Origin of the sequence: Acinetobacter sp. NyZ410, from assembly GCF_022828975.1 — a bacterium.
GTDB classification, from domain to species: domain Bacteria; phylum Pseudomonadota; class Gammaproteobacteria; order Pseudomonadales; family Moraxellaceae; genus Acinetobacter; species Acinetobacter guillouiae.
This window is the reverse complement of sequence record NZ_CP094620.1, coordinates 749,730-1,672,475: the sequence shown is the minus strand read 5'-3', so window position 1 is coordinate 1,672,475 and position 922,746 is coordinate 749,730. Positions and strand designations below refer to the sequence as shown.

Genomic DNA, 922,746 nt, shown 5'->3' with positions numbered 1-922,746 from the left:
GCTTCACAATGTTCACCATTACTTGCAATTAAGGTATTCCCTTTAATTTCAGATAAACCACTGGCAATCACCTCCACATTGTCTTGTGCTAAAGCGGGATACCAATTGTTGGATTGTAAAATACGTTTACAACCAATAATAAAATTGGGGGTTAATTTTTCTCGTAGACGCGGATTTTTAATATGGTAAGTTAAATGCCATTTGGCTAATTTTTGGAATTGCTTCATTGCCGCAGGACTTTGAATTCCACCATTTATCGTTTCAAAAATTCCATAGACTGAGCCTCGCATCAGCTGCTGAGTCAGCGGTAACAGCTTAAACATGGCACGAACAGGTGCAAGTAATGGCATGTCAGACTTTGGCAAAATCCATTGAGCAGTACGTTGAAAGATCATCAGTTGTTTAACTTGGGGTTGAATCTGCGGAACAAACTGGATGGCCGAAGCACCTGTACCAATCACCGCAACTCGTTGAGCTGTTAAGTCCAAATCATGCCGCCATTGTGAAGAATGGAAAATTTCTCCTTTAAAGCTTTCAATACCTTTAACATTAGGCAATACAGGTTCATGCATAGGACCACAAGCAAGAATTGCAAATTGAGAGCGCAACTCGCCCTGTTCGGTTTGGATAATCCAGCAATGTTCCACATCGGACCACTGTGCTTGTAAAACTTCACGATTCAAATGCACATGTGGCATGACCTTGTACTTATCGACCACATCAAATAAATATTGTTTAATTTCTTTTTGCTGTGCAAAGACCCGTGACCATGCAGGGTTTTGTTCAAAAGAGTATGAATAGAGCGCCGATGGTACATCACAGGCACAACCCGGATAGGTATTTTCACGCCAGACCCCGCCCATTTCAGCAGCCTTTTCCAGCAATATAAAATCTTCAATCCCTGCTTGTTTTAATTTGATTGCTGCACCAAGACCAGCAAAACCACCACCCACGATAATCACTTTATAAAAGTTTTTATCTTTGGTACTTTTTTTCATTTGTTCCATGTTGAAAATCGCTTAGAATATAAACAATAGGAATACAATGTCAAAAACGGAATGACTTGTCAATTTCCATTGTTTAACAATTTTGAATATTTATTTGGTATTCTTTGCCTATGAATGAACCAACTTTAACTCGTGCAGAACGCCAACGTATCCAATTACAAGCTGATATTTTAGAAGCTGCGTTTTTAGAATTTTCTGAGCGTGGATACCATCAAACAGCGATTTCAGATATAGCCAAACGCTTAGGCATTGGTCATGGTACTTTTTATCGCCATTTTGAAAATAAACGCGATATCTTGCAGCATGTTATTTCTGATACCATGCAAAAAATCATGGCATTACTTACCGGTGAAAATGCACCTCAAGCAGTGAATAATATTGAAGAGTACCGTGAACAATGTCAGCGAATTTCTGAACGCTTCCGTCTTTTTGCACAAGAGAATCCTCTAACTCTAAAATTATTATTACTTGAAGCAACCTCAATAGATGCTGAAATGACCAGATTTATTCAAAACTTGATGCAAATGGCGGGTATTTTTACTGCCAACTATTTAAAGCACGGGGTAGATTCTGGCTTTTTTCGTGAGAATTTAGATTGTGAAAATACTGGGCATAATATCATTGGGATGATTACCAATGGGGCTTTACGCTTTTTAGCCAACCCTGAAGATCTGAAAGGTTTAAAAAACTATGGCGATTCGATTATTGAATTAATCATTGGCGGAGTTGCTAAGCCATCAGCCTGATTTATAGCAATCAACAGAATATAAATTAAACTGTTTTCTTTATCTCATTCAATCCTACGGGTTATGGTTATCTTGTGAAGACATGAATGTCTCCCTTGGATGGAGATATAGCCTCAATACAGTTTTTCACTTTTTATCCTAAGATTGAAATAATACTTAAATTTACTTAAAAACTGCCCATAACATAGATTATGTGCAGTTTTTAATGAGATAAAATATTAGACTTCTTTCATAAGTCCTTTTTAAAACCATAAATCAATATAAAATCCCCCTCATCCTAGCCTTCTCCCAGAGGAAGAAGGAACTTTCAATACCAATATGATTCACTCCACATGATCATTTTTTGATTTATGAAAGATCTTTATTGAAGATAATTTTGCATTTTTAAATGCTATTTTTTATAACGAATACAATTACGCCCATCTTTTTTTGCCAGATATAAATATTCATCAGCAGCTTTAAACACCTTATGGATATCGGTAGAAATTTCAGGCCAATGTGCTATTCCTATCGACACGGTAATCGCAGGTATTTCTCCGATTGGTGTTACTTCTAATGCCTGCCGAATTCGTTCTGCAATATTAATGGTTAAATTTTGGTTATCGATAGGGCTTAGAATCACAAATTCTTCCCCACCAATTCGACAACAAACATCAATACTTCTCACACAATCTTTAATATTCTGTGCAGTCTTGGTCAGGACTAAGTCGCCTTTTTCATGTCCATATTGATCATTAATTTTTTTAAAATAATCGATATCCACAGCAATAATTGCAAATGGTGCGTCATTTTTCATTAAGCGTTCAATATGTAACTCCATCCCTCTACGGTTATAAAATCCTGTTAACGGATCTGTATTTACATAATGATTGAGCGTAGATATTTTTTTCTTAAAATTTGAAGAGCTCTGTAACAGTGAACGTTTAAAATTTCTTACCTCATAATATAAGGCATCTACAATTTTAATTTGAGTTGCGGTCTCTGGATTATTGAGATGGCTCGCCATGGTTGCTAAGCGATTTAATGGTGCTGAGATATAATAGGATATCTTCCAAATAATCAAAAAGATTAAAATATAAAAACCAAGCATATAAGCAATAATTTTATAAATCAGATATGGAACTTTTTCTAAAAGCTTATGGGTTGGTTGTTGTGAAACAATGATCCAGTTGGTATGACTTACTCGGGCAAAACCCGCTAAATTATCTACCCCTTTACTATTGATCAGTCTTATTTTTCCAATCATATGAGTAGACATATAGTTAAGACCGGTATTGTCTGTTGCAAGAGTACCGATTCGACTCGCATCGGGATGAAAAATAATTTTTCTATTGCTATCCAATACATACATATAGCTGTCTTTATAGTTAAAGCTCAGTGTTAATAATTCATTAATGATATTTTTTTCTTTTAAATAAATTGCCCCACCAATAAAGCCCAGATACTTTTTGTTTTTATCAAAAATAGGCTGTGAAATAAAAACAATTAAATTGTTTTTGATTGAGTAATATGGGCTTGTGATCACCGTGTTTTGCGTTTCAATGGATTGTTTAAAGCCAAGTGTTGTATTCACCACATTTTTATTAATGGCAATTTTTGACGGTGAATAATTCAGTACATGTCCGTATTTATCTGAAATAATCACACTGTCAAAGTAATTCGATTGAAATTTAAGTCGGTCTACTTCTGACTGTTTAAATTGCTCGTCATTAAATGAATCCCCCAGTAAAGTGGCACTATAATTTAACTGCTTTAATACAGTCTGAATTTGAGAATCCGTTTTTTGGGCAATCTTAGTGGCATATTCCATATTTACTGAAAGAGAAGTATCTAATAGTTCTTTTTTTTGAATAGAATAATTCACGAAAAGTGAAGCAATAAATAGAATGGCGATGCTGAATATTGCTAAAAAAAGAATAAGTTTTCTCAGATTTAACTTTAAACAAAATATGAGTTTTTTCAGTTTCATGAGGTCATTTGCAAAACAGCATTTGATTGAATTTTATTCTTTTTTACTTAGTATTACTACAATATTTTTACCATTGTTTAATTTATTTTCATGATTTTTAAATGGTTTCCCTTCACATAATTTTTAAGAAAATTTCTTGAAGATAATCATTTGGCTTTGGTCAATGGTGTTTTAGCGACTTTAAATCAGTATATAAACCATGCGAAAATGAGCAAATGACGAATATATTGCCTCATAAAAATAAACTGAATAAGCTGTAAATTAAACCAGAAAAATACCTGTATTATTTTATTTCCCCATGGCTATATGCCTTTACTATAGGCACTACAGATATCATGAGGCTAACTAAGAATTGCTTGAAGTTGCACATCATTTTAGTGTATTTCGAAAGTCATATGTTCTATTGAGTGAAATGCTTAAAATGATTTAAATCACACCATTATCTTTGTTTATTTTAACTGTTCCACCCTAGAAAAATTTAGGGAAAAATAAATAGAAAAGACACATGAATAAGAATGATTTTGCTCAATAGATGTATGCGCCTTTGAACAGAATATTTTGATCATCGTTGCCTTCTAAAAATGATACTCTCGCCAACCGTATCTGACAGTTATCCATTTTATCGTATATCTGTCAGATTAAAGCTATATTTGGCTTTTAAGGATCACAAACCATCTTTGCTCTGTTTACATCCGATCACCATAATACTCGTAATAATATCACCTGGACCCGTCAGTGCTGTGATATTACAAAGGTATTGAGCATGCTCTTGTACGGCATTTTGATAGTACCCTGTTGGACGATATTGATTTTCATAAATAGCGCCAACAACCCCTTGTCCGCCGGTTTGGCCAACGACACGCTGACCTGCATATTCAGTCCCCGTTTGTACAAATTGCTGTACGACACGTTGTGAAACAATCGAATTTTCCCACATTGCAGAGCCACCTAATTTACTCGCGGGGACGCGATAAGTTGGTGAGCCAAAGATTCCGATTGCTTTATTTACATGTTGCCCAACCAATTTATCAGCAGCCTGTTGTACAGGATTAGGTGTTGAAACACAGCCCGTGAGTAACAAGCCGAAAGTAAATACAGTCCAAACAGCTGCGGCTCTATGTTTACCCCCTCTATTCTGGTGTTGTCGGCTATTGCTTGTACTGGTTGTCAATTGTTGTTTACTGATCATAAGAAAGTTTCCTTTTGCTTACGCTGGTGATTTATCTACACTAAAACCAATAAAATTTTTTTATAAAACACTTCGATGCTTTAGACATCATGAGCAATCATAAATTATGGATCAAGATAATACTCAGCCCGCACATTGCCTTGTTCCAATTCATAAGCGCGTTCAGCCACACGTTCAAGCGACTGTCGGTCACAATCCAATGCGGTTAAGTTTTTACCCGAAGGTTTAACTGCATTTTCATCATCAAATGCAGCTTGATCACATTGATCATCTTTAAAATTTTGCAAAGATCGCCACTCTGCTTGAGCATCAGTTAATCTGCTTTGTTGATATGCTGAGAGCTTAGGTGCTAGTTTTTTTACCGCCTGATTTAATCTTTCATTCTGACCTAAATGCTCTGCACTGATACACAGTTGCTTGTTCTCTGTGGTTTTTGCTGTATTTATACAGCTTTGGTAGGTTTTTGAGTATTGCAATGTCGGTGCAGCTGATAACAAAGTCGCAAAGCTACATAAGCTAGCAATGCTCAAAATATAGATGTATTTTGAGTATATTTTATTCATATTCTTAACTACTTTCTAAAAAGGTTTATTGCAGAAGTGTCTATAATTTATTCACATACTAGCTATACTTTATAGTTTAATTCATGTGAAATTAAAACCATAAAAAGGCAAATACTTTACAAAATTTAAGCCATTTTATTCAGACTATATTTAGGTTTATCCATATAATTCGACATTGCTAGAATTAAGCCTATGAATTTTTATTACATTGCATGCTGAACGAGAACAAAGTTTTTCTTTGCTTAAAGCACAAGCAGTAGCGTAAGGTTAGAATGTGTTTCTATAGTCAACCTGTTAGAAAAACTCAGACGCATAAATATAATTTCTATTAATTAATTATTTCCAATTAAATCAATTGCATGGAAAAATAAATTATTTGATTGTAAGAAGGCTTACAATGCCACACCTTACTTTCAAAGTTTAAATACCCTTGCGTAGGCGATGCCTCACTTTTCTTAGGAATGCCAAACCTTGCGCTGCAAACAAAGCTGTGCTTTGTTTTTGCTCATGTTTGGCGAGGGGTACGTCCTGTACCCCCGCCCAACGGCGACATCCCTGTCGCCCCACAGTAGAATAACCATCTAGGATTCAAAATTACAAAAAAATGAATTGATAACCAACAGTTTCTAAAAGTTCACACAAAAACATAATCCTCTTTTATCATCAAAGGTTTTATAGAAATAATGTGTATGAACAATGAGGTGGTTTGACTACTCTATCTAATTAACAGCACAAATCTATATGCAAAATAAGGCAGTACAAAGTTGCTGCTAAGATGAAATCAGATCGTTGAGATGTTATTACTGTGCAATACAAGACGCTATATAAGATAATTATTATTCAATGAATTGTGTAAATTCGCTGTTTAAATAGACCGTTAAAATACATTTTAAACAGATAAAAAAATGACCTTAGCGAAGATACGCTAAGGTCACGCTTACAACAAATAAATTAGCCTGGGAAAATACCGCGTTCCATACGTGCTTTTAAGATACGCTCACAACCTAAAATAAATGCAGCCGTTCTTAAACTACATACTTTGTCATTTGAGGTCTGCCATACGTCATTAATCGCTTGAACCATTAATTTATCGAGTCTTTGGTTGATTTCTTCTTCCGACCAGAAGTAGCTCGACATATCTTGAACCCATTCAAAATAACTGACCGTTACACCACCCGCATTACAAATCACATCAGGTACAACCGTGATACCACGTTGGATTAAGATATCATCTGCTTCTGGATAAGTTGGACCGTTTGCACCTTCAAGTACCAATTTCGCTGTTAATTTCTGTGCGCGTTCAACCGTGATTTGACCTTCCAATGCGGCAGGAATCAAGATATCCATTTCAACATCCCAGAAATCCTCATCGCTAATCGCTTGAGCACCCGCAAAGCCACCCACACCTTGATTGCTTTCTAAATAGGTTTTTAAAGCAGCTAAATCAATACCTTGAGGGTTGTAAATCGTCCCTGTATGGTCTTGAATCGTTACAATAATAGATTTTGAATCGGCAAATAGATATGCAGCTTCACTACCAACGTTACCAAAACCTTGGACAGCAACTCGTGCACCCTCTAAAGGAAGTTTAATTTTTGCAGCAACTTGTTGACCAGTAATAAATACACCACGCCCCGTTGCTTTAATGCGTCCTAAAGAACCACCTAAATGAATTGGCTTACCTGTAACAACACCTGTTACGGTATGGCCTTGACCCGAAGAATATGTATCCATAATCCAGCCCATAACGTTGGGATTGGTACCAACATCCGGCGCTGGAATATCTTTTTGTGGGCCAATGATATGGCTAATTTCACTGGTATAACGACGAGTTAAGCGCTCTAACTCACGTGGAGAAAGCTGACGAGGATCAACACGAACACCACCTTTTGCACCGCCAAAAGGTAGATTTAAAACCGCAGTTTTAATGGTCATCCATGCAGAAAGTGCCATCACTTCATTGAGATCTACATCTGGATGGTAACGAATACCGCCCTTACCTGGACCACGCGATAAGTTATGTTGAACGCGATAGCCTTCGAAATGACGGATTGTGCCATCATCCATTACAATCGGCACATCGACAATCAAAGCACGTTTTGGTCGCTTTAACGTGTCGACATAATCTTTCAGATGTTCTAAATATGGTGTAACTCGCTCGATTTGTTCGAGGTAGGTAGACCATGGACCGTTATTTTGAGAGATATAAGATAAATTAGACATACTTTGCTTATCCTTTTGATGAAGTCACTTGAATCATCAATCAAATATGTAGTTAAAAATGATATAAGCGGCTAATTTGGCAGTTCTGTTGTCCAAATCAAACCGCGGATTACATTCAGCCACATCAAAAACTTTGATCTTGCCAGTTTTTTTAATGGCTTCTAATAATGGGTCAAAAATAGATAAGTCGATTCCTTTCACCGCAGGTGCGCTGACACCCGGCGCAATGCTAGCGTTAAATACATCAAGGTCAACCGTAATATACAAATAGTCTACTTTTTTAATAAAATTATTTATTCTTAAGATTAAATTTTCAACATTTTGCAGTTTTAATTCATAATCGTAAATATAATTACAGTTTAAACGCTCTGCTGTGTCAAACAAAATTTTAGTATTTGAATGCTTGGCAACGCCGATACACATGTAGTTAAATTCTTGATGAAACTGTTCTGATAGTTTAGCTGCATTTAAAAAAGGTGTGCCTGAAGTGACCTGTTCAGCTTCACGCAAATCAAAGTGTGCATCGAAGTTAATAATGCCGATTTTCTTATTCAGATGATTATTTTGAATGTATTGAAATAAGCCAGAAAAACTGCCAAAAGCAACTTCATGCCCACCGCCTAACACAATCGGCTTCATATCGGAATTTAAACTACGTTCGACTTGATGCGCCAATTCTGCCTGTGCTATTTCAAGTTCAGCATGATCACAAAGCACTGTGCCTAAATCGATAATGGTCACAGGTTGATGTACAGGTAAATTTGCCAATTGCGCACGAATCATATCTGGTGCATCAGCTGCACCTAAGCGTCCATGATTGCGTTTAACACCTTCATCTGAGCTAAAGCCAATAAAAGCAAAAGATGCCTGATGACTGGTATTGATCACTTGATGGAGACGAAGATGAGCATCACCTTCCCCATCTTGTCGTCCTTGCCACTTAAATGAATGATTCATTATTAATATCACTCTATAAAAATTAATCTCAAGCTGAGATCAAGATTTCATTTCCATGTTGGATGATTCGTTTTGATAAATCACCGCCAAGCCAATACACAATCTCAGAAGGATGCTCAATATCCCAAGCAATAAAATCCGCCACTTTGCCCTGTTCTAATGTGCCATGCGTGTCTTGTAAGCCAAGGGCATAAGCGGCATGGGTTGTGACACCTGCGAGTGCTTGTTCTGGTGTTAAACGGAATAATGTACTGCCCATATTCAGCATTAAACGTAATGACAAGGCTGGTGATGTTCCTGGATTTAAATCACTGGATAATGCGATACGCACACCATGTTGCTGCAAACTGTCTAAAGGTGGGTACTTGGTTTCTCTTAGAAAATAGAATGCTCCCGGTAATAACACAGCAACTGTGCCTGAAGCAGCCATGGCTTTGGCATCAGCTTCGGTCATGTATTCCAAATGATCTGCGGATAAAGCATGGTAACGCGCAGCAAGCGTTGAACCACCGAGAGATGAAAGTTGTTCTGCATGTAATTTAACCGGTAGGTTTAATGCCTGAGCTGCTTTAAAAACACGTTCAACTTGCGCAGGTGAAAATGCCAAATGTTCACAGAAAGCATCGACAGCATCGACTAAGCCTTCTTGATGCAGTTTGGGTAACATCTCGGTACAGATATGTTCAATATAAGCATCACTTTGATCTTGATACTCAGGTGGCAAAGCATGCGCTGCCAAACACGTACTTTTTACGGTCATCGGTAAAGTTTGAGCGACTTGACGAATCACACGGAGCATTTTACGTTCATTGCTATAGTCCAGACCATATCCCGACTTGATTTCAATGGTGGTTACACCATCTTTAAGCATACAACGAATACGTTTGAGTGCCGAAGCAAGGAGCTGTTCCTCACTTGCTTCACGTGTTGCTCGTACAGTGCTTGCAATACCACCGCCACTCGCTGCGATTTCCGCATAACTGACACCTTGCAAACGTTTTTCAAACTCAACACTACGATTTCCACCAAATACACTATGCGTATGACAATCAATTAAACCGGGAGTCACCCATGCGCCATTGAGGTCAATGATCTCAGCATAGTCATCTACAGGAACATCTTTTTCTGCGCCAATCCAGTGAATATGTTGCGCTAAAGTAACGATTGCAGCAGATTCAATACTGGAATATTGCCCATCTTGCATAGTGGCAATATGACAATTTGTCCAAAGTTTTTTCATTGACATTTCCTCTTGCTGCCCATGCGTTAATCACGCTTGGGCAGCTTCAGTATCAGCTTTCCATTTCGACGTTTTGTTGAAGATCTGGTTTATCTTTTACTGAGTTTTGCTTGGGCTTCACCCATATCGTATAAGCAATCCAAAGTAGAACTAACCATGTTATACCGACATAAAGTGCAGGTCGTGAGTCTGGGAAATACCCCATCATGGCTAAAATAAACAGCATAAATACAATGGCAAATGCAGGTGCATAAGGCCAGCCAATCACGGGGAAATCTAATGCTTTAATTTCTGATTTAGACAATTTACGACGCATACCCACTTGAGAAAGTAAGATCATCAACCACACCCAAACTGTTGCAAATGTTGCAATTGAGGCGATGATAATAAATACATTTTCAGGGATCAGATAGTTAAGCACGACGCCGACAAGTAACACACCAGCCATCACTACAACAGTCATCCAAGGAACACCATTACGTGAGAGTTTCTGGAACACTTGAGGTGCTTGTTTATGCTTAGACATACCATACAGCATACGCCCTGCACCAAATACATCACTATTGATCGCGGAAATTGCAGCTGTAATCACCACAATATTTAAAACAGTTGCTGCAGATTTGATGCCTAAATTTTCAAAAATTTGTACAAATGGACTGCCTTGGCTACCAATTTGATTCCATGGGAAAATCGACATCAATACAAAAATTGTCAGAATATAAAAAAGTAAGATACGTACAGGAACCGCATTAATCGCACGCGGAATCGACGTTTTCGGATCTTGTGACTCACCCGCTGTGATCCCAATGATTTCGATGCCACCGAATGCAAATACCACAACAGATAAACAGGCAACTAAACCCATAATCCCATTGGGCATAAAACCCTCATGAATCCATAAGTTTTGAATACCAGGTACAAAGCCTGTGTGATCTGCATTAAAGCCATAGATCATTAGACCAAAACCACCCAAAATCATGGCAACAATAGCGCTGACCTTGACGATGGATAGCCAGAACTCGACTTCACCAAAGACTTTAACGTGGATCAGGTTAATTGCACCTAAGAACATAATCAGCGATAAAATCCAGATCCATCGTGGCACATCGGGGTACCAAAACCCCATATAGATACCAAAAGCAGTCACGTCAGCCAAGGCGACAATGATCATTTCAAAGACGTAGGTCCAGCCTGTAGTAAAACCAGCTAAAGGGCCAAGATAATTCGAGGCATATTCACTAAAAGAACCTGATACGGGGTTATGAACAGCCATTTCCCCTAATGCTCGCATCACAATATAAATTGCAATCCCTGCAACCATATAAGCAATTAAAACAGACGGACCTGCCATTTTAATTGCCGTTGCTGATCCATAGAAAAGCCCCGTGCCAATCGCTGAACCCAATGCCAAAAAGCGGATATGACGGGTGTTTAACCCCCGCTGTAATGTGGAGTGTTGTGACATTATAATCTCCAATCCTTGAGGAAATTTAGTTAGATTCGGTCACTCCATGTGACCGTTTTATTGATCACACTTCAGACAAGCTCGGTAGTAGCTTCGCAATCAGCAGTTCGTTCAGACAACCACTTGCGAGCAATTCACTTGCTTGTTCGATATCTGGCGCGAAGAAACGATCTTCACTGTAATACGCCACTTGATCACGCAGAATTTTACGGGCACGTTCAAGTTTAGGAGAGCTTTTCAATCCTTCACGGAAATCAAGTCCTTGACATGCACCTAACCACTCAACTGCGAGAATGCCGCGAACGTTATCAGCCATATACCACAAGCGTTTTCCTGCATTAGGCGCCATGGAAACATGGTCTTCCTGATTTGCAGAGGTCGGTAAACTATCAACACTGGCAGGATGTGCAAGTGCTTTATTGTCACTGGCTAACGCAGCGGCTGTTACTTGAGCAATCATAAAGCCCGAATTCACCCCACCATTGGCAACCAAAAATGGAGGAAGCTGTGACATATGGCGATCCATCATCATCGAAACACGACGTTCAGACAGTGAGCCAATCTCAGCAATCGCTAAGGCCAAATTATCAGCAGCCATTGCCACGGGTTCAGCATGGAAGTTACCTGCTGAGATTACGTCACCTTCTGCTGCAAACACCAATGGGTTATCTGAAACTGCATTCGACTCAATCGCTAATACTTCTGCTGCTTGACGAATTTGCGTTAAACAAGCCCCCATTACTTGAGGTTGGCAACGCAGTGAATACGGGTCTTGAACCTTGCTACAATCTTCATGTGAATGTGCGATTTCACTTGATTCAGTCAATAAGTCACGATATGCAGCGGCAACATCAATTTGACCACGCTGACCACGAACTTCATGGACACGTGCATCAAATGGTGCACGTGAACCGAGCATAGCTTCAACGCTTAATCCACCACAAACGGTCGCAGCAGCAAATAAATCTTCTGCTTCAAATAGACCACGTAATGCGTATGCTGTTGAAACCTGTGTACCATTTAAAAGTGCCAAACCTTCTTTGGCCGCCAAAGTAATGGGTTCTAATCCTGCAATTTTAAGTGCTTCAACTGCTGGTAACCATTCCCCTTTATAACGTGCTTTACTTTCACCGAGTAAAACCAGAGACATATGTGCAAGGGGTGCCAAGTCACCTGAAGCGCCGACTGAACCTTTTAATGGAATATGCGGATAAACTTCTGCATTGATCAAAGCAAGGATTGCATCAATCACTTTAGGACGGATACCAGAAAAACCACGTGCCAAGCTATTGGCCTTTAACAACATAATTAAGCGAACCATCGCATCATCTAAAGGTACGCCCACACCAGCGGCATGAGAAAGTACCAATGAGCGTTGTAACTGTTCTAAGTCTTCAGGGGCAATTTTAGATGAAGCGAGTAAGCCAAAGCCAGTATTGATACCGTATGCTGTACGTCCTTCATTCACAATTTTTTCGACACATGCAACACTTGCATTGATGCCAGCATAAGCACTGTCATCCAGTTTAACTTTGATTGGATTTAAATACGCTTGGCGAAGATCTGCGAGTGTGAGCTTGCCTGGTTGAATTAAGAGTTCCATTTTGACGTCCTGTTTTGCGCTATATTGTTCTCTTACGATGCTGTTTACACAATTGCAAAAAGCATCGTAATGTCCTTGTCTTTTATTTGGTAATCATTGGCAAGTTCAAACCTTGCGCTTTGGCACATTCAACAGCGATATCATAACCAGCATCTGCATGACGCATTACGCCTGTTGCTGGGTCATTGGTCAACACACGAGCAATACGTGCTGCTGCTTCATCTGTACCATCACAAACAATCACGACACCTGAGTGTTGAGAGAAGCCCATTCCTACACCACCGCCATGATGTAATGAAACCCAAGTCGCACCACCTGCTGTATTAAGTAAGGCATTCAGCAATGGCCAATCAGATACAGCATCAGAACCATCTTGCATTGCTTCAGTTTCACGGTTTGGACTGGAAACCGAACCTGAGTCTAAATGATCACGACCAATGACGATTGGTGCTGAAAGCTCACCGCTACGTACCATTTCGTTAAATGCCAGACCTAATTTTGCACGTAGTCCTAAGCCAACCCAGCAAATACGCGCTGGTAAGCCTTGGAAGCTAATCCGTTCTCTTGCCATGTCTAACCAACGATGTAAATGTTCATCGTCTGGAATCAATTCTTTAACTTTTGCATCTGTTTTATAGATATCTTCTGGATCACCTGAAAGTGCAACCCAACGGAATGGCCCAATACCACGACAGAATAATGGGCGGATATAGGCTGGTACAAAACCTGGGAAATCAAATGCGTTTTCTACGCCTTCTTCCTGCGCCATTTGACGGATATTATTGCCATAGTCAAAGGTTGGAACACCCATTTTTTGGAAATCCAGCATTGCTTGTACATGCTTTGCCATAGATTGTTTTGCAGCTTTTACCACTGCTTCTGGTTCAGTTTTGGCACGTTGGCGATATTCTTCCCATGTCCAACCAATTGGTAAATAGCCATTGAGAGGATCATGTGCACTGGTTTGATCCGTCACCATGTCCGGATGAACACCACGGTGAACCAATTCAGGTAAAATCTCAGCTGCATTGCCATGTAACGCAATCGAAATCACCTTGCCTTCTTTGGTATAACGGTCAATACGCGCCAAAGCATCATCTAAATCTGTAGCTTGTTCATCGACATAACGTGTACGTAAACGGAAATCAATACTGGCTTGCTGGCATTCGATATTGAGCGAGCAAGCGCCTGCCAAAGTCGCAGCTAAAGGCTGAGCCCCTCCCATTCCACCTAAACCAGCAGTCAACACCCAACGACCTGTTAAGTCACCGTTGTAGTGCTGGCGACCAGCTTCAACAAAAGTTTCATAGGTGCCTTGTACAATGCCTTGGCTGCCGATATAGATCCAAGAACCTGCGGTCATTTGGCCATACATTGCCAAGCCTTTAGCATCTAGCTCGTTGAAATGTTGCCAATTTGCCCAATGTGGAACTAAGTTTGAATTGGCAATAAGAACACGTGGTGCATCTTTATGTGTTTTGAACACACCAACGGGTTTACCTGATTGAACCAATAGAGTTTCGTCATTTTCTAAAGTTTTAAGTGTTTCAACAATCTTGTCATAACATTCCCAATTACGTGCAGCACGACCAATACCACCGTAAACAACAAGCTCTTTTGGATTCTCTGCGACATCAGGATCAAGATTATTCATCAACATACGCAGTGGAGCTTCAGTCAACCAACTTTTTGCATTGAGCTTAGTACCACGAGGTGCGCGAATTTCTACATCACGAAATTTTGTTGTCGTTGTTGTCACAATAGGACTCCTTCCTTTGAGTTTAAACCAGCAAATTAAACTGCATTCACTGTATAGCAATGTACTAACTTGTATATACATCCATATACTACACAAATCTTTAATATTGAAAAGATGCTTTTTAAATTATTTTTAAAAAAATTTATAAACATATAAAATAAATAGATTTATTTTTCATAAAAACAAAAAAACGCAGACAACTTCAGCTTGTATGCGTTTAAGTAAAATCAATAAAATTTAGATTTTTGTGAGTTGTATGAGACAAGTTTGCTTTAAAAATTGCTGATTTAATGTGATAGCTTGCAATGATTTTTCATTTTCAAGTTTAAGACTGTCCTGATGTTCCAAATGAAAAACTTGTTGACCAATTTCGATAACTAACACCTCAACACTCTGATTAAAAATAAACATCACGTCAGATAATATGGGTATTTCTAAGGCTTCTGGAGAGAAAATCCACTGATACTGTGCATCAAACTTTTTTGGATTATAAATCAAATTAAAATCGCGAATGTGCCCTGCCAACAATTCACAACTGACCACACTGTCTCCACCAAACTCGACGGACTGCAATGTTTTTAAATGCTTAAAATCATCATCTATACGCAGTGAAAGACCTTGACCTTCCAATACCGTCAAAAAGCGATTCATCCCATTAAACTTGGAAAAATCACCCGATGTTTTCACATCGGCCATCGAAATCCGCCAATCAAACTCAGCTAAGCTTTCACCGACACTACGGGCGATTTCAAGCGTATAGCCTTCCCCATTTTTCCATCGCATTTTTTTGTAATGGCTGGCTTTTAAAAGCTCAATCATTGGGTAAATTTACCTTCCAAATAATAGCGACTGCCAGGATAAATCAGTCTTGCACTGGAGATCAGTTGTTTATTGGACCATGTTCTACGACGGATCAATAAACAAGGCTCTGTTTTATTGATTTTTAGCCATTTACATTCTTGTGCTGAAGCAAGAATCGCAGTAACCACATGCTCACCTTCAGTAACAGGTGCTTTTGACATTAAATAAGCATTAGGCGTGATAGTTTTAAAATCTTGTGCCAAATAATCTGGAATCAGTACGGGATCAACTAAACGATCTTCGATCTGCACAGGCACATCATTTTCATAATGCACAATGATCGAGTGAAATAAGCGTTGTCCTTCTCGAATTTGCATTAATCGACTTTGTTCTTCATTGGCTTGAATTTGTTCAAGTACCAATACTTCAGCATGATGTTTATGATTTCTCGCAATAATTTCTTCTGCAATATTGTTCACATGAAATAATGCTGTACGACCTTGTCCTTCAGCGACAAAAGACCCTACACCTTGTATACGGACTAATAAGCCTTCACTGGTCAGTTCGCGCAATGCCCGATTGACTGTCATACGACTACAGCCTAGTAAATTCACCAACTCACTTTCTGAAGGAATTTTTTTATTTACAGTCCATGTTCCTTCATAAATTTTTTGTGAAATCATTTGCTTCACGCGCAAATACAAAGGAACAGGACTATCTTCTTCTAGAGATAAGTCTAGATCATTGTGCTTTGACGCTCTTGACATTGGCTAAAACTCATACAAAATATTCTAAATCATTGTATCTTGAGTCGATGTTATTTGTATATACAAGCCTATACAAATAATCATGATAAAAATATCCATTACTCATCAATGGCATTCCAACTTATATCAATTTAATCATACCAAGTCTGTTTACAGCATGGTGATAACAATACCATTACGAAGTGAAGATTTTGCTTTTTACATGTTTTTGTACATGTTGTTGTTATTGCGTGGCGACATAAATAAGGAGGCAAAAGCCTCCTTATTTATTCAATCAAATTAGAAAGTCTTTCTTAAACTCAACCAATACTGGTGATTATCGCGATCTTGCAACTGCTCTGGGGTATTTCCAATTGGAAAGGCAACTTCTGCATTGGCTTGAATATTCCACGCACTCGTCCAGTTCAAACCTAAACCTGCACTACTGATTTGAACTTGATTGTCGCCTGTCACACCTGCCCAACGCTTGGCATTCAATGTGACTTCTGCTGTATCGATAAATACTTTCGCTGTTAGCTGATGTTTTGCATCGGCAAATAAACTTTGTCTAAGTTCTGCTGTGGCCAAATAACCTGTAGAGCCTGCAAATTGACTCGATTCATAACCACGAACATTAAATGGACCACCACCTAGATATTGCTCTGCACTGTCTAGATTATAAGGACTGTATTGTCCATAAATTCCCAAATATCCTTGCGTGCCCTTATTGCTCAGATTTTGTAAGCGTGACAGATTCAATGTAGCACTATAGTAGTCTCCAGCTGTCTTCGCTGTTTGCGCATCTAAAGCAGCGGCATCATCATTTTTAAATTTCACACGACCATAACTGGTTGAAGCACCATATTGGGTTAAACCTCCACCCAAGAATTGATCAAACTGCGAGCCATCCAGTCGGGCAGTCACCACATCAATATTTCGATGTTTGTAATATTGATTGAGCTGAATATCATCTTTCAGTTGTTTATGATCGTATTGTAAGCTGAGAAGGACTTCTGCATTGTTGGTCAGTAAGGCAGGTTGGCTAATGAATACACTACTTTGTGCAGCACTCCCTTCTGCGCCAATGTTTTTTAGCTCTTTTCCAAGTTCATAATCTAGATAAGAATAACTTGCGCCTGCCCGAGTACCCATTCCTGTAAAGGTAAAGGCATAACCCACGCGCCCGTAGTTCATGCGTTTGCCTGCAGTCATCACATCTAAGCTTAGTTCATCACCTAAGCCGGCAAGGTTGTTGGCAGAAATTCCAGCGGTTCCACGCACTTGACTGGTATAACGATTACCAAAGTTATCTGCGCCAATATAACCATTCAACATGGCTGCATTTTGTACTTCAACATTGAGTTGGCTACTTCCGACTGTTGCACCAGGGGTCAAAACATTTCGGGTATTGACCCCATTTAAACGATTGAGCAGTTTGAGTTGTTGTTGCATCTGGTCACTGTTGATGCGCTCACCTTGTTTAAGTGGCGCAACGGTTTGTTCAATCAGCCAGTTTTGCGTTCGACTTTGATTATCAATCTGAGTTTGATCATAATACGCTTCGAGTACATTGATACGTACTACGCCCTGACTTAGATTCTGCTGAGGCAGATAAGCTCGGCTATATGCATAGCCCTGTTGTTGGTAGTAAGTGGTAATCTTTTGGGCAACTTGCCAGAGTTGCTGAAGACTCAGTTGTTTACCTTCGGCATCCGCCACTAAGTGATGCAATTGCGCTGTGCTAAAACGACTATTTCCAGTGATTTCAATTTTGCGTACAGGAATTTGTATATCAGGTGAATTAGGTACGTTATTACTTGCTGAACTTTCTACCTGAACAGCAGCCTGTGGTTCAATACGTTGTCCTTGTTGCTGTTGTTGTAACAGTTGACCCGCATTAGGTGCTGGCGCTGCATAGTTACTGCTGGTCAAAAGCATCAGACAAGCAGCTACAGATATTGCCAATATATTATGTTGTTGTTTCATCAATTAGTGCTCCCCTGCCAAAATTTGAATACCTGTAGTGTTAACTCCACCTTGGCGTACATCTAAATCAACTGTATTTAAGACGTTATTGGTTTCAGGCAAATAACGAGGTCGTTTGAATTGTATGGCTTGTAAATACGCTGCAGGGGTTAACAGATAAATATCAGCTGTGGTCACAGCGGTGGTATCCACAAGTTTGTAGTTTTGAGCATCTAAGCCACCTAGACTTAAACCTGTAATCGATACATTTTTTGCTTGCCCTGTGGTCGCACTGTCAAATTGTCCTGTTGCTGTTGCAACGTTTAAATTATCCCCAGCGTAGATGCCGTTGAATTGTGCGTTGCTGAGATTAAGCTCAGCGGCAGTTAATCCATTATAAGTACGATTGTTGGCCGTAATTCCAGCGATGTTTTGAATATTGGCTTGGCGAATATCTGCCGTAGTTTGTGCAGTGTTATTCACCAACTCGTAGTTGTGTGCATCTGCACCACTTAAACTGACACCCTGAATCGAGACTTGTTTTGCTATACCCACATTTTTATCACTGAATTGTCCAGTTGCTGAAGCAACTTTCAATTCATCGCCTGCAACCATACCAGTGAATTGTGCTGATCCAGTATTTAATGTTGCGTTGGTGGTTGCATCATAAATACGATTATTGGCGCTAATGCCTGTCACTTGGTTAATTTTAGCTTTCGCAATATCCAATGCACCATCAACAAAAGTTAGCTCATAATTTTTGTCTACACCCGTTGCGCTATTGGTGTATTTGCCAGCATCTTTGCCGGTAACCGTTGCGCTTACACCAGATAATACAGATTCTGTCTCTCCATTGACTAAACCAGAAGCAGTAAAGCCAGCAGCCGTTTGGTTTTTACCGTTATAGGTGGTTGATACACTATTGGCTGTTACGGAGGCTTTGGCTTTAGCAATATCCAATGAGCCATCAACAAAACTTAACTCGTAGTTCTTATCTAGACCCGTTGCAGTATTGGTGTATTTGCCAGCATCTTTAGCGGTAACCGTTGCAGTTACACCTGACAATACCGATTCGGTTTCACCATTGACTAAACCAGAAGCACTAAAACCAGCAGCAGTTTGATCTTTACCGTTATAGACTGTATTTAAACTATTGGCGGTCACAGTGGCTTTGGCTTTAGCGATATCTAAAGAGCCATCAACAAAACTTAACTCATAGTTTTTATCTAGACCCGTTGCAGTATTGGTGTATTTGCCAGCATCTTTAGCGGTAACCGTTGCACTTACACCTGACAATACCGATTCGGTTTCACCATTGACCAAACCTGTCGCACTAAAGCCAGCAGCAGTTTGATTTTTACCATTATAGGTGGTTGATACGCTATTGGCGGTTACGGTGGCTTTGGCTTTAGCAATATCCAATGCACCATCAACAAAACTTAGCTCATAGTTTTTATCTATACCCGTTGCAGTGTTGGTGTATTGACCTGCATCTTGAGCAGTCACCGTTGCACTGACACCTGAGAGTACTGATTCAGTTTCACCATTGACCAAACCTGTCGCACTAAAACCAGATGCGTTTTGGTCTTTGCCGTTATAAGTAGTTGATATGCTATTGGCTGTTACGGTGGCTTTCGCTTTAGCAATATCTAATGAGCCATCGACAAAACTTAACTCGTAGTTTTTATCTATGCCTGTTGCAGTATTGGTGTATTGGCCTGCATCTTTAGCAGTCACAGTTGCCGAAACACCGGATAAGACTGATTCAGTTTCACCATTGACCAAGCCTGTTGCAGTAAAGCCAGTAGCTGTTTGATCTTTACCATTATAAGTAGTTGATACACTATTGGCGGTCACAGTGGCTTTAGCCTTAGCAATATCTAATGAGCCATCAATAAAACTAAGATCATAGTTCTTATCTAGACCCGTTGCAGTGTTGGTGTATTGACCTGCATCTTTAGCGGTAACCGTTGCAGTTACACCTGAGAGTACTGATTCGGTTTCACCATTGACCAAACCTGTCGCACTAAAGCCAGCAGCTGTTTGATCTTTACCGTTATAGACTGTATTTAAACTATTGGCGGTCACCGTGGCTTTAGCTTTAGCAATATCCAAAGAGCCATCAACAAAGCTTAGCTCATAGTTTTTGTCTAGACCCGTTGCACTATTGGTATATTGACCTGCATCTTTAGCAGTCACCGTTGCACTTACACCTGACAATACGGATTCGGTTTCACCATTGACCAAGCCTGTTGCAGTAAAGCCAGTAGCTGTTTGATCTTTACCATTATAAGTAGTTGATACACTATTGGCGGTCACAGTGGCTTTAGCCTTAGCAATATCTAATGAGCCATCAATAAAACTAAGATCATAGTTCTTATCTAGACCCGTTGCAGTGTTGGTGTATTGACCTGCATCTTTAGCGGTAACCGTTGCAGTTACACCTGAGAGTACTGATTCGGTTTCACCATTGACCAAACCTGTCGCACTAAAGCCAGCAGCTGTTTGATCTTTACCGTTATAGACTGTATTTAAACTATTGGCGGTGACAGTGGCTTTAGCTTTCGCGATATCTAAGGAACCATCAACAAAACTTAGCTCATAGTTTTTATCTATACCTGTTGCGGTATTGGTGTACTTGCCAGCATCTTTAGCGGTAACCGTTGCACTGACACCTAAGAGTACTGATTCAGTTTCACCATTGACCAAACCTGTTGCACTAAAACCAGCAGCAGTTTGATCTTTACCGTTATAGGTGGTTGATACGCTATTGGCGGTTACGGTGGCTTTAGCTTTAGCAATGTCTAATGAACCATCAACAAAGCTTAAATCGTAATTTTTGTCTAGACCCGTTGCGGTATTGGTGTATTGACCTGCATCTTTAGCAGTCACCGTTGCTGAAACACCTGACAATACCGATTCAGTTTCACCATTGACCAAACCTGTTGCACTAAAGCCAGCAGCCGTTTGATCTTTACCGTTATAAGTAGTTGATACGCTATTGGCGGTCACAGTGGCTTTAGCTTTCGCGATATCTAAAGAGCCATCAACAAAACTTAACTCATAGTTCTTGTCTAGACCCGTTGCAGTATTGGTGTATTGACCTGCATCTTTAGCAGTCACCGTTGCTGAAACACCTGACAATACCGATTCAGTTTCACCATTGACCAAACCTGTTGCACTAAAGCCAGCAGCCGTTTGGTCTTTACCGTTATAAGTAGTTGATACACTATTGGCGGTGACAGTGGCTTTAGCTTTCGCGATATCTAAGGAACCATCAACAAAACTTAGCTCATAGTTTTTATCTATACCTGTTGCGGTATTGGTATATTGACCTGCATCTTTAGCAGTCACCGATGCGCTTACACCTGAGAGTACAGATTCTGATTCACCATTGACCAAACCTGTTGCACTAAAGCCAGCTGCTGTTTGATCTTTACCGTTATAGGTGGTCGATACGCTATTGGCGGTTACGGTGGCTTTAGCTTTGGCGATATCCAAAGAGCCATTAACAAAACTTAGATCATAGTTCTTGTCTATACCTGTGGCGGTATTGGTGTAATGACCTGCATCTTTAGCAGTCACCGTTGCACTTACACCTGACAATACGGATTCGGTTTCACCATTGACCAAACCTGTTGCAGTAAAGCCAGCAGCTGTTTGATCTTTACCGTTATAGGTGGTTGATACACTATTGGCGGTTACAATGGCTTTGGCTTTGGCAATATCTAAGGAACCATCAACAAAACTTAGCTCATAGTTTTTATCTATACCTGTTGCGGTATTGGTATATTGACCTGCATCTTTAGCAGTCACCGATGCGCTTACACCTGAGAGTACAGATTCTGATTCACCATTGACCAAACCTGTTGCACTAAAGCCAGCTGCTGTTTGATCTTTACCGTTATAGGTGGTCGATACGCTATTGGCGGTTACGGTGGCTTTAGCTTTGGCGATATCCAAAGAGCCATTAACAAAACTTAGATCATAGTTCTTGTCTATACCTGTGGCGGTATTGGTGTACTGACCTGCATCTTTAGCAGTCACCGTTGCACTTACACCTGACAATACCGATTCAGTTTCACCATTGACCAAACCTGTTGCACTAAAGCCAGCAGCTGTTTGATCTTTACCATTATAGGTGGTCGATACGCTATTGGCGGTGACGGTGGCTTTAGCTTTCGCAATATCCAAAGAGCCATCAATAAGCGTCAGATCATAGTTCTTGTCTACACCTGTTACTGTGTTGTTGTATTTGCCTGCATCTTTAGCAGTCACCGATGCGCTTACACCTGAGAGTACCGATGTATCTTCACCATTCACCAAACCTGTTGCACTAAAACCAGTAGCCGTTTGATCTTTACCATTATAGGTGGTTGATACACTATTGGCTGTTACTGTCGCTTTAGCTTTAGCAATATCTAATGAGCCATCAATAAGCGTCAGATCATAGTTCTTATCTACACCTGTTACTGTGTTGGTGTATTTGCCTGCATCTTTGCCTGTGACAGTTGCCGAAACACCTGACAATACAGTTGTAGTTTCACCATTGACCAAGCCTGTTGCACTAAAGCCAGCAGCTGTTTGATCTTTACCGTTATAGGTAGTTGATATGCTATTGGCGGTGACGGTGGCTTTGGCCTTAGCAATATCCAAAGAGCCATCAATAAGCGTCAGATCATAGTTCTTGTCTACACCTGTTACAGTGTTGTTGTATTTGCCTGCATCTTTAGCAGTCACCGTTGCAGTTACACCTGAGAGTACAGATTCAGTTTCACCATTGACCAAACCTGTCGCACTAAAGCCAGCAGCCGTTTGATCTTTACCGTTATAGGTGGTTGATACGCTATTGGCAGTTACTGTCGCTTTAGCTTTCGCAATATCTAATGAGCCATCAATAAGCGTCAGATCATAGTTCTTGTCTACACCTGTTACTGTGTTGGTGTATTTGCCTGCATCTTTACCTGTGACAGTTGCCGAAACACCTGACAATACAGTTGTAGTTTCACCATTGACTAAGCCTATTGCACTAAAGCCAGCAGCTGTTTGATCTTTACCGTTATAGGTGGTTGATACGCTATTGGCGGTGACGGTGGCTTTCGCTTTCGCAATATCCAAAGAGCCATCAATAAGCGTCAGATCATAGTTCTTATCTACACCTGTTACTGTGTTGGTGTATTTGCCTGCATCTTTGCCTGTGACAGTTGCCGAAACACCTGACAATACAGTTGTAGTTTCACCATTGACCAAGCCTGTTGCACTAAAGCCAGCAGCTGTTTGATCTTTACCGTTATAGGTGGTTGATACGCTATTGGCGGTTACTGTCGCTTTAGCTTTAGAAATATCTAATGAGCCATCAATAAGCGTCAGATCATAGTTCTTGTCTACACCTGTTACTGTATTGTTGTATTTGCCTGCATCTTTGCCTGTGACAGTTGCAGAAACACCTGACAATACAGATTCAGTTTCACCATTGACTAAACCTATAGCACTAAAGCCAGCAGCCGTTTGATCTTTACCGTTATAGACGGTATTTAAACTATTGGCCTTTACAATGGCTTGCGCTTTGTGAATTGTGGCACTTAAACCTATAGGCTGACTAAAAATATAATTTCCAGCATCCGCACCTGTTAAGTTATAGCCTGTTACGATCACAGACCGGATTCCTGCATTCTTATCTGTAAATGTGCCTATACCACTACCAGTCAATCCAACAAAGTCTCCAGCAAACGGATTGATTGAAGCAGTGCCATTTAAGGTCGCAATAGCCAAACCATCATACGTTTTATCTGCAACACTTATTCCATTAATGGTTAAAACTGCAGGCGTTATATTGGCTTTAAGATTTGTCGGCTGTAGCAAGGTGTAATTTAAAGCATCTGTTCCAGTCAGCGTATAACCCGACACAATCACATTTTTATTATTGCCCACATTTTTATCAGTAAATGATCCAAATCCAATACCCGAAAGTGTCACTGAATCACCTGACAGCACTGTCACTCCCGCAGTACCCGATAAGGTTGCTACTTTTGATGTATCATAGACCTTGTCAGCAGCGCTCAAGCCATTAATATTTAAATCTCTTTTCGCGATTGTTAATGAACCTGAACCACCATTTTCTTTATAAATTACATCATCGCCAAACTGTGTTGTATTTGCCGCGATTGGAACACCACTAATCAGAATTGAGCCATCATTTAAACTATAAATCCCTGCATTTTTACTGGTTGTTTTATAATTCAGCCCTGAAGCCAGCGTTCCAGAAGCTATCGATCCATCATAAATTTTGTCAGAAAAATTAGCGACAATTTCTGTGACCAAGGGCTTTAGGAAATGACGTAGTAACGGCGCAGATCGTCCTTCATAAATACGCCAAACTTTTCCTGTACCACCTGCATCATCAATATCCCAACCTGCAAAAGTTGAAATTTGCTGAAGTTCTGTTGTGGTTTTTCCTACACCACCCGCACTGCTTGTTCTCCCAGAAGTACTGGTGTTCCAGAAACTATTTGTGGCTATACCATTACCACCACCAACAAGACCACCAACATACTGCCCCCCAGTTACACTTCCTGAAGAATAATTTTTGTCAACACTGCCACCATTGAAACCCACCAATCCTCCAACATACTGACTTCCAATAACAGTACCTGTTGCATAAGAATTGTTAATTTGTCCTGATATACCACCAATTAAACCGCCAACATAATTATTTCCTGTCACCGCGCCTGTTGCAAAAGAAGAACTTACAACACCATCACTATAACCAACCAGACCGCCAATATAATTATTATTCGAATATTTTCCTTTTACAGTTACATTGGCATAAGAATTTAAGATATTTCCTGAATTATAGTTCCAACCCACCAATCCGCCATAGTGCTCGGTATTACCTGTGACTAAGCCTGCATTGACATAAACATTATTAATCGTGCCTAGATTAATCCCCACAATACCGCCTGTTTTTCCATAACCTGAATAACTTATATTATTCAGTCCAACATTTTGTATAAGTGCATCCTGATGCGTAATCGCAAACAGTCCAATGCCCTGATACATAGAGTCAATACTTAATCCACTAATCGCATGACCTAATCCATCAAACCGTCCACGAAAAGCCTGTTGTGAGAGATCCGTTGGACTCAAATTTGCATTATAAAAGCCAATTGGGTCGAATCCGGTATAACCATTCCACAGCCCCGTACTACTGGCATCTATGTCTGCACCCAACACATAATTACCACTCAGGTTCCCGTTGATCCCTTGTAAATCTTGACTTGTTGTCGAACCCTGTGCACCCAAAGCCGTAATGACTTGATAGTTAATGGTAGCAGCCGTGCCTTTTTGGGTACTAAAATTCTGTCCAACCTTTAAGTTTATTTTTGCGCCATTGTTAATATAATAATTTGCGCTGGTATTGGCCGTGTTTTGTCCATATATCAAATTAAGTTTGCCACTGTTATTGGTCGCTGTAATGTTGGCATTAATGTTGATGTCATTTTGTGCATTTAAAGTCAGACTGGTCGCACTCCCCCAAGTTACATCAGCATTAACATTGATATCACCCTTTTGGTTACCTGTAGAGCTAGTTAGCAATATGACATTACTGGTTGCAAGACTGCTTGCTAAAGTGGTTGCGCCTATGCCGCTACTGCTTGCTGATGCATTACCCGAATTAATACTGAAATCGGTAGGGTCGATCAACCAGTTTCCGATTTTCCCGCCCTCAGAATGAGAGGACACCACCGTACTATTCTCAATCTTTACTTGAGCTGCGGAGGTTTCAATAAACCCACCATCTTGACCATTTTTCCCTTCAGCTTTAAGCAGGCCACTGACATTTGTTTCACCATTTTGCATATCACCTAACAAAATGATTTCACCTTTGGCATTTTGGCTTAAGCGATTGGCTTCAATAATCCCGCTATGATTGACCACGGCTTTACTTAAACTGTCTTTGGCTTTTGCAGTTAAATATACAGCCCCATTATCGGCAAGGATTGCACCGCCATTGTCTACTAAACCTTTGAATACCCCTTGATCAACTTGGTACTGAGTGAGTGAACCATCCTGTAAAGCAAGAGTGACTTGACTAGCAGCGGTGAGATGAGTAACGCCATTCGGTGTCACAATAGAGCCGGTATTTTTAACATTGGGCGCAATCAGCGCAACAGTTCCACCTGATAAAGTTTGAATAGTACCGTTATTCTCTATCGTTGCTGTGCTATTGGCATTGGCTTTTAAAGTATATTTTCCATTTTGAATATCCGCATCATTCAAACTTAAAGTTGAAGCAACCAAACCGCCAACATTCACTTGAGCTGTCTTAGAAAAAACCACACCATTTGGATTGAGTAAAAACACCTGCCCATTGGCATTTAAACGCCCCATAATCTGCGATGCATTGCTATCCAAAACCCGATTAATGGCTATAGATGACTGGTTTTGCTGATTAAAATTAACCGTTGCATCTTTACCAATATTAAAAGTATTCCAGTTGGTCGAAAGGTTTTGACTATTTTGATGAATATTTAAAACGTTGCCATTTTGGGAAATGTTGGCTGAACCTTGAGTGATATTGGCGCCTGTAGGCAGTTCAGTATTAGAAATTGCGGCATAAATCGATAACGGCAATAAAGCCAGCCCCAAAAAAGCCAATCGGATTAAATTTATCCCTGATGCTTTGTGAACACCGCCCTTCAGTGCGTTTTTATGGTCTACAGTACTTTGTGAAGTGCCATGATTTTTCGCCAATTCTGAAACGGCTTGCCAACACCTAAGTTGTGAATTCCAAATAACTTTATAAATTTTGTTCATGATAATCCCCAAATCTACTTTTTAATCAAATATCAATCATTAGATCAAATGGGGGAATAGAGAGATATACCTGAAATTGGGTATTTTGCACGTATTAATTCACTTTATAGATAACCCAATAAACACTGAATGAAATTATTCAGCGTTTATTGGAAAGAAAGCCCTATGCATCAGTTTTAAGCTAAACAAGCACTGTAAAAAACCATGTTTCAATAAAAAAGCACCCGTAGGTGCTTATCTGCTTATTTTCAATCAAAAGGTGAGTAATTGTGGATCAAACAAATCTTTGATCAGATCAAATTGCAATACAGGTATATCTTGCGCTGATAGATTTTCGGCTTGATTGAAAGCGACCAATTCAGTATTTTTAGCATCATCGACAACGGTTGTAGCACTTTGATCAATTGTTTGAGCAAGCACACCATCAATCTGATTTGTAGTTAAATCATTGACTGAAGTCTTTGCCAATAATTCATCGACTGAAATGGCCGTGCTGTCATAAGAATTGGTATTGGCTAGCTTGATATTGTCAACCTTGATATCGTCAACTTTGGTATTCTCAAGCGCATCTTGCAGTACAGTCGCTATGCTTGTACTGAGAATAGCTGAACTGCCAGCTATAGCGGTATGATCTAAATCTGAAACATTTGAATTGAGCTGCGAGAATTGATTTTCTATTGGTGTCGATTGATCGAATACTTGAGCGCTACTTTCTGGCTCAGAATGTAAAACACCTGATCCAATCGCATCAGCACTTTTAGCTGAGTTAATATTTGAATCAGCTAAATCAGCATGAAAAGCTGACGCTTCATCAAAAACTGCCATTTTTGCGGCGATTTCGACTACAGTAAATGTTCGCGCATCACTCACTAAACTGGTATTCCCTGCTTTATCCGTTTGTACAGTGGTAATACTGTGACTCCCCAGAGTTAAATCATAAGCAAAACTATATGACCATTTACTATCTGCACCGACTGTGACCGTTCCAATCGCCTGATTATTGTCATAAATAATCAAAGTTGCCCCAGCTTCTCCGGTTCCCGAAATCACAGGGCGCTTGTCATCTGTCGTCCCATTTGCAGCAACAGAGCCTACAGTTGCCCCCACATCATCAACCACATCTGTGATTTTCGGACTAGCAGGCGCGGTTACATCTTTGGTACCTGTTACAGAGCTAAGCACTGACTGATTTCCAGCTGCATCTGTTGCATATACACTGCCAACTTTTGCTTCGGTCAAAGCTGTTGAAAGTGTGACAGAATAATTTCCATTTGCATCCGTTGTTGCTGTGCCTAATAATTTATTGGCACTGTCATAGACTGAAATTTTGGAGTTTGCTTCAGCGGTACCCGTGATCACAGTGCCTTCAGCATTTAAATTGGCCACGGGTTTATCTGGCGCTAAAACATCTTGTCCAGCTTTAATTTCTACAGCACTCGACTTATTTCCAGCAGCATCTTCAATAATAATTTTGCCAGTCTTGCTTGCATCTAAAGCAGGAGAAATGGTGATATTGAATTTACCATTGGCGTCTACCGTACCCGTTGCAATCACCACACCTGTTGAATCTTGAATAATCACTTTAGCATTTGCTTCTGCGGTTCCGTGTATTGAAGTCCCTTCTTTAGATACCTCAAACTTGGGTTGATCAGGTGCGATAGTATCTTTACCCACTTCAATATTATGTTTTTCTGATTTATTTCCAGATGCATCAATCGCTTCGACTGTACCAATCTGGCCTGTGGTTAAAGCAGGAGAAATGGCAACAGAAAATTGTCCCTGCGCATTGGCTTTAGCAGTACCAATCAGGTGACCTGCTGGGTCATATACATTAATTGTGGCATTCGCCTCTGCTTTACCAGTAACAATATTTCCTTGCTCATTTAACTGCCCTTGAGGCTCATTGGGTGCAATGGTATCTTTCGTGCCAACAACCGAGGTATAGGTTGAGGCATTTCCAGCTTTGTCTTTTGCATTGATATAATAAGTATTGTTGTTTAGCAAAGCCTCTGGCAATGTCAAAGAATAATTGCCATCTTTATCGACCACTGCTGTGGCAATCACTTTCTGGTTTTTATCAATCACATAAATAGTCGCACCCGCTTCAGCGGTACCCTTAATTTCAGTCCCCTCTGCATTCAAAGTTGCCGTCGGCGTTTTCGGTGCAATAATGTCGGTAATACCCTTTGATTGATTACTGCCCCCATCATCAATCAATGCCAAACCTAAACCAATTGCAGAAACAAGACCAACGCCTGCTTTCACTGCACTTGAAGAAAATAGATTTGAAAATGAAAACTCAGGTGTTGAATCTTCATAAGCAGAGACTTGTTGAACAGCCGTAGTATTGGCGCCCTCATAGAGTAAAGTGTCAAGTTTTTGCAAACCGCTATAGTCTGTAAATTTTCCATTGGCATCAAAGTGAGCAAGCGAGAAACTTCCATCCGCTTTGGGGAAAGTTAAAGAATGCATTGTGGTTGAATTGGCTTGAAAAAAACCTTCTAAAACAATTTGCTCACCATTATTTAAACTAATAATCAGCTTATCGCCTAATCGCTCTAGTGTTTTCACATCTTGTTGTGTGACACCAATTTGAATAATAGCGGGTTGATCTAAACTGACCGTTTTTGCTTGAGAATCCTGTAGTAATATTTTGTCTTGTTTTGCAGCGACGACTATTCTTGTCATTTATACCTTCTATTGATTTAAAGTGTATTTTTTGAAAATTATACAGAAGGTATTTATATATACAAACGACTTAAACTGATTTCTGAATTATTTATAAAAATATAAAATTCAGATACTTAAAAATAAGTAAGATAGCGCACAAAATCTTATTTAAACAATAAATATCCAGCATTCTTATTGTTCAAATACAACTTCACTCTTTAGCAAAGCGCTTGAGCAAATTGTGGGACATCATCCAAAATTTCAAACCAAGCAGCTTTGTTGTCAGTAAATGCATGTGAAACAATCTTGCCTTGAACAGCTTCATTTACAATGCCTACACGTAATCTCACTACATCAGGTAGGTCTAAACGCGCACTAAATAATGGGGAGGCACATCTTTTACAGAACGTTCGTTTTTTATTTTCAGTGGCATAATATTCTTGAAATAATGGCTGTCCTTGAACAATCTCTAAATCTTTAGTCTGAATAGGAGCAATCGCCACAAATGCTGAACCTTGGGCTTTTTGACATTGCTGACAATGACAGACAAATATTTGAGGGATTTCACTATGAATTCTCAGTTGAATACCACCACAAAGGCATGAAGCTGTATACATTTTTTATTCCTCTATATTGTGAGTAAACTCATTTTATCGATCAATTGTAACGCTTATAACTTATAAATAATCAAATGGATAACGTGAAAAAAGTTCAGGATGGATGCGATTCACGGTATCTTGAAATTGCTCCAACTCAATCGTAGACAATGGATTTTTATCCAAGTGTTGTTCCAGCGCTTGCAGAAGTAAAGCAAATTGTAAAAATTGAAAAAAGTTGATTTGCATCGACTGAAACTGATCGCGTTTTAAATTCTCATCTAAGTCCATACCTAAATCATGATCATAGAATAAAATATCAAAACTATTCCGATCTAAAAACCATTCATCACCTTGACCTGTACGACCAATTTTCCATAGTTGTTGGGATAAATTTTCCACATGCTCTGCGAAATACTGGTTTTCCTTTATCGTAGTTTCATAGCCAAATAAATCAATATCAGGGGTAATTTCAGTATCGCTACACTGTCCTAAAAATTCGAGATAATAAGGAACTTGAAGAAAAGGCACAATACTTTGAATGGGCTGAGTTCGCAGATTGAATAGATTAAGTATCTGTTTAAAATTGGTATGCAGTTCAAACATTATACGATCTCAAAGGTTGTTTTTTTGTTCTAAGGTTTTTGTTCTAAGCTTTTTGTTCTAGGTTTTTTGTTCTAAGTCATGTGCTCGATAGGACTTTAACGCCTCAATTTCAGTATAAATGCTCGCTTGCAATTGATCACGAAATACAATCATATCATCGATGTTTTCTATCTGGTCAATAGATAACCGTGGCATAAATTTAAAATAAAAAGGGATTCGCTTTGGAATAATATGCTTCGGAATCGAAGGAATAACTTCACCTTGTCTAAGCAATGAACCTATTTTGGGATTTGATAATATTTTATTAAACCACTTTTGTTTAAGCAGTACGTTTACGTCAAAAGCTAAATCAAAAACTTCATCACCACCTAAAGCCACAAAAGGAGCAATGTCATAACCAAATTCCTGAGCCAACTTTAAGAAACCAAAGCGTTGCTTCCAGATCAGTTGATAGGCTTCACCTTTACGTTTAATGACTTCTCGACCGCCGCCTGGAAAAACCAGAATCGAATAACCTTGTCGCATCGCTTCTTTGGCATATTCTTGTACACCATCAACCCCACCAACACGTTTAACCACTTCTTTCCAAATCGGAATATGAAAATGCATATGATCAGCTAAACTGACCACTGCGATTTTATGTTCTGTAAATAAATAATCAATCAGAATCGGAGAATCTAAAACACCATAGATGGTGTGATTACCGACATACATGGCTGGTTTATTCGGTACTAAATTTTCAGTACCTAAAAATGTTGGACGAAAGTAAAAGCGCTGTAAGCTACTTATTAATCGAATCAGTTTAGCGTTGTGTCGTATTTTCAAGGTTTTTTCAGTCATGCTGTATCTCTACAAAATACTTTTCAACATTATTTGATCTTAGCCTTAAGCATATGACTCCTCCATTTTCAGGGAAGAGCTTTACACAAATAAAATAACTTAAACTCTGGACAATCTCCCCCCTCTTGTTCAAAGTAGCTGAACTGCGCATTTCGCGGCGCAAGGAGGGAGATTTTATAAAATTATGATTTAAGCAACATGCTTTTGCACAAGGATTGAACCCACAGAATAGCCTGCACCAAATGAACACAGCACACCATATTCACCATCATTCACCTGATCCGCACTACGATGTAATGCAATGATCACACCTGCTGAAGACGTATTGGCAAACTCATCTAAAATGATTGGTACCAAATCAGGATCCGCTTCTGCAACTTCTTTGCCGACAATGAGTTTTAAAATTAATTCATTCATATTGGCATTGGCTTGATGCAACCAAAAACGTTTTACGTTTTCAGGTTGAATACTGTTCTTTCCCAATTGTGTAGAAATAATTTTCGCAACCAATGGACACACTTCTTTAAATACTTTGCGGCCATCTTGACGGAATTGCTTATCATCACGAGAAGTTAATTCTGAACCATTTAAGAAACCAAAATTATTTCGGATGTTATTGGAGAATTGGGTAAACAAATGCGTATCTACGATTTCAAACCCTGTTTTGCTGTCCGTTTCTTCAATAATTGAAGCTGTTGCAACATCACCAAAAATAAAGTGACAGTCACGTGAACGATAGTCAGTATGGCCTGAGGTAATTTCCACATTAACCAATAACACACGACGTGCACCCGTTTTTACAGCATCATAGGCTTGTTTTAAACCAAATGTAGCAGCTGAACACGCCACATTCATGTCATAGGCATAGCCCTGAATACCCAATGCAGTTTGAATTTCAATTGCAACAGCAGGATAAGCACGTTGTAAATTTGAACAAGCCAAAATCACCACATCGATATCTTCCGCAGTTACGCCTGCATTTTCCATCGCTTGTTTTGCTGCAATTACGCCCCACTCTGCTTGGATTGAAAGCTCTTCATCTGAACGTTCTTCTAAACGTGGACGCAAGCGATTAATGTCTAGGACACCTGATTTTTCAATGACATAACGACGCTTTACGCCTGAGGCTTTTTCAATAAATTCTGCACTAGAACCACGACGGGCAACAACTTCACCCGCTTCAATTTTTTCAGCATTTTCACTGTTAAATTGTTCCACATAAGCATTTAAACAATCCACCAATTCTTCATTGGTAATCACTTCTTCAGGATGGTACAAACCTGTACCTGTAATACGGATGCCCATGTAAAACTCCTTTTTTAAACTCACAAATATTTCAAATTATTTCTATTCTAACCGATTCCAAGCTTTTCCCATACTTTTTGTATTCTGGTTGACGAAATCGGCATCTTGGTTTTCATTGGTTGAGAAAATAATGAAATACGTAGTTCTTCAACCATGAAGTAGACTTCTTTAACACGAACATCCGACTTAAACTTAAACAGTTTATCCATCCAAGGATCGACTTCTTTAATTGCAGCATCATCACGATTTAGATTATTCGGCAATCGATCTAAACGCAATAACAATGCTTTTAAATAACGTGGATATTCCTGCCAAATATCGGAAGATTTTGAATAAACAAAATTGGATAAGTTCATTAAATCCAGTTGATCTTCAATATCATTCATATTTTTAGCAAATACATCTTGATCCAACATCAGCAATTGCTGGCGTATTTCCTGCCATTGAATATAAATTTCACTGATCAGCTTTAATGCTTCCTGACCATGACTTAAAAATGACTTTTTCACATCTGCCATGACTATCGCAAATTCTTCAGCATTAATGGGTAAATCTTGAATTGCCATTTGTAATGTTGCGTACACCAACATTTGCTCAAGTTGTGCTTTATCGCCCAAAGGAGAATATGCCAATGCCAGTGGCTTGGAAATTTGCTTTTTCAATTGACGAATCAAATCCCCCAATTGCATATGAATCAAACGAATCACGCCTTCACGATGCTGCTTAATCGCTTCACTTTGATCATTAAAAGTCTGAATCACAATACCAGAGTCATCTTTCAACTCTAACTTAGCAAAGTCTTTGCTTGGGACCAGTGCCTGATATTGTTTAACCACAACCCCGGTTACTTTCTGAGATGCTTCAAACACGAAGCTTTCAGGGAAAGTAGTAAACTCACCTTTTAACTGTTTGACCGGACTGTGTGTTTCAGTACGACAACGTGCTTTAAGTTCGGCAAGATCACGACCTTTTTCAATCACGCGGCCTTTTTCATCAATTACTTTGATAAATGGAATTAAGTACTGATCAATACGTTCAAAAGAAAAATCTTTACTGGTAATTTGTTCACCACGTAATTGAAATGCCAAAAACTCAAAAATATGCTGATGCAAATGTTGTGCATCAATTGCTTTGATCAATTTATTGGCTGTATCTGGGATCGGCACCAAATTTCGACGTTTATCTTTTGGTAAGGCTTTTAATAACGCTTCGATTAAATCCAAACGCCAGCCCGGAATCCCCCAAGACCAAATATTTTCATCAACTTGCGCAAAGGCTTGTACCGGAATTTTTACTGTTGCGCCATCTTCATCATGACTTGGATCAAAACGATAGCTGGCAGCTAAACGTAATTGTCCATTATGTAAATAATCTGGAAATTGTTGCGTGGTTGGACGATCATTCATCCATAAATCATCATCATCAACAAACAGATAACGAGGATTCTGCGGCTCTACTGTTGCTCGCCAATCTTCAAAACTACGCCGACTGGCAATTTCTGTAGGTACTTTTGCGGCATAAAACTGATAAATGGTTTCTTCATCGACGACCAAATCACGACGACGCAGTTTGTCTTCCACACGCTCAACTTCTTCAAGCTTTAATAGGTTGTGTTTTAAGAATGGTGGCGTTGTTCCCAAGTTTCCTGTGGTTAGTGCATCTCTTAAGAAAATTTCATGCGCAGCCAATTGGTCCACTTTTTCATAGTTGGTGGCGCGTTTCGGTTCAATGATCAGCCCAAATAATGAAATCTGATCATAAGCATTGACCACACCCGGTTTTTTCGCCCAATGTGGCTCAAAATAATGATGTTTTAATAAGTTAGGTGCAGCTAAAAGAATCCACTCAGGCTCAATTTTTGCCAGTGTGCGTAGATACACCTGTGAGGTTTCGACCATTTCAAATGCCATTACCCATGGAGTATTGGTTTTATGTAAGGTCGATGCAGGAAAAATTCGGGCTTTTTGCTGACGAACTGCCATAAAAATATTACGTTCGTCAGTTTTATTGGCAATAAAGGACAATAATCCTGTCAATAAAGCACGATGTAAATTTTCATAACTGGCTGTCTTTTCATTGAATGAAAGTTTTAAACCTTGTGCTAAATCCAGTAATTGTTCATGCGTTTTCTTCCACTCGCGTAAGCGCAACCAGCTAAGAAAATGCTGTTTGGCAAAATTACGTCTTTTGCTTTCACTTAAAGTTTCACGATTTTCAGTCAGTGTATTCCACAGTTTAATATAAAATAGAAAATCTGAATCTGCTTCTTTAAATAATGCATGTTTTTGATCCGCCTGCATTTGCTTATCAGCAGGACGCTCGCGTGGGTCTTGTACTGCAAGCGCCGCAACAATAATCAAAACTTCATTCAGCACCCCAAAATGAGCACCACCGAGAATCATCCGTGCAAGGCGTGGGTCTATTGGCATTTTTGCCATTTGTAGACCGATTTTGGTTAAACTGTTGTTTTGAAGTTCGGCTTTTTTAGTAGCAGGTTGAGCAAGGTTTTTTGCTTTAGCACCAGCTACAGCTACAGCTCCCTGTTGGGAAACTGCACTTTCACTTTGTGCAACCACTTGAGGAAGATTATTTGAATTTTGCACTTCATGGATAGCACCTAATTCAATCAGCAACTTACGTCCATCATTGACCAAACGATGGTCTGGTGGCTCAATAAAATCAAAATCTTCTACAGCACCTAAACCGAGACTTTGCATCTGTAAAATAACCGATGCTAAATTGGTTCGTTTAATTTCGGGTTCAGTAAAATCTGGACGACTTTGAAAATCATCTTCACTGTATAAGCGAATGCAAACACCTGGTGCAATACGACCACACCGTCCTTTACGCTGGTTTGCAGCAGCTTGAGAAATCGCTTCAATTGGTAAACGCTGCACCCGTGAACGATAGTTATAGCGAGAAATACGCGCAAAGCCACTGTCGATCACATAACGAATATTCGGTACAGTCAATGCTGTTTCAGCGACGTTGGTCGCGATAATAATACGTCGCCCACCACCAGAGGGATTAAAGATTTTCTGCTGTTCGGCCAAAGCTAAACGTGCATATAAAGGTAAAATTTGCGTGTGTTTAGGACCAAATTTTTGTAAGGTCTCTTGTAATTCTCGAATTTCTTGTTCAGTGCTTGAAAAAATAAGAATATCCGCATGTTCAGGATGTCCTTTAGATTCAGCATCCTTAAAACATTCTTCTACAGCTTGTACCACTGCACGTGGTAAATTTTCCTCAAAATCATCAAAGTCATCATCATCACTGCCGCCGATCGTCATCTCAGAAATTGGACGATAACGCAGTTCTACTGGAAAGCTACGTCCTTCCACTTCAAAAATCGGTGCGCCATTAAAATATTCGCTAAAGCGATTCACATCTAATGTTGCTGAAGTAATAATGATTTTTAAATCAGGGCGCTTTTTTACCAGTTGCTTCAGGTAACCCATGATGAAGTCAATGTTTAATGAACGTTCATGCGCTTCATCAATAATAATCGTGTCATATTTATTTAAATAACGATCATTAGAAAGTTCAGCAAGAAGAATACCGTCCGTCATTAAGCGAACGATCGAATCATTTGATCCTTGCTCATTAAAACGCACTTTAAAACTGATGCTTTCACCCAGCTTTTCACCAACTTCTTCAGCAATACGTTGCGATACACTTCGTGCTGCCAGACGTCGAGGCTGAGTATGACCAATCATCCCAGTTAAACCACGACCTGCAAGCATTGCAATCTGTGGCAATTGCGTGGTTTTACCAGAGCCTGTTTCCCCTGCAACAATAATAATCTGATGCTTTTGAATCGCTTCAATCAGTTTATCTGCATACTGGGTAACCGGTAGATCCTGATTGAGTTTAATTGTGGGTAGACTGGCTAATCTTTTTTTGACTTGATGGTTTGATTTCTCAAACAGTTCTTGGAATTTTTCAGGATGAGCATCTTTTCCTTTTTTCAGTCGATTTAAACGATGGCGATCTCGTACCATAACCCATTGATCGACATTTAACTGATTTGGCACAGATGCATTATCCTAATACTTAAAATTGAACGGAATATTTTACGCTGTAAAGCACACGAGAGATAGTCCAATCAAAGTGAATTCATGTTTACGTTATACATGTATTATAAAAATAATATTTAAAAGCTGCTAAAGTTCACTCAACCAAGCAACTGTCTGTGGCTGCAAATACTCATATAGACCTAGATCTGTTGCGGTTGATCTACATCAATCAGGTAGCTTGAGGTGATGCTTAAGTACAAAACAGCAGCCACCCATATCATTTGCACGCTATACAACATTGAAATGTGATGGAGTTAAAATTCAATTTATCTTATATGAACAAATTCTATACATTGAAATAAATTTTATATCTTTTTTAGAAATCGCCCTTGAAATATAGCCCCAGAAGCATCATGTTTGTAACAGATTAAAAAAGGATGCTTTGTCATTCAAACATCATCTTTATTTGCTTTAGTTGATGAAATACTGACAAAACAACGGTTTTTGGTGAAATGTATCTGGAGCACGCTAATTTGATTTTCCGATCTTAGCGATAAAAAAATACTATTTCCCCAATAATCTAAAATTCATTATTCTAGTTAAATATTAGATAAACACCTCAATCATGGAGATAATGATGAGCTTAATTAATACTGAAGTTAAACCTTTTAAAGCACAAGCTTTCCAAAACGGCCAATTCATCGAAGTTACAGAAGCCGATCTTAAAGGTAAATGGTCTGTAGTTTTCTTCTATCCAGCTGACTTCACTTTTGTTTGCCCAACAGAACTTGGTGACCTTGCTGACAACTATGCTGAATTCAAAAAATTAGGCGTTGAAATCTACTCTGTTTCTACAGATACACACTTCACGCACAAAGCTTGGCACGATTCTTCTGAAGAAATCAAAAAAATTGAATATGTAATGGTTGGCGACCCAACTTGGGTTCTTGCTAAAAACTTCGAAGTTTTAATTGAATCTGCTGGTCTTGCTGATCGTGGTACTTTCGTTATCGATCCTGAAGGTAAAATCCAAATCATCGAAATCAATGCTGGTGGTATTGGTCGTGATGCTTCTGAACTTCTTCGTAAAGTTAAAGCAGCTCAATATGTTCACGGTCATCCTGGCGAAGTTTGCCCAGCGAAATGGAAAGAAGGCGATGCAACTCTTGCTCCTTCAATCGACTTAGTTGGTAAAATCTAATTCTTAAATTAGATTAAACACATAAAAAAACCACGCTTTTTAGCGTGGTTTTTTTGCATTAGATTTTATGTATAGTTTTTTGTGTTTGTAAGTTTTTATTTAATGCGACCAAATTGCAATTTCATATCCATCTAAATCTTTAAAATGAAAACGACGTCCACCTGGAAAACTAAAAATCTCTTGTACGATGGTTGCACCCGCCTCTTTCACACACATTAAGCTTTGTTCTAATTGGGCACTATACAAAACAATTAATGCGCCACCAGAACTTTGCACATCATCAGATTGAGCAAAGCCCCCTTTTATCTCCCCTGAATCAAACTCACAATATTCAGGACCAAAGTCGGTGAAAGTCCAGCCTAAGTTTTGATAAAACCTTTTACTTTGTTCGACATCTTTCACCATAAATTCAATATAGTTAATGGAAATTTTTTGACGAGCCGCTGACTGATCCATCGATGTTTCTCCTTAAATTTATAAAATATTGTTCTATAGAAAACAAAAAATGAGTCAATTGATAATACAGTTAAACCACTGAATATAGGATAGCAAAAAATTATTTTTGCGTTGTTCTACTCAAACGATCAACTTGCTTGAGTAACTCAGGAATACGATATTCCCCGTACATGGACTGTACATTATGTTTTGCTTGCACTAATTCTATGCCGATGGCAGAGACATATAATGGCTTAACACTTTGTCCACGTAAAATTTCATATTCCTTTGGTGTTCCTCTAAATTCATTTTTGGCCACCCCAATCACAGGGATTTTATCAACTAAGGCAGCATATAAGTGCTGTCCTAAACCTGCTGTTTGTTCAGCGCCTAAATAGACATAGCCATCAATCACAATCATATCGATGGGTTCTTTCACCAAATCCAATAACGTTAAAATACACGGCAATTCACGTTTATAAAATTGACCTGATTCATAGTCAGCAATTGGTTTGATGGTGATATGGTAATGATTCAATACAACTGAACTCGCCCAAGATTCAAATACTACACCAGCAACTTGTGCAGAGTTATCTGTATAGGCAACGTCTATTGCAAGAATCATGATCTACCTCTTAATGACTAATTAATGACTAAAATAAAATGCCAATTTTCTCATTTACTGATGATTTTTTAAGTGTTTATCTTGCCCAGAATCTGTAATGTCAAAATATGAATATCTTTAGCAGAATATAAACAGCTTTATTTACAAAACCACTATACATTTCTTTAAGTGAATAGACTAATTTCAAAAGATACAGAATACATTTTTCTGTAAAACAATCAAAAGTTTAAGGGGTTGCTTATGGGATCAATGATTACCGTGACTTCTTGGAAGTACAATGCTTCTTCACGGTATTTAAAAATTTTTTATAACAATGGTTCTGGTGAACTTTACCATCCTGTCCCAGAATTTATATACAATAATTTACTACGATGTAGTGATAAAACAGCATTCGTGCATAAATACCTAGAATACGATTTACATTTTAAGCGACTTTCAATTTTATAGTTTTTTTAGAACTGTGCTTTTAAAGCAAAGTCAGGGAGATTTCTCCCTGATGTAAAAACTCGATTAGTTTTTAAATGTCACCACAAACAGACCAGACCCAATCGACAAGGTTGTGGTCATAAACCTTTCATCTCGTTTAACTTCCATGATAAAGCTCTTTACTTCAGCAGCATGTGATATCACATTATCTACAATCAATACCCCACCATGCTCTACAAGCATCTTCTGTAGATACACCCAGTAATTTAAATAAGCATTGCGTTCAGCGTCCAGTAGAATAAAGTCATATTGTTCCTGACACTGTTCTAAGTATTTTTGCGCATCCCCTACCCAAAAATCAATCACGCCATCAACCTGTAACTCTTGAGCATGCAGTTGCGCTTGCTGAGTTCTTTTTTCATCGATCTCTAGCGTTGTCACCTTGGCACCTGTGACTTTGGCTGCATCCGCAAGCCACAATGTAGAGTAACCTGTTGATGTCCCAATCTCTAAAATTTTCTTAGATTGCTGAATTCGCACTTGCATGGCTAAAAACAATGCTGATTCAGGTTCAATATTTCGATAGCGTTTAATACGATCACACTGTGTAGCATCAAACTTAATAAAGGATTGATATAGTTCATTCAATCGTTGCAAAAATGGGTTACTTAAACTCATGTTTAGATCTTCCTTTTCACTATCATTGTTATTATTTCAATCATTTACGTCATTGCTATGACAATACATAGCTTTTGACAAGTTACATCGTTACGGTTTATTTCGTGACTTTATCATTCGGTAAAATCTAGCAAGTACAACTCAAACCTCATGTAAAAATTCAAATCTCGCTTGGACTTGACCATCTTCTAATGTGACCTGCTCACAAAACATTTCATAAGGTCGAACCCAGATTGAATAATCATTATATAAACATCGGTAAACCACAACTTTTTCACGGGTTTCACTGTGTGTTGCGACATGAAAGACTTGGTATAAATTACCTTTATAATGTTTATAAATTCCAGCTTTTAACATCTACACTCAACACTCTAAATACGATATCTATGTTATACAGGATAGCCAAAGAAAAAACTCGTCCGTAGACGAGTTTTTTATGCTTTTCAATTTTTAAATTAAGAAAAGTCTAAGCCTTTTTCAAATGCTTTTAACTCGTGGCGAGCCATTGCTAAGTTTGATTTAGAACGATCTAAAACAAGATAAAGGAATAAGTTTTCATTTGAATCAAGTGGGCGAATCAAATGATACTGTTTACCTAATGTAATTAAAATATCTTCAATTACATCATCTAATTTCAGTGCTTTTGCTACTTTACGCTTAGCACGAACAACTTCAGTATTACCTGCAGCTGCTAATTCTAAGTCTAAACCTGCACCTGCAGTCGCTAAAGATAAACCACTTTCGCTATCTACTAATGCAGCACAAACGAAACCATCGATATCAGTTAATTGATCTAGTGTAATACGAGCCATGAGCATCCCCGTTTCTTTCGACATTGTTGTTCGCTTTAGTAATTCAATTTTTATTTTGCTTTACTAAAACACTTTACTATTTAGCTAAAAATATTCATTTCTAACTAACATGGATAAATTAGTATTCTTTTTTTGAATACCCATTTAATTTTATTTGATAATCAATTTTAATTAATTATTTCCCACACTAGACTTCCGTCATAAATCAAAAAACGTACAATTTATTTGATCTTAAATTAATCAGCAAAATTATTTAATTCAAGGGATAATCCTTGGATGAAATTCAAAGATATTCAAAAATTATCAGACGTTAAGTTTCGTAGGCTTACCGGTGTTAGTTGGGCTACATTTAACCTCATGTTGGCCGAGCTAAATAAGCATTTACCTCGTCATATTGGTAAAGGACGACCGCATAAATTACCGTTGGAAGATCGCTTGCTCTTATGTATAGAATATTGGAGAGAATATCGAACATTTTTCCATCTTGGTATGAGTTACGGTGTATCTGAAACGAGTGCAATTCGTATCACACGTGTTATTGAAGATACCTTAATCCGTTCTGGAAAATTTAACTTGCCAAAACAACTTCCTAATCGAGATGAAGTGGATTGGGAAGTTGTTGTGATTGATGCAACTGAAATATTAGTTCAACGTCCAAAAAAAACAGAAGAAATGGTATAGCGGTAAAAAAAAGCGACATACCTTTAAATTTCAGCTATCTATGCACTATACAACAGGTGAAATACTGAGTGTATGTGGAAGTCATGGAAGCATGCATGATTTTAAAATATTTAAAAAAAGTATGAGGAAATTAAAATTTAAGCCCTTTTTTATCGTTGATAAGGGGTATTTAGGGATAAAAAAATTGGGTTTTGGATGCCTCATGCCATCTAAAGCAAAGAAAACTGAAAAATTAGATTCTGAATTAAAAAAGTTAAATAGAGAGATTGGTCGTAGACGAATTCAAGTAGAGCATGTATTTGGAAGGATGAAATGTTTTAAGATTTTATCTTGTGTATATAGAAATCGTCGTAAAAGATTAAACCTGCGGTTTAATTTACTTGCTGGCATATACAATTTAGATTGGGTGAAAGATAAACAATTAAATTGATTGAAAAATGATTTATGAAGGAAGTCTACTCATTTTAATAGCATAAAAAATATTAACTATTCAATAGAAATTTAAAAAATAAATGACTAATTTGACTATTTAAAACTTTTGAAAAAACCCAACAAATACCATATAGAAAAAACCCAGTACAAATCTCATTTTTCAAAAAAAATGCAACTAAAGTTACATTTTTCACAATGGCTTATCTATATATTTCTCATCAGTAATTCTGAGGTGGATTTAAGCTCATAGAGCATCTGTCCCAATAAAATATCTTTGTTGGTCATCGCCACTAAAACCAGTGGATGCTTTGGATGAGGAATGGCTGTCAAAAGTGCTTTTCCGTTCTCAGCATCTAAGGTAATTGTTTGACATCCAACAAGATTGATTTCTGAAACAAATGCGGTTACTAGGGCTAAAATCGAACTACTCACTGCGGCAATCTTTCCAGAATTGCTAATATTTTTCTTGTTGACTAAAGCAATTTCAAACCCATCAGAAGTACACAACATGATGAACTCTACACCACTGACAGAGTTCAAAAGCTGCCTGATTTGTTTTTCAGCATATGCTACAAAATCATCAGGTACTTTTCGAGATGTGTTTAGGTCAAGCATATTCAGGAAAACCCCATAAATTAATTTGTAAATTCAGCATTTTCAAAAGCCGAAAACACAGGTTTTTCAGACTTTTTCCAGCAACAGAATTATTTGATATACTTCACATTTTACACTCAATTCTATCTGTTTTTATTGGCTTGTAAACATGTTTTTTCACTTTTAATTTAATTTTTTGAGCACTGATATTGCGCCACAAAGCTTCAAATTGTCAGATTTTTTTCAACAAGGTCACTTTCAAATAACTAATATCATAAATTGAGTGGATCTTACACCTTATCTTGATTTAATTTTAACGATACAGCATTAAAACAAGCTTAAATTTTACCATTGTTTATTTTATTGATATTGGCAGTTAAACTATAAAAGCAGTGTATTGATATTATATTAAGCTTTTATTAAAAGCAGATTTGTGCGCTATTATTCGATATAAGATAAATTGATCTTATAAAAACTTTACATTTTATTTTTTGATTTGGTTATTTTTTGTGTTTATATTTATTTCATCCAACTGCTGGATGCCAAAAATTAATTTAAAAAAGGTACAAGACAATGAATAAACTTCTACTCTCTCTTGGTCTGATTGCAACGATTGCACTTGTTGGTTGTAATAAAGATAAAGCGCCAGAAACAGGGGCGACCACAGGTGAACATGCTGAAAATGCCGTAGAACAAGCAAAACATGATGCAGAACATGCCGCTCAAAATGCAGCTGATGCGACGGCGAAAGCTGCGGATAATGCAGCAAATGCAACTGCGACTGCTGTCGATCATGCCGCTGATGCAACTGCACATGCTGCCGATGCAACTGTTGATGCTGCTAAAGATGCCACTGCAACTGCCGCTGGTGCTGTTGAAAAAGGTGCTGCGGACGTTAAAGAAAAAGCAAGCCAATAGTTTTAATCTGAAAAAAAGCTCCTAAATATAGGAGCTTTTTTATATTTGTCATATATTTAGATTATCAATGAATCAGCTTTCAGTTACTTGGAGTTTTGTTTATGCCACATTCTCATCACCTAGAACAGCATTTTATACAACGTACAGGCTGGTTAAGAGCAGCGGTCTTGGGTGCAAATGATGGCATCATTTCTGTAACCAGTTTAGTGATGGGAATGGCGGCGAGTGGTGCGTCTAGTCACACGCTATTGATTACCTGTATTGCGGGATTGATTTCAGGTGCAACCTCAATGGCTGCCGGTGAATATATTTCCGTCAAATCCCAATCAGATATTGAAGCGGCGGATTTAAAAATCGAAGCTCGCGAATTAGAAAAAAACCCGCACTTAGAACTTAAAGAACTGACTCACATTTATATTCAACGCGGTTTAGATCCCGAATTGGCACATCAAGTTGCCGTTCAACTCACAGAAAAAGATGCCTTAGAAGCGCATGCACGGGATGAAATTGGGATCAATGAAGCAACTGCGGCAAGACCATTACAAGCTGCTGGTTCTTCAGCGTTATCGTTTTCAATAGGTGCCTTATTTCCAACATTGTCGATTTTGTTTAGCCCCGAAGCATATTTAGAAAAAATTGTTTTAGTAGTCGGTATCTTATCTCTGGTCATACTCGGTGCCTTATCCAGCTATTTTGCGGGCACATCAATACTCAAGGGTAGTTTCCGTGTGGCAATATGGGGAATTATCGCAATGGCGTTCTCAAGCTGGATTGGTTCTCTGTTCCAAGTCACTCCGATGTGATCTAAGCCTGTATAAAATAAGCTACACCTTAAAGGTGTATTTGAATTATATTTTTATAATAAATACCGAACATAATTTGCTTATTGCAATTGGCTTGGGCAAAGTAACTTAAAACTCAAGGAGCTTAAGTATGTCTTTATTAGAACAATTAGGGATAAAACATCCCATCTTACTTGCACCAATGGCAGGCGTTTCTACCCCACTATTGGCAGCGGAAGTATCAAATCAAGGGGCTTTAGGCGCTTTAGGACTCGGTGCAAATACCATAGATTCTGCACTTCAACAAATTCAAGAAACCCAAGCGTTAACACCACATCCTTTTCAATTAAATTTTTTCTGTCATGAATCAACAGCATTAAACACTGAATCTAATACGCTGTGGAGTCAACATTTAGCTGCTGAATTTAAAAAATTTGGCGCAAATCCACCCACAGAATTAAAATGCATCTACCCGAGCTTTAAAGACAATGATGATTTTTTAAACCTGTGTTTAGACACTCAACCCAAAGCGGTAAGTTTTCATTTTGGTATCCCACATCAATATCAAATTCAAAAATTAAAACAGGCCGGTATTATCACTCTAGTTTCTGCAACCAATCTGACTGAAGCTCTGGCTATTGAAGAAGCTGGGATTGATATTATTGTGGCTCAAGGTATTGAAGCAGGTGGGCATCGCGGTATTTTTAACGCTCAAATTGATGGTGCAATTAAAACCTCGGATCTAGTCACACTTATCAAAAAACATAGCTCACTGCCTGTCGTTGCAGCAGGCGGTATTATGAATGGGCAACAAGCCAAAGCCATGTTAAATCTTGGTGCTGCTGCCGTGCAATTGGGAACGGCTTTTGTGCAATGTAAAACATCAAACGCCAATGCAGCATATCGCAAGGCCTTATTTGATCACCCACTCACTCAAATTACCTCAAGCATTTCAGGTCGCCCAGCACGCGGTATCATCAATCATTGGCAAGCGAGGATTGATCAGCCCGACCGCCCGCATGTAGCCGCCTACCCTTATGCTTATGATTTGGCAAAACAGCTAAATGCTTTCGCGCTGCAACATGGTGATACTGGCTTTGGTGCATTTTGGGCTGGAAGTAATGTTGGCCAGATTCGTGAATTAGAGGCTCAGGATCTGGTTAATCAATTGGTTGTAGAAATGAACCATTCTTAATGCCCAACTCAGCTGTCAATAGAAGCTGAACTGCTGCAGCTTCTATTTATATTGATTGGGCTTGGCTTTGTTCAACCAACATATACACCAAATCTAGTTCAGGGCATGCATACCCCAATCCTGTCATTGCAGCGGTAATTTGCCCACGATGATGTGTGCCATGATTAAATACATGCATAAGTGTCGCAGCATAAGGCAAAGTCAGTTGTTGTCCAGAAACGCGTTTATAGGTTAAATCTGCATTTAAGGTTTTTTCATCTAACTGCTCTAGAAACTCAATCCAATTTTTTGACTTCTCTTGTAATTCATCCAGTAATGCTGTCTTTTTAGTTTGGATCATTGTATTTAATGCAATTGCAGGTGATATCCCCTGCTTAAAGCGTGAATACCAGAGATAATGTTCACCCAACAATAGATGATTCAAGGTGCCAACAATGCTTTTAAAGTAAAGACCAACATCTTTGTTAAAATCATCATCGGATACAGATTTTAAACTTTCACAAAGACGCTGGGTTGCCCAGATATTGTATTGTGCCAGTATTCTGAAAGAGTCTTTATTCATGACTTAAATAAACCATCATTGTGGGTATATGAAATATAATCAGCTTGATAAAAATGCCATTTTGACTAGAATAGCGACAAAATCAATAAAGCTAGCTTGATGCTCATGTTAAATCAAATTTTTTGCCAATCGGTGAATCATTTTCCACTTATTTGATTAAGTTTTAAATTTTTTAACAACTTATTCAAAATACAAGTGAGATTTATCATGTCTGCATATCATCAAATACGTGCGCTATATGACCGTGACACGATTACAGTTTATCAAGCCTATAACCAACAAATTGCACAATTGGCGGTACAACAACAAAAGTTTGTTTCGCCCTTTTCCTTTCACAGAATGACATGGATAAAACCTTCATTTTTATGGCTAATGGAAAGAAGTCATTGGGCAACAAAATCCAACCAAAATCATATTTTGGCAATCCGTATCAAACGTGATTTTTGGGAATATTTACTCCAGCAAAGTATCCATACCGACCCGACACTCTCTGCGCATAAAAATGGCGAACTCTGGTTTGAGTCTTTTGAAAATGCCAAAGTTCATATTCAGTGGGATCCTGAACGGAATTTAAAGGGAACTAAGCTTGAACAGCGTAGTATTCAAATTGGGATGAGTCGTTTTTTAATTCAAGCGTTTAACAACACGGCGATTCACTCAATCCAAGATATCACGCCTCTTGTAAATAAGATGGCGCAATTTCGACGTCTAGGACAGTATAAACACGCTGAAAAGCTCTTGCCTAAACAACGTATTTATCGTTTAAACGATGCATTAAAAAAACATTTGGTGATTGGTTGATTCAGTATGGGAGTTCGCTTCCATACTAATTACACCTTATTGATTACACATCCAATAAATTTAGCGACTCAACCTGTACATCACTCATCGTATTACCTTGTTCAAGCAAGTGATTAAAGTAAGCCTCAACAACTTTTGCTTGTTCTATCGTGCTTTCCACTTTGTACATATTTTGACGGAATTCATTACTTGAATGTAAGCCTTTGGTATACCAAGCAATATGCTTGCGTGCAATTCGGCAACCTGAGTATTCACCATAGAACTGATAAAGCTCAGACAAATGTCCCAGTAATACGTGTTTTACTTCTTGAATATCTGGTGCTGCTAAATATTCACCGGTTTTTAAATAATGGGCAATTTCACGAAAAATCCACGGACGCCCTTGGGCCGCGCGCCCAATCATAACGGCGTCAGCACCAGTATAGTCCAATACATATTTAGCTTTCTCTGGACTGTCGATATCTCCATTGGCAATCACAGGAATAGAGAGCATCTGTTTGACTTCTTTAATCAAACTATAACGTGCCGTATTTAAATACATATCCTCACGGGTCCGACCATGTAAAGCTAAGGCTGCAATTCCTGCTTCTTCTGCTCTTTTCGCCACACGGATAATATTCTCATGGCCATTTAAAAAACCTAACCGCGTTTTTAACGTCACAGGCACATCAACCGCTTTTACCACTGCATCTAAAATTCGGGCAACCAAATCTTCATCTTTCAGCAATGCCGAACCTGCCAGTTTATTACAAACTTTTTTTGCTGGGCATCCCATATTGATATCAACAATTTGCGCACCATTTGCAACTTGATAACGTGCTGCCTCAGCCAACTGATCTGGTTCAGATCCTGCAATTTGCGCTGAAATCGGCGCTAATTCACCATCAAAATTTGCCCGATATAAACTCTTTTTGGTCATACGTAAGGTCTGATCAGAGGTCATCATTTCACTTACCGCATGCCCAGCACCAAAGTATTTGCACAGTGTCCTAAACGGACGGTCTGTGACTCCGGCCATAGGTGCGACCCAAAGTTTCTTATCTATTGATTTATCAAACAATTCTGTAATAACGTTGTTTTGACTCAATTTCTGTGACCTCTTTAAACTTCTTTGAATCGCCTGTTATTGACTTCTAATGCTCATTTGTTGCACTTTATTTGCACCGCAAAATATTTATGATGCAATTTGCATGGGTACAGCCACTAGATAGTCAATAAAGATGGTACTTTGTGTTATGGTACCTAAATATGCTTACAACGTGAAAACTATCCACCTATGCAGTTTTAAAAAACTTTCAGCAAAAAATCATTAGCTGATGAGTGGATTAAAAGAACTGAAGCTGAAATCGAATTAAACCCAGAAATGATGCTCAATCCAAAAGAAGAACTAAAGCATCGTACTTTGGTCGAGTTTATTCATAAGGATTTAGAAGAAGCGGATAGTTTTGCACGGACTAAGACTGGTGCACTTACTACTCACATTGCTAGTTTAGAGATTTCTGAGAAAAATATCTATTCCTTAACTCGTCAAGATTTTTCAGAAAATGTTATTTCACTTCGTAAGGGCGAACCATTGAAAGGTGTAGATGGTGTTGCTTCAACTACTACTTTAAAAGATATGAGTTATATTAAAGTGGTAGTTGTTTATGCTGAGTATGTTTGGCTGGTTAAACCTTTCACCATGCAAAATCATACACATACATAATAATTAAAAATTTATAAAGGACATATCACATTCACTCATCGGAACAATCCTATGTTTTTTCGACCAAATTCCTTCAGTGGTAAGCTGCCCATTTTTACCAAACTGCCCCCTAATCACATTATCATTTTTAGTAATTCATAAAATTTTATTGAACTTTTTAAAATTTGCTTCTAATCGCCATAGAGCTAGATGATCCCCCAATAAAGATATTTCCGAGAATGATAGGAATTCGATTATAGGAAGACCATTTTTTGAATGATAAATTTTAGATACAAACTTAATTATTCTAAATTGAATTTATAAACAATAATTTAATATGAATTTGCACATAAATTCTTATAAAAACTAGACTACATAAAAGCAAATGATTATCATTACCATCAAGGTGTTTCAACATTACAACTTACTCAATTATTAAATATAAGGTAATAAAACTTGAACTTTTCAAAACATGTAAAATTTATATCTACATTACTGGTAGGTAATCTCATAGTTTCAAATATTTATGCGAATTACACAATGCCCCCACTAGTATTTTATGGCAATACATCAAGCCCCCCAACTTTAGATATTTCTCAAATAAATAATATGTCTCAACTATTACAACAAAATAGTTACAGGGATTATGGATTTGCAAATATGTCCAATATTTCCCCATCTATCGTTTCTTCTGCAACTAATTGCACTACACCCAATCCAATTGAGATAGCAAATGGAGAAAAATTGCATGAAGAACCAATATTCACGACTGGTTGGGAAATGCCACTGTCATATTCCAGTTTTTATCACTCTAAAGATAAAGACATTAAATTCAATATTCTACAATCAAATATTTCGTACACATTAAAGTCAGGCTGGCAAAATAATTTCGGAACTATGATGTATCCAACTGGCCTTAGCTCGAATAATAGAAAGGTAAGACTGGCACGTGCACTTCCGAATGGGCAGATGTCTTTTGCTGAATATAGAGATCCGGGTAAATTATCACAACCGTTCACCAATCTGGATGGAAGTGTTGAGACATATGAGGTTTACAGTGGTGGATTATCTGCGTTAGATATCGGAATATTAAGAAGCCGGAAAAATATGCATGGTATTGGTTGGGAAGAATTTAAAAATAATGGAACAGAAATAATTCACACAAATGGAAAAAAAATTAAAATTAAAAATATTGACTCATTTACAACTCAAGTTATTGATCCCGCGAACAATAGACTTCCGTCATAAATCAAAAAACGTACAATTTATTTGATCTTAAATTAATCAGCAAAATTATTTAATTCAAGGGATAATCCTTGGATGAAATTCAAAGATATTCAAAAATTATCAGACGTTAAGTTTCGTAGGCTTACCGGTGTTAGTTGGGCTACATTTAACCTCATGTTGGCCGAGCTAAATAAGCATTTACCTCGTCATATTGGTAAAGGACGACCGCATAAATTACCGTTGGAAGATCGCTTGCTCTTATGTATAGAATATTGGAGAGAATATCGAACATTTTTCCATCTTGGTATGAGTTACGGTGTATCTGAAACGAGTGCAATTCGTATCACACGTGTTATTGAAGATACCTTAATCCGTTCTGGAAAATTTAACTTGCCAAAACAACTTCCTAATCGAGATGAAGTGGATTGGGAAGTTGTTGTGATTGATGCAACTGAAATATTAGTTCAACGTCCAAAAAAAACAGAAGAAATGGTATAGCGGTAAAAAAAAGCGACATACCTTTAAATTTCAGCTATCTATGCACTATACAACAGGTGAAATACTGAGTGTATGTGGAAGTCATGGAAGCATGCATGATTTTAAAATATTTAAAAAAAGTATGAGGAAATTAAAATTTAAGCCCTTTTTTATCGTTGATAAGGGGTATTTAGGGATAAAAAAATTGGGTTTTGGATGCCTCATGCCATCTAAAGCAAAGAAAACTGAAAAATTAGATTCTGAATTAAAAAAGTTAAATAGAGAGATTGGTCGTAGACGAATTCAAGTAGAGCATGTATTTGGAAGGATGAAATGTTTTAAGATTTTATCTTGTGTATATAGAAATCGTCGTAAAAGATTAAACCTGCGGTTTAATTTACTTGCTGGCATATACAATTTAGATTGGGTGAAAGATAAACAATTAAATTGATTGAAAAATGATTTATGAAGGAAGTCTAATATATATACTTATATATATAATGACAAAAAGGATTTAGTTAAAATTATTTATCCAGATAACTTAGGAAGTAAGTCCTTTCATTATGGTGAAAATGGCGCAGGTGAGAAAAAGTTAACTGGTATTTCAATTAATGATAAAAGGTACACTACCTACCTTTATACAGGTGATAAAGCTACACAAAGTGGACGTAGCAATGGAACTCAAACTTACAGTTTAAATTATGGTAATAATTACACTATAGTAACTAATCCTTTGGGAGCAATATCTAAATATATTTATACGGATAACACAAAAAGCAAATTATCAAGAATTGAAAGAAGTGGGGTAAATAATTGTCCTGATAGCAGTTCCACTGTCACTTATGATAATAATGGTTATATTAAATCAAAAGTTGACTGGAATAATATAGAAACTTTCTATACTCATGATTCGGATGGTAGGTTATTGGAAGAAAAAAATATTGATAAGACTATAAAATATTACTGGTTAAATTCACCTAGCTTACTTAGTAAAATTGAAATTCTAGAAAACAATAATGCAATTCAAGAAATTAATTATAATTATTATTCACAGAATGAACCTGCAAAAAATAGAATTAAAAGCATAACATCATGTAGTAAATTGGGGACTTCAAATTGTAGTGTTACTGGTTACGGCTATACTTTACATAATAATGGCATGCTCAAAAATATTTCCATTGTTAAAAACTCAAAATCAATATCATATACTTATGATAACATAGGAAATCTGATAGAACAGGTAAATTCCGCAGGACATACCATAAAGTATAGTGACTATGATGACTTAGGTAATGTAGGAAAAATTATTGATCCAAATGGGATGATAATAGAATTCGTTTACGATGCTAGATCTCGTATTATAAGTAAAAGAAATACAATATCTGAAAATAATACTAGAATTGAAAATTATAAATATGGTCCTTTTGGAATAACCCAAATTGAAAAAGATGGCATGAGAGAAACCATAAATTATGACGATTTTGGAAATATATCAAATATTACACATGGCGTAGGAGATCAAGTAATTAGTGGGCAATTTTATACATATTCTAATTTAGGTAAATTACTGACCGTTGAGTATAGAGAAGGTAATAACATTCGCTTTAGTCAAAGCGTTTCTCATAATCAATTAGGATGGACAACAGCTAGTAAAGGAAATAACAACCAAAATGTTCGTTACGAATATGATGCAAATGGTAATATAATAAAAAAAACTGATTCTTCAAAAAAAGTTACAAGATACATTTATGATAAATATAATAATATGAGTGAAGAACATCGCCCAGATGGCTCAACGATTGGTTCTATCTATGACCAATCAGGGAATGTAGCATTTGTTCGGGATGGAAATGGAAACATAACTAGATATAGTTATGATGGGTTTGGTAACCTATTAAGTATTAGTAGCCCTGATACTGGTAACAGTTTTTACGAGTATGACTTAAATGGAAATATTTTAAAATTAACTAGATCAAATGGGGTTACAACAACATACTCATACGATTCGTTGAATCGACGAACAAAAGCAATTACTGGTACATCAGTTCAGACATGGATTTATGATCAATGTACTAATGGAATAGGACGACTTTGTGGTACATCCGATGGGGTGACAGCAAAAGGTTATGAATATACTAAAGATGGAAAAATAAGTGTACAAGCAACTTCGATTAATGGTGTGAGTTATCCAATATATTGGACATATGATAGTTACGGACGCTTAGAAAGTGAAAGTCGTCAGAACGAATCTTATAAAGTTACCTATAGTTATGATGCTTTGAGTCGCGTAAATAGTGTCAAAATCAAAATTGATGGTGTAGAACATACAGTAGTTAGTGGTATTGAATATGAACCATATGGTGGAATTAAAAATTGGACTTATGGAAACGGTCTAACAAGAGTAGCAAACTACGATACAAATTATCGTTTAACTAGTTTAAATAATTTATCATACTCATATGATGTGAATAATTTGATAAGAGAAATTGACGATAGAACCAAACCTCAAGATCTAACTATATATGAGCATGATGATATTGGACAATTGGTCTTATCTAGCACTTTTTCTGAAAATTTCATGTTGAGTGAAGTCTGGCATTTCGACAAAAATAGTAATCGAACTAAAAGCTCAAGTAATAATCAGTATACTTTTTATCAAATTAATTCGGGGAATAAATTATCAAATACCACCAATATTGAACCAAAATCCTTTATTTATGATGATTTAGGAAATATTACTCAAAAAACAGGTCATGGGGGAAATTTGAATTTCACTTATGACGGTTTTAATCGTCTAAACACTGTAAATGATAACTCAACAATAACTACATACGATTATGATGCATTTAATCTTCGTAGTCGTAAAAGTAGTAATGCAGGTAGTGTGAATTATGTTCATTCTCCTGATGGTCGTTTATTAGCTGAAACAGACCTAGCTATAACTCAAAATGGTTCCTTAAACACAGTATATATATGGCTAGGTGGACAAGTTATAGGTATGGTTCGCGGTAATCAGCTTAACTATGTTCATAATGATCACTTAGGCAGACCTCATAAACTTACTAATTCCAACAAAGATATAGTATGGGAATCACGCCATACTAGTTACGACACTTATGTTATTCAAAGCAATATTGGGCAGTTTAATATTGGATTCCCAGGTCAATATTATGATGCGGAAAGTAACCTATGGTACAACTGGAATCGCTATTACGATGCAACGACTGGCCGTTATACACAAAGTGATCCTGTAGGGCTTGCAGGCGGTACAAATACCTATGCATATGTCGGTAACAATCCTATTAGCTTTGTAGATTATCAGGGTCAATGGGGAATTCCTGGCGCAATATATGGTGCAATTGCAGGTGGAATTGGTGGAGGAATCACTGGCGGATGGCAAGGAGTATTAGTTGGTGCTGCTACAGGTGCTGCAGTAGGTGCTTTAATGCCAACCTCATCTCATGCTGTAGGAGCAGCAGCAGGAGCAGCAATTGGTTCAGGAGTAGCAAGCTTGGCTGGTCAAGCTACTGGTAATATTGTACAAAATCGAGATGTTATGGCCATGGAAAATTATAATTTCTATGCTGCAGGTGGCGCTATGGTAGGTGGTGCAGCTGGCGGCCCAGTAAATCATGTATTAAGTAGATTTGGTACTAGAGTAAATATGATAGGTAAACCATTAGGTACTCGTGGATACAACCGCACCCCTGGTATGTTTGCAGGTGCTGTATTCGAAGGTACAGTTGTTGGCTCATCTGAATTCATTGGTGGTGGTTTGAAACCAAACGATATACAAGTAGGATGTGCTCCATGATATGGTTTAACGCATTTTTGTTCTTTTTAATTTTTTGTTTATACTTTATGTTTATAGTATATGTATATTCAAAAATTCTTGTGGATATAAGCCACAAAAAAGGCTTAATAAGAGATTTAATGGGAATAATTGTTTATCTACTCATGATTCCTTTCTTTGGAGCTCCACTGATTATTGGATCAGAAATTAATGGCTATAAGGAATTGATATCTAAAAATAATTATTATTTCTTTTTTAATCTAATCTGTTTTGCTCTTTCACTATTGCCTGGGATTCTTGTTTTTAACAAGTACTATTTAAAGAAAGCTAAAAGAAGAAATTTTAGGTATTAAATAATAGTGAATTTTGATTAAATTAGAGAGTGAATTTATAATTAATTTCACTAGACTTCCGTCATAAATCAAAAAACGTACAATTTATTTGATCTTAAATTAATCAGCAAAATTATTTAATTCAAGGGATAATCCTTGGATGAAATTCAAAGATATTCAAAAATTATCAGACGTTAAGTTTCGTAGGCTTACCGGTGTTAGTTGGGCTACATTTAACCTCATGTTGGCCGAGCTAAATAAGCATTTACCTCGTCATATTGGTAAAGGACGACCGCATAAATTACCGTTGGAAGATCGCTTGCTCTTATGTATAGAATATTGGAGAGAATATCGAACATTTTTCCATCTTGGTATGAGTTACGGTGTATCTGAAACGAGTGCAATTCGTATCACACGTGTTATTGAAGATACCTTAATCCGTTCTGGAAAATTTAACTTGCCAAAACAACTTCCTAATCGAGATGAAGTGGATTGGGAAGTTGTTGTGATTGATGCAACTGAAATATTAGTTCAACGTCCAAAAAAAACAGAAGAAATGGTATAGCGGTAAAAAAAAGCGACATACCTTTAAATTTCAGCTATCTATGCACTATACAACAGGTGAAATACTGAGTGTATGTGGAAGTCATGGAAGCATGCATGATTTTAAAATATTTAAAAAAAGTATGAGGAAATTAAAATTTAAGCCCTTTTTTATCGTTGATAAGGGGTATTTAGGGATAAAAAAATTGGGTTTTGGATGCCTCATGCCATCTAAAGCAAAGAAAACTGAAAAATTAGATTCTGAATTAAAAAAGTTAAATAGAGAGATTGGTCGTAGACGAATTCAAGTAGAGCATGTATTTGGAAGGATGAAATGTTTTAAGATTTTATCTTGTGTATATAGAAATCGTCGTAAAAGATTAAACCTGCGGTTTAATTTACTTGCTGGCATATACAATTTAGATTGGGTGAAAGATAAACAATTAAATTGATTGAAAAATGATTTATGAAGGAAGTCTACTCTCTATTTTTTGCTCTTAGATAGTATTTTTTAAGATCTATCGAAAAATCTTGTATTTACTGCACCATATTTGCGCCTTACACCAAAAAATCAATCCAACTACTTAATATTTAATAAAATCACCAAAACATCTATCACACCTGCCATAGGTGCAACGATTAAATTATTTGACAGTTGATAAGGACCAATATACATATATATTCATACATTTTTAGACCTTCATAGTATACTGCATCTGCCATAGTGGCTCATCATTTTCTGAGTATGTTTTCTTCGACATGAAAAAATTAGTTCGACATCACGCATTTCTTAAATCTTTCAGCGTGTTAGCTCTTTCTTTAAGCCTAGTCGCTTGTGGTAAAGGTTCATGGTTTGCCAATGAAGATGATGAACAATTAAAACAAGAGCAAATCAGAAAACTGATTCCAAATCGTGTCAATCAACGTGACTCGTGGGCAAAAGACATCTACGATATTTCCAATGAATTAAAAATCCCAACCAACAAAGAAAATATCTGTACCATCATTGCGGTGGTTGATCAGGAATCTAACTTTGTTGCCAATCCTGTCGTGCCAGGTTTGGGGGATAAAGCGGTAAAAGAAGTCACCACACGTTTAAATGAAAAATTTGAAGATAAACTTGGAACCACAATTGGTGGCACAGTTGCTGCATATTTTGAGAATGTTTTAAAAAATCAGCCCTCACCAGATGATAACTATTTAAAACAAATGAGTCGTGTCCGCACTGAAAAAGATTTAGACGTACTTTATCGTGAAATCTTTGATTATATGGCAAAGCATTATCATGTGAGTGCGCTGACAGGTGCGGCCAAATTTGTTGGACAAGATATTGCTGAAAAAATGAACCCAATCACCACATTAGGTTCCATGCAGGTTCATATCAATTATGCCAAAGAGCATAAACGCACCAGTATGAACATCAATGAATTACGTGATGATCTATATACTCAATTTGGAGGTTTATACTATGGAATCCATCGTTTAATGATGTATCCAGCAGATTATGATAAACCAATTTATCGTTTTGCTGACTATAACTCAGGCATGTATTCGAGCCGAAATGCCGCTTTTCAAAAAATGATCGATAAGCTCACTGAAGCTGATCTGGCACTTGATGGTGATTTACTCTCGTATGATAAAAATGGCGCCCCGCGTCCGGCAATTACAGATACAGAAAAAGCCCTCACTGCCTTATTTTCAAAAAATAATATTTTAGTCACACCAAGACAACTACGAAGTGATTTAAAAGACGAGAAGCAGCAAGATTTTGAAAAAACTCAAACCTATATTGCAGTGACTAAACTTTATAAGAATAAAACAGGCAAAGATCCAATGTATGCGATAATGCCTGAAGTTGTCATTTCTGGGCCTAAATTGAGTCGTGATTATAATACTAACTGGTACGCAAGCCGCGTAAACGGACGATATGAAACATGTATGCACCGAGCAAAACGTTTAAAAATTTAGCATTATTTGATTTTGACGGAACCTTGTGTAAAAAAGACAGTTTCACAGGGTTTATTTTCTATGCTTTATCAAAAAGACATATCGTAAAGCAAGGCATTAAAATTTTACCGTGGATTCAGGCTTATTATTTAAATATCTATCCTGCCAACTCCATGCGTATCAAATTATTTAATGCAATGTTTAAACAAGCCGATGCCAATGAAATTCAAGATATTGCAAACGAATATGCTCAACGCTTAGTTCGACAACTGGATCAAAATCTTTATCAGCAGTTATTAAAACATCAAACAAATGGCGATGATGTTGTTTTGGTTTCAGCATCTGTAGATATTTACCTCAAAATCATTTGCCAAATCTTAGATATCGATTTGATCTGTACTGGTACTGAAGTCATAGATGGCAAATTTACTGGCAACTATTCCACGCCAGATTGCAGTTGTGAACAAAAACGACTTCGTATCTTAGAAAGATATGATTTAGATCAATATAATAAAATATTCGCCTATGGGAACAGTGAAGAAGATTTAGATATGCTTCATTTGGCCGACTATCAATATATGGTTGGTAAGGATCAGGTTTTGCCCTATTTAGAAGATGAAAAAAAATTTGCGTAATTCAGCACTGAGATTTTTCAATGTCCTATATCAATATCATCATGCCACTCTCTGAATTCTATCCCTATATTCAACACGAGTTAAAGAAATATCAAATTGAAATGGCAATAGAATATTTTGATTCAGATCATAAAATTCAAATGAAAATTGCCACGCCTGATAATTTACAAGAACAACTTAGCCAATATGATCATCCTAATCTTGGCTTCTATTTTCTCGATCAAGCTCAAAACATCAGTAAAGATAAAATCTACAAAGATGAATACTGTATATATGCGATTGCAGGTGAAGGTGGTCGAGAAACAGAGGATACGTTAGAAAAAATAAGTTTAAGAATCATCTCAAAAACACCCGATAAAAATATTAAAAGTTTTTTTAGTGCGATCAAACGTAAATTAAATAACGATGAAAATTTTGGTAAAGGTGTACAAGGAGGCTCTCGTTTCCATGATCAACATTTTTACTTAAAGTCATGGGTCGGCCATAAATTTTTTAAATCCGATCTATACAACGAAAAAGCACCATTAATCATACCCAAATAAAAACCCCGCCAAAGCGGGGTTATATTTCTTAGAAATCTTAAAACTAATCAATAAATCGACATGTGATTACGATGAATCATTTCTAAAGAACGTGCTTCACCTAGCACCTGATACACTTTATCCGAAGCTAAACCTTTGACAGTTTCAGCAGAACGCGAACTAAAATTCACTCGTCCAACCGCGACTCGATGACCATACTGATCAACACATTCCACAACATCACCACGATCAAAATGCCCTTCAACAGCTTTTACCCCTACAGGCAATAAACTACGATGGTTTTCTTTAATGGCTTTGACAGCACCATCATCTAAAACCAAACGCCCTGCAGTTTGAAGGTGTGCAGCCAACCACTGTTGATGTGCTGTAACACGATCATCGTCGGTAATAAATAAAGTACCCAATAATTCACCCGCCATTAAACGAGCCAATACATTGTCACTTTCACCACTGGCAATCAGCGTTGGACAACCTGACTTGGCAGCCAGACGAGCAGCGCGAACTTTGGTCAACATACCACCACGACCAAACTTACCACCACCACCGGCCATATCAAACAAGGTTTCATCCATTGCACGAACAGTATGGAACAATTTTGCATTTGGATTAGAACGCGGGTCTGAATCAAACATCCCTTGCTGATCAGTCAAAATGATCAGTAAGTCTGCATGAACTTGCCCTGCAACCATTGCTGCAAGCGTATCATTATCACCAAAGCGAATTTCATCAGTAGACACTGTGTCATTTTCATTGATTACAGGAATCACTTTCCAATCAATTAAATTCTGCAATGCATCACATGAGTTAAGGTAACGACGGCGATCCGCAAGATCATCATGAGTTAACAAGACTTGCGCCGTTTGGATAGAATGCTTTTCCAACACGCTTGACCACGTATGAATTAGCCCCATCTGACCAATGGCAGCACAAGCTTGTAGACTGGGTAAATCGGTGGGTCGATTCTCTAGCTTCATACGAACCATTCCTTCAGCCACAGCACCTGAAGACACAAGAATAATCTCGTGTCCTGCATTGTGTAGATCTGCAATTTGTTTCGCCCAATGCGAAATTGCATCCAAATCTAAACCTTGCCCATTTGCTGTGAGTAAAGATGATCCGATTTTAACAACGATACGTTTTAAAGCCTTGAGCTGACGTTGCCCATCTACCACTTCTATCATCTTGTCCTCGGTCTTTCTTTTCTAAATGGGTATCTTTAGATACCCTTAGAAATTAGCGTACGTAGTACACTTCCTTTTCGCCATCATCCTCGCCATCGTCATCCTCATCATCTTCTTCCTCTGCCAAAATACCGGCAAGACGTTGTTGACGACGCATTTCACGATAAGCTTCTTTTGCAGCAATCGTTTGCTCACGTGTTTCAGCTTCAAGCTGATCACGGAATGCTTTCATTTTCGCTGCATACTCTGGATCTTCGTCTTCCAACTCACGTTGTTGCTCGATTTGATCCATGAGGTAATACACAACAGGTTTGGTACCTTCTTCAAGCAAGCCTGAAGTTTTAAATACAGGACCATCCCATTGTAATTCTTCAAGAATATGATTACACCATTCTTCTTGAGTATCATCAGTTAATTGATCAAGTTTGTTTAAAACAAGAACAATCGGTAATTGAGCCAATGTTGGTGAGAATTTTTTCAATTCTTCCACAATCGCTTTGGCATTGTAGGCAGGATCTGAACCATCAATCGGTTGTACATCGACAATATGCAAAAGAATACGTGTACGTGCCAAATGCTTAAGGAAGCGAATCCCTAAACCTGCACCTTCTGCTGCACCTTCGATCAATCCTGGAATATCCGCCATAACGAATGAACGATGACGATCCGCATCGACCACACCTAAGTTCGGTACCATTGTTGTAAATGGATAATCTGCAACTTTTGGTTTAGCTGCTGATACTGCACGGATAAAGGTAGATTTACCTGCATTCGGCATCCCCAATAAACCTACATCCGCTAGAACTTTTAACTCTAAACGAATTTCACGGTATTCACCTTTGATACCATGTGTACATTTACGCGGAGAACGGTTAGTCGATGATTTAAAATGAGTATTCCCCAAACCACCATCGCCACCATGTGCAACTAAAACCTTTTGGCCATCTTCAACCAAATCACCAATAATATCGCCAGACTCTGTATCTACAATGGTTGTTCCTACTGGAACTTTCAGAATAACTGATTCACCACCACGACCAGCACAGTTTGCGCCAGCACCGTTTTTACCACGTTCAGCGCGAAATTTACGGGTATAACGATAATCTACTAAGGTACTGGTATCGTCGTCAGCTTGAATATATACGCTGCCGCCACGACCACCATCACCACCATCTGGGCCACCAAATGGTACAAATTTTTCACGGCGAAAACTGGCTACGCCATTGCCACCGTCGCCAGCCTCTACGGTAATGACTGCTTCATCAACAAAGCGCATGCTGCCAATCCTCTAAAATCTTTAAAACCCCATATTCTGCCATATTTTCAAAAATTTCTCGAATAGTATTATTCAGCTAAGCATGAATTTTCTTAAACATTTATTGTGAGAGGATTGATAATGCATATTTTTATTCGATTTCGATTGTTTTTTATTCACATATTTTTCTATAATCAATTCGCTGAAAATCAATAATTCAAAATTAAATCACGCTTATTTTAATGAATCTCACAATTTCTATTTATTCGCATGCGTTTTTTTGATTTTCGATCGTCCAGATTAATTTTAAGGAACACTCATATTGTCTATTGTCCAACTCAGTGCTGCGCTTGGACCCGCAGAATGTCAACTCGCTGTAAAATATACGCTTGAAGAAATACACAAAGAAGCCAAAACAAAAAAAATCCATCTCCAAACAATTGAAAGCCATGCGACTCAATATGGTTATTCCTCGGTACTGCTCAGTGTCGATGAGGATGCCCGAACATGGCTCAATACTTGGCTCGGTACAATTCAATGGACTTTTCAAAGTCCAATTCGTCCACAACATAAACGTAAAAACTGGTTTGTAGGCATCACACTATTTGATACACCGTTACAATTACCTGCAGATGACACCATCACTTTTCAGGCCTGCCGTGCTTCAGGTGCTGGTGGACAACACGTCAACACAACAGACTCTGCTGTCCATGCAACGCATGTTGCATCTGGAATAAGTGTAAAGGTCATGTCTGAACGGAGCCAACATGCCAATAAGCGTGTGGCAAAAGAGTTAATTGCTCTCAAACTACAACAACAGATGGAGAGCCAGCAAGCCCATCAGAAACACGCTCAACATTTACAACACGCGTTGATAGAGCGAGGCAATGCTATACGCAGTTTTAAGAAGTAGAAATATTTTAAAAAGAGAATTACATGAAACAAAAACACTATAATTTAAAAGGTTTAGATAGCGAAATTTTAGATATTACAGCTATTGATGCAGATACATGCAAAATTTATATCGTCACCGAAAAAGGCTATTTATATTGCTACAACTTAACTCAACAGCAATTACAACAGTTATTCATAACGCCCCTTCCGCTTCCAGTTCTAAATAATCGAGAACTCCGTCATTACGGTACCCCTAAATACCAAATTAAATGTAGTGCCAATGGGAAATTTATCGCAGTTTATGTCGATCATGGGCAATTTGGAGTTGTAATAAATACCCAAACACTGGAAACAGTTCTACACATTGATAGTCAAAATTATTATGAAGATACCGTATCTTTCTCATTGGCTTTTGCACAGTTCAATTCACAAGATATTTGTATTTATAGAAGTGACTGGAATCGACTTGAAGCATTTAATTTAACCACAAATCAGCTTTTGACTGAGCGCTATATTGCAGCTTATGAAACTGAACCTCCTAAACACTATTTAGATTACTTTCATGGCGCGTTATATGTCAGTCCAAACAATGATTATATTTTAGATGATGGTTGGATATGGCATCCTGTAGCTTCTCCCAAAGTTTGGTCACTCAGTCAATGGTTTAAACATAACCCTTTTGAAAGTGAAGATGGCTCAAGTGTCCAAACATTATGTTATCGAGAAAACTGGAATGCTGTAATGTGCTGGCTTGATGATCAGCATGTTGCCATTTGGAATATTGAACTGTGGGATCAAGAAGAGTTTGACCTTAAACCTGAACCTAAAAATCGATCAGGAATACATCTTCTTTCACTCGCGAAAACTACGTGGGATGATGATTATTCAGCAAACTATTGGGAAATACCCGAACAAACTCAACAAGTTTTTAATTTATATGCTGATCAAAATTTATTAATAATTGTAGGCAATGAGAATATTACGACTTATGCCATTGCTGATCGAATTTTGTTAAATCAAACCGACAATTCACTTCCACAAAAGCAGCATAAAAGTAGACAAAGCTTACTGTCTTTTACAAATAAAACCGTTTATGAAACAAGCTATATCTAAATTTTGGCAATAAAAAAGGAAGCCTGAGCTTCCTTGATTTACAACACAACAAAATTAAGACTTCTGCAAATCCAATTCAGGTTGATTTGATTCTTCAAGCATTTTACGATCCACTTCAGCTGGGTTATTTAAAGCATCATTGAGCTTATCAACATCCAGCTTTCCGACCCACTTCGCAACCACAATTGTTGCCAAAGAGTTACCGACCAAGTTAGTCAATGCACGTGCTTCTGACATGAAACGGTCAATACCTAAAATCAAAGCCAAACCAGCGACTGGGATATTGCCTACAGCAGCCAAAGTTGCTGCCATGACAATAAAGCCTGAACCAGTTACACCTGCTGCGCCTTTTGATGAAATCAACAAGACTGCAAGCAAGGTAATTTCATGCCAAATATCCAGTTGAGTATTGGTTGCTTGTGCAATAAAGATCGCCGCCATAGTCAAATAAATAGAGGTACCATCAAGGTTAAATGAATAACCTGTTGGAATTACCAAACCAACCACAGACTTTTCACAGCCAGCAATTTCAAGCTTTTTCAGCATACGTGGTAATACAGATTCTGAAGAAGATGTACCCAATACAATCAACAATTCTTCACGGATCATACGAATCATTTTTAAAATGCTAAATCCGCAGAAACGACTGATCGAACCTAAAATAATAAAGATAAACAACAAACACGTGATATAGAAACAAAGAATTAACTGTGCAAGTTGCGCTAAGCTACCAATCCCATACTTACCAATGGTAAATGCCATCGCACCAAAGGCACCGATTGGCGCAAGTTTCATAATCATATTCACAATGTTAAAGAACACATGCGAAATTTGATCAATCAATCTTAATACTGGTTTTCCAGCATCGCCCAGTTTATGTAATGCAAAACCAAACAATAAGGCAAATAAAAGAACTTGTAGAATTTCACCTTCTGCAAATGCACCCACAACGGTATTTGGAATGATATGCAAAAAGAAATCAACGGTAGACTGTGATGCACCTGATTCCACATACTTACTGATACCTGTGGTATCTAAAGTCGCAGGATCAACATTCATACCAACGCCCGGTTTGGCGATATTGATAACAACCAAACCAATAATCAGGGCAATGGTAGACACGACTTCAAAGTATAAAAGTGCAATACCACCGGTCTTACCCACTGATTTCATGCTTTCCATACCCGCAATCCCACTGACCACGGTACAGAAAATCACAGGGGCGATAATCATTTTAATGAGCTTAATAAAAGCATCACCTAAAGGTTTGAGTTGTTCGCCTAAACCAGGAACACTTTTCTCTACACCATTGATCAATTGAGTACCACTTGGAAAGTAGTGCCCTACAATCACACCCAAAATAATGGCAACAATCACTTGAAAATAGAGTGACTTATACAGCGGTTTCTTAGCCATGATAATTACTTCTTTCTATATTTCTGTTTGAAGAAATATCCAATGTTAATGCTACCATTTGCTGACACAGCCCAAAATCCCGATAAAAACTTCTGGGAAGTCGGTTTTTAGCAAATAAAAATCCCTTCAGAAAACGACAGTTTTCCAAAACAATGACAACGAATGACGATGTTTAAGATTTATTCTCGCTGGCACCTTGGCCAAAAGAATAAATACAGAACAGGAGATAAAAAATAAAACGCTCTTCAAGGCTATTTTAATTAATTTTTGATGATCAATCTCTATGCAAATGTTAATTTCGCCTAACATCTGTGCAATTTATGCTTAGACCTTAGTCTAATACCGTCTATATCTATACGATTCAGATCCATTTATGGCATAGTGTATTCCACTGTCTCCTCTCCCTTGATCCATTTGACATGAATACAAAACGCAATCTTTATAAAGACTTTGAACATCCTTTTGCGCAGTTTGTGCGAATTGTCGGTAAAGGGAAAAATGGTGCACGATCATTAACTTATGATGAAGCTTATCAAGCTTTTTCAATGATTTTGAAAAATGAAGTCTTAGACGTACAACTTGGTGCATTTTTAATGTTGCTTCGGGTCAAAGAAGAGTCTGTAGATGAACTGACAGGTTTTGTCCAAGCGACCAAAGACCAATTGAATTTTCAACCACTTGCTGTGGATTTAGATTGGTCATCTTATGCGGGTAAACGCAAACATTACCCGTGGTTTTTATTGGCAGCATTAACACTTTCAAAGCATGGTTATAAAATCGTGATGCATGGTGCATCAGGCCATACCATGAACCGTGTGTATACTGAACAAGTCTTAGAATACTTAGGCTTTCCAATTTGCCAAAATGAAGCACAAGTCAAACAGCAACTAGATACCCAAAATTTTGCCTATTTGCCTTTAAATGTGATCTCTCCGATCTTGGCAGATTTGATCAATCTTAGAAATGTGATGGGTTTACGCTCCCCGATTCACACACTAGCTCGTTTGATTAATCCATTCAATGCCAAAGCAACCTTACAGGCAATTTTCCACCCTGCTTATCGTAGTTCACACCAACAAGCTGCCTTTCAATTAGGTTATAAAAATAGTGCTGTGATTAAAGGTGAAGGTGGCGAGTTTGAGCGTAATCCTGATGCAAAAACCCTCATCTGTGGTATTCAAGATGGTGAACTTTATGAACATGAATTGCCTAAATTAACCGATAACCGTAGCCCAACAGAAGAACAGCTTGATCTCGCTGTTTTTAAATCGGTTTGGGAAGGCCAACAAGCACATGAGTATGGAGAAATTGCCATCACTGAAACAATGGGCATTGCTTTATATACCATGGGTATTGTAAATAACTATCCAGAAGCCATGAGTAAAGCAAAGTATCTTTGGAACACGCGTTTCTAATTTCATCTTTAAACACAAGCGTGAACGTTATTGATCACGCTTTTGGATAAAATAAAAATCAGCCCAATAGGGATAACTTTTCCCAGAAGAATGAATATTGATGAGTTGCAACTGATCACCCACTTTGACATCGATATTATTGGGCTGATAAGGACCAGATAAATAAGCATCTTTTTGCTTACCAATCAGACTTAAACAATACAGATGATGGGTTTTTATCTTTTTTGATGCGTCGGCTGTATAAGCATTACGGATCTTGATACCAATTAACAGCATGGGATAACCATCATTTTTAATTGATGTATATTGTGTGACTGGCGTTTGGAAATTTTGACTTGCGGTTACGGTAACATCTAATAAACATTGAATACTTCTTGCATCACTTGTTCGCTCAGCGAATACACTGGTCGAAATTGCAGTGATACAGAATAAACTGAGTCGAGTTAGCGTTATTGTTTTTAGTCGCGTTATTGTTTTGAGCAACTTGAGCATTTTAGCCTCTTTATCGTTTTTAATATTTTTATCATGCTGAATATCTTTATCACCTTATTACGCACTTCTCGTTTTAACATATTTATCGTTTTAATATAGTTATCGTTTTAACAGCATCATGATTGAAACAGTTTAAATATTATTGTTTTTTAAATTGAGTGTTTGAATCACAAAGTGAAACTACTCTGTGATTCAAGGGATCTTTTGCTCAGTTAGATAAAACGAATCGGTTTAAATTCTGGCTCAGGCACATGCGAATCACATTCCTCACCCTCTTCTTTATGCCCTTTATCGATATAACCTGTACGTTCTTTTTCAGGTATATTCTGATGTTCCCAAGCAATCACTGCTTGCATACAGGTTTGACGTTGCTCAGCAGTCAACGCCACACCATTTGGCCATTTACCAATTTCTACCGCAGTTTTTAAACGCTCGACAATGTCAGCATCTAAAATAGAAAGCATCTGTTCAATATTCATGGTCAATCCCGCTGAAAAGAATCAAAATCTTGATTCCAGCCAAGTTTAGTACGACAAGCCATATAGAAGTCATAACCTGGTGGATGTAAAAGTATTAGTTTGAAGGGATGTTTACGAATATGCAAACTATCACCGACATTTAATGAAACACTATGCTGTCCATCGGCACTGACCATCGGCAACACACGGTTTTCACGGATCAATATCTTAATTTCGCTTTGCCCACCCACCACAATCGGTCTTGATGACAACGTATGTGGGTGCATTGGAACCAAAGCAATTGCATCCATACTTGGATGTAAAATCGGTCCACCACCAGATAAGGCATATGCAGTTGAACCTGTCGGAGTCGATACAATTAAACCATCGCTGTGTTGACGATAAACATATTGCCCATCAATGTTCAGCTCAAAATCAATCATATGTACAGATTTACCAGAATGAAGTACCACATCATTCAAAGCAATTGCATCATAAATTATTTCATTTTTACTGCGAATTTCAATTTCCAATAAGAAGCGACGATCAAGCTGAAATTCACCTTTTAAAACTTGATCTAACTTAAACAACACTTCAGTCGGTTTAATATCTGTTAAAAAACCTAAACGACCGCGGTTCACCCCAAGTACAGGAATATTGTATTTTACCAATGCACGTGCAGCATGTAATAAAGAACCATCACCACCCACGACAATAACCAAATCAACCACTTCACCGAGCAGATTCTTACTGACAGTTTGTGTATTGGTATAAGGTACAAGTTGTGCTGTAGCTGTATCAAAAACTGGATGCAGACCCAAACTTAATAAATGATCGTGTATAAGACAAAGCGTATCAACCACAGATGATTTATCTGGTCTTCCAATTAAACCGATATTACGAAAGGTCTTTGGTGAAATTTGCACAGATGCGGTAGCTCCACTGAAATTCTGAGATATAATAGCACTCTCAGTATATGTTTATAAAATCATTCATATACGAAAAATAACGAGAATGTTTAAAAAGCCTTTAAATTTGTGTATTTCACAGATTTATTATTGCAAAATTAAGAAAAGCTTCGCATGATTAGCGAAAATAAATTTGGGTATTATTATCTGTATATGAAGACCGAACGTGGTATAGGCTTAATTGCACTGATTTTTTGTGTATTAATTATTGCAGTATTTCTCGCATTTAGCGTCTACTTAATTCGCCTCGACAATGTTATTCGAGATAAGTTTGAAGGCAATCGTTGGGATATTCCTGCGAAAGTATTCGCTCGCCCATTAGAAATTTATGCAACTGCGCCAATTGCCCAAATAGAGTTTGAACAAGAGCTCAAATTACTCGGTTATAAAAACAGTGATAGCTATACCAAATCGGGAACCTATATTACCCAACCGAATACAATTTACGTGCATACACGTGGCTTTGACTTTGGTGACAGTGTAGATCCAGAACAAGTCCTACAAGTGACCTTTGCTGGCGATACAGTTACAGATGTAAAAGCCACCAAACCAACCAATACAGGAATCGCACGTTTAGAACCGATGTTGATTGGTGGTATCTACCCACAACACAATGAAGACCGCGTCCTCATTAAATTAAATAAAGTTCCTAAACCTTTGATTGAAGCATTAATCGCAACAGAGGATAGAAACTTTTATCGTCATCATGGTATTTCATTCCGTGGTACAGCGCGTGCTTTACTTAGTAATGTGACTGGTGGTAAACGTCAAGGTGGTTCAACACTGACGCAACAGTTGGTTAAGAACTTTTTCTTAACCCCTGAAAAAACCTTAAAACGTAAAGTAAATGAAGCCCTGATGTCGCTGTTATTAGAGCTTCATTACAGTAAAGACGAAATTTTAGAAGCCTATTTAAATGAAGTGAATTTAGGTCAAAGTGGTAACTACTCTGTCAATGGTTATGGCTTGGCTTCACAATTCTATTTCGGCTTACCGCTCAGTGAATTAAATATTTCACAACAAGCATTTTTGGTCGGTTTAGTTCAAGGCCCTACCCTATTTAACCCTTGGAAAAATCCTGAAGGCGCAAAAAAACGTCGCGATATTGTGCTGAACAATATGTTGGTGATGGGATACTTAGACCAAGCGCAATATGAAAAAGAAATTGCACGTCCGCTCAATGTGGTGCGTAAACCAACATTAGGTACAGCAAGCTTCCCAGACTTCTTAGATATTGTACGTCGTCAACTTAAAACCGAATACCAAGAATCAGATTTAACCAATCAAGGTTTAAGAATTTTTACGACACTTGATCCAATTGCACAAACTAGAGTGCAAAAGAGCTTTAGAGAAACGGTGAGCCGTTTAGCCAATGCGAACCCAGCAAGACTAAAAGACCTACAAGGTGCTGTTTTAGTTACCCGTCCTGAAAATGGCGAATTGATTGCCGCTGTTGGCTCAACCCAAGACTTTACTGGCTTTAACCGTACTGTAGATGCGAAACGTCAAGTGGGTTCTTTACTTAAACCTGTGATTTATTTAAGTGCGTTGGAATCAGGTCGTTATAACTGGGCATCACAAATTGAAGATGCGCCAATTAGTTTACCTGTCAGTGGTAATCAAACCTGGACACCAAAAAACTATAGTGGAACAGGTCATGGCTATGTTCCGATGTCTCAAGCCTTAGCAAACTCATATAACTTGTCTGCTGTGCGTTTAGGGAACGAATTTGGGATCTCTACATTTAGCAATAACTTGTCTAAATTTGGCGTGACCTCAAAGATTCCAAACTACCCATCTATTTTCCTTGGTGCGGTTGATATGTCGCCAATGGAAGTGATGAGTATTTATGGTAACTTTGCAACAGGTGGATTTAAATATCCAACCAAAGCCATTCGTACTGTTGTAGATTCTAATGGTCGTTTATTGGAACGTTTTGGTTTAAATGTACAACAAACCATAGACCCTTCTGCTGCTTTCTTATTGAACTTTGGCTTACAACAAGTCATGTCTGCGGGTACAGGTAAAGCAGCTTACAACACATTACCTGCTGATCTCAAACTTGCGGGCAAATCTGGTACAACCAACGATACCCGTGATTCTTGGTTTGCTGGATATTCAGGCAATAATTTAGCAGTGGTGTGGTTAGGCTTAGACAATAATAAAATCACTGGGCTTACAGGTTCATCAGGTGCATTACCTGTCTGGATCAATGTCATGAAGCAGTTACGTCAAAAACCAGTGAATTTACGTCAAACAGATGATATTTCATGGCAATGGATTGACTCTCGTACTGGGGAGCTTTCAGCACAAGGCTGTGAAGGCGCACTATATATTCCATTATTACGTCACACAGTCCCTAATCGTGCGACAGAGTGCGGCATGCCATATTATCAAGTTGATCCTCAATCCACGCCTGATACGCAACAAAACACTTCACAGCCGCATTCAAGTGATAGTATAGAAAACTATATTCGCGAAAGTGAAGACAGTTTAGATCAGGACTCAAGAGGTCATGTGATCTCAAGTGGTAGTTATAACAACTAATCTAAACGTGTTGGATATACAGGTAAATTGGCTTTTAAATAGGAATTTGTGATGAAACGAAATGTAAGCACAATCGCTTATATTCTAAGTTTAAGTGGAATATTAACTTTGGCCGGGTGTCAAACAACACCCCAACAAAATTCTAAACCAAGCAAATCTGTTGAAAAGCCAAAATCTGAACAGCCTGACCATCGGGTTGCGACACCAGATGGGGTAAAAATTACCCCTTATGAACGCCCTGAAATTAAACGTGAAAAAGTTCCTGTTGTGATTGCGCCACAATCCAAGCCTCAAACGCAAAAATTTGAGGATGGAGAAAATATCCCAGCCTTTAAACAACTCATCCAACAAACTCAAACTGCGTATCAAAAGGGCCAGTGGGATGAAGCTGAACGTTATGCAATCCACGCACAACGTATAGCACCACAATCGGCACAAGTGTTCTCTTATTTGGCTCAAATTGCCAATCAGAAGAAACAATATGCAAATGCTGAATCTCTAGCGCGACGTGGTTTAAGTTATGCGCAAAGTCCATCCCAGAAGAAAACCTTTTGGAATGTTATCTTGCAGGCTGCTCAACAATTAAAAAATCAACAGACCATCGCAGAAGCGCAAAAACAGTTACAACGTTTATAACTGTTTAAGCCAATATCTCTGCTCGATTAAAAATTTCGAATCCCAGCAATCCCGTATGCATAATGCTGTTGTGCAATCGCTAAATCAGCTTGGCTTAATCCCCCCAATGCAAAGACTGGTAAATCACAGGTCTTGGCATATTCAGCAAATTTTTCCCATCCAAGTGCATTGGCTTCAGGATGGGTCTGGGTTGCAAATACTGGACTTAAAATCACAGCATCAAAACCCAATGTCTGTGCTCGCTGTAAAGATACCAGATCATGACATGCTGCTATACAACGTAGACCGATTGGTAACTGCTCGATGTGTAAATCCATCAATTGATGCTGTTTATAATGTACAGCAGCTATACTTTTTTGAAGATACTCAGGCAACTGTTGCCATAGCTCTATATTGACGATCAAGCGAGATAAGGCATTTGCAGCTAACTGCGAAATTTGTGTTACAGCAACCTGATCTGCAGTCGTTCTAAAATAAAAAAATTGCGCGTTGTCATCTAGACTTTTTTCTATGCTCAATGCTGAAAGATTGTCGGAGATTTTAATTTGATGCGCCCAGTACAAGCGTTGAATAATCGCTTGATTGGCTTTGGGGAAATTCAGCGCGAATAGTTGATCACGTCCATACCATGTCCAAGGTTTCTGAATATCATGCAAATATTGTTCAGGAACCGTGGCATGAAAAAGATGGAGAAACACTTCAACATCATCATAAACATGATGAATTACATCAAAAGCATGCCATTGCTGGATGCCAATTCCCACTTCCTCAAAGATCTCTCGACGACATGCTTCAACAGGCGTTTCCCCTGCTTCAATTTTGCCACCAGGAAATTCATATTTATTGCCCTGATGCTGATCTGCATTGCGCCAACCGACCAGCACTTTCCCACGATAAAGTAATAAAGCGATAGCCACATGAATACTGGGTTTAGACATAAAAATCGACACCTGAATTTTTAATGAATTGTAAGCAATTATAGAAATTTTATAAATGATAAAAATTATCGTTGACAGACCTATTCGATAATGATTATCATTTAAATCACTTAGACAGCACCCCACACGGAGTAACAATAATGAACGCACCTTTTAGCCTATTCACACGTAACACTGAAGCTCACCAATCTCTTCCGATGTTACATTCAAATAACTTATTTGCATTAGGGCGCGAAATTCGCATCATGCATGCTGGAGAAGAATATCGCTTACGTTTAACACGTAACAATCGTCTAATTTTGACCAAATAACTATAAAAACATTAAGTTAAAACAAAAAACGTGGGAACAAGCAGTATGAATCAGCGCATACTGCTTTTTAATTTTGTCAGTTGATTTTTATACAACACCCTATCTCTATAAAACGATCCAATGAAATGTTAAACATTCAATAAAAATGCCCGATTCAATCGCACAACTTTAACGTAAATAAACGCAAACGCTCAAACCGCCATATTTGGAAGCAGCAAACTGAATCTGTCCATGATGTAAATCGATCACCTTTTTACAAATTGACAAACCTAAACCTGAACCTTGTGTTTTGGTCCCCAACGCTCGATAAAAACGTTCACCTAAACGATCTAAGATGTCTTGAGGAATACCCTCACCATCATTTTGAATTTCAAAGCTATTGCTATTGTTTAAAGGTCCAATCTGAATATAAATATTGCCCTGTACTGGCGTATAACGAATCGCATTATCGACAAGATTGCGAATACAAATAAACAGTAATTCTTCATTTACATAGACTTGAACATCTTCACTTTGGATATGAATCTGAACCTGCTTTTCATCTATAAATGGATCTAAGCTACTTAACACAAGCTGAGTCATTTGCTCTAGACTTATCCAAGTCTTCGGTAATTCACTGGCATCCGCTGGATCTAATCGTGCCAAAAGCAAAAGATTTTCAAGAACCAGCGTTCCTCGATTCACATCATTTTGAATACTATTGAGTTGCTGATGAATCTCAGGAACCTCTGCATATTTGCGTTGTAATAACTGCAAACGCATTTGTATCGCAGAAAGCGGCGAGCGCAATTCATGTGATGCATCTGCGGTAAAGCGTTGTTCAGCAATTAAAGCTTGATCCAGTCGCGCAAGCATTTGATTGAGCTGATTGACCATTGGCTCAAGTTCTTTAAAGGCAGGCTGCTGCTGAATTAAGCTGAGATCATTGGCATTTTTCTCTGCAATTTCTGTCGAAAGCAGTTGAATAGATTTAAATTGTTTTTTTACTGAGAAATGTAAAATCAGCCATTGCAGCAACCAGAGACTCAATAAAACCAATAAATAGCTGATAAAACTTTGCAATAAGTCTTTAAAACGGACACTTAAGGGCTGAACAACATAGACGCTTAACTGAGAATCCTGATCAATTGCTCGGTAACTACGTAACAGCTTATTTTCTGCCCAAATAAATGCATATCCATTGTCTTCACCCTTCGCCAGAAGATTGTCATGCTCTTGTTGCAAATCAAATTCAGGGGATTGGGTCAACATCACCTCACCATTCATCAATCGGTACTGAATATCAAATTCATCACTTAACTCATCCAATTGAAAACCAGAGGTCGCACTTAAATCTGAAATCAGAAGCATATCTGCAACTTCATCCATGATTTCATCTTGTACGTTCATATTGTGATAAATCGAAAGACTGACCAGAAGTATCAGCGCAAAAATACCTGCCACAATTGAACTGAGCATGGAGGTCTTAATCAGCTTGGTTTGTAGTGATACTGCTTGGGTCATATTCATCCTATTGAAATCATTCAAAGTGCTCGGTGAAATAATCAATCTTGCTCTTTATTCATACGATAGCCCAAGCCACGGATTGTTTTGATCAAATATCCACCAATCTTCTTACGCAATTGATAGATATAAACTTCAATCGCATTACTTTCAATTTCATCCCCCCAAGCATAAAGAGATTCTTCCAATTGCTCACGTGTCACAATATGTTCAGGCTTTTGCATCAATTTATATAAAATTTGAAATTCTTTTGCGGTGAGATGAACAACTTGCTGATCCTGAAATACCATTTTCACTTGAGTATCTAATACTAAATTTTCATATTTTATTTCATGTAAATTTGTGACTTGGGTTTGTCTGAGTTGTGCCCGTACTCGGGCAGATAATTCTTCTAAACTAAAAGGCTTTACCAAATAATCATTTGCGCCGAGATCCAAACCTTGCACACGATCTTGAATACTGTCTCTCGCCGTAAGAAAAATCACAGGAATTTCTGGAAATTGACGTTTTAACAGTTTAAGAATTTCATCGCCAGTGGCTTTCGGCAAACCACGATCTAGCAAGATGCAATCATATTGATGCTGTTCTATGGCTAAAATTGCATGATCACCACGTTCAACCCAATCTATATTGTAGCCATCCATTTCCAACCAAGATTTAATACTTTCAGCTTGTGAACTATCATCTTCAGCGAGCAAAATTCGCATAGACCATCTCTCTTTTAGGCAGGCAAAGCCTTGATCAAAATAAAATCTGCACTTTGTTGCTGTTCATACTTGTTGAACATAGGTAAAGACCACATGCATACACATGTAGTCTTAGCGAATATAACGAGAATCTGCTGTGATTTGTTTTAATGGATAAAATAATTAAAAATTCACCGCATCCACATCAATTTCTACACGTTTTGTCGGTTTATAATCGATATCGACCTCACCAAACAATGTCACTGTAGCATTTGCCGCGATCGGTTTACCTTGCCATAATTCATCATCAATATCGACAGTAATGCTACCTGTGCTATCACGGAATTGATATTTTTCATCACCGATTGCTTTGACCACATTGCCACGAAGCTGCACTTTGGTATCATCTTTCAACGTTAACGCTTGTTTTACTGTGGTTAAACTTGGTGTAAGTGCTGATTGATTTATCGCTGTGTTTGCAGTAGCAAAACTTGTTAAACCAATCAAGCTAGTGGTTAAAATTGTTTTCGCAATGACGTTCATTGTTGTGTCCTCATATCGGTTCATTGTTTCGATAGAAGCATTAAAACAAACCAACATGAGGTGAATCTTAGGATTTCTTCATTTGCTATTTTAAGTCAAAATTAATTTAAAGGCACAACTCTAAGGACTTCTTCCAGCGTAGTTACACCTTCCAATACTTTCCGTGCACCAGCAATTCTTAATGGTTCAATACCTTCTTTTTTTGCCTGCATTTTTAAATCATCTAAAGTCACACCTGCACTAATTCGCTGCTTTGCTTCAAGGCTAATCAGCATAAACTCGTAGATCCCAACACGACCTTTATAACCTGTTTGACGGCATTCCTCACATCCAACTGCTTTATATACAAAACTAGGCATTTTGGTCTGATAGCCAAATGTCAAATGCTTCCACTCTTGTTCATTGATAAAGGTTTCTTGCTTACAATGAGGACAAAGCTTACGAACTAAACGCTGAGCCAATACTCCCAAAATCGTTGCAGCGGTTAAAAAAGGCTGCACGCCTAAATCATGCAAACGTGTCAAACTTGATGGTGCATCATTGGTATGCAGGGTTGAAAGTACTAAGTGACCTGTTAATGCTGCCTGAATCGCCATATTAGCAGTATCTTGGTCACGAATTTCCCCAACCATAATAATATCTGGATCTTGACGCATCAATGCACGGATACCATCGGCAAAACCGAGCTCAATCCCTTGATTGACCTGCATCTGGTTAAAACTTGGCTCCAACATCTCAATCGGATCTTCAATGGTACAGACGTTCACTTGTTCGGTAGCCAATTGTTTTAACGAAGAATAAAGCGTGGTGGTTTTACCTGAACCAGTGGGACCAGTCACCAAAATAATGCCATGACTATGTTGCGTTAAAGCATGCCACTGCGCCAATAAATGTTCATCAAAACCCAATTGTTGAAAACTTCGTACCAAAACTTCTGGGTCGAAAATACGCATCACTAACTTTTCACCAAAAGCAGTCGGCAATGTTGAAAGACGTAGCTCGGTTTCTTGCCCTTTCGGTGTCCGTGTTTTTAAACGCCCATCCTGCGGTTTACGTTTTTCTGCAACATTCATACGACCTAAAATTTTAATCCGTGAAATAACTGCGGTTAAGGTATTGGCTGGCATATTATAAATCGTATGCAGTACTCCATCGATACGAAAACGAATTTTGCCTTTTTCCTTACGCGGTTCTAAGTGAATATCACTTGCGCCTTGCTCAAAAGCAAACTGTAAAACCCAATCGACCAATTTCACAATATGCTGATCATTGGCATCTGGATTCTGGGTATCACCCAATTGTAAAAGTGCTTCTACACCCTTATTTTCTTTATCATAGGCACTGGATTTTTGCGAATTGCTGACCGCTTTACTGACTTGATAATACTCAGTTAAATAACGTTGTAATAACTCAGGATTTAACACCACTTTTTCAATTTTTTTGGGGCTTAAACTACGTTCTAAATTATGTACCCAATCCGTCATAAAAGGCTGTGCTGTACCAATCAGAATTTTATCGGCACTGACCTCAACTGCTAAAATTTTATTTCTTATTGCAAACTCTTGCGACATGACATTGGTCAGTGAAGTCACATCGGCCTTTAACGGATCAATTGTAAATGAATTGAGTTCGGCTTTTTCAGCTAACCATTCTGTCAGTGTGGTCAATGTCAGTCTTTTCACTGGATTTTTAGCATCGACGAGCTTAAAGCTGGCTATCCATTGCAAAGGATGCCACTTCAACTGATCGCGTTGTCGATGCGTGGTTTGTACCAATAGTTTTTCACGTTCTGTAATACGACCATCTTTTAATAATTGTTCTAAACACCAAGCTGTATCGATTTCAAAATTAAATTGCATTGTTATATCCCCGAAACTCAATCTACTATAACAAAATTAATTGTTGTATTTCTTGGATTTTCTAAATTCAATAATGTATTTAACGTAAGGCTAAAAAATAAACTTTTGTTTTTCTAAAACTTTGCGATACATTGAAATCATTCTATTAATTCATGGTCTTATTTGGAGAGCACTATGAATTTTATATCGCTATATCCATTTTCATTTGGCTCTTATACCGATTTCCTCACCATCATTGCGGCTGCATTGGGTTGCGGTCTACTTATCGGTCTTGAACGTGAACGGAGTCAGCAACGTGAAAATCAAAATAGTTTTGCCGGTTTAAGGTCATTTGCCATTTGCGCTTTACTTGGCGCTGTTTGCTTTTTGTTTGGTCCCTATTTTGGCATTGCAGGTGCATTCATTACAGGTGGTATCGTCATTTATTCTTTAAAGAATCAAACTGATGATCCCGGTGTAACCACTGAAATTGCATTTATCCTCACTTATTTTATCGGTGGAATGTGCGTTTGGAATATTTCTTTTGCCGCAGGTTTATCGGTCATCCTCACCGTCTTGTTGATGACTAAACATTCTATGCATGGCATTGCCGGGAAATGGATTACAGAATCTGAATTTAAAGATGGAATTTTCTTACTGGCATTGTTATTAATTGCATTGCCACTGACACCAAACAAAGCTTTATGGGGTGCTGTGCTTAACCCCTATGTTATTTTAAAATTACTCACCTTAATCTTGGCGGTGCAAGCACTTGCACATATTGCCAAACGATTATTGTCATCAAAAAATGCCATGCTGTTGTCTTCGCTTGCTTCAGGTTTTGTTTCCAGTACCGCTACCATTGCCAGCTTAGGATTAGAAGTCAGAAATGGACGTGCAGATGCCAAAGCCAATGCTGGGGCAGCATTAATGTCTTGCGTGGCAACCCTACTACAACTCATGATTATTGTGATTGGGGTCAGTATTACATGGTTCAAGCTCATTGTACTGCCCAGTCTAATCGCTATTGCGATCCTGACTATTTTTGCCTTATGGTTTATGCGTCATACACAACCGATTGAAAATAATCAACTTACTGATAGTCGTATGTTTAGTCTAAAAGAAGCAGCCATTATTGCAGTATCGTTAACCTTGATTCAGGCAGGTGTATATGGGCTAAATCTTTTATTGGGTGATGCGGGTTTAATTGCAGGTACGCTTTTGGCCTCATTATTTGAAATTCATGGCGCTTTGGCCACGATTGTCATTCAGGGAGAACCGAGTAATCATATCTTATCTCTCGCCTTTGTTTTAGGTTTAGCAGCACATGCCATTGCGAAATCGATCAATGCATTTTTAAGTGGTGGCAGTCGCTATGCCTTGATCTTTGCTCCAATTCAAATTTTGCATATGACGATGTTTATCATCGTTTTTGTTTGGGTTCTTCAATATTAAAAGCACTTTTTTTTGCAAGGATGAAATTGAAAAGCAGCAAAATCATTTTAAGTTTTCGATCAATATATAATTATAAAAATTAAGAGAATTTTAAAATTTCATCAAAAAAACATTGAAAAAATAAAATGTTTAAATATGATGACAGCGAGAATTTTTATACTCATAAATTTTAATATTTTATAATTTGGAATAATTCATGAAAATTAAATTACTGTCTTGTGCCGTCATTTCTTCATTATTTTTAAGCGCATGTGGAGGTGATTCAGATGCTGGGGATTATACAACAAACAACGAATCTGAATGGTTTGGATATGAAACTGGCGCTTCAACTCAAGACATTAACCTCTTTACTAAAGTAAAGTTTAGCTTTAACAATAAGCAGATGTACATCAATGGTGAATATAACGTAGATGGTTCAACACAGTTCCTTTCATCAGATCTTTTAAGTGATTATCTAGCAACAGATGGGCTCTATGATGCACCTAAAAGTAAAACTGATTTGGGCTATCAATATGCAACGTTGAAATCGAAAACAGCGACAGTTTGGACATTTACACCCTATTCATCTCGTAACTATAACCAATTGGAATTAACTGAAAAATTTGAAACAGTCAACTTAACAGGCAAAGCAATTAGTCCATACATCAATGGATTTGAGCATTATGCTGGTTCAAATATAGCACTTAGCTCAGTAGTTGGCGCTTATTCTTCATATTATGTGCAAAAACTAAAAGGCAAAACATTCCCGTCTGGATCAACGTGTTTACGATCAATTTCCTCTTCAACAAATACAAGCTTTGTTGATTTTTATTCAAGCTCTCGTCTGAATAATTACGACCCATCAAAATATTTTAAAGATGGTTATATTTCAACGACGCTAGGAAAGTTCAACTTAGATTTATCCAGAGACATGCAACTGAATACATCAGTTGATGCCGTAGCTAAAATCGGCTCTGACTATTACCCAGCAAGTTATTATACTGCGGGTGAATATGACATACTTGCAAACCAAATTAAGCAATATGAACGAGATTATCAAGATGCTGTTGCTGAGTCTGGTAAAAACAGTATAAATGCGCAGTTAGCAGAAGCTTATCTAAATGGCTTAAAGTCAGAATGTACGCTGTTTAACAAAACAGCAAGTGTTGCAATTGATGCTGTAAAATAAAAGATATTCTTTTATATAAAAGCACTAAAGATTTTTCATAAGTCAAAAATGATTATGTGAAGTGAATCATATTGATATTGAAAGTTCCTTCTCCCATAGGGCATAGGTATCTACACAATTAAATCTATTTAAGTTAAATTGGAGAGCATGCTCTCCAATTTAACATTCCACACCTAGATAACCGATTAGTTAAACGCTACGGACGTCTTGTAAAACTTAATATGAATCCACTTGCTTCATTAGCCCCAGCGCTTAAAGATATTGCCTCTACCCAAAAGACTAGCTTTGCTACCACCCAAGCAGTTTGGCGTTTCTTAAATAACGAAAACGTTTCATTTCAACAACTCAATCAGCCTCTTCAAAAACTTGCGTTTGAACAAATCGCTCTATCGAATCACCACTATGCCTTAGTTGCTCATGATTGGTCTCAACTACAATATTTCAAACATAACAACAAGTTAAATAGATTCAAAAGAACACATGCAAGTGACAAAGGCTATGAATTACAAAGCAGTTTATTAATTGATGCTGAAACGGGTTTACCCATTGCACCATTAGATCAAACTTTATGTGATGCTACTGGACGTTATTCAACATTTACTGATGGGCATAAAATAAAAGAAACCCATTTAAACGCACTATGTGAACAAATCGAACATATTGAGTCTTTACCAATAGAAAAGAAACTCGTACATATTATTGATCGTGAAGGAGATTCAATTGCTCATCTTAGATTATTGAATCAACAAGAACATTTATTTCTTATTCGAGGTAAAGAAGGAAATCGTGTTGAATATCAAGGAGAAGATGTTAAGTTAAGGGAAGTGTCAGATCAAATACCAACTACACAAACCCATACAATTCAATATAAAGGGAATTGCGAACAACTCTATGTTGGTGAAACTCAAATCAGTATTACACGTAATGCAAGACCAATGCAGAAAGACGAAACGGGAAAAAGAGTTCCACCACAAAAGGGAAAGTCATTAACCGTTCGACTGATTGTAGTTGAAGTTAAAAATAAGCAAGGAAAATCACTTTCTCGTTGGAGCTTATTAAGTAATGTATCATCAGAAATACCAAGTATAGAATTGGCAACTTGGTATTACTGGCGTTGGAAAATAGAAAACTATTTTAAGTTGTTAAAACAGGCGGGCCATGACATTGAGTCATGGCTACAAACAACTCCGCAAGCGATATTAAGACGACTGTTAATTGCAAGTATGGCATGTGTATTAACTTGGCGAATACAGCGAGAAAATGATGAGAAAAATTCAAGAGTTAGAGTCTTTCTAACACGTCTATCAGGAAGGCAACAAAAAAGAGGAACAAGGGAAAGTGCTCCTGCAATTTTGGCTGGTCTGTCAATATTACTGAATACACTACAATTATTATCTGAACATTCGGTGGATGACCTTAAGCTGATTGCTGAAATTGCATTAGAATCTCTACAAAAAGATGTGTAGATACCAATGCCCTTTGGGAGAAGGCTAGGATGAGGGCGCTTTTATGTTGATTTATGGTTTTAAAAAGGACTTATGAAAGAAGTCTACTGACTAAATCTTATTTTTAGTCAGTGCTTAAAATAATTTACGCGTTTCATTTTGTAGCTAGAAAAACAACAAAGTTAAAAATCACAGCCTATTTAACAAAATCTACAACCATCTATTTCACAACCGCCTAACGATATTTACCAAATACTTTCCAGAGATTGTTATCCGCCAAAGGATCAGCATAGCTATCATTACGTGGCTTGCGCGGCTTATCGCGGGCATCGACCAATTCAAAATCTTTTTCAGTGCTCAGCACTAAACCATTCACATAAAATCGTGTTCTTGTATATTCACTTTGTCCAAACTGAAAAATATAGGTTCTTAAATCAATAAACTCACGATGCGCAACCAAGGCTGCGGTATCATCACTGTTTAACCACTGTGACATATTTTTAATTTGGCTAGGTTCAAATTGCCCACATTTCTCAACCAGTGAAGCAATCCCACGAAAAGTTTTTGATTCTTTGGCACGGGTTTTATTAATTCGAATCCGATCTACATGAAAAAAGAACAAAGGTAAATTTAAATGGCTGGGTAATTGAGCGACATCTAAAGCCTCATCCTGCATAAAAGGTTGATACAAGGTTTGTGCCCTTTCAAGCAATCCAAGCCACTGTTTATAGTAGGCCTCTACTGAGGATTGGGTTCCATAATAAATTGGCAAACCTTCAACATTGCTCAAGTCTACAGGTGGCCAAATATTTTGGCGTAATAATGCAATATCACTTTTCAAGCTTTGTATGGCAATCGCATCTTGCATTATCTACTCCTTGAGTATTTATTAAGCTTAGGCTATTTGAGTATGCTATAGTTATACCAATGAAACAAGTCTATGAAAAGGAATGATAATGTCCGAAAATAATGATTTTTTTGAAGAAACTGAAGAAGTTGAATCTGACGAATACTTTTATGAGCGTGCTGATGAATTTATTGCTCTCGCCAATCAATTTGCAGATCAAAATCATCAAGTTTCGCATTTGACAGCACATCCTGGAAAGATCAGTGCTTCATTTATGTATGCCAATGCCCGTTATAGTATTTGGCATGCAGCATGTGCCTACAATCAAGCACCAGATTTTAAAGCGGATCGCCAAGTCATCTTAGACTATTATGTAGAACAATTTAAACTCATGCTTGAAGATCATCTTGATGAATATCAAGAAAATTTTGACAGCTATTTTGCAAATTCAGATACAGAAGAAGTAAAGCGTTTCGTTTAACCCTTGGATTGCCTATAATAGCCCACCAATGAAATACGCTATGTGGAAAAGTCATGTCTCAAAAAATCGATGCTACTGATGTCACCGAAGAAGAAGCTTTAAATGCTGTTTTTTTTGAGCGTGCGGATGAGTTTATCAAACAAGCCAATGAGTTTTGCCGCCCAGCGAAAGGACAGCAACCTAAGCCAGAAGAACTTCGTGGACAAGTCAGCTCAGCAATGCTCTTCGCTACTGCACGTTTTAATACCTGGGTTGCTGCAAACACCTTTAAAGATGGTGATGAAATGCGTGACGCTAAAGAACAAGTCATGTCTTATATATTGCAACAATTCCAAATGATGCTTGAAGACAATTATGATGAGTATTGTGAGCAGTTTGAAAATTATCTCCGTTTCCGTAAAAACGAAGATTTTCATACCCACAAGCATGATCATGATGGCCATGATCATCAACACTGATTGAATTAATTCATCTTAGATCAATCAAAGCATTGATAAAATAGCCTTTTTAATGAGGCTATTTTTTTTATAACAATTTTTGGCAGTCATCCCAAAACAATAAAATCAACTGATTCCCCCAATGGCTTTACCGCTTAAATTTTACCAAGTGACAATATTCACCTTTTATAAAATTCATGTATTGTATTTTGATAATAAATAACAATTTGGACGTTATATGCAAGATTTGAATTTTCCAATCATTGACCCACATATTCACCAATGGGATCCCTATAACACCCCTCATGCAGCAGCATTTGCGGTAAAGCTTTTGGGCAAGCGCCCATTTCTACTCGATAAAATGGTGCGTTTAGTCAAAGCTAAAGATTTGATTGAAACGGTTGGACTAACTGAGCACATCACCCGCCCCTATTTACCACAAGACTATAAACATGATCTTGGATCATATACAGTCGAACAAGTGGTGCATATTGAAGCCAGTTGGGCCAAACAGAAAGGCAAAGCTGTCGTAGGTGAAACAGAATTTATTGAATCCTTACCCTTTAATGAAAACACCGTAAAACTTGGTGGCATCGTGGCTACCGCCGACCCATGCGATCCTAATTTCAAAAAGATTTTAAAGTTACACCAAAAAGCATCTAAACGTTTGCGTGGTATACGCCGTATGGCTGCCTTTCATGAAGATAAAGGCGTGCATAATTGGACAGATCTCCCGCACCTATATACCGAGAAAAAGTTCTTAAAAGGCTTTGAACAACTCGCGCAACATAATCTGAGTTTTGATGCTTGGGTGTATTCTCATCAAATTCCCGATGTAATTGAGCTGGCAAAAAAGTTCCCAGAAACCTCAATTGTTTTAGACCACTTTGGTACACCAGCAGGCTTGTTTGGTAAAATTGGACAAAATACAGGCTTGTCTAAAACAGCACGTGAAAATATTTTTTATCAATGGCAAGATGCTATTGCTGAATTATCCGCTTATCCAAATGTATATACCAAAATGTCTGGTCTATTTATGCCAGTGCTTGGTCATCAATTTTATAAGAAAAAACAACTGGCCTCTAAGCAACAAATCACTGATCTAGTTGCACCACTGATTCTGCATGCTTTGGAAAGTTTTGGCACCTATCGGGTGATGTTTGCTTCCAATTTCCCAATGGATCGGGTCAATACCAGTCTGGTGAATATCATTGATGCGTTTAGTGATATCGTGATGCAATATGATGAAAATGCACTGGAAAATATCTTCCACCATAATGCCAAACAATTCTATCGTTTGTAATTTTACAAGATAAAAGAGGTGTTTACTTAAACACCTCTTCAAACTTATTTACTGATTTTACTTATACACATAATTTTTTAACTATAGAAGTTCAGGGTCTGTTGACAATTCGTCTATGTTTGCGACTACGTGTGGTTTTTAGGCGATACTAGACACGAAATGCGAAATTTAGTCATTCTAAATGAGTAGTTCGTAACGACGTAGCGGCAAAAAACACACTAGTCCCGAAGGGTTGTGGCTAAAATTATCTCAGTCTGCGTTATGAAACTCGAAAATAGTCTCGCTATTCTCTTCTTTTCATGCCTTGCCTGCTCAATTTTAACCTACAACGCAAGCCATTTATGAAATATCAACAGACCCTAATTAAATTGAGCAAGAAAGGCTTGAATTGCATGTCGTGCAATTTCAGCATCTTCAAATGATTTCACTCCTGAAATACCCACTGCACCAACCAACTGACCTTGATACAAAATAGGCTCACCACCTTCCAACATCCCTGAGCCGCTCTGCATGGTTAAAAATCCCATTTGACCATTTTTGATAAGGGTCTCATATGATCCTGACGGTCTACGGCTTAATGCAGAGCATCTGGCTTTGTCCAAACAGAAATTCGACGTCAATGCAGAAGCACCGTCCATACGCTTCATTGCCAATAAATTGCCCGTTTCATCAACGATGGCAATACTGACATTAAAAGCATGATCAATTGCATATTGATGTGCTTTATTCAATAAAAACTCTGCATCAGATAAGGTTAAATAGTGTTTGGTTTGCATATTTTCTTCCTGAATTATAATGTCTAAAATCACAAAAAAGCCTGTAGTCCTTAGACTACAGGCTTTTATTCTAAATCAAACTTGATTCAAAAAGACTGTCCATTCTGCTCATTTATTCAAGCAATCGAAACGGCCTTAAATCCCCTTAAGCTTGCATTTCAGCAAAGACTTGTTTAGCCATATCAATGGTAAACTGAATATCTTCAGCACTGTGTGCAGCTGAAATAAAGCCTGCCTCAAATGCAGATGGAGCAAGGTTTACACCACGATTTAACATCCCGTGGAAGAATTTACGGAATGCTTCAATATCGCATTTTAAAATATGGTCAAAACTACTAATTTCAGTTTGATCAGTAAAGTAAAGGCCGAACAAACCACCAGCTTGTTGAGTAAAGAATGGGATTCCAGCTTCATCCGCAGCCGCTTGTAGACCCTGTAATAATTGATCTAATTTTGCAGACAAATCAGTATAGAAGTTAGGTTGGCGAAGGGTTTCAAACATTTTGATCCCTGCTCGCATAGCCAATGGATTACCCGACAAGGTTCCTGCTTGGTAAACCCCACCTAAAGGCGCGATACATTCCATGATTTCACGTTTTCCACCAAATGCACCGACTGGTAATCCAGCACCAATGATTTTACCCAAAGTCGTTAAATCAGGTTTTACATTATAATATGCTTGCGCACCACCGAGTGCTACACGGAAACCGGTCATCACTTCATCAATAATAAATACTGATTTATATTGATCACATTGCTCACGAATCGTTTCTAAGAAACCTTTGATTGGTTTAACCAGATTCATATTTCCAGCAACAGGTTCAACAATCACCCCTGCAATCTCTTGACCATATTTCGCAAAACAAGCTTTAACAGCTTCAATATCATTATATGGCAAGGTCACCGTATGCTTGGCAAAATCAGCAGGTACACCCTTTGATGTTGGCTCACCCATGGTCAACATGCCCGAACCCGCTTTAACCAATAAAGAATCTGAATGTCCGTGATAGCAACCCTCAAATTTCACAATCATGTCACGACCTGTATAACCACGCGCCAAACGAATAGCGGTCATGGTTGCTTCAGTACCTGAGTTGGTCATACGAACCAATTCAATTGATGGCATGATTTCACAGATCAAATCAGCCAGTGTGGTTTCATGTACTGTCGGTGCACCAAAGCTTAAACCATCAACTGCTGCTTCTTGTACTGCTTGGATAATATCGGGATGCGCATGACCTAAAATCATCGGCCCCCAAGAACCCACATAGTCCACATAGCGCTTGCCGTCGACATCGTATAAATAAGCACCTTTGGCTTTTTCGATAAATACTGGCGTACCACCCACCCCATTAAACGCTCGTACTGGAGAATTCACTCCACCTGGAATATGTTTACTGGCTTGTTTAAACAATTGCTCTTGTTTTGGAGATAGGCTCATAAATCGACTCAATCCTGTAGAATACTAAAATTTCAAAATGATATAAAAAATCACGATACAAATTAAGATTTTGCAGTTTCTGCAAATAACTGTGCCCAAGCTGCGACACGGGCAGGAATATTTTCAACTGATAGAGCTAATATATCACTAATCACTGCGCAAAGGTCAGCACCAGCCTCAATCACAGCTTGAGAATTTTCAACCGTTAAACCGCCAATAGCACAAATAGGTAAATCAAACTTTTTAGATGCCTGCTGTAATGCTGCTAGACCAATATTACCTGCTTCTGGTTTGGTCGATGTTGCATAAATTGCGCCAAAAGCTACATAGCTTGCTCCTTCAGCGATTGCTTTTTCAGCCAACTCAATTGAGTTTAAGCAAGTTCGCCCAATGATGACACCTTGTGGTAAACGTTGCACTGCATCTGAAATTTCACCATCAGACTGCCCAAGATGCACACCTAAACTAAATTGTTCAGCTAAATCTAAATCATCATTAATCAAAAATGGTGTCTGATACTTTTCACACAGTTGCTTGATCTGCTTCACTTCATTGGCTTGGTCAGATTGAGCTACTTTTTTACGGCGATACTGAAGAATAGCGACTTGCTTAGTGCTTAAAGCAGCTTCGAGTTTTTCTAATAATAATTGGATTGGATCATCGTTGGTAATCAGGTAAAGACCGAGCATTCAATATTCTCAAACAATCAAATAAATGGATTATAAGCAAGTTTTCTCAGCGAAGACGTGACAAAAACAAAAAAGCTTAGAAATCTCTAAGCTTTTTTGTTTAATTTTTACCATGCTGGCAAGATTAGCTCTCAATTTTATCTAGACTACGGTCTTTTAAACTTAAATTGCCACGTACAATATCGGAAAGCATACGCCAGTCAGAAATAAAACTATAAAGAGGCTGCTTAAAGCTTGCTGGCTTATTTTTCTCAAATACAAAATGCCCCACCCAAGCACATGCATAGCCAGAAAGTAGTCCATAGGCCACGTATTTTGCTTTACGTTGACGAATTGCTTTGCTAAAGAAATAAATACCGACACTACTTCCAGCTGCATGCAAACGGCGACTCATCATGCTACGGTGTTCAGTTAAATAAAAACGATAAAATTCTGAATAGTTTTTAATTGGTAATTCAAACTTCGGGTTTTGCTCTAATTCCGATTTAGGCTCAACATACGCGTTCATGATCAATCATCCTGTTTTATTTTTAATCAGCTTAGTTTATTTTATGCTGCAATAACAGCCAAATTCAATATCAAGTCTGTTGACAATTCATCTATATTTGCGACTTCAAGTATTGCCCAGACCATACAAGTCACGAAATAGGAAATTTTGTCATTCTAAATATTTAATTAGTAACGATATAGCGGTAAAAAATACTCAAATGACATGCTATACAAGTCTTCTGATGACACATTTTAAGTTACAATGCCAGATTAAACATTCAAGAATGTTTAACTCTCTAATAACCATGATTACCACTTAGGACCCTCACATGCTTGAAGTTGAATTAAAGTTTCAAATTCCGGAAGCCCGCCGCAATGCACTCCTCAAAGCATTAGATCCTAAAAAATCCCAAATTATTCAATTACAAGCAAAATACTACGACACACCTGATCGTCAGATGTCCCAACACGGCGCTGCACTACGTCAACGCTTAGAAGGAACGCGTTGGGTACAAACATTAAAAGCCGCCACCAAAAGCCATTTACAACGCTTTGAAGACAATATTGATTTAGGTGAGCTTGCTGAAGCCCCACATTTAGATCTTGATATTTACCAGAACAAACCCGAAGCTCTTGCTGTTTTAAAAAATGCATTGGGGGATAAATTTGATGAACTCCAATTACAATTTGAAACTGACATCCAACGTACCATCCGTGTGATTCAGTTTGAAGATGCTGAAATTGAAATCAGTCTCGATATTGGTGAAGTTAGAACTGAAACCTCCAAACAAGAAATTCATGAAGTAGAATTTGAATTAAAAAGTGGCTCAATTCAATCACTTTTAGCCTTTAGTTTTGAATGGGTTAAAAAGTATCACTTATGGCTCGATGTACGTAGCAAAGCTGAGTTTGGGCACTTATTGACTGTGGATCAAAAAGTCAGCCCGGCACAGCTCAGCAAAGAAACTATTTTAAATAAAAAAGACACTGCAGATAAAAATTTACGTGTGCTTATTGCCAGTCAATTACAACATTTATTGCCAAATATTGCCGCGATTTCTGCACAAGTTGCCCAGCCTGAACATATTATTCAAGCGCAGACTGCCCTACACCATTTACATTTAAGTCTTTCTCTATTTAAAGATTGGACAGATACCAAAACGGATAAATGGTCACATCAACTCTCAGCGTTTGAGAGTCATTTTAAAAACTTACAGCATTTTGAACATATGCAACGCACATTAGGTGCGTTACTGCAAAATCCGAAAACAGCACAAAGTTTAGATCGGGATATTTTGTATGCCAATGAAAAACTCATCAATTTGGTCAAATCGACTCAAAATGTGCAGCACTATTTAGAATTACTCATGTTCAGTTTAGGACAGTCTGCGAAAGCGCCAACCCATGACTTAAAATGGTTTGCGCAAAATACATTGCAAAATCAGTATCGACAGTTACAAGAAAGTTTAAATGAAGCCGATCTATCTGACCTTGAAAGTTTAGAAGCGCTGGCTCAGCATTTAAATGAATTAAAATTTAGCTTTCCGATTCTAACCAATATCTATGATGTTAAGAACTTACAAAAATATTCAAAATCTTTAAATGATGCTCAACAAGCATGTGAGCAATATCAAGTGCTTGCTTCATCATCTTCTTACCTACAACAAACCGACCTAGAAGCCAGTGATTGGTTTGCCTTAGGCTGGCTTACCGCAAAACAAGAAGCTTATGCGGAGAAACTGCTTGAAGCGACGGAACAGTTCTTGGTTAGCCGTAAGTTTTTAAAATAAATCAGCAGCAAGAAGAGATGGTTTTATTGATTAAAATTATTGAATAAAATCATCTCTTTAAATACTGCATAAAATTGAAGAATAGTAGTCGCGTGAGTATTCACGTTGCGAATTTGTAATCATTCATTAAAAACTCAAAAAAAACAATTTATCGGATTAAAATCGAGAGAATAAATAATAAGCATGGAACGATAAGCATGTTTGAAATTGAATTGAAATTCCAAATACCTGAAGAAAAGCAAGAAATGCTCATTAAAGCGTTTCAAAGAAAAGATACCAATATTCAGCACTTACAAGCCAAATACTATGATACGGCACAATTTATTTTGTCTGAACATTCCATTTCGCTTCGTCAACGCCTTGAAGATGATCAAGAAAAGCAGCAATGGGTACAAACCCTCAAACTTCCAACAGAACAAAGGCTTAAACGTGCTGAATTTGAGGAAAATATCGGAAACGCGGAAACACGATTAGATCTAAAAAATTATCTCAGCAATAAGTATATTGCTAAAAATATTAAACGCTTATTAGAGCAACATAAAGACGGATTAGAAGTCCAGTTTCAAACAGACATCGAAAGAAAGCTCAGCTTATTTAAATTTCAAAATAGTGAAATTGAAGTCAGTTATGATCATGGTCATATCATCGCCCATCAACAGCGTCTCGCATTACGTGAATTAGAATTTGAACTGAAACAAGGTACTGTTCAAGATCTCATTTCTTTTATCTTACCTCGGATGAAACGCTATAACTTATGGCTTGATACTCGTAGCAAAGCGCAACAAGGTTTTCAGCTTGCACAAAACGCTCCAGACAATCCCGTACAGTTGCAAACGCCACTTGTTCTTGATTCAAAGGATCATCCTGAGAATGCATTAAAAAAGATCGTGAATAATTGTCTATCTCATCTACTCCCCAACAGTACAGCAATTGCATCTGGAAACTTTAATTCCAAACATATTCATCAGGCACGTGTGGCAATTCGCCGCTTAAGAAGTGCTTTAAAAACCTTTTCCAATTGGTCTTTGCATATCGACCCCACTTGGCAAACCCAGTTAACTGAATTGTTTAGGCAACTCGGTTCGGCTCGTGATTTAGATATGATTCGAGAGGAGTTATTACCTCAGCTTGAAGCTGCTGGTGCACCTAAGTTTAAACTTCCAGAACCACAAGATGTCGATTCGCAAAAATTAATCAAACTGTTTAGATCTTTTAATTTTAATTATTTGGTCCTATCCCTCATTCAATTTATTGCCCAAGAATCAAGTGAAAAATCTCAAATAGCTGTACATAAAGCAGCATTTAAAAAAGTTAGACAATTACATCGCAAAATTCAAACTGATGCAGAAAACTATTTAAATTTAGACATCGAAGCACGGCACCGTACTCGTAAAAACTTAAAGCGTTTGCGTTATAGTATTGAGTTCGTTGCATCATTATCAGATAAAAGTCAAATCAAAAAATATTTAAAAGCCATAAAGCCTGCTCAAGAAAGTTTAGGGCTCTACAATGACCTGATTGTTGCTGAAGAAGTGTTAAAAAAAATGGTCAAAGCAGAACCTCAGGTCTGGTTTGCTTTGGGCTGGATTGCCGCAGAACAGCAACGGCTTTTGTTGAAATCACAACAAGATTTGTTGCAGTTTACCAAAACAGCCTTTTTAGAGTAATTGTAGCTACTATCCTACTCTTTAAACCGTGATGCTTCGATCACATCAGACAAAAGCGCATAAGTTTTAAGCAGGATATGGAATCACGTTTTCAATGACTGAACGACTCAATGCCCTGAATCAGGATCGCTTCTTCAGCACAGCTAAATTTAATATTAAATTGCCCAAAACGCATCCCGTAAATACGCGCATCATCGTGCTGATAAGCTGGTCGAGGATCTAAAGCCAGTACCGACTCAAGTTCAGCGATATATTTTGGGTCTATATCAGCTGTTTGAAGAAATTTACTTTTTAATTGCTGTGCATGCTCAGACCAAATAACCTGTTTACGCACAGGCTCATACTGGGCATAACCACTTTGCGCTGCATCCACAGCATCAGAATAATGAATATAAGGTTTAATATCGACAATCGGCGTACCATCTAAGAGATCACTGCCTGTCACATATACACGAACTGCATTCCCCTCTTTTTTGACGGCTTTAAGTTGTACTACAGATAAACCAATCGGTGCAGGGCGATACATACTGCGTGTTGCAAATACACCAATTTTTTTATTTCCACCTAAACGTGGAGGTCTCACTTGAGGACGGAATTTATCTTTATCTTGTTGATTTTTATTGTCATGAAACTGCCAGATCAACCATAAATGACTAAATTCCTCGATTCCCTCAAATGCTTCCAAGACATTGTAGGGTGCATGCATTTCGATAAAAGACTCCACCTGAACCAGATTTGGTTGTCGAGGAATACCAAATTTTTCAACATAAGGAGAACGCATAATCCCAATAATCGGGAGACTTAACTCAGTCATAATCATTTTTTCTGATAAGTTCAATTAAATATATTCAGTTTATCGAGAATGATTTTAGATTAGAATAGCAGGCTGTTCTAATTTGATAATTTATTGAGACCTTTAATGGCTGCTTTCAACGTCGAAAAGATTACTCACGTACACCACTGGAATGACACTCTATTCAGTTTTAAGACCACACGTGATACTGCATTACGTTTTAAAAATGGTCAATTTGTGATGATTGGTCTTGAAGTCAATGGTAAGCCTTTAATGCGAGCATATTCTATTGCAAGCGCTAACTACGAAGAAGAATTAGAGTTTTTTTCAATTAAAGTGCCTGATGGTCCTTTAACTTCTATTTTGCAAAAAGTAAAAGTTGGTGATGAAATTCTAATTTCTAAAAAACCTACAGGTACTTTAGTGCTTGATGATTTGAATCCGGGTAAAAACTTATACCTTCTTTCATCGGGTACAGGTCTAGCACCATTCTTATCAACGATTCGCGATCCAGAAACCTATGAGCGTTTTGAGAAAGTTATCGTGGTACATGGTACACGCTTTATTTCTGAATTGGCTTACCAAGACCTGATTCTCAACGAACTTCCAAACAATGAGTTTTTTGAAGAGCTAGGGATTAAAGACAAATTGGTTTACTACCCAACTGTGACCCGTGAAGATTTCCATACCCAAGGTCGTGTAACCACTGCGATTGAATCTGGTGCCTTATTTGAAAAAATTGGCTTACCACGTTTTAATCCTGAAACTGACCGCGCAATGCTTTGTGGTAGCCCAGCATTCCTTGACGATGTTGTCGAGCTCCTTGACCAACACGGCCTGAAAGAATCCCCTAAAATGGGCGTTTTAGGCGACTACGTGATTGAACGCGCTTTTGTTGAAAAATAATTTATTTTTCAAGCAGTGTTAAATTGAAAGCCGAGGTTGAACACCTCGGTTTTTTTGAATTTAATGAATATAAATCAATACAGCTTGATGGCTCATTTTTATTGATCTTGTATCGTTATAAAACAAAAAGCCATACACATGTATGGCTTTCCTTCAGTCAATGAGTTATTTAAATCATCAATTTAGATTTTTCTGAGCTTGACCATATTGATCAGCCATCACTTCAACCAATTGATCAGGTTTAATATACTTCTTAATCACAGCATCTACATCAGCTTTGGTCAGTTGAGCAAACTCTTGATCTCTTAAAGCACGACTATCCATTTTCTTATTGCGTTCAAGCTGGCTGTTTAACATACGATGAATTACGCGCTCATCTTCTAAAGACGTCACACGTTGCTTCATGATATTGGCTTTAGCCGCTTCCAACTCCTGACTGGTTACTCCAGTCGCTAATAAGTCATTCAGAACTTTACGCACCACTTGCGATACTTCAGCAGATTTTCCTGCTGTGTAATTGGCTTCGATCGACAATGCACCTGCTTCATTAAAAGAGTCCAAGTTTAATTGACTACCAAAACCATAGACCAACGCATTTTTTTCACGAAGCTCTTGTCCTAAACGTGAAGACAATTGCGAGTCACCCAAAATATAACTAAAGACAATCAGTGCTGCGGCATCTTTATTGTCTACACCTACAGGCAAGGTCTGCAAAGCTTGATAACTACCAAACTCACGCTGCTCTGAAAGGGCATGCACTTTCTGCGCTTTATACGTGGTAAATTCTGTTGATAGACGCTGATAAGGTTGTTTAGCTGACCAATTGCCAAATTGTTGCTCAAGTAATTTCTTGATCGGTTTTGCATCATACTGCCCAGTGATAGCAATAAAGGCATGGTCCATTGCAAAGTATGTTTTATATAAATCAATAACTTGTTGGTTGGTTGCTGCTTGAATCTGTTGTTTAGCCAACTCTGGTTCAAAATGATAACGTAAATCACCCGGCTGATAGGTTTCAAGTAAGCGTGCAATGGTTAAAGAGGATACTGTTTCAGGCTCAGTATATGGTCGATCCAAACTAGATAAGCTTTGTAATTTAATTAAATCAAATTGTGATTGTTCAAATTTAGGGCTCTTCATCACCGACACGATATATTTAAAGAACTCTTCAAATTTTTCTTTTTTCGCTGAAATTTGAATAGTAATCCCGTTATCCGATGCCGTTGCCGTTGCTCCACCACTTGCTTCAATAGTTTTATCTGCAATGTTCTGTAAGCTATATTGCTCAGAAGCACGTAATAATAAATAAGCCGTAAAATCGAGGATTTGTGCCTTATTCATTAAAGATTCAGCTGTACCAAAATTAACCTCAATGGTTGCATAGGTTTTATCATCACGTGTCGAGGTTGGGAATAAGGCATACTTCATCCCATTTTTTAAAGTGCCACGTTGAATCTTTTTCTCTGTTGCAGTTAAATATTGTTTCGATTTTTCAACGTATTGAGCAACTTCGGCTTGATAAACACTGACATCTTTTAACGGTTCTACTGCAGCAGCTTGTTGATCTAAAGTTTTTGGTTTTTCAGCAGCTTGCTTTTGCTCCAAGGCCTTTTTCTGATCTTCAGGTGTCGGTTGAATATCACCATTAAAACGGTGCTGCTCAGTTAAAAATGCTTTTAAAGTTGCATTAGTTTCAGCTACGCTTAACTTTTGAATGGCTTGTTGATCTTTAAAATATTGTGCCCAATTGCCATGCGATGACACCACATAATCACTTAACATACCACCGACAGCAGCAGCACTGGTCAATAAACTTTCATTGGCATTCTGGATCAGATTTTTAACCCGTTTTAATTCAACATCATCAAAACTCTTATTTTTCTCTACACCGGCAATCAACGCACTGTCAATTTTTTGGGCATCATGGTTTGGTGCATAAATTGCCCCCATAAATACCAAGTTAAAATCATCATCTAACCATGTTGTAGACTGGACATTGGTCGCGACGCCAGTTTCTACCATGCTGGAATATAGATGACCACTCGGTTGTAAGGTATATAAATATGGCGCAAGTGCTAATACTGGCTGAATTTTTTCATTCTTACCATTCATATAAATATTGAATTTGGCAAGATCACTGCCCTTTTTCACCACAAAATTACGATTTTTTATGGTTGAAGAATCAAGTAAAGGTACTGTTGCTTGTTGAGGAATCTTACGTGCAGCTATCGCACTAAAGTTTTTATCAATGGCTTTTAAAACTTCTGCTTTATCAAATTTACCAGCAATCACCATCACCGCATTATTCGGTGCATACCAGTCTTTATAGAATTTGTTCAATTCATTCATTTTAATTGACTGTAGTTCAGCAAGATCACCGATCGGTAAACGACCTAATGACTTGTTGCCATAGGCTGCTTTCCACATTTGATCCATCAGCACAGCAAAAGGCTGATCCATACGCACTTCGCGTTCGCGCATCACAATATTGATTTCTGAAGGAACGAATTGTTCTTGAAGCACCAATTTGTCCATACGTTGTGACTCTAAATAAATCACTTCATTTAAGGTATTTTGGTCTGGACGTACTATATTGGTATATTTAGTCGAATAATAATCGGTACTGGCATTGGTCATTAACGTATATTGATCTAAACGGCGTTGAAATTCTTCGCCTTTTACATCCTGTGTGCCTTTAAAGGCTAAATGTTCAAGTAAATGTGCGAGACCACCTTTGCCTTGTGGATCATTTAATGAACCGGTCAAATAGACCGTATTCATAAAGACTTTACTTTCTTTGTCATTCGGTGCAAGTAAAACTCTAAAGCCATTCTCTAGCTTATATTCTTCGATATTATGTTCAGATTTAACCAGGATGGCTTGAGCAAAACTAGACGCACTAAAACCAAGAATACAAAGCGACAAGGTGAGTTTTTTCAACTGCATGAGCATAGGAGAATCCAGAATTTTTTAAATTTTAAACAGTTATAAGCTAAACATCTTAAGAAATTCTGAACAAAATTTATAGTAAAGTTTTGAAAAAAGAGCCGTTTATTTCAACGGCTTTTGTAATGATTTGAGCATGTCTATATCAAAATCAATTTAAATAAAAATCTCAGCTTGCATAAATAACTGTGCATAGCCTGAAATTTCGATACGTTGATTGTCCTGAAGAGCACAAAACAATTTTCCACCGCGCGCTGATGCCTGATAACCGATAAGTTGTGTTTTACCCAGCTTCTCAGCCCATAAAGGCGCTAAACCAGTATGCATAGAACCTGTTACAGGATCTTCATCTATCCCTTTATGCGGGGCAAAATAGCGAGCCACATAATCATAATCGTTTGAAGCTGCGGTAATGGTCACATCATAGCCTGCAGACTCTGCAGTTAATGCGGTACTCACATGATATTGTTCTGCAATTTTTCGGATATTGGCTAAGTTTGGTTTTGCATTAATCACGTCTTGTGCAGATTCACAAACTAAAATATACGCTTGCGCATTGAGATAGACTTCTTTAAAAGGCTGATCAATGACATGATTCAATAATTCTGGATAATCGATTACTTTTTGTGGCTGACGAATCGGGAAATTCATCTGGATCTTTCCATCCTCAGCTTGCTGGATGATAAAAATACCCAAATCTTTAACATGAAAATGAATCGTCTTCGCTTGGCTATAGTCTTTAAATAAAACAAAAGCTGAAGCTAAAGTTGCATGCCCACAAAAATCGACTTCAACTTGTGGTGTGAACCAGCGAATTTGATAATTTTCATCATCAACGCGTTTTACAAAAGCAGTTTCTGCTAAATTATTTTCTAAGGCAATATTTTGCATCAAAGCATCATCCAGCCAGTCATCTAAGACCAATACAGCAGCAGGGTTGCCCTTAAACAATTGTTGTGTAAAAGCATCAACTTGGTACATTTTCATTGTCAAAACTCCTCATTTTAATCTATTCTAAGTGATACTAAAAATGATTACAGATACAGTCTATGTTTTAAAATGGTTACAGTTAAAACTTGAGCTTGATCGTATAGACCATTTAAAATACAACTGTTTTATAGATTCATTTGAAGTTTATAACCTTTCCTAGATCAATAATTATGGAATAAGCACGATGAAAATAAGCATAAAACTCCAAAGCGTCGTTATAAGCAGCCTAATCCTATGTTCTCCACTGACTTTTGCAGCCGATACCATTTGGATTGCTGGAACCACACATAAAGGGACAGTGACCGTACCAATAGAGAATGGCCCTAATGTGGTTTGGAAATGCGATGGCACTGTATGTCGAATGTCTGGTCCTTGGGGCAATCAACTTTCAATAGACTCATGTCAAAGTTTAGTCTCCCGAATTGGGAAAATCACCTTCTATAAAAATTCTGCTGGAAAAATTTGGACAAAAAATTCCAAAGAATTGGCTGAGTGTAATCAAGCAGCAAAATAGAACCTTTTAGCGCCAGCAGGTCACCATATTTATCAGCAATATGATCGTGATAAACTGTTATTTATAGTCGAGAATACTCTGACTTGTTTTAATAAATCAGCGCTTAATGAATATGCGTTTAATGAATCAGAGTATGTTTGATAAACTTGAGTTGAAAAAAAACACCTAAATTTAATTTAGGTGTTTTTTATGGCGTTTAAATAATATAGAAAAATAGGTTAACTATGTTTTAACTCTTCTCTCTCATCTGAAAGTAAAATGCTTTGATCTGTCTGCCCCATCAATTGACTGGTCACAACACCTGCAGTCATCGAACCATCAACATTTAGCGCGGTACGCCCCATATCAATCAAAGGCTCAATGGAAATCAGCAAAGCCACCAAAGTCACGGGTAAACCCATAATCGGTAAAACAATCAGTGCAGCAAAGGTTGCTCCACCACCGACACCTGCAACGCCAATTGAACTTAAAGTCACCACGCAAGCTAAAGTTAAAATCCAGATCGGATCAAGTGGATTAATCCCCACTGTTGGGGCAACCATCACCGCAAGCATCGCTGGATATAAACCCGCACAACCATTTTGCCCAATCGTTGTACCAAATGAAGCAGAAAAGCTGGCAATAGACTCAGGTACACCCAAACGGCGAGTTTGTGCTTCAATATTTAATGGAATACTTGCCGCACTCGAACGGCTGGTAAAAGCAAAGGTTAATACAGGTAAAACCTTTTTAAAGAATCGGATTGGATTAACGCCTGTCAGCAGCAATACAATTGCATGTACTGCAAACATGATAGCTAGACCCAGATAAGAGGCAACCAAAAAACCACCGAGATTAACAATGTCAGCGGCTTTAGAACTTGCCACGACTTTCGTAATCAAGGCAAATACACCATAAGGTGTAAGCGTCATCACCAATCGAACTAACTTCATCACCCACGCTTGTAAAGTATCAATTGCAGTGACGATACGTTGCCCTTTTTCGGCATCATCTCTGATCAGGTTAAGCCCTGCCAAACCGAGCATCGTAGCAAAGATCACTACACTAATGATTGAGGTTGGATGTGCCCCAGTGAGTTCAGAAAATGGGTTTGTTGGCAAAAAAGATAAAATAAAATCAGGTACATTTAAGTCTGTGACTTTACCAATATATTCAGATTGAATTGCTTCAAGACGTGCTGTTTCCTGTGTCCCTTGTACAAGACCCGCCGCACTTAATCCAAATAGATTGACCACGAACACGCCAACCAAAGCGGCAATAAACGTGGTAATTAGTAATGTACCAATGCTAAAAATACTAATCTTGCCTAATGAAGATGCATTATGTAACTTAATCACAGCACTCAGGATCGAGACCAGCACTAATGGCATCACCACCATTTGCAAAAGCTTAACATAACCATTTCCAACGATATTAAACCATTGAATAGACTCAGTTAAAATTTCAGAATTTGTACCATAAACCCAATGTAATCCTAGCCCAAATACCACACCTAAACATAAACCGGCAAACACTTTTTTAGCCAGACTCCAATCTGTCTTTCTGGTTTGCATCAGCAATATGATCAAGGCAATGAATATGACAATATTCAAAATGAGCGTATAGTTCATTCGAGTTCCAATAGTTTTGATCGTTTTATTATAAGCTTATTGTGAAATATCCAATAGTCTTTAGCATTTTTTGATATTTAAGTGTTGTTTTCTCAACATACACTATTAATAATAAAAACATCACTTTAGCGCACTCATGAATTTTTTATATAAGCTTATACAAATAAAGACTAACACCTAGAATATAGGCCATCTCATGAATTCACATATCCAAACTGTTGAACTTTCTAAGGCTTATCGCCTGTTAAATCACGGTCCAACCGTGCTTGTCTCAGCCCAGTATGAAAACGAAAACAATGTTATGGCAGCAGCTTGGGCTTGTGCCTTAGAACTTGTGCCTGCCAAAGTGAGTGTAGTTCTAGACAAAAGTACGAAAACTCGTAAATTAGTTGAAAAGTCAGGGCATTTCATCCTACAGGTACCGACACTCAAACAACTTAAGCTGGTACAACAATTAGGCTCAATCAGTCAGTTTAATGATCCTGAAAAACTCTCACACTGCCATACGCCACTTTTCCAATTTGAGGGATTTCAGCTCCCTGCGGTTGAAGGCTGCGCTGCATGGTTGATCTGTGAACTGATTCCTGAACCGCATAATCAACAAAGCCATGATTTATTTATAGGCAAAGTCGTCGCTGCGTATGCGGATGATCGTGTATTTCGCAATGGCCACTGGTATTACCATGAAGTTGGCGCTGAATGGAAAAGCCTACATCATGTTGCAGGTGGACATTACTATACGATCGGAGACCCTGTAGATGCCAATCTATAATCTATAGGCTTAATCCTTACGAAATTTGCTTGTCGATGGGCCAATCTGTTCTAAATCACGTTTAATTCATAATTGTTCAATAATCTAAACAGACTGAGCCCTTCATATTAATCATACTTATCGCAGAGTAAGCTCCGATTTTACCAACTGGTTAAGTTATGTGAATAAGCCCTGATTATTCCCAAACTAAATACTGATTATTTATTGTCATTTTTTTAAATTCACCTTAAGGTGAATTAACGGAAAATGGATAATCTGCACAATGACCAAGATCGGATCGAATAAAATTCAGCTGAGTATCTTTCTTTGCCTGTGTATGTGTTTAGGCATTGGCATTCTCCGATTTTCCTATACTGCATTATTGCCCTCTACCCGTCTTGCTTATCATTGGGACTCCAGTTTTGCCAGTATCTTAAGCAGTGCAAATTTGTTGGGGTATTTAATTGGTGCATTTTGGGCAATGAAACTGCCTCAAAACTTTACCATGCCTCGATATATCATTTTGGCGGCATTTTCTGGAACGGTGAGTTTACTCAGTTGTGCTTTTTCAGGTCTTCCCGAAAGCTGGTATGTCTTCTGGCGTGTCATTTCAGGCATCAGTGGTGGCTTATTGATGATCCTAGCACCCAGTATCGTTGCACATTGCAGCAAAGCTGAAGAGCGTTTAACCATCAACTTCATTGGCTTTAGTGGTATAGGCATTGGGGTATTATTGGCAACCCTGTTTTTGCCTTATCTCGACAGGATCAACACACAATCTGCATGGATGATTTTATTTGCATTCTCTGCTGTCATTTGTTTGATCATTGTTTATTTACTCAATCTGTTTAAAGATCATCTAGATCATATCAGCGTAGCAAACAATCAAACGGGGACAGTCAATGGTATGTATTTTAGTTTGCTGATTGTCTATGCATCTAGTGCTTTTGCCTATGTTCCCCACTCATTGTTTTGGATTGATTATCTTAAAAACACCCTACATCTTAATCTATATCTTATTAACTTGAATTGGATTTTGTATGGTTCAGGCAGTGCCTTAGGTGCAATCAGTGCTTACTTACTGGCACGAAAATTTGGCAATTTTACCGCATTAAAAATATTATATAGCCTATATATTTTGGCAATCTTTATTGCGATTTTTTCAACCCATCCAATCCTTACCTATACATCATCCTTTTTTACTGGTTTGCTTAATCCTGCTGTGGTTTTCCTTACTTCATATACCATTTTACACCTTTATCATGTGGCCTATAAAAAACTATGGAGCATAGCAACATTAGCTTTTGCTGTAACTCAATTGGTTGGTGGAATCTGTTTTAGTAGCTTGCAACATTGGGGTGTTTCCTATCATCAGCAATTTATACTTGCCTCAGGTGTACTCGCTGTAGGTACAGCACAATTTTTTATCTATTCTCTAACCCATCAAATACAACTGCATAAAAGCTAAAATAAATAATCAAGTTGCGTGAATCATATTGCTATTAAAAACTTCTCCTCCCCTTTGAAAAAGATCAGGATGAGGGTGCTTTATCTTAATCTATGCTTTAAAAAAGGACAGATGAAAGAAGCCTAGTGCTTCGTTTTAGAATCGCGCCAATTTAAACACGCTAAGCTTTATCCACCGTAAAATAATCGGCTTTGCACAAAGAAATAATTTAAATATCAACCTCAAACACATAAGTTTTAGCTTTCACTTAAAGCACTTTGCTCACAGTTATTGACCATTTGGCATATAAATTGCTCTTTGTAATGCAGGGATGGCAAAGTCATAAAGGTTTTAAGATGAATACTGAAATTAAAAAAATTCAACCTGAAGATGAAGTTTTAAGTGCGGGAAAGAACCTGACATTTGGTTTACAGCATGTACTCACCATGTATGGTGGTCTGATTGCAGCACCTTTGGTCGTAGGTACGGCGATTGGTCTAAATGCAGCTGAAATTGCCTTATTAATTACGGCGTCTATTCTTGTGGGTGGTTTGGCAACATTACTACAAACACTTGGACTAAAGTGGTTTGGTGCAAAACTTCCAATTGTACAAGGCACTTCATTTGCTGCTGTCGCAAGCATGATCGCGATTGGTACAACTGGGGGAAATATTCAAACGATTTTCGGTGCTGTGATTGTCAGTTCTATTTTCGGGATATTGATTACCCCCTTTTTCTCAAAAATAGTGCGTTTCTTTCCACCGATTGTGACGGGTTCAATTATTACCATTATTGGGATTTCACTTTTACCTGTTGCAATACGCTGGATTATGGGTGGTAACCCTAAAGCACCCGAATGGGGCTCACTAGAAAATATTGGGATTGCAGCCTTTACTCTCGGTGTATTACTTGTGGTGAGCCGCTTTGGTTCAGCCACAATGGCGCGACTAGGCGTACTCATTTCAATTATTGTTGGTACAATTTTTACCATCCTGCTTGGTGTTGCTGACTTTTCAAAAGTGGGCAATGGTGATTTATTTGCTTTCCCACATCTATTTGCTTTTGGTCTACCCAGCTTTGAAATGTCCGCGATCTTAACCATGTGTATCGTGACCATCGTGATCCTTACTGAAACAACAGCCAGCCTATTAGCGATTGGTGAAATTGTTGATACAAAAATGGATAGTCATCGTTTAGCAGATGGTTTAAGAGCAGACATGCTATCTTCTGCGATTGCGCCATTATTTGGTTCATTTATGCAATGTGCATTTGTCCAAAACGTGGGACTGGTTGCCATTTCAGGTGTTAAAAGCCGTTTTGTGGTAGCAACGGGTGGTGCTATTTTAGTTGTACTGGGTTTATTACCGATTTTTGGACGCTTAATTGCTGCGATTCCGATGCCTGTTTTAGGTGGCGCGGGTATTGTTTTATTTGGTAGCGTTGCAGCAAGCGGTATTCGTACATTATCAAAAGTGGATTATCAAACCCAATCCAATCTTATCATTGTTGCTGTGTCGATCTGTGTCGGCTTAATTCCTTTAATCAGTCCTGATTTCTTTCATGCCTTTCCCAAAGTATTCCAAACTTTATTTCATTCAGGAATAAGCGCGACCTGTACAGCAGCAGTATTACTCAATATTTTCTTTAACCACCTTTCATTTGGTAAAAAACCTGTTCGATCTTCGGTCAAAAAAATACAAACGGCCATACATTGAGATAAAAAAGCAGAGCTTGAATCGAAGCTCTGCTTTTATAGATTGTTAAATTCGATAAATTGGTAAGCATCTAACAAATAATCAATATTTCTATCTGACAACTACACGTTTTATTGTGTCTATTAAATTAATTTTAAACAACGATTATATAAAGATATTAATTATCCTTATACGCCGATTTTCTACGATCTATATAAGAATTAATTAAATATTTATCAATAATAAAATCTTCATATGCCCTTACATCTTTGATCTGCTCATCAATCATGACCAATGTATAACTATAAGGTGATTCTAAATATTTAATAAAAACGATAGGCGTATTTATTAGTTGAGAATCATAGAGATATGTAGAATCAAACCAACCTAAGCCATCTTCATAATCTTGAATAAATGGACTTCCCCACAGCTTACAAAATTCTTTGATGTTTAAATCAGTACAGATAATCGTTTGATCATTTCCACTTGGCCAAAATGATTCTGCCATATCAACATCCTATTTTTGACTATACATCTAACGGCAACTTTATCGCCAACATTTTTTACTCTAGGGTTCGGAGAAAACCATAAAGCTCTCCCATCCAACCCGCCTCCATTGGATTTTACTGGGGAATAGAATTCAAATCTACTTCTTTAAGGTCTTCAATTAATACCAATAATTCAGATTTTAATTGATCATAATCTACAGTCTTAGGTATCCTAAACAATGGATTGTTTATGCGCTCAATAAACAAAGAACAATAAAGATCTCTTAATTGGTGGATTGAAAGCTTTTCTATCTCTAAAGGGTTGATTAAAACTTTAAAAATAAGAGTAGTTTGAGTATTACCATCAATATCCTTTGATCTTTCTAAATTTTTCATTTGATTAAACCTGGCTAAATTTATTTCAACCTCCTCATAAATGCTAATAACCATGAAAAGAGCTAAAGTAAAATTCCCGCCATAGGAGTTATTAGATAAAGTCTTCCAGTTTTTATCTTCAAAATAACGATTTAATTTATGAAGTTTTTCAAAATAAGGTTCTATTCCTGTTACAGATGTAGCACCAACTCTTATTCCCATTACGACACCTACTTATAAAATTGATTAATTTTATATTTTTTAAAAAATTAAGGTGAATTAAGATGTTCAACAGTCATCTTTTCAGGAATATTCCAGCTTTTCTTAGAAACGATAATTGAACAAGATTCCTGAAAATCAGTCCAGCTATACTCAACAACTAAATCGTCATCAAAACATCTAAATGTAGCAACTGCATGATCTCCATAATATGGGCCAATATAGATTAATTTCGATTTATTTAGACAGCTAATATTAGCTTTTGGAATGTTTTCAAACGCTTTATGTAAATCTTCCTGAATTGATATATCAGAACAGTTTCTCAATACCATGTTTTTGTTCTTCATTTTCTCTCCAAGATACAAAGCTTTGAAATACTTTTTGTATTTCAAGTATATTTGAAAATTACCTTGTAAATCAAAAATAAAAAACAGCATTAACAATGAAAAAAAAGCCACGATATAACTCATTTTCTTCATATTTCCACCATGTTTAAAATAAGCAGATAATTTTTAAATAGGTAATAATCTAATCTAATCTAATCTAAAAAATACTAGCTTTTATAATAAATCTTTTCCATAATTAAACTTTAAAAACATATACATTATACTTTACTATAATCTATCTTTTATTTTACATAAACGCCAGAATCTTAATTTTAGACCATCCAATCTAATGACTGGAAAAACGTTTGCCTGCATTATTTACCATATAAATCTTGCTCTACGCTTAAGTACATTCATCCAGTAATTATTGTTATTAACAAATAGCTCCTTAATTGGCCAATCAGGTGCTGTTTCTATTTTTTGTAATAAAGTTTGTGTTAAACCAAAGTAATCATCCTCATCATTCCTTAATATCGAACACAAGCCTACCGCATCATCATTACTCACTGGTAACTTTATCCTATCAATTAATGCTTGAATATGATCAATATACTCAATACCTTTTGGATCCTTCACCGCATCTTCGGACTTTGGAAATACACCAAGTTTTATTAAATTTTTAACAGCAATTTGCATAATCAAACCTCTCATTATTTAATTATATTCTTAGTCAAAAGTATATTAAGTTTTTCCCTTTTTATTTTAATGATTTAAGTTTTACATATTCATATAAAAAGCAGAGCTTTAATAAAAAACTCTGCTTTTTTACTTTCTATTTAACTGCTATGAACAGCAAATGATTGGATGCTTCTCTTAAACAATTATTTTGTGGTTGGCATATGCTTTTTAATAAAGGCAACCAATTCCGCGTTCTTTGCAACAATCGCTCCTGTATGGCTCTCACCTTCTACAAGCAAGAACGTTACATCAGTACCCATATTTTTTAAGTGTTGCTGTAATTTTTCAGTCACTTGATAAGGTACTGCCATATCTAATTTACCCTGAATAATCATTACTGGGCTATTAATTTTCTTGGTTGCAGGTTGGTTCTCAGCTAAGAATTTTTTCACCGTCGGATTTTGTTGGAAAGTATCAACCAATGCAGGATAGTCTAAAACGGTTTTGCCAGGATTTTTAACAATATAATCACGAATATCATCGGAAAATTTCTTATGTAAGTCATCGAAACAAAAGCCATTTTCACCTGTTGAACCTTCAGCATCTGCAGCAATACCTCTTGAACGCTCGTTAAAAAGCTCTCGATAATTAAACTTAGGTTCAATAGCTGTTATACCCACCGTGGCATAAGCAGTATATGTCAATAATTCTGCATATACATCAATCGCGGTAGCTACCTGCCCAGCTTGAAGAAGTCTTTGAATTGCTTGTGGCGCAACGACAGAAATAATATCACCTAAGCTTGAGGCAGGTGCGCCTGCGACAGCACCTTTATAGTTGGAGTCGGTATTGGAAAACTCAGCAGTTCCTAAAGAACCATGCCCACCCTGCGATTGTCCAACAGACATCCATTGACCATTAATCTGATTACCATAGCGCTCTTTATATGCTTTCACTGCATAAATCGCTGAATTTGCTTCACTCTTTAAATTTAAATACGGATGCATACCTGGTGTGCCCAAGCCTTCATAATCAGGGGCAATAATCACATAACCCTCATTTAACAAGCTTTGCGCCATATTTTTAAATCGTGGATTAAATTTATTTCGACTTGGCGCACAACTATCACCCACACCGACTGTACCATGCTCCCAAACCACAACTTTCCAACCATCTGCAGGTCGTGTTGTTTTGGGGATGAAAACCATTGCTGTGGCTTTCTTGGTTTCACCGAGTACATTCGGCATATTATAAGTCATGACTTTGACTGATGTAGCCTCATTGATCACATCTGAATTATATGTATTTTCAGATACATAATTCTTATTTGAACCCCAGTTATTCCAGTTATTATCGTCATCATTACATGCAGTTAAAAATAATACTGAACCGCAGGTCATTGCCAATAATGTCCGTTTAAATAATGCTTTCATTACTAAGTCCTCAGTTTTTATTGTTTGAACAACTCCGTGTTCAAGCTACTAATTAAACATAAAAAAAGGTATCTTGCTAGGATACTTTTAACCAAATAGTAAAATAATATATAGATACAAATGCTTATCTTTAATTTAAATTCGCTTAAAGCAAAGCAATAAAATTCCAACAAAGGTCATAAACCAACCTAAGAGTTACAACCAAATACATTATTATGGAGCATAGAAATACCTTAAGAAGCTGTCACCTCGAATGCCAGTGGAGATAAACAGCGATCATGCTTTATAAATAGCCTTAATCAAAAGCCAATCAAATCTTCTATAAAAGTGTATAAATGAGCATATATAAATATAAAAAAGCAGAGCTTCGATGGAAACCCTGCTTTTTCTATAAATTGCTAATCCCTATTTAACTACCAAGAAAACCAAGTGATTTAATGATTTTCTAAAAACAACTATTTCGTAGTTGGCATATGTTTTTTAATAAAATTAACCAGTTCAGTATTCTTCGCTATAATTGCTCCAGTATGATTCGCACCTTCCACAGCTAAGAATGTGACATCTGTTCCCATTGCTTTTAAGTCTTTTTGTAATTTATCTGTGACTGTATAAGGCACAGACGTATCTTCAGTCCCCTGAATAATCATTACAGGCGTATTAATTCTTTTCGTTGCAGGTTGATTATCTGCCAAGAATTTTTTCAAGGTCGGGTTCTCTTTGAAATTATCGATTAATCCTGGATAATCTAAAACAGTTTTACCGCTATTGTCCTTGAGATAGCCTTTAATATCATCAACAAATTTAGTTTTTAAATCGGTAAAGCATAAACCGTTCTCCCCTGTTGAACCTTCAGCCTCTGCAACAATACTTTTTGAACGCTCTTTAAACACATCTCGATAGTTAAACTTAGGCTCATAAGCGGTCACACCGACTGCGGCAAAAGACGTATAGGTCAATAATGTAGCAGATACATCAGTTGCGGCATCCACCTTTCCATCTTTAAGTAGCTTTTGAATCGCTTTCGGTGCAACATCAGCAATGATATCCCCCAAACTTGAGGCTGGTGCGCCTGCCACAGCACCTTTATAGTTGGCATCACTATTGGAAAACTCTGCCGTACCTAAAGACGCTTGTCCGCCCTGAGATTGCCCGACCGACATCCATTGACCATTGATTTGATTACCATAACGCTCTTTATATGCTTTCACTGCATAAATTGCTGAGTTTGCTTCGCTCTTTAGATTTAAATATGGATGCATACCTGGCGTGCCCAAGCCTTCATAATCAGGGGCGAGAATCACATAACCTTCTTTTAATAGACTCTGTGCCATCCCTATAAATCGATCATTAATTTCATTTCTACTCGGTGCGCAACCATCACCCACACCTACAGTACCATGCTCCCAAACCACTACCTTCCAACCATCAGTAGGTCTCTTGGTTTTTGGAACAAAAACCATTGCTGTAGCTTTCTTAGTTCCACCGAGTACATAGGGCATATTATAGGTCATGACTTTGATTGATTCAGCCTCAGGCATGCTACCTAAATTATAGGTACTTTCAGACACATAATCTTTATTTGAACCCCAGTTATCCTTGTTATCATCATCATTACATGCAGTTAAGAATAATACTGAACCGCAGGTCATTGCCAATAGGGTTTGTTTAAATACTGCTTTCATTACAAATTCCTCAATTTTTTATTGTTTGAACAGCTCCGTGTTCATCCTTAATTAAGCATAAATAAATGCGTCTTGCCACAATATTTTTTAATAAAACAGAGGAATATCTCACATTTATAAATTATTACTTTTCTTTATCTCGTGAAATTTCATCAATATTTTGTAATATTATAAATAGAGATGAAATTCCAACAGTGGTTTATTTTAATAATTTAAAATCAAAATAATGCAATAAAAATACCAACAAAAATGATTAAACCAACCCAACGGTTATGTCTAAATGCCCAAAAGCATAGTTGTGGATCGCGCGCTTTGGTTTTTGTCCATTGATAAATAAAATCTGCAACAACCAATAACAAGGCAATCAAGCCAAATGGAATCAATATATTTTCTAAATACAATGCTGTACCAATCAACAATACACTGGTCACTTGCAATAAAGAGATGATCTGAATATCGTATTTTCCAAAAAGAATGGCAGTTGATTTCACGCCAATTTTTAAATCATATTCACGATCTGTAATTGCATATTGGGTATCATACGCCACCGTCCATGCTAAATTGCCAAAATAAAGCAACCAACATGTCCAATCTAAAGGTTTTCCCATTGCGGTAAATGACATCGGAATACCCCATGAAAATGCCATCCCTAAGACCACTTGTGGTAAATGGGTATAACGCTTCATAAAGGGATAAATAAAGGCGAGGACTAAGCCTGCAAGCGCGCAATAAAAAGTTGCGATCGGTAAGAAAAACAAAGTACACGCACTGGCGGCCACCAAACCAATAAACACCCAAATCGCTTCTTTGGCTGAGATCACCCCAGTAGCCAGAGGGCGATTTTTAGTTCGTTCCACATGTGCATCCACTTTACGATCAGCAAAATCATTGATCGCACAACCAGCTGCGCGCATAAAAATTGTCCCTAAGACCATTGCAACCAGTGTCACAATATCAGGGATACCTTCTGCAGCAATCCATAATGCCCACATGGTCGGCCATAAAACCAATTCTGTCCCAACTGGTTTATCAAAACGACACAGATAATAATAAGCTTCTAAGCGTTGTTGCCAAGTGGTGTGTTGCGCGATCGACATGACAGTCCTTCAATACTCTATTTTGAAATATGCTGTTGTTGCAAAAATTGCTCAAAAGCAGGTAAAAAAGTTTCTTGAACAATAAATTTACAACCATGCCAAGTATAACAACTTTGACGTGTCCAACCTTCTGCTAATTTTAAAACACGCCGTTCACACAACGGATTGGTACGTTGAAATAAAAATTTTCCGATCGGCTTGGTTCGAATATGCTTAAACAAACGTGCTTTGCCATGGATACTGAGAATGGGAAAAATACTTTTTGCTTTTACCCATGGCTGTGCATCGCAACCAAATAAGTAACTTTCACGTACCCATGAGGTATGTTGCTGTGGCATCAGCATCCATTGACTATCCAGCACACTCATTCTTTGATAATGCTCTTGAATCGGTTGAACTTTAAAAACACCACCCGCGATATCAGTCAACTGCTGAGTCAGTGAACCTTGTGCATACAACCATGTTTTTAATTCAGGAGGAAACGTCTTATCCCGTATTGTGCATGATTGTTTCAATGTTCAGCCCTTCAAATTTTGGATGACTTAGTGTAACTGAAATTTTTTGTTTTGTTTAAATTGATCTACTAAATACTAAATTTGAATGAACAATCCATCAAAATAAAAACAGAGAAACGCGAGATTCAAGTGAAAATTAAAATAACTTTCTTTCATCCACTTCACACCAACTGGTTTTCTCTTTTGATCACTATTTTGATTTGTATCACTTTCTGCTACATTTTAAATATTAACACTGATCTCAGGTATTTTAGGGCCTCGCATAATGAATATAAAAACAGCACTACAACTCAGCATTTTATGCATTCCTTCAACATATAGCTTTGCACTTAACTTATCCAATTCACCGATTCAACAAGTCACACTGTATCCTACACTGGCAAAAATTGAACGAACCATTCCTGTACAAGCAGGAGAACAACTCGTTACCCTGAATGGCCTTGCAGCAAACTTCAATATCGATCAACTGCAATATCAAAGTAGTAATATTGAGGTCAATGCGGTTTCTCATACAGATAGCGCACTGGATAAACCCGCTGGAAATGAGTCGTCTCAATTGCGCAATAATATAGAGGATATTAAAAAGAAAATTTCTGAACAAAACTCAATTATTCAAGCTGCTGAATTACAAAATAAGTTTTTAGAAAATGTCATTAAAGGCTCTGCGCCAAAAGTACGTAAACAAGCCTATGAGGCCTTTATTGCGATTGATCAAGCCAAGGCAGAAAAAGAAAAGTTACAACAACGTTTACAAGAACTTGAACAAGACTTAAATGCCATTGGCGACAGCGAGTTTAACCAACGCACACTCAAGTTTTATGTCAATGCCCCGCAACGTGGTGAAATTAAAATTAGCTATATGGTGCCTTATGCACGTTGGCAACCAATATATAAAGCCGAATTAAACACCCAAACCAAGCAAATTAAACTCACCCGTATGGCAATGATTGCACAAAAAACGGGTGAAGACTGGAACAATGTTAAATTGGCATTGTCCACAGCAACACCGCAAAACTACGTTCAACAAGTGCAGCCACAACAATGGTGGGTCAACTATTATGAACCAGAACCTGTGCGACCAATTTATCCAGTTGCACCAGCACCTATGGCTTTAGCTGAAATGAGTTATGATGAAAAGTCGACAGCTAAGGCCAAAAAAGCCCCGCCTCAATTTCCACAATTTCAAGCGGCTGATTTAAATTTTAGCACTGAATTCCGTTCAGAAACCAAAGCCTCCATTCCCAGCAGCCAACAGCAAATCTTTTTACCTTTAAGTACTGAACAATATGCCGCAAAACTTTCAGTTTGGGCAATTCCTAAGCAAAGTACTCAAGCAACAATTAACGCTGAAATTTCAAAACTTGATCAAAATTGGCCTTCTGGAACAGTAAAACTCTATCGTGATGGCGACTATATTGGACAAAGAGCTTGGAGCAATAGTGCAGATGAAGCACTTCAAATGAGCTTTGGTACAGATGATCAAATTCAAGTTAAAGTGACTGATTTAACCGACAAGAAAAATCCAGTCAAAGGTACTCAATCTGAAACCATCCGAAAACAGCAATATTCAGTGCAAAACTTACATAGCTACCCAATTCAAGTCACGATTTTTGAAGCTGAACCACAAAGCCAGAACGGTAAACTCAGCACACAATCGACCTATAATATCCCACCGACTGCAACACAATGGAATGGGCAACCCAATATCAACCAATGGCAAATTGATTTAAATCCAAAGCAGATTTATAAATTAGATATTCAGCATCAATTTAAATATCCAAGCAAAGGAAGAACTTCAGGGTTTTAACTTTAGTTTTTATACAAAATTTAGCCCAGTCATGACTGGGCTTTTATTTTAATCGGGTAGTTGTGGTTAATTTTGATAAGTATTAGAGATAATCGCCTTCTCTTTCAGGCTGATATAATATTTTTTCAATTTTAACTTTCATCATGTGACCATCAGGCTGCGGCCATTCGATTTCCTGTCCTTCAGCCAAGCCAAGAATTGCGGTACCTACAGGTGCAACCACATTGACCTGCCCTGCCTCTCCACGAAAATCATGCGGATAGACCAAGGTAATTTCGGTTGCTTCCGTAGAAGGTGCAATGGTAATTAAAACCTTTGCATTCATCGTCACCACATTGGGCGGCATATCTTGAGGTGCAACCACATCTGCTCGTGCCAATTCCTCTTCTAAATGCTGCATTGTCACAGTCAACTTCGACTGATGTTCCAACATCGTTTCTAAGCGATGTAAATCTTGTTCTGAAATAATAATATTTGGTTTACTAGCCATGTGCCTAATTCCTTCGATCTTTCACATCATTTGGGTATAGCAGCGATGTTTATAATGGGTCTGTTGACATTTCATAAATGAATTAAGCCACAAGCCGTAAATTTCAGCATGCAACCTGTCTGTCGGAAACGTGAAACGAAGTATCAATAAACTCCAATAATCTACTTCTTTTATAACAGATATTTTCTGCAATGTTTAAACTTTTCAACTTATGGAACAACCATAAAAAAAGCCCCCTTGAGAGGAGGCCTTCTCAAGTTAATGCTTATTTAGCATAAACGGGGAATTTTGCACAGACTGTTTCAACTTTCGCTTTCACCGCATTGATAACAGCTTCATCACCTTTTGCATCGAGGATATCCGCAATCCAACCTGCCAAGTCGCGAACTTCAGCTTCACCAAAACCACGTGTTGTTACTGCTGGCGTACCGATACGGATACCAGAAGTGACAAACGGAGAACGTGGATCATTTGGTACCGCATTTTTGTTGACCGTAATATGAGCAGCGCCTAACCAAGCATCAGCATCTTTACCTGTCACATCTTGCTTAATTAAAGACAACAAGAATAAATGGTTTTCTGTACCACCAGATACAACATCATAACCACGTGAAATCAATACTTCAGCCATCGCTTTAGCATTTACCACCACTTGTTTTTGATATTCTTTGTATTCAGGCATCATTGCTTCTTTAAAGCAAATTGCTTTTGCTGCGATCGCATGAACCAATGGACCGCCTTGGTTACCCGGGAATACAGCAGATTGAAGTTTTTTCTCAATTTCTTCGTTTGCTTTTGCAAGGATTAAACCAGAACGTGGGCCACGCAAAGTTTTATGCGTAGTCGTGGTTGTTACATCAGCAATTTGCACTGGACTTGGGTATACACCAGCAGCAACTAAACCAGCAACGTGAGCCATATCTACAAATAAGTAAGCGCCAACTTTATCCGCAATTTCACGGAAACGTTGCCAATCTACAATTTGGCTATATGCAGAGAAACCAGCCACGATCATACGTGGTTTATGTTCTACAGCTAAACGCTCAACTTCTTCGTAATCAATTTCACCAGTTTCTACGTTTAAACCATATTGAACAGCATTATATGATTTACCAGAGAAGTTGACTTTAGCACCATGAGTCAAATGACCACCATGTGCCAAGCTCATGCCTAAAACAGTATCACCTGGGTTGAGTAAAGCAAGATAAACTGCTGAGTTTGCTTGAGAACCTGCATGTGGCTGAACATTTGCATAGTCAGCACCAAATAATGCTTTAGCACGATCGATCGCCAATTGTTCGATCACATCAACATATTCACAACCGCCATAATAGCGTTTGCCAGGGTAACCTTCCGCATATTTGTTAGTGAGTTTTGACCCTTGTGCTTCCATAACAGCTGGTGAGCAATAGTTTTCAGATGCGATTAACTCAATATGAGCTTCTTGACGGGCATCTTCTTGAGTGATTGCTTGAGCAATTTCTGGATCAAATTCAGAAATAGAGATATTGGCGAACATTAGCGAGGTCCTATGAATTAGGGCTTTTAAGCCGTGCTAAGATTGCGCGTATTGTAGCATGAAGTTTGTAATTAAACAGAATGAAGTTTGCTCCGTTTTAAATAAAAATGGCTCATGTTGAAAACATAAGCCATTTGCTCAAATCTACAATTTAAAATCGTTATTGTGCTGCAAACATTCCTTTTACATCAGCCACAATATTGTCGATATTTTCAGAATAAGCCTTACCATGATCCCAAGTTGGTTCGGTAATGTAATGCACCTGCGTCGCCAGTGCTTTCGCCGTACCGTATAAAGTATCTGTTGCTGCTTTCGGTACAGTGGTATCAGCGCCACCTTGATAGATGATGATAGGCGTTTTAACTTGAACTTGTAGAGGTTGCGAATCTTTCTCTAAGAAAGTTTTAACGGCTGGTAAAGACATAAAGGTATCGGTTGTTCTTGGATAGTTTTTCAGTGATCCATTCACAGCCACATACTGTGCCATTGCTCCACCAAATTGTAGGCCAAGACCAGTGTAACAAACAGATTCAGCATTCTTTGCAATCGCATCGGTGGGTACTTTAAAGACTTGGCTATAATCTAAAGTTGGATTTGAATTACGTAGCCCCGCTGCAATCAACGCTGTAAATGTATCCAATGATGCATAGACAGGAATTTGTTGTGTTGGTGGTGCATTTGCAACTGATAGTTGCCCTGCATTTAAAATTAAACTCAATTGTGAAGCAGGCGCGACAGCAACTGTACCTTTATAATCTAAATTTGCACGATCAGCATATTGTGCAGCACCTAAAGCAGCTTGACCGCCTTGCGAGTGCCCAACAGTGACCCATTGTTTCGATGCTTTGTTGCCTAACCAATTACGTGCTGCAACCACTGCATCTGTAATCGAGTAACCTTCACTTTTTACATTTAAGAAAGGATGGAGTTCAGTTCCACTCGGCTCGCCTAAACCTTCATAATCGGGTGCAACCACCACATAGCCTTCTGCAAGGAATTTAGAAATCATTTTTTTAATATCATCATTGGTCGCATTACGGCTTGGTGCACATACATCAGCGACACCTGTTGTACCATGCGCCCAAACTACGATAGGCCAACCTGAAGCTGGTGGTGCAGTTTTAGGAGTAAATACCAATGAGGTTGCTTGTACTTCAGTTCCCTTCACCCCTTTCATTTTATAGGTCATCACTACACTATCTGCCGCCACCGCAGAAAAATCTGTCTTGGTATATGCTATAGGTGTGCCAACAACAGGGTTTGCAATAGTGTTTAGATCCGTATTTGAAGGTGATTCATAAGAATTTCCCCCACTACCACCGTTATTACACGCGGATAAAACCAAACCTGAACTTAGAATTAAAATTGATAATGCATTTTTTTTCATGTGACTTATTCCTTAAAGCACAATTTTTTTAAAGTTATATATACGGCTTAACGCGTATAATTCTTTCATAAATACGTCAAAAAAATATGTTATACAAGTTTTTTTCTTATTATTTTTTAAACATTATTCAATAGATTAAAATGTGAGTCTTCCTTCAAAATTGAAAGCAAAGCAACAGTATTTTTTTAACCTTTGATGCCAATATCAAAGTTAAATTTTTTAAAAATTAAATTTTTTTACAATCAAAATCAATGATATAAATACAAATAAGTCATCTTCACAATCCGCTTGTTTTCTTGATTTTCATTTTATTTCTAGCTTATGTCTTATCGCAACGACAACGGTCAACCTCTATAGAAAACATTGAAGAATAAATAGCAAGATCAAATAATCATTTTTCTAGCAATCTTTTTTATAGGATTCAGACATAGGTCAAAAAAATGCCCTTATCAACCAGTAATAAGGGCATTTTTTTATTGCTACAATAAGTACTGAACACTCACAAAATTAATTGGCAAGCAGCATCTTTATATCTTCTAATAATTTCCCATTCTCAACATTAACCCTGAATACGCTAAAGTGATCCCAAGTCGGATCAGTTCTGTAATCAATTTTGGTGGTTAAAGCACGTGCTTGTGCCACCAAAGTATTTGTTGCCTGAGGTAATACGATATTGTCACTGCCCCCCTGATAAATAATAATCGGGGTTTTAACCACAGTTTGCAGTGGCTGAGAATCCTTTGCCAGAAATTGCTTTATGATTGGATCATTTTTAAAACCTTCCTGTTTACGCGAAGAATAACCTTTTAGACTATTTCTATCATTTACAAGTGCATATTCTGTTATTGGTCCTTCCATAAATGCAGAACCCAGCTCAAAAAGACAAAGCTTTTCTGCATTCTCAGCAGCAAATTTATCAGTCGGTGACTTAAATATTTTACTGTATACAGGCTCGGTCGGATAAAGACTTTTCATCCCCGCAGCCATATAAGTCGTTAGCGTATCCAAGATGCCATAGCCGAGTGCTTGAGTGAATGACATATCCTCCATTTCCGCTATAGCCATTTCTGACAGCTCTTCAATCAATCTTAGATTGTTTGCAGGCGCGGTGGCGACTGCCCCCCTATAATCCATATTGGCACGCGCTGCATACTGTGCCGTAGCTAATGCCGCATGACCACCTTGTGAGTGCCCCAAAACAGCCCATTTATTGGAGGCTTTATTGCCTAACCAACTTTTGGTTGCGACTACAGCATCTGTAACCGAATAGGCTGCACTCTTTACATGCAAAAATGGATGCATCTCGTTACCACTGGGCTCACCCAAACCTTCATAATCGGGGGCAACCACCACATAACCTGCTTTAACAAAGCTCTCTATCATATTATAAGTAGACTTATCTACACCTAAAATCGATGTCGTAATTAATAGATTATTACTTGGTGCACATTTGTCAGCAACACCCGCTGTGCCATGTGCCCAAGCCACAATCGGCCAACCGCCAGCAGGCGGTGCAGCTTTGGGAGTAAACACTAACGCAGTTGCTTGAGTTTCTTTCCCCGTGATGCCCTTCATTTTATAAGTCATCACCACACTTTCTGCAGCATTCGGTGGAAGAGTATTATCTTGAATAACATAGGGTTTTGGAGTGTTTACCACTGGATTTTGAATATTGTTTACATCTGCATTTACATTAGAAGTTGTGGATGGATTATCCCCCTTGTCATCACTACCACCACAGGCAGTTAGAAATAGACTAGATCCAACCAACATTACTAAGAGTAAATTTAATTTCATTTGATTTATCCTTGCATATTAATAATTTTTATGACTTCAGTGCCAACAAATTCAGTTTGCCAACCCTGATCAATTGATTGCCTTATGTGCAATGGATGTCTATTTTACAAGCACACCACACCGCACAATCCTTAAGAAAATCTGCATTATATTTATACTGAAAATATAAATTTGCAAATGAAATTTAACATTAAAAAGATTGAAACTATCTTTTAATTAGTTGGTTTAAAAATATTTAATTCACAGAAATATTACAATAATTATATGATCTTATATTTACCAATTTTTTTATTTTAAGATGTTATTCTGCTCACAAAATTCTAAAATAATGTGAATTAAAATTATTTTGAAAATATATTTTTGTTCATCTTACTTTAAATAAATTCTTATCAATGTGTATTTTTATTGTTTAATTTTCAACCAATTTTAGATGATTCATATCTAGGATTTTTAGTCAATGCATATCAAAAACCAATCCTGATCATGACTAAATCAAAAGCCTATACTGATTTTGATAGAAATAATCAATGACCAGATCCGAACAAAGTTTCTCAATTCATCTTTTTTCTAAACTTAAAATATAGGGTTAAACGATTTAAAAAATGCCCTTATTATCAGTAATAAGGGCATTTTTACATTGCTACAATTAAGTATTGAACACTCACAAAATTAATCAGCAAGTAGAGCTTTTATATCTTTTAACAAGTTTCCATTTTGAACATGGGTCGCATGTATAGTGACGTGCCTCCAAGTCGGATCAGTTCGGTAATCAATTTTGGTGTTTAAAGCACGTGCCTTCTCCACCAAGGCATCGGTTGCCTGTTGGTATACGATCGTATCCGCTCCCCCTTGATAAATAATAATCGGGGTTTTTACTTGCGTTTGTAGTGGTTGTGAATCCTTATCTAGAAATTGCCTTACAATCGGATTATCTTTATATTCCGCTTTTTTACGCCGTGAAAAGTTGACTATAGGTGCTCCTAATGGCCTTTCAGTCCTATTTGTCCGGTCAGTAAAAGCCAACACTACCCCTGCAAGACAACGTTCTTCTGCTCGTGCAGCCGGAGTATGATAGGGGTTGTTGAATATGTTGGTATAAACAGGCTCGTCTGGATAAAGACTTTTCATCCCCGCAGCCATAAAAGAGGTTAAGGCATCTAGCACTGGATAGCCCATCATTTGCTCACCTCTAGTCTTATCCGCCAAATCCTTTTCTGTTATGTCTTCAATCATTTCTAAATTATTTGCTGGCGCCAAAGCAACAGCACCCTTATAGTCCATATTGGCACGCGCTGCATATTCTGCTGCGCCCAATGCGGCATGCCCCCCTTGCGAGACGCCAGCAACAGCCCATTTGTTAGATACTTTGTTGCCTAACCAGCTTTTAGTTGCCACCACTGCATCAGTAATTGAATAGGCTGCACTTTTTAAATGTAAATACGGATGCATTTCCTGACCACTAGGCTCTCCCAAACCTTCATAATCGGGTGCGACCACAACATAGCCTTCTTTAACTAAGCTATCGATCATCTCATGAGTAGATCGATCTTCGCCTAGAATGGTAGTGGTGATTAATTTCATTCGACTTGGTGCACATTGGTCAATAACACCTGTTGTACCATGTCCCCAAGCCACAATTGGCCAGCCGCCAGCTGGCGGTGCAGTTTTAGGGGTAAATACCAATGCGGTTGCCAGAGTTTCTGTTCCTTTGATGCCCTTCATTTTATAAGTCATCACTACACTGTCTGCAGCATTTGGTGGATTTTCTGCTGCGGTCTGATATGCGCTTGGTGTGCCCACCACTGGGTCTTGAATATTGTTGACATCTACATTTGGCTTATCTTCAGGTGGTTTTTCATCACCCGGTTTTTCATCTCCTGGCTTTTCGTCACCCGGTTTTTCATCTCCTGGCTTTTCGTCACCTGGCTTTTCATCACCCGGTTTTTCGTCACCTGGCTTTTCATCACCCGGTTTTTCGTCACCCGGTTTTTCATCGCCTGGTTTTTCGTCACCTGGTTTTTCGTCACCTGGTTTTTCATCACCTGGTTTTTCGTCAGGTGGTATTACATCACCGGGCTTTTCTACAATGGGTTTTCCATCATCTGAACCTGTGGATGAATTATTACTGTTTCTATTGCTATCACAGGCACTCAGCAATAGACCAGATCCAATCAACATTATTGAGAGTAAATTTAATTTCATTTGATCCATCCTTGCATATAATAATTTTTATGACTTCAGTGCCAACAAATTCAATTTGCCAACTCTAATTAATGAAGCGCCAGCCACAGGCATAATGAATGTTTATTTTTTTTGCATACATCACATTGTGCGTTTTTTAAGCAGCGCTTCGTTATAATTATGCGAGAAATTATATTTAAGCAAGTGGAATTTAATATCAAAAAATTTTTAATTTATTTTAAAAATCAATATATTATCATTAAATTCACTAAAATACTCGTGTAATTATAAAATCTTATATTTTTTTTTTATTTATTTAAAATGTTATATAACGCATATATTATGCAAATACTGTGAATTAGGAATGTGATGCAAATACACTTTTTATTGTTTTATTTTAAATAAATTCTTATCAATAATCATCTTATGGTTTAAGTTTCAATCAATTCAAGATGATTAATATTTAAAATTTTGGGTCATAATATACTAAAAACCAGTCCAGATAATAGCTAAACGATAGAAATAATCAATAACCAAATCAAAACAACATTTCTTAAGCCATCTTTTTTCTAAGCTTAAAATATAGGATTAAACAATTTTAAAATGCTCTTACTACGTAGAATAAAAGCATTTTTACATTATTACGAGTACATTGATCACTCAAAATTAATTGGCAAGCAAGGTCTTTATATCTTCTAATAATTTTCCATTCTCAACATTCACCCTGAATACGCTAAAGTGATCCCAAGTCGGATCAGTTCTATAATCAATTCTAGTGGTTAAAGCACGGGCTTGTGCCACCAAGGCATCCGTTGCCTGAGGTATTACAATGTTGTCACTGCCCCCCTGATAAATAATAATCGGTGTTTTAATCAGACTTTGTAGTGGCTGGGAATCCTTTTCCAAAAATTGCTTTACGATTGGATCATTTTTAAAGCCTTCCTGTTTACGCGAAGAATAACCATTAAGACTCCCTTCAGTCTTAGTCATATAAGTACCTACCTCTCCCAAAAATTGCATTCCCAATGGCACAAGGCAAAGTGATTCTGCTTTCTCAGCAGTTTTATCAGTCGGTGACTTAAATATTTTACTGTATACAGGTTCATTCGGATAAAGGCTTTTCATCCCCGCAGCCATATAGGCTGTTAAGGTATCTAAAAAGATATAGCCGAGTGTTTTAGGCAGTGCTCCATCATCCATGTTCATCAAAGCCACTTCAGACAATTCTTCAATCAATTTTAGATTATTTGCTGGGGCAAAAGCGACAGCACCTTTATAGTCCATATTGGTACGTGTTGCATATTGTGCGGCGCCTAATGCTGCATGCCCACCTTGTGAGGCCCCAGCAACTACCCAGGTATTGGACACTTTATTGCCTAACCAGTTTTTGGTTGCCACCACAGCATCTGTAATCGAATAGGCTTCACTTTTTAAATTTAAAAATGGATGTATCTCCTTATCTATAGTTTGCTCTGGCTCTCTAGGTTCACCCAGACCTTCATAATCTGGTGCAACCACCACATAGCCTTCTTTAACAAAGCTATCGATCATGCTATAGGTAGATTTATCCTCACCCGTTAAAAACGAATTCGTAATCAATAGATTTTTGCTCGGTGCACAATTGTCGGCAACCCCCACAGCCCCATGTGCCCAAGCTACAATCGGCCAACCGCCAGCGGGTGGTTCAGTTTTAGGGGTAAAGACTAATGCGGTTGCCTGAGTTTCTTGCCCTGTGATGCCTTGCATTTTATAAGTCATCACCACACTTTCTGCTGCATTCGGCGGATAGTTTTCTGTAAACTTATATGGTACAGGTGTGCCTACCACTGGATTTTGAATCTTGTTGACATCTACATTGACATTTGAACTTGTGGCTGGGCTATCACTCTTATCATCACTACCATTGCAGGCACTCAGCAATAGGCCTGATCCAATCAACATGATTGAGAGTAAATTTAATTTCATTTGATTCATCCTTGCATATAATAATTTTTAGTATTTTGAATGAATATTTGATAACAAAATTGAATGAACTTAAATCGTCCAAAAGAACTAATTTATTCAAAAATTTTAATAATATATAGCTAAGAGTAAAAAGCTTGTGCCATCTTTAACATTGCAAGAAAGACCCGAAATGATTGCATTCAACTTAAAAATCTCAAAGAAAATACCAAGCGACCGTATTCTGAAAAAGCAGATCGACTTTATAAAATTAAAGACATGCAAGCATTTAAAATGCTTTGCAGAAATGACGCCCTTTATTCAAGCGAAAGACCTTGAGCCACTTTTTGAGCAGAATTTTGGCTATGCTATCTCTTATCCAAATATCTTGTATGTTTTAAAAAATTAGGCTTGTCACATAAAGTAAAAGCGATCGCAAGTAAATATCAAGTCAGGTTGGTGTATTTACCTACCTATAATCCTGATTTAAATCCGAATTTATTTTTATTGTTTAATTTTCAACCAATTTAAAAATAAAAAATGATCTTGTTAAATGAATCATATAAGTATTGAAAGTCCCCTCTCCCTTTCGGGGAGAAGGTTAGGATGAGGGGAGTTATTGTTGATCTATGTTTTAAAAAAGACTGATAAAAGAAATCTATTGTTAGAAGCAAAACACACTCAAAAAATCAATTGGCAAGAAGGGTTTTAATATCCACTAGCAATTGCCCGTTTTCAACATTATCCTTGAATACAGTGAGGTGATCCCAATCAGGACCTTTTCTATAATCAATTTTGGTGGTTAAAGCACGCGCCTGTGCCACCAAGGCATCTGTTGCCCGTGGTAATACGATCAGGTCTTTGCCGCCTTGATAAATAATAATCGGGGTTTTAACCACAGTTTGTAGTGGTTGCGAATCTTTATCTAAAAACTGCCTTACAATCGGATGCTGGGTATACCCCTGATTTTTACGTGGATAATCCGTTAAATTCTGCTTCAGTAAAAAGTAATCAACCATCGGTGTGGTAAAATTATTAACCATGTCTATCAGACATTGTGATTCCGCTTTTTCAGCAACTTTATCTGTTGGTGACTTAAATACCATACTGTATACGGGTTCAGTTGGATAAATGCTTTTCATACCTGCTGCCATAAAAGCCAATAATGTATCAAGTGCCGCATAGCCTGAAATTTGGCCAGACACAGCCCTATCTGCCAAAGCCATATCTGACAAGCTTTCAATCATTTCCAGATTATTTGCAGGCGCCATTGCAACTGCCCCCTTATAGTCCATATTGGCACGTGCTGCATACTGTGCCGCACCTAATGCTGCATGACCACCTTGTGAGGCCCCAACAACAGCCCATTTGTTAGATGTTTTATTACCTAACCAGCTTTTGGTTGCCACTACAGCATCGGTAATCGAATAGGCTTCACTTTTTACATGCAAAAATGGATGTATTTCTTGACCACTTGGTTCACCTAAACCTTCATAATCGGGTGCGACCACCACATAGCCTGATTGAACAAAACTATCGATCATTTTCTGAGTATGTACATCTGGAATGAACCCTCTCACAATTAATCGATTTCTACTGGGTGCACAATTGTCGGCAACGCCTACAGCGCCATGTGCCCAAGCTACAATCGGCCAACCTCCTGCTGGTGGCGTAGTTTTTGGGGTAAATACCAATGCGGTTGCCTGAGTTTCTTTCCCTGTGATGCCTTGCATTTTATAGGTCATCACCACACTCTCTGCTGCATTTGGTGGATAATCTTCTATAAACTTATATGGTAATGGTGTGTTCACCACTGGGTTTTGAATCTTGTTTATATCTGCATTGACATCTGAACTTGTAGATGGGTTATCACTCTTATCATCACTATCATTACAGGCAGTTAAAAATAGAGACGATAGCGCCAACAATACCGAGAGTAAGTTTAGTTTCATTTGATTATGTCCTTGTCTATAATAATTTTTATCACTTCAGTGTCGACAAATTCAGTGTGCCAACGCTGATTTATGGATTGCCAACCTTATGTGCAATGAGTGCCTATTTTAAAATCACATCATATTGCGCAATATTTAAGCAAATCTGCATTATATTTATCCTGGGAATATAAATTAGCAAGTGAAATTTAACATTTACAAATCTTAAATTATTTTGTTGATCACACACACCATCATGATTCAAATCACAAAAATATTATCGTATTTACATTGCCTTATATTTACCTTTTTCACCATCCAAAGATGTTATTTTGTTCACAAAATTCCAAAATATTGTGAATTTAAATAATTAAAAAATTATATTTTCAACCATTTTACTTTAAATAAATTCTTACCAATCCATTATCATTGTTTAAATTTCAATCAATTTAAAATAATTATTATTTAGCTTTTTTAGTCAATACATATTAAAAACCAATCCTGATGATTGGCTAAATTAAAAACCAATGCTGATTTCGATGGAAATAATCAATGAGCAGCTCAAAACAAATGTTCTCAAATATTGTTTTCTAAAATTTCAACATACTTCAAAGCCATATAAAAAATCCCCCTATTTTTCATAATAGGGAGATTTTAGGCTGAACTACGGTTTTAAAAAGAACTGATAAAAAAATCTATTGTTAGAACTAAAACACACTCAAAAACTAATTGGCAAGCAAGGTCTTAATATCTTCTAGCAGTTGTCCATTTTCAACATTATCCTTGAATACAGTGAGGTGATCCCAATCAGGACCTTTTCTATAATCAATTTTGGTGGTTAAAGCACGCGCCTGTGCCACCAAGGCATCTGTTGCCCGTGGTAATACAATCAGGTCTTTGTCTCCCTGATAAATAATAATTGGCGTTTTAATAAGCGTTTGCAGTGGTGGTAGATCTTTATCTAGAAATTGCCTTACAATTGGATGCTGGGTATAACCCTCATTTTTACGTGGATAGCCAACTAAACTGTCGTTATTTTCACTCCTATACTTCATCATTGGTCTTATAAAATTAAAAGCCAGCGATTGAATACATCGTGTTCTCCCTTCTGCTTGCTCAGCAATTTTATCCGTCGGTGATTTAAATACAATACTATAGACAGGCTCAGTCGGATAAGCACTTTTCATCCCTGCTGCCATATAAGCGGTCAGGGTATCGAGTATCATATAACCATTCATTTGAGCTTCCACATCTGTATTATTCGCCAACGCCATGTCTGATAAGCTTTCAATCATTTCTAGATTATTTGCAGGCGCCAATGCAACTGCCCCCTTATAGTCCATATTGGCACGCGCTGCATACTGTGCCGCGCCTAATGCCGCATGCCCCCCTTGTGAGGCACCGATAACCGCCCATTTATTCGATGCTTTATTACCTAACCAATTTTTGGTTGCCACCACCGCATCCGTAATTGAATAAGCTTCGCTTTTTAAATGTAAAAAGGGATGGATCTCTGTTTCATTCGGTTCTCCCAAACCTTCATAATCTGGTGCAACCACGACATAGCCGTCTTTAACAAAGCTATCGATCATTTTATGGGTATGTAGATCTGGGAGAAGCCCTCCCCTCACAATTAATGGATTTCTACTGGGTGCACACTCATCACCAACACCCACCGTGCCATGTGCCCAAACCACAATCGGCCAGCCGCCAGCTGGTGGTTCTGTTTTAGGGGTAAAGACCAATGCTGTTGCTTGTGTTTCTTGCCCTTTAATACCTTGCATTTTATAGGTCATTACCACACTTTCTTCTGCGTTCGGTACAGTAAAATCTTCCTCATCATAATCCTCAAGAACATACGGTTCTGGAGTATTTACCACTGGATTTTGAATGTTGTTTACGTCTACATTTGAACTTGTGGATGAATTATCCCCCTTATTCTCATCACTACCACCACAGGCAGTGAGAAATAGACCAGATCCAAGCAACATGACTGTGAGTAAATTTAATTTCATATCATTCATCCTTGTTTATCATTTTTCTATCACTTCATTGTTAACAAATCATGTGTTAACACTGTCCCCCCTTAAACCGCTGATCTTTTGCTTGACGACTTTTTTAAATTACGTCACAACTGCACAATATTTAAGCTCAGCTTTATTATAATTTAGCCATAAATAAAAATTTAGCAAGTTACATTTGACCTTTAAGTATTTTAAAATATTTAAAAAAATTAAGTAATTGCTTATAAATTCACTAAAATACTGTCGTATTCATTTAGCCTTATACTCACTTTTTATTTATAAAGAATTTATTTATAATTCACATTTTCTGTAAATATTGTGAATTATGACAGTAAGAATAGATACGTTTGATTGTTTTAATTTAAAAAAGCCTTAACAATAATCAAAAAAATTATTTAAATTTCAAGTATTTTAAGATCATTAATCCTTAAATTTATTAAGGATTAACATATAAAAACGGTGACTAAATACAATTAAATTCAAAACCATAACATATCTCGATTTGATATTTCAGCACTAAAACCCCTATCTCAAAGTCTAAACCTGAAAAATACCACTTTTACGAGACTCAGTTCAGATTAACCTTAGAAAACGCCTTTCTCTAAAAAAATAAGCAGTATCCACTTTGCAAAGGTGAGGATTTAAAAATCAAAAAATGATCCTGTTAAATAAATCATCTTGGTATTGAAAGAGCCTTCTCCCTTTACGGGAGAAGGCTAGGATGAGGGGGATTTATTGTTGATTTATGCTTTTAAAAAAGACTGATAAAAAACCTATTGTTAGAACTAAAACACACTCAAAAACTAATTGGCAAGCAAGGTCTTAATATCTTCTAGCAGTTGTCCATTTTCAACATTATCCTTGAATACAGTGAGGTGATCCCAATCAGGACCTTTTCTATAATCAATTTTGGTGGTTAAAGCACGCGCCTGTGCCACCAAAGCATCTGTTGCCCGTGGTAATACAATCAGGTCTTTGTCTCCCTGATAAATAATAATTGGCGTTTTAATAAGCGTTTGCAGTGGTGGTAGATCTTTATCTAGAAATTGTCTTACAATTGGATGTTGGGTATACCCCTCATTTTTACGTGGATAACCGACTAGACTTTTGTTATTTTTTCTACTATAAGTCATCATTGGTATCCTAAAATTAAAAGCCATCGATATAAGGCATTCTGTTTTCCCTTCTGCTTTCTCAGCAATTTTATCCGTCGGTGATTTAAATACAATACTGTAGACAGGCTCAGTCGGATAAGCACTTTTCATCCCTGCTGCCATATAGGCTGTTAAAGTATCCAGTACCATATAGCTATTCATTTGAGCTTCTACATCCTTATTATTTGCCACCGCCAGATCTGATAAACTTTCAATCATTTCCAGATTATTTGCAGGTGCCAATGCAATTGCACCCTTATAGTCCATATTGGCACGGGCTGCATACTGTGCCGCGCCTAATGCTGCATGACCACCTTGCGAGGCACCAACAACTGCCCATTTATTCGATGCTTTATTGCCTAACCAGCTTTTGGTTGCCACCACCGCATCGGTAATCGAATAGGCTGCGCTTTTTAAATGCAAAAACGGATGGATTTCCGTCCCACTCGGCTCACCCAGCCCTTCATAATCAGGTGCAACGACCACATAGCCTGCTTGAACAAAACTATCGATCATTTTATGAGTATGTACATCTGGAAGGAAACCCTCAAGGATTAATCGATTTCTACTAGGCGCACAATCATCTCCAACCCCCACACTACCATGTGCCCATGCCACTATCGGCCAACCTCCAGCGGGTGGTTCTGTTTTTGGGGTAAACACCAATGCGGTTGCCTGAGTTTCTTGACCTTTGATACCTTGCATTTTATAGGTCATCACCACACTTTCTTCTGCATTCGGTGGATAATCTTGTTTATGCTCATATTCAACAGGTGTGCTCACTACCGGGTTTTGAATGTTGTTGACATCTGCATTTACATTTGTACTTGTGGATGAATTATCCCCCTTATTATCATCACTACCACCACAGGCAGTGAGAAATAGACCAGATCCAAGCAACATTACGGTGAGTAAATTTAATTTCATATCATTCATCCTTGTTTATCATTTTTTTCTATCACGTTATTGCTAACAAATCATGTGTTAGCCCGATCCCCTTAGATCGCTGATCTTTTGCTTGATGACTTTTTAAATTACGTCACAACTGCACAATATTTAAGCTCAGCTTTATTATAATTTAGCCATAAATAAAAATTTGGCAAGTAAAATTTGATCTTTAAGTACGTCAAAATATTTAAAAAAATTAGGCAATTAGCACCATATTCACTAAAATAATGCTGTATTTATATAACTTCACACTTACTTTTACATTTATCAATAACCATTTTACAATTCACATATTATCTAAATTTTGTGAATTATAGCGTTAAGAAAATATGCTTTTGATTATTTTAATTAAAAAAATCTTAACAATAGCTACAAAATATGTTTAAATTTCAACCAATTTAAGATGGTTAATCCTTAGATTTATCAGGGATAAACATATAGAAACTGCGACTAAATACAATTAAATTCAAAACCATAACCTATTTCGATTTGATCTTTCGGTAATAAAGCATTCCCCCTCAAAGTCTAAACCTGAAAAATACCACTTTTACGAGACTCAGTTCAGTTTAACGATAGAAAATAGCTTTCTTTAAAAAGTGAGAAGTATTCACTTTGCAAAGGAGAGGATTTAAAAATCAAAAAATGATCTTGTTAAATGAGTCATATTGGTATTGAAGGTGCCTTCTCCCTTTTAGGGAGAAGGCTAGGATGAAGAGGATTTATGTTGATCTATGGTTGTTTTAAAAAAACCTGATAAAAGCAGCCTATCATTCGAACTAAAACACACAAGAATTAATTGGCAAGCAAGCTCTTAATATCCTCCAGCAGTTGTCCATTATCAACATTGGCGGTAAATGAACCCGTATGATCCCAACTCGAATTGGTTCTATAATCAATTTTGGTGGTTATAGCACGTGCCTGAGCCACCAAAGCATCCGTTGCTTGTGGTAATACAACAGTATCTTTACCACCCTGATAAATAATAATTGGGGTTTTAACGAGCGTTTGTAACGGTTGTGAATCTTTAGTCAAAAACTGTCTTACGATTGGATCATTCTTATAGCCTTCTTTTTTACGCGGATAACCTTTAAGACTTCCGTTCTTAATATTGTAAGCAGTCATTGGCAATATAAAAGCCGTTCCCATTGCTGCAATACATTCTCTTTCTGCTTTTTCAGCAATTTTATCAGTGGGTGTTTTAAATATAATGCTGTATACAGCCTCGCTTGGATTGACTGCCTTTATCCCTGCTGCCATATAAGCCGTTAAAGTATCCAGTGCAGCATAACCACCGATCTGAATTAACCCATCCGCATCCGCTAAAGCCATTTCTGATAGGTTTTCGATCAATTCCAGATTATTTGCCGGTGCCATTGCAACTGCACCCTTATAGTCCATATTGGCACGGGCGGCATACTGTGCCGCACCTAATGCTGCATGACCACCTTGCGAAATCCCAGCAACCGCCCATTTGTTGGACGCTTTATTGCCTAACCAGCTTTTGGTTGCCACCACCGCATCGGTAATTGAATAAGCTTCACTTTTTAAATTTAAAAATGGATGGATCTCCTTCTCGCTCGGTTCTCCCATACCCTCATAATCTGGCGCAACCACCACATAACCTGCTTTAACAAAGTCATCGACCATTTTTTGAGTATGCACATCGGCTATAGGCACAAATAATTTATTTTTACTCGGTGCACACTTGTCAGCAACACCAGTCGTTCCATGTGCCCAAGCCACAATTGGCCACCCTCCAGCAGGCGGTGCAGTTTTAGGGGTAAAGACCAATGCGGTTGCCTGAGTTTCTTGTCCCGTGATGCCTTTCATTTTATAAGTCATCACCACACTTTCATCCGCATTGGGTGGAAGAACATCATTTTTAATATTATAGGGTACTGGTGTATTGACCACTGGATTTTGAATATTGTTCACATCTACATCTGAACCTGCCGATGAATGATCACTTTTATCGTCATCACCACCACATGCAGTTAGAAATAGCGTAGATCCAGTCAATAACACTGAAAGTAATTTTAATTTCATATAATTCTTCCTTTTTATCTTTTTTCTATCACGTCAGCAGGGTCAACCCATCGTTTGCCAGCGCTGATCCAATAGATCACTCATCTTAGTTTAATGTTTATGTTGTTATTACTTCATAATACCTGGCAATATTTAAGCTAGGCTTTATTACAATTAAGTCATAAATATAAATTTATCAAATGAGATTTAATCTTTAAAACATATTAAATTATCTCATCAATCCATTTTTTATTTATTAATCAACTGAATTTAATGTAGTTTTTATAGGCCGATCAGCATAAATTAATTTCATAATAATCAGGTTTTAATATATTTTTCACAGTTTTAACAATGAATAGATTCTTATCAATGATGAATATTATGATTTAAATTTCAATTAATTTACAAGTAATGGTTTTAAGTATTTTAAAGATAAATCACACTAAAAAAAATGATTTTGCGTGTGATTTAAGCAAAAGCCAGCACTTATCTGGATTTTAGATGGGTTTCATTTGTATTTAGCGTCTAAAAAAGCTAGTTTATGAAGGCGCTCTTTCTTATCTATTTGTTGAGGAACAAAGGTATGCAAGCAATCATTCTAGATACTGAAACTCATACACTCAATGGATTGCCCATTGAAATTGCTTATGCACCGATTCAAATTCAAGAAGGGAAATTAAGCTTAGATCGGGAACAAATGTTCGATCAACTTTATAGTATTGGTAATGAAAAAATTTCTTTTGGCTCAATGGCGGTTCACCATATCCTAGAATCTGATCTTGTCGGGCAACCTAATTTTTCCAGCTTTGAACTTCCTCAGCATACCCAGTATATCATTGGGCATAATATTGATTACGATATTCAGGCTATACAACGGTGTGGCGTAGATACTGCTCATATCAAAGCCATTTGTACGCTGGCGCTTGCTCGTCTTGTTTGGCCTGATGCTGAAGCACACAATATATCAGCACTGATTTATATGATCAGTAAAGGCAGTGAGAAAGCACGTGAAATGTTAAAAGGTGCACATCGTGCAGATGCCGATATTATTTTAACGGCAAATATTCTCATGCATATTGTTTATCAACTCAAAATCCAAAGCATTGAAGAATTATATAAAGCCTCAGAAGATGCACGTATCCCACGCAGTATTAACTTTGGTAAGCATCGTGGGACAGCGATTGCAGAATTACCCAAAGACTATGTGCAATGGTTACTTCGTCAAGATGAACTTGACCCTTATTTACGCAAAGCTTTAGAGAATGCAAACATCGTCACACTTTAAGCTGATGATTTGTAACAATAAAGTCATATTAGTGTAATTTTCATTCTTTACTCTAGGGTCAATTTATTGGGGAATAATTTGACTCATGGATCACTATTTTAAAACTGACTTGGGAATTCAGACTTTAAAACACCGCTCAATTCAACTCACTGCTCGCCAAAGACAATTATTGCTGCTTATTGGCACAGATGATTTTAAAATTTTGAATAGTGCACTAAAGCAACGGCTTGCAACACCAGAACTTATTCAACAATTAGAAGAGCTTGGTCTAATTTTTCAGAATCAAGTGAATGGTGCACCTCAAGTTAAGTCAAAAATAACATCAGAATCGTCCAAGATTGAACAATCAAATCAGCGTACCCCTTCAAATCTGACAACTGAAATTGGCTTTAAACCGTCGCCTAAAGCAGTTGAAAATCCAACAATTATTAACGATACCCAGCTCAGTCAAAATACAAAATCAGCAGATCCAAACCCCATCCAGCAAAGCGTTAACACTGTCACATCTACACACGTAGCGCATGCCGAGACGACGCCTGAACTGAATTATATAAATTTTGATGACATCAAACACAAAATGTCTACCCTGCTACAGACGCATTGCGGCTTGATGACCAAACAATTGGTCATGCAAATACAGCAGGCAAAATCAATTCGAGATATTAAATTTTGCCAAATGCAGTGGATTACCGCACTTCAAGAAAGTCGAATCTCTCCCCAAGAATTAAATCAAACCATGCAACAAATTAATTATTCACTCCAACATTTACAATCATCTTAAATCGATCCTAAATATTTATTTCAATTTACCCACTTAGAATGACAAATGAAGTGCTTTAAAGTCATTCTAAGTCTTTTTATTTAAGGGTATTTTTGATTTATTTGCGAATATCAAAATCTTAAAACCAAATAAGCTAACGCCAATAAATCAAAGTTTTATGTATATAGGGATGATTTATTGGGGCAATGTTATCCTGACTTTGCAATTTTAAATGGGAGAAATACCGATTAATTTTTAAACCGACTTAAGCGTATTCCCAGACATTCATATCTCTTTACAAAATCACATTGTCTGTTTTACATGCATTCTGTAGAATTATGGGCACGCCAATGATTTAAAACAATTAGACAATTATGACTCAATACCTTACAAAATCGACCAACCAAACAGCTTTAGAACTTTCAAATTTTTATCCAACGTTTGAACAATGTTTAAATGCTGTATCCAATATTAAATATCAAAAAGATTTACGTATCAAAAGCGATCCTATTTCATCTCAACATATTTTGGTTGAAAGCTATTCTCGAGGGACACTTCAAGATAAGTTTAAAATTGAAAAAAATGCAATTGAGCATGCAAACAAAAACCGTTTGGCCTTATATCATCTTGTTGCCGTTACACTCGATCATTTTAAAACTGCTTAGGGTCTGTTGACATTTCATAAATGGCTTGCGTTGTAGGCTAAAATTGAGCAGGCAAGGCATGAAACGAAGAGAATAGCGAGACTATTTTCGAGTTTCATAACACAGGCTGAGATAATTTTAGCCACAACCCTTCGGGACTATCGTGTTTTTTGCCGCTACGTCGTTACGAACTACTCATTTAGAATGACTAAATTTCGTATTTCGCGCCTAGTATCACCTAAAAAACACACGTAGTCGCAAACGTAGACGAATTGTCAACAGACCCTAATATTTATATCATTTTAAACTGATTAAAAATAAAACGTGTTGGGCTTTTTCACCCAACACGTTTTTTAATTGATGATAAAAATTAGCTGACTTGTTCAATCACACGATAAATACTGTCACTTTCTTTGCTCTCAAAAAGCAACTCAATACTTGGTAAGATTTTCTCACCATCCACAACGATATGATCAATTTTTTGGAACAATGATAAATTATCTGTGTCCTCATGCTCTTGCAGCTTATTTAACCAAGCCATCGCATTCAGCTCATTACTATATTGATCCTTGACCCTTACTGTAATCATTTCAGTCATTTTTCTGTCCTCTTTTTTATATACTGTTTTCTTATAGCATGCGCCAAACTAAAAATTAGCTTAAAGTTGTTAGATTTTATGGCAATGTTAAAAATTAGCTACATTACTATGTTTTTTATTTATAAAATATAGAGTTACTTTGAATACTTTGTGTAAATACAGCTTGATTCAATTATTTCATGACGTTTCAAAAATCAGAAAAAGAAAAGCCCGCATTTCTGCGAGCTTTTTATGTTGGAAAGCTAGTGCTTATTTTTTATTTGAACTGGAGTCACAAATTCAACAAGCCGTCATTGATCTGTCCAACTACTTCGTAGCGTCTTAGCGACCTACTGTAGTTTTAATATAGTCAGATGCGCTTTGATCTGCAAGATGCAGTAACATTATTGAACGATATCACAGCAATTTTGAAATTGAATATTTTTTTAATTGGTAGATAATAGATAAGTTTGATTGACTATAATTTAATATTGATCAACCTTAAAAAATCTAAATAACATTAAATAAAAACGAACCAGTAAAAATTATTTTATAAAAATAGTCTATAAATCTGCCACACGAGATCACCTATAGCATTGATCATCATTAAAATTTATATATCATCAGCAGTATTAGATGTCTTTTTATAAATCAAAAAGCAATCATGTTGAGTGAATCATATTGGTATTGATAGCCCCCTTCTCCCTCTATTTATCTAAACACATTTTCTCGATTTTACTTTTATTGCTGTAACTCAAATGGCTTTTAAAACACCTACAATATTGTCTAGACTGCGTGTACTTTAAATTTTCAGGAATATGTATACCGAAACATTCCGTCTCAATATTTCCTTTTTGTGATAAAGGGAGCTCTGCTTTACTGAGCAAAATACCAAGACCAAATGCAATAAGCATAGCAAAAAAGATTAAACCTTTATAATGGATGATTTGCTTGACCATGAGTGGCTAAATTTATAGAACATGATGAAGCTAATCCTAGCTTAAACTTTTCTGTTTTTTATTTTATTTTTTTTATTTTTAAAAATAATTGAATAACAAATAAGGGCGTTAACATACGCTGATCTTTTAAAGCAAAATAAATATACAGGTCTGTCAGCTAAAGTTTTTCAACAGCTTATGCCACTTTTGAGCGCAACTCATTTTATTCTATATGATTGCTTAAAAATTTTAATCATCAAAAAAATATAGCGCCTGCAATAATCATAAAAAAGAGCAATGATCATTTCCGTTTTAATGCATTATTTTTATGCTCTAAAAATAACTAGAAATATTAAACAAACCTTACAGCTCGATAAAATATTTATAAACAGAGAAAATTGCTCTCTATTTATTTTTTGCTATGGGTAATTTAGTTGAATATTCAACATCATGCTTGTCTAAATATTCACGGATCAATTGACGAACAACCTGAGATGGCTTTAAATCTTGACGATTGCATAAGGCCTCAAAAGCTTGTTTTTTATTAGGATCAATCAAAATTGTTAATCTTGCCGTTTTATTTTCCATAACTTATTCCCTTAAATTTATTAGAAATAGAATTGTAATAACATTTAAAATATTTTCAATGTTAATTTTATCTCACAATAATCTTAGCTTAATGCATGACTTTGAGTTTAAATTATTTATTTTCTAATTTCAGCAATAAATCCAGTATAGATTATTGTGAATGTTATTAAATATTTTGATTTTAAAGCAAAAAATTACCCAAAAGGCTATCACAACAGCGCTGATGCAATAGCCAAAACATTGATGCTTATGAGAAATCTAATTCTTTTTCAAAAACTCTGAGTTCGTGTCGTGCCATCGCTAAATTAGATTTTTGGCGATCTAATACTAGATATAAAAATAAGCTACTGTTTTTATCCAGTGGCCTCAATAAGTGATACTGTTTTCCTAGGGTAATTAAAATATCATCAATCGTATCGCGTAAATTTAAAGCTTCTGCTGTTTTCATTTTTGCTTTTAAAACCTCCGTATTTCCAGCAGCCGCAAGTTCCAAATCAATTCCCGTTCCATATGAAGCCAATGATAACCCACTTGTGCTATCAACAAGTGCTGTTGCCGTGAACCCATCAATTTCAGTTAAAGGTGTTAAGTCAATTTTAGCCATTTATATATGCCTTTTATTAAGTGGAGATAATATGAGTCGCTTTTAAAACATCCTCATGTTTAAAAAGTATCATGAAATTATAATATAATATTATTTTATGATAATAATTTGTAACTTTTTTTAATTTAAACAAAGGATTAGATCAATATTAATCTATAATTAAAATATTTTATTTGGCATAAAAACACTGATTAAATTTCAATCTTGTATAAAACAGTATGAATATAAATATGAATAAACGACTTATTTTTCAATAAATTCAAACACAAAAAATTCAAAATATGCAATAAAATATTTTAAATACAAATATTTATTCTAAAACTCTAATTTACAGAGAAATTAACAAGGAAATATTTTAAATCTTTATTTTTTCATATATATACAATATTTATTAAGGTATTTATTATATTTCTTTTCATTCATATATTTAGCATGGCCTGCGATCAACATTATTTTCATATTAAAAAGTATGATGCTTAAAATATAGACGATGTGCGCTATGTCATTGTAAAAAGCAACCTAGAAGAACGAGCTTTACACTTTTCTGACAAGCTAGGTTTTTAGTACTCCCTTAGTAGGATGTTATGTATTAAGCCATCAACCAAATTTTATAAAATTCCTGAATGTCTGACTCTAAAAACTCGTCACAGTCACTATCGTATACAAATGTTTTTTGTTCTAATAAATATTCAGCTTGATGTTCCATCAAGTATTTCTTTAAAAAGTTTTTAAATTCGTTGGCACGCTCTGGGAAAATATGCTCTCCATCATAAAAAATCATCATAATTACCTCTATAAAACCACTAAATCACCTGTCTAGTTTACACAAAAACCAGTCGCGATTCAAACTAATATAAATTATAGTGAAATACATCACAACAATTTAAAAGTCTTTTATCAACAGAGATCCTATAAGGTGTTCAACAATTTATAGTTTTTAAACGAAGCTATTTTTTATTGATTAAAATATTGAACTTATCCTTTATGCTAATTGCTTTTTAAGTATAAAAAATGAATCATATCAAGACACAGCTTAGAACAACGTTAAAAAAATCCAACAATTATGATTTTATTCAATGATTTAATATAACCGACCTCTTAACAAAGTAAGGTTAATTTTAGCGATATTAAAAAGTTGAAATAAGTGTATATTGGATAAAAATACAAACCAATCAAAAGAGCGAATATGAAATTTGAAATAACCACAGAAATTTTGATCAATGCACCCATTGATATTGTTTGGAAAACCCTAACAAATTTTGAAGATTATAAAAGTTGGAATCCATTTATCATCAATGTTTCAGGAGAAACCCATCAAGGTGGCAAGATCAATGTCACCATACAAAATGATGCGACAAGTAAAATGTCTTTTAAAGCAGTTGTGCTTGAAAATCAAGAAAATAAACAATTTAGCTGGCGCGGAAAATTATTGGTTAGAGGAATATTTGATGGAGAACATAAATTTAGATTAGAGCAAATAGCCAGTAATCAAACTAGATTGATCCATAGTGAAATCTTTAGTGGTATTTTAGTCAAACCGCTTCTTAAGAACTTACAGACAAAAACCAAGCCAGGTTTTGAACGAATGAATCATGCGCTTAAAGTAAAATTAGAGCGTCAATAGAAGCCTTCACCGAGCACATCGGCTATAACTCAAAGCGACGTCATTTCATCTCGGTACTTGGATCCAGTAAGCTGGGCTCCACGGTGTATGAAGCATACATAAGATTGTACAACAATCCAAACAACTCATATTTCAGGAGAATCATATTGGAGATCGTGTTTGACCGTTTAAGCAATGTGAGCAGGTCTGAAATCATTGAATTAAATACTCATAAACGTGTCCTCAAGCAAATGCCCTTAGCCAAGGGAATTATTTTTGATGAAGATCAATGTAATGCTTGGATCAATGAAAAAGAAAATCAGTGGGTAAAATATGGTTACGATTCTTGGGCATTTATTGTTGATGGTCAATTTGCAGGCTGGGGAGGCTTACAATATGAACATGGCGATGCCGACTTAGCTTTGGTACTCCACCCTCAATATTGGGGCATTGGTAAACAAATTTTTGATAAAATTATAGACAAAGCATTTAACGAAATGGGCTTTGAATCAATCACGATTTTATTACCGCCAACACGGAAAAAGTTAACAGGGATCTATTCACTCGGATTTAAATTGGATGGTGAGATCATCATAAGCAATGAGCATTTTTTCAGATATCGGCTCAATAAAACGTCTATCGAAAGAACTGAATAAGTACTACGCTAAAATACTTAGGTGAGGCTTTCTAAAAGCTTCTTAGCATGAATGATCATAAATCAGGTAACCTTTCTTCTGACCTTATCACATCAAGCATTGAAATCATGCTGGTTACGATTTCCAAGAGACTGTTTATTTTGCTTTGTTTACCTTTTCTTTTGACAAGATAAATAAATCTTCATTTAAATGAGCAAATCGTTCTGCCAACCATTCATGGGTATCATTGAGCGCTTGATTGTAAAAATGATGGCCAAACTCGTCTACAATAAAATCAAATAAAAACTGCGCTGGAAAGTTGCCTAGATCCAAGTCGAGTTCCTTTAAGGCATATTTTTTCAATGAAAAAATTAACTGTTCACGGGTAAACTCATCAAATGTAATTATTTGCTTTTTAGCCATAGTCTTTATTCTGAAAATAACGAGAGCCCATTACAATACTTATTCAGTGCTTTTTCAATCTTATAGCGTCCTATCATGTCGTACATTTTGATTTTTCTATCGGCTTGAACACTTGTAGAACCAAGTATAAAAATCACTCAAATAGCCACAAATAAACTAATTTGAAGATAAACATACTTTTTAGGTTTTGATAGTAGGCAATAAATCACAAACCATGGCATTCTCAGTACAGCAACAATAGATCAAAAAATCACCTTAAATAAATTTTTTAATATAAAATTATAATTTTTAAAAAACCAATTTAATAAATTTAAAGTTTACAAACAGGCTTCTTTTATAAGCCATTTTAAAATCATAAATCAATGTAAAAGCCCTATATCCTACCCATCTCCCAAAGGAAGAAGGCATTTTAATAACCATTTACTCACTCAACATGATTTTTTATTTATAAAAGAAATTGAATATATTATTTTATCAAAAATGATTAAAATTTTGGATAATTTATTTTCTTTAGATGGTTCTTTCTTGAAAGTCTGAATCTTCCTCTACAAAAAACACCTCATCAGTACCAATTAAAACCCATTGATATGTTCCAAACATTCTACTTAATTCCTGATTAAATGGATTAAATAGTTTGATTAAATTAAATGAATCATCATATTCTCCTACATATTGTATGACTGGAAACTGCTGAAATTCTTCATACATTTTATGCACAGTTACATTTTTAATCATCATTTAAACTCCTAAGTAAATTGAAAAAAGTCCCCTTCTTTCAATTTACCCTTAATTCAATAAAAACCTAGATGCTATTTTTTTTGCTCTTGGGTTTCTTCAACTTTCTTTGGCTGTGCTTGAGATGGATTGCTTTGATTGCTATCAGGTTGTTTATGCTGATCTTTATTTGCTTGTTGCTGCTGCGGTGCTTGTGATTGATTGCCTTGATTAGCATCAGGTTGGTTATTCTGAGTGCTACTTGGTTGCTTGTTAAAATTTGACATAGTGATATCTCTTTTTTTGTCATTCATATTAATGACTCATTCAAGATGCACCTTTATTAAGTGAATAGATAGTATTAACACGTATCAAGATATATTTATAACAACAACAGCATTGGTTTATATCAGTTATTTATTTTATTTAAATTCTATAATTGCAAATATATATAAATATTTTATCAGCCTCATATCAAAAAACACTCTAAATCGAAAAATTAAATTAAAAAATTAATCCACTTTACTTATTTAATCATTAAAATTAATATTTATAACATATTAAAACCCCTCTATTAATATTTATTAGACTCATATTAATACAATATATACATTTCTATTAAAAACAACTGTACAGAATAGCATAGATACCGCAAATATTTAATAAAATTAATAAATAAATGTAGAAAATATTAAATAAAAGGCGTTTTATCAGCAACAATTTTTTAAAATATTTCTATCTAAAATATAAAAATCAGTGCTAGTATAATAATTAAACACATAGCAAAAAATGTGAAATTTTATGAACTTTAATAAATATTTATATATAACGATTGGTATTATTTTGAATCAGCTTGCTTTTGCAGAACGCCTCATCAATTCTTTTGATGTTGCGACAAAGTTAATTCTTAATTTACCTGCTTTTGAAAAAAATTATAAATCCAATAACTTTCATTGGAATATTTCACAACAAGGCCCTGTTTTGGGCATTAATTTACCAATTTTTTGAGAGGGAATGATAATGAATAATGCTTTGAAAAAGATCTTACTTGCTGCGGGCGTTCTAGTCGCAGCAGAAGTCAGCACTGCATGTACACGTGTAGTGTATCTAGGTGACAATAATGAGGTCATTTCTGCACGCTCTATGGACTGGAAACAAGACGTAGGGACAGATTTATGGATTTTACCCAGTAATGTCAAACGTACAGGCTTAGCTGGTCCGAATTCTATTCAGTGGGCGTCTAAATATGGGAGCGTTGTGGCAACAGGTTATGGCGTATCCACTACAGATGGGGTAAATGAAAAAGGATTAGTGGCTAACTTACTCTGGTTAGTCGAATCTGATTATCCAGATCCTAAAAAGAACAACAAACCACCACTAAGTATTTCATTGTGGGCACAATATGTTTTAGACAACTATGCAACTGTAGATGAAGCTGTACGTGCTTTAGAAAAACAGCCTTTTATTGTTGTCACAGATACTGTTCCAGGTGATACACGACTCACTACCCTGCACCTCTCTATTTCTGATGCATCTGGTGATAGTGCAATTATTGAGTATATTGACGGCAAGCAAGTGATTCATCATAACCGCAAATATCAGGTGATGACCAATTCCCCAACTTTTGATCAACAGTTAACGCTGAACAGTTATTGGCAACAAATCGGCGGAACCGTCATGCTACCGGGAACCAATCGTGCCTCAGATCGTTTTGCAAGAGCATCATTTTATATCAATGCAATACCTAAAAATGCTTCACCTGAGCATTCTATCGCCAGTGTTTTTGGTGTAATCAGAAATGTCTCTGTACCCTTTGGATTAAATACAGCGGAAGAACCAAATATTTCTTCTACACGTTGGCGAACTGTGGTTGACCATAAGAGAAGCCTTTACTTTTTTGAATCTGCGGTATCACCCAATGTATTTTGGGTGGATTTAAAAGAGATTAATTTCAAAGATGGACAAACCAAAAAATTGACCTTAGGTAAAGACCAAGCAATCACCTATTCAGGGAAAACGAATGCTTATTTTAAAGCATCAAAGCCATTTCAGTTTTTAGGAATCAATTGATTTTAAGACATAGCTCACTGATTTTTTTATAAAGTGTAACTATAGATACACATGTCAAACTCATGTACTTCAAATGAAAGTCTGCTCAAAAGTAAGCCTCCTGAAGTGGAGGCTTACTTAAAAATTTATGCTCAGCTGGACCACTTATGACCATTTCACTCACCAAACCCAATAAGAAAAAATTAGTCATTTCTTAGTAGAGCTTGCTCAAATCGATAGAATAATAATTTAAAAAAATATTCAAATACACTATTTTTTAGCGGCAGAATTTTCTGCTTTTATAACGTCATTTTCATTGTCAAAACTTTCTTCATCTTTAAAAATTGCTTCAATTGATCGGTTAAATAATTTCGCAATTTTAAATGCCAAAGGTAAGCTAGGATCATAGCGCTGTTTTTCAATCGCATTGATCGTCTGCCGCGAGACTCCCAAATATTCTGCTAATTGTTGCTGAGACCAGCCTTGCTGCGTTCTCAATTCAGATAAGATATTTTTCATCGATAACGCCAACTCCCAATTGCAATACCAACACCCCACAACGTTGCCATTAAAGGCCATACAAAAAACATAGAAAGATGTGGAAAGCCAATATTTTCAAGAAATCCATAACTAAATGTAATGAGTGCAGTACCTACGAATGCGAGCGCAAAAGCTTGTAATTGGATGTGTTGTTGCATTTCATCTAAGCGCGCTAATTGTCTGAGTACACTCCATCCCACCAAAATACAGGGAATTATCGGCAATAATGTCACAAAAATTTGTGTTGAATAACGGATATCGTCATTCTTTAAATAATTTAATGAACAAATAAGCACAACAACATAAAGCAGTATTGATGCACTAAACTCAATCAGAGATTTATATTTTTTCATACGGCAACCATGTAAAGTAAGCTTTACATAAATTTAGATCAAATAACGCACCATGTAAAGCACACTTTACATATTATTTTTATTTTAACTTAGACAACAAACTTGAAATGCGCCTTCAATTGTCATTTTTTCACGGCATTTATCCGCGCTTTGATTATAAATTTCTAAAGCTAACTAATTTAAAAGCATAAAAAAAACCTAGTAAGCATGAAGCAAACTAGGCTATAAACTTTGAATCTTTTTTCGTTGGTAGCGGGAGCTGGATTTGAACCAACGACCTTCGGGTTATGAGCCCGACGAGCTACCAGACTGCTCCATCCCGCATCAACGAAGCACCTTTATACGCCTTAAAGACAAGGAATACAACCTTTATTCTATATATGTTTAAAAGAATTATTGATCGGCATCCAGAACACTCTAAAAGCATTCATTGTTGACTGATTATCGTATGCTCTTTTAACTTCAAAAACACAACAGCTTAACCTTTTACTTAAGATTAAAAACCGAATATTTTGATAGCGATCTATTATACTTTTATCCTCATCAAGGCATCTTAAGCTCTTACCCAAATAATAATTTAATTAAATCAGTCATTGATATAGCATTAGAAAGCCCACTAAAAAGTGGGCTTATTTTTTGGAGGCGCATGAATGATGTGTGAGTCGCACAGCAATTCAATAAAAAGTATATCAGCCTTTATTTATTAATTAAATTAAACTATGTAACAAAAATTAGCCAAAGCGTGCTGCAATACAATGTTCAAATAAACAGCGAAGATTTTCCTTAGTCGCTATATAACTTGAAGCGATTAAAAAACCACCCGTAGGTGGCTCGATTTAAATCATAGGTTCCAAAATCTTATAAATTTTACCATTCTTGCTACTTTCAAAAAGCATTTCGAAGTTAGGACGCAAAAGTTCATTTTCAACAATAATATATTTGATACGTTCATGAGTTTTATTTGGATTTATCACAACATCATCTAACGTTGCCTCAACTGCGTAACACTTTCCAAATTGATCCTTTACATTTATGTCGAGTTTATTCATAAAAAACACCTTAAAAAATTAAATAAAAACAGCTAAAACTGTTAACCAAAACATTCAATGATTATTAAATTTATGCTTGTACATCAAACGCAATTCAATATACTGCAAAAACAGTAAATTATTATAAAAATTTTTATTTACTTACATTTTAAGTGCTTATCAAAATGATTGCTTCTTGATGCTACTCAGGTTTTTTAGGATCTATTGCTTTTATCTCCTTTAAATCATCAAGATGAAGATCAAAAATACTTTCAATCATTTTTACTTTGGATTCACTGCTATCCTCAGACGTTTCAATCAAGTATTTCTTTGTTTGTTGGGTAAATTGAAAATAGTCTTCATAATTCACTGTTCCATTTTTAATTAGAAAACTGACTAAATTTCCGATGAGTAATCTTGTGACATGGTCACCCTCTAAGGTTGCCTCAACCAGCTTCCCAGCTAAAATTAATTTTTTCATCACATTACCATCCTTTATATCGTTCACTTAATTTAACAAATTCATTTTTACTTGTCATATCAATAAAAATATTCATTACTTAAGTTGGTTCAGATGTACGCTAGCTTTTGGCTTCAATTACTGCAAATGCATCAATATTGATACTTCAACAATAATATTCAGTTACTTGAATACAATTAAACAATCCCCTCCTTCTATACTTGCAAAGCTGCTTTAAAGACCAATGTCCACTCTAGTATGTAGACCAATCATCAACCTAAAAAATGGTTGTATTCTAAACTTGCGCTGAGCTGATAAAAAAAGCCCTACATTTCTGTAAGGCTTTACCTTAATTTTGCGCTGACTAAGGATTTTTGTTATTTATTATTAGTAAAATAACAATTTAAATTTACTTTAAAATTAAATTATCGTCAACCCTTTCATTGCCTGTATAAAAAAATACCCACCGATAGAGTAAGTGGGTATATAAACTTGTGATATATGTTTAGCTAAACTTAATTTACATAACAAGAGTCTCACTTTCAATACCATTCATCGGCTATTTAATTTTACAATAATACAAATATCAGAATTTATTCACTCAATGATCGAGACTTCGTATGCTCACAGATACAGCCTCTATAAAACAATGAAAAACACCAGCCAATGCTACGCGCAAAGAAGGACAAAAATTAAACTTTATATAACTGATTTTAAATATCTTTTAATTAAATCGTTTTAAAATATGGCATAAAAGAAAAGTCTACTAGATTCTATTCACTTATCTAAATTATTATGGTTTATCAATCATATTCAACCAGAAAGACGCTATACATTTATCTCTACTATTTTACTGCGTTTTTATTATTAAAGAACAGATGTATAGTATCCGTGACCATTGGAGAGAGTGGTCTATAGACAATAAAGAAAGGCCCTACTAACCTGCATGATGCGGGTTTCTTTTTGTTTATTGATCTAGAAATAGCACAGCAGCCACACAGTCCCCCCGCATAGAAAAGACAAGCTTTACACAGCAATTGATTAGATTTGCTTAATTTTTTGCTGGTAGACGAATGATGGATTTTTTAAATAGGTCCAGTGTTTTAATAAGAATATATAGTCAAACCGCCTAATTATTCATACAAATAATTTTCATCAATGAAGCTTAAGTTTTTGTATGAACTTTTAGAAACTGTTGGTTATTAATTCGTTTTTGTGCTTTTGAATCATACATGGTGATTCTACCGTGGAGCGACATGGATGTCGCTGTTGGGCGGGGGTACAGGACGTACCCCTCGCCCAACGGAAGATTTTTGTCATCTTTTCATCTCTGAAAAGTGAGGCATCGCCTACGCAAAGGTATTTAAACTTTAAATGTAAAGTGTGGCATTGCTAACTTTTTAATCAAATAATTTTTACATACTATTGATTTAATTAAAAATATTGATTAAGAATAATTATATTATTGTGTCTGAGTTTTTTGACAGTGTCTAGTCCTGAAATAGGTTGACACTTATTTCATACAAACGCTCGATGCATTTCATCGGGCGTTTTGTATTTTAGCGACATATGCGGTCTACGGACATTATAAATTTCTATAGACTCTGCAACCATTCGCCTAGCTTCTTCAAGATTCTTTGGTTTATGAAGTAAATATTCATTCTTCAATATACCGTTGACCCTTTCAGCTAAAGCATTCTGATAACAATCATATCCATCGGTCATAGAACATCGAATATTATGTTTCTGATGTAATTCCTGATATTTCTTTGAACAATATTGTATGCCTCGATCTGAATGATGAATTAGTGAATATTGTGGTGCTTTACGTTCCTTTAATGCCTTGATATATGCTTGGCTAACAGCTTCCGCACCTAAATTGTCATCCACATGATAACCCACTATTTTTCTAGACCAAGCATCAGTGATTAGGCTCAGATAAGCTTCTCCTGTTTCTATAGGAAGATAGGTTATATCTGCAACCCAAAGTTGCTCTGGTTTCTGTGGTATCACTTGCCCAATTCCAAACTTAACCAAGTTAGGATGCTTGTGAAAACGATGGTGGCTATTTGTTGTCTTATGATATGCGCGTTTAGGTTGTACTAATAAACGATGATCTCTGAGTAAATCAAACAATCGATCTCTACCAATAGTGATACCTATTATCGTATTCAGTAAATAATGGAGTTTCCTTGTTCCAATACGAGGCTGAAACATTCTTTCTTGTCGAACTTGCTTTAATACATTTTGTTCATATCTATATCTTAGGTTCGATTGCTGGCATTGTTTGTAATAAGCTTGTCGAGTGATATCAAGATAATGGCAACATTCAGTGATACTAAAACCTATCGCTTGTTTTTCTTTAATGGCTTGCCTTGTGGCTTTTTTGTAGTGCTTACTCCGTAATCTCGTTCGAGTATATTTATAATGGATTCAAATAACTCTGCTTTTCTTTTTGTTTCATATAACTGTTGTTCAAGCTCTTTGATTCTTTGTTCGGGTGTGAGTGGTAAAGGATCAGACATTTGTTTTTCTCCATAACGTAATGGGGTGCCTTGACTCCAATCTAATCTACCATGCTTTCTTAACCAAGCTAAAACAGTTGAACGCCCTTGAATACCATATCTACTCTGAGCTTGTTTATAAGTCATTTCACCTTTTTCAACTTGATCTACGACTGATAATTTAAAAGCTAAGCTGTAATCTCTTTGTGTTCTTTTAACTATTGTTTTCATTACACTCTCCAAATTTAAGTTTAGAAAGTGTCAACCTTATCTAGGACGGGACACAGGTTGACTATAGAGGAAGTTATAGAAATAATTGAAATGTATAAATATGAATTAAAATAAAAATTTAGAGTTAAAAAAAGCACGATATCGTGCTTTTTTTACAACTTACTCTGAATTATAGCGGAGTAATGTTTACAGCGTTAGGACCTTTAGGACCTTGAGTGATACTGAATTCAACTTGTTGACCTTCAGCAAGAGTTTTGAAGCCAGAGTTAGCGATTTCGCTGAAATGAGCAAAAACGTCTGGACCTGATTCTTGTTGAATGAAACCGAAACCTTTAGTTTCGTTGAACCATTTAACTGTACCTTTAACAACATTTGAGTTTGACATAATCAATCCTACTGAGATTTAAAAATTTTAAGCCATTTTATGACTAGTGATAACGTCGAAAATAATAAAGAATTGAACTTAAAATCTGAATAAAACGAAGGATTATGACTAAAACTGCGATACTTAGAGAAGATTTACCAAAACATGACTTTTTTCTAGTTGGCTTTACTTTACAGGAAAAAAATAAATAATCAAGCCTTCTTATACATATTTAACTTTATTATGGATAAAGAATGACTTATCTATTTAGAACAGCCCTCATGTGAGAGCTTGCTCAAATAACTTACTTTTCTCGATCATTGATAGAAAGCCAATTGGCTTTCTATTTCACAAGAAAAAAATACCAATGTTCTATACATCAATTTTTCTTATGCTTACTTTATGATTACTTTTTAAATGGCCAGCGGAGTTGAGCCAAATATTGGTTGGGTATTTGACTACACACACCGACTTGATCAGCTTTAATTTTTTGATCTTCATAGTGAAAACTTCCAAACAAGATGTCCCAAAATATGAACACTTCTCCAAAATTCTTACGACCAAATCCATGCTTATGATGAATACGATGTACCTCAGCTACAGCAAAAATATATTTGAAAGGACCAACACGATAATCAATATTTGCATGTTGAAAAAACAAATGCACGGCCATAAATATCATCCAACACCCAATCAACAAACTTGGAGCCCCAAAAAGCGCGAGGATGATCAAACTAGGTCCAGCAAGTACTATTGCACTCAGTGGATGCCGCTTTTCAGCATTTAACCAATATAAACGGCGTGATTGATGATGAATCGCATGCAATTTCCATAAAAATCGATACTTGTGACTTAGGTAATGCATGAACCATAGTCCAAAATCAATCACCACAGCAACAATCAATATCTGCCAAAATACCGAAATATGGTCGGGCCATAATCGTGGAATAAATCGGAAAAGATCAAACCATTCAATAATTTTTGACACAGAAACGATCAAAAATAAATTAAAAATTGCATGGATGATATCTGTAACAAAATCTTGATGTATATCCAACCACTTTGCTTGATAAGGCAAAGAATGCTCAACCCATGCAATCACTACGCCACTTAGCAAGATGAATAATATTGAACTTGGCCAATACGGAACTTGCCCTGAGACGATGAACATCATCATCCATACCGTTAACAGCATGCAAAGCGGATAAAATAAATATCGCAGAGATATTTTAACAAAAGCGCTCATTTATAACTCCAATCAACAGAATACGTTTTAGGAGTATGCTGACTGGCTGGATAGAAAAATTGAACGAAACCGCTATATCACTTATAGCTTTTAATCTGACAAAAGTAATATTGGCATTTGCTCAATGGATGGAATAAATTTTAATAGTGAAGGTTGAATGCCAAACATTTGTTTGCAGGTTCGACTAAAATGCGCCTGATCAGAAAAATGAGCGTGATGAGCGATGCTGGTTAAATTAATATCCTGATCTATGGCTTGAAAGCTTTGTAATAAGCGTAACCATTTCCGATAACTACGATAAGAAATACCAAAATTTTCACTAAACCAATGACTAAAACGACTTTCTGAAAGATTGAATTGTGTGGCGATTTGTTTCACTGTCAAATTCTGTTGATGGTTGTGAATAAGAAATTTTGCAAGACGCTCTTCTTTAACTGACTGAGCTTTGAAATTAGATTCACTGCAATAACTTAAAAGCTTTTGGAAAGATTCAAATGTTTGATTTTGTTCTATAAAATACGCTCTAAGAATAGACACCAAACTTTCAGGCAATATCGTAATCGACGAGTCTTGTTGTAAGGAAACTTGTAAATAATGCTGTATGACATCAGCAAGAAAATGTGTTTGATCAATATAGATCGAACAGTAAGTTCCTGGTTGCAAATGATGTAAAGTATTTGCTGCGATATAGACCCCACTACTCCATATACAATAATCATCAGCAATAACTTGAATCCGCTCTCCCTGTTGTTTTGCAAAGCTTAACTGATGTGCGTGATGACGATGTGGAGAGTTATCACCCACAGCTCCCTCAAAATAGCCAATGCCATATCCAATTGCTATTCGGCCCATCCAATATTTAGCAGGTAATTTATATAGATTAGATTGAGCCATAGAATACTTAAGCTAAAAGTGAAAACTCATTAAATAACACTATTCTACTTATCTTCAAATACCCAGCATAAATAAGCAGATTGATTGAGTGCGCTTTTTATATCTTTGCTATTCTAAAGCGCTTAAATTCAATGCAATAAATTTTAAGCATAAAAAAACCTAGTAAGCATGAAGCAAACTAGGCTATAAACTTTGAATCTTTTTTCGTTGGTAGCGGGAGCTGGATTTGAACCAACGACCTTCGGGTTATGAGCCCGACGAGCTACCAGACTGCTCCATCCCGCATCAACGAAGTGACTTTATACGCCTTAAAGGCAAGTAATACAACCTTTATTCAATATATATCTCAAAAAGCCCTATTTAAGTATTCTATTCACACAATATTTGTACTTTTATTATGCATTGTTTTCAGGTGTACTTAGAAAAATATAAAAACAGAGAATTTCGGAGTGATTAGATTGAATCTCTTTCGCCAGATCCACAACATCATATTTAACACCAGACATCTTTAATTTTTATGCCATGACGCAAGTTGTTAAAGAGCAAAGCATCTCTAAGCATCTATCAATATATGATCCGCAGTATAATAGAAAAATTATTTTCAACATATTTCAACATATTAAAATTCATAAAAGCCCACCTTGTGATGAGCTTTTAGGTCCATTTGTATTTACTTATACACCCATATCCCTAAAGGGATATTACCAAATAAATGGATAAGTAAAGTAAGAACAATAAACATAGAAAAGAAGAATGCGATGTTTATAGATTTAGATATCATGTAATCACCCTTATTTTATTGTTGTTGATTTTTTATACACTAATAACGTGAAATTTTCAATCATTAATATGGATAAATAAATCACATTAAAATCTATCGCTTAGTAAGCTACTTAAATAGTAAAACATTTTGCAATAATTACTTCTCTCTTACCTTTTCTTATCGATACTTCCCTGTCTATAAATACCTCTTAGTATCTATAACAATTTTTGCTATAAAAAAAGACGCATTAAGCGCCTCACCACAAACTTCATTATTTCCCACTCATTTCAACTTATATTGCTTATTCAGCTACTCAATCTCAAAAAAATGCTTTTCTGTGACTATTTTTATCTTTATTTCTTTATAATATCTAATCATTGGGTCATTTGCATCTTTGCTAACTTTATCTAAAAACTTATTTTCTTTCATTAATTTAGAATAAGTTTTATAACCAATGATTAATCTTTGTGGATCCTTACTTTCTTTAAAATCATCAATTTGCTTATTGAGTTCTTTTAGATCGATACCCATGTTGGCTCCCCTCAATTGTTTTAAGCAATATAACACTCATTTATGACATTTTTTTGGCGAGTTAAGAAAAATTAAGCGATTAAAAATACCTCACATTTCTGCGAGGTATTCTTCAATATTTTGCTCTATCTTTCATCAATATTTAAAATAGCGGTGACGTCACTCTAGTGACTACATGAACTTATGATTCAGTGATAAATAAGGGATGATTCGCTTTATAAATCGCTAATTTTTTTATTTCATTTTCTAGATAGCCTTGTGGCTCTTCTTTCCATGTCACTTTTCCACTATCAAAATCAGAGTTACTTAAGGCCCAAGAAGAAATTAAACTGTAAATAAATGTGTTATCAGCAAAAATTAATTTTGTTCTATTGCTCTTATCGCTGGTAAATACTTTGTGTGTAGGTAAGGACCCAAATATACCCACGTGGGTATACAAATATGTAAAGGTTTCATTCATCGTAATGATTACTCTTGTCGTTAATCACTATACTACCGCATTCAGCTCTATTTTATGAACTTTGAGCAAAATTCAAAATCCTTAACCGCTTAAGGATTTTATGAAAAAAACAGCCCCTAAGGCTATGCTATGAATAATTGAAGCATTAAGGCAAAAAAAACCTGCATCTTTGGGGAAAGAATGCAGGCAAAAACCGATAATTCGGTAATAGAAGGAATACCTACTATTTTACTAGGGTTTCATTTTATTTGTCAGTGGCAATATATAACAAGTGCTATAGCTTGCTTTTAATTGGTGAAAAATACTCAATATGGAAGTGGGTCAAAAAAGCTTTATTTTGTAAAATCGCGTCTTTGATCAATGTTCTTTGATACGACCATCATACCTTTCTATTGTTTTTGCCTACTGAGATATTCTCCTCTTAAGCAGCTGCAAATTTCTAAGTCAAAATATTTAAATTTTGCTTGCCTGAGTGACCATTTAAATCACCAAGATGTGTGAATTTTTTTATTATTCAAAAATTGGCTCCAATAAAAAACCCACTTGGTTAAGTGGGTTAGTATTAAATATACACTTTAAATTTTTTCATCGATGCCCGCTTGTTTAAAAATACCATTTGCAGTGTGTCTTGATTCAATTGTAACTGCTACTGGGAATTTTCTATCTGTTATTGGACTGTACCAAATCTCATGGCTACCTTTGCCTTGTCTTTCAAAATTACAACCATACAATAATAGTATTTCAATAACTTTATCGTAGAACCCAGCACCCATATTAAAGCACCACAGACTCTGTTATTTTATAATTCAGTGTGAATTTGTTTAAGTCGACCGAGATATCATTTAATTCTATCAATTCTGCAGCTAGAAGCTTTACATTACTTATTAATTCTTCAAATGTTTTAGACTCTGTGACCAAGCTCAAACTATCACATTGAGCCACCCAAACTTTAGCCTCATCATCAAATAGTACATTTACGTCAAATGAATTAGAAAATAAATCTTTGCAACTGACTGCCTTAAGCATAGCTCTTTCTGCATGAAAAGATTTTGAAAGTTTTTCTGCTTGTAATGCCAAACTCAACGCTGTAGAAAAACGATTTTTATTTCTTCTGTATCGAATTTTTACATCTGCATTTTCACCAATAGCAGCCTTTTTGCCCTCTACATGGCGAACTTTAGATTTAGACATAATTAACCGATCTCCACTTCAGATCTTATGTGCATATTTTAATCAATTAAGTTAATAATTACCATGACAAATTCATCGTGCTCTTGCAAAAGTATGATTTTTGAAAGTTTTGCATAACACTAAACTCTTATAAATCACCCTTTATAACTGCTTATTTTTTGACTATTGTAAAAGGCTTATTGATCAAGCCATAATATTCATGGTGATGTCGATCCTCATCTCTTAAATCTTACTCAAATCTAAAATTGTCAGACTTCCGCAATACACTGCACCAGTATCAATGTAGTAGCAATTATCTCGCTTGATGGGCGTTGTTGTGACGGTATGCCCCATGATGACCAGATCCACACCTTGAACTTTAGTATATTTCGGATTCTCTAAATCAAAGCGTTCTCTGCCCCCACATCGCAGCGTCCGTAGGTAATCGCTTAGCTTCAATTGCATATCTGACAGCATCAAAATGATTAAGATTATGCTTAAACAATTCCCAGTCATTTTGCTCAATATGCCCATGTACAAAACCAAACTTACGACCTTGATGTGTGATTTCAAGTGCAATCGGTAACTGATTAAATTTGTTTATAATTTTATGTTGAGTTTGAGCATCCAAATCATAAAACCACTCTCCTCCATTGGCAATATGACAACGGCCAAAGGAATCATTAAACAAACCTTTAATACATAAGTCTTCATGATTCCCTCGAATTGAAGTAAACCAGGGTTGATCGATTAAATTCACACACTCAATATTTTGAATACCACGATCAACTAGATCACCAACAGCAACCAATAAATCGTTTTCAAAGTTAAAGCCTATCTCAATCAAGCGACTCATCAGCAAGTCGTAACAACCATGAATATCACCAACTACATAGAGCTTACCTTTGATTACTTTATTCCAAATTTTGACTAAGTTCATGTCTTTGCCCTCTTAAGCGAATTTCCAATCCATCTACAACAATGTCCTATCCGTAAAAATTGTTTTGCTGTACACCACATTGATGTATAAATACTTTTTGTTTACATAGCTTTGGCTAATTGATATGAGCTATACGTCTCAGGATATTCATCACTGGATTTTTAAGTAAGTGTTCAAATAAAGCTTGGAGGAAATAAAAATACTTAGAATGGTGTGTTGTTTTTGATAAGGCTTATATAGTTAAAATGGCAATATCTTCATCTTCTAATTCAGCCATCTATAAAGGTATAAGCCACCGCCATCATTTTTAGCTTTTCTGGATTTTTCTTATAAGCTGAGATTTATATTCTTATTGTTGTATCTACTTAACAATGCAATTTTATTTTACGGTACATTAAAAATCTTTCATAAATCAAAAAATGATCATGTAGAGTGAATCATATTGGTATTGAAAGTTCCTTCTCCCACTGGGCATTGGTATCTACACATCTTTTTGTAGAGACTCTAATGCAATTTCAGCAATCAGCTTAAGGTCATCCACCGAATGTTCAGATAATAATTGTAGTGTATTCAGTAATATTGACAGACCAGCCAAAATTGCAGGAGCACTTTCCCTTGTTCCTCTTTTTTGTTGCCTTCCTGATAGACGTGTTAGAAAGACTCTAACTCTTGAATTTTTCTCATCATTTTCTCGCTGTATTCGCCAAGTTAATACACATGCCATACTTGCAATTAAGAGTCGTCTTAATATCGCTTGTGGCGTTGTTTGTAGCCATGACTCAATGTCATGGCCCGCCTGTTTTAACAACTTAAAATAGTTTTCTATTTTCCAACGCCAGTAATACCAAGTTGCCAATTCTATACTTAGAATTTCTGATGATACATTACTTAATAAGCTCCAACGAGAAAGTGATTTTCCTTGCTTATTTTTAACTTCAACTACAATCAGTCGAACGGTTAATGACTTTCCCTTTTGTGGCGGAACTCTTTTTCCCGTTTCATCTTTCTGCATTGGTCTTGCATTACGTGTAATACTGATTTGAGTTTCACCAACATAGAGTTGTTCGCAATTCCCTTTATATTGAATTGTATGGGTTTGTGTAGTTGGTATTTGGTCTGACACTTCCCTTAACTTAACATCTTCTCCTTGATATTCAACACGATTTCCTTCTTTACCTCGAATAAGAAATAAATGTTCTTGTTGATTCAATAATCTAAGATGAGCAATTGAATCTCCTTCACGATCAATAATATGTACGAGTTTCTTTTCTATTGGTAAAGACTCAATATGTTCGATTTGTTCACATAGTGCATTTAAGTGGGTTTCTTTTATTTTATGCCCATCAGTAAATGTTGAATAACGTCCAGTAGCATCACATAAAGTTTGATCTAATGGTGCAATGGGTAAACCCGTTTCAGCATCAATTAATAAACTGCTTTGTAATTCATAGCCTTTGTCACTTGCATGTGTTCTTTTGAATCTATTTAACTTGTTGTTATGTTTGAAATATTGTAGTTGAGACCAATCATGAGCAACTAAGGCATAGTGGTGATTCGATAGAGCGATTTGTTCAAACGCAAGTTTTTGAAGAGGCTGATTGAGTTGTTGAAATGAAACGTTTTCGTTATTTAAGAAACGCCAAACTGCTTGGGTTGTAGCAAAGCTAGTCTTTTGGGTAGAGGCAATATCTTTAAGCGCTGGGGCTAATGAAGCAAGTGGATTCATATTAAGTTTTACAAGACGTCCGTAGCGTTTAACTAATCGGTTATCTAAGTGTGGAATGTTAAATTGGAGAGCATGCTCTCCAATTTAACTTAAATAGATTTAATTGTGTAGATACCTATGCCCACTGGGAGAAGGCTAGGATGAGGGGGATTTTATCTCGATCTATGTTTTAAAATGGGCTTATGAAAGAAGTCTATTAATAAAAAAATAACTATTTAATAATTCATAAAAATACTTGTAATGCAGCCTGTAAAGCAATAATTAAAATTATCCATTTTAAATTCTTTGATAGAATCATTTTATCATATTCAAAATAATATGAAATTTGATTTATTAATGCCACAGAAGCTCAAAATGAAAGAAAAAAAGATTGTTATTGTTGGTGCTGGTATTGTTGGCGTTACCCTAGCATGGTATTTCGCCACTTACTCCAATGCAGAAGTGACATTATTGGATCAAAAGCAGGCAGGAAGCGGAGTTTCTCAACATTCTTTTGCATGGCTTAATGTTTCATATGGGCGTCCTGATGTCTACCAAAAACTACGATCACAATCATTGAATGAATGGCGAAGATTAGATGCAGAGATGCATGGTGCATTGAAAATTCATTGGCGAGGTGCCATTAGTTGGCAGGAAACGAATGCAGAGACATTACAATTTATCCAATCCCACAGTGAGCTGTCTTTTAATGTCGAATCTTTAACAAAAGAGAATCTTGCAAAAAAAGAACCTTTGCTCGATAAAGCGCCGAATATCGTTGCATTTGCTGGCGAAGAAGGTGCGATAGATCCTATCTGGGTGATTCAAACGCTGCTTCAGGATGCCATTAAAAAAGGTGTAAGCTATTGTCAAGAAACTAAAGTTTCTAAAATATTACAAAATGAATCAGGTCAAACAATCGGTGTACGTACTCAAGATAAGGATTATTTTGCAGATAAAGTTGTTTTAACAGCAGGAGTGGTCAATAAGGATTTATTGCAAACTATCAATATCGAATTACCTTTAGCATCTTTGCCAGCTATTATTATTCGCTTTAAGCATGAGAAATCAGATCAATTCGCACAGCATATTATCTCGACACCAGAGATGGAGATTCGCTCGATTGATTCAGAACATTTTTTAGCGGCAGAAGATTATATCGATGACACAGCAGTCAATACGCCAGAACTGATCGCTCTAAATGCTTTAAAAACTATTCAGGCACATTTTAATGCGATAGCACCGACATTAGCATCATCTATAACTGTTGATCACGTGGCTGTAGGAATGCGCCCTATCCCATTCGATGAGATGCCCATTGTTGGTACGATGAATGATGACTCTGGACTTTATCTCATTTCAATGCATGCAGCAGTCACTCTCGCGCCTTTAATTAGTCGCTTGGCTATGCAAGAAATTTTATATGAGCAAGAAATTCCTGAATTATTTTCTTATCGTATCACGAGATTTCAGTGATCATGTGCCAATCTTACGCCAAGATAGTCACTAAACTATTGATTTTATTTATAAATTTGGTACGCCCAGCGGGACTCGAACCCACTCCACAGGCTTCGGAAACCTGCACTCTATCCAGTTAAGCTATGGGCGCTTAAATTGAGAAGGCACATCATAACAAAAAAAACCGCGAGGTAAAGCATTTATAAAACAACTCTTTTGATTGATGCTCATGCTTTAAGCAATGTTGCATATTTGCAATGCAGAATTCCTCCTAACTTACTTGGTTTATTTAAAAAGATCGCTCACAATACACACTCCATAAACCAAGTGAGAATTTCATGACTGATGCTCTGACGTTAAGAGATTTATCTAAAACCTATAGAAATGGATTCCAAGCACTCAAAGGAATCAATTTGACTGTTCCAGAAGGAGAGTTTTATGCACTTTTAGGACCAAATGGCGCTGGTAAATCGACAACAATCAGTATTATCAGTTCCTTGGCGCGGAAAACCTCGGGTACTGTGGAAATTTTTGGTCATGATTTAGATACCCATCCTTCACATGCAAAGCAATGTCTAGGTGTTGTTCCTCAAGAATTTAACTTCGGTCAATTTGAAAAGATCTTTGACATTTTAGTCACTCAAGCGGGTTATTACGGTATTCCGCCTAAAATTGCACAACAACGTGCTGAAGAATATTTAGAAAAATTAGGTTTATGGGATAAGCGTAATACTCAAGGGCGTATGTTGTCTGGTGGTATGAAGCGCCGTTTAATGATTGCGCGTGCCATGATGCATGAACCTAAACTTTTGATTTTAGATGAACCCACTGCAGGTGTAGACATCGAGTTACGCCGTTCAATGTGGGATTTCCTTACAGAAATGAATGAAAAAGGCACTTCGATCATTTTAACCACGCATTATTTAGAAGAAGCAGAAATGCTTTGTCGTCAGATTGCGATTATTGACCGTGGTGTTATCAAAGAAGATACATCGATGAAAGCGTTCTTAAACCAATTGAGTGAAGAATCTTTTATTTTCGATTTAGAAAATCCGATTGAACCGATCATGATTGATATCATTGGTGTGAAATTTAATCTGATTGACCCCATGACCTTAGAAGTCACGATGGATAAAGCGCATTCTTTAAATGATTTATTTCAACTTTTAGAAGCGCAAGGCATTCGTGTTCGCAGTATGCGCAATAAATCAAATCGTCTTGAAGAGTTATTTGTGAAACTGGTTGAGAAAAATCTTGAAGGAGTTGCAGAATGAATTTTACTCAACTACGTATTGCACTCTATACATTAGTTCAAAAAGAAATCCGCCGCTTTATGCGCATTTGGCCGCAGACCTTATTACCGCCTGCGATCACCATGAGCTTATACTTTGTGATTTTTGGTAATTTGGTCGGTTCTCGTATTGGACAAATGGGTGGATTTAGCTATATGCAATTCATCGTGCCAGGTCTCATCATGATGGCGGTGATTACAAACAGTTATGCCAATGTGTCTTCAAGTTTCTTTAGTGCTAAATTCCAAAAAAGCATCGAAGAACTGATCATGAGCCCAGTTCCATTACATATGGTCTTGTGTGGTTATGTGATTGGTGGTGTTGCTCGTGGTGTTCTTGTTGGGGCAATTGTCACTGCAATGAGTTTGTTCTTTACTGACCTTTATATCCATAATATTTTCGTCACGATATATACCGTTATTATTACCTCACTCTTGTTCTCTTTAGGTGGTTTTATCAATGCTGTATATGCAAAATCGTTTGATGATATTTCGATTATCCCAACCTTTGTATTAACACCCCTCACCTACTTAGGCGGTGTGTTTTATTCGATTAGTGCTTTAAGTCCATTTTGGCAAAATCTGTCTTTAATTAACCCGATTGTATATATGGTCAATGCTTTCCGTTTCGGAATTTTAGGTCATAGTGATGTCAATGTTTCATTGTCTTTACTTATTGTGACTCTATTCTGTGGCGTACTGTATGCGATTGCTTACTATTTACTTTCTCGTGGTTCAGGAATGCGTGAATAATGTCTGTTGAAAAATCTTTATTGGGTAAAGAAACCGATTACCCAACTACCTATCAACCCGAAATTCTTTTCCCGATCGCGCGTGCACAAGCGCGTGAGCAATATGCGGATGTAGCGGGTATATATAAAGGTCAAGATTGGTGGCATGTATTCGAAATTTCTTGGCTCAATAGCAAAGGGATCCCGCAAGTTGCCATTGGGCGTATTGCACTCCCAGCAACATCACCAAATTTGATTGAATCAAAGTCGTTAAAGCTCTACTTTAATAGTATGAACTTTACCCAGTTTGACTCTCATCAAGCTTTTATCAATACCGTTGAAAAAGACTTATCTGCTGCTGCACAAGCCCCAGTGACGCTAACTTTATTTCAAGTTGATGATTTAGAGATCAGCAAACCCACGGGTATTTGTATTGATGATCAAGAACCTGACCAGCTGGTCAATCATCCAGATGCAAGCCTTTTGGCCTTTGATCAAGAAAATACTCAACACGGTGAAAGCGTTGAAATTCAACTGTATTCACACTTATTAAGAAGCAATTGCCCGGTGACTGGACAACCCGATTGGGGCACTGTTTTTATCCGATACCAAGGCGAAAAACCTTGTTATCGTAGTATTTTAGCTTATATTATCTCGTATCGTCAGCATAACGGTTTTCACGAACAATGCGTGGAACAAATCTTTGCCGATATTTGGCAAAATTTAAAACCTGAAAAGCTGATGGTGTATGCAACATATACACGTCGTGGCGGTTTAGATATTAACCCATGTCGTGTATCTGATGAATCATGGATGCCAAGCCCAATTCGATTGGCGCGACAATAAACATTGAGGTTGAAAACATGCCTTTTTTTGGTTTTGTACCTTCTGAAGAACTATTAAAGAACATTCAGACCGGTATTGAGAAAAAAAACTCTAACGAACCACTTTATCCTTTACGTGATCAAACTGCCTTACTCATTAATGAAGAAATTATTGATACGCTTTTGATTGAACTTGTTCGTCGCTTCCCTGCAAGTGACAAACGAGATACTGCTGAAAAATTAGCAGGCTATGTCAAATCGACTGTTGCTGTGTTACTTAAACAATTGTTAAGTAAGGCAGACAATGATGTGGTTCGTCAGTCTGTAGAGTTTTCAGAACGTAGTCTATTTAAAGATCCACAAGGCCAATTCCGTGTCGGTGTGAATTTAGACGCAAGTTTAGTCACAAATCTCAAAAATAGTTTTGCTGAAGTTCAAGCAAATGGGGATGTAAATCGCGCTGTATTGTCTGAACAATTCAAACAATTCTCAGATGCGACGATTAACCATTTTATGCGTGATTTTAATAAAACGCTGGATTTGGGTATGATCAAACGTAAGGCTGCGGATATTGGCGCATCTGCTGTAGGCAAAGCAGTGCATATGGCAATTGATAAGTTGATTCCAAATTTAAATAAAGATGAAATCACAGCTGTTGCAGAATATTACGATACTTTATTTTTTAATTGATCGTTAAAATTCAATTGGATTTTTAAATATAAAAAATGCCCTTCTTGGTAAGGGCATTTTTTTACATTTATCGAGTTATACTTTTTAGCTGTAGTAATTAACCATTAAATTCATAAACTTAAAACCATGATAAAACATTATTCCTAGATCTATCTAAGACCTATTCAAGTTCAAAACCATTTAATTCAATCTATTTAACCCACTATTTTCTAATTTAAATATTTCACCCTCAAAATAATCACAAAATTCAGCTCATAATTTTGTTGCAAAGTATTGATATTCATTGCCTTCGGGGAGGATTGTGATAGCATGCGCAAAACACATTTCCCGCACAAAATAGACCAATGGCACCAAGCTCTCAATATAAATTTTTACGTCAATCTCCTCGTGATGGTCTAAGTACTGCCATGATCCCCTCACGCTGGCAAAAACTCCATATTGACCCTTGGTTGAGCTTATTTCTAATTTTAAACGCGATGCTCGGTTTAACCGTCCTTTATAGTGCGTCTGCACAAGATATGGGGCTGGTTTCCAAACAAGCCATGAGCTTTGGTATCGGTTTTCTCGTCATGTGTGGTTTAGCCCAAATTCCCCCTAAAGTTTATCAAGCTTTTGCACCTTACTTTTATCTGTTTGGACTGGTTTGCTTAGTCGCAGTTAAAGTGTTTGGTGAGGTTCGTATGGGTGCTCAACGCTGGATTGGGATTCCAGGTTTTGGCAGCGTACAACCCAGTGAGTTTTTAAAAATTGGTATGCCATTGATGATTGCATGGTTTTTATCTCGTAATCCTCTACCGCCTAGTTTTAAAAATGTGTTTTTATCACTGATCATGATCGGCATTCCTTTTATCCTGATTGCAGAACAACCCGATTTAGGCACATCACTGCTCATCTTAGCCAGTGGGATTTTTGTGCTATTTCTGAGTGGTCTTTCTTGGAAAATGATTTTAGGTGCAGTGAGTGCTGTTGCAGTGGTAATTCCAGTCGCTTGGGAATTTCTACTACACGACTATCAACGACAACGTGTTTTAACTTTATTTAATCCAGAAGCCGATGCCTTAGGCACGGGCTGGAACATCATTCAGTCTAAAACTGCGATTGGTTCGGGTGGCTTTATGGGTAAAGGTTATTTAGAAGGTACTCAATCGCACTTACATTTTTTACCTGAAGGCCATACTGACTTTATCATTGCCGCATTTTCTGAAGAATTCGGTCTGATTGGTATCCTACTTCTGATCATCATTTACTTTTGTATTATCTTTAGAACCTTTCAAATGAGTCTACAATGCTTCCATAATTTTGGGCGCTTGGTTGCTGGTACTTTTGCTTTGTCATTTTTTGTTTATGTATTTGTAAATGCGGGCATGGTCAGTGGTATTTTACCTGTAGTCGGTGTGCCATTACCTTTTATGAGTTATGGTGGTACTGCAATTATTACTTTAATGGCCACTTTTGGCATTGTGATGTCTATACATACACATCGTTAATTTTTTTATCATAAATAATTAGGAAATATAACCTATGTTTACTTTTGGGCTTTTACAGAAGGTTAAAAACATCACTTTTTGTGCAGCTGCATTTTCACTGACCAGTTTCTGCCAAGCCAATGATTTTGCCAGCAACCCTGAATACAATAATTTTAAAGCCAAAACCATGCAAACCTATGGTTTAAGTAGCGAACAAATTGATTGGGCAATGAACGGCTCACGCAATTTACCCAATATCATCAGCATTATGGAACGACCAGGTGAAAGTAAGCCTTGGTATCAATACAAAACTAATTTTTTAGCTGAAGGCACCATCCAACGTGGTGTGCGTTTTAAACAACAATATGCAGATACACTAAATCGCGCAGAACAGCAGTTTGGGGTGCCTCAAGCAATCATCCTAGGCATTCTAGGGGTGGAAACAGGTTATGGCTCAAATAAGGGCTCCTTTATCACCCGTGATGCACTTGCAACCCTCGGTTTTGGTTATCCTCGCCGTGCGCAATATTTCCAAGATGAGTTGGGTGCTTTAATTGCATGGTCATATAAAGATGGCGTTCCAACCAATTCGATTGTTGGCTCTTATGCAGGTGCAGTAGGTTATCCGCAATTTATGCCAAGTAATGTGTCTAAATTTGGCGTGGATTACGATGGAAATGGTCATGTTGACTTACGTAACTCTGCGGTCGATGCGATTGGTTCAATTGCCAACTATCTGGCTCAACATGGCTGGCAACGTGATCGCCCTATTGCGTTTTTAGCGCGTTATACAGGGAACAATCCTGAAGCGGTTATTGCAAAAGATTTAACTCAGCCTGTTCCCTATGGATCACTTAAAAATTTAGGGATTTCTCCATTAAATCCAATCGTCAAAATTGATGACTTAGATTTGGTTAATGTGATTCAATTACAGGACAGCAATGGCCCTATTTATTATATTACTTATCCTAATTTTCAAGTGATTACGACATATAATAGAAGCCGTATGTATGCCACCGCTTTATGGCTTTTAGGCACTGAAATTGTAAGTCGTTAAGACTTGCAATTTCCTAAATAATAAATAAGTCAAGATTTTTTTATGTTAATTTGATCACATTTAATACTTTTTTCACACCTTGTTACAATATTGATTATTTTTTAATCAAAACCTGTAAGAATTTGTCCTTTTTGTAACTGTTTCTTAAATAATGCTAGACACATTTATTCCAGCTTGAATATTATCCTTTCCGTTAAATGCAGTTGCACAAGTGAATTTACAGACCTCTATGGTTAATTTTCAGCGACTTAGAAAGTTAAAATTGAGGTTCCAAGGAGTTAAACGATGCATGCTTCACTAAAATATATGATGGCCCTGACCATGGGTCTGAGTATGACGCAGGTCAACTCAGAAATGGTTCAGTCATCATACTTAAACAATGATTCGGATAGTTCGAGTCTAGCTTCTCGTGTGATTAGCAAAGATTCAACAAATTTCAACTCTCATTTTTCAAACCTAAACAGTTTGTCAATTACTGAACGTTCTGGCGATCAAGTCCGTCGTCAAACTATTGCAGCAAAGATTCAAGTTCCTGAAGATGAGCCTTCAGTAATTGATAAACTTAATGAAGTTGCTTCAAACACAGTTCGCAAATTTAGCCAAACTGGTGTTGCATCTTGGTACGGTCGTCAGTTCCACGGCCGTAAAACCGCAAGCGGTGATACATTCGATATGAATGATTTGACTGCTGCACACCGTAGCTTGCCATTAAACTGCTTTATTCGTGTAACCAATAAAGACAATGGTAAAAGCGTAGTGGTTAAAGTCAACGATCGTGGTCCTTTCCATGGTAACCGTGTACTTGACCTCTCTTACGGCGCTGCTAAGCGTTTAGGTATTACAAATTCAGGAACAGCACGCGTTAATATTGAACGCGTAGATGGTCCAAACTCGTAAATCACTGCATGCATTTAACAAAAGCCACTTTCCAGTGGCTTTTTTATTGCAAAAATAAAAATACAGATGTCCGAATTGCCCCCTTAACTTTCCAGTTATGCCCCTTTTCTTTCAATGCATTCCAGATAAAATAAAATGCGAGTCGATACAGGATGTATCACTAAACAGAAAACGAAAACCGAAGTTTAAATTCTAAAAGTAAAAAAGTGAGCCATGCATGGACGTGAACAGCAAAACGCCAAACTTCGCGCATACATCCCTCAGCAAAACCCAAAAAGTAATCGCACTTGGTTTTGCCACGCAAGGCTTGGGTTATGCCAGCGTCATGACCGCGCTTCCCACAATCAAAAGCCGATTCTGGCTTTCAGATGATCAACTGTCGATTATTATCCTTGGCGTCTGTATTGCCGCAGCACTGGGTTCTATTTTGGCAGATCGACTCGCTGTGAAACTAGGTTCAAGGCTGGCTATTGTTATCGGCTTGCTATTTGAAGCCATCGGTATTGCAATTGCAGCATTTAGTCCCAGTGTCATGATCATGGTCGCTAGTTTTTTACTTTATGGGCTTGGACTCGGATGTTTAGATGCGGCATTGAATATGCAAGCTGTCATGATGGAACAAAAACTTGGAAAAAGCGCCTTGGGCGGTTTCTTTGCCTGTTATACCGCTGCTGCTTTCCTTGGCGCGTTAATCATGTCCGCAACGGTCTCAACCACATTTGGGGCAACAGCGGCATTGTGCATTGCTGTCACGATGTGTTTGATTACATCGCAAGTGTCAAAACGTTGGTTATTTCAACAAAAAGAAAATGCTGCCCTACATCCTCAACAACGATCACCAATTCCGCATAAACAATTGCTTATTTTTGGTGTGATCATTCTCATCGCCTTTACTGTCGATTCAGCAATCAGCACGTGGAGTTCAATTTATCTTAAAGATATTTTAGCAAGCTCAGCCACAGTCGCCCCATTGGGTTATGCCGCATACCAAATGGGTATTTTACTCACCCGTTTAAGTCTGGATTATCTTTTAAAATTTAAAAGCGCTGCATGGGTTGCCTTCATCACAACGCTGATTGGTGCAACAGGCTGTGCCATAGCTGGCTTAGGACATTCATTGGCGATTGTCATTGCTGGTTTTGCACTGGCTGGTGTTGCAGTAGGCGCATTAGTCCCGCTGACATTTTCAGCAGCAGGTCGTCTAGATGAAAATCGACGCGATGAAATTATCGCACGGGTAAATATTTTTAATTATGGCGGGGCTGTAGCAGGAGCTGTAATTGTTGGCTTACTTGCTGCTCCTATCGGTTATGGTCCCTCATTTATTGGTTTAGCACTGGCACTGTTATCTGTGATTTATTTTAGAAAAAGATTTATTTAGACTGTATATAAATAAAAAATCGTTTAGGATAAATCAAGATCATTGTTCAAATGTAAAAACACTTATCATTTTTAAACACATATCAAACCTATACGCAGATCAAAATCTTTGCTAGTTTGAATAAAATAAACAATTCAATTCATCTGTTTTGAGCAATATTTAATAAAACAAATTTGGGGATTATTCATGTTTCAAATCAGTAGCCCATCAAAACTTGTCCGTGCAATTGCACCCATCATCTGCGTAATTGGCCTTGGCTCGCTTAGCGCATGTACCACAGTATCTCCAACAAACACGAATACCCCCGCTGATCTTGCAACATTGACGCAAACAAACACGCTATTTTACGGTGGCTCAATTTTAACCATGCAAGGCATGTCACCCCATTATGTCGAAGCGCTACTGGTCAAGGATGGAAGAATTGTCTTTGCAGGTGATTTAAAACAAGCGCAAAAGTTAAAACAAAAAAATACCCAAGAGGTTAACTTAAACAGTCATACCCTGCTGCCTGGTTTTATTGATGCACATAGCCATTTAAATAGTGTAGGTCTACAGCAAACTGTAGCAAATCTCTATCCTACGCCCGATGGTAACGTTTCAGATATTGCATCATTGATTCATGAACTTTCATTATGGCAACAAAACAATCCTGACTTTATCAAAGCAACCTCAGGTTGGATTATTGGAAATGGTTATGATGATGCCCAAATTAAAGAAAAACGGCATCCTACAGCAGATGATTTAGATTTGGTTTCCACCAATCACCCGATTATTGTTTTACATCAGTCTGGACACTTAGCCTCTGTCAATCATAAGGCTCTTGAACTTTTAAACATCAATAAAAATACCCCAAATCCAACTGGCGGGATTATTCGTCGTAAAGCAAACTCTCAAGAACCCAATGGTGTACTTGAAGAATCTGCTGTTTTTTCAGCAATGGCAACTGCGTTTAGCAAAGTTCCACCTGAAATCATGCAAAATATGGCAAAAACAGCACTGAATACCTATATCAAAAATGGCTATACCACTGTACAAGAAGGTCGTGCAGATCATGGTACCGCTGAATTATGGCGAAGTTTTGCGGCCATCAATCAATTGAATATTGATGTCGTGGTTTATCCAGATATCATCAATGAAAAAGATTACATGCTGAAAAATGGCAGTAGTCTCAATTATCAAAATCATTTTAGAATTGGTGGCGTTAAAATCAGCCTAGATGGCTCCCCACAAGGCAAAACCGCATGGCTAACGCAGCCTTACTTCATCCCACCAGAGGGAAAACCTAAAGACTATCGTGGTTATCCAGCCTATCCAGATACAAAAATGGTTCAAGATGCAATTAATCTGGCTTATAAGAATCATTGGCAAATTCTTGCACATGCCAATGGTGATGCTGCAATTGACCAATATCTCGCAACTATTGAAACAGCCAACGCACAATATGGCCAAGCAGATCGCCGCAATGTAATTATTCATGCACAAACCATGCGTGAGGATCAATTAGATCAAGCCAAGAAATTAGGGCTTATTCCTTCGTTCTTCTCATTACATACTTACTACTGGGGCGATTGGCATAAACACGAAACACTCGGCGCAGAACGTGCCAACCGAATTTCCCCTACAGGTTCTGCATTAAGAAAAAATATGATTTTTACTGAGCACCATGATGCTCCAGTCATTCCTCCTAAAAATATGATGGTGATCGATGCAACCGTCAATCGTACCACCCGTTCTGGAGATGTATTAGGTGAGGATCAAAAAGTCAGTCCTTATATTGCATTAAAATCAGTCACAGATTGGGCTGCATACCAATACTTTGAAGAAAAAGACAAAGGAACCTTAGAAAAAGGCAAATTGGCGGATCTTGTGGTGATAGATCAAGACCCATTAAAAGTGCCCACTCAAAAGATTAAAGACATCAAAATATTGGCAACCTATAAAGAATGTCAATTGATTTATCAAAGTCCCCAATAAGGATCAGTAAAGGATAGTCGGGATAGGACATGCTCAATTCGAAATTTTTAATCATACTATTGGGCCTAAGTGGTTTTGCTTATGGAGATATCGCTATTTTCAAAGCCACTTTTCCTGATCTAAAAACCAACCAAGCACCTCACCCACAACACCGGCTTGAAAAACTTCCCGCAGCCACACTCAGCAATAATGTAACCGTGGATACCTATATTGCAGCAATTCCCAATCCTTTTAACGATACAGGATTCTACAAAGATGATGCCGTCTGTAAGATCAGCAATACCCAGCAAGTGAAATGTCAGTTCAGTTATACATTATCTACGACTCAAGCGAAAAACTTTAAAATCATTTTACTGCCCGGTATTGGTCCTGTACTTGTCCCCCTATCATGGCAAGTGATCAGCACGGATATGGGACCTTCTGGCGTTGCGTATGCTGTGCTGGCAAGCCGTAAAAAAGATGAAGCCATCACCATTTATAATTCATCCGCGTGTGCTGGCTGTGCCATGCATAGCGCAAGTTTATATTTCCCCAATGTCAAAAAGCTCAGTTTAGACAATGAATTTGGTGCCATTGAAGATAAAAACCATCTGCTAAACATCGTCAAAGCCAATAAAAATAAAGTGTATTTTAGCTATCAAATTCCCAACTATCCCAACAAAACACATGGGATCGCCTATTATGCCGATGAAAGTGATGGCAACGATGTCACCAATTTTCAAGAAATCAAAGTCACAGTTAAACCAGAACATCAAACATGGGCACGTGATATTTTAAACTTCTATCAGGCAACACATTGAAATCCCCCTGACCAGCACTTGGTTTTATTTAAAGCCGCTATTTTGACCAAAACATTATTCTGATTTATATTGTTTTCAGCAAAAATAAATATAGCCAACCACATGCATGGAGCGCCAAATGAAAACAATCACCGAATGGTTCTACTTTTAAATATTTCAAAATTAATTCAATAACTTATAATTAATATTATTTTTGTGGTGTAAATTAGGTGTAATTTAAAGCCCTCACTCAGAGGGCTTTATTCTTCGCATTATTCAAAGCACTTACAGCAAAGAAGAGAGATGATTCAGGATTGGGCGAATATTGTTGATAGCTGGAAAGATTTGAAATGAAAAACCGCCCCTAGAGGCGGTAATTTTTATCTCAAGATAAAATCAGCGATCTGCAAAAAGTCAGCCAATAGACTAATAAATTGCAAACAATAGAATACTAACGCATTCATTGTTGACCTCCCTTAATAGGGCATCACTTGATATTAGTTACACTATGAGGTTAAATACTCTAAGTACAAATATGTATATCAAGATCTGCATATTTCGATAGCTTAGAAATACGCTATCAACCCCTGCTCTTAATTGGACCTTCGAAAATAAAATTAAGAGCAGACCTCTTCAAAACATTCATTCCTGCCTTGAACTATAGGTATAGTGCATGGTTTTCAATAGCTTATCAATATTGACATATCAATAATATCTTATCTCTGATAAGTTAGTTTTTATAAACTACTTGTGGAAAAAAACAAATTTTTTGCTTTAACTCTTGTGCCACAAACACATCGCAAACTAAACATTGCAAGAATCTTTTTCTAAAAGTATGTGGATAACTTTATTTAATCTAATTCATTCGATCAATAAACAAACAACTTTATATATTTTTTATCACTTTACTTCTACAATTTAAGATCTCTAAAAATAATTATGTTTCTATTTTGCATGAAAAACGTCTTATTCTGACGCCCCACTGATTATCCACAGTTTTTAAATTTGAAATTGCCCCAAATGGATTTTATCATTATCTTGATTATGTAACGATATCAAAATAATGAAAGAAAGGATTATCGCGCTCATCGACATTAATAATTGTTATGTGTCGTGTGAGCGCCTGTTTCAGCCCAAATTAAACAATAGACCAGTCATTGTACTCAGTAATAATGATGGCTGTGCTGTTGCACGTTCCCAAGAAGCTAAGGATTTGGGCATAAAAATGGGTGTGCCACTTTTCCAAATAAAAGACATTGTTGAAAAGCACAATGTAGTCGTTTTATCAAGCAACTATGCAGTCTATGAAGAAATGTCACATAGATTCACAGCGACAATAAAATCATTTGTCAGTGAAAAAGATGTTGAAGTTTATTCTATTGATGAAACGTTTGTTGAGCTTACAAGCTATGCAAATCAAGACTTAAATGTACTTGTAGGAAAAATCAAAGATGCCCTTTTGATGTGGCTTGGCTTGCCTGTATGTGTTGGTATTGGTAGATCGAAGACAGAAGCCAAAATGGCAAACCACATTGCGAAGAAGAATAAGCACTTCAATGGGATTTGTAATCTTGTGGAGATGGACCCATGCTCTAAAGAGGCATTATTTCAAAATATAGATGTAGGTGAGATTTGGGGAGTCGGCCGCAAGCACTGTAAGAAACTTCATTCATTAAATATTAAGACAGTTTTTGATTTAGCTATTGCAGATCCAGCATTTATTCAGAGTCAGTTTTCTGTAGTTATAAAAAGAACTGTCTTAGAATTACAAGGCACAGCATGCATTGAACTAGAAGAAGTTGCACCAGATAAGAAGCAAATTGTTTCATCACGCTCATTTGGGCAACGCGTCTCAGATAAAGATGCACTGTCAGAGGCAATGAGTTGTTATATACAAGCTGCAGTTAAAAAATTGAGACGACAAAATGGATTGACCGGGTGCGTTATAGCTTTTGCACATTCAAACCCTTTCGACACTAACAAGCCATTTTATAAAGCAAGTGTGAGTGTGTCATTTCCTGAGCCCACAGATAGCGCAGCGGTGATCATTAAGAATATTCTTAGGCAAATGGATCGAGTATATAAAGAAGGTGTGGATTTCAAAAAGTGTGGTGTGATTCTGACTTGTATTGAGTCGAAGTCGAGATATGTGCCTGATCTTCTAGCAGATCATGAAGCTATTCAAAGGAATGACAATCTACAAACAGCTCTTGAGCAAGTGAATGAAAAGTTTAGTAAGAAATTGGCGATTGGGCCATGTCTGTTGAAAAATAGAAAATGGAGCATGAGTCGAGGGAAATTGACGCAGAATTATTTTAGTTGGGATGGGTTGTTGACTGTGGGTGATTAATCTGATTTTATTGATTTTTATATAAATTTGAGGATTAACTATGTTTGAAGTTTTTAAAGCAGGTGTGCAATATGATGATTATAAAGGTTCAGTAGCTTGTGATGATAATGATCTAACAACACTTAAGAGTGAATTGAGAAAATTTTTTGGTTTAGATAAGAGCGCAATAATTATTGGAATTAAAGTAATCGCAAACTATGAAAGCAGAACATCTGATATTGATAATTTTTCAATAATTATTCTTACTCCTGAAAACGATGATTATGATGAAAAAATCAGCAACAATTTAGAAGTAGACGTAAAGAAACTTAGTAAAGAAATCTCAATACAAGATTTCTTTAAATTATTTAAAAGATTTCAAATAACTCTTTCTAGTAAAGGTGAATTTGAGAATGCAAAATATAAAGTTGTAAATTAAAAAGTCTTATTCTTCGCATCATTTAAAGCACTGCACTCGTTGTATTTACTAACAGCATCAATGATCCATAGTGTTATTTCTTTTCCCTGCCCTGACTCGAGTTTTAAGAGCTTAGGGCACGGCACAGCCAAATTAGCTGGAATCGTCGGTGATAAGTGAGTTGATGTTGCGCAACCCATCAGCATCAATACAAACATTGTTATAAACAGGACGCTCAATGATCTTTTGCACTTCACGTTTAACTGTTTCGACTTTGACACGTTGTTCTGATTTAAGTTGCTCATAGTCTGCGCTCACTTTGTTTATTTTGTTTTGTTTTTCAACCAATGCCTTTTGCTGATCATCTTTAAGTTTTTGAATCTTTACATTACAAACTGATTCAGCATTTTTAAGTTTTGTGGCCAAATGATTGGTGTAAGCAATTTGCACCAGGTATAAAAAAATAAAGACCGCAACTGCGATCCATTTTTTATACTTCCATAAGAATTGGTTTATTGGCATTAGAGTTCCTCAACTTCTGGCAGATCAACTGTTTGACCAGCTAATTGATGATTACAATCGGATAGAAATTGAATCTGGCCATTTCTAATAAAAGAATGACATTGATTTGTATGACCAATGTTGACCATCAAACTTGGGCTAAAAGTTGGATGCTCTAAATTTCCATCAAAATCCCAACGTATTTTATGTTGTGGACCAACATGCAAGGGATGTAGATAATTACAGCCAGGACATTCAATGAAGTAGATACCATTTGATTCAAGCATGACATTGCTTACTTTTTTGAATTCGCTCATCTACTGCACCCCCATACACTTGTTATAGCGATCCTTTTGACGGGTCCATACTCCATAGCAGCCATTTGAGCGCACTGAGCAATCACGCTTTGCAACGAATTTGTATTTAAGAAGTGATGCACATGCTTGCTTGTACTGCCCTGCTTTGAGATTACGAAGCATCGAAGAGCCATTCCAATTTGCTTGGCCATAGTTGTAAACGAAGTCTAGGTACACGTCATATTCAGTCTCAGTAAGTTTCACACCCTGCAATGATTTGCGAAATGCAACTTCGTCTTTAGCTATGTGAGCTTTGGCAATTTGAACCGCACGTTCTTTTGTAATCGGCTTATCAGTCATTTTGACTTTTGTGCCATTTTCATAAGATGTGGATCCGATACCAATCGTTGCCACTTTGGCACTGTCCAAATATGGTTTTGGCTCATAGCCCTCATACTGAATTAATGACGTAAAAAAAGCAGCCGAAGCTGCTAGACCAACCACCCAAACTTTAGTTTTTGACATTACACTCATCCTTTAATTTTACGATTCGTAATTGATGTTCTGCTTTACGCATTTCGTGCTCTACTTTTTCTCGACGGTTTTTAGCAATCGCAAAATAGAGCTGAATGAACAAGCCTATCAATGCCACGCATAAACCACCCCAAGCGATTACATCAACCTTGGCCAAGAATGCGAAGAATGATGTTGCCCCACTTGTAACCGTAACTTTTTGAGTGATTGCGACTGCACTCGCTTCAATTGCTGCCTGTGTTTCAGACATGTAACCCCCTATTTTTGGCAATAAAAAAGCACCCGATTGGGTGCCTGTATTTGGTTAATTTCAAACTTCTATCTGTACCACAGTACCCTGCGGTGCAGATCTTTTGATTTCATTATTTGAGATAAATACTCGATCACCAGTTTTGTATTCAACTGAACTGGTGCACATCACTAAACCTGAATTATCAGATACCAAGACTTTGTAATTTGGGTGATTTGATGAAGTGATTACACCAACGAATTCAGGATTCTGCGGCAACAAAGCTAGAAATCTTGTGTAAATATTACTCATTCACTATCCTTTCAACACTTATTGATTGATTGACTGTTGAATAGGTAAAAGAAACACTTACTGAGTCAACAATCCCCCACCACTCACCATTAAATACAATAACTTCACCTGGCACACATTCGCCTATTTCTTCAATCAGTGGTAATTCAAAATCATGACTTTGAACTTGAGCTGACTTTGCTAACTTTGCTTTACCAAAACCACCCATACTGACAGCATTAAAAAGAGGATTACTAACAGGCTCCAACAAGACATCTCCTGCAGTATCTCTTCTTTTAACCTGCCCAACATTCCCATTCCTTGGATTGGTTAGTGTGATTGCATTGAAATTGAGTAACTCCTCATAACTATCAGAATGTTTTAAAACCAAACTTTCAGGCAACAAGCGATCATAATCTAATGTCTTAAGTTTCTCCCAAAATGCTTTTTTATATAGTGGGCGAATTGAAAGTCTATTGTCTTTCTTTTCACTATATATAAATCCTCCACCAGCTTCAGCGATAAGCTTAATCGCATCTATTGGAGGAAGATTTGTATAACTCAGACTTTCAGTTTCAACAATCCAACCAAGATCATCGATTAACTGCCAATCCAGAACAGCATCACTGTTTACTCGATCTAATTCCGATTGAACAAGTTGAACTGATGATCTTTCATTTTCTTGAAGATATGAACGAACAGGTGAATATTTTGATTCAAGCAAAGCGGTTTGACTTCGACCAGTCAAGGTGAATGTAATCGTTGGAAATTGGCGACTGCGAGAATATTCCTCATACATCATGTGATGTACTGAACCATTGACTTTGATCTCCAAGATATCGAATTTTTCAATTTTCGAGATTTCAGTTTGAGGAACCGATAAGCTATATGACCAACACCATTGGCTCCGGTCAGTGCTATAACTGCCACTAATGACTTTGATTTCTTCCCCAGTTCGAAGATTGAATACAGATATATTGTTCACGATGTACCACCAATTTTTATTTTCAACATGAGGAAGCGAGGGTTTAGGTTTGCAGTGATCAATGTCAAAATTGAGTAAAATATTGTTTTGTCTATCAACTTTTCGCTTACAACAAAAATTAAGATCAAACTTTTTACTCTTTGTGTCGGGATTTTCAGGCTTTGGCCAAGGATCAATTTTAGATTTTCGATAGTAAATTGAACTCGCTATCTCCCAATTCAAAGCATATTGAGAAATAATCTCTAAGCCATCATCCCAATGAAAGTAATAAACAGAAGCAATTTTTTGTGCAACCTCATAAGAGAATGTTAGATTTTTGCGCTTTCTAACAAGCTCTTTCCATTGATCATCAATATTTACTCTCAAGCTGATTGCTTGTTCTTGGGAAAACCGAAGATTTAGATGTCGCCTCTCTGTTTCATTCCAAGCTGTATTTAATGAATTAAGTATTTTATAAGTTTCATCAAAATCGGTTTTGAGTGCAGTGTTTATCGAAATACCACGCTCAAAATTCAAATTTCTTGAAAAACTTATTTCTATACTTGGGTCATAAGAAAATACTGAACTTAATGCTTTTAATATTGGTTTTGAGAACCTTACCCTTTCGTTAAATAAAATCGCTGAAGCAACTAAATAATCAGTTTTAAGCTCTCTAAAGACACCAATATTAAAATTAATATCAAAGCGAGCTGATACACTTGCATCAAAGTGAGTATTGATTTCTGAATTTACACTACAAAACTGGCTAATTTTTACAGCTTCAATATTCGAAATAACTGAACTTGAAATGAATGAATTCAGTTGAGCTAACTTACCATTTTGAGCTAATATTTCAGCATCTAAACTAGTACTTAATACTACTTTTAATTGATTAAAAGTATCTACATGGGTGAATAATAATGAGGAGAATGAAGTGTTAAAAACTGCATTTAATTTAGCCTTGTTAAGTTCATTCTCTCCAAAGTTTAAATTATTTGTCCCAGTATCTTGCTTTGAAAAACTCAGTTCGACATTGGTTTTTCTTGGCGGTTGGTACTTCGACACATGACCACCTCTTTATACAGGTAATGGAGTGGGCTTTAAAACAATTGAATTTAACATGAGTGTTGATCCTTCAATTAAATTTGGCTCCGATATGGTTATATCTGTTCCCACTAAAAAATCTGTAACTGCAACACCAGCACCGCTATAAAGCCTAGCCCATTTTGCCGCCCCACTCTTCACCACTAGCGCTGCATCAGTCTGATTTAACTCTATGCTATCTGCATTTAGCTTTTTAAGGCACGGCTTTGGAAGTGACAGAGTAACAAGCCTTTTGCTTTCATCGGCAGCTATAGAAACATTCACTGGTTTAGTATCACTATAAAAAACAAAGGTAGCAAATGCGCTACCTTGATCCAAATATTCAGTAATGGCTTTAAGCTGAATTAACCCAACTTCAATAGATGTAAAATTCATTGAATATTATCCCCTGTTGCTAAGTTATATTCATTATCAGGATCAATAGCTACAACATAATTTGCAGAAGTGTTTGATCCAAAAATAATGTATGAGCCGTCCTTTTTAGACTTGGCTTGACTTAGCAACTCTCCTGTTTCCCTGTCATAGGCTCTTACTTGACATGAAATTGGTTTATTTAATTTAGTTGTTTTCCCATATATTAATGAAAGAGCTCTACTTGCTTTAGCCAGCGCAATATTCCTGTTTAAGTTCATAAATCACCTACCTTAAAAATGAATGCTCCCTCATTGTTTGCTTGCGCAACTTTTTTAAGCAAAAAACACTCACTCTCCTCAACAAAAACATGCAAATCACCATAGCCGCTGCTTGAGGTTTGCATGCTATAAAGTAGCGGGTACGCCCCCATATATGAATTGTATGAAGAGTGAAGCATAATTTTGCTAAAATAAATTCCTGTTTCGGGGCTAGTGAAAACTAGATACCCTGATCTCATTATAGTTTGATCTGTAGTCTTACTAGGCAAGTAATACTGTGGATACGCTTGTAAATCTTGACTATAGGTGCCGCTATTCGTTGTCATTGTAATAGTGTTTGGGCTCCAGCCATAACGCAATGGATTGCTGTTAAAGAAAAATTCACTGTAGTTGACTGACACATCTCGATTATGTGCCAACAAAAATGGCACCCTAAAGCCTTTTTTTTCAGATACACCAAACCCATAAACATAAGTTGAAACTACTTTGTTATAAGTAGAATTGCCATTATCAATAGGCGTGCTAATCAAATAGAATGAACTATTATCGCCAATAATAGTCCATTCCCCTAATAACATTGTGGGACTCATAGACTCGTTTATTTGGCTTGATGAGGCATAATCACTAATAGCCTGATACCACTTTGTCCAGCCATTAAAAGCTGAAGCACCTGAACCAGTCCCAACCCAATTTTTATTAGGATTTGAACTGTCAAATGGGACTTGATTTCCACTAAAATCTTCAATTCCATTACATGATTCTAAAATTCCAACTTTTGCGTATTTAGCATAAGTATCTGTGTATACTGGATCTCGACTATTATCTACACGCAAGTAATAGGGGTTTGCAGTTTTATCTTTTGCTTGAAATACAGCTTTCTGTGTTCCAGCAAATGCTTTAGTCCAGCCTAGTGATGCTAATTTTGCAGAAATTGTTCCTGTGACAGTCTGATCTGGTAAATTAACAACAAATTCAATTTTGTTAGATGTAATTCCAAGAATTTTGAATTCTTTATTTAACTCTGGAATTGTTGAGCCACTAAATTCAATAACTTGGAATTGCTTAAAGTTATGATTTGAGCCAAATGTTGCGGTCCCAACACCATCTATAATTTTTAAGTTTGACACGAGCTGTGAACCAAATCCACCAATAAGGCAAGCATCAAGTACATCAATTAAACCTCCCCATGTATTTGTTAATTGTGGAGCATTTGTATTGTTGAAACTAAACCATTTGATATCTGTATTTGCCATTATATTGAATCCATAAAAAAGACCGCGAATGCGGTCTTTGTAAAATACGCTTAGATCACTCGATCAATATCACCACGAAGCATGATTTGAAACTGATCAGTTAATTCTGTCGGTTCTGATTGTTTAACAGTACGTATCACCCAAACTGGAAACATTGCTGCATGAGTATCAAAAAACACCACATTGTTATTTACCCAACCTGAGCCCCACCCTTCTTTTTTGATTTTGAAGTACGGAACACCTGTAACTGGGTTAATTGGTTCACAATCTGTATTAATATTTGCTGTGCCAATTTGTCCAGAATATTGCCCAATAATTAGAAAATTCGTATTGTCTGTAAATACCAATGCCCAACGCTCTTGTATAGCCCCCTTATTGGTTGTTGCAATCGGGTAAAGCGCATCGTTATAACGAGCTGAAATAGGTACTCCTGTTGGCTCTTCAACCCACACATTACCCCACGTTCCCTGTGAAAACATATTGGAATAACGTGCTTGCATGTCACCAATAACCAATGCAGAACCGACGATTGTATTTTCAGCACTGTAATTGTGGGTCAATGGCTTGGTGAAGGTTACCTGCCCACTGATCTGCACATCTCTAATTAGCCCCATATCTTGATAGCGATATTTGATATTTAAAGGTGGTGTTAGAGAATTCAAGGCAAAATCACCGCTTAAAGTGACTTCGCCATAGTCGTGATTCACGACATACATATCAAAAGGAACCTTCACGCCTTTACTATCTTGAAGTTCACACCAAGAAATACGCTTATCATCTAAAATATAGGTTTTACCCGCAATGTGATCGGGCATCACCATAGATTTGGCAGCACTGACGATGCCAATATCACCAACTCTGAAAATAGGTACACGACCATTCGGGGGTAAACGTGTTGCGGATAAACCTAAAATCGATGCATCAAGCGGAATATAGGTATAAGCCACGGCATTGTATTTCACCGAGTCAGGAACAACCCAAACAGGTACATTAATATACTTCTTATTCAGTTCTTCATATTCTAAAAGTACGTCATACCAGTCTTTAGCTTCAATTCCCGGTCTATTTGCTGCAGTGATTTCTGTTTTTGTATAAAAGAATATATCTACAAATCCAGTTTCATAATTCACAGAACCATGTGCTTTTGATGTTTCAACTTTTCCTTGCTCATCAAACTGCAAGTTTAAAGTGCCAAATTCAACAGTGCTCAAAACCACAGTAACTGAAGATGGTCGAACAGGGATAACTGGAATTCTAAAGCTTATATGATTGATTTCAATTGCATCTGTAGTGGTTGTTAATGACTGTAGAGAAACCGTGCTTTCAGTTAAAGGTGTCCAAGAATCAATTTCAACCATACCAGTGCCATAGTTCACAGAGCCAGCAGTAATACCTGTATTAGTAGAATTATTGATATTTCTATAGATTATTCCATCTCGATCAAGATAAACATCACTCCCAAGCTTAAAGCGTACTGAATTTGTCAGCACCAGTTCGGTAAACTGGGGTGTTAAATCAATTTTAAGTTTATCTGCAGTCATCTGCTTGACATTCGGACTTATATCGGGAGAATCACGATATTTAATATTAATGTTAGTTGGAAAATAAGGTCTTAATTTCTTCTTTTCAGAAGCTATTGATTCAGTTTGCGGTGAATAAAAACTCATGATTAATTACTCGCAAATACTTGAGGTGTATACATTTTTTGATAAACCATTACTTCTAAATATGGCTTTATCACGACAATACCTGAGCTGTAATTGATTGTTCCGTGAATATTGCCTAACTTGTCGTGTAAGTTACCTACAGTGTTATCAACCTTGGAATCTGTCAGGACCAATTCACTCAAATTCTGGTTAAGCTGATCTTGTAACTCCATTCTTAATTCAATACTACCTGGTTGAAGTGCATTACCTGTTCCCACATTAAAACTTAACTCTTGCTCAACAGAAGGAGTGATTATTGCGCTTTGATTTAATGGGAAACCCGTGTTGTAGTTAATTGTAAAAACTGTGCCCTTTTGGGGTAGGACTTTGGGTATAAATCTACCAACTCCAGTTGCATAGTTTATAGATCCCGTTGCATCTCCATTAAACTTGCCCTGAGCATTACTTGTAGCGGTTTTCTCAATGTCACCTACATTCCACTTCACGACAACACTATTTGCTGCAACGGCTTCACCCAACAGTAACTCGAATGAAGGGCTTTCAAGAGTTAGATTTGAGCGTACAAAAGTAGAAATCGGTGTACACCACAACACCAGAATATTACTCCCCACGTCCGCAAGCTCACCTGTAGTCAGTAACCATGATCCTGTTTCATAATTGATTGAACCAGATCCAATAGACGTTGCACCAGCTTTAAGTTGCCCAGATCCATCGTCTTTAAGTTCATAAAACTTACCTTTCACCATGAATGACACAGAAACACTGCCTGGTGCAGGTGGAGGAATTAAAACTCCTGTCCAATTTGATCCTTGATTATTTTGTGTCACTTGAATCGATTGGCTTTGGGTGTTTTGTAAAGGTGTCGAAGCTGGCTTAAATGCAATGTTTAAAGTCGTATTCCCTGAACCTGCAGCAGTGGTCCATTGAATCAAACCTTTTTGATAATCGATCGTTCCCACTTGAGTGCCAGCATTAGTTTTTAATAATCCACCACTATCGTTTACTTGTTGATTAAATAGAGAAAAACTTAGAGTAGAAGGCATGATGCTTGAACCTAAGTAAAAATTTTGAGATGGTGAAATAACAACTTGATAGCTTGCAGATACAACTCCATCATTACCTGAAACTAAAGTAGACTTCTCACCTGAAGCATTTACATCAATGATCGCTGTTTCGCTTTGAGCGCTAGGGATAATCTGAGTGAAAACATCTTTTACATTTATTGTAAACTGGCCTAATTGAGCATCCTCAGTAGCTTGAGTTGAAGAGTAATATTTACCCGTATCAGCGACCAAAGAATCATGGATTACTGTTGTAGATTTTTGGCCTGCATACCAGTTTTTTGCAGATAACCCTATAAAATCAATTTCTAATGGGTCGCTAATACTATAGGTTGCAATCTTATATTCAATCTCTTTTTGATCAATAACGATTTTTGAAATACGGGTTTCAACTTTTAGTATTCGAACATATTGCTCATGGCTATTTATAAGCCCACCATTTGAAACCAATACGATCGCATCACCCACATTACTTTCTATTTCACTGGTAAACATACAGACCTGAATCTGTTTCATACCCTGCCAAAGTGTATCTAGTGGCGTTCCTGCAATTTGAGTGCCCTTTGATAAATATGACTCAACTCGATTTTGCGCAGATTTACGTTGATCCGTATAACTTCCAGTGCTAAATAAAAGTGCAGAAACAGCAGGATCTTTAGGATTCTCAGATATAAACACGGTTGATCCCATCAATAAATCAGTATCAATAGTTGTTACCGCAGGAAATATCTTTCGCATTGATACATCGCCAAGGCTTCGATCTAATTCTGAAATATCATTAAACAAGTTGTTACTCTGTCCATCAATGATGACTTGCCCATTGTATTTACCCCCCCCGTCATCATTATCACTTAAGCGCTCAGATTCATATAAAACTAAATCTTTAGTTTCAATCGGCATCGTTTATCTCCAAAAATCTTAGTGTCACGTTATATTCGTCATCGTCAGAAACAGTCGGATGCTCAAGCACAGGATTTGCTTCTATTGCTTTATCTTGATGATTAAAAACTACGTTAAACGTGCGCTTGTCATGAAAATAGTTAAATTGAAGTTCAAATTTTTCTTGAAGAATTGACCAGTCTTTTAACTTGCTAACAATATGCCGTTTTAACCAAGCCATGTTTTTATCAGCTGTCAAAGTAATCGGACGACCCGATTTCTTTTTACCTTCCTGAATAATCAAAGCTCCATCTACTGCGCGATCTTGTTTCTGCTCAATCGAATTCCAATCAAATTCATCAGACCATAAAAAACCGTCTGATAATGAGACGGTTTCTTGTGTTGATATTCGTTTTAATTTCATGTTTTAACCACTCTTTTTAAGTGTTTCAAGCTGTCTAAACAGTTCATTTAAGGTGCTTTCTTGACTCGCATTCCCCATCAAGGAAACATCCTGTCCATTAAAATTAAAACTGTATTTAACTGTCTTACTTGGATCAGAATTACTTGAAAGCGCAGCTGAGGTATTCTTTTGAGTATCTGCATAAACATTTGGCGCCAATGCTTGCATTGTAGATTGCCCTTTGCCGTCAGAATAACGCTGTAATGCCTGTTCGATATATCTTGAACCATCATAGCCTGCTAATCCTTTCTTTCTTAACTCTTGATACAACATACCTGAAATATCCGTAAGCCCGCCAAGACTTCGATTCTTTTGCAATACGTCTTGATCTTTTGCGAGTGCCGTACCAAAAATACTTTGAGCAATTGACTCAGCTTGAGCATCGTCATAACCCATTTTTTTAAGCTCATCCCGGACATAACTCTTCGTGTAGGATGTACTTGAAACGGCATTAGATTTCTTGGATTTTTCCTCTCTCGTTTTCGCTTCTGCCTCAGATTTTGCACTTAAAGCTTCATTCCATGCATCAATTGAATTTTGAGCCTCTTCTCTTGCAACCGCACCCATTTCACGATAGGCACTTGTTACACCACTTGAAACAGTTGAAGCATGAGACGAAGCAGCTTTATTCATTTCATCATAAGACTGTACAACTGCCTTTCCTGTATCATCAATTTGAACAGATAAACCAAGTGATGCAGCTTTTGCTTGAGTATGAGCAATTACAGCTTGATCACCTGAAGCAATCGCTGCTTGAATGGTTCTTTCATAAGCTTGTCTTAAACTTTCAGCCGTCGCTTGGCCACTACTTTGAATGGTATTAAAATCTGCCAAAGCTGATTGCGCTGCAAGTTTTAACTGCTCTTTGGTTTTGATCCCCAGGCGTTCAAATGCTTGCTCAACAGGATTCATATCATCAGGAAGCTTTTGCATCACCTGACGAATTGCTTGAACACCTAGTTCAACTTGTTTTGTAGATATAACACCTTGTGTCTCAAACTCTTTTAACTTTGACATTGCAAAGTCTATTTCAGCTTGGGACTTTGCTGTTTCAAGCCATTTAACCCACGCTTGATAAACCACATCAGCAGACTGCTTTCCCTTTACACCCATTAACTCAATACTGGCGGTAAAGCTATTTAGGTTTGCTTCTTTAGCCTTGAACCCATCTGAAATCCTATTAAGAGCAACATCCAAATCAAAACCAAGCGCTTGCGCACCCTTTCGCCCTGCTGCAAGTTTTGAATCTAATGAAGAAACAGCATTTCCACCTTGCTCCATAGCACTAACAATACCTTTACCAGTATTGTCAAATTCCACCTTTAATCCTTGCGCGGCTAAGGTGGTTTGGAGAGTTTTTTGGGTTGCAAGATCAGAAGCTTTTACCGTTCCATCCATTGCAGTTAATTGAGCATTCACCCAATCTTGAGCAGCCTTAATTTTTGACTCTGTAAGTTTGGAACTTTCTGCCTGATAAGTTTTTTCTTTTGCTTCAAGTTCTGCTAGACCTTGAGTAGCAATATCTATAGCGGCCTGATTACCAGTTTTTCTTGCTTCAAATAATTGCTGTTCCAGCAAAACCCTTTGATCACTGATGGCTTTGTAATCTGCTGCATGTTTTGCTTCTTGAGCATTGAGTTCATCCAATGTTTTCTGACTAGTGGCTAAAGAATCCGCATTCTTTTGCTCTTGGGTTTTGCTAATTTCCTCCCATGCTTTTTTTCCATCTGATTCAAACTTTAATGCACTATTTGAAGCTTTAGAGTAATGCTCCTCAGCTTTTTTCGTCATAGCCTCAGCATTAGCAGCAAATTCTCTACTTGCATCACCCCATGTTACTGCGGCTAAAGCCTTATTAGCCGCAGCTGCTATACTATAAAAAGCCCCAGTTAAGAGATTAGCTACAATTCCTATCGCCTTAAATCCATCATTTAGAAAGCCAATAGCAACATTTAGTGCTTGTAAGAATTTGGTTAATCCATTTGTTTTATCCGAAGCGCCATCTACACCGCTATTAAAGTTGAAAATTGCTCCAAGAGTTTCATTTAGCAGCTCGAATGTTATTTTAAAAGCTTCTCCAACTGTGTTTGCTAGCGATTTAAGGGCATCATAAGCTGAAACTAAGACTGATTTAAATGTTTCTATTGTTGCTGTATCTATCAGATTTATTTGAGATCCTATCCACTCAAAACCATCTCCAATGTCATTTAATACAACATCCAAATCTTTAATGTTATCAGCAATTGTGACAAGCCATTGAGCTACAGTTGCAGATGCACCATTTGACTGGTCCATCTTACCAATCAATATTTCCCAGCTTGTCGATATACGTTGTAACGCATTACTAATTGTTGTAGGGAACTTATCGTAAGTCGCTTGCACTGATACAGATTGACTTTGAAGGGCTTTGACCACACGTTCAGAAGAAAGTTCGCCAGCTTCAGCCATCTTACGAAGCTCACCTGTAGTTACACCTAAGCCTCTAGCTAAAGCTTCAGCTAATCCATAACCACCTTCCATGATGCTATTAAATTCTTCTCCGCGAAGAACGCCACCTTGCATTGCTTGAATAAATTGAGTGACAGCTCCATCTGCTGCCTCTGCTGTGCCACCACCAATCTTAATCGCTTGGGTAACCGTCTTTGTTAGTGCTAACGCTTGTTGTTGCGTCATCCCCATATCTTTACCCACAGTGTTTAAACGAGTGAATAAATCAGCTGTTGTGGTCAGATTTGAATTGGTAGCTAAAGCAACTTGATGGACGCCAGCCATTGCTTGGTTAAAGTTACCACTATCTTTAGTGGCTATATTGATTCGCGCTGAAAGGTTTGTGTACGAGTCCGCAGCTTGTGTTAAACCCTGAACACTTAAACCAACACCAACAGCTGCCATTGCGGCAACCAATGCATTTACTGCAAATTTAGCGCCATTCACACCTTGTTGTAAGCCAGTAGTATTGGCTAACAGGTTTAAGCGAAAATCCAATGATCCTGAAGCCATACATTCCTCAACTTTTAATAGGCAATAAAAAACCACCCTAAGGTGGTTGTTAGTTTGTTTAATTAAAAAACTCTTGTAGGAGATTTATTTAAAAAGAAAAATTATCCGCTTAGCATACTGCCGCAATGTTTACACTTGATTGCATCAAACCTAATTAACTCTTTACAAAATTGGCAATTTTTTTGCTCTATCCCATTTTCGTCTAATTGTGTTCTATGCCCTGCGTTATAGGCAAGTCCATCACTTGAAACTAGTTTTGTTTTATTGAATTTTGATTTATTAGCAATCTCTTCGGTTTTAGTCTCTTGAATAACTTTTGGTTCAGGTTTGAAGAGCCTTACATTTGAACTACCACATGCACTACAAACCTTTCCACCTGATCTCCTCCATATTTCATACAAAACACCAGGTAATATTGCAAACCAAAGCAATATAAATGTAATAAAAAAACTACCTTTGGTTTTTGTTTTTCCTACATGACCACAAGCTAAACACTCTACAGTATGACTCACAATCAACGCTCCCAAACAATTCTAGTTATTACCCCACCAATAACTGTAAGCGTGTATCTTACGCCATCAATCGTATAGCGGTAATCTGTAGCAAAAGCTAAACGCCCGTTTGCATCCCTTGTTTTGTATTCATAAGAAGATTCAGGATTACCTAGTGTTTGAATCATATTGCCTTGAGAATCACCTTTACTCACAAAACTATTTGATGATCTAACACTTTGTGCTTCAGTAGCAGCATATATATTGGTAGAAGCTAAAAATATGAAAGCTAAAAATAATTTTTTCATGATATTCCCCTCATTATTTGAACAGAATATATATTGCCTAGAGGTTGTGCAATGTGAAAATTACCCTTTATTCATGCTATCGATATACTTGTTAAATCCTTTTTTGTCAGCATGATAAGCAACACGCATATTATTTCCCATGCTTAGCAAGCTATTTCTTTCATTTCGTTGTGCTGCCTTGAGGTACTCTTTAAAAGTTCCAAAGCTATAATTTAAAATATCTAAATGTCTATGCCCTTTACTTATTAAGTACTGAAATGAATCAAACCATGTGTACTTCTCTTTAGAATCAGTTTTTTTATTATTTTCTTGATTGAAATATGCTTGATTTACTTCGACTAGATTCTTAAATAGCTCAAGTAATTCACCGTCATTTTCCAATAATTTAGGATCTAAGTCTGAAACATTTGTTGCTAATGTAGCAACCATGATTACTTGAAATTTAAGTTTTTTAAAAACATCAGCAAATACTTCATCGCTAAAATTATTATTAAACATAATTCTAACTGGCTCAGCAAATTCAGACCACTGATCAAAATCTTTCATCATAACTTGTCGGATTTCAATTTCATCTTTAAATGCAGATCTATTCGAAGCTAGAAAAAACTCATTCATATTGATTACCCGAAAACAGGCACAAAAAAAGACGCTCATACGCCCCTGTGCCTGTTGTCTTAATTATGCTACTGGAATTGTCACAACATGGCCGTATAAACCAAGTGTAGGATCTAAGCCTTTTTCAGTATCTGAAAGTGCTTGACCTGAGATTTCATATTGACCTAGTTCTTCATGGATCAATGGGAAAGTTGTTTCAGGTGATTTTTTAGTACGCCACAAACGTACAGCAATATTTTCACCTGTTGCAGTATTGATTCCTTTAAAGAACAACTCATATTCTTTATTGAATTCACTTGCGATCGTTGTGTGACTTACCGCACCAGTGGTAAAGCTTGCTGTAACTGGGTCCGCAATTAACTCATTAAATGTAATCGTACCAAACACTGCATCAAGCGTATATTTATCAGCTGCGATCGTCGTAGATCCCGTTTTAAAAGATACTTGAGTTAAGTTGTAGCCATCAAGTTTGATTTCTTGACCAACCTTAATTGTTCCTAGTGCCTGATCAGCAACTGTAACACTTGCAACTTCAGACTTCATACCCGACAAGATATATTGCAAATTGGCTTCATCAACTTCTTCAAGCTGCCCTTTGAAATTAACACCTGTTGTCTTGGTTAATACAAAATCGGTGGTCCGTTGTCCTGATGTGCTTTCTTGATGTTCAACCTGATCTGTTGTGATTTCAAGTTCGAATTCAGGAACGTTACCAAGATGACGCATCCCCCCAGCAACACCATTCGCAATCTCAGATAGATAAAATTTACCCTGAAGCGAAATATATTTTTTAGCCATCTGTTTTGACCTCTTTAGCTGGTTTTGTTTGTGCAGATGGTTTCACTCCTTCAATGATCTTATCTGCTTCTAATCGTTTAATTTGGTCATCTGAAAGACCACCAATAGTGTCACCTTTCACAAAGCGGCCTACAGGCTGTAAAGCTTTATATGTTTTCATATTCACCATGATTTAATCATCTGTGCTTCAAATAAGAATGGGAAAAATGCCCGTCCTGCAGTTGTCTTACCTATAGGCACTCCAGCATCAACACGCAGGAATCGTTTGTATCCGACAATCTGCGGTTGGTAACCTTGCATTGCAGCAAGAATTTTTCTGATATATGGGTCAGCTAATTGGCGAATCGACATAGTTTCATCAAGTTGAGCTGATGCATCAGAAACACCAAGCGCGATCAACCACTGTTGATAAATTGCATTGGCTTTGCCATCTCCTGATGTATCAGAGATGCGGTCACCAACATAGATAATGCCTATACCCACATCACCAATAAGACATTCAAAAAGATCATCCACATTGAACGGCGTAACAACTTCATCAATATCAGGTAGTTCAGTTTTAATACGCTTCAAAATATCCTCTTCAAGCGCAAAATAGTTATCAATGTTTTGCATCAGTTAAAACCTTGTATAAATATTCTTCAATTTCAAAGAGTATTTCTTGTGAATCATCAACAGAAATTCCCATAAATGGACGAGGTGGGATATAAACGGCCTTAACCTTTACCCAACCACCTGTTGGTGTTTTAAATGTTAAATACTTACCTGATTTTGGTTTAATCGTGCCCCCAAAATGCAAAATAGATGCATATTTAACATTTGTTCCAACACTAATCGTATTACCCTGAACCTTTGCGATAATTGAATTATGCAATCGACCAGTATCACGTAGAGTTTCCCCACCTTGGACTTTAGCTCGCCATGACTTTTTCCAAGGCTTATCATCAGTGCCAATTCCTGTGCGAATTCTTTGTTGCACATTAAATTCGAGAATATCTGAGATATCCTGCCAAAGTCCCGATGGATCCTCTACACGATCAACAACTCGTCGCATAAACTCCTGCAACTTATTTTGACCATGCATCTGTATAGAGTCAGTCATATCAAATACTCGGCATGTTATTTAAAATACTGTCTGAGAAAACTCCCCCTTTATACGTTGTACCAATTGGCATAGTTTTCGGTGATGTATCTGCAATAGCCGTCTCTTCTTCACCAGATTCATTGATGATTTTGATTGTCAGAATTCCTCGACCTACTGATACTCGCTCTAAAAACGAAATTGCATCTTCATAGCGTTGGCGTACCTCCTCACTTGCCTTAGTCTTCCAAAGCAAGTAACGGGCAATATCACAGATATAAATTTTGAGATTTTCAGGAACTTCAGGTAATGGGATTGGGTACTTCAAACCGATATATCCATCGGCAATATTTGAAGCATCTTGAATTGCTGATTTAACAGACTCATTAGTTGTTAAAGCTTTTTCTAATCGATTGATCTCTAACTCACCAAAGCGCAAGACGAGATCTTCACGACTTGCATACTCAGACATATATCACCTATTTAGCTGATTCCTTTGGCTTCGCAGCAGGTTTGTTATCTGCAGTTTGAGATTTTTCAATCTCGGCAACTTTAGCTTTTAACTCAGCTACTTCAGCTTCTGCTTTATTTTTAGCTTCTGTAAGCGAAAGTTCATTTGCTTTCAACTCTGCATTTTCTGCAGCAAGCGCAGCCATTTGGGATGCAAAGTTACTCTCTTTAGGCTGTTCAATGGCTTGCTCTTCTTCAATAGCCCCAGATGCTAAAAGGGCCTGAAGTTGTTTAGCTTCAAGCCCTTTGATTTCATCACCTGGTCGAAAGTGACCAATGGATTGTTTTGCAATGTATTTAGGCATTTGAGCCTCCTTGAGAAATAAAGCCAGTACCGCCACACACGCCATTTTTGTTAGATGGCACTGCAAGTGGCGCTGATTCAGTCATCAAGAAAATTCCGCTTGGATCTTCGTTATACCACTGACGATCAAAGTATTTAGCCACTGCGCCATTTGCTAACATGTTTTTAATTTTACATTGTGCAATTGAGCCTTGAGTATCTGAGATAGCACCAAAATAATCATCAGGGATGAAGCGCTTTAAACCATTTTTTAAACGGTAAGTGGCATCATAAACCCACAATTCTTTTTCATCCAAATAGCCTTTAAATGAGGCACCTTCTTGAACATTCAAACTTGGCTTATAAGGTACGGCAATCCCAGCATAAGGTTTCACAAAACGTTCTTTGAATTCTTCATTATTTGATAAAGCCGCCCAAACCTTTCCTGACATAAGGTAGAGTTTAGAAGCACCACCATTTGCATCAAGCAGAAGCTTTTCAATAGCTTCGATATCGGTTACTGGTTTAGCACCAGCCTGATTCCATGGAGTTAATGGTGTAAAGTTCAGGGACGCATCACGTTCATAATCAACCATGTTATATTCATAGTCATCAGATTGAAGTAAATACTTTCCTTTGAGCAATAACTCCGTTGCCATCAATAAAACAGAGTTATCAATCGCATCATGATTTCGCTTCATAACTGCAATTTGAGCAATGACCATTTTTTCCTGATCAGATAATTGCTGACTTCCTGTAGAGATGATACCCGCAGTACGTAAACGTTCCATTAAGGCTTCATCAAATGAGGTTGCAGGCGTCACCATGTTTTTAGGCTTGTAATACGCAGGTTGAACAAATTCGACCTTTGCTGCACGTTTAGTATCAAAAGGCTTACCAGGTTGATGTGGGGATACTAAGGGTGCAAGATCATGCACTGTATTGATTTCTGCAAGTGGAACCTCATCACGGTCAAATGATGGGCGATTTGGGAACAGCTTATCTAACAGCCAAGTATCCATTGGCTTATAGTTTGTGTGAATAATTGCAAGCTCACCCACATCAAGTAATTCAAGTGGTGCGCCATTGACTGTAAAAGACTGAGGCATTGTTTAAAATCCTTATACTTTTGAAAATTCGATTTTGTTTAGAGTTGCTTTTGCTCGTGCTGCATCATATTTAGATGGCTCTAAATATTCCCCAGCAATTCGCACAGCTTCGATACTGAATACACCACCAAAATAAATTGGAATTTCAATTCCATCAGCTGCCATTTGGGTTGCTTGTTGAGTAGTTACATCTTGGCCACATACAACATTCCAAGTTTTTTCATCTGTTGCATGTGTGACCACATTGGAATCAGATAAAATCAACAGATCCCCAGCTTTGTAAGCCGTTGCAGTAGTCACCTTGGCATTTGCACGACGAAGTTTTTCAACATCTAGATTAAATGGGCGTGATTCACGGCTCACGTTTCCTAAGTAGGTTTTATTGCTCATTTATTAAGCCCCTTTATTCTGGCCAGCGAATGCTTGCGCACCAGAAGTAAACTTGTGAGGTTGATCTTGATTAGGTGTACCACCTTGACCACCAGTCGCTTGGTGATTGAATAAGTGTTGCAGCGCTGGATTAACTGCAGGAATAGGTTGCTGTTGTCCAGCTGGTGGTTGTTTTGATGAGAACTGACGAAGTTGTTTAGCCATAAAACTAAAAGCAACATCATCCATATCTGTATAAGACTTAGTGTCATCAGCACTGAATTGAGTGTTTAATTCAGTTTGAAGTGCTGCAATGTCTTCAGTACGTTTTTCAGCTTTAAACTTTTTAAGTTCGGTTTGTGCTGCGTCACGTTCTTCTTCAGCTTTCTTTTGAGCGGCTTTCGCCTGTTCGAGTTCAGTCACGTTAGTGTCCTCTTTGTTGAAAGTTTTAGACTTTGGGTTGTGGTTTGCTGCCACGGCGTTGGTATTATCATCGGCACCTAATGCACAAAACGATACTTCACGAATGCGACCGCCACGAAAAACAGTAATTGGCCCTTGATGAATCTTTCCATTCACAGTGACCGATGCACCCGCTTGAATTTCTTCTATTGCAGAAGGCTCGATACGAACAGACATTTGCCATGGAAAACCATCGTCTGAGTCTTGAGCAACCTGAGTACCAAACTCATTACTCATCAAATCACCTGTAACCGTTAAGCCTGTTTGATGATTAATGGAATGTGTATTGATTGCACCCGCCCTTTGACTTGATCGGTGTTCCAGTAATGCGGGAATTCGACCTTTTAACTTCATTGAATCGAGATCAAAGATAATTCGATCCCAAAACCAATGGTCAGTAATGACTTCACCGCTATAAGCGATTCCCGAAAATGTTCTTTTCTTTTTGCCATCCTCAGCACTATCAACACTCAGTTGCCCGAGCTGGAAACAATACTGATTAGGCTTTTCAGCTTCTGGCATTTTGATGCTCCATTAAAAAACCACCTATTAAGGTGGTCTTGAATTTTCAATTATTTAAACACTGTAAATTGTATTTCGGGCTATAAATAACCGAGTAGCTTTCTCTTCAGTGCGCTTGAGTATGATTGATTCACTGGTCACATCAACCACTTGTAGGTTTAAATCAGATGCCAATAGAGCACCATCCAAGCCTTGAATTTTCGAAAGATCAATTGCATGGCCTTTCATATCTAAGATAGTGATTGTTTTACCTGCATTTTCAGCTGTTTTAAACAAAGTAGGTGTTTGAATACCGATTACATTTCCCTTTTCCAAGTTGAATAAATCCAAACCTTTGATATTGTTTCCAGTGAGCTTATTTTTAAGGTTTTTTGCAAATCCAAGCATTGATTGGAATGAATCATTCATCCAATCCCAAATAGACTTAGATTTTCTATCAATACCTTTATTGGTTACGGCATCTTTCAAAAGTTCGGTCAGCTTCTCATCTTCAGCTGCAAGCTCTACAACAAAGCGCGGTGCTGATGGTGCTATATCTTTGCCACTATCAATCACAGTATCTAAAAAATCATCTAAGATTTTTCGGTTTGATTTTTCAAGTGGTTTAAAAGCATCAACAATTGCATTTTCAACATCTTGCTCAAGCAAAGCAGTATTCTTAATATCAAGAATTTCAGATGAGTATGGAAGATCTAAAAGATTGTCTGCTATTTTTTGATCAAGCACTTCATTTAAATTCGAGCCCCAAGTCGCAGGGTTAAAACTCCAACCTAAATTACGTGCAACCTCTGGTAGATCTTCATCTGAAGTAATACCGTATTTCTCGGCTTGCTTCTTAGTTAAAGCAATCACATGACAACGACACATAAAATCCCACGGCGGGTAATACAGAGTCCAAAATGGATCATCAATGTGCCTAATGATGTTGTTTAACTTAAGGTGAGTTGGTCTTACCCGGCTATCATTAATCGCAACATACATTAAATATGGTCGTGATTCCTTGTTAGCCTGTTGCTGTGTCCATCTACCATGTGCATAAGCCATCTGCATGTTAGTGCGATAGATATTTGCTAGGTGATGATCTGAGAGTTCAATGCCCTCATCAGCTATACGTTTCTTAAACTCATCAAATGTTGAACCATCTTCAGTTGATTTATTTACCAGCTCCAAAACAGTCTTGATTTGATCGATAGAGGCCAATCGACTTACTGTAGCGGAGTAATGCCTTGTTTTAAGATCAAGCAAGTAAAACTCTTCAGGTAAAACGACATTGCGACTACGCGCATATTTCAAGGCTTCTACATAATCAGTCATGTCTATTTTCCTTGCATGGCATGTACATATCCCATCACATCAGAGATAAACAACGCCCTCGACATTGTGAGTTCAAAATCATCTACCGATGCACCTTTAGTTGCTGAATACAACTTAGATACCAATTCGTTTGTGTCCGCTGATTCAGATACGATCACTTCAAGTTCTGATTCTGATAAAAGAACCTTAGGCTGATTTTTGGCAACCTCCTCAAGTTCAACCTGTTCAGGCTTTAAGTTTTGACTATGAGCTTTAAAATTGAATGAAGTTTTAGGGAGTGCATGGAATTGTTTTACTGATGCCTGCACAGATTCACCTATATCTCCATCCTGTAAGCCGTATTCGCGCTGGAAGTATTGAGGTGTGAGATTAGCCCCCGCGTTTTTTAAATGCGCATCACGCTCTGCTTGATCCTTGTTTAGTGGTTTAGGTTTCTCACCTAAAGTTACTTCATACGTACCCCAATTATTCAGCTTACAAAGAGCATTCACTATCGCTTGCAAAGTAGGTGTAATCAAACGCATATCAGATTTTAATTTATCTAACCGAACATTTTCATGCACTTGACCTAATGCGCGACTCCCACCACCATCATTCCCACTAGTCAGGGTTTGCCCCAATACAACTTTTTGAATTTGACGAATCAACTGATTGTTGAATGATTCAAATGCAGCTCCTGCAGATCCACTTGTTCCAGAAGTTCCTAGTACCTGAACATCATCTTGACTATCAATTGAAAGGACGCTTTGAGCATGCGCGTTCAATAAAGCATTATTCATATCATTTGTTGTTGTATCTTTGCTTTTTACCTTACCAAGTAAAATTGGAGTTCCGAACCGCTCTAGGAATTTTGCCCAAAACTTAAAGCCATTTTGCTTAAAGAAGAATAACCAATACAAGGTGGCCAGCAATGCTTTACCATAAGGATATTCATAAGATGCTTTACGACGAGTGAGAAAGAATTTAAAAGTTTGATCAACTTCTTTCTCACTTATTAAGCCTTCTTGTCGATATATCAAACGCCCATCACTCTTTGGTTCAAACCACTGCATTGGTTTTTCGCCGATCCACTGAATACCTATGTGACCTTCAGGTTTTACTTCATACACTGCTTCCAAAACTGAATAACCAAAAAACAAAGCATTTAAGCCACATGACACTATTTCAAAGTACCACTCTTTAATAATTTCATTGAGCAATTCAGCTTCTGTTGTATCGTTTGGCTCAACTCGAAAGGGTGCAGCAAGCAAGGCATCTAAGCGTGTTTCAATTGTTTGAGCGATCTCATCATCATCAAGCATAATTTTAAGCTTATGGCGTTGAATACCTGCTTTTCTTAAAACTTCATCTGTATCGGGTTGTCTTCCAAAGTTTACTAAAAACTTAGTTACTGCTTCCTGAGAATACAAATTCCCATAAGACAAAGCCTTTTTTGACGCTTTGTCCTTTTTTGACTTTGTCATATTTGCTACCTATTTATTAAAAAATTCGACTTCCAGCACCTGCAGGTTTTTTACCTTTTCGTCCCTGAACTCCACTAAAGCAGATCATTACACTATCTGCTCGGTTAGGTGATGAAGCGCCATCGGGTTGCTTATTTACTAGAATTTTTCCAGCACCATTTTTGGTGTATGTGGGTTGTGATAACTCAGTAACTAATGCCTCTAACTCAGCCTTTGGTAAATCCTCACTAGATAAAGAAATTATCGAATCAGGATCATATTTCATTCCATTGAGCGCTCTATATGTATTTTGGAATCGCAATCGTAATGACCACCAAGCTTGTGCTTTTAAATTTGCAAAGAAATCTACATTCTTTCGAGCCTCAACCATCTCTTCATCTGGCTCAAACACAGCACCTGAACCTCTAAACGGATCCGCTTGTATTACTTTGATTCCTTTAGATTCGTTCTGTTCATTAATAACTCTCGCATCACCACGCACACCCGCACCAAGCCCATCAGCATCATAAAGAAACTGGTTTAAATTTCGCTCGATGCTAATATCTATTGTCTTTTGTGTAGTTCCAAAAATATCATCCCCAACACCAGACCATGTTTCTAGATATTGCAGCACTACACCATGTCTATCGGCAAACGAGTTCTTATCTTTGCCCTCATCAGCTACATCAAGTCCACCAATACGATCTCCTGATGGTCTAATATCCAGTTTTATATGAGCATCAATAGCTGCTTGTACCCATGCACTTGGTATCAATACACCTTCAACTGAAGCGGCATAGTTAATATCTACCTCTTGAGCAAGGACAACATCATCAAGTATGGCTAATTGCTTTTCATACCATGGAAAAATCAACTTACCACGCAATTCAACCTGCCAATTTTTATCTGGATTCGCGCGCCAAGGCATAGTAAATATTGAATAACGTCCGCTAAATCGATCTCGATAAAAACGATCACCAATACCATTAGGCGTTGATCCTTTGATATGAACGTTTGTATTTTGCGATATTGCTGCGTCTACCGCTTCTTGACGCTCTACAAATGCCCATTCATCAAGAAAGTACATTGTGGTACGTCCACCACGGCCAATGTTGTCACCCGCCTCACCTGTGATGGTTGCACCATTATCAGGATTGATGATACGCATGTAATTGTCATGTACTTTTTCAACAAAGCCCTTAGGCTTCATCCAATCAGGCATTTTACTGAACATATCTCGGATTTTATGAAACAGCGTTTTAGGGTCACCCTTTTTATCGACCAATTCCTCTTTACGGCTACCAACACCGCCAGCAAAACCTTCAACAAACAGCCAACGATGCAAGAAAAATCCTAGAACGACATAAGACATTCCCTCATCACGTGATTTTTCAATCAAACCATGTGTTTGAGTGTTTTCACGTTCAAGCAACCAATCTACAAGTTCAACCTGTTTTGGTCGTAATACAAAAGGAAGATTTGCGGGTAACCCGTATGACATTCCACGAGGATCATAAGTCCAGATCCAATGATTAAACCAATGCACTGGATCAGTTCGGCATTTATAAAGTTCAGCCTGTATGCTTAATTCGTTTTGCTCTGTCACCGCTTTATAATAATATCGGCGGCTCATTTCCCCTATCACATCAGGCAAACGTGTATTGATTGTCCAAGCCTTGATTAAGTGTGCAATTTCATCCAGTGCATAAGTCATAACTTACCTGTAATTGCTAAACGTGAAAGTTCTTGCGGGGACATTTCTGCAAGTTCTTCAGGGCTTAAGATTGGTTGAGTTTTCTGTTCAGTCTCAGTTTTAATTGCCCCACCATTTGCCCCTGTAACCTCTTGTCGAGTTACACGCCCATCTGTTTCTTGAAAGGCTTGTTTAAGCAGATTTTGTTTTAATCGCTTGTTTTTACCTGATTCGTTGTACATTTTTTGAAGTTCGTTAAGGCGAAATGCTTTGTTTGCGATCGCTATATCTTCAATATTTTCTCGGAAGTCCTTGCGTGTACGCTCAAATAGGTCCTTTAATTTTTTACTGAGATTGCGACCTGAGTATTTAGTGGGGTCATACCCCTCACACTGCCTACGATCAATTTCTATGCCGTATTCTTGTTTGACAGCATCAGCTACTTGTTGAGGGGTTTCAAAGCAAGCAAGAGACTGAACTATAAAGATTTTCACAGGCTCTTTAAGTGCCGCCATAAACTCACCTTTGTCCTGCTACGTCCAACAAAGCAGGTAAAAAAAAGAGCCTCAAGGCTCAATTAATTAGACATGTTCCGCAGCACTTGGAAATATTTAAATCTGATACAAACGGCGGGTTTTGTGCGACCTCAACCAATCGCTTGACGTTATCGCTTGCTCCCCAGCGTTTGACCACCCCGATAAATTCCTCTACATCATGGCCAGCTAAATAATGTTTAGGTAAGCCTGTATGATCGCTATAGAGGATTTCTCCATCTTCATCACGTTCTACACCAATGTGATATAGCTCATGCTCAATCAAAGCGCAAAATTCACGATCATTTGCACTTTCGCAAAAGCTTGCATCTACAGTAATGAGATATATAGGTACAAATCCAAACCAGTCGCACATTTGCTGCTCTTGCCGAGCTTTACGCCAACCACCTTGATTAAACATGACCTTTTCACACAGCCCTAATACCATTCTCTTTTTAGCAACGGCGGCAGATGAAGCCCATGCAAATGCTAAGAATGTTTCATCGTCGTGTAATAGCTCTGCTATGTGGTCATGGTCGGGATTATGAAGTACACCGCCAAGCGTGAGAAAGTTGGTTACCACCCATTCTTTTAGATCTGCTGCAGGTGCCAAGCGAATCGCTTCCTCTTCCTCTGCTTGGTCAATTAGATCTGTTGGTGGAAATGGTCTGATCTGTTCCATCATTCACCCATAAAAAAACCCACATTTTGGAGAAAATATGGGTATCAAATTACATAGGCAATTGGGGAATTACCTACACCAACTATACTACTAGGAATTAAACGCACTTGAAATAGCAAATTAAATCATGTAATAAAATTTAACAAAGGATATAAAATATTAATCAAATTTATTACTGACAAATTTTATAACGTAACCAGATAGGATTTGATCAGGATGAAAGCGCTCAATTTTATAACCCATCTCTTCAGCTAAATCATATTTACTAAATGCATTTGCTGCTTTCTTGCCACCGCGTCCAACAGACCAAGGACTTCCTACAATTTCAATAAGAAGATTTAGCTTCACAATATAAAAATCAAATCGCCAATTTCTTGTTGATTCAAATTGGAATTTACGGCGATACCCTATTAAGCATTCTTCTAATTCTTGAAATAAGGTTTCTTCAGCTTCTAAATATTTTTGTGTTGCTTTGGGTAATGGTTTTGTTCTTGGTTTAGTTTTAATGGGCGGTTTTTTAGTAAAGCTGGTATATTGGTTAATTTCCATAAATTGCACCCAATAAAAAACCTCCCGAAGGAGGTTTAGTTATTAACCAACTAACTGCTTACGAAAGGATTTATGGATCATCTCTTTTATGTCATCTTCTAAGTTGGCTTCAAATATAAGAATAATACTTGCAGATTCAAATTCAAAAGACGACTTATCATATTCTTGACCAGATAGATAAAGTTCTAGATTCCCGCTATTACTTATATCTGAGAATCCAAATTTATCTCCACAAATATTTAATAAGATATATTGTTTTGATTTCATTATTATCTCTATAATTAATTTAGAAACAACAAATTATCAACTTATCCAAGTAAGATCAATCACTCAACATACTTCTAATTGTTTTAGACCATTCTTTTAACTGACTTATCTTTCGATCAATGACAATCATTTCATCACGAGTCATCAGTCCACGAGATAAGCTTTGATATTTACTGATCTCTGATTCGTATCGCTTGAGATTGCTTAGTGCTTCGGTTTTGTCCATATGTCACCAATCCGACCAAGGATTTAAAGCTCTTGGTTTGTTTTTTTGATATTTCCAATTTTTATAGTCTTGGTACCACAAGTAGGAAAAAACCAAAATCACACAAATCAAGATTACAAATAAGACTTCCATCACAACCGACCTTGACGTTTGTACTTACGTCTTTTGGCTTGGCTGATCTTATTGGGTCTTGATTTGGTTTCTTGGCTTGGTAAATGAAAGATTGGTGAAGTATGTTGATTTGATGCACCAGGGTTAGAAATGCTCATACCAAAACCACTGGCAACCCAACCAATCAATGAAGCAATTTTTAATGAACGCATTTCACTTTCTCCAAGACAAAATAAAACCCCTTTCGGGGCAAAGGAAACGTAGCGAAAGGCTGTGAATTATTTATTTAATTCAGCCTGATACAACTTTTGTTTAAGTAAATAACCTTCCAGTTGCCAAATCTTGTTACGTGCATTTTCATACGCAATCTTTTTGCCAATTTCAGGATCAAAGTTTTCAGGACTTGCACAAGCAGACTCGCCAGTAACTGTGAAACCATTCTGTAAAATCAATACACAGAAAGTTAATGTTTCTAGTTGCTTGTGCATCCCAATCAAGGCTGTCGTATTTGGATCAGCACCCCATTGTGCATTTGCAGCTGTAAAGAAATATTTATCAACAATCACACTATCAATAAGATCAGGCGTTAATCGTGGCGCATTCAAACCTTTGTCTTGAATTTCTTGTTCAATCTGTTTTTCGTTTGACATCTTCATTTCCTTGTTGGTTACTTTGGATTGTATGGTTGATCTCGAAAATCAGTACTTTGAATTACAGGTCTTAATGCTTGTTGGGCAATCCAAATATCATTGCGACATACAGGGCAATTCAGCACATACACCGTTTCGTTTCGATCTGATTTTACTTGCGCTTCATTCTTTTGAAATTCAAGCACTGAATGGCATTTACCACATGATGTTGTATAAGTTTGCAATTCAGGTGGTGTGCCTCGGCTAATTACCTTCATCCCACTTTCCTCTAGGCATTAAAAAAACCACCGTTGAGGTGGCGTTGGTTTTGTTAGGGTGACATTTGATGTCATCCCCCTTAAACATACATTTACCCTGCTACACGTTTTGCGCTTATCAGCTATTCAGAATTCCCGAATAGCTCAATTTTAAAGATGAAGTGACCGATTAGAATTGCCTGATCCGCTATACAGCATAAATCACTTCTCTTTAAAATCTAAATAGGCCTAACCTTCCCACACTTCCGACACTCTCTCACCGTGAAGAAATCTGAATATTCCCAAACGTGACGGCAGAAGATTTGTTTGATTCGGAGCATGTTGTTCTCCTTGGAATTAAAAAGGACGTGGTGATCTGCCACATCCTTGCCTTAGATTACGATATTGATCAGCTCGGCAACTAATCTACCGCTACTCAACACGACAAACATCTCAAAGTTAGCTATTGATTTGTTCTGTGTCTTTCAATTCCATTGGTCGGGTGTCACCACAATTCAAGGCTCTGAGGCTAACTCAATGTGTGACGAAATCACATTGGATTCAAACCGATTTATACGGCTGGTTTCTGCATCCCACCGTTTGCGCTTATAGTTCACCATTATTTTGGCAAACGTCACAAATCCAAGTTGCTTTTAAAGCTAACGATCTTTCATGAGTCAATCCTCAATAGATTACTTATGCACGTCACAAGCACCTTTATAAAATTTTAGACAAAAAAATACCCACGTATTGGAATAGATGGGTATATGAAATTTAACTGTCTTGGTCTCGTACAAACCGTAATACGACCAGAATATAAAAATACTACCTTATATGCCGTTATTTTGTCAATTAAGCTTTTCGCATATCTTTTCGATAAATATCCGCATAAAAATCAATCTCATCTTTCATATCATTCAGTATGCTTTCAACCATAAATTCCAAATAAGCATAATTCTTACGATATGTTTCAGGCTTCACTTCTTTTAAACCAAAAAACTTTAATTTTTCTTCAATCGTAAATCCGTTAATTTCACGCAAATTAAAGAATAGAGTCATCTTTGCTACTTTGAATGCGAATGATTTCAGGTCGAATCTAATTCGCTGTACATCCTTTGCCAAAGCTTCATATAAAATTGCTGCCAAATGATGATGCAAAGTGTGATAAGCCATAGTGTTGTCACGATAATCACCCCACACCAAAAGCTCACAATATGCCTTTGTTGCCTTATCCTCAATTGAAGCTATAGCACCGCAACGATCCTCCCAATTAGGCGCATCACCACCAGTTGACGCAGTAGAGATCTCATAGTTTGCTGTTTTCGCTCTCATTTGCTGTCCCATCCATTCCAAATTCGATAACTTCTCTGCTACTGCGTTCATAATTGCCCCTTACCCTAAAACTCGTACTGCCACTATTGCTGTTAAAAACATACCCACCACAACGATAAAGAAAACCAAATCCAGTACTGTACCATCATGAATTTTTACGCCCATCATGAAAATGAACAGGAAGAAAGCTAAGATCCATTGCATTAACCCATCCCCCAAATCAACATACCTGCATCACGCTGCTCTTGATTCGTTCGACCTTGCCAGCCAGTAATGCGATTAAATTCTTCTGAATTCTTTTTGGTTTTGGTAGGTCTTACTTCAACCACTGCTAAACCGAAATATTTCGCCATTTCTACAAGTAATTTGCCTGTTGCATGGTTCTCACCTACATTCTTAGCAATTCGCTCACCTGCGCGCTTAGATTGACCAATACGACTATGTAGATTTGATTTTCTATTCATCCACCCTGCCTCGATCACCACTTTCTTGATCTGATCCTGGTGAATGCGGAATAGCTCAACAGTTTCAGCAAAGGTTAAGTTTTTCAGCTCGAATGACTGTCCTAAGACAGCCACCCCCGATTTATCTAAGTCTGGATCAATGCCGATGATGAGGGGTTTAGGGATTTGCATTGTTAGCCCCCACAATCTCAAAATGAAAAACAATAGGCTTTTGCACAAACTCAATTAAGCCAAAGCGCATCAAATGACGCACTTGCGGACAATCTCTGATGATTTGGATATCTCGATAATGAGCAAGCAAATCACGCCACGCTTCTAACGACATTGAGCGCTTGTTGTGATTACATGCTGTGCAAGCTGGTACAAGATTTTCAATAACATCATTTTCAGGCTTAGATGGCTTTCCTGTTTGAAGATCGCGTACAACTGCATTCAAATGATCTGCATGCCATTTCTCACCAAGCAATTCACCACAGTAAGCACAATGACCATCAAACAATTGCTTTAATTCTTCACGTTGCAATGTATTAAGCTTCATGCTCACCTCGCAAAGCCTTAACAACCTTTCTCAACTGTTTCAAAGAACTCCATGTACTTTGAGTTGCTAAGTGATGTGCTAATTCAAGTCGATCTTTTAATTTTGCTAATTCTTCTCGCAGTTGATCAACCTCAGTCTGTCGGGATTGCCATGCCCATTTTGCACCCTGATAATATTTGTCCTGCAAACCCTCTTTGTAGAGTGGATTATGTCCACAAATAGCTTCCTCAAACTTATCCATGACGTTCTGCCTCCAAAACTCCAACCCAATCAATTGGCTCATAATCAATCGGCATAGCTCCAAGATCAGCCAATTTTTCAATCGTTAAATCTGTTCTAATCCAAAAACCAACATCTTTGTTACTCCAATACAAAACAGCTTTAGCAAGCGGTTCAACTCGATAGTAATTTGTACAATTACGAGAATGAGGTGTTCTGAAATGGGTTGTACCATTTGGCTTGTTAGCTCTAATTTCTTTGATACTTAGACTCATAAATCCACCACTCTTGTACTCGGACTAACGTGATTACGGATGTCTGTGACGTGGTCTGTGATGTCATCAATGCGGTGACCTGCTTTGATTTCTTCTGATGTGGCGTGACTCAACCATTCTTTTGTTGTTGGTAAATCGCGCTCAATTACGCGCCCATCGGCTAGTACGGCATCCACTCTATAAACACCATCCCAAATCAAACTGCACTGTTTGCGATAAACCACCAAATCCCCCACCTTAAACTCTCGGCTGTCATGTTTTGTCAGGTTGTTTATAGTTGTCATAGTGCCACCACTCCACAATACTTTTCTGTTATCTGTTTAAGCTTGGCTCTCTGTACCTTTTGCCATTCAGCCCTATAAGCTTTTCGATATGCTTTCTGATCCAATTCATTGATTTCTTTCTTCAATCTTCCTTTGATTGCACTTTCGTTGATTGAATAGTCAAAACTCAGCAAATGCTTTTTAACTCCTTCCCATCGATCTTTCTTCATCACAGTTTCGCCATACATGGTTGACTTCAATGTTGTTGCTGAAACACCTGTCAACCTTGCAAGCAACGCAATATCGCCATGTGATGCCTTGGAATGAAACTCTTTGAATATTGATATTTGCTCTGCGCTTAAATCAGCTTTAGCCTTTCTTTTTACAGCCTGTGATTGAGCGTCTTTGATACGTTTACGCTCTTTATCACTCTGTCTTTTTGCTTCAATCTCAGCCTCAGTTTTAGTTCTCTTAGGTTTTAATTCTTTCTTAGCCTTAGCCTCTGCAATCGCTGCACCCATTATTTGTTTCATGTGCGATTGAGTATTTGATTTATTGAACTCTTGCTTAACCTCACTTGAAACGCCATAAGGTACATGTTCGATCTGACCACCACTGCTTAAGAATTCTGACAAATCCCAAGCTGAACGATCTTTGATGTAAAGTGACTCGCTGTTGGTTTCTGTTCTCATACCAACTCCCCTTGCATCATTGCGTAATATTCAGGACTTAAATCTGCAAATGTTGAGCGAGCTAAGTCGGTTGCTAATTTCACTGTTCCAGTTGACCCGTTACGTGCTTTACCAATAATGATCTCAGCCGTTCCAGCCTCTTTAGATTCCTTGTTGTAAACCTCATCACGGTAGATAAACATGATGATGTCTGCGTCCTGCTCTAAATCGCCTGACTCTTTTAAATCAGCGTTTACAGGGCGTTTGTTTGGCCTGTTTTCAAGATTTCGATTCAATTGAGCTAAAGCAAATACTGGACATTCAAAATCACGAGCAATCTTTTTCAATTCCCCTGAAATCTCACCAATATCTTTGTCAGAGCGACCATAATTGTTTTTAGTAAGTGGAGTTACACGCTGGATATAATCAACAAATATCGCACCAACTTTCCCATATTCGGCTTGTACTTTTCGTGCTGATCTACGGATCGTTGAAGTCGTTGAACGAGCATTGTCATCAATCATCAAAGGTGCTTTTTCTAAGATCATTGCAGCAGTATTAATCTTTCCACAGTCCTCAATTTGAGCCTTACCACTTAAAACTTTCCGCAATTCAATCTGACCAATTCCACTAATCATTCGCTGTGCAATCTGCTTGCCTGACATCTCGATTGAAACAAACAACACTGGTAAACCTTGATTGACCATCATGTCTGCTGCAAAGTTCTGAGCGAGTGTGGTTTTACCCATGCTTGGGCGTGCACCGATAATGACTAAATCACCTTTACCAACTTCACCCAGCTTGTTATCCAACTCACAGAAGCCAGTACGAATACCGCCATCAAATGCCGTGTTGTTATGCAAAGCTGTATGTCGCTCTAAAAACTCCTTAATTGCGTCCTTAGAGAACTCATGAGCATGTTTGAGGCAATTGTCCACCGAACCTGTTTCTAAGCCACTGACGAGAGCCTGTGCACGATTTAAGGCGGTTTCCGATGTGTACGAAACCATATCCAAAGCAACAGTGCCGATTTGCTTGCTTACATCCTGAATTTTTCTGCGTGTCGCAAAATCTTTAAGTTTTTTAAGGTGCGTTGGTAAAAGCGAATGAGGGCAGTAACACCCCATCAGATTGAGTATGAATTTCTCATCAACCGCTTTGACTTCAACCGCATTAGCACGAATCAACTCCCAAAGCATCACCTGGTCATACGCTTCGCCTTTCACAAACTGCGATTTCACATGAGACCAAATAATTTGGTGTTGAGCTGCGTAGAAATCACTTGAATCAATTTGCTCGATGTATTCGTCCATGCCTTGCTCGGTACCGATCACGGTAGACAGAATCGCTTGTTCAACAGGGATAGAAAATAATTCAATCATTGGTCCATCCCCTTGAATGATTTGCGTACGCCTTTGAATTCTGTGCTTGGTGCTTGCTGTGGTTGTTCAGGTTGAGAAACTTCGATGTACTCAGGATGTAATTTCACATGACGTTCAAACTTGTCAGAAATCCAATTTGCAAACTTGTAGAGTTTTTTTGCATCAGACAAAACTTGACCATCGAAATGAGTGTTGAATGCTCCAAGCTCAAATTCAAAACTTGGTAATCCAAAAATGAATTTTAAATTTTGACCATGACCTTTTTGCTGAAGAACTCCGATCAATTGATTTTGATTTGGAATCCACTCGTGTTGACAAGAGAGATTCATTGATAGGTTAATTGGTAGGTTCTGTACCCCAAAATTGGGATCGTTCACGATACCGTTTTTGGGTTCGTTACCCTCCAAAATTGGGATCGTTTGTTCTGCTGAATTAACCCCTTTTTGGGTGTGTTTAATAGCACCGTTTTTGGGTTCGTTATCTTTATCAATTAACCCTTTTTTGGGTTCGTTATAACTATCCCGATTTTGGTATTGTTCTCTTGATTGCACACCAACTAATTTTAAAACTCGAACCTTATTTGTGGTTCCCATTTTTTTACCAGTATCAGCAACCAATCCTAAATCGATAAGTTGATTTACGACTTTTTGAACAGTCTTGATATTCAAAACTGTGTCTTTTGCCAATCTGCTATTGCTTGGATAGCAAGTATGGTGCTCACCTGCACGATCAGCCAATGAAAGCAAGACAAGGCGCTGTGCTGAACTTTCAACTGGTGCAGTCCACGCCCAATTTAGCGCATCAACACTCATGCGTTTGCTCCTTGTATAAATGCCCATAGTTCAGCCTTTGCAACTGCCACAGACTGAGCAGTCGGAAGTGAGCGCTTTTCAGCGTGTTCTTCCACTGCCTTTTGAAATAAATAAATCTTTCGCTGTAGCTCAATGTCTGTTAGAATTTTATGCATATTCATTTCCATCTCGTTATGAATATATGAAGCCTGATCTCAACCATCAGGCTTTTTCTATTTCAGAACCTGATGTGTATTTTTTCATTTGTTTTAAAGCTGCTTGATCTACTGCAGTCGCCAATTCAATTAGATGCAATGTCAATTGATGGATCTCTTCATATTCTTGAGGTGTTACAACACCATCCTCATATGCTTCATAGACAGCTTTATTAGTCTTTCCTGACTTAATGTTGTGCTGCATCATTGCCTCAAAGATCGACAACTCATGATGCTTGCTGCGGTCACAAGTCACTGGGACCAATGCAAAGCCAAGCTCATGGGCCCAAATTTTTAATAAGGCTGGGTTTTGCGTGTAATAAAGAATTGCTTCCAACTTTTTGATACTGGGTAAATGGTTCGGCATATTGATATTTGCATAATTGCAAATAGTGTTATGTGAATCCCCTAGCACCTGAGCAATATCTTTAGGCGTAAAACCCGGCGTATTACTTATCATTTGCCAAATTGCGTTTTGGGCTTCTCGGCTTAAATTAATTTCCATATGTGAATCCTTTGTATTTATTCACGTTTATTTTTGATAGTTAAAAATTGATACTTCAACGATCCAATTCTAAGAAATAGGCTTGTTTACAACATGAGGAATATCTGGTTTAAGAATCAAAAGACCTCGAGCAGAAATTTCAGGAACGTATTCACCCCATTGGCTGATTGCAGCTCTAGATACACCAAGACATCGAGCAAGATTTGCAGCGTCTGCATATGCAGCAATGGCATCTGCGGTTTTGATGATTACTTCCATATCATAATCCAAACAAATAAAATGTTAAGCAAAGTTAACCATACTTTATTTAAATTATCAAGCACACTTAATTATAGAAAAGTTAAGCTAGCTTTACTTTGTAAGGTAGAGTTACTATGAGCACCCTTCAGGAAAGATTTGCTTTAGCTATAAAGCACTATGAAGAATCTAAAGGTAAAAGATTCGTTAAGGCCCATTTAGCGGATTATTGTGGTGTGAGCAGACCAGCTGTTTCTGAATGGATTGACAAGAATGTCCAAACACTTGGACAAGATAATGCTGAGAAAGCGGCTAAATTTTTGGGTGTAAACCATAGATGGTTAAATGGATTGAGCTCAAAAATGTTAGAGGATGTTGAAAGTTCTAGTTCCGAAAATACACAGCAGAATGAAGGTGTACCTGTTGTTGCTTGGGAGTCCCCCGATGATTTAGATCCAAATGTTTATGTAATTATTCCCCATGTTGAAGTGAAATTTTCAGCAGGTAATGGTCATTTGGCTGCTTATGAGCCAAGTCAAAGGGATATGGGGTCTGCCCATTTATTGAGTTGGGTACACAAGAAAAAAGTATCCCCTAAAAACTTAATAACTGTCGATACAGATGGTGACAGCATGGAACCAAGAATACCCAGTGGTAGTGTTGTGATGCTCGATAAATCTATCAATACACTGGAGCAAATTCAATCTGGAAAAGTTTATGCAATTCGATATGGAAATGAATTAAAGATTAAAAGACTTTCTCGTCGATTTGATGGTGCACTAATTATTGATAGCGATAACCCGCAATATCAGCGTGAGATCGTTGAACCAGATCAACTAGAGCATATTAGTGTTATTGGGAAGTATGTTTCCCATACGTATGATGGTGAAATCTGATTGGTCGTGTGTAAAATTAACTAAAAGTGAAATGATTATAAGTCGCCAGTTATTGTGAGATAAGTAATTAAAATTTTTTAAGAAAAGAGAATATTATGATCGCAACACTAAACAAGTCTAAAACAGCGCTAACAATAAATCGCCAGGATTTCAAATTGGCCTTAGCAAAGATTGGTGCAGGAATTGATAAACAAATAGCTTCACTCAAAAAAGCTAAGCAAAGCTATGATCCTGCTGAAATTGCACTTGAGGTTATTACTGAAGCAAATATCTTTGAAGCCATCATAGAAGGCTTTAATGAAGCAGAAGAAACCAACTTAAAGTTAATTGATATAACTAATATTGATGTGGCACAAGGATGGATAGATGAGTTTTTAGAAAAATACTCTGACACACATTAACTTACTTTCAGCATTAAAAACTACTAACCCACCCTGTGTGGGTTTTCTTTTGTCCATTAAAAAATAAAATTAAACTCACTTTACAATATAATTGTTAATTACACTTTACTTAGCTTTACATGTTAAGTATGCTTACTTTACTAAATAACAAAAAAGCGCACAGACCTCGAAATCAAATGCGCTTTTCCATACAACAGGTGAATTATGAACACAAAACCAAATTCAATCAATCCCATTGTTACACATCGTGTACAGCCTATGGGTTTTCTCAAAGTCGCTGCAATAAGTGGTTTAGTCATTGTGGGTGTTATCGGTCTTACATATGACCAGAAAGACACTGAATATAAGCCACCAGTAGCAATACCAAATATCTCCCCGTCTACCTACAACATTGATGCTTTAAAACTAACTTCTGAAACTTCAGGTAAAGCAGTTGTCAAAATTGATAGCTTCTTACTTAAAGTTAGCTTCGATTTTGAATCTCATCAAGATAGTTACGGTGTACCTGGTTCTGAATTCACTGCAGTTGATATTACAAACTTGGCAATTGAAAAAATCACAGATGCGAACGGTAAAGACTGGAATGACTTCACTGATTACAACGATCACAGAAATATCAATCAAGTGATAGTTAACTACATCGAACGTAACCGTATGGTGGAGGCTGTCTAATGAATACTCCTACACAAAAATTCGCTGAATTCCAAAGTAGTGAAAATGGTCAATTCCGTATGCGCCTTGGTCACTCTGTCTATGTGCAAAAAGGCAATGATGTTTACTGGATTAATCGGTCTGGTGTTTTGGTTCTCGTTTCAGAAGAAACACATGCAACAAAGCCGTGGATTCGAGAAAACTTTGAACGTGAGCGCAAATTCCAAAAGCGTAAAGCTAAAGCTGAATTATTCAACCAACCTTGCTTTAAGCGCACTCCCTATTCTCCAAATCAACGTATTGCTTATAACAATACGAAATATAATTAAGGGGTTAACACCATGGCTCTAAATATTATTACACCCGCTCAACCTATAGTAGTAAATGCAATCAAGGTTTACTTCTATGGTGATCCTGGTATGTACAAAACAACACTTGGTATGACTGCAAATAAACCTTTAGTTATTGACGCAGATAAAGGTGCTTATCGTACTGGTGCAAATCGACGCGGTGATGTTGTCGTAGCTGAAAGCTGGATGGATATTGCAAATATTACTGAGGCTGATTTAGCACCATACAATACAGTGGTATTTGACACCATAGGTCGTGTACTTGATTTAATTAAATCACATCTTGCAAATAACAATAAAAACACTAAAAGCGATGGTTCGTTAAAGCTAAATGTTCAGGGTGTAGCAAATAACATGTTTAGTTTATTTGTAAATAAGCTTATTGGTTTTGGCAAAGATGTAATTTTTATTGCCCATGCAACAGAGGATAAAAACGACACTTTAACTCTTGTACGTCCCGATTTAGGTGGTAAAAACCGTCAGGAAATTTATCGCCTTGCTGATGCTATGGCTTACTTGGCAGAGGAAACAGATAGCCGTGGTAATTCCAATAGAGTTCTTAAGTTCAAAGGTGGTGAAGGCTTTCATACAAAGGATTCGGGGAATTTGGGGAATGTAATTGTTCCTGATTTACGTAAACCTGAAAATTCTCAATTTATGGCTAATCTTATTCAAGCGACTAAAGATCATCTAAATACCTTAACACCTGAACAACAACAAACCATGAAGCTTCAAATGGAATGGGAGCAATGGCAGAAATCTTGTAGCGAGGCTCAGTACCCTTCTGAATTTAATGTGCTTTTAGAGGGTTTGGACCAGCAACATCCATACTTTAAAGATATGTGGGAATGTATGAAGCATTTTGCGTATCAAATAGGCCTAACCTACAACAAAGAAAAGAAAAAATGGCTGGAGTTGGAAGTTTTACCTTCAATCATTTCAGATACACAGCGCGATGAGCTTCAAACATTTATATCTGAACGTGGTTTAGATATTAAAGATATCTGTGAGCATTTTGGCTTAGATGCACTCACCCAAATTGAAGCAAGCAAACTGGAAGCTGTTAAAGCTGAAATCGATCAAATGGCTAAAACGAGTATGTCTGCATGAGCGCATTAATTTTAGATACTGAAACCAATAGCTTAAATGGCTATCCAATTGAAATTGCACATATCTCCTGTTCTTTTGAACAAGGGATATTGCGGATCGATGGTAATTCGGCCTTTGATGAGTATTTTTCTTGCCCTGAGCCTATCGAATTAGGTTCCATGGCCACTCACCATATTTTGGAAACTGATATCACAGGCAAACCAAGTTATGAAGTATTTCGCTTACCAGAGAATACAGAGTACTTGATTGGCCACAATATTGATTACGACATTCAAGCAATCAAGCTTTGTGATCCATCAATTAGTGTTAAGGGTATTTGTACATTGGCTTTGGCTCGAATGGTTTGGGATGAATTAGAAACTCATAACCTTACAGCAATGTATTACCACGTTATGAGTGCTGATTTAGAAAAAGCTCGTAAGCATTTACGTAATGCGCATAACGCTCGCTGGGATATTTATTTCACTGGTGTGGTTCTACAAGCAATCGTCGAAAAGCTGGCAATTAAAGACATGAATTCACTTTATCAAATGTCTGAAATTGCCCGCATTCCTAAGCGTATTAACTTTGGTAAACACAGAGGTGAGCTCATCGATGAGTTACCAGATTCATATATCGACTGGCTACTCAAACAACCCGAACTAGATCCCTATTTAATCAAAGCTTTAAAAGGACAAAAATAATGCATACTTTTAATGGTGTTGAAGCAATTTCCGCATTGCAATCAGGTAAAACAGTTTTATGTCGTCATATTGGTGGATTGCTCGATTTTGATGAGCTAAATCAATTCCCTGCTACAGTATTTTTTACAAATGATCATGAATTCTGTATAAAACGCGAAACTTTAACTTTGGCAGATATTCAGTTTACAAAACCTGTTCAGCCGCATGACTTGGAATCTGGCCAAGAAATTTTTATTGTGATGCCAACATGTATCTTGCGTACTAAATACGATCCAGAACATGGAGATATAAGTTTGAGTGTGGCAAATGGATTTGCTCAATTAGATGCTGAGAATGCACAGCTGCAGCTTCAGGCGTTTGGTAAAACGTTTGGCAATATGATTACTGAGATTGAAATTAAAGACGGTTTCAGTGAAAAGCCTAAAAAAGCTAGAAACACCAAGAAGAATGTTGAGCAAGAATCGCCACAAGTAGTAGAGACACAGCCTGTTATATCTATAGAAACTGAATTGCAGCTTTATTTAGATGGCTTGCGTGCTTGCTCTACTGCTGCTGAGGTTGAAAGCACTTTATTGAACGTTGATAAGGTGGATTTTTCAGCAGAACAAATGCTTGAAATTACGATGGCCAAAGAAAGCAAATTAGCTGAATTTAGCCAGCCTATCAAAATCGTGTCTCAAGAAAATGTAACTATTTCAGAAGATCCACTCATTTCCGATGATAACTCACTTGCATTACATCCATATCAGTCAGTTCTTGATGAGCTAGTGGAGCGTTTAAAGATAGTTAACACTCCTAAAGAAGCAAATGCCCTCTATAAATATACCATGCACTGGACCGAAGAAGAACGTAAGCCGGTTATGGATGCTATTCATAAACGTTTGGCTGAATTCAATCCACCAGAAAAATCACAATCATCATTGATGGTCCGCATTCAAAAATCAAAAAATTTAATTGACCTTACAAAACTTGAAGAGGAAATCATTCAGTGCGATCCAGCAATTCATGAGCGTTTATTCAGTTATGCAAATCAAAGGCGTACTGACTTGACGATGGCGAATGATTTGCCTTGGGAGCAGTCGGCATGACCCTCCTAAAACTTTACTTTTACTTGATAAAAATGGCGTGGTGGTTGTGATGGAAATTAAAAGCTTAAATCTTGACGGCTCTGTTGATGAAATTGCAGAGCAATTATTCAAGCAAGTGATTGGACCTATCTTTGATCACTTAGCCAAAACAGATCCAGAGTTGGCAGTTGAATTTGGTTATTGCATCGCTGGTAATGGGATCGCTTGTTACATGAACAGTCTTGAGGATGTTGCCCAAGCGGAAAAGTTAATTATTGACTCTACTAAATCTATGGCCGCTGATATCAAGCGTACAAGAAAAAAAGTCTGCTGAGGTGATGAGATGGATATTGAGAAAGAAAGAGAAGAGTTCGAAAAAGAGGCGTTCAAGCAATCTGGAGGTTGGGCTACATTCCATAAGGCTTATGGTGATGTTTATGAAAATAATCAACTTAACTTCGCATGGAAAGTTTGGCTAGCAGCCAAACAACAAGCCACCCCTGAAGGGTTTGTTTTCGTAGATAAAAAGCACACTGAAGATTGGTATTTAGACGATCATGAAGGCATGTGGTGGGATCAAGATGGAATCGACAACTCTCTTTGTGATTTAGATCCTGGTCAAGTTCAAGCTGTAGAGCATAAAGAGTATTTAATCACTGAAAGTAATACGCTTTATGCTGCAAAAGTTTGGGATGAATCTAATGATCAAGTTGGCTATTGGGAATTCTTTAAAACTAAGGATGAAGCTGAAAAAGTAGCTGCATACTGTAAAGCAAAATTTAAAGGTGATCTGGTAGAAGCACAGGAGCAAAGTCATGACAATTCAAACTGAAGAAATCGACCTCCCTGAAACCGTGGTTAAGAGTTTGGGAGAAGTGGCGTGAATTGGATTAGTGTTGATGAGAAAATGCCAGAACCATTAAGAAATGTTTTGGTTTTAATTGATGAAAACCCTGTAAAAAATCAAAATCAAATGGTGGCTAACTTTATCCCACAATTTACTGAGGAATCGGAATGTGGTGAGTGGTCAGAATTTTGTGAAGAAAGGGATATGTACTTCATCCCTGAAGGCTGGTACGCAAATACTGCTTACATTGGTGATGAGTATTCAAGTTACTTTATTGATGAAAAAGTAACTCACTGGATGCCACTGCCAGAGCCGCCAAAAGAAGAAAAGGAGGAAGGTTGATGACTAAAACTTACGAAATCCGAACCCTATCTGATTTCTTCAAAATCCCAAATGATCGAATTGAAGATTGTTTAAAAGAGTTTGCTGTTGGTTTGGAATTCTTAAAAGCAAATCATGAGTTAATGGGACTAGAAAATGGGCAGATGGAATTTTTTAACTGGACAGATGATGGGAAGAAAAACATAACTGCCGATTTTAAGTTTGGCAAAGATGTGATTCGTTCTGAAGTGAAGGAGGAAGGTTGAATGGGTGCTCTAGAATTTTCTACTTATGATTATTTGTTCTTGAAACATAGATCAATAGTCATAAAGCTCATGGATGTGGCTGAAGAGTACTACCCGGCATTGAAAAGAGCCACAATTAACAAAATGGCAAATGATAATGAATTTCCATTCCCTGTTTTTAAGATTGATCAAAAAAGCCGTACAGCACCATATTTTGTAAATCTCAAAGATTTGGCTGATGCTCTTGATAAAGAGCATCAAACAGCAGCCAAAGACTATGCTACATTTCACCGATGAGATGTAGCATCTCCTCAAACGTCATAACATTTCTTCTAATTTTTAATGATACATATCGCTGCAAACTGGACCATGTGGTATGAAGGGTATACTGTTGTATTTGAGGAATAGTCATACCCTTTTCAGCTAATCGGGTTGCGCCCTCATGACGCAGGTCATGAAAGCGTAAATCTTCAATTCCCAATAATGCGCAAGTCTCATTAAATTCAGTAGAAATAGACCCAGCACGCAAAGGGAACAAATACTTAGATTCACACTCAGACAGAATCATTCTGTTTCTATATTTCGGGCTTAATGCAAGATCAATTAGTTTTTCCAGCTCAACAGAAACAATGAATTCTTTGTGATTACCTTTAGATCCATTTGGGTTTTTAAGATCCCTAACTAGAAAAACCCTATGTTCTCTGTTGTAATCTGAAACCTCAAGTCTAGTGATTTCAGCCTGTCTTCTACATGAAAATATTGCAAATATCATAAGTAGATGCATTGGGTATACAGATCTTCCACGGTTCCATGTTGATGTAAAGAATTTTAAAAGTTTTTCTAATTCTGCTCTCTCATACAATCTATCTCTCGTATTACCTCTATTGATTTGTCTTGTTTTTCTTAACTGCAACATACCGTCAATTACTTCAGTATATTTAATATCAGCACCCCACAATAATCTCGCATGATTAAGTACTGACTTTAATTGCTGTAATTCATTTAATATGGTTGATGGGGAAACGGGGTTTAAGCCTAATTTTGGATATCCTATTTTTCTAGCTTTAACATGTTCAGTGATATTCATTGCACCAAATTTATCAGAACTAATTTTACTAATCGGAAGCTTTAATAAAACACGCAATGATCTTATTGTGGTTATCGAGTACTGATCCCCCACCTCAATCAGATACTTGTTGATTAAATCCCCAATTGTAAATTTACTTGCTTCAACTTTACCTTTTATGATTTCAGGATTATCTTGTATTTCAGCCTCTCTTTTTTTGAGCCAATTTGAAGCTGTTCGCATTGTTGCAAATGTTTTGGATTCTTTATAAATTACACCTTGTTTATTTATACGAATTTCAGCTCGATAGCGAATAGTGCCATCTGTCAATTTTCTTTGAGAAATAGTGCCCACATTTACGCCTTTTAAAGTTTTTTCTTTAAGGTGTAAAATTATGGCGTAAATAGATACATATTAATAGTTATTAATACATGTTAATGCGTATTAATGAATATTGAAAAATTTTAACAAGAATATGAATTTTAAGTAAAAAATACCAAGTTATTGATTATATGGAGATATGAAGAATGTTAAGAAAATCAATCACCGAATGGTTCGATGAATATAGCGAAAGTCATCAAAACAAAACCAATAAAGCCATCCATTGGGCTTGCGTCCCCGCGATTTTATTTGCCATCATTGGGATTCTTGCACATTTTAGTGCCTTGCTTACGGCACTACTTCTGGTTCTCACCCTCGTTTTCTATGCCCGTTTGGATATTGTTCTTGCTGTAGCAATGACCGCATTAATTGCAGTCATGGCATGGATCATTTACTTACTTCCTGTCGGTGTTGGTTTCTATATTGGGGTGTTTATTTTGGCTTGGATTGGTCAATTTTATGGTCATAAAGTCGAAGGTAAAAAGCCTTCTTTCTTTAAAGACCTTCAATTCCTCCTCATTGGCCCTGTATGGTGTATGGATGCCTATCTTGGTAAAGTACTACCCAAATGGAAAACACGCCAGAAACTGGCTTTTTAGCGCAAATAAACCAGAGGGAAAATCCAATTCGGCTTTTCCCTCCATTTTTTTCAATTTAACAGATAAAATAACCCGTAAAAGCACAATAAACTTAAAGCTAAATTGACTAGAATTTTCTTAGAAATAAGCGCTAAAACAACACAGATCATTGCTGTTAAAAAATAGGCATCCAAAGGCAATGCACGGAATTGATCTCCATTAAAAAATACAATTGGTGCACAAATTGCAGTCAGCAAACATGGCGCTGAATACTGCAACATATTTCCAATCACACGAGGTAATTTCAGGGCGATTTTAGGTTCTAAGAAAAAGTAACGGTTAATCAATACAATGCCTGCCAAAGTTAACAATAAAGTCCATGTCATTTTGCTACGCCTATATTTTTTACTCCGACGATCTTTGCTGTACACATCGCACTAAACATCCCCAAAATCCCTGATAGCACAATGCCCCCTTCAAATTGAAAATATTTAAAAATACAGGCAGATAGCAAGGTACACATGACGCCTACCAAAGTTGCGCTATTTTTCACCATAGGCACAATAATCAAAATAAATACCGCAACAATTGAAAAATCTAAATGTAAGCTTTCTAAATTCGGAATTGATTTAGCCAGTACAATGCCCAACACACTAAATAGGCACCAAGCCAAATAAAAACACAGCCCAGCACCCAACAAATAAGCAAAGCTGCGTTGTTTATCTTTGCCAATGCCGACAGCAAACAGTTCATCTGTCAGCAAGAAGCCAATTAATATGCGTTGCTTAAACGGAAAACGACTGACATCTTGACGAAAATTAAGCGCATATATTAAATGCTGACTGGTTAAGAAAAATACCGTAATCATAATCGTCAAGGCCGATGCATGTGACATGACTAAACCTAAACTTACTAACTGCGCTGCACCTGCAAATACAACAGCGGACATTGAGAATGCTTGTGCAAAGCTTAATCCAGCATTAATTGCCATTGATCCAGCCAGAATACCCCAAGGCAGTACGGCAATAGATAAAGGTAAAATATCGACCACACCTTGGAAAAAAGCCTTTTTATTTTGTTTAGACTTAGGCTCAATCTCGGCAGTATAAGATTCAAATTGATCACTCATTTGCAAAATCCAAATCTAAGAATTTAAGCAGTATCTTATAAATGATCAGTGATCGCTTGGATAAAATTGCTATTTGATGAGGGACTGTGGAACGTTTAAATGGCTATTCCCAAATACATTTATTAAATATTTAATGTACTTAAATATTGAGAAGGCGTAACCCCAACTGCTTTTTTAAAATGTCGATTAAAATGACTTTGATCTGAAAAACCACTATTTTGGGCAGTCATTGCAATACTCTGACCTTGTTTTTATAATTGGCGCGCTTTCTGTAAACGGACCTGAACCAACCAGCTATGCGGTGGTAAGCCCGTATATTTTTTAAATTCACGTAAAAAATGCCAAGGGCTTAATCCTACATAGGTCGCCAAATCAGTGAGCGAATAATCATGCTCAGGAAAACTGCTTAATAAATCTTTAACTATTTCAACTTTCCGTTGTGCTTCTGGTAATTCAGCAGGTGTTAATTTGGCACGACCATAGCGACTGATTAAGCGGGCTAAAGTGGATAAATACATACTCTCTTTCAGTAAAGTATTTTCTTTTTGTTCTAATAAATCAAAAAGTAAACAGAGTTGTTGTGCCAATCCAACATCTTGCACAACAGCTTGTGGGAACCACGGTACGCTATTTTTAACACTAAAAAAATCTTGCCCTGCATCTAATAACATTTCTGGCGTTGGATAAATTGCACGATATTTCCAGCCTGACTCGACAGCAGATGAACCTGTATGAATTTCATCAGCATTGACTAAAATAATGTCACCCTTCGGTGCTGTATGTAACTGCCCAGTCCGATAAAAACTCTGTGCACCATCTTCAATCACACCAATACAATAACCTTCATGCACATGCTTTGAAAATTGCTTATGGTGATACTGTGCTTTTAACAACTCTAATCCACCCAATTCTTTTAGGTGAAAGTAGCTTGCCCACTCCTGCATTTTTTCTATTCAGACTTTTGATAATAATTTAAAAATAGCATGTTTATAAAAAGCGTATAGAACAAAATTGCTATCTATACGATTAGACATGGAAAATACAAAGATCTTTTGTGCACATAAGAAAATAACCAATAGATTACTGATAGGTTTTTCCATTATGTTTTAGCCAACCATCTTGATGACGACGCTTTGGATCATGGTGTGTCCAGTGCATTACGCCACCTTGATTGCTATATTCATATTCGCCAAAAAATTCGACAGTATCGCCTTTGCGTAAATTATCGATACGGGGTGCTAAATCAATATTATGTGCAACCAATACAGTTAAGCCATTATCCAGTGCAAGAATAAATTTTTGATGGCGTGAACCTTCATTATCATCACGCAACACGGCTTTTACTCGACCGATGGATTGTACTTGAACATTACTGAGTTTTGCATCATAGGCTTTTCGAATAACCTCAAGACCATTTTGATTTTGACTATTGGCAGACGGCTTATCTTTAAATTGGTTATCTTTACCCTGCTCATCCACATGCTGTGTATTGTCTTGTGAATGATTGTTTTGCTGATCGATCGATTCAACTTTAGAGGGTTCAGTTGTTTGATTTTTTTGTTGATTGAGATCAACACCCAGATAAGCTGCGACGATCACTGCAATTACAGCAGCAATACCAAGTTGTGTTTTATTTGCCATAAAGTTTGAGTCTAATCAATGTTCATGGTGGAATTATAAAAGAATAATCTTTTAGATATGTATGAATTAATTCTTCTGAATCTACTTCAATTAAATTACAGATAAAAAAACCCCTCAAAAGAGGGGTTTTCAATAATTATACTCAGTGAGTAAAAATTATTTAGCAGCCGCTTGAGCAGCAGCAACTTCTTCTGCAAAGCTCATTTCAGCTTTCTTCTCAATACCTTCACCCACTTCGAAGCGAACGAATTGAGCTACAGTTGTTGCAGTCGCTTTCAATACTTCAGCAACTTTTTTGTCGTTGTCGATTACGTATTGTTGACGCTCAAGAACAACTTCGTTCAAGTATTTTTCAACTGAACCAGTCACCATTTTTTCAACGATGTTCGCTGGCTTACCAGATTCAATCGCTTTAGCTTCTGCAATTTCTTTCTCTTTCGCGATAAGATCAGCAGAAACATCTTCAGCAGTTACAGCAACTGGGTTGAACGCAGCAACGTGCATTGCAATACCTTTACCAGTTTCAGCAGAACCTGTGTAAGAAACAACAACACCGATTTTTAAACCGTGTTTGTAAACTGCAAGGTTTTCACCTTCAACAATTGCAGCACGACGAACTTGAATGTTTTCACCGATTTTTTGAACAAGCGCAATACGAGCTTCTTCAACAGTTGAACCATCTTCAAGTTTCAATTCAGCAATTTGAGCAGCATCAGTTACACCAGCAGCAAGTGCAGCAGCAGCAACTTTCGCAGAGAAACCAGCAAAGTTTTCGTCTTTAGCAACGAAGTCAGTTTGACAGTTTACTTCTAAAAGAATTGCTTTATTACCTTCTTGAGCAATTGTGATCGCGCCATCAGCAGCAATGTTACCAGCTTTTTTAGCTGCTTTTGCTTGACCTGATTTACGAAGATTATCAATCGCTAATTCGATGTCACCGTCTGCTTCTGTTAATGCTTTTTTGCATTCCATCATTGCAAGACCAGTACGGTCACGTAATTCTTTTACCATGCTCGCAGTAACTGCAGTCATGTTGTTCTCCTAAATACGGTAGAATATGAATCTGTTCAACAAAAACGGCCCAAAGGTTCCTCTGGGCCGTTTTGCTTTCTCGACGCTCAATTTGTCATCATTTTAAATCACAAAAATGACAAGCTTGCGTCAAAACGCATTAAGCCTCAGGAGCTTCTTTCGCAGCTTCTTCGCCTTTAGCTTGAGCATTCGCTTGAGTTTGAGCGTATTCTTTACCAGCAAGAATTGCATCAGCCATTGCAGAAGCATAAAGTGTAACAGCACGGATCGCATCGTCATTACCAGGAATAACGAAATCTACGTTATCTGGGTTAGAGTTTGTATCAACGATACCGATTACTGGAATACCAAGGTTTTTAGCTTCTTTAATCGCGATTGCTTCGTGATCAACGTCGATGATGAACAATGCGTCAGGTAAACCACCCATGTTCTTAACACCGCCTAAAGAGCGTTCAAGTTTTTCCATTTCACGAGCGCGTTCTAATGCTTCACGTTTAGTAAGTTTAGCAAAAGTACCATCTTGTGATTGAGTTTGAAGATCTTTCAAACGGTTGATTGACTGACGAAGAGTTTTCCAGTTAGTCAACATACCACCCAACCAACGGTGATCAACATAAGGCTGACCAGCGCGTTGAGCTTGTTCACGAATGATGTTAGAAGCAGCACGTTTTGTACCAACGAACAATACTTTGTTCTTTTTGCTTGCTAGATTGTTAACAAAATTCAAAGCATCATTTAACGCAGGAACAGTATGTTCAAGGTTGATGATGTGAATACGGTTACGCGCACCAAAAATGTATTGACGCATTTTTGGGTTCCAGAAGCGAGTTTGGTGACCAAAGTGCGCGCCAGCTTGAAGAAGGTCGCGCATGCTTACGTTGTAATCTGCCATTTTCTTTACCTTAAAAGTTTGGGTTAGGCCTCCATATGTCCGCATTCTCCACCCTTTCAGGCACCCAGAGTAATGTGACGACATATGTGCGGATTTTTAAATTACCCTTATCAATATTTCCATAAACCATTCACAAAGAAAGTCACAGAAAGCATTTGATAAATTGGGCGGCTATTTATACCATAGTCACATACAAATTTCCAAAAGTTTTTAAAGATCATGAACAGTACTTACGAAGCACCACGTCGATTAATCAAAACCGCAGATGAAATTGAAAAGATGCGTGTTGCAGGTCGATTGGCTGCAGAAGTTTTGGATATGATCAAACCGCATATCAAACCAGGTGTCAGTACACTTGAATTGGATACGATTTGTCATGACTATATTGTCAACAAACAAGACGCTATACCTGCATGTTTAGGCTATGGCGCTGCACCTGGTCGCCCTGCATTCCAACATGTGATTTGTACCTCTGTAAATCATGTGGTATGTCACGGTATTCCATCTGCAAGTAAAATTTTAAAGAAAGGCGATATTCTCAATATTGACGTGACTGTGATTAAAGATGGTTATCACGGCGACACCAATATGATGTATGTGGTTGGTGGTGAAACATCGATTATTGCTGAACGTTTATGTAAAGTTGCTCAAGAAGCAATGTACCGTGGTATGGAAACGGTGAAACCGGGATCAACCATTGGTGATATCGGCGCAGCGATTCAAAAATATGTTGAATCAGAACGCTTTAGTGTGGTGCGTGAATATTGTGGTCATGGTATTGGTACAGTATTCCATGATGAGCCACAAGTCCTTCACTATGGTCAACCTAATTCAGGTATGGTTTTGGAAGAAGGTATGACCTTTACCATTGAACCAATGGTCAATGCGGGTGTTTGGCAAACACGTTTAATGGGTGATAAATGGACGGTGGTAACCAAAGACCATAGTCTTTCAGCTCAATACGAACATACCCTGCTGGTGACCAAAGACGGTGTAGAAGTTTTAACCGCGCGCCCTGAAGAAGATCTATCTCGTTTTCAAAAATAACGAAAGTCATTGACTAAAATGACTTATGCTGCTTAACAAAAGGTCATATTCATATGGCCTTTTTTTATGGCTTAAGTTTTTCCTTGTCGGCCAAGTCAATGTTTTAAGGTTACTTTTAACCGAGATCATGGCCTATTTTTAGCATGTAATATCATGACAACACGATTACAGTTGTATTACATTTATAAACTTATGATAAATAAAACATTAAAAAAAGAACATTCACTTAAAAAAAGCCTTTGTAAAGACTACATTAATTAACAGCAAAAACTTCTAATAATAAAAACGCATAAAAATTAGTATCAATTACGGACATGGAGTCCAAACCTATGAAAAAATCATTACTTTGCATCATGACCTCATGCATGACTTTACCGATGATGGCCCATGCAGATTCACCCTATTTTAGTCTGAAAGATGGTGATGGATTTAAACGCTTTTCTGTTTCAGCAGGTTGGCTACATGCAATGCCGCAAGGTAATCCCAATGGTGTAAACATCAATACCAGTGTTAAGAAAGGCGATTATGCGGTTGGTGATGTGCAACTTGACACTGTGACCAATGCAATTGCCAATACCGAAGAAGGTGCCGCCAAAAAAGAAAAGTTATTGGGTGTGGCAAAACTTGGTGAAACTTTAGGCTTAATTAAAAATGGAACATTAACCTCAAACATGAGTGGTAAAGCCAATATTACCAGTTTAGAAAGCTGGAATAATGCAGATGCAGGACTGAAAGCAGATAATGTTGATACCTTAGGGATCATGGCAAATTACTTCTTTACCGATAATATTTCATTAGAATTTAAAGCAGGTATTCCACCCAAAGTTGATATTAAAGGACAAGGCCAGATTAATGCCCCTGTACTTGGTATTGCGACACCTGAAGGTAAACTGGATACACCGATCATTGGTGGAATTGCCAATGGCTTAATTAATGGCATTGGTGGTATTCCCTTAGATACACAAATCCCGATTACCAATTTAGAGCAATCGAAAAAAGCAGCATCTGCAACAGCTTGGTTACCTGCCGCAGAAATACATTATCAATTTGGTAAATCTGGTGTAAATAAACTTAGACCCTATGTTGGCGTCGGTGTCATGTATGCGCATTTTACCAATGTAAAAATTGACTCTGGTATCAACAAAGATTTAATTGCTGCAGGCCATATGGTTCAAAATGTTCTTGATGGTCAGGCAGGTGCAGCATTAGAAGGAAAAACATCATCAGCTGATCCTCGCGTTAAAGTAAAAGCCGACGATGCCATAGCACCTATGGCTACATTGGGTGCAACCTATGATTTTAATGATCGTTGGTTTGGAGTAGGCTCTGTCACTTATGCACCAATGAGTGGTGATGTCAAAATCACTGTCGTTGACAACAATACAGGGAAATCGCTCATCGGCGCTAAAACCAAAATTGATATTGATCCTCTGATTACTTATGTCGGTGTGGGTTATCGTTTCTAAAAGCTAAATTTATTTTCATTAAAATGTGTTGATTGATCACTAAAATTTATCGATTGATAAATTTTTATTCTATCGCTAAGTCCCATTGAATCATCTACAATTCTCATATGATGATTCAATGGATAGCTTATGTCAGTACAACAGGACGACACGCGTTTCTCTAAACCGCTCATTTATATGCTTATTGGAAGTGCTTTTATTCTGGCACTCTCTTTAGGTGTACGTCACGGTTTTGGGCTTTATCTTGTACCCATGAGCCATGAGTTTGGTTGGAGTCATCAGGTTTTTAGTTTAGCCATTGCCATACAAAATCTATTCTGGGGCGCAGTACAACCTTTTACTGGTGCGCTTGCAGACAGATATGGGAGTAAAACGATTGTTGCGATAGGCGGGGTGCTCTACACCATTGGCCTATTGTTAATGTCTATCAGTTCAAATGTGCTGTTACTGGATATCAGTGTTGGCTTAATTATCGGCTTAGCCCTCTCTGCAACATCATTCTCGGTATTACTTTCAGCCGTAGGACGAGCAGCGCATCCAAGCAAGCGTAGTATGGCAATGGGTATTGCCAGTGCAGCAGGTTCATTTGGGCAATTCATTATGTTGCCAACCACCCTGCTTCTCATTAAAAACTTCGGCTGGTCATCTGCGCTGGTCATTACAGCAATGCTGATCGTGTTGATTGTTCCATTGGCATGGATGCTTAAAGCACCTATGTATGTACCACCAAATGCAATTAAACAAGCGATAAAACCCAATTTAAGCTTTAAACAGATTCTTAAAATTGCCTTTCAGCATAAACCTTTTTTATGGTTGGCCTTTGGTTTTTCAGTGTGTGGGTTCCAAGTGGTTTTTTTAGGCATTCACCTGCCAGGTTATTTGATTGATCATGGTTTTGATGCCTCTACTGGAACGATCTTTCTCGCATTGGTTGGTCTATTTAATATTATCGGAACCTATACCGCAGGTTGGCTTGGTGGTAAGTATTCTAAACCGCATCTACTTATGGGTTTATATGGTTTACGTGGCGTTGCGATTGTTGCATTTCTGATGCTGCCATTGAGTATTTGGACTGTTTACGCCTTTGGTATCGTTATGGGGATCTTATGGCTTTCGACTGTACCTCTAACCAATGGCATTGTGGCCAATATGTTTGGTGTAAAATACTTAACCATGCTAAGCGGTCTGGTGTTTTTCACTCACCAAATCGGTTCATTTTTTGGTGGATGGCTAGGCGGTTTAAATCATGATATAACAGGTAACTACAACATCATTTGGGGATGCTCAATTGCCTTGTGTGTAGTCGGCGTTATTGTGCATTTCTTTGTCAATGAAGAGGCTGTGGTTAATGACTAACTCATTCTCGTGGTTCAAGCTCAGTATCTGGTTGGTTATTGTTGTTCTGTTCGGGCTGTCAAGTATGCTGTGGTTGAACACGCCTGAATTATTTGAATATTTTAATATGGCTTTTTGTGCGCATTAATTTGAACTGAATTTCACGCCCTAAACGTTTGAGCTGAATCTCAGTGTTATTGATTCAAAACGGTCAATAAAAGCTGCCAGACAATCGTACTTATGGCAGCTTTTTTAAAATTCACTATTCAGTCTTTATCTTTTTAAATAAAAAAGTTCACACATTAAAAAGACCATTTCACAATGGTCTTTTTAATGATCAATACTCGATGACCTTAAGCTGATTTGCGTGAGTTCACTCGTCCTTGAATCACCGCTTTGATATTATTTTTTGCATAATTAAAGAAAACCTTGAGTGGAGAAAGCTTAGGATTTGGCTTCTTCCCTTCACCAATTGCTTTAAACTGCGCGGCATACCACAGGATTTCCATGATCGCCATTTTATCAACAAAAGGAATACCCGTTTTGATCTGCTCTACCGCATATCGAACGTCCTGACCTGCAATCAAGTTGTTGCTGACTTCAGGTTCTACCGCAAGAGGACGTGCAATCCCAATAAATTCACACGCACCACTGTCTAAAGCCGCATTCATACCTTGTGCTGTACGGAAACCACCTGTCACCATAAGATGACATTTAACTTCTTTACGAATTTTTTCTGCAAAATCCAAGAAATATGCTTCACGTGCAATCGTACTTTGCTTACGTTTATCCGCTTTTGCGCCTGCCATTGCTGGTGCTTCATAGGTACCACCAGAAATTTCGATCAAATCGATCCCTGCTGTATCAATGGCTTTAAATACTTGAACCACTTCTTCTTCTGTGATTCCACCACGCTGGAAATCTGCAGAGTTCAGTTTGACTGAAATAATAAAGTTTTCTGAGGTTTTAGCACGCACTGCAGCATAAATTTCTAACAAGAAACGCATGCGGTTTTCAATCGAACCGCCCCATTGATCTTGACGTTTATTGGTCAATGGTGAAAGAAATTGACTGATTAAATAACCATGTGCGCCATGTAATTGTACACCTTCAAAACCTGCTTTTTCACAGATCCGCGCAGCTTCAGCAAATCGTTGAATGATATCTAAAATTTCTGCTTCATTGAGTGCACGTGGTGTACCAAATGTCGTTGCCAGCATTGGACTAAAAGGCACTGCTGAAGGTGCCACTGTTTCTTTATTGAGTCCTTTTGGACATTGGCGACCTGGATGTGATAACTGAATCAATTGTACCATCCCGTGCTTTTTACCCACATTTGCCCATTCAGTCAATTTGGCAAGATCACGCTCAGTTTCAACTACAACAACACCCGGCTCATTCTTCGCACGGAAATCCACCATTACATTCCCCGTAATGGCACAACCCAAGCCGCCTTTCCCCCAAGCATCATATAAACCTAAATGCAATTGGTTCGGTTGCCCTGCATGATTGGCCAATGCTTCACTCATTGCACCTTTAATGATTCGGTTTTTAAATCGCGTGTTTTTTATTTCTAATGCTTGTGCAAGATGGCTCATGGTCAAATCTCTTTAGTGATTAGAGCTTTTACTCTAATTTAAATTTATAATAGTTCAAGCGTAAATCTGACAATGCATTTTGTCAACTTTGTTAATGTGAATATTTTTTGAACCACAACCATCTATACAGCGTTAATACTGACTCGCTGCAATTAATCGCTTGGTATAGTCATTTAAAGGTTTATCAAATAAGGCTTGAGTGTCTTGAAACTCGATAACTTTAGCATCTTTTAATACCAAAACTTTCTGACAAAGTGCTTTTACAACCTGTAAATCATGACTAATAAACAAATAACTCATTTGATAATCCTGTTGCAACTGGCGCAGTAATTTTACAATCGCACGTTGTGTGGTTCGATCAAGAGCTGAGGTTGGTTCATCGAGAATCAGTAATTTAGGGCGTAATACCACTGCACGGGCTAAAGCCACACGTTGCCGTTGACCGCCAGACAATTCATGCGGATAACGCTGTTTAACTGTTATTGGGAGCTCTACTTTATCTAAAATTTCATTGATACGAATCAGCATTTCAGCTTCTTTTAGATGTTGTAGTGCCAAGCCCTCTCGAATAATCTGGTCGACAGTCATCCGTGGATTTAAACTGCTTAACGGATCTTGGAATACAATTTGAAAATTGGATCGCAGCGGGCGTAATTTACGCTGACTCAATCTGTTCAAGTCTTGATTGAGTAGAAAAACATTGCCCGAGCACTGTATAAGTCGTGCGATTGCCAGCGCCAAAGAGGTTTTACCTGAACCGCTTTCTCCGACAATGCCGATGGACTCAGCGCGATCTAAACGTAAATTGAGCGGTTGAACGGCAACAAAATAATCTTTAACTCGATTAAATATGCCCTTTCTTATTGGAAATTTCACCCCAACACGATGTAGAGATAAAACTAAATTACGTTTATGCGGTAAAGCATTGGCTTCACCAAAATCATGATCCAATAAATATTGGGTATAGCTGGCTTTAGGGTTTTGAAAAATATTTCGAACTGTGCCTTTTTCTTCAACCTGCCCCTGATTCATCACAATCACCTGATTGGCATATTTACGTACCAAATTCAAATCATGACTAACCAAAATCATGGCCATTTTATGGTTTAGAATAAGCAGTTGTAATAAGTTTAAAACTTGCGATTGTAATGTGACATCTAAGGCTGTTGTCGGCTCATCCGCGATAATAATTTCAGGCTTTTGTGCCAAAACCGATGCAATCAAAACACGTTGTCGTTGACCACCTGATAACTCATGTGGATAACGATTCAACTTATCCTCAGGTTCGTCCATTCCGACATCACACAATAAGTCATAGACACGTTTTCTGACTTTTTCCTTGGACATCCCGTCTAAAAGTAAAGTCTCACCAATAATCCGCTCAACCTTGTGTAGCGGGTTGAGTGCTGTCATCGGTTCTTGAAAAATCATGGCAATTTTTTTACCACGGATCGCCAACTGCGCATTTTGATTAAGAGACAATAGGTTTTGCTCATCATATAACGCTTGTCCAGTCACAATTAAATTTTCAGGAAGTAAACCAAGCAGCGCCAAACCACTGATTGATTTGCCTGAACCACTCTCCCCGACAATCGCAACAGTTTCTCCGACATGTAGATCAAAGTTAAGGTTATTGACCAGTACCTCTTTACACTGATTTTCAATATGCAGATGTTGGACAGACAACAACAAAGATGGATCATTTTTGACGTCTTGGATCGAATGCATCGCGTGTCGCCTCCCCAATATAAATCAATAAAGATAGCACCAAGGCCAAAGTAAAAAATCCGGATAAAGCCAGCCACGGCGCATTTAAATTATTTTTACCTTGTAGTAATAATTCACCGAGGGAGGCTGCATCTGGTGGAAGCCCATAACCTAAAAAATCCAATGCAGTAAGTGCGGTGATATTTGCAGTCAGCATAAATGGAAGTTGAGATAAACTTGAACTGATCACATTGGGCAAGATATGTCGGAACATAATCACCAAGTCACTCACCCCTAAGGCACGTGCTGCTTGAACATAATCTAAATGACGGGCACGAAGAAACTCAGCGCGCACTATACCGACCAACTCTGTCCAGCCAAAAATCAACATAATCAGAAATAGCCAATAGACACTCGGGGTAAATATACTGACCAAGATGATCACCATAAATAACGTTGGCAAACCACCCCAAACTTCAAGCAGACGTTGCCCAATTAAATCTACCCATCCGCCATAATAGCCTTGTATCGCCCCAACAATAATTCCAATAAATGCAGCAAATAGTGTCAATGCCAAACCAAACAACAGTGATATGCGTAGACCATAAAGAATACGGGTAAATACATCACGCCCTTGATCATCTGTACCTAACCAGTTTTGTGCGGTGGGTGGTGATGGAACAGGAACGGCTAAATCTAAATTGGGAGTTTGGTAGGAATAACGAACCAGTGGCCAAATCGACCAACCTTTTTCATCAATCAACTGTTGAACCACAGGATCACGATAATCAGCTTCTGTTTCAAAGACCCCACCAAAATGTGTTTCAGGATAAGCCTTTAAAACTGGCATGTAATAATGCTGATCGTATTTGACCAATAAGGGCTTATCATTGGCAATAAATTCGGCAGAAATTGAAAGAATAAATAAAACGATAAATACGATGAAACAGACAAAACCCAAGCGATTTTTCTTAAATTTCTGTATTCGAGCTTGCATGATCGGTGACATTATTTTGCACCTCTCGATTCAAAATCAATTCGAGGATCAATCACACGATAAATCACATCACAGATTAAACGTAAAATCAGCCCAAATAAGGTCAGAAAGAACAAAGCACCAAAAATCACCGGATAATCACGCTGTTGCACGGCTTCAAAACCTAGTAAGCCGAGTCCATCCAAATTAAAAATAATTTCAATCAGCAGATTTCCAACAAAGAACACCCCAACCAATACTTCAGGCAAGCCGGCAACAATCACCAACAATGCATTGCGAAATACGTGTTTATATAACACATCATTTTCAGTTAAGCCTTTTGCTCGTGCTGCCAGCACATACTGCTTATTGAGCTCTTCCATAAATGAATATTTTGTCAGATAGGTTAAACTTGCAAATCCGCCCAACACCATGGCCAGCAAAGGTAAAGCCATGTGCCAAAAATAATCTGCTATTTTTTCAAATAAATTGAGACTGTGAAAGTTGTCTGAAACAAAGCCTTGTAATGGAAACCATTGTAAATAAGAACCACCAGCAAAAAATACGATCAACAATATTGCAAATACAAAAGCGGGAACGGCATAGCCCACAGCCAAAAGTAATGAAGTTGATTTATCAAAAAATAAGCCATGCTGCTTGGCTTTTTTAATCCCTAAAGGAATTGAGATTAAATAAATTAAAAAAGTGCTCCACGCACCCAAGGAAATGGTAACTGGCATTTTTTCCCATAACAGCTCAGTCACCGGCTTATCTTTAAAAAAACTCGTGCCAAAATCTAAAGCTAAATAGTTTTTTAACATCAACCAGAATCGTTCATGTGCAGGTCGATCAAAGCCATATTGCTGTTTGATTTTATTGACCATATCTTCGCTTAAGCCCTGTGCACCACGATACTCATGGTTATTTACCGAAGATGATAGACCTCCAGCAGTCATATTGACTCCTTGGAAGTTTTCTGCTTGTTGAATCGCTTGTTCAACAGGCCCACCAGGTGCAATTTGAACCACAACAAAATTGATCAAGAGAACAAAGAACAATGTCGGGATGATCAGTAACAGCCTTTTGAGTATATATGTGCCCATTGAAACGATGTTCCTTATGACCTCATGAGGGTAGATATGTCAATTTAAACATCACTCACGTTGAGCCACTGATGTTTTAACCATGAAGATTTAAAATTATGCTTTTAAAATGCTCATTTTTTTAAATATTGCTCTACTTTTTTCGCTTGATCTGCATCTGCCCACCAATATTCTAAACCGAGGGATAATTTTGGTTTAACTTTGGGTTGCTGATACATATTCCAATAAGCATACCAGTTTTTATCATTGCCATAAGTCAGAATTTGATAATAGCCTGCACGTAATACCCGATCCAGTGCTCGGGTACGAAGCACCAATTGTTCACGGTTCGGTGCATAAATAATCTGTTGAATCAGCTGATCAACCACTGGGCTTTTGACACCCGCATAATTGTAATTGCCCACTTCATCGGCAGCTTTACTGCCCCACATCTGTGCCTGTTCAGCACCTGGTGTTAATGATTGCGGCATATCGATAGCGGTCATCTGAAAATCTAAACGGCGCATACGCTCTGTATATTGCGGTAAATCGACTTGACGAATATTTGCCTGAATCCCAAGTTTTTTTAAATTACGAATATAAGGCAACAAAGTCCGTAGTGCACCATCTTGATGAATCAGAAATTCAATTTGAATGGGGCGACCTTGTCTATCCACCAATAGTCCATTGTGAAAACGATAACCCGCCTTTAATAGCATCGAACGTGCAATCAATAAATTCTGTCGGTTAAAACCACTGGCATCTGAAACTGGGTATTTCCAATCTGCCAATACACCTTGGCGTTGTAATGCGGGCAATTGCTTTAAATAAGGCGTTAAAATTGCAAGTTCTTTCGCGCTTGGTTTTCCAGTCGCAGCAAGCTCACTGTTTTGAAAGTGGCTTTGCAAGCGAATATTTTGACCATATAACAATGCTTTGTTGATCCATTCAAAATCATAAGCATAGGTTAATGCTTGGCGAAAATTGAGATCATTGAATGGCGCCTTTCGGGTATTAAAAACCAAACTTTGCGTGAGCGCTGGTGTTTCAATCTTAGAAATATATTTTTTCACCAAACCTTGTTTTACCGCAGGAAAATTATATTCAGTGACCCAGTTACGGGCATTTTTTTCTTGATAAAAGCGATATTGTCCAGATTTAAACCCTTCAAAAGCGATTTCAGGGCTTCGATAATAAACATATTTCATGCGATCAAAGTTATAACGACCACGATTGATGGCTAAGTCCTTTGCCCAATAATTTGGATTGCGCTTATAGCTAATACTGCGCCCAGAATCAATACGCTCAATCAGATAAGGCCCCGATCCTAAAATCGGTTGCAAGGTCACTTTGCTATAGTCTTTATTTTTCCAATCTGCTTTTGAATAAATCGCAATTTTTGCCAAAATAAACGGCATGTCTGCATTGTGGTCTGATTTAAATGTCATTTTCACTTGGTATTTAGACAATACCTCAGTCTTGGCTAAATCAGACAAATACATTTGAAAGCCTAGATTGGCTTTGCTTTGAATGGTATCAAAACTAAATTTGACATCCTCAGCCGTGACGGGTGAACCATCACTAAAACGAGCTTGGGGATTTAAATGGAAAATAACAAATTTGGTTTTAACAGGATCATAAGTGACTTTTTCAGCGAGAAGCGGATATAACACACCCGGCTCATCCAGTGAGCTATCCATTAAGCTATCAAATAGATAATTAATCCCTTCAGTTGAACTACCTTTGCCATTCATACTGTTGAGATTATCAAAGGTGCCTATACTCGCTGTACTGATATAGCCGCCTTTGGGTGCATTGCTATTGGCATAAGGCATCGCCTGAGCTTTGTCATACTGTGGAGCATTATGTACAGCAATATATGCTGTTGTCTGTAGAGCAGCATCAACATTTAAACTTGCAACACATAACCCCAATGCCAGCCCGATCGGGCTGACACATGCAAAACTTAGGCGCATTCCCCTATTTTCCTTTATTCAAAAAAGTTTTTGAAATGTTAAGCTTTAAACGTCGCTCCAATAAAATGGCGCTTAAAGATTCGGAACTTTAATAATGCTGCCAATGCGTAATGATGCGTTTGGTTTTAATTCATTCATCTCAGCAAGTGCACTGGTATCAATCCCAAACTTACTGGCTAAACGAATCAATGAATCACCGCTTTTCACTTTGTATTCAGTCACTGTTTTAGGAATACGAATAGATTGTCCACGTTGTAAACCCGCACGTGGGCTCAGATCATTCAATTCAGCCAGTTCTTGAACTGACATGCCAACACGATTTGCAATCGCATTTAACGACTCACCAGACTTCACCGCATAGCTTTCAGTATTCTTACTCGAAGCTTTAGCTGTTGCTTTCGCAGTCGCCTTTAGGTCTTCTTTTTCTTTAGATAGCGTGGATTTACTGGGTAATTCCCCATCAAGCTTTAAGCGTTGTCCGATATCCAAAGCCTGATTACGCGACAAACCATTTAATTCACTTAAATAAGACAATTGCAGTTTATATTTTTTTGCAACGCTTGCCAGTGTTTCACCTGATTTGACCACATGGATATCTTTGCTAGCGCCTTCTGATTTCGCCTCATTTCTCGCTTGTACTTTTTCTTTACTGCTGGTTTCAGGCGTGCCAGTCAACTTCAATTTCTGCCCAACAAACAAACCAGATGTGCTCTTTAAACCATTTAAATCGGCTATTTGGTTAACTTGCAAATTATATTTATTTGCCAGCGCAATCAGGCTATCACCAGATTGCACAGTATAGGTTTCTGGTGTTGTTGTTCCAGCAGGGATCTTAATGATTTGACCCACTAGCAAGTTTTTAGATGTCGAAATTTTGTTTAACTCGGCTAATTCTGCCAAGCTTAATTTAGACTGAACCGCAATACTGGATAAACTGTCGCCACTTTGAACTTTATAGTTCTCAGTTTTATAGTTTGTTTCAGCTTTCACATTCTTAAACTTACTTTGATCAATCACTTTAGAGTCAAGTTTAGCTTCTGGCTCATTGACTTCATTGAGTGGCACATTGATCTTTTGCCCCACAAATAAGCTACCTGAAGTATCTAGCCCTGGAGTCAAATCAGCGAGTTCATGTACAGATAAAGCATAACGATCGGCAATTACTTTAAGATATTCGCCACGTTTAACTGCATAAGCCTTGGTCTTGATTTTTGCAACAGGCTTAGAGGTATCTGCACGAACCACTGCTTTATTGATTTCAGATAATTTATCATCTGAAGCATCTTTAAGCTTTAATTTCTGACCGACAAATAAATTACTGTTGGTATTCAGATTATTATAATTTGCCAATTGTGAAACAGATAAATCAAACTGATTTGCCACACTGGTTAAACTGTCATTTGGTTTAACCACATAGTTGGCTGGAGCTGAATCCGTGGTTTTGCGAGAAACCACAGGGGTATCAATTTGTGGTTTGGCATCATATAAATACAAAGTCGCGCCAACAAATAAAGTTCCGTTTGGATCAACTTGGTTCCATTTGGCAATATCGCGCCAATTTACGCCATTCTTTAAAGCAATCGTTGCTAAAGTATCCCCTGCCAAAACAGTATAAGTACTGCGTTTACCTCTTGGTGGTTCAACCACAACTTCAGTTTCGGTTTTCTTAAAGTTCTTATCTTGATTCAGTTTGGCTTCTTCCGAGTTTGCAGGTGTGGTATCTGCTAAACCTTTAGGATATGAGAATCCAACCGTATTTTCTTTACCTTGAACCTCAGCAACCGATTGACTGGTTTGAATTGCAGTCAGCTTAATTTTACCATCATACGGGTCAAGCACTTCTGTCCCTTGTGGTGCAATCGCCTTAATCTCTTTAACCACTTCTTCTTTTTCAGCTTGGGTGGCTTGAGGTTCTAAAACTTGTTTAACCGTTTCCTTTTCACCTTCAGCTTTTACTGCGGCAAGAATTTGTGCTTTTTCACGTGCAGAAATTGGCGGCTCTGCAGCAACAGGTTTCACATTGGCTGCATTGGTCACAGCAACAGGAATACGTGGCGCACTTGGAATATCAGCATTGGCAGCAAATTGCGCTAATGCATCCGAGCCTTGTGGTGTATTTTTGAGCGTGCTCAATGAACCTGTGGCTGTCGTGGTGGTTTTTGCTGTTGTTAAAGCAGGTGGCGTCGCTTTACTTGGAGTAATCGATTGAGTCACTGTCGAGGTGACTGCTGTAGGCGTTAAAGTCCGTGTAGCTGTGGTTGGTGCAGTATTACTTGCCCATAAACCGCTATCAGAACCCGGTTTTAACGCTCTTAGTTTTGCATCGACGGTTGGACTAAGATCCGCAGGAATCAAAATACGTAAGGTACTCGATGGATCAACAAATTCACCACGATGACCAGGGTTTAAAGCATATAATTCAGCACGACTTAAATTGGTAATTGAAGCAATTTGATTGAGTTGTACGCCCGGTGGAACTGCAACTTCTCTAAAGTGCGGACGATTGGCAATCGGTGGTAAGCTCACCCCATATTTAGATGGGCTTTTAATAATCTGCGCCACGGCTAAAAAGCGTGGTACATAGTTCATGGTTTCTTGCGGTAAACGCAATGACCAATAGTCTGTTGGTAAGCCCGCAGCTTGGTTACGGTTAATTGCTTGCTGGATACGCCCAGGGCCTGCGTTATAGGCAGCCAAAGCCAACTCCCAAGAACCGAATTGATTATATAAACTACCTAAAAACTCATAAGCGGCACGTGTTGATTCAACCACATCACGACGCCCGTCGTATAAACTGGTTTGTCTTAAACCATAAATTTTCCCTGTACTTGGGATAAATTGCCACATCCCAGCTGCGGCGGCACTACTGGTTGCTGCTGGGTCATAAGAACTTTCAATAATCGGCAATAGTGCTAATTCAGTAGGTAAACCACGACGTTCAGCTTCTTTCACGGTATGGTAAAGATAGCGTGATGCACGGGCACTGAGACGGTCAATATAGGGTTGGCGTGAAACAAACCAGCTCCGTTGCGCATCGATACGAGGATCCCAATGGTTTTCATCCATTTTAAAACCAACTGACATCCGCTTCCATACGTCACCATGTTTTAAAATCAGTAGGCGATCGCCCTCTACCGCGCGTATATCAGTTGCAGAAAGTAGATCTTCTAGAGAATCCAGACTGCTGGCATCTAACATGCCCGCTGACTTTGATGTTTGAACTTTTGATGTTGTCGACGTCGAAGAACACCCTGCAGTCAACCCTAATGCTGCGAATGCAGATGTTAATAAGGATAATTTAAAGAAAACAGTCGCAGTAGGTTGCCACACCATTGTGGTAGGTTTAAACATAAGAGTTCCGAACAACATTTAGTAAATTATTTTATCATTGCCATTTTAGTAGAGCTAAACGCGCTTACAAGGCAAATTTTGAATGCGAATTGCATACAAATGTTACAAGAAATTAAAAAAATCTCAGTTCATGCGTAGAAAACGCCGATTTGCGTATACAATAAATTCTTAAACCACGATGTTCAACTCTTAATTCACTTTCATTGGTTATTACTATGTCACAAACAATCACACTTTATGTCGATGGTGCTTGTAAAGGCAACCCAGGTCCTGGTGGCTGGGGCGCTTATATCATCACTGAAACAGAAGAACATAAGTTGTGTGGTGGTGAACTTGATACAACCAATAACCGCATGGAACTTACCGCAGCCATTGAAGGGATCGCATTTTGTCCAACCGAAGCAAAATTAGTGCTTTGGACCGATTCCAACTATGTAAAACGTGGCATTACCGAATGGATTGAAGGGTGGAAAAAGAAAAACTGGAAAGATGTAAAAAACCCAGATCTTTGGAAAAAACTCGATCAAACCTGCCAAGGTCGCGAAATTGAATGGAACTGGATTAAAGGCCATGCTGGACATGCAGGCAATGAAATGGCAGATCAATTGGCGAATTTAGGTACACAGCAAATACTCGACGCAAAAAAAAACACCACTGCGCCAACCAAACTGACTGAACCTATGGCAGTGGCTGATGATAAAAAAAAACATGAAAAAGACTGGCTGCTTGACGATCCCTTTGGATTTGACCTGATTGAATCAGATGAAATGATAGAATCAGAAATTAGCCCTCAGCAGGATGTTATGCCAGCTCATGAAATTGTGATGGAAGAACCATCTAACCAAGATATCAATGAAAATGATGAGCCAGCAATGAGCCAACCCGCAATGCGAGATATTCATCCACAAATTGTGATTACACCTGCGACGGTCCAGTTACATGGTCCTAAACAGTTTATTCTGGATACCGAGACCACCGGTTTCTATTATCAGGACAGTGACCGAATTGTTGAAGTTGGCGCAATTGAAATGGTCAATCGTAAACTGACTGGCAGTTCGATTCATATCTATATTAATCCAGAAAAACCAGTTGGCGATTCAGAAGCCATCCATGGTATTACCGATGAGTTTTTAAAAGATAAGCCAAAATATAACGAAATTGCGCAAGTTTTATTTGACTACTTAAAAGGCAGTGAAATTATTGCGCATAATGCAAGCTTCGATATGAACTTCTTAGATATGGAGTTCAAGCGCAGTGGTCTACAGGCACTCTCAGAAGTATGTGAAGTGACTGATACCTTGGCAATGGCGAAAAGCAAACATCCCGGACAAAAGAACTCTTTGGATGCCTTAGTTCGCCGTTATGAAATTCCGCAACGAGATCGTACTTTCCATGGTGCCTTACTCGATGCTGAAATTTTATCTGACGTTTATCTTGCCATGACAGGCGGCCAAGTATCCTTTGACATGGATGCTCTTTCTGCACATACTGATCAGGCGCAAAGAAATACAACTCGGAAAAAAATTGAAATCAATGCCCCAATCATTTTGCCTTCAGATGAAGAATTAGAAGCACATGAGAACTGGGTCAAACAATTTCAAGAAAAACATGGGGAAGCCTGCATTTTTGCAAAATAAAATTTGAAATTGATGGCTATTTTTTCTGTAAAGATGGTCTTCTTCGGCTATATTAAAACTTAGAAAATTAGCCTCATTTTGAGGCTATGAAATAAAACATTCAGATACCCAGGATAGGTGCAGATCAATGTCTTACCAAACCTCTATACATTTTGATCCGACAGCATTACTTATTATTAAAAAAGAAGTCGATAATTCAATTTTACAGGTAGAATCTGCTGTCAGTAGTTTAGTTGAAGACCAAACTTTACCCTTCGGTATTGATGATGCTTTGCTTCAATTTGAACAATGTGTAAATGTGCTGATGCTCATCGATATGCCGCATGTTGCTAAAATTGCGCAACTCTCAGCAGCGGTGATGCGTAAAGTGATGCAAAACCCACATGAGATCAATACTCAAGAAGTCATCGCTTTGAGTGAAGGCACCACCATGCTCAAACGCTATATTGAGTTTATTTGCCTTCGTGAAGTCAGAGCACCACAATTTTTGCACGACACCTTAAATCGCTTAGAACTTTCTTTAGGTCTAGAGCTGACACCAGAGGGTCAAGCGATTATTCCACTGCTCGACTGTGTAACACCGAATTTTAACTTGCCGCAATCACCTGAGTTAGAGCATTCAGTATATGTACATAAGCTGTATAAATTGTGCTTACACAAGCTGCTCAAACAGCAAGAAACAGATTTAGATTTACAGGGCATCAAGCTGGTTGGGTCTTATTTGGCAAATGCAGCCAAAAGCCAAGCAAGTGCACAATATTGGGCTTTGGTTTCAGTTGCTTTAAATCACATTGAAAACATCATTCTCAATGACACACGCCTCAGAACGCTAATCAGTATTGAAACCAATATGTCTTTCTTCTTTAAAGATCTAAGCGGATTCAATCCATCTTTATTAGATACAGCCAATATTTTGAGTATTTGTATCAGCCAAGAAGATGAAATATCACAACACATCCGCGAACAGATCAATGTTGGCGAAGATATTCTGACTGACACTCAACTACAAATATTTAGTCGCCATTTATATGGCCCTGACTTTGAAACCATTCATAGTGTGAGCCAACTGATTACGGACGAAATGTCGCAAATCCGTAATGATATTGAGTTTAACTACAAAAATATGAGTGATGAAAAAACCCAAGAATTGAAAAGTAAACTGACTGATCTTGCACATGTATTTAAAGTCTTGAATCTCAATGAAGCCTATAGCGGACTGAAACAACAGGCTGACCTACTGTCTCAAGACAACATGCTCAAAGATGAAAATTATGCGCAACAGTTGATGAACAGTATTTTATCAGCAATGAATTCGATTGGTATCTTAGAGCGTAATTACACATCGAGTCGTTTACAGTTAAAAGTGAATAACTTGCAGATTTCATTAGATCGTCTAGATGAAGCACATGCAGCATTATTGACTGAGACCAAAGCGCTGGTTGATTTAAGCTCACAAACATTGGTGCAATATTTACAAGATCCTCAAAGCACAAGTTTAGACCAACTGCCATCACAATTAAGTGAAATTGGTGGTGCGCTGTTGTTCCTTGCAGCAAAAGATGGTCAAAAAGCATTGTTGCTCTCTGCGGAGTTTATTCAAACGGGTCTTAACAAAGAGCACGTGTTTAACCTTGCACAAGTCAATAAACTGCTGGATGTTTTAGCCAGTGCAGACATGATGATTGAAAATCTACAAAATAAACAACCTGTTTTACAAGCCATGTTTGATGTAGCATTAACAAGTAGTCAAAATTTAAAATCGGTAGCCTAATGTCAGAATTATCACTTGCATATATCTTTCACCATCAACAACTTTTAGTGGATGAAAATTTACAACTGCCTAAAGTTGAAAAGTTAGCAAGTGATATCAGCTTTAACTCGGGTGATCAGATTATTGCCCGAGATCTATTTATCGAAGATCAAATTCCAGCGGGATATCAACTGATCCCGATTCGTCAATTGATTTCACAATGGACCAAATCTGAGTTTGAACAAGCCAGTCGTGCAGTACAGTTGCTAGAGTGGCGAAGAAACCATAAGTTTTGTAGCCACTGTGGTCACGAAACCGAGGTTCATCCCACTGAATATGCCATGGTCTGCCCTAGCTGTCGTTATCATCAATACCCGCGTGTGCAACCGTGTATTATCACCGTGATTACGCGTGGCGATAACGAAATTCTATTGGCAAAAAATGCTAAGAATAAAAGCAAGATGTATGGTCTTATTGCGGGTTTTGTTGAGGTCGGTGAAACACTGGAAGAAGCGGTTAAAAGAGAAACGTTGGAAGAAGTTGGCCTACATGTCAAAAATGTCCAATATTTATCCAGCCAACCTTGGCCTTTTCCAAGTAATCTTATGCTGGCCTTTAAGGCTGAATATGAATCTGGTGAAATCGTCTTGCAAGAAGAAGAAATTAGTGAGGCTCAGTTCTTTAAGTTTGATCAGCTACCCGAAACGCCTTTTAGTGGCAGTATCGCCCATGCCATGATTGAACATGTAATTCACAATAGACCAATGCATAAAGACTGATCTTGATTGAGACATGTTCAAATCAAAAATGCCTAGCGATTGCTAGGCATTTTTCATTGCTTCATTTAAAACCTTAATAATTTCAGGTCGGGTTTTATAGAATCGACTAAACAGACTTGAAACACTGCCCATAATTGAAATATGACCAGTTTTAGGAATCGTGTAAATTTCACAATGATTGCCTTGTTCAAGTAATTGCTGTTTAAAATCTAAAGAGTTTTTAGCTTTAACGATCTGATCATTTTCCGCCAAGAACAAATAATGCTTTACCTCATTTTTTTCAACAAAATAATACGGCATTACTTGTTGATAAGGGATACTTTGATCAAACGCATTCTCGGCTAAAGCATCGCCTTTATAATCAAAATGATAAGGTCCAGCGATTCCAATCAAAGCTTTAATATTTTGTTTGATGGCCAGTTGGTAGTGCTTAGGATGATAAAGCAAAGACGCAATATTAAATGCGCCTGCTGAATGCCCCATCAAGGCAATTTTATCCATTGAAATACCAAAACGTGCTTGTTGTTGCTCCAAATAATTCAATGCAACAGCAAGATCATCAATATAGCTTGGAAATTTATGCTCAGGTGCCAAATGATAGTTCAGCACTGCCACGTTATAACCAAAACGGCTAAACGCCTCGCCTACAAATTTATAAGCACTTTTATCGCCATGACTCCATGCCCCACCATGAACAAAAAGAATCAGCGCATTTTGTTGCTTTTTATTAGAAATATATAAATCTAAACGTTGTCTCGCCTTTAAGCCATAGGCAATATTATGCTGAATGGAATAGCCCTTTTTAGGGGTCAAGCCATTAATGGTAATACTGCCTAAATCGTATAAACGAAAATCTTGATAGTGCGATTTAAATTGAGATTTTAGGTGTTCAAACTGCTTTCCAAATCTAACTTTTAAAACTTTTAGCCTATTGTTGAATAACATTATTATTTGGCTCTGTAGCATTAGGATCAATCGCAACAGGTGTCTGTACATCAGGTTGTTGCTGTACATTATTTACCACAGGTGCTGTGAAAGATGAAGTTTGGACTGAATTATTTGCTTGTTCGATGTTATCAATCAAGGTCACAATTTTAGTCACATTTCCAACTTTTTGTAAAACATCATTTAAATCTGCAATTTCAGCATTGTTTAAACGACCTAAAACATACAACACGCCGTCTTCTGTATGAATCAAGACTTTATTGTCTGAAACCACAGGCGCTTTCATCACTAAACCACGAGTATTCACAGTGACCGTGGCATCTTGCATGATGGTGCTATAACCGATTTGATTACCCACGGTAAGGTAATTATGGACTGCTTTTACATCGCTCATTGCTCGTAGATTATCTTCTGCCAACTGCTTTAAATGTGCATCTGGCACTTGCCCTGTCAGTAACACATTGCTATGAAAACTATTAATATTGACACGAGATTGCTTAAATCGAGCATCTAACTTATACAAGTTGATTTTCGCAGTTCGCTCAATAGAAGAATCAATAAACACTTGTCCTAAAGATCGAACACCACTATCTGTTCCCACTGGTGAAGAACCAGTACCACCTGAGATAAAACTCGCGCAACCAGACAAACTTGCTACACACATCATGGTGATGACAATACGTTTTAACACTCAGCAAGACTCCTATTAATTTCAGCCTGCTAAACAACCCATTTAAAACGTCGTTAACATGCTGGAAAATATATTTATTTTTGAAATAACCGTACATAAATTTCAGTCACAGATTAATCAAGTCTGCATCTAAAGTAAATGCATTTTCAATCCAAGATTGATCATAAGAGATTTTACTGAGGTCTTGCTGTACGTTTTTTGCAATTTTATGATGTAAATCAAAACCAATCACATCGAAACGGCAATAATATTGTTCATATTGTGGATGTTCTTGTAAAAACTTAAACGCCGTTTTAATCATTTTTTGTTGTTTTGATTGATTTACCGTTTCAAAAGCATGCCCCATCTGTGTCGGGGTTCTTGCTTTCACTTCAACAAAAATTAACTCTTGTTTAGACTGCGCAATAATATCTATTTCACCAAAGCGCGAGAAATAATTCAATTTTACGATCTCGTAGCCATGTTGAAGCAGTAATTTCACTGCTTCTTGCTCCGCCCATTGTCCTAAATTATTTTTTGCCATGAGAAACCTGTCATCACAAAGGCACTAAATTATTTTTTGAGCGTTCAAAACATTGCGGAATACGTTCAACACGATTTCCATCAATTTTAATTTTTCCAGTGCGTCCATTAAAGGTTAAGCTTTTTACATTCGGATCCAAAACAAATTGCTCAGCAATATGCCAAGCATCTCCACCAAAGGCATATAAACGCTGATACGGTAACGAGGTCGGTTTATCTTTATAAGCTTTGACCACATCATCCCATTCGGCGATGTATAAGGCTGGAACATCACAGAATTTCATCCCTTTAGGCAAGGCCTTTTTTTCATCAACGGCAATGGCTTGGGTATAAATTTTTTTCTTCTGTAATTTAGGAAAACTGGTCAACCATTGGTTTGAATCTAACAGTAAAATACCCTCTCGATCCGAAATCGACTTCGGCATATGCTCTACAGGATCAACTTCACCCATATAATTGGCAAATAATGCATTTAAAAAGTTAATAGATTCTGCTTCTGTGCCTTTTTCACGCACCACATAGAGTTTGCTGACTTTATCATGCTGGATATAATCAAGCAGCGCCAATGCATCGTCATTTTTAGAAAGACTATATTGCCAAACACTTTTATAGCTTGGATAAACTTCATTAAGTGCCAATACAGGTACTTTAGGCTTTAAATTAATTAAAGCCTCAACATCAGGCCGAGCCAAAGGCCCAATAATCATTTTAGTCTTTTTATTGACATGCTGCTTTAACAGCGCTTTGATGGTCTTTTGATCTGAATCGACAAATTTTAAGGGTATTTCATTCTTTGAGGCCTGCGCGGCACTTAATATTCCTTGTTTAATACTCAAACCCGCTCGCGACATAGGGCCTGTTTCAGGTAATATAACCAGAATTTCTGCGTGAACTTGGATTGTAAATCCAACCATTCCCAACACAACCACTCTTTTAATACTGTTCAACACTAACTTATTCTTCATGGAGACCTTTATGAGTGCTCAATTATTCGTCGTAGCGACCCCAATTGGGCACTTAGATGATATGACTTTTCGTTCTATTGAAGTTTTAAAGTCTGTTTCTGTTATTGCGGCAGAAGATACACGTCAATCTGCTCAATTATTAAAGCACTATAATATCTCAACTCCGCTCACAGCGTGTCATGATCACAATGAAAGTAACAAAATTGATATACTTATTGAAAAATTAAAAAGCGGTCAGAATATTGCGCTGGTCAGTGATGCTGGTACACCATTGATTAGTGACCCGGGTTTTAAATTGGTCCGTGCTGCTCAGGAGAATGGTATTCGCGTCATTCCTGTGCCGGGTGCATGTGCTGCTATTGCTGCGCTAAGTGCGGTGGGTTTACCCAGTGATCGTTTTAGCTTTGAAGGCTTCTTATCGTCAAAACAATCACAACGATTGATTCAATTAGAAAAATTAAAGCATGAATCACAAACCATGATTATCTATGAAGCACCTCATCGTATTTTAGACAGTGTCAAAGATATGGCTGATGTTTTTGGTGCAGATCGACCTGTTGGTTTTGCACGTGAAATTACCAAAACATTTGAAACGATTAAAAAGATGACTTTGGGCGAGTTGGTGACATTTATTGAAAATGATCGCAACCAGCAAAAAGGTGAAATTGTTTTAGTTATTGGTGGTGCACCAGATGCCAAAGATCAAGATGTGGAACAAGAGAAGTTAGATCAACTTTTAAATCGTTTATTACAAGATTTATCAGTCAAAGCGGCATCACAACTTGCTGCGGATCTAACCGGCATCAAAAAGAAAATCGCCTATCAACGTGCTTTAGAGCTGACTAATCAACAATAATTTTATTTCTTGAGTTGAGAAATGCCTGTATAAGCTTTTCTCAACCTGCTTTTCTACAAGTGACTGGTTGCTCTGGTCGCTTTTACCACCAAGCCTTAATCTCTGATACAATAAATTTTAATCCCTCACTGATCAATCTGGCACGTATAAAAGCTGATGCAAAAAAATCATCAAAAGTACAACATTCCTAATGATTTAATCAGTCATACACTTAAAGCAAGCAGCAAGGATCCATAAAAATAAAATAGTTCATTAAAAGTTCAAGTAAAAAGTCACAAACACTAAAACTTTTTAAGATTGAGATTTAAACATCTAAAAATAGACAGCATTCCAACCAAATTTAAAAAAGCACCTTTCGGTGCTTTTAAAATCAATCTTTAGCAGATTCATCTGGTGGAACTTCGGTAATTCTCCCACCACGCGCTAAAAATGCAGCGACTTCATCTTCCAACGCTTCACGCTGTCTTTTTTTCGCTGTCACAGTGAGTGTTTCAGCTTCAGCCAAATCTGTATCTGAAACTGTAGAGTCACTTGCCGCAGCGCCTTTTTCAGCCGCTTTAGCTTCATCATCGTCTACTGCATGATCTTCTGAATTATCATCATAATCATTTGTATCTGTCATCTTTAACTCCCCATCAATGACGTCAATGTACCATCCGAAAAATGGTGATGTTTTACAGAGAAATGTATCAAGCTCTTCGCCATTCGACTAGTATCTAGATACACAAAATCGTGTTTTTTTTCATCAAATTCGTAATGTTGTTTAAATGATTGGTTAAAAAATATCAGAAATCCAATTAAATGGCATATTGCGTGCTTTTTAAAGTTGCCAGCCCATTGGCTTGTGCCATAAATTGATCTTTTAAAAATGGCTTATTTTCAACTTGTTTTAAGCCAAAGTTACGCGCCCAAACCAATGGAAATATTTCCGCAGTTTCTACAAAACCAATCATCGACATGCTATGCATCATGGCATCATTTTGCCCTTTACGTTGGTGTTCATAACGCTTTAAGGTTTGTTCATGTGCCCATACGCCACGCTGTTTATCTTTAAGTAATACATCACACAGAATAGCAGCATCTAAACACCCGATATTTACGCCTTGCCCAGCTAAAGGATGAATTACATGCGCTGCATCGCCAATCAAGGCCAGCCCATCTTTTACATAACGTTGTGCCGCACGCGCCTTAAGTGGAAATTGAGCCCGTGGTGTCGCTTCAACGATCTTGCCCAACATATGATGACTTTCACGTGTCAATAATTCACAAAAATCAGCATCATCTAAGCGCGCATATTCTTCTGCATAATCATCAGGTAAGGTCCAAACGATTGAAATCCAGTGTTCAGCTTGTTCTGGCTTTAAACTCGCCATCGGTAAAAATGCCAATGGGCCTGTCGGATGGAAAATCTGACGAGCCACATATTGGTGTGGTTGTGTGGTACGAATCGCACAGGTCAAACCTGCCTGTTGATAATCTAAAACATCAAGATCGATAAATGCTTGATCACGAACAAATGAATTTGCACCATCTGCACCAATCACTAACTTGGTCTTTAGCTCAGTCCCATCTGCAAGTTTAATGATCCAACAACCTACCCCCTGCTCTACTCGCACAACTTTAACTTGAGTACGATAATCTTGCAGTTGCTCCAACATTTCCTGTTGGATGGCAAGGTTTAATAAACTTGGTTCAACCATTGAACCTAAGCTTTGCTCAGCTGTAGGAAAGTTTTCTGAGGCTTGCCCAAAGTTAATTTCACCATAACCATTTTTATTCCAGACTTGCATGCCTGTATAGGGCATTTGGCGAGCGATTTTTTCCCATACATTCACCGTTTTTAACAAGTGAATCGTGGCTTGGCTCAAGGCTAAAACCCGCGGATTAGCAACAGCTAAAGTCTTTTCAGCATCTAAAATAGGGGCTGCATCTAAAACAGTGGCTTGCACACCACCCTGTGCTAGAAGTAATGCGGTTAAGCCACCCACCAGACCACCACCAACAATCACCACATCTAACATATCTTGCTGTGTCATGCTTTTAATCCCATCGCATAATTGGCAACCAAAGGTTTAATCCCCGGAATCACATCAAAAGCCACCAAGCCAGTATTACGCAATAATTTTAACACTGGATTTTGATTACTAAATCCACGCACTACAGAATCACAAAATTTAATCACACGTTGCTGATCAGTTAAGCGAGATTGTTCATAGGCCTTTAACATCTCAGGTTGTCCAATATCATCAGATTGCGCAATTTGCGTTGTGATATAACGCATCAGCACATCTGCATCACGCATACACAAGTTAAAACCTTGTCCAGCAACAGGATGAATGGTATGTGCAGCATTACCCATCAAAATTACCCGACCCACCGCTTGTTTTTCAGCAAGCACTTGTGCCAATGGGAAGCTAAAACGTTTACCTGTCTTCTGGAATTTACCCGCACGATCACCATAAGTTTGCTGTAAAGCATCGAGGAAATGTTGGTCATTTTCATCACCTAACCATTCATCTTCTGTGCCTTTTTTCACCGGCCAAACCACTGAACGACGACATTCCCCCGGCAATGGGAGCAATGCCAATGGCCCTAAATGGCTAAAGCGTTCAAAGCCCACTTGATGATGTGGTTTAGAGGTTTGTACTGTTGTGACAATTGCCACCTGATCATAATCATGCACATCCACACCAACACCTAAAGCTTGGCGACAGAAAGAATCACGACCATCCGCAGCAATCAACAATTTGGCTTTAAGTGAATGGGTATATTCTTCACCACGATTGGCTTCAACATATACATAGTCACCCTCTTGTTTTAGTGAGGTGACTTGTACACCGTCAATCAATTCAATTAAAGCTTGCTGGCGAACTTGAGTCAGTAGTACACGGCCTAGCCATGCATTTTCAATCACTTGTCCAAAACTTTCTACTTTTTCTTGATCTGCAACTAAACGTGCTTTACCAAAACTGCCTTGTTCAGTGATATGTACTTCGAGAATAGGAGTCGCATGTTCTTGCAAAGCATCCCAAAGACCGAGTTTTTGATAAATTTGCACGGTACGACGTGATAGCGCGGTATTTCGTGCATCAAAACTGGAATGATAGGGTGCAAGATTGGCATCATCATAATTTGGATATTTCACAGCCTCTAAAAGCTTTACCGCAATATTGGCTTTTGCCAACATTAGAGCCAAGCTCAGCCCAACCATTCCACCGCCGACGATGATGACTTCTTGTTGCATGCTTTTATCCTTTCTATATGTGATTCAGCGTACTGAATACTTATAATCTTGATTGATTTCATATTACATCAAGCAAAGTCATTTTTATATTGAAATAGGAAATTGTTGGCTGTATTTGTACTGAATCAATACGCTATTTTTAACATAAGTATGAAAATTAAAAATTCTAGCCAAGAATTAAGCATGTTATTTAGCTCGGCCGATATGGCAACTTAAAGGTATTGTTTAAATATCAAACACGAAGAATAGAGAAATGTCGTTAATAACTTTACGATATACCCATAATCAATTTAAAAAAATGTAACATTTCATAAACAGTGATTAAAACTGTCTCGCATCATTTCTCTTTCTCTTATCCACTCACCATACTCTCTACACATGAGTATAAATCGATCGAGATACTGACCTTCTTCTGTCAGTGAGTATTCAACTTTTACAGGTTTTCCCTCATAGACACTCCTTTCTATAAAGCCTTTATTTTCAAGAAAATTTAATTCCAAAATAAGCATTCGTTGCGAGATATTCGGAATATTATTTTTAATCTCACTAAATCGTCGGGGTTTCTCTAGCAAAAAGGACAAAATCATCATTTTCCAACGACCACCTAATTGCACAAATACCTCTTCAACGGGGCAACCTGAGCGATTCTGTTTCATAAAAAACCTATATTCGGTACCAAAAATTATACTTAGCATCAAAAATGTAAGTGATATACAAGAAAAAATAATGACGTAAATTTCAAACATCATTTTATTTTATAGATCATACGTATGCTTGATACTAAAAGTAACCCCAATATTTTAATCGTCTATTTTATTGCATTAGGTGCCTTTTCTTTGGGAATGGCATCGTATATCACGGCTGGATTAATACCACTAATCCAAAATGAGTTTGATATATCCATAGCATTGACAGCACAGTTAGTGACTGTATTTACCTTAGCTTATGGAATTGGCTCCCCAGTTATTGTTGCTTTATCTCCAGAGAATAAGCAGCGATTAATATTATTATTGGCTTTATTTATTTTTTCTATTTCCAATCTGATCAGTGGCTTAGCTCCTAATTTTTCGATACTACTGATTTCAAGAATATTCGCAGGTATCGGAGCAGGCGTTTATTTAGCTATAGGGATTTCAATATCTACAGCATTGGTGAAACCAGATCAAAGAGGTCAAGCGATTTCAATTATTATGAGTGGAATGGCAGCAGGTACAGTGCTTGGTGTACCGCTTGGATTGATCATTTCAAATCAATTTGGATGGCAAACTTCAATGTATCTCATTGCTATATTAGGTCTAGTATCTTTCTATGGTCTTTATATAAAGCTCCCAATTATTCCAAATTTGATCACTCAGAGTTTGAGTGAAAAATTAAGACTCCTAAAGGATATAAATGTCTTAAAAATACTCTTCATTTCCCTGCTTGCTGCGATTTCAAGCCTTGGACTTTATACTTACTTATTCCCACTTTTAAGCTCTGATGAGTTTGGTTCTATTGAAAATATCACACCCTTTCTCTGGATCTGGGGAATAGGCGGAATTATCGGTAGTTTTGTTGTGGGGCATATTTCTAAAAAGATAAGCAATGAAAAATTAACAGCCATCATCATGTTTATTCTTAGCATTGCGCTGTTACTTATCCCATTTTTTGCAACCATCACGCCTTGGCTTACCCTTATACCCATTGCAATATGGGGAGCTGTCGGTTGGGCATTGCAAGTTCCACAAAATGAACAACTGATTTTAGTCAGAGAAAAAACAGGTGGTGGAAATTTAGCTGTTGCACTTAATGAGTCAGCCTTATATTTAGGTGGTGCTTTAGGTGCTGGTATTGGTGGAATATTCTTTTATTTCCATATTTCATTATGGCTACTCCCGATCTTTGCCAGTGCTGTTGTTTTTATTGGTTTTATTTATCAGGTTACACATATCAACCAATCAAAATGATTTTTTCATTTTTGAATTATTCTACAGTATGAATTTACAGTAAATATAACGAGCCTTTATCACTTAATCACATTTTAAATGTTTAAAAAGTCGATCACTCTATCGACTTTTTATAATAAGGTTTTGATGATAAAAATAAAGAGCAAGTTATTCACCCAATACAAAAGTCTAATAATACAATTTGGTTTAACAATAAAATTAATTAGTAATTTCAAAAAGACAGATAATTAAACTTAGAATATCATTAACATAAACCATCCCATAGATTAAACATTTAATTATAAATATTTTGTATCAATTAAATATTCCTTCATAATTGCATCATAAATCTAACTTTGATAAAAACTTAAATACAAAAAATTGAGTATACATTCATGAAAAAAATTAAAATATTAAGTGTTATTTTATTTCTATTAAGTTCAACAGCATATGCAGATAGTCTAAATATTAGACTTCCGTCATAAATCAAAAAACGTACAATTTATTTGATCTTAAATTAATCAGCAAAATTATTTAATTCAAGGGATAATCCTTGGATGAAATTCAAAGATATTCAAAAATTATCAGACGTTAAGTTTCGTAGGCTTACCGGTGTTAGTTGGGCTACATTTAACCTCATGTTGGCCGAGCTAAATAAGCATTTACCTCGTCATATTGGTAAAGGACGACCGCATAAATTACCGTTGGAAGATCGCTTGCTCTTATGTATAGAATATTGGAGAGAATATCGAACATTTTTCCATCTTGGTATGAGTTACGGTGTATCTGAAACGAGTGCAATTCGTATCACACGTGTTATTGAAGATACCTTAATCCGTTCTGGAAAATTTAACTTGCCAAAACAACTTCCTAATCGAGATGAAGTGGATTGGGAAGTTGTTGTGATTGATGCAACTGAAATATTAGTTCAACGTCCAAAAAAAACAGAAGAAATGGTATAGCGGTAAAAAAAAGCGACATACCTTTAAATTTCAGCTATCTATGCACTATACAACAGGTGAAATACTGAGTGTATGTGGAAGTCATGGAAGCATGCATGATTTTAAAATATTTAAAAAAAGTATGAGGAAATTAAAATTTAAGCCCTTTTTTATCGTTGATAAGGGGTATTTAGGGATAAAAAAATTGGGTTTTGGATGCCTCATGCCATCTAAAGCAAAGAAAACTGAAAAATTAGATTCTGAATTAAAAAAGTTAAATAGAGAGATTGGTCGTAGACGAATTCAAGTAGAGCATGTATTTGGAAGGATGAAATGTTTTAAGATTTTATCTTGTGTATATAGAAATCGTCGTAAAAGATTAAACCTGCGGTTTAATTTACTTGCTGGCATATACAATTTAGATTGGGTGAAAGATAAACAATTAAATTGATTGAAAAATGATTTATGAAGGAAGTCTATTAAGTCATATGACACCTTTAAAACAATTGAGAATATATCATCAGATACGATAATACAGTCTCAATTACGAATAGTTCTGGGTCGAGATTATTCAAAATTTTCTCAAAATATTGAGACTTATGCTGCTCCATACAAACTAAAAACGGCTAACGCACTTTATTATGAAGGAAGAAATAAAGAGTCTACAGCCTATTCAGCAGCCACTATTTATGAGGATGGAAGAATGTTTGCTGCGACATTTGATAAGAAAAATAATATTCTGAAATATTTTACAAATGATGCTAGCTGTACAACAGATTTACACCCAACAATCAAAGCCTTTTCAAAACAATTTATCACCCCTAAAATTGTTTATGTTAACTCAAAAAAAAGTCCAATCATTAAATTTAATATTCATCAAAAATCTAACTGTAGTCACTATATTATGCTATTTACTAAGCCACAAAGGAGACTTCAAACAAGAGATGCCTTCCGTAATCAAGAAGCCGCAAAAAAAATTGCAAGCGATATATGGGGGGCTTCTATTGCAAATTCTTGGGATTATGAGGCACGAGTTGGAGTGGTTTTATCACAAGCAATCAATGATATTCAAAATTTTTCTGCTAATTTCAATTTAGCACCAAAGCCACCCGGTTATGGATCAAATCCAGGACTTGTGTATATCGGAAAACATTTCACTAGCATCTTAGCTTACATTACTGCTGTTAAAGAACAACCGACATATAAAATACATATTGATACAGTAGCAGTGAATTATAGATCTGCTATGCAAATAGCTTCCTTAGAGATATAACTAAATTGAGCTTATCAATTTGGATAATGCTGTTCTTTATTAACTCATTATTTTTGAAATGGGTTATCTCTTGAGGTGGTGCAGATTTGATTAAAGGCTGAAAAGCTGGTCTAGTTTTTGATGGGCTTGTTGTAGATTTAAATGCTGAACACATTAGAGCCTATGCTTTATTTGTTTGGATAATTTCAGGAATTTGGTTCCTTTTAGGAATTTTTATTCCTGAACTTAGATTCTATAGTTCGAGCCAATAAAAAACCGATTGCCCAATCAAATGATAAAAACTTATTTCAGCAGATTGAAGACCTATAGGTGTATGACTATATTGAATAAAATCTTTTGGTTCTTGTTTACCAAAATAAAGATCGATAGTCTCTAATTGTTGACTTGATGTTTGGTTATTCTAATTTGTGATGCTACTTGACTAACATCTATTTTTTAATTTACTTCAATCATAAAACCTAGACAATCTCTCTTATTATCTCCCAAAGCTGGAAATATAGCCCAATGCTTTAACAAGGTCGTTTCAGTAAATCCTGTTCCAATCAGAACGTTTCGTGATTTCACATTTTCTGCATCACAAAAAGTCTCAATTCGTTTAAGCCTACTGTTATTTTTTAAATAAGCAATGACAGCAGTGATTGCCTCTCTCATAAAGCCCTGCCCTTGAAATTTACCTCCAAGCCCAAAATGAATTTCGCCATGATCTCCTTTGTGAATAAACATCACAAGCCCCATGGCTAAATTGGTTTTGCGCTCACTAATAATCCAAGCAAAATCTTTATCATTATTTTTCCATTTTGTACCACTCCAATTTTCAAACATACACTTGGTTTGCTCAATATTGACATGTGGTCGCCTTTGTAAGTATTTCGAAGACTCCCTGTCTCCGCAATACTCATGAAAAAGTGAGATTTCATCACCTTCAACAAACTTGCGTAGAATCAAACGACTTGTTTCTACTGGCTTAGCTAAAACGGTGTAAGTATCCATACATACTCACCTTTCAAATTAAAAACTTATACTGACTTTGCCATCAACGCTTCAATATCTTCAATCGACTTCACCACATTTTTGGTCAAGACCAATGGCCCCTGTTCAGTTGCAACCACATCATCTTCAATCCGGATACCAATACCACGCCATTTTGCATCCACTGTTTCATCATCAGGTGCGATATATAAACCTGGTTCTACAGTAACAACCATACCCTGCTCATAGCTACGCCATTGACCATTTTCATCTTTATATGCGCCAACATCATGCACATCCATACCAAGCCAATGCCCAGTACCATGCATATAAAACTGACGGTAGCGTTCAGATTCAATAATTTGATCAACATCACCTTGCATAATACCAAGGTTGACCAAACCTTCTACCATGATCCGTACTGCAACATTATGCGGTTCTTTATAAGAATGACCGATTTGAATTGCATCAATCGCAGCAATTTGTGCATCTAAAATAATTTGATATAGCGCTTTTTGTTCAGGGCTAAACTTACCATTTACTGGAAAAGTACGGGTGATGTCTGAGGCATAGCATTCATACTCAGCAGCCGCATCGATCAACACCAAATCACCATCTTTTAACGGTTGGTTGTTCTCAACATAATGTAAAATACAGCCATTTTTGCCGCCACCCACAATGCTGTTATAGGCAGGAACACAACCACTCTGACCAAAGATATAATTCAACTCAGCTTCTAAAGCATATTCCATCATGTCAGGATGAACTTTTTGCATGGCACGCGTATGCGCATCTGCACTGATATTTGAGGCGATTTGCATCAATTCAATTTCTTGATCGGACTTATGCAAACGCATTTCATCTAAAATTTGATCAAGTTGAATCAGCTGCGCCGGAACACCAAAACCACGCCCAGATTCATTGGCTTTGGTGATCCAAGTACTGACCTTGGCATCAAAATCTGCACGTTGACCAATACGATAGAATAATTTTTCTTTATTTAAAATTTTGGCAATAATTTCTTCGTCAAGCAGATCAATCGCATAAGCTTCATCTGCTTCATAATCATCAACTGCACCATCTATTCCGGCACGGTAACCATTCCAGATTTCCATCTCACGATTACGTTCACGACAGAACAAGCTATAGATATATTCCTCACCAGTTTCATCTGTTTCTATGACTGCAACTGCTTGTGGCTCTGCAAAACCGGTTAAATAGAAAAAGCTACTGTCTGCACGAAACTTATAATCAGCATCTCGGTTACGCATGACTTCTGGACTGGTTGAGATAATTGCAATGCTATTGGGACCCATTTGTTCAGCGAGGCGGTCACGACGTTCCTGAAAATCTGCTTGAGTTAATTTCATTCTCTATTCAGCTTGTATTTCAGATGATTAATTTGGAAGAAGCTTTAACTTACAATTACGCTTAGATGAATGCAAATACTGATGACTCAATATTTGCATATTTTAAAATAATTTTATTATTTCTCTTGTTCTGCGCTCAATTGCGACAACAGAACAAGCAAATCATTCCAAACTAAAAAATTTAACCCTTTACATCACTACTTTATTCAACTTCGATGTTTTTAAAGCGAATAAAAAAGCACTGTACAGGGAGCTGTAGAACCTACTACTCATCAAACATAAATATTCTAAAGTTTAAGTTTCTTAGCTTTTTTTCTTAGTTTTAGCTTGGGCGATGTGGAGTAAACATCTCTACAACATTGTTACTTTCGGAAGCATCAATTGCCTGTTTCATTTTGCTATGAAAATTTTGCAATAGAGGGCTTTCTGACACTGGAACTTTTTTTCGTCCCATTGATAATGACACAGGGATCAAGCGTACAAATTCATACAATTCAAGATAGCTTGCTTCACCTTCATCATCGTCATCTGATTCATCAAACTCAACAGATGCGACATCTTGTAAACTTTCAATGAGCTCTTGCTCATCTGCGCGAATATGCCCAGAAGCCAATCCAAAGCCTAGCACAACCCCTGCACACCAATCTGCCAGTGATTGCACACGCTCAGCCAATGTATGCTCATCATCTGGAAGCATTGGAAGATAGTCTAAATCATCGTCTGAAAGCGCGTGTGATACATCCTCAGCTTCATCAGACAATAGCGCAAGCGCTTCATCGTCTAATTTTGGCACATCAAGCGTAGATAAAATTTGTAACCATTCATCTCGAGTCGGAACTTCAGTAACACAAACTATACCTGTCAGTAAGCCATGTAACTCACTCGGGCTTGAAATTTCCTCAATCCCCTCAAAATTTTGATTCCAATCTGACCAACCTGAAATATCGTCTTGCATTCGTTTATCCAATCTCTATACTTCTGTATATATTACCTTTGATTGCAAATCTGTGCGACCCGTTATGTTAGAACAATTACAGCGTCTACAGACGCATATTGGTGTTTTAAAAACACGAATTGAAACTGTTGAGAAAGAAAATGCATCGTTGTTAAAAGAAAAGGATAACAGCGAAGAGCAATCTCATGCTCAAATTAGCCATAAAAATAGCATTATCACCCAAAAACAAGATGAAATTGATACGCTCACTGAGCAACTCTCTCAGTTACAAAATCAGTTTCAACAGCTCAATACAGATGCCACATCTTTAGCTGAGCGTTATGGGCGTTTGGAAAAAAGCTGTACCGATTTAAAAAATCGTTTTCAGGAAATTTTGGCTGAACGTAATGAATTGCGTGTGGTTAAAGAAAAAATGGCAAATGAACAGCGCCATCACTTACAAGACATCAAAGGTCTTCAAGATGAGCGTGAACGTTTAATTCAAAAAAATGAACATGCCAAAACAAAAGTGGAAGCCATTATTCAACGCCTTTCGATTTTAGGGACTGAACAAGATCATCATGCGCAAGAAATCCAACAGCTTGCTCATCCATCAGAGTCTAATGAGGAAGTATGAGTATGACTGAACATGTGACTGTAGAATTACGCTTAATCGAGCAAAGTTTCCGTTTAGGCACCACAACAGATAAGCAACCAGAACTCGAACGTGCTGGTCGACTTTTAAATGAAAAGTTTCAAGAATTTCGCCGTAAAGCTCCCAATGTTGAACACAATAAATTGGTGATCATGGTGGCTTTAGAACTGATGCAAGAAGTTTTAGGCATGAATAAATCGTTACAAGAATATGCACAATGCGAACGTTTATTAGCGACCATGTTAGAAGATGTTGAAAAAGCGGGATAAACCGCTTTTTTTTCGTGCAATTGATTGGTTTTTTATGCTGTATTTATAAATTATGAGCGTTGGTGATTTGCCACAATCTCCAAATTATGTATACTTAATACAACTCTAGGGTGTTCGCCAGTACGTCTATTCCCCTGCCGATACTTAAACTTATGGATGTGTTCTGTATATTTTGAGTGTATGCCCACCTTGAGTGGGAAACCCATTAAGTGTACGTCGCGTCCACCTTGAACTCATCGGGTTCAGGGTAACGACCATGCAGCGGCATCTCTGGAGTGTTTTATTTTAAAATCCTTATAAAATAAAAATTATAAAGATACGCGGGAATCTATATTTGATTACATTTCCAAAAATATAGCCCTATAGGTCATAGCGAAACAACTATCTATTCTCTTTGATTCACGCGATAAATTGATTAAATCGGACCTGCACCATCATTCAAAAACTGAACTGATTCCAAACACAAATTTTTCCATTCAGCTGCAAATTCTTCTTCTGCTTTTTGTTTACCTAAATTTGTGGCGTACACGGGTTTTGATTCTGCATCAGCAATGATGACTTCTAAATTTTTTGCATTATTACTTAGTTTGCCTTTTAAATTAAATGCTGTATTTAAATCAACACCAAACTGTCTTAACTGCATGATCATTCCAGCACTTTCTGCAATAATTTTGCAGTGATCTATTTGATTTGCATAAATTTCCGGGCTAAATGATAAAAGCAATAAAATTCTCAATTTCATTTTTATAGTCCTTAGAATTTTTCTAATTACATTGATTATATGCATAGAGATCATCTAGCGCCATGCTTCCAAACGATCTATTAAAATCACAAACATCATCGTTTATGCACGATATGAATTAGATATTTATTTTAGATAGCATGTTTATCCTTATTAATCATTTTATTCTATACGGATTTATTTTTATTGAAGAGCATAATTTCTTTTCATTATTCTATTAAAACCTATAAATCTGCATCATCAAACTTCCCATCCACTAGAGCTAAAATATCGCTATGCCCTATACAAGCTCGATACTTCAAACTTATGTTACTACCTCTGAATTGCTATAAATCATCTAAGCCTAAGAAAAATATAGAAACAATACCAATCCAAGCGTAATCAAAGATATGATTAACCATACATTTATACAATTAAAGCTTTTGATGAAATTCCACATTTTGCTATCCCTTAGAAATGGCTAAGGAATTCTACTTTTTTGGGTTTAATTTAAAAATTATAAATTAGTCTGAGCTACAAAAAATTCGACTGTACAACAAGTATTTAAATATATAGTAATTATCCCAAGATATTCATTTAAACACCTAATATCTATAGACATTCTTTATAGTTCATTGTAAAACTTTTCAAAAACTCACCTTTAGCATTGTTTAATTGATAAACAATATTGCCTTGTGTTGTTTTTTTAAATACCTCTGACTCAAACAAATCACTTTTACTACAGATGTTGTTTTTGGTCAAATTTTTATATTTGTTTTCATCAAATCTTTCTCTTAGATCTTCTGCAGACTCAATCCCCCTTTAAATCAGATACAAGCAACAATCCATTGCTGGTCAATCTAATTCTAGAAATGTTTGTTAAGTCATCTGATTGATTCGGCTTAATGTTCGAAAAATTGTGATTAATCACTTTGACTAAGCCATTGTACAATTCGAGATTAATGATATTGAATTGATCATCAACCGCACCAACTTGCAAAAAAGGTTCGTCTAATGGGCTCTGCGCTTTCAATTCAGCACATAGAAAAAAACTGAGTATAAACAATAAATATCGCAACTTGGTTCTCCTCATCAACAATCCAACTGTTGAAACAAAACACTGCAAATACAAGTTTAAACGAGTGCATAACGATAACTAGACTCGCTATACAACCACAAAGTTGTCGGTACTTACTGCCTATATTCCTCTTTTATCCATTAAAAGAAAAAGTGAGATAATGACATAGGTTCAAAATTAATTCTTTCATATACTAAAAAGCTCATCTTTCGATGAGCTTAGATTTAAAGTTATGAGTTGTTCCACTCACCAGATTGAACACCTAACTCATCATCACCAGTCATCAGAACTGCTGTTAAAATTGGAACCGCTAAAATCACTGGGAAAAACACAATCCATAGATCAATGGATAGCTTATTGGAAAAAACAAAATGAATCACGATCGCAATTAAAGCCAATATTCCAAACAAAATACTTGCGAATCGAGTGGCAAATTTTAAAAGCATTTTTTATTCCCCTTGTAATTAAAAATTTTTACTGTATTTACTCTCATAGTTATGTCCTATTTTTAGAAATTAAGCAAAGCACTTTGAGGTAAAACAGCCTCTATTTTGAGGTATATTTACAAAAACCTTAAAAAATATATGGATTTCTATAAAAGCTGACATTTTTATTTAATTTTTTAACTTTTTTCTTATGCCTAAAACCCAATAAAGCCATATCTAGAATGTGAGACAGATCAAACATATTTCACATTTGCTCATCTCCGCGCTTTATCCATCATTTAAAACCAAAGTCGGTGAGATTTACGCAATCCACAGATTCACCAACTTCATCCACCGTCACTTTGGTTTAAAAATTTAGACAACACACTCAGTTCACTAAAATCAGTTGTGAGCATGAAATTTAATATCAAATGTATATTTTAAATATTTGATATTCTTAAAAAACATAATCACTTCTTAGCTTGATTGATGTTTAACTTGAGTATTTGGTAGGAACAAGGTCACAAAACCTAATAGTGGTAAAAATGAACATAATTGAAATACCCAATCTATGCTATTTTTATCTGCGAGATAGCCTAACCCCGCTGCTGCTATACCACTTACTCCAAACATGAGACCAAACATCAGTCCCGCAATCATTCCTACACGACCAGGCACAGCTTCTTGTGCATAAACAACCATCGCAGAAAATGCTGACGACATAATTAATCCAGCTATCATTGCGAAAGTACAAGTCCAGAATAAATTTACATAAGGTAAAGCCAGTGCAAACGGTATCATTCCCAAGAAAGATATCCAAATCACTGCTCTACGCCCAATTCGATCGCCAATCGGCCCACCAAAATAAGTTCCTATTGCAACAGTAGCTAAAAAAGCAAAGAGATATAACTGAGCACTTTGAATGGAAAGATGGAACTTTTCAATTAAGTAAAAAGTATAATAATTACTTATACTTGCAATATAAGTAAACTTAGCAAACATCAATATAGCAATAATACTAAGTGCGCGAAATAAAGTACGGCCATGTAATTTAAAACTTGGTAAAGATATACTTTTGCTGAGTTGTTTTTGTGCATTATTTATTGTCCATTTACTGACTTTAAATAAAATCCAAATTGCGATTAAGGCAAATAGCATCAGCCATGCTGTTGAAGCCTGACCATTTGGAACAATAATGATTGCAGCAAGTAAAGGACCTATCGCTGATCCTGTATTTCCACCCACTTGAAAAGTTGACTGAGCTGTACCAAACTTTCCTCCAGAGGCCATTCTCGCAACACGTGAGGCTTCAGGATGAAATGTTGAAGATCCAACTCCAATTAAAGATGCTGATAACAGCAACATATAGAAACTATTAGAAAAAGCCAGCATGAATATGCCAATCAGTGTAATTACCATCCCCAATGGCAAAAGATAAGGTTTAGGATATTTATCGGTATGCAATCCAATCCATGGTTGTAATAATGAAGCGGTAACTTGATAAACCAGTGAAATTATTCCGATTTGAGTGAAATTTAATGAAAAATTATTTTTAAGTAATGGGTAAATTGCGGGAAGTGAAGCTTGAATCAAATCATTTAATAAGTGAGCGAAAGCAACTGCGAAAATAATGTGATGTACCATCTTAGGGACGTTTGAAGCATCCATCCGATGATCTTGATGTGTTGGTGAAGTAGATTGCATAAACAAACCTTTATTACATGAAACTTTATGGTTTAGTATAAATTGTCATATTGACTTGTATATTCCAAAAATTATCGCCTAAGTGACAAATTTTAAGAGTGTATATCGATGCCAGTAAACTCAGACTCGGTAACCACATTGGTTATTTCTAAAGGCTCCAAGCATAAATATGGAAGTGTTATCGCACCACATATGCATAGCCGTGCGCAGTTGCTCTATGCGTCTCAAGGTGCAATACGTGTTCAAACGGCTGATCATATCTGGCTTATCCCTCCGCAATGTGCACTGTGGATCCCTGCATTTGTTGAACACAGTGTAATTTCATTAAGCGAGGTCAGATTAAGTACGGCTTTAGTTGAGAAAAATGCTGCAGATATTTTGGGAGAAAAATGTTTTTTAGTGAGAATGAGCAGCCTTTTACGTGAATTAGTTCTTAGGCTTAATCAACTTGATACAATGAAAGATCACGAAACACCATACAGCGAAGATTTAGAGAGATCCTTACAACTGCTAATTTTTGATGAAATAAAAAAGGCACCTACATATCCAATAGAAATTCCCAAACCTAAAGATAAACGTCTTATCTTAATTTGTGACTATTTAATTAATAATCCGAACAACGCTAAGGAATTAAATATCTGGGCTGACGAAATTGGCACAAGCCCAAGAACCTTAATTCGATTATTTAAAAAAGAAACAGGTTTGTCCTATCGTGGGTGGATTCAACAAATGCACATTGTCTTGGCCTTAAGCCAACTGGCTCAAGGCAAAAGTATATCTCATATATCCGCTTCATTAGGTTATACCAGCCAGAGTGCATTTAGTGCGATGTTTAAACGGCACTTAGGGCATCCACCTCAAAGTTTTAAATAAATTTTTTATTGCTCTATTCATATAAAAAAACCACCGAATCGGTGGTTTTTCATTAAAATTTAATGTACTGCTTCTGCTGAGGACTCTTTATGATCATCATCTTTGGTTTTGGCTAAATTTTTACCCTTGGTTTTCTGAGGATTATTTTTATGTGACTGATAGTAGCAAGCAATTGCAATTCCAGTCCCTAATAATGCTACGGTCTTTAACATGATATACCTCATACTGAATTGAATAACGTCTATTAGGAATAACATCAAATTTCTAATAAAGTATTTCGATATGTGAGTTATGCAAGTTTATGTGAAACTTTATTACATTTGATTTCAAAGATTCAGATAAATCATCGAAATTTCAGTCTTATGGCTGATTTAATCTATTTCGGTATTTAACCAAACAGTCACATGGTAAGTTTTTATTATGAGATTTTAATTCCATTTAATCATTTTAAAATTATCGAGTATTGATCAATCAACACAGATCAGAAATCATTCTTTAACTTTCAATACCTTTTATATTACCTTTTATTTTCGTTCGTCCATATAAAAAGCCCATCTTACGATGAGCTTTTCTAAAACTTGATTACGATTTATATCGCAATACGATAAAGTTGATTTTGATTAAGATAGAAAGATGAACCATCAATATTAAATTGACGATCGTCACCAGATTCTAATTCAATCTTTTTCCCTACTTCGACCCAACTCATACCAGTACGGTTGCTTTGTTGTCTTTTTAAAGGAACGATCTTTACGCGAATTTCATCGCCATTTACTGCAGAGGCTATTGTCCAGCCATTTAAAATATTCATTTTTTCACTCAATTGTTTTGAGCTTTTGCAAACAGAGAAGTATTTAACTATTAAGACCAACAGATATATTTTTGGAACTAACGATAAGAAGGCATCTAACCTTAATTTAAACTTTTGATATTTACATCAGCTTGATATTGCAGAAGTCAGAGTTGAAGCCAACCTTCAAGTCTTGCTTATATATTAAGCACATCTGCTTTAGTATTTTTCATAATACGCTCATTCAGCAGATTATGCAACTTAAATAACATTTGATTATTTTAAATTAAAAGTTCTTCTTTATATAATGGCTTTGTGATGTTTATGTACAGGCCTAGATTTAAAGATTTTCTATATCACCATTTAAAACAACACCATACAAATATTTGATATTTTTATAAATATATTTTGTCGATATAAACTCAGTTTAGCCAACATATCTCCACATATGGCTCTCACAACTACCTTAGTGTAAGTGGATTAAAAGGCTATTATCCAGACTCACTTCACAGTTAAGAAGATTATAATGTCATTTAAAAGTTTTTCGCAAAATTCAACTCAAGCAAATTCTGATACTAAAAATGCTGAGCAAACTCCTGCTAAAGATGCGCCACAAGCAACTCCCGGTGTGACACCGCCGAATCCAAATCAGGACAATAATCAAGTTAAACCAGCTGAAGAAAATAAACCTAAATAATATTAACGTTTAATTTATACAGCTTTATCTAAAAACTTACCGATACTTGGTAAGTTTTTTTTATTGTGTGTCATATAAATTTAGACGTTAACTACTAAAATATTCAGTTTTCTTCATGATGTAAAAAAGCCCACAATAGTGCGGGCTTTTTAGATCGGCATGCTGCGATCTCATGCTCAGCGTTAACTGCTTAGGTTTTAAATCTATTTAGAGGGAATACGCAATTCCTGTAACAACCTAAACACTTCCGTTTCGCTTACGGATTCGATCAAAGCTAAGTTAACACAGATCAGCAGATGAAAGCGGATAAAATATATTTGATTACGCTTTATTTATTCAATCCTCATAATTATAAATTTAAATCATAAAGTTTTATCCATATAAGGCCAAAACTCTTAGTGAAATTTAAAATACAGGTACTCGTTCAAGTCTGAATAAATCACTTAATTGTTTGATTTAATAAATAAACTATATTTATTGTCAGTATTTCGTTTTTTGTGCTTTTGAATCATAGATGGGTATCCTACCGTGGGGCGACATGGATGTCGCCGTTGGGCGGGGGTATATGAGCAAAAATAAAGCATTGCTTTGTTTGCAGCGCAAGAGCCCTGTTAAACGAAAGATTTTTGTTACTTTTGATCTTTCAAAAGTAAGGTATCGCCTACGCAAAGATATTTAAACTTTAAATGTAAAGTGTGGCATTGCTAACTTTTTAATCAAATAACTTTTACATACTATTGATTAAATTAAAAATATTGATTACGGATAATTATATTATTGTGTCTGAGTTTTTTGACAGGTTGACTATAAAAAGCCCCTTACTCTGCACTTTACAAAGAATCTTTTAGTTTAATTTTAACCATCTACTGTAAATACGGTAAGAGACCAATAATCTCAAAGAAGATTTAGCCATGCTTAGCCTACAAAGCGTAAGCCTACACCCGGTTCAGTCACAATATATTTGGGTTGTACCGCATTATCATTCAGTTTTCCACGCAATTTGGCCACCAAAATTCTTAAATAGTGGGTATCTTCCTGATGAGTAGGACCCCATAAATCACTGAGAATTTGTGGTTGAGTAATCAACTGCCCTTTATGTTGCGCCAATAAAGTCAGCAATTGATATTCCTTACGTGTCAATGAAATCAGTTGTTGGTTAAGAAACACCTGTCTTTGGGCAAAATCAATTTTTAAAAATCCATCATCAAAAAAAGCGGACTCTACAGCAATATTTTGAAATTGTCTGAGTAATACACGGATCCGTGCCATCAGCTCCTGAACACTAAAAGGTTTCGTCACATAATCATTGGCGCCAGCATCCAGTAATTTAACTTTTTCCTCCTCATTAGAACGAACCGACAAAACAATCACAGGGACATGTGACCACGCTCGCAACTCAGACAAAACTTCTAAACCATCTAAATCAGGTAGCCCTAAATCTAAAATAATTAAATCAGCGCCTTGCAAAGCCAAAAGCTCTAAGCCTTTTTGACCATTTTCAGCCAGTAGGGTTTTATACCCTTGAGCCCTAAGTGCAATATCGAGAAACTTACGAATTTGAGTTTCATCATCAATAATCAATACATTGATCATGGAACTTGTCGATACATTATGTTCTGGCATGCTATTTCCTAAAATCAATATGTGCGCTTATCCAATCTGCTGAATCGGCAATTGCATACGGATGCAGGTGCCTTGATTATTCTTGGCTGAAGATGCCGAAATTTTACCCATATGCGCACCAATAATCGCTTTAACAATGGTTAAGCCCAATCCCGTACCATACTGCCCGCGATCGCCACGTTCCATAGTATAGAACATATCAAAAATTCGCTCTCGTTCATCTTCTGGGATACCCAAACCTTGATCGCTAATTGAGATTTCAATTTCGTTTTCATTGAGTTGTAAAACTTTAATCGTTACCGCTTTATTTTCTGGAGAAAACTTGGCTGCATTTTCCAATACATTAAAAATCGCTTGTTCAATCAAAGCCGCGTGCACAAATAGGCTAAAGGTTTGCTCTGGTAAATCAACCTCAACAAGACTATGCGGCATATAGCGTTTTAAACGGCGTACCGCTGAACCAATCAACTCATCGACACCAATCCAATCTCGTTTAAGACTTAAACCTTCATGGCCTAAGCGTGTCATATCCAATAAATTCTGAATATAACGATCCAGCCGTTCGCCTTCTAAATGAATCGCTTCCAACAAACTGTCTTGATCTTGTTCATCCATCGAATGGCGATAATTGCTCAAAGTATCAGCTGCTCCAATCATAGAAGCTAAAGGTGAACGTAAATCATGAGAAACGGAGGATAACAAGGCTGAACGTAATCTCTCGGTTTCTGAACTGACATTGGCAATTTCCAATGCTTTAGTGAGTTGGGTTCGAGAAATCGCTTGAGCAATATATTCGACCATGGTTTCAGTCAGTTGTTTCTGTTCTGTGTTTAAAACTGATACGCTTTTAATAAACTTAACCCCGACCACCCCAAAACACTGTTTAGACGCCAATAATGGTAAAAACCACCAATCATTTTCAGTTAAGGTTTGGGTAAACCGTCCCGATGGTTGATGGTTCTTAAATGTCCAATCTGCTGAAATTTTTTCTTTACTGTTAATCACCTCAAGTGATGACGTTGACGATTCTGGGAAATAAAACCAGATTTCAGCATTTAAATTTTTACTTAAGCTGTTTTCTGCAATCTCCTGCACTTGCTTTAAATCAATTGCGATAGACAGCTTTTGACCTAAATCCTGCATAATGCTGTTATAGCTATTGGCAGCCTTTAAAGCTGTTACTTGTTCTCTCAGTCTTGATGCCAAACGGCTTGAAATCAACGCTGCGCCTAAAAAGGCAACCACGGTTATCACGCCCTGATGTGCAGAAATTTGCAAAGTGAATTTGGGTGAAATAAAGAAAAAGTTATAAGCCAAAAAGAACAACAGTGCCGAAAATACCGCAGCCAGCATCCGTGTCTTAGATGCCACAAAAACCACAGCAGTGATAAAAATCACCGAAAGCTCTTCGATTCCTAAATACTTTTCACCTAAGCTGGCAATCACAATACTGACCACTGTGGTTGATATAACGAATAATATTTCTCTAAGATTTAGAAATGAATGCGTATCCTGAAAAAATGATTGCTGACGATGTTCTGCAAGAATTGGGACGATACTCAATTCAAAACTTGGCTGGTATTTAAGTAATTGATCAACAAAATTTACGACACCCAATGCAAAGGTCTTACGATGTGATTGTGCCAATACCAAAGTTGAAATCCCTCGATCCATCACATAATCAAACAGCGTTTTTGCATGTTGCTGACCATAAAGGATTTCAGTCATTCCACCCAATTGACGGGTGAGGTTTAAAGCCCGTTCAATTTCTCGACTGGATAAATTGTCTTGTTTTTCGGTTATTTTTGAATCTTTAGAAAAGACCACCACCGTCCAGTTTGCCTGACGATTTTCAGCAATACGACAACCTGCGCGAACTAGAGCCTCTGCCTGTCCATTGCCCTCAATCATAATTAAAATATGATTTTTTAAAGGAATGGGGGCAAGCCCTTGTATAGCAAAATTTTCTCGAACATCGGTATCGACATGACTAGCAACCGTCTGCATTGCCAATTCACGCAATGCTGTCAGATTTGAACTGTTGAAGAATCTTTGCAAAGCTTGTTCAGCTTGCTCAGGTACATAGACTTTGCCCTGATTTAAACGCTCAAGTAATTCATTAACTGGTAAATCAATTAATCGAATATCACGGATCCGTTCAAAGACCCGATCAGGTACGGTTTCAGTCACCCGAATACCCGTAATTTGATAGACCACATCATTTAAACTTTCGAGATGCTGAATATTCATTGTGGTAAATACATCAATACCCGCATCCAGTAATTCATTAATATCTTGCCAACGTTTTTCATGACGACTATTTGGCATATTGCTATGCGCAAATTCATCTACTAAAACAATACTGGGTTTGCTTGCCAGCACAGCATCAAGGTCCATTTCTTCAAGAGAATGCCCTTGATACTCAATCGTCTTTCTTGGAATGATCACCAAACCTGAGATGAGGTTTTCAGTTTCAATGCGACCATGGGTTTCAACATAGCCGATCACAATGTTGATCCCTTGCAAGGCCAGTTCGTGCGCGCGCACTAACATTGCAAAAGTCTTCCCCACACCAGGTGCAGCTCCTAAAAATATAGTGAGGCGCCCAGACTGATAACGCTGAGTATGTTGTAGCAAAACATCTGCTTTATTATTTCTATAATCGCTCATCGCTGTCTGCTTGTTTAAAAATTACATCACTGTGGTGTTTCTTTGCGACCATTCAATACAGCAAAAAACACAGGCCAACAAAGAAACACAGAAAAAACCGTCGTTTGATTCAGCTTGAATCATCTACAATCTCAAAGAGGGAATATTGTAAATTTATACGAAGATAAATCCCAATAATGCCCGCTTTTCAACAATCAGAGAGAATCAATTACATCAACACTGATTCATTTTGCGTTGATGATTGCAACCCATTTATTGAGTTCCAATTTGATCCAAAGCTAAATTTAATTCAAGTACATTGACTCTGGCTTGCCCTAAAATTCCAAATGTCGGTTGTATACTATTTTCTTGCAGCAACCTTAGCACATCCTGTTCAGACAAATGTCTTGCTTTGGCAATGCGTTTTACTTGAATCATTGCAGATTGCACACTGATTTCAGGATCAATTCCGCTGCCTGAAGCCGTGACCAAATCCGCAGGAATCGCGCTTTTTTCAACGTGATCCTGTATCACAATTTTGTTTAAACGTTCCTCTACTGCTTTGTGTAAATCAGGATTGGTCCGTGCCATATTACTTCCCGCCATTGCCATTGGGTCATAATTGGCAGCAGAAGGTCTTGGATGAAAATATTGTGCTTGTACAAAAGGCTGTGCAACCAGTTTAGAACCGACAACGCGGTCATTTTCAACGATCAAACTGCCATTGGCTTGTTGATCAAAAAAAACTTGTCCCAACCCTGTTGCCGTAGCACTGTAGACAAAGCCACATAAACCCAACGCAACAATGGTTAAGCCCAGCGATGCCCGTGTTAGTCTAGCGAATGATGACTCAAGCAATCGATTATTTTCAGTATTCATTTTTATCATCCTCAAAGTTTCTAAAGCGCCAATAGGGGGCTGATCATCAGATCAATCAGCTTGATCGCAACAAACGGCAACACCACACCACCTACACCGTAGATCAGCATATTTCGACGTAATAATTGCGTTGATGTTGAAGGCTTAAACTTCACCCCACGTAAAGCAATTGGAATCAATAATGGAATAATGATGGCATTGAAAATCAGTGCTGAGAGAATTGCACTTTCTGAACTTCCCAAGCGCATCACATTTAAAGCTTGCATTTGAGGAATGGCTGCAACAAATAAAGCAGGTAAAATGGCAAAGTATTTGGAAACGTCATTGGCCAAGGAAAAGGTGGTCAATGCACCACGGGTAATTAACTGCTGTTTACCAATCTCAACGACAGACAATAATTTGGTTGGATCTGAATCCAAGTCCACCATATTGCCCGCTTCTTTTGCCGCTTGGGTCCCTGAGTTCATTGCCAAACCAATATCCGCTTGTGCCAAAGCAGGTGCATCATTGGTTCCATCACCAACCATAGCAACCAAATGACCTTTATTCTGTTCATGACGAATACAATTTAACTTATCTTCAGGTTTCGCTTCAGCGATGTAGTCATCGACACCAGCTTCAGCCGCAATGGCAGCAGCAGTCAGCGGGTTATCCCCTGTGACCATGACCGTTTTAATGCCCATTTCACGTAAGCGAGCAAATTTTTCCTTGATGCCTTGTTTAATTACATCTGAAAGTTCAATCACCCCCAGAATATTTTGATCTTTTGCCACCACTAACGGCGTTGCACCTTTTGAAGCAACCTGTTCTACCCGCGTTTTAAGCTCACTATGATGTTCAATATTCTGTGAAGCGAATTTAACAATCGCATCTACTGCCCCTTTACGGATTTGCTGACCATTGAATAAATTTACACCTGAGATTCGCGTTGCGGCATTAAAGGCAATAAACTCGGCCTGTTCAGGTTCAACAATATGTTCACCTAGCTCTTTTGCCAAAACCACAATGGATTTACCTTCTGGCGTTGGGTCAGCAAGTGAAGTCAAAATCGCAGCTTGACGCAGTTCCGACTCAGTCACACCCGTCAGTGGGAAAAATGCTGTTGCCTGACGATCACCATAGGTGATGGTTCCTGTTTTATCGAGTAACAATACATCCACATCACCCGCCACTTCGACGGCTTTACCTGATTTGGCAATCACATTGGCTTTTAATGCCCGATTCATCCCCGCAATACCGATTGCAGGCAACAAGCCACCGATGGTGGTTGGAATTAAACACACCAACAAAGCCACCAATAAAATCGGGTTAATTTCAATTTTTAAGAAATGCCCAATAAAAGGTAAACTCACCACCACTGCGATAAAGGTCACGGTCATCACAGTCAGTAAAATCCCTAGTGCGATTTCGTTTGGTGTTTTTTGACGATTTGAGCCCTCAACCAAAGCAATCATTCGGTCAAGAAAGCTATTCCCCGCTTCGGCTGTCACCTGTACCACGATACGATCCGTTAAAACCTTAGTTCCCCCAATCACACCCGATTTATCGGTACCTGCTTCACGTAAAACTGGCGCTGACTCACCGGTTACCGCAGCTTCATTAATGGTCGCAAAACCATGAATAATCTCACCATCCGCAGGAACAAGTTCCCCTGCACGGACTTCAATCAGGTCATTCATTTTTAATAAAGTTGCAGCGACTTGCACACCCTCTGAGTCATCCTTAGCACTGAGTCGACGTGCGGTTAAGTTTTGACGCGCTTGTCTTAAGGAGGAGGCTTGACCTCGACCTTTGGCTTCGGCAATCGCTTCAGCATAATTGGCAAATAATACAGTGATAAATAAAATCAAGGTCACCGCTAAACCAAATACAGTATCGGCTTGGCCCGTTAAAGTACTGACCAGTGTGATAATGGTACCCAGCCATACGATCGCCATCACTGGATTTTTAATCGCATGTTGTGGTAACAACTTAATCAAGGCATTTTTCCAAGCTTCACCTTGGAATAAAGTTGATGATTTATTTTGCGTAGATTGTTTTGAATGGTTCATATTATTCACCCTAGCCTTGTACCAATAACAGCTGATCAGCGATCGGTCCTAAAACAAGGACTGGCATAAATTGTAATAAGGTCAACATCACCACAATGGCAATCAGGGTGAAAGCAAAGGTTGGTGTTTCCACTTTTAAACTACCACTGCTTTCAGGAGCTTGACGCTTTGCAGCTAAACGCGCAGCAATCATTAAAGGAATGATCAATGTTGGAAAACGTCCAAGCAATAAAGCAATCACACAGCTCACGTTCCACCACACAGTATTGTCTGCTAAACCTTCAAAACCAGAACCATTATTGGCAAAGGCCGAAACATACTCATACAACACTTGCGAAATGGCATGGTATTGCGGATTACTATTGCCTGTAAGTTCTGGGAAAAACAAAGCGATTGAGCTTAAACCGAGAATCGTAATTGGCTGAATCAAAATCACCACAGCAAGTAATTTGATTTCCCCTGTTTCGATTTTGCGGCCAAATAATTCAGGTGTACGCCCTGTCATCAGACCTGCAATAAATACAGCCAAAAACAGATAGATCATAAATTGCTGTAAGCCACAGCCGATCCCGCCCCAAATCGCATTAATCAGCATATTTGCCAGCGCCACTAAGCCTGTTAATGGCGATGCAGAATCATGCATCATATTGACGGAACCATTGTTGACCTGTGTGGTTATGGCAGCCCACAATGCGGAAGATGCTTCACCAAAACGCACTTCCTTTCCTTCCATGGCATAAATTTGCATCGCGGTAGATGACAGGCTTTCAGACCAAATTGCCGCCGTGGCTGAAACAACCGACATCAGTAACATTGAGCCAAAAACAAAGCCAGCAAATTTTGCGCGTTTAGTTAAAAAACCCAACATAAAAATCACTGCGACAGGAATAAGTAGAATCGCAATCATTTCTAAGAAATTTGAAAATGGTGTTGGATTTTCCAATGGCACACTACTGTTAGGCCCATACCAACCACCACCATTACTGCCCAATTGCTTAATCGCAACCATGGGTGCAACAGGACCAAGTGGAATTTTTTGAGTTTTTAATTCAGTGGTTTGGTCAATCACTTGAACTTCTGGACTACCTTGAAAGGTTGATGGCACACCTTGGCTATTGAGTAATAATGACCAAATCATGCATAGAGGAATTAAAAACCGAAAGGTTGGACGAATCACATCGGCCCAATAATTACCAACATTGATTTTTTCAACTTTATTTTGAAAGCTTAGGTTTTGATCTGCTTCTGACAAAGCATTCGATTGCGGATAAAACAAGGCACGTACGGTTGCGACCACCATTGCCAATCCCATCATTGGCGTAATGATTTGCAATCCAACAATACCAACCATCTGTGATAAATATGACAGTTGCGCTTGACCTGAATAATGCTGTTGGTTGGTATTGGTCAGAAATGAAATCATAGTATGCAGGGCTAAATCCCATGACATATTCGGCGCATTATTTGGATTGAGTGGCAAACTTGCTTGGCACATAAACAACAGCCAAGTGACCAATCCGATGACGATACAACTCGCGACAAAGCTGAGTGAATAGGTTTTTGCATTCATCCCTTGATCAGGATGTGTACCCAAAACACGATAAATCGGTTTTTCAATCCAGTTAAAAATTGGATCAATTTTCATCTCTCGGTTTTGCATGATACAGGCAAGATATTTCCCTAAAGGAAAAGCCAAAAGCACCACAATCACCAAGACTAAGATAAACTCTAACATGACATTCCCCCCCAACTTGATTGGCTCAAATTAAAAATGTCGATATTGCAATGATTTATATGTTTTTGAAGTACGCATAATTTTGGATGCTGTACTTGTTGATGCGCTATATATTTAGCACTCATCTTTTTCATCCTAAATGCTGGGATATTCCACAACTCAGTATCCGAAAATACTCCGTAAACTCTCTATTTACAGTCAGATCAGCCGCGTAAAAATTTCGTAAAATTTTGTCTTTTTTGATTTATAAACAGCGTTAAATACATTACAAAGGTTCAAATTTTAGAACGCTTGTTTATTTTATTTATGGAAAATTTTGAACTGCTTAAAGCATTGTTTTTGGGGTTAATCGAAGGTTTAACTGAATTTTTACCGATTTCAAGCACAGGACATCTGATCTTATTTGGTCATCTCATTGATTTTCACTCAGATTCGGGACGTGTATTTGAAGTGGTGATCCAATTGGGTGCTATCTTGGCCGTATGTTGGCTGTATCGACAAAAAATTATCGAATTAATTCGCGGCTTTTTCTCAGGCGATGTTGCAGCCAGACGTTTTGCGATTAATGTTTTAGTTGCATTTATTCCTGCGGTGGTGATTGGGGTCTTAGCAGTAGATTTTATTAAACAAGTGCTGTTTAGTCCTTTGGTTGTGGCTTTTGCTTTAATCATCGGGGGCTTCATTATTTTTGCTGTAGAAGCCAGAAAGTTTGAACCTAAAACCATTGAAGCCACAGACATTACCTTAAAACAGGCAATTCTGGTTGGGTTTGCTCAATGTCTTGCTATGATTCCGGGAACATCACGTTCAGGCGCCACCATTATTGGCGGGATGTTATCTGGTTTATCACGTAAAGCGGCAACCGAATTTTCTTTTTTCCTTGCAATGCCAACCATGTTAGGTGCTGCAACCTATGATTTAATTCGAAATGCAGATGTTTTAACCTCAGATAATCTGATTAATATTTCCGTGGGATTTGTGGCTGCGTTTATTGCTGCGCTTTTGGTGGTCAAAGCTTTGGTAAAATTTGTTGAAAAACATACGTTGAGAGTGTTTGCTTGGTACCGTGTGGTATTGGGTATTATTTTACTGTTTGTATTTTTATAATTATGTGAATTGAAGGCAGATAAATTTAAATCTGCCTATGTTTTTTATCGTATTGACCCACTTATCTTGTGGGTCTTTTTTATCTCTTAAATATAGTCAACCTATCAAAAAACTCAAAAACAAGAATATAATTTCTCTTAATCAATATTTTTCAATTAAATTAATTACATAGAAAATTAAATTATTTGATTATAAAAAAGCTTGCAATGCCACACATTATGTTCAAAGTTTAAATAACTTTGCGTAGGCGATGCCTCACTTTTTGCAGGGGATGCCAAACCTTACGCTGCAAACAAAGCAGTGCTTTGTTTTTGCTCATGTTAGGCGAGGGGTACGTCCTGTACCCCCGCCTAACGGCGACATCCCTGTCGCCCCACGATAGGATAACCATCTAGGATTCAAAAGTACAAAAACCGAAGGAATAATCAATAGTTTCTAAAAATTCATACAAAAACATGAGCTTCATTTATGATCAGTGATTTGATATAAATCACTTGTATGAATAATTAAGTGGTTTGACTATAAGATGAGGGCGATTTCATCTTGCTCTATGGATTTTAAAAGGCCTTATATAAAGAAGCCTAATATTTAACAGGAAATGTTAAAGACTGAAAAACCAGACTAAAATCCTTATGCTGTCTATATATAGACAAAGGATCACTTAGATAAAGCCACTCAATTGTTTATATATTTGATCGGGCCTTGGATGATCTAATTTTCAAGTATTTTCATCTTCAGAAATATCTTCAAAGTGTTTTTCATCATTAAAACCATTTTCATAACCAAAGTCATTTTGGCTATCAAATGAATATTCACGATCATTTTCAAAGGTATTGTAACTGTGTTGATGATCAAATCTTGCAAGAGAGGCTTTGATATTTGAACGTGGATGGCGTGTCGGCAGAACAGTAGAAATTGAATGTTTATAGATAATTTGCATTTGCCCTACACTGTTCCTTAGTAACACGACATATGAATCAAAAGATTCAATATGCCCCTGTAACTTAATCCCATTGGTCAGAAAAATAAAAACTGGAATATGTTTTTTTCGGAGAGAATTTAACAGCGGATCTTGTAAGGTTTGAATTTTAGACATATGACACTCCCAAAACTTTTAAATACTTAAAAAATATCGTTTTTAAATAAAATTTATAATTAAACGCATCCTGCGAATTTTAATTTCTTTCAAAATAGATGAATCAACTTTGCCATCTATCCCCTAAGCTTTGAATTTCAACATGAATCTTTTATGGTGTTACTTACTTACTGTCGTAGAAATAGCTGGCATCGTCATATTTGAATGATCCATCTTCATCATCACATGTGCCATATCAACCCCACTCGATTGAGTCGTTTGTGCCATTTCAGTTGAATGTACATGCTGTTGCTCTGCATGTTCATTGTTAGACTTTTTGGCTTCATGCTGCGCATTACAAGGCTTTATAGAGCATTGCATTGGCGTTTTTTCTGCGGTTTGAGGATCCGTTTTATTCGGCATTTTAGAGGCATCTGCCCAAGATTGAGTCGTTATCATCAGCGTACCCAGACAAATCACGCTCATTAAACTGCGCTGTAAAATTGCTCGCATTTATACCTCTCCAAGCTTGAGATTCTTAAGTGGTACAATAAATCGGACTATTGAACATTAAGATGACTTGAAAGTGACATTTATGTAATCTATACCTTTCTTTAGTTTTATCACGCTATTATATTTTTAAAGAGTATTCTAGGAAGCAAACATGAGAATATTATTAGTCGAAGATGAACAAAAAACTGGGGACTACCTTAAACAAGGTTTATCTGAAGCGGGTTATATTACTGACTGGGTTACAGATGGGCTCACAGGTAAACAGTATGCACTTTCTGAAGATTACGATGTCATCATATTAGATGTGATGCTACCTGGGGTAGATGGCTGGCATATTATAGAAGCTGTGCGTAAAAATGGAAAAACCATGCCGATTTTATTCTTAACAGCGCGAGATCAAATTGAAGACCGCGTAAAAGGATTAGAGTTGGGTGCGGATGATTATTTGGTAAAACCTTTCGCGTTTGCTGAACTTCTCGCAAGAATAAAAAGCTTACTTCGTCGCGGACAGCAAAGAGAAGACAGTAACTTAATTAGTATTGCCAATCTTGAACTTGATATCAGAAAACGTCGTGTAACACGTGAGGGGCAACGTATTGACCTGACCGCGAAAGAGTTTGCATTGATGGAATTATTTATGCGTAGACGTGGTGAAATTTTGCCACGAGCGCTGATTGCCTCACAAGTTTGGGATATGAATTTTGACAGTGACACCAATGTTGTCGAAGTTGCAATTAAACGTTTAAGAAATAAAATTGACAGTAACTTTACACCTAAACTGATTCAGAATATTCGAGGAATGGGCTACGTTCTAGAGGTAGAAGATGAGGCGTAAGCTGTTCAATGCGATTAGTTTCCGAATCGCCATTATTTTTTCCCTCTCCACTGTAACGATTTTAATTATCATGGGCTTCGTGATACACCTCGGAGTCACACAACACTTTGAAAGTGAAGATCGAGTACTCCTTGAGGGAAAAATTCAGCTGATACAAAATCTATTAAAACAACATCCAACTAACTCTAAAGAACTTAATGTTGCATTAAAAGATTCTCTGATTGGACATGATAATCTGATTGTGCAAGTTGAACGGCCTGTGAATCAAATTGTATTTAATTCCGCACAAATGGCCATCGCACCACAAGTCATTGCCAACCCAGATCTTGAGCAATGGATTAGATGGGAAGTCCAAGATAAACATTATCGTGGACTGGTCTATCAAAATATTTTTGAAGACGATGAAGAGGCTCAATCTACCCAAATTATTGTTGCGATTGATACTTCAGAACACATGCTTTTTTTAAATGAATTTAAACATCAGCTATTTTATATTTGTTTAATTGCTGCACTGTGTTTAATGTTTTTAGGATGGTTTGCTGTTTGGCGAGGATTGCGTCCAATCAAAAGAATAGCCACAGTTGTAGAAGGGATTTCAGCGCAAAATTTATCTGAGCGCTTAGAGGTTGAGCATACCCCAACAGAATTAAAATCACTGACCATCGCCTTTAATGAAATGTTGGAGCGTTTAGAGTCGGCTTTAGAAAAGCTTTCAGACTTTTCATCGGATCTTGCCCATGAAATTCGTACACCGATCAACAATCTAATGACGCAAACACAAGTATGTTTGTCGCGCAGTCGAGATATCGATGCCTATAAAGAAGTCTTATTTTCAAATTTAGAAGAGTTTGAACATCTGGCAAGAATCGTCTCAGATATGTTGTTTTTGGCAAAAGCAGAAAATGGGCTTAACCTTAAAAACGTACAAACCATTCATTTATACGAAGAATTTAATACTTTATTTGAGTTTTATGATGCTTTAGCCGCAGAAAAACATATCACATTTCATCTGGTCGGTACTGGGAAAGTCAATGCAAATATTGCGATGCTACGCCGTGCGCTGAGTAATTTAATCTCCAATGCAATTAAATATGGCAAGTCGAATTCAGTCATTCAGATTAAATGCCAACAAACAGCAGATCACACCAGTTTTTCAGTTGAAAATGAAGGTCCTACCTTATCTCCTGAACAATTATCTCGGCTGTTTGACCGTTTCTATCGAACAGATGCCTCTCGTCAACGTGTTGAAGATGGTACAGGTTTAGGACTTGCCATTACCAAGTCGATATTGGCCTTACATGGTGCAAGCATCCAAGCAGAATCACGAGATGGTTTAGTGATCTTCACAGTGATTTTTAAAAATGAATATCTGCCAACATGATCTACAGCGCAAAAGTATCTTAAATAAAATCACACCTTCAAGCAGCTGTTGAAAATACAGCTGTAAAAATTAAATCGCAAACCCATTATTAAAAATAATTAAACTTTTCTGACTAACAGATATTCAATTCGCCTTAAAAATCTTTTAATATTTATTATTGTTTAGTTTTTCTAAATAACAAAAGTGTAATTTTAAAGTCATTCTGATGTCTATCACGCTCTTTAATAATCAAGGTCTAAACACACCAGTAAAAGGAACATTCAATGAAATCCTCACAAAATAACATGACCAAACTACGTAATGCCTTATTGGGTACAGTGATACTCATTAGTGCGACCAATGCCATGGCTCATGTTGATTTAACCAGCAGTACCCCTGCAATGAATGCATCCATTACCACTGCGCCTAAAAGTTTAGTGCTTAATTTTAGTGGAGAAGTCATGTTAATGAATATTAAGTTACTGGATGCACAAAGAACCAATATTCCACTTAACTATAAAGTGAATCATGATCTAAAAAAAATATTTAATGTTCCTGTTCCCGCACTTAAAAAAGGCAAATATTTTGTTGTTTGGACAACAATGGGCAAAGATGGGCATAACATGAACAATGAATATAGCTTCACAATTAAATAAAACCAAAGAAATTGAAGATTGATAAACAACATTCAGCAAGCGACTGAACTGTTGTTAGGGTGTGTTGGCATTTCATCAATGGTCTGAGTTGTCGCAAACTGAGGCGAATTGTCAACAGACTCGAATAAAGGAAAAAAAATAATGTTCGAATTCTGGATCTGGTCAACTTGGCTAACAAAAATTACCTTATATCTCAGTACTGCTTTTATGATTGGCGGTGCTTTTTGTTATTTTTTACTTTGGCGTTATTCCAGCATAAAAGTAACACTACTCAAATATATGCACTTAGGTGCGACATTAGGTCTGGTTGGAAGCACTTTAGGCTTTTTTATTTTGGTAGGTAGCTTTGCCAACGTGGGGCTTTCTGGCATTTTTGATCAAACCTATCTCAATATCCTTTTAAATACAGACACTGGGCAAATACATATTGTCAGAATCATCAGTTTTGCCTTAATTTTTCTGCTTTTAACCATCAAATTGGGGAAAAAAACCACCCATATTGCCACTTTTGAAAAAATACTATTTGCGGTATTGCTTATTCCGATTCTTTATAGCTATTCCCAAATCGGGCATGTCACCAACTTACCATTTTTTGCTCAAATTCTACTCAGCATTCATGTTTTTTTCATGTCGTTATGGATGGGCTCACTATATCCTTTATGGAAAATGAGCCATAAAATCAGTGGTCGATCATTAAGAAAACTCATGGAAGCATTTGGGCGAATTGCAGCCTTTGTTGTCGGAATCTTAATTCTCTGTGGTATCACGATTGCACTGTTATTATTTAAAGATTTGAATACCTTAATCTATACCTCGTATGGTCATGGTTTTGTTCTTAAACTGGCATTTGTGGGGAGTATTTTATTACTTGCTGCTTTCAATAAATGGTTTCTTACTCCACGACTTGAGGAACCCTTATTTGCGCAATATTTAAGTTGTGCCATTTTATTTGAAATGTATCTGGGTTTATTGATTCTACTCACCACCAGTTACATCACCACCGTGGTTGGGATTGATTAAAAATACGGATATAAATCATTGAGTTGATAGCATTATCTTGCACTACAAACAAAACAATGCATCGTTCTTGCCCAGATAAAAAATGATCACGTTGAGTGAATGATATGGGTATTGAAAGTCCCTTCTTCCCCTTGGGGGAAGGCTAGGATGAGGGTGCTTTTATGTTGATTGATGCTTTAAAATGATTGATAAAAGAAGCCTTATATATAAGCAATAATGAACTAGGATTAAAAATAAAGGGGGTCAGCAAAACATCGTTTAAGAAAATATATTTTTAGGCTGTCCGTAAACTAAATTTTTATTGACAACAAGGTGTTATAAAAACTTGAATTGTTTTACTTGACCTTACCATTATGTCAAAGTTTAGGATTTAGATCATGGAATAAGACTTATAGGTATGACTTATGGAAAATAGATCACATGATCGTGTTTCTGATTTGAAAAGTAGTTTACAAATCAAGGGTATGAGTTGTGCAAGTTGTGTCAGTCGAATAGAAACAGCACTTAAAAAAGTCGATGGTGTCACCCAAGCATCTGTGAATTTAGCCACTGAACGTGCTGACATTACATCGAATATCAGCATTGATCGCCAAGCACTGATCAATGCGATTGAACATGCTGGATATGATGTCGTTGACGAAACCACAGAATTATCAATTGATGGAATGACTTGTGCCTCATGTGTCAGCCGTGTTGAAAAAGCACTAAAAGCTGTTCCCGGTGTTAAAGAGGCAAATGTAAATCTTGCAACTGAACGTGCAACAATTACAGGTACAGCCAATGTCACGGCTTTAATCGCAGCAATAGACAAGGCGGGCTATGATGCCAAACAAATTCAAAGCGCTATTCCAGATCAAGCAGAACACCTCGAAAAAAAAGATCAAGAACGCGCTGAGCTAAAACGAGACCTTATACTTGCCACTATTTTTGCCCTGCCTGTTTTTATATTAGAAATGGGTTCGCACCTAATTCCGGGCATGCACCATCTGATCGCTCAGACCATCGGGATACAAAATAGCTGGTATTTACAGTTTATTCTGACCACACTGGTTTTGGTGATTCCGGGCCGAAGATTCTATATCCACGGCTTACCTGCTTTATTGCATTTAGCCCCAGATATGAACTCGCTGGTTGCTGTAGGTACCTTGGCGGCTTATCTATTTTCCATCGTCGCAACATTTATGCCCAGCATCTTACCGGCTGGAACAGTCAATGTTTACTATGAAGCCGCTGCTGTTATTGTCGCTTTAATTTTACTCGGTCGTTTTCTTGAAGCGAAAGCCAAGGGACGTACTTCTGAAGCCATTCAGCGTTTAGTCAGTCTGCAAGCCAAAGTGGCCCATGTTTCTCGTGATAATCAAATCGTCGATATTCCAATCGACCAAGTTGTGGTGGGTGATTTTATCATTGTCAAACCCGGTGAACGGATTCCTGTAGATGGAAAAGTCATTGAAGGCAAAAGCTTTGTTGATGAATCGATGATTACTGGTGAACCAATCCCTGTCGAGAAAAAAATAGACAGTGATGTGGTCGGTGGTACCATCAACCAAAATGGCACCTTAAGCTTTAAAGCTGTCGCTGTAGGTGGCGAAACCATGCTTGCACAAATCATTCGTTTGGTTGAACAAGCACAAGGCGCGAAAATGCCGATTCAAGCTGTGGTTGATAAAATCACTTTATGGTTTGTACCTGCTGTCATGGCTGCTGCTGTACTGACGTTCTTGATTTGGTTAATTTTCGGCCCTTCCCCTGCTTTAACTTTCGCTTTGGTCAATGCTGTTGCTGTGCTGATTATTGCTTGCCCTTGTGCGATGGGTTTAGCAACACCAACCTCAATTATGGTCGGCACAGGACGTGGTGCTGAACTTGGGGTATTATTCCGTAAAGGTGAAGCATTACAACTACTGAAAGATGCCAACGTTGTTGCTGTAGATAAAACAGGGACATTAACCGAAGGTCATCCTGTACTGACAGATTTGGAAGTCACTGAATTTTTTCAGCGTGATCATGTCTTAAGTATGGTGGCAGCCGTTGAATCTCGTTCTGAGCATCCGATTGCCAAAGCCATCGTAGATGCAGCAATCAAAGAAAACCTGACCTTACCCAAAGTGAATCAATTTGATTCTGTGACAGGTATGGGCGTCTATGCAGATATCGATGAAAATGGAGAGATTCATATTGGAGCAGATCGCTATATGCTCCAACTCAATATTGATATTTCACCTTTTGCAAGCGCAGCACAACGTTTAGGTGATGAAGGTAAATCACCACTTTATGTGGCAATTCAGGGCAAGTTGGCAGGGATAATCGCAGTTGCAGATCCAATTAAATCAACCACGCCAAGTGCCATTAAAGCCTTACATCAACTCGGTCTTAAAGTTGCGATGGTGACGGGTGACAACGCCCGTACAGCACAAGCGATTGCTCGCCAGCTCGGTATTGACGAAGTGATTGCGGAAGTTCTCCCTGAAGGAAAAGTTAAAGCGGTACAAAGTCTTAAAGCAAAATATGGCAATATTGCATTTGTTGGTGATGGGATCAACGATGCACCTGCTTTGGCTGAAGCCGATGTCGGTCTTGCCATTGGTACAGGTACGGATGTTGCAATTGAGTCTGCGGATGTTGTATTGATGTCAGGTAATTTGCAAGGTGTTGCCAATGCCATTGCATTATCAAAAGCCACCATTGGCAATATTCATCAGAATTTGTTCTGGGCATTTGCGTACAATACCATGCTGATTCCAGTTGCGGCTGGGCTACTCTATCCTGCTTATGGCATCCTGCTTTCGCCAATCTTTGCAGCAGGTGCAATGGCTTTATCCAGTGTATTCGTCTTGGCCAATGCCTTACGTTTACGTCGTTTTCAACCCGCTTCTACTTTCGAGTAGAAGCTTGTAGAGAGAATCACCATGAATATTGGAAAACTGTCTCAAACTGTTGGAATATCTGCCAAAATGATTCGTTATTATGAGCAAATTGGTCTGATTCCAGCTGTGGGTCGAAGTAATGCAGGCTATCGTTCTTATTCCGATCAAGATGCTGAACGGCTCAAGTTTATTCGAAGCTCAAGATCACTTGGATTTTCAGTTGCAGAAATCGCAGATCTTCTGGATTTATGGAACAATAAAAATCGACACAGTGCAGATGTAAAGCAACTCGCACTCTCGCATATCGAAAAATTGGAAATCCGTATTACTGAATTGCAGGAGATGACCAATACTTTGCAAAACCTTATCAATTGTTGTGCGGGTGATCATCGACCGAATTGTCCAATTCTTGAGGGATTGCAAAAGCAAGATATTGAACTTCAAGAAAGCTACCATCAAAATGATTCTCTCTCTGTTTCTCCACTTGCGCAGCAAAAAGCTAAATAAGATTTAAATCCTCCCCCTTGCGAAGTAATACTTCTCACCTTTTTTAAAGAAAGGGGGCTTACAATGCCACACACCTTATTGTGAATAGTTTTAATTCATTTATTTAGGATAAAAATCCTCCCCTTTGCAAAGCTAATCCTCCCCCACCCTCCTTTAAGAAAGGAGGGGTTTTTCATTACTAAAATAAATTAAGTTTCATGCAACTCACTTCTTTTTCAGCGCAACGGGGCTTGCACTGCCTCATCTTATTGTGAATAGTTTTAATTCATTTGCGTAGGCGATGTAAACCTCTTGCTCTACCACATTCTTGTTCTACAAACAAAGCAATGCTTTGTTTTGCTCAGATGAAAAGAGACTTGCACTGCCTCATATTACAGTGAAAGGTTTAATTTAAGTTGCGTAGGCGATACCTTACTTTTGAAAGATCAAAAGTAACAAAAATCTTTCGTCTGGCGAGGGGTACATCCTTATACCCCCGCCAAACGGCGACATCCTTGTCGCCATGCGGTAGAAACACCGTGTAGGATTCAATGATGAAAAGGTACTTGCACAGCTTTAACTTAAATTGAGAAGTTTTAATTATTTTATGTAAGTTCTAGATCTTACATAAATCAAAAAATGATCTTAAAGCGTAAATTATATTGATATTGGAAGTTCCTTCTCCCGCTGGGAGAAGGTTAGGATGAGGGGCTTTTATATTGAATTTTGGGTTAGCACTGCCCCATCTTACGGTGAAAAGTATATATTTAATTTGTGTAGGCGATGCCTTGATAAAAACCCTTCCCCTTGCGAAGCGAATCCTCCCCCTTGCGAAGTAATACTTCTCACCTTTATCAAAGGAGGGAGTTTTCCATTACTCAAATTAATTGTGTTTCACTTAATTCCATCGCCCCAACGTCAGCATCCTTGTCGCCATGCGGTAGAAACACCGTGTAGGATTCAATGATGAAAAGGTACTTGCACAGCTTTAACTTAAATTGAGAAGTTTTAATTATTTTATGTAAGTTCTAGATCTTACATAAATCAAAAAATGATCTTAAAGCGTAAATTATATTGATATTGGAAGTCCCTTCTCCCGCTGGGAGAAGGCTAGGATGAGGGGCTTTTATATTGAATTTTGGGTTAGCACTGCCCCATCTTATGGTGAGAAGTTTTAATTTAATTTGCGTAGGCAATGCCTTAGATAAAAACCCTTCTCCTTGCGAAGCTAATCCTCCCCCTTGCGAAGTTAATACTTCTCACCTTTTCAAAGGAGGGAGATCTCCATTACTCAAATAGTTGAGTACTGTAATTAATTGGAATTTCTTTGACCGCTCTTAATTTAAGATCTTGCATAAAATGCATACATCATCCAATTAAATCAGATTATCTTGTCATTTTTTACAACATACCAAAAAGTAGATCAGCAGCATGTGTTATCAGAAAAAATTTAACTTACACCCAGCCAATTCAATTTTAAACCCATAAAAAAAACTGCAATCGCTTTACGATTGCAGTTCCATTTTTTAAACAGTTTTAGCTTACTTCAGACTATAGGCAATCACATAGTCACCATGATCTGGAGATTGTCGAGCACCGCCCGCAGTCACCATCACATATTGCTTACCTGTTTTAGGTGAAACATAGCTAATTGGTGTTCCTTGGCTACCGACAGGTAAGCGTGATTTCCACAACTCTTTACCTGAAGATGAATCTAAAGCACGTAAGTAGTAATCTTGCGTTGCAGCAAAGAACACTAAGCCCCCTTGTGTTGCCATTGGACCACCAATGGTTGGCATACCAATCGGTGCTTTTAATCCCATTTTTATGCCCATAGGTCCAGTGTCTTCGACTGTTCCCATTGGTACTTGCCAAGCGATCTGGCGAGTTTTCATATCAATGGCAGTCATGGTGCCATAAGGCGGTTTTTGACATGGGATATTCAACTTCGACCAGAAGCGATCTTTATTGACTTTATATGGTGTACCTTTCATCGGTACAGCACCCATACCTGTATTGACCTTTTCACCACCATTTGCCTGAATTGCCAAATCTTCTGGTGTTTGTTCGATCAGCTGAATCCATAAACCTAAACGCATGTCGTTGACAAACATATATTGATGGCTAGGATCAAAAGCAATACTACCCCAGTTCATACCACCCAAAGAGCCAGGAAAGCTTAACGATTTATCTTTACCCGGTGCAGTATATAAGCCTTCATAACGCATAGATTTAAAGCCGATACGACACATCAGCTGGTCAAACGGTGTTGCACCCCACATATCCGACTCAGTCAAAGTTTGATTACCAATTTGTGGCATTTCAACTGAACGTGGTTGGGTTAAACTATATTGTTCACCCGGAATATCGGCAGGTTTAACAGGCTGTTCAATCACTTGGGTTAATGGTTTACCTGTTAAGCGATCCAATACAAAGAATTGTCCAGATTTGGTTCCAATCACCACAGCAGGTTGATTCTTACCATCTTTCATTGGGAAATCAACCAAGCTTGGTTGCATCGGTAAATCAAAATCCCATAGGTCATTATGAACAGTTTGATAGACCCATTTTTCTTTACCTGTGCTTGCATCTAATGCCAAGACAGATGAATTATATTTATGATCCAAAGGTTGGCGGTTGCCTCCCCACACATCTACAGATGAGCTCCCCATCGGCATAAATACCGTGTTCATTTTTGGGTCATACGACATTGCCGCCCAAGAGTTTGCTGAACTGCGTTTATAGGTTTCGCCTTCTTTTAACACATGGTTTGGATCAGGATTACGTGGATCAAATGCCCAGCGTAATTGACCTGTGATCACATCATAAGCACGAATCACCCCACCCGGCATATCTGCGGCAAGGTTATCGGCAATACGGCTACCCACCACAATCCCTGTACCTGCAATGGTCGGTGCAGAGGTCACTTCAAAACGTGGTGCGGTAGTACCTTCACCCAAGCCTTTAAGTAAGTCAACCGTTCCATCAACACCAAAATCTTTACAACGCTCACCGGTGTCAGCATTGACCGCAATTAAACGGCCATCTGGTGTGTTGGTATACACACGGCGTAAACAAGCGGTATTATTAGCAACAGCTTGAACAGGTGTTGCACCTACCAACGTCGGTTGGGTTAAAGGTTCAGTTGAATCGAAGTAAGCCACACCACGACAACGTTCCCATGCATCCGATTTAGAATTTACTTCGGCTTTCCAAAGCTGTTTACCTGAGTCAGCCTCTAAAGCAAAAATATTGTTATGTGGCGTACATAAGTAAATCTTGTTGCCCACCTGTAAAGGGGTCATTTGATCTTCTGCACCGTTGCCTGAACCTGTAGTGAAATCACCTGTACGAAAACGCCATGCTTCTTTGAGTTGATGGACATTCTCACGGGTGATTTGATCAAGTGCAGCAAAGCGACTGCCGCCAGAATCCTGACCATAATGTTGCCAATTGCTTTGTTGCTGGTCTGCTTGAACAGGAACCAATGGCAATGCCTGACCTGAAGCTGCAACCGTTGGATGCGGTTGGAACATTTGATAAAGCCCAATCAACATACCTAAAACCGTGAGTGCACCCAAGCCATAAGCTGGCAAGCTTGCACTCGGTTGAAACTGGTAACGGCGAATCGCGGGCAAAGTAAACATCAATGCAGCGAATAAACCTGCTGGAAACATCAGTCTTGAAAATAAAGGCCAAAACTCCCAACCTGCATCCAGCAATGACCAGATGATGGTACCCACAAACACCAAACTAAACAGCCAGACACCGAGTGCTTTTTTCTTAAAGATAAAAATTGCTGATACCAGTGTGATTACACCAGAAATCACGAAATACCATGATCCTCCCAGTGTCGCTAACTTAACTCCGCCTACAGTAAAGAATGCTCCTGTTACAAGCAAAGCCAAACCTAAGATAAAACACCATATTTTTAATACGGTATGTGTCCTTGTAGATTCAGTCATACGTCATACTCCTAAATTAGAAATTCACACGCATGCTTAAACCAGCAACCCATGCATCATCCACTTCTTTTACACCCGCAGGCTGATGGATATATTGTAGGTTTGGTCGTAGCATGATTGCAGGTGACCATTGATAGGTATAGTTTAATTCAACATTGAGCTCATCACGTTGCACAGGCACATAATCTGTTGCAAACCTATCGTATTGGTCATAACCACGGCTGTTATTGGTGGCAATCTGACGATCTTTATAACGATCATTGACCATATAATTTGCAAGCCCAAATCCGATTGAATCATTAGGGCGACTGTCAAAAGGCCCTTTGTACCAGAGTGCAAGTTGTTGGGTACTTTGTACTGCCGTGGTGGCTTTATCATTGACAACTGCATTAAAGCTCACGAACAAACCACGTTTAGGGTCCTGCCCTTTTTGGCTCAGTTGTTGTTGTGCATTAAGCCAAAAACTATGTTTGCTATCATGCACCTTGCCTGCGATCGCAATATCATTGGCTTCAGCGGTCGAGTACAGCGCACCGACTTTATACTCGCCTGCTAAACCATCAAATGCTGCTAGTTTTGGACGCCACGCCAGTTCTACTGGAATGGTGGCACCTTTGACATTGCGCATATCCAAGTTAAAACCATCGTTTTTGCCAGTTTTAATGTTGTCAGGATTGACTTCATAAACACCGACACCGAGTGTCCACTCAGGTGCAAATTGGTACTTCACATTGGTTCCCCATAAACCTACGGGTAAGTTGTACCAAATCGAACCAATGGATTTGCCCAGTTGTCCACCACAAAGTAATAGGTTTTGGAACTCACATTGTGAACCATTAAAGTCATCCGACATGCCCATACGGCCAATCTTGAATTGAACCGTATTGTCAGCAAAGCCCTTTTTGACCCATGCTTGGGTCAGGCGCCAGATTTTGCCTCGTCCATAAATTTCTTGTGAATTGCCTAAAGCACCGGAACGTGGATCTTTAATGCTTTCTAAAGTTAAAGCATTACCATCACGTTTGGTGATTAAGATATTGGCTGTGGTGTCTTTCCAGCCCGCGATTTTATTTAAATCAAAGTTTGCACCCAACGCCAATTGCGCTGCATTTTCAAAGCTGTTGTTGTCGTGATAGCCACCGTCTAAATTGGTTGCAGCTTGGCTCATAATAGAGGCCGTAAATTTATAGCCGTCTTTTTCCAGTTGTTGGCGTTGCCCATTCCAATCGCCCAATAACCATTGACGATCTTGTGACCAAGCTTGCTCAGCAAAACTACTCTGAGCCATACACAGCGCAACGGCTAAACAGCTCAGTTTGATCGATAATCCATTTAAACTCATATTACTTCCTTATTATTTGTTATTTCAGTTTTACCGCTGAGCTAAGTTCAGATGTTGCACCTAGACGATCTGTGATATTGGCTGTGATCGATGCAACTTTCATTGTCGGTTTCCAAGTCACACTTGCTGTGCCTTGGGCATTGGTTGCAACAGTGCTTGAACCTAAATAAAACTCGGCTTCATTTGAGCTTGCTTGTGAGTTGCCAAAAAATTCAACTTGATAACGTTGATTTGGTTGTCCTTTTGCTTCTACCGTAATTTGACCTTTTGCTAAGGTCAATTTAGGTGCTTGAATATTTTGATTTGGTTGTGGATTACAGCCTTGTTCATTGGGTTGCTGGCAGGTCTTTTGTAAATTTGCTGGATCAATTTTTACACCATGACCACGTGAACCGACAAAGTGCGCATGTTCTAATCCCGGAATATCAAAAATGATTGCACCTAAACGTTGATTGGGCACACAGCTTCCACCCGCTTCACAGCGTTTGATGTCTTTGCCATTATTCCAAATTTGATTTTTGGTTAATGTGATACGCGCATTAGCATCTTTTTCTGAACGAATCGCAACACCGACTCGATTACCATGGACTTTATTGCTGTCAAAAATATTGCCATCACCGGTGAGGTTAAAGCCGTTGGAGTTATTGGTGAGTTCGTTATAGGCAATATAATTGCGTTTGCCCCAGTTGATCTGTAAGCCATCTGAATAGTTTTCAAACTTGTTGCCAATCACCGCATTGTCATTGCCCCATAAAATTTCAATGCCTTGTGATGGCTCTGGGTTTGCAGCAGTTGAAATAAAGTGATTATTGGCAACCAAGTTAAATGCAGCACCACGAGTTAACTCAAGTCCATCACCATTGTCTTGGAAATAGTTATTCAGCACTTTGTTGTTATTGGTCGTTGTTGCAGTTGGATTACCTTTACCATCATCCCCTGTCAACATCACCCCTGCACCACCATAGTTATGCATAATACGGTTATTTTGGATTAGGTTATTGCTGGCGCGGTTCATCAAGATCCCAATACAAAAACGACGAATCTCTAGCCCTTGAATGCTGACGCCGTTGATGTCACGTAACACAATCCCCGGTAAAGTTGTAGTACGAACATTGGTTCCGAACTGCCCTTCAACAGCCCCCGGACAAGCTTCAACCCCTGTACCTTTAATATAATTTGAGCCATCAATTGCGATAAACTCACCTGTTTTTGCCCACTGTGTACCAATGATTTTTACTGGTGCTTTAATTTCTGGCAGTGGGCTGTTGACCTTAATGGCATAAGGCGCTTGCCCAACCGCTTGAATCAAAATCTCACTGGCTTCACTTGGCTTACTGTTGGCTTGCTCAATCGCCCAACGTAATGAACCTTTTTCATGATCATCCTGATAGCGATCCACCACATAGCTTTCCGCCATTGCCAAACCAGAAACCGCTAAGCCAAGTGCCAACGTCGTTAAACGTAATGAAATCATTTTCATGTCTAAAAAATCCTTTTAAATTATGGTGTAGGTTGAACGGTTTTTAATAACTGTTTGAGTTGGGTCACATCAATTTGACCGGGCGCAGAAGCCTCACCGATCATGCCAAAACTAAAGCTGCCGCCCATATTGGCTGTGGCAATTCGAGAAATCGTCCCGAGTTTGCCCATCGACATGGTGAGCAATGGTTTTTTAGATTGCTGACTGACTTTTAAGGTCGCATTCATCAAAGTAAATACATCTTGTTTGCTTTGTGGCATCACTGCGATTTTAAGAATATCTGCACCAAGCTGATCTTGTTTAAGCAAGCGTTGAACGATTTCTGCTTCATCAGGGGTCTTTTTAAAATCGTGATTGGACATCACAATCAATACTTTTTGTTCATGTGCCAATTTAACGATGTTTTTCACCACTTGCGGATCTCGGAACATTTCTACATCCAGCATGTCCATAAAGGGTTTGCGTAAATAGGCCTGATAAGTTTTGCCATAATCCGCATCGCTGATGGTCAGTTGCCCGCCTTCGTTATGCGTACGAATGGTCGCGATCATGGGTTTAACCCCTAAAATCTGTTTAAGCTCATGTCCTAAAGCAATCACTTGCTTAGTGTCACTGGCAAAGTTGAGCAGATCTATGCGGAACTCAGCCAAATCCGCATCTGGATTATTGGCAATGATTTTTGCCTGTGCTAAGGCTTGTTCTTTGGTTTTTGCTGTAATTGGGACGATGGTTTTTACGGGGAGTTTTGCCAGTTCTGCAAGTTCAGCTGGGCTTTGTGAAACAGATTCTGCCTGTGTCATTTGAAAGGTAAATATGGAGCTAAGTGCAAGCGTCAATGCTGCAAGTTTTTGTAGTTTCATTTTTCATCTTCCTGAATAAATTATCCGTTTGTATATTGCGATTTCATTTAAATGCTTTTCGTCGATCTTAATCCCTCCTCATCCCTCCCTTGCGGAACCTCAATCGTTCCTTAGCTTTTAAAAAAAGAGGAGTATCGCGAATCTCAAGACTGAGATGATTCCAAAGCAAGACCTCTCTTTCAAAAAGAGAGATCTTAAGGATTGTTAAATATCAAAAAACACGGTTTCGTCTTCACCTTGAATGCGAATATCAAAGCGATACACGATTTCACCGTCGACTTCACTGCGTTTAGCAATCAGGGTTTGGCGGCGGACTGCCCACTCAATACTATTGAGTACAGGGTCATTGGCATTTGCTTCAACTTCATCGTCAAAATAAATACGGGTATGCAAACCAATGTTAATTCCACGAGCAAAGAGTGCGACTGCAATATGTGGTGCTTGAGTTGAACCTTTACGCCCTGCTACAGCCCCCGGTTTAATGGTGTCAAAACTCCAAAAACCTGTTTCAAAATTTGCGCCTGTACGCCCCCAGCCCTGAAAATGAGCATCGGCTGTTTTGCCTTGGGTATCGGCCTGACTTGGATAAACCCCATTGGCATCGGCTTGCCAGATTTCCAGCAATACATCTCTTAATGGTAAACCCAGTCCATCAAACACTTGACCTTCAATACGGATGCGTTGACCTTGAGTGTGTTGTTTCACCAACTGGTTATCGAAGCTATGTTCAAATACTTCAATATTGGCTTGTTGTGGCAATAAACCGATATGTACATAAGGACCACCTGTTTGTGATGGGGTTTCCTTAATTTCCTGAAAATTCCATGCATTCATTGTCTGAGTTCCTTAAGTCAAATCATTTTCAAAATAAGTCGCACGACGACCACGCAGATGAATATCAAAGCGGTAACAACGACTATCTGATTCAATGAAATTGTTTTTATCTTCTAATGCGATCAAGGCACGACGCTGATCTTCAGATGGAATGGTTTTTAAAATCGGGCAAGTATCTATTAGGGTATCGCCCTCAAAATAGAATTGCGAAATCAACCGTTGTGCCCAACCATCGGCAATCAATGAAAAATGGATATGCGCTGGACGCCATTCATTGATTCGGTTACGCCAAGGATATGGCCCCGGTTTAATGGTACGGAAAATATAAAAACCATTTTCATCGGTTAAGGTACGACCACAACCACCAAAGTTAGGATCCATTGCGCCAATAAATTTATCATTTGGATGGCGATAACGACCTGATGCGTTGGCTTGCCAAACTTCCAATAAGGCGTTTTTTACAGGGCGACCAAACTGGTCACGCACATAACCATGCACAATAATTCGCTCACCGACTGGGAGTCCTTCTTTGGCATAGTTCAAAATCAAATCATTGTCTTTTGCACCAAAAATTTCAGGTGAAAAATGCGGTGAAGTGACTTCAGTTAATGTTTCATTAATCGAGATCAATGCATTTTTGGGCGAGCGTAATACACTGGTTTTATAGCCTGGTGTATATGCTGGCGGGTGATCTTCTGTATTCCGTTGCGGATATGCACCCAATGTATGACTTAACATGCCTATCTCCTTAATCCTGTTGTTGTGCAGCGACAGGTTGCACTTCTATTCCGAGTTCTTTAAAAACATCTTCAGCCATGTGCATTGCAGCATTTGCGGCTGGTAGTCCTGCATACAGTGAGCTGTGTAAAATCAGTTCTTTGAGTTCGTCCTTGGTAACACCATTGTTAAAGCAAGCACGTAGATGCATTCTGAGTTCATCTTCTCGTCCCAATGCCAACAAAATAGCAATGGTGACTAAACTGCGGGTATGCCGTGGTAAACCTTCACGTGACCACACCTCACCCCAAGCAAAGCGGCTTATAAAATTTTGAAAATCTTGGTTAAAGTCATTCAAATTTTCTAAAGAACGACCGACATGTTTTTCACCCAATACTTCGGTGCGGACCTGTAGTCCTTGTTGGTAACGTTGTTCATCATTCATGGAAATTGTCCCTCTTTATGATCTTATTTCTGATCTTGAGAAAGTTAGCTTGCATCGGTATGCGCCACTAAGGATTTAACAAAAATTGCCACAGCCGCAGCGGTTGCAGGAATCATCAATAAGCTTAAAATTGCGGTAAAAGACCAATCATTGCCGAGTAAAACAGCACCAATCCAAGCCCCAAACACTGCGCCAAAACGACCGATCCCTGTCATCCATGCCACACCAGTTGCACGACATTGAGTTGGGTAAAAACGGGCACTTAATGCTGGCATTGCAGATTGCGCACCGTTGATTGCAACCCCTGCACATAACACTAAAATGGCCAATAATGTTGGGTTGCTGAGGCTTTGACCTACGGCAACAGCAAATAAGCCTGCGATAAAATAGAATGCTGAGATAATGCGGTTCGGGTTAAAACGATCCATTGCCCAACCAATAAATAACGCACTCAACACACCACCAAACTGGAATAGACCGCCAATAAATGCTGCGCGTTCCATGGTTGCGCCAGTTTCACGCATCAAGGTTGGTAACCAGCTGGTCAGTAGATAAATCACCACCAAACCCATAAAGTAGGTTGACCATAACAACACAGTGCCTTTGGCAAATTTTTGCGAAAACAACATGCCAAATACATTTTTCTTTTGTGCCACAGCAGACTGTTCTTCTGGGATATAAAAGCTGTCAGCAAGCTGTACTTTTTCAGGTGCAATATGGCTTAGAATTTTGCGAACTTTTGCAGCATCTCGACCTTTAACAATCAAGAAGCGATATGACTCAGGTAACAGTACAATCACCAATAGCATCAGGATCAACGGTGAAATACCGCCGAGCAAAAATAAGCTGTGCCATCCAAAGGTAGGAATCAGCCAACTACTGACAAAACCACCCGTTGCCATACCCAAGTTATAGCCACAAAACATACAGGTCACGAGCAGTGAACGAACACGATTCGGGCAGTATTCTGAAAACAATGTGGTGGCATTTGGCATTGCTGCGCCTAGGCCAATACCAGTTAAAAAGCGCAGTACAACCAAACTGTCTAAGTTTGGCGCATAAGCTGATGCCAAGGTAAAGCCACCAAAGATCAACATTGAAATAGTTAATACAATCTTGCGTCCAAAACGATCCGCAGTAGGTCCTGAAACCAATGCACCAATGATCATTCCACCCAGTGCTGCACTCATCACAGGCCCAAGTTGAGAGCGATCAATCCCCCAATCCTGTGCCAGAGCTGGTGCAATAAAGCCCATTGCAGCCGTATCGATTCCATCAACAAATACAATCAGAAAACAAATGATTGCAATCATCCATTGATACTTGCTGATCGGTGCATCATTAATGAGTGCCTGAGCATCCATACTGTTTTTTGGGGCAGCAAATTCCTGTGCCATAGTTGCCTCCTTGTAGGCGAATTCCTTTCTAACCCTAGACGGTTATATGTTCTGAATAAACTTAGACAATGCCTGACTAAACACTTGTGGTTGTTCAATATTGGACAAATGAGACGCTGCCAAAATTTCAAGTTGACTGGTTGGAATGGATTGATGCATAAACTCTGCATCTTGAACCGTCGTTACAGGATCATATTGACCTGCGATAATTAAAGTTGGGATTTGAATTTGATTGAGCTGATCTCGAACATCAGCATCTGCCAAAGCTCGACAGGCATTGGCATAGCCTTGTGCAGGTGTCACCGCTAAACTTTGTATGGTTTTTTGAGCAAGCACATCATGTGCATAATCAAAATGCCCACTAAACCAACGGGTATGTGTGGTTTTAACAATTTCAGCCAGCCCATCTTGCTCTACGCTATCAGCACGACTATTCCATGCTTCAGCTGTACCAATTTTGGCGGCTGAGTTTGCCACAGTGATGCTATAAAAGCGTTCAGGGTATTGAATAGCCAGTGTGAGTGCAGTGATGCCACCCATTGAAATTCCACAAAAATGTGCTTTTTCAATATGCCATGTATCTAAGATATCAATCACATCGTCGGCAAAGTTTTGCAGCGTACTGTTGGCAATCACATCACTTGCACCATGCCCACGAGTATCATAAGTAATGATCTGATAGTGTTGTGCCAAAGCATCTACTTGTGCTTGCCACATCCCATGATCCGTTCCGAGTGAGTTAGAAAATATAATCACGGGTGCATCTTTTACGCCTTGGATTTGAACGGCAAGTTGCTGTCCTTGACGATTTTTAATTTTCATACTGACTTTCATGATTTAGACACTCCTTGTGCTGCTTGTAGTACGGCATCAATTTGTGCCTGAATATTGCCCAAGTAAGCGGCTGGTTTAAAAATCTCTGCTAATTCCTGTGCACTTAGATGAACATTCACCTCAGCCATTGCTGACAACACTGTTTTTAAATGCTGCTGTTGCGCAATAGCCTGCTGACAAGCTTGCTCAACCAAATGATGCGCATTTAAGCGTCCAATTTTAGCTGCCAATGCCATCATTGCAGCTTCTGCCATGACCAAGCCCTGAGTACACTCAAGGTTGCGCTGCATCGCTTCTGCATCGACTTGCATATGTTCAAGTACATCTGTCGTGCGTTCTAAAGCACCTGCGCATAACTGGAAAATTTCAGGAATCACCAACCATTCTGCATGCCAAGTACCTAAAGCACGTTCATGTTCTTGCAACATGTTTTGGTAGACACTTGCCATTAATGCTGGAACACGGTTGGCTGCTGCAAGTACGCAAGCGGCTGCAACTGGATTACGTTTGTGTGGCATGGTGGATGAGCCACCACGGCCTTTTGCAGTGGGTTCAAAAACTTCAGCAATTTCAGTTTGCATCAGCAAAGACCAGTCTTTTGCCATTTTGCCAACATTACCGACGATCAAGGCAAGTACACTGGCAATTTCAACGATACGGTCACGCTCACCGTGCCATGTACACTCAGGAGAGGTTAAATTCAATGCCGCAGCATAGGCTTTAACCACCGCGGAACCTTGGTCTTGTAATGATGCCAATGAACCCACGGCCCCACCGAGTTGAGCAGTAAGCACGCGACTTTTCATCTCGCTTAGACGATCAAGATCACGTTTAAATGCCGCAGCCCAACGTGCAAACTTATGCCCTAAAGTAATTGGTAAGGCTTGTTGCAGCCAAGTGCGACCAATCATGACTTGGGCACGATACTGTTGTGCTTGGTCTAATGAAACTTGATAAGCCTGTTGTACTTGTTTTTCGATCAGCCCCAAAGCATCACGGCATTGCAGAATTGTGGCTGTATCAATAATGTCTTGGCTGGTTGCGCCCCAATGTACATAACGCGCTGCGTCTTCATCTTGTTGTTTTACTATCGCAGTAAATTGTTTAACCAAAGGAATCGCAATATTTCCCGCAAGAGCCGTCGCGGTTGCCAATGCTTCAAAATCAATTTTTGCTAGGGCCTGTTGTCCAACTTGTTCAATGATGCTGGCTGCGGATGGTGGAATCACACCCACTTGCGCCTGTGCTTTTGCCAAAGCTACTTCGGCTTGGATCATATAAGCCAATAAGGCATGATCGCTAAAGATTGCTGTGACATCAGGCTGATAAAATAAGCTGGCGTATAACTGGCTCATCAGATACCTCACTCAACACGTTGAATAATTAATGCAATACCTTGACCCACCCCAATACACATTGAACATAAGGCATATTCACCTTTGATCTGTTCAAGTTGATTTAAGGCAGTCGTCACCAGTCTGGCACCTGATGCGCCCAAAGGATGACCTAAAGCAATCGCCCCACCATTAGGATTGACACGTGCATCATCATCTGCCAAACCTAAATCACGGGTTACCGCCAAAGCTTGGGCGGCAAAAGCTTCATTCAGCTCAATCACATCCATTTGCGCTAAACTAAGATCAGCTTGTTTAAGCAGTTTCTTAATTGCAGGCGCAGGTGCAAAGCCCATAATTCGTGGTTCAACACCCACCGTGGTTGCTGCAATAATTTTGCCACGTGGTTTTAATTGGTATTTTTCTACAGCTTCGTCTGAGGCAATCAATAATGCCGCTGCACCATCATTAATCCCAGACGCATTACCCGCCGTGACCGTACCATCAGCTTTGACCACACCTTTAAGTTTTGTCAGTGCAACTAAAGTGGTTGATGCACGTGGATGTTCATCGGTATCCACAAGCACAGCATCACCTTTACGCTGTGGAATAGAGACAGGCACAATCTCATTTTGGAAAAAGCCTTGAGCTTGTGCTGCCGCAGTACGTTGTTGGCTGTTTAGCGCAAACTGATCTTGATCCTCACGGTTAATATTAAATTGCTCTGCCACGTTTTCAGCGGTTTGTGGCATGCTGTCCACACCATACAATTCTTTGAGTTTTGGATTGATAAAGCGCCAACCCATGGTGGTGTCTTCAATCTTTTGACTGCGTCCAAAAGCACTGTCCGACTTACCCATCACATAGGGCGCACGGCTCATGCTTTCTACACCACCCGCAATAATTAAATCTGCTTCATTGGCTTTAATGGCACGAGCTGCCATGGCAATCGCATCCAGTGATGAACCACATAAACGATTGACAGTGGTTGCTGGCACTTGATAGGGCACACCCGCCAATAATGCTGACATACGCCCGACATTACGATTGTCTTCACCGGCCTGATTGGCACAACCATAAATCACATCATCAACTTGCTGCCAATCTACCGTTGGATTACGTTGTATCAATGCTTGAATTGGAATAGCACCGAGGTCATCTGCACGGACTGGCGCAAGACCACCGGCATAACGACCAAATGGGGTACGGATGGCATCTATGATGTAAGCGTTTTTCATGTGTCTTTCCTTTATCTAAAATCCCTCCCAGCCTCCCTTTATTAAAGGGAGGAGTTCCCCTCTTTTTTAAAGAGGGGTTAGGGGAGATTTATTATCCCTGTGTCGCATCAATTAACTGAGCACCCGTCAAAGCCTGTAACTCTTCAAAGCTCAGACCTGCAACTTTTTCAAGTACTTTTAAGCCATCTGTGGTCACATCAATCACGCATAAGTCGGTATAAATACGATCAACACAATGTTTACCTGTCACTGGATAGCTCAGTTCTTCAACAATCTTAGGTTCACCTTGCTTGGTCACATGATCTGTGGTGATAAAGACTTTCTTGGCCCCTACAGCCAAATCCATTGCACCACCCACCGCAGGAATCGCATCTGGCGCACCGGTATGCCAATTGGCAAGATCACCATTGGCTGCCACTTGGAATGCACCCAATACAGCAATATCCAGATGTCCGCCACGCATCATGGCAAAAGAATCACCATGATGGAAAAACGAGCCACCCGTTAGCATGGTGACATATTCTTTGCCTGCATTAATCAGCTCAGGATCTTCTTCACCTTTGGCGGGTGGAGGACCAAAAGCCAATAAACCATTTTCAGAATGCAAAAATACATCTTTGTCTGTTGGTAGATATTTTGAAATCTTGGTCGGTAAACCAATGCCTAAATTGACATAAGCACCATCAGGAATATCTTGGGCAACACGTTCAGCAATTTGATCACGGCTTAGTTTTTGGTAGCTCATTGTTATTCTCCATTACCATTGGCTGCATTAACTGCAACCACATGCTGAACAAAAATTCCTGGGGTAATAATATGCTCAGGATCAAGTTGACCTAATTCGACAATCTCCGAAACCTGTGCAATGGTGACATCTGCAGCCATCGCCATGATTGGACCAAAGTTACGTGCTGATTTGTTATAAACCAAGTTGCCCCAACGGTCGCCTTGATGTGCTTTAATCAGTGCAAAGTCTGCTTTAATCGGATATTCAAGCACGTAGTCTTTGCCATCGATATGACGAGTTTCTTTACCGTCTGCCAATAATGTACCAAAGCCTGTTGGGGTAAATACTGCACCTAAACCCATTCCAGCAGCTTGAATACGACACGCAAGATTACCTTGTGGAACCAGTTCAAGTTCGATCTTGCCCGCATGATAGAGTTCGTCAAATACCCAAGAGTCAGACTGACGTGGGAAAGAACAAATGATTTTACGGACTGCACCCGATTTAAGCAGTTTAGCTAGACCATAATCGCCATTGCCTGCATTGTTATTGACAATCACCAGATCTTTAACGCCAAGTTCAATCAGCCCATCGATCAGCTCTGCGGGCTGTCCTGCTGTTCCAAAGCCACCAATCATAATGGTTGCACCATCTTTGATATGTGACAGAACCTCGGTCAATGAGGTGGCGCTTTTATCAATCATCTGACTACTTCCTGTACTATGAATCACTCATTTGTTTCATCCTAGAAACCGATGAAACATAAGTTGAGTGTTTTGTTCGGATTTCTTATCTTCATTCTTGATAAATTTTGTATTTACTTCTAGGCTTGAAGGGATGTTTTGTTCGATCATTATTTTTTATGTTCGATGATCGAACTTTATCCCACTAAAACAGTCTACTTTCGGTTTAAAATAATTTTACGGAATCTGATTTAAAATAAGGATCTGCGTTATGGACAATGAACAGAAAAAAACCACCCGATTTATTCATCATACTGAAAATAAAAAGATTATTCGCCATGAAGATTTTATTGCAGGGATTGCAAAAGGTTTAGCGATTTTGGAATGTTTTGGACCTGAACGGCATCGTTTTAACATCAGCACGGCAGCTGAGAAAACCGGAATGACCCGTGCAGCAGCGCGTCGCCATTTACTGACATTAGAATACTTAGGCTATTTAGACTTTGACGGACATTATTATTATTTAACCCCGAAAATTCTCAAGTTCTCTGGCGCTTATTTAGATGGCTCCCCTTTACCTAAAATTTGCCAACCCTTATTAAATTTATTGACCAACCAAACCTCGCTGATTTATTCCGTGATGGTGCTAGATGGTTATGAAGCAATTACCATTGCACGTAGTGCTGCGCACCAACAAACAGACCGAGTTAATCCCTATGGCTTACATTTAGGCAATCGTCTGGCTGCGCATGCAACCTCTGCGGGGAAAATTTTATTGGCGCATTTAAATGTCGAAGAACAAAAGCAGTGGCTGACCCAATATCCATTAAAGCGTTTCACTAAATACACCCATACAGAAAGTGCTGCCTTTATAGAACTACTGCATGAGATTAAAGAACAAGACTGGTGTTATTCCTGTGAAGAGCACGAATTGGGGGTGCATGCTGTGGCAGTTCCGATTTATGACTCAAATGCGGTTGTTGTTGCCGCACTCAATATTGTCTCCCCCACTATACGCACCACCAAAGATTATTTAATTACGCATATCTTGCCGTTACTGCAAGAAACAGCACGAGATTTACGCCAAGTGATTTAGCATCTGTTCAAATAACAACATCTTTTACATGGCAAAATATACTTTGTGAAGAGGACACTTTACCAAGTTGCTAAATATGTTTTACATATGCCATTGATAAATTGTCTGTTCACACTGTTTACTCAACAACCCTTGCTGTTCTCGTTCATGATCCTGTTGTTGACTGCTGTGTTCTGAATGCGTGTGTCCTAAATGTACAGATGTGAAATGATCTACTAAAGAATGTTGAGGGTGATTGTGCTGAGATAAATGGTCATCAGAAGCGCCATGTTCATGTTTACAAGCATGTTGGCTAGATGAATCCTGTTGTATTGACAGATCTTGCTCCATATCATCTTTTCGAATACAACAACCCGCAACATATTGGCTCGTGCCATCCAAATAAAATTCTTCTTTCCATACGGGAACCTCATGTTTTACCCGTTCTACCGCTTCTTCACAGGCTGCAAATGCTTCACGGCGATGCGCTGCATAAGCAATCGCAATAATGGCTTTTTCACCGATGTTTAAAGCACCAATACGATGAATAACTCGTACATAAGCCACCGTAAATTTTTGTTGAATTTCTTGTTCAATTTGACGAATCATTTTTTCTGAAACAGGCGCATAGGCGGTATATTTCAATGCTTTGACTGCTTTGCCTTCATGGTGATTACGTACTGTTCCAATAAAGATGCCAATCCCACCACATGCAGGAAAGTCTTGAATCGGATCAAAACTGTCTTGGCTTAAAGGGGTATCCTGAATTCTGTTGAATTGTTTAAGCATCTGTTCAAATGTATGCATATCAACCTCCCGCAACAGGTGACAGTAAAACCACAGTACTATCCGATGTTAATAAGGTCTGACGTGGGATAATGTCTTCGCCTATTGCACATGCACAACGCTCAAGCATGTTTCCTGCATGTGGATAAGCGCGTACCACATAATCCAAAACATCCGAAAGCATCATTTCAGACTCACATTGCAGGGTTAAATCGCTCGGCAGTAAACGTTCAATTGCACCAAAGCATTCAATTTTTACAGTCATGTGCTGCTGGATATCTTTGAATTGATTGGCAATGTTTGCCGAGTCTGGTGTATTTGGAATGGTAAATTGATCTGACATATTAACCTCCAATCATGTACATACTGATTTTTCGAGATGATGAATGTTTTGATTTTGGCTGTTGATAAATCTCATCAAAGCCTTGTTTTTTCTGCCAAATATAATCTGACAAAGTATCTTGTAATTGTCTATACTGTGGCGACTCTAATGTTATTGGCGAATATACAGCTGCATTTGGTGAACTGATTTGTGCTAATTGGAGAGGCTCTAAAACAGCTAAATTCTGATTCAATGCCTTAATTTGCGCTTTGAGGCTGATCCCCTTTGGCGCAAATAGACAATTATAAAAATCACCTTGTGCAGTTAGGCGTACACGGTCACATGTGCCACAAAATGAATTGGTAATGGTCGAAATGATGCCAATCGGATAACCATCAATAAAATACTGTCGTGCAGGCTCGGAAGACTGTCCTTGCTGTAAAGTGACAACAAAGTCCTGCTGTAATTGAGCTAAAATTTCTTGCTCACTGACAATATTAGTTTGCGACCAAAGACCAGCACCATCCAAAGGCATAAATTCAATAAATCGCACGGTAAAATGGTGTTGAATCGACCAGTGTGCTAAGGGCAAAATCTGATCATCATTGATGCCTTTGATCAATACAGCATTGATCTTGATCTTAAAGCCTGCTTGTTGTGCTGCGACAATGCCCTCTAACACGGGATGTAGTTCTTTTTGAGTCAGTGCCTTAAATTGTGCTGGATCTAGACTATCCAGACTGATATTCAAGTCATCTAAACCCGCTTGTTTTAACTGGCTTGCGTATTGTTTAAGATAGTGTGCATTGCTGGTCATTGAAATACGTTTGAGCCCCAGCTTTCTTAATTTTTGTAGCTCATCAATAAAGTGCACCACACCTTGACGCATTAACGGCTCACCACCAGTGATCCGAATCTGTTCAATGCCATGTCGCACCATAAACTCACAAAACACATAAAGTTCTTCAAAACTGAGTAAATCGTGTTTTTTCATCCATTCAGGATGTTCGGGCATACAATAGACACACTTAAAATTACAGCGATCTGTCACTGAAATTCGGAGTTTACGCTTGCTACGACCATATTGATCGACAAAAGCCGTACCCACTTCGTATTGTGTCATTGCATTCATCTATACATCCCAAGCATGGTTTAAGTTCAAGAATTTTTTAACTTAAAATCTGCGCTATTTTATTGATCTTGAAATTGCAAAAAGTGTTCCAACTTTGATCATTCACCAATGTGCTTCAGCTAAAACCTGCTTGAATTTTCTCAAAAATAGAGATTTGTAAAAAACGAGTCCAAACCAAGCCAATCAATGTAAAAACTTGAGCTGTTGATATTGCTGTAATTCGTCCAAAGAATTAATGCTGTGAAAAAACAGTGCATGATTTTCAAATAACGCTTCCTGAGCGTGCAAATCAGAAAAACATGCCTTTAAACTGCGTTGTCCTTGTTCAAGATGAGTGCAGATTTGATTTAAAGCACTGCGCTTTAACAAACAAAATGGATATAAGGCTTTGCCATTGATATTGACATAAGCCACTTGTGCTAAGGGATGACCCGCTAAAGCCATATGTAAGCTTTCAATAACCTCAGGCGGAATAAATGTCACATCACAGGGCACAAAAAGTACATAGTCAGATGTCACATAAGACCATGCACTTTTTATTCCCATCAGCGGACCATAAAAGCCTTTTTCATCATCCTGATAGCAATACAAACTGGGAATAAGTTTTTGATAAATTGAATAATCACGGTGGCTATTGACCCAAATCTGCGCGACTCGATTTTTTAATTGTTGATGAATCTTAATCAATTGGATCTGATCATCAAATTTCTGTAACAGTTTATTGATTCCATTCATACGGCTTGCCTGACCACCCGCAAGAATGACAAGATCAGTTTGTGGATATTGCTTGGCTTTCTTGGGTTTTATAATTCTTTTCATTGTGTAAGCTCCGCTTGACAGGCTTTAATCAATCCGCGAATTTCAGGTAGACATGAACCACAATTACCGCCTGCTTTTAGACATGCAGTCACTTGTTTTTCATGATTAATATTGTTTTCTTTAATGGTTTGAATAATTCGATTTTTGCCCACCTTAAAGCAACTACATACCAATGGTCCTTCACTATTGCCCATCGACATGGCTTGTCCAGCAAGTAAGGCTTTACGATGCATCGCACTTAAACGATCACGTTTAAATAAACTGGCAACCCAATCACGATCAGGCAATAAGGCTTTGGGTGCGATATATAAACTTGCAATAAGGCGACCTTCTTTTAACACCACACTATGGCTGATGTGTGCAGTTTGATCTTCCAAGTTCAACCACTCAAAACTTTCATCCTCAAAGGGTAAAAGTTGTTTGAGATGTTGGGTAGTTTGGGTAAAACGACGACGATCCGCCAATTCATAGCGTACTGCTTTGGCGGTCTGAATTTTTGTCCACCACACCGTATTTTCGATGCTATTTTTAACAATGTGCTCATACCCTTCACGGACATAAAATACCCCTTGCCACTGGGTATAAAATGGCTGAATCAGCACAGGGGTATGTTTGAATTCCGGCTCGCCTGAAATTGCATCCACCACAGGATTGACCACTTTGCCAATACGGGCATCCGAAGCAAATTGATCATTCCAATGAATCGGGGCGAAAATTTGTCCACGGCGGATATTGTCACTGAGTACAGCACGCAAGACACAATTGCCCCAAGCCGATTTGATTTCGACCAATTCGCCTTCTTTCAAGCCATATTTCAATGCATCATTGGGGTGAATTTCACAAAAGGGTTCTGCTTTATGGGTGCTTAAATTGGCAGATAAACCTGTGCGGGTCATGGTGTGCCACTGATCTCGAATCCGTCCTGTATTGAGAATTAAAGGATATTCAGCAGTGCTTTGATGGACTGGATCTATCGCCAGCGTGGCAATAAATTTAGCTTTGCCATCTGCATGGCTAAACTGCCCCTGTGAAAACAATTGTGCGAATGCATGCTCAGCCTGATTGCGCATGATCACTGGCCATTGAATGGGCGCCAATTGATCATATTCATCCAATGAAAGATCAGTTAAACCTTGTAAATTGAAGTAACGAAAGCTTTGTGCATTTGATCGCGCATTAATCTCTGCATTTTGATACGCAGATAACAATGCATGTTCTTTAAAAATCTCGTGGCTATTTGCAAAATCAAAGCCAGTAAATCCAAGCTTTTTAGCCACTTGTGCCACAGCCCACCAATCCGCTTTGGCCTGCTCAGGTGGGTCTAAAAAAGCACGTTGTCGTGAAATACGGCGTTCTGAATTGGTGACCGTACCATCCTTTTCCCCCCAGCCCAATGCAGGTAAGAGCACATCGGCAAACTGAGTGGTGTCGGTATCTTTGCAAATATCAGAGACCACAACAAACTCACAACTGTTTAAAGCACGTTTGACCTGATCGGCATTGGGTAGGCTGACCACCGGATTGGTCGCCATAATCCAAATGGCTTTAATCTTGCCACTTTCCACTGCTTCAAAAAGATCAACGGCTTTTAATCCAACGTGTTTGGCAATGCTTGGACTGTTCCAAAAACTTTGCACAAGCTGTTGATGTTGTTGATTATCTAAGTCCATGTGTGCTGCCAGCATATTGGCAAGTCCACCCACTTCACGCCCGCCCATTGCATTGGGTTGTCCTGTCATAGAGAACGGTGCTGCGCCCAACTTTCCAATTTTACCCGTCAACAAATGACAATTAATGATGCTATTGGCTTTGTCCACACCACGTGAAGACTGGTTTACCCCCATTGAAAATAGGGTCATGACTTTTTCAGTTTGGGCAAACTTTTCAAAAAAGAGCTGGAGTTTTTCTAGCGAAATTCCTGTTTTCACTGCAACATCTTGGATATCTGTTTCAGCTTGCGAACTTTTTAGTGCCGTATCTAGCCCTTGTGTATGTGCCTCAACAAATGCGCTATCGGCATAACCCTGTTGATATAAATATTGTAATAGCCCATTAAACAAGCAAACATCTTGACCAATCAGAATAGGCAAATGTAAATCAGCTGCTTCACATGTGGCAGTAAAGCGTGGATCTATCACCACCACAAATAAATCACTTTGCTTTTGTTGTCTTAATTCTTTGGCTTTCATGATGCGTTGATACATCACGGGATGACACCATGCTGTATTTGAACCGACCAAAATCACCATGTCAGTATGTTCAAAATCATCATAACTTGCAGGTACTAGATCCTCACCAAAAGCACGCTTATGTGCGGCAACCGCCGAAGACATACACAATCTTGAATTGGTATCGATATTGGCTGTGCCCAAATAGCCTTTAACGAATTTATTTACCACATAATAGTCTTCCGTCAACAACTGACCCGAAACATAAAATGCGATACTGTCACGACCATATTGCTCGATATAGTGTTGGAATTTATTGGCAATTAAATCTGTTGCGCTATCCCAATCTGTGATTTGCTGATGGGGATGACGCCCAAGCATCGGATGTAAAACACGTGTGCCCAACCCCAGCGTATCGGCTAAATTACTGCCTTTAATACACAGTTTTCCGTAATTCGAGGGATGATTGACATCGCCAAGCACAGACACTTTTGGTCCTAGCGTGGTGTCTTGCACTGTTGCTGTGACACCACAGCCTACACCACAGTAAGGACAAGTGGTTTGTGTGCTTGTGATCTTATGTTCTGTGGAGCTCGGCAGTTCCACTAAAGGGATACTATTCATTGCTGCTGTGCTCCTCAATGCTATACATTCACTTAAATATGGCTTTCATTTTTAATCGCCCCCTCCTGTTAAGATGAAGGGGGTTAAGCGATATAAATCAGCCTGCTTTTTTTAATGCAAAATCCCGACCAAATAACAATTTATTGCGAATCGAAGAAATTGGGGTTTGATCAGCAATCAATTCAGCGTACCAAGTGCCATCCTCTGTATCACCAAACAGTACCGCACCAACGACTTTATCCTTTTGAATAATAATGCGTTTGTAGATTTGACGTTTTTCATCATTCAGAATAATGTCTTCGAAATCTTCTAGAGGTTGACTGTTTTCTAAATCAATGCGGCCTGCTGAAAAAACATCACAACCACTGACTTTTAACTGGGTTGGAACAGTCGGTGCTTTAAAGGTCAAACTGCCGTGTTCGGCCAAATGTGATGCACAAATAAAGGCTTGACCCCATAAAGGTTCGACCAAACCAAAAGTTTGGTTACGATGCTCAATACATTCACCCACTGCATAAATACTTGGATCATAGGTTTGCATGGTGTCATTGACCAACACACCGCGATTACAGCGTAAACCTGCACTTTGTGCCAAAGCCATATTTGGGCGAATACCCACGGCAAAAACCACCAGATCTGCATCTAAAAGCGTGCCATCTTTTAACCGAACCTGGGTGACATGACCATTTTCACCGAGTAATTCTTCTGTATTGGCTTCTGTGATGATCGGAATGCCCTTTTGCTCAATTGCTGTTTTCAACATTTGACTGGCTTTAGCATCAAGTTGGCGATCCATAATGCGATCCATCAAATGCAAAACCGTCACATTCATACCACGTTGCTTTAAACCATATGCGGCTTCTAGCCCCAATAGACCACCACCAATCACCACGGCATTGTTTTTAGATTTGCAGTAGTCGAGCATATTATTGACATCATAAATATCACGAAAGCTCAACACGCCATCCAAATCTGAGCCTTTGACTGGTGGAATAAAGGGTTTTGAACCCGTTGCTAAAATCAAACGGTCATAGCTCACCACCACACCTTTTTCGGTATAGACTTGCTTACGGGGACGGTCAATACGTACCGCAGCATCACCCGCAATAAAGCGAATATTTTTATCGGCATACCATGAATGTGGGTGTAGCATAATGTCGTCAATGGTTTTATCCCCTGATAAGACAGGCGACAGCATAATCCGGTTATAGTTACCCCAAGGCTCCTCACCAATCACCGTCACGTCGTAACGATCAGGTGCCATATCAAGCAAATCTTCCAAGCAACGCATGCCTGCCAATCCGTTCCCGACCAGAACTAAATTGATTTTTTCCTGAGCCGTACCATTATTGGTGATATAAGTTTTTTGTGGGGTTGGACTGACCCAAACCCGACCATTTTCAATTTTGCTTGGAAAAACCAATAATTTTTGATCTTTGTCTTCTAAACAACGGCCTGTTGCTAAACTAAAATGTTGCTTATAAATCGGTGATGCAACTACGCGTTCACCTTGTAAATCACCAATAATTCCACGTGACATGACAAAGGCTTTACTAAATGGGTCTTGGTTGCTCAGCGCATATACACGCTTTTCACTGCCTACCCGAAAAATAGCCACTTGTTGTTGTCCCAGTAATGCGCCTACACCTGTATTGGGCGTAATGTCTTGCAATGCACAAATATCGAGCCAATCGAGTTCATTCATATCTTTTAAAATGGTCATTGTATTTATCCTTTTAACAACGTTGATCAGATCTTCCACGAGACTTGTTTTTAAGCTGTGGAATAAGGCCAATAAAGCAAGTGTTCATATGCTTATGCTTCAACCTTATGCTTCAACTACAGGAATACGGCTCTGATCACGTTCTGATTCAGTTTTTGGGCGAATTTGCCCACGGACTTTGGCAAACTGAATATGTGGATCTTGCTGTTGCTCAGCTTTGGCATTAATAAAGGTCACAAAACGTTTACGTACTTCAGGATCTTCCACCGCAGTGCGCCATTCGTCCTGATAAGTGCCCACCACATGGCTCATTCGACGTTCAAGTTCAGCAGCAACCCCTAAGGAATCATGTACAACAACATCTTTAAGATAGTCCAAACCACCTTCCATATTGTCACGCCATACTGAAGTCCGTTGTAAACGATCCGCTGTTTGGATATAGAACATAAAAAAGCGGTCGATATATTGAATTAAAGTTTGCGTATCTAGGTCAGAAGCTAAAAGTTCTGCATGGCGAGGTTTCATTCCCCCATTGCCACAAACATATAAGTTCCAGCCTTTTTCAGTGGCAATCACCCCAACATCTTTGCTTTGTGCTTCGGCACACTCACGGGTACAGCCCGAAACTGCCATTTTTAATTTATGTGGGGAACGTAAACCTTTGTAGCGATTTTCAAGGAAGATGGCTAAACCGACCGAGTCATCGACACCATAACGACACCATGTGCTCCCAACACAAGATTTAACGGTACGTAATGACTTGCCATAGGCATGACCAGACTCAAAACCAGCATTGATCAGCTTTTCCCAAATTTCTGGCAATTGATGAACTTGTGCTCCAAACAAATCTACCCGTTGCCCACCGGTTAGCTTGGTATATAAACCATATTCTTTGGCAATCTGACCGACTGCAATCAAACCATCTGGCGTCACTTCACCGCCTGCCATACGTGGTACAACAGAATACGAACCATCTTTTTGAATATTGCCTAGATAGTAGTCATTACTGTCTTGCAACCCAGCATGATTTGCGGTGAGAACAAAGTCATTCCAGCAAGATGCCAAGATATTGGCCGCTGTCGGTTTGCAAATATCACAACCTAAACCATGCCCATGTTGTTGAATCAAATCATCAAAGGTTTTAATTTCATTGACCCGTACCAAGTGATACAACTCTTGGCGTGAGTAAGCAAAGTGTTCACAAAGATGATTATTGACTGTTACCCCTTGGCGTTGTAATTCAGATTTTAAAACTTGGGTCACTAAGGGTGCACATCCACCACATGCGGTTGCGGCTTTGGTACATTTTTTTAACGCACCTAATGAGGTCGAACCCTCTGCAATTGCACTACAAATATCTGCTTTAGACACGTTATTACATGAACAAATCGTGGCACTGTCTGGCAATAAATCAACACCACTACCTCCCGCTTTTGCTGAAGATTGTGCATAGCCCGGCATGATTAAACTTTCTGGATTTTCAGGTATAGCCAGCCCATTGAGCATCATTTGCAATAAGTCGTTATATTCTTTGGCACAACCGACCAGTACCGCACCTAGTAATTGGGTTTTCTCTGCATTGACCACGATCTTTTTATAGACCATTGCATCTTCATCGGCATAGAAATAGCTCAATGCATTTGCAGTCATGGCATGCGCATCACCTACCGATGCCACATCGACACCCATCAGTTTTAGCTTGGTGCTCATGTCTGCGCCAGAAAATGTAGGGCAACTTTGTTGCATCACATGCTTTGCCGCAATCCTTGCCATGTCATAGCCGGGCGCCACTAAACCATAAATTTTATTGTTCCATAAGGCACATTCACCAATTGCATAAATGTCTGCATCTGAGGTTTGGCAGTAATCATTGATCACGATACCGCCACGTTCACCTAAAGCTAAACCACTTTGGCGCGCCAATTCATCACGTGGGCGAATCCCTGCGGAAAATAAAATAATATCTGTTTCAAGTTCTGAACCATCTGCAAACTTCATCACATGGGTGCTATTCACCCCGTCTTCTATAGCCGATGTGGCCTTTTGGGTATGGACTTTCACACCTAAATTTTCAATTTTGGCGCGTAAAACTTTTCCGCCCAAATCATCAATTTGTACTGCCATTAAACGGGGTGCAAATTCAACAACATGGGTTTCCAAGTCTAAATCACGAAGCGCTTTGGCAGCTTCCAAACCCAGTAAACCACCGCCAATGACCACACCAGATTTTGCCGATAAACTCGCTGCCCGAATCGCATCCAAGTCATCAATGGTACGGTAAACAAAACAGTTGCTGCGGTCGTGACCTGAAATTGGCGGAACAAAAGCATAGGAACCCGTCGCAAGCACCAATTTGTCATAGCCAATCACATCGCCATGATTGGTGGTGATGCATTTATTGCGGGTATCTATATCCGTGGCTTTGGTGTTTAAGCGCAGGTCGATACCATACGCATCGGCAAAGTCAGCACGACAGAGGGTTAAATCTTTGGCAGACTTGCCTGTAAAATATTCGGTCAAATGCACACGGTCATAGGCTAAACGGGGCTCTTCTGCCAAAATCGTGATTTCAACTTCATCACCTGCATGTTCCAGCACAGATTCAATAAATTTGTGCCCAACCATTCCATGACCAATCATCACTAATTTCATATCGATTCTCCTTAATTCTTGCTGTTGTTATTCAATTAAGTCGCACTGTTTTGTTTAAGACTTACAGCATTTTGTTCCATGCTATTTCGCTCAAGCACTGCAGCTTCAAATAACTTTTGCTCTTTCTCTTTATGTTCAACCGAGAAACGGATCATCAATACACAACTTGCAGCAATCACCACCAAACCACCTAAAACCATCAACGTCGTTTGAATATCCAACATGCCTTTTAATAAGAAACCTGCAGCAACAGCACCAACATTACCGCCTGCCCCGATAATGCCAGCCACACCACCCAAAGCATCGCGATCAATAAATGGAACCAGTGCATAGGTCGCACCGCAAGCCATATGGGTAAATAAAGCAAATACGGTCATGACCAGAATCGCCAGAATTGCGGTATTCATTTGTGAAAAGACAATCAGAAATACGCCTTCTAACAGGATCATGGCAAACAATACTTTAGTACGACCATCGAGACCTTTTTTAGTCGCCACCTTGTCTGAAACAATACCGCCAAGTGCACGAGCAAACAGTGCCAGTAAACCAAAAATCCCTGCGGCCATACCCGCTTCTTTTAAACCAAATTTGAAATGATCCACGTAGTACATTGCGACAATGTTGTGAATAAAAATTTCGATACCAAAACAAGCTGCATAAGCACCGAACAGAATCCAAACACGATAGTTTTTTGCAGCATGCAGTAAAATCGCCATACCACCTTTTTTATCACTACCCACATGCAGACCTTGTGCACGAAGTTCTTTAAAATCACCTTGTGGGCAATCTTGCGTAAACTTCCAGTACATTGCACCGACGATTAACATCAGCACACCAGGTACAATCAGTGCAATTCTCCAACCCATGGCTTGTTCAACCCCAAACATCACCAGTGCGGCAAGCATCAATGGCATCAAGGCTTGAGTTGCGCCACCGCCCGCATTGCCCCAACCTGCGGTGGTTGCATTTGCAGTTCCCACCACATTTGGCGCAAACATAATACTGGTGTGATATTGCGTGATGACAAAGCTGGCACCAATTGCACCAATCAATAGACGGAAAAATAGAAAGGATTCATAGCTATTGGCAGATGCCACACCAAATACAGGGATACTGCCGATAATCAGTAATGCGGTATAGGTTTTACGAGGACCGTATTTATCGCATAAGGGACCCACGATCAGACGGACTAAAATCGTGATGGCCACCGCGGCAATATTGATATTGGCAATTTGATCTTTAGTCAGATGGAATTCACCTGCAATCACAGGCATTAACGGCGCACAGGCAAACCATGCAAAGAAACAGACAAAAAAGGCGAGCCAACTCATATGGAAGGCCCGCATTGCTGCGCTGCTAAAATTGAAAAGATGAATCTTTGTTGCTTTTTTCGCATCTAAATTTGAAGACATAGCTTCGATCTCCTGAACTGAACGTATATAAGTTGCTGTTATGCACAAGGCATATCAGTAACGATCAGAACGGACGTCGTTGGCCGTCTTACAAATTTTGAAAGTCTTCTTTGACTTGATTAAATATATGCATGGTTCATGCCAACTTTATATTTTTGACTGTTTATGGTTTTATTTTGCTTGAATACTCAGTACTTATGATTAAATGATCGTACCTAGATTGCACAATAAAACGTCACACTGTTGATCAGTGCATCTAAAATGTAAGCCATAAAACTGCATGTTTAGGAAGCAAATTGCGTCAATAAAGTGCATCACTTTTCTTTAACATCCTGCGGTTATGCTTTAAACAGCAATTTTAACCAGAGATATTGGCATCTAAATTGCTTATATGCTGAAAGTTCATGTCAGGACATACTTGAGTAGCGACATGCCAAAATTAAGAATTGCCCTGATCGATGATGATATAGAGCGGGCATCTTTTATCAAATCCTCTTTGATCGAACATGGTTTCGAGGTGGTCGCATGTCTGATGATTGACCATTTAAACAGTACCGATCTTCAACAATTACATGCCGATGTAATTTTGCTGGATATGGACCATCCACAACGAGATATTATTGAAAGTTGTGTCAGTCAGTTTGATTTGCCCACTGTGCTTTTCACTAAAAACTCGCAAAAAGACACCATCAAAAGTGCCATTGAAGCGGGTGTAACCGCCTATATTGTCGATGGTATTGATCCAGAAAAACTGGAAAGTATTTTAGAAATTTCAATTGAACAATTTAAAAAACATAAAAAACTATTAAAAGATCTCAATGAAACCAAATGCAAACTGGCAGACCGAAAAGATATTGAAAAAGCCAAAGTGATGCTGATGCAGATGCATCAAATTGAAGAAGAACAAGCCTTCAGTTTGTTACGAAAAAATGCCATGAGTCACCGTATCACCATGGGGGAAATGGCAAGAAAGTTAATCGACGCCCAAGCCTTGCTCCAAGCTAATTTCAAGGAATAAACAATGCATACACTTGAAACCACAGACATTCAATTAGGCTATATTCCTTTATTGGATTGCACTGCAATACTTTGGGCACACCATCAAGGCTATTTTACCGAGCAAGGTCTGAATGTTACGTTGGTAAAAGAGCCTTCATGGGCCAGTCTACGTGACCGTTTAGCTTTTGGTATTTTAGATGCCGCACATTGTCTTTCTGCCATGCTTCCCGCTGCTGCAACAGGTAATGATCAACTGGGTATTCCCTTACAGACCGCATTGGTGTTGAGTACCAATCGCGCATTTATCAGCTTGAGTCAAAAATTGTGTTATGAGTTAAAAATTCACACGCAAGATACTGCGCAAGCGTCAGCAGTGAAAGTGGTTCAAGCCTTAAAACAAGGCGATAAAATACAACTGGCTCATGTGTTTAAACAGTCCATCCACCATTATTGTTTAAGAGAATGGTTGGCTTTGGCAGACCCAGATTTGGCAAAAAAATATCAACCCTCCACACTGCCCCCTTCCTATATGGTGGATGCGATTTCATCACAACTGATTGATGGGTTCTGTGTCGGTGAACCTTGGAATATCCAAGCGCAGATTGAAGGTTATAGTTATGTGATTGCTGAGAGTAAACAGATTATTCCTGAAGTCGCGGATAAAGTTTTGGCGACCACCCATGAATGGGCAAACAAACATCCGAATACCTTAAATGCATTGCAGACGGCGATTCAGCAAGCACAGCATGATTTAAGCACCTTGCAATCACTACAACCCATATGGCACATGTTGGAAGACAGCGACATTATCCGCTTCAACTGTTCACATTTGGTGCATACCTATGCGTTTCATAAAATACAAAATATTATTCGCTCTTTTGGGACACAGGACCGACCTAAACCAGATGATTTTGAATGGATTATTCAACAAATGTGTAAATGGGATAACTTAGAACTGGATACGGCACAAATCAAAAACATTTCGGCACAATGCACGGGACATTTAAATGAATAGGCTAATGAAATTTTTAATCGTTAAATATTATTTTTAGAATAGATCCAAGAATAGGCTTGCTTCATATGTTTTTTTAAAACCAAGTTTTGTACTAGATTAAGTCAACATAAAAGCACCCTCATCCTAGCCTTCTCCCAAGGGGCATAGGTATCTACACAATTAAATCTATTTAAGTTAAATTGGAGAGCATGCTCTCCAATTTAACATTCCACACTTAGATAACCGATTAGTTAAACGCTACGGACGTCTTGTAAAACTTAATATGAATCCACTTGCTTCATTAGCCCCAGCGCTTAAAGATATTGCCTCTACCCAAAAGACTAGCTTTGCTACAACCCAAGCAGTTTGGCGTTTCTTAAATAACGAAAACGTTTCATTTCAACAACTCAATCAGCCTCTTCAAAAACTTGCGTTTGAACAAATCGCTCTATCGAATCACCACTATGCCTTAGTTGCTCATGATTGGTCTCAACTACAATATTTCAAACATAACAACAAGTTAAATAGATTCAAAAGAACACATGCAAGTGACAAAGGCTATGAATTACAAAGCAGTTTATTAATTGATGCTGAAACGGGTTTACCCATTGCACCATTAGATCAAACTTTATGTGATGCTACTGGACGTTATTCAACATTTACTGATGGGCATAAAATAAAAGAAACCCACTTAAATGCACTATGTGAACAAATCGAACATATTGAGTCTTTACCAATAGAAAAGAAACTCGTACATATTATTGATCGTGAAGGAGATTCAATTGCTCATCTTAGATTATTGAATCAACAAGAACATTTATTTCTTATTCGAGGTAAAGAAGGAAATCGTGTTGAATATCAAGGAGAAGATGTTAAGTTAAGAGACGTATCAGACCAAATACCGACCTCACAAACCCATACAATTCAATATAAAGGGAATTGCGAACAACTCTATGTTGGTGAAACTCAAATCAGTATTACGCGTAATGCAAGACCAATGCAAAAAGACGAAACGGGAAAAAGAGTTCCACCACAAAAGGGAAAGTCATTAACCGTTCGACTGATTGTAGTTGAAGTTAAAAATAAGCAAGGAAAATCACTTTCTCGTTGGAGCTTATTAAGTAATGTATCATCAGAAATTCCAAGTATAGAATTGGCAACTTGGTATTATTGGCGTTGGAAAATAGAAAACTATTTTAAGTTGTTAAAACAGGCGGGCCATGACATTGAGTCATGGCTACAAACAACTCCGCAAGCGATATTAAGACGACTCTTAATTGCAAGTATGGCATGTGTGTTAACTTGGAGAATACAGCGAGAAAATGATGAGAAAAATTCAAGAGTTAGAGTCTTTCTAACACGTCTATCAGGAAGGCAACAAAAAAGAGGAACAAGGGAAAGTGCTCCTGCAATTTTGGCTGGTCTGTCAATATTACTGAATACACTACAATTATTATCTGAACATTCGGTGGATGACCTTAAGCTGATTGCTGAAATTGCATTAGAGTCTCTACAAAAAGATGTGTAGATACCAATGCCCAAGGGGAGAAGGAACTTTGAAAAGCAATATGATTCACTCAACATGATCATTTTTTAATAGATTCAAAAGTATGAGCCAATGTCCATCTCATATTCTAAAAGATTACTAGACATTGGCTCATGTTTACCGCTTAGAATTTAACGATATCGCCTTTTAAAGCCACACTCGCAAGTGCTGTACCTTTATAACATTGATATGTGGTGGTGTTTTTTGATTCATTTGCTTTGAAATAGCTCACAATATTGGTCACCGCGTTAGCACCTTTGTCCTTTGCCGCACTTTGCAACTGGATTAATGCTGAACGTAATACATGATCACAAGCCTTTTCCGCAGACTTTCCAAAACCATTGGTTTTTTTATTGCTGACAACCGCCTTTTCTAAAACTTGACCGCCAGATTTAGTCCCAGCAAGATAAAATTTTACCGATCCATCTAAAAATCCATCAGCCACAGCTTGATCTACAGCTGCTTTAAAATTGAGATTATGAACAGTGTCCGCAGCCTGTGCAGAGACGATTCCACCAAAGCATAAAGTTGAAGCAACAACCAAGTGTTTAAATGACATCGTTTTTTCCTCTTTTAAGTATGTTTTAAAATAATGGAGGTGTTGATCCCTCCAAATGCAAAATTATTGGTCATGATGATTTTTGCATTCATCTCTCGTGGCTCTTGCACGATATAATCCAAATCACCACATAATGGGTCAATTTCATCCAAATTTAAAGTATGGATAAACTGTTGGCGTTGCAGCATTTCTATACTCAACCAAGCTTCGATTGCACCACATGCGCCTAGGGTATGTCCAAAATAACTTTTTAATGAACTGATCGGTTTTTTACCAAATATACGTGCAGTAGCTTGAGTTTCGGCAACATCGCCTTGATCTGTCGAAGTCCCATGCGCATTGATATAATCAATCTCTTGCGCAGAAATTTCGGCATCTTTGAGTGCCATGCGCATGCATCTTTCCATCATTTCTGAATTTGGGCGAGTGACATGCTCACCATCGGTATTACTGGCATAACCGATGACTTCTGCATAGATCGTTGCACCACGTGCCAGTGCATGTTCATATTCTTCTAGCACTAAACAGCCAGCACCTTCACCAATCACCAAACCATCACGATTTTTATCAAATGGGCGTGGTGTTTTTTCAGGTGTGTCGTTCATCCCGCTGGTGGCTAATAACACATCGAATACAGCTGAACCTGTCGCACTGAGCTCCTCAGCACCACCCGCAAGCATCAGCGTTTGTTTACCTAGTTTAATCGCTTCAAACGCCTGTCCGATGGCCATTGAACCTGAAGTGCAGGCACTTGATGTGGGTAAGGTTAAACCTTTTAAACCAAAATAAACCGTCATATTCACAGCGCTGGTATGTGACATCATGCGAATATACGTGGTCGCATTTAAACGGCTCATGTCGTTGTCTATGAGCATTTTCCCAAACTCTTTGACCGCATCGACACTTCCCGCAGAAGAGCCAAAAGCAACGCCAGCATCGCCACTTTTCAAAATAGGATGATCGATCAAGCCTGCATCTGCCAATGCTTTTTCAGCACAAATCACCGACATCAATGCAACTCGTCCCATACCTCGTGTCACTTTACGATTAAAATGTTTGGGTACCTCAAAGTGTTCTACTGGGCCTGCAATTTTACAACGTAAATCGGTATAAATTTCCCAATCTGGCATCACACGAATGCCATTTTTTGATGCTTGGAATTGGGCAAAAATTTCATCTGCCGTTTCACCCAGTGAGGTGATTCCCGACATTCCCGTCACAACAACACGTTTCATTAAATCAATCCCCCATTCACCGAAATCACTTGCCGAGTAATATAGCTTGCGTGATCAGAGCAGAGAAAGTTCACGGTATGCGCCACTTCATCGACCTGTCCCATACGTTGTAAGGGAATCATTTTTAAAGCATGTTCTTTTACTTCTTCTGTGACCATTTCCGTTTCAATCAGCCCCGGTGCAACGCAATTCACGGTAATTTTTCTTTTTGCCAGTTCTAAAGCCAAAGCTTTGGTCGCACCAATTAATCCCGCTTTTGCCGCACTATAATTGACTTGACCACGATTACCCATAATGCCGGAAACAGAAGAAAGCGTCACAATACGCCCGCCTTGTTTTAGGCGAATCATCGGCATCACTAAAGGTTTTAATACATTATAAAAACCATCCAATGAGGTCGAAATTACTTCATCCCAGTCATTGTCGGTTAAAGCTGGAAATGCGCCATCATGGGTTAAACCTGCATTTAGCACTACACCATAAAATGCACCATGAAGCTCGATATCTTGTTCCAGTATCTGTCGGGTATTTTCACGTTGGGTGACATCAAAAAGTAGCGCATAACTGTTTTGCCCCAACGCTTGGATTTCAGCGACCACTTGCTCAGCATCTGCACGTCTAGAACGTGCATGCACCACCACATCAAAGCCAGATTTTGCTAAAGTTAAAGCAATTGCTTTACCAATTCCTCGACTAGATCCCGTCACTAATATTCTTCTCGACACACTTAATTCCTACTTATTGCTCAGCTTTCACAGGTGGTTCATAAACACTTAAAACTGCGCTAATTTTATGTTCTTCATAGCTTATTTCACAAGAGAATTGTGCCAAGCCTTCATGTAAATATTGTTGTTCAGCTCGAATGGTCAATGTTTTACCAAATTCAAAATAAGCCAAAGGTAAATTTAATTTGCGTGTTCCGAGCAAATAACCAATTTGTGGCGTTTGCCCCATTTTTTGTCCTTTTGCACCAGCAAAGGCACTAATCGTTTGTGCCATGAGTTCAATAGTACTCCAAGTCGGCAAACCATGTTCATCACTAAACATCAATTCAGGTGTAATGGTTAGGTTGGCAAGTGCAAAATTCTCACCTAACTCAAGCAGTTGATCAACAAAAACCATCGGTTTTTCATGCGGAATAAATTGAATAGCATCTAAACTCATCTGATTTCAGTTCCAAAAATAAGGCTGACATTACTACCGCCAAAGGCAAATGAATTACTCATCACAAAACGCACAGGATCAGATTGAGCAGTTTGAGTTAAATCATCCTGTTCAACGTAATGCTGATCATCCAATTCAGGGTCAATCATGCCATTTTGATGAAGGGGTAACCAGTTTTGATCTTTAAGCACTTGCGTACAAATATAGGCTTCCAACGCACCCGCAGCACCCAAGCAATGTCCGGTTTTATGCTTAGTGCTACTTAATGGAACAGCATAGTCCTGAAAGACCTGTCGGACTGCTTTAATTTCCATATCATCATTGTGCGTGGTTGCGGTGCCATGCAAATTAAGGTATTGAATATCTGAAGCTTTTAACTGTGCCTGATCCAGTGCTTTTTGCATTGCAGTTGCAGCACCTTTGCCTTCTGGATGCGGTGCAGAAATATGCCATGCGTCCATAGATTCCCCCGCAGAAATCAACATGACCGGTGCTCGTTCTTTACTGAGTAAAAACAAGCTTGCGGCCTCACCAATATTGATCCCATCACGCTGATATCCACATGGGCTACAGATACCTGCACTCAAATTTTCCAAGCTATTAAAACCATTTAAGGTCAGTTTAGCGAGGGTATCTACGCCACCCACCAATACAGCATCGGCAAGCCCTGCATTAAGCAAACGTTGCCCACTGGCAAAAGCTTTGGCACTTGAAGAACAGGCTGTAGAAATCGTATACGCAAGACCGTCCCAGCCCAAATAGATTTGCAAAGCTTTGGCGAGATTACCCATTTCCTGCTTTTGCTGTTGAATCACGGTTTCAGTTTGGCCTTGAAAGTAAGCTTTTAATAAGGGTTCATTGTCCGAAATACCCGAAGTTGAAGTCCCAACAATGATCGCAAGTCGTTTTTTATCAAACTTAGCCACATAGTCACGTAACTCAGATTCACATTGTGCAAGCGCAGTTAAAGCAAAACGTAAATTACGCGAGTCATAGTTTTGTAGCACAACTGGAATATCGCTACATAACGGATGTGCATAAGCACCCACCCATACGGGCTGATCAAAAATCAAAGATTTATTCAGGGTTAAACTGTTTTCCAATGAGGTCAATTGTGCCTTGACCTGCTCAGGATGATCACCTAAAGCTGATAAACTGGCTGAACAATGAATGCCTACAGCGGGATGGTTTAAATCAATCTTTTTTGTCATTTTTTTGCAGATCTTCCACTTCATTTTGCTCTAATGAATTGTCTTTTAAAGTATTTTCCACAGGGCTAAAGATCATTTGATAAGGAACTTGCAGGTTATCCAGCTCAATATGATCAGCACGCGTTTTTATCGTTAAAACATTTTTTTGATCGATCTCAATTTCAGTCTGATCAATGCCCTGTTTCACTTTAACATTTTCTAAATGATTTTTTGCAAAATCAGGATAAGTTGCAAATAGAATATCTCGAACCACAAAATCAAAGGGTAACAAACGCATCGGTTTTATCCTTTCATGCACCTGCACTTTTTGACCATCGAAATCCAGTCTAAACAGTTGCTGTCCAGTTAAACTTAAAGCAAACATTTGTAAGTTTTTCGCCTGTTGTTCTTGGTAGAGCAAAAAGCTAAAACTTTGATTTTTCCAGACAACTTCAACTTGATCTTGACGCTGATAATGCGCCAAGGCTGGATCAGCAGACCAAACCACAGGAACCAGACCTTGTGGCTGTGGATACATACTTTGACAGGCACCCAGCGCTAACAACAGACTGATGCTCATTGTTTTTAACCAAATTTGCATTATTCGCTCTCAAGTATTTTGCTCTGTTCAAGATCATGACGACAATATTCAGCCAAGGTATTTAAGCGTTGTCGTGCATTGCGATAGATTGGATTAGCCTCATCCCAAGCATAACCCGCCAATAATGACGCAATCATACGACGGATTTTTTCATTTTGATTTTTTGAAAATACCACATCTTGAAACTCACCGTCGTACCATGCTTCTACATAAGCGCGAAATATTTTGATTCCTTTACGCAAAGGTTTTTCATATTCTTGCAACCAGTCTACTTGTCCACCTTGTAAGACTTGATCGACTAAAGGTACTGCCAAACTTGAAGACTTGAGTGCAATAGTCACCCCAGATGAAAACACAGGATCTAAAAATTCCCCCGCATTGCCCAGCAAAGCAAAATTACGCTGTGCCAAGGTTTTAACATTTGCTGAATAGCCCACCAAAGTACGGATTGGCGTATCAAACTTCATATTGCGCAGTACCTGCGACAAACTCGGTTCATCTGCAAGAATATCTTTAAATAAAGCCAATAAGGCTTCAGGGTCATCAGAGATATAACCATAATGATCAAAGAAATCCTGTTCAGCCACAATCCCAAATGAACAGCGACCATCTGCAAACGGAATTAACCAATACCAGCCACGGTGATCTTTTTCATGTACCGTAATCAGGATTTTATTTCGGTCAAATTCAGGATCATCCAAGATCCCATCTTCAATATGACTAAACACCGCACGGCGTACTGGAAAATTTGAAGGGCTTTCTAGCTCAAGAAGTTTCGGTAAAATACGACCAAAGCCACTGGCATCCAGTAAAAATTTAGCCTGAATTTGGTAGATATTTTGCTGCTCATCTTTAACCGTTAATACAGGATGATCAAGCTCTACATCAACTGCAACAACCTCATGTCCAAAACGAATTTCAGCCCCATATTGTTCAGCTTGCTGTGCTAAAAGATGGTCGAAATTGGCACGTCTAATCTGCCATGTCGTTCCAGGACCTTCACTAAATTTTTGAGTAAAATCGTAGTAGCTGCGTTGATGACCACGTAAAAATGCTGCTCCATTTTTAAATTGAAATGCATATTCTTCAACATGTTCACGAACTGTGTCTAATAAACCAGCTTCTTCTAAAAACACCATACATTGTGGCAAAAGTGATTCACCGATCGAAAAGCGAGGAAAATTCTGCTTTTCAATGATCACCACTTGATAACCTTTGTGTCGAAGCAGTGCTGCTGCGGAACTTCCCGATGGTCCTGCCCCGATGATCACGACATCTGTTTGTTGTAAATCTAAACCCTTCATATACTCACCTTAATGTTCAGTTCTTTGACTGATTAATTGATTTTGATTTAATTTTGAGTCTGCCGGCGTAAACAGCGTGGCATAAATAAACGAAAAAATTACCCCAAAAAGGACCGTTAACCCAAAACAATGTATTGCATAGGTATGGCTTAACGCCAATAAACCGAATCCCAACAAAGTCGACATCATACAGAGAAATAATGCCATCCCGACCACATGCGGATGATCGTGCCCTTGACGGTAGAAAATGGCGTAATCCACACCAATCCCCAAGATCAGAAAAACCCCCATTACACTAAATAGATTAATCTCAACGCCCATCCATGCCTGTAATGCAAAGGTGCTCATCAACGCCAAAGTCACTGGCACCATCAAAGCAAACACCGATTTAATCCCATAGATCAGCATTAAACCGATCGCTAAGGCAATTAATGCATAGACAAAAAGATATTCAGCTTGGATCCGATGGTCTTGGAATAAGCGCGATAAATTATGTACAGGGCGAACCAGCTTATTCTGCTGATCTTGCAAAGCCTCTACAGCTGTTACATCTTTTATGCCTTGAATCAAAATCAATCTTTGCTGCGAATTAACCTGTAAAAATGCCAAAGGATGGGCAGCAAACTGATCTAAATTTAACAATGATTGTTGAGACAATCTTGCTTGCCAACTCAGGACATCTTTCGGATCAAGTTGCATCGCGCTTGCATATTCCACCAGTACTGATTTTGGAATTTTCTTTAGATATTCAACATTCTGCTGTTGCTGTTCCAGCGAAGGAATCGTTTGCCCTATTGCTTGAAATCCATCAATTTTGCCCTGTTGTTTTAACTGAGAAAGCACATGGATTAAGCGTTGTTCTTGCCTTGCAAGATCCTCTGCTGAATTGACATAAATTGCAAAATAATCGCTGCCCTGCGCTTGCCCAAAACGAGAACGAATATATTGGTCTTCCTGCTTTAAATGTTGATCCATGCTTTGTAAATTACGCACATCATCATTACTTTTGATCAGCAGCAAACTTGATCCTGAAACCACAAAGATCACAAAAATCAGCAGATAACGCTTTGATGCGTGCGCTAAAAAATAATTACGCCATGTGCCAATAAAGCTTAATCTGCGTATTGCGGGTTCAGCATTTAAGGCAGGTAAACGCGGTAGTAATAATAGACTGGTGATTCCAGCGGCAGTTAAGCCCACCATTGAAAATACGGCAATCTGCTTAAAGCCAGGAAAAGGCGTAAAACTTAAAAATAAATAAGCCAGCAATGTGGTTGAAAGCCCGATCAACAAACTGGGTAAAATCGGCTTTAATACGGCAAATCCATTGAGATGTCGTTGCTGCGATTGCATCGCCATAAAGTAAAAGGAAAAATCGACACATACCCCAATCAGACTTGCACCAAAAACCAAAGTCATCAGATGTATTTCGGAAAATATCCAGTGGGTTACAGCAAAAGCCACCATTGACCCAGTGGCAACCGCGATAAACTCAGTCAACATCGGGCGAATGGAACGGAAGCCAAACCAGACCAAAAGCAAGACACCGATACTCGAACCCACGCCGATTGTAGAAATTTCATTCTTTGCAGATTGGGTACCAAAATGCGAAAAAACAATTGTCCCAGTCCAGTGTGGTTTCACCCCGATCTTGCTCAATTGCTGATTAACATTAGTCATCCATTGGGTAGTTTGTTCTTGATACTCAATATCATAAGGACTTTTTAAAAGTTCTAAATTAAATAGTCGGGAATAACCTTGCTCATCCGCAATTGTGGCAAAACCATCTTGTATTTCGATATTTGAATGCTGTTGCAGGCTTGCAAGCCCCATGGCATAACGTGGAAATAATAACAATGGATCTTGTTGAAGTAAGCCCTCAGTGATTGGCATACCCGGGCTCATGATTTGCATCAAACTTTGTTCAGTCAGTGCCGCATAATCCTGTTGTTTTAAGATTGCTTGATCTTGTGAACTGATTAAGCCTGCATGATGTGCATATAAAGTTCTGGCAAAATCTTCGGTATCAACTTGTGCTTTTAATGGCTTAAACAAATTCGACTGTTGAACACCAGCCCTTAATATCTGTGTTGCTTGATCAATTTGTTCAGATGATTTTGCATCAATCACCAAGAACACTTTATTGTTCAATTGCTCACTGACATAGTGTTCAGTTTGCTCAAGCTGCTTGTCCTGCTTTACTTTTGGCAGTAAAGCAAAAATATTGGTCTGGATATGAATGCCTTTTTGCATCCATGTAAATCCCAGTCCGATCGCAATGATGACTAAAAATATCAACCAAATTGCAGTGAGTTTATTTTGCCAATTGGAAAAGTGCATTCTCAGACGCCGATAAAGTTTGAGGTTGAGCCGTCTGCTGACTAAAATTAATAATCGTCATATTATTGGCTTGTTCAGTAATCACAATACGATTGACATAACGTCCACCTTGCGCATTCACTTTGACAAACAATTTTTTAAACAACGCGCTTTTCGGGGTCAATGTGACATCCCAAGCCGATGTTGTGTAATTGGCAGCAACCACATTAAAATTTTTGGCTAAGGCCGTTTCATCACCTGCCATTAACTGTAAAAACATGGTCGCCACTGAACCATATTGACTATTATTAATCTCAAGTTGACTCATGGTTCGCTGGGTTTTTTGTAGCAACTTTTTTGGGGTAACAATCAAATCCGCTTGAACAGGCTTTTGAATCTGCCAAATCACCCCTTGGCTTTTGGAAAATAAAACCTGTCCATTTGAGCTAAAAGTTTTATTTAACGAGGTGAGCTTTTTTTGCTGCTCAAAATGGGCACGAACAACAGGTGTTTGAGAAAGCTGTTGAAAAATTTGCCCAACTTTAGAGCTTTCTGCATAACTTGCCAATGGAAGTGTCGTCATAACCATAAACATCATACTGGTGATGATCAGTTTGATTTTATTTTTAAAATTCAACATTTTTTATGCCCCCCTATTTGGTCTTAAATTCAGACCATGCATATAGGCGGTCTAAAAATATTTGTGGTGACTGAAAGCACATTTCTCGAGTTTCTATCTCGACTGCCACCTGACTGGTAAAACCTTTGGTGAGGCGTTTACCCGATTCTGCATCAAAAATCTGATACTCGATTTTTAAACGGTTTTCCCATTCTTTTAAAGTCGCACGTACTCGAATATGTTGCCCAAAAATAATACCCTGCGCATAACGGACATAACTTTCAATCACTGGCCATGCATAACCTGAATCTTTCATTTGATTATAGTTATAGTCAAATTGATCCAATAATTTGCAACGGGCAATTTCAAAATATTTGAGATAATGCCCATGCCAAACCACATTCATGGTATCGACATCATGAAATGGAACATCAATAATGACATCAGCATACATCAGCGTTCTCCTGCTTGTGCTGCAACAGATTGCAATTTAACAGACTGAGATTTTCAAGATGATCCACTATCGCTTGTAGCTCTTTTTGTAATGGACGATCTTCTTCAACAAAATGAAATTCTTTCAGTACCCAGTGTCTAAACAAACCCAGCACTGGACTTAATTGTTGTGCCAATCCTCTCAGTTCAATTGCTTGAACCGCAGCACAGCTCAATGCAGCAATCACTTGTTCGGTCAATAAAATCACCCGACTGGCATCACGTGCGGCAATCGTGCCCATACTGACTTTATCTTGATTATGGCACTCGGTTGAACGTGAAAAAATTGAAGCTGCAAGTGTCTGTTTAAGCGCTTCGGCAGTCCAAGCTGACACGCCTATCTGTACGGCTTTAAAACCATGATTGAGCGGTAAGCGATCAGTTTTAGCACCAGTCAAATTACGCGGTAAACCATGATTCATTTTATGATCGACCAACTGTGCAAGCTGACGATCCATCAAATCAGCAATATTGGCAATCATAATTTTTAAGCTATCCATAGCCTGAGCGATATGTCCACCATAGAAATGCCCACCATGTAACACGCGTAAATTGATCGGATCAATTAAGGGATTGTCATTGCTTGAGTTCAATTCATTTTCAATAAATTGTCTAAGCCAAGTTTTAGAATCTTCAAAGATTCCAATAATATGTGGTGCACAACGCAGTGAATAACGATCTTGCAAACGTGGACTTTGATGCTCTGTTTGTACTTTATCGTTTAACCATTCACGTAGTTGCTTGGCAATCTCTTGCTGTCCTGCATGCGGTTTCTGGGCAAATAACACTTCATCAAAATGGCTTGGATTGCCCTCTAATGCCAACACATTTAATGCTGTAATTAAAGTACTTGCCAAACTAATCTGCTCAGCTTTTTTATAATTTAAACAGGCCATTGCGGTCATCACCGCAGTACCATTCATAATGGCAAGCCCTTCTTTGGGTCTGAGTGCCAAAGGCTGTATCGCATATTCAGCATAAACATCTGCGACTGCAACGATATTACCTTGATAGTAAACATCCCGTTCACCGACCAATGCTCCTGCAATATAGGACAATGGGGTTAAATCACCACTGGCGCCGACTGAACCTTCTGAAGGAATCACTGGAATAATATTTTCATTAAGCATCCAAACCAAACGCTCAAGTAAAGCATGTGATACCCCTGAATAGCCACGTGCCAAAGAGCATAATCGAGTTACTATCACAGCACGTGCAGTGATCAAGTCCAGATTTTGCCCCAAACCACAACCGTGAAAACGAGATAAATGCAAAGGCAATTCATTGACCTGATGTGCAGGCACTTCAACCAAACAAGAATCGCCATAACCTGTGGTTACCCCATAGATGACGCCTTCTTCTTGTAATAATTGATCGAGAAAATCAGCACCTCGTTGAATCAATGCCTGCCAACTTTCAGACTTAGGCAGCGCCACTTTGAGCTGTTGATTTGCGACAGCAACAACCTCTTCAATTGAAAGTGGCTTTTCTCCGATGACAAGTGACTGCATTTTTATTTGTTCCAAAAATTATAAAAATTAAACCATTGATAAGGTGCATCTACGCAATGCTGTTCGACCAGTTGAGCATAGCGTTGCATGACTTCAGCTATGGCTTGGTTGCGGGTTTGCCGCGGAAAATTAAGTTTTTGAGCGATTGAATGGATATGCACATGAAAGTTGTCTTGCTTGCGATAACAGAAAACCGCCAATATCGGAACTTTGAGTAAACTCGCTAAAATCCAAGGTCCTTGCGGCCAAGCGGACTCATCAGCTAAAAATTTAAGATTTTCGACACGTTGCGATTGAACCGGCACTCGATCTGCTGCCACGATGATCCACTCACCCTGATCCAGTTTCTCCTGCAAAAGAATCGCAGTATCAACGCCAAGTTCATCGACCGAAATCAGATGCACATCGGCTTTTTGATTGAGCTTTTTAAGAAATTCATTAAATTTACTGGCATGCTTTTGATAAACCAATACATTGATTTTTTGTTGGTGATCAGATTTGATCGCACGTAGCAATTCGATATTGCCAAAATGCGATACCACAATGATCGCACCTTTTTTATAATTTTCCCGAAAATGCGCATGCCCATGCAAGATCAGCTTTTCTTCTGCGACTTTTCCCAGCCAGCCTTCAATTTTATCCAAAATACACTCACCAAATGTCATCAAATGAATATACGAATGACTCATATTTGGTTGATGTGAAAATGGTGACTTTTCTTGAGCAAAATGATGCAACTTTTGTAAATAAAGTAATGAAGCCTGACGCGCTGTGCGAGAAAAGATCCAATACCACATGATAATGAAATACAGCACCAGCTTACACAAAAAACGCCCACCAAAACGATAAAAGCAAAGCATTAACATCAAAGGCAACATTCCCCCCTTTTCTTTAAGCTCACTCCATCGTTTTGTATGTGATTCAGTCATGTGCTGAACCTTTGGCTTTTTGTGCCAACAGTTTAGGTAAGCGAATCAACATGCCTGCAAAAAGTCGCGCATGCGCTTTACTGAGTCCTAAATTATCTTTCCACACATTAAAATGTGAAATACCTTGTTCTGGATAAATCACGGCAGTAGGCACATTGATAAACTGAACTTGTTCCCACTTTAGGCGCACTAGAATTTCACTGTCAAAACCCATGCGTGGTTGAAATTTTGCTCGATTGAGGACGTGAATGGTTTGATCAAGTGGATAAATACGAAAACCGCACATACTATCTTTGATTTCAAGTGACAGACTATTAATCCAAACCCAGACATGGGTGACATAACGACCATACAAACGCTTTTTCGGCACCGTTTCATCAAAGATCGGCTGTCCCAAAATCATTGCTTGAGGATGTTGTGTTGAGATGGTGATAAATTTTTCGATATCCTGCCAATCGTGCTGTCCATCTGCATCAATTTGTAAAGCATGTGTCCAGCCAAGATCTTGTGCCTGATATAAACCTGTCATCACAGCCTGACCTTTGCCCTGATTGGTCGCGTGCTCGACCAGATATACATTTTTATGCTGCTGCGCCAATTCTTGCAACAAGGTCGAACATTCAATATCGCTACCATCATTGACTAAAACCACTGGCAAACCATAAGGATGAATATAGTCCAGTAATGCTTTGATATAATGTGGATGGTTATACACAGGAATCACAAAACCCAATTGATATTGCTGCATCATCTGTCTCCTAAGCGTTAACCGTAGTAGCAAAAACCAAACGTCCTGATGCTAAAGACTGTTCAGCCTGCTGCAATTGAAAACTGATTTTATCTGCTTTACGCTCAAGTTTAAGCAAAACCACGGCATGCGGTTGGATCAATTCCTGAAACTTAATTTGTTCTAATGCTGTACACCAATCTAGATCAGCCCAGATCTCTTTAGCGAACTTTTGAATAAAAGCAATTTGCCCAACACCAGGATAAATCGGGTGATCAGGAAAATGCCCATTAAAGGCAGCCAGTTCAGGAATAAATTCTAATTTAAATTCTGCGCTATTGGCATCAATATGCGATGCTAAAACCACGGGTAAATTTAAGTTTTCAAATAATGATTTCATATAATTTTTATTGAGCTTTGATTGGGCGTTTTTCGGTAATTGGCTTAAAAAACGCCACTGCCTCGGTATCGCAATATATTCCAATTTATCTGCAAGTTGTTGTTTTATTTTTGCGACAAATGCACGCTTATGGCTGTGTTTAAGTTCTAATTGAGCTTGTTCAGACAATACCGCCACACATGCCAAAATTTGTCGATGATCCTTTTCAAAGATCAATGTATGACATTCACTGACTTCTGGCAATTCAATAATAGCACTTTCAATAGAATCAAGACTTAAACGCTTTTCTTCAAGCTTAACAATACGGTCTAAGCGTCCTTGAAGCTGAAACTGACTTTTTCGATCATTAGGCACAGACACTTCAACTTTATCTGCGGTATAGATCCAATCATTGATATACGCATGTTGAGTCAAGACACCCAGTTCACCCGCATCTGTAACACTAATTTCGACATCTGCAAACGGGGTCCAAAGCGCCTCATTTTGTGTGCGATAAGCAATACCGCCCGTTTCGGAACTACCAAAAATTTCGGTGATACTGGCATTGAGCAGCGGACGCACTCCAGCATCCAGTTTACCACCTGACGAATAAACCACTGAATACTGCTCAAGTAATACATCAGAGGTCCAACGTTTTAAAAGTGCTGGGCTGGAAATCACATAATGATTTGAACCAAAGTGATCGTGGCTTAAATGCTGTAGCTTTTTTTGTGCTTCAACCACATCTTCAGGAAATGCCAATTGCGGATTATAAAAAGCTCTGCCACTGGCAAGTGGCCAAAGTAATTTAAATAATAGACCATAAATATGTTGATGACTGACTGTAGCAAGCGCCAGTGCATTTTCTGCTAGATCAAAACTTTGATCTAAACCCTGTACTTCATTAAGCAGCTGTTTTAGGGTACGCGGAATCTTTTTAGGTTGCCCTGTAGAACCCGAAGTATAAAAAAACACTGCTGCACGATTTAAAAAAGCATCATTTAGATCAATGTGTTGAGTATCTTCAACCACAGGATTAATCTGTTTATTTTGTCGTTCAATAAAATAAATATTCTGAGCCGCTAAGCTTTTTTCCAAATCACGCACACGATTTGGCGGGAGAATCACCTGTTTATCTGCCAATAAAACTGCAAAAAATAACACTAAAAAATCATAACTGTCATTTTGCCACAAGGCCCATGCACTTTCAGCGGATTGTTCAATGTGTGTTTTTTCACTCAACACCTCCTGCCAAAATTGGGAGAATGTTTTGACACTAAAATCAGAGGTGATACACAGACATTTTTCAGCATGAATGTGGCTTTGAAAATGACACAACATAAGCGTTTATTTTAACTCGTATGATTTTTAGCTTGATGAATTTTTCGCAGTACAAATTCACCTGCAAATAACAAACCCATCAAAAGATAAGAAATAAAACCATTATAAAGTACCCACATTTGAGTACTGCTAAATAACACTGTATAAAGCGCAATACAGGCATTTAAAATAAAAAAGCCACACCAAACAATCGTAACATTTTTGGTCCAGATCACCCCAGACGCGGGCAAATCAGGTTCAACCAAACGTGCAAAACGCTCAATCATTGAGGGTGGTTTGATTAAGGTGGTCGCAAAAATTATCAACGCGCCCACACTCATAAATACTGGATACAGCTTTAACCAAGCATGATCTTTTAAAATCAAACTCAGCCCACCACAAATAATGGCAAACCAAGTCAATGGCCACATAAGATCGCTTTTTTTAAAAAATAAGCGTGATCCACCAAGCAGAACCAACAAAGCACTCACCCAAATAAAATGACCATGCGCTAGGCTGTAGCCCACGATAAATGGGTAAAGTAAAAATAAGACGGTGACTCCACTGCGGATCAAATGCTTCATTCTGCAGACATATTTTGAATCACAACCACAACATCTTGCACTGTTCTGACATTTTTAAAATCTTCAGGTTTAACTTGCTTACCGGTTAATTCTTTAATTTTAACAACTAAATCAATAGCGTCGATGCTATCAACATCTAGATCAGAATACAGGTTTGACTCAAGCTGAATATCAGCAGGTTCAATTTCAAATAGTTCTTCCATCCACTCACGTAGATTTGTTAAGACGATTTCTTCAGATAACATAACGACCTCTTAAGCAGCGCGTTGCGCTTCAACCAAGTCCACTAAACTTTGCACAGAGGCGAAATGTTGCTTGGTTTCCTGTGATTCAGCATTTAAATGAATGTTATAGCGTTTTTTCAAAGCCAAACCTAATTCTAGGGCATCAATAGAATCCAGCCCTAATCCATCACCAAAGAGTGGTGCATTGGTATCAATATCTTCAATTGAAATATCTTCCAAAGCCAACACATCAATGATCATTTCTTTTAACTCATCAGCAAGATTGCTCATTTGTAGATAACTCTTGTTTAATTAACGCTTGATTAAATAAGTTGTGCAAAAAATGATTGAGCTGTTTCACCTGTTTTGAGTTCACAGCAGCATCATCCAATATATCCTGTACATGTACCGCATCTAACACTGTAATCTGAATGTGAAATGGTTCATTTGGAATGTGATACCACTTTTCATTTTTGGTCAGTGTCGAGGGCGTGCATTCTATCAAAATCGGACGAATTGGAACATTCGCTCGAATCGCAATATTTGACGCACCACGTTGGAACTCATTCAGTGATGCGCCTTTTTCTGTTCGTGTCCCTTCTGGAAATATCAATAATGAGGCTGCATCTTTTTCTTGGAGTTTTTTAACGCAGTCCAAAATGAATTGCTCAGATCCCTCATTTAAAATATAACCTGCACTACGCACTGGCCCCAATGTAAATGGATTACGCCAAAGTGCTTTTTTTACAATACAGTTGGCCTTTTCCATTAAGCCAATCAAAATCACCACATCAATCAAGGTTGGATGATTTGCAATGACTAACTCTTGACGGCTATGGGACAGCTTTTCCAAGCCTTCGACCTCATAGGTCATGATGCCCAATTTAACCATCATTTCAGTAAAGCCTTTAAAGCTATATTTAATGGCTTTTTGCGCGCGATCTTGTCTTTTTCTTGTATCAAATGTGCTGACTTTCACCAATGGTGCAACCACACCCCCAATCACAATTCCGCCCAAGCCAAAACTTGCAAAACTAAAACCTGTAGCACCAACACGCCAAGCGTAATTTAACTTTTTCTTTACTTTGTTGATATTTAGCATTTGACCCAAGCACCCTTTTCCTTCAGGTTTTGATTGTGCCAAAACGCATTAAAATCTTGAGCCTCTAAATATTTGCTCTGTTGCAGTTGCAGATTTTCTACAGTGATTTTTAAATTGGCATTTTCTAAACTGACCACTCCAGCCAATGAAAAAGCTTTAAAATTCTGATACTCATCATATATTTCTGGTAAGGCTTGGTCATAATAAATCACCAAGGCATTTTTGGCATTGTGGTGGGTTTTTAAATAAGCATAAGCTTCGACTAAAGCTTCAGACCATGACGCTGCCAAACTGGTCGCGAGCGTATCATCTTGACAAAATATAGAATACAAACCTGAAACTGCATTATGTACAGAGGTTGAAAAAAGTGTCGGAGATGGGGTTTGGTCTGACAAGACATCTTGTAAAATTTTAAGCGTTTTTTCTTCATCGCCATATTGTGAGCTCCAAACAATATAGTCGACCTGAATCCCCTGCAAACTTTGAATTGCACTATTCAGTGCAATTTTAGCAATACTTGATAACCGTCTACGTTGCATCGCAGGAATTTTTTCAAGTGCTAAAAATGTATCACCATCTTCGCTCAAGGTGAGCCTAGAAATATTTAATTGAAGCATGTTTTATTCATCAACATCAGCTAATTTAATTGGCTTAAAAAGCCTTCTTTAGACAAATTATAACATTTGAATAACAATAAATACAAAAAATACAATTGAACTTTGTCTAATAATTGGTTTCTTAATTAAAAGATCCTCTTGCAATACTATTTTTTATTGCAACAGTTTATTCAATCCCATTTCATCAAGTGGCGTATTATACTTATAAAACTTATTTTAAAAGCTTGTTTACTGTTAATTATCGCTAAGTAATGCTGTTTTTTTATATGACTGTGTTGATGACAGACTCAGGCTCTTATACAAAATGGTAACTCGAAATAACACAGTATTTTGAACAGTCGATTGCTCTCTAAACAACATATCTTTGCTACAACAAACCGAAGCTTTGAACACAGCTATTTATACAACTCCAGATTGTAATTTTCCTGTAATTGCTAATTTTAAATCACAATGGATATTTTAAGCTGAACATTAAAGATCTTTCATAAATCAAAAAAATGATCATGTGGAGTAAAGCATTTTGGTATTGAAAATTCCTTCTCCCTCGGGAGAAGGCTAGGATGAGGGGGATTTTATGTTGATCTATGGTTTTAAAAAGGACTCATGGAACAAATTTATTGTTGGCATCCCTTTGCCATGGCTGATTGATTGCTACACGTCATGATCAGCCAAACATACATCTAACAAATCAACCTGCTGCACTTTCCGCAACCCATTGTGAAAATTTACTTGGAACACCTTTGGTATTTTCATCAAAGCCAAAGAATTTAACACCATCTTCAGTATCTGAATAAGCCGCCATGACTTTTCCTGTTTTAGTATTGATCGCAATGACAGCCTTACTCGAACCCGCCCCACGTGGGTCATAACCACTGCCTACCAGCCAATCACCCTGACGCTGCATTGCACTGGATACCACTAAAGCTGAAGTGAGATTTGCATATGATTTGCCAACTAATTGCTGAAAACGAGCTTTCCAAGGTGCTGCCTGTATAACGTCATGTGGGTGTTTACCATCTGGTTTCGCCATACCTGTTGTTGGAACAGGACGTGTACCGCACTTGCTTTTGATTTCTGACTCATAGCCGATATTACCAACTTCTTGCACATCGATAGTACGCCCAACCTTATCGGCACAGTCAGCCCATTGTTGTGGTGTTTTTGCCTGTGCAACAATTGGCGTAATCAGCATGCCCGCCAGTAAAAAACTAACAATTTTCATGATTTATTTCCTTTAAACTTTAAATATGTATTTAATTTAACATCGCGATAACAATGCGCTTTAATAACCTGAGCTTTTAACCAGTTTAGGGGTATCGGCTTTTTGAACTGATACCAATTTTGCCAGATCAGTACCATCACTTTCGCCCTTATAAACCGCATATTCTCCAACCGTTACAGTTGCATGTCCCGTATAGCCAATATAGCCTTCCTTGGGTCTTTTATTGAGTTTTAATGCCTGAGCTGCCTGTTGAGTATCATTGAAACAAAACCAGCGTGAACGGCGATCATCCGGCTTACGCGGTATCAACTGATCTGAAGGCGCACTGGGATGAAAACAGATAACATCACCTGCCACTTCATCATCAAAATAATATGAATATTCTCCATTTACTGTAATTTGACCACGATATTGATCAAATTCCTGTGTGCTTTTTTGCAGTTTCAAGGCATCTGCATGTGCAAACAAGGGCAAAGCTAAAATACTGCCCAGTAAAAAATTAACCGCTTTCATCATTTTTATCCTTTAAAAAGATCCGATCTTTTATTTAAATATATTTTACTTCAAATACTTATCTCGGGTTTATCACAATAGGCGATGTGACTTAAAGCAGAACCCTATGTATTACCACCAATAAAATATACTGGCGCCCGGCTCGTAATAAGTACTACATGCTGAGTAAACCACTTTACACTCTTGCTTGTTTTTACTTTGACATTCATAAGCAGCTAATGCTTTGGCGCCTGCGGGCGTACGATCAATTCTAATCACAGACTCTTGACCACCTTGAGTCGGATCAGCCAAGGCAACACATTTATTGTTATAGGTAAAGATGACTTCACAATTTTTACCTCCCTTTTTTTGGCAATTTTCCAAGGCTACTTTTTTAGCCCCACGTTCGGTTCGTGTCGCTTGGGCATAACCTGTAGGTCGAGAAGGTGCTGCCTTATCTTCAGCAATCGCGCCCCAACGTTTTTCCCAAAGTGAGGGTTCCCATTTATATGTGCCACCACCGCCACCACCATTACTACCGCCACTTGGAATCGGTGCACACCCTTGCAGGCCTTGCCCACCAATTGGATAATAACCAGGAGGACAATTGCCCTCTGCGGCCACATGGCCTGACCACATCAAAACAACAAACGCCAACACAAGCGTGTTTGCAATCCCCATGAATTGTTTAAAATAGTGTTGCTCTGCGATCGTGAATGTTTTAAGCATAATAAAAGCCCTCATGGCCAATAACCACCAATAAATTGAATGATTTTTACTTAGAAAAACAAACAATATATGATCAATTTTATGATTGATGGAATGTTAATATTTTATCTAACGTTCAAACTTAGATTAAAACTTCTACAACTTTTTTCTGCAAGCCCTTTTTTATTCATTAAATTTTCTCTAAGCATTCTCATTAAGATTAAATGCAGAGCAGCTAAACACAAACAATTAAATCATGTGAAAAATCAATACAAAAACATGTTTTAAAACAGCAAAATACAGATAAACTTAACCACATCATCCTTAATTAAATCGCCAGTAAACATGCAACACGATATGATGACCAGTCGAAGTTGTGAAAACAATTCAACTGAAGCATTCCATGTATTGGCTAAAAGCAGACTGACCGATTTGAATAAAGCGATAAAACAAAAATCGTAATGTATTTACATAGCAAGGAATAAAATGAAACTGACAAGGATATACACTTTACTGATATTGCCCATCGTATTAACAGCATGCCAATCCAGCACGGTAAATAAGTTGATAAGAGATCTGCCCTCTCCTGATGGCCGTTTTCATGTGGAAGTTCTTCAGTGCCGAGCCAATGATGTAATGTTTGGTGGCGCAACCCAAGTTCAGATTTCAGTTCTGAAAAAAGGTGAAACTGAAAAATGTCGTTCATTTATTCATGCTTTGGCGCAATTTGATGTAAGAACCATCGACTTTGGCGCAAAGGATAATGCTTTACACATAGTGTGGCTGTCAGACACTGAACTTAGTGTGTGGCATCTTAGTTTTGCAACATCTCAAGGCAAGAATTATATAGGGCCTGATGTACAGCAAAGTCAGGCTAACTCTCCAATTAAAGTGATTTTCTCGCCTTTGGCTGCGCAAATTGGAATACCATCTCAGATTAAAAAATAAAGCGCTATACACAATCAACCGTTGTATAAATCGTCTAGTTTTGATTGCTGTTGTGATAGCGCAAGGTTTGGCATCCCCTATAAGAAAAGTGAGGCATTGCCTACGCAAAGGTATTTAAACTTTGAATGTAAGCTGTGGCATCGCAAGCTTTTTATAATCAAACAATTTATTTCCCCTTGTGATTGATATTAAATAAGAAAAATAATTCTAACTCAAAAGTGTATCTACAAATGCAATGAGCGTTTTTGATCAAAAAACCGTACCAACGTATATCAATAATAAGCAACAACACTGCACACAGCACAGCTAAAAACAAGCACCCAACTAATCACATTAATTCATATACTTTTCATAAAAAATGATAAGGGCGTCAAATACAAATTAATTATGCACAAAATACAAAGTTATCTATTGTGATGTAAGTCACTATAACCCTGCATTTATTTAAGTACATTACTATTTTATTAAACAGTGCGACTAAGTGTAATTTATTGAAATCATAAAAAATGATTTTAAATAAATATTAAAAATCAACCTTCTAAAATGAATGGGTTTTACTATGAAATTAGCTCTATTAAGTACTGCAACTTTATCTGCTTTAACACTTTCTGTTTCAGCTTTCGCTGCTGATCCTGTAACTGTTAACGGTGGAACAGTACATTTTACTGGTGAAATCGTAAATGCAGCATGTGCTGTAAGTACAGAATCTTCAAATCAAACTGTTGATTTAGGTCAATACCGTACTGCACGTTTAGCTGTTGCTGGCGATAAAACAACTCCAGTACCGTTCCAAATCAAACTTGTTGACTGTGATCCAACAGTTCAAGCAACTGCTGCTGTTGCATTTTATGGTCAGTCTGTAACGTCTAATGCAAACTTACTTTCAGTTGCTGCTGGTGGTACAAACTCTACTGCTGCAACAAATGTAGGGATTGAGATTGCTGATGACACTTCAAAAATCCTAGGTGTTACTGGTGCTAGTTTCTCTACACCTAAAACATTGATCACTGGTGATAACACACTTCAATTCAGCGCTCGTTATGTAGCGACTGGTGCATCTACACCTGGTCAAGCAAATGCTGATGCAACTTTTGTAGTGAAATATGAATAATTTATCTGCCTAAGATAATTATTAACTATTTGATTACATGAGCTTATTTACCATGAAAAAGTATATAACCCTGATTGCTGGAATATTAGTAAGTACTCATATTTACGCAGAGAGTTATGTATTTGGTGGAAGAGCTCATTTTCAGGGAGTTTTGATAAATCAAAGCTGCTCAATCTTGATTGAGAATAATGCTGCTGTATCTATTAAAACTCCCAATTCTCCAATTCAAATCAATTTTTCATTATGCCCTGTGAGCATTTACGACAATCTTGCCATTGGTCTATCTGAACAAAATAAGCCAACCCATGAGATGTTTTATACAGATCCAAAAGCAAGAAATGATTTTGATATTCATCAAGAATTAAACATTCAAGGTCTTGAACAGGCCCGTCTGAATCAGAAATTTATTCGACAAATTGATCGACCTGAACGTTATGACAGTTTCGCTAAAAATAGGATTGGTATTCTCCTCAACCAAACTTCAGAACAGTCATCCGCTCAAGCATCGAATATTTTAATTTCTGTTTTTTATCCATAAATGAATTCTAAGGACTTATATGAAACTGAACTTATTTAAAAATGGTGTTCTTAGTATAACCTTAGCCTGCTTAGCATCTACCAGCTTGGCCAATAACAATATAATTGGCGGTATATCACTTGGGGCAACTCGTGTTATTTACCCAACCGATGCCAAGCAAGTTTCATTAGCTATTGTCAACAGCAACAATAAAGAACGCTTTTTAATTAACTCATGGATTGAAAATAATTTAGATGAAAAATCAAAAGATTTTCTGATTACTCCGCCCTTATTTGTCGCAGAAGCAAATAGCGAAAATACTTTAAGAATTGTCAATGTTGCCACCAACTTACCCCAAGATAGAGAGTCGGTATTTTGGGTCAATGTCAAGGCAATTCCTTCGATTGATAAATCGACTTTGATTGACAAAAATATTTTGCAACTTGCTGTTTTATCTCGAATCAAACTGTTTGTTCGTCCAATAAATCTAAAAACCAAACCTGAAGCCGCATTAGAAACACTTAAGTTTTCAAAATCAGCAGAAGGAATCATGGTGAATAATCCATCTCCTTATCACGTTTCTTTTGTGAACGTTTTTGTTGATAACCAAAAAGTGCCAAATGTGATGGCGAGTCCTTTTGCCCAAACAAAAATTTCAGCGACTTCAGGCAATAAGCTGAGTTATCAAACGGTCAATGATTACGGTGGTTTAACGGCTAAAGTTGATTTAGAACTGAAGTAATAATTATGAATAGTCTATTTTCAATGCCATACAGTGTTGTATGCGTAAGGAGAAATATCAAGCGATATCCAGTGGGTATCGCAGTGACTATGCTGATTTCAATCGTAGTCCCAAGAACCAGTCATGCAGAACAGGTATTTAACCCTGCATTTTTAACAGATAACTTATCCAATTCACAAATTTCTGACTTGAGCAGATTTGAGAAATCGACCCATCAATTACCGGGCGTGTACCGGGTTGATGTGTATGTCAACGATCAATATGCATTTACCCGCGACATCAATTTTATTGAAAAATCAGGCATTCAAGATACAACGGGGTTATTTCCGTGTTTAGACAGCAAAACATTGCAGGGATTTGGGGTCAATATTGCCCAATACGAGCAATTGTCTAGCTCAAACCCACAATGTGTAGATTTTATTTCAATCATTGATGGTGCAAACAGCCATTTTCAATTTGATAAACAAAAATTATTGATCAGCTTGCCGCAAGCGTCTTTACGCAACCAAATTCGCGGCTATATTCCACCCGATCAATGGGATGAAGGGATCAACGGCTTTTATACCAACTATAATATTTCGGGTTATGACAACTCTAAAACAGATACCAACAGTTTATTTTTACGTCTGGATAATGGACTCAATATTGGCTCATGGCAGTTCCGACATTCAGGCAGTTTTAACGCCAATTCACACAACGGTAAAACCACAAATCAATGGAATAATTTAAATACCTATGTACAAAAAACCATTATTCCTTTAAAAAGCCAGCTGGTAATTGGTGACGGTTCAACAAGTAGCGAAATTTTTGACAGCTTTGGTTTCCGTGGCGCACATTTGTCGACTTCTGAGGCAATGTATCCTGACAGTCAGCAAGGCTATGCACCTACTGTTCGTGGGGTTGCAAAAACCAATGCAAAAGTGGTGATCAAACAAAATGGTTTTGTGATTCATCAGGTAAATGTCGCACCCGGACCATTCCTTATCCAAGATTTAAATCCAACCTCAATCAGTGGTGACCTTTTGGTTACGATTGAAGAAAATGACGGTTCGATTCAAAGCTTTCAAGTGCCCTATTCAAGCCTTCCGGTGCTACAACGTGAAGGGCGTACAAAATATAGTGTAGTGGTGGGTGAGTACCGTAGCGGATTGGATTCTCAAGATAATCCTTCATTGCTACAGGCAACAGCAATTCACGGTTTAAAAAATGGTATATCCGTTTATGCGGGGACACAATTATCAGAAAAATATAAGAGTGCATTGGTGGGTCTAGGTGCCAACCTCGGCGATTATGGTGCTCTGTCTTTTGACCTTACTCATGCGGACAGCGAGTTGGCGGATCGATCCACGAGCAGTGGGCAGTCTCTGCGCTTTTTATATTCAAAATCATTATTAAGCTCTGGAACCACCTTCCAGTTATTGGGCTATCGTTATTCCACCAAAGGTTTCTATACCTTAAATGATGTTGCTTATAATCGTATGAGTGGCTATCACGTTTCCGAAACTCAAGACGGAAATCAAGCCAATACCCCGATCATTACGGATTACTACAATTTATATAATTCTAAAAAAGGTCGCTTTGAAGTCAATATCTCGCATTCACTTGGCAACTATGGTTCTTTATTTGTCTCCGGAAATCAGCAAACCTATTGGGACACCAACAAAAAAAATGAATGGGTTCAAGCGGGTTATGCAAACTCATGGAAAGCACTGAATTATTCATTCTCAGTCAGCCGTAACAAATATTCTGAGATTAATCAAAGTGACACCATGTATGCCATGAATATCTCCTTCCCATTGGACAAGCTATGGCCGAAAGCGAATTTCCGTAATCATCCAATCCAAAATGCATATAGCACTTTTTCGACCACACAAAATTCAAATGGTAATGAGTCCTATATGGCAGGTTTAAGTGGCACTTTACTGAAAGATCGTAATTTAAGTTATAGCATCAATCAGGGACAAGTCAGTAAGCAAGGCGATATAGGTTCAGTCAGCCTGAATTACAATGGTAGTTACGGTACGGTAGGTGCAGGTTATAGCTACGAAAAGAACTCAAATCAGTTTACCTATAACGCATCTGGCGGTATTTTAGCGCACCGTGATGGGATTACCTTTGGTCAGCCTTTAGGCAGCACCTCAATTTTGGTCAAAGCACCCGGTGCCAAAGGTGTAAATATCGAAAATTATACCGGCGTTAAAACTGATTGGCGTGGATATGCCATCGTACCTTATGCCACTGAATATCGTGCCAATCGTGTTGCACTCAATTCAAATACTTTCAGTAATAATCTCGAGATCAGCAATAACGTTGAAAATGTCGTCCCAATCAAAGGGGCAATTGCCAGAGCGACGTTTAATACCAGTCTAGGTGTAAGAGCACTTATCACTTTATCCCATAACGGCAAGTTTATACCGTATGCAAGTAGTGTGATCGAAAAAGAAAGTTCAGCCACCAGTATCGTTGCAGATGATGGTCGAGTTTATTTAACTGGACTTCCGCTCAAAGGCACACTGGAAGTCAATTGGGGCGAATCTGCTGAAGGAAAATGTTTGGCAAACTACGATATTTCAGACATGGACCTCAGCAAACCCGTTATTCAATTTGATCTTGAATGTCAATAAGGAGAGATCATATGAAATTTAAACTTTTAATTTCCAGTATGTTGTTGCTTGCGTCTGCCCCATCTTTTGCAGTTGTCTGTTGGAACAGCAAAGGGAACGGTGTGGTGGATGAAGTTTTTTATGATCTGTCCAATAGTTTTAGCAGCTCGAATAACGCTGTAGGTAAAATTGTAGAGCTTAAAAAGAATTTTTCCTCGCAAGTTTATGGAACCTGCCCTGTTCATAATTCCAATATTAGTCGAAATAGAACTATGCGTAGTTATGTTTCCGACCTCTCTGTGGTAGAAACCATCGATCGCTATAAATACTTACCAATCAACGATTATTTGGTCGGTGCCATGAAAATTACCGATAGCTTTGCGGGAGATTTTTATCCTCCTGCAAATTATGTACAGATGGGTACAGATCCCAATGTAAGTAGAGGGCAACCCTTTGGTATTTGGGATTCAAACTTTACCTTCCGCCTCAAAGTGATTAAACCCTTTATTGATTTTGTGCCTATCCCGAAAAAAACCATGTTTACCGTATATGTCACAACGGGCTCAGCAGATCCTTTAAGTATCCCTGTTTATAAGATCAGTTACAGCGGTTCTATTACGGTTCCACAAAGTTGCAAAATTGGCACAGGTGACTTTTTAGAAATTAAGTTTGGGGAAATTCCAGCCTATGCCTTTAGTCAGGCGGGTCCTGGCAATAAACCCAACAATGTCAATAAACAGAGTCATACCTTAGCGATTCAATGTACCAATATTGATGCCCAAGCAATGCTGACACTTCGGCTTGAGGCTGAAAAAGCCACTGGAGATATGATGATCTCAGATAATCCAGATATTGGCTTTAAGATGTCAGATCAAAATGACAATGTGTTATTGCCCAATAATATCAATAGCGTGATTCCGTTTAATCTCAATCAACAACCAGCAAATGTGACCATCAAAGCTTGGCCCGTCAGTATCACTGGGAATAAACCAGTCATTGGTCCGTTTAAATCTAGAGGATATCTCAGAGTGGATTTTGATTAGGAGACGATAATGCAAAATAGAGCAAGATATATGGCTGCTGCCACACTGCTATGTTGTTTAAATATTCATCAGATCACTCATGCTCAAAATAGTAATGTAGAGCTGGGTCGAGTGAATATTGAACTTTCAGGGATTGTGACGACAGCAACCTGTGGCGTGTTAAGTTCTGAACAAGATAAATATATTCAGCTTGGCAGCGTTGCAAGCAAAGACTTACCAAATGTAGGTAGTCAATCAAAACCAACCCCGATTCATTTTGAGATGAGTAACTGTCCGCCGAATGGATCTGTGACCATCACTTTTGAGGGGCCTCGAAATACTGAAAATGCTGAACTTTTAGCACTCGATGCCTTAGCCAATAAGGCTGAAAATATTGCCATAGAAATCCGAGATCAAGATAAAAAAAGATTGCCTTTAGGCAAGAAAAGCGAAGCCTTTAGCACAGACATCAATGGCAATGTTTCGGCACTCTTTTATGCAAATTATATCGTGACCAAAGCACAAGCCCTCGCAGGGATTGCAAATGCAAATGCTCAGTTTTCTATTCAATATGATTGAGCACATAACGCGATTTATTATTGACGGTTAATACGATTGAGTATTCAAACTTTTTAAAGCACAGGGTTAGGAACTCATCCTTCTCATTTGAATGGCATAAAAAATAGCGGAGAACTTTATCTATTTTCATCATTCAAATCCCAGCCTCGCTTTAAAGAAAAATGAAGACCTCACACATAACGACAAATCTTTGATTACTTTAAATAAAAAATAAATACACAGAAACATCGAATGAATATTGGGAGAATTCATGAAAACTTTTTTTAAAATAAAAAGTGTGAATAAAGGAATGGCACTTTTATTAGACGATTTCTGTAAAAAAAAAGGCTTAGATGTTTCAAGCGATGCTGAATATCCACTCAATGATCACCTACCGTTTGGCGAATGGCTCAAGAGAATAAAACAAATCAATAAACAATATCCCCAAGTGGGTATTGGATTAGATATCGGTGCTTTGGTTCAGCCCAAACATATCGGCATTGTGGCTTATATGGCTCAGTCGAGTGATACATTATTTGACTATATCGAAATATTGGCTCAATACGAAAAGCTTTGGTTTAATTATATTCCCAAAAAAGTGCTTATTGAGGAAAACCACTTTTCAATCTCATGGGATAAACCTGCATATTTACAAGTAGGTTTATATCTAGAAGAAACCACCATCGTTGAAGAAATACAAGTGTCTAGCCTGTTTCACCACTTACAACAACTGACCGATTCAGATGCAAGTATTTTTCATTGTCTAGAACTTGCCATTCCCAAACCCATTGACACAAAAAAATACCAACAATTGTTTAATTGCCCGATTAAATTTAATACAAAGCAAACTCGTATCGTCATACCGAATTCTTTATTGCAAACCAAATTAAAATATTATGACCCTATTCTTTTAGAAATATTATTGAATCATGCCAACATATTACTCAGTAAAATGCCTCAGGAGGATTCTTTCTTGGAATTGGTTAATCTGAGTATGCTACAAGCACTTGAAAATAATAATGTCCAGATTCACTCTATTGCAAAATCATTAAATATCTCTGCGAGAGCACTGCAAAAATATTTAAAAAATAGAGACCTTTCCTTTAAAGAAATTCTCAGTAATATTCGTCAAAATTTAGCCAAGAAATATCTGCAAAATCAAAACCTATCCATCACAAAAGTTGCCTTCTTACTTGCCTATAAAGATCAAACCTCATTTAATCGTGCGTTTAAAGCATGGAACGGTGTTTCTCCTTCTATGTGGAGAAAGCAAAATATCAATAAAACATTAGATGTAAATGAAAAGCATCATTTAAATGAAAGCTTTGAAACAGAGCTCAATAGACATGATGTTCACCTCAGCTAAAATAAGCTAAATCTCGCTAAAATGACCTAGAACATCCAACCTAAGTGATTGATTTCTTTTTATAGACTGGCGTGATAAAAGCAAAAGCCTAAACATAAAAAACAAACTTTGTCGTGCTGGCTTTACCCTTAACCGACAAAGTTTGCTGGTTGTTATGCGCTGTTTAATGCTGATTTAATCCAAATGAACGGCCATACGCTTCGCGGTTTTATTCTTACGTGTCACCATCAGACCACAAATCACCACAATGGAGGTTACTCCTAAGGACAAAGTCGTTTCATAACTATATTGAGGCGATAAAAACATATAGCCCAATACACTCATAATCACCACAATGACAAACCATGTCAGCCAAGGAAATAACCACATTTTAAAGGTCACTTGAGCGCCTATTTTTTCCAGTTTAGCTCTTGAGCGTAGTTGTGACACAGCAATGACTAAATAAACCACTAAGGCAATTGAACCCGTTGTTGAAAGTAAAAATCCAAAAACTTGCCCAGGAAACATATAATTCACGGCGCAACAAACCAGTCCAACCAAGGTTGAAGCAAACACTGCGATTGTTGGTACACCTGCATCATTAATTTTAGTCACAACTTTCGGGGCTTCTTGACGTGCACCCAATGCAAACAGCATCCGTGAAGAAGTATATACAGCCGCATTCATACAACTTGCCACCGCAATAAACACCACCATGTCCATAATCAATTTGGTTTGCGGCACATTGAGGCTGACCAAGACATACTGAAAGGTCCCCAATTTTTGTAAATCAGGCGAACGCCAATCGACTAAAGCCACTGCTAGAAAAATCGAAACGACAAAGAATAAAATGATGCGATACAGCACTAGATTGGTGGCACGTTTAATTTTCTCTTGTGGATTTTTAGACTCTGCCGCAGCAATCGACAGAATTTCAACACCAAAAAATGAAAATGCTGAAATTAAAATCGCCGAGAGAACACCACCCATGCCATGCGGCATAAAACCACCATTTGAAAATAAATGGCCCACACCACTGACATCACGAGCCAAAGGCCAAAGACCGAATACAGCCGATGCACCAATCACAATAAACAGCAGTATCGCAACCACTTTAATTAAAGCAAACCAAAACTCAAACTCACCAAAACTTTTGGTACTAAAGAAATTGGCTAAACTGAGTAAAATAATAAAAGCAAAGGCATAAATAGCACTGGAAACTTGAGGAAACCATGCATGTAAAATTTCCGCACCAGCAATTGCTTCGATGGGAATCACTAAAACCCAAAACCACCAATATAACCAACCCACGGTAAAGCCAGCCCAAGGGCCAATTGCTTTACGTGCATAAGTAGAAAATGAACCTGTATCTGGTTGAGCAACGGCCATCTCACCGAGCATACGCATCACCAAAAAAACAATAATACTGGTAATAATATAAGCCAGTACAGCAGCAGGCCCTGCTTTGGCAATTGCAGCTGAAGAGCCGACAAATAAACCTGCACCAATAACGCCACCGATACTAATCATCGTGATATGTCGGTTGGAAAGTCCTTCACCTAATTTTGTTGTTTTAACACCATTCATATTTTATTCCTTAAAAATACTTTTAAAATCGTGATTTACATTATTAAATCCTTATTCAAAAGAGAGAAAATCGATGATCTTCCCTCTATACACAAAAAATTAATTTAAAGTCGGCATTGAAAACTGCTTGGCTTCACGAACGTGTGTAGCTGGCCAACGTTGGGTAATGGTTTTACGGCGCGTATAAAAACGTACTCCATCTGGCCCATAAGCATACAAGTCACCAAATAACGAACGCTTCCAGCCACCAAAACTATGATATGCAACAGGTACGGGCAATGGCACATTTACCCCGACCATTCCCACTTGGATATGATGGGTAAAATAGCGCGCAGCTTCCCCATCACGGGTATAAATACAGGTACCATTTCCATACTCATGATCATTAATTAACTGCATCGCCTGTTGCATGGTTTCTACGCGAATCACCTGTAAAACAGGGCCAAAAATTTCTTGCTGATAACTGGTCATGTCTGATGAAACTTGATCAATCAGCGTCGGGCCAACAAAAAATCCAGTTTCATAACCAACAGGTTTGGCATCACGACCATCGACAACGATTTTAGCACCTTGCTGTTCAGCACTTCGGATAAAAGCTTGAACTTTATCTTTATGTGCTTGCGAAATGAGCGGTCCAAAGTCATTTTGTTGATCTGCATAATGACCAAACTTGAGTTGTTGCATTTCTTGAGTAAGTTTTTCAATCACCAGATCAGCAATTTCATCGCCAATTGCCACTGCTACAGACAATGCCATACAGCGTTCACCAGATGAACCAAAAGCTGCACCTAATAATGAGTTCACCACATTATCGATATCTGCATCAGGCATGATAATGGCATGATTTTTTGCACCACCTAAGGCCTGACAGCGTTTGCCTGCCGAGGTTGCTGTACGATAAATATATTCAGCAATCGGGGTTGAACCAACAAAGCTGATCGCTTGAATATTTGGATGATCTAATAAAGCATCCACTGCTTGTTTATCACCATTGATGACGTTAAACACACCATCGGGTAAACCTGCCTGTTTAAGTAATTCCGCCAAATATAATGCTGCGGATGGGGTTTTTTCAGAAGGTTTTAAAATAAAGCAGTTTCCACAAACAATCGCCATCGGGAACATCCACAATGGAACCATCGCTGGAAAATTAAATGGTGTAATCCCAGCAACCACACCTAAAGGTTGAAATTCACTCCATGAGTCAATATCTGGGCCAACATTTTTTGAGTATTCACCTTTTAAAAACTCAGGTGCACCACATGCATATTCAACATTTTCAATTCCGCGTTGTAACTCACCTTGCGCATCATGGCAAATTTTTCCATGTTCTTGCCCAATCAACTCACAGAGTTTTTCAGCATTGTCTTCTAGCAGTTGTTTAAACTTAAACATCACTCGTGCACGTTTAATCACTGGGGTATCACGCCATGCTGGAAAAGCCTGTTGTGCAATCTGAACCACCTGATTGACTAAGTCGCTATCTGCAAGCGCAACTTCTTTGCTGATCTTGCCTGTGGCTGGATGATATACAGCTTGTGTTCTTGAGGTCTTGCTTACCAGTCCCCCTTGAATAAAATGCCCAACCAGCGTGATCGGTTGTACTGCTTCAACTGTTTCGGTATTAGACAGCTCGCCACCACTAAAATTTTCTAAATTGTTCATTACTTTTCCTTGTCTATTGTCTAGCTGTTCCGTATTGATTTGCTTAGAGGCACACCCTATTTATTTCACCTGATAAAGTGCCTCACCTACTGCATTCATCAAGCTGCTTAATTGCGCTTCTGTGCTGTTAAACATTGGGCCAAACTGAAGGGTATCCCCACCAAAACGCACATAGAAACCTGCTTTCCACAGTTTCATTCCAATTTCAAAACCACGAATCGTGGCATCACCATCACGTGGAGCCAATTGCAAGGCACCAATCAATCCACAGTTACGGATGTCGACAATATGGGGGGAACCTTTTAATTCATGGACAAGCTTTTCAAAGCTTGGTGCCAAGCCAGCAGATTGGGAAATTAAATTTTCATTTTCGAGTACATTTAAGGTGGCGAGAGCAGCGGCACAGGCAACAGGATGGGCCGAATAGGTATAGCCATGGGTAAATTCAATGGCATGTTCAGGCAAGTCTTGCTGCATAAATGCATTGTAAATTTCATGGCTTGCCACCACCCCACCTAATGGAATTGCGCCATTGGTAATCTGTTTAGCAAAGGTCAAAAGGTCTGGTGTAACTCCAAAATGTTCAGCCGCAGTCCATTTGCCGATACGCCCAAAGCCAGTGATCACCTCATCGAAAATCAGTAAAATATCGTGTTGGTCACAAATTTCTCGTAGGCGTTGTAAATAACCAACTGGTGGCACGATACAGCCTGCTGAACCAGAAACAGGTTCTATTATTACTGCTGCAATATTAGAAGCATCATGTAATTCAATCAGTTTGAGCATTTCATCTGCCAGCTCAACTCCACCTGTCTCAGCACAGCCTTTGCTAAAACTTAAATGCGCTTGCAAGGTATGAGGCAAATGATCCACATCCATCAATTGACCAAACATTTTACGATTTCCACCAATGCCGCCGAGACTGGTCCCTGCCACGTTTACACCGTGATAGCCACGCGCTCGTCCAATCAATTTGGTTTTGCTTGGTTTGCCTTGAATGCGCCAATAGGCACGTGCCATCTTGATCGCAGTATCCGCAGACTCTGAACCAGAGTCGGTAAAAAAGACATGTTGCAGTTTTTCCGGCATCAGCTGAACAATTTTTTCAGCCAATTGAAAAGATAAAGGATGTCCAAATTGGAATGCAGGTGAATAATCCAATTTTGCCAATTGCTTACTTACAGCCTGTTGGATTTCAGGCCGTGTATGCCCTGCACCACACGTCCATAGCCCTGACAATGAGTCATAAATCTCACGTCCAGTACTGTCAATTAAATACGATCCTTTTGCACCCACGATCATGCGCGGATCTTTATGGAAATTACGATTTGCAGAAAATGGCATCCAATGGGCTTGATAATTTAAATTCATCTGCTCATTTGACTGACTGGCTTCCAATGCGTCATCGCGGTCATTTGATGTATCGATATCAAACATAAGTAGTCTTCTTGTTTTGTGGTTATCTCTTGAGTGTACAAAGCGAGATAGTTTTGATAAATTCAAAATATCTTGAGTTTAGATATAAAAAAGCAAAACTAAATGAAACCTAAAAAATTAAATCAAGTCACTGATTTTGATATAAAATTACTAAAAATATTTAAAACAGTCTGTGACTGTCATAGCTTCACTGCTGCTGAAAGTATCCTAGGGATTAGCCGTTCTGCGATTAGTTTGCATATGAGTGATCTGGAAAATCGCTTAGGGATTCGCCTCTGTCAACGTGGTCGAGCAGGCTTTTCCATCACCGATGAAGGTCGGGAAGTTTTAGAATATATTGAGGTACTGACCGCTTCGATTGAGGACTTTCGTGCCAAAATCAATCAAATGCATAATCAGCTCAAAGGTGAATTTAATATTGGAATTATTAATAACTTAGTCACGATGCCCAGTGCTTATATCACCAATACATTGGCACAGCTTGCGGAAGAAAATACTGAGGTGGTTATTAATATTAGTATGAGCACACTGTCAGATATTGAGTGTCGTGTTTTGGACAATCGCTTACACGCTGGTGCGATTCCTTTGGTGAGCCCATTGTCAGGCCTCGATTATTTTCATTTATATAACGAAGAGTCTTCACTCTATTGTGGACAAAATCACCCGCTTTTTCAGCATTTAGGAGAAATAAGTTTAGATGACTTAAAACGATGCAATACGGTTCTTCCAAATTACGCCATTACCCCCGATGCAATGAAGTTGCATCAACGATTGAACTGTTCCGCCACAGCCAGTGACCGAGAAGGTATCGCCTTTCTGATTCTTTCAGGAAAATTTATGGGGTTTTTACCCGATCATTATGCGAAAAAATGGGTTCAAGATGGTTTGATGCAACCGATTTTACAAGAGAGAATGCATTACAGTACGCCGATCTGCCTAATTACCCACAAAGGAAAAAATTACAATATTATCTTAAAAACCTTTATGGATATATTAAATAAAACCATTCAACCGATAAAATAAGATACAAAGATTTAAAACAGTTTAAAAATTCGATTATTTTTAATACAAATTAAAATATAATCCAACTAAAATAATCAGATTATATTTTAACTTATCACACAGCATAATTTTTAATTTATGTTATTTATATCACAAATTAATAGGCTTAATAATAATCTACCACCAGTATTTTATGCTGCTCACTTTCTAAATCTTGAATTTTTAAATGCGCCACACCATTGGCCTTCTTATCAACTAAGTTATTGAAATTAAAGCTATCTATTGTGGTGGTTTTTCTCAGCACATCAATCGTATTATCAATCGCTTTGCAATTAGAATTATTAGAATCCTTTTCACATGTAAATTCTACAATCTGCCCTTGAAAATGAATCTCCTCTGCATAAGTAGCTAAACTTAAACTCGATATCGTTGTAAATGTTATTAATAAAAAGGATAGTTTTTTATTTAACTCCATCTCATTCCCCTCTAAAGAAATGGTGTAGTTAATTAATTACATAACCTTATTATTAATACAAGATTTTCCAATCAATAAATAAAAAAATAATTTTAAAAAATATGATTCACGTCAATTAATCATATTCAATTGTGACGGTTGCCATAGCTCGGACTTTTCCGGGCATCACTTTGGTTGCAGTCTGATAGTAACGCGCAGTCATTGGCACATTGTATTGAATATTATCATTTGACTTTAACGTGCCTAATTCTAGCTTGTCATTTTTAGCAATCACTTTATTCGAATTTTTATATTGTGAAAGCAATTGTACGCCAACACCTGATGCACTGCTTCCTGCGGTATTTGTATTCGCAAGTACATTTTGAGTGCTACTACTCACCGCATCATAATCAAAGCTTAGGCTGATTTTATTGCTTTCTTCATAACCACTCGGGTTTTTACCACCATTACACAAAATGTTGAGATCAAAGGCTTGCTCACCTTGCGTTGAACCGACACCTTTAAAATCAACCTTGTTTACCGTTGGCAGTGTCACAGTTTTATTAATATTTCCCAATATTTCACATGAAGAAGACGCAATAGTAATCGCATTCCCATATACCGTACTGGTTAACCAAGGTGGGCTTTGGCGTTCACCAGAACGATAACTACTATATGTGCCTGGAACCAGTGCGCCAGATCCTGTTGATGTCGCCGTTTTAACAATTTCAACAATAAAAAACCCTTCTGCCAAAACACGTCTGCCACTCGCACTTCGTGTATAAGGATAATAATCGGCAAAACCAGGAGCTGTTGGCGCTTCACGGTATAAGCGAATACCAATTCCATCAATATTGGTGTTATAAACCGAATTACCGATAGGGCTAAGTGAATAGTTTTGAGTTAAAACAGCACCAAGTGTGCCATAACTACCACAACTATACGTCGAACCATTGGGTCTAATTGGAAAAGAGGCTTTGCGTAAAACCTTTCCGACAGGGTCACTTGGTCTCACCACAACACGTCCTACTGCCATGCTCACATCAACAGTAGAGAAACCACGATCTGGTATACATGCAGCATATGTCCCTGAACTCACAGTCCCAGCAATGAGCAAGAGAATACGATTTAAAACTTTACCGTTCATTGACATACACCTTCCGCCATAATCATATTTTGCTTTTTGTCTGCTGCTTGCGCAGAAACATCATATTGGATGTGGCATTGCTCGTTGGCATTTTCGCCCCATTTCACTGTAACCGAGTCTGCAGTAGTATTGGTTCTTAAGTAAACCATACTTCCTTGCGCAACCATTCCAATATTTTCACCTTTTGTATCAAATACTTCTGCTGCAAAAGGTAAAGTTTCACCATTTTGTTTTTTGCTGCGAATATAAATTGCTTTACCAGTTTTCGTCGCAAAACTCACTTGTGAAATTGAACCTGCATAAGGTGCGATACGCTGACTTGTACCATCTAACTCTACATCTGTCGACATTCCTTGAGGATCAAGGCTAATGTCATTTAAACGATATGGAGTTACATATGGAATCACCGCATAACCAGATTTATTGATACTTAAACCTGTCGCATTATTCACTTTTGCACCAGCAGCTTCAGGTGCATATACCAACACCATGGTTTGCCCCTGATCTGGTCCAAACAAGACACCTTCAGGATGAGCAACAATATTACCACGTGCAGTCAACATGGCTTGTTGATAACCGTCAGCAGCACTGAATGAACCACCAACAGTCGCGTAGTTAGTACGATACTGAGCATTTAAATTGGCACTCGGATTATCACCATAGCGCGTCGATACAGATGTACCATAGTTAAAACGATCGCCAACCACACCACTCACACCGACAGTCGCATTATCTTGCGTCATAATCGAGTTAAGGTTCGCTGAGCTTTTCTTAAATGAAAGTGGTAAGGACATGGTCAACATATACTCAGTATCACTATTGCTGATACTTGTAGCATTGTTTTCAACAATACGTTTAATTGCTGACAACCCATAAGTCAAACCACGGTAGTTGTTGCTATAACCGACTTGATACTGACGGGTTGTTTCCTGACGATTCCAGTAATCTACCCACGAACCTGTTGCATAAATATTGCCAAAATCACGTGGTAAACCCTGATTCAGGGTGATCTGAAATTCACTGCGCTGCTTACCTACATGAGCTGAACTAATGCCTTTATTATCAAGGTCTTGTACCAATATTGCATCACGTAACTTATAAAAGTTTTCTGTAGAATAACGATATGCAGCCAAGGTCAAATTGGTATCTGTTGGGGTAATTAATTTACTATAACTGATACGGAAACTTTGCCCACTTTCACTTTTGCGACGTTCAAAATCTGCTTGTGAATGCGTTACATCAAGTGCAATTGCGCCAATAGGTGTTGCAAAAGCACTGCCCAATGTCACTGCTGAATAGTCTTCTGAGAACTGTACACCACCATAAGCCGTGATCGAGTTATTGATACCGCGTTGATATTTCCCTTGTACAATAAAAGGATCTAGATCGATATCTTTATCACGGAATTGACCCATTGACACAGAATAACGGCTCATTCCTGGACGGAGCATTTGTACAACAGATGCATAAGGAATTGAATAGCGTTGAATCTCACCATTGGCTTCTAAAATAGAAACTTCGAGTTCACCACCAAATCCTGTCGGATAGAGGTCATTGATTTCAAAACTACCCGGCGCAACCGTTGTTTGATAAATTAACTGACCTTGCTGACGTACTTCAACCTTGGCATTGGTTTTTGCATTACCGCGAATACGTGGTGCATAACCAATCATACTATTGGGTAACATACGGTCATCACTGGAAAAATCGAAACCACGATAACCAAATGAATCAAAGATTTCACCGTCGGTAAAGCTTTCACCTAAAGTCAATACGCCACGGTATTGCGGGAATGCGCGTTGCACATAGGTGTTAATCGCGTCATAGCTTGATTTAGATTGATTATCTGTGGTGGTGCGGTCTTGCCATTGCCATTGACCATTATGGCGCAATTGCCAACCAGCTAAATTTGCACCTGCAGTTATCGAAGTAAATGCGTTGGTGGTTTCTTGGCCACCTTGGGTTTTATTAAATGTTTTATATGCACTGGCATTATAAGAAAGAAATGCAGCATTGATCCCGCGATCCCAAACACTAGGGTCGACATAGCCTTGCGCATTTTTTTGCATCGCAACTTGTGGAATCGAAATATCGACACGTAAACGTGAAGTATCAAATTCATAAAACGAATCTTCAACCCACTGTTCGATTTTCTGACAACCTGTCAAAGCAAAGCTTTCGCCTTTTTTTAACACGTCTGCTTTAACGCCGTATTCTAATAATTGGTTTGAGCTAAAGCAGGTAAACGCATTTTGATTATTTTCAGTCGCTTTAAACACCATACGATGTTTACCAAACCAGTTACCATTGACATAAATATCCACATTATAGTCACCTGGTAACACAGGATTGCCATATTTAAAGCGATTTACATCTATCTTTTTGGCATCGCCAATTAAAAAAGCCGAATCAAATTCTGCTTCTGCAGCAGTCGGAGACTTTTCAGCCTCTTTTAAGTCAGTTTCAGATGCATTAACTAAAGCAGGAATGCTGAGCGTAATAACCCCACAAGCCACATAGTAACTGATATGTCGCTTGATCCACTTGTAGCTTTGTTCATTTTTTTGCATAAAGAAGTCTGCCTATCAACAAATGAATAGGTTTTTTTACTCGCTTACTCTCAGATAAATGAAATGATTAAATCATCATTGCGAAGGTGCTTTAAATTTCTTGCATTGAAGAAATTTAAAGGCTTGTTCAATCTATTAAAATTTAATATTTCGCTCTACACGACCACCATAATCATTGATTGTGGTAAAGGTCATCTTAGCGACATTGGAATTTTTTAAACTCACCGTTCCATCAGAAAATGGTTTCAACATTAAACCTTGTGAAATCAAATCAACGCGTTTGCCTGATTGATCTTGCATAATAGAAGTCAAGGTAATATGAAATGGTGTTGGGTTTTTTACGGTTAACTGAGTACCGTTATTGCTCCACTGTAATTTTTCAGGTGCCAAAGCGACATCTTCTTTAAGTCCAGCTGGGCGATAAAAAAACTTAATACGCGATCGAATCGCAAGTTGTAAAAAGTTATCTGGTACAACATTCTGATCTTTCGCAGAAGGTTTTGGTGGGATATCAAGAATATTTAACCAAAAGAGCGTTTCTTGAGTTTTACTTAACTCATTTGCATTTGGCAAACTGGTAATACGTAAAGACTGCCCTTTTTTTGCTTCCACACGCGATATAGGCGGTGTAATCATAAAAGGCGCTTTCGATTGATCTGGCGTAGATTTCGCATCTCCCTCATCAATCCATGCTTGAACCAATGCAGGATTATTTCCGTTATTACTTACCTGTAAAGTAATTTCACGTGCATCAGATGGATAGATAACACGAGTACCATGAATGATGATTTCAGCATTCGCTGCACCAAACGGAATTAAAAATGCGAGTAAACCTTTTTTAAGAAAGGAATGATTCAAGAACATAACGATTATCTCTATATCTAAAATAAAGTAAAAGAGCTAGGTTGCTAGACAACCTAGCTCCGTACCATTCAATAAAAAATTATTGATAGATAATAGTATATTGAACAGACGTTGTTACTTTACCAGCAGCAGATGCATCAGTTGCATAATATTCAGCATAGTAATTAAGATCAGCTGCACCTTTGTCCGCAACATCTACCCATTGAGAGTTAGTTTGCGCGCCAGAAGCACCCGCAGCAAGTACAGGAATGAATTGGTTATTTGAACCTAACAATTGAACTTGAACGTTTTTCGCGCCAGTTGCATCTGTGTTATTTAAACGACCAGTACCAAAATCAACTGTTGAACCTGGTTCAAAATAAGTTGCAACTTTGCCTTCAGAGCAGTTAGCCAAGTTGATTGTGAATGGCGTACGGCCCGCGATATCACCAGTTTTAGCAAGAGTTTGCTTAGATACTGTAGGAAGCGTTACTGTGAAATCTTTACCTTGTGGAGTTACGATATCACAAGTTTTGTCAGTTACTAGACCATTGATTGTGATTGTGCCGTCTGCTGCAAAAGCACTAGACATTGCTAAAATTGAAACTGATGCTGCTAAAAAAGTATTTTTCATACCAAGTATCCTATACAGACAAAAAAATGATTCGTTTAGATCGATGGGTATTATGCACACTGAGATAAAAATGTAAACAAAGTCACACTTTGTGTATGAAATAGATACAAGTGTATATAAATTTGTATTTTTTGAGAAAAATATTTTTATTATAAATTTCAATATATTAAATATTTATTACATTCATATTTCAGTTTTATTTAAAGTATTTTTTTTTGTAAATTTTTTACATAAAAACAAAATTCACGTTATTTCAGCGTAAATTTTAAATTAGTCACATGAGTATAAATCATCGTTTTATGTCATTTGATTAAGAAAATTTGCTTTGAAATTCGCTGTGTGTGCTTCGAAATTCAGGCAAAAAACAACGATATCACAACTCACCCTCGCCCCCTTACAACGTCCAAAGACCAAGTAGCAGCAATGCTTTAACGACTATGTTACTGATTGATATTTCGCTTAAATTTAGAATTCCCACTGACCAATGTTTGACAAATCGCCCAGTTAAGATGCCCAATGATGATGTTTATATATGAGTTTAAGGAATGAATATTTTTATTTTTATATACAATATTCAACTTTTTTAATGTTAAAAATCATATAAATATTTTTTCCAATTAAAATGTGAAATAGTTAACATATTAATATGTGTTGTGTTGGCTTCTTTTAAGCTGCCTATATGGCAGTGGACTAGCACGACTGTGGTGGTAGAAACCGTCTACATTTCTAAGCTGCCTACTCGGCAGTGAACACTATTGCGAATGTTGGAAGTAATTTTATTGTTTTCTAAGCTGCCTATGTAGCAGTGAACTGGATCGTCGAGAAGATGGCACACTGATTAAATTTCTAAGCTGCCTACTCGACAGTGAATCCAGTAGAAAACAATATTGTAGGTCTTGACTGTTTCTAAGCTGCCTATGTGGCAGTGAACAGTGAGCTCATGGCGAACCATTCTAAGTCAAATTTCTAAGCTGCCTATGTGGCAGTGAACTTCTTGGCGTTCCATTAGTGCAATTTTTGCATTTTCTAAGCTACCTATGCGGCAGTGAACAAAAAAACATCAATTTCGGATCAGAAAAAAGATTTCTAAGCTGCCTATGTGGCAGTGAACCCATGTCTTGCAAAATGACATAACCACCATTATTTCTAAGCTGCCTATGTGGCAGTGAACTAAGGTTGTGACTTTGCCAAAAACACGGGCTTTTTCTAAGCTGCCTATATGGCAGTGAACTTAAACTCTTAAAAAAGTGAATGAATGCCAAATTTCTAAGCTGCCTATATGGCAGTGAACGATAGCCAATTACTCATTATTTGGTTCTCCCTTTTCTAAGCTGCCTATGTGGCAGTGAACAGTTTGAGTTAACCAGTCCGCTTGACTTTAAATTTCTAAGCTGCCTACTCGGCAGTGAACATAGACATCATGAACGCCTGAAATAGCCTTAATTTCTAAGCTGCCTGCTCGGCAGTGAACGATTGGCAATGATCAAGGCTTCGCGGGAACCTTTTCTAAGCTGCCTGCTCGGCAGTGAACACTAAAACATAGACATGATCGCGGCTTACGCTTTTCTAAGCTGCCTGCTCGGCAGTGGACAGCGGTAGCGCTGACATGCCATTTTCCATTCTTTTCTAAGCTGCCTGCTCGGCAGTGAACCACTGAGAACGATTGCAATAGCGACATTTATGTTTCTAAGCTGCCTGCTCGGCAGTGAACTATTGATAGCACAAATTACCATACTTTAATATTTTCTAAGCTGCCTATGCGGCAGTGAACGGTGGATTTGTCATCACATATAGAATTACGTCTTTCTAAGCTGCCTACTCGGCAGTGAACTTTCGTCAGGGGTTGCACTGTTATTTTCAATTTTTCTAAGCTGCCTAGGCGGCAGTAAACCATATTCATCATCACCACCACGAATAAAAACATTTCTAAGCTGCCTACTCGGCAGTGAACGTAATACTTTCGGCACCAAAACAAACCCTTCATTTCTAAGCTGCCTACTCGGCAGTGAACTAATTGAACCGTGACTAGGGGTATTCGTGTTTTTTCTAAGCTGCCTACTCGGCAGTGAACATAAAAAATACTGTTCTATGTACGGCTGTACTTTTCTAAGCTGCCTATGCGGCAGTGAACTTCAAGAATTTTATGAGCCGAAGTATATAGACTTTCTAAGCTGCCTATGTGGCAGTGAACGTGGTGGTTCAGTTAATGCCACGATGTTTGATTTTCTAAGCTGCCTGCTCGGCAATGAACAAATCACGACTAAATCCGCGTTTTGATGCCATTTTCTAAGCTGCCTGTTCGACAGTAAACTGAGATCTTTCAAAAATCTTATACCTTGTAAAGCCTTGGTTTTAATACTCATTCACTTTTCTTTAAATATTCAGAAGCCCACTCAATTGAGTGGGCTTCTTTGGTTAGCTAGGATGAAGCTTGCAATATTTTTTCGGCACCAGCTGCTAAAAATGCAGAACGGGATTTATACTGCTTATCTTTACCCACTTTATCATCTATGAGATAAATCAAGCGACTTGGTAAGGTGACATTAATTTTTTCAGCCTTACCTAAATAACGATTCACATCAACTTCTACAACTGCCCAGATAAAGCCTTTAAATTCTTCATCGTTAAGAAATTTACTTACTTCTGATGCCAAAGGAATATTTTTGCCATCTTCTGCAAGAATCTCCAAATGATCTGCAATTGCTTCTTTCGCATTACTTAATGCTTCTTCAAAAGTATCTCCCGCAGAGAAACATCCCTGAATATCAGGAACAATCACGCCATAGGCTTCATCATTCGAGCCTTTTTCTACTGCAATTGGATATAACATACTCACCTCTTTTGGAGAAAATGAAGTTTGGATGCAGTGGGTCACTCAAGACCTGCTTGCTTTAAAATGCTTTTAACAGTTCCAGTTGGTAAATCTTTTTTAGGGTGAGGTACTGTGACCAGACCTTCTTTGGTGGGGTGTTTAAAATGGTGGTGACTACCTTTACCCCTAACCTCATACCAACCGTCTGCTTCAATCATCTTAATCAATTCCAGACTTTTCATTTCAACTCCATCTGTCTTGATGAGTAAAATATAACCCCAGAGTTATATTAATTCAATAACCCCAAAGTTATTTTAAAAAATATTTCTAACCAACCTGCAATCCCAAACCTTTCCACAATCAACTAAACAAGATTTTTTGTTGCTGCCAATCTTTATTTTCTAAGCTGCCTATATGGCAGTAAACAAACCTATAAAGGAATACTTTATATTTCTAAGCTACTAATTTAGTAGAAAGTACTATTATCCTTTAGGGGGAAATGGATCTTTTCCATGACTATCCTTCTGTGAAATTTTTCCATCTTTATTATGAATAACTAACTCAGTTTGTTGATTCTCACTAATAGTCCTAGCACGATCAATCGCATCTTGTTTTGTATCAAAATGACCAGATGATCTTTCTCCTCCACTTTGTTTAATATCCCAACCACCTTTTGGATTTGACACAACATGCGTCGATTTATTAGACATTTTTTAACCTCTCCTTAGATAAATAGAACAAATATTGTTCAATTTATCTAAATATAAAATAAGCAAAAATAAAGTTCAACCTGTAATGTATTTCTTTAATATCAAAATCATCTTTTCAACTGACTAAACATCCTACCCATACCTACGCTACAGTGAACCAATATATTTCGGTTTATAGAATTCTTGCACATTCCTAAGCTGCCTATTCGGCAGTGAACTCTTCCAACCCTGAATCGGGATTGACTCGATATTTCTAAGCTGCCTATGTAGCAGTAAACGCCCCGCTGTACCATTCAATGGTGTGAATTTATTTCTAAGCTGCCTATGTGGCAGTGAACAATGCGGGTGATGATCCTGAAAAGCCGCGAATTTTCTAAGCTGCCTATGTGGCAGTGAACTTGAATGTGATCATATTGTGAATAAGGCGCAATTTCTAAGCTGCCTATGTGGCAGTGAACTCCATGTAAAACCTAAAAAGCATCAAATCTGGTTTCTAAGCTGCCTACTCGGCAGTGAACATACCCCTTCTGGGTATGACATCTATGTTTCATTTCTAAGCTGCCTGCTCGGCAGTGAACATATTTTGTGTATAGCTGAAGGTTATGCAACTTTTCTAAACTGCCCACTCGGCAGTGAACTTGAGCTTGCTCCGCCTTTTGGGGGATTCACTTTTCTAAGCTGCCTACTCGGCAGTGAACGAAATGGGGTACGAAAATGAAATTGTTTTAATTTTCTAAGCTGCCTACTCGGCAGTGAACTCCTTTTAGCTGCTCCAACCCGATCAGGAAAATTTCTAAGCTGCCTACTCGGCAGTGAACACTGGCGGGGTAGCCCGAATCGTGGGCGGCCATTTCTAAGCTGCCTACTCGGCAGTGAACATATTTTGTGTATAGCTGAAGGTTATGCAACTTTTCTAAACTGCCCACTCGGCAGTGAACTTGAGCTTGCTCCGCCTTTTGGGGGATTCACTTTTCTAAGCTGCCTACTCGGCAGTGAACGAAATGGGGTACGAAAATGAAATTGTTTTAATTTTCTAAGCTGCCTACTCGGCAGTGAACTCCTTTTAGCTGCTCCAACCCGATCAGGAAAATTTCTAAGCTGCCTACTCGGCAGTGAACACTGGCGGGGTAGCCCGAATCGTGGGCGGCCATTTCTAAGCTGCCTACTCGGCAGTGAACCCAGTAACATACAAGATCAATCGCGGCGGCCGTTTCTAAGCTGCCTACTCGGCAGTGAACATGCGTAAACAGTGCCGTGATTAATTATTGGTTTTTCTAAGCTGCCTACTCGGCAGTGAACCATATTCATCATCACCACCACGAATAAAAACATTTCTAAGCTGCCTACTCGGCAGTGAACTCATGATCAACCTAATAGCAATCTTTATACTATTTCTAAGCTGCCTACTCGGCAGTGAACAGTCGCGATGTGAACGGCGTTCATGATGTCTGTTTCTAAGCTGCCTACTCGGCAGTGAACTAACGCTTCCTGCACTACGTATACGTTGCGACTTTCTAAGCTGCCTACTCGGCAGTGAACGCACATAATAGGGGCGAGATTCGCCCGTATTATTTCTAAGCTGCCTACTCGGCAGTGAACATGACATCATTGATTCGTAGCAGTCTTTGCTATTTCTAAGCTGCCTACTCGGCAGTGAACCGTCTCGCGCCCACATCGGGGCGTCTTCTTCTTTTCTAAGCTGCCTACTCGGCAGTGAACGCATTTGCCGCTGGTGCTACGGTCAATCCATTTTTCTAAGCTGCCTACTCGGCAGTGAACTAAATGAGGGTGGGGAATAAATAAGTTTGCTATTTCTAAGCTGCCTACTCGGCAGTGAACGTCAAAACTGATGCGTCATGCCGTGACATCATTTTCTAAGCTGCCTACTCGGCAGTGAACTCATTGGTTTGACGATCTTCTTTATCTGTGTTTTTCTAAGCTGCCTACTCGGCAGTGAACTGGTGGAGGATCATCATGATCGAACTACTATTTTTCTAAGCTGCCTACTCGGCAGTGAACAGGTTTTCAAGAGTAAGCAACCAACGAACATATTTCTAAGCTGCCTACTCGGCAGTGAACTGTTGTGCTGGAGGTTCAGTTTTTGGTGTATTTTTCTAAGCTGCCTACTCGGCAGTGAACTATAATTTTAAAACAAAAAATAAAGTTATAACAGTGAGTTAAGACTAAAAACCTATAAAAGACCAAAGTTTCAACCCACAATCATAACTTATTGATTTTATTAAACTGTTAAAGAGTGAAAAAATATTGGGTTAAAATTCGGGTACTGTAGACACAGAACTTAACCCATACGTACTAAAAACCTGAGTTTCAGATTTTTCAGTGATTTGCTTTTCTATAAATAGCTTAAAATGCTTTTTATTTTGTTCATTCGATGTGCTTAAACTTAGCATCTGTACATAAGGTAAATCAGTTGTTGTCACTACTTGAAGATAACGGCTCAATGCTTCTTCAAAGCCAATATCTCCTCTTTTCACTCGATGGCGAGCCAAACGCTCAGCGTTGGTTTTAACTTGTTTACGTTTATAAACTGCGTAACCCGTTACTTTTTCAGGAACGGGCCGCACACCTGTGATATGCACATAATCAGGAAACCGATCTAACCATTTTCTTATATTCAACGTTTCCAGTGCTGCTTCTGATTGGGCAAATATGCGTATTTTTTTACCAATACCAATACGAGATTTCTTGCCTTCTATCTTCTCGTAAACATATTGAGGAAAAGATACACCGAAAGGGATCTTTTGCTGCTCATCCGTCTGTTCAGCAAAAGCGATATGCAGCTGGGTATAGATTTTTGACCAAAGAAAATATGGCGAAATCTCAGCCTGATCAATCAGTGTGATTTCTTGATAACATTTCATTATTAGTCCTTAGCACTTTGACCAAATACACCACCACGAACTAAAACAGCCATAACATAATGTTCTTGCTCTGTATTCTCTAAAGATTCACCTAAAGCATATTTATCGAATAAGGTAAAAAAGTCTTTTTTGTCTTTTGGTGTACGGTAGGCTTTTCCAAGATTGGTTACGGCTCCATATGGTTCAATTGCAATTGCCGTTTTTTTCTCATCAAATTCAGGGTACCACGTATCAATAGTACGTAATGCATTCCCTATTTTTTGAGAATGCATTGCTGCAACATCATTAACCTGATAAAGAATTTTACTTTTGTCTCCCTTACCTTTATCTAGTACTAACTCTTCACTTGGATAAACTTCCTGAGCTTTACCCACCAATGCATAAGCATCAACTTTAATCAATAAATAAGGTGTTTCACCTTTTAATGCCTGTGCAATCTGATCTGCTAAAGCTTGTACTTTTTCATCCGCTTGATCAAAATCATTTAATCGATATGCTAATGCATTAAATGTAATCGCAGATTGATCATTAATCGTTACAACGACTTCAACCTTTTCAGCACCTACACGGTTACGCCATAAAAAACGCGCATTTGCTATATTTAATGCATAACGTTTAGCGAGCTCGTTAAAGCCATATTGCTCAATATAATTTTTAGCAGCAGCTTGATATGAATTTAAAAAACTTTCGTTATTACAAGCAGATGGATTTTCAACACCACCTAAAACTTTAAGTGTGAATGAAACTTTTAGAGTATCTTGATTTTCACCTAAAGCACATGCATCTACTTTTTGTAAATTTGCCTTTTCAACTTCTGCATTTAATTTTAATGGATCACTTGCTACAGCGGGTTTTAAGCGATTTGAAATTGTCCCTCGCACTGATTTTTCGATTAGTTTTAATGCTGTTTGTTCAGTGCGTTTCTCCCAACTCGTACCATAGAGATAACCATCAGATGGAACAAGTTTTTTTTCAAACGCGAGTACACTTGCAACCGCTTTTTCATTTTTAGCCATGAGTTTTTCCTCTTTTTAGTATCAAATTAGTTTGTTGTGATGTTTTGGCAAAGATATAAATTATTTTCTAAATCAACATGATATTGCCATAACAGTTGATCAATATGTTCTATACGATAAGGCATTACAAATTCGCCTAATGTAAGAACACTTTCAGCAAAACGATGCGGTGTACTGGCATCACGTTGATTTTTCGCCTGCCCCAAATCAGAAATCCCCTGAAAGCCTACGGCAATTGGAACTAACCACCCCTGTATTTTTCGTTTTGATGCCCATATCACTTTATCGTCATCATCAATCTCAGAACTGTGTGTGACTTTTAAATAATCTAAAATAGCATCCAAAGCATTTTTACCTTCATTCATACTTTCGATCACTAAATCTCGACGCTCAATCAGCACATGTCCAAGCATCAATTTATTTAAAATTGGCTTTAATTCCCGATCCTGATGTTCATCTTCATCAAATTGCAGTATTTGGCAGTTTTTAACATCTAAAACATCTCCACTGGCAAACTTCATACTACAAATAAGCTTATAAACATCCTCTAAAAATTGTTCTTTTTCATCTGGATCTATATTTTGACATTCAATTAAAAGAGACACCTCCAAATGACAACGTGCTTCTTCAATAAAAGCTGGTCTACTACCATCTTTATCTAAAGGATTCGCTGTAGCCACGATCGAATGAACAAAATCTCCTCGCCCTTTATAGGTTTGCAAATTAAAGTCATGACAACTCACTGCCAATTTGTTTAAAGAAATGTCATAGTTTTTACTTTTTAACTTACGCTGCAAGGCATGAACTGCGCCCAGCCAAGCCGTCATCGCTGGAAATCCAATGGTATAAGGACTACTCATTGCATTGGCATTGTGAAGCTTTAAATGAGGAATCAATAAAAAATGACGCATTAAAAATACTCCTTTGCTTGTTGCACCGACTTTTCAACCCGTAGTTTTACATCAAGCAACTCAGCAGTCCCCAAGGTATAGGCATCACTAATCAGTTTTTCATAGCTTCGTACTATCCAGCGCGCAATTTCTCGGCTTAACTCATCACGCCAATCAGTATCATCTTCCCTCTCTGTGCTATAAATGCTATCCAACCACATACGCTGAAGTTTAGGTAGGTTTAAGTAATAAGTCTGATTTGACCAGCCTTCAACTGAATATTCTCTAGTTCTATGTGCTTGTACTAATATTTGATCAACAACAAACTGAATAATATTTCGTATAGCAGTGCGAGTATCAATATTATTTAGATCCAACTGCATAAATTTATGCAAATGAACAAAACTTTCCTGATAGTTCTTTCGATATAAACATTGTGCAAAAAAATCTGTTTTCGGTAGTCGAATTGCTCTTTTTTCAAGCACTGGTGGGCAACTAGATAATAAATAAGCTCGCCCTGCATTTTGACTATTTAAAACACTGACATTTTGAGGTTGTGTGCCGCCATACGCAGTTACTGTAAGCTCATAAATATCGGCGTATCCCTCTGTATGATGCTCATTTTTCTTACGAAATTCTTTGGCTTGTTTAGTTGCCTCTGAAAAACGTATTTCATCTATTGTTTGCTTTAATCTAGTCACCAATCCTGATGGTGTTAAGATCGACAATAAATGGTATTCGTCCTGATCAATGGGAAAATAAACCTGCTTCACTAAGTGATCAGTTTTTACTGATGTATCTGTTGCCTTTATTTTTAAAAATGCTGCGCTGAATGACTCAAAATCTAAATTATCATCCATAAGCAGCTTTTTTAAATCTTCATCTTGTTGTTCAAAGCCTTCTAATACCGTAAATTTTTCTGTCAGCGGTAAAGATAAAAATTTAAATACGTCCATTGCAGCCGCATTGCCAAATACATCGAATGAATAGTTCACATTTCCGCTGCGTAAATAACCATCATTCTGCTGTTTCGCTTGAGCAATAACACTTGACGTTTTTGCGCTTGGATGACTAAATTTACTTGGATGACTGACCATAAAAAGCTGCGCAACACGTTTTGCTGCGTCAGGTAACCACACTTTCAAACTAAATTTATCATCTGCTTGACGTTGTAATTCTGCAATTACAGTTTCACTTTCTGCTTTTTTTAAACGGTCTTTCAACCAAAGATCTTTTCGTTCATTTAAAAAATGATGAATATGTTCTGTCATGCTTCCCTCTTTAATTATTGATCTAAAACAACAAGTCCAAACTGTTCTGAATATATAAGTTGCTTATCTTCGTCATATTCGGGCAGCATAATCTCCCCATAACGCTCTGATAATCTTTCTATCTTTTCCTCAATATCTTCATTTTCAGGAAATTTATCAAGTGCTAAACGACGTAAGATGTCGTGATAATCTCGATTCAACCATAATCGTTGTTGTTCTAATTCACTCAATTTAGAATAGTCAATCTCGCGAATCTTGTATAAACCACTTCGATCAATATACCCCCCAAAATCATCTTTTTCACAAAATATAAGCTTGTGATTTTTCCAGATTGCGAAAAGCTGAATATTGGCTGAACTTTGCCTAAACGGATTAAATTGCTGAGGCAAAGCTGTTAAAAACCATTTTTGTGTTAACCAAGCATTGAGTGGTTTTGCTCCGACTTTGTTATATGAAGTTAAGGCATCTGCCATTACAGCATGCTCTAAATCTGCCAATTTTTTTATGGATGGAAGTGGCTGATTTGCTTTGATTCTTGGAATGGCATTAATCTGCTGTAAATGTTCAGGATCAATCAATTCTGATAAATTTTTTGTTTCTAATATAAAGTTTCCTTTAGCAGAATTAACTTCAAAGCCAGGTTTCTCAAAGGCAACTTTAGCTCGGTGCAAGCCTTTTAAGTTATATTGCAATAAGGCAATGTTTGGTTTTTGAATGTCTACATCTCGTTTGCGATGTCGTAAAACTCGTCCAGACAATTGGATAATCGAGCGATAAGAAGAGGGTTCAACAATTGCCCAATCAAAGTCATGATCTCGTCCCACCTCTTCCACAGGTGTGGCAACCAAGATAAAAATGACATTTTCATCAGTCGTCGAATCTAAATGTTGACGAATCACCTCATCTGAAAATGCAGCTGCTTGTTCCCCTGCTTTTTCTTTACGTTTTAAAATATGATCTAAATGTTGTTCTTGTTTACTGCGTAACAATAAAACTTGACGGCTATGGTATACCATCACACGAGGCGTAATACCTTGTGACCATTCGGTCTTAAGTAAAGATCGAGTTAAAGCAACACATGGGGAAATATTGGCAACTCGTATGACACCGAAAGAAACTTTTTTTCCAGTTTTAACATCTATACTGTGATGGTCATGGTGTAAATGTTCAACATTCTGTTGAATCCGTTTAAAATATTCAGCTTGTAAACTTTGATCTATACGCTGGATTTCTTTTTCTGCAACAAGATCTGAGCAATCAACAAGATAAGCTTTGTGCTTAATTATTTGTTTACTTAAAGCAGCTGCACGAAGTTCTACAAAGCGATCATGTGCATTTTTATATTGTTGTATTGCCTCTTTTTGCTGAGCTAAATCAATTGTTTGAATTTGTGTTTTAAACTCATCGACCCACATCGTAACAGTATCTACATTCTTTAATTTCTTAAATGCACAATATAAGGCCCAACCTTGTTGATATGCATTAAAAAAACCTTCAGCCAAAGCAGGTGGAATCGTTGCTGAAGAAATCATCACTTTTCGACCTAACATTCCAGCTAAATGTATAAGCCGAGCTATTGCAATTAAGTCTTGACCATTAAAATCATCGACTTCATCAATCACCAGATCGGAAGAAGAAAGCCTTAAACTTGGTAAAATATATTTTCCACCACGTTTGGTTTCTGTAGAAGCCATAATATGGTCAATTGTACAGACTAAAACAGGCTTATATAAAAAGGCTTTATTTCGTTCCTCTTGATGTTGTGGAAATAATGCATTCATAAAGTCTGCTTGTGGCATAGATTCATAATTCAATTCATTGTCTAATAAATCTTCTAATGATTCTGAACCTATTTCTTCTACAGTATGAAATTCATCTTGATGATGTTCTTTTGTATTTTGATGATGCAATTCCTGAACAGCTTTTGAGCCAATTAAAACTGCAAGCTCATCATGACTTAAGCCAATATCTTGGCGGTAAGAATCACCTGTTTGTAAAGTTAATGTCCGTAGTCCTAAAGCCAGAATATAACGTAATGATTGAGCACCTTTAGATAAGGCTTGCATAATTTTGGCGTTGGCAATAGTTTTACCTTTACCAGTACTCGCCATGTTGACAATAAACCAGCCTTGATTTACAGCACTTTCATTTTTTTGAATAAATTGCTGAATACCCTTTACTGCTTGGTCTTGCCATTCAAAACCTTGAGGACTTTTCCTTTTTAATTTTTGAATATCATAAGCTGGTTCCATCTCATCTGCCAAACGACTTAATGATTGTGCAACTCGCATAGCATTGTCACTGACCCGAACTAGATGCTCATCTAAAAATTGTTTAGCTTGTTTAGTTTTTGGATCAGTATTGGCAATTAATGATAAATTGGTTTTCCAATTTTTATCAGCATTACAAGATGAATAATAGTGATCGCCTAACATGAGACACAATCGGGCATGATGTAAAATGACCCGCCAACTTCCATCTGCAAAAATTTGTTCTGTGGCATTAGATGCTTGTAATAAACGTGCTGACCATTTTTTGATTTGCTTTGTCCATTCAGTAGACTGACTTAATAACCCTTGATCAAACTCAAAACAAAGTTTTAATCGCTGTTTATAGTCATCTTCATCAAATTTATTTTGATAACCCCAATCTGCTTTAATGCTTTTAAATAAACTTGTAACCGTTTCTTTATTAACGTCAGCATACTCTTTGCGTCGTTGTTCTTCTTTTAACGCAGGTAAACGGTGATGCGATACAATCAATCATGCAACCAATTGTGCTAAAGGCGGAAGTTGGTCCAAAACTTTAGATTGATCTGAGTTTTTGCTAATTGTTTGCTTGAGAAGTTCTTCATCCCAACTTTGTTGTATCAATAATTTTAGCCATGCTTCATCTGACTCAATATTGCCCGAGGAATGTACTAAAGCATTTAACAATAGACATGAAATCCACTCATGCCGTAAGGGATCACCTTTAAACTGATTATTTTTTTCCAATAATTTTTTTTGAAATAAAACCGTTGCCTTACCCCAATCATGTAATAAGGCAGACACAGCCACTAGTGCTTTAATTAAAGGCAAATAATGCCAGTCATTTTCCCATTTATTTTGAGCAAGGCTTTTCTTGGTCGTGTTTACAGGCACTATGCCTTCACTATTAAACTTATTTCTATTCCCAACAATCCACAGTAACTCACTTCGGCGTCGCCCTCGAATCCAATGGCAAGACACCGCTGTATTTTTTGTGACTGTTTTTCTAAGTAGCTTTTTAACTGCAATTAAACCATCTTCAGTAATCACCGTTTGCCAAGTGTTATCACCAATTCGGTCGGCAAATGCATCCAATACACGACGCGTTCGAGAAAGTGCTTTCTTTTCGCATTGGGAAATGAAGGTTACAATCATAATGCTTGATCCTTTTCATCATGATTTCTGCAAGCTTGTAATTTCACTTGATCAAACATCCAATCAAGACATTTATGCTCGGTAAATTTCTGTAATAATAAGGCTCTAAAGTCTTGCTCCTTAAAACCTTCTTTGGCACAAATAAATGCCCATGGCAATACCACAGCATCTTTGATTAAATCAGCTATATCAAAGACCAAAGCACCACGCCGAGTTTTACCATGCATGACTGCAAATGAATGACTAATACCTAAGACCCAAAGTGTAGTTGCAGCTAAACCATAGGCTAAATAATTACCATGATTGAGGAAGTCATTGGCTAAATCACCATATTCAGCATTTCGTTCAAATTTGAGTTTACAACGTGTTGCAGCGATTTTATAAAGCTGCTTGGTGGTCTGCGCTTCTGCAAGAAGTAAATCGCCAACTTTGGTCATATTGGGAATCTTCTTTTCAAAACCACTTAAAGCCTGTTGAATATCCTGATCATCTAAATAGAATCCTTCTGCTTGTAAATCCCGATCTTTTACCCAAACTTTACGAATATATTCAACCCGCGCAACCTGAAATTGTTTGGCCACATCTAAACGCTTCTTTTCATCAAACCAAAAGCTCATCCAGCCTTGCATATATTCAGTTGGACGATATTCACTTTGTGGCGTTAACCACTCCACTTCACTGCCTGAAAATAAAGGTGTACCCCCACCACCACAAAAACCGACCAAAACACCTGCACTACAGAGCATCCGCATTGCAGCTTGAGTGATCGACGTTCCAGTTCCCAACAAAATCACAGTCGTATTGGCAATAGGAATATTCCAATACTGGTTTTCAGTTTTGGCTTCGGTTAGATATAAAACACGGCCATCTTTTTGCATCACCCGTGCATGTTCTAAATAATAGAGATTGGCTCTTTTTGAATGAAGAATAGCTTTTAAGTCTGATGGGTTAAGTTGTTCCATATTATTAGTGGTCATAAAGTTTTTATAAAAACAATTTAATTGAAAGTCTCGATATTTCCAACCTATTTTTTATTTTAAACGACATTTTGTGTCGTTTTTTAATAAACTCCATTTTATTTACTCACGCTTCTACCCCAACCATTTTAAATAAATTAAGCATTATTTCAATACTACCTAAATGGCTTAATACCAATATTTTTAAAATGATTTTTATCCCTTTTCAACAAAATACAACATAAATAAAATTTTCGCACAATAATTTAAATTTAAACACTTTTAGCATTCTAATGTTTAAAATATTATTCGGATATAAATTCAATCTATTTTAAAGATACACCCCAATCAACACCATCCACATTAAATAAAACTGATTTAAAATTTAAAGTAAAACTTAAACAACCCTTTTATAAAAATAATAGATTATCGCCTTAAATAATACTATATTTTAAGCTAAAAAAGGCTTTATCTAAAATAAAATCACTCCAAATTAAAACTTAAAAACCCAAAATATTTATTAGCAAGTATTTTAAATTTTATTATTTTACTTTTATAAAAATCAGAATAAATTTAAAAAGATTAACCATAACATCAAACTTAAAAATACTTAACCTTTCATATCCAAAAGATTAATTAAAAAATTAATTTTTTAAATCTATAACATATGGACTAGAACCATATAGAAAAATGATTTTCTTTTCCTCATGCTCGATTTTGTGAATTTCATAATCAATCAATCCATTTACAGAGCTAATTTCAATTTCATTGGCGTCATCAATAACTCTCGACTTATTATTGAGATAATATTTGAGTTGAACAACGAATATTTTATCCAGATTGCTCAGTTGTTTTGCCACAACCAATCTACTTGTTTTAGCCTTGTTATTCATTTTAACGTTCATATTCATTTAATCCTCACGAATAACATTAGACTTCCGTCATAAATCAAAAAACGTACAATTTATTTGATCTTAAATTAATCAGCAAAATTATTTAATTCAAGGGATAATCCTTGGATGAAATTCAAAGATATTCAAAAATTATCAGACGTTAAGTTTCGTAGGCTTACCGGTGTTAGTTGGGCTACATTTAACCTCATGTTGGCCGAGCTAAATAAGCATTTACCTCGTCATATTGGTAAAGGACGACCGCATAAATTACCGTTGGAAGATCGCTTGCTCTTATGTATAGAATATTGGAGAGAATATCGAACATTTTTCCATCTTGGTATGAGTTACGGTGTATCTGAAACGAGTGCAATTCGTATCACACGTGTTATTGAAGATACCTTAATCCGTTCTGGAAAATTTAACTTGCCAAAACAACTTCCTAATCGAGATGAAGTGGATTGGGAAGTTGTTGTGATTGATGCAACTGAAATATTAGTTCAACGTCCAAAAAAAACAGAAGAAATGGTATAGCGGTAAAAAAAAGCGACATACCTTTAAATTTCAGCTATCTATGCACTATACAACAGGTGAAATACTGAGTGTATGTGGAAGTCATGGAAGCATGCATGATTTTAAAATATTTAAAAAAAGTATGAGGAAATTAAAATTTAAGCCCTTTTTTATCGTTGATAAGGGGTATTTAGGGATAAAAAAATTGGGTTTTGGATGCCTCATGCCATCTAAAGCAAAGAAAACTGAAAAATTAGATTCTGAATTAAAAAAGTTAAATAGAGAGATTGGTCGTAGACGAATTCAAGTAGAGCATGTATTTGGAAGGATGAAATGTTTTAAGATTTTATCTTGTGTATATAGAAATCGTCGTAAAAGATTAAACCTGCGGTTTAATTTACTTGCTGGCATATACAATTTAGATTGGGTGAAAGATAAACAATTAAATTGATTGAAAAATGATTTATGAAGGAAGTCTATTGTCTGATGATTTTGAAAGTAGTCTTTGAATGACTGTTCTTGTAACCGAATACTGCTTAGCTAAAGAATAGACACTTTGTCCATTTTTAAATTTTTCTAAAACCTCATCTTTCTGGGTTTTATTCAAAATTTCTGGCCGACCTACTTTGTTTATATTTTTATTACCAATCTTTCTGTTCGATTGAAGCTTCCCATCGAAATCAGAACAGATTTTTAGAAAATGAAAAAAAATCTTTTTTATATCTCCTTTAATCTCCTTCTTTGAAAATTCCAAACAAACTAAACGTATTCCTTTTTTAAAAATAAAATTGACACTCGAATATATCTCTTTGAAATCACTTCCCAAAGAATCTATTCCATCTATTAATAAAAGATCTCCGCTTTCCAGTGTATAGTTAATTAGATTTATAAGTTTATGCCTAAAATCTAGGGGTATGCCTATTTTCACCTGTTCAAATACAAGCCTATTTTTCGGTATTTCATAACCATATCCAAGAATATAGTCAGCATAATTAAATTCATCCATTGAGAATTCATCAATTCTGAAGTATGCATAAGTCCGCACAATAAGCCCTCTTCAAATAATAACAGTTATATTCAGTATTTTTTAGAAAAACAAATATGTATAAAACATATAAATGATTTAAAACATAGAGAAATAATCATCTACCCTTATAATAAATAATTATTAAAATCCACATTTTAATTAAAAATTAAAACACAAATTAAGACAATAAAAGAATGATCAAAACACAAAAAAAAACAAATATTATGCCAATAGCTGTGTTTTAAATAGCACCTCTAAATTATTTTAATCTTGAGATATTTCACATAAAAAATGCATAATAAAAAATAAAATACACTTGTATATGTATAATAATGAATTTTAATAAATGGTTTAAATGAAGCAAACGGTTCGCATATTTTTATAAAAAAACATAATTAAAGAGAGTTTTTATTTAATATCAATAAAAAAATAAACAGTAAAATTACCATTTAATAAAGCCATGATAAAAATGATTATCATGGCTTTATATCGTTAAAACTCAACATTTACCGTTATTGTGTCTGAATAATTACCAGCCGGCAGACTTGGTGAATTCGTTTCCAAAACTTTTGCCGTAAAGGAAAAACCTTGTTGGTTGGTATTATGTTGCCCCGGGTTCGTTGTCGCCTCGAGACTTGACCAGCGTTCATTGCCGCTACCGCCCCAACGTTCCGTCGTTGCATTTTTATAAATCTCATAGTGCAGAAAATTATTGCTATTGCTCGCCTTCATTGCACGTTGATTGCCAGTTTGTGGATAGAGTCCATTATTTAAACCGACATGATAAGGTGTAAATACTGAGCAACGTACGCCTAGAGAGGTTTGAACTGGTGTAAAAACATCTGCAAAAGGTGATGTTCCAAAATTAACTGCATTGGTAGAAATACGACAATCTGCTGAAACGTCAATATATAGATTCAATGTTGCATCACTCCCGGCGCCCCAATTGAAAGCAGTAATTAGACCACCACGGTTAAAACCCGGACTTTCAAAAAAGGTGCCTACTCCTATAAATGCAAACGCAGGTACAGAATAATACCATTTGACTTTAAAGGATTTGTCCGCTGTGTATCTCCCAGGAGAGACATTTTGCCCTGCATTAATTTTGGCATAAAATGGTAATGCACCATTAGGTCCTGTAAAGAAATTGATAATTGTAAAGCTACTCATATCAACTTCTTTACCAAGACTTATTGCTTTATTATTGGTATCCAGATAATCCACTGTAAGAACTTCACCAGTCCCAGCATTTTTATAACTTACCGGCATTTGATCGACCCGATACTTCAGATAAGTGTTATTTAAAGCAGCCAAACTAAACCCTTCACATCTTAAACCCGCACTAAACTGATTGGACTGCGTGCCTTGCTCCGCCAATGTCATAGACGAAATCGCACCCATCGTCACATTACCACTTGAGGTGATAACACAAACCGCTTGACTCTGAGCGGTAAGCAATATCAACCCAGAAAATAATAGACCTGCCGGTATTAAATTTTTTAAAGTAATCATGGTTGAGTCACCTCACGACAAACAACTGACTTAATTACTGCAATCTGTTGTTGCGCTTGTTTTAAATCCAACGAAAAGTTTGCTTCACATATGCGCTGATCTGATAGTTGCACCCGAATGCTATTTTCTGCACTCAGATCTTCAAGATAAGCAATCCCGTCCATCCCCACATAACTCGATTCTTGATCGGCACGATGTACCACCGCACCCACTGGAACCGCTTGCCCATTGCTTTGTAGCAAGTACACATTTGCCGCATAAGACTGTTTGATTGGAAAGCCAATCACTACACCTGAACCGCGTTTTGCTGCGATCCGATTTTCAACTTGGGTTGCATTAAAGTTAGAGGGTAAATCGATCGGGTTAATACTGTATTTAGCCGCGTAATAAGGCGTCACTGACGGTACAAAAACATAGCCCTTGGCGTTACTCCGCCCCACTAGACTGTTTTCATAATGCACGGGTACATCTGCAACTTTATTGGTATCAATCAAAGCAAAAGATTCACCCAGTCGATTGGCAACGAAGACATTGCCTGACATCAACACCACCGAACCTGACAGTCCAAACCAATAGTTGTAATCTTTGGCACCTGACATGCCGACATCGGTATTAAAATATTGGTTACGGTAGCTCATGCGTGCTTGATTGTAATCATCGCTGTTTTCATTAAAACGTCGGCTTAAATCGACACCAATACCACCTGCCAACGGTGCACTACGGTTATAATTGACATAAGCATAATCGCCAGTGGATTGTTGGCTATAACCTAGACTGGCAGTGGATCTGCTCTTGGAAAATGGAACCGATAACTGAAATGCAGCACTCCAATCTTTTTCCACAAAATCCCGATTAGCACTTAACGACACTGTCGCACCACGCATATAAGACGGGAGTATCGGTGCCCAAGACAGATTCATCAGTTTATTTTTAATGTCGCGGTTCTGGGTCTGGATATAGGCCACCCCAAAAGTACCTGACTTATCTATGGCAAAATAAGTATTGGCAACCAAACTTTTATGACTGTTGGCTGAGATCAAATTGCTATATTGCAAGCGCGAAAGGTCATAATAATCCTGATCGCGCTGAGTATGATTGAGACTAAATCCAAAACGCTGCTGGTTATAGCTATAGCCTAAAGTATATTGATTTCCCTTAAGATTTTGACTATTGATCCGGTTAAACTCTCGATCTGCCCGACTTTGAGTTGCCGAACCACTTAATACCCCAAACTGATTCAGCTTAAGCACTGACCCCAATCCAGCCAACTGAATTGAATCGGAGAGTTCAACTCGTCCTTCAGCCGTGAGCCAATCATTAATCCCATAACGTGCATCTGCTGAACTGGCAAACTTACCATATGCAAAGTTCTTAATCCCATAGTCTTCGCGGATTTGTCCCATAGACACGGAATAATCCAATAAGCCCGGTTTAAGCAAAGTATTCGAAATATAAAACGGCACTGAGGTTGCCACCTGACGACCAACACTGTCTGTGGTGACAATCACCGCCTCGCCTTTACCATTAACAAACGGAACATTATTCAGAATAAAAGGACCAGATTGCACATCGGTTGAATTGGCTTTCTGCCCATTGATCAGCAAATCTACGGTACTGGGTAAAGCCGCTTGTCCTTTAAACTGAGGTAAAGGATAGGTAATCAAATCTGGACGCGTACCAAAATTACGTTGGAGCTGTAATCCACCTAAACGCACTGAACTTCCCCATGCGTTTTTACTTCCTGTAATCACATCACCCGCTAAAAATGAAATCACACTGACCGGATAATCATATTGCCAAGTGGTATCATAGCGACGATAACCATCACTGTTCTGATTGGATGACTCAAAATCAGTTTTGCTATAAATTCCTGAGTTTCTCAGTACCCCATAAGGGGAGAAAAAGCGTTGTTCTGTAAAGAGTGTACTGCTATAGCCGCCATTCTCTGGGCGATAAGTATAAAAGTCATAGTTATTTAATAAACCGATACCCGACTGCGCTGTTTCAGGTTGATACCAAGAATCCAAGCCGCGTATCTGTACAGGCATCCAGCTGGCAGGTAGATCTAGGCTAAAATACTGTTGTGCTGAATTGTACTCATACTTTAATTCGGGAATCTGATTGAGGCTGACCCAATCCAAGGCCTTGCCCGAAAAGCCTAAAGTAAATACATCCAGATCGGTCAAGTTTTTTTCTGACTGTTGCTGAAGTACATCCGCAGGCAGCTTAATCTGTAACTCATCCAGTTTTGATTGCTGGATAAAATAATGATCCCCTTTGACAATGACCGGTATCACTTGTCGGGTCGAATATTGATTGATCACCAAGTCCAGATAAAGCTTAAATAAGCTATTCACTTCTGAAACATCTCGTGGTGGCGGGGGCAAACCATTCGCATAGACATTGCAACTCAGCAATGGGATATTCGCGACCAATATCAATGTCAGGCTTTTGCATAAAAAAGAAGGGGGATTTAACCCTGATAGATAACGCATTTATCCTCCCCCTCCTTCTTTCTTAATCTCAACCAATTCCTGTTTCACCCCTGAACTGTCAACCCCATACAAACTGCTTTGACCACTTAGGCTGTTAAGTAACTTGTTGTCTAGATCAAACTTCATGGTGCTGTTTGCCAACACATAACCAAAGGCGGTTTTGCCAAAAGCCATTTGCTCTGAAGTCGGGGTTAATTTAATCCCAGCAAGCCGTGAAAATTTTGAACCAGTATTTTTAATATAAAGTTCGGGTTTGCCCTGTTCATTCTTCTTGACCCACCAACTTAATATCGGTTTAGCCAAGGGGTTTTTCGTATTGGCTTTTTGTGAAACTTCAGTTAAACCACTGCCAAGTCCTTTACCATAGCTAAATAAGGGAATGGAATAACGCATCTGAAAGCTGACCGTCGATGTTTCTTTATCCGTTTCTGGATTGAGCTTAATCGGTAATTCATCCACAATAATTCGATAGGCAAGTTCTTTGGCATCAGGTACAGCAGCCGAGCGGGTTAAACGCAACATATGCTTTTCACCCGCCTTGATCTTCGCCACGGGTGGACTTGGAATAACCTCGGTTTGCTCCGCATAAGCATCTTGCTGATGATTCTGATCCCATTTAAATACCCGAATCTGTACCATGGCATCAGAGTTACCGGTATTTTGTAGCCAGACCGCAGTGGCTTTTTCGTTTTCTTCAATTTTTGGATAGATTGGCCAGATTAAAAAAGTGGCCTGTGCGAATACCGGTGAAGTGACCATCAATATCGCGGCCGCAGAGAAAGTTCTGCCCGACCATATTTTCATTTTATTTAAGCTCATAGAATCACCATGTAATCGTATTTGCGACCGTATCTTTATAAAGGCCTGCTGATCGTGGTTGATTGTTATTATTCAAGTCTGCAACACCGTAGACTGCAAAACCCAGCACGGTGTCCAAAGCAGTTGTTGCCGTGAGTGGATAAGTGTCTCCATTGGTATATTCACGCTGAGAATTACTGTCTTGATAAAGCTGATAAGACACAAACTCATTCTGCTGTTCATGTTTCATCCGTCGAAAGTTATTTGAAAAGTGATCACCACCATTCAACATTACCTTTACCGGTAGCCGTGCAGTACATTGAATATTCCAACTTTGTGTCGTATTGATCACTGATCCACTCAACTTTCCCTCCGTCACAACAGGATGACGACCAAAATCAAGTTGTTGTTCAACACTGCTTAACCCACATCCATTGGCAATGGTTGCTTGGACTGTAAAAGTTACTTCTGTTTCAGCATATACCCACTGCACAGCCAACATCAGCAGAACACTTAAACCTATTTTTTTCATGATTTCGTTCTTTAAAATTCGATGGTAATTGGAATAGTGTCGGTATATTGCCCAAGCGAGACTGACCGACCATTATTAACAGTTTGACCCATGAGATTAAGCGTTTGCGGCTGACCATTATTGGTCAAGGTAATCGATTGATTGGGTTTGAGTGCTTCGCGAGCAGTTCCATATAAGATGTTGTAGGCAAGGAAATCTGTGCCATTACTGATTGCACGAAAATAATTTGCACCAAAAGTTGCTGGTACTTTGCTGTCATTTTGCCCCGCACCAAAGGTAACTTTTATTGGGGCATTGCCAGGGCATTGAATAGTCAAACCTGATGTAGAACCCTGACTTAAACTGGTCTCTATCACTTGATTAAATGCAGCTGTGGTTTCTCCGAAATCCAGCTGACCAAAATTCAGACCATTTGTTCCATTACTAACAGACTGATTATTAATTTCACATGAGGGTTCTAATTCAATCTGCAAATTTAATTTGGCTGCTAACTGTGCAGCACTGGTAAATGACGAAATAAGACCACAAACCAACAATCCCACGCATTTTTTAAGCAACAGATGCATACGTTCCTCCTTAAAACAGGTTTGTTCAACAACAAACCTGTTCACTTTTACGTATACCAATTAGAAATTAACAGTCACCAATAAAGTGTCTGTATAATCGCCCTGTGCTTTTGCAGTGCCGCTATTTGCAGCAACAGCACCGAAGATTGGAACTTCTTGAGATACACCTGACGCTGCAGTGAAAGTCTGAGGCGTATTGATTGCATAAAGATTGGTACGAGCAGCATCACGATAAACGTTATAGCTGACTACATCTGCAGCAGTTGCATGTTTAAGACTACGATCAGCACGTTGACCACCGTCGATTGCAACAGTAAAGTTAACATCTGTTGTACCATCACATTTCACATTGAGATGGCTGCCCGTACCAGATGAAGCAACTTGTGCAGTAAGGGTATTGGTCCAAGTGCCAGAAGTTTTACCAAAATCTAATGTACCAAATTTGTTGATATTGCCATTCACTGTAGAACCTTCAACAGTACATCCTGTTGAAACATTCAGTTTTACATCAACCTGACCCGTCACTGCTGCTTGTGTAGTCGCGATATACCCTGTACCCAATAAAATAGTAAGGGTTAGTTTTGTAAAAATATTCATATTATATCCCATGATATGTATTATTTATTAACTTTTACACAAGAAGTGTGAAAGCATCTACATAATTACATGTGATAAATATGCGTTCAATAAATAAACTAAAAAACACCTTCGATTAAATATAAGTTTTTATATTTTAAAATAAATTTTCAAATCAATATGAATTAAATTCCACCAAATATTTAAACATATAAAAACACTAAAATGATTAAGATTATTATAGATATATGCTTCTATCTAATTAGCTACAAAACCAAGATTTACAAACATACTGAGCAAAAAAAACCCATTCAATTTTTAGGGGGAGAATGGGCGACGATATGGCATTATAAAATGCTGATCGAAAACTTTTAATTGACAAAAAGATAAAAATCATCAATTTAAATTTCAATTATTCAGCTTAAAAAATAATTCTATAAAAAATCATCTCCTTCTTGTGCTTCCAATACATTTTGTTCTTCCACTCTCAGCGAAATATGTAAACCTAATGCAGCAACAGCATTATAAATAAAATCATTTTCCATAATATCTAAGTAAAAATGACTTTCCCTGCTCACTTCCTCATAAAGCCATGTGAGGTCATGTCGATTATCTTTCATACAACTCTGTTTAAAATCACCCAGCTCACAATCAATCTCTTTTCTTAGCATTCGAATAAAATGCTGACGAGATGCCTGATTATTTACTGCATAAAAAAAATGAGAGTTTTCACCCATTCCTTTATGAAAAATCATTTCATAGATCTTTATCATACACACCCACTATTTATGAGTAGCGTTGTTTATCGCTCAATAGGTTGATGAAAAATTTTCCATTTCAAATTCGTGGGTATTATTTATCACCAAACTTACAATATTTCAAAGTTAAGTATTTAATTTCACTGAATTAAATACACAACAAACATAAAGCAAGTGTATAATTATTATGAAATTATTTACTACCTACAATCCATTAATCGTCGGTATTTTGAGTCAATATCTATCCTATTTCATCAAAATAAAAATATGTTATTCTATGAAAAAAAATAAGACCAATTGTAAATTAAATAAAAGAAACCTTTATTTATCTATATTCCAGATAAACCAAAATAAAAATACAAAGTAATAGATTAAATTTATATTTTTTGAGAACCTAATCATATAAAATAAACCACCAATAGCCCAAAAAAAATAAATCACCATTAAAAGAAAAAAATTAATATTAATAATAAAAAATATAATAATTATTATGTGATGATTATCTTTAAGTATACTTAATAACAAAAAATCAAGATAAAATTATTCAAAAAAAACATCGTAAAAAATCAAATAAATATTCACCAGATTAATCCTATTATTTAATACACCAAATACTCACATAGAATAAATAAAAAACACAAAGCAAGCCTTAACTTTATCTTTAAAAATTAAATATCAATATCAGCTAGAGTTTTATTTTAATAAAAAATTTGATAAAATCAGGTTTTAAGCCTCCTTATTAAATATTTAACAATGAAATATGAGATTGAAGAATGGAACAATCGTACTGTTTTTATATTTAAAAATCACATAAAAACATTTTAATAATTCACTAAAATTATTGATAAATTAATACAACCAGATCATAAATCTGAAGTTGAGATAACAAGTTGGACGGAAGATTTTATTTTTAAAAAAGATGAAATCGAAATTTATTTTCAAAATTTTTATGCTGATGATTCTTGGTTTTCATTTGAATAATATCCATTTGAGAAGCAAAATAATCTGATTTAAAGAAATTAAAAAACTTAATGGATCAGTTAAGCGCATATTCTTTTTAAACCCAATGATGAGTCTGGAATATTTTTAAACGAAATCTCAGAGCTATAAAAGATCAAATCATTTTACGAAGATTGTTAATCCGTCATTTGTAAGCCGAGTGTAAATTATCCATCAATTTGATTTCCAAACGTTCTCATTAGGACGTACCCTTCGCCCAACATGAGCAAGAATAAAGCATCGCCTATGCAAAGGTACTTAAACTTTGAATGTAAGGTATGGTATTGCAAGCATTTTTATTATCAAATAATTTATTTTCCTATATAATTGATTTGATTAAAAATATTAATTAAGCAAAATGATATTCTTGTGTCTGAGTTTTTTAACAGCTTGACGATAGTACATTGATTACCATCAATTGAAATTCACCAACAGCAGAGATATCGATCAAGATCATCTTCTGAACGATTCAGATGAAGCGAGAGAGCTTATTGATCTCTCTGATAATTTTATGAAATTGATTTTTGAACAAATTTAAAGAATGGGCGAGATTCGCCCCTTACTTTAGTAATTCAAATTCACGACAAGTAACGCCAACGCTGCTGGAATCGCTTGTATATAAATAATTTTCTTACTTGCAGTTAGGCCACCATAAATCCCAGCAACCAATACACAGCCCAGAAAGAAATTCGCCAGTGGCAAGGCATAGATTGCAGGTGCAGATAAAGCCCAAAATAAGCCCGCTGCTAAAAAGCCATTATATAAGCCTTGGTTTTGTGCCATGACTTTGGTGAGCTGTGCTTTTTCAGGCGTATTTCCAAATGCTTTTAAACCGTATGGTTTGTCCCATAAGAACATCTCTAAAATTAAAATATACACATGTAGCAGTGCAATTAAGGCAATTAAAATTTGTCCAATCATCGTATTTTTCCTTATTTTAAAAACGCTGATAGATCAGTCTTACAACTGATCTATGTCAAATACATTTATGGTTTTAATAACACTTTGCCTTGGCGTGCACCTTGGGTTGCTTTGGCAGCAGCTTGTTGAATTTGATCAAAACTAAATACCCCTTCAACAGGCAATATTAATTTTTTCTGTGCAGCTAAAGTCACCAATTCTACAATTAACTCTTTTTTGCGTTCCGCAGACAATTGCTTATTGACCACACTTGCCCAGAAGCCTTTGACTGTCGCTTGTTTAAAAATAAGATCACCTGATGAAATTTGCATCAGTTCACCCGTCATACTACCAAATGAAACCAATACACTATTTTCACTGAGTAAAGCTAACATTTCACCACTGGCTTTACCACCAATCGAATCTACCCCAGCGATTAAAGGTTGATCTGCATGTATCGCTTTTACTTGATCTTTCCAATCCGCTTGATCAGTCGCCACTACATTTTGAATACCTAAACCATTCATTTCTGCAATCGCATCACTACGGCGAACCAAATGAATGACTTTTTGACCACGGGCGTTTGCAATCATCGCAACAGTTTTACCCACAGCGCCATTGGCTGTGTTTTGGATAAGCCACTGATCTTGTTTTAAATCAATAAAATCTAACAGCATCAAGGCACTAATCGGCATACCAATCAATTGTGCAGCAGTTTCATCATCTATTGCATCAATTAAAGGCACAACACCATGCGCAGGTGCAATAAAGTATTCCGCCCAACTGCCGTGAACTGCCGCAACTGCAACACGTTGCCCGACAGATACCGCATCGACACCTTCACCAACAGCATCAATCACACCAACGGCTTCACTCCCCCCAATCGCAGGAAGTGTTGGTTTATAACCATAATTGCCTCTTACCGTCCAAATGTCATGGTTATGCATCGGAGATAAAATCATTTTAATACGAACTTCGCCTGCTTTAGGCTCAGGCTTTGGCATTTCTGCTGCTGCTAATACGTCGACAGGTTCGCCAAAAACTTGATGAATAATACTTTTCATTTGTTGTTCCTATATAGGTTTTAGTAATTGCTGTGTGGTTTCTAAAGCCAGATAAAGTGGCTGTTTGTTCTGTGCTAGTTTCGCCAATAAAGCTGCGCCTAACCAGAGTTGATACATAGTTTGTGCCATTTTCTCAGGCTCAATATGTTGTGGAATTGAGCCATCCTGTTGCCCGTCACTGAGTAAATTTGCAATGCGCTCTGTCAGCTTGCTTACACCAAAATTTAAAATCTGACGCATACCTTCCGATAAGTCAGAGACCTCTGCGGCAAGTTTTACAATCAGACAATTCTCGGCCCAGCCACCATCGTTATGGCATGGATCATCAATCCATGCTTGCCAAAGCGCAACTAAGCGCGCATAAGCACTCCGTTCTTCTTGTAGAATCAATTGATCGATTTTCACTTTATAATCAGCAAGATATTGCTGCAAAAGTGCACAACCAAATGCTTCTTTGGAAGCAAAGTAATAATAGAACGAACCTTTGGGTACACCACAAGTCGTTAAAATTTCCTGTAAGCCGACTCCAACAAAACCTTTATGTAATACCAGCTTAAAACTGGTATTTAAGATATGTTGGCGAGTCGCTTCACTTTTATCTGATCGTTTCATGTACACACTATAAATCAATAATAGACCAGTCGTCTATAAATTTATAAAAAATTTAATTAAGTAAAATAGTCGAAGGGTTTAAGTGCTTTTTAGAGAGTAAATTAGATTATTATTTGAGCGAATGGCTGAAAATATCAGCCATCCTTCGATTGATTTAAAATTTTGCACGTAAGGTGAGCGTCGCATTTCGAGGATTACCAAAACGAATAGTTCCATCGCTATAAATTTGTGAATAATATTCTTTGTCAAAAATATTATTGATATTCAATGCAATATTCACTTTATCACTTAGTGGATAGCTCGCCACCAAGTTAGCAATCGTATATCCAGGCTGACTATAAGGATGTTCGTTATAACGACCAACCTCCCAAGTACTTTGATAATTTGCACCGCCGCCTAGGATTAAATTATTTGCAAACTTATAAGTCGCAAATAAACGTGCAATATGTTCAGGCGTATCCTCATTAAAAACCAAACCTTGATTTGTAGGATCGTTCGCATATTCCGTAGTATTGTATGTGTAGCCAAAACTCAAATTAAGATTGGGTATAATTTCACCACGAATCTCAGTTTCAATCCCTTTACTGATCACCTCACCCGATGCAACATTACAATAAGCCTCGCCACCGTTAAATGGGCATTGCCCTTTGGTGCTTTCATCTCGTATTGAGCGATTAATTTGATTGGTTTTAAACCCAGCAACTGATGCAATTAAACGATCATCCCAAAGCCCTGCTTTTAATCCAATTTCATAAACATTCCCCTGCACTGGATCAAGTAATGTCTCATTACGATCTTTGACATTTTGCACAACAAAAGTATCGGTATAACTCGCATATGCAGTCAATGCATCATTGATCGCATAAGTAAGCCCAAAGTATGGTGTTAAAATATTTGATTTCTTATATTCATTGACACTTTCATAATTGCTTTGGCGCACACCTGCAATAACTTTCAGCGGATCAATAATATTTAAACGCGTGGTGAGGTAGTATCCTGTCTGGCGTACCTGATCAGCGCTGGTATTTTGATAACGTGGTGCGATATAAGGTAGCTGATAAGGACTGTAATTTTTAATATTGACGTATAAATAGTCACGCTTCGGTGTTTCCCCTCCGCCAACTAAACTATAATCTTCAAGCACTTGATCCCAACTTGTCCAAGCACCTGTAATATTACTTTTACTGTGATTTGCACCAAATACCAAGTCATGCTCACGGCCGAATAATTGATATGTCCCTTTTGCAAAAAAATCATAAATATCTAATTTTTGCTCATAGTTATATCCGTACTTATAAACAGTTGCTAAAGCATCATCAGCACTTGTGGTTTTTGGAGCCACGCTCAATGAAGTAAATGCCATATCCATGGCATAGTTTGCCTTCATATAGCTGGCTTTTACTTCCCATCCATTATTAAATTTATGGCTTATATCTAAGAAAGCTTGCGTATTGGTTTTATCCCAAAAATCTCTGTAATCGCAACCACAATTAGAATTATCGATGCCTATTTTGGTTCCATTGAAATAGTTAGGAATTGTATTGACGGGAACTGCATGTTCACCTTGACGTGAATATCCAATATTCAATAGCGTATTTTCAGTTAAATCACTGCTCACAATTCCATACAAAACATTAGAATCACGAGTAACAGATTTCATAAATGAATCACCATCTTGACCTGCCACCACTAAACGACCACGCACGCTTCCAGATTGATTCAACGGACCAGACACATCCATTTCTCCGCGTACAGTGTTCCATGAACCATAACTGACAGCACCACTCGCCTGAAAAACTTCTGTTGGTTTTTTACGAATAAGATTAATTGCACCAGACGGGTCTCCAGAACCTTGCATTAACCCTGCTGCCCCTCGTAATACTTCAATACTTTCAATGGTTGCCATATCTGGTTTAGAGGAGGTGACATTACTTGCATTTACAGCAACACCATCATATTGCAATATATTTGAATTCCAACCATCTCCAACATTAAAGCCTCGGATAGAAAAGTTGGTCCTCTCCGTATTATCCCCTGTTAGCAAAATTCCTGTTGTATTTAAAAGTGCATCACCCAAATTTGTCGCACCCATATCTTCAATTTGTTTGCGGGTAATCACTGAAACCGATTGTGGGGTTTCTTTTATACTCAAATCGAGTTTAGTCGATGTACTGGCATTCTTTTTAGTGTAGTTATTTTCTGTATTGTTTTCTGCTGTGACAACGATCATGGGTAAAGCATGTGTTTGTTCCGTTGTTGCTTCTGTCGCAGCATAAGCTGTTCCTATCCAACAACTATAAAGTGCAAGATAAATTGCACTTTTAGCAAAGATTCGATTTTGAGAAATCCATTTATTCACGAAATAAAACTCTTAATCTAAATAAAAATCATTATCGTTATATTTCACATAAAAACAACATATATCTCTACATTCCTCCATTATTTTCTACTTCAAATTCGTTTTGTTAGACAAAGCTATAAAAGGAACAGCCTCTCAATCTGAGAGGCTAAAAAGATGGTTTCTCGATGATATTACTGAATAAACTTTGACATGTCCTGATGTAGATCCCTCACCTCAGCGTAAATCATGTCATCGCATTTATTTGATAATTAACCTAAAAAACATAAATATAAACAAATTATTATTAATACTTTTCAAGCAAACCAATAACCCCAGTTGCGATCATATCAATCGCAATTGTGCCAATTAACAAGGCAGATAAGCGTCCAACAATATCAAAATAGCGATCAATATATTTCGCATGGCTATAACGTAAATGGTCATGCCCATACTTCATGATCATTAAAATGCCACAGCTAATAAATAAGGTAAAAGCAATCAACACAGCGGATTCGAGTAAAGACATACTCGCTCCTGTTACGACAGCCGCACTGATTGTGCCAGGACCAATCATAAATGGCATCGCCATGGTACTGGCCAAATGCGCAGGCGTTCCTCTCATTTCTCCGATAGTATCCGCGCCTTGAAATACAAAGCGATAACCAATCACTAAGAAAATTAGTCCACCAAAAATCTGAAATGATTCAAAACGAACATTTAAGTAAGTGCTGAAAATTGCTTCACCACCCCATGCAAAAAGCATAAAAACCACATAAGCAATCAAGGCACCTTGAGCCAAACCTTTATTGAATACATGGGTTTCAGTATGGCGAATCATCCCGATCATATAGATACTCATTAAAAACGGATTGAGTAATGAGAAAAACAAAACAAATGGATGGATATAATTTGAAAACATAATGGCTTTCCATAAAACAAAATCAGGAAACAAAATCAAAAAAAGAGCTTACTTTGCTAAAATTGTACTTCTCAACAAGGGGATACTTTGTCTAACTAATCATTAAAATTGTAAATTTTATTAAGATTCAGTCACTTATTTTTACAAAAAATATAATCAGGACTTACAGAAACGGGGTTCAGCAACGAGTCAAGGACTTGCATATATGAAACGAACAGAGATATTCAATAATTTTCAATGTCCATTTATAAATGGAATTTTTCTGCACAATGGAGAAATATTTGTTCTCGATTATAGAAACAAAGATAACGCAACTGTGGATATCGTAAGGAAATTAAATTTCTTTGATGATGAAGTAAAGAAAGCGGATCTTATTGATTTTGATTATATGGGGCAGATTAGTTATGCGGACTATCAGATAAGATATGGTGAGGGTAGTTTTGGTGGGGATGGTGTGGTCGGTCTGTTTTTAAAAAATGAGTTACAGTGGTTTTTGTTTTTGGAGAATAGTAACCCTTTTTGTAAGGCGATTATTAAAGATCATATTGCTTTTGTTCAAAGTACCAATGGAGTGATATTCTCAATTCCGATCGATAATCCTCAGCTGTTGCAGATTGTCAAAAATCCGGATTTTTTATAATTCGACTTTATAAGTAGAAGTTTTATATGAAATAATTTTTTGATGTGTTTTGCTGAATTGTGAGGATCAATGCCTATCCATTGCTTTAGTCACCATCCCAACACTTCTTCTTTAGTCTCAAAATTTTTAATCATTCAATTTATTTTTAAGCATGGTTAAAACAAATTTAGCGAAAGGAAACACACAACTGTTATTCTCAAGCCTTTTGATTGATTTATATACGTTAAACTTATTACATAATTGCATCAGATCTCATACATTTTGTTCATGATTACCCAACACATAAAATTCACAAAAAAACTAAAATTATAATCAATTGATATTTATTAAAATTCTATGACATTGAAATCTTAAATGTAACCTAGCGTTATATTTTTTAATCATTTCTGCTCATGATGAATTTTATTTTGATTGTGTTTTAAAGAGATTTTTTAACACTGTCATTCATTAGGATTAAGCCATTTATGTATAAAAGAAAAATCAAACCACTTGAAATCGATGATGTCGAAATTATTGATTATGATAAGACTAAAAAAGCCATTAAAGCCGCAGCTTTAGGGAATGCCATCGAATGGTTTGATTTTGGTGTGTATGGCTATGTCGCTTATGTATTGGGTAAAGTCTTTTTCCCCAATTCATCACCCAGTATACAAATGATTGCGGCCCTTGCCACCTTTTCTATACCCTTTATATTTCGACCTTTAGGTGGATTATTTTTCGGGCATTTAGGCGATAAATACGGTCGTCAAAAAATTCTGGCAATCACCATTATTATCATGTCGGTCAGTACCTTTGGTATTGGTTTGATTCCATCTTATGAAAGTATAGGGATTTGGGCCCCTATTTTGCTACTCATTGTAAAAATTGCTCAAGGCTTTTCGGTCGGAGGTGAATATGCTGGAGCAGCAATATTTGTAGCGGAATATTCTCCAGATCGAAAGCGCGGTTTCATGGGAAGCTGGCTAGATTTTGGTTCGATTTTAGGTTTTGTTGTTGGAGCGGGCGTCGTTTCAATGATCAGCTTTTCCATGGGCGAAGCTGCCTTTGTTGATTGGGGCTGGCGTATTCCTTTTTATTTAGCGCTACCGCTGGGACTGATTGGCTTATATTTACGTCACTCTTTAGATGAGACACCAACCTTTCAGGCACATGCCGAAGAACAGTCTCAATCGAAAAAACCGCAAAAAGTCGGTTTTAAACAAATTTTCCGTGAACATAAACGCAGTCTACTGGTCTGTGTTGGACTCGTACTATGTACTAATGTCACCTACTACATGCTACTCACCTATTTACCAAGTTATTTTTCACATAACTTAGGCTATTCAGAAAATCACGGCGTTCTAATTATTATTGCCGTAATGGTCGGAATGCTCTTTGTACAGCCGTTTGTAGGCATGCTTAGTGACAAAATTGGTCGTCGCCCATTTGTCTTTGCAGGCAGCATTGCGCTGATTGTCTTGTCATACCCTGCCTTTATATTGCTTGCCACAAACAATGTTTACTTAATTTTCTTGGGTCTGTTGATGTTGGCACTTTCACTGAATATGTTGATTGGAATAATGGCTTCAACCCTCCCTGCATTGTTTCCAACTGAAATTCGTTATAGTGCACTTGCAATCGCGTTTAATATTTCTGTGGTGATTGCAGGTTTAACCCCGACCATCACAGCGACATTAGTTGAAACCACTCAAAATATTATGGTGCCTGCCTATTATTTGGTGATTTGTGGTTGCTTTGGGGTGATTACTGCAATTTATCTTAAAGAAACAGCCAACTTACCACTCAAAGGTGCAAAACCGATGGCTGTTGATACTGAAGAAGCTGAAGAACTTCTCGAACAATATCATGGAAATATTGAGCAAAAAATCGAAAAAATTGATCAAAAAATTGAAGAGTTGCAAGAAAAGCGTGATCATCTCGCCAAGCAGCATCCTGATATTGATTAATGATTTTAAATGGGCTTATTCAGCATGATTGTGTTGGATAAGCCATTCAATGCAGCATCGTAATAACCAGACTCGTAAGCATTTTGTTTAAACTAGGCAACATTATACTCATCCCCCCTTTTCAAAAAAAGGAGGAGTAGTCGCCTAGTTGAGTATTGGTTTCAGATGAGCAGTTTCCTCCCCACCTTCATTTACGACTTAATACTTATATTTCACACTGAGCATAAAATTACGTGGCTCACCATAGACCCCAGAGTTATAGAAGCCGATGTTGGTAAAGTAGTGTTGATCAAAAATATTATTTAAATTAATCGCAGTGCTTAAATGTTCATTAAACTGGTAGTTGGCCATTAGATCGACCAATACAAAGGCTTTCTGATCAATCACTTCACTACGTTTTTTGACATTGTTATACACCGTTTGCCATCCGTGGTTCTGCCAACGAACATTCCCGCCCACGCTTAAACCTTCGAGTTGCTGATCAAATTTATACTGGGTAGAGATATTAAATTGATGTTCTGGTTCCCATGTTGAAATCTTCTCACCATCATGGTCCTTAATTTGCTTATAGGTATAACCACTTTGCACTTGGACATTGGGGAAAACCTCACCAGAAGCTTCAATTTCTACCCCCTTAGTTTTGGCTTTCGCACCAATCCATGCAAAATCAACAGCGGGATTACTTGGCGCACCATTATAAACAATGTCCTCAATAGCACGATTGGATTCATGGATTTCAAAATAAGCGATACTGGCATTTAACTTGGCATCATCGGATTGAAACTTAAAGCCGCCTTCGTAGTTTTTACCTTCGTCTGGATCTAGAATTTTATTGGCTGACGACTTATACCAGATATCATAAGGCATAAAGATATCACTGAGACTGGCATAAGCACTGACTCGATCAGTAATGTCATAGACGACCCCAACATAGGGAATGAAGCGATTCTTTTCCTCAACCACACCTTGTAAGCCTTTCATTTTATAATTGATCATACGGGTGCCTAAGAGCACCTTTAAATCATCTGCCAGATTTAAACGTGTGCTGGCGTAGGCACCATATTGCGAAGTACGGTCATGGGTATAGGCATTTGGTTCACCCCAATTTGGCTGTGCAATATTGCCATCCCATTGGCTAAAATCGGGAATATGTGAATCATAACCCTGCATGCCACCATACCAATCTTTCCCCTTCCAACGTGAATAAGCTCCACTTGCGCCTAAGACCAAATCATGTTGCCGACCAAGCAGCGCAAACTTACCTGTGCTATACAACTCCAATGAATCACTGACAGTACGACCGATATATTGAGAAGGCCAAAGATTAGCAGAACCATCTAATTTAGGATAATAGCCTTGGATGGTGCCTAGTGTTGCATCATAGCCATTAATTTTATGGTCATATTGCAGAGTCAGTGCCCAATCGTCATTAAATTTATGATGTACATTGGCAAAAATGGTACGGGTATATTGTTTCCATTCACTCCAATTGGCACCATTATTAAAGGAGCGATCTGGATCAGGATTACGTTCCCCTTCACCATTAAATAAAGGAAAAGAGCCTGACCATGTCGATGCTTTAGGGTCATTGTTCTGGTAATCAGCCCCCAGTGTAACTAAAGTTTTATCGCCTAAATCTGCTTCGACAATGCCATAAAATACAGCACTTTTACGTTCATAACGATCCATAAAAGATTCTTTGTCTTGACCCGCAGCCACAAAACGTCCACGAATAGTTTGCTCATCATTAAGTGAACCACTGACATCTGCCATAGCACGATAATTATTCCAAGAACCTGCGCTTAAACTCAGCGATGCTTGAGCCTCTGCGGTTGGTTTTTTACGTACTAAGTTGATGGTTGCCCCTAAAGATCCCACCCCTGTAAGTAAGCCCGTTGCCCCTTTGAGTACTTCGACACGGTCATAAATAGCAGAGTCACTGAGCGTATTACCCGCAGCATAACCGACATTTCGAGTCGTAGAAGGAATGCCATCATATTGGAAATTATTAATGGCAAAACCGCGTGAGTAATAACTGGTCCGTTCACTGTCGTAAGCTGATACGGTAATCCCGGGGGTATGTGACATGACTTGATCAATATTATTTAACTGAAAATCATCCATCAACTGTCGCGTAATCACACTAATGGTTTGTGGTGTTTCTTTCGGTGTAAGCACTAAACGCGTGGCGGTGGCAATTTTACCTGGCGTATAAGAACCACTATTTTCAGTAATTTCCCCCAACTGATTGGCAGTCACGACAATGGTCTCAAGTTTCGCTGCTGGATTGTCAGTGTGAGAATTTGTTGCCACGGCTGAATCCGTTGCCGTGTTTGCAACTGTTGTGGTTTTCGACATCTGACGTCGTTCAATTCGCCACACCCGTGGACTTTGTTGAACAAGCTGTAGATCTGTGTCTTTTAATAACTGTTGAAAACCCTGAGCAATATCAAAACTGCCACTTAAACCGTTGGTTTTATACCCCTGCGTCAGTTTCGGATCAAAAGACAATGCAATATTAGACTGTAGAGCAAAATTAGAAAGCGCCTGTCCCAAATCCCCTGAAGCCACTTGATAATGCTTTTGAGTTGATGCTGTTTCAGCCTGGCTAAATGCACTGACACCCAACATGCTGCTCAGTACCAATAAATGCATGACCGAATAACGCATTTTTTTCTCGCGGCTTATTTTATATGGCTTCGGTTTTTTCAAATTTTTTGCGTGTTGCAATGCTAGAGACACCATAACCACCCTATTGAATACCAATGAGTTCTCTTATTAGCCTTGCCAGTTGAGTTTTAAAAAAGTGTCAGCCTTAAATTATTTTTTTTCACCAATACTGACCCAATAGCCCTGTGCATAGCGATTGATGTCTAACTTATAGGTGACAGCCAACATGCTATATAGCGTTGGTAAATCATTGATTGGATAAGTCCCGGATATTTTAATCTGAGCAATATCATCATCTAAAACAATATAACCTTTTTGATATTTTCCTATACGCTGTACGAATTCAGACAACGGCAGATCATTCACAATCATCCAGCCCTGCGTCCAACTGTTGCGTGTAAGATCAGCACTTGCAATCTCAGCCGCCTGCTCGCGATTCAAATGACTTTGCTGACCCGCCGCAACAATCACTGCCTGAGTTGGATGACGTTGTGGTTGTAATTTCACCGCACCTTGCTCAACAAATACCCAAGACTGCTTTGAATCAAGCTCTACTGAAAATTCAGTACCCAAAGCCTGCATTTGCCCATGTTGGGTTTGCACAAAGAATGGGCGTTGCTGTTGATCTTTCGCAGTTTTAATCCAGATCTGACCTTTTCTTAGCACAACATTACGTTGCTTAGCGCTATAGTCCAGATCAATTGCCGATGCGCTGTCTAAATACAGTTCACCACCATCGGGGAGTTTAATTTTTTCAATTTCACCTACTTTTGTACGATAGTCTGCCGTCCATTGTTGCTGCTGATTTAAGCTATAGCCTAAATACAGTAACGATAGACCAGCCAAAACCCACATGTAATGACGGCGTTTTCTCCATGAAGATGATATGCTTTGCTTTAAAATAGGTCGTGCTACTTCTGTTGGCAGTTGATCAAAAGTATGATGCAGTTGCTGCATTTTTTGCCAAACTTTGGCATGCACTGAACTTTGTTGCTGCCAGATCTGTAATTGCTGTAATTCTTGCGGACTCAACTCCCCTTGGTTTAAACGCATACACCAATCAGCCGCTTCATTTAAAATTTGTTGCGTCTGTTGTTGATCTTGTTTTTGATCTTGTTTTTGATCTAATTTTTGATTGTGTTGTTGTTCAGATTCATTCTGCTTTGACATTGGCTTAGTCGTCCAACATCGCAGACAGACAATGTACATACGCTTTTTTCATATAGCGTTTGACTGAACTTAGAGAAATATCCAATTTGACTGCAATCTCATCGTATTTCAGCCCTTCAAGCTGCGCATAGAGAAAAGTATCGCGTACCACCGCAGGCAGTTGCTCTAGCAATTGTGTCACTTCAAGCAAACTTTCGATAATCAAGCAGTGCTGTTCTGGAGAGATTTCTTCGAGTTCAGGTTGTAGCGCCAGCACGTCTAAATATGCCCGCTCAATATGCTTACGTTGAATCCAATTGATCATCAAGCCTTTGGCTACTGTGGTCAAATAAGCACGTGGTTGCAATAATTCAATTTGCTGTCGTCGTGCCATCACTCTTAAGAAAGTATCTTGTGCCAAATCAGCTGCATCAGAGCTATTGCCTAACTTTTTATATAGCCATGTATATACCCAAGAATGATGTTCTTGATAAAGTTGAGCAATATCATGATTGGGAAGCGACGCAGACATGGAAAAAGTTTATTTAAGCGAATGATAATTATTATCAGTAATTTAATGGCTAAATTCAATCATTATTTTCATCTTAACCCCGCCCTTGTCTAACTCGCTTTTATTGCACAAACCCAAGCTACATATCATCCATAAAGGCCTATCATCGACAATGGCATAAACTCCACAGATGAAATTAAAATTCTTCAGGATTAACGATCCTCTATTAAGGAAGTATTATTTTTTCATCATGATTAATTTATAGGGATTTTGATTGTGCTTTTAACTCAATTAAAGACAACGACAAACTGAATAAAGATCATAAATTTAACGAAAAAGGACAGGAAATTGATATTTTCGCTATGAGAAAAAACGTGATGTAAAATCATCACGCTTTATTTTTATTTATTAATTCCATTCAGCAATCGGTGTTGGCATATGTAGTGCCAACTGAGCATCTTTGATCACATCCATTCGTAAGATTTTTTTAGCACCGAGTTGATCCAATAATTGACTGACTGGGCCACCATAACGATTTAACTCAACATGTTTTGGAAATAACTTTTGAGCAAATTTTTGGTTATTTGCCTGAACATATGAACGATACCAAATACCATCAACCTGATTCAGCATGGTTTTCTTTTCTTGCTGTGATTGATTTTTTACAGTTTTAAGTTTTGGTGTTGGCGCAGATAGGCTGATGTCGAGATTGCCTTGAGTATCATACAAGTGCGCTTGGACCTGATCAGCTATTTTTAAATCAATTGCAGTGAGCCACTTGGGTAAATCATAACCATAAACACCACGTACACGTGCAATTTCAGTATCGACAGGTAGTGCAAGGACATAACCATAATAATCGCGTGTACGTGCAGATTTGATTAACTCTAAAATATTGGCGCCTTTTGCATGAGGACGGCGAACCACAACAGCAACAGATACTTCATCATAAGGATCATTATCACAGACATCATAGGCAAAAAAAGTAAGTGAGACCAATCCATAGCCAGGTATTGGGCTTAGGGGTTCAACTTTAGCAGGCAACTTTGCTTTTAACTTATCTAATGGTGCAAGCATCAACAGTTGAACATTGCTGGTTTTATAATAATAGTTTGGCGACCACACTTGACCTATACGTGTTTCAACCAGTTGCTTAGGAATCTTTCTAAAGAAATCAATATTGCCAACACCAGATTCTTTTGCAACCTCATCTAAATTTGGTTGCATATGAAATCGGTCATAAAAACCACCTTTAGGAACCTGTACCTTATGCGGTCCAAATTCAACCTCTACAAACGCTTTTGCATTTGGATACTGAGTGGTTGGTTGCTTTGCATTAACTCGATTAGTCGTTACAGTATTTATGTTTTGCATCGCTGTATTCTCTTGTAAATGTGGGATGTAACTGAGCTGATTGTTTGGTGTAAGATCATTTGCTGCAAAAGCAGAATGTACGAATGCAAAACTCATAAAAAGCGTTTGCGTTGTTCGATTTAAATTAAAAAATTTCAACATAGTTTTCACTCTAATTCAGCATTGAGTTCATGCTATGTTTAAAGTGGACTTTAAGGTCAATAGGGCTTATTTATTTTTTAATTCAATTTGAATTGTGATTAAATTCATGCACAAAAAACCGCAGCTCAAATTTAAAATGATGAATATATTTGATTGCACTTGCAAAAGATCAAATTAAAGCAAATGCTAAATAACGCAAAGAGACAGCACTTTATGGGTAAAATGCCATTAATCTAAAAATAGATAAAAGATTAAAAAACAGGCTTGACCTTAAAGCTTACTTCAAGCTTATACTCACCATGAAACAACTCACAGGAAATCATGATGACAAATACTTGGGTTATTAAGCATCGTATAATTCAACAGTTATTGGTTGTTTTAGCAGCATTATTTTCAGTGCCTTTTGCATCTGCGAATGATAACAGCAGTTCAAAATCAATTTCGAACCCATCTTCGTCAGGATCTAAAGGAAAAATATTGGTTGTGATGACCAATCATGACAAATATCCTTCACGTGAAGATACTACAGGGCTATGGGTGACTGAGCTCACACATTTCTATGACGTTGCGCATAAAGCGGGTTACCAAATGGATTTTATTAGCCCTAAAGGGGGTGCAGTGCCACTGGATGAGCGTAGTCAAAAATGGATCTATATGGATAAACAAGCACGCGCTTATTTAGCCGATCCTGCATTTATGTCGCGATTAAATAACACCTTACAGCCAAATGAGGTAAAAGCATCTGACTATAAAGCAATTTATTTTACTGGCGGTCATGGTGTGATGTGGGACTTTCCAAATAATCCTGAATTAACCGCACTAGCTGAACAAATTTATCGTCAAGGTGGTGTGGTATCCGCGGTATGTCATGGTGTGGCAGGTATACTTTCCCTAAAAGATGAACAAGGCAAAGCGCTCATTGCAAACCGTAAAGTGACAGGATTTTCAAATCGTGAAGAATCGCTTTCAGGGATGAAAAAACAAGTGCCCTTTTTCCTTGAAAATCAGTTGAAATCAAAAGGTGCAAAATATTCTCAAGGATTTTTTCCATTTACCTCTTATGTCATTGTCGATGACCGTATTATTACAGGTCAAAATCCTCAATCACCACGTGAAGTAGGCGAAGAAGTCGTCAAAAAATTGGTGACTATACAATAATTTAAATTAGTTAGATTGGACATATTTTGTGAGTGAAGGCTTGCAAAATATCGCTTCATCTTAAAGTACTTGTGTGACAGCAATAAAAATTTTCCGCGCTAAAAAAACAGACACTACCCTAATCAAATTAAAAGACATTTCATTAATTCACAATAAATATCAACATGCTAAACAGAAATATTATGTTGACTCAGTTTTTGTATTAGATTAGTATTTTTAATGTAAATAATTATCATTATCATATAACCAACAAAGCATTGCCCTTTCTAGCCACGATGATTGTCCAGTTTTTTTTATCAAGCAAAGGATAAAGCAATGTTGTTATCTAAAATGAAAATAGGTCATAAAACCCTGATTGCGAGTTCAATCTGTACCATTCTTGCTGGTTGTGGTGGCGGTGGTAGTAGTGGTGGTGGAGACAGCAAACCGAGCAATACTGCGCCCACAATTGATGCAATCAGCCCATTGACCATACAAACCCTAGACAGTAAAAAAATTAGCGTAACGGCGAAAGATGCTGAGAACAACGCGCTCACCTATAGCATCAAAACTGCGCCAAAATTAGGCACTGCCAGCATTGACAGTAAAACAGGTGTGATTACTTATATTGCAGGCAATGTGGTTGGCGCAGATACACTTGTGGTGAGTGTCAGTGATGGTTCACTGAGCACAGATCTGAGCATTACGATTAATACCCAAGTTGAGTCGGTGTTTGATTATCAATTCTACAAAGTCGCCAACCCTGAAACAGGTAATTCTCAAATTGTTCGTTATGACCCTAACAACGGCAAACAGGAGTATTACAGCAGTATCAGCAATGTGATTTTAGGCAATCGTGTCTTTGTAATGAGTGCTGCAAAAGATGGCGATAAGACGGTTTATAAAAAACGAGAATATGCGATTTTCCTTGACCCAAATGCATCTAAAGAAACGCGTAATTACACACCAGCTGGTGCAACAACAGCAACTGAATATACATTCTATACCGACAATATTCTAAAACGATTTGATGCAAGTAATCCAAACAGTCAAGCCACCATTTTTAGTAGTGCAGCATTACCAGCAGCATTAAAAACCGCAGAAATGAAAGTGATTGGCGATACACAAACCATGTATCTCAATGAAACAGATATTGATAATTCTTATGTGCAATTGCGTACTTTTGCCAAACTACCTGATATTTTTAGAGGCGAACTGTCTGACAATATTAAAAATGCCTATATCACTGTACGTTTATCAGATGGCAAAGTAACACAAGGTCGTACCATTAAGCCGGTTGTCAATAACACGACAGGTAAAACTGATTCGGTATTGGTCAATTATAGTGCTGCCTATGTTAAAGGAAGCTACCCAACCGCAAGTAATGAAGCTGCGCGTTTACAAAGCTGTACCGTTGATTTAATCACCTGTACTGATATTAGTGGCGGGACAGGTCAATACTACTTCTTAGCACAAAACGATACCCATATTTATTTGGCAAAAGAAGGTGTAAAAACACTTTATGCTTATGATAAGGCTGCAAAAAGTATAGTGAATGTAACAGGTGCCGAATATCCTGCCAATTATAATCCTGAACATCATTAAATTAAATTTGGTGGCGGACATGGTGGCGCAGGTATCTTTAGTAATTTCTTTAACATGCCAAATGTAGTCGATAATTTGGCAGAAGGTAATACTGGTTATTTATTGATTAATTATAACCTTGATACACAAAATGCCGTGTTCACCCATCAAGTATTTCGTGAAGCCTATGTCTATAAAAATGCCGAGATTCTTAAATTAACAGGCACCAGCGCAAGCAAAATTTATGATAATGGCACTGGTACGGATTTAGCCAATAATTCAGGCAATGTGGCTTTGTCATATAATCTGAACCTAACTGCGGTCAAAAATGGCTATTTATTTGTCGAAGCGGCCAAGCCATCTAAAGACAAGATGAACCTTAACTATCAACAAGGCTGGTTAAATACAGCAACCACAACCACAAAAACAGCATTGGATAATGCTGTCATTGATCAGGATATTCCATACTTTACTTCAATGCGGGTACCTGCGGTGGCCGTAGGTGATTATGTCTATGTCAATGAGACCAATCCAACTGCCACAGAAACCCGTGTTTATAACGTTTATAAATTACCACTCAATGCGCCAACAGCCAGCAAAACCAGCGTCACCCCAACGTTTGGCCGCATGTACTTTGAACGCACTGCATTCCGTGCCAATGGTGTTTATGAAGGCAATGTATTGTTATGGAATAAACGCGCCAATCAGGCAACGGATACAGCTGACACAGTCGGTAGCATTGTCAATGCCACCACGGGCAAACTCATGGGTAACATCAAGGATCTAGAGGGTGGAATTACCAATGTCACAGCCGACGCTTCAGGTAATAACACTTTGGCTGGGATTGGTGGTCTATTTGGCTTGCATATGACAGGTAGTCATGCTGGTGTTCCTATACTGACTAGTGGCTTCTCAGAAAAAGAAAAATCATTGAAAAAAGTTAATCATATTAATGGTTCTTGGATCACTGACTAGGCCATACATACTCATTCAATCGGGTTGCTGTTTCCATTCTTAAGATGGGGCAGCAATCCTGCGTTTATTTTGACTGGATTTCTGTCATGAACACACCTCCCTTTCTCCCACGATATCTATTATTGACCATGTGTATTGCTGGTGGATACTCTCCTTTCTATCATCTCTATGCAGCAGAAAATAATAAAGATACCGACATAATTGATGAACAACCCACTAAACTGCCTGTCATTGAAGTCACAGCAGAAAAAGTCCTCAAGGCAGAGCGACAAAATCAACAAGAAATGTTTAACAAACCCTATTCCAAACAGATCATCAGTCAGGAAAAAATTCAGCAGGAAGGCTTAGCCGATGTCAAAGAAGCGATTCGGGATATTCCGGGTGTTTCCATTACCGAAACTGGGGCTTTCGGTAAAAATGTAAAAATTCGTGGTCTGACTGGGCAACGCGTGGTCAGTGTTGTTGATGGCATCAAAATCGCCAATCAAGGTTTAGACCATTCAGGTTCTGGTGAAATCAATCAGGTGGATATTAACAACGTTGAAATGATTGAAGTGGTAAAAGGTAGTCCTGCGGTGATTTACGACCCGGGTGCATCAGGGGGTGTCATTATCGTCAAGACCAAACCTGTACAAATGAGTCAAGGCATAGGGGGCAGTCAAAAATTCGCTTATGATGAGGGTTATGACAAAACCAGTTCGACCACCAGTCTAAACGCAGGCATGGATAATTTTGGTGCAAAGGTCACTTATACCAAAGAATCGTCCAATGACTATCGGGTCCGTGGTGATGCTGATAAAAAATATGCGATTAGTAAAACCAATGCATTAAATGCAGTGAATAGCACAGTAACCGTCAAAGATTTGGGTTATGACGCCGAATCACTGAGTGCCAAATTATCAGGAAAATTTGCTACAGATAGCCAAATTGATCTCGATTATGACCAATGGATCGGCAAAGATATTGCATCAGCGCATGGGAATACCATGCAAGATGCAATGGTGATGCTGTTGGCACGCAAAGAGCGTGAATCAAAATCCATCACTTATCGTAAAGACAATCTGGGTATTTTTAATAACTTCTCATTTAAATATAACAAACAGTCCTTATTAGAACGCCAACAAGAAGGCGGTTATACCGAAACCTTAGACAGTGATAATTTTAACGCCAATCTATTTTTAAACTGGCATCAATTACAAGCCAGTTTTGGTCTGGAAGCTGTTTTAGATAAAGCCGTCACTGCGGTGTATTCTGAACAAGATTATTATGCAGGTTTTACCAATTTAGAATATGACTTCGGCACATGGACAGGTTTTGCAGGAGTACGCGCCAATTATTGGGCAACCCGACAAAAATTACTGCCAGGCGCAAATGCTGAACTTGCCTCGCAACTCATCGGTATTTCAGGAATTACCCCTGAAAAAACCATATTCGAGCCAACATGGGCGCTTGGAGCACAATATCACCTCACCGATACTCAAAATATTTCTGCCAACATCAGCCGTACTTTCCGCGCACCTGATTTGTATGAACGCTATACGTTTGGTGGCTTTTTGGGTGGAGGTTTAGCTTTACAACCTGAAGAAGGCTACCATGCTGAAGTGGCTTGGAAATACCTCAATGATCATTGGGCCTTAAATACCAGTGTGTTTTATAGCGACTTTGACCAATATATTTGGACGAAAACCAATCGTAGAGTTATTGATCGGGCTGGTTTGGAAAGTTGTATTCGTATCGGTAAATGCAATATAGCGACAGGCGATTTTAATGATCGTGAATCTGACTTTTTCCAAGACACCACCCGATATTATAATGCCGACCAAGTCAATAATTGGGGTATGGAATTCAGTGCCAATTATATGGATGAAGTGCATGATTTTGGTATTTCAGGTAGTTTTAATAAAATTGATTCTGAAGATGTTTTTGTGCAAGCTGCGGCACATCCAATTGATATTAACAGCCATTATAAATATACCTTTAGCCAATTGCCATTACAGCCATGGGTCAAAGGCAAAATTCAGACCGTATTGAATGAACCTCAAGTCATACAAAAAGGCGGCTTTGATTCCTATACCATCGGTAGCCTGTATGCGGGTTTTAATCATAAATATGTCAATTTAAGTGCAGGGATCCGTAACCTCGGCAATACTACCTATAGAGCTGCGTATAGTGGTTTAAATGGTCTGGAACGTACTTATTTTATCAATGCTGAATTTAAATGGAATAATTATAAATGAATGTAAATTTTTGGGTTGTTGCCCTCGCCTGTGAAAAGAGATTCAACATGATGATCATCTAATCTGTTCTATTTCAATCCAAAGTTTATATAGGAGACGTGAAATAAAATCAAAGCAAAAAAAAGACCCTTAACAATTTAAGGGTCTTTTAAATATTTTGCGGAAGCGGTGTTCTATAACAAATATTCGTGGTGCTGGAATGCTTTCAGACATGTCTCTGACTACTTTAATGTGGCAAAAATGATAATTTTTTATCCAACTTCACATCTCGTTCACACTGATTTATCTACAGTATTAAATAAAATTCAAAATGGATAATGATCATGAAAAACCCAAAAAAAATCTTTGCCTCTATGTTGGCACTGATGTGTTTATCAGGATGTAAAAGCATTCCAAGTTATTCCTCAGATTATAGTTCCGCCAGAAATAATATTACGGGTATGACATTGACAGAAACCCAAGCATTAGAGATTGGCACTCATTTCATATCTACCTTCAATACTTTAGGTACACCAGAATTCATAAATAAAGCCAGTTCTCTATATGCAGAGCACCTTTTTATCAATGACACACTTTCCCAGTTCTCATCACGACAAAATTTACTAGAACATTTCAAAGGTATGAATAAGCGTGTTAGCAATGTCAAAGTAAAATTATTAAATACTACCCATCAGCAAGACTCTGCATATATACATTGGTATATGGCTTATGAGTTCAAAATTTTTGGTGTGCAAAGAAAAATGGCGTCATATGGTATTAGTGAAATTAAAGTAAATAAAGATAATCAAATTATTTTTCAACAAGACTTTTGGGATCCTGCAAATGGCCTATATCGTCAATTGCCTTATGTAGGAGGTGCTTATTCATGGTTATTAGCATTCAAAAAATCATCTTAAGTGTTGCGTGTATGACTGGTTTATCCGTCAGCACGTCAACAATTCATGCTGCATCTGTACAACAATGTGCAACAGCTGCCCTTTTAATCGGGAAAAAACAAGTCGGTCAAGTAAGCTACTTTGCAGAGTCTTGTAAAAAAGCCTGGGATATGCAAAGTATTCAAATGAATTTTTCTTATACTCAAGATATCCCAGAATGGGCATTTAAACGTGCAGCCACACATTTTTTAAAGAAAAATATTCCTGATTTTAAAGAGACATCTCCCCTGAACCAAATTACACAGCTTTATAAACCAGTTAAAAATGGCGATTTATACACTTTAAGCTACGTCCATTCGTCCCACACATTGACACTTTTACTGAATCAGAAAACATTAGGTCATATCCAAAATGATCATGCCAATCAATATTTTAAAATTTGGTTAGGTTCACAGCCTTTTAATGCTAAATTGAAACAACAGCTCTTAAATTAACGACATAAAGTTATTGTAATGACAAAGCATTTTATCCTTATGGTCGAAGACCATTACGAATTAGCATCTACCCTCTGTGAGTTTTTAGAGACACATGGTTTTGTAATAGATCATGCCCGTAATTTAGACACAGCTCGAAATTTATTAAAACACAATCCTTATCACATTCTGTTATTGGATATTAATTTACCTGATGGCTCAGGTTACGATCTCTGTCATTGGTTAAGGAAAGAACAAGGCTTAGACATCCCTGTACTAATGCTCACAGCACGTGATACCTTAGATGACAAAATGAAAGGTTTTACTTCAGGTACCGATGATTATTTGGTCAAACCATTCGACTTTAACGAATTGGTTATGCGAGTTCGGGCTTTGATTAAAAGATCAATGGGTGAAGTTTCTAATAGCCAATTACAAATTCACGACCTAATTTTAGATAGTGCACGACAAACTATTAGCCGTGCTGGTCAAAATATTGAACTTCCACCAATTCAATTTAAGCTCTTGAAGTTATTGATGAGAAACTCACCTAAAGTCATTACTAAACAAGAAATTGTAATAGAATTATGGGGTGATACAGAGCCTGAAAGTGATGCACTGCGCAGCCATATTTATAATTTACGTAAAATGGTTGATAAGCCTTTTAATCAGAAATTGATTCATACAGTGTCAGGTGTTGGCTTAAAAATTTCGCTTGAACTAGACTCACTTAGTTAAGATAAACCACCACGACTAATCCCGTAGAAGGCATTAAAGTAATATCATTGTGAATAGTTAAATAATATTGACGATCAAACAACTCCACACGCCAACCCAATTGCTTAGACAATTTCTGTACTAATTGTAGTCCAATACCATGCCCTTTGGTTTGTAACTTTAATTGAGGGCAAGATAACTCGCGTACTTTAACGTTATTGGGTAAATTGATGCCTATACCATTATCGGCAATCAGGACCTTATTTTTTTGCACAATAATATCAATTTCTGAACCTTGAGAATAATTTAAGGCATTACGTAAAATATTACCAAAAACCATTTTTGTCATAGATGGATACAGTAGCCGTGTCTGTTCATTCGGATCTTGTTGAAGATTAATCTGTATTCCTTTGACCTGACCCACACTTTCTAAATCAACTTGTAATTCATGTAATATATTGAAGATTGATCTATATTCTGGAGTGAGCGTATTGGTGGTATTACGCGCAATTGCCAATAAGGTATCAACCAGTAACTGCATGTCTTCAATGGTGTTACCCAGACGAATAAAGGCTTTGTTATCACCATAACGGGCTTGGCAAATTTGAACATTACCTTTTAGAACTGTTAAAGGTGTCCGTAGTTCATGACTGACATCACTGCTAAACTCACGTTCACGATTAATAAATTCATTCAAAACCTGATGATATTTCTCTAATGCTTGTTTTAAATATTCTGCTTCCATATTTGCATCAGTACTGATGTCCTTAAAAGGTGATGCTTCTTTGTTCTGATGTTCCCAATCGATGTTTTCTAAAGCATTGGCAAGTCGAGTGATCGGAGAAAAATAACGGCGCGCACGCCGATTCCACCACCACAACACACTATAAAGTACAAACAAACTCAGCATTAACGGTGCTAAACCAAACAACCATATCAGTTTATTGACATTACTTTCACCAAAAACCAAAAGAACATGCTGTCCATTACGCTCTCCATAGACGGTCATACGTTCTTTACCATCCACAAAATGACGGCCAACTCCTGGTTTTAAATGTATGTTTTGAAAGCTAGTGGGGGTCACATTATTCCAGCGATATCCATATAAATTTTTGGTGTCAGGCAAATCTGAATTTGGATTATGCTCTATACGCATCCAATAATGCTCCATTTCCTGTTCAAGCGCAGTTTTCAATAATGTGCCTTTAATCACCCATGCACTACATGCAATACCAATCACAATCGACAAAGCGATCAATCCAATTTGCAACCAGTAATAACGATTAAAGACTTCACCCAAGGGATGAGCACGGTTGCTCTTAAAAAGCCTCAGCATAAATATATCCCTTGTATGACCCACTGAACAACAGATTCAATTTAGATTATACGGCTTTCTTATGAAACAAAAAGTGACCAATGACCCATTCTTGGCCTTGTTCAAAACCAAACAGTTCAGCACAAGCCATAAAGAAGATTCGCCAACGTTGCCACCAAGCTGCTGCATCTTTGCCATAGGTCTTTTCAAATAATGGTTTTAAACGTTGTTGGTTCCGATCCATATTTTCAAGCCAGGCATTGGCCGTTCTTTCATACTGCATACCTGACCACTGCCAATGCTGTTCTAACTGCAAGTGATCTTGAAAATGTAAGAAAGTTGACGCAGACGGCATCAATCCACCACTAAAAAAGTATTTCGACATCCAATCATATTCATTTTTAATTTCAAATGGATAATGCAAAAATCGATGGCAAAAAATATGACACCACAATAATCCATCAGGTTTAAGCCAGGTATTTATTTTTTCAAATAGCTTTTGATAATTACGCACATGCTCAAACATTTCCACCGACACCACGCGATCAAATGAGCCACCTTCAAGTTCTAGCACATTGACATCGCAAGTGATGACCGTCAAATGATTGAACTGTCGTTGTTTGGCTTGTTGTTGAATATAGGCACGTTGCGTTGAAGAGTTCGATACAACAGTTATCTTTGCATTTGGATAATGCTCTGCCATCCATAAACTTAAAGATCCCCAACCACAACCAACTTCTAAAATGTGTTGACCATCTTTTAATTGTGCCCGTTCACAATAACCTGCTAAGGCTAACTCTTCAGCTTCGTCCAAACTCGTTTGAGCATCGCTAAATAAACTCGCACTATATTTTAAGCGTTTACCCAGTACTGCCTGAAAAAACTCAGTGGGAAGCTCATAATGCTGTTGGTTGGCTTTATCAGTTTCAATCGCAATTTCACTGCGCTTTAGCATACGGAGGACATCCATATAACGCTTGCTGCCCTGTTCAGGATCATAACGACCTTCTTGAATTAAGCGCTTTTTACTTAAGCTCCGTATCGCTGCACGTATCGCCTGATCTGGAACCAATCCACTTTCGACCAGTTTTAAAGACTGCTGAATAATAAAATCCATGTTGTGATCTACTCTTTAGGTTGCCACGGAATAAACATTGACGTTCGTTGTTGATAATCTCGGTAATTTTGACCACGATGACGTAATGCTTGTTGTTCGCTAAACGGAATACCTGTGATGTAATATAAAAATGCCCACATCAGTAATGGATAAATCCATAACAGATAAAGCCCTGCGGCCAAACCTAAAATGGGGTAAGCAAACCAATGTAACCATTCAAAAAAATAATTCGGATGCCGTGAATACTTCCATAAACCTTGATCCATGGTTTGACCGCGATGATCTGGGTTCTGTTTAAAATGATACAGCTGTTGATCAGCAGTGCTTTCACCAATGAAAGCCAGTAGCATAATTATTATCGCAACGATCAGCGCCCAATTCGTCCATTCATTCCACTGTATTGCGGGGAAACTCAGTAAGGACAGCATCGGGTAGGAAAACAAAAGCGCCAGTCCTGCTTGAAACATAAAAAAGCACAAAAAGCCTAAATGTTTAAATTGTCCCATTGCACGACGCATATTGGCATAACGACGGTCTTCTTCTATTTCATGCAAGTAACGGCGTAATAAATGCCAAGTCAGACGTAAGAACCAAATGCTACTAGCAAGCCCAATAAAGATACGTACACCTAAGGGTGCTGTATTCAGCAAAAATGCTGCAATGATGACATTCAGCGTAATACAGAAACTCCATGCAACATCGACTAAACCAGCACGACTGTTATAGGTAACGATGAGCCAGCATATCAGCATAATCACGACATCAAGTAACAACAACTTGAGTAACATTTTGCTCACTCCTTGGCATTTGGATGCTTAAAAGTTAATAAACGTTGGCTTCAAACAACATATGCACATCACTAATCACTCCTTCTTTAAAACCACCCTCGCAATAGCACAAATAAAAATCCCACATCCGAATAAATTTTTCATCAAATCCAAGCGCTAGAACCTGTTCACGGGCAGCTAAAAAGTTTTTCCGCCAAAGATGTAGCGTTTGTGCATAACTTTGCCCAATATCTTCTAAATGTTTTAAACGCAATTTTTGTTCAGATGCAGTTTGAGTTAATACACTGATGCACGGAATAAAGCTGCCAGGGAAAATATAACGTTTAATATAATCCACAGTTTTTAAGGCTTTTTTATAACGCGCATCTTCAATGGTAATCGCTTGAATCAGTCCTAGCCCTTGCGGCTTCAACAAATTGCGACATTGTTTAAAATAGGTTGATAAATATTGCTCACCTACAGCTTCAATCATTTCAATGGAAACAAGTTTGTCGAATTTACCTTCCAGTAAGCGATAATCTTTTAATTGCACCTCTACCCGATGTGCTAAACCTGCTGCTTGAATCCGGGCTACTGCTTCATCATATTGCGCTTGTGAAATAGTAATCGTAGTCACTTTACAACCATAGTTTTGTGCAGCATAAAGGGCAAAACCGCCCCAACCACTCCCAATTTCGACCAAATGATCCATCGGCTTTAGTTGTAATTTTTGACAAATCAATTCTTTTTTATACTCAGAAGCCTGTTCCAAAGTCATTTCAGCATCTTTAAACACAGCACTGGAATACATCATTGATGGATCTAGAAATAATTTAAAGAAATCATTGCTCAGGTCATAATGATCTGCAATATTTTTACGGCTGCCGTCAATTGAGTTCCTGCGTTTTTTATACCAAGCTTTTAAAAAAAATTGACTCGCCTGAGCAATAATATTTTGATTTAGCGTATCCAAAAGATCACGATTACGTGCCAAAATTTGAACCATCTCAACCAAATGATCAGTACTCCAATAACCTCGAATATAGCCTTCGGCGGCACCTAATACGCCATGCTTAAAAATCAATTCCACCAGTTTTTTATCATGGACCTGAACAACCGCAATTAACTCCATATTGTCGCCGACAAAACCATTCCACACCCCTTGAAATATAATTTGACCATGACGTAGCTTTAATAAACTTTGTAAAACCAAAGGCAGTGAGTCTTGTTCAGTGGAAATAAGTGCTTTCATGGCATTGTTTTTCCTTTGTCTTTTTTAGGATGTCGATAAAATGGTACTTTTTTCTTCCATAAGCGAAAAGCATTCAGATAAATTCCTGCCATCATTTTGAAAGGTTCAAAGACACTATAAATAGCATATCGATGCTGCTGTGAAGAAACTGTGATGGGCACTAATATAAATCGCATAGTCGCGTCAAATTGCAGTACATCCTGTTGAAAAAGCTGCATATGAATGACATTTTGCTGAGTAGAAAAATTAAAATTCCACAGGTAATTCATGTCCATTGGCATAAAAGGCGAGACATGAAATGATTTTTTAAACTTGAATTGATAACTGCTAAACTGCGAATGTTGTACTACGTTGTTACGGCAATCATGCACATATACTTTACGTTCATCCCAAGGCGTATTGGTTATTTCACTCAGAATAAACAGCGGCTTTTCATTGGCATCAAAAATAAAATAAAATACCACTGAGTTAAAACGAAAACCTAAAGTCCGTGGTAACGCTAAAACTCGAATCTGCGTATCTAAAGCCACTAAACTATTGGCTTGTTTTAATATTATTTTTTGAATTTTTTGCCGAATTGAACCGTGTTCTTCGATTAAAAAATCATTTGGATCAAGTTTAAGCAGATTCCATCGGCTAGATGACCATAAATAAGATTGCTGGGTAATCGATAGGATTTGATCTGGATCAAACCATAAATAATTCAACTGAGCTTCAAATTTATGTGACTTAGGCAAATAGCGTCGATGCCGTATCACTACAGGGGCTACAGCGAGTTTAGTCATCAACATTGCCTACTCCTAAATCACATCAGCCATATGTTTTTCTAATTGCTCTACTACTTGAGCAGCACTGCGTACCCCATCCTCATGGAAACCCCAGCCCCAATAAGCACCGCAAAATGATGTTCGATTTTGGCCATTAATATCTGACCAGCGTTGTTGCGCTTCTATAGCTTGGGCATTAAATACAGGATGGCGATAATCACGTTCGACTAAAATTTGCTTTGGATCAATTTGAAAGTTAGGATTTAACGTGGCAAATATTTGTGTTTGACAGGATAAGTTTTGTAGTTTGTTCATCCAATAAGTAAACGCGTAATGAACCGTGGACTTCGAACTTCGCCTATCAAAGTTAGCTTGATCTGCAGTAACATGCACATGCCAACTCGCCCATTGAGATTTACACTTTGGCATAATAGTCAAATCACGATGTAGCACCATTTTGTTATCTTGATAAGTAAAATTAGACAACACCTCTTGCTCTTGTGCGGTAGGATCATTTAATAACTTTAGGCTATCATCGGCATGACTAGCCAAAACCACCCAGTCAAATTGCTGTGTATCACATTCTGTTTGCACAATCACTTGATCAGCTAAGCGAGACACACCGATTACCGCCAGTTTTTTAAACTCAATATTTGCTGACTGCTGCTGGATGGCTTGAACATAACGTGCAGAACCACCTTTGACGGTTTGCCATTGTGGACGATCTCTAAGCTGTAACATGCGATGATGTTGAAAAAAGCTCACAACGAATTTATAAGGAATTTGTCCCACTTGATCAATTGGACATGACCATAATGCCCCGCACATTGGATATAAATGCTCTCGGCGAAAAGCACCGGAATAAGCGTTTTGATTTAAATAGTCTTCAATACTCAATGTCGTATCATGCTCATCCACAATGACGTCTTTATTTGCGGCATAAAATTTAAAAAGATCAGAGAGCATGGCTCTAAAATTAGAATTTAAAAAGTTTTGTGGTCTACTCAGCAAAGAAATTTTTTTCGACGGATTATATTGTAACCCAGTGACCAGATTGTTGACTGAAAAACTCATATCACTGTTTTGTACTTTTACCCCTAACTCGGTGATCATTTGGCTAAACAATGGATAATTGTAATTATTGAATACGATAAAACCGCTATCGATAGCAAGTTTTTGCTCATCAATCATCAAGTCGTGAGTATCAGTATGTCCTCCAAAATAATTATTTTTCTCAAATACAGTTACCTGATGATGTTTTGAAAGTTTCCATGCGGCATACAATCCGGAAACACCTGAACCAATAATCGCAATTTTCATGAAGATTCCCCAGTTTAACTTTTCTTGGTCTTTGTTTTAATAAATATGTTTACTTTACTTGCTGATTGAGCAATTTTACTGACCTCATACACTCGTGCAGGAATTGGCTTTAATTCCCAGACCAAACCGACCCAAGACATAATTTTTAAAACATAGTAGGTAATATCAATTTGCCACCAATAAAAACCTTGGCGTGCGCTCCCCGCATAAAAATGGTGGTTGTTATGCCATCCCTCGCCCAAAGTAATAATGGATAAAAATAAGTTGTTCCGACTTTGATCTTCTGTTTCAAAATCTCGACTTCCATATAAATGTGCCAGAGAGTTAATACATAACGTCGCGTGAATTAATAAAACGGTTGAAACGACGAATCCCCAAACCAACAGCTGTAAACCATTTGTTGCAAGTGATGGATACACGACCGCGAGCCATTCACCTAAAGCATAAATTGCTAATGCAGTCAGAAGCACAATGATCAAACTAAAACGATCCAACCAAACTAGTTCAGGATATTTGAGCCAATCTTTAATCACTTCTTTACGCGTGGCAAAATTATAATCATTTAAAAACCACCCTACATGACTGTACCAAAAGCCATGTGTAGACGAGTGTGGATCCTGTGCTGTATCCGTAAATCGATGATGATAACGGTGATGCGCTGCCCACCACAAAGGCCCACGCTGGGCACTCATTGTTCCAATCAATACAAAAATAAATTGAACGACTCGAGAAGTTTTAAAAGTCTTGTGGGATAAATATCGATGGAAAAATGCAGTAATTGAAAACATCCGAATCAGATAAAACATCAACATAAAAGCAAGGGCAAACCAGGATATCCCTACGTAAAAAACCGCCAGACATGCAAGATGCAGAAGGATAAAAGGAATAATACGCATCCATTGAATTTTTTTATTATCAGGTGAAATGGTCTGTGCCTGAACCGGTTTGGACCAACTGTCTATCCATTGCATAACACGATTCAACATAGACTGATCCTAATTTTCTAATCATCAGATTTTGTATGAAAGAGTTTAATCAATTCGAAATGAAATTTATGTGAAGTAAATAATTTTTTTTAATGGTACTGACAAGTGAATGGAGCTAGCAACATCAGTTTTTAGACCTTTTATATTCACTTTAATAAGATACCCTATAAGGCTGCGAACAAAACATCATGAACAAAAAACAATCAACTTGATATGATAAAATTATTAACTTAGCTGTAGATTCAAAGAATAAAACAAATTTTTAAACTGATGCTGATCATAAAAAAATAAATCAAATTTATGAAAGCTCGAAATAACGGCTTGTTTACCTTATTCACAGCACCTTGAGCGCAAGCAACTTTATATTAAAAGAGTCTCGCTACCTACTTACCATCATCAATATTTTTAAATGCTTTAGAGAGCTGACTTAGTGTTTTAACTTGTTTTCCATAGCGGCGGCATGAACGGCAAAGCAATAAATGAATTTGTAAATTGCCCTGCTCTCGAAATTGAAGTGTTCGATCTAATCTTTCAGATAATAACTGGGTGGCTTGACGACAGGTTAACATGAGCAATCATCCTTCAATAACCATTTATTTTCTAAACATTCACGCAATCTTGTTCGACTTCTATACATGAGCACATTTAAATTAGTCACAGTCAGTCCTAGCTTTTCACAAATTTCATCTGAACTTAGTTCAATCATTTCTCTAAGCATGAAAACTTGTGCATATTTGGCTGGTAAATGATTCAAACAGGCATCAAAAATAATCCAAAAATCTTGTTGCTCCAATATTTCTTCTGGACTGGGCCATACTTGAGGTACTTCATATTTATTCCAATGCCCAGAAGCATCAAATAATGCATCTATACTTTGTTCACTGTCCTCATCATTAAACAATTCACTCATCGTCATTAAACGAGATTTTTGCCGAATTAAATCAAAAATCTTGTTTTTTAAAATCGCAAAAACCCACGTTTTAAAAGCTGCTCGGCCAGTAAAAGAATCAATATGTTGAAATGCGCTCATTAATGCTTCTTGAACAGCATCTTCAGCCTGCTGTAATGATGACAGTTGTAGAATTGCGAACTTCAGCATTTGTTGTCGTAACTCTATTACAAAGGCTGGATTTTGTAGTTGTTGTAATATTTCTTGATTCGCATTTTCAGGCTCTACGCTCATCCATTTTCCTCATCATTTGTATGGGGTAGATCTAACAATTTCAATCGAATTAATAGTACTTTTAACTCATCGATCTGGGTTTGAATCTGAACGCTAGAAAAATCAGGAAACGTCGCTTTTATTAAACTTCTAATATCTTGTTCAACTAACTCTTGTTGATTGAGTTGTTCAATCACCGCAGCGAATAAAACAGATAAGCTTTCTACGCAGATATTATCTTGATCATTTCGCCAAACCAATATAACACTAGGCATAGGCTCAACTTCAGCAATGATCGTGCTTGATGACCATTGGTAGACTGGATATTGATAAACGAGCACCCAGACTTGAGTATTTAACTGCCATTCACTCTGCCGAGTAAGGAGTTTTTTTTCAATTTGAAATGTATCTAGATAGAGTTCAAGCCATTCAAACTGTAATAGCTCAGCTAACCAGGGGTATTCATGTAAGCTGGGATGCTGACAATCTGTCAGATACTCTCTAAATTGTAGCGAAATATCATTATAAAACGGTGATTCACATTGCGCTTTTTGAAAAAACTCTGTTAATAACTTTTGCCACTGTATCGCAGGCAATATTGCACGAGTAATAGGAAAGACCAAGTCAATAAAAGAACAAACATTATTAAAAAGTAAATCTCGATAAATCTGCATTCGTTCCGCAGGAAGAGCTTTTGATAACTCAGATTGAGGAAAGCGAATCCAATTACAAAATTGCTGCTGCGTAGCTTGGAAAGATATTTGTGCTGTTTTCATCACTGCCCTCCTGCTGCTGAATTGTTTTAATTCTCGTCATTTCATCTTGTAACTCTTGCCATGACGGAATATTAAAATCACGCTCAAGTAATGTTGGTTTTACACCACACACTTGATAAGTATAATGTAATAATTGCCAGACGGAATCGCATACTTCAGTACCATGCGTATCAATCAATAGATTTTGTTCAACTTGTTCATGCCCAGCAATATGTATATAACGAATCCGTTCTTTTGGCATTGCTCGAATAAAGGCATACCCATCACTGCTATGGTTTATACTGTTTACATAGACGTTATTCACATCGAGTAATAACTCGCAGTCCGCCTGCTGAAGCACTTCAGATACAAAATCGGCCTCACTCATTTCAGCATTTGGCATCAAATAGGTTGAGACATTTTCGATCACCAGCCTTTTACCTAAAATATCTTGGACACGTAAAATACGTTCGGCTACATATTTAACTGCCGCCTCAGTCATTGGAATTGGCATCAAGTCGTATAAGTAGCCACGATCATGGGTATAACTTAAATGCTCGGAATAAATCGGGATATGATAATCTTCTAAAAACCCTTTAATTTTTTGAATAAATTCTAAATTGAGTGGATGTGGCCCACCAACGGATAAAGACAGCCCATGACAGATTAAAGGTGCTTTTTCTACACACCGAGCTAATAACTTTGCATGCCGACCACCAAAACCTATCCAATTTTCAGGCGCGATTTCAATAAAGTCTGGCACTTTTTTAGCACTTAGAAACTCATCAATAAAATCCCTTCTTAGCCCAAGCCCTACACCAGCCAAATTAACCATGGTGATACTCCAACTTTGGAAATGATGCCGTCTATGTGATTCATAGCGACATCATTCTTTAACTGATTGACTATTTACTACCACACTTGCCATCAGCAACTTTTTTATCAGCACCACATTTCGCATCCGTTGCTTTCTTCGTTGCACCACATTTACCATCTGCTACTTTTTTATCAGCACCACATTTTGCTTCAGCCGCTTTTTGTGATTTCGTCATTTTGTTCGATCCACACTTGGCTTCACCACATTTTGCATCACTGGCTTTCTTCGCATGGGTTTCTGTCGCATGCGTTGTTGGGGCTGCTGATACTTGAGTTACACCAGCTACAGATAAAGCTAGCAGTGCTGCAACTGATGTGATTGAGTTGAGTTTGTTCATTGTTCTATTCCTTTAAGATAATTTACCGTGTTGTACTCAGGTACATATAGTTAGACGACTTAAACTGCCATTTATTACAGTCCAAATTAAAAATTGTGTAAGAAACACAGTTATCACCCGACTAATTACTATTCAATCGCAGTCGGTGTGAAATTATCGTGAACAATTTTATTTATGCTTTATCAAAAAAATACCAAATATTTTGTAGTCTCATAAAACATGGTGATGGTATCGCAGCACTTACACTGAGACTTTATTTAGTCCCTATATTCTGGATGGCAGGTACAAACAAACTTGTGCATTTTCAACAAACAGTGGAATGGTTTGGTAATACAGATTGGGGCTTAGGTTTACCATTCCCGATGCTGTTAGCAACCCTTGCTACTTCAGTTGAAATTATAGGAGCAATTCTATTAGCCCTTGGTTTCTTGACCCGCTTAATTAGCATTCCACTCATTATCACCATGCTTGTTGCCATCGTTACAGTACATTTACCAAATGGATGGCAAGCAATTGCTGATTCCAATGCTCCATTTGCTAGTGCTCAAGTCCTCGCTTCAACTGAAAAGTTAGAAAAGGCGCGTCAAATCTTAGAAACGTGTGGAAATTATGATTGGTTAACCTCAAGTGGATCATTTGTCATCTTAAATAATGGTATTGAGTTTGCCGTAACCTACTTAGTCATGCTGTTAGCATTAATTGTGTTGGGCGGTGGGCGCTACCTAAGTCTAGATTATTGTGTGAAGCGTTTATTTTTAAAAGAAAAAGTGTGAAAAGAATTATAGCTAAATAATTAAGGTATCGAATATTGCTTTAATTTAACTCATCTCAAAACTTGCATTACTAAAGCAGCCTTACCATCTGATATTAAGCCATTTGATTAAGCCCAAATGAGACAAGCTATATGGAGATATTAAAATAAAAATAGAAGAAGCAATTTCAGTGATAAAAGTTCAGGAATTAGATTCAAAAAGTTAATTATAAAACAGAGAATTAAACTGGAGTCTAAATCTATCTAATCCATTCTAATTCCGCTCTATTCAATCCAAAATTTATATAGGAGACGTGAAATAAAATCAAAGCAAAAAAAAGACCCTTAACAATTTAAGGGTCTTTTTAAATATTTGGCGGAAGCGGTGTCCGTCTAACAATAGTCCTAAGCAATCCAAATAAATATTATAAACATATATATTTCAATGTTTTAACATTTTAATCATCCTAAGCCGTCTTGCCCAATCCTACCATTTCCAGTATTTTATGAGGGGTAGGTTGTGGGGTAAGTTAGAACATGCCAAAGAAATCTAAAGAGCTATCTGCTCTCAGTATAGCAAAAATTAAGAAGACTGGGCGACATTCTGTAGGGGGTGTTGATGGTCTTTGCTTGAATATAGAAGGCAATTCTCGTGTCTGGATTTTGCGTGCGGTAGTAGGTAAACGTCTGGATAAAAATGGAAAGTTAAAACCCCATCGCCGTGATATTGGTATTGGTCCCTACCCTGAAGTTTCTTTAGCTGAAGCCCGTGCTAAAGCAACAGAATTAAGAATACAAATTCGAAATGGCGTTGATCCAATTGCACATAAACAGGAACAACTTACAAAACTACATATCCAGAAACTACGTGACAAAACATTCATTGAGTGTGCAAAAGTTGTTATAGCAAATAAAACCCGTGAACTTAAAAATGAAAAGCATATTGGACAGTGGACATCTACATTAGAAACCTATATCTACCCAACTCTAGGTGATATTAGTATTAGTACAATTACTAAAGTCGATATTGCCGAAGTTCTTAGACCTATCTGGACTGAAAAGAACGAAACAGCTAAACGTATTCGTGGTCGTATAGAAACAATTTTTGATTATGCCAAGGCTATGGGATATTTTGTCGGTGATAACCCTGCCGAATGGAAAGGTAATCTTGAGCCAATCTTAGGCAACTTAAAGCAGGAATCACGCCCTCACCCATCCTTACCTTATGAACAGGTCTCTGAATTTATTCAACACCTGAGACAGAAAAAAGGAATTTCATCTAAAGCTCTGGAATTTGCAATTTTAACTGCCTGTCGGTCTGGTGAGATTTTTGGAGCTATATGGCAGGAAATTGATTTTGAGAATAAAATATGGATTATTCCTAAAGAACGAATGAAAGCAGATACAGAGCATCGTGTTCCTTTGTCTCAACAAGCTATTAGTTTACTTAAATCAATTCAAGCATATACTCAGCCACAAGATTTCATTTTTCCTGCGCCTCGTAATGGGCAGATGCTTTCTGATATGTCATTGACCACTCTAATCAAACGAATGCATGAACAAAAAGTTAAAGAAGATGGCTTAGGCTATATAGATCCTAAACAAAACAGAGTGATTACGACACATGGTTTCCGCTCTACTTTCCGTGACTGGTCAGCAGACAAAACAGATTACCCTAGAGAAGTTTGTGAGCATGTACTGGCACATAAGCTACCTGATGAAGTCGAAGCAGCTTATTTACGTGGGGCATATCTCGAAAAACGTAAAGGATTAATGGCTGACTGGGCTGAGTTTTGTAATGCACAAAATTAATAGAATAAAATCTATGCTTCCGCCTTAAATGGCAGAAGCATTAATATATTTTCCCTCATCAAGTTTGATAGATATTATAATTATTTAATAATATAATAAGTTTCAGCATTCAAGGTCTGTTTAATAATACATGCCAACTGCCCCAACACTGATTCAACACGAGAGTTCAGTTCAGAATAATCTAGGCTCGGCTGAACTAATACTATTTCTATAGTAACGTCATAAGTTCTATACTTTTTAATCAAAGCATCTAAATCTGACATTTCACCTAATATGAATCTACTATTTTTAGTCTTTTTATAAGTGTTATTCTCTCTAATCTTTAATTGTTTTAATGCTTTTATTGCATCAGATAATTTATCACAAGTTGAAAGGGTTTGCTGAACCAGCTCATTCACAGCTCCAATAGAAGATTTTGTACCTATAGCATATTTACAATGATATAAACGCATACATACTTTTTGCTGTTCTTCATCAATCCAAAATCCAACTAAATCTGCAAGTTCATTACTACCATCGTCATAGAACAATAGACTTCCTTCATAAATCATTTTTCAATCAATTTAATTGTTTATCTTTCACCCAATCTAAATTGTATATGCCAGCAAGTAAATTAAACCGCAGGTTTAATCTTTTACGACGATTTCTATATACACAAGATAAAATCTTAAAACATTTCATCCTTCCAAATACATGCTCTACTTGAATTCGTCTACGACCAATCTCTCTATTTAACTTTTTTAATTCAGAATCTAATTTTTCAGTTTTCTTTGCTTTAGATGGCATGAGGCATCCAAAACCCAATTTTTTTATCCCTAAATACCCCTTATCAACGATAAAAAAGGGCTTAAATTTTAATTTCCTCATACTTTTTTTAAATATTTTAAAATCATGCATGCTTCCATGACTTCCACATACACTCAGTATTTCACCTGTTGTATAGTGCATAGATAGCTGAAATTTAAAGGTATGTCGCTTTTTTTTACCGCTATACCATTTCTTCTGTTTTTTTTGGACGTTGAACTAATATTTCAGTTGCATCAATCACAACAACTTCCCAATCCACTTCATCTCGATTAGGAAGTTGTTTTGGCAAGTTAAATTTTCCAGAACGGATTAAGGTATCTTCAATAACACGTGTGATACGAATTGCACTCGTTTCAGATACACCGTAACTCATACCAAGATGGAAAAATGTTCGATATTCTCTCCAATATTCTATACATAAGAGCAAGCGATCTTCCAACGGTAATTTATGCGGTCGTCCTTTACCAATATGACGAGGTAAATGCTTATTTAGCTCGGCCAACATGAGGTTAAATGTAGCCCAACTAACACCGGTAAGCCTACGAAACTTAACGTCTGATAATTTTTGAATATCTTTGAATTTCATCCAAGGATTATCCCTTGAATTAAATAATTTTGCTGATTAATTTAAGATCAAATAAATTGTACGTTTTTTGATTTATGACGGAAGTCTAATATGTTCGGCTTATTTTCTTGAGATTGAAGTACATCAATTATTTTACCCTGAACAGAGTTTTTCACTGCCCCAAACTTCCAACTCTCTTTATTTATCTCCACCCCATTCCAGTCCAACTCAGTTACATTATCTTTTGCTAATGTGTAAGAATATTTGTTTTTATAACCAATTTTTTCATTTAAACTAATTACTTCAAAACCTGAAGTCCAAGCAACAAGCCCAAGTTTTTTTGGAAGTTCCTTAATAAAATCTAACTCACAATTAAGTTTTATTCCATTATAAGACTCGGAAACTAAAATAAAACTATGAGTTAAATCATAGATATAATCAAGTGTACAAAAATAATCATCTTCAAAATAAATTTTTATCGAAAAACTTATTTTCTCTTTAACTTGTTTAATATTTAAAACCTCATAAAAGCTAAAATTTAATGTTTTTAAGTCCAACTCTCCTCTAATCCGTATCAAATTAACAGCCTTAGAAATTAAATCTACAGGTGAGATGGTGAGAATTTTAAAGTTAGCTAAGTTTTCAACACTAAATGGCTCAAGCATATTATTAACAAATGAATCAATAGGAATATTTTCATTATGAATTTTGTCATATAACGATTCACACCATTTGACCCATTGATAAATGTTAGCACTAGACATTGACCATGTGATACCCTTCCTAGAGCACCCCAAGCTAGCTTTCTTACCGTCAATGTAACCATGGCCAAACAAATTTGATAATGCGTTATTGTTTAAATCTTGCTGTGTTAATTCTTTGTAGACATCTGTACCAGTAAACATTCTAAATCTTATATTTCTAGATGTTGATAACATACCTAAATTTGCAAACGCTGAACGTTCTAGATCATAAAACATTCGAAATAACTCAGGAAAACTAAAGTTAATATAGCCTAACTCTTTTGCTAAATTCTGGACTAAATCCTTATTACTTCCATGAATAAATAAGTCAGTACCTTTTCTCAGAAATATGAATATATCGAACAAATCAAATTGTAACTCATCACTAGACACCCACATAGGGGTAACTTTCTTTCTTGATAAGATAATTCCTAAATTTTCTTCCCTAAAAATTGCAGTAATATAATTATCCGACAACTTATTAAAATATTTTTTAAGATTAGTTTTTTCAAAAATCTCGTTAATATCATCATCAATTTCTTTATAAATTGTTGCGCTATTTTTAATATAGAATGAATTTGATGAGAACAATTTTCTTATCAGTTCATGATTATATTCACCATCAATTGAAGAACTAAAAAATTCTTCTGTCATTTTTTCTTTACTTAAACTCCCAATCAATAGATTCCAATCTGCATCAGCCTGATAAAGCTCTTGAAATTGCTCTCCAATATCATCTGCAACAACATTTGAGATGATTGTTGCTTGACCTAGTTTTTTTGTTCTATTAACCCTTGTGAAACGACCCACTAATTGCATAAATATTGGCAAGCTCTTACATTTTTTATGTAAAGCTAATATTTTTAAATTAGGTAAATCATACCCTTCTCCAAACATATCAACACAAACCACTATTTGTGTTTTTCCTTCCTTTAATTTACTTTTATCTTCTTCATTTATTCCATCTTTGCTGGTTGCTAATAAAACTTCCATTTTTTCAGGGAAATATTCTTTTATTAGAGAGGTATATAATTTTTTTAATTCTTTTGCATGCTTAATAGTAGAAGTTTTAACCATAAGAACATGCTCTAGCCCTGCCAGAATATCTTTCTGTAATACTTCCAATGCTTTCCTTGCGACAACTCCATCGGATTTCTCGTCATAATATTCATTGACAGCTTCAAATTGAATTTTCTCAAAAATACCTTCATCAAAAGCTTTTGCAATTGAATATTGATATATGAGTTTTCCTTCTAATTTTTTACCATCTCCTCTGTAAGGGGTTGCGGTAAATTGAAATATCTTCTTTTTTCTTTGGGTGAAATTATCACGAAGTTTTTTCCATGTTGGAGCTTCACTATGATGAGCCTCATCAAAGATCAACCTATCAAACTGATTTAAAAAAACCTTCAAATTTTCATCTTGGAATGAATTAAAAATTTGCGATGTTGCAACGACAATAAACTGTTTTTCTAAATCATGTTCAACAATTTTATCAATATCTTTTGGTTCTAACCTAGAAATAATAAGTTGTTCACTATTTTCAGGAAGAATCCCCCAAGCAATATATTTTTTAAAATCGATTAGATCATCACTTATTTGCTTCCGTAAAGAGTCGGATGGAACAACGATTAGCGTTCTCTTAAATATTGCTTTAAATAACAATGATGCAATGACACCCGTTTTTCCTGTCCCTGTAGGCATATTAATTATTACAGGTTCTTCCTCATCATTTAAATCATAGTCTAAACATTTAAGCAATGCTGACTTTTGAGGTAGCCTTAAGGCTGTTTCATGAATAGCAAGGGTTGATTTCCACGATGAAATTATCTGATCTTTTGACTTATCATTTCCAGTATCAACTCTTACTAGCCCCATATTTAACCTGTTAGATTTATTGAAATAAGTTCCATAATGATAGTAGAAACTATTTAAAACAAGAGCAAATAATCAATAAAAATATATTATTACAATTATAAAGTTTACTTATTTTGAATTCGCTCACAATCAAATAGCCTGTGTTTCTAGTTAAAACCTTTCTGATATATTATTGATGACTGAGATCTAGAACATGCTTGGACAAGAGCTAAAAGAAAATGGCTTAGGTCATATTGCCCCAAAACAAAACCGAGTGATTACGACACATGGCTTTCGTTCTACTTTCCGTGACTGGTCAGCAGACAAAACAGATTACCCTAGCATGTACTGGCACATAAGCTACCTGATGAAGTCGAAGCAGCTTATTTACGTGGGGCTTATCTGGAAAAACGTAAAGCATGAATGGCCGATTGGGCTTAGTTTTGTTATAAATTATGATCAGTGTTAATTTAAAATTCACATAATAAAATTACCCGTTCAACTACAACTCACCCCTGTATATTTACAGAATATTTTATTCGTGTATATTGATGATATAGTTAATAATTACCCAAAACTCCGTACTGAAATAACGCATAAGTATGTACACTTTGGATCAGGGCATAAAGACTAAAATTTACAATAATGTTCAATCAAAATATTGAGTGTAAGGAAATAATGAACACCGTAGAAGAACGTTCTGAAAATCTCTCTTTTGATGACCAAATCAAAATTGTAAATGATTTGGAACAGTATATATTTGAAAAAATTTATTCTAGTTTAGAATTCCGCTCAAAGATACATAATCAAATAAAACTAGATCCTCTAAACTTAGTCAAACTCAAGTATACGATATTTGATAAAAGTTTACTTTGCCAATCTTTTTATCAAATTCAAGCTGCTACACCTTTAAATTTCTTCAAACTTATTCATGACAAAATTCTTAAAACAGCAATCTACATATTACATGATCAAGGTATGTTTAAAGAATCAGATGAAGATCGAGTAAAAAGGTTATGTAGGGATACTGTCAAAAAACCTATTTCTTGTCCAAAAGATAATGATGAAGTTCCTTGTGAGATTTGTAAAGATAAAGTGCTTTGTAAAAAAGGTGATGATATAGCTGAGAAACTGGATTTTGAATATTTACCTAAACATTATCATGAAATTATTCAAGGCATAAAAAATTATCGTTCCGAAATCGAAACTAAAAATTATATGCAAGCCAATATTACTTATACTACTTTATTCCAAGAATACTCAGAACATTACGATTGTTATATTATCGAGGTGTTGCCTGAAAGCTTTCAAAATAAAATTGATAAGATTCAAAAAAACAAATTATCTAAAATCAAAAAGTCCAATAAAAAGAACATGTACATTTCCTTTGTAAGTTCATTTATTAAAAAACATGAAAATAATACTGAAAAACTTTGGGATGAAATAGGTTTCACTTCTTACGAAAAAATTCAACTAAAAAAATCAACTATAATACTTCCAGAATAGGAAAATAAGTTTAGAAGCAGTTCTTTAAAAAGAAGTAATTTTAATGAATCTGAAGAGCACTTAAATAAAATTTATGAATTACTCAACCTTCTAATTGGGTATATAGATGATTTAGCTGAGAAAGATGTAAAAGAAAAAATTAAGGTAGTACATAAAAGTAGAATATTAATTTTACAACTAAAAATTAATAAGATTAATTATATTTTAAAGCAAAAATTTCAAAAAAAACCAAAAAAAAATAATTTACTGAATCAATCTAAGTCACTTTATTTAAAGAAAAAATTAACACCAAAACAAACACTCAAACTGTTACATTTATTCGAACCAAATATATCTATGCATGAACGTTCTGAGCTAATTGTATTAAGAAAAAAATTAGAAACATTACGAGATAAATATCAAAAAAAAGTTGATAATCAACAAACAGAAACAGATGATAATTGTGAAGATAAAACAAAAAACTATTTCGGAAACACACTAAAAATTATTGATGAGAATGAAGAATTATACTTAGGCTTATGCAGCCTATTAAAATGTAATGACAAAAATGATAAAAAACGTTAAAAACTGGTCACGCACTTTTCCACGAACATAAAATTTTTTTAGTACCGTCTATTCGTTGGTCCAACACCTTCCTGATTGACCCAACGCTATAGAAGGAAATCTAAATGTCTACTATCCAAAACACAGTACAAATGCTGCGTCTACATGAGCTGATTAAACTGATCGGTTTATCTCGGTCATCCATTTATGACCGACTAAACCGACGGTCTAAACGCTACGACCCTAATTTTCCCCGCCCGTTGAAGCTTAACAATGCCTCACGGTGGCTACTCTCTGAAGTTGAAGAGTGGATTGAAAGTAAAATTTCAACACGCAATCAAGGGAATACTGAGAGCTAACGCTGTACTTGTAAATTCAAAACATAATGCAGCTGTGCAATGCATTCTCAAATTATAAGTATGGTTAGGCTATCATTTTAATTTTCAATGAATTACGGTCTTATATATTTACTATTACTCTATATCTATAAATCAAAGAATATTCTATCTATTTATAGATGATCAGTAGTTTTAAAGTATTCAGATATATCAATACTCATATGACCATATAGGTTGTTGGTGTATAGATGTACTGGTGTAGTAAATATGACTAAAACTCATCCTAAGTTAACTTAACCAACTTACATCCCATCATGGATACTGCGCTAAACAGTATCCATTGGATGCTTATACCCAGAATACTGATCACAGTTGCGCTTTTAACTTTAAATCGAGTTTAATTTATATGCGCATTATAAATGTAAATGCTGGTCGACATATGGGAACACATGACCAATGGCTCCAGCAATTTGAAACCGAACTGCAAATTACTCCAGTCAACGATGGTTATAAAACAACCCTTTTAGTAAATTCACACGATAACATCCTAGCTCCTGCTTTAGGGAGAGCTAAACTGGTCAAACAGTTCAAAAAACGTAACTTCCCTGAAGTCACAACTGAAACGAAAATACTATCGAATGGTCGCTATGGCTTTGCCGTCAAACACCCTGCTCAAATGAGTAATTTACCTTCTGATATTGCAGAACTTATAAACTATTCTACGCTTTCAGACATTATGAAGGGTCTTGATATTCAGGCATTTGATTATGCACTAAGCCAGATGTCAGAGGATGAATTAGATCTTCTACGTAATGGCACACCTCTATCTTCCAGTCTAAAGGAGAATTTGCTCCCGTACATTAATGCAATAAATAAGTTTATTGGATTAATTCGTGCCTTTTTTCGTCGCCCGAACATCAGACGCAAAGTTTACGATGAGCGGAAGAATCTGAAAAAAAATAAGTCTCGAATGATCGAAATGTTCAACTCTTTAATTGAACGGTATTCGCGTGTAGTCGTTGTTCGACTTGATTTATATCTCAAGCATAAACCTGAAACATTACTGCAAACCTGTTTCAAAGCTGAAGATTGTTTATCTAAAAATGATTTTGATGCATTTAAAAAGTGTGTTGAACAACTATTAGAAAACAAGCGGCATAATCCTGTGTTGAAACAAGCCATCGGTTATATTTTTCGTTTTGAATATACGCCAAGACGTGGATTCCATCTGCATACATTCTGGTTTTTCAATGGGAATAAAAATCAGGAAGACATTAGCCTCGCACAAGGTATTGAAAAGCTTTGGAAAAAAGTGACCAATGATCAAGGTTATGCCTACATCTGTAATATGCGGAAGCATACTTATGAAAACTGTTTTTTAGGCACGATTGAATACAACCAATCGCAGAAAAGAAAGTGGCTTGAAGATGGCTTTGATTATCTCTGTAAAACCAGCCAGTTATTCATTTTTAGCAACATGAAAAATGGACGACGTTTCCAGATTAGTCAGCCTTTAAAACCACAGACTCGTGGTCGTCCGAGAAAAAACCACCTAGAACTCAATGCCTTTGCGGGAGATGAAGCATGATTAGATTACAGCCTGACGAATCCTATGCATCTCTACTCAGTACTCACCATATCACTCAAGCGTATATCCAGCCTTTTATTGGCTATATACCCAATAATCGCCCTCCTGTTGGCTTGGATGATTATCTGAAGTTGTATCTCATGATTACTGAAAATAAGACTTTTAAGATTATCTCCAAACAACCAACTTACGACTATCTGGTGCCTCATGTTTATCTAACGCCCAAGGGTGTTAATTTACTCAAGATTATTCAGGATATTCCGATTAATCCTTTCCTGACAGGTAAATTTTCAGATGTGATCATCAGACCTGAAATAAAGCTGATGGTTGATTTACTGTACAAGCACAGACTCATTGACTTTCCACTTGGATTGTATCAACAGTTTGAAGCAGTTGTTGATGGGTTCTGTCAGGATCTAAAAGTGAGATCTAAAACACGAGATTTTATGAGCTTGAAAAATCACTGGGATTCTTCATTTGGCAATTCGAGAAAGGCTTATAATCGTTTTGAAGAAGCTGTCTTATGTAACAATCCAATGTTTCAGGTTCATTCATTGCTTGTTTCTGCTGAGTTTATGAATGTTGATGATTTTTCAATGGATCAGAAAACATTTAGTCCTGTAACTGTTGAGGATATGCTGCGGGCCACGTCGAGTAAAATTATCGAAGCAGTGTGGGCTAACAATGCTGAAAATCACACTCTAGGTATTTTGTCGAAACAGGAAACGACTATTAGAGGTTTTAAGAGTATTCGGCTCATATTTTTTGTAGCACGCGAAGATACCGACTTTACCCCTTTTGCTGAATCTCAACTTTATACAGATGTTGAACCTTTTGAATTCCGAGAAGGGAAAACCAGTGTTGCGTGGAGTGATATTGCCTGCATGAACTCAGGGGTAGAATCTTTAGTTTATGGTATAGAATCCAATTTTTACGATACAAATCAGAACTACATTGGTATGCGTCTTACCACTTTAAAATACAGTTTGATTGGTCCGGAATATTGGGTTCGGTTCAAGTACACCAACACAACGTTTAAAGTCGAAAAAAGTTCATATTAATCAATTATTTTATGATTAATAACATTCGTGTAACCCTGAAAGTTTCGACTCTCAGGGTTTTAAATATATATATGACCAAGTTTACTCAACTACATCTTTACAGACGTTACTAGGCGGAGTGAATTATAACTTGCCTCGAAGTATCAGATGCAGTGATAGACTGCCGCCTGCTGCATCTTGGCTTGCAGTTGATGTTTAATCCTGATGCTTCTCAATTTGATGACGTTCTTGAATTAACTATTCAAACTGTTGACTCAATAGCACATAATCAATTAAATATAAACAATAATTCTAAATCTATAACCACAGCCAATCGCAAATATACCTATAGCTTTACTAGGTAATAAACACTAAAGAGAGGACTAGAAATCAACACTTCTCTTTATCTGTATATCAGAAAGCTAAACTAAACCAGCATGGACTACTTTAATTGCTCGTTCCACAAAAGTTAGCAGCTCACCATCTACAATTTGGACCTGATCAGCAGCAGGGTTTGTGTCATGATGAAATTGGCCAGCATAGCTATTTATTTCATTCAATTCATTGGTAATATTTTGAGCATAAACTAATGGATTAGGATGTTGAGCAGTGTTTATCTGCTGAATGATAGTGCCAAATAAATGACCTTGAGTTATAAGTCCAGGGAATCTTCTGTGCAAATAGCCTTCAAGCATAGGTCTAATTGATCTTGCGACTTCCATACTACTTTGAGCATTACCAGCCTTATATTCCTCTAGTAGCCGATGACTTTTGAAATATGCACTCTCACATTCCTGATCAATATCTATCTGATCAAAATTACTATAACGATTAGTAACGGCTTTCAATGTAAGAAACTTAATGTTATTAGATGGAATATTACTGCGAATCAGATCATCACGTAAGTTCCTCAAAAAATGAATATCATGAGCGATAATCACTAGCTGCTTACTGCTATTGAACAATCTCTTTAATACTGTTCGTGTTTGCTGCTTTCTATTCAAATCAAAACTACACATCGGATCATCAATAATGATAATTTTATTAGCTAGATCAGGAGTAGACTCCGTTGATGCAATGAAAAATGCAAATGCTAAAGTTCTCTTATCACCTTCACTTAGTGATGTTTTAAAGTCTGGAACACCGCCGCTTAATGCAATGTTTGCTCCACGCATTTCCAAAGAGTAGTCACTTCTCAAACCACTGCGATAATTAAAATCGATACTTGGAATGAGAAATTGCGCTCCAAAACTCCGCAGTAGTTGATTAATACGGTCTTTGTAACTATTTAAAGTGGTTTCCATGACTAGATTTAACGCTTCTTTTTTGGCTTGTTTCACACTTTGAGCAGTAGATTCAGCCTGTTTACTAGTGTCAAGTTGATTAAATAAGTCAATAGTATGTGCACTAAAGCGAATTTTTACTAATTCCAATTCTTTAATTTGTTGCTCTAGTAGCCCAATATTCAACCCACCCAAACTTTCCTTGTATTGAGTAATTTGTTGGAGCGCACTATTAATGTTGTCATTGCATGAATTTACAGCGTTGATGATCACCTGCCATTCATCATGAATTTGATTTGACTGCTCCGCGATATCGACTGATTCTAATAAATTACATTCTTTTTGCTGTTTTAAGGTCTCTAATATACATCTAATATTTGAAAGAGCTCCACGGGCTTCTGCTTCATTAAAAATTGGATAGGCGATTTCTAGATGTTCTTGCCAACCACCAATAACAGCGTTAGTTGTTTCACAACGTGTCTTCAATCTGTCAATTATCCCATCCGAGCAGACTTGATTAATTAAGCTCCCTAACCGCGCCACATCAGATTTTAAGCCTCTATACTCTTGATTAAAATAGCTTTGATATGCTTGAATAATCTCGACCCCCTCAAGTGATTGATCGCAAAACGGACAATTATCCGACTCTATATAACCTTGTCCATCACTTATCCATTTCTCCAAACCATTTTTCTGATGCTTATCTAAATGTGCTTTTACTTGTTGTTCAGCAGTCTGGTTAATGTTAGCAATTGAAGTTCCCATAATTTCAATAATGGGATTAATATCAATACTTGGAGATTCAAGTAACTGTGGTAATGCTTTGGCTTGAATCAATACAATATTACGAGCTTCAGCAATTTTGCCATTAAGTTCAATAATCTGCTCATTAGCATCAGGTATATCTTGAAGCTGTCTAAACTGAAGTAAAGTACGTCCCTGATGAATGAGAGCCAACTGGTTAGTTATACTACTAACAACCCCCATGGCACTCCTCAAATCTTGATCAGCTTGATCATATTCTTGTTGAGCAGTAACTGCTGTTGCACCTATAGCAAATTTTAATAAATTTTTCCTTTGATCTGTTGATACTTGCCCTCCTGCATAAACATTCTGCTCAACAAAATCAGAATCAAAAACAAGAATCTCAGGGCGACTAATATCCCAACTACCATTTTTAAATCTTGACCAATTCCCATTTGAAAATTGAAAGTCAACTTCTTGGTTGTTAGTTCCGTCAATCGTACGACGGTTGATTACTAAAGCTGGGTTATTTGTACTGCATGAGCGAAACAATGAGGCTAGCGTTGATTTACCCCTTCCATTATCGGCATATATAAAAGTTGCCTTTTGAAATGCATGTTGGCGTCCATCAGCATCATGCAGCAACCCGACCCCTTTTACTTTATGTATTCTCTCTAACATTTATTATTTACCTTTCTTCATTTTAATTTGCGAATAATGAATTATAGTATCGTATATCGATTGCTCTATATTTTCTATAGCATTGACCATATAAAACTAACATTAAATCAGACTATTATGTTCATAATAGTGAAATTTTGAAATCGATATTCAATTGGAGAAAAGCATTTTGAATGCCATTAAAACTGTATTGAGTTCAAAATCATTAAAGATCATACACAGGAATCGTTCTAAGTTTTTGATTAGGTGCTTTGGTACGAAGTTTTTCATCTAAAGGGTGCTTGACCCATCCATCTTTACCTTGAATTTGGCTGGTAATGGTAAACTGATCATCCCTTTCAGGCAGATGTTTGCCGTTCTTTTCCACAACTTTACCAATGCTGATTCGCCCTAGAATAGGCGGTGTGATGGCTAAACCTTTAATCATGATGATTTCCTCTATACTTTAAATGTGTTGTGTTGTTAGCGGCAATGTAAAAATGACCCCCCAACAGCATTTGAAAATTGCCCCCCTTTGTTAATTTAGCGGTCATCTTGGACTGCTCAACATATCAAAGATCACTCTCGCAAATATGCTGGCTTTCGCCGGATCAGACAGCAACTGCATCATCTGTTCCTGATGTGCCGCACTACTGCCAAGAATGGCATCATCCATCGCTTTCGGGAAATCACCCAGCATGGCTTGTTCACGGGTATTGTTGGCGATCTGCTTCATCACAATCTCATTTTCTGCCAGCTTGTCACGTACCGTATAGGCATAGTTCAGCATATCTTTATCGGTTAGGTTATCAGTGATAAAGACATCATTCAGACGCTCAATGATCTGTGACAGGAATTCTTCTTTCTTATCACGTGGCTTGGCTGCACCGAGGTCATTGCCCGGCTCAAGCTGATTGTCTTCGGCATCTTCTTTCAGCTTGATGTCCTGCTGACGGATCTTGGACAAGCGGTAATGGCTCATACTGACATTACTTAGATCCACCTCATCGTCTTTCGTTGCGGTTTCACGCAGCAATGGACGCAGGTTACGCGCATACAGACTGAGCTTCTCCAGTTCTTTGTCATCGTAGTCCACGATCTGCGACATAAACTCGTAAAAACGGGTAAAGCTGCCCAAGTCTTTTTTAAAGATTTCCAGTTTGTCTTTTTCGAGCTTGGCTTCTTTAAAGGCATTGTCGGCATTAGTAATCAGCACCGCATCATTAGTTTTCTTGCAGCGTTCCAGCATGTCTCTGGTGGTGTTATAGGCTTCGATGGCCTGACTATAACGTTTCTGCCAGCGTTCAACCGCAGGCTTGCAAATGTTACTGATCGCAGCATTGGATTTGTTCTTGGTAAAGAAGGCTTCTACAAACTGCTCGACTTCCGTCCACAAGAAAATCTTGCTGGCTTTCAGCTTTTCAAACAAGTCAAAGATCTGATCTGGATTGGAAACATCGGCTAATTCTGCGGTTTGGTAGTAAGGCTGGAAGGCCCCAAGAATGTCTTCAGGATCGTTAAAGAAATCCAATACAAAGGTGCCAGATTCCGCCTTACCTGGATAGGTGCGGTTCAGGCGTGATAAGGTCTGTACGCATTCCACACCGCCAAGTTTCTTGTCCACGTACATGGCACACAGTTTCGGTTGGTCAAAGCCAGTCTGGAACTTGTTGGCCACCAGCATCACCTGATAGTCATCACTATCAAAGGCCTTGCGCATTTCCCGTCCTTTTAGCCCCGGGTTCATGTTGCGTTCATTAAAGGTCTGCCCGACTAAACCACTGCTGTCGGTATCCTTGTCATTAAACTCAACCTCACCCGAGAATGCGACCATAGCCTGAATGGACTTATAGCCCTGATCCGCCACGTATTTATCAAAAGCGAGCTTGTAACGCACCGCTTCTTTACGTGAACTGGTCACCACCATGGCTTTAGCCTGCCCACCCAATAAGCCCATCACGTTATTTTTGAAATGCTCGACAATGACTTTCACTTTCTGAGAAATGTTGTGGTCATGCAGGCGCACCCACTGATTCAGTCTGATCTTGGCTTTTTTGGCATCGACCTGTTTGTCGGCTTCTTCAATTTTCTGTTTGAGCTTATACACCACTTTATAGTTGGTGTAGTTTTTTAGCACATCCAGAATAAAGCCTTCTTCAATGGCTTGACGCATGGAGTAGACATGGAAAGCTTCTGGCTTGTTCTGCTTGGAGGGTGGTAGCTCAGGATTGGGCACACGGCCAAACAGTTGCAGGGTTTTGTCTTTCGGTGTCGCGGTAAAGGCATAGTAACTGAGGTTATTACTGCCCTTACGTGCAGCCACCACCGCATCCAGAATATCTTCCGAAGACAGTTCAGCATCCTCTTCGCGCTCTTCCAGCATCAACACTTCTTTGAGTTGTCGTGCCGTAGAGCCGCTTTGTGAAGAATGCGCTTCATCGGCAATCACCGCATAACGTCGCTGTTTCAGATTGGTACTGTTTTCAATCGCACGCAACACAAAGGGGAAAGTCTGGATGGTCACAATGATAATCGGCTGTGAGGTTTCCAGTGCCTTGGCCAGTTTTTCCGATTTGGAGCCATCGCCTTCTTTGTTATTGATGCGTCCGACCACGCCATCGGCATGTTCAAACTGGTAGATGGTGTCCTGTAACTGGGCATCCAGAATGGTACGATCCGTGACCACAATCACCGAATCAAACAGTTTCTGATTCTGTTGATCGTACAGGGTCGACAGCTGATGTGCTGTCCAGGCAATCGAGTTGGACTTACCTGAACCTGCACTGTGCTGAATCAGATATTTCTGTCCAGTGCCCTCCTCTAAGGCGGCATTGATCAGTTTGGTGACCACATTCCACTGGTGGTAACGTGGGAAGATCAGCAGTTCTTTTTTGTACTTGCGTCCTTCCCAGTCTTCTTTTTCTTCAATTTGCAGATGGACAAAACGTCCAATGATATTCAGCAAATTGTCCGGGGTGAGGACTTCATTCCACAGATAGGCGGTGGCGTACTGATTCTGGTCTTCTGGCACATCATTGCCTGCACCACCTTCCGCTGTACCCTTGTTGAACGGCAGGAAGAAGGTATCTTCTCCGGCCAATTGGGTCGCCATATAGACTTCGTATTGACTCACGGCAAAGTGTACCAATGCGCCACGCTTAAACATCAGCAAGGGTTCAGGCTTGTTAGTTTCTGGATCTTTGGGCAAGCGGGTGCGTTTGTACTGCAACATGGCATTCTGCACCGCTAACATTAAACTCGATAGACTTAAAGCATAGCTATCAATCACCCACTGTAGATCTGCCATGTCACTATTAAATTGGTTTTGAATACTTCCAAGTGCAAGATTGACACTGCTTAAATCCACCAAACACAGAAAAGTACTGATATAGAGCGCTAAAATAAGATAAATCGGCTGGCGAGATGCATTCATACATCACCTAGATCATTTAAATGAGAATCATTATATTATACATTGACCGACCGTCGGTCAATGTATAAAAACCCACTTAAAACCCAAACCTTTCATTTTTATAACTGTCTTGAAAGCGCTTTTAAAGATCACCAGTGACTGCAACTTAAGGAGAATGGTTGACTTTAAAATGCATCGTTTAGGGTTCTAATTAAAATTGATCATAAAAGAATATCAGACGAGAAGCGATTTATAAGATTCAAGATAATGCTGAAAGTCAGCCATCATGATGGAGCATTTTTAAATATTGCAGCGCAATTTGCTGAGAAAAATCTGTGCTATCGTGCAGTTGATTGGCAATTGCTTCATCTGCAACCCCATGCACACCAGAATAAATCAATAACGCAGTCAATCTTGGCTGTTCTAAATGCCAAATACCCGCCTGCTGCCCGCCGTTTAAGATTTGCAGCAATTGTTCCAATATCATATTTTTTTCATTATTTTTACGTTCATGGTGATGTGCACCAAAAACAATATCATGTATAGGATAACTTTCGAGGTAGGTTTGTATATTGGCAGAGACCCAAACCTTAAATTGACTGACCCAATCTTCAGCATCACATGTTGCAACTGCACTATCTAAAGCCGAGATAAAAAAATCGATATAACGTTTTTTTAAGGCTTCAACAATATGCTGTTTCGATTCAAAGTAATGATAAAAGGTCCCTTTAGCAACACCCACACTGGCAATAATTTCGCTAATGGTGGTAGCTTCCACACCTTTTTCTAAAAAAAGCGTTTGTGCAGCATTCATCAGCTCATCAATTCGGACTTCTGCTGGCTTGGTTTGCCTTTTTGTCACCTGAGTAGAAGCGACTTGAGATTGTGATGACATACTTCTCTATTTTCTACACGCAAGAATTTAATTATAGAGGAGCCCTAGCTAATTCACAATTCAAGCCAGTGCCAATACCCAGTTACATCGATATGGATATAACCCTAGTTCAGTAATACCAAATAATATTTTAGCTGATAAAGAGACTTTTTCGTTGTAAGGTCTCAAGCTAAGATATACAGACCTTAAATACTTATGATGGATATTAGTTAGATAACTAAAAATGAATCCTGATGATTTTGATTGGGTCAGTGATATTGGGTGTTTTAAAAGTTTAGGAATAAAAAAATCGTGCTTTTGGGAGTGTTTTAAAATGGGATTTCTATTTTTTATTGGTATTAATCCATGTATACAAATCTTCATTTGGCAGTCCAATTTGTTCTAGGTGCCTTTACAGTCCAAGATATAGTTGGTGATACTTTAGATTGGCGATATATCATGTATTCTCAGCGTCGATTTAATTTATCCATTGGTGTACAAGATAAAATCAATGAGGCAATTCAATGTTGCATTGAGCAAGGCTATCTGACCCATGATCATAGATTGACTGAAAAAGGGTTTATAAAACTGAGAGAGTAAGAGAATAAGATTACCTACGATTTACATCGTGGGTAATCTTTAATTGCCTCTAAAAGTAATTACTTTCCTTTCCCAACCAACTCTTAATTTTTCAAATGAAAAACTTTTAAGCTTCGTCATTTCCCTCTAACCATTTGGTCGCGTCACAATTGGAAAAATTGAATCTGGACGTTTAAACATTGCAAAGAATTTTCCAATTTTCAATGGATTGCCTTTAACTTTACTGTCTTTAGACAGCAGAACTTTTACCCCTTCTATTTGACCTGTAATCATTTTTAGATATAAGGGCTTGGTTACGGTTAATGTTGGGCAATCCGATGCCAAACCATTACTGTCATCATGACGTTTAAACTGCATGACTGAGTTTTCAACCCATAATGAAAAATTCTCTTGGGTATCCGACAAAACCAGATTGATACACTGGTTTTCATTTTTTAAATTTTCTACATCTAAATTTGTTGCCATGGCTTCAAGAAATCTTTCAGTTGGCGTGTGAATCAATAAATCACTCGGATCAGAAGTATTTTGTAGGGGTACATTATTTTGTAGCTCTTGAGCGCCCACCAAAAAGAAATTACGCCAAGTCGAAGCCTCAGCAGCATAGCCCAATTGACGATACGTATTTGCCAATAAGTCTTTTGCTTGTTGGTTTTGAGGATTATTCAACACAATATGTTTTAAAATCTCGGCAGCCCATCTATAGTCAGCTTGAGCATAGGCATCCTGCGCATTTTTCAATGCATTGTTCTCCCCACCTGCCAACTCAATATATTTTTTTGCAACAGCTTTAGGTGGCAATGGATCTAAATTGGAAGGATGAGCATCGAACCATCCCATATAGTATTGGTATACCGCTTTTACATTATGCTTAAGAGTTCCATAATAGCCATGCGCATAGAGTTTTTGATCAAGTGCCGCTGGAAGCTGAATTTTCTCGGCAATTTCAGCACCATTAAAACCAGAGTTCATATATCTCACCGTCTGATCATGCGTGAACTTATAAACATCTCGCTGGGTTTTAATAAAATCTTGAATATTGTCATTACCCCAGACAGGCCAATGATGTTGTGCAATCAATACATCGGATGTTTTGGCATGCTGCATTGCTTGGTCTAAATAGCCCACCCATTTTAAGGCATCACGGACTTTAGCACCGCGGAGGGTATAAAGATTATGCATGGTATGCGAAAGAATTTCTGCGCCATTATAAAGTTTCAGTGATGGAATAGAGAATGTTAACTCTGCTGGCGCTTCTGAACCCGGCACGTTATAGAACACAAAATCCAAACCATCAATGGTCATTTTCTGTTCTGCTTGGGTGATCAGTTGTGTAGGCTCAAGGATGCCCATTTTACCCACAGCAACAGCCTTACCTAAACCTGTATCCACCAATCCTTCCACATTCTTTGGTAGAAAAGTTCCATACATATAAGTCGCACGACGTATCATGGCTGAACCTGCCATCACATTTTCACTGGTCGCTTCTTCCATAAAGCCTTGCGGCGCAATAATTGGGGTTTTTCTAGCGTTAATTTCTTCTGTAGAAAGAACGCCTAATGCACCACCAAAATGATCGATATGGCTATGGGTAAAGATAATGGCTGAAATTTTTTGCTCACCTAAATGCTGCCTAGCAAATTTAAGTGCTGCTTCCGCCGTTTCTTTAGAGGTTAATGTATCCACAATAATCCAGCCAGTATCGCCCTGAATAATGGTCATATTTGCCAAATCAAAACCACGAATTTGCCAAACTCGATCTGTCACTTTAAATAGACCAACATTATTGTTGAGCTTTGCTTGTCGCCATAGCGCAGGATTAACAGTATTTGGTGCTGGATCATTTAAAAAATTAAATGCATCAAAATCCCAGATCACATTGCCTTTTTCACTTTTAATTTGACCTGTTGGCTTGGCAATAAAGCCTTTTTGCGCATAATTAAACTCAGTCATATCGTCTAAATTATATTTGGTTTTATACGCATTATTTGATTCAATGACCGCTTTTTCGACTTGTCCATTTGCTGCAAAAACAGAAAATGGCAAAATAAACATCAATGAGACCGTTAAAAATTTAATTTTCATTGTCGTTCCTTCTTTAAAATATCCATAATTTTTGAGGCTCTAGACTAGCAGATTTGCACTTAGTTTTACCTAATGAGGTCCCACAACTCTGTTGCTAGCTCATTAGGCTCCCTCATCCAACGCCATTCTGTTTCTTTAAGATGATAATCAAAATACTCTTTTGATATACCGTTGAACTTTGCTAGCCTTCTTTTACAAAAGCTCCAGAATGATTCTATTCCATTTATATGACATTGTCCTCTAGCAAATTCATTCACTCCATGATTTACTCTAAAATGCTTTGAGTAACCAACATCTACCAAACCATTGTATCCACGCCAACCATCACTATAAATTACACTTTCAAGTGCAACTTTACCTAAGATAACTTTTTGTAATGTAGTCTTTTTACAATCAGGGACTATTTCTGTATAAACTCGACCATTCCTTTCAAATATTCCAAATACAGGTTGTTTTAAAGTACCTCGACCTCGCTTCAACTTCCCATGAAAACCACGTTGTCTTTTTGCCCTAAAATAGCTCTCATCAATTTCAATAGAACCTACAAACTTTGCTCTTAAATCTGTTTGATGATCGTAGATTGCTTTTCTAAAAAGCATGTACCAATAGTTGATGGTATTACGGTTCAAGTTAAGCAATAAGGCTGTTTTAGAAGCAGGAATATCAATGCAAAAGCACTGAATAATTTTTTAAATCTTATAGTGACTTAATTTACTGTTTTCTATCATGATTCTAGACTAACATATCTATTCTGCTAGTCTAGAGCCTTTTCAAGGTTTAGCCAAACCAGTACTTATCCAAAAAATCGCTGATTTTTATTGTGAAGTCAACGTGATTCACCCATTTCGTGAAGGCAATGGACGCACCCAGCGTATCTTCTTTGAACACCTACTTGCTCACTGCGGCTATGGGGTACAGTGGAGTAAAATTAACAATAAGGAAGTCTGGATTCAGGCCAATATTGATGGATTCAACTGCCGGCTAGATGGACTGATCGCTATTTTTGAAGCCTGCATTATCACTCCTGAATAACAAAAAAATTAAGGGAGCCAAAGCTCCCTTCAATTAGTGACTAGCCAACTTGTTCAGAATCCATTAATTGACTTACCAAGCTGACTAGATAATTCAACTGTGCTCAATTCACTGCCTGCACACTCTGCTTTAAACCTTGCTGAATCTCCTGCACATAGCCCAATTGCGCTGAATGCTCTGTATCTACAGAACTGTCACTGTGTAGGTAAAACTCCTCTAGCAATTCCATCCCCTCCTCTGCATGCACCTCAAACTTGGCATTGGCAAAACCCTGCCGTGCAATCTGATCTAATGCCGCCTGATCAAACCCTGCCTGTTTTCCCTGTTGGTCAATCTCCTTAGCCGTCTGAATTGCTGTTTGCAAATCCACGCCTTCCCGTAACGTTAAATCCACGTAATACACGGGCTGACGATAGCTTTGAGTGGTACTTTTTCCCCTTAACGTGAGTTGCAATGGTAAACACGACAACAAACCACCTGATGCTGCATGGTAGTAATTCAAACGTGCTGCCAAAGTGCGAATGCTGTTAAAACCAGTGGTTCTGAAAATAAAAGTCCCAAACTCATCGGCTTCGCCTAAATTGACATGCAGGCGTGCATAAGGCTTGCAATGTCCACCTTGTCCAAGTGGGCATAATTCGGGTGATGGACAAGGATGTTGCTCTACACCTTGTGATGTCATACGTTGGCAGGTCTGACCATTCCCCACACAAATCGGGCGACCTGTCTGTCGGTCAAACAAGCTGTACTCGGCACGTAAGTTCAATTCAGGGTCATTGAAGATCATACGTACAGGGATGCTACGTAACTTTTGATTCGGTGCTTGATTACGCAATTGCTCATCCAAGGGGTGTTTAATCCAACCGTCCTTACCCTGTATTTGACTGGTAATGGTGAACTGATCGTCTTTCTCAGGGATGCGTTTCCCGTTCTTTTCGACAACTTTGCCGATACTGATCCGTCCCAAGATGGGTGGTGTGATTGCTAAACCTTTAATCATGTTGAAATTCCTCTGTCGTTGAGATGTTTAGATGTGTTGCCCTGTGTGCTTAAAATAAAATCGGCATAAAAAAATCCCATGCAGGGCTGCACGGGATTTCAGATTTCTTCTTGCTGAGTGATTAACTCTAAGTTTTGAGCTAATCGTGATAAATGTTGAAACGACGACTGCCTGCTTTCTGCAGTGGGTACTGTTGGATGAGTTCAGGTTGGTGCTGAAGTAAGGATTTGATGTCCAGGCTAATACTATCCTTGCTCTTCTTCCATGTCACTGAACCTTGCTGAAATACGGCACGTTCATGTTCCTGCATCAGTGCCTGAACTCGGTGTTTGAGTAGGTCATACTTGCTTTGGTGTTGTTCAATCTGCTTCTTTTCTTCAATCAGTTGATCAAACAGTTCATTAGCAAGTTTCACCTCCGTTAGATCAACACAGCTCAGTGGGGTATGTTCAGGATAGAGCTGCTGTAAAGCTTTGGCTGCCGATTCACTGGCATCCACTGCTGGCGGAACGTCATTTTCAACACATTCCCAAAATAATCGTTCTGCCTGAATGATCTGTTCAATCAAAGCTTCATTACGACTGACTTTGTAGATTTTGGTTTCCTGTCCACACAGCAACACACAAATATGTGCCGCTTGCTTGCCTGTAACGGCCAACTGATGTTGTACCTGACACAACACGTATAACGGCACACCATCTCGCCACAGTTTAGCGCCATATTCTCCTGCGGTTTTACATTCCAGTATTTGTACGTCTTCATTGCCCACTACGGCATAATCCAAGTTCGCCAACATAAAGGCTTTGTCAGGATCAGGGTGCTGCAGTACCGCATTGACCCGACGGACTTTATTATTGGTGTGCATGCTGTAGTATTCTGCGACCAAGGGTTCTAACTGCTTGCCCCAATATAAAGGTGCATGCCCTGAGCTTTCATCTTCAATATTTTGCTGTACCCGTCCTGTTTTAATCATCCACAGTTCTAGCATCGACATATAAGGATTCAAGCCACAGGCAGCTGCGGCATCACTGCTGCCTATTCCCTGTTTACGCACTTCCAGCCATGCCTGATAGTCCAGTTGTTTGGTGTTGATCAGACGTTTGGCATTTAAGCTGCGTTTTGAACCTGATTGACTTTGTTTAGGCTTGTCATTGGCTATAGTAGGTAAATACTGAGATTGAGACGTTACTGTTGGGTTTATAATCTGATTCATGGGTTTATCCTTCTATCATTGATTTTAAAACGGCATAAAAAAAGCCACATCCGAAGATGTGGCAAAGAGGGATACAAGATAAAATTTAGGCTGCAAGATATAATGCTTGCTCTAATCCACGTTGCTTTAATGCTGCCCCTGCACCAAACCAAGCAGAGTCAAGGCGGTGATCGGTACTCATCGCACGACGTTCGTGGTCGACAAACTCGGTGATCGCACAAAGTAGTCCATAGGCGGTGTCTTTGGCTGAAGATAAGTCTGCTCCACGTCCCTGCCCATTAAACATATTCATGACTTTGGTCATGGCACGTCCATTCGGTTCAGTTTTATTGGGTTGTGGATTGGCTTGAGACGCGACATTACGGTAGTACTGAATAATGTTATCCTCCTGTTCCATCGCACTTAGGCTATTGTTGTTAAATACCGCATCAAAATAAGCTGCTGCTTCTTTCTGGGTGACTTTACGTTGGGTGAGTTGTTTCATTTCATACATGTGGTCGTACCATGTTTTCACTGAAATACCGAGTTGATCTTTGACTTTGTCGGCATCAAACTTAGTACTGTGCGGTACTTTGACCACGCCTGCATTGGAACTCTGCCCTCGTAAGGCAATCGCTAAGGTGTTATTGCACACCACACGGATATTGGTGAATTGTGCGGTGGTGGCTAAAGTACCATCACATGCGGTTGCTAGCAGAATATAGCCATTGCTGACATCCCCACCTTTCAATTCTGCAGTTTGTCCTGTACGTGCCAAAGCCCAGAACTTTTTCCCACCTTTTAGGACACCTGCGGTTTCCAGTTCAAAGCCTGATTGCTCAGTCAGATCACGGTAGAACTCCAGAATTTCCATCGGTTGGACTTCTTGATAACGCTGACTCACCACCGATAAAGGAGCATGGGTATCTGAACGGTACAGTACCCGTTGTTCTTCATACGGCATGATGATGCTTTGTCCACGTGAGTTTTGAGCCATGTAGCTGACATTGGATGATTCAATGCGCCAATCCATGCCCGCTTGCTTGGCCCAGACTTCAATCGGTTGGTTTTGGCTAAGTTGATTGCCTAGACCATGCCATGGGGTTTGACCGACATACGCCATTTGTTCAATTTGATGTGCCATTTTGATTATTCCTTAAATAAAAGTGAAAGATGTAAAGATGCAGAAATGTGCTGTAAGGGTTTAAACAATCCATCTATTCAAAGATGTAACCGTGTAAAGTCAGAGATGCGATTACGGCACCCATGCAAACGCTTGTTGGCAATCCAAACAGAGATACTGCTCGGCATTGCTGTAATATTTTTCATAGCAGTACTGACTGACAATAACCAATACACCACCCACCACAACACCGATGGCTGCGCCTGTAAAAGGCGGGAATCCTGCCTTTTTGGCAAGCTGTATGCCGAACAGCGCCATCTGTGTCGGTGAAATACAGCGTTGCAGTTGTTCGAAATAGTTGGCGTTTGCATGACTTGAATCAGTCTGTCTGACATGGGTGGACTGACAATAGGGGCATTGAATTAAGGACATTGAATATTCCTTGTTAAATGAATTGGGTACGAAAAGCTGAATTGAGGGCATAAAAAAACCGTGCCCATTGAGGACACGGTTTGATTTAAATTTTACTTTGTCGAGGAGAGTCGCTATTGAAAGCTATAGCTTGCAGTGCCTTTATCTGTTTCGACATCAACCTGCACCACATTACTGTAGCTACAGTCTGTTAATTTCAGTCTTAAACGTTGCCCCATCTTAAAATGCTGCGGATATTCCAATGATCGACGATAGCCTTCATAACGGCATTGTCCATGATTGACAGAAACATCGCTGACATCGATAGGCTCTGCACTGTTAGAACGGATCGTTAATACCGTAGCGGATTGATTTTGGGCATACCAGTTACTGATATCAATTACATCGAGTTCGACCGTAAACGTGTTTGGATCAAGGCCAGCATTACAGCCACTCAACATGATGCCTGTCGTTGTAGTCACTGCGAGGAGTAAGGGTTTTAAAAGTTGCTTCATCAAGTTCATCCTTAGCAGTAGTTATAGCTCACGCCATAATCGCCTGTATTTAAATCAATGCTGACCAGATGAATTTCACAGTCTGTGCCAATATCAAATTTATAAACGTAGTAACGATTACCCGCCTGCTCCGATTCCAGTGCTCCGTGTTCCTGTAAGCTGAAGTCTTTCACTGATTTGGCTGTATCTTTTGCGGCTTTGGCAAAGACATAGCGTTGATACTTGTCTATGTTGTCCTGCTCAAACTGAGGCAGTTCGTCATAAGGCAGCATCGACAGCAAGGTATCGACAGACTTTAGGTTTTTATCAAATTCAAAACTCAGCAGCTCAGGTTCATGGTCTGCTGGACTCAGACTTTTGCTTCCCGTGGTCAGTTCTTTGACATCGATCCCGTCCACTTCTGCCGCTGCAATCTCGGTGGATGTTGCTTCTGAACTGGCAGATTCCAAAGGCTGTGCAGAGCTAGCCTCAGAAGTGTTGGCTTGAACAGTTTTTTCAGTTGCATGTTGGAGGCTAAAGAAATAGAAGCCTGCGATGCTGATCAGAGTCAGGGCTAAGATTGCCGCCAAGCCCAATATTGTTTTCTGGTTCATCTCAAATGCTCCCCGTCTTTAGTTGGGTACAGTAACTTGACCATTCTGAGCATTAAAGTGAACGAAGCGTGGGCAACCACCCTGAAAGTTCACCGTGAAATTACGCCAACCACGGTTGCCCGGATTGGTTTTATAAAGACATTGATAAACCCCACCACCTGTATGACGTGCTTGAACAAGGTAGGATTCACTGGCTTGTGCAAACCAGCCTGCCTGCGCCAATGATGCGCCTGCAAGTAGTGATGAAATCAGGGTCGTTTTTAGAAAGGTTTTAAACATCATCATTTTCTCTTTTTTTTTATAGGCATCACTGGTCTTGGTCTTAATCAAACACAGTGCTCCCCATGTCATAAATGTTGGAATGAATATCTATGTTTTTTTGAAGTGTTATAGACGATAAAGCACACGGATCTATGACCCTCAAAACAGCATGAGAGATTCATCTTCATATCGGTAATATGTACTTGAAAAAGTTTTATTCTTAGAAAGTCATCGACACAGCTATGCATTGACTGCACGGCATCAGGTCTAATCACCCAATCGCACAAACATGAAAAAAGAGAAATGTAAAAGACGGTATTGATGTAAGCGCATGGCGTACTCCTTTGTTTTAAAAGAATCCTGCCAAATCACTGTCAATTGATGGTGGCAGAACGAAGGAGGGTTGACAGACTGGTAACAAAGAAACCAGCACGCGCAAGCGCGTCCCCCCTCCGCCCTACCGCAAAGAAAGGGGGACGAACGGGTCCACAACATGCAAAATGAGATTTCACATATTGTCTTTGTTATTGGGTCTGTCAAAACCCGCTGACGATGTAGGTCAGCAGGCTAAGGATAATCTGCACGTTATATAGCGTCAAGCAAGCTAAGCAAATGGATAGTGAAAATATTTAGAATTAAGAATCGTTTGAATAAGAATATAGTTAGATTTAAATACAGTTTTTTAAACTACATTCCTTAGTCTTCTAAATACAGCTAAAAGTAGCCAATCCAATCCAAAATTTGATGAGGGGTAGGTTGTGGGGTAAAACTACAGACAAAAAATAAGCCCTTGTAAAAACAAGGGCTTATTTAGATATTTGGCGGAAGCGGTGATAGTCACACTCACAATTCAAGCTACTGAAAAATAATAATAAATAAAACATACATTCAGTTTTTTACTACTATTTTTACTGCTTTAAAATTCCACCAATTCGTTTGTTCAATCCTTGTTCATACACACTGAATGCTGTACATCAAGCATCACTATCATCATTAAAGGATACATTTTCAGACAGCTCATGTAATTTTGCCTGAATCAATTTTTTATCAGGCAACTGCAATTCGTATTGAGCTACCATTGTCGGTGACAAATGGCGTGATAGTGCATACTCTACCACATCTTCATCTTTATCCCGACATAACAGCACTCCTATACTTGGGTTCTCATGAGGTTTCCTCACATCACGATCCAGGGCTTCAAGATAGAAACTAAGCTGTCCCAAATGTTCAGGGCTAAATTTGGCAATCTTTAATTCAAACGCAACCAAAGCTGCTAAACCACGATGGAAGAATAATAGGTCAATAAAAAAATCCTGATTGCCAACCTGTAAGCGATATTCTTCACCAACAAAAATAAAGTCTTTCCCTAACTCAAGAATAAACTGCTTCATATTTTTAATTAGAGCTTTTTGCAAATGACTTTCATCATGCTGCATGGGCAAGCCTAGAAATTCCAATACATAGTTATCTTTAAACGTATTGTTAATGCTTGGATGCAATTCTCTCAGCACTGCTGAGAGTTTTTGATTACCTAGCATGGTACGTTCAAAATGTGATGTACTGATCTGACGCTCTAGCTCTCGTGTTGAATATCGTTCTTTAATACATAGTTTTAAATAATATTCACGTTCTTCTACAGTCTTGCAGCGTGAAAAAATAATGGTGTTATGTGTCCAAGACAATTCTCTCACCAGTGGTGAGAGTTTTTCATTTCCTTGATATGTCTCAAAAAACTGTTTCATACGCCACAGATTTTTATCACTAAATCCTTTAAGTTCAGGGTCTTGTTGTGCTATGTATTGTGCCAAATCTGTAACGACTTTTTTCCCCCATCCTTGAGAGTTGACTTTATAACTAATAATCTGACCAATGTGCCAATACAGCTCGATAAGAGCTGTATTAATCTGGGCAAAAATCTTCTGACGTGACCGTTGAATGTGTTGTAAAACATCAGAAAAATCTTTTGGGTTATCTACATCAGTCACTTTATTCGCCTCATTACCCTCAATCATCAATTTTAATCCAACGACTCCATTTTTTTAATTCATTGGATACTAAAGTTTGCAGTTTATCTTGAGGTAATAAATAAGAGCTGGTACTCGCTCCCTCATAGGCTTACCCTCATCCTGCAAAGCAATTTCCATATCTAAATAATCTTTATCAGCACAAAGAATACGGCAATTTTGCCACAGGCTGTGGCAAACTTTCATCTTATTGATATTTTTTACAGAAATCTAACATCCTACTCAGGTTTCTTTCTAAAAACCTTTTAGGCTAATCATCCATGATGAGATAAAAGCATAGCATACGTTGAACCAAAGGATTTTTACTGCCGCTTAATTTACAACCAAAGCATCATTTTCAAAAACAGCCTGTAAGACTTGATATAAATATTCCACAGCAATTACTTTTATAGAATCTATAGGTTGTTTTGGCTGATTCATTTTAGGGATAACTACAGTTTTAAATCCGTTCTTTTGTGCTTCCTTTATACGTTCCTGTGCATTGGGTACAGACCGAATCTCACCAGACAAGCCTACTTCACCAAACACAGCCATATCGTGAGGTAAGGGTTGATTTTTTAGGCTAGATACACAAGCCAATAGCACGGCTAAATCTGATGCTGTTTCTGTAATTTTTAATCCGCCCACAATATTGACATAAACATCATGTTTAAGAATATCTACTTTGGCTTGTTCTTTCATGATAGTCAGCAGCAAGGTCAGACGATTATGCTCCAAACCTAAAATAAGCTGTCTAGGTGCAGTTTCTGTTTCACTCACCAAAGCCTGTACTTCAACTAAAAATGGTCGCACACCATTTCGACTGACCATGACAACAGAACCAGCGACTGCCTCACCATAGCGATCCAAGAAAATCGTTGCTGGATTGATGACTTCCTTTAACCCTTGATCTGTCATGTCAAATACACTTAACTCATTCACCGCACCAAAACGATTTTTAACCACTCTGAGCATGCGATACTGTAAGTCGCTTTGTCCTTCAAAATGCAAGACACAATCAACCATATGTTCAAGTACTTTTGGTCCTGCCAATTCTTTCTCTTTGGTGACATGCCCGACAATCAGTAAAGATATTCCTGTATGCTTGGAAAATCGGGTTAAAATTGAAGCTGATTCTTTAATTTGTGAGGTACTGCCAGAAGCAGCAGGAATAGCCTCCGTATATAAGGTTTGAATAGAGTCCAAAATCACCATAGAGGTTTTTTGTTCCGATAATATTTCACAAATACGCTCTACCTTTGTTTCTGCCATGACATCCAGTCTGTCCAGTGGCAAACCCAATCGTTTAGCTCGCATAGCAACTTGTGATAATGATTCCTCTCCTGTGATATATAAAACCGATTGATTTTCTGCGATATGAGTCGCTGTTTGTAAAAGTAGCGTTGATTTGCCAATGCCAGGATCACCGCCAATTAATACCACTGATCCAGTGACCAGACCACCACCTAATACACGATCAAATTCGCCTATGCCTGTTGAACACCGAATCTCCTGACTCACCTTAACTGCATTTAATTTAGTAATGTGATGTTTTTGTCCAGCATAGCCAGAATGACTTAAACCTGCCGTAGCCCGATGTTTAGCCTTTCGTTCAACTGTTGTTTTGCTGAAACTATTGTATGCTCCACATTGAAGACACTGTCCAACCCAAATATCCTCCTCCTTGCCACAATTATGACATACATAAACTGTAATTTGAGCCATCGTAAAACCTCTATTTTTCCATCATCAAAAGCACCATATCAAGCCAGATTATCAATCTCAAGCAAGGCAGTGAAATAAGGGGAATTGGTTGAGAATAAAGGGAAAAAATATTTTCACTTGACCTGTAGTTGAGTATTTTTCAATCTTTCTTTGAGTAAAGGCATGTATATCATGTTGAATGATTTTTCATCTAAAAAAACGACTAAACTACATTAGAAATACACCTAAAAATATTAGGTACAAAAATAAGTATCTCAATAACTTAGCAATAAACACAATGATAAAGAATGTGATAAATTTTTCCTTTAAAACCCCACTCATTAAAGTAATCGGGTCACCAATTACAGGAATCCAGCTTAATAACAATATTGGTGAACCATATTGCTGATATAGCTTTTGTGCTTGAGACAATTTGGTTTCTGATACAGGAAACCATTTCTTATCTTTGTATTGCTCAATTCGAGTACCCAACCACCAATTTACACATGAACCCAAGACATTTCCAAATGTTGCAACAGCAATCAATAAAACGACTGAATATTTTCCAGTGCTAATAAGACCTACGAGTACAGCTTCTGATTGAAGCGGTAGTAAAGTAGCAGCTCCAAAAGCACTGAGAAATAAACTTAAATAGCCAAGCATTATTTCAACCATTTTTGATGATATTCATCAATGATATATTCATGGACATGCTGCCCATTGATTTGGTGTTCTTTCAAATGCTCATGATCTGATGGTAAATTATCATGGGTATGGACTTTGGCTTCTTCATCTGTTTGTGACCATAATAACGTTGCCATTATTAATGCCAGTACAGCGATAATTGCCATTGGTATAAATGTAAATAATGTTCCAAAGGTTGTACTCAACCAGCCTACCAATGGATATGTGATTAACCAGCAAGCATGAGAAAACGCAAATTGTGCGGCAAATAAAGCTGTTCTATTTTCACTGGATGCTGATTTACGGATTAATCGCCCTGTTGGTGTTTGAGCCACTGAATAGCCCACACCCAAAATAAACCACAATGCCAACAACCAAGCATAGGAATGAATGAAATAGCCTGTGAATAATCCAATTGTCAGTATGGTTGTGCCTGTTAGCATCACTGTTCTATCATTAAATTTATCAAGAACTTTAGGCAATATAAATGCTGAAAGCATAGAGCCAAGACCAAATAGACCAAAAGCCCAAGTCGTTGCATGTTCGGTCAGTTTAAAGGTTGATTGGACCAGTACCACTGTATTGACGATAACGACAGCACTTGCCGAAGCAATCGCTAGATTTAAGGCAAGTAAGGCTTTCAATCGTGGAGTATTAAAATATATTTTCGCCCCCTGTTTGATTCGACTATATATACCTTTAAATTCAGGAATTTTTGCGACAGGTAGTTTTGCACTGACAACAAATAATGCCGAACCAATGAAGCCAATGACTGTACCCAAGAATAAATTGTTATAACTAATCACTGTCAGTAGCAAGCCTGCCAACATCGGGCTGATAATATTTTCTAAATCATAAGCTAGACGAGAGAGTGATAAGGCATTGGTATAATCTTTTTCATCAGGCAATACATCTGGAATCGTTGCCTGAAATGTAGGGGTAAATGCTGCTGATGCGGATTGTAGAATAAAAATTAACAGGTAAATCTGCCAGATTTGGGTTACAAATGGTAAGCAAAGTGCTGTTAATGCCCGAATAATATCTAATCCAACCAAAACCTTTTTTCGGGGTAATCGTTCTGCAAAAGCCGAAGCGACAGGTGCAACAGCAATATAAGCAATCATTTTAATTGCCAGTGCGATGCCGAGAACCTGTGCCGCTTTTTCTCCAGCCATATCATAGGCAAGTAAAGCCAATGCAATCGTAATTAAGCCAGTACCAATTAATGCAATCACTTGTGCAAGAAATAGATGTCTATATGTTGTGTTTTTTAATACTGTAAACATTTTATCGGCTCTCCTGATTCATCTGCTTTATCCATAGGACACTTAAGAGCATTGCCCTTAAATGTCCCTGAATAGATTAAAAAATCCGTTTCATTTCACTAAACTGCCCTTCAACTGTTAAAGTGACTGTGACAGCTTCTTTGTTACGGTTTCGCCAGAACCAACCATGTTTACCGTCAAATGCAGCCGTTAAAGTCCCTGATTGCTGAGTCTCATTTCGACCTTTACCATAGCCATGATAAAAATCTTTAGGGGCATTCACTGGGTCACCATGCGTATCGTAATTTAAGCCTCCTGTGGACTTCCATTCATACTTGACGTTTGCTCCCTTATTCATTGCAAGTTTGATTTCAGTCGCTTGACCTGGTTTTAAGGTAATAGATACCGTTTTTTTAGCGATAGCAGGTTTAGCAGTCTGTGTAGCAGATGCAGTTTGTGTTTCAGCCTGTGCAGTTGTCATGGTGGTTATACCTAGTGCAATAACAGGCACTAACACTAAATGCTTGTATGATGGATGTTTAAAGAAATTTAACATTTTGATATTCCTGATAAGTTTGGTTACTGTTTTTAAATCTTTTAAGGATATTTTCACCCTTAAAAGATGAGGTATAGATTAAAAAACTCGTTTCATTTCACTGAACTGTCCTTCAACATTTAAAGTCACAGTTACAGTTTCTTCAGTACGATTTCGCCAGAACCAGCCATGTCTACCATCAAACGACGCAGTTAAAGTACCTGACTGCTGTGTTTCATTACGCCCTTTAGCGTAGCCATGATAAAAATCTTTAGGGGCATTCACTGGGTCACCATGTGTATCAAAATTCAAACCACCACCTGATGTTTTCCAGTCGAAATTAACACTTGCACCTTTAGGCATTGCCAATTTCACTTCTGTTGCCTGACCAGCCTTGAGGTCAATCGAAATGGATTCTTTGGTCACGGCAGGCATCATTGTGGTTGGTTCACTTAAAGCCGTTGTATTGGCTTCTGTTTGTCCGAGAGCTTGAGTTGCCTCTGAAACACCCGTATCTTGTCCAGAAATATCAAACTCTTCTGCAAAACCACCTGTGTTTTCGCCTAATCCCTGTTCAGCCTCTTCAGCCAAAGACTGTTTAATTTCTCCCATCTCAACCAAACCGATGGCTTTTCCTATACCTGTTGGGTCGATACCGTATTCAGCAGGCATCACACATGTCACCAATACAACTACCGCACTAACGGCTGCGATTGCTGTTGATTTAATCAGCTTCTTGGAAGATGGAAGTTGAATGTCTTTTGGAATTTCAGTGTTGTACATAATTCAATCCTTATTGTGTGATAAAGCCAGTAAGCTGATAGCCGACCAATAAAAAGCCCAGAAACATCAAAAAGACGTTACCTTGATAGGCTGTTTTAAAGAAGTAAGGGGTTTTTCGCCACATGGTCATAAATAGCAAAATAATGCACAGAGCCATGAACTGACCGAGTTCAACACCGACATTAAATGAAATTAAATTTGCCAATAGACCATCTTCAGGAACTTCATACTCCTGAATTTTGACGGCTAAACCAAAACCATGTATCAGACCAAAAATTAAGGTTGCAATTTTGGTATTGGGTTGATACCCAAACCATCTTTGATAAGCACCCAAATTATCTAAGGCTTTATAAACAATAGAGAAACCAATGATTGCATCAATAATGTAGGCATTCATTGAGATGTTGTAGTACACGCCAATCAGCATTGTGATTGAGTGACCAATGGCAAAAAGGCTGACATATAAGCCAATATCTTTCATTCGATATAGGAAGAAAATAATGCCAACCAGAAACAATAGGTGGTCGTATCCTGTGACCATGTGTTTCGCTCCCAAATAGATAAATGGGATGATATGGACACCGTAGATTTCCTGAATGTAACCTTTGTCACCTTCCGAAACGCCATGTGCAAATAACATTGGGCTAAACAGAAATAGACTTAATACTGCAATCAGTTTTAAGCGGCTTCTTGATTTCACCCACTGCAAGAAAGAACTTGTCATATAAATTAAACTCCAAAAATTAAATAATGATTTGATAAATCATTAATTTTTTGGTGGTTTAAAAATGCGACTCATCACAAGAAAGGTATAGTGTTTGATTCTGTCAATAATTTCAGAATTGAAAATCAGTACAGTAAAACTGATATTTTGACTGACATCATAACCAACAAAATGTTCATGATAAGTATCTTGATGATTATGCTTATGCAGTTGATTCACTTCGTGCTGATGTGGATGTGCTTCTGCATAAGGTGCGTTCTGAAATGAACTGGTTTCAGTGACATGTGTATTAGAATGCAGGCACAATGCAAGACTAAGGATGCAGACCAGCCACATCATTATTCCTTTAAACTTTTTATCTTGCACCATGCCCATCATTTCATTATTTCCCTAAACCTGTTGCTCAGAGAAATTTTCTACTTCTGCTTTACGCTTGGCTCTTTGATTGAACCAGACATACAGCGTAGGCAGAATAATCAATGTGAGTAAGGTGGAAGAAATAATCCCGCCAATCACCACTGTGGCGATTGGGCGTTGAACCTCCGAACCAATGCCGACATTTAATGCCATTGGAATAAAGCCCAGAGAAGCAACCAGAGCCGTAATTAAGACAGGTCTTAATCGTTCTACAGCACCATGTTTGACAGCATCAATCAGATTTTGACCTTGAGCTTGCAGGCGTTGAATGGCAGTGACCAGTACCAATCCATTGAGTACGGCTACACCCGATAGAGCAATAAAACCGACAGCAGCAGAAATGGAAAGTGGAATATCCCGTAACGCTAAAGCAATGACACCACCAGTTAATGCAAATGGCACACCCGTAAACACCAGTAAACTATTGCGGATATTACCCAATGCCATGTAAATCATGCTAAAGATTAATAACAATGCTACAGGTACAACCACCATCAAACGATTGGTAGCAGATTGCATCTGTTCAAATGTACCTCCCCAAGACATCCAGTAACCTTCTGGTAATTTGAATTGGGAATCGACTTTCGCTTGAGCTTCAGCAATATAACTACCTATATCTGTTCCACGCACATTCGCAGTGATAACAATTCGGCGTTTACCATTTTCACGAGAAATCTGGTTTGGCCCTTGAATGGTTTTTAGCTCAATCAAATCAGACAACAGTACATTTGAACCATCTGGCAACCGCATTGGAATTTGATAGAGTTTTTCCAGATTGCTCACCGAACTTTCCTCCATTCTGACGACAATGTCGAATTTTCTATCGCCTTCAAATACTTTGCCTGCGGTTTGTCCAGTGATCAAACTAGACACTTTATTTTGAACATCCTCCGCATCTAAACCATAATTAGCAATCATGTCCCTTTTAAGTTCAATCGAAACCATTGGCAAACCAGACATTTGCTCAACTTTTAAGTCGGCAGTTCCATTGACTGTTTCAAGAATATCTGCAACTTCATTGCCCAGCTCCAACAGTTGTTCCAAATCATCGCCTGAGATTTTTACAGCGACATCTGTACGAACACCAGAAATTAACTCATTAAAACGCATTTGAATTGGCTGAGTGAACTCGTAGTTATTGCCATAAACGCCTTTTGAAACTCGTTCAATTTCTGCCACGACATCAGCTTTTTCCTTATTTGGATTTGGCCATTCACTACGGGGTTTTAACATGACATAGTTATCTGCCACGTTTGGCGGTACAGGGTCAGTTGCTATCTCTGCCGTACCAATTTTGGCAAGAATGGTTTTGACCTCTGGAATCTTTTTAATCTCTCGTTCAAGTGCATATTGCATTTCGATTGCCTGAGTTAAAGACGTGCCAGGAATACGCAATGCGTGTAATGCCACATCCCCCTCATCCAGTGATGGAATAAACTCTGAACCAAGACGACTAGATAAGCTGGCACTAAAGACCAAGAAACCTGCGACAAAAGCAACCAGTACCATTCGATGATTAAGTGACCAGTTCAGAACAGGGTTATAAAACTTCTTAATGCCATGAATGATTTTAGATTCTTCATCTTTTACTTTGCCTGTAGTCACCAATGCAATCATGGCAGGAACAAAAGTAATCGAGAGAATCATTGCTGCAAGTAATGCCATCACCACTGTTGCTGCCATTGGCGTGAACATTTTTCCTTCAACACCTGTCAGTGTCATCACAGGTAGATAAACCAGAATAATAATGAGCTGACCATAAAGAATGGCTTTTCTGGATTCTTTGGTGGCATCAAATACTGTGGCAAATCGTTCCTGTCGAGTGAGTACTCTCCCTAACTCTTTCTGTTTTAAAGCAAGTTTTGCCAGAGATGCTTCTACAATCACCACAGCACCATCAACGATAATCCCGAAGTCCAATGCACCAAGACTCATGAGGTTGGCACTGATTTTCTGATTGACCATCCCTGTAATGGTCATCAACATGGATAATGGAATGACCATTGCAGTAATCAGTGCAGCACGGAAATGCCCCAGAAAGATAAATAGAACCACAATCACAAGGATTGCACCCTCTAACAGGTTCTTTTTAACTGTTTCAATCGTGGCATCAACCAGTGTAGTACGGTTATAAACCGCTTTTGCTTCAACACCTTCGGGTAGCGATTTTTGGACTTCCTGTAATTTTTGGTCTACAGCATGGGCAACATTACGGGAGTTCTCGCCAATCAACATGAATGCCGTACCCAGTACAATTTCCTGACCATTCTTGGTCGCTGCACCTGTACGCAATTCGTTTCCAATAGACACTTCTGCAACATCACTTAAACGCAGGATATAGCCGTTACTTGTGGTAATTGGAATATTTCTGATTTGCTCGATGGATGTAATTTGTGAATCCGAACGCAGAAGATATTGCTCACCATTTTTTTCAATATAACCAGAACCTTTGTTCATGCTATTTTTTGAAATGGCTTCAACAATCACCTGTTGGTCTAAGCCGATACTCCGCAGATAAGCATAATTAGGGCGTACCACAAATTGTTTTACATAGCCGCCAATGGTATTGATTTCATTGACGCCCTCAACATTTCGCAGTTGCGGCTTAATCACCCAGTCCTGCAATGTCCTTAAATCCGTAGCTGACATTGGATTTGGATTATTGGGTGCATTCTCAACAGTGTACATAAAGATTTCGCCAAGCCCTGTAGACACAGGTCCCATTGAAGTGGAAATACCACTTGGCAGACTTGGTACAACACCTTGAATCCTTTCATTCACCAATTGGCGGGCAAAATAAATATCTGTACCTTCTTTAAAGATAACAGTGACTTGTGATAATCCATATCTTGATACCGAACGCGTATAGTTAAGATTGGGGATACCTGCTAGGGCTGTTTCAATTGGAAAGGTCACCTGAGTTTCCATTTCCAGTGGCGAGAGTCCCTGAGCCTCGCTGTTAATTTGTACCTGAACATTGGTAATATCAGGGACTGCATCAATTGGCAGTTTGAAATAGTTATAGACACCAAATGCACCGATAAACAAAAATACAATCAATACCAACCAACGGTTCTTGATTGACAGTTTTACAATCTGGTCAAACATGTTCGCTACTCCTGCTTTTAATGGTCATGAGAAGCGCCAGATTTACCCAGCTCTGCTTTTATAAGATAAGAATTACCTGCTGCATATTTTTGTCCAACTTTTAAACCCGATTTGACTTCAACAAAGCCATTGAATTTTTCCCCCAATTCGAGTGGACGAACCTCAAAGTCATCACCAACACGAAGAAAAACTACATCCCAGTCACGATAGGTTTGTAGTGCATCTTCACGCACCACCATCGGTTTCATGGATTGACTTTCAAAGATTTGTGCTGAAATCAACTGACCTGAACGCCAGTTAAACTGATTGGGAATTTCAACAAAGGCTTGAGCGGTACGAGTTTTAGGGTCAATCACATCACTGATATATTTAATACGCCCCAGTGCTTCTTCTGAATCTGCTGTCTGTGACTTGATGGTGACTTTATTGCTTGCTTTCACCACATTCAATTGATCAGCAGGTATATTCACCACTGCCAAAAGCTGTGAGGTATTGGCAATTTTAAACATCGGGGTAGATGGATTAACATTTGTACCAATGGCACTGAGGATTTCCAACACTGTACCTGACATGCCAGCACGTACTTCAATCATTCCATTGCTAGAACCACCATATGAGCTAATCATGTTATTTAACTCATTGACACGGACCTGAGCATTATCAAATTCACGTTTGGCATTAATATAGTCAATTTCAGGGGAAACACGTTTTTGCCATAAAGCCCGTTCTTGCTCCATTTTTTTACGTGTAAATTGCAAGGTATCCTGAGCAATGGTACGTTCCGCATTTAAACGAATCACATCCTGACTTTGTACGGTTGCCAACAAGTCACCCTGACTGACCTTATCACCAATGGTACGATAGGTTTTAACCAGTGTACCGCTTGCTTTTGGGGTAATAAAACTCTCAAAATTGTCTGGAAATTTCAGCTCACCTTTAAGCTGTAAGCTATTTTCAAACATCATCGGTTGAACCGTTAATAATTCCAGTCCGCTACTTTTTAGACTGGCATCGGGAATATTGGCACGACCTTCTTTGGTGTCCCATTGCCATGTATGCTTTTTGCCTTGATATTCAACATTAATCATCATCAAGAATGAATGTGGTTCATAAATCACTTCATTTCCAATCAGATAGTCACTTTCAGGAACAAAGCGAATATTCTGTTCCGCATCAAGACGTTTGATGAAAATATTTGCTGTAAGTTCTTGAGGCTTTAAGGGCTTATCCTTGAAATAGCCATATACACGCAAATGAGGTTCAACACCTTCCTCAAAAATCTTAACTTCCGTAGAGAAATCGCCATCTCGATATAAGCGTCCACCATGTGGGCCTTTTTCATCACCTGCAACCGTAACGCTTTCCTCTACCGCTTCACCTGAACTCGCCTGTGGTTTATTACCTGTCTTATACCAAGCAATCGCACACAGGATAATCAGTAATGCAACAACACCTGTTGCAATTAAAGTATTGGTGGTTTTATTCATGTTGTTCCCCATATTCCTGCTCTAAATTGGTGACGTAGTTTTTTTCAATCTCTGCAATTTGATTTTGCAAAGCCAACCACAGGTCATAACGGGCTAACTGTTTATCCAACCAGATTTGCTTATTGCTATTAAATTCCAATAGAGAAATCTTGCCTGCCTGATAGCCCAGTTCAGCAATACGTAAACTTTCATTGGCTGCGGGTAATACCGTGCTGTCATATTGCTTGATTGCATCAATCAGGTTTGAAATCTCAACCGATTTATTTTCCAATTCAATTTTAGCGTTACGATTTGCCCAGACAGATTGAGTTTCCGCATTGGCTTGGGTTGCTTGAGCAATGGCAATATTGCCTTTATTACGATTGAAGACAGCGAGTGGAATTGAGGTGGAAACTAAAAATACCTTGTCACTGGTTTCCTGATAATTTCGGACACCAACACCCAATGTAATATCAGGTACAGCCTCTTTTTTTGCCAATTCAAGTTGCGTTTTTGCCAACTGTGTTTTTAAGACACTTTCCTGCTCCAATAAACTGACACGATTGGAAAAGTTACTATCCAAAGGCACTTCAATGGCTTGATTTGGCAAATCAGGAAGATACTTAGAGCAAAGATTTTTCTGATATTGAATCTTCTTTAACTCATTTTGATAACGTAAAGCTGATTCTGCTGACAACGCCGAACTTAACTGGACATCAGAGGGAATCACACGACCGTACTTTAACTTTTCAGTGAGTACATTCACTTGTCGTTTATACAAATTACTTTCGGTTGAAAAAATTTCAGCACGTTGAGTTGCAACATACCAGTTTGATAGACAAGTCCTTAATTCTGATTTAAGTTCTGCCTGACGTTTGACAATCTCAAACTGGTTATTGCTACCCTGAAACCCTGCCAGTTGTTTACGTAAATGTAGCTTATTATTCAAGGGAATATCTTGAGAAAGCCCAATCATGGTGGTAGGGCCATCAAGCTCTTTTAGCTTGGAATTTCCTAAATTATCCAACTCCACATTAAAAGTTGGATTGTTCAATCGCCCAGCATATTGTTGATTAACATCATACGCAGACTGCGATTGCTGCAAACTCTGGAGAATTGCATCGTTTGCTAATACCTGTTGTTGTAGTCGGGCATAATCTTGCTTTGCAAAAGCAGGTGCTGCCGTGACTACCAAACCACAGGTAAGAAATATCTGATAAATTTTAGACATGACTTTACCTATACAAAAAAATGAAGAATTATTTTTTGTATAGAAAAATCAATTTGTTAGAACGATAAGAGCTTTTGTATAGGTATAGGAATTACGTAAAATAAATATTCGTTTCCTAAAGTCAAATACCCGAATCCGATGTTCAGATAACTTTAGGAACAGAAAAATAAGAGCAGTGATAAAACTTAGAATAAACACAGGGTCTAAAGCCAATTCATCATCAGCATGAACAGGCTTTACGGAATGATGATAGGTAGGTTCATCATAACTTGTCCAATGATGGTTTTTACTGTCATCAGCGATGGCTTCATCATGGTCATGATGCTCTAACGACCACTGGCTTAAACTCTCTGATTGAACAGAAATATTTAATTGATGCTGATGGTCTATATTTTTAACAATAACAGGCAGCCACGCATACAAGCCCGTTGTTGTAAAAGTAAACAACAACAAGGTAAATGCGAGCATAAGTTTGAAATACTTACCTGTTAGCATGGTCATCAAGCAAAATCTTTGAACAAGGTTAGGATACAAGTAAAAAAATACAAAGCAAGTCCTATTTGTACTTTTTTAATAAATCCAGAAAAACTTCCAATTCAGTTTCATCCTAAATCTCCGATAAAAAATGAGTTATTAAATATTTTTCTAAAAATTGAACCAAGCCACTCTTACATTTACTTGATCATCTATAACCAATAAATCAGTTGCAGTGCCTGCTTTTAATTCTCTACAGCAATAACTTTTAACTACACCTTGTATTTTTTTATTTTTTATGTGTAATATAATTAACAAATATGTTGAGTATATTACATGAAAATATCCTTACTCATTTCTTCATTGCCTACACAAAACACCACGACTCGCATGAGAGTCTGGCGTTCACTTAAAGCAAGCGGTGCAGCAACCCTGAGAGATGGCGTTTATCTACTTCCTATTGCTCATAGTGAAAAGTTTGATTCTATTGCCAATGATGTTATTTCGGAACAAGGGTCAGCTTACGTTTTTCATGCTGAATCACCTTTTAACCTTGAGCTTGCACCTATTTTCAACCGAAAAGAAGAATACGATACCCTCTATAAACAGGTCACTGAGCTAAGAGATCATCAAACTAAAGATGAAAAAAAAGAGCTGCTGAAACAAGTTCGTAAATTAAGAAAAAGTATTGATGCACTGGTAGAAATTGACTATTTCCCTGATGAAACTCAAGCACAGGTTTTAAATGAACTTTCATTATTAGAACTTTCTATTGCTCGACTTGGCGAAGCAAACGAACCACAGGCCATACAGGCTCATGTCCAACTTTTGGATAAAACTCATTACCAAAATAGAACTTGGGCAACTCGTCAAAGACCGTGGATTGATCGTTTAGCCTCTGCATGGCTAATTAAAACTTTCATTGATAACACACCAACCTTTATTTGGTTAGAAACACCCCATGATTGCCCCAAAGAAGCACTAGGATTCGATTTTGATGGAGCAACTTTCAGCCATATCAATCACTGGGTAACATTTGAAGTTCTTTTACATAGCTTTAATTTAGAAACACCAGCACTAAAAAAAATCGCAGAAATTGTTCATTACCTTGATATAGGGGGAATAGAACCTCCTGAAGCTATTGGTATTGAAAAAATCATTCAAGGGCTGCGATGCCAAATAAGTAATGATGATCAGCTCCTTGAATTATCAAGTCACATTTTTGATGGCTTATATACCAACTTTTCAAGAGAATAATTATGGAACAAGAACTTGTTATAAAATCGGAGCAAGAAATACTGCCTATTTCATTTTGGCAAGCATTCTTATTTTGGCTTAAATTGGGATTTATCAGTTTTGGCGGGCCAGCAGGACAAATTGCTGTCATGCACCAAGAACTTGTTGAACAAAAACGCTGGATTTCTGAAAAACGTTTTTTACATGCCCTAAATTATTGCATGCTTTTGCCAGGTCCTGAAGCCCAACAGTTAGCAACCTATATTGGTTGGCTCATGCACAGAACCATTGGCGGAATTGTTGCAGGTGTATTATTTGTATTACCGTCATTATTTATCCTGATAGGTCTGTCATGGGTCTATGTCAAGTTTGGTGATGTGCCAATCATTGCAGGACTTTTTTATGGGATTAAACCAGCCGTTGTTGCGATAGTTTTTCATGCAACGTATCGCATTGGCAGTAAATCATTAAAGAATAAGTTCTTGTGGGTTATCGCTGCACTTGCATTTCTTGCTATTTTTTTCTTCAATTTACCTTTCCCTTTAATCGTTCTGACTGCTGCAATTATTGGTTACTTAGCAAGTAAAAAATATCCAACACTGTTTACAGGTGGTAGTACACATCAGCAAAGTAAAAAAGATTATGGATCAGCAATTATTGATGATGATACGCCTACACCAGCACATGCGGTATTTAGTTGGAAACATTTAGGGAAGATACTTTTTATCGGGGCGATATTATGGTTTGTCCCAATCATCAGTCTAAGTCTAATATTTGGATGGAATCATGCTTATACACAAATGGCATGGTTCTTTACTAAGGCGGCACTTCTGACCTTTGGCGGTGCATATGCAGTGTTACCTTATGTATATCAAGGTGCTGTTAATTTTTATGGTTGGTTAAATCCAACACAAATGATTGATGGTTTAGCTCTTGGGGAAAGTACCCCAGGCCCTCTGATCATGGTTGTCGCATTTGTAGGCTTCTTAGGCGGTTTTAACCATGCTTTATTTGGCAATGAACATTTATTTTTAGCAGGCGTATTCGGTGCTGTAATTGTTACTTGGGTTACATTCCTGTTTTCTTTTATTTTTATTTTAGCAGGTGCGCCAATTATTGAATCTACGCATAATGAATTAAGGTTTACTGCTCCCTTGACAACAATCACTGCTGCTGTTGTCGGTGTAATTTTAAATCTCGCACTCTTCTTTAGCTATCACGTATTATGGCCAAATGGGTTTAATCATCCTTTCAACTATGAAGCTGCCTTTATCGCACTTGCTGCGTTCATTGCCTTATTCCATTTTGAAGTCAAAGTCATATATGTCATTTGTGCCTCGGCATTCTTTGGTTTGATTTTATATATTGGTGCATAAAACCCAAGTAGAGCTTTGCAGCTCTACTTGATGGTAAAAAGAACCTAGAATTAAAAATACAAAGTAAATTCTTATTTGTACTTTTTTAATAAATCCAAAAAAACTTCCAACTCAGTTTCATCATAACTATCAGATAGAACATGATTTTTTAGATGGTCTTCTAATAGCTCGTTCATTAGCCCATGAACAGCCCCACGAATTGCAGCGACTTGCTGCAATACCTCTAGGCATGGTGTTTGACCTTCACTTACCGATTTATAGGTTGCATTCATTTGACCTTGCAAACGACTAATACGGTTCAGGACTTTCCTATTGTGCTGTAAATGCGCCATTGAAAGTTTACTCCAAATGGAAATATACTATATGGGGTATTTTAACATGGTAATAACAATATGCTCAATCTTTTATCAACCCAACACTCTCATCAATTTGATGAGGGTAACCCCTTAGCCCAGAAAAAAATCTTGATTGCAACGATATTTACAGGCGTGATGATGGTTGCCGAAATTTTTGGTGGGATTGTGTTTAACTCTATGGCACTGCTTGCTGATGGCTGGCACATGAGTTCACACATGGTTGCTTTGGGACTGGCATATGTTGCCTACCGTGCTGCTCGACACTATGCCAATGATGAAAGGTTTTGTTTTGGTACATGGAAAATTGAAATTCTTGCAGGCTACAGCAGTGCAATTTTATTGATGGTTGTTGCTGCTATGATGTGTTATAGCTCAATTGAACGATTATTTAACCCAGTACAGATTCATTATAATGAAGCGATCCTAATCGCCATTTTAGGTTTAATCGTGAATCTGATCTGTGCATGGTTACTACATGACAATCACCATCATAGCCACGATCATCATGATCACCACAACCACGACCATCATTCCCACCACCATGAACATGACCTGAATCAAAAGGCTGCTTTTCTGCATGTTATTGCAGATGCAACCACTTCAGTATTGGCAATCATTGCCCTTTTTGCAGCAAAATATTTTGGATGGAATTTCCTTGATGCCGTACTTGGTATTGTGGGGGCAATTTTAGTTTCCAAATGGGCATGGGGTTTAATTAAACAAACCAGTAAAACCCTTTTAGATGCTGAAATGAAAGAACCAGTAGTTGAGGAAATTCGGGAAGTTATTACTGAGTTAAATCCAACGATACAGATTACAGATTTGCATGTCTGGAAAGTAGGTAAAGGTAAATTTTCAAGTATTCTTGCACTTGATACGCAGGATCATAGTTTAACCCCAGAAATCGTAAAACGTGCTTTATCCGTACACGAAGAAATTGTACATGCCAGTGTGGAAATCAATTTTAGATAAATAACTGATAATTACGTTATTCATCATGTTTTTACAAACTAGATAAATGAAAGAAATTTTTTCGGCTAAGATTACATTTAAGAAATAATGTAATCTTAATTATTAAAATCATAAAACCTATCCTTTCCGAAAAAATTCCTTACAGATAAATCACTTATACAACCAATATCTTAGACTATAAAAACACATTTATTCTCAATTGATTTATCAATCTAAAAAAACTATCATTGCCTTGCTGACCCTCATGGTCAGTCGGTTTTAGCAGACCGATCCACACGAGAGCATTAAAGGGCTTATAGCCTTTTTTTGTTTGCCCTGTCGTACCCCTCTGCGGTGGAACGGGAGGGGGACGCATTCGTGCGTGCTGGGTACTTGTGTGACCAGTCTGCTAACCCTCTTTCGTTCTGCCACCATCATTTAGCAGTGATAGGCAGAACTTGTTTAACACGCAAGGACTCTATCATGACTCACTATTCTCTATTACACCCAATCCCCATTTGTTTTTTGATTGAATTTAGGCTTTTAACTTAGCCATCGGTTTTTCATTCAGCCAATCGTTATCATGTCTTAATACTCATCGGTATTGAGATGATTACGTCTGCCTGTTTAATCTGGCTGCATAAATTCGCTGAATCAAAAACATTACAACAATTCCAAAAATTAAATATCGGGGAAAAACATGAACATACTCTCATCTCTTCTTTTGATCAGTATTACTGCAATCACTTTAACAGGCTGTGCCAGCAAAGCTGAACGTGAGTTCGTTAAGGGCTGCAAAATGGGCGGTGCTGATAGCTCTACCTGTGAATGTGTCTATGAAAAAATTGAAGATAAATATGGCACAGATCGACTGGAAGAAAAATTTTACATCATTAGCCAAACAGAAGAATTTCAAAATGAAATTGTTCAATACGGTATGCAATGTATGAAGGAGTAAGCCATGCGAGCAATTGCAGGAATTATTGTTGTCATCATTGCCATTGCATTTCTGGGCTTACCATTTATTGGATTCATGATTTTACTTGGGCTGTTCATGCTACTGGTGAACTTTGCAACTGGGGGAGATAAATAATGAAAGAAAACATTAAGGCGTGGGCTATCGGTGGCTATTTTATTATTGGCTTCTTTTTTACGGTTTACCAGAACTTCTGGGGTCAATACAGCTACAAGTCATTCGCCTATCACATTGGTCGGGGAATTGTCTGGCCTGCGGTCATGTTCCCATCAGTAGGTAAATTTATTGGTGGTGTAATTATTCTGATTATTATTGCACTGATAACGCTTAACTCAAGAAAATAGGACGACTTATGGCAAATATAAAATTATTTTGTATGGGGGCGTTATCTGTTGTCTTGAGCTTAAATGCAGGTTGCAATCAAAAATCATCAACAGATAATCCACCAACTACTGATAAGAATGAACGCAATAAAAAAGTAGAAGTTCCTATCGTCACTGTAGGTCAAGGGGAGGATTTGGAAAAATTCAATGACCAGTTACCGACATCGCAAGGACTTTTATCATTAAAGAAAATTGGTAAGGAGAATTTTGAGCGACCTGACTTATATCTAGGCGATAAAATTATACTCGCTTCCAAAGATGTTGATGATGATCGTATCAGTTTAGTCCGTCGCTTTAAGCTCACTCAGGGAGAAGCAATCTTGGTGAGTACAGATGTAGGTGGTTCAGGCACTTTGCCATCCTACTCAATCTTGTTGCTACTCAAAGGTCAAGCACCTAAATGGCTGAATAAGGATGATTTTTATAGCGAGAATGGCGATATTACTTATGCACAAAAAGGTGATGTCATTACGATTGGCTTGGGAATCAACGATAAGGGCTTAAATAAAAGCATCGTGTTAGAAAATGGGCAGTTATTAACCAACTTATTAGAGACAGCCAAAGGTGGACTTCCTAATAACGACTGTAAATGGTTGCATGATGAGCTATTGCCTAATTGTGAACAACAGCCTCCCGAAGACTGCAATGAAAATGTGATTCCTGAATCTTCTATGTCTATGGCGATCACAAGAAGTTTGGGGCAAATCAGACTCAATCCTAATTTCAATGAACAATCCGTAGCAGAAGCTTGCTATCAGGCATGTATTAAACAACCTATCCCTGATTATAAAGACTTCAAAAAATCGGTATGTGGTGGATAACTTTCACCATCACTTATATTCAAGGAAAGACTTATGAAAAAATTAATCATGGCAATACTTTTAAGTATTGCAGTTCCAGCAATTGCACAAGCCAAACCAGCAACCTGTCAAATCGAAGATAGTGGCAAAACCATATATAAGGGTAAGTGTAATTTTGATCCACAAGGTAACGGCAGCTTTTATATTAGCCACCCTAGTTTTGCTAAAAAATTAAATTTTGAAGGCATCATGGTTTGGATTGAAAGTAAAGATCAAGCTGTTGTTCAAGCAACAAAATTGAGTGGTGGCGCATCTACATGGGGTGAGGCGACTCGCTCACAGAAAGAGAAAGCCTGCTGGGTTGGTGATTGGTTCAAAGTCTGTACTTGGGCGCAATAGCATATTAGCTACTGTCTATAATTATTTAAATTTTAAAGGAATATTAAATGAAAAAATTTATTATCGTTGCTTTAGTCACTGCTTGTACAACTTCTGTTTTTGCAGAAGATTATTTCCTGATTAATGGTAAAAAGATTGGATTACAGGAAAGCCAAAAATCTGTAATTGCCAAGCTAGGTAAACCTAAATTTGTAGATGGTGGTGGTAGTCTTAATTGGGGTAATTATGATGACCCTGAAATTACAGCATCTTTTAGCCAATATGGGCTGAATACCTTATCTACAAGTAAAGGTTCTGCCGTTATTAATGGTAAAACGATTACCATCGGTAAAGATACACCAAATACCAGTAAGTCTAAAGTGCAACATTATTGTGAGGGATTTGATGGTGGGAATAGCTTCCGCCAATATAATCAATCCACTCGTGTAGGAGCAGAAGGTGAAATCTATATTTCTTTTGGTACTTATGGTGATGGGAATACCAGTAATAAAGCCTTGATGAGTAAACCAATCGAATCTATTAGTCTTGGTTATGAAGACCCACTTACAGATTTTTCTTCACCAAAATGCAATCATTAATTAAGAGTAATTTAGTCTAAAAAATAATTGTTGCGTTAAAGTATGGCTACACCTATGACCAAAAAAATAAGGGAATCCATTTTCCCTTATTTTTATATTTCAATAAGTTGTTTTAACTTATCGCCTTAACACTTTGCCTAAGTCCATGTTGAATCTGCATGGCACTGTCTACGGTTTGACAGGTATTTGCTGCATGCTCAGGCTGTGTATCAACAGCATTTTGTTGATCACTATAAAACTCCTCCACAATATCCAGCCCCTCATCACCACCCACCTCAAAACTGGCATTGCCATAGCCTTGCCGTGCCACATGATCCAGAGCTTCCTGATAAAACCCTGCTGCCTTACTCACTTCATCAATCTGCTTGGCTGAAACAATCGCATCCTGTAAATTCACACCGTCACGTAAAGTTAAGTCCACGTAATAGATCGGAGTACGATAGCTTTGCGTGGTACTTTTCCCTCGTAAAGTCAGTTGCAAAGGCAAGCATGACAGTAGATTGCCCGATGCCGCATGGTAATAACTCAGCCTTGCTGCCAGTGTCCGAATACTGTTAAAACCTGTGGTTCTAAAAATGAATGTGCCAAACTCATCCGATTCATCTAAATTCACGTAGAGTCTGCCATAGGGCTTACAGAGTCCACCTTGTGCCAGTGGGCATAAATCAGGCGACGGACAAGGATGTTGCTCAACGCCGTTCTGTCCGAGTCGCTGACAGGTTTCCCCATTGCCTGAGCAAATTAAACGTCCAGTCTGTCGATCAAATAAACTGTACTCTGCCCGAAGATTGAGTTCAGGCTCATTAAAGATCATCCGTACTGGAATGGTTCGGAGTTTTCCATTTTGTGCCTTTTCCCGAAGCTGCTCATCCAGTGGATGTTTAACCCAACCATCTTTATTTTGAATCTGGCTGGTAATAGTAAACTGGTCATCCTTTTCAGGTAGCCGCTTGCCATTCTTTTCAACAACCTTGCCAATACTAATACGCCCCAACACAGGTGGGGTAATTGCTAAACCTTTAATCATGGTGATTATCCTTTATTGCATTTATTTACGGATTCCCCAAATCCATTGAAGGCACTGTCTCCTACACCATATTGCTAACCCTCCTGAAAAAAACGACTTCCAATCACAGGTCATGGGAGAAAACATTGTGCGAACATAAAAAAATGCAAAGCTGCTCCACCGTCCTTTCCTTAGTATTGGGGAAAGGACAAGAGGGGCGACTTTGCACAAATTTTAAATTTGGGGAAATAAAATGGTTTGATGTGGTGTGTGATGGAAATAGGTCTCAAACGGTTTAGTCAGGTGATTTAGGTTGTTGCAGAATAAACATTAAACCGTCTGCTGCCCTGACGAGACTGTGGGTACTGTTGCAGGAGTTCAGGCTGTGCCTGTAACAATGCCTTTTGATCCAGTACCACACTGTCCTTTGATTTTTTCCATGTCACAGTACCATTGGAAAAGATGGCTTTCTCGGCATCTTTCATGAGTGCCTGAATCCGATGCTTGAGATAGTCATATTTAGTCTGATGCTGTGCCAGTTGTTTTTCCTCATGCAACAGATCTGTAAACAGTTGATCAACACCCTCCAATGTGGAGAAATCAACGGACTGTAAAGGGATATGTTGAGGGTAAAGTAATTGCAGGGCTTTGGCGGCTGATTCACTGGCATCGACACTCGGTGGTATGTCATTTTCCACACAGCTCCAGAATATCCGTTCAGAAGTCATGATTTGGTCTATCACAATTTCATTGCGTTCAACCTTAAAGATTTTGGCTTCATGCCCACAGATCAGGGCACAGATATGCGCTGCCTGTTTGCCTGTCACTGCCAGTTGGTGCTGTACCTGAATAATCACGTATAAAGGCACACCATCACGCCAGAGTTTGGTTCCCCATTCCCCCACTGATTTACACTCCAATATCTGTACTTCATCACAGCCTACAACGGCATAGTCCAGATTCGCCAGCATAAAGTGTTTGTCAGGATCAGGATGCTGTAACACTGCATTGACCTTACGCACTTTATGACCTGTCTTGTGCTGGTAATAATTGGCAATCAGAGGTTCAAGCTGATTGCCCCAATATAAGGGTGAATAACTGTTTTGGGTGGGTTGATCAGGCTGGTTCTGCATCCGACCTGTTTTAATCATCCATAGTTCCAGCATCGACATGTGGGGATTAAGCCCACAAGCTGCGGCTGCATCACTGCTACCGATGCCTTGTTTGCGTACCTGTAGCCATTGTTCACGGCTCATGCCTTTGGTTTTAGCAAGCCGTTTGGCACGACTAGGATTAGGTTTAGCTAACGGTAAATGTGGTATGGATTTACTGCTTTGTGGTTCAACGATATGGTTCATGAGATACTCCATGTCTGTAAAAATTAAAATTGCGGCATAAAAAAAGCCGCATCGGGGCGATGCGGCAAAAGGGAGTTTTTGGATCAAGGGAAATAGAGGATTTAAGCAATGGGTATATTCCTTAGGCTAATTTGATTAGCTCAAATCCAATTCAAGTTAGACCACCATTCTGAGTGCCTGTTCCAGTCCTCGCTGTTTCATGGCTGCACCTGTACCAAACCAAGCAGAATCCAGTCGGTGATCAGTACTCATGGCTCGACGTTCGTGATCGACAAACTCTGTGATGCTACACAGCAAACCATAGGCTGTCCCTTGGGCTGAACTGAGTTCTGCACCTCGTCCCTGACCATTAAACATATCCATGACTTTCGACATGGCTCGTCCATTCGGTTCGGTCTTATTGGTTGCATTGGCTTCATTTGCCACATTGCGGTAGAACTGGATAATGCTGTCATCCTGTTCAGCAATGCTGAGACTGGTATTGTTAAATACCGCATCAAAATAGGCTGCCGCTTCCTGTTGGGTGACTTTACGCTGACTCAGTTGCTTCATTTCATACATATGCTCATCCCATGCACGAACGGAAATACCCAGTTGCTGTTTGACCTTTTCCGCATCAAATCGGGTACTGTGCGGAACTTTCACTACGCCTGCACTGGTACTGCCATTACGTAAGGCAATCGCCAAAGTGTTATTACACACCACACGGATAGAGGTAAATTGTGCCGTTGTGGCAAGCGTCCCATCACAAGCTGTCGCAAGAAGAATATAGCCATTACTGACATCCTTGCCCTTGAGTGCTGTACTCTGTCCTGTACGTGCCAAAGCCCAGAACTTTTTACCACCTTTGAGTACCCCTGCGGTTTCCAGTTCAAAGCCTGATTGCTCGGTCAAGTCTCGATAGAACTCAAGGATTTCTTTGGGTTGAACTTCCTGAAAGCGTTGGCTGACTACTGATAAAGGTGCATGGGTATCAGAACGATACAAGACACGCTGTTCCTCATAAGGCAGGATGATGCTTTGTCCCCGATCATTCTTTGCCATGTAACTGACATTGGATGATTCAATACGCCAATCCATGCCTGCCTGCTGCGCCCAGACTTCAATGGGTTGATGTGGACTGAGTTGATTACCCAGACCATGCCACGGGGTTTCACCGACATACGCCATTTGTTCAAGTTGATGTGCCATGATGATTTCTCCTGTCCCTAGTTGAAATTGCACTGGCAATTGTTGCAATGAAAATAAGCGGTAGGCTGCTGTGATTGGGATGGTTGAACCAAACTATCAATCAAGCCACCCACCACTGCCCCAGCTAGCCCACCCAGTAATGGTGAAAATGGTGTAGGCAAACTTTTGGCAAGGCTTGCACCAATTCCTGCACCTGCCATCGAAGAAAAACTGTTATTGCCAGTAGGCTGTGCGGTTGCACGGCTAACATTAGCTGAATAGCAATATGGACATGTAATATTCATAAGATAATCCTCATTAAATGAAAAAAGGCTTACCAATCGGCAAGCCTATGTTTTTGAATGTAAGGGATAAAAGAAACATTCAATCTTCATGTTAATGATATATATCTGTGATTTTTTGGGATCAACGTTGTGACATAGCAAAGGTTTTCATCTTCTTGGTGGCTTTAATTCTAAGATATTGTTCCTTTTTAGGTCGTGCTAAATATAATAAAACAGAACGCATTATCTCCACTTGGTACTTTAAATTACTGTAAATGACTCCAATCCCAACCATTCCATTTTCTTCATATTGCTTTAAATAACGACGATCATGGCAATTAAAATAACATCCATCCCCATCTGTAATATCTTGCCATAATTCACCCATATCATTCGCAATCGTCCATGCCCCTATACGGTCTCGTTCATCAAAAATAAATACAACATGGTAATGATAACCTTTGCTTTCAACCCCTTGTTCCAAAGCCCATACCAGTAGTAATACATCATCTCCATATTTAGAGCGGTTTACTTTTCTAAGGAAACGCTCCAGATCATCTTGTACTCTCTGGATATTAACATTAGTGATATAACTTAACTCGATACTGACAACCAATAGGGCCTCATAGCTTTTGGTTAATTCAGTTAATCGCTTATCCAGATTTCCAGCATGCTGACTTTCATTGTAACGGTGTTGTCGTCTTTCGTTTAAATGAGCACTTTTCATGGTATTGAAATATCTTTGCCACTCATCAAATGATCTACGCTTTAAACATCTCAACAAGTCTGTTGGTGAATCCAAATCAAGGTGATACTCATATAATAAATTACAAAATAACTGCAATAAACTTGAATAACTAAAATCGGGATTATAGACTTGATTAAAGTCAAGGAGTAATTCACAAAAGTTTTTATAAAAAGATCGAGGCTGTCTTTTTGCATATAAACTGGATTGTATAAAATCCTCTATCTCAAGGGATAGATTTGCTTCACAGATTTTACTTGATGAGGTGTTTTCAAACTTCATGGTCACTTACCTATAGTTTAGAACTATATGAAGTGACAATTATTTTAATAATTAAATTTAAGATTAGAGATTATTGAATTAAGTTCTTTTAATGAATAGTTTAATAGGTTGATTATATATTTATAAACAAAGTCATTACACATAATTAAAAGTCAGATCAAAATATATTAAAGAACTATTCAAACACAATAATATCAAGGCTTTTAGTGTGATCAGCCTTTAAATAAATTAAGATAAATCGAGTTAAAGTTATCCGATGGTAAATATATAAAAAATTTGCTATCATTCATGAGTATTCTTTTATTGTCTCACTGATATTAGATACCTATCATTGTGGTTGTCTACAATATCTGGTGGTGCACTATTGCAGAAACGCCTTTTGTATAACTTCAATTTTGTCACTTCCATCATCTGAATGACAAAGCCAAATGATACAGGATTTCGTGATGTGTCATTGCAGGTAGTGGGTACAAAATTGTGCTTTGGTATACCTTCAATAGGCTATAAAAAAATTATTAAAAAATCACGCTAAATCGTGGCTAAACATAGGGAAAAACTCGTTGAAACTCATACTCACCTTTAATAAAGTTTATATAAATCTTAGTAAAGGAAAGCACCATGAGCTACACATCATGCAACGATGATCTAATCAAACTGGTTAAAGAGTTGAAAGTTGAAGATACTGTCTGGTTACTTCATGTTATCAATAAGGATGCTATTGAGTTTGAATCACGTATAGATATAGAGGATGAACATGATCCACAATTAATGGATAAGGACATTGATAAATTAAACTCAATCAAAGACCTTAATGAGTTGAAAAGCCATTTAATTTATGAGCTAAAGGATAAAACAGAGACTACTTCTGAAATTTTCATGGACTTGATTAACAGTTATAAAGAATCGCTCATGATTAGAAGTCGTGATTTTTCAAAATATAAAACAGATAGGCGATTATTGAGTTTTGCACTTTACAAAATATCATCTGATAATCGTGATATTTATCGCCAAACCCAATCCATCTCGAACACCTACGTTCGATTCCTTTATATTATTTTTACTTATAATCGCTATTACAGAAGTTTTAAAGAACTTGATCGTATAGAAAGAAAGTATAGTGAACTTATTAGTGCAAAGACTTTGCACTTTAAAAACTATGATCATCCTGAGTTCTATAAATGGGCAAAAACCTACATCGACAAAAATACATCAGACTTCAGGGAGTTTAATCAGATCGAATTTACGCCTTTACAAGATGTTGATTTTGGTGTTTGGGTTAATTCAATCTTTGATATTATGTATCATGCAAATCAACATGCTTATATCAACCTAAAAAAACAATTGTCTAATGCTTGGTATCAAAAATCTTATCAAAAAAATAGGAAAGGAAGAGAACATCATTATTTTCTAACAGATGAAGCTAAGAAATTACTAAAAATACTTGCAGCAAAACATAAGAAAACTGAAGATAGAATGATTGAACATTTAATTAATAAATGTGCAATTGAGGAAGGTATTACTATAAATGAAAAATTCTTATATTCCGTTTAACAATTAGTTTTGCATAATTCCACTTAGGGTTGTATTAATATTTTAATACAACCCAACTAATTATTTAAAAGTTTAATGACATTCTCATCCTGTCATAAAAACTATATAAATCAATATAGCGTGAATGTAAAGTTCTGTTCTTTAATTCAAAACCATATTTCAATATTTCTTCTAGTGCCTTATTATCACAAGGCTTCTTATGCGGTGACTTACCATCATATAGCTCATAATACGTTGGGCTATCTAGGTTACGCTCCTTAGTGTGAATTAAATGCCAACAGCCTATAAAACCAATACAATCTGGAATTTTTTTAAAAAATAAAGCTCCATGACCCAAAACCTCACTTAGGTTCAGTATATATTGTTCTACATCTTTTTTATTGTTTATATCAATATCTAAGATGCTGGTAAAATTAAAATTTTCTTTAAGTTGCATTTTTTTTACTGACCGAATAGCTAAAAAGATACGCTCTATTTCTTCTAGCGAACTATTCAAATCTATTTCTATTTTCCTATCTTTAAATTCTTTTTCAGTATCAAACTGTCTTTTTAAAATATCAAACTCAATAAACAACATTGATCGGATAAATGAATTTTTAAGAAAGTTTTCATCTATTGTCGATTTGTAAAATTTGTACTGTTGAGTAGTAAGTATGCCCAAATCTATAAATCTTTTATATGCCACAATAGAAACATTGTCATAATCGAAATAAAGACATTGTCTCACTACTTTATAAATTGTCCCCTTATCTAACCGTAATTTTTCAAAATGGTTAAATAAGTTTTCCATATCATCTAAAAACTCATCTTCACTAAAATCATATTGTGCAAAGTTCTTAATGATTTGACTGAAAATAAAATTTGCTTTATCGAATTGCTCTTGATCAGTTGGGTCTTCAATTTCAAATGGAAGATTTAGTTTCATCTCAAGACCGCATAATACATAGTGTTTATACAGCTCCGCTATTTTTCCCTCATTTCGTCTAACTGAATTGATGTGATCAATTATGGACAATAGATCAACATTGAAAGTATTTTTGGCATGATTAAAAGATGCAAGAGACTCAACATCATTAATGAATAAATAATCCATGATGTTAAGCGCAGCAGTTTGAGGATTGGTTCGTTTTGGCATTTGTAAAAAAAAGTTCCCTTGTTTTCTGCATTTTTACATACCTCATGCCGCATTACAATCCCCTCTGACAAAGCAACACAGAAAAGTGTCAGGCTGCACCTGCTGCATTTTTTCGCCTTGCTTAGGTTTGTCTCAAATCAAATTTAACGGAGTCGTTATGAATCACCTAAACACAATTGATTATTTATTTTTACAGTTCCGATCAATTCACATCAAACTGGAGGACATCAGAGCTGTGTATTACTCACATTTATGCCCAGAGAAAATGAAAGAAAAAGCTCGTCAGCAGCAATTGCCTTTCACATGCTTTCGGATTGATGAAGGCAGTCAAAAAGGTCATTTTTTTGTGGAAATTCATGAATTTTCTAAAGCTATAGATGAAATTTATTTAAAAAATCGTCAGAGCTTTACATCAGCCGTGCAAAAATCAACCAAGCCTAAAGAATAATACACGGACGAGGGAGATTAAAATGTTAGAAGCTCGCTATCGTGTCAAGGATTTGGTGAACTATCCTGAACGCCCAGCAAAGGACTATGTAGATCGTAGTGGTCGCAGACGTCGGTTGTCTTATAAGCCTGCAACCAAAGGCTTGCTGAATGTTGCGGAATCAACTTTCTGGAAGATGATCCGTCGGGGTGATTTTCCTGAACCGACATACTTAACCGCCAGTATGCCAACGTGGACGGAAAGCCAAATCAATGCTTGGCTTGAACAAAAGACATTGAAAGCTGCATAAATTGAAATAGCCTGTCTCACATGACAGGCTTTCTTCTTGCTGATTATCATATAGGCTCAAGCAGGGACTCCAAATAATCAGCCCATTCCTGCATCATCTCTTGGCGTTTATTCAGAAACTTGGTTCGGTTGTAAGCTGTACCATTGTTGTCTTTTACCTTATGCGCCAGTTGATGTTCAATAAAGTCCACACGCTGCTCCAGAATCTCATCCAGCATGGTACGTGCGGTTGCTCTAAAACCATGTGCCGTCTGCTCACCACCATAGCCCAAGCGTTTTAAAGCAGAGTTGATAGTATTGTCAGAAATACAGGTTTTACCATCCCGACCTACAAAAATATATTCACTGTATGGATGTAAATCAATGATTGACTCAATCAACTCAAATGCCTGATCTGACAATGGCACAATATGAAGTTGCTTGGTTTTACTAGCAGTAAATTTAAAACAGCGTTCTTGGGGGTAGTAATACTCTTTTTTAAGCTGACGTATTTCGCCAGGTCGCTGAAAGGTCAGTACAGATATTTTCAAAGCAACCTGTGTGGTGAGCAAACAGCGTGCATGTATCTGTGAGTAATTCCAGACTTTGTTTAGCATTGGTGCTAAATCCTGTTCTTCAGTCACGGCTGCAAAATTACCACCTTGCGGTTTAGGTAGGTCAATATCTTCAATCGGGTTATATTGAATCAGCTTCTTTTTACGTGCCGATTTAAAAATTTGGTTGAGGTCCGACTTAAGGCGTTTGGCAACAGACAAAGCACCACGCTCAATAATGCGCTTAAAGATCTTAATCTCAAGAATTTCTAAGGTAAGTTGTGGAAAGGTTAAATCACCAACGTAGGGATAGACATCATGCTTTAAACGACGGATCGTCTCTTCATCTTGTTTTTGCTCTAGCTCACGTTTATAGAGCCATGCTTCAGCAACGATACGAAAGGTGTTTTCTGCTTCTTTCTGTTTCTGAGACTTGGTTTCAATCCGCTCCATTGCTGGATCAATACCCTGCTTGATAAGTTTCTTATATTCATCACGAATAGTACGAGCATCATCTAACGAAACTTCAGGGTAAGTCCCCAAAGATAAATCATTACGCTTGCCTAAGAATGGACGTGTGTAATTGAAGATCCAGTACTTGCTACCGCTCTGATCAATACGCAGATACAGATTTCCCCCATCTGACAGCTTATACATCTTGTCAGGATCGGGTTTAGCTTTTTTAACCTGTAAAGCACTAAGCTTGTTAATTCCACGAGTCGCCATAATTCAGACATAAAAAAATGCAGTAGAGAATAATCTTACTGCATTTTTTACTACTTTATAACTGCCGATTGGTATAGTGCGTCACGGCTTGTCATATTGTAAATTTCCAACTTTAACCTTACAAATCAGTAACTTATACAGTGTTAAACAGTGTCAGAAACTTGAATTTGGCGGAAGCGGTGAGATTCGAACTCACGGAGGACTCACACCCTCGTCGGTTTTCAAGACCGGTGCATTAAACCGCTCTGCCACGCTTCCAATGGCGGCTATCATATAAATAAAATTGCAACTTGGCAAATCTTTTTCAGTATTTCTTCAATCAAATGTACAAAATAAAGTCAAATCTCGCTAATTTGATGAATATTCAAGCTATTCATAACGAATTGAATTGATATACCAACGTTTTTTCCCTGATGGTGTATCCACTTCTGCCTCATCATCAACTTGTTTAGACAGTAAAGCTCTTGCCATCGGTGAATCAATTGAGACATGTTGCGGATGATGGTCATAAATTTCATCTACTCCGACCAGACGTATGGTTTTTTGTTCACCTTCGTCATTTTCTATTTCAACCCAAGCACCAAAATACACTTTACCTGCTTGTTCCGGAGAAAAATCGATAATTCGTAATTCTTCTAAACGCTTCCCCAAATAACGTACACGACGATCGATTTTTCGAAGCAGCTGTTTATTATACTGGTAGTCAGCATTTTCAGAACGGTCACCCAGACTGGCAGCCCATGTCACTTTCTTGGTAATTTCAGGTCGTTCTTCGCGCCAGAGATGTTGTAACTCGGCGACCAACAGATCATGCCCTGAACGGGTAATTAAATTAGATTTCATGATTTAAAACCATTTAAAATACATATGCACTTGATACTTATTTTTTAAAAAATGTTGCTACAGTCTACAGCCAATAGCGTAAAGATGTCAGCTCAAAAATAGCGCATTTGTCTAGTCCTGAAATAGGTTGACACTTATTTCACACAAACGCTCGATGAACTTCATCGGGCGTTTTGTATTTTAGTGACATATGCGGTCTACGAATATTATAAATTTTTATGGACTCTGCAACCATTCGTTTAGCGTCTTCAAGACTCTTTGGTTTATGAAGTAAATATTCATTCTTCAATATACCATTCACTCTTTCAGCTAAAGCATTTTGATAACAATCATACCCATCTGTCATAGAACATCGAATATTATGTTTTTGATGTAATTCCTGATATTTCTTTGAACAATATTGGATACCTCGATCTGAATGATGAATCAATGAGGATTGTGGGGCTTTACGTTCCTTTAATGCTTTGATATATGCTTGGCTAACAGCTTCTGCACCTAAATTGTCATCTACATGATAACCCACTATTTTTCTAGACCAAGCATCGGTTATTAGACTCAGATAGGCCTCTCCTGTTTCTAGTGGAAGATAGGTTATATCTGCAACCCAGAGCTGCTCCGGTTTCTGCGGTATCACTTGCTCAATTCCAAACTTAATCAAGTTAGGATGCTTGTGAAAACGATGATGACTATTCGTTGTCTTATGATAGGCGCGTTTAGGTTGTACTAATAAACGATGATCTCTGAGTAAATCAAACAACCGATCTCTACCAATTTTGATACCCATTATCGTGTTCAGTAAATAGTGAAGTTTCCTTGTACCGATACGAGGTTGAAACATTCTTTCTTGCTGAACTTGTTGTAATACATCCTGTTCATGCTTATATCTTAAACAGGCTTGCTTGCATTGCTTATAATAAGCTTGCCGAGTTGTGCCAAGATAATAACAACATTCAGTGATACTAAAACCTACCGTCTGCTTTTCTTTGATTGCTTGCCTTGTGGCTTTTTTGTGGTGCTCACTCCGTAATCTCGTTCGAGTATGTTTATGATAGTTTCAAATAACTCAGCCTTTCTTTTTGTTTCATATAATTGCTGCTCAAGCTCTTTGATTCTTTGTTCTGGTGTTAGCGGTAAAGGATCAGACATTTGTTTTTCTCCATGACGAAATGGGGTGCCTTGACTCCAATCTAATCTACCATGCTTCCTCAACCAAACTAAAACGGTAGCACAACCTTGAATGCCATATCTGTCTTGAGCTTGTTTATAAGTCATTTCACCTTTTTCAACTTGATCTACGACTGATAATTTAAAAGCTAAGCTGTAATCTCTTTGTGTTCTTTTTACTATTGTTTTCATTACACTCTCCAAATTTAAGTTTAGAAAGTGTCAACCTTATCTAGGATGGGACAATTTTAAGTTTTAAAAAGTAATAAAATCGTTTTTTTCCTATTTAAATTCAGACAGAAAATTCAATCAGAAAATCTTTTAAAAGTGGTAATTCTTAACTTACATTTGGAACATTTGCTTACAGTTTTTGGCAGCGTATTTCAGTTTTAAAATTTCTGCATTTTTTAAAAAAATATTCTGTTAAAAATCATTATCTTAAATATTTTAAATTGATCATTTTTCATACAAAGTTTGACAGATCTAAAAACCGCCTATATTATGCGCACATGTTTTATGAGTTTATTTTTTTAATTTTGTAGTTTTTCTGCAAAATCTTTCTATCCCACATGTCATTTTTTGAATGACGTTCATGACTGCCCACCCTTATTGAATTTACCAACTATAAGAAGTTTTTAAGCGTTTTTGTGCTTATTACTTTTTAGGGCAATAAATTACTTGTAGCGGAGACAACATGCACAGTAGTTCAACCTCTGGGTCGAGGCTTAGCCTTAACTCATTTTTTCGTGCGCTGCCAATCAAAACTTTAGTTTTATCCACTGCATTAATTCCTTTTAGTATTAATGCGAGTAAGAACAATCAATACAATGCTGTAGTTAATTCGAGTAAATTGACTGTAGTTGCGGTTTCCAATCCAAGCATCGTGTTTAAGGATGGAGACTATAAGCATGGCTTCGGCTATGACTTAGCCCATAACTATGCTGAAAGTTTAAACGTTAAACTTGAGCTTAAAACTGTTTCTGACAATGCAACAGCATTGAAAATGGTTGCTCAAGGTAAGGCGAATTTTGCGATTACCACCGCAAATATGCAAAGTATCGAAGCAGAACGCTTAACCTCATTTTCAGCAAGCTGTGGTGATTTCAACAGTTTAAAAAGTAATGGTTTAAACCCAGAATTAAATTGGGTATTTAAACAAGCTGAAGATCCATTAACAGCAACAGCAAGTGGTTTCATTTGCCAAAGCAAACAAAATGGCTCAACCCAGCAACTTGCCTCATTTTATAATCGTAATGTCGTTAAGAAAGACGACTGGAACGTGATCCAACGTGACTTAAGTTCTCGTCTACCGATTTATAAAGCCAGCTTTAAGCGCTCTGCGCAGCAATATGGCCTAGATTGGCACCTACTTGCTGCAATTGGTTATCAAGAATCATATTTAAAACCAGACTCTGTTTCTCCCACAGGTGTCCGTGGTTTGATGATGTTGACCAATACCACCGCCAAAGAAATGGGTGTCAGTAATCGTAGTGATCCCGCTCAGAGTATCCAAGGCGGTGCAAAATATTTTGATATGATGTTGAGTCGTTATTCTTATATTCGTAATCCAGATCGTCATTGGTATGCTTTGGTTGCATACAATATGGGTCCTGGTGCAGTTGAAGGTATTCAAAAGCGCATCAAAGCACAAGGTAAAGATCCCAATGACTGGATGAATCTTTATAATTATTTGACACGTAATCAAGCAAGTAATGGTCGTTATAAACAAGCAGTACAGTATGTCACACGTATTCGAGCTTATTTAGAACACATTAAGACCACACCTCGATTACTAGAAATTTAATCTGTATTTTAAATCGATTGGATTTGTAAAAATCAGGCAATAAAAAAGCTTACTCTCGGGTAAGCTTTTTTATTGTAAAAAGATTAAGCAGTTTGCTCTAATACTTTCTTAAATAAATCTTTTTGCTCTTGGCTTGGTTTGGCAGTTTGTAAAGCCATCAATTGAGACATATCACCTTGAACTTTGATTTTGCCTGTCATAAATGCTTGCATTGCAGCAGCCATATCAAATTCTAAGAATACTTTACGAAGTGTTTCAGCATCCATGTTCAATGTTGTTTTCGCATTTGCAGAACTACCTTTGACGATTTTTCCGCCGTCTAAAGCAAGCTCTGTGTTGCCATCTGCATCTGCAACAACCAAATTAATTGCTAAACCTGAAAGTGCTGGTGGTAAGTTTAAATCACCTGCTTCAGCAGTTAATTTTTCAACATTTGCAAACCAATCATCAGTTAAAAATGCAGGCATGTTCATTCCTCAAATTATTTATTCAATTTATTGTGTTATCTATCCAGACAACATCAGGTTGAAGCAGTTTTGCTTGCCCAATGTTATAGCATGATAATTTCAATTTGGGCTAAAGTTTTTTGTACGGACTGTTCATGTTTTATCGGTTTTATCGTTTTATTTTTTTAAATCAGGCACTCATCTCAATATGAATGCCCGATTCGTTCATTTAATTGGCAAAAAAGATCAATCTGCTGCAAAACTAAGATTTACAACATCTAAACGCTTTTTCATTTCTTCCGTATCACATTTCATATCGAATTCGCGTTCTTCATCCAATTTTTCAAAATCAAATAAATCACGGTCAGCCAATTGTGATGGTGAAACATTCTGTAATGCACCAAAAATACTGTGCAAACGTTTTGGATATTGTTTATCCCAACCACGTAGCATATCGTTTAACATGGCACGTTGTAAGTTTTCCTGAGAACCACATAAGTTACATGGAATAATCGGGAATTTACGAATTTCAGCATATTTGATGATGTCTTTTTCTTCGACATAAGCCAAAGGACGAATCAAAATGTTCTTTTTATCCGAAGACAATAATTTTGGCGGCATCGCTTTTAAGCTACCACCATGGAATAGATTCAAGAAGAACGTTGCAATGATATCATCACGATGATGACCCAATGCCACTTTGGTCGCACCAATCTCTTGCGCAAAACCGTAGAGTGAACCACGGCGTAAACGTGAACACACTGCACAGTAAGTTTTCCCTTCAGGTGTCAAACGTTTGGTGATGCTATAGGTGTCTTTTTCCAAAATATAATAAGGAATATTATTTTCTTCCAAATATTTCGGTAACACATCTTCAGGAAAACCAGGTTGCTTTTGATCCAAGTTCACTGCGACAACATCAAAGTTGATCGGTGCAATACGTTTAAATTGCAACAAAATATCAAGCAAGGTGTAACTGTCTTTCCCACCAGAAACACAGACCATTACCTTATCGCCTTCCTCAATCATTTTAAAGTCACGAATTGCATGGCCGACTTGACGACGAAGTTTTTTCAAAAGACGATAATAAGCTGAACTTGTTGGAAGCTCTGGTTTAAAATTAAATCCTTGTTCGGACTCAACTGGCGAGTACATAGACGAGATAAACCCATAAAAAAATACTGGGCAATTTTATCTGATTTGAACGTTAACCGCATCTAAAGATTTTTTTATTTTGCATCAATTTTTATCTGGTCATCTTCCTGTCGTATTTCCACATTTAAAATAGACGGCTCAGTTCATTTTTTAGCCGAAGTGCTTATCTTTTGGACTTTTCCACAGTTTTCCACAAAACCTGTGGATAAAATTGTGGATTGTTTGGGGCTTGACAAAGTTTTCTCACGCAATGATGGGCATTCTCTTTAGATTGATCATTTTTTAACCATTATATTTTATATATATTTTTCAATTGTTTAGCATAGTCAATAAATATATTTTAAAAAAAATATAAAATTTTTTTTGATTAATATGCCAACAAATAGCACTTGCTTTTTCGCGATTGTATTGTTAAAACTCAATTCATAGTTTTTCTTGTTCAATAACTTTGTTAAACTCCCAAAAATTGGGGAAATATTTTAATTACTACAAAATGAAAAAATTAATTACGGGTTCACTAGTATCTATTTTAGGGTGTATGAGCTTTGCTTCATTTACATCGCAAACGTTTGCAGGTCAAATTTATTTCTACAAAGACCAAAATGGGACAACCTTACTAACCAATCGCAAAAATTCGGATCGTTCACTGCAAAAAGTCAAAGTGACTTATTATAAAGACAGTAATATTCACAGTTATAGCAACTGGGGCAGCTCAGAATCCGCAGTACTGCCAAGTTATAGTAAAAGTAAAAACTCTTTTGACAGTATTATCCGCCAAGCTGCGCAGACCCATGGTGTGTCTGAAGGCTTAATCAAAGCAGTAATGCATACCGAGTCTGGCTTTAATACCAATGCCCGTTCTCCTGTCGGTGCACAAGGCTTAATGCAACTGATGCCTGCAACGGCTCGTCGCTTCAATGTGTCTAATTCTTATGATCCACAGCAAAATATTTTTGGTGGTGCCAAATATCTCAGTTGGTTAATGAAACGCTTTAATGGCAATACCAGTTTAGCTTTAGCGGCTTATAATGCGGGTGAAGGGAATGTCGATAAATACGGCGGTATTCCTCCCTTTCGTGAAACCCAAGACTATGTCAAACGTGTCACCAGTCGTTTAAACAACCTATATGCTGGTGGTTTAAATTTATCTGCAAATAATATTAGCACTTCAACCAGTACTGGACAAATCATTGCCCAATCAAATCAAAATGATTTCTCCAATCAAGTCGAGCCGACACCACAAATCAGCAACAGTTCAAATATTCAACCCGTAAAATATAGCTCTCGTCCAATTATTATTGCTTCTGATGGGACTTACACAGATGCTCCTGCGGGTTCTTATTCAACAGCACATGCCAGTGCGACAGCACAAATCACCATTGGCAACTAATCACTTAAGCGCTTAATATCCCCAAAATTATGTTGCTAAAATAGAAAATAATGCACTTAATTTGTGCAATTACATATTTTCAACAAATTGCTGAAAAAAATAATGTTTTCTCTAATACAGAGAATCTTTTTTTAACTTGCCTATTTTTTTAAATAAATTGCTTATCCACTATCCATTTCATTTGAAGTTGTTATTTTTTGCCCGCTAGATTTTTCCCATTATTCTTGAATTTTAATCATCTAAACCTCATATTGAATTTCATGATTTATTTAATACGTCATATTATTTATTATTTATAAGAGGATTCTCTCCATGATGCGGATTGGTTTGTTTTTGCTAACCAACCTCGCGGTACTGGTTGTAGCTGGCATTATCCTATCATTATTAGGTGTTGGTAGTTACTACGGCGCTGGCGGTCTTAAATTAGGCAACCTGATGGTCATCTGTTTAGTGTTTGGTATGGTAGGTTCTTTAATCTCCCTATTTATGTCCAAATGGATGGCGCTAAAAACCACAGGTACTGAATTAATCGACCCGAATGCTCCTCGTAACCAAGCCGAAGTTTGGTTATTACAAGAGGTTGCTCAACTTTCACAACGTGCTGGTATTCAAATGCCAGATGTTGGTATTTTCCCATCTTATCAATCCAATGCATTTGCTACAGGTTGGAACAAAAACGATGCGCTGGTATCGGTTTCAACAGGTTTGCTCGAACGCATGAACAAAGATGAATTGCGTGCCGTACTTGCGCATGAGATTGGTCACGTTGCCAATGGTGACATGGTCACATTATCCCTTATTCAAGGTGTAGTGAACGCCTTTGTAATGTTCTTTGCCCGTGTGGTTGGTGATTTTATTGACCGTAATGTCTTTGGTCGTCAAGATGGTGAAGCGCCTGGATTGGCTTATTTTGCAATTACCATCGTGCTTGATATCGTCTTCGGTATATTGGCTTCGGCAATCGTAATGTGGTTCTCTCGCTATCGTGAATACCGTGCAGATGAAGCTGGTGCTCAACTTGCAGGTAAAGAAGCCATGATTTCCGCTTTATTGCGTCTACAGGCTGAATCTGAAATGCCAGATCAAATGCCAAAAGAAATGAAAGCTTTTGCGATCGCAGAAGGTAAAGAGCAAGGTTTTAGTTTGGCTGCTTTATTCCAAACTCACCCAAGCATCGAGCAACGTGTTGCCGCTTTACGTCAACTTAATTTGCCTTAATCTATACACGCTCGCTCAATCGCAGTGATCTAATAGAAAAACAAAGCCTCCAATATGGAGGCTTTGTTTATGGGTACATCATATTCTTAATTTTTGCTTGTTCGATATTTAACCTGCAATTGCTATCTTTCTTATTTATTTACTATCTTTCTTTCAATACCAATACCAATACCAATACCAATTTGAGGAATTAATCTAATTGGATACAACGGATTAAACTTCCATTCGGATCAATCACACAAAACATATCAATTTCTTCGAGATACTGGATTTCTGTTATTCGTGCTTCTGGGAATTGTGCCCAATCTAAGCCTTGCCAAAAATGAAACAGATCTTGCAAGACATGTGTTCTTAAGCAGGCACTAAACCATGATTCTTTTGGATTTAAATTGGGGTGATGGAAAAACTCAACCAGCAAACTGTCCTTACTTAAGATCATCCATTCTGCGGACTGATAATCACACTGAAAACCTAAGAATGCATAAAATTTACGAGTATGATCAAAATCAATAGCAGGAAGGTTTGCCGAAATATAATCTTGCATGATCACCTCTGAATTTTAATATCTACATTTTCAAATCAATTCAATGTTGGAATCTATGCACGATAGCTTTGATACCAATCCCATAACATATTTACGCCAAACCACATCGCAAGTCCAATCAGGATCAAAACAATCAAGCCTAAAATATCGGGAATATGAATCCAAATCCAAGCAATGACAGGATTACGCCAAAATGCTGAATGCTGTTGCTTTTGTTCTAGCTTCTCATGTAAAAATGGGTGAACCACATGATCATCGCTGTAAATCTGATATTCTTCTTGAATATGGTCATGTACAACGTCTAGGGCTTTACGACTGGGCCGGATAAAAATATCAAATAAGGTTCCAGCAATCGGTATACATCCCACAACGCCGTCAATCACAGCCAGTTTTAATACCCCGTTGAGCTTTGCTTGAGGCACGCCAATCTGTTTGGCTTTATAAACCGCATAACAGGTCAACACAAAACCCGCGACATCACCAGCAATCGGTATGGTACTGAGTGCGGCATCTGCCCCAACTCCTTGTTTGGTAAATGGAATACGCACCACTGAATCCATCATATTGGCAAATTTAGCCAAATCTCGTTCAAGTTTAATGACTTCTTGAGTAGATAATTTTTTTTCTGTACCCATAAAGATTTCAATTTTTTGACATGGTGAAGTTAAATTGATCATACCCAATAAATTCAGTATGTTGTGTATAAGTTTAATATTTACAGTAGCAAAATCTTATCAATACAATAAAAAAGGCTGAGCGCTCTTTTAAACTACTCAGCCTTTCTGGATATACAACGGGATTAATCTAAGAACTTAACCACAGTCCCCGGTTGAACCTTACGACCTAAATCATTGGCATCCCAATTGGTCAAACGAATACAACCATGAGAAGCGGTCTTTGAAATTAATGAAGGATTCGGCGTACCATGAATACCAAATGTCGGTTTACTTAAAGCAATCCACATATTGCCAACAGGACCATTTGGACCAGGCGGTAATGCCAGCTTTTGACGGTTGCTCCCTTGAACAAAGTTTTTCGGGTTATAACCATAGACAGGGTTTGCGGCAACTTTAATGACCTTATGCGTCCCTTTCGGGGATGGTGTACCAGAACCCCCAATTGTGGCAGGAAAAGATGCAATCATTTGATTTGCACTATTGTATAAATAAAGTTGTCGCGCAGGCTTATGCGCAATAATTAAGGCCACACCTTCAGGCAAATCATTGCGTACAATCGGTACATTGATGGTTTCGCCTACTTTTTTAAAGTTAGCTTTTGGATTGAGTTGTTTAAGAAAGTCTTCATCAATATGAAACTTTTCACCTAACATTTCAGTCACACGGGTGTAATACAAACCCGGCATTTTTGCTTGTTGGGCATAATTTCGCGGAATTGATTTGGCATAAGGCCCTTTAATATCCGCTGCAGTAATTTGATAAGTTCCAAACGCTGCGGATTTTTGATTTTTTAACAAACTGTCCCAAGTCTGTTTATCCAGTTCACCACTAATCGGTAAACTTTTAATCTGTTGATACGCAGCAAGTGCTTTTAAAAAGTTCTTGCCACTTTTACCGTCGATTGGCCCTGGCGAAGCATGTAAATTATTGAGCATCACTTGTGCACGGGCATAAACGGGGAATTGCCCTCTGCCAATATTTTCTGTCCAATTGGCGGTATTGATACTATTGATTGACCAATCTTGTTTTAAGTCCGCTTTTATCGCTTCTTGACTTTTATCAGCTTTAACATTTTGTTTGGCAAAAATTTGACTTTGAATATTTAAACCCACAAGACACATGATGCAAATCAGGTTTGGCAGAAACTTGCCCATATAAAGCTCTCTATTAACTCAATATTATAATTGATGTACTTATCTAATAAACTATTGTATTACAGACACATAGTATACTGATCTCGAACAATAAAAGCGACGTCACACACACCTTGAACGATCATTTATATTCTCAAGGCTTTAAACACAATTGTATAAGATCAATAGCGTGTTTATTCATAAAATGAAAATTATGTATGCTGGAAGTTTATCTTTGTATGACTTTATTATCATTTTTTAAGAAAAATATGCAATAGTACATTTTGACTATTTAATCATTTAAAAACGGTAATTTTAAAATAAATTCAAATTAAGCAATTGAAAATCATTGCCATGTTATACAGTTGTAGATTTTCTACTCAGCATTAGCACCCAATCATGACACACACATGACCAATCCGAACAAAATATAAGCTTTAGATTTGTTTTTAATCATTTAATTTGAATTATTGATTAGAAATAGCTGTTATCATTTTAAAGTGTTATAGATTATCATCTCATTTATTTTGTCAGTAAGAATTGCCTTGAATACGATCACTTTGCTTCAGCCAGATGACTGGCATGCCCACCTGCGTGATGGTCTTGCCTTAAAACGTACAGTTCCAGATCTAGCCAAACAATTTGCCCGTGCGATTTGTATGCCGAACCTCGTTCCACCTGTGAAAACTGTAGATGAAGCGAATGCTTATCGTGACCGTATTATGGCACATGTCCCTGAAGGGGTTGATTTTGACCCACGTATGGTACTGTATTTTACCGACCATACTTCTCCAGATGAAGTTCGCAAAATCAAAGAGTCTCAATTCGTCAATGCAATTAAACTCTATCCTGCTGGTGCAACAACCAACTCGGATAATGGTGTCAGTGACATTCGTAAAGTCTATGCAGTGATTGAACAGCTTGAAGAACATCAAGTGCCATTACTATTACATGGTGAAGTTACTCATCAGCATGTGGATATTTTTGACCGTGAAAAACGCTTTTTAGACGAAGTACTTTCACCGTTACTGAAACAATTTCCGCAATTAAAATTGGTGTTAGAACATATTACCACCAGTGAAGCCGCGCATTTTGTGCTTGAACAAGATCGTAATGTTGCTGCGACGATCACACCACAACATTTAATGTTTAACCGTAATGATATGTTGGTCGGTGGTATAAAACCGCACTTTTATTGTTTACCGATTTTAAAGCGTCAAACTCATCAACAAACTTTACTTGAAGTTGCCACAAGCGGTAGCCCTAAGTTTTTCTTAGGTACTGACAGTGCGCCACATTCTAAAAATGCCAAAGAGAATGCATGTGGTTGTGCAGGTTGCTATAGTGCACCTACAGCAATTGAGCTTTATGCTCAGGCTTTTGATCAAGTCAACAAAATCGAACGCCTAGAAGGTTTTGCCAGTATGTTTGGTGCAGACTTCTATGGTTTGCCTCGCAACACAAATAAGATTACCCTTGTGAAAGAAGAGCAGGTAATCCCTGAAAGTTTAGATTATTTGGATGGTGAACACATTATTCCACTTTATGCTGGAAAAACCATCCAATGGAGAAAGGTGTGACAACTGAAACATTACCTGTGATTGGACAACGCTTTCGTGGTTTTTTACCCGTTGTGGTTGACGTTGAAACAGCAGGTTTTAATGCAGATACCGATGCATTGCTTGAAATCGCATGCATCCCGATTGTGTATGATGCTGAAGGAAAATTTGTTCCAGGTGAAGCACATCATGCACACATCAATCCTTTTGAAGGTGCAAATTTAGATCGCCGTTCTTTGGACTTTATTGGTGTAGATCCATTTAATCCAATGCGTATGGCAATGGCTGAAGACGAGAAAACAGCATTAAAGCGTATTTTTAAGGCGGTTAATGAAGTGCGTCGTCAGCAACATTGTACCCATGCGGTCTTGGTCGGACACAATGCCCATTTTGATTTAGGCTTCCTAAGAGCTGCAATTGCGCGAACTGGCAGTAAAAATCAAAACCCTTTTCATAGTTTTTCTGTATTTGATACTGTGACTTTAAGTGCGGTCATGTTTGGTCAAACTGTTTTGGCTAAATCATGTATTCAAGCTGGAATTGAGTTCGATGGTAAAGAGGCTCACTCGGCCTTGTACGATACTCAAAAGACGGCTGAACTGTTTTGCTATATTTTGAACAAACTGGCACCTCACTTACTTGACAATTTGGTGGCGGATCAATAAGATATCGCCATCTTCTAAACGACCCTATCGTCTAGAGGCCTAGGACATCGCCCTTTCACGGCGGTAACCGGGGTTCGAATCCCCGTAGGGTCGCCATCTAATTATTCTTATAATTTCTTTCTCTCTTTTTTGATCTTCTTGATTCAATTATTTTATTTCATCCCTTTTCTTTAGACTTTAGAAGCTGACGGTTTATTTTATTTTGTCAATTTTGGCATTTTAATCTAAAATATCTCTTTAAAGTTCAATGACATCAAATATGCAATCACCTGATCAATCGAATCAGCACACTGTCGCTGATGGGCAAACTATTGTCTTAAAAAGATCCATGACCAAACGCCACCTGATCATGTTGTCATTAGGCGGTGCAATCGGTACAGGCTTATTTTTAAGTTCAGGTGAAGTGATTGCACAAGCTGGACCGATTGGTGCAGTGATTGCCTATATCATCGGTGGTTTAATTGCCTATATGGTGATGCTGTGCTTAGGTGAACTTGCGGTCAATCAACCTGTAACCGGATCTTTTGGTGCTTTTGCAGCTAAAAATATTGGACCGGGTACAGGCTACATGGTGTCGTGGATGTACTGGCTTGGCTGGTCTGCCACCTTGGGGACTGAATTTACCGCAGCAGCCATGCTAATGCAGGAATGGTTTCCAACAACCTCCATCTGGTTATGGACCTTGGTCTTTATTGTTGCCGTCTTGATTTCCAATCTAACCTCAACACGCTTTTTTGCAGAGTCAGAGTTTTGGTTGTCTTTTGTCAAAGTTGCAACGGTATTGGTATTTATCTTACTCGGCCTAACCGCAATATTTGGGTTAATCCCCTTCCATGGTCATGAAACTGCACCTTTATTCAGTAATTTAACCGCACATGGCTGGCTACCCAATGGTTTATTTCCTATTTTTGCCACCATGCTGATTGTAAATTTTGCCTTTAATGGTACTGAGATGATTGGGATTGCTGCTGGTGAAACTGAAAATCCTGAAAAAAATGTCCCAAAAGCGATTCATGCTGCGGTTTGGCGATTAATGATTTTCTTTGTTGGTACTATTATTGTCATCAGTTCATTATTGCCCTATCAAGATGCTGGCCTAGCCGCGCATGGTGAAGGGATCAGTAATAGTCCCTTTGTTTCTGTATTTAACTTGATTGGAATTCCTTACGCAGAAGACATCATGCGTTTTGTGATCATTACAGCGCTTTTGTCCACTGCAAATTCAGGCCTATATGCGGCATCTCGTATGATGTGGGCGCTTTCAATTCAAAAACAATTACCTCGAGTTTTTTCCAAACTGACCAAATCAGGTACCCCTGTTGTTGCAATTTTTGTGACCATGATTGGAGGTTTACCCGGTTTACTGTCGGAGCAATTTGGCGCAGATGTCATCTTTAAAAACTTACTCGGTGTGGCAGCATTTACCATGGTTATCGTGTGGATGAGTATTTGCTGGAGTCAGTTTAATTTCCGTCGTAAATGGCTGGCCAGCGGTAAAACACTGGCTGATTTAAAATTTAAAACGCCGTGGTATCCAGTCGTACCGATTCTTGGCTTTATTACCTGTACCGCAACTGGTTTAAGTATGGCAGCAGATCCGGAAATGCTTTCTGGCTTTATTGGTTGTTTAGTGTTTATGGCAGCATGTTATGCAACTTATTACTGGCTTTATCATCAGAAAAATTAAGTCGCAGTGTAAATCACTGATCAGCCCGTATTCATACGGGCTTTTCTATTTTAAACTTTTAACCAACAGCATAATTTTTAAGTGATTCATATATAAATCAAGCCGTTTTTATTTGATTTGGATTCTTCTAAAAAACAAAAAATAGCTTTATGGCTAAATTAAAAACAAATACATGATGATTCGCTTATAGATTCATCAGTTAAACGCTTTTTCGATAAATCCATTTTGACAAAAATATCTTTTATCCTTAATATACGCATCACCTCATTACGACCCTATCGTCTAGAGGCCTAGGACATCGCCCTTTCACGGCGGTAACCGGGGTTCGAATCCCCGTAGGGTCGCCATATTTGAGATTGTTTCCAACATAAAACTTTCTCGTAAAAAAGCCTGAGCAATACGACTCAGGCTTTTTTATATCTATAGTATTTTAAAGCAGTTAAAAACCACCATCCCGTCATATTTAAAAGATTGTTTTTTCACCAATAATCTGAATTTTTAATTTAAAATAATCAGTGCAGAGTTAAATATAAATAATTGATTTAAATATTTATTTATAAAAACCATAAAATCACGGTGATTTATAGTATTGCTTATTGAGCATTAGCAACACTCAATCATTGCACTATTTATGAATTGGGCTAAAATAGCGCGCTTCTTGTTTTATTTCCATCTGAAGCTTATGCAGTCATCACCAAATCAAAATGATGCTCAGGTATCATCTAATTCTTCACCACTCAAACGAGCAATGAGTACTCGTCACTTGGTGATGATTTCGCTTGGTGGTGCAATCGGTACAGGGCTTTTTTTAGGTTCTGGTGAAGTAATCTCACAAACCGGTCCGATTGGTGCCATTATCTCTTACATCCTCGGCGGTGTAATTGCCTATATGGTAATGCTGTGCTTAGGCGAACTTGCGGTTCATATGCCTGAGTCTGGTTCATTTGGTACTTATGCACAACGATACATTGGTCCAGGTACCGGATACACCGTTACTTGGCTGTATTGGCTAACATGGTCAGCAACACTAGGCACTGAATTTACTGCTGCGGCTTTGTTAATGCAAGAATGGTTTCCGCATATCTCGATGTGGTTATGGACCCTGATTTTTGCAGCAATCGTGTTTGGCTTAAATATGAGCTCAACCAAATGGTTTGCCGAATCTGAGTTCTGGCTCTCTTTGGTTAAAGTCATCACGGTAATCGCTTTTATTCTTTTTGGTCTCTTGGCAATTTTTGGGATTTTAAATTATCAGGGACATACTTCAGCACCGTTATTTAGTAATTTGACTGATGAAGGCTGGTTCCCACAAGGTCTATTCCCAATCTTCACCACCATGTTAATCGTGAACTTTGCCTTCTCCGGTACTGAGTTGATTGGCGTTGCTGCGGGTGAAACTGAAGATCCTGCGAAAAATGTGCCTAAAGCTATCAATACTGCTATTTGGCGTTTATTGATTTTCTTTGTCGGTACAATCATTGTCATTAGTGCATTGCTACCTCACCAAATGGCAGGATTACATGCTGAAGGGGTCAGTAGCAGCCCATTTGTTACCGTATTTGATCATATTGGTATTCCATACGCAGAAGACATTATCCGTTTTGTGATCATCACTGCATTGTTGTCTGCGGCTAACTCAGGGCTATTTGCAGCGTCACGTATGATGTGGTCGCTCTCAGCCAAGAAACAGCTTCCAGCATTATTTTCTAGGGTCAATGCACGCGGTATTCCATATATTGCGGTGATTGTCACCATGTTCGGTGCATTACCTGGTCTGCTTTCAGAGCAATTTGCACCTGAAACTATTTTTAAAAACTTGTTGGGTGTGGCTGCGTTTACCATGGTTGTGGTGTGGATGAGTATTTGTCTGAGCCAGTTTAATTTTAGACGTCAATGGTACAAACAAGGTCATACCAAAGCTGAATTAGGCTTTGCTGCGCCATTGTTTCCAATTGTGCCGATCTTAGGTTTTATCTTCTGTTTAATTACCTGTATCAGTATGGTATTTGACCCTGAGATGGTGGTGGGCTTTATTTGTTGTTTAATCTTTATTGCCATTTGCTATATCAGCTACGCATTTTTATATAAAGATCAATCACAACCCTAAACAAGATCTAACTGATCATGCCTAAACAAAAAGTGTAGCCATTGGCTACACTTTTTGTACATTCATAGATAGTCAAAATCAGTTTAAACTCGTAATTTAATAGCTAAACATAACAATCTATAAAAACCCCAATGAAGATTATTTTTATTCATGGTATGAACCAGCAGAATTATAATGCTGAGAGTTTAAAGCAACATTGGGTTGATATTCTTCAACAGGGAATCGATGAACTTAAACTGCCTATTTCAACCGCACAATTAGATATTCGCTTGGCTTTTTATGGCGATTTAATCAGCAAACACCAATTAAGTAATCGCTTTGACTTAGAAAGCTTTCTGCCTAAATCATGGGTAAACTTCCACTTTCATAAACATACAACAACGCCAGCCACGACAACTTTAAATGTCGCTCCCGCAATTCCAATACTGCCCTACTTCATGCCTGAGCATGACTTAAAACTGTCTAAACGCTTGTATTTGGCTTCGCAATTGTTAAAAGATAAGGCGCTTAAAGAGTTCTCTTTAATTTTAAATAATTTTCCAAAACTCCATGAAAGTCTGATTCATAAATTTCTGATCGAAACTTATTTATACCTCGCCAATCCTCAGTTTATGGATGAAGTCCACCAACGGATACTGGCCAGCTTAGAACCCGATCAACCGCATATTATTGTTGCGCATTCGTTAGGAACCGTGATTGCCTATAATCTGTTACAACAGCTGCAAGCAAACTACCAGATACAACGCTTTATTACCTTAGGCTCACCACTCGCCTTTAAAGTGATTCAGTCTAAACTAACACCACCCATCAAAAGACCAAATTGTCTAAATGGTGATTGGCATAATTTCTATTCACCAGATGATTTTTTAACCGCTTTTCCGTTGATCAATGCACCCTTTGACTTTCAACCCGCAATTTTAAATACCGCGATTTCAACGTTTATTCATACTCCTCATCAAATCGCAGGCTATTTACAACATCCTGCGGTGATTCAAAATATTTTAGATCCCATTCTGTACCCCAAGCCGTAATAATGGTCTTAATTTTAACCACTTTGCTCATATTGCTTTGTTTTTATCCATATAAACGCAATTTCAGTTTTTATTGTGGAAAAAAGTTTGACACCTGCCGGTATTCGCCCTAATATACGCCCACCTCTGAAACGACCCTATCGTCTAGAGGCCTAGGACATCGCCCTTTCACGGCGGTAACCGGGGTTCGAATCCCCGTAGGGTCGCCATTAATTTAATGGTTTAGTTTCAAGTGTCTGCCTCAATTTATTGACCCTATCGTCTAGAGGCCTAGGACATCGCCCTTTCACGGCGGTAACCGGGGTTCGAATCCCCGTAGGGTCGCCACATTCAAGAATGTATGTATATACCGCTTCTTATAAAAAACCTGAGCATCATGACTCAGGTTTTTTTATGTCTGCTATATTTTCAATCAATTCAAGCCAGCAACCGAGTCAACCATTTTCAATTTCTTTGAATTAAAAATTGCACTTGGCGCAATCACAGTTTCTCGCAATGGAATATGCTGTCCATAGCGTTGTTGCATAAGTGCTTTAACACTTCGATCTGTGAGATCAAAACTTGGTAATTTTTCCAAGGGCGCCAATTCTATTCCTAAAGCATATTGATAAGCTTTCCATACAATTTCAGAGCAATAAATTGCGTCATCATTCCATTCAAAATAAACATCATAGGGTTTATTTAAATAAGTCTCGGCCTGTTTGACTAACTTGTGTTGTTGCTCAGCAGTCAATTGAGGTTGATAACGCTTTACGACATAGGCTTTATTTACACCACGATTGATCCATTGTTGAAGCGGTGTATATTTCACAGGCTGAATCGCCTCCAAAACCAAAGTTTGTCCTTGTTTCATCACGATCATTCCCATGTGGCTATATGGCGAATGGGTGGCTTTTTGAATCACAAGACTTTGTGCAGATTTAGAGCTATGAAAAATAATATCTCCTGTCTGATACTCTGCGGCATATATCGAATTAACGCAAAACAACACTGTCAGTAACAAGAGTTTGAATGGTTTTTTTAACATCATTTAAATCTTAATTTTAATCTTCTTTATCTTGGATTTAATCTAACAGAGTAGTAAAGCATTGCCTAAACTTTGCAATAAAAAAGGAGCAAAATAAACTTTCATTTTGCTCCTTTAACTTTTAATTCAAATCAAAAACATCAGCTGTTTGTAATTTTGCTTTTGACTTAATCCATCATCAAAACAAGAGCAAAACCCAATCATTCATCATTTAAAGCACATTCAAAACTACTTGGGGTTTGACCACATCGAACCTTTTTCAAAATTTTCATCATTGCCGGGTCATAGAAGCCTTCTTTGGTCATCTGAATACGTGCTTCACGCATAATCTTGATATAGCCCGGTTTATCCGCTTCACGAATATCAAACCAATATTTATCTGGAACTTCTCGCTCCAGTTTATCGACAAACTGAAATGCTGGGCTGAGTTGTTTAGAAATCATTTCCCGTGCGATTGGTCCCATACCTGCAGGGAACTTATTCCGATGCATGATTAATGTGCCTGTCACCTGTATCAAAGGAAAGCGAATAATGCCACCGACCACATTGCCATTTTTATCGGTCATGCCCTTTTTCAATTCTAAAGGCTTAAATAACAAAGCAGGCCCCGCCATAATATCGACTTCTTTGTTATTGAACTTTCCACCCACGGTTAATAGATCAACAGAAACAGGTTGTGCACCAACATTTTGCACCAACTTCTTTTGAGTACCGTCAAAGTTCATGACTGCCACTTTTTTCCCTGCTGCTTTTGATAAAGTATCAATACGACGATCATTGACCATGATATACGCAGCACCTAAAGGAACAATCCCCACCACTTCATAATCACGATTGACCATTTTTGCATCGTACTCAGGCCGTGCAAGTAACTGGATCACGGTGGTTAATTGCTTATAGTTTTGTACTGCCCCAATGGCATCAATACTGCCAACAAACGGATTAAACTGACGTGCGCGAATGTTACTGATTCCAGCACCATCACAGCGTTTACTGCGGAAATCCTCAGTCAATACACGTTCATCGGTATAAACTCTTAAATTAATATCCGTAGAAGCGGTTTTCTTTAATTTTGGATAATTTAAATCAATATGCATCGACAATTTGGTTGGACGGGTAATTTTCATATCCACCCCAAATTCCTTAGCAATCTGTGTAATTCGTGGCAATTCACTGATATAACTGGTCGCTTGTTCAAAAGCTTCACTATTGGCGCCATCAGGAGAATACACACACAGCGTGACTGTTTTGGGAATCTGTTGCCAAACTTTTGGATCATTCATTAAGGTTTTAATTTTATTTTTTGAATGTGCAGATAACTCAAGATCCAATTTTGGCGCTGCTGGAGCGGCATAGCTCATCAGCGGTAAACTGCTTGCCAATGCGAGCATTGAGATAACAAACCGCCGTGACAAGGTATGAGATTGTTGTTTTAGCTGACTTTGCATGGTGTTTTCCTGTTTATTTTCGTGCTTATCCATAATCATCACTCACGTGAATTTCTTCTCAGCCTAATTGAAGTGCTTTCATTTGCAATTGACTGAGCAAAATCCTACATTTGTCAGAATAGATACTCTGGACTTAAAATGTAGAACATCAATATTTAATCTTGTTTTATCAAACGATTAGAATAATAGCTTAAAACCACCCATTTATCGCAAACTCTGATGAATAAAAGATAATCAAAATAAAATCTTGATCATTTCCTTATAAATGCTGTTTATCAATTCATTGTATACTGACAACAGTTTAGTTTTAGCATTCAGAACATGGATCAAAATTCACAACTGCGTAGATCTTTAAGACAACAACGACAAAAGCTGACCCGTAATCAACACACAACGATTGAACGGCAATGCTTTAAGCAGATGCTACGCCATCGCCATTTTTTGAATGCGCAGAAAATCGGATTATATTTAGATGCTTTTGGTGAAATTCAAACCAAATTGCTTATCGAATATTGCTGTGCGATTGGAAAAACCGTGTATTTGCCCATGATCTGCAATATGAACAAAAAACTGGTTTGGGTCAAAATATCAAATCGGCAGTTTCGCAATCGACGCTTTTCTTTACATCGTCTTGGGATGTTAGAACCTATGGCAAGTCGTGCTAAACATATTTCAATACTCGATCTGGTGGTCATGCCTTTATTGGCCTGTGATTTAAAAGGTAGCCGTATGGGCATGGGAGGCGGTTTCTATGATCGAACGCTTGCATCAGCTACATACCGCCCACATCGGCTTGGTTTAGCCCATGATTTCCAGTTACTCACCCACGAGCTTAAAAGAAATCCGTGGGATCAGCCCTTAGACAGCCTAATTACCCCAGCAAAAACCTATTATTTTCGCCGTTAAATTGACCAATAAATGCAAATAGGTTTATTTGTTAATCAAATAGTTGCGATTTTTTAAACTTTTTATTTGGCAAAGCCCTTGTAATTTTTGAAATACACATCACTATAAAAAACATGGCAACACCGTTGTCACTCATTAGGAGTGCCCATGTCTGAGATTATTATGAATCAAGAAAACTTAGAGCCACAGGTTCCAAGTGTATTACCGCTTTTAGCGTTGCGTGACGTGGTTGTGTACCCACATATGCAAATTGCGCTATTTGTGGGTCGTGAAAAATCGATCAATGCAGTTGATGTGGCTCGTAACAGTGACAATTTAGTATTTGTAGTTGCGCAAAAAGATTCGCTTACAGAAGAAATTGATCACGACAACTTATATCAATATGGTACCGTCGCAAAGATTGTACAAGTTGTGAATCATGAAAATGATGAAAACTGTATCAAGGTACTGATTGAAGGCTTACATCGTTCTAAGCTGGTTGAGATCATCGACAATGATGAATACTTATCGGCTGAACATGCATTAAGCCCAATGACCATATCTGTAGATAAAGATACTCAAGCAACACGTGTAGAAGAATTACGTGCACTGTTTTCACAGTATGCAGAAGCCAAATTACGTAATGCACGTGAATTGATTGCAGCAGCAAATAAAATCGACGATTTATTACAATTGTTGTTCTTTGTTGCAACCCGTGTACCTTTAAATATCGATGTAAAACAAAAATTCCTAGAGCACGATGAGTTTGAAGCACACTTACAAGAGCTAATGACTTATTTATTGCAACAATCTGAAGAACAACAGATTGAGCAAACATTGCATGACTCTGTAAAACGCCAAATGGAAAAGAACCAACGCGAATACTTCCTCAATGAGAAGATGAAAGTCATTCAGCGTGAACTTTCCGATATGAATGGTGGTGCGGAAGATGATGTTGCTGAAATTGAAAAACGTTTAGCGGAAGCTGATTTACCTGAACATGTACGTAAAAAAGCTGAAAATGAATTCCGTAAACTCAAAGCCATGCAACCTGCGTCAAGTGAGGCTGCTGTTGTACGCAACTATATCGAGGCGATTTTAGATACGCCTTGGAATAAAGCCAGCAAAGTCAGCATTAACTTAGCCAAGGCTCAGGAAATTTTAGATACAGACCACTATGGTTTGGATGAAGTTAAAGAACGTATTGTTGAATACCTTGCGGTGCAATCACGCGTGAAAAAACTTCGTGGTCCAATCCTTTGTTTAGTTGGTCCTCCTGGTGTTGGTAAAACCTCACTCGGGGAGTCAATTGCCAAAGCAACTGGTCGTGAATTTGTTCGTATGGCACTCGGTGGTGTCCGTGACGAAGCAGAAATTCGTGGTCATCGTCGTACCTATATTGGCGCGATGCCGGGTAAAATTGTGCAGTCGTTGACTAAAGTTGGCGTTAAAAACCCACTGTTCTTGCTCGACGAAGTGGACAAAATGGCACAGGATTATCGTGGTGATCCAGCTTCTGCCCTGCTTGAAGTACTTGATCCATCACAGAACAACAAATTTAACGATCACTACTTAGATCTTGATCTTGACTTGTCTGAAGTGATGTTTATCTGTACTGCAAACAGCATGAATATTCCGGAGGCTTTATTAGACCGTATGGAAGTAATTCGTTTGCCGGGTTATACCGAAGACGAAAAAGTCAATATTGCAGATCGTTACCTTGTTCCAAAAGCAATCAAGAACAATGGTTTGCGTGGCAAAGAATTGACTGTTCATGAAGAAGCGATTCGTGACATTGTGCGTCGTTATACCCGTGAAGCTGGTGTACGTAGCCTTGAACGTGAAGTATCGAAGATTGCACGTAAAGTGGTGAAAGAATCAGTCAGTAAGAAAGCGAAAAACTTACATATTGATGTCACTGCTGAAAACTTACCTGAATATTTAGGTGTGCATAAATTTGATTACGGTATGGCAGAAGAAGAAGCTCAAGTGGGTCGTGTAAATGGCTTGGCATGGACTTCTGTCGGTGGTGAGTTACTAACCATTGAAGTTGCAGCTGTAAAAGGTAAAGGTAAATTTATTACTACGGGTTCACTCGGTGATGTAATGAAGGAATCGATTACTGCGGCAATGACTGTGGTTCGTACACGTGCTGATGAATTGGGTATTGAAGCTTCTCGTTTTGAAGAAACTGATGTACACGTTCACTTACCTGAAGGTGCAACACCGAAAGATGGACCATCTGCAGGTTTGGCATTAACCACTGCTCTGGTTTCGGCATTCACTGGGATTGCAATTCGTCCTGATATTGCAATGACAGGTGAAACCAGCTTAGGTGGCCGAGCAATGCGTATTGGTGGCTTAAAAGAGAAACTTTTAGCAGCACATCGTGGTGGCGTTAAACTGGTGTTTATCCCGCAAGAAAACGTTCGTGACTTAGCTGAAATTCCTCAGAACGTGAAAGATGGTTTGGAAATTAAAGCAGTGAAAAGCATCGATGAGATTCTTCCGCTTGCTTTGGTTGAACAACCTACGCCATTGGTCAAAGCACCAATCGTTAAAGCGGTTGATGAAGGCAAAAAAGCTGCACGTCATTGATCCAATGATCGAAAAAGAGAACGCTTCGGCGTTCTTTTTTTGTGTTTATAATCTATTGTTTCTTTAAGTTTTTCTTGAAATATTGATTAAAAAATAAACTTATTTACAAAATACAGCTGCTCTTGAGTTAAGTTTGTCATAAGCTAATCACAATAAAGTCTAAAAATAGAGTTTAAAGGCTCAACTGCCCTTAAGCTTATAAATACAGCCATATATGGTCATAAAACCGATAACAGCAAAATAAAAGGACACGTTTATGTCAAATCCAGTGTGTTGGTTCGAAATCTATGTCAATGATATGGCACGAGCTAAATTATTTTATCAAACGGTGATTGGTGTTGAGCTGAGTTTACTCAGTGATCCAAATGATTCATCGGTGGAAATGTGGACATTTCCATCGGATATGAGCCAATACGGTGCAACAGGCTCATTGGTTAAAATGGAAGGCATTTCTGCTGGTGGAAACAGTACAATTGTCTATTTCAGTAGTGAAGATTGTGCCATTGAAGAAGCCCGAGTAGCAGCCGCTGGCGGTCAAGTTCATCAAACAAAAATGTCGATTGGGCCTCATGGGCATATTGTTTTGGCGATTGATACTGAAGGCAATATGTTTGGTATTCACTCAATGAATTAATCGTGAGTGAACTCAACGACTGCTGCTAATTTAAAATTGGCAACTAAACTGGTTGAAAATTATACGAACATCCTCATATATAAATTATACAAGTATGCGCGCTGTAAGTGTGGTTACTTAACGTCGATTTGGTCTCCAGACAGATCAACGTTAAAACACAGTCCTACCCATTTTGGACTGTGTTTTTTTATGGGTAACTTAGGGCTGATTACAAAAGCTTATCCCAGAAAAACGATCTATTGACTTAAAACGTATAGATTTATGACCGGTTCTGCTGCCATTGTGCATATTTTTGACTAATCACTACTGCCATCAAATCATAATTATCCCATGTATCATCCACAGCATAGGTATCTGTCAAACCTTTAGCATCAACTAAGATTTCATCATAATCTTTAAAATATTCATGACTCTCATAATAGGCTTGGGTAAATTCAAAGCCTTGTTCATTTAAATCTTCTTCCCAAAATTTTTCATCGCACATATTGATCAAAAACTGCCGTCCAGTCATTTGACGTGTGCGGACTTGTTCTAATTCATCTACACTTTCTTCTTGATGAAACTCACCTTCCAATTGGTTATTGATAATCCAGGCTAAATAAATTCCAATATGTGTCCCACCATTTTCATATGGAAAGCCTGCTTGCTCTGCGGATTCGCCATGCCAATCAATACGATCTATTGCCATTATTTATTTTTCCTTGTGATTATTTATTTAGATCTTTAAACAGTATAAACACTTATTTTATATTTTTTAATCCAAAAACTAAGCAATTAAAGATAAAAAAAGCCCTAAAATTAATTCAGGGCTTTGCTCTAAGCTGTAAAAAAAGGAAATCAACCTTGGAAATAACGTAAATCTAAACGACCTTCATAAACGGTTGCAGTCGGCCCTGTCATCCAAACCACATCGCCTTCTTTCCATTCGATTTGTAATTTACCACCAGCCAACTCAATTTCGACATTATTGGCAAGTAAACCACGACGCATTCCAGAGACTGCGGCTGCACAAGCGCCTGTACCACATGCCATCGTTTCGCCGACACCACGTTCAAACACCCGTAAACGCGCATGCTTTTCATCAACAATTTGCATAAAACCAGCATTCACCCGTTGTGGGAAACGCGCATGTGCTTCCACTTGAGGGCCAATTTTGGCAACATCTGCAGTTAAAACATCGGGAACGATTGTCACCGCATGTGGATTGCCCATATTGACCACATCAATAGTCAGCAATTCATTATCTTTCAATGCGATGTCATATAATGCATCTGGTTCTTCTGCAAGAAATGGAATCTCATTGGGTAAAAATTTTGGATAGCCCATGTTGACACGCACCCAACCATTTTCACCCAACTCAGGTTCGACAATACCAGCGCTGGTTTGAACTTTAAAACGTTTTTTATTGGTCAACTGACGTTCATAAACAAACCGCGCAAAACAACGTACGCCATTGCCGCATTGCTCTACTTCTGAACCATCAGCATTGAAAATACGATATTTAAAATCAACATTGGGAAAATCTGGTGGTTCAACAATTAACAGTTGATCAAAACCAATCCCGAAATGGCGATCAGCCAAACGGCGAATGGTCATCGCATCAAAAAATGCACGCTGGCTGATTAAATCAACCACCATAAAGTCATTGCCCAGACCATGCATTTTGGTAAATTCTAATAACATTTAAAATGGCTCCTTAAGGCAATAAGCTTTCATTTTCCCAAAGTGATTCAATCGTTTCTCGCTTACGAATCACATACGATTGGTCAGCATCGACCATGACTTCAGCAGCACGACCACGGCTGTTATAATTTGAACTCATGACAAAACCATACGCACCTGCACCTAAAACAGCAAGATTGTCATTTTCCTGAATGGCAAGTTCACGTTCTTTACCAAGAAAATCGCCCGTTTCACAAATGGCACCCACGATATCCCAAGTCTTTGCTTCAACATCTGTACGCGATACCACAGCTTGAATGTCCATCCACGCTTGGTAAAGCGATGGGCGAATCAAGTCATTCATTGCAGCATCAATAATCGCGAAATTACGATAATTGGTTGGTTTTAACAAATCAACTTTCGTCACCAATACCCCAGCATTTGCTGAAATACTCCGCCCCGGTTCCATATAGACTTTTAAGCCTAATTTCTCTAAAGCTGGACGCATTGCGTTGGCATATTCTGCAACACTTGGCGGTGTTTCATCTTTATAGGTCACCCCTAAACCGCCACCAATATCGATGTGTTTCAGCTGGATGCCCAATTCTTTTAATTTTGCAATCATCATAATGACGCGGTCAAGCGCATCTACGAAAGGTTGTGTTTCAGTTAATTGCGAACCAATGTGACAATCAATCCCAATCACATCAAGGTTGGGTAAAGACGCTGCATATTGATAGGTTTCAAAAACTGAATCTGATGGAATACCAAATTTATTTTCTTTTAAACCTGTCGAAATATAAGGATGGGTTTTCGCATCTACATCTGGGTTTACCCGTAACGAAATCGGAGCTTTTTTGCCTAAACCTGCCGCAACTTTCTGGATACGATCAAGCTCAGCATGAGATTCCACATTGAAGCACGCAATCCCTACTTCTAGGGCTTTTTGAATATCTGCTTCTTGTTTGCCTAAACCTGAGAATACGATTTTTGTAGCATCTCCACCTGCGGCAAGGACCCGTGCAAGCTCACCACCTGTAACAATATCAAAGCCTGAGCCTAATTTTGCCAATACATTCAATACCGCAAGATTTGAGTTTGACTTCACCGCAAAACAAATTTGATGATCGATAAAGCCAAATGCCTGATCCATATCCAAATAATGCTTTTCAAAAGTTGCCTTTGAATAAACATAAAGCGGTGTGCCATATTGCTGCGCGAGTTGATCTAAAGAACATTGCTCTGCATGCAATACCCCATGAATGCGGGAGAAACTCATGAATCTATCCTTTCAATGAAAGTGTAATTAGGTTTAGTTTGAAGTGGCTTGAGACGCTGGCACAGATTGATCTGCAATGGCTGTCTGATCTTGCACTTTTGCCTTGCTTTGGGCAGCTTTATTGGCATCTTTTGAATAGAGCAAATATTTGGCACGTTTGTCATAGTCTTGACTGTTTGCCAACTGCAAATTGCCTGATTGACCACAACCCACCAACACCGCACTTGCTAAAACTAAACCGATGCCACAAATTGCAAAACGCATTTGTTCACCTATTTCCAAAATTTTCGTCAGTATACCTTATACCTTGAATCTAAAATATAGACCAAAGCGGAAGCCTTAAAGCTTAAAATGAGAATAAAAAAAACGCCAGTAAATTACTGACGTTTTCTTATCAATATCATTGAAATCGTTAATGACTATTTTTTCTTATAAAAACAGAAATAACCAATCGCAAGGATAATGAGCCAGATCGGACTGACAATCAATGATTTCATTGTATCTGGTTCTAATGCAAGAATACCAATCGTACCGACAAAGAAAATGATCACGATATAACAAGTAATCGGTCCACCTGGTAATTTAAACACTGATTTTGCATGAAGTTCTGGGCGTGTTTTGTAGTACACCAAATAACTCCACAAAATAATGATCCATACCAAGATAAACAAGATCGTGGACAGCGTAGTTGCTAAAGTAAATGCTTCGACTGTGTTTGGAACGAAATATTGTAATGCCGCACCACCCAATAGACATACACCAGAGAAATACAAAGCATTCGCTGGAACTGCGCGTTTATTTAACAGACCAAATGCTTTAGGACCTTGGTCTTCACGAGAAAGACCAAACAGCATACGACTTGTTGAGAATACACCACTATTCATTGAAGACATTACAGAAGAAAGTACTACCAAGTTCATAATGATTGCAGCCGCAGCAATTCCCGCTTGACTAAACAAGTTCACAAATGGGCTAACTTTAGGATCAATCATATTCCATGGTGTAACTGACATAACAATCACTAACGCCAATACATAGAAGAAAATAATACGGATTGGAATTGAGTTAACTGCTTTAGGTAAGTTCTTCTCTGGATCTTTGGTTTCTGCTGCTGTGGTACCAACAAGTTCAACACCAACAAAAGCAAAGATGGCAATTTGGAAGCCTGCTAAGAAGCCTTCAAAGCCTTTCGGGAACATTCCCCCATGATCCCAAAGATGAGTAAATGACGCCACTTGACCTGTTGCCGCCGAAGTAAAGCCAGTAAAAATCATCCAGAAACCCACCAAAATTAACACCACAATGGCAATAATTTTGATCAGTGCAAACCAGAATTCCAATTCACCAAACAGTTTTACTGTGACTAAGTTCAATCCTAAAATAAAGAAGATTGCGGCAACACTGATCATTGCCCCTTCAGTTGGGGTAAAGGGCACCCCATTATTGAAGAACTGTAAGTAATAGATAATTGCAGATAAATCTGCGATACCAATAGTGATCCAGCACAGCCAATAAGTCCATCCGACAAAATAGCCGGCCCATGGTCCGATCAAATCTGTTGAAAAATCAATAAATGACTTGTATTGCAAGTTTGAAAGTAACAGTTCACCAAGCGCACGCATGACGAAAAAAACCATCAAACCAATGATCATGTAAATAAATAATATGGATGGTCCCGCAAGACTGATCGTCTTCCCTGAACCCATAAATAAGCCTGTACCAATCGCACCACCAATTGCAATTAATTGTAGATGACGATTCGATAAACTTCTTGCTAGTTCACCTGTTTCCGCAGAAGAACTGAGGTTTTCATTTGACATTGTTATATTCTTCTCTCAGATTTCGTTGTACAAAAGTAGCTTAAAACAAAAAAAATAAAAAAGCCTTTTTCAATGAATACTTAAAATATCTAAGTTTTTTCATCTTTTAGCTTATTTAATAGTCAAACGACTATCCCTTACCTTTCTTATTTTTACCGTTCCTTCGATTTGCAGTTTACGTGCCAAAATAGTTTTTGGCGAGATGTTAAGCAAAAAATTGTATTTCAATGGCGCTATTGGTACATTCAGCACATCATTCAAAAGGTGAACGCACTCAAAATGGGCAAAGTCAAAACTGTTTATCGTTGTGAACAATGTGGTACAGACCATCCAAAATGGGCAGGTCAATGTTCAGACTGTGGTGAATGGAATTCTCTGACTGAAGTGCGCATTGAACCTGTCGTATCACATCGTGCCAAACCTATGGGCGGTGGGTATGCTGGACAAGCAGCCAATGTCACCTTGCTTAACCAGATTACCGTGTCCAATGAAACACGTTTAGCTACGGGTATAGGCGAGTTTGACCGAGTACTTGGTGGTGGTTTAGTCACAGGTTCTGTCGTCCTGATTGGGGGTGACCCGGGTATTGGTAAATCAACGATTCTGTTGCAAACCGCAACGCATATGGCTGCTGCGAAGAATTCAGCGCTCTATGTCACAGGGGAAGAATCACTTTCACAAGTGGCTTTACGTGCCAATCGTCTTGACTTAGCTACCGATAAATTACAAGTCATGGCAGAGACGTGTGTAGAACGAATTTGTGATACCCTCGCACAATTGCGCCCTGCCGTTGCCATCCTTGACTCAATCCAAACCTTATATACCGAAACCTTACAATCTGCTCCCGGCGGTGTTTCACAAATTCGTGAGTCAGCTGCACTATTGACTCGATTTGCAAAAAACAGTGGTACAGCGTTATTTCTTGTTGGTCACGTCACCAAAGAAGGTGCCTTGGCCGGTCCACGTGTACTTGAACACATGGTCGATTGCGTACTGTATTTTGAAGGGCAATCTGACTCCCGCTATCGTATGATTCGTGCTGTTAAAAACCGTTTTGGTGCGGTCAATGAACTTGGTGTATTTGGCATGACAGATAAGGGCTTAAAAGAAGTCGCCAATCCGTCTGCCATCTTTTTAAGTCGTTATGATGAAGCGATTCCCGGTTCAGTGGTGATGATCAGTCGTGAAGGTACACGGCCATTATTGGTTGAAGTTCAAGCACTGGTTGATGACGCGCATGGACAACCGCGACGGGTTGCACTGGGTTTAGAACAAAACCGCTTAAATATGTTGCTTGCGGTTATGCATCGCCATGGTGGTGTACAGACCTCTGGACAAGACGTTTATGTCAATGTCGTGGGTGGCTTAAAAATTACCGAAACAGGTTCTGATCTTGCAGTACTTTTGGCCTGTGCTTCAAGTTTACGCTCTAAAGCTTTACCACAACAATTGGCTGTGTTTGGTGAAGTGGGATTATCAGGTGAAATACGCCCTGTTCCCAATGGGCAAGAACGCTTAAAAGAAGCCATAAAACATGGTTTTAAATACATCATCGTACCTAGAGGCAATGCACCACAAAAGCCTATTGCAGGTGTACAAATTATTGCAGTGGCTCGACTGCATGAGGCATTAACAGAAGCCATGCAATTGAGTGATGAAGTCTAAGCATCCCATTTATAAAATAGGATCAAGCCTTACAAGGAAGTAAGCTTGCTTTGAAAGATGGCTTAAATCAAAATTTGCCTCTTCTCCCTCATTAAATGAACCCTCACAGATCCAATAAAAATTAAATCTCTGACTAAAGTTGAAACAACAGTTTTGCTTTAATCATTTTTATAACGGATTGATCGATCGATATTTATTCAAATAATTTAAAGGTAAAGGCTGGCTACTACACGCTATAAATTATCCATTAAATCATGAGAATTTTTATCATAAATTGCTGCACTAAATTTGTATATCACAGCACAATTCCACCGATATGATAAAAGCCTTTTTAAATTGATAGTTTTAATTATTTCAATAGATTAGAAAATCCGTATTGGACTTTAAAAGCCCAGCAATATATTCGTTATGTTTATGTGAATATATGTGCAAATAAATCTTAAAAACATTGAAATTCTCTTAAAAAGACTGCATAAAGAGAACTATGAAAAGCAATTACAGTAATGTGCTTGCACTCATATTCATCAACATATTTTTTTAATATAGGTAGATTCAATGGAAGTTCGACAGCGCGGCTTGGTCGCAGGTATTTTAATGGCAACTTTGGCTGTAGCACCTTTAGCTGAAGCAAAACGTGCAGGTGGTGGTAAAAGCCATGGCATGAGCCGTTCTTCGAGTTCAAGTCAGTCTTATTCTCAACCTCGACAAGTTACGCCTGCTCAACAACCAACGCCTGCTCAACCTGGTCAACAAAAATCAGGTTCTGGTGTAGGTAAAATGGTTGCTGCTGGTGTTGCAGGTGCAGCAGTAGGTGCGATTGCGGCAAATGCAATGGCTGATGATCATAATGGTAATGCCCAAGCACAGACCAATGATGCTGAATTAGCGAAACAACAAGCAGCTGCTCAACAAGAAGAGAAAAAAGGTGGAATTCCAAGCTGGATCTGGTTAATCCTGATCGCAGGTGCTGCATTCTTCTTGTTCCGTAAATTCGGCGCAAAAAAAAAATTAGCCAGCAATAATCCATATGCACCAAATAGCACAGGTCCAACATCTGCGCCATTTGGTCAAAACAATACGGCACGTAGTTCAAACGACGCGACCAATATTTTTGGTCAATCTGTCAATGGTGGTACTGCAACTCAAGCACCATTTGGCGCAGCGTCAATGCAAAGTGGCAATCAACTTCCAGATGGAACTGAACCTGCTGCTTTCTTACGTGTTGCTCGTCAACGCTTTAACCATATTCAGTCAATGAACTCAGTGAGCAATATTGCTGAAATTCAACGCTATTTAACAGCTGATCTTTATCAGTCAATGTACAGCGATATCATGGCAAACCAAGATCAAGATGTGGCTGAGTTTTCAAACTTAAATGCATTGGTATTGGATAGCGCGACAGAAAATGGACAATACGTGGTGAGTGTTCGTTTTACTGGCACTGTCAGCGAAGACTTAAATAGTCAACCTGTACCGTTCTCAGAAGTATGGCACTTTGTTAAACCAGCAGGGTCTGCTCAAGATTGGTTAGTTGCTGGAATTCAACAAGAAAGTTAATTGAATAGCGTTTTATTGCAATTAAAAAACAGTGCTTCGGCACTGTTTTTTTGTTTTAAAAATACAGTAGATATTGATGATTTTCTGTCGAATAGATTAAATCGAGACGGAAATAGTTTTGTTGAGATGCAAGCATTCGTTTAAAATCACCTTGTCTTTATAATCAAAGCTAATTAAAAAAATGGGATAAAACAAATGAATAAAATAATCTATAGTCTAATTCTCAGTTGTAGCGCACTTTCAAGCTTTAGCTTTGCCTGTGATCCGGCTTCTTTAGACTGGGAGAAGTTTCATAAGACCTATGATTTAAATAAGAATGATACCTTTGAACTCAATGAGTTCTTAAAAGTCAAAGACTTTGATCCACTCCCATGGCCAGATGACAGACAGTTTCAAGGCAAAGATAAAAACATTAAATTATTTAAATTCTTAGATAAAAATAAAGATGCAAAGCTCTCAAATGAAGAAGTTGGCGCAATCCATAGCCTATTACCTAATCCCTGTGCCAATTGGCCTGATAAAGCTTGGTGGAAATTTTGGTAAGTGAACATTCAACATATATACCCTAAACTGTTTTTGCTTTTTTAATTCATTTAATCATACATGCAGTCGTTATCGCATGCCGATATGAATCAACAACTACGAACGCTCTATTCGCCAACATTGATAAAGTCATTCAAATACGTAATCTCAAATAAAAAAGCCCTGATTCATCAGGGCTAAAATTTTGGTAAGACTTAACGTCGTGGTAAAGGGATAAATTGTGAGTCAGCACTTTGAACTTTACGCTCACCCACTTTAACAGTGAGATTGACGGTTTGTTCGCCACGAATGACTTCAACTTGAATATCGGTATTCGGTGCTTGGAGTGCAACATAATTAATTAAATGTGAGGTTGAAGTAATATCTTCATTATTCACTTTAACAATACGATCGCCCACTTTAATCCCCGCTTCCGCCGCAGGACCTTTTTTCAATACATCAGCAACTACAACACCTGGTTGACGCGGTTGTAATACATCCGCTTGCGTTGGTGGAACTAAACTAATGCCCATCCATCCACGAATCACACGGCCATCTTTTAAAATCGAATTTAAAATTTGCTGACAGATTTTGGCAGGAATGGCAAAGCCAATCCCCAACGAACCACCTGACTGTGAGAAGATTGCAGTATTAACACCAATCAAATTCCCAGCCACATCAATCAATGCACCACCCGAATTACCCGGATTAATGGCTGCATCTGTTTGAATAAAGTCTTCGTAAGTATTGATACCGAGATCAGAACGACCCGTCGCAGAGATAATCCCCTGCGTTACCGTTTGCCCGACACCAAATGGATTTCCTATTGCCAATACAACATCACCAACTTCATTGCCACTCAATTTAAATGGCAAGACAGGTAATTCTTTCAATTCAATCTTGATCACAGCCAAATCTGTATCAGGATCCGTTCCGATTACAGTGGCTTCTGCACGGCGACCATCTTGCAAGGCAACAACGATTTGATCTGCTTGAGCAATCACATGGTTATTTGTCAAAATATAACCATCTGGACGCACAATCACTCCAGAACCTAAACTGTTTTCATTCTGGTTTTGATTTTGTTCAGGGATCTGATTTCCAAAGAACTCTCTAAACGCAGGATCATTGAGCAATGGATGATTTTGTTTTACTTTTTGAGTGGTAAAAATATTCACCACTGCTGGTGCGGCAACCTTAACGGCAGCACTATAGGACACCACACCACCCGTTCGAGATGTATTGACCAAAGGCTCAACTTTCTCAGCAGGCATCTTCACACCATCAGCAGCAATCGGTGCTTTGGGCTGTTGAAGTTTTTGCCAAACCACAAAACAAATAATAACCAGTATCAGTAAAACCCAAGGGAGCCAAGTAAATGAACGCCGCACGTTTTTATTCCTCTAAGAATTTTTTAATTCGTTGATGCAAAAGCAATTTGTATATTGTAAAGCAATTCAATCAAGAAACATAAAAAACACAAAGAGTTTTGTTCAGCTTTAGTTACAATTTAAAATATGTTTTGATGGTCTTAACACACTTCATTTAAATAAAGGTTATTCATGGCTTTACTCAAAGATATCATCCAGTGGTGTGATCAAACCTTAAAATCACATGAATTTAAAGATTACGCACCCAATGGATTACAAATCGAAGGACGATCTGAAGTAAAGAAAATCCTGTGTGCAGTCACGGCGTCACAGGATGCGATTGATGCAGCGATTGCACAACAAGCAGACCTGCTCTTGGTTCATCATGGCTATTTCTGGAAAGGCGAACCCTATCCAATCACAGGTATGCGTGGCAAACGAATCAAAGCATTAATCCGAAATGATATTTCACTTGTTGGATACCACCTCCCCTTGGATTCGCATCCAACACTGGGGAATAATGCAATGATTGCCAAAATCCTTGAGCTGGAAAACATTGAAGCTTTAGACCCAAGCGAACTCAACCCGATTGGTAATATTGGTTATTTAAAAAACCCGATCTCACCAGAAGATTTTAAACACCTTCTCACTGAAAAATTAGGTTTCAACACCATCCATCTCAATGCAGAAAAATCATTGATTCAAAAAGTCGGCTTCTGTACAGGTGGAGCACAGGATTTTATTGGCAAAGCGGCAGCAATGAATTGTGATGCCTATATTTCAGGTGAAGTCAGTGAGCGTACTTTTTATGAAGCCAAAGAGTTAGATGTGCATTACTATGCATGTGGTCACCATGCAACAGAGCGCTATGGTGTTCAACAACTTGCTCAAGCGATCGCGGAACAGTTCAATATTGACGCTCGTTATTTCGAACTCAACAACCCGATTTAAGCGCTATCCTAAAAAAAGTAGCGTATTTTTTGGCAAATATTGCTCTGCCGATTAGACACTTTTCCATAAAAATGCGATGTACTTTTTAGATTTTCTATATACGTATTAAATCGAAATAAATTGTGTATTGTTATTTAACATCTTGCACAATTGTTGAAAGAATCCATTACAATAAAGCCACTTAATGTTAAAACCCAGCTAAATGCAAGGAATTTAAAACATGACAACCATTACTTTACCTGCTTTACCATACGGCTATGAAGATCTTGCGCCGCACATCAGCAAAGAAACTTTAGAATTCCATCATGACAAGCACCACAATACTTATGTTGTAAACTTAAACAACTTAATCAAGGGTACTGATCTTGAAGGTAAAACTTTAGAAGAGATCATTGTTGCTGTTGCTGGCGATGCTTCTAAAGCAGGTGTATTCAACAACGCTGCACAAGTTTGGAACCACACATTCTACTGGAACTGTATGGCTAAAAACGGTGGCGGTAAAGCAACTGGCGCTTTAGCTGCTAAAATTGATGAAGCTTTCGGTTCTTACGAAAAATTCGCTGAAGAATTCGCTGCTGCTGCAACAACTCAATTCGGTTCAGGTTGGGCTTGGTTAGTTGCTGATAAAGTGAATGGCGAACTTTCTATTCTTAAAACTTCAAATGCAGATACTCCACTTGCACATGGCAAAGTAGCAGTACTTACAATTGACGTTTGGGAACATGCTTATTACATCGACTTCCGTAATGCTCGTCCTAAATACATTTCGACTTTCTTAGAAAGCCTTGTAAACTGGGACTATGCAAACGCGAAATATGCCGGCCAAGAAGCTGGTGTTGAAAAATAAGATCTCAGCATTTTATTTTTGTATAAAGGCCATTCTGTTTAGAATGGCTTTTTTATGCGATTTAATTTTTTTTAATTCGAATATGATCAATCCTAATTACACAGTAAAAGCAGATCCAATAAAAATCTTTTATAGTTATGCGATGCTTAGCGCCATTCAGATCCTATGAACCTTTCTGCAACTGCAATAAAATTTAACCACTTATAATCATTTGATCTCGAATAAAGAGCTGGAAAACTTTAAAAATAATCAATATATATACAAACTCTTTAAATTCGGACAATAAAAAAACATTTAAGCCTTTTTTCTTATCATTTCACTTGACCACTTTGGCTTTCATCCATAAAATGCGCATCAGATTCTCCAATAGCTCAGTCGGTAGAGCGACGGACTGTTAATCCGCAGGTCCCTGGTTCGAGCCCAGGTTGGAGAGCCATCTATTCTTCCATAGCTCAGTCGGTAGAGCGACGGACTGTTAATCCGCAGGTCCCTGGTTCGAGCCCAGGTGGAAGAGCCAAATTCTAAAAAGCCCACTCATAATGAAGTGGGCTTTTTTATATCTTTATTTTCTATAAAGAAAAGATTTAAGCGCTTTTCGGCTTACACCTAAATTTTAGAACGCTTAAAACAACTTTGCTTTTATTCAGATTTACTTTTATTCAGAATGATCAAATATTTAGCAAATAATGCTTTTTTATGATGAATTTAACAATTTTTCCTTGACCCATTCCCATTTCATCCCTAAAATGCGTTCCAGATTCTCCAATAGCTCAGTCGGTAGAGCGACGGACTGTTAATCCGCAGGTCCCTGGTTCGAGCCCAGGTTGGAGAGCCAGATTTTAAAAACCCACTCATGATTGAGTGGGTTTTTTCTTATCTATACGATACCGATCGCTTATGTCTCTCGATTTACATCAAATTTTATTTTTATTGATTGGCAGTATCGCAACCATTGCTTTATTGCTTGCCTGCTTTGGTCAGCATTTATTTCGAAATAAACATTATTATGCAAAACGTGTGATCACCCCTTTTGAACAGAAAATGTTTTTCCGTTTAAATGAAGCCTTTCCTCAATATCATGTACTTGCGCAAGTCGCGTTTAGCGCGTTAATTGATTGCAATCAATTTAAATTGCGTTCCAAATTCAATCGTAAAGTGACCGACTTTGTCCTACTCGACAAACAGCTTGAAGTGATTGCTATTATTGAACTCGATGATCCCAGTCACCTCGGCAAAGAACATATTGATGCACAACGTGACGAGATGTTAGAACAAGCAGGTTATCAGGTATATCGCTATACCGATATTCCCAGTTGTCGAGATTTAAGAAAAGACATCGCGGATTGACCATGATCAGCCAAGCATTTCCAAATGCTAACCATTCAGCCATGTCTTATAAAATAATCGATGCAATACATAAGTAAACGATGACACCTGTTGCATCACAAATCGAGGTGACCAAAGGTGCCGAAGCACTTGCTGGATCCAGCTTTAAACGATTCAATATAAATGGCAGGCTCATCCCAATTAAGCAACCCATCAATACAATACCCATCATACTTAAAGCTAACACCAAAGCGACCATTGCATCGCCTCTAAAGTAACCAAGAATGGACACTGCAATTGCCATTGTTCCGCCCAAACATAAACCAACCAAGCTTTCACGCCCAATCAGATACATCCAATCTTTTAAATGTACATCACCCGTTGCCAATGCCCGTACCATTAAGGTGGCCGATTGTGAGCCAGCATTCCCGCCACTCCCGACCAAAAGCGGTAAAAAGAATACCAGCACAATATTCTTTGCAATAATATCTTCAAAATGGGCAATCCCGAATCCAGACAATAAGCTGCCAAAAACCAAAATCACCAACCAAAATACCCGTTTTTTATACAGGTAATGAATCGGTGCTGTCTTAATGCTCATTTTAGGAGACGATGAGACGGCACTGGATTTTAAAAAGTCTTCTGTGGCTTCTTCAGTGACGACATCCATGGCATCATCATAAGTAACAATACCTAAAAGCCTTTGTTGCTCATCAACAATTGGCAGCGCAATAAAGTCATAATAATGCAGCTTCTCTGCAATGCTCTCTTGGTCTTCATTAACGTCCCCAACAATCAAATCCGTACTCATGACTTCAGCAATGGTTTGCTCAGGCTCAGCAAGAATAATTTCACGTAAGGACACAACCCCGAGTAACTTGCCTTGTGCATTGACCACATAAATCAAATAGACCGTTTCACGATCTGTGGCAATTGCTCTGATCTGCTTGATGGCTTGTGTCATGTTCAAATCAGGTGACAATGTCACATAATCTGAACTCATGATTGCACCAGCAGACTCTTCTGGATATCTGGCTAAATGTTGGATCTGCTGTTGTATTTCAGGGCTTAAATCGGCATAAACAGCTTGCTGTAATGCATAAGGCAAGTACTTAAATAAATCTGTACGATCGTCCGAGTGCATCTCAGAAATGATATTGACCAGTATCTGTTTTGGTAAATGTTCAGAAATTTTAAGTTGTTGTTCGAGTGATAAAAACTCAAGAATATAGGCAGCATTGGGTAAATACTCCACCAATGCCAGCTGTTCATTTAAAGATAAATCTGCCAAAATTTTTGCGATATCGGCATCATTGATTTGTTCAAATTGTTTTTCAATGAGATCAAATTGATGGTTTTGAATGGCTTTTTCTATTTCTGAAACGAGTGCCAAAGAAAATTGCATAGGATGATCCAAATTCCATCAAACTTTTGCCACATGTTGGACTGCAATCCCACGAAAATAAAGATGTTTTTTGTTGTGAAACATATTTTAAAGATTCTATATGATTTGAAGCTTGCTCAATCTTCATCAAAGAACATTGAGCAAGCAAAGCTCATCAATCAACACCCTTACTCAGAGGGTACTTTTGATTTAAAAATTGAACGGACCAGCACATACATAAATGGGATAAACAGCAAAACTAAAACTGTTCCGAAGATCACCCCACCCAATACGCTTACCCCTATTTCTTGACGGCTGGCAGCACCTGCACCAAATGCAACAACCAAGGGAATAATCCCCGCACCAAAGGCCAAGGATGTCATCAGAATTGGACGCAACCGCAACCCTGCGCCTTCTAATGCAGCAGCAATCGCTGTTTTACCTTTTTCCTGTGATAGTGCAGCAAACTCAACAATCAAAATCGCATTTTTACACGACAAACCAATCGTGGTCAGCAATGCAATTTGAAAGTAAATATCGTTTGGAAAACCTGCCAATTTACTAAAAATAATATTGCCTCCAATCCCCAAAGGAATTGCTGCAATCACAGCAGTTGGAATCGACCAACTTTCATATAAGGCTGCGAGGCAAAGGAAAATAAAGCCGATCGAAATCAAATAGAGTAACCATGCTTGGCTACTTGATTTTTGTTCTTCAAATGACAAGCCACTCCACGCAACATCAATTCCATCTTGTTGACTAATCAAGGTCTGAATATCTTTCATGGCTTGACCTGAACTGGTATGCGCTGCTGCATTGGCTTCCATTTGTAAGGCGGTATAACCTTGGAAACGATTCACCACGTCGGGACCACCTTCCCAACGCGTTGTTGCGAAATTGCTAAATGGCACCATCTGGTTCTGTGCATTACGCACCGTCCATACTTGTAAATCTTCAGGCTTAGAACGAAACTCTGCATCGCCCTGCATCATCACCCGTTTAATTCGTCCACGATCAATAAAGTCATTTACATAAGAGCCACCCCATGCTGCTGACAAAGTATTGTTAATCGCGGTTTGACTCAGCCCATTTGCCAATGCCAATTTTTGATTAACATCAACTTTTAACTTAGATTTATCGGGATTGGATTTTTTATCCAGATTTTCAAAGGATTGGAACTGTTTGGCTTGTGCCTGCAATGTTGTGAATTGTTGGTCTAAATATTTCCGTCCTTGACCGTTAATATCCTGAATCCAAAATTCTAAACTATCACTATCCCCCAAGCCATTTACTGAAGCAGGCAAACTGACTGTAATCCGGGCATTGCGATCTTGACTAAAATACTTTGTCGCACGTTCACGAATTGCTTGCGCAGAATTTTGTGTACCTGAGCGATCATCCCAATGCTTTAAAGCCACAAAGCCTGTTCCTAAATTTTGTCCTGTACCTGAAAAATTACGCCCATAACGAATCAAGACAATATCAACATTCTGTTTTTCATGTTCAAGGAAATATTTTCGGATATTTTCCCCAACCACCTGACTACTCGACATCGGTGCACCATCAGCTAAGCGGAACTGCACACTCAACATGCCCTGATCTTCACTTGGAATAAAACTGGTGGGTAAAGTCCGATAAATCAGTGAAAAAACAGCAATCAAAGCCACAAAAATCGTCAAAATCACCCATTTCAAATTTAGGGTCTTTTGAATCAGGCGAATATAACCTTGTCTTAGATTTTCAAGTTTGCGATTAAACCATGTCGCCCAACGCATGGGTTTAGGATTGGGTTTTAAAATAATGGCACAGAGTGCTGGGGTTAGGATCAATGCAACCAGCAATGACAAGGCCATTGCCGCCACTAAGGTGATGGAGAATTGACGATAAATTACACCTGTCGAACCTGTAAAGAACGCCATCGGAATAAATACTGCGGTCAAGACCACGGTAATCCCGATCAATGCTCCCGTCATTTCCTGCATAGACTCGATAGATGCCTGTTTTGCAGTTAAGCCCTGCTCATGCATCAAACGTTCGACATTTTCCACCACCACAATGGCATCATCGACCAGTAGACCAATTGCCAACACCAAGGCAAATAAAGTCAATGTATTAATACTCATACCGAGCACATTGAGTACCGCAAAGGTACCTAAAATCACAATTGGTACAGTAATGGTTGGAACCAGCGTAGCACGCCAGCTTTGTAGGAAAACAAACATGACCAGAACCACCAATACGATGGCTTCTAATAAGGTTTTGACCACCTCTTTAATCGATTCTTGCACAAACGGCGTGTTATCTCGTGGATAAACAATCTTATAGCCTTGTGGCAGTTTTTCAGAAATCTTTGCCAATTCAGCTTTAATTAATGCAGAGGTTGCTAAAGCGTTTGCACCTGAAGATAAAGAAATCCCCATGCCCGATGAAGGATAACCATTAATGGTATTAAACGACTGATAATTTTCTGCACCTAACTCAATACGCGCCACATCTTTTAAATAGATATAGCTACCATCTGTATTGGATTTAACAATAATATTTTTAAATTCATCGACTGTTCTTAAACGTGAACCAGCGGTGACTTTTGCATTTAAATATTGGTCAGCAGTTACCGGTAAATCCCCGACACCACCAGCAGCAACCTGTGTATTCTGTGCTTCTATTGCTGTGCGAATATCACTGGGCATCAATTGATACTGACGCAGTAAATTCGGATTCAGCCAAATTCGCATGGCGTATTGAGAACCGAAGACATCAACTTCACCAATCCCTTCAATCCGTGATATTTCTTGTTCTATATGATCAGATAAATAGTCACCTAATTCGATATTGTTACTTTTACCTGTTTCATCATACAAACCCACCACCATAAAGGTATCGCCAAGCGATTTATTCACCGTTACACCTTGACGCTGTACATCATCTGGTAAGCGGTTGAGTACACCATTAATACTATTTTGTACTTGGACTTGTGCGGTATCTGGATCCGTTCCGTTTTCAAAACTGATACTAATTCTGGCACGCCCCGATGAGTCACTACTCGAACTAAAATACAGCAGGTTGTCAATCCCTTTAATTTGCTGCTCTAAAACCTGAGTAACACTCTCTTCAACAGTTTCAGCATCTGCACCTGTATAGGTTGTAGAAACGGTAATCCTTGGCGGAGCAATATCTGGATATCGCTCTATCGGTAAATTCAAGACTGAAAATACGCCTAAAGCCATGACAATGATTGCAAGTACACAGGCAAAAATAGGACGTTGAATAAAAAATTTTGAGAGCATCAGAGTAGGTTCTGCGTCAAAGGATTGAGGTAAAGTTGTTGTAGCAATTAAATCGACTTTATATGGATATTCTGTGACTTAAACTAAAAACTCAAGGAAAAATAACAGAAAAGCGAATGATAAGTTTAAATATGAAGAAACTATGAAGAATTTTTTTCTTCTAGGCATAAATCTACCAAAAGCATTTCATTAATTTTTCATCTTGATGTCATCACAGTGTCAATTTAATGACATAAGCTATGCACAGTTTCCATATAAGAATTTGAGAAAAATATGATTAAAAATACTGGGTTAATGATCAGTATTATGGCGCTATTAACCGCTTGCAATGATGACGATAAAAAATCAGAAAACGTCACACCAGAATATAAAGAACCTAAAATCATTATTGTTGGTCACCGAGGGGCAAGTGCTTTACGCCCTGAACATACCCTTGAAAGTTATCAAAAAGCCATTGATGATGGTGCTGATTTTATTGAGCCAGATTTGGTATCGACCAAAGATGGCGTATTGGTTGCACGTCATGAAAATGAAATTGGTGGCACAACCAATGTCAGCACATTCAGCCAATTTGCAGATCGCAAGAAAACAAAAATCATCGATGGGACATCATTAACGGGATGGTTTACAGAAGACTTTACTTTAAGTGAGTTAAATCAACTTAAAGCCCGCGAGCGTATTCCAGCGTTACGCCCAAACAATACCCAATACAATGATCAGTTGAATATCCCTACCCTTGAGCAAATTATTGAACTGGCGGAAAAGAATTATAAAAAAACCGGTAAAGTGGTTGGGCTCTACATCGAAACCAAGCACCCAACATATTTTCAAAAATTAAATTTAGCCATGGAAGATCCATTGCTGAAGACTTTGGCAAAGTACCAATATAGCCGTGAAATTGCGCCGATTTATCTACAGTCTTTCGAAGTCAATAATTTAAAGTATTTTAAGGACCAATTGACAGCGCATAAGAGCTTAAAGCATGCCAAAATCATTCAGCTTTATGATGATAAGAAAATCAGTCCAGCAGATTATGTCGCACAAGGAATTAAAACCACTTATGGCGATATGGCCACAGCACAAGGTTTAAAAGACGTCGCCAAATATGCCGATGGTGTTGGTCCATGGAAACCGTATATTTTTAATGATAGCTATACTGCACCCTCTTCTTTCGTTACCGATGCACATGCAGTGAACTTAAAAGTCCATCCATATACTTTCCGTCCTGAAAATAATTTCCTTGCCAACAATTTAAAATGTAGCACAGCTGAAGCAGATGCAGCCAAGCGTTGTGAAGCTGGCGCAAACAAAGAATATGAGATGTATTTTAAAGCTGGCGTGGATGGTGTATTTACCGATGATCCCGGTTTAGGTCGTAAAGCTTTGGATGCGTACTGGAAAGCCAATCCAAATACCAAGTAACAACTGATTTTTTCAAACAAATAAGCAAATGATTCAAACATTTGCTTAATTTTTTCTAAACTTGGTGTTTTTTGTTTAAAATTAATTCCGATTTAAGTTTAGAATAATACACTTCTTAAAAACTTTAGCTGCTTTGATTTATGAGTGATTATTCTCCATTTAAGGGTACGACGGGTTTCAAACGCATTCTCAATGCGACAGGCTATTCTTTAGCAGGATTTAAAGCTGCATATCAAAATGAAGCGGCTTTCCGTCAAATTGTTTGGATTAATATCGTTTTAATTCCGATTACGTTTTTTGTCGATGTCTCTTCTGTTGAACAGGCAGTGATGATTGCGGTGTGCTTATTGGCAATCATTGTAGAATTGTTTAATTCAGCATTAGAAGCTGTGGTTGATCGTGTTTCTTTAGAACGCCATCCACTGTCTAAAAATGCCAAAGATATGGGAAGTGCTGCGCAGTTCGTAGCTCAAGCAATTATTTTCTTTACTTGGGTCATTATTCTTTTTAGATAAGTTATTCTTTCTAGATCAAATAATCTTGTTAGGTAAGTATTCTTTTAAAAAATTAGAGCGAATATTGACATTCCCCCACAGGTAAAATGTCAATTCATAAAAATTGATAACAGCCTAATTTTGCTTTGCTGCACTAATCCAGTCTAAGCACCACGACCTTTTAACTCGAACAGCGCACTTTTAGCTTAAAATTATCTTTGTAAACAATGGATTAAAGTGATGGTTTTGGAATTGGGATATTCTTGTCAATTTTGTCAGGTCGATTGATCTCCATAGAACAATTACTATATCCCCATTTGGTGACCTTACCTTGTTCAAGCATAAATTTCCTTGTACAAGCATTCCAGCCATCATTATATGAAATAATTTTTGCACCATTTGGGAGTTCATAGCTTCTATACGGTGGTCCCCATTTACTGATCAGTTTTTCTTCTGTACTCCCCACCCAAGACTGCATAAAATCATTTCTTGTTTCAAGTCTTTGTCCCATGATACTTAAACATCCTGTTAGCATCTGGCTGATTGCAATAATGAAGATTAATCTTTTCATTTTAGTTCTCCTCAGTTTTCGTGTTGTATTTATATTTACCGAATAGTACAAAAGCATAATAAAAAATATACAAAAAGACAAGGATGAAACAACTTGCATAAAAAATCCCCGCATAAAGCGAGGATTTTTTATGATCTAAGATCGAAACGATATTACATCATTCCGCCCATACCACCCATGCCGCCCATATCAGGCATAGCAGGTTTGTCTTCTGGGATATCAGTAATCATACATTCAGTTGTTAACATCAAACCAGCAACAGATGCAGCATGCTCAAGTGCAGAACGCGTTACTTTAGCAGGGTCAAGGATACCCATTTCTAACATATCGCCATATTGTGAAGTTGCAGCATTGTAACCAAAGTTACCTTCACCGCTCTTCACTGCATTGATCACAACTGATGGCTCATCGCCAGCGTTAGACACGATTTGACGAAGTGGCGCTTCAATCGCACGACGAAGGATGTTCACACCTACAGTTTGGTCATCATTTGCACCAACAAGACCGTCAAGTACTTTAGCTGCACGTACCAACGCAACACCACCACCTGCAACAACACCTTCTTCAACCGCAGCACGCGTTGCATGAAGCGCATCATCTACACGGTCTTTCTTCTCTTTCATTTCAACTTCAGTTGCAGCACCAATTTTGATTACAGCAACACCGCCAGCGAGTTTAGCTACGCGCTCTTGAAGTTTTTCTTTATCGTATTCAGATGTTGATTCTTCGATTTGAGCACGAATTTGAGTTACACGTTCAGCAATTTGATTTGCATCACCAGCACCATCAACAATCACAGTATTTTCTTTAGAAATCGTGATTTTATGTGCAGTACCTAAATCTTGAAGTGTTGCTTGCTCTAAAGACATGCCCACTTCTTCAGAAATCACAGTAGCACCTGTCAAGATCGCGATATCTTGAAGCATTGCTTTACGACGATCACCAAAACCAGGTGCTTTAACCGCACATACTTTGATAATACCGCGCATGTTGTTTACAACCAGTGTTGCAAGTGCTTCACCCTCAACATCTTCAGCGATGATAAGTAATGGTTTACCTGTTTTTGCAACAGCTTCTAAAACTGTAATCAATTCACGGATATTACCAATTTTCTTATCAACAAGAAGAATGAATGGATTTTCAAGTTCAGCAGTCAAAGTATCTTGTTTGTTTGCAAAGTACGGGCTGATATAACCACGATCAAACTGCATACCTTCTACAACATCAAGCGCATCTTCAAAGCCTGAACCTTCTTCAACGGTAATCACGCCTTCTTTACCAACGCGTTCCATTGCTTGCGCAATCAACTTACCTACAGTTTCATCAGAGTTTGCAGAAATCGAACCGACTTGTTCAATTGCTTTAGTATCAGAAGCTGGTTTAGCAGTTGCTTTGATATTTTCAACAACAGCTCTAACCGCAAGGTCGATACCACGTTTCAAATCCATTGGGTTCATACCCGCAGTAACTGATTTGATACCTTCATTTAAAATCGCTTGAGCAAGTACAGTTGCAGTTGTTGTACCGTCACCTGCAATATCATTGGTTTTTGAAGAAACTTCACGAACCAATTGCGCACCCATGTTTTCGAATTTGTCTTTTAAAGAAATTTCTTTCGCAACAGTTACACCATCTTTAGTGATGTGCGGTGCACCAAAAGAACGATCAATAACCACGTTACGACCTTTAGGGCCTAAAGTTACTTTTACTGCATCTGCAAGTACGTTTACGCCCGCGATCATTTTTGAACGCGCTGAATCACCAAATTTTACGTCTTTAGCTGACATACTAAACTCCAGATATCTTTATAAATTTTAAATTTTGACCAATATGTTTGGATGAAAACTCATCTCAACGGCAGAAGATTAACCTTCCAATACCGCTAAAATGTCAGACTCTTTCATCACAAGAAGTTCTTCACCACCAACTTTAACTTTAGTACCTGCATAAGCACCAAACAGTACGTTATCGCCAACTTTAACGTCTAAAGCGCGTACACCGTTATCAGTGATTTTGCCATTACCTACAGCAAGAATTTCACCTTGAGCAGGTTGTTCAGCTGCAGAAGTACTTAAAATCAAACCACCTGCTGTTTTAGTTTCTTTTTCAACACGGCGGATCACAACGTTGTCATGTAAAGGACGAATCTTGCTCATTTCTAACTCCATAGACATTTAAAATGTCATTGATTACTCAGCGAAGATGACTTCTTATTCCTAGGTCATCGACAAAATATTTGTATGTCACATTTGTGGGGATGGAAATAAACGCTTCAAGGGGAAAACGAAAAAAAATTTATTTAATTTGTATGTTTTTTCTTCTTTTGTATCAAATCATGTCTAATTCAGAATTTTTTATCGCAGTTTTGGCAATAAATTCCTGTAATTGTTCATCAAAAAAATAATGTTCAAAGCCACCATCTTGATGAATCACATTAAAGCTGTTGGGTATATTTTTATGCAAACGTCGAGAAACTGCTGTACCCGCATGAACCTCATAAACTGGTTGCTTTAAATTTAGCGCAAAGGCTTGATTCAGATCATAGACCGCAACTAAATGTAAATGACCATGCAATAAAGCATACAGTTGATGTTGTCCCCATTCTTTAATGGCAAACTGCCCTAAAGCTGGACAATCTTTTAAGTGATGGTCTTCATTAGAGGTATAAAAAGGTTGATGACTAACGATTATTTTTAATTTATTTTTCGGTGCATTGGCCAACAACTGATTTACATTTTGAATTTGCTCAAAAGAAATATGTCCGCGTGTATGATAACGGCGACGAATGCTGTTCATGCCAATTAAATAAAAATGCTCTGTAAATAAGCTGCGTTCTAAACTGCCAAAGAACAGTTGATATAAGCCAAATGGTCTAAAGGCACGATTCCAGACATGATACAAAGGAATATCATGGTTGCCGGGCACCACAAAATAAGGGATGTTTAGTGATTCTAAAAACTGCTTACATGCATAGAATTCTTTAAATTTAGCACGTTGAGTTAAATCACCGCTCACCACAACCACTTCTGGTTTATGCACAGCACAAAACTTTTGAATCGGCCGTATACACTCTGGACGCTCAGTACCAAAATGTAGATCAGACAGATGCAATAACATGCGGCACCATAATTTTTAAAGCATTTTTTTCTACGTGTAAGGTTAACGGGGTCGTCATTGAAACAATTTCTCCATCGACAGCAACGGTCAGTTTAGGCTTTTTTGAATAGACAATGACTTTTTGTGCACCAAAACTATACACATCGGAAACGTTTTCCAATTTTCCACGAATGGTTTGAAACAAGGTTTTAAATAAAGTGGCTTTATCTCCTTTGGCGATCACCACACCGGCAATTTCCCCCACCTCTGCACATTTCGAAATTTTTAAATTTAATTCTTTTAATTGCAGTTGATTATTACCAAAAAAAATCAGCGGTGTTTTTACAGGATACTTTTGCCCATCTACTTCAATCTCTAATTTGAGCTCTTTACGATCACGAATCAGGACATCCAAACCTGACGTATACGCATTTAAAGGAAAGCGTCCAAACCGACGATTATATTCTTCACGTTTTTTAATAAACAAAGGATACAAACCTAAACTGGCATTATTTAAATAAATTTGATCATTGATACAGGCCACATGTGAGGCACGCGGCTCCCCTGTGGCAATCACATTGGCTGCCTCTAAAATATTCAAAGGGATATGTAGAACACGCGCCACATAATTAAAAGTACCCAAAGGTAGTATTCCCATAGGAATTTTTTGCTTTAACATTTGCGAGGCGACTGCATTCAACGTACCATCACCACCTGCAGCAACAATGACACCACAATCTGAGTATTGTGCATGACGTTGAAAGATTTTTTGCATCAGGGTTTTTATATCAGGCTCTGAACCAATATCAAAAACTTGAATTTCAAAACCATGTGAGGTCCAGATGGTCATGAGTTTTTCATAAATATCATCTTTCTGATTGGCATGAAAACCTGACTTTTCATTGTAAATCATTGAAAGAGGCTTGAGTTCTGTGTCCATAAGCTTGATTATTTTGAAGTATTTGCACTAATTTCGTCGATTTTCTAAACAAATAAAAGCACCTTTATGTAAAATTCGAATTATGCCCATTTATTAAATCAATAATTAATTTAGTAAATCTTATAATTTCAACTTATTGTAAACTATTATTATTTACAATTAAAATACCCTACATTCTATTTAAAAATACCAATAAAAATCAAACAATAATCCATGTTAGATAATACAAATCAAACACTTAGTGAAAATTCGAGCATTGGTATCTTTTAAGCCTTTAGTCTTATTTTTTTTATGAATATATGTTTTAATACCACCACTTTTTTTCATACTTAAATTTGAATGTAGTATCCCTTCATTCAGATTATTATTTGTACACAAAATTGTACATATTTTAGATAGGCCTCACCATGACCCAAGTGAACGCACCAGAATTCGTTCGTCATCCCAAGCTCATTGCATGGGTTGAAGAAATTGCTAAATTAACTAAACCTGCAAAAATTGAATGGTGTGACGGAAGCGAAGAAGAGAATCAACGTTATATCGACTTGATGATCGCTAACGGCACTATGCAAGCGTTGAACCAAGAAAAACATCCTGGTTCTTATTTAGCGAATTCTGATCCGTCTGACGTAGCGCGTGTTGAAGGTCGTACATACATCTGCTCTGAAAAACAAGAAGATGCTGGTGCGACAAACAACTGGGAAGCTCCTGCTGAGATGCGTACTCGCCTTAACGGTTTGTTTGATGGTGCAATGCAAGGACGTACCATGTACGTGGTTCCATTCTCTATGGGTCCATTAGGTTCTCACATTGCTCACATCGGTATCGAAATTACAGATTCTCCTTATGTTGCTGTAAGTATGCGTAAAATGGCTCGTATGGGTAAAGCTGTTTATGACGTACTAGGCACTGATGGCGACTATGTTCCTTGCGTACATACTGTTGGCGCGCCGCTGGCTGAAGGTCAAAAAGATGTTGCATGGCCTTGTAACCCAGAAAAATATATCGTGCATTATCCAGAAACGCGTGAGATCTGGTCTTACGGTTCAGGATACGGCGGTAACGCATTATTGGGTAAAAAATGCCTTGCTTTACGTATTGCATCATCTATGGGTCGTCAACAAGGCTGGTTAGCTGAACACATGTTGATCCTTGGTGTGACTAATCCACAAGGTGAGAAACACTATATTGCAGCAGCATTCCCATCTGCATGTGGTAAAACCAACTTTGCGATGTTGATTCCACCTGCAGGTTATGAAGGTTGGAAAATTGAAACTGTAGGTGACGATATTGCTTGGATCAAACCAGGTGAAGATGGTCGCTTATATGCAATCAACCCTGAAGCTGGTTTCTTTGGTGTCGCACCTGGTACAAACATCAAAACAAATCCAAACTGTATGGCGACACTTCACAAAGATGTTATCTATACAAACGTTGCTGTAACAGAAGATGGCGACGTATGGTGGGAAGGTTTAACCAAAGAAGCGCCTGCTAACTTGACCAACTGGAAAGGCCAACCGCATGTTGCTGGTGAAAAAGCAGCACATCCAAATGCGCGTTTCACCGTTGCAGCGGGTCAATGCCCTTCTATTGATGCTGACTGGGAAAATCCAGCTGGCGTACCAATTTCTGCGTTCATCTTCGGTGGTCGTCGTGCAGATACAGTACCTTTAATCTCAGAAGCTTTTGACTGGGTTGATGGTGTTTATAAAGCAGCAACAATGGGTTCTGAAACAACTGCAGCTGCAGTAGGTCAACAAGGTGTTGTACGCCGTGACCCATTTGCAATGCTTCCATTTGCTGGCTATAACATGGCTGACTATTTCTCTCATTGGTTAGAAATGGGTGAAGAAGTTGGTGCTAAAGCGAAAGCTGCAGGCAATAAACTTCCTGGCATTTATAACGTAAACTGGTTCCGTCGCGATGCTGAAGGCAACTTTGTATGGCCTGGTTTTGGTCAAAACATGCGTGTGCTTGAATGGATCATTGACCGTTGTGAAGGTCGTGCTGAAGCAGTGGAAACACCGATTGGTTTTGTTCCAACTTATGAGCAATTGAACTGGACAGGTTCTGACTTCACTAAAGATCAATTTAATCTTGTGACTTCTCAAAACAAAGATCAATGGATCAAAGAGATTGAGAGCCACACTGAGTTATTTGATAAACTTGGTGAGCGCTTACCAGCTGCACTTAAAACTCGTCAAAATGAGCTTTTAGAGGCTGTTAAAAAATCTGCTTAATCGCTAAAAATTAAAACATACAAAAAGACCGCTACATAGCGGTCTTTTTTGCTTAGTGTGATACAGTTCACTTTATTGCTTTGGTATTCATTACAATTATGTAATAAAAATACAAATGATTACTGTTTCCATGTACAAAATTCATATTTTCTCTATAATTCAAACATTACTTTATTTTATTGATTTTTTTTAATCATGTTAGAAAATATTATTTATTCGGCAAAAGTTATTAGAGCCAAATTTGTCTCAGATAGACGTTATCTCACCAAAAGATTTATTGCTAAATTGGGTTATACCCCGAACTTTGATCAGCCTAAAAGTTTCAATGAAAAAGTCACCGCCAGAATGATCTATGAAAGAGCACCTTTACATACGAAATTAGCAGATAAATTTGCTGTACGCGAAATGCTTGCAGAGAAAATTTGTTGTTCCCATTTTGTTCCACTGATTGGTGTATATAAGTGGTTTGAGGAAATTGACTTTAATCAACTTCCTAACAAGTTTGTCTTAAAATGCAATCATGACAGTGGCAGTGCAATTGTTTGTAATGATAAAGCACAATTTGATATCAAAAAAGCACAGCACAAACTCAATCACCACCTTAAACAAAATATGTATTTTAGAAAACGAGAATGGCATTACAAAGATATTGTTCCTCTAATTTTGGCCGAACAACATATTGATTTGTTTGTTGATCAAGACAATAAACTGACCATTACAACATGCCGTGTTCATTGTTTTGAAGGTCAGCCTCGATATATTGAAGTCGATGTACAAGACAGCCAAGGCGTGGATTATTCAAATATGTATGACACATCTTGGGTGCTGCAACCCTTTACCGTTGATCTAAAAAGCAATACACCAAGCTGTTTAGCACGACCGCAAAAATTAAATAAAATGCTTCAGCTGTCAGAAGATTTTTGTTTTAAATATGGTTATAGCCGAATCGATTTCTTATTATCTCAAGACGATGTTTTCTTTAGTGAGATTACCTTAACCCCCAATGCAGGTCGTATGGTCATCACCCCAAGTGAGTGGGATGAAAAGTTAGGCGCTTTATGGCTGACTGACTAACTAAGCCAAGCAAAAAGACCGACGCGTTCGGTCTTTTTTGTGATTTAATGCAACCATTCAATATCTAAAAATAAGCGCAATGACAGCAATTAAAAACATTACCACAGTTCAACCTTATCTAACCCTGCTACCTGACCACGAAGTCGTCTTCGCCCCTTCAAGTCTATTTCTAGCTCAGCATTTACTTCCACTTGTTTCAATTGATTTATCTGCAATCAATCCAGCATGGCAAGGAAAAATTCATTTGCTCAATCCGATTGAACCTTATGAATGCTATATCGGAAGTGATACCACAGAATTTTCTGATGCATTTGCCAATGAAAATTGGTTTATTATGCAATTAAATCAACAAAATCAATATGAATGGTTAGCAAACAAAAGATATTTTGCTTTAGAGAATCCTGATTACGAGGCCGATCTAAAAACCCATCATAAAGAAATGTATGAAGATTACTTGCAGCTTAAACAGCGCTTTGCTGAAACTGGAAAAGTCATTTCAACATCACGCATTGAATATCAAAATGATTCTGCAACAAGCCTGCTTGACCAATTAGGCGGTGAATGTGGCGGTGGAAACTGGACTTATCCGATTGATGAACATTTTGATTTACGCTACATCAACGCAGACCGTGATGATCAAGAAGTTCATATTTATGACCGTGATGGCAGGCGTTATTATTTTATTGCAGCTGTTGCTGGCTGGGAATATTGTTCACATGGGGCAGATTGGATTCTAATGTACTACCAACCTGAAACCCGACGCGTTTTATATACCTTTGATTGCTCATAACGTACCTTGTGCAAAGCTATATATTTTCCACTTTTGCTTAGGCAACATCTTTCTGTAAGCGGCGTTCATGCAATTCAAGCAAATATTCATCCAATGCTTGAATTTCAGCTTCGGTAAATTTTAAATATAACTTGCTACGGCGCTTTAAAATATCCTGACTGGTGATCGCCCACTCTTGGTCAACCAAATAATCGACCTCTTGGGCATATAAACCATGGCCAAAATCTTGACCAAGTTCATGAACAGATGTCGAATGATTTAAAAATTTCCATGTATAGGTTCCATAGGCATGTGCCCAACGGCTTGCAGTTTCATGATCAAGCCCTTTGATTTTATTTTGAATTTCTAAAACCAATCCATCAACCGAAACTAAATTCTCAGCACCTGGCAGTAAGGATTTTTCAGTCCAAGCTTTCCCAGTGTTAGGGAAGAACTTCTGCAAATGCTCCATGGCAGATTCAGCCAAGCGTCGATAGGTGGTTAACTTGCCACCAAACACAGAAAGTAAGGGTGCATCATTTTCATGATCTTGCGATAAAGCCAAAGTATAGTCACGGGTGATTGCGGCTGGATTATCAGACTCATCATCACACAATGGGCGCACCCCTGAGAATGTCTGAATAATATCGGCTTGAGTCAGTTGCACTTTAAAATGATCATTGGATACATCAAGCAGATAATCAATCTCTTGCTGACTAATTTCAACATTATTCGGATCTGCTAAATATTCACGATCAGTTGTACCAATCATGGTGTATTGATTGAGATAAGGAATTGCAAACACGATACGTTGATCATCATTTTGCATAATAAAGGCTTTATCACCGTCATATATTTTCGGCACAATAATATGACTGCCTTGAATGAGGCGAATTCCATATTGCGATTTTAACTGAAGCTCTTGCTTAATGAATTGTGCAACCCAAGGCCCCGCAGCATTGACCAAAGCCTTCGCTTGTATGTGATAAATGCCCTGCTCATTTTCAAACTGGATATTCCATAAACCATGTTCACGCTGTGCTGAAATACAGCGTGTTTGCGTAACCACAGTGGCATTTTTTTCACGTGCTTGCATCGCATTTAAAATCACTAAGCGTGAATCATCTACAGCACAATCTGAGTATTCAAATCCGCGAGTGATCTCTGTTTTTAGTGGGCTAGTATCAGGATCAAATTCAACCAAATGTGAACCTGCAAGCTTCTCTCTTTTGCCCAAATGGTCATATAAAAACAGCCCCGTACGAATCAACCAAGCAGGACGCAAATGAGGTTGATGTGGCATGATAAAACGCATAGGGCGAATGATATGCGGTGCTTTTGCCAGTAAGACTTCTCGCTCAGCCAACGCTTCTCGCACTAAACGAAATTCTTTATGTTCTAAATAACGCAGACCACCATGGATCAACTTACTGCTTGCAGACGAGGTATGACTAGCTAGATCATCTTTTTCACACAAGAACACAGATAAACCGCGCCCAGCAGCATCATTGGCAATACCAACACCATTTATTCCACCACCAATTACAGCAATATCATAATACGTTTGTTGCTCATTGATTTGTGTCATAAACGCCACCACCTTTGATCATTTGCATATATTCACAATCATTTTTGAGAATATATTTTCGTTTGTTTTCATTTAAGAAAATAATAGATAGTTTTTTAATCAATGTCTATCAAAAAATGATCAATTTCACGTTTATCATATTTTCACTATGGGTTTTAAAATTAGCCTAAACCACAGTTAAAACCACTTCTGCTGCATGAATTTGTTCTAAATAATTTTCAGTGGGCACTTTATTGGTAAAAAGCCGATCTATTTCAGAAAGATGGCCTAAGCGCATCATTGCATGACGACCAAACTTGCTCTCATCTGCTGCTAAAAATACTTGCCGAGCACCTAAAATAATTTCTTGCGAGACAGACACTTCTTGAAAATCGAAATCAAGCATGGTTCCATCTTCATCAATCCCACTGATACCAATTAGGGCATAATCAACTTTAAACTGTTTAAAAAATTCAGAGGTGGCTTGTCCTATCACACCACCATCGGGGCGTACTTTTCCGCTGGCAATCAGTACTTCAAAATCATCATTCATACTCAAAATTTTCGCCACATTTAAATTATTGGTAATCACTTTTAAACCGCGATGTTGCAATAAAGCATGGGCAATAGCTTCGGTTGTAGTACCAATATTGATAAATAACGATGCATGGTCTGGAACTGCATTTGCGACGGCTGTTGCAATGCGCTGTTTTTCCGCTAAATTATGGCTGATCCGTTGGCTATACGCGGTATTGGTGACGCTTGAGTCTACCGCAGCGCCGCCATGATAACGACGTAATAGTCCGGCATCGGCCAATTGATTGATATCCCGCCGTACAGTTTGTGGAGTAACTGCAAAATGCTGTGCAATCTCATCAATACTGACATAGCCCCGAGCCTTAACCAATGCTAATGTTTGCTGTTGTCGAATCATCAAGTCCATAGATGTGAAACCTTATTGTTTTATTTTCAAAAATGAACATTAAGCTGCTATAAATAGCATGACTGCTTAGCTTACGACTAGATTAAATTTTTAAATTCTCCCAACTCAGCTTATTAAATTGTGTACATTTCATACATTTAGATGCAAGCAAACATGCTTTAACTTTAAGCTAAATTCTTATAATTTATAAAATATTTCAAATTAAATAGCTGTTTTAAAAAAATTATTCATTTATTTCTAGAATTTCTCATTCTAGATCAACAATAAACCCTCAACACAGCTAAGACCAAAGTCTAATAAGGTCTGCTTTCATTCAAGCGTATAACGAGCATTGTAATTATTTGTATCTCCCTCGTCATACTAACTGAAATTCTCTCTGTTTGATTTTTCTGCTTTGATTTTCATCCAAAATGAAAGTTAAACAGGCTGTATTTTGCATATTCTTTTGGAGAATTGCCTTGTCCAATTCATCTCCTCAAGTTGCCACTTCGCAACTTGATAGAAAAACTCGTTTCAAATCTATACTTGGTGGTTCAGCTGGTAATTTAGTCGAATGGTATGATTGGTATGTCTATGCCGCATTTACCCTCTATTTTGCACCTGTGTTCTTTCCTGAAGGTAATGAAACGGTCAAACTTCTCCAAGCTGCTGCAGTTTTTGCTTTAGGCTTTTTAATGCGTCCAATCGGCGCATGGATCATGGGCGTTTATGCTGACCGTAAAGGCCGTAAAGCGGGTTTAACACTTTCTGTTTCATTGATGTGTATTGGCTCATTAATCATTGCTTGTGCGCCATCTTATGATTCAGTCGGAATGTTTGCTCCTGCACTACTTTTATTTGCACGCTTATTACAAGGTTTAAGTGTTGGTGGTGAGTATGGCTCAAGTGCTACCTATTTAACTGAAATGGCGGGTAAAAATCACCGCGGCTTTTTCTCAAGTTTCCAATATGTCACCCTGATTTCAGGTCAATTACTTGCACTCTGTGTGCTGATTATCCTGCAACATAATCTTTCTGAAGAAGCCTTACATGCATGGGGATGGCGTGTTCCCTTCTTTATCGGTGCGTTGCTTGCAATTGTTGTGTTCTGGATTCGTCGTGGTCTGGTTGAAACAGAATCATCTAAACAAGCGCAACAACAAGCTAAAAATGGTGGTGAAACATCTGGTGCTTTGGCCTTATTCACCAAGTATCCTAAACAAGCATTTACAGTCATTATGCTAACAGCAGGCGGTACCTTAGCCTTTAATACATTTACGACTTATTTACAAAAATACTTAGTCAACACTTCGGGTTTTGAAAAAACCACCGCAACTGAAATTACCACAGCCGCAATCTTTATTTTTATGTTGATTCAACCTGCAGTCGGTGCACTTTCAGACAAAATTGGTCGTAAACCGATTATGATCACTTTTGGTGTACTCGGTGTGCTATTTACCATTCCTATTTTCAATGGTTTAGGCTCGACAACGGACCCTAAAACGGCTTTCTTCTTATGTATGAGTGGTATGGTCATTGTGACTGGATATACAGCCATTAATGCCGTTGTAAAAGCTGAATTATTTCCACCGCATATTCGCGCTTTAGGTGTAGCCTTACCTTATGCACTTGCCAACACTGTATTTGGCGGTACGGCTGAATTAGTTGCACTAAGCTTTAAAAATGCCGGTCATGAAAACTATTTCTTCTATTACATTACCTTTATGATCGGTTTATCTCTAATCACCTATGTGTTTATGAAAGATACGAAAAAACATAGCCTGATTACGGATGATTAATTCAAAATAAACTTTGCAATCTAATTCATTTAAAACAGCTTTTTTATTCACATGAAAAAGCTGTTTTATTTAAGCAATTCACTTATCGTGAAAATTGCAAAGCTATGGCATACTAAAAATAATTCAAAAAGCTAGGACTTTAAAAGATGAAAAAAATCACTTATGCAGGTTTAGGATTAATCGTTTTAGCTTTATCTGCATGTCAAACAACCCCTCGTCAATACAATGGCGTAACCGGTTATCAAATTGAAAATCAAACAGCAGATAGTGCAACCCTTGCGTATACCCTTTCAGGTCGTGCAGATCGTGATTTGGATGCGGATAAATTACAGCGCGCATGTCAAAAAGTATTGGGTGCAAACAAAAACTATAAAATTTCTGTATTAAGTACCAATGAAATTATCAACCCGCAAACAGCAAAAGATCAGGCTGGCGTTCAACTTGGACATAGCCGTACATCTTTTGGGCTTTCCAACACGCCAAGTCTAAATAACAGTGAAGATTATGCAACACGCCAAGCCTTAGATACCCGCCCAAGCACTTTACATGTGGTACGTTATACCTGTTCTTGATTTTAGCTATGTGTATCGCAGAATAAAATAAGACGCTGTCATAGCGTCTTATAAAAACTCACATTTCTAAATTCTTTGGCTTCATCTAAATCAGGCCAAGTGGTTGCACTTCGTTCATCCAATTTTTGGTAATTTGGATGACTAAAGTTTTTCACTCTACTATCTGCCACCCATACTTCTGGTGCAAATTTTAAAAACTCATCCAAGAAGAACCGGTTAGATTGATCATATAAAACATCTGCTGCTAATAAGACATCAACCTGTTCGGCTTTATATAAATCATCTAGATACTCAAGCTCAACATCATTGAGCAAAGCATTTTCACGACAAGCATCCAAACTTATCGGGTCGATATCACAACAGATGACACGTTTTGCACCTGCCATTTTGGCTGCAATTGCAACCACACCGGATCCAGCACCAAAATCCAGCACCACTTTATCTTTTACATGCTGTGGTTCTGCAATCAGCCATTGTGCCATTGCTAAACCAGAAGCCCAGCAAAAAATCCAATACGGTGTATCATTCCAAATACGGCGAATCACCTCATCATCCAAACGATCTGTTGGAAAAACTGGTGGAATCAACCATAACGAAATTGGGCTTTCAGGCAACTGCTGCGCCAATAATTCGCATTGAGGAATTACTTCATGCAAAGCATCAAGTAAATGTTGTGGGGCTTTAGGAAATTGATAAGTACAGCTCATGCAAAATATGACCAAAATTATTATTTTGATATTGAGGAAATACAGCTTCTTCCTCATATTCGATAGACAGTAACATCATGTGCTAAGGTTCGAGACGATACTTCTTGTTAAGTCTCAGATACAGCTACTTAAAAGTAGATCTTAAACGCGTTAAGCCAATGACCATTAAACTAATGACAATATTGCCTACTTTTACTGAAAATAAACATTGCTGTGTAAATGTAGGCTAGATTTGAACACAGTGAATGCATGGCTTTCACTGTGCCCAGAATAAAACAGGACTTAAGCTAACGCTTTTTCAGCAGCTTCCACAGTTTGACGAATCAACGTTGTGATCGTCATCGGACCTACGCCACCTGGAACTGGTGTATAAGCTGAAGCGACATCTTCAATACCGACCAATTGGATATCACCCACACCACCACCGTCACGAGGATGGAATCCAGCATCAACCACAACAGCACCTTGCTTAATCCAGTCTTTTTGGATTAATTCAGCTTTACCGACTGCACCAACAACAATATCAGCCTGTTTTACCAATTCAGCAAGATTTTGTGTACGAGAATGACAGATTGTCACTGTTGCATTGGCTTGAAGTAGCATCATTGCCATCGGCTTACCTAAAATAGCCGAACGCCCTACCACAACTGCATGCTTGCCAGCGATTTCAATCTTGTTTTCTTGAAGAATCGTCATGATACCTGCAGGTGTTGCCGAACCATAAGCAGCCTCACCCATTGCCATACGACCAAAACCTAAGCAAGTTACCCCATCTACATCTTTTTCAAGTGAAATGGCATCAAAGCAAGCACGTTCATCAATTTGTTCAGGCACAGGATGTTGGAGCAAAATACCGTGAACATCAGGATTGGCATTTAATTTTTCAATTTCAGCCAATAATTGTTCAGTTGTGGTTTCTTTACCTAACTCTACTTTTAAAGAATCCATACCAACACGACGGCAAGCATTTCCTTTCATGCGTACATACGTCGCAGATGCACCATCATCACCCACTAAAATAGTCGCTAAAATTGGGGTACGACCTGTTTTTGCTTTTATAGCTTCAACACGAGTCAACAAGTCTGCTTCAATTTGTTTCGCTAATGCGCGACCATCCAATACCAATGCCACGGCACATCTCCAAAGTAGATATGAATCAATTTTGCAAATAATACATGATTATTTAGACAATTTTCTTTCATATGCTGAATTTATGTGCATATGCATGAATTATAGTATTGTTTTTTTTTCAAAGATTGCTAATATGTGCATCACCAAGACATGGCGGGGTGGCAGAGTGGTCATGCAGCGGACTGCAACTCCGTGTACGCCGGTTCGATTCCGACCTCCGCCTCCAATCTTGTAAAGCCCGAGTGGTGAAATCGGTAGACACAGGGGATTTAAAATCCCCCGCCCACAAAGCGTGCCAGTTCGAGTCTGGCCTCGGGCACCATTTTAATTTTTGTTAAAATGGTGCAATAAAGAACCCAGCGATAAGCTGGTTTTTTTATGCCTAAAATTTTATATTGTTTTTTATGTTAATATCCAAAGTGAAATTTAGATAAGCGAAGCCTATATGATTCAAAACAAGCAAGTTTCCCTCTATTTAAATCAATTACAACAACAATACCCACAAGCATTTAAGCGCAACTTTCTATTTTATAGTCAAATTAAAACCAAAGGGCTTTTAGATGAAGCAAAGGAATTTATTCCTTGGATTTTGTCGATTATGATTTTTTGCAGCATCTATTTTAGTTTAGGTCAGTATATTGCAAATCATTTTCCTCAATTCGATAGCTTTCAAGCCAATGGCATTGCCGCTTTAGCGATTATGTTATTTTTTATGATTATTGTTCCGATCATTATCAAACAAATAAAACACAGTTCGACGCATTTATACCAACAACTCAATAATATTCCGCTTAAACTTGCGGTACTGATCGTCCTGCAAGCACTCAATCTTTATTTTATAGAAAGCACCCTGCTGCAAGGTCTGTTATTTTTCTTTGCGATGAGCTTTGGTTTTGTCAAATTTTATAAAGAAAATTTATTTAGAGATAGCACCAAAGACACTGAATATTACCAATTACAACAAATTCGAAAAAGCTGTTTATGGGCTTATAAACAAGCCAAGAAAGCCAAATTCAAAATGCGATTCTTGGCCAAAGATTCTGAGAAGTATCAATTTTATCAAAAGCGCTTAGTCACCTTTTTAGAATTACATTTAGAACTATTAAAATATGAAAATGAAATGTGTAAAACCTATAAATATGAAGATTTAGATGCCTATATGGACAGTATGATGTAATCCATCTATCACGTTAAAAAGCCGAGTGATCTAAACTCGGCTTTTTAAGCTTGAAAATTTATGCACTTTTCTGAACAGTCTTTACATCAACCAAATTGTTATTTAAAACCACTTGATGGGCACGAGCCGTATCCACCGTATAGGTTTTTTCCTTGATGCTATTTAAGAAAATCCAATCCGCTTGTACCTGTTGTGCTGTAAAACTGACTTTTAAGTACCCTCGCTGATTTAAATTGGTGTAATTCAATTCATCAATGAGCGTGGTGAAGGCCATTTCAAATTGTTGTAACTGTGCCAAAGGAATACTTAAATACTTTTCCATCCCAGGTGAAGAGACCGAACTGGTTGCCAATTCAACCCCAACAAAATCACCCGCTTGGGTATGCAAGTCAGCAGACCATGCATTATGGGTATCCCCCGCCAACACCACAACTTTCTTATTTAATGTTTTAAGTGTGCCATATAAAATTTCACGTTCTGCATAGTAGCCATCCCAAGCATCTAAATTATAGGGTGCAACTGTGGTTACACGGGCTTTTTCTGTAGCGGTTAATGTTGGATCACCACTTTTCAAACGAACTTTTAAAGTAACTAACTCGATGATCTGCTGATTCATTTTTGCCAAAGTTTCGGCTGTGACATTTCCACTGGTAATTGCAGATAAAGACAATAGCAATTCAGCAGGGATTAACATTTTTGCCATCAACACTTGCTGACCCAATACATTCCAAGTCGCGGTAGATTGTGCCAGTTTCTTTTGTAGCCACTCACGTTGGGTATAACCCATCAGTGTACGCGTAGTACTGGTTAAATCTGCCTGAAACTTAGCAATATCCAAGCCCGAAGCCGTCATATAATTGGCATAATCGAGTTGCTTATCACGTGCCAAAATACGGGTATCTAACATGGTCAATTGTACCAATGAACCAAAGTCAAACTGGCGATAAATATTCAAGTGATCTGTTGCAGATACAGGACGAATCGGCATCCATTCAAAATAGGCTTGTAAAGCTGCCAATTTACGGTCTAAGAAATTACCCTCATTGGCTTGATGGTTTTCTGCACCATCTTTCCATGCGTCATTTGCCAGTTCATGGTCGTCCCAAATCACGATAAAAGGATGACGGGCATGTGCGGCCTGTAGGTCGGCGTCAGTATGGTAAAGTGCATAACGCTTACGGTAATCATCCAACTTGATAATTTCTTTATCATTGTCAGCAGCGAGGGTACGACCCAGCTTTACTGCCTCTTCTGTGGCATATCCATCTTTACCATATTCATAGATGTAATCCCCCAAATGGATGATCGCATCAACCTCTTGTTTTGCCATTTCCTTATACACATAGAAATAGCCAGCAGGATAGTTTGAACACGAACACACCGCAAACTGCACCGAACTGGTGGTTTCAGGTAATGTTTTGGTACGCCCTACTGGCGAAATCACCGAACCAAATTTAAAACGATAATAATAAGTTTGCCCAGACTTAAGCTTGTCTGCATCGACCTTAATAGTAAAATCCTGAGCTGATGCTGTTTGTACTTTTCCAGTATTGATCACTTGCGTAAATTTATCATCTGTGGCAATTTCCCAAACCACTTCTAAACGCAAAGACGTATCCTGCGGGGTAATACGCGTCCACAAAATCACACGATCTTTTAATGGGTCGCCACTGGCAACACCATGTAAAAATTCAACTTTTGTTGTAGGAGATGTTGAATCGTTGTTATCACTCCCACAAGCAGTCAACGACACTGGTATAGATAATGCCCCAAAACTGGCTAATGACTTTTGAATAAGTTCACGGCGTGAAATTGAGTTTGGCATTGAAGTTGGTTTCCTCTAAGTTTTTTTATCCAATCAATTTAAAGGCTTAATATTTCGCTTTAATCTCAAATTGATGAAAAAATCATGACAAAATACCCATTCAACGGCTTAAAATGCTTTATTTTCAAACATAAGCACATGAATTGATTGAAAAGAAAGCAAATCGACATAAATACGCTTGCCAAGAGAAAAACTGTCCTTTATTATTGCGCACATGCCCGAGTGGTGAAATCGGTAGACACAGGGGATTTAAAATCCCCCGCCCACAAAGCGTGCCAGTTCGAGTCTGGCCTCGGGCACCATTTTAAATCTTATTAAAATGGTGCAATAAAGAACCCAGTGATAAGCTGGTTTTTTTATGCCTAAAATTTGTAAATCATCTATAAATCACCAATTTAAAAATAATGCAAAGTTCAATACGACTTGCTAAAAAGCGTGATAGCTCAACTATATTTTTCTGGTTATTTTTCATTAAAAAACTTATAATATAATAAATTTATATTAATTATTAATATTTTCATAAACTTAATTAAACCAATACCATGTCTGAAATTACTACTGAAACTCAAAAAGCCGCCCCTATATTTCCGCGAATATTCGCATTTATCATCGACTGTATTACCGTCGGCGTAGCCTGTTTAGTGATGGGTAAAATACTCTACCCATATTTTGAAAATTCTCCTTTTATTTTCCAATGTATAGGTACACTCCTCTGTCTATTTTATTTTGCTGCTTTTAACAGCCATATCGGTAATGGTAAAACCATTGGGAAAATTCTGGGTAAAATTAGAGTAAAAGACTTAAATGGTGCTTCAATTCCATTTATGCGCTCTCTGGTTAGATCAAGTATTTTTATCATTCCATTTTGCTTTGCTGGTTATTTACAAACATATTCAACTCAGCATCTTTCACTCAGCCTACTTGTGGCATTTTTTCAAAGTATCGTCTTTGCCTGTTTTTACTTGGCTATTTTTAATGGAAATAGCCAACAATCTCTGCACGATCTACTCAGTGAAACTCAAATCCTTAGAAATGTTCAATCCAATATTCCACGCCAATCTGTATGGCGTATTCATTACTACATCATTGCGCTGTTAACGATTGTGATTTTTTCTGTCAATTTATGGGGTTATTTCCAAAGCAAAGCAATCTCAGCCAATAATTTTAGTTTGATCTCCGATGACATTAAAAATGCTCAAGTTGAAAATCGCCATACCTTCATCGGAGAAGCTGAATCCATAAATCAGGTTTTAATTTTAAATGTGAATCAACCAGATTATCTGGATGACCTTGAGCGTGCCGAAACATTACTAGAAAAGATTAATCAACAACACGCTGAGGTGTTAACGCAATACCACATCACTCAAGTGCAATTTAACTTTTCTTATCAATTTGGCTTGGCTAAATTATCAAAAACAACGCTTTATGATTATAAAAAGACGCCTAAAAGTAGCTTAAGCTATATTGGGGAGAGTACAGGGCTGAACCTTGGTTTTTAAACAAGACCAAGTCTCGCTGTTAAAGTTTAAATCCTGTAGATAAAAAAAGACCACGTTTTTGGAAACGTGGTCTATAAAAATGGTGGCTATGACGGGACTTGAACCTGTGACCCCCGCATTATGAGTGCGGTGCTCTAACCAACTGAGCTACATAGCCTAAAACTGTGCGCGCATTATCTGCTGTAAACAATGTTACGTCAAGCACTAATTAAAATAAAATTCATCGAAGTGAGCCGATAAGCCGGGTTCTGTCTAGAACGATCATTCCTCTAGGCGCATGATCACTCATACGCTCAAGCGACCTACCCGGATCCAGCATGGGCCATGCCTATAGGATCCCTATTTGGTCTTGCTTCCGGTGGGGTTTACCATGCCATGAACTGTTACCAGCCATGCGGTGCGCTCTTACCGCACCCTTTCACCCTTACCTTCCATTTCTCCGAAAAGAAACGTTATTGAAGGCGGTCTACTCTCTGCTGCACTTTCCGTCGGTTCACACCGCCCAGGCGTTACCTGGCACCTTACCCTATGAAGCCCGGACTTTCCTCCCCTGCTTCAATCACGGAGATCTCCACAGCAGCGATCGTCTGGCTCACTTCGGGGCGTATCCTAACAAATTTCTCGGCTAATTGCTTGCGCTTTTTTGAGCAATTAGTTTTTTATACTTTTCCATCAAGTCGTCTTGGCTCTCTACATGGTTCGGATCGAGCGGAATACAGTCGACTGGACAGAAAAGCGCACACTGTGGCTGATCAAAATGCCCGACGCATTCTGTACATAGGTTAGGATGGATTTCATAAATCTCCTCCCCCATAAAAATGGCATCATTTGGACATACAGGCTCGCATACATCACAATTGATACATTCATCAGTGATAATTAAAGACACGCTACCAACCTTGTTGATGTTTACGATGGAAGGCTTCGACAACGCATTGAGGAACAAACTTTGCCACATCGCCTTTCAATCGTGCTATTTCTCGAACCATCGTCGAAGAAATAAATGAAAATTGCTCTGATGGTGTTAAAAATACTGTTTCAAAATCATGATCAAGCTGACGATTCATATTCGCAAGCTGAAATTCATATTCAAAATCTGAAACAGCTCTTAAGCCACGTAACACTGCTGTAGCATGTTGTTCACGTGCAAAATTGACCAATAACCCATCAAAACCGACAAACTCAACATTGGGTAAATGTTTGAGTGATATCTTTGCTAACTCTACACGTTCTTCCAAACTAAAGACTGGATTTTTATGATGCCCAATTGCAATTGCGACCACAACTTCATCAAACATTCGTGAAGCACGTGCGACTAAATCAACATGGCCATTGGTAATTGGATCAAAAGTTCCTGGATAGATGACACGAGTTTTAGACATCCATTTGTACTCTAGTTTGTTATGTAGGGCTATAGTTTAACAAAAACTTAAATATTAGCGAATAACCTCTTTTGATTTAGCTTTGGCTTTAATTGTGAAATGACTTCACCTGAAGCCAAGTTTGAGGCAAAATAAGGCTATTCTTGGAATATTTGTATTATGTCGAAAAACATTGTCGTTAAAAAAAATAATAGTGGGACGATTGCACAAAATAAACGTGCACGCCACGATTATTTTATTGAAGAAAAATTTGAAGCTGGGCTTTCTTTACAAGGTTGGGAAGTCAAGTCATTACGTGCTGGGCGGATGACCATTACTGAAAGCTATATCACCTTTAAAAATAATGAAGCATTTCTCTTCGGTGCTCAAATTCAACCTTTACTTTCAGCATCTACGCACGTAGTCCCTGAAGCGACACGTACCCGTAAACTGTTGCTCTCGCGCCGTGAGCTTGAAAAGCTACTGGGTGCTGTCAATCAAAAAGGTTATACCTGCGTACCTTTGGCGTGTTACTGGAAAGGTCATTTGGCTAAACTTGAGATTGCTTTGGTAAAAGGTAAGCAGTTACATGACAAACGTGCCACTGAAAAAGATCGCGATTGGCAGCGTGATAAATCACGAATCATGCATAAATAATCTGTTTGATATACGAAAAACCTCCGAAATGGAGGTTTTTTCTTTTAGACATCTTTTTAACAGAATTTTAACGAACCATAGCAGTTGGGAGCAAAGTCCTGATTTTTAAGTTGTAGATCCTTTAATGGGAAGTTTACTGATGTATTGGGCAAATTAATATTTCCAATTTCCAATGAACTACCAAATAGACAATCCAAAGCTTGACAAGATGGTACTGCGGTCGTTGACAAAGCCGTACTTAATGGACCGATCACTTGTCTTAATACATCATTAGTAATATCAATACGTTTTGATGGTGTAACATTGCCAATATCGACAGGATCTTCAAATGCCATCCACCAGCCTCTTTGCGCAGTTACTTCTGCATTTGGCCACCATACATTTTGACTTTGTAGAGATAATGAAAAAGGATTATTTAATGGAATTTTATGGATATAACCTAGATTTTGACTAATAGACAAATTGGCCGTCAGCCCAGTAATATTACCGTTTACTTGTTTTTCTAAGTTTAAAGTCCCGAGTAGAGGAACCCTCACCCCAGCCTTTAGACGTCCTCCAAAATTCAACCGATCAATATTAGCTTTACCTGTTAAATTGACACTCGTTTGTCGTTTACCATTTATAGTCGTAGCATCAATTTGAATTGGCGCTGTTGTACTCTCCAAATTTAAATTGTAATCATTTGAAGAAAGCGGTAATCGCCCACAAAATACAAAAACACATATATCCACATTTCCAGTCACAGGCATTTGGGTATCGGCATAACTCATTCCACGACTATTTGTATATCCCATTCCCGTAGTTGCTTTCGTCTTTAAAAAGCCACTGAGAGAGTTAATACCGTTCGGTGTGTCTGAGTTTTCAGTACCTGCTGTCAACATTCCCAAAACTTTTTCAGCACTTAAACGTAGGCCAACCACCTCTCTTGTCGATGCAGAATTGGGATCCTTTATCGCAAATTCTACAAATGGATTGGTTAATTTTGCACTTGAACCCACACGCCCTTCACGTGTATCAGCCAAACCTGAAAGACTCAAATTATCAATATCAATGTCGCAACCACCCGCCCCGTTTACCCCACCACAACCGAGCTGTAACTTTTTAATGTTGGCATTCAATTCAAGTTCTGCCTCAAGTCCAAGTTTATAAAAACCAACGCCTTGCCCCTGCATCTTATTGACTGAGTCATTTGGCGCAATATAACCCAAGCTCATTAGTGCCTGACCATGAACATCGGAAAGCTCAGAGTCATTCAATTGAGTTAAACTCTCCAAGTATAGAGAATTTGCAAAACAATGCATTGAGGAAAACAATCCAGCATAAATTACGACATTCTTTACGACTTTAATGATTTTCTTATCAATCATCCTATTATAGTTGATATCCATATCAGCTAATCTCATTTTATTATGCATAAAAAATATACTAAAATACAAATAAAGCAAATAGAAAAGTGAATTAAATATCTCAATACTATAACAATTATGCAAACCAAGATTACTTTCTCAATGATTCTAAATACTTTTTATTAATATTTACTTATGTAACTAATTTTAATTATTATATATTTATACTTAATAGTCATACAATCTACTTTTTCAGCACATCGTGTGGTTTTCAAGTCATCAAAGGGATTATTGTAAGTCGTCATAGTTGGTAAAGAGATAAAGCTCAATCCTGATCAAACAATAAAAAACCTCCATCTGGAGGCTTCCTTTAGTCTTAAAGGTCTAACAGAATTTTAGATTGCCATAGCAGTTAGGCGCAAATCCTTGAGTTGCTAAGGGTAAATCCTTAATTGGGAAATATAGTGGTTTTGCTGATGATAAATTGACATTACCAATATTCAGACCAAGAGCTATACATCCAATTGCTAACTGACAGGTCGGTGGGTTATTTGTCAAATAATTGTTAATACTGGGTACAACTTGTTTAAGAATATCATTGGTTACATCAATCTGATTTTTAGGTACAACTTGACCAATATCAATTTCATCTTCTATGGCTAACCACCATCCACGATTCGAGGCGTATTCAGCACCAGGCCAGTGAACTTGAGTCGACTGTAGTGATAAAGAAAATGGATTATTTAAAGGGAATTTATGAATATATCCAAGATCTTGTTCAATATCTAAGTCAGCCCTTAAGCCTGATATATAGCCATTTGAATTAATACTCAAAGGAATCAATGAAACTAATGGTAGATTTACTCTTGCAGTAATATTTCCACCAAAGTTTAAATTATCAATCAATGCAGTGCCTGTGAGTTTTGCAGAAGTTAAACGTGTACCTGTTAAGGTTGTACCATTGATCAATAAATTCGCTTTAGTTGATTGCAACTGTAAATTATAGTTATTTGTAGTAAAAGTTGGTGCAACAAAACCTATTCTAATTCGGCCACTCATAACCATTCCTGTATCATTAAAGGTCATTGCTCTTGGAGCTGTAAATCCCGTTCCTGTGGTCGCCTTAATTTTAATTGCCCCACTTAAACTATTTATTCCATTAGGAAGATCAGAGTTCTCTATTCCTGTGGTTAATAAGCCTAAAACTTTTTCAGCACTTAAGCGTAAACCAACCACTTCTCGTGTTGACGCAGAATTGGGGTTTTTTATCGCAAATTCTACAAAGGGATTGGTTAATTTTGCACTTGAACCTACACGTCCTTCACGCGTATCGGCTATACCTGAAAGACTCAGATTATCAATATCAATGTCGCAACCGCCTGCCCCGTTTACCCCACCACAACCCAGTTGTAACTTTTTAATATTGGCATTTAGGTCAAGCTCAGCTTCCAGGCCAAGTTTATAGAATCCGACATCTTGTCCTTGCATGTTATTGATTGAGTCATTAGGCGCAATATAACTCAAGCTCATCAGTGCCTGACCACTCACATCCGAAAGTTCAGAATCATTTAATTGCATTAAACTCTCAGAATGTAGACTGCTTGCAAAACTATGGATTGAAGAAAACAATCCTGTACAAATGAAAGCCAGTTTTGCAATTTTAATGATTTTCTTATCAATTGCTCGTTTTTTTTTGATATCCATACCATCTTCCCAGATCTTATTATGGATAAAAAATATACTAAGCGTTAAATAAATAGAATAACACTTCGTCGTAAATATTTATATTTTATAATTTTTATATGATTCAACATCACTCTCACAATGATTCTAAAGGGTTTTTACTTATATTACTTTATGTAACAAAATTTAACAATTGTATATTTATACTTAATAATACCATAATAATCCGTCCGAAACAGATCATAGGCTATCAGTGCAAAATACGTTTTCAACAAGTGGATTATTGACTCCTGCGATATAACGCATATCAAGCTATACCCAATAAAAAACCTCCATCTGGAGGCTTTCTTTAGTCTCAAAGATTTAACAGAATTTTAGATTGCCATAACAGTTAGGCGCAAAATCTTGAGTCGCCAATTTCAAATCATTAATCGGGAAATATAGTGGATTTGAATCTGATAAATTAATTTGCCCAATTGCCACCTCACTCGCAATACAAGATAAGCCAATTAAACCTGGACATTTCACAGTATTCTCAGATTTAGCAAGATATTCATTTAAACTTGGTACAACTTGTTTTAAAACATCATTGGTTACATCAATCGTATTCGATGGCGTGACTTTACCAATATCAATCTCATCTTCAATCGCTAACCACCACCCTCTTTGAGCAGCAATTTCAGCATTTGGCCACCACACAGACTGTTGCTGTAATGATAAAGAAAATGGATTATTCAATTGCAACTTATGAATATATCCCAAGCTTTGATTAATATCTAAATTGGCAGTTAAACCCGATATGCTACCACTCGCATTCAATGTTAAAAATGATAAATCTATACCAGCAAGAATTGGTTTGATTGAACCTCTAAAAAATAGTTCATCAATTTTAGCTGTTCCAGTCAAAAGAGCACTCGTCATACGATTGCCGTATAAAGTTTTCCCATTAACAGCCAATGTAGCGCCAGTCGATTGCAATCCTAGATTATAGTCATTTGTCTGAAAACTTGCGGTCGGAAGAATACCTAATTTAATGTTCCCTTTAATAGACATGTTTGTATCAGCATATTGTAAATTCCGTGCGGTCGTATTTGCACTGCCTGTTGTTGCTTTAATTTTTAAAGCACCACTCAGGCTATTAATACCATTTGGCAAATCTGAGTTTTCAATACCTGCTGTTAACAAACCTAATGCTTTTTCAGCACTTAATCGTAGGCCAACTACTTCTCGTGTTGACGCAGAATTGGGATTTTTTATCGCAAACTCTATAAATGGATTGGTCAATTTTGCACTTGAACCTACACGTCCTTCTCGGGTATCTGCTATACCTGAAAGACTCAAATTATCAATATCAATGTCACAACCGCCCGCCCCATTTACCCCACCACAACCGAGCTGCAATTTTTTAATATTGGCATTTAATTCAAGATCAGCTTCGAGTCCAAGTTTATAAAAACCGATACCTTGCCCTTGCATTTTATTGACTGAATCATTAGGTGCAATATAACTCAAACTCATCAGGGCTTGACCACTAACTTTAGAAAGCTCAGCGTCATTTAATTCAGTTAATCCTTCAGATTGAAAAGAGTTTGCAAAACAATAAACTGGAGAAAACAACAGACCATAAGTTAAAAACATCCTTATGATTTTAATTGTTTTTCTATCTTTAATATCCATATCATCTTCTCAGATTTTTTCTTATTGGTAAAAATTATATGAAAACGACAATAAAAAAAAGGCAAAACACAGTTTAGTCTTCAATTAACAAAACATTTCACTCAATAATTCAACTTTTGCAATGATTCTAAAGGCTTTTTATTTATGATGTTTTTTGTTTTTTTATGTAATTACACCGAACAACTACGGCGTAATTTTATTTATGAGTAACGCAATATACTCTCCAAACCATGTTGCGGTTTGCAAGTCACCAGAGGGTGGTGTAATTTCAACAGGTGCATTATCTGATTGTGTCATTAACCCTAAATAACCCACCATACGGTTTAAATCAGTGGGTTTAACACCAGTAGGCATTAAAGGGAGTCCAGACCATAACATGCCATGTTGCATTGCAAAGATATTAATCTGTTGCAGTACAGATAACTTATCTCCACTTAAACCACCAGAGTTGGTAAATGCAGCAGCAAGTTTGCCCTGCCAATCACGATTTTTCCAACGTTTAGATGTAGAGTCCATAAACATTTTAAATGGACCTGTAACACTTCCCATATAGGTCGGTGAGCCAAAAATTATGGCATTCGCTTGATCTAAAATATCCCAATCAATATGCTCAATATCCATTTGATGAACAGTTACACCGATCTTCTCTGCACCTTGTGCAATATAATTCGCAACTTTTGCAGTATGACCAAATGGACTGTGGTAAACGATCGCGATAGATTTAGCAGATAAAGACATATCAATTGAAAACAAACAAATTTAGTCAAGTTTAACATCAATTCATTTTTAAACAATTCTTGTAATGTTCAGAAAACCTATGACATAACACTTAAAACAACGATAAATCTATTTAAAAATAAAGATTTAATTCCGAATAAATACAAAAGTAGCCATACGCCCTGTTTTTGCATGGCGACGATAAGAATAGAAATCCTGATCTTGACGATAAGAACACTGATCTCCTCCTATAACCATATTCACCCCATGTTGTTTAAGAATATAACGCGCAATCGCATACAAATCCGCATAGTGCTTACCTGCTTGCTCACCCTCTATAAATGCAGTGTCTAGTTCAGCATATTTAGAACAAAAAGCAGCTTTGACTTCTGCGCCAATTTCAAAACAAGGCTGACTGATTGCTGCACCCAACCAAGCCCAAGTAGGTGGAGACTTCATATTGGCAATGGTATTTTCAATTATTCCCCCTGCTAAACCGCGCCAACCTGCATGTAGATTGGCAACCTCAGTACCCGCGGCATTGCCTAAAACAACGGGTAAGCAATCAGCAGTCATCATCATCAAGGCATGCCCCTGAGTCTGTGTGACCAAGCCATCCCCCTCCAATGCAGTAAATGTCATTTCTTCATTGATGGTATGACATATTGTGCTGTGGGTTTGCGTCATCCATGTAATTTTACTAACACCCAATTCTGCAAACTCATCCAATAAAATCATACGGTGTTGTTGTACCCGTTGAGGATCGTCATTTACATGCAATGCCAAATTAAAACCTTCAAGCTCAGGCTGTACAGATGGCAAAGCCTTTGGGTGATGTATATGTGTCTGGCCTGCATATACACCTTGAGGTAATCCTTGAACAAATTGCATATGACTCATTTTCCTATTCAAATCATTTTCACGACTCAATAACTATAACAAATTTACTCAATCCAAAAACCAATCTTCTCGTCCATTTTGTTGATTAACAAAACTAAACATTTCAACTTCACATAGTGTTGTTTTTTTAATCAAACTCAATAATATTAATTAAAACTTAAAAATAAGGATAAACCATGAAAAAACTAAAGCTTGCTGTTTTATTGAGTCTGAGTGTTATCAGCACGCAAGGATTTGCACTATGTCGTTATGATTTAGAAGGCTTTATGCCTGAGCCATACAATTTTTTTTTAAATTTCCTATAGCATCAGGTCAAAAACTTTCCTATAAAATTCTAGAAACAGCATATCCAATCACGTATTCTGCCAATCATAGTACATTGAAAATGATGAATAGTACTATTGTTGAGGGAGGGTTAATATTACCTCAATCAGGTGTTGTTGGATTTGAATTAAATACAGACGTTATTCCAACTGAATTAACAAACGCTAGAAATGATGCAAAAATTTATACAATATTACTTCAGGATAAAAATAAAAATATGCATTCAATGTCAGTAATATATGAAAATAGCCCATTCTTAAAGGTGCAAAATAATAGACTTCCTTCATAAATCATTTTTCAATCAATTTAATTGTTTATCTTTCACCCAATCTAAATTGTATATGCCAGCAAGTAAATTAAACCGCAGGTTTAATCTTTTACGACGATTTCTATATACACAAGATAAAATCTTAAAACATTTCATCCTTCCAAATACATGCTCTACTTGAATTCGTCTACGACCAATCTCTCTATTTAACTTTTTTAATTCAGAATCTAATTTTTCAGTTTTCTTTGCTTTAGATGGCATGAGGCATCCAAAACCCAATTTTTTTATCCCTAAATACCCCTTATCAACGATAAAAAAGGGCTTAAATTTTAATTTCCTCATACTTTTTTTAAATATTTTAAAATCATGCATGCTTCCATGACTTCCACATACACTCAGTATTTCACCTGTTGTATAGTGCATAGATAGCTGAAATTTAAAGGTATGTCGCTTTTTTTTACCGCTATACCATTTCTTCTGTTTTTTTTGGACGTTGAACTAATATTTCAGTTGCATCAATCACAACAACTTCCCAATCCACTTCATCTCGATTAGGAAGTTGTTTTGGCAAGTTAAATTTTCCAGAACGGATTAAGGTATCTTCAATAACACGTGTGATACGAATTGCACTCGTTTCAGATACACCGTAACTCATACCAAGATGGAAAAATGTTCGATATTCTCTCCAATATTCTATACATAAGAGCAAGCGATCTTCCAACGGTAATTTATGCGGTCGTCCTTTACCAATATGACGAGGTAAATGCTTATTTAGCTCGGCCAACATGAGGTTAAATGTAGCCCAACTAACACCGGTAAGCCTACGAAACTTAACGTCTGATAATTTTTGAATATCTTTGAATTTCATCCAAGGATTATCCCTTGAATTAAATAATTTTGCTGATTAATTTAAGATCAAATAAATTGTACGTTTTTTGATTTATGACGGAAGTCTAATATAAAAAATTTGGTATTGATATCAATTATATCAACTGATCCTAACACTAAAGAAATTAAAGAATTATATTCTTATATAAAACCAATTAAAGGAGGCTCACAACAAAATCTTGGTGTTTACTTTAATCAAAATACCAATCAAATTGGACTGATTGTAAATAAAAAAAATTTAGATTATGTCGCGACTTTACTGTCTAAACCTAAAGATTTCACAGTAGTCCTACAAGTCAATTTTGAGGGTTTTGAAGCCAACTCTCCATACCTAAATAAAACCATGTCATTAGAATTGGTCACGGATAAATCAAAATTTACCAATACTTTTCCTACAGGAACAAAAGATGCTTGTGCTAACTAAATCATTGTATAAAACTGCTCTCATTGAGCAGTTTTATCATGTAAATCAATTAATAGGCTTTGTTTTCAGAGCGTAACACTTCAACCAACTCAACGAAATCATCTGACCATGGTGCTTCAAACATCATTTCTTCTTGTGTACGTGGGTGAACTAGGCCCAATTTAGAGGCATGTAAAGCTTGGCGTTTAAAGTTACGCAATGCACTGCTCAGTTTCTCAGAAGCACCTGCTGGAACTTTAACTCGGCTAACATAGACTGGATCACCCACCAATGGATAACCAATATAGGTGAAATGAATCCGGATTTGATGAGTACGCCCTGTTTCAAGTTGCGCTTGTACACGGGTGAAATGTTGAAAACGTTCTTTAACATTGTAATGCGTCACCGCATCACGACCACCCGGTAAAATAGCCATTTTTACACGATCTACAGGATGACGTTTAATCGGCTCATCAATCGTTCCACCTGCAATAATATGACCATAACAAATCAAGTCATATACACGGTAAACTGTTTTTTTAGCCAATTGTTTACTTAAAGAAAATTGCGCTTCCAAATTTTTAGCAACAACCAATAAACCGCTGGTGTCTTTATCAATACGATGTACTAAACCTGCACGAGTTAATTCGGCAGATTTTGGGTAATGATAAAGCAAGGCGTTCACCAAAGTACCATTTGGATTACCCGCACCAGGATGAACAACCATACCGACAGGTTTATTGATGACCATAATATCGTCATCTTCATAAACAATGTTTAAAGGGATATTTTCAGGTTGTGCCGACGTTTGTGCTTCCAATTCAACATCTAAACATAGAAGTTCATTGCCTTCGCATTTATACTTAGGCTTGACAATGTTACCATTTACCAACAAATGACCTTCTTTCATCCACTGCTTGAGTTTTTCACGAGAAAACTCGTTCCAAACCAGTGCTGCGACTTGGTCAATACGTTGCCCTAAATAGCTTTCATCCAGTTGAAATTGCAACGATAAACGTGTTGCAGTCGGCGCAGAATTATGATTATCTGCATCCTCAGAATCTTCAAGTAAATTGAAATCATTTTCTGGGAAATTAGAATTAGAAGAGTGTGCTGAAGTCATTTGCTCATTCGGACAAAAGTGGTTTAATAGCGCAATTGTAGCCTATTGCCCGTATAAACAGAGGAATTTTTATGTCGCTACCACGTTATAAAGTCACAATGCTTGCTTTAACTGTAGGCTTAGCAACTGCATTTGTCGGCTGTAGCAGCAATCCGAAGAAGGATGTTGTTGATACAGGCCCGAAATCAAATGAGCAGACTTATTACAATAATGCGATAAAATCATTAGACCGTGGGCAATATGGCGATGCTGCAAAAGCGTTAGAAGCAATGGATACTTATTTCCCGACTGGGCAATATGCACAACAAGCTCAGCTTGAATTGCTTTACACAAAATTTAAGCAAAAAGATTATGAAGGCACAATTGCACTGGCAGATCGTTTTATTCGTTTAAATCCTCAACATCCGAATTTAGATTATGCTTACTATGTCCGCGGCGTAGCCAATATGGAGCAAAATTATGACAGTTTGCTTCGCTATACCTCATTAAAACAAGCACATCGTGATGTAGGTTATTTAAAAATTGCCTATCAAAATTTTGTCGACTTAATTCGTCGCTATCCTTCAAGTCAATATTCAGTTGATGCTGCACAACGAATGAAATACATCGGCCAAGAACTGGCTGAAAGTGAAATGAATACTGCTCGTTTCAATATTAAACGTAAAGCGTATTTGGCTGCAATTGAACGTTCACAATGGGTGATTGAACACTATCCTCAAACGCCTCAAGTTCCTGAAGCCTTAGCAACAATGGCATATGGTTATGACAAGTTGGGCGATAAAGAAACATCACAACAGTACATTGGCGTGCTTAAGCAAAACTATCCAAACCTTGTTAAATCTAATGGTGAAGTGAATATACGCGCAGCACGTAAAGAAGCAAGTTGGTGGAACCGTGCAACATTAGGTATTTTAGGTCGTGGTGATAAAGCAGAAGTATCACAAGAAGCGAGTTCTGAAACGTCTGATCAAGCAGAACAAAAATCAAGCTTGTTAAATAAAGTGAGTTTTGGCTTACTTGATCGTCCAAATCGTGAAGTGTCTAAAGAGCCAGCACGTGCAGATGAAAGTTTGTATGATGGACAACGTAAATAAATATTGATTGCGACAAATCAAGACGGGTTTTTACCCGTCTTTTTTATTCATAGATATTTTTAGACTCAAAACTACGTTAAACTTTAAATTGGTTTAAACGATACATGACATTAAATTTATGGCTATTCCTCAGCACACGATAGATCAAATTTTGGATCGCACAGATATTGTCGATCTGATTGGTCAACGTGTGAAATTGAAAAAAACTGGTCGCACCTATTCAGGCTGTTGCCCTTTTCATCAGGAAAAGTCACCTTCTTTTCATGTTTACCGTGATAAACAGTATTATCACTGCTTTGGCTGTCAGGCAAATGGCAATGCCATTCGCTTCTTAATGGATATTGATAATCGAAATTTTGTCGATGTCATGAAAGAACTCTCCAGCCATGCAGGTGTCGAACTTCCCAAAGACAATCATGACAATAAAAAACTGTCGTATAAGCGTGAAGTATCCAAGCCTAAACCAGCAGTGAAGGCTGTAGAAAATAAAGTAGTCGATTCTAAACCCACTGAGCAAAAAACAGATTCTGTTCAGCCACTAGAAATTGACCCTTTTGAAGCCTTTAGCCAATATCCTGATCCTGAGCATTTCGATCCAACCCAGTTTGACTCAGTAGGTTTTGATCAGATCCCTCAAGATGGCAACCTTTATGATCTGTTAGAAAATATTGCGCAGTTTTATGAACGCCAATTACCAAACAGTAAAGTGGCGCAGAATTATTTTAAACATCGTGGTTTAAGCGCCGAAACAATCCAATATTGGCGCTTAGGCTATGCACCAGAAGATTGGCAACATTTAGAAAAAGCTTTCCCACAAGATATTGAAGGTTTAAAACTACTAGGTCTGATTCGTACCAGTGATAGTGGTCGTGACTTCGATTTGTTGCGTGATCGGGTGATTTTCCCGATTCGAGACAACAAAGGTCGTGTTGTAGGTTTCGGTGGTCGTGCATTGAATGACGAAATCAAACCGAAATATATTAACTCACCTGATTCTGAAGTCTTCCATAAAAACCAACTGCTTTACGGCTTGTATGAAGGTCGGAAAGACCGTGCACAAAATTGGCTCATGGTTGAAGGCTATATGGATGTGATCGCCTTACAACAAAACGGGATTTCTGGTGCGACAGCAACATTAGGTACGGCCAGCAATGCAGATCATTTAACTATTTTATTTAAGCAGAACAATCAAATCACGATTGCATTTGATGGTGATGCCGCTGGACAAAAAGCAGCACGTCGAACCTTAGAAATTGCTCTACCGTTATTGAATGATGGCCGTGAACTTAAATTTTTTGTTCTACCCAAAGAACATGACCCAGATTCGTTGATTCGTAAGGAAGGTTTTGAAACGTTTCAACGAATATGGCAACAATCTCCTTTATTATCGGATTTCGTCTTTGCTTTATTGAGTCAAAATTATGATGTTGCTACACCTGAAGGTAAAAGTCAGGTGATGGCTGAACTCAATCAACTGACTGAATTATTGCCTAAACAAGGTTCTTACCGCTATTTATTAAGACAATTTTTTAAAGAAAAGTTAGGTTTTAATCGAAAATGGCAGCCTCAAGTCAGCTTAGATGCCTCATTGTCTTTTAATATTCGCACCAAAGATGAAGACTTTGCTGTTGCGATTTTGATGCAACATCCATTTTTATATATTCACTTTGAAGTATTGCGTGCATTGATTCATCCAGATGAGTTATTGGCGCAAATCTTAGCGGTATTTGACCGTGTCTTTGACGATCTACCAGATGATCAAGAACTTGCAACCTACTATATTTTAGGTGCATGTGGTGCTTATCATTTGGAACTCTCTGAAATCATACAACGCACAAATATTCAGGCTTTGGCTGAGGCGCCTGAAATGGCAGATAAATTGGCTTCAGATTACTCTTTGGCCTTGCAAGAGAAATATTTAAAATTAAAGCTTAAAGCGCCAACCTCATTGAGTGAGTCACGTAATTTACGAAAACAACTCAATGAACTGACTAAACAAATCAGTTTAAAGTTGGTACATCATTAATTTTCTATAAACGCTTCATTGAGCTTATCGAGTATTTTGTAATACAAAAAATTCATATGGCTATTGGCCTCTTCCATTGAGGAGTCATAAGGTTTATATAGGTTTATAAATATACGTTTTTGAAAGTTTTCATCACTAAAAAACGCATTGGTGGGGTAATTAGAATCTGAGTGTGCATTTATACTTTCGACCATAAGTGCATCAAATATCCGCCCTGAATAATCTAGATAAAAGCAATATAGTTTAGGTTTTTTGGGATTCTTATAGCATCGATCAACTGAATCAACTCCCCCCATAATTCCACCCTGCGTAGAGAGGCTATGTAGATCCTTGATGGCTTGATTCTAATTTGATCGCACTAATATATACACCAATAATAGCTGGTGAAGCAAAAACATTAAATCACATTCGTTTTAAAAAATAATCACTTTGCTTTTGGTTTTCTTTCTTGTTCAAAAATATCCTGAATATTTTCTTTCATCCATTCAAAATGTGAAGGATCTTCATCCTGCGCTGCTTGGCGTAGCAAAATTGAAGATGGATGCAATAATTTTTGCGTCAAACGATGTGCAAAATCCTCAAGTACATGTTGCGTATCCTCACCTGCCTGAATACGCTCTAAGGCATGCGACAACTCCATCTGGCGTTGTTCCTCACCGTGCTCACGAAACTGTTGAATCGTCCCACCAGCATCTTTTACTTTTTGCTGTGTCACCAACTGAGTTACCAGTTGATTGACCATAACCTCTGCTTCAACCGCAGCTTGACGTCGTTGTGCTAAATTTTCATCAATTACACTTTGTAGATCATCCACACCGTATAAGTACACACCATCCAAACTTTCAACTTTTGGATCTATATCACGAGGTACAGCTAAATCGACCATAAGCATTTGTTGATAACGACGTTTTTTTAAAGCGAATTTCACATCTGCATAAGCAATAACTTGATGCAAACTGCCTGTACAACTGGAAATTACATCCGCACGATAAAGCTGAGTAGTGAGTTCATCAAATGGAATAATCTCCACTTCAACACGATGCGCTATTTCTTGTGCTAATTTCTCTGCCCGTTCACGGCTTCGATTACAAATCAAGATTTTTGCAACGCCCATTTCAGCCAAGTGTTTTGCCACCAAGCTATTCATTTCACCTGCGGCAACCACCATGACTGTAAGCTGTTCAGGCTTACTAAACACTTGCAATGCGAGTTGAGCAACAGCATATCCCATTGAGACAGCATGACTACCGACTGCCGTTTCAGAACGTACGCGTTTGGCTGCATAAAAAGCATATTCAAATATTTGATTCAGATTTTGCGAGACGATTTCAGCATCTTTTGCGATTGATAGTGCTGTTTTAACCTGCCCAAGAATTTGCGGTTCACCCAGCATCAATGAGTCTAAACCACTGGCAACTCGCATTAAGTGCGAAACTGCATCGGTATTTTCATAACGATATACATGATTTGACAATTGCTTTACATCAATACCATTGGTTTGGGCGAGCCAATTTAATACCATATCGGCATTTTCAGCCATGGCATAGACTTCAGTGCGGTTACATGTTGACACCACCACCATATCATTCAAATTTTGGCGAAGGCTTTCTACGGCAAATAAATCTTTTAATCGTTCTGGATTAAAAGCGATTTGCTCACGTAGCTCAACAGAAGCAGTTTGATGGTTGACACCCAATGCAAAGAAAGACATATCAGATCATCATTTCGCTAAATTTGTGCTATTGTGCAATAACGGTGTCATAAAAAGCATACTTGGATTCGGAAAAATTGCGTCAAATAAACAACCGCTTAAGCGGCATGACAATTAAGCAATATTCTACCACATTCTTACTGGTTGGTAGCATGGCTTCTAGTGCTCATATTAGAGCATCTGGAGAATTTTATCATGCTAAATATAATACTAATGCATTAAAACAAAGTATTATTGCTGAATTTTCATTGGCTTATAATGATACTGCAACTGCTTTACACAATTATACTGTGCTCGCAATTCGTAGTAATTCAACCACCATTAAGCAACGTGCCTTGAATGTTGCAATTGAACAAAACGATTTAAAAGCAGCTTTAGACATTGCCACCCATTGGGTTGTACAAGAACCTGAGGATGTTCCTGCAAAATTTTATTTGGCGCATATCGCGCTCAAATCACATGAATATGAACTTGCAGCGGAGACTCTGGACAGTATTCTCAATATTGACCCCAACGCTGATTTAGAAAAGATTTTAGAAGGAATTGCACCAGAATCAGAAGTAGATCGTCAAAATCTGCTCAATACGCTGAGAGCAAGTAAAGAAAAAAACAACCCTTCTGTTTTAATTCTAATAGCCGGTTTGGAAGCGCAAAACGATGAAATCGAGCAAGCCTTAAAAACCGTCAATAAGGCGTTAAAAAAACGTTCAAAAGTGACTGGCTTTATTCTGATGAAAGCCAATTTATTAGAGGCTTTGGGTGACCAAGAAGCGACTTTAAATTGGTATGATCGAAGCAGTCGTAAAAACAAGTACAACTATGATATCCGTCTGGCAGAAGTCAAATATCTGATCAAGATTCATCAATCTGAATTGGCCTTAAGCAAATTAGAATCGATTATCCAAGCTTGGCCAGATGCTGAAGAAGCCCTATTTATTGCAGGTTTAACTGCGATTGATTTAAAAAAGCTGGATCAAGCTGAACAGTATTTAGTGGAGTTACGCTACTCATCACGTTATCAAAACGAAGCTTATTTTTATTTGGCAGTAAATGCTGAACGAAAGCAAAATGATGAAACGGCAAAAGCCTATTATCGTCTGGTTGATGGGAACTTATATACGGTTTCACGCCGTAATCTGGTCTCGATTTTTGAAAGACAAGACAAGATGAATGATGCTTTGCGGTTTTTAACCCAAGAACGTGTCAATTATCCACAACATGCAAGTTTCTTATATCAGGCTCAAGCCGAGATTTTAAAACGCATGGGCAATAAAAAAGCAGCGCTGAGATTACTCACGGAAGCAGTGAAGAACTTGCCTGATGATCCTGAAATTCTCTATTCAGAAATACTGCTTCTTGATCCATTTGAGGATCGTGATTTACTTGATAAAGCATTGAAACAGCTCTTAACTTTAGAGCCAAATAATCCTGCTTATTTAAATGCTTATGCCTATACGCTTGCACTACAAAATAGACGTTTAGATGAAGCGCGGAAGTATGCTGAACATGCCTTAGATTCTGCGCCAGATCAGGCCTCGATTTTAGATACGCTGGGATATATCACATTCTTGCAAAATGATTTTGATGCCGCCTCGAACATTTTATCGAAAGCTTATAATTTGAGTCATAGTGTAAACATTGGTATTCGATATGCAAAATCGTTGTATATGCAAGGTGCCTTAGCTCAATTTAATGAAGTGTTACAACAACTCAAACAAAATCATCCAAATGATCCTCAATTAAATCAATTAGATTCATTAATATTACCGCAACATATTAAAAAGAGTTAATGACTTGTATGCGTCACATTCCACAGATCTTTTGCACCCTAACTGTTGTAACCGCTTTTACACTCACAGGTTGTCAACAAGTCGTAAAGCCAGCACAAACCACACCAACGCTTACAGCACCGACAGATGCCACAACGCCCCTGCAAAAACCGTCAAATCAATTTAATCTTGAAGGGAAAATTGGGGTAAAAACACCGAAACAGTCTGGCAGTGCGTTCTACACATGGACACAAGACCAACAAGATTTTAACATCCAGTTGAATGGGATCTTAGGTATTGGCAAAACCATTATTGAAGGAAAATCTGGGGAAGTTACCCTAAACAGCGCTAAAACAGGTTCGATTTCGGCTGAAACACCAGAAGAACTGCTTGAAAAAGCAACGGGCTGGACTGCACCTATTACCCATATTGTCGATTGGGTTCAAGCTTACCCTGCCACTGAAAATGCACAAATCACCCGAGATAATACTCAACGTATTGCTCAAATCATTGAAGATGGCTGGACTGTAGATTTTAGTTATAACAATCAAGCGAGCTTGCCCAATAAGCTGATTTTAAAACAACAACTTGAATCTGGTCAGGAAAATCGTATTACAATGGTGATTCAAAACCGCTAAATCTTTACCTTAGACAATGAAATCTATGATTCGTGTTCCCTCTCCAGCAAAATTGAATTTGTTTTTGCATATCACAGGTCGTCGTGAAAATGGCTATCACGAGTTGCAAAGTATTTTTCAGCTGATTGATTTGTATGACTGGTTAGAATTCACCCAAACAGAACATTCTCAAGCAGAAATCAGTCTTGAAGGTTTGAGTAACGTCGATTTGGAACATAATCTGATCTATAAAGCGATTCAAATTTTAAAACCTTATGCCACACAGCCGACTGGTTTAAAAATTCGTATCGAAAAGAATATTCCAATGGGTGCAGGTCTAGGTGGTGGTTCTTCCAATGCTGCCTCCACATTGATTGTGGTCAATCAACTTTGGCAGTGCGGTTTAAATACTGAACAACTGGCTGAGCTTGGGGTTAAATTGGGTGCAGATGTTCCAATCTTTGTTCATGGTCGTAATGCTTGGGCAGAAGGTATAGGTGAACACTTAACATTCATAGACTTAGATCAAAAACAATACATTGTGTTAAAACCTGATTGTTTTATCAGCACTCAACGACTTTTTTCGCAAAAAACATTGACAAGAGATACGAAGCCTACTAAATTTTGCGCCTATCAGCTAAAGCCATCCAATTTTAGAAATGATTTTGAGCCACTGGCAAGAAATTTATATCCTGAAGTTGATGAAGCAATGCAGTATTTAGATCAGTTCGGTACAGCAAAGCTTACAGGTACAGGTGCTTGTGTTTTTGTTGAAGTCACTGAACAAATGAAGATTGATGATGTTTTAAATCATTCACCCTGCAAAGCCTATTTGGTCAACAGTTTGAATGAATCACCACTCACTCATTTTACAGTGTAATGATAGGGGCGTCGCCAAGTGGTAAGGCACCGGGTTTTGATCTCGGCATCCGTTGGTTCGAATCCAGCCGCCCCTGCCATCATTTTTCATCTGTAGATCGTTGTATTTTAGGGGCGTCGCCAAGTGGTAAGGCACCGGGTTTTGATCTCGGCATCCGTTGGTTCGAATCCAGCCGCCCCTGCCATTAAATACAACATCAAATTAGGGGCGTCGCCAAGTGGTAAGGCACCGGGTTTTGATCTCGGCATCCGTTGGTTCGAATCCAGCCGCCCCTGCCATTTTCTCAAAAAAGACAGAACGTAGTAATTTGTATTTAATGTTGATTTACCTTGACAGAGACATACAAAAACACTAAAATTCTGCCGCATTAGGGGCGTCGCCAAGTGGTAAGGCACCGGGTTTTGATCTCGGCATCCGTTGGTTCGAATCCAGCCGCCCCTGCCATCTAATTCAAATCTGCCAACCGCCAAGGGTGCTTCATGCCCAATCTTGTCGTTTTTAGTGGAACTGCGCATCCACAATTCGCCCAAAAAGTCGTTAGCCATTTGCACATCCCTCTGGGAGCTGCTGCTGTAGGTAAATTTTCTGATGGTGAAATCACTGTCGAAATTACTGAAAATGTGCGTGGTAAAGACGTGTTTATCGTACAGCCCACTTGTGCCCCTACGAATGATAACCTTATGGAAATCTTAGTAATGGCAGATGCTTTGCGTCGTGCAAGTGCTGGTCGTATTACTGCTGTAATTCCATACTTCGGTTATGCACGCCAAGACCGTCGTCCTCGTTCAACTCGTGTTCCAATTACTGCAAAAGTTGTAGCAGACATGCTCACCACTGTGGGTATTGACCGTGTTGTAATGATCGACTTGCATGCTGACCAAATCCAAGGTTTCTTTGATATTCCTGTAGATAACATCTACGGTACGCCTGCTTTGCTTGCTGACTTACGTCAACAACAACATCATAACTTGATGGTGGTTTCACCTGACGTTGGTGGTGTAGTTCGTGCACGTGCTGTTGCAAAACAAATGGGTGATATCGACCTTGCAATCATTGATAAACGTCGTCAAAAAGCCAATGAATCACAAGTGATGCATTTGATTGGTGATGTACGTGATCGTGACTGTGTGATTGTTGATGACATGGTTGATACAGCTGGTACTTTGTGTAAAGCTGCCGACGCACTAAAAACTTTTGGTGCTCGTAAAGTGGTTGCTTATGCAACGCACCCTGTACTATCAGGTAAAGCACTCGAAAATTTAAGCAAATCTGTAATTGATGAATTGGTTGTTACTGACACAATTCCACTTTCAGATGAAGCATTAAAACTTGGTAAGATTCGCCAAGTTTCAGTAGCAAGTATGGTTGCTGAAACAATTCGTCGTATTAACAACGAAGAATCTATTAGCGCAATGTTCGATTCTTATCTATAATAGCGCCAAATTTTCAAAGCCCTACTCTTTGGTAGGGCTTTATATCACTGGGCTGGTCGAAAGTTCAGTCAATTACACTCAATGAGGAAATGTCATCATGGCAAACTTCGTATTAAATGCAGTAGCACGTGAAGAAGCAGTTCAAGGGAAAGGTTCGAGCCGCCGCCTTCGTCTTCAAAATAAAGTTCCAGCAATCATCTATGGTGGTTCTGCTGAACCTGTAGCGGTTACTTTAGAACTTCGCGAGCTTGTTAAAGCTTTAGAAAATAACTCTTTCTTTGAAGAAGTTATCGATCTTAACATCGAAGGTAAAGTTGAAAGCGTTAAAATCCAAGCTTTACAACGTCACCCAGCTAAAAACACACCAATGCACGCTGACTTTAAACGCGCATAAGTGTTAAATGGTGTAAATGAGTGAGTAAACTTTCACTGATTATTGGTTTGGGTAATCCAGGTTCTGAATATGCCCAAACCCGCCATAATGCAGGCTTTTGGTTCGTTGAACGCCTTGCAGAACAATATGGTATTACATTAAAAACTGATTCAAAGTACAAAGGAATCAGTGGTCGCGGTAATATTGAAGGACAAGATGTTCGTCTACTATTGCCCACAACATTTATGAACCTTTCTGGTCAAAGTGTTGTTCCCTTTGCAAAATTCTACCAAATTAAACCAGAAGAAATTCTCATCGCTCATGATGAACTGGATATGAATCCGGGCGTCATTCGTTTAAAAACTGGCGGTGGACATGGTGGTCACAATGGTCTACGTGACATTGTTCCTCATATTGGTTCTAATTTTCATCGCTTACGTATTGGCATTGGTCATCCCGGCGCTAAAGAAAAAGTTTCAGGACATGTACTTGGTAAAGCACCAAGCAGTGAACAGACTTTAATGGATGATGCAATACACCATGCTTTAGGCAAAACAAAATTATTGGTTAATGGTGAGATTCAGCAAGCAATGAATCAAATCAATGCTTATAAAGCATAATTTAAACCTAAATTTTATGTTCTTTGTTCAACAATTTTTCTTGCCATGATTCATTTTTAAGAGCAAAATGCGCTTTCAAATGCATCCCCCCATTGAAAATTGTTGATTCAACACAAGATAACAATTGTAAGGGCTACTCTGGAGACGCAAATCATGCTATCTCGTTTATTAAAAGCAAAAATCCATCGTTGTGTTGTTACACAAGCAGAATTACATTATGAAGGTTCTTGTGCAATCGACGGTATTCTTTTGGATTTAGCTGGTATCCGTGAATATGAAGAAATTCATATGTGGAACGTGACTAATGGTAAGCGCTTTACAACCTATGCGATTCGTGGCGAAGAAGGCTCAGGCATCATTTCAGTCAATGGTGGCGCTGCACTTCAAGCTGATGTTGGTGATTTAATGATTATTGCCACATTTGGTGATTTTACCAATGCAGAAGCTGATGCGCATAAACCACGTCTTGTATATGCAAATCCAGACAATACAGTAAATCACACAGCAAACTGTATCCCTGTTCAAGTTGCATAATTGCACACAGATGATTCAAGACCCGCAATGTTGCGGGTTTTTTTATTTAAATAGTATTTCCACAAATATCTGTAGAGCCAGATGGGTATTGGTATTGTAATTTAGAATAATCAGTAATGAGCTCCATTGTCACCTCACTTCCAATCTTTGTTGAGTTGTTAGAGAATCCAGTAAACCCATTCATCAATATAAAGCCTATATCATTAAATGGCGTGGTAAAAGACCACTTGTAGCCTTTATTTACACCATTCAAAATATATCCTATTTGCTTAGTTTGCTTATTAATGTAAATACCAATCCGATTACCTTCACCATTAATACTTTCAAATGATTGATATAACGGGATTGGATTTCCTAAACCCACGAGTATTAATTTCAACCCATCATTATTTGATGCTGGAGCAAAAAGCGATCCATTAGTAACCGTATTACTATTGGTAGATGAATTTAATAACCACCCACCTGCCTCCTCACTACCAGTTAAATTTACTGGAACTACTGATTTATACTCAAAAGCAATGATATTAGAATTTGGAAGTGCTTTATGAGCACTTGTTTCAGCTTTACTTTCCAAACCCACATTAGCCTGAACATACGATGTAAACTTTTGACCTTGCAAACTCACCAAATTAGACCAAGATCCTGAACTTGCAATCCCCTCGACATTAAAACTGCCTGCATTACAATCTGCGAATACAGAAACTGATATTGCAAATGTAAAGACTCCTGAAGCAAATCTTTTCATAACCAACTCCTTTTTTTGTATATTTAATATACATTAAATGTCACATTTGTGCATATTTTATTAAAAATACATTAAATAAAAGTTAACAATAAATGTAGGTTTATTAATTTTTAGTCTTTTAGATAGCTGTTTCCACGCCCATTTAGATAAATCAATAATTATCTGAAAGCTATCACAAAGCAAAATCAGTACTTTTTTAATAGACCAACTTAGTCGTTACTCTTTTTAGAACTTCCGAGAGATGGAATTCTTTAAAGTATTTTTTATAAAAGCTTGCTAGTTGTGGTCATCACCTTATGACGATTTATCTACAGAACGAAATCCATCACGCCAACGTTGTTTATTCTCACAGTCCAGATCTTGTAAATGCTCTCCTCGTAAAGATGCAAGAATCGCATTGCCCTGCTGATCCACCTTAAACTCAGCATACTTTGCTTGCTGATAACATTCAGCTAAACCTTCTGCAAATAAAAAGCTATTGGATGCAGGATAAAGTGTTCTATGTCGATTATCAGGGTTCTTCAAAATCAATTTTACAGTTTGCGCATCTTTAGGTTTTTCAAAATAAGTATGTGCCACCTTTTTCTGTTGATCCAATTCAACATAAGCCGTAACCGAAGGCTTATTTTCAATCACTTGATCAAAATAATGCCCCGAAAAAATATGATTTTCATCACTATCACTTGGATCTACATTGTTCTGATCGCCCCGATTTAGCTTTTGCGGTGCAAAGTAAAGTTGATAACTCAGCACCATATAATCACCTTGTATTAATGAACGTGGATCAACAGGTTGTAAGTGGACATATATACTCTGACTATTCTTCAGATGCTGCTCATTCTTAAAAATGATGCCTAGAAAAAGAACAATACAGATTAAAGCAAGACAAAGAGGAATGAATTTTTTCATGTATTTACTCCCTCTTTTGATTGGAATTTATGTAGCACCCAAGTCAGTATCAACAAAATTAATGCTGAGCTAAAAATACTTAGACTTTTAACGAGGAAGCTAACATTCAACGCGTAGTAAATAAAGCATAAGGTTAACGCCAAAGTCACTAAAGCGAAACCGTAGACAATCTTATCGTGCTGTGACAATGCCCATGAAAGTATGGCGATACAAATAAAAATTTCAAAATAGCCATAAAATATCAGTACTGCAGCAAAAGCCAATAAAATCAATTGAGCAATCAAGCTAAATTGATTGCGAATCCTCAACACCATAAACAAAGCCAACCACAAAATAGGCAGCCCCAAGTTGAGAATAGGAAGGTATCTAATTTTCTCTAATTCATATTGTCCAAATAGCGTATAGAAACCCAAGGATGAAAGAATAATCAATAAATTAGCCAATGCTAAACTGCGTTGATATTGACTGGGTTGAATACGATGCACCCAAATCATTACCAGATAAAACCCATAACTGAGCAAGACCAGAAATGCAAAATTTTCAACAAAACGATGAAATCCAAGCAGAACGTTTAAATCCCAAATCAACGCAATACCAGATAAATATAAGGCAAATAGTTGGATAAAAATAAAGAACCAATGGCTGCGAATAAAATAACTAAGACACAGCATGGCAAATTGAATAAAGAAAATTGGAAAGAATTGGTCAGTTAATTCAACCGTGTGGAAAATCACAGCATGTTGCCCTGCGACCCATATACAATAAGCAAACTGCCTTAAAAATAAAGCTTGTTTACTTCTTAAAATAAAGGCAGCCAATACCACAAAAACTGCCCCCATGATCAAGGAGAAATTCCCCCAAAATGCCAGCATCAATGATGCCAATAAAACACCTGCAATCCATGCACCCACTGCGATAGGAATATTGTTAAATTTATTTTGTGGGATAAACTTAATCAATAAAAAAGTAATCAATGCAAACCAAGCGAAAATCACCAGTGCAATTAAAAATAATCCAAGCACTTCGGATTCACGAAACAGACTATTCATCCATTTGAAAATCACCAGCGTAAACGTAATCCCTAAACCTACTGCTGAAAGTACACTACATAACTGATCTCTTTTTCGATAAAAATAAGTTAATGCGACAGAAAGTAGAAAAAATGATGATATTAAATAAGCGATCTTAAGGTCTGTCCATGTAAAAATCATGGCTGTGGCGAATGCTAAATTACTGTCTCCATATAAAAATAGCACCATATGCCAAATTGAAAGAATGCCAAACCATAAGACAAAGAGATAACGCAGCTTTTGATAACAACGAAGACAAAAATAAAACTGAAATAATGAAAGGAGATTTAAGCTAAATAAAAATGTGACAGGATATTCGTCAGCCCAAAATGTTTGTTTAAAAAACAAAAATAAAGTGAGTTGGCTGACAATACAGAGCAATGTAAAAACACCAATATTCGGACGATACAACCACGGCAGCAATAAAATAGACCAGATTAAAAATAGTAAATAACTATCTGCCCCTGTTTGATAAATTTGACCAATGACAGCCAAACTTAAACCAATCATCAAGCCACTTATTGTATGCAAACACTGGACTAAATAATCATGCTGAACTAAAAAAATACTGGCTACAGCACTGAGTAACAAGAAAAGTTGTGGAATTGCCAATTGAAAAAACTGAGGCAACATAAACCAATTTGCAGCAGTGAGATATAAAATACTGACTGCAATTAGAGCACATCCTAAAACCTGTAAGTGTTTAACAAAGTCATCATTACGCCATGAATAGACATCTTGCTGAATCGTGATCAAGCTGAGTCTCCTTATTTTATGTTTTGCTATTTGTTGATCACTATGACCACAAATATTCTTTTAAATGTATAAGTTTAATTATTTTCTATAGCAACTATTGTTCTATCTATAGTACTGATCATTCTAAAAAAAAGCATCCATTTAGTAAAAAAGTGTCTATAATAAATGCACATCGCTTCAGGGCGGGGTGTAATTCCCCACCGGTGGTAAATTGGACGGATTTTCAATCCTGAGCCAACAGCCCACGAGCTTATCACGCTTAATCGTGATTCGCAGATTTGGTGAAATACCAAAGCCGACGGTATAGTCCGGATGAAAGAAGACGACGTCACAGCTTAAAAATTTCAATATTCGCTATTGGAAAAGGTTTTGTAACGCCACTATTTCAAATGTCCTGAAATGTTCAACCGTATTTTAACTTTACGAGAGCGTTTCAATGTCTAGTTTAATTCAACCCGAAATTTTCTTTTCTGCACTATCCCCCGCAGACCAACGTATCGAACAAGCAATCGAAGATATGCGCCAAGGCAAACCTGTTTTGGTCATGGACGATTTTGATCGTGAAAATGAAGCAGATTTAATTGTTGCAGCAGAAACCCTCAATGTTGAAACCATGGCACGTATGATTCGTGATGGTTCAGGTATTGTCTGCTTAACCATTACCGATGATCTAGCAGATCACCTTGAACTCCCACCGATGGTTCAGGACAATTCAAGTCAATTTAAAACGGCTTTTACCATTACCATCGAAGCAGCACAAGGTGTAACAACAGGCGTTTCTGCAAAAGACCGTACCACCACTATTCATGCTGCAATTAAAACAGGTGCTGTTGCAAGCGATCTGAATCGCCCTGGTCATGTTTTTCCATTGCGTGGTCGTAATGGTGGTGTATTAACCCGTCGTGGACATACAGAAGGTTCTATTGATTTGGCACGTTTAGCCGGTTTAAAACCCGCTGGTGTGTTATGTGAAGTGACCAATCCTGATGGGACAATGGCTTCAGGCATTCAAGTTTTAGCATATGCACAAACGCATCATTTAACGCTGATTACCATTGAAGAATTGGTTCAGTATCGTTTAAAACACAATGTCTAAGAAAATATTTTAAGTCATCACATTTAGACAGAGTAAAAAAGCCAGTTCAAATCATTGGACTGGCTTTTTAATCTTGATTAGATGTTCTTGATTAAAGTGCGATGAAATGACAGCGCCAGTTTTTGTTTTAATTTTTTATAAGTGACACTGATTAAAATTAAATAGCCAAAAGTATCAAGCTGATAAATAATAAATCATTGCAGAAACTGAGTTTAAACATCTTCCAAATGTAAAATACTTTGACGAATACCGTCTGCACGTAACCATGCGAAATCATAACTTGCATTGGCCAATGCCAATACACGACGTTCAAACTCATCCCAAAGCGGTTTTACCTGTTTCGCTTGAATTCCCAAACCACTCTCTTCTGCGAGATGTTTATTTTTTTCACAAATTTTTAATGCATGATACAACTTGCGCCCTTTAGAAGCAGAATCCATCACTCGTATACGTTTACCCAAAATAAAACCTTCAATATGTCTTAAATCAGCAAAAGGTAGCATCGGAATTAAAATTTGATCGAGCTGTGCATCCAGCCTCTTCCAAACGGCTAAACGTTGCGCTGAATCATATGTATTCCATTGGATCACTTCATGATTAAAACGACGGCAACCACGACAAACAGAATCACCAAATACCGTTGAACAACGACCAGCGCATGGCGTTAAGGTGGGTATCCGACGTTCGTTACTCAAAATTTACTCCTTACATCAACGATGTGACACACTTTTCCGGCACGAAATAATCATTTCGCAATACTATATATGGTATATAAAATATTTTAAAGCACTATATTTAGTATAAAAACCCATATTTTTTTCAGGGAATAAAAAAACACTACAAAGACTAGGGTTTTCTCGCATATTCATGTAAATCACGCTAAAATATGCGCCTTAAATTTTATTCTATCTTAAATATTTGGAGTACTCCATGAACGCTACTGTAGAACAGCTTGCACCTGTAGAACAGCAAGCGACCTCTGGTTGGGTTGTTGCAGCACTTTATCAATTCAAAGAAGTTCAAGATCCTGCTGATCTTCAACAACGTCTTTTAGACTTGGTAAAAACCATCAACCTTTGCGGTACTCTCATTATTGCAGGTGAAGGAATTAACGGAACTGTTGCTGGCGATCGTCAAGCGATTGATGTCATTCATCAATTTTTATTGAATGAAGGCTTTAATAGCATGGAATATAAAGAATCACATAGTGATGAAAAGCCATTCCGTAAAATGAAGATTAAGCTAAAGAACGAAATCGTAACTTTAGGTGTAGAGGTGAAACCTCGTGATCTTGTTGGACATTATCTTGATCCAAAGCAATGGAACGAATTGATTGCGCGTGATGATGTGATTTTGATTGATACACGTAATGATTATGAATATAAAGCGGGTACCTTCAAAGGCGCGATTGATCCTAAAACAGAAACCTTTCGTGAATTTCCAGAATACGTAAAAAAAGAACTTGAACAGCATAAAGATAAGAAAATTGCGATGTTCTGTACAGGCGGTATTCGTTGTGAAAAATCAACATCGCTACTGCTTCAAGAAGGTTTTAACGAGGTGTATCACCTTAAAGGCGGTATTTTAAAATACCTTGAAGAAACCCCTGCTGATGAAAGTATGTGGGAAGGTGAATGTTTCGTATTTGATGGTCGTACTGCGGTGACGCATGGTATGGAAGAAGGCGAAAATATTAAATGTCATGCATGTGGTTGGCCACTTGTTCCTGAAGAAGCCGAGTTGCAAAGTTATGAACATGGTGTTTCTTGCAAATATTGTATTGATAAAACATCTGAGAAACAAAAAGAAGGTTTCCGTATGCGTCAATCACAAATTACTGCTGCAAAACGCAAACGTCTTTAATCTCAATCAATTTTAAAATGCGTCACTCAACCGCAGCTTATTGGCTGCGGTTTTTATTTAGATATTTTAACAACACAACAAATTCTCACTATATTTTGATAAATGAAAACCATACCATGTTTATAACGCCCTATTTTTATATATAAAATGACTGATTGGATTATTTCGATCATGGAGCAACTTGGTTACTTTGGTATTGCTCTTTTGATGTTTTTAGACAATGTTTTTCCGCCGATTCCCTCAGAAGTGATTATGCCATCAGCTGGATTTGCTGCATCTAAAGGTCAATTATTATTATCGGGTGTGATTATCGCAGGAAGCATCGGTTCACTGGTTGCAGCAGCGTTGTTGTATTGGGTGGGTCGAAAAATCCCGAATCAAAGCATTTTTAATTGGGTTGACCGCTACGGTAAATACCTTTTTATCAAATCAGAAGATGTCAAAAAAGCTTTAGATTGGTTTGAAAAATATGGACATCGCGTGGTTTTCTTTGGGCGAATGGTTCCCGCAGTTCGTTCTTTGATTAGTATCCCTGCAGGCATGAGTCATATGCCCTTTTGGAAATTTATGCTGTATAGCAGCGTAGGGACAATTATCTGGACCACTTTTCTTGCATGTGTGGGTTATTATTTTGGAAACAATATAGAACTCATGCAACAAATTTTTAGTCGCGTGGGCTATGTAATCATTACCATTGTCTTAATTTTAGTTGCTTATTTTTTCTATAAAAAATCAAAAGCACGCTAAAAATTATTATGCTCCCAGCATTCAGTTAAAACATACTATTTGTGTGCATTGAGATTTGTGTGGATTGAGTCGAGCAGACAAATTTGTGTTTGCTTGGCCGAGCTCTGGGTTCTTAACATTAGCCCTTAACATTAGTTGTCTGGCAAATAATCAGCGAATTCCCAAAATAACCACAAAGACATTAGAGCGTTCATAAATCAAAATGATCATGCGAAATGAAGCTTGATAGTTCCTTCTCGCTGAGGAAAAGCTAGGATGAGAGCCACTATCTTTTGATTTATGGGTTTTAACAGGATTTATAAAAGAAGCCTATTGTTTATATTTTCTTATACTCCCCGTTTCACCAATGCCGACCAATTGAAACACGATCACCATATATAAATAGCATCACTGTATGAAAATCACCCAATCGTAATCAATACACCACAGCGATCGTAAAAAATCACCACACATTCGATGTGAGCAAAACTTCCGAGCGATTGAGAAATTTGAGTGAATTCAACGGCAAGCACTATACATTCCAAAAAATCATGCATTTCATCAAAATATTATCGCTTTAACCCAATACAAATATATGAAAAATATAAAAATAATTAAAACTGTGTAAAAAAGGATACATGAGTGAATGAAATGATTGCTGTGATCTTAATCACCTGCTTGGCAGTAATAAGTCCTGGCGCTGATTTTGCTATCGTGACACGAAACAGTTATTTATATGGTCGAAATATTGGATTAAGCACTGCTTTAGGTATTGCTTGCGGTGTTTGGATACATGTGGGTTATAGCCTACTTGGCCTGGGTTTTTTAAAAAATCATATGCCCTATCTTTTACAAACAATTCAATATATTGGCGCTGCTTATTTAATTTATCTTGGCTATAAAACATTTACGCAGGCAAAAATAAAACTGGATGAAATTGGTGTTGGTATCAGTAGCTGGCAAGCGTTTAAACATGGTTTTTTAACCAATAGCCTAAATCCCAAAACAACTTTATTTGTAATCAGTTTATTTGCTCAGCTGATGACTTCTGCTGGAAATTCGACCATTCAGCTTTTTGCTTATGGTGCGTTTATTTCGTTGAGTCATTTTGTTTGGTTTGGCTTGATTGCCTTATTTTGTGCACATCCCAGCATACGAAATAAAATTTTAGATCGTCAAATTGTGATCAATCGTGTGATTGGCCTTTTACTGTTTATTTTAGGTTGTAGCCTATTATTTGCACGGTTTTAACTATTGGCGTAAATCACCAACAAAAAAAAGCATGCCACTTTTCAGTGAGCATGCTTTTTTTATACGCGCAAATTAATTTGGTGTGTGGTACATCAAATAAATTTCATTTAGATTTTCAGGAATTTCTTCAGCAATCTCGTCCATTAACTGGCCGTTGCGGCGGAAAGATTCCATTTGAGGATCTTCATCATCAATACCACTGAACACCATCATTGGTAGTGTGAGATCAACAACTTGATCTTCATATTCTGGTGCAAACCAAGCTTCTTCATTCAGGAACATTGCATCGACAAAGCCAACACTCCAGTCGCCTAAGCTTGATTCAACATCAGCTTCTTCAATTTCAAAAGGGAATGTAATTCCTTCTTCATTGGCTAAGTTTTGACGAATCGCTTCAAGCCATGCTTTGATTTGTACAATGATTTCTGCTGGAACTTTCTTTTGATTATTATCAAATAGCTCATCAAGCCATTTATCAAAAGTAGGACCAACCGCAATTGCGCACAAGAAACCATGAGTCGCTGCGAAATCTAGACCAAATTCATTTTGGTCACCATCTAGATAATCACTCAGTAGGTCTAAATCTAAAGCACTCATTTTGTTTCCAGTAAATTTGTATCAGATTTAAGCATAGCATTTTCCCACGCCATGCCCAATGAATTTTTAATCTTCGTCATCAAAATCATCGTCATCATCAATGTCATAATCAAAATCTTTTAAATCTTTTTCTAAACGACGTTGAGCAAGTAAATCATCGATCAAACGTCGCTTTTCTAAAGATTCTTTGGCGCTAATTTTGCTTGATGACTCATCGAAACTAACATCATCATCACCGTAGTTATCATCTAGTTCAAAATCTGTAGAAGACACTAAAACTACCTCATAATGAAAAAAAGTGAATGGGTCTAGGCGCTATTTATCTGTCTTCAGAAAACTTGTCAAGTTTTTTCCGTTTTTTTTACATTTAAATGCGAATTTGGGCTTTTTTCGGGCCCTATTTTATGTAATGATATAATCCACCCTGCGTCTTACTATTTTATGACATTTTCTGAATAGAAATCGCACGGGATGATCTTGAAAATAACAATTTCACCCCCACCTATTTGATTGAATTTAAATTCTGAATATTTTATCGGACAGTTTTATGCTGATTTCTTCCGATGGAATATGCGAGCTATTCAAAGATATATTTTAACAGATTGTGCGATTACGCACGGTTTTTCATTGCCACAGATTCAACGAGAAGAGAGTAAAGATGAGCGAAATGCATTCCCCTACTTCCCAAGTAGCGGCTCTTATTAGCCGAGGCAAAGAACAAGGTTACTTAACCTACGCTGAGGTTAACGATCATCTCCCAGACTCGATCACCGAAAGCGAACAGATTGAAGACATTATCCAAATGCTTCAAGACGTTGGTATTCCAGTTCATGAACGTGCACCTGAAACTGACGATGCAATGTTCGAAGGGAATAGCGAAGCTGGCGATGAAGTTGCAGAAGAAGAAGCTGCTGCAGTACTTGCCTCTGTAGAAAATGAGCCAGGTCGTACCACTGACCCAGTACGTATGTATATGCGTGAAATGGGTACCGTTGAACTTTTAACACGTGAAGGCGAAATTAGTATTGCCAAACGTATTGAAGAAGGCATTCGTGACGTTCTACATTCAATTGCATACTGGCCAAATGCTGTAGAAGTTGTTTTACAAGAATATAAAGATTATGAAACTGGTGAACGTCGCCTTGCCGATATTTTATCAGGTTATTTAGATCCTGAATCTGACGAAGTGATTCCAGAAGTTTTAGAAGACGAAGCTGAAGTTATCGTTGAAGAAGAAGATACTTCTGCAAAGCCGACTAAAGAAGTGAAGTTGGATGATGAAGACGAAGAAGAAGAGTCTGAAAGTGATGACGATTCTGAAGGTGAATCTGGTCCAGATCCTGAAATTGCGAAAGCGCGTTTTGAAGAGCTAGAAGCAGTTTGGAACAGTGCAAAAGTCGCAATTGCGCAACACGGCCGTAACAGTACTCAAGGTACTGAGGCAATGGAAGCACTGGCAACTGTGTTTATGATGTTTAAATTTACACCGCGTTTATTTGACATCATTTCAGAAATGATTCGTGGCACGCACGAACAAATTCGTACCTCTGAACGTGAAGTGATGCGTTATGCAGTTCGTCGTGGTCGTATGGATCGTACACAGTTCCGTACATCGTTCCCGGGTCAAGAATCAAATCCTGCTTGGTTAGATGAACAAATTGCAAAAGCACCTGCTGAATTAAAAGGCTATTTAGAAAAAGTTCGTCCAGATGTATTGGCATTCCAACAAAAGATTGCTGATATTGAAAAAGACCTTGATCTAAACGTAAAAGAAATTAAAGACATTTCTAAACGTATGGCGATTGGTGAAGCCAAAGCTCGCCGTGCCAAGAAAGAAATGGTTGAAGCCAACTTACGTTTGGTAATTTCAATTGCGAAAAAATACACAAACCGTGGTTTACAATTCTTAGATTTAATTCAAGAAGGTAACATTGGTTTGATGAAAGCGGTAGACAAGTTTGAATACCGTCGTGGTTATAAGTTCTCGACCTATGCAACATGGTGGATTCGTCAGGCGATTACCCGTTCAATCGCAGACCAAGCACGTACGATTCGTATCCCTGTACATATGATCGAAACGATTAACAAGATCAACCGTGTCTCTCGCCAATTACTTCAAGAAATGGGTCGTGAACCGACTCCTGAAGAATTAGGTGAACGTCTAGAAATGGACGAAGTTAAAGTTCGTAAGGTGCTTAAGATTGCTAAAGAGCCAATTTCTATGGAAACGCCAATTGGTGATGATGAAGATTCTCATCTTGGTGATTTCATTGAAGACAGCAACATCACTTCACCAGTAGATGCTGCGACTTCAGAAGGCTTAAAAGAAGCAACACGTGAAGTACTTGAAAACTTAACTGAACGTGAAGCGAAAGTCTTAAAAATGCGTTTTGGTATCGACATGCCGACTGACCATACTTTGGAAGAAGTAGGTAAACAGTTTGATGTAACCCGTGAACGTATTCGTCAGATTGAAGCCAAAGCTTTACGTAAACTTCGTCATCCTTCGCGTTCAGAACACTTACGTTCGTTCCTTGAAAATGACTAAGTTGAATTTGTTCAATCTATGAATACTTTCGGGACTTGAAAATCAATCGAGTAACCCCATTAAGTATTTAAGAGAAACACAATGCCTGCACTTATGCAGGCATTGTTGATAAATTAGAGGTGAAAAAATGTTAGACCGCACTCCATCTCGCGAATTACAAGAAGATCTTTGGGTTTTTCCAATGGATTACCCAATTAAATTGATTGGTAATGCGGGTGAAGAATTACGTGGTGCTGTAGTTGAAATTTTGGTAAAACATTTCCCTGAATTTAATGAAGCGACACTTGTTGTACAACCATCACGTACTGGTAAATATCATTCGATTACGGCTCAATTACGTTTTGAAGAGCTTGAGCAAGTGCATGCCTTGTATGCTGACCTTGCTGCTTGCGAACATATTCGTACTGCCTTGTAATGCTGAAATGAATTAAAAAACACGCCACAATGGCGTGTTTTTTTTGCACCCTGATTTTATCGGGGAATATGCCCTGCTGGCTTATTTGCAAATGATCAGCAATTGCTTTCACTTTTCCAAACTAAATTTCTTTATAATTAAAGCGATTTCTATATTTTAAGGGCACTTGTCTGTGAACGATGCTGTTCTAAAACCACATCTGATTATTCGTCAATATCAAGACTTAACGCCTTATGCCGAGCGTTTTCAGGAAATGAAATCTTTTACTGAACAACGTGATGAAAATTCTCCAGATCAGCTTTGGATCTTGCAACATCCTGACGTACTGACTCAGGGGCAAGCAGGCAAACCTGAACATATTTTAATGCACAGTGATATCCCTGTTGTTCAATCAGATCGTGGTGGACAAGTTACCTGGCATGGCCCTGGACAAATGGTGATTTATTTCATGTTTGATTTGAATCGCTTGAAATGGAATGTGCGTACATTGGTCACTTATGCAGAGAACTTAATGATCAATCTGCTCAAGAAATATGATGTCGATGCCTATGCCAAAGCTGATGCACCAGGTGTGTATGTCAACGAACGTAAAATTGGCTCACTGGGCTTTAAAATCCGTAGAGGACGTAGTTATCACGGGTTAGCATTAAATATTGATTGTAACTTAGATGGCTTCCATACCATTAACCCATGTGGTTATGCAGGTTTAGAAATGGTCCGTGTCTGCGATTTGATTAAAAATTATCCTGATTACAAGCAACTATCAAAAGATGTGATTGAGTATTTTCAACAGAGTGGGTACTTTAGTGATATTGAAGTCATCGACAAAAAATCAAATGACCATGAAGTCATTCACAAATAAATCGCTTTATTTTTATCTGAAAACAAATTAGAGTAATTACTCTAAAACAAAAGTACAATTTTATATAAGGGACTAACGAGTGATTTCAAGTAAATCTATCAAACCCGCTTTAGAACAAGCCTATGTCAAACTCATGATGGATGTGATTGGCAGAGGTTTGGTCATGGCGAGTCAAGTTGATGATGAAATTAAACATGAAGTATCTGTACTCCCTGTTGGTTTTACATTATCAATGAAAGTTTTTCCAAACGGCGCTTCATTTATTGCCAGAGTCAATCAAAACAAGCAGCTTGAACTGGTTAAATCTTTAGATGTTAAGCCTGATCTATCGATTATTTTCAAACATGTTCATCATGCTTTTTTAGTCTTTTCATTTCAGGAAAGTACAGCTCAAGCTTTTGCAAATGACCGTATGATCGCAGATGGAGATGTGGCACATGCCATCCGTTTAGTGCGTTGTCTGAATAAAATGGAAGCATTAATTTTACCTAAACTGGTTGCTGAACTCGCGGTAAAAGAATATCCATCAGAATTAAGTTTAAAAGAAAAATTAGCGGGCGCTGCAAATATCTATCTTAAAGTTGCCCAATCATATTTAAAAGGGAGTGCTTAACACATGGCTAAACCATATTACGAATTTTTCTGTCCTGTAAAAGTGATCGCTGGTCATGCTGCACTCGAACATATTCCTTTCGAACTTGCATCATTAGGCGCTAAACGCCCAATGATCATCACTGATAAAGGTGTACGTGCCAATCACCTTTTAGCACCTATTGAAGCTGCATTTGAATCTACTGATATTGAAATTGGCATTATTTTTGATGATGTTCCGCCTGATTCAAGCCTTGAAACAGTTCGTGCCGCAGCACAAGCGTATCGTGAAAATAACTGTGATGCGATTATTGCTGTGGGTGGCGGTTCGGTTATTGATACCTCTAAAACAGCCAATATTTTAGTCTCCGAGGGTGGCGATGATTTACTTAAGTATTCAGGTGCACACAACCTCCCTCGCCCACTTAAACCTTTTTTTGTGATTCCTACCACGTCTGGTACAGGCTCAGAAGTAACCTTGGCTGCGGTCGTATCTGACAATCAAAAAAATGTGAAAATGGCATTTGCCTCGAATTACTTAATGCCACATGCGGCGATTCTCGATCCACGTATGACCCAAACATTGCCACCACATCTGACAGCAATGACAGCGATGGATGCCATGACACATGCTGTAGAAGCCTATACCTGTATCGCAGCCAATCCAATTTCCGATGCGTATGCAACTGCTGCCATCAAAAAAATCAGTACAAGTTTATTTGATGTACTGGACCATCCTAGTGATGCAACAGGTCGCTTAGAACTTGCTCAAGCCTCAACAATGGCAGGCATTGCATTTTCTAACTCGATGGTTGGTATTGTGCATTCTCTTGGTCATGCTTTAGGTGCAGTTGCGCATTTGCCTCATGGCTTATGTATGAATCTCTTTCTTCCTTATGTTTTGGAATACAACAAGGAAGTGAATGGTGACAAGATTGCCGATCTATTATTGCCACTTGCTGGTGCTGATATTTACGCACAGACCCCTGCAAACCAGCGTGCGGATAAGGCCATAGAGACATTAAATACCATGCGTGATCGTGTCTATCATTTAACTAAGCTTCCACGTACCTTGAGTGAAACAGGTAAAGTTACTCAAGCACAGCTGGATGAAGTTGCCGAAAAAGCACTCAATGACGGCTCAATTATTTTCAATCCGAAAGAAGCAACCTTTAAAGATTTAAAGTCAATCTTAGAAAAAGCTTGGTAATTGTCTAAAATTGCGACAATATAGAGGGAGCTATTGGCACTAAGTCTATGTTTGCAGTGATGTAGCCTACAGATGAAATGTTGACAGCCCCCGATAGTAAATAGCCTGATGTTTATCTAAACATCGGGCTTTTATCTTGCAGAATGGGCAGTCACTTATTTTTTGATCAAGATGGCACGTTTTCTGCTAAAAAAGCCAACAAAGTTACTGACAAATGTGACCTTTTAGAGTAGATTGGCGCACTTTTGTTTTATTCTTAGGGGGGATCGTTCGTCTCAAACGATCCTTATAAATATGACTGATCCTTGATCAACGATTAAGAGGATAACGCCGTTGACAGATATCTCTGGGACTCAATCCACAGCAAAACTGAAAAAAAATCTTGTGCTGTGGCATATTATCATTATTGGTCTAGCGTATATTCAGCCACTTACCTTATTTGATACCTTTGGTTTAGTGTCAGACGGAAGCCATGGACATGTTCCAACTTCTTATATTTTTGCGCTTGTTGCCATTCTCCTGACCTCTATCAGTTATGGTCATATGATCAAGCGCTACCCTTCGTCAGGGTCTGCTTATACCTATGCGCAAAAATCGATTCACCCAAATGTCGGCTTTATGGTTGGCTGGTCTTCTTGGTTAGATTATTTATTATCTCCACTCGTCAACATTATTTTGGCTGATATTTACTTAAGAGCCTTATTCCCAGATGTGAATAACTGGATCTGGGTCATTGCACTGACGGCAATTATGACTGTGATCAACTTGTTTGGTTCACGTTTTGTTGCTCGATTTAACAGTACCATTGTTGTGGTGCAACTTGCGATCATCTTCTATTTTGTTTATGAAGTTTACTTACTGTTAACTCAGGGCATTTACGCAGATGGCACCTTAAACCCAGATAAAGCTGAATTATGGTCACTTGCTCCATTCTGGAGTGAAATGACGGCAATTGGTGCATTAATCGGTGGTGCAACGATTCTTTGTTTCTCTTTCACAGGTTTTGATGCGTTATCATCCCTTGCAGAAGAAACCAAAGATGCTGAAAAAACCTTGCCAAAAGCAATTTTCTCTACAGCGTTGATCGCGGGTATTATCTTTATTTTTAGTACCTATTTTATTCAGCTATTTTTCCCAAGTAATGCCAATCTTTACTTTAATCCGCTGGATGAATCTCAACCTGTGATGCTTGAAGCACTTGGCAATGCTACCATTCTAACGGCAATTACAGGCATCGCATTTAAAAAGTTAGTATTGTATTTTGCGGTCATTGCTGTACTGGCTTCTGGTATTTCTGCACACGCTGGGGTATCCCGTTTGATGTATGTAATGGGTCGTGATGGCGTCATTAACAAAAAGATTTTTGGTCATATTAGTCCAAAATTACATACCCCGACTTATAATATTTTGATTGTCGGTGTTGTTGCGTTATCTGCGGGTTTTCTTGACCTTGAACATATTGTCAACTTAATTAGCTTTGGTGCTTTAACTGCATTTAGTTTTGTGAATTTCTCTGTGATTTCACGTTACGCCTTACGTGACGGCAGAACAAAATCACTGAAAGAAATCATCAATTATGTGGTGATTCCGTCTCTTGGTTTTGCCAGCGTGTTCTTGATGTGGTTAGAAATTGATGAAATGGCATTAAAACTCGGGCTTGCATGGGCTGTATTAGGTGTTGCCTATTTAGCCTATAAAACTCGTGGTTTCCGCTACCCTGCACCACAACACAATGAACATGAATAATTGATTATTGCGGGTGTAATCAAATAAGAAAGGCGCTTTATGCGCCTTTCTTATTTTAATCATATCAACTGCAATTATGCTGCAATAAATTTTTCAGTAATCGCTTTGATTCGTTTTGCATATTGTTTTGCAGTCTCTAAATCACCGCTTGGAATCTCATCTGTACTGGCATCAGCAGGTGATTGAACCAATAAGCCGACAGAACCGCCTAAGCTGTTCACATCCTGACGTGTAGCGCTTTTAGTGTTTGATGGTGCCAAACCAAGACTGACCCAAATACCACCATGTTGTGAAGCCAAGGTATGTAATGAAATCAACGTGACTTGCTTATCACCATTCAAACTTGCACTGTTGGTAAAACCACCGAAAACTTTATCTGCCCATGCACGAGTAAACCAACGCTTAGAAGATGCATCTGCAAATTTTTTAAATTGCCAAGGCACACCGCCCATGTAAGTTGGCGCACCAAATACAATTGCATCTGCGGTATCTAAAGTATCCCAATCCTGATCTTGAATATTGCCCTCTTGATCCACTTCGATGAGCGTTGCCTGAATTTCATTGGCAAAAGTTTCTGCAATGACTTTGGTATGGCCATAACCTGAATGATAAACAACAGCGATTTTTGACATGATAAGTCCTCTGATTGAGATGATAGGTATATTAATGTTTGATATAACTTGGAGGGGTTGCAGTTAGACCTTGTTTGAGTTGTTGGGTAGATTCCCCAACCAACACTTCAAAGGCATTTTGTTGAATTCCATCAAATACGTGTTGCGCCACTGTATGTGGAGAAATTTTGGCAATATCGAGTGATTGGGTTAAATCTGTGTCGATAAAACCAACATGTACCCCCATCACATGAACATTGGCTTTTGCTAACCATTGCCGAGTTGAATTGGTAAATGACCATGCTGCCGCTTTAGAAATCGCATAACTGGCTAACATCGTGCTGGGTTCCCAAGACACATCTGATAAAATATTGACGATATAACTTTCAGCATGGCTTGCTAAAATTGGAGAGAATTGCTGAGTCGTATTGATCACACCATAAAGATTGGTGTCTAAAACCGTCCGTGTCACTGCTGCAATATTTGCGTCTACAGGACTTTCATTTAAGCGTGCAATACCTGCATTGTTGATTAATAGATTGACATCACCACATTCTGCAACAGCTTTTTGAATAGATACGGGATCTGTGACATCTACAACAATCGGAATAATACCCTGTTGATTAAAATCTTGAAGATTACGCATTCCTGCATAAACTTTCTTGGCACCACGTTGTATCGCTTGCTGGGCAAGTGCTAAACCTAGACCACGATTTGCACCCGTAATAAAAACGACCGCATCTGTTATTTTCATTAAAACCACGCTCATAAATATAAAAGGGTTGATCAACGCTATCAATCAGCAGAAGTTGTATTGACCTGATTAATTTATGATATACTTTTGAAATCTAGTATCAATTAGTTACTACGTGGTAACTGGTCATTTCTTGGTTATAACTTTCCAAATTGAGGTATAGATTGATGACTAATGCATTCAATTTTAATATTTTTCATCCAAATTGCCCGGCAAGATCTTTTTTTGAAAAATTTGCAGATAAGTGGGTTTTGATGATTATTTATCGACTTCATCAGCACTCTCAACACTTTAATGAACTGAAAAAAAACTTAACAGGCATCTCACCTAAAGTACTTTCCCAGAAATTAAAAATTCTGGAAAGAGATGGATTTATCACCCGTACAATTCATGAGAACAAAGTGATTCGTGTTGAATATGCATTAACCTCTCTAGGCTTTGAGTTTGCTCAAACTGCTTTATCATTTAAGCTCTGGGCTGAAGGCAATGTGCAACATGTCATTCGTGCGCAAAAACAATTTGACGCAATTCAAGCAAAAAATGAGCCAGCACTGTTGCAGGAAGCCTAAACCTCAACACTCTAAATATGTCTTATACTCAGCTCGCTATGTTGTAAGCATGATATCAGCTCAGCGTCATTTGAATAAAAACATAGCAAAGAGGACAAAATAATGAAAATTCCACTGCTCTTTATCCTAGCAATCCTCAGCCATAGCGCTTTTGCGTCCTATGAAAATTCTTGTGATTTAGAGGTTAAACTTTTAGAAAACGCGTCTACACGTACGCTATATATCAATAAAGATGGCTTAGGTGAAGTTGAGGAAACAACACTCAACATAAAAGGTATTGTAAAAAAAGCGCAAGCTGCTGGCCGAGCAGATAGTGGTTGTCAACACTATATCGGCAAAGTCTTAGAAGAAAATTTAAGAGATTTTCCGAATCGCTCTGAATTTAAAAAAGGACAAAAAATTAAACTAAATATCTTAATCACAGATTATAAAGGTATACCGAAATCTGAAACGGCGACCTATTTAGGACCCGATAAATAATTAGTCAGCTCTGCTATGAAATCAGTCCAATACACGCTTTGATCCTTGTACAAAGACACTTTGATACAATTTAAGCATGAAAGACTCATTACTTTTGCATAAATCATCAATTCCAATGCTATAAGTCATCGTGCACTCAGCTAAAAATTTTACCTGATGCAATACACTTAACATCTTATAAATAAAACATGTTAAACGGGAAAAAATAATGAAAATACTATTCCTATTTATCCTAACACTATGCAGCCATCGTGCATTTGCTTCTTATGAAAACTCTTGTGATTTGGTGGTCAAGCTTTTAGAGAATACCTCTACAAATACATTTCTTATTGACAGACTTGGTGATGGCCGATTTAAAAGTGAAACGTACCTTATTTCTTTTAAAGGCCTTGTAAAAAAAGCACAGGTTTCTGGTCGAGCAGATACGGGTTGTCAACACTATTTAGAAACAGTTATAGAGAATAGCTTCTTCTTAAACATTCGATATACAGCAAAGAAAGGGCAAAAAATTAAGATAAATATTCGGATTACTGATTTTAAAGGCAAATCCCAATCGGATGAGATCGCTTATACAACCATAACCACATTGCTCCTTCCAAAAAGGAAATTCTAAATTAATAAGAGTAAAAACCCATCTATGCGATGGGTTATGATTTTTATTTTAATTCTTTAAATCCTTGTTGACGCCATGCTTCATATAGAATTACTGCGGTGGCATTCGATAAATTCAGACTACGTGAATTCGGTGCCATAGGTAAACGAATCCAATGCGACTGAGGGAACATCATACGAACATCTTCTGGTAAACCACGTGTTTCTGGCCCCATCAATAAAGCCACAGGCCGGTTTAAATTCGAAGTATGTGGTGTTTCAGTACCTTTGGTGGTTAAAGGATAAATCGCATCAAGATCAATTCCCTGCACCTTTAAATGTGCCAAACATTCAGCAAAGTTTTCCCAAACTTTCATATGTGCCCATTCATGATAATCCAATCCTGCACGGCGCAACTTTTTATCATCCAGTTCAAAACCTAGAGGCTTGACTAAATGTAATTGTGCACCTGTATTGGCACATAAACGAATGATATTCCCTGTATTTGCAGGAATTTCAGGCTCGTATAAAACAACATGAATCACGGGAGATCTCTACTTATCAGAATACAACCTAAGTCCTTTAAAAAAGACCATGTCTGTTTTTAAAGAAAAATTTAGGCAGATATTATTGCCACTGTAACTGTTCGCGTAAACTCACTACTTCACCAATAATAGTTAAAGTAGGCGCTTGAATATGGTTTTCTTCCACTTTTGATGCAATGTCTGCCAAAGTTCCAATCACCACCTTTTGATCAGGAGTTGTCCCTTTGGAAATCAAAGCCACTGGCATATTTGGACGTTGACCATGTGATATTAGATTTTCACAAATTTTTTCTAGTCCCACCAAGCCCATATATAAAACCAATGTCTGATTTTCATAAACCAGCTCATTCCAAGGTAACTCAGGTGAACCTTCTTTTAAATGTCCTGTCAAAAAACGGACGCTTTGTGCATAATCACGATGTGTAAGCGGAATCCCAGCATAAGCTGAGCACCCTGATGCGGCGGTAATGCCTGGAACAACTTGGAACGTAATATTGGCTGCAAAAAGCTCTTGAATTTCTTCACCACCGCGACCAAAAATAAACGGATCACCACCTTTTAGACGGCAAACACGTTTGCCTTCGGTGGCATATTTGACCAGTAATGCATTAATCCCATCTTGTGGCACAGAATGATTTGAACGTGCTTTACCCACATAGATTTTTTCAGCATCACGGCGACACAACTCTAAAATCGCGGGGGACACCAAACGATCATAAATCACCACATCCGCTTGCTGCATCAGTCTAAGAGCTTTTAAGGTTAACAGCTCTGGATCACCTGGTCCTGCACCCACCAAATAAACTTCACCTTTTGGTTTTTGCCATTTTGTTAAAGCTTGTTCAATTAGACGATCCGCCTCTATGAGATTGTCATTAAACACCTGCTCTTTTAAAGGGCTGGCATATAAATCTTCCCAAAAGATTCGACGTTCATCAGGATTAGTAATCTGTTCTTTAACAGCTTTACGCCATTTTCCAGAAAAATCAGCAAGTTTACCCATTCCATGCGGAATAGACGCTTCAAGCTGAGTACGAATCTGGCGAGATAAAACAGGAGAGGCACCGTTGGTGGCAATTGAAACTACCAGTGGTGAACGATCAATGATCGCAGGCACCATAAAGCGACAATGTGGAGGATCATCAACACTGTTGACTAACACATTTAGATCTTCACAAGCTTCAAAAACAGCTTGATTGACAGCTTTATCATTGGTTGCAGCAATCACCAAACGATAGCTACTTAGGCTAATTTGAAGATCAAATTTATCTGCATGATATTGCCCATGGGTTGAATGGACTATATCTAAAAGATTTTGCTCTATATCAGGTGCAACCACATGAATCACTGCACCTGCTTTTGCAAGTAATACTGCTTTGCGGTAAGCAATATGCCCACCACCCACAATCAGACAAGGTTGCCCTTGTAGTTTTAATGAAATTGGGAAAATTTCCACAGTGTTCCTCAAAAGTTCAAATCTGATTGTACTAAGCAATATTTATGCACAAAACTGAACCAAATATCGAGTTTCGACATTTAGTCGATAAATGTTGCACCAGCCATGTACGGGCGTAACACTTCTGGCACTTCAATAGAGCCATCGGCACGTTGGTAGTTTTCCATCACAGCCAATAAAGTACGACCGACAGCCAAACCAGAACCATTCAAAGTATGTACCAGCTCAGTTTTCTTTTGGTCTGCACGATAACGCGCCATCATACGGCGTGCTTGGAAATCACCCATATTTGAACATGAAGAAATCTCACGATATGTATCTTGGCTTGGCACCCAAACTTCTAAATCATAAGTTTTGCACGCACCAAAGCCCATATCGCCACCACATAAAACGATTTTACGATAGGGTAAGCCTAAAGCTTGTAAGATTCCTTCCGCATGACCTGTCAATGCTTCCAAAGCATCCATTGAGTCTTCAGGTTTTACGATTTGAACCATTTCAACTTTGTCGAATTGGTGTTGACGGATCAAACCACGCGTATCACGACCATAAGAACCTGCCTCACTACGGAAACATGGCGTATGCGCAGCATATTTCAACGGTAAACGGTCAGCATCAATGATTTCATTACGGACAAAGTTCGTCACTGGAACTTCAGCGGTTGGAATCAAATAGTATTCTTTTTCGCCTTGTAATTTAAACAAATCTTCTTCAAATTTAGGTAGTTGACCTGTACCACGCAATGAGTCTGCATTGACAAGATAAGGGACATAAGCTTCGGTATAACCATTTTTCAAGGTATGGGTATCCAGCATGAACTGGGTCAATGCACGTTGTAAACGCGCCAATGGACCTTTCAATACGCTGAAACGTGTGCCCGTTAACTTGGTTGCAGTTTCAAACTCCAACCCACCCATCATTTCGCCAAGGTCAGTATGGTCTTTGATTTCGAAATCAAATTGACGTGGCGTGCCCCACTTTAAAACTTCAACATTATCACTTTCATCTTTCCCTTCTGGTACAGACTCATGTGGCATGTTTGGGATCGAGAGCAATTTTGCTTCTAATTCAGCTTGAAGTTCATTCAATTCAACTTCAGCGGCTTTAATCTCATCACCAATCGCACCCATACGTGCCATGATTTCTGAAGCATCGCCACCAGATTTTTTGATTTGACCAACTTGTTTCGCACCCGAATTACGCTCTGCCTGTAAGTTTTCAGTTCTAGACTGAATTTCTTTACGGCGAGCTTCTAGTGATGCCCATTCTTCAACGTTGAGTTGTACACCACGTTTGGCTAAGGCTAAGTTTACAGCCTCGATATTATTTCTGATTAATTTCGGGTCGATCATAGTCAATCTAAAGGGTAAGAAAAAAACTGACTATAGTGTAAGCTCTTCACTGTAAAAAATACAGTGACAGAGCATTAGACATACATGAATTGTATGATTTGAAGACAATTAAGGTGTAACAGGTTTTTCTACAGTCGCTTCGACTTGAGGTAGACTTGGTAAATACTCAGCTTTAATCAAATCTTTTGCCACTTGATACGGCAGCTTTAACTCAGGCATACCTTCTGCATAAGAGGTAAGTTCATATAATGGATAAACAAAAACCAGACCATTTACACCATAATAATAGTTATCGCTTAACTGCAATTTATCACGCGTAATATCTTTTTGAATCAACCAATTCGCATTGGCATCATAAAGCTGTTCAGCAACTTTTGCTTCGACGTTTGGTTTTAAAATATCAGTTAGAGCGAGGCGCTTTTGCGTGCTTAGATCGAATGTCACATATTCATTGTGATACATCCCATGAGCAGCACCTGCTGCATAGGTATAAGTCTGGATCACAAAAGTGGCTAAATTATTTTGTTGTGAAATAAAACGAACATAAATTGAATTTTGATTTAAACCTTTAGGTGAAGATTGCGCTTCACTTTCAGCTTGAGCATGATTTTGATCTTTCTCAAATGCGCCTGGGACATCTTTTTTAATACGATTTAGAAAATACTCATCTAGCCAAGGCACATTACTTTTAACAGTTTGCAAATCATATTGCGTACAACCATCTTCATCACAAAACTGTTTTTTTACCACATTGACGCGTTCAACTTTGGCTTGAATCAGCGGTATTTCTGCGTGTTGAGTTGCTGTTGCAGCTTGTTCTGCTTGAGGTGCTGGCTTTTCTTGGCATGCGCTAACCATGAGCATGCTGGATAAAAGAGATAAAAAAATCAGACCACTTTTAAAATTTACTTTCATTTCTATATCTTTAAAGCATATTTAGTAATAGCCCTATCATAAAACCAGAACCTTTAAATTAATATTCATAATTGTTAATTATTGAAATTTTGTTGTTTAAGCCGATGTGCTAACTCTTTTATTCAAATTAACGCCAACATCATTATTTTGATAGAAATCCACATTTGCATCGCTCTCAACCCAATTACAATGAAACCCCAGTGGTATATGTACGCCCAAATCAATTTCAGCCTGCTCAGCTATTTCTAGTCCATTTACTTTTAAAATAACAGCTTTGGCCGCTTCTCCCTCCACATGATGTAAATAGGCCATCAAATAACCCTGCCCTTCTGCACTGTGTTCATGCTCAGCCACAAAAGTGACTTCACCAATTGCCCACTGCGTACCAAAATCATAACTCACAGATGTTTGCATTTCTAAATCATAAATATATAAACAATTGAACAATGCAGTTTCAGCAAAACCCAACGTGTATAAATAGCGATATGCAACCCCAGTAAAACGCGCATCAATTTTCGGAAATTCTTGAATTCGAGAGTCGAGTACAGTTCTATGTAGCGTTTGTAAGCTTAAATCAATGCGCCAACGTTCTAACTGTGCATGTTGCAATTCATAAGCTGCGTGTTGGGAATGTTCAAAATCGTCCTGATGTACCAAAACATCTAAAATAATTGTATTTTCATGATCACGAAAAGCATTTGCTGCATGAAAAACAAAACACGGTTCAAGCTCAATCCACTGAATCTGTTCAGCATTTGCATATTTAGGCAATATCCCAATGCGTGCTGGATGCTGTTTATTCCATTGATAGGGAACACTTGCACCATGCAATAATCGAGTCATTGAAAAAGTAAGCGGAAAATCAAAAACCAAAACTTCTTGTTGTGTAATGAGACAATCATGAATCATGGGACCATGCTGTAATAAAATTTGCGTCACATGAATTAAATCGCCATGCTGATCAATCACTTGGTAATAGGCATTTTTACGATCTAAAGCATCATAACTAATCGCATGTAAGTGCCCTGTTTTAATATCTTTACGAGGATGTGCAGTAAACGGTAAATCAGCATCACTATTAAACAACTGATAACGTTCTGCATTTAACTCATCATCTAAGCAGATCGGAAACGCACCAGCTTCAATCACCGCCCAAAGCTTTCCCGCATGCTTAAAAATATTGGTATTTACAACATCATGTGCACCACGGCGAAAGCCGCCTATTGCTGGTTGTTGTTTATATTGCTGCACCGTATCTGTGGACAGCATACTGCTTTTAAACCAGATTGCTTTACCCGCTTGTAATTTAAGCGCATGAATCATTCCATGACCAAGATACCACTCAAATAATGTAGGCTTTTCTACCTTAATCGGATTTGAGCCAATTCTTAGCAATAAACCATTTAAATGTGGTGGGATAATTCCTGATATTTTTAAGGTGGTTGTGATAATTTCTTCAACTGGCTGGTAAAGCTTTTTGTGATAAAGATTGACTTCTTTATCACGACGATGACGTCTTAAAAATCGCCCAATCATGCTGATTAACTTTTGTCTCAAAACATTCAAAAATGACTTTTGCGCAGTCATCTTTGGGTAATGTTTGAGTTTCAATTGTGTTTTGCGATACATACAGCATCTCAGTTTTTATATTCAAGCCCTTGTTTGAGCATAGAATACTCTTGTATTGAAAGCTACCGTATTCCTTGAAAGACATCCATCCTTCGCCTGATCAACATGACTGAGTCTATTGCTGTGTTCTGTTTAATCGGCATAAAAAAGCAACCTTACGGTTGCTCTTCTATTCAATCAAAGTCGTTTATTGATCAATAATGTCTGTGCCTTTAGGCGGCACAAAATTAAAGGTAGACGCAGGGATAGCGGCATTGACCTGTACATTGTTAAAACGCACAGTGGTTGTTTGACCCAAAGAATCTTGCAAGATCATTAAAGTCGGTGCATTTTTCGCCCCAAAACTGATCGTCAAACTTTGGAAAGCACCATCTTTTTGTTTTGGATACAAGGTATAGTAAGTTTTACCTGCATTTGGCTGAGTAATACGATAAGCCTTTTGAATTTGTTCTGTATTACCACTGAGTAGTAATGCTGGTGTATTGGCAACCTGCTCATCTAAACTTTGGCGTACAGCCTGCTGTAAGTCAGGATCGTAAATCCACACTGTACGACCTGCGGTCACAATAGTCTGTTTTGCGGGTGTAGTGGTTTCCCAATAGAATTTACCAGGACGTTCAACCTTCATTGTACCTTTAAAGGTTTGATTCATATGCTGAGCGGTTAAACCCTTTTTCTGTGCAACTTTACCTGTTTGAGTCGCTTTTGTGGTTTGCTCAAAATTTGCAGTAAAGCTTTTTACACCACTAAGTTGTTTAACCAGATTTGCGGTTGCTTGTTGCTCCGAAGCAGCAGTTGCTGCAAAAACTGTTGTGCTCATTACAGGTGCAAACAGCGCTGCACTTATAGCCACTGCACCCATCGTTTTACGAAGCATATTCATATGTTCACCTTTTCTATGTCTGTACCTCAATTAAAATATTCAAATAATATTTGGCACAGAATGTAATTTATTAGATTGCTTATCTTAAACCAAATTGAGTCAGTAATAATTGAGAAAATAAGAAGTTTTGTATTGTTATTGGTGCAATATGTTGAAAATTATTCATCATGATGAAGATGGTTTTTTCTTTAATGCTAAAAAAAACTGATAAAAAAACCCGCAATAAAGCGGGCTTTTTTGCACTCTTAAAGCTTACGCTTCAACAGATACATAGCGACGGCCAAATTGACCTTTCACTTCAAATTTGATTACGCCGTCAGCAGTAGCAAATAAAGTATGGTCACGACCCATACCAACATTTGTACCAGCGTGGAATTCTGTACCACGTTGACGAACGATAATGTTACCAGCAGTCACAGCTTGACCACCGTACATTTTAACACCTAACATTTTAGGATTCGAATCACGACCGTTTTTGGTCGAACCACCGGCTTTTTTAGTTGCCATGTCTATATACTCCTAGTGATTAACCTGCGATCGTAGTAATTTTCAACTCGGTAAACCATTGACGGTGACCTTGTTGTTTACGGTAGTGCTTACGACGACGCATTTTAACAATACGAATTTTGTCATGACGACCGTGACCAACCACTTCTGCAGTTACTTTTGCGCCAGCTACAACTGGAGCACCGATTTGAATGCTTTCGCCATTCACAACCATTAATACATCATCAAATGTAATAGTCGCGCCAGTTTCAGCTTTCAACAATTCTACTTTAAGGGTTTCACCCTCAACAACACGGTGCTGTTTACCACCGCTTTGGATTACTGCGTACATAATGTACTCCAACTTACCCGTGTCGTCGTGCCGATAAAGGAATATATCGATCTTAAGACGAACGCCACTGGGGGTTATTCAAGGGCAAAGATTTTAAGTGATAATGAATTAAACAACAAGTCATTTCCAGCAAATATTATCATTGTATAGAAAATAATCTACATATAATGGTTTTTTTAAGATTTCCCCTTTGATAATATGAATTTTTTTTTAAGATACAGCTAAAATTGAAATAGATTTTTAAAACAAATCCGCTACTATGTAGCTCAAAAGAATGATCGATTGAATGTTCAATGCTTTATTCATCTTTGGACAAAGAAAGAACAAATCATTAAGATTCAGGCACGATGTCTGCTTGCAAAAGCAACATTCAGACATGTTAATTGTTACACTAGCAACTTATAACGCATTTGCATGAGGCTCCCACCCGATGACCATCGACTTTAAGCAAGATATTCTCGCTCCAGTTGCAACCGACTTTGCTGCAATGGACAAGTTTATTAATGAAGGGATTACCTCAAAAGTTGCTTTAGTGATGGCCGTCAGTAAACATGTTGTTGAAGCTGGCGGTAAACGCATGCGTCCAATCATGTGCCTACTTGCAGCAAAAGCATGTGGTGCAACAGATCTACAGATGGACCCTTATCGTAAACTGGCAGCAATCATTGAAATGCTGCATACCGCAACATTGGTACATGATGATGTTGTAGATGAATCTGGTTTACGTCGTGGTCGTCCAACTGCGAACGCAACTTGGAACAACCAAACTGCGGTGTTGGTGGGTGATTTTCTGATTTCTCGAGCTTTTGATCTTCTGGTTGATCTCGACAATATGATCTTGCTCAAAGACTTTTCGACGGGCACTTGTGAAATTGCCGAAGGTGAAGTATTACAGCTTCAAGCACAGCACCAACCCGAAACAACTGAACAAACTTATTTAGATATTATTCACGGTAAAACTTCTCGTTTATTTGAACTTGCAACTGAAGGTGCTGCCATCATTGCAGGAAAACCTGAGTATCGTGAACCATTACGTTTATTTGCAGGTCATTTTGGCAATGCCTTTCAAATTATTGATGATATTTTAGACTATACCTCTGATGCTGAAACATTAGGTAAAAATATTGGTGATGATTTAATGGAAGGTAAACCCACTTTACCTTTAATCTCTGCCTTAGCAAATACTCAGGGTGAAGAGCACGAAATTATCCGTAAAAGTATCGCAACTGGTGGGACAAGTGATTTAAATCGTGTGATTGAAATTGTTCAGAGCTCAGGTGCTTTAGATTATTGTAGTCGCCGTGCCACAGAAGAAACTCAAGCTGCGATTCAAGCTTTGAATCATTTGCCTGAATCTGAGTATCGCCAGGCATTGTATAATTTAGCGCAACTTGCCTTACATCGAATTCAATAAAATTTAACAAGGCTTATGCATATACAATTTAATGATCTTTTCCTCCTTATGCAGGAACAACTTGACGGCATAAAAGTTGTTCCCAATCCTGATATATTAATTGAGTTAATCAATCGTATCAGACCCAGTGACAGCCACAATTTAGAAGAAAGTCAAAATAAATTTGATGCTTTAATTCAAGCACTGCTCACTACACCCAATGCATCTTCCGCATTTCAAGGTTATTTACTCAAGCTGGTCAATCACTATAAACAAGCAGGATTGTATGCAGATAGTGGGATTTTATCTTTAGACGGCTTTTGGAATCAGCTTGGGCAACGGATTGGTGCACATTTTCTACCTTTATTGACAGACGAATCAGATCTCAAAGATTTGGTTGGCAAAGTGTTTCACCAACGTAGTGATAAATATTGGCTGGAAAATATCAGTGAAAAGAAATGGGAACAATTGTTCCGATTACTCAATCAAGGTCATCGTTATAAAAACGATAAATTGGGAATTAAACGCGATATTGTCAAAGCCATTACTGTGCTTTCCTATCGAATCAGCGGTATTGGCTTATATCCTGAATTTATCAATGCCTACCCCGAACTTCAAGAATATGAATCGCCTTTTTTAGTTCAAAACCGTGAAATTGTTGAGTTTATAGAAGCGTATAAAAAGCAGCATCGCGATGAAGATGAGTTTGCTGTGGGTATTCCTCCCGATGCAGACCAAGCATTGGTCATGATTGAACAATGTCGTGATGTGGTACAGAAAATCCGTCGAGCAATCAAACGGATTGGAGTGAGCTTAAGTCTGACCTATTTACTCTCACTACTAGAACAATGTATTGATCGAATCGAACTCTTACTCAATCTTCTGGTCGAAGATGATCAGATTCGTTATCAGCTCTGCGGTGAATTGCTCACTGACTTAGTCAATGCACACTATAGTGAAACCAGTGTGCGTGATTTGCTTAAAACCAACAGTGAGTTAATCGCACTACAAGTCACTGAAAATGCCAGTAAGACAGGCGAACATTATGTAAGTACCGATAAGAAAGGTTTCTTTGGTATGTATAAAGCAGCTGCAGGTGCAGGTGCGATTATTGCAACCATGGCAACCCTGAAAATACTGACTGCACGTTTAGTCCTTGCGCCATTTTTGCATGCCTTTCTCTACAGTATGAATTACTCATTGGGTTTTATCTTGATCCATGTTTTGCACTTTACTGTAGCAACCAAACAGCCTGCGATGACGGCGGCCGCACTTGCATCAACAGTTCAGCACCAAAAAGGTTCAAAAACGGCACAAATTGCTGAACTTGCCGGATTGATTATTAATATTATTCGGACTCAGTTTATTGCAATTCTGGGAAATATTTCGATTGCGATTCCAACTGCCGCCTTAATTACCTATCTATGGCAACTGTCAATGCATGAACCACTTTTGACGCATGCTAAAGCCACAACCTTACTTGCCAGCCTAAATCCATTTACCTCATTGGCAATTCCACATGCAGCAATTGCAGGTGTTTGTTTATTTTTATCGGGATTAATCGCTGGATATTTTGACAATATGTCAGTCTATCGAAAAGTCGGGCCTCGCTTAAAAGCTCACATAAAATTGAAAAAAATGATGGGACAGGCTCGACTGGACAAGTTTGCAGACTATATCGAGCGAAACTTAGGCGCTTTAGCGGGTAATTTTATCTTTGGGATCATGCTTGGAAGTATGGGAACCATTGGTTTTATTTTAGGTTTACCTTTAGATATTCGCCATATTGCGTTTGCTGCTGCCAACTTTATTCAAGGCTTAATGACCATCAATGGTTCACCTGATATTGGCCTCATCATTGTGTCTTTCCTTGGCGTGTTGTGTATTGGTTTGACCAACTTATTTGTCAGCTTCACGCTTACCATTATTGTGGCACTCAGAGCCAGACAAGTTCGTTTTTCACAATGGAAACCATTGGCAAAACTTATATTTACCCATTTTTCTACCCGTCCTCTAGATTTCTTCTGGCCGCCAAAACAACCCTTACAACTTGAAGATGAGGCAAACTCACAAAGCAAACTAAATCACTAGGATTTTTGTTATTTTTTGTGCAAATTGTTAAATATTTCACAAAAAGAAATTAGTATAAATTACCTAAATTTACTCACTTGAAAAAAAGTGTACTGGCTAGTACACTTCGGTTGATTAAATAAACTTAACGTACGCAATTATATACTCTAGGTTAACTTATGCCTTACGTATTGCTCCTTATTGGCTGTATAGGTTTACTTATTGGGAATGTTGGTTTAAACATTAACCAGGTACAACAGTTTGATTTTTCAAGCGTTGTATGGATGAGTTCACACCGTTTAGAGGTCTTAAATGGTCTAGCACTCACCCTATCCTATCTGGGCGGCTTACCGTCAATGATCGTGATTGCAGGGCTATGTAATTTATATTTCATACGCCTAAAACAATATGCAAATGTGCTGATGATCAGTATTGGACTGCTCGGTGCTGCGGCAATTGGTTGGATACTCAAATATCTGGTCAATCGCCCTAGACCCGATGAAATCTACCAAATGGTGCAAACCTATGGTGCTTCATTTCCTAGTGCTCACAGTATTTATGCAGCGATTGTATGCTGTTCGATTATGTTTATATTTCAAAAGCATCGCCAAGTTAAATGGATTAGCTTGGGGGGCTTTTTATGGTTTCTAAGCATGGGGGGCTCTAGAATTTATCTAGGGGCACATTTCCCAACTGATGTACTCACTGGATGGAGTATAGGTGTCATATGGGCTGCAATTTTATGGCTCATACTGTCACGAGAAACGTTAAGACAGAACAAATTATTTTTAGATAAGAATCTAAACGAGGTGGAATAATGATGTCGGCAAAGCTTTGGGCTCCTGCCCTTACTGCTTGTGCTCTCGCAACAAGTATTGCACTTGTAGGCTGCAGCAAAGATCCTAAATCAGCACAACAAGCTGGTGGTGCTGCCCAAAAAATGCCGCCGACTGAAGTTGGTGTCATTGTTGCTCAGCCACAAAGCGTAGAACAAACTGTTGAACTTTCGGGTCGTACTTCAGCGTATCAAATCTCTGATGTTCGCCCACAAACAAATGGTGTGATTTTAAAACGTTTGTTTACGGAAGGTAGTTTTGTTCGTGAAGGCCAACCTCTTTATGAGATTGACTCGAGCATCAATCGTGCAAACTTAGACAGTGCAAAAGCAGCTTTAGTACGTCAGCAAGCAAACTTAAATGCCTTGCAGGTTAAAGCAAATCGTTATCGTCAACTTGTCGGCATCAATGCTGTTTCTAAGCAAGAATTTGATGATTTGCTTGCACAAATCAAACTTGCTGAAGCAGATATTGCAGCGTCAAATGCTTCTGTTAAAAATGCACAAATTGACCTAGGTTATTCGACTGTTCGTTCACCTATTTCAGGTCAATCTGGTCGTTCTTCAGTTACTGCCGGTGCTTTGGTGACTGCAAACCAAGCCAATGCTTTGGTTACAATTCAGCAACTTGACCCAATTTATGTAGACATCAGCCAATCAAGTGCTGAGTTATTACGTCTACGTCAACAGTTAAGTCAAGGTAGTATTGATCGTAGCAATAACACCAAAGTTCGTTTAAAACTTGAAGATGGTAGCTTCTACAGTGTGGAAGGAAACCTTGCATTTTCTGATGCAAGTGTAGACCCAAGCACAGGTTCTGTAACTTTACGTGCAGTCTTCTCAAATCCTAATCATTTATTATTGCCAGGTATGTTTGCCAATGCGCAGATCGTACAAGGCGTAATTCCAAATGCTTACTTAGTTCCGCAAGCAGCAATTACACGGACCCCAACTGGCCAAGCAATCGCGATGATTGTAAATGCTAAAGGTGTAGTCGAAAGCCGTCCTGTAACAACTGTAGGTGTTCAAGGTAAAGATTGGATTGTCACTCAAGGCCTAAATACTGGCGATAAAGTGATTGTTGATGGTATTGCCAAAGTAAAACCAGAACAAGCTGTGGTTGCTAAACCGTATCAGCCTCAAGCGGCTGCACCACAAGCAGGTGCTAAACCAGGTACAGCAGCACAACCTGTTCAACAAAATAAATCTAGTGAACAAAAAGCTACTTCAAATGCATAAGGGGTAGACGAATATGGCTCAATTTTTTATTCATCGCCCCATTTTTGCGTGGGTGATTGCACTGGTAATTATGTTGGCGGGTATTCTGACGCTGACAAAAATGCCTGTTGCTCAGTATCCAACAATTGCTCCGCCTGTGGTGACAATTTCTGCAACTTATCCTGGCGCTTCTGCACAAACTGTTGAGAACACGGTAACTCAGATCATTGAACAACAAATGAATGGTCTAGATGGTTTACGTTATATCTCATCGAACAGTGCGGGTAATGGTCAAGCATCAATCAACCTGAATTTTGAACAAGGTATTGATCCAGACATTGCACAGGTTCAAGTACAGAACAAATTACAATCAGCGACTGCACTGTTACCTGAAGATGTACAACGTCAAGGGATAAAAGTGACCAAATCTGGCGCGAGTTTTATGCAAGTACTTGCATTTTATTCGCCAGATGGCAGCCTGTCTGGGGCTGACATTAAAGACTATGTAAACTCAAATATTTCTGAACCACTGAGTCGTGTTGCAGGCGTAGGTGAAATTCAAGTCTTTGGTGGTCAATATGCAATGCGTATCTGGCTAGACCCAGCTAAAATGACCAGTTTGCAAGTTACACCAAGTGACATTGCTGCTGCCATTCGTGCGCAAAACTCACAAGTGGCTGTAGGTCAATTGGGTGGTGCTCCAGCGGTACAAGGTCAAGTCCTCAATGCGACTGTCAATGCACAAAGCATGTTGACGACACCTGAACAGTTTAAAAATATTTTCCTGAAAAATACCGCTTCGGGTGCTCAGGTTCGTTTAAGTGATGTTGCACGTGTAGAACTCGGCTCAGATAACTACCAATTTGATTCTAAATTTAATGGTAAGCCTGCTGGCGGTGTAGCGATTAAATTAGCAACAGGTGCAAATGCACTTGATACAGCCGCTGCTGTAGAAAAACGCCTCAGTGAACTCCGTAAAAACTACCCAGATGGTCTGAAAGATAAGCTTGCTTATGACACCACACCATTTATCAAACTTTCAATTGAAAGTGTGGTACACACGTTAATTGAAGCAATCGTTCTTGTATTCTTTGTGATGTTCTTGTTCTTACAGAACTGGCGCGCAACGATTATCCCAACAATGGCAGTTCCTGTGGTTGTACTGGGGACATTTGCAGTTATTAATATTTTCGGCTTCTCAATCAATACCTTAACCATGTTCGCCATGGTACTGGCAATTGGTCTATTGGTCGATGATGCCATCGTTGTGGTTGAGAACGTCGAACGGGTGATGCAAGAAGAGCATACGGGTCCAGTTGAAGCCACTGAAAAGTCGATGAAACAAATTTCAGGTGCTTTGGTAGGTATTACCAGCGTATTGACTGCCGTATTTGTGCCAATGGCATTCTTCGGTGGTACTACAGGGGTAATTTACCGTCAGTTCTCGATCACGCTCGTTACTGCAATGGTTTTATCATTAATCGTTGCTTTAACTTTTACCCCTGCGCTTTGTGCGACATTGTTAAAACAGCATGATCCAAATCAAGAACCAAGCAATAATATTTTTGCGCGTTTCTTCCGTTGGTTTAACCGTAGCTTTGATAAAGTAGCTGAGAAATACCAAGGTGGTGTCAATCGTATGACCCATCATAAGATCTTCTCTGGTGTGATCTACGTTGCGGTAATTGTTGCCTTAGTCGGACTGTATAAAATGCTCCCCTCTTCTTTCCTACCAGAAGAAGACCAAGGGATGGTTATGACATTGGTTCAGTTACCACCAAGTGCCAGCCTTGAACGGACAGATAAAGTCATCACGACCATGACCGATTACTTCTTAAACAAGGAAAAAGCAAACGTAGATACGATTTTTACAGTTTCTGGTTTCTCGTTTACTGGGGTTGGGCAAAATGCTGGTTTAGCATTTATGAAGTTGAAAGACTGGAGTGAACGTACCACACCTGAATCACAAATTGGCGCCATTATCCAACGTGGTATGGCACTGAATATGATTGTCAAAGATGCATCTTACATCATGCCATTGCAATTACCAGCAATGCCAGAATTAGGTGTTTCATCAGGTTTTGACATCCAATTAAAAGATGCAAGTGGTCAAGGCCACGAGAAATTGGTTGCTGCACGTAATGCTGTTTTAGGTATGGCTTCTCAAGACAAACGTCTTGCTGGTGTTCGCCCAAATGGACAAGAAGATACCCCTCAATATCAAATCAACGTTGACCAAGCGCAAGCTGGTGCAATGGGGGTTAGTATTGCAGATATTAATTCGACCATGAGCATGGCTTGGGGTGGTTCTTATATCAATGACTTCGTTGACCGTGGTCGTGTGAAAAAAGTTTATGTTCAAGGCGAATCAAGCGCTCGCATGATGCCTGAAGACTTAAACAAATGGTATGTACGTAATAATAGCGGCACTATGGTTCCATTCTCTGCATTTGCAACAGGCCAATGGACTTATGGTTCACCTCGTCTCGAGCGTTATAACGGTGTAGCTTCTGCAAACATTCAAGGTACACCAGCACCGGGCGTAAGTTCGGGAGATGCGATGCTTGCTATGGAAGAAATTATTGGTAAGTTACCGTCTATGGGCTTAACAGGTTTCGACTATGAATGGACGGGTCTGTCTTTAGAAGAACGTGAATCTGGCAGTCAAACTGTTCCGCTTTTAATTCTTTCATTGCTTATCGTGTTCCTTTGCCTTTCAGCTTTATATGAAAGTTGGTCAATTCCAGTTTCAGTATTGCTGGTCGTACCATTAGGTGTTATTGGTGCATTTACGTTAACTTGGTTGGGCATGGTCATCAAAGGTGATCCTAACTTATCATTTAACATCTACTTCCAAGTCGCGATCGTTGCAGTCATCGGTTTGTCTGCAAAAAATGCGATTTTGATTGTAGAGTTTGCAAAAGAGTTGCAAGAACAAGGCGAAGAATTGTTTGAAGCGACATTGCATGCTGCAAAAATGCGTTTACGTCCAATTATCATGACAACCTTAGCGTTCGGTTTCGGTGTATTGCCACTTGCTTTATCAAGCGGTGCGGGTGCTGGTAGCCAACACTCAGTCGGTTATGGTGTATTGGGTGGTGTAATTAGCTCAACACTTTTAGGTATCTTCTTTATTCCTGTGTTCTTCGTATGGATTCGTAGTATCTTTAAGTACAAACCTAAAAATCAAAATATTCAGGAGCATAAATCGTGATGCAAAAAGTATGGTCTATTTCAGGTCGTAGCATTGCGGTATCTGCACTTGCGCTTGCTTTGACAGCGTGTCAAAGCATGCGTGGCCCAGAACCCGTAGCTCAGGCGAACATACCAACTGGTTATATTCAAAATAACGGTGGTACATCTATTGCTGAACAAGGTTATAAAGAGTTTTTTGCAGATCAACGCTTACTTCAAGTACTTGATCTTGCTTTAGCCAATAACCGTGATTTACGTACAGCAACATTGAACATTCAACGTGCTCAACAAGCCTATCAAATCACTGAAAACAATCAGCTACCAACGATTGGTGCAAGTGGTGGTCTATTACGTCAGGATCAAGGTGTAGGTGCTCAAACACGTTATAATGTTGGCCTTGGTGTAACTGCTTATGAGTTAGACTTCTGGGGTCGAGTAAAAAGTTTAAAAGACAATGCGCTTGATACTTATTTATCGACTGCAAGTGCGCGTGATGCAACGCAAATCAGCTTAATTAGTCAAGTTGCGCAAGCTTGGCTAAATTACTCTTTTGCCAGTGCACAACTTAAGCTTGCTGACCAAACATTAAAAGCGCAGCTTGACTCTTATAACCTCAACAAAAAACGTTTTGATGTCGGTATTGACAGTGAAGTGCCTGTTCGTCAGGCTCAGATTTCTGTTGAAACTGCACGTAATGATGTTGCCAATTATAAGACTCAAATTGCACAAGCTCAGAACTTGCTAAATCTACTTGTTGGACAATCAGTTCCAGACAACTTATTGCCAACACAACGTGTAACGCGTATTACTTCAAATGCTGCGTTCGCATCAGGTTTACCAAGTGACTTGCTGAACAACCGTCCAGACGTCAAAGCGGCTGAATACCAACTTTCTGCTGCTGGTGCGAATATCGGTGCTGCGAAAGCACGCTTATTCCCAACCATCAGTTTGACGGGTACTGCAGGTTATGCATCTACTGATTTAAGTGATTTATTTAAATCAGGTGCTTTCGTTTGGTCTTTAGGTCCTAGTCTTGATATTCCGTTATGGGATTGGGGCACACGTAAAGCGAACATTAAGATTTCAGAAACAGATCAACAAATTGCGTTATCTGACTATGAAAAATCAATTCAATCTGCTTTCCGTGAAGTCAATGATGCATTAGCGACTCGCCAAAATATTGGTGATCGTCTTTCTGCTCAAAAACGTTTAGTTGATGCAACCAATACAACCTATAAACTTTCAAATGCCCGCTTCCGTGCTGGTATTGATAGTTACTTAACTGTTTTAGATGCTCAACGTACGTCTTACTCTGCTGAACAAGGTTTATTGCTATTAGAGCAAGCGAACTTAAACAATCAGGTAGAAGTTTATAAAACCCTTGGTGGTGGTCTAAAAGCCAACACTGCGGATCAAATTGCACAACCGGCCTCTTCATCTGAATTGAAATATCATTCAAAAGATAAAAAAGTCAGTTAATCTCAGTTTGATGATCAAAGCTCACTTCGGTGGGCTTTTTTTATTGCTTTTTGATAGATAATTTCCTATGTTTGAAGCAAGACATCATCAATGAATATTTAAAATGAAACTCAGTAATTTAGAAACTGTTCCAGCACATGTCATAAAGCAACAGCTTGATGTCGTTTATGGAAGTACCGTCCGTAGTAAACATGTTGGACGTGACTTTATGGCTGGTCTAAAAAATATTGTCGGTGGTGAACTCAAAGGCTATACCGAGTTATTAGAAGAATCGCGCCAAGAAGCCATGAATCGTATGATTGAAAAAGCACATGGTTTAGGTGCCAATGCAATTGTTGGAATCCGTTTTTCCACCTCTAATATTGCACAAGGTGCATCAGAACTTTTTGTCTATGGTACTGCGGTCATTGTTGAACCGACCACAACTCAACTTCCTGACCCATTTTCAAAATAGGCGAAACAGATGGATGGTTTAATTTTTAAAATTGGGCTCACACTGGTTCTGTTTTTTATTGGTTGGGGTTTTGGACGTTTTATTGAACAAAAGCATTTAAAAGAATTGGCAGACAATGAACAACGGCTTGCCCATATTCGGATTGATACCAATAAGTTCCAAGTCTCTGAAAAGCAAGGGCAACTTATCAGTAGTAATGTGGTGATTTCGCATGATTATTTTAAATATATTATTGCGCAAATTCAGAACTTCTTTGGTGGTCGTTTAACCACCTATGAGAGTGTCGTCGATCGCGCACGTCGAGAGGCAATTGTTAGATTAAAACAGGAAGCTGAAAATATTGGAGCTACGCATATTATGGGCTTACGTTTAAGTACCACAGAACTCGGTATGCAAGGTGGAATGGTTGAAGTCTTTGCCTATGGAACAGCAACTTAATCTCCCTCCTCTTTTTAAATAATCATCATGATTTTTTCATTAGAATACACGATCTTTGTTGGACGGTTTGATTTTGTATTCTGGTGATGTAAAAATCATGAAATACCTTGACCATAACAAAAATGAAAGAATCTTAACTTCATAAACAGGTTAGATATCATGAAAGCTTTAGCACTTAAAATAAGTATTGGATTACTGTCTATGCTTCCATTCACAATAAATGCAGAATTGATTGTATTGGCTTCACCACAAAGTCAGGATAAATACTATGCAGAAAAAATCGATGATATTTTTGATTTTCATGTCGATTATGCAAAGAAAATTATCCAAAATGGTGACAATGTGATGATCTTAACCGATCAACAACTTTACCCTGATTATGTCAAAGCACTGGGTAAACAACATGTCACCATCGCGCCTATGCAAGATATTTGGATGCGTGATTTTAGCAGTGCCAATCCAAATCAGCCTATTCTTTTTCGGTATACCGCAGCAGGACAAGGTGGAACCAAAAAAGCTCAAGCCATTTCTGATGATGTTCAAGCAGACTTTAAAGCCTATAGTCAAAAAGCTGGTTTAAAATTTACCCAGACTCAACTGCTCAATGATGGCGGTAATTGGGTTGAAGATGGTTATGGCAATGTTGTGTTAAGCACCAAGTTCTTAGCTGACAATCATTTAACCGAAACCCAAGCTAGAGCACAGCTGATCCGTTTGACAGGTGCTAAACATATTGCATTTATTGAAGCAGATGAACAAGGTGGTTTAGAACATGCGGATGGTGTCGTAAGCTTTATAGATCAGAATACGTTAGTGATTAACACCTATCCTGAAGACCCCGACTACGCCAAACAGTTAAAAATTGATTTAAAACGCGGTATTCCAGATATCAAAATTCATGAAATCACCACACCTTATGATGGTAGTGAAATTTATGATGAGAAATTTGGTTCAGCTTGTGGTTTATATACCAATATGCTGGTTACGCCTGAGCGTATTTATTTTCCGCAATTTGGTATTAAACAAGATGCACTGGCATTACAGCAAATTCGTCATCTAACCAAACGAACTGTCATTCCAATTCACTCTGCACAGGTGTGCCATATGGGTGGTGGAGTGCGCTGTATGTCATGGCAATTAAGAGGCAAAAATGCTGAATTATTATTAAACTACTTCAATAAAACACATTAAATATTTCATTTATAGCCATTAAATACCCTGTTATTTTAAAAGCATTCATCTTTTAGCTCACTAACCAGAAGATGAATGTTTCATCGTCAGCTTTACGCTGCAATGACTTAGTCTTATTGATATTATTGACAGTATTGTCTATCAGTACTGATATTCATCTTTAAAACTTTTAGCAAATTGATATTTTTTCCCATCAAATTTTAAGACAAACCGTTGTTGCGATAATTGATGATTAACTTCTTGGCAATCCTCGTTTATCACTTGCGTCTGGTAGCGTTTAATTTTGCTATTGACCAAAATATCCGTATATTTCTTGGTTTGGGTTGACTGCATCACTAAGGTTGAAGCGCGTTCTTCAATATCTGCATTACACTGCATATCTATTTCTGCCCGATTACGTGTCACAATCAAGCTGTCCAGAATTTGTTGTTTATTTTTAAGGTCATATAAGTTTAAAACTTGCATAGAAAAAGGAAAGGGTTGTGAGTGACCTGAGTAGTTTAATCTTAGACCCAAAGCTCGATTTGAATCAGTGACTTTATAATTCGCAGTATCCAGCTCAATAGAATTTAAGCTAATTGCGTCCGAAACCATGCGTTCTGCAACAGCATAGTGATAAATCACCTTTAAATTTTTTGGATTAAACTTAAATAAGTATAAAGCATAATCCCTTTCTTCTGCATTTCCTTTTACAGCAATCCATTGCGCATAAGCCATGATCATATTTGAATTATCGACCGGATCGAGTTTACAGTCGATTAAAGACTGTTCAAGCTTTACAATTTTAGCCTGCTTTAATATTTGCGCAACAACTTGAGTATCATCACAAATATTTGCATAAACTGCACTGATCAATATAAATTGTAGACTGATGATTTTAACAATTATTTTCATGAGGTTTAACATGGTTTTTTGTACTTATAGATAGAGACGGAATATATTAAGAAAAAGCGCTTATACAATATATAAACGCCTTATCAATACATACAAAAGTTGTTAATTTTTAATCACTTTACTTTCATCTTGCGAATCATTTTATAAAGTGTCGATGGTGATAGGCGAGAAACCAACACACCCAATTTTTCTTTACGCCCACCCACGACAATATATTCTTGACCTTTTAATAAAGCAGAAACCGTTTTCTGCGCAAAATCATCGGCTTCTAAACCATTTTCAATGGCTTCATCCTGATGGGCTTGTGCTTTCCCAGCACCATTTAAAGCATTGAAAGATACGTTGGTTTTCACAAAACCAGGGAAAATAACAGAAACATTAACACCATCTTGTGTCACTTCTGCGCGTAAACTGTTTGCCCACATATGAATCGCTGCTTTTGCTGCAGAGTAAGATGCACGATATTGCGTCCCCAATAAGCCTGCAACGCTAGAAATATATGCAATTCGCCCAGATTTTTGAGCTAAAAAGGTTGGTAAATCCAATTTGGTCAAAAACACTTGAGAAAAGTAATCAATTTCCATAATTGCACGTTCAGTTTGCATACTGGTATCTGCAATCAACGCCCTTTGGCTTAAGCCCGCATTGTTGATCAACCAATCAATACGCCCTTTTTCCTCTAAGACTTGTTCATAGGCATGGCGTACTTGCGCTTCATCAGTAATATCCATTGCCACGGAAATATGATGATCTGGGTTAAGCAGACTTATACGAACTTTTTCAAGTTCTTCTAAACGTCTTGCGCTTAAAACCACTTGTGCACCTTGCAAAGCACATTCAGCAGCCAAGGCTTTACCGATCCCTGAAGATGCGCCTGTAATCCAAACCACCTTTCCTTCTAAGCTTTCCATTTTATTATGCTCTTGAATATGGTGAATAAATATTAGACCACGTGGCGCACCAAATCAATCAAACCTCCCTTTTTAGAGATTAAGCCTCAACTAAAAACTTTTTAAAGTGCGCTGCATAATGTTGCGCTTTTTCTACATTGCGAGGATTGTATTCATCGCCAACTTTTTCTAAGCGCTTATAGCCTGTACTGGTGATCATATTGATCACACCATTTAAGGTTTTATCAACCACAAAGTTAAATTTTAACAAAGTCTTAGGATCCCGAATAAACTCTGATACACCGAGGTCAATAATTTTAACCAAATTTTTTAGTGTCACAGGCAAAGCACTGGTATCCCCTTGAATGACCTTTTGAATATTACTGGTCGCCTCTTTACCTAGATGACTGTCTAATTGGTAGTACATCACCACTTGGCTTGCATCAGAATCTTCAAACTTTTTAAGAATATGATTTGCCACAGGTTTTAAACGATCATTACTAAACAACGAAATCGACCACGGCATATATTTTTTAAAAGCCCCTTCAATCTGCGTAAAAATTTGTTCTGCTTCTTTGAGTTTCTTCTGACCATTCGCATCTAGCGCAGAGTTATTCCGTTGCTCTTCAAGCAAAGCACCAAAGACTTGATCTAGCACTTGGCATGACATTTCCGTAAAGACATTACCTAATTGTTTTGCCAGATCACTTTTTTCGCCATGATTTAAACTTTGGGTAATGCTTTTTAACTCTTGGTACGTCTGCTGTTTAATCAATAAATCGATTTTATACTGCATTGTTATCTGTCCTTTTGTTGTTTTGTCCTATTCAATTTTGATCTTAGCAAAACTTGAAATATCTTGCATTGTCTTTAACTGCTGCTATTTGTTGAATATCAATCACAAATACTCTCAATAAATCAAATATCTAAAACACGCATTTGTAAATATGACTCAGTTAAAACCCCACAATATCCAACATTTGTCATATTTAAGATTAATAACAACAACAAATGCATCATGTATTTTCATGTTTTGATTGCTGCATTTAATTCAAGGTAAATATGCCATAACAGGAATCAACATTCCTAATGAATATTTGCTACAATGAATGCAATTTTTTACTTACTTTTGATCTGTTTTTACTATGACTGATTCAGCGCAAAATATTGCTACAACCTACGATCCTACCGAGATCGAGAAAAAATGGTACAAGACTTGGGAAGAGAAAGGTTATTTCCAACCGTCTCGTAAAGGCGATTCATTCTGTATCATGATTCCGCCACCGAACGTCACGGGTAGCTTGCACATGGGTCATGGTTTTAACAATGCCATTATGGATGCCTTGACACGTTACAACCGTATGTCTGGTAAAAATACTTTATGGCAACCGGGTACTGACCATGCGGGTATTGCAACGCAAATGGTGGTTGAGCGTCAATTGGCAGCTCAAGACATTAGTCGTCATGACTTAGGTCGTGAAAAATTCATCGATAAAATTTGGGAATGGAAAGAACAATCTGGCGGTACAATTACCCGTCAAATTCGTCGCCTTGGCTCATCTGTAGATTGGTCACGTGAACGTTTCACCATGGATGATGGCCTTTCAAATGCGGTTAAAGAAGTATTTGTAAAACTGCATGAACAAGGTTTGATTTACCGTGGCAAACGCTTGGTAAACTGGGACCCTAAACTACAAACTGCACTTTCTGACCTAGAAGTTGAATCAGATAAAGAAGAACAAGGTTCATTGTGGCACTTCAAATACTTCTTTGAGGATAAATCACTACGTACTCAAGACGGCCACGATTATTTAGTGGTTGCAACCACCCGTCCAGAAACATTACTGGGGGATACTGCTGTTGCAGTTGCTCCAGATGACGAACGTTATGCACACCTTGTTGGTAAAAATATTATCCTACCTATTACGGGTCGTGCAGTTGCAATTGTTAAAGATGAATATGTTGATAAAGAATTCGGTACCGGCTGTGTAAAAATCACCCCTGCACATGACTTCAATGACTATGAAGTAGGCAAGCGTTGTGAACTCGCAATCATCAACATTTTCAACAAAAATGCCGAAGTTTTAGCTGATTTTGAGTTTATCGCAAAAGCTGGCGAAGCGATTTCTAAAACTATCCCTGCACCAGCTGACTATATCGGTTTAGAGCGTTTTGCTGCACGTAAAAAATTGGTTGCACAAGCTGAAGCTGAAGGTTGGTTAGACCAAATTCAACCCTATACGCTGAAACCACCACGTGGTGACCGTTCAGGTGTGATCATTGAACCATTATTGACCGACCAATGGTATGTTAAAATTGCGCCTCTTGCAGAGCCTGCAATCAAAGCAGTAAAAGACGGCGATATTAAGTTTGTGCCTGAACAATACAGCAATATGTATATGGCTTGGATGAACAACATTCAAGACTGGTGTATTTCTCGTCAATTGTGGTGGGGGCACCGTATCCCTGCTTGGTACGATGCCGAAGGCAATATCTACGTTGGTCGTTCTGAAGAAGAAGTTCGTGCGAAAAACAATATCGCTGCTGATATTGAATTAAACCAAGATGAAGATGTACTAGATACATGGTTCTCTTCAGGTCTTTGGACATTCTCTACACTGGGTTGGACCGGTGATGAAGCAAAAGATAAAGAAAACTATTTCTTAAATACATTCCACCCAACGGATGTATTGGTAACAGGTTTTGACATCATTTTCTTCTGGGTTGCCCGAATGATCATGATGACCATGCACTTCATGAAAAATGAAGATGGCACACCGCAAGTTCCATTTAAAACCGTGTATGTACATGGTTTGGTTCGTGACGGTGAAGGTCAAAAAATGTCTAAATCTAAAGGCAATGTACTTGACCCATTAGATTTAATTGATGGTGTAGATCTTGAAACCTTAGTACAAAAACGTACGACGGGGTTAATGAATCCTAAAGATGCACCAAAAATTGAGAAATCTACACGTAAAGAATTCCCTGAAGGTATTCAAGCTTACGGTACAGATGCGGTTCGTTTTACTTTCTGTGCACTTGCCAATACAGGCCGTGACATTAAGTTCGATATGAAACGTGTTGAAGGCTATCGTAATTTTGCCAACAAAATCTGGAACGCAACCCGTTTCGTGATGATGAACTGTGAACAACAGCCAATTGGTCAGGAAATCCGTCAAGATCTTTGGGAACTTCCTGAACAGTGGATTGTCAGCCGTTTACAAAAAGCGGAAGCTGCCGTTCAACAAGCGTTTGCAACCTACCGTTTAGATTTGGCTGCTCAAGCGATTTATGAGTTCATCTGGAATGAATACTGTGACTGGTATGTAGAACTGACCAAACCAGTACTAAATGATGAAAACGTATCAACTGAGCGTAAAGCTGAAGTTCGTCGTGTCCTTCTTTCTGTAATGGAAGCGTCTTTACGTCTTGCACATCCAATCATGCCATTCTTAACTGAAGAAATTTGGCAAACCCTTGCACCAATGATTGGTATCAGTGGTGAAACCATCATGCTTGCGCCATACCCTGTTCCAAATCCTGAACGTATCAATGAACAGGCTGAAGCAGATATGCTTGGGCTACAAGGCCTGATTGGCGCTGTACGTAATATTCGTGGCGAAATGGGCTTAGGTAATGCACGTTTATTACCTGTATTGCTTCAAAACGCGACTGATGCTGAAAAAGCACAGATTGCACGTATTGAACCATTGTTTAAAGCTTTGGCTAAAGTTGAAAGCATTACCTTCTTAACCGATGCTGAGCAACCACCGTTGTCTTCATCTTCTGTTGTGGGTCATGTGTCTGTATTTGTACCAATGAAAGGTTTGATTGATCCGAAAGCAGAACTTGCTCGTTTGCAAAAAGACTTAGACAAAGTTCAAAAACAGCATGACCAAATTGCCTCAAAACTTGCAAATGAAGGCTTTGTGGCTAAAGCACCTGCTGCTGTTGTTGAAGGTGAAAAAGTTAAACTTGCTGAGTTTGTGGATCAGTTAGCCAAGATTAAAGCCAATATGGAGCAGATTGCTGCGCTTTAAGCGAAGCTTGCAATTTTGCCTCTAAAGAAGGAAGCTTAATTAAGCTTCCTTCTTTTTTTTGTAAAATATTTATGGTTATTCAAAAATTAAAACAACATTTCATCAATCAAAACTTATGTATCAATCAACCGACTACATTGTTAGAAACGTTAAAATTTGAACAAAAATACGGAGTTAAACTTCCACAAATTTTTAAAGAATATTTTATTTTCTTCAATGGTACAGGTGAAGCCAATTTTGGTGATGAGGGCTATTCTTTCTTTTCTTTAGCTGAATTTAGACCTGTAAAAGATTTAAAAGGGACTGAAGACTTTCCTCATGCAAATTGTTTTGTCTTTTCAGAATTCTTACTCTGGATGACTGCATATGCAGTAAAAATAGATGAACATGGCAATGAATTCGGCATTTATGAAATCTGTAATACGCATAATAAAGTTTGTAATAGTTTTGAAGAGTTTATTTTGCTCATAATGAAAGGTGATTTAGAAATATTCGATTGATGATGTTTTTCCGTACAGCATTCAACAATTTCATATCCATTTAACTTAAAGACCAGTTAGCAAAATAAAGCGAATTGATACACTCTAATTTTTCAAAAATTACCCTCACCCTAGCCCTCTCCCACAGGGAGAGGGGACTTCCATTACTAATTTTATCGTTATTTGATACACAATAGTGATATGTGCTGAATTAGCAGGAGACTTTCACTTGGGATATGCTAGGCAGCTAACCGATAAAAGTTCTCTGCTATTTGATTTGGCGTTTTAAAATCCAAACTCTTTTGAATTCTTCGCTGATTATAAAATAACACAATGTATTTTGTAATATCTGCTTTAGCTTCATCTCTGGTTTTATAGTTGCAATGATGCACTAATTCATTCTTGAGTATGCCCCAGAAACTTTCAATCGGTGCATTATCGTAACAGTCCCCACGTTTGCTCATTGAACCTTGAAAATCACATTTTTCCAGTATCTTTCGATATTCATGGCTGCAATATTGGCTGCCTCTGTCCGAATGAATAATTAAGCCTTTCGTTGGTTTTTGATTACGAATCGCCATAGTCAGTGCATTGCAAACAAGTTGTGCGGTCATACGCTCATTTAAGCTATAGCCAACCACTTGTTTCGTGTACAGGTCTTTTACTGCTGCCAAGTATAACCAACCTTCAGCAGTCCAAATGTATGTAATATCGCTTGACCATGCAAGATTGGGCTTAGTCATTGAAAACTGTTGCTCTAGTAAATTTGCGTAGATCGCTCGATTATGATCACTCTTCGTAGTTCTTTTGAAACGCTTATGACGCTTACAATACAGCTGGTTGAGCTTTTTTATTTGACGTACAGCATACGTACTGATTTTGATACCTTGCGCTTGTAAATGCTTAGTTAATCGAATATAGCCATAGCTTTGTTTAGTTTCCTCATGAGCTATTTTGACCAAAATTGTCTGTTGATTTCGCTGAACCAATCTTTTATTCATGCCTCGTTTTAGCCAATCATAAAATCGTGACACTGAAACGTGAAGTAATCTAGCCATAAAGCTAATCGGGAATAAATATCTTTGCTGTTTCATATAGGCGTACCTTACTGACTTTCTTTCGCAAAGTACGCTGCTGCCTTTTTTAGAAATTCACGTTCCATTTCAGCTGTTTTGAGCTGTTGTTTGAGCTTTTTATTTTCTTCGAGTAAGGCATTTAGATCAGGTGAATATTGTTTAGTGCCTGCTAAGGTGCCAGTCTTTGCTTTATTATTCCAATTTGAAAGAGTTTGCATTGAAATGCCAAGTTGTCTGGCTGTTTCCGATACATTGCCTTGATTGGCTTCAATCAATTTTATTGCTTCAACTTTAAATTCTGCGGTGTAAGTCTTCTGTTTCTTGCTCATGGTAAACTCCTGATGAGTGTCTATAGTTTACCAAGTTAAAACCTCCTGTTTTCTCAGCACACATCATAGGTTTCTCTCCTTTCAACAGAGAATTAAAGAGAAATGACTAAAAATGTGTGCATAACATTCCACAACCTCAATCTTCCCCAAAAATGTGGCAGAGACACTCTTTGAGAGTTTAATAATTATTCGATACACAATGAAGCTCCCTCTCCTTTCAGCAGCGGGTTAAAGAGAAGTAACTAAAAATGTGTGCATAAATTCCACCACCTAAATCTTCCCTAAAATGTGGAAGAAACACTCTTTGAGAATTGAATAGTTATTCGATACACAAAGAGGTTTCCTCTCTTTTCAGGAGAGGGTTAAAGAGAAGTAACTAAAAATATTTGCATAAATTCCACAACCTCAATCTTCCCTAAAATGTGGAAGAAACACTCTTTGAGAGTTTAATAGTTATTTGATACACAAAGAGGTTCCCTCTCCTTTCAGGAGAGGGTTAGGGAGAGGTGTCTTTCAATTCAATACAGATATTCCATAAATCCGCCAATACCACCTCACTGCGATTCAATACATCATCATTCCAATAACGAATAACTTTAAGCCCCAAAGCCTCTAAAAACTGAGTTCTTCCATTATCATAAACTACGCCCACATCTGTATTATGTTGACCACCATCCAACTCAACCACTAAGCCCAATTCATGACAGAAAAAATCGACGATATAAGGCTCAATCACATGCTGACGACGAAACTTTAAATTCATAAATCGTTGAGCTCGTAAAAGTTGCCACATACGATGTTCGGCATCTGTGGCATCGTGTCGCATAGATTTAGCGTATTCTAATAATTTGGAGTTTAGCTTCATTTTATTTTCCCTCGCCCTAGCCCTCTCCCACGGGGAGAGGGGACTTCCATTACTAATTTTATCGTTATTTGATACACAATAGGTTTCTCTCCTTTCAACAGAGAATTAAAGAGAGGCGACTAAAAATATTTGCATAAATTCCACCACCTCAATATTCCCCCAAAATGTGGAAGGAATACTCTTTGAGAATTGAATAGTTATACGATACACAAAGAGGTTACCTCTCCTTTCAGGAGAGGGTTAAAAAGAGGTGACTAAAAATGTGTGCATAAATTCCACAACCTCAATCTTCCCAAAAATGTGGAAGGAATACTCTTTGAGAAATGAATAGTTATTTGATACACAAAGAGGTTCCCTCTCCTTTCAGGAGAGGGTTAGGGAGAGGTCTGCTCTTTCAATATCATTGCAATAATTCATAACACTAAAACCACTATTCCTTAAGCTGATCCAAAGGCGTCCCCTGTACAGGATTTCTTTTCCAATAATAAGGTTGAAAAAATCGAATTAACAAACGCCATGGTGTCATCCAAACAATACGCGCATTGCTCTTCTTATTCTTACTGATGCGTTGCGCCAAATAACCACACACTTGCTCAGGTGGGTCAATCACAAACATAAATAACCATTTCATTTTATGCCAGTTTTTAACTTCACCTTGTTGCCAAGAAGAAATCAATAAATCCGTTGCCACCATTCCGGGGCTGAGTGTTCCAATCAAAATATTACTATTCTTGGTTTCTTTATTTAAAGCATGATTCAGATAAGCAACTGCTCGTTTACTGGTTGCATAAGGTGTCATCCCCGCACTCCACTCGCCACGACTGCCCCAACCTTCCATATTAAAAATTTGCCCAAAACCTTGCTGCATCATTCCTTTTAAAGCCACTTGAGAGCCCAACATTGTTCCAAGTACATTGGTTTTGATTACACTTTCCAAATCTGAGCTAGCAATCTCGGTAAATGCCCTTGCTGCATTACAGGTACCGGCATTGTTAATCCAAACATCGACCTGACCAAACCTTAAAACTGTTTCTTCCCATAAATTGTGCAAATCTTCATATAGAGCCACATCACAGGTCACCCCATAAATTCTATTCGGTGCATAGCGTTGCGCAAAATCTGCAACAACTTGATTTAACTGCGCTGCATTTCGTGCCGAAATCATCACAGACCAACCTAACTTTAAAAAAGCTTCTGCCAAAGCAAAACCAATTCCACGCGTACCTCCTGTAATCACGACAGATAAAGCTTGATCAGAATTTGATGTGTTCAAAATATTCCCCATTGTGATGATGAATCAGTATAAGACAGCAAACTGGCACATATAAAACACACGACTATATCTCCAATTTAGGACATTCAGCATCATAAAATCAATTTTTAAGATAGAATCTTCAACATTCAAAATGATTGAATGATTCAAATTCTATGAAAAACAAAATTTTATTATGCTTCACCCTTATTTTTCTCATTGGCTGTCATGAGAAACCCAACACCGCAACTGAAAGCAAGCCAGCCAAACAAGAAACACCCCAATCAACTCAAACCAAAGCAGAACCTATTGAGATTGCTGCTCATCCAGAGCCAGACCACCTCGTCAATAATCCAACACCACTCCCTCAAGGTTATTCAGTCGATACGACATACCTCAAAAAGCCATTACTCATCGATTTTGATGGAGATGGAAAACTAGATGCTTTCCAAGTTTTAAAAAATCCCAATAAAAAAGGCATGAAATATCTGTTTGAATTCCGTATTTCGGACAGCGATAAAGTTTATTACTATCAAAATAATGAAGAAGGTGATGATTTAGATATTTTTGCTAAGTTCGAAGTCGCACCTAAAACAAATATCTATGTTGATGAAGAATATCGCTTTGGTGAAAATGGCGATATTCTTGCTAACGAACAAATTGACCCTAAACATTATTTAAAGTTTAAAGGTGATGGTGTTTCAGTCAATGTCCTCGAAGAAACCTGTGCTGCATCTGCTTTCTTCTTAACAGATGACAAAATTAAACGGATTTATCTCTGTTAAATCTATTTCTCATCCGCAAAAATCGCATTTGCCCCAATCACTTTAGAAATCTTCACTTGGTCTTGCTGTAATAAAGCATAGATTTTTGCTTTAAGTGTTTCACTGGTAAAAGTCCCGTTTAAATTCAGTAAAACGGGTTCATCACTCAATGAACCTTTGCCGTGATATTCGTGATTAATATCGTTGGTGGTTGCCTGATTAATCACCACAAAATGCCCCGCAATACCAGTCGCTTGCCCACAAGCTAAACTCTGTGGTGACCAATCCCCTACTTTCATCACAGGTGTTAAAGCATAGCCTTTACTTGCTAATATTTTCTTCTGCTGTGCTGTTGCCATGGGAAAATTCAGTATCTTTTGCTGACCTTTCCAGTTTACCGCTAATTGACTGGATAAACATGATGCTCGAAAAGGACCTGCACTACCTGACTCTGCACCCTCATGAGAATCATCGCATTGTGAAATAACTTGAAAAGTTGCGTCTCCACACTGCAACAGTTTAGATTTATAGATTTTATATTGGCTGGGTTGCGCACTCACTGATTCAGTAAATAGACAAAAGCCAGAGAGCACTATTAAATACACTAAAAAATTGCAATATGTTTTAGACACCATCATTTTTATACACTTCATTGATCGTTTAATCGAAAATTGATTTTATATTAAACATTTATTTACAACTGATTAAATCACCCAACAACACATCAAGCATTTGAAATTTATAATGATATAAGTTAGATATCCCTAAGATGCTGATTAAACCAGAAGATGAATACAATAGCATGACAACAAAAGCTTGATAAAAATACATATTTTTAAAATAATATTAATTCAATCACAAAAAATCGATATAATGATGAAAAATATAATAATATTCAGCGGTGGTGTTCTATCACTATTTTTGGCCTCGCTTAATTATGCTGCGGCTCCGCAAGTGCCTGAGGAAACGGCAATACAAATTTTTAAAAGCGCAAAGTTTCAAAAAACTAATCTTGGCTGGGAAAGCCGCTGTAGCCTTGGCAATATCTCCTATTATGGTGATCTTAATAAAGATGGTCGTCCTGATGCCGTTGTAGTCGATGGCGGTATCGGTTGCTACGCAAACACAGGCATTGGATTTTATATTGTTACCCAACAGACCAATAAACAATGGGTAAGAATATTTAACAGTCATGGGACGCCTGAGTTTCTATCAACTTTAGGAAAGCATGGTTGGCCGGATATTGCCATCAATGACTCAAGTAAATGCTTTGCTGTGTATAAATGGAACGGTCTAAAATTTCAAAGAAACCGTTTCGAATACAAAAATCAAGCTTGCAGTCTGGGTGTTTCCAAAAATTGATCATTAAGTTATTTTTTAATTTTAACTCAATCATTTTATCGGTTTATTTTTAGATTCAAATTTGACAACCTAGGTTTAAGATGAAATACAATAAATAAAAATCAATAATTATCAGTATCTTAAAAATAAGTCAGAATATCTTATTGCATCAAGTTAGTGCATAAATTCCAATTTAGTGCATGCTTTTGCTTTATATCGAGTCTTAATAATATTTTGAAATTGTTGATCTATTTTTTCATACAGCCAAACACTTCACGGATTCAAATCGTTGGTTATACTTGAACCAATTTGTGACAAATAGCACCAAAAAGAATCGTATATGCAAAACGTTGATCTACTCTTTCTCTTGCTTGGCGCAGTGCTTGTACTCGCTATGCATGCAGGCTTTGCTTTTTTAGAGCTGGGAACAGTTCGCCATAAAAATCAAGTCAATGCACTCAGTAAAATCATTACTGACTTTTCAATCTCAGCAATCGCCTACTTCTTTGTCGGTTATTACATTGCCTATGGCCAACATTTTTTCCATACAGGTGCTACGCTTTCAACTGAGCATGGCTACAATTTGATGCGTTGTTTTTTCCTTTTGACCTTTGCAGCAGCAATTCCCGCCATTGTTTCTGGCGGTATTGCAGAACGTGCCAAAATGCGTTCTCAAGCCATTGCAACTCTATTTATAGTAGCGCTGGTTTATCCTTTTTTTGAAGGGATCGCGTGGAATGGCAATCTTGGCCTGCAAAAGTGGTTAGCGGATACATTTGGTGCAAGCTTCCATGATTTTGCTGGCTCTGTTGTGGTCCATGCGATGGGTGGATGGATTGCGCTTGCAGCAGTGTTACTACTCGGTGCACGTAATGGCCGCTATAAAAAGGATGGTCGCGTCAGTGCACATCCACCCTCTTCTATTCCTTTCTTAGCACTCGGTTCTTGGATCTTAATTGTGGGCTGGTTTGGCTTTAATGTCATGAGTGCTCAACGTTTAGATGCAATCTCAGGTTTAGTTGCCATGAACTCACTCATGGCAATGGTAGGCGGCACACTTTCTGCAAATTTCTTTGGAAAAGAAGACCCTGGTTTTTTACATAATGGTCCCTTAGCAGGTTTAGTGGCAATTTGTGCGGGTTCTGATGTGGTTCATCCCATTGGCGCTTTATTTATCGGTATCTGTGCAGGTTTTCTGTTTGTTAAACTGTTTACCTATACACAAAATAAACTCAAGATTGATGATGTACTCGGGGTTTGGCCATTACATGGGGTTTGTGGTGCATTTGGTGGTATTGCTGTGGGTCTATTTGGTCAGCAGTGGTTGGGCGGAATCGGTGGAGTATCCTTGATATCTCAGCTGATAGGTACACTACTCGCCATTTTACTGGCTTTAGCAGGTGGATTTGCCGTATATGGTATGCTTAAAGCCACTATGGGGATTCGTTTAACACAAGAAGAAGAGTTTCGTGGTGCAGATTTATCGATTCACAAGATTTCTGCAAACTCTGAAGATGCAATGTTTTAAGCTTTTACAAAGTCTGGTTTTAATTTTATACATTTTGCGGCTGAAAACCGCTTTTTTTATAGCCTAGAAATGACAATAAAATAATTTTCACGATAAAGTTTTAAACTAGAATCACTCTACCTTAAATAAAATGATTTAAAATATGTATCTTAGAATACGCATAGATATTTTCTTCTGTATCACCGCTCAATAATAAGACTGCTCATTATTCAACAATTAAGTCTAATTTAAGGTTGTTTTTTTCTAATAAGCGCAGATTAAAATGATTAAATTGAGTGACTCATCTCATGCCCTATTCCGATACAAATAAATTTTTCATAAATAACAGTTTATTGTTAGGAATATTATTTTTAATATTGTTCTTTGTCTTTCCTGTTGGCGGTGCAATCGATATGTATTTTATCCAGCCGTGGATAGATAGCACTGGTCATTTCCCACTCAAGAACAATTGGTTTCTTATTGAAATTAATCACAAGCTACTTAAACATATTGTCATTGCTTTCTATATTGCGATATTTGTTTCATGGATTGCTTCTTTTAAAGTTGCAAAATTAAAAACCTATCAATGGCAATTGGGCTATTTATTTATTGTCAGTGTTTTATCCACTGCACTGATTGGTATTTTCAAATCCCACTCAGCACATGCCTGTCCTTGGTCCATGACAGAACAAACTGCTTTAGGCTATGTTTGGGATTTTTCTGCAAGCAATGGACATTGTTTTCCGGGAGGCCATGCCAGTACAGGTTTTTCACTACTCACCGGCTTTTTTGTATTTAGACAGTCAAATTCTAAAATTGCTTATCTTTTCTTAGTCTTAGGTCTAGCACTTGGTTTGATTACGGGTTGGGGGCAAATGATGCGTGGTGCGCATTTTCTTAGCCATAACCTTTGGACAGGCTGGATTATTTTTACTTTTAATTTAATTGTGTATCGTATCTTTTATAAAAAATTGACCAGATAACGATCCTAAAACTATAAACGATATATTGCACAACATTATTTTAATATAAATGCAATTCTAAAAATACATCAGATATTTAAAAGCGAATTACTGGTTATTCTAGTTTATTTGATCTCTCATCTATTTTTATTCCAATCTAAAACGCCAAATCAAGTGATGCGTAGCTATATGCATCACTCAAAGAATTACATTTTTTGTCATAATTTAAATATTAAATTATTAAACCAATCTTAATTTTTACAAATTATTATAATTTGTTTATACTTGTGTCAATTTAGTAATCTTATACGTGCAAAATATGAGTAATTTTTCTAAATTTCTCCGCAATTCGCTTAAAATTCAAGACCAGAATATTCAGTCTTATCAGTTGGGTCATGGCAAAGTGTGGCTTAAAAAAGCTTCTGAACGCCACTCGGCTTGGATTTATGTCCCATTAAAATGGGTTGCACGTATACTCAATATTGAAGCACTCACGCCTATTCCAAATTATGGTGGCAGTAAATCGATTTATTGTGAAGTTCATCGCCTGACAGAATTAAACTCTCTTGGTATTCCAACGCCACAAATTTTAGCCAATTGTTCACAAGGTCTATTGATTGAAGATGCTGCTGATCATGGTGAAGATGTCATGCAACTTGATCAGGCATTGGCAGAAATGGAAGGAAATACAGCTAAAAAACTCGAATTTTATCGTGAAGCAATCTTTGCCATTCAAGCTGTACATCACAAAGACAGTTATTTAAGCGAAGCATTTGCACGAAATATTTTAGTCAATAAGGACAAAACATTTACTTTTATTGACTTTGAAACAGATCCCGGTGAAGTGCTGGACTTAGAAACCTGCCAAATTCGAGATTGGTTATGTTTTATTTTCTCAACAGCATTCCGTTTTAATGATGATGAGCTTGCTCAAGCTTGCGATATTTTTATTGGAGAAATTTATCCAAGTAAATCAAAATACAACGAAATTTGCCGTATAGGCAATAAACTTAATTGGGTCGCAAATTTTAATTTGGGTAAACTTGGCAGTGATGGTCGTAGAATGCAAAAATGTTTAGAGTTTTTTCAGTATATGAAGAAAAATGAACCACTTCCATTAATGTAGAAATGGAATCATTCATTTTCCAAGCATCTCACTTCTCTGTTTTGATATCACACTGAATTGGGATTTTAACCAAGACACTGAGTCCGCCCAATTCTTCACTACGGGATAAAGACAGTTCACCACCTAAATGTTGAATGGCTTTATCCACGATCGACAATCCCAAACCACTACCCACTTCTAAGTGATGATGTACGCGATAAAAGCGTTTTAAGACTTTATCGTACATCTCTGGGTCAATTCCTAAGCCACTGTCCTCAATCAAAACATAGGCAGAATCATGAATATCTTCAAAAACTGATATATTAATCATGCCTGAAACAGGGGTATATTTTATTGCGTTATCAATTAAATTAAAAATGATTGAATGAAGACTATGTTCTACACTTTTTAAAATCACTGTTTCATTACGCACAAAGCCAAGATCGATATCTTTTTCCATCGCAAGATTCATCAACTGTTCTACACAATTGAGTGCCACATCATTCAACTTAAATTGAGTCACTTGAACTTCATGACTTAATGAAGAATCTTGCTTTGCTAAGGCAAGCAGTTGCGTAACCAAATGCTGCATCCGTGCCAAACCTTTGCTTAAATTTTGTAGATTTTCCTCTTCAGGAAACTGACTCATCAAAATTTTAGTTTGCAGATTCAATGCAGTGATGGGTGTGCGTAACTCATGTGCAGCATCTGCCACAAATTGTCGCTGTTCTTGTTGAGCAACAGAAATTCGCTCAAACAAATGATTCATTTCATGGATCGTCGGCAGCAATTCTTCTGGATAGTGGGCATTTTGAATTGCCACCAAGGAGTTTGAATCACGTTTTGCCAGTTCAGATTTAAAGTCCTCGAGTGGTTTTAAACTGCGACGAATAATATAAACCAAACCCAACAAAGCAAATGGAATGATCAGTAAATATGGAAGAAACATACTGCCTGCAAGCTCTAAAGCCAAATGCTCTCTGACTTTTTCCTGCTGGCTGATTTGAATCTGATAATTTGCAGTCGGTAGGATGTAGGTAATCCATGTGCCGTGTGCAGTTTCTTGACTATAAAAACCCGCTTTTTGCTTAGGCTCAACAATGACATGATGCGGCGTATTTTGGGCTTGTTTAGGTTCAGCATACGCCCAAACATCTATAAATAAATCTTCTTCATGATAGCGTTTATGGATATCAAAATGACTTTCAATGGGGCGTGGATTTAACTCCACCCGCTCTGCCAGATAGACCATCTGAGCATCTAAAATTTCATTGATCTCTTCTAAAGAAATTTTATATGCTGAAAAAACCAACACACAACCAAGTAAGATACTAAAAATAGACGTATAACGAATTAAACGCTTTCTTAAGGAAAATGCAGTTTCCATATCATTCCGCTTTTTGTGGTTGCCCCAAACGATAACCTAACCCACGAATTGTACGAATAATATCTTTACCCAATTTCGATCGGATATGGTGCACATAGACTTCAATTGTATTGCTGTTGATTTCGCTATCAAAAGCATACAATTTATCTTCTAAATTAGATTTAGAAAATATTTTATTGGGATGAGTCATTAACGGAATGAGAATCGCCCATTCACGGTTTGATAACTCCACCGTTTCGCCTCTAATTGTGGCAATATGCTGTTCAACATCTAAAACAATTTCACCATTTTTCAACAGATTTGAAGTACTTCCTGTTACTTCTTTCGCTGTATCGCCTGTGCGACGTAATAATGCATGGATACGAGCCACCAGTTCATCAAACTCATAGGGCTTAATCAAATAATCATCTGCGCCTTGATTTAAGCCTTCAACACGATTTTGCAATTGATCACGTGCTGAAATAATCAGAACAGGCAAACTCGAGCGCTGGCGAATTTGTTTTAAGACCTGCATCCCATCCATCATAGGCAAACCTAAATCAAGTAAGACCAAATCAAATTGTTTCTCCGAAATAAGCTTTAGGCCATCTAAACCATTATTCACCCATTCCACATCAAAGCCTTGATATTTCAACAATGTTTTAGATGATTCTGCAATCATAAAATCATCTTCTATCATCAAAATTTTGGTCATGGTTTATATCCTTTCAATCAGCTTTGTACAGCACACTGCTGCAACATATTATTTTTTTGATCTATGACTTGAGTCTGGACATTTAGCAAACTCAAAAGACTTGGAAATAAATTATCTTGACTCAATGTTGCCCCTTTTTGTTGATTTAAACAATTGATTTGTTTTGCAGCAACAGATTTCCACGCATCTGAGAACCACATCAGCATAGGTACATGGGTTTGTTGAGTAGGTGCAATCGCATAAGGTGCACCATGTAAATACATACCACGTTCACCTGTAGACTCACCATGGTCAGATAAATACCAGAACCCTGCACGATAGTTTTCTTGCTGTTTTAAAGTTTCAATCAATTGATTTAAAATATGGTCTGTATAGACAATCGAATTATCATAGGTATTAATCAATTCAGTCGGCGAGCAACCTTGTATCGCGTTGGTTTCGCAAGTCGGTTTGAATTTTTTAAATTCATTTGGTGCACGTTTATAATATGCAGGCCCATGACTTCCCATTTGATGTAATACAATCAAATGTGGTTGCTTATCATCTTTCGGTAATTGACTTAAATATAGGTTTAAGCTGTCTACCAAAATACCATCTTGACATTCGCCACCTTGACACCACTTTTTCTCTAAATCTTGAGGGATAACAAATTTCTCAACACGATCACATGTTCCTTTGCAACCTGAGTTATTATCAATCCAAGTCACCTTATAACCCGCACGTTGTGCAATATCCAGTAAACCTTCTCGATGACTAGCAAGTTGCTCATCATAATCTTTACGCGGCATACCTGAGAACATACAAGGCACTGAAACTGCTGTTGCGGTACCACAAGAGCTAACTTGAGAAAAATTAATTAAGCCCGCCTGCTTTGATAATTCAGGATTGGTATTCTTTGCATAACCATTTAAAGAAAAACTTTCTGCACGTGCAGTCTCACCGACCACCAGAACCATCAGTTTAGGTTTATGTTGTAAAGCAACATCATCGACTAAATGTGCATCTTCACCATAACGAATCAAAGGTAGATTCTTTTTCGGTGCTTTTTTATGAAAATAAGACAGTGTTGAAGCCACTGCATTTTGCGGAGAAATCATGCCTTTTAAATCACGATGCTCACGAAATATAGCTGCATAATCCACATAAAAAACAAATAATAATGCAGCAATTACAGCGAAAGAGCCCGCAATATTTAGGCTTTTAAATAACAGTATTTTGCCAATTTTTTCTGGTTTAATTCTTACCCAAAGAATTATGATGATGGGTAAAACAACAAATCCCAGTGTCCAAATAAAAAATTGCAAAGAAAGTAAGTCTGACACTTCACTAGGATCTGTTTGTACCATATTTTGAATTTGATCAGGCGAAATCACCACGCCCAATGAATTGACAAAATAAGCACTAAATCCACCAATGAAGACCAAGACAATTGCAAAAAATTTTGCTGTCCATTTCCAGTCTAAAATTTGTAATAACAGATTATATAAAGCAACCAGCACAAAACCTGTCGCGATCAGAAACAGCTGTGCTTTAACCCCCTGATAAGGCGTTAGAGACTGGACTTTATTTAAAAAACTAAAATTCAGACACAAGCCTAACCACACTGCGACAATAAAATTAAAAGCAGTCAGGGAAATGGAGACTTCACGTCGTTTTATACGCTGTATTAAGTTAGACATTACTGTGGTGATACTCTTTTCAATGGTGTTAAGTTAAAAAATGAAGCTTAAACTGAACTTAAAAAGCACTTTCCCAAGCATATTGCACCACTGATCTTAATTGTAATCGCCTTTCTATTTCTCACAATCTGAGAAAATTAAAATCAAATAAAGCATCCACAAAAAAAATGAGTATTATTTTATAGCCCGTAGATTATAATACTGCTTATTCCATTCAAAATAATTCATTAAAAGTTAATAATGTGGAGCTAAAGTTATTCTAAATCCAACAAAAGAATAATACACGAATTGCTTTCTATACGTAAAAAAATGACGAAAAAGTAATTTTTTATTTTCCAATCAATGTAAAATACATCAAACTTTTATTAAAAAACAAAGGTAAAATCACATTAAATCAAAGAGATTCATGTATTAAGTCAAACCTCACTAATCAAACAATTTATTATACATCATGACAATATATTATAATCTTAACTATCCCTAATGAAAATTATTTAATCTATTTCATTCAATCAAAAAACCACTAATCATCGCACCACATACTCAATAGTAATTATACTCATTATCAAAAGCCAAGCTCACAATATTATGTATACTGTATATTTTTAATCCAATACATAATCGGAATTAGGCAAAAAACACCAATTACTAAAATCAAACTTAAAAAATTTAAATATCCCAATTGATCGCCAATGATGCCGCTTAATGTATACAGTAACCCACTGATTGTTGCCATAACAGAGACCTGAAAAGTGAAATCTGTACCTGCATGTTCATGGCGACTATATTGCATCACTAAAGTTAAGATCACGACTAGAAGCATTGCAGCACACATATCTTCTAAAGCGCTGATCAAATAAATTAACCACGGCGCTACAAAGTGCGATTGTTCATATTGAGCTGCTAACCATACGAATCCAGCTAAACTGATCAATTTCAAAATAGAAAATAAGATTAAGGCTTGGTGACGCTTTAGTTTTTTTAGCAATAAACTGGCCAAACCTGCACCGAATAATGCAGAAAATGCCCCCAACATAGTGATATAAATGCCGATTTGAGAAAGACTTAAGTTAAGATCAACCAACAAAGGCTTGGTAATGGGACCGGTAAAGCCATCGGTTATTTTGATGGTACAAAGCACAAAGAACCACGTTCTTAATTTTTTATTGACAAAGAAGTAGCTTAAGTAGGTTTTAAATTTTTCAATAAAGTGCTTTGCAGCTTCATTCTGTAAATGTGGTGAAGCAGCCTTTTTCAAGTGTTCTGGTTCTTGATAAAACCAGATAGGAATTGTATTTAAAGCCACAATGCCAGCCAAAATCAAAAATGTATTTTGCCAACTTAGCCAGTCCATTGCCCATAAAATTGCCCCGCCCCCAACAATAAATCCTAAACGAGAACCAATGACTTGAAACATATTCCCGATATGTTGCTGATCCCCTTTTAAAATACTCACCGCTAAACCATCCGTCGCGATATCTTGGGTTGCACCAATACTGTTCATACAGAGCAATGCCATAAAAAACAATAATAAATAAATCGGTTCATTCAGGGATTGAATCGGTAAAAAAGATAAAATGCTCAGGATAGCAATGGTTAAAACTTGGGTTGGAATAATCCAACTTCGATAATGCCCTTTGGAACGATGTCCAAAGCTATCCACAAAAGGCGCCCATAAAATTTTAATTGCCCAAGGCGCCATGAGTAATCCAAAGCCACCGATATGGGCCAAAGACACCCCTTGTGAACGTAAAATCACTGGTAAAGCATGGGTCATAAAACCTACAGGTAAACCTTGCGCCCAATACAGTGAAAATAACAACAAATAGGTGTTTCGCATGTAATCTAAGCTCGATCGATGTCAATATAAATGGGCCTAATTAGATCTTGTATGTATTGCTTTAATCTACGAATTTTGTAATATTTGCATTTTGCAGATAGTTACTATTAAGCAAAAAACTAAAATCAATACAAGAGCAGTCATATAAAAACACAATGTCACAAAACTTTCCGATCATACCAGATCAAGTACCCCAACGTGGTACAAGCACCAATCGTAACATCTTTAAAAACCTTTACTTAGTTCAAGGCTGGGGATTTGAAGGTGAATTTCCCAACTTACCCAAAGCAGTGGTATTTATTGCACCACACACTTCGAATTACGATGGTTTATATGCTTTCCTCGCCATGTTAGGTATTGGTGTTAAAGTCACAATTTTTGGCAAAGATAGCTTGTTTAAGCCACCACTCAAAGCACTTTTTGAATGGATTGGCGTGATTCCTGTGCATCGTGATTCACCGCATGGGCTCACTCAACAGATTGTAAAGGTTATACAACAACAAGATAAAATTTGGATTGCAATCGCACCTGAAGGTACCCGGAAAAAAGCGGAAAAAATTAAAAGTGGTTTTTATCATATTGCAATGGGCGCCAATATACCGATTGCAATTTTTTCGCTCGATTACGAGAAAAAGCGAATTCACTGTTTGGGTACATTGCAACCTACTGGAGATTATGAGCAAGATTTAGCAGAAATTTTATCGCGTTTTAAAGGTAACTTTTCACCTAAAAGGCCTAAATTATTATCGATTCCTTTACAAAAACTATTGAAAAATGGCTAGAAAAAACAGAGACAATCTGTTCAGATGTGCAACATATATTTTGATCAAAAGTAATACCCCCATGCGTTTTAAACAACTCGGTTTTATAGGCTTATTGGGTCTAGCCCTTGTTGGCTGTGACAAAACCACCAAAACACCAACTCAGACCACGGCAATTAAAGCACGTGAACCTGTTATTGCGATTGCTTTAGGTGGCGGCGGTGCAAAAGGTTTCGCTCATATTGGTGTGCTCAAGGTTTTAGAATCTCATGGGATCAAACCTAAAATTGTGACTGGAACCAGTGCTGGAAGTTTTGTCGGCAGTATCTATGCCAGCGGTAAAACCCCCTATCAAATGCAGCAAATTGCACAGCAACTAAAAGAATCTGATCTGCGTGATTTAACCTTGAATAGCCAAGGTATTGTTCTTGGTCAAAAACTACAAGATTATGTCAATCGTAATGTTGCCAATAAACCGATTGAACAATTTCCAATCCGTTTTGCAGCAGTTGCTACACGCTTAGACAATGGTAAAAAAGCAGAATTTATTAAAGGAAATGCAGGCCAAGCAGTTCGTGCTTCTTGCAGTATTCCCAATGTTTTTGTACCCGCAACCATTGGCAATACCAAATATGTTGATGGCGGTTTAGTTAGCCCAATTCCGGTCCAAACTGCACGTGATATGGGGGCAGATATCGTGATTGCGGTCGATATTTCTGCACGTCCAAGTGGTAGCCAACCGATGAATATGTGGGGCTTATTGGATCAAACCATTAATATCATGGGACAACAAAGTATTAACAATGAGTTAGCTCAGGCCAATATCGTGATTCAACCTAAAGTTGGTCACTTAGGCACGCTTGATCTTAAGTCCAGTAACCAAGCGATTTTAGAAGGTGAAAAAGCAGCCCAAGGCAAAATCATCGCCATTCAAACGGCAATCAATAACTTTAAGAAAACACCTGCTGCATTAAAACCTGCACCGCGAGCAAAATTTTAATAGCGCAAAAGGGTTCATATCATCAAGCATGATTGAAAACGAGAATAATCACGTTTTTATATGCATCACTTAAATGATCTGCTACATTGATATAGATGATCCGTCATCTATATCAATGATAATCACTAGAGTAGATGTATGAACTTTATTTTTGAACCGTGGCATTGGTTTGTACTTGGCATATTGCTGATTCTATCTGAACTCGTGTTACCAGCGTTTGCTGCTTTATGGTTTGGTATCGCTGCAGTTGTGGTCAGTATTTTGTTGTGGTTATTTCCAAGTATGAGTTTCACCCTGCAAGTCGTATGCTGGATTATCTTATCCATCATTTGTACTGTGGCGTGGTTTAAATTCATTAAACCTCTATCTGTAGATAAAACCAAAGCTGGGCTTTCTCGTGAAGCAACCATTGGTCAAACGGGTATGGTCATTCAAATTGGGCTTAGCCATGATCAAATTCGTGTTCGTTTTCCAATGCCTGTTTTGGGTTCTGATGAATGGAATTGCCGTACTTTATCGCCTGTACAAGTAGGTGACCGTGTACGTGTGACTGATATTTTAGGTAATGATTTAGTGGTACAACTACATTCATCATCTTAATAATGAAGAATAAAGAGGAAAATTAAATGGGTTTTGGTTCTATTGTTGTTTTAGTCTTATTTCTGTTTGTGGCTGTGACCATTTTCAAAGGCGTGCGTATTGTTCCTCAGGGTTATAAATGGATCGTACAACGCTTAGGTAAATATCACACCACACTTAGTCCGGGTTTAAACTTCGTCATTCCTTATGTGGATGAAGTGGCTTATAAAGTCACCACCAAAGATATTGTTTTAGATATCCCATCACAAGAAGTCATCACTCGTGATAACGCGGTATTGGTGATGAATGCTGTGGCTTATATCAATTTAACCACACCAGAAAAAGCGGTGTATGGTATTGAAAACTACACTTGGGCAATTCAAAATTTGGTGCAAACTTCACTCCGTTCAATCGTTGGTGAAATGGATCTAGATGATGCATTGTCATCACGTGATCATATCAAAGCGAAATTAAAAGCGGCGATTTCTGATGATATCTCAGACTGGGGTATCACACTAAAAACCGTGGAAATTCAAGATATTCAACCATCGCACACCATGCAATCAGCGATGGAAGCCCAAGCTGCTGCGGAACGTCAACGTCGTGCAACTGTGACCAAAGCAGACGGTGAAAAACAGGCCGCTATTTTAGAAGCGGATGGGCGTTTAGAAGCCTCTCGCCGTGATGCGGAAGCTCAGGTTGTATTGGCTGAATCTTCACAGCGTGCCATTGAAATGGTGACCTCTGCTGTGGGTGATAAAGAAATCCCTGTTGCCTACTTACTCGGTGAGCAATATGTCAAAGCAATGCAAGACATGGCCAAATCAAATAATGCCAAAACTGTTGTGCTCCCAGCAGATATTATGAATACTATTCGTGGTGTGATGGGTAGAAACTAATTTAGCGCGGTAAAAATCGTTAAAAATAGGCAGCCGATGGGTTGCCTATTTTTTTTATTTTTAAAAATGCCGCTTAAGTTTTAAGATTGAACAATTGATCCGTTTTTTTCAGTCATCTATAGTTAAATTTCACACTACTAAAAATCCTCTCTTTGCATCTGCATTCGAGATTTAAAGATCGATATTAAAATGAAATTACATAAAATACAGATAGACGAAGACTTTGAAAATGATGGGCTTTACTCTATTACCTTTTGGTTCGAGGATGACCCACCGAGATATATAACCCTATGTCGGGATGAACTAGCGTGTCCAAGCAGTATTTACATTGAGTATACTGATCAAATATATGGATTTGAAACCAGAGACATCGAATATTCATTTGAGAACGGACGATTAACCCTAAAGCTGTTGGTTAATTCGTTCAGATGGAATAATTCCAGTGATGTTGAAATTTATATCCCTGAGGCAGAAATTGACTCAGTGACATCCATCATGGAAAAAATTTTTGATCTCAATTAAATTAGCTTTGTCTTGCCAACAAAAATTGCGAAATTTGATTCAATTCCTGTGCATCCTCACCAAAATACGCTAAAGCTTTAAATGCCTGGTCATGTAATTGTTGCGCATAAATTTTGGCATTTTCTAAGCCCATTAAGGCAGGATAGGTCGACTTATCTACTTGTTGATCTTTGCCCGCAGTTTTGCCCAAAGATTCAGTGTCAGACACCACATCTAAAATATCATCTTGTACTTGAAATGCTAAACCAATCGCTTGACCATATTGACGCAATTGTGGAATGGCTTGATCTGTACCTGAAAAAACTGTCACGGCAGACAGCATAATTGCAGCTTGGATTAAAGCCCCTGTTTTATTGCGATGGATATTTTCTAACTGTGCTTGATCAACATGTTTGCCTTCAGCCTGTAAATCTAAAACCTGACCACATACCATTTTTGAACTTGCTGTGGCTAAGATTTGCATCTGTTTAAGAATAATACCCTGTTCAACAGCTTGACCTTGATCGAATAGACGGCTTCCTAATACCTCAAATGCCATCGATTGCAAAATATCACCAGCTAATAGCGCTGTATCTTCACCAAAAGCCACATGACAGGTTGGCTGTCCGCGACGTAACAAGTCATTGTCCATACATGGCAAGTCATCATGTGCCAATGAATAGCAATGAATAAACTCAATCGCAACCGCAGCTCTACGCACGGCTGCAAAATTCGGATTATTTTGTTTTAATTGTGCAGTTGCATAACTTAAAGCAGGTCTAACTCGTTTTCCACCTAACATCACCGTATGATGCACTGCAGATTTTAATGGCTCTGGCAATGAAAAAGCATCTAAAGCAGCTTGTAAATCTTGCTGAATTTGCACTTGCGCTCGTTTTAAAATTTCTGCATTAACATTGGGAATAGAAGTCACATCTGCCTCGGTTTGTACGAATCGCTAAAACTAAAATCAGTAGTTTTAGATACATTGGTAAATTGGGTGAGTCAGAACATTCTACTATGAGTCACTATAATTCTCATCCTTTAATTCCAACGCAATCATTTGAATAAGTGCAAGGCATCTATATTTCATTTTTTAATAAAAACAGTGAGTTTCGGCCTTTTTCTTTGGCAGAACGTACTGCAAACTCTAATTTTTGTAAGACATCCACCTCAGTTGGCTGATTGTGTGGATCTAAATGATAAATTCCGATAGATGCCGTAAGATATTCATTATTACTACCAAACAATATCTTTTCATTGGTAACTGCAAATTTAAGCCGTTCCGCAAGCGTCACCACTGCCCACTCGGTCAGATGTTCAATCACAATAACAAAACTTGCTGAATTTAAGCGAAAAATTTCTGCTTCTTCAGTTTGAGCAATCGCTTCATTTAATACAGAACCGAGCTGTATTAGAACCTCATCACCTGCAGTATAGCTATTGAGTTGATTAAATCGTTTAAAATTATCCAAATCAATTTTAAGAAAAGACAAATGCGAGTCACGACTTTTTTGCCAGACTTTATCTAAATAATGCTCAAAAGCAAAAGCATTCTGTAAGCCTGTGACAAAATCTAAATAGAGATGATCGTGCAATTTTTTATTATTTTGCAAAAGTACATTTTCACGGCGCTTCAAACGCGTTATATCCGAACATACGACTACCACTGTTTCAATCTCATCATATTGGTTACGTATTGCTTTAAAATAAGAAAGATAAAATTTTCCTTTGACGTAGAATTCTTGTTCAAAATAATTTTTATTTTTTGAGAAATAACGCATTGCCTCATTAAAATGTGCATAAACAACGGTTGAAAATGTATTGAGTAACTTATCAAACAAGTACAATGCATCACTTTCATAAATATCAGCAAATTTTTGATTTACTCCTAAAAACCGCGCTTCCTGATCAAATAAAGCGATGGGTAAAGGAATTTGTGAAATAAAAGAAACCAGATGCAATTTATCGATATCTTGTAAATATTCAAAAACTTTGATGTCTTCAAGGCTATCTCGTAGTTTTTTAGACTCTTGTTCCATACGCCACCTCGAAGCCAATAAATTTTTAATCTATTGAAATCAGCATTTAATGTATTAATTTTTTACAACAGCAAATCATCAGAATTGCTATCACATAAAGTAAGTATGATAAAATACTGTAACTATTTTGCCACACACAATACAAAATTAGTACTTTTATTGATGTAAATCACAAAAAAATAAACCTTGCGAATGCAAGGCTATTAAAATTTCAACGATCAAATCACTCAAATGCTATTTGAAAGCACATCAAAAAGATTAAAAACTATCTGCTGGCACTCGAACCCAGCCCTCCATCAATTCACGCGCACTACGACTCATGATGGCTTTCTTAACAACCCATTGTCCTTTTTCATTTAAAGCTTGTGCACCCACGCGAAGTGTTCCAGATGGATGACCAAAGCGTACCGCCTCACGTTCACCACCTCCAGCAGCCAAATTCACCAAGGTATTTGGAATTGCTGCCGCTGTACCAATCGCGACCGCAGCTGTTCCCATCATGGCATGATGTAATTTACCCATCGATAATGCGCGCACCAATAAATCTGTATCGGCTTCACCTACCTGTTTACCACTAGACGCGGTATAGCTTTTAGGTTGCGATACAAATGCCACTTTCGGAGTATGTTGACGATTAACCGCTTCACTAATGTCTTGGATTAAACCCATTTTTACCGCACCATAAGCACGGATTTTTTCAAAACGTGCTAATGCAGCAATATCACTGTTGATATCGTCTTGTAATTCAGTTCCGTTGTATCCAATATCTTCGGCATTTAAGAAAATTGTAGGAATACCAGCATTGATCAAAGTTGCTTGAAATGTACCAATTTCAGGAACCTCTAAGCTGTCTACAACATTTCCTGTTGGGAACATTGCTCCACCATCTTCCCCGTCATCGGCAGGATCTAAAAATTCAATTTGAACTTCTGCTGCTGGAAAAGTGACACCATCCAATTCAAAATCACCCGTTTCTTGAACTTGTCCCTGAGTAATAGGCACATGGGCAATAATTGTTTTATGAATATTGGCTTGCCAAATACGAACTGTACAAATACCATTTTCTGGAATCCGATCAGCTGCAACCAAACCATTACTGATTGCAAATGAACCGACAGCAGCTGTTAAATTACCGCAGTTGCCGCTCCAATCTACAAATGCTTTATCGATAGACACTTGCCCAAACAGATAGTCAACATCATGATTTGGTTGTGAACTCTTGGCTAAAATAACTGTTTTACTGGTACTTGAAGTCGCCCCGCCCATCCCATCAATCTGTTTTCCATACGGATCTGGACTACCAATCACACGGAGCAATAACTGATCACGTGATTGCCCCGCTATTTGTGCACGTTCAGGCAAATCATCGAGTTTAAAGAAGACACCTTTACTGGTACCACCACGCATATAGGTTGCTGGGATTTTGATTTGTGGTGCAGCGCTCATTTTATCGTATTCCTTTCAATTCTCTTTGTTGTCTAAAATAATGAATCTTCATTCAGTTTTATACTACCCTTTTTTTGAGTAAAATACTGACGGATTGACTTAAGTATTAAATAAATCTTGTCATAAAGCTTAAATATTAAACAGATTCAGTTTGCTTTGAAAATTTAAAATTAATCTTATTTCATTGAAAATGAATAAAAAAATTAAATATATTATTTTTTGACTTCACAGTTCCTTTCCATACATCTATCGCATACTAGGCTAAAAGTAACCAATCTATTACAATAATTAAATTCGCATAAATAGAGTTGTACACATTGAGCAACGAGTCTACACAATTACAGCGTGGGCTTAAGAATCGTCATATCCAATTGATTGCCATGGGCGGTGCAATTGGTACAGGATTATTCTTAGGTTCAGCACATGTGATCGAAAAAGCTGGGCCATCCATTATTTTGGGTTATGCCATTGGTGGTTTGATCGTTTTTTTAATTATGCGTCAGCTTGGGGAAATGATTGTACATGAACCCGTTGCTGGTTCTTTTAGCCATTTTGCCAATAAATATTGGGGGAAATTTCCTGGTTTTTTAACCGGTTGGAACTATTGGATGCTGTACATCCTAGTTGCAATGACAGAATTAACTGCTGTTGGCAAATACATCAATTATTGGTGGCCTGAAATTCCAAACTGGGTATCTGTACTGTTTTTCTTTGTTGTGATTACACTGGTCAACCTAGGAAATGTGAAGTTTTACGGTGAATCCGAATTTTGGTTATCCATCATTAAAGTCACTGCTATTGTTGCAATGATTGTATTTGGTATTTATTTGGTTCTGACCGCAGATGTAAGTTCAGGGATCGCTTTTTCAAACTTATGGTCTCATGGTGGCTTTTTTCCAAATGGATTTGACGGCTTATTCTATATGCTGGCTTTCCTTATGTTTGGTTTTGGCGGTATTGAATTAGTTGGTATGGCTGCGGCCGAAGCCAAAGACCCGGAAAAAACCATTCCTAAAGCGATTAATCAAGTTGTGCCACGTATCCTTATTTTTTACGTAGGTTCGATGATTATTCTGTTGTCTTTGGTGCCTTGGAACCAGTTGAATTTTGGTGGTTTAGATAAAAGTCCATTCGTTATGGTCTTTAGTATGATTGGGATTGCATGGGCAGCTCATCTGGTTAACTTTATTATTTTAACTGCGGCATTATCTGTTTATAACAGTGGGATGTATGCCAATAGCCGTATGCTTTATGGTTTAGCAAAACAAGGCAATGCACCTAAAATTTTTACCAAAACCAATAAGCATGGTGTACCAATTCCATCCGTATTGCTTTCTGCATTTTTAATTTTGGGTTGTGTGCCTTTAAATTATTATTTACCAGAAGATGCTTTAAGTCATTTGATGTATGTGGTGGTTGGCGCTTTAGTTTTAAACTGGTTAATGATTACACTCACGCATTTGAAGTTTAAGCGTGCTCTACGTTTGACCAATCAAACCAGTAAATACCCTGCACTTTGGGCACCTGTTAGTAATTTTGTGGTGATTATTTTTATTGGTATCGTTTTATATATCATGTGGGATCAAGGATTTAAAGAGTCCGTATTGATGATTCCTGTATGGATTACCCTGATGTTAGTCCTGTTTGATATTTTAAATCCAAATGAAATAAAGACTGAAGACAAATAAATCTAACCCAAAGCTATTATTTCGATAATAGCTTTTTTTTCATATGCATATACGGTAAATTATTTGCTTATTGTGCCCTTAGCTTAACTGGATAGAGCAGTTGCCTCCTAAGCGACAGACGTGGGTTCAAGTCCCGCAGGGCGCACAATTCCTATAGTAAAACCAACAAAACGCGCGTGAGGAAAACTATAAAACTCCTATTCATTACATCTCATTGCCTCAAAAACATTACTCCAGAAGTTACTTTATGAAAAGCCACATTAGTTCTAAACAATATGATTAGTTCAATAGTAGCTTTTGAATTCAGTATTTAGAGTCATATAATTTTATATAATTCAATAAATCATATTGAGAAAAGCTAAGTTTGGCCTTTATTAACGATAGTTTAATCTCACACTTGCTTTTAATACGATCAAATACTAATCTAAATTTTTATATTTTTAATACGGTCAAAATGTCAATTCAATCAATATCCTCAACTATAGCAAGACTTAATAAAGAGCTCGCTGATATAACTCATAGAATGAGTTTAGAACAAAAAAAAGTAGCTGATGCTACTTCAAAAATTATTCAAATTCAAACATCTATTACCAAATCAACTAGTACCAGCACATTAAAATCAAAACTCACTGAAATCAGCAGAAAAGAACAAGAGCAATCTCGAATTCAAACAAAAATTTCGGAACTTCAAAAAAAGAAAACAGACATCCATAATAAGATACTTAGAGAAAACCAGAACTTAGCAAAATCCGAGGAGTTGGAAAGAAAAAAAATTGAAGCCTTAAACAAGAAACAGCAAAGAGAAGAAATCGAACATCAAAGAAAATTAAAAAGAGAAATTGATGCGATTAAAGCGTCAACTCAATATATCACTAATGTCTCAGTCTTCCCTTATCTAGATTCGGCACCAGAAGTAGAACCCGAATATGATATATTTATCTCACACGCATCAGAAGATAAGGAGGATTTTGTACGGCCTCTTGCTGAAACACTAAAAGATTTGGGCATAAAGGTTTGGTACGATGAATTTTCACTTAGGGTTGGAGATAGTCTACGCAGAAAGATTGATAGTGGTCTAAGAAATTCTAAATATGGAACCGTTGTGCTATCAGAAGCCTTTATAAACAAACAATGGACTCAATACGAACTTGATGGCTTAGTCGCTAGAGAAATGCATGGTCACAAAATGATATTACCAATTTGGCATAAAATATCCAAAACTGAAGTTATAAACTATAGTCCTAATCTTGCAGATAAAGTTGCTTTAAATACCTCAATCAATACTATTGAGGAAATTGCACAACAATTAGCTGATATTATTTTAGAAAAATAACCGTATCATTAGTTGGAAAAATTTCTTTATACTCTTGAGGAGTTAGCTTACTAATTCCTCAAATAGTTATTTTTTAGATATTTCATATATCAGATTTTGAGCTGGTAACATTAATATTCAGATGTAGTAACATTATCTGTGAATATAAAATGACAAAAAATACGGACAATGCCATCAGGTCTATTCTTAGGCTGATATGTATACAATCTAATGAGACCTATGATAATCGTAGTTAAAAAACGTCTTACCATTTAACCAACACTAAGTGTAGGTCATTGCAATATATACACTCACAAACTGATTAATCGAAAGGAAGATCCGAGAACCCTCCTATATAGTAACTAGGGCTTTTAACTAAGTTTTATGGTTCATAATAGATAGCATCAAGCATAGCTACACGATATTTCCATAAAGCATAGTCAGGATGGTTCTCCTCTAATTGTGTTGTATACCAGGGTTTTTGGTGAATTAACTGCAGCAAATCCCAGTAACCTTCAACTGATGGCTTCTGATCAAAGTTCAATGCCTCTGCAAGCTGAGTGAAATTCTTATGGTTGATCGATACAAAAAAGTCAGGCCGCTTGATACTCAGGAAACGAGTTAAGGTGAAGATAGTAGGAGTACGTGCAAAAGTGTGTTTACTGAATTCGTTTTCGAATACCTGAATAAAACGATCAAAGCACTGTTTTGTAATTTCTCCGGTTAATGGGATTTCATTAAGAGGCTTAGAAAATACCTCTGGATAATCCTTAATAATTTGTTTGGCCACACCACTCGGATTCAAACTACCAAACCAACCACTATTCATTGTCGATTCTATATCACTTATGCCTGCAATCAGTCTTCTATCTGTATAACTCATATCACTTAACGACTGATAAGCAAGAAGATCTTGGCAATAATTCAATAACTCGATACGTTCATCGAGTCCATTTACATCGCGGTTCATCTTAATAATATCGCTAAACTCATCCCATTCAATACTCACGTTTAAATCTAACAGTATCTTTTCGGCACTTTCAGGACTATCAGCTTTCTCAATCTTATTCACTGCACGTTTATAAGCTTTGGACTTCTCTGTATAAAGCTCAAGCCATTCATTGTCAATTTCTGCGATTTTCAACTTCGAATACGACTCTATTGTATCAATTAGTTCTCGCACCGCCTTATCTTCTTTATTTGTGTACCAGTTGATACATACCTCATTATTTTTGGTAAGAGCACCATTAGTCATATTTGCACTACCAATAACAACAGCGTACAGACTACCTAAGTCAAATATATATATCTTTGGGTGGAATACACCTTTATTAGAGGAATCAACGAAATAAACAGATCCGTGATCCGCAAACTGTTTAATAAATTCTGGACTGCTTTGATAGAAGTGCAAACCTACATAGCCGCTTTCAATCTTATCTTGATGTTCCACCAGATTTACAAAGAACTCATGGTGATGCGTAGCCCAAGCAACGGCAAAATAGATTTTATCGCACTGAACCAACAAGTCAGATAGTTTCTGCTTAATTAATTTAGGGCTATTTAGAATATTCATAATTAGAGGCTCTTAAATGAAGAAAATTTTGTTTTTAAAGTAATTTTTTATACCAAGTTCCACTTTAAGCATGCGTAAATTACAAGTAAAGTGCAAAATTTAAATTTTCAAAATTCATTTTTATTGTATTTGATTTTTATATTCATCAAGGAAGAAATCTTATAAAAAATACCTTATAATAAGCATCTAATATCAATAACAAATCTAATTATAGAGGCTTATTTGAACAATTTAAAATCCGTAATAATGGGACTATTATCAATAATAGATACTGATGAAGCCTTTTCAGACTATGAAAATTTGAGATGTGATAAGGATTTTTATTATATATACAAACATCTAAGCTTTGATCAATACTTTAAAGTATTAGAAATATTTACGGAATGTCATTTAAGATTTACTCCTCCCGCTCGTTTCAATGATCCTTATGACTGCGTCGCAGTAACTAAAATTGAAGGAAATAATCCTACTGATTTGCCTCAAAAAGCACTCACTGAAAAATTAGCAGTTACATGCTTTAACAATAATCCTTTAAGTATTTTAATGTGGTCGCATTATGCACAATCACATCAAGGATTCGTTATTGAATTTAGAATACCACATCCATTCATTTACGGTCCTGCTCCTGATGCACTTACTTTATTAAAGGTAATTTATACAGATAAATTTCCTCAAACAGTCTTGCCCCCTGTTCCATTCGCTCCTTGGTCGAATAATTTTTTTAAAATTATGAATCAAATGGTTAAAAATCAATTCTTGACAAAATCTATTGAATGGAAATATGAAGAAGAATTTCGAGTTCTTAAACATGATTATGATCCCAACAATGAAAATTCATTGTTAGTAAAATTTCCGCCACTCAGCATAGCATCAGTAATTTTAGGTGCTAAATTAAATTCAGATGATGAAAAATATAACAGGCTCTTAAGCGCTATAAATCAATATAACATATTAAACAAATGTAAATTACCTGTATATCAAGCCCAATTACAACCAAATAGTTTCAAATTAGCAGTTTCTGACCATCCACGCCTCAGTAAAGAAGCTTTTACCATTCGTCATTTCGAGGAAAGTTTAAGGATGTAAGAATGATAATAGTATATTGAAATTTCAGAAGCTGTTTTCCCAAAAAAAGCACCTAAGTGTAAAGGACTGTATACAGATTACATCATTGGCCAAAATGGGATCGAAAGCTGGAAAAATAGAAATTAAGAAATGTTTTGGCTTTTTGACTTATGAAAGCCGTTTATCCGAGGATTATTATTTGTTTTAGAATTTATTAATCACGGCGAACGAATAGTCACCTTAGCTTCTTGATATCTGGAACTACCAGAGAAGATAAATATCCGAAGGTATCATCAAAATGTATTTGGCTTACATCTTAAATTAGAACTTAATTCAGGAAAACTTTTGACTACTCCTTAGCTGATTGAGACTATTCTTTAAAAAGCCCCATCGTTAGTGATAGGGCTAGTGTTGGGTTTTATGTGTTTAGGTTTGTTGGTTGAATAGAATGTTTATTTTCCTTCAAATCTTCTAATGAGTTTTGCAATACTTTTATCCATGTCCTCAATTGAGGTTGCAGTTATAGATTTTACGTCCTTGTATTCAACTAGTTTAAATTCATTCTTATTATCTTGAGGATTTTTCGCTTGTATTAATAAAACTTTGTCACCTGATATATCTAAAAGCAACCAGTTATTTTTATCATTAGTAAGTACAACTGAGTTTAAATTTTTCTCCCTATTTTTCAATAGCTGTAAAGCATCTTTACTGCCCACAATTACTGGGGTTGCAAATACAACTATTGCTATTACTACATAGTTAAAAAATAAAAGTTCTTTTGTAAATTTATCGTATTTATCTAATACATCTTTTGGGGTAAAAAAATTTTCAGGAATAAAAACATTTTCAACTACAATCATCTTATCTTTCTTCAGTGAATTACTATTTGAAATAATAAAACTTATAAAAAATGAGAAAAGTGTATAATGAACAATACTAATTAATGATAGTTCACTCACTTCAACAAAAGAATTTAATTTATAATATATATCTATATCAATCCCAAACATCAATATAAACCATAATGCATAGATTAAAATCATTATAATTACTTTTACATTTTTCTTATTCCAATCCGTAAGTTTAAGAAATTGATTAATTGCAAAAAAGATCATTACTCCAAAAAGTAAATTCATAAATATTTTAAATGAGCTAGAGAGAACTTGCGTTGGGGTAATTGAGGTTATATACCAACTTATTCCTAAAGTATTGTAATAACTATATCTATAAATAAACAAATAACCCAAAGTAATAAAGAAAAATACACTGAGAGCTTCCATAAATGAAATATTAAACGGCAACTTTATTTCTTTAAACATAATCTTATCAGGTTAATTTTTATAAAATTATAGCTTAATGATCTTGAAAGTTGCCACATAATTTTAGTCCTGCCACCCTTTAGGAATTTGCATTATTAGTCTTCAATCACTTTACATTAGGAAATTTAAAGTGTTCTTGAATCTTCGAATTTTTACCGAAGCTCTCACTTTTCTCTACAAAATTTAAAATTCTTATTCAAGTAGTAATGCATTTAATACTAAAAAACTCTAATATAGAAAAAATTACTATTAATTTTCATATGGTTATACATGAGCAACGAAGAAGCCAATCCAGAACTAGAATTTACAAAAGTTAGAGACAATTTAGTTAAAACTTTAGATGAATTGTATATTGATCCAGATACATCAATCAGTGTACCTGAATTAGCAGACAGTAACATACCTCTAAGTGATTGTGATTACATAAAAGATTATTTAACTAGAATTAAAATGATCGTAAAAGATGAACCATCTGATAGTAGCATAGTTTCCTATTTGCAAGCATTAGATGAAGAAATTAAGGATTTAAAAAATCTGAAAAATAAAATTTTAAGTACTCATAACTTGCAAGATTACAATAAGGAAATGCGTAAATTAAAGAATCATGTATTCACAGCACATGATGAACTTTTAACTTTTAAAAATATTCAACGAAAATTTCGTCAAATTTCATTTGATGAGATAAGTAAATCTCTTGCTGAAGTCAATACTGAACTTCATCAATTCAGAAGACTTAGAGGTTTAGCAAATAATGCATTGACTGAAAAAATTTATGAAAATGCTGTAAGCAAATACAAGACATTAGAAGATAATTATAGAAATAATTTTTATACAGCTATTTGTGCTACCATTCTTATTTCACTAATTATGTTTGTAATTAAAAAATGGCTTGTTTCGGAAATTGGAGAGGCGGAGTTTTGGGTTTTGAAAGCCTCTGTTTTAATCATTGGTGTTACTCTAATTAGTTATTATTTAAAACAATCTAGTCACTACCAGCGCCTTTCTGATCAGAATTACCAAACACAGTTAGAATTACAGGCTTATCCAAGTTTTATGGAAAGTATTCCAACTAATGAAGCTGCAGCGATTAGAAAGGAATTAGCCCTTAAATATTTTGGTAAAGAAATCGATGGTTCTACTCATAAAGATATTTCTAACTTAATTTCTGATCAAATGAAAAATACAACTGCAATGATAAAAGCAACGACTGATGTTTTAAAACATAAAATATCCTAAGCCCTATCATCAGGGCTTTTTTAATTCCTTATCCAACTGACCAATCACCTGATCGCATAAATCACCATCGGCTAATAGATCCATTTATCTACTGCCAGACAGCAAATTAGTTAGTATTAATTGAGATTTCCCTAGTAGAAAGTACTTAAGAAAACAAGGATACATTAAAGATAATATCCGATATATTTAATTAAAAATCAATTATATAAAATAAATATTCTATACTCGCAGGGCGCACAGTTAAAAATGATTAAAAAATTACTCTTTTTACAAAAAATTAAGACAATAAAATTAAGCCTTACAAAAGTTTTCGAACGGTAATTTTAATCATGTTTAAGGCTGATGATAAAAGCTAAAGATTAGATTACTTGCACCCAAATATTAAAAAACCTAAATATACAAAATTATAGTTATGGACTAAATCGATATAAGCGAGCTAATTAAGCATCTTATTCAACTCATATAGTGAGCCGAATATATGCTATATTTAGCTCATCTTGGAAAAGTTCTAAGTGGAGATTTAAGATGCAAGAGTGGATTTGGCAAACCAACAACTGGACAAACTTCACATGGGAAGATGAAATCATCTTACCCAAAACCAGACAGATTCATCAAAAAATTGGAATTCTACTTGGGCAAAGTCAACATGATTTAGCCAAAGAGCAATTCACCTTAAATACTCTACTTGCCAATCTTGTTGCATCATCCGCGATTGAAAATGAAACCTTAAATGTGTATTCATTACGTTCCTCACTTGCACGTCGTCTAGGCGTTACGCTTGACCAACCTTATCCAAGTTCGGACAGATCTGAAGGTTTGGCCAATATCATGCTTGATGCGCTGAACAATGTGAAACAACCACTTACTGTTGAACGTCTTATGCAATGGCATCAATGGCTTTTTAATGATCCCGATTGGACAATGCAGCGCTTACGCATTGGTCAACTCAGAGGTTCAGAACCGATGCAGGTTGTTTCTGGTCGATTGGATTATCCGACAGTTCACTTTGAAGCACCTCCTAGAGAAGGACTTGAAGAACGTTTAGACGCCTTTATAACTTGGTTTAATAATAGCTTAGCCAATACTTTGCTTGATCCCCTACTTCGTGCGGGTATTACTCACTTATGGTTTATCACACTGCATCCTTTTGATGATGGTAACGGGCGTATTACCCGTACACTGACAGACCTGGCCTTAGCACAAATGGATCAGCAGAGTATTCGCTTGTATGCAATGTCCCCTGTTATATTAAACAAACGTAAAAGTTACTATGAAATCTTAGAGCAAAGCCAAAAAAATGATTCCAATATCACTAATTGGCTTGTCTGGTTTTTAGACACTTTAAATGACAGCCTCGAAACGACGTTAAAACAAATTAATCGAACTGTATTTAAAAGTCAGTTTTGGTATAAATATTCAAATTTAGATCTCCATGAAGGACAACGCAGGGTATTGAATCGCTTATTAGATGGTGGAGAAAATGGCTTTGAACATGGTATTAGTGCCTCTCAATATCAAAAGGTTGCTAAAGTCAGTAAAGCAACAGCTACTCGGCATTTATCCGACCTGTTAGAAAAAGGATGTATAATCAAATTGGAAGGTGGTGGACGCAATACTCGCTATCAAATCAATATCCTATTATAAAAACAGTACTTTTATTTTTAAGATTTAATTTGCACTAAAATCAATTTAAAATACAAATATTTTCATTATTTTTCAAACATATAAATCAATAATTCAAGTCACACAGGGCGCACAATTGAACAAGAATAAAAAGTGAGTTTTTATCTTTACAAAGATTTAATCTTGACCACTTTATATTGCCGAATAAACTCAGCTTTATTTTGACCATCTGGTTATATTTTGTGCAGACCATCAAATCCCCAAATATCTATATTTTATTATTTTCAGTTTAATTTTTTTCAATATCTCTATAAATAATCTCATCTTTATATTTTTTTCTACATTCTCTCTCTGCAAACTAAACTACATAGTTCATTTTTTTTTCACTAATTCACACCCTAGAGTATTTACTCTTATTTTTTATATGTTATTTTGTAAATAGAAGTAACTTTGAGTTGTATATTTAAGTATCAAAATTATTTCTCATTCAAAACTTAAGTACTTCAAAGTATTCATTTTATTATATTAGGGAAAAATTAAAATGAAATTAAAACATTTATCAATCGCGATAATTGCTGCAAGTTTGCCAATGACTGGTGTTTTTGCCGCAGCAATGGATCGCTCAGGCCAATCTATTTCGGCATTCCTTCAACCTAATAATTATTTTGAAGCTGGTATTTCAGTTTTAGACCCAACTGTTGAAGGTCGAGAAGCGGGAGATACGCCTAAACCATATCGTGAAATCAATGATATGGGAGATGATTATTACTTTCCATCAGCAGCGATTAAATTACAACTAACAGATCAAGTTTCATTTGGTCTTTTATATGACAAACCATTTGGTGCAGATGCTGCCTATTCTGGTGAAAATGCTTTCGTTTCATCTGATCACGATACTGTATTGCCTCTAGATCGATTAACCGCACTTCGTGCAACTACAATTACTAAAAATGTAAATGCGCAAGTTGTTACCCGAGCTACACAGCAAGCAATTGCTGCAACAGGTTCCCCAACACCCCCTCAAGCAGTAATTGATCAAATTGCAGCACAAATTAGAGGAAATGCTGGTGCAATGGCGTTAATCACAAATGGTGTAACACAAGCTGTGGATCAAGGTATTGCAGGAGCGAATAGTACACTCGGTAAGGGCAACACCAAAGTTAAAGTCGATACCCAAAATATTTCAATGATTTTTGGTTTTCAACCCATTGCTAACTTAAACTTCTATGGTGGTGGTGTTTACCAGACCATTAAAGGGAATGTTAGCCTGCGTGGTCAAGCATATAGCTTATATAATGGCTATGATGCAAATATTAAAGAAACTGGCGGCGTGGGTTGGTTAGCGGGTGCTGCATATCAGATTCCAGATATTGCATTAAAAGCATCGGTAACTTATCGTTCTGAAATTGATCATGATGTGAATATCAATGAATCGATTCCTACACTTGGTGCATTAGCATTACTTGGTGATGATGGTGTAGCTGCGGCAAAAGCGATTGCTGCCGCAAGTGGTAAAACGACAATTACCACACCACAGTCTGTTAACATCGATTTACAAACTGGGATCATGGCAAATACCATTGCTTTTGCAAACCTACGTTGGGTAAATTGGAAAGACTTCTCAATCCAACCGTTAAAATTTGGTAAAGTTTCTCAAGCTGTTGGCAGTATAATTAACCGTCCAAATGGTTTTAACCTGGTTGAATATTCTGATGATCAATATACAGTGACGGCGGGTGTTGGTCGTAAAATCAATGACCTATGGTCAGGAACTGTTGCAGTAGGCTGGGACTCTGGTGCGGGTAACCCTGTTTCAACTTTAGGCCCTACAGAAGGTTATTGGAATGTGGGCTTAGGTGTTCAATATAGCCCTACGCCTGCAACGTTCATCGCTGGTGGTGTTAAATACTTCTGGTTAGGTGATGCAAAAGCACAAACAGGTGCTCAATCAGGTGGCGATACTTATGTTGCAGAGTTTAAAGATAACAATGCAATCGCTTATGGTTTAAAAATTGGTTATAGATTCTAAGAGTCTATACCGATAAAAAAATCCCACTTAAAGTGGGATTTTTTTATGATGACAATTTCAAACATTAAAAATCATAAAAAGAAACTTCGCCCGTTTCCAAAGAATATTCAGCACCAACAACTTTTAATTTACCTTTGGCAATTAAGTTTTCTAATACGGCTGAACCATGGCGTAATTGATTAACTGAAGCAAAAACATTTGATTTTACTGCATGCATTGATAGCTTTTCTAAGTCATCTTTCAACTCAGTTTGCATTAAAATTTCAACTGAAGGGCGAACACGGTTTACAATTGACATAAGATTTGCAGAAGGTGGTGTATTCGGGTTCTTCAACGCTTCAATCGTTGAATGAATCGCACCACAATGGCTATGCCCTAAAACGACAACCAAGGGACAGCCAAAACTATCTGCGGCAAATTCCACACTGCCCACTTGCGACGGCGCAACAATATTACCTGCAACACGAATCACAAATAAATCACCGAAACCTTGGTCAAAAACCATTTCTGCTGGAACACGAGAGTCTGAACAACCTAAAATAATTGCAAATGGCTCTTGGCTGTCCATCATTTCAGATCGTTGCTGATGCGTCAAAAATTTAGTCAGATTGGTTTCACCATGTGCAAAACGTTCATTACCCTGTTTTAATCGTTCTAAAGCTTCTTGAGCAGTTAGCATGTCCTTTGTTCCATTGTGTGGAGAGTGTGATTATTTTAATGCCGCAAAATGTGAAAGTCACTGACTAAAAATAAACTCTGTTACAATTTTTGTTATGGAGCGGTTAAGGGCCTAATTTTTAAAAATACATAGATATAATTCACAGTTTAATTAAAATTATTTAACTAAAATACAAAATAATCTCTATATTAGTTGAGTTGAACACTGAAACTATGGCAAAAAACTTACAAATAAGACTTTCTCGGCAAATGTTGAAAAAATTATGATCATGAATAATATTTTTACTTTATATAATGCCTAGTCTTTTACTCGGAACCCTCTGCATGTCTGAACTGGCCCATAAAAAAATTCTTCATTTTTTAAACAGCATATTGTTAAGTTTGACTGCGATCGGTGTATTGTTTTTAGGTAGTCATAACAATGCAACTGCTGCCACACCAGAATATGTGGATTATTTAAAAATTGTACAAGAAGAACGTGCTTGGGCAGGATTAACGTCTAAAACATTGCGTGTGGGTGATGTTATTTGGTCTTATAGTGAAGGCGGTTCTAAAGATAAGCCAACTGTTTTACTGATTCATGGTTTAGCCAGCAGCCGTGATACATGGAATGATATCGCGCAGTCATTGACCCCATATTACCATGTGATTATTCCAGACTTGCCTTCAGCAGGAAGTACCCAGGTTCCAGCCAATTTTGATTTATCTGTACCCAATGTAACTGAGCAACTTAGACGCTTTATTGAAGCTGCACATATCCAAGATAATTTAAATATTGCAGGGCATTCATTGGGTGGAACCATCGCAATGTTTTATGCCTCACAATATCCATTTGATACGAAAAGCTTATTTCTGATGAGCACCGGGGGTATTTTTAAATCAACAAATACCAATTATTTAAGAAATCCGATCTATCTCAAACAATTATTAATCACACAAAAAGGTGATTTAGATTTTGTGATGAAAAAGGTGATGTTTAATCCGCCTTTTACTGCCCGTGTGATTAAAGATGAACAAGAAAAATTATTCATTGCTAAGTCTCAAGACACAGCCAAAATCATCAATCAAATTGACGCACTCAATCGACTCTATACCCCTTCAACTTTTACCACGATGTTAAAAAACATTGAAGCACCCACCCTGATTCTTTGGGGTGAACAAGATCAGATTGTAAATGCGGATGTTGCAAATGAATTAAAATCGGTATTAAAACGCCCTGAAACACCGATTATTCTACAACGTGTTGGGCACATGCCATTACTTGAAGCACCTGAACGAGTTGCGGATTACTATTTAAGCTTTTTAAACAAAGTACAACCTTTGCAAAACCCATTGTCTGATCAAACACATGGACAAATTGAGTTCAAAAAATGAAAAATCAACTTATTGAACAATTGATCGAAGCCCAACTTGGCTTTTTAGATCAAGAATTTTCACAGGCTGATACGATTAAAATTGAGTTTACTGAATTTTATCACTGGTTTAGAAAACAGCCTTTAAAACAAATTTGGTCTTTTGCACAAATTCATGATTTATTGTCAAAGCAAATTTTAGCAACACCTGCGAACAACTTTCTCATTGAGCAAATCGCTGAACATATTCGTTTTGCTTTAATTCATCCAAGTAATGATGAAACATTAATTGAAGATATCATTCCAGTCACCACGATTGATAAAATCGCACAATATGTCGCAAGCAAATCGGGGCATCGCCAAGCCTTGATCAAACGTGTTGTCAATAATCCTGCCTTTTCAAGCATGTTAACCCAACTGATCCATCACTCTATTCAAGACTATATTGATAATTCAGTCATGAATAAAAAAGTCCCCGGTGTGGGCCGTTTTATGAAAATGGGAAAATCAGTTTTAGAATCGGTTACCGACACGAATTTAGACGATACAGTTAAGCATTATCTGCAAAAAAATATTATTAAAATTAGTCAATTGAGTGAACAAGTCATTAACCAACAGTTTGATGACAATAAGCTTTATCATTTTCAAGCCAATTTATGGCATAAAATTAAAAAAATACCGATTGCTGTGTTGCGTAATTATGTTGAAATTAACGACCTACCTAAAACTGTAGCTATGGGTCATGAAATATGGGAACATATTCGCCAAACAGATTATTTAAAGAAACAAGTGCATGATGGTGTACTGACTTGGTATGTGCGTAATGAAGAACGCCCTTTTGATTTAATTTTAAGTGATATCAATATTGATGAAGCATTGATTCAAAATGAATTACAACAGTTACTTGAACCTGTTATTCAACAGATGATTGCTTCTCAACACTTAAAAAACCGTGCACGGATTTATCTGGAAAAATTTTATTATTCAGATGAAACTTTAAAGATTCTCAATATTGAAAAAGGCGCATAAAGCGCCTTTTTCTACTATTCATTTTAAAACATAGGTTTATACATTAGAAATTAGCAATAAAACTGATGCCATAACGACGTCCATCTAATAATTGATCGCCATCTGCATTTTCTGCTCGTTCATCTAAAATATTGTAAACGCCAAATTTTCCTTTTAAATGTGGGGTAAATTTGTAATTAAACCCTACATCTAAAAACTCATAACCAGGATTGGGATTAGACATCGATGTACGACTCAAATAAGCTGAAGTTTCAGCACGATAATGTAATCTAGACCAAATATTTAAGGCATCGTTAATATTATGATCAACAGTAATATTAAACATATGTTCAGGCATTTCATTTAAAGGGCGTCCTTTAAATTCACCTGACTTAATTTTAGTATCACTAAACGTATAATTCGCTGTCAATGTTGTGTATTCAGTTAAATCTGCTTCAACAGTTGCCTCAATCCCTTTCAATTCAGCTTCATCTACGTTGATACGATCACTAATAAAGTAGAATGGCGTAGCACCTTCTGCACATTTCCAAGCAGCAACATTATTACGATTGGTCGTTGAGCCATCAGTATCTGTTTCACATGTACGTACTTCAGTAATTTTATCTTTAAATTGAGTGATATATCCTGTTAAAGAAGCATTAAAATAATCATTTTTCCAATTAAACCCTAACTCTGAAGAAATACTTGTTTCTGGATCAAGATCTGGATTTGCTCGAATAATCCCTCGGCCTGTAGGTGTAGGTGAGCCACTACCACCAGTTACACTATAAAAACCTTCTGTAGCTGCACGAATATCTGGTTGTTTATAGCCTGTAGAAACACCACCTTTTACAGTAAAGTTATCATTTAGACTAAACACACCGTATAAGCGCGGTGAAACATTACCACCGTAATTTTCATCATGGTCATAACGTACGCCACCCGTTAAATCAAAGCGGTCTGTAATACTCCAAGTATCTTCTAAAAATGCAGCTGCTGACCAGCGTGTTAATTCACTAAACTCAGGAATATTGGGATTTCGGTTGGTCGCCTTATCATTTAAAGATTCGTCTTTATAGTAAGCACCGAACGACAATCTATGATCTGCTAAACTCCAATTCCATTGATTATTGAACGTCCATGTTTCGAGTTCAATTCCTTTCGTATCCAATGTCGTATTTTCACGATCAGGATTTCGGGAATTTTCATACTGTAAATAAGTTGAGCTTTCTAAATTGTCACTATATTTCCCATTATGGGTTAGAGAATAGACACTGCGGTAATTTCTTGAAAATGAATCAGCTGCATTGGCTGCTGGGGCAACCGTTTTACCTACAGTTGATTCAGCATCTTGTTTGACAAAATTTGCATCAAGTTGTAAGTCATGTTGATCATTGACTAAATAAGTGAAGCGTGTATTTAAGCTTTCACGCTCAACACCACGGAAGCCACCTTCATAACTGTCCTCATCACGTTTTTGTTTGTTTACACCAAGTTGTAAACCTAATTTATTGGCAATTAATGGTCCAGATAAATAAACCGATCCATTCTTTATATCACCAGAATTACTGTGATCTTGAATCACTGTACCTAATTCAACAGTTCCCGACCATTCATCAGTCACTTTTTTAGTAATGATGTTAATCACACCACCCATCGCTTCACTACCGTATAAAGTTGAAGCGGGTCCGCGAATAATTTCTATACGCTCAATTGCTGCCATAGGCGGCAAAATATTTTTTTCAAAACCATAGTCATCGCCATTTGGATTCACATCTTTTGAATACTGGCGTTTACCATCGATAAGAAATAACGTGTAATTTGAGCTCATTCCGCGAATACTAATACCCTGTGCAGAACCAGAACCAGAAACAACAACCCCTGGGGTACTGCGAAGTACATCCGTAATATCGCTATATTCACGTTTCTGTAATTCTTCTTTACTAATCACAGTTATAGATGCAGGTGCTTTTGTAAGATCTTGTTCATAACCCGCAGCTGAAACCACAATCGTTTGTAATTTCGCTAATTCAGGAGACTGAGATCTTTTATCACTAGAATTTTCTTGTGAATCTGCTGCATAGGCAGTACCCATCATAATAGTGACAATGGAGAGAGATAACGCAGATTGGATGATACGGTTAGTAGACATAAGGTATTCCAAAGAGGCTCAGCAATGAATAGACAATGAAGATTTAGATACAATGTGTAATAAAAACACCACAGCATTATAAACAATATTAATAACTATTCTCATTTTTATTAACCATTCGGTTAATATTTGGACATTTCTAGGCATATCTTTAAGTTTTTATTCTGTTTTTTAAGATTCATTTAAGCTTATTAAGATTTAAAAAATACAAAAGTTAAATTTAGCTATGCAATATCCATAAAAAAAACCTCCGAAATTCGGAGGTTTTAAAGAACAGTCAAATATCTACATTGATATACAGATTATTTGAAATAAGCGCCTTCTGCTTGACTATGGTCAGTCTGATCGACCACACGCCCGAGTTCAGGAATATGCTCTTTAAGCGTAGTTTCTACACCTTGTTTTAACGTTACATCGATCGCAGAACAGCCTTGACAGCCACCACCGAATTTTAATACAGCAGTTAAACCATGTTCTTCATCTTCAACCACTTCTACCAGTGCACAGTTTCCGCCATGCCCTGCCAATCCAGGATTGATCTCTGCCTGAAGAATATAAGTAATTCGCTCTTCCATAGACGCATCTGGACCAACACGTGGTACTTTCGAGTTAGGTGCTCGGAAAGTAAGCTGCCCACCAAAACGGTCTTTATTGTAATCAATTACAGCATCTTTCAGATATGGAATCGACGGTGTATCAATAAATGCAGGGAAATCAGGATAATCTTGTTTGTAATCTGTTGGAGCAATTTCATCAGGTGCACTATATGCCATACAACATTCAGCACGTGGAGTACCTGGATTTTCAACAAATACACGAACGCCAATTCCTGGAGTATTTTGCTTCTCCAAAAGATCTTTTAAATACTCTTGCGCATTGGGAGTAATCAATAAATTTGGAATTTCTTCTGCAACCGCAGTATTGGTGTTCTCAGTCGACATAACTCTATCCTCAAGCTGAAGTCGGTATTTTAACTGAAGATGAGGCTGAATGAGTGAAAATCAACTAAAATTGTCGGAATTAACTTAAAAAGATGTAAAAAATATAATCTATGCAAATTTTAAAATAAAATATGTGTGTAATAAATGAATATAAATCATACACAAATTGATATTTACTGCATTTTAGCTTACCAACAAATTGAGCTTTAAAACGCATAAAATGACACCAATGAAACTTTTTATAAATGAAATACTAAGCTTAATTTAAGACATTTTTAGCACTAATTTATTCAATTTATACGACCAATTTATCTAAATTTTGTCAGAAAATGCCACCCAAATATTGAATATGGCATGGATAATGTATACACCTGTATATTAATGATGAAATAAAACGAGATATTTTGCATGTCCAGTTCAATTGATGGTTTACAGTTTCCAGTTCATCCAAAGACTCAAAAAAGTAGCAGCTCGCAAGTCGGTAAAGAAATCATTGCAGAAGCACTTTCCTTGGTTGATCATCTCAGCGCACAGCAAGCTTTAGATGAAAAAAACTGGCGTAAAAATTATCCAGTTTATTTTAAGGCATTGGTCGAACATGGGATTCGTTCAAGTCATAACGCCATCACTATTGCCAAACAAGGCTTGCACAAAGCCCAACATAGCTTTGATTTCTTTAGAGATGGGCAACGCTATTCTTTAAAAGATATTGGTACAGTTCCAGTACTAGACAGGATTCAAAGCGTTAGTTTTAAAGGTCATTCAAATGATAACGTTGAATGGTTTGTACCCTATCACGGGCAAAAACTACAAGGCGAAGCGCTATATCAGCAAATTCAAAAGTGGCAAGATACTGGCATTATTGAAGCCAGCCATGCAGATGCACTCAGAGAAGTGATTGCTCATCCCGAATGGTTTGATTTATCGGATCGTACCTTAGTTTTATTTGGCGCAGCTTCAGAGGCAGGCCCATTAACATGGTTATCGAAATGGAAAGCCAATATTGTTGCCGTTGATCTACCCAATGAACGCGTTTGGGAGAGAATTCTTAAAGTCATTGAAAATGGCAATGCCACACTGTATGCACCTAGTTTTCAAAAAATTCTCAACACCCATGATATTGACGAATTAAAAAGCAAACTTGGTGCAAATTTACTGACCCAAATTCCAGAAATTACACAATGGCTTTGTGATAATCCACACAAGTTAGATTTGGCCTCAATTGCTTATTTGGATGGTGAAAAACATGTGCGTGTGTCGATGGCAATGGACACGATTATGAGCCATGTTAGTGAACACAAGAATGATTCATCACTAATGTATATGTGTACGCCTACAGATGTTTATGCAGTACCTGAAGAAGTGATTGAAGGTTCAAACACAAAGTTCAAACATAGATCAAAATTTGAAACTGTACTCAGCAAAGGGATTGCAACCCTTTCCTTAAAGCAATTCTTTAAGCACCATGATCAACAATTGATTCGCTCTGACAATGGTAAATTCTATGGGATTGCTGATTGTCTGGTGGTTGAACAAGGCCCTAATTATGCCTTGGCAAAACGTATCCAACAGTGGCGTGCAACTTTAGCACGACATCAAGGGCAACATGTCAGTATCAATATTGCACCATCCACGACGACACATTCGGTCACCAAGAATCCGTTGCTTAAAGCTGCGTTTAACGGTGCAAGTTTATTTGATGTAGAAGCATTCCGCCCTGAAACCACCAATGCAATTATGGCAGCGCTTTGGATTCATGACTTAAGAAATCCGAAGTCTGTTGCAAATCCAGAAACTGAGATGGGTCATCCATTAGAATTAATGATGGAAGGCGCAAATCATGGTGGTTTATGGCGTGTCGCCTATCTTGCTCGCACAGCCTTACCTTTTGCTGCAATTTATGGATATGCCAGTGATAAATTACCGATGCAAAAGCTTTTAACCAAATTTAAAAAGTAATTCTTCAAGTTTAAATCTCTTTAAATTAAATGCCCAGTGATAAATTTAGCTGGGCATTTAAGTGTATGAGCACATTTTTAAATCTTATTAAATTCATAATAAAAAGCATAGGCATTCCCTCATAGCGCCAAATAACATACACAATGCAGCAATCCTTTAATGCCTTAAATATGCTATACCAATGTAAACGGTTCAGTCATTCTAAAATGATTGACAGTTTTCTAACGATCGTTTAAAAACTTATAAAACAACCAATGAGAGAACAACAAATGTCAAATCTACAAGGAAAAGTCAGTCGTGAAATTCGTGGTCATATTTTTTTAATTGGCTTAGATCGTGCAGATAAACGCAATGCTTTTGATAGTCATATGATTCACGACCTATCACTGGCTTTAACTGAATATGAAAACAATCCAGAACTACGCTGTGCGGTGGTCTTTGCACATGGCGATCATTTTACCGCAGGATTGGACTTGGTTGAGTTACAACCAAAATTAGCCGATGGTGTTTTTAATTTTAGCGATGATATTGTGAATCCTTGGGGAACTGTTGGACGTCAAAGAACTAAACCATTGGTAACCGCAGTACAAGGCTATTGTTATACCGCTGGTATTGAATTGATGTTGAATTCTGACATCGTTGTCGCCAATGAAAATACTCAATTTACCCAAATTGAAGTACAGCGCGGTATCTTACCGTTTGGTGGTGCAACAGTACGTTTCGTCCAAGCCGCTGGCTGGGCAAAAGCCATGAAATATGTGTTAACTGGTGATTTATTTTATGCACAAACAGCCTATGAAATGAACTTAGTCACTGAGGTTGTTGAGGATAACCAACAGTTAACACGTGCCATAGAGCTGGCTGAAAGTATTGCCAATGCTGCACCACTTGCCGTCCAAGCGGCACTGCATTCGGCACATCAAGCCTTTTTACAAAGTCCTGAAGTCGCATTTGCAAATCTACAAAATCTACTTAGCCCTTTACTTGCCTCAGAAGATGCGCAAGAAGGTGTAAGAGCAATGATTGAACGTCGAGCACCACAGTTTAAAGGCAAGTAAACCAATCATAGTGATATACGGCGATAATCTAATAACTGTGGGAACAATCATGCAAAATTTAAAGTACTCAACTGAAGTCCAACACTTGAATGGCAATAGTTTTACCAGCCAAACCATCAGCTTTAAGGCACGGGATGGTTATGTATTGGCTGGCGTACTTTACACGCCAGTCAATACATTCAAAGCAACTATAGTTGTCTCCAGTGCAACAGGTGTCCCACAAGCATTTTATCGCCGCTTCTCTGAATATGCCGCACAATTGGGTTATCAAGTACTCACTTTTGATTATCGTGGCGTGGCCAAATCTGCGCCACGGCAATTAAAAGGTTTTAAAATGTCATATCTGGATTGGGGAACATTAGATTTAGCAGGTGCAATTGACTACAGTTTTAAACAAGATATGCCCCTATTTTTAGTTGGACATTCTTACGGCGGACAAGCTTTAGGCTTGACACCGAATCACGACAAGGTAAGTGCAATGTATTGTTTTGGCACAGGTGCTGGCTGGCATGGCTATATGCCATTGAAAGAAAAAATTAAAGTTCAGGTAATTTGGAACATTATCTTTCCACCTATGGTGGCGATTACAGGTTACTTACCTTGGAGTAAACTCAATATGGGTGCAGATTTACCTAAAGGGGTCTACCAACAATGGCGTAGATGGTGTAAAAATCCCACTTACTTTTTTGCAGATCCTGAGCAACAAAATTTGCATGAACAATATGCCCAGATTAAAACGCCGATTTATGCAGTGGCCGCTTTAGATGATGATTGGGCATTGCCAAATTCTCGTTATGCTTTTATGCAACATTATAAAAATGCGCCCATGCACTTTATCAACATAGCTGCAGACGAGTTTGGTTTAAAACAGATTGGGCATATGGGCTATTTTCGTCAAGGTTCGGAGCCAATTTGGGATAAAATGTTTAATACTTTCGAGACATTCATCCACAATTAATTTTAAGCCCATAAGCAGCAAGGTCATCTATGCGCCCACAAAAACTTACGCCTGAACACATGTTAAATACCTGTGCTTTGCAATTTAAAGCACATGGTTATGCAGGGACAAGTATGGAGATGTTGGCAAAAGCATGTGGACTCAGTAAAGCATCTTTTTATTATTATTATCCCAACAAACAAGCCTTACTGATGCAGATCTTAGCGCACACACATCTTTATTTAAATCAATCCTTGTTTAAACTCGAAGATTTTGCTGTCGTGGATGCAAGTCAACAATTTCAAATCATCCATGATAAAGCTGTTCATTTTTTTAGTTATGAAATAAAAGGCTGTTTAGTTGGGATACTGTCCTTAGAGGCAAGCCATATTTCCTTAGAAGTCTTGGAAAAAATCCGTGAAATTTTCCAAGATTGGCAAAATGCCTTGTATCAATTATTTCAACAAAAAATGGATCAAGCCGATGCACAAATTTTGGCAAAAATAAGTGTGGCCGATTATGAGGGTGCTATTTTAATGTATCGACTGAATAATGACCTGTTCTATTTAAATCAAGTCAAAGCGCGAATTTCTCAACAACTCGCCCTATAATACTCAACTAATTTGCAATTTCTTGGTGAACATTAAATGATAAAAAAGATCAAATATAGTTTTTTAGCTTTGCTTTTTGTGAGTCTATTCAATACCGCTTATGCACAATGCAATCAACAAGATCAACGACAAGCTTATCAATGTATGCAGCAGCAATTAAAAACAGATAAAGCGAAAATAAATAAGCTATATCAACGCATTTATCTGCAATACGATGATAACAACAAGTTATTACTAGAAAAATCACAAAAAGCTTGGCTTAATTATCGTGATGCTCAATGTAATGAACTCATAGGAAGTCTTACTTATGGGGCTTTGGGATTAGCATCAGGATTTGCACATTTAGATTGTGAAATCAATTCCACAACATTTCGACAAAAAGAGTTAAGCAGTCTAATAGAAAATCAATAACGATCTTTAAATTCGGCTTTATGTTCTATGCCTTGATGATCAACATGCGCATAGAACACCCCATAACGTCCGACATAGTATTCAAGTGATTGTTCATGATAGCTCCAAAAAATAGACCATTCACCAAAATCAAAAGAACCGATCTGACTTTGGGTATTCATCGGCATTTTACTGAGTACATCATGTTGAATATGCCCTGCTTGAGAAAAATCTTTGGTCTGTAAAGCTTGTTCAAAAAACAGTTGCGCTGCTGCATCAAATAAACGTTGGTCTTCATCAGTGACCTGCTTGGCGGGGGCATGTTGCTCCTCAAGTACAGTCGACTGCTCTACTTGAACTGTAGGACTTAATGGTGCTGTTACTGGTGCTGAACCCGCCTTTTGTCGCTCTTCTGCAATCATCTGTTTAATCAGCTTAGTTTTTTCGGGCAGTTCATGCTCTTCTTGAGGATTTTGAACCAATTGAGATAACGCTTGTCGTTGTTCTTCAAAAGCTGCATTAATTTTTTGTTTAGCAACCCACCGCCATAACACATATAGCGTGATCAAAAATAATAGCACCAGGATAAATTTCAACATAGCGTAATCTCAAGCATATAATACGCCCCAGTTCAGACTCATGAGCTAAGTTTAAAGCTGAGTATTTTGATTGTTTTTTTAATAGTTTACCCAGTAAATTGTATAACTATCTCACTAGAGATACCCAGCTTAAACGTAACAATTGTTTTCTTTATATAGATCAACCAGATCTCTTATTTTAATTTTGTAATGCTTTTAGATCACCTGAAGCAAATACGATCCCTTTGCCTAGCACCTTTTTGAGTATTACGGGTTTTCCTATATTTTTATATATCGGTTGATCATCTTTAAGCGCTTTTAAATCAATTTTTTGAATAAAAATCTGATCATTTTTACGATACAGCTTTACCCCGCCTTCATCTGAAGCCATATAATGAACTTTCACATGATAGATTTGTTGTAAATCTGGCATCCACACAATCACTAAATCGCCGCCACGTTCATACATACTGTCAAACACAATGGTATCAGCATCCACTTGTTCAGATTTAACACCAACATAACCACTGGCATCCACCTGTTGATCGACTAAATATAATGATTTTTTAGAGCCCAATTGTATCCCATAGGCCGAATAATATTGTTCTCTGTCTTGCTTTTTACTGGTACAAGAATAAGTTTTTAATACGACTTTTGTCGAGCGCAATTGATAAGTTTGAGGTGAAAATATGTCTTCATCATCTTGATGGCATTGTTTTGCAAGCTGCGTTTGAATATTGAGTTGTTGAAATTCTTGTGCATATATAGATGACGTGATCACGACACTACAAATGAATAATAACTGTTTGATATATTGTATTTTCATTTCAATTTTCTATATTTTAGGATAAGCCGTTATCTGTTATATATCATTTAAAAATAAATGATCAGTTTTATCTGAATTATAGCAATATTTAAAATAAAACACGCTATATAACGCATATAGCATGTTTTATTTTAAATTTATTATTGCAATGTTTTAAACTGCGCTAAGCGTTGTTGCTGCTGTAATTGTTGTTCAAATTCAACTCTCCCCTTCGCTACATAATTTTGTAAACCCGTCTGATCAATAAATGCTTTTTTATCACCTGCATTCAATTTGGCTAATTTCTGCTTCATATGGAAACGATCCGCTTTATTGGCAAGAAAAATATCTGCATGGATTGCATCCAAAGTTTTAAATGTGTGACGTATGTCTGAAACTAGATTTGGATAATTGTTATTATTTAACAAATAATAACCGCCCGTAAATAAACTGTCGGCATAGATAACTTTATAATTTTTAAAGTGATAACGGATATCTGTTGTCCAAGAGGTTGCACCTGGTAAATGGCCTGGCGTCGCATGTGCTGTAAAAATTTGACGACCGAGCTTTAACTGTTGCCCATCTTTGATGATAATATCTACAGCTACAGATGGAAAAGGCAATTGCTTACCTAAAGCGAAATCAGTCACGCCGCCATTTTCTAGCATTTCGGCATTGGCAGCACTTGCGACCAATTTAGCACCACTCCATTGTTTTAATTTGGCAAAACCACCAGCTTGATCTAGACGCGCATGACTATTAAGTAGGTATTTTACATCTGTGATTTTAAACCCCAATTTTTCAATATTGGCTTTAATCTGCACTGCCGACTGATCAATCCCACTATCAATTAAAACCAAACCATCACCCGTATCAAACAGTACCGAAGATAAATTTTCAGTACCGACATAATAGACATGATTAAAAATTTTAAAGGGCTGAATGGGTGTATTCCACGATTCAAACAAACTCATTGGCGGTGCATCAGTCAATGCTTGCTGAGCATTTAATGGGGCTGCTTGAGTAAATTGAACGCTCATTGCGATCAATGAAATAACAATGGATTTGAACAGATGCATATAAGCGATCCATGCTAAAAATGAGTCGCCCATACTTGATTAAATCACGATATTTATCAATTTTTTAATGTCTAAAAAACAACTCAATACATCTTAAATTGTAAACAATATTTGCAAATTGTATGCGAGTTTTTAAAGGACTAATTTAAAACCTTGTCAGCAATTTTATTACTGACCTTAATAGCCAACTGATCGACATAATCACTATAAAAATTTGCAGCAACCAAAGTGACTGCAATCGCAGTTAGCCCTGAGCAGATTACAGCGAGAGAATAACTCCAATGCCAACTTAAAAATAAGTTAAATAGTGGAATACAGATTAAATACAGCATCATTAGATGTAATAGATAAATAGAAAAAGATAACTTTCCTAACCAGACTAAAATCGGGTGATCTAAGCCTTTAGACAGTAATGGACTCATCAATACACTATAAACAATTAAAATCCCAGCGATGAAATTACTATAATCATAAGTATTCTCTCCTAAAATATGATGAACCCAGCTATAGGCTGCACTGGTATTATGTGCACCCGCCAAATATAGGCCAATCAATAGCATAGGAATAGCTACCACATTTGAAAGTGGCTTGGCATATAAATAAATATAGATACCAATAATAAAACTGGAAATCCCAAAACTAAAGCCTTGCCCTCGCCAAAAAAATGCAAGACAAGGAATTAAAAGTGAGCCTAGCCAAAAAGCAATATGTTTATAATGATACAAATAGAGTAGAAAAAATAATGCAAATGAGCCCATAAGCTCAATCGTCATCGTCCATAACACCCAGTTTATATCACTTTCTGAGAATAAAAATGCGCCTATAGTTCCTTCATATACTGCATGTTTAAAACTAAAATCTTGTATCGCAAATGCATGTAGCCAAGCCCCCACATGACTACTATCAATATGGATGACTTTAAGGACCAACCAAATGATGACACATGAAGTCAGTGCTGGAATCATTAAACGTGGATAGCGTTTAATCATCATATTGTTAATTTTTGCATGAAATTGTTGAGGGCTTTTTAAAATCGCATAACTGAGCACAAAGCCACTTAAGACAAAAAATACAAAAACAGCTGCATCACCTGAGTAGAGAAAACCAAAAGGCAAATGATGTATGGCATACACCCAAGCCAAATCTGTTTTCTCATTAGGATCAAAATGATGTAAAAATGGAAAAAAACTCATTGCAAGATGAGAAAATACGACAGCTAAACAAGCTAAACCTCGAATACTTTCTGCCGAGTTTATTTTTGCGGACATCTATGTTTCCCTGTGAAAACAAAAGCCCCAACCTGTGGGACTTTTGCTGACTAAGCCATTAGTCAATATATGTGATGCGACCATCAGCATCATGATGAACTGTAGCAATTTTTTGCTGACGAGAATGTATAAGATCATCCACATTCAGGTTGAAATGCTCGGCATACTCTTGTGTAGATTTAGCTTCTGCTTCCTTTTTGGTCTTCGCTGGAACAAAGTTACTCCATAACCACAAAGAAATCGCACAAGCAATCAACGCAAATAATCCGCTTTCTAATGCTTTTGCAAAAGCATTAAAGAAATAATGTACCAGTTGTGGTTTCTCAAGTGAAAGATATCCCACTAAGATGACAATAGGTCTCCAAAGCAGTAACCAAAATGCCCACAGCATAGCCGTCATTGTCGTGGAGAAATAACGACGATGCCACGGTAACTGCTTACGTACATCAATAATTAAAGAGTTTGTTTTCATATTCGTATCTCAAAACTTATTCTGACTAAAATGTTAGTCATCATGTCGCATACCACGATCTGGGCTAACCCAACGTGCTCTTTTACTTTCTCCACGTAAAAGAACTTTTGGAAATGCAACAATACTTGCCGTTACTGTAATCAACCAAAATACAAAGGGATACCAAATCATCCAATAGTAGTTTTTCACTAAACTCGATTCGTAACGACTATCCATCCACTTACTGATTGCGAACTGCAGTAAACAAGTTGTACCGAGTAAAATACCTGTTCCCATCGGTAATAATGGAGAACTCATTGCAGGGAATCCTGCATACGGTAGCAGCAAATGCAAAATCCAGAAAATCACCATAATCAGCATTAAATATGACCAGACTAAGGTGAGGATCAGCTCAATAATCAAAGGCCATAGAAAATTCAGCTTCGGTTTAAATAATACATCAAAATTCTTAATTAAAACTTGAGCGCCACCCATAGCCCAACGTAAGCGTTGTTTCCATAGACCATCAAAGGTTTCAGGCATTAAAATCCAAACCAAGGCATTCGGTTCAAACTTTACTTCCCAACCCGCGCGATGCAATTTCCAAGTAATATCAATATCTTCTGTCAACATGTTTGGTGACCAATAGCCCACCTCATGTACAGCACTTTTACGAAATGCAGTAATCACACCAGAAACTGTAAATAAACGACCAAAAGTACGTTGTGCACGTTTAATCATACCGACAATTGAAGAAAATTCGCCAACTTGAATCCGTCCAAGCAAAGTCGAACGGGTACGAATACGCGGATTTCCTGTCACAGCTGCAACGGTAGGATTATTGAGAAAATGACGAATCATCCACTGTGCAGCATATGGATCAAGTAACGCATCACCGTCAATACCAATTAAAAACTCAGCATCGGTAAGCAAACTACCCGCTTGTAAAGCCATGGCTTTACCTTGGTTTTCAGCCAAATGTACAACGCGAAGCTTGTCATACTTCAATGCCAACGCATTTAAGATTTCTGCAGTATTGTCAGAACTCCCATCATTAATCGCAATGACTTCAAAGTTTGGATAATTCAACTTCAATGCATGACTAATGGTCTCATCCGCATTGTCTTGTTCGTTAAAACACGGCACAAGCACAGCAACTAAAGGATATTCTTCCAAGGTTGGCGGTTGAGTATATGGCGGCTCTTTACGTTCTTTCCAATAGAAAATTAAAGCGCCTATCATCCATAGATACGACATAAATAATGGATAATAGAAGATAAAGTTTAATACGGATTGCCACAGGTGTTGAAATGCACTCATATCAGACCTTAAGGAACCAATCGTTGTGGTTTAGAATCAAATACTTTACGCATTTCAGCAGTATTTGGATGATCTTCTATTGGATCATCTGGGTAGTAACCCACATGCATCACACCTTGTTGATACAAAGACTGAATTGTTTGAGCAATTTCCGAGGTTGGAATCTTTTGATTATTACGCCAGTTCACTGCTTGTAACTCAAAAATCGTCTTTTTAATCCCATTGGGTTGTTTCTTCACGTTTTGTACTAAATCTTTATAAAACTTAGTTGCATCTGGCGCCTGTTCCATATACGGCATTGCCATAATTGCAGTAAAGTCATAATTTTTAATCGATTGTTCTAAAGACTGGGCATACCAGTTTTCCGAATATGCTGAAAGTGCAACTTGAGCATATAAGTTACGTGCAGTCAGTAAGAATGGTTGGTAATAACGTGCTTTTTGCGCCAAATCCATTGCAAAGTTATCAATGGTCTTGGTTTTAAAATCAGTCCATTTTTGCAATTTTGCATCATCATTACGAATTTCTTCTAAATCGGCTGGTAAACCAATTTTTTGATAGGCTTTAATCGCTTCTGGACTAGCATCTTCATAATCTGAAAGTGTTGCATCATCATGGAACAAGATGCCATCAAACGTCGTCGATTTTGCTAAATCCTGATATAGGCCTTCAATTACTTTACGTGCTTCTGGTGAATATGGGCTTAAACGATGATATCCCATATTTAAATGATCGCTGTCTTTGGCTTGCTGAGTCACCACCACATCTTTAGATGCAGGATTTGAAGCAGGTAAGTCCCAAGCCAACAAAGGCATCCATGCATATAAACGACTCACATGGGTACGCGTTTGAATCTGCCATGCAACACGGTTAAACAAATCTGCACGCATTGGCAGATAACGATTTGGGAAATACACCATATCGGCTGACCCATTCGCATCTGGATCAGCGAACGCCTGTAAGAATACCGTGGTGACATTCATTTCACGAATACGGTCTAACAGATGACCTAAGTTTTTCTCTTGCTGCGCTTCATCGGGATCATAGATATAGTCTAAATCCACATGCATGACTTTTTGTGGGCGGTTATTGTCAGTAAAGTTCATCTGACGGCTTTGAATTTCTTGTGCCAAAGAATCCGTGGTCATATTGCCTTCGACAAGAATACGGTTCAAATGACCTAAGGATTTTTCAATATGGTCTGGACCATCATCTAAGCTAATGGTAATCGGCATACCGACTTTTTTAGCCAAAGCAACCGCTTCCATATTATAACGACCATATGGCCACACCATCACACGTGGTGCTTTTAAACTATGCGATTGCAATAATTTATTATTTTTTTTCAAATCACTAAAAATACGATCTGCATAGACTTTGTCAGATTCATAGGATTTACTTTTTGGATCGTATTCGCGTGTGACAGCGGCAGGCTCAGAGTTGCCCTGAGGATTGCCTAAAATACCACGATGTAAATTATAACTGTGGCTACCAATTTCTACATAGCCACTCTTTTGCATGGTTTTAAGTTCATCCCAAGTCAAAAGTTTTTTACGTGCTAATTTTTCATCTCCAAATTGAACCATTTCGTTGGCTTTAGGTTCTAACCATGAGCCAACGACAGCGAGTACAACAGGAATTTTACGTTGTTTAATGACCGGATATGCATATTGATAAAAAGATTGATAACCATCATCTACAGTCAACAATACAGGTTTGGTGGGTAGTTTATATTTACCTTCGTTGGCTTTAATAATCTGGTCTACATTGACAAAATTATAGCCATTTTTTTGTAGCCAATCTAAATGCAGCTCAAACTGTTTCGTGGTCACAGCATAGTCTGGAATCACTGCATCATGGTTCGGCGTAATTTCATGATAACCAATAATCGTCAGCGTATTTAAATCAATTTTAGGTAATTCATGCTCGATTGGAGTTTCAGTAGCAACTTGGTCTACTTCTGCCATTGCACTATTATAAAAGGACGAAAACAATAGTGTTACGCATATCATCGCTGAAGGAGAAAAGTAACGGCTTAGCATATATTTAAATACTCGATCATCATTGTTTTAAATCTGAATCCGTCCGTAGTACATCAATATTGAAATACTAAAATCCTTTTTCAAGACGAATTGAGCCAGAGGTTTTACAACGATGATTTAAAAGAATAAAACTGAAACGAACCTTAAAAAATAACTCTGAGCAGAATTATTTATTTATGACATTTAAACACTTTTAAGACAAAAGTATTGTAGATGATTGTTAAGTATTGAGCAAATAATAAACAAAAAAATAAAACGATTGTGTTTAAAATCACACTATTAGCTAAATATTAAGCGCATAAAGTCGGATTCGAATGATACTTTTATCTGAGTAATATATACAGAAATCAAGAAGACTCTCTCAACATCACTAACATAAGACAGTGTAGTCAATAGATGCTTCATTAGACATAAAAAATAGAGATCAATTGATCTCTATTTTTGCGTCCATGTTGAGGGCTAAATTAGCTCAGACATTTCACAGATTTAATCACGTGTTTTGACATCAAAAAGTTCAATTTCAAAAATCAGATTAGAATTTGCTGGAATAATTTTGCCCATTTTACGCTCGCCATACGCCAAGTGTGCAGGAACGATCAATTTACGTTTACCGCCCACTTTCATCCCCATAATGCCTTGATCCCAGCCCTTGATTACACGCCCTGTTCCAATCACTGTTTCAAAGTAATTGCCACGATCAATTGAAGAATCGAATTTGGTTCCGTCTTCCAACCAGCCAGTATAATGAGTTGTAATCAAAGCACCTTTTACTGCTTCTTTACCTTCACCAACTTTTAAGTCGATAATTTCTAATTCATTTGACATACATTATTCCTATTCATCATTCGGGTTTGTGCAAAGCTTTACTCAGCACTGTCTTTTGTTCAGTACGATATTCGGCATAACTTTTACAAAAACTTTGATAATCTTGCTCAACTTGTTGGGCGTAATTATACGTGTATTTCAACAATTGCGTTTTCCAAAGTTCTGCTTGTTCTGCGAAATTGATTAATTCATCTGCTGTTGAAGAACCTTTACGCCCTGCCGAACGCAATTGAGCATAAGCAATTAATCGGGCCATGTTATAGCAGGCATCGGTAAATTTTTTAGGTTTATCTACACACTGTTTAAAATCAATTTTATCTTGTTCGGGTTGTAATGCTTTGACAATATACGCTTGTCCTTGAAAGTCTAGCCGTGATAACTGAGCCGGGATTTGGTACTGCATGAGTGTTTGGATGAATTGAATGCGTTGCGCTTGATCATCCCATTCTGGTTGCTCTATTTTTAGAAATGGAGACAAGCTTAGAGAGGAAGCTTGGGCCTGTTTCATATCGAATAACGTATAGGTTTTATTTTCACGATGATAAACTAAAAATACATAGCGATTTAAACCGATACTTCCTGTTCCCGCAATGCGTACTGCAACATCTAATACTTGAAAATTTGATTGATTTTTCGTATTGAGTTTTTGTAAATTCTCAGAAAATGTTTTTATCAGCGCCGTATATAAGCTTTTGGATTCTATTTTAAAATATTTTTTCTGATCAATCACCAAATAGCGTCGATCACTTGTTTTATCTAAAGAACAACGCGCTTCAATAAATGCCACAGGATCACGTTCAGAAACGGTTGCAATATATTTCTTTAAAATACCATCGACGGTTTCTTTTTCTACTGCATAAGCTTTCCCTATACGAAGTGCATTTAAATACTCATCTAGCAGTTGTGCTGCAATCGTTTTTAAATCATCGTTGCCGATATTCAGCTCTTTGCCAGCTAAAAATATACTACAAATAAAACGCGACACATCCCACGTTGGATGGGCCAAAATCGCCTCGTCGAAATCGTTTAAATCAAAATAAACCACCTGATGTCGACTACGATAACTGCCAAAATTTTCGACATGCAAATCACCACAAATCCAAGTGATGGTTTGATCTTTCCATGTTTGTTGGCTTGCCAAATCTTCATAATATAAATGACATGAACCACGGAAAAAACGGAAAGCACTACTCGCCATTAATTTATATTTGATTGCTAGAAATCGCTCATCTCGCGACTGATTAAAATGGATAACACGTTCATAAGGATCTCGCATCGGTTTACTCCAATACTTTATACAATTGCTTAGATTAAATCGTTAAGCTGAAAATTTGATGAATAAAAGATTGAATAAATCAACCACACTTTTTTCTTATTTTAGAAACTTAACTCTTTAATCTCTTGATCTAAAAGCAAATAGTTTGTGAGTTTTTTATGATTTTGTGCAGATCCAATTAACACCCAGCGCCCAACAATCTGTTTTTCAGTTTTATTTTGTACACCACGTAAAATTTTCATATTGTATTGCTTAAACAATTCTTCATATTTATCTAAGGTCTCTTGCTGATAATCACATAAAATCCTGTAATTACGAGCTTGATGAATCGCTTCAATTTTTTCTTGAAAATAGACGAGAAATACTAAAACAACCAGTACCAGTAGCGTTCCAACAAATGCTAAATATTCATAACCTGCACCAGCGGCCATACCTAATGCAGCCACCATCCAAATTGTTGTTGCAGTGGTAATCCCTGAAATTCGGTTATCATCTTTAAAAATAACCCCAGCACCTAAAAACCCCAAACCCGTCAGAATATTTGCTGCCAAACGATCAGGATTTTGTACCCCAATTTTAATTGAAAGTATGGTGAATAAGCAGGATGCTAAACTTACCATAATCATGGTACGTAACCCTGCTGACTTACTGCGATACTCACGCTCTGCACCAATAATCGCACCAATCGCCAAAGCCATCAGTAAATGGTAGATGTCATTATTCATTGATTTTCTACATAACTATTTTTATCACTCTAGGTATACGAAATTTGAGCAAAAAAAAGCAAGCGATTCGCTTGCTTTTCTTGTCAATTTTTATTGAGCAACAATGATTACTGTAACTGAGTCCATTCAATCACAGCTTGAGCATCATCACCAATCAAGGTCCACTCACCATCCATAACATTTAATTGCAATTGCATGGTGCGTTGACATAAAGCTTGAATTGCAGTTGTCGTCTCCTCAGACAATTGCCATACCTGAACATTTGACAAGGTTTTGAGTTTAGAACTTCTTTTATACCATTCTGCAACGGCTGAACCATAGGCGATGACAGCCACTTCTTTACAACGCGCTGCCGCTTTTTTAACTTTGTCTTCGTCAGGCAAACCAACTTCAATCCATTTAATCAACTGTCCGGTTAAATCCTTTTCCCATAAAGCAGGTTCATCAGTTTCAAATAAATCTTTGGTAAATTCCAAACGTTCATCTGCAAAACGAGCATATGCCAATACACGCACCATTAAGCGTTCAATCGTTTCAGACGGATGTAATGCCATCGTGAATTGATAATCACCATATTGATGCACATCCATATTGGCAATATTGAGATCAGCCTTATAAATTGTTGCTTTTAATGCCATGAAAGTTCCAAAAAGTTCTTAAATATGGCGCACAGTCTATAAGATTTTCAAAAGGATTACTGCGTTTTTTCCGCCTGATCAATTCGACAATTCAACAAAGCCGTTTCTAAACTTTCCCAATCACGATTGTGCTGGCTAATGAGTTCAATCCGATTATCCAAGCTTTCTTCACCCGATTTATAATTCAAATTTTCGGGATTAAAATTAAATGTCATCCAACCTTGATTGGTATTGAATATCCCTTTGATCCGCAACCAGTCTTTTTGCTCACATAAGACATCTAACAAGTCATAAAAATCGAATAGCCAACGCTTTGAAAATTTCCAACCTGCCACAGTATATCCATTAGCCGTTTCAACATAGTGATAAGGCAATTGTTTAACCACAGGCAGTACTTCATCGGGGTTAAATTGCTTTTGCACTTGAATCAGCGGTACAACTTTTCTCTCAACCCCTTGATGGGATAGATCCAGCTGTTGAATATCAAGATTACCCTGCTCTGCCAATACCCAAGTTTGAATATAAGCAAAGTAATCATTTTTAAACTGGTTTAATACCTCATGATCAGACGCAGACATACTATCTGCATGTGAAACCACAACAATTTGTGCAGCTTTTAACTGATCTTGATAAAGCTCTTGATTCACCCATTCAGAATCATGTAAGCGACTCCCATCAATTACTGTCACCAATGCACGCATATCAATTTGCGCTCGCCATTGAGGTTCAGTCAATTGTGTCAAAAGTTGAGCGGGATGACCTAAGCCTGTGGGTTCTATAAATAGTCGATCGGGTTGTTTATCATAAATCAATCGAGACAAGGCAATTTGCATAGGCAATTGTCCTGCGCAACATAAACAGCCACCGAGTAATTCTTTTACTTCATAGCCTGAATCTTGTGGTAACAATTGCTGATCTACACCAATCTGTCCAAACTCATTCATCAGAACCGCCCACGTTTCATTTTCTGGCTTCTGTTGAAGCAAATGCTGTAATAAGGTGGTCTTTCCAGCCCCTAAAAAACCAGAAATAATATGAGTTTTGACTGTTTTTTGGCTTAAAATCTTCAAAGGATCGACTCAGCAGATTAAATGAAAGAAATTGATGGTTATCGCGACGCTTCTTATTATTACTGAAAATGTGCCAATAATTTCAGGTTTTAAATCTATTTTTTAAATTAAAATTACAAAAACAATCCAAAACTCCAATACACCATTCATGAAGATTGCATCGTGAATGTTAATTGTAAGTAACAGTGTGGTGTATTTTTTAATCAACTTTTCATATTTACATACATTTTTACCTATTGGTAAAAGTCAATGAGTCACAAAAAAGCAACATAATACAATGATTTGTTTTAAACATGTAAACCTGTCTGTTACGCTTTGTTGCTTAGGTTGCCCATTTTTTCATCTGCACTTAGCATGACACTACTCCCTGTGATCAGCAACGCATTTAACAACTGACGCTCTCACAGGTCGTTATACGATCAATTCAATGAATTAAGGATGCCAAAAAATGAAACTCGTTAAAACACTTTTAGCTACTACACTTGCTTTCACTGCTTTCTCAACTTTTGCTGCTACTGATACAGCTGCAACTGAAGCTGAACAAGTTGTTGTATCAACTCAAGAACAACCAGCTGCAGCTGAAGATACTCAAGCTGCTGGCCAACCTACAGCTCAACCTGCGACTGAAAGCGCTGCTGAAGCTCCAGCGACTTCTGCTCCTCAAGCAGGTCAATAAGATTTAATACTCCTCCCGAGTTAGCAATTGGGTTGTCTGAAAAGACGATCTGAATAAAAAGACTAGATCATGCTGCGATTTAGTCTTTTATTTTTTCTGATGTTATTCACTTAAGCTAATGATCATAAATGTATTTTTCAGCAGCTACTTTATCTGTAAAGCAACCAATAATATTTAAATTGTCACTATTCGGAATCATCCAGATAAATTTAAAATCCATTTTTTAAACCATATTCATCCTTGAACAAACTCCGCTAAACTGCCTGAATCCAAGCGACATCTTTTACGGTATCACGCTGTTGAATCAACTGAATAAACGGCTTAAATTCGTCTAGATATGGCACAATTTTAAAAGAGATGGCGAAGATCAGCCAGTATGCTAAAAACAAATCCGCCGCAGAAATTTGATGCCCCAGCAAATAAGGATTTGCTTGCTTTAGCCCAACTTTAATAAAGTTATAAATTGTTTCTTCTGTACCAAAGCCTAGACTTCTTCTCCGTTCCTGAATTTGTTCTGTTGAAATACCTAAGCTTTTAATATCCATAAACTCAGTCACAGGTCCGTGGCAAAAGAATAACCATTTTAAATATTCTCCACGCTTAGGATCATTCAATGCGGGTGCGAAACCTTTCTCAATATATTTGTCTGCTAAATATGCAAAGATTGCCGGCGTCTCAGAAATGACAGAACCTTGATCCACTAAAAAAGGAATCTTAGCCATCGGATTCAGTACCAAATATTCAGGCTGATTCAAGTCTTTATAATCCACTTGAATAATTTCGACTTGATCTTCGATATCTAATTCTTTTAATAAAGGTAAAATGGTATTTCCACGAGAATGAGCATTGGTATAAAGTTTCATTAGACTTCCGTCATAAATCAAAAAACGTACAATTTATTTGATCTTAAATTAATCAGCAAAATTATTTAATTCAAGGGATAATCCTTGGATGAAATTCAAAGATATTCAAAAATTATCAGACGTTAAGTTTCGTAGGCTTACCGGTGTTAGTTGGGCTACATTTAACCTCATGTTGGCCGAGCTAAATAAGCATTTACCTCGTCATATTGGTAAAGGACGACCGCATAAATTACCGTTGGAAGATCGCTTGCTCTTATGTATAGAATATTGGAGAGAATATCGAACATTTTTCCATCTTGGTATGAGTTACGGTGTATCTGAAACGAGTGCAATTCGTATCACACGTGTTATTGAAGATACCTTAATCCGTTCTGGAAAATTTAACTTGCCAAAACAACTTCCTAATCGAGATGAAGTGGATTGGGAAGTTGTTGTGATTGATGCAACTGAAATATTAGTTCAACGTCCAAAAAAAACAGAAGAAATGGTATAGCGGTAAAAAAAAGCGACATACCTTTAAATTTCAGCTATCTATGCACTATACAACAGGTGAAATACTGAGTGTATGTGGAAGTCATGGAAGCATGCATGATTTTAAAATATTTAAAAAAAGTATGAGGAAATTAAAATTTAAGCCCTTTTTTATCGTTGATAAGGGGTATTTAGGGATAAAAAAATTGGGTTTTGGATGCCTCATGCCATCTAAAGCAAAGAAAACTGAAAAATTAGATTCTGAATTAAAAAAGTTAAATAGAGAGATTGGTCGTAGACGAATTCAAGTAGAGCATGTATTTGGAAGGATGAAATGTTTTAAGATTTTATCTTGTGTATATAGAAATCGTCGTAAAAGATTAAACCTGCGGTTTAATTTACTTGCTGGCATATACAATTTAGATTGGGTGAAAGATAAACAATTAAATTGATTGAAAAATGATTTATGAAGGAAGTCTATTGTTTTTAAATCCATTTTTATCGTGCTTTGAGTATAATCAAAATATCGCTAAGTTTGATTAATTTATATGCAAAAGCAAAGTGCTCCTTTCTAAAAAAATAAATTCCATCCTTTCATAAAGGCTCTAAACTACAGAAAAGATTAAATGTGATTTACCCACAGTATCGCGATTGATCCAAACCAATAATTTAGAATATTTTTTATATAAATTGCACTTTAAAAAAAATTTAAAATCATCATAACAACATTATTTTTCTGATCTTTAACCTTTAAGATAACTGGTACATATGCCCATTACGCCCCCTGAGTGCTTTTCTAATTCGAATTATTGAATAATTCAGCTATACTATTTTGCACTTAAATCAGTTTGTAAAATTGATAAATTTATAATTAAAACCTGACATATCAAGACTAACGAGGAATTTAAAATGTTAAAAAAACTGATCGGTTTAGGCGTCATCAGCACCCTACTTGTTGCATGTAGCAAACCGTTACCGACAGATAAGCAAAACTACTCAGGCACGTGGCAAAGTGAGGATGGCAGTGTAAATTTGATGATTACACCTGAAGGCCGCGTTGAATATAGCAATAAACAACCTAATTCAAGTTCATCTGTATCTGCCCCAATTTCTAAATTTGAAGGCAATAACTTTAGTGCTGGCATTGGACCACTTTCAACTGAGTTTAAAGTTTCTCAAGCACCGCAACAAACTGCCAATGGGACATGGAGCATGACTGTAGATGGACGTGTTCTTAACAAAGTCAATTAAAAGTACTGCTCTGTCTTTATCAAATTTTTATCGTTTGAATTTATGTTTAAGCGTCTATACCTTAAGCTTAGTGCTGTCAAAAAGGTCGTATCACGCTGACTACATTTCATTTAAATTTTGAGACTATCTAATATTAATATCTACAACTCCCCCTCATTGGCAACGAGGGGGCAATGCAATCAATTAACCATTTGAAGCTTTTTTATAAATACTGCAAGAAGGATGATGATTTTCTTGTAAACGCGCCACTTTACGTTGCTCAGCCGCTTCAAAACGACAGCGTTTCCAATCATTATCCAGATTTAAAGCTGGAATTTGCTGTGGCTTACCATTTTCATCTACGGCCACCATGGTGAAATAGCAACTGTTGGTATGGCGTACTGTACGTTTTTGGATATTTTGTGCTTCAACACGAATCCCGATTTCCATGGAGGTACGACCAACATGGTTGACACTGGCAAGGAAGCTGACCATTTCACCCACATGAATTGGCTCTTTGAAATTCACTTTATCGACTGAAAGTGTTACAACATAACTACCTGAATAACGACTTGCACATGCATAAGCGACTTGATCAAGCAACTTAAGGATGGTTCCACCGTGTACATTACCTGAAAAGTTTGCCATATCTGGGGTCATCAAAACGGACATGGTTAATTCTGACTGGTCATCTGTAGCTGGGATCATTTGATCTAATGGAGACATCGTATTCTAGACTCTATTTTGGCAGGAGATTTAAGTCTATTATTATATATCTTTTCAGCTAAAAAACATGTTTAATTCGGCAATTGACCATTCTCTCAATTTATGATTATGACTATAGTCATTTATTTGAGGTATATCTTATTGGTTTATCAATCATTTTCTATTTTTTACAATATTCGCGCTGCAATCTTGCCATATCTAAGTCTTTGCTGATCCGATAATTGGTGTTGAATTTGATAACAATGATCAATGTTTACAGGGATGATTCCAAGAATAGTATGGGATAGTGTCACAATTCTTACTTTTACCCATAACAAATTTAATCATCATAGATTTAAATAAACAGATGACCGCTATAGCACATCATCCTTATTCAAATAATCATACAGTGATAAAAGCATAATATTTTTAAATGGATCTATTACGATTGATCTTAGTTTTGAACTTGATATTGCTGCTGAGCAGTTTCAAGACTTTTTTTACTGGCAATAACCACATCTAGATCATGCATACGTTGATTGGCAGCATCGATTCCGGCTTGCATGGTATCCTGACGGCCTTTTACATCAAAAATATGCGCTTTTTCGCGTAAATCTGGCTGAATCACAATATCTGCATTTTTTAATTCTTCTGCTGCTAATCGATTTTGCATGATATTGATATTTTGGTTAAACAGCCCCCAGACATTCGTGGTTTCAGTATTAACAGGTTGTGCCAATATATCCACTGCAATCACGATATCTGCACCTAATTCTTTGGCGATATTCACGGGTACTGGGCTAACCAAGCCACCATCTACATATTCTTTACCTTTAATTTTTGTGGGAATAAACATACTTGGAATAGATACAGAAGCTCTTACAGCTTGCCCAGTATTGCCATAATTAAAAATTGTTTTTTCACCATTTTGTAATTCTGTAGCAACCACATACATCGGGATCTTCATCTTTTCCAAAGGCATTTGATCGATTTGCTTATTGACATAATCCTCAACTTTTTGCCCGTCAAAAAAACCTTTCATCCCAATTTTAAAATCGCGTACATCACCCACTTTCATATTGAGTGCAATTTGACGTAATTGTTCAGGCGATTTCCCACTGGCATAAATTGAACCAACGATACTTCCCGCACTTGTTCCAACAATAAAATCAGGCTTAATACCATGTTGTTCCAGCACTTCGATTACACCAATGTGGGCATAACCACGCGCGCCCCCACTGCCTAAAACCAAAGCAATCACAGGCTTTTTCTTTGACAATTGTTTGTATTGATAAAAAGTATTGTCCAATCGTGAAGTGGCTTCTAAAACCTGTTGGGTTGCTAAGCTACTGGCTTGAGATTTTTTTTCGGGTGAATGTGCGCATGCAGTTAGCAATAAACCACAAAACAAAGCAGCTAAGGTTTTATTTAACAATGACATATACTCTCAGATCATGACACAATCTAAATTCGCATGTATCTAAGCATAATTTGCAATGATTTGCTGTTGTATTTATTTATTCTGTCATGATTTTCGATTAGATTATAAAAATCAGTGTCTAAAATAATCCTAAAAATATGCCCACACTTTTTGAAATTTTTTGGATTTTTTTAAAATTAGGCTGTAGCAGCTTTGGTGGCCCAGCCGCACATTTAGTGTACTTTAAACAGGCTTTTGTAGAGAAAAAGCATTGGTTAAATGAGCAGCAATATGCTCAACTGCTTGCACTTACCCAACTACTCCCAGGCCCAAGTAGTAGTCAAATGGGTATGGCTATCGGCTATTTACAACATCGACATTTAGGTGCAATTGTGGCTTGGATTGGGTTTACCCTTCCTTCAGCCTTGCTAATGTTTGGCTTAGCACGATTCATTCAGCAACATCCAGTTTTTAATTTAATCTTATTTTCAACAATCCACTCAATCATCTTGGCAATTATTGTCTTTGCTTTTTTACAGATGTTTAAAAGCTATTGTAAAACCAAACTACATTTTGCCTTAATGCTTGTTAGTACTGGGTTGCTCCTGCTGTTTTCCAATGCTTGGATACAACTTGTGATTATTCTCGGTACTGGTTGTTTAGCCGTTTTAATGACGCGATTTGCATATATTCAAAAGGATTCAAATGATCTTGCTATCGAAAAACAGCATATAAATTTTAATACCTTACCAACCGCTCATCGTCATCATTCAATCTGGTTGATTGGCTTTATTTCAATCTTTTTCGCCTTGTGCTTGGCAATGCTTTTTTCCAACAAGCTGTTCTTTCAAGCCAGTTTTAGTTTTTATAAAACAGGCGCTTTGGTCTTTGGTGGTGGCCATGTGGTTCTTCCTATGCTGCACCAAGACCTTGTCAATACAGGGCTAATCAGTAAACAAGATTTTGAATTAGGCTACACACTTGCGCAATTTATGCCAGGACCACTGTTTAGCTTTGCCAGTTATCTTGGTGCATATTTGCCCCTTACAGCTTTTCCCATTGTTAATGCTGCCATAACAACACTGTTCATCTTTCTACCTTCTTTTTTCTTTGTTTTTTTAGCTTTGCCTTACTGGTCTAAGCAACTTGAGAATCGTTATATTGAAAATTCTGTAATGCTCATCAATGCCGTAGTTGTTGGATTTATCCTGTCTGTGATCGTCCCCATGCTACAAAAAACCATGGGCAATCCATTAGATATTCTCACAGCCTGTTTAATGCTATTGAGTTTAAAACTTAAAATTTCAATTTTTATCAGTATTCCTAGTCTTTTATTTATTCATTATGCCTTGCTGAATTTCATTTAAAAAGCCAGTGATATCACTGGCTTTTTAAATCTAAAGATTAAGCGATAAATTTTAGAATTAATTGAATCACTGTTGCATTAATCAAGTCGACAAAAAAAGCACCACAAAGCGGAACAATCAAAAATGCTTTATGTGAAGGACCGTACATATTGGTAATGGCCTGCATATTTGCAACAGCTGTTGGTGTTGCACCCATACCAAAACCACAATGCCCTGCAGCCAATACCGCTGCATCGTAATTTTTCCCCATTACACGGAATGTCACGAAAGCAGCATATAAAGCCATCGTTAATGTTTGTGCACTCAAAATAATCACCAATGGCCCGGCTAAATCTGCTAACTGCCAAAGTTTTAATGAAAGTAAAGCCATTGCTAGATAAAGTGACAGTGCTGCATTACCAAACACATCGATCGCACGATCAAACATTTTAACTCTTAAAATGCCTTCAAGCACATTTCGAAGAATAACACCGCCAGCGAGCGCCCAAACAAATGTTGGCAGCTCAAACCATTGTCCTTTACTGTAACCTGTCATAAATTCAGCAAAAGCCAAACATGCTGCAAAAAGTCCCAATGTAGTAATCGCATTATCTGCAGTAATCAAACGGACTTGATGTGGATATTCAAAGGGAACATATTCACCAAGATCAGAAACGGCTTGCTGATTGGTCTCATCCACTTCTTTTTGTGTCTTTGGATTAGATAACTGATAACGGTTAATCAGTAGCTTGGCCAATGGACCACCGATGATCCCACCAATAATTAAACCAAAGGTTGCACTTGCCATACCTAATGCTAATGCACCTTGAATACCATGCTGGGTTTCTAAAATCTCACCCCAAGCACCTGCTGTACCATGTCCACCTGTGAGGGTAATTGAACCCGCAATCAAACCAATCAGCGGGTCTAGACCCATGGCCGTTGCCAATCCAATCCCAACAAAGTCTTGTACGACAATAAATGAGGCAACACAAATTAAAAAAACGACTAAACCAAAACCGCCTTCTTTTAATTTTGCAAAATTTGCACTTAAACCAATTGAAGCGAAAAATACCAACATGAAACTGGTTTGCAATTCACTACTTGTGGTAATGCTATAGCCCCAGAAATTATGAATGAGTAAAGATAAAATTGCGGCAACAAGTCCCCCAGCAACAGGTTCTGGAATATTATATTTACGGAGAAAATCAATCTTATTGACCAGGAAACGACCCAATAACAATACGATGACCGCTGCAATCAACGTATAGAAGGCATTAAAAGAAAATTCCATAAGTAATTGTCCATTCTTTGGCTAGATTTTTTGTTGTATAGATATAGAAATGCTATTCCATAGTAGCAGACTTAAAATCACTCAGATTTAGTGATTACCTAATTGCCTGATATATACAACAAAAAATTAAAATAAAACGCAGATTTTCAACATTGAAAATCAAAAAGGCTTATCGCGATAAATACATTAGCGATTAGATATAAACAGAATTGCAATGCTGCAAAAATTTAGAAAAGAAAATGGTCATGATGTTACTCCTATTATTGATAAAAGATCATTTCATCAAACAATGAGAAATACAGTCCTCATAAGTCATTCGCTTTACAAGAACAGGCCAAAACATGTCATTTATCTATACGATAATATGAACATAGAAAAAAAGTGGGTTAATTATGCATTTTTTTAAGCAAATGTCTTATGTTTTTACAATATTATTCATTATTTGAAATGATATTGATTTGATGATTATTTTGACATGAATACTCAGGCATTAAAAAACCGAGGATCATTCCTCGGCTTTTTGGATCAATAAATTTCTAAGTTGGAATTAGAAATTGTATTTCGCCATTAAACCTACACGGTTATCTTTATAAGATTGACCCGCGAAAGTTTCACGCTTACCGTTGATATACTCGATACCTAAATCAATCGGTTTCGCTGGAGAATAAATCACGTTTAACCAAGCTTGTTGAATTTTTTCATTTGCAGTTTGGTTCTGTTTTGCGAAATCTGTACCGTTGTCAGCAAACAATGCACCATACGCTAAAGTTGAACGTAAGTTAGGTAAGATTTTATATGTCCCACCCACTTGAAGCGCAGTGAATTCATTCTGTTCAATATCACCATTTACCACAGAATATGCATTGTTACTTCCGTATAAGTAGTTGCTATTACCAACTACATAAGATGCATCAGCAAAAAGTTTTAAAGGATCAGCAACTTTAAAGTCTGTACCAACTGCAACACCCCAACCAGTCTTATCTTTGCCAACATTGTTATCTTTATAGTTTTCCACTAAAACACGTGCAGATGCATTACCGTTGCCATCAGCATATGATTGTGTAATTTTACCAGTTAATACAGGAAGACTATATTTAACTGCTGTACCTGTAACTCCAGTACTATTACCCTCTTCAGCAGCAACTAATAATTTTGTAGTCGGTGCCAAATTGTATGCATAGCGTACTTGTGGAATACGTGTAGTACCGCCACCTGCGTTAGTTGCAAAGTCAATCATTTCTGGCGCATGGCTAGATAGGAAGTTAGATGTTGTTTGACCAAATAACCAGTTGTTATAGGTTAAATAAGCATGACGAATACGAAGGTTTTCATTTACACCATTACCTGCAAAGTCAACTTCAACTTTACCACCAACTTTAGCATCGCCTACTGGTGTATTAAAATCTAAACCGATACGTGTTGTTTTTGCTGTAGCACGGAGTTTATCTTTCGCTTCGCCATTGGTTGAACTGATTTTGTTGAAGTCGTCATCACCGCCTTCAATGATATAGTTCGCATCACCACGAACAAAACCATAAATATTGATATCTGCACCAGACTTAGACTTTAAGCCAACTGAAGAAGAAGATGGCGCTGCTTGAACTTTAGATTCAACTAATCTTACTTGCTGCTGTTGCTGTTGAAGAAGTGCTTTTAATTCTTGAACTTCATTGCGTAATTGTTGAATCTCTTGACTGTCAGTAGCAGCTTGAGCTGTATTTACCATCAAAGCTGTTACTGTTAATGCTAAACTTTTGACGATCAATGACTTACGATTTGTGAATAGACTCATGAAATACTCCTAGCCTTATTTATGATGTGCATCCGTACAATTTGATCTTTTAACCCCAATACTTTGCTAAAAAATCAATTTTTCTTGTTTTCTTCAGTAGTTTCTCAAACACCACATAAAAAAAACTTTGCACATATATGCTTGCTATTAAATTATGAAAGCGTTGAAACTAAGTTAAAACCCAAAAGTAACAATTTGTGTATAATTCTTACACCTTTGTAATCTAGCGTAACTCAACCCCTTTATTAAATCAGTTTTATCGAATAATACTTTAATTTCAATTCTTTTTTCAGATTAGTATTTCTATAATCATTATATAATCTAGGGCTTAGCTAAAGTTTCAAAAAATGAATATTACGCCTCTACGACTATCGTATATAGTCTATTTGATGAAAAATTAGACCAATAAAGGACTTTTATGTTTTTAGAACAGGTTCAAGTGATAGATCAAGCAATTACAAGCCGTCATTCAGTACGTGCATTTTTGGCTAAACCTATCGATTTATCTATTATTAAAGATATTTTAAAAGTTGCCTGTCGTGCGCCATCAGGAGCAAATACCCAGCCGTGGAAAGTATATGTCGTCACTGGTAACAAACGGCAAGAAATGATTGACCGTGTATGTGCTGCTCAAATCGAATTATTTACCCGACCAAAACTTGCCGAACAGCATACTGCGAGCTTTTCATACTACCCAACCACTTGGATTTCTCCATTTATTGATCGTCGTCGTGAAAATGGTTGGGGGCTGTATGGACTTTTGGCGATTCAAAAAAGCGAAAAAGAAAAAATGGCGGCACAACATTTAAGAAATTATCAGCTTTTTGATGCACCTGTTGTGCTGTATTTTACTGTAAATAAAATCATGGGAACTGGCGCTAAAATGGACATTTCCATGATGGTGCAAAACGTTATGATTGCAGCCAAAGCACGCGGTATAGACAGTTGTCCTCAAGCTGCATGGAATCATTTTCATCGTATTGTCTTAGAGGTACTCAATGCGCCTGATGATGAGGAGTTAGTCTGTGCGGTTGTATTGGGCTATGCCGATCCAGATCATATTGTAAATACATTTATTACCCCGCGTGAACCTGTTGAAAGCTTTACCGTGTTCTTGGATTAGAACGACTTTATTTAACTGCCTTCAATAATTTAAGTCATTTTAAAATATTTTTATTCGGCTTCTTTCAAAAGCCCTTTTTAAAACTGAGTTCAACATAAAAGTTCCTCATTCTAACCTTCTCGAAAGGTGAAGAAGGAACTTTCAATACCAATATAATTTAATCCACATGAGCATTTTTTGATTTTTAAAAGATCTATTGTTCTGTATCAGTTGGACATGAATATTTCAACGAATGAATCATCCCCCCTGCCTTGTTAAAGTACATGTTTTCTTATAGTAAGGGCTTTTTATCGTAGCTGTCTTTATATAGCTATCGTCTTTTAGCGATCCGCTGCTGTTTCTTACATAATAAATGTCTAGGGATTAAAACCTGTGAAATCTCGAATAATAAACGGCATTAAAAACGTTCCACTTAATCTTAAATTACACAATAAAAACAAATACTTAAAATGAATAAATTCATTTTAATGGTCTCTAAAACTGCAGTTTGTAATCTTTTGTAAAGTAATATTGATAATTAAATAGGCTTTATGACACTATATATGTATTGGCAATAAGCCACCTTATAGGTATAAGCAACATGTCTATCCAAGTCAAAGATTCAAACAACAATATTATCCCTATTCAAAATATTCAGTTTGCGGGTGGTGAACGACATGTTCAAATTTCAGCAGATACGTTAAAAACATTGAAAGGGCAAATTCAGATTCAAGCCAAAATCAGTAACACACAAGATTTGATGGATTATTTGTTAATTGAAAATGTATTACTCAATCAAGGTTTAGAAATTGATTTGGAAATCCCCTATTTTCCATATGCACGCCAAGATCGAATCTGTGCGATGGGACAGGCATTCTCATTAGAACTGATGACAAAATTATTAAATATCAATACTGAGCAATTTCCACAACAACGTAAATCAATCAAAGTTTGGGATGCACATAGTTGTGTTACTGAAAAACTTTTAAATGAAAACACCCATTTTTTTGAGATTGAGAATGTTCAACCAAGTGAAATCATTCTGCAAAATTCAAAGTTACAAGACATTTTAATTGCTCAAGACACCGTTTTAATCTGTCCAGATGCAGGTGCAAAACAACGGACCAAAACGATTGCCAAAGTCATCAATAGCTTAAGAGATCACGAAATCGAAATGGTCTACTGTGAAAAAAAACGTGATGCCATCACAGGAAAAATTCAGAATGCTCAAGTCAATGCAACTGATTTAACGGGCAAAACAGCTGTGATCACGGACGATATTTGTGATGGTGGTGCAACTTTTATTGGTATTGCACAAGAGTTAAAAAAATTAAATTGCCAACATGTGATTTTGTATGTGACTCACGGGATCTTTAGTAAAGGTATGCACGTATTTGAAGGCTTGGTTGACCAAATTTTTACCACGACGAGCTTTCCACAAACTGAACACCCAAATCTAAACGTCATTTCATTTAGTCGTTTCAATTCATTTTAATTATTTTGGAGAATAAGAATGAGCTTAAAAATCAATCCACTGAATGCAATTGACTTTTATAAAGCAGATCACAGACGCCAGTACCCTGTTGGCACAGAATATGTTTATGCCAATTTCACGCCACGTTCTTCTCGTTTAGCAAAAATGTTGCCTGACTTCGACGATAAAATCGTGTTCTTTGGCTTACAAGGCTTTATCAAACACTTTTTGATTGAGACTTGGAATGAAGGTTTTTTCCAACAAGATAAGGCAAAAGTCATTGCTAGATATAAACGTAGAATGGATAACGCATTGGGTGACGGCGCAGTACCAGTCGATCATATCGAAGCTTTATATGACTTAGGCTATTTACCAATCCGAATCAAGGCGCTAGAAGAAGGCAGCCGTGTCAATATAAAAGTACCTGTACTCACTATTGTAAATACCCTGCCTGAGTTCTTTTGGTTAACCAACTACTTAGAAACAGTACTCAGTGCTGAATTATGGAAAAGTTGTACGACAGCAACGATTGCATTTGAATACAAACGCTTACTGACAGCATATGCGATTAAAACAGGTGCACCTTTAGACTTCGTTGCTGTACAAGGCCATGATTTTAGCAGTCGCGGCATGAGTGGGATTTATGATGCCACACAAAATGGTGTAGGACATTTAACCAGCTTTATCGGTACAGACGCAGTTTCAGCGATTGATTATGCAGAAGAATATTACGATGCAGACGGCATTGTAGGTGTTTCAGTTCCAGCAACCGAACATAGTGTGATGTGTATGGGCAGTGAAGACAATGAAATTGAAACTTTTAGACGTTTAATCACTGAGCTTTATCCATCAGGTGTGGTCAGTATCGTATCGGATACTTGGGATTTTTGGCGAGTGATTACAGAATTTACTGTGGAGTTAAAAGACGAAATTCTAGCTCGCCAGCCAAATGCTTTAGGTTTAGCTAAATTGGTTTTTCGTCCTGACTCTGGTGATCCTGTAAAAATCATTTGCGGTGACCCAGAAGCTGAAATGGGCAGTCCAGCTTATAAAGGCGCTGTGCAATGTTTATGGGAAATCTTTGGCGGAACCGAAACAGATCAAGGCTATAAAGTTTTAAATGAGCGTGTTGGTTTGATTTATGGTGACTCGATTACTTTGGAACGTGCTTTAAATATTGTTCAAGGGCTAGAAGCTAAGGGCTTTGCTTCAAATAATCTGGTCTTTGGCATCGGTAGTTATACTTATAACTATTTAACACGTGACACATTTGGTTTTGCAGTTAAAGCCACTTGGGGACAAGTCAACGGTGTTCCACGTGAATTATTTAAAGATCCGATCACTGATTCTGGTATAAAGAAATCTGCCAAAGGTTTACTTCGTGTAGAAAAAACTGAAGACGGATTTGTGTTATTTGATCAGCAAACCATGGAACAAGAGCAACAAGGTGAGTTAAAAACGGTGTTTGAAAATGGGCAATTGATTCGAGCGTGTCGTTTGAATGAAATTCGGGAGCGATTGGCAAATCAGTTATAACAGCTATTTGTAGAAACCTTGCTTTTATAGCAAGGTTTCTACGCTTAGAGTACGCCATTATCCATCTCATTCTTGCTAAACATATTTTCTACTTGGCGAATCTCTTCCACCCTGCAATAATCCAACACAATCCGTTACTTTAATAAAATTAAGTGAGCCTTACAGTGACCTTTAACTCCGAACAGGAATTTCTCTCTAACTATAATAAAAAGGATTATGAATCCCCATTACTTACAGTGGATATGGCGATTTTTTCTGTTGATGCGGGTCAACTACAGGTTTTATTGATTAAACGTTCTAATTTCCCACAAAAAGATAAATGGGCACTCCCAGGTGGTTTTGTCGATTTGTCTAAAGATCAAGATTTGATGGCAACAGCACATCGTAAATTGGTTGAAAAAACTGGACTTCAATCACCACATTTGGAACAAGTTGCGACGGTTGGCAATGCAACACGTGATCCTCGTGGGTGGGCTGTAACAGCTTTATATTTTGCCCTGATCGATTTCAAAGCATTTCAACAGATTGCCACTGAACAAAATGAATATAGCGAATGGATTTCAATTGCTGAGGCAAAAAAATTAGACTTGGCTTTTGATCATTTACAGCTTTTAGATATAGCTGTTGACCGTTTGAGTAGTAAGGCACGTTATACAGCCTTACCCGTCAGTTTGATGCCTCAACTGTTTACTTTGACTGAGCTACAGCAGATTTATGAAATTATTTTGGGACAAAGCTTAGAGAAGAAGTCATTTAGACGGCGTATGATTGAAGCTGGCGCAGTTGAGGAAACAAACCAAACTAAAATTGCGGGCAAACGTCCTGCTCAATTGTATAAGTTTGCGCTAGAAAGTTATGATTTCCATTTTCCTCGAATTTTAGAGTACCCGAGGGAAACCACTTAAGCGCTTTGTATTATTTGGATAACAGCAAACAATGAAAACTTTAGAACAATTAATCAATATTGAAGATTCAGGCTGGATATTGGTACAAGAATGGATGACTCAAGCCACCAACCATATTGAAGTTTTACCCAAGAACAAATTAAGAGCTGAACAAGAGTTACTGAACATTCAAGTCACAACACGTTCACCTATGGGTTCAATTATTTATGAAACAGGTGGAATACTGATTGATCATGGATGGTTGAGAATTTTAGCTTCAGGACATCCAAAATTAGATCGTGGTATTACTGAATGGAATCATCATAAAACGTTTCATCAATCTGATCAGGAGCTAACCTATCTACTGATTGCTGATGATGTTTTAGGGGGTTACTTTGCTATCAATAATGGAAAATTAGGTGAAGCAATTGGAAAGATTTACTATTTTGCCCCAGATACATTGGTATGGGAAAATCTTGATGTGAGCTATTCAGAATTTTTGACTTGGGCATTCAATGGAGATATTGCTCAGTTTTATCAAGTATTCCGTTGGCAAAACTGGCAGACAGATCTTCAAAGTCTCAATGGCAACCAAGTCTTTAGTTTTATACCCATGTTATTTACCAAAGAAGGTAAGGATATCGAACAAGTGGATAAAAAAATTATTCCTATTTCTGAAAGTTATGATTTTCATTTTGCACCGACTTTAAAATAACTGAGAGCAGCAAATCCGTGAGCAATCATCTAAAGTTAATCCGAGCTTTTCCTAAAGCTCTATTAGATGATGTTTTAGTAATATCAAAATACTTAGAAAGTAAAAAAATAAAAATTCATGAAAGCTCTCAATGCGAAGTGTTGATTCATCACGAACATATCGTTGTACCATCAAGAATCTATATAACCCAGTTACAATGTATTGAGTTTCATAATTTTTCTTTAACACAACGTCAAATTCTATGGTGTATTCTTACTCGCCATCACAATGGTTTTGTTCGGCAAAGAGCGCTCGAAAGACTCCTTAAAACTGACCTTACAAGTTTTATGATCCCTTTCATTTTTCAGTTATTGGGTGAATATGTTCAAGAAATTTTAGAGGCCATTGAACCGATTCTAGATGCAAATAATCAAGGACTTTTTGCAGCATTTATGCTGCAAAATCCAAAATATGACCAAACGACTCAAAGTAGAATTGTCAGCTATTGGAATGAGTATTATCGAATTAAATATCCAAATTTTAACGATTTTATTGGTTATAAAATTTTAAATAAGCTTAAAAGCTTTGTCTTAACTTATCGACATCACTAAATCACTTCACATCGACTTCTAACTGCCGTTTCAATTTCATTTATTGATTTCCAAAAATAACGACATAAGTTCCTATTTTTATTTTTTCCTCTAAACAACAAACCAGTTTTTCTAAAAAACTCATCACTTTGCTCTCGTTAAAATGCAGATCTTTAATTTTTAAGATAATGTCTTGTATGGCATTTTGATCAAAATAGTTATCTGAACAAGGATCAAAACTACACTCAAATTCATTTCTCAGTGGGCTAAACAACGGAAATAAAGATCTAAATATTTTAATGACATAAGCAAAATCATCTTGCGGAATAAAATAAGTTCTATTGCCTTTATTTTGTATCCTCTCTAAGTTTTCATCTTCTGCCCAAATAAAGAAACCCACTTTATCAACATATTTTGGATTTTCATCTATGCTCAATTTGATTGTGCGTTGATTAAATTCATTAATTTTTTGAATGATTTTTTCAAGATTGTGATGATATCTAGGGTCATCATAATACTCTTGAGCAAGCTCCGCCTCACAATCTGTTGCTGCACAAATTTTTTCAATATTCTGCTGATGATAAACTTGTATGCAATGTTCTATCTCATCATATTGTTTTAATAAAGCGCAAGCATCTGCGATTGAAATGGTAATTTTTGTACGTAATTCATGCAATTTTTCTTTATCCATAACACACCACTTTTAATTGCCTCATTCTTTTATTTTCAATATTTATACATCACAACTTTGCAAATTCTATTATCTTAATCAAAACATTTAAAATTGGACAATAACAATGAACGCACTAAGCTACTTTGAAATTCAGTCTTCAAACCCTGAACGTGAAGTTAAATTTTATCATGAAGTTTTCGGTTGGAAATTTAGTAAAGTTGAAGGTCTACCCATTCAATATTTTCAAATTGAAACAGCCAACATACATGGTGGCTTATTGGAGCGTCCAGCTCAAATACCACCCACCCATTGCGGAACCAATGCTTTTACCTGTTCCTTTGAAGTTGAAGATTTTGATACAACTGCTGAAAAGATTTTAGCTTTGGGTGGGCAAGTAGCAATGGAGAAATTTGCTATTCCCAATAAATGTTGGCAAGGTTATTTTTTAGATGCAGATCATAATACCTTTGGATTAGTCCAAGTTGATCCCAATGCAAAATAAGCTTGATTGATTAAAAATCTAAATAAATGTTTGAGAAAACCAGTCTATATTCGGCTGCATGAAACAGTTGAGATTAAAAGATAGCGGATATTTTTTAAGAATTTTTATAAAAAATACAGATCATATTAAGTGATTAAGGCCTTACAGCTGATTTAAGCATTCAATTTGTGCTACCTTAATTTTAAATTTTGTAAGGCTTATCCAACTAATGACTGTACGCTTTCTTCATACTTCAGACTGGCATCTGGGACAATTCTTCTATAACCATTCTCGCCAGTATGAACATGAGCAATTTTTAGCGTGGTTATTAGCTCAAATCAAAGAAAAGCAACCCCATGCCCTATTAATTGCAGGTGATATATTCGATGTCATCAATCCTGCATCTGCTGCGCAGAAACAACTCTATCAATTCCTAGCCAATGCACATCAGCTTGCTCCACATATGCAAACCTTAATGATTGCAGGTAATCATGATTCAGGTTATCGCATTGAACAAGTTGAGCCTCTGCTTGAAAAATATCACGCCAAAACAGTCGGTGTGATTCATAAAAACGAGCTTGGTCAAATTGATTTAGATCGTTTACTGATTCCAATTTATGACGAACAAAAAAATATTATTGCTTGGTGCCTAAGCTTACCGTTTCTGCGCCCAGCCGAAATCACTGGCTTTAATGAACAAACCAATAACAGTCAAAATGCCATTGCCTATTTACATCAACAGGTGATTTCTGAAGCACGAAAAAGAAAGACGGATAATCAAGCACTCATTCTAATGTCACATGCCCATATGCAAGGTGGGGAAACCTCTGATTCTGAACGGCCTATTATCATTGGCAATGAGGAAGCACTATCTACTACATTGTTTGAAGATAGCATTGATTATGTTGCACTCGGGCATTTACATAAACCGCAAAAAGTTGGTCAGGAACATATCCGTTATAGTGGTTCACCTATTCCCTTATCCTTTAGTGAAATCAACTATAAACACCAAATTGTCGACGTTAATATTGATCCGCTTAAAACAGATGAGTCACGGGTTTCATTTGAAAGTGTATTTATTCCCCGTAGTGTACAACTGCATAAAATTAAAGGGGAATTAAACGAAGTTTTAGCCAAATTAAAGGCCTTAGCAAGTGGTGAAATTGAAAATATTGATCAGCGTGAATATGTCGATATTGAATACCATACCGATGTTCCACCTCCGCCCAATTTGCGCCAACAATTTGAAGATGCCTTACCCAAAAGTCGTTACCGCTTAGTACGCATTTCAAGACAATACTTCGCATCAGAAAAAAATAACGATGAAATTACTTCAATCAATTTAGAACCACCGACACCAGAAAAACTCTTTCAACAGCTTTGGGAAAAAAATGGCTATACCAATGATGATGCGGTCTTGAAAGACTTTTTAAGCTTATTACAAGAAGCCGAAAAAACGCTTGAAAATCAACATGACGCATAGGAGTTTGCTGTGAAAATTTTATCTATACGACTCAAAAATCTCGCGTCTCTTTCGGGTGAACATTTTATAGATTTTGAATCTGAACCATTAGCTTCAGCAGGTTTAGTGGCGATTGTTGGAAAAACAGGGGCAGGAAAATCAACCATTTTGGATGCCATGTGCCTTGCTCTGTTTAATAAAATCCCACGTTTAAAAGACAGTGATGGTAAATTACAGGATGTTGATGGCTCTGAACTTTTAACCAACTCACCACTGACTGTACTACGCCGTGGTACCGCACACGGCTTTGCTGAATTATGTTTTGTGGCACAAGATCAAAAGCATTATTTGGCACGCTGGGAACTTAAACGTTCCCGTGAAAAAGCAAATGGAAAACTACAAAGTGTCCAACGCTATTTAAAATGCTTAACCGATGGCACAGTAGTAGCAGATAAAGCCAAAGCCGTTGAATCAGCGATTTATAAAATTACCCAACTGAGTTTTGAGCAATTTACCCGTGCAGTTCTCTTGGCACAGTCCGAAGTTACAGCCTTTTTAAAAGCACGTGACAATGAACGTGGTGAATTACTTGAGTATTTAACCAATTCATCCATTTTTGGAAAAGTCGGCCAATTGGCCTATGAAAAAACCAAATTGGTGGCATCAAAACGTAAGGAATTGGAAAATCTTCTCGGTCATATTGAACTCCTCTCTAAGGAAGATGCCGCTGAATTACACATACAATTCCAACACATCAATCAAGACTATAAAAAACTTGAAGATGAAAAATCGCAACTTGAAAAACAGCAGCAATGGTTTGAGCGTAAACAAAAACTGAATGATGAAATTGTCGTTAAGCAACAGTTGCTTGATACACAGTTACAGACGCAACAAGGCTTAATCCCTGAGCGTGAACGTTTAAATCGTTTAGAAATATTCTCAGAGATTCGCTCTAGTATTTTTCAAAAGCAACAACTGATAAAAACAGAACAGCAACTCGCACCACAAATTCAAAAACAACAACAGCTTTTTGATACATTACAAGTTCAATTTGACACTGAACAGACCCGTTTTCTCCAAACTGAAAGTGCTTTAACTGTTCAGCAGAATTTTGAAAATACCCATCGTGAGTCTTTGAGTGAAGTACGAAAATGTATTCAGGAGCGGGATTTTATTGGGGTCGAATTTAAGAAAATTCAGACCAGATTAAATGATTTAGAATCGTCTAAAACCCCACTACTCAATCAACAACAACAACTTGAACATCATATTCAGCAGATTACAGAAAAACGAAATCTTTTAAATCAGCAACTTGCAGACACTCAGCAGTTCTCAAGTTTGGATAAAGGTTTAACTGCACATGTGCAACAATTAACTCAATTTATTCAGCACTATCAATCTATTGAAAATCAAATAGGGAATGTATCTCAGGCTGAAACGAAACTAATCGAGAAAAAAACACAATTACAAGACTCAATTCATCAATTTGGAACTGCGGAGCAACTTGAAACTCAGCTTGAACAAACGCGCCAACAACGTGAATTTAAACTGAGCCAACTCAACCAATTGGCGACGTTACAACAAAAATTAGCCCAGTTTTTTGAATTAAAGATTGAATCTCAGCAGCTTAATGACCGATTGAAACGTTGCTCAGTGCAATTTCAACAACTTGAAAAAACCACAATACAGACTGAACAAGATTTCCAAACGGCGAAACAAGCTCGCTTAAAACTGCAAGAGGTTTTACAACAACAACGCTTATTACATGCTGAAAATGTAGAACGTTTAAGAGCTGAACTAGTAGATGGTCAAGCTTGTGTTGTTTGTGGAAGCACAACTCATCCCTATCACCTTGATGATTCTGCTGTATCTAAAGTACTGTTTGAGCTACAACAGCAACAGGAACAACAAGCCACGCTCAAAGAACAAGAAACCTTTAACCTTTGGCAAGCGGCTCAACAAGACTTGACCAAATTGAGTGTCGAACAACAACAGCTTAAGACCACTCTTCAAAATGTGACTGAAAAAACATCCGTCATACAACAGCTGTGTATTGAACAAGGTCAATCAGCCCAAATCCCGCTGAACTTAACTCAGACACAATCTGAAATTAAGCAACAATTGGAGCAACTTACCCAGCAATATCAGTTTGATATTCAACAATTGGAAGCACAATCTAAGCAATGGATTCAAAGCATCAAAATTCAGCAACAATTAAGTCAAAGCATTCAACACACTGAACATTTATTGCAAAATGCCAATAACCTACACAATCAGGTCCAACATATTGTCTGTTGCTTAGCTGATCGTGAAAAAAATGTATGGCAACAGTACAGTATCACCACAGCACAACATATCTTGAGCCAATTAAATACACGTACACAACAGCTTGAACAGCTTGAGTTATTGTCGAAACAGCATGATCAATATCTACAGCAACTCAATACTGCTCAACTCAATATAACGAATGCAGCCAAACAAATTTCTGAAACTGCCCATAGCTTGAACGAAATAAAGCTGAAAGGGCAACAAAACACAGAATTGGCGAATCGATTGATTCAAAACATGACAGGATTAACCGAAGTTAAACCGAATGAATGGTTAACGCAGTATGACCATGAATATCAGAAAATTCAGACGCTTTACCAACAACAGAAACAAAGCTTTAATCAATTACGCAATCAATTTGAGCAAGAAAAAAGTCAGCTCGAACAACTCAAAGCCCAGCAACAACACAATCAGAATAACCTCATTCAAGTGAATCAGGATATTCAGCAATGGCTCACTCAGCATCCAGCTTTTCAGCCTGATGATTTAGAGCACTTGGCTCAAATCACGGCGGTACAAGAACAACAGATTCGCCAACAACTGCAACATGCTGAACGAATGTTAAATGAAGCCAACTCAGCACTTAACACCATACAAGAGCAATTAACCGAACATAAGCTTCATCAACCTGAAATTGATTTTGAACAGCTACAACAATTGATTTTGGATAATGCGAATACGCTGAAAACCCAATTTGAAATCCGTGATCAGTTAAAACTCAAACTTGAATTGCATCAGCAAAATGTTGCTAAGCAAAAGCAATTTGCTGATCAGATTCAACAAGTACAACAGGAAGAACATCGCTGGGGCAAGATTTCAGGCTTAATGGGAGATGCGACCGGTAAGAAATTCCGTGATTATGCACAACAGTATAATCTGGATATTTTACTCGAACACGCCAACCAACAATTGGCGATGTTGTCTCAACGTTATACCTTGAAGCGGTTAGATAACTCACTTAGTCTTGCCATCATTGACCATGATATGGACGGTGAAACCCGTTCTGTTGCCTCACTTTCAGGGGGTGAGTCATTCTTGACTGCCCTTGCCTTGTCTTTGGCAATTGCCAATATGGCATCAGGTTCAATGAAAATTGAATCTCTCTTTATCGATGAAGGTTTTGGAACATTGGATGCATCTTCTTTACATATGGTCATGAATGCATTAGATCAATTGCAGAATCAAGGGCGTAAAGTTGTATTGATTTCACATATACAGGAAATGCATGAACGTATTCCTGTGCAAATTCAGGTGCGTCCTTTAGGGGCGGGTGCAAGTACGATTGAAGTGGTGAGTTAGTGTTTAACTCACACTTCTTAATTTAAATTTTTATCGTATTCTGCTTGTATCTTATCGCAATAAGGTTTCATTGCAGTCACTGAATTTTTAAAACCATTCAAAGCTTCATCAAATGTACGCTGATCTTCAGCAAACTCTTGATCGAATGGCTCTTTATACTTTTGATTACTCAACAACATTTTAACGATTTTCTGTTGATGAACACATCTCCTATGCGCGCTCATTATATTATCATCTTGAGCCGTATTCGCAATTGAATCCATGAGAGATGTAACAAGGGATTCAAAAACCTCCTTAAACGCTTGATAAGTCTTTTGCTCTGAAACAATCGCTTTGTCTAGCTCAGGATTTGCACTTGTATTTGCATGAATTAAAGATGTAACCAATAAACATAGAATCGACAGTAAATATTTAATATTTTTCATTATTCTTCCAAACAATTAAAAAAGAAGTGCTTATAAGCACTTCTTTACTTTATTCTTTATCGATCTGCGGGAAATGCATTTGGTGGAGGTGCATATTTATTCACGGGTTTAGCCTCATCTTCTGGTGCTTCCAACTCATATAAAACCGTACCAATTACACCAGCATTCTGAATGGAACCATTCTCTGAGTTCGCAGCATACGCATCTTTAGGCTTACTAAAAGTAAAGGAAGCAACAGCAGATTCACTCTTACGGAAACCTTCAATTTTCAAAGAATCATGTGCATGTAAGACATAACCAGAATTACTTCGGGACGCCTCACTGCCATCAATGACATCTACACCATCAACACTGGCAACCACTTCAAACGTCTTAGCTGTGTTATTTTTATACTGAAGTTGATAGCTTTGCCCTTCACGCCCCGACAAATAGTAGCTTTGTCCAACACGATACATTGGAATTCGGTTTCCATGATCATCTACAACAGAAAAACTCACTTTTCCTGCGGCAATAGAAATTGAATTGACCGTTTTACCTTTGTAGTTCTTATCTGCATATTGCACGATAGTTTCAGCAAGAGGTGAATCAGATTTACGCTTTAACTGCACTTCAGTCACATGGGAATCAATTTCATCGCCCCACTTTGTGCCTAACTTTTCATCAGCTGCAACTTGATTGTTGGTTGCTTCAGCAGCAGCATCTGCACTGGTCGCTTCGGTTTGGGATTGTGATGCGCTTTCATCTGATTTTTTCGAACATGCAGCTAGAAAAATACACAACAAAAGGCAGAGAAATATATTTATATTTTTCATTATAAAACCTATTTTAAAGTTTATAAGTTACGTAGATTATTATCAAAGTCATAATATCGTAGCTGTTTTGACTGCGCTATTTTTAAATTATTGCAATTATGTAACATTATAACATCTCAAAAAATAAGAGGGATAATGTGATCCCTCTCACTTCTTAATATTTTTAATTAATCCGCAGGAAAGGCATTTGGTGCAGGCGCATAAGTATCCTTAGATTTTTTGGGTAGATCGTATTTAGGTGCTTTTAACTCATACACCACTGTACCAATCACACCAGTATTTTGAATAGAACCACTGGCAGAGTTGGCAGCATAAGCATCATTTGGCTTACTAAAAATAAATGAAGCTACAGATGAGTTACTCTTTCTAAAACCTTCAATCGCAAATGAGCTATAAGGTCTTAACACATAACCGCTATTTGAACGTGAAGCTTTACTTCCATTGAGAACATCTAGGCCATCGACACTTGCAACAACTTCAAAGGTTTGGCTGCTGGTATTGGCATAACGCAATTGATAGCTTTGTCCATCACGGGCAGAAAGATAATAACGCTCGCCATCACGATATAGCGGTAAAATTCGCCCACGATCATCCACAACAGAAAAGCTAATTTTTCCAGCGGCTAAAGAAATGCTGTTAATACTGCGTCCTGAAAATTGCTTACTGGCATAACGAATTTGAGTTTCATCAATAGGATGACTACTCAAACGTTTTAAATCAACTTGAGTCACATATGAACTTACGTCATCTCCCCATTTCGTCCCTAAACGCTCTTCCGACTTTACTCGATTTTGGTTGGAAATAGGTGCTGGTGCAGCTTTAGCTGTTGCTGAGGTAGGTGATGGTGCAGATTCGATTTCTTGTGAAGTAGCATCCTGCGTTGAAGAATATTTTGCAGTACTACAAGCGCTGATTAAAGCACAAAGACATAACCATAATAATAGTTTGGATTTATACATATTCTATTTCCAGTTTTTAAATTTTATTCAAATCAGTATAGTCAAATTGACAATCATATTACATCTAGAATTGTTGAGTATATTTTAAAAAATTTAACTGAATAGTTTGCCTTAAAGTAAATTCCAAATGCTTAAACGGATACTCATCAGCTTCATTTTACCTGTACATAGAATTGTTTTTTATAGTGATTTATCTTAGCCAATGTGAAAAATATACTTATTTCTTAAAAGAATAAATATCAACACAAATCAAAAAACTGTATGTAGAAATACAGTTTTTGATTTCATACCAGCAACTACTCAGCGTGTACAGGTCTTAGAGTTAAAATCTGTTCACTACGTCCAAATGGTCCATAAATATCATGTAAGACGGAACTGGTTAAACCAATACCATCTTCACCATACTGTTGTACGGTTTCTAAACCTAACCATTGACCTTGGGGCAAACGATATAAATGAATTTGTAAATCTAAGTTTGGAAAGCCCCAATTAAAAGGTGCTGTTTGTCTCGCCACGACACCATTTGCAGTATCGACCATTCCCATTAACTTCACAAATGCCGATGTCGGTTGACTTTCAACCATATCCAAAGTATTGCTAAGCCATACAATACCAGCTCCCTGTCGACGTTGCTCAGTCCTTGCTTCAATCGAATGAATATATCCACCAGGCCACTGACGTATTTCATGCCAAATCGGTAACTGTTCAGGCGTTCCAATAGATTGATCCTCTAAACCTGCAACACTTTGACTATTATTGGTCATCATGCGCCAAGTTCTCGCCACAATACTTACTTTACCTTGTGTGACCATTTCGGATTCAATCAGTTCAATGGTCTTGCCAGCACGAATTACTTTTGTCCGAATATAAAATTCGCCACCCGCGATTAATCCAAGAATATCTAAACTTATTCGACCAATTCGAACATCATTTCGAGGTGAAAATTGCTCTAATTCAGCACAAATAACCCCTGTCGCTGGTGCCATATGTTGCTCATGCGCATTCCAAGCCCCTTGAGCATGATGTGTCGATTGATAATGTGCAGTCACTACACCCTGTTTATCGATATGACGCTGAATCAATTGATAATATGCAGACATAAACTTCCCTATCACTCTTAAAAATCATTCGCTATACATATAATCCCGCATTATTTTTGTACTCGACTTAAGCAAAGAAGTCTAATACTAATAGGAAAAATGACCCTTAGCGTTCAATATTTTACACAGGATTAAACGCTTAGATTTAAAGTGAGATATTGAAAAGAGTAACATATTGAAAAGTCAGTGTTTGAAAGCCGAGATTTAACCAATGAGTAAAACGACGCCAGAGAAAATCAGACAATAAATACCAAAGAAATGCCAACGACCATGTTCAAGCCAACTCGATAGCCATTTTAAAGCAACAAGACCTGCAATAAAGCTAAACAGCATCCCAAACATACTGGGTAAAAGCAGTTGAGCTAAATGGATATTTTGAAAATTCTCGGCATGTAGCAATCGATAAAGCTCTTTTACAATCACCGCTGGGGTCAACACCACAGCCAAGGCAAAACTAAACTCTTCCGCTTTTTGGCGAGCAACACCTAAAAATAATCCTGTTGAAATTGTTGCACCTGAACGTGAAAAACCACGGAACGGCAAGCATAAAGCCTGAACAGCGCCAATCCATGCCGCACTTTTCATCGTCACATCACCAACCTGTCCACGATCTAATCGAGAGGATAAAATAATCAATACACCAGCAGAAGCTAAAGCAGCAGCCATTAATTTTGAGTTGCTAAACAATTGCTCGATTTCAAAGTGGCTTGCCCCAGCAAAAAAAACATGTTTGATCATCGATTGCAGTGCCAATCCGAGTACGCCCGTGATGCCTGTTGCAACAATCACAAACCATGCTTGTTTTTTAAAGCGATCCCATGACGAAAAATAGGTTGTGCGCCAAGACTTCCAAAAATACACAATGACCGCAAACATGGTTCCTGTATGTAGCATCACCAATAAAAACGTCATATCAGGCGCTGATGGGTCAAAACCCATCAATTTTTCAGCCACAATCACATGCGCTGAACTGGATACCGGCAGCAGTTCTGCAAACCCTTGTATGATGGCAAGAATAAGTACATGAAAAATAGTCATCAACAATCTCAATGGATTAGAATTATTGATGTCTTATACGTTTACAGCATTAAATCTAAATTAAATTAAACTTAAACCCAGCGAAAATTAACACAGCCTTCTCGCCAATTTCACTACAACCTTTAACGCTGATTTGAATAATCTCGTGCACCAAACAAAGCTGTCCCAATACGTACCATGGTTGACCCTGCGGCAATGGCTTCCACCATATCTCCAGACATCCCCATGCTTAACGTATCCCAATCCTCAGCATGCGCATGATGAACTTTAACCTGATCAAACAATTGCTTTGCATCACTAAATGCTTGCGGATGATCAGGTGCAGGAATCACCATTAAACCACGCAACTTTAAATTCTTTAATTGACTGATTTGTTTCACCAGATCTGCAACTTCATCAGGCTGACAACCGTCTTTACTGTCTTGTGCATCAATATTGACTTGCAAACAAATATTTAATGGCGTTTGAGTCGCTTCTCGTTGATTTGAGAGACGCTCTGCAATGATAAAACGATCAACACCATGCACCCACGCAAACTTTTCAGCAAGATGCTTGGTTTTATTGCGCTGCACATGACCAATAAAATGCCATTCGATCTCTAAATCTTTTAAATCTTCAATTTTTTCCAGCGCTTCTTGTAAATAATTCTCGCCAAAAGCACGCTGCCCCGTAGCATACATTTCTTTTAATAACGTACTTGGATGTGTTTTGGAAACTGCCAACAACTGTACCTGACTCACATCTCGATTTGCAGCCAAACAGGCCTGCTGAATTTGCGCGAGTACATGATTTCGGGCTTGATTTAGATCATTCATTGACAAGGTTCTCATTTCATAAAAATTTCAGCTTCCAAGCAATGAAATTGTTGGTTATGCTGAGTGAAAGGCCTTATTATTCTACAAAATAATGAGGGTGTGTTGATCGTTCATAAATAGCTTGCGTTGTAGGCTAAAATTGAGCAAACAAGGAATGGAATGTAGAGAATAGCAAGACTATTTTCAAATTTCATAACGCAGTTTGAGATAATTTTAGCCACAACCTGAGCAAGAACAAAGTATTGCTTTGTTCTTAGCGCAAGGCGAAGCTAAGTTTTTTACTGTTTTTTTATTGCGTGTTACCTTGCGAAACGATGTTTCTCATCATTTAGAATAACTAAATTTCGTACTTCGCGCCTAGTAACCCTAAAAAACAGGCTTAGTCGCAAGCATAGATGAATAATCTACACCCCCTAGGCAAATAGGTTTTTATTCGGGGACATTATGGATATTACAGAATTATTGGCGTTTTCCGTCAAAAACGGTGCATCTGACTTACACCTTTCAGCAGGTATGCCACCGATGATTCGTGTCGATGGTGAGGTCCGTCGTATCAATTTACCAGCACTGGAACATAAAGAAGTTCACAGATTGGTTTATGACATCATGAATGATAAACAGCGTCGTGATTTTGAAGAACAATTAGAAACTGACTTCTCATTTGAAGTTCCAGGTATTGCCCGTTTCCGTGTCAACGCATTCAACCAAAACCGTGGTGCGGGTGCCGTATTTCGTACCATTCCTTCTAAAGTATTGACCATGGAAGATTTAGGTTTAGGACAAATCTTTAAAGATCTTTGTGAATTACCCCGTGGTTTAATCCTTGTAACAGGTCCAACAGGTTCTGGTAAATCAACCACATTGGCCTCTATGATTGACTTTATTAACGACAGTCGCTATGACCATATTTTAACGGTCGAAGATCCAATCGAATTTGTACACCAATCTAAAAAGTGCCTCATCAACCAGCGTGAAGTGCATCGTGATACACATGGCTTTAATGAAGCGCTACGTTCTGCGTTACGTGAAGACCCTGACATTATCTTGGTTGGTGAGATGCGTGACCTTGAAACCATTCGCCTTGCTTTAACAGCTGCAGAAACAGGCCATTTGGTTTTCGGTACACTACACACCACATCAGCGGCAAAAACCATTGACCGTGTGATTGACGTATTCCCTGCTGAAGAAAAAGACATGGTCCGTGCCATGTTATCAGAATCATTACAAGCGGTTATTTCACAAACCCTACTGAAAAAGAATGGTGGCGGACGAGTTGCAGCACACGAAATCATGATCGGTATTCCTGCAATTCGTAACTTAATCCGTGAAAACAAAGTTGCACAGATGTATTCAGCAATTCAGACCGGTGCAAACTATGGTATGACCACATTGGATCAGAGTTTAAAAACGCTGGTCGCCAAAGGTGTTATTAGTCCTCAAGTTGCAAGAAATGTAGCAAAACAACCAGAATCATTCTTATAAAATGGATTATTGAGGTTTAAAAAAGATGGACTTTAATGACTTGCTCAACATGATGATTGAGCAAAAAGCATCAGACTTATTTATTACCGCCGATGTTGAACCATCAATGAAAATTAATGGTCAAATTGTTCCTGTGGTAAAAACCAAGTTAAACGGTGAAATTATTATGCAATTGCTTAACTCTATTATGAGTGAAAAGCAGCGTAAAGAATTTGCTGAGACCCGTGAATGTAACTTTGCCATTACCAATCGCGATAAAACTGCGCGTTTTCGTGTCAGCGCTTTTCAACAACGTGATATGCCTGGAATGGTTTTGCGTCGTATTGAAACTCAAATTCCGACTATGGATGAGCTTAAATTACCGCCTATTCTTAAAGATCTCGCAATGACCAAACGTGGGATCATTATCTTTGTTGGTGCAACAGGGACAGGTAAATCAACTTCGCTTGCATCCATCATTGGTTATCGCAACCAAAATTCTAAAGGTCATATCATCACCATTGAAGACCCAATTGAATTTGTACACGAACATGCGGGATGTATTATTACCCAACGTGAAGTGGGAATTGATACAGATTCTTTTGAAATTGCGCTTAAAAATACTTTGCGTCAAGCACCAGATGTAATCTTGATTGGTGAGATCCGTTCTCGTGAAACCATGGACTATGCCATCGCTTTTGCTGAAACAGGTCACTTAGTCTTTGCCACACTGCATGCCAACAACGCCAACCAAGCAATTGACCGGATTATCCATTTCTTTGAGTCTGACCGTCATAGCCAGTTGTTTATGGATCTATCACTTAACCTCAAGGCCATGGTTGCACAACAATTGATTCCAACACCAGACGGTAATTCTCGTCGTGCTGCAATTGAAATTCTCATCAACTCACCCTTAGTTTCAGACTTAATCCGTAAAGGTGATGTACATGAAATTAAGGATTTGATGAAGCGCTCTCGTGAATTGGGTATGCAGACATTCGACCAAGCTTTATTTGACCTCTATAAAGCAGGACAAATTACCTATAAAGACGCACTTAAACATGCGGACTCTCCAAATGATTTACGTCTACAGATCAAATTGGATGAAGAAGGTGGTGCACAGCTACTCAATTCAAATAGCAAACTCACCTTTGATGGACAGTAGTTCAAAAGTAAAAAATAAGCTGATATAAAAAGAGGGGGCTTGGTTAAGCCCCCTCTTCATTTGTTGTATTTATGTGATTCTAGCGCTTACGATAAGCTTCCTGACATGCAGGTTCATCACAATAACCGTACAGATTCAAAGAATGTCCAGTCAATTGAAAGCCGTGTTTCTCAGCTACCGAATGTTGCTCATGCTCGATGGTTTCATTAGTAAATTCAACGACTTTATTACAATTTTGACAAACCAAATGATCATGATGATCTTCTTGCATAATTTCAAAAACAGAATGATTGTTTTCGAAATGATGGCGCTGGATAATTCCAGCAGCTTCAAATTGTGTTAACACACGATATACGGTCGCTAGACCGACATCTTCACCTTGTTCGAGTAATGTTTTATAAATGTCTTCCGCGCTCAAGTGGTGTTGTCTTGAATTTTCTAATAATTCCAAAATCTTGATTCGTGGTAGGGTAACTTTAAGTCCAGCTTTGCGTAAATCTTGATTTGAAATAGGCATATAAAAAGGTCTCTCAACAAATTTTAAGTTGGAATATGCAACAGAGTTGAGATGCAGTATGATCTATCCTTGGATCAATTGCATCATAATTAATTTGGGATAGTGTAGCAAAATGCAAAAAATCATGCTGACGTTATTCGTCGCTTCTTTACTTGGTGGTTGTTCTGTATTTGGAGTATACAAAGTCGATATTCCTCAGGGAACACCGTTAACCCAAGCTCAAGCTTCAAAAATTCAAGTCGGTATGACCTACCAACAAGTACAGTTCTTGTTGGGTAGCCCAACAGTCTCAGATCCATTGAATCCAGGACGATGGGATTACATTTACAACTATATCCCAGGAACTTACGCGAAAAAAGCGAAGATTCCCGCAGCACATGGCCAACATTTAAAGGTTTATTTTGATCAATCAGGTGTCGTAAACAAAATTGAAGGTTTAGAAACCATTCCTGAGTCTCAACCTGGTTTACCTGCTTCTAAAGAAGCAATATTGAATGCGCCCCCACTATAGACACTTTGCGATAAAAAGAAACCCCTCAATGAGGGGTTTTTCATATGCATTCAATTGTTTAAAGCGATTATTGTAAATAACGCCTTATTTAAATAACAATTGTTGATAGCGATTGCCACGGCAGTAACGTCCGACAGGATTTGCTTTTGCGCGATTGCGACGAATATCTTTTGGATTAATCGTTAAACCTCTATAAATTTCAACACGATCACCTGCTTGTAGCAAATGCGATTGCGCTTTTATTTTTACTCCAAAAATACCAAAACTAAAATTTTCAGGCAATTCTACTTGTTGCGCCAATCCACTTTGCGCAATTGCATCGGCAATCGTCATGCCTTGAGAAAATTGTAACTCAATGTGAAATTGTTGCTTTTCGGCAGCATATGCCACCCAAATCTTTGCCACGAGAATCACCTGACCCTTAAATTAACTGCCCAATATAGGATACCAATGCCAACACAATACTCAAAGGTAAAACAATTCGTACCGCAATACGCCAAATATTATAAAACGCTTCTGAACTAAAATTGATTGCTTTACGTAGATGGCTGATTTTCATGATCCAACCCACAAAGATCGAATAAATCAAGCAAATGACCAAGCCCCAAATCATCAGCAATGGATTAAACAGCACTGCAATGTTTGGAATTGCCCAAATGAACAATGCCACCAACAACACTACAAATTGAATAAGTATTGCGACTTGGCGTTGAGCTAACTGTTCTTTGCCTAGTTGTAATAATAACGCGGCTGAAATGACTGCAGTAAATAATAAAGTATAGGCAGGGATTTGTGCTGAAGCCGCAAAAAAACCAAAGTCAATCACAGCAACCAGTTGCGCAATCCAAATCGGTAAAGCTGTTTTAGATGCCTCATTATTCTGTTGAACATTCAACAAGCTGGTTTGCCAATACAAGCCTAAACCGAGACCTGTGGCCACAAGGGCTAAAATCGTTGCATTGCCCCACTCTTTAAACTCTACAGGAGTAACATGCCAAGCGGATAAGTGTGTACCGAAAACCTGTGCAAGGATTAAAGAAAGCAGTACGCCTATCGTGATCAAACCCACTAAAATTTGACGAGGCGCAAAAGACAAAGCAAAAGCCACTACAGCGGCACCTGCAAATAACAAATGACCTTCTATCGGTAAATTCGCAATCTGCACAGCACTTTGGCTGATATTCGATAAAATCCCACCCGCTAAGAATGGAATAAAGATAACAGCCAGCCAACCCACAATACGCCACGATTGAGATGCGTCAGCATCACGAGTTAAGCTAGACAAGGCATTGAGTGCAGTTGTTTTAGAACGCTTTGCTAAAGCAACTTCTAAATAAGTAATCGGCAATGCCAACACCAGCATTGACACTAACCACAATATCCAAAAATCAATTTGTCGATCAATTTGAATACCTAGGCTTGGAGCCAAACCTGCGATAATTATAAATGATAAACAAAATGCCATGAGCGGCGATAACCATCGTGACATAGAATAATCCTGCATGAGGTGTTTCGTAAAAAGTTCTGCTATTTTGCCTTTGTCGATGCTGAAAATCAAAGCTTAAAAGAAAAAAGCAAATCACCCCTCGATGATTTGCTGCGCTAGATCTTGTTATAATCTTTGTTATTTCTTTTTATCCCCTCTGAATTTTTTTAGTTAGAGAGCTGGTGATTCCCATAATTTCACAATCATAAAATGCCTGTAAACTATGAAAAAAATCTTGCAAACCAATTTTTACCTTTTTTCTTTTCGTTTTCTTTAATGATCCCCATCATATTTAATTTTACAGCCCCTACATAATCTGCATCATCATGTTGAATATGATTAATTAACCATTTAGACAACACCTCATGCAATTCTTTTTCTATAGAATGCCCTTCTTCAAAACTGGTACGATAACTTTCGATACGTTTAATAAATAAGTCATGTACACGTTTATGAGGAACACGGTATTTATAACCCGCTTCTTCTTGTAAGCTTTCTTCAAAGGTGAAATGGGATTGTGTATAGTCAATAATATTATCAAGAATTTGCTTAATACGAGCGCGATCCGTTGCCATACCGATTTCATCAATTTCATTGATGTAATCCAAAATCCGTTTATGTTGATCGTCGATCACATCGATACCCGTATTATATTCTGGAATCCATCTCATCTTCATACGATCACCTTAAAATAATGTCTTGACCTTCAGCAACCATATTAACGGCTATCTCTCCAAATAAAAATAAACTGTATTAGTCGGGATTCATTAAAAAAACTATGAAATAAATTAAGTTATTGTTTATACTTGGATAATATTTTAATCCGCACTAAAAGAGTAAGATATTTTTTAACCAATTATTAAGTTTAAATAATTTTATTGATTGTCTATATTTATTATTTTGAATGAATAAATGATTATTCGTGTGTAATCTAAAAATTTAAAACAACCACCTCAAATGATATTTTTATTTGCTCTTTTCCATACGATTACTCGTGATAAAACTACTCAATCATTTTTGCAAAATAAGAAAAAATATTCTTTTGTGATTTTGTTATATTTTTAAATACTTTCTTTATTCAAGTGAAATTTATTTTATATGTGCTATTTTTATTCCACTTATTTCATGATCCTATTTTAAAAGAGTTAAAATATAAATTTTATCATGACAATTTTATATAATAGACTTCTTTCATAAGTCCTTTTTAGAACCATAAATCAACATAAAAGCGCCCTCATCCTAGCCTTCTCCCAAAGGGAGAAAGAACTTTCAATCCCATTATGATTCACGCCACATCATCATTTTTTGATTTATGAAAGATCTTTAATATTTAAACAATTATAACGATATTATTACTCATTTTTTTCAATAAAACATAATTAAACATTATTATTTCATTATCTTCTCTTTGCTTTAACAACATCAAAATATTCCGTTAAGTCTCAAAGATGACCATCCTATACAATTGAATATGAGACTTTGATCATTCAAAATAATGCGATTTACAATAAATAATCCGAAGTAATTTTTACAGAATATCGTGAAAAAGCCTGCAAACGAATGATAAGGAAATTGCTATCAATCTAAGATAATTCTTGCATCTATAGTTGGTGCAAAAGCACCTATAAAAACCTGAATGGGCTAGATAAATTGAATTATTTTTTATTTTCACAATGATTTATATTTAAAAAAACATGGAGTTAGCGAATAACGCCTCCCCCAATCTCATATAAATTCATTCAGATCAAACTAATATTGATCTGCCTTGGTGACTCTAACCAAACTTGGATCAGCAGCCTCACGAGCAAGTCTTTCGACATGTGTTGTTGCTGTTTTTATCACTTGACCATCTTTAAATAAAATCATCTCACCAGGCTGGTATGCGGTCCAAACTTCATTTTGAGTTAATGGCTCTGTTGTAATCACGGCAACACGATCTTCTTTTGTTGTAAATTGACTAAAATCAATATCAACATCAATATCGACTAAGCGTGCATATGTAAATGGATACTCACGTACAATCCAATGCAGCTTCGTTGTCGCATAACTAAACAATGCTTGTCCATTGGAGAGGCAAAAATTAAAAGTGCCATATTCTGCAATTTTAGGTGAAATTTCTTCAAGCAAAGCAAATACATCATTTAAACTCGGTTCAAAATAACCAAATCTTAAAACCAGTTGTTCAAGCAAATAACAAAATGCCAGCTCACTGTCAGTACTGCCTACAGGGGTAAAACGCCCCGACAAATGTGGGTGAAAGTTATGTAAATCACCATTGTGCGCAAAAATCCACTGTCTGCCCCATAACTCACGAATAAAGGGGTGGGAGTTTTCTAAGGTAATTTTACCTTGAGTTGCTTTGCGAATATGCGCAATGACATTCCGTGATTTGATTGGATAGTTACGTACCAGTTCAGCAATCGGTGACAAGACTGCAGATTGATTGTCGACAAATAAACGACATGCTTTATCTTCAAAAAAGGCAATACCAAACCCATCAGAATGATCAGAGGTTATTCCTGCACGTTGAGAAAACCCACGAAACGAGAAAGTAATATCAGTGGGAGCAGCGCAGTTCATTCCAAGCAATTGGCACATAGTGTATTCATACAGCATTTTATTTATAAGAATATTGTGCATGACTACGCATCTGCTTGCAAATCTCAATAACTGAAAATAACTGCAAACAGATGCATATTAGACCAATGACTTAACATAGATCAGCAGAATAATTGGGTACTTATTCGCGGATCAAACTCTAAGTCCCCTTATTTTTCGGACACTCAGCGATTAACCATTTTGTTTAAAACAAAATTTTTGGCAATTTCATTGACATCTAAAAAGACAAAATAATCTAAACAATTAAATGCTTCATCGTGATATGCCTGTTTCGATAAACGCGCATTCATTTTCAAATAGACATCAAACAACTTTGGAATTCGTTCATCTTGTGGAAAGCTATACTCTGGATGACTTGGTTCAAAAGCGAGATTTGCCTTTATATCAATTGACTGTTTGGCAGTCATTTTCTTCAAATGCTGATGTGTATAGTAAGCACGTGCCTTATTGTCTTCCAAACGAATGCTGACACATCCCATTAAGTGTTTTGCCTTCATTTTCCACAGTACTGTCGGAACCAAATTTAACCACAACATCGACAATGCACGTCCATTACGATAACGCGGATGTACACAAGTACGGCCTATTTCCACAATATTGGATAGATGTGAAAGTTGAGAAACATCAAATTCTTGTGCGCTATAACTACGTGCAAGCTCATGCCCCTGAATCAACTTCAGGCGTGTATAGGCAACAATCTCATTGCTCCATTTATCACGTAATACCGCATGCTCACAATCAAGGTCATATAAATCTTGATCTAATCCATTTTCAAATGTAATGCCAAACTGATCTGCGAATTGTACTGCACGAAATTTTTGTACTTCTTTGAGTTGTTTCAGGTCTTCAACCCATTCAAATTTATATTGTGATTGTGCTTTTTTAGGTTTTGGTAAGGGTAAATTTAAGTTCTGGAAGTTCTGACGATACTGATTTAATTTTGCGAACATATTTTCGACTCCTTGAGCTTTTACTTACACTAGGCAATCCCGATGACACTTATATGACGAAAAAATGACCGTTTAAAAACACGCTATGAATGGTGAATTTGAAATAAAATCGGCAAAATAAAAAAGCCAATGTTTTCACACTGGCATTTTAAAAAAATAATGTACTGATTAAAAATTATTTCTGAGGCTTGGCCCGATTGGTAATTAAGGTTCCTACACCATGATCGGTAAAGATTTCTAAGAGTGTTGCATGAGGTACCCGCCCATCTACAATGTGCGCACTCACAACCCCACCTTTAACCGCATCTAAGGCACAACCCACTTTAGGAATCATGCCCCCGTAAATCACCCCAGTTTCAATGAGACGATCGACTTCTTGAGTACTAAGACCAGTCAGGAGGTTTTTATTTTCATCTAAAACACCTGATATATTGGTCAATAGAATCAATTTTTCCGCGCCCAAAGCTTCTGCCACTTTACCTGCGACCAAGTCTGCATTGATATTATAAGTTTGACCGTCTTCATCTACACCTAAAGGCGCAATCACAGGAATAAAATCACTTTGGGTAAACATTTCTAAAACGTCAGTTTTAACCCCAGTCACTTCCCCAACTAGACCTAAGTCAATTTGCGTGACTGTACCATCTGCAAGTGTCTTTTCCATCAAGAGCTTTTGAGCACGCAATAAATTACCGTCTTTACCCGTTAAACCAATGGCACGTCCACCATGCTGATTAATCAGATTAACGATAGATTTATTGACGCTGCCGCCTAAAACCATCTCGACCACTTCCATGGTTGCAGGATCCGTTACCCGCATTCCATCAATACGATCAGACTCACGGCCCAACTGTTTAAGCAATGAATCTACTTGTGGACCACCACCATGTACGACAATCGGATTTAAACCTACAGTTTTGAGTAAAACGATATCGCGAGCAAATGAGCTTTCCAAATCAGGATCAGTCATTGCATTGCCACCATATTTTACAACGAGTGTTTTACCTGAAAATCGTTGAATATATGGCAAAGCCTCTGTCAATATTTGCGCTTTGTCGATGCCAGTATGCTGATGTGGCATTCGCCTCTCCTTAGTGAGCTGTAGGAATTAGACTGATGAATATGGATGATGCAAGAAATCAGTGTGCCTGTAGAATATCTTGGGCGATCATAGGATAACGATCACTGAGCATAGACGCAAATGTCTGACGAATTTCATTTAAACAATTTGGACAATCTGCATCAAAACGTACGGTAAAATATTCACCTGTATTTGATGCCCGAATAATGCCAAAACCATGCTCAAAATCAAGGCGAACACCATCAATTTTACTCAGCTCGGCACCAAATTGTTGACTGAGCTCTTCAATCTCATTCAAAACAATTTTCGGATCAGTTCGATGGGTACTGATATAAGTATCTTCAGTATAAAAACGGTCAGGATAACAGGCTAAGATTTCAGACAATGTTGCTTGAGGAAAACAACATAAGTATTCCATCACACGTAAAGCCGCATATAGACCATCGTCATAACCAAGTCCACGCCCATCATTAAATACATAATGACCTGCGTACTCACCACCAAAGACAGCTTGGCCTTTTGATTGCGACATGTATTTGCGTAAAAAACTACTACCAGTCCGAATCATCTTGGCTCGACCGCCCAAACGTTCAACCACTTGACGTACCATAGATGAACATTTCACATCAAATACAATTTCATGCTGTGGATGATCTTTTAAACACATTTGGGCAAACAATGCTAAAAGCCGATCCGCTGAAATAATATGGGCATTTTCATCCAATAGAACCACACGATCGCCATCACCATCTAAAGCAATACCAATGTCTGCCTGATGATTAACTACATTTTGTCGTAATAATTCTAAATGTGTGGCTTGTGAAGGATCCGGTGCATGGTCGGGGAAGTTTCCATCAGCATTACAGCGTAATGCAATCACCTCACAACCCAATTTTTTTAAAACAAGATTGGCACAATAGCCTGCTGAACCATTTAAGCCATCAATCACGACTTTGAGTGGTCGGGTTAACTGAATATCTTTTAATAACGCAGACTGATAGGACAGACAAAATTCAGATTTAATTTGATGAGTCGCGCTTGGAATCACAGATTCTGCATCAATCCATGACAACTGTTCACTTTGCAGATAATTTTTTGCTTGAATGCCTATGTTTTGAATCATTTCAGGAGACGGTGGCTCAAACTGCATAATCCATTTAATACCATTGTCGGTTTTTGGATTATGACTGGCTGTGACCATGATGCCATTGCCCTGCGTATTTCTTGCGGCAAAGTACAATTGTGGTGTAGCACAACAACCTATTTCAGTGACTTCAATGTCTTTATTTTGAAATACCTGTTTGATAATTTGAGCATACGCAGGACTGCTTAATCGAGCATCGTATCCCAAGGTAATTTTTGATTGACCCTTTTCAATCAGTTGATCAACTAAAGCATATGCGATTGCCTGAATCAATTCAGGTGGCATCATTTCAACTTTTCCACGAATATCATAAGCGCGGAAAATTTGAAAAGGAAAATCATTCATCTTTTTCATAAGCAAAACTTCTATTTGCTTAACCCTTTATTTCGTCAGCTTTATCGCTCTAATGATAAGCAAGCAATTCATTTATATGAGAATATTTATATCGGGTCAAATGCAATATACTAAAAAACTCTTGATAATATATTCAATTTTATATACAGCGTTATACATACTTTTTGTTACAATTCAATATAACATTAAAAAAGCCTGATAAATCAGGCTTTAAAAATGATGAGAAAAACTTAGTTCTTCCCAGTGTGACCAAAACCACCAGCACCACGTTCAGTCGCTTCAAATTCACTTACAATATCAAATTGCGCTTGAACTACAGGCACCAATACATACTGAGCTAAACGCTCACCTGGTTCTAAAGTAAAGGTGGTTTGACCACGATTCCAAACTGAAACCATCAATTCGCCTTGATAATCTGAATCAATTAAGCCCACCAAGTTGCCCAATACGATCCCATGCTTATGGCCCAAGCCCGAACGTGGTAAAACCAGACCAGCAAAATTAGTATCTTCAATATAAATGGCCATACCTGTTTTAACCAACACAGTTTGACCAGGTTCAATTTGAATCGCTTCTTCTACACATGCACGTAAGTCCAAACCCGCTGAACCTGTTGTTGCATATGTTGGCATTGGCCATTCTTGACCTAAACGTTGATCAAGTACTTTTACTTGAACTTTCATATTGAAATCCTTGGTTAAATAAAGCTGTTAAAAGTTCTTCTATGTCTTTCGATCTGTTTAAAATCAAATCGAAAGAAAAATAAAAGAACTGATTTAAAAATTAACGTTTTAATAACGCTTTTAAGTTTTGTAAATATTGCTGTGCCTGTTGTTTAGGATCAACATTTTCAGCTAATTTTTTCTTACGCCCTAACCAATCCAACTCATCTTGTGGTAATTCATCTAAGAAGCGGCTTGGGGTCATTTGTTTCATTTGCCCACCATTTTTACGTTGCTCAGCCAAAGTTAAGGTTAAACCTTGTTGTGCACGGGTAATACCCACATACATTAAACGGCGTTCTTCCTCGATCGTTTCAGCGGCAATGGAGTTCTTATGTGGCAGAAGTTCTTCTTCTAAGCCCATAATATAAACAAATGGAAATTCCAGACCTTTAGATGCATGTAATGTCAGCAGGTTGACCTTATCGGTGTCTTCATCTTCCTGTTGTTGCTCAAGCATATCCAGCAACACCATTTTACGAATCACACTTTCAATGTTCTTTTCATCTACATCTTCAGCACGATTGATTAAGCTTTGAATACTGGTATAGAGCATCTCCACATTATCAATCTTGGTTTTTTCTTGTGCAGGCGTTGCCGCAGTTTCACGTAAATAATCGATATAGCCTGCATCATTCATCATTTGACGAATTTTAGGAACAGGTTCATCGTCATCTAACAATTCACGAGTGAAATCATTGATAAAGCCAGCAAACTCAGCCAGTTGTGTAGTAGCCTTTTTCGGCATTACCATAGTTAAGCGTTGATCACTTGCCGCAGCCAACAGTGATAAATGATTTTCTTGGGCAAAAAGACCTAACTTTTCAAGTGTTACAGGGCCAATTGCACGTTTAGGCGTATTGATAATACGAAGGAAAGCACTATCATCTTCAGGGTTGATGATGATACGCAAGTAGCTCATCACATCTTTAATTTCTGCACGACCAAAGAAAGATTGACCACCAGAGAGCTTGTATGGAATCTGCATTTGACGTAGCTGAGTTTCCAATACACGTGCTTGGAAATTTCCGCGATACAATACCGCATAATCTTTCCAGTTTTTGCCATTCATCAATTTATGCGTAAGTAGATCTTTTACTACACGTTCAGATTCATCATCATCATTACGACACGTAATGATTCGAATGACCTCACCATGACCTTTATCACTCCACAACTTTTTATCGAAGATATGTGGGTTATTTTCAATGACATGGTTCGCGGCTTTTAAAATACGACTGGTAGAGCGGTAGTTTTGCTCCAGCTTGATCACTTTTAAATTACGAAAATCTTCTTTGAGCAATGCCATATTTTCAGGCTTTGCACCACGCCACGCATAAATGGATTGGTCATCATCGCCTACAGCGGTGAACTGCCCCATCACACCGACCAATAATTTTACCAAAATATATTGCGCGGTATTGGTATCTTGATACTCATCCACAAGTAGATAGCGAACCCGGTTTTGCCAACGATCACGAACTTCTGCATTGTCTTGTAAGAGACGTGTTGGCATTACGATCAGATCATCAAAATCTACAGCATTATAAGCCCGTAAATTTCGCTCATATAATTGATACAAGTGGGCAAACTGCACATCTTCTGGTGTTTCACAAGTCGTATGTGCTTGCTCAGGCACAATCAAATCATTTTTCCAATCTGAAATCTTTTTCATGGCTTTAGCAATCAATTCTTTGCTTTCAGCACCCGATAAATTATCACGATGCATCAAGTCCATAAGAATACGCTTACAGTCATCGGCATCAAGGATTGAGAAATTATTTTTAAGTGGGGTATTTTTCAGCTCAATTCTTAATAAATTTAAACCAAAGGTATGGAAGGTTGAAACCGAAAGCCCTTTGCCCTCTTCTTTGCCCAATAGCTTACCGACACGTTCTTTCATTTCACGTGCAGCTTTATTGGTAAAGGTCATTGCGGTAATTCGATGCGCAGGAATCCCACACTGCTGGACCAAATACGCAATTTTTCTTGTAATTACTGAGGTTTTACCTGAACCCGCCCCTGCAAGTACTAACAAGGGTCCTTGAGTATATTTCATGGCTTCAAGTTGCTTGTCATTCAGTTGACTTGCTTTCGACATTGTTCATCCTCTAAAAACTTCGAGCTCGATTATAGTCATCTAAAGTAGAGTTGCAAAATGCTTAATTTGAATTTTTCCAATATAAAAACCAGATAAAAATAATTTCAGTTAAATTCTGCTTTAGTTTCAAACCTTCTTATTTCAATACTCTATTTTGTTATGAGTTGTTGTTATTCAGTTGGCTGGTGATCAAGTGGCGAAAGCATAACCAAAAGCCATCATAACGGCTAGCAAATAGCAGCAAGAAGAGAGACCTTTATAGCATCAACGCTGGTTTTAATGATAAAAAATCTGAAACGCAACCTTGAACTGGTTGATGCGGTTTAAATAAAAATTTGGAGCATAAAAAAAGGAATCATAGCGAACCATGACTCCTTTTCAATGCTTTAAACTCAATACCTTCAACTAAGAAATGCGTTACTCTTGTTACGATTTCTTAGTTTGTCGGATATTAGTTTGCTGCATAAATGCTGATTTCAACACGACGGTTCTGTTCACGACCCGCAGCAGTTGAGTTATCTGCGATTGGGTTTTGTGAGCCATAACCTTGAGTATCAATACGGCTCGCTACACCTTTACCTTTAAGGTAGTTTGCAACTGAATACGCACGGTTTTGAGACAATGGAATATTGATTGAATCATTACCCGTATTATCTGTATAACCCGTAACAAGAATTACACTCTTGTTATCTTCCATTAAAGTTTGAGCAACTTTATTTAAAGTACCGTAGAAGTTCGGCTTAATTGTTGATTTGTTAGTATCAAACGTAATGCTACCAGGCATAATTAACGCAACAGAACCATCTGGATTACGGTTAACTTCTACACCAGTACCCTGCATTTGTTGGCGTAATTTCTTTTCTTTATTGTCTAAATAAAGACCAGTACCCGCACCTAAAAGCGCACCAATTGCTGCTGCACGATTGTTTTGTGCAGATGAGTTTGCATTACCACGAGACAAACCATAGCCCGCTGCTGCACCGATCAAACCACCAATAGCAGATTTGTCGTACTCCATACCACCGATGTTATTACCAGTTGTTTGACAGCCAGAAAGTACTAAAGCCCCTGCTGTAAGTGTTGTAATTAATAGTGCACGCATTGCATGCCTCCAAGTTGTGTTTTTTGTTAGCTTAATTTTGGTATAAAAAACAAAGCACCACTATAGGCGTTTTGTTAACAATCACGTATTTTTTTACATTTTGTAATATTTACAATGAAATTTACAAAAGTGATCATCATAATTTATACATAGTCATTAAATGTGTCTTTTTAAATTGCATTGTAACGACTATATTTAGAGTCTGTGGACAATTCGTCTATGTTTACAACGATGTATATTTTTGAGCGAATACGAGGCAGCAAATCCGAAATCTAGTTATGCTAAATCAAGACTAACATGATTTTCCAAGGCCGCAACGTGATAGTAAAAAATATCCTAGTCGCTTGAACTGGCACTCACAATAAATCATTAGGACTGTTCTATGTCATCTCAACAGCAGAAGCAACCTATTTTAAAAAAAATTACGAAAGGTTTAACCGTTGGCTCAGTGATTACTGGTAGTACTTTTTTTCACGGCCCGCCTGTTTTAGCTTTAGGCTTGACCAAATTATTTAAAAAGTCAAAAAAGGTGGATGAAACCAATATCAACATCACCAATAGTTGGTTAAGCGTCAATAATTGGTTGATTGATCATGTTCTTCCAGAAACACAATGGGACATTACCGTTGATGAAAACTTGGATTTAAATATGCAAGGTCGTTATTTAATGACCTGTAATCATCAAAGTTGGGTCGATACCACCGTAAACCAATATTTTGGCCTAACACGCATGCCACTCACCCGCTTTTTCACCAAATGGGAACTGATCTTTATACCGTTTGTCGGGCAAGCCTTTAAGATTCTGGGCTTTCCGATGATGAAACGCCATACAAAAGAGCAGATTGCAAAAAATCCTGAACTCAAAACACGTGATATGGAAGAAGCACGTAAAGCCTGTGAGCAGTTATTAAGCCAGCCTTTTACGCTACTCAACTATCTTGAAGGAACTCGCTTTACCCCAGAAAAACATGCTCAACAACAATCACCTTTTACCAATTTACTTAAACCTAAGGCTGGTGGACTCGCACTCGCTTTAAGTATCTTAGGTGATAAGATTGATGCACTGGTGGATATGACCATTGTGTATCCAGATGGTGCACCTGGTTATGGCGAGTTTTGGTTAGGCGAAGTCCCTCGAATTGCAGTCAATATGCGTAAAATTGAGATTCCTGAATGGGTACTGGGCGGCAATTATGAAGATGATGCAGAATATCGCGAACGCTTTCAAAACTGGGTTGATGATTTATGGACTGAAAAAGATCAACTGATTAGCACCATAAAACAAAAATATAACCACTAACTTTCAATTGAAGAAAAACCACAGAATAGGATGGATATGACAGAGCAAGTTCCACCACTCGAAAATAGTACAGAAACGAAAAACGATATGTCACGAGGATGGTGGATCGCTTTTGGTTATGACATCTTTATGATGTTTATTATCATCTTTAACTTATTCTGTTTATGTGCCAATGCTTTTTTAATGAGTAATTTTGGTGATTGGCTTTTCAATGAAATTCATTTACCGCAAGTTTTACAGTATTACAAAACCGATCTGCACCCTTGGGTGATTAAAACCGAAAGCTGGTTTATTACCTTTTTGATTGTTGAATTGGGCATTCGCTGGCTCATCGCAATCATCAACAAACACCATGCGCGTTGGTTTTTCTTTCCATTTATTCACTGGTATGAAATTTTAGCAATTATTCCTTATTTACGTTTTTTACGTTTAATTCGGGTCGGTATTATTGCTTACCATTTTCATGAGTTAGGTTATAAGGTCATTCCCGACAACATTCTAAAACGTGTGCTGTTTTATTATCGGGTGGTAATGGAAGAATTGTCTGACCGCGTGGTTATTACAGTCATTGACGGAATCAAACATGAATTAGACACCAGTTCAAGTCATAAGAAAATCATTCATGATTTGATTGACCATCATAGAGAGCGTTTTGCACAAACCTTAGCGGAAGTCTTACAAGAGTCTTTAGCCACTGAATTAAAAGCACAAAGTCATGTGATTAGCCATAATGTTGGACAGATTGTACGTCAAGCCATTGAAGACACTCCGCAATTGACTCAATTATTGCGCATGATCCCAATTGCAGGCAGTATGATTGAAAATCAGATTCAAAATATTGGGCAACAGTTAGGTGAGAATATTACCCAAGGATTGGTGGAACCTTTCACTGAAGGCAATTTACACAATCCAAACGCGACCTATCAACTGATTTCAACCAAATTAAGCCAGTTAAATATTGAAAATCAGAAGCTTGAAGAACTAGTTGAATCTGTAGTCTATGAAAGTTTAGAATCGTTAAGGAAGCAAGTGAAAGTAAAACAATGGCAGCTTGAATTAGAAAAAAATGATCAAGTAAAAGATGAGTGATTCAAAGAATAAGCAATTCATTGAAAATATTTGTATCTTTGCTAGAGAAATCATTCAATATGTTCTAGCATTTGCCCTATTTCACAATTTTTGACGCTTAGATAGAAAAATTTAGGTCACACGCCTTTTAAGGAATAATTATGGCTGATATACGGATTACAGGCAGAATGGTTAATTTTACCCGATTAACCTTCGATACTAATGATCATGATGCCATCCGCCAGCAATTAACGTCAATGATGAGTGAAACCTCTTATCAAGGGGCTTTGGTCATTATTGATACCACAGTTGAACAAGAGCTTATTGCCCTGATTCAACTCATTATCAGTCTAGATTTACAGCCTATGGCTGTGATTGATGGTTTATTGGGTGATCAAGCACGTGCAATTCAATTCCCAGTCTTGCCTGCCGATCGTCCTTTGCAACGGATTAAACCGACGAAAGAACAAGTGGTTGAAACACCAGTAAAAGCACCCGCTGTAGCAACACCAAATGCAAGCGTAGATGCGCCTAAAACATTGAGTCATGTAACCTCATATCATGATGAAATTTTAAGAACTGGACAATGTCTGGTTCAAGATCATGGGGACATCATACTGAATGCTGGTATTAACAGTGGTTCGGAAGTGATTGCTTCAGGAAATATACATATCTATGGCAGTGTTCGTGGTAGAGTCATTGCAGGTGCAGGTGGTAACACCATTGCAAGAATTTTTTGTCATTCACTAGAAGCCGAATTGGTTTCTATTGCAGGAACATATTGTGTGGCAGATGACATTCCTCAAGATGTCATTAAAAAGGCTGTACATATTTACTTGAATGACCAGCAAGAGCTAGTGTTTGAAGCTTTGCAATTTTAAGGTATAAATTAACACCATATAAAACTCGTTTAATCGGGTAAAATGACCATAACAGGAGTGGATTCGGTGGCCAAAATTGTTGTCGTTACATCAGGCAAAGGTGGCGTAGGTAAAACTACGACGAGTGCATCTTTTGCAACAGGATTAGCCCTACGTGGTCATAAAACTGTTGTGATTGATTTCGATGTGGGTTTGCGTAATTTAGATTTGATCATGGGCTGTGAACGCCGCGTGGTGTATGATTTTGTTAATGTCATTAATAACGAAGCACGCTTACAACAAGCCTTGATTCGTGATAAAGATATTGAAAATCTTTATATTTTACCTGCATCACAAACCCGTGATAAAGATGCGTTGAGCGATGATGGTGTTGCTCGTGTAATCGATGAGCTTTCGCAAGAGTTCGATTATATTATTTGTGACTCACCTGCGGGGATTGAGCGTGGCGCGATTTTAGCCATGTATCATGCAGATGAAGCAATTATTGTAACAAACCCAGAAATCTCTTCTGTTCGAGATTCAGACCGTATTATTGGTATGCTCGACAGCAAGACGAAAAAAGTAGAAAACAACGAAGGGCGTGTTCGTAAGCATTTATGTATTACGCGTTTTAACCCTGAACGTGCCGATAAACAAGAAATGTTGACCATTGATGATATCTCAAAAGATATCTTACGTGTACCAACTTTAGGCGTCATTCCAGAGTGCCCTAGCGTACTTCAGGCATCGAATGAAGGTAAACCTGTCATTCTTTACCAAGAAGCATCTGCTGGGCAAGCATATGATGATTTAGTTGCGCGTTTCTTGGGTGAGGAACGTCCTTATCGACATATTACAGTGAAACCTAAGGGTTGGTTAGCACGGTTATTTGGAGCGTAGAAATGGCAGGATTTTGGAGTAAACTTTTTAGCAATGATGACAAACCATCTAGCGCCCAAACTGCTAAAGACCGCTTAAAAGTTATTGTTGCTTCTGAAAACGGTTTGGGCAAACGTTTAAGCCAAGACAAGATTGACCAAATGAAGAAAGAAATCATGCAAGTGGTTAATCGTTATGTCCGTGGTGTGGATGAACAGCATATTCAAATGCAAGTTCGTTCTGAAGCCAACATTGAAATGTTGGAAATGAATATCAATTTACCTGAAGAACGATAATTTCATTATTGATTAGTCAAGTGAATTGATTCAGGGCAAAATATAGGGCAGAGTCAAAAAGCATTGCTTTTACTCATGCAATATATTTTGCCCTTTTTATTTTAGATTTTTTTCAGCTAAATATTGTATTTATCCTTATTAAACAAAAGCTCAATAAGGTTTATATAATGCTGCAAATCAATCATTTGATTTAGAATTATTTTATTTTGAGGAGATGCTGTTATGGCACTTTCACAGCCAGCAACGTTCAATGAAGAATGGTCAGACGAGCGTGTATTTGCCTACTTAGATCAACTTCCTCCTGAAGGTACCAATACAGATTTTCATGTACTTTACCACGCATTTAAACATATGCGCCCATTTGACTATGAGCGTTTGTTGACCAAGTTTGTTGCTGATGGCCGAGACATCAATGCAACCAATCCTGAAGGTCAACGTATTCATGATGTGATCGCAGAATATCCGCGTCAAAAAGAAGGTTTCTTAGACGTATTGGCAAAGTTTGCTTAACGACTAAAATACGCGAATAACACGATACAACTCAATATTGTTAATCAGTAAATGCCTGATGAATTTCATTGGGCATTTTTATTTTATATAACCCTCTTTTTCTCAATGTATATCTCAAGGCTCTCTAACGTAGAGTCATCACTATTGAATACAATGGTTTAAATACTTATACACATCAACATGAATAAACTTTTCTAAAATCCGCTATGTGATTCAGTCTTTAACGATGTTTTAACATCATCCAATCTCGATTTAATTCAAACAACAATATGCTGTGTAAACTAAATCCTACAGTTAACTTATCAACTGCCATAAAAAAACCCAGCTTACGCTGGGTTCTTCGAATCAAGTCAGTGCTTAGTGAGCAGCGAATTGGTTCATTGTGTTTTTAGCATCATCATGCGCTTTAAGTGCATTGTCACCAGAGAAGATTTCTTTGTGATCATCACCGATGTCAGAACCCGCCATTGCTTGGTGTTTAACACAAGCGATACCACCACGGATTTCTTTACGTTGTACGCCAGCAACATAAGCCAACATACCTTCAGTACCGAAGTAACCTTGTGCAAGCTCATGAGTAGAAAGCGCAGCAGTATGGTAAGTCGGAAGTGTAATCAAGTGATGGAATACACCAGCTTCACGAGAAGCATCTGCTTGGAATGTACGGATTTTCGAGTCAGCATCAGCAGCCAATTCAGAAGCATCGTACTCAGCGCTCATTAATTTAGCACGGTCATAAGCAGAAACGTCTTTACCTTCAGCAACCCAACGATCGTAAGCTTGTTGACGGAAGTTTAAAGTCCAGTTGAATGATGGGCTGTTGTTATAAACAAGCTTCGCATTTGGAACTGTTTCACGTACACGGTTAACCATGTGTGCAATTTCTTCAACGTTTGGAGTCGCAGTTTCGATCCAAAGAAGATCTGCACCGTTTTGTAAGCTAGACACACAGTCAAGTACAACACGGTCAATTTGAGTACCTTCACGGAACTGATATAAGCCAGAAGCTAAACGCTTAGGACGGTGTAATTTACCATCACGTTTAATCAAGATTTCATCTTCTTGAGCATCAGCAATGTCAATTTCAGTTGTGTCTAAGTAGCTGATATATTGAGAAGCAATATCACCTGGCTCTTTAACCACTGGGATTTTTTGAGTCAAGTCAGCGCCTTCAGAGTCAGTACGCGCAACGATGATACCGTCATCAAGACCCATTTCTAAGAATGCATAACGTAATGCATGGATTTTAGAGATAAAGTCTTCATGTGGAACAGTTACTTTACCAGCTTGGTGACCACATTGTTTAGCATCAGATACTTGGTTTTCGATTTGTAGTGCACAAGCACCAGCTTCAATCATCTTACGTGCAAGTAAATAAGTCGCTTCTTCGTTACCGAAACCAGCATCGATGTCCGCAATAATTGGCACAACGTGAGTTTGGAAACCGTCGATTTGAGCAGTGATTTCAGCAGCTTTAGCAGTATCACCAGCTTCGTTTGCTTTTTTAAGTGCACGGAATAAATCGTTAAGTTCTTTCGCATCAGCTTGACGTAAGAATGTATAGATTTCAGCGATTAAAGCAGGTACAGAAGTTTTTTCGTGCATAGATTGGTCAGGAAGTGGACCGAATTCTGAACGAAGAGCAGCAACCATCCAACCAGAAAGGTAGATATAACGTTTGCTTGTAGTACCGAAATATTTTTTGTTCGCAATCATTTTTTGTTGTGCAATGAAACCATGCCAGCAACCTAAAGATTGAGTGTATTTGCTAGAGTCAGCATCATATTCAGCCATATCACGACGCATGATCGCAGCTGTATATTTAGCGATATCTAAACCAGTTTTGAATTGGTTTTGCATTTGCATACGCGCAGCATCTTCTGGGCTAATATCGCGCCATGTGCTTCCGAATTTTGCTTTTAATTCACGGATTGCATCAATCGCTGTTTGGTATGTAGTCATGATATGTTCCTGTAATAATATTAGGATTTCATCAATCGAAGAGCTAAATCCACTCGGTATTTGTTTGTACAGATTTAGAACACTTCGTTGTTATGGTCTTAGCTTAGATTGACTCCTCAAATTAATCCAATATTCTGAGTTAATTTTCAGTATTTATTTAAAAAATATGTAGATCAAAGTCGTATTATAATTATATAAGAAATATCTAAGCTTTTAATTTATAAAATTTTATACAAAAACCAATCATCTATTTTTTGCTTAAATAACAGACAATTTACTGATTTTATCGCTATTAGACTTAAGTCTGAGCTTGTAACAAAAAAACAGGACTGGATTTTTTTGATATAAAAATACCCTGAATGATCAATAATTACACAAAGTATCATCGCCGAATTCATCCATTGAGAAACAATGCTGTTGCTCAAAAATCTGCTGGTCTTGAGGTATAATGAGGAGATTAGGATTTATTCAAGCATGCATCTCAATTTAAAACCAAGACAATAAATCTTGATCCTTCTATAACAATAAATCGCCTGCTGTTTTTTTATCTACTTTTTACACAAAAGCATTTCCTTATGGCATAATCCCCTGTGATTTCTAAATTTTATTTTCGGTATTTTTTTTATGAATCTGGAGCGGGTCGATCTCAACCTCTTAATTTACCTTGACGTTCTTTTACGTGAAAAAAATGTGACTCGTGCTGCTGAACAGCTTGGTGTTACCCAACCCGCAATGAGTAATATTTTACGTCGTCTTCGTAATTTATTTAATGACCCTCTTTTAATTCGTTCTTCTGAAGGTATGACACCAACAGAACGTGCTTTAGAATTACAACCCCGCATCCGTGACGCACTGTCTGATTTATCGATGATTTTGGAACCTCGTACTGAGTTCCGACCTTATACTTCAAACCGTGTATTCCGTATTATGACCTCTGATTATGCCGAAGCGACACTTGTTCCTCGTCTAGTCAAAGCGTTGCGCTCAGAAGCACCGAATGTTGTACTCGACTTTTTAACACCAAGTGACGTGTCATATCGTGACATGGAACAAGGTAAAGTTGATTTAGCCATTAACCGTTTTAATGAAATCCCACAAAGCTTTCACCAAGTTTTAGTATGGCGTGACAGTTTCTCTTGCCTACTCAACAACAAACATCCTGCTTCGAGTAATTTAAATCTTAAAAGTTATTTAGATGCGCAACATATCTGGGTATCAAAAACAGGTATGGGGGTCGGTTTTGGTGTGAATCCTGAGAAACAAGCAGGATTGGGTTGGATTGATCAAGCTTTAGAGCGAATTGGTCAAAAGCGTAAAATTTCAGTCTTTACTCGTCATTATCAAATGCCAGCATTGTTGGCTTCAAATGTCGATTTGATTGCAACATTACCAACCCGTATCGCCCGTTTACAAGCCAAAAGCCAAAATTTACTCATTAAAGATCCGCCTTTTTATATTCCAGAATTTGAATTAAAAATGGCATGGTGCCCGTTACTTCATCATCATCCTGCACATCGTTGGTTACGCCAATTGATTCTTTATGTTGCACGTCAAATGATTGAAGAAGAAAATCGTGAATTTATGCAAAATAATTCGCATTTTTCTCAATATTAATAGGAATTTTCTTAAATTCTTATCATTTCAAGCTTATACTAATTCCAGATCGGTAGTGTGTTACTCACTACCACCCCCTTTTATGTGTTAAAAATATCTCATAATAATGATGATCCATAGGTGGATTCGTGAGCCTGTTCCAGAATATCCTAATCATCGCTGTCCTCATCGCAGGAGCTGGTTTTTTATCTTTAACTGAAATCGCCCTTGCAGGTGCGCGTAAAGTTAAACTCAAAATTCTTGCCGAATCTGGCGATGAACGAGCCCAAAAAGTCCTCGACTTACAGCAAAACTCTGCCGATTTCTTTGCCGCATCCCAAATCGGTTTAAATGCTGTTGCTATTCTTGGCGGTATTTTAGGTGAAGGTGCCTTTCGTCCTTATTTTCTTGAATTTGTCTCGCGTTTCTATGTCGGAAATTGGACGGAAACCATTAGCTTTGTCCTCTCATTTACTTTAGTCACTTCACTGTTTATTCTTTTTGCCGATTTAATGCCAAAACGTATGGCAATGATTGCACCGGAAAAAATTGCGGTTTCAGTCATTAATCCCATCCAAATCTTTATCGTGGTCTGTAAACCTTTAGCGTGGTTTATCAATGCGGTGGCTAATTTGTTGTTCCGCTTGTTTAAAGTCAATACAACACGTGAAGACAACATTACCTTTGATGATATTTCAGCGGTGATGGATGCAGGTGCTCAGGCAGGTGTTTTACAAAAGCAAGAACATCACTTTATTGAAAATGTATTTGAACTTGAAGAACGTAATGTTCCATCTAGTATGACCCCACGTGAAAACGTGGTGTTTTTTACGTTAAAAGAACCAGAAGAAAGTATCCGCCAAAAACTGGCTGAATACCCTTATTCAAAGTTCCTGGTTTGTAACGAAACCATTGACCAAGTGATTGGCTATGTAGATGCCAAAGATATTTTGGTACGTATTCTGAATAATCAAAAAATTAATCAGCTGCACGAATCAACCATTCGTACAGTATTAACCATTCCTGACTCATTGACCCTTTCTGAACTTCTTGACCGCTTCCGCTCAAGCAAAGAAAAATTTGCGGTAGTATTTAATGAATATGCACTTGTGGTTGGTGTTATTACCCTGTCAGATATCATGATCACTGTGATGGGCGACTGGGTTACACCAATGGATGAAGAGCTACAAATCATTAAACGGGATAACAACTCATGGTTGATCGATGGGAGTACCCCAATTGAAGACATGAAGCATGCCTTAGCCATTGATGAAATGCCAGATGAAGAAAACTATGAAACGCTGGCGGGTTTTATGATGTATCAATTAAGAAAAATTCCCAAACCAGCTGACACGGTGATTTTTGGTGGTTATAAATTTGAAGTGGTCGATGTAGATCATTTTAAAATTGACCAGCTACTTGTCACTCGATTACTTGAAAAAGCAGAACCATCAGCCTCAGAAGATTCTTCACAGTAAGTTTCTTTAGCGTATTTGAAGCTTAGCAATTACCTTGCTAAGCTTTTTTTATGCAAAGCAGTACGTCAATATTAAAAGTCCCAGAGCGTCTTTGATTAGATTATGGGCTTTTGATTTATAAATTTTAAAAATATGAAAATTAACATGAACTCAATTCTTAAAAACTAAAAATTATAATATATTTAAAAATCAATATCTTATATTTTATAACCAATTTGGTGCAAAAATAATATTCATTTTTAAATATCTGTTTTGAATACTCTATTTATTTAAAAAATAGTACTGAATTCAGTATTTCTACAAGTATATTTTAATTTAATCAAATAACTATTAGCATGCTTCTGCTTAAAAAACTAAAAGACTTCTGTTAAAAAAGTCTCATTCAAGGATCGAACTATGCTAACCGTATTAGGTTTGGGCATGATTTTGTGCTTTATGTACTTAATCATGTCTAGACGAATGACTGCGCTTGCAGCACTCACACTTATTCCAATTTTATTTGCATTAATCGCTTACGGTCTTAGCTTCTATTTCGACAGCCTTGGGCATTTAGAAATCAAACAGCTCGGTGAAATGATGCTTGATGGTGTGAAAAAACTTGCACCAACAGGCGTAATGCTACTTTTTGCAATTCTCTATTTTGCCATCATGATTGATACGGGATTGTTTGATCCTTCTGTAAAGTTCATCTTAAAGCTGGTCAAAGGTGATCCCCTTAAAGTCGTTATTGGTACCATTACCCTCACACTCATTGTCTCTCTTGATGGTGATGGTTCAACCACCTACATGATTTGTGTGGCAGCAATGCTTCCGCTCTATAAAAAATTAGGTATGAGCCCGCTGATTATGGCGTGTTTAATGATGCTGGCAAGTGGGATCATGAACCTTACCCCTTGGGGTGGACCGACGGCACGTGCTGCAAGTGCGCTGCATGTAGAGGCGAGTGAAATCTTTGTGCCTATGGTTTTACCAATGCTGGTTGCTATTCTTTGGCTCTATTTTGTCGGTTTTATGTATGGCCGTATGGAACGTAAACGCTTAGGTATTATTGAACTTGATGTTAGTCATGGTGATGACATTCAAATTTCAACGAACCCAGAAGCAAATCGTGCACATTTAAGATGGTTCAATGGCTTATTAACCGTTGTACTGATGATCTGTTTGGTGAAAGGTGTGTTGCCTTTACCGATCTTATTTATGATCGCGCTTTGTATTGCATTGGTGGTGAACTATAAAGATGTCGATATGCAAAAATCTTTGGTTGCCCATCATGCAGGCAGTGCCCTAAACGTTGTGGGTATTATTTTTGCCGCAGGGATTTTTACTGGGATTCTTTCAGGGACAGGCATGGTTGATGCGATGTCGAAAGAATTGGTGGCGATTATTCCACAAAGTATGGGGCCTTTCTTAGCACCAATTACTGCTGTGATTAGTATGCCTTTGAGCTTCTTTATGTCGAATGATGCTTTCTATTATGGGGTGTTACCGATCCTTTCAGAAGCAGCAAGTCATTATGGTATTACACCTGTAGAAATGGCACGTGCTTCAATTGTCGGCCAACCGGTGCACTTACTGTCACCATTAGTTCCTTCTACCTATTTGTTATGTGGATTGGCTGGTATCGAATTTGGACAGCATCAGAAGTTCACCATTAAATGGGCGATTCTGACCTGTTTAGTAATGCTGGTTGCAGCCATGCTGCTCGGTGTATTCCCACTCTATTCAACACTTCACTAATAGACAAAAGCCGATATTTATATCGGCTTTTTTTCATTTTAAATAGATTATTTTCATCATCATCTATTTAAAATAATGATTTATTTACAATCAAATCCAATTAAGGATGAATCAAGACATCGAGCAACGCTTGATAATGAATTGAAATGTCATCTTCTAAAATTTTATAGGCACTATCGAACTGCACCATTGGCCAGCCTTCTTTCCAGAAAGGAAAAATATTATGCAGGTCACGCGTCACGGTGGCATCTTCACGAATAATCGCTTGAGCAACTTGCGATAGCACTTGAGCAGTTTCTGCACCATCAATGGCTAAATAATCGATACCTTTTGCTTTTAAAATACGGACACGATCTTTCTTATAACGAATTTTCTTGGCTTGCGCTTCATTTAAATTTAAAGCCAAAGTCACTGCTTCAACAAGTTTGTCTTCAAAGCTTTGATGTAAAGCAACCAATGCCTGTTTATGTGCTTCTTGACGCCCTGCTTTTCCACCATCACGAATGATTTTTTGTGCTTCAACATTCAGTTCATCCGATTTCATCGACTGAAGAATGTCTAAAATTTCAATATCACTTAATGAAGCAGAAGAATCTGTCATGGGAGTCCTAAAACAAAAATAAATAGAAACTGTATTTTCGCACAATTTTAAAATTAAGTCAGAGATAATGTTACTCTACTGCGATGTATCTCGACCTGATCAAATAATAATAAAGGATGATATTTCAATGTCTGTTTTAGCCCTACTCGCTTGTACCAGTTTGTTATTCCGCCTTGTATCTCATCTATTTTTATTTTGCTCAACAACCACGACTTCTGTTCCTTGTGCTAGCAGTGGTTTTATTCGTATTTGCTTACCGAATTACACCGGCGGTTTATCAAAAGGAACGACAAACTTTTAACCGCACCTTGAATCATGGAAATTGGCTGACCTTGCCGCTTTACACATGCTGGCAATTGTTTATCTTGCCTATACGCTTGTTACTGTCCAAATTTCTTGATTAAGACCATTCGATAAAATCTTATCAATAAGCATAAACTGACAATTTTTTGCTTTCTTAATTGAGATTTTTTTGCTATTGATTTGATATGCCAATAAAAAGTGAAACCTTATGAAAGCTGTTGCTTATAAAAAACCATTCGCAATTTCAGAAGCCAATGTTTTTTCCGAAATCGAAATCGAACAGCCAGTTGCAACAGGTCATGACTTACTGATTGAGGTCAAAGCCATTTCAATCAATCCAGTCGATATCAAAATGCGACAGCGCACTTCGCCAGACAATGATACTTGGAAAATTTTGGGTCATGATGCGGTTGGGACCGTGAAAGCAGTCGGAGAAAAAGTTCAAAATTTTAAAGTGGGCGATGAAGTTTTTTATGCGGGTTCAAACCAAAGACAAGGTTCTTATGCTGAATTCCAATTGGTCGATGAACGTATCGTGGGACTAAAACCTAAATCATTGAGTGATGCAGAAGCCGCAGCCTTACCATTAACGTCGCTCACCGCATATGAAATGTTATTTGACCGTTTAAAAATCCAAGACACCAAAGTTGAAAAACCTGTGATTTTAGTCATTGGCGCTGCAGGCGGTGTAGGATCTATTACGGTTCAATTGTTAAAAGTACTGACTGAATTTACTGTTATTGCCACAGCTTCCCGCCCTGAATCTAAAGCATGGCTGACTGAAATTGGCGCAGATTATATTGTGGATCATAGCCAACCATTAGAACAGCAAATCCTAGACTTGAATATTGGGCTACCTCATTATATTTTTTCAATTAATGGTACAGGGCGATATACACAAGCCATTGCCAATTTGATTGCACCCCAAGGTCATTTTGGTTTAATTGATGATCCTGAAAACTTTATCATTAACCCGTTTAAAGTTAAGTCTGTTTCTGTTCATTGGGAATCGATGTTTACCCGCTCTACATTCCAAACCAAAGATCTCAGCCGACAAGGTGATATTTTAAATAAAGTTTCAAAATTAGTTGATGACCAAAGAATCAAAACCACTTTGGGACAAAACCTCGGTCAAATCAATGTTGAACATATAACCCAAGCTCATACACTAATTGAGTCAGGTAAAAGCATTGGTAAGATCGTATTAGCAGGCTTTTAATCGCTGATTTTTAATGGCGACTTCAATCTGTATGAGTTAGATTGAAATCGCCTTACACATTTATAAACAAAGGCAAAAGCTTAAAGTTTTGTATAACAACGTGAGCTTAAATCACTTCCACCACAACTTTACCAATATGCTCACCAGTATCCATACATGCATGCGCAGCTTGGATCTGATCAAACTTAAATGTTTTATAAATCATGGGCAAACATTCACCTTTTGCCCACAGTGGAACGACTTTTTCCATCAAACCTTTGGCAATTTCAGCTTTTTCAGCAGTTGTACGCGCACGCATTGTTGAACCAGTAATAGTAAGACGTTTCATCATAATCTGCCCTAATTTTACTTCTTTAGCCTTTGCACCACCCAAAAATGCGATATAAACCAAACGCCCGTCTCTACGAAGTAGGTTTAGATTTTGATCTAGATAAGGCGCCCCAACCATATCAAGAATAATATCGACACCCTCATTTTGGGTCTTTTCATAAATGACTTGTTCAAAGTCTTGAGTCTTATAATTAATCGCATCGGTCAAATGGCGAATGGCTTGAATCTTCTCATCAGAACCTACAGTTGCAAAGCTTTTCAAACCGAATGATTGCGCTAACATTAACGCGGTTGTACCAATACCACTTGAGCCACCATGTACCAATAGTGTTTCACCTTCTTTGGCATGCGCCATTTGAAAAACATTGGCCCATACGGTAAAGAAGGTTTCAGGTATTGCTGCAGCTTGAACAAAACTTACAGCTTCTGGAATATTAATGGTTTGAGATTCTGGCACGACACAATATTCTGCATAACCACCACCGTTGGTCAATCCACAAACCTTATCCCCCACTGTGAATAAAGTGACATTTTCACCTACTGCAATCACTTCTCCAGCAACTTCCAAACCGGGAACAGGTGTCACCCCTTTTGGCATAGGATATAAGCCTTGACGCTGTAAAATATCAGGCCGATTAATCCCAAATGCATGGACTTTAACCAAAACTTCATCTGCTTTGGGTTGAGGAATTTCTACCGTTTCATAAGCCAGTTTTTCTATACCACCGGGTTCTGTAATAATGACCTGTTGCATATTCTTTGTAGACATACTTTCTTTCCTATTCCATTCATTACTTTTCATGTTTTCTGTATTTGAACATAAACCAGTGCATGTGCAAATATTTCGCCACCAATGTCTACAAAATAGCGTGGGTATCCTTACAAAAATATAGTTTTCAATTGTTTATATAGCTAAAAGCTGGCTAAAACAGCTTTAAAATAAAGACTTGCATAAATGACATAAACATTTAGTCACAATGTCCAGTTTAGCACTTGATTCAAATTGTATTTTTGCTATGTTCATACCAATCATAGCGTATGTGATTAAGCTTCAATCTATAATTTGGAATAAAAATAAACTCAATAAAACATATTATCAAGGAGCTGATAATGATGAAAATCAACAAAGTACTGCTTGCGCTCTTCTCGATTTATATACCGAGTTCAGCACTCTATGCAGCAGCAATGGATAGATCAGGACAATCTATTTCTGCATTCCTTCAACCTAATCATTATTTTGAAGCAGGGATTTCAATACTAGATCCAACGGTGACGGGTAAAGAAGCAGATGTTTCAGCGACTCGTCGTAATATTCAAGATATGGGAGATGACTACTATTTTCCAAATGCAGCAATCAAATTGCAAATCGCAGACAAAGTTTCATTTGGTTTGTTATACGATCAACCCTTTGGGGCAAAAGTAAAATACGCTGGCAATAATATTTTTGTCACAGATGATAAGACAACGATACTAGATCAAAAATTACTTAATTCAATGATTGATCAAAAATTTTCTGCTTTAAGTTCGGAACAAAAAGTCGCGCTAACATTGCAAGCTCAAGGGGTTAACTTAAATTCGGCCGAAGGTCAAATCAAGTACAATCAAACGCTTAATGCATACAACACCAATGAAACGGTAAAAAACCAGATTAATACTGGCGTTAAAGCAGAGATTAGCAACCAAGTCGATGCCACTAAAGCTTATCTTGGTAAAGGTAATACATCAGCTAAAGTAGATTCAGAAAGTCTCAGTATGATTTTTGGTTATCAACCTATAAAAAATTTAAATTTATATGCAGGAGGTGTTTATCAAACCATTGAAGGAGAACTGCATTTAAGAGGTCAAGCCACCAGTGTATACAATGGTTATGATGCAACCATGAAAAAAGATAGTGGTATCGGCTGGCTCGCAGGTATTGCTTATCAAATTCCCGAAATTGCCTTCAAAACTGCTATAACCTACCGTTCTGAAATTGACCATGAAACTGCGACGACTGAAAATATCTCAAGCTTACCCGCACTGGTTAAACTTGGTGTCATTTCTGATGCTGTGGCAAATAAAATTGCCAGTAGCAAGAGTGAATCTAAAATCACCACACCTCAATCGGTGAATTTAGATTTACAAAGTGGTGTTATGAAAGACACTGTTGCTTTTGCCAATGTACGCTGGGTAAATTGGAAAAATTTTAGGATTCAGCCCGTTCAATTTGGTGCAATTTCTAAAATCGTCGGACAGCTGCCTTCTGTCGCGCAACCCAATGGTTTTGATTTATTGTCGTATTCTAAAGATCAATGGTCTGCCAATGTTGGTGTAGGACGTAAACTTACCGAGCAATGGATGGCTAATGTTTCTGTAGGCTGGGACTCTGGTGCAGGAAATCCAGTTACAGCACTTGGGCCAACTGAAGGTTATTGGAATGTGGGTATTGGTGCTCAATTTAGCCCTACAGCTCAGACCTTTATTGCTGGTGGTGTTAAATATTTTTGGTTAGGTGATGCTGAAGGGCAAATCGCTTCACAGGCAGGTAAAACAAGCTATGTTGCTGATTTTACAGATAACCATGCGCTCGCTTATGGTTTAAAAATAGGTTATCGCTTTTAATTGATTATATTTTTGACAAGTAAGCATGTAATTCTTAACGATTTACATGCTTTTTTATTGCCATTTTTAAACATCAAAAAACCATATTGATCATTTTTTGTTTGCTAATTTAATTTTACCCTGATAATATTCAAACACAAATTAGTTTTACCCAGATAAAAATATCTAAAGGTTTTAAAATGAATACTGAAAATACCTACACTGCCTTTATTGGCAATGACCGTTTAATCACTGATTCTTTGTTAAACGTGGCATTAACCATTAAGACTCAACAAAACACTTCCACACCTGTGTTGATTTTTAATGATCAAACTGGCCAAGCCATTGATGTTAATACCATAGGATCTACAGCAGATATTCAACAACGTTATGCTGAACCTGAAGCAGTTAAAAAAGTTGGACGTCCTAAATTAGGGGTAATTTCTCGTGAAATCACTTTGCAGCAAAAGCATTGGGATTGGTTAGATCAACAAAGTTCAAGTGCATCTGCCGTGATTCGAAAATTGATTGACCAAGAGTTAAATAACCCCGATTCAGCAAGTAATAAAATGTTGGCAAAACAGGCAACTGATCGTTTTATGTCAGCAATGTCAGGCAATATGCCCAATTATGAGGAAGCCACTCGTGCATTATATCAAGGTAATCAAGCGCTGTTTTTAGAATTGATTAACGACTATCCAAACGATTTACGGGCGTATTTGATTTTAAAAACACAACATGCTTTTTAACTACAATATTCGCAACTATATAAAAATTAAATGCGCTAAGCCTTTGGGATTAGCGCATTTTTTATAATCATCGGCACACGATTGATCATTAAATTATTTTTGTTGTTCGGACTCATCACAAGCTTGTTTTAAACGTTGCATTGCCATCGGATCCATAGGTGCCGTCATCATTGCATGATAGTTTCGGCATTCTTTGGTCGGCTCCTGTATTTTCGGTTGGTTTGAGGCACAGGCTGTCAATACGCTTGCAATACCAATCAGGAAAAATGCTTTCATTACATGACCTACTATTAAATCTCAACTTGAATTAAAACTGAATTTTATTGCTTGTACTGTTGCAAGTCTGTTTTGATCACATTCCATCAATGTTAATTCTTCTTATTTTAAAGCTTTCACAACCGTACCGTTCATTGAAATTCTAAATAGATTCAGTCGAGCACTGCAAAAAAGTACTAGTTGACTCTTGCTGAAGATAAAAATTTTAAAATCCCTTTATTTATAATAAGATATATGCTCTAAGTATTAAACAATGCAAAATTAAAAATGCTTTAATCTATATGATGTTGATTAATATTATCTTGTATATATTAAATTTTTTGCATCAAAAAACCCACCTTCTGGTGGGCTTCTCTCAATCAATCCAATCTGTTAAAGACGAACCAATTCCACAATTTTTTCAGCCAATTCTTCAACTGCTTCTTGAGCAAATGCTACATCAGCACCCTGTTCAACATCCGTCACCACCACAACACCAGTTTGACGAAGCAATGCAACTTGATCGCTTGATAAACCTACTTTTGCAATCGCAACAACACCTTGTTGAATCAACAAGCTTTCAAGAGCTTGTGCATGTTTAAGTACTTGAGCAGATACAGCAACTACAGCCGGTTTTTGACCTAAACGTGCAGCACGAGCTTCAGCAGTGACAGGTTCATTGTGTGCAGTCCATTCAACCGCAGCTTCAACCATACCCGCACCAACAGTCACATTACTTAAACGGTCAATAAAGATAAAAGAACCCGTATAACGACTGTCATGATAACGGTCAAATACCACTGGCGCATCAAACTCAATCGTTACATCTGCAATCGCATTTAAATCAAGCTGCTCAACTTGCATTTTTTCCAATGTGTTGACATTGGTACGATAATTAATTTTCGCAACCTTAGCCGGAATGGTTTGTGTACCAAACTTCACATTATAAAGTTTACCAAGCACTAAGGGCTGATCGTTCATCCATACCACAGAAGCACGAGCAGAACGGGAAATGAGCGGTTGCTCACCCGCTTTAACCAGCACGTTACCACGCGAAATATCGATTTCATCATTTAAGGTTAGCGTTACAGCTTGACCCGCAATAGCATGCGCTAAGTTACCATCAAAAGTGACAATTTCTTTCACTGTTGACTTCTTACCAGACGGTAAAGCCACAATTTCATCACCAACTTTGATTTCACCTAAAGCAATCGTACCGCAGAAACCACGGAAATCGAGGTTAGGACGGTTCACATATTGCACAGGGAAGCGGAATTCATGTTTGCTTACATCATGTGTAATTTCAACAGTTTCCAATGTTTCCATCAAGGTTTTACCTTGATACCACGGCGTATTTTCGGATTTATTTACAACGTTATCGCCATTCAATGCAGAAATTGGCGAGAAGATGATATTGGCAGGTTTACGCTCACCCAATTGATTAACAAAATTATTGTACTCAACTTGAATTTCATTGAAACGCGCTTCAGAGAATTCAACCAAGTCCATTTTGTTAATCGCAACTACGATATTGCGAATACCCAATAGGCTCGCAATAAAGGTATGACGACGAGTCTGTGTTTGTACGCCATAACGAGCATCAATTAAGATGATTGCAAGATCTGCGGTAGATGCGCCTGTGGCCATGTTACGGGTATATTGCTCATGCCCTGGGGTATCAGCAATGATAAACTTACGCTTTTCAGTAGAAAAATAACGATAAGCCACATCAATGGTAATACCTTGCTCACGTTCAGCTTGTAAACCGTCGACAAGCAAGGCCAAATCAGGTGCATCACCTGTTGTGCCCACTTTTTTAGAATCACGGGTTACTGCTTGTAATTGATCTTCATAAATCAATTTTGAATCGTAAAGTAAACGACCAATTAACGTTGATTTACCATCATCCACATTACCGCAAGTCAAAAATCTTAACAGGTCTTTATTTTCGTGCTGTTTTAAATATGCCAAGATATCTTGGCTAATCAATTCTGATTGATGAGACATTGCTCAAAGCTCCACAATATTTTGAAATCGGTTGCTATATCTTTAAATCCTCCTAAGTCCTCCGTTTTCTTGCTGGAGTTCCCCCCTCTTTTATAAAGAGGGGTTAGGGGGAGATTCATATAAAAATACTTAGAAATAGCCTTCTTGCTTTTTCTTTTCCATCGAACCTGCTTCATCATGGTCAATCATACGACCTTGACGTTCAGAACTGGTGGCTAAAAGCATTTCTTGGATAATTTCAGGTAATGTTGTTGCCGTTGATTCAACTGCACCTGTCAACGGGTAACAGCCCAAAGTACGGAAACGTACCGATTTCATTTGTGGAACTTCACCTTCTTTTAAACGCATACGTTCATCATCCACCATGATCAACGTACCACTACGTTCAACAACTGGACGTTCAGCTGCTAAATACAAAGGTACCAAAGGAATACTTTCTTGGTAGATATATTGCCAAATGTCTAACTCAGTCCAATTTGACAATGGGAATACACGGATACTCTCGCCTTTATTGACTTTACCGTTATAAAGATTCCAAAGCTCTGGACGTTGGTTTTTAGGATCCCAACGATGTTTAGCATCACGGAAAGAATAAACACGTTCTTTTGCACGTGACTTTTCTTCATCACGGCGTGCACCACCAAATGCAGCATCAAACTGATATTTATCCAATGCCTGTTTTAAGCCTTGGGTTTTCATAATATCAGTATATTTTGAGCTACCATAATCAAATGGGTTTACGCCTGCATCTTTACCTTCTTTGTTTTGATGCACGATCAGATCAAAACCGTGTTCTTTTGCCATGTTGTCACGGAATTTAATCATGTCCTTAAACTTCCAGCCTGTGTCGACATGCAACAGTGGGAAAGGAAGTTTAGCAGGATAAAATGCTTTTAAAGCAAGATGCAGCATGACAGCTGAGTCTTTCCCGATTGAGTAAAGCATCACTGGATTTTCAAACTCAGCAGCAACTTCACGGATGATATGAATACTCTCAGCTTCAAGCTGTTTTAGATGAGTAAGTCTTTCCTCAGATATAGGCATTGACAGCACCAGCTCACAAAAACGTGTACTTATTACACATATTAAAATTTATATTCATTATAGTGATTTACACCTCAACCCTTTTGCTTGTTTTTTTATATTCATATATAAAAACATCATAAGCAACAACAAGAGATCGGTATGACCACACAAATTATTGCGCTAGAACAGATTGATTTTGAGCAATGGCTCCCACTTTGGCGCGGCTATTTAACATTTTATAAATCACAACTCAGTGACGAACAAATAAGATTATCTTGGAAGCGAATCACAAATCCTGAACAAACTGATATGTTTGGTTTTGCCATCAAAGTAAATGGACAAGTGGTTGGCTTTGTACATTTGATTGCACATATGAGCATGTGGACAGATTTACCCTATTGTTATCTACAAGATTTATTTGTGGATGAAGCTTTTAGGAATCAAGGTTTAGCACGACAATTAATTGAGCATTGTTATCAGGTCTGCGCAACAAAGTTTGACCGTGTTTATTGGCTCACTCAAGAATCCAATATTAGCGCCCAACACCTTTATGATCGTATTGCGAGTAAAACAGGATTTATCCAATATAAAAAAGCATTAGCATAAAAAAGCTCACCTTTTTCAAGTCAGCCTTTAAAAAAATTGAAGATCTGCATATCAAATAATTCAATCTAAAACTAAAAATCGCTTCTTTTGTAAAAATTTTAAAGAAGCGATTTTAGCTTAGTCCCAACTTATCAAACTGTATATGCTTAAAATTAGTATATACAGCCGATAACTCAGGGCTTAATGGCCGAATAATGCTTTATCTAAAGGAATTTCAATTCCTACAGAAGCACCTGCATCATTGCCATGTACATCAGAATCACTCACCCAACCATTAATTTTTAATGGCATGGTCGGTTTAATATAATGTGTCCAAGTTAAATCTAATGCTTTAATTTTGTCTTTTTCTGGGAAGGCTAAATTAATTTCATGATCTCCAAATATTCCTGCCGATTGGTTGACTTTGGCATAGATTGCACGTCCAGATAAACGATTCATCACATCAAAACGAATATTTCCGCCTACAGAAATCATTTCTCCATCACCACCCATTGCATGTCCCAATGGGAAGCCATGCTGATAATAACCATCTCCGTAAACACGGTGGCCATAAGAAATACCTAATGGATCACCATTTGTTGTTGTATCTGCCCATTCAACATAAAGCTGGTATGGCATGTTTTTAAAACTTGAGGAATAATCGGTACCGGCTAAATACATTTTTTTTGAAGGTAGCATGCCTGCTTCATCTTCTCCCACATACTGTCCATATACACTGACGGGGACATTTAATAACGTTTGTAAATTTAAACGGGCATCAAAACCTGCGATTTGATTAGATTTGTCTTCATCACCATTTTCAAAGTTATCATTCCCTTTTATAGCATTCCATAATGAATCCCAATTCTCTGGACGTCCCTCACCCCCCCATTGTAAAGTACGTGAAGCGCCTAATTCTAAATAGGGCAATGGTTGTGCTGTTAAACGAAATCCTAGTAATTTGGCATCTGGAACGGCTTTATAATCATCTAACTGCCCAGCAAATGCTTGATATTGCCAAGGACCAATCCAAGACAACCATTTAGATTCAAAAGCTTTTTGTTCAGCACGCTGTGCTGTAAAACCATAAACTGGACGGCTGGCATCACCACGAATCAAACTACCATCATGTCCTGGCCCCCAATATGTTGGGATTTGACCCGCAATAACCCATTGATTCCACAACTTCCCTGCAATATATGAACCTTCCACATTGACATCATGACCATTGTCAATGTGCGGATCTTTTTCACCATTCACACGAAGCTTTGCATCCCAGTTTTCACCGCCTGCATTAAATTCTAATGAACCCACATACTGTGCTTTTGCACGATCCCCAAAAGCTTGAGGAATATTTTTTTGATCGGTTTCGGCAAATAAACCTAATTTTGCGGTTTGATTATCCGCTTTTAATGCATTTTGAATTGAATCAATAACTTTTTGTTGTGTATTGTTTAAAACTTTTGCTTGAGATAAGGCACGTTGAATTTCATCCCCACTCATTGGCCAAGTCGATGTACTGATTTGAATCACACCTTGCTGATTTAACCAGTTCAAATCTGTGCGAAGATCTTCATTATTTAATACGATTCCCTGTGCAAATACAGGTAAAGACATTCCAAGTAATACAGCAGCACAAAGTGATTTTCTTAAATACATGCTCATTTTTCTCAAGTTTGATTTACAACCACACCTTAATTTTTTTATAAGTTTTTTTCAATGGTGAAATTGTGTTATTCATATTTTAAAATTCCATTATCCAAATGAAAATGAGTACACCGAAGTGCACTCATTTTCTTTTAAATTCAGATAATAACGATCATTCAGCTTTTAAAATAATCGCCATCTCTAACTTTTAAATTAAAATACTTTTAAAAATAACCAGAATAAACCGCCCGATAAACAAATCGTTGCAGGTAAGGTAAAAATCCATGCAGAAAGAATCGTTTTGACTGTTGCAAAATTCAATCCAGTTTTATTGGCAACCATGGTTCCCGCAACCGCACTGTTGAGTACATGAGTCGTTGAAACGGGTAAACCAAAACCATCTGCAGCAGCGATTGTCGACATTGCCACAAGTTCAGCAGACATCCCTTGACCATAGGTCATATGATGTTTACCAATACGCTCGCCCACAGTAACCACAATACGTTTCCATCCCACCATTGTTCCTAAACCCAGTGCCAATGCCACAGCAACTTTTACCCAGTTTGGAATATATTGGAGGAAAGAATCTAAGTTTTTGCGATATTCTTTTACCACTTTGCCCTGAGCTTCATCCATTTTTGGAAGTTGATCCGCTTTATCCAAGCGTTTAAAAGCCGTGGTGCTTAAGTACATATCATTGCGTAATGAAGATACTTCAGCTTCTGGGATATCTTTTAGATCACCAAATTTACCAACACGCTCGCCCAAATGATCAGTCAAACTGGCCAATGCAGGAACAACTTCAGGGTTCATTTCTTTGGTTTGGATAAATTTAGTGATGGTTACACGTGCTTGTTCATCTGGAATATCAGCATGTTGTGCATAAATTGCCGTCGCAGTTTGACCAGACAATTGTGAGAATGACTGTAAATGCTGTTGGTCTAAACCTCTATTCAACGAATAAGCCAGAGGCACAATACCAATCAAAATCAGCATGATTAAACCCATACCTTTTTGACCGTCATTTGAACCATGTGCAAAGCTTACACCAGTACAAGTGAAAATCAGAATCGCACGGATCAAAGGTGGTGGTGGCTTATTGCCTTCAGGGGGTTGGAACAACTCAAGTTGTTTTTTAAATATTTTTTTAACAATCAAAAATACAATTGCTGCAAATGCAAAACCAATCAAAGGAGAAAACAGTAATGCTTTACCCACTTTAAGCACTTGATCCATGTCTACACCACTTGCACCCGTTGAAGCGTGCAAAATGTAGTTCATGATGCCTACACCCAAAATTGAGCCAATCAAGGTGTGAGAGCTTGATGCCGGAATACCTAAGAACCAAGTCCCTAAATTCCACAGAATCGCCGCAATCAGCATGGCAAAAACCATAGCAAAACCAGCGCCACTGCCTACATTCATGATCAATTCAACAGGCAGTAATGCAATAATTCCATACGCAACTGCACCACTGGCAACCATTACCCCAAGAAAGTTACAAAAGCCTGCCCACATCACTGCTACAGGTGCAGGCAATGCATTGGTATAGATCACGGTTGCTACAGCATTGGCTGTATCATGAAAACCATTTACAAACTCAAAACCCAAAGCGATAAATAACGCTGTCGCTAAAAGAATCACTGAATAAAGGCTTAACGGTGGAACATGTGCTAAATCTGCACTAACTTGCACCCCAATATAAATCAAGGTAGCAATGATAATCGTCAGAAACACCGGCATAAAAAATTTCGGTGTAGGTACATGGACATTCGTCGATTTAGCAGCTTGAGACGATTGTGCAGAATCTGAGACGGGAGGTAAATTCGAATTCATGCAGAAAGTTAGCGAATATTAGAATGCGCTTATTGTTCAATTAAATTGTGACAATTATATGACAAATAGAGGTCATATAAAGTGAAATTTATAATTATTTCACTTCAGTATTTCGCTATACAAGCGACAAAATTAATATTTTTATTATTTATAATTAGTATCTTACACCAATAAAATCCATACATTTTTTACAAAATATTATATTTCAGACTGAAATAATATTTGTAATATTTCAGACCAATTTAAGCTATTCATCATTTGGCATTGCTATTTTTCATGAAATTTATGACAAATTGATGAAAAAACAAACATGCTGTTAAGTTTATTTTTAAATATTTTCCCATAAACCCTATTTATCAAATCTATACAAGTTTAACCCCAACAATCTGCCTTTCGCTAAAGTACCCAACATCAGCAATAAATCGCCTTTCATTGCATGTGGCAGTCCCATAAAGCGATCATCCGAACAAAGGTTCACACATTGTGAAAGGTTCACACATTGTGAAAAGCTGGCGCTAACACGCCAATCCATCGTGTACTTTTCAATGTCTAAGTTGCATAAAAAACTCAGCGTTTTATAAACACTGAGTTTTTGACTTAAGACCATCCCGAAAGCTGATCCTGAATGTAAATTGAATATTTATGTTAATTAAAATTATTTCCACTGATAGCCCATAGACACTGCACCACCAATATTGCTACGGCTGTCAGCAGAAGCACCCATTTTCCAGACGATTTTATTGCTGTCAGTAATGGCGCTCACCCCGATTGCCACAGCAGTTTCACCTCGGTAACCCGAAACACCCGCACTAACCATACTCATACCCGCTTCAGTCGGTTGTGGTAAGTTACCTACCGCCATCGCACCTGCGATACCTGCATAAGTATCGTTACGCAAGTCATCCATGTTTTTATTGGTGTCATAGAAAGCTTGTTCCAGATTACTTACCCGAGTATCTATAGCGCCCAAGGCATCCCCTACATTATGGAAGGTTCCCCCTGCGACATTGTAGGTGGGTGCACCAATCGAACCATCTTTGTTCAGTGTTGAGCCGCCACCTAAATGTTGCGCCACACTGCTATTGGTTTGGTGTAATTGTGAACCGTTAATGGCATCCGTAGAGGTTGAGCTAATTTCACCATTTGCTAAACCACTGACTTTATTGGTTGTCCCATCAATCGAGACTTTACCCACATTGACCTTATTCGCTGTAACTTGCTGTGCTGTGACTTGATTCGCAGTAACAGAATTTAACTGAATATCCTCTGCTAAAGCCACTTGATAGTTATTTGAACCATCCGCATTGGTACTACTGTTTACAACCGTGTTCTTACCTGCAGACACGCTGGTTTTAGCACCGGCAACCTGTCCATGTATTGAAGCAATCGCATCATGCACATTGTCTTTACCTGTATTTCCAATATTACTGGTTTTGATCGTTCCATCTGGATTAACTTTTGCATTTCCACCCAATGCATTTGCAACACTTTCAGCGGTGTCATGCAATTGACTACCATTAATGGCTTGATCAGAATCAGCACTCACCTTACCGTCAGCCAAACCACTGATGGTATTGCTTTGTGAATCAGCCTTAATATTACCCACCGTGACCGAATCAAAACTTACATCATCTTTGGTTGCAACTTGATAATCGGTTGAGCCATCTGCCTTAGTGGTTTTCGTTACTTCAGTATTTTTACCTGCACTTACAGTTTCTGTAGAACCTTTAGCTTCATTGGATTTAGATATTGCAGCCTTTAATTGTGCAACATTGACCGCGTCTGTATCTGTCGTACCCGCTGCTACACCAGTAATTTGACGAGTGATCCCCCTTGAGACATCTCCCACAGAAAATGCTGCTGCACTACTTCGCCATGTACTCCCAGTATTGCTAGAACCAAACCCTGTCAATGGATCAAAGCCAGCGATACCCGCCGCAGTATTAGCAACTGAGCCTTTACCAAGAGCAACACTACCTTCCAGTTCGGCACGTGTATCCGTTCCAATCGCAACTGCATCTTTACTCTTGGCCGATGAATTAAGGCCAAGCGCAGTAGCACCATCTCCTTTTGCACTCGCACCAACACCTAGCGCTACAGCAAGCGCTCCACTTGCACCATCATTATTATAATTACCCGCTTTGTTACCAGCATCATTGATACTCACATAATGAGTCGTATCCCCTGCACCAGCATAAAGTTTTTCAACCGCTTGGTTTGTGGCATATAATTGTGAACCGTTAATAGCATCTGTACTACTGGCACTAATTTCACCTGCAGCTACATTGATGATTTGACGTTCACCACCGACTTTACCGACACTGACGACACCATTGGCTGTTGATCCTACACCAGCAAAGGCATAATCCTCGCCATTAATGCTGACTTTATCTACTACAGTTGCTACACGATCTGTGGATGCGTTACCTAAGACCACACTGTTGGCTTGGGTCGTTGTGACATTATTGCCAAGGACTTGAGTATTATCTTTAGCAACATTATTACTCGCACCAATCGCTGTAGAGTTTTTACCAGTTACAGTATTCAAAAAGCCCACTGCGGTAGAAAAATCGGCTTTTGCAGATGCACCATCTCCAATAGCAACTGACGATTCACCACCCGCTAAAGCACGGCCTGCAGCTAAAGCATTTTTACCCGTCGCACCATCATTTTTGTAGTTATTACCTTGAGTACCACCATCATTAACACTGAAATAATGAGTAGAAGCCGCAGCCTGAGCTGCTTTAAGTTGTGATAGGTTTACTGCATCAGTATCTTGGCTTGCCGCTGCAACATTGGTAATACGGCGTTCTTTTCCAACCGTCCCCACTGACACTTCACCACCCGCCGCATTGGCTGCGACAATCGTAGTACCTTGTGGTACATAAGCAACTTCACTGTTTACATCACGAATCGCCTCGCTATTTGCACCCAAAGCAACACTGTTGCTAACCGTAGCCTTAGCCCCACTGCCTAGACTGGTTGTATCATCTACATTGCTTAGCCCCTGACCCGCTGCTCGACCCAAAGCGACATTACGGTTGCCTGTAACGTTTTCACCAGCCGAATCACCGAGGGCAATATTACTGTCACCCTTAACGTTTATACCAGCAGAATAACCTTCAGCCGTATTCTTATTACCTACAACGTCCTGACCTGCATAAGGACCCACTGCACTATTCATATCCCCCTTAGAATATAGACCTGTCATATAACCTAAATAATTGTTGTAACTACCTTTGCTACCGCCTGTTGCATACCCCACTGAAGTATTATAGCTTCCTGTAATATCCGTGCCTGATAATAACCCCATAGCTGTGTTTCCTTCACCAATGACATTAATACCTGACTTCACCCCAAAAGCTGAATTGTTACGCCCTTTGACATTACTACCTGCTTCTTGGCCAGTCGCAGTATTTGCGGTACCAATCACGTTGATACCCGACATTTTACCCAAAGCAGTGTTACCACTTCCCTCCACATTACCACCAGCCGAGTCACCCACAGCAAGGTTACTATCACCAACAACGTTTACACCCGCATTCATCCCTAATCCAGTGTTGTTATTTCCCGTGACATCACGACCTGCATCATCACCTAAAGCTGTATTTTTTTGACCTTTGGTATTTTTTCCACTATTCGATCCAACACTGGTATTCCAGCCCCCATCATTGTTGATACCTGCATTTAGACCAATGGCAATCGCGTTCTCACCAGTTGCACTCGCACCCACACCTACTGCTACAGCATTTTTACCTGTTGCCCCATCATTGTTGTAATTATTGCCTTGAGTACCACCATCATTGACACTGACATAATGAGTTGTATCCCCTGCACCAGCATAAAGTTTTTCAACTGCTTGGTTTGTCGCATACAATTGTGAACCGTTGACAGCATCTGTACTGCTTGCACTAATTTCACCTGCAGCAACGTTGATAATTTGACGTTCACCACCCACTTTACCGACACTGACGACGCCATTGGCAGCAGCACCCACACCTGCAAAGGCATAATCATCGCCATTAATCGTCACTTTATCTATAGTAGTTGCAACACGGTCAGTCGATTCATTTCCTAAAACGACACTGTTGGCTTGAGTTGTTGTGACATTATTACCGAGAACTTGAGTATTCTCTTGAGCAACTGTGTTTTTATTGCCTAATACAGTCGTATTCTTGGCATTATTCAGTGTATTTTCGTTCCCAAGAACACTATTTTTCTCACCACCAGTAACCGTATTACCAAAACCCGCAGTCAAAGACTTCATACTGTCTGTAATTTTATTAAACGCACCAACAGCTGAACTATATTCACTTGCACTTGAAATCTCGTTGGCAACACCCATACCTAAAGCACGACGACCTTGAATTGTATTATTGGCACCTAAAACTGTAGCTCGCTCTCCCTCAGCGATATTCCAAACACCAAATGCAGAAGACCATTGACCTTTAGTTTTATTCTCCGCACCGACCGCAATAGAACGATACCCCTCTGCATTGTTATAACTGCCTACTGCAACACCAGAAAAATCTTTTACAGTATTGTTAGCACCTAAAGCTATAGCCTCATTGCCTGTAACATTGTTATTGTGCCCAATTGCAGTACTAGAACTGGCCGTATTACTTAGGGAATTATTATTACCAATCGCAATACTATTTGCAGCATCGCTGGTGACATTACCAATAGCAATTGCATTCTCACCAGCCGCCTTAGCTCCGATGCCCACAGCTAAAGCATTTTTACCCGTCGCACCATCATTGTTGTAATTGTTAGCTTGAGTACCCTCATCATTAACGCTGAAATAATGTGTAGTTGTTGCAGCCTGAACTGCTTTAAGTTGTGATAGGTTTACTGCATCCGTATCTTGGCTCGCTGCTGCAACATTGCTAATACGGCGTTCTTTTCCAACCGTCCCCACTGATACTTCACCACCCGCTGCATTAGCTGCAACAATCGTAGTACCTAGTGGTACATAAGCAACTTCACTGTTTACATCACGAACCGCTTCACTATTCGCACCTAAAGCAACACTGTTACTAACAGCTGCCTTTGCGCCACTTCCTAGACTGGTTGCATCATCTACATTGCTTAGTCCTTGACCCGCTGCTCGCCCCAAGGCGACATTACGGTTACCTGTAACGTTATTACCCGCAGTATCACCAATAGCTACATTGCTATCGCCAGTAACACTATGACCAGACATCTGACCATAAGCTGAGTTACTGCTTCCCCTAACCCCATTGCCAGAGTCTAGTCCAGTCGCAGTATTTGCGCTACCACTTACGCTAAAACCCGACATCTTACCCAAAGCTGTGTTACTACTTCCTCTTACCTTTGCGCCAGCCGAATCCCCCACAGCAAGATTGCTATCACCAGTAACAGTTCCACCCGCATCAAAACCCAATCCTGTGTTTTTATTTCCCGTGACATCACGACCAGCAGCATAACCTAAAGCTGTATTTAAGTAGCCTTTAATATTTTGTCCACTGTTCGATCCAACACTGATATTCCCGCCACCATCATTGTTAGCGCCTGCATTTAGACCAATAGCAATCGCACTCTCACCGGTTGCACTCGCTCCTACACCTACAGCTAAAGCATTTTTACCCGTCGCTCCATCATTATTGTAGTTATTACCTTGAGTACCATCATCATTGATACTGACATAATGGGTTTGTCCAGCAGAGAGTTTTTCAACCGCTTGATTGGTTGAATAAAGTTGTGAACCATTTACAGCATCTGTGCTTGTTGCACTGACTTCACCAGAAGCAACATTGATGATCTGACGTTCAGCACCTACTTTACCTACACTGACGATACCATTGGCAACAGAGCCTGCACCTGCAACAGTATAATCTTCACCATTAATTGTGACTTTATCAATTGTTGTTGCAGCTCGATCAGTGGATTCATTACCTAACACGACACTGTTGTCTTGAGTTGTAGTAACTTTATTTCCTATAACAAAAGTATTATTTTGAGCAACTATATTGTTTGCCCCAAGCGCATAGACTCCAGTACCACTAATGTTATTACTTAGACCAAGTGCAGTACTTTCATTATTGGTTACCTTATTACTATTGCCAAAACTAAAGGATCCATTGCCTTTAATCATAGCATCCTGACCAAAAAGACCAGATCCAATACCATCAATATTATTGTTGTGCCCAATAGCTATAGTACGACCTCCGCCTCCCCATGTATCATATCTAGTAGTAATATTATTCTTTGTTCCAATTGCAATATTATAATCAGCCCCTTCAATACTATTTCCATAGCCTAAAATGCTCTGGTAAGCGCCTGACGGCGTTTTATTAGCACTACCTAAAAGTTGATTAAACGAACCTATTGTCTCATTATTATTTCCTATAATGGCAACTTCCGCACCTGCACTATAGTTACCCATTCCAACAGCGGTTGATCCCCCAAAATTAACCAAACTGTTATTCACTCCAAAGGCAACACCACCACTCGTTGCATTAACAAAATTGCCTGTACCAACAGCTATGCCATTATCGACACCAGAAACATTCCCCAAACCTATGACTACACTATTGGTACCATCTACTGTCGTTCTAGAATTCATGCCAATGACAACACTATTCTTCCCCAGAGCTCCATCATTATTATAGTTACCACTTTGCACACCACCGTCATTGACACTAACATAATGAGTTTCTGTGGCTGACTGAACCGCTTTCAGTTGTGCTACATTTACAGCATCAGTATCTGTTGTCCCAGCAGCGACATTTGTGATTTGACGTGTATTACCCACACTACCTACGCTGACTGCACCCAATGTAGATTGAGTTGCATTTATTGCATCTTTTTGTGACTGATTTGCACTGGTTGGCACATAACCTGCTACACCAGCTCCAGTATTTGCTACTGAATTTGCTCCAAGAGCAAGGCCATTATCAACTTCAGCCACACTTCCTGCGCCTACTGCTGTAGAACCTTGAGCACTGGCTTTGGCTCTGGATCCCATAGCCGTGGCATAAGCTTTACCAATCGTATCCGGGTCAGTACCTGCTGAAGGTTGACTAAAAGAATCTGTACCTGCGAGTGCACTATAACCATAGGCTGTACTTTCCTGACCGACTGCCAATGCACCATTACCCATTGCTGTGGCTAATTTATTGGCATAAGTACCTTGCCCCAAAGTTGTACCGTCAGTATAGGCAATTGCTCGATTACCGAGTGCCATACTATTAAAAGCTGTAGCTACAGTATCAAAACCTAATGCTATACTTTGGTAACCTGCTTGCGCATTATTACCAATCGCAACACCTTGTAAACCCGTCACATCGGCATTATTTCCAATTGCTACACCTGAAGCTCCAATACTGCTTGAATCAGGTCCAATGACGACTGATCCACTCGCAACAGCTCCATCATTATTATAATTACCGCTTTGCGTACCACCATCATTGACACTCACATAATTGTCAGCCGCTGCGGTCATACCTGACATAGTCAATGCTGAAACTACCAATAACGCACCTGCAACAGTTGTTTTAGCAGAAGATCGTTTACCCCGTGTCTTGGATACCTCAGAAATCGCACACCAAGTGCCTAAAGATTCATTCCAAACGATTTTATAGACCTTATTCATATTCTTATCTCACATTTATAATAAATTATGTGATTAAGTTAACACTTAAACTTGAAGTTTCAACATTTTTTTAGGCTTGTGCAAAAAAATCATGTATTCCCCTAAATGCATGATTTTTTAGAATGAATTATTTGAATTTTTTTAAATTGTCTAGATCAAAAATCTGTCATCAGGAAGTGTGTCAAGATTGGTACCTTGAAAGTCTACATTCTGATAACATATCGGCTATTTTTAAAATCCGATTTTATTGAGAGTTTTAATGTCCACGCTTACCACGTTAAAAGAGCTTCTTGCCAAACGCATCCTAATTATTGATGGTGCAATGGGAACTATGATCCAACGCCATAAACTGGAAGAAGCTGATTACCGTGGTGAGCGCTTTGCTGACTGGGCATCTGATTTAAAAGGCAACAATGACCTTTTGGTGTTAACTCAGCCACAAATTATTCAAGGTATTCATGAAGCTTACCTAGATGCTGGTGCTGACATTATTGAAACCAATAGCTTTAACGGCACACGGGTTTCAATGTCTGACTATCACATGGAAGATTTAGTCCATGAGATTAACTTTGAAGCTGCCCGTCTTGCCAAAGCTGCTTGTGAAAAATACTCAACCCCTGACAAACCACGTTTTGTCGCTGGGGTATTGGGACCAACATCACGTACCTGCTCTATCTCACCAAATGTGAATGATCCAGCATTTCGTAATATTACCTTTGATGAACTCAAAGAAAATTATATTGAAGCCACGCATGCTTTAATTGAAGGTGGCGCAGACATCCTTCTCATCGAAACGGTGTTTGATACACTAAACTGTAAAGCAGCAATTTTTGCAGTAAAAGAAGTCTTTAAACAGCTTGGCCGTGAATTACCACTGATGATTTCCGGCACAATTACTGATGCCTCTGGTCGTACCTTAACAGGACAAACTGCTGAAGCATTCTGGAACTCTGTGCGTCACGGCGATTTATTGTCAATTGGATTTAACTGCGCCTTGGGTGCAGATGCCATGCGTCCACATGTCAAAACGGTATCAGATGTTGCCGATGTTTTTGTTTCAGCGCATCCAAACGCTGGCTTACCGAACGCATTTGGTGGCTATGATGAAACACCAGAAGAAACAGCAGCTTTCTTAAAAGAATTTGCTGAAAGTGGTTTGATCAATATCACTGGTGGCTGTTGTGGTACTACGCTTGACCATATTCGTGCTATTTATAATGCGGTTAAAGACATCCCACCACGCAAAATCCCTGACATCAAGCCTGCATGTCGCCTCAGTGGTTTAGAGCCATTTAATATTTATGACGATTCATTATTCGTCAATGTCGGTGAACGTACCAATGTTACGGGTTCTAAAAAATTCCTCCGTTTAATCCGGGAAGAAAACTTTGCCGAAGCACTTGATGTTGCATTACAACAAGTGGTTTCAGGCGCACAAATCATTGACATCAATATGGATGAAGGAATGCTCGATTCGCAAAATGCGATGGTACATTTCTTAAATCTGGTTGCATCTGAGCCTGAAATTTCTAAAGTACCGATCATGATTGACTCCTCTAAATGGGAAATCATTGAAGCAGGTTTAAAATGTGTACAAGGTAAACCTGTCGTCAACTCGATTTCCTTAAAAGAAGGTTATGACGAGTTTGTCCATAAAGCACGTTTATGCCGTCAATATGGTGCAGCTGTCATTGTGATGGCATTTGATGAAACCGGTCAGGCAGATACTGCCGCACGTAAACGTGAAATCTGTAAGCGCTCTTATGATGTGCTCGTGAATGAAATTGGTTTTCCTGCGGAAGACATTATTTTTGACCCGAACGTTTTTGCTGTCGCAACAGGGATTGAAGAGCACAATAACTATGCAGTGGACTTTATTGAAGCAACAGGCTGGATTAAACAAAACTTACCACATGCCATGATTTCTGGTGGTGTGTCGAACGTATCATTCTCTTTCCGTGGCAATGAACCTGTCCGTGAAGCCATTCACTCTGTATTCCTTTACTATGCCATCAAACAAGGCATGACCATGGGGATTGTCAATGCGGGTCAAATGGCCATCTATGATGATATTCCTAAAGAGCTGAAAGCCGCTGTTGACGATGTCATTCTCAATCAGAATCAAGGTGACAGCGGTCAAGATGCAACTGAAAAATTGCTTGAAGTTGCTGAACAGTACCGTGGTCAAAGTGCTGCCCAAAAACAAGTTGAAAACCTTGAATGGCGTAATGAACCTGTTGAAAAGCGTCTTGAATATGCACTGGTCAAAGGGATTACCAGCTTTATTGATGAAGATACTGAAGAAGCCCGCTTAAAGTCCAAACGTCCACTTGATGTGATTGAAGGTCCATTGATGGATGGTATGAATGTGGTCGGTGACTTATTTGGTTCAGGTAAAATGTTCTTACCTCAAGTGGTCAAATCTGCACGCGTGATGAAGCAAGCCGTAGCATGGTTAAACCCGTACATTGAAGCTGAAAAGACAGGCAGCCAATCCAAAGGTAAAGTGTTGATGGCGACTGTAAAAGGCGATGTACACGATATTGGTAAAAACATTGTCGGTGTTGTACTGGGATGTAATGGTTATGACATTGTTGACCTTGGTGTCATGGTGTCTTGCGAGAAAATTTTACAGACTGCGATTGATGAGAAAGTCGATATTATCGGCTTATCAGGTTTGATTACCCCATCGCTTGATGAAATGGTGTTTGTTGCAAAAGAAATGCAACGCAAGGGCTTTAAAATCCCACTGTTGATTGGTGGCGCAACCACATCGAAAGCACATACTGCAGTAAAAATTGATCCGCAATACTCAAATGATGCAGTGATCTATGTTGCCGATGCTTCTCGTGCGGTGGGTGTTGCAACCACCCTACTGTCTCCTGAAATGAAACCTAAATTTGTCGATGAACATCGTGCTGAATACGAAAAAGTACGTGAACGTATTGCCAATAAGCAACCCAAAGCAGCTAAATTGTCGTATATAGAATCCATTGAAAATGGTCTAAAAATTGACTTTGCCGCCAATCCACCAGTAAAACCAAACTTTATTGGTTTGCAAACCTTGACCGATTATCCACTTGACACATTGGTGGAATATTTTGACTGGACACCATTCTTTATTTCTTGGAGTCTGGCAGGTAAATTCCCGAAAATTTTACACGATGAGATTGTCGGTGAAGCTGCAACTGATTTATATAATCAGGCTCAGGCGATGCTAAAAGACATTATTGACAATAAACGTTTCGATGCGCGTGCCGTTTTTGGAATTTATCCTGCAAACCGTTCAGCCGCAGACTCTGTTGAAGTCTTTAATGAAGATGGTCAATCTGTAACCCATACCTTCCATCATATTCGTCAGCAATCGGATAAAGTCACAGGTAAACCGAATTTGTCTTTGGCTGATTTTGTTGCAACCAAAGCACAAGCCGAAGACTACTTGGGTGGTTTTACCGTTTCAATTTTTGGTGCGGAAGAAATGGCGCATGAATATAAAGCTAAAGGGGATGATTACTCGGCCATCCTTGCTCAATCTTTGGGTGATCGTTTTGCTGAAGCGTTTGCAGAACATTTACATGAACGTATTCGTAAAGAGTTCTGGGGTTATCAGGCAGATGAACAACTCTCTAATGAAGAATTAATCAAAGAGAAGTATGTCGGTATTCGTCCTGCACCGGGCTACCCAGCTTGTCCTGAACATTCTGAAAAGGCGTCTTTGTTTGATTGGTTAGGCACCACAAATAAGATTGGTACACAATTGACCAGCAGTTTTGCAATGTGGCCACCATCAAGTGTCAGTGGTTTCTACTATGCCAACCAACAGTCTGAATACTTTAACGTGGGTAAAATAGCGTTAGATCAGCTAGAAGATTATGCAAAGCGTAAGAACTGGACCATGGATGAAGCCAAACGTTGGTTAGCGCCGAATTTGGATGACTCGATTGCTTAGATTTATTTAAATCTCCCCTAACCCCTCTTTTCAAAGAGGGGAACTGCGCGTCTCGATTGAATTACGTGAAAGCTCGTCCCTGAACAAGTTTAAAGTATTACTTTAAAACGAAGTGCAAGAAGGGAGGAATAGCTCGAATCGACGACCATCTTCCAATTCACGGCAGGTCCCCCTTTATCAAAGGGGGATTTAAGGGGATTCTAAATGCTGACTCGCCACATCAAAAACCTTCGAAATCACACTATCAATTTCCAGCAAAATTTTTCCATTATCAAATCTTAAGATAACTAAGCCTTGCTGAGTCAATGCTTCATCACGAATACGATCAGCCTCTAAACCCTCATCTGTATAATGCTGCCCACCATCGCATTCAATAACCAAATTTATAGCAGGACAGTAAAAATCGACGATGTAATTTAAAATCGGTTTCTGACGATAAAACTGTAAACCTAAAATTTGCTTGCGTCGTAACTTTGACCAAAGCAACAATTCTGCATCCGTCATATTATTCCTAAGATCACGAGACAGTTGTTTTAAGTTTTTGTTATAGGGTTGCATTGCTGTTCTTCTTTTTAAATTTATTTAATCTTTTCCAATTGCCCGTTCTTGCACTTCATTTTCAGCAAGCAATATTGCGAATCCAATACTATCTAAAATTTGCAACATTCACCTCTTAAAAAAGAGGGAAACTGCGATTGTAGCAGCGCAAAGGAATATTTTTATATTAAAAAACCAACTCCCTCATACAAAATCCCTTCAATTAAAGGGATTTATTTAAAAACTACGATCCAATAATCCAAAAATAAAATGGCCTAAATCTATACGCCTATTACTTTCTAAAATTAGACAACAAATTATTGGTAATCGACTTATTGTTTTCAACAATTCTGGTCTTTTTGGCTTTTGCTGATTGATCTTCAACACGCTCAATTTTGGTTGCTTTTAACTTGCCGTTATTTTCAACAACGATAAATTTAACTCTCTCATTTCGCTTTGGCTCACCCTCTGCAAGCGGAAAATCAGAAATATGAAAGAAAATATCTTGTTCAAGTCCACCAATAAAGCCAAAGCCTCTATCGGCATCGTATTGTTTAATTTTTCCTTGCTGGAATTCAGGCTTCATACATATTACTCATCGCGGTACACAATCGCTGTATTATACCCTGATCTTGATCAATAGATAAAATAGCAAAAAATAGTCTTGATCTGTTGTCATTGCAGCCATAAAAAAGCCCACTTTTCAGTAGGCTTCTATACAACTTAAATTCTAATGTGCATGCCCTGCGCCGACATTCTCTTTCGGTTTTGGACATAACCAAATAATCAATCCTGCGAAAATAAAGATCATCGCAAAAATCAAAAACACATGATTAACCGAAAGCGTTAAAGCCTCTTTATCCACCAAGTTGGAAATGGTACCCAACGCCATTTCAGGACTAAAGCCACTGTTGACCAAGTTACGCTGAGTTTCCTCAACATGCATGGTCGACACGATTTCACTGCGTGCCAGCTTGGTATGATCATCCCAAATGGTCACCGCAATAGATGCACCAATTGCCCCTGCCATGGTTCGCATAAAGTTCATCAAACCAGCAGCAGAAGCCACTTCATCAGGGCGTACCACACCTAAAGCGATATTAGACAGTGGGATAAAGAAGAACGGTACCGCAAAACCTTGGATAATCTGTGGTAATGCCAGTGCCATAAAGTCAGCATCACTGGTCCAAAATGAACGCATTAATGTGACGCCACCCAAAATCATCAGCCCAAAACTGGACAAGGCTCTTGGGTCATATTTAGTCGCAAGTTTGGCAACCACAGGCGACATCATCAAGCTACCAAAGCCCATTGTCGCAGTCAGATAACCTGCCCAAGATGCGGTATAGCCCAAGTTAATCTGTAACCATTGTGGAATGAGTACAATACTGCCAAAGAATGCCGCAAAGGCAAAGGCCAATGAGATTGTTGCAATGGTAAAACCACGGTATCGGAAAATTTGTATATTGACGATGGGATGTTTTTCATAATATTCCCAGATGAAAAAGGCAATAAATCCAACCACCAAAATCACAGCCAAAATACAAATAAAGCTGTTATTAAACCAATCCCGCTCATGCCCCAAATCGAGCATTAACTGCAATGCACCAATCCAAACGATTAGTAGCGTTAAGCCAATGGTATCAATCGGGAGTTTAGCAATCGGTGTTTCAGCAACTTTTAATAGACGCATCACCCCAACAGCACAGATCACACCCACTGGAATATTAATAAAGAAAATCCAATGCCATGACCAGTTATCACTGATCGTACCGCCTAAAATAGGGCCTAGAATCGGTCCAACAACGGTCGTCATTGCCCACATCCCCATTGCTTGAGAATGCTTTTCGGGTGGGAAAATACGCATTAACAAAGTTTGACTAAGTGGCATGATTGGACCACCAAATAAACCTTGTCCGATACGACAGATCACTAACATTGCTAAGCTATTGGATAAGCCACAAAGAATTGAAAATGTGGTAAAGCCAATCAAACTGATAGTAAATACCCGAACAGCGCCAAAACGTCCTGCAAGCCAACCGGTTAAGGGTACACAGATGGCTTCAGCAACGGCATAGGAGGTAATCACCCAAGTCCCTTGAGAACTTGATACTGCTAAACTTCCGGTAATATGGGGCACAGAAACATTGGCAATGGTCATATCCAGTACGACCATAAAATTGGCAAGTGCTAAAAAAAAGGCGGCGAGAAGTAAGCGCCCACCTTTAAGCTCACTTTGAAACGTTGCTGTATTCATAAGTGATTACTTCGCTGAAGAGGTATCAACCTCAGCATTCATGGATAAACCCACACGTAATGGATGCTCAGCCAACTCTTTAGGATCGAGTTTGATACGTACAGGAAGACGTTGAACCACTTTAATCCAGTTACCTGTCGCATTTTGTGCAGGAATCAACGCAAATGCTGAACCTGTACCACCAGAAAAGCCGATTACCGTACCGTGATACTCTACTTTCTTGCCATAGAGGTCTGAAGTGAGGGTTGCCTTCTGACCAACTTTCACATTTTGCAACTGACTTTCTTTAAAGTTTGCATCCACATAAAGTTCAGCCAAAGGCACCACTTTCATCAAACTTGTCCCAGGTGCAATACGTTGCCCCACTTGAATACTACGACGGGCAATCACACCATCTAACGGCGCTTTAATTTCTGTACGTTGTAAATCTAAAAGTGCTTGATCAAGTTTAGCTTGAGCCACCAATACATCAGGGGTTGAACTTTGTGAGGTCCCCCGAATTAAAGCTTCATTGGCATCTAAATTACTTTGTGCAGCTTTACGCTTAGATTCTGTTTGCGCCAATGCTGCTTTTGCCACATCAACATTTGCTTTGGCATTGTTTAAAGCACTTTGTGCTTTGCTAAATTCTTCTTTAGAGATTGCACCTGTCGCGCTTAACTGCTGACGGCGGGCAAATTCTTGCTGTGCTTGTTGATATGCCACATCGGCTTGCGCCACTTGTGCTTTGGCACTGTTAATATCATCTGCACTGACTAAAATCTGTGAGGACAATGAACTGCTATTTGCCGAGCTTTGTGTATATTGACGCTTGGCTTTGGTCAATGCCGCTTCAGCTTCTGCAACAGCGATTTTTGCATCACGATTATCAATAATCGCAAGTACATCGCCTTTTTTCACTTGTTGAGTATCACTGACCAAAACCTCAGCAACTTGTCCGCTGACCATGGAAGTGATTTCAGCAGTTTCAGCACCGACATAGGCATTGTCCGTTTCAACAATATTGCCAAAAATAAAAGCCCAAATTGCATATAGAATTGCAGCTACAACAACAATAATGGCAAAAATCTTCAGCATTTTTTTACGTTTTTGTTTGGCTTCCAAATCCGCTTGCGCTTGATTTTCATCATTTGGAGAGGCATTCGTCGTTTGCGCGTCAGTCATCGCATGTTCCTAGCTTACTTGGACTTGTCAAAACATCTTTGCATTTTGGAGATATAAACTGAAAAACTGCTTAATCATATCTATATGACGTTGCTTGATGGTTGAATAAGTCAACTTCTTAAAATTGTGGTGCCCAATTTTACAGGTAAAAATCATATTATGAGAATAAAAATATTACTCTATAGTTTATCTTTATAAAAGAGGTCAATCTTATTGATATTCATATTTTTTTGAAAAAAAATAAGCCAGCAAAATATGTATTTTACTGGCTTATATTGACACAATGAATACAAAAGTGTACTGATTAGTACACTTAGTCAGCTTGATCAATAGGCATAAGAAGCAATGGCTGTCGCAATCGCCTTACCTTCATTATTGAACATGGTCATACGCATGGTGCAACCTTTACGCCCCATTCTCAAGGTTTCAGCTTTGGCAATAAAGTATTCACCGCGCCCAGGTGCAAGATAATCCACACGCATATCGACTGTTGCTAAACGAGAAACTTTTTTTAACGTGTCTGGTAATTGGTCTGGCTCTGCACGTTTATACAGCTCCCCCATTGCCACAATTCCACCAATACTATCCAGCAATGTCGCGGCCACACCACCATGTAAAATTTGAAATGCGACATTGCCAATCAAATACGGTTTCATTTCGATATAGCCTTCAATCTCATCATTAACAACACGCATTTGCATATTGTTATGTGAAAAATAAGGCGAACCATTAAACGCTTTAGTGAGTTGGTTAAGCACCACATTTAAATCTGCTTTCGCACCTAAATGTAAATTACCAGTCCACTTTTTTTGCGATTCGCTAGGCGCAGAATCAGTTTTAGAAGAATCACTCATCATCATTTCGAAACCAATATTGAGAAAAATTTTCAGCTTTTTCCCAAAAAATATATGAAAGGGCTACAATATATGCCTAGTTTAATACTGAACATCGAGATTGTTATGACTTATACGTTCAATCGTCCTGCTTTTCCAGCTACTCGTATGCGCCGTATCCGTAAAAACGATAAGCTTCGAGCAATGGTAAGAGAGACTCAACTCACAGCAGATCATCTCATTTATCCAGTATTTGTACTTCCGGGACAAAACCAAAGCCAAGATGTACCAAGTATGCCAAATGTTCAACGATTGTCAGCAGACTTATTGTTGAAAAAAGCAGAAACCCTATTAGAACTTGGTGTATCAAAACTTGCCTTATTCCCGGTTACACCACAACAAGACAAAAGTTTAACAGCTGAAGCTGCGTGGCATGAAGACGGTTTAGTTCAAAATACTTTACGTTTGTTAAAAAAAGAACTGCCTGAGATGGTACTCATCACGGATGGTGCATTAGATCCTTATACCACACATGGTCAGGACGGCATTATTGACGATACAGGTTATGTATTAAATGATGAAACGGTTCAATGCCTGATCAAACAAGCCTTAAGCCATGCTGAAGCAGGTGCAGATGTGATCGCGCCAAGTGACATGATGGACGGCCGTATTGGTGCAATCCGCCAAGCTTTAGAAAGTAACGATTTTATTTATACCAGCATCATGGCGTACTCTGCAAAATACGCATCTAGTTTCTACGGCCCTTTCCGCGATGCAGTTGGCTCATCATCCAACCTAAAAGGTGGTAATAAGTATAACTACCAAATGGATGTCGGTAATCGTGCTGAAGCACTGCATGAAATCGCCCTTGATATTCAAGAAGGTGCGGATATGGTGATTGTCAAACCCGGTATGCCGTATTTGGATGTGGTACGTGAAGTTAAAGATACCTTTGGTGTCCCGACCTTTGTTTATCAAGTCAGTGGTGAATATGCCATGCTTGCAGCAGCCATCCAAAATGGCTGGTTATCTGAAAGCGTGATTATGGAATCCTTGATGTGCTTCCGTCGTGCAGGTGCAGATGGTATTTGGACCTATTATGCAGAAGATGCAGCACGTCAATTAAAAGAGATGAAGTAAATCATCCCTCCCTTACTGAGCTCATGGTTCCTCACCTTTTAAAAAGGGAGCTGCCTATGACTTATTCAGTCGTGAATGGAAAATCCTCTCTTTCAAAAGATAAGCAGTATTGCTTTTGCAGGTGGGGATTAAGAATCTAAATTGGTACAGAATACACAATGCATATCGCCATTATTGGTGCTGGAGTAAGTGGCTTACTCAGCGCGCTTGAGCTTGTTGAACAAGGCTGCTCCATCACTCTGTTCGATCAACAACATGCTGGACATGCTGCTTCATGGGCGGGTGGCGGTATTCTGTCACCCATGTATCCGTGGAGATATCCCAATGAAGTCAATCATCTGGCACAACACGGCAAACAACTTTACCAACAATGGAATGAGAAACTACAACCTAAAACTGGGATAGACTTTCAAATCCATGACACAGGAATGTTAATTTTTGACGAAGCAGATTTTGAGCTTGGACTGAGTTATAAAGACCAACATCAAGACCCCATGCAGCATTGTGAATACCTGCAAAGAGAGCAGCTTGTAACCGTCAATCCCCATATTTCAGCACAGTTTCAACATGCAATTTATTTTCCACATTTAGCCAATATTAGAAATCCACGACTTCTTAAATCACTGATTAGCTATCTCAAACAACACCCTCAAGTTGAAGTGTATGAAAATACATGGATCGAAAAATTTAATATTCAAAATCAAAAAATTCAGTCTGTTGAAAATGCCAATGGACAACGTTTTGTCGCAGACCAATTTGTGATTGCAACGGGTGCATGGTCACATTGCTGGGCAGAACAATTACAGCTTTCGATCCCAGTAGAGCCCGTTCAGGGACAAATGATGTTATTTAAAACCCCTGAAAACTGGCTACCCACCATGTGTATGAACAATGTGATGTATTTGATCCCACGCCGAGATGGTCATATCGTATGCGGTTCAAGCATGGACCATATCGGATTTGATAAACGTCCAAATGTACAAACACAACAAAATATTTATAAAGCCTGTATCGAAATGGTCCCTGAATTGGCAAACTTCCCCATCGTCAAGCAATGGGCAGGATTACGTCCAAGTTCACCGACAGGCATTCCATATATTGGAAAAATGCCTGAACTGAATAACTTATGGGCAAATTTTGGACATTACCGTAATGGCTTATGTATGGGACCTGCTTCAGCACAGTTATTAAGACAATTGATGCTCAATCAAGATACACGCGTTGATGCAAAAGCTTATTCAACCGAGCGATTAACAGCATACGCACCACTCACTCAGCAATCATCTTTAAGCTAAAAAGTGTTTGGTTCTGACATGAAAGAATTTAAGAGAAGACGCTTAGCCGCTTCTCTCATCTAAAATGATTGATAAAATTGCTGCTGGCGACCAAGCGATTTACCAATAATTCTCTACAGCAATATTGCCTTCACCGCGACGATTCATCGTTAAACCACGGGCTTTTAATGCGGCTTTAGTGTCATCTACCATTTGTGGATTCCCACATAGCATGACATGGGTAGTATCTGCATTGAATTTTAAATCAGCGGCTTTTTCCAATTCACCATTTTCAATCAAAATCGGTAAACGATCATGTAAGGCTGCATTGGGATCACGCGTAACAATCGGGATAAATTTAAAGCCAGTATGCCCCTCACCAAAAAGCTGGGCAATCTCTTGGATCCGATCGACATAAGCCAATTCAGATTCAGTTCTTACGCTATACACCAAGTTGATTTTTTCGTACTTTGACCAAGTTTCAAAATCTTGTAGCATCGAAATAAATGGTGCTAGGCCTGTGCCCGTTGCCAATAACCACAAATCTTTAGGCAATGGCAATTGATAACGTGCTAAGGTTAAGAATCCATAGGGGATTTTTTCCAAATAAAGCGCATCACCAACTTGTAAATGCTGTAAATTGGAGGTAAATGCACCGTCAGGAACAACGATTGAAAAAAATTCGAGTGTTTCATCAAATGGGGATGAAACCACAGAATATGCTCTTACCACCAAATCATCACCCACTTTTAAACCAATGCGAGCAAATTGCCCTGCGGTAAACTTAAAATGGGCAGGTCGAGTCATGGTGAAACTGAAAAGTGTATTGGTCCAACGCTGAACAGACAAAACCTTTTCTATGCTAAATTTTTCAATTGACATGATTTCTTCGTGGCATGAAACATAGTCCTCATGGTAGCATGACTATATAATCTATGAATATTAAAATGTTAAGGCTCTACTTATGCGAATGACTTTACGCCAGTTGGCGGTTTTTGTTGCTGTCGCTCAAGAAGGTACCGTGACCAAAGCAAGTGATGCGGTTCGGTTGACTCAAAGTGCGGCAAGTATGGCTTTGGCAGATTTAGAAGATGGACTGGGTGCTCCGCTTTTCGATCGTCTTGGTAAGCGCTTACAGCTTAATGATCTTGGTCGTTTCTTACTTCCTCAAGCTTTAGAAATCTTAGGTCGCTGTGAAGCCTTTGAACAAGCAGCCAAAGGTGAACTACAAAGTATTGATTTACGGATTGGTGCAACACTGACCATCAGTGATTATTTAATGCCAGACTTAATGGCAAACTTTTTACAAGTTCAACCTCAAGCGCATTTACAGCTCCAAGTGGGTAATACCCGCCAAATGATTGAAGCGGTCAACCAATTCCAACTCGATTTGGCATTGATTGAAGGTTCATGCTTCCTACCACAACTTCAATGTATTCACTGGCGCGATGACGAACTCGCGGTATGTTGTTCGCCTAATCACCCACTGGCAAATTTACATCGTGAATTAAAGCAGTCTGACTTCCAGCATGTTGAATGGATTTTACGTGAAGAAGGTTCTGGAACACGTGAAGTCTTTGACAATGCCATTCTAAAAGATCTTGAAGATGCCAATATCCGCTTGACCCTAGGGCATAATGAAGCGATTTTAAAAATCGTTGCTGGAGGTCTAGGAATGTCATGTATTTCTAAATTGGCAATTCAGCCTTTGCTCGACAAAGGACAATTGGTGATTTTAAATACCCCATTCTGGCAACTTGCTCGCCCGCTATATATGCTGGTACATCGTCAAAAGTACCAAGGACCAGGCTTAAGAGCCTTCCTAAAATTTTGTGAAAATGGTTAAAACCAAAGCTCCTCTTGGAGCTTTTTTATAACGCTTAACTTAAAAGCTATTTACCAAATTGCCGTTCACATGGTCGACCATCATGGTTACCATCCATTTGTGTATTGGGGCAATTTCTAATAAAAAATACCGCCTCATCATAAGATGTCATTTGGCTGCAATGGGTACGACCATCGCATTGATAAGGTGATTTTTCCGTTGATGCTGTTGTCGATACAGCTATGTTGCTTTGTACGGATTCTGCTTCATTCTGTTTTTGCACTGAATGATGATGACTGTTTAAAGCATTTTGGGATTTTTCACTAAACTTTACCGGTTTAACATAACCAATCTCTTTGCGCTGTTGCTCAACGATTTGCTTCTGTTGTTGTTCTAACAATGCAAATTTAGCATGTTGTTCTTCCTGATAGGTTTGGTATTGATTCCATGTCGCAAAACTAAAATAAACGAAGCCAAAAACAATCACCAAAATCACCACAGACATAAAACCGAATTTCTGCCCTTCATTTTTACTTCGTCTTAAAATATTTTTTTGCTTATCAATATTGATCTTTTTATTTTTTAAGTCATTACTCATCGCAACATCTAAACGAATCATTTGATGTGCTTTCAATGTTCCATGTGCATTGATGATTACATATTTTATGGTTTCCCCTTTTTTCGGCTGACCACCTTCTTTTGGAAAATCAGCGATGTAAAATATTACAGATTGCGCTGAATTATGATCCAATAAAAGTCCGTAACCTTTATCATGATGATATTCAATGATTTGCCCCAAATAAAACATATAACTTCTCTTTTAAAATAAGTATGAATCGCAAAATATATTCAACTCGTTTCAGATGTTTAGTGTGAATATGCCTTTCGTTTCTGCTGTTTAATCTTGTCCTTTTGTTCTTGTTGATATTGTTGAAGTCTCATTTCAGCCTCAACTTTGTACTGCTTATAACGATCCATTGCATACATCACAGAACTTACCGCAATGAATATAACCACCGCGACGATCACCACCCAAGGGTTCAACGTCTTGCGCTTTTCAGATCGAATTTTCTTGACAGCTTGTTTGCGTTTGGAATATAAAAATTTAACTTTCAACTTTTGAATTAAACGTTGAAATGCAGTTAAATCCATATGCTTTTCAAGTAACTGCCGATCAATTTGGCTGTTAAAATAGAAATCATCCCCTTTAAAATTTTGACTATCTTCTATCACCTCTAAGGACCCAAGCAAGACTGCGCTCTGATTGCCCTCAGCGATTCCAATATTTCGACCCACTCCCCCCACATCAACAACAGTACTAGCATCACTTTCTTCAATGGGTTTAATGTTATCAACTGTATGAGTTTGGTCTTGTAATTCAGTATTCTGGATAACTTTAGTGGAAAGGTCAACTTGTGTTTGCGCTACAGGTTCAATCTCTTTGGCTTGATTTAAATCTCCGTCCGATTCTTCAAGCACTGGGTCATTGATTGTTGTTTGAATGGGCTCGACAGTCGTGTCTTGCTGTTGTGCAACCAAGTCAATATCTGGAATAGCGTCAGGTAAAATGCCTTGTTCGGTGTGAATTTTCGTTTGAGGGTTCTGTAAGCCTTCATCAGCCAATCCCCTTCTCTTTTTCAGCGCTTTGCGAACATTTCTAATATGCTCATAGGCATTTTCTGAATAAAGATGTGGAACGGAGGGCTTGTTTTGATCATTCACATAATTTTTATGATCTAAACGTACGATAAATTTGGCGAATAAACCACCATCTTGCTCTAAAACGACACATTTAATCCGCTCACCAATTTGAGGAAGAAGCAACTGATTTGAAAAATCTTCTAATTTAAAAACAACTTGTTGATGATCATTTAATTCAATTAGACCTTGCCCTAAATCATTATCGAAAAAGGTAACAGTCCCTTTTCTGAACATTTTTTATTCTCTTATCATTAAAAAGGAGGCCCCCTATAGCCTCCTTCGATGATACTAAATTTTAATCTTTTTGCACACTACCAAAAATTTTATCTCCAGCATCACCTAAACCTGGCACGATATAACCTTGTTCATTTAAACCTTGATCAATTGAAGCGGTGAAAATCGTCACATCAGGGTGTGCGGCTTCAACACGTTTAATTCCTTCAGGTGCAGCAACCAAAACCATAACACGGATATCTTTACAGCCACTTGCTTTTAACACGTCAATCGCAGCAACCAAAGATGAACCAGTCGCCAACATTGGGTCAATAATCATGGCTAAACGATTTTGTACATCTGGAACCAATTTTTTATAATAAGTACGTGCTTCCAAAGTTTCTTCATCACGTTCTAAACCGAGGACTGAAACTTTAGCACTTGGGATAAGATTTAAAAAACCTTCTAACATGCCAATACCAGCACGTAAAATTGGCACTACAGTGATTTTTTTACCCGCAATTCTGTCTACTGTGACTTTACCATTCCAGCCATCAATCTCATGATCACACACAGGTAAATCTTTGGTTGCTTCATAAGTTAAAAGCATGGTTACTTCTTGAGCGAGTTCACGGAAATTCTTAGTACTAATGTCAGCACGGCGTAATAAACCTAATTTATGACGAATAAGTGGATGACGAATTTCTTGAATAGACACGGGAGGACACCTAAAAGGATAAAAGTAAATTTCCATTATTATAAATGTTTTTTATATCAGAGATAAGAAAAGCCCTCAATGAATGAGGGCTTTTTTTGTTAATAGCAGGATTTTATTGCGATTAGTGTTGTTGGCTCATCAAGAAATGTAAAGGAGATAAAATTTCTGATTTCAACGCCAAGTTGATGATTGGATCTGGATAAACACCAATGATCAATACCAAAGCAGCAGCGCCGAGCACCATCAAACCACCCACTTTTTGTCCCCAATGATCAACCGCATCAATACGAGGATTATCTGGTGGAGTCATATACATCACGATCATCACACGTAAATAGTAATACAAACCAATACCACTACCCACCACAACCATAGCAGCCAAGAACCAATGTTCTGTGGTTACAGCAGCAATCACCACCATAAACTTACCGATGAAACCAGCGGTCAATGGAATCCCTGCAAGAGAAAGCATCATCACTGTTAAGGTGGCAGTCAGTACTGGACGACGCCAGAATAAACCACGGTAATCCGCAAGCGACTCAGCTTCATCAACATTGTTATATGGGCTCGACATTAACGCGACAGCACCAAAAGCACCAATCGTAGTTAAGGTATAAGTCACCACGTAGACACTTACACTGCCTAAACTTGCATAACCTAAACTAATCAAAGCAATCAATAAATAACCGAAATGGGCAATCGATGAATAACCCAAAATTCGTTTTAAGTTGACTTGACGTAATGCAAGGAAGTTCCCGACTAAAATCGAAAGTACAGCGATCACAGTTAATACAGTCACGATAGACGGTACAAGAATGAAACCTGAACTTAAAATAAAGCGGACTAATAAACCAATGGTTGCAACTTTAGCAACAGTTGCAAGATAGGTCGCGATTGGCGCAGGTGCACCTTGATAAACATCTGGTGTCCATTTATGAAATGGCGCCAACGATAATTTAAACGCAATTGCAATCACGATTAATCCTGAACCCAACAAAATCATTGGTTGAGCAAGGAAACCTTTTAACTGTTCAATAAAGTCAGCCAAAGACGCAATTTGTTGCACTTGTGCTAACTGATTTCCATACAAACCTGGGAAGTCAGTAAATGACAATGTACCGGTATAAGCATAAACGTATGCCATACCCATCAACAAAATTGCTGAAGCGGTTGCAGAAAGTACCAAATACTTTACGCCTGCTTCTAGCGATTTTCCACGCTGATGCGTATATGCCAATAAGCCATACACAGGAATTGACAAAAGCTCTAAGCTAATAAAGAACGACGTATAATGAGAACTTGCCACCATTAACATTGCCCCTGTTACAGAGATCAACATCAAGATATAAAGCTCTTCACGATTATCTTTATACGTTTCAATATAAGCGTGAGATAACGTACAGCATGCGAGTGCAGCAACTACTGCAATAAATTGATAAAACAATGTAAATGGATCAACCACAAACATGTTCATCACATTTGATGGTGCAAATGAACCACCAAACATCATGAATAAAATATCAATTGCAGCAAGGTTTAAACCCACCACCGATGCAGTCGCAATCAAATTATGGTTACGTTTGATCGAGGTTAGGATCATCACCACTACAGCGGTTAAAGCAACAATAAAAACTGGTGCTAAAGGCATGAGACCCGAAAATGACATAGTGAAGTTCATGACTATTGGATCTCCACATTTTGTTGAGATACGACTTGTTGTGCCGCATCAACAACTTCTTGAACTGGAATATAGCTATTTGATAACCACGCCATACTTGAGTGAGAAATATCAAGGAAGCTTTGTGGATACACACCTAACCATAATAAGCCAAATGCACAGATCAATAGAATTACTGTTTCACGTACATTCAAGTCTTTTAATGGACTTTCATAATGCTTTTTCTGTTCTTCATTTGGTGTACCAAATAAAGCTTTGTGGATCAGGATCAGACCATAAAGACCAGCAAAGACCAAGCTAATTGCCGCAATGATGGTAAATGTTGGGAACTTAGCGAATGAACCCATCAAAATCAGGAATTCACCAATAAAGTTACCTAGACCTGGAATACCCACAAGCGCAGAGACAAAGAACATCAAGAAGAATGGTAAATACTGGAATTGACCACGAATACCACCCATCAAACGTAAGTCACGGGTATGTAAGCGTTCATACACTTGACCACACATAATGAACAATGCAGCAGATGACAAGCCATGTGCCAACATCATGATCATTAAGCCTTGGAACGTCAGAATATTACCCGCATAAAGTGCAAGTAATACGAAACCCATATGCGAAATAGAAGTATAAGCAAGCAGGCGTTTCATATCTGTTTGCTGGAAAGCACACCAAGCGCCGTAGAAAATACCAATCAAACCTAAAATAATCGCAATATCGGCAAATTGTGCAGATGCTGCTGGGAAGAATGGCAATACAAAGCGCAGTAAACCGTACGCAGCAGTTTTAATCAAGATACCTGCTAAGTCTACAGAACCTGCTGTAGGTGCTTGCGCATGCGCATCTGGTAACCAACCGTGTAATGGGAATACTGGAAGCTTGACCGCAAAACCAATAAAGAAACAGATCATCAATGCATAGGCAATATGTGGTGCCTGAGCATCTAAAGTGTTTGCAACAGCAAGTAAGTAGTTATAGTCGAAGCTAATCGTACCTGACATCTGAGAACCGTAGACCACTAAGCCTAAGATCCCGATGAGCATGATCAAGCCAGCGACTTGGGTATAGATAAAGAACTTGGTTGCAGCATAAACACGTGATTTACCGTCTGCGCCTTTATGACCCCAAAGAGCGATCAAGAAGTAGATAGGGACTAGCATCATCTCCCAGAAGAAGAAGAACAAGAACATATCAATTGCAAGGAAAACCCCGATTACCCCACCCAAAGACCATAATAGGTTTAAGTGGAAGAAGCCGACATTCTTTTGAATTTCACCCCATGAACAGCCAACTGCAAGTACACCCAGTAATGCAGTCAAGCCCACCATCAGCAATGAAAGACCATCTACAGCCAAATGAATGTTAATACCGAGTGTTTTAATCCAAGGTAAATAAAATTCTGCTGCCCAAGTTGGAGTCTTCGCCCCCAACTCATAGCTAAAGCCACCTTGTTTCCACAAAATCAGTGTTAAGCCCAATGTAACGAGCATACCGACTAATGCGATATAACGTGGCAAATGTTTATCAAGTTTATCGACCAACCAACACGCGAAACCTGCAATAAAAGGTACAAGAATCAGTGCGGGTAAAATCCAATTGTTTGTGATTTCCATCTTATTTCCCCACTACCTGAATCACGATCAAGATCATCAGCAATACCACTACACCGAGTGACATACTTGATGCATATTCACGTAATGAACCTGTTTGACGGGTACTTGTAAATTTATTCCCACTATTTACGATTGCAGGTAATACCAGCCATAAACCATCAATTGGGTCACGACCTAAAATTTTCGCAATGAGTAAATAAGGTTGAACAAATACAAGGTTGTATAAAGAATCGAAACCAAATGCATTACGGCAGATATTTGCAAGTCCAGCACCAAATGAAGTGGCTGCAAAACCTTGCACCGCTTTATAAGCGAAAGCAAATAACACCACGCCTACAGCTAAACCGACCAATGCGATACCGACTGCAAGGTGTTCTGCACCATGCATCCCTTCTTCAATCGCTTGAGAAACTTCAAATGCAGGGATATGTGCTGCATTTAAAATGTTCATCACTGGCGCTTTTAAGAAGTAAGCCAAACCTGTTGAAAGAACAGCCAAGATACCTAAAGGCGCCCAATACGTTGCACCTTTGATTTCGTGATAATGTGTTTTTTCTTCACCGAAGAATACAACCCAAATTAAACGGAATGTATAAATCGAAGTTAAGAATGCACCCGCAACACCAACCCAATACAATGAGTTATACAATGCGACAGATTGACCTTGCGCCCAAACAGCACCCAAGATTGCATCTTTTGAGAAGAAGCCGATCGTGATAAATGGGATTGCAGCAAGTGCACCACCACCAATCGCGAAGCAAGCAAATAAGAATTTGTTTTTGTAGAACAAACCACCCATTTTAAAGATGTTTTGTTCATGATGGTAAGCCAAGATCACCGCACCAGAAGACAAGAACAATAATGCCTTAAAGAATGCATGTGCAAGCATATGGAACAGACCTGCTTGATACGCTTCTGCACCCACAGCCATAAACATATAACCGAGCTGACTCATGGTAGAGTAAGCCAGAATACGTTTGATATCTGTTTGAACTAAAGCCGCAAAGCCAGCAACCAACAATGTTACAGCACCCGTAATCGAAATGAACTGCATCACTTCTGGTGTCATTTCAAACACAGAGAACATACGGCAACATAAGTAGATACCCGCGGTAACCATTGTTGCAGCATGGATCAATGCAGATACTGGTGTCGGACCAGCCATTGCATCTGCCAACCATGTTTGTAATGGGATTTGCGCAGATTTACCTGCTGCACCCAAGAACAACATCAATGACGTGATCAATGCCAAGTTATGATCAAGTGCGAGAACTTGTGAAGCATTGGCAACAATCGTGCCGATGTGTAAAGTACCAAATTGTTGGTAAAGCAAGAACAATGCGATCAGTAAGAATACATCACCAACACGCGTAACTGTAAATGCTTTAATTGCCGCAAAACCATTTGCAGGGTTTTGGTAGTAATAACCAATCAACAGGTAAGAACACAGACCTACGCCTTCCCAACCTAAGAATAACAACGCTAAGTTGTCACCCAATACAAGCACCAACATGCTTGCAACGAATAAGTTGAAGTATGAGAAGAAACGTGCGAAGTCTTCTTCACCACGCATGTACCAAGTTGCAAAGATGTGAATCAGGAAACCTACACCTGTCACCATGCCCATCATTAACAATGACAAGCCGTCAAGATGCAAACTTACACCCGGTGCAAAACCACCTACATTGAACCAAGTCCATAAATGCTGTGCTTGCGCAACTGAACCCTGCTGAACAAAGTCCATGCCTGCAATCAATGCAAATAAAGCAGAAAGGCCAACAGAACCCGCACCAATAATTGCTGCTACATTTTCAGGAAGTTTATTACGTCCTGCCGCTAAAAGCACAAAGCCAATCAGCGGAAATAAAATCGTTAAATATAAATAACTCATCCGCGCATCTCACTAGCAGCATCTACATCCAGATGATGGAAGCGATGATAGAACTGGAGGACGATCGCTAGACCGATACAAGCCTCTGCCGCAGCAAGTGTGAGGATCAAAATAAACATAATTTGACCATCAGGTTGTGCCCATGCACTTCCTGCCACAACGAATGCCAATGCTGCTGCATTCATCATGATCTCAAGGCTCATTAACATAAATAATAGGTTGCGTCGCACCATTACACCGTAAAAACCCAGTGCAAAAAGGATAGTTGCGACGATCAAACCATGTTCTAAAGGAATGTTGCCCATTACTGTTTATCCTCTGCTGCACTCGGTTCACGTTTGCCTAAGTGGAATGCTGCAACCAATGCTGCAAGCAATAACATTGCGGCAACTTCAACCAATAATAAATAGTGGGTAAAGAGTGCTTGACCAATTGCTTTAGGTCCAATCACTTGAGTTCCAAGTACTGCACCATGTTGGGTATAGTCTGAACCTAATACCCAAACCAAACATAAGCCAACTAAGAAGCTCATGAGTGCTGGATAAGCCCAAGCATCTGAAGTCAACCATTTACGTTCTTGATCAACTGTATGTTGACCAAGGTTGAGCATCATGACCACGAATACGAACAACACCATGATCGCACCCGCATAAACAATCACTTCAAGCGCAGCTGCAAATGGTGCACCAATGATCAAGAAGATCCCTGCAACAGCAAGTAGAGAAACGATCAAACTTAATAAAGCATGTACTGGATTGGTGTTGGTCACAACACGAATCGTCGAAACAATGGCCACGAGAGCCATTAAATAAAATGGCCACATCATGGTAATAAGCTCCGTACATCTACAGGCGCACTTTCACGTTGCGCTTGACCTTTTTCTTTACCATCAATTGCCATACCACTTACACGGTAGAAATTGTAGTCTGGGTATTTACCTGGTCCTGAAATGAGTAAGTTTTCTTTCTCATAAACAAGATCCTGACGGACATATTCGCCTAACTCAAAATCTGGTGTTAACTGAATGGCAGTTGTTGGACATGCTTCTTCACACATACCGCAGAAAATGCAGCGTGAGAAGTTAATGCGGAAAAATTCTGGATACCAACGTCCATCATCTTTTTCAGCTTTCTGCAATGAAATACAACCAACAGGACATGCAACCGCACATAAGTTACACGCAACACAACGCTCTTCACCGTCTGGGTCACGTGTTAATACGATACGACCACGGTAGCGTGGAGGTACGATTTGTTCGGCTGGCACTTCTGGATATAAAATCGTATCGCGTTTGCGTGTGACATGGCTAAACACCATCCACAACGAACGAACAATTGATCCTACGCCAGCTAGAATTTTATACATTTTGTACTCCCTGCTGTCCTAGGCCTGATTCATCAGAATCACAGCACCAGTCACCAAAAGGTTGACCAATGCAAGTGGTAAACACACTTTCCAACCAAAATTCATAACTTGGTCATAACGTGGACGCATTAAAGAACCACGTGCCAAGACAAACATCATTACAAAGAATGCTGTTTTCGCAATGAACCAGAATGCATCTGGAATGAATGGAATATTTAAATTAAATGGTGCTAACCAACCGCCAAAGAATAAAGTCACGATCAGTGCAGAAATTAGAATGATGTTGACGTATTCAGCAACGAAGAACATCCCCCATTTCATACCACCATATTCGACATGGTAACCTTCTGCCAATTCTTGTTCAGCTTCTGGTTGGTCAAATGGATGACGATGCGTTACCGCAACACCCGCAACCACGAAGATCATGAAACCAATGAATTGCGGAATCACAAACCATACATCACGTTGTGCTTCTACGATGTCACGCAAGTTAAATGAACCTGCAATTGCCACCACACCCATCAATGAAATCCCTAAAAAGACTTCATAAGAAATGGTTTGTGCTGCTGAACGTAGACCACCTAGTAACGCATATTTGTTGTTGGATGCCCAACCACCAAATAATACCGCATATACTGCAATACCAGCCATTGCCATAAAGAACAATAGCCCGATACTCATGTCTGAAACACCTAAGTAAGGTGAAACAGGAATAACCATGAATGACAGTACTGCAGTCGCCATTGCCACTGCTGGTGCTAAACGGAAGGTTAACTTATCTACAAACTTTGGTGTCCAGTCTTCTTTGAACATGATTTTCAACATGTCGGCAACGATCTGGAACATCCCGCCAGGACCAACACGGTTTGGTCCATAACGGTCTTGCCATAAGCCCAGCAAACGACGTTCAATAAATGACATCAAAGCGGCCAGTAAAACCACAACCAACAAAATTACGATGGCTTGAATCACTGAATAAGCGATTGGCCAGTCTTGTGCCCATGTCGGTAGTGCGCGTAAAGATTCATTCATGATTACACTCCTACCGTTACAGATACAGGTTCAGCAAGTGAAACTGTTGGTGCTTGGCCGACTGGATAACCGATATAACCTGTTGGTAAATATTCAATCACATGCACAGGAAGACTAATCGTCGTTTCGCCTGCTTTAACTGTCAGTTGTTGACCATCTTGAACATTTAAACGTGCTGCATCTTGCTCGCCTACGGCAAAAGTCGCTTCTGGAATACGCGATTCCATCACCGGCGTTTTAATCGTAAATTCACCTGAAGCGAAAATATGATGCATTGGAACCAGACGGAAACTCTCTGGATTTGCCACAACCGCAGTTGGCGCCACATAGCTACGTGCAGGACGTTTTACTAAGCGATCAAACAAACGAACGCCTGAATCACCACCTTTAAGGTGACCACCCACTTCATCTTGGTATTTGTTCCAAGCTTGTGGTGAGTTCCAACCCGGTGCCCATGCAAATGGAACCAATGACGATGCATTTTGCGGTCCAACATAACCTTCCATAGAGAATGTTAATGCGGAATCGACATCGACAGGTTGTTTCGGCTCATGTACGTTTAATGGTGCACGCATTGCAGTACGACCAGAGTAACGACGTGGTTCACGGGCAATTTTCAAGCCATGAACACGGTAACCCGCATCAGGTGCAACATCTTGAATTGCTTCAAGAACTGGAACATTTTTGACCACAGACTCAATTACGTCATCCAACAATGTCCACGAGATCGCTTTACCTTTCACACCCGTTTCAATGGCATGTAACCAGCGCCAAGATTCTTTGATGGCATATTCTGGTTTGTAATAGCTTGGATCATAAACTTGATAGAAGCGTTGCGCACGACCTTCTTGGCTGACCACTGTCCCATCGCCTTCTGCAAAACTTGCAGCAGACAAGACAACATCAGCCGCTTTTACGGTTTCAGTTTCAGAATGATCAAGCACAATCACGCTTTGCGCTTTGTCTAGAGCAGCCTGAACTTGTACAGCAGGTAAACGGCGGAACAAATCATTTTCAACAATAATGATTGACTCATAATCTTGAGCAAATGCTTGTTCTAAGCTTAAACCACCAAACAAAGCCATACCCATTGAGTTCACTTCTGGAACTGTCAATGTTAAGCCTGCATTTCCACCTAGGTTTTGTGCAACTTGTGCAGCAGCTTCCATGATGGCAGCATCTTGTAAGCTAGTACCCGAGATGATTAATGGTTTTTTCGCAGCTTTTAACGTATCCGCAATGGTTTGTGCAAATGCTTTAGCATCATCATCTAAACCAAGAATCGCATCACCGTTTACACCCGCAGCAATCGCAAAACCTAAACGTGCAATATCGTTTGGAGAAGCAACAACTTCACCCTCAGCAATATCAGCTAAACGTGTTTGTGTTGCAGCCAAGATATAGATTGGAGAATTTGCATCCTGACCAATACGTTTTACAGGTTCAGCTAACCAATCTTGGGTACGGCGGTCTGCAGCCATTTGTTTGGCTTTGTTTTTCGCAGCTTGGCGAACAGACAATGCCATACGTGGTGCAGTTTGCGTTAAGTCTTCACCCAAGATCAAGACTGCATCATAGCTTTCGATTTCACGCATACTTGGGTTATAAACACCCTCAGCTTGCATAATCGATGCAGCAAGTTCAACCAAGTTCTGTTCTTTTTGAGAAAGACCTGTTGAATAATTTTCTTGGCCAACCAACTCACGCAACGCGTAGTTTGATTCTAATGATGCACGTGGAGAACCAATACCCAAGACTTTTTTGCCTTGAACATTTTCAATCACTGAATCCAGCGCCACATCAACAGAAACAGTTTTAACTTCTGTTGCAGCACGGAATTGCGGCTGACGTGGACGATCTTCACGGTTCACATAACCCGTACCAAAACGACCTTTATCACAAAGGAAATATTGGTTAACGTCACCATTAAAACGGTTTTCTACACGACGTAATTCGCCATAACGCTCACCCGGAGAGATGTTACAACCAGAAGAACAGCCTTGGCATACGCTAGGCGCATACTGCATGTCCCACTTACGGTTATAACGTGCCGAATGGGTTTTATCGGTAAATACACCTGTTGGGCACACTTCAGTCAAGTTACCAGAGAACTCAGACTCTAAAGTGCCTGATTCTGGACGACCGAAGTAGACACGTGATGCATTGGCATAAACACCAAAGTCTGTACCACCAGCATAATCGTTGTAGTAACGAACACAACGGTAGCATGCGATACAACGGTTCATCTCATGTGCAATGAAAGAACCCAACTCTTGGTTGTGATGCGTACGTTTGGTAAAACGATAACGACGACGATCATGTTGCGTCATTACTGTCATATCTTGTAAATGACAGTGACCACCCTCTTCACAGACTGGACAGTCGTGTGGGTGGTTGGTCATTAAGAATTCCACAATCGATTCACGGAAATCTTTTGCTTCTTTGTCTTCAATCGAAATAAAGGTATTGTCAGATGCAGGAGTCATACATGACATTACTAAGCGACCACGAGTATCTTCTGGATTCGCATATTGAGTAACAGCACATTGACGGCAAGAACCGACAGAACCTAAAGCTGGATGCCAACAAAAATATGGGATGTCGATGCCAAGACTCAAACATGCTTGTAGCAAGTTTTCCGAGCCATTGACTTCATACGATTTTCCATCGACATGAATTGTAGCCATAGTCGAATTCCTTAAACTTGTTCTACGTGGCTGGCTTGGGCTACAGGACGATCTGTCACTTTAGCTTCAAACTCGCTACGGAAATATTTGAGTGCACCCATCAATGGTTCCATCGCACCTGGTGCGTGAGCACAGAATGTTTTACCAATCCACAACTTGCGAGTCAGTTCTTGAAGATGTTGAATGTCTTCCATCTTCCCTTCACCTTTCTCAATTGCGACAAGTGCTTTGACCGCCCAAGGTAAACCATCACGGCATGGCGTACAGAATCCACATGATTCACGTGCAAAGAATTCTTCTAAGTTACGCGTTGCAGAAACCATACACTGGGTTTCATCAACGACCATTAACAAACATGTACCTAGACGAGAACCTGCTTTCATAATGCTTTCTGAATCCATTGGAAGATCAATGTGTTCAGCAGCCAAGAAGTCAGTCGATGCCCCACCCGGTAACCATGCTTTCAGTTTAAGACCATCGCGCATACCGCCAGCATAGTCTTCAATCACTTCACGTGCAGTCGTACCAAACGGTAATTCCCAAAGACCAGGGAAAGTCACTTTACCTGATGCACCATAAATTTTAGTGCCTGGATCTTTAGATTTACCCGCAGACAAACCGATATACCACTCAGGCCCACGCAACATAATTGCTGGTAAGTTGTTATAGGTTTCTACGTTGTTTACGATGGTCGGACGGCCCCATGCACCTGCAACTTGCGGGAATGGAGGCTTAGTACGTGGGTTTGCACGACGACCTTCGAGTGAGTTAATCAATGCAGTTTCTTCACCACAAATATAACGCCCCGCACCAGTATGCACATGCAGGTCAAAGTTCCAACCTGTGCCTAAGATGTTGTCACCTAAATAACCTTTAGCTCGCACTTGTTCTAAAGCTTCATTTAAGTATTGTGCAGCTTCAATGTATTCACCGCGAATGAAGATATAACCCTGAGTTGCTTCGAGGGTATAACCTGCAATCAACATCCCTTCGATCAATTGATGAGGAAGTTTTTCCATCAACAAACGGTCTTTGAATGTTCCCGGTTCCATTTCATCGGCATTACAGATTAGGTAACGAGGACCACCATCATTGGGTGCCATCAATGACCATTTAATCCCTGCTGGGAAACCTGCACCACCACGACCTTTTACAGTCGCTGCTTTGATGACTTCAAGAACGTCTTTAGGTGGCATAGAAAGCGCTTTTTTAAAGCCTGCATAGCCTTCTAAAGCTTCATAGTCATCAGCACTACGAACAAATTCCTGTTTACTCAAACGCCATGTTAATGGGTGAGTTTCAGGGTTTCCTTCGCCATAAATTGGTCTTGGTTCGGTATTCATACATACTTCTCCAATAACTGTTTCACAGAAGTCACTTCAACCAAACCGTGTGTATCTTCATCAATCATCAGGGTTGGACCTTTGTCACAGTTCCCTAAACAGCAGATCGGCAATAAAGTAAAACGACCATCAGCTGTCGTTTGACCAAATTGGATACCCAGTTCACGTTGGAAAGCTTCTGCTAAAGTTTCCGCACCCATCAAGAAACATGCAATCGAATCACATAATAAAATTACGTGACGACCTACAGGCTGACGGTATATACGGTTATAGAATGTTGCAACACCTTCTAAATCCGCAGTTGTAATTGTCAATAATTGAGCAATTGCATGTAACTGCGCGTCATCCACCCAACCATTACGGCGTTGTACACACTTTAAAGCATCCAAAGACGCTGCGCGTGGGTATGGGTAGTGACCCATGTGATGTTCAATTTCATGGATTTCTTCGCTGGTCAGAATCCCTTCAACATTCACACGTGGCTTTTTATCAGTCAAAATCATCATAATGCTTTTACCCCTTAGCGATCCACGTCAGCCATAACGACGTCAATTGTCGCTAAATAAATGATCAAGTCAGATACAAGACTGCCGTTAATCACGGAAGGAATTTGCTGCAAGTGGGTGAAAGTAGGTGTACGAATACGGGTACGGTAACTCATGGTTGACTTATCTGAAGTCAAGTAATAGTTAGACGCACCTTTCACCACTTCTGCCATTACAGAGGCTTCACCAGCTGGCATTACAGGACCCCATGACACGCTCAAGAAGTGCGTAATCAAAGTTTCAATATCTTGTAAAGTCTTATCTTTTGGTGGTGGAACTGCCAATGGATGATCCGCTTTATAAGGACCAGAAGGCATATTATCCAAACACTGTTTGACGATTTTTAACGACTCTTCGATTTCGCGATAGTGAACCATCACACGCGCGTAAGCATCGCCTTCATACTCTAACGGCACTTCAAAGTCGTAATTTTCATAACCACTGTATGGACGATATTTACGAACATCAAAATCAATACCTGTCGCGCGTAAACCTGTACCTGTTACACCCCAAGCCAATGCCGATTTAGCATCGTATTGCGCAACATTACGGGTACGACCCACAAATACTGAGTTTTTCAATGCAGCAGTATGATATTCCTTCAAACGTTTTGGCATCCATTCGAGAATTTCACGAATCAGTTTTTGCCAGTTGTTTGGAAGGTCATGTGCTGTCCCGCCGATACGGAACCATGCTGGGTGCATACGGAAACCTGTGATCGCTTCAATTGCGTCATAGATTTTTTGACGATCCGCAAACATATAGAATACTGGTGTCATACCACCGGCATCCTGAATCGCAGTACCGATATACAACAAGTGGTTATTGATACGGAATAATTCAGACATCATAACACGGATACATTGTGCACGATCAGGAACGGTAATCCCTGCAAGTTGCTCCACACCCATGACATAAGGCATGTTTTGCGCACAACCACCTAAGTAGTCAACACGGTCTGTATATGGAATAAATGAATGCCAAGTTTGACGTTCAGCCATCTTTTCCACACCACGGTGGTGATAGCCAATATCAGGCACACAATCTTTCACTTCTTCGCCATCAAGCTGCAAAATTACACGGAATGCACCATGCGCAGATGGATGGTTAGGTCCTAAGTTCAAGAACATAAAGTCTTCATCGGCGTTACCGCGTGTTAGACCCCAATCTTCTGGAACAAAACGAAGATGTTCTTGTTCGAAATCTTGTTTAGCCTTGTCTTGCATGTACGGTGTATATTCAGTCGCACGTGCAGAATATTCTTTACGTAGTGGATGACCTTCCCAATAAGTTGGCAACAAGATACGACGAAGCATTGGATGCCCTTCGAAATTGATCCCAAACATATCGTAAGCTTCACGTTCGTACCAATTGGCATTTGGCCAAATATTGGTCGCTGTTGGAACATTAATATCGTTCTCACTCAACGCCACTTTGATACGAATATCACTATTACGTTCTAATGAAAGTAAGTGATAGAACACTGTGAAATCAGATGCAGGTAAACCATCACGGTTGTTACGCAAACGTTCATCGACCGCAGATAAGTCAAACAGCATCACATAAGGACGTGGTACTGTACGCAAGTACATTAGAACTTCTTGTACACGTGCGCGCTCAACCCAGACCGTCGGAAAATCTTCAAACGTCGGTTGCACGTAAAAGTTCTCGCCAAATTTGGCTTTGAGATCTTCTACAATTGCAAATGCTGGGCGGGAATCAACTGGAGTCGATTCTGGCATAGCAATTTCAGTTTCAGCCATTGGCTTGGCTTCCTATTTAATACAAATTCTGTCAAATTCCCTGATGACCATATCCATCAGATATGTCAAATACTCATCAGAAAAAATTACTCAATTTCATCCATAGAGCGTAAGTTTTTCACTGCAATACGTTCAGCGTTCTTACGGTCGCGTTCTGGCATCATCTTTGGCTTATACACTGGCTGAAGATCATCACCGATTACCGCAGAGAGCGGACGACGTTCTAATTGAATTTGGTCTTGCAATAACATCAAGGCTTGAATCAATGCTTCTGGACGTGGTGGGCAACCTGGAACGTACACGTCAACAGGAATGATTTTATCCACACCTTGTACAACAGAATAGATGTCGTACATACCACCAGAGTTTGCACAAGCACCCATTGAAATCACCCATTTAGGCTCAAGCATTTGTTCATACAAACGTTGAATTACAGGTGCCATTTTAACAAAGCAAGTCCCTGCAACGATCATCAAATCTGCCTGACGTGGCGAAGCACGAATAACCTCGGCACCAAAGCGCGACAAGTCATGCACACCGGTTAACGTGGTTGCATATTCAACGTAGCAGCAAGATGTACCAAAGTTAAAAGGCCATATTGAGTTTTTACGGCCCCAGTTTACAGCTGTGTGTACCACATCCTCTAAGCGAGTCATGAACACATTTTTATTCACTTCTTCTTCAAGTGGATCTGTCACAATTTGACGATCTTGAAGCGGATATTGTTCAGCTTCTGGATTCGCACGGGTTAAAGTATATTTCATTCCCGAGTTACTCCTTGTTCAGAGACATGGTCGGTGTTTTATCTTTCACACGACCAGAAGATTGAGCTGGAATAGTTCCAGTAGGATCCATCACCAACTCTTCAATTGAATTGAAGCGAGTAATTTCTGCAAGGTCCATATTTGGTGAACCAATTTTAGGTTTAATCCCTGCGATTTTACGTTTATCTGAAGGTGACCAGTTCAATGCACCTGTAGATAATTCATAAATCAAACCAACGAGTAAAACTAAAATAAATACAGCTGCAGCTGAAAACCCAACCCAACCTACTTCACGTACAGATGTCGCCCATGCATATAAATAGAGGGCTTCCAAATCGAATACAACAAAGAAGATTGCAACAAGGTAGAATTTCGCAGACAAGCGGATACGTGCACCACCAGCACTAACCACACCTGATTCAAATTGCTCTTGCTTCGCACGTCCCCATGATTTACCCCCAAGGAGCAAAGGAACGGTGAGCATAAAGACACATAAAAATGTCACGCCGATCACGAAGGCAATGATTGCCCAATCGTATGGAGTAATGGCACTCATGCGGGGATAACTCCTGGCAGGCCTATTATTTAACAAAGAATGTATGTATTGGCCTTGCAAATACACCAAACACAAAATAAATCTGGTCAATTGTACCCGATTGATGTCATCTGTTGCTAGTTAATAGCTCTAAGTCTTTCGGATGATTTTTTAGACAAAAGCCATAATTTTTCCTGATTCACAGCGATACAGCGCTGACTTATCGTTTTATCAAATTTCTATCCCTATTCTTATTAGTTTTTCCGAAGTTTATTTTTTAATCATGAATTAAAAATGACAAATCAGTAGCTTAATCCGATTCAGTCCAAGTAAAAGCTTCGATTTATCCATGCTTTTCTGCGATTTAATTGGCTAATTTCTACAAATATAAGGATTTACCATCTAAAATATTTTGTTACATTCTATGTGGTAAAATAGTCACATTAGATCAATCAAGTGATAAAAATTATCTTATTGTGATAATTTTTAAATATTACAAAGTTATTTATAATTTTTTATACTTTACTATTATCAAAACCAACTTATTTCAATGAAATAACCCGCTTTAAACCATCCAGCGCCAAATGTTCAATGCCTACTTTTGACCTACCTTGTGTCCTCCTATGATTTTCTGATTTAAATTTTCAAAAATAGTCAGCACTGTCAATGATGTCATTTTTCGCACATACCACAGCCAAGCTCACCTAAACTAAAGCCGTTTGAAAGATGAGTAACTTATCGCCACTTAAATCAGCAAATTGTATATTTAACACCCAATTGCAGTAAAAGGTGTTCATTGTCGCAAACTTAGACGAATTGTCTACAGAGCCTATACACATTGAACTACTTTTATGTATATGCTATTCAATATGAACAACTTTAAATCAATAATTTAGGGGTAAAACAAGATGGAATTCAGCAGCAAGCCAAACTATTTTTTATTTGCACAATTACTGATTCGTCATATTGAAAATTACGTCAAAAAACACGCTGATGCACAAAATGCAATTTTTGATCTAAGAGATGTTTATGAGCTTTTCCGCCAAGATCTTGCCGCAACCACGACAAATCTAGAAGGGATTTTAAATATCGCGGATGAATATCGTATTGATACCATTCAAGGTGACCAAAAAATCATTAGCAGTTATAAAATTGACGCTGAACAAAATAGCTTATTGATTGACTTTAATCATGATGCATTACAAGCATTGCGAGACAGCAAGCCAATCATTGCGCCTGATGCGACGCTTCAACAATAAGATCTAGACTAAGTAAGCAACACTCAGAAATAAAAAACCACCGAAAATTTTCGGTGGTTTTTTATTTGAAACTAAGCCTTCAGTCCACAATAGCATTGTTCTTATTCATCTAGTATTTCATACTACACGAAGCCCAAGGATCGCTGCCCCATGGCATCGTGCTCAAAGCTGATGACTTTGTCGAACCCAGTATCGCGTACTAAGTTGATGACATGGATCAGTTCACTGGCGGCAGTATCGACCAACACTGCCAATGGCCTTTGAAATCTAAGACACAAAAATAAACCTTGATCATTCGTAGTGACTTCAAAATCTTCTGAAAAACTCGATTTATACAAGATCATTAATACCTGTGATAATTTCTGCAATTAAATCAATGCTGATGGTTAATACGATATCCCAAGATTCACAATCCTCCCCGATCAAAATATAAATCTCGCCATCATCACCTTTTTTCCAATGAACTGGGCTGTTGGCAGATTCTCCTGCCTTTATATAAGTAACAGAATCTGTTGTTATTTTTTTCAATTCTTCCACTTGGTCAATTGAAATATAAATATTAATTTCAATAAATTGCTTGGCAATTTTTATTATAAATGCAGGATGCCCATTCCCATTAAATGCATGATCAATAGTAATATCAAAATTAGCGTTCACCATTCAAATTTCCTTAATGAATATTATCAACATCAATGCTCAAGCTATTCAGTTTGGTCTGCGTAATTATGCTTAGAAGGTCAATAAAGAGTACGTTTTGATGTTCCGATAGATATCGTTATTTTTACATAACGCGAATATCATACAAATGTAATAGTTTACCTGCATTTATTGGTGCACAAAAAACAGCATATAAATCTGATTTAGAACCATCAAACCATAATTGGACATCAATTGTATTTTTATTAACACGATCTCCTTTGAGAGAAAAAACCTCTGTATCCTCCAATACATCGTCAGGGATTTGTGTCATTTGCACAAATCCACTTAAATGCGCAAATTCATTTACAGCAACTCTATATTCATTTGCCGTTGATGGATAGGCCAGTTTATTTTTTACCAATTCTTCATAGTCATCAGAAATCATAAGCGTCAATATTTTTATCATTGATTCTTTATATATTGGAAATTCTCTTAGAAAAATATTTTCATTTGTCATTTTCTGTTCCCAACTTTTCGCATTGCCGTGGATGGAGTAATTCCAATCTTCTGAAAATATAGATCAAAAGGCATCCAACATTTTTGAGTGAATTTTTGTATTGAACGTCCCTTCTCCCGTTGGGAGAAGGTTAGGATGAGGGTGGTTTTATCTTAAATAATGATTTTAAAGATGACTGATAAACCTAGTCAAATAGCGCTTAATTGATAATATTTAACAGCATGATTTAACAGTTAAGCTTTTTTCTTTTTAAAACGCTCTACAGGCCAAGACATGGTAAATCTTGCACCACCCAAATCTGAGCTTTGATCGACTTCAATCGTCCCGCCAAACCAATACGCAATACGACTAACAATTGAAAGTCCTAAACCATAACCACCCGAAGCACGGGTACGGCTATCATCTAAACGTGCAAATGCCTCAAATACACGTTTACGGTCTTCCTCTGGAATTCCAGGGCCATCATCTTCTACACAGACATAAGCCATATTGGTCTGGTGATTGACGCCACCACTAATATTGACCTGATGATCACAGTAACGTATTGCATTTCCTACTAAGTTTTGTACAACACGATGTAAATAACGACGTTCTGCATCGACAATGACATCAGATGAAAGTGGGTTGAGGTGGATAATCTTTTGGGTTTTTAATGCTTCAGTTTCTACCGCAACTTGCTTTAATACATCAATCAATACAATTTTTTCAAAATCTAATGAAGGTGTACCTTGCTCTAATTTCGCATAAGTCATGATTTCATCAATCAGCGTATTTAACGCTTCGATGTCTTTATCAATCATCTCAACTTGTTGCAAACGATATTCATGGTCATCTTCATCTGCCAGCATTTCCATACCAAAACGGATTCGCGCCACAGGTGTACGTAACTCATGTGATACCGCACGCATTAACTCACGCTGTGCTTCAATCAAACGCTGTATATGATCAGACATGCTGTTATAACTGGTTGCCAGACTGGCCATCTCGTCATAACCCTCAACAGGTACACGTTGCGACATATCCCCTGTTCTCATCACATCTAAAGCTTCATTCACCTGTTTCAACTTACGTTGCATCGGCACAATCAAGCCATACACACCCAAACAGAGTAAGAACATACTCAGCAATGTAATTCCTGCTGCCAATTTGACGGGCATCCAGTTAAACATTGGAACGGGGCCAAGCACCAGCACATCTGTAGGTGAGTTTGGTAAGGGTGAAACAATCGAAATGGTGGTACCACGTACAGTTGCACTGTCACGCCATAAAATCACACTTTGATCTGACCTTAAACGACCAATTTGCTCTGAATCGAGATTGAGCTGAGAAATCTTTTCTACACCAACATGATAAGAGAAATGTTGTTGAATTTTCTTAAGATATTCTTGTTCTTGACCGGGATAATAGACCAAATAATCCAGAATAAATACCGGAAGTGCCTTCATTTGGCGTTCGCCAATTTGATCGACTTTGATATATAAATAGTGTTTAGGGTCATTTCTGATCCCTATCACCAGATAGGCAATCCCTTGTTCCGCATCATAACGCACCACCGCTTTTTGACTTTCTATACGTTTTTCTTCAGTACGAGATAAGTCAACTTTGCGTGCTTCGAGATAATAAATGGGAAGTTCTAATAGATCAGATGCATCTGAAATCCAATCTAGGCGCTGCTGTTCAGTTTGCTGACGTGCCACACCTTCACTGATCACAAATGAAATTCCATCTGTGAGAGACTCACGATATTCCTGCGCACGTTGATAATTAATTATTTGGACAAGTAAATATCCAAACAAGGCAACCAACACAACAAGAATGACTAATCCTGCATAGATGCGCAAAAATATACTGTGTTTAGACACGCAAACTAACCTTCTTTATGCCTGTCCTGTGATGGACAAGCATCTTAGATGACTGACCCATCGTTTATAGACCAGTCTCTTTAACAAACAAATAACCTTTACTACGTACAGTTTTAATACGTTTCGGATTTTCAGGATCATCACCAATTTTTGGACGAATACGTGAAATACGTACATCAATCGAACGGTCTTGACCATCATATTCAATACCACGGAGACGTTCAAAGATGTCTTCACGCGACAAGATACGGCCTGCATTCGATGCCAATAACCAAAGTAGATCATATTCAGCACTGGTGAAATCAACCAACTCACCATTAAGTGTCACTGAACGACCGCCATTGTCGATCACAAGATCGTCAAATTCAATACGTTGTGCAACTTCATCTTCAGGCGCTTTGTCTGTACGACGTAATAATGCACGAATACGTGCAAGCAATACACGCGGTTGAACAGGTTTAGCAACATAGTCGTCCGCACCCATTTCTAAACCAAGAACTTGGTCCATATCTTCAGTACGTGCAGTCAACATCAAAATCGGTTGATGATAATGTGGACGAACTTCACGACAAACGGTTAAACCATCTGCACCCGGCAACATCACATCCAACACAACCAAGTCTGGTTGTTCAGCAATGATGCGGCGAATCGCACGGTTACCATCTGGCTCTACCCCAACTTCCAATCCATTGCGAATTAAGTATTCCTGAGTTAAGCGAGCTAGGCGCTCGTCATCTTCAACAATCAGAATCTTTGGTAACTTTTCTTCTTGGCTCATCTATTTGCCCCTATATTTGATTTTGGAGTCTGCTACAAATCTCGCAGATTCAACACACTATGTTTTGCAATATACACACGTTTACAATGTAAACAAGACCTCATTCACCAAACTGATACATGAGCGTATCAATTTGTTATATTTTTATTAACTATTGAATTGTAGGCAGTTTTATAAAATCAATACACATCATTTTTAAATTTCTTCAAGACAATCAATAGCTGGACTAATTTTTATACAAAATATTTCATTGTTCATATTCTGTCTCATCAGTTTATCGTTTTTTGAGTTATCCACACACTTATCTATAAGCACTCTGCGGAGTCTTTGCTATGCTATGTGCTTGTCTCATAAGGCATATAACAAAAATGACGCTTTGAGGTAAAAAGATGCAAATAAAAATTTACTTTTCAGGGATAAAATATTCTTGAAATGTCAATATTGATCTACCCTTAAAATTACCGTATCTTGTGTTCTAAATTAAATTAAACCACTAAGTATTGTGTTTAGTCCTCAAACATCGTGACAACAAATTTTGCAGTTTGTCCGATTCAAATGGTCCATAAACATAACAATGATGACAATGGAGCTACGCTGACAATGAACGCCATTACAACCCCTGGTCAACTACAAGTGATTAAACGCACTGGTGATGTTGCCGCTTTTGATGCAGATAAAATCTCTGTAGCAATTGGTAAAGCTTTTTTGGCTGTAGAAGGTCAACAAAGTGCAGATTCAAGCCGTATTCATGATCGCATCACTCAGCTCACAGAGATGGTGATGAATACTTTTAATCGTCGTTTACCTTCTGGCGGAACAATTCACATTGAAGAAATTCAAGACCAAGTTGAATTGGCGCTTATGCGTACAGGCGAACAAAAAGTTGCACGTGCATATGTGATCTATCGTGAACAACGTTCTGATGCACGTAAACAAACTGGTGCTCATCATCACCCAACCTTACAAATCACAGATGCGAACGGTCAGCTTCAGCCTCTAGATTTGGGTAAACTTCAAGCCACGATTGAAAAAGCAAGTGAAGGCTTAGAAGGTATCAATGTTCAAGCCATTGTCGATGAAACAGTTAAAAACTTATATAACGGTGTAAAACAGTCAGACATCTCAACCACGATGATGATGGCAACACGTACCCGTATCGAACAAGAACCAAACTATACTTATGTAACTGCACGTCTATTACGTGATGACTTGGTTGCGACAGGTTTAAAATTCTTAGGTTTAGCGACAGATACCATCGAAGGCGATGCGCTCGAAACTTATTTAAACAAAGGTATCGAGCTTGAGCTTCTCTCTCCTGAGCTTTTAAACTTTGACCTTGCAAAATTGGCAGCTGCGATCAAACCAGAACGCTCAAACCAATTTACCTATTTAGGTTTACAGACGTTATTTGACCGTTACTTCATTCATTCAAATGATATACGTTTCGAACTTCCGCAATTGTTCTTTATGCGTGTTTCAATGGGACTTGCATTAAATGAAGAACAGCGTGAAGACCGTGCAATCGAATTCTATGACTTATTGTCTAGCTTCGATTATATGGCGTCTACACCGACACTGTTTAACTCAGGTACGTTACGTCCACAATTGTCGAGCTGTTACTTAACCACCATTCAAGATGATCTTTATGACATCTATGGTGCGATGCGTGACAATGCCCTACTTTCTAAATGGGCAGGTGGTTTAGGTAATGACTGGACCCCAGTACGTGCCTTGAACTCATATATCAAAGGTACCAACGGTAAATCACAAGGTGTTGTACCTTTCCTTAAAGTTGCCAACGATACTGCGGTTGCAGTAAACCAAGGTGGAAAACGTAAAGGTGCTGTATGTGCATACCTTGAAACTTGGCACTTGGACATTGAAGAATTCCTAGAGCTTCGTAAAAACACTGGTGATGACCGTCGTCGTACCCACGACATGAACACGGCAAACTGGGTTCCAGATTTGTTTATGCAACGTGTGATTGAAGATGCTGAATGGACATTGTTCACGCCATCTGAAACACCTGATTTGCATGATTTAACTGGCGGTGAATTTGCTGAACGCTATGCTTACTACGAAGGCATTGCAAAAGAAAACAACATGCTGCATAAGAAAATCCGTGCGAAAGACTTATGGCGCAAAATGTTATCAATGTTGTTTGAAACAGGTCATCCTTGGATCACATTCAAAGACGTATGTAACTTACGCTCACCACAACAACACGTAGGTGTAGTGCATTCATCTAACTTATGTACTGAAATCACTTTAAATACCAATAAAGATGAAATCGCAGTATGTAACTTAGGTTCGATCAACCTTGTACAACACGTTCAAGGTGGCGCATTAGACCGTGAAAAATTAGCGCGTACAGTTAAAACTGCTGTTCGTATGCTCGACAACGTGATTGACATCAACTACTACGCAGTTGAACAAGCACGTAATTCAAATATGAAACACCGCCCTGTCGGTATGGGTATCATGGGCTTCCAAGATGCTTTATATGAATTGGGTATGGGTTATGGTTCTGATGCAGCGGTAGATTTTGCTGATGAATCAATGGAAGTGATCAGCTACTACGCGATTCAAACATCAAGCGACCTTGCTGTTGAACGTGGTGTGTATTCAACATTTAAAGGTTCATTGTGGGATCAAGGTATCTTGCCAATCGACTCTTTAGATATCGTTGCAAAATCACGTCCAGAGCGTATGTTTGAAGTTGACCGTACTCAACGTTTGGACTGGGATACATTACGTACTAAAGTTCAAAAAGACGGTATGCGTAACTCAAATGTGATGGCGATTGCACCTACAGCAACCATTTCAAATATTTGTGGCGTTTCACAATCTATCGAACCGACGTTCCAAAACCTTTATGTAAAATCTAACCTTTCTGGTGAATTTACAGTGATCAACCCGTACTTGGTACGTGCGTTAAAAGATCGTGGTCTTTGGGACTCTGTGATGGTTAACGACTTGAAACACTTCGAGGGTTCAGTACAAAAAATTGCACGTATCCCTGAAGAGTTAAAAGCAATTTTTGCGACAGCATTTGAAGTAGATACACGTTGGATCGTAGATGCTGCATCACGTCGTCAAAAATGGATCGACCAAGCACAGTCATTGAACCTTTATATCGCTGGTGCAAATGGTAAGAAACTAGACATCACTTATAAGATGGCTTGGTTACGTGGTCTTAAAACCACTTATTACCTCCGTGCATTAGGAGCAACCTCTGCGGAAAAATCAACCATTAACACGGGTGCTTTAAACGCAGTAAAAGCAACAACTGTTGCTGCACCAGTGGCTGCGGTTGCTCAAGAAACTAAACCTGAAGCACCTGCTGAAGAAGATGGTTTCGCTCAAGCAGCACCAGTACCACAAGCATGTTCAATCGACAATCCAGATTGTGAAGCTTGTCAGTAAGTAATCCTCCCCAATCCTCAAGGGGAATAAAGTCCCCCTTTTAAAAGATGAGGAACGATGAGTTCCGCAAGGGGGGATTCAAAAAATCTGAAATTATAAAAGGCGAAGAAATGTTCCATTTAAGTCATAACTATGAGTTAGGCGTAATCGTGCTGATCTTAGCCTTTTTAGTTTTTTACGTGCCTGCGGTCTATGCATTCTTTGCGATCCGTAAGCAGCAAAAGCGTAAGCAAAATAAGTAGTGTGGATATCTGTTCTTTCGAACAAGAACAAAACAACTATCGGCAAAACTTAATTTTGCTTGCACAGAATAAGCGTATAGTAGTGACATCTTCCATTGTGAGATGTCGAACATAGATATTAACAACGAAGAGAGAACAACGATGTCTATCCTAAGTTGGGACGATTTTGAAGATGATGAACAGAAACAAGCTGCACAAGCTCACCAGCCTGCGCCCGTCGAACAGAAAAAAACGACTGATTCGCAAGTGGTATCTGATACAAAGCAGTCATCGCAGAATGTGGCAACTACACAATCCGCTGGAACCTATACAGCAAGATCAACAAATCCAACCGATTCGTTGGCAAGAGCATCTCACGCCTTAGAAAAGTTAGATGTTGCACCTGGCTTAGAAGAGCTTGAAATGGGTGCGCAACGTGTACAAGTTGATGATAAAGCCATGATCAACTGTCGCGCTGACTTAAACCAACTTGTACCGTTCAAATACGAATGGGCTTGGCAAAAGTATCTAGACGGGTGTGCAAACCACTGGATGCCACAAGAAGTCAACATGAACCACGATATCGCACTTTGGAAGTCTGAAAATGGCTTAACCGAAGATGAGCGTACCATCGTGATGCGTTCATTAGGTTTCTTCTCTACTGCGGATTCTTTGGTTGCAAATAACTTGGTGTTGGCAATTTACCGTCACATCACCAACCCTGAATGCCGTCAATACATCTTGCGTCAAGCATTTGAAGAAGCAATTCACACACATGCTTACCAATACTGTATCGAATCTTTAGGTATGGATGAAGGCGAAGTCTTCAATATGTACCGTGAAGTTCCGTCAGTTGCTCGTAAAGCTGCTTGGGGCTTGAAATATACTCAGTCTTTATGTGATCCAACCTTCCAAACAGGTACACCTGAAAACGATCAAATCTTATTGCGTAACTTGATTGCATTCTATTGCGTACTTGAAGGGATCTTCTTCTATTGTGGTTTCAGCCAGATCTTGTCTATGGGTCGTCGTAACAAGATGAATGGTGTTGCTGAGCAATTCCAGTACATCTTACGTGATGAGTCTATGCACTTGAACTTTGGTATCGACATGATTAACCAAATCAAGATCGAAAATCCAAACTTGTGGACTGCTGAATTCCAAGAAGAAATCATTCAGATGATTCTTGAAGGTACTATGCTTGAAATCGAATATGCGCGTGACACAATGCCACGTGGTGTATTGGGTATGAACGCAGCGATGATGGAAGAATATTTGAAATTCATCTGTAACCGTCGTTTGGCACAGTTAGGTTTACCTGAACAGTTTGCTGGTGTAAATAACCCATTCCAGTGGATGTCTGAAATGATGGACTTGCGTAAAGAGAAGAACTTCTTTGAAACGCGTGTAACTGATTATCAAACTGGTGGTGCGTTGAGCTGGTAAGGTGTCCAACCTCACGTCACGCGACACATAAGTTGTCATTTACGACACATAAAATGTCATTGAGCGACACATAAGTTGTCATTGATAAAGAAACCGCCATAAATTGGCGGTTTCTTTTACAAGACGACAAATTACATTCATCCAAGCAAAACTTTTTTATACGAATTTTAGATTAATGTTAATAATGAAATACAGAGGATAATTAAACGTGCAAGAAGCGCAAACTTTCGAATTCAAAATTTTAAATGATGATGCGGCTATTGAAGATTTATTTGAGCACAAGACACATCAACATTCAGCAGCAACATTACACCAAGTTATTAAGTCTTCTAGTGGAAATATAACTATTGGTTTAGAAGGCTCTTGGGGTGCAGGAAAATCAACTGTTATAAATATGTTTCGTCAAAATTTAATTGTGCACGACGAAGCTACTTTATTTTTTCTATTTGATGCTTGGGCTCATGAAGATGATCCCCTTAGAAGAATTTTTTTAGAAAGCCTTATTCAAACAATTGACCCAGAAGCAAAAAACAGTGAGCTACAAGAATTACAAAAACAATTAAATGGCAGAAAGAAAACAGTAGAGGTTAGTGCGAAAAAATCCGCTTCTAGATTAGGTAAATTATTATCTGTTTGCGCATTTGCAGTACCGGCAGGGATTGCATTTTTTAATAAGCTAAATTTTGATAAATTAAGTTTTGACTCTGCAAATCCAATTTATTGGACTTTCTTAATCTTTTTCCCTTTATCTTTAATTTTCTTATTTAGTCCAGTATGGGTACTTCTATATTGGTCTAAAAAAGGAGATATTGATCCTCTTACAAATCAAAGAAATTGGGATTTCTTTAGAACGGAATCAACTGAAAACTACACCCAAGATATTTCCGAGCAAGGCGAAAGGACATCAATAGAGTTTCAAAATTACTTTCAACAAATTTTAGAAATTTCTTTTAAATCAGAAAACTACACCAAAGCCCTTATTGTTATAGATAACTTGGATCGTGTCGATGCAGACCAAGCAAAAAGTATCTGGTCAACACTTCAAACTTTTTTCCAAAACCGTTCTCTATCAAATACAGAGGATAATACACCGCAAAACAAAATATGGTTTATTGTGCCGTATGATAGAGATGGCTTCTCAGCAATCTGGGATAAAGATAAAGCAGAAACAGCAACATCCTTTTTAGACAAATGCTTCCAAGTACGTGTTGAGGTACCTCAACCAATTACATCTAATTGGCTTGGGTATTGTCGCCAAAGCATTGATCAATCATTAATAGGTTGGTCTCAAGATAGCAAAGATATATTATTAAGTGAATATAGTAGGATCGTTGCTATAAAGGATAGCACGCCTACACCTAGAAAAATGCGGGCTTGGGTGAATCAAGTTGGTGTAAATGGCTATAGATGGAAAGAGAAATTCTCTACTAAATCTATTGCGCTATATTCCTTTTTACATCTGCAATACAGTGGAACTGAGCTAAAAAACTTTCTAGTTGAAAATGAAACTGACAAGTTATCTTTCAGCAAAGATACATTATTAATGTATGAATTGGCTGGTTTATTGTTTGGTGTTGAAAAAGAAAAAGGTGCTGAGCTTTTATTAAAAGAAATTATATCAAGCACTTTAGATGAATTATCTCCTAACAATCTTCGAAATCTTGCTGATGAGCACACAAAAGTATTTTGGCTTACATGGTCTACAAATTGGGAGATTTTTCTTGAAAGAAATAGTACATTTGTATCAGGTAAATTAAATCATTTTACAAATTATATATGTTCTGAGTTTACTATCAATGATCAACAAATGTTTCAATACATGGAAGCAATCTTAAAACAATGGAAAACAATAAAAGCTGTCAATTGGGAGTTGAATGAATCCTGGAAATACGGTGAAACATTAAATACTCTAATTTCTTTCTTAGGAAAAAAAGACACCGATATAGAATGGCTAACGATTAGTATTAAGAGACTATGTATTCAAGTCATAGCAAAACCTGAAGATATTAAAAACTCTGACCCATTAACAGAATTGAGAGCATTAATTGATACGGTTGGTAATTTAGGTGGTACCTTCCCTACATTGGCTTATCAATCTTTAAACAAAGAGCAATGGACAAAATGGTTAGCTCTTACTAGAAGTCACAATATTCAATTCTTTGAAATCACTCCTAGCTTAAATGAATTTGCTTCTTGGAGCGTTAATTCCTTAGCTAGTTTGACTCAAATAAAAATCGAGGATGTAAATTTACTCATAGATACCATTCCTTATATAAGCAACAAAACGAAATGGGATGGTGTTGTAAATAAGTTGATTGAGCTATTTAGTACACCTTATAATCAAAGAGTTAAAGATATTGATGAACTATATGAATTATCTTTTGCACTTCTTTCTAATTTTTCTTTTGATAATTTAAAGGAAATATTAAGAACCCATGCTCAGCTAAAACAGACAATAACCCAGGAACAGGCAAAAGATAATTCATCATTATATTATTTAGTTGCCCTGCTCTTCACTGAAGAAATTCAAACGCAAAAACAATTTGAAAGACAGGATATAAAAAATTATTGGAAAATATCTTCTCAAGAAAAAATTTCACAGACTATTCAATTTTTAGCTAAATACAACAAGCTTAATCTGGTTTCAAGAATTGCTCGGAATAAAGAAAATCTTCTAGCTCTTGAGATCATCAAGTCAAGCGAGCATGAACAACTATTTGGCACAAAATCTAAGACTGCTCTCTTTATTGATGAATATGACTCGCATCTTCAAAATACTCAGCAGATCTCAAATATCATTAGTAAAATATGTTCAATGGGTGGATTTAATGCTGATATCCAAGGAGAGTACAAAGATGACCCTGAACTTTACAGTGAATGTTCACGTTTACTTTTAGAACATGGAGATGAATCAACCCAGAACAAAATCATTGAACTCATCAAAAATATTTCTAAAGAAGTTTGGGAGAAAGACTTAACCACAGATAAAAAACTCTGTCATTTCTTCAACTATTCAATTCAACTTGACTACAAGTTTAGTGAAGCTTTTTTCTTATGGCTTTCACAAATTATTTCTAAAGGAGATCAGTCTCAGGAAGAGGTTTGGAATCACTTTAATAAAATTTCAGAATACCTGTTGGATAAAGAAGACAGTTTTAGCAAAATATTTAATGAATATTTCCAACAATCTGAAGATCATATTGATGAGACTGGTTTCCAATGCCTACAACCATATTTCCAAGATTTATCTTTAATCCCTCCTGAATATGTAGCTGAAAGAATCAAATTATGGTTGGATAACAATCAATGGAGTCGGATTTATTGGTTACTTACTAAAAATCCGAATAAACCCGAGAATAAATCAGAAAGTCTGATTTCAAGAATCATTGCCAAGATAGAAGAGTTTAAGTCTAAAGAAGATTCTCCAGAAACAAAGGCACTAAATCAACTTTATGACATCTACAAATAAAAATTTATAAAGGGCTTAGAGCATACTTCCAAGCCCTTTATTTGAGGAACTGTCCCGTCCTAGATAAGGTTGACACTTTCTAAACTTAAATTTGGAGAGTGTAATGAAAACAATAGTTAAAAGAACACAAAGAGATTACAGCTTAGCTTTTAAATTATCAGTCGTAGATCAAGTTGAAAAAGGTGAAATGACTTATAAACAAGCTCAGAGTAGATATGGTATTCAAGGGCGTTCAACTGTTTTAGCTTGGTTAAGAAAGCATGGTAGATTAGATTGGAGTCAAGGCACCCCATTACGTCATGGAGAAAAACAAATGTCTGATCCTTTACCACTCACACCCGAACAAAGAATCAAAGAGCTTGAACAACAGTTATATGAAACAAAAAGAAAAGCAGAGTTATTTGAATCCATTATAAATATACTCGAACGAGATTACGGAGTAAGCACTACAAAAAAGCCACAAGGCAAGCCATTAAAGAAAAACAAGCGATAGGTTTTAGTATCACTGAATGTTGCCATTATCTTGATATCACTCGACAAGCTTATTACAAACAATGCCAGCAATCGAACCTAAGATATAGATATGAACAAAATGTATTAAAGCAAGTTCGACAAGAAAGAATGTTTCAGCCTCGTATTGGAACAAGGAAACTCCATTATTTACTGAATACGATAATAGGTATCACTATTGGTAGAGATCGATTGTTTGATTTACTCAGAGATCATCGTTTATTAGTACAACCTAAACGCGCATATCATAAGACAACAAATAGCCACCATCGTTTTCACAAGCATCCTAACTTGGTTAAGTTTGGAATTGGGCAAGTGATACCACAGAAACCAGAGCAACTTTGGGTTGCAGATATAACCTATCTTCCTATAGAAACAGGAGAAGCTTATCTGAGCCTAATCACTGATGCTTGGTCTAGAAAAATAGTGGGTTATCATGTGGATGACAATTTAGGTGCGGAAGCTGTTAGCCAAGCATATATCAAGGCATTAAAGGAACGTAAAGCACCACAATATTCACTAATTCATCATTCAGATCGAGGCATACAATATTGTTCAAAGAAATATCAGGAATTACATCAGAAACATAATATTCGATGTTCTATGACCGATGGATATGATTGTTATCAGAATGCTTTAGCTGAAAGGGTCAACGGTATATTGAAGAATGAATATTTACTTCATAAACCAAAGAATCTTGAAGAAGCTAGGCGAATGGTTGCAGAGTCTATAGAAATTTATAATGTCCGTAGACCGCATATGTCGCTAAAATACAAAACGCCCGATGAAATGCATCGAGCGTTTGTATGAAATAAGTGTCAACCTATTTCAGGACTAGACAAACTATAAAAAATAAGAAAGTCTGCAATTTCAGTTTCCAATACTTTTAACCAATCCATTAGCTCAATCACATCAAGTCGTCTTTCCAAAATTTCAACTTTGGAAACATACGATTGTGGCTTATTCAAACGACGTGCAAGCTCAATCTGAGTCACATTTTTAGACTCACGAAGTTCTATCAGTTTCTTAATTAGGTCTTGATACCTAGGATCGTGTATTGAGCGCATGGCTCAATATCAGTTACAATTGAAAATATCCCAAAATAGGATATTTCAACTTAACCCTATCTGTTTATAGAATTTTTATTTGGAAATTTAATGAACAGTAGTTTAGGAATTCGATGTGAAGCAAAAATTTTCTGTAACTCAGGTCAACAGTATTGTAAAAAAAAATTTAGCAGGCGCAACTGTCGAACAAATTTGTCAGGAATATCAAATTAGTGTGGCAACTTTCTATCGATGGAAAGCAAACTATTTAGATGTAAGTGAGCAAATTCTTGCTCGTTTAGACAAGTTAGAACAAGAAAATTTAGTTTTAAAACAGATGTATGCTGAGGAAAAACTATCTAAAAGGCTTGAAGCTTAGACGCTTAAATAATTTTTAAAAGCTTAGATAATAAACCTAGGCTTTTGACTATTCTATTATCCGTCTTTTAGAAGGTCGGTAAAAACAAACGCTTCACTTCAAAACCACGCTTGCCATCTTGAATATCAAATAGAAAATCAGTATACATTTTTTTACTTATCCCTTTCCTCTCTACATCGATAATATTTCTATCTTCAGCCACTAATAGAGCATAATTTAAATTTTGGCATTTATCAGAAAAATCATCAATATCCTTACTATTATATTGTCTCATTTCACTCTGACAAAGTGGAAATACATATAGGTAAATCAAAAAAGCTAACCCATAACTAAAATGTGCTAAAGGTGAAAATACACACATTACCAGTAATATTCTATAAATTGACTGTCCTATACTTAAAGCAATTTCTCTTTGATTTTGATCATCCGCAACTCTTAAGTAAATAATCAATGCAGCTAATGCATCAAAACTTGATAACCGTTCTATTCTTCTTAATTCTTTTCTAATTTTTGAAACGGAAATTAATTCCATTTGACCATTCACGCTCTTAAAAATAATTCGTTGAACATCCCAAGAAAGTTGGTTTACACCATTATCCATAAACCATTTCATCGGCTTATGCCCTCTAATCGCCTCCCATAGAACATGGTTTAGAATCTTGGCTGTCCCCTTTACATGTTGATTTGCTTTATCAATAAGCTCAATTTCAGGCGTATGCTTTCCCAATTTATATTTTGCCCATTTATTATGATGGTAAAAGTAATTTTTATCTTTTACAAAAGCTTCAGGCTCAATAATCTTTTCTATTTGGTAGCTAGTAGCATGTGAAAAATTTGATTCAATATATGCATACCAAATAGCTGTTCGGATAACGTCGATCCAATCTCTTCTCAATTGTTTACTTCTTTTTTTAGTTTGCATATGCGGAAACTCATCCTCACCCATAAGTTCATATTATTTTTTCTAGTTAAATTAAAAGCTTAGGCAAACTCATTAGAGGAAACTTTAGCTATATCTTCACTTCTACCATTTTTTATTAAGAAGATATATGCTTTTGTTGTGACAGGTTAGGACAAACCGATATGCAAAATTCTATTTCTGTTAATGCTGAAATGATCGAAAAAATACTATTTGATCGTCATGGTCCTCTTATAACTGATGATGATTTGAGAATAGCTTTAGGCTACAAATCTACTGAAGCATTTCGGCAAGCCTTAACACGTAAAACTGTACCAATTCCAATTTTTACTTTTGAAAACCGGCGTGGGAAATATGCATTAGTAAAAGATGTTGCTCATTTACTCGCAACTTTACGCAATGATGCCTTAACTAAATAAAAAAGCTTTAAAAGCTACAGGAGAAAAAATGTCATAAAAATAAATTGACAAATAAAAAACGGACTCTAGAAAGAATCCGTTGGTGACTTTATACAAAAAGTATAAAGACGTGGTACTCAAAGTATCTTTTGTATTTAGTCACCAGTCAAGCCTTGTTGTCAATTTTTAAGCAACAAGAAATTTCACTCACCCTAAATTTAGGGTGTTCAGAAATACTGGAGATACTTTATGTACCCTAATTTGAGCACTGAACAAAATAATCTACATCGCTATATTTTTGACCAAATTAAAATGGCTTTTGCAACTGAGCCAAATATTGCAGCAACCATTCACGGTCAGCGCAAAATTTTTCAAGGCTGTTATGGTCGTAGAACTGCCCTATTTCCAAGCAAAAAATGCGGTGGAGCCATTCCCACAGAAAGTCGTCTTGAGCTAGCCCATGCTGTTTGTCTTGAGCGAAATTCCACTGTAATCAACTACAGATCTCAAGCTTTAAAAATCACACTCTTTCAAAAAAATTATTGTTATCCAGACTTTCTAATACAGACAATTGATGGCTCTTATGAAGTCCATGAGGTAAAACCTTCTGTTGCATCCTTAGCTTTAGATGAATATATCCGTTTCGATCGACTGGCAACATTACTCAGCTCGATTGGAATTACATTCAAACTCATCGATCAAACTGAACTTCCTAAAGAGAATCAGCTCCAGCAACTGCTTTACTGGTATCAAAGAGGACATCGCTTCGATTGGAGTAAATTTGAAATTGAACAAGCCTTAAATCTTTTAAAAACAAAGCAACTTGAAAATCTGATTCAAGTTTATCAAGAGCTTGAGTCAATCGGTCTCAAACAAGAACTTGGTGATTATCTTTTTTTTCACCAAAAATTAGACACGTGCCCGTCTCAATATAATAATCAAGGAAAATTTTAATATGGAAAATGCACTTTTTCTCCCTCAACCTGGATATCGCTTTTATTTTGCAGAACATTCAGATTATATTTTTGAAATAGCCTCAATTGCATTAAATACAATTCGTTATGCTGCAACGATAGGAGGTAAAATATGTACATTAGATCTCAATGAATTTGAGAGTCGATATAAATCTGGTGAAATCATATGTAGCTTTGCACCCGAAAAGCTAGTTCTAAATCCTCAATTTAGTCAGGACATCCACCGAAAAGAACGCTATGTTTTATCTGCACTTCAGCAGTTAGAATACCCTACAAGCTTTGACCAACTCTCACCATTAATTAAAGAAATTGCGACTTCGCTAAATGATAAATCCCCTCCTTCACCTAGAACAGTGGCAAGATGGATTTTTAAATACAAAAGCTATTCTCACAATAAACTTTTCTTAAAAAATGAGTGTAAGGGAAATCATTCATTACGTTTTCCACCTGAAGTTTATCAAATCCTAAATCAAACCATTGATGAGGTTTATTTAAAATCAGAATTTCGAACGAGCAAAGATGTTCGTGCCATTATGATTGGTAAATTAGTAGAACAAGGAATTGCTCTTATTCATTTACCTAGTCTCAGATGTATACAAAGGCATATCAAAAAGCTTGATCCATACCTGATTTTAAAAGCTAAAAAAGGAGGTCGTATAGCCAAAAAATCGTTTCAAGCAGCAGGTAAAAGTATTATTAGCCCTTTTGCCTTATATATGGTCGAAATTGATACCCATTATCTCGATGTTATTGTGATCGATCCGAAAACAAACGTCTCTCTTGGTCGTCCTTTTTTAGCATGTGCAATTGATGTCTACACTCGTGCAATCGTAGGCACGTATATAAGCATGTATCCACCAAGTGCAACAACCACTCTAGCAGTCATAAAAGATATGGTTACTCGACCATATCAGGGCTTACCTGGTGGTATTCCTAGCATTATTATTCCAGATAACGGAGTCGAATTTAAAAATAATTCGCTTGCAAGAGTCTGTGATCATTTAAAAATTACTTTAACACCTTCTCAAATTGGTACACCTAATAATAAACCACACATTGAAAGGTTTTTTAACACTCTTACGCACAGCATTATTCAAAAATTACCAGGAACAACCTTTTCAAATCCATCAGATAGAGGAAGCTACAACTCTACCAAAAATGTTCAATTTACAATAGAACAGCTAAAAAAGTATATCGATATATGGATCAACGATGTCTATCACTGCTCAATTCATAGCATGACTGGTCGCTCACCATCAGTCATATGGCAAGATGCTATTACAGACATCAAACCGAGTCATATTTCTGAAGTTGATGCAAAAATTTTATGTCGAAGACCCATTGAACGTACAATTCATCATGGGCAAGTTCAAGTTGATGGATTAAGTTATTTTTCTCACGCATTAACTACTTTACAAGCAAAAGGTATTAAGAAAGTCACAGTACTCATTGATGATCTTGACCTAAATGAAGTTTATATCATTGATCCAAAAGATATGAATGTTGTCATACAAGCAGAATCTACCAACCAAGACTACACCTCTGGATTATCAAGGACAATTCATCTAGAGGTCCAAAAAAGAAAAAAACAACTGTCTCAATTAGATCAAAAAAAACTAGGAAAGTTTTCAGAATTATTTGGCCTCTATAAACTTTTACATGAAATTCAATCAGATATAATTAAGAGTAGACCAAAGTTAAAACCGATAAAACTTGAACTTCCTCTCATGCTTCAAAAAATAGAAAAGAATTTATCGTCTATTGCAATAACTCAGGATGATCCAAATATTGAGACATTACATGATAACAAAAAAAACAATCTAAGCTTTGGATCAATAGAGGTAATAAAAAATGGAAAAATTTGATAACTATTTTGAACAAATTAGCTCAATTAATAATATTGTGGTCACTTCAGATGAATTTATGAATGCCTTTAAAGGAATACAGGACTGTGTAAAAAGAAGCATAGCTTATAAAGAACCAATAGGAAGTATGCTTTTGGCAAAAGGAGGCTTAGGAAAAACGACGTTGTGTAAAGCGCTTGTCAGCCAAATGCCTAAATCTACTAAAATAGAAGAAGACCACAAAAAAACGATCATTCCAGCATTTTATGTTGAAGTTCCTTCACCAGCCACTATTAAATCGCTGGCAATAACTATGCTACACGAATTAGGTGATCCAACTTATAATAATGGGACTACGTCCTACTTAACAGATAGATTAAGTTATTTACTCAGAATGTGTGAAACTAAGCTCGTATTTCTAGATGAGTTTCATCATTTATTTGAACGTAAACAGTCATATACACGAATGAATGCAACCATAGGAAATTGGCTAAAAACGCTCGTTAATCAAACAGGAATTAGCTTTTGCTTAGTCGGTCTTCCTGAGTTTGCAGAACTATTACAAGTTGATAGCCAAATAGCCCGTAGATTTCCATTTATATATACCTTAAATCCTCTTTACATTGAATCCCCTCAAGGTCATGGCACAATTTACGCATTTCTAAGTGAAATCGCGCGTAAAATGGCACAGCAAAATATTACATTTTCACCACCTCTCGACAATCCACTCATGGGTATGCAAATTTACACTGCTACTCTAGGTTATCACTCCTACACCATTAGTCTGATCAGAGAAAGTATTGTTAATGCATTAAATGAAGGAAGGCTAATTATCAATAAAAGTGATTTTAGTACCGCTTGGCAATTAGGAATTACTGACTATATTTCTAAGCTAAACTCTGATCCTTTTAAAATGTCACTATCACAATTAGCGGTGAAGGTAAGAGGTCAAATATGAATAAGAACATAAGACTTCTTATTGAAGCAACGCCTTATCCAGACGAATCAGCTACAAGTTACTTGCTTCGAACTGCTGAATTAAACGGTCACACTTCAGTCTATCAATTATTTGGGAAAGAAAAATTTAGCTTTTTGAGTAAGTCATCCCCGAATTACACATTCATTGACACAAACCGATTTAGACTTGCATTACAGGCTTTAAGCCTCAGCCCCCATTATATTGATCTTGCTTTTGAGCGTGATAAATCAACGAGCCGAGCTCCCAAAAAATATAGAAATGTGAACATTGATCGTAATTTATTTAAATCCAAAAGCTATTCATATTGCCCACAATGCCTAAAAGAACAGCCATATTTCAGGAAAATATGGCTGTTAAGACCCATTTACTCTTGTCCCATTCATTCTATTTTACTCTTAGATAATTGTTACAAATGTGGACATGCTATTAAGCTACAGTCAGGATCTATCGTAAAATGCTCAAAATGCTTTTCTGATTTAAGAGAAGCTCAACAAACGCACTATGCAGAAAACTTTCTGATTCATTGGTTTATCTATATTTTGAATCAAAACTCTAATGACTTATTTCAAGAATTTTCATCTTTTTGGTTTGCGTTAGAAAAGTTTTCAGCATTAGACGAACCCCAATCAGATGAACGTTACTTAAAAATTGTACACGAATATTTTGTAAATAATGCCAACTCCGTTATCACCATGAGCAACTGGATTAACAGTAGAATACAATTAGCTCACCCAAAAATTCAGTTATTACCATTTTACAAAGAAGCTAAAACCGTTAGGTTTAATGAGAATTATCTTGTAAATATTGAGAAAACTTGTATTCCATATAGACTTAATCCTAAAAGTAAAAAAATCTACTTAACATTAGAGGAGTCAAGACTATTACTTGATATTGGACGATTTAAACTAAAACACCTCTTAATTAAAAATTTGCTAAAATTTGCTGAGAATGTTCATGACAAATCACTTATCTATAGTACTGATATTGAATTGTTTTTAATTGGAGAAAGACGTTTAAATGCAGAATATCACCCTATTCCTATCCCTACTAATCAAAACGAATTACTCACAGTAACGGTAAAATTGGCTGCTGAAATTCTAGAGACAAATCTTGATACAATGAGAAGATTAGCTAAATCTCATTGGCTCAATGACGATAATAAGAAAAATGCAACACCTATACTCATTCCTTTCTATAAATTGGAAAATTTTCATGAAAAGTATGTAATAGCAACAACTCTTGCGAAAACATTAAATGTCAACCCAGTAAATTTTGTAGAAAAAATGATAAGTATTGGAATCAAACCAATAAGTGGCCCTCATTTTGATAAGCTACCCATAAATATTTTTTCTAGAGACTCTATTCAAAATATTACTAAAGCGCACATAGGTCAGATTGAAAAATATCCAACAAAAACTGGGAGAAAAAATAAAGGTTCAAAGACCACAATCAATAATGATTTTTTCACATTGAAAGAAGCAGCTCTACAATTAAATATCAGTTCAAATCAAGTCGCCAGTCTGACTCACTCGGGGATTCTTCAACGCTATAATGATTACCAGTCTCCAATCAAAATTAATCGTATTTCGCTAAACTCACTAAAGAATCTACTTGAAAACAAAGAGTATGTGTCGATTCAAATCGCTTCTGAGCAACTCAATTGCACAAAAAATTGGATCCATCAATATTGGTGTAAAACAGGCTTTTTAGAAATTAAAGATTTAGTTTATTGGAAACTTGTTAAAAGAAGCCAACTGAATGAAATCATTAAATTGAAAGAAGAATATCTAACAGGTGCTGAAGCTAGTTCACTACTTGGTATGCGTCACTCTCATATCACTAACTTACAGATCCAAGGTCTTATATCACCCTATTATTTTGGCAAAGCAGATAAAAAAATTAGAATGTTTAAAAAAACAGATGTATACCAAATAAGAAATTATTATTTTAGAAGTAAATAGCCCATTTAAAAAAATTGGGCTGTTTAGTTATAGCCCTATTTTAAATAGAGACTTAAAATCCAACTCTGACAGGGGCTGAAGCTAGCACCATCTTCGAGATGAGGCACTCGCATATAACCAATCTACATACACAAGGCCTGATCAAAGACTATTATATGAGCAAAACTGATATAAAAATTAGACTATTTAAGCTAGATGATGTATTGAGACTAAAGGACTCAAACTATTTTAAAGCTTGGCTCACTCGTATCTTCACTAAGAGAATAAACATTTAACTCATATACAAAGAATAGGTTATAATAATTTTGTAGCCTATCAGAGCTCGCAGTTGTTACAACTGTAAACTTACCACCCAAGTGCGTGTTAAGTGGTATCTGTTAGCAATGTATGATAATAGCTATCTCACATAGATGGCTATTTTCATTTAAGATTTTACTATTAGATATCCTGTTAATTTTGAAAAAATGGTCGATTAAAATGATGTTAAATATAGACTACGCCATAGAAACAGTATAAAAAGATCAGGTAAAACAATGAAAGCTGTTGAGTTTGAATAGCCACTAAAATTCTAGATACACTTAACCATCTTTTGATGGGCCGAGCCTGTAAATTATTTTGTGTAAGTTCCATTTTTTATAAATGATCTTTTAATCGATCATCGAAGTGAATCGTAAACCAATTCATCTCCAAACGCCAATTTTGAATTGGCATTGTCCATTTCTTAGCAGCATTGGTTGTTGCTAAGTAAATGACTTTTTTGACTGAATCATCTGACGAGAAGATCTTTCGCTTCTTGGTTGAATGGCGGATCACGCTATTCAACGATTCAATTGCATTGGTTGTATAAATCGCATGACGTATTTCAGCTGGATAGCTAATTATTGTACGGATATTCTCCCAATTAGCTCGCCAGGATTCTCCAATTTTTGGATATTAATGATTCCACTGATCACAGAAGATATCTAGAGATTTTAATGCATTTTACTCTGTACTTGCCTGATAGATCACTTTAAGACCAGCTGTAACAGCCTTGTAGTCTTTCCAGCTTACAAATCGCAGGCTATTGCGTACAACATGCACGATACACAGCTGAATGTCCGTATAAGGATAAACAGAGGCTATGGCATCAGGAAAGCCTTTTAACCCATCTACACAGGCAACAAGAATATCCTGTACCCCTCGATTTTTGAGTTCTGTCATGACGGATAGCCAGAATTTGGCACCTTCTGTCTGAGCGATCCACATTCACAGCAATTCTTTCTAACCATCCATATTAATGCCTAAAGCAAGGTATACAGATTTGTTAATCACATTGGAATGTTGACGGAATTTTACAACAATACATTCGAGATAGACGACAGGATACAGACTATCCAATGCTCTATTTTGCCACTTAGTCCTTGCTCAATCACAGCATCGGTAACTTTGCTTATGAGTGATGCTGAGACATCTGCATCGTACATTTCTTTGAAGAATGCGACAATTTCTCTATTGGTCATTCCTTTTGCATACAGTGAAAGGATTTGGTCATCCATATTGGTAATGCGCGTTTGATGCTTCTTGATAATTTGTGGCTCAAATGAACCGTCTCGATCACGGGGAATATCTAAAGCCAGTTGCCCATCTTGAGTTGAAACGGTTTTAGAACTAAAACCATTACGGCTATTTGAGCCTTTCTTAGGCTGATGCTTTTCATAACCAAGATGATCTGAAAGCTCTGTATTGAGTGCAGTTTCAATCATGAACTTTTTAAATATGGCTGTCATTTGGTTTAGGTCTTCTGGTGTTTTTAGACCTTTAGCCAATTCAGCAGCCATACTTTTGATTGGTGCTTCATGCATGTGAAGTACCTTTTGTAATTATCCTTTTCAGGATAAATGAAAATTAAGTACTTACACAAAATTTAGAACAGTCCCTAATCAATTGCTTGCTGTTTAAATTCTGGACTAAAGCGTTTAGCTATTTTTACATCTCCAAAGTTAACCTTACGTTATCTTTAGAGGGACTATGTGTCCATTATTTTTTCTAGGATCACTCGTTAATTAGCCATTTTATCTAACTAAAGAGTGTCTACAAAATCTGTGGCTGTTCAACGCTCTTTTTGATTTTTCTCATACACAATCTTAAATTGAAGCTCAGCCTCATCAGGAAGGTCTTCATAAGACAGCAGGTTAACTTTCTTATAATAAAACTCTCCGAGCTTCTTCATGAGAAAGTAAAGACCGAGCTAAGAGCTTAACTCGATCCTAAATAGAATATTCTCAATCTTTTTCAAGGTGAGACTTAGTCGAATAAATGAGTGATAACTCATTTAATCTTTAATATCAATACAAAATTTCCGACTTAATCAACATATCTTCTAAATAAGAATCTTTAGGTTTGACATGAATAAGTTCATTCCAATTTTTGTGATTCAATATATTTATATCCTGGCAGAGTAAAACTTGAAGTGCGACATAAACCACCTAATTAATTTAAAGGGTTTATGGAGTATATAAAATTGTCATACCATCATCTTAACTTTGAAGATCGTACTGCATTAATGCTTGAATCAAGAAAAGAAGGCTTTTCACCCAGAAAATTTGCTGAACTTATTAAAAGACATCCTAGTACGATCTATCGTGAACTTAAAAGAAATAGCATCAATGACGTTTATCAAGCCCGATATGCTTCTGATCACACCTTCGCTAGACGTAGACGTGGTCATAGAAAACTCAAAATCGATTCAATCCTTTGGAAATTTATTGTTGAAGCGATCCGTTGTTTATGGTCTCCTCAGCAAATAGCAAAGCGTTTAAAGACATTTCCTGATTTGGATCAAACAATGAATGTAAGCCATACAACGATTTACTCAACTATACGAGCATTACCAAAGGGTGAGTTGAAAAAAGACTTATTATCCTGTCTGCGTCATGAAAATAAAAAGCGAAAAGCTAACGGTGAACCTAAAAAAGATTCTATATTACAGGATATTAAAACTATTCATGAGCGCCCAGCCGAAGTTCAAGAAAGAAAAATACCGGGTCATTGGGAAGCCGATTTAATTAAAGGTAAAGACAATAAAAGTTCGATAGCAACACTTATTGAACGAAATACACGGCTCTGTATCTTGGCAACATTACCTGATGCAAAGGCAGAATCCGTGCGCAAGGCTTTAACTGAAGCTCTGAAATATTTACCTGCAGAACTGCGTAAAACGTTGACCTATGACCGTGGACGTGAGATGTCAGAACATAAAAAACTCGAAGAAGATTTAGGCATAGATGTATATTTCTGTGACCCACATTCACCCTGGCAAAAAGGCACATGCGAAAATATGAATGGTTTAATTAGGCAATATTTACCTAAAGGGATTGATTTAAATCAGGCAGATCAGCATTATTTAAATCAAGTTGCCATGTCACTGAATACTCGTCCTAGAAAAGCGTTAGATTGGCTTACACCATTAGAGAAGTTTGCTCAGCTTGTTGATTATCATAAGGCTTTTGAAACTGTCGCACCTCATGTTTGAATTCGCCCCTTTTCTGTGGATAATTCCCGACTGAAATCATTTACTAGCTGATGTCCAATATTACTTTCAATTTCATTCGAATTTTCAATGTCACCAATCAATTTAGATAAATCAATTGCCGATGATTTTGAACCATTCAATAAATTGGAAAGTTTTCCAATATTAGGTTGGTTATGAACACTACTAGAAATTGAATATTCAACTTGATTCGATTGGTTTGTTTGTGCCAGCACAGCAGGAAGTGCATCGATAATATTTCCATTAATCGCTATATTTTGAACATTAAATAATGATAATAACTCGTTAGCAGCTTGTTCATCACTTACCAATTTTGATTCTTCCGATTGGTTCAATGTATTTTCTGCTGCAACATCCATATTAGCACCTTCAGTTAAACTCATTGGCGATGCAATACGGCTAGAGGATGCTGTTGTTGGCATTGTTAAACCAAATGCTCCAAAGATTTGACCAGCAGTCAATGAACCACCTGTTTCAAACTCAAAGGTTTCAACAACTTTAGCACCACCTAAAAAGAAGTCTTTTACTGTCACTTTATTGGCATTACTACCATCCAGTTTAAGAATCAGATCATTTCCAGACTTGTTAAGATATTGTCCAATTTGATTGAAGGTGATTCCATTTTTGAAAACCACTTTATCTGTTCCAGACACTTCAGTAATGGTTAAAACACCAGTCGTATAGTTATAGGTTGTATCTCCTACCGCATTAGTATTTGGTGTTTCACCACCAGTACTTGGTAATGTTAATCCAAATGCAGTGAAAATTTGACTTGCAGTTAGCTGTTCGCCTGTTGCCAGTTGGAATGTTTCAACCAATTTATCACCTGCAAGGAAGAAATCTTTCACAGTCACTTTGTTGGTTGCACTTCCATTCACTTTAATAATTAAATCATTACCTGATTTAGTGAGATTGCTACCCACTTGGCTAAATGTAATGCCACTCGCAAATACAACTTTATCCGTACCAGACACTTCAGTAATGGTTAGATCGCCTGAAGTATAATTATAGATCGTATCTCCAGCTGCATTCGTTGTGCCGCCAGTCCCAGGCATAGTTAATCCAAATGCAGTGAAAATTTGGTTCGCAGTGAGTTGTTCACCTGTAGCTAATTGGAATATTTCTACCAATTTATCACCACCAAGGAAGAAGTCTTTTACCGTGACTTTGTTGGTCGCACTTCCATTTACTTTGATAATTAAATCATTACCTGATTTAGTAAGATTGTTACCCACTTGGCTATAAGTAATACCACTTGCAAATACAACTTTGTCATTACCTGAAATTTCAGTAATGGTTAAATCACCTGAATTGTAATTATAGGTCGTATCTCCAGCTGCATTCGTTGTGCCGCCAGTCCCTGGCATAGTTAATCCAAATGCAGTGAAAATTTGGTTCGCAGTGAGTTGTTCACCTGTAGCTAATTGGAATACTTCTACCAATTTATCACCACCAAGGAAGAAGTCTTTTACCGTGACTTTGTTGGTCGCACTTCCATTTACTTTGATAATTAAATCATTACCTGATTTAGTAAGATTGTTACCCACTTGGCTATAAGTAATACCACTTGCAAATACAACTTTGTCGTTACCTGAAACTTCAGTAATAGTTAAATCACCTGACTTGTAATTATAGGTCGTATCTCCAGTTGCATTGGTTGTGCCACCAGTCTCTGGCATAGTTAATCCAAATGCTGTAAAGATTTGGCTAGCTGTAAGTTGTTCACCTGCCGCTGTTTGGAATGTTTCAACTAAATAATTACCAGCAAGGAAGAAGTTTTTAACTGTCACAACATTTGTTGTGCTTCCATTTACTTTAATCAGTAGATCGTTGCTTGATTTGGTTAAATTAGAGCTGATTTGGCTCATCGTAATTCCACTAGCAAACACCACTTTATCTGTACCAGAAACTTCAGTAATGGTTAATGCACCACTGCTATAGTTATATGTCGTGTCTCCAGCAGGATTCGGCATTTCTGTACCACTTCCAGAACCGTTTACTTTTGTGGCGATTTGCGCAGCAGTAATTGTGTATCCACCATTTGGTTGTACTGATGAAATTGCTTTTTCACCACCTAAGAAATGATCTTTCACTCGAATCGATTGGTTTGCATTATTATCAATTGTAATCAGTAGGTCATTATTTTCTTTTGTGAATTTAATGCGATCTTCTGTAATACCTTGATCCATCAACCAAATCACATCTGTACCACCACCAGTCTGGTCAATCGTATCAACGCCATCTGTGAGATAATAATAATATTTATCATCACCTGCACCACCATCTAATATATCTGCTCCAGCACCACCGATGAGTGTGTCATTTCCAATTCCACCATAAATAGAATCATCACCTGCACCACCATCAAGATAGTCATTACCAGCACCACCTTCCAATCGATCATTTCCAGCTTGTGCCCAAATGGTGTCATTGCCATCTAATCCTTGAATTAAATCTTTGCCTGACGTTCCATTGATTGTTTCTGAAGCACTTGTGCCTTCAAGAACTGTATCGTATAAACCACCATAAGCTTGTGCTTTAATAATTCCATCTATGTCTTTGGCTGTGATTGGTGATTGCCCATTGGCTTGAACTGAGGAAATTGCTTTCTCTCCACCTAAGAAATGGTCAACAATCCGAACGGTTTGATTGGCATTTTGGTCAATTGTAACAACTAGATCATTGCCAATTTTACTAAAACTAATGCGATCACGAGTGATACCATTATCCATCAACCATAATACATCTGTACCACCACCTGTTTGGTTAATGATATCAGCACCATCTGTGAGATAATAATAATATTTATCATCACCTGCACCGCCATCTAATGTATCTAAACCATTACCACCTCTTAAGATGTCATTTCCTTGACCACCATAGAGGGTATCATTTCCGTCACCACCATAAAGGGTATCATTGTCCTCATCTCCGAAGAGTGTGTCATCCCCTTCATTCCCTTCTAAATAGTCAGCACCTGCGCCACCATAAAGAGTGTCATTCCCTGCTTGCCCCCACAGAGTATCGTTGCCTACTCGACCATAGATAATGTCGTTACCAGCACCAGCGTATACTTTGTCATCGCCAGCATCCATTTCAAAGATTTCATTACTATCTCGATACCCCCAAACTTCATCTGTTCCTGCAGTTCCATGATAAGTAACATGATTTTCAATATAACTATTATTCCAGACAGTTTGGTCAGCAAACTGTATTTCATTAATTTTATAGTGACCACCATTGAAATAATTTTGAATAGTAACCTGATCCAAATTATTGCTGTGCTTTATAACTAAATCTGCACCATGACGATGTAAGCTAATATTCGTAGCGTTAATATCTGAACCAAATCTCAGCACATCAAAAGATACAGCGACATTATTATAATTTTGTCCAGCTTGGCGTTCGATAATCGTATCTTGGCCATCACCCAGATTAAATAGATAGACTTCATCACCAAATGATCCATTGATGATATCATTACCTTTTCCACCTTCAATATAAACAGCGCGTTGTGCTTCTGTTAGTTCATCATCGATTTGAATATGGTAGCCATCAGCATCTTGAACGAACTCACTGCGATTATAATCATCCACAAAAACCCTCCGATTTACATCGACTGTCAATGTGTCGTTTCCATCACCACCTGAAAGGTAACCAGCATCATTACCTAGTTCTGTCAATGTAAGTTGATCATCTCCATTACCACCAAATAAGCGTCCTTGACCAGAAAGAATATCATCTCCATTTTGCCCTTCCAGTATTCCATTACCTGTAATGACGTCATTTCCATCACCACCGAGTAAATGTCCTCGGCCTGTGATTTCATCATCACCAATACCGCCGTCTAAATAACCAGAACCGTTAATGATGTCATTACCTGCTTCACCATAAACAAAATATTGTAATTCAGGGTTTTCACTCCATACTTGGCTACCATTTACAATATCATTACCTTCACCAGCATGAATAACATCATGATCGGTAGTCCCTTCAATAACATCGTCTAACTCAGTACCTTTCACCGCCTGCACATTTAGATCATCTAGATTCCATTTTGTTCCATCATCGAAATGAATAAATTGTATTGGCTTGTTATAACCATATTGCTCAAATTGAGATTGAATAATCAGCTGATCACCAGTTGTTCGGTGAGTGATCACCATATCTTGACCAACTTTTCGAATCACCAAATCCATTGGGTTTATACCAATGAATTCAACTATATCGACTTCATTATTATTTTTATATTCATTTTGGATTTGATCATTTCCCCATCCTAGATTAAAACGGTAAATATCATTCCCAGCACCTCCACTGAGTAAATCATCACCTTGATCACCATTTAGGATATCATCACCAATTCCACCAATAAGAGTGTCATCTCCTTCACCACCATTGAGGGTATCATTTCCATTTCCACCAAATAATTCATCATTATCTAAACCGCCATAGAGTTGATCATTACCATCACCACCTTCTAGTCGATCTGTGCCTGAACCACCTTTAAGCTGATCATCACCTGATCCACCGTAAATTTCATCAGCATCTGCCCCACCTTCTAAGTAGTCATTTCCTGCATCGCCATACAATTTATCCTGACCATCCCCTCCATAGAAAGTATCGTTTCCGAATTTACCATACAAGATGTCATCACCTGCACCTGCTGATATTTCACTACCTGTCTCATAGGCTTGTAATATTTCTGAAGCATCTGTACCTATAAGTACCAAAGCTTTTATAGCTTCTACATTTAAAACTGTATTGTCTGAGAACTTAATTAAATCAATTTTATAATTACCTGCCGCATCATTAATAAAATAATTTTGAACAGTAATACTATTCTGACCATCAAGTGTTTTTATGATGAGATCATCACTTTCTCGACGATAGGTGAAATTACTTTGAACTAAACCATTGGTAAATTGAATAATATCTTGGCGATTTTCTAAATAATCATAATTTAAAATGATGTCATGACCAAAATTAGGGGCAAAAATATAAGTATCATTACCAAAACCACCCTCTAAATTGTCGTTTCCTTCCCCACCATTCAGAATATCATTTCCATTTCCACCAAATAATTCATCATTATCTAAACCGCCATAGAGTTGATCATTACCATCACCACCTTCTAGTCGATCTGTGCCTGAACCACCTTTAAGCTGATCATCACCTGATCCACCGTAAATTTCATCAGCATCTGCCCCACCTTCTAAGTAGTCATTTCCTGCATCGCCATACAATTTATCCTGACCATCCCCTCCATAGAAAGTATCGTTTCCGAATTTACCATACAAGATGTCATCACCTGCACCTGCTGATATTTCACTACCTGTCTCATAGGCTTGTAATATTTCTGAAGCATCTGTACCTATAAGTACCAAAGCTTTTATAGCTTCTACATTTAAAACTGTATTGTCTGAGAATTTAATTGAATCAATCTGATAATTTCCTGCTGCATCATTACTAAAGTAATAACGAACAGTAATACTATTCTGACCATCAAGTGTTTTTATAATGAGATCATCACTCTCTCGACGGTAGGTGAAATTGCTTTGAACTAAACCATCTGTAAATTGAATGACATCTTGGCGATTTGATGAATTATCATAATTATAGATAATGTCATGACCAAAATTAGGGGCAAAGATATAGGTGTCATTTCCTGATCCACCTTCTAAATAATCATTTCCAATTCCACCTTTAAGCTGATCATCACCTGATCCACCATAAATTTCATCAGCATCTGCCCCACCTTCTAAGTAGTCATTTCCTGCATCGCCATACAATTTATCCTGACCATCCCCTCCATAGAAAGTATCGTTTCCGAATTTACCATACAAGATGTCATCACCTGCACCTGCTGATATTTCACTACCTGTCTTATAGGCTTGTAATATTTCTGAAGCATCTGTACCTATAAGTACCAAAGCTTTTATAGCTTCTACATTTAAAACTGTATTGTCTGAGAATTTAATTAAATCAATCTGATAATTTCCTGCTGCATCATTACTAAAGTAATAACGAACAGTAATACTATTCTGACCATCAAGTGTTTTTATAATGAGATCATCACTCTCTCGACGGTAGGTGAAATTGCTTTGAACTAAGCCATCTGTAAATTGAATGACATCTTGGCGATTTGATGAATTATCATAATTATAGATAATGTCATGACCAAAATTAGGGGCAAAGATATAGGTGTCATTTCCTGATCCACCTTCTAAATAATCATTTCCAATTCCACCTTTAAGCTGATCATCACCTGATCCACCATAAATTTCATCAGCATCTGCCCCACCTTCTAAGTAGTCATTTCCTGCATCGCCATACAATTTATCCTGACCATCCCCTCCATAGAAAGTATCGTTTCCGAATTTACCATACAAGATGTCATCACCTGCACCTGCTGATATTTCACTACCTGTAGCATAAGCTTGTAATATTTCTGAAGCATCTGTGCCTATGAGCACTAGAGCTTTAATAGCTTCTACATTTAAAACTGTATTGTCTGAGAATTTAATTAAATCAATCTGATAATTTCCTGCTGCATCATTACTAAAGTAATAACGAACAGTAATACTATTCTGACCATCAAGTGTTTTTATAATGAGATTATCACTCTCTCGACGGTAGGTGAAATTACTTTGAACTAAGCCATCTGTAAATTGAATGACATCTTGGCGATTTGATGAATTATCATAATTATAGATAATGTCATGACCAAAATTAGGGGCAAAGATATAGGTGTCATTTCCTGATCCACCTTCTAAATAATCATTTCCAATTCCACCAATTAAAGTATCATTTCCAGCATTACCATATATTTGATCATCGCCCGCTAATCCAGAGAGCTGATCATTGCTGCTATAGCCCTGAATGACATCGTTATCTTCTGTCGCGCCAAGAACTTTATCTTTAATTACATCAATATCCCAAATTGATCCATTTGAAAAAACTATTTGATCTATACGATATGCTGTAGGACCATTTGCATCAAAATAACCTTCGACTTTGATTTGATCACTTTCAGAATATTTAATGATTAAATCATTGCCAACACGTTTTAAGCTTACACTTTCAGGTGCAATACCTTCATTAAATGTAACTTGGTCTAATTTATTACTGGTATTATCATAACTACGAATAGTATCTACACCATCACCCAGACTAAAGATATATGTATCATTACCTGATCCACCATCTAAATAGTCATTACCCGTTCCACCTATTAAAGTATCATTACCAGCATTTCCATATAGTTGGTCATTCCCAGCTAATCCAGAGAGCTGATCATTGCTACTATAGCCCTGAATTATATCTACAGAATCACTTGGAACTAAAACTTGATTTTTAATGTAATCTACATTCCAATTAGTTCCATTTGAAAAAACTATTTGATCTATACGATATGCTGTAGGACCATTTGCATCAAAATAACCTTCGACTTTGATTTGATCACTTTCAGAATATTTAATGATTAAATCATTGCCAACACGTTTTAAGCTTACACTTTCAGGTGCAATACCTTCATTAAATGTAACTTGGTCTAATTTATTACTGGTATTATCATAACTACGAATAGTATCTACACCATCACCCAGACTAAAGATATATGTATCATTACCTGATCCACCATCTAAATAGTCATTACCCATTCCACCTATTAAAGTATCATTACCAGCATTTCCATATAGTTGGTCATTCCCAGCTAATCCAGAGAGCTGATCATTGCTACTATAGCCATGAATTATATCTACAGAATCACTTGGAACTAAAACTTGATTTTTAATGTAATCTACATTCCAATTAGTTCCATTTGAAAAAACTATTTGATCTATACGATATGCTGTAGGACCATTTGCATCAAAATAACCTTCGACTTTGATTTGATCACTTTCAGAATATTTAATGATTAAATCATTGCCAACACGTTTTAAGCTTACACTTTCAGGTGCAATACCTTCATTAAATGTAACTTGGTCTAATTTATTACTGGTATTATCATAACTACGAATAGTATCTACACCATCACCCAGACTAAAGATATATGTATCATTACCTGATCCACCATCTAAATAGTCATTACCCGTTCCACCTATTAAAGTATCATTACCAGCATTTCCATATAGTTGGTCATTACCAGCTAATCCGAAGAGCTGATCATTGCTACTATAGCCCTGAATTATATCTACAGAATCACTTGGAACTAAAACTTGATTTTTAATGTAATCTACATTCCAATTAGTTCCATTTGAAAAAACTATTTGATCTATACGATATGCTGTAGGACCATTTGCATCAAAATAACCTTCGACTTTGATTTGATCACTTTCAGAATATTTAATGATTAAATCATTGCCAACACGTTTTAAGCTTACACTTTCAGGTGCAATACCTTCATTAAATGTAACTTGGTCTAATTTATTACTGGTATTATCATAACTACGAATAGTATCTACACCATCACCCAGGCTAAAGATATATGTATCATTACCTGATCCACCATCTAAATAATCATTTCCAACTCCTCCGATAAGAGTGTCATTTCCTTCACCACCATATAAAGTGTCATTCCCTAAATCTCCATTTAAAAGGTCATTACCATTTTCACCTGATAATCTATCATTATCATCCCCTCCATAAACAATATCTTCACCATCTCCTGCATTAACAATATCATCACCCATTCCAGCATAAATAATATCATCCCCCCCCAAACTATTTATATTATCATCGCCAGCCCATGACTTAATTTTATCATTACCATTAGTACCAGTGATTGAATCATCTAATACAAACACAGATTCCAATAATAAATCTCGTATATTCTCATCTAAAATAGATTGGGCACTTAAAGTAAACTGTTCTATTAGTTCCTTATACAATACTGGTGAATTAGGATCTAAACCTTGTACAATAAATTGAAATTGTTCAATTTCAATTTTACCAACCTCATAATCCATAAAGAATAAATTCATCAACCCTTTAATTGCTAAACTAAAGTCACCATGCCAAGTCGTATTAACTAGAGTCCAACTCACTTCCCTAACCTGTGTAGGATTTAGAACATTTTCAACATATTTATTAGGCTTTAGGCTATCCCATGTAGTTGCGTATATTTTATTAGGTATATAGACGCTTCCACTTGACGAACCAGACCCACCAACTGGTGGTTGAATCAAAGGTGGAAAAGGATCATATGATTCATATAATCTTTCTTCTTGAAATGCGACTAAATCAATCCAGTCCTGTTTAACTGTTTGACTTAATAACTGGACATAAGCACTAGATAATATTTTTTGGAAATAACCATCTAAATCATTAACATTTCCTGGATTCCAATTTTTCCATTCAAGCTCTTTACCATAAATCACTTTAACTATTTCAAATTTTTCAATACTCGAAATATTTTTTACTTCAGTTGCCGTTGAAAGTTTTTTATTTGTCCAAAAATACAAAATTTGATGAGTTAATAATACTTGCTGATCAGAAGGTGTCTCGCTAAATGCACTAACAAGTTCTTTAAGTTTTCCTGTCAAATCTAATTGCATTGCATCGTGTAACGATGTAGCAGAACCATAACCAGGAAAATCAGGAAGCTCTGAAATATCTGTATCAATACTTTCAACTGTTTCATTTGGGTTTTGCCAAACTGTTTCTGAAGTATTTACCTCAAAAAGTAAAGTTTCAGCTAAACCACTTTTTATTTGAGTAATACCATTTTCAACTACTGTCTGTGTAAAACTTCCTTTATTTGTGTGAATAACATTATTTTCATCTAATGAATTAATTAATTGATTACTTAATGAAATTGAAGTTATACCTAAACTAGATAATGTAAATAATTCATTACTTTGTGAAATTCCATCTTGATTAATATCTTTCCATATCTTTAATTTCTGAAAAATTAAATCACTACCATTAATTAGACCATCTTTGTTTGAATCATATTGTTCTAATGCTTTGAAACCATCACTTGCTTTACTGCCATCAGGTAAAATCGTATCTGTTCCAAATAATTCTTTTCCATTATCAATTTTACCATTTTCATTTAAGTCTAGAACAACAAAACCATCTGTTGCTTGAACCCAAGATGTTTTTTCAGCGAAACTATTTCCATCCATGTCAAAATAAACATCAGTCCCAAGTGGAGTGGTACTAATTTTTCCATCATGATTTAAATCTAATACTAATGGATCGTATTTTGTAGGAGGAATAGGAGGTGGAGCTAATGGAGGTTTAGGTTTTGGATATTCTGGAGGTGGTGGTTCTGATCCATCTTTATAAACAGTTACATAAAATCTTACACCTAAATCTGTATCATCCTTACTTCTTGTATCTAAAGCTTCTGTAGTTAGTTCTTTATATTTAAAATTGATATCACCTAAAACAATGTATCTTACCCAGTCTTTCCCACTAGATATTACGGATAGTCTTCCACCACCAGTTGATTTATCATTTATATCATAACCTTTCGAAATGAAATCAAGAGCTGGAGGAGGCGATAAGCTATCAGATTTATAACGCATTTCTGCGCCCAATAAATTTTTATTATTATAATAAAGTATTCCTTTTCCATCCTCATCATTAACTAAAGTTTTATAATAAGCCTTATAAGTATCAAATCCCTCACCACCTTTTAAAGTATCATTACCTTTACCTCCATAAAGTATATCGTCCCCTTTACCACCGTATAAATAGTTATCTTCAGTATCTAAAGGATCATCTTTTTGTCTACCAGCATATAGCTCATCATTACCTTCACCACCATATAAAGTATCTCCATTTTTCCCGCCATAAAGCTTATCATCTCCATTTCCACCTAATAGTGTATCTACATCATCCCCACCATAGAGAAAATCTTTACCATCCCCACCACGGATATAGTCTTCTCCTTTATATCCCCAAGCATAGTTTATTGTGCCTTTATCAATGGCATCATCATTAATATCGGATGTAAAAATTGAATCATCCCCATCACTACCATGAATGGTGTCATTACCGGCTCCTCCTTCTGCATAATTTTTACTGATATCTAATGCAATTTTAGCTGGATCACTATCACTGGCTAAATAAAGTGAATCATTACCATCTCCTCCACTCAGCCGATCTGATCCTAATCCCCCATAAAGATAATCATTACCTGCACCACCATATAAGTAATCATCACCTCCACCACCATATAATTTGTTTATAGTCCCTGCATCATTAGGGTCATTGTCTTTATCACCAGCATAAAGTTCATCTGAGCCATTTCCCCCATAAATGTTATCGCTACCACTTCCACCATATGCTTTATTGCCAACTTGATCTAATTTAGCTGCATTTTCAGCACTAGTTAAACTAGTATCGATTTCACTGACAACTAGGACATCATCCCCAGCACCGCCATAAAGTTCATCACTACCAGAGCCACCTATTAATACATCATTTCCCTCACCTCCATAAAGAAAATCATTATCAGCTCCACCATCAAGATAATCATTTAACTTATTACCTATTAAGATATCATTACCGTCATTTCCAAAAATTGTATATTTTCTATTGTAAATTCCTTTTATATCATTACCACCAGTTTTATCATCTATTAAAACAACAACATCTCCAGCCCAGGGGTTTAATCCATCTGGTATATAGTTTTCAACAGTTGATATTATCGGTTGAAGTAATTCTACAGAACTATCTAAAACAAAACTAACCCCATCTAAAAATAGTTTTAAAATTTCATCTTTATGTATTAATTGTTTATCATTCCATTCAGGTGCTAAATTCATTCCATTGCTTATAGCTGCAAAAAGCATTGAAAACACATTAACTACAACACCTAAAGGACTCGCTCTAGTAAATTTCGATAACTCTGAAAATATAGCCGTCGCATCCGAAAATATATCCAAAACTAATGTTTTTTTTACAAATCCATTGTTATATTTAGATGACCCTATTGTAACCGTATCAATATAATCATTAACATTTAAAGCCAATCTATCTGAAAGTGTTACAACCCTAACTAAATTATTAGCTATATTTAAATTATTACTATTCGGAAATAAATCAATAACATCTTGAACTAATAACAAAAAAGACCTAAAAGCCTCTCTATTATTACCAGAATTCGCATTATTAAGTTCAGAGTAAATATTATTTATTGCACTTATTGTTGAAGATAAATCTCCACCAGCATTATTAGCTTCAAACATTTTCTCTCTATTGTTTAAAAAACTACCAATTCTACTCATATCTCACCTTTATATTTTTAAATAAAATCATAAATATATTTTTTTTTGATAAAAAAATAATTTATTTCAACATAATTTACATCAATACATTTTTGACTATTATTTTCTATTTTTTTAAAAAACTCTCCTCTCTTATATAAAAATGGGAATCTAACTTTTAGGCCTGAAAAACTTGTCATACCTGTATTATCTACAACATACTCATAAACATAATTACCACTTCTAGTTTTATATTTACCCTTATAGCAAGCATATCCTTTTTTAATATTTTTAATATTTTTAGCCTTATATTCAAGATAATTTGGTAAAATAAAAAATTCATTAACTGGCAATACTACTAGTTTTACCAAAATAATAATAAATAAAAATAAAAATAAAAAATGTTTAATATTATCCATAAAATAAGAATGCCTTTTTAAATTGTGTGAATATATAAATTATTAATCCCATTTCATAGTAATTAATTTTTCTGGTCTCACTTTATCCATCTCACTAAACAGCGAAAAAGTCTGATTCATATAATTCACCACCCCTGAAATCTGTTCCATATACTGCATTAATTCAGATGTCTTTTCCGCTTGAACTAATTTCACTGTTCGTGATGGATCAAAACCATCAAACTGACAATAAAACAAAGGCTCACCCCGTTTTAAAATTAAATCTTTAGAAGTATCATGCCACTCAAAAGCCCACATTAATGGTCTAGGCCATATATGAATTGGAAAACGCCCACCAAAAATCGTCCCAGGTAAAGAATGTTTTCTGTAATGCCCAAAAGCATCTAACTGGGTGATATACACCACCTCATCCGCTACAAAACAATAAGGGAGTTTTAGTTGAAGAATCGGAACATTAGGCGTACGCCATTCATTTTCATTTACAAGCGCCAACAACTCTCGTAATTTGTTAGCGCGCACAGGTGAAGCATCACCCAATACATTTACCAATGCTGGTTTTCCTGTTTTATCTCGTTCAAAACGTAAGTGAAAATCAAATGGGCAATTGATCACAAAATAACGACTTTCTAGTTGAAGTACAGCTGGACAACGACTTGCAGATTTTGCATGCTTTTGTTGGGATTGTGATCGCATACGATATGGTGGTTTAAAAAGAATTGAAGCCTTATCATCCGTTAAAAACCACCCCACCTGAATAGGGCCTGTCTCTGTATGCTTTTGATCATCAGTTATAGTAAAATTAATTTGCATTTTTGTAATAAATATTAAGTTTTTAAGATAAATTTAATATATCAGTATCTTTTAAACAAAAAAAATACATTTTTATTACAACTAATAAATAAATCTACATATTGTGATCAAATTCACATTATTTTATTCTACAAAAGTTACACTTATAACAAGGATCATACCTATTCAATTTTAGTGGTTTAAATTCATATCATAAGTTGTTCACTGCCCATCACATGATGAACTTAAACTAAACCATTAAAGCGTCTTAAAGTCAGAATTATTTTTAATATCTATGTATTATAAAATGACAATAGATGTGTCGTTTTTCTCGTAAAATGTCATAGGTTGTGTCGCATTCCAATGCCATTATGTGTCACAAGAATTTATAAGTTTTTGAATTTATGTATTCGATAATGACATGGGATGTGTCGCATGACGGTCACGCCGTCACGCGACACATGAGTTGACATTTGCGACGCATAAGTTGTCATAGACAACATGAAAAAGGCTGTAATTCGCAGCCTTTTTTCAACTTAATGGTGTTTAGTCCTGAAATAAGTTTATTCATAGGAGACTTATTTTATGGAACATGAACAAAGCCAAAGAGTTAAACGTACCCAGAGAGATTATTCTTTTGCCTTTAAAATGATGGTTATTCAGGAAGTTGAAAAAGGGCAACTTACTTACAAGCAAGTTCAAGCAAAATATGGTATTCAAGGAAGATCAACAGTTCTTGTCTGGCTTCGTAAGTTTGGACAACAAGATTGGATTTTAAAGACCATGCCAAAATCATCTAAACGTCAGCTGACTTCCCAACAAAGAATCCGTCAATTAGAAAAACAATTGGCTGAAGAGAAATTGAAGACTGAATTTGTAGAAGATGTCATCTACCATCTAGACAAAGAATGTGGGACTGACTTCCAAAAAAGTATATCGAGCACGTTTCGAAGATTGGAAAAGCAAAAGACGATTAAGTGTCACTCGTTTATGCCAATGGCTTAAGATTTCAAGACAAGCCTACTATCAATCTGAAAAACGAGCTCAAATTAGGGCACATCAAACTCAACAAGTTCTTGATTTAGTGATGAGTTATCGTTATCTCATGCCAAGTATTGGTATGCGCAAATTATATTGGTTAATCACCCCTCAATTATTAGCTCAAGCATTAAAGATTGGAAGAGATAAGCTATTTAATATATTGAAAGAAAATAACTTATTAATTCGACCTAAACATCGTTATACAAAGCCTAATGAAATCAGTTCACCAGTACCTTGATCATGCCAGCCGTTAAATTCACAATCTAAAAAAAGATGTATCTGTTACCTTATGATATTAAAAACATTTAAAAGTGAGGATTTCAAAGAAAAAAATATCTTTTTAATGAGATTTTAGCTATATAACCTTATAAAATTAATGATACATACAATAACACTCATATGTATGAGTTATTTAAGGATCGAAAAATTAATGAGTAATGTAAAAGATGCTTTTGAAATTTTAGAAAAATCATTAGCCCTTGTGTTGCCCTACCTCCAAAAAACAAAAAAAGATATTCAACTATATAAAGACTTGAAAGAGCAAACAAGTGATCCACAGGAAAAACAAGAATATGATTCGAAAATTAAAGAGCTATTAGTTTATAAAGCTACCAAAGGTTCAGGATTCACAGATACGAGTCTAAGAGATTTCAATAAAAGATTTCCATATGCTCAACTACACTCCCATCATTATAAATTTATGACTGAGCAAGAAAATAGATTATTGAGAATAAGCCGTAATTTAGATGGGAATATAACAAATGTAGAATCAATAATAAGCAAAGAACAAATGAATGAAGATGAAATGAAAAATGCTAGAAACATATTTTTAGGATTTTTTATTATGCTGATTCCTACTTTTTTAGAATCGTCACTTATGACTTCTCTTTTTTCTAAATACATACCAATAATTAATCAATTAATTGAAAATAAAACACTTTTCTCCACTATAGTAATTTCATCTATTTTAGCATCCATCTTTATAGTAATTAGATCGATTAAAAATGTATTTGATATCTATACTCTACAAGAACTAATAAAATACAAGGTAATCCAAGAAATACCGACTTTAGATACACAGCTTGCATCCCCTTCAGAATCAGTAATGGATCAAACGAACTCACAAATTACAGATTGAATTGAAAATGATTAGTAAATCATAAAATTGAATATTCTTCTTCGAAAGAGCAAATAAATTTTACCTACTTAGTTCTATTTTTAAAAATGTAACAGTTACTTATTTTATGAACAAATTCTCTGATAATTATCCACATTTAGAAGCTCTTTTAAATGGTTATTCTTCAAAAGGCTTACAAACAACCTATACATATCAGGATCATATTCATGCTCAAGCACTTTCGCTCTTTTTAGCAAATTCAGAATTATCGACACCTGATTTAAGCAGAAATAATGTTGCAGCTGTGATTGATGGAACCCTTGAATGGCCAAATTCAAATGGTGATCAGCCATTTAAAGGTGTATCAATCCCCTTAGAATTTTTTGAAGAACATGGGCTATTATCATTTTATGCTGATTGGTGTCAGATTCATGCTAATGAATCTATACAACTAAATAAAATTGATGAAAGTGTTGTTCCTCTAGTTCAAACACTTAAGCTTCTCAATGATATTAGATGGGGGCATAACGGTTATACTCAGCCCCAATTGAAATGTAGTAAAGCCAAACTCGAGTTATTTTTTTGGGAAAAGTTTAAAAGGATGGATATTACTAATATTCTTACTACACTTACGCTCAAAGATGAATATTTATATTTAACACCTGGAAATCAAAATTTTAATGAACTTGTTATCACTTATCTTTGGAGCGAATTAAGAAATATAGCAAAACCTGAAATGGCTCTCAAAAAGTGGCTTCTTTTCATTAGTTCAAATGGAGATCGAGCATGCATCCCAAGTAAAGATATTTTAGAGGATGGTCTTTATTCTGAGTTTTGTAATGAACTTATTAAATATATTAAAAATGACCTTTCTTTAGCTCATCCAATAAAAGTTCTTCAGAAACAATCAGTAAATGAAGATTGTTTTTATTCAATTGTTGCTCCAGTGCAAACTACAACACATGTAAGTATTGACATTAATTCTGATAATAGAAGCCAAAAGATAGAAAATCAGGAGTTACCAAAACCTACAATAGACGATTTAAGCCATCAATATAACCTTCAAAACATTAATATCACTGAAAATTTTCAATTCGTACGTGATATGAATATTACTCGTCACTGGAGAGAACCTGAATATCTTTATACAAGCCTAATTTGGGGAGTTATAGAAGATAATATAACCATAAATGGTCGAAGTTTACATTCTTATCAGATTATTGATGATTTATTTTTAATTGCTAAGACCCACCCTATCCTAAGATCAATTCTATTTGTTTCAATACCTAGATATAGTCCTACTGCTTATTTAATTTGGTTAATTTCTCATTCTGAATTTTGTGACGTAGGTTTCTATTATTTAATCCAAAATTCTTTTTTTGAAAACAATTTCAATCAGAGTTCTGATTCTTATAATAATTATTTTAGTAGTGGTTATCAAAAATTAATTTGTAATGAATATTTTTCAAGTCTTCCAAATGAATGTATTGGAAAACATCTCTTAAAAGTAATTAATTTTCTTGGAGAAAGATGTCATTTAAACAATAAAAATTATACTGACCAAGATGAATACAAAATTCTAAAAATATTTTTATCTCAATTAAACGACAATCAAATTTTAGAGATTAGTTCATCATTTGAAAACTTTATATCAATAAAAGATGATGAAGATAATTTAACCTTCAAAAATTATTGGTATGCTTTAGGTTTTTGGTTGATAGATAGGCAACCTATCGAAAATCACCAAATATTCTTAGAAAAACTTTTAAATTACTACAAGTTAAATTTTGAATATGCTTTTAAAAAACCTTATCAAAGTATTCATCCATCAAAATTTTTATCCGATTTAAATTGGGGAAAACTTGTTTCTAGTGATAATTTACAATTTATCTTAGGCATTTCAAAAGAATACAAAAACTGGATAGATTTACTAAAATATTCAAATAAAAATAGACTTCCGTCATAAATCAAAAAACGTACAATTTATTTGATCTTAAATTAATCAGCAAAATTATTTAATTCAAGGGATAATCCTTGGATGAAATTCAAAGATATTCAAAAATTATCAGACGTTAAGTTTCGTAGGCTTACCGGTGTTAGTTGGGCTACATTTAACCTCATGTTGGCCGAGCTAAATAAGCATTTACCTCGTCATATTGGTAAAGGACGACCGCATAAATTACCGTTGGAAGATCGCTTGCTCTTATGTATAGAATATTGGAGAGAATATCGAACATTTTTCCATCTTGGTATGAGTTACGGTGTATCTGAAACGAGTGCAATTCGTATCACACGTGTTATTGAAGATACCTTAATCCGTTCTGGAAAATTTAACTTGCCAAAACAACTTCCTAATCGAGATGAAGTGGATTGGGAAGTTGTTGTGATTGATGCAACTGAAATATTAGTTCAACGTCCAAAAAAAACAGAAGAAATGGTATAGCGGTAAAAAAAAGCGACATACCTTTAAATTTCAGCTATCTATGCACTATACAACAGGTGAAATACTGAGTGTATGTGGAAGTCATGGAAGCATGCATGATTTTAAAATATTTAAAAAAAGTATGAGGAAATTAAAATTTAAGCCCTTTTTTATCGTTGATAAGGGGTATTTAGGGATAAAAAAATTGGGTTTTGGATGCCTCATGCCATCTAAAGCAAAGAAAACTGAAAAATTAGATTCTGAATTAAAAAAGTTAAATAGAGAGATTGGTCGTAGACGAATTCAAGTAGAGCATGTATTTGGAAGGATGAAATGTTTTAAGATTTTATCTTGTGTATATAGAAATCGTCGTAAAAGATTAAACCTGCGGTTTAATTTACTTGCTGGCATATACAATTTAGATTGGGTGAAAGATAAACAATTAAATTGATTGAAAAATGATTTATGAAGGAAGTCTAATGAATATTTTGATATTGCTAGAAATATTAGACAATACCTACAAGTACTAATGAAAATTAACCAAAGCTTAGAGTCTGATATGGCTCAAAAAAGAATAATAAAAATTATAAATTTAATGGGTTTTACAAATGATGAAGATTTCCTCCCTATAATGGATACAAAATACCATTCTGGAGAATATACATATGATATTTGGACACAATTTTGCATTTATATTAACATTGTTGACGATAATAAACTTGATTATTTCTTTGAAGATACTTTAAAAATAATTCCTTTAAATCAATTATATACACTAATTGAGAACAATATCATAATCTCAAGAAATCACTTATATCACGAAGAAATAAAGAATAGAATGCCCATTAATGAAAATCTATCATTAGATAAATTAGAAGAGGCTTTTGTATCAGCATGGCGACCATCTGATAAGGATATTAGAGAAAAAATTTTAAACGAAGTTAATTCAATTTTATCTCAGCCGCGGTTTAATAATCCGAAGCACAAATTCGCAATCGAAATTAAGAAAAAATGGTCAAGCTACAATTACAAGTGGAAATTATTGAATTTACTGGAAAAATCAAACAGTGATCCTGAAGAATTTCAGGAACATGTTTATCTAATTGAAATTCCTTCTATAGAAAATGATCATAGATCCAACATAAATATAGCTCATAATAAAGAATGTGAGCAATTTAGAAGATATCTGATTGCAGCAAGCTATATTGATAGTAATCCACAACAATCTAGAGATATTATTGAAGCCTTATACAAAGAAACTCAAAGTTCTCATCATCTACTTCTGCTATTAGATAGCAATATATCTTTATCTAATAAAACAGGAAAATCTGAAAATCTAGATCATATTTTAAAAGTTTGCTTAACAGAGCACAGTAACACCCATCCTGCTGATTTAAGTATTAACTGGATTAATAAAATTCTAGAATCGTACGCCCTATTAAAAAATGATGGTGATATTGATTACTTTTGGACACAGCTTAGTCTTCATCAACAAAATTTTGAAAATATTTTATACTTATATTGTCAATCCTTAATTAATAGAAATAAGCCATTAATCGCACAGCAGCTTCTTAATCAGTATTGTCAATTAAATAAATTAGACATAAAGGAGCTTAAAATTGATGATTTAATGAAAGAACTACTTGATTCAAGTAATAAGATGGCCGCCTCTCAAATAATAGAATACGCATTTGAGTCTAATCAAAGGACTCCAGCTCAACTCTCTAAACATTATGCCGAGATCGTCTCATCTGAATTCAACACCTATGTTTCTATCATCTCTCCAAGAACTCAACCACATGAATTTTTAAAAAATATTTTCGTTGAGATTTGTAGTGAATTGCTATTGAGAAAAAAGAATCTACAACTTCATGATAAAGCATTAAATCTACAAATTTCTGAAGAAGATTTAATAAATGATTGGTTTACTTCTTTATTTGATAAACGTATGGCTGAAGCTCGCATAGGTTTTCGTGATCAAAAACGGGGGGGTCAATCATCAAATGGATTGTCACCAGGAGAAATAGATGGATTTATTACTGACTCAAGAAACAGACGTATAGCTATTTTTGAGGCATTCCGTCTATTTGGGCTTACAAAAGGTGTAATCGATGGACATATTGATAAAATTCATTCTTATGATGAAGAGTCATTAGACCAAGTCTTTATAATGGCTTATTGTAATGTTGTTCATTTCGATCAGTTAGTTAGTAAATACATAAATTATATTGATAATAGATCTCATACTGGATTTCAACAAACTATTTCTCCATTGAAACAACTTTCTGAGACTACAGAAAATATGTGGGTCGGAATTGAGACAAGAATGAGAGGAGATAAAGAAACGATTTTCTATCATTTCTTATTAAACATGAAAATTAAAAATTGACATTGGTTGTGTCGCTAATCAATATCATTATGCGTCGCAACAATATCTAAGTGATTGAAGTTAATAAACCAGAAATGCAAACAATGTGTCGCATGACGCTTACCGTCACGCGATACATCAGTTGTCATTGAAAAAAAAACGATTTAATATCGGATTTTTTTTCGTAATTTGATTGCTAATTAGCTTTCTACACAATTAAAAATGATACCAAAATGCCCAAGCAGTAATAAAAAATATTAAATTAATAAAGCACCAAAAAAAAGTATACATACGTCTCTTTTCTTTTATCCATTTAGATTGTTGATTAAAAACAGCATCCTTTTTTAAGGCTTTTTCTAAATCTTTTTCATTTAACAAATCTTTATATCTTTGTTCAATTAGGTTAAAACGCTCTTCCATATTGTTAATGTCTGAATTAACTTCAAACCAAGAAATAAGTAAATATATAAAAGAAATAACAATGAAAACAATTGAAATAGCGAATGCCTGATCAGAAAAAAATAGTGTACTATTATCCAGTTTAAATATTTTAGAAATGAAATTCACCATAAAAAATGTTATCAAGGTCCATAAAGTTAGCTTAAGACCTGCATACATATTTTTTGTAATTTCTATAGACTTATCTGATTGAGCTACAATAAATTCTGACAACTTATTTTTAATTTCAATATATTGTTTCACATTATCTTTTAAGTAGATATCGTAACCTGAAGATAAAGAATTTAAAGTTCCTGCCTCCACACTAAATATAGAGTTATCATTTGAATGAATAGTTATAATATTTCGAGCCAAGCCGATTTTATCAATAAAATTACCATCATTATAAGTCCATATAAATATGCTATATAACTCATCCAAAGATTTCGTACTTATTTCATCAATATTGACCTTTTCTGAAATTAGCTTGTATCCTTTTAATCTATAGCTTAAAAAATCTCCATCAATTTCAGAGCTATCTGCCAAATATGCTGACAATAAAATCAATTCTAATTTTTCAAAATAATCTTTATATTGAGATGGGATTTTTTCATTAAAAGCAAAATCTAAAGGTAATAAATTAATTTCTTTATTGTTCTTAAAATAAGAAATTTTATCTCTTTTAGAAATATATTTTTCTCGATCAAAGCACTCTTTATTACTTAAGAATGATTCCTTTATATGATAAAAATTTATTGTTTTAGAGTGAAAATTATTACATTCTTCCCAAAATAGGAAAGAAACAGGATTATCATTATAAGAAATAAAACTCCACTTAATTAATGCCTCTTCATAATTTAATGAATTTATATAATCAAAGAAACAATCAAGAGATAGAATATAATTAGTTTTAGCTTTTTCTTTTGATATATCAAATTCAAATTCAATATCATCAGTTGAATTATCAAAACTAAAAAAACTATCTTTAATTTCTGTTATATTTAGAGCAGATAACACAGAATCATTTAATGATATTGAAATTGGATTATTAAGTCCAATTTTACAAATTAGTTTAGCGTAATTAAATTTCTTATAAAACTCCTTATATAAAATTTTATGAATTTTAATTAAAGCATTCTTAAAAAGTTCTTCATCAATTAGAGGTTCATTGATTTTAAAATTGGATTTATAAGTAATAAAATTTTCAGATGCATCTAATTTATCAAAATCACTGAAGTTTTCTGAAATTATTTTTTCTATAAAATTCATTTTAATTACTCGTTTTTAAAAGCATTATAACCTTCTTTGGAATATATTTTTATGAACTCTCCTTCTTCATCTTTACCTGGTTTAATTTTCTTTTTGATGTCTTCAATACCACCTGTAAGTCTTAACTCAATGTTGGAATCCAATATTATCTTACGTCTAAGCCTAGTTGAGATATCTTTTGTATCTAAGTCAAATTGAGTATCAAATTTTTTCTTTTTAGGTAATTCTTTGAGCTCTTCAATAAAGCTTGGCAAGGTATCACTTGTTTCCTTACTTTCAGCTTTATAAGAATTAAATATTTCAATAACTTCATCAAATACAAAAGCATCTTTATTTGCAAAATAAGAATTTAGATCATTTCTTAAATACCAATAATCTGTATCTGAAGTTTTTTTAATTTTTCTTTTCAATAGATCATCAATTGCTAGATACGCTTTCTTTGTATTTTCTTGAGACTCTGTAACTGGTGCCGAAGCTAAAAAAGAAGAATACCAATATTCTGAAATTTTAGGAATACTATCTGATAAAATCATTTCTACAATTAACAAGTTTTCATCAAACTCAATATAACAAGATTTTTGCACTCTATTTTTCTTAATTGGTAATCCAGAAGATAAATCAAGACTATCTTCATTAATATATGGGTCATTTTCAACTTTAGTTAAAACGCATACAATTCTATCCCCTTTTTTCCCTATAACTTGAATGAAATTCCCTCTTTTTAATGTAGCAATTCCTGAAACCTTTTTCTGTTTATCCAATTCACAACGATTTAATTTATCAGCAATTTTTTCTGAAAAATGTTCCCAGTCTCCCCCCTTTAAGATTTCATTTATACAAGAAAAAACCTCTTCAGTATCACTAAGAAAACTATAAGCTCTGCCTTTTTCATTACGCAATATTTCTTCAATCAATGTATTTAAATACGAACTAAAATCTTTTTTTTCAGAAGTAAAACTTTTTCTTAAAAAACTTCATTCTCTATGTCAATTGTATGCATACAAAAATTTTTTATATCTATCATAATTCTTCCAAAATTGAGAAAAAGTTAACCTATTACAATAATATCAAGTATCTATATAGAGTCTATAGATTAATAAAAGTATTCGACATAATTTGTCGCCTACAGCAGGGAAATAAAAATTAAGAATCTAACCTTTTATAATAATTTAAAAGAGTCAACACAGAAAGACTGATATTTCTTCGCTAAGAACTTTTAATCAATCTATCACCTCAATAACATCAAGTCGTCTTTCCAAAATTTCAACTTTGAACACATAAGAATTATGGTTTATTCAAACGTCTTGCAAACTCAACCTGAGTCACATTTTTGACTCGCGGAGTTCAAAGTCTTGATACCACAATTTTATTAAAAATAAAGCCGAGCAATACTAGAATTTAAATCATTTAATTTTCTTGGTATAGCCTCAAATAAAATAATGATAAAAGCTCAATTGAGCTTCCAAAATACCCCCTATCAACCATAAACAACGATATATCTCCCCCCAAACAACCTTACCCCAACCCATCCAAAAAACACCCCACCAACCTCTCCCGATCATCCACACTATTTTCACCTTGAAGCTGAACCATTGCCCCATCAATCACAAACAAGAACATATGTGCATCTTGTTTTGAGGCATTCACATTGCTGGTTAAAAGCAGTTTATAAATTTCATCAATCAACCAGCTTCGGTATTCAACTACGATTTGATAAGCATTGGGATAGTGCTTTTCAATTTCAAAAATAGCCTTAAACGGTAGATGATAAAACCCTTCCAGATTGGCATGTAAAAAGAAAATATGCTTAAGCTTTTCATAAACAGTAAAGTCTTTCTGTCTATAGATCATCGTAAATACTTCTTCTTTCAGTGCATCTTTTTGAAAGGTTAAACTCATTTCAATCAAACGTTCTTTAGAATAAAAGTATTTATAAAACGTGGCTTTGGGAATTCTGGCAGACTCAATAATACGGTTTACCCCAACATGATGAAAACCGTATAGGTTAAAGAGTCTTCGGGAGGTGTCGAGTACCCTTAAAGCTCGAAATGAAATATCTAAATTTGACATATATCTTCCCTATAAATATTTTTTGTTTTAATGAGATAAAACCACTCTCGATCTTGTTATAAGCAAAGAAGCATCAAAGGCTTCAAAAGGTAACCAGAGTGTATCTCAAGTTTTATTGTTGATATTTTTTTAGGTATAACCAGCCAATGCCTAAAAGCCCAAAGGCTGTTAAACCGTGCTAAACACTAATCTGAAGGTGTACGAATAAAATACATGGCCAACTCCTGAACAATTCAAAATTCTGCCAATGTATAAAAATTATGGTGGCAGAACGAAAGAAGGTTGACAGACTGGTTCGACCCCAGCACACCCGAAGGTGTCCCTCTCCCGCCCTACCGCAACGAGAGGGGACGAGAAGTTTACATGCAAAACTATCCCTCAGATGGAATAATTCTGATGCAGTCGAAAAACGGTCTGTCAAAACCGACTGGCAATGTAGGCCAGCCAGCAAAGAATAATCGGAGAATTTTCGGGTGTCAATGTCGGATTTTGTGCAAAACATTAAAATTATTATTATTTTTCAATCAATTAAATAATTGATTATGATTATATTAAACCAGCGTATTTGATCAATTCAACCGATCAACACGCCTTATTATTTTTAGCCATGGCATAAGGCGTAAACCAAAAACCAAACTGGCTTTAAGCAACTTCAGTCTGCCCAACATGATGATAAGAACGATTAAAATAAACCAAGCTTTGATCATGTTCACTTTGTTGAATCGCCACGATACGACAAATAAAAATCGTATGTGTTCCAACTTCTTGAATTTGCTCAATCTCACAATCAAAATTCACCAAAGCATCATCTAAAACCGGTGCGCCAGTTTCTAATTCCGTCCAAACGCCATGTTTAAATCGTTCTTCTGGGCTTAATTTAGACGAAAACGCTTTAGAAATATGCTGATGATGTGCGCTTAAAACATTTACAGTTAAAATTTTATTTTCAACAAAATGTGCATGAGAACTTGCCGCTTTATTCATACAAACCAATAAAGTCGGAGGTGAATCCGTCACACTACATACGGCAGACGCAGTAAATCCGTAACGACCAGACAAACCTGTCGTGGTAATGACACTGACTGCACTGGTCAACAAAGACATTGCATTTCTAAAGTCTATTGCTTCAATCATTTCATTGTTCCTAAATTGAACCGTACTTTTTTAGATTTAGCATTACCCTGCTATTCCGTCATGTAGGCACTGCATCTGGATGAGTTTCTCAGTAGAACTGATGTTCTCTAAATTGTGATTAGGGTTTCCCGTTGAGTCTTGGATATCCATTCACCCAAACAGGTCACCCTTTTTACACCACAATATCGTTGAATACTAGCGGCTAAGTTCTTTACGAACGATTTCTGCGCCAGCACTTAAAGCATTGAGTTTGCCTCTTGCAACTTCACGAGATAAAGGAGCCATACCACAGTTAGTCGATGGATAAAGCTTATCTGCATCTACAAACTGAAGTGCTTTTCGTAATGTGTTGGCAACTTCATCTGCTGTTTCAATGGTATTGGTTGCCACATCAATAGCACCAACCATTACTTTCTTACCACGGATCAATTCGATCAGATCCATTGGCACGCGAGAGTTTTGGCATTCTAAAGAAACGATATCAATTTTAGATTGTTGAAGTTTAGGGAATGCTTCTTCATATTGACGCCATTCTGAACCTAAAGTCTTTTTCCAATCTGTATTGGCTTTGATGCCATAGCCATAGCAAATATGCACCGCAGTTTCACATTTAAGCCCTTCAAGCGCTCTTTCTAAAGTCGCAACACCCCAGTCGTTGACTTCATCAAAAAACACATTAAATGCAGGTTCATCAAATTGGATAATATCCACACCCGCAGCTTCTAACTCTTTGGCTTCTTCATTGAGGATTTTGGCAAATTCCCAAGCAAGTTTTTCACGGCTTTTATAATGCGCATCATACAGCGTATCAATCATCGTCATTGGACCAGGCAACGCCCATTTAATCGGCTGATTGGTTTGTTGACGTAAAAACTTGGCATCATCAACAAAAACAGGCTTTTGACGAGACACCGCACCGACAACAGTTGGTACGCTTGCATCATAGCGATTACGAATGCGTACAGTCTCACGTTTCTCAAAATCAACACCATTCAGATGTTCAATAAACGTGGTGACAAAGTGTTGGCGCGTTTGTTCACCATCACTGACAATATCGATCCCAGCGTGTTGTTGCTCTTGCAATGACAAGCGTAAAGCATCTTGTTTGCCTTCAATTAATTGCTCATCTTGTAATTTCCAAGGTGACCAAAGTTTTTCAGGCTCAGCAAGCCAAGAAGGTTTTGGTAGGCTGCCAGCAGTTGAAGTCGGTAATAATATTTTCATAATCAATAATCTTGTCTATCTAGGTAAATTAAGCAACGTAATTTGCAGACCACTGCTCAAGGATATGTTTGTATGGCTTGATGAACTGCTCTTCAGTAAATTTGCCTTGCTTAATCGCCAACTGACCACGCTCTTCTCGGTCATACACAATACGAGTAAGTGAATAATCCTGATGTTTTAAACTTGGTTGGTAAGATTTACCTGCCACAGAATTTGCATTGTAAATCTCAGGTCGGTAAATCTTTTGGAAGGTTTCCATGGTGCTGATGGTACCGATCAACTCAAGGTTAGTGTAATCACTCAGCAAATCACCGCGGAAGTAAAATGCCAAAGGCGCAACACTATTTGGCGGCATAAAATAGCGAACCTGCAAACCCATTTTTCCGAAGTATTCATCTGTTAATGAGTATTCATCTTGTAGATATTCCACACCCAATACTGGATGCACATTTGCAGTACGGTGATACACCTTGCTACTTGAAACACTAAGACAAATCACAGGTGATTTTTTAAAGTTTTCTTTATACGCATTTGAATTTACAAATGCGTTGAAAATCTTCCCATGAAGCTCACCATAGTTTTCTGGCAGGCTAAATTGATCTTTATTTTTATTATGTTCTAACAGCAATACACTAAAATCATAATCACGCACATAAGAAGAAAAATTGTTGCCCACAATACCTTCAATACGTTGATTATTTTTGTGATCAACAATATTGGTTTTCAATATTTCAATCGTAGGAAACGTCTCACCGTTGCCTTCGATATCAATATCAACTGAAATGATTTCTAGCTCAACAGAATAACGATCTGCTTCAGGATTATCCCAATGCGCTAATGCATTAAAACGATTGTCAATCATCGTTAGGGTATTGCGCAAATTGTCATGGCGACTCTCACCTCTTGCTAAATTGGCAAAGTTGGTTGTGATACGCGTATTATTAGAGGGATGATAGTTTTCGTCGAAACTAATGCTCTTAATCGTAAATGTAAAATCTTTACTCATGATGATCTGATACCCTAATTTCTGAAATAAACCTGAATTTTTTTCATGCTCTTTCTGAACCATCCAATTTATCTTTGGATCTATCCAGCCAATAGTATTTCCCGTATTTTCTGACTTGTATCTGGTCACTCAATTCAGAATCAACGATAATCTTGTCTATCGTGAAGCGCTTGGTGTAATTTATACCGCAATCCGTACATGAATAAAAATGATATAATTTCACAAAAAAGTGAACCAAATTCATGTTTAGGAATGAGTAACATGAATAAATGGATTGTGAGGCTTGGATGTTTGATCAAAACTCAATAGATGAGTAATCAAAAATGCTGTTAAAAGTGTATATAAACAAACTGATCTGATTGCCAATGTGTTGCATCTTATTGTGTTGGTTGCTATTGGGCTTTTTACTTGGCTTAGGAAATTGAGAAGAAATGAAGATCGAAAGTATTTATTTAGATTGATCATTTAACTTTTTTATTGTGAGGCTGTTGGGTAAAAGTCACCTATTCAAAGATTTTAATAACTTAAAATCCGCATATATTTGAAAACAAAATTATTTACTCATTCATCACTAATTTTTTTCATATTTATAGTCTTAAACGATTTCGCTGAGATGTTTATACGCCATCCAGTTATATCCAAAATCAACTAAATAACATCATAATATTTTGGACAAAATTATAATTTTAAGCATGCAATAATAGAGTCAGTATCATTTTGCAAAGAATAGATTGAAGGTAAAAAAATCTAACAATTCAAACCCACCCAGCATATAAAGTTGATCCACCTCACATTATGCGATTAAAATATGGATAAATTTTTTCTTGAAAATATATAAAAATTTATAATAAAAATGAGTAGCTTAGTCGATTTAAACCATCACAAAACGAAATATTCCCTATTTATTTTCAGGTTTTTTTATGGTTTTTATAATTAAACAATGTATTCCTCTTAACTTTTCCATTAAAATAAGCCAAATATCTTTTTGTAATTCGTCACCACCCTCTCCTATTGTACCTATTGAGTGGTAACACGAATAAAACATGCCTTTGAAAATTCGCGTGGCTAATAAACTGTAATGACTCAAGCAACTCAGTATCCTATGGAATCCATTTCCAACATCCGTGTATTGGATGAATGGCAAGAAGAAATTCCAGAGGATTTATATATTCCTCCTGCTGCATTCGAAATTCTGCTTGAACATTTCGAAGGACCACTCGACTTTTTAATTTATCTGATTCAAAAAAATGGTTTCGATCTTTTACAGTTAGATATTGCCCCGATTGCAACACAATACTTGTCTTATATGGACGGTATGAAATCGTTAAATATCGAGTTAACCGCTGACTATATGGTGATGGCAGCATTATTGGCAGATTTAAAATCTCGCTTGTTATTGCCAAAACCAAAAACCATTCATATTGAAAAAGATCCAAAACAGGAATTAATCGATCGCTTAGAGACCTATTTACGGATTAAAAAAGCAGCTGAACGTTTAGGCCAGATGCCTGTTTTAGACCGAGATACTTTTGCGACCCATGTTGCGATTGGTCATATTCCAAAAGTGTATGAAGGTTATGACGTTGAGATGTTAAAAGATGCCTTGTATTGCATTTTTAACCGCCCTGAACCCATAACCCATAAGATTGAACAAGAACCTGTATTACTTGAAGAACGCATTGCTTATATCGAATATATGATTGAATCTGGAGAAGTTCTCAGTTTCCAAGAATTACTCAAGCCAAACCAAGGTCGAATGGGCATGGTGGTTACATTTATGGCAATCTTGGAGCTGACCCGTCAGCAAAAAGTCCAAATTATTTCTTCTGGTGTTGAGGCCCCGCTTGCAATTCAAGGAGCAACGGCATGACCATTGATCAAAATAATGCCTTTAATGTTGATGAATTACATCACGAAGTTCTGATGCAACTTGAAGCGATTATTTTTGCAAGTGATGCCCCTGTATCGCTTGCTCGCTTAAAAGAAGCATTTCAAAATCAGTATTCTAAACAACAGTTGCAACAGTATTTACAGCAATTGTCTGTGTTACAACATGGTCGTTCAATCGAACTTGTCGAAACAGCCCAAGGTTATCGTTTTCAAGTGCGGGCAAAATACCGCAATGTGATTGCGCAAGTTTGGCCAGATCGACCAACTCGATTATCGCCGTCACTGTTAGAAACAGTTGCAGTGATCGCTTATCATCAGCCAGTAACCCGTGCTGATATTGAGCAAATACGAGGGGTTACAAATAATAGTCAAATACTCAGGACTTTGTTTGATTGGAACTGGATTAAAGAATCTGGTTACCGAGAACTCCCAGGTAGACCCGCGTTGTTAGTGACAACGCCACAATTTTTAAATGCTTTTGGTCTAGTGTCTTTAGATCAATTGCCTCCCCTACAGGATGCCAAGGAAGCTTTTATGATTTTGGATGCGCAAGCTGCCAAGTCTTAAATAGGTGCACTGTTGATGATTATTTCTAAGGTTATGCTGTCATGAGTGAAAAATTGCAAAAGGTACTCGCACGAGTGGGTTTGGGCTCTCGCCGTTATATGGAAGAGGTCATTGCCGCTGGTCGTGTAAGTGTCAATGGGCAGGTTGCTCAAGTGGGCGAACGTATTGAACCAGGTGATGAGCTTCGCATCGATGGTCGTAAAGTTCAGTTCCAAATTGAAGACGAAATTCGTCGTCGTGTCTTGATTTACTACAAACCTGAAGGTGAAATCTGTTCTCGTAATGATCCAGAATCTCGCCCGACTGTGTTTGATCACTTACCCCCGATTTCCAATGACCGTTGGGTGATGGTGGGTCGTCTAGATATCAACTCAACAGGTTTATTACTTTTTACAAATGATGGTGAACTTGCCAATCGTTTAATGCATCCCTCAAATGAAATCGAACGTGAATATGCAGTTCGAGTCATGGGTGAAGTAACGCCTCAACTCAAAAACAACATGACAAATGGCGTTGTTTTAGATGATGGTCCAGCAAAATTTGAATCTTTCTCTGAAATTGGTGGTGAAGGGATCAATCGCTGGTACCAAGTCGTTGTAAAAGAAGGTCGTAACCGTGAGGTTCGCCGTATTTTTGAATCACAAGGTCTAAAAGTAAGTCGCTTGCTCCGTACTCGTTACGGTACTGTGATTTTGCCTCGTGAACTTCGTACAGGTCGTTGGATGGAACTTGATAAAACTGATATCGATAATTTAACCAAAGCTGTTGAACTTAAACCACGTCAAGGCACAGGTTTATTTGGTATGGCAAAACGTCGTACTGAACGTATGCAAGACAAACCTATGGCTGCGCGTCGTGGTGGATTCTTGCGTCAACAACGTCGTGATAGCGAAGGTGAAGAAGCTCACAACCATCAAAATGATCGTCGTGATGCTCAGCCAAGTGCAAACCAATATGGTCAAAACCGCACTGAAAATCGTACTGACAATCGCAATGAACGCTCTGAAAATCGCTTTAATAAAGCACGTTCTGGTGGCAACAGCTACAACAATGACCGTGCTGACAACCGTGGTAATAGTTTTAATAGCAACCGTTCAGAAAACCGTTATGGCAATCAACAAAACCGTAATCGTTCAGAAGGCCGCTATAATCCAAATGAGCGTCTAGATCGTTCAGATCGCCAAGAACGTAGTGAACAACCTGAAAAGAAAAAACCGTTTGTTGTGACAAAAGGTTTTAAAAAGTTCTAAGTTCTAAATAGACTTAAAGAGCAAAAGCCACTATTTTTAAATAGTGGCTTTTTTTCGTTTAAACTATGCGCTACATCATGCATTAAGGTTTAAATATATTACTGTAGGCTATGCCTCAGCTTGTGTTGTAAACAAAACAGTGCAAAACCCTTTAAGCAATATGATCTTAATATGGTAATAACAAGATGAATAAAAAATACCTGATCCTCATTCCCTTATTTCTTATCTGGTTTATTGCGTCTATATCGATAGCATATCAAGGGCTGTTTTATTCAGAGTATCTGATCAATTTTCTTAGAAAGAAACCACAGGATTATGGTTACCCACTTTTTCAGGTTGTCATTTTATGCTCAATTTATGGCCTATGGATGTGGAGCTATGCCTATTTACTTTGCTCAGAAACTGCCATTCGTAGACCATTTCTTAGCTATACAGTCTGTTCAATCTTACCGATTGTTATTCCAGTCTATGGTGTAATAATACTGATTTACTCACCACCTGATATAATCACTTTTATTCTAATCAGTTGTGCAACCAGCCTATTTCATTTTTTATTATTGCCTATTCTTATGCCTATCTATCGCAAGTATATTTATCCTAAACAAAACGCATCAGTTTAATCGTGTTATATATCAATAAAAATACTCCTTACGCCACTACAACAGTAGCTCTCCCTGTTAGAAAAAGAGGGAGAGCTAGCTGAGACTAAATTAATTAACTTTAGTAAAACCCCCTCCTTTTTCAAAGGTGAGAAGTATCAACTTCGCAAGGAGGAAGATTTAAAATCCTTAACGGACTGGCAGCAACTAAATCCAGCAGCTCTCACATAGCAAAAATCTAAATCACCTGTCTGCTTCCTTGTGGAATTGAACTCAATAAGCGTTTGGTATAGTCATGCTGTGGTGACTGGTACAACTCATCCGAATTAGCAATTTCAACAATATCACCATGGTTCATCACCATAATTTGATCCGAAATATATTTCACCACAGACAAATCATGTGAGATAAAAATATAACTTAAGCCAAATTCATCTTGCAGATCTTGAAGTAAGTTCAGGACTTGTGCTTGAACCGATACATCAAGTGCTGAGACGGATTCATCACAGATTAAAATTTCAGGTTTTAAAGTTAAACAGCGTGCTATTGCAATACGTTGACGTTGTCCCCCAGAAAACTCATGCGGATAACGATCAAAGGCTTGTGCAGGTAAGCTTACTCTTTCCAGTAATTCTAAAGCCATCTTTTTACGTTCAGTATCATTTGCACCAATTTTATGAACTTGCATCGGTTCCATCAAAATTTGCCCCACGGTAAAACGCGGATTAAGTGAGGCATAAGGATTCTGAAAGATAATCTGAATCTTACGTTGATACTGGGCAAACTCTTTTTCAGACATTGCCAAAATATCTTTACCTTGAAATAAAGCTTGGCCGCCAGAAGCTTGTTGTAAACGCATCAACAATAAACCAATGGTGGTTTTACCTGAGCCAGACTCCCCGACGAGCCCTAAAGTCTTACCTTTCGCCAGTTGAAAAGACGCCCCTTTGACTGCCTGAAATTCATCTTTGCCAAATAGCCCTTTACGACTAAAAAATGATTTTTTTAAATCACGCACCTCTAAAATAATTTCTTCACCGCCAACAAGGCCGCGCTTACGCTCCGCAAAATCCACCTCAGGCAAACTCACCACCTCAGTCACAGGTGCGTCTTGAGCTTGCATAAAATCACTAATGACCGGTAAGCGATATGGACGATACGAAAGTTGCGGACGGCATAATAATAATGCTTTGGTATAGGCATCTTGTGGCTGTTCTAAAACAGCTTTTGCTAAACCTTGTTCACGAATTTCACCATGACGCATCACAATCACTTCATCGGCAATTTCACTCACCAATGCCAAGTCATGGGTAATAAACAACATCGACATTTGACGGCGCTTACGTAAAGTCTCCAACAAATCTAATATTTGTTTTTGGATGGTGACATCTAATGCAGTAGTCGGTTCATCGGCAATCAGTAATTTCGGTTCACAGGCGATTGCCATGGCAATCATGACCCGTTGCTGTTGACCACCAGACAGTTGACTGGGGTAAGCATCAATCTTGCTTTCAGGGGATGGAATCCCCACTTCAGTGAGTAATTCTAAAGTGCGTTGTCGTGCTTGTTTACGCCCCATATTTAAATGAATACGCATAATTTCAGCAATTTGATCACCCACTGTAAACACAGGATTAAGTGACGACATTGGTTCCTGAAAAATCATAGCAATGTCTTTACCACATATTGCACGCATTTGTTTACTGCTTAAACTGAGTAAATCTTTGCCTTCAAAAATAATTTTACTGTTTTCAGCAATACGGGATTGGCCTTTGGGTAATAAACCCATGGTTGCCAATGAAGTTACTGATTTGCCACTGCCAGATTCCCCAACCAAGGCCACGGTGGTATTGGCAGGAATCTGAAATGAAATACCTTTTACGGTTTCAATAAATTGCTTATTTTCACCCTTAAAACTCACACTCAGATTTTCAACACTGAGTAGCACAGGAGGTGTCGCTTGTTGTTCTGACATCTTTAAGCTCCTTATTTTAGTTTAGGGTCTAATGCATCACGCAATGCATCTGTAAACATTGAAAATGCGGTCACAAGCACGGCCATCGCCACTGAGGCTGCCACCAATTGCCACCATTTACCTAAAATCAGCTCACTTTGCGCTTCATTCAACATACTGCCCCATGACACCACACCCACAGGTACACCAAAGCCCAAGAAGCTTAAAATCACTTCAGACTTAATAAATGCAACTACCAAAATAGACATCTGAACCAAAGCAATATGGCTTACATTAGGGAAAATATGCACGAACATCCGTCGGGTATTACTGACACCAATTGCTTTGGCTGCCAGTACATACTCGCGTGAATTATGTTTCATATATTCAGCACGAATTAAACGAAATACCCCAGTCCAACCCGTTAATCCAAGAATTAAAACAATGGAAAGAATGCCCTTTTGTTGCAATACAGCGGCAATCGCTAACACCAACAATAGATAAGGTATCGAGGTAAAAATGTTATAAAACCAGTTTAGAACATCATCCACCCAACCACCAAAGTAACCAGCAATTGCCCCTAAGAATGTGCCGATTACCACGGCCAATAACGCCGAGATCAAGCCCACAATAATTGAGGTTTCTGCGCCTTTAATGGTTTTGAGTACAACATCCTGTCCCCATTTATCTGCACCGAAAGGCAAGGTTTGTTTGAGTTCACTTTGCTGATCAAGTAAATGCCCACCCAATTGCTGATCAATGGCTTTCATATCTTCTGCAAGTGGATCTTGAATACCGTAGTAGTCAATCGCGCCACCTGAAGCTTGTTCTGTTGCAATTTCAGTATTTAACTCCTTGATCACATCTTTTAAAGGATCAACAGGATTTTCAGGTAAGGCCTCTACAGTTGCGGCTTTTTTTGCAGAATCTTGCGTGTTTTGATCTGCCCCGATAAATGTAGGTGGCGCATAACTCACGGCTACTTCTTTATTCCAATTTGATGCAATCACACCCGTCATGGAGAGTACCAATATGATGAAATAACACAGCAACACCAATAACGACAGCATAGCAATACGATCTGCTTTTAAACGTCGCATCGCCAATCGCCATAAACCGGGAGAAGTCTGTTGTTCTTGGGCGTCTACTTTTTTCGATAAAATTCCGAGCATCATCCCACCTACTTCAACTGTACGCGTGGATCAACCACTTTATAAATCAAATCAGCGATCAGGTTAAAAATCATGGTCGCAGCGGCAACATAGACCGTGATTGCCTTAATCACTGGAAAGTCGCTTCGTTCTACTGCAATAATGACTTCTCGCCCAATCCCCGGAATACCAAAAAATCGCTCAATTAAAAATGCTCCAATCAATAACGCTGGCAGGCTCGACATCACATCGGTAATAATCGGAATAGATGCATTACGCAGTACATGTACACCTAAGATACGTCCCTCACCGACCCCTTTTGCCCGTGCAGTACGGACATAGTCCTGATTGACTTCATCCAAGACAAAGCTACGGTATAGACGTAAAGTCGGTGCAATACTCACCACCAACATGATTAAGATTGGCAATAGTGCGTATTGCAATAGATTTTCACTGAGACTATCGCTCCAACCTTGTACCGGAAACCATCCCAGCTTATAGGCAAGACCGTACTGAAATACGATGATATACACCAAAATACTGATCGACATCCCAATGGTACATAACAACATCACCATACGATCCGTCAATGAACCACGTACCGAAGCAACAGCCAAAGCCAGAATGATTGAAATTACAGTTTGTAAAATTGTCAGTGGAATAATGATGGTCAGTGATGGACCTAAACGGGTCAGGATAATGTTTGAAACCGATTCCCCGGTACTCCAGCTATTGCCATAATCAAAAGTCAGGATTTGCTTAATAAAAATCCACAATTGAACATAATATGGTTGATCTACCCCAAGTTGCTGACGAATATTTTCAATCTGTTCAGGGTTTGCCATTTTTCCAGCAAGGATATAAGCAGGATCTCCACCCACCCAGTTAAATAGAAAGAAAATCAGCAACACGACTCCCAACATGGTCGGAATCATTTGCCATATACGGCGCGTGATATATGCCAGCATAGTTCTAATTCCTTTTAATCACGTTGACCGGTAATTTCTTGAAAGAATGCCTTGTTATCCGGTTCTCTACCCAAGAAATCAACCACCAGCTGCTCTGCTTTCTTTTGTCCACCTTGTGACAAAATCGCTTTACGATAACGTGCTCCAACCTCTGGATTATTTAAGTTATCGCCAAAAGCAGAAAGCATGTCTAAGGCCATCACTTCAGACCACATATAGCCATAATAGCCAACTTGATATCCGCCCATAATATGACCAAATTGTCCTGGGAATTCTGTGGTTGGTACATACCCTAAGGCGGTTTGGTTTTCGAGTTTTTTCCATACGTCTAAAGGCTGGGTTTTTAAAGCATCTGCGGTATGCAGTGCCATATCGTATTGTGCGTATAAGGTTTGACGAGAATAGAACAAACCACGACCATAGTTTTTAACGGCTTTTAATTTGCCAATCAATTCATCATCGACACGTGGACAGGCTGGTTTACAATAATCGGCTAAGGTCGACAGCGTTTCTTTACGGCGTGCCCATTCTTCATACATCTGTGAAGGTGCTTCAACAAAATCTCGCTCGACTGAGGTACCAGATTGCGAGGCATAACGGGTGTTTGACAAAATTCCATGTAAAGCATGTCCAAACTCATGCACAAAAGTTTCCAGTTCATCACTGTTTAAACCTTTACGGTTAAAGTTGGTGACTAAGGCTGAAATCGGTTTACGCTGGGTCAGGGTACTACCACCCTTAACCCCCCACACCGCTGCATGACCATACTTTCCTTCACGTGGAAATTTATCGATATATAAACCACCTAAAAGCTGACCTGTTTTCCGATCTGTGACATCGTAATATTCAACTTCATCTTGCCAGACATCAACCTTGGCAGGCTTAAATTCAATCCCGTATAGATTTGATGAAATTGCAAATAACCAATCTTGTGATGCTTGAGTCGGGAAATATTCACGCATTTTTTCTTGGTCAATTTTGTACTTTTCTTGACGTAATTTTTCGCTCCAATAGCCCTCACTCCAACGATTAATTTCCGCTTTTTCCATTGGAATATTTAAGGTCTTGGCTTTAAATTCACGCAGTGTTTGCACTTCTTTTTTCTCTAATGGCGCAACCGTACTATGTACCTCATTGAGGAATTTATTGACCGTTTCAGGATTCTTGGCCATACGATTTTTCAATGCCCAATCGGCATAACTGGCTTTACCAAATAATTGTGCAAGTTCATGCCGTAAATCAATCGCTTGTTTAAGTAACACTAAATTCTTTTCAGTACCACGGCGGGTATAAGCAATTTGATAACGTTTACGCGCATCATCACTGTCTGCCAATTCCATAAAAGGACGGTATTCTGGGTAGTCAAAACCCAACAGGTAATTGCCTTTTTCATTTTTCTTTAGATTGGCAATATAGCTTTCTGGTAAGCCCTTTAGCTCGGCTGGGGTAAATTCTAATTTTTCAGGATTGTCTCGAATGTTGCGGGCATATTCTTGTTGAATCTTGGTCAATTCATCTAAAATCACTTTTAAACGTGCTTGTTTTTCTGCGGGCAGTTGTACCCCTGTATCTTCAAAACCATCTAAAATATCTTGGCGATATTTACGGTCAATCTCATCACTGGCTTTGGTTTTTTTAATTTGCTGATAAAGCTTTCCATCTTGATACACTTCAGTTTGAAACTGACTGATTTTAACTTCACAATCTTCTGCGGCTTTACGTAAATCTGCGCTTGGGTCAACATTACTGGCTAAATTAATCGGCCCATAAAAATCTTCAAACTCTGCAAAAATTTGATCCCACTTTGCCAATACTGCTCCAGCAGGCGCATTATTTTTGAGTTTAACTTTGGCAAATTCAGCCAACTTGGTTTTAACGTCTGCAATTTTTGCATCACATTGGGCCGGGATATCTTTGGCCTGAAACTTGGGTAAAGTACTGCGTTCGGTTTCTGCAAAGGCCCATTGCCCCATACCCATTGACAACATACAGAGTGTGGTTAATTTAAATCGCTTCATTTTCATTTTCTCCAATCTTTCATTTATTCATTTTCAAATTTCAATCTGTTTATTTTTAAGCTTTTGATAGAGGTTATTTTTTCATATCAAAATACATCCATTCCGATGGAATAATCGGATGCTTTTTAAAGCCGATGACCCGCGGTTGCGCCAAAGCATTGCGATAACGCGTCGATGCCATTTGTACCGGCATATACATCTCTAATATCCGCGCCATCTTATGATATAAAGCATCACGCTCAGGACCCGGTTTCAATTTTTGGGTTTGTTCATATAAGCGATCATATTCAGGAATTTTCATACATGCACTATTGGTTGCATGAATATTCTTTCCATAAAACAGCTGCATAAAGTTATCTGCATCGGGATAGTCGGCAATCCAAGCTGATCCCTTAAACATGGTTTTACATTGTTTTTCAGCTTTTAAACCTTCCGCAAAAGGCAAGGATTTGGTGGTCATTTTGACCTTGATATTGTCTAAAGTCTTTTTCCAAAATTCAGCACTTTGCTGACTACGTGTACTATTTCCATAAACAGTTAATTCAATCAGCAAGGGTTTGCCATTCGGCAAGGTACGCCAGCCATCGGCAGCAACCTTATAGTGATAACGATCTAACAGTAGATTGGCCGCTTTAACGGAATAAGGAATACTGGTTTTATAGTTTGGATCATGCCCAATCACCCCATAAGGGATGGGGAATTGTAAGCGTTGTGCATCACCCTTCATCAAAATCTTAATTTGATTATCAGGTGAAAAGGCCATTGCCATGGCACGGCGTAAAGCAATTTTTTCTTTACTCAAACCACCAACAACAGGGTTTTGCATATTCCAGTAATAATAATCAATTGAAGGATCGGCAATACGGGAAAGTTGAATACCTTTTTTAGCAAGTTCGGGTTTAAGCTGACCGTCTTGGATGGCTTGAACACTGAGATCACCATCCAGCACAAATAAATCAGTTTCATCTTTACTAAATGATAACCAGCGCGATTGTGATTCTTCCATCACTTGAATATCGACCACACCGATTTGCGGCATTTTTTTGCCTTTCATCGCATCGACAATTTTTTGATCTTCTGGTGTGGATGCTTTGAAATCCCAAACATAACCACGATAATCTGGATTGGCTTTCAGGATAATCCGTGAGCCAGGTGTCCATTTTGCCAAGACATAGGGACCTGTTCCGACAGGATGGGCCATGGCAAAGCCAGACCGATCTCGATAGTGTTCAATCACTTCTCGTGCCACTGCACCAGCTGGTTGATGTGCTAACAGCATTGGGAAGTTTTGATCAACTTGTTTCAGTTTAATCACCAAGGTATAACGATCTGTGGCCTGAAGCCCTGCAACAGGTAGATCATAATTAAACTTGCCTGTTTTTTTAGCTTGCTCAAGCACTTTGTCCATGCCTAGAATTTTGTCATCAAACAACCAACTATTGGGCGAATGCAAACTTGGGTCTAACAACCGTTTATAAGAATAAACATAGTCTTGCGCGGTTAATTCACGGGCTTTGCCTTTAAATACAGGATCTTTGGCAAAATAAATTCCTTTTTGAATTTTAAAAGTATAGGTTAAACCATCAGCACTGACTTCAGGCAGGCTCACTGCGGTACGGGGTACTAATTTGGCGGGTGTTGCTAAATAATCGTAGGTATATAAGCCTTCAAATATTGAATTATGCACATGCGCAGAATAAAGATCTTGGGTGCCTGCTGGATCAAAACCCGTTTCTGCAACGGGGAAAACATAACGTAAAACTTTATTTGGATCCGCTGGGCTTTTGGCAAATACATTCATCGTGCCTGTCATGAGCATGCCGCCCAAGAATGCACTGACCCCAATCTGCTTTAACTTTTGATTTAAATCATCCTTCATCATTTTATTCAACTTCATCTGGTTATTTTTTAACTGGCTGAACATCAAGGTATTGCCAAACGGTATTGATCATTGGATGTGCTTTATAGCCTTGAACTTGTGGTTGCAACAACCAATTGCGAATACGGGTACTATGAATAATCCAAGGGTTATCTGCCTCTATCTGCCGACTGATTTTTTCATAAAATGGCGTTCGTTGTTGTGGCGGTAAAGTTAACGCTTGCTGATACAGTGCATCATAAGCTTTGGATTGATAGCAACTTAAATTTCCTTTGCCTGAGTTTGGACCATAAAGCAACTGAGCAAAATTTTCTCCTTCAGGAAAATCAGCAATCCATGCCCCACCCCAAATCATATGTTTACACTGCATGGCTTCTTTTAAATTATCGGCAAAATTACTGACCTTAAATTCAACACGCACCCCAATAGCATCTAAGTTTTTCTTCCATAACTCAGAATGAATGACTGAGCTTGAGCTATTTTCAGTATTATATTTCAGCGTAAATGGCTGCCCGTTGGGTAAAGTTCGATAACCATCTTTACCTTTCTTATAACCAAATCGATCCAGTAATTTATTGGCCAATAACGGGTTATAGGCAACACTACTTCTATATTGAGCATTGTGCCCTTGCACCCCATCTGGCACCAACATTTCAGCTCTCACCGCTTGACCTTTATAAAGTTGCTTAATCGCTTCTTGTTGGTTATATGCCAAGGTAATGGCACGGCGAAGCGCTATTTTGTCTAGACTATACCCTCCCACAATCGGATCTTTCATATTGAACATGGTATAGGTGATTTCAGGGTCTTTATTGGGAAAATGTTGAATGCCCTGTTGTTTAAGTTCTGGTTTTAATTGTGTGCCGTTTAAAGCCTGTGGAACCGCATTTGAGGTTAATTTGTCAAAATCCAATTGGCCTGACTTAAATGCCAACCACCTTGACTGTTCTTCATCAATAATACTCACGACAACCTTACCGACTTGGGGCATTTTTTTGCCCGACATTTCTTTGACAAGTTGGTTATCCCATGCCGTTCCTGTCGATTTATAATTCCAAATAAAGCCACGATAGTCAGGATTTGCCACCAGCTCAATTTTACTGCGTGGTACGTATTTACTCAGTTGATAAGCGCCTGTACCTACAGGATGCTGCCCGATACGATCACCATAAAACTCAACAACTTCACGCGCTGTTCCGCTAAAAGTGACATAGGCCAAAATATAAGGAAAATTATAATCTGCACGGGTTAAGGTGAATTGTAGGGTGTATTTGTCTAAAGCTTTAAGCCCTGAAATAGGCGCATCGTAATTAAACTTGCCTATCTTTTTCGCATTGGCAACCACTTGCTCTAAGCCTTGGATTTTGCCATCAATAAAAGAATAGGTAGGCGAATGGTTTTTTGGATCACTCACACGTTGAATCGAATAAATATAATCTTGGGCAGTCAGCTCACGTCGTTTGCCTTTGAACGCAGGATCATCGGTAAAATAAATGCCGGGTTGTATTTTAAAAGTATAGACCTTGCCCTCTTGTTCTATTTTTGGCAATGCTTGTGCCGTATTGGGTACCAATACCACGGGACGAGCTAGATAATCATATTTGAGTAAGGGTTCAAATATCGCCTCTGCAATATTTCCACTGTAGAAATTATAGGTTTTCACCATATCAAAACCATCATCTGGTGCTTCAAAAGCCAAATTCAGGATTTTATTCGGTTGTGCAGGCGTTTTCGCAATCGCCATTTCCCCACAACCCATTGCACCGACCAACAACGCAAATTGTAAAAGCTTGGATTCCAAATTCACACCTATGTATTTTTATTCATCAAATTATTTAAACAGAATACTGGCAGCACCATCATCCTGTCGATTGCTGCTTTGGTGCCGAACCAGAACGTTAAATTAACAATAGTGAAAAATTGAACGATATAACAGTATTAAATACAAAGCGAATATCATGCCACTACACTTACCCCTTCTAAATTTTGTTTATTTTTACCGTAATAAAATCACATTTATTCAATGATTATCTGTGACTGACATCCTATCGTCATCTTCAGTACCAATCTAAATATTAAATTCAGATATCATTTATCAGAACTACTCATAATGCACAATTTAAGTACACACACGTTCCAAAATTGATCACTTATTTTATCAAACACTATAAATATTCATTTAATCTTTTGATTTAAAATAATTAATAGCAAAAATAAAGCCATAATTAATAGTTATACCACTCATTAAATATAGTTAAACTCTTTAATTAACAACCAAATATAAAGAAAAACTAAAGTCTATTGAGTGTTTTTTAATCACACCTTCATATTGTATTAACATTAATCAGGCCGACTTCCAAACTTATTTTTCTACTATCAAGTCACGGATGAATAAGGAGATTAAACACTAGTCACGTAAATTCTTATCATTTTTTTGTATATTTTTAAAACATATAATTAGATAGTTGGCACTTGAATTGCTAGAAAGCAATGCAGCAATATCGCTAAGTACAAAAAAAAATGGATGTCTGAAAATATGAAAGTAAACAAAAATGTTTGCACTTTGGGATCGCCAACGATGGGGAAAACGTTACTAAAATTAAGTACGCTTAGTCTAAGTATGATGTGCCTATCGCTAGCGCATGCAGCAGAAACTGAAGAAACAACACAGCCAACAAAAGTAGCCAAAGTCACAGTTACAGGGTCTTCAATTAAAGGGGTTGCAGCTCAAAGTGCTTCACCCATTACCATTATTAAAGGTGAAGATTTAGCCAAACAAGGGGTAACCACTGTCGAAGAAGCCTTGACCAAAGTCAGTTCAAACCAAGCTGGTTTTTCTACCTCTCAAAACATCGGGAGAAGTAATACCGAGGGTTCATCAGCCAATTTACGTGGTTTAGGAACAAATAAAACACTGGTCTTATTGAATGGTCGTCGTTTAGCTTATAGTCCGTTTAGTACATCAACCACCAACCTTAATATTATTCCAATGGCAATGGTTGAACGTATCGAAGTCCTTCGTGATGGTGCATCTGCTGTTTATGGTGCAGATGCAATTGGTGGTGTCATCAATTTTATAACCAAAAAATCCTTTGAAGGCCTCAACATCAGTGTGGGTGCAACTCAGCCCGAAGCCAGTGGTGGTGATAAACAAGATATTTCCATCTTTGGGGGCTATGGTGATCTGGATGAACAAGGCTTTAACGTTTACGGTGTAGTCGATTATCGCAAAACCAACAATATCATGGCAAAAGACCGCAAGATCAGTCGACGTGGTGGTGTGATCCCTGAACTCGGTCTAGATGCCAGTTCAATAAATGGATTCCCTGCAAATTTTCTTGATCCAAAAAATAATATTTTGGCAAATCCATATGGCAATACAAATTGTAATAACACGCCTAATGTCGTTGCAGATGGCGGATTATGTTATCTCAATACCCAAGCATTAATTGGGATTACCCCAGAAGTTGAAACAATTTCAGCGCTTGGTCGTGGAACCTTTAAACTTTCAGATAAATTTAATCTGATTGGAGAATATATCTTCTCGCGCAATGAGGTCACCACTTCAGTTGCACCCGATGTATATAGCCGTTCGGTCACCCTACCCTCGACAAGTCAATATTATCCTGGCAAAGGTATTGTCCCTGCAGTGAATGGACTCAGCGATGGAGATTTACAACTCTATCTGCGTTCACAAGGTGGAAATCGCTCAGGTAAAACAATCAATGATTCACATCGTGCATTTGCAGGAATTGAAGGTGAAGCCTATGGTTGGGATATCAATGCCGGTTTAACCTATGCAAAAAGTGAAGCAACAGATAGCTTTAATGCGGGTTATCTCAATCAAAGTAAGGTTCAGGCCGCTTTAAATAATGGTTCACTCAATCCATTTGGCCCTTCAGCCGATGCTAATATTTGGAAATCCTTTGAGGTTAAAGGAGATACCAATAAAGCCAGCTTAGACTCAACCTCATTTGATGTCACCGTATCTCGTCCAATCTATACACTACCCGCAGGTGAGGTTGGATTTGCCTTAGGCGGAAGTTTTACCAAACAAAATTGGGATCAAAAAATTAATGCTGAGATCGTCAGACAAGTACCTGGTAGTGGTACAGATCCAGATAAACCTGTGAGTAAAGGTGATCGAGATATCTCTGCGGTATTCACTGAATTACATATCCCGATTTTAGCCAATTTAGAAGCGCAACTTGCAGCACGCTATGATGACTATAGTGACTTTGGCGATACCTTCAATCCAAAAGTCGCTTTACGTTGGGAACCGTTAAAGCAATTGATGTTCCGCACCTCATACAGTACAGGTTTCCGTGCACCAAGCTTATACGAAATCAACTCACCACAGAGCCAAACCTACACTGGTCCAAAATACAATGACCCAGTACTCTGCCCAGATGGCGCCCCAACTGAACCAGAATACCAAACAGAATGTAAAGTTCAATTTAAACGTATGCAAGGCGGAAATCCCGACTTAAAAGCTGAAGAGTCAACATCTTATACTGCTGGGCTTGTGTTTGAGCCAATCAAAAATCTGGTATTCACAGCAGATTACTACAACATCAAAGTGGATAATTTGATCGATACGATTTCCGATTCAATTATTTTTGCTGACCCAAACAAATATTCAAGTTTATTTGTCCGTGATGCAGATGGACGGATCAAATATGTGAGTACGACTTTGATCAATATGGGTGGAATTAAAACTCAAGGGGTTGATTTAAGTTTGAACTATCTCACACCTGTGACTAAAACAGGGCGTTTTGGTTTTGGTATTGATGGGACCTATGTCATTAAATATGACAAACAAGAAGAAAAAGACGGTGAATGGATCAGCCGTGCAGGTAGCTATTATAACCAACAAGTCTATTCACGCTGGAAACATGTTGCCAATGTCAATTGGAGTTACGACAACTGGAAAATGATCTTTGAGCAACAATTTAGTCGTGGTTATAAAGACTCAAATTCTATTGGTGAAGCCAAATATGACAACCATCGTGTCAGTGATTACATCCTGTATAACATTGCGGGCACTTATAATGGATTCAAGAACTTAGAACTTACTGGTGGGATCAAAAATATCTTTGACCAGGATCCGCCTGCATCCAACGTGAAGGATAATTTCCAATATGGTTATGACTCCAGTTATGCAGACCCAACAGGTCGCGCATATTACGTCAGAGCAACTTACAAATTCTAATTGGGCATTTCGCAAACATGGTCTAGATCTAACCTAGTCACGGTGTTTGCGAAATTGATTCATTCACTTAGCCAAACAAAAGAATTGAACAGAATTTTTTTATCGTCTCTCTTTTACTATTTATTGTTTGTCTCTCATTTCAGGAGTAGCAATGGGCAAGAATTTTTCAGAATTAGAAAATAATTCTTCCAAACGCCTGATCGGGATTGGAGCAGTCATCTTACTGCATCTAATCATTCTCTATGGCTTGATTACAGGTTTATCCAAGACAGTTGAAAAACCAGCGGATGAACCTGTTGAATTACTGATTATTCAGGACAAAAAACCTGAACCAGAAAAACCTAAACCCATTGAAAAGCCACCAGTACTGCCAAAGTTGGTGGAGAAAGTATTGAAAACACCAGATCCAAAGCCGACTGAAAAATCAATGGAAAAACCGACACCAACACCAAAGCAGACGGCTAAACCTACACCAACGCCAAAAACCTCAGAGAGTCCTGAGCCAACACCGACGCCAAAACCTGAAACGACGCCAAAACCTGAACCAGCAAAACCCAAACCAGCAGGTGAAACACGAGGTGTATCGAGTGGAGAAGCGGGTTGTAAAACACCTGATTACCCACGTGAATCTTTACAAAACGAAGAGCAAGGTGAGGTTCTTATTTCGGTATTTGTGGGTAGTGATGGAAAGGTTAAAGAAGCCAAAGTAAAAAAATCGAGTGGGAGTAAAAGCTTAGACAAAGCGGCTGCGAAAGCTTTTAGCTTATGTAAGTTTAAACCTGCGTTAAAGAATGGTGAACCTCAAGATTCTTGGTATGACATACCTTATGAATTTGTACTGAATTAATCAATTAAATAAAAATTTGGAGATAAATGATGAATAAAACGCTGAAATCTGTACGACTATTTGCTTCTGTTGGGATTTTAACTGCAAGCACCCTACTGCCTGTATCTAGTGTATTTGCAGAAGAAACCACTGCAACGCCTGCGACTGTAACGACGACCAATACAGCAACCAGTGAAACACATACACCACCACCTAAACCAACAACAACACAAGCTGTTCACAACCCTTACGGTTTAGAAGCACTATGGCGCGAAGGTGATATTGTGGCTAAATCAACCTTATTTATCTTGGTCCTGATGTCGATTGGAACGTGGTACATCATGGTGACCAAGTTTATTCAGCAGGCAAAAATTAAGCGTCAAGGTAAAGAAGTTGAAGCCAAATTCTGGGATGCTGCATCAATTGACGGCGCTGCGGGAACGCTAGGCGAAGCAAGTGCTTATCGTTTTATTGCTGAAAAAGGCATTAACTCAACCAAAAAACATGGCGGAAACCTACTTGAGCGTATCGACTTTAATACTTGGGTCACAATGTCAATTCAACGTGCAATTGATAAAATTCAAAGTCATTTAAGTGGTGGTTTAGCATTTCTTGCAACCGTCGGTTCTACCGCACCATTCGTTGGTTTGTTCGGTACAGTTTGGGGAATCTATCATGCACTTACTGCAATTGGCATTTCGGGTCAGGCCTCTATTGATAAAGTTGCTGGACCTGTCGGTGAAGCACTGATCATGACGGCAATCGGTCTTGCTGTAGCCGTGCCTGCGGTACTTGGTTATAACTGGCTCACCCGCCGTAATAAAGCAGTATTGGATAATGTACGTACTTTTGGTTCTGACTTACATACTGTTCTACTCAGTGGCGAGATCAAAAACAGTGGTGATGCGAAATAAATGAGGTATCTATTATGAGCATGACAGTCAATTCAGGCAGTGACGAAGATGATGTAATTTCAGCGATTAACACCACACCTTTGGTGGATATTATGCTGGTTCTGCTGATTATATTTTTAATCACCGTCCCCGTTGCAATTCACACGGTTCCAGTCAAGTTGCCTGAGGAAAAAAATACACCTTATGTCACTAAGCCAATTAATGTGCAAATCGCGGTCAATAAAGCGGGAGATATTTTTTGGAACGAAAAGTATATCGCAGATAAAAATACACTGATCAATCGTTTACAGGCTGAGGCAGCAAAACGCCCACAGCCAGAGGTACATATTCGTGGTGATCAAGTGACAAAATTTGAAGCGATTGATGAAGTCATTAGTGCTACCAAGCAAGCAGGTATCGGCAAAATCGCTTTTGTCACGACACCTGTTGCCGCACCATAATCGGGAGAAGGAACAGTTTATGGGTATGAATGTAGGTGCCAATAAAGACGATGATGATGTGATGTTAGATGTCAATATGACGCCACTTATTGATGTGATGTTGGTGTTGTTAATTATGTTTATTATCACCATCCCAATTCCAAATAATGCGATCAATATTGACTTGCCCAATGGCGCACCACCACCGACCAATGAGAAGCCACCTGAGCCAGTCACCTTACGGATTGACCCTCAAGGTAAAATCTTTTGGAATGATCAAGCTGTTGAAAATAAACAAGCGCTAGAAGTTTTATTTGCTGGTGTTGCACAGAAATCAGATCAAGATCCGATTAAAGTGCAACCCGATAAACTCACTGAATATAAGGATGTGGCAATGGTGATGGCAGCCGCACAACGATTAAATGTTAAAAAAATCGGAATTGCAGCAAGCCAATAATATTTAAGGGATGAACAAAGCTGTACAGTACAATCGACTTGCAGCTTTGAGTCCTTGATCTATGCAATGTTTCGGGATGATTCATTCATAGCGCAACATTATAAAGAAAACAACACTCAATATATCTCACTTTCACTCACAGCTAAAAAAGCCAGCATCTGCTGGCTAATCATCGACATAGAATCAATTAAGTGATTTTAAATGCCAAAGAAATGGCTTGATCTTGTTGTTCAGGATCAGGCCATTTTTGTGAAACAGATTTTAACTTGGTATAGAAACGAGCGGCATCTGGACCATATAAATGCGACTCACCAAATTTTGAACGTCGCAAACCACCAAAGTTAAAATAACTCACTGGGAGTGGTACAGGCACATTAACACCAATCATGCCCGACTCAACTTCCATAAAGAAGCGATGTGCTGACTTTCCATCACGGGTAAAAATCACCGAACCATTGCCATATTCATGGCTATTGGTCACAGCAATTGCCTCATCTAAACTATTGACGCGTAAAATTCCTCGCGCTGGGCCAAAAACTTCTTGTTGATAAAAATCCATATCCATAGAGAGATAATCAAATAAAGTGAGACCAATATAATAGCCATTGACATACTCTGGATGTTTAAAATCACGACCATCCACCACCAACTCAGCACCATCTGCGATACATTGATCAATTGCCTTTAAAACAGATTGTTGCGATTGCGCACTAATCACCGCACCAAAATCTGCAGTCGGATCATTGTATGCGCCAACTTTCAATGCTTTGATTTTTTCTACGATACGTTGGCGTAAGTGATCTGCCGTTTCAGCACCTACGGGAATCAGCAGTGATACCGCCATACAACGCTGACTGGCTGAACCAAACCCTGCTGAAACAAAGGCATTTGCAGCCGCTTCAAGATCGGCATCAGGCATCACCACCATGTGATTTTTCCCGCCAGTAAATGCTGCAACACGTTTGTTATGTGAGGTGCCTTTTTGGTAAACATATTCACCAATCTGTGTAGAGCCCACAAAGCTCACAGCCGCGATTTCAGGATGTTCAAGTAATGCATCGACTGCTGTTTTATCCCCTTGTACAACATTAAATACATCGTCTGGAAGACCCGCTTCTTTCCATAACTCTGCAAAAAATAATGCAGCCGAAGGCACTTTTTCAGACGGTTTCCAAACTATTGAATTCCCCACAGAAACAGCCATGGCTATCATGACAGCAGGAATCATGATGGGAAAATTAAACGGGGTAATGCAGCCCACCACACCCACAGGAACCCGTACAGAAAACACATCGATGTCGCCTGCAACATTACGTGCATATTCGCCCTTAGTAATCTGTGGGGCATTACAAGCAAATTCAATTCCTTCAATCGCACGGCCAATTTCACCGATTGCATCGGCAATAGTTTTGCCATGTTCACGACCAATGATTTCTGCCAATTCAGCTGTTTTGGCAATCATTAATTCACGTAATTTAAACAGAACTTGCAAGCGTGTAGCATGTGAAGCTTTTGCCCATTTTTTTGCATTTGCTGATGTCGCAGCTTTTACCGCAGTATCAATCACGGTTGCATCGCCATAAGCACAACGCGCAATTTCTTCACCTGTAGAGGGATTAAATACTGGGCCTGAATGTTGAGTTTCTGTGATATGCCGGCCTGAAATATAATGTCCGATCAAAGTGTTCATCCTGATTTTTCCTTCACGTTGCGACTGAAACTAAATTAAAAATGCTACTGAAGACGGTCTTTCCATGACCACTTTGGCGAGAAAACCCCATATTCCCAAGACCGATAAAGGAAATATTCATATTCTTTCCTGAAAATTAAGCGTGGTAAATTGAATGATTAATTGCAGTGCTTTGAATCACTACTTTGCATTAAACAGACAATTTGCTTTTCACTGATTTACGCTGTCTCGCGGGGCTAAGATCATCACGCTTCATAAAGAAGCTACAGAAGATTGCGAAAATCGCCATACTCATGATGTAGGTAATAATCAAATGCGGGCTACCATTACCAATACTTAGGAGTTTGGTGGCAATCAATGGTGCAAGTCCACCGCCTAATACACCTGCGAATTGAACTGAAATCGAGATGCCACTGTAGCGAATTTCGGCAGGAAACTGTCGAGCAAATAACTGAGACTGTGGCGCATACATGATCGGAAACACCACGCCAATTGCTAAAACAATTGCGGTCCATACCAAGACTGGGTCCTTGGTATCCAACATGCTAAAGAACGGATAGCAATACAATGCAAGGACCACTAGACCAAACATAAACATATTACGCTGCCCAACTTTGTCGGATAGATGTCCACACAATGGCGTCATCACCATGATTAAGCCTGCACCACAAATCGTTGCAAACAAAATGTCTTGGCGAGGAATACCCAACTTGGTTGTGGTGTAGGCTAAGGCAAAAGTAGAAGCAATATAGAACCATGCATTTTCAGCAGCACGGGCAAAGATAATCGTGAGTAATTCGCGCGGATGATTTTTAAAGACCTGCATTGCTGGAACTTTAACTTCTTGTGCTTGTTGTTTTACTTTTTCAAAATCTGGTGACTCAGGCACTTTGACACGGATATACCAACCCACACCTAATAATAAAATGCTGGCAAGGAAAGGCAGACGCCAGCCCCAACTAAATAGACTTGCTTCGGGTAAAAGTGAAACTAAACCCAATGCGATCGAGGCCAACATTAAACCACCACCAGCACTTGCTTGAGGTAAACTTCCCCAAAAGCCTTTACCGCCTTCAGGTGCATGCTCCACAGCCATCAACACGGCACCGCCCCACTCGCCGCCCATTGCCATACCTTGAACAAAACGCAAAATCACCAGAAAAAATGTCGCCCAATATCCAATACTTTCATAGGTTGGCAATAGACCAATTAAAACGGTAGGAATCCCCATCATAATCAGTGTGGTTAGCAGCATGGTTTTTCGACCAATTTTGTCCCCAAAATGACCAAAGATAATGCCTCCCAACGGACGCCCAATAAAGCCAACGGCATATGTAGCAAACGCAGCCAACACACCTGTTAATGGATCAAGATTGGGGAAAAACAGTTTATTGAAAATTAATGCTGCGGCTGCACCGTAAATAAAAAAGTCGTACCACTCGATTGTCGTTCCAACCATGCTGGAAATACCCGCCAGACGGTGTGAAGACTTTTTCGGTTGTTGAGGACCTGATCCTTGTATATGCTCCATCGCTACCTCGCCCAATTCTTAGTATTGTCATCCATTCACCACCTTAGAGATAATCCATCCTGATTATATTTATTAAGGTGATCTAATTCTTTTTACATAAACAACTTAAAATAAGAAGCCAAGATTAATATTGATTTATCCTGATAAAAAATTCTAAATAACCTGAGTGCTTCTCATCATCAATGTGAATCAATTGCTTTTTTCAGTCAACACCCTTAATTACTTAAGTAGTTTTTAAAATTCAATAAATAAATTAAATACAATTACTTATAATAAAATCTACCAATATAGACTAAAGTTAAATATAAAAAATGTGATCCATTACAAACTATTCAAAATGCTAAATTTATATGTATAACAACACAAAAATAATCTATTTAGTTTTCATCATATTATAAAAAATCAACGATCGAATACTTGTTATTTCTCGCTATCACGTTATATTCATTATTATACTAAGTAAGGATGCTTATTATGAACTATAATAAAATCGCATTTGATTTTAGCCCTGCACCGATTGTTGTATTAAGTTATCGACACATGATGGAAATGAATGCTGCTTTTGCTAATCTGTTTGGCTATGAGCGTGGTGAATTAATTGAGCAATCCATAGTTAAAATTTTTCCTAGCCTTGAGGATTATGAAAAGGTCGGGAATGATGCATTGCAAAGCTTATTGTTAAAAAAAAGCCATTATTATTCTGATCAACGCTTTATGCAGCACAAAAATGGCGAAATTTTTTGGACACATACCCATGGGCAAACCTTAACACCTGAAGATCCCTTTAAATTGATGGTCTGGCATTTTGAACGTAAAGATCAGGTGTTGTCTTCTAAGCAAAAATTGACTAAACGTGAATCAGAAATTACCCAATTGATTGTCAATGGATTTACTTGTAAAGAAATTGCACGAAAATTAGAGCTGTCGCATCGGACCATAGAAGTGCATAAAGCAAATTTAATGAAAAAGTTGGGCGTTCGCTCCAAAGCAGAACTGACCTCAAAAATTATTATTCGAGAAAAATGATATAGACAAAAAAATGATCACAGTTGAATTGCTGTGATCATTGATGAACCTCAAAAAAATTAAGCTTTTTTCACAAATTCTGACTTTAACTTCATGGGACCAATGCCATCAATTTTACAATCAATATCATGCCCATCATTACTGTCTACCAGTAAACGAATACTTTTGACTTTGGTTCCTACCTTAACCACTGCAGAAGAACCTTTAATTTTTAAGTCTTTAATCACTGTCACTGAATCGCCATCTGCCAAGATATTGCCAACAGCATCTTTAATCGTCACGCTGTCATCTGCTGTTACTTGCTCGCCATCTTTCCATTCATAGCTACATTCTGGGCAAATCAATAAATCGCTATCTTGATAGGTATATTCTGAATTACATTTTGGACAATGTGGCAAAGACATAATAAGCTCAATTTCGGTTCAAATCACAATCATAGCATTTTAAGATTTTTCATCAACTTAAAAACCATAATAAATATAAGGAATAATTTAAAATCAACCGTGATCATTAAAACTAGGCTTTATGATTTAACACATCCAGCAAAACACTGACATGATTTCGCCCTTGATTTTTGGCTGCCGTTAATAAGGTTATAGGACCTTGTGCTATCAGTTTCCGCAGCTCTTCTAACTGTACTGTAACCTGTGATAATTCAATGTGATAACGTTGTTGAAACTCATCCCAACGGTTTTCGCTATCCTCGTGATACCATTTTCTGAGTTCATTGGACGGGGTAATTTCTTTCGGCCATAAGTCAATCTTAGCATCGTCTTTTTTAATACCACGTGGCCACAAGCGATCAACCAGAATTCGTTGACCATCTGTTTCTGAAATCGCATCATAAATTCGTTTGCTATAAATCGTCATTGTTATTCCGAACCGAAGTTATTCTAAAATTATTCCAAATGATGAGAAATATGGTTGTGTAAAGTGACAATGGGGTCATAAAAACACCTTGTCCCCCCATCACAGCTTAGCCTGCAAACATAGGCGAGGCTTGGTGCTTACTCAGGCAATCAATGATTGAATTGTATTGCCCGTTTAATGGATGATAGATGAATGATATAAATACCAAAGCAGATCTATAGCGATAGTTTATAGGTCACTCACGCGAGTTTATTGATCTGGAATTGTTGGATTGACCAAGAGACCAAGTAATTGCAAAGACTCTTGCCATCCCAAATAACAAGCCTCAACAGGAATCACTTTAGGAATACCTGACTGGGTAATATTGACTTCCGTTCCGACAAGCACACCTTTTATTTCAATGATTACTTCAATTTCGCCAGCGAGTTCAGGATTATCAAATCGATCAAAATATCGTATGCGTTGGTTGGGAATCAGCTCTGCATAAGTTCCACCAAATGAATGGATTGTACCTGTAGAGAAATTGGTAAATGACATTCGATAAGAACCACCAACCGTAGCATCCATTTGATGAAGTTTTGCTGTAAAACCATGTGGAGGCATCCACTTTACAATTGCATCTGGGTCTAAGAAAGCTTTATAGACTCGCTCTGGTGGTGCACTAAAAACGCGATGTAACTTTACCGTATTACTCATACTCATTTCCTTGACTATTATTGTTGTTGAAAATCAAGTTTAGCGCTGTACAAAGCTTTCATTTGTATGGTTTGAGTAGTCTGAAACTTAAAAAAAAGCACATCAACAAGGATATGCTTTTAAAACAATATGCGTCATCTAAAGACCGTTATTCTTCATCATCTTCATCATCAAATATATAGGTTGTACATCCCCAACCATCATATTCACCTTCAAACTGCTCAGCAATTTTACTAAACCATTGCTCTAAATCAACAACATCTTCGTAGTCTGGAATCAGATGAACATATACCGTAATCACCCATTCATTGGGTTGCACTTCTTCATCCAAATACAGTGAAATTTTTTGCTCTTCGTGTAAAAGATAGATTGCACATTTTTCAGCGAGTTCTTGTGTTTTAAAATACACAGAAAACTCGATTTCATGTACCTCTTCTAAATCATCACCATCTTCGTGCATTTGCCAAAGTAGATTACCGTTATCATCTTCTGGGAATTTTTCAAAATCACGAGTCATGGCCAAGCCCTCTTTTAAGGTTATAAATATTATGACTTTTACAATAGCAAAGTTTTATGACAGTTTTAAAATATTGCTTATTCGCACACAAATTACTACTTTTATTTGGCATCAATTTGTAATAAAAATTGAATTAATTCTATGATTAATAAAAATTCATATCTATTGTTGATCTATATTCATTGATGATTAAACCAATAATGAAAGGTGCATGATGCCAAACTTTAACCCACAACAACGACAAGAAATTCTGTTACTGATTCAACAAGGTCGTAAAGTTGAAGCAGTTAAATGGGTCAAAGACCATTCAGATTTAGGCTTGAAAGAAGCCAAGGATTATGTAGAAAATCTGACAGAAAACGCATACAACTTCGCATTTGCAGATACAGCTCAAAGTGATAGTTCCCGTGATATACACTTGCAAATTCCTCAACAAGACATTCTTGCCCTGATCCAACAAAATCGTAAAATTGAAGCGATTAAACTGGTCATGGAAAATTCAAACCTTGGGCTAAAAGATGCCAAAGACTTTGTAGAACAGCTCACTGAAAATCCCAATTTAGCAATCAATCAGTTTCAGTTCGATGATGATTTTTATGACAGTCAGCATCCTCGCTATAAAGCAATTCAGTCGAATTTTGAAACTGGTGAAATCTATGTGTTAGGTCAAGATCATCAAAAAGTGTTGATTGATGAACATCATCCTGACTGGGATGAAATTATGCGTCATTTTTCGCAAGGTGAAACATATGATTCGGCTGCTGCCTACATTGCTGCAATGAAAGCCAAAGCACGTGATAGCGCTGTCAATTCGACACATAATATTCAGTCAATTCCCCGCCCATCCAGCGTGACAACGCAACCTGTCGGTATTGAAGATCAAACCAAGAAAAAAGGCTTACCTATTGTTATGCTTGTTGTGATTGCGATTGTTGCTGTGATTGCCTATCAATTTTTTATCAAGCAATGAGATGCAACACCGCGATAAAATTTAACATGGCAATAAGATTGAATATGCAATGCAAGATGACGAATAAAGTTTAAAACAGTCAAAAGAAAGCCATTCAACTAAACGCTATTGTTCTCATCATTTAAATTATTCGAGGTGCATATGTACCAATTGAATCAAACACAATTACAAGCATTGCTTGATCTGCTTGAACACCATCAAACAGAACAAGCAGAACAATTCCTTATTGCACAACTTCAACTAAATCCAACCGCAGCAAAAAATTTAGTCCGCATCCTATACGAATCATCAGATGCGCTTCAGGCTTTTAAAGCAAACCCTCAAATTTTATCGGGCGAAATGCCGAATATAAAAAATGAAAGCAAGGCTTTTGAATTCAACTTTTCATCAAGTACGGTGAAAATGACCAATCAGGATGGTAAGACCATTGAAATCAATGATCAACATCCCGACTGGCAAGAGATCAAAAAACAATTCCAAATCGATTTGACTCAACCAGATGCTTTATCCAAATTTGCCGAAAATTTTATGCAAGGACAGACGCAAAATACCTCATCACAAGCAAAGTCTTCATCTTATGATTCAACAAGCCCAACTCACGCTTCGGTTCAAACCTCAGGGGTGGAAGACTTGAGTCATCAGAATAAGTCCAGCAGCATGCTGTTATTGATTGGATTTCTTGTTTTGATTGGGATTGCAGCCTTTTACTATTTTAAAACATGATTGATCAGTACGAAAATTAACTCAGCTCAATAATATCAATGGTTGGTGGTACTCTAAACCGAAAAGGCACACCCACCATACCGGTACCGACACTGACAAATACATCGGCATTTTCATGCTGATACAAGCCTCGTTTATGACCGAGGATAGAAACTTTTTTCATTACATAACTGGTCAACCACGGCAATTCAACTTGCCCACCATGAGTATGTCCAGACAGCATCAACGGACGTGTAGGCAACTGTGGCACCATATCTACCGTATCGGGGTTATGTGACAAAATTAACCACGGTTTGTCTTGAGGTAAATCGGGCATATAACGCATATCCGCCTTGCCTGCCCATAAGTCCCCGACACCGATTAAGCGAAAATCATCAAATTCAACAATTTTACCTTCAATATCCATGACGTTATTGGCCTCTAAGGCACTGGCCAATAAGGCTTGAATCGGTGGTCCTGGATACTGCTCATCATGATTACCATTTACTGAATAAACCGGAGCTTCGATCTGTTTTAAAATCGCCAGTTCTTCAACCAATTTATTTTCAGGTTCATAGGTCCAATCCCCTGCAACCACAACAAAATCGGGTTGAGCCAAATTAATTTTTTTGACAATTGTTTTAAGCTGACGCTCATGTCCAGAAAACAGACCAATGTGTAAATCTGCAAGCAACGCAACTTTAATCGGTTGAGTAAAGCTTTTCTCCTGCCCCAACGAATATTGTATATGCTGAACATGAACCCGATGTGGTTCAATAAAGCGTGCATAAATCAGTAATGCACTGAGCAAGAAAATAAAAATACTTTCATGTAATGAGAATTTTCCGATATATCCTGCATAAATGCTAAAAAATAACAACGGAATTAATAAATAAGACAGGTAGAATGCCAGTAAATGGACGAAAGACTTAAAAGGATGGATCGTTTCAGTTCTAGATTGACTTAACCAGGCTTGGCTTACTCCCCATACCGCAAGCACAATGAAGCAGAGATAAAAAATTGATGTAACAGTTAGGGTTGGAAACATATTCAATCTCGCAAGTCGCGTGTACTTGTCATCTCTTTATTTATCTTTTGAAAAGGCTACATTGGCATTTCATAAATGGATTGCATTTCGGCAAACATCGACGAATTGTCAATATATCCTCAGGCAATTATACTCTAGCTCTGAGAAATCTTAGAAAATATTATGCAAAGAACGATCAATCGTAATACCCAATTACAGCAAAAAGCTCACAATCACCATGCTTCAAAATATTGGGTGATGATCGGTTCTTGCCTATTACTCAGCCTTTCTGCCTGCTCAACCCTACCTCGACAAGAAAATATTAAACCCGAATATGCCTACGATATAGACACCAAAGACACCCCTTTGGCGCAAATTATTTCTCCATTAAAAGCGCAAAACCCTGAGTTAACCGGTTATCACGTTCTTTATGATCCGCTGGAAGCAATCGCAGCACGCATCAATTTAATTGAAAAAGCACAAAAAACTTTAGATTTGCAATATTACATTTGGGACAATGACAAAATTGGCTCATTGGCTTTATACAAAATTATTGAAGCCGCAGATCGCGGTGTTAAAGTTCGTTTACTGATTGATGATAATAATGCCAAACAAATGGAAGGGGTTTATCTCGCCTTAGATCAACACCCAAACATTGAAGTAAAACTATTTAACCCTTACCGTTTTAGAAGTATTCGCCCCATCGACATGGTGCTGGATTTAAAACGTATCAATCGTCGCATGCATAACAAGACCTTTACTGCTGACAATCAAATTTCATTAATTGGCGGACGTAATATGAGTAATCAATATTATAACGTCAGTGACAATTACCAATTTTCAGATGTTGATGTGATGTTGGTGGGGCAAGCGGTAGATGATATTACCCACTCCTTTGATGAATACTGGAATCATAGCTACGCTTATCCGGTGAGAAATATTGTCAATCACAGTACCTACACCTTACGTTATGACAGTCTAAAAGAACAATTGACCCACCATTACCAAGAAATTACCGTTCAAAATTATTTGAATTTAAGTAATCGCACCCATGCTTTTGATCAATGGCTCAATCATAATATTCAACTGGATTGGGTCAAAGCAGAAGTGGTCAAAGATGCCCCAGATAAAATTCAGGCCAAGGCCAAAAAAGAACAACATCTTAACTTTCAAATGGTGAAACGCTTAGATATCCCGACTCAAAATGTCGACCTGATTTCTGCTTATTTTGTTCCGCAAAAAAAAGGCGCAAAGAAACTGGTTGAGTTGGCAGATGAGGGCGTTAAAGTACGTGTCCTGACCAACTCATTTAAAGCCAATGATGTCGCATTGGTGCATGCATTTTATGCAAAATATCGAGATAATTTATTAAAAAATGGGGTCGAGCTTTATGAGTTTCTGCCTGCCGTTTCTGAAGAAAATCTCTATGCCAATTCAGAAGAAATCTCAAAGAAAGCCAAAGTTAGCTTAAAAGGCTTAAGCCGTTCTAGCTTGCATGCCAAACTGATGGCTGTGGATAATAAACAAGTGTTTATTGGCTCATTTAATTTCGACCCACGTTCAGCCAACTTAAATACTGAGATTGGGGTCATTATCAACAGTCCACCGTTGGCGATTGCCGTACATAAAACTATGGACGATAATTTAAAAAAATATGCTTATAAGCTGGTTTTAGATTCACAGAATAAAATCAACTGGCTCAAAGAAACGCCTCAAGGCATTGTCACTTTAAGAAAAGAGCCAAAAATGAAGTGGTGGCAAAAAGCAGGAATTAAGGTGATTTCTTGGTTACCGATTGAGGGCTTTATGTAATCCTGAATAGTTTCACATATATGGTATAAGCACTGAATAAGCAAAGTAAGACCATTCATGAAAATTTGCATAATACATGGTGTTTTCACTGCCTTATATTTTGAGAAAAGTTTAGATCGATTTGCGTAGGCGATGCTCTACTTTTCTCGGGCGAAAAGTAGCAAAAGCCCTTTGTTGGTCAAAGGGGATATCCTTATCGCCCTTGACCAACGGCGGCATCCATGCCGCCAAACGCGATAGCGATGTCAGGTAAAATCGGCTGATGGAAAAAGCAAAAACCATTTTATTTATGTCAAGTTAATAATATTGATCGGTATAATATCTAAAAAATGTTGAGCATGAGTGAGGCAATATCGTTGAGAAAAAATAATGCCTTCACTGTATTTTTGAATCTGAAATCAGGCGTCCTAACTTTTTCTTTTTCGAACAATCCTCGTTATGACTATGCTCCAGTGACAAATATTCTGCCTGCTGAGTAAAGATCATGATCATCTATTCTGATAAAAAATAAAGACGTTTTATAAACCTACACACTCTCGCAGACAGCTTCCCTTGGCCTATTCAAAACAGTCAGAGACATCATTTTGAATAGATCGTTAATCTGTTAGGACTTCTTTCTGTAGATCTTCCAAACCTTTTTGCATCATCAATTGCACTTGTTGCGTCAGACTTTCAACAGTATGCCCTTCTGTTGCAATCGCCGGAAAGGTTTTGAGATGCGCCACAACCTTTGGCATTTCCAGCACAGCTTGGACATGTTCGACAAATGTGGTTTCGCCAATAAAAGGCACTACGGTATCTAATTGCCCATGTTGATTTACATAGCAAATCACACAGACTTGTACGGGTTTCTTGGCTTCGATTGCCGCACCTAAGATCCGACCATGTACTTTTTTAACTTTTGAACCATCTGTGGTGGTTGCTTCAGGGAAAAACAACACTGGAATATCTTTACTTAAGAACTCAGCGATTTGCTCTCGGATACGCACCGAATCCCCTGAACCACGTTTAATAAATAAGGTTCCACCACCTTTAGCCAAATTGCCAAAAACTGGCCATTTTTCAATTTCAGCCTTCGCTAAAAAGAATACCCGTGCCCCTGAACCTAAAACTGCAATATCCAACCATGAAATATGATTACTTACCCACAATGCTGGTTCACGCGGAATATCGCCATGTACACGCACGTCGACATTAAATACTTCACTTAAACGGCGACAAAAATACTGAACATAACGGGTATTTTTAGGATTATTGGGATCTTTATAGAGTTGATGGCGGTAAACCAGATAAAAACCTTCTGCAACAGCAGATGTTCCTGATACCAGTTTTTTACTGTACAAAAAGACTTTAGATAAAGCACTTAATTTCGATGATTTTGACTTTTTGATTGCTTGTTGTTGAGTCATAGATATTCACTAAACAAAATGTATGTCATATTAAACTGACACTATTGTATACATATCTAAATCAACTTGCATTCATCATTAAAGACAACAACATTGATTTACTGTGCGAAATGAATAGCCAAATCAGCTCAACGCTAAATTGTGGCAAAAATTACGCGCCATCAAGCAGCTATGGATTTTTACTAAATTTTAACTTCCCCGTTAACATAACAGGAAAATCCAAATTAAGATTTCACAATAAATTCATATATTTATAATTTTATTGCAATACTTTGCATACAGCTTAGGATTTAACACAGAATATCCTTTAGAATGATTTTTCTAATCTAATGTCTGAGTTTTACAATCTGTGGAATACTTTGATCAAAATCAAGGTGGTGAAAAAACCATTTTAGTCAGTGTGAATGTTCAAATCTTAGAAGATCTTGATGCAGAAGAATTTCGATTACTGGCTAAATCTGCGGGCGCGGATATATTAGAGCATTTAAGCGTACAACGGATTAAACCCGATCCTAAATTCTTTATTGGTTCAGGTAAAGCAGAAGAAATTGCTGAACAAGTTGAGGCAGATGAAGTCGATTTGGTTATTTTCGACCAAGCACTGTCACCCGCTCAGGAACGTAATTTAGAACGTATTTTAAAATGTCGTGTGATTGACCGTACTGGTTTGATTCTGGATATTTTTGCGCAGCGTGCCCGTACCCATGAAGGTAAGCTGCAAGTTGAATTGGCTCAGTTAGATCATCTTTCTTCACGTTTAGTCCGCAGCCGTAGCAATTTGGACAGTCAAAAAGGTGGTATTGGTCTACGTGGACCTGGTGAAACCTTACTTGAAACAGATCGACGTCTATTACGCATCCGTATGGAACAGCTTAAAGATCGTCTGGAAAAAGTCCGAAAAACACGAATTCAAGGCCGTGCTGCTCGTCAAAAAGCCAATATCCCAACCGTGTCTTTGGTCGGTTATACCAACGCAGGCAAATCAACACTTTTTAATATTTTGGCAAATAGTGATGTTTATGCAGCGGATCAATTATTTGCCACACTCGATCCAACCTTACGCCGTTTAGATTGGGATGGTATTGGCACGCTTGTTCTTGCAGACACTGTTGGTTTTGTGCGCAATCTCGCTCATTCTTTAGTCGAATCCTTTAAGGCAACTTTGGAAGAAACTTTAGAAGCCACTTTACTGTTACATATCATCGATTCGAGTAGTCCAGATGTTATGGAACAGATTGATGCCGTAGAAACGGTGTTAAATGAAATTGGCGCAGATGTTCCAATATTAAGAGTTTATAACAAGATCGATCAAAGCGGAGAAGAAGCCAAAATCGTTTATGCCAAACCGCACCAACCTGAGCGTGTTTATGTTTCAGCCCATACACAACAAGGCTTAGACTTATTACGTAAAGCTGTACATGAATGTTTGATGGGGCAAATTCAACGTTTTGAACTACAATTAAAACCCGCTTATGGCAAGTTAAAAAATCAACTTTACGATCTTAATGTCATCGAATCTGAACATTATGATGATGAAGGCAACTTACAATTGGTGGTTGCCATGGCACCACAAAAACTGGAACAGCTCATCAATCAGGCACATTTACCGCTCGTTGAAATCCTTGGCAATAAGGCAGAACAATTTAAAAGGCCGTTAGAAGAGTTTGAAATAAAGCGCTAAATCGGTTAAAACGTGAAAGATCAATTTTTATAAATAAACACACATGGATCAGTTAAAAGGTATCGATTGGCAAGCATGGATCTTCACAATAGGACTTATCATCTTCTTTCGTGAAGCTTCTGTGTTGGTGATGTCACAATTTAATCATCCTGAATTGGGCAATTTAACAGGTCTACTCAGCCTACTGTTTGTGTTGGTTTTATGGCGTAGATTCAAAAAAATCCCTGCCCGTCTGGTCGATACCAATAATAAATTAATGAGAGAAAGTGGCTTTGCTTTCCTACCGATATGTGCGGGTTCTTTAATCATGCTGGTCAGTATGGGAAAAGAGATCCCCTTATTTCTGGTTGTGATGTTTGTCAGCACACTGATTCCACTCTGGATTTATGCAAAAATGGCGAAGAAGTGGCTATAGGAGGCTGATATGTTAAGTGTACTCACTGGGTTTTTAATCACGCTAATTGCCTATTTGGCAGCGAAACCAATTAATAAACGCTTTCCTCAAATTCCGCTTCTGGTCATTGGCATGTTTTTTGTGATTGGAATTTTAATGATCTTTAAAATTCCTTATGAAAAATACAATACAGATATGAATGGTCTATTTAGCCACCTACTCGGTTATGTCACTGTGGCATTGGCTATTCCATTAGCCGCAATGCGTTATGATGATTTACCACTGAAATCTGTTGTCGGGATCTTGGTGTTTGCCAGTATCAGCGCTGTTGCATTACCCATGAGTTTGGCTTATTTACTGCATATGTCAGAACCGACCATCATGGCCTTTGCCACACGTGCTGTGACTACGCCAATTGCAATCAATATTGCAACTTTATTGCACTCACCAGTCACATTGGTGATTTTGATCGTTATTTTATCGGGTGTGATTGGGGCCGCATTTTCATCAATTATTTTACGCAATATTAATGATGAACGTGCGTCTGGCTTAGCTTTAGGACTGGCTGCACATGCCATCGGAACGGCCCAAGCTTGGCAACGTGGCGCAGTTGCAGGTCGTTATGCAGCCTTTGGAATGGCAGTAAATGCGGTGTTCACAGCTATCTGGTTGCCAACCTTCATACTTTTTATAAAATAAATGTGATTTAGTTTACTTTTCACATGATTGCCTAGAGTAATTATTCAGCTTAAGATGAACTATTCTTTCCCCCATTTTGATAAGGAATCAATAAATGAGGTTTAATAAGTTCATCTTAGGGACATTATTTTCTGTTTTAAGCTGTAGCAGTATGGCAAAAGATATCACTGGTACTTGGAAAAATATCGATGATAAAACTGGCTCATCTAAAGCTGTGCTTGAAATACGCAAAGAAGCCAATGGCACATATACTGGTAAAATCATCAAAATTACCCCACGTCCTGGTTATACTCCAAAAGAAACCTGTATAGACTGTCCAGCGCCTTATACCAATAAACCCATTTTAGGTATGGATGTTCTTAAAAATCTCAAACAAACCAGTGAAGAAGATTATGTCGGTGGAAAAATTATTGACCCACTTACAGGTAAAATTTACTCCATGAAAGCCAAACTCAACTCAAACGGTAATCGCTTGATGTTAAGAGGTTATGTGGGGGTGTCTGCACTTGGTCGTAGTCAAACTTGGATTCGTGAATAAGGTCTTATTCACTGATCACAACATTTAAACTTAAAAGAAAATAGGTATGCTTATGAAAAAAGGAATTTTCAGTTGTATGCTACTGGGAATGATCAGCTGGACACATGCAGCTGACATCACTGGCACATGGCGCACTGTTGATGATAAAACAGGTTATGTTCGTGCACATATTCAAATCGAGAAACTAAAAGATGATACTTATGTCGGGAAAATCATTAAAGATTTTCCTGCACCCGGCGAAGCTGCTTTAACACAATGTCGCAATTGCCCCGCACCCTTTACCAATAAACCCATTATTGGCTTAACTATTTTACAAAAGTTAAAAGCTGATCCAAACAACCCAAACAGCTATATTGGTGGTGAAGTTCTGGATCCTCGCGGAGGAAAAATTTATCATGGCAAAGCCCGCTTAAATGCAAGTGGAAACCGCCTGACCTTACGTGGCTATCTTGGTATTTCGCTGATTGGTCGAAGTCAGACATGGATTCGACAAGAATAATTTGCTTTTTAATTGATAGATAAATTCGCCATTTAAAAGATTAAAATCATTGAAAATGGCGCATTTACACTATGCTTGAATCTCGTGATATTGCCCAAAATAAAAGCCACATGTTGTGGCTTTATTCATATCAAAAAACAGGATTATCGACACTAAAAAGTTTTTGATCTTCTAGTCGATAAGCCAGCAGTTGATGCCCCCAAACACAGCCACCATCGACATTTTGGATTTGCGCATTGATGCGCTCACCTTGCAACGCTGCCCAATGTCCAAAAACGATTTGATGAGTTTTTGCTGTCTGCGATTCAAACTTAAACCATGGCTGAAAACCTGCTGGCATCGGCTCATCTAAAGCATCTTTAAAGCTAAACTCTAAACGACCTTGTGCATCAGTCAGGCGCATACGGGTTAAATAATTGGTAATACAGCGTAAGCGAGCATGACCTTGTAAATCATCAACCCATAAATCTGGCTCAGTGCCATACATCTCTTTTAGAAATGAATCCAGCACAGCAAAGTCATCATGCGCTAAGACTGCTTCTACTTCTTTGGCCAACGCGGCAGTCTTTTCCGCATCCCAAATATTCGGGATACCCGCATGGGTCAAAATCGTCTTTTCATTGGGAAATAAACACAAAGGCTGTTTACGCAACCAATCAATCAACTCATCACTTTCTAAAGCATGAATGACATCATCAATATGGTCTTTTTCTTTGAGTTTTTTGATCCCACGTGCAACCGCCAGCAGATTTAAATCATGATTGCCAAGGACTGTCGCAGCATTGCCTTGTTCGCATAATTTTTTGATAAAGCGTAATGCACCCACTGAATTTTCACCACGCGCGATTAAATCGCCCGCAAACCAAATAAAATCTTGATCAGCATCGAACTGGATTTCTTTGAGTAGTGCTTTCAGTGCTTCAAAACACCCTTGTACATCACCAATCACATAATTATATCTGACTTTTTCCAGCGCCATTTAAGCCACCATTTGGTCAGATAATGCAACAAACTGAGCCAATGTTAAGGTTTCTGGGCGTGCCATTGGATCTACACCAGCATTTTCAAAACCATCTTCAACCAACATGCCTTTTAAGCTATTACGTAATGTTTTTCGGCGTTGGGTAAACACATGCGATACCAAACGAGCCAAGGCTTTTTCACTTTTAGCAACAATTGGTTTAGTCGCATAAGGCTCTAAACGGAATACCGCAGATGTTACTTTTGGTGGTGGATTGAATGATCCCGGTGGTACTTCAAATAAGAAAGTAGGTTTGCAGAAGTATTGAATCATCACCGACAAACGCCCATATTCTTTGGTGTTTGGAGATGCGGTAATACGATCAACCACTTCTTTTTGCAACATAAAATGCATGTCTTTGACTTTGTCACCAAATTCCAAGAGATGGAAAAGCAAAGGCGTTGAAATATTATAAGGTAGGTTTCCGACCACACGTAAAGGGCGGCCTTCCTGAAATAATTCAGTAAAATCATATTTTAACGCATCAGTTTCAATGATGGTGAGGCGTTCAGGATGTGGTACTCGACCCGGCAAGCCTGCTGCCAAGTCACGATCCAGTTCTAGCACTGTCAAAGCATCACATTCACCATTTAAAGGTGAAGTTAAAGCGGCTAAACCCGGTCCAATTTCAACAATATTTTCCCCTGATCTTGGGGCAACAGAACGAACAATTTTGGCAATCACACGTTGGTCATGTAAGAAGTTTTGTCCAAAACGCTTACGCGTATGATGCCCTTCATCTTTAGGGTTTAAGGCATTAATTTGATACATAAAAAAAATCCAACGTGATAAATAAGGTTGTTTACAAATTAATTCGAGCGAGCGAGATCAAGCGCTAAATCGACAGCGACATGCAAACTTGAACTTTTTGCAAGGCCTGTGCCTGCAAGGGAGAGCGCAGTACCGTGATCAACTGAGGTCCGAATAAAAGGTAAACCCAAAGTAATATTAATGGCTTCGCCAAATCCCTGCGATTTTAACACAGGTAAACCCTGATCGTGATACATCGCCAAAACAGCATCAGTACCTTTTAAATGATCCACAGTAAATAAAGTATCAGCAGGCATACTTAAACTCATGTCTATACCTTGCGCTCGATAACTTTCAAGCACTGGATTAATCGTATCAATTTCTTCATGACCTAAGTAGCCACCTTCTCCAGCATGCGGGTTTAAGCCACACACCAAAATACGCGGGTGATTAATTTTAAATTTTGTTTTTAAATCATGAATAAGAATATCAATCACCTGATGGAGACGCTGTTTGGTAATGGCATCTGCAACGTCCCGCAGCGGTAAATGCGTGGTCACTAAAGCGACTCTTAACGTTTTTGTTGCAAGCATCATGACCACACGTTCCACACCTGCAAACTCTTGGTAATATTCCGTATGACCGCTGAAGTGGATCCCTGCGTCATTGATAATTGACTTTTGTACTGGCGCTGTAGCAACACCAACACTGAGTCCTTGCATGGCATAGTATGCAGTTCGGCGTAATTGTTCGATCACATATGCAGAGTTTTGCGAGTTTAACGTCCCTAAAGCAACATCCACGGCTAAAGGAACATGTTCCACATAGAGCTGACCTTGAGCCAAACACTCCGTCTGCCCTTGATACTCAATAAACTGAATACTTTTGTTTAAAATTTTGGCACGATCCCTCAACATATTGATATCAGCCAATACTACAACTGGACGATCATCAATACGATCAGCCAAATCTAAACAAATATCTGGGCCAATGCCAGCAGGCTCACCACTGGTTATATATAAAGGAAGCATCTAGAACTCTTTTAACAGACCTTGCATAGATAGTATACATCGGTTCTAAATTATCATTTCCAATTCAAGTTCATTTTTATATCGAATATAACGGAAACATGTAAAAAATAAACCAAAAACAATTTCTCAAGAAAACTATATGACTCAATTGTAAACATTTTTTGTATTTCAGTTTTAGAAAGCTGAAATTTATAATGAAAAATATATATAAAAATACATTACTTATGCTGTAAATCAGCAATAAAATTAGCACGATTACAACTTAAGCTTAAAGTCTAAAAGAAATATCCTTTCCAAGACTATACCGCCCTACATATTTTCATCATTCTCATCTAAGTCAAAAGTTATCTATTCGATGACGATTCTTTTAGCAATTCATTCTATAAAAATTAACGGATTGAATATCACATCTTAAACAGAATGCTTAAAGCTGACTTTTAGACGCTGGCCGAGTTTCTGGTTGAGCTTGCTCTTGATCAATCTCAGAGAAATCAAGCATCGATTCAACCTCTCTCTCACACTTGGCTGGATCAATATGTTGATCAAAGATTATTCTGACTCGATGGTCTGGTTCAACTTTCCCATAGACTGTATATTCGCCACTTTGACTTTTATCATCATCATCCTTCCATTGCACGACCGCATCGACTTCTTCACCAATAGGGATATGTTGCGTTTGAATAAGTAGTCCAATCGCTTGGCAAGGATATGCGGATTGAATTTCTTCACTAAAATCGACCGTCATCCATTTGGCATCCAGAATCGTATCCAGTTCTTCTTGCTGTTGTTTTCTTGCTGCTTTTTCTTCCTTGGTGTTTCCTGCTTGTTTTATTTTTTCATTTTCCCATGCTTTTTCATTTTCTAATATGTTCTTTGGATTCATTTGATTGAACTGGGCTTGCTGATCCAGCAAATCCGCTTGAGCAAAACTAAGGTTTAAGTTACCTACACCCAATAGCAGTAGAACGAATTTTATTGAATTTATTATTTTCATTTTTGCCTGACTTATTTTCTTTATATCACTTTAATTATTCATGAATCCCGTCACAATTCCAATATAAATCAGAAAACCTTACAACATTTTATCCAAACTAAGCTTTGCTTTTGGGTACGTTTATCCATATAATGATGCGCTTGAAATTCAATATTTCAATTGCGACTCTAACTCTTTTCAGATAGAATTCGCACTCCTTTTTGTTTGGACAGATTCCATAGTCCAAACCAACTATAATAGGTAGTGGTTTAATGAAAACTCTCAGCGCTAAGCCAGCTGAAGTTCAACACGACTGGTATGTTGTTGATGCTTCTGGCAAAACTTTAGGTCGCCTTGCGACTGAAATCGCTCGTCGTTTACGCGGTAAACACAAAACTTCTTATACGCCTCACGTTGACACTGGTGACTACATCGTTGTGATCAATGCTGAACAAGTACAAGTGACTGGTAAAAAATCACTTGATAAGAAATACTATCGCCACACTGGTTTCCCTGGTGGTATTCGTGAAACTAATTTCGAAAAATTAGTTGCTCACAAACCAGAAGAAATCTTCGAACGTGCTGTAAAAGGCATGTTGCCAAAAGGTCCTCTTGGTTACGCGATGATCAAGAAAATGAAAGTGTACGCTGGTACTGAGCATCCTCATACTGCTCAACAGCCACAAGTTTTGGACATCTAAGGGATACAGCACATGGCTACTAACTATGGTACAGGTCGCCGTAAGACCGCAACTGCACGTGTTTTCCTATCAGCTGGTACTGGTAAACTCGTAATCAACAACCGCACTCTTGAACAGTATTTCGGTCGTGAAACTGCTCGTATGGTTGTTCGTCAACCACTTGAGCTTTTAGAAGTTACTGAAAAATTTGACCTTTACATCACTGTTGCTGGTGGTGGTATCGGTGGTCAAGCAGGCGCTATCCGTCACGGTATTACTCGTGCATTGATCGCTTCTGACGAGACTTTAAAACCTGCTCTTCGTCAAGCTGGTTTCGTTACTCGTGATGCTCGTGAAGTTGAACGTAAGAAACTTGGTTTACGTAAAGCTCGTAAACGTCCTCAATTCTCTAAACGTTAATTCGTTTACCGAATCGGACAAAAAACCTCGGCATTTGCCGAGGTTTTTTTATGGGGTAAAACTAGGGTCTGTAGACATTTCATAAATGGCTTGCGTTGTAGGTTAAAATTGAGCAGGCAAGGCAGGAAACGAAGAGAATAGCGAGACTATTTTCGAGTTTCATAACGAAGGCTGAGATAATTTTAGCCACAACCCTTCGGGACTAGCGTGTTTTTTGCCGCTACGTTGTTACGAACTACTCATTTAGAATAACTAAATTTCGTATTTCGCGCCTAGTATCGCCTAAAAAACACACGTAGTCGCAAACGTAGACGAATTGTCAACAGACCCTATTTGAAGTTATTTTGTTTTATCTCGTTTAGAACAGTCCATGACAGCGTCAGAAATCCCATCGGCAGCTTTTGATTCTGTAATCGTACAGCCATTTTCCTGATAAGTTCGAGTTTCCTTAGAAAACTTATGATCTTTCGGAATCGGTGCATTACACGGCTTATTGGTCTTTACATTGACCATTTTCACGGGTCCATCGTTATAGATCGTCACCTTACAACCCTTTACAACGTATTCTTGCTCGATCCCTCCATACATTTCATCTTCAGAAGCGTCAGATGCAACATCACAAGCCTCATCTGCGCGACATAAGGCCCCTGCTCCAGCCACTTCCGCACCAGCAGCTTCGATTGCTTCAGCGGCAGCCTCTTGTACTTGCGCATCTACAGATTGCTTCTTTGCATATGTATTTGAAATGCCCATCATCAATAGCAATGCCAACGCCAATTTACTGTGCTTATTTATTAAATTCATAGGTTTATCCTTGTTTTCTATCTATTTGATAGCAATACCCACCATAAGCTTATTAAAGTTAAGATGATTTTATTGTCTATTTTTAGTATTCTACTCTATTCACTTCACTTAGTTTTTGGAATATGCCTGTCGAAAATGCACCTCAACAAGGGATTACGTTGTATAGCCACGAGGATGACTTTCGTTCACATTGGATTAGATTTCTTCTTGCAGAAAAACAAATTAAACACACCTTAATCATTGTCGAAGAAGATGACGAAGATTTAGCCAGTTTAAATCCATATAATCAACTGCCTATGCTGATTGAAAATGATTTAAAGCTGTTTAATACCAGTATTATTTCTGAATACTTAGATGACCGTTATCGACAAAACAAACTCTATGCGGATGCCCCTGCACCACGCGCAGAACAAAGACAGTATATTTGGCGCTTTGAACAAGATTGGCTGAAACTTGCAGATATTATGCTACGTCACCCAGATACACTTAATGAAGCTGCAAAAAAGAATGCACAAAAACAATTAAAAGATACTTTGGTATCCCTTACCCCACTTTTTCAACATTATCCTTATTTTATGTCTGAAAACTTTACAATTTTAGATTGCATGTTAGCGCCAATTTTCATACGGTTAAAACATATGGGAATTGAATTACCGAAACAGCAATCTCGTCCAATTTTATTATATTGCCAACGGATTTTTAGCCGCCCAGCTTTTTTAAAGTCGATGACTTTTAAAGAGAAAAACAGATATAGTGAATTTTTGGCAAAATTCTAGATCGCAAATCAATAGAGTACTTTTTAATGTCTGAACAAGAATTGAACTTAACCCCAACTCGACCATACCTTGCACGCGCAATATATGAATGGATTTGCGACAACAATTTAACGCCATACTTACTTGTTGACGCAACCAAACCCTATACCGATGTACCACAACAATTTGTACAAGATGGGCAAATTGTATTGAACATCGCACCACATTCTGTGCATATGTTAAATATGACCAATGAGGCAATTACCTTCTCTGCTCGTTTTAGTGGTGCATCTAAAGATATCTATGTACCTATAAATGCGGTATTAGGCTTGTATGCACGCGAAAATGGACAAGGATTATTCTTTGATCCAGATGAATATGCCAATGTGCAAATAGATGAAGATGTTTTAGAATCAAATACTAGTGAAGAAGTAGAAACTAAAACTGAGACACCAAAGAAAAAACCAAGTTTAAGAATTTTAGAATAGAACAAGGAGAACTGAATGGCTTTTGATCTCGTACAATACTTTGCTGAGCAGATAAAGATTCAAAAGCCTCAGCTATTATCTCAATTAGAGCCTGCTCAACGTATAGCACATATTGAAGAACTCAATGCTTTAACGTTGGGTAAACTCATTACGCTATGGCGTAAAGATGATGATGCGTTGTATCAAGAAATTCTTTCGCAAGATCAGTTATACAGCCAAGAAATTTCTCGACATCTCACCACCTCTACTCAGAATAAATCCAGTTTAGATAAATCTATACTTGAACCAGCAACAACGGAAATTCTTGAACTACAGCTTGCTGAATTAAAGCAACTTGAAACAGCGGGAAGTTTAGGTAAGCGAGGTCTTCGAGAATTGGTGATTGGGCAAATTGAGCACCTATCAGGTCAGGCGAAAGATTGGGTTTGGTCAACAAACGAACTAACTGAACTGATTGGCTCTCAACCTGTACCCGAAGAAGAGATATCATTAGATGAAACGATGAAGGAGTTTAATCAAATGGTCAATGTTCAAAAAGCAGATCTTCATACAGATCATCAAGACGTCGTAGTAACCGAAACGGCAAACCCAACTTGGGCTAAAATTGCAGAACCTGTGGTGGCACTTGTGGTTTTGTATATTCTTTTTGAAGCAGCAACGAAGCTTTTTGCTTAATTTAGTTTGATAATTAAAATTTATAAAAAGCGATCAAAATGATCGCTTTTTTTCATGTAAAAAATACTTAAGTAATTTTAATCATTTCACGTGATTAAAATCACAGTAATAATATTATAAATGATAAAATATGCACAATCATAATAAATATTCAAATCACTATTAAGTTAAGCTTTTATTGATAAAAATAACTAAGCAATTTATTTAACTTTGAGATAGATTTTTTATAATAACTAATGTTAATTTAAAGCTATGAAACTCTCTAAACTTTAAGAAAAATTAACAGTTTACACAGGAGGATAATAATGTAAGAAATATACTGATTAAATGCCAAGCAATTAAACATTAAAAAAATGATTTTACTGGAAAAAGAACAAATCTAGCGTTAACTTAAACTAACTACGACCGTTAAAAAACAGTTTACACTTTAATTTTTTAATATTAGATAAGTGATATTATGAACAATCAATGTATCAATATCGCAATTTCAGGCTTAGGTTTAACCACCTCTGACGATCTTAAAATAAGACTTAGAAAAATTTTACCAACCAATATTGGTATAAATTGGACAAGTGTTTCAGATCAAAATATAAATTGTATTTTGATCAATGAGCAGTTTTTTGAAAATAATAATATCCAGAATATTATCCAAAATAAAAATATTCCTTATTTAAAAATTTCAAAACATAGTGAGCATAAAGAAAGTGCAGAAGACAATTTACTCTGCATCCCGATTTATGACGAATTCACATTGAAAAACTGGGTCAATATCAAATTACTGCATAAGACCGAAACAGAACAGCTGGAACTTAGCCAAGTTCCCGATGATGAAGCTGAGGATCAACTTGAAATCAAAGAAATTGATTTTTTTGCAGGGCTTTTCCATCACGACAGTCGCAAAGTCATTTTAAATGATCATCTCGGCACGATTGCGATTATCGACCATCATGCACATCTGGCATGGTTAGAAGCCACCCGTGAAGAATACCAAACAGATCGCTCAATACACTACACTGCGGCAGTCACTGCGGACTTTATAAAAGTTTCTCGTAAACGACAATTCAACTTAGAAAATTGGTTATTTAACCTAATTTGGAAAAACCCCAATTTAATCACCGTACCTGCGGCTGATAAATATTATCGTCTCAAATTCTGGATTCAGCCCAATGAGTTGGATAAGAAATTACTGTTACAACTAAGTGCATGCTTTATTTCTGGAGCTGAGATCCAACATGTCTCAGACAAACTCAACCTTCCAGTCGCAACCGTGCAGCACTTTGTTGCTGCGAATCTAGCCATCCATAATGCTGAACTGATTTCAGCAAAAGAAAGTCTATTTGATAAAACACCAAGTAATACTGAACAAACGGAAGAAAAAGGGATTTTAAAAAGCTTTTTTAACAAATTAAAAAGTCGATTTAAATTTTAAGGGATAAATACACGATGATTATTCAGAAGTATAAAATTGTTTTTGCAGGTTCAATGGGGGCAGGTAAAACTGAAGCAATTAAATCATTATCAGAAGTACCTGTATTAGCAACTGAAGCATTTAACACCGATGATCGTAGCCATAAAAAACTAAACACAACCGTGGGAATCGATTATGGCGAAGTAACGCTAGATGATGGCAGTAAAGTTGGGCTGTATGGCACACCAGGACAAGGTCGCTTTGACTTTATGTGGGGCGTGATATGCAAAGGCGCGATTGGTACGATTCTGTTGATTGATCATAGCTTAGCAACCCCCTTAGATGAACTGGAATATTACCTCAATATTTTTAAACAATATGGTGAAAACATTGTGATTGGAGTCACCCATATCGATGATGATATGAATAAGCCAACGCACCAATACCGTCAATGGTTGATGGAACGTAATTTAAATTTACCTGTGTTTTTTATTGATGCACGCAAGAAAGCCGATGTGTTATTGCTCTTAGAAACCTTGATCACCACATTAGAAGTAAAATATTTATAGACTATTGATATGTATCCGCTTACTGGAAGTGTATTCGGATACTCAAAAGTCACTATATTTAAACCAGTTAATTATTCATATAAGTGATATCTATCAAGTCATTGATCAGAAATTAAGCTTATGTTTTGTATGAACTTTTAGAAACTGTTGGTTAACAATTCATTTTTTGTGCTTTTGAATCCTAGATGGTTATCCTACCGCGGGGCGACATGGATGTCGCCGTTGGGCGGGGGTACAGGACGTACCCCTCGCCAAACAAAAGATTTTTGTCACTTTTCATCTCTGAAAAGTGAGGCATCGCCTACGCAAAGGGATTTAAACGTTGAATTTAAGGTGTGGCATTGCAAGCTTTTTTATAATTAAACAATTGATTTTTTCATATAATTTATTTAATTAATTAAAAACATTAATTAATAAAAATTATATTCTTGTGTATGCGTTTTTTGACAGGTTAACTATATTGAAAGCCGTTATTTAAGCAATGGGGAAATAAAACCGAATCCACTTGATAGCATAAAGGGATAAAATCTTTAGCCTTATTACTGTTTGTAAGGCTACTGTCTATAAGATTGCATGAATTGTTGTTTGTGACTTACTTTGTGCTTTAGACTGATACATCAATAAATCTGCCTGATGTGTTGCATCATCGACATTGTCAGGTAATTGATTGTAAATACGGATTCCCATACTAAAATTGATACCGAATTTTTGCTTCAAGCCACTAAATAAGAAACTATTTCTAAGTCGTTTTGCGTAGTCCTCAGCTTGAATTGCAGAACCCAAAACAACAACACTTCAAAAATCCAATTAAATCGATGTTTTAATTAATTTTAATAATCGAATTTAGACGTCAATGAGTCACTTATAGTTAAAATATGCAATAAAGTAAAGTTTTGAATATGATGATTTTTAGCTTCTTATAGGTAATTTGTTAATTGCTTTGTCGGTAAGTTAATGAGATCAAATAAATGGAATTGTAAAATATAGTTTTTATCGAATTTTTCAGGATGAGCGGGAAAACAACTCTGGTTTACTTCAACTATTAAAACTTTGTAAGTTTTAATCCTATTGCCTATAAACTTTTGATTTATAGCGTCCTAAGCCGAATCGAGACCTTGTGGGTAAGTACTACACTCACGTTGTACGTAACTGGTAGCAATCTACTCTTTTCGATCCCTTACATCCTTGAGATAAATATTAACGAAATCGGCTCGGGATTATTTTCCTAAGATTAAGATTTTCTCGTGAAATTTAGAATTATTTCCCGCAATCAAACACAATCTCAGGATTTTTTATCTTTTATATTTCCAAAATGATTTTTTATTGCAAACTAATTTAAAAAATCGAGAATATATTTCTGTTCTTATTAACAAAGATGCAAACCCCAAAGAACCGTAACGCTCAAAAGCTTTTTCTGTATTTTTAATCTTTCACTCGTCTTTTTTTATTTCTCTTTTATTCATTTCCGATAATAAATCCAATTGAATTTCCTGAATTTTTGCCAGTTTATCCCACTGATGAATGAGTAAATGATCTATTTTTTCATGCAAATGACGGATTTCTAATTCAGCTTTCAAATTGACTTGATAATCATTTTGGGAGCGTAAGCGATCTTTGGCTTCTTGACGGTTTTGGCTCATCATAATAATTGGTGCTTGTACTGCAGCAAGACAAGATAAAATAAGATTTAATAGAATAAAAGGATAAGGATCAGCAGGTTGTTTTACGATCACAACTGTGTTTAATAAAATCCAAACAACTAAAAAAAGCATAAAACAAATTAAAAACGTCCAACTTCCGCCAAAAGTCGCAATTTTATCTGCGAGCCTTTCCCCAATGGTCCATTTTTTTTCGAGTTGTGTTTCAGTATTTTTTGTTATTAATTCATGCTGTTGCATACTATTAAGCACTTCATACTCTAGGTTTGACACCTCCCCCTGCTCCGATTGAAGCAAAGATTGCACATACTGCATACGATATTTGGTTAAATCTGCTTTACAAATATAATCCTGCGCAGACCAATTGGGAAAATCTCGTGCAATTTCTTCAGTAATAACCTTACGTATAGCCCCGAGCGGAACAACATTCGCATGTGAAAAAGTTTGATTACATATCAAGCAAATATGATTTTCATTTTTATCATTCATTGCACTACTCTTTATCATTGTTTGGTTTCAATATCTGTCATTATTTGAATAAAGTATAGAACTAATTTTAATGTGATGCTGTGATGAAATCATTTTGCTTTGATGTATTTTTCTGATGTTTTGAATACTTTTGAATAGACTTAATTGATGAGTCTTATTTGAGATTTTCATATTATTTTTATCGAATTTTTCAGGATGAGTGGGAAAACAACTCTGGTTTACTTCAACTATTAAAACTTGGTAAGTTTTAATCCTATTGCCTATAAACTTATGGTTTATAGCGTCCTAAGCCGAATCGAGACCTTGTGGGTAAGTACTGCACTCACATTGTACGCAACTGGCAGCAATCTACTCTTTTCGATCCCTTACATCCTTGAGATAAATATTAGCCAAATCGACTCGGGATTATTTTCCTAAGATAGATTAATTTTTTTATTTTTTAGGAAAATTTTCCTTTAAAAGTTACTTAATAAAGAAAATTTTTCAACAAAGCTTATTTAATGATTTTTTATTGCATAAATTCTAAAAAAAATGCAAATTTAATTTATAAATTTGCATTTTAGTCATTCTATTTAAATGATCACACGCTTTAATCTGCTAACTTAAGATGCATCTTTTAGCGAGGTTGTTTTACTATCACGCAAAATATCTTCCAAGCCTTGGGTATCCTGATTTAAAAATGCGGTTAAACTCGCTTTTACCTGTTCAAGCGTACTGTGTTTGATTGCAAATACTTCTTTATTTTTCCGTGTCATCAAGCCAAATAATTCACGTTGTTGAAAAATCAATTTGATATTGCTTTCTATCTTAAATTCAAAATTCTCACTTTTTGCATAAGCATTTAATGTAATTTTTAAAAATGCTTCTGACACTGAGTTCAACACTGTAAAAATAGTGTTTCGACCATCCAATTGTAATTGCAAAACGCGTTGACGGCGCCAACTGATACTTTCAAATTTCGCCAATATCTCAGCAATGTCTAAATCGCTCTCTTGCTCCATCTCACGCTCATCGGTGTGATTAGGATACTGAATTTGAATTTCAAACTTGTTCATTATTTTATAACGCATACCCTTAAAATCTATTTGTAGTGTAACAACACTCTTTAAAATTAATAGCGACTCCAATCAAAAAATTATAAATTAATCATTGATTTTAAATTACAAATTGTAAAATTTATCACTATATTTAATTTTTATATGCACTAGGTGTATTTTATCTTTTGGTCAAACAATCAAACCCGTTTATTCTTTTTTTTACAGATCAATAAGGAAGCTCAAGCTTCCTTACTTTTTATAAAAGATGTCGATCTCTAGTCATTATGCCAAACGATGCTCTTGCAACATTTTTTTATGCATCAATTGTCGATATTGTTCTGTCATCTCTTCGATTTGCCCATTTAGGAATAAGCTGAGCTGTTCTGAAACTTGCGCTTGGTTTAAGTTTTTATACACCACATCATATTTCTTTTTGCGCGTTAAAAATCCCAAAAATTCCTTACTTTCAACAACCAGTTGGATATTGCTATCGATCTGAAAAACAGGGTCTGCTTTACTCGAGTGTGTATTTAACTGGATATGTAAATAAAGTTCTGTCTCCGTGTCCTGTACAGCAAAGGAAATATCAGAATTTTCAACTTGTCCCTGTGTCAGGAATAAACGGCGCCAATTGATCGCATAAAATTTTGCACGAATTTGCTCAATGTCCTCTGCCTCAAATGATACGATATCTTGTGCAGGCAAATTGATCTCGACCTCGAACTTTCTCATTGTTCTCACCTATCCATGTGATGTTTATATTATGAGCTATTAATAGCATTTATATCTTTGTTTTAAAACAAATATTTATGTTAAATCATTAAAATTTATTACTTTTTATCAAACACTCATCACAAAAATCAGATTATTTATTGATGAAGTTTTTATTAATTTCTCTATTTTTATATCAACCAGTAAAAAGTATCAGCATCTTTCAATTCTCAAGTTATTTAAAAAAATGAGTCAGCATAAGCTTTCGTCGTGACTTCAAACAATTGACGTTTAAAATATACATTTCAATTGAATAGATATACGTTCTATCCCTTTTAATGTTATGCAGTTCCACCACATAAAGATGGAACAGCAGGTAAAATTGGTTCTGGTTAAAGGCTATGAGCTGCTTAACAACAGCAAACACATCCCTTAATTTTTTCACGAGGCCAATTCATCTTTGCTCGTTTAATTGCCAACTCACTTGTCGCAAAAAAACCCAGTAGATTTTGATTTTCCGCCTTAGGTAAATGCTCACAAGCTTTGCTTGCATTGTGTACTTCATATACACCATTGGCTTGCGCATTTACATTGATAATAAATTTGTCCATCATAAAAGTTTCCCCCAATACTCTTAAAAAGACCTTGAGATTAAATCCATAAAAACGATGTTTTTATCAATCCCATAATAAAAGTATGCCTTTATGATGCAAAAATCAATCTCTCTTTTATTGATTTATTGTTGGGGAAATTTGTCTTTGTATTCGATTTAAAGTGAATCAAATTTTATGTCAAAAAACAGCGAACACTTAATCCAATTTAATAACTCAACCCAATTGAATTGAGTCATCATCCTCTTTGGATCTTGATAAACAGTTGCTTCAAAAGTGCTTTAACACACTAACTACAATGGATGAACAACGCTTTCTTGCTTTTTCTTTCTTAACCAGCGAACCGCTACCACCATCAAGATAATACCAACCACCACCACCAATACAGGAACGATAAGCGATAATACCGATACCACGATTGCCCCAATCCACTCACCTGTAGACACCAAAGGATTGGCTATTCCGCCTGTCGTTGCAGTAGATACACCACGAACCGCAACCGTTCCCATTTGTACAGCTGTTGCTGTACCACCACCAACGATAATCGCAGCCGCCCAGCTTGCAAACTGTGACATTTCACCTGTACTGACCGCCATGGTGGTCAATGTTCCAGCCACCATCGCTGCTGGCGTGGCAATAGTATCTAAAGCATTGTCGACCCAAGGAATATAGTACGCGCCAATTTCACAAATAGTCGCGACAGCTAAACCAATACATACCGATGGTATCGCTAACCACTCAAAACCTTTCATTGGCTCAAACCAGCCCATAAGTGATGCAACACTCATCACCAATAACGGTACAAATACACGAAAACCGCAGGCGGCACTTAAACCAATGCCAATACATAAACTCAGGATTGTTTCCATAATGATTTATCTGCCTTTTTCTCGTTATCTTTTCAACTATTATTAAATTAACAAAAAGCCCTATCACTGGATAGGGCTTTTGCTTAAAACAGGGAGTATCTGTTTTATCTGTGCGGCTTAGCAATCTTATTTTTTAAATTGATTGCCAAGGCATTTGGTACACTGGGGTAAACGATCTGTACCAATTTCTAAATAAGTGCGATGTCCGCATTGGACACAAAAATAGAAGCCTGTTCCGGGTTTTTCGCCAGCAGTAACCATTTTTGTTCTCCATAGGTTTTAGAAATGGTGAATAAAGTATAACCATATTTTGATGTATGTCTACTGTCTATTTCTAAAAATGATGGTGTCATTTTTGCAAGAAATGATTTCAAAAGAGAAATTTATGGTTTTTGAGAGCTACTGCTTAATCATTAAATAGCGCAAACCATTTAAAGCTCTTCTTTTTCTTGAGGTGGTTCATCTGTTCTTTCTTCCTCATAAAAATCATCAGGCATCTGTGACAATACATTTAAAAGGCGCTCAGCTGTGATTGATTCATCAGAATTTACCGTATCACTTTGAGTTTTTTGTAATAAAGACATTTTATTCCCCAAATAAAAACCCCACTTAACAGTAGGGCTTTTTACAACACTATCAATTACTTTTTTCTTTAATCTCCCCCTCTTACGAGGTAATTCTTCTCACATTTAAAAAGAGAAGAACTCCCTCCTTTTTCAAAGGAGGGTTGGGGAGGATTTAAAGAGTGGAACTCAATCAAGCCACTTGCCCTTCCAAGAAATCCTGTGCAAAGCGTTGTAATACCCCACCCGCTTCATACACATGCACTTCTTCTTCAGTATCCAAACGACAAGTTACAGGAACTTCAATCACTTCATTTTTACCATCAACCGTGGCACGTTCAATCACCAAGGTTAAGTCTGTACGTGGTGCAATATTACCAATCACGCTATACAGCTCAGTACCATCAAGCTTTAAGGTTTTACGGTCGGTGCCCGCTTTAAACTCAAGTGGTAACACGCCCATACCAACAAGGTTAGTACGGTGGATACGTTCAAAGCCTTCAGCCACAATCGCTTCAACCCCAGCAAGACGAACACCTTTCGCAGCCCAGTCACGGCTAGAGCCTTGACCATAATCCTTACCAGCAATGATGATCAGTGGTTGCTTACGATTCATATAAATCTCAATCGCTTCCCACATACGCATCACTTCGCCTTCTGGCTCAACACGCGCTTTAGAACCTTGTTTGATGGTGCCGTCTGAACGAACCACCATTTCATTAAACAGTTTTGGGTTGGCAAAAGTTGCACGTTGCGCGGTCAAATGGTCACCACGATGCGTTGCATACGAGTTAAAGTCTTCTTCAGGTACACCCATTTTATGCAGATATTCGCCTGCTGCCGAATCCATCATAATTGCATTCGATGGTGACAAATGATCCGTGGTAATGTTGTCAGGTAAGATCGCAAGTGGACGCATATTTGACAATGTACGTGGTGCAGCCAAAGCCCCTTCCCAATACGGCGGACGGCGGATATAAGTACTTTGAGGACGCCAATCGTATAACGGGCTTTCTGATTTTTCTGTCACCCCCAAATCAAACATCGGGATATACACTTTACGGAACTGTTCAGGTTTTACAGATTGTTTAACCAACGCATCAATTTCAGAATCCGATGGCCAAACATCTTTTAGGTAAATTGGATTACCGTCTTTGTCATTGCCCAATGAATCCGTTTCAATATCAAAACGAATTGTGCCTGCAATTGCATAAGCCACCACCAATGGCGGTGAAGCCAAGAATGCTTGTTTTGCATAAGGATGGATACGACCATCAAAGTTACGGTTACCAGAAAGTACCGCAGTGGCATACAAATCACGGTCAATAATTTCTTGTTGAATCTTTGGATCTAAAGCACCAGACATACCGTTACACGTCGTACATGCATAAGCCACAATACCAAAACCAAGCTTTTCTAAATCTTCAAGTACGCCAGCTTCTTCAAGATAAAGTGCTGCAGCTTTAGAGCCTGGTGCAAAGGATGATTTCACCCAAGGTTTACGTACTAAGCCCAATTCATTTGCTTTACGAGCCAACAAACCCGCGGCAACGGTATTACGAGGGTTAGAGGTATTGGTACAAGAGGTAATCGCGGCAATAATGATTGCACCATCAGGCATTAAACCATCAGTCCGGTTTTCAACTACACCTGCAATGCCTTTCTCTTTTAAATCTGCTGTTGATACACGTGCATGTGGGTTTGATGGACCTGCAATATTACGTGTTACCGTTGAAAGATCGAAACGAAGTACCCGAGGATATTCTGCTTGTTGCATATCCGATGCCCAAAGACCAATTTCTTTGGCATAACTTTCCACCAATTTGATTTGGTCTGATTCACGACCAGTCAAGGTTAAATAATCAATGGTGTTCTGGTCGATATAGAACATTGCCGCGGTTGCGCCATATTCTGGAGTCATATTGGAAATCGTTGCACGATCTCCTACAGACATACTGTCCGCGCCTTCACCAAAGAATTCTAAATATGCACCCACCACACGTTCTTTACGCAAGAATTCTGTAAGTGCTAAAACGATATCTGTTGCCGTGATACCAGCTTTACGCTGTCCCACCAATTCCACACCGATTATGTCTGGAAGACGCATCCAAGATGCACGACCAAGCATGACATTTTCAGCTTCCAAACCACCAACACCGATAGAAATTACACCCAACGCATCTGTATGTGGCGTATGTGAATCGGTACCGACACAAGTATCTGGAAATGCGATACCTTCACGGTTTTGAATCACTGGAGACATTTTCTCCAAGTTGATTTGGTGCATGATGCCATTCCCTGCTGGGATCACATCGACATTTTCAAACGCTGTTTTGGTCCATTCAATAAAGTGAAAACGGTCTTCATTACGACGGTCTTCTACAGCACGGTTTTTTTCAAATGCATCTGGATCAAAGCCACCGTATTCCACCGCCAATGAGTGGTCAACGATCAACTGTGTTGGTACAACAGGATTAACTTTAGCAGGGTCACCGCCTTGATCTGCAATCGCATCACGTAAACCTGCAAGGTCGACTAATGCCGTCTGTCCAAGGATGTCGTGACATACCACACGTGCTGGATACCAAGGGAAATCATGGTCTTGTTTACGATTAATCAGTTCTTTTAAAGACTGTTCGAGAATGGCTGGATCACAACGGCGTACCAGCTGTTCGGCCAATACTTTTGAAGTGTATGGAAGTTTTGCATATGCGCCTTGCTGGATATCTTCTACGGCTTGACGCACATCGAAGTATTCGAGCTGGGTACCTTGCAGTGGTTTACGATAGTTGTTATTCATTAGTTTTGTGCCTCTTGCATCATTTTGTACTGCGTGTCTAATGATTGGCATAGTACACTGTCGAAAACCCATTTCCCAAATCGTTTATATTTCATAAGCTTAGATATAAAAATAGGGGTTTTGGAAATATTTAGTAACATCTTCATTAAAATATTTGCACTAAAACTGCTTTTTTTTGAAAAATAGCGGAAAATAAGATTAATTCTTTAGTATTAGATTTAAGATAAGCGAGCAATTCATGAGCGATCTAGCTTTCTCCTCATTTACCTTGATTGGTGTTGATGCAATCAAATTTCTACAAGGTCAAGTGACTGTAAACGTTGAAGCTTTGGCTGAAAATATTACCCAATACACTGCGATTTGTGATCTTAAAGGTCGTATTCATTTTGGCTTATGGCTTAAAAAAATTAATCCTGAACATTTAGAGATTGTTACGACTCAAGATCAAGCCGAAGAATTTGCCAAACATATTAAAAAATACGGCGCTTTTTCTAAAATGAAGCTTGAAGAAACTGGACGAGTTTTTCCAACATTGAATGGCTCAACGACTGATTTTTCTGCTACAGAAACCGATATTTCAGTATGGGAAATTGCTGCAATTCAAACTGGTCAGGCTTATATAAATCAAGCAATTGAACATGTATTTCAACCACAAGAATTACGCTTACACCAACGTGAAGGAATCAATTATGACAAAGGCTGTTACCTTGGTCAGGAAGTGATCGCACGCCTCTGGTTTAAGGCAAAACCAAAAGCATGGTTACATGTCATTCAAGGTACAGGTCCTGCCCCTGCTCAAGCTGAACAATTGAATAAAGGTGTTCAAGTAGTAAACAGTGCAACATTTGAAAATGGTTATATTGCGCTTGTGGTTGCCCGCCCTGATGCTTTAGAAGAGTTAGATGTGACTGTTTTAGCATTACCTGAAAGCTTAAGTGGTGATGTGGCGAGACCGCAGTAATTTCTCAAAATTGTCTACAATAATAAACCTACAACCTTGTAGGTTTATTTAGAGAATTAAACGATTAAGTCAATCACAATAATTTTAATAATAACAACTGGTTAAATTAATATCCATAGATAAATACTTTGCTAATCTAGTGCTGCTTCCAAAGATTTATCGACAATTTATATTTTTACTTTCACCTGAATTTTGTATTCTTAGCCATGCTCTTTTTACTAACTCCTAAATTTTTAGAAAAGTTCAAAATTTAGGAAGATGCTTTCTGCCTCACATAATAAATCACACCACTCTTATCATCAGAAAAATAAAATGAATTTTCATCTACTCGATAAATATCACAAGGGCGACCATAGACATTTTTGCCCACTAAAAAACCATCCATAAACGTCTGTAGTTTTTGCCCTTTACGCATAATCACAATTTTATAACCATGACCAATTGTGGCATCGGTAGAACCATGTAAAGCAACTAAAAAAGAATTTTTGATGGTGTCGTCCGTATTGGGATGATCAAAATAGTCAAAACCAAGTGCAGATGAATGCGCAGGGAAATAGGCATAAGGAGGCAATACATTTTTGCAACCTGACGGACGTTTAAATTTTGGATCTGCCAAAATTTTACCATTCGATGAATAACATGAAGCCCAACCATAATCTGCATCACGTTTGAGTGCATAAAAAGTTTCATCAGGCTTATTTTTACCCAAATGATCCACACCTTGATTAGTGGCAAATAAAAAATTACCAACCCATTTCAAACCGACTGCATTGCGTAAACCTGTAGCAAAAATCTTTTGTTGCGAACCATCGGGATTCATTTCTAATACTGTTGCCCGAACTTTTTCTTTCTCGGTACAAGCATTGCAGCTTGAGCCGACTGAAACGTAAATTTTCCCGTTCCCACCCACCGCAATTGTTCGTGTTAGATGCCAACCACCATATTTATAACTTAAACCGTAGTCAGGAAAAGTCACTAAAACTTCGGCTTTATCGGTTGCTTTAATTTCACCTTTGGTAAATTTTCGTCGGGTCAATTGATTGGTTTCTGCTAAATACAACCAATCTTGCCCGGAAGAATCTGTATAAAATTGAACTGAATTAGGATTCTTTAAACCCGTCATATAAGGAATAATTTTGCCAAATTTGCCCGTTTCAGGATTCCAATCATCCAAAATATAAACGATGCCTTTTTTATTATCAGTCAAATCGTGCATATCTGTTACAAACATTCTGCCATCAGGAGCTTTGCTAAAAAAACGAACTCGCTTTAAGCCCTCAGCCGCTGGAATAATTTCGTAATTCTCTGGAAGATTTAAAGAAAAGCGCTTCCCATTTTTTAAGTTTACCTGATGAGGCACAAGATTTGGCTGTTGAGCTAAGATCCCCATTGAACAAACTAAACTTATGAATAAGATTGACAGTACTTTCATCATAGATACGTCTCGATTAATCTTAGCAAAAACAGCCTTCTTTTTTATATTATATAACTTGAAGCACGAGTATATAGTCAAATAATTTTGCTAGAAAAATACAAAGACCATCCAGATACAAGCCATTATCTTATATTGTTTTTAGCCAAACGCCGAAAGTATTGTTGTAGTGGATTAATGCATTCACTCTCATTCTACGGTACAAAGTGCATCAAAAAACCAAACTTAAAAAAAATAAACAATGACAACATAAAAAGTTATTACTTTAGAAAGCCCTAACTACCATCAATACATCGATAGAGGGCTCATCCAAGTGCTTAAAGCATTTTTACAACCCAATTGAACAGTTCACTAATTTTCAAGGAGTATTAGGGTCTGTTGACAATTCGTCTATGTTTGCGACTACGTGTGTTTTTTAGGCGATACTAGGCATGAAATACAAAATTTAGTCATTCTAAATAAGTAGTTCGTAACGACGTAGCGGCAAAAAACACGCTAGTCCCGAAGGGTTGTGGCTAAAATTATCTCAGCCTTCGTTATGAAACTCGAAAATAGTCTCGCTATTCTCTTCGTTTCATGCCTTGCCTGCTCAATTTTAACCTACAACGCAAGCCATTTATGAAATATCAACAGCCCCTAAAACCCATGAAATAATTTATTCATGTCTTTACACAAATAATCTTTAAAGTGAAATGCCCGTGCATGTTTTGCATCAAACTTGGCCGTCTGACCATCTTTTTCAAAAATATAAACACGGTCATCCTTACTGACAAGAAACTCACCACCCAGTTTGATCAACAAGGCATCTATCTTATCTTCATCGGCAATACTGTCATCTTGGCTGACTTTGTCATAATTACGTCTAATGCCTTTAATAAACATCGTCTACTCACACATTCTATTTAGCCAGAATTATACCCTTTTCATTGCCTTTAAAATGGCTCTAAATAAACATTATCAAAATCATTCAGCTTGTTTACCCAGATAAATACTTATAAAATAGCCAATCATGTGTTATCGCGGCTGCTGAACCCGATCAACTCATGAGTTTTATCTATGGACATTACACAACAATATTTTGAAAATGAATTAAACCGCAATCGCGCTTGGAGACGTAAGGTAAATTATTTACACCGTGGTCGAGATTGCAGACATACTTCAAGCCTTTGGAAACCAGAAAAAGACTGGAAGCTGCTTTGGAACAGATCGTTAAAAAGATCTCGCTCGAAACAATTAAGAATTGAATATCCACGTATTTCATCTGCTAAAAGACGAAAACAAGCACAATATGATTTTTGGAAGACTGCTGATTGAACACCCTTTTTATTTGTAGTCGTAACCAATGGCGTAGTCCCACTGCCGAGCGTGTCTTTGCAGTGGGCTATGGCATTTCCACACGTTCCGCTGGAACAAGTAAACACGCCAAACATCGTATTTCTGTCAAAGATATTGCCTGGGCAGATATGATTTTTGTCATGGAGCAAAAACATAAACAAAATATCAAAGAGAAATTCCCCAACCAGTTACAACATAAAAAAGTCATGGTGTTGGATATTCCAGACGATTATCACTATATGGATGAAGAGTTAATTGAAATTTTAACAGAGGCTATGCAACCCTATTTGCCTTAAATGCTAAAGACCTTGCCATCAATCAGTATGACCAATTCATAATCAAAATGATGACAAAACAACCTTAAATTGCCATAACTCAACCCGATCAATATTTAACAATAAAATAAATGATGCAGAATCCACTAAAAGTATTTTCTATCCTTAAAACCTTCACGCTTATCTTGGTGATATGCGCGCTTCTGTTCAGCTTTAGTTTTATATTTAGATTTTCTGACTCAAATTCAGATGAGATTCCTTTTACTGCGACTACAGAAAAACTTGGGATATTTGAAAAATATAACAACCAAATTTATGCCGCTGTACCCAGCAATGGTGATTATTTGATCCCAGAAGCAGATGTTCAAAGTTTTTATTTACCCAATGATAATTACCAATACCGACAACTTGGTGCAGATAAACTGCATGTCTATTGTGGCAATATCATCCTAAAAGGTGTGCAACCTCAACAGGTGAAGACAATTGGGGATGGTTATTTTACTGCTGGAAAAGACACTTGGTATTGCTCCCCCTCCACCGAACGAAATAAGGATTTAGCTGCGCTTCGAGAAGTTTGGCAAATCATGCAACAAAATTTTGCCCTAGGCTCAAAACCACAAAGCTATCTCTACCCCTATTTTAAACTTGAACGAGGCAACTGGCCTTATCGTGTTAATTCCGAAAATGATACGGCAAGTAATGGGACATTCACCTATTTTCAAGGGAAATTGCTTTCTGGAGCCAATCCAGACCAACTCAAACTTGTCTTAGGTGAACATAACTATGCCTATCGAGCGGATGGAAAAAACGTCTATTACAACAACACCCTGCTCGATTTAAAAGACAATGGAAAACTTTATAGTATTGAAATAGACGGTTTAAATAACCAATATTATTTGCTCAATCCTGTGGATGGTATGGTCTATGTCAACGAGTTTGCCTTTGATCCCCAATACGCGCCTTATCATCTCTTAAGCGAACATGGCGATCACATTAACCATGCTTTGTTTTATAACGACACGGGGATTTACTATTTTGATCTGAATAAGAAAAAAATGCGTCGCGCAGGTGCTAGTCCATTTTTAGGCAAAGCATTTAAAGAAATCGCACCGCTGATTTTTTCTGATGGCACACAAATACTCTATCTACAAGCCAGTGAATATCGCAGTAATAAAGGATCAGCCTCTTCCAAATCCACCCATATTCTAAAATTAGCTGAACCACTTCATTCCACATGGCAAAAACTTGGAGATGTAAATTACAACTATGGCAGTGTATGGAATAATGGCAATGCGTTTTACTATTTTGATCAGTTAGGAAATAGCCAACTGGTTAAGGCCACGATTTATCATATTCGCGACCCACAAACGATTCAAAATTTACTGAGAACTCAACCACGCACTGACGATATTCGACAATGGATTGATGAGCAAAAAATGGTTGAAGCCAAACACACAGAATTACTCGAAGTAGAGACAACTAACCGCTCAGACAAATATTGGGGCTTGTTTGTTCCGATCATTTTCATAGCATTTTTGAGTATGCTGATGTGGATATTTAAACGGTTTAATTTAAATTTTGCCCCATTTTATATACGCAATCATAAACTGATTGTCAGTAATTTGATGATGACCTCTTATCCTTTAGATCAGGTCACATGCGTTGAATTTAGTACCCATAGGACAACAGCGAATGGAGCTTATATTGGTCACTTTCAAATTTTACATCGCAATGGAAAACGTAGCAGAATCTTTAATTTTAGTACGCAATTACGCTTACGGAGTGACTCACAAGTAGAATTAAATCAATATATCCAAAAACTCAGAAATGAGTTAACACGCCATGGTATCCAGAATACAATACGAAATTAAGCGTGGTATCAACTGAATATCGCGTTGGCAATTACATGATCTCAATATATTTTTGATCATTATTGAGTGCACAATATCCACATTATTATTTTGAGCTTTAACATGAAAATCTGGTTATCTCTTCTGACTTTGGGTCTTTTTACCTTTTCTTCTGCACATGCAGATATTCAAACTTTGCAGCAAAACTTAAAAACCAAATATCCTGAGATTCAGGTGAAATCGGTACAAAACTCACCAATTAAAGATGTTTATGAAGTCTATATGGGTGGGCGTATTGTTTATACCAATGAAGATGCAAAATATTTCTTTCTCGGCAATTTAATTGATCTTAAAGAACAAAAAAATCTGACTGAAGAACGTATGCAAGCCCTAAAAAGTATTGATGTAAAATCATTACCTTTGAAACAAGCCATTAAGCATGTCAAAGGTAAAGGTGAACGTGTAATCTACGTATTTAGTGATCCTGACTGCCCATATTGCCAACATCTTGAAAAAGAATTAAAAAATATCGACAACTTAACCGTTTACTTATTTTTATACCCAATCACGCGTTTACATCCAAATGCTGAAAGTATTTCACAGCAAATCTGGTGCTCTAAAAACCAGTACCAAGCGTGGGAAGACTATTTAATTGACAAGAAACAACCAACTTCAAACAAGTCATGTACGACCCCAATTGAGAAAAACATTGCTTTAGCAAAATCACTTGAAGTCGATGGTACACCGACATTCTTCTTACAAGATGGCACCCGTATTTCAGGCGCACGTGAGGCAGGCGAAATTGAATTACTCCTCAAAGCAGTAAAATAACAGCCCACAGCCTAGAGAATAAAAAATTTCTCTAGGCTTTAATGTTGTTAAAATATCCTTAATTCTTTCTTATTTATAAATAAATTAAAATTTAAATACACTAACTTATACAATAGGCATGTTTACATTTATAATTTTCAAATTATGATAAAAACGTCCTCAACAATGTTCTCACACCATAAATGGAATTATGTTGAAATTAAAACAAGGTATATCGTCAAAATGAAAAAAATTCTATTCGCTACACTACTCAGCTTTTCATGTATTTCTGCATTTGCAGCAGATACAGCTAAAAGTAACGTTGACCCTGCATTTGTCAAAGCACAAGAGCTGATTCAAGCAAAAAACTATCCTGCGGCCTATCAAGAACTTGAACGTCTTGCAAAAGCTGGCAATGCACAAGCCTTATATAACTTAGGCTATTTAACCCAAACAGGACAAGGCACAACCAAAGACGATAAGAAAGCTTTGAAATATTATCAAGATGCTTCAGCAAAAGGCTATCCTGTTGCAAGTTATGTCTTGGCGCAAAGCTATGCGGTAGGTCAATTGGGCTTAGCCAAAGACGAAAAGAAAGTTCGTGAATACTTAGAAAAGTCCTCTGCTCAAGGATTTGATGATGCTACAGTGGAACTTGCGGTTTTACTATTTGCTGAAGGCACACCCGCATCTGACAAGCTTGGCTTACAAAAACTTGATCCTTTAGTGAAAAAAGATTTTGCACCTGCAATTCATGCGAAAGCGCTGTATGACATCACCGATGGTTTAAAGAAGAAGAATGCAGCAGCAGTTAATCAAGGTCTAAAATCAATCCAAGATTTAGCTAAAAAGGGATATATCCCAGCATTAATGGCTGTCGGAAATATGCTGACCAATGGCAATATCATTGATCAAAATCTACCAGAAGCACAAAAGATTTTCTCAGAACTTGCTAAAAATAATGTGCCTAAGGCAAAAGAGTCTTTGGATGTTGTAAACAAACTGATTGCTGAAAAAGGCAAAACACCTGCTCCAGCAGCACCAGCAAAAAAATAAGCAGCTCTTAAAAAATACTCTCGCAAGAGAGTATTTTTTTACCACCAAACACCAATCAAAACACTCACCACAATAAAACTCAGTAAAGTACTAATCATCAATGGTGTCAGTGCTTTTTCATTTAAACCATAGACTTGCCCAAAAATTCCAAATATAGAAGGCATAGGCAAAGCGGCAATCAAGGTACCTGCATAAATCATCTTTTGATCCAAATCGGTTAAATGAGTCAAGCCTAAATAAACCAATATCGGCATACAGATATTTTTAGAAACCACCAAATAAATAGTTTGCAGATTAAGTGATTGAATCGTAATCCCAACCATCCCACCACCAATAATAAATAACGCTAAAGGTGAGGCAGTCTGACCTAACAAGGCAAATACTTGGTCTAATACATGTGGAATTTGAATTTCGAAGATCGCACAGCTCATGCCAATCATCACTGACAAGAACAATGGGTTTTTTAATAAAGTCAGAAATGTTGTTTTTAAAATAGCGGCTAAATTGGCTTGTCTTTGTCGCCCTATTTCTGCCAAGGTTAACATCAGCGGTACAAGAAATACGCTTTCAATGATCACAATCAGTGAAATATAAATCATGGCTTCACTACCCATCAGCAAAGTCAAAATTGCTGCGCCCAGTAACCCGGTATTGGACATTGATGCGCCAAGTGAAAATACAGAAGCATGGGTAAAATGGTTGTTAAAAAGCTTTTGCCCTAAAATAAAGGCCAAAATAAATAGAGTAAAAGTGACGCCTGCATAAACAAAGAAATAAGCAGGATACCAAATCTCATGTAAATCTTTTGCAGCCAGTGCGTGAAGTAATAAAGCCGGTAATGCAATTTTGATTACAAAAGCACCAATTGCAGTAATTTGCTCTTTAGAGATCAATTGGATTTTGACAGATATAAAACCCAAAAATAACAGGAAAAATACTGGAAAAATTACCGAAAAAATCATTCAAGCCGTTCCTTTTCCAGATCATACAAATAAAGATATATCCTAGAATATATCTTTATTCAGTTTAAATACGTTTAAAGAATAATGAGTGAATCAAAACTGTTATGCCATCAATATGCTGAGAACAAATCTTTAATTCCATGCGGCTGACAACGTAAATATTGTGGTGCAATCGAGATTTTTGCACCCAATTTTGCTGCGGCATGCCAAGGCCAGCGTGGGTCATATAAAATCGCTCTTGCCAATGCAATTGCATCTGCTTCGCCTTGTTGAAGGATCTGTTCAGCTTGTTCAGCTTCGGTAATTAAGCCCACCGCAATGACAGGAATATTCACCTGTTTTTTAATCGCATTTGCAAAAGGCACTTGGTAATTTGCACCCACTTTAATATCTTGTTGAATATGTAATCCCGCAGAGGATACATGGATATAAGCAGCACCAAGTTGCGCTAAAGCTTTTGATAAGCCAATGCTTGATTCAACATTCCAGCTATTTTCTGCATCCATCCAGTCGGTTGCAGAAATACGTACACCTACTGGGTAGTCAGTTGGTACAACTGCTCGAATGGCTTGAAAAACTTCTAATGTAAAACGAATACGATTTTCAAAACTTCCACCATATTCATCAGTTCGGTGGTTAGACAATGGCGACATAAATTGATGCAGTAAATACCCATGCGCTGCATGAATTTCAATCAGTGAAAAACCAGCATCTACTGCACGAATTGCCGCTTGCGCAAAGTCCTGAATAATTGTTTTAATTTCGTCAATGGTTAATTCATGCGGGGCAATATCATTCGGGCTGAAAGCAATATCACTGGCTGATACAGTTTGCCATCCGTGTGCATGATCTGGCGCAATCTGACCTTTCCCCTGCTTCACCAACCAAGGCTTTTCAGTCGAAGCTTTACGACCTGCATGCGCAAGCTGAATAGCAAAAGGTGTTGGAGCAATGCTTTTTACCTTATTGAGTAAAGCTTTGATTTGATCTCGTTGTGTATCATTCCAAAGTCCCACATCGGCATAACTGATCCGCCCTTCGGCTTGAACCGCTGTTGCTTCAATAATACATAAGCTCGCGCCTGACAAAGCGTAACTTGCCCATTGCTGTTCATGCCAATAGGTCACTTCACCCTGATCTGTTGCCGAATATTGACACATTGGCGCAATAATAATTTTATTGCTGAGGGAGAGTGAACCAAATTGAATAGATTCAAATAACTTTGGTTGAGCAGACATAAATTATTTTCCCAATGAATTAGAACTGTTTGGTGACACTGAGTCCTGCACTCCAGTTAATACCATCAGCAGGTTCAAAGAATCGACTATTACCATCATTCACAATGACTGAACCGACATAATTTTTATCGAATAAATTATCGACTCGAGCAAAACTACGTACTTTCCAATCGTTGTTTTTCCAGATATAACCGACATTCATACTGGTTACTGTATAACTTGGTGCAGTATCTGTATTGAGATCGTCTACATAGATTTTATCCATATATCGAACATCGACACCTGCATTAAAGCCCTGCTCAGGCAACCAGCCGAAAGATACAAAGGCTTGGTTTTTTGCAATTCCGGGAATGTAATTGCCACTTTGGATAACTTTTTTAGGATCTGTGTTGGGAATGTCTGCATCAAATGTTGCATCAAGGAAACTATAACTGGCTTGAGCCGTTAAATTTTTCCACAACTTTTTATTCCAAGACAGCTCTACTCCTTGGCGTAGTGTTTTATCTGCATTTTGATAGGTTGCACGTCCATTGAGTGTTCCCGCAGAAACGATGTCATCTTGAGTATTACTTTGGAAAACTGCGGCGGTAAAATTACCTAGACGATTTTGTGCTTTTAAACCAAGTTCATAGTTATCACTGGTTGAAGGTTTAAGCGCAAAGTTAATCCCTGCCGTTCCTTCTGTTGGATAGGCCATTTCGGTAAAGGTTGGTGTTTCAAAGCCTTTGGCATAACTGATATAAGTACTGAGATCTGGAGTAACTTCCCAAGTAAAGGCAGCTGATGGGAGCAGTTTTTGATAATCGGTTTGACCACTGTCATCGCCATTTAAACCAATGATGTAGTGATCTTTCGACTCATAATGGACATTGCTATAGCGTAACCCTGTATCTAGACGTACAGTCGGCAAAAATTGCCAAGCTGCCTGTAAATATGGATCTAAATTCCATAAAGTATTTCGTTCATCACGGCGTAAGTTGCCTTTTACCCCATATTCGCCCTTGGCATTAAAATTCTCATACCCTTGACGATCTTCATTCATCGCATCATAAGCCAAGCCTGCACTGATCCGTGTATTCGGTAATAAGTCTTTGCCAGTCCAACGTAAATCAGCACCATAAAAATCTCGTTCGAAATCAATCACTCCACCTGCATGGCGTGGATTCTTTTGAGCAGAACTTGGAATAGACTGGTATTGAGTCACTTCACGATGACCAATATAAGCCATACTATAAAGCTCTTGTTGATCATTCAGGGGCTTAGTCCAATTGATACCTGTCTGTGTTTGGTTAATATCTTTACGAACATCATAGATATTTTTACTGTCATTGACCTGTTTAGGATTTTGCTTCCATTGCTCACGAGTCAAACCTTGTGGATCATCAGCGGAAATATCTACATGATTGATCAGCCAATTGATCTTAGAACCATCATCTAAGTCCCACGTGAGTTTGGCATTGCTCAACACTTTTCTTGCCGCACTATGGTCACGATAACCATCAGTATTAAAATAAGAAGAACTGATCACGTAGCTCGGTTCATTGGCTTTATCTGCACCACCTTGTAAGGTGATGTCAGCGCGGCCTTTATTATTACTGCCACCTGAATATCCTAACTCGACCGAATCACGCCCTGTTCCTTCTTTGGTCGTGGTGAGAATAGTCCCCCCAGAGGAGTTTCCATACAGTGATGAAAAGGGCCCACCCAGCACTTCAATATGATCTAAGCTCGTTAAATCAATATTTGAAGTTTGGCCTTGTCCGTCTGGCATCGTCGCAGGAATCCCATCGACATAAAGACGAATCCCACGGACCCCAAAAGTTGAACGTGCGCCAAATCCGCGCATAGACAGTTGTAAGTCTTGGGCATAATTTTCACGGTTATTGAGCTGTAAACCCGGAATTCCTTTGAGTGTTTCAGTGAGGTTTACCCCAATATTATTTTGATTCTGTTGCTGATCAACTCTATATACCGATGCTGGGGTGTTTAATATGCTGGTATCAGAACGTGTTGCTTCAATTTTAATGGTTGGAAGTTGCTGGGTAGAATTTTGCTGAATGGAATCTTGAGATTCCACTTCAGCATATAAGCTCTGTGTGATACATACCGTTAAGCAAAGTAGTGTTGTATTAATTTTTAGATGTTTCACTCTTTGCATAAAGGTGTCCTCGGGTTGTATTAAAAAATAATTTTAGACCCTAAGCCAACGACAAATGCATTGTCCACCTGATTGGTTGCACCAGGATGTACCACATACTGCACTAAAGGACGAAGCATGAACCATTTGGCAGGGTAATATGAGTAATTCAACTCAACATTATACTCTGCATCTTCATTCAACTGTCTTAAATTTGTTCCTAAACGAGCACCATTCACATAATTAGTATACCGATCGTTCAAATGTACCCGATTGACCGCCAAACCAAGAATATCGTTTGGCTGACCATCAAACAGACCATAGTATTTTAGACCAAGTTGCTGTGAATCATTTACGGCTGTCGTCGTACGATCATGAATGGTGAAGTTACCAAAACTGTGTAAACCACGTTTCCCCTCTCCAGTTGAAGTCAATTGCTGTTCAAACGCAATCCAACCGCCATATGTGCGATCTTCAGCCTTAGTTCCTGCTTTATAGCCCACATCATACTGATTTTTAGGCTCATCAGCAGTATTGTAAAGCGTACCAATACGATAACTGCCTGGTAAATCATTCACACCCTGCTTAGGTGACCAAACCACTTCAGAAAGAATATTGACACCATCAGCATGCTTTGTATCCAAATTCCAGCCTTGTCGCTCTAAAGCATTATCAGGGTTGTATTCAAACACCCCCACTTGTGCAAATAGTTCAGGATTGATGTGATATTTTAAGCGTGCGCCCCATTGTGAGACGGGTGTGTTATACCAAAGCTTGCCTTGCCATTTCCCCATCTGTGCTGCACAAAATGCATTGCCTTGGAAATCACAAGCCATGGTATTGAATTCAGTACCTAAACCCATACGACCTAAACGCAAGCTTAGTCCTTGATCCTTAAAATTCTTTTCTATATATAATTCGCTGAGACGGCTCCCCGAATTACCACGTCCCCAATTGGCTTGCGAGTTTGCCCATTGTGGTGCATCTGGTGCTTGAATACCTCTGAGTGAAGTACTTTCACCTTGACGTGCTGTAACTAAAGCACGAATAGTCACATCATTCCAACCCGCCAGTTTCCCCATATCTAAGGTTGTACCCAGTCCGAATTGTGTCGCAAATGTTGGCGCTTGGTGCGCATCATAACCACCATCAGCGAGATATGAACTGTCCATGGCAATGGTGCCATCAAATTTGATTCCCTTTTCTGCAAGTTCAGTCCGACTCCCATTCCAATCACCCGTCATGGTTGAGCCGTGTAAATTAAACGCATCTTCAGCTGATGCAAAAGACATCATGCTACATGCAGAGATTGCCAATAACGGATAAGCAATTTTTTTCATGGGAAAGCCTAATCAGGAACAAAACGAATAAAGATAAACCAGTCAACACTCAATCACTTTAACCGTCTAAATTTAATAGAAAGTTCCAGCTTTAAAATGACTATTTTTCCTGAAATATCGAGATAAAAAGAATTATTTCAGTAAACAATTCACTAGAAATTTACACATTTTTTTACATATAACTATCAGATATTTTTTATCAATTGGAAAACTTTATTTTATTAATAAACTTTATTTTAGATAACAATCACTTAGAAATAATAGTTCAATCTTATTCAACGATCATATCTATAATTTTAACCTAAAGTCGTAGGCTCAACACAACCGCCCTTTAACGCAATGCAATTCTTGCATACAATATTCAGTCCTCACACCAATGTGACAAGTGCATGCCTGAATTACCTGAAGTTGAAACAACAAAAACCAGTTTACTCCCCCTGATCGACCAGAAAGTTCTTCATGTTCAAGTACGTGAGTCACGGTTACGCTGGCCTATTCCCGAAGATATTCAACAACTTCAAGGTCAAAAACTCGTTCGCTTAACACGTCGTTCAAAGTACATTTTGGCAGAGTTTGAAACCCATAGCATGTTATGGCATTTGGGTATGTCGGGTAGTTTTAGAATCTGTGATGAACATGAAGCACTTAGAAAGCATGACCATCTGATCATTCAGTTTGAAGACACACAGCTGCGCTATCATGATCCTCGACGTTTTGGTTGTATCATTTGGCTGAATGAGGAAAGCCAAACAAAATTGATTGATACTTTAGGGCCTGAACCATTGAGTGATGAATTTCATGCCGAATATTTAGCAGAAAAGTTTAAAAATAAAAATGTCGGCACAAAAGTTGCAATCATGGATAATCATATTGTTGTGGGTGTAGGCAATATTTATGCAACCGAAAGCTTATTTAATTTAGGGATTCACCCTGCACAGCCTGCTTCGAGTTTGACGAAAGCGCAAATTCAAAAATTGGTCATCGAAATTAAACGAATTTTAAAGCAAGCGATTGATTTGGGTGGTTCAACCTTAAGAGACTATAGCAATGCCATGGGTGAGAATGGCTACTTTCAGCAGACCTTATTGGCTTATGGTCGTGCGGGTGAGATGTGTATTAACTGTGAAACCACTTTAGAAAATTTAAAGTTAGGACAAAGAGCCAGTGTGTTTTGCCCACAATGCCAGCCATTAAAGATCGCGAAGAGCATCCCACAAAAACCACGAGGAAAAAGTAAATGAAAACTGCAATCGTTCGACATATTCTCGTCAAAGATAAGGACTTGGCTGAACAACTTAAGAAGAAGATCCATGATGGCGCTGATTTTGCCAAAGTGGCCAAACAGCATTCCACATGTAATTCAGCAAAACGTGGTGGTGAACTGGGTGAAGTAAAAAAAGGACAACTTGTTCCTGTGATTGATAAACTGGTATTTACCGCTGCTGAACGTGTACTTCATGGTCCAGTAAAAAGCCAATTCGGCTTTCACTTGGTTGAGATTAAATTTCGCATGGATTTTTAGTTTAAAGATTTACATTCTTTTGGAGACATTGAGAGAATGTTCCACTATTTATCAGCAATGTTCAAATTAGAGTCACAACAACCACCATCACTGAAGCTAAATTAAAATACTTTTGCTTTTCGATCATTCAGGCTTTCAAAGTGTGTCTATCACGTAGCGCAATGACAAGGATGTTAATATTTGCTTTAAACCTTATTGTTTATTAAGACAACAAAACAATAAAAATCTGAGCTGTTCTCGTTAATTTAAACCCTCCTATATTTTTGAATCAATTTGCTCAGGTTTAAATTCATGGATAAACTTGGCATAATCATCAATATATGATCTAAATGCTTCTTCCCGGGTGGTAAAGTAAAATATTTCATTGCCATTTCTAACGATGGTTTCAGGAGATTTACCATTACAGTACCCTCCTGCTGAATAGACAGCAGACTTAAGCATTTGAAAACTTTGCTCAGCAACCTGTTCATCCTTAAACGCAAAAACCAGCAAAACAAAATCTGGACGATATTGTTTTTCATCACCTAACTTAACTTTACTGATTGCCTTATAAGAGCGAATGCCCTCACCTTTTACTTGAATCACTTTATTCAGAGAGCAATCATTTTCAGACCAAGAGCTGCCACTGTCTTTTTCTATAAACTCAAAATTGGCTTTTAATAAACGTGTTTGTAATGCCAAAAGTAATGTTTCATTTTCATCTACCGAGTCGGTTTCTATAGTGGCGTAGCGGGTATCTTCATTTGGCATTTCATTAAAGGTTAAACCACTGGCAGGTCGGCTTTGGTCCGCTTGTGTAGATGTTGGAGTATCAGCCGATTGCTGCTCTTTTGGATGCTCTGAACATGCATACAAACTGATAAGTATTGCCATAATCCCTATGTTTTTTTTCATCAGCCCCATCCCTATTTTCTTGCTTGCATAAAAAACGGTACTTGATCGTACCGTTTCATTCAACTCTTTTACAATGATTTAATAGCTTTATCAGGGTTTAGATATATTAAAATACTGTAATTTGAATCAATTTAATGAAGATTAAGCTTCAGGGCGTTTCTTTAATTCATCACGAATTTCACGCAGTAATGCAATATCTTCTGGTGTAGCAGCTGGAGCTTCTTCAGCAGGTTTACGAATTTTATTGAGGAATTTAACCAACAAGAAAACCACCCACATTAAGATCAGGAAGTTCAATACAATTGTGATGAAATTACCATAAGTTAGTACGTTAATCCCAGCTTTGGTCAATTCATCCAATGATGAAAGGTTATTTGGGTTATCGCCAAGTACGACAAATTTTTGAGTAAAATCAACACCACCACCCGTAATCACTGTGATTAAAGGCATAATCACGTCTTTAACTAATGAGTCGATAATTTTATTGAAAGCACCACCAATGATGACACCAATTGCCAAATCCATCATATTGCCTTTAATGGCAAATTCTCTGAACTCTGAAAGAATACTCATACTTTAACTCCACGCCGATTTTGCGTATTTTTTATGTGACGAAGTATACATTATGTTTCAACATATATTTCCGCCTAATTTACTCGCTTTTTATTAAAAACCAATATCCTTTTACATTTATATAAAAAAACCGCAATTTATTAAAAAATTGCGGTTTTTTTCTAGAAATTAAATTATTTCCAGTTTGAACGCTTAGCCACGTGAAGCACGTTTACGTTCATTTTCAGTTAAGAATTTTTTACGAATACGAACTGATTTAGGTGTTACTTCAACTAATTCGTCATCTTCAATAAATTCTAATGCTTGTTCAAGCGTGAATTTGATTGCAGGTGTTAACGTTAACGCTTCATCTGTACCAGATGCACGCATGTTAGTTAACTGTTTCGCTTTGGTTGGGTTCACAGTCATGTCGTCTGAACGAGAGTTCATACCTACGATCATACCTTCATAAACTTCTAACTGTGGTTCAGCAAATAGACGACCACGGTCTTGTAAAGTGAACAATGCAAACGCTAAGCAAGTACCGTTAACCATAGAGATCAACACACCGTTTTGACGTTTCGCAACTGCACCTTGTTTAGCTGTACCGTAATGCGAGAAGCTTGAAGTCATGATACCAGTACCAGAGGTAATGGTTAAGAATTCAGAACGGAAGCCAATCAAACCACGTGATGGAACAGTTGCTTCAATACGGATACGGCCTTTACCGTCAACTTCCATATTGGTCAACTCACCTTTACGGTTACCCATTTGTTCCATAACAGAACCCTGATGTTGTTCTTCAACATCAAAAGTAACGTTTTCGTATGGTTCTTGAGTTTCGCCATCAACTTCTTTCATGATCACTTGCGGACGAGAAACACCCATCTCGAAGCCTTCACGACGCATTGTTTCAATCAATACTGAAAGGTGAAGTTCACCACGACCAGAAACTTTGAAACGGTCTGGACTGTCAGTATCTTCAACACGTAAAGCAACGTTATGGATCAATTCGCGATCTAAACGCTCACGGATATTACGAGAAGTTACAAACTTACCTTCTTTACCAGCAAACGGTGAGTTGTTTACTTGGAATGTCATCGAAACTGTAGGTTCATCTACAGACAATGCAGGTAATGCTTCAACATTTTTAGGATCACAGATTGTGTCAGAAATGTTCAATGCATCTAAACCAGTGATACATACGATATCACCCGCTTGAGCAGAATCTACATCTACACGCTCTAAACCATGGTAACCCATAATTTTTAAGATACGACCGTTACGTGTCTTGCCATCTTTATCGATCACAGTCACTGGTGTATTGGTTTTTACTGAACCACGTTGAATACGGCCAACACCAATTACACCCACGAAACTATTATAGTCAAGTGATGAAATTTGCATTTGGAATGGACCATCAATATCAACTGCTGGTGGTTCAACGATATCTACGATTGTTTCGAACAACGGCGTCATATCTTCCGCTAATTCTTCAGGAGAAGGACCAGCAACACCACGTAAGCCTGAAGCATATACGATTGGGAAGTCTAACTGTTCGTCACTACCGCCTAAGTTATCGAACAAATCAAATACTTGATCAATTACCCAGTCTGGACGAGCACTTGGCTTATCTACTTTGTTGATGATAACAATTGGCTTCAAACCACGAGCAAACGCTTTTTGTGTTACAAAACGAGTTTGTGGCATTGGGCCTTCTTGTGAATCGACAAGAAGAAGTACGCAGTCAACCATAGACATTACACGTTCAACTTCACCACCAAAGTCAGCATGTCCTGGGGTGTCGACGATGTTGATGCGGTATTCAGTATTTGTACGCTTGTCTAACCATTTGATTGCAGTGTTTTTTGCAAGAATGGTAATACCGCGTTCAGACTCAAGCGCATTCGAATCCATAACACGCTCAATCTCACCCGCGCGGTCACCGAGTGCACCTGATTGTTGTAAAAGTTTGTCGACAAGAGTCGTTTTACCATGGTCGACGTGCGCGATGATGGCAATATTACGGAGAGTTTTAATATCAGACATGTAAATTCGATACGCTTTAAATTTGAGGGCAAATTATACAGAAAAATCTTAACTTTTAGTAGTGACAGTTTATTGACAGTTACAAGTTTTTTTCACAACAGCAGGCTTTTTATTTTGTAATAGTGTGTAAAGCGATTAGAATAGCGCCATCTTGCCACTTCCAATTGCTGTGCCATGTCCAATTCTAACCCCTCTCCCAATCAGAAACAGGCTCAAATTGATCTTGTTTATGGTCTAGATGATCGCCCAAAACCACTCATCGCTTTTTTTGCGGCTTTGCAACATTTACTTGCGATTATTGTTCCAATTGTAACACCCGGTTTACTGATTTGTTTAGCTTTAGGTGTTTCTCCTCAAGATACCAATATGATTCTTTCCATGTCATTGGTGATTTCTGGAGTGGCAACATTCTTACAATGTAAAAAAATTGGACCCTTTGGTGCAGGCCTCCTGATTGTCCAAGGCACAAGCTTTAACTTTATAGGTCCAATGATTGGGATTGGTTCTGCCATGGTTGCTGCGGGCACACCGGTAGAAGCGGTTATGGCATCTATTTTTGGTGTGGTCATTGCTGGCTCATTTATTGAAATGGGTGTTTCACGTATTTTACCTTGGGTAAAAAAACTGATCACGCCCTTGGTTACAGGGATTGTGGTGCTGTTGATTGGTTTAACCTTAATTAAAGAAGGTTTAATCAGCATGGGCGGCGGCTACCAAGCCATGGAAAGTCATACGTTTGCCAGTGCTGACAATCTCATCATGTCATGTACAGTGTTGGCAATTATCGTCCTTCTCAATCGCTTCAAAGTGGTTTGGGTGAAAAGTTCTGCAATTCTGATTGCTTTAGTGATTGGCTATATTCTTGCGGGTTTTATGGGCTATTTGGATTTTTCTGGTTTAAAAGATGCCCCATTGATTCAAATTCCGACACCAATGCATTTTGGAATTAGCTTCTCATGGAGCTTATTTATTCCTATGGCGTTTATTTATCTTGTCACGTCTTTAGAAGCAATTGGCGATGTTACTGCAACCTCTAAAATTTCAAATCAGCCTGTAGATGGCCCAGTGTGGATGGAACGAATTAAAGGTGGCGTATTGGTCAATGGTGCCAACTCTTTCCTTGCAGGGATCTTCAACACATTCCCAAGTTCTGTCTTTGCACAAAATAACGGTGTAATTCAGTTGACGGGTGTTGCAAGTCGTTTTGTTGGGATTTGGATTGCAATCCTGCTCATCATTCTGGGGTTATTCCCTGCTGTTGCTGGTATCATTCAGGCGGTACCGCAAGCGGTACTGGGTGGTGCGGTTATGGTAATGTTTGGTGCAGTTGCTGCTTCAGGCATTAACATTTTATCGGGAATTCAACTAGACCGTCGTGCGTTATTGATTATTGCAATCTCTTTGGGTCTCGGCCTAGGGGTTGCACAAGTTCCTCAAATTTTGGAACATTTGCCAGAATTACCGCGTAATATTTTTAGTTCTGGTGTCGCAACTGGCGGGCTAGCTGCATTAATTTTGAATTTAGTTTTACCCGAAACTAAAAAATAATAAATCTATTCTTTATAATGCCCAGCTTAGACTGGGCATTGCGCTAATTTTTATTGATGGATGGTGAATATGGAGCCAAAAAGCGAAGTTGTCATTCGACAGCATGACTACCTTTCTGGACGCGTGCTATTTGTAAATGCAGCAACGGATGATCTACTTTCAAATTTAGCTCATAACATCGAAGCAAGCATTTGGACTTGGAATTACAATGAGTTTCAATATTTTCAGAATCAGCAGGCAACGGTACATTTTGGTACTGACCTGCCAGAAGCTGAATTTGATCAAGCTGTTGTTTTTGTTCCAAAATCAAAAGAGCTACTCAACTATATCTTGCACAATTTAGTCAGTCGTTTAGCTGTTGGCGCTTCGATTTTCTTGGTTGGAGAGAAAAAAGGTGGTGTAGAACGTGCTGCAAAACAACTCCAGCCTTATGGTCAAGCCATCAAGCTTGATAGCGCACGTCATTGTCAAATGTGGCAACTCACCACAGATAAAACCGTGACAGCAAAGCCATTAGCAGAATGGGCGCAAGTCTATAATGTTCCAACACCTGCTGGAGAACTTAGCATTTGTGCACTTCCTGGTGTGTTTAGCCAAAATCGTCTAGATATTGGAACTGCAGTGCTTTTACCTTATCTCAAACAAGTGACGTCTGGAAAGATTGCGGACTTTGGTTGTGGTGCAGGTGTCATCAGTGCTTACCTGAGTAAACTTAATCCGAAAAATCGTATTTTTGCTTTAGATGTCGATGCTTTTGCTTTAGCATCAACGCAAATGACTTTTGAAAAAAATAATTTACCTTTAGAACAACTTGAAATAAAAGCAGTCACAGGGATTGAAGATGCGCCATTGTTCTTACACGCCATTGTGAGTAACCCTCCATTTCACCAAGGTATTCAAACAGATTACAATGCCAGTGAAACGTTATGTAAAACTGCGAGACGACATTTAAAATCAGGTGGTGAATTATGGATTGTGGCAAACCGCTTCCTAAATTACCCATTACTCATTGAGCAGAGTTTTAGTCAATGTACGACTAAAGCAGATCAACAAGGCTTTAAAGTGCTGTTCGCCAACACTCAAAAAAGTAGTAAGGAATAACGATGAGCGAAACAGATCATCCTCAACTCCAGCGTAAGCTTGGAGCACGACATTTAAACATGATCGCCATTGGCGGTTCTATTGGTACAGGGTTATTCCTTGCTTCTGGTCAAACGATTGCCACTGCTGGACCTGGTGGTGCATTACTTGCTTATGTCCTGATTGGTATCATGATTTATTTCTTGATGACCAGTTTAGGTGAACTTGCAACCCACAATCCAACATCAGGCGCATTCTTTACCTATGGTAATAAGTATGTAGAAGAAGGTTTTGGTTTCGCACTCGGTTGGAACTACTGGTATAACTGGGCCATTACCGTTGCATTTGAATTGGTTGCTGTTCAATTCATCATGAAGTTTTGGTTTCCAGACATCCCCGGCTTTTGGTGGAGTGCGCTATTCCTTGCGATTATCTTCTGTATCAATGCCTTAACTGTAAAAGGCTTTGGTGAGAGTGAATTTTTATTTTCACTGGTTAAAGTGATTGCCATCATCTTCTTTATTGTCATTGGCTTATTCATGATTGGTAAAATCATGTTAGATCCAACAGATTCAATTACCAAGAATTGGACCGTTGGTGAAGCGCCATTTGTTGGTGGCTTTCAAGCCTTAGTCGGTGTGGCCATGATCGCTGGATTCTCGTTCCAAGGGACAGAGATGGTCGGTGTTGCAGCAGGTGAATCTAAAGATCCGAAAAAAACCATTCCAATCGCTATTAAACAAATCTTTTGGCGTATTCTCTTATTTTATATCTTGTGTATCTTTATCATTGGTACATTGGTTGCGTATACAGATCCAAACCTTGCACTTGCTGCGGAAGGTGATGGAAACATTACCCTGTCACCATTTACCCTGTTATATGAAAAAGCAGGTTTAGCATTTGCAGCAGGCTTAATGAATGCGGTGATTTTGACTGCAATTATGTCTGCAGGTAACTCAGGCATGTATTCATCAACACGTATGTTGTTTGATATGGCACGTGAAGGTAAAGCGCCACGAGTTTTCTCTAAACTCGATCTTCGCGGTGTACCTATGAATGCACTGTATGCAACAACGGCAATTGCGGCACTGTGTTTCTTAACCACCTTTATTGGTGAAAGTGTCGTGTTTACGTGGCTGTTAAACATGTCAGGTATGTGCGGTTTTATTGTCTGGTTAGGTATCGCAATCTCACATTATCGCTTCCGTAAAGGTTATTTGGCTCAAGGCTATAAACTTGAAGATCTTGCTTATCGTGCAAAATTCTTCCCTTTTGGTCCATGGTTTGCCTTTATTCTTTGTGCCATCATTATACTTGGCCAAAATGCAGAAGCTGTGCTTGATGGAAAATGGATGAGTGTGTTGTCTACTTATATTAGTATTCCGCTGTTCCTTGTTATCTGGCTTGGCTATAAGTGGAAACACAAATCTAAATTGATCGCTTATGATCAGATGGATGTACAACCCATTCAAGTCGAAAAAGAGTAAATCACTTGATGTAAATAAAGCAGCTTTTTAGCTGCTTTATTGTTTTTTTATAACAGCAATTCAACGTGAATTAAAAATTAATTGGCTATGTTTCATTGACAAAGTTTTTTTTCTTTATAGAATAACGCCCATTGGATCATTTCCAATCAGAATTTTCACCTTTGATTTTAAATCAAAAAGTAGAGGAGTACGACATGCATCAACTTGAGAAAACTTTAAATTAAGATTAAGCAGTCGTCTACTCACGGGCACTGAATTAATCAAAGTGTCCGAATGTCAGTCAAACCTAGCATTCGCTAGGTTTTTTATTGTCTTTAAAATTTGAATCGATCATTGCTTTGACAATAGAGTTGTAACCGCTTTCGGACAATAAAAAAATTTGCTTCGAGAAAAAAAATGAGCATACAAATGATTTTAAACGCCAAAGCAGAATATGGCGTTCCTATAAAAATTTATACAAAAGATGTGGATGAAGAAAGCCTAACCCAATTGCGAAAAATGGCACAATTGCAATTTATTCATTCACATATCGCAGTCATGCCAGATGTACATTTGGGTAAAGGCGCAACCGTGGGAAGTGTTATTCCCACCAAAAATGCCATCATTCCTGCTGCGGTTGGCGTGGATATTGGTTGTGGTATGAATGCATTAAGACTTAGTCTAAAAGCATCTCAATTGCCCGATAATTTAAGTACTTTACGCAATGCTATTGAAAGAAAAGTACCTGTCGGCTTTGAAATGCACAAACAAATCAAAGCTAAGGCGTCAACACTTTCACCCTTAGATAAAAAGCTCCAGCGCATTACAGACAAACACCCTGCTTTAAAACGCATGTTACGCAGTTTTGATGTTACATGGCAAAAGCAACTCGGGACTTTAGGTGGTGGTAATCACTTTATTGAACTGTGTATTGATGAAAATGATGATATCTGGGTCATGCTGCATTCAGGTAGTCGTGGCTTAGGTAATGTGATTGGCACTTACTTTATCGAACGTGCCAAGAAAGAAGCGCAACATCGTTTTGGTCACGTGCCTGATAAAGACTTGAGCTACTTTGCAGAAGGTTCGACAAATTTTGATGATTATGTAGAAGCTGTAGAATGGGCACAAGAATATGCTTTTGAAAACCGACGTGAAATGATGCGTTTAATTTTAGAAGCGATTCGCCCTTTATTACCAAGTTTTCAAATGACCAAAGAAGCGATTAATTGTCATCATAATTATGTACAGAAAGAACTTCACTTTGGTGAAGACGTCTTTGTTACACGTAAAGGTGCAATTCGTGCAGGGCTCGATGAATATGGGATTATTCCCGGTTCAATGGGCGCGCAATCTTTTATTGTTAAAGGCAAAGGTAATCCAGATTCGTTTTGTTCATGCTCACATGGCGCAGGACGTAAAATGAGTCGCTCTAAAGCCAAACACTTGTTTAATCAGCAAGATTTGATTGCACAAACAGCAGGCATTGAGTGCCGTAAAGATAAAGGTGTGGTTGATGAGATTCCAAGTGCCTACAAGGATATTCATCAAGTTATGGCCAATCAAAATGATTTGATTGATGTGGTCCACACACTGAAACAAGTATTGTGTATTAAAGGCTAAAGCCGAAATAGCCCTCAATTTTTATCATGAATCTCAGTAAATTTCGATTTACTGAGATTCACATTTGCAATTGAATTAACAATATCGAATCGCAGGACAATATTCACGAATCACAATCACTTGCTGACAAATTCCTTCAGCTAACCGTTGTTGTTCAAAGACAGCTTTCGGCATGGCATCAAAATTATCATAGAAACAAATTTCCTGATCATTTATCGAATAAACCAACGAATGATTTCCAACGCCTTCTAAAGTGTCATAAAAAACAATGATATTACACCCTTGTTCAATATAGGCTTGAATTTTTTGATAGCTTAGCGCTGGATCGATATTGAGTCCTAACTTCTTCGCGTCTTGATAATGGACGATTTCTTTTTCATGAATATTTAAGTCTTCATCTGTATAAAAAGACAGATCAAAACCTAATTTTTTTAACCCAACGGCTAGGCCAATCGTAAAAGTGCCATCCTCTGCATCGTGATGACAAAGTTTAACCAGCTGTTGAATATCTAACTGAATTGAGTAATTTTGCAATAACATCCAAACAGCAAAAATACCGCAATTTGATTCGAGGTCTAATAAGGCTTTAGGCAGTTGCACACTCATTCAATTTTCAAACTTGTAGAATTCACAATCAACAATTATAACGCTGTATGATCGAATTGAGAGGCTTTATCAAAATTACTTAATTTTTAAAGTCACCGTTACTCGTCGATTTTTCACTCTACCCTCAGCTGTTTTATTATCAGCAATTGGTTTGGTTGGTCCTAAACCGAGCGTAATCAATTGCTCTGGATTGACCTGATATTCGTTTAAGAGAAAATCTTTGACAATATTTGCGCGTGTTAAAGAAACTTTATTATTTGCAGCCAAAGAACCAGTACTGTCTGTATGACCTTCAATGTAAAGAACAAAATTTTTATTGTCTTTCAATAATTGTGAGGCAACAGATAAAGCAGGTTTATACTCAGCTTCAATGTCTGTCGATTTCGGTTGAAAATATATGGACAGCCCATTTTTCAATGACTTCACTTCATTTGGATATTGTTTTTGGATTGAAACACGATTTGAATTTATTGGTGTCGACGTACAGGCATTTAATGCCATGAGTACCAGTCCTAAAATGATATATTTCATCGTTAACCTGTAATTATTAAATTCTGATTCAATTTTATTTAGATATTCTAGAATTATAAGGACTTTAAATAAAAAAGCGACTCAATTGAGTCGCTTTTTTATTCACTAAATAAAGGATTATTTAGTTACAGTACGGCTACCAGTGATTGTCGCGAATACACGACGGTTCATAGCACGACCTTCTTTAGTTTTGTTGTCAGCAATCGGTTGATCCCAAGCGAAACCTTGAGTAGACAAACGAGATGCATCGATGTTGTACTCGCTTACAAGCGCTGATTTAACAGAGTTAGCACGAGCTAAAGATAAACGTTCGTTTAACTTACGTGGACCAGTGTTATCTGTATGACCTTCAATACGAGCAGTCGCATTCGGGAATGTAGTTAACGCATCAGCAACTTTAGCAACTTCTGGCTTGTATTGATCTTTGATGTTTGATTTGTTTGTATCAAAGAACACACGAAGTTCCATGTTCAAATCTTCAGTAAGAACTTGTGGAGCTGGTTCAACTGGAGTTGGAGCAACTGGAACCACTGGAGCAACTTCTACTACAGGAGCAGCAGGCTTCAAGTGACCACCAAGAACTACGTTAAGACCTGCAAGAGCAGTATAGTTCCAGAATTTTTCGTCAAAGTTATAAGTACCACGAGCTTCAGTACGAAGAGATAAAGCATCGTTTAAGCGCCAGAAAGCACCAACACCAGCATTACCTAAAGTACCTTCTTCGTTGTTATGGTAAGACATGTCATCAAGTTTATACTTGTAATGACCAGCACCTAACAATACATACGGTTTGATTTTGCTGTCATAGTTTTTAGTGATCAAATCAGAAGTAGCATAAAAGTTACCGTTGATTTGAGTTTGCTTGTATTCAGAACCAGCTACGCCAGTACCGTCAAGATCACCTTTAACTTGGTTATATTCAGCTTCAAAACCTAACCATGGAGTAAGTTCTACACCAAGTGCAGCACCAACGAATAAATCGTCTTGTAATTCAGGGCCGTTAGTTAACTCGCCTTTATTACCACCATTGTTGTGTTGAGAGTCTTGGAAAGTGTAACCAAGTAGTAAAGGTGTAACAGTTACACCAGCATTAGCAGCAGCGAATGGAGCGGCAACAAGCATAGCAAGTGCGATACGACTCAATTTCATGGATATCCTCCAGAGATAACAATTGTTGTTCAAGCTTAGCCTAAAATTTATTGGCTATCCTGAGATAAATTTTAATACCCCAGTATTATTTTTAAGCTACTCACGTTGAATCATACAAACACTTGAGGCTTTTTCCAAGTGCTTGATAACTTTAATCAAGTAAATTATTGACAAAATTACTTACAATTTCCGTTGTAATTCGGTAACTTTTTACTCAATTTTTTTGCGTGGATCGCTTATCTTTTTGCTACGTGCATTTTAGCAGTAAAAGAAACTGATAGTAATAAATATTTTACTACGTTAACATTTCAATTAAATTTAATAGAAAAATCATTATTTTTCAAATAAAAAACAAGACTTAACAGAAGATCCAAAGATGTATTTTTATTGTAAAGCGCGAGGTCTTACCTTGTTCGAGCTTATTACCACTATTTGTATCCTTACAATTATCTGCTTAATCTGTTTGCCCCATTATCATAATTGGATGCAAAAACAAGAGATTAGAATCATTTCCACACATATTCAACAGCATGTTTCTTATGCAAGAAGTCAAGCTTTAGTTCGACATACCACTGTGGTGATTTGCTCATCTGAAGATTTAATTCGATGTGAAAAAGATAAATGGAACAAAGGATTACTTATTTTTACAGACAAAAATAAAAACAAGCAGATTGATGAGGATGACCACATACTCCTCAAAACTGAAAATAAAATTAAATATGGCAAGCTGACTTGGGTGGGAAGTGCCAGTAGTAGAGATGTATTGACTTTACAAGGTGATACAGGTTTACCCAGAGGTTCACCTGGAAGTTTCTATTATTGTAGCCAATATGATGCAGAAAATAATAAGCGCTACAAAATCGGACGAATGGGCGCGATAAATTTAGGACCACCACCTGAATGTTAAAAACTGTTCTCTACGGTCAGCATATATTCAATCGCGAGACTTTATTCTTATACTATTTTTTATATACTGCTTAGGTTTTGGATATATTCACAGAATAATCATTTGGAGATTAAAACAATGACTGACATCGTAATTGTGAATGGTGCACGTACAGCTATGGGTGGTTTTCAAGGAAGCCTGACCAGTTTGACTGCGCCAGAACTAGGTGCTGCGACGATTAAAGAAGCCATTGCCCGTGCCGGCTTACAACCAAATGATGTACAAGAAGTCATTATGGGATGTGTTTTACCTGCGGGTTTAAAACAAGGCCCAGCCCGCCAAGCAATGCGCAAAGCTGGCTTACCTGATTCAACTGGTGCTGTAACCATTAACAAATTGTGTGGTTCAGGTATGAAAGCAGTTATGCAGGCTGCGGATGCAATCAAAGCAGGTTCAGCAGAGGTAATTGTTGCTGGCGGTATGGAATCAATGACCAACGCACCTTATCTTTTGCCAAAAGCACGTAGCGGATATCGCATGGGCCATGGCGAAGTAAAAGACCATATGTTCTTTGATGGCCTAGAAGATGCCGAAACAGGTCGTTTAATGGGTTCTTTTGCCCAAGATATGGCAAATAGCAAAGGCTATACACGTCAACAGATGGATGATTTTGCGATTCGTTCTTTACAACGTGCACAAAAAGCCATTACTGAAGGTTGGTTTAAAGACGAAATCGTTTCTGTCACAGTTTCAAGCCGTAAAGGCGATGTTGTTATCGATCAAGATGAACAACCATTTAATGCCAATATTGACAAAATTCCTAGTTTACGCCCTGCGTTTGCCAAAGATGGAACGATCACTGCAGCCAATGCCAGTTCAATTTCAGATGGCGCATCTGCGCTGGTTTTAACCTCTGCGGATCATGCTAATGCAAAAGGTCTTCAACCTTTAGCAAAAATTGTTGCCTATGCTTCAAACTCACAACACCCCTCTGAATTTACCATTGCCCCTGTAGGTGCAATCCAAAAGGTATTGGATAAAACTGGTTGGGATGTTCAAGATGTTGACTTATGGGAAATCAATGAAGCATTTGCTATGGTTACCATGTGCCCTATCGATGAATTTAAATTGGACGCTGAAAAAGTCAATATTCATGGTGGTGCATGTGCCCTCGGTCATCCTGTTGGTTCTACAGGCTCACGTATCATCCTGACCTTGATTTATGCTTTAAAACGTACGGGTGGTAAAAAAGGTATTGCAGCCCTTTGTATTGGTGGTGGTGAGGCGACTGCTGTAGCGATTGAAATTCTTTAAGCATTTCAATCCTTGAATTAAAAAGAGGCGTCTACGAGTTGGTAGACGCCTCTTTTATTTTGCTTTCACCTGAATAACTTAAATATCGCTCAATTCATAATTAAGGATTTAAATTTTTCTGCTCTGGAATCGGGGCAATATAGGCAATAATCAGCATCACAAAACCCGCGCCCAAGAAAGAAATCACGCGTGTTAACGTTCCAATATGAGATAAATCAAACAGTACCAATTTTAAGGTGACAATCACCAAAATGCTTCCCCCTAAAATCCATAAAGGACGTAATAACTTACGGCTAGCAAAGCTCATCGCAATAAAGGCTAAACTCACCCAAAGCAAGGTTAGGCTCAGTTGCGCAGTGGCATCTTGCCAAAGACTGAGTTGGTTATAAGGTGTAGCAAAATACACATGTAAGGCTCTTAGAATGATATAGCTACTCAGCCATAACAAACTTAAAACACACAGCACAGCAAGTATCCCATGGTCAATACCCTGCTTTAAACCGTGTTTAAATTGAAGATTTAGCATCCAGAAAAAACCAATTAACATGGCGATACTGACCAAATCAAATGGGTTTAAGACTGGCAATAAATATCCTTGAAATGCTTGTTGTGAAAATAGCTGAGAACAAATCATCCAAATCAACATCAGCAACAAACTGCTGCGCGTTTGCCAAAACATCGTCCATTCTGAGTTTTTCTGAAAGAAGCACCATCCACAAAACACTAAAGGTAAAATGACCACGCTGATATAAGGCATCGTTGCAATTAAACTAAGACTGCTTAGACTTAAACTGATTAAAACACCTAAACTGAGCCATTCACTTTCAAACTGTAGCCCTTTTGCAGGTCTTAACCAGATTGCCGCTAGCACTAAACCTGAAACTGCGATACCCCATCGTTCAATATCACTGGTCCATAGCAACATGCCATTTTTACTGATATCCAGCAATAAAATGAGTGTAAATACATAGACGGGAATTACCCCAATCCATTTTGGAATCAACCATGTTGATCTGGCCTTTAGCCATAACATCAACTCATTCATAAACAGATAAGCAATAACCACAATCAATACACTGTAAATGTATCGATTTTCTCCCTCTAAGTGATCAAGCAATAATGCAAGAATCATCGTGGTTGCAGAAATCATCAGCAGGCTTAAAAACAAGGTCGTTACTGAACTGATCTGTTTGCGAAAATCATCACGGCTATTTGCCAATAACACCACGGCGATATAGCTTAAACTTAAGCACCAATACATCGTGGTTGGAAAATCAGGCAATTCAAACAAGTAATAAAGGCTTGAACAGCCTGCAACAATCAACAAGGCAATCGCCATATAACGACTGATCACTGATTGTCGATATAAAGCAAAACCAAAAATACAGAGGCCTTCAACAGCCCAACCCACCACACTCCACTGACCATGCAGAAGAATCGGTGGAATTAAAGCAATAAAAATCAATCCTAAACTAAAATAACTTTGAGAAATCAGTTGAATAGATTGGTTACGTTTTGAGAGCTGATAAATCCCTGCAAACACCACAGCAAAACCCAAGCTAAAACCAGCAAGAATCAGTTCTTGGTGAAAATACATTAAATATAAGAATAAATAGCCAATAATCGGTGCACCAAAAATCAACGCAACATCTAAACTTGGTTTCAGTTTAAATTGCTCAAGATCCTGTTTGGCGATCAATTGACTAAATCGAAAACCAAGCCAAATGAATACTGTGAGATGTGCAAGAATAAGTATAGTGAGTGACTGTTTTTCTTGACCATAGCCATGATAGAACGCATAACCACCACCAATGATTACAGTCACTAAAAAACCAATCTGATTTAAATATTTCCAAGGTCTTAAGGTACTGAGTATAGCAATCGCAATGTTAATCACTAAATAATAAGCCATCAGTTCTGCTACCGTTGCATTTCGCACAGGCAACGTAAATGGCGCAATATAAGCGATAAGCACTGCCATCAATGCCAATTCCACGCTTTGTTGCTTTAAGCTTAAACTCAGTGTCAGCGCCATAATTACAGCAAAACACAAACTTGCCAGATAAAGACTCGGAATCACCTGATTGTAATAAGCAAAGAATAAAGTTAAAAATAATCCCGCAAGCCCCAAGCCCTCTATTGCTAAGGCAAAACTACGATTTTTATTTTGTAGCAACACACCTAACGCGGTGATTGCACCACTGGACAAGGCAACGATTGAAAGTTTGACCGCTAAACTTAATTGCCAATGCTCTGTCGCAAAACGCAGCAGTAACACAATACCAATCACCAAAACCAAGATCGCAACTTTCAAAACAGGGTTGCCTTGAAAAATCCATTGGCGAATTTGCCCCATTAAGTTCAGCGATGAATCTTGTGACGTGCCGATGTTTTGTTGAATAGATGATGGATGCTTTAAATCTGGAGATTGTTGTTCTGACAAATTCAAGTGTTGAATTTGCAATTGAACTTGGCTCAAATAGCGCTCTAAACGGCGCAACCAGCGTAAGAAAAAGAAAATCCAAGCAGTTAGACCTAAACCCACCATCCAGCTCAAATGCAGTGTTAAACCTACAACAGCAATAATCGAAGAGACATATAATGGCACTTTCGAGGTGCTTTGCAGTGGAACCCGTGTCTGTTGCGCGATCTGTTGCAATGGATCTTGAATCGCATCCACATACTGCATCACACTCATGATAAATGCCAAACCACAGATGTAGGTCAATATCCGTGCATCCAAAAACCATGCACTGACTGCGATAATGATCAGCATCATTAACCAAATGATGCGAATTTCACTCTGCCCTTTGAGCATATTTCATCTTTCTCGATCCTGAGTAACTCGATGATACAACAGCCTTGCCTGATGATTATGTGAATTCATCAGATATTCAGTAACACAAGGATGACTGTTGCATCTTCGCAAGCGCAAAAAATCACGTACAATAAAGCGGTTATTTGAATTAGGAAAATATCAATGCCACCATTTGTATTGGTCGATGGGTCATACTTTTTATTTCGTGCTTTTCATGCACTCCCACCTTTAACCACATCAACTGGATTACAGACCAATGCGATTCGCGGGGCAATTTCTGCAATTCAAAAACTGATGCGTCGTGTGCAACCAACACATATGGCGGTTATTTTTGACACACCTGAACCCACTTTCCGCCATGTACTGTCACCGATATATAAAGGTGACCGCCCAAGCATGCCAGAAGAATTATCTCAACAAATCCCTTATTTACATGCCTTGATTCGAGCTTTGGGTATTCCTTTACATACGCTTCCAGGTGCTGAAGCGGATGACATCATTGGAACCTTGGCAAAACGTGCTGAAAAAGCCGGTCATCAAGTTTTGATTTCTACGGGTGATAAAGACATGGCGCAGTTGGTCACGGATAAAGTGACCCTCGAAGACAGTTTTAAAGACAAACCGATGGATGTCGATGGTGTAATCGAAAAATTTGGCGTCCGTCCAGATCAAATTATTGATTATTTAACCTTGATGGGTGATGCCTCTGATGGTATTCGTGGTGTACCTGGTGTTGGTGCAAAAACGGCCGCTAAGCTGTTAAATGAATATGGTACGATTGCTGGCATTTTAGAAAATGTTGACAATATCAAAGGTAAAGTTGGACAAAGTTTAAAAGACAATGTTGAAGGGATTGCACTTGATCATCAATTGGCAAGTATTGTTATCGATCTCGATTTAAGCTTGAGCTATGATGATTTAAAGCTGTGTGAACCTGATGTTGAAGCATTACGCAACTTGTATACTGAACTTGAATTCCGTAATCAATTACAATCGCTAGATCATCCCAACAATCCCAATAGCCCAGCCTATAAACAAACAACACAAAGTATTAGCAAAACTGAGCAGCCTGTTGAAAATGAAATTACAGATCAAGCAACAAGTTCGAGTGTTGATGACCGCCTTGGTGAAGCCACTTATCATACTGTTTTAAGTCAAGAAGCATGGGATAAGCTCTTCCAGCGCTTAAGCACAGAAAAACGTTTTGCAATTGACACAGAAACTACAAGTTTAGATTACCGTATCGCTGAAATGGTCGGTTTTTCAGTGGCTTTTGATGCCAATGATGCTTATTACATCCCTTTGGCACATGATTACGAAGGTGCGCCTGAGCAACTCAATCGCGATGCGATTATTCAGCAAATCAAACCGATTCTGGAAGATCCAAGTGTTGAAAAAATTGGACATCATTTAAAATATGATGCGCATATTTTTGAAAATCACGGTATCCATTTACAAGGCTGGTATTTTGACACCATGCTGGCCTCTTATGTCTTGAATGCAGTGACAACACGCCATGGTATGGATGATGTTGCGCGCGTTTACCTGAGCCATTTGACCACAACTTTTGAACAAGTTGCTGGTAAAGGTGCAAAACAAAAGACCTTTAATCAAATCGAGATTGAAACCGCTGGACATTATGCCGCAGAAGATGCGCATGTCACTTATCGTCTTTATGAAGTTTTAGAACGTAAGCTGAAAGAAATTCCTGAACTGATCAATATTTTACATCACATTGAAATGCCAGTAGCCAGTGTTTTGGCGACCATGGAAGAAAATGGGATTGAACTTGATCTAAGCTTCTTGGATCAGCTCAGTGTGGACTTTGCCAATACCATTCAAAATCTTGAAAATCAAATTATCGAAATCGCTGGCGAATCTTTTAATGTCGGTTCACCCAAACAAGTCGGTGAAGTTTTATTTGAAAAATTAGGTTTAAAAGGTGGCAAAAAAACTGCAACGGGACAATACAGTACCTCTGAAGCGGTTTTAGAAAAAATCGATCATCCAATTACTGAACTGATCATTGAGTATCGTGGTTTAACCAAGCTTAGAAGTACCTATACTGAAGCCTTAGTCAAACAAGCCAATCCCGATACCCATCGCGTACATACCAGTTACCATCAAGCCTTAACAGCAACGGGACGCTTGTCTTCAACCGATCCAAATCTACAGAACATTCCGATACGTGAAGAAATTGGTCGTCAGATTCGTAAAGCCTTTATTGCACCTCAAGGGCGTGTACTTTTGGCAGCCGATTACTCACAAATTGAATTACGTTTAATGGCGCATTTCTCACAAGATGATGCTTTGGTTGACGCCTTTCAAAATGGGCAAGATGTACACCGTCGTACAGCATCTGAGGTCTTGGGTGTCGCGCTGGAAAATGTGACCTCTGATCAACGCCGCCAAGCCAAAGCTGTTAACTTTGGTTTATTGTACGGCATGTCTGAGTTTGGTTTAATTCGTCTACTGGGCTTTACTCGTGAAGAATCGCAAAACTATATTAAGCAATACTTCCACCGTTATCCGGGTATTTATGAGTATATGCAACGTACCCGCCAAGTGGCATTGGAACAAGGTTTTGTAGAAACCATTACAGGTCGTCGCTTATATACACCAGATATTGATGCCCGAAATATGATGGTGCGTAAAGGTGCGGAACGTGCTGCGATTAATGCCCCACTCCAAGGCTCTGCGGCTGAAATCATTAAAATGGCGATGATTGAAGTCAATAAAATCTTACCCCAAGATCAGGCCAAACTTTTACTTCAAGTACACGATGAATTGGTATTTGAAGTTGATGAAGCTATTGCAGATCAATTGGCTGCACAGATTAAAGATGTAATGCAAAAAGTCGTCACCTTATCAGTACCTTTAGTTGTTGAAGTCGGTCAAGGTAAGAATTGGGGTGAAGCACATTAAGCCTTTACAACATTCCCTAACTTTCTAGAACAGGGTTAGGGAGCGATCATCTTTTGTTGAAAACATACTCAATGTTATATTTTTTAACATGCACAAAAAAAGGACTCTATTGAGTCCTTTTGCTATTTAAACCGGTGAATTAAAGACCTGTTAACAATGCAATCGCAGCATAATCCATAACTTTTTCAGCAATGATCAATGCCAAAATCGCTAAAATTGGAGAAAGATCAATCATTCCCATATTTGGCATGATACGACGGAACGGCGCCAATAATGGCTCAGCAAGCTCTTGAATCACTTCAATATAAGGTGATCTCGACTGAGTAAACATCACCACCCAACTGAGAATAATAGTCGCAAAAATTAAATAACGACAAAAACGAATCAGGTCTTGGATCATGGTCACAAAAGTTAAAATGATCAAATGTACAGGACTATTGGGTATTGCACCTTGCAAGTACATCATTCCAAAAATTTTAAGCAGATATAACACCACCAGCAAAACTAATGCAGCTGTATTTACTCGCCCTTTGGCCAAAGGCGGAAAAATTCGCCCAAACATATCCACAATTTTTGTGGCTTTAACTGTCGACATCACCACTGGATTGTATGGACTCACCATGGCCAATTGCATTAAAAAACGAAAGAATACGAGCAAAATCGCTACGTTAATAATAATGCCAAAAATTTGCGCAGAATTTGCACCCATACTGGAACGTTCCTAAAAATCAATAATTATTTAATGCTGTCACTTAATTCTTGAGCCAGTTCCTGACTACGCTTCTGCGCAGCAGCTAAAGCTGTCTGAATATTTTGAGAAATTTGAGCACGATCAAATACTTCTAAAGCAGCTTGTGTAGTGCCGTTTGGAGAAGTCACATTTTTACGCAATTCTGAAGGTGCATTTGAGCTGGTAATTGCCATTTGTGCTGCACCAAGTGCTGTCTGTAACGTTAAAGCCGTCGCAACCTTCTCATCTAAACCCATATTTTTTCCAGCACGAATCATGCTTTCCATCATATAGAAGAAATATGCAGGACCTGAACCAGAAACAGCAGTTACAGCATCAATTTGTGCTTCAGAACTCACCCAAAGCGTTAAACCTGTCGCAGCAAGTACTTGTGTTGCCAATTCGCGGTCTTTAGCACTGACCTCTGGTTTCGCAAACATACCATGTGCACCAGTTTGAACCAAAGCAGGGGTATTCGGCATAACACGAACAACACGCTCACTGCCGGTTAAGTCTGAAATCGTTTTAATTTCAGCACCAGCAACGATCGAAATCAATAATTTATCTTCGAGTAAACCTTTTAATGGTTTAAGTACCCCACCCAAAACTTGAGGTTTTACAGCAAAAACAACAATATCGGCATTTTTAATTGCTGCGATATTATCATCAGTCACATGAACATCTTTTTCTTGTAGCAATTGTCGAATATTTTCAAAGGGGTCAGAAACTGTAATACGTGTTGCAGGTAATCCACGACTCAACAAGCCACCGATTAGGGCTTGTGCCATATTCCCACCACCAATGAAAGTAATATTACAATTTAACGCTGCACTCATGAATCACGCTCGACCTTAGTTTTTAACTCAGAGATTAAATTTGGTTGCCATCCACCCACTTCACAATATTCAGATTGCGCCAACCAAAAACCATTTGGTGTAAACACCCCAAGCATAACATTATCTACACTTAATATTTGAATTGTATGACGCATCCACGGAAAAATATGTGCTTCTTGAATGGCTTTTTTCAAAGGCCAAGCACCGACTCTGCCATAAAGATGAATTTTTTCACCACCCAAACGCGGCTTTAATGTTAGCTTATGATTGAATAATGCAAAAGCCAGGCCCATTTTAGAGCTTTCGATCTGAAACACACCAGATGTGAATTGTAGTTGTTGATGAAGCTGAAATTGAACTTCCTGTTCTTGAGGCAATGGTTTAGATTTTGATGCTAAATATTGGTTTTGTTCAATTCGATACAACTGATTTTGATAACGTAAATAATAAAAATGATTCCAATGTAAAGCAGCTTGCGCATCTGTTTTAGACTCAATTACTTCATCTTGTAGCCTTTGCACCATGTCCAAGGTTGGGCGATATGTCCCCTCACCTTTCATCCATACCGATAAAAGTTGCCGCTGTCTAGCAGGGGAAAGAGAGGCCAATTTGGCTAAATCCAATTGTGCAGGATGACCACAAAAGCTTAAATCCTGCTGTATCACTTCATTGAGAATTTCATCAGCATCTTGCATTAAATAGCTGGTACGTGCCAATGCTTGCTGCATTTTAGGATAACGACTTTGCAAAATATGCCAAAGTTCATGTCTACACCATGCACGGTCATAATGTGTATCTAAATTGGAAGGATCGTCCACATAATCGATTTGCAGTTGCTCAACCCATTGGCAAATCTGCTCACGGGAAGTATCCAGTAAAGGTCGCCAAATCAGCAATTGATCGCGCTGATCGATGGATTGCATCGCAGATAGACCTGTAACCCCCGCACCTGACAACAAACGCAACATTAACGTTTCAGCCTGATCTTGCTGATGATGTGCAAGAACCAATACCTCATTTTCATCGATATGCTGTAAATAGGCTTGATAACGTGCTTGACGTGCTTGATTCTCAAGATTGCCTTGAGCGACTTGAACCGACTGAAGAATATAAGGAATATTCAGCGCTGTGCATTGTTGAGCAACAAAATCAGCCCACACATCACTGACTTTTTGCAGGTGATGATTGACATAAATTGCACGAATTTGCTTGGGAAAAAGTTGTGCCATCAGATGTAGCAACAGCATGGAATCCATACCACCACTACATCCGATTAAGAAACGGGTATTTTCAGGAAATTGAGAATACTGTTTTAAGAAGCAAGACCTAAATTGTCGCTGCCAAACTTCATTAAACGTTGATAACGTGCTTCGCATCGTTCTTCCGCAGTCATTGGCTGTAATTCATCAAGCGCTTGTTTTAACACATCCTTGAGTTTTTCCATAACCTCAAAAGGATGTAAATGAGCACCCTCACCTTCATCAACCACATATTCAACAATACCAATTTCTTTGAGCTTGTCAGCAGTTAATGCAAGTGCTTCACTGGCTTGTTCTGCTTTATCTGCAGTTTTCCAGAGAATAGAAGCACAACCTTCAGGTGAAATCACAGAGTAAATACTGTGTGACAGCATAATAACGCGATCTGCAACACCGATGCCCAAAGCACCACCAGAACCACCTTCACCTAAAACTGTTGCAATGACTGGCACTTTAAGGCTTGAAAGTTGCGCCAAGCTGGTTGCAATTGCTTCTGCTTGACCACGCTCTTCAGCACCAATACCTGGGTATGCTCCCATGGTGTCAACAAAGGTAAACACAGGAAGATTAAAGCGTTCCGCCATATCAAGTAAGCGTTGCGACTTTCGGTATCCTTCAGGATTACACATCCCAAAGTTATGCTGTAATTTTTCACGCGTGCTACGACCACGGTGTTGGCCCACAACCACTACGGGTTGACCGTTAAAACGGGCCAATCCACCCACCATTGCACCATCATCACCGTATAAACGATCACCATGCAAGGTATCAAATTCAGTAAAGATTTCGCCTACGTAATCCAAAAATTGCGGACGCTCAGGGTGACGTGCAATTTGAACCGTTTTCCAAGCTTGAGATTGAGCAGCTTTATTTTTCATAAGTCGAGTATTATCCCTAATTCACCGATGGATTACGCATCGGAAGTTTAGGTTTAAGTGATATAAAATGATTGATCACTCTATCATCACCAAACCTTTAAGTTAATCGATAAACTGTTCCGACTGAATATTCAATTCAATGTCCCAATGCTTAAATTGCACTTGCTCATCATGCAAATCTGCAACCAGCAATGGCCATTGTTTGGCATCACCAGAAACGCTGAGTTGCCATTGTTGCTCATTCTCTACCGTCAATTCAATGGCAGGAAGCATCTCATCGCTACGACTATGATTCAGTAAAACTGCAAGACGAAGCAACAAACACAAGTACACAAGCTTGTTGCCGCCCACTTTTAACACGTCTAATTTGGCATCTACGCGTAATTTACGACGGTGATGAGCGACCAAATGTGACAAATGGTTTTGATCAATTTGTGAAAAACCGGGGATGTCTGAATGTTGTAATAAATAAGCACTGTGCTTTTGATAACCACTATGGCTAATGGCTAAACCGATCTCATGTAAATAAGCAGCTCGACGCAACAGATCGCTATCATCACTGTTTAAGTTGAGTGTATTAGCAACAGCATTAAACAAATGTTGTGCTGTTTCAACCACACGCTCAGCTTGTTTTGCATCTGCACCATAGCGTCCCATCATCGCCTGTACACTACGATCGCGAACATCTTCATGTTGGAAACGCCCGAGCAAGTCATACATTACACCTTCACGTAATGCCCCATCTGAATACACCAATTTATCAATATTCAAGACTTCAAACACAGCATAAAGGATCGCTAAACCCGCAGGTAATACTGCTCGGCGATCTTCTTTTAAACCATCAAATTCCATATCTGAAATATTTTTAAATTTCAGTAATTTGTCTTTTAATTTTTCTAAACCTTCACGAGTCAGATTCTCTTGCTCATCACTCCAGCCCATATTGACCGCAATTTGGCGACATGCTTTGATGGTTCCACTAGAACCGACCACAGTATCCCAGCCCGCAGCTTTATAGGTATTTGCAATCGAAGATAATTCTTTACGCGCCGCAACCACAGCTTTATCAAAAGCTTTGTTGTTAATATCACCATCGGCAAAATAGGCTTTAGTAAAGGCTACACAGCCCATCTGTAAAGATTCGGTATGAATCGGCTCGAACTCTTCACCAATAATCAGTTCAGTAGATCCACCACCAATATCAATCACCAGACGACGACCACTATTGGCCATGGTATGGGAAACACCCAAGTAAATGAGTCGGGCTTCTTCTCGTCCCGCAATAATTTCAATGGGCTTTGGCAAGATCTCTGCAGCTTTTTGAATAAATTCATGCCCATTTTTCGCTTGACGCAGCGCATTTGTCGCAACAATTCTGAGTCGAGTCGGCTGTACTGAACTTAAACGCCCAACAAAACGCGCTAAGCAAGCCAAGCCTCGTTGCTGTGCAGCTTCAGTTAAGTTTTTATTTTCATCTAATCCAGCTGCAAGCTGAACCTTTTCTGACATAGAAGCAACTTTCTTAACTTCACCATGATCCACACGAGCAATTGCCAAATGGAAACTATTTGACCCCATATCAATCGCAGCAAGTAATTCTTCATCAATCAAAAAATCAGACATTATTTATACAAACTCATACTGAATTGCTGCTTAGATTAATTCACATACACGCTTTTTAAAAGCCATTTATTTAGACAATTTGATGAGTCATTATTTTTTCAGCATATATGACAATTATGTGACAGTTTCACTGGTTTTTCTAAAGATCCGATTGTAAATATCGTGAGCATCAATTGGACAAACTCACAAATTAGAATGAAAATTTAAGTATCCCCCTACATTGTTAAAGATGACTATGTAATACTTATATCCATAGATAGATTCATCTTTAAAATATTTTGGAGCAAAATCCATGTCTGGCAATATCGTAAATACCACTGATGACAACTTTGATGCAGATGTACTTCAATCTGATATCCCTGTAATCGTAGATTTCTGGGCAGGCTGGTGTGCACCGTGTAAAGCGATTGCACCAGTCCTTGAAGTACTTTCAACTGAATTTGAAGGTAAAGTTAAAATCGTTAAAGTTGATGTAACTGCGTGTGAAGCAACTGCGGTCAACTACAACATTCGTAACATTCCAGCATTATTGATGTTTAAAAATGGTGAAGTTGTCGCTCAACAAATTGGTGCAGTGCCAAAATCTAAATTAACTGCATTCATTGAAGAAAATATTTAATTTGCTGAATTTATACATTATTTGTATAAATCTAGGAAAATGAGAAATACGCTTGATTTTCTAGCGTATTTTTTTTCGACTATAATTTGACAAACTTGTTGATCTAACTTATATTCCATGCTCAAGGAACATTAGGATTCTCTTCCTGTTTCTTAAAGGACAACACATAAGATCGCCGTTCGGCAACAGAAATTGTTTTACATATTTCTCCTCGAAAGAACTACATAGATTCTGAGTTTGTTTTTGTGTCTATACAATTTCAACTCACCTATTACACTGCTGGCGACTTTTGCTTCTTTTCTCTTTATCTGTGTTCCACACATCCTTATTCAATCTGACCATTTATGAATTTAACTGAACTCAAGAAAAAACCGATCGGCGAACTCATTAAAATTGCTGAGTTTATGGGCCTTGAAGGAATGGCTCGTAACCGTAAGCAAGACATCATTTTTGCCATCCTCAAACGCCATGCAATGAATGGCGAAGAAATTTTTGGTGATGGTGTTCTTGAAATTTTGTCTGATGGTTTCGGCTTTTTACGCTCCGCTGCAGGTTCTTATCTTGCAGGTCCGGATGATATCTATGTTAGTCCTTCACAAATTCGTCGTTTTAATCTACGAACTGGTGATACGATTACAGGTACGATTCGCCCACCTAAAGAAGGTGAACGTTACTTTGCATTATTAAAAGTTAATCAAATTAACTATGACACCCCTGAAAACTCACGCAATAAAATTTTATTTGAAAACCTCACACCACTTTTCCCAACTGAGCAATTGGTTATGGAGCTGGGTAATGGTTCTTCTGAAGATTTGACAGCGCGTGTCGTTGACTTGGTTGCACCCATCGGTAAAGGTCAACGTTCAATTATCGTAGCACCGCCAAAAGCGGGTAAAACGATGTTATTACAGAACATTGCCCAATCTATTGTACGTAACAATCCTGAATGTTTCTTGATTGTTCTTCTGATCGACGAGCGTCCTGAAGAAGTGACAGAAATGGAACGTACTGTGCGTGGTGAAGTTGTTGCATCAACCTTTGATGAATCTCCAGCTCGCCATGTCCAAGTTGCTGAAATGGTGATTGAAAAAGCCAAACGTCTGGTAGAGCACAAAAAAGATGTTGTGATCTTACTTGACTCAATCACGCGTTTAGCCCGTGCTTATAACACTGTTGTTCCTTCATCTGGCAAGGTACTTACTGGTGGTGTTGATGCACATGCCTTAGAACGCCCTAAACGTTTCTTTGGTGCTGCACGTAATATTGAAGAAGGCGGTTCTCTCACCATTATTTCTACTGCATTGATTGAAACAGGCAGTAAAATGGATGAAGTGATCTACGAAGAATTCAAAGGTACAGGTAACCAAGAAATCATCCTTGATCGCCGTATTGCTGAAAAACGTGTCTTCCCAGCAATGAATATCAAAAAATCAGGCACGCGTCGTGAAGAGCGTCTCATGAGCGAAGAAAACCTACGTAAAGTATGGATTCTTCGTAAACTTCTTCATCCTATGGATGAATTAGTGGCGATGGAATTCTTGTTGGATCGCATGAAAGAAACCAAAACCAATGATGATTTCTTTGATCAAATGAAGCGTAAAGCTGCCAACTAATTCCATAAATACTTAAAAAGGCTACTCTAAGAGTAGCCTTTTTATTTGGTTGACATTATTTACATAAATATACAATCATCGAGTTTCAACGTTACACGATATTGCAAATATTTGAATATAAAAATTATTCATCAAGATTTTTTATATTTATTAATAACTTATTTATCAATAAACCAATCTAAAAACGCAACTTGATTGTAAAATACTGTTAAAAAAACATCATTTTTTCATCAATTTGGTCAGTTTTTTTAAGATAAACAGTAGCAATTCAAAATGCGCAGTGATAGCATATTCGCATACCAGTTAGACTGCTCATGCAAAAAGCAAAAAACAGGCTAACTTGGGTTTTTTGTCTCTATTAAATTTATGAGAGTGATGCCATGTTATTCAAAAAAATCGCTATTGCTGCTGCAGTTGCTACTACTTTAGCTTTCGTTGGTTGTGCTAAAAAAACTGAAGAAGCTGCTGCTGATGCAAACACTGCTGCTTCTCAAGCTGTAGAAGCTGCTTCTGAAGCTACTGCTGCTGTTGACGCTGCTGCTGCATCTGCTACTGATGCTGCTGCTGACGCTACTGCTGCTGCATCTGATGCTACTGCTGCTGCTGCAGACGCTTCTGCTGCTGCTTCAGCTGCTCAATAATAATCGCTTAGATTATTATCAAGAAAAGAGAACCTTTTAGGTTCTCTTTTTTTTGCTTTGTTTTTTACTTTAAAGTTTAAATCATCATAAACAAGCTGTATCACCCTTCGCTACAGAACACTTAGATCCAATAAGCACAAAACCACACCACTTTATTTTACTTTGGTTATTGCCCTTTAAAATTGCAAGCGTATTCCGATCATCTTAACCAATACTAGAATAGGTTTACTTATTTGCATTTTTATAAAGGTGCTTAGAATTTTCTTAAAATAAATTTATCCCGCATAAGGGTCTCACTTTTACCCAACAATTACAAAATCTCTCCCTACCCTGTTGTTAATTAAAACCGCATCTAGGTAAACCATTTGATCTTTGGGTATTGGGATAAAAAACGATATTCCAGTCTTATCACTGTGATTACAGCAAAAATTAGTTAATCGAATCCAAATGATGTTTATTTCTGGCAATAAAAAACCCCAAGCAGATTACTCAGGGTTTTTATCTTACAAAACTTTTAGATTACAGAGCTTTCATCTTACGACACACAAATTGCCGATTAATCTTCTTGTTCTGTACCCACACGTTGTCTAAATTTTTGACCTGCACGGAATGTTACAACTCGACGTGCTGAGATTGGAATCTCTTCTCCAGTTTTAGGATTTCGACCTGGACGTTGACGTTTGTCACGTAGTTCAAAATTTCCGAAACCTGAAAGTTTGACTTGTTCGCCTGCAATTAATGCTTGGCTAATCTCGTCAAAGAACAACTCGACCATTTGTTTTGCTTCACGACGGTTTAAACTCGTAAGCTCACTTAAATGATCAGCCATTTCTGCTTTTGTTAATGCTGTCATGAGGCCCTCAATGTCGCTTGATAAGTGTCTTCTAACACTTGAATAATATGATCCATACCGGATTTAATCTCAGCATCTTCGAGTGTACGTGATGGATGTTGCCATAACAATGCAAATGCTAATGAGCGCTTACCTTGTTCAACACCTTGCCCTGTATACACATCAAATAACCAAGTAGAGTCTAAAAGCTCTCCACCCGTTTTTTCGATAAGTTGCTGAATTTCACTAACATTAATCTTATCACTAATTACAAGCGCAATATCACGTCTAACCGATGGAAATCGTGATAATTCTGTAAAATTAGATACATAAGTTTGCAAAACAGCCGATTGGTCGAGCTCTGCGATCCAAGTTGTGCTCAAATCCAGTGCATTTTCCAAAGATGGATGTAGACGACCTAAATAACCTACTGATTTCCCATCCACGAGAATTTCCGCAGATTGACCTGGATGTAACCATTCACGATCAGAACGAACATATTCAACTTGAACACGTCCAGCTGCTAAAATTTCTTCGACCTCGCCTTTGAGATCAAAGAAATCCATAACTTGAGCTTTTCCATGCCAAGATTCAATTTGTTTTGATCCTACAGCAATCATAGCCAAAGTTGGAATCTGTTTCAAATCTTCTATACTTTTCGCGTTTTGATAATCAAAACGTAGCCCTAGCTCAAAGAAACGCACACGACTTTGTTGACGATTGATATTGTACTGAACACACGGAATTAAGCTTGAAAGTAAAGTTGAGCGCATGACCGCCAAATCACTTGAAATCGGATTTGCAAGCGCCAATGGATTTACTTGTGAATTCAATTGTTTTTCAAGTTTTAAATCTGCAAAACTAAAACTAATCGCCTCTTGATAACCCAGTGTTACTAAAGTTTGACGTAACTGAGTCAGTTCAAATTGATCCTGATGCTTAGCAAGTTTTACATCAATCACAGGTAGACTAATTTGAATATTGTCATAACCATGTATACGCGCAACTTCTTCAATTAAATCTTGATAAATTGCCATATCGTAACGATGTGATGGTGGTACAACAGTCCATTCACCTTCAGCTGTTACAGTCACAGCACAACCTAAACGTTGCAGCGCATCTGTAATAAATGCAGTAGGAACTTGATAACCTAGCAATTGATCCACTTGCGCTTGATTCAACTCAATTGCTTCGCGTTTAGGCAACAATTCAGTTTTTTCAGATACGGTAATTGGACCGAAATCACCACCTGCAAGAGTTTGAATCAATTGTGAAGCGCGTTGCATTGCGATCATAGGCAATTCAAAGTCCACACCACGTTCATAACGTTGTGACGCATCTGTATGCAAACCATAACGACGTGCGCGCCCTGCGATATGTAATGGTGCAAAGAATGCAGATTCAAGGAAAATCTCAGTGGTTTCATCTGTTACAGATGAGGACAAACCACCCATAATGCCTGCGATCGCCAATGCTTTTACATCATCTGCAATCACCATAACATCTTCGGTCAATTCAATTTCTTGTTCATTTAACAAAACAAGCTTTTCATTTGCACTTGCCTGACGCACATGCACTGAACCTTGAACCTGACCACCATCAAACGCATGTAACGGTTGACCAAGTTCCATAAGCACATAGTTGGTAATATCAACAAGAATACTGTGTTGACGAATACCTGAACGTGCTAGAGCTTGCTCCATCCATGCAGGCGTAGCTGCTTTGGTATTTACATTTTTAATTACACGGCCTAAGTAACGAGGGCAACCATCCGTTGTCACAACAACTTGCTTCTGATCAGCAATCGTAGCCGCAACCTCTTGAATTTCAGGTGCTGTTACAGGCAATTGGTTAATTACCCCAATTTCACGTGCCACTCCACGAATACTGAAACAGTCACCACGGTTTGGCGTGATGCTGATATCAATCACATGATCATCAAGATTTAAATATTCTCGAATATTTGTGCCTACAGGCGCATCAGTAGGAAGTTCTAACAGACCGTCAATTTTATCTTCAAGGTCAATTTCTGAAGCACCGCAGAGCATCCCTTGTGATTCAACACCACGAAGTTTGCCTTTTTTAATTTTAAAATCACCCGGAAGCACCGCACCAATGGTTGCAACTGGCACTTTCATTCCAGCACGTACATTTGGTGCACCACATACGATTTGCAAAGGTTCACCCGAACCAATATTCACCGTGGTGACACGTAAACGATCTGCATCAGGATGTTGTACAACAGTTAAAACTTCACCAATCACCACACCTGTAAATGGTTTAGCTGCGGGAACCAGTTCATCAACCTCAAGTCCCAACATGGTCAGTTGATCAGACAAAGTATCGCTATCAATTGCAGGGTTGACCCATGTGCGAAGCCAATTTTCGCTAATTTTCATTTCTAAAACCTATATTCAATATCTATGAATTCCTCTCTGACTCCCCTTTAAAAAGAGGCAGAACCCTTCGTCTCATTATCTTGGACATCCCCTCTCCTTTTTGGAGAGGTCAGGGAGAGGTATAAATTTGTTAAGCAAATTGGCGTAAAAAACGCACATCGTTTTGGTAGAACATACGCAAATCATTGATGCCATAACGCAACATTGCGAAACGCTCTACACCGAGACCAAATGCAAAGCCTTTATATTTTTCAGGATCAATACCCGCAGCTTGTAGAACATTTGGATGTACCATACCGCAACCCAAAACCTCTAGCCAACGACCACGCTCATCCATAATATCCACCTCAGCACTTGGCTCAGTGAACGGGAAATAAGACGGACGGAAGCGTACTTTTAAATCTTTCTCAAAAAATTCATTTAGCAGATTAATCAACAAACCTTTTAATTCTGCGAAGCTGGTATTTTCAGCAACGTATAAACCTTCGATTTGATGGAACATTGGAGAATGGGTTTGATCTGAGTCACAACGATAAACACGCCCTGGACAAACGATACGAATCGGTGGTTGCGAGTTTTCCATTGTGCGTACTTGTACACCTGATGTATGGGTACGTAGTAAATGGTTTGCATCAAAATAAAACGTATCATGCATCGCACGTGCAGGATGATGTCCTGGAATATTCAATGCTTCAAAGTTGTGATAATCATCTTCAACTTCTGGCCCTGTCGCAACAGTAAAACCCGCTTTGGTAAAGAATTGGCAAATACGTTCTTGAACCTGAGTAACGGGATGAATACTTCCTACAGCTTGCCCACGTCCTGGCAAAGTAATATCAATTGTGTCACTTGCTAGCTTTAATTCTAATTCAGCTTTCTGTAATTCAGTTTGGCGTTCAGTCAATGCTGCACTGATCGCTTCACGTACTGCATGAATTGCAGCGCCCTGAACTTTACGCTCTTCAGGGTCCATTTTGCCAAGTGCCTTAGATTGTTCCGCAAGCTGGCTTTTTTTCCCTGTAAATTGCACTCGTACTTGGTCGAGTGTAGTCAGGTCTTGAGCTGCTGCAATCGCAGCGAGCGCTTCAGTGGTCAGGGCTTCCAGTGACATAGTAACTCTCAAAGCAATATTTTAGAAAAATAATATAACTCTATATTCTAACAGTTTTTATGCAGTTGAATGAAGTTTCCGCTTTACAAAAAATACGATTAGTCACAACTTATTCTAAATAATTTGTATATTTCCCTGTTTGATTCCTGTTGAAATGCTAGAACTTTGATTTATAAAAAGTATAAAATGGATTTAATGTCGCTGAGATCTATAAAAAATGGCACTCGATCAAATCTGGAAACGTCAACTTACACTCGTCACTTATGGCAATGAGTATCTCACTCAAGGGATCAGTTTTTCTCGTTGGGTCAATCATGCCATTTTTAATCAGCATGCTTTTGGCTTCCGTGATTTAACCAACCAGCACCTATTGGCACAGCATTTTCAGATTTGGCTTGAAGGGCTAAAAAAACAAGGCGTGTATCGACTCAGCTTACATAGCGCGAGCATTTTAAATGATGAACAAAATCCAAATGCCAATGTTGAACTGTTAGCCATCCCCCACTTTATTGTTAGCCATGATCAACAAAAGAAAACTGCATGGATTTTTGGTAAAGAATTGGCTGAATGGTATAGCGCAGACAATGATTATGAAGCGCCTGAGCAGCAACGCCCCAATTTACGTACCGAGATTTTTTGGCGCTATGATCTCAATGCAAAACTGATTAAACGGATTGAACAAGACTTAGTTCAACCGAATTGGGATGATATTCAAGTTTATACAGACAATGAATTGTTCGATACTCAATATGCCAAAGGTTTTCCAGAACCTGTAAATAAAGATTTACCTTATTATGGATTAGATGAAACGCTATATACGGCCGAGGATTCAAGCCTTAAACTTGCGCTGTTACCCACTGACTATCAAGCTGATTACGCACATGAAACCTTCTGTCGTATCGATGCATTAGAAAGCTTTATTTCTACAAAATTAAAGCATCCCTATGATGAAAATGAGCAAATCATGAGCCCTGAAGAACAAATGAATTTGCGCCATTTCCTGCAAAAAGTTGAAGATTTAAAATCAAAATTTATTATTAAAGTTGCAAATCATTATAAATCTGCACGCTTAACACCAAAACAAATTGCTTCACCCTTTGACGCGCATGACAATATCAAAACCGAGCAGCGTCAAGCGTTTAACAGCAAGGCAAATCCTGAGCATAAACCCGGTAAAACAGGTGTTTTTGCATTAATTATTGTGACCATTTTAATTTGCCTTGCGGCTTATTATTTCGGACTATAATGTCTTATCTATTTGATAAAATGAATCTTAAAAAGAAAGCAACATTAAAGTTGCTTTCTTACTTCCATTAAGGCAAAACCCAAAAGATTTAAACCTTGCCATGCGTTTGGATTTGTCGCATTAACATGATCTGCTGCAAGTCCAATCCCCCAAATTTGATCTACAGGCGAGGCTTCAACAATGATCTGATCTGAGGTACTCAGTAGAAACGCTTTAAGATCATTGTCTTGAGAAAACTTAGCCAAATTACCTTGAACCACAATTTCATAACGATGAGCAATCCAAATCTCATCTTGATAATTTTTGACCAAACGACCTAATGCTTTTATTTTCTTAGGATCGTCTGTTTGTAAAATTTTCTGAAAAATAGCCTCGTCATTAAATAGTTTGGCTTTCTGCGCCATCATATACTGTTCTGTACTTTGATAATTGACACCATCAATTTCGAATTTTGCAGGAAACCATTGACTTAAACAGCTCTTGTCTATTTTTCCAGAAGTCTTTTGACTATGCCCCCAAAAACACAAATAACTATACTTTTGCCCGTTCTTTACTTGTTCTTGTAAAGTTGTTAAAAATTGAGAATCACTCATTTTATTGTCCTATGATTAATATCCCATTGATACGATACTTCTGTTATGCCATCACCATCATTAGCATGAACCTCTTATTCAATCACGGTTCCACTTAATTTTTCATAAAATATTCGACACGTATTATTATATTTTTTCAAAATTTATCCTAACTTATAAAGGACTTAAATTAAACTAAAAAATTGATCAATATCTTTTCGCGATTTTAAATGGATAAATCGAATATGTGAGTATTGAGGATCATTCATCATTGTTATATATTGCTGACGATTTTTTTGATGCGTTTTAATCATCCACCAAATAATCGAATCACGACTAAACATCTTACTAAAATTTTCACGATTATTTGAACTCTCCCAAAGTCTGTGTCTAAAAATAGCACGACGAACAGCTCGTTGTATGGATTGGTAAAGATTGATATAAAAAGGAATATCCAACCAAATTACAGTATCGATATCTCGCCATTTGATCTGCGTGGTTCGCGTATAATTACCATCTATGACAAAACCAGATTTAGCTTGATCTAGTTTGGCGTGAATTTTCTGAAAAAATGCAGTATCGGTAGACTCTTGCCAATCATCCAGCCAAAATAAATCATCCAATTCAATGTAGGTGAGCTTTAATTTTTGAGCCAATCTTATTGAAAATGTTGTTTTTCCTGACGCAGAAGTCCCCACGACATTGATCCGTTTCATAGATTTAAGAACTCTCTAAAAATAAAAAAGTAGCCAAATAGGCTACTTTAGATCACATAACAACCCAATCATGATTCAATCATTTTAGCTGACGTATATTAAAATACGGGTCGTATGCTGAGTATCACTTTATGTTCATTTGCATGCTGATTAATATAGTGCTCAACTGCTGTTACTTCACCTTTAACTTCAGCATCTGCACCATACATCACTTTTAAAACTTCCCCAACTCTGGGTAGTAGTTGCAACTCAACTTCAATTGCACCTTGTTGTAAACCTTCAATCTCAACACGCATACCCACTCCATCATTTTCTATTATTCGTTGTTCTACTCTATGCGAGCTATTTCTAAAACAATAATGTTTTCACGTTGATATTGTGTAATGTGTATGCAAGGTTATTTGAATGTTTAAATCATTCGGATGACCTGCTCAATCAGCATAATCCAAATCGTCCTCATCAATATTGATAAAATTTGCTGGTGGTGTAATTTCAAACCTGACGGCTTTAATCGTGAGATGATCGAGTAATTTTGCTTTTGCCACACGATGCATACCATCCATCACTCTGCCATCAGCAGATAGAATAATTGGATAACTTAGATCTGCCTGTTGTATCAGTTGAAAATGTTCAATCATTTGCTGTGTTGTTGGATGTGTATCTGGAAACCAATACGCTTCATTGAGTTCTTGTATATCTGATAATAGAACTTCATCGATTGGGAACTCTTGGCTCAGCTCAACCAGATAATGCACATCCCAAATATAAGTGTCTTCACCAACTTGGCGAAAGTGATATTGTTTACGCATAAGACTAGATTCTATAGTTTGGTCAATTCAATGTCATAACAAAATCGTTAGAGCATCCAAAAGGACAGATTTTACATCAACACAAATTTTACTGATTAGTGCTGTATTCGAACAATCAAACTCAAAAGAAACTTATCTCGAAAAGTTCCCGCAAGAGTTTGAAAATAAATTTTTAGGCATAAAAAAGACCGCTATAAAAGCGGTCTTTTTTAATCATCTTCGATGATTAAGCAGCTAATGCGCCTTTAGCTTTTTCAGCTAAAGCAGCAAATGCAACTGAGTCATGCATAGCGATGTCAGCAAGTACGCGACGGTCGATGATCACTTGAGCTTTTTTCAAGCCATCGATCATACGGCTGTACGACAAACCATTTTGACGAGCACCAGCATTGATACGCGCAATCCATAAAGCACGGAATTGACGTTTCTTTTGACGACGGTCACGGTAAGCGTATTGACCTGCTTTAATTACTGCTTGGAACGCTACACGATAAACACGTGAACGCGCGCCATAGTAACCTTTAGCACGAGCAAGAATTTTTTTATGACGGCGATGAGCCTGTACACCACGTTTTACACGAGCCATTTATAATCTCCTTAGATGTATGGGCACATACGACGAACTGAATTCATGTCACTTACGTGAACCATGACACAACCGCGCAATTGACGAATACGTTTAGCAGATTTTTTGGTCAAAATGTGGCGTTTGAACGCTTGTTTACGCTTGAAACCGTTAGCAGTCGCTTTGAAACGCTTAGCTGCACCACGGCGAGTTTTTAACTTAGCCATAACAACCTCTTTAAACACCTGTTCGGTACGTTCGCACCATTGCGACAACGACCTGCAGGTAAGGGAGGCAGTATTCTAAATCATCTCTGTACAAAACAAAAGCAAAACATCCAACAATTTCACAATTCCCCAATGTAATTTTCGATGTAAATTTCACCTAGTTTTATAAGAAAAATCAGGATGAAATCTTTATAATCATCACATCATGATAAAACTGGACAGTTATGACCCCTGCACAGGATGCTTTTGCTGCGCTTCGCTATCGAGATTTCTCAATTGTTACCATCAATCAATTTTGTTTAACACTCGCAATTTTAATTCAAGAAATTATTGTTGCCTATTCACTCTATCAAATTACCAAAGACCCGCTTACCTTGGGTCTGATTGGACTAGCAGAAGCAATCCCGTTTATTGCCCTGTCGCTTTGGGGCGGCTATTTTGCAGACAAGTTGAATAAACAAACCATTATGAAAGTTTGCTTATTTTTCTCCTTCCCTTTGCCATTGGTGCTTTGGTGGTTATTTCACAGTTATGATCATGGGCAAATTGGTGTGACTACACTGTCTTGGGGGATTTATGCGGTTATTTTTGGATTGGGTACCATCCGAGGTTTCTATAATCCATCAGCAACCTCATTAAAACCATTTTTAATTCCTCGTGAACTGTATGCCAATGGTGCAACATGGACCACGATTGGATGGCAAAGTGGCGTCATTATTGGCCCAATGCTAGGTGGTTTTATGCTGGCAGGAATCGGTCGTGAAAACAGCTTACTCTCGGTAGCGGTACTTTTATTTATTTGCTTCTGTCTGATTAACTTATTAAAGAAGCGTACTTTTCCTACCATGGAACAAGACAATCTTTGGGACAGTTTAAGTGAAGGCTTTCGCTTTATTTGGAAAACCAAAATTGTACTGTGGGCCATATCTTTAGATTTGGTTTCAGTGCTGTTTGGTGGTGTGATTGCCCTACTGCCAATTTTTGCAGAAGATATTCTAAAAGTTGGACCTGAAGGTTTAGGTTATTTACGTGCGGCCCCCTCTATTGGCGCGTTAATAACCATGATCGCTTTAACCAAATTTCCACCTACACATCATGCTTGGCGAAATATGTTGATTGCCGTTGCTGGTTTTGGGGTGTTTACCATTATCTTTGCATTCTCAAGCAACGTCTGGCTCTCTTTGTTTGCTTTGGCTATGACTGGTGCTTGTGACAGTATCTCAGTGGTTGTACGCCAAACCATTTTGCAAGTTTACCCACCTGAAAATATGCGTGGCCGTGTCGCTGCGGTGAATGGGATGTTTGTTTCATCGAGTAATGAATTGGGCGCATTTGAATCTGGGCTGGCTGCAAAATATCTAGGAACAATCACAGCCACTGTATTTGGTGGATGTATGACCTTGGCCGTTGTCGCAATAAGCTGGGTAAAAACCTCGGATTTATTCAAAGTAGACATCACCAAAGGTCAAGAATAATGTGTTTGGCTGAATAAAAAACAGTAAAAAAATGCACCTTCAGGTGCATTTTCTATTGCGAGAATACAAAATTCGATAAATACTTTGCGCAATTAAACTACTCTCATGCGTATTAAACCGCATGGATTGCCAAACCTATGAATAAAGCTCTTTTTACCACTTGTTTATTGTGCCTTTCAACCTATAGCTATAGTGCGGATAAACTTCCAACAATAAAGGTCAAAGGGGAGCAATCTGAGCAAAATGATCCTCAACATTTGACCACACGTATACAATGGGTCAAATTTCCTCAAATTCACTATCAAATCGCTGAATTAAAAGATCAAGATCGTTCAGCGATCATTCGCGTAAAAGCCAATAATACTGGTGAAGTCACAGAGGCTGATATCCAAGAGAGTACAGGCATCCGTGCATTGGATCAGAAACTTGTAGATGCTGTGGAAAATGCAAAAGTAAAACCCTATTCAAAAAATGGAAAAGCCATTGCTTTAGTCGGTTATCAAACATTTACCTTAACACTAGAGAATGCAACGGATCATGTTCAGCGCGCTAAGCAATGTACATATAGCTTTAATTCAAAAAATTGGAACAAACAACAACTCGATAAGTCGGTTGCTTTTGTTTATTTAAAACAACCACAACTTGCACTGGATCAATCGCTATTAAAAAATAAAGATCGCACAGTAAAGTTTAAATTTAAAGCCAATAAGCAAGGTGAAATTACCCAAGTTAAGCTAACTCAACGTTCTGGTATTAATGCACTTGATCAACAAGTACTTGCAGCCGTTGAGCATGCATCAATCAATGTAAAACGTTCTTATCGTACTTTATGGATCTATAAACAATCCAGCTTCAATGACGCGATTCAATTTAAAATCAATGAATGTAAATAAATAATAAGTATGAGTCTTTTAAGGTTAAAGATAGTTTTGTGTCTTTAGGGTCTGTTGACATTTCATAAATGGCTTACCAACAGCCCCTAACTTTTTATTAAAATAATCCGATATACACCAAATAGATAAAAGCATACCGACCACCTTTTGCAATGGTCACAATCAATAGAAAACGCCAAAAGTTCTCTTTCATTAGCCCTGCAATAAGTGTGATTGGATCTCCAATAATTGGGGTCCAGCTTAATAACAAAGACCAAAAGCCATACTTTTGATATATTTTTTCCGCTTTAAGCATATTTTTTTCAGAGACAGGAAACCATTTCTTATCTTTAAACTGCTCGATTTTGAGTCCCAAATACCAATTCACGCATGAACCTAAAACATTACCAATCGTTGCAACAGCAAGCAGCAAATACGCAGAATGCTGGGTTTGTACCAGTAGTCCAACCAATACTGCTTCAGACTGCAACGGGAGTAAAGTAGCAGCGCCAAATGCGGAAAGAAATAAGAGGAGATAAGCCATATCACATATGCAAATTTTGTTTGGATTTGAGTTTATTACGCATGATAGACATAAGTGCACGGACATAAGAACAATCAGAGCTACAATCCATCACTCCACTTACTTTCTATAGCTCACAACATCATGATGATAAGTTCAACGCTTTTTGGGTTGTACGATACTGAAAATGCGCCCAAATGATCGCCAATAACATAAAGATAATCCGAGACCATTGATAACGTTGCGCAATCGGGTCGATCACACTTCTAATCAGTGCTGACGCTTGGCCATTTAATTGCTCTAAAATATTTTGAATATGCACAATTTCCGCAATATAGAGCATTAAACAACCGGCAATACCAACAATAATACTCCAGTAGATTTTTGGATTTGCTTCTAATATTTTCGTAAAGTTCAAAAAGAAATCTTTCATAACTAAAGCCTACCAACCATCCAAAAATCGATCATTTAAAAAATAAAAAACCACGTAACGTGGTTTCTCATCTTAACATAAAATACATTTTACACTTTGATTGATAGCGCTCTTTGTATCGCTGGACGTGCAGTTAAACGCTCAATATATTCTTTAACATAAGGATAATCATCTAGCACTATTTGCTGCCACTCATAGCGTAATACCCACGGTAAAATGGCCATATCTGCAATCGAATACTCACCAGCCACATATTTTTGTCCAATGAGCTGCTTATTTAAAACGCCATACAAACGTTGAGTTTCCGTAACATAACGATCAATTGCATAAGGAATTTTTTCTTTGGCAAATTTACCAAAATGATGGTTTTGCCCTAACATCGGCCCTAGCCCACCCATTTGCCACATTAACCATTGTTCAACTTCAACACGATCTTGCTCATCGCTTGGATAATACAGTCCTGTTTTACGACCAAGATATTGCAAGATTGCGCCTGATTCAAATACTGAAATCGGCTCACCATTTGGACCATCTTGATCGACAATCGCGGGGATTTTGTTGTTCGGTGAGATACGAAGAAAATCGGGCTGGAACTGGTCATTCTCTAAGATGTTGATGGGAAAAATCTGATAATCCAAACCCATTTCTTCAAGTGCAATGGTAATTTTATGACCATTGGGAGTACCCCAATAATAGAGATCAATCATATTTCATCCTTCTTCGTTTTCACGTATTTTCTGAATTTTATTGCGTTAATCGTTTACTTTTATAACATGAATTGGCTTGATTCAGTATGCTATAAAAAGAGATTATTCTAATAATCTATTCTAAAATTATGTTATTGCATTTTATTAAATACAGTACGTTCTCATATTATGATACTAATTTCAAATATCTACCTAAGCAATTGCATCTAAATATGCTTTGGCTTTTTCACCTACAAATTTACGACCTGCGTTGTTTCCCAATATCCATTCATCTGGACTAAATAAGTCAAATAAACCAACTTTCACTAAAGTAGGGATCGCGAGGATCAGTTCTTGTTCAATCTCGCCTCTTAAACCTGAGTTATACAGATTGATATTATGCAACATCGTTGCCACTGTGCCCGTTTGTACAGCACTACCATCCTTTAATTTAACCACAGGCAAGACCTCACCTGCTTGAATAATTTTTTGGTTAATACTCGATAGCGCATTTGAATTTTGAGTAGATGACATATCAACTCCGCTCGATTCAGATTAATTCACCTGCATTTTAACGTAAAAAAGCACTGCTTAATGCAGTGCTTTTTTAACAGATGAATAATTACTTTTTCTTTTTAGGTCCAAGTAACATACCCATTTGACGGCCTTCCATTTTTGGTGCTTGTTCAACAATACCAAACTCTGCTACGTCTGCTTCAATTTTTTGCAATTGTGCAAGACCCAACTGTTGGTGAGCCATTTCACGACCACGGAAACGTAGAGTAATTTTGACTTTGTTGCCTTCTTCAAGAAACTTCAGAATAGCACGCAACTTAACATTGTAATCACCAACGTCTGTACCAGGGCGCAACTTAATTTCTTTCACTTGAACTTGATGCTGTTTCTTTTTCGCATCTTTTTGCTTTTGCTTCAAGTCAAATAAATGTTTGTTGAAATCCATGATTTTACAAACAGGTGGCTCTGCATTCGCCACGATCTCAACAAGATCAAGATCAACTTCTTCAGCAGCACGCAAAGCTTCAGCAAGTGAAACGATGCCTTTTTGCTCTCCATCTGCAGCAACGAGACGCACATCTTTCGCTTTGATCTCATCATTTAATGCAGGACGATTACTTTTAGCACCTTGTTGTTGGTTACGGTCAGGCTGTTTAATCTTTCTTACTCCACAATATACCGGCCGCGTTCGGCTACGGCTGCTTTCACTAGGTCAATAAATGCGTCTATTGACATAGTACCTAAATTTTTTCCAGAGCGAGTACGAACATTCACAGTCCCTTCCTCTACTTCTCGATCTCCAAGTACCAATAGGTATGGAATACGCTCTAGTGTACGCTCACGAATCTTAAAGCCGATTTTCTCATTTCTCAAGTCTGAAATTGCTCGAATTCCATTTTCTTTGAGTTTTGCGACGACTTGCTCACAAGCTTCCGCTTGAGAATCCGTAATATTCATGACACATGTTTGGATTGGAGCCAACCATGGTGGCATAAAGCCTGCGTAGTGTTCAATTAGTATACCAATAAAACGCTCAAAACTGCCAAGAATTGCACGATGTAACATCACAGGATGGTCACGATCGTTATCTTCTGTTACATATGAAGCGTCTAAACGTAACGGTAAGTTAAAATCACACTGGATTGTACCGCACTGCCAGATACGTCCTAAACAGTCTTTTAATGAAAATTCAATCTTCGGACCGTAGAAAGCACCTTCACCAGGTTGTTCTTCCCATTTAAGATTTGCAGCATCTAAAGCATCTGCTAAAGATTTTTCTGCAACATCCCAAAGTTCATCAGCACCCACACGTTTTTCAGGACGTGTAGACAATTTCATCTGAACTTCTTCAAAGCCAAAATCTTTATAAACATCTAAAGTCAGTTTAATAAAGTCTGCAACTTCTTTACCAATTTGTTCAGTTGTACAGAAAATATGTGCATCATCTTGAGTAAAGCCACGTACACGCATAATCCCGTGTAACGAACCTGATGGCTCATTACGGTGGCATGAACCAAACTCTGCCAAACGAATTGGAAGATCACGGTAAGATTTTAAACCTTGGTTAAACACTTGAACGTGACATGGGCAGTTCATTGGTTTTACCGCATAGTTACGACTTTCTGAATGTGTCGTAAACATATTTTCTGCATAGTTGGCAGCATGACCCGATTTTTCCCACAAAGTGAAATCTACAATTTGTGGTGTTTTAATCTCTTGGTAGCCGTTATCCTGTTGAACTTTACGCATGTATTGTTCAAGCACTTGGTAGATCGTCCAACCATTGGCATGCCAAAACACCATACCTGGTGCTTCTTCTTGCATATGGAACAAATCTAAAGCTTTACCAATTTTACGATGGTCACGCTTTTCAGCTTCTTCAATACGCTTGATATACGCTGCTAATTCTTTTTTGTCTGCCCAAGCAGTACCATAAATACGCTGTAATTGTTCATTCTTGGCATCACCGCGCCAGTAAGCGCCAGAGATTTTAGTCAATTTGAATGACTTTAAAAATTTAGTATTTGGTACGTGTGGACCACGACACATATCTAAATAATCTTGATGATAGTACAAGCCCATTTGAGTTTCTTCAGGCATGTCAGCAATCAAACGTAACTTATAATCTTCACCACGTGCAGTGAACTCAGCGATCACATCATCACGAGGTGTCATTTTTTTAATGACATCATAATCTTGATCGATGAGCTTTTTCATGCGCGCTTCGATTGCAGCCATATCATCTAAAGTAAATGGACGAGGCATCCAGATGTCATAGTAGAAACCTTCTTCAATGACAGGACCAATCACCATTTTTGCTTCAGGGAAGAGTTGTTTTACCGCATGACCCACCAAGTGTGCACAAGAGTGACGAATAATTTCTACACCGTCTTGATCTTTTGGAGTGATGATTTGTAAGGTTGAGTCTTCGGTAATTAAATCACTTGCATCGACTAAGCGACCATTTACTTTCCCAGCAACTGTATTTTTAGCCAGTCCAGGTCCAATACTTTGAGCAACTTCCATAACGGAAACAGCTTGATCAAAACTTTTTTGATCGCCATTTGGCAATGTGATAATAGGCATATTTAAAAATCCTTAAGGAGTGATGCCCCGTACAATGGAGCATGTCACCGCGAGATTATGATCGAGGAAGATCCTCAAGATAAAATCGGTGGAACAAAATAAAAGTGTGTCGAATTTTACACCTTTACAGCATATTTATAAACCTTTGTCTTAAATTAATCTAAATTTTAGTTTTTGATTTTATCAAAGCACTCATTTATGATCGCGCCGTGACACTTTAGTAACTTTAAAATCATAAAACGAATGGATAACTAAATGAATTCGGTAAACTTAAGCAAACTTACTTCAGCAATACTTGTTGGATTTACATT

The 922,746-nt window shown here is 37.9% G+C and carries 820 protein-coding genes, 20 tRNA genes, 2 other RNA genes, 24 pseudogenes, 1 CRISPR repeat array and 1 riboswitch (2 of these 868 running past the window's edge); of the genes and pseudogenes, 343 read left to right on the top strand and 523 right to left on the bottom strand.

Annotated features, from left to right (window positions below):
* Positions 1–1,007 carry the 5' portion of an NAD(P)/FAD-dependent oxidoreductase gene (locus MTO68_RS07875; protein WP_244015561.1) on the bottom strand. It extends 514 nt beyond the left edge of the window, so only the first 1,007 of its 1,521 coding nucleotides appear in the window; it begins with the start codon at positions 1,005–1,007; its stop codon lies off the left edge, out of view.
* A 110-nt stretch (positions 1,008–1,117) separates the two neighbouring features.
* Here MTO68_RS07875 and MTO68_RS07870 point away from each other — a divergent pair, with 110 nt between their 5' ends.
* Complete coding sequence (locus MTO68_RS07870; RefSeq protein ID WP_004820248.1) at positions 1,118–1,753, top strand: TetR/AcrR family transcriptional regulator; 636 nt, start codon at positions 1,118–1,120, stop codon at positions 1,751–1,753.
* A 391-nt stretch (positions 1,754–2,144) separates the two neighbouring features.
* On the opposite strand, the gene MTO68_RS07865 is transcribed toward MTO68_RS07870, so the two are convergent.
* The 19 genes from MTO68_RS07865 to MTO68_RS07775 form a co-directional block, all read right to left on the bottom strand.
* A complete protein-coding gene (locus tag MTO68_RS07865) occupies positions 2,145–3,722 on the bottom strand; it encodes a sensor domain-containing diguanylate cyclase (RefSeq protein ID WP_244015560.1) in 1,578 nt (525 codons plus the stop codon).
* Between the two features lie 664 nt (positions 3,723–4,386).
* A complete protein-coding gene (locus MTO68_RS07860; protein WP_244015559.1) occupies positions 4,387–4,911 on the bottom strand; it encodes a hypothetical protein in 525 nt (174 codons plus the stop codon).
* Between the two features lie 104 nt (positions 4,912–5,015).
* Positions 5,016–5,474 (bottom strand): lysozyme inhibitor LprI family protein, encoded by a 459-nt coding sequence (locus MTO68_RS07855; RefSeq protein WP_244015558.1) that lies wholly within the window; start codon positions 5,472–5,474, stop codon positions 5,016–5,018.
* Positions 5,475–6,425: 951 nt separating this feature from the next.
* A complete protein-coding gene (locus MTO68_RS07850; protein ID WP_004721791.1) occupies positions 6,426–7,697 on the bottom strand; it encodes a Glu/Leu/Phe/Val dehydrogenase in 1,272 nt (423 codons plus the stop codon).
* A 36-nt stretch (positions 7,698–7,733) separates the two neighbouring features.
* Complete coding sequence (gene hutG, locus MTO68_RS07845; protein WP_244015557.1) at positions 7,734–8,654, bottom strand: formimidoylglutamase; 921 nt, start codon at positions 8,652–8,654, stop codon at positions 7,734–7,736.
* 28 nt (positions 8,655–8,682) lie between these two features.
* Entirely contained in the window at positions 8,683–9,894 is a 1,212-nt protein-coding gene (gene hutI, locus MTO68_RS07840; protein ID WP_209826467.1) for an imidazolonepropionase, read from the bottom strand.
* A 52-nt stretch (positions 9,895–9,946) separates the two neighbouring features.
* Positions 9,947–11,359, bottom strand: a complete 1,413-nt coding sequence (locus tag MTO68_RS07835; RefSeq protein WP_239046046.1) for an amino acid permease — start codon at positions 11,357–11,359, stop codon at positions 9,947–9,949.
* Positions 11,360–11,423: 64 nt separating this feature from the next.
* Complete coding sequence (gene hutH / locus MTO68_RS07830) at positions 11,424–12,962, bottom strand: histidine ammonia-lyase (RefSeq protein ID WP_056515934.1); 1,539 nt, start codon at positions 12,960–12,962, stop codon at positions 11,424–11,426.
* Positions 12,963–13,044: 82 nt separating this feature from the next.
* Complete coding sequence (hutU, locus tag MTO68_RS07825; RefSeq protein ID WP_244015556.1) at positions 13,045–14,721, bottom strand: urocanate hydratase; 1,677 nt, start codon at positions 14,719–14,721, stop codon at positions 13,045–13,047.
* A 237-nt stretch (positions 14,722–14,958) separates the two neighbouring features.
* Positions 14,959–15,540 carry a HutD family protein gene (locus MTO68_RS07820; RefSeq protein WP_244015555.1) on the bottom strand — a complete coding sequence of 194 codons (582 nt, stop codon included), beginning with the start codon at positions 15,538–15,540 and terminating at the stop codon, positions 14,959–14,961.
* Positions 15,537–16,289 (bottom strand): histidine utilization repressor, encoded by a 753-nt coding sequence (gene hutC / locus MTO68_RS07815; RefSeq protein ID WP_004721807.1) that lies wholly within the window; start codon positions 16,287–16,289, stop codon positions 15,537–15,539. The genes MTO68_RS07820 and hutC overlap by 4 nt, the downstream gene beginning before the upstream one ends.
* A 279-nt stretch (positions 16,290–16,568) precedes the next feature.
* The gene (locus MTO68_RS07810; RefSeq protein ID WP_244015554.1) at positions 16,569–18,254 is read right to left on the bottom strand and encodes a POTRA domain-containing protein; all 1,686 of its coding nucleotides are present in this window, start codon (positions 18,252–18,254) and stop codon (positions 16,569–16,571) included.
* Positions 18,255–18,257: 3 nt separating this feature from the next.
* Positions 18,258–27,050, bottom strand: coding sequence for an MBG domain-containing protein (locus MTO68_RS07805; protein WP_244015553.1), 8,793 nt, complete (start codon positions 27,048–27,050; stop codon positions 18,258–18,260).
* A gap of 252 nt (positions 27,051–27,302) precedes the next feature.
* Positions 27,303–29,738 carry an Ig-like repeat protein Blp2 gene (gene blp2 / locus MTO68_RS07800; RefSeq protein WP_244015552.1) on the bottom strand — a complete coding sequence of 812 codons (2,436 nt, stop codon included), beginning with the start codon at positions 29,736–29,738 and terminating at the stop codon, positions 27,303–27,305.
* A 200-nt stretch (positions 29,739–29,938) separates the two neighbouring features.
* Positions 29,939–30,337: a GFA family protein gene (locus tag MTO68_RS07795; RefSeq protein ID WP_244015551.1), complete on the bottom strand. Its 399-nt coding sequence runs from the start codon at positions 30,335–30,337 to the stop codon at positions 29,939–29,941.
* 60 nt (positions 30,338–30,397) lie between these two features.
* The gene (locus tag MTO68_RS07790) at positions 30,398–30,922 is read right to left on the bottom strand and encodes a hypothetical protein (RefSeq protein WP_244015550.1); all 525 of its coding nucleotides are present in this window, start codon (positions 30,920–30,922) and stop codon (positions 30,398–30,400) included.
* Positions 30,923–30,979: 57 nt separating this feature from the next.
* A complete protein-coding gene (locus MTO68_RS07785; RefSeq protein WP_244015549.1) occupies positions 30,980–31,762 on the bottom strand; it encodes a lysophospholipid acyltransferase family protein in 783 nt (260 codons plus the stop codon).
* Positions 31,763–31,951: 189 nt separating this feature from the next.
* On the bottom strand, positions 31,952–33,067 hold the full coding sequence (locus MTO68_RS07780; RefSeq protein WP_244015548.1) for a beta-ketoacyl-ACP synthase III: 1,116 nt from the start codon (positions 33,065–33,067) through the stop codon (positions 31,952–31,954).
* Between the two features lie 47 nt (positions 33,068–33,114).
* Complete coding sequence (locus MTO68_RS07775; RefSeq protein WP_244015547.1) at positions 33,115–37,101, bottom strand: DUF3418 domain-containing protein; 3,987 nt, start codon at positions 37,099–37,101, stop codon at positions 33,115–33,117.
* Positions 37,102–37,720: 619 nt separating this feature from the next.
* Here MTO68_RS07775 and ahpC point away from each other — a divergent pair.
* Positions 37,721–38,284 carry an alkyl hydroperoxide reductase subunit C gene (gene ahpC, locus MTO68_RS07770; protein ID WP_004721823.1) on the top strand — a complete coding sequence of 188 codons (564 nt, stop codon included), beginning with the start codon at positions 37,721–37,723 and terminating at the stop codon, positions 38,282–38,284.
* A gap of 99 nt (positions 38,285–38,383) precedes the next feature.
* On the opposite strand, the gene MTO68_RS07765 is transcribed toward ahpC, so the two are convergent.
* Together MTO68_RS07765 and MTO68_RS07760 are read right to left on the bottom strand one after the other, a co-directional pair.
* Positions 38,384–38,740, bottom strand: coding sequence for a VOC family protein (locus MTO68_RS07765; RefSeq protein ID WP_234622836.1), 357 nt, complete (start codon positions 38,738–38,740; stop codon positions 38,384–38,386).
* A gap of 100 nt (positions 38,741–38,840) precedes the next feature.
* Entirely contained in the window at positions 38,841–39,344 is a 504-nt protein-coding gene (locus MTO68_RS07760) for an endonuclease V (RefSeq protein ID WP_239046056.1), read from the bottom strand.
* A gap of 240 nt (positions 39,345–39,584) precedes the next feature.
* On the opposite strand from MTO68_RS07760, the gene MTO68_RS07755 reads away from it, so the two are divergent.
* The gene (locus tag MTO68_RS07755) at positions 39,585–39,791 is read left to right on the top strand and encodes a KTSC domain-containing protein (protein WP_004721830.1); all 207 of its coding nucleotides are present in this window, start codon (positions 39,585–39,587) and stop codon (positions 39,789–39,791) included.
* Between the two features lie 63 nt (positions 39,792–39,854).
* Here MTO68_RS07755 and MTO68_RS07750 read toward each other — a convergent pair whose 3' ends face one another.
* The 3 genes from MTO68_RS07750 to MTO68_RS07740 form a co-directional block, all read right to left on the bottom strand.
* Positions 39,855–40,448, bottom strand: coding sequence for a class I SAM-dependent methyltransferase (locus MTO68_RS07750; protein ID WP_244015546.1), 594 nt, complete (start codon positions 40,446–40,448; stop codon positions 39,855–39,857).
* A gap of 141 nt (positions 40,449–40,589) precedes the next feature.
* On the bottom strand, positions 40,590–40,805 hold the full coding sequence (locus MTO68_RS07745) for a DUF1653 domain-containing protein (protein WP_244015545.1): 216 nt from the start codon (positions 40,803–40,805) through the stop codon (positions 40,590–40,592).
* A gap of 98 nt (positions 40,806–40,903) precedes the next feature.
* Complete coding sequence (locus tag MTO68_RS07740; RefSeq protein ID WP_004721834.1) at positions 40,904–41,260, bottom strand: hypothetical protein; 357 nt, start codon at positions 41,258–41,260, stop codon at positions 40,904–40,906.
* A 276-nt stretch (positions 41,261–41,536) separates the two neighbouring features.
* On the opposite strand from MTO68_RS07740, the gene MTO68_RS07735 reads away from it, so the two are divergent.
* Positions 41,537–41,941, top strand: coding sequence for a transposase family protein (locus MTO68_RS07735; protein ID WP_008942454.1), 405 nt, complete (start codon positions 41,537–41,539; stop codon positions 41,939–41,941).
* A gap of 37 nt (positions 41,942–41,978) precedes the next feature.
* Positions 41,979–42,371, top strand: a pseudogene (locus MTO68_RS07730) (transposase family protein); the annotation flags it as partial.
* 206 nt (positions 42,372–42,577) lie between these two features.
* Here the strand turns inward: MTO68_RS07730 and MTO68_RS07725 are convergent.
* Entirely contained in the window at positions 42,578–42,988 is a 411-nt protein-coding gene (locus MTO68_RS07725; RefSeq protein ID WP_004721835.1) for a hypothetical protein, read from the bottom strand.
* 552 nt (positions 42,989–43,540) lie between these two features.
* Here MTO68_RS07725 and MTO68_RS07720 point away from each other — a divergent pair.
* The 3 genes from MTO68_RS07720 to MTO68_RS07710 all read left to right on the top strand — a co-directional run bounded on the left by MTO68_RS07720 (position 43,541) and on the right by MTO68_RS07710 (position 45,862).
* On the top strand, positions 43,541–43,885 hold the full coding sequence (locus MTO68_RS07720) for a hypothetical protein (protein ID WP_004820201.1): 345 nt from the start codon (positions 43,541–43,543) through the stop codon (positions 43,883–43,885).
* 101 nt (positions 43,886–43,986) lie between these two features.
* The gene (locus MTO68_RS07715; protein ID WP_034612140.1) at positions 43,987–44,688 is read left to right on the top strand and encodes a VIT family protein; all 702 of its coding nucleotides are present in this window, start codon (positions 43,987–43,989) and stop codon (positions 44,686–44,688) included.
* 130 nt (positions 44,689–44,818) lie between these two features.
* Complete coding sequence (locus MTO68_RS07710; RefSeq protein ID WP_244015544.1) at positions 44,819–45,862, top strand: nitronate monooxygenase; 1,044 nt, start codon at positions 44,819–44,821, stop codon at positions 45,860–45,862.
* Between the two features lie 46 nt (positions 45,863–45,908).
* On the opposite strand, the gene MTO68_RS07705 is transcribed toward MTO68_RS07710, so the two are convergent.
* Positions 45,909–46,424, bottom strand: coding sequence for a DinB family protein (locus tag MTO68_RS07705; RefSeq protein ID WP_244015543.1), 516 nt, complete (start codon positions 46,422–46,424; stop codon positions 45,909–45,911).
* Positions 46,425–46,631: 207 nt separating this feature from the next.
* On the opposite strand from MTO68_RS07705, the gene MTO68_RS07700 reads away from it, so the two are divergent.
* The gene (locus MTO68_RS07700; RefSeq protein ID WP_244015542.1) at positions 46,632–47,225 is read left to right on the top strand and encodes a DUF4291 domain-containing protein; all 594 of its coding nucleotides are present in this window, start codon (positions 46,632–46,634) and stop codon (positions 47,223–47,225) included.
* A gap of 43 nt (positions 47,226–47,268) precedes the next feature.
* On the opposite strand, the gene dusB is transcribed toward MTO68_RS07700, so the two are convergent.
* Positions 47,269–48,285 carry a tRNA dihydrouridine synthase DusB gene (gene dusB, locus MTO68_RS07695; protein WP_035371138.1) on the bottom strand — a complete coding sequence of 339 codons (1,017 nt, stop codon included), beginning with the start codon at positions 48,283–48,285 and terminating at the stop codon, positions 47,269–47,271.
* Positions 48,286–48,588: 303 nt separating this feature from the next.
* Here dusB and MTO68_RS07690 point away from each other — a divergent pair, with 303 nt between their 5' ends.
* The 10 genes and pseudogenes from MTO68_RS07690 to MTO68_RS07645 all read left to right on the top strand — a co-directional run bounded on the left by MTO68_RS07690 (position 48,589) and on the right by MTO68_RS07645 (position 58,405).
* Positions 48,589–48,930 carry a hypothetical protein gene (locus tag MTO68_RS07690; protein WP_244015541.1) on the top strand — a complete coding sequence of 114 codons (342 nt, stop codon included), beginning with the start codon at positions 48,589–48,591 and terminating at the stop codon, positions 48,928–48,930.
* A 435-nt stretch (positions 48,931–49,365) separates the two neighbouring features.
* Complete coding sequence (locus tag MTO68_RS07685; RefSeq protein ID WP_244015540.1) at positions 49,366–50,157, top strand: hypothetical protein; 792 nt, start codon at positions 49,366–49,368, stop codon at positions 50,155–50,157.
* Positions 50,158–50,229: 72 nt separating this feature from the next.
* Complete coding sequence (locus MTO68_RS07680) at positions 50,230–50,634, top strand: transposase family protein (protein ID WP_008942454.1); 405 nt, start codon at positions 50,230–50,232, stop codon at positions 50,632–50,634.
* Positions 50,635–50,671: 37 nt separating this feature from the next.
* Positions 50,672–51,064, top strand: a pseudogene (locus MTO68_RS07675) (transposase family protein); the annotation flags it as partial.
* A gap of 282 nt (positions 51,065–51,346) precedes the next feature.
* Complete coding sequence (locus tag MTO68_RS07670) at positions 51,347–54,427, top strand: RHS repeat-associated core domain-containing protein (RefSeq protein WP_244015539.1); 3,081 nt, start codon at positions 51,347–51,349, stop codon at positions 54,425–54,427.
* 471 nt (positions 54,428–54,898) lie between these two features.
* Positions 54,899–55,303: a transposase family protein gene (locus tag MTO68_RS07665; RefSeq protein ID WP_008942454.1), complete on the top strand. Its 405-nt coding sequence runs from the start codon at positions 54,899–54,901 to the stop codon at positions 55,301–55,303.
* 37 nt (positions 55,304–55,340) lie between these two features.
* A pseudogene (locus tag MTO68_RS07660) lies at positions 55,341–55,733 on the top strand (transposase family protein); the annotation flags it as partial.
* Between the two features lie 307 nt (positions 55,734–56,040).
* Positions 56,041–57,249, top strand: a complete 1,209-nt coding sequence (locus tag MTO68_RS07655; protein ID WP_004820179.1) for a DUF1615 domain-containing protein — start codon at positions 56,041–56,043, stop codon at positions 57,247–57,249.
* Positions 57,216–57,863 (top strand): HAD-IB family hydrolase, encoded by a 648-nt coding sequence (locus tag MTO68_RS07650; protein WP_004820178.1) that lies wholly within the window; start codon positions 57,216–57,218, stop codon positions 57,861–57,863. The genes MTO68_RS07655 and MTO68_RS07650 overlap by 34 nt, the downstream gene beginning before the upstream one ends.
* Before the next feature lie 20 nt (positions 57,864–57,883).
* Positions 57,884–58,405 carry a hypothetical protein gene (locus tag MTO68_RS07645; RefSeq protein WP_004820176.1) on the top strand — a complete coding sequence of 174 codons (522 nt, stop codon included), beginning with the start codon at positions 57,884–57,886 and terminating at the stop codon, positions 58,403–58,405.
* A 47-nt stretch (positions 58,406–58,452) separates the two neighbouring features.
* Here MTO68_RS07645 and proB read toward each other — a convergent pair whose 3' ends face one another.
* Together proB and cgtA are read right to left on the bottom strand one after the other, a co-directional pair.
* A complete protein-coding gene (gene proB, locus MTO68_RS07640) occupies positions 58,453–59,586 on the bottom strand; it encodes a glutamate 5-kinase (protein ID WP_004721861.1) in 1,134 nt (377 codons plus the stop codon).
* Between the two features lie 52 nt (positions 59,587–59,638).
* Entirely contained in the window at positions 59,639–60,862 is a 1,224-nt protein-coding gene (cgtA, locus tag MTO68_RS07635; RefSeq protein WP_244015538.1) for an Obg family GTPase CgtA, read from the bottom strand.
* A 301-nt stretch (positions 60,863–61,163) separates the two neighbouring features.
* Between cgtA and prfH the strand changes: the two genes are divergently transcribed.
* Together prfH and MTO68_RS07625 are read left to right on the top strand one after the other, a co-directional pair.
* The gene (gene prfH, locus MTO68_RS07630) at positions 61,164–61,754 is read left to right on the top strand and encodes a peptide chain release factor H (RefSeq protein ID WP_004820171.1); all 591 of its coding nucleotides are present in this window, start codon (positions 61,164–61,166) and stop codon (positions 61,752–61,754) included.
* Positions 61,755–61,777: 23 nt separating this feature from the next.
* A complete protein-coding gene (locus MTO68_RS07625) occupies positions 61,778–62,848 on the top strand; it encodes a hypothetical protein (protein ID WP_004820170.1) in 1,071 nt (356 codons plus the stop codon).
* Between the two features lie 54 nt (positions 62,849–62,902).
* Here the strand turns inward: MTO68_RS07625 and MTO68_RS07620 are convergent, their stop codons facing one another.
* Positions 62,903–64,264, bottom strand: coding sequence for a dicarboxylate/amino acid:cation symporter (locus MTO68_RS07620; protein ID WP_244015537.1), 1,362 nt, complete (start codon positions 64,262–64,264; stop codon positions 62,903–62,905).
* 419 nt (positions 64,265–64,683) lie between these two features.
* Between MTO68_RS07620 and MTO68_RS07615 the strand changes: the two genes are divergently transcribed.
* Complete coding sequence (locus tag MTO68_RS07615) at positions 64,684–65,679, top strand: glycosyl transferase family protein (RefSeq protein ID WP_234622824.1); 996 nt, start codon at positions 64,684–64,686, stop codon at positions 65,677–65,679.
* 27 nt (positions 65,680–65,706) lie between these two features.
* Here the strand turns inward: MTO68_RS07615 and MTO68_RS07610 are convergent, their stop codons facing one another.
* From MTO68_RS07610 to MTO68_RS07600, 3 genes are all read right to left on the bottom strand, one after another.
* On the bottom strand, positions 65,707–66,171 hold the full coding sequence (locus MTO68_RS07610) for a hypothetical protein (protein WP_244015536.1): 465 nt from the start codon (positions 66,169–66,171) through the stop codon (positions 65,707–65,709).
* 212 nt (positions 66,172–66,383) lie between these two features.
* Positions 66,384–66,650, bottom strand: a complete 267-nt coding sequence (locus MTO68_RS07605; RefSeq protein ID WP_004721875.1) for a DUF1315 family protein — start codon at positions 66,648–66,650, stop codon at positions 66,384–66,386.
* A 2-nt stretch (positions 66,651–66,652) separates the two neighbouring features.
* A complete protein-coding gene (locus tag MTO68_RS07600; protein ID WP_042140791.1) occupies positions 66,653–67,591 on the bottom strand; it encodes an NAD(+) kinase in 939 nt (312 codons plus the stop codon).
* Between the two features lie 159 nt (positions 67,592–67,750).
* On the opposite strand from MTO68_RS07600, the gene mrcB reads away from it, so the two are divergent.
* Together mrcB and MTO68_RS07590 are read left to right on the top strand one after the other, a co-directional pair.
* Positions 67,751–70,144, top strand: coding sequence for a penicillin-binding protein 1B (gene mrcB / locus MTO68_RS07595; RefSeq protein WP_035371136.1), 2,394 nt, complete (start codon positions 67,751–67,753; stop codon positions 70,142–70,144).
* A gap of 51 nt (positions 70,145–70,195) precedes the next feature.
* Entirely contained in the window at positions 70,196–70,780 is a 585-nt protein-coding gene (locus MTO68_RS07590) for a hypothetical protein (RefSeq protein ID WP_004820161.1), read from the top strand.
* A 26-nt stretch (positions 70,781–70,806) separates the two neighbouring features.
* Here the strand turns inward: MTO68_RS07590 and MTO68_RS07585 are convergent, their stop codons facing one another.
* The gene (locus tag MTO68_RS07585) at positions 70,807–71,718 is read right to left on the bottom strand and encodes an NUDIX domain-containing protein (RefSeq protein ID WP_244015535.1); all 912 of its coding nucleotides are present in this window, start codon (positions 71,716–71,718) and stop codon (positions 70,807–70,809) included.
* A 140-nt stretch (positions 71,719–71,858) separates the two neighbouring features.
* Here MTO68_RS07585 and MTO68_RS07580 point away from each other — a divergent pair, with 140 nt between their 5' ends.
* A complete protein-coding gene (locus MTO68_RS07580) occupies positions 71,859–72,029 on the top strand; it encodes a hemin uptake protein HemP (RefSeq protein ID WP_004721884.1) in 171 nt (56 codons plus the stop codon).
* Positions 72,030–72,197: 168 nt separating this feature from the next.
* On the opposite strand, the gene MTO68_RS07575 is transcribed toward MTO68_RS07580, so the two are convergent.
* The 4 genes from MTO68_RS07575 to MTO68_RS07560 all read right to left on the bottom strand — a co-directional run bounded on the left by MTO68_RS07575 (position 72,198) and on the right by MTO68_RS07560 (position 76,620).
* Positions 72,198–73,532 carry a HAMP domain-containing sensor histidine kinase gene (locus MTO68_RS07575; RefSeq protein ID WP_244015534.1) on the bottom strand — a complete coding sequence of 445 codons (1,335 nt, stop codon included), beginning with the start codon at positions 73,530–73,532 and terminating at the stop codon, positions 72,198–72,200.
* A 41-nt stretch (positions 73,533–73,573) separates the two neighbouring features.
* Positions 73,574–74,239 carry a response regulator transcription factor gene (locus MTO68_RS07570; protein ID WP_244015533.1) on the bottom strand — a complete coding sequence of 222 codons (666 nt, stop codon included), beginning with the start codon at positions 74,237–74,239 and terminating at the stop codon, positions 73,574–73,576.
* Positions 74,240–74,401: 162 nt separating this feature from the next.
* Positions 74,402–74,761, bottom strand: coding sequence for a NirD/YgiW/YdeI family stress tolerance protein (locus tag MTO68_RS07565; protein WP_004820153.1), 360 nt, complete (start codon positions 74,759–74,761; stop codon positions 74,402–74,404).
* A gap of 101 nt (positions 74,762–74,862) precedes the next feature.
* The gene (locus tag MTO68_RS07560) at positions 74,863–76,620 is read right to left on the bottom strand and encodes a GspE/PulE family protein (RefSeq protein WP_244015532.1); all 1,758 of its coding nucleotides are present in this window, start codon (positions 76,618–76,620) and stop codon (positions 74,863–74,865) included.
* Positions 76,621–76,794: 174 nt separating this feature from the next.
* Here MTO68_RS07560 and MTO68_RS07555 point away from each other — a divergent pair, with 174 nt between their 5' ends.
* The 3 genes from MTO68_RS07555 to MTO68_RS07545 all read left to right on the top strand — a co-directional run bounded on the left by MTO68_RS07555 (position 76,795) and on the right by MTO68_RS07545 (position 80,688).
* On the top strand, positions 76,795–78,054 hold the full coding sequence (locus MTO68_RS07555) for an MgtC/SapB family protein (protein WP_244015531.1): 1,260 nt from the start codon (positions 76,795–76,797) through the stop codon (positions 78,052–78,054).
* A 196-nt stretch (positions 78,055–78,250) separates the two neighbouring features.
* Complete coding sequence (locus MTO68_RS07550; protein ID WP_244015530.1) at positions 78,251–79,222, top strand: hypothetical protein; 972 nt, start codon at positions 78,251–78,253, stop codon at positions 79,220–79,222.
* Between the two features lie 221 nt (positions 79,223–79,443).
* Positions 79,444–80,688, top strand: coding sequence for a transposase (locus MTO68_RS07545; protein WP_244012863.1), 1,245 nt, complete (start codon positions 79,444–79,446; stop codon positions 80,686–80,688).
* A 214-nt stretch (positions 80,689–80,902) separates the two neighbouring features.
* Here the strand turns inward: MTO68_RS07545 and MTO68_RS07540 are convergent, their stop codons facing one another.
* Positions 80,903–81,535: a hypothetical protein gene (locus MTO68_RS07540; protein WP_244015529.1), complete on the bottom strand. Its 633-nt coding sequence runs from the start codon at positions 81,533–81,535 to the stop codon at positions 80,903–80,905.
* Positions 81,536–81,623: 88 nt separating this feature from the next.
* On the opposite strand from MTO68_RS07540, the gene MTO68_RS07535 reads away from it, so the two are divergent.
* The 3 genes from MTO68_RS07535 (at position 81,624) to MTO68_RS07525 (ending at position 83,735) form a co-directional block, all read left to right on the top strand.
* Positions 81,624–81,995, top strand: coding sequence for a DUF3144 domain-containing protein (locus MTO68_RS07535; protein WP_004820143.1), 372 nt, complete (start codon positions 81,624–81,626; stop codon positions 81,993–81,995).
* Between the two features lie 53 nt (positions 81,996–82,048).
* A complete protein-coding gene (locus MTO68_RS07530) occupies positions 82,049–82,453 on the top strand; it encodes a DUF3144 domain-containing protein (protein WP_004820141.1) in 405 nt (134 codons plus the stop codon).
* A gap of 217 nt (positions 82,454–82,670) precedes the next feature.
* A complete protein-coding gene (locus MTO68_RS07525) occupies positions 82,671–83,735 on the top strand; it encodes an amidohydrolase family protein (protein ID WP_096733624.1) in 1,065 nt (354 codons plus the stop codon).
* Between the two features lie 359 nt (positions 83,736–84,094).
* Here MTO68_RS07525 and MTO68_RS07520 read toward each other — a convergent pair whose 3' ends face one another.
* From MTO68_RS07520 to MTO68_RS07505, 4 genes are all read right to left on the bottom strand, one after another.
* Positions 84,095–84,511, bottom strand: a complete 417-nt coding sequence (locus MTO68_RS07520; protein ID WP_244015528.1) for a heme-binding protein — start codon at positions 84,509–84,511, stop codon at positions 84,095–84,097.
* A 145-nt stretch (positions 84,512–84,656) separates the two neighbouring features.
* Positions 84,657–85,952: a glutamate-1-semialdehyde 2,1-aminomutase gene (gene hemL / locus MTO68_RS07515; RefSeq protein ID WP_244015527.1), complete on the bottom strand. Its 1,296-nt coding sequence runs from the start codon at positions 85,950–85,952 to the stop codon at positions 84,657–84,659.
* A 62-nt stretch (positions 85,953–86,014) separates the two neighbouring features.
* Positions 86,015–86,641 carry a thiamine phosphate synthase gene (thiE, locus tag MTO68_RS07510; RefSeq protein WP_244015526.1) on the bottom strand — a complete coding sequence of 209 codons (627 nt, stop codon included), beginning with the start codon at positions 86,639–86,641 and terminating at the stop codon, positions 86,015–86,017.
* Positions 86,642–86,765: 124 nt separating this feature from the next.
* The gene (locus MTO68_RS07505; protein WP_034612218.1) at positions 86,766–87,149 is read right to left on the bottom strand and encodes a DUF962 domain-containing protein; all 384 of its coding nucleotides are present in this window, start codon (positions 87,147–87,149) and stop codon (positions 86,766–86,768) included.
* A 310-nt stretch (positions 87,150–87,459) separates the two neighbouring features.
* Here MTO68_RS07505 and MTO68_RS07500 point away from each other — a divergent pair, with 310 nt between their 5' ends.
* Both MTO68_RS07500 and MTO68_RS07495 read left to right on the top strand, forming a co-directional pair.
* Complete coding sequence (locus tag MTO68_RS07500; RefSeq protein ID WP_244015525.1) at positions 87,460–88,920, top strand: CYTH domain-containing protein; 1,461 nt, start codon at positions 87,460–87,462, stop codon at positions 88,918–88,920.
* A 197-nt stretch (positions 88,921–89,117) separates the two neighbouring features.
* The gene (locus MTO68_RS07495) at positions 89,118–90,587 is read left to right on the top strand and encodes a CHAD domain-containing protein (protein WP_244015524.1); all 1,470 of its coding nucleotides are present in this window, start codon (positions 89,118–89,120) and stop codon (positions 90,585–90,587) included.
* A gap of 91 nt (positions 90,588–90,678) precedes the next feature.
* On the opposite strand, the gene tsaA is transcribed toward MTO68_RS07495, so the two are convergent.
* Complete coding sequence (tsaA, locus tag MTO68_RS07490) at positions 90,679–91,407, bottom strand: tRNA (N6-threonylcarbamoyladenosine(37)-N6)-methyltransferase TrmO (protein WP_244015523.1); 729 nt, start codon at positions 91,405–91,407, stop codon at positions 90,679–90,681.
* Positions 91,408–91,506: 99 nt separating this feature from the next.
* On the opposite strand from tsaA, the gene MTO68_RS07485 reads away from it, so the two are divergent.
* Positions 91,507–92,286, top strand: coding sequence for a ferredoxin--NADP reductase (locus MTO68_RS07485; protein ID WP_004721908.1), 780 nt, complete (start codon positions 91,507–91,509; stop codon positions 92,284–92,286).
* Positions 92,287–92,463: 177 nt separating this feature from the next.
* On the opposite strand, the gene MTO68_RS07480 is transcribed toward MTO68_RS07485, so the two are convergent.
* Complete coding sequence (locus MTO68_RS07480) at positions 92,464–95,238, bottom strand: pitrilysin family protein (protein ID WP_239046080.1); 2,775 nt, start codon at positions 95,236–95,238, stop codon at positions 92,464–92,466.
* 150 nt (positions 95,239–95,388) lie between these two features.
* Complete coding sequence (locus tag MTO68_RS07475; protein ID WP_244015522.1) at positions 95,389–96,219, bottom strand: PhzF family phenazine biosynthesis protein; 831 nt, start codon at positions 96,217–96,219, stop codon at positions 95,389–95,391.
* Positions 96,220–96,406: 187 nt separating this feature from the next.
* Here MTO68_RS07475 and MTO68_RS07470 point away from each other — a divergent pair, with 187 nt between their 5' ends.
* On the top strand, positions 96,407–96,736 hold the full coding sequence (locus MTO68_RS07470; RefSeq protein WP_004820122.1) for a hypothetical protein: 330 nt from the start codon (positions 96,407–96,409) through the stop codon (positions 96,734–96,736).
* A 218-nt stretch (positions 96,737–96,954) separates the two neighbouring features.
* Here the strand turns inward: MTO68_RS07470 and MTO68_RS07465 are convergent, their stop codons facing one another.
* Positions 96,955–98,346, bottom strand: a complete 1,392-nt coding sequence (locus tag MTO68_RS07465) for an L-cystine transporter (protein ID WP_244015521.1) — start codon at positions 98,344–98,346, stop codon at positions 96,955–96,957.
* Positions 98,347–98,542: 196 nt separating this feature from the next.
* Here MTO68_RS07465 and MTO68_RS07460 point away from each other — a divergent pair, with 196 nt between their 5' ends.
* The 3 genes from MTO68_RS07460 to MTO68_RS07450 all read left to right on the top strand — a co-directional run bounded on the left by MTO68_RS07460 (position 98,543) and on the right by MTO68_RS07450 (position 102,259).
* A complete protein-coding gene (locus tag MTO68_RS07460; RefSeq protein WP_244015520.1) occupies positions 98,543–99,118 on the top strand; it encodes a flavin reductase family protein in 576 nt (191 codons plus the stop codon).
* 262 nt (positions 99,119–99,380) lie between these two features.
* Positions 99,381–100,565, top strand: coding sequence for a YbfB/YjiJ family MFS transporter (locus tag MTO68_RS07455; protein WP_244015519.1), 1,185 nt, complete (start codon positions 99,381–99,383; stop codon positions 100,563–100,565).
* A gap of 335 nt (positions 100,566–100,900) precedes the next feature.
* Entirely contained in the window at positions 100,901–102,259 is a 1,359-nt protein-coding gene (locus tag MTO68_RS07450) for a nucleobase:cation symporter-2 family protein (protein ID WP_244015518.1), read from the top strand.
* Positions 102,260–102,416: 157 nt separating this feature from the next.
* On the opposite strand, the gene MTO68_RS07445 is transcribed toward MTO68_RS07450, so the two are convergent.
* From MTO68_RS07445 to MTO68_RS07410, 8 genes are all read right to left on the bottom strand, one after another.
* Positions 102,417–102,746: a hypothetical protein gene (locus tag MTO68_RS07445; protein ID WP_004820111.1), complete on the bottom strand. Its 330-nt coding sequence runs from the start codon at positions 102,744–102,746 to the stop codon at positions 102,417–102,419.
* Positions 102,747–102,861: 115 nt separating this feature from the next.
* Positions 102,862–103,323, bottom strand: coding sequence for a hypothetical protein (locus MTO68_RS07440; RefSeq protein WP_244015517.1), 462 nt, complete (start codon positions 103,321–103,323; stop codon positions 102,862–102,864).
* A gap of 47 nt (positions 103,324–103,370) precedes the next feature.
* Complete coding sequence (locus MTO68_RS07435; RefSeq protein WP_244015516.1) at positions 103,371–103,799, bottom strand: hypothetical protein; 429 nt, start codon at positions 103,797–103,799, stop codon at positions 103,371–103,373.
* 225 nt (positions 103,800–104,024) lie between these two features.
* Entirely contained in the window at positions 104,025–104,342 is a 318-nt protein-coding gene (locus tag MTO68_RS07430; protein WP_244015515.1) for a hypothetical protein, read from the bottom strand.
* A 185-nt stretch (positions 104,343–104,527) separates the two neighbouring features.
* Positions 104,528–105,757, bottom strand: coding sequence for a prolyl oligopeptidase family serine peptidase (locus MTO68_RS07425; RefSeq protein WP_244015514.1), 1,230 nt, complete (start codon positions 105,755–105,757; stop codon positions 104,528–104,530).
* A 455-nt stretch (positions 105,758–106,212) separates the two neighbouring features.
* A complete protein-coding gene (locus MTO68_RS07420) occupies positions 106,213–107,439 on the bottom strand; it encodes a prolyl oligopeptidase family serine peptidase (protein ID WP_244015513.1) in 1,227 nt (408 codons plus the stop codon).
* Between the two features lie 218 nt (positions 107,440–107,657).
* Positions 107,658–108,536: a 4-hydroxybenzoate octaprenyltransferase gene (gene ubiA / locus MTO68_RS07415; protein WP_244015512.1), complete on the bottom strand. Its 879-nt coding sequence runs from the start codon at positions 108,534–108,536 to the stop codon at positions 107,658–107,660.
* A 17-nt stretch (positions 108,537–108,553) separates the two neighbouring features.
* Positions 108,554–109,051 (bottom strand): chorismate lyase, encoded by a 498-nt coding sequence (locus MTO68_RS07410; RefSeq protein ID WP_051670999.1) that lies wholly within the window; start codon positions 109,049–109,051, stop codon positions 108,554–108,556.
* Positions 109,052–109,316: 265 nt separating this feature from the next.
* On the opposite strand from MTO68_RS07410, the gene MTO68_RS07405 reads away from it, so the two are divergent.
* Positions 109,317–110,858 carry a DUF4139 domain-containing protein gene (locus MTO68_RS07405; protein ID WP_096733608.1) on the top strand — a complete coding sequence of 514 codons (1,542 nt, stop codon included), beginning with the start codon at positions 109,317–109,319 and terminating at the stop codon, positions 110,856–110,858.
* An 82-nt stretch (positions 110,859–110,940) separates the two neighbouring features.
* On the opposite strand, the gene rnk is transcribed toward MTO68_RS07405, so the two are convergent.
* The 6 genes from rnk to MTO68_RS07375 all read right to left on the bottom strand — a co-directional run bounded on the left by rnk (position 110,941) and on the right by MTO68_RS07375 (position 120,197).
* Positions 110,941–111,348, bottom strand: coding sequence for a nucleoside diphosphate kinase regulator (gene rnk / locus MTO68_RS07400; RefSeq protein ID WP_244015511.1), 408 nt, complete (start codon positions 111,346–111,348; stop codon positions 110,941–110,943).
* 265 nt (positions 111,349–111,613) lie between these two features.
* Complete coding sequence (glyA, locus tag MTO68_RS07395; protein WP_004820090.1) at positions 111,614–112,867, bottom strand: serine hydroxymethyltransferase; 1,254 nt, start codon at positions 112,865–112,867, stop codon at positions 111,614–111,616.
* A 160-nt stretch (positions 112,868–113,027) separates the two neighbouring features.
* Complete coding sequence (locus MTO68_RS07390) at positions 113,028–114,254, bottom strand: alpha/beta fold hydrolase (protein ID WP_244015510.1); 1,227 nt, start codon at positions 114,252–114,254, stop codon at positions 113,028–113,030.
* 507 nt (positions 114,255–114,761) lie between these two features.
* A complete protein-coding gene (locus MTO68_RS07385; protein WP_244015509.1) occupies positions 114,762–116,051 on the bottom strand; it encodes an alpha/beta fold hydrolase in 1,290 nt (429 codons plus the stop codon).
* 669 nt (positions 116,052–116,720) lie between these two features.
* Positions 116,721–118,253 (bottom strand): alpha/beta hydrolase, encoded by a 1,533-nt coding sequence (locus MTO68_RS07380; RefSeq protein ID WP_244015508.1) that lies wholly within the window; start codon positions 118,251–118,253, stop codon positions 116,721–116,723.
* A 645-nt stretch (positions 118,254–118,898) separates the two neighbouring features.
* On the bottom strand, positions 118,899–120,197 hold the full coding sequence (locus tag MTO68_RS07375) for a lipase family protein (protein ID WP_244015507.1): 1,299 nt from the start codon (positions 120,195–120,197) through the stop codon (positions 118,899–118,901).
* A 136-nt stretch (positions 120,198–120,333) separates the two neighbouring features.
* On the opposite strand from MTO68_RS07375, the gene MTO68_RS07370 reads away from it, so the two are divergent.
* On the top strand, positions 120,334–120,582 hold the full coding sequence (locus MTO68_RS07370) for a hypothetical protein (protein ID WP_244015506.1): 249 nt from the start codon (positions 120,334–120,336) through the stop codon (positions 120,580–120,582).
* Between the two features lie 280 nt (positions 120,583–120,862).
* On the opposite strand, the gene MTO68_RS07365 is transcribed toward MTO68_RS07370, so the two are convergent.
* The 4 genes from MTO68_RS07365 to MTO68_RS07350 form a co-directional block, all read right to left on the bottom strand.
* Positions 120,863–122,125 (bottom strand): alpha/beta hydrolase, encoded by a 1,263-nt coding sequence (locus MTO68_RS07365; RefSeq protein WP_244015505.1) that lies wholly within the window; start codon positions 122,123–122,125, stop codon positions 120,863–120,865.
* Between the two features lie 704 nt (positions 122,126–122,829).
* The gene (locus MTO68_RS07360) at positions 122,830–124,119 is read right to left on the bottom strand and encodes a lipase family protein (RefSeq protein WP_244015504.1); all 1,290 of its coding nucleotides are present in this window, start codon (positions 124,117–124,119) and stop codon (positions 122,830–122,832) included.
* Positions 124,120–124,931: 812 nt separating this feature from the next.
* Positions 124,932–126,209, bottom strand: a complete 1,278-nt coding sequence (locus MTO68_RS07355) for an alpha/beta hydrolase (protein WP_244015503.1) — start codon at positions 126,207–126,209, stop codon at positions 124,932–124,934.
* A gap of 813 nt (positions 126,210–127,022) precedes the next feature.
* The gene (locus MTO68_RS07350; RefSeq protein WP_244015502.1) at positions 127,023–128,276 is read right to left on the bottom strand and encodes an alpha/beta hydrolase; all 1,254 of its coding nucleotides are present in this window, start codon (positions 128,274–128,276) and stop codon (positions 127,023–127,025) included.
* 562 nt (positions 128,277–128,838) lie between these two features.
* Here MTO68_RS07350 and MTO68_RS07345 point away from each other — a divergent pair.
* The 3 genes from MTO68_RS07345 to MTO68_RS07335 all read left to right on the top strand — a co-directional run bounded on the left by MTO68_RS07345 (position 128,839) and on the right by MTO68_RS07335 (position 130,965).
* Positions 128,839–129,540, top strand: a complete 702-nt coding sequence (locus tag MTO68_RS07345) for an exonuclease domain-containing protein (protein ID WP_244015501.1) — start codon at positions 128,839–128,841, stop codon at positions 129,538–129,540.
* Positions 129,541–129,625: 85 nt separating this feature from the next.
* Positions 129,626–130,321 (top strand): hypothetical protein, encoded by a 696-nt coding sequence (locus MTO68_RS07340; protein ID WP_244015500.1) that lies wholly within the window; start codon positions 129,626–129,628, stop codon positions 130,319–130,321.
* 353 nt (positions 130,322–130,674) lie between these two features.
* Positions 130,675–130,965, top strand: a complete 291-nt coding sequence (locus MTO68_RS07335) for a hypothetical protein (protein ID WP_034618346.1) — start codon at positions 130,675–130,677, stop codon at positions 130,963–130,965.
* Positions 130,966–131,314: 349 nt separating this feature from the next.
* Here MTO68_RS07335 and MTO68_RS07330 read toward each other — a convergent pair whose 3' ends face one another.
* The 4 genes from MTO68_RS07330 to MTO68_RS07315 form a co-directional block, all read right to left on the bottom strand.
* Positions 131,315–131,542 carry a hypothetical protein gene (locus MTO68_RS07330; RefSeq protein WP_004721965.1) on the bottom strand — a complete coding sequence of 76 codons (228 nt, stop codon included), beginning with the start codon at positions 131,540–131,542 and terminating at the stop codon, positions 131,315–131,317.
* A gap of 1,322 nt (positions 131,543–132,864) precedes the next feature.
* Positions 132,865–133,047: a hypothetical protein gene (locus tag MTO68_RS07325; RefSeq protein WP_004820055.1), complete on the bottom strand. Its 183-nt coding sequence runs from the start codon at positions 133,045–133,047 to the stop codon at positions 132,865–132,867.
* Between the two features lie 247 nt (positions 133,048–133,294).
* Positions 133,295–133,651, bottom strand: coding sequence for a roadblock/LC7 domain-containing protein (locus MTO68_RS07320; protein WP_244015499.1), 357 nt, complete (start codon positions 133,649–133,651; stop codon positions 133,295–133,297).
* A 589-nt stretch (positions 133,652–134,240) separates the two neighbouring features.
* Entirely contained in the window at positions 134,241–134,435 is a 195-nt protein-coding gene (locus MTO68_RS07315; protein ID WP_004721972.1) for a hypothetical protein, read from the bottom strand.
* Between the two features lie 402 nt (positions 134,436–134,837).
* On the opposite strand from MTO68_RS07315, the gene MTO68_RS07310 reads away from it, so the two are divergent.
* Together MTO68_RS07310 and MTO68_RS07305 are read left to right on the top strand one after the other, a co-directional pair.
* Positions 134,838–135,275, top strand: a complete 438-nt coding sequence (locus MTO68_RS07310) for an SRPBCC family protein (RefSeq protein WP_244015498.1) — start codon at positions 134,838–134,840, stop codon at positions 135,273–135,275.
* A gap of 146 nt (positions 135,276–135,421) precedes the next feature.
* On the top strand, positions 135,422–135,910 hold the full coding sequence (locus MTO68_RS07305) for a GNAT family N-acetyltransferase (RefSeq protein ID WP_244015497.1): 489 nt from the start codon (positions 135,422–135,424) through the stop codon (positions 135,908–135,910).
* A 135-nt stretch (positions 135,911–136,045) separates the two neighbouring features.
* Here MTO68_RS07305 and MTO68_RS07300 read toward each other — a convergent pair whose 3' ends face one another.
* The 3 genes from MTO68_RS07300 to MTO68_RS07290 all read right to left on the bottom strand — a co-directional run bounded on the left by MTO68_RS07300 (position 136,046) and on the right by MTO68_RS07290 (position 137,313).
* A complete protein-coding gene (locus MTO68_RS07300) occupies positions 136,046–136,312 on the bottom strand; it encodes a DUF2164 domain-containing protein (protein ID WP_004820051.1) in 267 nt (88 codons plus the stop codon).
* A 510-nt stretch (positions 136,313–136,822) separates the two neighbouring features.
* Positions 136,823–137,050 carry a hypothetical protein gene (locus MTO68_RS07295; protein ID WP_244015496.1) on the bottom strand — a complete coding sequence of 76 codons (228 nt, stop codon included), beginning with the start codon at positions 137,048–137,050 and terminating at the stop codon, positions 136,823–136,825.
* Positions 137,051–137,121: 71 nt separating this feature from the next.
* Positions 137,122–137,313, bottom strand: a complete 192-nt coding sequence (locus MTO68_RS07290; protein WP_244015495.1) for a hypothetical protein — start codon at positions 137,311–137,313, stop codon at positions 137,122–137,124.
* A gap of 514 nt (positions 137,314–137,827) precedes the next feature.
* Here MTO68_RS07290 and MTO68_RS07285 point away from each other — a divergent pair.
* Both MTO68_RS07285 and MTO68_RS07280 read left to right on the top strand, forming a co-directional pair.
* Positions 137,828–138,034, top strand: coding sequence for a hypothetical protein (locus tag MTO68_RS07285; protein WP_244015494.1), 207 nt, complete (start codon positions 137,828–137,830; stop codon positions 138,032–138,034).
* Between the two features lie 12 nt (positions 138,035–138,046).
* Positions 138,047–139,096, top strand: coding sequence for a linear amide C-N hydrolase (locus MTO68_RS07280; RefSeq protein WP_244015493.1), 1,050 nt, complete (start codon positions 138,047–138,049; stop codon positions 139,094–139,096).
* Between the two features lie 249 nt (positions 139,097–139,345).
* On the opposite strand, the gene MTO68_RS07275 is transcribed toward MTO68_RS07280, so the two are convergent.
* From MTO68_RS07275 to MTO68_RS07200, 16 genes and pseudogenes are all read right to left on the bottom strand, one after another.
* On the bottom strand, positions 139,346–139,594 hold the full coding sequence (locus MTO68_RS07275; RefSeq protein WP_244015492.1) for a helix-turn-helix transcriptional regulator: 249 nt from the start codon (positions 139,592–139,594) through the stop codon (positions 139,346–139,348).
* A complete protein-coding gene (locus tag MTO68_RS07270) occupies positions 139,591–139,968 on the bottom strand; it encodes a hypothetical protein (RefSeq protein WP_034618282.1) in 378 nt (125 codons plus the stop codon). The genes MTO68_RS07275 and MTO68_RS07270 overlap by 4 nt, the downstream gene beginning before the upstream one ends.
* Positions 139,969–140,215: 247 nt before the next feature.
* Positions 140,216–140,292: transfer RNA gene (locus MTO68_RS07265), tRNA-Met, on the bottom strand.
* Between the two features lie 512 nt (positions 140,293–140,804).
* Positions 140,805–141,017 (bottom strand): hypothetical protein, encoded by a 213-nt coding sequence (locus MTO68_RS07260; RefSeq protein WP_004721987.1) that lies wholly within the window; start codon positions 141,015–141,017, stop codon positions 140,805–140,807.
* Between the two features lie 181 nt (positions 141,018–141,198).
* A complete protein-coding gene (locus MTO68_RS07255; protein WP_004820042.1) occupies positions 141,199–141,477 on the bottom strand; it encodes a hypothetical protein in 279 nt (92 codons plus the stop codon).
* A gap of 1,497 nt (positions 141,478–142,974) precedes the next feature.
* Positions 142,975–144,191 (bottom strand): IS3 family transposase gene (locus tag MTO68_RS07250; RefSeq protein ID WP_244015491.1). Its coding sequence is split into 2 segments (ribosomal slippage): positions 142,975–143,846 and positions 143,846–144,191, totalling 1,218 coding nucleotides; the frame shifts between segments, so codons are not numbered across the junction.
* A gap of 169 nt (positions 144,192–144,360) precedes the next feature.
* Complete coding sequence (locus MTO68_RS07245) at positions 144,361–144,576, bottom strand: cold-shock protein (protein ID WP_004721990.1); 216 nt, start codon at positions 144,574–144,576, stop codon at positions 144,361–144,363.
* Positions 144,577–144,961: 385 nt separating this feature from the next.
* On the bottom strand, positions 144,962–145,801 hold the full coding sequence (locus MTO68_RS07240; RefSeq protein ID WP_244015490.1) for a sterol desaturase family protein: 840 nt from the start codon (positions 145,799–145,801) through the stop codon (positions 144,962–144,964).
* Between the two features lie 90 nt (positions 145,802–145,891).
* A complete protein-coding gene (locus MTO68_RS07235; RefSeq protein WP_244015489.1) occupies positions 145,892–146,695 on the bottom strand; it encodes an AraC family transcriptional regulator in 804 nt (267 codons plus the stop codon).
* Between the two features lie 208 nt (positions 146,696–146,903).
* Positions 146,904–146,980 (bottom strand) — tRNA-Met (locus tag MTO68_RS07230).
* A gap of 787 nt (positions 146,981–147,767) precedes the next feature.
* Positions 147,768–147,989 (bottom strand): hypothetical protein, encoded by a 222-nt coding sequence (locus MTO68_RS07225; RefSeq protein ID WP_244015488.1) that lies wholly within the window; start codon positions 147,987–147,989, stop codon positions 147,768–147,770.
* A gap of 181 nt (positions 147,990–148,170) precedes the next feature.
* Positions 148,171–148,449, bottom strand: coding sequence for a hypothetical protein (locus tag MTO68_RS07220; protein ID WP_034614323.1), 279 nt, complete (start codon positions 148,447–148,449; stop codon positions 148,171–148,173).
* A gap of 575 nt (positions 148,450–149,024) precedes the next feature.
* Positions 149,025–149,222 carry a type II toxin-antitoxin system HicA family toxin gene (locus MTO68_RS07215; protein ID WP_004820037.1) on the bottom strand — a complete coding sequence of 66 codons (198 nt, stop codon included), beginning with the start codon at positions 149,220–149,222 and terminating at the stop codon, positions 149,025–149,027.
* A gap of 1 nt (position 149,223) precedes the next feature.
* Positions 149,224–149,640, bottom strand: a complete 417-nt coding sequence (locus MTO68_RS07210; RefSeq protein ID WP_244015487.1) for a DUF1902 domain-containing protein — start codon at positions 149,638–149,640, stop codon at positions 149,224–149,226.
* Positions 149,641–149,862: 222 nt separating this feature from the next.
* Positions 149,863–150,559, bottom strand: a pseudogene (locus MTO68_RS07205) (metallophosphoesterase).
* A gap of 481 nt (positions 150,560–151,040) precedes the next feature.
* Positions 151,041–152,285 carry a transposase gene (locus tag MTO68_RS07200; protein ID WP_244012683.1) on the bottom strand — a complete coding sequence of 415 codons (1,245 nt, stop codon included), beginning with the start codon at positions 152,283–152,285 and terminating at the stop codon, positions 151,041–151,043.
* A gap of 318 nt (positions 152,286–152,603) precedes the next feature.
* Here MTO68_RS07200 and MTO68_RS07195 point away from each other — a divergent pair, with 318 nt between their 5' ends.
* Positions 152,604–153,740, top strand: coding sequence for an FAD-dependent oxidoreductase (locus tag MTO68_RS07195; protein ID WP_244015486.1), 1,137 nt, complete (start codon positions 152,604–152,606; stop codon positions 153,738–153,740).
* Between the two features lie 57 nt (positions 153,741–153,797).
* Here the strand turns inward: MTO68_RS07195 and MTO68_RS07190 are convergent.
* Positions 153,798–153,873: transfer RNA gene (locus tag MTO68_RS07190), tRNA-Arg, on the bottom strand.
* Positions 153,874–154,060: 187 nt separating this feature from the next.
* Between MTO68_RS07190 and MTO68_RS07185 the strand changes: the two genes are divergently transcribed.
* The 12 genes from MTO68_RS07185 (at position 154,061) to MTO68_RS07130 (ending at position 167,580) form a co-directional block, all read left to right on the top strand.
* Positions 154,061–154,996: an ABC transporter ATP-binding protein gene (locus MTO68_RS07185; protein ID WP_004722000.1), complete on the top strand. Its 936-nt coding sequence runs from the start codon at positions 154,061–154,063 to the stop codon at positions 154,994–154,996.
* Positions 154,993–155,766 (top strand): ABC transporter permease, encoded by a 774-nt coding sequence (locus MTO68_RS07180; RefSeq protein WP_004820027.1) that lies wholly within the window; start codon positions 154,993–154,995, stop codon positions 155,764–155,766. The genes MTO68_RS07185 and MTO68_RS07180 overlap by 4 nt, the downstream gene beginning before the upstream one ends.
* On the top strand, positions 155,766–156,590 hold the full coding sequence (gene queF / locus MTO68_RS07175; RefSeq protein WP_004820024.1) for an NADPH-dependent 7-cyano-7-deazaguanine reductase QueF: 825 nt from the start codon (positions 155,766–155,768) through the stop codon (positions 156,588–156,590). Before MTO68_RS07180 ends, queF begins: the two co-directional genes overlap by 1 nt.
* 17 nt (positions 156,591–156,607) lie before the next feature.
* A complete protein-coding gene (locus MTO68_RS07170) occupies positions 156,608–157,258 on the top strand; it encodes a hypothetical protein (protein WP_004820022.1) in 651 nt (216 codons plus the stop codon).
* Positions 157,259–157,602: 344 nt separating this feature from the next.
* The gene (rodA, locus tag MTO68_RS07165; protein ID WP_004722007.1) at positions 157,603–158,745 is read left to right on the top strand and encodes a rod shape-determining protein RodA; all 1,143 of its coding nucleotides are present in this window, start codon (positions 157,603–157,605) and stop codon (positions 158,743–158,745) included.
* Between the two features lie 34 nt (positions 158,746–158,779).
* Complete coding sequence (gene mltB, locus MTO68_RS07160; RefSeq protein ID WP_004820018.1) at positions 158,780–159,781, top strand: lytic murein transglycosylase B; 1,002 nt, start codon at positions 158,780–158,782, stop codon at positions 159,779–159,781.
* A gap of 285 nt (positions 159,782–160,066) precedes the next feature.
* Positions 160,067–160,678, top strand: a complete 612-nt coding sequence (locus tag MTO68_RS07155) for a septal ring lytic transglycosylase RlpA family protein (protein ID WP_004722011.1) — start codon at positions 160,067–160,069, stop codon at positions 160,676–160,678.
* Between the two features lie 217 nt (positions 160,679–160,895).
* Positions 160,896–162,059, top strand: a complete 1,164-nt coding sequence (locus MTO68_RS07150; protein WP_244015485.1) for an MFS transporter — start codon at positions 160,896–160,898, stop codon at positions 162,057–162,059.
* A 186-nt stretch (positions 162,060–162,245) separates the two neighbouring features.
* Positions 162,246–164,033, top strand: coding sequence for an amidohydrolase (locus MTO68_RS07145; protein WP_244015484.1), 1,788 nt, complete (start codon positions 162,246–162,248; stop codon positions 164,031–164,033).
* 29 nt (positions 164,034–164,062) lie between these two features.
* Entirely contained in the window at positions 164,063–164,833 is a 771-nt protein-coding gene (locus tag MTO68_RS07140; RefSeq protein WP_244015483.1) for a DUF4850 domain-containing protein, read from the top strand.
* A gap of 1,042 nt (positions 164,834–165,875) precedes the next feature.
* Positions 165,876–167,162, top strand: coding sequence for a Y-family DNA polymerase (locus MTO68_RS07135; protein WP_244015482.1), 1,287 nt, complete (start codon positions 165,876–165,878; stop codon positions 167,160–167,162).
* Between the two features lie 40 nt (positions 167,163–167,202).
* Positions 167,203–167,580, top strand: coding sequence for a hypothetical protein (locus MTO68_RS07130; RefSeq protein ID WP_244015481.1), 378 nt, complete (start codon positions 167,203–167,205; stop codon positions 167,578–167,580).
* Positions 167,581–167,712: 132 nt separating this feature from the next.
* On the opposite strand, the gene MTO68_RS07125 is transcribed toward MTO68_RS07130, so the two are convergent.
* The 49 genes from MTO68_RS07125 to MTO68_RS06885 all read right to left on the bottom strand — a co-directional run bounded on the left by MTO68_RS07125 (position 167,713) and on the right by MTO68_RS06885 (position 201,597).
* Positions 167,713–168,081: a hypothetical protein gene (locus MTO68_RS07125; RefSeq protein WP_244015480.1), complete on the bottom strand. Its 369-nt coding sequence runs from the start codon at positions 168,079–168,081 to the stop codon at positions 167,713–167,715.
* Positions 168,081–168,377 carry a DUF6527 family protein gene (locus MTO68_RS07120; RefSeq protein ID WP_244015479.1) on the bottom strand — a complete coding sequence of 99 codons (297 nt, stop codon included), beginning with the start codon at positions 168,375–168,377 and terminating at the stop codon, positions 168,081–168,083. The genes MTO68_RS07125 and MTO68_RS07120 overlap by 1 nt, the downstream gene beginning before the upstream one ends.
* The gene (locus tag MTO68_RS07115; protein WP_244015478.1) at positions 168,378–168,881 is read right to left on the bottom strand and encodes a lysozyme; all 504 of its coding nucleotides are present in this window, start codon (positions 168,879–168,881) and stop codon (positions 168,378–168,380) included.
* Positions 168,868–169,140, bottom strand: coding sequence for a holin (locus MTO68_RS07110; protein ID WP_244015477.1), 273 nt, complete (start codon positions 169,138–169,140; stop codon positions 168,868–168,870). Before MTO68_RS07110 ends, MTO68_RS07115 begins: the two co-directional genes overlap by 14 nt.
* 60 nt (positions 169,141–169,200) lie before the next feature.
* Complete coding sequence (locus tag MTO68_RS07105) at positions 169,201–169,431, bottom strand: hypothetical protein (RefSeq protein ID WP_244015476.1); 231 nt, start codon at positions 169,429–169,431, stop codon at positions 169,201–169,203.
* Entirely contained in the window at positions 169,424–171,439 is a 2,016-nt protein-coding gene (locus MTO68_RS07100; protein WP_244015475.1) for a hypothetical protein, read from the bottom strand. The genes MTO68_RS07105 and MTO68_RS07100 overlap by 8 nt, the downstream gene beginning before the upstream one ends.
* A gap of 12 nt (positions 171,440–171,451) precedes the next feature.
* Entirely contained in the window at positions 171,452–171,853 is a 402-nt protein-coding gene (locus MTO68_RS07095) for a hypothetical protein (protein ID WP_244015474.1), read from the bottom strand.
* Positions 171,850–172,110 (bottom strand): hypothetical protein, encoded by a 261-nt coding sequence (locus MTO68_RS07090; RefSeq protein ID WP_244015473.1) that lies wholly within the window; start codon positions 172,108–172,110, stop codon positions 171,850–171,852. Before MTO68_RS07090 ends, MTO68_RS07095 begins: the two co-directional genes overlap by 4 nt.
* Entirely contained in the window at positions 172,107–173,363 is a 1,257-nt protein-coding gene (locus MTO68_RS07085; protein WP_244015472.1) for a hypothetical protein, read from the bottom strand. Before MTO68_RS07085 ends, MTO68_RS07090 begins: the two co-directional genes overlap by 4 nt.
* A 50-nt stretch (positions 173,364–173,413) precedes the next feature.
* On the bottom strand, positions 173,414–175,030 hold the full coding sequence (locus tag MTO68_RS07080; RefSeq protein WP_244015471.1) for a hypothetical protein: 1,617 nt from the start codon (positions 175,028–175,030) through the stop codon (positions 173,414–173,416).
* Positions 175,031–175,032: 2 nt separating this feature from the next.
* Positions 175,033–176,991: a hypothetical protein gene (locus tag MTO68_RS07075; protein WP_244015470.1), complete on the bottom strand. Its 1,959-nt coding sequence runs from the start codon at positions 176,989–176,991 to the stop codon at positions 175,033–175,035.
* Entirely contained in the window at positions 176,981–177,394 is a 414-nt protein-coding gene (locus MTO68_RS07070) for a hypothetical protein (protein WP_244015469.1), read from the bottom strand. Before MTO68_RS07070 ends, MTO68_RS07075 begins: the two co-directional genes overlap by 11 nt.
* A gap of 3 nt (positions 177,395–177,397) precedes the next feature.
* Positions 177,398–180,433: a tape measure protein gene (locus MTO68_RS07065; RefSeq protein ID WP_244015468.1), complete on the bottom strand. Its 3,036-nt coding sequence runs from the start codon at positions 180,431–180,433 to the stop codon at positions 177,398–177,400.
* A 101-nt stretch (positions 180,434–180,534) separates the two neighbouring features.
* Positions 180,535–180,945 carry a YqaE/Pmp3 family membrane protein gene (locus MTO68_RS07060; RefSeq protein WP_244015467.1) on the bottom strand — a complete coding sequence of 137 codons (411 nt, stop codon included), beginning with the start codon at positions 180,943–180,945 and terminating at the stop codon, positions 180,535–180,537.
* Positions 180,946–180,947: 2 nt separating this feature from the next.
* Positions 180,948–181,232, bottom strand: a complete 285-nt coding sequence (locus tag MTO68_RS07055) for a hypothetical protein (RefSeq protein WP_244015466.1) — start codon at positions 181,230–181,232, stop codon at positions 180,948–180,950.
* A gap of 60 nt (positions 181,233–181,292) precedes the next feature.
* Positions 181,293–181,847 (bottom strand): hypothetical protein, encoded by a 555-nt coding sequence (locus tag MTO68_RS07050; protein WP_034614453.1) that lies wholly within the window; start codon positions 181,845–181,847, stop codon positions 181,293–181,295.
* Positions 181,848–181,910: 63 nt separating this feature from the next.
* The gene (locus MTO68_RS07045; protein ID WP_034614450.1) at positions 181,911–182,645 is read right to left on the bottom strand and encodes a hypothetical protein; all 735 of its coding nucleotides are present in this window, start codon (positions 182,643–182,645) and stop codon (positions 181,911–181,913) included.
* Positions 182,638–182,805 (bottom strand): hypothetical protein, encoded by a 168-nt coding sequence (locus MTO68_RS07040; RefSeq protein ID WP_171077777.1) that lies wholly within the window; start codon positions 182,803–182,805, stop codon positions 182,638–182,640. The genes MTO68_RS07045 and MTO68_RS07040 overlap by 8 nt, the downstream gene beginning before the upstream one ends.
* A gap of 2 nt (positions 182,806–182,807) precedes the next feature.
* Entirely contained in the window at positions 182,808–183,260 is a 453-nt protein-coding gene (locus MTO68_RS07035) for a hypothetical protein (RefSeq protein WP_034614446.1), read from the bottom strand.
* Positions 183,247–183,747, bottom strand: coding sequence for a phage virion morphogenesis protein (locus MTO68_RS07030; protein ID WP_034614443.1), 501 nt, complete (start codon positions 183,745–183,747; stop codon positions 183,247–183,249). The genes MTO68_RS07035 and MTO68_RS07030 overlap by 14 nt, the downstream gene beginning before the upstream one ends.
* A 1-nt stretch (position 183,748) precedes the next feature.
* Complete coding sequence (locus tag MTO68_RS07025; RefSeq protein WP_034614440.1) at positions 183,749–184,198, bottom strand: DUF1320 domain-containing protein; 450 nt, start codon at positions 184,196–184,198, stop codon at positions 183,749–183,751.
* A gap of 7 nt (positions 184,199–184,205) precedes the next feature.
* Entirely contained in the window at positions 184,206–184,541 is a 336-nt protein-coding gene (locus MTO68_RS07020; protein ID WP_034614438.1) for a hypothetical protein, read from the bottom strand.
* Positions 184,534–185,628 carry a major capsid protein gene (locus MTO68_RS07015; RefSeq protein ID WP_034614436.1) on the bottom strand — a complete coding sequence of 365 codons (1,095 nt, stop codon included), beginning with the start codon at positions 185,626–185,628 and terminating at the stop codon, positions 184,534–184,536. Before MTO68_RS07015 ends, MTO68_RS07020 begins: the two co-directional genes overlap by 8 nt.
* A 12-nt stretch (positions 185,629–185,640) precedes the next feature.
* Positions 185,641–186,018 (bottom strand): hypothetical protein, encoded by a 378-nt coding sequence (locus tag MTO68_RS07010; RefSeq protein ID WP_154130599.1) that lies wholly within the window; start codon positions 186,016–186,018, stop codon positions 185,641–185,643.
* Positions 186,019–186,021: 3 nt separating this feature from the next.
* A complete protein-coding gene (locus MTO68_RS07005; RefSeq protein ID WP_244015465.1) occupies positions 186,022–186,981 on the bottom strand; it encodes a hypothetical protein in 960 nt (319 codons plus the stop codon).
* 54 nt (positions 186,982–187,035) lie between these two features.
* A complete protein-coding gene (locus MTO68_RS07000; protein ID WP_244015464.1) occupies positions 187,036–188,295 on the bottom strand; it encodes a phage minor head protein in 1,260 nt (419 codons plus the stop codon).
* Positions 188,296–188,297: 2 nt separating this feature from the next.
* Complete coding sequence (locus MTO68_RS06995; protein ID WP_244015463.1) at positions 188,298–189,758, bottom strand: DUF935 family protein; 1,461 nt, start codon at positions 189,756–189,758, stop codon at positions 188,298–188,300.
* Positions 189,759–189,774: 16 nt separating this feature from the next.
* Entirely contained in the window at positions 189,775–191,451 is a 1,677-nt protein-coding gene (locus tag MTO68_RS06990) for a terminase (protein ID WP_244015462.1), read from the bottom strand.
* On the bottom strand, positions 191,448–191,945 hold the full coding sequence (locus tag MTO68_RS06985) for a DUF2280 domain-containing protein (protein WP_244015461.1): 498 nt from the start codon (positions 191,943–191,945) through the stop codon (positions 191,448–191,450). The genes MTO68_RS06990 and MTO68_RS06985 overlap by 4 nt, the downstream gene beginning before the upstream one ends.
* 58 nt (positions 191,946–192,003) lie before the next feature.
* Complete coding sequence (locus MTO68_RS06980) at positions 192,004–192,645, bottom strand: putative metallopeptidase (RefSeq protein ID WP_244015460.1); 642 nt, start codon at positions 192,643–192,645, stop codon at positions 192,004–192,006.
* Positions 192,646–192,804: 159 nt separating this feature from the next.
* The gene (locus MTO68_RS06975) at positions 192,805–193,194 is read right to left on the bottom strand and encodes an endonuclease domain-containing protein (RefSeq protein ID WP_244015459.1); all 390 of its coding nucleotides are present in this window, start codon (positions 193,192–193,194) and stop codon (positions 192,805–192,807) included.
* 42 nt (positions 193,195–193,236) lie between these two features.
* On the bottom strand, positions 193,237–193,461 hold the full coding sequence (locus MTO68_RS06970; RefSeq protein WP_244015458.1) for a hypothetical protein: 225 nt from the start codon (positions 193,459–193,461) through the stop codon (positions 193,237–193,239).
* 55 nt (positions 193,462–193,516) lie between these two features.
* Positions 193,517–193,687 (bottom strand): hypothetical protein, encoded by a 171-nt coding sequence (locus MTO68_RS06965; RefSeq protein WP_244015457.1) that lies wholly within the window; start codon positions 193,685–193,687, stop codon positions 193,517–193,519.
* A 131-nt stretch (positions 193,688–193,818) separates the two neighbouring features.
* A complete protein-coding gene (locus MTO68_RS06960; RefSeq protein WP_244015456.1) occupies positions 193,819–194,010 on the bottom strand; it encodes a hypothetical protein in 192 nt (63 codons plus the stop codon).
* 66 nt (positions 194,011–194,076) lie between these two features.
* On the bottom strand, positions 194,077–194,448 hold the full coding sequence (locus MTO68_RS06955; RefSeq protein WP_244015455.1) for a Gp49 family protein: 372 nt from the start codon (positions 194,446–194,448) through the stop codon (positions 194,077–194,079).
* A 17-nt stretch (positions 194,449–194,465) separates the two neighbouring features.
* A complete protein-coding gene (locus tag MTO68_RS06950; protein WP_244015454.1) occupies positions 194,466–194,705 on the bottom strand; it encodes a hypothetical protein in 240 nt (79 codons plus the stop codon).
* Between the two features lie 831 nt (positions 194,706–195,536).
* On the bottom strand, positions 195,537–196,067 hold the full coding sequence (locus MTO68_RS06945) for a hypothetical protein (RefSeq protein WP_244015453.1): 531 nt from the start codon (positions 196,065–196,067) through the stop codon (positions 195,537–195,539).
* A gap of 9 nt (positions 196,068–196,076) precedes the next feature.
* Positions 196,077–196,220, bottom strand: coding sequence for a hypothetical protein (locus tag MTO68_RS06940; RefSeq protein ID WP_244015452.1), 144 nt, complete (start codon positions 196,218–196,220; stop codon positions 196,077–196,079).
* Positions 196,220–196,651, bottom strand: coding sequence for a hypothetical protein (locus MTO68_RS06935; protein WP_244015451.1), 432 nt, complete (start codon positions 196,649–196,651; stop codon positions 196,220–196,222). Before MTO68_RS06935 ends, MTO68_RS06940 begins: the two co-directional genes overlap by 1 nt.
* Positions 196,638–197,018, bottom strand: coding sequence for an HNH endonuclease signature motif containing protein (locus tag MTO68_RS06930; protein ID WP_244015450.1), 381 nt, complete (start codon positions 197,016–197,018; stop codon positions 196,638–196,640). The genes MTO68_RS06935 and MTO68_RS06930 overlap by 14 nt, the downstream gene beginning before the upstream one ends.
* Entirely contained in the window at positions 197,008–197,259 is a 252-nt protein-coding gene (locus MTO68_RS06925; protein ID WP_244015449.1) for a hypothetical protein, read from the bottom strand. Before MTO68_RS06925 ends, MTO68_RS06930 begins: the two co-directional genes overlap by 11 nt.
* Positions 197,252–197,512, bottom strand: a complete 261-nt coding sequence (locus MTO68_RS06920) for a hypothetical protein (protein WP_244015448.1) — start codon at positions 197,510–197,512, stop codon at positions 197,252–197,254. The genes MTO68_RS06925 and MTO68_RS06920 overlap by 8 nt, the downstream gene beginning before the upstream one ends.
* Positions 197,509–197,796: a hypothetical protein gene (locus MTO68_RS06915; RefSeq protein WP_244015447.1), complete on the bottom strand. Its 288-nt coding sequence runs from the start codon at positions 197,794–197,796 to the stop codon at positions 197,509–197,511. Before MTO68_RS06915 ends, MTO68_RS06920 begins: the two co-directional genes overlap by 4 nt.
* The gene (locus tag MTO68_RS06910; RefSeq protein ID WP_244015446.1) at positions 197,793–198,467 is read right to left on the bottom strand and encodes a hypothetical protein; all 675 of its coding nucleotides are present in this window, start codon (positions 198,465–198,467) and stop codon (positions 197,793–197,795) included. The genes MTO68_RS06915 and MTO68_RS06910 overlap by 4 nt, the downstream gene beginning before the upstream one ends.
* Positions 198,464–199,828 (bottom strand): replicative DNA helicase, encoded by a 1,365-nt coding sequence (locus tag MTO68_RS06905; protein WP_244015445.1) that lies wholly within the window; start codon positions 199,826–199,828, stop codon positions 198,464–198,466. The genes MTO68_RS06910 and MTO68_RS06905 overlap by 4 nt, the downstream gene beginning before the upstream one ends.
* Positions 199,825–200,640: a helix-turn-helix domain-containing protein gene (locus tag MTO68_RS06900; protein ID WP_244015444.1), complete on the bottom strand. Its 816-nt coding sequence runs from the start codon at positions 200,638–200,640 to the stop codon at positions 199,825–199,827. Before MTO68_RS06900 ends, MTO68_RS06905 begins: the two co-directional genes overlap by 4 nt.
* Positions 200,637–200,795, bottom strand: a complete 159-nt coding sequence (locus MTO68_RS06895; protein ID WP_171066954.1) for a hypothetical protein — start codon at positions 200,793–200,795, stop codon at positions 200,637–200,639. Before MTO68_RS06895 ends, MTO68_RS06900 begins: the two co-directional genes overlap by 4 nt.
* 46 nt (positions 200,796–200,841) lie before the next feature.
* Positions 200,842–201,339 (bottom strand): phage regulatory CII family protein, encoded by a 498-nt coding sequence (locus MTO68_RS06890; RefSeq protein WP_244015443.1) that lies wholly within the window; start codon positions 201,337–201,339, stop codon positions 200,842–200,844.
* Positions 201,340–201,408: 69 nt separating this feature from the next.
* Complete coding sequence (locus MTO68_RS06885; RefSeq protein WP_234623921.1) at positions 201,409–201,597, bottom strand: Cro/CI family transcriptional regulator; 189 nt, start codon at positions 201,595–201,597, stop codon at positions 201,409–201,411.
* A 116-nt stretch (positions 201,598–201,713) separates the two neighbouring features.
* Here MTO68_RS06885 and MTO68_RS06880 point away from each other — a divergent pair, with 116 nt between their 5' ends.
* From MTO68_RS06880 to MTO68_RS06825, 12 genes are all read left to right on the top strand, one after another.
* Positions 201,714–202,472, top strand: a complete 759-nt coding sequence (locus MTO68_RS06880; RefSeq protein ID WP_234623920.1) for a S24 family peptidase — start codon at positions 201,714–201,716, stop codon at positions 202,470–202,472.
* A gap of 95 nt (positions 202,473–202,567) precedes the next feature.
* Positions 202,568–202,873, top strand: a complete 306-nt coding sequence (locus tag MTO68_RS06875) for a hypothetical protein (RefSeq protein WP_244015442.1) — start codon at positions 202,568–202,570, stop codon at positions 202,871–202,873.
* Positions 202,874–203,077: 204 nt separating this feature from the next.
* Positions 203,078–203,545, top strand: coding sequence for a hypothetical protein (locus MTO68_RS06870; protein ID WP_244015441.1), 468 nt, complete (start codon positions 203,078–203,080; stop codon positions 203,543–203,545).
* Positions 203,545–203,853: a hypothetical protein gene (locus tag MTO68_RS06865; protein ID WP_004820819.1), complete on the top strand. Its 309-nt coding sequence runs from the start codon at positions 203,545–203,547 to the stop codon at positions 203,851–203,853. The genes MTO68_RS06870 and MTO68_RS06865 overlap by 1 nt, the downstream gene beginning before the upstream one ends.
* Before the next feature lie 12 nt (positions 203,854–203,865).
* Positions 203,866–204,984, top strand: a complete 1,119-nt coding sequence (locus MTO68_RS06860) for an ATP-binding protein (RefSeq protein WP_004820817.1) — start codon at positions 203,866–203,868, stop codon at positions 204,982–204,984.
* Entirely contained in the window at positions 204,981–205,667 is a 687-nt protein-coding gene (locus MTO68_RS06855; protein WP_244015440.1) for a 3'-5' exonuclease, read from the top strand. The genes MTO68_RS06860 and MTO68_RS06855 overlap by 4 nt, the downstream gene beginning before the upstream one ends.
* Positions 205,667–206,755 (top strand): hypothetical protein, encoded by a 1,089-nt coding sequence (locus MTO68_RS06850; protein ID WP_244015439.1) that lies wholly within the window; start codon positions 205,667–205,669, stop codon positions 206,753–206,755. The genes MTO68_RS06855 and MTO68_RS06850 overlap by 1 nt, the downstream gene beginning before the upstream one ends.
* Before the next feature lie 49 nt (positions 206,756–206,804).
* Entirely contained in the window at positions 206,805–207,068 is a 264-nt protein-coding gene (locus MTO68_RS06845; RefSeq protein WP_244015438.1) for a hypothetical protein, read from the top strand.
* A gap of 9 nt (positions 207,069–207,077) precedes the next feature.
* Positions 207,078–207,566, top strand: coding sequence for a hypothetical protein (locus tag MTO68_RS06840; protein WP_244015437.1), 489 nt, complete (start codon positions 207,078–207,080; stop codon positions 207,564–207,566).
* Positions 207,567–207,614: 48 nt separating this feature from the next.
* A complete protein-coding gene (locus MTO68_RS06835) occupies positions 207,615–207,923 on the top strand; it encodes a DUF551 domain-containing protein (protein WP_244015436.1) in 309 nt (102 codons plus the stop codon).
* Positions 207,923–208,168 (top strand): hypothetical protein, encoded by a 246-nt coding sequence (locus tag MTO68_RS06830; RefSeq protein WP_056517844.1) that lies wholly within the window; start codon positions 207,923–207,925, stop codon positions 208,166–208,168. Before MTO68_RS06835 ends, MTO68_RS06830 begins: the two co-directional genes overlap by 1 nt.
* Positions 208,169–208,444, top strand: a complete 276-nt coding sequence (locus tag MTO68_RS06825) for a pyocin activator PrtN family protein (RefSeq protein WP_244015435.1) — start codon at positions 208,169–208,171, stop codon at positions 208,442–208,444. It begins immediately after the preceding gene.
* Here the strand turns inward: MTO68_RS06825 and MTO68_RS06820 are convergent.
* Positions 208,428–209,567 (bottom strand): tyrosine-type recombinase/integrase, encoded by a 1,140-nt coding sequence (locus MTO68_RS06820; protein WP_244015434.1) that lies wholly within the window; start codon positions 209,565–209,567, stop codon positions 208,428–208,430. The genes MTO68_RS06825 and MTO68_RS06820 overlap by 17 nt on opposite strands.
* Positions 209,568–209,740: 173 nt before the next feature.
* On the opposite strand from MTO68_RS06820, the gene MTO68_RS06815 reads away from it, so the two are divergent.
* Positions 209,741–210,193 (top strand): Mpo1-like protein, encoded by a 453-nt coding sequence (locus MTO68_RS06815; protein WP_244015433.1) that lies wholly within the window; start codon positions 209,741–209,743, stop codon positions 210,191–210,193.
* A 50-nt stretch (positions 210,194–210,243) separates the two neighbouring features.
* Here MTO68_RS06815 and MTO68_RS06810 read toward each other — a convergent pair whose 3' ends face one another.
* The 6 genes and pseudogenes from MTO68_RS06810 to rpsB all read right to left on the bottom strand — a co-directional run bounded on the left by MTO68_RS06810 (position 210,244) and on the right by rpsB (position 214,866).
* Positions 210,244–210,558 carry an AzlD domain-containing protein gene (locus MTO68_RS06810; protein ID WP_056516140.1) on the bottom strand — a complete coding sequence of 105 codons (315 nt, stop codon included), beginning with the start codon at positions 210,556–210,558 and terminating at the stop codon, positions 210,244–210,246.
* Positions 210,555–211,301 carry an AzlC family ABC transporter permease gene (locus MTO68_RS06805; protein WP_244015432.1) on the bottom strand — a complete coding sequence of 249 codons (747 nt, stop codon included), beginning with the start codon at positions 211,299–211,301 and terminating at the stop codon, positions 210,555–210,557. The genes MTO68_RS06810 and MTO68_RS06805 overlap by 4 nt, the downstream gene beginning before the upstream one ends.
* A gap of 122 nt (positions 211,302–211,423) precedes the next feature.
* Positions 211,424–212,245, bottom strand: a pseudogene (locus tag MTO68_RS06800) (AraC family transcriptional regulator).
* 136 nt (positions 212,246–212,381) lie between these two features.
* On the bottom strand, positions 212,382–212,942 hold the full coding sequence (locus tag MTO68_RS06795) for a DUF3465 domain-containing protein (protein WP_244015431.1): 561 nt from the start codon (positions 212,940–212,942) through the stop codon (positions 212,382–212,384).
* A 156-nt stretch (positions 212,943–213,098) separates the two neighbouring features.
* Positions 213,099–213,974, bottom strand: a complete 876-nt coding sequence (tsf, locus tag MTO68_RS06790) for a translation elongation factor Ts (RefSeq protein WP_004722025.1) — start codon at positions 213,972–213,974, stop codon at positions 213,099–213,101.
* 139 nt (positions 213,975–214,113) lie between these two features.
* Positions 214,114–214,866: a 30S ribosomal protein S2 gene (gene rpsB, locus MTO68_RS06785; RefSeq protein ID WP_004722027.1), complete on the bottom strand. Its 753-nt coding sequence runs from the start codon at positions 214,864–214,866 to the stop codon at positions 214,114–214,116.
* A gap of 219 nt (positions 214,867–215,085) precedes the next feature.
* Here rpsB and map point away from each other — a divergent pair, with 219 nt between their 5' ends.
* From map to MTO68_RS06770, 3 genes are all read left to right on the top strand, one after another.
* The gene (gene map / locus MTO68_RS06780) at positions 215,086–215,913 is read left to right on the top strand and encodes a type I methionyl aminopeptidase (RefSeq protein WP_004722029.1); all 828 of its coding nucleotides are present in this window, start codon (positions 215,086–215,088) and stop codon (positions 215,911–215,913) included.
* A gap of 329 nt (positions 215,914–216,242) precedes the next feature.
* Positions 216,243–217,379: an OmpW family outer membrane protein gene (locus tag MTO68_RS06775; RefSeq protein ID WP_004820002.1), complete on the top strand. Its 1,137-nt coding sequence runs from the start codon at positions 216,243–216,245 to the stop codon at positions 217,377–217,379.
* 129 nt (positions 217,380–217,508) lie between these two features.
* A complete protein-coding gene (locus MTO68_RS06770) occupies positions 217,509–218,735 on the top strand; it encodes an MFS transporter (RefSeq protein ID WP_034614286.1) in 1,227 nt (408 codons plus the stop codon).
* 332 nt (positions 218,736–219,067) lie between these two features.
* On the opposite strand, the gene MTO68_RS06765 is transcribed toward MTO68_RS06770, so the two are convergent.
* From MTO68_RS06765 to MTO68_RS06740, 6 genes are all read right to left on the bottom strand, one after another.
* Complete coding sequence (locus MTO68_RS06765; protein WP_034614284.1) at positions 219,068–220,312, bottom strand: NADH:flavin oxidoreductase/NADH oxidase family protein; 1,245 nt, start codon at positions 220,310–220,312, stop codon at positions 219,068–219,070.
* Between the two features lie 132 nt (positions 220,313–220,444).
* Positions 220,445–222,040, bottom strand: coding sequence for a dipeptide ABC transporter ATP-binding protein (locus MTO68_RS06760; protein ID WP_034614282.1), 1,596 nt, complete (start codon positions 222,038–222,040; stop codon positions 220,445–220,447).
* Entirely contained in the window at positions 222,012–223,028 is a 1,017-nt protein-coding gene (locus tag MTO68_RS06755; RefSeq protein ID WP_034614280.1) for an ABC transporter permease, read from the bottom strand. The genes MTO68_RS06760 and MTO68_RS06755 overlap by 29 nt, the downstream gene beginning before the upstream one ends.
* A complete protein-coding gene (yejB, locus tag MTO68_RS06750; RefSeq protein ID WP_034614278.1) occupies positions 223,028–224,098 on the bottom strand; it encodes a microcin C ABC transporter permease YejB in 1,071 nt (356 codons plus the stop codon). The genes MTO68_RS06755 and yejB overlap by 1 nt, the downstream gene beginning before the upstream one ends.
* Positions 224,099–224,211: 113 nt before the next feature.
* Positions 224,212–226,053, bottom strand: a complete 1,842-nt coding sequence (locus MTO68_RS06745) for an extracellular solute-binding protein (protein WP_244015430.1) — start codon at positions 226,051–226,053, stop codon at positions 224,212–224,214.
* Positions 226,054–226,125: 72 nt separating this feature from the next.
* Entirely contained in the window at positions 226,126–229,404 is a 3,279-nt protein-coding gene (locus tag MTO68_RS06740; RefSeq protein WP_244015429.1) for a LysM peptidoglycan-binding domain-containing protein, read from the bottom strand.
* 215 nt (positions 229,405–229,619) lie between these two features.
* On the opposite strand from MTO68_RS06740, the gene dnaQ reads away from it, so the two are divergent.
* The 3 genes from dnaQ (at position 229,620) to nudC (ending at position 233,570) form a co-directional block, all read left to right on the top strand.
* Positions 229,620–231,041, top strand: coding sequence for a DNA polymerase III subunit epsilon (gene dnaQ / locus MTO68_RS06735; RefSeq protein WP_244015428.1), 1,422 nt, complete (start codon positions 229,620–229,622; stop codon positions 231,039–231,041).
* A 127-nt stretch (positions 231,042–231,168) separates the two neighbouring features.
* Positions 231,169–232,812, top strand: a complete 1,644-nt coding sequence (locus MTO68_RS06730) for a chemotaxis protein (RefSeq protein ID WP_244015427.1) — start codon at positions 231,169–231,171, stop codon at positions 232,810–232,812.
* Positions 232,812–233,570, top strand: coding sequence for an NAD(+) diphosphatase (gene nudC, locus MTO68_RS06725; RefSeq protein WP_034614261.1), 759 nt, complete (start codon positions 232,812–232,814; stop codon positions 233,568–233,570). Before MTO68_RS06730 ends, nudC begins: the two co-directional genes overlap by 1 nt.
* Before the next feature lie 42 nt (positions 233,571–233,612).
* On the opposite strand, the gene MTO68_RS06720 is transcribed toward nudC, so the two are convergent.
* The 4 genes from MTO68_RS06720 to MTO68_RS06705 all read right to left on the bottom strand — a co-directional run bounded on the left by MTO68_RS06720 (position 233,613) and on the right by MTO68_RS06705 (position 236,693).
* On the bottom strand, positions 233,613–234,515 hold the full coding sequence (locus MTO68_RS06720; RefSeq protein ID WP_034614258.1) for an alpha/beta hydrolase: 903 nt from the start codon (positions 234,513–234,515) through the stop codon (positions 233,613–233,615).
* A complete protein-coding gene (locus MTO68_RS06715) occupies positions 234,499–235,206 on the bottom strand; it encodes a BON domain-containing protein (RefSeq protein ID WP_244015426.1) in 708 nt (235 codons plus the stop codon). Before MTO68_RS06715 ends, MTO68_RS06720 begins: the two co-directional genes overlap by 17 nt.
* 106 nt (positions 235,207–235,312) lie before the next feature.
* Complete coding sequence (locus MTO68_RS06710; RefSeq protein ID WP_034614252.1) at positions 235,313–235,729, bottom strand: YraN family protein; 417 nt, start codon at positions 235,727–235,729, stop codon at positions 235,313–235,315.
* Between the two features lie 13 nt (positions 235,730–235,742).
* Complete coding sequence (locus MTO68_RS06705; RefSeq protein WP_244015425.1) at positions 235,743–236,693, bottom strand: penicillin-binding protein activator; 951 nt, start codon at positions 236,691–236,693, stop codon at positions 235,743–235,745.
* A gap of 10 nt (positions 236,694–236,703) precedes the next feature.
* Between MTO68_RS06705 and rsmI the strand changes: the two genes are divergently transcribed.
* Positions 236,704–237,549: a 16S rRNA (cytidine(1402)-2'-O)-methyltransferase gene (gene rsmI / locus MTO68_RS06700; RefSeq protein WP_004819970.1), complete on the top strand. Its 846-nt coding sequence runs from the start codon at positions 236,704–236,706 to the stop codon at positions 237,547–237,549.
* A gap of 370 nt (positions 237,550–237,919) precedes the next feature.
* Here the strand turns inward: rsmI and MTO68_RS06695 are convergent, their stop codons facing one another.
* From MTO68_RS06695 to MTO68_RS06680, 4 genes are all read right to left on the bottom strand, one after another.
* Entirely contained in the window at positions 237,920–238,171 is a 252-nt protein-coding gene (locus MTO68_RS06695; RefSeq protein WP_004722066.1) for a hypothetical protein, read from the bottom strand.
* A 175-nt stretch (positions 238,172–238,346) separates the two neighbouring features.
* The gene (locus MTO68_RS06690) at positions 238,347–239,585 is read right to left on the bottom strand and encodes an FAD-dependent monooxygenase (RefSeq protein ID WP_239046133.1); all 1,239 of its coding nucleotides are present in this window, start codon (positions 239,583–239,585) and stop codon (positions 238,347–238,349) included.
* Positions 239,582–240,793 carry a 2-octaprenyl-6-methoxyphenyl hydroxylase gene (gene ubiH / locus MTO68_RS06685; protein WP_034614245.1) on the bottom strand — a complete coding sequence of 404 codons (1,212 nt, stop codon included), beginning with the start codon at positions 240,791–240,793 and terminating at the stop codon, positions 239,582–239,584. Before ubiH ends, MTO68_RS06690 begins: the two co-directional genes overlap by 4 nt.
* A gap of 308 nt (positions 240,794–241,101) precedes the next feature.
* Positions 241,102–241,449, bottom strand: coding sequence for a helix-turn-helix domain-containing protein (locus MTO68_RS06680; RefSeq protein WP_244015424.1), 348 nt, complete (start codon positions 241,447–241,449; stop codon positions 241,102–241,104).
* A 114-nt stretch (positions 241,450–241,563) separates the two neighbouring features.
* Here MTO68_RS06680 and MTO68_RS06675 point away from each other — a divergent pair, with 114 nt between their 5' ends.
* The 4 genes and pseudogenes from MTO68_RS06675 to MTO68_RS06660 all read left to right on the top strand — a co-directional run bounded on the left by MTO68_RS06675 (position 241,564) and on the right by MTO68_RS06660 (position 244,932).
* Positions 241,564–242,739 (top strand): MFS transporter, encoded by a 1,176-nt coding sequence (locus MTO68_RS06675; RefSeq protein WP_244015423.1) that lies wholly within the window; start codon positions 241,564–241,566, stop codon positions 242,737–242,739.
* A 536-nt stretch (positions 242,740–243,275) separates the two neighbouring features.
* Positions 243,276–243,680: a transposase family protein gene (locus MTO68_RS06670; protein ID WP_008942454.1), complete on the top strand. Its 405-nt coding sequence runs from the start codon at positions 243,276–243,278 to the stop codon at positions 243,678–243,680.
* A 37-nt stretch (positions 243,681–243,717) separates the two neighbouring features.
* Positions 243,718–244,110: pseudogene (locus MTO68_RS06665) on the top strand (transposase family protein); the annotation flags it as partial.
* A gap of 252 nt (positions 244,111–244,362) precedes the next feature.
* The gene (locus tag MTO68_RS06660) at positions 244,363–244,932 is read left to right on the top strand and encodes a hypothetical protein (RefSeq protein WP_244015422.1); all 570 of its coding nucleotides are present in this window, start codon (positions 244,363–244,365) and stop codon (positions 244,930–244,932) included.
* Between the two features lie 435 nt (positions 244,933–245,367).
* Here the strand turns inward: MTO68_RS06660 and MTO68_RS06655 are convergent, their stop codons facing one another.
* The 3 genes from MTO68_RS06655 to MTO68_RS06645 form a co-directional block, all read right to left on the bottom strand.
* On the bottom strand, positions 245,368–245,922 hold the full coding sequence (locus MTO68_RS06655; protein ID WP_244015421.1) for a GNAT family N-acetyltransferase: 555 nt from the start codon (positions 245,920–245,922) through the stop codon (positions 245,368–245,370).
* 26 nt (positions 245,923–245,948) lie between these two features.
* The gene (gene pepP, locus MTO68_RS06650; RefSeq protein ID WP_244015420.1) at positions 245,949–247,271 is read right to left on the bottom strand and encodes a Xaa-Pro aminopeptidase; all 1,323 of its coding nucleotides are present in this window, start codon (positions 247,269–247,271) and stop codon (positions 245,949–245,951) included.
* A gap of 322 nt (positions 247,272–247,593) precedes the next feature.
* Positions 247,594–248,226, bottom strand: coding sequence for a UPF0149 family protein (locus MTO68_RS06645; protein ID WP_004819950.1), 633 nt, complete (start codon positions 248,224–248,226; stop codon positions 247,594–247,596).
* A 64-nt stretch (positions 248,227–248,290) separates the two neighbouring features.
* On the opposite strand from MTO68_RS06645, the gene MTO68_RS06640 reads away from it, so the two are divergent.
* The 3 genes from MTO68_RS06640 to ssrS all read left to right on the top strand — a co-directional run bounded on the left by MTO68_RS06640 (position 248,291) and on the right by ssrS (position 249,410).
* Positions 248,291–248,842, top strand: a complete 552-nt coding sequence (locus MTO68_RS06640) for a hypothetical protein (RefSeq protein WP_004722081.1) — start codon at positions 248,291–248,293, stop codon at positions 248,840–248,842.
* A gap of 2 nt (positions 248,843–248,844) precedes the next feature.
* Complete coding sequence (locus tag MTO68_RS06635; RefSeq protein ID WP_004819948.1) at positions 248,845–249,129, top strand: cell division protein ZapA; 285 nt, start codon at positions 248,845–248,847, stop codon at positions 249,127–249,129.
* Between the two features lie 99 nt (positions 249,130–249,228).
* A non-coding RNA gene (gene ssrS / locus MTO68_RS06630) (6S RNA) lies at positions 249,229–249,410 on the top strand.
* A gap of 134 nt (positions 249,411–249,544) precedes the next feature.
* Here ssrS and MTO68_RS06625 read toward each other — a convergent pair.
* The 3 genes from MTO68_RS06625 to MTO68_RS06615 form a co-directional block, all read right to left on the bottom strand.
* A complete protein-coding gene (locus tag MTO68_RS06625) occupies positions 249,545–249,871 on the bottom strand; it encodes a hypothetical protein (RefSeq protein ID WP_244015419.1) in 327 nt (108 codons plus the stop codon).
* 1,287 nt (positions 249,872–251,158) lie between these two features.
* Positions 251,159–251,374, bottom strand: a complete 216-nt coding sequence (locus tag MTO68_RS06620; RefSeq protein ID WP_004819941.1) for a hypothetical protein — start codon at positions 251,372–251,374, stop codon at positions 251,159–251,161.
* 456 nt (positions 251,375–251,830) lie between these two features.
* A complete protein-coding gene (locus MTO68_RS06615; protein ID WP_244015959.1) occupies positions 251,831–253,021 on the bottom strand; it encodes an MFS transporter in 1,191 nt (396 codons plus the stop codon).
* Positions 253,022–253,165: 144 nt separating this feature from the next.
* On the opposite strand from MTO68_RS06615, the gene MTO68_RS06610 reads away from it, so the two are divergent.
* On the top strand, positions 253,166–253,930 hold the full coding sequence (locus tag MTO68_RS06610) for a helix-turn-helix transcriptional regulator (protein ID WP_034618310.1): 765 nt from the start codon (positions 253,166–253,168) through the stop codon (positions 253,928–253,930).
* 59 nt (positions 253,931–253,989) lie between these two features.
* On the opposite strand, the gene MTO68_RS06605 is transcribed toward MTO68_RS06610, so the two are convergent.
* Together MTO68_RS06605 and MTO68_RS06600 are read right to left on the bottom strand one after the other, a co-directional pair.
* Positions 253,990–254,142, bottom strand: a complete 153-nt coding sequence (locus MTO68_RS06605; RefSeq protein ID WP_004819938.1) for a hypothetical protein — start codon at positions 254,140–254,142, stop codon at positions 253,990–253,992.
* A gap of 377 nt (positions 254,143–254,519) precedes the next feature.
* Positions 254,520–254,741 (bottom strand): hypothetical protein, encoded by a 222-nt coding sequence (locus MTO68_RS06600; protein WP_004722098.1) that lies wholly within the window; start codon positions 254,739–254,741, stop codon positions 254,520–254,522.
* Positions 254,742–255,246: 505 nt separating this feature from the next.
* On the opposite strand from MTO68_RS06600, the gene MTO68_RS06595 reads away from it, so the two are divergent.
* Entirely contained in the window at positions 255,247–255,417 is a 171-nt protein-coding gene (locus MTO68_RS06595) for a hypothetical protein (protein WP_171077820.1), read from the top strand.
* 915 nt (positions 255,418–256,332) lie between these two features.
* On the opposite strand, the gene MTO68_RS06590 is transcribed toward MTO68_RS06595, so the two are convergent.
* From MTO68_RS06590 to kdpA, 5 genes are all read right to left on the bottom strand, one after another.
* Positions 256,333–257,040 (bottom strand): response regulator, encoded by a 708-nt coding sequence (locus MTO68_RS06590; protein WP_244015418.1) that lies wholly within the window; start codon positions 257,038–257,040, stop codon positions 256,333–256,335.
* 27 nt (positions 257,041–257,067) lie between these two features.
* Entirely contained in the window at positions 257,068–259,710 is a 2,643-nt protein-coding gene (locus MTO68_RS06585; RefSeq protein ID WP_244015417.1) for a sensor histidine kinase KdpD, read from the bottom strand.
* Between the two features lie 252 nt (positions 259,711–259,962).
* Positions 259,963–260,568 (bottom strand): potassium-transporting ATPase subunit KdpC, encoded by a 606-nt coding sequence (gene kdpC, locus MTO68_RS06580; protein WP_244015416.1) that lies wholly within the window; start codon positions 260,566–260,568, stop codon positions 259,963–259,965.
* Positions 260,569–260,588: 20 nt separating this feature from the next.
* The gene (gene kdpB, locus MTO68_RS06575) at positions 260,589–262,619 is read right to left on the bottom strand and encodes a potassium-transporting ATPase subunit KdpB (RefSeq protein WP_244015415.1); all 2,031 of its coding nucleotides are present in this window, start codon (positions 262,617–262,619) and stop codon (positions 260,589–260,591) included.
* Positions 262,620–262,629: 10 nt separating this feature from the next.
* A complete protein-coding gene (kdpA, locus tag MTO68_RS06570) occupies positions 262,630–264,354 on the bottom strand; it encodes a potassium-transporting ATPase subunit KdpA (protein WP_244015414.1) in 1,725 nt (574 codons plus the stop codon).
* 306 nt (positions 264,355–264,660) lie between these two features.
* Between kdpA and MTO68_RS06565 the strand changes: the two genes are divergently transcribed.
* Positions 264,661–265,461, top strand: coding sequence for an undecaprenyl-diphosphate phosphatase (locus MTO68_RS06565; protein WP_056516247.1), 801 nt, complete (start codon positions 264,661–264,663; stop codon positions 265,459–265,461).
* A 718-nt stretch (positions 265,462–266,179) separates the two neighbouring features.
* Here the strand turns inward: MTO68_RS06565 and hfq are convergent.
* Positions 266,180–266,557, bottom strand: coding sequence for an RNA chaperone Hfq (gene hfq / locus MTO68_RS06560; RefSeq protein ID WP_244015413.1), 378 nt, complete (start codon positions 266,555–266,557; stop codon positions 266,180–266,182).
* Positions 266,558–266,716: 159 nt separating this feature from the next.
* Entirely contained in the window at positions 266,717–267,049 is a 333-nt protein-coding gene (locus MTO68_RS06555) for a hypothetical protein (RefSeq protein WP_239046145.1), read from the bottom strand.
* Between the two features lie 151 nt (positions 267,050–267,200).
* On the opposite strand from MTO68_RS06555, the gene MTO68_RS06550 reads away from it, so the two are divergent.
* From MTO68_RS06550 to cueR, 6 genes are all read left to right on the top strand, one after another.
* Positions 267,201–267,884 carry a heavy metal response regulator transcription factor gene (locus MTO68_RS06550; RefSeq protein WP_004722117.1) on the top strand — a complete coding sequence of 228 codons (684 nt, stop codon included), beginning with the start codon at positions 267,201–267,203 and terminating at the stop codon, positions 267,882–267,884.
* Positions 267,874–269,265 (top strand): heavy metal sensor histidine kinase, encoded by a 1,392-nt coding sequence (locus tag MTO68_RS06545; RefSeq protein WP_244015412.1) that lies wholly within the window; start codon positions 267,874–267,876, stop codon positions 269,263–269,265. The genes MTO68_RS06550 and MTO68_RS06545 overlap by 11 nt, the downstream gene beginning before the upstream one ends.
* A gap of 263 nt (positions 269,266–269,528) precedes the next feature.
* A complete protein-coding gene (locus MTO68_RS06540) occupies positions 269,529–269,900 on the top strand; it encodes a copper resistance CopC family protein (protein WP_244015411.1) in 372 nt (123 codons plus the stop codon).
* Positions 269,901–270,038: 138 nt separating this feature from the next.
* On the top strand, positions 270,039–270,920 hold the full coding sequence (locus tag MTO68_RS06535) for a CopD family protein (protein ID WP_244015958.1): 882 nt from the start codon (positions 270,039–270,041) through the stop codon (positions 270,918–270,920).
* Between the two features lie 404 nt (positions 270,921–271,324).
* A complete protein-coding gene (locus MTO68_RS06530; protein WP_244015410.1) occupies positions 271,325–273,808 on the top strand; it encodes a heavy metal translocating P-type ATPase in 2,484 nt (827 codons plus the stop codon).
* A gap of 21 nt (positions 273,809–273,829) precedes the next feature.
* The gene (gene cueR / locus MTO68_RS06525) at positions 273,830–274,294 is read left to right on the top strand and encodes a Cu(I)-responsive transcriptional regulator (RefSeq protein ID WP_244015409.1); all 465 of its coding nucleotides are present in this window, start codon (positions 273,830–273,832) and stop codon (positions 274,292–274,294) included.
* 1,520 nt (positions 274,295–275,814) lie between these two features.
* Here cueR and MTO68_RS06520 read toward each other — a convergent pair.
* The 13 genes from MTO68_RS06520 to MTO68_RS06460 form a co-directional block, all read right to left on the bottom strand.
* On the bottom strand, positions 275,815–278,238 hold the full coding sequence (locus MTO68_RS06520; RefSeq protein WP_244015408.1) for a glucose/quinate/shikimate family membrane-bound PQQ-dependent dehydrogenase: 2,424 nt from the start codon (positions 278,236–278,238) through the stop codon (positions 275,815–275,817).
* Positions 278,239–278,254: 16 nt separating this feature from the next.
* Positions 278,255–279,580 carry a carbohydrate porin gene (locus tag MTO68_RS06515; RefSeq protein ID WP_244015407.1) on the bottom strand — a complete coding sequence of 442 codons (1,326 nt, stop codon included), beginning with the start codon at positions 279,578–279,580 and terminating at the stop codon, positions 278,255–278,257.
* 19 nt (positions 279,581–279,599) lie between these two features.
* Positions 279,600–281,054, bottom strand: coding sequence for a right-handed parallel beta-helix repeat-containing protein (locus MTO68_RS06510; RefSeq protein WP_244015957.1), 1,455 nt, complete (start codon positions 281,052–281,054; stop codon positions 279,600–279,602).
* A gap of 26 nt (positions 281,055–281,080) precedes the next feature.
* Positions 281,081–281,920 (bottom strand): type I 3-dehydroquinate dehydratase, encoded by an 840-nt coding sequence (gene aroD / locus MTO68_RS06505; RefSeq protein WP_244015406.1) that lies wholly within the window; start codon positions 281,918–281,920, stop codon positions 281,081–281,083.
* A 204-nt stretch (positions 281,921–282,124) separates the two neighbouring features.
* Positions 282,125–282,754, bottom strand: a complete 630-nt coding sequence (gene pcaG / locus MTO68_RS06500; RefSeq protein WP_034617756.1) for a protocatechuate 3,4-dioxygenase subunit alpha — start codon at positions 282,752–282,754, stop codon at positions 282,125–282,127.
* Positions 282,755–282,766: 12 nt separating this feature from the next.
* Entirely contained in the window at positions 282,767–283,492 is a 726-nt protein-coding gene (gene pcaH, locus MTO68_RS06495) for a protocatechuate 3,4-dioxygenase subunit beta (protein ID WP_004722139.1), read from the bottom strand.
* Positions 283,493–283,502: 10 nt separating this feature from the next.
* Positions 283,503–283,916: a 4-carboxymuconolactone decarboxylase gene (pcaC, locus tag MTO68_RS06490; RefSeq protein WP_004722141.1), complete on the bottom strand. Its 414-nt coding sequence runs from the start codon at positions 283,914–283,916 to the stop codon at positions 283,503–283,505.
* 44 nt (positions 283,917–283,960) lie between these two features.
* A complete protein-coding gene (locus MTO68_RS06485; protein WP_004819915.1) occupies positions 283,961–285,313 on the bottom strand; it encodes an MFS transporter in 1,353 nt (450 codons plus the stop codon).
* A gap of 42 nt (positions 285,314–285,355) precedes the next feature.
* The gene (pcaD, locus tag MTO68_RS06480; protein ID WP_244015405.1) at positions 285,356–286,135 is read right to left on the bottom strand and encodes a 3-oxoadipate enol-lactonase; all 780 of its coding nucleotides are present in this window, start codon (positions 286,133–286,135) and stop codon (positions 285,356–285,358) included.
* Between the two features lie 8 nt (positions 286,136–286,143).
* Positions 286,144–287,502, bottom strand: a complete 1,359-nt coding sequence (gene pcaB, locus MTO68_RS06475; RefSeq protein WP_244015404.1) for a 3-carboxy-cis,cis-muconate cycloisomerase — start codon at positions 287,500–287,502, stop codon at positions 286,144–286,146.
* 8 nt (positions 287,503–287,510) lie between these two features.
* Entirely contained in the window at positions 287,511–288,719 is a 1,209-nt protein-coding gene (gene pcaF, locus MTO68_RS06470) for a 3-oxoadipyl-CoA thiolase (protein ID WP_244015403.1), read from the bottom strand.
* A 91-nt stretch (positions 288,720–288,810) separates the two neighbouring features.
* Complete coding sequence (locus MTO68_RS06465; protein WP_004722148.1) at positions 288,811–289,464, bottom strand: 3-oxoacid CoA-transferase subunit B; 654 nt, start codon at positions 289,462–289,464, stop codon at positions 288,811–288,813.
* A 2-nt stretch (positions 289,465–289,466) separates the two neighbouring features.
* Positions 289,467–290,150 (bottom strand): 3-oxoacid CoA-transferase subunit A, encoded by a 684-nt coding sequence (locus MTO68_RS06460; protein ID WP_209826604.1) that lies wholly within the window; start codon positions 290,148–290,150, stop codon positions 289,467–289,469.
* Positions 290,151–290,400: 250 nt separating this feature from the next.
* Here MTO68_RS06460 and pcaU point away from each other — a divergent pair, with 250 nt between their 5' ends.
* Positions 290,401–291,225 carry an IclR family transcriptional regulator PcaU gene (pcaU, locus tag MTO68_RS06455; RefSeq protein ID WP_239046158.1) on the top strand — a complete coding sequence of 275 codons (825 nt, stop codon included), beginning with the start codon at positions 290,401–290,403 and terminating at the stop codon, positions 291,223–291,225.
* Between the two features lie 333 nt (positions 291,226–291,558).
* On the opposite strand, the pseudogene MTO68_RS23145 reads toward pcaU, so the two are convergent.
* From MTO68_RS23145 to MTO68_RS06415, 8 genes and pseudogenes are all read right to left on the bottom strand, one after another.
* Positions 291,559–291,993: pseudogene (locus MTO68_RS23145) on the bottom strand (molybdenum cofactor biosynthesis protein MoaE); the annotation flags it as partial.
* 19 nt (positions 291,994–292,012) lie between these two features.
* On the bottom strand, positions 292,013–292,255 hold the full coding sequence (locus MTO68_RS06445) for a MoaD/ThiS family protein (RefSeq protein WP_034614026.1): 243 nt from the start codon (positions 292,253–292,255) through the stop codon (positions 292,013–292,015).
* A 79-nt stretch (positions 292,256–292,334) separates the two neighbouring features.
* Complete coding sequence (gene moaA, locus MTO68_RS06440) at positions 292,335–293,444, bottom strand: GTP 3',8-cyclase MoaA (RefSeq protein ID WP_244015401.1); 1,110 nt, start codon at positions 293,442–293,444, stop codon at positions 292,335–292,337.
* Positions 293,445–293,627: 183 nt separating this feature from the next.
* Positions 293,628–294,263, bottom strand: coding sequence for an NTP transferase domain-containing protein (locus MTO68_RS06435; protein WP_244015400.1), 636 nt, complete (start codon positions 294,261–294,263; stop codon positions 293,628–293,630).
* Complete coding sequence (locus MTO68_RS06430; protein WP_244015399.1) at positions 294,260–297,055, bottom strand: nitrate reductase; 2,796 nt, start codon at positions 297,053–297,055, stop codon at positions 294,260–294,262. The genes MTO68_RS06435 and MTO68_RS06430 overlap by 4 nt, the downstream gene beginning before the upstream one ends.
* 97 nt (positions 297,056–297,152) lie before the next feature.
* On the bottom strand, positions 297,153–298,778 hold the full coding sequence (gene nirD, locus MTO68_RS06425) for a nitrite reductase small subunit NirD (protein WP_034613957.1): 1,626 nt from the start codon (positions 298,776–298,778) through the stop codon (positions 297,153–297,155).
* Between the two features lie 105 nt (positions 298,779–298,883).
* A complete protein-coding gene (gene nirB, locus MTO68_RS06420; RefSeq protein WP_244015398.1) occupies positions 298,884–301,430 on the bottom strand; it encodes a nitrite reductase large subunit NirB in 2,547 nt (848 codons plus the stop codon).
* A 35-nt stretch (positions 301,431–301,465) separates the two neighbouring features.
* Positions 301,466–302,842, bottom strand: coding sequence for an MFS transporter (locus MTO68_RS06415; RefSeq protein ID WP_004819891.1), 1,377 nt, complete (start codon positions 302,840–302,842; stop codon positions 301,466–301,468).
* Between the two features lie 430 nt (positions 302,843–303,272).
* Here MTO68_RS06415 and MTO68_RS06410 point away from each other — a divergent pair, with 430 nt between their 5' ends.
* From MTO68_RS06410 to MTO68_RS06400, 3 genes are all read left to right on the top strand, one after another.
* Positions 303,273–303,860, top strand: coding sequence for an ANTAR domain-containing protein (locus MTO68_RS06410; RefSeq protein WP_151802799.1), 588 nt, complete (start codon positions 303,273–303,275; stop codon positions 303,858–303,860).
* A 3-nt stretch (positions 303,861–303,863) separates the two neighbouring features.
* The gene (locus MTO68_RS06405; protein ID WP_244015397.1) at positions 303,864–304,856 is read left to right on the top strand and encodes an ABC transporter substrate-binding protein; all 993 of its coding nucleotides are present in this window, start codon (positions 303,864–303,866) and stop codon (positions 304,854–304,856) included.
* 262 nt (positions 304,857–305,118) lie between these two features.
* Entirely contained in the window at positions 305,119–306,363 is a 1,245-nt protein-coding gene (locus MTO68_RS06400) for a transposase (protein WP_034611715.1), read from the top strand.
* 142 nt (positions 306,364–306,505) lie between these two features.
* Here MTO68_RS06400 and MTO68_RS06395 read toward each other — a convergent pair whose 3' ends face one another.
* From MTO68_RS06395 to MTO68_RS06290, 22 genes are all read right to left on the bottom strand, one after another.
* Positions 306,506–306,940, bottom strand: a complete 435-nt coding sequence (locus MTO68_RS06395; protein WP_004722173.1) for a hypothetical protein — start codon at positions 306,938–306,940, stop codon at positions 306,506–306,508.
* A gap of 14 nt (positions 306,941–306,954) precedes the next feature.
* Positions 306,955–308,175: a beta-ketoacyl-ACP synthase gene (locus MTO68_RS06390; RefSeq protein ID WP_244015396.1), complete on the bottom strand. Its 1,221-nt coding sequence runs from the start codon at positions 308,173–308,175 to the stop codon at positions 306,955–306,957.
* Entirely contained in the window at positions 308,175–308,900 is a 726-nt protein-coding gene (locus MTO68_RS06385; RefSeq protein WP_004819879.1) for a 3-ketoacyl-ACP reductase FabG2, read from the bottom strand. The genes MTO68_RS06390 and MTO68_RS06385 overlap by 1 nt, the downstream gene beginning before the upstream one ends.
* 13 nt (positions 308,901–308,913) lie before the next feature.
* Complete coding sequence (locus MTO68_RS06380; protein WP_166783370.1) at positions 308,914–309,339, bottom strand: 3-hydroxylacyl-ACP dehydratase; 426 nt, start codon at positions 309,337–309,339, stop codon at positions 308,914–308,916.
* A complete protein-coding gene (locus MTO68_RS06375; protein ID WP_244015395.1) occupies positions 309,336–310,550 on the bottom strand; it encodes a beta-ketoacyl-[acyl-carrier-protein] synthase family protein in 1,215 nt (404 codons plus the stop codon). Before MTO68_RS06375 ends, MTO68_RS06380 begins: the two co-directional genes overlap by 4 nt.
* Positions 310,534–311,130, bottom strand: coding sequence for a DUF3261 domain-containing protein (locus MTO68_RS06370; protein ID WP_244015394.1), 597 nt, complete (start codon positions 311,128–311,130; stop codon positions 310,534–310,536). Before MTO68_RS06370 ends, MTO68_RS06375 begins: the two co-directional genes overlap by 17 nt.
* Entirely contained in the window at positions 311,130–312,434 is a 1,305-nt protein-coding gene (locus MTO68_RS06365; RefSeq protein WP_244015393.1) for an NAD(P)/FAD-dependent oxidoreductase, read from the bottom strand. Before MTO68_RS06365 ends, MTO68_RS06370 begins: the two co-directional genes overlap by 1 nt.
* A gap of 9 nt (positions 312,435–312,443) precedes the next feature.
* Positions 312,444–314,774, bottom strand: coding sequence for a hypothetical protein (locus MTO68_RS06360; protein ID WP_244015392.1), 2,331 nt, complete (start codon positions 314,772–314,774; stop codon positions 312,444–312,446).
* Entirely contained in the window at positions 314,749–315,351 is a 603-nt protein-coding gene (locus MTO68_RS06355; protein WP_244015956.1) for an outer membrane lipoprotein carrier protein LolA, read from the bottom strand. The genes MTO68_RS06360 and MTO68_RS06355 overlap by 26 nt, the downstream gene beginning before the upstream one ends.
* Positions 315,352–315,406: 55 nt before the next feature.
* Positions 315,407–315,826, bottom strand: coding sequence for an acyl-CoA thioesterase (locus MTO68_RS06350; protein WP_034613982.1), 420 nt, complete (start codon positions 315,824–315,826; stop codon positions 315,407–315,409).
* The gene (locus MTO68_RS06345; RefSeq protein ID WP_244015391.1) at positions 315,816–317,375 is read right to left on the bottom strand and encodes an aromatic amino acid ammonia-lyase; all 1,560 of its coding nucleotides are present in this window, start codon (positions 317,373–317,375) and stop codon (positions 315,816–315,818) included. Before MTO68_RS06345 ends, MTO68_RS06350 begins: the two co-directional genes overlap by 11 nt.
* Positions 317,376–317,377: 2 nt before the next feature.
* Positions 317,378–318,304, bottom strand: coding sequence for an acyltransferase (locus MTO68_RS06340; RefSeq protein WP_244015390.1), 927 nt, complete (start codon positions 318,302–318,304; stop codon positions 317,378–317,380).
* Entirely contained in the window at positions 318,297–319,052 is a 756-nt protein-coding gene (locus MTO68_RS06335) for a glycosyltransferase family 2 protein (RefSeq protein ID WP_004819861.1), read from the bottom strand. Before MTO68_RS06335 ends, MTO68_RS06340 begins: the two co-directional genes overlap by 8 nt.
* 10 nt (positions 319,053–319,062) lie before the next feature.
* Positions 319,063–320,751 carry an AMP-binding protein gene (locus tag MTO68_RS06330; protein ID WP_244015389.1) on the bottom strand — a complete coding sequence of 563 codons (1,689 nt, stop codon included), beginning with the start codon at positions 320,749–320,751 and terminating at the stop codon, positions 319,063–319,065.
* 11 nt (positions 320,752–320,762) lie between these two features.
* On the bottom strand, positions 320,763–321,314 hold the full coding sequence (locus MTO68_RS06325; protein ID WP_244015388.1) for a septation protein IspZ: 552 nt from the start codon (positions 321,312–321,314) through the stop codon (positions 320,763–320,765).
* Positions 321,311–321,559: an acyl carrier protein gene (locus MTO68_RS06320; protein WP_004819854.1), complete on the bottom strand. Its 249-nt coding sequence runs from the start codon at positions 321,557–321,559 to the stop codon at positions 321,311–321,313. Before MTO68_RS06320 ends, MTO68_RS06325 begins: the two co-directional genes overlap by 4 nt.
* A gap of 9 nt (positions 321,560–321,568) precedes the next feature.
* Complete coding sequence (locus MTO68_RS06315) at positions 321,569–321,829, bottom strand: phosphopantetheine-binding protein (RefSeq protein WP_004819853.1); 261 nt, start codon at positions 321,827–321,829, stop codon at positions 321,569–321,571.
* Complete coding sequence (locus tag MTO68_RS06310) at positions 321,813–322,640, bottom strand: lysophospholipid acyltransferase family protein (protein WP_244015387.1); 828 nt, start codon at positions 322,638–322,640, stop codon at positions 321,813–321,815. Before MTO68_RS06310 ends, MTO68_RS06315 begins: the two co-directional genes overlap by 17 nt.
* The gene (locus MTO68_RS06305; RefSeq protein WP_244015386.1) at positions 322,634–323,257 is read right to left on the bottom strand and encodes a beta-ketoacyl synthase chain length factor; all 624 of its coding nucleotides are present in this window, start codon (positions 323,255–323,257) and stop codon (positions 322,634–322,636) included. The genes MTO68_RS06310 and MTO68_RS06305 overlap by 7 nt, the downstream gene beginning before the upstream one ends.
* 688 nt (positions 323,258–323,945) lie before the next feature.
* Positions 323,946–324,479 carry a hypothetical protein gene (locus tag MTO68_RS06300; protein WP_004722210.1) on the bottom strand — a complete coding sequence of 178 codons (534 nt, stop codon included), beginning with the start codon at positions 324,477–324,479 and terminating at the stop codon, positions 323,946–323,948.
* A 60-nt stretch (positions 324,480–324,539) separates the two neighbouring features.
* On the bottom strand, positions 324,540–324,995 hold the full coding sequence (locus MTO68_RS06295) for a hypothetical protein (protein ID WP_004722211.1): 456 nt from the start codon (positions 324,993–324,995) through the stop codon (positions 324,540–324,542).
* 108 nt (positions 324,996–325,103) lie between these two features.
* A complete protein-coding gene (locus MTO68_RS06290; protein ID WP_004819845.1) occupies positions 325,104–325,700 on the bottom strand; it encodes a DUF4189 domain-containing protein in 597 nt (198 codons plus the stop codon).
* 465 nt (positions 325,701–326,165) lie between these two features.
* Here MTO68_RS06290 and MTO68_RS06285 point away from each other — a divergent pair, with 465 nt between their 5' ends.
* The 8 genes from MTO68_RS06285 (at position 326,166) to MTO68_RS06250 (ending at position 334,546) form a co-directional block, all read left to right on the top strand.
* Positions 326,166–326,627, top strand: a complete 462-nt coding sequence (locus MTO68_RS06285) for a hypothetical protein (protein WP_004819843.1) — start codon at positions 326,166–326,168, stop codon at positions 326,625–326,627.
* Positions 326,628–327,186: 559 nt separating this feature from the next.
* Positions 327,187–327,738, top strand: coding sequence for a type 1 fimbrial major subunit FimA (fimA, locus tag MTO68_RS06280; protein WP_016539504.1), 552 nt, complete (start codon positions 327,187–327,189; stop codon positions 327,736–327,738).
* 52 nt (positions 327,739–327,790) lie between these two features.
* Positions 327,791–328,276: a hypothetical protein gene (locus tag MTO68_RS06275; RefSeq protein ID WP_004819841.1), complete on the top strand. Its 486-nt coding sequence runs from the start codon at positions 327,791–327,793 to the stop codon at positions 328,274–328,276.
* Positions 328,277–328,295: 19 nt separating this feature from the next.
* Entirely contained in the window at positions 328,296–328,997 is a 702-nt protein-coding gene (locus MTO68_RS06270) for a fimbria/pilus periplasmic chaperone (protein ID WP_004722216.1), read from the top strand.
* 5 nt (positions 328,998–329,002) lie between these two features.
* Positions 329,003–331,621, top strand: a complete 2,619-nt coding sequence (gene fimD / locus MTO68_RS06265) for an outer membrane usher protein FimD (RefSeq protein WP_244015385.1) — start codon at positions 329,003–329,005, stop codon at positions 331,619–331,621.
* Between the two features lie 11 nt (positions 331,622–331,632).
* On the top strand, positions 331,633–332,643 hold the full coding sequence (locus MTO68_RS06260) for a fimbrial adhesin FimH (protein ID WP_004819837.1): 1,011 nt from the start codon (positions 331,633–331,635) through the stop codon (positions 332,641–332,643).
* Between the two features lie 9 nt (positions 332,644–332,652).
* Positions 332,653–333,201 carry a fimbrial protein gene (locus MTO68_RS06255; RefSeq protein WP_239046181.1) on the top strand — a complete coding sequence of 183 codons (549 nt, stop codon included), beginning with the start codon at positions 332,653–332,655 and terminating at the stop codon, positions 333,199–333,201.
* Positions 333,202–333,451: 250 nt separating this feature from the next.
* Positions 333,452–334,546 (top strand): AraC family transcriptional regulator, encoded by a 1,095-nt coding sequence (locus MTO68_RS06250; RefSeq protein WP_244015384.1) that lies wholly within the window; start codon positions 333,452–333,454, stop codon positions 334,544–334,546.
* Between the two features lie 174 nt (positions 334,547–334,720).
* Here the strand turns inward: MTO68_RS06250 and MTO68_RS06245 are convergent, their stop codons facing one another.
* From MTO68_RS06245 to MTO68_RS06235, 3 genes are all read right to left on the bottom strand, one after another.
* Positions 334,721–336,112, bottom strand: coding sequence for an amino acid permease (locus tag MTO68_RS06245; RefSeq protein WP_244015383.1), 1,392 nt, complete (start codon positions 336,110–336,112; stop codon positions 334,721–334,723).
* 99 nt (positions 336,113–336,211) lie between these two features.
* Complete coding sequence (locus MTO68_RS06240; protein WP_244015382.1) at positions 336,212–337,777, bottom strand: CoA-acylating methylmalonate-semialdehyde dehydrogenase; 1,566 nt, start codon at positions 337,775–337,777, stop codon at positions 336,212–336,214.
* A 60-nt stretch (positions 337,778–337,837) separates the two neighbouring features.
* On the bottom strand, positions 337,838–339,214 hold the full coding sequence (locus tag MTO68_RS06235; protein ID WP_034614010.1) for an aspartate aminotransferase family protein: 1,377 nt from the start codon (positions 339,212–339,214) through the stop codon (positions 337,838–337,840).
* A gap of 102 nt (positions 339,215–339,316) precedes the next feature.
* Here MTO68_RS06235 and MTO68_RS06230 point away from each other — a divergent pair, with 102 nt between their 5' ends.
* Positions 339,317–340,237, top strand: a complete 921-nt coding sequence (locus MTO68_RS06230; protein WP_034614012.1) for a LysR family transcriptional regulator — start codon at positions 339,317–339,319, stop codon at positions 340,235–340,237.
* Positions 340,238–340,382: 145 nt separating this feature from the next.
* On the opposite strand, the gene MTO68_RS06225 is transcribed toward MTO68_RS06230, so the two are convergent.
* The 16 genes and pseudogenes from MTO68_RS06225 to MTO68_RS06150 form a co-directional block, all read right to left on the bottom strand.
* A complete protein-coding gene (locus MTO68_RS06225; RefSeq protein ID WP_244015381.1) occupies positions 340,383–340,691 on the bottom strand; it encodes a hypothetical protein in 309 nt (102 codons plus the stop codon).
* A gap of 115 nt (positions 340,692–340,806) precedes the next feature.
* Positions 340,807–341,817 carry a fimbrial protein gene (locus MTO68_RS06220; RefSeq protein WP_035370891.1) on the bottom strand — a complete coding sequence of 337 codons (1,011 nt, stop codon included), beginning with the start codon at positions 341,815–341,817 and terminating at the stop codon, positions 340,807–340,809.
* Positions 341,814–344,387 (bottom strand): fimbria/pilus outer membrane usher protein, encoded by a 2,574-nt coding sequence (locus tag MTO68_RS06215; protein ID WP_034614016.1) that lies wholly within the window; start codon positions 344,385–344,387, stop codon positions 341,814–341,816. Before MTO68_RS06215 ends, MTO68_RS06220 begins: the two co-directional genes overlap by 4 nt.
* Positions 344,388–344,522: 135 nt before the next feature.
* A complete protein-coding gene (locus tag MTO68_RS06210; RefSeq protein ID WP_004722241.1) occupies positions 344,523–345,251 on the bottom strand; it encodes a fimbria/pilus periplasmic chaperone in 729 nt (242 codons plus the stop codon).
* Positions 345,252–345,330: 79 nt separating this feature from the next.
* Positions 345,331–345,864, bottom strand: coding sequence for a fimbrial protein (locus MTO68_RS06205; protein WP_004819818.1), 534 nt, complete (start codon positions 345,862–345,864; stop codon positions 345,331–345,333).
* A gap of 1,796 nt (positions 345,865–347,660) precedes the next feature.
* The gene (locus tag MTO68_RS06200) at positions 347,661–347,831 is read right to left on the bottom strand and encodes a hypothetical protein (RefSeq protein WP_244015380.1); all 171 of its coding nucleotides are present in this window, start codon (positions 347,829–347,831) and stop codon (positions 347,661–347,663) included.
* 452 nt (positions 347,832–348,283) lie between these two features.
* On the bottom strand, positions 348,284–348,694 hold the full coding sequence (locus tag MTO68_RS06195; RefSeq protein ID WP_034614020.1) for a type II toxin-antitoxin system HicB family antitoxin: 411 nt from the start codon (positions 348,692–348,694) through the stop codon (positions 348,284–348,286).
* A gap of 41 nt (positions 348,695–348,735) precedes the next feature.
* Positions 348,736–348,918, bottom strand: coding sequence for a type II toxin-antitoxin system HicA family toxin (locus MTO68_RS06190; RefSeq protein WP_244015379.1), 183 nt, complete (start codon positions 348,916–348,918; stop codon positions 348,736–348,738).
* A gap of 240 nt (positions 348,919–349,158) precedes the next feature.
* Positions 349,159–349,386: a DUF2188 domain-containing protein gene (locus tag MTO68_RS06185; RefSeq protein WP_244015378.1), complete on the bottom strand. Its 228-nt coding sequence runs from the start codon at positions 349,384–349,386 to the stop codon at positions 349,159–349,161.
* 190 nt (positions 349,387–349,576) lie between these two features.
* A CRISPR array of direct repeats spans positions 349,577–351,525; the repeat unit is 28 nt; unit sequence TTTCTAAGCTGCCTACTCGGCAGTGAAC.
* 131 nt (positions 351,526–351,656) lie between these two features.
* The gene (gene cas6f, locus MTO68_RS06180; RefSeq protein WP_244015377.1) at positions 351,657–352,268 is read right to left on the bottom strand and encodes a type I-F CRISPR-associated endoribonuclease Cas6/Csy4; all 612 of its coding nucleotides are present in this window, start codon (positions 352,266–352,268) and stop codon (positions 351,657–351,659) included.
* A gap of 2 nt (positions 352,269–352,270) precedes the next feature.
* Positions 352,271–353,284 carry a type I-F CRISPR-associated protein Csy3 gene (csy3, locus tag MTO68_RS06175; RefSeq protein WP_244015376.1) on the bottom strand — a complete coding sequence of 338 codons (1,014 nt, stop codon included), beginning with the start codon at positions 353,282–353,284 and terminating at the stop codon, positions 352,271–352,273.
* Between the two features lie 26 nt (positions 353,285–353,310).
* Positions 353,311–354,195 carry a type I-F CRISPR-associated protein Csy2 gene (gene csy2, locus MTO68_RS06170; RefSeq protein WP_244015375.1) on the bottom strand — a complete coding sequence of 295 codons (885 nt, stop codon included), beginning with the start codon at positions 354,193–354,195 and terminating at the stop codon, positions 353,311–353,313.
* Positions 354,195–355,445 carry a type I-F CRISPR-associated protein Csy1 gene (gene csy1, locus MTO68_RS06165; RefSeq protein WP_244015374.1) on the bottom strand — a complete coding sequence of 417 codons (1,251 nt, stop codon included), beginning with the start codon at positions 355,443–355,445 and terminating at the stop codon, positions 354,195–354,197. Before csy1 ends, csy2 begins: the two co-directional genes overlap by 1 nt.
* Before the next feature lie 14 nt (positions 355,446–355,459).
* Positions 355,460–358,849: pseudogene (cas3f, locus tag MTO68_RS06160) on the bottom strand (type I-F CRISPR-associated helicase Cas3f).
* A complete protein-coding gene (cas1f, locus tag MTO68_RS06155) occupies positions 358,846–359,811 on the bottom strand; it encodes a type I-F CRISPR-associated endonuclease Cas1f (RefSeq protein WP_244015955.1) in 966 nt (321 codons plus the stop codon). Before cas1f ends, cas3f begins: the two are co-directional and overlap by 4 nt.
* Before the next feature lie 638 nt (positions 359,812–360,449).
* Positions 360,450–360,710 carry a hypothetical protein gene (locus MTO68_RS06150; protein ID WP_244015373.1) on the bottom strand — a complete coding sequence of 87 codons (261 nt, stop codon included), beginning with the start codon at positions 360,708–360,710 and terminating at the stop codon, positions 360,450–360,452.
* Between the two features lie 114 nt (positions 360,711–360,824).
* Between MTO68_RS06150 and MTO68_RS06145 the strand changes: the two genes are divergently transcribed.
* Entirely contained in the window at positions 360,825–361,229 is a 405-nt protein-coding gene (locus MTO68_RS06145) for a transposase family protein (RefSeq protein WP_008942454.1), read from the top strand.
* Positions 361,230–361,266: 37 nt separating this feature from the next.
* A pseudogene (locus MTO68_RS06140) lies at positions 361,267–361,659 on the top strand (transposase family protein); the annotation flags it as partial.
* Between the two features lie 12 nt (positions 361,660–361,671).
* On the opposite strand, the gene MTO68_RS06135 reads toward MTO68_RS06140, so the two are convergent.
* The 13 genes from MTO68_RS06135 to MTO68_RS06075 form a co-directional block, all read right to left on the bottom strand.
* On the bottom strand, positions 361,672–362,253 hold the full coding sequence (locus MTO68_RS06135) for a recombinase family protein (protein ID WP_244015372.1): 582 nt from the start codon (positions 362,251–362,253) through the stop codon (positions 361,672–361,674).
* 474 nt (positions 362,254–362,727) lie between these two features.
* Positions 362,728–363,747, bottom strand: a complete 1,020-nt coding sequence (locus tag MTO68_RS06130; protein WP_244015371.1) for a spore coat U domain-containing protein — start codon at positions 363,745–363,747, stop codon at positions 362,728–362,730.
* On the bottom strand, positions 363,744–366,242 hold the full coding sequence (locus MTO68_RS06125; RefSeq protein ID WP_244015370.1) for a fimbria/pilus outer membrane usher protein: 2,499 nt from the start codon (positions 366,240–366,242) through the stop codon (positions 363,744–363,746). The genes MTO68_RS06130 and MTO68_RS06125 overlap by 4 nt, the downstream gene beginning before the upstream one ends.
* Positions 366,243–367,046 (bottom strand): fimbria/pilus periplasmic chaperone, encoded by an 804-nt coding sequence (locus tag MTO68_RS06120; protein ID WP_244015954.1) that lies wholly within the window; start codon positions 367,044–367,046, stop codon positions 366,243–366,245. It abuts the gene before it with no gap.
* A gap of 19 nt (positions 367,047–367,065) precedes the next feature.
* The gene (locus MTO68_RS06115) at positions 367,066–367,572 is read right to left on the bottom strand and encodes a spore coat U domain-containing protein (RefSeq protein WP_244015369.1); all 507 of its coding nucleotides are present in this window, start codon (positions 367,570–367,572) and stop codon (positions 367,066–367,068) included.
* An 11-nt stretch (positions 367,573–367,583) separates the two neighbouring features.
* A complete protein-coding gene (locus tag MTO68_RS06110) occupies positions 367,584–368,138 on the bottom strand; it encodes a spore coat protein U domain-containing protein (protein WP_244015368.1) in 555 nt (184 codons plus the stop codon).
* 60 nt (positions 368,139–368,198) lie between these two features.
* Positions 368,199–368,735 (bottom strand): spore coat protein U domain-containing protein, encoded by a 537-nt coding sequence (locus MTO68_RS06105; protein WP_004819808.1) that lies wholly within the window; start codon positions 368,733–368,735, stop codon positions 368,199–368,201.
* A 413-nt stretch (positions 368,736–369,148) separates the two neighbouring features.
* On the bottom strand, positions 369,149–369,469 hold the full coding sequence (locus MTO68_RS06100) for a hypothetical protein (protein ID WP_227504260.1): 321 nt from the start codon (positions 369,467–369,469) through the stop codon (positions 369,149–369,151).
* Positions 369,470–371,035: 1,566 nt separating this feature from the next.
* Complete coding sequence (locus MTO68_RS06095) at positions 371,036–371,392, bottom strand: DUF1304 domain-containing protein (protein ID WP_244015367.1); 357 nt, start codon at positions 371,390–371,392, stop codon at positions 371,036–371,038.
* 65 nt (positions 371,393–371,457) lie between these two features.
* Positions 371,458–372,435: a zinc-binding dehydrogenase gene (locus MTO68_RS06090; RefSeq protein ID WP_244015366.1), complete on the bottom strand. Its 978-nt coding sequence runs from the start codon at positions 372,433–372,435 to the stop codon at positions 371,458–371,460.
* A gap of 9 nt (positions 372,436–372,444) precedes the next feature.
* The gene (locus tag MTO68_RS06085; RefSeq protein WP_244015365.1) at positions 372,445–373,047 is read right to left on the bottom strand and encodes a TetR/AcrR family transcriptional regulator; all 603 of its coding nucleotides are present in this window, start codon (positions 373,045–373,047) and stop codon (positions 372,445–372,447) included.
* 154 nt (positions 373,048–373,201) lie between these two features.
* Positions 373,202–375,406, bottom strand: a complete 2,205-nt coding sequence (locus MTO68_RS06080) for a TonB-dependent siderophore receptor (protein WP_244015364.1) — start codon at positions 375,404–375,406, stop codon at positions 373,202–373,204.
* Between the two features lie 286 nt (positions 375,407–375,692).
* Positions 375,693–376,307, bottom strand: a complete 615-nt coding sequence (locus MTO68_RS06075; protein ID WP_034615920.1) for a MarC family protein — start codon at positions 376,305–376,307, stop codon at positions 375,693–375,695.
* Positions 376,308–376,512: 205 nt separating this feature from the next.
* Between MTO68_RS06075 and MTO68_RS06070 the strand changes: the two genes are divergently transcribed.
* The gene (locus MTO68_RS06070) at positions 376,513–376,947 is read left to right on the top strand and encodes a hypothetical protein (RefSeq protein ID WP_244015363.1); all 435 of its coding nucleotides are present in this window, start codon (positions 376,513–376,515) and stop codon (positions 376,945–376,947) included.
* Between the two features lie 464 nt (positions 376,948–377,411).
* A complete protein-coding gene (gene proP / locus MTO68_RS06065; protein WP_056516445.1) occupies positions 377,412–378,893 on the top strand; it encodes a glycine betaine/L-proline transporter ProP in 1,482 nt (493 codons plus the stop codon).
* A gap of 198 nt (positions 378,894–379,091) precedes the next feature.
* Here the strand turns inward: proP and MTO68_RS06060 are convergent, their stop codons facing one another.
* The 4 genes from MTO68_RS06060 to MTO68_RS06045 form a co-directional block, all read right to left on the bottom strand.
* The gene (locus tag MTO68_RS06060) at positions 379,092–381,563 is read right to left on the bottom strand and encodes a TonB-dependent siderophore receptor (RefSeq protein ID WP_279578603.1); all 2,472 of its coding nucleotides are present in this window, start codon (positions 381,561–381,563) and stop codon (positions 379,092–379,094) included.
* 150 nt (positions 381,564–381,713) lie between these two features.
* Positions 381,714–382,733: a FecR domain-containing protein gene (locus tag MTO68_RS06055; protein ID WP_244015361.1), complete on the bottom strand. Its 1,020-nt coding sequence runs from the start codon at positions 382,731–382,733 to the stop codon at positions 381,714–381,716.
* A 4-nt stretch (positions 382,734–382,737) separates the two neighbouring features.
* Entirely contained in the window at positions 382,738–383,244 is a 507-nt protein-coding gene (locus MTO68_RS06050; RefSeq protein ID WP_244015360.1) for a sigma-70 family RNA polymerase sigma factor, read from the bottom strand.
* Positions 383,245–383,631: 387 nt separating this feature from the next.
* The gene (locus MTO68_RS06045) at positions 383,632–384,738 is read right to left on the bottom strand and encodes an acetoacetate decarboxylase (protein ID WP_244015359.1); all 1,107 of its coding nucleotides are present in this window, start codon (positions 384,736–384,738) and stop codon (positions 383,632–383,634) included.
* A 324-nt stretch (positions 384,739–385,062) separates the two neighbouring features.
* Between MTO68_RS06045 and MTO68_RS06040 the strand changes: the two genes are divergently transcribed.
* The 7 genes from MTO68_RS06040 (at position 385,063) to MTO68_RS06010 (ending at position 392,757) form a co-directional block, all read left to right on the top strand.
* Entirely contained in the window at positions 385,063–385,896 is an 834-nt protein-coding gene (locus tag MTO68_RS06040) for a type 1 glutamine amidotransferase domain-containing protein (RefSeq protein ID WP_244015358.1), read from the top strand.
* Between the two features lie 315 nt (positions 385,897–386,211).
* Positions 386,212–387,480 carry an Ig-like domain-containing protein gene (locus MTO68_RS06035; RefSeq protein ID WP_244015357.1) on the top strand — a complete coding sequence of 423 codons (1,269 nt, stop codon included), beginning with the start codon at positions 386,212–386,214 and terminating at the stop codon, positions 387,478–387,480.
* A 54-nt stretch (positions 387,481–387,534) separates the two neighbouring features.
* Entirely contained in the window at positions 387,535–388,434 is a 900-nt protein-coding gene (locus MTO68_RS06030; protein WP_244015356.1) for a hypothetical protein, read from the top strand.
* 86 nt (positions 388,435–388,520) lie between these two features.
* Complete coding sequence (locus MTO68_RS06025) at positions 388,521–390,671, top strand: TonB-dependent receptor (RefSeq protein ID WP_034615899.1); 2,151 nt, start codon at positions 388,521–388,523, stop codon at positions 390,669–390,671.
* Positions 390,672–390,994: 323 nt separating this feature from the next.
* Positions 390,995–391,567 carry a hypothetical protein gene (locus tag MTO68_RS06020; RefSeq protein ID WP_004819758.1) on the top strand — a complete coding sequence of 191 codons (573 nt, stop codon included), beginning with the start codon at positions 390,995–390,997 and terminating at the stop codon, positions 391,565–391,567.
* Positions 391,537–392,040, top strand: coding sequence for a chalcone isomerase family protein (locus MTO68_RS06015; protein ID WP_004819755.1), 504 nt, complete (start codon positions 391,537–391,539; stop codon positions 392,038–392,040). Before MTO68_RS06020 ends, MTO68_RS06015 begins: the two co-directional genes overlap by 31 nt.
* A gap of 18 nt (positions 392,041–392,058) precedes the next feature.
* Positions 392,059–392,757 (top strand): response regulator transcription factor, encoded by a 699-nt coding sequence (locus MTO68_RS06010; RefSeq protein WP_034617843.1) that lies wholly within the window; start codon positions 392,059–392,061, stop codon positions 392,755–392,757.
* On the opposite strand, the gene MTO68_RS06005 is transcribed toward MTO68_RS06010, so the two are convergent.
* From MTO68_RS06005 to MTO68_RS05950, 12 genes are all read right to left on the bottom strand, one after another.
* On the bottom strand, positions 392,750–394,072 hold the full coding sequence (locus MTO68_RS06005; RefSeq protein ID WP_244015355.1) for a HAMP domain-containing sensor histidine kinase: 1,323 nt from the start codon (positions 394,070–394,072) through the stop codon (positions 392,750–392,752). The genes MTO68_RS06010 and MTO68_RS06005 overlap by 8 nt on opposite strands.
* A gap of 46 nt (positions 394,073–394,118) precedes the next feature.
* Entirely contained in the window at positions 394,119–395,168 is a 1,050-nt protein-coding gene (locus tag MTO68_RS06000; RefSeq protein ID WP_004819750.1) for a cyclopropane-fatty-acyl-phospholipid synthase family protein, read from the bottom strand.
* Positions 395,169–395,176: 8 nt separating this feature from the next.
* The gene (locus MTO68_RS05995; RefSeq protein ID WP_244015354.1) at positions 395,177–395,956 is read right to left on the bottom strand and encodes a DUF1295 domain-containing protein; all 780 of its coding nucleotides are present in this window, start codon (positions 395,954–395,956) and stop codon (positions 395,177–395,179) included.
* A gap of 34 nt (positions 395,957–395,990) precedes the next feature.
* The gene (locus MTO68_RS05990; RefSeq protein ID WP_004819745.1) at positions 395,991–397,187 is read right to left on the bottom strand and encodes a cyclopropane-fatty-acyl-phospholipid synthase family protein; all 1,197 of its coding nucleotides are present in this window, start codon (positions 397,185–397,187) and stop codon (positions 395,991–395,993) included.
* Positions 397,184–397,978 carry a DUF1365 domain-containing protein gene (locus MTO68_RS05985; RefSeq protein ID WP_004819743.1) on the bottom strand — a complete coding sequence of 265 codons (795 nt, stop codon included), beginning with the start codon at positions 397,976–397,978 and terminating at the stop codon, positions 397,184–397,186. The genes MTO68_RS05990 and MTO68_RS05985 overlap by 4 nt, the downstream gene beginning before the upstream one ends.
* Before the next feature lie 9 nt (positions 397,979–397,987).
* Positions 397,988–399,274: an FAD-dependent oxidoreductase gene (locus MTO68_RS05980; RefSeq protein WP_034617839.1), complete on the bottom strand. Its 1,287-nt coding sequence runs from the start codon at positions 399,272–399,274 to the stop codon at positions 397,988–397,990.
* A 14-nt stretch (positions 399,275–399,288) separates the two neighbouring features.
* Entirely contained in the window at positions 399,289–400,245 is a 957-nt protein-coding gene (locus tag MTO68_RS05975) for an acyl-CoA desaturase (protein WP_227504286.1), read from the bottom strand.
* Between the two features lie 398 nt (positions 400,246–400,643).
* A complete protein-coding gene (locus MTO68_RS05970) occupies positions 400,644–400,829 on the bottom strand; it encodes a zf-HC2 domain-containing protein (RefSeq protein ID WP_004819735.1) in 186 nt (61 codons plus the stop codon).
* Positions 400,823–401,443 carry an RNA polymerase factor sigma-70 gene (locus MTO68_RS05965; RefSeq protein ID WP_004819732.1) on the bottom strand — a complete coding sequence of 207 codons (621 nt, stop codon included), beginning with the start codon at positions 401,441–401,443 and terminating at the stop codon, positions 400,823–400,825. Before MTO68_RS05965 ends, MTO68_RS05970 begins: the two co-directional genes overlap by 7 nt.
* A complete protein-coding gene (locus MTO68_RS05960; protein ID WP_004819731.1) occupies positions 401,440–402,198 on the bottom strand; it encodes a putative DNA-binding domain-containing protein in 759 nt (252 codons plus the stop codon). The genes MTO68_RS05965 and MTO68_RS05960 overlap by 4 nt, the downstream gene beginning before the upstream one ends.
* Positions 402,149–403,012 carry a DUF692 domain-containing protein gene (locus MTO68_RS05955; protein WP_004819728.1) on the bottom strand — a complete coding sequence of 288 codons (864 nt, stop codon included), beginning with the start codon at positions 403,010–403,012 and terminating at the stop codon, positions 402,149–402,151. The genes MTO68_RS05960 and MTO68_RS05955 overlap by 50 nt, the downstream gene beginning before the upstream one ends.
* A 70-nt stretch (positions 403,013–403,082) precedes the next feature.
* Positions 403,083–403,391 carry a hypothetical protein gene (locus tag MTO68_RS05950; protein ID WP_004819727.1) on the bottom strand — a complete coding sequence of 103 codons (309 nt, stop codon included), beginning with the start codon at positions 403,389–403,391 and terminating at the stop codon, positions 403,083–403,085.
* A gap of 158 nt (positions 403,392–403,549) precedes the next feature.
* Here MTO68_RS05950 and MTO68_RS05945 point away from each other — a divergent pair, with 158 nt between their 5' ends.
* Positions 403,550–404,164, top strand: coding sequence for a DoxX family protein (locus tag MTO68_RS05945; RefSeq protein ID WP_034617837.1), 615 nt, complete (start codon positions 403,550–403,552; stop codon positions 404,162–404,164).
* Positions 404,165–404,679: 515 nt separating this feature from the next.
* Entirely contained in the window at positions 404,680–405,954 is a 1,275-nt protein-coding gene (locus MTO68_RS05940; protein WP_042053836.1) for a site-specific integrase, read from the top strand.
* An 80-nt stretch (positions 405,955–406,034) separates the two neighbouring features.
* Here MTO68_RS05940 and MTO68_RS05935 read toward each other — a convergent pair whose 3' ends face one another.
* From MTO68_RS05935 to MTO68_RS05920, 4 genes and pseudogenes are all read right to left on the bottom strand, one after another.
* The gene (locus MTO68_RS05935; RefSeq protein WP_244015353.1) at positions 406,035–406,505 is read right to left on the bottom strand and encodes a hypothetical protein; all 471 of its coding nucleotides are present in this window, start codon (positions 406,503–406,505) and stop codon (positions 406,035–406,037) included.
* A gap of 7 nt (positions 406,506–406,512) precedes the next feature.
* A pseudogene (locus MTO68_RS05930) lies at positions 406,513–406,905 on the bottom strand (transposase family protein); the annotation flags it as partial.
* 37 nt (positions 406,906–406,942) lie between these two features.
* Positions 406,943–407,347 (bottom strand): transposase family protein, encoded by a 405-nt coding sequence (locus MTO68_RS05925; protein ID WP_008942454.1) that lies wholly within the window; start codon positions 407,345–407,347, stop codon positions 406,943–406,945.
* 47 nt (positions 407,348–407,394) lie between these two features.
* The gene (locus MTO68_RS05920; protein ID WP_244015352.1) at positions 407,395–409,947 is read right to left on the bottom strand and encodes a DEAD/DEAH box helicase family protein; all 2,553 of its coding nucleotides are present in this window, start codon (positions 409,945–409,947) and stop codon (positions 407,395–407,397) included.
* A gap of 157 nt (positions 409,948–410,104) precedes the next feature.
* On the opposite strand from MTO68_RS05920, the pseudogene MTO68_RS05915 reads away from it, so the two are divergent.
* The 6 genes and pseudogenes from MTO68_RS05915 to MTO68_RS05890 all read left to right on the top strand — a co-directional run.
* Positions 410,105–410,349, top strand: a pseudogene (locus MTO68_RS05915) (integrase); the annotation flags it as partial.
* Between the two features lie 255 nt (positions 410,350–410,604).
* On the top strand, positions 410,605–411,432 hold the full coding sequence (locus MTO68_RS05910; RefSeq protein WP_244015351.1) for a hypothetical protein: 828 nt from the start codon (positions 410,605–410,607) through the stop codon (positions 411,430–411,432).
* A 336-nt stretch (positions 411,433–411,768) separates the two neighbouring features.
* Positions 411,769–411,996: a hypothetical protein gene (locus MTO68_RS05905; protein ID WP_191109093.1), complete on the top strand. Its 228-nt coding sequence runs from the start codon at positions 411,769–411,771 to the stop codon at positions 411,994–411,996.
* Positions 411,997–412,100: 104 nt separating this feature from the next.
* Positions 412,101–412,334: an AlpA family phage regulatory protein gene (locus MTO68_RS05900; protein ID WP_075399991.1), complete on the top strand. Its 234-nt coding sequence runs from the start codon at positions 412,101–412,103 to the stop codon at positions 412,332–412,334.
* A 385-nt stretch (positions 412,335–412,719) separates the two neighbouring features.
* A complete protein-coding gene (locus MTO68_RS05895; protein ID WP_042053828.1) occupies positions 412,720–413,901 on the top strand; it encodes an inovirus-type Gp2 protein in 1,182 nt (393 codons plus the stop codon).
* A complete protein-coding gene (locus tag MTO68_RS05890) occupies positions 413,898–414,962 on the top strand; it encodes a hypothetical protein (RefSeq protein WP_042053825.1) in 1,065 nt (354 codons plus the stop codon). The genes MTO68_RS05895 and MTO68_RS05890 overlap by 4 nt, the downstream gene beginning before the upstream one ends.
* A 401-nt stretch (positions 414,963–415,363) precedes the next feature.
* On the opposite strand, the gene MTO68_RS05885 is transcribed toward MTO68_RS05890, so the two are convergent.
* The 4 genes and pseudogenes from MTO68_RS05885 to MTO68_RS05870 all read right to left on the bottom strand — a co-directional run bounded on the left by MTO68_RS05885 (position 415,364) and on the right by MTO68_RS05870 (position 421,935).
* Positions 415,364–417,649, bottom strand: a complete 2,286-nt coding sequence (locus MTO68_RS05885) for an AAA family ATPase (protein ID WP_042053823.1) — start codon at positions 417,647–417,649, stop codon at positions 415,364–415,366.
* A 189-nt stretch (positions 417,650–417,838) separates the two neighbouring features.
* Positions 417,839–418,076, bottom strand: a pseudogene (locus MTO68_RS05880) (hydrolase or metal-binding protein); the annotation flags it as partial.
* Between the two features lie 102 nt (positions 418,077–418,178).
* Positions 418,179–420,875 (bottom strand): annotated as a pseudogene (locus tag MTO68_RS05875) (DEAD/DEAH box helicase family protein); the annotation flags it as partial.
* Positions 420,876–421,317: 442 nt separating this feature from the next.
* A complete protein-coding gene (locus MTO68_RS05870) occupies positions 421,318–421,935 on the bottom strand; it encodes a TetR/AcrR family transcriptional regulator (RefSeq protein ID WP_042053816.1) in 618 nt (205 codons plus the stop codon).
* 345 nt (positions 421,936–422,280) lie between these two features.
* Here MTO68_RS05870 and MTO68_RS05865 point away from each other — a divergent pair, with 345 nt between their 5' ends.
* Positions 422,281–422,514, top strand: a complete 234-nt coding sequence (locus MTO68_RS05865; RefSeq protein ID WP_151789784.1) for a hypothetical protein — start codon at positions 422,281–422,283, stop codon at positions 422,512–422,514.
* A 126-nt stretch (positions 422,515–422,640) separates the two neighbouring features.
* Here MTO68_RS05865 and MTO68_RS05860 read toward each other — a convergent pair whose 3' ends face one another.
* Positions 422,641–424,596: an alkyl sulfatase dimerization domain-containing protein gene (locus tag MTO68_RS05860; RefSeq protein ID WP_151789783.1), complete on the bottom strand. Its 1,956-nt coding sequence runs from the start codon at positions 424,594–424,596 to the stop codon at positions 422,641–422,643.
* 65 nt (positions 424,597–424,661) lie between these two features.
* Positions 424,662–425,282, bottom strand: coding sequence for an IS1595 family transposase (locus MTO68_RS05855; protein WP_114837874.1), 621 nt, complete (start codon positions 425,280–425,282; stop codon positions 424,662–424,664).
* Between the two features lie 82 nt (positions 425,283–425,364).
* Between MTO68_RS05855 and MTO68_RS05850 the strand changes: the two are divergent.
* A pseudogene (locus tag MTO68_RS05850) lies at positions 425,365–425,628 on the top strand (Fic family protein); the annotation flags it as partial.
* Between the two features lie 103 nt (positions 425,629–425,731).
* Here MTO68_RS05850 and MTO68_RS05845 read toward each other — a convergent pair.
* The 19 genes and pseudogenes from MTO68_RS05845 to MTO68_RS05755 all read right to left on the bottom strand — a co-directional run bounded on the left by MTO68_RS05845 (position 425,732) and on the right by MTO68_RS05755 (position 445,138).
* Positions 425,732–426,628, bottom strand: coding sequence for a hydrolase or metal-binding protein (locus MTO68_RS05845; RefSeq protein WP_191109092.1), 897 nt, complete (start codon positions 426,626–426,628; stop codon positions 425,732–425,734).
* 139 nt (positions 426,629–426,767) lie between these two features.
* Positions 426,768–427,841 carry a lambda-exonuclease family protein gene (locus MTO68_RS05840; protein ID WP_191109091.1) on the bottom strand — a complete coding sequence of 358 codons (1,074 nt, stop codon included), beginning with the start codon at positions 427,839–427,841 and terminating at the stop codon, positions 426,768–426,770.
* Between the two features lie 85 nt (positions 427,842–427,926).
* Complete coding sequence (locus MTO68_RS05835) at positions 427,927–428,964, bottom strand: DUF932 domain-containing protein (RefSeq protein ID WP_042054040.1); 1,038 nt, start codon at positions 428,962–428,964, stop codon at positions 427,927–427,929.
* Between the two features lie 111 nt (positions 428,965–429,075).
* Entirely contained in the window at positions 429,076–429,375 is a 300-nt protein-coding gene (locus MTO68_RS05830) for a hypothetical protein (protein WP_042054042.1), read from the bottom strand.
* A 113-nt stretch (positions 429,376–429,488) separates the two neighbouring features.
* Positions 429,489–429,869 carry a hypothetical protein gene (locus tag MTO68_RS05825; protein WP_151789753.1) on the bottom strand — a complete coding sequence of 127 codons (381 nt, stop codon included), beginning with the start codon at positions 429,867–429,869 and terminating at the stop codon, positions 429,489–429,491.
* Between the two features lie 11 nt (positions 429,870–429,880).
* Entirely contained in the window at positions 429,881–430,462 is a 582-nt protein-coding gene (locus tag MTO68_RS05820) for a hypothetical protein (protein ID WP_042053798.1), read from the bottom strand.
* An 18-nt stretch (positions 430,463–430,480) separates the two neighbouring features.
* The gene (locus tag MTO68_RS05815; protein ID WP_002058491.1) at positions 430,481–430,741 is read right to left on the bottom strand and encodes a hypothetical protein; all 261 of its coding nucleotides are present in this window, start codon (positions 430,739–430,741) and stop codon (positions 430,481–430,483) included.
* Positions 430,742–431,697: 956 nt separating this feature from the next.
* Positions 431,698–432,735, bottom strand: a complete 1,038-nt coding sequence (locus MTO68_RS05810) for a PDDEXK nuclease domain-containing protein (protein ID WP_118901335.1) — start codon at positions 432,733–432,735, stop codon at positions 431,698–431,700.
* 324 nt (positions 432,736–433,059) lie between these two features.
* A complete protein-coding gene (radA, locus tag MTO68_RS05805; protein WP_004677545.1) occupies positions 433,060–434,451 on the bottom strand; it encodes a DNA repair protein RadA in 1,392 nt (463 codons plus the stop codon).
* 207 nt (positions 434,452–434,658) lie between these two features.
* Entirely contained in the window at positions 434,659–435,093 is a 435-nt protein-coding gene (locus tag MTO68_RS05800) for a YqaA family protein (RefSeq protein WP_004677547.1), read from the bottom strand.
* A complete protein-coding gene (locus tag MTO68_RS05795) occupies positions 435,093–436,400 on the bottom strand; it encodes an MFS transporter (RefSeq protein ID WP_004677549.1) in 1,308 nt (435 codons plus the stop codon). The genes MTO68_RS05800 and MTO68_RS05795 overlap by 1 nt, the downstream gene beginning before the upstream one ends.
* Positions 436,401–436,476: 76 nt before the next feature.
* A pseudogene (locus MTO68_RS05790) lies at positions 436,477–436,842 on the bottom strand (transmembrane anchor protein); the annotation flags it as partial.
* Between the two features lie 171 nt (positions 436,843–437,013).
* Positions 437,014–437,697: a transmembrane anchor protein gene (locus MTO68_RS05785; protein WP_078390275.1), complete on the bottom strand. Its 684-nt coding sequence runs from the start codon at positions 437,695–437,697 to the stop codon at positions 437,014–437,016.
* Between the two features lie 10 nt (positions 437,698–437,707).
* Positions 437,708–438,421: a HupE/UreJ family protein gene (locus MTO68_RS05780; RefSeq protein ID WP_004677554.1), complete on the bottom strand. Its 714-nt coding sequence runs from the start codon at positions 438,419–438,421 to the stop codon at positions 437,708–437,710.
* A 42-nt stretch (positions 438,422–438,463) separates the two neighbouring features.
* Positions 438,464–438,799 carry a hypothetical protein gene (locus tag MTO68_RS05775; RefSeq protein WP_004677556.1) on the bottom strand — a complete coding sequence of 112 codons (336 nt, stop codon included), beginning with the start codon at positions 438,797–438,799 and terminating at the stop codon, positions 438,464–438,466.
* Between the two features lie 12 nt (positions 438,800–438,811).
* Entirely contained in the window at positions 438,812–441,946 is a 3,135-nt protein-coding gene (locus tag MTO68_RS05770) for a CusA/CzcA family heavy metal efflux RND transporter (RefSeq protein ID WP_118901339.1), read from the bottom strand.
* Positions 441,947–441,963: 17 nt separating this feature from the next.
* Positions 441,964–443,433: an efflux RND transporter periplasmic adaptor subunit gene (locus tag MTO68_RS05765; RefSeq protein ID WP_078390278.1), complete on the bottom strand. Its 1,470-nt coding sequence runs from the start codon at positions 443,431–443,433 to the stop codon at positions 441,964–441,966.
* Entirely contained in the window at positions 443,426–444,643 is a 1,218-nt protein-coding gene (locus MTO68_RS05760; protein ID WP_125316980.1) for a TolC family protein, read from the bottom strand. The genes MTO68_RS05765 and MTO68_RS05760 overlap by 8 nt, the downstream gene beginning before the upstream one ends.
* A gap of 48 nt (positions 444,644–444,691) precedes the next feature.
* Positions 444,692–445,138 carry a hypothetical protein gene (locus MTO68_RS05755; RefSeq protein ID WP_035328354.1) on the bottom strand — a complete coding sequence of 149 codons (447 nt, stop codon included), beginning with the start codon at positions 445,136–445,138 and terminating at the stop codon, positions 444,692–444,694.
* Between the two features lie 315 nt (positions 445,139–445,453).
* On the opposite strand from MTO68_RS05755, the gene MTO68_RS05750 reads away from it, so the two are divergent.
* Positions 445,454–446,374 carry a chromate resistance protein ChrB domain-containing protein gene (locus tag MTO68_RS05750; RefSeq protein ID WP_004677565.1) on the top strand — a complete coding sequence of 307 codons (921 nt, stop codon included), beginning with the start codon at positions 445,454–445,456 and terminating at the stop codon, positions 446,372–446,374.
* Between the two features lie 2 nt (positions 446,375–446,376).
* A complete protein-coding gene (chrA, locus tag MTO68_RS05745; RefSeq protein WP_004677567.1) occupies positions 446,377–447,729 on the top strand; it encodes a chromate efflux transporter in 1,353 nt (450 codons plus the stop codon).
* Positions 447,730–447,800: 71 nt separating this feature from the next.
* Here the strand turns inward: chrA (MTO68_RS05745) and MTO68_RS05740 are convergent, their stop codons facing one another.
* Positions 447,801–448,061 carry a metal/formaldehyde-sensitive transcriptional repressor gene (locus MTO68_RS05740; protein ID WP_004677569.1) on the bottom strand — a complete coding sequence of 87 codons (261 nt, stop codon included), beginning with the start codon at positions 448,059–448,061 and terminating at the stop codon, positions 447,801–447,803.
* A gap of 60 nt (positions 448,062–448,121) precedes the next feature.
* Between MTO68_RS05740 and dmeF the strand changes: the two genes are divergently transcribed.
* From dmeF to MTO68_RS05710, 7 genes are all read left to right on the top strand, one after another.
* Positions 448,122–449,057, top strand: coding sequence for a CDF family Co(II)/Ni(II) efflux transporter DmeF (gene dmeF / locus MTO68_RS05735; protein ID WP_118901348.1), 936 nt, complete (start codon positions 448,122–448,124; stop codon positions 449,055–449,057).
* A gap of 679 nt (positions 449,058–449,736) precedes the next feature.
* Positions 449,737–449,994 (top strand): hypothetical protein, encoded by a 258-nt coding sequence (locus tag MTO68_RS05730; protein ID WP_125316979.1) that lies wholly within the window; start codon positions 449,737–449,739, stop codon positions 449,992–449,994.
* Positions 449,995–449,997: 3 nt separating this feature from the next.
* Complete coding sequence (locus MTO68_RS23110) at positions 449,998–450,129, top strand: hypothetical protein (RefSeq protein ID WP_004677576.1); 132 nt, start codon at positions 449,998–450,000, stop codon at positions 450,127–450,129.
* Positions 450,129–450,356 (top strand): hypothetical protein, encoded by a 228-nt coding sequence (locus MTO68_RS05725; RefSeq protein WP_118901354.1) that lies wholly within the window; start codon positions 450,129–450,131, stop codon positions 450,354–450,356. The genes MTO68_RS23110 and MTO68_RS05725 overlap by 1 nt, the downstream gene beginning before the upstream one ends.
* Before the next feature lie 8 nt (positions 450,357–450,364).
* A complete protein-coding gene (locus MTO68_RS05720) occupies positions 450,365–451,216 on the top strand; it encodes a hypothetical protein (RefSeq protein ID WP_244015350.1) in 852 nt (283 codons plus the stop codon).
* 33 nt (positions 451,217–451,249) lie between these two features.
* Positions 451,250–451,594: a hypothetical protein gene (locus MTO68_RS05715; RefSeq protein ID WP_023274801.1), complete on the top strand. Its 345-nt coding sequence runs from the start codon at positions 451,250–451,252 to the stop codon at positions 451,592–451,594.
* A gap of 47 nt (positions 451,595–451,641) precedes the next feature.
* Entirely contained in the window at positions 451,642–452,172 is a 531-nt protein-coding gene (locus MTO68_RS05710; RefSeq protein ID WP_118901364.1) for a hypothetical protein, read from the top strand.
* A gap of 112 nt (positions 452,173–452,284) precedes the next feature.
* On the opposite strand, the gene MTO68_RS05705 is transcribed toward MTO68_RS05710, so the two are convergent.
* From MTO68_RS05705 to MTO68_RS05685, 5 genes are all read right to left on the bottom strand, one after another.
* Positions 452,285–453,199: a hydrolase or metal-binding protein gene (locus MTO68_RS05705; protein ID WP_118901367.1), complete on the bottom strand. Its 915-nt coding sequence runs from the start codon at positions 453,197–453,199 to the stop codon at positions 452,285–452,287.
* Between the two features lie 287 nt (positions 453,200–453,486).
* Complete coding sequence (locus MTO68_RS05700; protein ID WP_244015349.1) at positions 453,487–454,536, bottom strand: lambda-exonuclease family protein; 1,050 nt, start codon at positions 454,534–454,536, stop codon at positions 453,487–453,489.
* Positions 454,537–454,692: 156 nt separating this feature from the next.
* Positions 454,693–455,727, bottom strand: coding sequence for a DUF932 domain-containing protein (locus MTO68_RS05695; protein ID WP_244015348.1), 1,035 nt, complete (start codon positions 455,725–455,727; stop codon positions 454,693–454,695).
* A gap of 17 nt (positions 455,728–455,744) precedes the next feature.
* On the bottom strand, positions 455,745–456,011 hold the full coding sequence (locus tag MTO68_RS05690) for a hypothetical protein (protein WP_005157510.1): 267 nt from the start codon (positions 456,009–456,011) through the stop codon (positions 455,745–455,747).
* A 121-nt stretch (positions 456,012–456,132) separates the two neighbouring features.
* Positions 456,133–457,017, bottom strand: a complete 885-nt coding sequence (locus MTO68_RS05685; RefSeq protein ID WP_244015347.1) for an inovirus-type Gp2 protein — start codon at positions 457,015–457,017, stop codon at positions 456,133–456,135.
* Positions 457,018–457,635: 618 nt separating this feature from the next.
* On the opposite strand from MTO68_RS05685, the gene MTO68_RS05680 reads away from it, so the two are divergent.
* Positions 457,636–458,568, top strand: coding sequence for a hypothetical protein (locus MTO68_RS05680; protein WP_004677587.1), 933 nt, complete (start codon positions 457,636–457,638; stop codon positions 458,566–458,568).
* A gap of 64 nt (positions 458,569–458,632) precedes the next feature.
* On the opposite strand, the gene MTO68_RS05675 is transcribed toward MTO68_RS05680, so the two are convergent.
* Entirely contained in the window at positions 458,633–459,703 is a 1,071-nt protein-coding gene (locus MTO68_RS05675) for a hypothetical protein (protein ID WP_244015346.1), read from the bottom strand.
* 157 nt (positions 459,704–459,860) lie between these two features.
* On the opposite strand from MTO68_RS05675, the gene MTO68_RS05670 reads away from it, so the two are divergent.
* Both MTO68_RS05670 and MTO68_RS05665 read left to right on the top strand, forming a co-directional pair.
* Entirely contained in the window at positions 459,861–460,151 is a 291-nt protein-coding gene (locus MTO68_RS05670; protein WP_004677589.1) for a pyocin activator PrtN family protein, read from the top strand.
* A gap of 22 nt (positions 460,152–460,173) precedes the next feature.
* Entirely contained in the window at positions 460,174–460,440 is a 267-nt protein-coding gene (locus MTO68_RS05665) for an AlpA family phage regulatory protein (RefSeq protein ID WP_004677590.1), read from the top strand.
* 46 nt (positions 460,441–460,486) lie between these two features.
* Here the strand turns inward: MTO68_RS05665 and MTO68_RS05660 are convergent, their stop codons facing one another.
* From MTO68_RS05660 to MTO68_RS05645, 4 genes are all read right to left on the bottom strand, one after another.
* The gene (locus MTO68_RS05660; protein WP_004677591.1) at positions 460,487–461,698 is read right to left on the bottom strand and encodes an integrase arm-type DNA-binding domain-containing protein; all 1,212 of its coding nucleotides are present in this window, start codon (positions 461,696–461,698) and stop codon (positions 460,487–460,489) included.
* Positions 461,699–461,866: 168 nt separating this feature from the next.
* A tRNA-Ser gene (locus MTO68_RS05655) sits at positions 461,867–461,956 on the bottom strand.
* Between the two features lie 111 nt (positions 461,957–462,067).
* A complete protein-coding gene (gene greB / locus MTO68_RS05650; protein WP_004722375.1) occupies positions 462,068–462,541 on the bottom strand; it encodes a transcription elongation factor GreB in 474 nt (157 codons plus the stop codon).
* A 139-nt stretch (positions 462,542–462,680) separates the two neighbouring features.
* Positions 462,681–463,897, bottom strand: a protein-coding gene (locus MTO68_RS05645) for an IS3 family transposase (protein ID WP_244015345.1) whose coding sequence is annotated in 2 segments (ribosomal slippage) — positions 462,681–463,552 and positions 463,552–463,897 — 1,218 coding nt in all. Because the reading frame shifts where the segments join, the coding sequence is not laid out codon by codon here.
* 502 nt (positions 463,898–464,399) lie between these two features.
* On the opposite strand from MTO68_RS05645, the gene MTO68_RS05640 reads away from it, so the two are divergent.
* Positions 464,400–465,509, top strand: a complete 1,110-nt coding sequence (locus tag MTO68_RS05640) for a transglycosylase SLT domain-containing protein (protein ID WP_004722376.1) — start codon at positions 464,400–464,402, stop codon at positions 465,507–465,509.
* Positions 465,510–465,592: 83 nt separating this feature from the next.
* On the opposite strand, the gene MTO68_RS05635 is transcribed toward MTO68_RS05640, so the two are convergent.
* Both MTO68_RS05635 and ttcA read right to left on the bottom strand, forming a co-directional pair.
* Positions 465,593–465,976, bottom strand: coding sequence for an SCP2 sterol-binding domain-containing protein (locus MTO68_RS05635; protein WP_004722377.1), 384 nt, complete (start codon positions 465,974–465,976; stop codon positions 465,593–465,595).
* Between the two features lie 225 nt (positions 465,977–466,201).
* Positions 466,202–467,110: a tRNA 2-thiocytidine(32) synthetase TtcA gene (gene ttcA, locus MTO68_RS05630; protein ID WP_004722379.1), complete on the bottom strand. Its 909-nt coding sequence runs from the start codon at positions 467,108–467,110 to the stop codon at positions 466,202–466,204.
* Between the two features lie 493 nt (positions 467,111–467,603).
* Between ttcA and MTO68_RS05625 the strand changes: the two genes are divergently transcribed.
* Together MTO68_RS05625 and htpX are read left to right on the top strand one after the other, a co-directional pair.
* Positions 467,604–468,500: a lytic transglycosylase domain-containing protein gene (locus MTO68_RS05625; RefSeq protein ID WP_034618062.1), complete on the top strand. Its 897-nt coding sequence runs from the start codon at positions 467,604–467,606 to the stop codon at positions 468,498–468,500.
* 312 nt (positions 468,501–468,812) lie between these two features.
* Complete coding sequence (gene htpX, locus MTO68_RS05620; protein ID WP_004819720.1) at positions 468,813–469,718, top strand: protease HtpX; 906 nt, start codon at positions 468,813–468,815, stop codon at positions 469,716–469,718.
* A gap of 190 nt (positions 469,719–469,908) precedes the next feature.
* Here the strand turns inward: htpX and MTO68_RS05615 are convergent, their stop codons facing one another.
* The 3 genes from MTO68_RS05615 to MTO68_RS05605 form a co-directional block, all read right to left on the bottom strand.
* Positions 469,909–470,262 carry a bleomycin resistance protein gene (locus MTO68_RS05615; protein ID WP_004819718.1) on the bottom strand — a complete coding sequence of 118 codons (354 nt, stop codon included), beginning with the start codon at positions 470,260–470,262 and terminating at the stop codon, positions 469,909–469,911.
* 53 nt (positions 470,263–470,315) lie between these two features.
* Complete coding sequence (locus tag MTO68_RS05610) at positions 470,316–470,897, bottom strand: DUF4112 domain-containing protein (RefSeq protein WP_034618064.1); 582 nt, start codon at positions 470,895–470,897, stop codon at positions 470,316–470,318.
* A gap of 164 nt (positions 470,898–471,061) precedes the next feature.
* Positions 471,062–472,093 (bottom strand): L,D-transpeptidase, encoded by a 1,032-nt coding sequence (locus tag MTO68_RS05605; RefSeq protein ID WP_034618059.1) that lies wholly within the window; start codon positions 472,091–472,093, stop codon positions 471,062–471,064.
* 524 nt (positions 472,094–472,617) lie between these two features.
* On the opposite strand from MTO68_RS05605, the gene pyrC reads away from it, so the two are divergent.
* From pyrC to MTO68_RS05560, 9 genes are all read left to right on the top strand, one after another.
* Positions 472,618–473,652, top strand: coding sequence for a dihydroorotase (gene pyrC, locus MTO68_RS05600; RefSeq protein ID WP_034618057.1), 1,035 nt, complete (start codon positions 472,618–472,620; stop codon positions 473,650–473,652).
* On the top strand, positions 473,637–474,296 hold the full coding sequence (gene rnt, locus MTO68_RS05595) for a ribonuclease T (protein ID WP_004722393.1): 660 nt from the start codon (positions 473,637–473,639) through the stop codon (positions 474,294–474,296). Before pyrC ends, rnt begins: the two co-directional genes overlap by 16 nt.
* Before the next feature lie 20 nt (positions 474,297–474,316).
* Positions 474,317–474,392: transfer RNA gene (locus MTO68_RS05590), tRNA-Glu, on the top strand.
* Positions 474,393–474,555: 163 nt separating this feature from the next.
* Positions 474,556–475,983 (top strand): amino acid permease, encoded by a 1,428-nt coding sequence (locus MTO68_RS05585; RefSeq protein WP_105713078.1) that lies wholly within the window; start codon positions 474,556–474,558, stop codon positions 475,981–475,983.
* A gap of 271 nt (positions 475,984–476,254) precedes the next feature.
* Positions 476,255–476,330: transfer RNA gene (locus tag MTO68_RS05580), tRNA-Glu, on the top strand.
* 335 nt (positions 476,331–476,665) lie between these two features.
* On the top strand, positions 476,666–478,090 hold the full coding sequence (locus MTO68_RS05575; RefSeq protein WP_034618380.1) for an amino acid permease: 1,425 nt from the start codon (positions 476,666–476,668) through the stop codon (positions 478,088–478,090).
* A 131-nt stretch (positions 478,091–478,221) separates the two neighbouring features.
* A complete protein-coding gene (locus MTO68_RS05570) occupies positions 478,222–479,121 on the top strand; it encodes a hypothetical protein (protein WP_034618379.1) in 900 nt (299 codons plus the stop codon).
* A gap of 133 nt (positions 479,122–479,254) precedes the next feature.
* Positions 479,255–479,330 (top strand) — tRNA-Glu (locus MTO68_RS05565).
* A gap of 42 nt (positions 479,331–479,372) precedes the next feature.
* A tRNA-Glu gene (locus tag MTO68_RS05560) sits at positions 479,373–479,448 on the top strand.
* A gap of 85 nt (positions 479,449–479,533) precedes the next feature.
* On the opposite strand, the gene MTO68_RS05555 is transcribed toward MTO68_RS05560, so the two are convergent.
* Positions 479,534–480,151 carry a YiiX family permuted papain-like enzyme gene (locus MTO68_RS05555; RefSeq protein ID WP_244015344.1) on the bottom strand — a complete coding sequence of 206 codons (618 nt, stop codon included), beginning with the start codon at positions 480,149–480,151 and terminating at the stop codon, positions 479,534–479,536.
* 197 nt (positions 480,152–480,348) lie between these two features.
* Complete coding sequence (locus MTO68_RS05550) at positions 480,349–481,539, bottom strand: putative solute-binding protein (protein ID WP_244015953.1); 1,191 nt, start codon at positions 481,537–481,539, stop codon at positions 480,349–480,351.
* A 378-nt stretch (positions 481,540–481,917) separates the two neighbouring features.
* Here MTO68_RS05550 and MTO68_RS05545 point away from each other — a divergent pair, with 378 nt between their 5' ends.
* The 3 genes from MTO68_RS05545 to MTO68_RS05535 all read left to right on the top strand — a co-directional run bounded on the left by MTO68_RS05545 (position 481,918) and on the right by MTO68_RS05535 (position 485,713).
* Positions 481,918–482,502 carry a 5-formyltetrahydrofolate cyclo-ligase gene (locus MTO68_RS05545; RefSeq protein WP_034617481.1) on the top strand — a complete coding sequence of 195 codons (585 nt, stop codon included), beginning with the start codon at positions 481,918–481,920 and terminating at the stop codon, positions 482,500–482,502.
* Positions 482,503–482,649: 147 nt separating this feature from the next.
* A complete protein-coding gene (gene lon / locus MTO68_RS05540) occupies positions 482,650–485,079 on the top strand; it encodes an endopeptidase La (protein ID WP_004722406.1) in 2,430 nt (809 codons plus the stop codon).
* Positions 485,080–485,335: 256 nt separating this feature from the next.
* Positions 485,336–485,713 (top strand): VOC family protein, encoded by a 378-nt coding sequence (locus MTO68_RS05535; protein ID WP_034617484.1) that lies wholly within the window; start codon positions 485,336–485,338, stop codon positions 485,711–485,713.
* A 259-nt stretch (positions 485,714–485,972) separates the two neighbouring features.
* Here MTO68_RS05535 and MTO68_RS05530 read toward each other — a convergent pair whose 3' ends face one another.
* The 5 genes from MTO68_RS05530 to MTO68_RS05510 all read right to left on the bottom strand — a co-directional run bounded on the left by MTO68_RS05530 (position 485,973) and on the right by MTO68_RS05510 (position 490,474).
* Positions 485,973–486,401 (bottom strand): hypothetical protein, encoded by a 429-nt coding sequence (locus MTO68_RS05530; RefSeq protein WP_004819693.1) that lies wholly within the window; start codon positions 486,399–486,401, stop codon positions 485,973–485,975.
* A 149-nt stretch (positions 486,402–486,550) separates the two neighbouring features.
* Positions 486,551–487,396: a diaminopimelate epimerase gene (gene dapF / locus MTO68_RS05525; RefSeq protein ID WP_004819692.1), complete on the bottom strand. Its 846-nt coding sequence runs from the start codon at positions 487,394–487,396 to the stop codon at positions 486,551–486,553.
* Between the two features lie 13 nt (positions 487,397–487,409).
* Complete coding sequence (lysA, locus tag MTO68_RS05520; protein ID WP_004819691.1) at positions 487,410–488,654, bottom strand: diaminopimelate decarboxylase; 1,245 nt, start codon at positions 488,652–488,654, stop codon at positions 487,410–487,412.
* Between the two features lie 33 nt (positions 488,655–488,687).
* Positions 488,688–488,918, bottom strand: a complete 231-nt coding sequence (locus MTO68_RS05515) for a hypothetical protein (RefSeq protein ID WP_004819690.1) — start codon at positions 488,916–488,918, stop codon at positions 488,688–488,690.
* Positions 488,919–489,073: 155 nt separating this feature from the next.
* Complete coding sequence (locus MTO68_RS05510; RefSeq protein WP_244015343.1) at positions 489,074–490,474, bottom strand: amino acid permease; 1,401 nt, start codon at positions 490,472–490,474, stop codon at positions 489,074–489,076.
* A 279-nt stretch (positions 490,475–490,753) separates the two neighbouring features.
* On the opposite strand from MTO68_RS05510, the gene radA (MTO68_RS05505) reads away from it, so the two are divergent.
* The 3 genes from radA (MTO68_RS05505) to MTO68_RS05495 all read left to right on the top strand — a co-directional run bounded on the left by radA (MTO68_RS05505) (position 490,754) and on the right by MTO68_RS05495 (position 494,239).
* Positions 490,754–492,139: a DNA repair protein RadA gene (gene radA / locus MTO68_RS05505; protein ID WP_004722416.1), complete on the top strand. Its 1,386-nt coding sequence runs from the start codon at positions 490,754–490,756 to the stop codon at positions 492,137–492,139.
* A gap of 555 nt (positions 492,140–492,694) precedes the next feature.
* Positions 492,695–493,696: a Tim44-like domain-containing protein gene (locus tag MTO68_RS05500; RefSeq protein WP_244015342.1), complete on the top strand. Its 1,002-nt coding sequence runs from the start codon at positions 492,695–492,697 to the stop codon at positions 493,694–493,696.
* A gap of 195 nt (positions 493,697–493,891) precedes the next feature.
* Entirely contained in the window at positions 493,892–494,239 is a 348-nt protein-coding gene (locus tag MTO68_RS05495) for an EF-hand domain-containing protein (RefSeq protein ID WP_244015341.1), read from the top strand.
* A 194-nt stretch (positions 494,240–494,433) separates the two neighbouring features.
* Here MTO68_RS05495 and MTO68_RS05490 read toward each other — a convergent pair whose 3' ends face one another.
* Complete coding sequence (locus MTO68_RS05490; protein ID WP_004722420.1) at positions 494,434–495,609, bottom strand: trypsin-like peptidase domain-containing protein; 1,176 nt, start codon at positions 495,607–495,609, stop codon at positions 494,434–494,436.
* 171 nt (positions 495,610–495,780) lie between these two features.
* On the opposite strand from MTO68_RS05490, the gene MTO68_RS05485 reads away from it, so the two are divergent.
* The 6 genes from MTO68_RS05485 (at position 495,781) to MTO68_RS05460 (ending at position 498,733) form a co-directional block, all read left to right on the top strand.
* Positions 495,781–496,539 (top strand): Nif3-like dinuclear metal center hexameric protein, encoded by a 759-nt coding sequence (locus tag MTO68_RS05485; protein WP_034617496.1) that lies wholly within the window; start codon positions 495,781–495,783, stop codon positions 496,537–496,539.
* Between the two features lie 220 nt (positions 496,540–496,759).
* Entirely contained in the window at positions 496,760–497,386 is a 627-nt protein-coding gene (locus MTO68_RS05480; protein WP_004722425.1) for a superoxide dismutase, read from the top strand.
* A 360-nt stretch (positions 497,387–497,746) separates the two neighbouring features.
* Positions 497,747–497,822: transfer RNA gene (locus MTO68_RS05475), tRNA-Asn, on the top strand.
* 5 nt (positions 497,823–497,827) lie between these two features.
* A tRNA-Asn gene (locus tag MTO68_RS05470) sits at positions 497,828–497,903 on the top strand.
* 242 nt (positions 497,904–498,145) lie between these two features.
* Positions 498,146–498,221, top strand: a tRNA-Asn gene (locus tag MTO68_RS05465).
* A gap of 62 nt (positions 498,222–498,283) precedes the next feature.
* Positions 498,284–498,733, top strand: coding sequence for a DUF2726 domain-containing protein (locus MTO68_RS05460; protein ID WP_034617302.1), 450 nt, complete (start codon positions 498,284–498,286; stop codon positions 498,731–498,733).
* A 46-nt stretch (positions 498,734–498,779) separates the two neighbouring features.
* Here MTO68_RS05460 and mgtE read toward each other — a convergent pair whose 3' ends face one another.
* Complete coding sequence (mgtE, locus tag MTO68_RS05455) at positions 498,780–500,117, bottom strand: magnesium transporter (RefSeq protein WP_004819678.1); 1,338 nt, start codon at positions 500,115–500,117, stop codon at positions 498,780–498,782.
* Between the two features lie 167 nt (positions 500,118–500,284).
* Positions 500,285–503,383, bottom strand: a complete 3,099-nt coding sequence (locus MTO68_RS05450; RefSeq protein WP_244015340.1) for a multidrug efflux RND transporter permease subunit — start codon at positions 503,381–503,383, stop codon at positions 500,285–500,287.
* 273 nt (positions 503,384–503,656) lie between these two features.
* On the opposite strand from MTO68_RS05450, the gene MTO68_RS05445 reads away from it, so the two are divergent.
* Both MTO68_RS05445 and MTO68_RS05440 read left to right on the top strand, forming a co-directional pair.
* Positions 503,657–504,805 carry a glycerophosphodiester phosphodiesterase gene (locus MTO68_RS05445; protein WP_239046233.1) on the top strand — a complete coding sequence of 383 codons (1,149 nt, stop codon included), beginning with the start codon at positions 503,657–503,659 and terminating at the stop codon, positions 504,803–504,805.
* 140 nt (positions 504,806–504,945) lie between these two features.
* On the top strand, positions 504,946–505,320 hold the full coding sequence (locus MTO68_RS05440) for a diacylglycerol kinase (RefSeq protein WP_004819673.1): 375 nt from the start codon (positions 504,946–504,948) through the stop codon (positions 505,318–505,320).
* A gap of 211 nt (positions 505,321–505,531) precedes the next feature.
* On the opposite strand, the gene MTO68_RS05435 is transcribed toward MTO68_RS05440, so the two are convergent.
* The 5 genes from MTO68_RS05435 to MTO68_RS05415 form a co-directional block, all read right to left on the bottom strand.
* Positions 505,532–505,870, bottom strand: coding sequence for a hypothetical protein (locus MTO68_RS05435; protein WP_034617293.1), 339 nt, complete (start codon positions 505,868–505,870; stop codon positions 505,532–505,534).
* A 152-nt stretch (positions 505,871–506,022) separates the two neighbouring features.
* Positions 506,023–507,657, bottom strand: a complete 1,635-nt coding sequence (groL, locus tag MTO68_RS05430) for a chaperonin GroEL (protein ID WP_004819670.1) — start codon at positions 507,655–507,657, stop codon at positions 506,023–506,025.
* Positions 507,658–507,735: 78 nt separating this feature from the next.
* Entirely contained in the window at positions 507,736–508,026 is a 291-nt protein-coding gene (locus MTO68_RS05425; protein ID WP_244015339.1) for a co-chaperone GroES, read from the bottom strand.
* A 172-nt stretch (positions 508,027–508,198) separates the two neighbouring features.
* Entirely contained in the window at positions 508,199–508,987 is a 789-nt protein-coding gene (locus MTO68_RS05420; RefSeq protein ID WP_244015338.1) for a metallophosphoesterase, read from the bottom strand.
* On the bottom strand, positions 508,968–509,906 hold the full coding sequence (locus MTO68_RS05415; RefSeq protein WP_244015337.1) for a diacylglycerol kinase family protein: 939 nt from the start codon (positions 509,904–509,906) through the stop codon (positions 508,968–508,970). Before MTO68_RS05415 ends, MTO68_RS05420 begins: the two co-directional genes overlap by 20 nt.
* 407 nt (positions 509,907–510,313) lie before the next feature.
* Between MTO68_RS05415 and MTO68_RS05410 the strand changes: the two genes are divergently transcribed.
* From MTO68_RS05410 to MTO68_RS05400, 3 genes are all read left to right on the top strand, one after another.
* The gene (locus tag MTO68_RS05410) at positions 510,314–512,146 is read left to right on the top strand and encodes a phosphoenolpyruvate carboxykinase (GTP) (RefSeq protein WP_004722449.1); all 1,833 of its coding nucleotides are present in this window, start codon (positions 510,314–510,316) and stop codon (positions 512,144–512,146) included.
* Positions 512,147–512,341: 195 nt separating this feature from the next.
* Entirely contained in the window at positions 512,342–513,220 is an 879-nt protein-coding gene (locus tag MTO68_RS05405; RefSeq protein ID WP_244015336.1) for an ATP-grasp fold amidoligase family protein, read from the top strand.
* Between the two features lie 79 nt (positions 513,221–513,299).
* A complete protein-coding gene (locus MTO68_RS05400) occupies positions 513,300–514,010 on the top strand; it encodes a hypothetical protein (protein ID WP_244015335.1) in 711 nt (236 codons plus the stop codon).
* A gap of 37 nt (positions 514,011–514,047) precedes the next feature.
* Here MTO68_RS05400 and glpD read toward each other — a convergent pair whose 3' ends face one another.
* A complete protein-coding gene (gene glpD, locus MTO68_RS05395) occupies positions 514,048–515,577 on the bottom strand; it encodes a glycerol-3-phosphate dehydrogenase (RefSeq protein ID WP_244015334.1) in 1,530 nt (509 codons plus the stop codon).
* A gap of 166 nt (positions 515,578–515,743) precedes the next feature.
* Positions 515,744–516,499 (bottom strand): DeoR family transcriptional regulator, encoded by a 756-nt coding sequence (locus tag MTO68_RS05390; protein ID WP_244015333.1) that lies wholly within the window; start codon positions 516,497–516,499, stop codon positions 515,744–515,746.
* A 458-nt stretch (positions 516,500–516,957) separates the two neighbouring features.
* Here MTO68_RS05390 and MTO68_RS05385 point away from each other — a divergent pair, with 458 nt between their 5' ends.
* A complete protein-coding gene (locus MTO68_RS05385; protein WP_056514318.1) occupies positions 516,958–518,277 on the top strand; it encodes an MFS transporter in 1,320 nt (439 codons plus the stop codon).
* 146 nt (positions 518,278–518,423) lie between these two features.
* Complete coding sequence (locus MTO68_RS05380) at positions 518,424–518,849, top strand: hypothetical protein (RefSeq protein ID WP_004722461.1); 426 nt, start codon at positions 518,424–518,426, stop codon at positions 518,847–518,849.
* A 38-nt stretch (positions 518,850–518,887) separates the two neighbouring features.
* Here MTO68_RS05380 and MTO68_RS05375 read toward each other — a convergent pair whose 3' ends face one another.
* Positions 518,888–519,556: a 50S ribosomal protein L11 methyltransferase gene (locus tag MTO68_RS05375; protein WP_004819654.1), complete on the bottom strand. Its 669-nt coding sequence runs from the start codon at positions 519,554–519,556 to the stop codon at positions 518,888–518,890.
* Between the two features lie 282 nt (positions 519,557–519,838).
* A complete protein-coding gene (gene folD, locus MTO68_RS05370; RefSeq protein ID WP_004819653.1) occupies positions 519,839–520,687 on the bottom strand; it encodes a bifunctional methylenetetrahydrofolate dehydrogenase/methenyltetrahydrofolate cyclohydrolase FolD in 849 nt (282 codons plus the stop codon).
* Between the two features lie 152 nt (positions 520,688–520,839).
* Here folD and MTO68_RS05365 point away from each other — a divergent pair.
* From MTO68_RS05365 to MTO68_RS05355, 3 genes are all read left to right on the top strand, one after another.
* Positions 520,840–520,913 (top strand) — tRNA-Cys (locus MTO68_RS05365).
* A 10-nt stretch (positions 520,914–520,923) separates the two neighbouring features.
* A tRNA-Leu gene (locus MTO68_RS05360) sits at positions 520,924–521,009 on the top strand.
* A gap of 123 nt (positions 521,010–521,132) precedes the next feature.
* Positions 521,133–521,864: a hypothetical protein gene (locus MTO68_RS05355; RefSeq protein WP_004722467.1), complete on the top strand. Its 732-nt coding sequence runs from the start codon at positions 521,133–521,135 to the stop codon at positions 521,862–521,864.
* A gap of 58 nt (positions 521,865–521,922) precedes the next feature.
* Here the strand turns inward: MTO68_RS05355 and MTO68_RS05350 are convergent, their stop codons facing one another.
* Positions 521,923–523,689: an alkaline phosphatase D family protein gene (locus MTO68_RS05350; protein WP_244015332.1), complete on the bottom strand. Its 1,767-nt coding sequence runs from the start codon at positions 523,687–523,689 to the stop codon at positions 521,923–521,925.
* A gap of 216 nt (positions 523,690–523,905) precedes the next feature.
* Here MTO68_RS05350 and MTO68_RS05345 point away from each other — a divergent pair.
* Together MTO68_RS05345 and MTO68_RS05340 are read left to right on the top strand one after the other, a co-directional pair.
* Positions 523,906–523,991, top strand: a tRNA-Leu gene (locus MTO68_RS05345).
* Positions 523,992–524,231: 240 nt separating this feature from the next.
* Positions 524,232–525,188 (top strand): RDD family protein, encoded by a 957-nt coding sequence (locus MTO68_RS05340; protein ID WP_244015331.1) that lies wholly within the window; start codon positions 524,232–524,234, stop codon positions 525,186–525,188.
* An 80-nt stretch (positions 525,189–525,268) separates the two neighbouring features.
* On the opposite strand, the gene MTO68_RS05335 is transcribed toward MTO68_RS05340, so the two are convergent.
* The 4 genes from MTO68_RS05335 to coaD all read right to left on the bottom strand — a co-directional run bounded on the left by MTO68_RS05335 (position 525,269) and on the right by coaD (position 526,570).
* A tRNA-Met gene (locus MTO68_RS05335) sits at positions 525,269–525,345 on the bottom strand.
* Between the two features lie 64 nt (positions 525,346–525,409).
* Positions 525,410–525,787, bottom strand: an RNA gene (rnpB, locus tag MTO68_RS05330) — RNase P RNA component class A.
* 26 nt (positions 525,788–525,813) lie between these two features.
* Positions 525,814–526,077 carry a YfhL family 4Fe-4S dicluster ferredoxin gene (locus MTO68_RS05325; RefSeq protein ID WP_004722473.1) on the bottom strand — a complete coding sequence of 88 codons (264 nt, stop codon included), beginning with the start codon at positions 526,075–526,077 and terminating at the stop codon, positions 525,814–525,816.
* A gap of 1 nt (position 526,078) precedes the next feature.
* Entirely contained in the window at positions 526,079–526,570 is a 492-nt protein-coding gene (gene coaD / locus MTO68_RS05320; protein WP_004722475.1) for a pantetheine-phosphate adenylyltransferase, read from the bottom strand.
* Positions 526,571–526,729: 159 nt separating this feature from the next.
* Between coaD and smpB the strand changes: the two genes are divergently transcribed.
* The gene (gene smpB, locus MTO68_RS05315) at positions 526,730–527,206 is read left to right on the top strand and encodes an SsrA-binding protein SmpB (RefSeq protein ID WP_004722477.1); all 477 of its coding nucleotides are present in this window, start codon (positions 526,730–526,732) and stop codon (positions 527,204–527,206) included.
* 56 nt (positions 527,207–527,262) lie between these two features.
* On the opposite strand, the gene MTO68_RS05310 is transcribed toward smpB, so the two are convergent.
* From MTO68_RS05310 to pgeF, 5 genes are all read right to left on the bottom strand, one after another.
* On the bottom strand, positions 527,263–528,594 hold the full coding sequence (locus MTO68_RS05310) for a hypothetical protein (protein WP_096733440.1): 1,332 nt from the start codon (positions 528,592–528,594) through the stop codon (positions 527,263–527,265).
* A gap of 342 nt (positions 528,595–528,936) precedes the next feature.
* The gene (locus MTO68_RS05305; RefSeq protein WP_244015330.1) at positions 528,937–530,256 is read right to left on the bottom strand and encodes a hypothetical protein; all 1,320 of its coding nucleotides are present in this window, start codon (positions 530,254–530,256) and stop codon (positions 528,937–528,939) included.
* 342 nt (positions 530,257–530,598) lie between these two features.
* Entirely contained in the window at positions 530,599–531,912 is a 1,314-nt protein-coding gene (locus MTO68_RS05300) for a hypothetical protein (protein WP_244015329.1), read from the bottom strand.
* Between the two features lie 183 nt (positions 531,913–532,095).
* A complete protein-coding gene (locus tag MTO68_RS05295) occupies positions 532,096–532,650 on the bottom strand; it encodes a flavodoxin family protein (protein WP_244015328.1) in 555 nt (184 codons plus the stop codon).
* Positions 532,651–532,776: 126 nt separating this feature from the next.
* The gene (gene pgeF, locus MTO68_RS05290) at positions 532,777–533,520 is read right to left on the bottom strand and encodes a peptidoglycan editing factor PgeF (RefSeq protein ID WP_244015327.1); all 744 of its coding nucleotides are present in this window, start codon (positions 533,518–533,520) and stop codon (positions 532,777–532,779) included.
* Between the two features lie 185 nt (positions 533,521–533,705).
* On the opposite strand from pgeF, the gene MTO68_RS23105 reads away from it, so the two are divergent.
* Both MTO68_RS23105 and MTO68_RS05285 read left to right on the top strand, forming a co-directional pair.
* Entirely contained in the window at positions 533,706–533,834 is a 129-nt protein-coding gene (locus MTO68_RS23105; protein WP_270402789.1) for a hypothetical protein, read from the top strand.
* 80 nt (positions 533,835–533,914) lie between these two features.
* The gene (locus tag MTO68_RS05285) at positions 533,915–534,142 is read left to right on the top strand and encodes a hypothetical protein (RefSeq protein WP_244015326.1); all 228 of its coding nucleotides are present in this window, start codon (positions 533,915–533,917) and stop codon (positions 534,140–534,142) included.
* 12 nt (positions 534,143–534,154) lie between these two features.
* Here the strand turns inward: MTO68_RS05285 and MTO68_RS05280 are convergent.
* A pseudogene (locus tag MTO68_RS05280) lies at positions 534,155–534,547 on the bottom strand (transposase family protein); the annotation flags it as partial.
* A gap of 37 nt (positions 534,548–534,584) precedes the next feature.
* Complete coding sequence (locus tag MTO68_RS05275; RefSeq protein WP_008942454.1) at positions 534,585–534,989, bottom strand: transposase family protein; 405 nt, start codon at positions 534,987–534,989, stop codon at positions 534,585–534,587.
* A 105-nt stretch (positions 534,990–535,094) separates the two neighbouring features.
* Here MTO68_RS05275 and MTO68_RS05270 point away from each other — a divergent pair, with 105 nt between their 5' ends.
* Entirely contained in the window at positions 535,095–535,433 is a 339-nt protein-coding gene (locus MTO68_RS05270) for a DUF4882 family protein (protein ID WP_244015325.1), read from the top strand.
* Between the two features lie 49 nt (positions 535,434–535,482).
* Here the strand turns inward: MTO68_RS05270 and rluD are convergent, their stop codons facing one another.
* Positions 535,483–536,535, bottom strand: coding sequence for a 23S rRNA pseudouridine(1911/1915/1917) synthase RluD (gene rluD / locus MTO68_RS05265; RefSeq protein WP_004722483.1), 1,053 nt, complete (start codon positions 536,533–536,535; stop codon positions 535,483–535,485).
* A 71-nt stretch (positions 536,536–536,606) separates the two neighbouring features.
* Here rluD and MTO68_RS05260 point away from each other — a divergent pair, with 71 nt between their 5' ends.
* Both MTO68_RS05260 and MTO68_RS05255 read left to right on the top strand, forming a co-directional pair.
* Positions 536,607–537,629 (top strand): outer membrane protein assembly factor BamD, encoded by a 1,023-nt coding sequence (locus tag MTO68_RS05260; protein ID WP_004819623.1) that lies wholly within the window; start codon positions 536,607–536,609, stop codon positions 537,627–537,629.
* A gap of 118 nt (positions 537,630–537,747) precedes the next feature.
* Complete coding sequence (locus tag MTO68_RS05255) at positions 537,748–539,655, top strand: CHC2 zinc finger domain-containing protein (protein WP_244015324.1); 1,908 nt, start codon at positions 537,748–537,750, stop codon at positions 539,653–539,655.
* A 424-nt stretch (positions 539,656–540,079) separates the two neighbouring features.
* Here the strand turns inward: MTO68_RS05255 and hemA are convergent, their stop codons facing one another.
* Positions 540,080–541,366 carry a glutamyl-tRNA reductase gene (gene hemA, locus MTO68_RS05250; RefSeq protein ID WP_004819618.1) on the bottom strand — a complete coding sequence of 429 codons (1,287 nt, stop codon included), beginning with the start codon at positions 541,364–541,366 and terminating at the stop codon, positions 540,080–540,082.
* A 77-nt stretch (positions 541,367–541,443) separates the two neighbouring features.
* On the opposite strand from hemA, the gene MTO68_RS05245 reads away from it, so the two are divergent.
* The 11 genes from MTO68_RS05245 to panD all read left to right on the top strand — a co-directional run bounded on the left by MTO68_RS05245 (position 541,444) and on the right by panD (position 547,592).
* Positions 541,444–543,156, top strand: coding sequence for a tetratricopeptide repeat protein (locus MTO68_RS05245; RefSeq protein ID WP_205622319.1), 1,713 nt, complete (start codon positions 541,444–541,446; stop codon positions 543,154–543,156).
* Positions 543,157–543,164: 8 nt separating this feature from the next.
* Positions 543,165–543,773 carry a lipoprotein insertase outer membrane protein LolB gene (gene lolB / locus MTO68_RS05240; protein ID WP_244015323.1) on the top strand — a complete coding sequence of 203 codons (609 nt, stop codon included), beginning with the start codon at positions 543,165–543,167 and terminating at the stop codon, positions 543,771–543,773.
* A gap of 25 nt (positions 543,774–543,798) precedes the next feature.
* Entirely contained in the window at positions 543,799–544,632 is an 834-nt protein-coding gene (ispE, locus tag MTO68_RS05235) for a 4-(cytidine 5'-diphospho)-2-C-methyl-D-erythritol kinase (protein ID WP_244015322.1), read from the top strand.
* Positions 544,633–544,636: 4 nt separating this feature from the next.
* Positions 544,637–544,711 (top strand) — tRNA-Gln (locus MTO68_RS05230).
* Positions 544,712–544,741: 30 nt separating this feature from the next.
* A tRNA-Gln gene (locus MTO68_RS05225) sits at positions 544,742–544,816 on the top strand.
* Between the two features lie 19 nt (positions 544,817–544,835).
* Positions 544,836–544,910, top strand: a tRNA-Gln gene (locus tag MTO68_RS05220).
* A gap of 91 nt (positions 544,911–545,001) precedes the next feature.
* Positions 545,002–545,076 (top strand) — tRNA-Gln (locus MTO68_RS05215).
* A gap of 35 nt (positions 545,077–545,111) precedes the next feature.
* A complete protein-coding gene (locus MTO68_RS05210) occupies positions 545,112–546,065 on the top strand; it encodes a ribose-phosphate pyrophosphokinase (RefSeq protein WP_004722497.1) in 954 nt (317 codons plus the stop codon).
* 97 nt (positions 546,066–546,162) lie between these two features.
* On the top strand, positions 546,163–546,459 hold the full coding sequence (rplY, locus tag MTO68_RS05205; protein ID WP_004722499.1) for a 50S ribosomal protein L25: 297 nt from the start codon (positions 546,163–546,165) through the stop codon (positions 546,457–546,459).
* A gap of 20 nt (positions 546,460–546,479) precedes the next feature.
* A complete protein-coding gene (pth, locus tag MTO68_RS05200) occupies positions 546,480–547,058 on the top strand; it encodes an aminoacyl-tRNA hydrolase (RefSeq protein ID WP_004722502.1) in 579 nt (192 codons plus the stop codon).
* A 153-nt stretch (positions 547,059–547,211) separates the two neighbouring features.
* A complete protein-coding gene (gene panD, locus MTO68_RS05195; protein ID WP_004722504.1) occupies positions 547,212–547,592 on the top strand; it encodes an aspartate 1-decarboxylase in 381 nt (126 codons plus the stop codon).
* A gap of 46 nt (positions 547,593–547,638) precedes the next feature.
* Here panD and MTO68_RS05190 read toward each other — a convergent pair whose 3' ends face one another.
* From MTO68_RS05190 to MTO68_RS05180, 3 genes are all read right to left on the bottom strand, one after another.
* A complete protein-coding gene (locus MTO68_RS05190) occupies positions 547,639–548,337 on the bottom strand; it encodes a DUF4882 family protein (protein ID WP_244015321.1) in 699 nt (232 codons plus the stop codon).
* 294 nt (positions 548,338–548,631) lie between these two features.
* Positions 548,632–549,246, bottom strand: a complete 615-nt coding sequence (locus MTO68_RS05185; RefSeq protein ID WP_244015320.1) for a GDYXXLXY domain-containing protein — start codon at positions 549,244–549,246, stop codon at positions 548,632–548,634.
* The gene (locus tag MTO68_RS05180; protein WP_244015319.1) at positions 549,243–551,072 is read right to left on the bottom strand and encodes a DUF2157 domain-containing protein; all 1,830 of its coding nucleotides are present in this window, start codon (positions 551,070–551,072) and stop codon (positions 549,243–549,245) included. Before MTO68_RS05180 ends, MTO68_RS05185 begins: the two co-directional genes overlap by 4 nt.
* Before the next feature lie 170 nt (positions 551,073–551,242).
* A riboswitch (FMN riboswitch) is annotated at positions 551,243–551,400 on the top strand.
* 108 nt (positions 551,401–551,508) lie between these two features.
* Here MTO68_RS05180 and ribB point away from each other — a divergent pair.
* Entirely contained in the window at positions 551,509–552,168 is a 660-nt protein-coding gene (ribB, locus tag MTO68_RS05175) for a 3,4-dihydroxy-2-butanone-4-phosphate synthase (protein WP_004819596.1), read from the top strand.
* Between the two features lie 212 nt (positions 552,169–552,380).
* On the opposite strand, the gene MTO68_RS05170 is transcribed toward ribB, so the two are convergent.
* A complete protein-coding gene (locus MTO68_RS05170) occupies positions 552,381–552,863 on the bottom strand; it encodes a DUF1289 domain-containing protein (protein WP_004722515.1) in 483 nt (160 codons plus the stop codon).
* Between the two features lie 235 nt (positions 552,864–553,098).
* On the opposite strand from MTO68_RS05170, the gene MTO68_RS05165 reads away from it, so the two are divergent.
* The 3 genes from MTO68_RS05165 to MTO68_RS05155 all read left to right on the top strand — a co-directional run bounded on the left by MTO68_RS05165 (position 553,099) and on the right by MTO68_RS05155 (position 556,008).
* Complete coding sequence (locus tag MTO68_RS05165; RefSeq protein WP_244015318.1) at positions 553,099–554,031, top strand: rhodanese-related sulfurtransferase; 933 nt, start codon at positions 553,099–553,101, stop codon at positions 554,029–554,031.
* 171 nt (positions 554,032–554,202) lie between these two features.
* On the top strand, positions 554,203–554,778 hold the full coding sequence (locus MTO68_RS05160; RefSeq protein WP_034615618.1) for a DedA family protein: 576 nt from the start codon (positions 554,203–554,205) through the stop codon (positions 554,776–554,778).
* Positions 554,779–555,399: 621 nt separating this feature from the next.
* Positions 555,400–556,008: a LysE family transporter gene (locus MTO68_RS05155; RefSeq protein ID WP_244015317.1), complete on the top strand. Its 609-nt coding sequence runs from the start codon at positions 555,400–555,402 to the stop codon at positions 556,006–556,008.
* A gap of 72 nt (positions 556,009–556,080) precedes the next feature.
* On the opposite strand, the gene MTO68_RS05150 is transcribed toward MTO68_RS05155, so the two are convergent.
* Both MTO68_RS05150 and MTO68_RS05145 read right to left on the bottom strand, forming a co-directional pair.
* A complete protein-coding gene (locus MTO68_RS05150) occupies positions 556,081–556,605 on the bottom strand; it encodes a YecA family protein (protein ID WP_004722523.1) in 525 nt (174 codons plus the stop codon).
* Between the two features lie 66 nt (positions 556,606–556,671).
* Complete coding sequence (locus tag MTO68_RS05145) at positions 556,672–556,878, bottom strand: hypothetical protein (protein WP_004722524.1); 207 nt, start codon at positions 556,876–556,878, stop codon at positions 556,672–556,674.
* Between the two features lie 331 nt (positions 556,879–557,209).
* Here MTO68_RS05145 and rpoD point away from each other — a divergent pair, with 331 nt between their 5' ends.
* From rpoD to MTO68_RS05115, 6 genes are all read left to right on the top strand, one after another.
* A complete protein-coding gene (gene rpoD / locus MTO68_RS05140; RefSeq protein ID WP_259191535.1) occupies positions 557,210–559,153 on the top strand; it encodes an RNA polymerase sigma factor RpoD in 1,944 nt (647 codons plus the stop codon).
* A 127-nt stretch (positions 559,154–559,280) separates the two neighbouring features.
* Positions 559,281–559,568 carry a DUF493 domain-containing protein gene (locus tag MTO68_RS05135; RefSeq protein ID WP_004722529.1) on the top strand — a complete coding sequence of 96 codons (288 nt, stop codon included), beginning with the start codon at positions 559,281–559,283 and terminating at the stop codon, positions 559,566–559,568.
* Positions 559,569–559,740: 172 nt separating this feature from the next.
* Positions 559,741–560,430 (top strand): lipoyl(octanoyl) transferase LipB, encoded by a 690-nt coding sequence (gene lipB, locus MTO68_RS05130; protein ID WP_244015316.1) that lies wholly within the window; start codon positions 559,741–559,743, stop codon positions 560,428–560,430.
* 79 nt (positions 560,431–560,509) lie between these two features.
* On the top strand, positions 560,510–561,043 hold the full coding sequence (locus MTO68_RS05125) for a hypothetical protein (protein WP_004819586.1): 534 nt from the start codon (positions 560,510–560,512) through the stop codon (positions 561,041–561,043).
* A gap of 3 nt (positions 561,044–561,046) precedes the next feature.
* A complete protein-coding gene (locus MTO68_RS05120; protein ID WP_004722536.1) occupies positions 561,047–562,231 on the top strand; it encodes an iron-containing alcohol dehydrogenase in 1,185 nt (394 codons plus the stop codon).
* A gap of 333 nt (positions 562,232–562,564) precedes the next feature.
* Positions 562,565–563,977, top strand: coding sequence for an APC family permease (locus tag MTO68_RS05115; RefSeq protein WP_004722537.1), 1,413 nt, complete (start codon positions 562,565–562,567; stop codon positions 563,975–563,977).
* A gap of 74 nt (positions 563,978–564,051) precedes the next feature.
* Here MTO68_RS05115 and MTO68_RS05110 read toward each other — a convergent pair whose 3' ends face one another.
* On the bottom strand, positions 564,052–564,609 hold the full coding sequence (locus MTO68_RS05110) for a flavodoxin family protein (protein WP_244015315.1): 558 nt from the start codon (positions 564,607–564,609) through the stop codon (positions 564,052–564,054).
* A gap of 31 nt (positions 564,610–564,640) precedes the next feature.
* Positions 564,641–565,342 carry an SDR family NAD(P)-dependent oxidoreductase gene (locus tag MTO68_RS05105; protein WP_171527379.1) on the bottom strand — a complete coding sequence of 234 codons (702 nt, stop codon included), beginning with the start codon at positions 565,340–565,342 and terminating at the stop codon, positions 564,641–564,643.
* A 167-nt stretch (positions 565,343–565,509) separates the two neighbouring features.
* Between MTO68_RS05105 and MTO68_RS05100 the strand changes: the two genes are divergently transcribed.
* The 3 genes from MTO68_RS05100 (at position 565,510) to MTO68_RS05090 (ending at position 567,004) form a co-directional block, all read left to right on the top strand.
* Positions 565,510–565,911 carry a helix-turn-helix domain-containing protein gene (locus MTO68_RS05100; RefSeq protein ID WP_244015314.1) on the top strand — a complete coding sequence of 134 codons (402 nt, stop codon included), beginning with the start codon at positions 565,510–565,512 and terminating at the stop codon, positions 565,909–565,911.
* Between the two features lie 102 nt (positions 565,912–566,013).
* A complete protein-coding gene (locus tag MTO68_RS05095; protein WP_244015313.1) occupies positions 566,014–566,391 on the top strand; it encodes a hypothetical protein in 378 nt (125 codons plus the stop codon).
* 208 nt (positions 566,392–566,599) lie between these two features.
* Positions 566,600–567,004: a hypothetical protein gene (locus MTO68_RS05090; protein ID WP_244015312.1), complete on the top strand. Its 405-nt coding sequence runs from the start codon at positions 566,600–566,602 to the stop codon at positions 567,002–567,004.
* Between the two features lie 43 nt (positions 567,005–567,047).
* Here the strand turns inward: MTO68_RS05090 and MTO68_RS05085 are convergent, their stop codons facing one another.
* From MTO68_RS05085 to rplU, 8 genes are all read right to left on the bottom strand, one after another.
* A complete protein-coding gene (locus tag MTO68_RS05085; RefSeq protein ID WP_244015311.1) occupies positions 567,048–567,527 on the bottom strand; it encodes a tRNA (cytidine(34)-2'-O)-methyltransferase in 480 nt (159 codons plus the stop codon).
* Positions 567,528–567,609: 82 nt separating this feature from the next.
* The gene (gene cysG / locus MTO68_RS05080; RefSeq protein ID WP_244015310.1) at positions 567,610–568,983 is read right to left on the bottom strand and encodes a siroheme synthase CysG; all 1,374 of its coding nucleotides are present in this window, start codon (positions 568,981–568,983) and stop codon (positions 567,610–567,612) included.
* Positions 568,984–569,063: 80 nt separating this feature from the next.
* Entirely contained in the window at positions 569,064–570,335 is a 1,272-nt protein-coding gene (serS, locus tag MTO68_RS05075; RefSeq protein WP_004722550.1) for a serine--tRNA ligase, read from the bottom strand.
* A 108-nt stretch (positions 570,336–570,443) separates the two neighbouring features.
* Entirely contained in the window at positions 570,444–571,250 is an 807-nt protein-coding gene (locus MTO68_RS05070; protein ID WP_244015309.1) for an RsiV family protein, read from the bottom strand.
* A 96-nt stretch (positions 571,251–571,346) separates the two neighbouring features.
* Positions 571,347–572,879 (bottom strand): carotenoid oxygenase family protein, encoded by a 1,533-nt coding sequence (locus MTO68_RS05065; protein ID WP_244015308.1) that lies wholly within the window; start codon positions 572,877–572,879, stop codon positions 571,347–571,349.
* 187 nt (positions 572,880–573,066) lie between these two features.
* Positions 573,067–573,762: an outer membrane lipoprotein chaperone LolA gene (gene lolA / locus MTO68_RS05060; protein WP_004722558.1), complete on the bottom strand. Its 696-nt coding sequence runs from the start codon at positions 573,760–573,762 to the stop codon at positions 573,067–573,069.
* 252 nt (positions 573,763–574,014) lie between these two features.
* A complete protein-coding gene (gene rpmA / locus MTO68_RS05055) occupies positions 574,015–574,269 on the bottom strand; it encodes a 50S ribosomal protein L27 (RefSeq protein WP_004722560.1) in 255 nt (84 codons plus the stop codon).
* A 19-nt stretch (positions 574,270–574,288) separates the two neighbouring features.
* A complete protein-coding gene (gene rplU / locus MTO68_RS05050) occupies positions 574,289–574,600 on the bottom strand; it encodes a 50S ribosomal protein L21 (protein ID WP_004722561.1) in 312 nt (103 codons plus the stop codon).
* A 430-nt stretch (positions 574,601–575,030) separates the two neighbouring features.
* Between rplU and sdsA the strand changes: the two genes are divergently transcribed.
* The 9 genes from sdsA (at position 575,031) to MTO68_RS05005 (ending at position 586,873) form a co-directional block, all read left to right on the top strand.
* Positions 575,031–576,014, top strand: coding sequence for an All-trans-nonaprenyl-diphosphate synthase (gene sdsA, locus MTO68_RS05045; protein ID WP_244015307.1), 984 nt, complete (start codon positions 575,031–575,033; stop codon positions 576,012–576,014).
* A gap of 15 nt (positions 576,015–576,029) precedes the next feature.
* Entirely contained in the window at positions 576,030–578,084 is a 2,055-nt protein-coding gene (locus MTO68_RS05040) for a site-specific recombinase (RefSeq protein WP_171501831.1), read from the top strand.
* 158 nt (positions 578,085–578,242) lie between these two features.
* On the top strand, positions 578,243–578,881 hold the full coding sequence (locus tag MTO68_RS05035; protein ID WP_244015306.1) for a phosphatase PAP2 family protein: 639 nt from the start codon (positions 578,243–578,245) through the stop codon (positions 578,879–578,881).
* Positions 578,881–580,137 (top strand): efflux RND transporter periplasmic adaptor subunit, encoded by a 1,257-nt coding sequence (locus MTO68_RS05030; protein ID WP_004819551.1) that lies wholly within the window; start codon positions 578,881–578,883, stop codon positions 580,135–580,137. Before MTO68_RS05035 ends, MTO68_RS05030 begins: the two co-directional genes overlap by 1 nt.
* A gap of 13 nt (positions 580,138–580,150) precedes the next feature.
* Positions 580,151–583,330 carry a multidrug efflux RND transporter permease subunit AdeJ gene (adeJ, locus tag MTO68_RS05025; protein ID WP_034615665.1) on the top strand — a complete coding sequence of 1,060 codons (3,180 nt, stop codon included), beginning with the start codon at positions 580,151–580,153 and terminating at the stop codon, positions 583,328–583,330.
* Entirely contained in the window at positions 583,330–584,790 is a 1,461-nt protein-coding gene (gene adeK, locus MTO68_RS05020) for a multidrug efflux RND transporter AdeIJK outer membrane channel subunit AdeK (RefSeq protein WP_004722574.1), read from the top strand. The genes adeJ and adeK overlap by 1 nt, the downstream gene beginning before the upstream one ends.
* A gap of 103 nt (positions 584,791–584,893) precedes the next feature.
* Positions 584,894–585,244: a YbjQ family protein gene (locus MTO68_RS05015; RefSeq protein ID WP_004819546.1), complete on the top strand. Its 351-nt coding sequence runs from the start codon at positions 584,894–584,896 to the stop codon at positions 585,242–585,244.
* 9 nt (positions 585,245–585,253) lie between these two features.
* Complete coding sequence (locus MTO68_RS05010; protein WP_004819543.1) at positions 585,254–585,682, top strand: heavy metal-binding domain-containing protein; 429 nt, start codon at positions 585,254–585,256, stop codon at positions 585,680–585,682.
* 159 nt (positions 585,683–585,841) lie between these two features.
* Positions 585,842–586,873 (top strand): agmatine deiminase family protein, encoded by a 1,032-nt coding sequence (locus MTO68_RS05005; protein WP_244015305.1) that lies wholly within the window; start codon positions 585,842–585,844, stop codon positions 586,871–586,873.
* Positions 586,874–587,014: 141 nt separating this feature from the next.
* On the opposite strand, the gene MTO68_RS05000 is transcribed toward MTO68_RS05005, so the two are convergent.
* The 3 genes from MTO68_RS05000 to MTO68_RS04990 all read right to left on the bottom strand — a co-directional run bounded on the left by MTO68_RS05000 (position 587,015) and on the right by MTO68_RS04990 (position 589,453).
* Positions 587,015–587,779, bottom strand: coding sequence for a hypothetical protein (locus MTO68_RS05000; RefSeq protein ID WP_347814808.1), 765 nt, complete (start codon positions 587,777–587,779; stop codon positions 587,015–587,017).
* Positions 587,780–587,880: 101 nt separating this feature from the next.
* The gene (locus MTO68_RS04995; protein WP_244015302.1) at positions 587,881–588,678 is read right to left on the bottom strand and encodes an SDR family NAD(P)-dependent oxidoreductase; all 798 of its coding nucleotides are present in this window, start codon (positions 588,676–588,678) and stop codon (positions 587,881–587,883) included.
* A 79-nt stretch (positions 588,679–588,757) separates the two neighbouring features.
* On the bottom strand, positions 588,758–589,453 hold the full coding sequence (locus tag MTO68_RS04990) for a hypothetical protein (RefSeq protein ID WP_239046331.1): 696 nt from the start codon (positions 589,451–589,453) through the stop codon (positions 588,758–588,760).
* A 349-nt stretch (positions 589,454–589,802) separates the two neighbouring features.
* Between MTO68_RS04990 and MTO68_RS04985 the strand changes: the two genes are divergently transcribed.
* Positions 589,803–592,697: a valine--tRNA ligase gene (locus MTO68_RS04985; protein WP_209826696.1), complete on the top strand. Its 2,895-nt coding sequence runs from the start codon at positions 589,803–589,805 to the stop codon at positions 592,695–592,697.
* Between the two features lie 71 nt (positions 592,698–592,768).
* Entirely contained in the window at positions 592,769–593,197 is a 429-nt protein-coding gene (locus MTO68_RS04980) for an SMI1/KNR4 family protein (protein ID WP_244015300.1), read from the top strand.
* Positions 593,198–593,415: 218 nt separating this feature from the next.
* On the opposite strand, the gene MTO68_RS04975 is transcribed toward MTO68_RS04980, so the two are convergent.
* From MTO68_RS04975 to MTO68_RS04965, 3 genes are all read right to left on the bottom strand, one after another.
* Positions 593,416–594,581, bottom strand: a protein-coding gene (locus tag MTO68_RS04975) for an IS3-like element ISAba21 family transposase (RefSeq protein WP_085947552.1) whose coding sequence is annotated in 2 segments (ribosomal slippage) — positions 593,416–594,323 and positions 594,323–594,581 — 1,167 coding nt in all. Because the reading frame shifts where the segments join, the coding sequence is not laid out codon by codon here.
* Positions 594,582–595,077: 496 nt separating this feature from the next.
* The gene (locus MTO68_RS04970; RefSeq protein ID WP_244015299.1) at positions 595,078–595,446 is read right to left on the bottom strand and encodes an endonuclease domain-containing protein; all 369 of its coding nucleotides are present in this window, start codon (positions 595,444–595,446) and stop codon (positions 595,078–595,080) included.
* Between the two features lie 430 nt (positions 595,447–595,876).
* Positions 595,877–596,731 (bottom strand): SDR family oxidoreductase, encoded by an 855-nt coding sequence (locus MTO68_RS04965; RefSeq protein WP_244015298.1) that lies wholly within the window; start codon positions 596,729–596,731, stop codon positions 595,877–595,879.
* Positions 596,732–596,874: 143 nt separating this feature from the next.
* Between MTO68_RS04965 and MTO68_RS04960 the strand changes: the two genes are divergently transcribed.
* Positions 596,875–597,483, top strand: coding sequence for a hypothetical protein (locus tag MTO68_RS04960; protein ID WP_244015297.1), 609 nt, complete (start codon positions 596,875–596,877; stop codon positions 597,481–597,483).
* 2 nt (positions 597,484–597,485) lie between these two features.
* Here the strand turns inward: MTO68_RS04960 and MTO68_RS04955 are convergent, their stop codons facing one another.
* Positions 597,486–598,100, bottom strand: a complete 615-nt coding sequence (locus tag MTO68_RS04955; RefSeq protein ID WP_244015296.1) for a hypothetical protein — start codon at positions 598,098–598,100, stop codon at positions 597,486–597,488.
* A gap of 178 nt (positions 598,101–598,278) precedes the next feature.
* Between MTO68_RS04955 and MTO68_RS04950 the strand changes: the two genes are divergently transcribed.
* From MTO68_RS04950 to MTO68_RS04935, 4 genes are all read left to right on the top strand, one after another.
* A complete protein-coding gene (locus MTO68_RS04950) occupies positions 598,279–598,824 on the top strand; it encodes a hypothetical protein (protein WP_244015294.1) in 546 nt (181 codons plus the stop codon).
* A 319-nt stretch (positions 598,825–599,143) separates the two neighbouring features.
* The gene (locus tag MTO68_RS04945; protein ID WP_244015292.1) at positions 599,144–600,331 is read left to right on the top strand and encodes an ammonium transporter; all 1,188 of its coding nucleotides are present in this window, start codon (positions 599,144–599,146) and stop codon (positions 600,329–600,331) included.
* A gap of 287 nt (positions 600,332–600,618) precedes the next feature.
* A complete protein-coding gene (locus MTO68_RS04940; protein WP_244015291.1) occupies positions 600,619–601,293 on the top strand; it encodes a phosphatase PAP2 family protein in 675 nt (224 codons plus the stop codon).
* Positions 601,294–601,591: 298 nt separating this feature from the next.
* The gene (locus MTO68_RS04935) at positions 601,592–602,398 is read left to right on the top strand and encodes a lipopolysaccharide kinase InaA family protein (RefSeq protein ID WP_244015289.1); all 807 of its coding nucleotides are present in this window, start codon (positions 601,592–601,594) and stop codon (positions 602,396–602,398) included.
* 28 nt (positions 602,399–602,426) lie between these two features.
* Here the strand turns inward: MTO68_RS04935 and MTO68_RS04930 are convergent, their stop codons facing one another.
* The 4 genes from MTO68_RS04930 to MTO68_RS04915 form a co-directional block, all read right to left on the bottom strand.
* Positions 602,427–603,764, bottom strand: coding sequence for an ATP-binding protein (locus tag MTO68_RS04930; protein WP_096733389.1), 1,338 nt, complete (start codon positions 603,762–603,764; stop codon positions 602,427–602,429).
* 1 nt (position 603,765) lies between these two features.
* A complete protein-coding gene (locus tag MTO68_RS04925; protein ID WP_151801263.1) occupies positions 603,766–604,458 on the bottom strand; it encodes a response regulator transcription factor in 693 nt (230 codons plus the stop codon).
* Positions 604,459–604,475: 17 nt separating this feature from the next.
* Entirely contained in the window at positions 604,476–606,137 is a 1,662-nt protein-coding gene (locus MTO68_RS04920; protein WP_244015288.1) for a phosphoethanolamine--lipid A transferase, read from the bottom strand.
* Positions 606,138–606,723: 586 nt separating this feature from the next.
* Complete coding sequence (locus tag MTO68_RS04915; protein ID WP_244015286.1) at positions 606,724–607,977, bottom strand: MFS transporter; 1,254 nt, start codon at positions 607,975–607,977, stop codon at positions 606,724–606,726.
* A 155-nt stretch (positions 607,978–608,132) separates the two neighbouring features.
* Between MTO68_RS04915 and MTO68_RS04910 the strand changes: the two genes are divergently transcribed.
* From MTO68_RS04910 to MTO68_RS04895, 4 genes are all read left to right on the top strand, one after another.
* On the top strand, positions 608,133–608,759 hold the full coding sequence (locus MTO68_RS04910; protein ID WP_244015284.1) for a 1-acyl-sn-glycerol-3-phosphate acyltransferase: 627 nt from the start codon (positions 608,133–608,135) through the stop codon (positions 608,757–608,759).
* 61 nt (positions 608,760–608,820) lie between these two features.
* Entirely contained in the window at positions 608,821–609,738 is a 918-nt protein-coding gene (locus tag MTO68_RS04905) for a patatin-like phospholipase family protein (protein ID WP_004819500.1), read from the top strand.
* A 138-nt stretch (positions 609,739–609,876) separates the two neighbouring features.
* On the top strand, positions 609,877–610,338 hold the full coding sequence (locus MTO68_RS04900; protein ID WP_004819499.1) for an NfeD family protein: 462 nt from the start codon (positions 609,877–609,879) through the stop codon (positions 610,336–610,338).
* Between the two features lie 26 nt (positions 610,339–610,364).
* Positions 610,365–611,216, top strand: coding sequence for an SPFH domain-containing protein (locus MTO68_RS04895; protein ID WP_004722624.1), 852 nt, complete (start codon positions 610,365–610,367; stop codon positions 611,214–611,216).
* Between the two features lie 523 nt (positions 611,217–611,739).
* On the opposite strand, the gene MTO68_RS04890 is transcribed toward MTO68_RS04895, so the two are convergent.
* From MTO68_RS04890 to prpF, 3 genes are all read right to left on the bottom strand, one after another.
* Complete coding sequence (locus tag MTO68_RS04890; RefSeq protein ID WP_244015282.1) at positions 611,740–612,651, bottom strand: farnesyl diphosphate synthase; 912 nt, start codon at positions 612,649–612,651, stop codon at positions 611,740–611,742.
* Between the two features lie 148 nt (positions 612,652–612,799).
* Positions 612,800–613,759: a diguanylate cyclase gene (locus MTO68_RS04885; protein ID WP_034616133.1), complete on the bottom strand. Its 960-nt coding sequence runs from the start codon at positions 613,757–613,759 to the stop codon at positions 612,800–612,802.
* A 258-nt stretch (positions 613,760–614,017) separates the two neighbouring features.
* The gene (gene prpF / locus MTO68_RS04880; protein WP_244015280.1) at positions 614,018–615,205 is read right to left on the bottom strand and encodes a 2-methylaconitate cis-trans isomerase PrpF; all 1,188 of its coding nucleotides are present in this window, start codon (positions 615,203–615,205) and stop codon (positions 614,018–614,020) included.
* Positions 615,206–615,522: 317 nt separating this feature from the next.
* Between prpF and MTO68_RS04875 the strand changes: the two genes are divergently transcribed.
* From MTO68_RS04875 to MTO68_RS04865, 3 genes are all read left to right on the top strand, one after another.
* A complete protein-coding gene (locus MTO68_RS04875; protein WP_004819489.1) occupies positions 615,523–616,893 on the top strand; it encodes an amino acid permease in 1,371 nt (456 codons plus the stop codon).
* A gap of 72 nt (positions 616,894–616,965) precedes the next feature.
* Positions 616,966–617,038, top strand: a tRNA-Arg gene (locus MTO68_RS04870).
* A gap of 309 nt (positions 617,039–617,347) precedes the next feature.
* Positions 617,348–618,226, top strand: coding sequence for a TIR domain-containing protein (locus tag MTO68_RS04865; RefSeq protein ID WP_244015278.1), 879 nt, complete (start codon positions 617,348–617,350; stop codon positions 618,224–618,226).
* 361 nt (positions 618,227–618,587) lie between these two features.
* Here MTO68_RS04865 and MTO68_RS04860 read toward each other — a convergent pair whose 3' ends face one another.
* A complete protein-coding gene (locus MTO68_RS04860) occupies positions 618,588–619,778 on the bottom strand; it encodes a phospholipase D family protein (protein WP_244015276.1) in 1,191 nt (396 codons plus the stop codon).
* 222 nt (positions 619,779–620,000) lie between these two features.
* On the opposite strand from MTO68_RS04860, the gene MTO68_RS04855 reads away from it, so the two are divergent.
* Entirely contained in the window at positions 620,001–620,864 is an 864-nt protein-coding gene (locus tag MTO68_RS04855; RefSeq protein WP_244015274.1) for a DUF2971 domain-containing protein, read from the top strand.
* Positions 620,865–621,295: 431 nt separating this feature from the next.
* Here MTO68_RS04855 and MTO68_RS04850 read toward each other — a convergent pair whose 3' ends face one another.
* Positions 621,296–622,162 (bottom strand): hypothetical protein, encoded by an 867-nt coding sequence (locus tag MTO68_RS04850; protein ID WP_244015273.1) that lies wholly within the window; start codon positions 622,160–622,162, stop codon positions 621,296–621,298.
* Between the two features lie 270 nt (positions 622,163–622,432).
* Between MTO68_RS04850 and MTO68_RS04845 the strand changes: the two genes are divergently transcribed.
* The 3 genes from MTO68_RS04845 (at position 622,433) to MTO68_RS04835 (ending at position 627,050) form a co-directional block, all read left to right on the top strand.
* Positions 622,433–623,398 carry a hypothetical protein gene (locus MTO68_RS04845; protein WP_244015271.1) on the top strand — a complete coding sequence of 322 codons (966 nt, stop codon included), beginning with the start codon at positions 622,433–622,435 and terminating at the stop codon, positions 623,396–623,398.
* 525 nt (positions 623,399–623,923) lie between these two features.
* On the top strand, positions 623,924–625,042 hold the full coding sequence (locus MTO68_RS04840; RefSeq protein ID WP_244015269.1) for a Fic family protein: 1,119 nt from the start codon (positions 623,924–623,926) through the stop codon (positions 625,040–625,042).
* A 520-nt stretch (positions 625,043–625,562) separates the two neighbouring features.
* Positions 625,563–627,050, top strand: coding sequence for a long-chain fatty acid transporter (locus tag MTO68_RS04835; RefSeq protein WP_244015267.1), 1,488 nt, complete (start codon positions 625,563–625,565; stop codon positions 627,048–627,050).
* Positions 627,051–627,114: 64 nt separating this feature from the next.
* Here MTO68_RS04835 and MTO68_RS04830 read toward each other — a convergent pair whose 3' ends face one another.
* Positions 627,115–627,729, bottom strand: coding sequence for a carbonic anhydrase (locus MTO68_RS04830; protein WP_004722639.1), 615 nt, complete (start codon positions 627,727–627,729; stop codon positions 627,115–627,117).
* Between the two features lie 323 nt (positions 627,730–628,052).
* On the opposite strand from MTO68_RS04830, the gene MTO68_RS04825 reads away from it, so the two are divergent.
* Together MTO68_RS04825 and MTO68_RS04820 are read left to right on the top strand one after the other, a co-directional pair.
* Positions 628,053–629,102, top strand: coding sequence for an alpha/beta hydrolase (locus MTO68_RS04825; protein ID WP_096733379.1), 1,050 nt, complete (start codon positions 628,053–628,055; stop codon positions 629,100–629,102).
* Positions 629,099–630,109: a hypothetical protein gene (locus tag MTO68_RS04820; protein ID WP_244015265.1), complete on the top strand. Its 1,011-nt coding sequence runs from the start codon at positions 629,099–629,101 to the stop codon at positions 630,107–630,109. The genes MTO68_RS04825 and MTO68_RS04820 overlap by 4 nt, the downstream gene beginning before the upstream one ends.
* A 43-nt stretch (positions 630,110–630,152) precedes the next feature.
* Here MTO68_RS04820 and MTO68_RS04815 read toward each other — a convergent pair whose 3' ends face one another.
* Both MTO68_RS04815 and nfuA read right to left on the bottom strand, forming a co-directional pair.
* Positions 630,153–632,240: a TonB-dependent receptor gene (locus tag MTO68_RS04815; RefSeq protein ID WP_244015263.1), complete on the bottom strand. Its 2,088-nt coding sequence runs from the start codon at positions 632,238–632,240 to the stop codon at positions 630,153–630,155.
* A gap of 302 nt (positions 632,241–632,542) precedes the next feature.
* Positions 632,543–633,181, bottom strand: coding sequence for a Fe-S biogenesis protein NfuA (gene nfuA / locus MTO68_RS04810; RefSeq protein WP_004819478.1), 639 nt, complete (start codon positions 633,179–633,181; stop codon positions 632,543–632,545).
* Positions 633,182–633,589: 408 nt separating this feature from the next.
* On the opposite strand from nfuA, the gene MTO68_RS04805 reads away from it, so the two are divergent.
* From MTO68_RS04805 to MTO68_RS04785, 5 genes are all read left to right on the top strand, one after another.
* Positions 633,590–635,140 carry a hypothetical protein gene (locus MTO68_RS04805; protein ID WP_244015261.1) on the top strand — a complete coding sequence of 517 codons (1,551 nt, stop codon included), beginning with the start codon at positions 633,590–633,592 and terminating at the stop codon, positions 635,138–635,140.
* 269 nt (positions 635,141–635,409) lie between these two features.
* The gene (locus tag MTO68_RS04800; RefSeq protein WP_244015258.1) at positions 635,410–636,198 is read left to right on the top strand and encodes a crotonase/enoyl-CoA hydratase family protein; all 789 of its coding nucleotides are present in this window, start codon (positions 635,410–635,412) and stop codon (positions 636,196–636,198) included.
* 49 nt (positions 636,199–636,247) lie between these two features.
* The gene (locus tag MTO68_RS04795; protein ID WP_244015256.1) at positions 636,248–637,156 is read left to right on the top strand and encodes an alpha/beta fold hydrolase; all 909 of its coding nucleotides are present in this window, start codon (positions 636,248–636,250) and stop codon (positions 637,154–637,156) included.
* A 29-nt stretch (positions 637,157–637,185) separates the two neighbouring features.
* Entirely contained in the window at positions 637,186–637,746 is a 561-nt protein-coding gene (locus tag MTO68_RS04790; RefSeq protein ID WP_244015254.1) for a TetR/AcrR family transcriptional regulator, read from the top strand.
* A 36-nt stretch (positions 637,747–637,782) separates the two neighbouring features.
* Positions 637,783–638,157, top strand: coding sequence for a lysozyme inhibitor LprI family protein (locus tag MTO68_RS04785; RefSeq protein ID WP_244015252.1), 375 nt, complete (start codon positions 637,783–637,785; stop codon positions 638,155–638,157).
* On the opposite strand, the gene MTO68_RS04780 is transcribed toward MTO68_RS04785, so the two are convergent.
* From MTO68_RS04780 to MTO68_RS04725, 12 genes are all read right to left on the bottom strand, one after another.
* Positions 638,151–638,735: a hypothetical protein gene (locus MTO68_RS04780; protein ID WP_244015250.1), complete on the bottom strand. Its 585-nt coding sequence runs from the start codon at positions 638,733–638,735 to the stop codon at positions 638,151–638,153. The genes MTO68_RS04785 and MTO68_RS04780 overlap by 7 nt on opposite strands.
* A gap of 178 nt (positions 638,736–638,913) precedes the next feature.
* Positions 638,914–639,540: a hypothetical protein gene (locus tag MTO68_RS04775; RefSeq protein ID WP_244015248.1), complete on the bottom strand. Its 627-nt coding sequence runs from the start codon at positions 639,538–639,540 to the stop codon at positions 638,914–638,916.
* A 140-nt stretch (positions 639,541–639,680) separates the two neighbouring features.
* The gene (locus tag MTO68_RS04770; protein WP_244015246.1) at positions 639,681–640,598 is read right to left on the bottom strand and encodes an HARLDQ motif MBL-fold protein; all 918 of its coding nucleotides are present in this window, start codon (positions 640,596–640,598) and stop codon (positions 639,681–639,683) included.
* A 140-nt stretch (positions 640,599–640,738) separates the two neighbouring features.
* Entirely contained in the window at positions 640,739–641,866 is a 1,128-nt protein-coding gene (locus MTO68_RS04765; protein ID WP_244015244.1) for an acyltransferase, read from the bottom strand.
* Positions 641,867–641,924: 58 nt separating this feature from the next.
* Complete coding sequence (pgaD, locus tag MTO68_RS04760; RefSeq protein WP_004819458.1) at positions 641,925–642,338, bottom strand: poly-beta-1,6-N-acetyl-D-glucosamine biosynthesis protein PgaD; 414 nt, start codon at positions 642,336–642,338, stop codon at positions 641,925–641,927.
* Between the two features lie 33 nt (positions 642,339–642,371).
* Complete coding sequence (gene pgaC / locus MTO68_RS04755) at positions 642,372–643,637, bottom strand: poly-beta-1,6-N-acetyl-D-glucosamine synthase (protein ID WP_004819456.1); 1,266 nt, start codon at positions 643,635–643,637, stop codon at positions 642,372–642,374.
* Between the two features lie 8 nt (positions 643,638–643,645).
* Positions 643,646–645,604 (bottom strand): poly-beta-1,6-N-acetyl-D-glucosamine N-deacetylase PgaB, encoded by a 1,959-nt coding sequence (gene pgaB, locus MTO68_RS04750; RefSeq protein ID WP_244015242.1) that lies wholly within the window; start codon positions 645,602–645,604, stop codon positions 643,646–643,648.
* A 561-nt stretch (positions 645,605–646,165) separates the two neighbouring features.
* The gene (locus MTO68_RS04745) at positions 646,166–646,504 is read right to left on the bottom strand and encodes an FKBP-type peptidyl-prolyl cis-trans isomerase (protein ID WP_004722677.1); all 339 of its coding nucleotides are present in this window, start codon (positions 646,502–646,504) and stop codon (positions 646,166–646,168) included.
* 16 nt (positions 646,505–646,520) lie between these two features.
* On the bottom strand, positions 646,521–647,780 hold the full coding sequence (locus MTO68_RS04740; RefSeq protein WP_244015240.1) for a DUF2252 family protein: 1,260 nt from the start codon (positions 647,778–647,780) through the stop codon (positions 646,521–646,523).
* A 101-nt stretch (positions 647,781–647,881) separates the two neighbouring features.
* Positions 647,882–648,505, bottom strand: coding sequence for an MgtC/SapB family protein (locus tag MTO68_RS04735; protein WP_004819450.1), 624 nt, complete (start codon positions 648,503–648,505; stop codon positions 647,882–647,884).
* Between the two features lie 107 nt (positions 648,506–648,612).
* Positions 648,613–649,143 carry a YaeQ family protein gene (locus MTO68_RS04730; RefSeq protein WP_244015238.1) on the bottom strand — a complete coding sequence of 177 codons (531 nt, stop codon included), beginning with the start codon at positions 649,141–649,143 and terminating at the stop codon, positions 648,613–648,615.
* A 56-nt stretch (positions 649,144–649,199) separates the two neighbouring features.
* Positions 649,200–650,213 carry a CobW family GTP-binding protein gene (locus MTO68_RS04725; protein ID WP_244015237.1) on the bottom strand — a complete coding sequence of 338 codons (1,014 nt, stop codon included), beginning with the start codon at positions 650,211–650,213 and terminating at the stop codon, positions 649,200–649,202.
* A gap of 448 nt (positions 650,214–650,661) precedes the next feature.
* Here MTO68_RS04725 and MTO68_RS04720 point away from each other — a divergent pair, with 448 nt between their 5' ends.
* Positions 650,662–650,889, top strand: a complete 228-nt coding sequence (locus MTO68_RS04720; protein WP_004722685.1) for a hypothetical protein — start codon at positions 650,662–650,664, stop codon at positions 650,887–650,889.
* A 254-nt stretch (positions 650,890–651,143) separates the two neighbouring features.
* Here MTO68_RS04720 and MTO68_RS04715 read toward each other — a convergent pair whose 3' ends face one another.
* On the bottom strand, positions 651,144–651,752 hold the full coding sequence (locus MTO68_RS04715; RefSeq protein WP_244015235.1) for a glutathione S-transferase family protein: 609 nt from the start codon (positions 651,750–651,752) through the stop codon (positions 651,144–651,146).
* An 88-nt stretch (positions 651,753–651,840) separates the two neighbouring features.
* On the opposite strand from MTO68_RS04715, the gene MTO68_RS04710 reads away from it, so the two are divergent.
* The 3 genes and pseudogenes from MTO68_RS04710 to MTO68_RS04700 all read left to right on the top strand — a co-directional run bounded on the left by MTO68_RS04710 (position 651,841) and on the right by MTO68_RS04700 (position 653,474).
* Positions 651,841–652,245, top strand: coding sequence for a transposase family protein (locus MTO68_RS04710; RefSeq protein WP_008942454.1), 405 nt, complete (start codon positions 651,841–651,843; stop codon positions 652,243–652,245).
* Between the two features lie 37 nt (positions 652,246–652,282).
* Positions 652,283–652,675 (top strand): annotated as a pseudogene (locus MTO68_RS04705) (transposase family protein); the annotation flags it as partial.
* A 457-nt stretch (positions 652,676–653,132) separates the two neighbouring features.
* Positions 653,133–653,474, top strand: a complete 342-nt coding sequence (locus tag MTO68_RS04700) for a hypothetical protein (RefSeq protein ID WP_004819444.1) — start codon at positions 653,133–653,135, stop codon at positions 653,472–653,474.
* 183 nt (positions 653,475–653,657) lie between these two features.
* On the opposite strand, the gene MTO68_RS04695 is transcribed toward MTO68_RS04700, so the two are convergent.
* Together MTO68_RS04695 and MTO68_RS04690 are read right to left on the bottom strand one after the other, a co-directional pair.
* The gene (locus MTO68_RS04695) at positions 653,658–654,179 is read right to left on the bottom strand and encodes an acyl-CoA thioesterase (protein WP_004722691.1); all 522 of its coding nucleotides are present in this window, start codon (positions 654,177–654,179) and stop codon (positions 653,658–653,660) included.
* Positions 654,180–654,612: 433 nt separating this feature from the next.
* Positions 654,613–655,482 (bottom strand): annotated as a pseudogene (locus tag MTO68_RS04690) (patatin-like phospholipase family protein); the annotation flags it as partial.
* 254 nt (positions 655,483–655,736) lie between these two features.
* On the opposite strand from MTO68_RS04690, the gene chrA (MTO68_RS04685) reads away from it, so the two are divergent.
* Positions 655,737–656,945, top strand: coding sequence for a chromate efflux transporter (gene chrA, locus MTO68_RS04685; protein ID WP_244015233.1), 1,209 nt, complete (start codon positions 655,737–655,739; stop codon positions 656,943–656,945).
* Between the two features lie 37 nt (positions 656,946–656,982).
* Here the strand turns inward: chrA (MTO68_RS04685) and gltS are convergent, their stop codons facing one another.
* Both gltS and MTO68_RS04675 read right to left on the bottom strand, forming a co-directional pair.
* Positions 656,983–658,218 (bottom strand): sodium/glutamate symporter, encoded by a 1,236-nt coding sequence (gene gltS, locus MTO68_RS04680; protein WP_004819437.1) that lies wholly within the window; start codon positions 658,216–658,218, stop codon positions 656,983–656,985.
* 547 nt (positions 658,219–658,765) lie between these two features.
* Positions 658,766–660,010: a DcaP family trimeric outer membrane transporter gene (locus MTO68_RS04675; RefSeq protein ID WP_244015231.1), complete on the bottom strand. Its 1,245-nt coding sequence runs from the start codon at positions 660,008–660,010 to the stop codon at positions 658,766–658,768.
* Positions 660,011–660,428: 418 nt separating this feature from the next.
* Here MTO68_RS04675 and MTO68_RS04670 point away from each other — a divergent pair, with 418 nt between their 5' ends.
* From MTO68_RS04670 to MTO68_RS04645, 6 genes are all read left to right on the top strand, one after another.
* Positions 660,429–661,133, top strand: coding sequence for a nitroreductase (locus MTO68_RS04670; protein WP_244015230.1), 705 nt, complete (start codon positions 660,429–660,431; stop codon positions 661,131–661,133).
* A 580-nt stretch (positions 661,134–661,713) separates the two neighbouring features.
* A complete protein-coding gene (locus tag MTO68_RS04665; RefSeq protein ID WP_096733362.1) occupies positions 661,714–662,607 on the top strand; it encodes a phosphoribosyltransferase family protein in 894 nt (297 codons plus the stop codon).
* 18 nt (positions 662,608–662,625) lie between these two features.
* Entirely contained in the window at positions 662,626–664,122 is a 1,497-nt protein-coding gene (locus MTO68_RS04660) for a nicotinate phosphoribosyltransferase (protein ID WP_244015228.1), read from the top strand.
* Positions 664,123–664,286: 164 nt separating this feature from the next.
* Entirely contained in the window at positions 664,287–665,027 is a 741-nt protein-coding gene (locus MTO68_RS04655; protein WP_244015226.1) for an NUDIX domain-containing protein, read from the top strand.
* Positions 665,028–665,058: 31 nt separating this feature from the next.
* Positions 665,059–665,721: a DUF2625 domain-containing protein gene (locus tag MTO68_RS04650; RefSeq protein ID WP_244015224.1), complete on the top strand. Its 663-nt coding sequence runs from the start codon at positions 665,059–665,061 to the stop codon at positions 665,719–665,721.
* A gap of 17 nt (positions 665,722–665,738) precedes the next feature.
* The gene (locus MTO68_RS04645) at positions 665,739–666,311 is read left to right on the top strand and encodes a hypothetical protein (RefSeq protein ID WP_151801230.1); all 573 of its coding nucleotides are present in this window, start codon (positions 665,739–665,741) and stop codon (positions 666,309–666,311) included.
* Between the two features lie 40 nt (positions 666,312–666,351).
* On the opposite strand, the gene MTO68_RS04640 is transcribed toward MTO68_RS04645, so the two are convergent.
* Positions 666,352–666,981 (bottom strand): hypothetical protein, encoded by a 630-nt coding sequence (locus MTO68_RS04640; RefSeq protein ID WP_244015222.1) that lies wholly within the window; start codon positions 666,979–666,981, stop codon positions 666,352–666,354.
* Between the two features lie 106 nt (positions 666,982–667,087).
* Here MTO68_RS04640 and MTO68_RS04635 point away from each other — a divergent pair, with 106 nt between their 5' ends.
* From MTO68_RS04635 to MTO68_RS04625, 3 genes are all read left to right on the top strand, one after another.
* Entirely contained in the window at positions 667,088–667,465 is a 378-nt protein-coding gene (locus tag MTO68_RS04635; RefSeq protein WP_244015220.1) for a VOC family protein, read from the top strand.
* A 208-nt stretch (positions 667,466–667,673) separates the two neighbouring features.
* Positions 667,674–668,927, top strand: a complete 1,254-nt coding sequence (locus MTO68_RS04630; protein ID WP_244015218.1) for an exonuclease SbcCD subunit D — start codon at positions 667,674–667,676, stop codon at positions 668,925–668,927.
* Positions 668,928–668,936: 9 nt separating this feature from the next.
* Complete coding sequence (locus tag MTO68_RS04625; RefSeq protein WP_244015216.1) at positions 668,937–672,533, top strand: AAA family ATPase; 3,597 nt, start codon at positions 668,937–668,939, stop codon at positions 672,531–672,533.
* 17 nt (positions 672,534–672,550) lie between these two features.
* On the opposite strand, the gene MTO68_RS04620 is transcribed toward MTO68_RS04625, so the two are convergent.
* The 6 genes from MTO68_RS04620 to MTO68_RS04595 all read right to left on the bottom strand — a co-directional run bounded on the left by MTO68_RS04620 (position 672,551) and on the right by MTO68_RS04595 (position 677,682).
* Positions 672,551–672,958, bottom strand: coding sequence for a hypothetical protein (locus MTO68_RS04620; RefSeq protein WP_244015214.1), 408 nt, complete (start codon positions 672,956–672,958; stop codon positions 672,551–672,553).
* 56 nt (positions 672,959–673,014) lie between these two features.
* Positions 673,015–673,770: a hypothetical protein gene (locus tag MTO68_RS04615; RefSeq protein ID WP_244015212.1), complete on the bottom strand. Its 756-nt coding sequence runs from the start codon at positions 673,768–673,770 to the stop codon at positions 673,015–673,017.
* 167 nt (positions 673,771–673,937) lie between these two features.
* Entirely contained in the window at positions 673,938–674,729 is a 792-nt protein-coding gene (locus MTO68_RS04610) for a hypothetical protein (protein WP_034610965.1), read from the bottom strand.
* Positions 674,730–675,025: 296 nt separating this feature from the next.
* On the bottom strand, positions 675,026–675,829 hold the full coding sequence (locus tag MTO68_RS04605) for a thioesterase family protein (RefSeq protein WP_244015210.1): 804 nt from the start codon (positions 675,827–675,829) through the stop codon (positions 675,026–675,028).
* Positions 675,830–676,033: 204 nt separating this feature from the next.
* Positions 676,034–676,867: an undecaprenyl-diphosphate phosphatase gene (locus MTO68_RS04600; RefSeq protein WP_244015208.1), complete on the bottom strand. Its 834-nt coding sequence runs from the start codon at positions 676,865–676,867 to the stop codon at positions 676,034–676,036.
* Positions 676,868–676,989: 122 nt separating this feature from the next.
* The gene (locus tag MTO68_RS04595; protein ID WP_004819403.1) at positions 676,990–677,682 is read right to left on the bottom strand and encodes a YggS family pyridoxal phosphate-dependent enzyme; all 693 of its coding nucleotides are present in this window, start codon (positions 677,680–677,682) and stop codon (positions 676,990–676,992) included.
* 444 nt (positions 677,683–678,126) lie between these two features.
* Here MTO68_RS04595 and MTO68_RS04590 point away from each other — a divergent pair, with 444 nt between their 5' ends.
* Positions 678,127–679,164 (top strand): type IV pilus twitching motility protein PilT, encoded by a 1,038-nt coding sequence (locus MTO68_RS04590; protein WP_004722735.1) that lies wholly within the window; start codon positions 678,127–678,129, stop codon positions 679,162–679,164.
* A gap of 25 nt (positions 679,165–679,189) precedes the next feature.
* Complete coding sequence (locus MTO68_RS04585; RefSeq protein ID WP_004722736.1) at positions 679,190–680,308, top strand: PilT/PilU family type 4a pilus ATPase; 1,119 nt, start codon at positions 679,190–679,192, stop codon at positions 680,306–680,308.
* Positions 680,309–680,387: 79 nt separating this feature from the next.
* Here the strand turns inward: MTO68_RS04585 and fur are convergent, their stop codons facing one another.
* Positions 680,388–680,825, bottom strand: coding sequence for a ferric iron uptake transcriptional regulator (gene fur, locus MTO68_RS04580; RefSeq protein WP_004722737.1), 438 nt, complete (start codon positions 680,823–680,825; stop codon positions 680,388–680,390).
* 112 nt (positions 680,826–680,937) lie between these two features.
* Here fur and bamE point away from each other — a divergent pair, with 112 nt between their 5' ends.
* The gene (bamE, locus tag MTO68_RS04575) at positions 680,938–681,336 is read left to right on the top strand and encodes an outer membrane protein assembly factor BamE (protein WP_004722739.1); all 399 of its coding nucleotides are present in this window, start codon (positions 680,938–680,940) and stop codon (positions 681,334–681,336) included.
* Positions 681,337–681,420: 84 nt separating this feature from the next.
* Here the strand turns inward: bamE and MTO68_RS04570 are convergent, their stop codons facing one another.
* The 10 genes from MTO68_RS04570 to MTO68_RS04525 form a co-directional block, all read right to left on the bottom strand.
* Positions 681,421–681,741 (bottom strand): RnfH family protein, encoded by a 321-nt coding sequence (locus MTO68_RS04570; protein ID WP_244015206.1) that lies wholly within the window; start codon positions 681,739–681,741, stop codon positions 681,421–681,423.
* Positions 681,742–681,757: 16 nt separating this feature from the next.
* Entirely contained in the window at positions 681,758–682,840 is a 1,083-nt protein-coding gene (locus MTO68_RS04565; protein ID WP_244015204.1) for a hypothetical protein, read from the bottom strand.
* Positions 682,841–683,043: 203 nt separating this feature from the next.
* Positions 683,044–683,499, bottom strand: coding sequence for a bacteriohemerythrin (locus MTO68_RS04560; protein ID WP_004819397.1), 456 nt, complete (start codon positions 683,497–683,499; stop codon positions 683,044–683,046).
* A gap of 1,072 nt (positions 683,500–684,571) precedes the next feature.
* Positions 684,572–685,420, bottom strand: coding sequence for a class II glutamine amidotransferase (locus MTO68_RS04555; RefSeq protein ID WP_016539214.1), 849 nt, complete (start codon positions 685,418–685,420; stop codon positions 684,572–684,574).
* A 185-nt stretch (positions 685,421–685,605) separates the two neighbouring features.
* Positions 685,606–686,391 carry a GNAT family N-acyltransferase gene (locus MTO68_RS04550; protein ID WP_004819394.1) on the bottom strand — a complete coding sequence of 262 codons (786 nt, stop codon included), beginning with the start codon at positions 686,389–686,391 and terminating at the stop codon, positions 685,606–685,608.
* Positions 686,392–686,566: 175 nt separating this feature from the next.
* Complete coding sequence (argB, locus tag MTO68_RS04545) at positions 686,567–687,472, bottom strand: acetylglutamate kinase (protein ID WP_224964865.1); 906 nt, start codon at positions 687,470–687,472, stop codon at positions 686,567–686,569.
* A 58-nt stretch (positions 687,473–687,530) separates the two neighbouring features.
* Positions 687,531–688,970, bottom strand: coding sequence for a phosphomannomutase/phosphoglucomutase (locus MTO68_RS04540; protein WP_244015202.1), 1,440 nt, complete (start codon positions 688,968–688,970; stop codon positions 687,531–687,533).
* A gap of 230 nt (positions 688,971–689,200) precedes the next feature.
* Positions 689,201–689,653 carry a dUTP diphosphatase gene (gene dut / locus MTO68_RS04535; protein ID WP_004722748.1) on the bottom strand — a complete coding sequence of 151 codons (453 nt, stop codon included), beginning with the start codon at positions 689,651–689,653 and terminating at the stop codon, positions 689,201–689,203.
* A 100-nt stretch (positions 689,654–689,753) separates the two neighbouring features.
* Positions 689,754–691,793, bottom strand: a complete 2,040-nt coding sequence (locus MTO68_RS04530; protein ID WP_004722749.1) for a UvrD-helicase domain-containing protein — start codon at positions 691,791–691,793, stop codon at positions 689,754–689,756.
* Positions 691,794–692,244: 451 nt separating this feature from the next.
* The gene (locus MTO68_RS04525; protein WP_004722751.1) at positions 692,245–692,895 is read right to left on the bottom strand and encodes an OmpA family protein; all 651 of its coding nucleotides are present in this window, start codon (positions 692,893–692,895) and stop codon (positions 692,245–692,247) included.
* A gap of 382 nt (positions 692,896–693,277) precedes the next feature.
* On the opposite strand from MTO68_RS04525, the gene MTO68_RS04520 reads away from it, so the two are divergent.
* The 6 genes from MTO68_RS04520 (at position 693,278) to MTO68_RS04495 (ending at position 697,808) form a co-directional block, all read left to right on the top strand.
* Entirely contained in the window at positions 693,278–694,195 is a 918-nt protein-coding gene (locus MTO68_RS04520; protein WP_004722754.1) for an acyltransferase, read from the top strand.
* Between the two features lie 87 nt (positions 694,196–694,282).
* Positions 694,283–695,284, top strand: coding sequence for a hypothetical protein (locus MTO68_RS04515; protein ID WP_085942769.1), 1,002 nt, complete (start codon positions 694,283–694,285; stop codon positions 695,282–695,284).
* 140 nt (positions 695,285–695,424) lie between these two features.
* A complete protein-coding gene (gene minC / locus MTO68_RS04510) occupies positions 695,425–696,144 on the top strand; it encodes a septum site-determining protein MinC (RefSeq protein WP_004819387.1) in 720 nt (239 codons plus the stop codon).
* Positions 696,145–696,210: 66 nt separating this feature from the next.
* Positions 696,211–697,023, top strand: coding sequence for a septum site-determining protein MinD (gene minD, locus MTO68_RS04505; RefSeq protein ID WP_004722761.1), 813 nt, complete (start codon positions 696,211–696,213; stop codon positions 697,021–697,023).
* Positions 697,024–697,025: 2 nt separating this feature from the next.
* Entirely contained in the window at positions 697,026–697,298 is a 273-nt protein-coding gene (gene minE, locus MTO68_RS04500) for a cell division topological specificity factor MinE (RefSeq protein WP_004722763.1), read from the top strand.
* A 222-nt stretch (positions 697,299–697,520) separates the two neighbouring features.
* The gene (locus MTO68_RS04495) at positions 697,521–697,808 is read left to right on the top strand and encodes a PA4642 family protein (RefSeq protein ID WP_004722766.1); all 288 of its coding nucleotides are present in this window, start codon (positions 697,521–697,523) and stop codon (positions 697,806–697,808) included.
* 357 nt (positions 697,809–698,165) lie between these two features.
* Here MTO68_RS04495 and MTO68_RS04490 read toward each other — a convergent pair whose 3' ends face one another.
* The gene (locus MTO68_RS04490) at positions 698,166–699,770 is read right to left on the bottom strand and encodes an isocitrate lyase (RefSeq protein WP_004722767.1); all 1,605 of its coding nucleotides are present in this window, start codon (positions 699,768–699,770) and stop codon (positions 698,166–698,168) included.
* A gap of 624 nt (positions 699,771–700,394) precedes the next feature.
* On the opposite strand from MTO68_RS04490, the gene MTO68_RS04485 reads away from it, so the two are divergent.
* From MTO68_RS04485 to MTO68_RS04475, 3 genes are all read left to right on the top strand, one after another.
* A complete protein-coding gene (locus tag MTO68_RS04485) occupies positions 700,395–701,384 on the top strand; it encodes a LysR family transcriptional regulator (RefSeq protein WP_004722769.1) in 990 nt (329 codons plus the stop codon).
* A 128-nt stretch (positions 701,385–701,512) separates the two neighbouring features.
* A complete protein-coding gene (locus MTO68_RS04480; RefSeq protein WP_004819385.1) occupies positions 701,513–702,841 on the top strand; it encodes a hemolysin family protein in 1,329 nt (442 codons plus the stop codon).
* Between the two features lie 396 nt (positions 702,842–703,237).
* A complete protein-coding gene (locus tag MTO68_RS04475; protein WP_244015200.1) occupies positions 703,238–704,578 on the top strand; it encodes a CitMHS family transporter in 1,341 nt (446 codons plus the stop codon).
* Positions 704,579–704,678: 100 nt separating this feature from the next.
* Here the strand turns inward: MTO68_RS04475 and MTO68_RS04470 are convergent, their stop codons facing one another.
* Positions 704,679–705,179, bottom strand: coding sequence for a hypothetical protein (locus MTO68_RS04470; protein WP_004819381.1), 501 nt, complete (start codon positions 705,177–705,179; stop codon positions 704,679–704,681).
* Between the two features lie 127 nt (positions 705,180–705,306).
* Here MTO68_RS04470 and MTO68_RS04465 point away from each other — a divergent pair, with 127 nt between their 5' ends.
* The gene (locus tag MTO68_RS04465) at positions 705,307–705,480 is read left to right on the top strand and encodes a hypothetical protein (protein ID WP_244015198.1); all 174 of its coding nucleotides are present in this window, start codon (positions 705,307–705,309) and stop codon (positions 705,478–705,480) included.
* Between the two features lie 210 nt (positions 705,481–705,690).
* Positions 705,691–706,701, top strand: coding sequence for a zinc-binding alcohol dehydrogenase family protein (locus MTO68_RS04460; protein ID WP_239046366.1), 1,011 nt, complete (start codon positions 705,691–705,693; stop codon positions 706,699–706,701).
* Between the two features lie 106 nt (positions 706,702–706,807).
* Here the strand turns inward: MTO68_RS04460 and MTO68_RS04455 are convergent, their stop codons facing one another.
* Positions 706,808–707,800, bottom strand: a complete 993-nt coding sequence (locus MTO68_RS04455) for an NAD(P)H-quinone oxidoreductase (protein ID WP_244015196.1) — start codon at positions 707,798–707,800, stop codon at positions 706,808–706,810.
* Between the two features lie 344 nt (positions 707,801–708,144).
* On the opposite strand from MTO68_RS04455, the gene MTO68_RS04450 reads away from it, so the two are divergent.
* Both MTO68_RS04450 and MTO68_RS04445 read left to right on the top strand, forming a co-directional pair.
* Entirely contained in the window at positions 708,145–709,632 is a 1,488-nt protein-coding gene (locus tag MTO68_RS04450; RefSeq protein ID WP_244015952.1) for a long-chain fatty acid transporter, read from the top strand.
* A 179-nt stretch (positions 709,633–709,811) separates the two neighbouring features.
* Positions 709,812–710,360: a DUF2239 family protein gene (locus tag MTO68_RS04445; protein WP_244015195.1), complete on the top strand. Its 549-nt coding sequence runs from the start codon at positions 709,812–709,814 to the stop codon at positions 710,358–710,360.
* A gap of 93 nt (positions 710,361–710,453) precedes the next feature.
* On the opposite strand, the gene MTO68_RS04440 is transcribed toward MTO68_RS04445, so the two are convergent.
* The 3 genes from MTO68_RS04440 to cysD all read right to left on the bottom strand — a co-directional run bounded on the left by MTO68_RS04440 (position 710,454) and on the right by cysD (position 713,660).
* Entirely contained in the window at positions 710,454–710,636 is a 183-nt protein-coding gene (locus tag MTO68_RS04440; protein WP_151801211.1) for a hypothetical protein, read from the bottom strand.
* Positions 710,637–711,008: 372 nt separating this feature from the next.
* Complete coding sequence (gene cysN, locus MTO68_RS04435; protein ID WP_244015193.1) at positions 711,009–712,622, bottom strand: sulfate adenylyltransferase subunit CysN; 1,614 nt, start codon at positions 712,620–712,622, stop codon at positions 711,009–711,011.
* Positions 712,623–712,751: 129 nt separating this feature from the next.
* Positions 712,752–713,660, bottom strand: a complete 909-nt coding sequence (cysD, locus tag MTO68_RS04430; protein ID WP_171066897.1) for a sulfate adenylyltransferase subunit CysD — start codon at positions 713,658–713,660, stop codon at positions 712,752–712,754.
* A gap of 147 nt (positions 713,661–713,807) precedes the next feature.
* Here cysD and MTO68_RS04425 point away from each other — a divergent pair, with 147 nt between their 5' ends.
* Positions 713,808–714,254, top strand: a complete 447-nt coding sequence (locus MTO68_RS04425) for a GNAT family N-acetyltransferase (RefSeq protein ID WP_244015191.1) — start codon at positions 713,808–713,810, stop codon at positions 714,252–714,254.
* 180 nt (positions 714,255–714,434) lie between these two features.
* Here MTO68_RS04425 and MTO68_RS04420 read toward each other — a convergent pair whose 3' ends face one another.
* The 3 genes from MTO68_RS04420 to MTO68_RS04410 all read right to left on the bottom strand — a co-directional run bounded on the left by MTO68_RS04420 (position 714,435) and on the right by MTO68_RS04410 (position 725,331).
* A complete protein-coding gene (locus MTO68_RS04420) occupies positions 714,435–715,892 on the bottom strand; it encodes a capsule assembly Wzi family protein (RefSeq protein ID WP_244015189.1) in 1,458 nt (485 codons plus the stop codon).
* A gap of 201 nt (positions 715,893–716,093) precedes the next feature.
* Complete coding sequence (locus MTO68_RS04415; RefSeq protein ID WP_096733332.1) at positions 716,094–717,716, bottom strand: inorganic phosphate transporter; 1,623 nt, start codon at positions 717,714–717,716, stop codon at positions 716,094–716,096.
* Between the two features lie 655 nt (positions 717,717–718,371).
* Positions 718,372–725,331: a YadA-like family protein gene (locus MTO68_RS04410; protein WP_244015187.1), complete on the bottom strand. Its 6,960-nt coding sequence runs from the start codon at positions 725,329–725,331 to the stop codon at positions 718,372–718,374.
* Positions 725,332–725,590: 259 nt separating this feature from the next.
* Here MTO68_RS04410 and metH point away from each other — a divergent pair, with 259 nt between their 5' ends.
* On the top strand, positions 725,591–729,280 hold the full coding sequence (gene metH / locus MTO68_RS04405) for a methionine synthase (protein ID WP_244015185.1): 3,690 nt from the start codon (positions 725,591–725,593) through the stop codon (positions 729,278–729,280).
* A 189-nt stretch (positions 729,281–729,469) separates the two neighbouring features.
* On the opposite strand, the gene MTO68_RS04400 is transcribed toward metH, so the two are convergent.
* From MTO68_RS04400 to MTO68_RS04380, 5 genes are all read right to left on the bottom strand, one after another.
* Complete coding sequence (locus MTO68_RS04400; RefSeq protein ID WP_034611054.1) at positions 729,470–729,838, bottom strand: endonuclease domain-containing protein; 369 nt, start codon at positions 729,836–729,838, stop codon at positions 729,470–729,472.
* Between the two features lie 271 nt (positions 729,839–730,109).
* Positions 730,110–730,403 carry a cold shock domain-containing protein gene (locus tag MTO68_RS04395; RefSeq protein ID WP_004819352.1) on the bottom strand — a complete coding sequence of 98 codons (294 nt, stop codon included), beginning with the start codon at positions 730,401–730,403 and terminating at the stop codon, positions 730,110–730,112.
* A gap of 144 nt (positions 730,404–730,547) precedes the next feature.
* Positions 730,548–732,074 (bottom strand): DHA2 family efflux MFS transporter permease subunit, encoded by a 1,527-nt coding sequence (locus MTO68_RS04390; RefSeq protein ID WP_244015183.1) that lies wholly within the window; start codon positions 732,072–732,074, stop codon positions 730,548–730,550.
* 6 nt (positions 732,075–732,080) lie between these two features.
* A complete protein-coding gene (locus MTO68_RS04385; RefSeq protein WP_004819348.1) occupies positions 732,081–733,238 on the bottom strand; it encodes an HlyD family efflux transporter periplasmic adaptor subunit in 1,158 nt (385 codons plus the stop codon).
* Between the two features lie 326 nt (positions 733,239–733,564).
* Positions 733,565–734,098: a thioesterase family protein gene (locus tag MTO68_RS04380; protein WP_004722808.1), complete on the bottom strand. Its 534-nt coding sequence runs from the start codon at positions 734,096–734,098 to the stop codon at positions 733,565–733,567.
* Positions 734,099–734,197: 99 nt separating this feature from the next.
* Between MTO68_RS04380 and hemB the strand changes: the two genes are divergently transcribed.
* Entirely contained in the window at positions 734,198–735,211 is a 1,014-nt protein-coding gene (gene hemB, locus MTO68_RS04375; RefSeq protein WP_016539219.1) for a porphobilinogen synthase, read from the top strand.
* A 158-nt stretch (positions 735,212–735,369) separates the two neighbouring features.
* A complete protein-coding gene (gene thiO / locus MTO68_RS04370) occupies positions 735,370–736,506 on the top strand; it encodes a glycine oxidase ThiO (RefSeq protein ID WP_244015181.1) in 1,137 nt (378 codons plus the stop codon).
* Positions 736,507–736,605: 99 nt separating this feature from the next.
* On the opposite strand, the gene MTO68_RS04365 is transcribed toward thiO, so the two are convergent.
* Positions 736,606–737,367 carry a ferredoxin--NADP reductase gene (locus MTO68_RS04365; protein ID WP_034611069.1) on the bottom strand — a complete coding sequence of 254 codons (762 nt, stop codon included), beginning with the start codon at positions 737,365–737,367 and terminating at the stop codon, positions 736,606–736,608.
* Positions 737,368–737,449: 82 nt separating this feature from the next.
* Here MTO68_RS04365 and gigC point away from each other — a divergent pair, with 82 nt between their 5' ends.
* Positions 737,450–738,331, top strand: a complete 882-nt coding sequence (gigC, locus tag MTO68_RS04360) for a LysR family transcriptional regulator GigC (protein ID WP_004722815.1) — start codon at positions 737,450–737,452, stop codon at positions 738,329–738,331.
* A gap of 46 nt (positions 738,332–738,377) precedes the next feature.
* On the opposite strand, the gene MTO68_RS04355 is transcribed toward gigC, so the two are convergent.
* The 16 genes from MTO68_RS04355 to MTO68_RS04280 form a co-directional block, all read right to left on the bottom strand.
* Positions 738,378–739,118, bottom strand: coding sequence for an excalibur calcium-binding domain-containing protein (locus tag MTO68_RS04355; RefSeq protein WP_244015179.1), 741 nt, complete (start codon positions 739,116–739,118; stop codon positions 738,378–738,380).
* 59 nt (positions 739,119–739,177) lie between these two features.
* Positions 739,178–740,245: a hypothetical protein gene (locus tag MTO68_RS04350; RefSeq protein WP_244015177.1), complete on the bottom strand. Its 1,068-nt coding sequence runs from the start codon at positions 740,243–740,245 to the stop codon at positions 739,178–739,180.
* Between the two features lie 61 nt (positions 740,246–740,306).
* On the bottom strand, positions 740,307–740,942 hold the full coding sequence (upp, locus tag MTO68_RS04345) for a uracil phosphoribosyltransferase (protein ID WP_004722821.1): 636 nt from the start codon (positions 740,940–740,942) through the stop codon (positions 740,307–740,309).
* Between the two features lie 121 nt (positions 740,943–741,063).
* Positions 741,064–742,620 carry an NADH-quinone oxidoreductase subunit NuoN gene (nuoN, locus tag MTO68_RS04340; RefSeq protein ID WP_244015175.1) on the bottom strand — a complete coding sequence of 519 codons (1,557 nt, stop codon included), beginning with the start codon at positions 742,618–742,620 and terminating at the stop codon, positions 741,064–741,066.
* Between the two features lie 2 nt (positions 742,621–742,622).
* Positions 742,623–744,227, bottom strand: a complete 1,605-nt coding sequence (gene nuoM, locus MTO68_RS04335; RefSeq protein ID WP_171066895.1) for an NADH-quinone oxidoreductase subunit M — start codon at positions 744,225–744,227, stop codon at positions 742,623–742,625.
* A gap of 7 nt (positions 744,228–744,234) precedes the next feature.
* Positions 744,235–746,124, bottom strand: coding sequence for an NADH-quinone oxidoreductase subunit L (gene nuoL, locus MTO68_RS04330; RefSeq protein WP_151801202.1), 1,890 nt, complete (start codon positions 746,122–746,124; stop codon positions 744,235–744,237).
* Entirely contained in the window at positions 746,121–746,429 is a 309-nt protein-coding gene (nuoK, locus tag MTO68_RS04325; RefSeq protein ID WP_004722831.1) for an NADH-quinone oxidoreductase subunit NuoK, read from the bottom strand. Before nuoK ends, nuoL begins: the two co-directional genes overlap by 4 nt.
* Positions 746,429–746,947 carry an NADH-quinone oxidoreductase subunit J gene (gene nuoJ / locus MTO68_RS04320; protein ID WP_171066894.1) on the bottom strand — a complete coding sequence of 173 codons (519 nt, stop codon included), beginning with the start codon at positions 746,945–746,947 and terminating at the stop codon, positions 746,429–746,431. The genes nuoK and nuoJ overlap by 1 nt, the downstream gene beginning before the upstream one ends.
* On the bottom strand, positions 746,947–747,489 hold the full coding sequence (nuoI, locus tag MTO68_RS04315) for an NADH-quinone oxidoreductase subunit NuoI (protein WP_004722835.1): 543 nt from the start codon (positions 747,487–747,489) through the stop codon (positions 746,947–746,949). The genes nuoJ and nuoI overlap by 1 nt, the downstream gene beginning before the upstream one ends.
* An 18-nt stretch (positions 747,490–747,507) precedes the next feature.
* Positions 747,508–748,521 (bottom strand): NADH-quinone oxidoreductase subunit NuoH, encoded by a 1,014-nt coding sequence (gene nuoH / locus MTO68_RS04310; RefSeq protein WP_004819331.1) that lies wholly within the window; start codon positions 748,519–748,521, stop codon positions 747,508–747,510.
* A gap of 2 nt (positions 748,522–748,523) precedes the next feature.
* Complete coding sequence (gene nuoG, locus MTO68_RS04305; protein ID WP_004819329.1) at positions 748,524–751,208, bottom strand: NADH-quinone oxidoreductase subunit NuoG; 2,685 nt, start codon at positions 751,206–751,208, stop codon at positions 748,524–748,526.
* An 11-nt stretch (positions 751,209–751,219) separates the two neighbouring features.
* Entirely contained in the window at positions 751,220–752,551 is a 1,332-nt protein-coding gene (nuoF, locus tag MTO68_RS04300) for an NADH-quinone oxidoreductase subunit NuoF (RefSeq protein WP_004722838.1), read from the bottom strand.
* The gene (nuoE, locus tag MTO68_RS04295; protein ID WP_004722839.1) at positions 752,548–753,057 is read right to left on the bottom strand and encodes an NADH-quinone oxidoreductase subunit NuoE; all 510 of its coding nucleotides are present in this window, start codon (positions 753,055–753,057) and stop codon (positions 752,548–752,550) included. The genes nuoF and nuoE overlap by 4 nt, the downstream gene beginning before the upstream one ends.
* A 14-nt stretch (positions 753,058–753,071) precedes the next feature.
* Positions 753,072–754,859 carry an NADH-quinone oxidoreductase subunit C/D gene (gene nuoC / locus MTO68_RS04290; RefSeq protein ID WP_004722840.1) on the bottom strand — a complete coding sequence of 596 codons (1,788 nt, stop codon included), beginning with the start codon at positions 754,857–754,859 and terminating at the stop codon, positions 753,072–753,074.
* 86 nt (positions 754,860–754,945) lie between these two features.
* On the bottom strand, positions 754,946–755,623 hold the full coding sequence (locus MTO68_RS04285) for an NADH-quinone oxidoreductase subunit B (RefSeq protein ID WP_004722842.1): 678 nt from the start codon (positions 755,621–755,623) through the stop codon (positions 754,946–754,948).
* Between the two features lie 7 nt (positions 755,624–755,630).
* Positions 755,631–756,179 carry an NADH-quinone oxidoreductase subunit A gene (locus MTO68_RS04280; protein WP_004722844.1) on the bottom strand — a complete coding sequence of 183 codons (549 nt, stop codon included), beginning with the start codon at positions 756,177–756,179 and terminating at the stop codon, positions 755,631–755,633.
* Between the two features lie 887 nt (positions 756,180–757,066).
* On the opposite strand from MTO68_RS04280, the gene MTO68_RS04275 reads away from it, so the two are divergent.
* Positions 757,067–757,417, top strand: coding sequence for a hypothetical protein (locus tag MTO68_RS04275; protein ID WP_004722847.1), 351 nt, complete (start codon positions 757,067–757,069; stop codon positions 757,415–757,417).
* A gap of 330 nt (positions 757,418–757,747) precedes the next feature.
* On the opposite strand, the gene MTO68_RS04270 is transcribed toward MTO68_RS04275, so the two are convergent.
* The 4 genes from MTO68_RS04270 to bfmR all read right to left on the bottom strand — a co-directional run bounded on the left by MTO68_RS04270 (position 757,748) and on the right by bfmR (position 761,213).
* Entirely contained in the window at positions 757,748–758,077 is a 330-nt protein-coding gene (locus tag MTO68_RS04270) for a hypothetical protein (RefSeq protein WP_244015173.1), read from the bottom strand.
* Positions 758,078–758,198: 121 nt separating this feature from the next.
* On the bottom strand, positions 758,199–758,573 hold the full coding sequence (locus MTO68_RS04265) for a hypothetical protein (protein ID WP_244015171.1): 375 nt from the start codon (positions 758,571–758,573) through the stop codon (positions 758,199–758,201).
* Between the two features lie 233 nt (positions 758,574–758,806).
* Positions 758,807–760,435, bottom strand: a complete 1,629-nt coding sequence (gene bfmS, locus MTO68_RS04260; protein ID WP_004722852.1) for a sensor histidine kinase BfmS — start codon at positions 760,433–760,435, stop codon at positions 758,807–758,809.
* A gap of 64 nt (positions 760,436–760,499) precedes the next feature.
* Entirely contained in the window at positions 760,500–761,213 is a 714-nt protein-coding gene (gene bfmR / locus MTO68_RS04255; protein WP_004722855.1) for a response regulator transcription factor BfmR, read from the bottom strand.
* A 555-nt stretch (positions 761,214–761,768) separates the two neighbouring features.
* On the opposite strand from bfmR, the gene MTO68_RS04250 reads away from it, so the two are divergent.
* From MTO68_RS04250 to MTO68_RS04230, 5 genes are all read left to right on the top strand, one after another.
* Positions 761,769–764,639: a ribonucleoside-diphosphate reductase subunit alpha gene (locus MTO68_RS04250; protein WP_279578606.1), complete on the top strand. Its 2,871-nt coding sequence runs from the start codon at positions 761,769–761,771 to the stop codon at positions 764,637–764,639.
* Positions 764,640–764,749: 110 nt separating this feature from the next.
* On the top strand, positions 764,750–764,881 hold the full coding sequence (locus MTO68_RS04245) for a preprotein translocase subunit YajC (RefSeq protein WP_004722859.1): 132 nt from the start codon (positions 764,750–764,752) through the stop codon (positions 764,879–764,881).
* A 141-nt stretch (positions 764,882–765,022) separates the two neighbouring features.
* On the top strand, positions 765,023–766,306 hold the full coding sequence (locus MTO68_RS04240) for a ribonucleotide-diphosphate reductase subunit beta (protein ID WP_004722861.1): 1,284 nt from the start codon (positions 765,023–765,025) through the stop codon (positions 766,304–766,306).
* Between the two features lie 208 nt (positions 766,307–766,514).
* Positions 766,515–769,775 carry a P-loop NTPase fold protein gene (locus tag MTO68_RS04235; protein ID WP_244015167.1) on the top strand — a complete coding sequence of 1,087 codons (3,261 nt, stop codon included), beginning with the start codon at positions 766,515–766,517 and terminating at the stop codon, positions 769,773–769,775.
* A gap of 103 nt (positions 769,776–769,878) precedes the next feature.
* Positions 769,879–771,095, top strand: a protein-coding gene (locus tag MTO68_RS04230) for an IS3 family transposase (protein WP_244012906.1) whose coding sequence is annotated in 2 segments (ribosomal slippage) — positions 769,879–770,224 and positions 770,224–771,095 — 1,218 coding nt in all. Because the reading frame shifts where the segments join, the coding sequence is not laid out codon by codon here.
* 8 nt (positions 771,096–771,103) lie between these two features.
* On the opposite strand, the gene MTO68_RS04225 is transcribed toward MTO68_RS04230, so the two are convergent.
* Positions 771,104–771,352 (bottom strand): helix-turn-helix domain-containing protein, encoded by a 249-nt coding sequence (locus tag MTO68_RS04225; RefSeq protein WP_244015165.1) that lies wholly within the window; start codon positions 771,350–771,352, stop codon positions 771,104–771,106.
* Positions 771,353–771,467: 115 nt separating this feature from the next.
* On the opposite strand from MTO68_RS04225, the gene MTO68_RS04220 reads away from it, so the two are divergent.
* Entirely contained in the window at positions 771,468–771,710 is a 243-nt protein-coding gene (locus MTO68_RS04220) for a transposase (RefSeq protein WP_004819310.1), read from the top strand.
* Between the two features lie 67 nt (positions 771,711–771,777).
* Here the strand turns inward: MTO68_RS04220 and MTO68_RS04215 are convergent, their stop codons facing one another.
* The gene (locus MTO68_RS04215) at positions 771,778–772,632 is read right to left on the bottom strand and encodes a hypothetical protein (RefSeq protein WP_035371110.1); all 855 of its coding nucleotides are present in this window, start codon (positions 772,630–772,632) and stop codon (positions 771,778–771,780) included.
* Between the two features lie 161 nt (positions 772,633–772,793).
* Here MTO68_RS04215 and MTO68_RS04210 point away from each other — a divergent pair, with 161 nt between their 5' ends.
* The 5 genes from MTO68_RS04210 to MTO68_RS04190 all read left to right on the top strand — a co-directional run bounded on the left by MTO68_RS04210 (position 772,794) and on the right by MTO68_RS04190 (position 778,785).
* Positions 772,794–773,048, top strand: a complete 255-nt coding sequence (locus tag MTO68_RS04210; RefSeq protein ID WP_004819306.1) for a hypothetical protein — start codon at positions 772,794–772,796, stop codon at positions 773,046–773,048.
* A gap of 291 nt (positions 773,049–773,339) precedes the next feature.
* Positions 773,340–773,981: a hypothetical protein gene (locus tag MTO68_RS04205; RefSeq protein ID WP_228722795.1), complete on the top strand. Its 642-nt coding sequence runs from the start codon at positions 773,340–773,342 to the stop codon at positions 773,979–773,981.
* 1 nt (position 773,982) lies between these two features.
* The gene (locus MTO68_RS04200; protein ID WP_105713249.1) at positions 773,983–775,866 is read left to right on the top strand and encodes a Mu transposase C-terminal domain-containing protein; all 1,884 of its coding nucleotides are present in this window, start codon (positions 773,983–773,985) and stop codon (positions 775,864–775,866) included.
* A complete protein-coding gene (locus MTO68_RS04195) occupies positions 775,853–776,803 on the top strand; it encodes a TniB family NTP-binding protein (protein WP_004819300.1) in 951 nt (316 codons plus the stop codon). Before MTO68_RS04200 ends, MTO68_RS04195 begins: the two co-directional genes overlap by 14 nt.
* Positions 776,800–778,785: a TniQ family protein gene (locus MTO68_RS04190; protein ID WP_004819297.1), complete on the top strand. Its 1,986-nt coding sequence runs from the start codon at positions 776,800–776,802 to the stop codon at positions 778,783–778,785. Before MTO68_RS04195 ends, MTO68_RS04190 begins: the two co-directional genes overlap by 4 nt.
* Positions 778,786–779,418: 633 nt before the next feature.
* Here the strand turns inward: MTO68_RS04190 and MTO68_RS04185 are convergent.
* Positions 779,419–780,626 (bottom strand): annotated as a pseudogene (locus MTO68_RS04185) (IS256 family transposase).
* Positions 780,627–781,327: 701 nt separating this feature from the next.
* On the opposite strand from MTO68_RS04185, the gene MTO68_RS04180 reads away from it, so the two are divergent.
* Positions 781,328–782,296 (top strand): IS30 family transposase, encoded by a 969-nt coding sequence (locus MTO68_RS04180; RefSeq protein WP_235663160.1) that lies wholly within the window; start codon positions 781,328–781,330, stop codon positions 782,294–782,296.
* On the opposite strand, the gene MTO68_RS04175 is transcribed toward MTO68_RS04180, so the two are convergent.
* The 3 genes from MTO68_RS04175 to MTO68_RS04165 are packed head-to-tail and all read right to left on the bottom strand — an operon-like array spanning position 782,287 to position 795,764.
* Positions 782,287–794,556, bottom strand: coding sequence for a calcium-binding protein (locus MTO68_RS04175; protein ID WP_279578602.1), 12,270 nt, complete (start codon positions 794,554–794,556; stop codon positions 782,287–782,289). The two genes, MTO68_RS04180 and MTO68_RS04175, sit on opposite strands and share 10 nt — an antisense overlap.
* Before the next feature lie 17 nt (positions 794,557–794,573).
* Complete coding sequence (locus MTO68_RS04170) at positions 794,574–794,954, bottom strand: hypothetical protein (RefSeq protein WP_004819288.1); 381 nt, start codon at positions 794,952–794,954, stop codon at positions 794,574–794,576.
* A 42-nt stretch (positions 794,955–794,996) separates the two neighbouring features.
* The gene (locus MTO68_RS04165) at positions 794,997–795,764 is read right to left on the bottom strand and encodes a hypothetical protein (RefSeq protein WP_004819286.1); all 768 of its coding nucleotides are present in this window, start codon (positions 795,762–795,764) and stop codon (positions 794,997–794,999) included.
* Between the two features lie 564 nt (positions 795,765–796,328).
* On the opposite strand from MTO68_RS04165, the pseudogene MTO68_RS23140 reads away from it, so the two are divergent.
* From MTO68_RS23140 to MTO68_RS04130, 6 genes and pseudogenes are all read left to right on the top strand, one after another.
* Positions 796,329–796,992: pseudogene (locus MTO68_RS23140) on the top strand (IS3 family transposase); the annotation flags it as partial.
* Between the two features lie 222 nt (positions 796,993–797,214).
* Positions 797,215–797,922 (top strand): hypothetical protein, encoded by a 708-nt coding sequence (locus tag MTO68_RS04150; RefSeq protein WP_244015161.1) that lies wholly within the window; start codon positions 797,215–797,217, stop codon positions 797,920–797,922.
* Between the two features lie 106 nt (positions 797,923–798,028).
* Positions 798,029–799,867 (top strand): hypothetical protein, encoded by a 1,839-nt coding sequence (locus MTO68_RS04145; protein ID WP_244015159.1) that lies wholly within the window; start codon positions 798,029–798,031, stop codon positions 799,865–799,867.
* A gap of 72 nt (positions 799,868–799,939) precedes the next feature.
* Positions 799,940–800,344, top strand: a complete 405-nt coding sequence (locus MTO68_RS04140) for a transposase family protein (protein ID WP_008942454.1) — start codon at positions 799,940–799,942, stop codon at positions 800,342–800,344.
* A gap of 37 nt (positions 800,345–800,381) precedes the next feature.
* Positions 800,382–800,774, top strand: a pseudogene (locus tag MTO68_RS04135) (transposase family protein); the annotation flags it as partial.
* Positions 800,775–800,882: 108 nt separating this feature from the next.
* Complete coding sequence (locus MTO68_RS04130; protein WP_244015157.1) at positions 800,883–802,712, top strand: hypothetical protein; 1,830 nt, start codon at positions 800,883–800,885, stop codon at positions 802,710–802,712.
* Positions 802,713–802,907: 195 nt separating this feature from the next.
* Here MTO68_RS04130 and MTO68_RS04125 read toward each other — a convergent pair whose 3' ends face one another.
* The 7 genes and pseudogenes from MTO68_RS04125 to MTO68_RS04095 all read right to left on the bottom strand — a co-directional run bounded on the left by MTO68_RS04125 (position 802,908) and on the right by MTO68_RS04095 (position 809,832).
* Entirely contained in the window at positions 802,908–804,398 is a 1,491-nt protein-coding gene (locus MTO68_RS04125; RefSeq protein WP_004819274.1) for a hypothetical protein, read from the bottom strand.
* Positions 804,399–804,403: 5 nt separating this feature from the next.
* Positions 804,404–805,297 carry a hypothetical protein gene (locus MTO68_RS04120; protein ID WP_244015156.1) on the bottom strand — a complete coding sequence of 298 codons (894 nt, stop codon included), beginning with the start codon at positions 805,295–805,297 and terminating at the stop codon, positions 804,404–804,406.
* Between the two features lie 321 nt (positions 805,298–805,618).
* A pseudogene (locus MTO68_RS04115) lies at positions 805,619–805,730 on the bottom strand (XRE family transcriptional regulator); the annotation flags it as partial.
* 183 nt (positions 805,731–805,913) lie between these two features.
* Positions 805,914–806,468 carry a TetR/AcrR family transcriptional regulator gene (locus tag MTO68_RS04110; RefSeq protein WP_004819270.1) on the bottom strand — a complete coding sequence of 185 codons (555 nt, stop codon included), beginning with the start codon at positions 806,466–806,468 and terminating at the stop codon, positions 805,914–805,916.
* A 642-nt stretch (positions 806,469–807,110) separates the two neighbouring features.
* Positions 807,111–807,602: a flavin reductase gene (locus tag MTO68_RS04105; protein WP_244015154.1), complete on the bottom strand. Its 492-nt coding sequence runs from the start codon at positions 807,600–807,602 to the stop codon at positions 807,111–807,113.
* A 195-nt stretch (positions 807,603–807,797) separates the two neighbouring features.
* Complete coding sequence (locus tag MTO68_RS04100; protein WP_244015152.1) at positions 807,798–808,826, bottom strand: methionine synthase; 1,029 nt, start codon at positions 808,824–808,826, stop codon at positions 807,798–807,800.
* A 28-nt stretch (positions 808,827–808,854) separates the two neighbouring features.
* Positions 808,855–809,832, bottom strand: coding sequence for a DUF1852 domain-containing protein (locus MTO68_RS04095; protein WP_034610135.1), 978 nt, complete (start codon positions 809,830–809,832; stop codon positions 808,855–808,857).
* A 1,078-nt stretch (positions 809,833–810,910) separates the two neighbouring features.
* On the opposite strand from MTO68_RS04095, the gene MTO68_RS04090 reads away from it, so the two are divergent.
* From MTO68_RS04090 to MTO68_RS04075, 4 genes and pseudogenes are all read left to right on the top strand, one after another.
* Entirely contained in the window at positions 810,911–811,702 is a 792-nt protein-coding gene (locus tag MTO68_RS04090; protein WP_244015150.1) for a ScpA family protein, read from the top strand.
* Entirely contained in the window at positions 811,699–812,289 is a 591-nt protein-coding gene (gene scpB / locus MTO68_RS04085) for an SMC-Scp complex subunit ScpB (protein ID WP_004722881.1), read from the top strand. The genes MTO68_RS04090 and scpB overlap by 4 nt, the downstream gene beginning before the upstream one ends.
* 41 nt (positions 812,290–812,330) lie before the next feature.
* Positions 812,331–813,176 (top strand): annotated as a pseudogene (gene rluB / locus MTO68_RS04080) (23S rRNA pseudouridine(2605) synthase RluB); the annotation flags it as partial.
* A 548-nt stretch (positions 813,177–813,724) separates the two neighbouring features.
* Complete coding sequence (locus MTO68_RS04075; protein WP_081407351.1) at positions 813,725–814,159, top strand: hypothetical protein; 435 nt, start codon at positions 813,725–813,727, stop codon at positions 814,157–814,159.
* 217 nt (positions 814,160–814,376) lie between these two features.
* On the opposite strand, the gene MTO68_RS04070 is transcribed toward MTO68_RS04075, so the two are convergent.
* The 6 genes from MTO68_RS04070 to MTO68_RS04045 all read right to left on the bottom strand — a co-directional run bounded on the left by MTO68_RS04070 (position 814,377) and on the right by MTO68_RS04045 (position 823,915).
* Entirely contained in the window at positions 814,377–816,113 is a 1,737-nt protein-coding gene (locus MTO68_RS04070) for an ABC transporter ATP-binding protein (RefSeq protein WP_244015148.1), read from the bottom strand.
* An 11-nt stretch (positions 816,114–816,124) separates the two neighbouring features.
* Positions 816,125–817,264 carry an ABC transporter permease gene (locus MTO68_RS04065; protein WP_056515294.1) on the bottom strand — a complete coding sequence of 380 codons (1,140 nt, stop codon included), beginning with the start codon at positions 817,262–817,264 and terminating at the stop codon, positions 816,125–816,127.
* 8 nt (positions 817,265–817,272) lie between these two features.
* Complete coding sequence (locus tag MTO68_RS04060) at positions 817,273–818,211, bottom strand: ABC transporter permease (RefSeq protein ID WP_004722891.1); 939 nt, start codon at positions 818,209–818,211, stop codon at positions 817,273–817,275.
* A 14-nt stretch (positions 818,212–818,225) separates the two neighbouring features.
* Positions 818,226–820,235 (bottom strand): M3 family metallopeptidase, encoded by a 2,010-nt coding sequence (locus MTO68_RS04055; RefSeq protein ID WP_244015146.1) that lies wholly within the window; start codon positions 820,233–820,235, stop codon positions 818,226–818,228.
* Positions 820,236–820,302: 67 nt separating this feature from the next.
* A complete protein-coding gene (locus MTO68_RS04050; protein ID WP_244015951.1) occupies positions 820,303–822,048 on the bottom strand; it encodes an ABC transporter substrate-binding protein in 1,746 nt (581 codons plus the stop codon).
* A gap of 82 nt (positions 822,049–822,130) precedes the next feature.
* On the bottom strand, positions 822,131–823,915 hold the full coding sequence (locus MTO68_RS04045; RefSeq protein WP_244015144.1) for an ABC transporter substrate-binding protein: 1,785 nt from the start codon (positions 823,913–823,915) through the stop codon (positions 822,131–822,133).
* 729 nt (positions 823,916–824,644) lie between these two features.
* Here MTO68_RS04045 and MTO68_RS04040 point away from each other — a divergent pair.
* From MTO68_RS04040 to MTO68_RS04020, 5 genes are all read left to right on the top strand, one after another.
* Complete coding sequence (locus MTO68_RS04040; RefSeq protein ID WP_244015142.1) at positions 824,645–827,320, top strand: TonB-dependent receptor; 2,676 nt, start codon at positions 824,645–824,647, stop codon at positions 827,318–827,320.
* A gap of 151 nt (positions 827,321–827,471) precedes the next feature.
* Positions 827,472–828,167 carry a TonB family protein gene (locus tag MTO68_RS04035; RefSeq protein ID WP_244015140.1) on the top strand — a complete coding sequence of 232 codons (696 nt, stop codon included), beginning with the start codon at positions 827,472–827,474 and terminating at the stop codon, positions 828,165–828,167.
* Between the two features lie 26 nt (positions 828,168–828,193).
* Positions 828,194–829,060: a MotA/TolQ/ExbB proton channel family protein gene (locus MTO68_RS04030; RefSeq protein ID WP_244015138.1), complete on the top strand. Its 867-nt coding sequence runs from the start codon at positions 828,194–828,196 to the stop codon at positions 829,058–829,060.
* A 14-nt stretch (positions 829,061–829,074) separates the two neighbouring features.
* On the top strand, positions 829,075–829,500 hold the full coding sequence (locus MTO68_RS04025) for a biopolymer transporter ExbD (RefSeq protein WP_034610077.1): 426 nt from the start codon (positions 829,075–829,077) through the stop codon (positions 829,498–829,500).
* A 19-nt stretch (positions 829,501–829,519) separates the two neighbouring features.
* Positions 829,520–829,936: a biopolymer transporter ExbD gene (locus MTO68_RS04020; RefSeq protein ID WP_004722903.1), complete on the top strand. Its 417-nt coding sequence runs from the start codon at positions 829,520–829,522 to the stop codon at positions 829,934–829,936.
* Between the two features lie 187 nt (positions 829,937–830,123).
* On the opposite strand, the gene MTO68_RS04015 is transcribed toward MTO68_RS04020, so the two are convergent.
* Positions 830,124–831,626, bottom strand: coding sequence for a CoA-acylating methylmalonate-semialdehyde dehydrogenase (locus tag MTO68_RS04015; RefSeq protein WP_244015136.1), 1,503 nt, complete (start codon positions 831,624–831,626; stop codon positions 830,124–830,126).
* A gap of 190 nt (positions 831,627–831,816) precedes the next feature.
* Entirely contained in the window at positions 831,817–833,157 is a 1,341-nt protein-coding gene (locus MTO68_RS04010; RefSeq protein WP_034610073.1) for an MFS transporter, read from the bottom strand.
* Positions 833,158–833,631: 474 nt separating this feature from the next.
* Here MTO68_RS04010 and MTO68_RS04005 point away from each other — a divergent pair, with 474 nt between their 5' ends.
* A complete protein-coding gene (locus MTO68_RS04005; RefSeq protein ID WP_004722910.1) occupies positions 833,632–834,183 on the top strand; it encodes a LuxR C-terminal-related transcriptional regulator in 552 nt (183 codons plus the stop codon).
* Positions 834,184–834,242: 59 nt separating this feature from the next.
* Here the strand turns inward: MTO68_RS04005 and MTO68_RS04000 are convergent, their stop codons facing one another.
* The 4 genes from MTO68_RS04000 to MTO68_RS03985 all read right to left on the bottom strand — a co-directional run bounded on the left by MTO68_RS04000 (position 834,243) and on the right by MTO68_RS03985 (position 836,266).
* A complete protein-coding gene (locus MTO68_RS04000; RefSeq protein ID WP_034610071.1) occupies positions 834,243–834,587 on the bottom strand; it encodes a zinc ribbon domain-containing protein YjdM in 345 nt (114 codons plus the stop codon).
* Between the two features lie 112 nt (positions 834,588–834,699).
* The gene (locus MTO68_RS03995) at positions 834,700–835,053 is read right to left on the bottom strand and encodes a DUF488 family protein (RefSeq protein ID WP_244015134.1); all 354 of its coding nucleotides are present in this window, start codon (positions 835,051–835,053) and stop codon (positions 834,700–834,702) included.
* A gap of 249 nt (positions 835,054–835,302) precedes the next feature.
* The gene (locus tag MTO68_RS03990) at positions 835,303–835,749 is read right to left on the bottom strand and encodes an SRPBCC family protein (RefSeq protein ID WP_004722915.1); all 447 of its coding nucleotides are present in this window, start codon (positions 835,747–835,749) and stop codon (positions 835,303–835,305) included.
* Between the two features lie 148 nt (positions 835,750–835,897).
* Positions 835,898–836,266: a ribonuclease E inhibitor RraB gene (locus MTO68_RS03985; RefSeq protein WP_004722917.1), complete on the bottom strand. Its 369-nt coding sequence runs from the start codon at positions 836,264–836,266 to the stop codon at positions 835,898–835,900.
* 211 nt (positions 836,267–836,477) lie between these two features.
* Between MTO68_RS03985 and MTO68_RS03980 the strand changes: the two genes are divergently transcribed.
* Positions 836,478–837,236 carry a ribosomal protein L7/L12 gene (locus MTO68_RS03980; protein WP_244015132.1) on the top strand — a complete coding sequence of 253 codons (759 nt, stop codon included), beginning with the start codon at positions 836,478–836,480 and terminating at the stop codon, positions 837,234–837,236.
* A gap of 141 nt (positions 837,237–837,377) precedes the next feature.
* A complete protein-coding gene (locus MTO68_RS03975; protein ID WP_244015130.1) occupies positions 837,378–837,959 on the top strand; it encodes a DUF4366 domain-containing protein in 582 nt (193 codons plus the stop codon).
* Between the two features lie 16 nt (positions 837,960–837,975).
* Here the strand turns inward: MTO68_RS03975 and MTO68_RS03970 are convergent, their stop codons facing one another.
* Positions 837,976–838,986 carry a metallophosphoesterase gene (locus tag MTO68_RS03970; protein WP_096733266.1) on the bottom strand — a complete coding sequence of 337 codons (1,011 nt, stop codon included), beginning with the start codon at positions 838,984–838,986 and terminating at the stop codon, positions 837,976–837,978.
* Positions 838,987–839,148: 162 nt separating this feature from the next.
* On the opposite strand from MTO68_RS03970, the gene MTO68_RS03965 reads away from it, so the two are divergent.
* Positions 839,149–840,777: a phospholipase D family protein gene (locus tag MTO68_RS03965; RefSeq protein WP_244015129.1), complete on the top strand. Its 1,629-nt coding sequence runs from the start codon at positions 839,149–839,151 to the stop codon at positions 840,775–840,777.
* 596 nt (positions 840,778–841,373) lie between these two features.
* Here MTO68_RS03965 and MTO68_RS03960 read toward each other — a convergent pair.
* Positions 841,374–842,186 carry a lysophospholipid acyltransferase family protein gene (locus MTO68_RS03960; protein ID WP_244015127.1) on the bottom strand — a complete coding sequence of 271 codons (813 nt, stop codon included), beginning with the start codon at positions 842,184–842,186 and terminating at the stop codon, positions 841,374–841,376.
* Between the two features lie 349 nt (positions 842,187–842,535).
* Here MTO68_RS03960 and hflX point away from each other — a divergent pair, with 349 nt between their 5' ends.
* The 5 genes from hflX (at position 842,536) to MTO68_RS03935 (ending at position 845,997) form a co-directional block, all read left to right on the top strand.
* Positions 842,536–843,867, top strand: a complete 1,332-nt coding sequence (gene hflX, locus MTO68_RS03955; protein ID WP_244015125.1) for a ribosome rescue GTPase HflX — start codon at positions 842,536–842,538, stop codon at positions 843,865–843,867.
* A 43-nt stretch (positions 843,868–843,910) separates the two neighbouring features.
* The gene (locus MTO68_RS03950) at positions 843,911–844,282 is read left to right on the top strand and encodes a hypothetical protein (RefSeq protein WP_034610058.1); all 372 of its coding nucleotides are present in this window, start codon (positions 843,911–843,913) and stop codon (positions 844,280–844,282) included.
* A 9-nt stretch (positions 844,283–844,291) separates the two neighbouring features.
* Positions 844,292–844,960: an LrgB family protein gene (locus tag MTO68_RS03945; protein WP_004722933.1), complete on the top strand. Its 669-nt coding sequence runs from the start codon at positions 844,292–844,294 to the stop codon at positions 844,958–844,960.
* 94 nt (positions 844,961–845,054) lie between these two features.
* Entirely contained in the window at positions 845,055–845,498 is a 444-nt protein-coding gene (locus tag MTO68_RS03940; protein WP_004819221.1) for a DUF2147 domain-containing protein, read from the top strand.
* A 52-nt stretch (positions 845,499–845,550) separates the two neighbouring features.
* Complete coding sequence (locus MTO68_RS03935) at positions 845,551–845,997, top strand: DUF2147 domain-containing protein (protein WP_004819219.1); 447 nt, start codon at positions 845,551–845,553, stop codon at positions 845,995–845,997.
* 130 nt (positions 845,998–846,127) lie between these two features.
* On the opposite strand, the gene MTO68_RS03930 is transcribed toward MTO68_RS03935, so the two are convergent.
* The 4 genes from MTO68_RS03930 to MTO68_RS03915 form a co-directional block, all read right to left on the bottom strand.
* Positions 846,128–846,976, bottom strand: coding sequence for a symmetrical bis(5'-nucleosyl)-tetraphosphatase (locus MTO68_RS03930; RefSeq protein WP_244015123.1), 849 nt, complete (start codon positions 846,974–846,976; stop codon positions 846,128–846,130).
* Positions 846,977–847,789 carry a 16S rRNA (adenine(1518)-N(6)/adenine(1519)-N(6))-dimethyltransferase RsmA gene (rsmA, locus tag MTO68_RS03925; protein ID WP_004722938.1) on the bottom strand — a complete coding sequence of 271 codons (813 nt, stop codon included), beginning with the start codon at positions 847,787–847,789 and terminating at the stop codon, positions 846,977–846,979.
* A gap of 38 nt (positions 847,790–847,827) precedes the next feature.
* Positions 847,828–848,799 (bottom strand): 4-hydroxythreonine-4-phosphate dehydrogenase PdxA, encoded by a 972-nt coding sequence (gene pdxA / locus MTO68_RS03920; RefSeq protein WP_244015121.1) that lies wholly within the window; start codon positions 848,797–848,799, stop codon positions 847,828–847,830.
* Between the two features lie 424 nt (positions 848,800–849,223).
* Positions 849,224–849,793, bottom strand: coding sequence for a hypothetical protein (locus MTO68_RS03915; protein ID WP_244015119.1), 570 nt, complete (start codon positions 849,791–849,793; stop codon positions 849,224–849,226).
* Between the two features lie 251 nt (positions 849,794–850,044).
* Between MTO68_RS03915 and rplM the strand changes: the two genes are divergently transcribed.
* Both rplM and rpsI read left to right on the top strand, forming a co-directional pair.
* Positions 850,045–850,473, top strand: a complete 429-nt coding sequence (gene rplM / locus MTO68_RS03910) for a 50S ribosomal protein L13 (protein WP_004722943.1) — start codon at positions 850,045–850,047, stop codon at positions 850,471–850,473.
* 12 nt (positions 850,474–850,485) lie between these two features.
* On the top strand, positions 850,486–850,872 hold the full coding sequence (gene rpsI, locus MTO68_RS03905; protein WP_004647927.1) for a 30S ribosomal protein S9: 387 nt from the start codon (positions 850,486–850,488) through the stop codon (positions 850,870–850,872).
* Positions 850,873–851,319: 447 nt separating this feature from the next.
* On the opposite strand, the pseudogene MTO68_RS03900 reads toward rpsI, so the two are convergent.
* Positions 851,320–851,628, bottom strand: a pseudogene (locus MTO68_RS03900) (hypothetical protein); the annotation flags it as partial.
* Between the two features lie 170 nt (positions 851,629–851,798).
* Here MTO68_RS03900 and MTO68_RS03895 point away from each other — a divergent pair.
* From MTO68_RS03895 to MTO68_RS03875, 5 genes are all read left to right on the top strand, one after another.
* Entirely contained in the window at positions 851,799–852,452 is a 654-nt protein-coding gene (locus tag MTO68_RS03895; protein ID WP_004722947.1) for a glutathione S-transferase N-terminal domain-containing protein, read from the top strand.
* A 26-nt stretch (positions 852,453–852,478) separates the two neighbouring features.
* On the top strand, positions 852,479–852,919 hold the full coding sequence (locus MTO68_RS03890; protein WP_239046407.1) for a ClpXP protease specificity-enhancing factor: 441 nt from the start codon (positions 852,479–852,481) through the stop codon (positions 852,917–852,919).
* A 15-nt stretch (positions 852,920–852,934) separates the two neighbouring features.
* Entirely contained in the window at positions 852,935–853,594 is a 660-nt protein-coding gene (locus MTO68_RS03885) for a hypothetical protein (RefSeq protein WP_004819206.1), read from the top strand.
* Between the two features lie 457 nt (positions 853,595–854,051).
* Positions 854,052–855,023, top strand: a complete 972-nt coding sequence (locus MTO68_RS03880) for a hypothetical protein (RefSeq protein ID WP_244015118.1) — start codon at positions 854,052–854,054, stop codon at positions 855,021–855,023.
* Between the two features lie 14 nt (positions 855,024–855,037).
* Entirely contained in the window at positions 855,038–855,571 is a 534-nt protein-coding gene (locus MTO68_RS03875; RefSeq protein WP_004722957.1) for a hypothetical protein, read from the top strand.
* Positions 855,572–856,132: 561 nt separating this feature from the next.
* Here MTO68_RS03875 and MTO68_RS03870 read toward each other — a convergent pair.
* The 9 genes from MTO68_RS03870 to acnD all read right to left on the bottom strand — a co-directional run bounded on the left by MTO68_RS03870 (position 856,133) and on the right by acnD (position 864,309).
* Positions 856,133–856,354 carry a hypothetical protein gene (locus MTO68_RS03870; protein ID WP_244015116.1) on the bottom strand — a complete coding sequence of 74 codons (222 nt, stop codon included), beginning with the start codon at positions 856,352–856,354 and terminating at the stop codon, positions 856,133–856,135.
* Positions 856,355–857,001: 647 nt separating this feature from the next.
* Positions 857,002–857,718, bottom strand: a complete 717-nt coding sequence (locus MTO68_RS03865; RefSeq protein WP_004819201.1) for a DUF1003 domain-containing protein — start codon at positions 857,716–857,718, stop codon at positions 857,002–857,004.
* 602 nt (positions 857,719–858,320) lie between these two features.
* Positions 858,321–858,788, bottom strand: coding sequence for a hypothetical protein (locus MTO68_RS03860; protein ID WP_244015114.1), 468 nt, complete (start codon positions 858,786–858,788; stop codon positions 858,321–858,323).
* A gap of 249 nt (positions 858,789–859,037) precedes the next feature.
* Complete coding sequence (locus MTO68_RS03855; RefSeq protein WP_244015112.1) at positions 859,038–859,487, bottom strand: hypothetical protein; 450 nt, start codon at positions 859,485–859,487, stop codon at positions 859,038–859,040.
* A gap of 389 nt (positions 859,488–859,876) precedes the next feature.
* Entirely contained in the window at positions 859,877–860,080 is a 204-nt protein-coding gene (locus MTO68_RS03850; protein ID WP_081407350.1) for a hypothetical protein, read from the bottom strand.
* A gap of 290 nt (positions 860,081–860,370) precedes the next feature.
* Positions 860,371–860,946: a DUF4126 domain-containing protein gene (locus MTO68_RS03845; RefSeq protein ID WP_056514777.1), complete on the bottom strand. Its 576-nt coding sequence runs from the start codon at positions 860,944–860,946 to the stop codon at positions 860,371–860,373.
* 126 nt (positions 860,947–861,072) lie between these two features.
* The gene (locus MTO68_RS03840) at positions 861,073–861,207 is read right to left on the bottom strand and encodes a hypothetical protein (RefSeq protein ID WP_004722968.1); all 135 of its coding nucleotides are present in this window, start codon (positions 861,205–861,207) and stop codon (positions 861,073–861,075) included.
* Between the two features lie 170 nt (positions 861,208–861,377).
* On the bottom strand, positions 861,378–861,530 hold the full coding sequence (locus MTO68_RS03835; protein WP_244015110.1) for a hypothetical protein: 153 nt from the start codon (positions 861,528–861,530) through the stop codon (positions 861,378–861,380).
* Between the two features lie 172 nt (positions 861,531–861,702).
* Positions 861,703–864,309 (bottom strand): Fe/S-dependent 2-methylisocitrate dehydratase AcnD, encoded by a 2,607-nt coding sequence (acnD, locus tag MTO68_RS03830; RefSeq protein ID WP_244015108.1) that lies wholly within the window; start codon positions 864,307–864,309, stop codon positions 861,703–861,705.
* Positions 864,310–864,547: 238 nt separating this feature from the next.
* Between acnD and MTO68_RS03825 the strand changes: the two genes are divergently transcribed.
* Complete coding sequence (locus MTO68_RS03825; protein WP_244015106.1) at positions 864,548–865,270, top strand: folate-binding Fe/S cluster repair protein; 723 nt, start codon at positions 864,548–864,550, stop codon at positions 865,268–865,270.
* 250 nt (positions 865,271–865,520) lie between these two features.
* Here the strand turns inward: MTO68_RS03825 and MTO68_RS03820 are convergent, their stop codons facing one another.
* On the bottom strand, positions 865,521–866,705 hold the full coding sequence (locus MTO68_RS03820) for a glucose/sorbosone dehydrogenase (protein ID WP_244015104.1): 1,185 nt from the start codon (positions 866,703–866,705) through the stop codon (positions 865,521–865,523).
* 633 nt (positions 866,706–867,338) lie between these two features.
* A complete protein-coding gene (locus tag MTO68_RS03815) occupies positions 867,339–867,584 on the bottom strand; it encodes a hypothetical protein (protein ID WP_004722984.1) in 246 nt (81 codons plus the stop codon).
* Between the two features lie 174 nt (positions 867,585–867,758).
* Between MTO68_RS03815 and MTO68_RS03810 the strand changes: the two genes are divergently transcribed.
* The 5 genes from MTO68_RS03810 (at position 867,759) to MTO68_RS03790 (ending at position 872,028) form a co-directional block, all read left to right on the top strand.
* On the top strand, positions 867,759–868,016 hold the full coding sequence (locus MTO68_RS03810) for a hypothetical protein (RefSeq protein WP_234622496.1): 258 nt from the start codon (positions 867,759–867,761) through the stop codon (positions 868,014–868,016).
* The gene (locus MTO68_RS03805; RefSeq protein ID WP_004722986.1) at positions 868,013–868,333 is read left to right on the top strand and encodes a hypothetical protein; all 321 of its coding nucleotides are present in this window, start codon (positions 868,013–868,015) and stop codon (positions 868,331–868,333) included. The genes MTO68_RS03810 and MTO68_RS03805 overlap by 4 nt, the downstream gene beginning before the upstream one ends.
* Positions 868,334–868,443: 110 nt before the next feature.
* Positions 868,444–870,183 (top strand): DKNYY domain-containing protein, encoded by a 1,740-nt coding sequence (locus MTO68_RS03800; protein ID WP_244015102.1) that lies wholly within the window; start codon positions 868,444–868,446, stop codon positions 870,181–870,183.
* Positions 870,184–870,285: 102 nt separating this feature from the next.
* Positions 870,286–870,993: a DsbC family protein gene (locus tag MTO68_RS03795; protein ID WP_244015101.1), complete on the top strand. Its 708-nt coding sequence runs from the start codon at positions 870,286–870,288 to the stop codon at positions 870,991–870,993.
* 222 nt (positions 870,994–871,215) lie between these two features.
* Positions 871,216–872,028, top strand: a complete 813-nt coding sequence (locus MTO68_RS03790) for a tetratricopeptide repeat protein (RefSeq protein ID WP_209826796.1) — start codon at positions 871,216–871,218, stop codon at positions 872,026–872,028.
* 38 nt (positions 872,029–872,066) lie between these two features.
* On the opposite strand, the gene MTO68_RS03785 is transcribed toward MTO68_RS03790, so the two are convergent.
* The 4 genes from MTO68_RS03785 to MTO68_RS03770 all read right to left on the bottom strand — a co-directional run bounded on the left by MTO68_RS03785 (position 872,067) and on the right by MTO68_RS03770 (position 877,705).
* On the bottom strand, positions 872,067–872,990 hold the full coding sequence (locus tag MTO68_RS03785; protein ID WP_244015099.1) for an AEC family transporter: 924 nt from the start codon (positions 872,988–872,990) through the stop codon (positions 872,067–872,069).
* Positions 872,991–873,100: 110 nt separating this feature from the next.
* A complete protein-coding gene (locus MTO68_RS03780) occupies positions 873,101–874,228 on the bottom strand; it encodes an NADH:flavin oxidoreductase/NADH oxidase (protein WP_034610005.1) in 1,128 nt (375 codons plus the stop codon).
* A gap of 19 nt (positions 874,229–874,247) precedes the next feature.
* The gene (locus MTO68_RS03775; protein ID WP_244015097.1) at positions 874,248–876,386 is read right to left on the bottom strand and encodes a TonB-dependent receptor; all 2,139 of its coding nucleotides are present in this window, start codon (positions 876,384–876,386) and stop codon (positions 874,248–874,250) included.
* Between the two features lie 20 nt (positions 876,387–876,406).
* Positions 876,407–877,705 (bottom strand): carbohydrate porin, encoded by a 1,299-nt coding sequence (locus tag MTO68_RS03770; protein ID WP_244015096.1) that lies wholly within the window; start codon positions 877,703–877,705, stop codon positions 876,407–876,409.
* A 389-nt stretch (positions 877,706–878,094) separates the two neighbouring features.
* Here MTO68_RS03770 and mutM point away from each other — a divergent pair, with 389 nt between their 5' ends.
* Both mutM and MTO68_RS03760 read left to right on the top strand, forming a co-directional pair.
* Complete coding sequence (gene mutM / locus MTO68_RS03765) at positions 878,095–878,946, top strand: bifunctional DNA-formamidopyrimidine glycosylase/DNA-(apurinic or apyrimidinic site) lyase (RefSeq protein WP_004722995.1); 852 nt, start codon at positions 878,095–878,097, stop codon at positions 878,944–878,946.
* Complete coding sequence (locus MTO68_RS03760) at positions 878,943–879,227, top strand: peptidylprolyl isomerase (RefSeq protein ID WP_004819160.1); 285 nt, start codon at positions 878,943–878,945, stop codon at positions 879,225–879,227. Before mutM ends, MTO68_RS03760 begins: the two co-directional genes overlap by 4 nt.
* A gap of 255 nt (positions 879,228–879,482) precedes the next feature.
* On the opposite strand, the gene MTO68_RS03755 is transcribed toward MTO68_RS03760, so the two are convergent.
* The 3 genes from MTO68_RS03755 to typA all read right to left on the bottom strand — a co-directional run bounded on the left by MTO68_RS03755 (position 879,483) and on the right by typA (position 882,722).
* Positions 879,483–880,121 carry a hypothetical protein gene (locus tag MTO68_RS03755; protein ID WP_244015094.1) on the bottom strand — a complete coding sequence of 213 codons (639 nt, stop codon included), beginning with the start codon at positions 880,119–880,121 and terminating at the stop codon, positions 879,483–879,485.
* Between the two features lie 141 nt (positions 880,122–880,262).
* Positions 880,263–880,694 carry a large conductance mechanosensitive channel protein MscL gene (gene mscL / locus MTO68_RS03750; protein WP_004723003.1) on the bottom strand — a complete coding sequence of 144 codons (432 nt, stop codon included), beginning with the start codon at positions 880,692–880,694 and terminating at the stop codon, positions 880,263–880,265.
* Positions 880,695–880,886: 192 nt separating this feature from the next.
* Positions 880,887–882,722: a translational GTPase TypA gene (gene typA / locus MTO68_RS03745; RefSeq protein ID WP_004723004.1), complete on the bottom strand. Its 1,836-nt coding sequence runs from the start codon at positions 882,720–882,722 to the stop codon at positions 880,887–880,889.
* Positions 882,723–882,896: 174 nt separating this feature from the next.
* Here typA and MTO68_RS03740 point away from each other — a divergent pair, with 174 nt between their 5' ends.
* The 4 genes from MTO68_RS03740 to MTO68_RS03725 all read left to right on the top strand — a co-directional run bounded on the left by MTO68_RS03740 (position 882,897) and on the right by MTO68_RS03725 (position 888,439).
* Positions 882,897–884,270 carry a uracil-xanthine permease family protein gene (locus MTO68_RS03740; RefSeq protein ID WP_004819155.1) on the top strand — a complete coding sequence of 458 codons (1,374 nt, stop codon included), beginning with the start codon at positions 882,897–882,899 and terminating at the stop codon, positions 884,268–884,270.
* A 69-nt stretch (positions 884,271–884,339) separates the two neighbouring features.
* On the top strand, positions 884,340–885,371 hold the full coding sequence (locus tag MTO68_RS03735; protein ID WP_105713291.1) for a class I SAM-dependent methyltransferase: 1,032 nt from the start codon (positions 884,340–884,342) through the stop codon (positions 885,369–885,371).
* Between the two features lie 2 nt (positions 885,372–885,373).
* Positions 885,374–886,837, top strand: coding sequence for an amino acid permease (locus tag MTO68_RS03730; RefSeq protein ID WP_004723010.1), 1,464 nt, complete (start codon positions 885,374–885,376; stop codon positions 886,835–886,837).
* 396 nt (positions 886,838–887,233) lie between these two features.
* Positions 887,234–888,439 (top strand): RtcB family protein, encoded by a 1,206-nt coding sequence (locus MTO68_RS03725; RefSeq protein ID WP_244015092.1) that lies wholly within the window; start codon positions 887,234–887,236, stop codon positions 888,437–888,439.
* A gap of 75 nt (positions 888,440–888,514) precedes the next feature.
* Here the strand turns inward: MTO68_RS03725 and MTO68_RS03720 are convergent, their stop codons facing one another.
* From MTO68_RS03720 to omp38, 3 genes are all read right to left on the bottom strand, one after another.
* Positions 888,515–889,045 (bottom strand): cysteine peptidase family C39 domain-containing protein, encoded by a 531-nt coding sequence (locus MTO68_RS03720; RefSeq protein ID WP_244015090.1) that lies wholly within the window; start codon positions 889,043–889,045, stop codon positions 888,515–888,517.
* A 75-nt stretch (positions 889,046–889,120) separates the two neighbouring features.
* Entirely contained in the window at positions 889,121–889,576 is a 456-nt protein-coding gene (locus tag MTO68_RS03715; protein WP_056514835.1) for an OmpA family protein, read from the bottom strand.
* A gap of 117 nt (positions 889,577–889,693) precedes the next feature.
* Complete coding sequence (gene omp38 / locus MTO68_RS03710) at positions 889,694–890,725, bottom strand: outer membrane protein Omp38 (protein ID WP_239046424.1); 1,032 nt, start codon at positions 890,723–890,725, stop codon at positions 889,694–889,696.
* A 484-nt stretch (positions 890,726–891,209) separates the two neighbouring features.
* Between omp38 and MTO68_RS03705 the strand changes: the two genes are divergently transcribed.
* Both MTO68_RS03705 and MTO68_RS03700 read left to right on the top strand, forming a co-directional pair.
* On the top strand, positions 891,210–891,632 hold the full coding sequence (locus MTO68_RS03705) for a GspH/FimT family protein (RefSeq protein WP_244015088.1): 423 nt from the start codon (positions 891,210–891,212) through the stop codon (positions 891,630–891,632).
* Positions 891,633–891,749: 117 nt separating this feature from the next.
* Complete coding sequence (locus MTO68_RS03700) at positions 891,750–892,925, top strand: acetyl-CoA C-acyltransferase (RefSeq protein ID WP_244015086.1); 1,176 nt, start codon at positions 891,750–891,752, stop codon at positions 892,923–892,925.
* Positions 892,926–893,025: 100 nt separating this feature from the next.
* Here the strand turns inward: MTO68_RS03700 and MTO68_RS03695 are convergent, their stop codons facing one another.
* Complete coding sequence (locus MTO68_RS03695) at positions 893,026–895,743, bottom strand: DUF2339 domain-containing protein (RefSeq protein ID WP_244015084.1); 2,718 nt, start codon at positions 895,741–895,743, stop codon at positions 893,026–893,028.
* 162 nt (positions 895,744–895,905) lie between these two features.
* Here MTO68_RS03695 and polA point away from each other — a divergent pair, with 162 nt between their 5' ends.
* On the top strand, positions 895,906–898,668 hold the full coding sequence (gene polA / locus MTO68_RS03690; protein WP_244015082.1) for a DNA polymerase I: 2,763 nt from the start codon (positions 895,906–895,908) through the stop codon (positions 898,666–898,668).
* A 139-nt stretch (positions 898,669–898,807) separates the two neighbouring features.
* Here polA and MTO68_RS03685 read toward each other — a convergent pair whose 3' ends face one another.
* The 5 genes from MTO68_RS03685 to ppx form a co-directional block, all read right to left on the bottom strand.
* Entirely contained in the window at positions 898,808–899,377 is a 570-nt protein-coding gene (locus MTO68_RS03685) for a YggT family protein (protein WP_004723028.1), read from the bottom strand.
* A gap of 26 nt (positions 899,378–899,403) precedes the next feature.
* Entirely contained in the window at positions 899,404–900,234 is an 831-nt protein-coding gene (gene proC / locus MTO68_RS03680; protein WP_004819135.1) for a pyrroline-5-carboxylate reductase, read from the bottom strand.
* Positions 900,231–901,610 (bottom strand): tRNA lysidine(34) synthetase TilS, encoded by a 1,380-nt coding sequence (tilS, locus tag MTO68_RS03675; protein WP_244015080.1) that lies wholly within the window; start codon positions 901,608–901,610, stop codon positions 900,231–900,233. The genes proC and tilS overlap by 4 nt, the downstream gene beginning before the upstream one ends.
* Positions 901,547–902,371, bottom strand: coding sequence for an acetyl-CoA carboxylase carboxyltransferase subunit alpha (locus tag MTO68_RS03670; RefSeq protein ID WP_244015078.1), 825 nt, complete (start codon positions 902,369–902,371; stop codon positions 901,547–901,549). The genes tilS and MTO68_RS03670 overlap by 64 nt, the downstream gene beginning before the upstream one ends.
* Before the next feature lie 102 nt (positions 902,372–902,473).
* Complete coding sequence (gene ppx, locus MTO68_RS03665) at positions 902,474–903,994, bottom strand: exopolyphosphatase (protein ID WP_244015076.1); 1,521 nt, start codon at positions 903,992–903,994, stop codon at positions 902,474–902,476.
* A gap of 292 nt (positions 903,995–904,286) precedes the next feature.
* On the opposite strand from ppx, the gene trxA reads away from it, so the two are divergent.
* The 3 genes from trxA to MTO68_RS03650 all read left to right on the top strand — a co-directional run bounded on the left by trxA (position 904,287) and on the right by MTO68_RS03650 (position 906,867).
* On the top strand, positions 904,287–904,613 hold the full coding sequence (gene trxA, locus MTO68_RS03660) for a thioredoxin (protein WP_004723035.1): 327 nt from the start codon (positions 904,287–904,289) through the stop codon (positions 904,611–904,613).
* Positions 904,614–904,957: 344 nt separating this feature from the next.
* The gene (rho, locus tag MTO68_RS03655; protein ID WP_004723038.1) at positions 904,958–906,226 is read left to right on the top strand and encodes a transcription termination factor Rho; all 1,269 of its coding nucleotides are present in this window, start codon (positions 904,958–904,960) and stop codon (positions 906,224–906,226) included.
* Positions 906,227–906,606: 380 nt separating this feature from the next.
* Complete coding sequence (locus MTO68_RS03650) at positions 906,607–906,867, top strand: hypothetical protein (protein WP_004723040.1); 261 nt, start codon at positions 906,607–906,609, stop codon at positions 906,865–906,867.
* Between the two features lie 556 nt (positions 906,868–907,423).
* Here the strand turns inward: MTO68_RS03650 and MTO68_RS03645 are convergent.
* The 3 genes from MTO68_RS03645 to pheS all read right to left on the bottom strand — a co-directional run bounded on the left by MTO68_RS03645 (position 907,424) and on the right by pheS (position 911,209).
* Positions 907,424–907,720 (bottom strand): integration host factor subunit alpha, encoded by a 297-nt coding sequence (locus MTO68_RS03645; RefSeq protein WP_004723042.1) that lies wholly within the window; start codon positions 907,718–907,720, stop codon positions 907,424–907,426.
* Entirely contained in the window at positions 907,717–910,098 is a 2,382-nt protein-coding gene (gene pheT / locus MTO68_RS03640; protein ID WP_244015074.1) for a phenylalanine--tRNA ligase subunit beta, read from the bottom strand. Before pheT ends, MTO68_RS03645 begins: the two co-directional genes overlap by 4 nt.
* 130 nt (positions 910,099–910,228) lie before the next feature.
* Entirely contained in the window at positions 910,229–911,209 is a 981-nt protein-coding gene (gene pheS, locus MTO68_RS03635; protein ID WP_244015072.1) for a phenylalanine--tRNA ligase subunit alpha, read from the bottom strand.
* A 217-nt stretch (positions 911,210–911,426) separates the two neighbouring features.
* On the opposite strand from pheS, the gene MTO68_RS03630 reads away from it, so the two are divergent.
* Positions 911,427–912,455, top strand: coding sequence for a hypothetical protein (locus tag MTO68_RS03630; protein WP_244015070.1), 1,029 nt, complete (start codon positions 911,427–911,429; stop codon positions 912,453–912,455).
* A gap of 44 nt (positions 912,456–912,499) precedes the next feature.
* Here the strand turns inward: MTO68_RS03630 and MTO68_RS03625 are convergent, their stop codons facing one another.
* From MTO68_RS03625 to rpmI, 6 genes are all read right to left on the bottom strand, one after another.
* A complete protein-coding gene (locus MTO68_RS03625) occupies positions 912,500–913,048 on the bottom strand; it encodes an NADAR family protein (RefSeq protein ID WP_244015068.1) in 549 nt (182 codons plus the stop codon).
* A gap of 164 nt (positions 913,049–913,212) precedes the next feature.
* Complete coding sequence (locus tag MTO68_RS03620; RefSeq protein ID WP_244015066.1) at positions 913,213–913,743, bottom strand: adenylate kinase; 531 nt, start codon at positions 913,741–913,743, stop codon at positions 913,213–913,215.
* A gap of 98 nt (positions 913,744–913,841) precedes the next feature.
* Positions 913,842–914,039 (bottom strand): hypothetical protein, encoded by a 198-nt coding sequence (locus MTO68_RS03615; protein ID WP_004723056.1) that lies wholly within the window; start codon positions 914,037–914,039, stop codon positions 913,842–913,844.
* A gap of 135 nt (positions 914,040–914,174) precedes the next feature.
* A complete protein-coding gene (locus MTO68_RS03610) occupies positions 914,175–914,552 on the bottom strand; it encodes a hypothetical protein (protein ID WP_244015064.1) in 378 nt (125 codons plus the stop codon).
* A 226-nt stretch (positions 914,553–914,778) separates the two neighbouring features.
* Positions 914,779–915,138: a 50S ribosomal protein L20 gene (gene rplT / locus MTO68_RS03605; protein WP_004723060.1), complete on the bottom strand. Its 360-nt coding sequence runs from the start codon at positions 915,136–915,138 to the stop codon at positions 914,779–914,781.
* Positions 915,139–915,149: 11 nt separating this feature from the next.
* Complete coding sequence (gene rpmI, locus MTO68_RS03600) at positions 915,150–915,344, bottom strand: 50S ribosomal protein L35 (protein WP_002054552.1); 195 nt, start codon at positions 915,342–915,344, stop codon at positions 915,150–915,152.
* Between the two features lie 224 nt (positions 915,345–915,568).
* Here rpmI and MTO68_RS03595 point away from each other — a divergent pair, with 224 nt between their 5' ends.
* Positions 915,569–916,819, top strand: a complete 1,251-nt coding sequence (locus MTO68_RS03595; RefSeq protein ID WP_004819112.1) for an MFS transporter — start codon at positions 915,569–915,571, stop codon at positions 916,817–916,819.
* A 137-nt stretch (positions 916,820–916,956) separates the two neighbouring features.
* Positions 916,957–917,712 carry an energy transducer TonB gene (locus MTO68_RS03590; protein ID WP_244015062.1) on the top strand — a complete coding sequence of 252 codons (756 nt, stop codon included), beginning with the start codon at positions 916,957–916,959 and terminating at the stop codon, positions 917,710–917,712.
* 97 nt (positions 917,713–917,809) lie between these two features.
* Here the strand turns inward: MTO68_RS03590 and MTO68_RS03585 are convergent, their stop codons facing one another.
* The 6 genes from MTO68_RS03585 to thrS form a co-directional block, all read right to left on the bottom strand.
* Positions 917,810–918,235, bottom strand: a complete 426-nt coding sequence (locus MTO68_RS03585; RefSeq protein ID WP_004819108.1) for a YqaA family protein — start codon at positions 918,233–918,235, stop codon at positions 917,810–917,812.
* A gap of 121 nt (positions 918,236–918,356) precedes the next feature.
* Positions 918,357–918,647, bottom strand: coding sequence for a hypothetical protein (locus tag MTO68_RS03580; RefSeq protein WP_244015060.1), 291 nt, complete (start codon positions 918,645–918,647; stop codon positions 918,357–918,359).
* 89 nt (positions 918,648–918,736) lie between these two features.
* Complete coding sequence (locus tag MTO68_RS03575) at positions 918,737–919,354, bottom strand: glutathione S-transferase N-terminal domain-containing protein (protein WP_244015058.1); 618 nt, start codon at positions 919,352–919,354, stop codon at positions 918,737–918,739.
* A 192-nt stretch (positions 919,355–919,546) separates the two neighbouring features.
* Positions 919,547–919,867 (bottom strand): hypothetical protein, encoded by a 321-nt coding sequence (locus tag MTO68_RS03570; RefSeq protein WP_244015056.1) that lies wholly within the window; start codon positions 919,865–919,867, stop codon positions 919,547–919,549.
* 88 nt (positions 919,868–919,955) lie between these two features.
* Positions 919,956–920,507, bottom strand: a complete 552-nt coding sequence (gene infC / locus MTO68_RS03565) for a translation initiation factor IF-3 (protein ID WP_081401514.1) — start codon at positions 920,505–920,507, stop codon at positions 919,956–919,958.
* Between the two features lie 5 nt (positions 920,508–920,512).
* Positions 920,513–922,435 (bottom strand): threonine--tRNA ligase, encoded by a 1,923-nt coding sequence (gene thrS / locus MTO68_RS03560; RefSeq protein WP_004723075.1) that lies wholly within the window; start codon positions 922,433–922,435, stop codon positions 920,513–920,515.
* A gap of 255 nt (positions 922,436–922,690) precedes the next feature.
* Between thrS and MTO68_RS03555 the strand changes: the two genes are divergently transcribed.
* Positions 922,691–922,746, top strand: partial view of a hypothetical protein gene (locus tag MTO68_RS03555; protein WP_244015055.1) — the 5' portion only. The gene runs 1,018 nt beyond the window's last position; only the first 56 of its 1,074 coding nucleotides appear in the window; it begins with the start codon at positions 922,691–922,693; its stop codon lies off the right edge, out of view.

Coding starts and splice junctions, on each gene's coding strand:
- MTO68_RS07870 (WP_004820248.1), top strand. CDS start 1,118: ATGAATGAACCAACTTTAACTCGTGCAGAACGCCAACGTATCCAATTA.
- MTO68_RS07865 (WP_244015560.1), bottom strand. CDS start 3,722: ATGAAACTGAAAAAACTCATATTTTGTTTAAAGTTAAATCTGAGAAAA.
- MTO68_RS07860 (WP_244015559.1), bottom strand. CDS start 4,911: ATGATCAGTAAACAACAATTGACAACCAGTACAAGCAATAGCCGACAA.
- MTO68_RS07855 (WP_244015558.1), bottom strand. CDS start 5,474: ATGAATAAAATATACTCAAAATACATCTATATTTTGAGCATTGCTAGC.
- MTO68_RS07850 (WP_004721791.1), bottom strand. CDS start 7,697: ATGTCTAATTTATCTTATATCTCTCAAAATAACGGTCCATGGTCTACC.
- hutG (WP_244015557.1), bottom strand. CDS start 8,654: ATGAATCATTCATTTAAGTGGCAAGGACGACAAGATGGGGAAGGTGAT.
- hutI (WP_209826467.1), bottom strand. CDS start 9,894: ATGAAAAAACTTTGGACAAATTGTCATATTGCCACTATGCAAGATGGG.
- MTO68_RS07835 (WP_239046046.1), bottom strand. CDS start 11,359: ATGTCACAACACTCCACATTACAGCGGGGGTTAAACACCCGTCATATC.
- hutH (WP_056515934.1), bottom strand. CDS start 12,962: ATGGAACTCTTAATTCAACCAGGCAAGCTCACACTCGCAGATCTTCGC.
- MTO68_RS07820 (WP_244015555.1), bottom strand. CDS start 15,540: ATGATTGAGCTTTTAAAAGCCAGCCATTACAAAAAAATGCGATGGAAA.
- hutC (WP_004721807.1), bottom strand. CDS start 16,289: ATGTCAAGAGCGTCAAAGCACAATGATCTAGACTTATCTCTAGAAGAA.
- MTO68_RS07810 (WP_244015554.1), bottom strand. CDS start 18,254: ATGAAACAACAACATAATATATTGGCAATATCTGTAGCTGCTTGTCTG.
- MTO68_RS07805 (WP_244015553.1), bottom strand. CDS start 27,050: ATGAACAAAATTTATAAAGTTATTTGGAATTCACAACTTAGGTGTTGG.
- blp2 (WP_244015552.1), bottom strand. CDS start 29,738: ATGACAAGAATAGTCGTCGCTGCAAAACAAGACAAAATATTACTACAG.
- MTO68_RS07795 (WP_244015551.1), bottom strand. CDS start 30,337: ATGTATACAGCTTCATGCCTTTGTGGTGGTATTCAACTGAGAATTCAT.
- MTO68_RS07790 (WP_244015550.1), bottom strand. CDS start 30,922: ATGTTTGAACTGCATACCAATTTTAAACAGATACTTAATCTATTCAAT.
- MTO68_RS07785 (WP_244015549.1), bottom strand. CDS start 31,762: ATGACTGAAAAAACCTTGAAAATACGACACAACGCTAAACTGATTCGA.
- MTO68_RS07780 (WP_244015548.1), bottom strand. CDS start 33,067: ATGGGCATCCGTATTACAGGTACAGGTTTGTACCATCCTGAAGAAGTG.
- ahpC (WP_004721823.1), top strand. CDS start 37,721: ATGAGCTTAATTAATACTGAAGTTAAACCTTTTAAAGCACAAGCTTTC.
- MTO68_RS07765 (WP_234622836.1), bottom strand. CDS start 38,740: ATGGATCAGTCAGCGGCTCGTCAAAAAATTTCCATTAACTATATTGAA.
- MTO68_RS07760 (WP_239046056.1), bottom strand. CDS start 39,344: ATGATTCTTGCAATAGACGTTGCCTATACAGATAACTCTGCACAAGTT.
- MTO68_RS07755 (WP_004721830.1), top strand. CDS start 39,585: ATGGGATCAATGATTACCGTGACTTCTTGGAAGTACAATGCTTCTTCA.
- MTO68_RS07750 (WP_244015546.1), bottom strand. CDS start 40,448: ATGAGTTTAAGTAACCCATTTTTGCAACGATTGAATGAACTATATCAA.
- MTO68_RS07745 (WP_244015545.1), bottom strand. CDS start 40,805: ATGTTAAAAGCTGGAATTTATAAACATTATAAAGGTAATTTATACCAA.
- MTO68_RS07740 (WP_004721834.1), bottom strand. CDS start 41,260: ATGGCTCGTATTACACTAGATCAATTAACTGATATCGATGGTTTCGTT.
- MTO68_RS07735 (WP_008942454.1), top strand. CDS start 41,537: ATGAAATTCAAAGATATTCAAAAATTATCAGACGTTAAGTTTCGTAGG.
- MTO68_RS07725 (WP_004721835.1), bottom strand. CDS start 42,988: ATGCTTGACCTAAACACATCTCGAAAAGTACCTGATGATTTTGTAGCA.
- MTO68_RS07720 (WP_004820201.1), top strand. CDS start 43,541: ATGAATAAACTTCTACTCTCTCTTGGTCTGATTGCAACGATTGCACTT.
- MTO68_RS07715 (WP_034612140.1), top strand. CDS start 43,987: ATGCCACATTCTCATCACCTAGAACAGCATTTTATACAACGTACAGGC.
- MTO68_RS07710 (WP_244015544.1), top strand. CDS start 44,819: ATGTCTTTATTAGAACAATTAGGGATAAAACATCCCATCTTACTTGCA.
- MTO68_RS07705 (WP_244015543.1), bottom strand. CDS start 46,424: ATGAATAAAGACTCTTTCAGAATACTGGCACAATACAATATCTGGGCA.
- MTO68_RS07700 (WP_244015542.1), top strand. CDS start 46,632: ATGTCTGCATATCATCAAATACGTGCGCTATATGACCGTGACACGATT.
- MTO68_RS07690 (WP_244015541.1), top strand. CDS start 48,589: ATGATGCTCAATCCAAAAGAAGAACTAAAGCATCGTACTTTGGTCGAG.
- MTO68_RS07680 (WP_008942454.1), top strand. CDS start 50,230: ATGAAATTCAAAGATATTCAAAAATTATCAGACGTTAAGTTTCGTAGG.
- MTO68_RS07665 (WP_008942454.1), top strand. CDS start 54,899: ATGAAATTCAAAGATATTCAAAAATTATCAGACGTTAAGTTTCGTAGG.
- MTO68_RS07655 (WP_004820179.1), top strand. CDS start 56,041: ATGAAAAAATTAGTTCGACATCACGCATTTCTTAAATCTTTCAGCGTG.
- MTO68_RS07650 (WP_004820178.1), top strand. CDS start 57,216: ATGTATGCACCGAGCAAAACGTTTAAAAATTTAGCATTATTTGATTTT.
- MTO68_RS07645 (WP_004820176.1), top strand. CDS start 57,884: ATGTCCTATATCAATATCATCATGCCACTCTCTGAATTCTATCCCTAT.
- proB (WP_004721861.1), bottom strand. CDS start 59,586: ATGATAGAAGTGGTAGATGGGCAACGTCAGCTCAAGGCTTTAAAACGT.
- cgtA (WP_244015538.1), bottom strand. CDS start 60,862: ATGCGCTTTGTTGATGAAGCAGTCATTACCGTAGAGGCTGGCGACGGT.
- MTO68_RS07625 (WP_004820170.1), top strand. CDS start 61,778: ATGAAACAAAAACACTATAATTTAAAAGGTTTAGATAGCGAAATTTTA.
- MTO68_RS07620 (WP_244015537.1), bottom strand. CDS start 64,264: ATGGCTAAGAAACCGCTGTATAAGTCACTCTATTTTCAAGTGATTGTT.
- MTO68_RS07615 (WP_234622824.1), top strand. CDS start 64,684: ATGAATACAAAACGCAATCTTTATAAAGACTTTGAACATCCTTTTGCG.
- MTO68_RS07610 (WP_244015536.1), bottom strand. CDS start 66,171: ATGCTCAAGTTGCTCAAAACAATAACGCGACTAAAAACAATAACGCTA.
- MTO68_RS07605 (WP_004721875.1), bottom strand. CDS start 66,650: ATGAATATTGAACAGATGCTTTCTATTTTAGATGCTGACATTGTCGAG.
- mrcB (WP_035371136.1), top strand. CDS start 67,751: ATGAAGACCGAACGTGGTATAGGCTTAATTGCACTGATTTTTTGTGTA.
- MTO68_RS07590 (WP_004820161.1), top strand. CDS start 70,196: ATGAAACGAAATGTAAGCACAATCGCTTATATTCTAAGTTTAAGTGGA.
- MTO68_RS07585 (WP_244015535.1), bottom strand. CDS start 71,718: ATGTCTAAACCCAGTATTCATGTGGCTATCGCTTTATTACTTTATCGT.
- MTO68_RS07580 (WP_004721884.1), top strand. CDS start 71,859: ATGAACGCACCTTTTAGCCTATTCACACGTAACACTGAAGCTCACCAA.
- MTO68_RS07575 (WP_244015534.1), bottom strand. CDS start 73,532: ATGACCCAAGCAGTATCACTACAAACCAAGCTGATTAAGACCTCCATG.
- MTO68_RS07570 (WP_244015533.1), bottom strand. CDS start 74,239: ATGCGAATTTTGCTCGCTGAAGATGATAGTTCACAAGCTGAAAGTATT.
- MTO68_RS07565 (WP_004820153.1), bottom strand. CDS start 74,761: ATGAACGTCATTGCGAAAACAATTTTAACCACTAGCTTGATTGGTTTA.
- MTO68_RS07560 (WP_244015532.1), bottom strand. CDS start 76,620: ATGCAATTTAATTTTGAAATCGATACAGCTTGGTGTTTAGAACAATTA.
- MTO68_RS07555 (WP_244015531.1), top strand. CDS start 76,795: ATGAATTTTATATCGCTATATCCATTTTCATTTGGCTCTTATACCGAT.
- MTO68_RS07550 (WP_244015530.1), top strand. CDS start 78,251: ATGAAAATTAAATTACTGTCTTGTGCCGTCATTTCTTCATTATTTTTA.
- MTO68_RS07545 (WP_244012863.1), top strand. CDS start 79,444: ATGAATCCACTTGCTTCATTAGCCCCAGCGCTTAAAGATATTGCCTCT.
- MTO68_RS07540 (WP_244015529.1), bottom strand. CDS start 81,535: ATGCAAGATGCGATTGCCATACAAAGCTTGAAAAGTGATATTGCATTA.
- MTO68_RS07535 (WP_004820143.1), top strand. CDS start 81,624: ATGTCCGAAAATAATGATTTTTTTGAAGAAACTGAAGAAGTTGAATCT.
- MTO68_RS07530 (WP_004820141.1), top strand. CDS start 82,049: ATGTCTCAAAAAATCGATGCTACTGATGTCACCGAAGAAGAAGCTTTA.
- MTO68_RS07525 (WP_096733624.1), top strand. CDS start 82,671: ATGCAAGATTTGAATTTTCCAATCATTGACCCACATATTCACCAATGG.
- MTO68_RS07520 (WP_244015528.1), bottom strand. CDS start 84,511: ATGCAAACCAAACACTATTTAACCTTATCTGATGCAGAGTTTTTATTG.
- hemL (WP_244015527.1), bottom strand. CDS start 85,952: ATGAGCCTATCTCCAAAACAAGAGCAATTGTTTAAACAAGCCAGTAAA.
- thiE (WP_244015526.1), bottom strand. CDS start 86,641: ATGCTCGGTCTTTACCTGATTACCAACGATGATCCAATCCAATTATTA.
- MTO68_RS07505 (WP_034612218.1), bottom strand. CDS start 87,149: ATGAACGCGTATGTTGAGCCTAAATCGGAATTAGAGCAAAACCCGAAG.
- MTO68_RS07500 (WP_244015525.1), top strand. CDS start 87,460: ATGCTTGAAGTTGAATTAAAGTTTCAAATTCCGGAAGCCCGCCGCAAT.
- MTO68_RS07495 (WP_244015524.1), top strand. CDS start 89,118: ATGTTTGAAATTGAATTGAAATTCCAAATACCTGAAGAAAAGCAAGAA.
- tsaA (WP_244015523.1), bottom strand. CDS start 91,407: ATGATTATGACTGAGTTAAGTCTCCCGATTATTGGGATTATGCGTTCT.
- MTO68_RS07485 (WP_004721908.1), top strand. CDS start 91,507: ATGGCTGCTTTCAACGTCGAAAAGATTACTCACGTACACCACTGGAAT.
- MTO68_RS07480 (WP_239046080.1), bottom strand. CDS start 95,238: ATGCTCATGCAGTTGAAAAAACTCACCTTGTCGCTTTGTATTCTTGGT.
- MTO68_RS07475 (WP_244015522.1), bottom strand. CDS start 96,219: ATGAAAATGTACCAAGTTGATGCTTTTACACAACAATTGTTTAAGGGC.
- MTO68_RS07470 (WP_004820122.1), top strand. CDS start 96,407: ATGAAAATAAGCATAAAACTCCAAAGCGTCGTTATAAGCAGCCTAATC.
- MTO68_RS07465 (WP_244015521.1), bottom strand. CDS start 98,346: ATGAACTATACGCTCATTTTGAATATTGTCATATTCATTGCCTTGATC.
- MTO68_RS07460 (WP_244015520.1), top strand. CDS start 98,543: ATGAATTCACATATCCAAACTGTTGAACTTTCTAAGGCTTATCGCCTG.
- MTO68_RS07455 (WP_244015519.1), top strand. CDS start 99,381: ATGACCAAGATCGGATCGAATAAAATTCAGCTGAGTATCTTTCTTTGC.
- MTO68_RS07450 (WP_244015518.1), top strand. CDS start 100,901: ATGAATACTGAAATTAAAAAAATTCAACCTGAAGATGAAGTTTTAAGT.
- MTO68_RS07445 (WP_004820111.1), bottom strand. CDS start 102,746: ATGGCAGAATCATTTTGGCCAAGTGGAAATGATCAAACGATTATCTGT.
- MTO68_RS07440 (WP_244015517.1), bottom strand. CDS start 103,323: ATGGGAATAAGAGTTGGTGCTACATCTGTAACAGGAATAGAACCTTAT.
- MTO68_RS07435 (WP_244015516.1), bottom strand. CDS start 103,799: ATGAAGAAAATGAGTTATATCGTGGCTTTTTTTTCATTGTTAATGCTG.
- MTO68_RS07430 (WP_244015515.1), bottom strand. CDS start 104,342: ATGCAAATTGCTGTTAAAAATTTAATAAAACTTGGTGTATTTCCAAAG.
- MTO68_RS07425 (WP_244015514.1), bottom strand. CDS start 105,757: ATGAAAGCATTATTTAAACGGACATTATTGGCAATGACCTGCGGTTCA.
- MTO68_RS07420 (WP_244015513.1), bottom strand. CDS start 107,439: ATGAAAGCAGTATTTAAACAAACCCTATTGGCAATGACCTGCGGTTCA.
- ubiA (WP_244015512.1), bottom strand. CDS start 108,536: ATGTCGATCGCGCAACACACCACTTGGCAACAACGCTTAGAAGCTTAT.
- MTO68_RS07405 (WP_096733608.1), top strand. CDS start 109,317: ATGAATATAAAAACAGCACTACAACTCAGCATTTTATGCATTCCTTCA.
- rnk (WP_244015511.1), bottom strand. CDS start 111,348: ATGGCTAGTAAACCAAATATTATTATTTCAGAACAAGATTTACATCGC.
- glyA (WP_004820090.1), bottom strand. CDS start 112,867: ATGTTCGCCAATATCTCTATTTCTGAATTTGATCCAGAAATTGCTCAA.
- MTO68_RS07390 (WP_244015510.1), bottom strand. CDS start 114,254: ATGAAAAAAAATGCATTATCAATTTTAATTCTAAGTTCAGGTTTGGTT.
- MTO68_RS07385 (WP_244015509.1), bottom strand. CDS start 116,051: ATGAAATTAAATTTACTCTTAGTAATGTTGGTTGGATCTAGTCTATTT.
- MTO68_RS07380 (WP_244015508.1), bottom strand. CDS start 118,253: ATGAAATTAAATTTACTCTCAATAATGTTGATTGGATCTGGTCTATTG.
- MTO68_RS07375 (WP_244015507.1), bottom strand. CDS start 120,197: ATGAAATTAAATTTACTCTCAATCATGTTGATTGGATCAGGCCTATTG.
- MTO68_RS07365 (WP_244015505.1), bottom strand. CDS start 122,125: ATGAAACTAAACTTACTCTCGGTATTGTTGGCGCTATCGTCTCTATTT.
- MTO68_RS07360 (WP_244015504.1), bottom strand. CDS start 124,119: ATGAAATTAAATTTACTCACAGTCATGTTGCTTGGATCTGGTCTATTT.
- MTO68_RS07355 (WP_244015503.1), bottom strand. CDS start 126,209: ATGAAATTAAATTTACTCACCGTAATGTTGCTTGGATCTGGTCTATTT.
- MTO68_RS07350 (WP_244015502.1), bottom strand. CDS start 128,276: ATGAAATTAAAATTACTTTCAGTGTTATTGACTGGATCTACGCTATTT.
- MTO68_RS07345 (WP_244015501.1), top strand. CDS start 128,839: ATGCAAGCAATCATTCTAGATACTGAAACTCATACACTCAATGGATTG.
- MTO68_RS07340 (WP_244015500.1), top strand. CDS start 129,626: ATGGATCACTATTTTAAAACTGACTTGGGAATTCAGACTTTAAAACAC.
- MTO68_RS07335 (WP_034618346.1), top strand. CDS start 130,675: ATGACTCAATACCTTACAAAATCGACCAACCAAACAGCTTTAGAACTT.
- MTO68_RS07330 (WP_004721965.1), bottom strand. CDS start 131,542: ATGACTGAAATGATTACAGTAAGGGTCAAGGATCAATATAGTAATGAG.
- MTO68_RS07325 (WP_004820055.1), bottom strand. CDS start 133,047: ATGGAAAATAAAACGGCAAGATTAACAATTTTGATTGATCCTAATAAA.
- MTO68_RS07320 (WP_244015499.1), bottom strand. CDS start 133,651: ATGGCTAAAATTGACTTAACACCTTTAACTGAAATTGATGGGTTCACG.
- MTO68_RS07315 (WP_004721972.1), bottom strand. CDS start 134,435: ATGATGATTTTTTATGATGGAGAGCATATTTTCCCAGAGCGTGCCAAC.
- MTO68_RS07310 (WP_244015498.1), top strand. CDS start 134,838: ATGAAATTTGAAATAACCACAGAAATTTTGATCAATGCACCCATTGAT.
- MTO68_RS07300 (WP_004820051.1), bottom strand. CDS start 136,312: ATGGCTAAAAAGCAAATAATTACATTTGATGAGTTTACCCGTGAACAG.
- MTO68_RS07295 (WP_244015496.1), bottom strand. CDS start 137,050: ATGATGATTAAAAATGTAACTGTGCATAAAATGTATGAAGAATTTCAG.
- MTO68_RS07290 (WP_244015495.1), bottom strand. CDS start 137,313: ATGTCAAATTTTAACAAGCAACCAAGTAGCACTCAGAATAACCAACCT.
- MTO68_RS07285 (WP_244015494.1), top strand. CDS start 137,828: ATGAACTTTAATAAATATTTATATATAACGATTGGTATTATTTTGAAT.
- MTO68_RS07280 (WP_244015493.1), top strand. CDS start 138,047: ATGAATAATGCTTTGAAAAAGATCTTACTTGCTGCGGGCGTTCTAGTC.
- MTO68_RS07275 (WP_244015492.1), bottom strand. CDS start 139,594: ATGAAAAATATCTTATCTGAATTGAGAACGCAGCAAGGCTGGTCTCAG.
- MTO68_RS07270 (WP_034618282.1), bottom strand. CDS start 139,968: ATGAAAAAATATAAATCTCTGATTGAGTTTAGTGCATCAATACTGCTT.
- MTO68_RS07260 (WP_004721987.1), bottom strand. CDS start 141,017: ATGAATAAACTCGACATAAATGTAAAGGATCAATTTGGAAAGTGTTAC.
- MTO68_RS07255 (WP_004820042.1), bottom strand. CDS start 141,477: ATGAAAAAATTAATTTTAGCTGGGAAGCTGGTTGAGGCAACCTTAGAG.
- MTO68_RS07245 (WP_004721990.1), bottom strand. CDS start 144,576: ATGTCAAACTCAAATGTTGTTAAAGGTACAGTTAAATGGTTCAACGAA.
- MTO68_RS07240 (WP_244015490.1), bottom strand. CDS start 145,801: ATGAGCGCTTTTGTTAAAATATCTCTGCGATATTTATTTTATCCGCTT.
- MTO68_RS07235 (WP_244015489.1), bottom strand. CDS start 146,695: ATGGCTCAATCTAATCTATATAAATTACCTGCTAAATATTGGATGGGC.
- MTO68_RS07225 (WP_244015488.1), bottom strand. CDS start 147,989: ATGGGTATCGATCTAAAAGAACTCAATAAGCAAATTGATGATTTTAAA.
- MTO68_RS07220 (WP_034614323.1), bottom strand. CDS start 148,449: ATGAATGAAACCTTTACATATTTGTATACCCACGTGGGTATATTTGGG.
- MTO68_RS07215 (WP_004820037.1), bottom strand. CDS start 149,222: ATGGGTGCTGGGTTCTACGATAAAGTTATTGAAATACTATTATTGTAT.
- MTO68_RS07210 (WP_244015487.1), bottom strand. CDS start 149,640: ATGTCTAAATCTAAAGTTCGCCATGTAGAGGGCAAAAAGGCTGCTATT.
- MTO68_RS07200 (WP_244012683.1), bottom strand. CDS start 152,285: ATGAATCCACTTGCTTCATTAGCCCCAGCGCTTAAAGATATTGCCTCT.
- MTO68_RS07195 (WP_244015486.1), top strand. CDS start 152,604: ATGAAATTTGATTTATTAATGCCACAGAAGCTCAAAATGAAAGAAAAA.
- MTO68_RS07185 (WP_004722000.1), top strand. CDS start 154,061: ATGACTGATGCTCTGACGTTAAGAGATTTATCTAAAACCTATAGAAAT.
- MTO68_RS07180 (WP_004820027.1), top strand. CDS start 154,993: ATGAATTTTACTCAACTACGTATTGCACTCTATACATTAGTTCAAAAA.
- queF (WP_004820024.1), top strand. CDS start 155,766: ATGTCTGTTGAAAAATCTTTATTGGGTAAAGAAACCGATTACCCAACT.
- MTO68_RS07170 (WP_004820022.1), top strand. CDS start 156,608: ATGCCTTTTTTTGGTTTTGTACCTTCTGAAGAACTATTAAAGAACATT.
- rodA (WP_004722007.1), top strand. CDS start 157,603: ATGGCACCAAGCTCTCAATATAAATTTTTACGTCAATCTCCTCGTGAT.
- mltB (WP_004820018.1), top strand. CDS start 158,780: ATGTTTACTTTTGGGCTTTTACAGAAGGTTAAAAACATCACTTTTTGT.
- MTO68_RS07155 (WP_004722011.1), top strand. CDS start 160,067: ATGCATGCTTCACTAAAATATATGATGGCCCTGACCATGGGTCTGAGT.
- MTO68_RS07150 (WP_244015485.1), top strand. CDS start 160,896: ATGGACGTGAACAGCAAAACGCCAAACTTCGCGCATACATCCCTCAGC.
- MTO68_RS07145 (WP_244015484.1), top strand. CDS start 162,246: ATGTTTCAAATCAGTAGCCCATCAAAACTTGTCCGTGCAATTGCACCC.
- MTO68_RS07140 (WP_244015483.1), top strand. CDS start 164,063: ATGCTCAATTCGAAATTTTTAATCATACTATTGGGCCTAAGTGGTTTT.
- MTO68_RS07135 (WP_244015482.1), top strand. CDS start 165,876: ATGAAAGAAAGGATTATCGCGCTCATCGACATTAATAATTGTTATGTG.
- MTO68_RS07130 (WP_244015481.1), top strand. CDS start 167,203: ATGTTTGAAGTTTTTAAAGCAGGTGTGCAATATGATGATTATAAAGGT.
- MTO68_RS07125 (WP_244015480.1), bottom strand. CDS start 168,081: ATGCCAATAAACCAATTCTTATGGAAGTATAAAAAATGGATCGCAGTT.
- MTO68_RS07120 (WP_244015479.1), bottom strand. CDS start 168,377: ATGAGCGAATTCAAAAAAGTAAGCAATGTCATGCTTGAATCAAATGGT.
- MTO68_RS07115 (WP_244015478.1), bottom strand. CDS start 168,881: ATGTCAAAAACTAAAGTTTGGGTGGTTGGTCTAGCAGCTTCGGCTGCT.
- MTO68_RS07110 (WP_244015477.1), bottom strand. CDS start 169,140: ATGTCTGAAACACAGGCAGCAATTGAAGCGAGTGCAGTCGCAATCACT.
- MTO68_RS07105 (WP_244015476.1), bottom strand. CDS start 169,431: ATGAGTAATATTTACACAAGATTTCTAGCTTTGTTGCCGCAGAATCCT.
- MTO68_RS07095 (WP_244015474.1), bottom strand. CDS start 171,853: ATGAATTTTACATCTATTGAAGTTGGGTTAATTCAGCTTAAAGCCATT.
- MTO68_RS07090 (WP_244015473.1), bottom strand. CDS start 172,110: ATGAACTTAAACAGGAATATTGCGCTGGCTAAAGCAAGTAGAGCTCTT.
- MTO68_RS07085 (WP_244015472.1), bottom strand. CDS start 173,363: ATGGCAAATACAGATATCAAATGGTTTAGTTTCAACAATACAAATGCT.
- MTO68_RS07080 (WP_244015471.1), bottom strand. CDS start 175,030: ATGAGTTTTTATTCACCGCAAACTGAATCAATAGCTTCTGAAAAGAAG.
- MTO68_RS07075 (WP_244015470.1), bottom strand. CDS start 176,991: ATGCCGATTGAAACTAAAGATTTAGTTTTATATGAATCTGAGCGCTTA.
- MTO68_RS07070 (WP_244015469.1), bottom strand. CDS start 177,394: ATGAAATTAAAACGAATATCAACACAAGAAACCGTCTCATTATCAGAC.
- MTO68_RS07065 (WP_244015468.1), bottom strand. CDS start 180,433: ATGGCTTCAGGATCATTGGATTTTCGCTTAAACCTGTTAGCCAATACT.
- MTO68_RS07055 (WP_244015466.1), bottom strand. CDS start 181,232: ATGAAAAAATTATTTTTAGCTTTCATATTTTTAGCTTCTACCAATATA.
- MTO68_RS07050 (WP_034614453.1), bottom strand. CDS start 181,847: ATGAATGAGTTTTTTCTAGCTTCGAATAGATCTGCATTTAAAGATGAA.
- MTO68_RS07045 (WP_034614450.1), bottom strand. CDS start 182,645: ATGGCTAAAAAATATATTTCGCTTCAGGGTAAATTTTATCTATCTGAG.
- MTO68_RS07040 (WP_171077777.1), bottom strand. CDS start 182,805: ATGAAAACATATAAAGCTTTACAGCCTGTAGGCCGCTTTGTGAAAGGT.
- MTO68_RS07035 (WP_034614446.1), bottom strand. CDS start 183,260: ATGCAAAACATTGATAACTATTTTGCGCTTGAAGAGGATATTTTGAAG.
- MTO68_RS07030 (WP_034614443.1), bottom strand. CDS start 183,747: ATGACTGACTCTATACAGATGCATGGTCAAAATAAGTTGCAGGAGTTT.
- MTO68_RS07025 (WP_034614440.1), bottom strand. CDS start 184,198: ATGTCTGAGTATGCAAGTCGTGAAGATCTCGTCTTGCGCTTTGGTGAG.
- MTO68_RS07020 (WP_034614438.1), bottom strand. CDS start 184,541: ATGCCTAAATACATTGCAAAACAATCCATTGGTCACTTTCGACCAGGT.
- MTO68_RS07015 (WP_034614436.1), bottom strand. CDS start 185,628: ATGCCTCAGTCTTTTACAGTCAATGGCGCACCACTTGAATTACTTGAT.
- MTO68_RS07010 (WP_154130599.1), bottom strand. CDS start 186,018: ATGAGCAATAAAACCTACTTAGGAAACGTGAGCCGTGAATCACGCCCA.
- MTO68_RS07005 (WP_244015465.1), bottom strand. CDS start 186,981: ATGCCAGAAGCTGAAAAGCCTAATCAGTATTGTTTCCAGCTCGGGCAA.
- MTO68_RS07000 (WP_244015464.1), bottom strand. CDS start 188,295: ATGACTGATTATGTAGAAGCCTTGAAATATGCGCGTAGTCGCAATGTC.
- MTO68_RS06995 (WP_244015463.1), bottom strand. CDS start 189,758: ATGACAAAGTCAAAAAAGGACAAAGCGTCAAAAAAGGCTTTGTCTTAT.
- MTO68_RS06990 (WP_244015462.1), bottom strand. CDS start 191,451: ATGACTTATGCACTGGATGAAATTGCACACTTAATCAAGGCTTGGACA.
- MTO68_RS06985 (WP_244015461.1), bottom strand. CDS start 191,945: ATGGCGGCACTTAAAGAGCCTGTGAAAATCTTTATAGTTCAGTCTCTT.
- MTO68_RS06980 (WP_244015460.1), bottom strand. CDS start 192,645: ATGGAACAGATCAGACCATTTCCACCAACAGATCTAATTGACCAAGCA.
- MTO68_RS06975 (WP_244015459.1), bottom strand. CDS start 193,194: ATGGAAATTAACCAATATACCAGCTTTACTAAAAAACCGCCCATTAAA.
- MTO68_RS06970 (WP_244015458.1), bottom strand. CDS start 193,461: ATGAAATCAAAACAATATATCTTATTAAATATTTGTGGAGATAAATTT.
- MTO68_RS06965 (WP_244015457.1), bottom strand. CDS start 193,687: ATGGACAAAACCGAAGCACTAAGCAATCTCAAGCGATACGAATCAGAG.
- MTO68_RS06960 (WP_244015456.1), bottom strand. CDS start 194,010: ATGCGTTCATTAAAAATTGCTTCATTGATTGGTTGGGTTGCCAGTGGT.
- MTO68_RS06955 (WP_244015455.1), bottom strand. CDS start 194,448: ATGTCAAACGAAAAACAGATTGAACAAGAAATTCAAGACAAAGGTTTG.
- MTO68_RS06950 (WP_244015454.1), bottom strand. CDS start 194,705: ATGAAGGTAATTAGCCGAGGCACACCACCTGAATTGCAAACTTATACA.
- MTO68_RS06945 (WP_244015453.1), bottom strand. CDS start 196,067: ATGAACGCAGTAGCAGAGAAGTTATCGAATTTGGAATGGATGGGACAG.
- MTO68_RS06940 (WP_244015452.1), bottom strand. CDS start 196,220: ATGCAATGGATCTTAGCTTTCTTCCTGTTCATTTTCATGATGGGCGTA.
- MTO68_RS06935 (WP_244015451.1), bottom strand. CDS start 196,651: ATGCAAATCCCTAAACCCCTCATCATCGGCATTGATCCAGACTTAGAT.
- MTO68_RS06930 (WP_244015450.1), bottom strand. CDS start 197,018: ATGAAGCTTAATACATTGCAACGTGAAGAATTAAAGCAATTGTTTGAT.
- MTO68_RS06925 (WP_244015449.1), bottom strand. CDS start 197,259: ATGGATAAGTTTGAGGAAGCTATTTGTGGACATAATCCACTCTACAAA.
- MTO68_RS06920 (WP_244015448.1), bottom strand. CDS start 197,512: ATGAGTCTAAGTATCAAAGAAATTAGAGCTAACAAGCCAAATGGTACA.
- MTO68_RS06915 (WP_244015447.1), bottom strand. CDS start 197,796: ATGACAACTATAAACAACCTGACAAAACATGACAGCCGAGAGTTTAAG.
- MTO68_RS06910 (WP_244015446.1), bottom strand. CDS start 198,467: ATGAGAACAGAAACCAACAGCGAGTCACTTTACATCAAAGATCGTTCA.
- MTO68_RS06905 (WP_244015445.1), bottom strand. CDS start 199,828: ATGATTGAATTATTTTCTATCCCTGTTGAACAAGCGATTCTGTCTACC.
- MTO68_RS06900 (WP_244015444.1), bottom strand. CDS start 200,640: ATGAGTGTTGATGCGCTAAATTGGGCGTGGACTGCACCAGTTGAAAGT.
- MTO68_RS06895 (WP_171066954.1), bottom strand. CDS start 200,795: ATGCATAAAATTCTAACAGACATTGAGCTACAGCGAAAGATTTATTTA.
- MTO68_RS06890 (WP_244015443.1), bottom strand. CDS start 201,339: ATGGAAATTAATTTAAGCCGAGAAGCCCAAAACGCAATTTGGCAAATG.
- MTO68_RS06885 (WP_234623921.1), bottom strand. CDS start 201,597: ATGGAAGTAATCATCAAAACCGCAGATGCCATTGCTGCATATGCAGAC.
- MTO68_RS06880 (WP_234623920.1), top strand. CDS start 201,714: ATGAGCACCCTTCAGGAAAGATTTGCTTTAGCTATAAAGCACTATGAA.
- MTO68_RS06875 (WP_244015442.1), top strand. CDS start 202,568: ATGATCGCAACACTAAACAAGTCTAAAACAGCGCTAACAATAAATCGC.
- MTO68_RS06870 (WP_244015441.1), top strand. CDS start 203,078: ATGAACACAAAACCAAATTCAATCAATCCCATTGTTACACATCGTGTA.
- MTO68_RS06865 (WP_004820819.1), top strand. CDS start 203,545: ATGAATACTCCTACACAAAAATTCGCTGAATTCCAAAGTAGTGAAAAT.
- MTO68_RS06860 (WP_004820817.1), top strand. CDS start 203,866: ATGGCTCTAAATATTATTACACCCGCTCAACCTATAGTAGTAAATGCA.
- MTO68_RS06855 (WP_244015440.1), top strand. CDS start 204,981: ATGAGCGCATTAATTTTAGATACTGAAACCAATAGCTTAAATGGCTAT.
- MTO68_RS06850 (WP_244015439.1), top strand. CDS start 205,667: ATGCATACTTTTAATGGTGTTGAAGCAATTTCCGCATTGCAATCAGGT.
- MTO68_RS06845 (WP_244015438.1), top strand. CDS start 206,805: ATGGAAATTAAAAGCTTAAATCTTGACGGCTCTGTTGATGAAATTGCA.
- MTO68_RS06840 (WP_244015437.1), top strand. CDS start 207,078: ATGGATATTGAGAAAGAAAGAGAAGAGTTCGAAAAAGAGGCGTTCAAG.
- MTO68_RS06830 (WP_056517844.1), top strand. CDS start 207,923: ATGACTAAAACTTACGAAATCCGAACCCTATCTGATTTCTTCAAAATC.
- MTO68_RS06825 (WP_244015435.1), top strand. CDS start 208,169: ATGGGTGCTCTAGAATTTTCTACTTATGATTATTTGTTCTTGAAACAT.
- MTO68_RS06815 (WP_244015433.1), top strand. CDS start 209,741: ATGTTAAGAAAATCAATCACCGAATGGTTCGATGAATATAGCGAAAGT.
- MTO68_RS06810 (WP_056516140.1), bottom strand. CDS start 210,558: ATGACATGGACTTTATTGTTAACTTTGGCAGGCATTGTATTGATTAAC.
- MTO68_RS06805 (WP_244015432.1), bottom strand. CDS start 211,301: ATGAGTGATCAATTTGAATCTTATACTGCCGAGATTGAGCCTAAGTCT.
- MTO68_RS06795 (WP_244015431.1), bottom strand. CDS start 212,942: ATGGCAAATAAAACACAACTTGGTATTGCTGCTGTAATTGCAGTGATC.
- tsf (WP_004722025.1), bottom strand. CDS start 213,974: ATGACTGCAGTTACTGCGAGCATGGTAAAAGAATTACGTGACCGTACT.
- rpsB (WP_004722027.1), bottom strand. CDS start 214,866: ATGGCAGATTACAACGTAAGCATGCGCGACCTTCTTCAAGCTGGCGCG.
- map (WP_004722029.1), top strand. CDS start 215,086: ATGAACAGTACTTACGAAGCACCACGTCGATTAATCAAAACCGCAGAT.
- MTO68_RS06775 (WP_004820002.1), top strand. CDS start 216,243: ATGAAAAAATCATTACTTTGCATCATGACCTCATGCATGACTTTACCG.
- MTO68_RS06770 (WP_034614286.1), top strand. CDS start 217,509: ATGTCAGTACAACAGGACGACACGCGTTTCTCTAAACCGCTCATTTAT.
- MTO68_RS06765 (WP_034614284.1), bottom strand. CDS start 220,312: ATGAGCCATCTTGCACAAGCATTAGAAATAAAAAACACGCGATTTAAA.
- MTO68_RS06760 (WP_034614282.1), bottom strand. CDS start 222,040: ATGCATTCGATCCAAGACGTCAAAAATGATCCATCTTTGTTGTTGTCT.
- MTO68_RS06755 (WP_034614280.1), bottom strand. CDS start 223,028: ATGTCACCGATCATGCAAGCTCGAATACAGAAATTTAAGAAAAATCGC.
- yejB (WP_034614278.1), bottom strand. CDS start 224,098: ATGGGCACATATATACTCAAAAGGCTGTTACTGATCATCCCGACATTG.
- MTO68_RS06745 (WP_244015430.1), bottom strand. CDS start 226,053: ATGCGCCTAAGTTTTGCATGTGTCAGCCCGATCGGGCTGGCATTGGGG.
- MTO68_RS06740 (WP_244015429.1), bottom strand. CDS start 229,404: ATGTTTAAACCTACCACAATGGTGTGGCAACCTACTGCGACTGTTTTC.
- dnaQ (WP_244015428.1), top strand. CDS start 229,620: ATGTCACAAACAATCACACTTTATGTCGATGGTGCTTGTAAAGGCAAC.
- MTO68_RS06730 (WP_244015427.1), top strand. CDS start 231,169: ATGTCTTACCAAACCTCTATACATTTTGATCCGACAGCATTACTTATT.
- nudC (WP_034614261.1), top strand. CDS start 232,812: ATGTCAGAATTATCACTTGCATATATCTTTCACCATCAACAACTTTTA.
- MTO68_RS06720 (WP_034614258.1), bottom strand. CDS start 234,515: ATGTTATTCAACAATAGGCTAAAAGTTTTAAAAGTTAGATTTGGAAAG.
- MTO68_RS06710 (WP_034614252.1), bottom strand. CDS start 235,729: ATGGCAAAAAATAATTTAGGACAATGGGCGGAGCAAGAAGCAGTGAAA.
- MTO68_RS06705 (WP_244015425.1), bottom strand. CDS start 236,693: ATGAAGAATAAGTTAGTGTTGAACAGTATTAAAAGAGTGGTTGTGTTG.
- rsmI (WP_004819970.1), top strand. CDS start 236,704: ATGAGTGCTCAATTATTCGTCGTAGCGACCCCAATTGGGCACTTAGAT.
- MTO68_RS06695 (WP_004722066.1), bottom strand. CDS start 238,171: ATGACAGATACAAATGATTATGATGATAATTCAGAAGATCATGCAGTA.
- MTO68_RS06690 (WP_239046133.1), bottom strand. CDS start 239,585: ATGACACAGCAAGATATGTTAGATGTGGTGATTGTTGGTGGTGGTCTG.
- ubiH (WP_034614245.1), bottom strand. CDS start 240,793: ATGCAACAAGAAGTCATCATCGTCGGCGGTGGAATGGTTGGGCTGAGC.
- MTO68_RS06680 (WP_244015424.1), bottom strand. CDS start 241,449: ATGAAACAGAATCGCTCAGGTTGCCCCGTTGAAGAGGTATTTGTGCAA.
- MTO68_RS06675 (WP_244015423.1), top strand. CDS start 241,564: ATGCTTGATACTAAAAGTAACCCCAATATTTTAATCGTCTATTTTATT.
- MTO68_RS06670 (WP_008942454.1), top strand. CDS start 243,276: ATGAAATTCAAAGATATTCAAAAATTATCAGACGTTAAGTTTCGTAGG.
- MTO68_RS06660 (WP_244015422.1), top strand. CDS start 244,363: ATGTTTGCTGCGACATTTGATAAGAAAAATAATATTCTGAAATATTTT.
- MTO68_RS06655 (WP_244015421.1), bottom strand. CDS start 245,922: ATGGATACTTACACCGTTTTAGCTAAGCCAGTAGAAACAAGTCGTTTG.
- pepP (WP_244015420.1), bottom strand. CDS start 247,271: ATGAAATTAACTCAAGCAGATTTTCAGGAACGTCGTGACCGCCTCGCT.
- MTO68_RS06645 (WP_004819950.1), bottom strand. CDS start 248,226: ATGCAAGACGATATTTCAGGTTGGTCAGATTGGAATCAAAATTTTGAG.
- MTO68_RS06640 (WP_004722081.1), top strand. CDS start 248,291: ATGTTAGAACAATTACAGCGTCTACAGACGCATATTGGTGTTTTAAAA.
- MTO68_RS06635 (WP_004819948.1), top strand. CDS start 248,845: ATGACTGAACATGTGACTGTAGAATTACGCTTAATCGAGCAAAGTTTC.
- MTO68_RS06625 (WP_244015419.1), bottom strand. CDS start 249,871: ATGAAATTGAGAATTTTATTGCTTTTATCATTTAGCCCGGAAATTTAT.
- MTO68_RS06620 (WP_004819941.1), bottom strand. CDS start 251,374: ATGCTTTTAAAATTTGCCACTCGATTCGCAAGTATTTTGTTTGGAATA.
- MTO68_RS06615 (WP_244015959.1), bottom strand. CDS start 253,021: ATGGATGCTTCAAACGTCCCTAAGATGGTACATCACATTATTTTCGCA.
- MTO68_RS06610 (WP_034618310.1), top strand. CDS start 253,166: ATGCCAGTAAACTCAGACTCGGTAACCACATTGGTTATTTCTAAAGGC.
- MTO68_RS06605 (WP_004819938.1), bottom strand. CDS start 254,142: ATGTTAAAGACCGTAGCATTATTAGGGACTGGAATTGCAATTGCTTGC.
- MTO68_RS06600 (WP_004722098.1), bottom strand. CDS start 254,741: ATGAATATTTTAAATGGCTGGACAATAGCCTCTGCAGTAAATGGCGAT.
- MTO68_RS06595 (WP_171077820.1), top strand. CDS start 255,247: ATGTCATTTAAAAGTTTTTCGCAAAATTCAACTCAAGCAAATTCTGAT.
- MTO68_RS06590 (WP_244015418.1), bottom strand. CDS start 257,040: ATGCCAGAACATAATGTATCGACAAGTTCCATGATCAATGTATTGATT.
- MTO68_RS06585 (WP_244015417.1), bottom strand. CDS start 259,710: ATGAGCGATTATAGAAATAATAAAGCAGATGTTTTGCTACAACATACT.
- kdpC (WP_244015416.1), bottom strand. CDS start 260,568: ATGAATACTGAAAATAATCGATTGCTTGAGTCATCATTCGCTAGACTA.
- kdpB (WP_244015415.1), bottom strand. CDS start 262,619: ATGAACCATTCAAAACAATCTACGCAAAATAAATCATCAACTTTATTC.
- kdpA (WP_244015414.1), bottom strand. CDS start 264,354: ATGTTAGAGTTTATCTTAGTCTTGGTGATTGTGGTGCTTTTGGCTTTT.
- MTO68_RS06565 (WP_056516247.1), top strand. CDS start 264,661: ATGGAAAATTTTGAACTGCTTAAAGCATTGTTTTTGGGGTTAATCGAA.
- hfq (WP_244015413.1), bottom strand. CDS start 266,557: ATGTCTAAAATTCAAACCTTACAAGATCCGCTGTTAAATTCTCTCCGA.
- MTO68_RS06555 (WP_239046145.1), bottom strand. CDS start 267,049: ATGCGAGCAATTTTACAGCGCAGTTTAATGAGCGTGATTTGTCTGGGT.
- MTO68_RS06550 (WP_004722117.1), top strand. CDS start 267,201: ATGAGAATATTATTAGTCGAAGATGAACAAAAAACTGGGGACTACCTT.
- MTO68_RS06545 (WP_244015412.1), top strand. CDS start 267,874: ATGAGGCGTAAGCTGTTCAATGCGATTAGTTTCCGAATCGCCATTATT.
- MTO68_RS06540 (WP_244015411.1), top strand. CDS start 269,529: ATGAAATCCTCACAAAATAACATGACCAAACTACGTAATGCCTTATTG.
- MTO68_RS06530 (WP_244015410.1), top strand. CDS start 271,325: ATGGAAAATAGATCACATGATCGTGTTTCTGATTTGAAAAGTAGTTTA.
- cueR (WP_244015409.1), top strand. CDS start 273,830: ATGAATATTGGAAAACTGTCTCAAACTGTTGGAATATCTGCCAAAATG.
- MTO68_RS06520 (WP_244015408.1), bottom strand. CDS start 278,238: ATGACTGAATCTACAAGGACACATACCGTATTAAAAATATGGTGTTTT.
- MTO68_RS06515 (WP_244015407.1), bottom strand. CDS start 279,580: ATGAGTTTAAATGGATTATCGATCAAACTGAGCTGTTTAGCCGTTGCG.
- MTO68_RS06510 (WP_244015957.1), bottom strand. CDS start 281,054: ATGATTTCATTACGTTTAACGACGTTGGCACTTGGCTTAGCGGTTTCT.
- aroD (WP_244015406.1), bottom strand. CDS start 281,920: ATGAAACTACAAAAACTTGCAGCATTGACGCTTGCACTTAGCTCCATA.
- pcaG (WP_034617756.1), bottom strand. CDS start 282,754: ATGAATGCATGGAATTTTCAGGAAATTAAGGAAACCCCATCACAAACA.
- pcaH (WP_004722139.1), bottom strand. CDS start 283,492: ATGTTAAGTCATACATTGGGTGCATATCCGCAACGGAATACAGAAGAT.
- pcaC (WP_004722141.1), bottom strand. CDS start 283,916: ATGAATGATGAACAACGTTACCAACAAGGACTACAGGTCCGCACCGAA.
- MTO68_RS06485 (WP_004819915.1), bottom strand. CDS start 285,313: ATGGCACAGGAATTTGCTGCCCCAAAAAACAGTATGGATGCTCAGGCA.
- pcaD (WP_244015405.1), bottom strand. CDS start 286,135: ATGAAAATTAAAAATCGTCAAGGACAGCAACTTGCCGTTCAAATCCAA.
- pcaB (WP_244015404.1), bottom strand. CDS start 287,502: ATGAGCCAGTTATACGCCAGCTTATTTTATCAGCCTGATGTCACAGCA.
- pcaF (WP_244015403.1), bottom strand. CDS start 288,719: ATGAAAAACGCTTACATCATAGATGCCATCCGTACCCCATTTGGTCGT.
- MTO68_RS06465 (WP_004722148.1), bottom strand. CDS start 289,464: ATGAGCTACCAAAAACTAAGCCGTGATCAAATTGCTGAACGTGTTGCC.
- MTO68_RS06460 (WP_209826604.1), bottom strand. CDS start 290,150: ATGATTGATAAAAGCGCCACCTCATTGACCGAGGTTCTGTCACATATC.
- pcaU (WP_239046158.1), top strand. CDS start 290,401: ATGGACAATGAACAGAAAAAAACCACCCGATTTATTCATCATACTGAA.
- MTO68_RS06445 (WP_034614026.1), bottom strand. CDS start 292,255: ATGACTGTAAAAATTGAATGCTTTGGTGCAATTGAACGTTTACTGCCG.
- moaA (WP_244015401.1), bottom strand. CDS start 293,444: ATGAATGCAATGACACAATACGAAGTGGGTACGGCTTTTGTCGATCAA.
- MTO68_RS06435 (WP_244015400.1), bottom strand. CDS start 294,263: ATGAAAAGAATTATAAAACCCAAGAAAGCCAAGCAATATCCACAAACT.
- MTO68_RS06430 (WP_244015399.1), bottom strand. CDS start 297,055: ATGAATAGTATCCCTTTAGTGGAACTGCCGAGCTCCACAGAACATAAG.
- nirD (WP_034613957.1), bottom strand. CDS start 298,778: ATGACCATTTTAAAAGATATGAATGAACTCGATTGGCTCGATATTTGT.
- nirB (WP_244015398.1), bottom strand. CDS start 301,430: ATGAAATTAGTGATGATTGGTCATGGAATGGTTGGGCACAAATTTATT.
- MTO68_RS06415 (WP_004819891.1), bottom strand. CDS start 302,842: ATGTCTTCAAATTTAGATGCGAAAAAAGCAACAAAGATTCATCTTTTC.
- MTO68_RS06410 (WP_151802799.1), top strand. CDS start 303,273: ATGCCAAAATTAAGAATTGCCCTGATCGATGATGATATAGAGCGGGCA.
- MTO68_RS06405 (WP_244015397.1), top strand. CDS start 303,864: ATGCATACACTTGAAACCACAGACATTCAATTAGGCTATATTCCTTTA.
- MTO68_RS06400 (WP_034611715.1), top strand. CDS start 305,119: ATGAATCCACTTGCTTCATTAGCCCCAGCGCTTAAAGATATTGCCTCT.
- MTO68_RS06395 (WP_004722173.1), bottom strand. CDS start 306,940: ATGTCATTTAAACACTTGGTTGTTGCTTCAACTTTATGCTTTGGTGGA.
- MTO68_RS06390 (WP_244015396.1), bottom strand. CDS start 308,175: ATGAAACGTGTTGTTGTGACGGGAATGTCGGGAATCACCTCACTGGGT.
- MTO68_RS06380 (WP_166783370.1), bottom strand. CDS start 309,339: ATGAGTTTAGATGCTATTCAATTTATTCCGCATGAAAAACCGATGGTT.
- MTO68_RS06375 (WP_244015395.1), bottom strand. CDS start 310,550: ATGACAAAAAAGATTGATTTAAACCATCCCGCTGTAGGCATTCATTGT.
- MTO68_RS06370 (WP_244015394.1), bottom strand. CDS start 311,130: ATGCAAATTTGGTTAAAAACAATGAGCATCAGTCTGTTGTTAGCGCTG.
- MTO68_RS06365 (WP_244015393.1), bottom strand. CDS start 312,434: ATGAAGGGTTTAGATTTACAACAAACAGATGTCGTGATCATCGGGGCA.
- MTO68_RS06360 (WP_244015392.1), bottom strand. CDS start 314,774: ATGCACTTTTCCAATTGGCAAAATAAACTCACTGCAATTTGGTTGATA.
- MTO68_RS06355 (WP_244015956.1), bottom strand. CDS start 315,351: ATGATGTTTATGGTTATGACGACACTTCCATTGGCAAGTTATGCAGAA.
- MTO68_RS06350 (WP_034613982.1), bottom strand. CDS start 315,826: ATGTATGCTGATGTCATTATTGATGTTCCATTTCATGATGTCGATACC.
- MTO68_RS06345 (WP_244015391.1), bottom strand. CDS start 317,375: ATGCAGTCACTTGTCATCGGAGAAAAGCCACTTTCAATTGAAGAGGTT.
- MTO68_RS06340 (WP_244015390.1), bottom strand. CDS start 318,304: ATGACTGAATCACATACAAAACGATGGAGTGAGCTTAAAGAAAAGGGG.
- MTO68_RS06335 (WP_004819861.1), bottom strand. CDS start 319,052: ATGCAGCAATATCAATTGGGTTTTGTGATTCCTGTGTATAACCATCCA.
- MTO68_RS06330 (WP_244015389.1), bottom strand. CDS start 320,751: ATGTTGTGTCATTTTCAAAGCCACATTCATGCTGAAAAATGTCTGTGT.
- MTO68_RS06325 (WP_244015388.1), bottom strand. CDS start 321,314: ATGAAGCATTTGATCCGCAGTGGAGTCACCGTCTTATTTTTACTTTAC.
- MTO68_RS06320 (WP_004819854.1), bottom strand. CDS start 321,559: ATGTTATCTGAAGAAATCGTCTTAACAAATCTACGTGAGTGGATGGAA.
- MTO68_RS06315 (WP_004819853.1), bottom strand. CDS start 321,829: ATGAGCAATCTTGCTGATGAGTTAAAAGAAATGATCATTGATGTGTTG.
- MTO68_RS06310 (WP_244015387.1), bottom strand. CDS start 322,640: ATGCTAAATATCAACAAAGTAAAGAAAAAGTTAAATTACGCTTGGCGT.
- MTO68_RS06305 (WP_244015386.1), bottom strand. CDS start 323,257: ATGCTTCAATTAAATATTTCTAGGCTCACCTTGAGCGAAGATGGTGAT.
- MTO68_RS06300 (WP_004722210.1), bottom strand. CDS start 324,479: ATGAAAATTGTTAGTTTTTTACTGGCGGGCATGCTGATTACGCCAATT.
- MTO68_RS06295 (WP_004722211.1), bottom strand. CDS start 324,995: ATGATGAAAGCGGTTAATTTTTTACTGGGCAGTATTTTAGCTTTGCCC.
- MTO68_RS06290 (WP_004819845.1), bottom strand. CDS start 325,700: ATGCTTAAAACATTCACGATCGCAGAGCAACACTATTTTAAACAATTC.
- MTO68_RS06285 (WP_004819843.1), top strand. CDS start 326,166: ATGAAACTGACAAGGATATACACTTTACTGATATTGCCCATCGTATTA.
- fimA (WP_016539504.1), top strand. CDS start 327,187: ATGAAATTAGCTCTATTAAGTACTGCAACTTTATCTGCTTTAACACTT.
- MTO68_RS06275 (WP_004819841.1), top strand. CDS start 327,791: ATGAAAAAGTATATAACCCTGATTGCTGGAATATTAGTAAGTACTCAT.
- MTO68_RS06270 (WP_004722216.1), top strand. CDS start 328,296: ATGAAACTGAACTTATTTAAAAATGGTGTTCTTAGTATAACCTTAGCC.
- fimD (WP_244015385.1), top strand. CDS start 329,003: ATGAATAGTCTATTTTCAATGCCATACAGTGTTGTATGCGTAAGGAGA.
- MTO68_RS06260 (WP_004819837.1), top strand. CDS start 331,633: ATGAAATTTAAACTTTTAATTTCCAGTATGTTGTTGCTTGCGTCTGCC.
- MTO68_RS06255 (WP_239046181.1), top strand. CDS start 332,653: ATGCAAAATAGAGCAAGATATATGGCTGCTGCCACACTGCTATGTTGT.
- MTO68_RS06250 (WP_244015384.1), top strand. CDS start 333,452: ATGAAAACTTTTTTTAAAATAAAAAGTGTGAATAAAGGAATGGCACTT.
- MTO68_RS06245 (WP_244015383.1), bottom strand. CDS start 336,112: ATGAATGGTGTTAAAACAACAAAATTAGGTGAAGGACTTTCCAACCGA.
- MTO68_RS06240 (WP_244015382.1), bottom strand. CDS start 337,777: ATGAACAATTTAGAAAATTTTAGTGGTGGCGAGCTGTCTAATACCGAA.
- MTO68_RS06235 (WP_034614010.1), bottom strand. CDS start 339,214: ATGTTTGATATCGATACATCAAATGACCGCGATGACGCATTGGAAGCC.
- MTO68_RS06230 (WP_034614012.1), top strand. CDS start 339,317: ATGAAACCTAAAAAATTAAATCAAGTCACTGATTTTGATATAAAATTA.
- MTO68_RS06225 (WP_244015381.1), bottom strand. CDS start 340,691: ATGGAGTTAAATAAAAAACTATCCTTTTTATTAATAACATTTACAACG.
- MTO68_RS06220 (WP_035370891.1), bottom strand. CDS start 341,817: ATGAACGGTAAAGTTTTAAATCGTATTCTCTTGCTCATTGCTGGGACT.
- MTO68_RS06215 (WP_034614016.1), bottom strand. CDS start 344,387: ATGCAAAAAAATGAACAAAGCTACAAGTGGATCAAGCGACATATCAGT.
- MTO68_RS06210 (WP_004722241.1), bottom strand. CDS start 345,251: ATGTTCTTGAATCATTCCTTTCTTAAAAAAGGTTTACTCGCATTTTTA.
- MTO68_RS06205 (WP_004819818.1), bottom strand. CDS start 345,864: ATGAAAAATACTTTTTTAGCAGCATCAGTTTCAATTTTAGCAATGTCT.
- MTO68_RS06195 (WP_034614020.1), bottom strand. CDS start 348,694: ATGTTATATCCAATTGCAGTAGAAAAAGGCTCGAATGATGAAGCCTAT.
- MTO68_RS06190 (WP_244015379.1), bottom strand. CDS start 348,918: ATGAAAAGTCTGGAATTGATTAAGATGATTGAAGCAGACGGTTGGTAT.
- MTO68_RS06185 (WP_244015378.1), bottom strand. CDS start 349,386: ATGTCTAATAAATCGACGCATGTTGTGTCAAATCCAAAAGGTGGTTGG.
- cas6f (WP_244015377.1), bottom strand. CDS start 352,268: ATGAAATGTTATCAAGAAATCACACTGATTGATCAGGCTGAGATTTCG.
- csy3 (WP_244015376.1), bottom strand. CDS start 353,284: ATGGCTAAAAATGAAAAAGCGGTTGCAAGTGTACTCGCGTTTGAAAAA.
- csy2 (WP_244015375.1), bottom strand. CDS start 354,195: ATGCGTCATTTTTTATTGATTCCTCATTTAAAGCTTCACAATGCCAAT.
- csy1 (WP_244015374.1), bottom strand. CDS start 355,445: ATGACAGAACATATTCATCATTTTTTAAATGAACGAAAAGATCTTTGG.
- cas1f (WP_244015955.1), bottom strand. CDS start 359,811: ATGGAACAACTTAACCCATCAGACTTAAAAGCTATTCTTCATTCAAAA.
- MTO68_RS06150 (WP_244015373.1), bottom strand. CDS start 360,710: ATGAACGTTAAAATGAATAACAAGGCTAAAACAAGTAGATTGGTTGTG.
- MTO68_RS06145 (WP_008942454.1), top strand. CDS start 360,825: ATGAAATTCAAAGATATTCAAAAATTATCAGACGTTAAGTTTCGTAGG.
- MTO68_RS06130 (WP_244015371.1), bottom strand. CDS start 363,747: ATGATTACTTTAAAAAATTTAATACCGGCAGGTCTATTATTTTCTGGG.
- MTO68_RS06125 (WP_244015370.1), bottom strand. CDS start 366,242: ATGCGTTATCTATCAGGGTTAAATCCCCCTTCTTTTTTATGCAAAAGC.
- MTO68_RS06120 (WP_244015954.1), bottom strand. CDS start 367,046: ATGAAAATATGGTCGGGCAGAACTTTCTCTGCGGCCGCGATATTGATG.
- MTO68_RS06115 (WP_244015369.1), bottom strand. CDS start 367,572: ATGAAAAAAATAGGTTTAAGTGTTCTGCTGATGTTGGCTGTGCAGTGG.
- MTO68_RS06110 (WP_244015368.1), bottom strand. CDS start 368,138: ATGCATCTGTTGCTTAAAAAATGCGTGGGATTGTTGGTTTGTGGTCTT.
- MTO68_RS06105 (WP_004819808.1), bottom strand. CDS start 368,735: ATGAATATTTTTACAAAACTAACCCTTACTATTTTATTGGGTACAGGG.
- MTO68_RS06100 (WP_227504260.1), bottom strand. CDS start 369,469: ATGATTTTTCATAAAGGAATGGGTGAAAACTCTCATTTTTTTTATGCA.
- MTO68_RS06095 (WP_244015367.1), bottom strand. CDS start 371,392: ATGATTGGACAAATTTTAATTGCCTTAATTGCACTGCTACATGTGTAT.
- MTO68_RS06090 (WP_244015366.1), bottom strand. CDS start 372,435: ATGAAAAGTATTATTCATCAAGTTTTTGGCGAACCTGTCGACGTATTA.
- MTO68_RS06085 (WP_244015365.1), bottom strand. CDS start 373,047: ATGAAACGATCAGATAAAAGTGAAGCGACTCGCCAACATATCTTAAAT.
- MTO68_RS06075 (WP_034615920.1), bottom strand. CDS start 376,307: ATGTTTTCAAATTATATCCATCCATTTGTTTTGTTTTTCTCATTACTC.
- MTO68_RS06070 (WP_244015363.1), top strand. CDS start 376,513: ATGAAACGAACAGAGATATTCAATAATTTTCAATGTCCATTTATAAAT.
- proP (WP_056516445.1), top strand. CDS start 377,412: ATGTATAAAAGAAAAATCAAACCACTTGAAATCGATGATGTCGAAATT.
- MTO68_RS06060 (WP_279578603.1), bottom strand. CDS start 381,563: ATGCGTTATTCGGTCATGCATTTATTGGTACTGAGCAGCATGTTGGGT.
- MTO68_RS06055 (WP_244015361.1), bottom strand. CDS start 382,733: ATGTCAAAGCAGAATGAATCTGAACAACAACACAATCAAAAATTAGAT.
- MTO68_RS06050 (WP_244015360.1), bottom strand. CDS start 383,244: ATGTCTGCGTCGCTTCCCAATCATGATATTGCTCAACTTTATCAAGAA.
- MTO68_RS06045 (WP_244015359.1), bottom strand. CDS start 384,738: ATGTTGAAATTTTTTAATTTAAATCGAACAACGCAAACGCTTTTTATG.
- MTO68_RS06040 (WP_244015358.1), top strand. CDS start 385,063: ATGACAAATACTTGGGTTATTAAGCATCGTATAATTCAACAGTTATTG.
- MTO68_RS06035 (WP_244015357.1), top strand. CDS start 386,212: ATGTTGTTATCTAAAATGAAAATAGGTCATAAAACCCTGATTGCGAGT.
- MTO68_RS06030 (WP_244015356.1), top strand. CDS start 387,535: ATGCCAAATGTAGTCGATAATTTGGCAGAAGGTAATACTGGTTATTTA.
- MTO68_RS06025 (WP_034615899.1), top strand. CDS start 388,521: ATGAACACACCTCCCTTTCTCCCACGATATCTATTATTGACCATGTGT.
- MTO68_RS06020 (WP_004819758.1), top strand. CDS start 390,995: ATGAAAAACCCAAAAAAAATCTTTGCCTCTATGTTGGCACTGATGTGT.
- MTO68_RS06015 (WP_004819755.1), top strand. CDS start 391,537: ATGGTTATTAGCATTCAAAAAATCATCTTAAGTGTTGCGTGTATGACT.
- MTO68_RS06010 (WP_034617843.1), top strand. CDS start 392,059: ATGACAAAGCATTTTATCCTTATGGTCGAAGACCATTACGAATTAGCA.
- MTO68_RS06005 (WP_244015355.1), bottom strand. CDS start 394,072: ATGCTGAGGCTTTTTAAGAGCAACCGTGCTCATCCCTTGGGTGAAGTC.
- MTO68_RS06000 (WP_004819750.1), bottom strand. CDS start 395,168: ATGGATTTTATTATTCAGCAGTCTTTAAAACTGGTCGAAAGTGGATTG.
- MTO68_RS05995 (WP_244015354.1), bottom strand. CDS start 395,956: ATGTTACTCAAGTTGTTGTTACTTGATGTCGTGATTATGCTGATATGC.
- MTO68_RS05990 (WP_004819745.1), bottom strand. CDS start 397,187: ATGAAAGCACTTATTTCCACTGAACAAGACTCACTGCCTTTGGTTTTA.
- MTO68_RS05985 (WP_004819743.1), bottom strand. CDS start 397,978: ATGTTGATGACTAAACTCGCTGTAGCCCCTGTAGTGATACGGCATCGA.
- MTO68_RS05980 (WP_034617839.1), bottom strand. CDS start 399,274: ATGAAAATTGCGATTATTGGTTCAGGTGTTTCCGGATTGTATGCCGCA.
- MTO68_RS05975 (WP_227504286.1), bottom strand. CDS start 400,245: ATGCAATGGATAGACAGTTGGTCCAAACCGGTTCAGGCACAGACCATT.
- MTO68_RS05970 (WP_004819735.1), bottom strand. CDS start 400,829: ATGTTAACCTGTCGTCAAGCCACCCAGTTATTATCTGAAAGATTAGAT.
- MTO68_RS05965 (WP_004819732.1), bottom strand. CDS start 401,443: ATGAGCGTAGAGCCTGAAAATGCGAATCAAGAAATATTACAACAACTA.
- MTO68_RS05960 (WP_004819731.1), bottom strand. CDS start 402,198: ATGAAAACAGCACAAATATCTTTCCAAGCTACGCAGCAGCAATTTTGT.
- MTO68_RS05955 (WP_004819728.1), bottom strand. CDS start 403,012: ATGGTTAATTTGGCTGGTGTAGGGCTTGGGCTAAGAAGGGATTTTATT.
- MTO68_RS05950 (WP_004819727.1), bottom strand. CDS start 403,391: ATGAACAAACTCAACTCAATCACATCAGTTGCAGCACTGCTAGCTTTA.
- MTO68_RS05940 (WP_042053836.1), top strand. CDS start 404,680: ATGCCAAAGAAATCTAAAGAGCTATCTGCTCTCAGTATAGCAAAAATT.
- MTO68_RS05935 (WP_244015353.1), bottom strand. CDS start 406,505: ATGATTTATGAAGGAAGTCTATTGTTCTATGACGATGGTAGTAATGAA.
- MTO68_RS05925 (WP_008942454.1), bottom strand. CDS start 407,347: ATGAAATTCAAAGATATTCAAAAATTATCAGACGTTAAGTTTCGTAGG.
- MTO68_RS05920 (WP_244015352.1), bottom strand. CDS start 409,947: ATGGGGCTAGTAAGAGTTGATACTGGAAATGATAAGTCAAAAGATCAG.
- MTO68_RS05910 (WP_244015351.1), top strand. CDS start 410,605: ATGAACACCGTAGAAGAACGTTCTGAAAATCTCTCTTTTGATGACCAA.
- MTO68_RS05905 (WP_191109093.1), top strand. CDS start 411,769: ATGCATGAACGTTCTGAGCTAATTGTATTAAGAAAAAAATTAGAAACA.
- MTO68_RS05900 (WP_075399991.1), top strand. CDS start 412,101: ATGTCTACTATCCAAAACACAGTACAAATGCTGCGTCTACATGAGCTG.
- MTO68_RS05895 (WP_042053828.1), top strand. CDS start 412,720: ATGCGCATTATAAATGTAAATGCTGGTCGACATATGGGAACACATGAC.
- MTO68_RS05890 (WP_042053825.1), top strand. CDS start 413,898: ATGATTAGATTACAGCCTGACGAATCCTATGCATCTCTACTCAGTACT.
- MTO68_RS05885 (WP_042053823.1), bottom strand. CDS start 417,649: ATGTTAGAGAGAATACATAAAGTAAAAGGGGTCGGGTTGCTGCATGAT.
- MTO68_RS05870 (WP_042053816.1), bottom strand. CDS start 421,935: ATGTCATCACAATCTCAAGTCGCTTCTACTCAGGTGACAAAAAGGCAA.
- MTO68_RS05865 (WP_151789784.1), top strand. CDS start 422,281: ATGTATACAAATCTTCATTTGGCAGTCCAATTTGTTCTAGGTGCCTTT.
- MTO68_RS05860 (WP_151789783.1), bottom strand. CDS start 424,596: ATGAAAATTAAATTTTTAACGGTCTCATTGATGTTTATTTTGCCATTT.
- MTO68_RS05845 (WP_191109092.1), bottom strand. CDS start 426,628: ATGATTAAAGGTTTAGCAATCACACCACCCATCTTGGGACGGATCAGT.
- MTO68_RS05840 (WP_191109091.1), bottom strand. CDS start 427,841: ATGAATCAGATTATAAACCCAACAGTAACGTCTCAATCTCAGTATTTA.
- MTO68_RS05835 (WP_042054040.1), bottom strand. CDS start 428,964: ATGGCACATCAAATTGAACAAATGGCGTATGTCGGTCAAACCCCATGG.
- MTO68_RS05830 (WP_042054042.1), bottom strand. CDS start 429,375: ATGTCCTTAATTCAATGCCCCTATTGTCAGTCCACCCATGTCAGACAG.
- MTO68_RS05825 (WP_151789753.1), bottom strand. CDS start 429,869: ATGAAGCAACTTTTAAAACCCTTACTCCTCGCAGTGACTACAACGACA.
- MTO68_RS05820 (WP_042053798.1), bottom strand. CDS start 430,462: ATGAACCAGAAAACAATATTGGGCTTGGCGGCAATCTTAGCCCTGACT.
- MTO68_RS05815 (WP_002058491.1), bottom strand. CDS start 430,741: ATGTTTAAAACCTTTCTAAAAACGACCCTGATTTCATCACTACTTGCA.
- MTO68_RS05810 (WP_118901335.1), bottom strand. CDS start 432,735: ATGATTGAGGGTAATGAGGCGAATAAAGTGACTGATGTAGATAACCCA.
- radA (WP_004677545.1), bottom strand. CDS start 434,451: ATGGCTCAAATTACAGTTTATGTATGTCATAATTGTGGCAAGGAGGAG.
- MTO68_RS05800 (WP_004677547.1), bottom strand. CDS start 435,093: ATGCTTGGCTATTTAAGTTTATTTCTCAGTGCTTTTGGAGCTGCTACT.
- MTO68_RS05795 (WP_004677549.1), bottom strand. CDS start 436,400: ATGTTTACAGTATTAAAAAACACAACATATAGACATCTATTTCTTGCA.
- MTO68_RS05785 (WP_078390275.1), bottom strand. CDS start 437,697: ATGTACAACACTGAAATTCCAAAAGACATTCAACTTCCATCTTCCAAG.
- MTO68_RS05780 (WP_004677554.1), bottom strand. CDS start 438,421: ATGACAAGTTCTTTCTTGCAGTGGGTGAAATCAAGAAGCCGCTTAAAA.
- MTO68_RS05775 (WP_004677556.1), bottom strand. CDS start 438,799: ATGATGGGCATGGTGCAAGATAAAAAGTTTAAAGGAATAATGATGTGG.
- MTO68_RS05770 (WP_118901339.1), bottom strand. CDS start 441,946: ATGTTTGACCAGATTGTAAAACTGTCAATCAAGAACCGTTGGTTGGTA.
- MTO68_RS05765 (WP_078390278.1), bottom strand. CDS start 443,433: ATGAATAAAACCACCAATACTTTAATTGCAACAGGTGTTGTTGCATTA.
- MTO68_RS05760 (WP_125316980.1), bottom strand. CDS start 444,643: ATGTCTAAAATTTATCAGATATTTCTTACCTGTGGTTTGGTAGTCACG.
- MTO68_RS05755 (WP_035328354.1), bottom strand. CDS start 445,138: ATGCTAACAGGTAAGTATTTCAAACTTATGCTCGCATTTACCTTGTTG.
- MTO68_RS05750 (WP_004677565.1), top strand. CDS start 445,454: ATGAAAATATCCTTACTCATTTCTTCATTGCCTACACAAAACACCACG.
- chrA (WP_004677567.1), top strand. CDS start 446,377: ATGGAACAAGAACTTGTTATAAAATCGGAGCAAGAAATACTGCCTATT.
- MTO68_RS05740 (WP_004677569.1), bottom strand. CDS start 448,061: ATGGCGCATTTACAGCACAATAGGAAAGTCCTGAACCGTATTAGTCGT.
- dmeF (WP_118901348.1), top strand. CDS start 448,122: ATGCTCAATCTTTTATCAACCCAACACTCTCATCAATTTGATGAGGGT.
- MTO68_RS05730 (WP_125316979.1), top strand. CDS start 449,737: ATGAACATACTCTCATCTCTTCTTTTGATCAGTATTACTGCAATCACT.
- MTO68_RS23110 (WP_004677576.1), top strand. CDS start 449,998: ATGCGAGCAATTGCAGGAATTATTGTTGTCATCATTGCCATTGCATTT.
- MTO68_RS05725 (WP_118901354.1), top strand. CDS start 450,129: ATGAAAGAAAACATTAAGGCGTGGGCTATCGGTGGCTATTTTATTATT.
- MTO68_RS05720 (WP_244015350.1), top strand. CDS start 450,365: ATGGCAAATATAAAATTATTTTGTATGGGGGCGTTATCTGTTGTCTTG.
- MTO68_RS05715 (WP_023274801.1), top strand. CDS start 451,250: ATGAAAAAATTAATCATGGCAATACTTTTAAGTATTGCAGTTCCAGCA.
- MTO68_RS05710 (WP_118901364.1), top strand. CDS start 451,642: ATGAAAAAATTTATTATCGTTGCTTTAGTCACTGCTTGTACAACTTCT.
- MTO68_RS05705 (WP_118901367.1), bottom strand. CDS start 453,199: ATGATTAAAGGTTTAGCAATTACCCCACCTGTGTTGGGGCGTATTAGT.
- MTO68_RS05700 (WP_244015349.1), bottom strand. CDS start 454,536: ATGAACCATATCGTTGAACCACAAAGCAGTAAATCCATACCACATTTA.
- MTO68_RS05695 (WP_244015348.1), bottom strand. CDS start 455,727: ATGGCACATCAACTTGAACAAATGGCGTATGTCGGTGAAACCCCGTGG.
- MTO68_RS05690 (WP_005157510.1), bottom strand. CDS start 456,011: ATGAATATTACATGTCCATATTGCTATTCAGCTAATGTTAGCCGTGCA.
- MTO68_RS05685 (WP_244015347.1), bottom strand. CDS start 457,017: ATGAAGTTTGAAAACACCTCATCAAGTAAAATCTGTGAAGCAAATCTA.
- MTO68_RS05680 (WP_004677587.1), top strand. CDS start 457,636: ATGAGCTACACATCATGCAACGATGATCTAATCAAACTGGTTAAAGAG.
- MTO68_RS05675 (WP_244015346.1), bottom strand. CDS start 459,703: ATGCCAAAACGAACCAATCCTCAAACTGCTGCGCTTAACATCATGGAT.
- MTO68_RS05670 (WP_004677589.1), top strand. CDS start 459,861: ATGAATCACCTAAACACAATTGATTATTTATTTTTACAGTTCCGATCA.
- MTO68_RS05665 (WP_004677590.1), top strand. CDS start 460,174: ATGTTAGAAGCTCGCTATCGTGTCAAGGATTTGGTGAACTATCCTGAA.
- MTO68_RS05660 (WP_004677591.1), bottom strand. CDS start 461,698: ATGGCGACTCGTGGAATTAACAAGCTTAGTGCTTTACAGGTTAAAAAA.
- greB (WP_004722375.1), bottom strand. CDS start 462,541: ATGAAATCTAATTTAATTACCCGTTCAGGGCATGATCTGTTGGTCGCC.
- MTO68_RS05640 (WP_004722376.1), top strand. CDS start 464,400: ATGCACAGTAGTTCAACCTCTGGGTCGAGGCTTAGCCTTAACTCATTT.
- MTO68_RS05635 (WP_004722377.1), bottom strand. CDS start 465,976: ATGCCTGCATTTTTAACTGATGATTGGTTTGCAAATGTTGAAAAATTA.
- ttcA (WP_004722379.1), bottom strand. CDS start 467,110: ATGTACTCGCCAGTTGAGTCCGAACAAGGATTTAATTTTAAACCAGAG.
- MTO68_RS05625 (WP_034618062.1), top strand. CDS start 467,604: ATGAAAAAATTAATTACGGGTTCACTAGTATCTATTTTAGGGTGTATG.
- htpX (WP_004819720.1), top strand. CDS start 468,813: ATGATGCGGATTGGTTTGTTTTTGCTAACCAACCTCGCGGTACTGGTT.
- MTO68_RS05615 (WP_004819718.1), bottom strand. CDS start 470,262: ATGCAAGATTATATTTCGGCAAACCTTCCTGCTATTGATTTTGATCAT.
- MTO68_RS05610 (WP_034618064.1), bottom strand. CDS start 470,897: ATGGGTACAGAAAAAAAATTATCTACTCAAGAAGTCATTAAACTTGAA.
- MTO68_RS05605 (WP_034618059.1), bottom strand. CDS start 472,093: ATGGGCAAGTTTCTGCCAAACCTGATTTGCATCATGTGTCTTGTGGGT.
- rnt (WP_004722393.1), top strand. CDS start 473,637: ATGGAGAAAGGTGTGACAACTGAAACATTACCTGTGATTGGACAACGC.
- MTO68_RS05585 (WP_105713078.1), top strand. CDS start 474,556: ATGCAATCACCTGATCAATCGAATCAGCACACTGTCGCTGATGGGCAA.
- MTO68_RS05575 (WP_034618380.1), top strand. CDS start 476,666: ATGCAGTCATCACCAAATCAAAATGATGCTCAGGTATCATCTAATTCT.
- MTO68_RS05570 (WP_034618379.1), top strand. CDS start 478,222: ATGAAGATTATTTTTATTCATGGTATGAACCAGCAGAATTATAATGCT.
- MTO68_RS05555 (WP_244015344.1), bottom strand. CDS start 480,151: ATGATGTTAAAAAAACCATTCAAACTCTTGTTACTGACAGTGTTGTTT.
- MTO68_RS05550 (WP_244015953.1), bottom strand. CDS start 481,539: ATGCTCGCATTGGCAAGCAGTTTACCGCTGATGAGCTATGCCGCTCCA.
- MTO68_RS05545 (WP_034617481.1), top strand. CDS start 481,918: ATGGATCAAAATTCACAACTGCGTAGATCTTTAAGACAACAACGACAA.
- lon (WP_004722406.1), top strand. CDS start 482,650: ATGTCTGAGATTATTATGAATCAAGAAAACTTAGAGCCACAGGTTCCA.
- MTO68_RS05535 (WP_034617484.1), top strand. CDS start 485,336: ATGTCAAATCCAGTGTGTTGGTTCGAAATCTATGTCAATGATATGGCA.
- MTO68_RS05530 (WP_004819693.1), bottom strand. CDS start 486,401: ATGGCAATAGATCGTATTGATTGGCATGGCGAATCCGCAGAGCAAGCA.
- dapF (WP_004819692.1), bottom strand. CDS start 487,396: ATGTTATTAGAATTTACCAAAATGCATGGTCTGGGCAATGACTTTATG.
- lysA (WP_004819691.1), bottom strand. CDS start 488,654: ATGAGTTTCTCCCGCATTCATGGGGTATTGCATGCAGAGCAATGTTCT.
- MTO68_RS05515 (WP_004819690.1), bottom strand. CDS start 488,918: ATGCGTTTTGCAATTTGTGGCATCGGTTTAGTTTTAGCAAGTGCGGTG.
- MTO68_RS05510 (WP_244015343.1), bottom strand. CDS start 490,474: ATGTCAAATGAAAACCTCAGTTCTTCTGCGGAAACAGGTGAACTAGCA.
- radA (WP_004722416.1), top strand. CDS start 490,754: ATGGGCAAAGTCAAAACTGTTTATCGTTGTGAACAATGTGGTACAGAC.
- MTO68_RS05500 (WP_244015342.1), top strand. CDS start 492,695: ATGGAAGTTCGACAGCGCGGCTTGGTCGCAGGTATTTTAATGGCAACT.
- MTO68_RS05495 (WP_244015341.1), top strand. CDS start 493,892: ATGAATAAAATAATCTATAGTCTAATTCTCAGTTGTAGCGCACTTTCA.
- MTO68_RS05485 (WP_034617496.1), top strand. CDS start 495,781: ATGGCTTTACTCAAAGATATCATCCAGTGGTGTGATCAAACCTTAAAA.
- MTO68_RS05480 (WP_004722425.1), top strand. CDS start 496,760: ATGACAACCATTACTTTACCTGCTTTACCATACGGCTATGAAGATCTT.
- MTO68_RS05460 (WP_034617302.1), top strand. CDS start 498,284: ATGTCTCTCGATTTACATCAAATTTTATTTTTATTGATTGGCAGTATC.
- mgtE (WP_004819678.1), bottom strand. CDS start 500,117: ATGCAATTTTCTTTGGCACTCGTTTCAGAAATAGAAAAAGCCATTCAA.
- MTO68_RS05450 (WP_244015340.1), bottom strand. CDS start 503,383: ATGCTCTCAAAATTTTTTATTCAACGTCCTATTTTTGCCTGTGTACTT.
- MTO68_RS05445 (WP_239046233.1), top strand. CDS start 503,657: ATGATTAAAAATACTGGGTTAATGATCAGTATTATGGCGCTATTAACC.
- MTO68_RS05440 (WP_004819673.1), top strand. CDS start 504,946: ATGAGTGATTATTCTCCATTTAAGGGTACGACGGGTTTCAAACGCATT.
- MTO68_RS05435 (WP_034617293.1), bottom strand. CDS start 505,870: ATGAAAAGATTAATCTTCATTATTGCAATCAGCCAGATGCTAACAGGA.
- groL (WP_004819670.1), bottom strand. CDS start 507,657: ATGTCAGCTAAAGACGTAAAATTTGGTGATTCAGCGCGTTCAAAAATG.
- MTO68_RS05425 (WP_244015339.1), bottom strand. CDS start 508,026: ATGAGCAAGATTCGTCCTTTACATGACAACGTTGTGATCCGCCGTGTT.
- MTO68_RS05420 (WP_244015338.1), bottom strand. CDS start 508,987: ATGTTATTGCATCTGTCTGATCTACATTTTGGTACTGAGCGTCCAGAG.
- MTO68_RS05415 (WP_244015337.1), bottom strand. CDS start 509,906: ATGGACACAGAACTCAAGCCTCTTTCAATGATTTACAATGAAAAGTCA.
- MTO68_RS05410 (WP_004722449.1), top strand. CDS start 510,314: ATGACCCAAGTGAACGCACCAGAATTCGTTCGTCATCCCAAGCTCATT.
- MTO68_RS05405 (WP_244015336.1), top strand. CDS start 512,342: ATGTTAGAAAATATTATTTATTCGGCAAAAGTTATTAGAGCCAAATTT.
- MTO68_RS05400 (WP_244015335.1), top strand. CDS start 513,300: ATGACAGCAATTAAAAACATTACCACAGTTCAACCTTATCTAACCCTG.
- glpD (WP_244015334.1), bottom strand. CDS start 515,577: ATGACACAAATCAATGAGCAACAAACGTATTATGATATTGCTGTAATT.
- MTO68_RS05390 (WP_244015333.1), bottom strand. CDS start 516,499: ATGGACTTGATGATTCGACAACAGCAAACATTAGCATTGGTTAAGGCT.
- MTO68_RS05380 (WP_004722461.1), top strand. CDS start 518,424: ATGAAAAAAATCACTTATGCAGGTTTAGGATTAATCGTTTTAGCTTTA.
- MTO68_RS05375 (WP_004819654.1), bottom strand. CDS start 519,556: ATGAGCTGTACTTATCAATTTCCTAAAGCCCCACAACATTTACTTGAT.
- MTO68_RS05355 (WP_004722467.1), top strand. CDS start 521,133: ATGATTCAAAACAAGCAAGTTTCCCTCTATTTAAATCAATTACAACAA.
- MTO68_RS05350 (WP_244015332.1), bottom strand. CDS start 523,689: ATGCCAAACTCAATTTCACGCCGTGAACTTATTCAAAAGTCATTAGCC.
- MTO68_RS05340 (WP_244015331.1), top strand. CDS start 524,232: ATGTCTGAAATTACTACTGAAACTCAAAAAGCCGCCCCTATATTTCCG.
- coaD (WP_004722475.1), bottom strand. CDS start 526,570: ATGTCTAAAACTCGTGTCATCTATCCAGGAACTTTTGATCCAATTACC.
- smpB (WP_004722477.1), top strand. CDS start 526,730: ATGTCGAAAAACATTGTCGTTAAAAAAAATAATAGTGGGACGATTGCA.
- MTO68_RS05310 (WP_096733440.1), bottom strand. CDS start 528,594: ATGGATATCAACTATAATAGGATGATTGATAAGAAAATCATTAAAGTC.
- MTO68_RS05305 (WP_244015330.1), bottom strand. CDS start 530,256: ATGGATATCAAAAAAAAACGAGCAATTGATAAGAAAATCATTAAAATT.
- MTO68_RS05300 (WP_244015329.1), bottom strand. CDS start 531,912: ATGGATATTAAAGATAGAAAAACAATTAAAATCATAAGGATGTTTTTA.
- MTO68_RS05295 (WP_244015328.1), bottom strand. CDS start 532,650: ATGTCTTTATCTGCTAAATCTATCGCGATCGTTTACCACAGTCCATTT.
- pgeF (WP_244015327.1), bottom strand. CDS start 533,520: ATGCAATTTGTTCAAGGATTACCTCAAGGTGTATATGCAGGCCAGACA.
- MTO68_RS23105 (WP_270402789.1), top strand. CDS start 533,706: ATGAAAAAACTAAAGCTTGCTGTTTTATTGAGTCTGAGTGTTATCAGC.
- MTO68_RS05285 (WP_244015326.1), top strand. CDS start 533,915: ATGATGAATAGTACTATTGTTGAGGGAGGGTTAATATTACCTCAATCA.
- MTO68_RS05275 (WP_008942454.1), bottom strand. CDS start 534,989: ATGAAATTCAAAGATATTCAAAAATTATCAGACGTTAAGTTTCGTAGG.
- rluD (WP_004722483.1), bottom strand. CDS start 536,535: ATGACTTCAGCACACTCTTCTAATTCTAATTTCCCAGAAAATGATTTC.
- MTO68_RS05260 (WP_004819623.1), top strand. CDS start 536,607: ATGTCGCTACCACGTTATAAAGTCACAATGCTTGCTTTAACTGTAGGC.
- MTO68_RS05255 (WP_244015324.1), top strand. CDS start 537,748: ATGGCTATTCCTCAGCACACGATAGATCAAATTTTGGATCGCACAGAT.
- hemA (WP_004819618.1), bottom strand. CDS start 541,366: ATGTCTTTCTTTGCATTGGGTGTCAACCATCAAACTGCTTCTGTTGAG.
- lolB (WP_244015323.1), top strand. CDS start 543,165: ATGCGTCACATTCCACAGATCTTTTGCACCCTAACTGTTGTAACCGCT.
- ispE (WP_244015322.1), top strand. CDS start 543,799: ATGATTCGTGTTCCCTCTCCAGCAAAATTGAATTTGTTTTTGCATATC.
- MTO68_RS05210 (WP_004722497.1), top strand. CDS start 545,112: ATGCCCAATCTTGTCGTTTTTAGTGGAACTGCGCATCCACAATTCGCC.
- rplY (WP_004722499.1), top strand. CDS start 546,163: ATGGCAAACTTCGTATTAAATGCAGTAGCACGTGAAGAAGCAGTTCAA.
- panD (WP_004722504.1), top strand. CDS start 547,212: ATGCTATCTCGTTTATTAAAAGCAAAAATCCATCGTTGTGTTGTTACA.
- MTO68_RS05190 (WP_244015321.1), bottom strand. CDS start 548,337: ATGAAAAGATTTGCTTCAGGAGTCTTTACATTTGCAATATCAGTTTCT.
- MTO68_RS05185 (WP_244015320.1), bottom strand. CDS start 549,246: ATGAAAAAATTCATTCCTCTTTGTCTTGCTTTAATCTGTATTGTTCTT.
- ribB (WP_004819596.1), top strand. CDS start 551,509: ATGTCTAGTTTAATTCAACCCGAAATTTTCTTTTCTGCACTATCCCCC.
- MTO68_RS05165 (WP_244015318.1), top strand. CDS start 553,099: ATGAACGCTACTGTAGAACAGCTTGCACCTGTAGAACAGCAAGCGACC.
- MTO68_RS05160 (WP_034615618.1), top strand. CDS start 554,203: ATGGAGCAACTTGGTTACTTTGGTATTGCTCTTTTGATGTTTTTAGAC.
- MTO68_RS05150 (WP_004722523.1), bottom strand. CDS start 556,605: ATGAGTGCTTTAGATTTAGACCTACTGAGTGATTATCTAGATGGTGAC.
- MTO68_RS05135 (WP_004722529.1), top strand. CDS start 559,281: ATGTTAGACCGCACTCCATCTCGCGAATTACAAGAAGATCTTTGGGTT.
- MTO68_RS05120 (WP_004722536.1), top strand. CDS start 561,047: ATGGCTAAACCATATTACGAATTTTTCTGTCCTGTAAAAGTGATCGCT.
- MTO68_RS05110 (WP_244015315.1), bottom strand. CDS start 564,609: ATGTCAAAAATCGCTGTTGTTTATCATTCAGGTTATGGCCATACCAAA.
- MTO68_RS05105 (WP_171527379.1), bottom strand. CDS start 565,342: ATGAAAATAACAGATGCGGTCGTTTTTATTACGGGTGCAAATCGTGGT.
- MTO68_RS05100 (WP_244015314.1), top strand. CDS start 565,510: ATGACTAATGCATTCAATTTTAATATTTTTCATCCAAATTGCCCGGCA.
- MTO68_RS05095 (WP_244015313.1), top strand. CDS start 566,014: ATGAAAATTCCACTGCTCTTTATCCTAGCAATCCTCAGCCATAGCGCT.
- MTO68_RS05090 (WP_244015312.1), top strand. CDS start 566,600: ATGAAAATACTATTCCTATTTATCCTAACACTATGCAGCCATCGTGCA.
- serS (WP_004722550.1), bottom strand. CDS start 570,335: ATGATCGACCCGAAATTAATCAGAAATAATATCGAGGCTGTAAACTTA.
- MTO68_RS05070 (WP_244015309.1), bottom strand. CDS start 571,250: ATGAAAGTAAATTTTAAAAGTGGTCTGATTTTTTTATCTCTTTTATCC.
- MTO68_RS05065 (WP_244015308.1), bottom strand. CDS start 572,879: ATGTATCGCAAAACACAATTGAAACTCAAACATTACCCAAAGATGACT.
- lolA (WP_004722558.1), bottom strand. CDS start 573,762: ATGAATATGCTTCGTAAAACGATGGGTGCAGTGGCTATAAGTGCAGCG.
- rpmA (WP_004722560.1), bottom strand. CDS start 574,269: ATGGCAACTAAAAAAGCCGGTGGTTCGACCAAAAACGGTCGTGATTCG.
- rplU (WP_004722561.1), bottom strand. CDS start 574,600: ATGTACGCAGTAATCCAAAGCGGTGGTAAACAGCACCGTGTTGTTGAG.
- sdsA (WP_244015307.1), top strand. CDS start 575,031: ATGACCATCGACTTTAAGCAAGATATTCTCGCTCCAGTTGCAACCGAC.
- MTO68_RS05040 (WP_171501831.1), top strand. CDS start 576,030: ATGCATATACAATTTAATGATCTTTTCCTCCTTATGCAGGAACAACTT.
- MTO68_RS05035 (WP_244015306.1), top strand. CDS start 578,243: ATGCCTTACGTATTGCTCCTTATTGGCTGTATAGGTTTACTTATTGGG.
- MTO68_RS05030 (WP_004819551.1), top strand. CDS start 578,881: ATGATGTCGGCAAAGCTTTGGGCTCCTGCCCTTACTGCTTGTGCTCTC.
- adeJ (WP_034615665.1), top strand. CDS start 580,151: ATGGCTCAATTTTTTATTCATCGCCCCATTTTTGCGTGGGTGATTGCA.
- adeK (WP_004722574.1), top strand. CDS start 583,330: ATGCAAAAAGTATGGTCTATTTCAGGTCGTAGCATTGCGGTATCTGCA.
- MTO68_RS05015 (WP_004819546.1), top strand. CDS start 584,894: ATGAAACTCAGTAATTTAGAAACTGTTCCAGCACATGTCATAAAGCAA.
- MTO68_RS05010 (WP_004819543.1), top strand. CDS start 585,254: ATGGATGGTTTAATTTTTAAAATTGGGCTCACACTGGTTCTGTTTTTT.
- MTO68_RS05005 (WP_244015305.1), top strand. CDS start 585,842: ATGAAAGCTTTAGCACTTAAAATAAGTATTGGATTACTGTCTATGCTT.
- MTO68_RS05000 (WP_347814808.1), bottom strand. CDS start 587,779: ATGTTAAACCTCATGAAAATAATTGTTAAAATCATCAGTCTACAATTT.
- MTO68_RS04995 (WP_244015302.1), bottom strand. CDS start 588,678: ATGGAAAGCTTAGAAGGAAAGGTGGTTTGGATTACAGGCGCATCTTCA.
- MTO68_RS04990 (WP_239046331.1), bottom strand. CDS start 589,453: ATGCAGTATAAAATCGATTTATTGATTAAACAGCAGACGTACCAAGAG.
- MTO68_RS04985 (WP_209826696.1), top strand. CDS start 589,803: ATGACTGATTCAGCGCAAAATATTGCTACAACCTACGATCCTACCGAG.
- MTO68_RS04980 (WP_244015300.1), top strand. CDS start 592,769: ATGGTTATTCAAAAATTAAAACAACATTTCATCAATCAAAACTTATGT.
- MTO68_RS04970 (WP_244015299.1), bottom strand. CDS start 595,446: ATGAAGCTAAACTCCAAATTATTAGAATACGCTAAATCTATGCGACAC.
- MTO68_RS04965 (WP_244015298.1), bottom strand. CDS start 596,731: ATGGGGAATATTTTGAACACATCAAATTCTGATCAAGCTTTATCTGTC.
- MTO68_RS04960 (WP_244015297.1), top strand. CDS start 596,875: ATGAAAAACAAAATTTTATTATGCTTCACCCTTATTTTTCTCATTGGC.
- MTO68_RS04955 (WP_244015296.1), bottom strand. CDS start 598,100: ATGATGGTGTCTAAAACATATTGCAATTTTTTAGTGTATTTAATAGTG.
- MTO68_RS04945 (WP_244015292.1), top strand. CDS start 599,144: ATGCAAAACGTTGATCTACTCTTTCTCTTGCTTGGCGCAGTGCTTGTA.
- MTO68_RS04940 (WP_244015291.1), top strand. CDS start 600,619: ATGCCCTATTCCGATACAAATAAATTTTTCATAAATAACAGTTTATTG.
- MTO68_RS04935 (WP_244015289.1), top strand. CDS start 601,592: ATGAGTAATTTTTCTAAATTTCTCCGCAATTCGCTTAAAATTCAAGAC.
- MTO68_RS04930 (WP_096733389.1), bottom strand. CDS start 603,764: ATGGAAACTGCATTTTCCTTAAGAAAGCGTTTAATTCGTTATACGTCT.
- MTO68_RS04925 (WP_151801263.1), bottom strand. CDS start 604,458: ATGACCAAAATTTTGATGATAGAAGATGATTTTATGATTGCAGAATCA.
- MTO68_RS04920 (WP_244015288.1), bottom strand. CDS start 606,137: ATGTCTAACTTAATACAGCGTATAAAACGACGTGAAGTCTCCATTTCC.
- MTO68_RS04915 (WP_244015286.1), bottom strand. CDS start 607,977: ATGCGAAACACCTATTTGTTGTTATTTTCACTGTATTGGGCGCAAGGT.
- MTO68_RS04910 (WP_244015284.1), top strand. CDS start 608,133: ATGTCACAAAACTTTCCGATCATACCAGATCAAGTACCCCAACGTGGT.
- MTO68_RS04905 (WP_004819500.1), top strand. CDS start 608,821: ATGCGTTTTAAACAACTCGGTTTTATAGGCTTATTGGGTCTAGCCCTT.
- MTO68_RS04900 (WP_004819499.1), top strand. CDS start 609,877: ATGAACTTTATTTTTGAACCGTGGCATTGGTTTGTACTTGGCATATTG.
- MTO68_RS04895 (WP_004722624.1), top strand. CDS start 610,365: ATGGGTTTTGGTTCTATTGTTGTTTTAGTCTTATTTCTGTTTGTGGCT.
- MTO68_RS04885 (WP_034616133.1), bottom strand. CDS start 613,759: ATGGAACAAGAGTCTAAAAAACTACGAGATAGCCTTGAAGACATCAAA.
- prpF (WP_244015280.1), bottom strand. CDS start 615,205: ATGAGCGCTGCACCACAAATCAAAATCCCAGCAACCTATATGCGTGGT.
- MTO68_RS04865 (WP_244015278.1), top strand. CDS start 617,348: ATGTCAATTCAATCAATATCCTCAACTATAGCAAGACTTAATAAAGAG.
- MTO68_RS04860 (WP_244015276.1), bottom strand. CDS start 619,778: ATGAATATTCTAAATAGCCCTAAATTAATTAAGCAGAAACTATCTGAC.
- MTO68_RS04850 (WP_244015273.1), bottom strand. CDS start 622,162: ATGTTTAAAGAAATAAAGTTGCCGTTTAATATTTCATTTATGGAAGCT.
- MTO68_RS04845 (WP_244015271.1), top strand. CDS start 622,433: ATGAGCAACGAAGAAGCCAATCCAGAACTAGAATTTACAAAAGTTAGA.
- MTO68_RS04840 (WP_244015269.1), top strand. CDS start 623,924: ATGCAAGAGTGGATTTGGCAAACCAACAACTGGACAAACTTCACATGG.
- MTO68_RS04835 (WP_244015267.1), top strand. CDS start 625,563: ATGAAATTAAAACATTTATCAATCGCGATAATTGCTGCAAGTTTGCCA.
- MTO68_RS04830 (WP_004722639.1), bottom strand. CDS start 627,729: ATGCTAACTGCTCAAGAAGCTTTAGAACGATTAAAACAGGGTAATGAA.
- MTO68_RS04825 (WP_096733379.1), top strand. CDS start 628,053: ATGTCTGAACTGGCCCATAAAAAAATTCTTCATTTTTTAAACAGCATA.
- MTO68_RS04820 (WP_244015265.1), top strand. CDS start 629,099: ATGAAAAATCAACTTATTGAACAATTGATCGAAGCCCAACTTGGCTTT.
- MTO68_RS04815 (WP_244015263.1), bottom strand. CDS start 632,240: ATGTCTACTAACCGTATCATCCAATCTGCGTTATCTCTCTCCATTGTC.
- nfuA (WP_004819478.1), bottom strand. CDS start 633,181: ATGTCGACTGAGAACACCAATACTGCGGTTGCAGAAGAAATTCCAAAT.
- MTO68_RS04805 (WP_244015261.1), top strand. CDS start 633,590: ATGTCCAGTTCAATTGATGGTTTACAGTTTCCAGTTCATCCAAAGACT.
- MTO68_RS04800 (WP_244015258.1), top strand. CDS start 635,410: ATGTCAAATCTACAAGGAAAAGTCAGTCGTGAAATTCGTGGTCATATT.
- MTO68_RS04795 (WP_244015256.1), top strand. CDS start 636,248: ATGCAAAATTTAAAGTACTCAACTGAAGTCCAACACTTGAATGGCAAT.
- MTO68_RS04790 (WP_244015254.1), top strand. CDS start 637,186: ATGCGCCCACAAAAACTTACGCCTGAACACATGTTAAATACCTGTGCT.
- MTO68_RS04785 (WP_244015252.1), top strand. CDS start 637,783: ATGATAAAAAAGATCAAATATAGTTTTTTAGCTTTGCTTTTTGTGAGT.
- MTO68_RS04780 (WP_244015250.1), bottom strand. CDS start 638,735: ATGTTGAAATTTATCCTGGTGCTATTATTTTTGATCACGCTATATGTG.
- MTO68_RS04775 (WP_244015248.1), bottom strand. CDS start 639,540: ATGAAAATACAATATATCAAACAGTTATTATTCATTTGTAGTGTCGTG.
- MTO68_RS04770 (WP_244015246.1), bottom strand. CDS start 640,598: ATGCATCTGTTCAAATCCATTGTTATTTCATTGATCGCAATGAGCGTT.
- MTO68_RS04765 (WP_244015244.1), bottom strand. CDS start 641,866: ATGTCCGCAAAAATAAACTCGGCAGAAAGTATTCGAGGTTTAGCTTGT.
- pgaD (WP_004819458.1), bottom strand. CDS start 642,338: ATGAAAACAAACTCTTTAATTATTGATGTACGTAAGCAGTTACCGTGG.
- pgaC (WP_004819456.1), bottom strand. CDS start 643,637: ATGAGTGCATTTCAACACCTGTGGCAATCCGTATTAAACTTTATCTTC.
- pgaB (WP_244015242.1), bottom strand. CDS start 645,604: ATGGCAGAAGTAGACCAAGTTGCTACTGAAACTCCAATCGAGCATGAA.
- MTO68_RS04745 (WP_004722677.1), bottom strand. CDS start 646,504: ATGTCAAATGAATTAGAAATTATCGACTTAAAAGTTGGTGAAGGTAAA.
- MTO68_RS04740 (WP_244015240.1), bottom strand. CDS start 647,780: ATGCGAGATCCTTATGAACGTGTTATCCATTTTAATCAGTCGCGAGAT.
- MTO68_RS04735 (WP_004819450.1), bottom strand. CDS start 648,505: ATGAATAATGACATCTACCATTTACTGATGGCTTTGGCGATTGGTGCG.
- MTO68_RS04730 (WP_244015238.1), bottom strand. CDS start 649,143: ATGGCATTAAAAGCAACAATTTATAAGGCTGATCTCAATATTGCCAAT.
- MTO68_RS04720 (WP_004722685.1), top strand. CDS start 650,662: ATGAAACTCGTTAAAACACTTTTAGCTACTACACTTGCTTTCACTGCT.
- MTO68_RS04715 (WP_244015235.1), bottom strand. CDS start 651,752: ATGAAACTTTATACCAATGCTCATTCTCGTGGAAATACCATTTTACCT.
- MTO68_RS04710 (WP_008942454.1), top strand. CDS start 651,841: ATGAAATTCAAAGATATTCAAAAATTATCAGACGTTAAGTTTCGTAGG.
- MTO68_RS04700 (WP_004819444.1), top strand. CDS start 653,133: ATGTTAAAAAAACTGATCGGTTTAGGCGTCATCAGCACCCTACTTGTT.
- MTO68_RS04695 (WP_004722691.1), bottom strand. CDS start 654,179: ATGTCTCCATTAGATCAAATGATCCCAGCTACAGATGACCAGTCAGAA.
- chrA (WP_244015233.1), top strand. CDS start 655,737: ATGCCCACACTTTTTGAAATTTTTTGGATTTTTTTAAAATTAGGCTGT.
- gltS (WP_004819437.1), bottom strand. CDS start 658,218: ATGGAATTTTCTTTTAATGCCTTCTATACGTTGATTGCAGCGGTCATC.
- MTO68_RS04675 (WP_244015231.1), bottom strand. CDS start 660,010: ATGAGTCTATTCACAAATCGTAAGTCATTGATCGTCAAAAGTTTAGCA.
- MTO68_RS04670 (WP_244015230.1), top strand. CDS start 660,429: ATGTTTTTAGAACAGGTTCAAGTGATAGATCAAGCAATTACAAGCCGT.
- MTO68_RS04665 (WP_096733362.1), top strand. CDS start 661,714: ATGTCTATCCAAGTCAAAGATTCAAACAACAATATTATCCCTATTCAA.
- MTO68_RS04660 (WP_244015228.1), top strand. CDS start 662,626: ATGAGCTTAAAAATCAATCCACTGAATGCAATTGACTTTTATAAAGCA.
- MTO68_RS04650 (WP_244015224.1), top strand. CDS start 665,059: ATGAAAACTTTAGAACAATTAATCAATATTGAAGATTCAGGCTGGATA.
- MTO68_RS04640 (WP_244015222.1), bottom strand. CDS start 666,981: ATGGATAAAGAAAAATTGCATGAATTACGTACAAAAATTACCATTTCA.
- MTO68_RS04635 (WP_244015220.1), top strand. CDS start 667,088: ATGAACGCACTAAGCTACTTTGAAATTCAGTCTTCAAACCCTGAACGT.
- MTO68_RS04630 (WP_244015218.1), top strand. CDS start 667,674: ATGACTGTACGCTTTCTTCATACTTCAGACTGGCATCTGGGACAATTC.
- MTO68_RS04620 (WP_244015214.1), bottom strand. CDS start 672,958: ATGAAAAATATTAAATATTTACTGTCGATTCTATGTTTATTGGTTACA.
- MTO68_RS04615 (WP_244015212.1), bottom strand. CDS start 673,770: ATGAAAAATATAAATATATTTCTCTGCCTTTTGTTGTGTATTTTTCTA.
- MTO68_RS04610 (WP_034610965.1), bottom strand. CDS start 674,729: ATGTATAAATCCAAACTATTATTATGGTTATGTCTTTGTGCTTTAATC.
- MTO68_RS04605 (WP_244015210.1), bottom strand. CDS start 675,829: ATGTCTGCATATTATCAATTGATTCAGCGTCATATCGATAAACAGGGT.
- MTO68_RS04600 (WP_244015208.1), bottom strand. CDS start 676,867: ATGACTATTTTTCATGTACTTATTCTTGCCATCATACAAGGGTTTGCA.
- MTO68_RS04595 (WP_004819403.1), bottom strand. CDS start 677,682: ATGAATGATCTAAATCAAGCCCGAAATCATGTACTCGCGCAAATTCAG.
- MTO68_RS04590 (WP_004722735.1), top strand. CDS start 678,127: ATGGATATTACAGAATTATTGGCGTTTTCCGTCAAAAACGGTGCATCT.
- MTO68_RS04585 (WP_004722736.1), top strand. CDS start 679,190: ATGGACTTTAATGACTTGCTCAACATGATGATTGAGCAAAAAGCATCA.
- fur (WP_004722737.1), bottom strand. CDS start 680,825: ATGCCTATTTCAAATCAAGATTTACGCAAAGCTGGACTTAAAGTTACC.
- bamE (WP_004722739.1), top strand. CDS start 680,938: ATGCAAAAAATCATGCTGACGTTATTCGTCGCTTCTTTACTTGGTGGT.
- MTO68_RS04565 (WP_244015204.1), bottom strand. CDS start 682,840: ATGCAGGATTATTCTATGTCACGATGGTTATCGCCGCTCATGGCATTT.
- MTO68_RS04560 (WP_004819397.1), bottom strand. CDS start 683,499: ATGAAGATGAGATGGATTCCAGAATATAATACGGGTATCGATGTGATC.
- MTO68_RS04555 (WP_016539214.1), bottom strand. CDS start 685,420: ATGTGCCAATTGCTTGGAATGAACTGCGCTGCTCCCACTGATATTACT.
- MTO68_RS04550 (WP_004819394.1), bottom strand. CDS start 686,391: ATGTTCGCAAAATTAAATCAGTATCGTCAGAACTTCCAGAACTTAAAT.
- argB (WP_224964865.1), bottom strand. CDS start 687,472: ATGCCACATCAGCATACTGGCATCGACAAAGCGCAAATATTGACAGAG.
- MTO68_RS04540 (WP_244015202.1), bottom strand. CDS start 688,970: ATGAAAAAGATGAATGATTTTCCTTTTCAAATTTTCCGCGCTTATGAT.
- dut (WP_004722748.1), bottom strand. CDS start 689,653: ATGAAAGTTCAAGTAAAAGTACTTGATCAACGTTTAGGTCAAGAATGG.
- MTO68_RS04530 (WP_004722749.1), bottom strand. CDS start 691,793: ATGTCGAAAGCAAGTCAACTGAATGACAAGCAACTTGAAGCCATGAAA.
- MTO68_RS04525 (WP_004722751.1), bottom strand. CDS start 692,895: ATGCGTGCACTATTAATTACAACACTTACAGCAGGGGCTTTAGTACTT.
- MTO68_RS04520 (WP_004722754.1), top strand. CDS start 693,278: ATGTCATCTCAACAGCAGAAGCAACCTATTTTAAAAAAAATTACGAAA.
- MTO68_RS04515 (WP_085942769.1), top strand. CDS start 694,283: ATGTCACGAGGATGGTGGATCGCTTTTGGTTATGACATCTTTATGATG.
- minC (WP_004819387.1), top strand. CDS start 695,425: ATGGCTGATATACGGATTACAGGCAGAATGGTTAATTTTACCCGATTA.
- minE (WP_004722763.1), top strand. CDS start 697,026: ATGGCAGGATTTTGGAGTAAACTTTTTAGCAATGATGACAAACCATCT.
- MTO68_RS04495 (WP_004722766.1), top strand. CDS start 697,521: ATGGCACTTTCACAGCCAGCAACGTTCAATGAAGAATGGTCAGACGAG.
- MTO68_RS04490 (WP_004722767.1), bottom strand. CDS start 699,770: ATGACTACATACCAAACAGCGATTGATGCAATCCGTGAATTAAAAGCA.
- MTO68_RS04485 (WP_004722769.1), top strand. CDS start 700,395: ATGAATCTGGAGCGGGTCGATCTCAACCTCTTAATTTACCTTGACGTT.
- MTO68_RS04475 (WP_244015200.1), top strand. CDS start 703,238: ATGCTAACCGTATTAGGTTTGGGCATGATTTTGTGCTTTATGTACTTA.
- MTO68_RS04470 (WP_004819381.1), bottom strand. CDS start 705,179: ATGACAGATTCTTCTGCTTCATTAAGTGATATTGAAATTTTAGACATT.
- MTO68_RS04465 (WP_244015198.1), top strand. CDS start 705,307: ATGTCTGTTTTAGCCCTACTCGCTTGTACCAGTTTGTTATTCCGCCTT.
- MTO68_RS04460 (WP_239046366.1), top strand. CDS start 705,691: ATGAAAGCTGTTGCTTATAAAAAACCATTCGCAATTTCAGAAGCCAAT.
- MTO68_RS04455 (WP_244015196.1), bottom strand. CDS start 707,800: ATGTCTACAAAGAATATGCAACAGGTCATTATTACAGAACCCGGTGGT.
- MTO68_RS04450 (WP_244015952.1), top strand. CDS start 708,145: ATGAAAATCAACAAAGTACTGCTTGCGCTCTTCTCGATTTATATACCG.
- MTO68_RS04445 (WP_244015195.1), top strand. CDS start 709,812: ATGAATACTGAAAATACCTACACTGCCTTTATTGGCAATGACCGTTTA.
- MTO68_RS04440 (WP_151801211.1), bottom strand. CDS start 710,636: ATGAAAGCATTTTTCCTGATTGGTATTGCAAGCGTATTGACAGCCTGT.
- cysN (WP_244015193.1), bottom strand. CDS start 712,622: ATGTCTCATCAATCAGAATTGATTAGCCAAGATATCTTGGCATATTTA.
- MTO68_RS04425 (WP_244015191.1), top strand. CDS start 713,808: ATGACCACACAAATTATTGCGCTAGAACAGATTGATTTTGAGCAATGG.
- MTO68_RS04420 (WP_244015189.1), bottom strand. CDS start 715,892: ATGTATTTAAGAAAATCACTTTGTGCTGCTGTATTACTTGGAATGTCT.
- MTO68_RS04415 (WP_096733332.1), bottom strand. CDS start 717,716: ATGAATTCGAATTTACCTCCCGTCTCAGATTCTGCACAATCGTCTCAA.
- MTO68_RS04410 (WP_244015187.1), bottom strand. CDS start 725,331: ATGAATAAGGTCTATAAAATCGTTTGGAATGAATCTTTAGGCACTTGG.
- metH (WP_244015185.1), top strand. CDS start 725,591: ATGTCCACGCTTACCACGTTAAAAGAGCTTCTTGCCAAACGCATCCTA.
- MTO68_RS04400 (WP_034611054.1), bottom strand. CDS start 729,838: ATGCAACCCTATAACAAAAACTTAAAACAACTGTCTCGTGATCTTAGG.
- MTO68_RS04395 (WP_004819352.1), bottom strand. CDS start 730,403: ATGAAGCCTGAATTCCAGCAAGGAAAAATTAAACAATACGATGCCGAT.
- MTO68_RS04390 (WP_244015183.1), bottom strand. CDS start 732,074: ATGAATACAGCAACGTTTCAAAGTGAGCTTAAAGGTGGGCGCTTACTT.
- MTO68_RS04385 (WP_004819348.1), bottom strand. CDS start 733,238: ATGACTGACGCGCAAACGACGAATGCCTCTCCAAATGATGAAAATCAA.
- MTO68_RS04380 (WP_004722808.1), bottom strand. CDS start 734,098: ATGATGATGAGTGATTCTTCTAAAACTGATTCTGCGCCTAGCGAATCG.
- hemB (WP_016539219.1), top strand. CDS start 734,198: ATGACTTATACGTTCAATCGTCCTGCTTTTCCAGCTACTCGTATGCGC.
- thiO (WP_244015181.1), top strand. CDS start 735,370: ATGCATATCGCCATTATTGGTGCTGGAGTAAGTGGCTTACTCAGCGCG.
- MTO68_RS04365 (WP_034611069.1), bottom strand. CDS start 737,367: ATGTCAATTGAAAAATTTAGCATAGAAAAGGTTTTGTCTGTTCAGCGT.
- gigC (WP_004722815.1), top strand. CDS start 737,450: ATGCGAATGACTTTACGCCAGTTGGCGGTTTTTGTTGCTGTCGCTCAA.
- MTO68_RS04355 (WP_244015179.1), bottom strand. CDS start 739,118: ATGTTTTATTTGGGGCAAATCATTGAATATCATCATGATAAAGGTTAC.
- MTO68_RS04350 (WP_244015177.1), bottom strand. CDS start 740,245: ATGTTCAGAAAAGGGACTGTTACCTTTTTCGATAATGATTTAGGGCAA.
- nuoN (WP_244015175.1), bottom strand. CDS start 742,620: ATGAACTTCACTATGTCATTTTCGGGTCTCATGCCTTTAGCACCAGTT.
- nuoL (WP_151801202.1), bottom strand. CDS start 746,124: ATGAGTTATTTATATTTAACGATTTTATTTCCGCTGATTGGCTTTGTG.
- nuoK (WP_004722831.1), bottom strand. CDS start 746,429: ATGGGCAACATTCCTTTAGAACATGGTTTGATCGTCGCAACTATCCTT.
- nuoJ (WP_171066894.1), bottom strand. CDS start 746,947: ATGTGGCCATTTTATTTAATGGCTCTCGTGGCCATTGTTTCGACGATT.
- nuoI (WP_004722835.1), bottom strand. CDS start 747,489: ATGTATAAAATTCTAGCTGGCGTAGGATCAATTGTTCGTTCGTTGTGG.
- nuoH (WP_004819331.1), bottom strand. CDS start 748,521: ATGAATGAATCTTTACGCGCACTACCGACATGGGCACAAGACTGGCCA.
- nuoG (WP_004819329.1), bottom strand. CDS start 751,208: ATGGCTACAATTCATGTCGATGGAAAATCGTATGAAGTCAATGGCTCG.
- nuoF (WP_004722838.1), bottom strand. CDS start 752,551: ATGAATACCGAACCAAGACCAATTTATGGCGAAGGAAACCCTGAAACT.
- nuoE (WP_004722839.1), bottom strand. CDS start 753,057: ATGATGATTTTGACTGATAAAAAGCCACGTGTGAATGTTGAAGGGATT.
- nuoC (WP_004722840.1), bottom strand. CDS start 754,859: ATGGCTGAAACTGAAATTGCTATGCCAGAATCGACTCCAGTTGATTCC.
- MTO68_RS04285 (WP_004722842.1), bottom strand. CDS start 755,623: ATGAAATATACTTTAACCCGTGCGAATCCAGAAGCTGAACAATATCCG.
- MTO68_RS04280 (WP_004722844.1), bottom strand. CDS start 756,179: ATGAGTGCCATTACTCCATACGATTGGGCAATCATTGCCTTCGTGATC.
- MTO68_RS04275 (WP_004722847.1), top strand. CDS start 757,067: ATGGAATTCAGCAGCAAGCCAAACTATTTTTTATTTGCACAATTACTG.
- MTO68_RS04270 (WP_244015173.1), bottom strand. CDS start 758,077: ATGGTGAACGCTAATTTTGATATTACTATTGATCATGCATTTAATGGG.
- MTO68_RS04265 (WP_244015171.1), bottom strand. CDS start 758,573: ATGACAAATGAAAATATTTTTCTAAGAGAATTTCCAATATATAAAGAA.
- bfmR (WP_004722855.1), bottom strand. CDS start 761,213: ATGAGCCAAGAAGAAAAGTTACCAAAGATTCTGATTGTTGAAGATGAC.
- MTO68_RS04250 (WP_279578606.1), top strand. CDS start 761,769: ATGGTCCATAAACATAACAATGATGACAATGGAGCTACGCTGACAATG.
- MTO68_RS04245 (WP_004722859.1), top strand. CDS start 764,750: ATGTTCCATTTAAGTCATAACTATGAGTTAGGCGTAATCGTGCTGATC.
- MTO68_RS04240 (WP_004722861.1), top strand. CDS start 765,023: ATGTCTATCCTAAGTTGGGACGATTTTGAAGATGATGAACAGAAACAA.
- MTO68_RS04225 (WP_244015165.1), bottom strand. CDS start 771,352: ATGCGCTCAATACACGATCCTAGGTATCAAGACCTAATTAAGAAACTG.
- MTO68_RS04215 (WP_035371110.1), bottom strand. CDS start 772,632: ATGCAAACTAAAAAAAGAAGTAAACAATTGAGAAGAGATTGGATCGAC.
- MTO68_RS04210 (WP_004819306.1), top strand. CDS start 772,794: ATGCAAAATTCTATTTCTGTTAATGCTGAAATGATCGAAAAAATACTA.
- MTO68_RS04205 (WP_228722795.1), top strand. CDS start 773,340: ATGGCTTTTGCAACTGAGCCAAATATTGCAGCAACCATTCACGGTCAG.
- MTO68_RS04200 (WP_105713249.1), top strand. CDS start 773,983: ATGGAAAATGCACTTTTTCTCCCTCAACCTGGATATCGCTTTTATTTT.
- MTO68_RS04195 (WP_004819300.1), top strand. CDS start 775,853: ATGGAAAAATTTGATAACTATTTTGAACAAATTAGCTCAATTAATAAT.
- MTO68_RS04190 (WP_004819297.1), top strand. CDS start 776,800: ATGAATAAGAACATAAGACTTCTTATTGAAGCAACGCCTTATCCAGAC.
- MTO68_RS04180 (WP_235663160.1), top strand. CDS start 781,328: ATGCTTGAATCAAGAAAAGAAGGCTTTTCACCCAGAAAATTTGCTGAA.
- MTO68_RS04175 (WP_279578602.1), bottom strand. CDS start 794,556: ATGAGTAGAATTGGTAGTTTTTTAAACAATAGAGAGAAAATGTTTGAA.
- MTO68_RS04170 (WP_004819288.1), bottom strand. CDS start 794,954: ATGGATAATATTAAACATTTTTTATTTTTATTTTTATTTATTATTATT.
- MTO68_RS04165 (WP_004819286.1), bottom strand. CDS start 795,764: ATGCAAATTAATTTTACTATAACTGATGATCAAAAGCATACAGAGACA.
- MTO68_RS04150 (WP_244015161.1), top strand. CDS start 797,215: ATGAGTAATGTAAAAGATGCTTTTGAAATTTTAGAAAAATCATTAGCC.
- MTO68_RS04145 (WP_244015159.1), top strand. CDS start 798,029: ATGAACAAATTCTCTGATAATTATCCACATTTAGAAGCTCTTTTAAAT.
- MTO68_RS04140 (WP_008942454.1), top strand. CDS start 799,940: ATGAAATTCAAAGATATTCAAAAATTATCAGACGTTAAGTTTCGTAGG.
- MTO68_RS04130 (WP_244015157.1), top strand. CDS start 800,883: ATGGCTCAAAAAAGAATAATAAAAATTATAAATTTAATGGGTTTTACA.
- MTO68_RS04125 (WP_004819274.1), bottom strand. CDS start 804,398: ATGAATTTTATAGAAAAAATAATTTCAGAAAACTTCAGTGATTTTGAT.
- MTO68_RS04110 (WP_004819270.1), bottom strand. CDS start 806,468: ATGTCAAATTTAGATATTTCATTTCGAGCTTTAAGGGTACTCGACACC.
- MTO68_RS04105 (WP_244015154.1), bottom strand. CDS start 807,602: ATGATTGAAGCAATAGACTTTAGAAATGCAATGTCTTTGTTGACCAGT.
- MTO68_RS04100 (WP_244015152.1), bottom strand. CDS start 808,826: ATGAAAATATTATTACCGACTTCAACTGCTGGCAGCCTACCAAAACCT.
- MTO68_RS04095 (WP_034610135.1), bottom strand. CDS start 809,832: ATGAGTAAAGATTTTACATTTACGATTAAGAGCATTAGTTTCGACGAA.
- MTO68_RS04090 (WP_244015150.1), top strand. CDS start 810,911: ATGACTCAAGCAACTCAGTATCCTATGGAATCCATTTCCAACATCCGT.
- scpB (WP_004722881.1), top strand. CDS start 811,699: ATGACCATTGATCAAAATAATGCCTTTAATGTTGATGAATTACATCAC.
- MTO68_RS04075 (WP_081407351.1), top strand. CDS start 813,725: ATGAATAAAAAATACCTGATCCTCATTCCCTTATTTCTTATCTGGTTT.
- MTO68_RS04070 (WP_244015148.1), bottom strand. CDS start 816,113: ATGTCAGAACAACAAGCGACACCTCCTGTGCTACTCAGTGTTGAAAAT.
- MTO68_RS04065 (WP_056515294.1), bottom strand. CDS start 817,264: ATGCTCGGAATTTTATCGAAAAAAGTAGACGCCCAAGAACAACAGACT.
- MTO68_RS04060 (WP_004722891.1), bottom strand. CDS start 818,211: ATGCTGGCATATATCACGCGCCGTATATGGCAAATGATTCCGACCATG.
- MTO68_RS04055 (WP_244015146.1), bottom strand. CDS start 820,235: ATGAAAATGAAGCGATTTAAATTAACCACACTCTGTATGTTGTCAATG.
- MTO68_RS04050 (WP_244015951.1), bottom strand. CDS start 822,048: ATGCTCATGACAGGCACGATGAATGTATTTGCCAAAAGCCCAGCGGAT.
- MTO68_RS04040 (WP_244015142.1), top strand. CDS start 824,645: ATGAAAGTAAACAAAAATGTTTGCACTTTGGGATCGCCAACGATGGGG.
- MTO68_RS04035 (WP_244015140.1), top strand. CDS start 827,472: ATGGGCAAGAATTTTTCAGAATTAGAAAATAATTCTTCCAAACGCCTG.
- MTO68_RS04030 (WP_244015138.1), top strand. CDS start 828,194: ATGATGAATAAAACGCTGAAATCTGTACGACTATTTGCTTCTGTTGGG.
- MTO68_RS04025 (WP_034610077.1), top strand. CDS start 829,075: ATGAGCATGACAGTCAATTCAGGCAGTGACGAAGATGATGTAATTTCA.
- MTO68_RS04020 (WP_004722903.1), top strand. CDS start 829,520: ATGGGTATGAATGTAGGTGCCAATAAAGACGATGATGATGTGATGTTA.
- MTO68_RS04015 (WP_244015136.1), bottom strand. CDS start 831,626: ATGAACACTTTGATCGGACATTATATTTCAGGCCGGCATATCACAGAA.
- MTO68_RS04010 (WP_034610073.1), bottom strand. CDS start 833,157: ATGGAGCATATACAAGGATCAGGTCCTCAACAACCGAAAAAGTCTTCA.
- MTO68_RS04005 (WP_004722910.1), top strand. CDS start 833,632: ATGAACTATAATAAAATCGCATTTGATTTTAGCCCTGCACCGATTGTT.
- MTO68_RS04000 (WP_034610071.1), bottom strand. CDS start 834,587: ATGTCTTTGCCACATTGTCCAAAATGTAATTCAGAATATACCTATCAA.
- MTO68_RS03995 (WP_244015134.1), bottom strand. CDS start 835,053: ATGACGATTTATAGCAAACGAATTTATGATGCGATTTCAGAAACAGAT.
- MTO68_RS03990 (WP_004722915.1), bottom strand. CDS start 835,749: ATGAGTAATACGGTAAAGTTACATCGCGTTTTTAGTGCACCACCAGAG.
- MTO68_RS03985 (WP_004722917.1), bottom strand. CDS start 836,266: ATGACTCGTGATTTTGAAAAATTCCCAGAAGATGATAACGGTAATCTA.
- MTO68_RS03980 (WP_244015132.1), top strand. CDS start 836,478: ATGATGCCAAACTTTAACCCACAACAACGACAAGAAATTCTGTTACTG.
- MTO68_RS03975 (WP_244015130.1), top strand. CDS start 837,378: ATGTACCAATTGAATCAAACACAATTACAAGCATTGCTTGATCTGCTT.
- MTO68_RS03970 (WP_096733266.1), bottom strand. CDS start 838,986: ATGTTTCCAACCCTAACTGTTACATCAATTTTTTATCTCTGCTTCATT.
- MTO68_RS03965 (WP_244015129.1), top strand. CDS start 839,149: ATGCAAAGAACGATCAATCGTAATACCCAATTACAGCAAAAAGCTCAC.
- MTO68_RS03960 (WP_244015127.1), bottom strand. CDS start 842,186: ATGACTCAACAACAAGCAATCAAAAAGTCAAAATCATCGAAATTAAGT.
- MTO68_RS03950 (WP_034610058.1), top strand. CDS start 843,911: ATGGATCAGTTAAAAGGTATCGATTGGCAAGCATGGATCTTCACAATA.
- MTO68_RS03945 (WP_004722933.1), top strand. CDS start 844,292: ATGTTAAGTGTACTCACTGGGTTTTTAATCACGCTAATTGCCTATTTG.
- MTO68_RS03940 (WP_004819221.1), top strand. CDS start 845,055: ATGAGGTTTAATAAGTTCATCTTAGGGACATTATTTTCTGTTTTAAGC.
- MTO68_RS03935 (WP_004819219.1), top strand. CDS start 845,551: ATGAAAAAAGGAATTTTCAGTTGTATGCTACTGGGAATGATCAGCTGG.
- MTO68_RS03930 (WP_244015123.1), bottom strand. CDS start 846,976: ATGGCGCTGGAAAAAGTCAGATATAATTATGTGATTGGTGATGTACAA.
- rsmA (WP_004722938.1), bottom strand. CDS start 847,789: ATGTATCAAATTAATGCCTTAAACCCTAAAGATGAAGGGCATCATACG.
- pdxA (WP_244015121.1), bottom strand. CDS start 848,799: ATGCTTCCTTTATATATAACCAGTGGTGAGCCTGCTGGCATTGGCCCA.
- MTO68_RS03915 (WP_244015119.1), bottom strand. CDS start 849,793: ATGAAAATAATAAATTCAATAAAATTCGTTCTACTGCTATTGGGTGTA.
- rplM (WP_004722943.1), top strand. CDS start 850,045: ATGAAAACTCTCAGCGCTAAGCCAGCTGAAGTTCAACACGACTGGTAT.
- rpsI (WP_004647927.1), top strand. CDS start 850,486: ATGGCTACTAACTATGGTACAGGTCGCCGTAAGACCGCAACTGCACGT.
- MTO68_RS03895 (WP_004722947.1), top strand. CDS start 851,799: ATGCCTGTCGAAAATGCACCTCAACAAGGGATTACGTTGTATAGCCAC.
- MTO68_RS03890 (WP_239046407.1), top strand. CDS start 852,479: ATGTCTGAACAAGAATTGAACTTAACCCCAACTCGACCATACCTTGCA.
- MTO68_RS03885 (WP_004819206.1), top strand. CDS start 852,935: ATGGCTTTTGATCTCGTACAATACTTTGCTGAGCAGATAAAGATTCAA.
- MTO68_RS03880 (WP_244015118.1), top strand. CDS start 854,052: ATGAACAATCAATGTATCAATATCGCAATTTCAGGCTTAGGTTTAACC.
- MTO68_RS03875 (WP_004722957.1), top strand. CDS start 855,038: ATGATTATTCAGAAGTATAAAATTGTTTTTGCAGGTTCAATGGGGGCA.
- MTO68_RS03865 (WP_004819201.1), bottom strand. CDS start 857,718: ATGAATGATAAAAATGAAAATCATATTTGCTTGATATGTAATCAAACT.
- MTO68_RS03860 (WP_244015114.1), bottom strand. CDS start 858,788: ATGCGTTATAAAATAATGAACAAGTTTGAAATTCAAATTCAGTATCCT.
- MTO68_RS03855 (WP_244015112.1), bottom strand. CDS start 859,487: ATGAGAAAGTTCGAGGTCGAGATCAATTTGCCTGCACAAGATATCGTA.
- MTO68_RS03850 (WP_081407350.1), bottom strand. CDS start 860,080: ATGATGGACAAATTTATTATCAATGTAAATGCGCAAGCCAATGGTGTA.
- MTO68_RS03845 (WP_056514777.1), bottom strand. CDS start 860,946: ATGGAAACAATCCTGAGTTTATGTATTGGCATTGGTTTAAGTGCCGCC.
- MTO68_RS03840 (WP_004722968.1), bottom strand. CDS start 861,207: ATGGTTACTGCTGGCGAAAAACCCGGAACAGGCTTCTATTTTTGTGTC.
- MTO68_RS03835 (WP_244015110.1), bottom strand. CDS start 861,530: ATGTCTTTATTACAAAAAACTCAAAGTGATACGGTAAATTCTGATGAA.
- acnD (WP_244015108.1), bottom strand. CDS start 864,309: ATGAATAACAACTATCGTAAACCACTGCAAGGTACCCAGCTCGAATAC.
- MTO68_RS03825 (WP_244015106.1), top strand. CDS start 864,548: ATGAGCGATCTAGCTTTCTCCTCATTTACCTTGATTGGTGTTGATGCA.
- MTO68_RS03820 (WP_244015104.1), bottom strand. CDS start 866,705: ATGATGAAAGTACTGTCAATCTTATTCATAAGTTTAGTTTGTTCAATG.
- MTO68_RS03815 (WP_004722984.1), bottom strand. CDS start 867,584: ATGTTTATTAAAGGCATTAGACGTAATTATGACAAAGTCAGCCAAGAT.
- MTO68_RS03810 (WP_234622496.1), top strand. CDS start 867,759: ATGGACATTACACAACAATATTTTGAAAATGAATTAAACCGCAATCGC.
- MTO68_RS03800 (WP_244015102.1), top strand. CDS start 868,444: ATGATGCAGAATCCACTAAAAGTATTTTCTATCCTTAAAACCTTCACG.
- MTO68_RS03795 (WP_244015101.1), top strand. CDS start 870,286: ATGAAAATCTGGTTATCTCTTCTGACTTTGGGTCTTTTTACCTTTTCT.
- MTO68_RS03790 (WP_209826796.1), top strand. CDS start 871,216: ATGAAAAAAATTCTATTCGCTACACTACTCAGCTTTTCATGTATTTCT.
- MTO68_RS03785 (WP_244015099.1), bottom strand. CDS start 872,990: ATGATTTTTTCGGTAATTTTTCCAGTATTTTTCCTGTTATTTTTGGGT.
- MTO68_RS03780 (WP_034610005.1), bottom strand. CDS start 874,228: ATGTCTGCTCAACCAAAGTTATTTGAATCTATTCAATTTGGTTCACTC.
- MTO68_RS03775 (WP_244015097.1), bottom strand. CDS start 876,386: ATGCAAAGAGTGAAACATCTAAAAATTAATACAACACTACTTTGCTTA.
- MTO68_RS03770 (WP_244015096.1), bottom strand. CDS start 877,705: ATGAAAAAAATTGCTTATCCGTTATTGGCAATCTCTGCATGTAGCATG.
- mutM (WP_004722995.1), top strand. CDS start 878,095: ATGCCTGAATTACCTGAAGTTGAAACAACAAAAACCAGTTTACTCCCC.
- MTO68_RS03760 (WP_004819160.1), top strand. CDS start 878,943: ATGAAAACTGCAATCGTTCGACATATTCTCGTCAAAGATAAGGACTTG.
- MTO68_RS03755 (WP_244015094.1), bottom strand. CDS start 880,121: ATGAAAAAAAACATAGGGATTATGGCAATACTTATCAGTTTGTATGCA.
- mscL (WP_004723003.1), bottom strand. CDS start 880,694: ATGAGTATTCTTTCAGAGTTCAGAGAATTTGCCATTAAAGGCAATATG.
- typA (WP_004723004.1), bottom strand. CDS start 882,722: ATGTCTGATATTAAAACTCTCCGTAATATTGCCATCATCGCGCACGTC.
- MTO68_RS03740 (WP_004819155.1), top strand. CDS start 882,897: ATGTCCAATTCTAACCCCTCTCCCAATCAGAAACAGGCTCAAATTGAT.
- MTO68_RS03735 (WP_105713291.1), top strand. CDS start 884,340: ATGGAGCCAAAAAGCGAAGTTGTCATTCGACAGCATGACTACCTTTCT.
- MTO68_RS03730 (WP_004723010.1), top strand. CDS start 885,374: ATGAGCGAAACAGATCATCCTCAACTCCAGCGTAAGCTTGGAGCACGA.
- MTO68_RS03725 (WP_244015092.1), top strand. CDS start 887,234: ATGAGCATACAAATGATTTTAAACGCCAAAGCAGAATATGGCGTTCCT.
- MTO68_RS03720 (WP_244015090.1), bottom strand. CDS start 889,045: ATGAGTGTGCAACTGCCTAAAGCCTTATTAGACCTCGAATCAAATTGC.
- MTO68_RS03715 (WP_056514835.1), bottom strand. CDS start 889,576: ATGAAATATATCATTTTAGGACTGGTACTCATGGCATTAAATGCCTGT.
- omp38 (WP_239046424.1), bottom strand. CDS start 890,725: ATGAAATTGAGTCGTATCGCACTTGCTATGCTTGTTGCCGCTCCATTC.
- MTO68_RS03705 (WP_244015088.1), top strand. CDS start 891,210: ATGCAAAAACAAGAGATTAGAATCATTTCCACACATATTCAACAGCAT.
- MTO68_RS03700 (WP_244015086.1), top strand. CDS start 891,750: ATGACTGACATCGTAATTGTGAATGGTGCACGTACAGCTATGGGTGGT.
- MTO68_RS03695 (WP_244015084.1), bottom strand. CDS start 895,743: ATGCTCAAAGGGCAGAGTGAAATTCGCATCATTTGGTTAATGATGCTG.
- polA (WP_244015082.1), top strand. CDS start 895,906: ATGCCACCATTTGTATTGGTCGATGGGTCATACTTTTTATTTCGTGCT.
- MTO68_RS03685 (WP_004723028.1), bottom strand. CDS start 899,377: ATGGGTGCAAATTCTGCGCAAATTTTTGGCATTATTATTAACGTAGCG.
- proC (WP_004819135.1), bottom strand. CDS start 900,234: ATGAGTGCAGCGTTAAATTGTAATATTACTTTCATTGGTGGTGGGAAT.
- tilS (WP_244015080.1), bottom strand. CDS start 901,610: ATGCGAAGCACGTTATCAACGTTTAATGAAGTTTGGCAGCGACAATTT.
- MTO68_RS03670 (WP_244015078.1), bottom strand. CDS start 902,371: ATGAAAAATAAAGCTGCTCAATCTCAAGCTTGGAAAACGGTTCAAATT.
- ppx (WP_244015076.1), bottom strand. CDS start 903,994: ATGTCTGATTTTTTGATTGATGAAGAATTACTTGCTGCGATTGATATG.
- trxA (WP_004723035.1), top strand. CDS start 904,287: ATGTCTGGCAATATCGTAAATACCACTGATGACAACTTTGATGCAGAT.
- rho (WP_004723038.1), top strand. CDS start 904,958: ATGAATTTAACTGAACTCAAGAAAAAACCGATCGGCGAACTCATTAAA.
- MTO68_RS03650 (WP_004723040.1), top strand. CDS start 906,607: ATGTTATTCAAAAAAATCGCTATTGCTGCTGCAGTTGCTACTACTTTA.
- MTO68_RS03645 (WP_004723042.1), bottom strand. CDS start 907,720: ATGACAGCATTAACAAAAGCAGAAATGGCTGATCATTTAAGTGAGCTT.
- pheT (WP_244015074.1), bottom strand. CDS start 910,098: ATGAAAATTAGCGAAAATTGGCTTCGCACATGGGTCAACCCTGCAATT.
- pheS (WP_244015072.1), bottom strand. CDS start 911,209: ATGTCACTGGAAGCCCTGACCACTGAAGCGCTCGCTGCGATTGCAGCA.
- MTO68_RS03630 (WP_244015070.1), top strand. CDS start 911,427: ATGGCACTCGATCAAATCTGGAAACGTCAACTTACACTCGTCACTTAT.
- MTO68_RS03625 (WP_244015068.1), bottom strand. CDS start 913,048: ATGAGTGATTCTCAATTTTTAACAACTTTACAAGAACAAGTAAAGAAC.
- MTO68_RS03620 (WP_244015066.1), bottom strand. CDS start 913,743: ATGAAACGGATCAATGTCGTGGGGACTTCTGCGTCAGGAAAAACAACA.
- MTO68_RS03615 (WP_004723056.1), bottom strand. CDS start 914,039: ATGCGTGTTGAGATTGAAGGTTTACAACAAGGTGCAATTGAAGTTGAG.
- MTO68_RS03610 (WP_244015064.1), bottom strand. CDS start 914,552: ATGCGTAAACAATATCACTTTCGCCAAGTTGGTGAAGACACTTATATT.
- rplT (WP_004723060.1), bottom strand. CDS start 915,138: ATGGCTCGTGTAAAACGTGGTGTACAGGCTCATCGCCGTCATAAAAAA.
- rpmI (WP_002054552.1), bottom strand. CDS start 915,344: ATGGCTAAGTTAAAAACTCGCCGTGGTGCAGCTAAGCGTTTCAAAGCG.
- MTO68_RS03595 (WP_004819112.1), top strand. CDS start 915,569: ATGACCCCTGCACAGGATGCTTTTGCTGCGCTTCGCTATCGAGATTTC.
- MTO68_RS03590 (WP_244015062.1), top strand. CDS start 916,957: ATGAATAAAGCTCTTTTTACCACTTGTTTATTGTGCCTTTCAACCTAT.
- MTO68_RS03585 (WP_004819108.1), bottom strand. CDS start 918,235: ATGGCTTATCTCCTCTTATTTCTTTCCGCATTTGGCGCTGCTACTTTA.
- MTO68_RS03580 (WP_244015060.1), bottom strand. CDS start 918,647: ATGAAAGATTTCTTTTTGAACTTTACGAAAATATTAGAAGCAAATCCA.
- MTO68_RS03575 (WP_244015058.1), bottom strand. CDS start 919,354: ATGATTGATCTCTATTATTGGGGTACTCCCAATGGTCATAAAATTACC.
- MTO68_RS03570 (WP_244015056.1), bottom strand. CDS start 919,867: ATGTCATCTACTCAAAATTCAAATGCGCTATCGAGTATTAACCAAAAA.
- thrS (WP_004723075.1), bottom strand. CDS start 922,435: ATGCCTATTATCACATTGCCAAATGGCGATCAAAAAAGTTTTGATCAA.